Source organism: Streptomyces sp. C1-1, from assembly GCF_050214755.1.
In the GTDB taxonomy this organism is placed as follows: Bacteria; Actinomycetota; Actinomycetes; order Streptomycetales; family Streptomycetaceae; genus Streptomyces.
Map to the genome: position 1 here is coordinate 5,382,145 of NZ_CP189826.1, position 906,333 is coordinate 6,288,477.

The 906,333-nt window shown below is 71.2% G+C and carries 801 protein-coding genes, 11 tRNA genes, 3 rRNA genes, 1 other RNA gene, 13 pseudogenes and 2 riboswitches (2 of these 831 cut by a window edge); of the genes and pseudogenes, 450 read left to right on the top strand and 379 right to left on the bottom strand.

Annotation, left to right across the window (positions count from 1 at the left end; all coding sequences use genetic code 11):
* The 3 genes from ACQF4J_RS24595 to ACQF4J_RS24605 all read right to left on the bottom strand — a co-directional run.
* Positions 1-584: the start of a S53 family peptidase gene (locus ACQF4J_RS24595; RefSeq protein ID WP_427166812.1), read on the bottom strand. The gene continues 721 nt to the left of window position 1, outside the view; only the first 584 of its 1,305 coding nucleotides appear in the window; it begins with the start codon at positions 582-584; its stop codon lies off the left edge, out of view.
* Between the two features lie 233 nt (positions 585-817).
* The gene (locus tag ACQF4J_RS24600) at positions 818-1,099 is read right to left on the bottom strand and encodes a hypothetical protein (RefSeq protein WP_351560435.1); all 282 of its coding nucleotides are present in this window, start codon (positions 1,097-1,099) and stop codon (positions 818-820) included.
* A 183-nt stretch (positions 1,100-1,282) separates the two neighbouring features.
* Positions 1,283-2,650 (bottom strand): S53 family peptidase, encoded by a 1,368-nt coding sequence (locus ACQF4J_RS24605; protein WP_351560437.1) that lies wholly within the window; start codon positions 2,648-2,650, stop codon positions 1,283-1,285.
* Between the two features lie 425 nt (positions 2,651-3,075).
* On the opposite strand from ACQF4J_RS24605, the gene ACQF4J_RS24610 reads away from it, so the two are divergent.
* The 3 genes from ACQF4J_RS24610 to ACQF4J_RS24620 all read left to right on the top strand — a co-directional run bounded on the left by ACQF4J_RS24610 (position 3,076) and on the right by ACQF4J_RS24620 (position 5,822).
* A complete protein-coding gene (locus ACQF4J_RS24610) occupies positions 3,076-3,849 on the top strand; it encodes a trypsin-like peptidase domain-containing protein (RefSeq protein ID WP_427166813.1) in 774 nt (257 codons plus the stop codon).
* Between the two features lie 95 nt (positions 3,850-3,944).
* Positions 3,945-4,952 carry a bifunctional lytic transglycosylase/C40 family peptidase gene (locus ACQF4J_RS24615; protein ID WP_351560441.1) on the top strand — a complete coding sequence of 336 codons (1,008 nt, stop codon included), beginning with the start codon at positions 3,945-3,947 and terminating at the stop codon, positions 4,950-4,952.
* A gap of 165 nt (positions 4,953-5,117) precedes the next feature.
* Positions 5,118-5,822 carry a phosphatase PAP2 family protein gene (locus ACQF4J_RS24620; RefSeq protein ID WP_351560443.1) on the top strand — a complete coding sequence of 235 codons (705 nt, stop codon included), beginning with the start codon at positions 5,118-5,120 and terminating at the stop codon, positions 5,820-5,822.
* A 121-nt stretch (positions 5,823-5,943) separates the two neighbouring features.
* Here ACQF4J_RS24620 and ACQF4J_RS24625 read toward each other — a convergent pair whose 3' ends face one another.
* Positions 5,944-7,497 (bottom strand): FAD-binding oxidoreductase, encoded by a 1,554-nt coding sequence (locus tag ACQF4J_RS24625; RefSeq protein WP_427166814.1) that lies wholly within the window; start codon positions 7,495-7,497, stop codon positions 5,944-5,946.
* A gap of 319 nt (positions 7,498-7,816) precedes the next feature.
* Here ACQF4J_RS24625 and pstS point away from each other — a divergent pair, with 319 nt between their 5' ends.
* From pstS to pstB, 4 genes are all read left to right on the top strand, one after another.
* Positions 7,817-8,944 carry a phosphate ABC transporter substrate-binding protein PstS gene (gene pstS / locus ACQF4J_RS24630; RefSeq protein WP_351560447.1) on the top strand — a complete coding sequence of 376 codons (1,128 nt, stop codon included), beginning with the start codon at positions 7,817-7,819 and terminating at the stop codon, positions 8,942-8,944.
* Between the two features lie 135 nt (positions 8,945-9,079).
* Positions 9,080-10,087, top strand: coding sequence for a phosphate ABC transporter permease subunit PstC (pstC, locus tag ACQF4J_RS24635; protein ID WP_351560449.1), 1,008 nt, complete (start codon positions 9,080-9,082; stop codon positions 10,085-10,087).
* A complete protein-coding gene (gene pstA / locus ACQF4J_RS24640; protein ID WP_427166815.1) occupies positions 10,084-11,136 on the top strand; it encodes a phosphate ABC transporter permease PstA in 1,053 nt (350 codons plus the stop codon). The genes pstC and pstA overlap by 4 nt, the downstream gene beginning before the upstream one ends.
* Positions 11,137-11,175: 39 nt before the next feature.
* On the top strand, positions 11,176-11,952 hold the full coding sequence (pstB, locus tag ACQF4J_RS24645) for a phosphate ABC transporter ATP-binding protein PstB (protein ID WP_351560453.1): 777 nt from the start codon (positions 11,176-11,178) through the stop codon (positions 11,950-11,952).
* 106 nt (positions 11,953-12,058) lie between these two features.
* Here pstB and ACQF4J_RS24650 read toward each other — a convergent pair whose 3' ends face one another.
* The gene (locus tag ACQF4J_RS24650; protein WP_351560455.1) at positions 12,059-13,057 is read right to left on the bottom strand and encodes an inorganic phosphate transporter; all 999 of its coding nucleotides are present in this window, start codon (positions 13,055-13,057) and stop codon (positions 12,059-12,061) included.
* A gap of 7 nt (positions 13,058-13,064) precedes the next feature.
* The gene (locus ACQF4J_RS24655) at positions 13,065-13,685 is read right to left on the bottom strand and encodes a DUF47 domain-containing protein (RefSeq protein ID WP_142153238.1); all 621 of its coding nucleotides are present in this window, start codon (positions 13,683-13,685) and stop codon (positions 13,065-13,067) included.
* 224 nt (positions 13,686-13,909) lie between these two features.
* On the opposite strand from ACQF4J_RS24655, the gene ACQF4J_RS24660 reads away from it, so the two are divergent.
* Positions 13,910-14,257 (top strand): metal-sensitive transcriptional regulator, encoded by a 348-nt coding sequence (locus tag ACQF4J_RS24660; protein ID WP_351560457.1) that lies wholly within the window; start codon positions 13,910-13,912, stop codon positions 14,255-14,257.
* 25 nt (positions 14,258-14,282) lie between these two features.
* Here ACQF4J_RS24660 and ACQF4J_RS24665 read toward each other — a convergent pair whose 3' ends face one another.
* The 9 genes from ACQF4J_RS24665 to ACQF4J_RS24705 all read right to left on the bottom strand — a co-directional run bounded on the left by ACQF4J_RS24665 (position 14,283) and on the right by ACQF4J_RS24705 (position 22,775).
* Positions 14,283-14,456, bottom strand: a complete 174-nt coding sequence (locus ACQF4J_RS24665) for a hypothetical protein (protein WP_174267416.1) — start codon at positions 14,454-14,456, stop codon at positions 14,283-14,285.
* 123 nt (positions 14,457-14,579) lie between these two features.
* Entirely contained in the window at positions 14,580-15,413 is an 834-nt protein-coding gene (locus tag ACQF4J_RS24670) for a hypothetical protein (protein WP_351560459.1), read from the bottom strand.
* A gap of 260 nt (positions 15,414-15,673) precedes the next feature.
* Entirely contained in the window at positions 15,674-16,105 is a 432-nt protein-coding gene (locus ACQF4J_RS24675; protein WP_351560461.1) for an NUDIX hydrolase, read from the bottom strand.
* Entirely contained in the window at positions 16,102-17,193 is a 1,092-nt protein-coding gene (locus ACQF4J_RS24680; protein WP_351799183.1) for a CHAD domain-containing protein, read from the bottom strand. The genes ACQF4J_RS24675 and ACQF4J_RS24680 overlap by 4 nt, the downstream gene beginning before the upstream one ends.
* The gene (locus ACQF4J_RS24685; protein ID WP_351560465.1) at positions 17,174-19,408 is read right to left on the bottom strand and encodes an RNA degradosome polyphosphate kinase; all 2,235 of its coding nucleotides are present in this window, start codon (positions 19,406-19,408) and stop codon (positions 17,174-17,176) included. The genes ACQF4J_RS24680 and ACQF4J_RS24685 overlap by 20 nt, the downstream gene beginning before the upstream one ends.
* Before the next feature lie 316 nt (positions 19,409-19,724).
* Positions 19,725-20,513 (bottom strand): ABC transporter permease, encoded by a 789-nt coding sequence (locus ACQF4J_RS24690; RefSeq protein WP_351560467.1) that lies wholly within the window; start codon positions 20,511-20,513, stop codon positions 19,725-19,727.
* Positions 20,510-21,475: a hypothetical protein gene (locus ACQF4J_RS24695; RefSeq protein WP_351560469.1), complete on the bottom strand. Its 966-nt coding sequence runs from the start codon at positions 21,473-21,475 to the stop codon at positions 20,510-20,512. The genes ACQF4J_RS24690 and ACQF4J_RS24695 overlap by 4 nt, the downstream gene beginning before the upstream one ends.
* A complete protein-coding gene (locus ACQF4J_RS24700) occupies positions 21,472-22,377 on the bottom strand; it encodes an ABC transporter ATP-binding protein (protein ID WP_427166816.1) in 906 nt (301 codons plus the stop codon). The genes ACQF4J_RS24695 and ACQF4J_RS24700 overlap by 4 nt, the downstream gene beginning before the upstream one ends.
* Positions 22,374-22,775, bottom strand: a complete 402-nt coding sequence (locus tag ACQF4J_RS24705) for a GntR family transcriptional regulator (RefSeq protein WP_142153220.1) — start codon at positions 22,773-22,775, stop codon at positions 22,374-22,376. The genes ACQF4J_RS24700 and ACQF4J_RS24705 overlap by 4 nt, the downstream gene beginning before the upstream one ends.
* A gap of 111 nt (positions 22,776-22,886) precedes the next feature.
* Between ACQF4J_RS24705 and ACQF4J_RS24710 the strand changes: the two genes are divergently transcribed.
* From ACQF4J_RS24710 to ACQF4J_RS24730, 5 genes are read left to right on the top strand one after another with little or no spacing between them, the layout of a single operon-like run.
* A complete protein-coding gene (locus tag ACQF4J_RS24710) occupies positions 22,887-23,426 on the top strand; it encodes an RNA polymerase sigma factor (protein ID WP_351560474.1) in 540 nt (179 codons plus the stop codon).
* A gap of 55 nt (positions 23,427-23,481) precedes the next feature.
* Positions 23,482-24,303 (top strand): zf-HC2 domain-containing protein, encoded by an 822-nt coding sequence (locus tag ACQF4J_RS24715; protein ID WP_351560479.1) that lies wholly within the window; start codon positions 23,482-23,484, stop codon positions 24,301-24,303.
* Entirely contained in the window at positions 24,300-25,160 is an 861-nt protein-coding gene (locus tag ACQF4J_RS24720; protein ID WP_351560481.1) for an ABC transporter ATP-binding protein, read from the top strand. Before ACQF4J_RS24715 ends, ACQF4J_RS24720 begins: the two co-directional genes overlap by 4 nt.
* Positions 25,157-26,692 carry an ABC transporter permease gene (locus tag ACQF4J_RS24725; protein ID WP_351560485.1) on the top strand — a complete coding sequence of 512 codons (1,536 nt, stop codon included), beginning with the start codon at positions 25,157-25,159 and terminating at the stop codon, positions 26,690-26,692. The genes ACQF4J_RS24720 and ACQF4J_RS24725 overlap by 4 nt, the downstream gene beginning before the upstream one ends.
* On the top strand, positions 26,680-27,351 hold the full coding sequence (locus ACQF4J_RS24730; protein ID WP_427166817.1) for an ABC transporter: 672 nt from the start codon (positions 26,680-26,682) through the stop codon (positions 27,349-27,351). The genes ACQF4J_RS24725 and ACQF4J_RS24730 overlap by 13 nt, the downstream gene beginning before the upstream one ends.
* 18 nt (positions 27,352-27,369) lie before the next feature.
* Here the strand turns inward: ACQF4J_RS24730 and mshD are convergent, their stop codons facing one another.
* Complete coding sequence (gene mshD, locus ACQF4J_RS24735) at positions 27,370-28,296, bottom strand: mycothiol synthase (protein ID WP_351560489.1); 927 nt, start codon at positions 28,294-28,296, stop codon at positions 27,370-27,372.
* A gap of 191 nt (positions 28,297-28,487) precedes the next feature.
* Here mshD and ACQF4J_RS24740 point away from each other — a divergent pair, with 191 nt between their 5' ends.
* The 3 genes from ACQF4J_RS24740 (at position 28,488) to ACQF4J_RS24750 (ending at position 32,687) form a co-directional block, all read left to right on the top strand.
* Positions 28,488-30,287 (top strand): bifunctional metallophosphatase/5'-nucleotidase, encoded by a 1,800-nt coding sequence (locus tag ACQF4J_RS24740; RefSeq protein ID WP_351560491.1) that lies wholly within the window; start codon positions 28,488-28,490, stop codon positions 30,285-30,287.
* A gap of 395 nt (positions 30,288-30,682) precedes the next feature.
* A complete protein-coding gene (locus tag ACQF4J_RS24745; RefSeq protein WP_267956035.1) occupies positions 30,683-30,808 on the top strand; it encodes a hypothetical protein in 126 nt (41 codons plus the stop codon).
* A 94-nt stretch (positions 30,809-30,902) separates the two neighbouring features.
* Positions 30,903-32,687 carry an ABC transporter ATP-binding protein gene (locus ACQF4J_RS24750; RefSeq protein WP_351560493.1) on the top strand — a complete coding sequence of 595 codons (1,785 nt, stop codon included), beginning with the start codon at positions 30,903-30,905 and terminating at the stop codon, positions 32,685-32,687.
* On the opposite strand, the gene ACQF4J_RS24755 is transcribed toward ACQF4J_RS24750, so the two are convergent.
* The 8 genes and pseudogenes from ACQF4J_RS24755 to ACQF4J_RS24790 form a co-directional block, all read right to left on the bottom strand.
* The gene (locus ACQF4J_RS24755) at positions 32,677-33,408 is read right to left on the bottom strand and encodes a PH domain-containing protein (protein ID WP_351560495.1); all 732 of its coding nucleotides are present in this window, start codon (positions 33,406-33,408) and stop codon (positions 32,677-32,679) included. The genes ACQF4J_RS24750 and ACQF4J_RS24755 overlap by 11 nt on opposite strands.
* Before the next feature lie 50 nt (positions 33,409-33,458).
* Positions 33,459-34,583 (bottom strand): annotated as a pseudogene (locus tag ACQF4J_RS24760) (pectinesterase family protein); the annotation flags it as partial.
* 202 nt (positions 34,584-34,785) lie between these two features.
* Positions 34,786-36,222 carry a sensor histidine kinase gene (locus tag ACQF4J_RS24765; protein WP_427166818.1) on the bottom strand — a complete coding sequence of 479 codons (1,437 nt, stop codon included), beginning with the start codon at positions 36,220-36,222 and terminating at the stop codon, positions 34,786-34,788.
* The gene (locus ACQF4J_RS24770; RefSeq protein WP_351560499.1) at positions 36,219-36,956 is read right to left on the bottom strand and encodes a response regulator transcription factor; all 738 of its coding nucleotides are present in this window, start codon (positions 36,954-36,956) and stop codon (positions 36,219-36,221) included. Before ACQF4J_RS24770 ends, ACQF4J_RS24765 begins: the two co-directional genes overlap by 4 nt.
* 60 nt (positions 36,957-37,016) lie before the next feature.
* Entirely contained in the window at positions 37,017-37,196 is a 180-nt protein-coding gene (locus tag ACQF4J_RS24775; protein WP_351560501.1) for a hypothetical protein, read from the bottom strand.
* Positions 37,197-37,229: 33 nt separating this feature from the next.
* Positions 37,230-38,387, bottom strand: coding sequence for a S1C family serine protease (locus ACQF4J_RS24780; RefSeq protein WP_351560503.1), 1,158 nt, complete (start codon positions 38,385-38,387; stop codon positions 37,230-37,232).
* A 134-nt stretch (positions 38,388-38,521) separates the two neighbouring features.
* Positions 38,522-39,544: a LacI family DNA-binding transcriptional regulator gene (locus ACQF4J_RS24785; protein ID WP_351560505.1), complete on the bottom strand. Its 1,023-nt coding sequence runs from the start codon at positions 39,542-39,544 to the stop codon at positions 38,522-38,524.
* A gap of 95 nt (positions 39,545-39,639) precedes the next feature.
* Complete coding sequence (locus ACQF4J_RS24790) at positions 39,640-40,419, bottom strand: winged helix-turn-helix transcriptional regulator (protein WP_351560507.1); 780 nt, start codon at positions 40,417-40,419, stop codon at positions 39,640-39,642.
* A 182-nt stretch (positions 40,420-40,601) separates the two neighbouring features.
* Between ACQF4J_RS24790 and ACQF4J_RS24795 the strand changes: the two genes are divergently transcribed.
* Positions 40,602-41,465, top strand: coding sequence for an alpha/beta hydrolase family protein (locus tag ACQF4J_RS24795; protein ID WP_351560509.1), 864 nt, complete (start codon positions 40,602-40,604; stop codon positions 41,463-41,465).
* Here ACQF4J_RS24795 and ACQF4J_RS24800 read toward each other — a convergent pair.
* Positions 41,462-43,453 carry a zinc ribbon domain-containing protein gene (locus tag ACQF4J_RS24800; protein WP_427166819.1) on the bottom strand — a complete coding sequence of 664 codons (1,992 nt, stop codon included), beginning with the start codon at positions 43,451-43,453 and terminating at the stop codon, positions 41,462-41,464. The two genes, ACQF4J_RS24795 and ACQF4J_RS24800, sit on opposite strands and share 4 nt — an antisense overlap.
* A gap of 200 nt (positions 43,454-43,653) precedes the next feature.
* On the opposite strand from ACQF4J_RS24800, the gene ACQF4J_RS24805 reads away from it, so the two are divergent.
* The 7 genes from ACQF4J_RS24805 (at position 43,654) to ACQF4J_RS24835 (ending at position 47,912) form a co-directional block, all read left to right on the top strand.
* Positions 43,654-43,908, top strand: coding sequence for a MoaD/ThiS family protein (locus tag ACQF4J_RS24805; protein ID WP_351560511.1), 255 nt, complete (start codon positions 43,654-43,656; stop codon positions 43,906-43,908).
* A gap of 2 nt (positions 43,909-43,910) precedes the next feature.
* Positions 43,911-44,963, top strand: coding sequence for a hypothetical protein (locus ACQF4J_RS24810; RefSeq protein ID WP_427166820.1), 1,053 nt, complete (start codon positions 43,911-43,913; stop codon positions 44,961-44,963).
* A 234-nt stretch (positions 44,964-45,197) separates the two neighbouring features.
* On the top strand, positions 45,198-45,950 hold the full coding sequence (locus ACQF4J_RS24815) for an LmeA family phospholipid-binding protein (protein ID WP_351799159.1): 753 nt from the start codon (positions 45,198-45,200) through the stop codon (positions 45,948-45,950).
* Positions 45,951-46,174: 224 nt separating this feature from the next.
* Positions 46,175-46,255 (top strand): Ms5788A family Cys-rich leader peptide, encoded by an 81-nt coding sequence (locus tag ACQF4J_RS24820; RefSeq protein WP_350751515.1) that lies wholly within the window; start codon positions 46,175-46,177, stop codon positions 46,253-46,255.
* 124 nt (positions 46,256-46,379) lie between these two features.
* Positions 46,380-47,219, top strand: coding sequence for a sulfurtransferase (locus ACQF4J_RS24825; RefSeq protein WP_351560517.1), 840 nt, complete (start codon positions 46,380-46,382; stop codon positions 47,217-47,219).
* A gap of 58 nt (positions 47,220-47,277) precedes the next feature.
* On the top strand, positions 47,278-47,568 hold the full coding sequence (locus ACQF4J_RS24830) for a DUF1416 domain-containing protein (RefSeq protein ID WP_043502058.1): 291 nt from the start codon (positions 47,278-47,280) through the stop codon (positions 47,566-47,568).
* A gap of 83 nt (positions 47,569-47,651) precedes the next feature.
* On the top strand, positions 47,652-47,912 hold the full coding sequence (locus ACQF4J_RS24835; protein WP_058924526.1) for a DUF3099 domain-containing protein: 261 nt from the start codon (positions 47,652-47,654) through the stop codon (positions 47,910-47,912).
* Here the strand turns inward: ACQF4J_RS24835 and ACQF4J_RS24840 are convergent.
* Positions 47,906-48,268: a DsrE family protein gene (locus ACQF4J_RS24840; RefSeq protein ID WP_351560519.1), complete on the bottom strand. Its 363-nt coding sequence runs from the start codon at positions 48,266-48,268 to the stop codon at positions 47,906-47,908. The two genes, ACQF4J_RS24835 and ACQF4J_RS24840, sit on opposite strands and share 7 nt — an antisense overlap.
* Positions 48,269-48,445: 177 nt before the next feature.
* Between ACQF4J_RS24840 and ACQF4J_RS24845 the strand changes: the two genes are divergently transcribed.
* The 6 genes from ACQF4J_RS24845 (at position 48,446) to ACQF4J_RS24870 (ending at position 53,290) form a co-directional block, all read left to right on the top strand.
* Complete coding sequence (locus tag ACQF4J_RS24845) at positions 48,446-49,228, top strand: hypothetical protein (protein ID WP_427166821.1); 783 nt, start codon at positions 48,446-48,448, stop codon at positions 49,226-49,228.
* Positions 49,225-50,169: a hypothetical protein gene (locus tag ACQF4J_RS24850; protein ID WP_427166822.1), complete on the top strand. Its 945-nt coding sequence runs from the start codon at positions 49,225-49,227 to the stop codon at positions 50,167-50,169. The genes ACQF4J_RS24845 and ACQF4J_RS24850 overlap by 4 nt, the downstream gene beginning before the upstream one ends.
* Positions 50,166-51,035: a hypothetical protein gene (locus tag ACQF4J_RS24855; RefSeq protein ID WP_351560525.1), complete on the top strand. Its 870-nt coding sequence runs from the start codon at positions 50,166-50,168 to the stop codon at positions 51,033-51,035. The genes ACQF4J_RS24850 and ACQF4J_RS24855 overlap by 4 nt, the downstream gene beginning before the upstream one ends.
* Before the next feature lie 249 nt (positions 51,036-51,284).
* Positions 51,285-51,860 carry an FABP family protein gene (locus ACQF4J_RS24860; protein ID WP_351560527.1) on the top strand — a complete coding sequence of 192 codons (576 nt, stop codon included), beginning with the start codon at positions 51,285-51,287 and terminating at the stop codon, positions 51,858-51,860.
* Positions 51,861-51,876: 16 nt separating this feature from the next.
* Positions 51,877-52,314, top strand: a complete 438-nt coding sequence (locus tag ACQF4J_RS24865; protein ID WP_351560529.1) for a Fur family transcriptional regulator — start codon at positions 51,877-51,879, stop codon at positions 52,312-52,314.
* Between the two features lie 10 nt (positions 52,315-52,324).
* Positions 52,325-53,290: a YgfZ/GcvT domain-containing protein gene (locus ACQF4J_RS24870; RefSeq protein WP_351560531.1), complete on the top strand. Its 966-nt coding sequence runs from the start codon at positions 52,325-52,327 to the stop codon at positions 53,288-53,290.
* 14 nt (positions 53,291-53,304) lie between these two features.
* Here ACQF4J_RS24870 and dtd read toward each other — a convergent pair whose 3' ends face one another.
* Positions 53,305-53,730 carry a D-aminoacyl-tRNA deacylase gene (dtd, locus tag ACQF4J_RS24875; protein WP_351560533.1) on the bottom strand — a complete coding sequence of 142 codons (426 nt, stop codon included), beginning with the start codon at positions 53,728-53,730 and terminating at the stop codon, positions 53,305-53,307.
* A 159-nt stretch (positions 53,731-53,889) separates the two neighbouring features.
* Between dtd and ACQF4J_RS24880 the strand changes: the two genes are divergently transcribed.
* From ACQF4J_RS24880 to ACQF4J_RS24890, 3 genes are all read left to right on the top strand, one after another.
* Positions 53,890-54,543 carry an aerial mycelium formation protein gene (locus ACQF4J_RS24880; RefSeq protein WP_351799148.1) on the top strand — a complete coding sequence of 218 codons (654 nt, stop codon included), beginning with the start codon at positions 53,890-53,892 and terminating at the stop codon, positions 54,541-54,543.
* A gap of 81 nt (positions 54,544-54,624) precedes the next feature.
* Positions 54,625-55,881 carry a GNAT family N-acetyltransferase gene (locus tag ACQF4J_RS24885; protein WP_351560536.1) on the top strand — a complete coding sequence of 419 codons (1,257 nt, stop codon included), beginning with the start codon at positions 54,625-54,627 and terminating at the stop codon, positions 55,879-55,881.
* A gap of 379 nt (positions 55,882-56,260) precedes the next feature.
* The gene (locus tag ACQF4J_RS24890; RefSeq protein ID WP_351560538.1) at positions 56,261-57,175 is read left to right on the top strand and encodes a GntR family transcriptional regulator; all 915 of its coding nucleotides are present in this window, start codon (positions 56,261-56,263) and stop codon (positions 57,173-57,175) included.
* A 35-nt stretch (positions 57,176-57,210) separates the two neighbouring features.
* On the opposite strand, the gene ACQF4J_RS24895 is transcribed toward ACQF4J_RS24890, so the two are convergent.
* Positions 57,211-57,399 (bottom strand): hypothetical protein, encoded by a 189-nt coding sequence (locus ACQF4J_RS24895; protein WP_351560540.1) that lies wholly within the window; start codon positions 57,397-57,399, stop codon positions 57,211-57,213.
* Between the two features lie 172 nt (positions 57,400-57,571).
* Between ACQF4J_RS24895 and ACQF4J_RS24900 the strand changes: the two genes are divergently transcribed.
* Both ACQF4J_RS24900 and ACQF4J_RS24905 read left to right on the top strand, forming a co-directional pair.
* On the top strand, positions 57,572-58,450 hold the full coding sequence (locus tag ACQF4J_RS24900) for a winged helix-turn-helix domain-containing protein (protein WP_351561004.1): 879 nt from the start codon (positions 57,572-57,574) through the stop codon (positions 58,448-58,450).
* Positions 58,450-59,208, top strand: a complete 759-nt coding sequence (locus ACQF4J_RS24905; protein WP_427166823.1) for an HAD family hydrolase — start codon at positions 58,450-58,452, stop codon at positions 59,206-59,208. The genes ACQF4J_RS24900 and ACQF4J_RS24905 overlap by 1 nt, the downstream gene beginning before the upstream one ends.
* A 57-nt stretch (positions 59,209-59,265) precedes the next feature.
* Here ACQF4J_RS24905 and ACQF4J_RS24910 read toward each other — a convergent pair whose 3' ends face one another.
* Positions 59,266-59,448, bottom strand: a complete 183-nt coding sequence (locus ACQF4J_RS24910) for a hypothetical protein (RefSeq protein ID WP_351560544.1) — start codon at positions 59,446-59,448, stop codon at positions 59,266-59,268.
* Positions 59,449-59,620: 172 nt separating this feature from the next.
* Between ACQF4J_RS24910 and ACQF4J_RS24915 the strand changes: the two genes are divergently transcribed.
* Entirely contained in the window at positions 59,621-60,511 is an 891-nt protein-coding gene (locus ACQF4J_RS24915) for a GntR family transcriptional regulator (protein ID WP_427166824.1), read from the top strand.
* Here the strand turns inward: ACQF4J_RS24915 and ACQF4J_RS24920 are convergent.
* On the bottom strand, positions 60,453-61,283 hold the full coding sequence (locus ACQF4J_RS24920; protein WP_351560548.1) for an HAD family hydrolase: 831 nt from the start codon (positions 61,281-61,283) through the stop codon (positions 60,453-60,455). The genes ACQF4J_RS24915 and ACQF4J_RS24920 overlap by 59 nt on opposite strands.
* A 232-nt stretch (positions 61,284-61,515) precedes the next feature.
* On the opposite strand from ACQF4J_RS24920, the gene ACQF4J_RS24925 reads away from it, so the two are divergent.
* The 4 genes from ACQF4J_RS24925 to ACQF4J_RS24940 all read left to right on the top strand — a co-directional run bounded on the left by ACQF4J_RS24925 (position 61,516) and on the right by ACQF4J_RS24940 (position 67,649).
* Positions 61,516-62,625, top strand: a complete 1,110-nt coding sequence (locus tag ACQF4J_RS24925) for a phosphotransferase family protein (protein ID WP_427166825.1) — start codon at positions 61,516-61,518, stop codon at positions 62,623-62,625.
* A gap of 141 nt (positions 62,626-62,766) precedes the next feature.
* Positions 62,767-64,866 carry a phosphotransferase family protein gene (locus ACQF4J_RS24930; RefSeq protein ID WP_427166826.1) on the top strand — a complete coding sequence of 700 codons (2,100 nt, stop codon included), beginning with the start codon at positions 62,767-62,769 and terminating at the stop codon, positions 64,864-64,866.
* 62 nt (positions 64,867-64,928) lie between these two features.
* Positions 64,929-65,534, top strand: coding sequence for a TetR/AcrR family transcriptional regulator (locus tag ACQF4J_RS24935; protein ID WP_427166827.1), 606 nt, complete (start codon positions 64,929-64,931; stop codon positions 65,532-65,534).
* Positions 65,535-65,600: 66 nt separating this feature from the next.
* Complete coding sequence (locus ACQF4J_RS24940) at positions 65,601-67,649, top strand: HelD family protein (RefSeq protein ID WP_427166828.1); 2,049 nt, start codon at positions 65,601-65,603, stop codon at positions 67,647-67,649.
* 35 nt (positions 67,650-67,684) lie between these two features.
* Here the strand turns inward: ACQF4J_RS24940 and ACQF4J_RS24945 are convergent, their stop codons facing one another.
* Complete coding sequence (locus tag ACQF4J_RS24945; protein WP_427166829.1) at positions 67,685-68,533, bottom strand: nitroreductase/quinone reductase family protein; 849 nt, start codon at positions 68,531-68,533, stop codon at positions 67,685-67,687.
* Between the two features lie 178 nt (positions 68,534-68,711).
* Here ACQF4J_RS24945 and ACQF4J_RS24950 point away from each other — a divergent pair, with 178 nt between their 5' ends.
* From ACQF4J_RS24950 to ACQF4J_RS24970, 5 genes and pseudogenes are all read left to right on the top strand, one after another.
* Entirely contained in the window at positions 68,712-69,356 is a 645-nt protein-coding gene (locus tag ACQF4J_RS24950; protein ID WP_427166830.1) for an RraA family protein, read from the top strand.
* Between the two features lie 108 nt (positions 69,357-69,464).
* Positions 69,465-69,602 (top strand): annotated as a pseudogene (locus ACQF4J_RS24955) (ATP-binding protein); the annotation flags it as partial.
* A gap of 139 nt (positions 69,603-69,741) precedes the next feature.
* Positions 69,742-70,326 carry a helix-turn-helix domain-containing protein gene (locus tag ACQF4J_RS24960; protein WP_351560562.1) on the top strand — a complete coding sequence of 195 codons (585 nt, stop codon included), beginning with the start codon at positions 69,742-69,744 and terminating at the stop codon, positions 70,324-70,326.
* A gap of 57 nt (positions 70,327-70,383) precedes the next feature.
* Positions 70,384-71,055, top strand: a complete 672-nt coding sequence (locus ACQF4J_RS24965; protein WP_351560564.1) for a hypothetical protein — start codon at positions 70,384-70,386, stop codon at positions 71,053-71,055.
* Positions 71,056-71,186: 131 nt separating this feature from the next.
* Positions 71,187-71,525 carry a DUF2516 family protein gene (locus ACQF4J_RS24970; protein WP_107416290.1) on the top strand — a complete coding sequence of 113 codons (339 nt, stop codon included), beginning with the start codon at positions 71,187-71,189 and terminating at the stop codon, positions 71,523-71,525.
* An 86-nt stretch (positions 71,526-71,611) separates the two neighbouring features.
* Here ACQF4J_RS24970 and ACQF4J_RS24975 read toward each other — a convergent pair whose 3' ends face one another.
* The 3 genes from ACQF4J_RS24975 to ACQF4J_RS24985 all read right to left on the bottom strand — a co-directional run bounded on the left by ACQF4J_RS24975 (position 71,612) and on the right by ACQF4J_RS24985 (position 75,204).
* Positions 71,612-72,916 (bottom strand): PP2C family protein-serine/threonine phosphatase, encoded by a 1,305-nt coding sequence (locus ACQF4J_RS24975; protein ID WP_351560566.1) that lies wholly within the window; start codon positions 72,914-72,916, stop codon positions 71,612-71,614.
* A 248-nt stretch (positions 72,917-73,164) separates the two neighbouring features.
* Complete coding sequence (locus tag ACQF4J_RS24980; RefSeq protein ID WP_427166831.1) at positions 73,165-74,232, bottom strand: NlpC/P60 family protein; 1,068 nt, start codon at positions 74,230-74,232, stop codon at positions 73,165-73,167.
* Positions 74,233-74,406: 174 nt separating this feature from the next.
* Positions 74,407-75,204, bottom strand: a complete 798-nt coding sequence (locus ACQF4J_RS24985; protein WP_351560570.1) for a class I SAM-dependent methyltransferase — start codon at positions 75,202-75,204, stop codon at positions 74,407-74,409.
* Positions 75,205-75,636: 432 nt separating this feature from the next.
* Between ACQF4J_RS24985 and mshA the strand changes: the two genes are divergently transcribed.
* The 3 genes from mshA (at position 75,637) to ACQF4J_RS25000 (ending at position 79,195) form a co-directional block, all read left to right on the top strand.
* A complete protein-coding gene (gene mshA / locus ACQF4J_RS24990) occupies positions 75,637-76,887 on the top strand; it encodes a D-inositol-3-phosphate glycosyltransferase (protein WP_427168611.1) in 1,251 nt (416 codons plus the stop codon).
* Positions 76,880-77,389 carry a YbjN domain-containing protein gene (locus ACQF4J_RS24995; protein ID WP_351560574.1) on the top strand — a complete coding sequence of 170 codons (510 nt, stop codon included), beginning with the start codon at positions 76,880-76,882 and terminating at the stop codon, positions 77,387-77,389. The genes mshA and ACQF4J_RS24995 overlap by 8 nt, the downstream gene beginning before the upstream one ends.
* A 126-nt stretch (positions 77,390-77,515) precedes the next feature.
* The gene (locus ACQF4J_RS25000; RefSeq protein ID WP_427166832.1) at positions 77,516-79,195 is read left to right on the top strand and encodes a glycosyl hydrolase family 28-related protein; all 1,680 of its coding nucleotides are present in this window, start codon (positions 77,516-77,518) and stop codon (positions 79,193-79,195) included.
* A 79-nt stretch (positions 79,196-79,274) separates the two neighbouring features.
* Here the strand turns inward: ACQF4J_RS25000 and ACQF4J_RS25005 are convergent, their stop codons facing one another.
* Positions 79,275-80,078, bottom strand: a complete 804-nt coding sequence (locus ACQF4J_RS25005; RefSeq protein ID WP_351560578.1) for an AraC family transcriptional regulator — start codon at positions 80,076-80,078, stop codon at positions 79,275-79,277.
* 49 nt (positions 80,079-80,127) lie between these two features.
* On the opposite strand from ACQF4J_RS25005, the gene ACQF4J_RS25010 reads away from it, so the two are divergent.
* Positions 80,128-80,553, top strand: a complete 426-nt coding sequence (locus tag ACQF4J_RS25010; RefSeq protein ID WP_351799128.1) for a DUF2000 domain-containing protein — start codon at positions 80,128-80,130, stop codon at positions 80,551-80,553.
* A gap of 368 nt (positions 80,554-80,921) precedes the next feature.
* Entirely contained in the window at positions 80,922-81,146 is a 225-nt protein-coding gene (locus ACQF4J_RS25015; protein WP_351560582.1) for a hypothetical protein, read from the top strand.
* Between the two features lie 132 nt (positions 81,147-81,278).
* Here ACQF4J_RS25015 and ACQF4J_RS25020 read toward each other — a convergent pair whose 3' ends face one another.
* Positions 81,279-82,541 carry an MDR family MFS transporter gene (locus tag ACQF4J_RS25020; RefSeq protein WP_351560584.1) on the bottom strand — a complete coding sequence of 421 codons (1,263 nt, stop codon included), beginning with the start codon at positions 82,539-82,541 and terminating at the stop codon, positions 81,279-81,281.
* 151 nt (positions 82,542-82,692) lie between these two features.
* On the opposite strand from ACQF4J_RS25020, the gene ACQF4J_RS25025 reads away from it, so the two are divergent.
* Entirely contained in the window at positions 82,693-83,454 is a 762-nt protein-coding gene (locus ACQF4J_RS25025) for a phosphoglyceromutase (protein ID WP_200705491.1), read from the top strand.
* A 109-nt stretch (positions 83,455-83,563) separates the two neighbouring features.
* Here ACQF4J_RS25025 and ACQF4J_RS25030 read toward each other — a convergent pair whose 3' ends face one another.
* Together ACQF4J_RS25030 and ACQF4J_RS25035 are read right to left on the bottom strand one after the other, a co-directional pair.
* Complete coding sequence (locus ACQF4J_RS25030; RefSeq protein WP_351560586.1) at positions 83,564-83,938, bottom strand: winged helix-turn-helix domain-containing protein; 375 nt, start codon at positions 83,936-83,938, stop codon at positions 83,564-83,566.
* Complete coding sequence (locus ACQF4J_RS25035) at positions 83,935-84,669, bottom strand: hypothetical protein (RefSeq protein ID WP_351560588.1); 735 nt, start codon at positions 84,667-84,669, stop codon at positions 83,935-83,937. The genes ACQF4J_RS25030 and ACQF4J_RS25035 overlap by 4 nt, the downstream gene beginning before the upstream one ends.
* Positions 84,670-84,901: 232 nt before the next feature.
* On the opposite strand from ACQF4J_RS25035, the gene ACQF4J_RS25040 reads away from it, so the two are divergent.
* On the top strand, positions 84,902-85,309 hold the full coding sequence (locus ACQF4J_RS25040) for an NUDIX hydrolase (protein ID WP_351560590.1): 408 nt from the start codon (positions 84,902-84,904) through the stop codon (positions 85,307-85,309).
* Between the two features lie 44 nt (positions 85,310-85,353).
* On the opposite strand, the gene ACQF4J_RS25045 is transcribed toward ACQF4J_RS25040, so the two are convergent.
* The 5 genes from ACQF4J_RS25045 to phoU form a co-directional block, all read right to left on the bottom strand.
* A complete protein-coding gene (locus ACQF4J_RS25045) occupies positions 85,354-85,578 on the bottom strand; it encodes a hypothetical protein (protein WP_351560592.1) in 225 nt (74 codons plus the stop codon).
* 44 nt (positions 85,579-85,622) lie between these two features.
* Complete coding sequence (locus ACQF4J_RS25050; RefSeq protein ID WP_351560594.1) at positions 85,623-86,042, bottom strand: DUF6233 domain-containing protein; 420 nt, start codon at positions 86,040-86,042, stop codon at positions 85,623-85,625.
* A gap of 154 nt (positions 86,043-86,196) precedes the next feature.
* A complete protein-coding gene (locus ACQF4J_RS25055) occupies positions 86,197-86,988 on the bottom strand; it encodes a glycosyltransferase family 2 protein (protein WP_427166833.1) in 792 nt (263 codons plus the stop codon).
* A gap of 113 nt (positions 86,989-87,101) precedes the next feature.
* On the bottom strand, positions 87,102-87,254 hold the full coding sequence (locus tag ACQF4J_RS25060) for a hypothetical protein (protein WP_174267409.1): 153 nt from the start codon (positions 87,252-87,254) through the stop codon (positions 87,102-87,104).
* Positions 87,255-87,360: 106 nt separating this feature from the next.
* Positions 87,361-88,062, bottom strand: coding sequence for a phosphate signaling complex protein PhoU (phoU, locus tag ACQF4J_RS25065; RefSeq protein WP_351560598.1), 702 nt, complete (start codon positions 88,060-88,062; stop codon positions 87,361-87,363).
* Positions 88,063-88,289: 227 nt separating this feature from the next.
* Here phoU and ACQF4J_RS25070 point away from each other — a divergent pair, with 227 nt between their 5' ends.
* Positions 88,290-89,552 (top strand): sensor histidine kinase, encoded by a 1,263-nt coding sequence (locus ACQF4J_RS25070; RefSeq protein ID WP_351560600.1) that lies wholly within the window; start codon positions 88,290-88,292, stop codon positions 89,550-89,552.
* Entirely contained in the window at positions 89,549-90,229 is a 681-nt protein-coding gene (locus tag ACQF4J_RS25075) for a response regulator transcription factor (RefSeq protein WP_015659563.1), read from the top strand. The genes ACQF4J_RS25070 and ACQF4J_RS25075 overlap by 4 nt, the downstream gene beginning before the upstream one ends.
* Positions 90,230-90,331: 102 nt before the next feature.
* On the opposite strand, the gene ACQF4J_RS25080 is transcribed toward ACQF4J_RS25075, so the two are convergent.
* Complete coding sequence (locus tag ACQF4J_RS25080; protein WP_351560607.1) at positions 90,332-90,985, bottom strand: DUF461 domain-containing protein; 654 nt, start codon at positions 90,983-90,985, stop codon at positions 90,332-90,334.
* Positions 90,986-91,575: 590 nt separating this feature from the next.
* Between ACQF4J_RS25080 and ACQF4J_RS25085 the strand changes: the two genes are divergently transcribed.
* The 7 genes and pseudogenes from ACQF4J_RS25085 to ACQF4J_RS25115 form a co-directional block, all read left to right on the top strand.
* Positions 91,576-92,058, top strand: coding sequence for a CarD family transcriptional regulator (locus tag ACQF4J_RS25085; protein WP_003953493.1), 483 nt, complete (start codon positions 91,576-91,578; stop codon positions 92,056-92,058).
* Positions 92,059-92,331: 273 nt separating this feature from the next.
* Positions 92,332-93,081, top strand: coding sequence for a 2-C-methyl-D-erythritol 4-phosphate cytidylyltransferase (ispD, locus tag ACQF4J_RS25090; RefSeq protein ID WP_351560610.1), 750 nt, complete (start codon positions 92,332-92,334; stop codon positions 93,079-93,081).
* Positions 93,071-93,565, top strand: a complete 495-nt coding sequence (gene ispF / locus ACQF4J_RS25095; RefSeq protein ID WP_351560612.1) for a 2-C-methyl-D-erythritol 2,4-cyclodiphosphate synthase — start codon at positions 93,071-93,073, stop codon at positions 93,563-93,565. Before ispD ends, ispF begins: the two co-directional genes overlap by 11 nt.
* Positions 93,566-93,721: 156 nt before the next feature.
* On the top strand, positions 93,722-95,122 hold the full coding sequence (gene cysS, locus ACQF4J_RS25100) for a cysteine--tRNA ligase (protein ID WP_351560614.1): 1,401 nt from the start codon (positions 93,722-93,724) through the stop codon (positions 95,120-95,122).
* Positions 95,123-95,220: 98 nt separating this feature from the next.
* Positions 95,221-96,162, top strand: coding sequence for a 23S rRNA (guanosine(2251)-2'-O)-methyltransferase RlmB (gene rlmB / locus ACQF4J_RS25105; protein ID WP_351560616.1), 942 nt, complete (start codon positions 95,221-95,223; stop codon positions 96,160-96,162).
* Between the two features lie 117 nt (positions 96,163-96,279).
* Entirely contained in the window at positions 96,280-97,926 is a 1,647-nt protein-coding gene (locus ACQF4J_RS25110; RefSeq protein ID WP_427166834.1) for a DoxX family membrane protein, read from the top strand.
* A 220-nt stretch (positions 97,927-98,146) separates the two neighbouring features.
* A pseudogene (locus tag ACQF4J_RS25115) lies at positions 98,147-98,449 on the top strand (ABC transporter permease); the annotation flags it as partial.
* A 33-nt stretch (positions 98,450-98,482) separates the two neighbouring features.
* Here the strand turns inward: ACQF4J_RS25115 and ACQF4J_RS25120 are convergent.
* From ACQF4J_RS25120 to ACQF4J_RS25130, 3 genes are all read right to left on the bottom strand, one after another.
* The gene (locus tag ACQF4J_RS25120; RefSeq protein WP_351560620.1) at positions 98,483-99,214 is read right to left on the bottom strand and encodes a nucleotidyltransferase family protein; all 732 of its coding nucleotides are present in this window, start codon (positions 99,212-99,214) and stop codon (positions 98,483-98,485) included.
* Between the two features lie 103 nt (positions 99,215-99,317).
* On the bottom strand, positions 99,318-99,776 hold the full coding sequence (locus ACQF4J_RS25125; RefSeq protein ID WP_427166835.1) for a hypothetical protein: 459 nt from the start codon (positions 99,774-99,776) through the stop codon (positions 99,318-99,320).
* Between the two features lie 229 nt (positions 99,777-100,005).
* Positions 100,006-101,142 (bottom strand): ABC transporter ATP-binding protein, encoded by a 1,137-nt coding sequence (locus tag ACQF4J_RS25130; RefSeq protein WP_427166836.1) that lies wholly within the window; start codon positions 101,140-101,142, stop codon positions 100,006-100,008.
* 217 nt (positions 101,143-101,359) lie between these two features.
* Here ACQF4J_RS25130 and ACQF4J_RS25135 point away from each other — a divergent pair.
* Positions 101,360-101,433: transfer RNA gene (locus tag ACQF4J_RS25135), tRNA-Thr, on the top strand.
* Positions 101,434-101,453: 20 nt separating this feature from the next.
* Here ACQF4J_RS25135 and ACQF4J_RS25140 read toward each other — a convergent pair.
* Positions 101,454-101,951, bottom strand: a complete 498-nt coding sequence (locus tag ACQF4J_RS25140; RefSeq protein ID WP_351560626.1) for a GNAT family N-acetyltransferase — start codon at positions 101,949-101,951, stop codon at positions 101,454-101,456.
* A 10-nt stretch (positions 101,952-101,961) separates the two neighbouring features.
* Positions 101,962-102,885: an aminoglycoside phosphotransferase family protein gene (locus ACQF4J_RS25145; protein WP_427166837.1), complete on the bottom strand. Its 924-nt coding sequence runs from the start codon at positions 102,883-102,885 to the stop codon at positions 101,962-101,964.
* Between ACQF4J_RS25145 and ACQF4J_RS25150 the strand changes: the two genes are divergently transcribed.
* From ACQF4J_RS25150 to ACQF4J_RS25160, 3 genes are all read left to right on the top strand, one after another.
* On the top strand, positions 102,884-103,540 hold the full coding sequence (locus ACQF4J_RS25150) for a rhomboid-like protein (RefSeq protein ID WP_351560630.1): 657 nt from the start codon (positions 102,884-102,886) through the stop codon (positions 103,538-103,540). The genes ACQF4J_RS25145 and ACQF4J_RS25150 overlap by 2 nt on opposite strands.
* Before the next feature lie 10 nt (positions 103,541-103,550).
* Positions 103,551-104,960 carry an NAD(P)/FAD-dependent oxidoreductase gene (locus tag ACQF4J_RS25155; RefSeq protein WP_351560632.1) on the top strand — a complete coding sequence of 470 codons (1,410 nt, stop codon included), beginning with the start codon at positions 103,551-103,553 and terminating at the stop codon, positions 104,958-104,960.
* 115 nt (positions 104,961-105,075) lie between these two features.
* Positions 105,076-107,712 (top strand): WD40/YVTN/BNR-like repeat-containing protein, encoded by a 2,637-nt coding sequence (locus ACQF4J_RS25160; RefSeq protein ID WP_351799109.1) that lies wholly within the window; start codon positions 105,076-105,078, stop codon positions 107,710-107,712.
* 120 nt (positions 107,713-107,832) lie between these two features.
* Here the strand turns inward: ACQF4J_RS25160 and ACQF4J_RS25165 are convergent, their stop codons facing one another.
* Together ACQF4J_RS25165 and ACQF4J_RS25170 are read right to left on the bottom strand one after the other, a co-directional pair.
* Complete coding sequence (locus ACQF4J_RS25165; protein ID WP_427166838.1) at positions 107,833-109,335, bottom strand: MFS transporter; 1,503 nt, start codon at positions 109,333-109,335, stop codon at positions 107,833-107,835.
* A gap of 56 nt (positions 109,336-109,391) precedes the next feature.
* Positions 109,392-110,360, bottom strand: coding sequence for a zinc-binding dehydrogenase (locus ACQF4J_RS25170; RefSeq protein ID WP_427166839.1), 969 nt, complete (start codon positions 110,358-110,360; stop codon positions 109,392-109,394).
* A 199-nt stretch (positions 110,361-110,559) separates the two neighbouring features.
* Between ACQF4J_RS25170 and ACQF4J_RS25175 the strand changes: the two genes are divergently transcribed.
* Positions 110,560-111,297: a pentapeptide repeat-containing protein gene (locus ACQF4J_RS25175; protein ID WP_427166840.1), complete on the top strand. Its 738-nt coding sequence runs from the start codon at positions 110,560-110,562 to the stop codon at positions 111,295-111,297.
* 4 nt (positions 111,298-111,301) lie between these two features.
* On the top strand, positions 111,302-111,922 hold the full coding sequence (locus tag ACQF4J_RS25180; protein ID WP_351560642.1) for a hypothetical protein: 621 nt from the start codon (positions 111,302-111,304) through the stop codon (positions 111,920-111,922).
* A gap of 21 nt (positions 111,923-111,943) precedes the next feature.
* On the opposite strand, the gene ACQF4J_RS25185 is transcribed toward ACQF4J_RS25180, so the two are convergent.
* A complete protein-coding gene (locus ACQF4J_RS25185; protein WP_351799101.1) occupies positions 111,944-112,444 on the bottom strand; it encodes a hypothetical protein in 501 nt (166 codons plus the stop codon).
* Positions 112,445-112,482: 38 nt separating this feature from the next.
* Between ACQF4J_RS25185 and ACQF4J_RS25190 the strand changes: the two genes are divergently transcribed.
* Positions 112,483-113,886, top strand: a complete 1,404-nt coding sequence (locus ACQF4J_RS25190) for a M1 family metallopeptidase (RefSeq protein WP_427166841.1) — start codon at positions 112,483-112,485, stop codon at positions 113,884-113,886.
* A 37-nt stretch (positions 113,887-113,923) separates the two neighbouring features.
* Here ACQF4J_RS25190 and ACQF4J_RS25195 read toward each other — a convergent pair whose 3' ends face one another.
* The 4 genes from ACQF4J_RS25195 to ACQF4J_RS25210 form a co-directional block, all read right to left on the bottom strand.
* A complete protein-coding gene (locus tag ACQF4J_RS25195) occupies positions 113,924-115,471 on the bottom strand; it encodes a M4 family metallopeptidase (RefSeq protein WP_351799223.1) in 1,548 nt (515 codons plus the stop codon).
* Between the two features lie 313 nt (positions 115,472-115,784).
* Positions 115,785-116,309, bottom strand: coding sequence for a GNAT family N-acetyltransferase (locus ACQF4J_RS25200; protein ID WP_351799095.1), 525 nt, complete (start codon positions 116,307-116,309; stop codon positions 115,785-115,787).
* 52 nt (positions 116,310-116,361) lie between these two features.
* Positions 116,362-116,949 (bottom strand): FMN-binding protein, encoded by a 588-nt coding sequence (locus tag ACQF4J_RS25205; protein WP_351799093.1) that lies wholly within the window; start codon positions 116,947-116,949, stop codon positions 116,362-116,364.
* A gap of 45 nt (positions 116,950-116,994) precedes the next feature.
* Positions 116,995-118,326 carry a ferredoxin reductase family protein gene (locus ACQF4J_RS25210; RefSeq protein WP_427168612.1) on the bottom strand — a complete coding sequence of 444 codons (1,332 nt, stop codon included), beginning with the start codon at positions 118,324-118,326 and terminating at the stop codon, positions 116,995-116,997.
* A 401-nt stretch (positions 118,327-118,727) separates the two neighbouring features.
* Here ACQF4J_RS25210 and ACQF4J_RS25215 point away from each other — a divergent pair, with 401 nt between their 5' ends.
* Positions 118,728-119,132: a hypothetical protein gene (locus tag ACQF4J_RS25215; protein WP_351799090.1), complete on the top strand. Its 405-nt coding sequence runs from the start codon at positions 118,728-118,730 to the stop codon at positions 119,130-119,132.
* Here the strand turns inward: ACQF4J_RS25215 and ACQF4J_RS25220 are convergent.
* The 3 genes and pseudogenes from ACQF4J_RS25220 to ACQF4J_RS25230 form a co-directional block, all read right to left on the bottom strand.
* Positions 119,111-119,446: pseudogene (locus ACQF4J_RS25220) on the bottom strand (Uma2 family endonuclease); the annotation flags it as partial. The gene ACQF4J_RS25215 and the pseudogene ACQF4J_RS25220 sit on opposite strands and share 22 nt — an antisense overlap.
* A pseudogene (locus ACQF4J_RS25225) lies at positions 119,442-119,627 on the bottom strand (helix-turn-helix domain-containing protein); the annotation flags it as partial. The pseudogenes ACQF4J_RS25220 and ACQF4J_RS25225, both read right to left, overlap by 5 nt.
* 110 nt (positions 119,628-119,737) lie before the next feature.
* Positions 119,738-120,265, bottom strand: coding sequence for an ATP-binding protein (locus ACQF4J_RS25230; RefSeq protein WP_351799088.1), 528 nt, complete (start codon positions 120,263-120,265; stop codon positions 119,738-119,740).
* A gap of 156 nt (positions 120,266-120,421) precedes the next feature.
* Between ACQF4J_RS25230 and ACQF4J_RS25235 the strand changes: the two genes are divergently transcribed.
* Positions 120,422-121,297, top strand: coding sequence for a helix-turn-helix domain-containing protein (locus ACQF4J_RS25235; protein WP_351560656.1), 876 nt, complete (start codon positions 120,422-120,424; stop codon positions 121,295-121,297).
* Complete coding sequence (locus ACQF4J_RS25240) at positions 121,294-121,497, top strand: DUF397 domain-containing protein (RefSeq protein ID WP_351560658.1); 204 nt, start codon at positions 121,294-121,296, stop codon at positions 121,495-121,497. The genes ACQF4J_RS25235 and ACQF4J_RS25240 overlap by 4 nt, the downstream gene beginning before the upstream one ends.
* A 49-nt stretch (positions 121,498-121,546) precedes the next feature.
* Here ACQF4J_RS25240 and ACQF4J_RS25245 read toward each other — a convergent pair whose 3' ends face one another.
* A complete protein-coding gene (locus ACQF4J_RS25245; RefSeq protein ID WP_030829245.1) occupies positions 121,547-122,122 on the bottom strand; it encodes a TerD family protein in 576 nt (191 codons plus the stop codon).
* Positions 122,123-122,290: 168 nt separating this feature from the next.
* On the opposite strand from ACQF4J_RS25245, the gene arfB reads away from it, so the two are divergent.
* Positions 122,291-122,728, top strand: coding sequence for an alternative ribosome rescue aminoacyl-tRNA hydrolase ArfB (arfB, locus tag ACQF4J_RS25250; RefSeq protein ID WP_351560660.1), 438 nt, complete (start codon positions 122,291-122,293; stop codon positions 122,726-122,728).
* A gap of 53 nt (positions 122,729-122,781) precedes the next feature.
* Complete coding sequence (locus ACQF4J_RS25255; protein WP_427166842.1) at positions 122,782-123,657, top strand: sigma-70 family RNA polymerase sigma factor; 876 nt, start codon at positions 122,782-122,784, stop codon at positions 123,655-123,657.
* On the opposite strand, the gene ACQF4J_RS25260 is transcribed toward ACQF4J_RS25255, so the two are convergent.
* Positions 123,654-124,130: a GNAT family N-acetyltransferase gene (locus ACQF4J_RS25260; RefSeq protein ID WP_351799082.1), complete on the bottom strand. Its 477-nt coding sequence runs from the start codon at positions 124,128-124,130 to the stop codon at positions 123,654-123,656. The two genes, ACQF4J_RS25255 and ACQF4J_RS25260, sit on opposite strands and share 4 nt — an antisense overlap.
* Positions 124,131-124,181: 51 nt before the next feature.
* The gene (locus ACQF4J_RS25265) at positions 124,182-124,766 is read right to left on the bottom strand and encodes a flavin reductase family protein (protein WP_351560665.1); all 585 of its coding nucleotides are present in this window, start codon (positions 124,764-124,766) and stop codon (positions 124,182-124,184) included.
* Positions 124,767-125,105: 339 nt separating this feature from the next.
* Between ACQF4J_RS25265 and cdgB the strand changes: the two genes are divergently transcribed.
* Together cdgB and ACQF4J_RS25275 are read left to right on the top strand one after the other, a co-directional pair.
* Positions 125,106-126,761: a diguanylate cyclase CdgB gene (gene cdgB / locus ACQF4J_RS25270; RefSeq protein WP_351560667.1), complete on the top strand. Its 1,656-nt coding sequence runs from the start codon at positions 125,106-125,108 to the stop codon at positions 126,759-126,761.
* Between the two features lie 131 nt (positions 126,762-126,892).
* Positions 126,893-127,816, top strand: a complete 924-nt coding sequence (locus ACQF4J_RS25275) for a CBM35 domain-containing protein (RefSeq protein ID WP_351799080.1) — start codon at positions 126,893-126,895, stop codon at positions 127,814-127,816.
* Positions 127,817-127,829: 13 nt separating this feature from the next.
* Here ACQF4J_RS25275 and ACQF4J_RS25280 read toward each other — a convergent pair whose 3' ends face one another.
* From ACQF4J_RS25280 to ACQF4J_RS25290, 3 genes are all read right to left on the bottom strand, one after another.
* Positions 127,830-128,753, bottom strand: coding sequence for a 1-phosphofructokinase family hexose kinase (locus ACQF4J_RS25280; protein WP_427166843.1), 924 nt, complete (start codon positions 128,751-128,753; stop codon positions 127,830-127,832).
* A 104-nt stretch (positions 128,754-128,857) separates the two neighbouring features.
* Complete coding sequence (nagA, locus tag ACQF4J_RS25285; protein WP_351560674.1) at positions 128,858-130,003, bottom strand: N-acetylglucosamine-6-phosphate deacetylase; 1,146 nt, start codon at positions 130,001-130,003, stop codon at positions 128,858-128,860.
* Positions 130,003-130,944, bottom strand: a complete 942-nt coding sequence (locus ACQF4J_RS25290) for an ROK family protein (protein WP_351799070.1) — start codon at positions 130,942-130,944, stop codon at positions 130,003-130,005. Before ACQF4J_RS25290 ends, nagA begins: the two co-directional genes overlap by 1 nt.
* A 157-nt stretch (positions 130,945-131,101) precedes the next feature.
* On the opposite strand from ACQF4J_RS25290, the gene ACQF4J_RS25295 reads away from it, so the two are divergent.
* From ACQF4J_RS25295 to otsB, 3 genes are read left to right on the top strand one after another with little or no spacing between them, the layout of a single operon-like run.
* A complete protein-coding gene (locus tag ACQF4J_RS25295; protein WP_351561010.1) occupies positions 131,102-132,319 on the top strand; it encodes an ABC transporter substrate-binding protein in 1,218 nt (405 codons plus the stop codon).
* A 30-nt stretch (positions 132,320-132,349) separates the two neighbouring features.
* The gene (locus tag ACQF4J_RS25300) at positions 132,350-132,583 is read left to right on the top strand and encodes a DUF3263 domain-containing protein (RefSeq protein ID WP_351560678.1); all 234 of its coding nucleotides are present in this window, start codon (positions 132,350-132,352) and stop codon (positions 132,581-132,583) included.
* 9 nt (positions 132,584-132,592) lie between these two features.
* Positions 132,593-133,447, top strand: a complete 855-nt coding sequence (gene otsB / locus ACQF4J_RS25305; protein ID WP_351560680.1) for a trehalose-phosphatase — start codon at positions 132,593-132,595, stop codon at positions 133,445-133,447.
* Here otsB and ACQF4J_RS25310 read toward each other — a convergent pair.
* Positions 133,435-134,832, bottom strand: a complete 1,398-nt coding sequence (locus ACQF4J_RS25310; RefSeq protein WP_351560682.1) for an alpha,alpha-trehalose-phosphate synthase (UDP-forming) — start codon at positions 134,830-134,832, stop codon at positions 133,435-133,437. The two genes, otsB and ACQF4J_RS25310, sit on opposite strands and share 13 nt — an antisense overlap.
* Before the next feature lie 63 nt (positions 134,833-134,895).
* On the bottom strand, positions 134,896-135,840 hold the full coding sequence (locus tag ACQF4J_RS25315; protein ID WP_351560684.1) for a glucosyl-3-phosphoglycerate synthase: 945 nt from the start codon (positions 135,838-135,840) through the stop codon (positions 134,896-134,898).
* 169 nt (positions 135,841-136,009) lie between these two features.
* A riboswitch (SAM riboswitch) is annotated at positions 136,010-136,164 on the top strand.
* An 18-nt stretch (positions 136,165-136,182) separates the two neighbouring features.
* Here ACQF4J_RS25315 and thrC point away from each other — a divergent pair.
* The 6 genes from thrC to ACQF4J_RS25345 all read left to right on the top strand — a co-directional run bounded on the left by thrC (position 136,183) and on the right by ACQF4J_RS25345 (position 143,437).
* Positions 136,183-137,469, top strand: coding sequence for a threonine synthase (gene thrC / locus ACQF4J_RS25320; RefSeq protein ID WP_351560686.1), 1,287 nt, complete (start codon positions 136,183-136,185; stop codon positions 137,467-137,469).
* 113 nt (positions 137,470-137,582) lie between these two features.
* Complete coding sequence (locus ACQF4J_RS25325; protein ID WP_142153020.1) at positions 137,583-137,858, top strand: MoaD/ThiS family protein; 276 nt, start codon at positions 137,583-137,585, stop codon at positions 137,856-137,858.
* A 442-nt stretch (positions 137,859-138,300) separates the two neighbouring features.
* Entirely contained in the window at positions 138,301-138,507 is a 207-nt protein-coding gene (locus ACQF4J_RS25330) for a cold-shock protein (protein WP_019057200.1), read from the top strand.
* A 359-nt stretch (positions 138,508-138,866) separates the two neighbouring features.
* Entirely contained in the window at positions 138,867-140,489 is a 1,623-nt protein-coding gene (groL, locus tag ACQF4J_RS25335) for a chaperonin GroEL (protein WP_142153018.1), read from the top strand.
* Between the two features lie 174 nt (positions 140,490-140,663).
* On the top strand, positions 140,664-141,782 hold the full coding sequence (locus tag ACQF4J_RS25340; RefSeq protein ID WP_427166844.1) for an NADH:flavin oxidoreductase: 1,119 nt from the start codon (positions 140,664-140,666) through the stop codon (positions 141,780-141,782).
* Between the two features lie 125 nt (positions 141,783-141,907).
* Positions 141,908-143,437, top strand: coding sequence for a carboxylesterase/lipase family protein (locus ACQF4J_RS25345; RefSeq protein WP_351560690.1), 1,530 nt, complete (start codon positions 141,908-141,910; stop codon positions 143,435-143,437).
* Between the two features lie 33 nt (positions 143,438-143,470).
* Here the strand turns inward: ACQF4J_RS25345 and ACQF4J_RS25350 are convergent, their stop codons facing one another.
* From ACQF4J_RS25350 to ACQF4J_RS25365, 4 genes are all read right to left on the bottom strand, one after another.
* Positions 143,471-144,040 carry a hypothetical protein gene (locus ACQF4J_RS25350; protein WP_351560692.1) on the bottom strand — a complete coding sequence of 190 codons (570 nt, stop codon included), beginning with the start codon at positions 144,038-144,040 and terminating at the stop codon, positions 143,471-143,473.
* A 64-nt stretch (positions 144,041-144,104) separates the two neighbouring features.
* Positions 144,105-145,076, bottom strand: coding sequence for an ankyrin repeat domain-containing protein (locus tag ACQF4J_RS25355; RefSeq protein WP_427166845.1), 972 nt, complete (start codon positions 145,074-145,076; stop codon positions 144,105-144,107).
* A gap of 94 nt (positions 145,077-145,170) precedes the next feature.
* Positions 145,171-146,106, bottom strand: coding sequence for an N-acetylmuramic acid 6-phosphate etherase (murQ, locus tag ACQF4J_RS25360; RefSeq protein WP_427166846.1), 936 nt, complete (start codon positions 146,104-146,106; stop codon positions 145,171-145,173).
* 59 nt (positions 146,107-146,165) lie between these two features.
* Positions 146,166-147,095, bottom strand: coding sequence for a MurR/RpiR family transcriptional regulator (locus ACQF4J_RS25365; protein ID WP_351560698.1), 930 nt, complete (start codon positions 147,093-147,095; stop codon positions 146,166-146,168).
* Positions 147,096-147,149: 54 nt separating this feature from the next.
* Between ACQF4J_RS25365 and ACQF4J_RS25370 the strand changes: the two genes are divergently transcribed.
* Together ACQF4J_RS25370 and ACQF4J_RS25375 are read left to right on the top strand one after the other, a co-directional pair.
* Positions 147,150-147,563 carry a hypothetical protein gene (locus ACQF4J_RS25370; RefSeq protein WP_351560700.1) on the top strand — a complete coding sequence of 138 codons (414 nt, stop codon included), beginning with the start codon at positions 147,150-147,152 and terminating at the stop codon, positions 147,561-147,563.
* The gene (locus tag ACQF4J_RS25375) at positions 147,560-147,838 is read left to right on the top strand and encodes a DUF4031 domain-containing protein (RefSeq protein WP_351560702.1); all 279 of its coding nucleotides are present in this window, start codon (positions 147,560-147,562) and stop codon (positions 147,836-147,838) included. The genes ACQF4J_RS25370 and ACQF4J_RS25375 overlap by 4 nt, the downstream gene beginning before the upstream one ends.
* On the opposite strand, the gene ACQF4J_RS25380 is transcribed toward ACQF4J_RS25375, so the two are convergent.
* Positions 147,820-148,887, bottom strand: a complete 1,068-nt coding sequence (locus tag ACQF4J_RS25380) for a GNAT family N-acetyltransferase (protein WP_427166847.1) — start codon at positions 148,885-148,887, stop codon at positions 147,820-147,822. The two genes, ACQF4J_RS25375 and ACQF4J_RS25380, sit on opposite strands and share 19 nt — an antisense overlap.
* Before the next feature lie 10 nt (positions 148,888-148,897).
* Positions 148,898-149,560, bottom strand: coding sequence for an HD domain-containing protein (locus ACQF4J_RS25385; protein WP_427166848.1), 663 nt, complete (start codon positions 149,558-149,560; stop codon positions 148,898-148,900).
* Positions 149,561-149,605: 45 nt separating this feature from the next.
* Here ACQF4J_RS25385 and ACQF4J_RS25390 point away from each other — a divergent pair, with 45 nt between their 5' ends.
* Both ACQF4J_RS25390 and ACQF4J_RS25395 read left to right on the top strand, forming a co-directional pair.
* Entirely contained in the window at positions 149,606-150,280 is a 675-nt protein-coding gene (locus ACQF4J_RS25390; RefSeq protein ID WP_427166849.1) for a maleylpyruvate isomerase family mycothiol-dependent enzyme, read from the top strand.
* 101 nt (positions 150,281-150,381) lie between these two features.
* Entirely contained in the window at positions 150,382-151,095 is a 714-nt protein-coding gene (locus ACQF4J_RS25395) for a copper homeostasis protein CutC (RefSeq protein WP_427166850.1), read from the top strand.
* Here the strand turns inward: ACQF4J_RS25395 and ACQF4J_RS25400 are convergent.
* On the bottom strand, positions 151,085-153,145 hold the full coding sequence (locus ACQF4J_RS25400; protein ID WP_427166851.1) for a HelD family protein: 2,061 nt from the start codon (positions 153,143-153,145) through the stop codon (positions 151,085-151,087). The genes ACQF4J_RS25395 and ACQF4J_RS25400 overlap by 11 nt on opposite strands.
* Positions 153,146-153,446: 301 nt before the next feature.
* On the opposite strand from ACQF4J_RS25400, the gene ACQF4J_RS25405 reads away from it, so the two are divergent.
* Positions 153,447-153,629: a hypothetical protein gene (locus ACQF4J_RS25405; RefSeq protein WP_200705676.1), complete on the top strand. Its 183-nt coding sequence runs from the start codon at positions 153,447-153,449 to the stop codon at positions 153,627-153,629.
* Between the two features lie 88 nt (positions 153,630-153,717).
* Positions 153,718-154,098, top strand: coding sequence for a hypothetical protein (locus tag ACQF4J_RS25410; protein ID WP_427166852.1), 381 nt, complete (start codon positions 153,718-153,720; stop codon positions 154,096-154,098).
* 10 nt (positions 154,099-154,108) lie between these two features.
* On the opposite strand, the gene ACQF4J_RS25415 is transcribed toward ACQF4J_RS25410, so the two are convergent.
* The 3 genes from ACQF4J_RS25415 to ACQF4J_RS25425 all read right to left on the bottom strand — a co-directional run bounded on the left by ACQF4J_RS25415 (position 154,109) and on the right by ACQF4J_RS25425 (position 159,295).
* Positions 154,109-155,752, bottom strand: a complete 1,644-nt coding sequence (locus ACQF4J_RS25415; RefSeq protein ID WP_351799053.1) for a DNA repair helicase XPB — start codon at positions 155,750-155,752, stop codon at positions 154,109-154,111.
* 55 nt (positions 155,753-155,807) lie between these two features.
* Positions 155,808-156,707 carry a UTP--glucose-1-phosphate uridylyltransferase gene (locus ACQF4J_RS25420; RefSeq protein ID WP_427166853.1) on the bottom strand — a complete coding sequence of 300 codons (900 nt, stop codon included), beginning with the start codon at positions 156,705-156,707 and terminating at the stop codon, positions 155,808-155,810.
* A gap of 80 nt (positions 156,708-156,787) precedes the next feature.
* Entirely contained in the window at positions 156,788-159,295 is a 2,508-nt protein-coding gene (locus tag ACQF4J_RS25425) for a helicase C-terminal domain-containing protein (protein ID WP_351560716.1), read from the bottom strand.
* A 133-nt stretch (positions 159,296-159,428) separates the two neighbouring features.
* On the opposite strand from ACQF4J_RS25425, the gene ACQF4J_RS25430 reads away from it, so the two are divergent.
* Entirely contained in the window at positions 159,429-160,439 is a 1,011-nt protein-coding gene (locus tag ACQF4J_RS25430) for a hypothetical protein (RefSeq protein WP_427166854.1), read from the top strand.
* Between the two features lie 75 nt (positions 160,440-160,514).
* Positions 160,515-161,165, top strand: coding sequence for an HAD family hydrolase (locus ACQF4J_RS25435; RefSeq protein ID WP_427166855.1), 651 nt, complete (start codon positions 160,515-160,517; stop codon positions 161,163-161,165).
* Here ACQF4J_RS25435 and ACQF4J_RS25440 read toward each other — a convergent pair.
* Entirely contained in the window at positions 161,144-161,392 is a 249-nt protein-coding gene (locus tag ACQF4J_RS25440) for a hypothetical protein (protein ID WP_058924653.1), read from the bottom strand. The genes ACQF4J_RS25435 and ACQF4J_RS25440 overlap by 22 nt on opposite strands.
* A 164-nt stretch (positions 161,393-161,556) precedes the next feature.
* On the opposite strand from ACQF4J_RS25440, the gene ACQF4J_RS25445 reads away from it, so the two are divergent.
* Together ACQF4J_RS25445 and ACQF4J_RS25450 are read left to right on the top strand one after the other, a co-directional pair.
* On the top strand, positions 161,557-161,940 hold the full coding sequence (locus tag ACQF4J_RS25445) for a cold-shock protein (protein WP_058924654.1): 384 nt from the start codon (positions 161,557-161,559) through the stop codon (positions 161,938-161,940).
* A gap of 18 nt (positions 161,941-161,958) precedes the next feature.
* Positions 161,959-162,507, top strand: a complete 549-nt coding sequence (locus tag ACQF4J_RS25450) for a hypothetical protein (RefSeq protein ID WP_351560722.1) — start codon at positions 161,959-161,961, stop codon at positions 162,505-162,507.
* A gap of 47 nt (positions 162,508-162,554) precedes the next feature.
* Here ACQF4J_RS25450 and ACQF4J_RS25455 read toward each other — a convergent pair whose 3' ends face one another.
* From ACQF4J_RS25455 to ACQF4J_RS25470, 4 genes are all read right to left on the bottom strand, one after another.
* Positions 162,555-163,436 (bottom strand): 1,4-dihydroxy-6-naphthoate synthase, encoded by an 882-nt coding sequence (locus ACQF4J_RS25455; RefSeq protein WP_351560724.1) that lies wholly within the window; start codon positions 163,434-163,436, stop codon positions 162,555-162,557.
* Positions 163,426-164,127: a futalosine hydrolase gene (locus ACQF4J_RS25460; RefSeq protein WP_351560726.1), complete on the bottom strand. Its 702-nt coding sequence runs from the start codon at positions 164,125-164,127 to the stop codon at positions 163,426-163,428. Before ACQF4J_RS25460 ends, ACQF4J_RS25455 begins: the two co-directional genes overlap by 11 nt.
* On the bottom strand, positions 164,097-164,609 hold the full coding sequence (locus ACQF4J_RS25465; RefSeq protein WP_351560734.1) for a DUF2771 domain-containing protein: 513 nt from the start codon (positions 164,607-164,609) through the stop codon (positions 164,097-164,099). Before ACQF4J_RS25465 ends, ACQF4J_RS25460 begins: the two co-directional genes overlap by 31 nt.
* A 61-nt stretch (positions 164,610-164,670) precedes the next feature.
* Positions 164,671-166,095, bottom strand: coding sequence for an MFS transporter (locus ACQF4J_RS25470; protein WP_351560736.1), 1,425 nt, complete (start codon positions 166,093-166,095; stop codon positions 164,671-164,673).
* A 334-nt stretch (positions 166,096-166,429) separates the two neighbouring features.
* Between ACQF4J_RS25470 and ACQF4J_RS25475 the strand changes: the two genes are divergently transcribed.
* The 5 genes from ACQF4J_RS25475 to ACQF4J_RS25495 all read left to right on the top strand — a co-directional run bounded on the left by ACQF4J_RS25475 (position 166,430) and on the right by ACQF4J_RS25495 (position 173,615).
* Positions 166,430-167,356: a DUF3027 domain-containing protein gene (locus tag ACQF4J_RS25475; protein ID WP_351560738.1), complete on the top strand. Its 927-nt coding sequence runs from the start codon at positions 166,430-166,432 to the stop codon at positions 167,354-167,356.
* A 100-nt stretch (positions 167,357-167,456) separates the two neighbouring features.
* A complete protein-coding gene (locus ACQF4J_RS25480; RefSeq protein WP_351799051.1) occupies positions 167,457-170,606 on the top strand; it encodes a sacsin N-terminal ATP-binding-like domain-containing protein in 3,150 nt (1,049 codons plus the stop codon).
* A 186-nt stretch (positions 170,607-170,792) separates the two neighbouring features.
* Complete coding sequence (locus tag ACQF4J_RS25485; protein WP_351560742.1) at positions 170,793-171,572, top strand: calcium-binding protein; 780 nt, start codon at positions 170,793-170,795, stop codon at positions 171,570-171,572.
* A 49-nt stretch (positions 171,573-171,621) separates the two neighbouring features.
* Positions 171,622-172,557 (top strand): hypothetical protein, encoded by a 936-nt coding sequence (locus ACQF4J_RS25490; RefSeq protein WP_351560744.1) that lies wholly within the window; start codon positions 171,622-171,624, stop codon positions 172,555-172,557.
* 185 nt (positions 172,558-172,742) lie between these two features.
* Positions 172,743-173,615 (top strand): hypothetical protein, encoded by an 873-nt coding sequence (locus ACQF4J_RS25495; protein WP_351560746.1) that lies wholly within the window; start codon positions 172,743-172,745, stop codon positions 173,613-173,615.
* A 15-nt stretch (positions 173,616-173,630) separates the two neighbouring features.
* Here ACQF4J_RS25495 and ACQF4J_RS25500 read toward each other — a convergent pair whose 3' ends face one another.
* Both ACQF4J_RS25500 and ACQF4J_RS25505 read right to left on the bottom strand, forming a co-directional pair.
* Entirely contained in the window at positions 173,631-176,021 is a 2,391-nt protein-coding gene (locus ACQF4J_RS25500) for an HAD-IC family P-type ATPase (protein ID WP_427166856.1), read from the bottom strand.
* Positions 176,022-176,116: 95 nt separating this feature from the next.
* Positions 176,117-176,383 carry a DUF2530 domain-containing protein gene (locus ACQF4J_RS25505; protein ID WP_351560750.1) on the bottom strand — a complete coding sequence of 89 codons (267 nt, stop codon included), beginning with the start codon at positions 176,381-176,383 and terminating at the stop codon, positions 176,117-176,119.
* Positions 176,384-176,516: 133 nt separating this feature from the next.
* Here ACQF4J_RS25505 and ACQF4J_RS25510 point away from each other — a divergent pair, with 133 nt between their 5' ends.
* Entirely contained in the window at positions 176,517-177,968 is a 1,452-nt protein-coding gene (locus ACQF4J_RS25510; protein WP_351799046.1) for an NCS2 family permease, read from the top strand.
* Between the two features lie 7 nt (positions 177,969-177,975).
* Here ACQF4J_RS25510 and ACQF4J_RS25515 read toward each other — a convergent pair whose 3' ends face one another.
* Positions 177,976-178,158 (bottom strand): ribbon-helix-helix protein, CopG family, encoded by a 183-nt coding sequence (locus ACQF4J_RS25515; RefSeq protein ID WP_351560753.1) that lies wholly within the window; start codon positions 178,156-178,158, stop codon positions 177,976-177,978.
* A gap of 151 nt (positions 178,159-178,309) precedes the next feature.
* Here ACQF4J_RS25515 and ACQF4J_RS25520 point away from each other — a divergent pair, with 151 nt between their 5' ends.
* Both ACQF4J_RS25520 and ACQF4J_RS25525 read left to right on the top strand, forming a co-directional pair.
* Positions 178,310-178,747 carry a MarR family winged helix-turn-helix transcriptional regulator gene (locus ACQF4J_RS25520; RefSeq protein ID WP_200703458.1) on the top strand — a complete coding sequence of 146 codons (438 nt, stop codon included), beginning with the start codon at positions 178,310-178,312 and terminating at the stop codon, positions 178,745-178,747.
* Positions 178,748-178,774: 27 nt separating this feature from the next.
* The gene (locus tag ACQF4J_RS25525; RefSeq protein WP_427166857.1) at positions 178,775-180,121 is read left to right on the top strand and encodes an MFS transporter; all 1,347 of its coding nucleotides are present in this window, start codon (positions 178,775-178,777) and stop codon (positions 180,119-180,121) included.
* Positions 180,122-180,145: 24 nt separating this feature from the next.
* Here the strand turns inward: ACQF4J_RS25525 and ACQF4J_RS25530 are convergent, their stop codons facing one another.
* Positions 180,146-180,664 carry a GNAT family N-acetyltransferase gene (locus tag ACQF4J_RS25530; RefSeq protein WP_351560757.1) on the bottom strand — a complete coding sequence of 173 codons (519 nt, stop codon included), beginning with the start codon at positions 180,662-180,664 and terminating at the stop codon, positions 180,146-180,148.
* A 26-nt stretch (positions 180,665-180,690) separates the two neighbouring features.
* On the opposite strand from ACQF4J_RS25530, the gene thpR reads away from it, so the two are divergent.
* A complete protein-coding gene (gene thpR / locus ACQF4J_RS25535; RefSeq protein ID WP_351560759.1) occupies positions 180,691-181,263 on the top strand; it encodes an RNA 2',3'-cyclic phosphodiesterase in 573 nt (190 codons plus the stop codon).
* A 129-nt stretch (positions 181,264-181,392) separates the two neighbouring features.
* On the opposite strand, the gene ACQF4J_RS25540 is transcribed toward thpR, so the two are convergent.
* Positions 181,393-182,385: an aldo/keto reductase gene (locus tag ACQF4J_RS25540; RefSeq protein ID WP_351560761.1), complete on the bottom strand. Its 993-nt coding sequence runs from the start codon at positions 182,383-182,385 to the stop codon at positions 181,393-181,395.
* Positions 182,386-182,453: 68 nt separating this feature from the next.
* Between ACQF4J_RS25540 and ACQF4J_RS25545 the strand changes: the two genes are divergently transcribed.
* The gene (locus ACQF4J_RS25545; RefSeq protein ID WP_427166858.1) at positions 182,454-182,819 is read left to right on the top strand and encodes a hypothetical protein; all 366 of its coding nucleotides are present in this window, start codon (positions 182,454-182,456) and stop codon (positions 182,817-182,819) included.
* Here ACQF4J_RS25545 and ACQF4J_RS25550 read toward each other — a convergent pair.
* Positions 182,806-182,994: a DUF397 domain-containing protein gene (locus ACQF4J_RS25550; RefSeq protein WP_351560763.1), complete on the bottom strand. Its 189-nt coding sequence runs from the start codon at positions 182,992-182,994 to the stop codon at positions 182,806-182,808. The two genes, ACQF4J_RS25545 and ACQF4J_RS25550, sit on opposite strands and share 14 nt — an antisense overlap.
* Positions 182,991-183,728, bottom strand: a complete 738-nt coding sequence (locus ACQF4J_RS25555) for a helix-turn-helix domain-containing protein (protein WP_427166859.1) — start codon at positions 183,726-183,728, stop codon at positions 182,991-182,993. Before ACQF4J_RS25555 ends, ACQF4J_RS25550 begins: the two co-directional genes overlap by 4 nt.
* Before the next feature lie 152 nt (positions 183,729-183,880).
* Between ACQF4J_RS25555 and ACQF4J_RS25560 the strand changes: the two genes are divergently transcribed.
* Positions 183,881-184,303: a hypothetical protein gene (locus ACQF4J_RS25560; protein WP_351799029.1), complete on the top strand. Its 423-nt coding sequence runs from the start codon at positions 183,881-183,883 to the stop codon at positions 184,301-184,303.
* A gap of 72 nt (positions 184,304-184,375) precedes the next feature.
* Here the strand turns inward: ACQF4J_RS25560 and ACQF4J_RS25565 are convergent, their stop codons facing one another.
* From ACQF4J_RS25565 to ACQF4J_RS25575, 3 genes are all read right to left on the bottom strand, one after another.
* Positions 184,376-185,041 (bottom strand): maltokinase N-terminal cap-like domain-containing protein, encoded by a 666-nt coding sequence (locus ACQF4J_RS25565; RefSeq protein ID WP_427166860.1) that lies wholly within the window; start codon positions 185,039-185,041, stop codon positions 184,376-184,378.
* Between the two features lie 17 nt (positions 185,042-185,058).
* Positions 185,059-185,643, bottom strand: a complete 585-nt coding sequence (locus ACQF4J_RS25570; protein ID WP_427166861.1) for a Uma2 family endonuclease — start codon at positions 185,641-185,643, stop codon at positions 185,059-185,061.
* 115 nt (positions 185,644-185,758) lie between these two features.
* On the bottom strand, positions 185,759-186,433 hold the full coding sequence (locus ACQF4J_RS25575) for an SGNH/GDSL hydrolase family protein (protein WP_427166862.1): 675 nt from the start codon (positions 186,431-186,433) through the stop codon (positions 185,759-185,761).
* Positions 186,434-186,554: 121 nt separating this feature from the next.
* Between ACQF4J_RS25575 and ACQF4J_RS25580 the strand changes: the two genes are divergently transcribed.
* The 3 genes from ACQF4J_RS25580 to ACQF4J_RS25590 all read left to right on the top strand — a co-directional run bounded on the left by ACQF4J_RS25580 (position 186,555) and on the right by ACQF4J_RS25590 (position 190,956).
* Positions 186,555-187,532 (top strand): WD40 repeat domain-containing protein, encoded by a 978-nt coding sequence (locus tag ACQF4J_RS25580; RefSeq protein ID WP_351560774.1) that lies wholly within the window; start codon positions 186,555-186,557, stop codon positions 187,530-187,532.
* Between the two features lie 122 nt (positions 187,533-187,654).
* The gene (locus ACQF4J_RS25585) at positions 187,655-189,190 is read left to right on the top strand and encodes a cellulase family glycosylhydrolase (RefSeq protein WP_427166863.1); all 1,536 of its coding nucleotides are present in this window, start codon (positions 187,655-187,657) and stop codon (positions 189,188-189,190) included.
* A 167-nt stretch (positions 189,191-189,357) separates the two neighbouring features.
* Positions 189,358-190,956 carry an alpha/beta hydrolase gene (locus ACQF4J_RS25590; protein WP_351560778.1) on the top strand — a complete coding sequence of 533 codons (1,599 nt, stop codon included), beginning with the start codon at positions 189,358-189,360 and terminating at the stop codon, positions 190,954-190,956.
* A gap of 82 nt (positions 190,957-191,038) precedes the next feature.
* Here the strand turns inward: ACQF4J_RS25590 and serC are convergent, their stop codons facing one another.
* The 6 genes from serC to ACQF4J_RS25620 form a co-directional block, all read right to left on the bottom strand.
* A complete protein-coding gene (gene serC, locus ACQF4J_RS25595) occupies positions 191,039-192,157 on the bottom strand; it encodes a phosphoserine transaminase (RefSeq protein ID WP_351799014.1) in 1,119 nt (372 codons plus the stop codon).
* An 87-nt stretch (positions 192,158-192,244) separates the two neighbouring features.
* Positions 192,245-193,498 (bottom strand): cytochrome P450 family protein, encoded by a 1,254-nt coding sequence (locus tag ACQF4J_RS25600; RefSeq protein WP_351560782.1) that lies wholly within the window; start codon positions 193,496-193,498, stop codon positions 192,245-192,247.
* A gap of 32 nt (positions 193,499-193,530) precedes the next feature.
* Positions 193,531-194,775: a cytochrome P450 gene (locus tag ACQF4J_RS25605; RefSeq protein ID WP_351799012.1), complete on the bottom strand. Its 1,245-nt coding sequence runs from the start codon at positions 194,773-194,775 to the stop codon at positions 193,531-193,533.
* Positions 194,756-195,103 carry a DUF742 domain-containing protein gene (locus tag ACQF4J_RS25610; protein ID WP_351560785.1) on the bottom strand — a complete coding sequence of 116 codons (348 nt, stop codon included), beginning with the start codon at positions 195,101-195,103 and terminating at the stop codon, positions 194,756-194,758. The genes ACQF4J_RS25605 and ACQF4J_RS25610 overlap by 20 nt, the downstream gene beginning before the upstream one ends.
* Positions 195,100-195,519: a roadblock/LC7 domain-containing protein gene (locus ACQF4J_RS25615; RefSeq protein WP_351560787.1), complete on the bottom strand. Its 420-nt coding sequence runs from the start codon at positions 195,517-195,519 to the stop codon at positions 195,100-195,102. The genes ACQF4J_RS25610 and ACQF4J_RS25615 overlap by 4 nt, the downstream gene beginning before the upstream one ends.
* Positions 195,516-197,354: an ATP-binding protein gene (locus ACQF4J_RS25620; protein WP_351560789.1), complete on the bottom strand. Its 1,839-nt coding sequence runs from the start codon at positions 197,352-197,354 to the stop codon at positions 195,516-195,518. Before ACQF4J_RS25620 ends, ACQF4J_RS25615 begins: the two co-directional genes overlap by 4 nt.
* A gap of 241 nt (positions 197,355-197,595) precedes the next feature.
* On the opposite strand from ACQF4J_RS25620, the gene ACQF4J_RS25625 reads away from it, so the two are divergent.
* The 12 genes from ACQF4J_RS25625 to ACQF4J_RS25680 all read left to right on the top strand — a co-directional run bounded on the left by ACQF4J_RS25625 (position 197,596) and on the right by ACQF4J_RS25680 (position 214,268).
* Positions 197,596-200,604: an FAD-binding and (Fe-S)-binding domain-containing protein gene (locus ACQF4J_RS25625; protein WP_427166864.1), complete on the top strand. Its 3,009-nt coding sequence runs from the start codon at positions 197,596-197,598 to the stop codon at positions 200,602-200,604.
* Positions 200,605-200,815: 211 nt separating this feature from the next.
* Positions 200,816-200,947, top strand: coding sequence for a hypothetical protein (locus ACQF4J_RS25630; RefSeq protein ID WP_385236369.1), 132 nt, complete (start codon positions 200,816-200,818; stop codon positions 200,945-200,947).
* A gap of 112 nt (positions 200,948-201,059) precedes the next feature.
* Positions 201,060-203,078 carry an ABC transporter ATP-binding protein gene (locus ACQF4J_RS25635; protein WP_427166865.1) on the top strand — a complete coding sequence of 673 codons (2,019 nt, stop codon included), beginning with the start codon at positions 201,060-201,062 and terminating at the stop codon, positions 203,076-203,078.
* A gap of 116 nt (positions 203,079-203,194) precedes the next feature.
* Positions 203,195-204,130 carry an EamA family transporter gene (locus ACQF4J_RS25640; protein WP_351560797.1) on the top strand — a complete coding sequence of 312 codons (936 nt, stop codon included), beginning with the start codon at positions 203,195-203,197 and terminating at the stop codon, positions 204,128-204,130.
* Between the two features lie 90 nt (positions 204,131-204,220).
* Positions 204,221-205,015, top strand: coding sequence for a TIGR03084 family metal-binding protein (locus tag ACQF4J_RS25645; RefSeq protein ID WP_427166866.1), 795 nt, complete (start codon positions 204,221-204,223; stop codon positions 205,013-205,015).
* Positions 205,012-206,682 (top strand): acyclic terpene utilization AtuA family protein, encoded by a 1,671-nt coding sequence (locus ACQF4J_RS25650; RefSeq protein WP_351560801.1) that lies wholly within the window; start codon positions 205,012-205,014, stop codon positions 206,680-206,682. The genes ACQF4J_RS25645 and ACQF4J_RS25650 overlap by 4 nt, the downstream gene beginning before the upstream one ends.
* Positions 206,637-208,277 (top strand): acyl-CoA carboxylase subunit beta, encoded by a 1,641-nt coding sequence (locus ACQF4J_RS25655; RefSeq protein ID WP_427166867.1) that lies wholly within the window; start codon positions 206,637-206,639, stop codon positions 208,275-208,277. The genes ACQF4J_RS25650 and ACQF4J_RS25655 overlap by 46 nt, the downstream gene beginning before the upstream one ends.
* Before the next feature lie 8 nt (positions 208,278-208,285).
* Positions 208,286-210,136: a biotin carboxylase N-terminal domain-containing protein gene (locus ACQF4J_RS25660; RefSeq protein ID WP_427166868.1), complete on the top strand. Its 1,851-nt coding sequence runs from the start codon at positions 208,286-208,288 to the stop codon at positions 210,134-210,136.
* A gap of 82 nt (positions 210,137-210,218) precedes the next feature.
* Positions 210,219-211,349: an acyl-CoA dehydrogenase family protein gene (locus ACQF4J_RS25665; protein ID WP_351560807.1), complete on the top strand. Its 1,131-nt coding sequence runs from the start codon at positions 210,219-210,221 to the stop codon at positions 211,347-211,349.
* A gap of 8 nt (positions 211,350-211,357) precedes the next feature.
* Positions 211,358-212,935, top strand: coding sequence for a 4-coumarate--CoA ligase family protein (locus ACQF4J_RS25670; protein WP_351560809.1), 1,578 nt, complete (start codon positions 211,358-211,360; stop codon positions 212,933-212,935).
* Positions 212,932-213,666 (top strand): enoyl-CoA hydratase family protein, encoded by a 735-nt coding sequence (locus ACQF4J_RS25675; RefSeq protein ID WP_351560811.1) that lies wholly within the window; start codon positions 212,932-212,934, stop codon positions 213,664-213,666. The genes ACQF4J_RS25670 and ACQF4J_RS25675 overlap by 4 nt, the downstream gene beginning before the upstream one ends.
* Positions 213,654-214,268 carry a TetR/AcrR family transcriptional regulator gene (locus tag ACQF4J_RS25680; protein ID WP_351560813.1) on the top strand — a complete coding sequence of 205 codons (615 nt, stop codon included), beginning with the start codon at positions 213,654-213,656 and terminating at the stop codon, positions 214,266-214,268. Before ACQF4J_RS25675 ends, ACQF4J_RS25680 begins: the two co-directional genes overlap by 13 nt.
* On the opposite strand, the gene pdxH is transcribed toward ACQF4J_RS25680, so the two are convergent.
* Entirely contained in the window at positions 214,258-214,926 is a 669-nt protein-coding gene (gene pdxH, locus ACQF4J_RS25685) for a pyridoxamine 5'-phosphate oxidase (RefSeq protein WP_351560815.1), read from the bottom strand. The two genes, ACQF4J_RS25680 and pdxH, sit on opposite strands and share 11 nt — an antisense overlap.
* A gap of 260 nt (positions 214,927-215,186) precedes the next feature.
* Between pdxH and ACQF4J_RS25690 the strand changes: the two genes are divergently transcribed.
* Positions 215,187-216,290 (top strand): citrate synthase 2, encoded by a 1,104-nt coding sequence (locus tag ACQF4J_RS25690; RefSeq protein ID WP_427166869.1) that lies wholly within the window; start codon positions 215,187-215,189, stop codon positions 216,288-216,290.
* 263 nt (positions 216,291-216,553) lie between these two features.
* Here ACQF4J_RS25690 and ACQF4J_RS25695 read toward each other — a convergent pair whose 3' ends face one another.
* The 3 genes and pseudogenes from ACQF4J_RS25695 to ACQF4J_RS25705 form a co-directional block, all read right to left on the bottom strand.
* Complete coding sequence (locus ACQF4J_RS25695) at positions 216,554-217,075, bottom strand: hypothetical protein (RefSeq protein ID WP_427168717.1); 522 nt, start codon at positions 217,073-217,075, stop codon at positions 216,554-216,556.
* A 135-nt stretch (positions 217,076-217,210) separates the two neighbouring features.
* Positions 217,211-217,393 (bottom strand): annotated as a pseudogene (locus ACQF4J_RS25700) (RNA-guided endonuclease IscB); the annotation flags it as partial.
* A complete protein-coding gene (locus tag ACQF4J_RS25705; protein WP_427168613.1) occupies positions 217,390-217,923 on the bottom strand; it encodes an RRXRR domain-containing protein in 534 nt (177 codons plus the stop codon). The pseudogene ACQF4J_RS25700 and the gene ACQF4J_RS25705, both read right to left, overlap by 4 nt.
* A 256-nt stretch (positions 217,924-218,179) precedes the next feature.
* Here ACQF4J_RS25705 and ACQF4J_RS25710 point away from each other — a divergent pair, with 256 nt between their 5' ends.
* Positions 218,180-219,001 (top strand): GNAT family N-acetyltransferase, encoded by an 822-nt coding sequence (locus ACQF4J_RS25710; protein WP_427166870.1) that lies wholly within the window; start codon positions 218,180-218,182, stop codon positions 218,999-219,001.
* A 163-nt stretch (positions 219,002-219,164) separates the two neighbouring features.
* On the top strand, positions 219,165-220,571 hold the full coding sequence (locus tag ACQF4J_RS25715; protein ID WP_351799001.1) for a PAS domain-containing protein: 1,407 nt from the start codon (positions 219,165-219,167) through the stop codon (positions 220,569-220,571).
* Positions 220,572-220,647: 76 nt separating this feature from the next.
* Here the strand turns inward: ACQF4J_RS25715 and ACQF4J_RS25720 are convergent, their stop codons facing one another.
* Complete coding sequence (locus tag ACQF4J_RS25720; protein WP_427166871.1) at positions 220,648-221,403, bottom strand: SIS domain-containing protein; 756 nt, start codon at positions 221,401-221,403, stop codon at positions 220,648-220,650.
* Between the two features lie 262 nt (positions 221,404-221,665).
* Here ACQF4J_RS25720 and ACQF4J_RS25725 point away from each other — a divergent pair, with 262 nt between their 5' ends.
* Both ACQF4J_RS25725 and ACQF4J_RS25730 read left to right on the top strand, forming a co-directional pair.
* Positions 221,666-222,358, top strand: coding sequence for a metal-dependent transcriptional regulator (locus ACQF4J_RS25725; RefSeq protein WP_058924701.1), 693 nt, complete (start codon positions 221,666-221,668; stop codon positions 222,356-222,358).
* A 571-nt stretch (positions 222,359-222,929) separates the two neighbouring features.
* Complete coding sequence (locus ACQF4J_RS25730; protein ID WP_351560829.1) at positions 222,930-223,850, top strand: alpha/beta fold hydrolase; 921 nt, start codon at positions 222,930-222,932, stop codon at positions 223,848-223,850.
* 177 nt (positions 223,851-224,027) lie between these two features.
* Here the strand turns inward: ACQF4J_RS25730 and ACQF4J_RS25735 are convergent, their stop codons facing one another.
* The 3 genes from ACQF4J_RS25735 to ACQF4J_RS25745 form a co-directional block, all read right to left on the bottom strand.
* Positions 224,028-225,623 carry a transporter gene (locus ACQF4J_RS25735; protein WP_351560831.1) on the bottom strand — a complete coding sequence of 532 codons (1,596 nt, stop codon included), beginning with the start codon at positions 225,621-225,623 and terminating at the stop codon, positions 224,028-224,030.
* Complete coding sequence (locus ACQF4J_RS25740; RefSeq protein ID WP_351560833.1) at positions 225,620-226,390, bottom strand: ABC transporter ATP-binding protein; 771 nt, start codon at positions 226,388-226,390, stop codon at positions 225,620-225,622. Before ACQF4J_RS25740 ends, ACQF4J_RS25735 begins: the two co-directional genes overlap by 4 nt.
* An 80-nt stretch (positions 226,391-226,470) precedes the next feature.
* The gene (locus ACQF4J_RS25745) at positions 226,471-227,133 is read right to left on the bottom strand and encodes a bifunctional DNA primase/polymerase (RefSeq protein WP_427166872.1); all 663 of its coding nucleotides are present in this window, start codon (positions 227,131-227,133) and stop codon (positions 226,471-226,473) included.
* Positions 227,134-227,461: 328 nt separating this feature from the next.
* On the opposite strand from ACQF4J_RS25745, the gene ACQF4J_RS25750 reads away from it, so the two are divergent.
* Together ACQF4J_RS25750 and ACQF4J_RS25755 are read left to right on the top strand one after the other, a co-directional pair.
* A complete protein-coding gene (locus ACQF4J_RS25750) occupies positions 227,462-228,847 on the top strand; it encodes a transcriptional regulator (RefSeq protein ID WP_351560837.1) in 1,386 nt (461 codons plus the stop codon).
* Positions 228,848-229,036: 189 nt separating this feature from the next.
* A complete protein-coding gene (locus ACQF4J_RS25755) occupies positions 229,037-230,815 on the top strand; it encodes a hypothetical protein (protein ID WP_427166873.1) in 1,779 nt (592 codons plus the stop codon).
* A 20-nt stretch (positions 230,816-230,835) separates the two neighbouring features.
* Here the strand turns inward: ACQF4J_RS25755 and ACQF4J_RS25760 are convergent, their stop codons facing one another.
* On the bottom strand, positions 230,836-232,143 hold the full coding sequence (locus tag ACQF4J_RS25760) for an ABC transporter substrate-binding protein (RefSeq protein ID WP_351560841.1): 1,308 nt from the start codon (positions 232,141-232,143) through the stop codon (positions 230,836-230,838).
* Positions 232,144-232,260: 117 nt separating this feature from the next.
* Between ACQF4J_RS25760 and ACQF4J_RS25765 the strand changes: the two genes are divergently transcribed.
* Positions 232,261-232,761: an SCO4402 family protein gene (locus ACQF4J_RS25765; RefSeq protein ID WP_142152877.1), complete on the top strand. Its 501-nt coding sequence runs from the start codon at positions 232,261-232,263 to the stop codon at positions 232,759-232,761.
* A 46-nt stretch (positions 232,762-232,807) separates the two neighbouring features.
* Positions 232,808-233,692, top strand: coding sequence for a formyltetrahydrofolate deformylase (gene purU, locus ACQF4J_RS25770; RefSeq protein WP_351560843.1), 885 nt, complete (start codon positions 232,808-232,810; stop codon positions 233,690-233,692).
* 154 nt (positions 233,693-233,846) lie between these two features.
* Here the strand turns inward: purU and ACQF4J_RS25775 are convergent, their stop codons facing one another.
* Positions 233,847-235,091, bottom strand: coding sequence for a zf-HC2 domain-containing protein (locus ACQF4J_RS25775; protein WP_427166874.1), 1,245 nt, complete (start codon positions 235,089-235,091; stop codon positions 233,847-233,849).
* Complete coding sequence (locus ACQF4J_RS25780) at positions 235,088-235,654, bottom strand: sigma-70 family RNA polymerase sigma factor (protein ID WP_351560848.1); 567 nt, start codon at positions 235,652-235,654, stop codon at positions 235,088-235,090. The genes ACQF4J_RS25775 and ACQF4J_RS25780 overlap by 4 nt, the downstream gene beginning before the upstream one ends.
* Positions 235,655-235,994: 340 nt before the next feature.
* Here ACQF4J_RS25780 and ACQF4J_RS25785 point away from each other — a divergent pair, with 340 nt between their 5' ends.
* Positions 235,995-236,375 (top strand): STAS domain-containing protein, encoded by a 381-nt coding sequence (locus ACQF4J_RS25785; protein ID WP_351560852.1) that lies wholly within the window; start codon positions 235,995-235,997, stop codon positions 236,373-236,375.
* Positions 236,376-236,532: 157 nt separating this feature from the next.
* Complete coding sequence (locus tag ACQF4J_RS25790) at positions 236,533-237,045, top strand: EF-hand domain-containing protein (protein WP_427168614.1); 513 nt, start codon at positions 236,533-236,535, stop codon at positions 237,043-237,045.
* Here ACQF4J_RS25790 and ACQF4J_RS25795 read toward each other — a convergent pair.
* A complete protein-coding gene (locus tag ACQF4J_RS25795) occupies positions 237,029-238,546 on the bottom strand; it encodes a class I adenylate-forming enzyme family protein (protein ID WP_427166875.1) in 1,518 nt (505 codons plus the stop codon). The genes ACQF4J_RS25790 and ACQF4J_RS25795 overlap by 17 nt on opposite strands.
* Positions 238,547-238,645: 99 nt before the next feature.
* Here ACQF4J_RS25795 and ACQF4J_RS25800 point away from each other — a divergent pair, with 99 nt between their 5' ends.
* From ACQF4J_RS25800 to ACQF4J_RS25815, 4 genes are all read left to right on the top strand, one after another.
* Positions 238,646-239,842 (top strand): amidohydrolase family protein, encoded by a 1,197-nt coding sequence (locus ACQF4J_RS25800; RefSeq protein WP_351560856.1) that lies wholly within the window; start codon positions 238,646-238,648, stop codon positions 239,840-239,842.
* Complete coding sequence (locus ACQF4J_RS25805) at positions 239,842-240,975, top strand: acyl-CoA dehydrogenase family protein (RefSeq protein ID WP_427166876.1); 1,134 nt, start codon at positions 239,842-239,844, stop codon at positions 240,973-240,975. Before ACQF4J_RS25800 ends, ACQF4J_RS25805 begins: the two co-directional genes overlap by 1 nt.
* 3 nt (positions 240,976-240,978) lie before the next feature.
* The gene (locus ACQF4J_RS25810; protein ID WP_351560859.1) at positions 240,979-241,884 is read left to right on the top strand and encodes an acyl-CoA dehydrogenase; all 906 of its coding nucleotides are present in this window, start codon (positions 240,979-240,981) and stop codon (positions 241,882-241,884) included.
* 499 nt (positions 241,885-242,383) lie between these two features.
* Positions 242,384-242,845: an ATP-binding protein gene (locus ACQF4J_RS25815; RefSeq protein ID WP_351560860.1), complete on the top strand. Its 462-nt coding sequence runs from the start codon at positions 242,384-242,386 to the stop codon at positions 242,843-242,845.
* Positions 242,846-243,255: 410 nt separating this feature from the next.
* On the opposite strand, the gene ACQF4J_RS25820 is transcribed toward ACQF4J_RS25815, so the two are convergent.
* Entirely contained in the window at positions 243,256-244,182 is a 927-nt protein-coding gene (locus tag ACQF4J_RS25820; RefSeq protein ID WP_351560862.1) for a cyclase family protein, read from the bottom strand.
* An 84-nt stretch (positions 244,183-244,266) separates the two neighbouring features.
* Here ACQF4J_RS25820 and ACQF4J_RS25825 point away from each other — a divergent pair, with 84 nt between their 5' ends.
* The 3 genes from ACQF4J_RS25825 to ACQF4J_RS25835 all read left to right on the top strand — a co-directional run bounded on the left by ACQF4J_RS25825 (position 244,267) and on the right by ACQF4J_RS25835 (position 247,498).
* A complete protein-coding gene (locus tag ACQF4J_RS25825) occupies positions 244,267-245,175 on the top strand; it encodes an SDR family oxidoreductase (RefSeq protein WP_351560864.1) in 909 nt (302 codons plus the stop codon).
* 125 nt (positions 245,176-245,300) lie between these two features.
* The gene (locus ACQF4J_RS25830; protein ID WP_427166877.1) at positions 245,301-246,449 is read left to right on the top strand and encodes an acyl-CoA dehydrogenase family protein; all 1,149 of its coding nucleotides are present in this window, start codon (positions 245,301-245,303) and stop codon (positions 246,447-246,449) included.
* Positions 246,449-247,498: a Zn-dependent alcohol dehydrogenase gene (locus ACQF4J_RS25835; protein WP_351560868.1), complete on the top strand. Its 1,050-nt coding sequence runs from the start codon at positions 246,449-246,451 to the stop codon at positions 247,496-247,498. The genes ACQF4J_RS25830 and ACQF4J_RS25835 overlap by 1 nt, the downstream gene beginning before the upstream one ends.
* Before the next feature lie 3 nt (positions 247,499-247,501).
* Here ACQF4J_RS25835 and ACQF4J_RS25840 read toward each other — a convergent pair whose 3' ends face one another.
* Positions 247,502-248,554, bottom strand: a complete 1,053-nt coding sequence (locus ACQF4J_RS25840) for a GlxA family transcriptional regulator (RefSeq protein ID WP_427168615.1) — start codon at positions 248,552-248,554, stop codon at positions 247,502-247,504.
* Between the two features lie 77 nt (positions 248,555-248,631).
* On the opposite strand from ACQF4J_RS25840, the gene ACQF4J_RS25845 reads away from it, so the two are divergent.
* Positions 248,632-249,936 (top strand): MFS transporter, encoded by a 1,305-nt coding sequence (locus ACQF4J_RS25845; protein WP_427166878.1) that lies wholly within the window; start codon positions 248,632-248,634, stop codon positions 249,934-249,936.
* Between the two features lie 169 nt (positions 249,937-250,105).
* Here the strand turns inward: ACQF4J_RS25845 and ACQF4J_RS25850 are convergent, their stop codons facing one another.
* The 6 genes from ACQF4J_RS25850 to ACQF4J_RS25875 form a co-directional block, all read right to left on the bottom strand.
* Complete coding sequence (locus tag ACQF4J_RS25850) at positions 250,106-250,702, bottom strand: flavin reductase family protein (protein WP_427166879.1); 597 nt, start codon at positions 250,700-250,702, stop codon at positions 250,106-250,108.
* 40 nt (positions 250,703-250,742) lie between these two features.
* A complete protein-coding gene (locus ACQF4J_RS25855; protein WP_427166880.1) occupies positions 250,743-251,534 on the bottom strand; it encodes an enoyl-CoA hydratase/isomerase family protein in 792 nt (263 codons plus the stop codon).
* The gene (locus ACQF4J_RS25860; protein ID WP_427166881.1) at positions 251,525-253,750 is read right to left on the bottom strand and encodes an acetate--CoA ligase family protein; all 2,226 of its coding nucleotides are present in this window, start codon (positions 253,748-253,750) and stop codon (positions 251,525-251,527) included. Before ACQF4J_RS25860 ends, ACQF4J_RS25855 begins: the two co-directional genes overlap by 10 nt.
* A gap of 143 nt (positions 253,751-253,893) precedes the next feature.
* Positions 253,894-255,393, bottom strand: coding sequence for a flavin monoamine oxidase family protein (locus tag ACQF4J_RS25865; RefSeq protein ID WP_427166882.1), 1,500 nt, complete (start codon positions 255,391-255,393; stop codon positions 253,894-253,896).
* A gap of 141 nt (positions 255,394-255,534) precedes the next feature.
* Positions 255,535-256,722: a flavin-containing monooxygenase gene (locus ACQF4J_RS25870; RefSeq protein ID WP_351560880.1), complete on the bottom strand. Its 1,188-nt coding sequence runs from the start codon at positions 256,720-256,722 to the stop codon at positions 255,535-255,537.
* A 160-nt stretch (positions 256,723-256,882) separates the two neighbouring features.
* Positions 256,883-258,472, bottom strand: coding sequence for a subtype B tannase (locus ACQF4J_RS25875; RefSeq protein ID WP_351561018.1), 1,590 nt, complete (start codon positions 258,470-258,472; stop codon positions 256,883-256,885).
* A gap of 194 nt (positions 258,473-258,666) precedes the next feature.
* Here ACQF4J_RS25875 and ACQF4J_RS25880 point away from each other — a divergent pair, with 194 nt between their 5' ends.
* From ACQF4J_RS25880 to ACQF4J_RS25895, 4 genes are all read left to right on the top strand, one after another.
* A complete protein-coding gene (locus tag ACQF4J_RS25880) occupies positions 258,667-259,116 on the top strand; it encodes a DoxX family protein (protein ID WP_351560882.1) in 450 nt (149 codons plus the stop codon).
* Positions 259,116-259,523: a Zn-ribbon domain-containing OB-fold protein gene (locus ACQF4J_RS25885; RefSeq protein WP_427166883.1), complete on the top strand. Its 408-nt coding sequence runs from the start codon at positions 259,116-259,118 to the stop codon at positions 259,521-259,523. Before ACQF4J_RS25880 ends, ACQF4J_RS25885 begins: the two co-directional genes overlap by 1 nt.
* A gap of 8 nt (positions 259,524-259,531) precedes the next feature.
* Positions 259,532-260,134, top strand: a complete 603-nt coding sequence (locus tag ACQF4J_RS25890; RefSeq protein ID WP_351560886.1) for a GNAT family N-acetyltransferase — start codon at positions 259,532-259,534, stop codon at positions 260,132-260,134.
* Positions 260,135-260,216: 82 nt separating this feature from the next.
* Complete coding sequence (locus tag ACQF4J_RS25895) at positions 260,217-261,080, top strand: GNAT family N-acetyltransferase (protein ID WP_427166884.1); 864 nt, start codon at positions 260,217-260,219, stop codon at positions 261,078-261,080.
* A gap of 4 nt (positions 261,081-261,084) precedes the next feature.
* Here the strand turns inward: ACQF4J_RS25895 and ACQF4J_RS25900 are convergent, their stop codons facing one another.
* Positions 261,085-261,750 carry a pyridoxine/pyridoxamine 5'-phosphate oxidase gene (locus tag ACQF4J_RS25900; RefSeq protein WP_351798967.1) on the bottom strand — a complete coding sequence of 222 codons (666 nt, stop codon included), beginning with the start codon at positions 261,748-261,750 and terminating at the stop codon, positions 261,085-261,087.
* Between the two features lie 63 nt (positions 261,751-261,813).
* Between ACQF4J_RS25900 and ACQF4J_RS25905 the strand changes: the two genes are divergently transcribed.
* Positions 261,814-262,287 carry a hypothetical protein gene (locus tag ACQF4J_RS25905; RefSeq protein WP_427166885.1) on the top strand — a complete coding sequence of 158 codons (474 nt, stop codon included), beginning with the start codon at positions 261,814-261,816 and terminating at the stop codon, positions 262,285-262,287.
* 35 nt (positions 262,288-262,322) lie between these two features.
* Positions 262,323-263,651, top strand: a complete 1,329-nt coding sequence (locus ACQF4J_RS25910; RefSeq protein ID WP_351798961.1) for a hypothetical protein — start codon at positions 262,323-262,325, stop codon at positions 263,649-263,651.
* An 11-nt stretch (positions 263,652-263,662) separates the two neighbouring features.
* Here the strand turns inward: ACQF4J_RS25910 and ACQF4J_RS25915 are convergent, their stop codons facing one another.
* A complete protein-coding gene (locus ACQF4J_RS25915) occupies positions 263,663-264,835 on the bottom strand; it encodes a thiolase C-terminal domain-containing protein (RefSeq protein ID WP_351560895.1) in 1,173 nt (390 codons plus the stop codon).
* A 76-nt stretch (positions 264,836-264,911) separates the two neighbouring features.
* Here ACQF4J_RS25915 and ACQF4J_RS25920 point away from each other — a divergent pair, with 76 nt between their 5' ends.
* On the top strand, positions 264,912-266,096 hold the full coding sequence (locus ACQF4J_RS25920) for an acyl-CoA dehydrogenase family protein (protein ID WP_351560897.1): 1,185 nt from the start codon (positions 264,912-264,914) through the stop codon (positions 266,094-266,096).
* Entirely contained in the window at positions 266,093-266,569 is a 477-nt protein-coding gene (locus tag ACQF4J_RS25925; protein ID WP_351560899.1) for a nitroreductase/quinone reductase family protein, read from the top strand. The genes ACQF4J_RS25920 and ACQF4J_RS25925 overlap by 4 nt, the downstream gene beginning before the upstream one ends.
* Here the strand turns inward: ACQF4J_RS25925 and ACQF4J_RS25930 are convergent.
* Together ACQF4J_RS25930 and ACQF4J_RS25935 are read right to left on the bottom strand one after the other, a co-directional pair.
* Positions 266,563-266,859 (bottom strand): hypothetical protein, encoded by a 297-nt coding sequence (locus ACQF4J_RS25930; RefSeq protein ID WP_351560901.1) that lies wholly within the window; start codon positions 266,857-266,859, stop codon positions 266,563-266,565. The two genes, ACQF4J_RS25925 and ACQF4J_RS25930, sit on opposite strands and share 7 nt — an antisense overlap.
* 181 nt (positions 266,860-267,040) lie before the next feature.
* Positions 267,041-267,676 (bottom strand): TetR family transcriptional regulator, encoded by a 636-nt coding sequence (locus tag ACQF4J_RS25935; RefSeq protein ID WP_058924738.1) that lies wholly within the window; start codon positions 267,674-267,676, stop codon positions 267,041-267,043.
* A 135-nt stretch (positions 267,677-267,811) separates the two neighbouring features.
* On the opposite strand from ACQF4J_RS25935, the gene ACQF4J_RS25940 reads away from it, so the two are divergent.
* The 3 genes from ACQF4J_RS25940 (at position 267,812) to ACQF4J_RS25950 (ending at position 271,691) form a co-directional block, all read left to right on the top strand.
* Positions 267,812-268,546 (top strand): VOC family protein, encoded by a 735-nt coding sequence (locus ACQF4J_RS25940; RefSeq protein ID WP_351798958.1) that lies wholly within the window; start codon positions 267,812-267,814, stop codon positions 268,544-268,546.
* Between the two features lie 183 nt (positions 268,547-268,729).
* A complete protein-coding gene (locus ACQF4J_RS25945; protein WP_351798955.1) occupies positions 268,730-271,066 on the top strand; it encodes a serine/threonine-protein kinase in 2,337 nt (778 codons plus the stop codon).
* A gap of 133 nt (positions 271,067-271,199) precedes the next feature.
* On the top strand, positions 271,200-271,691 hold the full coding sequence (locus tag ACQF4J_RS25950) for a hypothetical protein (RefSeq protein ID WP_427166886.1): 492 nt from the start codon (positions 271,200-271,202) through the stop codon (positions 271,689-271,691).
* 3 nt (positions 271,692-271,694) lie between these two features.
* Here the strand turns inward: ACQF4J_RS25950 and ACQF4J_RS25955 are convergent, their stop codons facing one another.
* The 3 genes from ACQF4J_RS25955 to ACQF4J_RS25965 are packed head-to-tail and all read right to left on the bottom strand — an operon-like array spanning position 271,695 to position 274,058.
* Positions 271,695-272,471 carry an enoyl-CoA hydratase/isomerase family protein gene (locus ACQF4J_RS25955; protein ID WP_351560907.1) on the bottom strand — a complete coding sequence of 259 codons (777 nt, stop codon included), beginning with the start codon at positions 272,469-272,471 and terminating at the stop codon, positions 271,695-271,697.
* Positions 272,468-272,884: a Zn-ribbon domain-containing OB-fold protein gene (locus ACQF4J_RS25960; protein ID WP_351561020.1), complete on the bottom strand. Its 417-nt coding sequence runs from the start codon at positions 272,882-272,884 to the stop codon at positions 272,468-272,470. The genes ACQF4J_RS25955 and ACQF4J_RS25960 overlap by 4 nt, the downstream gene beginning before the upstream one ends.
* 25 nt (positions 272,885-272,909) lie before the next feature.
* Positions 272,910-274,058 carry a lipid-transfer protein gene (locus ACQF4J_RS25965; RefSeq protein WP_351560909.1) on the bottom strand — a complete coding sequence of 383 codons (1,149 nt, stop codon included), beginning with the start codon at positions 274,056-274,058 and terminating at the stop codon, positions 272,910-272,912.
* Between the two features lie 93 nt (positions 274,059-274,151).
* Here ACQF4J_RS25965 and ACQF4J_RS25970 point away from each other — a divergent pair, with 93 nt between their 5' ends.
* A complete protein-coding gene (locus ACQF4J_RS25970; protein WP_351560911.1) occupies positions 274,152-275,720 on the top strand; it encodes a FadD3 family acyl-CoA ligase in 1,569 nt (522 codons plus the stop codon).
* Positions 275,721-275,800: 80 nt separating this feature from the next.
* Here ACQF4J_RS25970 and ACQF4J_RS25975 read toward each other — a convergent pair whose 3' ends face one another.
* On the bottom strand, positions 275,801-276,004 hold the full coding sequence (locus ACQF4J_RS25975; protein ID WP_351560913.1) for a hypothetical protein: 204 nt from the start codon (positions 276,002-276,004) through the stop codon (positions 275,801-275,803).
* Between the two features lie 216 nt (positions 276,005-276,220).
* The gene (locus ACQF4J_RS25980; protein ID WP_351798946.1) at positions 276,221-279,175 is read right to left on the bottom strand and encodes an AfsR/SARP family transcriptional regulator; all 2,955 of its coding nucleotides are present in this window, start codon (positions 279,173-279,175) and stop codon (positions 276,221-276,223) included.
* A 209-nt stretch (positions 279,176-279,384) separates the two neighbouring features.
* On the opposite strand from ACQF4J_RS25980, the gene ACQF4J_RS25985 reads away from it, so the two are divergent.
* The 6 genes from ACQF4J_RS25985 to ACQF4J_RS26010 all read left to right on the top strand — a co-directional run bounded on the left by ACQF4J_RS25985 (position 279,385) and on the right by ACQF4J_RS26010 (position 286,843).
* On the top strand, positions 279,385-280,611 hold the full coding sequence (locus ACQF4J_RS25985; protein ID WP_351560917.1) for an amidohydrolase family protein: 1,227 nt from the start codon (positions 279,385-279,387) through the stop codon (positions 280,609-280,611).
* Between the two features lie 5 nt (positions 280,612-280,616).
* A complete protein-coding gene (locus tag ACQF4J_RS25990; protein ID WP_351799212.1) occupies positions 280,617-281,531 on the top strand; it encodes a TIGR03619 family F420-dependent LLM class oxidoreductase in 915 nt (304 codons plus the stop codon).
* A gap of 12 nt (positions 281,532-281,543) precedes the next feature.
* On the top strand, positions 281,544-282,314 hold the full coding sequence (locus tag ACQF4J_RS25995; protein ID WP_351560919.1) for an SDR family NAD(P)-dependent oxidoreductase: 771 nt from the start codon (positions 281,544-281,546) through the stop codon (positions 282,312-282,314).
* Between the two features lie 98 nt (positions 282,315-282,412).
* Positions 282,413-283,531, top strand: a complete 1,119-nt coding sequence (locus tag ACQF4J_RS26000) for an LLM class flavin-dependent oxidoreductase (RefSeq protein ID WP_351560921.1) — start codon at positions 282,413-282,415, stop codon at positions 283,529-283,531.
* 124 nt (positions 283,532-283,655) lie between these two features.
* Positions 283,656-285,386, top strand: coding sequence for an N-acyl-D-amino-acid deacylase family protein (locus tag ACQF4J_RS26005; protein ID WP_351560923.1), 1,731 nt, complete (start codon positions 283,656-283,658; stop codon positions 285,384-285,386).
* Positions 285,383-286,843, top strand: coding sequence for an aldehyde dehydrogenase family protein (locus ACQF4J_RS26010; RefSeq protein WP_427166887.1), 1,461 nt, complete (start codon positions 285,383-285,385; stop codon positions 286,841-286,843). Before ACQF4J_RS26005 ends, ACQF4J_RS26010 begins: the two co-directional genes overlap by 4 nt.
* 3 nt (positions 286,844-286,846) lie before the next feature.
* Here the strand turns inward: ACQF4J_RS26010 and ACQF4J_RS26015 are convergent, their stop codons facing one another.
* Positions 286,847-287,233 (bottom strand): nitroreductase/quinone reductase family protein, encoded by a 387-nt coding sequence (locus tag ACQF4J_RS26015; protein ID WP_351560927.1) that lies wholly within the window; start codon positions 287,231-287,233, stop codon positions 286,847-286,849.
* 195 nt (positions 287,234-287,428) lie between these two features.
* On the opposite strand from ACQF4J_RS26015, the gene ACQF4J_RS26020 reads away from it, so the two are divergent.
* The gene (locus ACQF4J_RS26020) at positions 287,429-287,980 is read left to right on the top strand and encodes a DUF1062 domain-containing protein (RefSeq protein WP_351798938.1); all 552 of its coding nucleotides are present in this window, start codon (positions 287,429-287,431) and stop codon (positions 287,978-287,980) included.
* A gap of 62 nt (positions 287,981-288,042) precedes the next feature.
* On the opposite strand, the gene ACQF4J_RS26025 is transcribed toward ACQF4J_RS26020, so the two are convergent.
* The gene (locus tag ACQF4J_RS26025) at positions 288,043-289,410 is read right to left on the bottom strand and encodes a CehA/McbA family metallohydrolase (RefSeq protein WP_427168616.1); all 1,368 of its coding nucleotides are present in this window, start codon (positions 289,408-289,410) and stop codon (positions 288,043-288,045) included.
* Between the two features lie 118 nt (positions 289,411-289,528).
* Between ACQF4J_RS26025 and ACQF4J_RS26030 the strand changes: the two genes are divergently transcribed.
* The 3 genes from ACQF4J_RS26030 to ACQF4J_RS26040 all read left to right on the top strand — a co-directional run bounded on the left by ACQF4J_RS26030 (position 289,529) and on the right by ACQF4J_RS26040 (position 293,658).
* Positions 289,529-290,374: an LLM class F420-dependent oxidoreductase gene (locus tag ACQF4J_RS26030; protein WP_351798933.1), complete on the top strand. Its 846-nt coding sequence runs from the start codon at positions 289,529-289,531 to the stop codon at positions 290,372-290,374.
* Between the two features lie 65 nt (positions 290,375-290,439).
* Positions 290,440-293,022, top strand: coding sequence for a bifunctional FO biosynthesis protein CofGH (locus ACQF4J_RS26035; protein ID WP_351560934.1), 2,583 nt, complete (start codon positions 290,440-290,442; stop codon positions 293,020-293,022).
* A gap of 81 nt (positions 293,023-293,103) precedes the next feature.
* Entirely contained in the window at positions 293,104-293,658 is a 555-nt protein-coding gene (locus tag ACQF4J_RS26040) for a hypothetical protein (protein WP_351560936.1), read from the top strand.
* Here the strand turns inward: ACQF4J_RS26040 and ACQF4J_RS26045 are convergent.
* The gene (locus tag ACQF4J_RS26045; protein ID WP_351798930.1) at positions 293,651-294,190 is read right to left on the bottom strand and encodes a DUF2165 domain-containing protein; all 540 of its coding nucleotides are present in this window, start codon (positions 294,188-294,190) and stop codon (positions 293,651-293,653) included. The two genes, ACQF4J_RS26040 and ACQF4J_RS26045, sit on opposite strands and share 8 nt — an antisense overlap.
* A 120-nt stretch (positions 294,191-294,310) precedes the next feature.
* On the opposite strand from ACQF4J_RS26045, the gene ACQF4J_RS26050 reads away from it, so the two are divergent.
* A complete protein-coding gene (locus ACQF4J_RS26050) occupies positions 294,311-295,426 on the top strand; it encodes an ADP-ribosylglycohydrolase family protein (RefSeq protein ID WP_351560939.1) in 1,116 nt (371 codons plus the stop codon).
* Between the two features lie 9 nt (positions 295,427-295,435).
* Here the strand turns inward: ACQF4J_RS26050 and ACQF4J_RS26055 are convergent, their stop codons facing one another.
* From ACQF4J_RS26055 to ACQF4J_RS26065, 3 genes are all read right to left on the bottom strand, one after another.
* Complete coding sequence (locus ACQF4J_RS26055) at positions 295,436-296,047, bottom strand: DinB family protein (protein WP_351560941.1); 612 nt, start codon at positions 296,045-296,047, stop codon at positions 295,436-295,438.
* Between the two features lie 67 nt (positions 296,048-296,114).
* Positions 296,115-297,689, bottom strand: a complete 1,575-nt coding sequence (locus ACQF4J_RS26060; protein ID WP_427166888.1) for a sodium:solute symporter family protein — start codon at positions 297,687-297,689, stop codon at positions 296,115-296,117.
* A 162-nt stretch (positions 297,690-297,851) separates the two neighbouring features.
* Positions 297,852-298,637, bottom strand: a complete 786-nt coding sequence (locus ACQF4J_RS26065) for an SDR family oxidoreductase (protein ID WP_351560945.1) — start codon at positions 298,635-298,637, stop codon at positions 297,852-297,854.
* 80 nt (positions 298,638-298,717) lie between these two features.
* Between ACQF4J_RS26065 and ACQF4J_RS26070 the strand changes: the two genes are divergently transcribed.
* Positions 298,718-299,557, top strand: coding sequence for a hypothetical protein (locus tag ACQF4J_RS26070; RefSeq protein ID WP_427166889.1), 840 nt, complete (start codon positions 298,718-298,720; stop codon positions 299,555-299,557).
* Between the two features lie 141 nt (positions 299,558-299,698).
* Here the strand turns inward: ACQF4J_RS26070 and ACQF4J_RS26075 are convergent, their stop codons facing one another.
* From ACQF4J_RS26075 to ACQF4J_RS26085, 3 genes are all read right to left on the bottom strand, one after another.
* The gene (locus ACQF4J_RS26075) at positions 299,699-299,890 is read right to left on the bottom strand and encodes a DUF397 domain-containing protein (RefSeq protein ID WP_351560949.1); all 192 of its coding nucleotides are present in this window, start codon (positions 299,888-299,890) and stop codon (positions 299,699-299,701) included.
* Positions 299,891-300,104: 214 nt separating this feature from the next.
* A complete protein-coding gene (locus ACQF4J_RS26080) occupies positions 300,105-300,962 on the bottom strand; it encodes a helix-turn-helix domain-containing protein (RefSeq protein WP_142152788.1) in 858 nt (285 codons plus the stop codon).
* A 340-nt stretch (positions 300,963-301,302) separates the two neighbouring features.
* Complete coding sequence (locus ACQF4J_RS26085; protein WP_351560951.1) at positions 301,303-302,058, bottom strand: GOLPH3/VPS74 family protein; 756 nt, start codon at positions 302,056-302,058, stop codon at positions 301,303-301,305.
* A gap of 223 nt (positions 302,059-302,281) precedes the next feature.
* Between ACQF4J_RS26085 and ACQF4J_RS26090 the strand changes: the two genes are divergently transcribed.
* Together ACQF4J_RS26090 and ACQF4J_RS26095 are read left to right on the top strand one after the other, a co-directional pair.
* On the top strand, positions 302,282-304,993 hold the full coding sequence (locus ACQF4J_RS26090) for a D-alanyl-D-alanine carboxypeptidase (protein WP_427166890.1): 2,712 nt from the start codon (positions 302,282-302,284) through the stop codon (positions 304,991-304,993).
* 249 nt (positions 304,994-305,242) lie between these two features.
* Complete coding sequence (locus ACQF4J_RS26095) at positions 305,243-307,132, top strand: MFS transporter (RefSeq protein ID WP_351560954.1); 1,890 nt, start codon at positions 305,243-305,245, stop codon at positions 307,130-307,132.
* Between the two features lie 13 nt (positions 307,133-307,145).
* Here the strand turns inward: ACQF4J_RS26095 and ACQF4J_RS26100 are convergent, their stop codons facing one another.
* The 3 genes from ACQF4J_RS26100 to ACQF4J_RS26110 form a co-directional block, all read right to left on the bottom strand.
* Positions 307,146-308,012 (bottom strand): MerR family transcriptional regulator, encoded by an 867-nt coding sequence (locus ACQF4J_RS26100; protein WP_351560956.1) that lies wholly within the window; start codon positions 308,010-308,012, stop codon positions 307,146-307,148.
* A gap of 72 nt (positions 308,013-308,084) precedes the next feature.
* Positions 308,085-308,594 (bottom strand): glutathione peroxidase, encoded by a 510-nt coding sequence (locus tag ACQF4J_RS26105; RefSeq protein ID WP_351560958.1) that lies wholly within the window; start codon positions 308,592-308,594, stop codon positions 308,085-308,087.
* 9 nt (positions 308,595-308,603) lie between these two features.
* Positions 308,604-309,590: an ArsR/SmtB family transcription factor gene (locus tag ACQF4J_RS26110; protein ID WP_427168617.1), complete on the bottom strand. Its 987-nt coding sequence runs from the start codon at positions 309,588-309,590 to the stop codon at positions 308,604-308,606.
* An 82-nt stretch (positions 309,591-309,672) separates the two neighbouring features.
* Here ACQF4J_RS26110 and ACQF4J_RS26115 point away from each other — a divergent pair, with 82 nt between their 5' ends.
* On the top strand, positions 309,673-310,899 hold the full coding sequence (locus ACQF4J_RS26115; RefSeq protein WP_351560960.1) for an MFS transporter: 1,227 nt from the start codon (positions 309,673-309,675) through the stop codon (positions 310,897-310,899).
* Here ACQF4J_RS26115 and ACQF4J_RS26120 read toward each other — a convergent pair.
* Complete coding sequence (locus ACQF4J_RS26120) at positions 310,808-311,707, bottom strand: slipin family protein (protein WP_351560962.1); 900 nt, start codon at positions 311,705-311,707, stop codon at positions 310,808-310,810. The genes ACQF4J_RS26115 and ACQF4J_RS26120 overlap by 92 nt on opposite strands.
* Before the next feature lie 157 nt (positions 311,708-311,864).
* On the opposite strand from ACQF4J_RS26120, the gene ACQF4J_RS26125 reads away from it, so the two are divergent.
* The gene (locus ACQF4J_RS26125; RefSeq protein WP_351560964.1) at positions 311,865-313,301 is read left to right on the top strand and encodes a flavin-containing monooxygenase; all 1,437 of its coding nucleotides are present in this window, start codon (positions 311,865-311,867) and stop codon (positions 313,299-313,301) included.
* A 29-nt stretch (positions 313,302-313,330) separates the two neighbouring features.
* Here ACQF4J_RS26125 and ACQF4J_RS26130 read toward each other — a convergent pair whose 3' ends face one another.
* The 4 genes from ACQF4J_RS26130 to ACQF4J_RS26145 form a co-directional block, all read right to left on the bottom strand.
* Complete coding sequence (locus ACQF4J_RS26130) at positions 313,331-314,356, bottom strand: aminoglycoside phosphotransferase family protein (RefSeq protein ID WP_351798912.1); 1,026 nt, start codon at positions 314,354-314,356, stop codon at positions 313,331-313,333.
* A gap of 42 nt (positions 314,357-314,398) precedes the next feature.
* Positions 314,399-316,120 carry a TROVE domain-containing protein gene (locus ACQF4J_RS26135; RefSeq protein WP_351798909.1) on the bottom strand — a complete coding sequence of 574 codons (1,722 nt, stop codon included), beginning with the start codon at positions 316,118-316,120 and terminating at the stop codon, positions 314,399-314,401.
* Between the two features lie 222 nt (positions 316,121-316,342).
* On the bottom strand, positions 316,343-318,097 hold the full coding sequence (locus tag ACQF4J_RS26140; protein WP_427166892.1) for a hypothetical protein: 1,755 nt from the start codon (positions 318,095-318,097) through the stop codon (positions 316,343-316,345).
* A gap of 56 nt (positions 318,098-318,153) precedes the next feature.
* Positions 318,154-319,482, bottom strand: coding sequence for an EsaB/YukD family protein (locus ACQF4J_RS26145; RefSeq protein WP_427166893.1), 1,329 nt, complete (start codon positions 319,480-319,482; stop codon positions 318,154-318,156).
* A 265-nt stretch (positions 319,483-319,747) separates the two neighbouring features.
* Here ACQF4J_RS26145 and ACQF4J_RS26150 point away from each other — a divergent pair, with 265 nt between their 5' ends.
* Positions 319,748-320,182, top strand: a complete 435-nt coding sequence (locus tag ACQF4J_RS26150) for a hypothetical protein (RefSeq protein ID WP_351560976.1) — start codon at positions 319,748-319,750, stop codon at positions 320,180-320,182.
* A 49-nt stretch (positions 320,183-320,231) separates the two neighbouring features.
* Here ACQF4J_RS26150 and ACQF4J_RS26155 read toward each other — a convergent pair whose 3' ends face one another.
* On the bottom strand, positions 320,232-320,579 hold the full coding sequence (locus tag ACQF4J_RS26155) for a deoxyxylulose-5-phosphate synthase (protein WP_351798901.1): 348 nt from the start codon (positions 320,577-320,579) through the stop codon (positions 320,232-320,234).
* A gap of 194 nt (positions 320,580-320,773) precedes the next feature.
* Here ACQF4J_RS26155 and ACQF4J_RS26160 point away from each other — a divergent pair, with 194 nt between their 5' ends.
* The 3 genes from ACQF4J_RS26160 (at position 320,774) to ACQF4J_RS26170 (ending at position 324,484) form a co-directional block, all read left to right on the top strand.
* Positions 320,774-321,241 carry a hypothetical protein gene (locus tag ACQF4J_RS26160; protein WP_351560980.1) on the top strand — a complete coding sequence of 156 codons (468 nt, stop codon included), beginning with the start codon at positions 320,774-320,776 and terminating at the stop codon, positions 321,239-321,241.
* Between the two features lie 143 nt (positions 321,242-321,384).
* Positions 321,385-322,461 carry a medium chain dehydrogenase/reductase family protein gene (locus ACQF4J_RS26165; protein WP_427166896.1) on the top strand — a complete coding sequence of 359 codons (1,077 nt, stop codon included), beginning with the start codon at positions 321,385-321,387 and terminating at the stop codon, positions 322,459-322,461.
* A gap of 148 nt (positions 322,462-322,609) precedes the next feature.
* The gene (locus ACQF4J_RS26170) at positions 322,610-324,484 is read left to right on the top strand and encodes a glycoside hydrolase family 15 protein (RefSeq protein ID WP_351560984.1); all 1,875 of its coding nucleotides are present in this window, start codon (positions 322,610-322,612) and stop codon (positions 324,482-324,484) included.
* 144 nt (positions 324,485-324,628) lie between these two features.
* Here the strand turns inward: ACQF4J_RS26170 and ACQF4J_RS26175 are convergent, their stop codons facing one another.
* The 3 genes from ACQF4J_RS26175 to ACQF4J_RS26185 form a co-directional block, all read right to left on the bottom strand.
* Positions 324,629-326,365, bottom strand: coding sequence for a SpoIIE family protein phosphatase (locus ACQF4J_RS26175; RefSeq protein ID WP_351560986.1), 1,737 nt, complete (start codon positions 326,363-326,365; stop codon positions 324,629-324,631).
* A 216-nt stretch (positions 326,366-326,581) separates the two neighbouring features.
* On the bottom strand, positions 326,582-327,556 hold the full coding sequence (locus ACQF4J_RS26180) for an STAS domain-containing protein (protein WP_351560988.1): 975 nt from the start codon (positions 327,554-327,556) through the stop codon (positions 326,582-326,584).
* A 385-nt stretch (positions 327,557-327,941) separates the two neighbouring features.
* Positions 327,942-328,331, bottom strand: a complete 390-nt coding sequence (locus ACQF4J_RS26185; protein ID WP_427166897.1) for a hypothetical protein — start codon at positions 328,329-328,331, stop codon at positions 327,942-327,944.
* Between ACQF4J_RS26185 and ACQF4J_RS26190 the strand changes: the two genes are divergently transcribed.
* From ACQF4J_RS26190 to ACQF4J_RS26205, 4 genes and pseudogenes are all read left to right on the top strand, one after another.
* A complete protein-coding gene (locus tag ACQF4J_RS26190; RefSeq protein WP_351560992.1) occupies positions 328,332-328,466 on the top strand; it encodes a hypothetical protein in 135 nt (44 codons plus the stop codon).
* Between the two features lie 113 nt (positions 328,467-328,579).
* Entirely contained in the window at positions 328,580-328,786 is a 207-nt protein-coding gene (locus ACQF4J_RS26195) for a hypothetical protein (protein WP_351560994.1), read from the top strand.
* A 13-nt stretch (positions 328,787-328,799) separates the two neighbouring features.
* Positions 328,800-329,360, top strand: a complete 561-nt coding sequence (locus ACQF4J_RS26200) for a hypothetical protein (RefSeq protein WP_427166899.1) — start codon at positions 328,800-328,802, stop codon at positions 329,358-329,360.
* 307 nt (positions 329,361-329,667) lie between these two features.
* Positions 329,668-329,942: pseudogene (locus ACQF4J_RS26205) on the top strand (tyrosine-type recombinase/integrase); the annotation flags it as partial.
* 55 nt (positions 329,943-329,997) lie between these two features.
* On the opposite strand, the gene ACQF4J_RS26210 reads toward ACQF4J_RS26205, so the two are convergent.
* From ACQF4J_RS26210 to ACQF4J_RS26220, 3 genes are all read right to left on the bottom strand, one after another.
* Positions 329,998-330,073: transfer RNA gene (locus ACQF4J_RS26210), tRNA-Arg, on the bottom strand.
* A 154-nt stretch (positions 330,074-330,227) separates the two neighbouring features.
* Entirely contained in the window at positions 330,228-331,901 is a 1,674-nt protein-coding gene (locus ACQF4J_RS26215; protein ID WP_351581093.1) for an IclR family transcriptional regulator domain-containing protein, read from the bottom strand.
* Positions 331,902-332,232: 331 nt separating this feature from the next.
* Positions 332,233-333,510 (bottom strand): M6 family metalloprotease domain-containing protein, encoded by a 1,278-nt coding sequence (locus ACQF4J_RS26220; RefSeq protein ID WP_351581095.1) that lies wholly within the window; start codon positions 333,508-333,510, stop codon positions 332,233-332,235.
* Positions 333,511-333,789: 279 nt separating this feature from the next.
* On the opposite strand from ACQF4J_RS26220, the gene ACQF4J_RS26225 reads away from it, so the two are divergent.
* On the top strand, positions 333,790-334,449 hold the full coding sequence (locus ACQF4J_RS26225; protein WP_351581097.1) for a TetR/AcrR family transcriptional regulator: 660 nt from the start codon (positions 333,790-333,792) through the stop codon (positions 334,447-334,449).
* Between the two features lie 133 nt (positions 334,450-334,582).
* Entirely contained in the window at positions 334,583-336,124 is a 1,542-nt protein-coding gene (locus ACQF4J_RS26230) for an MFS transporter (protein ID WP_351581098.1), read from the top strand.
* Positions 336,125-336,229: 105 nt separating this feature from the next.
* On the opposite strand, the gene ACQF4J_RS26235 is transcribed toward ACQF4J_RS26230, so the two are convergent.
* The gene (locus ACQF4J_RS26235) at positions 336,230-336,769 is read right to left on the bottom strand and encodes a MarR family winged helix-turn-helix transcriptional regulator (RefSeq protein ID WP_351581100.1); all 540 of its coding nucleotides are present in this window, start codon (positions 336,767-336,769) and stop codon (positions 336,230-336,232) included.
* Between the two features lie 147 nt (positions 336,770-336,916).
* Between ACQF4J_RS26235 and ACQF4J_RS26240 the strand changes: the two genes are divergently transcribed.
* Positions 336,917-337,708: a dioxygenase family protein gene (locus ACQF4J_RS26240; RefSeq protein WP_351798891.1), complete on the top strand. Its 792-nt coding sequence runs from the start codon at positions 336,917-336,919 to the stop codon at positions 337,706-337,708.
* Between the two features lies 1 nt (position 337,709).
* Here ACQF4J_RS26240 and ACQF4J_RS26245 read toward each other — a convergent pair whose 3' ends face one another.
* The gene (locus tag ACQF4J_RS26245; RefSeq protein ID WP_351581104.1) at positions 337,710-338,228 is read right to left on the bottom strand and encodes a GNAT family N-acetyltransferase; all 519 of its coding nucleotides are present in this window, start codon (positions 338,226-338,228) and stop codon (positions 337,710-337,712) included.
* A gap of 238 nt (positions 338,229-338,466) precedes the next feature.
* On the opposite strand from ACQF4J_RS26245, the gene ACQF4J_RS26250 reads away from it, so the two are divergent.
* Positions 338,467-339,465: a sigma-70 family RNA polymerase sigma factor gene (locus ACQF4J_RS26250; protein ID WP_351581106.1), complete on the top strand. Its 999-nt coding sequence runs from the start codon at positions 338,467-338,469 to the stop codon at positions 339,463-339,465.
* Positions 339,466-339,958: 493 nt separating this feature from the next.
* Positions 339,959-340,726 (top strand): TetR/AcrR family transcriptional regulator, encoded by a 768-nt coding sequence (locus ACQF4J_RS26255; protein ID WP_351581107.1) that lies wholly within the window; start codon positions 339,959-339,961, stop codon positions 340,724-340,726.
* 102 nt (positions 340,727-340,828) lie between these two features.
* Here the strand turns inward: ACQF4J_RS26255 and ACQF4J_RS26260 are convergent, their stop codons facing one another.
* Entirely contained in the window at positions 340,829-341,794 is a 966-nt protein-coding gene (locus tag ACQF4J_RS26260) for a helix-turn-helix transcriptional regulator (protein WP_351581109.1), read from the bottom strand.
* Positions 341,795-341,856: 62 nt separating this feature from the next.
* On the opposite strand from ACQF4J_RS26260, the gene ACQF4J_RS26265 reads away from it, so the two are divergent.
* The 5 genes from ACQF4J_RS26265 (at position 341,857) to ACQF4J_RS26285 (ending at position 348,151) form a co-directional block, all read left to right on the top strand.
* Positions 341,857-343,401 carry an MFS transporter gene (locus tag ACQF4J_RS26265; protein ID WP_427166903.1) on the top strand — a complete coding sequence of 515 codons (1,545 nt, stop codon included), beginning with the start codon at positions 341,857-341,859 and terminating at the stop codon, positions 343,399-343,401.
* A 203-nt stretch (positions 343,402-343,604) separates the two neighbouring features.
* Entirely contained in the window at positions 343,605-344,366 is a 762-nt protein-coding gene (locus ACQF4J_RS26270) for a DeoR/GlpR family DNA-binding transcription regulator (protein ID WP_351581113.1), read from the top strand.
* On the top strand, positions 344,363-345,310 hold the full coding sequence (pfkB, locus tag ACQF4J_RS26275; RefSeq protein ID WP_351581115.1) for a 1-phosphofructokinase: 948 nt from the start codon (positions 344,363-344,365) through the stop codon (positions 345,308-345,310). The genes ACQF4J_RS26270 and pfkB overlap by 4 nt, the downstream gene beginning before the upstream one ends.
* Positions 345,311-345,677: 367 nt before the next feature.
* The gene (locus ACQF4J_RS26280) at positions 345,678-347,774 is read left to right on the top strand and encodes a PTS fructose transporter subunit IIABC (RefSeq protein ID WP_427166904.1); all 2,097 of its coding nucleotides are present in this window, start codon (positions 345,678-345,680) and stop codon (positions 347,772-347,774) included.
* 116 nt (positions 347,775-347,890) lie between these two features.
* On the top strand, positions 347,891-348,151 hold the full coding sequence (locus ACQF4J_RS26285) for a hypothetical protein (protein ID WP_351581119.1): 261 nt from the start codon (positions 347,891-347,893) through the stop codon (positions 348,149-348,151).
* A gap of 102 nt (positions 348,152-348,253) precedes the next feature.
* Here ACQF4J_RS26285 and ACQF4J_RS26290 read toward each other — a convergent pair whose 3' ends face one another.
* The 4 genes from ACQF4J_RS26290 to ACQF4J_RS26305 all read right to left on the bottom strand — a co-directional run bounded on the left by ACQF4J_RS26290 (position 348,254) and on the right by ACQF4J_RS26305 (position 353,004).
* Positions 348,254-349,000: a DUF6227 family protein gene (locus ACQF4J_RS26290; RefSeq protein ID WP_351581120.1), complete on the bottom strand. Its 747-nt coding sequence runs from the start codon at positions 348,998-349,000 to the stop codon at positions 348,254-348,256.
* Between the two features lie 217 nt (positions 349,001-349,217).
* Positions 349,218-350,387, bottom strand: a complete 1,170-nt coding sequence (locus ACQF4J_RS26295; protein ID WP_427168618.1) for a L,D-transpeptidase — start codon at positions 350,385-350,387, stop codon at positions 349,218-349,220.
* 292 nt (positions 350,388-350,679) lie between these two features.
* Positions 350,680-351,708: a P1 family peptidase gene (locus tag ACQF4J_RS26300; RefSeq protein ID WP_427166905.1), complete on the bottom strand. Its 1,029-nt coding sequence runs from the start codon at positions 351,706-351,708 to the stop codon at positions 350,680-350,682.
* A 39-nt stretch (positions 351,709-351,747) separates the two neighbouring features.
* Positions 351,748-353,004: a low temperature requirement protein A gene (locus tag ACQF4J_RS26305; RefSeq protein WP_427166906.1), complete on the bottom strand. Its 1,257-nt coding sequence runs from the start codon at positions 353,002-353,004 to the stop codon at positions 351,748-351,750.
* Between the two features lie 228 nt (positions 353,005-353,232).
* On the opposite strand from ACQF4J_RS26305, the gene pflB reads away from it, so the two are divergent.
* Genes pflB through ACQF4J_RS26320 form a run of 3 tightly spaced genes read left to right on the top strand, consistent with a single transcriptional unit; the run spans position 353,233 to position 356,596 of the window.
* Entirely contained in the window at positions 353,233-355,530 is a 2,298-nt protein-coding gene (gene pflB / locus ACQF4J_RS26310) for a formate C-acetyltransferase (RefSeq protein WP_427166907.1), read from the top strand.
* Between the two features lie 12 nt (positions 355,531-355,542).
* The gene (gene pflA / locus ACQF4J_RS26315) at positions 355,543-356,370 is read left to right on the top strand and encodes a pyruvate formate-lyase-activating protein (protein WP_351581132.1); all 828 of its coding nucleotides are present in this window, start codon (positions 355,543-355,545) and stop codon (positions 356,368-356,370) included.
* Positions 356,371-356,413: 43 nt separating this feature from the next.
* Entirely contained in the window at positions 356,414-356,596 is a 183-nt protein-coding gene (locus tag ACQF4J_RS26320; protein ID WP_351581134.1) for a hypothetical protein, read from the top strand.
* Between the two features lie 43 nt (positions 356,597-356,639).
* On the opposite strand, the gene mscL is transcribed toward ACQF4J_RS26320, so the two are convergent.
* The 6 genes from mscL to ACQF4J_RS26350 form a co-directional block, all read right to left on the bottom strand.
* A complete protein-coding gene (gene mscL, locus ACQF4J_RS26325) occupies positions 356,640-357,116 on the bottom strand; it encodes a large conductance mechanosensitive channel protein MscL (protein ID WP_427166908.1) in 477 nt (158 codons plus the stop codon).
* Positions 357,117-357,254: 138 nt separating this feature from the next.
* Positions 357,255-357,800, bottom strand: coding sequence for a hypothetical protein (locus ACQF4J_RS26330; RefSeq protein ID WP_427166909.1), 546 nt, complete (start codon positions 357,798-357,800; stop codon positions 357,255-357,257).
* 178 nt (positions 357,801-357,978) lie between these two features.
* Positions 357,979-358,812 carry an S-methyl-5'-thioadenosine phosphorylase gene (locus ACQF4J_RS26335; RefSeq protein WP_351581140.1) on the bottom strand — a complete coding sequence of 278 codons (834 nt, stop codon included), beginning with the start codon at positions 358,810-358,812 and terminating at the stop codon, positions 357,979-357,981.
* Positions 358,813-358,910: 98 nt separating this feature from the next.
* Positions 358,911-359,213, bottom strand: coding sequence for an FmdB family zinc ribbon protein (locus tag ACQF4J_RS26340; protein ID WP_079078103.1), 303 nt, complete (start codon positions 359,211-359,213; stop codon positions 358,911-358,913).
* Between the two features lie 67 nt (positions 359,214-359,280).
* The gene (locus tag ACQF4J_RS26345) at positions 359,281-360,573 is read right to left on the bottom strand and encodes an MFS transporter (protein ID WP_427166910.1); all 1,293 of its coding nucleotides are present in this window, start codon (positions 360,571-360,573) and stop codon (positions 359,281-359,283) included.
* Positions 360,574-360,937: 364 nt separating this feature from the next.
* Positions 360,938-362,473 (bottom strand): potassium/proton antiporter, encoded by a 1,536-nt coding sequence (locus tag ACQF4J_RS26350; RefSeq protein ID WP_351799206.1) that lies wholly within the window; start codon positions 362,471-362,473, stop codon positions 360,938-360,940.
* 229 nt (positions 362,474-362,702) lie between these two features.
* Here ACQF4J_RS26350 and ACQF4J_RS26355 point away from each other — a divergent pair, with 229 nt between their 5' ends.
* Positions 362,703-365,462: a penicillin acylase family protein gene (locus ACQF4J_RS26355; RefSeq protein ID WP_427166911.1), complete on the top strand. Its 2,760-nt coding sequence runs from the start codon at positions 362,703-362,705 to the stop codon at positions 365,460-365,462.
* A gap of 97 nt (positions 365,463-365,559) precedes the next feature.
* Here ACQF4J_RS26355 and ACQF4J_RS26360 read toward each other — a convergent pair whose 3' ends face one another.
* Positions 365,560-366,144, bottom strand: coding sequence for a 5-formyltetrahydrofolate cyclo-ligase (locus tag ACQF4J_RS26360; RefSeq protein ID WP_427166912.1), 585 nt, complete (start codon positions 366,142-366,144; stop codon positions 365,560-365,562).
* Between the two features lie 134 nt (positions 366,145-366,278).
* Between ACQF4J_RS26360 and galU the strand changes: the two genes are divergently transcribed.
* The 7 genes from galU to ACQF4J_RS26395 all read left to right on the top strand — a co-directional run bounded on the left by galU (position 366,279) and on the right by ACQF4J_RS26395 (position 371,978).
* A complete protein-coding gene (gene galU / locus ACQF4J_RS26365) occupies positions 366,279-367,181 on the top strand; it encodes a UTP--glucose-1-phosphate uridylyltransferase GalU (RefSeq protein WP_351565008.1) in 903 nt (300 codons plus the stop codon).
* A gap of 4 nt (positions 367,182-367,185) precedes the next feature.
* Entirely contained in the window at positions 367,186-368,508 is a 1,323-nt protein-coding gene (gene glp / locus ACQF4J_RS26370; RefSeq protein WP_351565011.1) for a molybdotransferase-like divisome protein Glp, read from the top strand.
* A gap of 130 nt (positions 368,509-368,638) precedes the next feature.
* Positions 368,639-369,118 (top strand): cyclic pyranopterin monophosphate synthase MoaC, encoded by a 480-nt coding sequence (moaC, locus tag ACQF4J_RS26375; protein WP_351565014.1) that lies wholly within the window; start codon positions 368,639-368,641, stop codon positions 369,116-369,118.
* Positions 369,103-369,651: a MogA/MoaB family molybdenum cofactor biosynthesis protein gene (locus tag ACQF4J_RS26380; protein ID WP_427168619.1), complete on the top strand. Its 549-nt coding sequence runs from the start codon at positions 369,103-369,105 to the stop codon at positions 369,649-369,651. The genes moaC and ACQF4J_RS26380 overlap by 16 nt, the downstream gene beginning before the upstream one ends.
* Positions 369,652-369,671: 20 nt before the next feature.
* Complete coding sequence (locus tag ACQF4J_RS26385; RefSeq protein WP_427166913.1) at positions 369,672-370,352, top strand: GNAT family N-acetyltransferase; 681 nt, start codon at positions 369,672-369,674, stop codon at positions 370,350-370,352.
* 172 nt (positions 370,353-370,524) lie between these two features.
* Complete coding sequence (gene sepX / locus ACQF4J_RS26390; protein ID WP_427166914.1) at positions 370,525-371,787, top strand: divisome protein SepX/GlpR; 1,263 nt, start codon at positions 370,525-370,527, stop codon at positions 371,785-371,787.
* 117 nt (positions 371,788-371,904) lie between these two features.
* Positions 371,905-371,978 (top strand) — tRNA-Ala (locus tag ACQF4J_RS26395).
* A 243-nt stretch (positions 371,979-372,221) separates the two neighbouring features.
* On the opposite strand, the gene ACQF4J_RS26400 is transcribed toward ACQF4J_RS26395, so the two are convergent.
* Positions 372,222-372,698 carry a GNAT family N-acetyltransferase gene (locus tag ACQF4J_RS26400; protein ID WP_351565026.1) on the bottom strand — a complete coding sequence of 159 codons (477 nt, stop codon included), beginning with the start codon at positions 372,696-372,698 and terminating at the stop codon, positions 372,222-372,224.
* 135 nt (positions 372,699-372,833) lie between these two features.
* Here ACQF4J_RS26400 and ACQF4J_RS26405 point away from each other — a divergent pair, with 135 nt between their 5' ends.
* Both ACQF4J_RS26405 and ACQF4J_RS26410 read left to right on the top strand, forming a co-directional pair.
* Positions 372,834-373,634: an exodeoxyribonuclease III gene (locus tag ACQF4J_RS26405; RefSeq protein WP_351565029.1), complete on the top strand. Its 801-nt coding sequence runs from the start codon at positions 372,834-372,836 to the stop codon at positions 373,632-373,634.
* 146 nt (positions 373,635-373,780) lie between these two features.
* Positions 373,781-376,009, top strand: coding sequence for an ATP-binding protein (locus ACQF4J_RS26410; protein WP_427166915.1), 2,229 nt, complete (start codon positions 373,781-373,783; stop codon positions 376,007-376,009).
* Here the strand turns inward: ACQF4J_RS26410 and ACQF4J_RS26415 are convergent.
* Positions 375,955-376,890, bottom strand: coding sequence for a hypothetical protein (locus ACQF4J_RS26415; protein ID WP_427166916.1), 936 nt, complete (start codon positions 376,888-376,890; stop codon positions 375,955-375,957). The genes ACQF4J_RS26410 and ACQF4J_RS26415 overlap by 55 nt on opposite strands.
* Positions 376,887-378,134, bottom strand: coding sequence for a hypothetical protein (locus ACQF4J_RS26420; RefSeq protein WP_351565038.1), 1,248 nt, complete (start codon positions 378,132-378,134; stop codon positions 376,887-376,889). Before ACQF4J_RS26420 ends, ACQF4J_RS26415 begins: the two co-directional genes overlap by 4 nt.
* Before the next feature lie 259 nt (positions 378,135-378,393).
* Here ACQF4J_RS26420 and ACQF4J_RS26425 point away from each other — a divergent pair, with 259 nt between their 5' ends.
* The gene (locus ACQF4J_RS26425) at positions 378,394-381,621 is read left to right on the top strand and encodes an AfsR/SARP family transcriptional regulator (RefSeq protein ID WP_427166917.1); all 3,228 of its coding nucleotides are present in this window, start codon (positions 378,394-378,396) and stop codon (positions 381,619-381,621) included.
* 142 nt (positions 381,622-381,763) lie between these two features.
* On the opposite strand, the gene ACQF4J_RS26430 is transcribed toward ACQF4J_RS26425, so the two are convergent.
* Entirely contained in the window at positions 381,764-382,426 is a 663-nt protein-coding gene (locus ACQF4J_RS26430) for a MerR family transcriptional regulator (RefSeq protein WP_351565043.1), read from the bottom strand.
* A 128-nt stretch (positions 382,427-382,554) separates the two neighbouring features.
* On the opposite strand from ACQF4J_RS26430, the gene ACQF4J_RS26435 reads away from it, so the two are divergent.
* The 4 genes from ACQF4J_RS26435 (at position 382,555) to ACQF4J_RS26450 (ending at position 386,145) form a co-directional block, all read left to right on the top strand.
* Entirely contained in the window at positions 382,555-384,075 is a 1,521-nt protein-coding gene (locus ACQF4J_RS26435) for a flavin-containing monooxygenase (RefSeq protein WP_427166918.1), read from the top strand.
* Entirely contained in the window at positions 384,072-384,989 is a 918-nt protein-coding gene (locus ACQF4J_RS26440; RefSeq protein WP_427166919.1) for an alpha/beta fold hydrolase, read from the top strand. Before ACQF4J_RS26435 ends, ACQF4J_RS26440 begins: the two co-directional genes overlap by 4 nt.
* On the top strand, positions 384,986-385,870 hold the full coding sequence (locus ACQF4J_RS26445) for an SDR family oxidoreductase (protein ID WP_351565053.1): 885 nt from the start codon (positions 384,986-384,988) through the stop codon (positions 385,868-385,870). Before ACQF4J_RS26440 ends, ACQF4J_RS26445 begins: the two co-directional genes overlap by 4 nt.
* 89 nt (positions 385,871-385,959) lie before the next feature.
* Positions 385,960-386,145, top strand: coding sequence for a hypothetical protein (locus tag ACQF4J_RS26450; RefSeq protein ID WP_351565059.1), 186 nt, complete (start codon positions 385,960-385,962; stop codon positions 386,143-386,145).
* A gap of 93 nt (positions 386,146-386,238) precedes the next feature.
* Here the strand turns inward: ACQF4J_RS26450 and ACQF4J_RS26455 are convergent, their stop codons facing one another.
* Complete coding sequence (locus tag ACQF4J_RS26455; protein WP_427166920.1) at positions 386,239-389,487, bottom strand: S41 family peptidase; 3,249 nt, start codon at positions 389,485-389,487, stop codon at positions 386,239-386,241.
* 156 nt (positions 389,488-389,643) lie between these two features.
* Between ACQF4J_RS26455 and ACQF4J_RS26460 the strand changes: the two genes are divergently transcribed.
* From ACQF4J_RS26460 to ACQF4J_RS26515, 12 genes are all read left to right on the top strand, one after another.
* On the top strand, positions 389,644-390,240 hold the full coding sequence (locus tag ACQF4J_RS26460; RefSeq protein WP_351565065.1) for a TetR/AcrR family transcriptional regulator: 597 nt from the start codon (positions 389,644-389,646) through the stop codon (positions 390,238-390,240).
* A 128-nt stretch (positions 390,241-390,368) separates the two neighbouring features.
* Positions 390,369-392,588, top strand: coding sequence for an MMPL family transporter (locus ACQF4J_RS26465; RefSeq protein ID WP_427166921.1), 2,220 nt, complete (start codon positions 390,369-390,371; stop codon positions 392,586-392,588).
* A 206-nt stretch (positions 392,589-392,794) separates the two neighbouring features.
* Positions 392,795-393,088, top strand: coding sequence for a hypothetical protein (locus ACQF4J_RS26470; RefSeq protein ID WP_427166922.1), 294 nt, complete (start codon positions 392,795-392,797; stop codon positions 393,086-393,088).
* A gap of 116 nt (positions 393,089-393,204) precedes the next feature.
* Positions 393,205-393,759 (top strand): isochorismatase family protein, encoded by a 555-nt coding sequence (locus ACQF4J_RS26475; RefSeq protein ID WP_351565073.1) that lies wholly within the window; start codon positions 393,205-393,207, stop codon positions 393,757-393,759.
* A 155-nt stretch (positions 393,760-393,914) separates the two neighbouring features.
* Positions 393,915-394,760: a helix-turn-helix domain-containing protein gene (locus ACQF4J_RS26480; RefSeq protein WP_351565076.1), complete on the top strand. Its 846-nt coding sequence runs from the start codon at positions 393,915-393,917 to the stop codon at positions 394,758-394,760.
* The gene (locus tag ACQF4J_RS26485; protein ID WP_351565079.1) at positions 394,757-394,942 is read left to right on the top strand and encodes a DUF397 domain-containing protein; all 186 of its coding nucleotides are present in this window, start codon (positions 394,757-394,759) and stop codon (positions 394,940-394,942) included. The genes ACQF4J_RS26480 and ACQF4J_RS26485 overlap by 4 nt, the downstream gene beginning before the upstream one ends.
* A gap of 43 nt (positions 394,943-394,985) precedes the next feature.
* Entirely contained in the window at positions 394,986-395,495 is a 510-nt protein-coding gene (locus ACQF4J_RS26490; protein WP_427166923.1) for a YbaK/EbsC family protein, read from the top strand.
* Positions 395,492-396,337 carry an EamA family transporter gene (locus ACQF4J_RS26495; protein ID WP_427166924.1) on the top strand — a complete coding sequence of 282 codons (846 nt, stop codon included), beginning with the start codon at positions 395,492-395,494 and terminating at the stop codon, positions 396,335-396,337. Before ACQF4J_RS26490 ends, ACQF4J_RS26495 begins: the two co-directional genes overlap by 4 nt.
* 199 nt (positions 396,338-396,536) lie before the next feature.
* Positions 396,537-397,481 (top strand): ABC transporter ATP-binding protein, encoded by a 945-nt coding sequence (locus ACQF4J_RS26500; protein WP_351565088.1) that lies wholly within the window; start codon positions 396,537-396,539, stop codon positions 397,479-397,481.
* Positions 397,478-398,836 (top strand): ABC transporter permease, encoded by a 1,359-nt coding sequence (locus ACQF4J_RS26505; RefSeq protein ID WP_427166925.1) that lies wholly within the window; start codon positions 397,478-397,480, stop codon positions 398,834-398,836. Before ACQF4J_RS26500 ends, ACQF4J_RS26505 begins: the two co-directional genes overlap by 4 nt.
* Before the next feature lie 4 nt (positions 398,837-398,840).
* Positions 398,841-401,597: a phosphoesterase gene (locus ACQF4J_RS26510; protein WP_427166926.1), complete on the top strand. Its 2,757-nt coding sequence runs from the start codon at positions 398,841-398,843 to the stop codon at positions 401,595-401,597.
* Between the two features lie 68 nt (positions 401,598-401,665).
* The gene (locus ACQF4J_RS26515) at positions 401,666-401,941 is read left to right on the top strand and encodes a DUF1876 domain-containing protein (RefSeq protein WP_351565100.1); all 276 of its coding nucleotides are present in this window, start codon (positions 401,666-401,668) and stop codon (positions 401,939-401,941) included.
* A gap of 22 nt (positions 401,942-401,963) precedes the next feature.
* Here the strand turns inward: ACQF4J_RS26515 and ACQF4J_RS26520 are convergent, their stop codons facing one another.
* From ACQF4J_RS26520 to ACQF4J_RS26545, 6 genes are all read right to left on the bottom strand, one after another.
* Positions 401,964-403,130: a serine hydrolase domain-containing protein gene (locus ACQF4J_RS26520; protein WP_427166927.1), complete on the bottom strand. Its 1,167-nt coding sequence runs from the start codon at positions 403,128-403,130 to the stop codon at positions 401,964-401,966.
* Between the two features lie 38 nt (positions 403,131-403,168).
* Positions 403,169-403,630 (bottom strand): organic hydroperoxide resistance protein, encoded by a 462-nt coding sequence (locus ACQF4J_RS26525; protein ID WP_351565514.1) that lies wholly within the window; start codon positions 403,628-403,630, stop codon positions 403,169-403,171.
* A gap of 160 nt (positions 403,631-403,790) precedes the next feature.
* Positions 403,791-404,261, bottom strand: coding sequence for a MarR family winged helix-turn-helix transcriptional regulator (locus ACQF4J_RS26530; RefSeq protein WP_351565107.1), 471 nt, complete (start codon positions 404,259-404,261; stop codon positions 403,791-403,793).
* A 10-nt stretch (positions 404,262-404,271) separates the two neighbouring features.
* A complete protein-coding gene (locus ACQF4J_RS26535) occupies positions 404,272-405,048 on the bottom strand; it encodes an energy-coupling factor ABC transporter ATP-binding protein (RefSeq protein ID WP_351565109.1) in 777 nt (258 codons plus the stop codon).
* Complete coding sequence (gene cbiQ / locus ACQF4J_RS26540; protein WP_351565112.1) at positions 405,036-405,797, bottom strand: cobalt ECF transporter T component CbiQ; 762 nt, start codon at positions 405,795-405,797, stop codon at positions 405,036-405,038. Before cbiQ ends, ACQF4J_RS26535 begins: the two co-directional genes overlap by 13 nt.
* 1 nt (position 405,798) lies before the next feature.
* Complete coding sequence (locus tag ACQF4J_RS26545) at positions 405,799-406,857, bottom strand: energy-coupling factor ABC transporter permease (RefSeq protein WP_427166928.1); 1,059 nt, start codon at positions 406,855-406,857, stop codon at positions 405,799-405,801.
* A 166-nt stretch (positions 406,858-407,023) separates the two neighbouring features.
* Here ACQF4J_RS26545 and ACQF4J_RS26550 point away from each other — a divergent pair, with 166 nt between their 5' ends.
* Complete coding sequence (locus tag ACQF4J_RS26550; RefSeq protein ID WP_351565117.1) at positions 407,024-407,371, top strand: SsgA family sporulation/cell division regulator; 348 nt, start codon at positions 407,024-407,026, stop codon at positions 407,369-407,371.
* 43 nt (positions 407,372-407,414) lie between these two features.
* Here the strand turns inward: ACQF4J_RS26550 and ACQF4J_RS26555 are convergent, their stop codons facing one another.
* The 3 genes from ACQF4J_RS26555 to ACQF4J_RS26565 all read right to left on the bottom strand — a co-directional run bounded on the left by ACQF4J_RS26555 (position 407,415) and on the right by ACQF4J_RS26565 (position 412,658).
* Entirely contained in the window at positions 407,415-409,085 is a 1,671-nt protein-coding gene (locus ACQF4J_RS26555) for a penicillin-binding transpeptidase domain-containing protein (RefSeq protein ID WP_427166929.1), read from the bottom strand.
* A 112-nt stretch (positions 409,086-409,197) separates the two neighbouring features.
* Positions 409,198-410,823 (bottom strand): penicillin-binding transpeptidase domain-containing protein, encoded by a 1,626-nt coding sequence (locus tag ACQF4J_RS26560; RefSeq protein WP_427166930.1) that lies wholly within the window; start codon positions 410,821-410,823, stop codon positions 409,198-409,200.
* Positions 410,824-410,918: 95 nt separating this feature from the next.
* A complete protein-coding gene (locus ACQF4J_RS26565; RefSeq protein ID WP_427166931.1) occupies positions 410,919-412,658 on the bottom strand; it encodes a dolichyl-phosphate-mannose--protein mannosyltransferase in 1,740 nt (579 codons plus the stop codon).
* A 96-nt stretch (positions 412,659-412,754) separates the two neighbouring features.
* On the opposite strand from ACQF4J_RS26565, the gene rsmI reads away from it, so the two are divergent.
* The 11 genes from rsmI to ACQF4J_RS26620 all read left to right on the top strand — a co-directional run bounded on the left by rsmI (position 412,755) and on the right by ACQF4J_RS26620 (position 426,577).
* A complete protein-coding gene (gene rsmI / locus ACQF4J_RS26570) occupies positions 412,755-413,615 on the top strand; it encodes a 16S rRNA (cytidine(1402)-2'-O)-methyltransferase (RefSeq protein WP_351565127.1) in 861 nt (286 codons plus the stop codon).
* Between the two features lie 245 nt (positions 413,616-413,860).
* On the top strand, positions 413,861-414,274 hold the full coding sequence (locus ACQF4J_RS26575) for a hypothetical protein (protein WP_351565130.1): 414 nt from the start codon (positions 413,861-413,863) through the stop codon (positions 414,272-414,274).
* A gap of 46 nt (positions 414,275-414,320) precedes the next feature.
* Positions 414,321-415,208, top strand: a complete 888-nt coding sequence (locus ACQF4J_RS26580) for a TatD family hydrolase (RefSeq protein WP_351565133.1) — start codon at positions 414,321-414,323, stop codon at positions 415,206-415,208.
* 116 nt (positions 415,209-415,324) lie between these two features.
* Positions 415,325-416,821: a ubiquitin-like domain-containing protein gene (locus ACQF4J_RS26585; protein ID WP_427166932.1), complete on the top strand. Its 1,497-nt coding sequence runs from the start codon at positions 415,325-415,327 to the stop codon at positions 416,819-416,821.
* Between the two features lie 44 nt (positions 416,822-416,865).
* The gene (gene rsmA / locus ACQF4J_RS26590) at positions 416,866-417,774 is read left to right on the top strand and encodes a 16S rRNA (adenine(1518)-N(6)/adenine(1519)-N(6))-dimethyltransferase RsmA (RefSeq protein WP_351798835.1); all 909 of its coding nucleotides are present in this window, start codon (positions 416,866-416,868) and stop codon (positions 417,772-417,774) included.
* Entirely contained in the window at positions 417,771-418,679 is a 909-nt protein-coding gene (locus tag ACQF4J_RS26595) for a 4-(cytidine 5'-diphospho)-2-C-methyl-D-erythritol kinase (protein WP_351565142.1), read from the top strand. The genes rsmA and ACQF4J_RS26595 overlap by 4 nt, the downstream gene beginning before the upstream one ends.
* A gap of 150 nt (positions 418,680-418,829) precedes the next feature.
* Positions 418,830-419,978 carry a peptidoglycan recognition protein family protein gene (locus tag ACQF4J_RS26600; RefSeq protein WP_351565145.1) on the top strand — a complete coding sequence of 383 codons (1,149 nt, stop codon included), beginning with the start codon at positions 418,830-418,832 and terminating at the stop codon, positions 419,976-419,978.
* 96 nt (positions 419,979-420,074) lie between these two features.
* Positions 420,075-421,877, top strand: coding sequence for an ABC-F family ATP-binding cassette domain-containing protein (locus tag ACQF4J_RS26605; RefSeq protein WP_427166933.1), 1,803 nt, complete (start codon positions 420,075-420,077; stop codon positions 421,875-421,877).
* A 190-nt stretch (positions 421,878-422,067) separates the two neighbouring features.
* A complete protein-coding gene (locus ACQF4J_RS26610) occupies positions 422,068-423,777 on the top strand; it encodes a PQQ-binding-like beta-propeller repeat protein (protein ID WP_427166934.1) in 1,710 nt (569 codons plus the stop codon).
* 62 nt (positions 423,778-423,839) lie between these two features.
* Positions 423,840-425,657: a PQQ-binding-like beta-propeller repeat protein gene (locus tag ACQF4J_RS26615; RefSeq protein ID WP_427166935.1), complete on the top strand. Its 1,818-nt coding sequence runs from the start codon at positions 423,840-423,842 to the stop codon at positions 425,655-425,657.
* A 209-nt stretch (positions 425,658-425,866) separates the two neighbouring features.
* Positions 425,867-426,577 carry a helix-turn-helix transcriptional regulator gene (locus tag ACQF4J_RS26620; protein ID WP_272177637.1) on the top strand — a complete coding sequence of 237 codons (711 nt, stop codon included), beginning with the start codon at positions 425,867-425,869 and terminating at the stop codon, positions 426,575-426,577.
* 18 nt (positions 426,578-426,595) lie between these two features.
* Here the strand turns inward: ACQF4J_RS26620 and ACQF4J_RS26625 are convergent, their stop codons facing one another.
* A complete protein-coding gene (locus ACQF4J_RS26625) occupies positions 426,596-426,952 on the bottom strand; it encodes a hypothetical protein (protein WP_351565156.1) in 357 nt (118 codons plus the stop codon).
* Between the two features lie 22 nt (positions 426,953-426,974).
* Positions 426,975-428,666, bottom strand: a complete 1,692-nt coding sequence (locus ACQF4J_RS26630) for a sodium:solute symporter family protein (protein ID WP_351565159.1) — start codon at positions 428,664-428,666, stop codon at positions 426,975-426,977.
* A gap of 189 nt (positions 428,667-428,855) precedes the next feature.
* Here ACQF4J_RS26630 and galT point away from each other — a divergent pair, with 189 nt between their 5' ends.
* The 3 genes from galT to galK are packed head-to-tail and all read left to right on the top strand — an operon-like array spanning position 428,856 to position 432,036.
* Complete coding sequence (gene galT, locus ACQF4J_RS26635; RefSeq protein WP_427166936.1) at positions 428,856-429,914, top strand: galactose-1-phosphate uridylyltransferase; 1,059 nt, start codon at positions 428,856-428,858, stop codon at positions 429,912-429,914.
* Positions 429,914-430,882 carry a UDP-glucose 4-epimerase GalE gene (galE, locus tag ACQF4J_RS26640; RefSeq protein WP_351565163.1) on the top strand — a complete coding sequence of 323 codons (969 nt, stop codon included), beginning with the start codon at positions 429,914-429,916 and terminating at the stop codon, positions 430,880-430,882. The genes galT and galE (ACQF4J_RS26640) overlap by 1 nt, the downstream gene beginning before the upstream one ends.
* Positions 430,882-432,036: a galactokinase gene (gene galK, locus ACQF4J_RS26645; protein ID WP_351565166.1), complete on the top strand. Its 1,155-nt coding sequence runs from the start codon at positions 430,882-430,884 to the stop codon at positions 432,034-432,036. The genes galE (ACQF4J_RS26640) and galK overlap by 1 nt, the downstream gene beginning before the upstream one ends.
* Here galK and ACQF4J_RS26650 read toward each other — a convergent pair.
* Positions 432,029-432,484: a GNAT family N-acetyltransferase gene (locus ACQF4J_RS26650; protein ID WP_351565517.1), complete on the bottom strand. Its 456-nt coding sequence runs from the start codon at positions 432,482-432,484 to the stop codon at positions 432,029-432,031. The genes galK and ACQF4J_RS26650 overlap by 8 nt on opposite strands.
* 254 nt (positions 432,485-432,738) lie before the next feature.
* On the opposite strand from ACQF4J_RS26650, the gene ACQF4J_RS26655 reads away from it, so the two are divergent.
* Complete coding sequence (locus ACQF4J_RS26655) at positions 432,739-433,506, top strand: response regulator transcription factor (protein WP_351565169.1); 768 nt, start codon at positions 432,739-432,741, stop codon at positions 433,504-433,506.
* On the opposite strand, the gene ACQF4J_RS26660 is transcribed toward ACQF4J_RS26655, so the two are convergent.
* The gene (locus ACQF4J_RS26660; RefSeq protein WP_200703622.1) at positions 433,465-433,962 is read right to left on the bottom strand and encodes a MarR family winged helix-turn-helix transcriptional regulator; all 498 of its coding nucleotides are present in this window, start codon (positions 433,960-433,962) and stop codon (positions 433,465-433,467) included. The two genes, ACQF4J_RS26655 and ACQF4J_RS26660, sit on opposite strands and share 42 nt — an antisense overlap.
* Before the next feature lie 89 nt (positions 433,963-434,051).
* Here ACQF4J_RS26660 and ACQF4J_RS26665 point away from each other — a divergent pair, with 89 nt between their 5' ends.
* From ACQF4J_RS26665 to ACQF4J_RS26675, 3 genes are read left to right on the top strand one after another with little or no spacing between them, the layout of a single operon-like run.
* Positions 434,052-434,864, top strand: coding sequence for a trans-aconitate 2-methyltransferase (locus ACQF4J_RS26665; RefSeq protein ID WP_427166937.1), 813 nt, complete (start codon positions 434,052-434,054; stop codon positions 434,862-434,864).
* Positions 434,864-435,244, top strand: a complete 381-nt coding sequence (locus ACQF4J_RS26670; protein WP_427166938.1) for a VOC family protein — start codon at positions 434,864-434,866, stop codon at positions 435,242-435,244. The genes ACQF4J_RS26665 and ACQF4J_RS26670 overlap by 1 nt, the downstream gene beginning before the upstream one ends.
* Before the next feature lie 51 nt (positions 435,245-435,295).
* Positions 435,296-435,469 carry a CsbD family protein gene (locus tag ACQF4J_RS26675; RefSeq protein ID WP_351565179.1) on the top strand — a complete coding sequence of 58 codons (174 nt, stop codon included), beginning with the start codon at positions 435,296-435,298 and terminating at the stop codon, positions 435,467-435,469.
* 19 nt (positions 435,470-435,488) lie between these two features.
* Here the strand turns inward: ACQF4J_RS26675 and ACQF4J_RS26680 are convergent, their stop codons facing one another.
* Complete coding sequence (locus ACQF4J_RS26680; protein WP_200703626.1) at positions 435,489-436,166, bottom strand: TetR/AcrR family transcriptional regulator; 678 nt, start codon at positions 436,164-436,166, stop codon at positions 435,489-435,491.
* Positions 436,163-437,170 (bottom strand): acyl-CoA desaturase, encoded by a 1,008-nt coding sequence (locus ACQF4J_RS26685; RefSeq protein WP_351565183.1) that lies wholly within the window; start codon positions 437,168-437,170, stop codon positions 436,163-436,165. The genes ACQF4J_RS26680 and ACQF4J_RS26685 overlap by 4 nt, the downstream gene beginning before the upstream one ends.
* 288 nt (positions 437,171-437,458) lie before the next feature.
* On the opposite strand from ACQF4J_RS26685, the gene ppc reads away from it, so the two are divergent.
* Positions 437,459-440,209 carry a phosphoenolpyruvate carboxylase gene (gene ppc, locus ACQF4J_RS26690; protein ID WP_427166940.1) on the top strand — a complete coding sequence of 917 codons (2,751 nt, stop codon included), beginning with the start codon at positions 437,459-437,461 and terminating at the stop codon, positions 440,207-440,209.
* Between the two features lie 62 nt (positions 440,210-440,271).
* On the opposite strand, the gene ACQF4J_RS26695 is transcribed toward ppc, so the two are convergent.
* The 8 genes from ACQF4J_RS26695 to ACQF4J_RS26730 all read right to left on the bottom strand — a co-directional run bounded on the left by ACQF4J_RS26695 (position 440,272) and on the right by ACQF4J_RS26730 (position 446,701).
* The gene (locus ACQF4J_RS26695; protein ID WP_351565189.1) at positions 440,272-440,967 is read right to left on the bottom strand and encodes an LPXTG cell wall anchor domain-containing protein; all 696 of its coding nucleotides are present in this window, start codon (positions 440,965-440,967) and stop codon (positions 440,272-440,274) included.
* 136 nt (positions 440,968-441,103) lie between these two features.
* Complete coding sequence (locus ACQF4J_RS26700) at positions 441,104-441,619, bottom strand: hypothetical protein (protein ID WP_351565191.1); 516 nt, start codon at positions 441,617-441,619, stop codon at positions 441,104-441,106.
* Positions 441,620-441,661: 42 nt separating this feature from the next.
* Positions 441,662-442,264: an aminoacyl-tRNA hydrolase gene (gene pth / locus ACQF4J_RS26705; RefSeq protein WP_351565194.1), complete on the bottom strand. Its 603-nt coding sequence runs from the start codon at positions 442,262-442,264 to the stop codon at positions 441,662-441,664.
* Positions 442,265-442,339: 75 nt separating this feature from the next.
* Complete coding sequence (locus tag ACQF4J_RS26710) at positions 442,340-442,936, bottom strand: 50S ribosomal protein L25/general stress protein Ctc (RefSeq protein ID WP_427166941.1); 597 nt, start codon at positions 442,934-442,936, stop codon at positions 442,340-442,342.
* A gap of 193 nt (positions 442,937-443,129) precedes the next feature.
* Positions 443,130-444,104 carry a ribose-phosphate diphosphokinase gene (locus tag ACQF4J_RS26715; RefSeq protein WP_351565200.1) on the bottom strand — a complete coding sequence of 325 codons (975 nt, stop codon included), beginning with the start codon at positions 444,102-444,104 and terminating at the stop codon, positions 443,130-443,132.
* Positions 444,105-444,179: 75 nt separating this feature from the next.
* Complete coding sequence (gene glmU, locus ACQF4J_RS26720) at positions 444,180-445,628, bottom strand: bifunctional UDP-N-acetylglucosamine diphosphorylase/glucosamine-1-phosphate N-acetyltransferase GlmU (RefSeq protein ID WP_351565203.1); 1,449 nt, start codon at positions 445,626-445,628, stop codon at positions 444,180-444,182.
* A gap of 125 nt (positions 445,629-445,753) precedes the next feature.
* A tRNA-Gln gene (locus tag ACQF4J_RS26725) sits at positions 445,754-445,826 on the bottom strand.
* Positions 445,827-445,840: 14 nt separating this feature from the next.
* Positions 445,841-446,701 (bottom strand): hypothetical protein, encoded by an 861-nt coding sequence (locus ACQF4J_RS26730; RefSeq protein WP_427166942.1) that lies wholly within the window; start codon positions 446,699-446,701, stop codon positions 445,841-445,843.
* Positions 446,702-446,868: 167 nt separating this feature from the next.
* Here ACQF4J_RS26730 and ACQF4J_RS26735 point away from each other — a divergent pair, with 167 nt between their 5' ends.
* On the top strand, positions 446,869-448,188 hold the full coding sequence (locus ACQF4J_RS26735; RefSeq protein WP_351565209.1) for a sensor histidine kinase: 1,320 nt from the start codon (positions 446,869-446,871) through the stop codon (positions 448,186-448,188).
* Positions 448,189-448,264: 76 nt separating this feature from the next.
* On the opposite strand, the gene ACQF4J_RS26740 is transcribed toward ACQF4J_RS26735, so the two are convergent.
* Together ACQF4J_RS26740 and ACQF4J_RS26745 are read right to left on the bottom strand one after the other, a co-directional pair.
* Positions 448,265-448,759 (bottom strand): SUKH-3 domain-containing protein, encoded by a 495-nt coding sequence (locus ACQF4J_RS26740; RefSeq protein ID WP_351565520.1) that lies wholly within the window; start codon positions 448,757-448,759, stop codon positions 448,265-448,267.
* 98 nt (positions 448,760-448,857) lie between these two features.
* On the bottom strand, positions 448,858-449,406 hold the full coding sequence (locus tag ACQF4J_RS26745; RefSeq protein WP_351565212.1) for a YwqJ-related putative deaminase: 549 nt from the start codon (positions 449,404-449,406) through the stop codon (positions 448,858-448,860).
* Positions 449,407-449,715: 309 nt separating this feature from the next.
* On the opposite strand from ACQF4J_RS26745, the gene ACQF4J_RS26750 reads away from it, so the two are divergent.
* From ACQF4J_RS26750 to ACQF4J_RS26760, 3 genes are all read left to right on the top strand, one after another.
* A complete protein-coding gene (locus tag ACQF4J_RS26750; protein ID WP_351799203.1) occupies positions 449,716-450,756 on the top strand; it encodes an SMI1/KNR4 family protein in 1,041 nt (346 codons plus the stop codon).
* An 8-nt stretch (positions 450,757-450,764) separates the two neighbouring features.
* On the top strand, positions 450,765-453,773 hold the full coding sequence (locus ACQF4J_RS26755; RefSeq protein ID WP_427166943.1) for an SUKH-4 family immunity protein: 3,009 nt from the start codon (positions 450,765-450,767) through the stop codon (positions 453,771-453,773).
* Positions 453,774-453,989: 216 nt separating this feature from the next.
* Entirely contained in the window at positions 453,990-454,877 is an 888-nt protein-coding gene (locus tag ACQF4J_RS26760) for a cellulose-binding protein (RefSeq protein WP_351565223.1), read from the top strand.
* A gap of 64 nt (positions 454,878-454,941) precedes the next feature.
* Here ACQF4J_RS26760 and ACQF4J_RS26765 read toward each other — a convergent pair whose 3' ends face one another.
* The 3 genes from ACQF4J_RS26765 to ACQF4J_RS26775 all read right to left on the bottom strand — a co-directional run bounded on the left by ACQF4J_RS26765 (position 454,942) and on the right by ACQF4J_RS26775 (position 458,682).
* Positions 454,942-456,555, bottom strand: a complete 1,614-nt coding sequence (locus tag ACQF4J_RS26765) for a cation acetate symporter (protein ID WP_351565226.1) — start codon at positions 456,553-456,555, stop codon at positions 454,942-454,944.
* On the bottom strand, positions 456,552-456,968 hold the full coding sequence (locus ACQF4J_RS26770) for a DUF485 domain-containing protein (RefSeq protein WP_351565229.1): 417 nt from the start codon (positions 456,966-456,968) through the stop codon (positions 456,552-456,554). Before ACQF4J_RS26770 ends, ACQF4J_RS26765 begins: the two co-directional genes overlap by 4 nt.
* 208 nt (positions 456,969-457,176) lie before the next feature.
* A complete protein-coding gene (locus ACQF4J_RS26775; RefSeq protein ID WP_427166944.1) occupies positions 457,177-458,682 on the bottom strand; it encodes an MFS transporter in 1,506 nt (501 codons plus the stop codon).
* A gap of 411 nt (positions 458,683-459,093) precedes the next feature.
* Here ACQF4J_RS26775 and ACQF4J_RS26780 point away from each other — a divergent pair, with 411 nt between their 5' ends.
* The 3 genes from ACQF4J_RS26780 (at position 459,094) to mfd (ending at position 466,312) form a co-directional block, all read left to right on the top strand.
* Positions 459,094-459,882 carry an ABC transporter ATP-binding protein gene (locus tag ACQF4J_RS26780; protein WP_427166945.1) on the top strand — a complete coding sequence of 263 codons (789 nt, stop codon included), beginning with the start codon at positions 459,094-459,096 and terminating at the stop codon, positions 459,880-459,882.
* A complete protein-coding gene (locus tag ACQF4J_RS26785) occupies positions 459,879-462,458 on the top strand; it encodes an ABC transporter permease (protein ID WP_351565235.1) in 2,580 nt (859 codons plus the stop codon). Before ACQF4J_RS26780 ends, ACQF4J_RS26785 begins: the two co-directional genes overlap by 4 nt.
* Positions 462,459-462,781: 323 nt before the next feature.
* Positions 462,782-466,312: a transcription-repair coupling factor gene (gene mfd / locus ACQF4J_RS26790; RefSeq protein ID WP_351806281.1), complete on the top strand. Its 3,531-nt coding sequence runs from the start codon at positions 462,782-462,784 to the stop codon at positions 466,310-466,312.
* A gap of 110 nt (positions 466,313-466,422) precedes the next feature.
* On the opposite strand, the gene ACQF4J_RS26795 is transcribed toward mfd, so the two are convergent.
* On the bottom strand, positions 466,423-466,608 hold the full coding sequence (locus ACQF4J_RS26795; RefSeq protein WP_351565240.1) for an antitoxin: 186 nt from the start codon (positions 466,606-466,608) through the stop codon (positions 466,423-466,425).
* Positions 466,609-466,809: 201 nt separating this feature from the next.
* Between ACQF4J_RS26795 and ACQF4J_RS26800 the strand changes: the two genes are divergently transcribed.
* Entirely contained in the window at positions 466,810-467,526 is a 717-nt protein-coding gene (locus ACQF4J_RS26800) for an HNH endonuclease family protein (RefSeq protein ID WP_351565243.1), read from the top strand.
* Positions 467,527-467,649: 123 nt separating this feature from the next.
* On the opposite strand, the gene ACQF4J_RS26805 is transcribed toward ACQF4J_RS26800, so the two are convergent.
* Positions 467,650-468,378 carry a hypothetical protein gene (locus ACQF4J_RS26805; RefSeq protein ID WP_427166946.1) on the bottom strand — a complete coding sequence of 243 codons (729 nt, stop codon included), beginning with the start codon at positions 468,376-468,378 and terminating at the stop codon, positions 467,650-467,652.
* A gap of 112 nt (positions 468,379-468,490) precedes the next feature.
* A complete protein-coding gene (locus tag ACQF4J_RS26810; RefSeq protein WP_427166947.1) occupies positions 468,491-469,195 on the bottom strand; it encodes a hypothetical protein in 705 nt (234 codons plus the stop codon).
* A 208-nt stretch (positions 469,196-469,403) separates the two neighbouring features.
* On the opposite strand from ACQF4J_RS26810, the gene ACQF4J_RS26815 reads away from it, so the two are divergent.
* The 16 genes and pseudogenes from ACQF4J_RS26815 (at position 469,404) to ACQF4J_RS26890 (ending at position 489,606) form a co-directional block, all read left to right on the top strand.
* Positions 469,404-471,593 (top strand): N-6 DNA methylase, encoded by a 2,190-nt coding sequence (locus tag ACQF4J_RS26815; protein ID WP_427166948.1) that lies wholly within the window; start codon positions 469,404-469,406, stop codon positions 471,591-471,593.
* A 140-nt stretch (positions 471,594-471,733) separates the two neighbouring features.
* Positions 471,734-472,375: a hypothetical protein gene (locus ACQF4J_RS26820; protein ID WP_351565261.1), complete on the top strand. Its 642-nt coding sequence runs from the start codon at positions 471,734-471,736 to the stop codon at positions 472,373-472,375.
* Between the two features lie 38 nt (positions 472,376-472,413).
* A complete protein-coding gene (locus ACQF4J_RS26825; protein WP_427168620.1) occupies positions 472,414-473,910 on the top strand; it encodes a protein kinase domain-containing protein in 1,497 nt (498 codons plus the stop codon).
* 183 nt (positions 473,911-474,093) lie between these two features.
* Positions 474,094-474,921 (top strand): glycoside hydrolase domain-containing protein, encoded by an 828-nt coding sequence (locus ACQF4J_RS26830; protein ID WP_427166949.1) that lies wholly within the window; start codon positions 474,094-474,096, stop codon positions 474,919-474,921.
* A 157-nt stretch (positions 474,922-475,078) separates the two neighbouring features.
* Positions 475,079-475,726: a SurA N-terminal domain-containing protein gene (locus tag ACQF4J_RS26835; protein ID WP_351565267.1), complete on the top strand. Its 648-nt coding sequence runs from the start codon at positions 475,079-475,081 to the stop codon at positions 475,724-475,726.
* Positions 475,727-475,881: 155 nt separating this feature from the next.
* Complete coding sequence (locus ACQF4J_RS26840) at positions 475,882-476,889, top strand: nucleoside triphosphate pyrophosphohydrolase (protein ID WP_351806289.1); 1,008 nt, start codon at positions 475,882-475,884, stop codon at positions 476,887-476,889.
* A 40-nt stretch (positions 476,890-476,929) separates the two neighbouring features.
* On the top strand, positions 476,930-478,912 hold the full coding sequence (locus ACQF4J_RS26845) for a hypothetical protein (RefSeq protein WP_427166950.1): 1,983 nt from the start codon (positions 476,930-476,932) through the stop codon (positions 478,910-478,912).
* A complete protein-coding gene (locus ACQF4J_RS26850; protein WP_427166951.1) occupies positions 478,909-480,246 on the top strand; it encodes a cytochrome P450 family protein in 1,338 nt (445 codons plus the stop codon). Before ACQF4J_RS26845 ends, ACQF4J_RS26850 begins: the two co-directional genes overlap by 4 nt.
* A 161-nt stretch (positions 480,247-480,407) precedes the next feature.
* Complete coding sequence (locus tag ACQF4J_RS26855; protein ID WP_427166952.1) at positions 480,408-481,391, top strand: transglycosylase family protein; 984 nt, start codon at positions 480,408-480,410, stop codon at positions 481,389-481,391.
* A 195-nt stretch (positions 481,392-481,586) separates the two neighbouring features.
* Positions 481,587-481,757, top strand: a riboswitch (cyclic di-AMP (ydaO/yuaA leader).
* Between the two features lie 3 nt (positions 481,758-481,760).
* A complete protein-coding gene (locus ACQF4J_RS26860; protein WP_351565281.1) occupies positions 481,761-482,444 on the top strand; it encodes a transglycosylase family protein in 684 nt (227 codons plus the stop codon).
* A 356-nt stretch (positions 482,445-482,800) separates the two neighbouring features.
* On the top strand, positions 482,801-484,087 hold the full coding sequence (eno, locus tag ACQF4J_RS26865; RefSeq protein WP_058924887.1) for a phosphopyruvate hydratase: 1,287 nt from the start codon (positions 482,801-482,803) through the stop codon (positions 484,085-484,087).
* Between the two features lie 108 nt (positions 484,088-484,195).
* Positions 484,196-484,672, top strand: coding sequence for an FtsB family cell division protein (locus ACQF4J_RS26870; RefSeq protein WP_351565284.1), 477 nt, complete (start codon positions 484,196-484,198; stop codon positions 484,670-484,672).
* A 161-nt stretch (positions 484,673-484,833) separates the two neighbouring features.
* Positions 484,834-485,097: pseudogene (locus tag ACQF4J_RS26875) on the top strand (DUF501 domain-containing protein); the annotation flags it as partial.
* A 201-nt stretch (positions 485,098-485,298) separates the two neighbouring features.
* Positions 485,299-486,255, top strand: coding sequence for a Ppx/GppA phosphatase family protein (locus ACQF4J_RS26880; protein ID WP_351565531.1), 957 nt, complete (start codon positions 485,299-485,301; stop codon positions 486,253-486,255).
* A 444-nt stretch (positions 486,256-486,699) separates the two neighbouring features.
* The gene (locus ACQF4J_RS26885; protein ID WP_351565287.1) at positions 486,700-488,079 is read left to right on the top strand and encodes an NAD(P)/FAD-dependent oxidoreductase; all 1,380 of its coding nucleotides are present in this window, start codon (positions 486,700-486,702) and stop codon (positions 488,077-488,079) included.
* 225 nt (positions 488,080-488,304) lie between these two features.
* A complete protein-coding gene (locus ACQF4J_RS26890) occupies positions 488,305-489,606 on the top strand; it encodes a cyclopropane-fatty-acyl-phospholipid synthase family protein (RefSeq protein ID WP_351565289.1) in 1,302 nt (433 codons plus the stop codon).
* A gap of 68 nt (positions 489,607-489,674) precedes the next feature.
* On the opposite strand, the gene ACQF4J_RS26895 is transcribed toward ACQF4J_RS26890, so the two are convergent.
* Together ACQF4J_RS26895 and ACQF4J_RS26900 are read right to left on the bottom strand one after the other, a co-directional pair.
* The gene (locus ACQF4J_RS26895) at positions 489,675-492,203 is read right to left on the bottom strand and encodes an ABC transporter permease (RefSeq protein ID WP_427166953.1); all 2,529 of its coding nucleotides are present in this window, start codon (positions 492,201-492,203) and stop codon (positions 489,675-489,677) included.
* A complete protein-coding gene (locus ACQF4J_RS26900; protein WP_351565295.1) occupies positions 492,203-492,976 on the bottom strand; it encodes an ABC transporter ATP-binding protein in 774 nt (257 codons plus the stop codon). The genes ACQF4J_RS26895 and ACQF4J_RS26900 overlap by 1 nt, the downstream gene beginning before the upstream one ends.
* A 415-nt stretch (positions 492,977-493,391) precedes the next feature.
* Between ACQF4J_RS26900 and ACQF4J_RS26905 the strand changes: the two genes are divergently transcribed.
* Positions 493,392-493,475, top strand: a tRNA-Leu gene (locus ACQF4J_RS26905).
* Positions 493,476-493,568: 93 nt separating this feature from the next.
* On the opposite strand, the gene ACQF4J_RS26910 is transcribed toward ACQF4J_RS26905, so the two are convergent.
* Together ACQF4J_RS26910 and ACQF4J_RS26915 are read right to left on the bottom strand one after the other, a co-directional pair.
* Positions 493,569-493,817 carry a hypothetical protein gene (locus ACQF4J_RS26910; protein ID WP_351475495.1) on the bottom strand — a complete coding sequence of 83 codons (249 nt, stop codon included), beginning with the start codon at positions 493,815-493,817 and terminating at the stop codon, positions 493,569-493,571.
* Positions 493,818-494,018: 201 nt separating this feature from the next.
* Complete coding sequence (locus tag ACQF4J_RS26915) at positions 494,019-494,417, bottom strand: helix-turn-helix domain-containing protein (RefSeq protein WP_351565298.1); 399 nt, start codon at positions 494,415-494,417, stop codon at positions 494,019-494,021.
* A gap of 233 nt (positions 494,418-494,650) precedes the next feature.
* On the opposite strand from ACQF4J_RS26915, the gene ACQF4J_RS26920 reads away from it, so the two are divergent.
* The 6 genes from ACQF4J_RS26920 to ACQF4J_RS26945 all read left to right on the top strand — a co-directional run bounded on the left by ACQF4J_RS26920 (position 494,651) and on the right by ACQF4J_RS26945 (position 500,544).
* Positions 494,651-494,866, top strand: coding sequence for a hypothetical protein (locus ACQF4J_RS26920; RefSeq protein WP_351565301.1), 216 nt, complete (start codon positions 494,651-494,653; stop codon positions 494,864-494,866).
* A 52-nt stretch (positions 494,867-494,918) separates the two neighbouring features.
* Positions 494,919-495,137, top strand: coding sequence for a hypothetical protein (locus ACQF4J_RS26925; protein ID WP_142152400.1), 219 nt, complete (start codon positions 494,919-494,921; stop codon positions 495,135-495,137).
* 153 nt (positions 495,138-495,290) lie between these two features.
* Positions 495,291-497,201, top strand: coding sequence for a hypothetical protein (locus ACQF4J_RS26930; RefSeq protein WP_351565304.1), 1,911 nt, complete (start codon positions 495,291-495,293; stop codon positions 497,199-497,201).
* Positions 497,202-497,468: 267 nt separating this feature from the next.
* The gene (locus ACQF4J_RS26935; protein ID WP_351565307.1) at positions 497,469-498,146 is read left to right on the top strand and encodes a hypothetical protein; all 678 of its coding nucleotides are present in this window, start codon (positions 497,469-497,471) and stop codon (positions 498,144-498,146) included.
* A gap of 172 nt (positions 498,147-498,318) precedes the next feature.
* Complete coding sequence (locus tag ACQF4J_RS26940) at positions 498,319-499,539, top strand: 4-hydroxybenzoate 3-monooxygenase (protein WP_351806297.1); 1,221 nt, start codon at positions 498,319-498,321, stop codon at positions 499,537-499,539.
* 111 nt (positions 499,540-499,650) lie between these two features.
* The gene (locus ACQF4J_RS26945; protein ID WP_351565313.1) at positions 499,651-500,544 is read left to right on the top strand and encodes a Bax inhibitor-1/YccA family protein; all 894 of its coding nucleotides are present in this window, start codon (positions 499,651-499,653) and stop codon (positions 500,542-500,544) included.
* 70 nt (positions 500,545-500,614) lie between these two features.
* Here the strand turns inward: ACQF4J_RS26945 and ACQF4J_RS26950 are convergent, their stop codons facing one another.
* Entirely contained in the window at positions 500,615-500,845 is a 231-nt protein-coding gene (locus ACQF4J_RS26950) for a DUF4287 domain-containing protein (protein ID WP_058924900.1), read from the bottom strand.
* Positions 500,846-500,949: 104 nt separating this feature from the next.
* Between ACQF4J_RS26950 and ACQF4J_RS26955 the strand changes: the two genes are divergently transcribed.
* Positions 500,950-501,261, top strand: a complete 312-nt coding sequence (locus ACQF4J_RS26955) for a hypothetical protein (RefSeq protein WP_351565316.1) — start codon at positions 500,950-500,952, stop codon at positions 501,259-501,261.
* A 3-nt stretch (positions 501,262-501,264) separates the two neighbouring features.
* Here ACQF4J_RS26955 and ACQF4J_RS26960 read toward each other — a convergent pair whose 3' ends face one another.
* The 3 genes from ACQF4J_RS26960 to ACQF4J_RS26970 form a co-directional block, all read right to left on the bottom strand.
* The gene (locus tag ACQF4J_RS26960; protein ID WP_351565534.1) at positions 501,265-502,041 is read right to left on the bottom strand and encodes a hypothetical protein; all 777 of its coding nucleotides are present in this window, start codon (positions 502,039-502,041) and stop codon (positions 501,265-501,267) included.
* Positions 502,042-502,320: 279 nt separating this feature from the next.
* Positions 502,321-503,541, bottom strand: coding sequence for an acetyl-CoA C-acetyltransferase (locus tag ACQF4J_RS26965; RefSeq protein ID WP_427166954.1), 1,221 nt, complete (start codon positions 503,539-503,541; stop codon positions 502,321-502,323).
* 556 nt (positions 503,542-504,097) lie between these two features.
* On the bottom strand, positions 504,098-505,141 hold the full coding sequence (locus tag ACQF4J_RS26970; RefSeq protein ID WP_351565321.1) for an SGNH/GDSL hydrolase family protein: 1,044 nt from the start codon (positions 505,139-505,141) through the stop codon (positions 504,098-504,100).
* A 160-nt stretch (positions 505,142-505,301) separates the two neighbouring features.
* On the opposite strand from ACQF4J_RS26970, the gene ACQF4J_RS26975 reads away from it, so the two are divergent.
* A complete protein-coding gene (locus ACQF4J_RS26975) occupies positions 505,302-506,690 on the top strand; it encodes a cystathionine beta-synthase (protein WP_351565324.1) in 1,389 nt (462 codons plus the stop codon).
* Positions 506,691-507,017: 327 nt separating this feature from the next.
* On the opposite strand, the gene ACQF4J_RS26980 is transcribed toward ACQF4J_RS26975, so the two are convergent.
* Positions 507,018-507,869 (bottom strand): helix-turn-helix transcriptional regulator, encoded by an 852-nt coding sequence (locus ACQF4J_RS26980; RefSeq protein ID WP_351565327.1) that lies wholly within the window; start codon positions 507,867-507,869, stop codon positions 507,018-507,020.
* A gap of 146 nt (positions 507,870-508,015) precedes the next feature.
* Between ACQF4J_RS26980 and ACQF4J_RS26985 the strand changes: the two genes are divergently transcribed.
* Positions 508,016-508,774 carry an SDR family oxidoreductase gene (locus ACQF4J_RS26985; RefSeq protein ID WP_351565330.1) on the top strand — a complete coding sequence of 253 codons (759 nt, stop codon included), beginning with the start codon at positions 508,016-508,018 and terminating at the stop codon, positions 508,772-508,774.
* A gap of 2 nt (positions 508,775-508,776) precedes the next feature.
* Here the strand turns inward: ACQF4J_RS26985 and ACQF4J_RS26990 are convergent, their stop codons facing one another.
* Entirely contained in the window at positions 508,777-509,205 is a 429-nt protein-coding gene (locus tag ACQF4J_RS26990; protein WP_351565536.1) for a hypothetical protein, read from the bottom strand.
* Positions 509,206-509,425: 220 nt separating this feature from the next.
* Between ACQF4J_RS26990 and ACQF4J_RS26995 the strand changes: the two genes are divergently transcribed.
* From ACQF4J_RS26995 to ACQF4J_RS27005, 3 genes are all read left to right on the top strand, one after another.
* On the top strand, positions 509,426-510,916 hold the full coding sequence (locus ACQF4J_RS26995) for an aromatic amino acid ammonia-lyase (RefSeq protein WP_427166955.1): 1,491 nt from the start codon (positions 509,426-509,428) through the stop codon (positions 510,914-510,916).
* Positions 510,913-511,773 carry a MurR/RpiR family transcriptional regulator gene (locus ACQF4J_RS27000; protein ID WP_351565336.1) on the top strand — a complete coding sequence of 287 codons (861 nt, stop codon included), beginning with the start codon at positions 510,913-510,915 and terminating at the stop codon, positions 511,771-511,773. Before ACQF4J_RS26995 ends, ACQF4J_RS27000 begins: the two co-directional genes overlap by 4 nt.
* Before the next feature lie 116 nt (positions 511,774-511,889).
* Positions 511,890-512,483, top strand: a complete 594-nt coding sequence (locus ACQF4J_RS27005; RefSeq protein WP_351565339.1) for a hypothetical protein — start codon at positions 511,890-511,892, stop codon at positions 512,481-512,483.
* Positions 512,484-512,496: 13 nt separating this feature from the next.
* On the opposite strand, the gene ACQF4J_RS27010 is transcribed toward ACQF4J_RS27005, so the two are convergent.
* From ACQF4J_RS27010 to ACQF4J_RS27030, 5 genes are all read right to left on the bottom strand, one after another.
* Positions 512,497-512,871, bottom strand: coding sequence for a hypothetical protein (locus tag ACQF4J_RS27010; RefSeq protein WP_142152387.1), 375 nt, complete (start codon positions 512,869-512,871; stop codon positions 512,497-512,499).
* A gap of 22 nt (positions 512,872-512,893) precedes the next feature.
* Positions 512,894-513,403 carry a roadblock/LC7 domain-containing protein gene (locus ACQF4J_RS27015; RefSeq protein ID WP_351565342.1) on the bottom strand — a complete coding sequence of 170 codons (510 nt, stop codon included), beginning with the start codon at positions 513,401-513,403 and terminating at the stop codon, positions 512,894-512,896.
* Positions 513,404-513,425: 22 nt separating this feature from the next.
* Entirely contained in the window at positions 513,426-514,412 is a 987-nt protein-coding gene (locus tag ACQF4J_RS27020) for a transcriptional regulator (protein ID WP_427166956.1), read from the bottom strand.
* Positions 514,409-514,816: a hypothetical protein gene (locus tag ACQF4J_RS27025; RefSeq protein ID WP_351565348.1), complete on the bottom strand. Its 408-nt coding sequence runs from the start codon at positions 514,814-514,816 to the stop codon at positions 514,409-514,411. The genes ACQF4J_RS27020 and ACQF4J_RS27025 overlap by 4 nt, the downstream gene beginning before the upstream one ends.
* A 169-nt stretch (positions 514,817-514,985) precedes the next feature.
* On the bottom strand, positions 514,986-516,389 hold the full coding sequence (locus ACQF4J_RS27030; protein WP_351565351.1) for a diaminopimelate decarboxylase: 1,404 nt from the start codon (positions 516,387-516,389) through the stop codon (positions 514,986-514,988).
* Between the two features lie 144 nt (positions 516,390-516,533).
* On the opposite strand from ACQF4J_RS27030, the gene hutU reads away from it, so the two are divergent.
* The 4 genes from hutU to hutI all read left to right on the top strand — a co-directional run bounded on the left by hutU (position 516,534) and on the right by hutI (position 521,996).
* Positions 516,534-518,198, top strand: coding sequence for a urocanate hydratase (gene hutU, locus ACQF4J_RS27035; protein ID WP_351565354.1), 1,665 nt, complete (start codon positions 516,534-516,536; stop codon positions 518,196-518,198).
* A gap of 65 nt (positions 518,199-518,263) precedes the next feature.
* Positions 518,264-519,466 carry an allantoate amidohydrolase gene (locus tag ACQF4J_RS27040; RefSeq protein WP_351565539.1) on the top strand — a complete coding sequence of 401 codons (1,203 nt, stop codon included), beginning with the start codon at positions 518,264-518,266 and terminating at the stop codon, positions 519,464-519,466.
* Complete coding sequence (locus ACQF4J_RS27045; protein ID WP_427168623.1) at positions 519,457-520,800, top strand: formimidoylglutamate deiminase; 1,344 nt, start codon at positions 519,457-519,459, stop codon at positions 520,798-520,800. The genes ACQF4J_RS27040 and ACQF4J_RS27045 overlap by 10 nt, the downstream gene beginning before the upstream one ends.
* Positions 520,801-520,820: 20 nt before the next feature.
* Complete coding sequence (hutI, locus tag ACQF4J_RS27050; protein WP_427166957.1) at positions 520,821-521,996, top strand: imidazolonepropionase; 1,176 nt, start codon at positions 520,821-520,823, stop codon at positions 521,994-521,996.
* Positions 521,997-522,005: 9 nt separating this feature from the next.
* Here the strand turns inward: hutI and ACQF4J_RS27055 are convergent, their stop codons facing one another.
* Entirely contained in the window at positions 522,006-523,682 is a 1,677-nt protein-coding gene (locus tag ACQF4J_RS27055) for a ricin-type beta-trefoil lectin domain protein (protein WP_427166958.1), read from the bottom strand.
* Between the two features lie 199 nt (positions 523,683-523,881).
* Positions 523,882-524,820: an RNA polymerase sigma factor SigF gene (locus tag ACQF4J_RS27060; protein ID WP_351565363.1), complete on the bottom strand. Its 939-nt coding sequence runs from the start codon at positions 524,818-524,820 to the stop codon at positions 523,882-523,884.
* A 239-nt stretch (positions 524,821-525,059) separates the two neighbouring features.
* Between ACQF4J_RS27060 and ACQF4J_RS27065 the strand changes: the two genes are divergently transcribed.
* From ACQF4J_RS27065 to ACQF4J_RS27090, 6 genes are all read left to right on the top strand, one after another.
* The gene (locus ACQF4J_RS27065; protein WP_058924921.1) at positions 525,060-525,437 is read left to right on the top strand and encodes an STAS domain-containing protein; all 378 of its coding nucleotides are present in this window, start codon (positions 525,060-525,062) and stop codon (positions 525,435-525,437) included.
* 281 nt (positions 525,438-525,718) lie between these two features.
* Positions 525,719-526,273, top strand: coding sequence for an ATP-binding protein (locus ACQF4J_RS27070; protein ID WP_351565369.1), 555 nt, complete (start codon positions 525,719-525,721; stop codon positions 526,271-526,273).
* A gap of 165 nt (positions 526,274-526,438) precedes the next feature.
* Positions 526,439-527,143 carry an LPXTG cell wall anchor domain-containing protein gene (locus ACQF4J_RS27075; RefSeq protein WP_351565372.1) on the top strand — a complete coding sequence of 235 codons (705 nt, stop codon included), beginning with the start codon at positions 526,439-526,441 and terminating at the stop codon, positions 527,141-527,143.
* 130 nt (positions 527,144-527,273) lie between these two features.
* Positions 527,274-528,113: a hypothetical protein gene (locus ACQF4J_RS27080; protein ID WP_427166960.1), complete on the top strand. Its 840-nt coding sequence runs from the start codon at positions 527,274-527,276 to the stop codon at positions 528,111-528,113.
* Complete coding sequence (locus ACQF4J_RS27085) at positions 528,110-529,198, top strand: hypothetical protein (protein WP_351565378.1); 1,089 nt, start codon at positions 528,110-528,112, stop codon at positions 529,196-529,198. The genes ACQF4J_RS27080 and ACQF4J_RS27085 overlap by 4 nt, the downstream gene beginning before the upstream one ends.
* A 62-nt stretch (positions 529,199-529,260) precedes the next feature.
* The gene (locus tag ACQF4J_RS27090) at positions 529,261-530,493 is read left to right on the top strand and encodes a hypothetical protein (RefSeq protein WP_351565545.1); all 1,233 of its coding nucleotides are present in this window, start codon (positions 529,261-529,263) and stop codon (positions 530,491-530,493) included.
* A gap of 67 nt (positions 530,494-530,560) precedes the next feature.
* Here ACQF4J_RS27090 and ACQF4J_RS27095 read toward each other — a convergent pair whose 3' ends face one another.
* A complete protein-coding gene (locus ACQF4J_RS27095) occupies positions 530,561-532,057 on the bottom strand; it encodes an oligopeptide:H+ symporter (RefSeq protein ID WP_351565381.1) in 1,497 nt (498 codons plus the stop codon).
* 296 nt (positions 532,058-532,353) lie between these two features.
* On the opposite strand from ACQF4J_RS27095, the gene ACQF4J_RS27100 reads away from it, so the two are divergent.
* Together ACQF4J_RS27100 and ACQF4J_RS27105 are read left to right on the top strand one after the other, a co-directional pair.
* Positions 532,354-533,031, top strand: a complete 678-nt coding sequence (locus tag ACQF4J_RS27100; RefSeq protein ID WP_058928367.1) for a response regulator transcription factor — start codon at positions 532,354-532,356, stop codon at positions 533,029-533,031.
* 123 nt (positions 533,032-533,154) lie between these two features.
* Positions 533,155-534,429: an ATP-binding protein gene (locus ACQF4J_RS27105; RefSeq protein ID WP_351805910.1), complete on the top strand. Its 1,275-nt coding sequence runs from the start codon at positions 533,155-533,157 to the stop codon at positions 534,427-534,429.
* A gap of 43 nt (positions 534,430-534,472) precedes the next feature.
* Here the strand turns inward: ACQF4J_RS27105 and ACQF4J_RS27110 are convergent, their stop codons facing one another.
* Positions 534,473-534,994 (bottom strand): GtrA family protein, encoded by a 522-nt coding sequence (locus tag ACQF4J_RS27110; protein WP_351565387.1) that lies wholly within the window; start codon positions 534,992-534,994, stop codon positions 534,473-534,475.
* A 238-nt stretch (positions 534,995-535,232) separates the two neighbouring features.
* On the opposite strand from ACQF4J_RS27110, the gene ACQF4J_RS27115 reads away from it, so the two are divergent.
* The 4 genes from ACQF4J_RS27115 to ACQF4J_RS27130 all read left to right on the top strand — a co-directional run bounded on the left by ACQF4J_RS27115 (position 535,233) and on the right by ACQF4J_RS27130 (position 539,334).
* The gene (locus ACQF4J_RS27115; RefSeq protein ID WP_351565390.1) at positions 535,233-536,372 is read left to right on the top strand and encodes a 5-(carboxyamino)imidazole ribonucleotide synthase; all 1,140 of its coding nucleotides are present in this window, start codon (positions 535,233-535,235) and stop codon (positions 536,370-536,372) included.
* Positions 536,369-536,893 (top strand): 5-(carboxyamino)imidazole ribonucleotide mutase, encoded by a 525-nt coding sequence (gene purE / locus ACQF4J_RS27120; protein WP_351565393.1) that lies wholly within the window; start codon positions 536,369-536,371, stop codon positions 536,891-536,893. The genes ACQF4J_RS27115 and purE overlap by 4 nt, the downstream gene beginning before the upstream one ends.
* Positions 536,894-536,898: 5 nt before the next feature.
* Positions 536,899-538,077, top strand: a complete 1,179-nt coding sequence (locus ACQF4J_RS27125) for a dipeptidase (protein WP_351565395.1) — start codon at positions 536,899-536,901, stop codon at positions 538,075-538,077.
* 138 nt (positions 538,078-538,215) lie between these two features.
* Entirely contained in the window at positions 538,216-539,334 is a 1,119-nt protein-coding gene (locus ACQF4J_RS27130) for a dipeptidase (RefSeq protein WP_351565398.1), read from the top strand.
* Positions 539,335-539,361: 27 nt separating this feature from the next.
* Here the strand turns inward: ACQF4J_RS27130 and ACQF4J_RS27135 are convergent, their stop codons facing one another.
* A complete protein-coding gene (locus ACQF4J_RS27135) occupies positions 539,362-539,751 on the bottom strand; it encodes a VOC family protein (protein ID WP_427166961.1) in 390 nt (129 codons plus the stop codon).
* Positions 539,752-539,764: 13 nt separating this feature from the next.
* Positions 539,765-540,124 (bottom strand): VOC family protein, encoded by a 360-nt coding sequence (locus ACQF4J_RS27140; protein WP_351565409.1) that lies wholly within the window; start codon positions 540,122-540,124, stop codon positions 539,765-539,767.
* 108 nt (positions 540,125-540,232) lie between these two features.
* Here ACQF4J_RS27140 and ACQF4J_RS27145 point away from each other — a divergent pair, with 108 nt between their 5' ends.
* The gene (locus ACQF4J_RS27145) at positions 540,233-540,733 is read left to right on the top strand and encodes a CGNR zinc finger domain-containing protein (protein WP_351565412.1); all 501 of its coding nucleotides are present in this window, start codon (positions 540,233-540,235) and stop codon (positions 540,731-540,733) included.
* A gap of 93 nt (positions 540,734-540,826) precedes the next feature.
* Here ACQF4J_RS27145 and ACQF4J_RS27150 read toward each other — a convergent pair whose 3' ends face one another.
* Entirely contained in the window at positions 540,827-542,170 is a 1,344-nt protein-coding gene (locus tag ACQF4J_RS27150) for a UDP-glucose dehydrogenase family protein (RefSeq protein WP_351565415.1), read from the bottom strand.
* 179 nt (positions 542,171-542,349) lie between these two features.
* On the opposite strand from ACQF4J_RS27150, the gene ACQF4J_RS27155 reads away from it, so the two are divergent.
* Both ACQF4J_RS27155 and ACQF4J_RS27160 read left to right on the top strand, forming a co-directional pair.
* A complete protein-coding gene (locus tag ACQF4J_RS27155) occupies positions 542,350-543,507 on the top strand; it encodes an acyl-CoA dehydrogenase (protein WP_142152361.1) in 1,158 nt (385 codons plus the stop codon).
* Positions 543,508-543,701: 194 nt separating this feature from the next.
* Positions 543,702-544,064: a four-helix bundle copper-binding protein gene (locus ACQF4J_RS27160; RefSeq protein ID WP_351565419.1), complete on the top strand. Its 363-nt coding sequence runs from the start codon at positions 543,702-543,704 to the stop codon at positions 544,062-544,064.
* A 50-nt stretch (positions 544,065-544,114) separates the two neighbouring features.
* On the opposite strand, the gene ACQF4J_RS27165 is transcribed toward ACQF4J_RS27160, so the two are convergent.
* Together ACQF4J_RS27165 and ACQF4J_RS27170 are read right to left on the bottom strand one after the other, a co-directional pair.
* Positions 544,115-544,753: an HAD family hydrolase gene (locus ACQF4J_RS27165; RefSeq protein WP_351565421.1), complete on the bottom strand. Its 639-nt coding sequence runs from the start codon at positions 544,751-544,753 to the stop codon at positions 544,115-544,117.
* Complete coding sequence (locus ACQF4J_RS27170; protein ID WP_351565429.1) at positions 544,746-546,044, bottom strand: LCP family protein; 1,299 nt, start codon at positions 546,042-546,044, stop codon at positions 544,746-544,748. Before ACQF4J_RS27170 ends, ACQF4J_RS27165 begins: the two co-directional genes overlap by 8 nt.
* Before the next feature lie 119 nt (positions 546,045-546,163).
* Here ACQF4J_RS27170 and ACQF4J_RS27175 point away from each other — a divergent pair, with 119 nt between their 5' ends.
* Entirely contained in the window at positions 546,164-546,721 is a 558-nt protein-coding gene (locus ACQF4J_RS27175) for an acyl-CoA thioesterase (protein WP_351565432.1), read from the top strand.
* An 18-nt stretch (positions 546,722-546,739) separates the two neighbouring features.
* On the opposite strand, the gene ACQF4J_RS27180 is transcribed toward ACQF4J_RS27175, so the two are convergent.
* Entirely contained in the window at positions 546,740-548,215 is a 1,476-nt protein-coding gene (locus ACQF4J_RS27180) for an LCP family protein (RefSeq protein WP_351565435.1), read from the bottom strand.
* 127 nt (positions 548,216-548,342) lie between these two features.
* Here ACQF4J_RS27180 and ACQF4J_RS27185 point away from each other — a divergent pair, with 127 nt between their 5' ends.
* On the top strand, positions 548,343-549,371 hold the full coding sequence (locus ACQF4J_RS27185) for a glycosyltransferase family 2 protein (RefSeq protein ID WP_351565438.1): 1,029 nt from the start codon (positions 548,343-548,345) through the stop codon (positions 549,369-549,371).
* 31 nt (positions 549,372-549,402) lie between these two features.
* Here ACQF4J_RS27185 and ACQF4J_RS27190 read toward each other — a convergent pair whose 3' ends face one another.
* From ACQF4J_RS27190 to ACQF4J_RS27210, 5 genes are all read right to left on the bottom strand, one after another.
* Entirely contained in the window at positions 549,403-551,034 is a 1,632-nt protein-coding gene (locus ACQF4J_RS27190) for an LCP family protein (RefSeq protein WP_427166962.1), read from the bottom strand.
* A 221-nt stretch (positions 551,035-551,255) separates the two neighbouring features.
* Entirely contained in the window at positions 551,256-552,905 is a 1,650-nt protein-coding gene (locus ACQF4J_RS27195) for an LCP family protein (protein ID WP_427166964.1), read from the bottom strand.
* 76 nt (positions 552,906-552,981) lie between these two features.
* On the bottom strand, positions 552,982-554,709 hold the full coding sequence (locus tag ACQF4J_RS27200; RefSeq protein ID WP_427166966.1) for an LCP family protein: 1,728 nt from the start codon (positions 554,707-554,709) through the stop codon (positions 552,982-552,984).
* Positions 554,710-554,935: 226 nt separating this feature from the next.
* The gene (locus ACQF4J_RS27205; protein ID WP_351565450.1) at positions 554,936-556,225 is read right to left on the bottom strand and encodes an LCP family protein; all 1,290 of its coding nucleotides are present in this window, start codon (positions 556,223-556,225) and stop codon (positions 554,936-554,938) included.
* Positions 556,226-556,326: 101 nt separating this feature from the next.
* Positions 556,327-557,094, bottom strand: coding sequence for a TIGR03089 family protein (locus ACQF4J_RS27210; protein ID WP_351565453.1), 768 nt, complete (start codon positions 557,092-557,094; stop codon positions 556,327-556,329).
* Between the two features lie 129 nt (positions 557,095-557,223).
* Between ACQF4J_RS27210 and ACQF4J_RS27215 the strand changes: the two genes are divergently transcribed.
* Both ACQF4J_RS27215 and ACQF4J_RS27220 read left to right on the top strand, forming a co-directional pair.
* Entirely contained in the window at positions 557,224-558,687 is a 1,464-nt protein-coding gene (locus ACQF4J_RS27215; RefSeq protein WP_351805895.1) for a peptidoglycan recognition protein family protein, read from the top strand.
* 154 nt (positions 558,688-558,841) lie between these two features.
* The gene (locus ACQF4J_RS27220; protein ID WP_427166969.1) at positions 558,842-559,924 is read left to right on the top strand and encodes a sugar phosphate nucleotidyltransferase; all 1,083 of its coding nucleotides are present in this window, start codon (positions 558,842-558,844) and stop codon (positions 559,922-559,924) included.
* Between the two features lie 403 nt (positions 559,925-560,327).
* Here the strand turns inward: ACQF4J_RS27220 and ACQF4J_RS27225 are convergent, their stop codons facing one another.
* The 4 genes from ACQF4J_RS27225 to ACQF4J_RS27240 are packed head-to-tail and all read right to left on the bottom strand — an operon-like array spanning position 560,328 to position 564,199.
* Positions 560,328-561,332 carry a DNA-3-methyladenine glycosylase family protein gene (locus ACQF4J_RS27225; RefSeq protein WP_351565462.1) on the bottom strand — a complete coding sequence of 335 codons (1,005 nt, stop codon included), beginning with the start codon at positions 561,330-561,332 and terminating at the stop codon, positions 560,328-560,330.
* 59 nt (positions 561,333-561,391) lie between these two features.
* Complete coding sequence (locus tag ACQF4J_RS27230) at positions 561,392-562,702, bottom strand: coenzyme F420-0:L-glutamate ligase (RefSeq protein ID WP_351805893.1); 1,311 nt, start codon at positions 562,700-562,702, stop codon at positions 561,392-561,394.
* Entirely contained in the window at positions 562,699-563,658 is a 960-nt protein-coding gene (gene cofD / locus ACQF4J_RS27235; protein ID WP_427166971.1) for a 2-phospho-L-lactate transferase, read from the bottom strand. Before cofD ends, ACQF4J_RS27230 begins: the two co-directional genes overlap by 4 nt.
* 34 nt (positions 563,659-563,692) lie before the next feature.
* Entirely contained in the window at positions 563,693-564,199 is a 507-nt protein-coding gene (locus tag ACQF4J_RS27240) for a cysteine dioxygenase (RefSeq protein ID WP_351565471.1), read from the bottom strand.
* A gap of 670 nt (positions 564,200-564,869) precedes the next feature.
* Between ACQF4J_RS27240 and ACQF4J_RS27245 the strand changes: the two genes are divergently transcribed.
* The 3 genes from ACQF4J_RS27245 to ACQF4J_RS27255 all read left to right on the top strand — a co-directional run bounded on the left by ACQF4J_RS27245 (position 564,870) and on the right by ACQF4J_RS27255 (position 570,469).
* Positions 564,870-565,133: a WhiB family transcriptional regulator gene (locus tag ACQF4J_RS27245; protein ID WP_003975777.1), complete on the top strand. Its 264-nt coding sequence runs from the start codon at positions 564,870-564,872 to the stop codon at positions 565,131-565,133.
* A 174-nt stretch (positions 565,134-565,307) separates the two neighbouring features.
* Positions 565,308-568,952, top strand: coding sequence for a glycosyltransferase (locus tag ACQF4J_RS27250; protein WP_427166974.1), 3,645 nt, complete (start codon positions 565,308-565,310; stop codon positions 568,950-568,952).
* Positions 568,949-570,469, top strand: a complete 1,521-nt coding sequence (locus ACQF4J_RS27255; protein WP_427166976.1) for a DUF5719 family protein — start codon at positions 568,949-568,951, stop codon at positions 570,467-570,469. The genes ACQF4J_RS27250 and ACQF4J_RS27255 overlap by 4 nt, the downstream gene beginning before the upstream one ends.
* A gap of 16 nt (positions 570,470-570,485) precedes the next feature.
* Here the strand turns inward: ACQF4J_RS27255 and ACQF4J_RS27260 are convergent, their stop codons facing one another.
* The gene (locus ACQF4J_RS27260; protein WP_200705041.1) at positions 570,486-570,938 is read right to left on the bottom strand and encodes a metallopeptidase family protein; all 453 of its coding nucleotides are present in this window, start codon (positions 570,936-570,938) and stop codon (positions 570,486-570,488) included.
* A 294-nt stretch (positions 570,939-571,232) separates the two neighbouring features.
* Here ACQF4J_RS27260 and ACQF4J_RS27265 point away from each other — a divergent pair, with 294 nt between their 5' ends.
* From ACQF4J_RS27265 to ACQF4J_RS27305, 9 genes are all read left to right on the top strand, one after another.
* On the top strand, positions 571,233-571,658 hold the full coding sequence (locus tag ACQF4J_RS27265) for a DUF3499 domain-containing protein (RefSeq protein WP_351565480.1): 426 nt from the start codon (positions 571,233-571,235) through the stop codon (positions 571,656-571,658).
* 214 nt (positions 571,659-571,872) lie between these two features.
* Positions 571,873-573,489 (top strand): L-lactate permease, encoded by a 1,617-nt coding sequence (locus ACQF4J_RS27270; RefSeq protein ID WP_351565483.1) that lies wholly within the window; start codon positions 571,873-571,875, stop codon positions 573,487-573,489.
* 121 nt (positions 573,490-573,610) lie between these two features.
* Entirely contained in the window at positions 573,611-574,975 is a 1,365-nt protein-coding gene (locus ACQF4J_RS27275) for a phosphomannomutase/phosphoglucomutase (protein WP_427166979.1), read from the top strand.
* A gap of 274 nt (positions 574,976-575,249) precedes the next feature.
* Positions 575,250-575,420: a Trm112 family protein gene (locus ACQF4J_RS27280; RefSeq protein ID WP_079078118.1), complete on the top strand. Its 171-nt coding sequence runs from the start codon at positions 575,250-575,252 to the stop codon at positions 575,418-575,420.
* 170 nt (positions 575,421-575,590) lie between these two features.
* Complete coding sequence (locus ACQF4J_RS27285) at positions 575,591-576,718, top strand: SIS domain-containing protein (RefSeq protein WP_351805883.1); 1,128 nt, start codon at positions 575,591-575,593, stop codon at positions 576,716-576,718.
* Positions 576,719-576,787: 69 nt separating this feature from the next.
* Entirely contained in the window at positions 576,788-577,939 is a 1,152-nt protein-coding gene (manA, locus tag ACQF4J_RS27290; RefSeq protein WP_351565492.1) for a mannose-6-phosphate isomerase, class I, read from the top strand.
* A gap of 118 nt (positions 577,940-578,057) precedes the next feature.
* Positions 578,058-579,038 carry a cation diffusion facilitator family transporter gene (locus ACQF4J_RS27295; RefSeq protein ID WP_351565495.1) on the top strand — a complete coding sequence of 327 codons (981 nt, stop codon included), beginning with the start codon at positions 578,058-578,060 and terminating at the stop codon, positions 579,036-579,038.
* A gap of 292 nt (positions 579,039-579,330) precedes the next feature.
* Positions 579,331-580,788, top strand: a complete 1,458-nt coding sequence (gene ahcY, locus ACQF4J_RS27300; protein WP_351565498.1) for an adenosylhomocysteinase — start codon at positions 579,331-579,333, stop codon at positions 580,786-580,788.
* A 117-nt stretch (positions 580,789-580,905) separates the two neighbouring features.
* Positions 580,906-581,520 carry a hypothetical protein gene (locus ACQF4J_RS27305; RefSeq protein ID WP_351805879.1) on the top strand — a complete coding sequence of 205 codons (615 nt, stop codon included), beginning with the start codon at positions 580,906-580,908 and terminating at the stop codon, positions 581,518-581,520.
* A 10-nt stretch (positions 581,521-581,530) separates the two neighbouring features.
* On the opposite strand, the gene ACQF4J_RS27310 is transcribed toward ACQF4J_RS27305, so the two are convergent.
* Entirely contained in the window at positions 581,531-582,472 is a 942-nt protein-coding gene (locus tag ACQF4J_RS27310) for an RDD family protein (RefSeq protein WP_351805877.1), read from the bottom strand.
* Between the two features lie 128 nt (positions 582,473-582,600).
* Here ACQF4J_RS27310 and ACQF4J_RS27315 point away from each other — a divergent pair, with 128 nt between their 5' ends.
* From ACQF4J_RS27315 to rrf, 4 genes are all read left to right on the top strand, one after another.
* Complete coding sequence (locus ACQF4J_RS27315; protein WP_427166984.1) at positions 582,601-583,608, top strand: stage II sporulation protein M; 1,008 nt, start codon at positions 582,601-582,603, stop codon at positions 583,606-583,608.
* A gap of 563 nt (positions 583,609-584,171) precedes the next feature.
* Positions 584,172-585,696, top strand: a 16S ribosomal RNA gene (locus ACQF4J_RS27320).
* Positions 585,697-585,998: 302 nt separating this feature from the next.
* Positions 585,999-589,115 (top strand): 23S ribosomal RNA (locus ACQF4J_RS27325).
* Positions 589,116-589,185: 70 nt separating this feature from the next.
* Positions 589,186-589,302: ribosomal RNA gene (rrf, locus tag ACQF4J_RS27330) — 5S ribosomal RNA — on the top strand.
* Together the 16S, 23S and 5S rRNA genes form the textbook arrangement of a ribosomal RNA operon.
* Positions 589,303-589,414: 112 nt before the next feature.
* On the opposite strand, the gene ACQF4J_RS27335 is transcribed toward rrf, so the two are convergent.
* Genes ACQF4J_RS27335 through ACQF4J_RS27355 form a run of 5 tightly spaced genes read right to left on the bottom strand, consistent with a single transcriptional unit; the run spans position 589,415 to position 595,043 of the window.
* Complete coding sequence (locus ACQF4J_RS27335; RefSeq protein ID WP_427166986.1) at positions 589,415-590,725, bottom strand: DUF58 domain-containing protein; 1,311 nt, start codon at positions 590,723-590,725, stop codon at positions 589,415-589,417.
* Positions 590,725-591,714: an AAA family ATPase gene (locus ACQF4J_RS27340; RefSeq protein WP_351800454.1), complete on the bottom strand. Its 990-nt coding sequence runs from the start codon at positions 591,712-591,714 to the stop codon at positions 590,725-590,727. Before ACQF4J_RS27340 ends, ACQF4J_RS27335 begins: the two co-directional genes overlap by 1 nt.
* On the bottom strand, positions 591,714-592,910 hold the full coding sequence (locus ACQF4J_RS27345) for a DUF4350 domain-containing protein (RefSeq protein ID WP_427166988.1): 1,197 nt from the start codon (positions 592,908-592,910) through the stop codon (positions 591,714-591,716). Before ACQF4J_RS27345 ends, ACQF4J_RS27340 begins: the two co-directional genes overlap by 1 nt.
* Positions 592,907-593,689, bottom strand: coding sequence for a DUF4129 domain-containing protein (locus ACQF4J_RS27350; protein ID WP_351570766.1), 783 nt, complete (start codon positions 593,687-593,689; stop codon positions 592,907-592,909). Before ACQF4J_RS27350 ends, ACQF4J_RS27345 begins: the two co-directional genes overlap by 4 nt.
* Before the next feature lie 4 nt (positions 593,690-593,693).
* Positions 593,694-595,043 (bottom strand): hypothetical protein, encoded by a 1,350-nt coding sequence (locus ACQF4J_RS27355; protein ID WP_427166992.1) that lies wholly within the window; start codon positions 595,041-595,043, stop codon positions 593,694-593,696.
* 140 nt (positions 595,044-595,183) lie between these two features.
* Between ACQF4J_RS27355 and mtnA the strand changes: the two genes are divergently transcribed.
* The 7 genes from mtnA (at position 595,184) to ACQF4J_RS27390 (ending at position 604,034) form a co-directional block, all read left to right on the top strand.
* Positions 595,184-596,329: an S-methyl-5-thioribose-1-phosphate isomerase gene (gene mtnA / locus ACQF4J_RS27360; RefSeq protein ID WP_351570760.1), complete on the top strand. Its 1,146-nt coding sequence runs from the start codon at positions 595,184-595,186 to the stop codon at positions 596,327-596,329.
* A 211-nt stretch (positions 596,330-596,540) separates the two neighbouring features.
* Entirely contained in the window at positions 596,541-597,230 is a 690-nt protein-coding gene (mtrA, locus tag ACQF4J_RS27365) for a two-component system response regulator MtrA (protein ID WP_187284748.1), read from the top strand.
* Position 597,231: 1 nt separating this feature from the next.
* Positions 597,232-599,292, top strand: coding sequence for an MtrAB system histidine kinase MtrB (mtrB, locus tag ACQF4J_RS27370; RefSeq protein WP_351570757.1), 2,061 nt, complete (start codon positions 597,232-597,234; stop codon positions 599,290-599,292).
* Positions 599,282-601,123, top strand: coding sequence for an LpqB family beta-propeller domain-containing protein (locus tag ACQF4J_RS27375; RefSeq protein WP_351570754.1), 1,842 nt, complete (start codon positions 599,282-599,284; stop codon positions 601,121-601,123). The genes mtrB and ACQF4J_RS27375 overlap by 11 nt, the downstream gene beginning before the upstream one ends.
* Positions 601,124-601,225: 102 nt before the next feature.
* Positions 601,226-602,080, top strand: a complete 855-nt coding sequence (locus tag ACQF4J_RS27380; protein WP_427168624.1) for a ComF family protein — start codon at positions 601,226-601,228, stop codon at positions 602,078-602,080.
* Between the two features lie 309 nt (positions 602,081-602,389).
* Entirely contained in the window at positions 602,390-603,082 is a 693-nt protein-coding gene (gene hpf, locus ACQF4J_RS27385) for a ribosome hibernation-promoting factor, HPF/YfiA family (RefSeq protein ID WP_427166995.1), read from the top strand.
* 205 nt (positions 603,083-603,287) lie between these two features.
* Positions 603,288-604,034: a response regulator gene (locus tag ACQF4J_RS27390; RefSeq protein WP_030943352.1), complete on the top strand. Its 747-nt coding sequence runs from the start codon at positions 603,288-603,290 to the stop codon at positions 604,032-604,034.
* Between the two features lie 35 nt (positions 604,035-604,069).
* On the opposite strand, the gene ACQF4J_RS27395 is transcribed toward ACQF4J_RS27390, so the two are convergent.
* Positions 604,070-605,269: a winged helix-turn-helix domain-containing protein gene (locus ACQF4J_RS27395; RefSeq protein ID WP_351570748.1), complete on the bottom strand. Its 1,200-nt coding sequence runs from the start codon at positions 605,267-605,269 to the stop codon at positions 604,070-604,072.
* An 87-nt stretch (positions 605,270-605,356) separates the two neighbouring features.
* Complete coding sequence (locus tag ACQF4J_RS27400; protein ID WP_427166998.1) at positions 605,357-605,938, bottom strand: GNAT family N-acetyltransferase; 582 nt, start codon at positions 605,936-605,938, stop codon at positions 605,357-605,359.
* A gap of 302 nt (positions 605,939-606,240) precedes the next feature.
* Here ACQF4J_RS27400 and secA point away from each other — a divergent pair, with 302 nt between their 5' ends.
* Positions 606,241-609,099 carry a preprotein translocase subunit SecA gene (gene secA / locus ACQF4J_RS27405; protein WP_351570742.1) on the top strand — a complete coding sequence of 953 codons (2,859 nt, stop codon included), beginning with the start codon at positions 606,241-606,243 and terminating at the stop codon, positions 609,097-609,099.
* A 78-nt stretch (positions 609,100-609,177) separates the two neighbouring features.
* Here the strand turns inward: secA and ACQF4J_RS27410 are convergent, their stop codons facing one another.
* Entirely contained in the window at positions 609,178-609,870 is a 693-nt protein-coding gene (locus tag ACQF4J_RS27410; protein ID WP_351570739.1) for an Rv3235 family protein, read from the bottom strand.
* Positions 609,871-610,182: 312 nt separating this feature from the next.
* Between ACQF4J_RS27410 and ACQF4J_RS27415 the strand changes: the two genes are divergently transcribed.
* Together ACQF4J_RS27415 and ACQF4J_RS27420 are read left to right on the top strand one after the other, a co-directional pair.
* Entirely contained in the window at positions 610,183-610,698 is a 516-nt protein-coding gene (locus ACQF4J_RS27415; protein ID WP_351570737.1) for a DUF6912 family protein, read from the top strand.
* 64 nt (positions 610,699-610,762) lie between these two features.
* Complete coding sequence (locus ACQF4J_RS27420; protein ID WP_351570734.1) at positions 610,763-611,428, top strand: HAD family hydrolase; 666 nt, start codon at positions 610,763-610,765, stop codon at positions 611,426-611,428.
* Between the two features lie 44 nt (positions 611,429-611,472).
* Here ACQF4J_RS27420 and ACQF4J_RS27425 read toward each other — a convergent pair whose 3' ends face one another.
* Positions 611,473-612,039 (bottom strand): DJ-1/PfpI family protein, encoded by a 567-nt coding sequence (locus tag ACQF4J_RS27425; protein WP_351570731.1) that lies wholly within the window; start codon positions 612,037-612,039, stop codon positions 611,473-611,475.
* 543 nt (positions 612,040-612,582) lie between these two features.
* Between ACQF4J_RS27425 and ACQF4J_RS27430 the strand changes: the two genes are divergently transcribed.
* On the top strand, positions 612,583-617,529 hold the full coding sequence (locus ACQF4J_RS27430) for an NAD-glutamate dehydrogenase (protein ID WP_351800115.1): 4,947 nt from the start codon (positions 612,583-612,585) through the stop codon (positions 617,527-617,529).
* 78 nt (positions 617,530-617,607) lie between these two features.
* Here ACQF4J_RS27430 and ACQF4J_RS27435 read toward each other — a convergent pair whose 3' ends face one another.
* Positions 617,608-618,477, bottom strand: a complete 870-nt coding sequence (locus tag ACQF4J_RS27435) for an ABC transporter ATP-binding protein (RefSeq protein ID WP_427167002.1) — start codon at positions 618,475-618,477, stop codon at positions 617,608-617,610.
* Positions 618,470-619,384, bottom strand: a complete 915-nt coding sequence (locus tag ACQF4J_RS27440; protein ID WP_427167004.1) for an ABC transporter permease — start codon at positions 619,382-619,384, stop codon at positions 618,470-618,472. Before ACQF4J_RS27440 ends, ACQF4J_RS27435 begins: the two co-directional genes overlap by 8 nt.
* Before the next feature lie 250 nt (positions 619,385-619,634).
* On the opposite strand from ACQF4J_RS27440, the gene ACQF4J_RS27445 reads away from it, so the two are divergent.
* Together ACQF4J_RS27445 and ACQF4J_RS27450 are read left to right on the top strand one after the other, a co-directional pair.
* Complete coding sequence (locus ACQF4J_RS27445; protein WP_427167005.1) at positions 619,635-620,273, top strand: TetR/AcrR family transcriptional regulator; 639 nt, start codon at positions 619,635-619,637, stop codon at positions 620,271-620,273.
* Between the two features lies 1 nt (position 620,274).
* Positions 620,275-620,952, top strand: a pseudogene (locus ACQF4J_RS27450) (LuxR C-terminal-related transcriptional regulator).
* Here ACQF4J_RS27450 and galE (ACQF4J_RS27455) read toward each other — a convergent pair.
* Together galE (ACQF4J_RS27455) and ACQF4J_RS27460 are read right to left on the bottom strand one after the other, a co-directional pair.
* A complete protein-coding gene (gene galE / locus ACQF4J_RS27455; RefSeq protein WP_351570719.1) occupies positions 620,949-621,929 on the bottom strand; it encodes a UDP-glucose 4-epimerase GalE in 981 nt (326 codons plus the stop codon). The pseudogene ACQF4J_RS27450 and the gene galE (ACQF4J_RS27455) overlap by 4 nt on opposite strands.
* 67 nt (positions 621,930-621,996) lie before the next feature.
* A pseudogene (locus ACQF4J_RS27460) lies at positions 621,997-623,231 on the bottom strand (glycosyltransferase 87 family protein).
* Positions 623,232-623,407: 176 nt separating this feature from the next.
* On the opposite strand from ACQF4J_RS27460, the gene ACQF4J_RS27465 reads away from it, so the two are divergent.
* Entirely contained in the window at positions 623,408-624,856 is a 1,449-nt protein-coding gene (locus ACQF4J_RS27465) for a glycosyltransferase family 39 protein (protein WP_351800121.1), read from the top strand.
* Here ACQF4J_RS27465 and ACQF4J_RS27470 read toward each other — a convergent pair.
* Positions 624,851-625,363 (bottom strand): MarR family winged helix-turn-helix transcriptional regulator, encoded by a 513-nt coding sequence (locus ACQF4J_RS27470; RefSeq protein WP_427167007.1) that lies wholly within the window; start codon positions 625,361-625,363, stop codon positions 624,851-624,853. The genes ACQF4J_RS27465 and ACQF4J_RS27470 overlap by 6 nt on opposite strands.
* Before the next feature lie 96 nt (positions 625,364-625,459).
* Here ACQF4J_RS27470 and ACQF4J_RS27475 point away from each other — a divergent pair, with 96 nt between their 5' ends.
* Both ACQF4J_RS27475 and ACQF4J_RS27480 read left to right on the top strand, forming a co-directional pair.
* Positions 625,460-625,873, top strand: coding sequence for an organic hydroperoxide resistance protein (locus ACQF4J_RS27475; protein ID WP_351570707.1), 414 nt, complete (start codon positions 625,460-625,462; stop codon positions 625,871-625,873).
* 123 nt (positions 625,874-625,996) lie between these two features.
* Positions 625,997-627,301 carry a hypothetical protein gene (locus ACQF4J_RS27480; RefSeq protein ID WP_427167009.1) on the top strand — a complete coding sequence of 435 codons (1,305 nt, stop codon included), beginning with the start codon at positions 625,997-625,999 and terminating at the stop codon, positions 627,299-627,301.
* On the opposite strand, the gene ACQF4J_RS27485 is transcribed toward ACQF4J_RS27480, so the two are convergent.
* From ACQF4J_RS27485 to ACQF4J_RS27515, 7 genes are all read right to left on the bottom strand, one after another.
* Positions 627,289-629,529 carry a bifunctional glycosyltransferase/CDP-glycerol:glycerophosphate glycerophosphotransferase gene (locus ACQF4J_RS27485; RefSeq protein WP_427167011.1) on the bottom strand — a complete coding sequence of 747 codons (2,241 nt, stop codon included), beginning with the start codon at positions 629,527-629,529 and terminating at the stop codon, positions 627,289-627,291. The two genes, ACQF4J_RS27480 and ACQF4J_RS27485, sit on opposite strands and share 13 nt — an antisense overlap.
* Position 629,530: 1 nt before the next feature.
* Positions 629,531-631,732 carry a bifunctional glycosyltransferase/CDP-glycerol:glycerophosphate glycerophosphotransferase gene (locus tag ACQF4J_RS27490; protein WP_427167013.1) on the bottom strand — a complete coding sequence of 734 codons (2,202 nt, stop codon included), beginning with the start codon at positions 631,730-631,732 and terminating at the stop codon, positions 629,531-629,533.
* A gap of 151 nt (positions 631,733-631,883) precedes the next feature.
* A complete protein-coding gene (locus tag ACQF4J_RS27495; protein ID WP_427167015.1) occupies positions 631,884-634,085 on the bottom strand; it encodes a bifunctional glycosyltransferase/CDP-glycerol:glycerophosphate glycerophosphotransferase in 2,202 nt (733 codons plus the stop codon).
* A gap of 136 nt (positions 634,086-634,221) precedes the next feature.
* On the bottom strand, positions 634,222-635,103 hold the full coding sequence (locus tag ACQF4J_RS27500) for a carbohydrate ABC transporter permease (RefSeq protein ID WP_351570693.1): 882 nt from the start codon (positions 635,101-635,103) through the stop codon (positions 634,222-634,224).
* On the bottom strand, positions 635,100-636,452 hold the full coding sequence (locus ACQF4J_RS27505; RefSeq protein WP_427167017.1) for a carbohydrate ABC transporter permease: 1,353 nt from the start codon (positions 636,450-636,452) through the stop codon (positions 635,100-635,102). The genes ACQF4J_RS27500 and ACQF4J_RS27505 overlap by 4 nt, the downstream gene beginning before the upstream one ends.
* Before the next feature lie 10 nt (positions 636,453-636,462).
* Entirely contained in the window at positions 636,463-637,842 is a 1,380-nt protein-coding gene (locus ACQF4J_RS27510) for an ABC transporter substrate-binding protein (protein ID WP_351570687.1), read from the bottom strand.
* Positions 637,843-638,003: 161 nt separating this feature from the next.
* On the bottom strand, positions 638,004-641,858 hold the full coding sequence (locus ACQF4J_RS27515) for an FHA domain-containing protein (RefSeq protein ID WP_427167020.1): 3,855 nt from the start codon (positions 641,856-641,858) through the stop codon (positions 638,004-638,006).
* A gap of 425 nt (positions 641,859-642,283) precedes the next feature.
* Here ACQF4J_RS27515 and ACQF4J_RS27520 point away from each other — a divergent pair, with 425 nt between their 5' ends.
* The 4 genes from ACQF4J_RS27520 (at position 642,284) to ACQF4J_RS27535 (ending at position 647,612) form a co-directional block, all read left to right on the top strand.
* Positions 642,284-643,945: a serine/threonine-protein kinase gene (locus ACQF4J_RS27520; protein WP_427167022.1), complete on the top strand. Its 1,662-nt coding sequence runs from the start codon at positions 642,284-642,286 to the stop codon at positions 643,943-643,945.
* A gap of 120 nt (positions 643,946-644,065) precedes the next feature.
* The gene (locus tag ACQF4J_RS27525) at positions 644,066-645,304 is read left to right on the top strand and encodes a serine/threonine-protein kinase (RefSeq protein ID WP_351570678.1); all 1,239 of its coding nucleotides are present in this window, start codon (positions 644,066-644,068) and stop codon (positions 645,302-645,304) included.
* Between the two features lie 78 nt (positions 645,305-645,382).
* Positions 645,383-646,489, top strand: a complete 1,107-nt coding sequence (prfB, locus tag ACQF4J_RS27530) for a peptide chain release factor 2 (RefSeq protein WP_351570675.1) — start codon at positions 645,383-645,385, stop codon at positions 646,487-646,489.
* 286 nt (positions 646,490-646,775) lie between these two features.
* Positions 646,776-647,612, top strand: coding sequence for a hypothetical protein (locus ACQF4J_RS27535; protein ID WP_351800136.1), 837 nt, complete (start codon positions 646,776-646,778; stop codon positions 647,610-647,612).
* A 104-nt stretch (positions 647,613-647,716) separates the two neighbouring features.
* Here ACQF4J_RS27535 and ACQF4J_RS27540 read toward each other — a convergent pair whose 3' ends face one another.
* Positions 647,717-647,908, bottom strand: a complete 192-nt coding sequence (locus ACQF4J_RS27540; protein WP_058928376.1) for a hypothetical protein — start codon at positions 647,906-647,908, stop codon at positions 647,717-647,719.
* A gap of 251 nt (positions 647,909-648,159) precedes the next feature.
* On the opposite strand from ACQF4J_RS27540, the gene ftsE reads away from it, so the two are divergent.
* The 6 genes from ftsE to ACQF4J_RS27570 all read left to right on the top strand — a co-directional run bounded on the left by ftsE (position 648,160) and on the right by ACQF4J_RS27570 (position 653,239).
* Positions 648,160-648,849 carry a cell division ATP-binding protein FtsE gene (gene ftsE, locus ACQF4J_RS27545; protein WP_030943440.1) on the top strand — a complete coding sequence of 230 codons (690 nt, stop codon included), beginning with the start codon at positions 648,160-648,162 and terminating at the stop codon, positions 648,847-648,849.
* A 42-nt stretch (positions 648,850-648,891) separates the two neighbouring features.
* A complete protein-coding gene (ftsX, locus tag ACQF4J_RS27550) occupies positions 648,892-649,809 on the top strand; it encodes a permease-like cell division protein FtsX (RefSeq protein WP_351570669.1) in 918 nt (305 codons plus the stop codon).
* Between the two features lie 67 nt (positions 649,810-649,876).
* Complete coding sequence (locus ACQF4J_RS27555) at positions 649,877-651,058, top strand: S41 family peptidase (RefSeq protein WP_351570666.1); 1,182 nt, start codon at positions 649,877-649,879, stop codon at positions 651,056-651,058.
* Between the two features lie 57 nt (positions 651,059-651,115).
* Positions 651,116-651,658: an SsrA-binding protein SmpB gene (gene smpB, locus ACQF4J_RS27560; protein ID WP_351570795.1), complete on the top strand. Its 543-nt coding sequence runs from the start codon at positions 651,116-651,118 to the stop codon at positions 651,656-651,658.
* Between the two features lie 90 nt (positions 651,659-651,748).
* Positions 651,749-652,143: a transfer-messenger RNA gene (gene ssrA / locus ACQF4J_RS27565) on the top strand.
* A gap of 103 nt (positions 652,144-652,246) precedes the next feature.
* Positions 652,247-653,239 (top strand): extracellular catalytic domain type 1 short-chain-length polyhydroxyalkanoate depolymerase, encoded by a 993-nt coding sequence (locus ACQF4J_RS27570; protein WP_351570663.1) that lies wholly within the window; start codon positions 652,247-652,249, stop codon positions 653,237-653,239.
* Here the strand turns inward: ACQF4J_RS27570 and ACQF4J_RS27575 are convergent.
* From ACQF4J_RS27575 to ACQF4J_RS27605, 7 genes are all read right to left on the bottom strand, one after another.
* Positions 653,226-656,135 carry a glycoside hydrolase family 3 protein gene (locus tag ACQF4J_RS27575; RefSeq protein ID WP_351570660.1) on the bottom strand — a complete coding sequence of 970 codons (2,910 nt, stop codon included), beginning with the start codon at positions 656,133-656,135 and terminating at the stop codon, positions 653,226-653,228. The two genes, ACQF4J_RS27570 and ACQF4J_RS27575, sit on opposite strands and share 14 nt — an antisense overlap.
* Before the next feature lie 43 nt (positions 656,136-656,178).
* Positions 656,179-657,186, bottom strand: a complete 1,008-nt coding sequence (locus ACQF4J_RS27580; protein WP_351570657.1) for a LacI family DNA-binding transcriptional regulator — start codon at positions 657,184-657,186, stop codon at positions 656,179-656,181.
* Positions 657,186-659,438: an alpha-xylosidase gene (gene yicI / locus ACQF4J_RS27585; protein ID WP_351570654.1), complete on the bottom strand. Its 2,253-nt coding sequence runs from the start codon at positions 659,436-659,438 to the stop codon at positions 657,186-657,188. The genes ACQF4J_RS27580 and yicI overlap by 1 nt, the downstream gene beginning before the upstream one ends.
* Before the next feature lie 11 nt (positions 659,439-659,449).
* Positions 659,450-660,274, bottom strand: a complete 825-nt coding sequence (locus ACQF4J_RS27590) for a carbohydrate ABC transporter permease (RefSeq protein WP_142152291.1) — start codon at positions 660,272-660,274, stop codon at positions 659,450-659,452.
* A complete protein-coding gene (locus tag ACQF4J_RS27595) occupies positions 660,271-661,230 on the bottom strand; it encodes a carbohydrate ABC transporter permease (protein WP_351570651.1) in 960 nt (319 codons plus the stop codon). Before ACQF4J_RS27595 ends, ACQF4J_RS27590 begins: the two co-directional genes overlap by 4 nt.
* On the bottom strand, positions 661,227-662,525 hold the full coding sequence (locus ACQF4J_RS27600; RefSeq protein WP_427167027.1) for an ABC transporter substrate-binding protein: 1,299 nt from the start codon (positions 662,523-662,525) through the stop codon (positions 661,227-661,229). Before ACQF4J_RS27600 ends, ACQF4J_RS27595 begins: the two co-directional genes overlap by 4 nt.
* A gap of 128 nt (positions 662,526-662,653) precedes the next feature.
* Positions 662,654-663,949 carry an MFS transporter gene (locus tag ACQF4J_RS27605; RefSeq protein WP_427167029.1) on the bottom strand — a complete coding sequence of 432 codons (1,296 nt, stop codon included), beginning with the start codon at positions 663,947-663,949 and terminating at the stop codon, positions 662,654-662,656.
* Between the two features lie 97 nt (positions 663,950-664,046).
* Here ACQF4J_RS27605 and ACQF4J_RS27610 point away from each other — a divergent pair, with 97 nt between their 5' ends.
* From ACQF4J_RS27610 to ACQF4J_RS27655, 10 genes are all read left to right on the top strand, one after another.
* Entirely contained in the window at positions 664,047-665,012 is a 966-nt protein-coding gene (locus tag ACQF4J_RS27610; RefSeq protein ID WP_351800154.1) for a LysR family transcriptional regulator, read from the top strand.
* A 104-nt stretch (positions 665,013-665,116) separates the two neighbouring features.
* The gene (locus ACQF4J_RS27615) at positions 665,117-665,731 is read left to right on the top strand and encodes a Uma2 family endonuclease (RefSeq protein ID WP_351570639.1); all 615 of its coding nucleotides are present in this window, start codon (positions 665,117-665,119) and stop codon (positions 665,729-665,731) included.
* 203 nt (positions 665,732-665,934) lie between these two features.
* Complete coding sequence (locus tag ACQF4J_RS27620) at positions 665,935-667,314, top strand: nitrate/nitrite transporter (RefSeq protein ID WP_351570636.1); 1,380 nt, start codon at positions 665,935-665,937, stop codon at positions 667,312-667,314.
* A 116-nt stretch (positions 667,315-667,430) separates the two neighbouring features.
* Positions 667,431-668,591, top strand: a complete 1,161-nt coding sequence (locus ACQF4J_RS27625; protein WP_351570633.1) for a uroporphyrinogen-III synthase — start codon at positions 667,431-667,433, stop codon at positions 668,589-668,591.
* Between the two features lie 219 nt (positions 668,592-668,810).
* Positions 668,811-669,416, top strand: coding sequence for a CGNR zinc finger domain-containing protein (locus tag ACQF4J_RS27630; RefSeq protein ID WP_351570630.1), 606 nt, complete (start codon positions 668,811-668,813; stop codon positions 669,414-669,416).
* A gap of 329 nt (positions 669,417-669,745) precedes the next feature.
* On the top strand, positions 669,746-670,267 hold the full coding sequence (locus ACQF4J_RS27635; RefSeq protein ID WP_010039908.1) for a sigma-70 family RNA polymerase sigma factor: 522 nt from the start codon (positions 669,746-669,748) through the stop codon (positions 670,265-670,267).
* Positions 670,268-670,326: 59 nt separating this feature from the next.
* Positions 670,327-671,088: an anti-sigma factor family protein gene (locus ACQF4J_RS27640; protein WP_351570627.1), complete on the top strand. Its 762-nt coding sequence runs from the start codon at positions 670,327-670,329 to the stop codon at positions 671,086-671,088.
* Between the two features lie 82 nt (positions 671,089-671,170).
* Entirely contained in the window at positions 671,171-673,546 is a 2,376-nt protein-coding gene (locus ACQF4J_RS27645; protein ID WP_351570624.1) for a HelD family protein, read from the top strand.
* Between the two features lie 379 nt (positions 673,547-673,925).
* Complete coding sequence (locus ACQF4J_RS27650) at positions 673,926-675,341, top strand: NAD-dependent malic enzyme (RefSeq protein WP_351570621.1); 1,416 nt, start codon at positions 673,926-673,928, stop codon at positions 675,339-675,341.
* Between the two features lie 325 nt (positions 675,342-675,666).
* A complete protein-coding gene (locus ACQF4J_RS27655) occupies positions 675,667-675,948 on the top strand; it encodes an HU family DNA-binding protein (RefSeq protein ID WP_004000874.1) in 282 nt (93 codons plus the stop codon).
* Positions 675,949-676,337: 389 nt separating this feature from the next.
* Here ACQF4J_RS27655 and murA read toward each other — a convergent pair whose 3' ends face one another.
* Entirely contained in the window at positions 676,338-677,678 is a 1,341-nt protein-coding gene (murA, locus tag ACQF4J_RS27660; protein WP_351570618.1) for a UDP-N-acetylglucosamine 1-carboxyvinyltransferase, read from the bottom strand.
* A gap of 254 nt (positions 677,679-677,932) precedes the next feature.
* Here murA and ACQF4J_RS27665 point away from each other — a divergent pair, with 254 nt between their 5' ends.
* The 7 genes from ACQF4J_RS27665 (at position 677,933) to ACQF4J_RS27695 (ending at position 687,318) form a co-directional block, all read left to right on the top strand.
* Positions 677,933-678,505 (top strand): YqgE/AlgH family protein, encoded by a 573-nt coding sequence (locus tag ACQF4J_RS27665; RefSeq protein WP_427167033.1) that lies wholly within the window; start codon positions 677,933-677,935, stop codon positions 678,503-678,505.
* Between the two features lie 29 nt (positions 678,506-678,534).
* The gene (locus ACQF4J_RS27670; RefSeq protein ID WP_351570613.1) at positions 678,535-678,819 is read left to right on the top strand and encodes a DUF3039 domain-containing protein; all 285 of its coding nucleotides are present in this window, start codon (positions 678,535-678,537) and stop codon (positions 678,817-678,819) included.
* An 89-nt stretch (positions 678,820-678,908) separates the two neighbouring features.
* Positions 678,909-680,567 (top strand): beta-N-acetylhexosaminidase, encoded by a 1,659-nt coding sequence (locus ACQF4J_RS27675; RefSeq protein ID WP_427167035.1) that lies wholly within the window; start codon positions 678,909-678,911, stop codon positions 680,565-680,567.
* Positions 680,568-680,827: 260 nt separating this feature from the next.
* Positions 680,828-681,721, top strand: coding sequence for an FAD binding domain-containing protein (locus tag ACQF4J_RS27680; protein ID WP_142152278.1), 894 nt, complete (start codon positions 680,828-680,830; stop codon positions 681,719-681,721).
* Positions 681,718-683,568, top strand: coding sequence for a 2Fe-2S iron-sulfur cluster-binding protein (locus tag ACQF4J_RS27685; RefSeq protein ID WP_427167038.1), 1,851 nt, complete (start codon positions 681,718-681,720; stop codon positions 683,566-683,568). The genes ACQF4J_RS27680 and ACQF4J_RS27685 overlap by 4 nt, the downstream gene beginning before the upstream one ends.
* Positions 683,565-685,874: a xanthine dehydrogenase family protein molybdopterin-binding subunit gene (locus ACQF4J_RS27690; RefSeq protein WP_351570607.1), complete on the top strand. Its 2,310-nt coding sequence runs from the start codon at positions 683,565-683,567 to the stop codon at positions 685,872-685,874. Before ACQF4J_RS27685 ends, ACQF4J_RS27690 begins: the two co-directional genes overlap by 4 nt.
* A gap of 286 nt (positions 685,875-686,160) precedes the next feature.
* On the top strand, positions 686,161-687,318 hold the full coding sequence (locus tag ACQF4J_RS27695) for an SUKH-4 family immunity protein (protein WP_351570605.1): 1,158 nt from the start codon (positions 686,161-686,163) through the stop codon (positions 687,316-687,318).
* Positions 687,319-687,380: 62 nt separating this feature from the next.
* Here the strand turns inward: ACQF4J_RS27695 and ACQF4J_RS27700 are convergent, their stop codons facing one another.
* Positions 687,381-688,586 (bottom strand): hypothetical protein, encoded by a 1,206-nt coding sequence (locus ACQF4J_RS27700; RefSeq protein WP_427167040.1) that lies wholly within the window; start codon positions 688,584-688,586, stop codon positions 687,381-687,383.
* A gap of 505 nt (positions 688,587-689,091) precedes the next feature.
* Here ACQF4J_RS27700 and ACQF4J_RS27705 point away from each other — a divergent pair.
* Positions 689,092-689,736 carry a dihydrofolate reductase family protein gene (locus tag ACQF4J_RS27705; RefSeq protein WP_427167041.1) on the top strand — a complete coding sequence of 215 codons (645 nt, stop codon included), beginning with the start codon at positions 689,092-689,094 and terminating at the stop codon, positions 689,734-689,736.
* 43 nt (positions 689,737-689,779) lie between these two features.
* On the opposite strand, the pseudogene ACQF4J_RS27710 reads toward ACQF4J_RS27705, so the two are convergent.
* A pseudogene (locus tag ACQF4J_RS27710) lies at positions 689,780-689,908 on the bottom strand (IS630 family transposase); the annotation flags it as partial.
* 99 nt (positions 689,909-690,007) lie between these two features.
* On the opposite strand from ACQF4J_RS27710, the pseudogene ACQF4J_RS27715 reads away from it, so the two are divergent.
* Positions 690,008-690,260 (top strand): annotated as a pseudogene (locus ACQF4J_RS27715) (tyrosine-type recombinase/integrase); the annotation flags it as partial.
* Positions 690,261-690,313: 53 nt separating this feature from the next.
* On the opposite strand, the gene ACQF4J_RS27720 reads toward ACQF4J_RS27715, so the two are convergent.
* Both ACQF4J_RS27720 and ACQF4J_RS27725 read right to left on the bottom strand, forming a co-directional pair.
* Positions 690,314-690,946: a DUF6082 family protein gene (locus tag ACQF4J_RS27720; RefSeq protein ID WP_351800168.1), complete on the bottom strand. Its 633-nt coding sequence runs from the start codon at positions 690,944-690,946 to the stop codon at positions 690,314-690,316.
* A 219-nt stretch (positions 690,947-691,165) separates the two neighbouring features.
* Positions 691,166-691,237: transfer RNA gene (locus ACQF4J_RS27725), tRNA-Cys, on the bottom strand.
* Between the two features lie 212 nt (positions 691,238-691,449).
* On the opposite strand from ACQF4J_RS27725, the gene ACQF4J_RS27730 reads away from it, so the two are divergent.
* The 4 genes from ACQF4J_RS27730 (at position 691,450) to ACQF4J_RS27745 (ending at position 696,714) form a co-directional block, all read left to right on the top strand.
* A complete protein-coding gene (locus tag ACQF4J_RS27730; RefSeq protein WP_427167043.1) occupies positions 691,450-692,925 on the top strand; it encodes an MFS transporter in 1,476 nt (491 codons plus the stop codon).
* Between the two features lie 182 nt (positions 692,926-693,107).
* Positions 693,108-694,913 carry a DEAD/DEAH box helicase gene (locus ACQF4J_RS27735; RefSeq protein ID WP_351570580.1) on the top strand — a complete coding sequence of 602 codons (1,806 nt, stop codon included), beginning with the start codon at positions 693,108-693,110 and terminating at the stop codon, positions 694,911-694,913.
* A gap of 316 nt (positions 694,914-695,229) precedes the next feature.
* Complete coding sequence (locus ACQF4J_RS27740; protein WP_351570577.1) at positions 695,230-695,871, top strand: IclR family transcriptional regulator; 642 nt, start codon at positions 695,230-695,232, stop codon at positions 695,869-695,871.
* Between the two features lie 51 nt (positions 695,872-695,922).
* Positions 695,923-696,714: a S16 family serine protease gene (locus ACQF4J_RS27745; protein ID WP_351570574.1), complete on the top strand. Its 792-nt coding sequence runs from the start codon at positions 695,923-695,925 to the stop codon at positions 696,712-696,714.
* Positions 696,715-696,798: 84 nt separating this feature from the next.
* Here the strand turns inward: ACQF4J_RS27745 and ACQF4J_RS27750 are convergent, their stop codons facing one another.
* The 3 genes from ACQF4J_RS27750 to ACQF4J_RS27760 form a co-directional block, all read right to left on the bottom strand.
* Positions 696,799-696,981 carry a hypothetical protein gene (locus tag ACQF4J_RS27750; RefSeq protein ID WP_427168625.1) on the bottom strand — a complete coding sequence of 61 codons (183 nt, stop codon included), beginning with the start codon at positions 696,979-696,981 and terminating at the stop codon, positions 696,799-696,801.
* A gap of 16 nt (positions 696,982-696,997) precedes the next feature.
* Entirely contained in the window at positions 696,998-697,576 is a 579-nt protein-coding gene (locus ACQF4J_RS27755) for an ArsR/SmtB family transcription factor (protein ID WP_351570570.1), read from the bottom strand.
* Positions 697,577-697,653: 77 nt separating this feature from the next.
* Positions 697,654-698,139, bottom strand: a complete 486-nt coding sequence (locus ACQF4J_RS27760; RefSeq protein WP_427167045.1) for an Lrp/AsnC family transcriptional regulator — start codon at positions 698,137-698,139, stop codon at positions 697,654-697,656.
* 127 nt (positions 698,140-698,266) lie between these two features.
* On the opposite strand from ACQF4J_RS27760, the gene hppD reads away from it, so the two are divergent.
* The 5 genes from hppD (at position 698,267) to nthA (ending at position 701,525) form a co-directional block, all read left to right on the top strand.
* Positions 698,267-699,412 carry a 4-hydroxyphenylpyruvate dioxygenase gene (hppD, locus tag ACQF4J_RS27765; RefSeq protein WP_351570564.1) on the top strand — a complete coding sequence of 382 codons (1,146 nt, stop codon included), beginning with the start codon at positions 698,267-698,269 and terminating at the stop codon, positions 699,410-699,412.
* An 89-nt stretch (positions 699,413-699,501) separates the two neighbouring features.
* Positions 699,502-700,368: a Teichoic acid biosynthesis protein C (Precursor) gene (locus tag ACQF4J_RS27770; protein WP_351570562.1), complete on the top strand. Its 867-nt coding sequence runs from the start codon at positions 699,502-699,504 to the stop codon at positions 700,366-700,368.
* A gap of 21 nt (positions 700,369-700,389) precedes the next feature.
* Entirely contained in the window at positions 700,390-700,674 is a 285-nt protein-coding gene (locus ACQF4J_RS27775; RefSeq protein ID WP_351570560.1) for a hypothetical protein, read from the top strand.
* Positions 700,664-700,954, top strand: a complete 291-nt coding sequence (locus ACQF4J_RS27780; RefSeq protein ID WP_351570558.1) for an SH3-like domain-containing protein — start codon at positions 700,664-700,666, stop codon at positions 700,952-700,954. Before ACQF4J_RS27775 ends, ACQF4J_RS27780 begins: the two co-directional genes overlap by 11 nt.
* Complete coding sequence (gene nthA / locus ACQF4J_RS27785) at positions 700,944-701,525, top strand: nitrile hydratase subunit alpha (protein ID WP_351570555.1); 582 nt, start codon at positions 700,944-700,946, stop codon at positions 701,523-701,525. Before ACQF4J_RS27780 ends, nthA begins: the two co-directional genes overlap by 11 nt.
* Position 701,526: 1 nt before the next feature.
* Here nthA and ACQF4J_RS27790 read toward each other — a convergent pair whose 3' ends face one another.
* Positions 701,527-702,972 carry a tetratricopeptide repeat protein gene (locus tag ACQF4J_RS27790; RefSeq protein ID WP_427167046.1) on the bottom strand — a complete coding sequence of 482 codons (1,446 nt, stop codon included), beginning with the start codon at positions 702,970-702,972 and terminating at the stop codon, positions 701,527-701,529.
* A 91-nt stretch (positions 702,973-703,063) separates the two neighbouring features.
* On the opposite strand from ACQF4J_RS27790, the gene ACQF4J_RS27795 reads away from it, so the two are divergent.
* Positions 703,064-704,470 carry an FAD-binding oxidoreductase gene (locus tag ACQF4J_RS27795; RefSeq protein WP_351570786.1) on the top strand — a complete coding sequence of 469 codons (1,407 nt, stop codon included), beginning with the start codon at positions 703,064-703,066 and terminating at the stop codon, positions 704,468-704,470.
* A 17-nt stretch (positions 704,471-704,487) separates the two neighbouring features.
* Here ACQF4J_RS27795 and ACQF4J_RS27800 read toward each other — a convergent pair whose 3' ends face one another.
* Entirely contained in the window at positions 704,488-704,901 is a 414-nt protein-coding gene (locus ACQF4J_RS27800) for an SsgA family sporulation/cell division regulator (protein ID WP_351570549.1), read from the bottom strand.
* 242 nt (positions 704,902-705,143) lie between these two features.
* On the opposite strand from ACQF4J_RS27800, the gene ACQF4J_RS27805 reads away from it, so the two are divergent.
* Together ACQF4J_RS27805 and ACQF4J_RS27810 are read left to right on the top strand one after the other, a co-directional pair.
* Complete coding sequence (locus ACQF4J_RS27805; RefSeq protein ID WP_351570546.1) at positions 705,144-706,748, top strand: RDD family protein; 1,605 nt, start codon at positions 705,144-705,146, stop codon at positions 706,746-706,748.
* A gap of 89 nt (positions 706,749-706,837) precedes the next feature.
* The gene (locus tag ACQF4J_RS27810; protein WP_351570543.1) at positions 706,838-707,509 is read left to right on the top strand and encodes an RDD family protein; all 672 of its coding nucleotides are present in this window, start codon (positions 706,838-706,840) and stop codon (positions 707,507-707,509) included.
* Positions 707,510-707,530: 21 nt separating this feature from the next.
* On the opposite strand, the gene ACQF4J_RS27815 is transcribed toward ACQF4J_RS27810, so the two are convergent.
* On the bottom strand, positions 707,531-707,791 hold the full coding sequence (locus tag ACQF4J_RS27815) for a hypothetical protein (protein WP_351570540.1): 261 nt from the start codon (positions 707,789-707,791) through the stop codon (positions 707,531-707,533).
* Positions 707,792-708,124: 333 nt separating this feature from the next.
* On the opposite strand from ACQF4J_RS27815, the gene ACQF4J_RS27820 reads away from it, so the two are divergent.
* The gene (locus tag ACQF4J_RS27820) at positions 708,125-710,479 is read left to right on the top strand and encodes an immune inhibitor A domain-containing protein (RefSeq protein WP_351800177.1); all 2,355 of its coding nucleotides are present in this window, start codon (positions 708,125-708,127) and stop codon (positions 710,477-710,479) included.
* Positions 710,480-710,613: 134 nt separating this feature from the next.
* Positions 710,614-710,958 carry a hypothetical protein gene (locus ACQF4J_RS27825; RefSeq protein ID WP_351800180.1) on the top strand — a complete coding sequence of 115 codons (345 nt, stop codon included), beginning with the start codon at positions 710,614-710,616 and terminating at the stop codon, positions 710,956-710,958.
* Positions 710,959-711,320: 362 nt separating this feature from the next.
* Here ACQF4J_RS27825 and ACQF4J_RS27830 read toward each other — a convergent pair whose 3' ends face one another.
* Entirely contained in the window at positions 711,321-711,911 is a 591-nt protein-coding gene (locus ACQF4J_RS27830; RefSeq protein WP_351800183.1) for an isochorismatase family protein, read from the bottom strand.
* Between the two features lie 142 nt (positions 711,912-712,053).
* The gene (locus ACQF4J_RS27835) at positions 712,054-713,400 is read right to left on the bottom strand and encodes a nicotinate phosphoribosyltransferase (protein ID WP_351570528.1); all 1,347 of its coding nucleotides are present in this window, start codon (positions 713,398-713,400) and stop codon (positions 712,054-712,056) included.
* A gap of 58 nt (positions 713,401-713,458) precedes the next feature.
* Here ACQF4J_RS27835 and clpS point away from each other — a divergent pair, with 58 nt between their 5' ends.
* The 7 genes from clpS (at position 713,459) to ACQF4J_RS27870 (ending at position 718,272) form a co-directional block, all read left to right on the top strand.
* The gene (clpS, locus tag ACQF4J_RS27840) at positions 713,459-713,776 is read left to right on the top strand and encodes an ATP-dependent Clp protease adapter ClpS (protein ID WP_133046323.1); all 318 of its coding nucleotides are present in this window, start codon (positions 713,459-713,461) and stop codon (positions 713,774-713,776) included.
* Positions 713,777-713,817: 41 nt separating this feature from the next.
* Entirely contained in the window at positions 713,818-714,420 is a 603-nt protein-coding gene (locus ACQF4J_RS27845; protein ID WP_427167047.1) for a DUF2017 domain-containing protein, read from the top strand.
* A 345-nt stretch (positions 714,421-714,765) separates the two neighbouring features.
* Positions 714,766-716,196, top strand: a complete 1,431-nt coding sequence (locus ACQF4J_RS27850) for an amino acid permease (RefSeq protein ID WP_351570522.1) — start codon at positions 714,766-714,768, stop codon at positions 716,194-716,196.
* Between the two features lie 75 nt (positions 716,197-716,271).
* A complete protein-coding gene (locus ACQF4J_RS27855; protein WP_142152250.1) occupies positions 716,272-716,694 on the top strand; it encodes a Mov34/MPN/PAD-1 family protein in 423 nt (140 codons plus the stop codon).
* A 132-nt stretch (positions 716,695-716,826) separates the two neighbouring features.
* Positions 716,827-716,928 (top strand): putative leader peptide, encoded by a 102-nt coding sequence (locus ACQF4J_RS27860; protein ID WP_351574676.1) that lies wholly within the window; start codon positions 716,827-716,829, stop codon positions 716,926-716,928.
* Between the two features lie 109 nt (positions 716,929-717,037).
* Entirely contained in the window at positions 717,038-717,316 is a 279-nt protein-coding gene (locus ACQF4J_RS27865) for a MoaD/ThiS family protein (RefSeq protein WP_059192069.1), read from the top strand.
* 5 nt (positions 717,317-717,321) lie between these two features.
* Positions 717,322-718,272, top strand: a complete 951-nt coding sequence (locus ACQF4J_RS27870) for a PLP-dependent cysteine synthase family protein (protein ID WP_351574680.1) — start codon at positions 717,322-717,324, stop codon at positions 718,270-718,272.
* 7 nt (positions 718,273-718,279) lie between these two features.
* On the opposite strand, the gene ACQF4J_RS27875 is transcribed toward ACQF4J_RS27870, so the two are convergent.
* Positions 718,280-718,732, bottom strand: coding sequence for a type II toxin-antitoxin system PemK/MazF family toxin (locus ACQF4J_RS27875; protein ID WP_351574683.1), 453 nt, complete (start codon positions 718,730-718,732; stop codon positions 718,280-718,282).
* Positions 718,733-718,963: 231 nt separating this feature from the next.
* Between ACQF4J_RS27875 and ACQF4J_RS27880 the strand changes: the two genes are divergently transcribed.
* Complete coding sequence (locus ACQF4J_RS27880) at positions 718,964-719,716, top strand: MBL fold metallo-hydrolase (protein WP_351574686.1); 753 nt, start codon at positions 718,964-718,966, stop codon at positions 719,714-719,716.
* A 62-nt stretch (positions 719,717-719,778) separates the two neighbouring features.
* Here ACQF4J_RS27880 and ACQF4J_RS27885 read toward each other — a convergent pair whose 3' ends face one another.
* Both ACQF4J_RS27885 and ACQF4J_RS27890 read right to left on the bottom strand, forming a co-directional pair.
* Complete coding sequence (locus ACQF4J_RS27885; protein ID WP_351574689.1) at positions 719,779-721,029, bottom strand: PTS transporter subunit EIIC; 1,251 nt, start codon at positions 721,027-721,029, stop codon at positions 719,779-719,781.
* Between the two features lie 113 nt (positions 721,030-721,142).
* Positions 721,143-722,435 (bottom strand): PTS transporter subunit EIIC, encoded by a 1,293-nt coding sequence (locus tag ACQF4J_RS27890; RefSeq protein WP_351574692.1) that lies wholly within the window; start codon positions 722,433-722,435, stop codon positions 721,143-721,145.
* Between the two features lie 127 nt (positions 722,436-722,562).
* Here ACQF4J_RS27890 and ACQF4J_RS27895 point away from each other — a divergent pair, with 127 nt between their 5' ends.
* The 4 genes from ACQF4J_RS27895 to rdgB all read left to right on the top strand — a co-directional run bounded on the left by ACQF4J_RS27895 (position 722,563) and on the right by rdgB (position 724,916).
* Positions 722,563-722,796 carry a glucose PTS transporter subunit EIIB gene (locus ACQF4J_RS27895; protein WP_067026087.1) on the top strand — a complete coding sequence of 78 codons (234 nt, stop codon included), beginning with the start codon at positions 722,563-722,565 and terminating at the stop codon, positions 722,794-722,796.
* Between the two features lie 165 nt (positions 722,797-722,961).
* Positions 722,962-723,699 carry a ribonuclease PH gene (rph, locus tag ACQF4J_RS27900; protein WP_351574696.1) on the top strand — a complete coding sequence of 246 codons (738 nt, stop codon included), beginning with the start codon at positions 722,962-722,964 and terminating at the stop codon, positions 723,697-723,699.
* Positions 723,700-723,843: 144 nt separating this feature from the next.
* Complete coding sequence (locus ACQF4J_RS27905; protein WP_427167049.1) at positions 723,844-724,278, top strand: hypothetical protein; 435 nt, start codon at positions 723,844-723,846, stop codon at positions 724,276-724,278.
* Positions 724,279-724,313: 35 nt separating this feature from the next.
* A complete protein-coding gene (rdgB, locus tag ACQF4J_RS27910) occupies positions 724,314-724,916 on the top strand; it encodes an RdgB/HAM1 family non-canonical purine NTP pyrophosphatase (RefSeq protein WP_351574702.1) in 603 nt (200 codons plus the stop codon).
* Between the two features lie 56 nt (positions 724,917-724,972).
* Here rdgB and ACQF4J_RS27915 read toward each other — a convergent pair.
* From ACQF4J_RS27915 to bcp, 3 genes are all read right to left on the bottom strand, one after another.
* Positions 724,973-725,057 (bottom strand) — tRNA-Leu (locus tag ACQF4J_RS27915).
* A gap of 51 nt (positions 725,058-725,108) precedes the next feature.
* Positions 725,109-726,107: an HNH endonuclease gene (locus tag ACQF4J_RS27920; RefSeq protein ID WP_427167051.1), complete on the bottom strand. Its 999-nt coding sequence runs from the start codon at positions 726,105-726,107 to the stop codon at positions 725,109-725,111.
* Between the two features lie 144 nt (positions 726,108-726,251).
* Positions 726,252-726,719, bottom strand: a complete 468-nt coding sequence (gene bcp, locus ACQF4J_RS27925) for a thioredoxin-dependent thiol peroxidase (RefSeq protein ID WP_427167053.1) — start codon at positions 726,717-726,719, stop codon at positions 726,252-726,254.
* 100 nt (positions 726,720-726,819) lie between these two features.
* Between bcp and ACQF4J_RS27930 the strand changes: the two genes are divergently transcribed.
* Together ACQF4J_RS27930 and ACQF4J_RS27935 are read left to right on the top strand one after the other, a co-directional pair.
* On the top strand, positions 726,820-727,149 hold the full coding sequence (locus ACQF4J_RS27930; RefSeq protein WP_351574711.1) for a DUF3618 domain-containing protein: 330 nt from the start codon (positions 726,820-726,822) through the stop codon (positions 727,147-727,149).
* 76 nt (positions 727,150-727,225) lie between these two features.
* A complete protein-coding gene (locus ACQF4J_RS27935; protein WP_234490819.1) occupies positions 727,226-727,528 on the top strand; it encodes a GroES family chaperonin in 303 nt (100 codons plus the stop codon).
* A 68-nt stretch (positions 727,529-727,596) separates the two neighbouring features.
* Here ACQF4J_RS27935 and ACQF4J_RS27940 read toward each other — a convergent pair whose 3' ends face one another.
* Positions 727,597-730,029 (bottom strand): transglycosylase domain-containing protein, encoded by a 2,433-nt coding sequence (locus ACQF4J_RS27940; protein ID WP_351800195.1) that lies wholly within the window; start codon positions 730,027-730,029, stop codon positions 727,597-727,599.
* Between the two features lie 272 nt (positions 730,030-730,301).
* Between ACQF4J_RS27940 and ACQF4J_RS27945 the strand changes: the two genes are divergently transcribed.
* Genes ACQF4J_RS27945 through ACQF4J_RS27960 form a run of 4 tightly spaced genes read left to right on the top strand, consistent with a single transcriptional unit; the run spans position 730,302 to position 733,844 of the window.
* Positions 730,302-731,102, top strand: coding sequence for an ABC transporter permease (locus tag ACQF4J_RS27945; RefSeq protein WP_351574717.1), 801 nt, complete (start codon positions 730,302-730,304; stop codon positions 731,100-731,102).
* Positions 731,095-731,964, top strand: coding sequence for an ABC transporter permease (locus ACQF4J_RS27950; RefSeq protein WP_427167056.1), 870 nt, complete (start codon positions 731,095-731,097; stop codon positions 731,962-731,964). Before ACQF4J_RS27945 ends, ACQF4J_RS27950 begins: the two co-directional genes overlap by 8 nt.
* 35 nt (positions 731,965-731,999) lie before the next feature.
* The gene (locus ACQF4J_RS27955; protein ID WP_427167058.1) at positions 732,000-732,986 is read left to right on the top strand and encodes an ABC transporter ATP-binding protein; all 987 of its coding nucleotides are present in this window, start codon (positions 732,000-732,002) and stop codon (positions 732,984-732,986) included.
* Positions 732,987-733,019: 33 nt separating this feature from the next.
* Positions 733,020-733,844: a DUF1707 SHOCT-like domain-containing protein gene (locus ACQF4J_RS27960; protein WP_427167060.1), complete on the top strand. Its 825-nt coding sequence runs from the start codon at positions 733,020-733,022 to the stop codon at positions 733,842-733,844.
* 51 nt (positions 733,845-733,895) lie between these two features.
* On the opposite strand, the gene ACQF4J_RS27965 is transcribed toward ACQF4J_RS27960, so the two are convergent.
* Positions 733,896-735,227 (bottom strand): SGNH/GDSL hydrolase family protein, encoded by a 1,332-nt coding sequence (locus tag ACQF4J_RS27965; RefSeq protein ID WP_351800204.1) that lies wholly within the window; start codon positions 735,225-735,227, stop codon positions 733,896-733,898.
* Positions 735,228-735,626: 399 nt separating this feature from the next.
* Here ACQF4J_RS27965 and ACQF4J_RS27970 point away from each other — a divergent pair, with 399 nt between their 5' ends.
* Both ACQF4J_RS27970 and ACQF4J_RS27975 read left to right on the top strand, forming a co-directional pair.
* A complete protein-coding gene (locus ACQF4J_RS27970) occupies positions 735,627-736,889 on the top strand; it encodes a DUF445 domain-containing protein (protein ID WP_351574729.1) in 1,263 nt (420 codons plus the stop codon).
* Positions 736,890-736,967: 78 nt separating this feature from the next.
* Positions 736,968-738,467, top strand: coding sequence for an MFS transporter (locus tag ACQF4J_RS27975; RefSeq protein WP_351574732.1), 1,500 nt, complete (start codon positions 736,968-736,970; stop codon positions 738,465-738,467).
* A 299-nt stretch (positions 738,468-738,766) separates the two neighbouring features.
* Here ACQF4J_RS27975 and ACQF4J_RS27980 read toward each other — a convergent pair whose 3' ends face one another.
* Together ACQF4J_RS27980 and ACQF4J_RS27985 are read right to left on the bottom strand one after the other, a co-directional pair.
* Positions 738,767-740,191 (bottom strand): alginate lyase family protein, encoded by a 1,425-nt coding sequence (locus tag ACQF4J_RS27980; RefSeq protein WP_427167062.1) that lies wholly within the window; start codon positions 740,189-740,191, stop codon positions 738,767-738,769.
* Between the two features lie 101 nt (positions 740,192-740,292).
* Positions 740,293-740,595 carry a hypothetical protein gene (locus ACQF4J_RS27985; protein WP_058925068.1) on the bottom strand — a complete coding sequence of 101 codons (303 nt, stop codon included), beginning with the start codon at positions 740,593-740,595 and terminating at the stop codon, positions 740,293-740,295.
* 206 nt (positions 740,596-740,801) lie between these two features.
* On the opposite strand from ACQF4J_RS27985, the gene ACQF4J_RS27990 reads away from it, so the two are divergent.
* Together ACQF4J_RS27990 and ACQF4J_RS27995 are read left to right on the top strand one after the other, a co-directional pair.
* Positions 740,802-741,230 (top strand): Hsp20/alpha crystallin family protein, encoded by a 429-nt coding sequence (locus ACQF4J_RS27990; protein ID WP_351574924.1) that lies wholly within the window; start codon positions 740,802-740,804, stop codon positions 741,228-741,230.
* Between the two features lie 121 nt (positions 741,231-741,351).
* Positions 741,352-741,807, top strand: a complete 456-nt coding sequence (locus ACQF4J_RS27995; protein WP_351574741.1) for a DUF2267 domain-containing protein — start codon at positions 741,352-741,354, stop codon at positions 741,805-741,807.
* 6 nt (positions 741,808-741,813) lie between these two features.
* On the opposite strand, the gene ACQF4J_RS28000 is transcribed toward ACQF4J_RS27995, so the two are convergent.
* The gene (locus tag ACQF4J_RS28000) at positions 741,814-742,554 is read right to left on the bottom strand and encodes an alpha/beta fold hydrolase (RefSeq protein ID WP_427167065.1); all 741 of its coding nucleotides are present in this window, start codon (positions 742,552-742,554) and stop codon (positions 741,814-741,816) included.
* A gap of 62 nt (positions 742,555-742,616) precedes the next feature.
* On the opposite strand from ACQF4J_RS28000, the gene ACQF4J_RS28005 reads away from it, so the two are divergent.
* Positions 742,617-743,045: a MarR family winged helix-turn-helix transcriptional regulator gene (locus ACQF4J_RS28005; RefSeq protein WP_427167067.1), complete on the top strand. Its 429-nt coding sequence runs from the start codon at positions 742,617-742,619 to the stop codon at positions 743,043-743,045.
* 19 nt (positions 743,046-743,064) lie between these two features.
* Here the strand turns inward: ACQF4J_RS28005 and ACQF4J_RS28010 are convergent, their stop codons facing one another.
* From ACQF4J_RS28010 to ACQF4J_RS28020, 3 genes are all read right to left on the bottom strand, one after another.
* Complete coding sequence (locus tag ACQF4J_RS28010) at positions 743,065-743,568, bottom strand: GNAT family N-acetyltransferase (protein ID WP_351800212.1); 504 nt, start codon at positions 743,566-743,568, stop codon at positions 743,065-743,067.
* Between the two features lie 26 nt (positions 743,569-743,594).
* A complete protein-coding gene (locus ACQF4J_RS28015; protein WP_427167069.1) occupies positions 743,595-744,722 on the bottom strand; it encodes a DNA gyrase subunit B in 1,128 nt (375 codons plus the stop codon).
* 257 nt (positions 744,723-744,979) lie between these two features.
* The gene (locus tag ACQF4J_RS28020; protein WP_351574757.1) at positions 744,980-745,327 is read right to left on the bottom strand and encodes a DUF1330 domain-containing protein; all 348 of its coding nucleotides are present in this window, start codon (positions 745,325-745,327) and stop codon (positions 744,980-744,982) included.
* Positions 745,328-745,497: 170 nt separating this feature from the next.
* On the opposite strand from ACQF4J_RS28020, the gene ACQF4J_RS28025 reads away from it, so the two are divergent.
* Positions 745,498-745,998, top strand: a complete 501-nt coding sequence (locus ACQF4J_RS28025; RefSeq protein WP_351800218.1) for a hypothetical protein — start codon at positions 745,498-745,500, stop codon at positions 745,996-745,998.
* Between the two features lie 149 nt (positions 745,999-746,147).
* Here the strand turns inward: ACQF4J_RS28025 and ACQF4J_RS28030 are convergent, their stop codons facing one another.
* The 10 genes from ACQF4J_RS28030 to ACQF4J_RS28075 form a co-directional block, all read right to left on the bottom strand.
* Complete coding sequence (locus tag ACQF4J_RS28030) at positions 746,148-747,497, bottom strand: DNA cytosine methyltransferase (RefSeq protein ID WP_427167071.1); 1,350 nt, start codon at positions 747,495-747,497, stop codon at positions 746,148-746,150.
* 9 nt (positions 747,498-747,506) lie between these two features.
* Positions 747,507-749,279, bottom strand: a complete 1,773-nt coding sequence (locus ACQF4J_RS28035; RefSeq protein ID WP_427167073.1) for a DUF6339 family protein — start codon at positions 749,277-749,279, stop codon at positions 747,507-747,509.
* The gene (locus ACQF4J_RS28040) at positions 749,279-750,175 is read right to left on the bottom strand and encodes a hypothetical protein (RefSeq protein WP_427167074.1); all 897 of its coding nucleotides are present in this window, start codon (positions 750,173-750,175) and stop codon (positions 749,279-749,281) included. The genes ACQF4J_RS28035 and ACQF4J_RS28040 overlap by 1 nt, the downstream gene beginning before the upstream one ends.
* Positions 750,172-752,145, bottom strand: a complete 1,974-nt coding sequence (locus tag ACQF4J_RS28045) for a hypothetical protein (RefSeq protein WP_427167075.1) — start codon at positions 752,143-752,145, stop codon at positions 750,172-750,174. Before ACQF4J_RS28045 ends, ACQF4J_RS28040 begins: the two co-directional genes overlap by 4 nt.
* Positions 752,142-753,167, bottom strand: a complete 1,026-nt coding sequence (locus ACQF4J_RS28050) for a PD-(D/E)XK motif protein (protein ID WP_427167077.1) — start codon at positions 753,165-753,167, stop codon at positions 752,142-752,144. Before ACQF4J_RS28050 ends, ACQF4J_RS28045 begins: the two co-directional genes overlap by 4 nt.
* Positions 753,164-755,722, bottom strand: a complete 2,559-nt coding sequence (locus ACQF4J_RS28055; protein ID WP_427167078.1) for a Z1 domain-containing protein — start codon at positions 755,720-755,722, stop codon at positions 753,164-753,166. The genes ACQF4J_RS28050 and ACQF4J_RS28055 overlap by 4 nt, the downstream gene beginning before the upstream one ends.
* 283 nt (positions 755,723-756,005) lie before the next feature.
* Positions 756,006-756,398, bottom strand: a complete 393-nt coding sequence (locus ACQF4J_RS28060) for a very short patch repair endonuclease (protein WP_427168626.1) — start codon at positions 756,396-756,398, stop codon at positions 756,006-756,008.
* Between the two features lie 553 nt (positions 756,399-756,951).
* Entirely contained in the window at positions 756,952-757,962 is a 1,011-nt protein-coding gene (locus tag ACQF4J_RS28065; protein WP_351574771.1) for an SEC-C domain-containing protein, read from the bottom strand.
* Between the two features lie 138 nt (positions 757,963-758,100).
* Entirely contained in the window at positions 758,101-759,315 is a 1,215-nt protein-coding gene (locus ACQF4J_RS28070; RefSeq protein WP_427167079.1) for an MFS transporter, read from the bottom strand.
* Between the two features lie 167 nt (positions 759,316-759,482).
* Positions 759,483-760,955, bottom strand: coding sequence for a beta-1,6-galactanase (locus ACQF4J_RS28075; RefSeq protein WP_427167080.1), 1,473 nt, complete (start codon positions 760,953-760,955; stop codon positions 759,483-759,485).
* A 252-nt stretch (positions 760,956-761,207) separates the two neighbouring features.
* On the opposite strand from ACQF4J_RS28075, the gene ACQF4J_RS28080 reads away from it, so the two are divergent.
* A complete protein-coding gene (locus ACQF4J_RS28080) occupies positions 761,208-761,999 on the top strand; it encodes a class E sortase (RefSeq protein ID WP_351574779.1) in 792 nt (263 codons plus the stop codon).
* Positions 762,000-762,050: 51 nt separating this feature from the next.
* Here the strand turns inward: ACQF4J_RS28080 and ACQF4J_RS28085 are convergent, their stop codons facing one another.
* On the bottom strand, positions 762,051-763,469 hold the full coding sequence (locus ACQF4J_RS28085; RefSeq protein ID WP_427167081.1) for an MFS transporter: 1,419 nt from the start codon (positions 763,467-763,469) through the stop codon (positions 762,051-762,053).
* Positions 763,470-763,537: 68 nt separating this feature from the next.
* Here ACQF4J_RS28085 and ACQF4J_RS28090 point away from each other — a divergent pair, with 68 nt between their 5' ends.
* The 4 genes from ACQF4J_RS28090 (at position 763,538) to ACQF4J_RS28105 (ending at position 766,219) form a co-directional block, all read left to right on the top strand.
* Positions 763,538-764,065 carry a winged helix-turn-helix transcriptional regulator gene (locus ACQF4J_RS28090; protein WP_351574785.1) on the top strand — a complete coding sequence of 176 codons (528 nt, stop codon included), beginning with the start codon at positions 763,538-763,540 and terminating at the stop codon, positions 764,063-764,065.
* A gap of 44 nt (positions 764,066-764,109) precedes the next feature.
* On the top strand, positions 764,110-764,421 hold the full coding sequence (locus ACQF4J_RS28095) for a DUF6412 domain-containing protein (RefSeq protein WP_351574788.1): 312 nt from the start codon (positions 764,110-764,112) through the stop codon (positions 764,419-764,421).
* An 86-nt stretch (positions 764,422-764,507) separates the two neighbouring features.
* Positions 764,508-765,233 (top strand): YidC/Oxa1 family membrane protein insertase, encoded by a 726-nt coding sequence (locus ACQF4J_RS28100; RefSeq protein WP_351574790.1) that lies wholly within the window; start codon positions 764,508-764,510, stop codon positions 765,231-765,233.
* A 128-nt stretch (positions 765,234-765,361) separates the two neighbouring features.
* Positions 765,362-766,219 carry a fumarylacetoacetate hydrolase family protein gene (locus ACQF4J_RS28105; protein WP_351574792.1) on the top strand — a complete coding sequence of 286 codons (858 nt, stop codon included), beginning with the start codon at positions 765,362-765,364 and terminating at the stop codon, positions 766,217-766,219.
* A gap of 22 nt (positions 766,220-766,241) precedes the next feature.
* Here ACQF4J_RS28105 and ACQF4J_RS28110 read toward each other — a convergent pair whose 3' ends face one another.
* Positions 766,242-766,748, bottom strand: a complete 507-nt coding sequence (locus tag ACQF4J_RS28110; protein WP_351574795.1) for a heme-degrading domain-containing protein — start codon at positions 766,746-766,748, stop codon at positions 766,242-766,244.
* A complete protein-coding gene (locus tag ACQF4J_RS28115) occupies positions 766,745-767,821 on the bottom strand; it encodes a Gfo/Idh/MocA family oxidoreductase (RefSeq protein WP_351574797.1) in 1,077 nt (358 codons plus the stop codon). Before ACQF4J_RS28115 ends, ACQF4J_RS28110 begins: the two co-directional genes overlap by 4 nt.
* 30 nt (positions 767,822-767,851) lie before the next feature.
* Here ACQF4J_RS28115 and ACQF4J_RS28120 point away from each other — a divergent pair, with 30 nt between their 5' ends.
* From ACQF4J_RS28120 to ACQF4J_RS28145, 6 genes are all read left to right on the top strand, one after another.
* Positions 767,852-768,937: an ROK family transcriptional regulator gene (locus tag ACQF4J_RS28120; RefSeq protein ID WP_427167082.1), complete on the top strand. Its 1,086-nt coding sequence runs from the start codon at positions 767,852-767,854 to the stop codon at positions 768,935-768,937.
* Between the two features lie 91 nt (positions 768,938-769,028).
* Positions 769,029-769,793: a hypothetical protein gene (locus tag ACQF4J_RS28125; RefSeq protein ID WP_427167083.1), complete on the top strand. Its 765-nt coding sequence runs from the start codon at positions 769,029-769,031 to the stop codon at positions 769,791-769,793.
* 107 nt (positions 769,794-769,900) lie between these two features.
* The gene (locus tag ACQF4J_RS28130) at positions 769,901-770,680 is read left to right on the top strand and encodes an HAD-IIA family hydrolase (RefSeq protein ID WP_351574806.1); all 780 of its coding nucleotides are present in this window, start codon (positions 769,901-769,903) and stop codon (positions 770,678-770,680) included.
* Between the two features lie 129 nt (positions 770,681-770,809).
* Positions 770,810-771,346 carry a hypothetical protein gene (locus tag ACQF4J_RS28135; RefSeq protein WP_351574808.1) on the top strand — a complete coding sequence of 179 codons (537 nt, stop codon included), beginning with the start codon at positions 770,810-770,812 and terminating at the stop codon, positions 771,344-771,346.
* A 132-nt stretch (positions 771,347-771,478) separates the two neighbouring features.
* Positions 771,479-772,168 carry a class F sortase gene (locus ACQF4J_RS28140; RefSeq protein ID WP_351574811.1) on the top strand — a complete coding sequence of 230 codons (690 nt, stop codon included), beginning with the start codon at positions 771,479-771,481 and terminating at the stop codon, positions 772,166-772,168.
* A 485-nt stretch (positions 772,169-772,653) separates the two neighbouring features.
* Entirely contained in the window at positions 772,654-773,694 is a 1,041-nt protein-coding gene (locus ACQF4J_RS28145; protein ID WP_351574814.1) for a glycoside hydrolase family 6 protein, read from the top strand.
* 7 nt (positions 773,695-773,701) lie between these two features.
* Here ACQF4J_RS28145 and ACQF4J_RS28150 read toward each other — a convergent pair whose 3' ends face one another.
* From ACQF4J_RS28150 to ACQF4J_RS28165, 4 genes are all read right to left on the bottom strand, one after another.
* The gene (locus tag ACQF4J_RS28150) at positions 773,702-775,639 is read right to left on the bottom strand and encodes a galactose oxidase-like domain-containing protein (protein ID WP_427167084.1); all 1,938 of its coding nucleotides are present in this window, start codon (positions 775,637-775,639) and stop codon (positions 773,702-773,704) included.
* Positions 775,636-777,633, bottom strand: a complete 1,998-nt coding sequence (locus tag ACQF4J_RS28155; RefSeq protein ID WP_351574820.1) for a glycosyltransferase family 2 protein — start codon at positions 777,631-777,633, stop codon at positions 775,636-775,638. Before ACQF4J_RS28155 ends, ACQF4J_RS28150 begins: the two co-directional genes overlap by 4 nt.
* A 320-nt stretch (positions 777,634-777,953) precedes the next feature.
* On the bottom strand, positions 777,954-778,670 hold the full coding sequence (locus ACQF4J_RS28160) for a FadR/GntR family transcriptional regulator (RefSeq protein WP_351574823.1): 717 nt from the start codon (positions 778,668-778,670) through the stop codon (positions 777,954-777,956).
* Between the two features lie 100 nt (positions 778,671-778,770).
* Positions 778,771-778,844 (bottom strand) — tRNA-Lys (locus ACQF4J_RS28165).
* A gap of 187 nt (positions 778,845-779,031) precedes the next feature.
* Between ACQF4J_RS28165 and ACQF4J_RS28170 the strand changes: the two genes are divergently transcribed.
* The 5 genes from ACQF4J_RS28170 to ACQF4J_RS28190 all read left to right on the top strand — a co-directional run bounded on the left by ACQF4J_RS28170 (position 779,032) and on the right by ACQF4J_RS28190 (position 784,563).
* A complete protein-coding gene (locus tag ACQF4J_RS28170) occupies positions 779,032-780,432 on the top strand; it encodes a peptidoglycan-binding protein (protein ID WP_351800247.1) in 1,401 nt (466 codons plus the stop codon).
* Between the two features lie 85 nt (positions 780,433-780,517).
* On the top strand, positions 780,518-781,636 hold the full coding sequence (locus ACQF4J_RS28175; RefSeq protein ID WP_351574828.1) for an SPFH domain-containing protein: 1,119 nt from the start codon (positions 780,518-780,520) through the stop codon (positions 781,634-781,636).
* 97 nt (positions 781,637-781,733) lie between these two features.
* Complete coding sequence (locus tag ACQF4J_RS28180) at positions 781,734-782,339, top strand: lytic polysaccharide monooxygenase auxiliary activity family 9 protein (RefSeq protein ID WP_351574831.1); 606 nt, start codon at positions 781,734-781,736, stop codon at positions 782,337-782,339.
* 90 nt (positions 782,340-782,429) lie between these two features.
* Positions 782,430-782,894: a hypothetical protein gene (locus ACQF4J_RS28185; protein ID WP_427167085.1), complete on the top strand. Its 465-nt coding sequence runs from the start codon at positions 782,430-782,432 to the stop codon at positions 782,892-782,894.
* A gap of 40 nt (positions 782,895-782,934) precedes the next feature.
* Complete coding sequence (locus ACQF4J_RS28190) at positions 782,935-784,563, top strand: long-chain-fatty-acid--CoA ligase (protein ID WP_427167086.1); 1,629 nt, start codon at positions 782,935-782,937, stop codon at positions 784,561-784,563.
* 108 nt (positions 784,564-784,671) lie between these two features.
* On the opposite strand, the gene ACQF4J_RS28195 is transcribed toward ACQF4J_RS28190, so the two are convergent.
* The 9 genes from ACQF4J_RS28195 to ACQF4J_RS28235 form a co-directional block, all read right to left on the bottom strand.
* Positions 784,672-784,745: transfer RNA gene (locus ACQF4J_RS28195), tRNA-Lys, on the bottom strand.
* 97 nt (positions 784,746-784,842) lie between these two features.
* The gene (locus ACQF4J_RS28200) at positions 784,843-785,601 is read right to left on the bottom strand and encodes an IclR family transcriptional regulator (protein ID WP_351574839.1); all 759 of its coding nucleotides are present in this window, start codon (positions 785,599-785,601) and stop codon (positions 784,843-784,845) included.
* 275 nt (positions 785,602-785,876) lie between these two features.
* Positions 785,877-786,101 carry a LuxR C-terminal-related transcriptional regulator gene (locus ACQF4J_RS28205; protein WP_351574842.1) on the bottom strand — a complete coding sequence of 75 codons (225 nt, stop codon included), beginning with the start codon at positions 786,099-786,101 and terminating at the stop codon, positions 785,877-785,879.
* Between the two features lie 342 nt (positions 786,102-786,443).
* Positions 786,444-786,932, bottom strand: a complete 489-nt coding sequence (locus ACQF4J_RS28210; protein WP_351574845.1) for a hypothetical protein — start codon at positions 786,930-786,932, stop codon at positions 786,444-786,446.
* Positions 786,933-787,101: 169 nt separating this feature from the next.
* Positions 787,102-787,872 carry an ectoine/hydroxyectoine ABC transporter ATP-binding protein EhuA gene (ehuA, locus tag ACQF4J_RS28215; protein WP_142152635.1) on the bottom strand — a complete coding sequence of 257 codons (771 nt, stop codon included), beginning with the start codon at positions 787,870-787,872 and terminating at the stop codon, positions 787,102-787,104.
* Positions 787,873-787,921: 49 nt separating this feature from the next.
* Positions 787,922-788,572 (bottom strand): ectoine/hydroxyectoine ABC transporter permease subunit EhuD, encoded by a 651-nt coding sequence (gene ehuD, locus ACQF4J_RS28220; protein ID WP_351574848.1) that lies wholly within the window; start codon positions 788,570-788,572, stop codon positions 787,922-787,924.
* Complete coding sequence (ehuC, locus tag ACQF4J_RS28225) at positions 788,569-789,321, bottom strand: ectoine/hydroxyectoine ABC transporter permease subunit EhuC (RefSeq protein ID WP_351574851.1); 753 nt, start codon at positions 789,319-789,321, stop codon at positions 788,569-788,571. Before ehuC ends, ehuD begins: the two co-directional genes overlap by 4 nt.
* Complete coding sequence (gene ehuB, locus ACQF4J_RS28230) at positions 789,318-790,247, bottom strand: ectoine/hydroxyectoine ABC transporter substrate-binding protein EhuB (RefSeq protein WP_351574854.1); 930 nt, start codon at positions 790,245-790,247, stop codon at positions 789,318-789,320. The genes ehuC and ehuB overlap by 4 nt, the downstream gene beginning before the upstream one ends.
* A gap of 85 nt (positions 790,248-790,332) precedes the next feature.
* Positions 790,333-790,713, bottom strand: coding sequence for a hypothetical protein (locus ACQF4J_RS28235; protein WP_351574857.1), 381 nt, complete (start codon positions 790,711-790,713; stop codon positions 790,333-790,335).
* Between the two features lie 191 nt (positions 790,714-790,904).
* On the opposite strand from ACQF4J_RS28235, the gene ACQF4J_RS28240 reads away from it, so the two are divergent.
* Positions 790,905-791,399, top strand: coding sequence for a DUF3830 family protein (locus ACQF4J_RS28240; RefSeq protein WP_351800255.1), 495 nt, complete (start codon positions 790,905-790,907; stop codon positions 791,397-791,399).
* On the opposite strand, the gene ACQF4J_RS28245 is transcribed toward ACQF4J_RS28240, so the two are convergent.
* Together ACQF4J_RS28245 and ACQF4J_RS28250 are read right to left on the bottom strand one after the other, a co-directional pair.
* Entirely contained in the window at positions 791,380-792,777 is a 1,398-nt protein-coding gene (locus ACQF4J_RS28245; RefSeq protein WP_351574864.1) for an amidase, read from the bottom strand. The two genes, ACQF4J_RS28240 and ACQF4J_RS28245, sit on opposite strands and share 20 nt — an antisense overlap.
* A 22-nt stretch (positions 792,778-792,799) precedes the next feature.
* On the bottom strand, positions 792,800-793,747 hold the full coding sequence (locus tag ACQF4J_RS28250; protein ID WP_351574867.1) for a D-2-hydroxyacid dehydrogenase: 948 nt from the start codon (positions 793,745-793,747) through the stop codon (positions 792,800-792,802).
* A gap of 142 nt (positions 793,748-793,889) precedes the next feature.
* Between ACQF4J_RS28250 and ACQF4J_RS28255 the strand changes: the two genes are divergently transcribed.
* The 3 genes from ACQF4J_RS28255 to ACQF4J_RS28265 all read left to right on the top strand — a co-directional run bounded on the left by ACQF4J_RS28255 (position 793,890) and on the right by ACQF4J_RS28265 (position 796,598).
* Positions 793,890-794,699 carry a maleate cis-trans isomerase family protein gene (locus ACQF4J_RS28255; protein ID WP_427168627.1) on the top strand — a complete coding sequence of 270 codons (810 nt, stop codon included), beginning with the start codon at positions 793,890-793,892 and terminating at the stop codon, positions 794,697-794,699.
* A complete protein-coding gene (locus ACQF4J_RS28260) occupies positions 794,696-795,427 on the top strand; it encodes a maleate cis-trans isomerase family protein (RefSeq protein ID WP_351574870.1) in 732 nt (243 codons plus the stop codon). Before ACQF4J_RS28255 ends, ACQF4J_RS28260 begins: the two co-directional genes overlap by 4 nt.
* 82 nt (positions 795,428-795,509) lie before the next feature.
* On the top strand, positions 795,510-796,598 hold the full coding sequence (locus ACQF4J_RS28265; protein WP_351800257.1) for an LLM class flavin-dependent oxidoreductase: 1,089 nt from the start codon (positions 795,510-795,512) through the stop codon (positions 796,596-796,598).
* Here ACQF4J_RS28265 and ACQF4J_RS28270 read toward each other — a convergent pair.
* A complete protein-coding gene (locus tag ACQF4J_RS28270) occupies positions 796,577-798,382 on the bottom strand; it encodes a putative bifunctional diguanylate cyclase/phosphodiesterase (RefSeq protein WP_351574876.1) in 1,806 nt (601 codons plus the stop codon). The two genes, ACQF4J_RS28265 and ACQF4J_RS28270, sit on opposite strands and share 22 nt — an antisense overlap.
* Before the next feature lie 282 nt (positions 798,383-798,664).
* Between ACQF4J_RS28270 and ACQF4J_RS28275 the strand changes: the two genes are divergently transcribed.
* Positions 798,665-799,966: a M6 family metalloprotease domain-containing protein gene (locus ACQF4J_RS28275; protein ID WP_351574879.1), complete on the top strand. Its 1,302-nt coding sequence runs from the start codon at positions 798,665-798,667 to the stop codon at positions 799,964-799,966.
* A gap of 141 nt (positions 799,967-800,107) precedes the next feature.
* Here ACQF4J_RS28275 and ACQF4J_RS28280 read toward each other — a convergent pair.
* The 7 genes from ACQF4J_RS28280 to ACQF4J_RS28310 form a co-directional block, all read right to left on the bottom strand.
* Positions 800,108-800,181, bottom strand: a tRNA-Lys gene (locus ACQF4J_RS28280).
* Positions 800,172-800,729 (bottom strand): bifunctional DNA primase/polymerase, encoded by a 558-nt coding sequence (locus ACQF4J_RS28285; protein ID WP_351574881.1) that lies wholly within the window; start codon positions 800,727-800,729, stop codon positions 800,172-800,174. Before ACQF4J_RS28285 ends, ACQF4J_RS28280 begins: the two co-directional genes overlap by 10 nt.
* Before the next feature lie 126 nt (positions 800,730-800,855).
* Positions 800,856-801,221 (bottom strand): hypothetical protein, encoded by a 366-nt coding sequence (locus ACQF4J_RS28290; protein WP_351574884.1) that lies wholly within the window; start codon positions 801,219-801,221, stop codon positions 800,856-800,858.
* A gap of 304 nt (positions 801,222-801,525) precedes the next feature.
* Positions 801,526-802,860, bottom strand: coding sequence for an AAA domain-containing protein (locus ACQF4J_RS28295; RefSeq protein WP_351574887.1), 1,335 nt, complete (start codon positions 802,858-802,860; stop codon positions 801,526-801,528).
* The gene (locus tag ACQF4J_RS28300) at positions 802,857-804,458 is read right to left on the bottom strand and encodes a hypothetical protein (RefSeq protein WP_351574890.1); all 1,602 of its coding nucleotides are present in this window, start codon (positions 804,456-804,458) and stop codon (positions 802,857-802,859) included. The genes ACQF4J_RS28295 and ACQF4J_RS28300 overlap by 4 nt, the downstream gene beginning before the upstream one ends.
* A complete protein-coding gene (locus ACQF4J_RS28305; protein WP_427167087.1) occupies positions 804,449-805,579 on the bottom strand; it encodes a hypothetical protein in 1,131 nt (376 codons plus the stop codon). Before ACQF4J_RS28305 ends, ACQF4J_RS28300 begins: the two co-directional genes overlap by 10 nt.
* On the bottom strand, positions 805,530-806,483 hold the full coding sequence (locus ACQF4J_RS28310; RefSeq protein WP_351574895.1) for a phosphatase PAP2 family protein: 954 nt from the start codon (positions 806,481-806,483) through the stop codon (positions 805,530-805,532). The genes ACQF4J_RS28305 and ACQF4J_RS28310 overlap by 50 nt, the downstream gene beginning before the upstream one ends.
* A gap of 196 nt (positions 806,484-806,679) precedes the next feature.
* Here ACQF4J_RS28310 and ACQF4J_RS28315 point away from each other — a divergent pair, with 196 nt between their 5' ends.
* Positions 806,680-807,273 carry a histidine phosphatase family protein gene (locus tag ACQF4J_RS28315; protein ID WP_351800271.1) on the top strand — a complete coding sequence of 198 codons (594 nt, stop codon included), beginning with the start codon at positions 806,680-806,682 and terminating at the stop codon, positions 807,271-807,273.
* Between the two features lie 53 nt (positions 807,274-807,326).
* On the opposite strand, the gene ACQF4J_RS28320 is transcribed toward ACQF4J_RS28315, so the two are convergent.
* Entirely contained in the window at positions 807,327-808,769 is a 1,443-nt protein-coding gene (locus ACQF4J_RS28320) for a hypothetical protein (protein WP_351574901.1), read from the bottom strand.
* A gap of 270 nt (positions 808,770-809,039) precedes the next feature.
* Between ACQF4J_RS28320 and ACQF4J_RS28325 the strand changes: the two genes are divergently transcribed.
* Positions 809,040-809,471 carry a hypothetical protein gene (locus ACQF4J_RS28325; RefSeq protein ID WP_351800274.1) on the top strand — a complete coding sequence of 144 codons (432 nt, stop codon included), beginning with the start codon at positions 809,040-809,042 and terminating at the stop codon, positions 809,469-809,471.
* A gap of 48 nt (positions 809,472-809,519) precedes the next feature.
* Positions 809,520-810,395 (top strand): spermidine synthase, encoded by an 876-nt coding sequence (locus tag ACQF4J_RS28330; protein WP_427167088.1) that lies wholly within the window; start codon positions 809,520-809,522, stop codon positions 810,393-810,395.
* Between the two features lie 13 nt (positions 810,396-810,408).
* Here the strand turns inward: ACQF4J_RS28330 and ACQF4J_RS28335 are convergent, their stop codons facing one another.
* A complete protein-coding gene (locus tag ACQF4J_RS28335; protein ID WP_351574910.1) occupies positions 810,409-810,918 on the bottom strand; it encodes a hypothetical protein in 510 nt (169 codons plus the stop codon).
* A gap of 97 nt (positions 810,919-811,015) precedes the next feature.
* Here ACQF4J_RS28335 and ACQF4J_RS28340 point away from each other — a divergent pair, with 97 nt between their 5' ends.
* The 3 genes from ACQF4J_RS28340 to ACQF4J_RS28350 all read left to right on the top strand — a co-directional run bounded on the left by ACQF4J_RS28340 (position 811,016) and on the right by ACQF4J_RS28350 (position 814,714).
* Positions 811,016-811,720: a response regulator transcription factor gene (locus ACQF4J_RS28340; RefSeq protein ID WP_351574913.1), complete on the top strand. Its 705-nt coding sequence runs from the start codon at positions 811,016-811,018 to the stop codon at positions 811,718-811,720.
* The gene (locus ACQF4J_RS28345; RefSeq protein ID WP_427167089.1) at positions 811,717-813,093 is read left to right on the top strand and encodes a sensor histidine kinase; all 1,377 of its coding nucleotides are present in this window, start codon (positions 811,717-811,719) and stop codon (positions 813,091-813,093) included. Before ACQF4J_RS28340 ends, ACQF4J_RS28345 begins: the two co-directional genes overlap by 4 nt.
* A gap of 172 nt (positions 813,094-813,265) precedes the next feature.
* Positions 813,266-814,714: a glycoside hydrolase family 18 protein gene (locus ACQF4J_RS28350; protein WP_427167090.1), complete on the top strand. Its 1,449-nt coding sequence runs from the start codon at positions 813,266-813,268 to the stop codon at positions 814,712-814,714.
* 94 nt (positions 814,715-814,808) lie between these two features.
* On the opposite strand, the gene ACQF4J_RS28355 is transcribed toward ACQF4J_RS28350, so the two are convergent.
* The 4 genes from ACQF4J_RS28355 to ACQF4J_RS28370 are packed head-to-tail and all read right to left on the bottom strand — an operon-like array spanning position 814,809 to position 819,538.
* Complete coding sequence (locus ACQF4J_RS28355; RefSeq protein ID WP_351565554.1) at positions 814,809-816,248, bottom strand: GH1 family beta-glucosidase; 1,440 nt, start codon at positions 816,246-816,248, stop codon at positions 814,809-814,811.
* Positions 816,249-816,303: 55 nt separating this feature from the next.
* Positions 816,304-817,197, bottom strand: coding sequence for a carbohydrate ABC transporter permease (locus ACQF4J_RS28360; protein WP_351565557.1), 894 nt, complete (start codon positions 817,195-817,197; stop codon positions 816,304-816,306).
* On the bottom strand, positions 817,194-818,219 hold the full coding sequence (locus tag ACQF4J_RS28365) for a carbohydrate ABC transporter permease (protein ID WP_200705717.1): 1,026 nt from the start codon (positions 818,217-818,219) through the stop codon (positions 817,194-817,196). The genes ACQF4J_RS28360 and ACQF4J_RS28365 overlap by 4 nt, the downstream gene beginning before the upstream one ends.
* Positions 818,216-819,538 (bottom strand): ABC transporter substrate-binding protein, encoded by a 1,323-nt coding sequence (locus ACQF4J_RS28370; protein ID WP_351565559.1) that lies wholly within the window; start codon positions 819,536-819,538, stop codon positions 818,216-818,218. The genes ACQF4J_RS28365 and ACQF4J_RS28370 overlap by 4 nt, the downstream gene beginning before the upstream one ends.
* Positions 819,539-819,889: 351 nt before the next feature.
* Here ACQF4J_RS28370 and ACQF4J_RS28375 point away from each other — a divergent pair, with 351 nt between their 5' ends.
* On the top strand, positions 819,890-820,948 hold the full coding sequence (locus ACQF4J_RS28375; protein WP_351565562.1) for a LacI family DNA-binding transcriptional regulator: 1,059 nt from the start codon (positions 819,890-819,892) through the stop codon (positions 820,946-820,948).
* Between the two features lie 10 nt (positions 820,949-820,958).
* Here ACQF4J_RS28375 and ACQF4J_RS28380 read toward each other — a convergent pair whose 3' ends face one another.
* The 5 genes from ACQF4J_RS28380 to ACQF4J_RS28400 all read right to left on the bottom strand — a co-directional run bounded on the left by ACQF4J_RS28380 (position 820,959) and on the right by ACQF4J_RS28400 (position 824,443).
* Positions 820,959-821,477, bottom strand: a complete 519-nt coding sequence (locus ACQF4J_RS28380) for a GNAT family N-acetyltransferase (protein ID WP_427167092.1) — start codon at positions 821,475-821,477, stop codon at positions 820,959-820,961.
* Between the two features lie 91 nt (positions 821,478-821,568).
* Positions 821,569-821,641 (bottom strand) — tRNA-His (locus ACQF4J_RS28385).
* Between the two features lie 108 nt (positions 821,642-821,749).
* Positions 821,750-822,358, bottom strand: a complete 609-nt coding sequence (gene orn, locus ACQF4J_RS28390; protein ID WP_351565568.1) for an oligoribonuclease — start codon at positions 822,356-822,358, stop codon at positions 821,750-821,752.
* Between the two features lie 153 nt (positions 822,359-822,511).
* A complete protein-coding gene (locus tag ACQF4J_RS28395) occupies positions 822,512-823,741 on the bottom strand; it encodes a helix-turn-helix domain-containing protein (protein WP_351565571.1) in 1,230 nt (409 codons plus the stop codon).
* Between the two features lie 378 nt (positions 823,742-824,119).
* A complete protein-coding gene (locus ACQF4J_RS28400) occupies positions 824,120-824,443 on the bottom strand; it encodes a hypothetical protein (RefSeq protein WP_351565574.1) in 324 nt (107 codons plus the stop codon).
* Between the two features lie 309 nt (positions 824,444-824,752).
* Between ACQF4J_RS28400 and ACQF4J_RS28405 the strand changes: the two genes are divergently transcribed.
* A complete protein-coding gene (locus ACQF4J_RS28405) occupies positions 824,753-825,280 on the top strand; it encodes a universal stress protein (RefSeq protein WP_351800285.1) in 528 nt (175 codons plus the stop codon).
* Positions 825,281-825,543: 263 nt separating this feature from the next.
* Here ACQF4J_RS28405 and glmS read toward each other — a convergent pair whose 3' ends face one another.
* On the bottom strand, positions 825,544-827,361 hold the full coding sequence (gene glmS / locus ACQF4J_RS28410) for a glutamine--fructose-6-phosphate transaminase (isomerizing) (protein ID WP_351565580.1): 1,818 nt from the start codon (positions 827,359-827,361) through the stop codon (positions 825,544-825,546).
* Positions 827,362-827,394: 33 nt separating this feature from the next.
* Complete coding sequence (locus ACQF4J_RS28415) at positions 827,395-827,652, bottom strand: hypothetical protein (RefSeq protein ID WP_142152164.1); 258 nt, start codon at positions 827,650-827,652, stop codon at positions 827,395-827,397.
* 175 nt (positions 827,653-827,827) lie between these two features.
* Between ACQF4J_RS28415 and ACQF4J_RS28420 the strand changes: the two genes are divergently transcribed.
* Positions 827,828-829,390, top strand: coding sequence for a purple acid phosphatase family protein (locus ACQF4J_RS28420; protein ID WP_351565583.1), 1,563 nt, complete (start codon positions 827,828-827,830; stop codon positions 829,388-829,390).
* A gap of 28 nt (positions 829,391-829,418) precedes the next feature.
* On the opposite strand, the gene ACQF4J_RS28425 is transcribed toward ACQF4J_RS28420, so the two are convergent.
* A complete protein-coding gene (locus ACQF4J_RS28425) occupies positions 829,419-830,285 on the bottom strand; it encodes a DUF4429 domain-containing protein (protein WP_351565592.1) in 867 nt (288 codons plus the stop codon).
* 60 nt (positions 830,286-830,345) lie between these two features.
* Between ACQF4J_RS28425 and ACQF4J_RS28430 the strand changes: the two genes are divergently transcribed.
* Positions 830,346-831,929, top strand: a complete 1,584-nt coding sequence (locus ACQF4J_RS28430; RefSeq protein ID WP_427167093.1) for a beta-N-acetylhexosaminidase — start codon at positions 830,346-830,348, stop codon at positions 831,927-831,929.
* A gap of 60 nt (positions 831,930-831,989) precedes the next feature.
* Here the strand turns inward: ACQF4J_RS28430 and ACQF4J_RS28435 are convergent, their stop codons facing one another.
* From ACQF4J_RS28435 to ACQF4J_RS28480, 10 genes are all read right to left on the bottom strand, one after another.
* Positions 831,990-833,759: an IucA/IucC family protein gene (locus tag ACQF4J_RS28435; protein WP_427167094.1), complete on the bottom strand. Its 1,770-nt coding sequence runs from the start codon at positions 833,757-833,759 to the stop codon at positions 831,990-831,992.
* Positions 833,756-834,283, bottom strand: coding sequence for a GNAT family N-acetyltransferase (locus ACQF4J_RS28440; RefSeq protein WP_351800291.1), 528 nt, complete (start codon positions 834,281-834,283; stop codon positions 833,756-833,758). The genes ACQF4J_RS28435 and ACQF4J_RS28440 overlap by 4 nt, the downstream gene beginning before the upstream one ends.
* Positions 834,280-835,566 (bottom strand): lysine N(6)-hydroxylase/L-ornithine N(5)-oxygenase family protein, encoded by a 1,287-nt coding sequence (locus tag ACQF4J_RS28445; RefSeq protein WP_351800294.1) that lies wholly within the window; start codon positions 835,564-835,566, stop codon positions 834,280-834,282. The genes ACQF4J_RS28440 and ACQF4J_RS28445 overlap by 4 nt, the downstream gene beginning before the upstream one ends.
* Positions 835,550-836,992: a lysine decarboxylase DesA gene (desA, locus tag ACQF4J_RS28450; protein ID WP_351565611.1), complete on the bottom strand. Its 1,443-nt coding sequence runs from the start codon at positions 836,990-836,992 to the stop codon at positions 835,550-835,552. Before desA ends, ACQF4J_RS28445 begins: the two co-directional genes overlap by 17 nt.
* A 122-nt stretch (positions 836,993-837,114) precedes the next feature.
* Positions 837,115-837,948 (bottom strand): siderophore-interacting protein, encoded by an 834-nt coding sequence (locus ACQF4J_RS28455; RefSeq protein WP_427167096.1) that lies wholly within the window; start codon positions 837,946-837,948, stop codon positions 837,115-837,117.
* Between the two features lies 1 nt (position 837,949).
* Complete coding sequence (locus ACQF4J_RS28460; protein ID WP_427167098.1) at positions 837,950-839,002, bottom strand: ABC transporter substrate-binding protein; 1,053 nt, start codon at positions 839,000-839,002, stop codon at positions 837,950-837,952.
* 139 nt (positions 839,003-839,141) lie between these two features.
* Complete coding sequence (locus ACQF4J_RS28465; protein WP_351565620.1) at positions 839,142-840,302, bottom strand: acyl-CoA dehydrogenase family protein; 1,161 nt, start codon at positions 840,300-840,302, stop codon at positions 839,142-839,144.
* 2 nt (positions 840,303-840,304) lie between these two features.
* The gene (locus tag ACQF4J_RS28470) at positions 840,305-841,255 is read right to left on the bottom strand and encodes a hydroxymethylglutaryl-CoA lyase (RefSeq protein WP_351800299.1); all 951 of its coding nucleotides are present in this window, start codon (positions 841,253-841,255) and stop codon (positions 840,305-840,307) included.
* A complete protein-coding gene (locus ACQF4J_RS28475; RefSeq protein WP_427167099.1) occupies positions 841,252-843,165 on the bottom strand; it encodes an acetyl/propionyl/methylcrotonyl-CoA carboxylase subunit alpha in 1,914 nt (637 codons plus the stop codon). The genes ACQF4J_RS28470 and ACQF4J_RS28475 overlap by 4 nt, the downstream gene beginning before the upstream one ends.
* Before the next feature lie 13 nt (positions 843,166-843,178).
* Complete coding sequence (locus ACQF4J_RS28480) at positions 843,179-844,795, bottom strand: carboxyl transferase domain-containing protein (protein ID WP_351565629.1); 1,617 nt, start codon at positions 844,793-844,795, stop codon at positions 843,179-843,181.
* Positions 844,796-844,891: 96 nt separating this feature from the next.
* Here ACQF4J_RS28480 and ACQF4J_RS28485 point away from each other — a divergent pair, with 96 nt between their 5' ends.
* From ACQF4J_RS28485 to ACQF4J_RS28500, 4 genes are all read left to right on the top strand, one after another.
* Entirely contained in the window at positions 844,892-845,488 is a 597-nt protein-coding gene (locus ACQF4J_RS28485; protein ID WP_351565632.1) for an SACE_7040 family transcriptional regulator, read from the top strand.
* A gap of 107 nt (positions 845,489-845,595) precedes the next feature.
* Positions 845,596-846,753 (top strand): acyl-CoA dehydrogenase family protein, encoded by a 1,158-nt coding sequence (locus ACQF4J_RS28490; protein WP_351467310.1) that lies wholly within the window; start codon positions 845,596-845,598, stop codon positions 846,751-846,753.
* A gap of 36 nt (positions 846,754-846,789) precedes the next feature.
* Positions 846,790-847,656 carry an acyl-CoA thioesterase II gene (gene tesB / locus ACQF4J_RS28495; protein ID WP_351565635.1) on the top strand — a complete coding sequence of 289 codons (867 nt, stop codon included), beginning with the start codon at positions 846,790-846,792 and terminating at the stop codon, positions 847,654-847,656.
* Between the two features lie 41 nt (positions 847,657-847,697).
* On the top strand, positions 847,698-848,366 hold the full coding sequence (locus ACQF4J_RS28500; protein WP_427167100.1) for a maleylpyruvate isomerase N-terminal domain-containing protein: 669 nt from the start codon (positions 847,698-847,700) through the stop codon (positions 848,364-848,366).
* A gap of 8 nt (positions 848,367-848,374) precedes the next feature.
* On the opposite strand, the gene ACQF4J_RS28505 is transcribed toward ACQF4J_RS28500, so the two are convergent.
* Together ACQF4J_RS28505 and ACQF4J_RS28510 are read right to left on the bottom strand one after the other, a co-directional pair.
* Positions 848,375-849,163 (bottom strand): phosphatase, encoded by a 789-nt coding sequence (locus tag ACQF4J_RS28505; protein WP_351800304.1) that lies wholly within the window; start codon positions 849,161-849,163, stop codon positions 848,375-848,377.
* A 92-nt stretch (positions 849,164-849,255) separates the two neighbouring features.
* Positions 849,256-850,719 (bottom strand): PucR family transcriptional regulator ligand-binding domain-containing protein, encoded by a 1,464-nt coding sequence (locus tag ACQF4J_RS28510; RefSeq protein ID WP_427167101.1) that lies wholly within the window; start codon positions 850,717-850,719, stop codon positions 849,256-849,258.
* A gap of 201 nt (positions 850,720-850,920) precedes the next feature.
* Between ACQF4J_RS28510 and speB the strand changes: the two genes are divergently transcribed.
* Complete coding sequence (gene speB / locus ACQF4J_RS28515; RefSeq protein WP_351565647.1) at positions 850,921-851,889, top strand: agmatinase; 969 nt, start codon at positions 850,921-850,923, stop codon at positions 851,887-851,889.
* The gene (locus ACQF4J_RS28520) at positions 851,886-853,574 is read left to right on the top strand and encodes a thiamine pyrophosphate-binding protein (protein WP_351565650.1); all 1,689 of its coding nucleotides are present in this window, start codon (positions 851,886-851,888) and stop codon (positions 853,572-853,574) included. The genes speB and ACQF4J_RS28520 overlap by 4 nt, the downstream gene beginning before the upstream one ends.
* Before the next feature lie 4 nt (positions 853,575-853,578).
* Here ACQF4J_RS28520 and ACQF4J_RS28525 read toward each other — a convergent pair whose 3' ends face one another.
* Positions 853,579-854,385 (bottom strand): endonuclease I family protein, encoded by an 807-nt coding sequence (locus tag ACQF4J_RS28525; RefSeq protein ID WP_351565653.1) that lies wholly within the window; start codon positions 854,383-854,385, stop codon positions 853,579-853,581.
* A 140-nt stretch (positions 854,386-854,525) separates the two neighbouring features.
* Positions 854,526-856,766 carry an ArnT family glycosyltransferase gene (locus tag ACQF4J_RS28530; protein ID WP_427167103.1) on the bottom strand — a complete coding sequence of 747 codons (2,241 nt, stop codon included), beginning with the start codon at positions 856,764-856,766 and terminating at the stop codon, positions 854,526-854,528.
* 156 nt (positions 856,767-856,922) lie between these two features.
* Between ACQF4J_RS28530 and ACQF4J_RS28535 the strand changes: the two genes are divergently transcribed.
* The 5 genes from ACQF4J_RS28535 (at position 856,923) to ACQF4J_RS28555 (ending at position 864,685) form a co-directional block, all read left to right on the top strand.
* Complete coding sequence (locus ACQF4J_RS28535; protein ID WP_351565659.1) at positions 856,923-857,777, top strand: serine hydrolase; 855 nt, start codon at positions 856,923-856,925, stop codon at positions 857,775-857,777.
* A 48-nt stretch (positions 857,778-857,825) separates the two neighbouring features.
* Positions 857,826-858,851: an esterase-like activity of phytase family protein gene (locus tag ACQF4J_RS28540; RefSeq protein WP_351800319.1), complete on the top strand. Its 1,026-nt coding sequence runs from the start codon at positions 857,826-857,828 to the stop codon at positions 858,849-858,851.
* A gap of 119 nt (positions 858,852-858,970) precedes the next feature.
* On the top strand, positions 858,971-862,690 hold the full coding sequence (locus tag ACQF4J_RS28545) for an ABC transporter ATP-binding protein (protein WP_427167104.1): 3,720 nt from the start codon (positions 858,971-858,973) through the stop codon (positions 862,688-862,690).
* 78 nt (positions 862,691-862,768) lie between these two features.
* Positions 862,769-863,158 carry a hypothetical protein gene (locus ACQF4J_RS28550; RefSeq protein ID WP_351565668.1) on the top strand — a complete coding sequence of 130 codons (390 nt, stop codon included), beginning with the start codon at positions 862,769-862,771 and terminating at the stop codon, positions 863,156-863,158.
* A gap of 99 nt (positions 863,159-863,257) precedes the next feature.
* On the top strand, positions 863,258-864,685 hold the full coding sequence (locus ACQF4J_RS28555; RefSeq protein WP_427167105.1) for a S28 family serine protease: 1,428 nt from the start codon (positions 863,258-863,260) through the stop codon (positions 864,683-864,685).
* 24 nt (positions 864,686-864,709) lie between these two features.
* Here ACQF4J_RS28555 and ACQF4J_RS28560 read toward each other — a convergent pair whose 3' ends face one another.
* From ACQF4J_RS28560 to ACQF4J_RS28570, 3 genes are all read right to left on the bottom strand, one after another.
* Positions 864,710-865,357, bottom strand: coding sequence for a hypothetical protein (locus ACQF4J_RS28560; protein ID WP_427167106.1), 648 nt, complete (start codon positions 865,355-865,357; stop codon positions 864,710-864,712).
* 128 nt (positions 865,358-865,485) lie between these two features.
* The gene (locus ACQF4J_RS28565) at positions 865,486-867,270 is read right to left on the bottom strand and encodes a glycoside hydrolase family 3 protein (protein ID WP_427167107.1); all 1,785 of its coding nucleotides are present in this window, start codon (positions 867,268-867,270) and stop codon (positions 865,486-865,488) included.
* A gap of 316 nt (positions 867,271-867,586) precedes the next feature.
* Entirely contained in the window at positions 867,587-868,504 is a 918-nt protein-coding gene (locus ACQF4J_RS28570; RefSeq protein WP_385233023.1) for a LysR family transcriptional regulator, read from the bottom strand.
* Positions 868,505-868,592: 88 nt separating this feature from the next.
* Here ACQF4J_RS28570 and ACQF4J_RS28575 point away from each other — a divergent pair, with 88 nt between their 5' ends.
* Genes ACQF4J_RS28575 through ACQF4J_RS28590 form a run of 4 tightly spaced genes read left to right on the top strand, consistent with a single transcriptional unit; the run spans position 868,593 to position 872,007 of the window.
* Positions 868,593-869,507: an EamA family transporter gene (locus tag ACQF4J_RS28575; RefSeq protein ID WP_351565683.1), complete on the top strand. Its 915-nt coding sequence runs from the start codon at positions 868,593-868,595 to the stop codon at positions 869,505-869,507.
* Positions 869,508-869,510: 3 nt separating this feature from the next.
* Positions 869,511-870,764, top strand: coding sequence for a 3-phosphoshikimate 1-carboxyvinyltransferase (gene aroA, locus ACQF4J_RS28580; protein ID WP_427167109.1), 1,254 nt, complete (start codon positions 869,511-869,513; stop codon positions 870,762-870,764).
* A complete protein-coding gene (locus ACQF4J_RS28585) occupies positions 870,765-871,415 on the top strand; it encodes a GNAT family N-acetyltransferase (RefSeq protein ID WP_351565689.1) in 651 nt (216 codons plus the stop codon).
* 10 nt (positions 871,416-871,425) lie between these two features.
* Positions 871,426-872,007, top strand: a complete 582-nt coding sequence (locus ACQF4J_RS28590) for an RBBP9/YdeN family alpha/beta hydrolase (protein ID WP_351565692.1) — start codon at positions 871,426-871,428, stop codon at positions 872,005-872,007.
* On the opposite strand, the gene ACQF4J_RS28595 is transcribed toward ACQF4J_RS28590, so the two are convergent.
* The 3 genes from ACQF4J_RS28595 to ACQF4J_RS28605 all read right to left on the bottom strand — a co-directional run bounded on the left by ACQF4J_RS28595 (position 871,991) and on the right by ACQF4J_RS28605 (position 875,022).
* Positions 871,991-872,791: a sugar phosphate isomerase/epimerase family protein gene (locus ACQF4J_RS28595; RefSeq protein ID WP_351565695.1), complete on the bottom strand. Its 801-nt coding sequence runs from the start codon at positions 872,789-872,791 to the stop codon at positions 871,991-871,993. The two genes, ACQF4J_RS28590 and ACQF4J_RS28595, sit on opposite strands and share 17 nt — an antisense overlap.
* Before the next feature lie 43 nt (positions 872,792-872,834).
* Positions 872,835-873,767, bottom strand: a complete 933-nt coding sequence (locus ACQF4J_RS28600) for a bifunctional helix-turn-helix transcriptional regulator/GNAT family N-acetyltransferase (protein WP_351800341.1) — start codon at positions 873,765-873,767, stop codon at positions 872,835-872,837.
* 205 nt (positions 873,768-873,972) lie between these two features.
* On the bottom strand, positions 873,973-875,022 hold the full coding sequence (locus tag ACQF4J_RS28605; protein WP_351565701.1) for a LacI family DNA-binding transcriptional regulator: 1,050 nt from the start codon (positions 875,020-875,022) through the stop codon (positions 873,973-873,975).
* Between the two features lie 276 nt (positions 875,023-875,298).
* Between ACQF4J_RS28605 and ACQF4J_RS28610 the strand changes: the two genes are divergently transcribed.
* Genes ACQF4J_RS28610 through ACQF4J_RS28620 form a run of 3 tightly spaced genes read left to right on the top strand, consistent with a single transcriptional unit; the run spans position 875,299 to position 878,440 of the window.
* Entirely contained in the window at positions 875,299-876,456 is a 1,158-nt protein-coding gene (locus tag ACQF4J_RS28610; protein ID WP_427167110.1) for a Gfo/Idh/MocA family protein, read from the top strand.
* Positions 876,453-877,604, top strand: a complete 1,152-nt coding sequence (locus ACQF4J_RS28615) for a dihydrodipicolinate synthase family protein (RefSeq protein ID WP_351800344.1) — start codon at positions 876,453-876,455, stop codon at positions 877,602-877,604. Before ACQF4J_RS28610 ends, ACQF4J_RS28615 begins: the two co-directional genes overlap by 4 nt.
* 35 nt (positions 877,605-877,639) lie before the next feature.
* A complete protein-coding gene (locus ACQF4J_RS28620) occupies positions 877,640-878,440 on the top strand; it encodes a sugar phosphate isomerase/epimerase family protein (protein ID WP_427168628.1) in 801 nt (266 codons plus the stop codon).
* Between the two features lie 121 nt (positions 878,441-878,561).
* Here the strand turns inward: ACQF4J_RS28620 and ACQF4J_RS28625 are convergent, their stop codons facing one another.
* The 4 genes from ACQF4J_RS28625 to ACQF4J_RS28640 form a co-directional block, all read right to left on the bottom strand.
* Positions 878,562-879,359, bottom strand: coding sequence for a hypothetical protein (locus ACQF4J_RS28625; RefSeq protein ID WP_351800350.1), 798 nt, complete (start codon positions 879,357-879,359; stop codon positions 878,562-878,564).
* 196 nt (positions 879,360-879,555) lie between these two features.
* Positions 879,556-883,491, bottom strand: coding sequence for an FxSxx-COOH system tetratricopeptide repeat protein (gene fxsT, locus ACQF4J_RS28630; RefSeq protein ID WP_427167111.1), 3,936 nt, complete (start codon positions 883,489-883,491; stop codon positions 879,556-879,558).
* A 16-nt stretch (positions 883,492-883,507) separates the two neighbouring features.
* On the bottom strand, positions 883,508-884,815 hold the full coding sequence (gene fsxC / locus ACQF4J_RS28635) for an FxsC protein (RefSeq protein WP_427167112.1): 1,308 nt from the start codon (positions 884,813-884,815) through the stop codon (positions 883,508-883,510).
* 266 nt (positions 884,816-885,081) lie between these two features.
* Positions 885,082-886,227: an FxsB family cyclophane-forming radical SAM/SPASM peptide maturase gene (locus ACQF4J_RS28640; protein WP_351800469.1), complete on the bottom strand. Its 1,146-nt coding sequence runs from the start codon at positions 886,225-886,227 to the stop codon at positions 885,082-885,084.
* A 307-nt stretch (positions 886,228-886,534) separates the two neighbouring features.
* Here ACQF4J_RS28640 and ACQF4J_RS28645 point away from each other — a divergent pair, with 307 nt between their 5' ends.
* A complete protein-coding gene (locus tag ACQF4J_RS28645; protein ID WP_351800359.1) occupies positions 886,535-887,608 on the top strand; it encodes a TIR domain-containing protein in 1,074 nt (357 codons plus the stop codon).
* Positions 887,609-887,787: 179 nt separating this feature from the next.
* Here ACQF4J_RS28645 and rbsD read toward each other — a convergent pair whose 3' ends face one another.
* The 7 genes and pseudogenes from rbsD to ACQF4J_RS28680 all read right to left on the bottom strand — a co-directional run bounded on the left by rbsD (position 887,788) and on the right by ACQF4J_RS28680 (position 894,810).
* Positions 887,788-888,177: a D-ribose pyranase gene (gene rbsD, locus ACQF4J_RS28650; protein WP_272174110.1), complete on the bottom strand. Its 390-nt coding sequence runs from the start codon at positions 888,175-888,177 to the stop codon at positions 887,788-887,790.
* Positions 888,174-889,163, bottom strand: a complete 990-nt coding sequence (rbsK, locus tag ACQF4J_RS28655) for a ribokinase (RefSeq protein WP_427167113.1) — start codon at positions 889,161-889,163, stop codon at positions 888,174-888,176. Before rbsK ends, rbsD begins: the two co-directional genes overlap by 4 nt.
* Before the next feature lie 68 nt (positions 889,164-889,231).
* The gene (locus ACQF4J_RS28660) at positions 889,232-891,181 is read right to left on the bottom strand and encodes a substrate-binding domain-containing protein (RefSeq protein ID WP_427167114.1); all 1,950 of its coding nucleotides are present in this window, start codon (positions 891,179-891,181) and stop codon (positions 889,232-889,234) included.
* Positions 891,171-892,700, bottom strand: coding sequence for a sugar ABC transporter ATP-binding protein (locus ACQF4J_RS28665; protein WP_351800367.1), 1,530 nt, complete (start codon positions 892,698-892,700; stop codon positions 891,171-891,173). Before ACQF4J_RS28665 ends, ACQF4J_RS28660 begins: the two co-directional genes overlap by 11 nt.
* Positions 892,697-893,716, bottom strand: coding sequence for a LacI family DNA-binding transcriptional regulator (locus ACQF4J_RS28670; RefSeq protein WP_351565740.1), 1,020 nt, complete (start codon positions 893,714-893,716; stop codon positions 892,697-892,699). Before ACQF4J_RS28670 ends, ACQF4J_RS28665 begins: the two co-directional genes overlap by 4 nt.
* Positions 893,717-893,973: 257 nt before the next feature.
* A pseudogene (locus ACQF4J_RS28675) lies at positions 893,974-894,384 on the bottom strand (hypothetical protein); the annotation flags it as partial.
* A gap of 9 nt (positions 894,385-894,393) precedes the next feature.
* Positions 894,394-894,810 (bottom strand): ATP-binding protein, encoded by a 417-nt coding sequence (locus ACQF4J_RS28680; RefSeq protein WP_351565744.1) that lies wholly within the window; start codon positions 894,808-894,810, stop codon positions 894,394-894,396.
* A 175-nt stretch (positions 894,811-894,985) separates the two neighbouring features.
* On the opposite strand from ACQF4J_RS28680, the gene ACQF4J_RS28685 reads away from it, so the two are divergent.
* From ACQF4J_RS28685 to ACQF4J_RS28700, 4 genes are all read left to right on the top strand, one after another.
* On the top strand, positions 894,986-895,822 hold the full coding sequence (locus tag ACQF4J_RS28685; RefSeq protein WP_351565746.1) for a helix-turn-helix domain-containing protein: 837 nt from the start codon (positions 894,986-894,988) through the stop codon (positions 895,820-895,822).
* An 8-nt stretch (positions 895,823-895,830) separates the two neighbouring features.
* Complete coding sequence (locus ACQF4J_RS28690; RefSeq protein ID WP_351565748.1) at positions 895,831-896,016, top strand: DUF397 domain-containing protein; 186 nt, start codon at positions 895,831-895,833, stop codon at positions 896,014-896,016.
* 29 nt (positions 896,017-896,045) lie between these two features.
* Positions 896,046-898,277 carry an SF1B family DNA helicase RecD2 gene (recD2, locus tag ACQF4J_RS28695; RefSeq protein ID WP_351565751.1) on the top strand — a complete coding sequence of 744 codons (2,232 nt, stop codon included), beginning with the start codon at positions 896,046-896,048 and terminating at the stop codon, positions 898,275-898,277.
* A 232-nt stretch (positions 898,278-898,509) separates the two neighbouring features.
* Positions 898,510-899,799, top strand: coding sequence for a citrate synthase (locus tag ACQF4J_RS28700; RefSeq protein WP_351565754.1), 1,290 nt, complete (start codon positions 898,510-898,512; stop codon positions 899,797-899,799).
* A gap of 700 nt (positions 899,800-900,499) precedes the next feature.
* Here ACQF4J_RS28700 and ACQF4J_RS28705 read toward each other — a convergent pair.
* From ACQF4J_RS28705 to ACQF4J_RS28715, 3 genes are all read right to left on the bottom strand, one after another.
* Positions 900,500-902,761 carry a heavy metal translocating P-type ATPase gene (locus tag ACQF4J_RS28705; protein ID WP_427167115.1) on the bottom strand — a complete coding sequence of 754 codons (2,262 nt, stop codon included), beginning with the start codon at positions 902,759-902,761 and terminating at the stop codon, positions 900,500-900,502.
* Positions 902,762-902,853: 92 nt separating this feature from the next.
* Positions 902,854-903,093, bottom strand: a complete 240-nt coding sequence (locus tag ACQF4J_RS28710; RefSeq protein ID WP_351565760.1) for a heavy-metal-associated domain-containing protein — start codon at positions 903,091-903,093, stop codon at positions 902,854-902,856.
* A gap of 128 nt (positions 903,094-903,221) precedes the next feature.
* Positions 903,222-903,404: a hypothetical protein gene (locus ACQF4J_RS28715; RefSeq protein ID WP_427167118.1), complete on the bottom strand. Its 183-nt coding sequence runs from the start codon at positions 903,402-903,404 to the stop codon at positions 903,222-903,224.
* 147 nt (positions 903,405-903,551) lie between these two features.
* On the opposite strand from ACQF4J_RS28715, the gene ACQF4J_RS28720 reads away from it, so the two are divergent.
* Positions 903,552-904,604 (top strand): zinc-dependent alcohol dehydrogenase family protein, encoded by a 1,053-nt coding sequence (locus tag ACQF4J_RS28720; protein ID WP_427168629.1) that lies wholly within the window; start codon positions 903,552-903,554, stop codon positions 904,602-904,604.
* Positions 904,605-904,626: 22 nt separating this feature from the next.
* Here ACQF4J_RS28720 and ACQF4J_RS28725 read toward each other — a convergent pair whose 3' ends face one another.
* Together ACQF4J_RS28725 and ACQF4J_RS28730 are read right to left on the bottom strand one after the other, a co-directional pair.
* Positions 904,627-904,827, bottom strand: coding sequence for a helix-turn-helix transcriptional regulator (locus ACQF4J_RS28725; protein WP_351565767.1), 201 nt, complete (start codon positions 904,825-904,827; stop codon positions 904,627-904,629).
* Positions 904,828-905,105: 278 nt separating this feature from the next.
* A complete protein-coding gene (locus tag ACQF4J_RS28730; protein ID WP_351800373.1) occupies positions 905,106-906,023 on the bottom strand; it encodes a sugar phosphate isomerase/epimerase family protein in 918 nt (305 codons plus the stop codon).
* A gap of 125 nt (positions 906,024-906,148) precedes the next feature.
* On the opposite strand from ACQF4J_RS28730, the gene iolC reads away from it, so the two are divergent.
* Positions 906,149-906,333 carry the 5' portion of a 5-dehydro-2-deoxygluconokinase gene (iolC, locus tag ACQF4J_RS28735; protein ID WP_351565781.1) on the top strand. The gene runs 766 nt beyond the window's last position, so the window shows 185 of its 951 coding nt (coding positions 1-185); the start codon lies at positions 906,149-906,151; the stop codon falls past the right edge of the window.

A 906,333-nucleotide genomic window follows, 5' to 3' on the forward strand; every position in this document is an offset into this window, starting at 1 on the left:
TTCGGGCAGACGGCGGAGGCCATGTCGAGGTCGAGGGAGATCTCCTCGGACCAGCCGGCGTCGCTGGAGGGCAGCGAGGTGGTGGAGCCGGTCTGGCTGACCTTCTTGAAGCAGCCGTTGGCGGTGGTGCAGGCCGACAGGCCGTAGTAGGAGCGGTAGGTGGCGAGGTCTGACTCGGCGTTCGGGTCGTTGTACGCGTCGACGATGGCGATGGTCTCGCCGGAGCCGTTGGAGGCGGCGGCGGAGGTCAGGCCGTAGGCCGACTGGAGGTTCGTGGGGCCGTAGCCGGAGGGGGTGGCGGCGTCGGCGGCCTTGGGGGTGACGCCGGTCCGCGCCGCCTGCTGCTTCTGGAAGGCGGTCAGGCCGCCTGTCACGCGGTAGGAGTCACAGGCCAGTTCGCCCTTGTGCTTCGGGGTGGCACAGGGGGTGGCCGTCCAGGTCACCTTCGACGAGACGGTGGCCGCGTCGGCCTGGACGGCGGTGCCGAGGCCCGCGAACACCAGCGCGGCGGCCGAGGCTGCCGCGGCTCCTGCGCGGCGCCATCCTCTGTGGGCGGCAGGTCTGTCGGGGGAAGTGGAACGCATCGTGCAGCCTCCTGATGTTCCTGGGTGGGGTGGAACAGGGGCGGTGCGGGTGCGATCCGCCGGTACGGGTTCCCCGGCGGAGGGCGGCGGCCCGCGACGACTGTCGCTTGTTGAGTACGCGACAACAAGAGGCTTATGGAATTCTGACTTCCGGATTACTGAACCTGTTTCGGCCCTTTACCCAACTCACAGGCCACGCACTGGAGTTGCATGGGAGGGCCGATGCGCGGCCGCTAGTGCTTGGTGCACTTCGGGTAGTTCAGGCCCTCGGCGCAGAGGCTGTACGCGCTGCTGCTGACGTCCACCTCTTCCTCCTTGCCGGCCTTCGTACGGACCGTCAGTTCGTACTCGGTGTGGCAGCTGCGGGTCCTCTTCTTGCCCTTCTTCTTCGTCTTGCACTCGTGGTCCGTGTCCTTGCTGACGACCGTGCCGGTGACGGGCTTCGACTTGCTGCAGGCGGTCAGCGGCGCGGTGAGTGCGACGACGGTGAGCAGGACTGCGAGCGTGCGCTTCATGTGGTTCCCCCCGTGGGTGTCATGTACCGGATGTACTGCCGGGGCATGGTACTGAGAACGGGAGAACGGGTCACGGCCGGCTGCCGTGACCCGTCCTCCTCGTGCGCCGCCGAGGAGACCCCACGTACTCCTCACCCGGGCGGCTCCCCGGTGACCCGTCGGGGAGGTTCTGCGCTGCTGTGCTCAGCCCGTGAAGCCGTCCAGGCCCTCCGGGGTGCCCCAGCCGGTCGGGCCGTCGTAGCCGGACCGGGCCGTGCAGAAGTAGGCGGTCGAGCAGGAGCCGTTGCTGCCGCTGGTGACGTCGTTGAGGGCTGAGGTACCGGCCGCGTTGTAGGGGTACTGGGCCGGGTAGTCGCCGCTGCCGGGGGTGCCGGCCAGGGCGTAGACCGAGGCGATGATCGGGGACGAGGCGCTGGTGCCGCCGTAGGTGTTCCAGCCGGTGCCGTCGGAGCCGTAGGAGTCGTAGACCGAGACGCCCGTGGCGGGGTCGGCCACGGCCGAGACGTCGGCGATCATCCGCTTGGCGCAGCCGGTGTCGGTCTGCCAGCTCGGCTTGGCGTCGTAGGAGGAGCAGCCGGAGCCGGTGCCCTCGGTGCTGGAGGTCTTCCACACGCTCTCCGTCCAGCCGCGGCTGTTGGAGGAGGTGGAGAGCTTGGTGCCGCCGACGGCCGTCACGTACTTCGAGGCGGCCGGGTACTCGGCGCCGTAGCCGCTGTCGCCCGCGCTGGCGGTGATGGCGACGCCCGGGTGGTTGTAGTACGAGGAGTCGTACGACGTGTCGGAGGAGGACTCGCCGCCGCCGTAGCTGTTGGAGACGAACTTGGCGCCCAGCTTGACCGCCTCGTTCACGGCGGTGCCGAGGTTGGCGTCGGAGGCCGACTTGGCCTCGACGAGCAGGATGTCGCAGTTGGGGCAGGTCGCGCTGACCATGTCGAGGTCGAGGGAGATCTCACCGGCCCAGCCGCTGTCCGCGGAGGGCAGGGAGGTCGTGGAGCCGGTCTGGGAGACCTTGGTGAAGCAGCCGTTGTCGGTGGTGCAGGCGGACAGGCCGTAGTAGTCGCGGTAGGTGGCCAGGTCCGCCTCGGCGTTCGGGTCGTCGTAGGCGTCGACGATGGCGACCGTCTGGCCGGAACCGTTGGAGGAGGCCGCGTCGGTCAAGCCGTACGCCGACTGGATGTCGCCGGGGCCGTAGCCGGTCGGGGAGTCGGAGGCCGCGTCCGGTTTCACGGTCTTCGGGGCGGTGCCCTTCAGGGCCGCCTGCTTCTCCAGGTAGGCGGTGGTGCCGCCGGTGACGCGCAGGGCGTCGCAGGCGGCGTACCCCTTCTTCGGGGTGGTGCCGCAGGCCGCCTTCTCGTACCGGACGTGGGCCTTGGCCACCTGGGCGGCGATCGTCTTCGTGCTCACCTCGGGCGTGCCGGTCCGCGGGGCGGCGTCGGCGTGGACCGCGGTGCCGAGGCCGGCGAGGAGCAGGGCCGCGGTGGCCGCGGCGGCCGACCCGACCCGGCGCCATCTGCCGGATATGTGGGGGGAGTTGGGGGTGGACTTGCGCAACGTACAGCCTCCTGTGTGAGGGGTGCAGAGGCCTGCGGGTGGGGGTCCACCGGTGAGGTTGCCGGTGGGGGCGGCGGCCCGCGACGACGATGGCTTGTTGAGTACGCGACAAACAAGCCAGTTTCGGAATCCTGACTTCCGCATTACCGAAGGAGGTTGCGGGATTGCTGCCCGATGGCGGCGGGATGGCCGGAGGATGGGCGCCGTTTGACCCGGAGCACAGGAAACCTACAGCTTGACGCGCGTTGACCGGGGTCGGCGAGCGGGGCGGTCGCGCGGGCCGGGAGGCGGGGTCGGCGGGGCCGCCGTACCGTGGATGTCATGGCCGTGTCGTCGAGCGTCCCGCCCCGGAAGCCGCCGTTCACGGAGATATCTCAGTGAACGGCAGACTCTTTTCTCACCTTCGTCGGTCACAGTGGTTGCCGATGAAGCGCACCTCACGCATTGGCAGGCGGGTCTCCAGCCCCGTGTTCGCGGCCGTCGTGCTGCTCGTGCCGGCCGTCACCTCCGCCTCTCTGGCGGCCGCCGATGACGGGCCCGGGCCGTTCGGCGTCACCGCCGTCGCGGCGGCCGGCGGACCGACCGAGAGAGTCGGGGCCCTCTTCGGGGCCGACCGGGCCGGCAAGCTCGCCGGCGGGCATTTCTGCACCGCCTCCGTCGTGCACAGTCCGGGACGCGACCTCGTCGTCACCGCCGCGCACTGCCTGGACGGGGACGGCGACCTGATCTTCGTGCCCGGCTACCGGGACGGGAAGGCCCCGTACGGGGTGTGGAAGGTGCACAAGCGGTTCCTGCCCGACGGGTGGGCCAAGGGGCAGGACGAGGACAGCGACGTCGCGTTCGCCGTGGTGGCGGCGAGGGGCGGAAAGGGCGTCGAGGACGTCGTCGGAGGCAATCGGTTCGTCGCCGGCACGGCCACCGGGGCCACCGCCGTCACCATCACCGGGTATCCCAACTCCCGTGAGGTGCCGGTCAGTTGCACCAACAAGCCCACCGCGCACAGCGCCACGCAGCAGCGCATCGAGTGTCCCGCCCTCAGCGGCGGTACCAGCGGCAGTCCCTGGGTGAACGGGGACGGGCAGGTCGTCGGGGTGCTGGGCGGGCACGAGGAGGGCGGCTCCACCGACGACATCTCCTACAGCGTGGTGCTGGGGACCGAGGCCGCCGAGCTCTACCGGGACGCCACGGCCGATCCGTGAGACCAATGGGGTCGAAGACCCCGCGTGATCATTCCGGAACGCAGCGCACGCCCCTACACTGACCTGGGCTACGACTCCCGGGCGGCGAGGGGCGGTTGACGGTGCGTAAGGCTTGGATCATCGCGTCCGCCGCTGTCGGCTCCGCCCTGGCCTTCGTGATGCTGCTCGTCGTGGGCGTCTACCTGGTCGCCGGGAACATCCTCAACGGGGTGGGCGGCGGCACCAAGGCGCTCGCCAAGGGCTCGGTGCCCGCCGCCTACGCGGCCATCGTGCAGAAGTGGGGCAACCTGTGCTCCGCCATCAACCCGGCGCTGCTCGCCGCCCAGCTGTACCAGGAGAGCGGGTTCAACCCGAACGCCAGGAGCGGGGCCGCGGCCGAGGGGATAGCGCAGTTCATCCCCGGGACCTGGGCCACGCACGGCATCGACGGCAACGGCGACGGCAAGAAGGACGTGTGGGATCCGCAGGACGCCATTCCGTCCGCCGCGTCGTACGACTGCAAACTCGCCTCGTACGTGAAGGACGTACCCGGGAATCTGACCGAAAACATGCTCGCGTCGTACAACGCCGGCGCCTACGCGGTGATCAAGTACAAGGGTGTGCCGCCGTACCGGGAGACCCAGAACTACGTCAAGACGATCACCACGCTGGAGGAGAGCTTCGCGGCGCCCGTGACACGGGTGGACCCCAGCAAGCAGGCGGCCGGGGCCATCTACTACGCGCAGAAGAAGCTGGGCACGCCCTACCTGTGGGGCGGCAACGGCACCGCCGCGGACGGCGGGCGTTTCGACTGCTCGGGGCTGACGAAGGCCGCGTACGAGAGTGTCGGCATCACGTTGCCGCGGGTGGCCAACGACCAGTACAACGCGGGGCCGCACCCCAAGCGCGACGAGCTGCTGCCGGGAGACCTCGTCTTCTTCTCGGCGGATCCGACCGACTCCCGGGCCATCCACCATGTCGGCATTTATGTCGGCGGTGGGTACATGATCGACGCGCCGCGAACGGGCGCCGTGATCCGGTTCGACCCGATCGACACTTCCGAGTACTTCGGGGCAACCCGGGTCACCGAAGATGGCGCGAAAGCGTTGCCCACGACGGTGTGAACCGAGCGTGAAACCACCCCCTGAGCTGCGGCAACGGGTCTCTCTTCGATAACGTCTGCGTGATCATTCGGTGGAGTGTGGAACGTAGTAAGCGGGACCGTGCGTTCCTGTTGACGTAGTGGCGCACGCGAGTGCCCGAAGCAACGACGAAGGGGCCGCGGCACGATGGCTGGACTCGCTGAATCCGGGTCGAACCCCGACGTCGACCTGCTCTACGACATCAACGGGCTGGCCAAGGACGCCCCGCACTGGTTCGACCGGGGCATGGAGTTCGTCGGGGAGTACGGGCTGCTGCTGGCCATGGTGCTGCTCGTGCTGTGGTGCTGGTGGTCCGTGCGGCGGCGGGGCGCCGACGACGCGGCCTCGTCCGTGGCCGCGCTGGTGTGGACGCCGATCGCCGCCGGGATCGCCGTGCTGGTGAACGTGCCGATAAGGGGTTTCGTCGAGCGGCCCCGGCCGTTCCTGGAACACCAGGGGCTCGACGTCCTGGTCTCCGGCAAGACCGACTACTCGTTCGTGAGCGACCACGCGACGATCACCATGGCCATCGGGGTCGGGCTGTTCGTCGCCAACCGGAAGTTCGGTATCGCCGGGATCGCGCTGGCTCTGTTCGAGGGCTTCTGCCGCGTCTACATGGGCGTGCACTATCCGACCGACGTCGTCGGCGGGTTCGCGCTCGGGACGGCCGTGGCCCTGCTGCTGTCGCCGCTGGCCATGGCCCTGCTCACGCCGTTGATGAAGGCCGTCGAGGGGTCCTCCTGGGGCGGTTGGGTCGTCCGCAGCCGGCGCCGGCCCGGTATGGGCCGGGACGCCGTGCTCCCCGGCGCCCGCAAGGACGTCGAGTCGGAGGAACGCGACCTGGCGGCTTAGGCCTGCGGCGGGGAGCCGGGAGGGGCGTCGTCCTCGGCCCGCGTCCGCAGGTGCCACCGCGCCCACCCATGCCGCCCCAGCGGCACGACTGCCCGCGGCTCGAGCAGGCGGCGGCCCCTTCTCAGAGCGCCTGCGGGTAGGTGAAGAAGCGGTTCGGGTCGTACTGCTTCTTCACGGTTGCCAGCTTCGCCGCCGCGTCGCCGTAGTACGCCTTGCGCCAGTCCGTCAGGGTCGGGTCCGTGTAGTTCTGGTAGGCCGCGCCGGAGGCGTAGGGCTTCATCGCGTCGTGGGCGTGGGTGAGCCAGGACTGGGCCGCGGTGCCCGTCGTGCCGGGGCGCCAGGACGCTATGTACTGGGCCAGCATGCGGCTGCGGCGGTGCACGAAGGCGGTGGCCGTGGGGGAGACGCGGTTGACCGCGCCGCCGAGAGCGGTCAGCGCGATGCTGCCCGCGCCGCCCTGGACCGAGGAGATCTGCCGGAGCAGGGTCTGGATGCCCGCCGCGGAGATCGAGCGGTCGAAGAAGTCCGAGCGGGCCGCATAGGTCTCGCGGCCCAGCGCGCCCTGGGGGTTGCGGCCCGGCGTGGAGCCGGGAAGGTGGCACTGGGCGGCGGTGGGGAAGGACGAGCAGCCCGCGTAGGCCTCCATCGCGCCCTCGTACGAGTGCCGCCTGAGCGTGACGCCGCGGGCCGCGGATCCCACCGCCGAGACCAGGCGGTCCAGGGCGTTCTGGAGTTCGCCGTAGGTGCCGAGGGAGAAGGCGGCCACGGAGACGCTGGGCGAGCCGCCGTTCTCCAGGTGGCAGGAGGACCAGATCTCGTCCGGCTGGTCGGGACCCCACTCCTGCCAGGCCCGCAGCACGGCGGCCGCCTTCGACCAGGGCCAGGTGACGTACGCCGACACCGCCTGCGGGGCCGGGTGGGTCTTGAAGCGCAGCTCCGTCACGACGCCGAAGTTGCCGTTGCCCGCGCCGCGCAGGGCCCAGAAGAGGTCCTTGTTCTCGCTCGCGTTCGCGGTCAGCTGCTTGCCGTCGGCCGTGATCAGCGTCGCCTGCGTGAGGCTGTCGCAGGTCAGGCCGTACGCCCGGGAGACCACGCCGTGGCCGCCGCCGAGGACCAGGCCCGAGACGCCGACCGTGGGGCAGGAGCCCGCCGGGATCGTCACGCCCTTGGCCGTGAGGCCGCGGTAGACGTCGATCAGCTTGGAGCCGGCGCCCACGACGGCCTCGCCGCCACCGACGCGGATGCCGTTCAGCCGGGAGACATCGAGGATCAGCTTGCCGTTGCCCGAGGACCAGCCGGCGTAGGAGTGGCCGCCGTTGCGGATGGCGACCTTGAGGCCGTGGGCGCGGGCGTAGGAGAGCGTTGTCCGAATGTCGTCCGTGTGTGCGACATAGGCGACCGCCGCCGGCTTCAGGCCGTCGTAGCGGGTGTTGTACAGCTGATGGGCGGTGGCCCACTTGGCGTCCCCCGGGCGCACCAGCGTGCCGTCGAGGTCGCGGGCGAGGGCGCTCCAGTTCGCGGCGGAGGCCGCCATCACCGTCGTGCCGGAGGAGCCGGTGGCAGCGGACGTGGCGTTCGACGAGGTGGCGCCCGCTGTTCCGGTGCCCTTGCATGCCGCCAGGGCCACGCCGGATATCGCGGCCGCGCCGCCACCGATGAATGCACGCCGTTCCATGTTCTGCCTCCCGTTGGCTCTCGGGGAACGAGACGGCTCGCCGGACCCGAACGTTCCACCGGGAGTGTCACCGCTGTGTCACCGTAGGGCCGGGACCTCCACGTGCCCTCCCCGTGAGCATTCCGTGACCTAACCACAACGTCTGCAGGGGTTCACCTCGCGTTCATTTGTGGCCATCGGCGCCTTCACCTGATCTGCCTAATTTCGGCCCTACGAGATGCGGTCATGCCTCGCAGAGGCGGTCCGTGTCACCGAGACTTCGCAACCCTCGCACGCCGCCGGATTCAGGACGGCGGCTCCTGGAAGGAACTCTTTCACAGTGAAGCTTCAGCGCATGAACCGGCGGGTCCTCGCCCTCGGTGCCCTCGCCGCTTCCGGCGCCCTGGTCCTCACGGCGTGCGGCTCGGACGACACCAGCTCGGGCAGCGGTGGCAGCAGCGCTTCGGCGACGACGGGCGCCAGCTCCATCAAGTGCGACAACGCCAAGGGCCAGCTGCTGTCCGACGGCTCGTCCGCGCAGAAGAACGCGATCGACGCCTGGGTGGCCCAGTTCTCCAAGGCCTGCGGCGTGCAGATCAACTACAAGGCGGGCGGCTCCGGCGCCGGTGTCACCTCCTTCACCCAGGGCCAGCTGGCGTTCGCCGGCTCGGACTCGGCGCTGAAGCCCGAAGAGGTCACCGCCTCCAAGAAGGTCTGCTCCGGCGGCCAGGGCATCGACCTGCCGATGGTCGGCGGCCCGATCGCGGTCGGCTACAACCTGTCCGGCGTGAGCAACCTGGTCCTCGACGCCCCGACCCTGGCGAAGATCTTCAACAGCAAGATCGCCTACTGGGACGACGCGGCCATCAAGAAGCTCAACCCCTCCGCGAAGCTCCCGCACCTGAAGATCCAGGCCTTCCACCGCTCGGACGAGTCCGGCACCACGGACAACTTCACCAAGTACCTGATCGCCACCGCCAAGAGCGACTGGCCCTACTCCGGTGGCAAGGCCTGGCAGGCCAAGGGTGGCCAGGCCGCCGCCCAGTCCTCCGGTGTGGCCGCCCAGGTCAAGCAGACCAACGGCTCCATCGGCTACTTCGAGCTGTCCTACGTCGCCGACGGTGTCAACGCCGTCAGCATCAACACCGGTGCCAGCGCGCCGGTCGCCCCGAGCAGCGACTCCGCCTCCAAGGCGATCGCCGACGCCAAGGTCGTGGGCACGGGCAAGGACCTGTCGCTCCAGCTGAACTACAACACCAAGGCCGACGGCGCCTACCCGATCACCCTGGTGACGTACGAGATCGTCTGCGACAAGGGCAACAAGTCCGACACCCTCCCGGCGACCAAGGCGTTCCTGCGCTACATCGCCTCCGAGGACGGCCAGAACGTGCTGTCCGGCCTGAAGTACGCCCCCATCCCCGCCGACATCATCGCCAAGGTCCGCACCACCATCGAGGGCCTGAGCTGATCTGAGCGTGTGGTCCGGTCCCGGACCTGATCCGGGACCGGACCGCACCGTCCGGTGCACCGCCGCCACGAGCCGTACGAGTCGTACGGCTTCGCAGAACCGCACAGGGTGCGGTTCCGCAGACCGGAGAACCCGATGGACACATCAACACAGATAACCGACGCCCCACCCCCCCTCCCGCAGCCGACCGAGGCCGAGCAGAAGCGCAATGCCCGCGGCGCGACCCGACCCGGAGACCGGATCTTCCTCGGTCTGTCCCGTGGGTCGGGCATCTTCCTGTTGGTGATCATGGCCGCGATCGCGGTCTTCCTCACCTACCGTGCGTCCCTCGCGCTCAGCAAGAACCACGGCAACTTCCTCACCACCTTCGAGTGGAACACCAACGTCACGCCGCCCAGCTTCGGCATCGCGGTGCTGGCCTTCGGCACGGTGGTCTCCTCGATCATCGCCATGGTCATCGCGGTCCCGGTCGCGGTGGCCATCGCGCTGTTCCTCACCCACTACGCCCCGCGCCGACTGGCCGGTCCCATCGCGTACGTGGTCGACCTGCTCGCCGCCGTGCCGTCCATCGTCTACGGCCTGTGGGGCGCGCTGATCCTCGTACCGCACATGACCGGCCTCTTCGGCTGGCTCAACGACTTCTTCGGCTGGACCGGGATCTTCTCCTGGGACCAGGGCGCCCCGCGCTCGCTTCTCACCGTGGGCATCCTGCTCGCGATCATGATCCTGCCGATCATCACCAACGTGAGCCGCGAGGTCTTCCGCCAGGCTCCGCAGATGATCGAAGAGGCCGCCCTGGCCCTCGGCGCCACGCGCTGGGAGGTCATCCGCATGGCCGTCCTGCCCTTCGGCCGCTCCGGTGTGATCTCCGCCTCGATGCTCGGCCTCGGCCGCGCGCTCGGCGAGACGATGGCCGTGGCCACCGTCCTGTCCCCGGACTTCCTGATCCACGGCAGCCTGCTCAACCCGGGCGGTGGCACCTTCGCCCAGAACATCGCCAGCAAGTTCAGCGAGGCCACCGAGTTCGGCCGGGACGCCCTGATCGCCTCGGGTCTGGTCCTGTTCGTCATCACCCTGGTGGTCAACGGCGCGGCCCGCATGATCATCGCCCGCCGCAAGGAGTACTCGGGGGCCAACGCATGAGCAACGCCGCCATCGCCGACAAGCGCCCCAGCACGCTGCGCGGCGCCAGTCTGCCGAAGTGGTCGCCGTGGGCGATCGCCGCCGGCTCCGTGGCCGTGGCCGTCGCCGTCGGGGCGGGTGCCGGGCTCACCAAGGTCCAGTGGGGCCTGATCTCGGGTCTGCTCTTCCTCGTCGCCACCTACGGCATCGCCGCCAAGGTCGAGGGCCGCCGGCAGGCCAAGGACCGCATCGCGACCGGCCTGGTCTGGGTCGCCTTCCTGCTCGCCCTCGTGCCGCTGATCTCCCTCGTCTGGACGACCGTCGTACGCGGCGTGAAGGTCCTCGACGTCTACTTCCTGAGCCACTCGATGGGCCTGGTCGCCGACTCCCAGCCGGGCGGCGGCATCTACCACGCCATCATCGGCAGCCTGGAGCAGGTCGGCCTCGCCACGCTGATCGCGGCGCCGATCGGCGTGCTGACCGCCATCTACCTGGTGGAGTACGGTCGTGGCCGGCTCGCCCAGGCGGTCACCTTCTTCGTCGACGTCATGACGGGTGTCCCGTCGATCGTCGCGGGTCTGTTCATCCTGTCGCTGATGCTGATCTTCGACATGCAGCCGTTCGGCTTCGCCGGCTCGCTGGCCCTGGCCATCCTGATGATGCCGGTGGTCGTGCGTTCCACGGAGGAGATGCTCAAGCTCGTCCCGAACGAGCTGCGGGAGGCGTCACTGGCACTGGGCGTGCCGAAGTGGCGCACCATCCTGAAGGTGGTCCTGCCGACCTCCATCGGCGGCATCACGACCGGCATCATGCTGGCCATCGCGCGTATCGCGGGCGAGACGGCTCCTGTGCTGCTGTTGGTGTTCGGAAACCGGTTCATCAACAACAACCCCTTCGAGGGGCCTCAGCAGTCGCTGCCGCTGTACGTCTACCAGCAGTACGCCGCCGGCAACGACTACGCCTACGACCGGGCCTGGGCGGCATCGCTCACCCTGATCGCCTTCGTGATGATCCTCAACCTGGTGGCCCGCGCGATCGCGCGCTGGAAGGCCCCGAAGACCGGTCGCTGACCGCGGCCCCCTCAGCGACTGACTGGAAGTGAAGTAGTAATGGCCAAGCGAATCGACGTAAGCGGGCTGACCGCCTACTACGGGTCCCACAAGGCGATCGAAGACATCTCGATGACGGTCGAGCCGCGCTCGGTGACGGCCTTCATCGGCCCCTCCGGCTGCGGCAAGTCGACGTTCCTGCGCACCCTGAACCGGATGCACGAGGTCACCTCGGGCGGCCGGGTCGAGGGCAAGGTCCTGCTGGACGACGAGGACCTGTACGGGCCGGGGATCGACCCGGTGGCCGTGCGCCGCGAGGTCGGCATGGTCTTCCAGCGGCCCAACCCCTTCCCGACCATGTCGATCTTCGACAACGTGGCGGCGGGTCTGCGGCTGAACGGCGGCTTCAAGAAGAGCGAGCTCGGCGACATCGTGGAGAAGTCGCTGAAGGGCGCCAACCTCTGGAACGAGGTCAAGGACCGGCTGAACAAGCCGGGTTCGGGACTCTCCGGCGGTCAGCAGCAGCGTCTGTGCATCGCCCGCGCGATCGCGGTCGAGCCGAAGGTGCTGCTGATGGACGAGCCCTGCTCCGCCCTCGACCCGATCTCCACCCTCGCCATCGAGGACCTGATCGGTGAGCTCAAGGAGCGCTTCACGATCGTCATCGTGACGCACAACATGCAGCAGGCGGCGCGTGTCTCGGACCGTACGGCGTTCTTCAACCTCGCGGCGGTCGGGCAGCCCGGCAAGCTGATCGAGATCGACGAGACGGAGCGGATCTTCTCCAACCCGTCGGTCCAGGCGACGGAGGACTACATCTCCGGCCGCTTCGGCTGATCCCCCATACCCCTCGCGGTGCTGCATGGCGGTGCCACCGCGAGGACGATGAAGGGCCCGCCCCCGGCTCCCGGGGGCGGGCCCGTCGTCGTGACGGAGGCGATGGCTACAGGAACGCCAGATCCACCAGCTCGAAGGCGCCCGCGGCCACCAGGGCCGCCGCCGGCATCGTGATGAACCAGCCCAGGACGATGTTCTTGGCGACGCCCCAGCGGACGGCCTTGATGCGCTTGGTCGCGCCCACGCCCATGATCGCGGAGGTGATCACATGGGTGGTGGAGATGGGGGCCTTGAAGAGGTAGGCCGTGGTGAACATGATCGAGGCGCCCGTGGTCTCCGCGGCGAAGCCCTGCGGGGGATCCAGTTCGATGATCTTGCGGCCCAGGGTGCGCATGATGCGCCAGCCGCCCGCGTAGGTGCCCAGCGACAGCATCAGCGCGCAGACGACCTTCACCCAGACCGGAATCGGGTCGCTGAAGGTCATGTGGCCGGAAATCACCAGTGCCATCACGACCACGCCCATCGTCTTCTGGGCGTCCTGCAGACCGTGGCCGAGGGCCATGCCGGCCGCGGAGACGGTCTGGGCTATGCGGAAGTGGCGCTTCGTCTTGTGCGGGTTGGCCCGGCGGAAGATCCACAGGATGGCCAGCATCACCAGGTAGCCGACGATGAGACCGACGATCGGCGACAGGATCATCGGGATGACGACCTTGTCGAGGACACCGTTCCAGTGGACGGTCGTGCTGCCGGCCAGCGCGGCTCCCACCAGGCCGCCGAAGAGGGCGTGCGAGGAGGAGGACGGCAGGCCGTAGTACCAGGTGACGAGGTTCCAGACGATCGCTCCCACGAGGCCCGAGAAGAGGATGGCCATCCCCGTCGAACCCTGCGGCGTGGCGATCAGGCCCTCGCTGACGGTCTTGGCGACGCCGGAGCCCAGGAAGGCGCCCGCCATGTTCATCACCGCGGCCATGGCCAGAGCCGCCCGCGGGGTCAGCGCCCGGGTCGAGACCGACGTCGCGATCGCGTTCGCCGAGTCGTGGAAGCCGTTGGTGTACGTGAAGAAGAGCGCGACCGCGATGGTCACGACCAGAGCGAAGGTGTCCATGAAGGGCTCAGGACTCCTTGACGGCGATGGTCTCCACCGTGTTCGCCACGTGCTCGAACGCGTCCGCCGCCTCCTCCAGCACGTCCACGATCTGCTTGAGCTTGAGCACCTCGATCGCGTCGTACTTGCCGTTGAAGAGGTGCGCGAGCAGCTTGCGGTGGATCTGGTCCGCCTGGTTCTCCAGACGGTTGACCTCGATCCAGTACTCGGTGAGGTTGTCCATCGTGCGCAGGTTGGGCATGGCCTCGGCGGTGAGCTCCGCAGCCCGGGCCAGCACCTCGATCTGCTGCTCGACGCCCTTCGGCAGCTCCTCCACGTTGTAGAGGACGACCAGGTCGACGGCCTCCTCCATGAAGTCCATGATGTCGTCCAGGGACCCGGCGAGGGAGTAGATGTCCTCGCGGTCGAACGGCGTGATGAAGGAGGAGTTCAGCTGGTGGAAGATCGCGTGCGTGGCGTCGTCACCTGCGTGTTCCGCGGCCCGCATACGCTCTGCGATCTCGGCCCGGGCGGAGGTGTCCGCCCCGAGCAGTTCCATCAGGAGCTTCGAGCCCGTGACGATGTTGTCCGCGGAGGCGGCGAACATGTCGTAGAAGCTCGTCTCCCTGGGGGTCAGACGAAAGCGCACAAGGGGTCCTCGGGGTGCATCGGTTTGGGTCAGGCTGATGCTAAGGGCATCATCCGGCCACGGCTAATGGGCCGTCCCCCAGTGTCGCCCATCGGGCACAGTGGTCGTCACGGGGGCCACGGACGGCCGGTTCAAGGCAATGGCCAAGGGCCCTATACCCAGCAAAGTTCGGTACCATATACCCACCTGGGGTATCTGTCCGCCACGTCTTGCAGGAGGACGCGATGACGACCACCGAGGCCGGCGCGACGGCGCCCTCCGAGAACGGCACGCAGAGCACACAGCACGCGACGCACGGCTACCACAAGCAGAAGGACGAGCACCTCAAGCGCCTGCGCCGGATCGAGGGCCAGATCCGCGGCCTGCAGCGGATGGTCGACGAGGACGTCTACTGCATCGACATACTCACGCAGGTGTCCGCCTCCACCAAGGCGCTGCAGTCCTTCGCGCTGCAGCTGCTGGAGGAGCACCTGCGGCACTGCGTCGCCGACGCGGCCCTCAGGGGTGGTGACGAGATCGACGCGAAGGTCGACGAGGCGACCAAGGCCATCGCCCGGATGCTGCGTACGTGACGTCGGCCACGAGGGGGCGTCGGGCTCAGCCGCCGGAGGCGTCGCGCTCCTCGGCCACTTTCAGCACCTCGTCGATGCTCTCCAGGCTGAGCCGCTCGTCCGCGGCCGATGCCGCGATGATCAGCTCTCCGCACAGCTCGATCTCGGCGAGGGCCACGTGGTCCTGAACTGCCGTACCGCCGACCGGAGCCACGTGCATCACCTCATCTCTGCCGTTACCGACTTCCTAGAGTAGGGAGCGGCCTACACACCGCGCATGGCACGGACGGGCTAGTTCTCGACGCCCGTCTCTCATCCTCAAGGCGGGTGCCGGGACGCGGGTCTAGTGCTCGGCGATCCGCCCCGCGTAGATGTCCTCCGACGCCGGCAGGGTGACGTCGACGGGGGTCCCGAAACCGTAGAGCAGCGTCGTCGAGGCGACCGCGACAGTACCTCGGTCCGTGCCGCCCGCGAAGCCGAACCGGTGGCGGATCTTGCGGATGCGGCCCTGGGCGTCGAGGTAGACGTCGAACGGGACCTCGGCGCTGGCGAACCCTTTCGCCGCCGCTGCCAGGGATTCCCGTACGCCTCGCGGCGCGCCCTTCGAGGCGAGCGTGAGGTCGGCGGTGCCGCGGTAGTGGCGCACCTCGGTGCCCGCCAGTTCGGTGCGGCCCAGGTAGGCCGCGGTGCGGGTGCCGCGCAGCAACTCGGCCGCGGTGAACGGGTCGGTGGCTCCGCCGGTGACCAGATTGCCGTCGGACAGGCCGGCCGTGTCGACCCGGACCCACTTGTCGGCGGGGACACCGGCGCCGCGGTTCTTCATGAACAGGGCGCCGGGAGCGAGGAGTTCGATGATGGGCCGGTGCTCGTTGGTGCCGGCCGGGTCCTGCGGCAGGGTCACCTTCAGGCGGCCCAGCCGCCTGCCGTAGTCGTACACGCCCTGGCCGCGGATGGTGACGCGGGTGCCGCCGGTGGCCATCTCCATCGACGTCGTGGCCTTCGACGTGCCCGCCGCCACAAGGTTCTCGCCGGCCTGCCGCAGCAGGGGGACGGGGTCGGCGGAGCGAGCGTCCTCGGCGGTCGCGCCGCCGGAGCAGCCGGAGGCGCCGAGACAGCCGAGGCAGACCGCGACTCCCGCGGCAACTGCCCCGTGCCATCTGCGCTGTTGCTGGGTCATCGGTGCCTGCCCCCCAAGCGGGTACGTCCGTCACGGGTCCCCTGTCGTTCCGTTCAACGACGGGTGGACAGCAGCCGTCACGCTCGTACGAACCCTTTACCCGGCGCGGGTAACGTTGTCGGCGTGGCGCAGGAGGAACACCGGACGACGACTGTCGAGCAGGGCCGATTCTGTTTCGCCCGGTGCGCCTGCGGATGGCGCGGGCCCGCCCGCAGAGCACGCAGTCAGGCCCGCGCGGACGCCGCGGAGCACCTGAGTCCTCAGGCGTGACGCAGGGTCGTCAGCAGTTCGTCGACCAGGCCGCGGTCGCGGTGCTGGGTGAGCCGGCTGCGGGCGGCGGCGGGGGAGAGCCACAGGATGCGGTCGACCTCGTCGGTGGGCGAGAAGCCGCCGGTGGCCGCCTCGGCGGCCCAGTAGCGGACCTGCTTGGGGCGGTTCTGGGCGAAGTAGCGGACGGTCGACAGCTCGGCGCCGGGCTGTGCCGTGTAGCCGGTCTCCTCGGCCACCTCGCGCAGGGCGCCCGCGAGATGGTCCTCGCCCCGCTTGAGCTTGCCCTTGGGGTGGGACCAGTCGTCGTACTTCGGCCGGTGCACGAGGCACACCTCCAGGTCGCCGTCGACCGGGGAGCGGCGCCACAGGACGCAGCCGGCCGCCAGGACAAGGGTGCCGTCGTTCTCGGGGGTAGCCGTCACGTGCTCACCACCTGTTTCTGCCAGCACTGTTGAAAGGCGAACCGGGCCGCCTCGACCTCGTGGCGCTGGTCGGCGTGGAGCACGCCGAGGGCGTACGCGGTGGCCGGGGCGATCCGGGGGGTGCGGGCCGCCGACGCCGCCGCTGCCGCCGCCTCGGAGGCGTCACGGTGGCGGTGCAGGGCCTGACCGGCGGTGAGGAGGCGGACGTCGAGGGAGGCCTTGTCGCCGTAGAGGGCCTCGCGGGCGTAGCGGTGCAGGCGCAGCAGGAGGCGGACCTGGTGCCAGGGGGCGTCCTGGGGGTGGGGCGCCGGGTCGGGCGAAAGGCCGTGGACGAGGGCCGCGGCGTTGTAGGGGTGGCCCGCGGTGACGAGCGGGAGGGCGGCGACGGCGTCGGTGAGGCGTTCCTCGGCGGCGGCCGCCAGGGGGCGCAGGTCCGTGGTGGGGGCGGCGGGGGTGAGGGGGACCTCGCTGGCCAGGACGGCGACCTTGTCCGCGACGGCGTGGAAGCGGGAGGAGCCCAGGGCCTGGAGGGCGGTGCTGTGGGCGCGGGTCCTGGCGAGGGTGAGCTGGCGTTCGAGCAGGGCGCCCGCCTTGGCCGCGCCGACCGTCAGGTTGCCGCGGTCCGGCGCGGGGGAAGGCGGACCCCCGTTCGCCTGCGCCGCTTTCGCCTGGACGGCCTCGGGGGCCCGGCCGACCGTCGCCACGCCGGTCTGGGCGGGGAAGACGGCCGCTCCCGACAGCCTCTGCAGGGCCAGCAACAGCCGTTCCAGGCGGGTCGCGTAGGCGTGCTCCATCGACAACGTGCCCGACAGCCAGGCCAGTTCGGGCCGCAGCCCCTCCGACCAGTCGGTGTCCAGCAGCGGCCGGTAGGTGTGCAGGCTGGCGCTGATGCGGCGGACCGAGCGGCGCAGGGCACGCGTCGCCTCGACGGAACCCTCGGCGGTGCCCGGCGCCGTCCCGGTCTCCCGGTACTGGCGCAGGGCTCGGAGGAACTCCGTGGCCTGGTCCCGCAGGTAGCCCGCGAGGGCCTCACCTGTGGGGGCGGGCCCGGCCGTGGGGTCCGTCGGGTCAAGGTGTTGCTGTGCCACGCCGGCGCCTCCGGGCGTCTATGAGCATCTCCTGGATGTTTCGCAGGGGTTGGCCGTCCGCGTCGGTGGCGTGCCGGATCCATTCGCCGTCCGGGCCGAGGTGCCAGGACGCCGTGGTGTCGGACATGCCGGTCTCCAACAGCCGGTTCAGGGCTGCGCGGTGGGCCGGGTCGGTGACCCTGACCAGGGCCTCGATACGGCGGTCGAGGTTGCGGTGCATCATGTCGGCGCTGCCGATCCACACTTCCGGTTCGCCGCCGTTGCCGAAGGCGAAGACGCGGGAGTGCTCGAGGAAGCGGCCGAGGATCGAGCGGACCCGGATGTTGTCCGACAGGCCCGTGACGCCGGGGCGGATCGCGCAGATGCCGCGGACCCAGACGTCGACCGGTACGCCGGCCTGGGACGCCCGGTAGAGCGCGTCGATGAGGGCCTCGTCCACCATCGAGTTGACCTTGATGCGGATGAACGCGGGGCGTCCGGCACGGTGGTGCTGGACCTCCTTGTTGATCCGGGCTATCAGGCCGTCGCGCAGGGACTTGGGGGCCACCAGCAGGCGGCGGTAGGTCTCCCGGCGCGAGTAGCCGGAGAGGCGGTTGAACAGGTCGGACAGGTCGGCGCCCACCTGGGGGTCGGCGGTGAGCAGGCCGAGGTCCTCGTACAGCCGGGCCGTCTTGGGGTGGTAGTTGCCCGTGCCGACGTGGCTGTAGCGGCGCAGTGTGTCGCCTTCCTGGCGGACCACGAGGGACAGCTTGCAGTGGGTCTTGAGGCCCACCAGGCCGTACACGACGTGGCAGCCGGCCTCCTCCAGCTTGCGCGCCCACTTGATGTTGGCGTGCTCGTCGAAGCGGGCCTTGATCTCGACCAGGACGAGGACCTGCTTGCCGGACTCGGCGGCGTCGATGAGCGCGTCGACGATGGGGGAGTCGCCGGAGGTGCGGTACAGCGTCTGCTTGATGGCGAGGACGTCCGGGTCGTTGGCCGCCTGCTCCAGGAACGCCTGCACGGAGGTGGAGAAGGAGTCGTACGGGTGGTGCAGCAGGACGTCGCGGCTGCGCAGGGCGGCGAAGATGTCGGGCGCGGAGGCCGACTCGACCTCGGCGAGGTCGCGGTGGACGCCGGCGATGAACTTCTTGTACTTGAGCTCGGGCCGGTCCAGGGAGGCGATGCGGAAGAGGCCGGTGAGGTCAAGGGGGCCGGGCAGCGGGTACACCTCGGCCTCGGAGATCTTCAGCTCGCGCACCAGCAGGTCCAGCACCTCGCGGTCGATGGACTCCTCGACCTCCAGGCGGACCGGCGGCCCGAAGCGGCGCCGCATGAGCTCCTTCTCCAGGGCCTGCAGCAGGTTCTCGGCGTCGTCCTCCTCGACCTCCAGGTCCTCGTTCCTGGTCAGCCGGAAGGCGTGGTGCTCCAGCACCTCCATGCCCGGGAACAGCTCCTCCAGATGGGCGGCGATGACGTCCTCGATGGGGACGTAGCGGCCGGGGGAGCTCTCCAGGAAGCGGGACAGCAGCGGCGGCACCTTCACCCGGGCGAAGTGGCGGTGGCCGGTGACCGGGTTGCGGACGACCACGGCCAGGTTCAGGGAGAGGCCCGAGATGTAGGGGAAGGGGTGCGCGGGGTCGACCGCCAGCGGGGTCAGGACCGGGAAGATCTGGTGCCGGAAGAGGGTGAACAGGCGGGCCTGCTCCTTCTCCGTCAGCTCGCTCCACCGGACCAGGTGGATGCCCTCCTCGGCGAGTGCCGGGGCGACGTCCTCGTGGTAGCAGGCGGCGTGCCGGGCCATCAGCTCGCGGGAGCGGGCCCAGATCATCTCCAGGACCTCGCGAGGCTGCAGGCCGGAGGCCGAACGGGTGGCCACGCCGGTGGCGATACGGCGCTTCAGACCGGCCACCCGGACCATGAAGAACTCGTCCAGGTTGCTGGCGAAGATCGCGAGGAAGTTGGCCCGTTCGAGGAGCGGGGTGTTCGGGTCCTCGGCGAGTTCGAGCACCCGCTCGTTGAACGCGAGCCAGCTGCGCTCCCGGTCAAGGAAACGTCCCTGCGGCAGCTGTACCCCGTCGACCGGTGTCTCCTCGTACGCGTCGAGGTCCGCATCGATGTCGGGTTCCAGGTCGGAGACCGCGGCGGCCACCGTATGGGGCCGGTGCGCGGCTATGGAGCCAACGGAGGGCTGCGCGTGCTGGACCTGTGCCTGGGCGGTTTCTGGCTGACTCATGAACCCATTCTTCCGCGCCCCGAGCGATACGGGCGCGTCGGAAGCAGCGGGCGGGAGCGCAGGCACGGAACGGAAGGCGTCCCCGATCCCCGCGGGCCCCTCGGGGGGTGGCGAAGGTTTGGGCACGGAGGGCGTCATTGGCCGAGCGTCGCAAGACTGTCTGAACCGTTGGTTACGGCGACATGGCGTGCGGGATATTCGGGGGCGGCTCCCGCGCGACGCGCGCCGGCCGGGCCGGCGCGGGGTCTCGCTGGGGAGCCGCCCCGAGGATACGTACGTCCATCCCCCCGTGGAAGGACGTACGCGATCGGATGCCTCACACGGTCCGGCGGCGCAGCAGCAGGAAGGCGACGCCGACGGCGGCCGCGGTGACGGTGAGGTAGAGGCCGCCCTCGAGGGTCCGCGGCAGCCAGAGATGGTTGGTGGGGTAGCGGTCGCGGAGGATGCCGGTCGTGGCGAGGACCGCTTCCGTGGCCGCGACGGCGACGGCCGCCGCGGGCAGGGCGCGGCGCAGCACCAGCCCGGCGAGGGCGCCGACGGCGAGCCCGAGGAGGGGGCCGGCCAGGGCGAGGGCGCCGTCGCCCGGCAGGTTCTGGCTGTGCCGGGTCCAGTCGTAGGGGAACGGGGGCGCCGCGGCCACCAGGTGGTGCAGTCCGACGAGGAGGGCGGAGCCGGTGGTGAGCAGTGCGGCGGGCAGGGCGAGCTTCGCGGCGAACCAGCGGGTGGGGCTGACGCCCTGGGTCCAGGCCAGCCGCGCGGTCCCGGACTCCAGTTCCCGGCCGGTCAGGGCGGCGCCCGCCCATGCGGCGACCGGCAGCGGGAGCACGGCCATGACGGTCTCGGCGAGCGTGCGGGCCCGGTCGTACTCCGCGATCCCGTCGCTCCACACGCAGCCCACCTGGTCGGCGCAGTACCGCAGCCAGTCGGCGTGGGCCGCGTCCCGGCCGGGACCGTGCGCCCACAGCAGCAGGGCCGAGGTGAGCGTGACCAGGACGGCCCAGACGACCAGGGCCGGGCGGTGCAGCCGGAGCATCACGGCCGGCAGGCCGCGGCTGCCCGTGGCGGCCGGTGCCCCGGCGGTCGTGTCGGGGGCGAGCGCGGTCATGCGGGGGACCCCTTCCGGACGGCCCGGCCGGGGCGGGGCAGCCGGCGGAAGGCGAGTACGGCCGCGAGGGCGGCGACGGCCAGCACGATGCCGGTCTCCACGAGGTGGAGGGGCCAGTAGTGGGACTGGGGGTGGTAGGTGAGGTAGTAGCCGTCGATGCCCAGCCGGTCGGCGCACTGCTTGACCTGGGCGGGGTTGCCCTCGCACGGCGAGAGGCCGTGGTACGGGAAGCGGTGGCCGTCGCGGATCGTCCCGGCCCCCATCTGCCAGACATGCGGGGGCAGGAGGCCCTCGGTCGCGGTGACGCGGGTGACCGTGGGCCACAGGTGCGGGCGCAGGCGTTCCATGAGGAAGACCAGCGCTCCCATCGCGGCGACGGAGACGCCGAGCGCGGGCAGGGCGCGGCGCAGCAGGAACGCGGCGAGGGTGCCGACGGCCAGGGCGCACAGGGCGTAGGCGACGGCCGCCGGGCCGCGGGCCACGAAGGTGGCGGCGGACGTCCAGTCGCCGTCCCGGAGCGCGGGGTGGGCGTCCCAGCCCCGGCGGTAGACCAGGACCAGCGCGGTGGAGCCGAGCGCCAGCAGCAGCGCGGGCACGGCGAGCTTCGCGGCGAGCCAGCGGGCGGGGGAGACGCTCTGCGTCCACGCCAACCGGGCCGTTCCGGACTCCAGTTCGCGGCCGATGAGGGAGGCGCCCGCCCAGGCGGCCACGCCGAGGAAGCCGTAACAGACGAGTGCGGCGGCCAGGGCCGTCCGCTGGCCGTAGCCCAGCCAGCTCAGGATGTTGCAGGTCTCGTGGTGGTCGCAGTAGAGCCGTTCCCGCTCGCCCGCCTTCGACGTCACCGTGTTCAGCCAGACCAGCCAGCCGGTGAGGGCGGCGACGAAGGCGGACCACACGATCAGCGCCGGGCGGTGCAGCCGCAGGACCGTCCGGGGCAGGCCCGGCCGCGGGAGGGCGCTCACAGCGCGGCCTTCTCGGGCTCGGCCGAAGCGGTCCCGGGCGCCTGGGGGTTGCGCAGATAGGACAGGACCAGCTCCTCCAGGTCGGGGGTGCTCGTGCGCACATCCTCCGGGAGCGGGCCCGCCGGGCGGATCAGGGCGCTGAGCTGGCGGCCGGTGGTGCGGGACTCGACGACGGTGTGCCCGTCGAGGTCGGTCCGCGCGGGGCCCGACACGCGTACGTGTGCCTCCAGCAGGTCGTCCGTCTCGCCCGCGAGCCGGACGCGGCCGTCGCCGAGGAGGAGCAGGTGGTCGCAGGAACCCTCCAGCTCGGCCACCACGTGCGAGGACATCACGATCGTCGTGCCGAACTGCGCGGCCTGGGACATCAGCACGCCCATCAGCTCGTGCCGGGCCAGCGGGTCGAGGTCGGCCATCGGCTCGTCCAGGAGCAGCAGTTCGGGCCGCTTGGCGAGGGCGAGGGCGAGGGCGACGCGGGTGCGCTGGCCGCCGGAGAGCGCGCGGATCTTCGCCTTCGGGTCGAGGCCGCCGTCGGTCACGATCCGCTCGGCGGTCCAGGCGTCCCAGCGGTCGGGGTTGAGGTCGGCGCCCAGGCGCAGCGTCGCGGCGATCGTGAGCTGCGGGTACAGCGGCTTGTCCTGCGCGACGTAGCCCACGCGGGTGCGCGCCGAGGCGGGATCCGTGCCGAGGACGGTGACCGTGCCCTCGGTCGGTACCTCCAGTCCGGCGGCGAGGGCGAGCAGCGTGGACTTGCCCGCTCCGTTGGGCCCGACGACGGCGCAGACGCGGCCCGCGGGCAGCCGGAGGTCGCAGCCGCGCAGGGCCCAGCGGCCGGGCCGCCGGAGCCCGCCGAAGCGCTTGCCCACGGCGTCCGCCACGAGGGCGAGGCCGTCCGTGTCCGTCATGAGAGGTCCCCCTGGCTGTGCTGGTCGGAGAAATGTCGGTCGAGTACGGCGGTGAAGAGCGCGGCCACGTCCTCGCGGTCCAGGCCGGCCGCGCGGGCCCGGGCCGCCCAGGCGTCCAGTTCCCCGTGCAGGGGGGACTCGGCCGGTGCGGTGCCCAGTGAGCGTCGTACGAACGTCCCGAGGCCGCGGCGGGCCTCGACCAGGCCCTCGCGTTCCAGCTCCCGGTAGGCCTTCAGGACGGTGTTGGGGTTGATGGCGGTGGCCTCGACCACCTCGCGCGCGGTGGGCAGCTTGTCTCCCGGCTCCAGCAGGCCCAGTCGGAGGGCCTGCTTGGTCTGCTGGACGATCTGGACGTAGGTGGCGACGCCGGAGCGCCGGTCGATGCGGTACTCGACCACGCGGACAACCACCCTTTCACTAATTGAGTAGTGAAAGGGTGGTGCATGAGGGCTGCGAAAGTCAAGGGCGATTCCGTGAACCGATCCGCGGGGCCGGTGCGATGAGGGGACGTGAGCGAAACGAGAAGCGACGGGGAGCTGCTGCGGGCCGCCGCGGACGGCGACCGGCGCGCCTTCGAGGAGCTGTACCGGCGGTACGCGCCGTGGCTGACCGCCCGGCTGCGCGGCCGGTGCGCCGACGGGGGTGTGGTCGACGACGTCGTACAGGAGACGTTCCTCGCGATCTGGCGGGGCAAGGCCCGCTACCGCGAGGACGGTGACGTCGCCGGGTGGCTGTGGCGCATCGGGTCCCGGCGGCTGATCGACGCCCTGCGCGGGGACGGGGCACGGGGGCGGCTGCGGCAGGCGCTGGCCCGCCTGCGGCACCGGGACGAGGCGTCCGCCGAGGAACGCGTGCTCGCGGGGGTCGAGCACGGGGACCTCGCGGGCGCCCTCGTCCGGCTCTCCCCGGAACTGCGCGCGGTGCTGCAGGCGACGGTCATCGACGGCCTGACCACCCGCGAGGCGGCCGTCCTGCTCGGCATCCCGCCGGGCACGGTCAAGACCCGGGCGATGCGCGCCCGGAAGCAACTGCGGGAGGCGCTGTCATGAGCGATCGGACAGCCGATCGGGGCAGTGCGTGCACCGGTGAGCGGGAGGTGGCGGGATGACGTGGCATGTGGACGACGGGGATCTGCGGGCCTACGCGCGGGGCGAGTTGGCGGCGCCGATGGTGTGGTCCGCCGACACGCACCTGATGTCGTGCGGCCGGTGCCGTGAGGTGCTCGCCTCCGTGGGCGAGCCCGTCGACGCGGGCTGGGAGCGGCTGGACGCCGAACTCGACGCGCCCCGCCCGGGGCTGTTCGAGCGGCTGCTGCTGCGGGTCGGCGTCGCCGACCACCTCGCCCGGCTGCTGGCGGCCACTCCCGTACTGCGCCGCTCCTGGCTGGGCGCCGTCGTCGCCGTGCTGGTGACGTCCGTGCTGGCCGCGCAGACCGCCGACTCGCCGACGCTCTTCCTGGCCCTCGCGCCGCTGCTGCCGCTGGCCGGGGTCGCGCTGTCGTACGGGCCCGCACTGGACCCGACGTACGAGATGACGGTGGTCTCCCCGATGCACGGGTTCCGGCTGCTGATGATCCGCACGGTCGCCGTCCTCGCCGCCGGCCTCGGCCTCGACGCCCTGGCGAGCCTCGCCCTGCCCGGCTACGGCCTGCGCGTCCTGGCCTGGCTGCTGCCCGCGCTCGCCCTGACCTCGACCGGCCTGGCACTGTCCGCCCGGCTCGGCCCGGTGCTCGCGCCGTCGCTGGTCGGCGGCGCCTGGGCGACGCTGCTGCTCGCGGCACGCGCCCACGCCCACGGCGCCACGGCGACGCTCGCGCCGTTCACCGCACTCGGCCAGGGGGTGGCGGCGGCGGTCGCCGCGCTCGCCGCCGGGCTGCTGTTCCTCTCACGTGACCGTTTCGACCGCCTCCAGGGGAGTGCCGTATGACACCCACCGTTTCCGCCTCCGGGCTGGGCCTCCGCTTCGGCGGCACCCGCGCCCTCGACGACGTGTCACTGCGGCTGACCCCAGGCGTCACCGGCCTCATCGGCCCCAACGGCGCCGGGAAGACCACCCTGTTGCGGGTGCTGGCCACCGCCGTGCCCGCCGACACCGGCGCCTTCACCGTCCTCGGACACGACCCCGCCACCTCGGCGGGCCGCCAGGACGTGCGCCGCAGCCTCGGCTATCTGCCGCAGACCCCCGGTTTCCACCCGGACTTCACATCCTTCGAGTTCGTCGACTACGTGGCCATCCTCAAGGAGCTGACCGACCGAGGCGCACGCCATCGCGAGGTGCGGCGCGTGCTGGAGGAGGTCGACCTCGGTGACGTACGCGGCAAGCGCATCAAGAAGCTGTCCGGCGGCATGCGCCAGCGGGTCGCCCTGGCGGCGGCGCTGGTCGGCGACCCCGGCTTCCTCGTCCTCGACGAACCGACGGTGGGCCTGGACCCCGAACAGCGCATGCGGTTCCGGGAGTTGATCGCGCAGGCGGGCGAGGGCCGGACGGTACTGCTGTCCACGCATCAGACCGAGGACGTGGCGATGCTCTGCCACCGCGTACTGGTGATGGCCGGCGGCCGCATCCGCTTCGACGGCACCCCCGCCGAACTGACCGAACGGGCGGCCGGCCGGGTGTGGAGCAGCGCGGAACGCGACCCCGGCGCCAAGGCGGGCTGGCGCACCGGCACCGGCTCCTTCCGCAACGTCGGCACCCCGCCGGACGGCGCCGACCTCCTCGAACCCACCCTGGAGGACGGCTACCTGCTCACCCTGGACGACGCGGGCGCGGAGGTGGCGGCATGAGCGCCGTGCTGGAGACGACGGCCACGCCCGTCGCCGTGCGGGAGCGGCACACGCCGTGGGCGGCCGTGATCGCGCTGGCCCGCTTCGAGGCCCGCCAACAGCTGTGGTTCCTCCCGGTGTTCGCGACGCTGCTGCTGTACGTCGGCTACACCGGCTGGCGGTTGCTGTTCCCCGCCGACGGCATGGACACCTACCCGGCCCTGCAGGACGTCGACCGGGCCACCCAGTCCGGGCCGGCGCTGCTGGGCATCGCGCTGTTCGTCTGCGTCAACCGGGCCGCCCTGCGCGACCGCCGGCGGGGCACCGACCGGCAGGTCGACGTGGCGCCGATGGAGCCGTGGCGGCGCACCCTCGCGCACGTCCTGTCCGTCGTCCCGTACGCGGTGCTCACCGCGCTGGTCGTCCTCGGCGAGTTCACCAGGCAGGCGCTCAGGTCCGGCGCGGTGGGTCACGGCTCACCCGCGGAGCTGGCCGTCGGCCCCCTCTACGTCCTGCTGTGCGGCACCCTCGGGGTCCTGGCCGCCCGCCTGGTCCCGTCCTCCTTCGCCGCCCCGCTCCTGGTCGTCGGCCTCTTCGCCTCCTCCTTGTTCCTCTCGGCCGGCACGGGTGACGCAGAGTGGTCCCGCTGGCTGTCACCCATCGTGAGCGAGAACAACCGGGACACCCTTCCCTCGGACCTGATCGGACGCCCCGCCGCCTGGCACGCCCTCTACCTCACCGGCCTGGTCCTCCTCGCGGCCTTCGGCGCCGTACTGGCGGGCGGCGGCCGGACCCGGGTGCTGAAGGCGGGTCTCGCGGGCGCGCTGGCGCTCACGCTGGCCGGCGCGGTCGCCCAGTCCGGCGGCGTCTCACCGCAGTTGCGGGCCGCCCGGGAGCGGGCCTCGGTCAGCCCGGAGAAGGAGCAGACCTGCGTGCGGCGCGAGACCTCCACGTTCTGCGCCTTCCCCGAGTGGACGCCCCGCACGGCCACCTGGGCGAAGGTCGTGCACGAGGTGCAGTCCCTGGCCGGCGGCACCGCGCACACCCAGCCCCTGCTCGTACGGCAGCGCATCGAGGCCCGCTACGGCCTGGACAGCGACTCCGCGATCCTGCCCTCCGCCGACCCCCACCGGGTCACCGTCGGAACGGCCTGGGGCGGCAACCGCGTTCCCGAGTTCTCGGCCGCCGTCGCCTCCGTACTGGTTGCGGGCGACGAGAAGACGGCGGGGGAGATGTGCGACGGCCGCATGGTCACCGTGATGTGGCTGGCCCTGTCCTGGCAGGACGACCCGACGCAGTCCCTGCGCAACGTGCGCCTCGACGACAGCCTGAGCGGCTCGGCGATCGTCCTGTCCCCGACGGACCCGCTGAACATGACGGCGGCGCAGACGGCCGTCGTCCGCGAACTGCTCGGCAAGCCGCGCCGCGATGTCGAGGCCGCGGTGAAGGCCCACTGGAGCCGGCTGACGGCCCCGAAAGTGACGACGGCCGACGCGGCCCGGCTGCTGGGTGCCGCGGTGCCGAAGGGGGGTGCGGAGTCGTGCGAGAGCTGACGCGGGAGTTGATCGCGCCGGTGTGCCGGACGCTGCCGTGGCGTGCGCTGGCGGCGGGCAGCCTCCTGGGGCTGTCGGCGGTCGCCGTCCCCCGTCTGTCGGACGGGGAGCCCGGCCCCTGGGCCACCCTCGCCCTGCTGCGGGCAGCCGCCCTGGCCCACGCCCTGGCCCTGACCTTCCTCCTGGACGACCCGGCCCGGCACACCACGGCGACGGTGCCGGCCCGGCGCCCGCTGCGCGTCGCCCTCCGCCTCGCGCCGGTCGCGCCGGCCACCGCGCTGTGGTGGACGGCCGTACTCCTGCTCGTCCCGTCCTCGGTGCGTCCTCCCACAGGTGCCGTCACCCTCGAGGCGGCGACGACCTGCGCCCTGGCGCTGGCCGGGGCCGCGCTCGCCGTCCGCCTGACGGACGAACCGCGACCGGGGCCGTCGGTGGCGGCGGCGCTGCTGTTCACCGCTCTCCTGGCCGTGCTGCTCTGGCCGGACCGGTGGCCGCTGTTCACCTCGCCGGGGGACCCCAAGTGGGGCGAGGCGCACGAGCGGTGGGCGTGGCTGCTGGCCGGCGCGCTGCTGGTGCTGGGGGCGTGCCTGCCCGAGCCGGTGCGCGGACGGGCGTGGCGCCGGGGACGCCGGCCGTCCCTCGGCCCGTCCGGCGCCTGAGCACGCCCCGGGGCGCGCTCAGGTTTCCGTGCGGTACATCAGGTCCGTCTCGTACGTGACGAACCCCAGCCGCTCGTAGACGGAGACGGCCGTCTTGTTGTCGGCGTCCACGTACAGCATCGCGTTCGGCAGCCCCTGCCCCGCCAGATGCCGCAGCCCGATCGTGGTGAGCGCCTTGCCCAGACCGCCGCCCTGCTCGCCGGGCCGCACGCCCAGCACGTACACCTCGCCCAGCCCCTCCTCGGCGTGCACCTTCGTCCAGTGGAACCCGATGAGTTCGTCACCGCGGAAGGCGAGGAAGAACCCGGCCGGGTCGAACCACGGCTCCGCCTTGCGGTCGTCGAGGTCGCGCCGGGTGAGGGAGCCCTGCTCGGGGTGGTGGGCGAAGGCGGCGGCGTTCACCGCGAGCCACGCCGCGTCGTCCCGGCCGGAGACGAAGGTGCGGACCGTCACGTCCTGCGGCAGGACCGGGTCGGGCAGGTCCAGGCCGGTCAACGGCCGCCGCATCTGCCGCAGTTCGCGGAACAGCGTCAGGCCGAGGACCTGCGCGAGGTGCCGCGCCGCCGAGTGCCCGCCGTGCGCCCACACCCGCAGCCGCTTGCCGGACGCGGCGAGCAGCGCCGTGCCCAGCGCCCGTCCGTGGCCGTGCCCGCGGTGGGCGGGGTGGACGACCAGCTCTGCGGCGGGCGCCTCGACCGGGTCGGTGTCCTCCAGCTGGGCGTAGCCCACGAGTTCGTCGTCGACCGTGAGCAGAAGATGCGAGACGCCCTCGCGCGCGCCGCCGCGCAGTTGCAGGCGCCCCTGTTCCGACACCGCCTGCCGGCCGTCGGCCTCGGCGGCCTCGGCCAGCAGCGCGAGCACGGCCTCGGTCTGCTCGCCGGTCAGCGCGGAGTGGGTCTCGATGGCGCGGGGGCGGCCCGCGCGTGCGGTGTCGTCGCTGGTCATGCGTACGAGGGTAAGGGGCGGCCGCGGCAAAGTGGCGGCACGGGACGAACGGAACACAAAGGCAAAGCGAAGGACAAAGGGAAACCAGGATGTAACCAAGAACCCCCTGTTGTGCTACGCGCGTTGACCCTAGGCTGCGCCGGACGGAGCCGTGCCGTTCGGCGACATCCAGCAGACCCACAGGGGGGCGCATGCCAGCCACTTCCCAGCCGTATCCGCACCGCAGACGCACCTACCGTCTGCTCGCCGCAGCCGCCGGTCTGGCCACCGTCGGTGCCCTGGCCGCCGCGCTCCCGGCGGACGCGCACGAGAACAAGGGCGGCGGCCACCACCCGAGCCGCTACCAGGACGTACAACTGCTGTCCTTCAACGACCTGCACGGCAACCTGGAGCCGCCGTCGGGCTCCTCCGGCCGGGTCACCGAACTGCAGGCGGACGGCACCACGAAGACGATCGACGCCGGTGGCGTCGAGTACCTCGCGACCCATCTGCGCGAGGCCCGCCAGGGCAAGGCGTACTCCATCACGGCGGCCGGCGGCGACATGGTCGGCGCCTCCCCGCTGGTCTCGGGCCTCTTCCACGACGAGCCCACCATCGAGGCACTCAACAAGCTCGACCTGGACGTCACCTCCGTCGGCAACCACGAGTTCGACGAGGGCGCCAAGGAGCTGAAGCGGCTTCAGTACGGCGGCTGCCACCCGACCGACGGCTGCTACACCGACGAGGGCTTCGAGGGCGCCGACTTCCCCTACCTCGCCGCGAACGTCCTCGACGAGAAGACGAACAAGCCGATCCTCAAGCCGTACTGGGTCTGGAAGAAGAAGGACGTCCGGATCGGCTTCATCGGCGTGACCCTGGAGGACACCCCCGGTGTCGTCTCCGCGGACGGGGTCAAGGGCCTGAAGTTCAAGGACGAGGTCGAGACCATCAACAAGTACGCCAAGGTGCTGCGGGCCCAGGGCGTGAACTCCATCGTCGCCCTGATCCACGAGGGTGGGCTGCCGGCCTCCGGCGCGTACAACTACGACTGCGACTCCTCGGGCGCCGGCTCCGGCATCTCCGGCCCGATCGTGGACATCGCGAAGAACATCACCCCGTCCGTGGACGCCCTCGTCACCGGCCACACGCACGCGGCCTACGTCTGCACGATCCCCGACCCCTCGGGCAAGCCGCGCATGGTCACCTCGGCCGCGTCCTTCGGCCGCCTCTACACCGACACCACCCTGACCTACGACCGCCTCACCGGGGACATCGTCCGCACGGCGGTGAAGTCGGCGAACCACGTGGTGACCCGGACCGTCGCCAAGGCCCCGGACATGACCGAGCTGATCGGCCGCTGGAACACCCTCGCCGCGCCGGTCGGCAACCGTCCCATCGGCTACATCTCCGCCGACGTCCCCAACACCGGCACCGAGTCCCCGATGGGCGACCTGATCGCCGACGCCCAGCTCGCGTACGGCAGGAAGCTGGACGCGGAGACCGACCTCGCGCTGATGAACCCGGGCGGTGTGCGGGCCGGGCTGACGTACGCGGCCAAGGGCGCCGAGGGCGACGGAGTCGTCACCTACGCCGAGGGCTTCACCGTGCAGCCGTTCTCCAACACGGTGAACCTGCAGGACTTCACGGGCGCCCAGTTGATCCAGGTGCTCAAGGAGCAGGTGAGCGGCTCGAACACGGCGGCGCCGAAGATCCTGCAGCCGTCGGCGAACCTGACGTACACCCTCGACCTGACGAAGACGGGCGCGGACCGTGTGGTCACCGACTCCATCAGGCTGAACGGCGCCGCGATCGACCCGGCCGCCACCTACCGCGTCGCCACCAACAGCTTCCTCGCGGGCGGCGGCGACGGCTTCACCACGCTCGGCCAGGGCACCAACGACCTGGTCGGCACCGACGACCTGGCGGCGCTGGCGGAGTACCTGACGGCCAACTCCTCCGCGAGCGGCCCGCTCGCGCCTCCGGCCGCGAACCGCATCACGATCGTGCAGTAGCCGCGGCTTCCCCGGTCAGGGGCCCGGTGCCGACAGGCACCGGGCCCCTTTCCTTTTAAATTCTGTGTAAGCACGGGTTCGGTTCCTGAATTGACATAAGAATCTCTCACAGGATCAACTCAGGAACCTCTCAGTGGAATTGGCCTTTTTCGTCTTCGGGAATGCCGTAGTGTTTTCCATGTCGAAAGCGAACGGCGCAAACGACACCGAATCCGAGGAGAGCACCATGAGCTTCCACAAGATCGCCCCGGTCAAGAAGCACCACAAGCCCGCTCCGGCAGCCCCCAGGAAGCCGGCTCCGAAGAAGCCCGCTCCGAAGCGTCGACCGGTCGGCCACCAGGACTGACGGAATTCTTAGCCGTAATTCACTGACGTAAATCAAGAAAGGCACGCACATGAGCTTCAAGAAGATCGCCCCGGTGAAGAAGAACGACTGCAAGAAGGCCGCCCCGGCCGCCGCCAGGAAGCCTGCCCCCAAGAAGCCCGCCCCGAAGCGCCGCCCCGTCGGCCACCAGGGCTGAGGCACACCGCGCGGCGGGGCCACCGGTGGGCGAACCAGCCCGCCAGGTGGCCCCGCCCGGCCATGTCCGCACCACATGAAGGGAGTCGACGACGATGGGAGAGGTCCGCGCGGCCTTCGGCCGGTTCTGGCCGCTGACCCGCGGCGACCGCAGATGGCTGGTGACGATCGTCGCCTGCGTGATCGTGTCCGCGGTCGCCGAGACCGCCTCGATCCTGCTGTTCGCCGAACTCACCGACAACGCCCTGAAGGCCGGCTCGCTCTCCGCCTTCTGGGGACCGGCCGGCGCCTGGCTCGGCGTGGCCGCGCTCGGCGCCCTCGTCGGCTACCTCGGCAACTCGCTCGCCACCTGGACCGCGGAGAGATTCGTCCTGCGCCTGCGCGCCGGGGTGTTCCGGCACGTCCAGGACCTGCCGCCGCACTTCTTCCAGCGGCACCGCCAGGGCGACCTGGTCGAACGCCTCACCGGTGACGTCGAGGCCATCGAGCAGCTCGTCGTCTCCGGAGTCGTCGGCACGGTCTCCGCCGCCTTCTCAGCCGTCTTCTACGCCTGCGCCGCCCTCTACCTGCGCTGGGACCTGGCTCTGGCCACCTTCGTCCTCGCGCCCCTCTTCCTCCTCGCCGCCCGCCGGTTCTCCGGCCGCATCAAGACCGCCTCCCAGGACGAGCGGGTCGCCGACGGCGCGATCACCTCGGTGGTCGAGGAGTCCCTGGGCAACATCGTCCTCACCCAGGCCTACAACCGCCGCGCGGACGAGGAGCGGCGGCTCGACCGCGAGGCCCGCGCCTGGATGCGGGCGAGCGTGCGCGGCGCCCGGCTCGGCGAGATGTACGAGCAGTTCGTCGAGGTCGTCGAGACGCTGTGCGTCCTCGCCGTGATCGGCCTGGGCGTCTGGGAGATCTCCGCCGGCCGCATGACCCTCGGTCAGCTCCTGGCCTTCGCCGCCTTCATCGGCTACCTCTACCCGCCGGTCCGCAGCCTGGGCCAGCTCGGTCTCACCCTCACCGCGGCCACCGCGGGCGCCGAGCGCCTCAACGAGATCCTGGACGCCGAGCCGGCCGTCGCGGACCCCGCCCGGCCGCTCGACGAGTGGCCCGTGCGCGGCTGGGTCGGCTTCCACGCCGTCTCCTTCCGCTACCCCGAGTCCCGCCGCGCCTCCCTGCGTGACGTCAGCTTCTCGGCGGGCCCCGGCGAGCTGGTGATCGTCACCGGAGCGAGCGGCGCCGGCAAGTCCACCCTCTCCAAACTCCTGACCCGCTTCTACGACCCCGCCCAGGGCGTGATCACCCTCGACGGCGTCCCGCTCACCGACCTCTCCCTGCGCTTCCTGCGCGAGAACGTGGCCCTGCTGCCCCAGGAGACCCTGATCCTCAACGGCACGATCCGCGAGAACATCGCCTGCGGCCGCCCCGGCGCGAGCGACGAGGAGATCCGGCGGGCGGCGCGGGAAGCGGCGGCGCACAACTTCATCACCGCACTGCCCGAGGGCTACGACACCCCCATCGCCCCCGGCACGGCCGCTCTCTCCGGCGGCCAGCTGCAGCGCATCGCCATCGCCCGCGCCATGCTGCGCGCCGCACCGGTCCTCGTCCTGGACGAACCGACCGCGGGCCTGGACGCGGTGGCCGCCCGCCAGGTGGTGACCCCGCTGCGCAAGCTGATGGCGGGCCGCACCACGATCATGATCACGCACGATCTGAGCCTGGCGCCGGACGCGGACCGCATCCTGGTCGTCGACCGCGGCCGGCTGGTGGAGACCGGCACCCACCGAGAACTCCTCGCGCGCGGCGGCGCCTACGCGGCCCTCGCCGAGCCCCTGCCGGACGCCGTGGCCGACCTGCCGCCCGCACCGGACGAGACGATGATCCTCAGGTGGTGACCCGCAGGGCCCACCACCGTTGCAGAACGGCGCCCAGGAGCCCGAAGGAGACCAGCGGTACGACCACCAGCAGCAGGAACACGTGCTCCGGGCGTCCGGTGACGATCTCCCAGAAGTCGACCACGAACATGACGGCCAGCACCCCGAGCGCACCGTACGCGGCCCGGGCCCACGCCTTGCGCCGGGCCGCACCGCGCCGGATCAGCTCCTCGACCCGCGGCTGCGGCTCCCAGGCCAGGCTGCGGTGGGGGGCCGCGGACAGGCACAGCTCCGAGACCTCGGCGTACGGATCGTCCAGCTGCCGGTCGTCGATGTGCCAGAGCAGGTGCCGGCGCCCCTCGAAGTCGTACAGGAAGGCCAGCCACCGGGGGCCCGCCGAGCCCGCCCCGCGCGGGGCGGGCTCGACCCGGATGTCGTACACCTCGCGCCACTCCCAGGACCGTGACCGCAGGCGCCCCTGGACGGTGACGCCGGAGGCGGTGACGCGGGTGTGCGCCCGCAGCTGCTCCAGGAGGATCCGCGCCAGGGTCGCCGTGAACAGCAGCCCGACCGTCAGGGGCGCCCATCCGGGCGGCCCGTCGCGATACGCGTACGGGTCGTCGAAACGGCCTGCCTGGACGAGGGCGTTGCCGCCGATCAGCACCGCCAGCCCGATCTGCGTCCACGGCGGCCTGCGCCGTCTTCGGTACACCCGCTCGATCGCGGTCGTGTCCCCGCCCATACGCCCTCCCCATTCGTTCGGGATGATCGTAGGGCGGGTGTCCGTGACCGTCAGGAGGAGGTCGGCGTCCAGTCGCCCAGCCAGTCCGCGACCTCCTGCTGGGCGGCCTGGGCGTCGGTCAGCTGGGGCCGGTCAGCGCTCGCCGCGCCCGAGCCCGCTCCGGTGTTCCTGTACTCCGCGAACCGGTCGTCCTTCCAGGAGAAGCCGCTCATGTCGGTCCACGGGGTGGTCCGGATCGCCGCGCTGAGGCTGGTGTTGCGGACGGTGGTCTGCGGGTCGAGGCTCGCGTCACCCCCGGCGTGCCAGGGCCGCCCGAGGTAGAAGGAGCGGTCGGAGACGTCCCCGTTCACCGTGGAGTCGGCGATCAGGATGCCGTGGCGGCCCGCGGCGGTCGACGGGGCGGTGACGTACCCGGCCGAGGTGCCGTTGTAGCGTTTCTTCAGGGTGATGACCGACTTGTCGATGACCGCGGTCGCCCGGCCGAAGATGAAGTCGACGTTGCCGACGACATAGGAGTTGGTCATGTACACCCGGCCCAGCCTGTCCTTGGACGCGGTGTCGACGAGCAGGGTGTCCTGGTCCCCGCTGACGATGACGCCGTCCAGGAACACCTTGTCGGCGCTGGTGCGCAGGGCGACGGCCTGCTGGGCGATGTCGGTGTGCGCGGCCTCGTCGAAGTCGTTGGAGATGGTCAGGTTGCGGGCCTGGAAGTCGTCGGCGTCCACGGCGACGGTCGCGCTGCCGCCGGTGCCGTACGTTCCCGAACCGTCGGGCTTCTGCGTGCCGGCCGCGTTGCTGTAGACGATCACCGTGTCCTTGCGGCTGCCGCCCGTGCCCTGGATGGTAACGTGCGGCTTGTTCGCCGGGACCTTCACCAGCTCGCGGTACGTGCCCGGCTTGACGGAGATGACGACGCGCGAGGTGTTGTTCGCCGGTACGGCGTTCACCGCGGCCTGCACGGTCCTGTACTGACCGCTGCCGTCCTGGGCGACGGTGAGCGTCGTGGCGGCGGCGGACGTGGTGCCGGCGGCCGTCGTACCGATGGAACTGCGCGGCCCGGCACCGGACTTCAGGAGTGCGGGCACGTCGGCGGCCTGGTCGAGGGTGTAGGCGTAGTAGCTCCTGGGGTCCCAGGCGGCCCCCGACCCGCCGCTCTCGTTGCGCCCGCTCGTGCCGGGGAGCAGACCGTAGGCGGCGGCCGAGGTGGCGGCCAGGACGAGCGGGACGGCGACGGCGAGCGCGGCCTTGGACCGACGGTGCTGGGCCATGGGGGGTTTCCAATCCGTGCGGGGACAGAGGACCGCTGATGGGTCGTCACCCCGCAGGGAAAGGTTGCCGGGTCGCCGTCCTACTGCGCCGGATCCGGTGGCGACCGTCCTACTGCGCCGGATCCGGTGGCGGCGTCGGCGCGCCCGGCAGTCGTACGGTCGCCACGGTTCCGCCGCCCTGCGCGCGCTCCAGCGTCACCTCGCCGCCGGCCTGCTGGACCGTGCGGACCACGATGGACAGGCCGAGCCCGGAGCCGGGCAGCGCGCGGGCGCTCGGGGAACGCCAGAAGCGGTCGAAGACGTGGGGGAGTTCGTCCTCCGGGATGCCGGGGCCGTGGTCGCGGACGGTCAGCACGCCCTCGCTCAGCTGGACCTCGACGGTCCCGCCCTCCGGGCTGAACTTCACCGCGTTGTCGAGGATGTTGACGAGCGCCCGCTCCAGGGCGGAGGGCTCGGCCCGGACGTACCAGGGCTGGAGGTCGGCGGTGATCGTCAGCTCGGGGCCGCGGAGCCGGGCCCGGCGCAGGGCCGCCTCCGCGGTGTCCCGCAGCGAGACGACCTGCACGCGCTCGCCCCGCTGGCCCTCCGACCTCGACAGCTCCTGCAGGTCCCCGATCAACGACGCCAGTTCGGTCATCTGCGCCTTCACCGAGGCCAGGAGCGCCTTGCGGTCGGCCTCCGGGATGGGGCGGCCGGTCTCCTCGCTGCGGGTGAGGAGCTCGATGTTGGTGCGCAGGGAGGTGAGGGGCGTACGGAGCTCGTGACCGGCGTCCGCGATGAGCTGCTGCTGCAGCTCGCGGGAGCTGGCCAGCGAGGAGGTCATCGAGTTGAAGGAACGGGACAGCCGGGCCACCTCGTCCTCGGCGTCGTCCTCCACCGGGATGCGGATGCTCAGGTCCTCGGTCCGGGCCACATGCTCGACGGCCTCGGTGAGCTTGTCCACGGGCCGCAGCCCGGCCCGGGCGACGGCGAGGCCCGCGGCGCCCGCACCCAGGACTCCGATGCCGGAGACGAGGAGGAGGATGAGGGCAAGCTCGTTGAGGGTCGACTGAGTGCCCTTGAGCGGGACCGCGAGTTGCAGCGCAACCCCTCGCCCGTCGTTCTGGTCGACCCCCAGGTACAGCGTCAGCACACGGACGGCGTTGCCGTGGTTGTCGGTGCCATTGCGGAAGTTGCCCTGGAGGAATTCGGCTGCCTTGATCACGTTCTTGTCGGAGCCGGTGACCTTGACGGTGCCCGGGGAAGTGGGATCGACACAGGGATCGCCGCTCTCCTTGATCGCCTGGACGTAGTCGTTCCGGCCCGGGTAGTTCTGCTGGTTCTGCTGCGGGTTCTGGCTGCACTTCTGCAGGAGCTGGTTGACCGTGCCGGGGCGCCGTGCCATCTGGTTGAGGTCGTCGTTGACCTGCTCGTACAACTTCCCCTGCACGATGAACCAGCACGTCACCGACACCGCTGCCACCGCGAACGCGACGGCCGCGGCGACCAGCATCGCCAGTCGGGAGCGGATCGGCAGCGTCTGGAAGCGCCGTAGGACCCTCTTCACTCCGCCCCGCCCTGCCGCAGCACATACCCCACGCCCCGCACGGTGTGCACGAGCCGCGGCTCGCCGCCCGCCTCGGTCTTGCGGCGCAGGTACATCACGTACACGTCCAGCGAGTTGGACGACGGCTCGAAGTCGAAGCCCCACACGGCCTTCAGGATCTGCTCCCGGGTCAGCACCTGCCTCGGGTGTGCCATGAACATCTCCAGGAGGGTGAACTCCGTGCGCGTCAGCTCCACCTGCCGTCCGCCCCGCGTCACCTCCCGCGTCGCCAGATCCATCCGCAGGTCGGCGAAGGTGAGCGCCTCGTCCTCGTCGGCCGGGCCGGCGCCGGCCGCCGCGGCGTAGGAGCTGCGCCGCAGCAGCGCGCGGACGCGGGCGAAGAGCTCGTCCAGTTCGAACGGCTTGACCAGGTAGTCGTCGGCGCCCGCGTCGAGCCCGGTGACCCGGTCGCCGACCGTGTCCCGGGCCGTCAGCATCAGGATCGGCGTGGTGTCGCCCGCGCCGCGGATGCGGCGGGCCGCGGTGAGGCCGTCCATGCGGGGCATCTGGATGTCGAGGACCACGAGGTCGGGGCGGTAGGCGGTGGCCTTGTCGAGGGCGTCGGCGCCGTCGACCGCGACCTCGGTGTCGTACCCCTCGAAGGCGAGGCTGCGCTGGAGTGCTTCGCGCACGGCCGGCTCGTCGTCGACGATCAGGATGCGCTGCGGTTCACGGTCGCCGTCGGCGGGGCTCATGGGATCCGGTTCCTCGGGTGCGGTGGGGTGCGCGGGCTGACGACTCAGCGTCGCACGGTTTCAGCCTCGTACGGTACGGCGGCGGGTGCGGGCGGCCGTCGTCCGGCGCCCGGTGACGAGGGCGGGGGCCACCTCCGGGGCGCGGCCCGCCGGTGCGTGCAGTTCGTACGCCACCTCGAGGGCCAGGGTGAAGGCGGTCGGGTCGGTGCCCGCACCGGGGTGGGAGACCTGCTTGATCATGACGTACTCCTTGCTGTCGCGGGGGTGCGTGGGTCAGCTGGTGGAGCCCGACCGGAGCGTGGCCAGGTCGGCCTTGACGGTGTTGATCGGGATGGCGAAGCCGAGGCCGATGCTGCCGGCGTCCGAGGAGGACGAGCCGGAGGACGAACTGGCGGAGTACATCGCGGAGTTGATGCCGATGATGTTGCCGCCGGCGTCGATCAGCGCGCCACCGGAGTTGCCGGGGTTGAGGGAGGCGTCCGTCTGGATGGCCTTGTAGGTGGTGGTGGACGAGCCGGTGTCGCCGTTGAACTGGCGGCCGCCGAACTGGAACGGCCAGTTGCCGTCGCCGCCCTGCTGCTGGCCCTGGCTCTCGTCGGTGGAGACGGTCACGTCACGGTTGAGGGAGGACACGATGCCGCTGGTGACGGTGCCGGACAGGCCCTCGGGGGAGCCGATCGCCACCACCGTGTCGCCGACCTGGACGCCGCTGGAGTTGCCGAGGGTGGCCGGCTTCAGACCGGAGGCGCCCGACAGCTTGATCAGGGCGAGGTCCTTCTTGCTGTCGGTGCCGACGACCTTCGCGGTGTACGACTTTCCGTCGCTGGTCGTCACCTTGATCGACTGGGCCCCGGAGATGACGTGGTTGTTGGTGACGATCTCGCCGCCGCTGGTGATGATCACGCCGGAGCCGGTGGACGTGCCGTTGCTCAGTGTGGCGCTGACCTCGACCACGCTCGGGCTGACGGCCGCGGCGATGGAGGCGACGTCGCCCTTCTTGCTGGAGGGCACCACGCTGGTCGTCGTGGAGCTGGTGGCGACGGTGTCGCTGCCGGTCAGCTCCTGGAAGGCGTACGCGGTACCGCCGCCTATCGCCGCGGCCACGATCGCCACGGCGGCCAGCAGGGCGAAGGGGCCCCGGGCGCGCTTCCTCGCGGCCGGCGCGGTTCCGGGCGCGGGCTCGGCGGGGACGGTGGGGAGTACCGCCGTACCGCCGCCGTCCCCGCCGCCCTCTCCGCCGGCCATGGACTGGGGGGCGCCCGGCCACACGGTGGTGCCCGGCGCGACGCTGACCGGCTCCGCCTGCGCGGGCCGGTGCGCCGGCGGGGGCGGCCACTCCGGGTTCACGGGGGAGGAGGAGTGCTGCTGGGCGCCCTGGTAAGGGTTCTCGTACTGCTCGTACTCGCCGTCGCGGCGGAAGCTCTCGGTCATGTCATCGAGCTTGTCGCGCGACCATGAGAGCTTCCTGAGTGCCCGCTGAGAACGCCGCCAGAACCTCGTATGCCCGATATAAAGCCGATTACGGCGGCGGGCGGGGGTCTCTCAGAAACCCCTCATGAAGTCGGTCAGTCGCAGCCGCACGACCGGCGCGCGACCAGCCGGGACGGGAAGGTCTTCAGCCGCTCCCGCCGGGCGCCCGCCACCCGCAGACCGTCGTCCAGGACCAGGTCCACGGCGGCCCGGGCCATCGCGCTGCGGTCGGAGGCGACCGTCGTCAGCGGCGGGTCCGCGAGCGCCGCCTCCTTGATGTCGTCGAAGCCGGCCACCGCGAGCTCGCCGGGGACGTCGATGCGCAGCTCCCGCGCGGCCCGCAGCACGCCGATGGCCTGGTCGTCGGTGGAGCAGAAGACGGCGGGCGGCCGCCGCGGCCCGGAGAGGATCTCCAGCGCTATGCGGTACGCGTCGTAGCGGTTGTACGGCGCCTCGAACAGCCGCCCCTCGGTCGGCTTGCCGGCCTCCTCCATCGCGCGCCGCCAGCCCTCGACGTGGTCGGAGACCGGGTCGCCGACGGCGGGGGTGTCGGCCGTGCCGCCCATACAGGCGACGTACTCGTACCCGTGCTCCAGCAGATGCTGCACGGCGAGGTGGGCGCCGCCCAGGTCGTCGGTGACGACGGCGACGTCGTCGATGGCCTCGGGCCGCTCGTGCAGCAGCACGACCCGGGCGTCCCAGGCCTCGATCTCGGCGGCGGCGAGGTCGTTCAGGGCGTGGGAGACGAGGATGAGGCCCGAGACCCGCATGCCGAGGAAGGCGCGCAGGTAGTGGACCTCGCGCTCGGCGACGTAGTCGGTGTTGCCGACGAGGACCATCTTCCCGCGCTCGGAGGCGGCCTGTTCGACCGCGTGGGCCATCTCGCCGAAGAAGGGCTGGCGCGCGTCCGGGATGATCAGGCCTATGAGATCCGTCCGGCGGGACGCCATCGCCTGGGCGACCCGGTCGGGCCGGTACCCCAGCTCCTTGATGGCGGCGAGGACACGCTCGCGCGTGGCCGGGGCGACCGGCCGGGGTCCGTTGTTGATGACGTAGCTGACCACGGCGGTGGAAGTCCCCGCCAGCCGCGCCACATCGTCCCGAGTCACCTTGGCCACGCGCGGAGTCTACGCGGATATACCCGGCCCGGGCAGGGCGAGCGGAACCTTCCCGCCGCCTCCTGTGCACAGGAGATGCCCTGCCCAGGGGCCGTTCATGCCTCCGCCGGCACCTCGGCGCCGTCCGGCACGGACGCGGTGTCCGTATCCTCCATCTTTGCCCGTTCCGCCGTGGCCTTGGCCTCCTCGGCGACACGGTCGGCCTTCTCCGGAGTAACGAATCGATAACCGACGTTCCGGACGGTGCCGATCAGCGACTCGTGCTCGGGGCCGAGCTTGGCGCGCAGCCGCCGTACGTGCACGTCGACCGTTCGGGTGCCGCCGAAGTAGTCGTAGCCCCAGACCTCCTGCAGCAGCTGCGCGCGGGTGAAGACGCGGCCGGGGTGCTGGGCGAGGTACTTCAGGAGCTCGAACTCCTTGAAGGTGAGGTCGAGGACCCGCCCCTTGAGTTTCGCGCTGTAGGTGGCCTCGTCGACGGACAGGTCGCCGTTGCGGATCTCCATGGGGGAGTCGTCGTTGACGATCTGCTGCCGGCCCATGGCCAGCCGGAGCCGGGCCTCGACCTCCGCCGGGCCGGCGGTGTCGAGCAGGACGTCGTCGATGCCCCAGTCGGCGGTGACGGCGGCGAGGCCGCCCTCGGTGACGACGAGGATGAGCGGACAGCCCGGGCCGGTGGAGCGCAGCAGCTGGCACAGGCTGCGGACCTGCGGAAGGTCGCGTCGGCCGTCGATGAGGATGACGTCGGCGCCCGGGGTGTCGACGAGTGCGGGGCCCTCCGCCGGTGCCACCCGCACGTTGTGCAGCAACAGGCCGAGCGCCGGGAGCACCTCCGTCGACGGCTGGAGGGCGTTGGTCAGGAGCAGCAGAGAACTCATACGTCTGGTTCCTCCTCGGTCCCTGCGAGGACGTGTGCGGTGTATCACCTGCTCTGCGATCCCGAAGGCCCCGTACACCGGCGGTCACCTGGAGTTTCCCGCTTCGTATACAACGCTTCCGAAAGCACAAAAGGACCCGGGGGCTACGCTGCCCGAGTCCTCTGCCCAGCAGAATAGCCCACATGAGCACTACTCCGGCAGGTCATGTGGCCCGTTCCACCGTTCGTCCGAATCCCGAGACGATCAGACGTGCACCTATGCGGACGTTTCTCCACACGGACGACGGAGTGACGATCGATTCCGTATACGACCCGCCGGCCGCCGTATACGACATCTCCGCGCCACCCGCCGTCGACCTCGTGTTCGTCCTCGCCCACGGCTTCACCGGCGATGTGGACAAGCCCCACGTACGGCGGGTGGTGGCGGCGTTGACGCAGTTCGGGGCGGTGGTCTCGTTCTCCTTCCGCGGCCACGGCGCCTCCGGCGGACGGTCGACGGTCGGCGACAAGGAGGTGCTCGACCTGGCGGCCGCCGTGGAGTGGGCGCGTGGGCTCGGGCACACGCGCGTGGCGACCGTCGGCTTCTCCATGGGCGGTTCGGTGGTGCTGCGGCACGCGGCGCTGTACGGACCGGAGCGCGGGGGGCGCACCGAAGCGGGCACGGACGCGGTGATCTCGGTGAGTGCGCCGGCCCGTTGGTACTACCGGGGCACGGCCCCCATGCGGAAGCTGCACTGGCTGGTGACCCGCCCGGAGGGCCGCTTGGTCGGCCGCTACGGCTTCCGTACGCGCATCCACCACCGGGAGTGGAACCCGGTACCGCTGTCCCCGGTGGAGGCCGTCCCGAGGATCGCCCCGACCCCGCTGCTGATCGTGCACGGCGACCGGGACGGCTACTTCCCGCTGGACCACCCCCGCATGCTGGCCGCTGCCGCCGGTGAGCACGGCGAACTCTGGCTGGAGGGCGGCATGGGCCACGCGGAGCACGCGGCGACGGACCAACTCCTGGCACGCATCGGCGGCTGGGCCGTCGACGCGGCGGGCTAGCGTCTCTGATCGGCCACGCGATCCAGTACAGGTGTGGTGTCCGGTACGGGCGCTGCCCACCGTGGTGGGGTGGCGTGGGCGTGCAGGTGAAACCCTGCGCCCAGTGCTGCCCCCCTTGGCCGGTGTCGGCTGATGGCGGGTGTGCTGATCGTCGTCACGCCCTGGTGCCGGTGGGCTGCGCGGGGCAGCCGTATACGGCCCGGTGGTGCGTGTCCCTCCGGACGCTTGCCCGCCTGACCCGTGGGTCTGGTGGGGGAGGGTGCCCTGCGTCGCCTGGGCGCGGGGCGTGGGGTGCGGCGCCGGATGGGCGCGGTCCTGGACCGGTCTTTCCGGCGGGTCTGGGTGGTCGTCGCGGTGACCAATGCGGTGACCTCGAGCTTGTCAACCACGCTGCGGATGACCATCGCCCCGCTCGCACGGTCGACCACGGTCTTGGCCTGGTGGGCGAGGCCACGGGCGGCGATGCGCTGCCAGGCGCCGGTGTCGCGGTCGCCCTGCCAGCCACAGTCGGGGCTGGGACATCGGGCCCATTTCCAACCGGGGGTGGTGGGCCGGTCGGGGGCCTTTCGATGACGTAGCGGGACGAGGCAGCGGGGACAGTGCCGTGAGGTGTTTCGGGCTGGGACGGTGACCACGGCGATACCTGCTTCGGCGGCAAGATGCCGCATCCGCTCCACGATCTGTCCGCGGACCTGCTGGGAGAGGCGGGTGTTGAGGGCGCGACCCATGCCGCTGGCTTCCATGGACCGGAGGTCTTCGACGTAGATGACGCTCGCGCCGACGGTGAGGGCGTGGTCGACGGTCCAGCGGGCGGCGGCTCGGGCCAGGGCGGCGTTGAGGTTCGAGCGCCGGTCCGACACTCGCCGGATCTCCTCGGCCAGGACGGCGTGCTTGCCACTCAGCGTATGTGCGTCGGCTTCGATGATGAGCCGTTGATAGTGGTCGGCTTTGGCCTGCAGGTGTTCGGACTGGCGACGCAGTCGATGCTGTTTGGCGAGCACACCACTGGCCCGGAATCGGGCACCAGAACCCAGCGCAGTGATCGTCCCGTTGCCGCGCAACTGGATCACCCCTGCGCTGAGCAGCGTGTTCAGCCCCCAGTCCACGCCCAGCGCCACGGTGTGCCCGGTGCGTCGGGCCTTCGGCACGACATGGGTGTAGGCCAGATCGACCCGCACCCGCCCCCGTTGGATGCGCAGAGTGGGCAGGTGCAGCACAGCGCCGGGCGGAACGGTCGGCGGCAGCTTGATCGGGCACGCGACCCACACCCAGTCCCCGTATGACCGGGGGTCGGGGCGGCTCGGGAGTTGCAGCCGCAGCAGCGCCCGACTCGGGTCGTCGGCACGGGCGAATGTGGCCTGCTGCGCGTCACAGGTCGACAGCAGCAGCATCCGCGCCGCGTGGGGCGGGGCCTCCAGTTCGAACACGTCGATCGGCAACCGGCCATGCGCGTGCTGGAAAGCCGCGACCTGCCGAGTGCGGGACTTGATCACGCCGGACGGCAGGGACATTCCGTCGGGAACTGCCGCACGGACGGCCTCCCACTCATCGGGGGCGCGTTTTGCGGGATCGACCGGCCACGTAGCAAGGAGACCTGCGGTCAGGTCGGTCCGCCACTTCGCCGACCGCAACATGCGGCCGGCCTGTTCCTGTGCCATGCGAACGATCCGGTCGTTGACCGTCACATCTGCGGCAGGTGCGGTGCCCCAGGACAATCGTCGCATCGCCATCCAAGCGTTCGACGGCAGAGCTCGCCCTGTGGCATCGACACCGCAGGCCAGCAGGCCCACGTCGGTTGCGTTCCAGTGCTCGGCCAGCAGCGCGCGGACCATGCCGGAGACCAGATCGGCGGCCCAGCCGATCCGCTCCGTCAGCGCTCCGACCGCCAGGACTTCGCCCGTCTTCTCCACCACGCCCGCCCGCAGCAGCCCATGGGCGCAGGTGGTGCGGGACGCCTCGTCGGAACCGAACGCCAACTTCCGGCTCATCGGCCCCCCCCCGATCCGTGGTGCTGTCATTAGGTCAACGACACGTCGGCGCACAGGTCACGCATTCGGCGTACGGACTTGTATGCGACTCTGATGTCGTCTAGGGGCTCGCAGCTTGACGTCGACGGGGAGCACATCGTTGCCATCCCAGAGAATTGCGTGAGCCGACGCTGTGCATCATCACAATGTCGAGGGAGCAGATGCCAAAGGTCACGGTGCGCTACTGGGCCGCCGCGAAGGCCGCGGCCGGGGTCGCCGAGGAGCCGTACGACGCGGTCACCCTCGCCGAGGCGCTCGACGCGGTGCGTGAGCGACACCCCGGCGAACTCGCGCGCGTGCTGCAGCGATGCTCGTTCCTCATCAACGGTGACCCCGTGGGGACCCGCGGACATGAGACGGTACGGCTGGCCGACGGCGGCACGGTCGAGGTGCTCCCGCCGTTCGCAGGAGGGTGAGGATGACCGAGCAGCCGTACCAGAACCAGAACCCGTACCCGCAGGGGTACGACCCCCAGTGGCAGCAGGCGTACGACGACCAGTACGCCCAGCAGTACACGCAGCAGTGGCAGGGGCAGACGTGGGAGACACAGGTGCAGCCGCCGGTGTCCTACCAGCCGCAGCCGCAGGCCCAGCCGTATGCCTATCCGCAGGAGCAGCATGCGCAGCCGCAGCCGTATGTCCAGGCACCTGAAGAGGCCCTGCACACCGGCGCTTCCGAGCCCGCCCCGGCGTACGGTCCCGCCACGGTCGCCGGGAACTCCCGCATAACGGACGCTCAGCGGGCGCGCCTCGAGGGCCGTTCCCCGATCATCGAACCGGGGATGCAGCCGGCCGCGCTCACGGCGCTGCTGGGTCTGCTGCTGTCCGGTGCGGCGGCGCTCGGCTCGTACGCCCTCCTCGTCCCGCTCGTCGCCCTCCAGGCCGTCACCGCGGCGGGCTGGTTCCGGCTGAACGGCATGTGGCCGGCGCGGCAGGGCATCGCTCTCGCCTTCCTCGGCGCGTTGGTCGCGGACGCGGCGCTGCTCGTCGCGGGCCGCGGACAGGGGCCGGCGGCCATCCTCGGCACCCTCGGGGTCTGGGTCCTGCTCTCCCTGGTCCTGCAGCTGCGCTCGCACGCCGATCCGGACGAGCGGATGTACGGCCTGATGGCCACGGTCGCCTCGGCGGCGCTGGCGATCGTGGAGGCCGGCTACCTCGCCGCCGGCGCGGACGCGGTGACCGTCGGCGCGGCGGCGGTCGCGGTGGCCGTCCTGGCGCGTGCCCTGCCGCTGCCGACCCCGGCGTCGGTCGTCGTCTCCCTGCTCGCCGCCGCCGGCGCGGGCATCGCGGTGGGCGGCATGACGGACTTCGGCACGAAGGGCGCCGTCCTCGGCGCTGCGGCGGCAGCGTGCGCGCTGATCGGTCACCGGGTGGCGAGCTACGACTACCCGTCGAGGTTCGTCCACTTCACGGCCGGCGTGGCTCTCCCGCTGAGCGCGGCGGCACCGCTGGTATGGGTACTGGGCCCGTGATCATCAAGCCCTTCCGGCGTTTGAGGACGGGGCCCGCAGGGCCGACATCGGGTGGCTGGGGGCTGCAAGCCCCCAGGGACGGTGACCTGACTCCCCGCGCCCTACGTCACAGCTGATCGACAATCCCCCGGCCGACCCCCCGGCCAGGGTTACGCTCGCGAACGGTGGCCACTCGACCCGGAGAGGCCGGACCGTCAGACCGTCGCCCTAGTCGGCCAGTTGGGGGAACACCGGATGCGCGCCCTGCGAATACTCCTGATCGTCGTCGTGATCCTCGGCGGTCTCTTCGTGATCGCCGACCGCGTCGCCGTCCACTTCGCCGAGAACGAGGCCGCGGACAAGGTGAGGACCACCGAGAACCTGGCCTCGACCCCGGACGTCTCCATCAAGGGCTTCCCGTTCCTCACCCAGGTCGCCTCCGGTGAACTGGACGACGTGCAGATCGGCATCAAGGACTACGAGGCCGACACGGGCGCCGGCACCGCCGGCAACAGCGCCGGTGTGCCGAAGACGATCCGGATCGACGACCTGAAGGCCGACATGAAGGGCGTCTCCTTCTCCGGCGACTACAGCTCCGCCACCGCGACCAGCGCGACCGGCACCGCCACCGTCGCCTACGACGAACTCCTGAAGGCCGCGAAGTCCGAGCCGACGCAGATCCTCCCCGGCATCAAGGCCCAGGTCGTCGACCTGTCCGACGGCGGCAACGGCAAGATCAAGGTCAACATCAAGATCACGACCCCGGCCGGCGCCCGGACCTACCCGGTACTCAGCTCGGTCACCGTCGACGGCGACTCGGTGAAGGTCCACGCCGACGACCTCCCCAAGCTGGTCGTCGACCTCGCCGACGCCCGCATCCGCTCCATCACCGACTTCCAGCAGACCATCGACCGGCTGCCCGGCGGTGTGAAGCTGGACAGTGTGCAGGCCGCGAAGAACGGTGTGGAGATCACGGTGAAGGGTTCGAACGTCAGGCTGGCGGGGTAGTACGAGCCCCGGCGGGCGGCGGATCGTACGCAGTCCGGGCAGCGCGGCCGTCCAGAAGGTGAGACGCCGTCGTCCGTACCGCAGATGTGATGACGGATACAGCCGCTCCCGAGCCGTGCGGTCGCGGCCCGGACCCCACTCTCATCCCACATCCCGGACGATCGCGTCTCGCCATATGACACGCCGGTGACACGGTCGCCTGTCCGTCCCTACGATCGACCACTATGAAGCGACAGGCGGACCTCACGAAGCGGCGGGCAGTAGACCTGTGCCGCGTCGCCGCCATGCTCTGTCGCCCCTTCTGAGCGGACGGCGCAGGCCTCCGCATCCCCCCGCCCTGTTCAGGGCACCGGTGCGCCGCCCCCGCACGAGCGCGCGTACCCCTCACACTCGTATGCCCCGCCGCAACTGCCCCGGAGGAGAAAGAGCATGAGCCGCAGCGACGTCCTCGTCGACGCCGACTGGGTCGAGGCCAACCTCGACGACCCGAACATCGCGATCGTGGAGGTGGACGAAGACACGTCCGCCTACGAGAAGAACCACATCAAGAACGCGATCCGCATCGACTGGACCAAGGACCTGCAGGACCCGGTCCGCCGCGACTTCATCGACCAGGAGGGCTTCGAGAAGCTCCTGTCGGCGAAGGGCATCGCCAACGACACTCTGGTGATCCTCTACGGCGGCAACAACAACTGGTTCGCGTCCTACGCCTACTGGTACTTCAAGCTCTACGGCCACGAGAACGTCAAGCTCCTCGACGGCGGCCGCAAGAAGTGGGAGCTGGACGCCCGCGAGCTGGTCGAGGAGGTCCCCGAGCGCCCGGCGACCGACTACAAGGCCAAGCCGCAGGACACCTCCATCCGCGCCTTCCGCGACGACGTCGTGGCGGCGATCGGCTCGCAGAACCTGGTCGACGTCCGTTCGCCCGACGAGTTCTCCGGCAAGCTGCTCGCCCCGGCCCACCTGCCGCAGGAGCAGTCGCAGCGCCCGGGTCACGTCCCGAGCGCCCGCAACATCCCGTGGTCGAAGAACGCCAACGACGACGGCACCTTCAAGTCGGACGACGAGCTCAAGGAGCTCTACGCCGAGGAGCAGGTGGACCTGGCGAAGGACACCATCGCCTACTGCCGCATCGGTGAGCGCTCCGCGCTGACCTGGTTCGTCCTGCACGAGCTGCTCGGCGTGGAGAACGTCAAGAACTACGACGGCTCCTGGACCGAGTACGGCTCCCTCGTCGGCGTGCCGATCGAGCTCGGCGCCAACAAGTAACCACCCCCCGTTCGACCCGACCGGCCTTCCTCCGGTCAGACCCCTCTTGGAGAAAGACATGTGTGGAGCGAAGGCCGGCGGCCCCGACGCCTCGACGATCAAGCCCGGTGAGACCACCATCCAGGGTCAGGTGACCCGCGACGGCGAGCCGGTGACGGGCTACGTCCGTCTGCTGGACTCGACCGGCGAGTTCACCGCCGAGGTCCCCACCTCCGCGACGGGCCAGTTCCGCTTCTACGCGGCCGAGGGCACCTGGACCGTCCGCGCGCTGGTTCCCGGCGGCACCGCCGACCGCACGGTCGTCGTCGCCGAGAAGGGCGCGCTCGCCGAGGTCGCGATCGCGGTCTGAGACACCGAGACCGACGCAGGGCCGTACCACGGGTGAACACCCGTGGTACGGCCCTTCGCCGTGCCCCGGCCTACTCTGGAGACATGCTGGCCCGCCGCCGTCGTACGTATTTCGCCATGATGGGTACCTGCGTGGCGCTGTTCGTCCTGGCCTGGGGAGTCGTCCGGATCTGGTCGGTCCCGGCGGCCGTCGCCATGTGCGTGGTGGCGATGGTCATCCCGCCCGTCGCCGCGATGGTCGCCAACCGGCGCGGCCCCGACGACCGCTGGTGGGACGACCCGTCCGGGGACCCGCAGTCGGACGAGTGGTGGGACGAACTGGACGGCAAGAAGCGCCGTCAGTAGACGAGCGCCTGTGTGTCGTCGCCCAGCGCCTCCTGCACGAACACCTGGGCCCCGGCGATCCGTACGCCCTCGATCACGTCCTTCTCCGTGATGTCGCGCCGGGCCGCGCACTGCGTGCACAGCGTGACGCGGCCGCCGGCGAGCAGGGAGTCGAGCAGATCCGGCAGCGGCGCGGCGTGCGGCAGCTCGAACTCGGCCGCCCGGCCCGGCAGCGCGAACCACGCGGACTCGCCGGTCAGCCACAGGGAGACGTCGACTCCACTGGCCACGGCCACCGCCGCCACGGTGAACGCCTGCGAGCAGCGCTCGGGAGCGTCCGCCCCGGCCGTCACCTTGATCACGAGCTTCTTCGCCATGGCCGAATCGTAATCAACGCACCTACAACTCCGGCCCCCGGCCATGAGTCTCCTGTGAGCGCGCATACGGAATGCGTGCTTCACGTTTTGTGGGGGGACGTCTTGGAAGTACCCGAAGTGCCCGAACAGTCAAAGGAGCCGGACATACCGCAAGCGGCGCCGGTGACGCCGGCGCCGGTGACGCCGGCAGTTGCGCCCGCGGAGCCCGACGCGCCCGCGGAGCCCGACGCGTCTGCCGAGCCTGTCGTGGTACGGCCGCGGCGCCGTGGCCGTACCGCCCTGCTGATCGCCTGTGCGGCGGTCCTGGGCGTCGTCGCCGGCACCTGCACCGGCTACCTGATCCAGGCCGACCGCAAGCCGACGACGCTGCCCTCGCTGTCCCAGCCGACGCTCGGCCGGGCGAAGGGCGACGCTCCCGAGCCGCTGTCCGCCGCGCAGGACCGCCAGGTGAAGGTCGACGGCGACCTGCGCAAGCTGCTGGTGAAGAAGCCCGCCGGTGCGAAGGACGCCCCGTGGCTCTCCAGTGACGGCTGGATGGACCTGGCCGAGTACGCCGCCAGCTACGAGAAGCCGGGCACGATGTTCGGCAACCTCGTGAGCGACGAGTTCCGCCGCGCCGCCGTCACCGGCTGGACGGTCGGCAACCACCAGACCACCGAGATCTACCTGGTCCAGTACCGCCAGCAGCAGTCCCTGGAGGCCGCGGACTCCAGCGACAACGGCCAGTACTGGGCCGCGAAGAAGGCCGGCACCGACAGCTGGCCCGTCCCCGGCACCGGCAGCGGGATGGTCTACGTCCACACCAGGCCGGAGACGAAGGTCGGCTACATGCCGGTGTACGGCGCGGAGGCGCACGCCTACCGCGGTGACGTCGCCCTGGAGATCTGGATGTACGACACCAGGCCGATCCCGAAGGCGAAGATCATGGACCTGGCGAAGCGGCAGATGGAGCGGCTGTGAGCGAGAACCCCAACGAGCCGGCCGTCCAGCCGGCCCTCCAGCCGACCAGCCAGCCGGCCGAGCCGCCCGTCGCGCCGTCGGCCGAGCCGCCCGTCGCGCTGTCGGCCGAGTCGGTCGCCGCACCCTCGCCCGAGCCGCTCGCCGCGCCCTCGCCCGAGCCGGTCGGGTCGCCCGAGTCGCCCGCACCCCTCGCCCGCAAGCCCCGCAACCGCGGCCGTATCGCCGCCGTGGCCGCCTCCGCCCTGCTCGCCGCGGCCGTCGTGGCCGGCGTCGGCTACACCGTCGTCACCGTCGACGGCGCCGACCGCGATGCCGGCGCCGCCGTCTGGAAGTTCCCGGAGCAGAAGGCACCCGAGGCGAAGAAGGCCCCGGTGAAGGGCCTCGCCGGGCTGCTCGTGGCGTACGGCGACGGCTGGAAGCGCGGTCCGGACTTCGGTCAGTTCGCCGCCGACTCGGAGCTCGGCGCCGCCCAGGCCACCGCGCTGCGCAAGGAGTCCCTGCGCGACCTGCCGCGCACCGAGCGCAAGCAGCTCGAGAAGCTGATCGACAAGGAGCACGTCAAGGGCATGGCGATGCGCAGCTACGCCAAGGAGGCGGGCAGCGCCTTCTTCACGGACACCGCAGTCACCGTGAACATCACGCTGTCCCGGATGGAGAGCCCGGCCGTCGTCCGCAGGCTGTCGAACTCGCAGAACGCCCTGTTCGGCTCCCTCGACGTCTTCCGCAAGGGCCCGAAGGTCAAGGGGCACAGCAACGCCCAGTGCTTCCTGCCGCCCAAGAGCCTCGACAAGCACCTGGACGCGATGTACTGCTCCGCCTACCAGGGGAACATCCTGGTCCACGTCACGGCCAACGGCGTGAAGCCCTTCGACTCCAAGGGCGTCGCGGAACTCCTGGCGGACCAGCTCAAGCGCATCGGCGATCCCGGGGAGGCGGTATGACCGAGCAGACGGAACAGCAGCCCATGACGGCGCCGCCGATGCCGGAGGCACCCCCGGCCCAGCCGCAGCCGCTGCCGCAGGCCGAGCAGCAGCCGCCGGTCAAGAAGGACCGCCGCGTGCTGCGCGCGGTCCTGCGCTGGACCGCCGCCGTCACCGCGTTCGCCGCGGTCGGGGCGGGAACGGCGTACGGGATCACCGGAATGCAGCGGACCGACCTGCCCGGCCTCGCAACGCAGTCGGACGGGCGCTGGGACTACCCGACGCTCACCAGGCCGCCGCTGCCGTCCGGCAGTCCGGAGCCCTTCGCCGAGGGCAACACGGGCGGCACCCACTACGTTGATCTGCGCGCCCTCCTCCTGCCCGCCCCCAAGGGAGCGGTGGCGGACGGGAAGCTGCGCGGCACGGACGGCTGGCTGGCGACGAAGGACTTCCTGGCCGAGTACGCCCAGAAGGAGACCCGGGACAACCTGAAGCAGTCGTTCGTCGACGACGGTCTGCGGCACATCGCGGCCCGCGGCTGGACCACCCCGGACGGCACGCACACCCGCGTCTACCTGCTGCAGTTCGGCACGGCGGCGGTCGTCGACGACCTGTTCTCCAGCGAGGCCCCGGCCGACGGCCCCACCGACCAGCTGCGCGGCACCATCACCTCCGTCTTCGACAACGACTTCCCGAGCGAGGCCCACGACTACAACGTCGAGTACTCGGCCTACGTCGAGACGACGCCGTACGGCGCCGAGCAGACGCGGCAGGCCTACCTGTCCGCCGGTGACGTCCTCGCGGTGATCGTGCAGTCCAGGAAGGGCAAGGCCAGGCCCGTACCGTTCCGGCAGACGGTGGCCCTGCAGAGCCAGCTGCTCGGCTGACCGCGGCCTCGGCGTACCTCACACGGAGCACCGGGCCCCGGCCGCGTAAGCTGGGGCCCGGCCCTGTGCACGTACCGCACCTCCGCTCAACAAGGAGCACGTCGTGGAGTTCTTCTTCGAAACCCTGCTGGTCCTGGTCTGCGTCGGCGTCCTCGCCTTCGCCTACCTGACCGTGAAGAAGCTGTACCAGGGCCAGCGCTGAACCCTCTCCAGGAACCCCTCCAGGAATCCCTCCAGGAATAGCCACTCATGATCGAGATCCCGTCCGACCTCCACAAGGACCTCGTGCCCCTCGCCTTCCTGCTCGGCAGCTGGGCCGGCGCGGGCGTGCACGACTTTCCCGGTGCCGAGAAGTGCAACTTCGGACAGGAGGTGGCCTTCTCGCACGACGGCCGGGACTTCCTGGAGTACGAGTCGCACACCTGGGTCCTCGACAACGACGGCAACAAGGTCCGCCCGCTGGAGTCCGAGCACGGCTTCTGGCGGATCGACGCCGACCGCAAGGTCGAGGTCACCATGGTCCGCAACGACGGTGTCGTCGAGGTCTGGTACGGCGAGCTGGCCGACAAGAAGCCGCAGATCGACCTGGTCACGGACGCGGTGGCGCGCACGGCGGCGTCCGGCCCGTACACGGGCGGCAAGCGTCTGTACGGCTACGTCAACAGCGACCTGATGTGGGTCGGCGAGAAGCAGACCCCCGAGGTCGAGCTGCGCCCCTACATGTCGGCGCACCTGAAGAAGGTCGTCACCCCCGAGGACGTCGAGCGCTGGGCCAAGGCGCTGCCGGACGACATGCCGGACGACGGAATCGCCTTCTTCAAGTAGTTCTAGACTCTCCGGTGTGGTGAGCACCGACTGGAAGAGTGATCTGCGGCAGCGCGGTTACCGGCTGACCCCGCAGCGGCAACTTGTGCTCGAAGCCGTGGACACACTTGAGCACGCGACCCCCGACGCCATCCTCACGGAAGTGAAGAAGACGGCGTCGGGGGTCAACATTTCCACGGTCTACCGGACGCTGGAGCTCCTGGAGGAACTGGGCCTGGTCAGCCACGCCCACCTCGGGCACGGCTCTCCCACCTATCACCTCGCCGACCGCCATCACCACATCCACCTGGTCTGCCGGGACTGCGAGAACGTGATCGAGGCCGATGTCTCGGTGGCCGCCGAGTTCACCGCGAAGCTGCGCCGGGAGTTCGGCTTCGAGACCGACATGAAGCACTTCGCGATCTTCGGCCGCTGCCAGGACTGTTCGCTGAAGAGTTCAACTACCGAGTCGTAGGCTTGTGCCCATGAAGAGCCCCCTGCTGTCCCTGCCCGGCGCCGTCCCCGCCGAGGGTGCGGACGAAGGCGTAGCCGCCCACTACGGTGACCTGTTCCGTGAGCAGCGCGCCCTCGCCGACGGCACCGGTTTCGTCGACCTCTCGCACCGCGGTGTCATCACCGTCTCCGGCGAGGACCGGCTGAGCTGGCTGCACCTCCTGCTCACCCAGCACGTCAGCGACCTGCCCGCCGGACAGGCCACCGAGGCCCTGATCCTCTCCGCCCACGGCCACATCGAGCACGCGCTGTACCTGGTGGACGACGGCGTGACCGTCTGGGCGCACGTCGAGCCGGGCACCCAGGAGGCGCTGATCGCGTACCTGGAGTCGATGAAGTTCTTCTACCGGGTCGAAGTCGCCGACCGCACCGCCGAGTTCGCGGTCGTGCACCTGCCGGCCGGTTCGATCGCGGAGGTCCCGGAGGGAGTCGTCGTACGCGAGACGCCGTACGGCCGCGACCTGTTCCTGCCCCGCGCGGACCTGGAGTCGTACGCGGAGAAGGCGGGCCCCGCCGTCGGCATCCTGGCCTACGAGGCCTTCCGCGTCGAACAGCACCGGCCCCGCCTCGGCTTCGAGACCGACCACCGCACCATCCCGCACGAGCTGGGCTGGATCGGTACGGCGGTCCATCTGCAGAAGGGCTGCTACCGCGGCCAGGAGACGGTCGCCCGGGTGCAGAACCTGGGCAAGCCGCCCCGCCGTCTGGTCTTTCTGCACCTGGACGGCAGCGAGGTCCACCTCCCCACCGCCGGCACCGAGATCCGCCTCGCCGACGAGGACCCCGACGGCCGCAAGATCGGCTTCATCACGACGTCCGTACGCCACCACGAACTGGGCCCGGTGGCCCTCGCCCTGGTCAAGCGGAACGTCCCGGTGGACGCCCGCCTGATGGCGGGCGACACGGCGGCGGCCCAGGAGGTCGTCGTCGAGCCCTGAGGACTCTGACGTCCTCAGATCTCCAGCAGGACGGTGAACGGGCCGTCGTTCGTCAGCGACACCCGCATCATCGCGCCGAACCGGCCCGTCGCCACCGTTGCTCCCAAAGCCCGCAGCTGGGCGACGACCTCGTCGACGAGAGGTTCGGCGACATCGCCGGGGGCGGCGGCGTTCCAGGTGGGGCGGCGGCCCTTGCGGGCGTCACCGTAGAGCGTGAACTGGCTGATGACGAGCAGCGGGGCGTCGATGTCGCTGCACGACTTCTCGTCGTGCAGCATCCGGATCGACCACAGTTTGCGGGCGAGCTGGGCTGCCTTCTCCTTGGTGTCCTCGTGCGTGACCCCGACCAGGACACACAGCCCCTCGCCGATGATCTCCCCGACCGTCTCGCCGTCGACGACCACGCTCGCGCCGTCGACCCTCTGCACCACTGCACGCATGCGCCCATCATGCCGGGCCGTCCGGAAGGGGTTGTGCGCGGGGTGATTATAGATCCTTAACCCCCCATCTGGGGCCGATCAGGGGCACTCGGTCACATAGCGGCCACTTGGGGTGGCACGATGCTGTCCACACGCCGGGCGAGGGGACGGTAGAGGCACATGAGCACACCGAGTACCGGGCGGCAGCCCGTCTCGTGCAGGGGAGAGCGGGCGCCGTCGAGGCCGCCCACGCAGCGCACCGACAGCCCGGTGGGACCGGTCGCACCGGTCGCACCGATCGCACCGGTGGGACCGATCGCACCGACGGGACCGCGACTGCCCGCCGGTCCGCCCGAGCACGACCTGACCTTGCTGGGCCTGCCCGAACTGCGCACCCTGCGCCGGGACGCCCAGCGTGACGAGGCCGACCTCAGCTATGTCCGGCGGCTGCTGCAGGGCCGGATCGACATCCTGCGCGCCGAGCTGGCCCGGAGGTCTCCGGCAGGGGCGGCGTCCGTGGTCGAACGGCTCTCGGAGATCCTCACGGACGCTCCGACCCGCCACCGCTCCTCCGCCCGCCACGTCACGCTGGGCACCCCGCACAGCGCGGAGTACCGGCAGCTGGCCGCCGACATGCTGGCCGAGGTCGAACTCTCCGACCTGGCCGCCCGTACGGACCTGGAGCTGAACACCGCCATGGGCCGCCTCGTGCGGTACGAACAGCAGGTCTCCCGCCGCCGGCAACGCCTCCAGCGCACGACGGACGACTGCAGCGCGGAGATCACGCGGAGGTACCGGGAGGGGGAGGCACAGGTGGACGACCTGCTGGTGTGAGGCGGGGGAGCGGGCCGCGGGCGCCGCGGGGGCGGGAAAAAGCCCGCGACACCCCCGAGGCCGTACACCTACCGTGAGCCCATGAGCCTCTCCGCCGACATCGACGTCCGCCCGATCACCGAGGCCGAGTTCCCCGACTGGCTGCGCGCAGTGAACACCGGCTTCCTGCGCGAGCCCACCCCCACGGAAGCCGAACTGGACGCCCGCCGGATCCAGTTCGAGCCCGGCCGCTATCTGGGCGCCTTTGACGGGGGCAGGTGCGTCGCGACGTACCTCTCCTTCTCGCAGGAGGTCACCGCGGTCGGCGGCGCGCCGGTCCAGGCCGACGCGGTCTCCGGGGTCACCGTCACCGCCACCCACCGCCGGCGCGGCCTGCTCACCCGCATGATGAGCCGGGACCTCGCCGAGGCGAAGGAACGCGGCGACGTCGTGGCCACGCTCATCGCCGCCGAGTACCCGATCTACGGCCGCTACGGCTTCGGCGCGGCGACCACCGCCACCGAGTGGACCGTGGAGACCCTCCGCACCGGCCTCGATCCGCGCTGGTCCGGCCCGGCAGACGGCGCCCGCGTCGACATCGTGGACGCCGAGGAGGTCCGCAAGTTCGGCCCCGAGCTCCACGACCGCTTCCGCCGGGCCACTCCGGGCGCCGTCAGCCGCAAGGACTGGTGGTGGCAGGTCAACACCGGCGCCCTGCGCTTCCACCCGAAGTGGACCGAGCCGTTCTTCGCCGCCTACCGAGCGGCCGACGGCACGCTCGAAGGCCTGGTCGCCTACGAGGTGGAGGACTGCTGGGGAGACGGCAAGCAGCAGCCGCAGGACACGGCGGTCGTGCGCGGGCTGATCGCGACGACCCCGGCCGCCGAGCGGGCCCTGTGGTACCACCTCGCCTCGATCGACTGGGTCACGCGGGTCAAGAGCGGCCCCCGCGCCCCCGACGACCTGCTCCCCCATCTCCTGCCGGACCCGAGGGCGGCCCGTATCACCTCGCAGGCGGACTGGCTGTGGGTGCGGATCCTGGATGTCGTACGGGCCCTGGAGGCGCGGACGTACGAGGGTTCGGGCTCGCTGGTGCTGGAGGTGACCGACCCGGCGGGTTACGCGGGCGGCCGCTACCGGCTGGAGGCGTCGCCGCAGGGCGTGTCTTGCGCCCCGACGAAGAACGACGCGGAACTCTCGCTGAACATCACCGAGTTGGCGCGACTGTGGCTCGGTGACGAGTCGGCGTCGCGGCTGGCGGCACTGGGCCTGGTTCGGGAAGAACGAGCGGGCGCCGCCATGGTGGCCGACGCCCTGCTGCGTACGTCCAGGCGCCCTTGGTGCCCGGACATGTTCTGAAAGCCCCTTCCCGCTCGACGACGGTTGCCTGTTCATCCGTAGCTGTGCTCTTCAGTTGTGGCTGTGCGGGTGGAGCTGTTCGGTTGTGGCTGTGCGCATGGAGCTGTTCAGTTGTGGCTGTGCGGGTGAGGCTGTTCGGTTGTCGGTGTGGAGTTGTGGCTGTGCGGACTGACCGGGCTCCCAGCTCCCCTCCGGAAGGGAGCCCGGCCAGCCGAACCGGGATCAGGCCTCACGTCCGATGGACGATGCAGCCAACCCTTCGGAAGCTTGACCATGTTGCTGAAGTTGGCTACCAACTTCACTTCACTTATCTCCGCTTGGAAGCGTCTCATAACCACCTTCCTCGGAACTGCCCAAAGATGGCGGGAAGTTGTAGTGTTTGGTTGTGGACCCGAAACACGCCTCCGCCAATGGAGGGACGCGGTCACAGCGGCCACAGACGTCACATCAGGACGTGGCCGACGAGCTGCGCGCTCGGATCAGGTCGGGCCGGCTCGGTGCGGGTCAACGCATGCCCACGCAGGCGAAACTGGCCGACGAGTTCGGCGTCGAGCGCGGTGTCGTACGCCAGGCGCTGCGGATCCTGCAGTCGGAGCACCTGCTGACCAACGTATCCAAGGGGGCTCCCGCGACGGTGGCTCCCGATCCGGGGCTGCGCAGCGCCCTGACCGGCCCCGGAGCCCCACCGCTGCCCACGATGGTGGCCCTCGCGCCCCGGATAGCGAACGCCTTCGCGGCCCCGCACGTCGAGATCGACGCCCTCTGCCTGACCTCGGTCTCCCTCACCCTCGCCATCGGCGAACCGCTGCGCCAGATCCACGCGGGGCGATTGAAACCGGCCAAGTTGGACGTCCGTGTGCTGCTGCCCAGCCGCGACATCGAACTGGCCTTCCCGACGCCGGTGGACCCCTCCGTCGACGGCCGGCTCCAGCGCCGCTGGCTGGCCCAGCGCAACGCCCAAGGTCAAGTCCTCAAGCACAACCTGCTGGCCCTGCGGGCCACGCACGGCATCGACGTCCGGGTCACCTTCCGAGCCCTGCCCTTCACGCCGCCGGTGAAGCTGTACCTGCTCAACGGCATGGAGGCCCTCTTCGCGTACTACACGCTGACGCGACGCGAGGAGGAGATCGACCACGAGCACCTGGAGATGTACGACGCCGAGGGCACCCAGTCGATGCTGTTCGCCTTCGAGCAGGGCGCCGGCCTGCGCGACACCACCTTCGTCGAGCAGTCGCACCTGTGGTTCAACGCACTGTGGGAGACGATCAGTTCGGAGCTGTTGCTCACGAGCTGATGTCTCCCACAGCGTCTGAACGGCTGCTTCTCGGCTCATAGAGCGGGCCCCGCGACCAGCAGGGCGAGCACGACGGCCCCCATCGAGCTGACGGTCGGGTTCTTGGCCTTGATGCCCACGGTGAGCAGGAGCAGGCCGATGATTCCGGTCACGCCGTACTTCCACTGGATGGTCTGCTCGATGCCGACGACGAAGATGGCGGAGAGGAGGGCGAGGGCAGGCACGGTGGTTCCCCCTTCAGGCGGCAGAGTCGGCGGGATCGAGGAAGCCGAGGAAGCAAACCTTCCGCCAACTAGACCAAGTTGGCAGCCAACTCTGATTAAGTTGTCCCCACTTGGCAGCTACTCATAAACAACTCACAAACAACTCCCGATAGATGGATGTGAGTTGTACCGTTTGGTCGTGACCCAGGAGAACGTGGCAGTGAACGGCAGCAGAAGGCTCTCCCCCCAGGAGATCGCCGACATCCTGCGGGAGCGGATCAACAACGGCGACCTCAAGGCGGGCGACCGCCTGCCCACTCAGGCCGAACTGGCCGAGGAGTTCGGGGTGGAGCGCGGCGCCGTCCGCCAGGCCCTGCGCGTACTCCAGGACGACGGCCTGCTGACCAACGTCAGCAAGGGCAGCCCACCGCGGATCGCGACACCGGCGCCGGCCGTGGGCGAACCGCAGCCGACGATGGTGGGGCTGGCGCCGCGGCTGGCGGAGGCGTTCGCGGCCGACCACGTCCGCGTGGACGCCGCGTGCCTGACCGCGGAGACCCTGATGCTGGCCCTGGGCGAGCCCCTCCGCCGTATCCACGGGGGCGAGATACGCCCCCGGTCGATCGACGTCCGCATCCTGCTGCCGTCCCGGGAGATCGCACTGGCCTTCCCGGTCCCCGTCGACGGCCGCGGCGACGACGACCCGGTCCACCAGCGCTGGCTGGCCCAGCGCAACGCCCAGGGCCAGGTCCTCAAGCACAACCTGCTGGCCCTGCGCTCCTCGCACGGCGTCGACGTCCGGGTCACCTTCCGCGCCCTGCCGTTCACTCCGCCCATCAAGCTCTACCTGCTCAACGGCAGCGAGGCCCTCATCGCGTACTACATGATCACCAAGCGAGAGGAGGAGTGGGACAGCGAAACCCTGCAGATGTACGACGCCCTGGGCGGCAAGTCCCTCCTCTTCTCCTTCGAACAACGAGCCGGCCAACGCGACGCGGCCTTCGTGGAGCAGTCCCAGAAGTGGTTCGACGCCCTCTGGGAAACCATCACCACGGACCTGACACTCTCCTAGTGACTTCTCATGTGACGCAGACTGATCGGGTGACGGTAGAGACAGGGAACCTGCGAGAACTGATCACCCGCGCCCGTTTCGTACTCTTCGACTTCGACGGACCCATCTGCCGGCTGTTCGCGGGGCATGCGGCGGAGGACATCGCCGACAGTTTCGTGGAGTGGCTGGAGATCCGGGGTCTGTCCGGCGTGCTCACGGACGAGGAGCGCAAATACGAGGATCCACAGGCGCTGCTGCGTGTCGTGGACCTCCGGCACCCGGGCAGCGACCTGGTGACGGAGATGGAGGAACGTCTCACCACGGAGGAGATCAAGGCCGCGGCGACCGCGATGCCCACTCCCTTCGCCGACCCGCTGATCCGCACCTGGACGGCGGTGGGCTGCCGCCTGGCCATCACCACGAACAACTCGGCCAGGATGGTCCACGAGTACCTGGCCAACCGCGGACTGCTCTCCTGCTTCGCGCCCCACGTCTACGGCCGTACCCGCGACCTCGGTCTGCTCAAGCCCGACCCGCACTGCCTCAACCGCGCCCTGCGCGCCATGGGGGCGGCACCGTCCGAGGCCCTGATGATCGGCGACTCGCCCGCGGACGTGGAGGCCGCACGCCAGGCCGACGTGCCGTTCCTCGGCTACGCGCGTAACGAGGACAAGTCGAACACCCTGAGGAACGCGGGCGCCGAGACCGTGGTCGACTCGCTGTGGCCGCTGCTGGAGATACTGAAGGGCGGCCGTGGGCCGGTCGGTCCGCGGACTTGACTGGTTGACTGACGCATGGCGGTCCGACCGTCGCGGGGACCTGGCGAGCGAGCCGCTTCAGGCCTGGGTCATGAGCAGGACCAGCATGATGGCCCCGATGGAGGCGCAGGTCGAGTTGCGGGCCCGGATGCCGGCGCCGAGGAGCAGCAGGCTGATCACCCCCAGCGCCCCGTAACGTGTCTGGAGCAGCTGGTCCAGGGCCATGCTGAGGACAGCGGCCACCAACTGGATCGCGATCATGGGTCCCCCTGACTTCGCCTGCCGACATGCGATCAACTTGCAGTCCAATTGGACTGGTTATCGCAATGACGTTCTGCCCTGACTGGTTGATCCCTTAACCGGCAGGCGAGTTGGACTGTCGATTTGACTGGAATCAGGTTTCCTCGGGGGCGAAGAGAGGTACGGTCGCGGTGTGAGCAGCGAGCAGGGCGGTGAAGGTGGCGGCGGCAGGTCCGCTCGCCTCGCCGCCGTTCTGCGGTCTCGTATGGCCGACGGTACCTACGCGTTGGGGTCCAAGCTTCCGGCGCAGCGAGAGCTGGCCGACGAGTTCGGCGTATCCCGGGACACCGTGCAGCGGGCGCTGGGGGAACTGCAGAACGAGGGATGGATCGCCTCACGTCAAGGCAGCGGTTCCACGGTCCTGAAGGACCAGCGGATCGACTCGCCGGCCGTCGGCAAGTGGCCCGACCGCAAAGTCACGTTGGGGCGGCTCATCGGGCAGGCCTTTCAGCAGTCCGAGGTGACGCTGGACGTCTTCACGCTCACCGCGGAGTCCCTGGACTCGCACATCCGGTACCAGGGAGAGCTGATCCAGGCCGGCGAGATCAGGCCGGAGAGTGTGGCCCTGCGCGTCCTGTTGCCCACCGAATCCGTGGAGCTCCCGTACTGGCGCTCCGACGACCCGCACGAGGACGTGCTCCTGAAGGACCGGTTCGTCGGCATCATGCGCCGGTCGACGGAGACCCTGCGCAGCGTGATGAGCCAGTTGAAGACCTCGAAGCTCGTGCCCTCGGTCCACTTCGAGATCCGGCGTATCAAGCTCGCACCGACCTTCAAGCTCTATCTGGTCAACAACGAGGAGGCGCTGCACGGCTTCTACGAGATCGTCATACGCCCCATAGAGCTGGAGGGCGGGCGGCAGATCACGACGGCGGATGTGGAAGGCGTGGCCGCGAGGCTCACGCACCATGTGAAAGACCCGCAGTCGCAGGGAGCGGTTTTCCTGGACGGCATGCAGAAGTGGTTCAACTCCGCCTGGGAGGGACTCGGAATTCCGGAGAAGAAGTCGGGGGGAATTCCCTGAGTTCTCGCGCGGCTCTGATGACCGGCTGATGCGAGGAAACCACGACTTTCGCTCCCATTTCCTTCATCTGCGCGGCCCGGACCCGTTTCTTCGTGTAGCCGAGGAATGCGGTTCCCGCCGCACGGGCGGCGTGCAGGTCCGAGAGTTTGTCGCCGATCAGCAGGCATTCGGAGGCCTTGACGGACAGTTTGTCGATGGCCCGGTGCACGCAGTCCGGATCCGGTTTCATGAGCCGTGCGTTGTCCGGGTCCCGGCCGAAGACACCGTCGAACACCGAATGGAGCCGCACCCGGGGCAGTTCGAGGTACCTCCTGATCGGGTCCTCGGCGTTGTTGCTCACGACGGCCAGGCGCCTGCCGAGGTCGGACGACAGCACCCTCACCAGCGTGAGGACGCCCCACGCCCGTACGGCGGTCTCGACGGCCAGGTCCTCCGCCCGCGTCACGATGTCCTCGGCGCGTTTGAGGGCCACCGGACTCAGGCCGTCCGGCTCGGCGTCGTACATGAGCCTGAGGCGCAGGAGGGTGTGGTGCGAGTCGACGCACTCCTCGACGTCCGGAGCGAGACGCGCACGGCCCCACTCCTCCCGCGCGGCCCGTCTGATGTCGTCCGCCACGTCGTTCGTGGTCGACCGGGTGCGGGGATCCCGTGGCCGGCCCGCGAAGAGGGCGCAGATCGGCCCGTCGAAGTCGAAGAGGACCGCCTTCGCGCGACCGAGAAGGGTCAGCAGGTCACCCTGCGGGTCGTCCTGGTCGTCGGTCGCTTCGTCCAAAGGGCCTCCTTGCGGTCGAGGTGCCAGTTTCGCCTACGGCGAGGGACGGCCGCCAGTGCTTCCGGCGGGTTCACGCGCAGGTGTCGGCTCCCTCGCGCGCACGTACGCCGATTAGACCAACGAGGCGACCGGACCCTCGAATACCCGGGTTCTGCACCGGTGCTCGAGTGCCGGGTAGTAGCCTGCGTCCCTCTTCATCATCGGCTCGATCAGAATGGCCGGAACCCAGCGCATGACATCCGCCTCGCTCCCCGACAGTCCGTCGCGGATCGCCGAGTTGAGCGTCGACGGCAGTGTTGTCCGGGACACGTTCACGGGGTATCACCATGTGACGCGTGTCCTGCGGTACGAGGACCGGATCTGGGTCAAGTGCCGGGAGCCCCGCGCGCAGATCCTGTGGTTCGACCGCAGGTGCTTCACGTCGGAGGAGGAGCTGCTCCTGAACCTCAGGGAGCTGGAGATCGAGCGCGTGCCCGGCGTCGTGACGATCGACCGTACGCACTTCCAGGGGTTCATCGAGGGCCGGACCCTCGGCGTCCGGCACTGGTGGCAGAGCCGCCGTGTGCCCGAGGTGTTCACCGACCAGCTGCTGGAGACCTTCCGTCAACTGGTGCAGATCCGGCCGGACATGCTCAAGGCGCAGCGGCGCTGCACGACGGAGGACCGGTCCGACGACTACGACACCGAGGGATTCCTGGAACGCCTGATCGTCTTCATGGAGGAACAGGTCTACACGCCCAACCTGCCGCTGTTCCATGGACTGTTCGGTGAACTCGGAATCGGAGAGGAATCGTTCACCCGCTTGCGGAAGAGCGTGTACGGTCTGAAGCGGCGTCCTTTCTCCCTGCTGCACGCGGATCTGCATCGAGAGAACCTCATCGTGGACCCCCAGGGCCGGATCTGGGTCATCGACTGGGAATTGGCCATGGTGGGGGACCCGTTGTACGACCTGGCCACCCACCTCTATCTCATGAAGTTTCCGGAGCTCCAGGAAAGACGTATGGCTCAGGAATGGAGCCGGGTCGTCGAGCGCGCGCGGCGGGGAAGTTCACACGGCTGGGAGGACGACCTGCCGCGTATTCTCGCCTTCAAGAAGGGGCAGTCGGTCTTCACCGACGTCATTCGCGTGTCCCTGCAACTGGACCGGCGAGGAGACCTGGACCGGGCCGGTCTTCCCTTCGCCGCCGTCAGACTGCACAGGATCCTCCTGGCGGCGGCCGGGCCGCTCGGACTGGAGGCCGTGCCGAACCGCTCGCAGATCGCGAAGGCCCTCGTCCGGTGGCACCGGACGGCGGACCTGGGCAAGAGACCCACCGTGGACGTGGCGTCCTCCGCATCTTGACCGTGTGTGTCCCGCACACCACACGCAGTGCAGTAGTTTTCCTCTCCTTACCTCGAGTCCGGCTTCGGCGACCGTCCGACGACCAGGAGCGGCCTAGTGAGCGCTGGCCCTGTTCCCCGCCCCCTGTCGTTGGGGCGCCCCGTGAGCGACGAGATCCACCGGCTCCGGCGGTCGCTTCCGGAGATCGGTCGGGGCCATCACAACGACATCCACCTGTGCGAGGTGCCCCCGTCACTGGCCGCGCACCTTCGTGTGGAGCCGGGCACGAAGGTGATCGTGAGGTTCCGCAAGGCCGGTGTGCTGCCCGTGGTCGCCCGTACCTGGTTCGACGAGGCGGCGATCCGGCGGTGCCTGCAGAACCACCAGCCGGACGTGCCCGGGTGCCTGGCCGAGGGCGAGGGCTTCGCGATCTACGAGTACGCCGAGGGCCGGCCGCTGTCCGACCACTCCGAGAACGGCAAGCCCGTCGACGCCTTCCAGGTCGAGGCGCTGACGGGGCGGATGGCCATGACGTTCCAGGTGAAGGCCCGGGAGCTGCCCCGGCTGCCGTCGTCCTGGCCCCGCCCGGGCGACAGCCAGGGCTTCTGGCTGCGGCAGGCGGGCCACGCGGAGTGGGCCATCCGCAAGCGGCACTGGGCGGAGTTCGGCGCGCTGTTCACCGACCTGGGCATGCCTCCGGACGCCCTCGTCCGGCTGTGCGAGCGACCGCCGGTCCTGCGGCCCCGGCCCTTCGGCCTGCTGCACGCGGACCTGCACCGCGGCAACGTCATCGTGCCCGCCCCGGACTCACCCGGCCTCGTCCCCATCGACTGGGAACTGGCCACGTACGGCGACCCGTTGCACGACCTCGCCACGCACCTCGTACGGATGCGGTACCCCGATCACCAGTGGGACGAGGTGATCAGCGTCTGGGCCACGGTGTTCACGACCCGAATAGGCCCGGAGGCCGTCGCTGGACTGGCGGAGGATCTGCCCCACTACCTCAGGCTCGAGCGGGCACAGTCGGTCTTCCCGGACGTCATGCGCGCGGTCGACGTTCTGGGTTCCAGGTCCAAGGTGTCGGACGTGGACCGGGCGGCGGAATCGGTGCGCCGGGCCCTCGAGGCGGCCCAGGAGCCCCTTCGGCTCCCGAGCGTTCCGCGCACGTCCGAGATCACGCAGATCCTGTTCCGCTGGTGGGGCGGTCGTCCCATGGCCCCGTCCGGACTGCGCACCACCCGGGTCGGCGCTGTGGACTGGGACCCCGATCACCGGTTTCCGGAGCGCCCCGAGTTCCCGGCCTCCGCGGTCGGCATGGCTCTCGTGGCCGAGGGCGCCGCTCCGGACGAGCGCATCCACCGGGGCACCGCACACCGCAACGTCCTGGTCTCGCCGGCGGAGTTCCCCTTTCCGGTGATGGTGCGGCGCCGCTCGGTCCAGGCGCGCCCGCCCGAGGGAGCCTTCCTCAGCGAGCGGGCCGTACTGCTGGCCATCGAGGCTGCGGGCGTTCAGGTGGCGGTCCCCAGGCTTCTCGCGGTGGGCAGCACCTACCCGTGCGATTCGTTCGCCATCCACACCTATGTCGGACATCCGGATCTCGACCGTCCGCCCGAGCACCCGACGCAGGGGCTGAGCCCGGGCGAGGCGGACGCCCTCGTGGACCAGCTCCGTGCGCTGACCGGGGTGGACCACCGGCCGCTCGACCCGACGGCCGACGAGGGGGGCTTCCTCGCTCGGCTGTGCGCTGAACTCGTGGCCGTCACACGCCACATGCCCGAGGGGGCGCTACGGGTCGCGGGGGCGCTCGGTCTTCCCGACGCCGACGTACTGGCAGAGATCCTCTCAGGGCTCCGGGTGACCGAACGGGCCCCTGTCCTGCTCCACGGCGATCTGCACAGGTGGAATCTCGTACGGCGGGACGACGAGCTGCTGCTCACTCTCATCGACTGGGAGAAGTCCCGGATCGGTGACCCCCTCTACGACCTGGCCCGGCACATGTATCTCGCGCGGCCGGAGCCCTCGACGCGCGTCCGCATGTTCGAGCGCTGGGCGTCCGGCCTCGGCCCCCGGTACACGCGGGACCACCTCAGGGACTTCGACGTCTACCACGGGTTCGAGACCGTACGGTCGGCCTACCTCGACCTCGGCCGGGAGTTCTCCGGCGTGGGTGTCGGCACTCCCTACGTCAAGCACGCCCTGACCTCGTACAAGAGCACCGTGCGGGCGGCCCTGCGCGTGCTGTCGACGTGGGGCGACCGGTAGGCCTCCGTCGGCGGTCCGATGGGCCTCCGCCGTCCGCTCCAGCCGCTGGTTACGCTCGCCCCATGAGCGACATGGGCCTGCGGGAGCGTAAGAAGCGGCGGATGTACGAGGTCGTTTCCGAGACTGCCGTCCGGCTGTTTCTGGAGAAGGGCTTCGATGTCGTCTCCGTCGCCGAGGTCGCCGCCGCGGCCGGGATCTCCAAGCCGACGCTCTTCCGGTACTTCCCGGCCAAGGAGGACCTGGTCCTGCACCGGATCGCCGACCACGAGACGGAGGCCGCCCGGGTGGTGGCCCAGGGGCCGACGCCGATCGCGGCGCTTCGGCGGCACTTTCTCGACGGGCTGGAGCGGGACGACCCCGTCACCGGGCTCAACGACCACCCCCAGGTGCTCGCCTTCCACTCCCTCCTCTACGGCACCCCCTCCCTCGTCGCCCGCGTGTACGCCTACCAGCAGCGTTCCGAGGACGCGCTCGCCCAGGCGCTGGGCGGTGGGCTGGAGGCGCGGCTGGCCGCAGGGCAGATCGTCGCCGTCCAGCGGATCCTCGCGCTGGACAACTGGCGGCGGATCGCCGCGGGGGAGCAGGTCGACGAGGTGCGGCCGGACGCCGTCGCCGCCGCCGAGCGGGCGTTCGAGATGCTCGCCGTCGGGCTGCCGAGGTTCGCCTAGCATCGGCACAGGCGATACACGGTAAAAAATTTAACTCGGTTACGTTTTATCGGTACCCTCGTCCGCATGACGTCAGCCGACCCCGCCGCCCTGACCGAACCCCTCCACTCGGCCCTCCACCACGAACGCGCCCACCACGAACGCTGTCGCACCGCCCTCGCCGCCATGGTCGACGGCGCCCAGGAACAGGTCGTCGTCGGCGAGGACGTCTCCGCCTCCGGCGCGGACGCCGAGGTGCTCGGCCACCGGCTGCGCAGCCAGGCGAAGCACATGCGCGAACTGCCCGAAGGGCCGTTGTTCTTCGGACGGCTGGACCACGCCGAGGACGCGGGCGAGCACGCCGGGCAGAGCTACCACATCGGGCGCCTGCGGATCAGCGAGCAGCCGACCCTCCCACCCCTCGTCGTCGACTGGCGCGCACCCGTCTCCCGCGCCTTCTACCAGGCGAGCGCCGGCGATCCGCAGGGAGTGGCGAACCGGAGGCGGTTCGGCTGGGCGCCCGGCAGCAAGGGCGCGTCGGCGGACCTGACCGGGTTCGAGGACGAGCACCTCGGGCGGGGCGAGTCACGCGTCAGCGACATTGTCGCCCGCGAGATCGAACGCCCCCGCGTCGGACCGATGCGGGACATCGCGGCGACCATCCAGCCCGAGCAGGACGATCTCGTACGAGGGGATCTGGGGCGGTCGGTGTGCGTGCAGGGAGCCCCGGGGACGGGGAAGACCGCCGTCGGACTGCACCGGGCCGCCTATCTCCTCTACACCCACCCGCAGCGCGTCCGGCGCGGCGGACTCCTCATCCTCGGCCCCAACCGCACGTTCCTGTCGTACATCTCCGAGGTGCTTCCCGCCCTCGGCGAGACCGGGGTGCGGCAGTCGACGCTCCAGGAGGAGATCGCCCGGCATCCCGTGAAGGGAGTCGACAGCGACGCGGCGGCCGCCCTCAAGCACGATGCGCGGATGGCGCAGGTGCTGCGCCGGGCCCTGTACGCGCGCGTGTCGGACGTGGGCGTCGATGCCGTCGAGATCCCGGACGGGTCGTACCGGTGGCGGGTGCCGGCCGGTGAACTCGTGCGGATCGTGGAGGGTGTGCGGGCGGAGCAGCCGCCGTACGGGACCGGGCGGGAGCGGGTGCGCTCGCGGGTGGTGCGGGCCGTGCAGCTGCGGGCCGAGCGGCGGGCCGGGCCGCAGTCCGGGGCGTGGGTGCAGAGGATCTCCCGGGCGCGGGCGATCAGCGCGTACGTGGACATGGTGTGGCCTCGGGTACGGCCCGAGGAGGTCGTCGCCCAACTGCTCTGCGATCCAGATGCCTTGAGCGCCGCCGCCGACGGACTGCTCGACGCCGGCGAGCAGCGGGCGCTGCTGTGGGACAGGCCGCCCCGGTCCTGGAAGTCCGCCCGGTGGTCGGCGGCCGATCTCGTCCTGCTGGACGAGGTCGCCGGACTCGTCGAGCACCCCGAGGGGTACGGGCACGTCGTCGTCGACGAGGCCCAGGACCTGTCCCCGATGGAGTGCCGGGCGATCGCGCGGCGCGTGCCCTTCGGGTCGCTCACGGTCCTCGGGGACCTGGCGCAGGGCACCACGCCCTGGGCCGCGCGGTCGTGGGAGACGACCCTGCGTCACCTGGGCAAGTCCGACGCGGCCGTGGTGCCGTTGACCACAGGGTTCCGTGTGCCGGCGGCCGTCGTCGCACTCGCCAACCGGCTGCTGGAACGGCTGGACGTCGACGTACCGCCGGGCCGGTCCCTGCGCGCGGACGGGGAGCTTCGGGTGCGGGAGGCCGCGGGGGAGGTGACCGCCGAGGTCGTGGACGCCGTACGGGACGCGCTGCGCGGTGAGGGGTCCGTGGGGGTCGTCGCGGCCGACGCGGACATCGAGCGGGTGCGGGCCGCGCTGGAGGCGGACGGGGTCCCGGCCGCCGGGCCGCAGGAGCTGGGCGCCCGCGTGACCGTCGTACCGGCGAGTGAGGTCAAGGGGCTCGAGTACGACCATGTCGTCGCCGTCGAACCGGCCGCGATCGCGGAGGCCGAGCCGCGCGGGCTGCACCGGCTGTACGTCGTCCTGACCCGCGCGGTGTCACGGCTGGAGGTGGTGCACGGGCGGCCGTTGCCCTTCTAGCCCCCGTCACGGGGTCGGCGGCCCGTGCGCCCCGGTCAGTTGCCCGCGTCGAGGAGCGGGATCAACTCCTCCTCCTCGTACGTCAGATGGGCCTCCAGCTCCAGAGTCAGGCGCTCGACCTCGGCGCGGGCGGTCGCCGGGTCCGCGGTCGCGTCGGTCACGGCGCGGCGCAGGTCCTCGACGAGCGCGGCGATCCGCTCGTGCTCCTCGCGCAGCCGCCTGAAGACCGGGGCGGTCCCGGGGTGGCGGTCGGCGAGCAGGGGGAACATGACCGTGTCCTCACCCGCGTGGTGGTTGCGCAGGCCCTGGCAGAAGGTCAGGCAGTTGACGCGGAGCTGGGCGCCGAGGGTGCCGCCGCCCGAGCCGTTCGTCATCTCCCCGCGGATCAGGGCGAGTTCGCGGCGGAAGACGTCGTGGACGAGCCTGATCGCCTCGCCGGGGGAGGAGGCGTTGATGTCCGGGGGCCCGGGGCGGCCGATCTCTTGGAGGGCGACCACGGGGATGAGGCGCTCGGTCTTCCTCTGGTACGCCGCCCAGCCCGCGTCGGCCTCCACCGCCCGCGCCCAGGCGCGCTCCCGTTCCTCGCCGTCCAGTACGAGGGCCCGGGCCTCGTACCGGAACACGCCGCTGTCGACGCCTACTTGAGGGTGTGCGAGGAGGTTGCGGTACCAGTCCGGGTGCCGGTCCGAGCCGCCGGCCGAGGCGATGACCAGGACCCGGCCGGCCCCGTCGGGGAGGTAGCCGACGGGGGTGGTGTGCGGGGTGCCGGTGCGGGCGCCGGTGGTGGTCAGCAGGAGGAGGCGGGCTTTCGCGAAGTACCCGCTCAGGCGGCCCTTGTTGGCGCGGAACTCGTCGATGATCTGTTGGTTGAACTCGTTGGGCATGAGGTGGGTGCTGCTTTCTCTGCGGCTGCGGCGGGAATCTCGGGAGGTTCCGAAGGCGGTGCAGAGAAGTCGGCGGGCTCCTGGCCCGCCGCGGCCTCACTCAGAGGCCGGGCACCCAACTCGCTCACGGCACAAGGCCGACCCGGCAGTCATGGGACGGGACGGTAGCGTCGCGTTCATGACTGACGCCAGCGATTTCCCGTTCCGGTCCGTCCCCACCACCACCCTCGCCGACCTCCTCGGCCGTCGGCAGGTCATGGACATCGGCATCCGCCCGTTGTGGGGGCCGGTCGGGCGGGTGGCCGGTCCCGCCTTCACCGTGCGCTGCCCTCCGGGGGACAACCTCATGCTCCACGCGGCCATTCACCGGGCGCCCGCGGGATCGGTCGTCGTCGTGGAGTCGGGGGACACCGACTGGGCGCTGGCGGGCGGCAACGTGTGCGCCGTCGCCCAGCGGCGCGGCATCGCGGGCTTCGTCCTGGACGGGCTGATCCGTGACCTCGGCGAGGTGCGGGAGGCCCGGTTCCCGGTCTTCGCCCGGGGCGTCATCCCCATCCCGGGTGCCAAGGCCGCCGCGACGCCGCTGAACGAGCCCGTGACCTGCGGGGGCGTGCGCGTCGAGGCCGGTGACGTCGTGGTGGCCGACGAGGAGGGCGTGGTCGTCGTCCCGGCCGCGCGCGGCGAAGAGATCCTGGCCGCGGCCCGCGCCAAGCTCGCCAAGGAGGCCGCCGAACCGCTGGAGGCGTGGGAGCAGGCACACCGGACGCGCATCGCCAAGATCCTCGCGGACCAGGGATACGAGGACGGGACGCCCCCGGCGTAGCAACACCGGCTCCGGGGCCCCATTTCCGCCTGCCCCTGGCCCGCCGACCGGTTCCGCCGACCCCATCCCGCTGGCTTCCGCCGACCGGCTTTCAACGGCCCCGCCCGGGTGTTCGATGCCGAGAGGGTCGGCGAGACACTCATGGACATCAGGCCAGGGCTGCACGAGACGGACAACTTCCAGCACTGGCCGCCGTGGCGGCCGCTCGTCGTCGAGACCGCCCGGGCAGCAGTCGCTGCACAAGGGTGCTCGTCGTCGTCTTGCCCACGCCGTGCGTGCCGTTGATCCACACGATCACGGCCCCACGCTAGCCCGTCCGAGTGGTGTAGCGCACTATTGCAAGCAGCTGCTTGCAATAGTTAGCGCAAGGGTGCACAGTGGAGTCATGGCATCGCTCAACGTCGGCAATCTCGGTGAGTACCTGCGCGAGCAGCGGCGCAACGCGCAGCTGTCGCTCAGGCAGCTCGCCGACGCCGCCGGGGTGTCCAATCCGTACCTGAGCCAGATCGAGCGCGGACTGCGCAAGCCGAGCGCGGAGGTGCTGCAGCAGGTCGCCAAGGCCCTGCGGATCTCCGCCGAGACGCTGTACGTCCGCGCCGGCATCCTCGACGCCGAGCGGGACCGGGACGAGGTGGAGACGCGCGCCGTCATACTCGCCGATCCCACGCTGAACGAGCGGCAGAAGCAGGTGCTGCTCCAGATCTACGAGTCGTTCCGCAAGGAGAACGGCTTCGGGACCGACACGGCCGGCGACGAGGACGACGCGGCCCGGACCAACGCCGCGGTCGTCGAGGCCGTCCGGTCCGGCGACGGCACGGTGGACACCGAGGGCGACGACCCAGTCGTACGCCACGGCCGGAAGGCACCCCAGACCCGCGCGGCCGGTGAACGCGAGAACGCCGCGCGCCGCACCCGCACGTCCGACGGCAGCGACGCCGAACCGCACGACCCGCAGCAGCCTGCCGGCTGAGCAGACTGCCCGGGACTCAAAACCCTCAGCTGAAAGCGACCGGGAAGGACCATCGTCATGGCCATCACCGACGACCTCAAGAAGACCCTCAGCGACCCGACGCCGCTCTACTTCGCCGCCGGTACCGCGGACCTCGCCTACCAGCAGGCCAAGAAGGTGCCCGCGCTCGTCGAGCAGCTGCGCGCCGAGGCCCCGGCCCGCATCGAGGCCGTGCGCAACACCGACACCAAGGCCGTGCAGGAGAAGGCGCAGGCCAGGGCCAAGGAGGCGCAGGCCCGCGTCAAGGAGACCCAGGAGTCCCTGCAGACCAAGGTCAACGAGTTCATCAGCACCCTCGACGGTGACTTCAAGAAGCTCGGCGCCACCATCGACGCCGACCTGAAGAAGTTCGGCGAGGCCGCCCAGGACATCGCGCTGCGCGGCGTCGGCGTCGCCGCCGAGTACGCCGTCAAGGCCCGGGAGACCTACGAGAAGGTCGCCGAGCACGGCGAGCAGGCCGTGAAGACCTGGCGCGGCGAGGCCGCCGAGGGCATCGAGTCCGTGGCCGAGGAGGTCGAGGAGCTCGCCGTCGCCGTCGAGCCCAAGGCCGAGCCGGTCGAGGTCAAGGCCGAGCCGGCCACCCCGGCCACGGCCGCCGCCGTCTCCACCCCGGCCACGAAGCCCGTCGCGAAGAAGACGCCGGCGCCTCGCAAGGCCGGCGCGAAGAAGACCACGCCGCCCGCCAAGTGACACGAACGGGTGAACGAGGACGGGCCGGGCACTCCAGGGGTGCTCGGCCCGTTGTTCGGGTAGCGGGAGTCCGGCACCGGGTACGGTGACCGCGTAAGGACGAGCCGAGTCGGGTGGTGGACGTTGTGCTGATGCAGGGCTTCGCAGGGTTCCTGGGGCTGCTCTATCTGGCCATGGTGATCCTCGCCGTGGTGGCGCTGGTGATGGCCGCGCTCTTCCGTGACGACGCGTACCGGGCGGCCGACAAGCAGAACAAGGGCTTCTGGCTGATCATCCTCGGCATCGCGGTGGCGGTGAACCTCCTGGTGCCGATGCTCTTCCTGCAGCTCGCGGGCCTGGTGGCCTCGATCGTCTTCTTCGTGGACGTCCGCCCCGCCCTCAAGCAGGTCTCGGGCGGCGGATTCGGCCGCCGCCGCGGTGGCGGCAGCAGCAGCGACGGCCCCTACGGCCCGTACAACGGCGGCCGCTGAACCGGACACCTGCGTGAGGGCCGAGGCCCCGCCCAAGGCCTACCAGCTACTGGCCTCGGCCCTCTGGCAAGGCTGGCTCCCGGGCCTCAGCCCAGCCGGTCCAGCAGCAGCACCGCGACGTCGTCCGTCAGCTCGCCGCCGTTGAGGTCGCGCACCTCGTTCACCGCGGCCCGCAGCAGTTCCTCCCCGCCGAGCCCCTCGCCCACGAGCCGCCGGACCATCTCCACCATGCCGTCCTGCCCGAGCCGCTCCAGACCCTCCCCGATCCGGCCCTCGATCAGGCCGTCGGTGTAGAGCATCAGACTCCACTGCCGTCCCAGCTCGACCTGCATCCGCGGCCAGCGGGCCCCGGGCAGCAGCCCCAGAGCGGGTCCGTTGTTGTCGTACGGCAGCAGCTTCGCGGGCCGGCCGGGCCGCGCGAGCAGCGGCGAGGGATGACCGGCCAGGCAGAGCCCGGCCCGCCGCCCGTCCGGCGCGATGTCGACGGTGCACAGGGTCGCGAAGATCTCGTCGTCCGCCCGCTCGTGCTCCAGCACCTGCTGCAGGGTCCCCAGCAGTTCGTCCCCGCACAGTCCCGCCAGGGTCAGCGCGCGCCAGGCGATCCGCAGCTCCACACCGAGCGCCGCCTCGTCCGGGCCGTGCCCGCACACGTCGCCGATCATGGCGTGCACGGTCCCGTCGGGCGTGCGGACGACGTCGTAGAAGTCACCGCCGAGCAGCGCGCGCGACCGCCCCGGCCGATACCGCGCGGCGAAGCGCAGCTGCGAGCCCTCGAGCAGCGGGGTGGGCAGCAGACCGCGCTCCAAGCGCCGGTTCTCCTGCGCCCGCAGCCGCCCCTCGGCGAGCCGCCGCTCAGCCGTGTCGGAACGTTTCCTCTCGACGGCGTACCGGATCGCCCGGCTCAGCAGTCGCGCGTCCAGCTCGTCCCGGAAGAGGTAGTCCTGGGCGCCCACCCGCACCGCCTCGGCGCCGCGCTCGGCGTCGCCGGACGCGGTGAGCGCGAGGACGGCGTGCCGGGGTGCGAGCTGCAGCACGTGCCGGAGCACGGCGAGCTCGTCCTCCTCGGCGCCGCGCCCGGGGGCGGGCAGGGCGAGGTCGAGCAGGATGCAGTGCACGTCGTCGGTGAGCAGCCGCTCGGCCTCGGTGAGGTTGCGGGCGGTGCGGACCCGGACGGGGGTGCCGGCCGAGTCCCGCAGTTCGGGCACGACGGTGGAGCCACCCGGATCGTCCTCGATCAGCAGCAGCGTCAGAGGTGCGGTGGCGGCGTGGTTGTCGACCTTGGCTTCCTTGCTCGGGGACGGGTCCTTGGAGGTGCCGCCTCGGTGTGCGGCCGGCGCCTGACCACTCTCCGCGGCCGGGAACGCTCGCTGCCGCGGTATGGGTACGGGCATCGTCTTGAGTTCCTTCCCTCCCCCCGAGGGCGGTGGACCGAGGGACCTCGAACCACCGACGGGGACCATAGCGGTAGTCGGCGGGCGAGCGGAATGGTGTGGGCCACGTCCCCGCCACACCGGCCAGCGTCATATGCCGCGATATATACCGCAGTTGGACAGGTCGGCCCACCAGGGCGAATGACGAAGGTCACGTCCGCCGGGCGTTTGGGAGCGGCCGGGGTGCCGTGCGTCACGTGGTGCCGGTCTCACGCGTCCGGCCGTACCACCCCGAGGATCGGCATGGATCCGGCCCCCGCGATCGTCACGGTCCGCCCGGGCCGCGGGGCGTGCACGATGGCGCCGTCGCCGATGTACATGGCGACATGGCTGGCGTCGTCGAAGTAGATGATGAGGTCCCCGGGTCGCATGTCCTTGATGTCGACGTGCTTGAGCTGCTTCCACTGCTCCTGCGACGTACGGGGGATGGGGTGGCCGGCGTTCAGCCAGGCCTGGGAGGTCAGCCCCGAGCAGTCGTAGGACTTCGGTCCCTCGGCGCCCCACACGTACGGCTTGCCGATCTGGTCGGTGGCGAACTTCACGGCCTTCTTGCCCTCTTCGGACGCCTTGCCGTTGATGTCCTGGAGAATCCCGGAGTCGAGCCAGGCGGTCTGCGCCTTGTAGGCGGCCTCCTGCTCCAGCTTCGCGAGCCGCTCCTTCTCCTCCTTCTGCAGCCGCCCTTGAAGCTTCTCGGCCTCCGAGATCTGCTTCTTGATCTTCTTCCGGGCGGCGTCCTTCGCCTTGCGGTTGGCCTCCAGCTTCTTCCACTGCGCGGAGGCGTCGGCCGCGTACTGCTGCAAGTCCTGCTGGGTGCGGGTCATTTCGGCGATGAGTCCCTTGGTGGCCCGCTGCCCCTCCAGCACCCGGCCCGCGCCGTCGAGGAACTCCTGCGGATCGTCGCTGAGCAGCAACTGCGCCTCGTCGGGCAGCCCGCCCCCGCGATACTGCGCGGCGGCAGCGGCCCCCGCTCGCTTCCTCAACTCGTCCAGCCGCTGCTGACTCTTGACGATCTTCTTGGCCAGATCGACGATCGCGGCGGACTGCGTCTGCGCCTGTTCCTCGGCCGCGTTGTAGGAGTCCGTGGCCACGGCGGCATCGTGATAGAGCCGGTCGAGCTTGGCCTGAACGGCCTCAAGCTCCTTGTTGGAGGCGGGAGTCGCCGACGCGCTCGGCGTGGGCGTCGGGCTCGCGAACGCCGTCCCCGGCGCCGTCAGTACGGTGACCGCGCAGACCACGGTCACGGCAGTCGCGATCAGACCGCGCTTGCCCGCACCCATAGCGCTCCCCCAATCTGATTTACCGTCAGTAACTTACGGACACTCGGGGGATCGTGCCATGGTCAGGCGCAAAACGACAGAGTCCGTCGCACCCGAAACTTCCCCCCTCCGCCTCCCCCCATGACGATCTCCCGCCTTTGTGACGAACGCCGCACCGCATCCGTTCCCCGCAGGTCACAGCCCCGAAGGCGCCAAGGCCCCCCACTCCACGGTCACTTCACCCTGCCGCCACCGCCCGGGCCCGTCCACCACGGGCCAGTGGCCCCCCAGATCCCGCACGGCCCGAATCCAGCGCTGCCGCGCGCCGTAGGAGGCATAGGGCGCAGCGGCGGCCCAGGCCCGGTCAAAATCACGCAAGAACGAATGAACGGCCTCACCCGGAACGTTCCGGTGAATAAGGGCCTTGGGAAGCCGTTCCGCGAGATCCGAAGGCCGCTCCAACGACCCCAGCCGCGCAGCGAAGGTGACCGTACGAGGCCCTTCCGGCCCGAGCGCGACCCACACGTGCCGGCGCCCGATCTCGTCACAGGTCCCCTCCACGAGCAGCCCGTCCGGTGCGAGCCGCCCGCACAGCCGCTCCCACACCCCGGGAACCTCGCCCTCCTCGTACTGCCGCAGCACGTTCGCGGCACGGATCAACACCGGCCGCCCCACGACCGGAACCTCGAACCCGCCATGCAGAAAGACGAGCCCCTCCCGCTCGTAGGCCTTCGCCGCGGCGACCCTGGCGGGCTCGATCTCGACGCCCACGACACGCGTCCGCGGAGCCACGCCACGCAAACGCTCCAGCAACTCGACGGCGGTCCAAGGGGCAGCCCCGTACCCCAGATCGATCGCAACAGGCTCCACGGCACACCGCAGCGCCCGCCCCTGCACCGCCGCGATCCACCGATCCATCCGACGCAGGCGATTGGGATTGGTGGTCCCACGCGTCACGTTCCCCACAGGACGACGGATGGCACGAGCGGTCATGCCCAAGAGGGTAGGCGCCCGCCACCGCGCCCCGCGCAACGGCGAGCAGGGGCCGTGCCGGGGGTGCCCGCCCGCAGCGTCGGGCGTCCATCACCGTCCACACCCCACCCAACGGCACCGCCCGACCGAGGACGGACACCCCCCGGCACGGCCCCGACCCACAACGGACCCGGCGCACCACCACGCACCCTCCACGCACCCCACGCCCGCACCGTCCACGCACCCCACCCCCGCACCGCACCCTCCACGCACCCCACCCCCGAACAGTTGAGCGACAACCGGTAATGCTTCGGCAAAAACCCCACCCTCCGGAATGGGAACGCCTCCCTCCGCTGTTCATCCAGGTTGAAGGCCCCCGCCCGGCATGCCCGCAGCAAGGAGGATCGCCAAGTGAGCCGACTGAGGCTCCACCGCCGCCCCCGCCGCGTAGCCATGCTCTCCGTGCACACCTCCCCGCTCCACCAGCCCGGCACAGGCGACGCCGGCGGCATGAACGTCTACATCGTCGAGCTGGCCCAACGCCTCGCCGCGATCAACGTCGAGGTGGAGATCTTCACGCGCGCCACCACCGCGACCCTGCCCCCCACGGTCGAGCTGTCCCCCGGCGTCCTGGTCCGCCACGTCGACGCCGGCCCCTACGAGGGCCTGGCCAAGGAGGACCTCCCCGCCCAGCTCTGCGCCTTCACGCACGGCGTCATGCAGGCCTGGGCCGGCCACCGCCCGGGCTACTACGACCTGGTCCACTCCCACTACTGGCTCTCCGGCCACGTCGGCTGGCTCGCGGCCCAGCGCTGGGGCGTCCCCCTGGTCCACGCCATGCACACCATGGCCAAGGTCAAGAACGCCAACCTCGCCGACGGCGACACCCCCGAGCCCGCGGCCCGCGTGATCGGCGAGACCCAGATCGTCAACGCGGCGGACCGCCTGATCGCCAACACCTCCGAAGAGGCGGACGAACTCGTACGCCACTACGACGCCGCCCCCGCCAAGGTCGCGGTGGTCCACCCCGGCGTCAACCTCGACCGCTTCTGCCCCGCGGACGGCCGGGCGGCGGCCCGGGCCCGCCTGGACCTCCCTCAGGACGCCCTGATCCCCCTCTTCGCCGGCCGCATCCAGCCCCTCAAGGCACCCGACATCCTCCTGCGCGCGGTGGCGGCGCTCCTCGACGACCGCCCCGACCTGCGCTCCCGCATCGTCGTCCCGATCGTCGGCGGCCCCAGCGGCAGCGGCCTCGCCAAGCCCGAGGGCCTGCAGAAACTCGCCGCCCGCCTCGGCATCGCGGACGTGGTCCGCTTCCGGCCGCCCGTGGACCAGGACCAGCTGGCCGACTGGTTCCGGGCGGCGTCCCTCCTCGTCATGCCGTCGTACAGCGAGTCCTTCGGCCTGGTGGCGATAGAGGCACAGGCGGCCGGCACCCCCGTGCTGGCCGCCGCGGTCGGCGGACTCCCCGTCGCCGTACGCGACACGGAGACCGGTTTCCTCGTACGGGGCCACAACCCCGCCGACTACGCGCGCGTGCTCCGCGCCTTCGCCGACGACTCCGCGCTCACCCCCCGCATGGGCGCCGCGGCCGCCCGCCACGCCCTGTCCTTCGGCTGGGACACCGCGGCCGCCGCCACGGCGGACGTCTACACGGCCGCGATGCAGTCGCACCGCCGTCGCGTACGCTCCCACCATGGCTGACGGAGAGAAGGCGACGCAGGCGGCCCAGATCGTCGAAGCGGTCCTGAAGGACGCCGAACTGGAGTGGGAGACCCCGGCCCCCGGCAACTACGTCGTACAACTCCCGGGCACCCGCAAGCTCAAGACGACGGTCTCCCTCCTGGTCGGCCGCCACTCCCTCTCGCTCAACGCCTTCGTCATCCGCCACCCCGACGAGAACGAACCCGCGTTCCACCGCTGGCTGCTGGAACGCAACCTCAAGCTCTACGGCGTCAGTTACGCCGTCGACCACCTGGGCGACGTCTACGTCACCGCCAAGCTCCCCTTGTCCTGCGTCACCCCCGACGAGATCGACCGCCTCCTCGGCCAGGTCCTGGAAGCGGCGGACGGCAGCTTCAACACCCTCCTGGAACTGGGCTTCGCGACGGCCATCCGCAGGGAGTACGAGTGGCGCGTCTCACGAGGCGAGTCCACACGAAACCTGGACGCCTTCACCCACCTGACCGAGCGTTCCTCGGACTGAATTCAGGTCCATACCTAGCTGACCTTGCGCGGCCTCTTCCGGGCTCCAAGGTGCCGTGGCATGCTCACGCTCGGCGCAGATATGAACTGCGTTCACATCCATGACTGCACTGACATGGAAGGGCGTATGAGCATGGGCAACGCGCACCTCTCCAGACGGACTCTCCTGGGTACGGCGACGGCCGTGGCACTCGGCGCGGTGACCGGCACGGCGGCCGCGGTCACACCCCCGGCCGCGGCCGCATCCCAGGGCCAGGTCCCCACCCTCTGGCGGGAGTTCACCCGCGCCCCCTTCACCCACCCGCAGATCCCGTACGTGGGCCGGGCCGGCTGCCGTCGCGGAGCAGCCCGCCTCCCCCGCCGCCCCAGCGTCGCCGACATCCGCGACTACGGCGCCGTCCCCGACGGCGTGACCGACTGCGCCCCCGCGATCAACCGTGCCGTCGCCGCCGCCGGCAAGGCCGGCGGCGGCACGGTCACCATCCCGCCCGGCACGTTCCGCATCGACGGCCTGATCCGCATCGGGTACGACGACGTCGTCCTGCGCGGCGCCGGCAGCACCCGCACCACCCTGCACGCCACCAGAAGCCTCACCGAACTGATCGGCGTGTACGGCTCCCGCTACGGCGGCACCAAGTCGGCCTGGTCGTGGGCGGGCGGCCTGATCTGGCTGGCCCCCGAGGCCCGCTGGAACTCCCTGGTCACCGCCATCAGGGCCCAGGACTGGCCGTTCGAGGGCTGGACGGGCAACAAGCGGGACGAGTGGGAGACCCTCACCGCCGTCGAGCCGGCCCGCCAGGGCGACTGGACGGTCACCGTGACCGACCCCTCCCGTCTGCGCCCCGGCACCCTCGTGCTCCTCCGGATCTCCGACGACCCCGCCCACACGCTGCTGCAGCACATGTCGGGCGGCGGCCCCGGCCCGGCGTCGTACTACTGGCAGGACAAGACGAAACTCCTGTCCTACGTGCCCTACGAATGGCCCGTCCGCGTCGCCCGCGTCCGCGGCCGCAGGGTCACCCTGGAACGCCCGCTGCCCCTCGACCTGCGCCCGGAGTGGACCCCCAGGTTCACCACGCACGTCCGTGGGCTGACGGGTTCCGGCGTCGAGGGCCTCACCCTGGACGTGGTGGAGACCCCGCAGTCCCCGCACCTCCTCGACAAGGGCTACAACGGCGTCGTCCTGCAGTGCGCGTACGACTGCTGGGTGGACGACGTCACCGTCCGCAACGTCGACAACGGCTTCGGCCTGGTCGCCGCGTCCTCCTGCACCCTGCGCCGCACCCGCGTCGGCGGCCGGGGAGAGCACCACCCCTACTTCTGCCGCGAGGGCTCGCACGACAACCTGATCGAGGACTTCACCGTCGAGGACCGCACGGTCCCGGCCCCCGACGGCACCCAGCTGCACGGCATCAACGTCGAGGGCCTGTCCTCCCACAACGTGTGGTCGCGCGGCGACATGCGCATGGGCACCTTCGACTCCCACCGCGGCCTGCCCTTCGCGAACGTCCGCACCGACATCACGGTGAACAACAACGGCCGCCACGGCGGCGACGCGAACGCCGGCCCGCTCTTCGGCGCCCGCTTCACGCACTGGAACATCCGGGTCACCAACGGCAGGGCGGGCCTGATGAAGCTCGACGGACTCGCCCCCTACTCGGCGACGGTCGGCCTCGACACGGTCACCGACTTCGACCAGACCGACGTTCCGGACTTCACCGGCGACCTGCACTCCCGACTGGAGCTGTACCCCACGACGAACACGGTCCGCCCATCCAACCTGTTCGAGGCCCAGCGGAACCTGTGACTCGCTCACGCCGCCGCACGCAGCGCTCGAAGGCGCGCCTGTGCCAGTCGGTGCCGGGACCTCAGGGGCCGGAGCGATCTCACCGCCGTCCGTCTTTCGCGGCGTACCGTCCCGGCGTCACCCCCACCAGCTTGCGGAAGTGACGGGTGAGGTGGGACTGGTCGAAGAAGCCGGTCGCCGAGGCCACCTCGCCCGGTGGCCGGCCGTCGAGCAGGAGGCGGCGGGCGCGGTCGACGCGGCGGGAGTTGAGGTACTGGTGCGGGGCGATGCCGTAGGCGGTGGAGAAGGCCCGTACGAGATGGGCGGGATGGGCGTGGAGCAGGGCGGCGGCGTCGTCCAGGGTGAGCCCGGCGACGACATGCTCGTCGAGGAGCTCGCGCAGGCGGCGGGCGAGGACGGGGTCGGGTCGGGGGTCGTCGGTGGGCAGACGGGGGCGCAGGTGGGCGCGCAGCCGCTCGCCGATGAACGCCAGTCGGCTCTCCGCCTCCAGCTCGTCGCCGGGGTGCGCCAGGGCGCCGTGCAGCCGGCCGACGCGGTGGCGCAGCTCCGGGTCGCGCAGGTCCGGCCGGTCGACGGCGGGGCCGATCAGGCCGTCGGGCAGGTGGGTGGCGTCGAGGTACAGGACGCGTTTGCGGAAGCCGTGCGGGGTGGCGGGGGAGCCGTTGTGCGGGACGTGCGGCGGGAGCAGGGTGACCGTGTCGTGCGGGGTGCCGTGCTCGTGCCGGTCGAGGTCGTACCGTACGGCCCCGTCGTCCACGATGAGCAGCGTCCACGCGTCGTGGACGTGCATCGGGTAGGCGTACTCGGTGAAGTGCGCGTGGAAGACCTCCACGACGCCCGGCACGGTCGGGCGCCAGGCGGAGACTTCCTGCCGGGTGGCCATGCAAAGAACGTACAAGACGAGGTCGCGGGGCGGTCGGCAGTCTCGTTCCATGAGCAGCGAACCCATCCGTTTCGACACCAAGATCGCCGTCCTGCTGCGCGAGGACCTGGAGCCCTGGCAGCGTCTCAACGTCACCGCCTTCCTGGTCAGCGGCCTGGGCACACAGGTCCCGGAGGTGGTCGGCGAGCCCTACGAGGACGCGGACGGCGTCCAGTACCTGCCGATGTTCCGCCAGCCGGTGATGATCTTCGAGGGGACGAAGGAGACGCTGACCGCGGCCCACACGCGGGTGCTGTCCCGGGCGCTCCCGCGCGCGGTCTTCACGTCCGACCTCTTCGCCACGGGCAACGACCGGGACAACCGGGCGGCGGTACGGGCCGTGGGGACCGGGGAGCTGGACCTGGTGGGGCTGGCGGTGTACGGGCCCAAGAACGCGGTGGACAAGGTGGTGAAGGGGGCACGGATGCACCCGTGACCCCTTCTGACCCCGTACCACCGGAACCCGATCGCACCGCGACCGAATCCGCGACCGAATCTGCACAGTGCATACGCAACCGCGGTCAGGGCGGGTTCGGTTGGGGCGGAGTTGTCCGGTTCGGTGCGGCCGCCGCAACGGCTGTCGCGTCCCCGGACGGGCGCGCCTGTAGAGAACCCGGCACCAACTGGTGTGCACACCCACACGGTTCGGTCGCCTGCGCGCCCAACTGCCCTGCTGGGAGCGGGTACGGACTGGATGCCCGGCACACGGCGTGGTTTGATCCTGCGCACCGCGGCATGCCCGTCTGTACCCCCAGCGGGGCCGCTCCCCCCATGTGGACCATCCATGCGAAGGGCACTTTCCCCATGAACTCCGCTCCCCAGATGCAGACCCTCGAGATCTCCGACGCCGAGCTCGACAACGTCTCCGGTGGCCTGAGCCCCCAGGCCGACGTCACCGCCGGCTCCACCACGCTCGGCACCGCGGCCGTGCTGTCCGAGGCCGACGCGGTCAAGGCGACCGCCCTCGGCGTCGCCGGCGGCACCCTCGGCGCGCTTCCCCAGCACGTCGGCGTGAACGTCTGCCTCTGACGCACACGAGCGTCGGCGTCCGACGCACACCCGTGCAGCGAGCCCCCCACCGGCGGAGAAGGCGGTAGGGGGCCCGTCGCGTCCGGGGCCCGTCGCGTCCGGGGCAGGCGCGTCGAGGGCCCGTCGTGTCGGTCAGCCGGCGGCGACCTCGGCCTCGGCCTTGGCGGCCCCGGTCCGCTCCGCCACCGGTCCCTCCTCCGGCATGCGCCGCATCAGCACGCCGTATCCCACGGCGGCCAGCGTGCCGACGGCCGCGCACAGCCCCCACAGCCAGCCGGCACCGAGGTGGTCGATGACGAAGCCGGACATCAGGGGGGCGACGAGCGCGGCGAGCGACCAGGACAGGGTGTAGACGCCCTGGTAGCGGCCGCGGCCGTGGACGGGGGAGAGGCGGACGACCAGGCCCGTCTGGGTCGGGGCGTTGATCATCTCGCCGAGAGTCCACACGCACACGGTCAGGGCGAAGACGCCGACCGACCCGGCGAAGGCGGTGAGCCCGAAGCCGTAGCCGGCGAGGACGGACGAGACGACGAGCAGCCGCCGGGGGTCCCGGTCGGCGATGAACCGCGTCACCGGGATCTGCAGGGCGACGATCAGGATGCCGTTGACGGCGATGGCGAGTCCGTAGTCGGCGGGCGTGAACCCGGCCGCGCCCATCGCGACCGGCAGGCCGACCGAGCCCTGCTGGAAGACGAGGGCGACGAGGAAGGACAGGCCGACGACGCCCATGTACCGCCCGTCGCGCAGAACGGTCCCGAGACCGATCCCCTCCTCGGCCTCCCGCTGCGCCACCGTCCGCTCCGGCCGCGACTCGGGCAGCTTCAGGAACACGACGACCGCGCAGACGGCGGTCATGCCCGCCTCGATCAGGAAGCCGGCGAGGTAGCTGAACTCGGCGATGAATCCGGCGGCCATGGAGGAGATCGCGAAGCCGAGGTTGATGGCCCAGTAGTTGAGGGAGAAGGCCCGTACCCGGTCCTCGGGGCGGACGATGTCGGCCATCATCGCCTGCACGGCCGGCCGGGAGGCGTTGGAGGCCATGCCGACGAGGAAGGCGACCGCGGCGATCGCCACGGGGTCGTGCACGAAGCCGAGCAGCGCCACGCAGGCCGCGGTGGAGGACTGCGCGATCAGCAGCGTGGGCCGCCTGCCCAGCCGGTCGGCCATCACCCCGCCGCCCAGCGACGAGACGACACCGCCGAGCCCGTGCAGCGACGCGACGAGACCGGCGTAGGAGGCGGAGTAGCCGCGGTCGAGCGTCAGGTAGAGGGCCATGAAGGTCGCGACGAACGCGCCGAGCCGGTTGACGAGGGTGCTCGTCCACAGCCACCAGAACGCGCGGGGCAGTCCGGAGACGGTCTCCCGGGCGGCACGTCTCAGACTGGCGACGGGCATGGCGGATCCCCCACAGATGTAAGCGGCTCAGGCGGCAGGGACAACTTACGGAGATGGGCTCAGGTGAGCCACTCAATTAACAGATGCCGTCAACTGTCCGGCCTTCGGGCAGCCACACGACCGGGCGAATGCGTGGATTACGCTCTGACCCATGGCCGACGCACCGTACAAGCTGATCCTCCTCCGCCACGGCGAGAGCGAGTGGAACGCGAAGAACCTGTTCACCGGCTGGGTGGACGTCAATCTCAACGAGAAGGGCGAGAAGGAGGCAGTCCGCGGTGGCGAGCTTCTGAAGGACGCCGACCTTCTCCCCGACGTGGTCCACACGTCCCTCCAGAAGCGCGCGATCCGCACGGCACAGCTCGCCCTCGAGGCCGCCGACCGCCACTGGATCCCGGTCCAGCGCAGCTGGCGCCTGAACGAGCGCCACTACGGCGCCCTCCAGGGCAAGGACAAGGCGCAGACCCTCGCGGAGTTCGGCGAGGAGCAGTTCATGCTGTGGCGCCGTTCCTACGACACCCCGCCGCCGCCGCTCGAGGACGGCGCGGAGTGGTCCCAGGCCGACGACCCGCGCTACGCGACGATCCCGCCGGAGCTGCGCCCCCGCACGGAGTGCCTGAAGGACGTCGTCATCCGCATGCTGCCGTACTGGTACGACGGCATCGTCCCCGACCTCCTGGCCGGCCGCACGGTCCTGGTCGCCGCCCACGGCAACAGCCTCCGCGCCCTGGTCAAGCACCTGGACGGCATCTCGGACGCCGACATCGCGGGCCTGAACATCCCGACGGGCATCCCCCTCTACTACGAACTCGACGCCGACTTCAAGCCGGTGACGAAGGGCGGCAAGTACCTCGACCCGGAGGCGGCCGCAGCAGCGATCGAGGCGGTCAAGAACCAGGGCAAGAAGAAGTAGCCCGAGCCCAAGATGCCCCCCACCCGCGGTTGTTCCGTCGGTGGGGGGCATTTGCTTCACGGGGAAGTGGGTGCCGCGCCGCGAGGGCGAGAGGCTTCCGAAGGGGGGATCACGTGTCGGGGGTGCCGGGTGCCGGGCGGGGAGTCTCAAGGCGGAGCACGAGTGCCCGTAGGGCGCGGAGTTCGGTGTCCAGGGCCTGCGCGCCTTCGCGGGTGAGCGCTACCCATGTTCGGGGGCGGCGACCGGCGTAGCCCTTCTCCACCGTGATCATTCCGGACTCCTCGAGCACTTTCAGGTGCCGGGAGAGATTTCCGTCGGTCACGGCCAGTTGCTTCTTCAGGAAGCCGAACTCGACCCGGTCGGCTTCGCGGGCGACGGTGAGGACGCCGAGCCGCACGCGCTGGTGGACGGTGTCGTCCAGCGCCTGGGTGGGATGCGGTTCCTCTTGGTCGTCCTGCGCCGCGGTCGAGTCTTCGACGCTCATGGGACGACCGTACCCGCACCGGCGACACCGGGGGCGCTCCGGCGGCGGGCCGCCGTCGACTCGTACAGGCCGGCGAGGAGCAGGATCGCGGCGAGCAGAAGAGCCTTGAACTGCGGTCCGTCAACCCAGCCGGGGTGGGCGGGGTGTTGCCAGGGGAGCCATCCGCCGCCCCAGGAGGCGCCGAGATACCCCGTGAGCAGCAGGGCGTGCGCGATGCCGGCCGATGCGGTGATCCAACTGCGTTCGGTCAGGCCGAGGGCGAGAAGTCCGATGCCGACGACGTACCAGGGGGAGGCGTAACTGTTCTCCAGCAGCGCGGCCTCCCAGGGCTGGTCCTTGCCGAACAGCAGTGCTGCCAGAGCCACCGTGATCACAGTGGTGGCGGCCAAGGTCACCCGAACCCATATGCCGCGGCGGGGGACGACGCCCCGAGCCTCGCCGCGCAGGCGATACCAGCGGGCGAAGAAGAACCATGCAAGGGGGAGGAGCGCGAACCACACGCCCCATGCCGCGAAGCGCAGGACGGCCCCGTCGAACTCTCCCTTCTGGCAGGGCGTTCCCGGTTGGTGGACGACGCACAGACCGGTCAGCTCGGCGTAGGCGAAGGCCGGATAGGACGCGATGTTGCGTCCGTGGGCCCCGAAGTTGAAGGCGAAGCGCGCGACCGGAACGGCCGCCAGCGCAAGGAACCCGAAGCCGAGCAGGGGAGCCCATGCTCCGTTGGTCTGCATCCGGGTCCTCGCCTGGAGGCCTTCCGTCGCGGCCAACAAGGCGGCCGCAGCCGTCTCCGACCGCGATCCCCCATTGCTCGATGCGGATGGTCCCATCCGTCCCCCCGTGGTCGTCGCTCTGACAGCGCTCGTGAACGGACCGCCGAGAGGCCGCCCGCTGGCTAACTTTGCATCACAAAGTACATGGCAATCAAGAGTCAGTGCGGACGGCGCCCTTCGATACGGTCCCGGCATGGTGAACGGCGGCCGTGTGCCCGAGAAGGTGGCGTGGGTTCTGGTGCGGGATGAGCGGGTGCTGGTGACGCGCAGTCACGGCAGGGACCGCTTCTACTTCCCGGGTGGTCACCGCGAGCCGGGCGAGTCCGACGGCGAGACACTGGTGCGGGAGATCGACGAGGAGCTACGTGCGGTGATCGACCCCGACTCCATGGTGCACTTCGGCACGTTCGAGATCGGCGAGGGCCATCCCGGGCACGGCCCCTTCCGGATGATCTGTTACACCGCCGATCACCGCGGTGAGCTCACCCCGTCGCGGGAGATCGCCGAGAAGGCGTGGTTCGCCCACGCCGACAGGGGCCGGGTGTCGGCCGTCGACGCGATGGTCTTCGACGCGCTGCACGAGGCCGGCCGGCTGTCCTGATCCCTGATCGCCGGCAGCCGGGCCGTCGGCCCGCGTGTGTTCTCTCAGGTGCCGCTCTCCGGGCCCCACCGCTCCGGGCCCACCCCGCGCCAGTCGATCCAGGGGGAGTCCGCGACGTCCGACGGGTCGATCTCCAGGCCGGCGCGGCGGAGGAACTCGGCGACGTCGACGACGTTGTGGGCCAGGCCGAGGATCTCGCCGTCCACGCGTACGCGTCGTCCACCCGTGGGGGAGGGCGGGTGCACGATCACGCGTATCGGTCCGGTCATGCCCTCAGGATCGTCCGGGACATACGGTCCCGCATTCCGGTGCGTCATTCGAGGACTCCCAGCTCGGTGTCCGGACGGCAGAAGGTGCACGGTGCGATGTCGGGTTCGGTGAGGGCGGCGCGGGCCTCCCGGCCCCGGACGGGGTGCGCCGGACCGTCGATCATGGTGCAGTCGTCCGTGTGGATCATGGCCGGCTCGGGGCCGTCGGGAGTGCGCTTCTGCTGGACGACGAAGCCGGTGGACCGTCGTCCGCCGCGATCGGGCGCGTCCGGGCGCCGTCGGCGAGGCGGACCGTTGCCGTCCGCCTCGGCCGGACGTCCTCCCTCGGCCCGCGCGAGCGCCTCGCGCACGGCGTCCCGCTGGAGCCGCAGGTACACCCCGACGGCCTGGTGGTCGGAGATCCGCTCCTCGAGGAAGGCCAGGATCGCCCGCAGCCGTGGCGCATCAGGAGGCAGCGCGGACACGGCCCGCACCCTCGCCGCCCGCGACGCGGCCGCTCACCTCACGTCCCGCCCGGTCCTCCCGGACCGACGGGGGACGGCGTTCCATTCCTGCTGTGCCTCGGTGGCCGGGTCGACGGAAAACGATCGCATGGCCAAATTCAAGCACGTGTTCGATTTATGCGTCCATCGCCGGCCCTCGGACGCCGGCCCAGTCCCGCAGCGCCCGGGCGTGTTCGCGGATCAGGGACATACGGGCCTGCCACTCCGGCCCGGCGGTGTGGTGCGGGTGCGCGGTGATCTGGGCCCCGTGCTTGCGGTACAGCAGGCCCGTCTCACCGTGGAACCACCCGTCCGTCAGGGCGTCGAGGCCGAGGAGGAGCCCGGTGTCGCCGGACGCCGGCAGGGCCATCCACCCTCCGAGGAGCGCGAGGAGCGCGCGCCGGACGCAGAGGGTGGCGGGGTGGACCCGCGGGCGGTGGTGCTCGTCCCAGAAGGGGAAGGCGCTGCCCCGGGGGAGCGGGCCGGGCGGCGGGTCGCTGAGTTCGAAGGAGACGGTGCTGCCGTCCTCGAGGAGATCGCTGACGCGCGACGTGGTCCAGCCGATCTCCGGCCGCTCTTCGAGTACGGCGATGTCGCGGGCGAGGACACCCGGGGTGAGCTGGTCGTCGGCGTCGAGGTTCTTCACGTACCGGCCGGTGGACCGCGCGAAGGCCAGCGTGCGCGCCACATGGGGGCCGCCGTGGCGTGCCGTGGAGATCCGGACGCGCGGATCGTCGTCGGGGAGGTGGGCGGCCGCGTGGACGCCGGGCCCGTCCTCCTGCACGCACCACTCCCACGACCAGCCGTCGGGCAGCCGCTGGGTGTGCAGGGAGGCGTAGGCGCTCGGGAGGAACCGTACGGCCTCGCCGTGCACCGGTGTGACGACCGAGACGACCTTGCTGTGGACGGGGGTGTGGGTGGCGGGCATCCGGTCCGGCGCTCCCGAGACGTGTCGTGGATCAACTCGCCGCCGAGCTTAGGCCCTGTCGTTCACGGACGAAGGGCCCCGGTGCTCACCGGGGCCCTTCGCTCACGTGGGACTCAACCGCACTGACACGGATTGCCCGACTGGCACCCGCAGCCGCAGCCCGAGCCGCAGCCGCACGCGCCGAAGAGCGGGAGGCTCTTGGTCTCGGCGGGCCGGTCCGTCTCGCGCTCCTGCGTCGGGTCGGGCGTGGTGGGGGCTTCGGCCATGGGTCCTCCTGGAGGCCTAGAGGCTGGTGCCTGTGCCCATTGCATGCCCGCTGTGCTGGGCGCATCAACGGCGCACGGTGGCGTCCGCACGCCCTGACGCCTGCGGTTACGCCCCCTCGGCACCCGCCACCGGCTGGATCTCCGGCTGGATGTCGGTCTGCAGGACGTCCGCGTGCTCACCGGTCACCAGGAACACCACGCGCTTGGCGACGGCCACGGCGTGGTCGGCGAACCGCTCGTAGTAGCGGCCGAGGAGGGTGACGTCCACCGCGGTCTCGATGCCGTGCTTCCAGCGGTCGTCCAGCAGGTGCTGGAAGAGCGTGCGGTGCAGCAGGTCCATCTCGTCGTCGTCCTGCTCCAGCTGCATCGCCAGGTCGACGTCCTTGGTGATGATGACCTCGGCCGCCTTCGCCATGAGGCGCTGGGCGAGCTGGCCCATCTCCAGGATGGTCGCGTGCAGGTCGTGCGGGATCGCGCGCTCCGGGAAGCGCAGCCGCGCGAGCTTCGCGACGTGCTGCGCGAGGTCGCCCGAGCGCTCCAGGTCGGCCGACATGCGCAGCGACGTGACGACGATCCGCAGGTCGGTCGCCACCGGCTGCTGGCGGGCGAGCAGGGCTATGGCCCTGGCCTCCAGTTCGTGCTGGAGCTCGTCGACCTTCTGGTCGCCTTCGATGACGGCCTCGGCGAGCTTCAGATCGGAGTCGAGGATGGCGGTCGTGGCGCGCCCGATCGCCGACCCGACCAGTCGGGCCATCTCCACCAGACCGTCGCCGATCGAATCAAGTTCCTCGTGGTACGCGTCCCGCATCAGGGGTCCCTCTCTTACGTACGTGTGCCTCGGGGCTTCGGGGATCAGAAACCAGCCGCCGAACCGCTGCTGTGAACCCCACGCTCCCACGATCCGGCCGGAACGCGTCGGATTCCGTCATCCCAAATGAACCATCCCTGGCTCCAAGGTGAACTCTGGGCGACGAGTGTTCGAGCTCGCACGTCGACGGCTGTGGGGATGTCGTACCCCCTGCTTAACCTGTTTGCATGGACGTGAACGCGGCGGTCGCCGCAGCGGCAGCGATCGCCGGGGTGCTCACCGGTGTGATCGCCATGCTGGCGTTCCGCTGGAGCGAGCGGGAGCAGAAGCGCCCCACCCGCACCTCCCTGCACACCGACCCGGTGCTTCCACCGGGTGTGGACACCGTTCTGTCCGTGCTCCGGTCGTCGGCCGTCGTCCTGGACGAGGCCGACGCCGTCGTCAAGGCCAGCTCCGCGGCGTACGCCCTGGGCCTGGTCCGCGGTGGCCGGCTCTCGGTCGAGCCGATGCTGCAGATGGCCCGGGACACCCGGCGGGACGGCGAGATACGCCAGGTCGAGCTCGACCTGCCGCGACGCGGGACCGGCCGGGGCGAGGCGCTCGCGGTCTCCGCGCGCGTGGCGCCGCTCGGCTCCCGGCTGGTGCTGCTGCTGGTGGAGGACCTGACCGAGGCCCGCAGGATCGAGGCGGTACGGCGCGACTTCGTCGCCAACGTCAGCCACGAGCTCAAGACGCCCGTCGGCGCGCTCTCCCTGCTGTCCGAGGCCGTCATGGACGCCTCCGACGACCCGGAGGCCGTCACGCGCTTCGCCGGGCGCATGCAGATAGAGGCCACGCGCCTGACCAACCTGGTGCAGGAGCTCATCGACCTCTCCCGGGTGCAGAACGACGACCCGCTGGAGGACGCCGAGCCCGTCCGGGTCGACGAGCTGGTCGCCGAGGCCATCGACCGCTGCCGTCACCAGGCCGGCACCAAGCAGATCACCATGGCCGCCGGCGGCACCGCCGACCTGCACGTCTGGGGCAACCGCGGCCAGCTCGCCGCGGCCCTCGGCAACCTCGTCGAGAACGCCGTGAACTACTCCCCGGCCCGGACCCGCGTGGGCATAGCCGCCCGCAGGGTGACCGCGCCCGGCGGAGACATGATCGAGGTCGCCGTGACCGACCAGGGCATCGGGATATCCGACAAGGACAAGGAGCGCATCTTCGAGCGCTTCTACCGCGTCGACCCGGCCCGCTCCCGTGCCACCGGCGGTACGGGCCTCGGTCTGGCGATCGTCAAGCACGTGGCCGCCTCGCACGGCGGGGAGGTCACGGTGTGGAGCGCCGAGAACCAGGGCTCCACCTTCACCCTCAGGCTGCCGGAGGCGGGTGCGGCCCGTGACCGCGCCCAGCAGCACCCCTACCTCGACGGTCTCGACGAAGAGACCGGCGAACCCACCGAGTCATCCCCGTACGAACCGCTTCCCGCCCCGGAGGTCCTTCCGTGACCCGAGTGCTCGTCGTCGAGGACGAGGAGTCCTTCTCCGACGCCCTGTCCTACATGCTCCGCAAGGAGGGCTTCGAGGTCGCCGTGGCGACCACCGGCCCCGACGGACTCGACGAGTTCGAGCGCAACGGCGCCGACCTCGTCCTCCTCGACCTGATGCTGCCCGGGCTGCCGGGTACCGAGGTGTGCCGCCAGCTGCGCGGCCGCTCGAACGTCCCGGTCATCATGGTGACCGCCAAGGACAGTGAGATCGACAAGGTCGTCGGCCTGGAGATAGGGGCCGACGACTACGTCACCAAGCCGTTCTCCTCGCGCGAGCTGGTGGCCCGCATCCGGGCCGTCCTGCGCCGTCGCGGCGAGCCCGAGGAGGTCACCCCGGCCGCCCTGGAGGCCGGCCCGGTCCGCATGGACGTCGACCGCCACGTGGTGACGGTCTCCGGCTCCAAGGTCGACCTCCCCCTGAAGGAGTTCGACCTGCTGGAAATGCTCCTGCGCAACGCCGGCCGCGTGCTGACCCGTATGCAGCTCATCGACCGGGTCTGGGGCGCCGACTACGTGGGCGACACCAAGACCCTCGACGTCCACGTCAAGCGCCTGCGCGCCAAGATCGAGCCGGACCCGGGCGCGCCCAGATACCTGGTGACGGTGCGCGGGCTGGGCTACAAGTTCGAGCCGTAGAAAGACCGTGGGTCCGTCCGACGGGCCCACGGACAAGGGCGGGACCTCGTGACGAGGTCCCGCCCTTGGTGCGTGTGGGGGCTCGGCCCCGCGCGAGGGGGCTCAGCCCGCCGACGCGCTCGCGGACGCCGAGTCGGTCGGGGTGGCCGGGGCCGACGGGGAGGCGGCCGAGTTGGACGGGCTCGGGGAGCCCGACGCGCCCTTGGTCGGCGTGGCACCGGCGCCGGGGGCGGTCGTGGGGATCGTGCTCGGACCCCACTTGGTGAAGTAGCTCTCGGCCGGGACGACGAAACCACGCAGGCTCACGTCACCGGTCTTGCTGAAGGTGAAGGTGATCTTCCGGACGCTGCCGTCCTGGACGGCCTCCCGCCCGCTGGGCAGCACGGCGCTGGCGTTGCCCTGGCCGCCGATCACCACGGAACCGTGCGCCGGGACGACGAGCTTGCCGTTGCCCTTGGCCGGCCTGACCTGGGCGGTCTGGTTGACGTTCGGGAGGGTGATGGCGTCCACGGTCTGCGCGGTGGTGCCGTTGTTGAAGAGGGTCGCCGAGATCACGGCGGGACCGGTGGCCTGCGGATCGGGCTGGGTGATGATCAGTGCGTTCTGGATCTTGATGTCGCCGACCTTTACGGCCGCGTTGTCCGGCTTGACCTGCAGGGTCTGGGCATCGGATCCGGCGCCGCACGCGGCGAGCGAGGCGATCGAGAACGCGATGGCGGCGGCGGCGAGGGCGCCGCGTCGAAGGCTGCTGCTCACGGCGGCGGCAACTCCTTGACTCGAACGTGGCGGCCTATAAAGCCGCCCTAAGTATGTGTCAGCGGCCATAGGTTACCGAGCCGTTCCCGCGCCGCCGCACCCGACCCTCCCTCAACGTGCGGGCTTCCCTCGGCAGGGGGGTGGCGGGGGCGCTCGTCCGCCATTCACATAAGCGCCCGAGTCATAGTCCGAGCCATGGCTAGCAAATCTTCGGTGAAGGAATGCGGGCCCTTCCCGGAATTGATCACGGAGGCCACAACCGGACCCGTGGCCGACGCCCGGTGATCAATTCCGGAATCGAAGCGGAAGTGACACCCGGCACCGAACGGAGTAGCGGAAGTCGCACATCTGGAACCGGACATTTGAGGATGTTCGTCCCCTCGTGAGGGCCTCCAGATGCGTGTAACGTACGGGTTTCACCTCCCCCGCAGAGCCCCTCCGACCTGCGAATACCTCCCTCCGTTCGGCCCGCGCAGCACGTTCCTGTTGCTGTTGTCAAGCCCCGAGATATGCCCTGACCTGCGAAAACGCCATTCAGAACCCGCCGTTTCCGTGTTACCCTGGATAGCCACGGAAGGGGTACCTGTCACATGACGTTCAAGGTTGGCGACACCGTGGTCTATCCCCATCACGGGGCCGCGCTGATCGAGGCCATCGAAACTCGCCAGATCAAAGGCGTGGACAAGACCTACTTGGTGCTGAAGGTCGCCCAGGGTGACCTGACGGTACGTGTGCCAGCGGACAATGCGGAGTTCGTCGGCGTGCGTGATGTGGTCGGTCAGGACGGGCTGGACCGGGTCTTCGAGGTGCTGCGCGCGCCGTACGCCGAGGAGCCCACGAACTGGTCGCGTCGTTACAAGGCAAACCTGGAGAAGCTTGCCTCGGGTGATGTCATCAAGGTCGCGGAAGTCGTGCGTGACCTGTGGCGTCGCGAGCGCGAGCGCGGACTCTCCGCCGGTGAGAAGCGGATGCTCGCCAAGGCCCGACAGATCCTGGTGAGCGAGCTCGCCCTCGCGGAGAACACCAACGAGGACAAGGCCGAGGCCCTGCTCGACGAGGTCCTCGCGTCCTGAACCACTGACGCAGGCGCAAGCCCGCTTCAGCACTCAGTACATCGAAATGCCGCGGTGCCCGATGACGTATTTCCGTCGCCGGGCGCTGCGGCATGTTCGTACCCAGGCGCGCCGTGCCGGTACGTCCTCTCGGGGTGGGCCCCCGATACTTGGTGTGCCGGGCCCGGGCAGCTGGCTCGACCAGGGTCACGGAAGGGTCCGGTCAAGGCGTCGCGCCCGGCACTTCCCAGGCCATACCCAACCAGGCCGAGCACACAAACCTGACAGGAACCGATGTCTGACGATTCGCGTCCTTCGCCCACGGAACCGCGTACCGCGGCGGTGATCCCGGCCGCCGGCCGAGGCGTACGCCTCGGCCCGGGCGCCCCCAAGGCGCTCCGCGCGCTGGGCGGCACCCCCATGCTCGTCCACGCGGTGCGCGCGATGGCCGCCTCCCGCGCGGTCTCCCTGGTCGTCGTCGTGGCCCCGCCCGACGGCGCCGCCGAGGTCAAGTCGCTCCTCGACGCCCACGCGCTGCCGGAGCGGACGGACTTCCTGGTGGTCCCCGGCGGCGACTCCCGCCAGGAGTCCGTGCGGTTCGGCCTCGACGCCCTGCCCCCCGACTACGACATCGTGCTGGTCCACGACGCCGCGCGCCCCCTGGTGCCGGTCGACACGGTGGACGCGGTGATCGAAGCGGTACGGGCGGGCGCACCGGCCGTCGTACCCGCGCTGCCCCTCGCCGACACGGTGAAGGAGGTCGGGCCGGCCGAGCCGGGCGAGCCCGAGCCGGTGGTGGCCACCCCGTCGCGGGCCCGCCTGCGTTCCGTACAGACCCCGCAGGGCTTCGACCGGGCCACGCTGGTCCGGGCCCACGAGGAGGTCACCGAGGACGTCACCGACGACGCGAGCATGGTCGAGCGGCTCGGCCTGAGCGTCGTGGTCGTCCCCGGCCACGAGGAGGCCTTCAAGGTCACCCGCCCGCTGGACCTGGTCCTCGCGGAGGCGGTCCTGGCCCGCAGGAGGCTCAACGATGGCTTCTGAGCCGTACCCGCTGCCCCAGGTCGGCATCGGCACCGACATCCACGCCTTCGAGGAGGGCCGCGAGCTGTGGTGCGCCGGCCTGAAGTGGGAGGGCGAGGGGCCGGGGCTGGCGGGCCACTCCGACGCGGACGTCGTCGCGCACGCCGCCTGCAACGCGCTGTTCTCCGCCGCCGGACTCGGTGACCTGGGGCAGCACTTCGGCACCGGGCGCCCCGAGTGGTCCGGCGCCTCCGGCGTCACCCTGCTGACGGAGGCCGCCCGGATCGTGCGCGAGGCCGGCTTCCGGATCGGGAACGTCGCCGTGCAGGTCGTCGGAGCGCGGCCGAAGATCGGCAAGCGCCGCGACGAGGCGCAGAAGCTGCTGTCCGAGGCGGCCGGGGCGCCGGTGTCCGTCTCGGGAGCCACGACCGACGGCCTCGGATTCCCGGGCCGCGACGAAGGCCTGATGGCCATCGCCACGGCGCTGGTGGTGCGCGTCGGCTGACGGAGGCCGGGGGCACCAGGTCGCCGCCCGGTGTCCGGGTCGCGCAGGTGCCCCCGGGCCGGTCGTACCGGCCCGGACCGACCGCCCGTGTCACGAATGCGTGAGGCCTGAACGGAAGGTCGCGAGGCACTGCCCGGCGCCCACTACCCTGGAGTCGTGACTATTCGCCTGTACGACACCAGCGCCCGGCAGATCCGTGACTTCACCCCGCTCACGCCGGGCTGCGTCTCGATCTACCTGTGTGGCGCCACCGTGCAGGCGGCCCCCCACATCGGGCACATCCGGTCGGGGCTCAACTTCGACATCATGCGCCGCTGGTTCGAGTACCGCGGCTACGACGTGACGTTCATCAGGAACGTCACCGACATCGACGACAAGATCATCTCCAAGGCGGAGCAGCAGAACCGCCCCTGGTGGTCCATCGGTTACGAGAACGAGCGGGCCTTCACCGACGGCTACACCGTGCTCGGCTGCCTGCCGCCCACCTACGAGCCCCGGGCGACCGGCCATGTCACCGAGATGGTCGAGATGATGCGCGCCCTGATCGAGCGCGGGCACGCCTACGAGGCGGACGGCAGCGTCTACTTCGACGTGCGCTCCTGGCCCTCCTACCTGGAGCTGTCCCGGCAGGACCTGGACGAGATGCGGCAGCCCGCCGAGGACGGCATCACCGGCAAGCGGGACCCGCGGGACTTCGCGATGTGGAAGGCGGCCAAGCCGGGCGAGCCCGACTGGGAGACGCCGTGGGGCCGCGGGCGTCCGGGCTGGCATCTTGAGTGCTCGGCGATGGCGCACAAGTACCTCGGCACCGCCTTCGACATCCACGGCGGCGGCCTGGACCTGATCTTCCCGCACCACGAGAACGAGATCGCCCAGGCCAAGGCGTTCGGCGACGACTTCGCGCAGTACTGGGTGCACAACGCCTGGGTGACCATGAGCGGCGAGAAGATGTCCAAGTCGCTCGGCAACTCGGTCCTCGTGAGCGAGATGGTCAAGCACTGGCGGCCGATCGTGCTGCGCTACTACCTCGGCACCCCGCACTACCGCTCCACCATCGAGTACAGCGAGGACGCCCTGCGCGAGGCCGAGTCGGCGTTCGCGCGGATCGAGGGCTTCATCCAGCGGGTCGTGGAGAAGGCGGGGGGAGCCGTCGAGCCGTCGGCCGACGTGCCGCCCGCCTTCGCCGAGGCCATGGACGACGACCTGGGCGTACCGCAGGCGCTCGCGGTGGTGCACACCACGGTCCGGCAGGGCAACTCCGCGCTGGCGGCCGACGACAAGGAGGCGGCCGTCGCCCGGCTCGCCGAGGTGCGCGCCATGCTCGGCGTCCTCGGTCTGGACCCGCTCGACCCGCACTGGGCGGGCGAGGCCGACCGGGGCGAGGACCTGCACGGCGTCGTCGACACGCTGGTCCGGATGGTCCTCGACCAGCGCGAGTCCGCCCGCGCCCGCAAGGACTGGGCCACCGCGGACGCGATCCGCGACCAGCTCAACCAGTCCGGGCTCGTCATCGAGGACAGCGCGCAGGGCACCCGCTGGACCCTCGGGCCCCGCTGACACCGCCCCCCGATCCGAAGATCGATTGTGCCGCCCGGCCCTCCGGGCGGCACACTGCATAGACGTACGCACACACTTCCGTAGAGAACAGGTAGGTCATGGCCACCAACAACCGCCGCATGTCCGGCAAGAAGGGCGCGCAGGTCGGCAGCGGCGGCCAGCGGCGCAAGGGCCTGGAGGGCAAGGGCCCCACCCCGCCCGCCGAGATGCGCAAGGGCCACAAGAAGAACCGCGTCGCCAACGCCAAGGCCAAGCAGGCGGTACGGCGTCCCGCGCCCCGCGGCCGCGGCGGCAAGTCCTCCTCCGAGCTGGTCGTCGGCCGCAACCCGGTGGTCGAGGCGCTGCGCGAGGGCGTGCCGGCCTCCACCCTCTACGTCCAGCAGTTCATCGACAACGACGAGCGTGTGCGCGAGGCCCTCCAGCTCGCCGCCGAGCGCGGCGGGATCAACCTCATGGAGGCCCCCCGCCCCGAGCTCGACCGGATGACCAACGGCCTCAACCACCAGGGCCTGGTCCTGCAGGTCCCGCCGTACGAGTACGCCCACCCCGAGGACCTCGCGAACGCCGCCTACGACGACGGTGAGGACCCCCTGATCGTCGCGCTCGACGGTGTGACCGACCCGCGCAACCTCGGCGCGGTGGTCCGGTCCGTCTCCGCCTTCGGCGGCCACGGCGTCGTCGTACCCGAGCGGCGTGCGGCCGGTATGACCGCCGGTGCCTGGAAGACGTCCGCCGGCACCGCGGCCCGTACGCCCGTCGCCCGCGCCACGAACCTCACCCGTGCCCTGGAGTCGTACAAGAAGGCGGGCATCGTGGTCGTCGGCCTCGCCGCCGACGGCGAGCACGAGATCGGCGAGCTGGAGGCCCTTCAGGGGCCGGTCGTGATCGTGGTCGGCAGCGAGGGCAAGGGACTGTCCCGGCTGGTCGGAGAGACGTGCGACTTCCGCGTGCGGATCCCGATGCCGGGCGGCGCCGAGTCGCTCAACGCCGGTGTGGCGGCGGGGATCGTGCTCTACGAGGCGGCGCGCCGACGCGGCTGAACACCCGTGCCCATCCTCACCCGTACGGGTCAAACTGGGCGTCCGGGACAAGCTTGACGGGGTCCGGACACATCCGGCGAGTCAAAGCAGTGTCCTAAACACACGTCACTCGGTTAGATGAGTGTGGACACCAGAACACCCCGCACACCCACGGGGGACCGCTCGTCGGGATTCGATTCCGGGTTCGACGACGCTCCCGCGCTGAGCATGGTGAAGGTGCCGAGCGATCCGGCGCAGGTCATCGTCAATCACGCCAGTTTCCGCGTGCAGCTCGGCGCGTCGACGCGCGCCCAAAACTCGCGGATCGCACGGCACTTGACCACCACGGACGAAACCGCCCGGATCGCCGCCGTGGGCGCCGCGGCCGGGGCGGGGGCGAGTGCCGGCGGCCGCCGGCGGGCCGTCGTCTGGAGCGGCCGGTCCGCGCCCGACGACACCGGGGCCCACCGCCTGCTGCAGGCGGTGCGCGGCAGCGTCCGGCACGGCGAGGACCCGTCCGCCGACGCCGGAGCCACCCAGGTCATCCCGCGCGTCGAGGTCGCCGGCGGCACCTACGACCAGATCTACGACGAGCTGGACGCGACCGTCGAACCCCCCTTCGTCGGCCACCAGCGCACCCACGACGACACCGGCGGCACCCGCCTGCTGCCCGAAATGCGTCCGGTCGGCAGCGTCTACGACGAGGAACACGCTTACGGCGAGCGGGACTTCGAGGACTTCGACGAGGCGGACGGGCAGTACGGCGACGACCGCCGGGGCAGGCGCCACGGCGACGACCCGGCGCGGCACGCCTACTACCCCGGTCGCCGCATGAACCTCGGCGTCGTCCTGCTGCCTCTGCGCATCTTCCTCGGCTTCATCTCCATCTACGCCGGCATGGGCAAGCTCTGCGACCCCGTCTACTTCGACGGCGGCAAGCGCGGCTCCATGGTCAAGTGGCTCAACACCCTGCATCCCTGGGAAGTCGCCGAGCCGCTGCGCCAGTTCGCGCTGCACCACCCCGTCGGCTCGGGCCTCGTGATCGCCTTCGCGCAGGTCCTCGTCGGCGTCCTCACGGTCCTGGGCTGCTGGCAGCGAGTGGCCGCCGTCTTCGGCGCCCTGCTCTCCGCCGCGCTCATCGTCACCGTCAGCTGGAAGACCGTCCCCGTCTACGACGCCCCCGACATCATCTACCTCGCCGCCTGGTCCCCGCTGATCATCGCCGGCGCCCCCGTCTACTCCGTGGACGGCCGTCTCGCGGGCGGTGCCTGGCGCCGCCTCGGCCCCCGCGCCGACATCTGGGAGCTGCGCCTCTACGTGCTGCGCCGGGGCGCCCTGCTCACGGCCGTCGTCACGGGCCTCACCCTGCTCACCGGGTCCCTGCTCGGCGGCGCGGTCCGCGACGCCGACCGCGTGGTCGTCCCCCGGCCCGGCGAGGCCCCGCGCAACGAACTGCCGGGCTCCCCGCTTCCGCAGGAGCCGGGCCGCCGGCACTCGCACTCCCCGTCGGCGTCCCACGCGCCCACCCGTGGCGCCACCGCCGGTACGTCGCCCTCCTCCGGTGCGGCGACCACCCCGGGCGCGACCCGCGACGCCACCACCGGTGCCCCGAGTCAGACCCAGGGCACCGCGGGCCAGGCCCCGCCGCAGCAGTCCTCCCCGACCGGAGGCGCTCCCAGCACCACCTCCGGCCCCACCTCGGGCGGTTCCGGCTCGCCGGGCGGCTCCGGCTCCGGAGGCACCTCCTCCGGCAAGCCGGGCCTGGTGGGCGGTCTGTTGGGGTAACCGAGCCGGTGGGCGGCATCCTGGGCGAGCCCACCGGCTGAGACGTACGGCCCATGCGACGAGAGGGCCCCGCACTTGTGCGGGGCCCTTCTGGTGCGCCGACGGCGTCACCGTCCTGCTCACCACCCAGTACCTGGAGGAGGCCGACGAACTCGCCGTCCACACCCCCGTCGGTCGGTGTCTGCCGTGAGGGCGAAGAAGACGTCGTCGAGGTCGGCCGACCTGGATCGCGGTCGGGATGGGCCTGTCCGGCCCGGACGCCGAGGCGGCCGGCAACAACGCGACGCAGCTGATCTTCCTGCCGCTGATCTCCAGCACCTTCGTGCCGGTCCACGCGATGCCGGGCTGGTTCCGGCCGATCGCCGAGTACCAGCCCTTCACGCGGGCGATCGAGGCCCTGCGCGGGCTGCTGCTCGACACGCCGATCGGCCCCAACGGATGGCTGGCCGTGGCCTGGTGTGTGGGGCCGGCCGTGCTCGGCCGGCTGTGGTCCGGATCGCTGTTCGACCGCGCCTCGAAGTGAGGCACGGGAAGCGGGGGCCGGCGGCCCTGGGGCTCAGCGTCCCAGGGCCGCCAGTTCCTTCGCTGCCTCGGTCAGGTCCTTCGCCGTGTCGATGGCACGCCAGTAGGCGCCCTGGGGGATCGGGAAGCCGGCCAGCCGCCGCTCGCGGGCCAGCCGGGGGAAGGTCGTCCGCTCGTGGTCCCCGCGCTCCGGGAGCAGTCCGGCGAACTCCGGTGAGAACACGTACACACCCGCGTTGATCTCGAAGGTCGACGGCGGTGCCTCGATGAAGTCGGTGATGTGGCCGAACCCGTCGGTCTTCACCGCGCCCCACGGAATCCGCGGCCGGGCCAGCGCCAGCGTGGCGACGGCGTCCCGCTCCGTGTGGAAGTCGGCCATGTCCCGCAGGGAGAAACGGGTCCAGATGTCGCCGTTGGTGGCGTACCAGGGCCGGTCGGGGTGGGGCAGATGGGCGGCCGCGTACTTCAGGCCGCCGCCGCGTCCGAGTGGCTCCGTCTCCACGACCGTCGTGACGCGCACCGGCAGGTCGGTGGACTTCAGCCAGTCCTGCATGACCTCGGCGAGATGACCACAGCTGATGACGACGTCCGTCACCCCCTCCTCGGCCAGCCAGACGAGCTGGTGGCCGATGATCGGCGTCCCCGTACCGGGGATCTCGACCATCGGCTTGGGCCGGTCGTCGGTGTAGGGGCGCAGCCGGGAACCCTGGCCTCCGGCCAGGACGACGGCTTGTACGGGGCGGGACGCGGCGGTCGGATGGGTCATGGACGGAACTGTACGGCGCCTCCCGCGCGCCGCCCGATCCGGCAGCCCATCCTTAATCTGCCGTTACCCTCCTCCGAACCGAACCGAAGGAGGGTCGGTCGCGTCAGCCCTGCGCGGCGACGACGCCCGAGGCGAAGGACGTGTCGCAGACCGGGCGGGCGTACGACTGCGCCCGCGTCGGCCCGTACACGCGTGCCGCGGCGCGGCCCAGGGCGCGGGCGATGGAGACGCAGTGCCCGGCGAGCGAGGGGCGCTCGGCCACGGCCCGCTGGAGGTGGGTGAGGACCACGCCCGGGTCCTTGTCCTGCAGTTCGGTCAGCAGCCGGTCGCGCAGCACGTCCTGCGGGGCACGGTGGACCGCCGTGACGCCGCCCTTGGCGTCGTCGATCGCGTCGGATGCGGTGAGCACCGAGTTGGACGGGCTGCCCGTCCAGTTGACCCGGGTGACCGCCAGGGTCCCGGACAGCACCAGAAGGACGGGCAGGACGAGGGCGAGCGTGCGGCCGACCCGGCGGGCGGGGCCCTGGCCGCGTCGCGTCTGTTGGTTAGTGGAGTGCTTCACGCGAGTGAGGGTAGCGCCCGGTAATGATTTGGCGACATTTAGTCACCGAGATGGGGGATGAAGTGGTGGCGCTTTTTGGGTACGGGGTTGACGTGCGGCGCCCGAAATGACCGGTCTGCCGGGGTATTTGTCGACAACGAAAAGGGCCCCGCAGCAGGTCGCGGGGCCCTCTTCGTCAACCTGGGGGATTTCACCCCGGTCGGTGGTTTCGTACCGGCGTCTGCTGACGTCAGTCGGTCAGGCGCTCGCCCGTGGAGGTCGAGAACACGTGGGTCTCGCCCGGACGCGGGACCACGTGCAGCGTGGAGCCCTTCTCCGGCACCCGGCGGCCCTCGACACGGACGACGAGGTCCTTGGTGGTGCCGCCGACCTCGGCGGTGCCGTAGACGTAGCCGTCGGCGCCGAGCTCCTCGACGACGTTCACGGAGACCGCGAGACCGGCCGGGGCGTCGGCGGTGTCCTTGGTGAGGGACGCGGCGGCGCCGCCGCCCTCCTCGACGATGTCGAAGTGCTCGGGACGGACACCCACGGTGACCGTCTTGTCGCCCTTGTCGGAGGCGGCCTTCAGGGCGTCACGGTTGACCGGGACGACGCTGTTGCCGAACTTCACACCGCCGTCGGTGATCGGCACCTCGACCAGGTTCATGGCGGGGGAGCCGATGAAGCCGGCGACGAAGAGGTTGGCCGGGCGGTCGTACATGTTGCGCGGGGAGTCGACCTGCTGGAGCAGACCGTCCTTGAGGACGGCCACGCGGTCGCCCATCGTCATGGCCTCGACCTGGTCGTGGGTGACGTAGACGGTGGTGATGCCGAGACGGCGCTGCAGCGAGGCGATCTGCGTACGGGTGGACACACGGAGCTTGGCGTCGAGGTTCGACAGCGGCTCGTCCATGAGGAAGACCTGCGGCTCACGCACGATGGCGCGGCCCATGGCGACACGCTGGCGCTGACCGCCGGAGAGCGCCTTCGGCTTGCGGTCCAGGTACTCGGTGAGGTCGAGGATCTTCGCGGCCTCCTCGACCTTCTTGCGGATCTCCGCCTTGTTGACGCCGGCGATCTTCAGGGCGAAGCCCATGTTGTCGGCGACGGTCATGTGCGGGTACAGCGCGTAGTTCTGGAACACCATGGCGATGTCCCGGTCCTTCGGCGGCAGGTGGGTGACGTCGCGGTCACCGATGCGGATGGCGCCGGCGTTCACGTCCTCGAGCCCCGCGAGCATCCGGAGCGAGGTGGACTTGCCGCAGCCGGACGGGCCGACGAGGACGAGGAACTCGCCGTCACCGACCTCGATCTCCAGACCGTCGACGGCGGGCTTCTCGGTGCCCGGGTAGATCCGGGTCGCCTTGTCGAACGTAACAGTGGCCATGGTGAATGGGCCCCCTTCTACCGGCAGGAACGTGCCGGACGATCCGTTGTAGGAAGGTGGTGGTGTAGTCCACGAGGGTGAACTGGCACAGGACGGTACCTGGCGTTCAGCCGTATGTCAGTACCTGTCGGCATGTGAACTTCGCGGAAATTTTCGACAGGGGGCGCCTGGGACCTGGGTACACTGCCACGGGCGCGTACGGGACGTACGCCCACAGGCCTCCTTAGCTCAGCTGGCCAGAGCAACGCACTTGTAATGCGTAGGTCGTCGGTTCGAATCCGACAGGGGGCTCCGAGAAGTCCAGGCCGGGTCTACTCCGGCCTGGGCTTTCGTGTTGTGCGGCCCAGGGCCGTCAGGGGCTGGTCCGTCAGGCGGTACGTCGTCCACTCGTCCTGGGGGCGGGCGCCTAGGGAGTCGTAGAAGGCGATGGTCGGGGCGTTCCAGTTCAGGACGGCCCACTCCAGGCGCTGGTAGCCGCGCTCGACGCAGATGGCGGCCAGTTCGGCGAGCAGGGCCTTGCCGTGGCCGGCGCCGCGGGCGGTGGGGCGGACGTAGAGGTCCTCCAGGTAGATGCCGTGGACTCCGCGCCAGGTGGAGAAGGTGAGGAACCACAGGGCGAAGCCGACGGGCTCGCCCGTGGTGTCGTCGACGGCGATGTGGGCGTGGACGGCGGGCCGGTCACCGAAGAGCGCCTCGTGCAGCTGTTCCTCGGTGGCCCTGGCCTCGTGGAGCAACTTCTCGTAGTCGGCCAGTTCACGGACCAGGGCATGGACGACGGGGACGTCGGCTGGCGTCGCGGTACGGATCATGCCGGTGAGGCTAGTCGTGGTGGGCGCGCAGGCGTCGGGCTGTTTCCAGTTGGCGGGGGTCGAGGGGGCGGTCGTCCTCGATGTCCCAGAGGGCGTTCTGCAGGAGGCGGCCCAGGGTCCAGGCCCGGGCGCGGGTGCGGTCCAGGGCGAGTACGTCGGTCATGGCGTCGAAGCGCCAGCGGATCTCGTCCGCCTCGAAGCGGTTGTGGAGGGCGGGCCAGAGTTCGAAGCCGGGGTCGCCGGCCAGCGGCTTGGGGTCGATGGCCAGCCAGGGGGCACGGTCGGAGGCGAGGACGTTCTCGTCGTGCAGGTCCCAGTGCAGGAGGCGGTCGCCGGGTTCGTCGGCGACTTCCCGTACGGCGGCGGCGCAGTCGGCGATCAGGCGGCGGGCCTCGGCGTCCGGGACGTGCTCCAGGGCCCGGGGCGTCTGCTCCAGCATGGCCCGCGTGATGTCGCCGAGGCGGCGCAGGCCGGGCGGGGCGGGCAGCGCGGTCAGGTGGGCGAGCAGCCGGGCGATGACCAGGACGGCTTCTCGGGTGCCGGGGAGGGCGGAGAGCATGCGGCCCGCGTCGAGGCGCTCCAGGAGCATGGTGCCGGTGGCCGGGTCGTGGTCGAGGAGGCGTACGGCCCCGTCGCCGTCCCACGCCCGCAGCGCGACCGGCTCGCCCTCGCTCTCCTCGTCGAGCAGCTGGAGCTTGAGCACGGCGCGCGTGCCGTCCGACGGCAGCACCGGCAGGACCAGGGCGCTGACCCCGTGCATGGGGTCCCCGTCCGGACGCAGGGCCCAGCGTTGGAGGAACTCCTGGGTCAGTCCTGGCAGGCCCGCGATGAACGCCCGCCCCGCCTCGCCGTTGAACCTCTGCTGCGCGGCCGCCAGTCCGCCCGGGATGTCGATCACCTTCGTGACGATAGTTGCGTGCGTGAATCGCCTCATGCGAATTTTCCGGGGTTTCGGCGATCACGCACGGGCCTACGTCCGCAGTGCCCCCGGCACGTACGTGTGGCTGGCGATCCTGTTCGTCACCACGGTCGCGCTGCACCACATGTCCCCGCAGTTCGAGGAGCAGTTCCTGCGGCAGCGGTCCACGAACATCCACGAGCTGTCGAACGACCCGGTGCGGGTGCTGGTGCAGAGCGCGATGTGGATCGACAGCGGCCACTGGCTGCCGTACGCCGTCCTCTACACCGTCTTCCACGCGCAGGCCGAGCGCTGGCTGGGCACGGTCCGCTGGCTGGTCGTGTGCGTGGCCGCGCATGTGCTGGCGACGCTGATCAGCGAGCTGGCGCTGCTGAAGGCGATCCGGGACGGGATGGCGCCGCACTCGGCGGTCAACACGCTCGACATCGGGGTGAGTTACGCCCTGGCGGGGGTCGTCGCCGTGCTGGTCTACCGGATCGCGCCGCCCTGGCGGTACCTGTATCTGGCGGTCGTGCTCGTCGTCTACGGGGTGCCGCTGCTGTCCACTCCCACCTTCACCGACCTGGGGCACTTCGTGTCCGTGGTGATCGGACTGGCGTGTTATCCGCTGGTCAGGGGGCGTGGAAAAGCATGGAATCCGAAGGAGACAGTGGCCGCTTCGAGGGGTTAGCGTCCCGGCCATGAGCAGCTTGGCGAGCAGTGGCGTCGTGAACGGTGGCATCTCCTTCTGGTACGCCGACGACGGCTTCCCCGTGGTGCGGGAGCCGCTCGTCGGGGACGCGACGGCGGACGTGGTGATCGTCGGGGGCGGGTTCACGGGGCTGTGGACCGCCTACTACCTGAAGAAGGCGGTGCCCTTCCTGCGGATCACCGTCCTGGAGCAGAAGTTCTGCGGGTACGGCGCCTCGGGGCGCAACGGCGGCTGGCTGTACAACGGGATCGCCGGGCGGGACCGGTACGCGAAGCTGCACGGCCACGAGGCCGCCGTACGGCTGCAGAAGGCCATGAACGACACCGTGGACGAGGTCGTCCGGGTGGCTGCGGAGGAGGGGATCGAGGCCGGCGTCCACAAGGGCGGGGTGCTCGAAGTGGCCACCACGGCTGCGCAGTTGGCCCGGCTGAAGGCGTTCCACGAGCACGAGGCGTCGTACGGGGAGAAGGACCGTGAGCTGTACGGCGCCCGGGAGACGGCCGAGCGGATCCGGGTCGCCGGCGCCGTCGGCTCCAGCTGGACCCCGCATGGCGCGCGGCTGCATCCGGTGAAGCTGGTCAAGGGGCTCGCGGCCGTCGTCGAGGCCCTCGGGGTGAGTATCTTCGAGTCGACGCCGGTGACGGAGATCCGGCCCAAGCACGCCGTCACCCCGTACGGCACGGTCCGCGCGCCGTACGTACTGCGCTGCACGGAGGGGTTCACCGCCGCTCTGAAGGGGCAGCGGCGCACCTGGCTGCCCATGAACTCATCCATGATCGCCACCGAGCCGCTCACCGACGGGCAGTGGGAGTCGGTGGGCTGGGCGGGCCGCGAGGCGCTGGGCGACATGGCGCACGCGTACATGTACGCGCAGCGCACCGCCGACGGGCGGATCGCGCTCGGCGGGCGCGGGGTGCCCTACCGGTTCGGGTCGCGGACCGACAACGACGGGCGGACGCAGGAGGCGACGGTCGAGGCGCTGCGCGAGATCCTCGTGCGGTTCTTCCCGTCGCTGGCCGGGGTGCGGATCGAGCACGCCTGGTCGGGGGTGCTCGGGGTGCCGCGGGACTGGTGCGCGACGGTGACGCTGGACCGCTCGACGGGCCTCGGCTGGGCCGGGGGTTACGTCGGTTCGGGCGTGGCCACCACCAACCTCGCCGCGCGCACCCTGCGCGACCTGGTGCAGCTGGACTCCGGGCAGGGGCAGAAGACGGAGCTGACCGAACTGCCCTGGGTCGGGCACAAGGTGCGCAAGTGGGAGCCGGAACCGCTGCGTTGGCTGGGCGTGCAGGGCATGTACGCCACCTATCGGGCGGCGGACGAGCGGGAACGGACGCGCCACGGCGTGCAGTCGTCGAGACTGGCGAGGTTCGCGGACCGGGTGGCCGGCCGGAACTGACGATCTTGGCCGGATTTCTTTACCGGCTGATTGCGTTCACAGGAAGCTCTCAGAACTCTCTTCCCGTCAAAGCTGTTGGCCAGCTCATGTCACCGCTCCAAGGGGAGGGCACTTCATGACAGCCATCGGCCGGCGAAGAAGACGTGTATGGGTGGTGCTCGCCACTTCGGCGGCGCTGGGCCTGACGATCACTCAGGCCCAGGCGTCGTCGGGGCGCATCAGCCCGTTCGGCGTACGCGAACTCCATCAACAGGCCCTTCTGCATCAGCAGCAGAAGGGCCTGTCGGCTTTCGCCCAGGCGGGGGACGACGATGACGGGGGTGAGGCGCAGGAGGAGGCCGAGCAGGCCGACCAGTACGCGGAGGCGCGCACCTCGCCGGGCATCGTGGCGCCGGGCGCGTACGGGGCGGCGTACGACGCGCTGAAGGGTCTGCCGCACACGCACGGCAGCTGGGACGACGTCACACGGCTGCCGTACGACTCCGACGACCCGCGGTACCGCGACATCAACTCCAACTCCAGCGGCGGCGCGGGCCGGGTGACCGGCCGGGTCACCGGGCTGGCGGCCGACAACCACGGCTATGTGTACGCCGGTTCGGCCAACGGCGGTGTGTTCCGCTCCCGCACCGGCGGTGGCCACTGGACGAACATCTCCGACGGGCTGCCCGCCCTGTCCACCGGCGACCTGCAACTCGACGGCCACGGCCGCCTCTGGTACGCCACCGGTGAGGCCAACACCAGCGCGACCTCCTTCCTCGGCACCGGCGTGTACGTCCTCGACGACCCCCGGCACGGGAAGTTCGACAAGCGCGACCGGGTCGGCGGCGACGAACTGGAGTCCACCTCCATCAACGCCCTGCGGTTCGCCGGGGACAAGGTCTGGGCGGCCACCACCGCGGGCGTCTGGAGCCATTCCGCCAAGACCCCCAAGGGTCACTGGAAGCTGGAGTTCGCGCCCAACCCGGACTATCTGCCGGGCGGTTCGAAGGCGAGCGACCCCAGCGCGCCGTACAAGAACATCACCAGCGACATCGCGGTCGACCCGAAGGACCCGAGCAAGGTCGTGCTGGCCGTCGGCTGGCGCGGCGGGGACACCTACAACGGCTTCTACGCCAAGTCCGGCGGGAGCTGGCAGCGGCTCACCGGCCTCGGTGACCTGCCGAGCAACGCCGAGGACGTCGGCAACGTCACCTTCGCGCGCAGTGCGGACGGCTCGCGGTACTACGCCATCGACCAGTCGCCGGAGATGACCAGCACCAACCCCGACAGCGGGCTGGAGGGCATCTTCGTCTCCAAGTCCGGCTCACCGACCGGGCCGTGGACGCGCATCGCCACCTACCAGCAGCTGCGCGACTCGGGTTCGGCGCTCACCGGCGCCGGCTACCAGCCCGGCATCCAGGCCTGGTACGACCAGTTCCTCACCGTCGACCCGAAGAACCCGGACCACGTCTACGCCGGTCTGGAGGAGGTCTTCGAGACCAAGGACGGCGGCAAGAACTGGAGCGTGCCCGGCCCGTACTGGAACTTCGGTTTCCCGTGCTGGTCCATAGACCCGGCCAAGCAGACCGGTGACTGCAACCAGACCGTCCACGCCGACCAGCACTCCGTGGCGATCGGCAGCAACGGCGGAGCCCCTTACGTCGTCGTCGGCGACGACGGCGGCACCTTCCGCCGGCCGCTGAACGGCAGCGCCGACGCCTCCGGCCACGCCACCGACTGGAAGCCCCTGAACGACGGCACGATGGACGTCCTGCAGTACTACTCGGTCGGTGTCGGCGTCGACCCGTCCCGCAAGGGCCTCGCCGTCACCGGCGGCCTTCAGGACAACGGGCAGTCCCAACTGCGTCCCGGCGACCGGGTGATGGGCTCCAACTTCGGCGGCGACGGCGGCGACACGATCACCGATCCGGCCAACGGCTGCAACATCGCCCAGGAGTACGTCTACCTGGCGGTCTCCGTCACCAACAACTGCGCCGTGAACGACGGAAGCTGGGTCACCGACCCGTCGAAGGCGACCACGTACTCCGTCGCCCCGCCCGACAACGCCACCGGCGAGGCGCGCTTCATCGCCCCGCTGAACGCCGACATCAAGGACCCGAAGACCTGGGTCGCGGGCGGCCGCCACGTGTGGATCAACACCAAGGGCTACGCGATCCGCAGCGGCACCGAGTGGTTCGGCGCGTACGACCTCGGCGAGGGCCACACGGCCACCGCCGTCGCCTCCTCCGGCGGCCGCGTGTACGCCGCCTGGTGCGGCCCCTGCAACAACCAGGGCTTCACCCGCGGCATCGCGGTGGGCAACGCCGACGGCACGGGCTGGCACCAGCTGAGCCTCCCCGTCGACGGCACGGTCCCCAACCGCTACCTCTCCGGTCTGGCGATCGACCCGAAGAACTCCGACCACGTGCTGCTCGCCGTCAACGGCTTCTCCCGCAAGTGGACCGAGGGCCCGGGCGCGGGCGTCGGACACCTCTTCGAGACCCGGGACGGCGGAGTCACCTGGAAGGACGTCTCCGGGAACCTGCCGGACGTGCCCGCCAACTCGGTGGCCCTGCTCAGGGGCGGCACGATCGCGCTGGGCACGGACCTCGGGGTGCTGGTCCGCACGCCGGGCTCGAAGACCTGGCGGGTGGCCGGCGACAACCTGCCGACCACCGCGGTCATGCAGCTGCGCACCGGCCCGGACGGACGGCTGTACGCCGCCACGCACGGACGGGGCATCTGGGCGATCGACACCCGCAAACTGCGGTGAGCCGGTGAGCCGGTGAGCCGGTGAGTCGCTGAGCCGCTGCGGCGGTCAGTGGAAAAAGAGGGAGGGGCCCGCGGTCCGTGCGGCCCCTCCCCGTCCTGTGCCCCCTGTACGGCAGGCCCCCTACGCGACCGGCTCCGGCACCGGCACCTCGGCCGGTGCTCCCTGCCTGGGCGCCCGGGCCGTCACCATCAGCCCGGCGACCAGCCCCGCCAGCAGCATGATCCCGGCCGCGCACCAGATGGCCACCGTGTAGCCGTGCACCACGCCCTCCTTGGCGACCAGCGCCCGCTGGGCCGGGTTGTGCAGATGGGCGGCGATGTAGGTGGCGCTGCTGCTGGTGGCGATCGTGTTCAGCAGGGCCGTACCGATCGAACCGCCCACCTGCTGCGAGGTGTTGACGGTCGCCGAGGTCACGCCGGAGTCCTGCGGGGCGACGCCCGCGGTGGCGGTGGCGAAGACCGGCATGAAGGTCAGGCCCATGCCGAGACCCATCAGGATCAGGGCGGGCAGGATCTCGGTCGCGTACGACGAGTCGACGGTCATCCGAGTGAGCAGCAGCATGCCGCCCGCCGCGAGGATCATGCCGGGGACCATCAGCATCCGTGGCGGTACGCGGTTCATCAGGCGGGCGGAGATCTGCGTGGAGCCGGTGATGATGGCGGCGGTGAGCGGCAGGAAGCCCAGGCCCGTCTTGACGGGCGAGTAGCCGAGGACGACCTGCAGGTAGTACGTCATGAACAGGAACAGCCCGAACATGCCGATGGTCGCGAGCCCCATGGTCAGGAAGCAGCCGGCCCGGTTGCGGTCCTTGACGATGTGCAGCGGCAGCAGCGGCATGGGCGCCCGGGACTGCCACCACACGAAGACCGCCAGGAGTACGGCACCCACGGCGAACAGCGTCAGCACCAGCGGGTCGCCCCAGCCGCGGGGCTGGGCCTCGGAGAAGCCGTAGACGATCGCGACCAGTCCGCCGCAGCCCAGCAGCACGCCGGGTACGTCGAGGCGGGCGCCTGTGTGGCCGGGGCGGTCGTGCAGCAGGGCGAAGGCGCCGAAGACGGCGACTATCGCGATGGGGATGTTGACGTAGAGGCACCAGCGCCAGTTCAGGTACTCGGTCAGCAGGCCGCCGACGATGAAGCCGATCGCCGAACCGCTGCCGGCCAGGGCGCCGTAGATGCCGAAGGCCTTGCCGCGCTCCTTCGGATCGGTGAAGGTCGTGGTCAGCAGCGACAGGGCGGAGGGGGCCAGGACCGCGGCGAAGGCGCCCTGGAGCGCGCGGGCGCCGAAGAGCATGCCCGAGCCGGTGGCCGCGCCGCCGAGCGCGGAGGCCCCGGCGAAGCCGATGAGCCCGATGATGAAGGTCCGTTTGCGTCCGACGAGGTCCGCGATCCGGCCGCCGAGCAGCAGCAGACCGCCGAAGGCCAGCGTGTAGGCGGTGATCACCCACTGCCGGTTGGCGTCCGACATGCCCAGGTCGCGCTGCGCGGACGGGAGCGCGATGTTCACGATGGTCGCGTCCAGGACCACCATGAGCTGCGCGAGTGCGATGACCACCAGGCCCCACCAGCGGCGGGGATCGGCGGCCGCGGGACCACCGGCCTCCGCTGTTCGGGTGATGCCCATCTGGTCAGAAGACCATGTATCGGGGCGTATCGCATCTGGGAGCGGCTTCTGGCTGGTCATGGCTCCAGTACCACCTTTCCGATCGTCCGGCGTGTGTGCAGTGCGTGGTGCGCGGCCGCCGCCTCGGCCAGCGGGAAGCGCGTCACGGCCGGGGTGAGCCGGCCCGCGGCGGCCTCGGCGAGGGCGCGGAGTTCGAGGGTCTGCAGGGAGGCCTTCCGGAACATCACCGGGCCCAGGACCTGCTCGGAGACGCCGTCGACCAGGTAGGGGGAGCCGTCGCGGATGCCCTCGGCGGACCAGCCGAAGACGAGGTGCCTGCCGCCGGGTCCGAGGAGGCCGACGGCCTGACGGGCGACCTCGCCGCCGACGCCGTCGAGGACGAGGGTGGCGGGCCGGCCGCCCAGGTGGGCGCGGACCTTGTCCGGCCACTGTGGGTCCCGGTAGTCGACGGCGAGATCGGCGCCGTCGGCCTGGACACGCGCCGTCTTCTCCGCCCCGCCCGCGAGGCCCACGACGTGCGCCCCGGTGTGCTTCGCGTACTGCACGAGCAGGGTGCCGATGCCGCCGGCGGCGGCCGGGACCACGACGACGGCGTCCGGGCCGAACTCTGCGAACTGCACGATCCCCATCGCCGTACGACCCGTACCGATCATGGCGACGGCCTCGGCGAAGTCCAGGTTCCGCGGTATCTCGTGCACCCGGTCGACGTCGGTGACGGCCAGTTCCGCGTAGCCCCCGGGCGCGAAACCGAGGTGGGCGACCACCCGCCGGCCCAGCCACAGACCGGCGACGCCCTCACCGAGGGCCTCCACGACACCGGCGACCTCGCGGCCGGGGACCGTGGGAAGGGCGGGAAGCTCGGGCAGGGGGCCCCGGACGCCCTCGCGCAGGGCGGTGTCGAGGAGATGGACGCCCGCGGCCGCCACGGCGACACGGACCTGGCCGGGGCCCGGCACCGGGTCGTCGATCTCCTCGAGGGTCAGGTTCCCGGGCGGACCGAAGGCGTGCAGACGGACGGCGTGCATGACGGACTCCCTGTGTGCGGCTTCGTAGGCATCCGACTCTCCGACCTCGAGCTTGGTTGAGGTCAAGGGGTGAGCGCGCCGGCGGGGCGTTCTCGATGCATAGGACTCCTCCCGCGCCCGGAATGTGACATGCGGGGTGTCGTCGCAGGTCAGGGCGATGACCGGGGTGATTGTCAGTGGCGGGGTGCAGCATGGGGGCATGGTGAGGCGTGCGACGGGCAGGACGGGTGGGGACAGCGGCACCGGCGGCGGCTCCGGTGGTGGCTCCGGGGCTTCACGGCGTACGGCGGTGAAGGCGGCGCGGCGGCCCGAGCTGCGGCTGTACGATCTACGGCCCTTCGACGGCGGGGAGTTGGAGCCGGACGGGGACTACGATGGTCTGGAGTTCCGGGAGTCGGACCTCGTCGGCCAGGACGGCGGAGGCGCCCGGTTCCTGGACTGCGCGCTGACGGGGTGCGCGGTGGACGAGACACGGCTGCACCAGGCGCGCGTACTCGACTCCGTCCTGACGGGGCTGCGGGGTGTGGGCACGGACCTCGCGGAGTCGACGCTGCGGGATGTGGAGCTGGTCGACGCCCGCCTGGGCGGGGTGCAGATGCACGGCGCGGTGCTGGAGCGGGTGCTGGTCCGCGGCGGCAAGATCGACTACCTGAACCTGCGCGCCGCCCGGCTCAAGGACGTCGTCTTCGAGAGCTGTGTCCTCGTCGAGCCGGACTTCGGGGGCGCCCGGCTGGAACGGGTGGAGTTCGTCGACTGCGTTCTCAAGAGTGCCGACCTGACCGGGGTGGAGCTGAAGGACGTCGACCTGAGAGCGGCGGCCGAGCTGGACATCTCGGCCGGGGTGGAGCGATTGGCCGGGGCGGTGATCAGTCCGTCCCAACTGATGGATCTGGCGCCGGTGCTGGCGGCCCAGATGGGGATCCGGGTGGAGGGCTGAGGGAATGGGGAGTTTCTACGGCAACGTGCTCGTGGCGCGGGCGTGCGACGAGGTGGTGCCGCTGCTCGGCGGGCCGGACGAGACGGGGATACGGGGGTTCGCGCTGCCGGTCGGCCCCGGCCACACCGCCGTCTACCCCGACCCGGAGACCGACGCGCCGGACCTCGCGGGGCCGTTGAGCCGGGTGCTGGGGGCACCGGCGCTGGGGTCGTACGTCTTCGACTCGGACGTACTGATCATGCGGGTGTACGCCGACGGGGAGCTCAGGCACGCCTACGACTCGTGTCCCGGGTACTTCGACGAGCCGGCGGTCGACGAGGACGGGAACCCCCTGGGCGTGGGGGAGTTCGCGTTCCCCGAGCCGGTCGGCGCCGACCCCGAGGCCTTCGTCCCGCTGGCCTTCGGCCCGGTGGACCGGGAGGCGCTGGAGTCGGTGCTGCGGGGCACACCCCTGGACCCGGGCGACGGCCAGGACGGGCGGTACGTGTTCGCCAACACGCAGCACTACGACGCGATGCTCTGCCTCGGCCTGAACGCCTGCCGGCTGAGCACGGGCTACCACTACCTCTCCCTCGGCGGCCTGCCGCACGAGACGAAGGCGGAGGAACTGCTGGCGATCGGCTAGGGACCTCGGTGGGCCTCGCGGTCAGGAAACCCTGGGGAAGCGGGCCTGAAGGGTCCAGATCGCCGGGTTCTCGCCGAGGTCCTCGTGCAGGTCCACCAGGTCGGCGAGCAGGTCGTGCAGGAAGTCGCGGGCCTCGCGGCGCAGTTCGGCGTGGGAGAAGGTCAGCGGGGCTTCCTCGGCCGGCATCCAGTCGGCCTCGATGTCCACCCAGCCGAAGCGGCGCTCGAAGAGCATGCGGTCGGTGGACTCGGTGAAGTCCAGATCCGCGTGCTGGGGCCGGGAGGCACGCGAGCCCGCCGGATCCCGGTCCAGCCGTTCCACGATGTCGCACAGGGCCCAGGCGAAGTCGAGCACCGGCACCCATCCCCAGGCTGTGGACAGTTCCCGGTCCTGCTTGGTGTCGGCGAGATAGACGTCGCCGCAGAACAGGTCGTGGCGCAGGGCGTGGACGTCCACGCGCCGGTAGTCCGTCTGGGGCGGATCCGGGAAGCGGTTGGAGAGGGCGTAACCGATGTCGAGCACGTACGAGATGGTGTCACGCCCCGCATAGGATCTCTGACGTGTCCCGTTTCGCGCCCGTTGTCCCGGCCGCCACCCTCCTGCTGGCCCTCACCGCCTGCTCCGGCGGCGTCCACGGCACCCCGGGCGGCTCGGGCGTGCACGACCCGTACTTCCCCAAGGCGGGCAACGGCGGCTACGACGTCGATCACTACGACCTGAAACTCACCTACGCCCCGGGCCGGGCAAGCCGGCGCGATCACCTCACCGGCACCGCGACCCTCACCGCCCGCGCCACCAAGGACCTCTCCGCCTTCGACCTCGACCTCAAGGGCCTGGACGTCGAGGACGTCACCGTCGAAGGCAGACGCGCCCGCTTCCACCGCGCCGGCCAGGAACTCACCGTCCGCCCCCACGACGACATCGACGCCGCCGAGACCTTCCGCGTCACCGTCCGCTACTCCGGCACCCCCGAGACCATCACCGACCCCGACGGCTCCCAGGAGGGCTGGCTGCCCACCGCCGACGGCGCCCTCGCCCTCGGTGAGCCGACCGGCTCCATGGCGTGGTTCCCCGGGAACAACCACCCCTCCGACAAGGCGACGTACGACATCGCGATCACCGTGCCGAAGGGCCTGCAGGCCGTCTCCAACGGTGACCCGACCGGTGAGCGGACCAGCGGGAACCGTACGACCTACACCTGGCACACGGCCGAGCCGATGGCGAGCTACCTCGCCACGGTCGCCGTCGGCCACTACGACATCACTCGCTCCACCATCGGCAAGGACCGCCTGCCGGCGTACGTCGCGGTCGACCCGACCGAGGCGAAGTCCGCCCGCAAGGTGCTGGCGAAACTCCCCGAGATCATCGAGTGGGAGGAGTACAACTTCGGCCCGTACCCCTTCTCCTCCACCGGCGCGGTCGTCGACCGCCCGCAGGACGCCGGCTACGCCCTGGAGACCCAGAACCGCCCCGCCTTCCCCGGCGCCCCCGACACCGGCACCCTCGTCCACGAACTCGCCCACCAGTGGTACGGCGACTCCGTCACGCCGAAGACCTGGCGGGACATGTGGCTCAACGAGGGCTTCGCGACGTACGCGGAATGGCTGTGGGACGAGGACCACGGTGGCGACACCGCCCAGCAGACGTTCGACCACCTCTACGCACACGGCGAGGACGAGTACCCCGACCTCTGGTCCTTCCCGCCGGCGAAACCCAGCGGCGCCGCGCACATCTCCGACTCCCCGGTCTACGTGCGCGGCGCGATGGTCCTCCAGCAGATCCGCCGGGCCGTCGGCGACGACACCTTCTACGACATCATCCAGGGCTGGGCGGCGGCCCACCGCCACGGCAACGCGGACACCGACGAGTTCACGGCGTACGTCGAGAAGAAGGCCCCGGACAAGGACTTCGACGCGATCTGGAAGAACTGGCTGTACGGAGACGGCAGGCCGGATCACCCGTGACGGCGACCCGGCCCGCTCGACACCACGCCCCGCGTGGTCAGTTGACGTTGACGGCCTTCCAGGCGGCCGCCACCGCGTTGTACTCCGGGCTGCCCGCGCCGTACAGGTCGCTCGCCGCCTTCAGGGTGCCGGTGCGGGCGCCCGCGTAGTCGGTCGAGGACGTGAAGTACGTGCTCAGGGCCCGGTACCAGATCTGGTCGGCCTTGTCGCGGCCGATGCCGGTGACCGTCGAGCCGTCGTAGGTCGGGGAGTTGTACGAGACCCCGTTGATCGTCTTCGCGCCGCTGCCCTCGCTCAGCAGGTAGAAGAAGTGGTTCGCGACGCCGGAGGAGTAGTGCACGTCGAGGCGGCCGACGGTGCGCGACCAGTAGTCCGCCGAACCGCCGTCCTTGCTGGGCTTGTCCATGTAGCGCAGCGGGGTGCCGTTGCCGTTGATGTCGATCTTCTCGCCGATGAGGTAGTCACCGGGGTCGGAGGAGTTGTTGGCGAAGAACTCCACCGAGGTGCCGAAGATGTCGGAGGTGGCCTCGTTCAGGCCGCCCGACTCACGGCTGTACCTCAACCCGGCCGTGGCCGCGGTCAGCCCGTGGCTCATCTCGTGGCCTGCCACGTCGAGCGAGGTCAGCGGCTTGATGTTGCCCTGGCCGTCGCCGTACGTCATGCAGAAGCAGTTGTCGTCCCAGAAGGCGTTGACGTACGCGTTGCCGTAGTGGACGCGGGAGTACGCGGCCCGGCCGTCGCCCGCGATGCCGTTGCGGTTGAAGGCGGACTTGTAGAAGTCCCAGGTGACGGCGGCGCCGTAGGCCGCGTCGACGGCGGCGGTCTGGCGGTTGGCCGCGGTGCCGTCGCCCCACTTGTCGTCGGCGTCGTGGAAGAGGGTGCCGGTGCCGGACGTGCCGCCGTTCAGGTCGTACGTCTTGTGCCCGCCGCGGCCGCCGTCGACGAGGTCGTAGCCGCCGGAGGAGGCGGCGGTGGTGCCCAGGGTCACCGTGCCGCTGTACATGGCGGTGCCCGTGCCGGTGTCGACGGCCTGGTAGTCGAAGATCTTCTTTCCGGTGGCGGCGTCCGTGATCACGTGCAGTTCGCTCGGGGTGCCGTCGTCCTGGAGGCCCTTGACGACCGACTCGTACGCGAGGACGGGCTTGGCACCGGCCGCCCAGACCACCTTGCGGGTGGTGGCGCGCGAGGAGCCGGTGCCCGCGAGAGCGGTCTTCCCGGCGGAGGCGGCGGACACGGAGGCGTCGGTCGACGCCACGGATATCCGGCCCTTGGCCGCCTTGGTGACGCCCTTGAGGGTGCCGTTCTTCGCCACGTGCGTGACCAGGTCGCCGCCGAGGACGGGCAGGCCGGCGTAGGTGCGCTGGTAGCGGGTGTGGACGGTGCCGTTCGCGTCCTTCACCACGTCCTGGACGACGAGCTTCTCCCGCGCGCCGAGCCCGAGCTCACGGGCGGTCGAACCGGCGGCCTCCTGCGCCGACCTGAGCGCGGCGGCTCGGGCCGAGGCGGTGAGGGGGACGGCGGTGGCGCCGCTGGTGTGCGAGGGGGCGGCGGTGGCGGCGCCGTTCTGCAGAGCGAGCACGACCATCGCGGCGGAGCCGATCAGGGCGGCGGTGCGGAGCGTACGGGAACGCTGTCTCACTCGGTCTCCTTCGAGCCGGCCTCATGGCTGAGGCACAGGTGCGGCACAGGTGGGGCACAGAGTTGCGGCGGGCGAGGAGAGGTTGCCATCTGAACGATCTGTTTGACAGATCGCCGTCAAGAATTTACGCGTTCGTATCCGAATGGCGTGGCACGGAGTTCGCTATGCGGACGGAGTGCGTGGTGTCAACTCCACTTAGGACAAGCGCAGTTGGCGGCGGGAACGTCACACCTGGGCGTCCCCGGGGAGGAGCGCGCGCTCACGCGGGCGGATTGTTCAGTTCCTTGCGCAACACCGCGCAGGGGCGGCCGAGGTCGCGGTCCGGGCGGTGGGCGATGGTCTCGTAGCCGAGGGTGGTCCAGAAGGCGAGGGCCTTGGGGTTGTTCTCCAGGACGGCGAGGCGGACCGCGGTGCGGCCGGCCCTGCGGAAGCCGTCCTCGATGAGTGCGGCGAACTGCCGTCCGTGACCCCTCCCCTGCAGGGTCGCGTCCACCATCAGCAGGCCGATCCACGGGTCCGGGTCGGCCGGGTCGGGGTGGTGGGCGAGGGTGATGGCGATACCGCACAGCCGGCCCTCGCTGCGGGCCAGCAGCACCTCGGCGTCCGGATGAGCCAGGTCGTCGGCCAGTGCGGCCGCGACCTGCTCCGGGCGGATGTCGTCCGGGTCCGGGAACTCCCCGCTGAGGGCGTGGAACTCGTGGTTGGAGGCGTACAGGGCCGTGAGTTCGGTGAGGAGCTCGCCGGGGAGGGCGCCGTCTGTGGGCACGAGCCGTTCGAGGATCATGCGGCGGACGCTACCCGGGCAGGCGGACACAGAGCGCCCGCTTTACGCGCGCTCAGGCGCCGGCCTTGTCCAACGCGCTCTGCAGCGACTGCTTGTAGCCCCCGCTGGTGTACGTCGCTCCGGACACCGTGTCGATGTTCGCGCTCTGCGCCTGCAGCGTCTCCTGGTTGAGCTTGGGGACGGCCGTCGCGTTGATGTCCCTGCTCCGGCCTGCCCCGTCGGGGTACTGGACTGCGCTCGCCCCGGTGATCCTGCTTCCGGTGAGGGTGATCCGAACCTGGACGGGGCCGTACTGCGTCTGGGCCGTCGCCCCGGTGACGGTGCGAGTCGTGGGCGCGGCCGGGGTGGTCTTCGGGGCGGAGGGAGCGCTGCTGGTTCTGGTGGGGGCGGCCGACGCCGAGTGCGACGGCTTCGCGGAGGACGACGGGGTGTGCTTCTTCTCGGGCGTCTTCGACGGCGACGGGGACGCCGACGCGGCGTGCGCGGACGCCGAGGCCTGTGGCGTCAGCGTGGGCGCGGGGGTGTCGGCCTGCGCGAGTCCCGGGTCGGTGGTCGGCTTCAGCGCGAGCAGCAGCACGATGCTGGAAACGGCGCCGGCGCCGGCCAGCAGGGCGTGGCGGAACGGATGCTTCTTCCTCACGGCAGCTCCAGCGCATCAGCGGTAGGACGTGTCACAGGTCGCGCCTCAGAACTCGAAGGACTCGTGGTGGATACGGCGGTGCGGCACACCTGCCTCGCGCAGTGCGGTGTACGACTCCTCGGCCAGCCCCGGCGGCCCGCACAGATACACGTCGTGGCGGGCGATGTCCGGCAGAATCCGGCGCAGCATCTTCGCGGTGATCGCCGGCCGCCGTCCGTCCGGGCTGTTGACCGCGTAGAGCAGCTGGGCGCCGCGTTCGTCCGCGATGGCCTCCAGTTCGTCGCGCAGCGCCAGTTCCTCGGCCGTGCGGGCCCGGTAGAGCAGCGTCAGGTCCCCGGCCGCGCCGGGCAGCGTCTCGAACAGGGCGCGCAGCGGGGTGATGCCCGCGCCGCCCGCGAGCAGCAGTACCTTGCCGCGGCTGCGGCGGGCCGCCGTCATCGCCCCGTACGGGCCCTCGGCCCACACCCGTGTGCCGGGCCTGAGGCCGGCCAGCGCCGAGCTGTGCCCGCCGACGGCCTTGACGGTGATCCGCAGCAGGTCGGGGCGGGGCGGTGCGGAGAGGGAGTAGGGATTGGCTGTCCAGCGCAGCCCCTTGGCGAGGAACCGCCAGCGGAAGAACTGCCCGGCCTCGGCGCCCAGCCGGTGCAGCCGCCGGCCGCGGATCAGCACCGAGACGATCTCCGGCGCCTCCCGCACCACCGCCTCGACCCGCATCCGGTGCCGGAGGTTGAGCCGCACCGGAGTGAGCACGCGGTACCACAGCACCAGGACGCCGACGGTGACGTACAGGGCGTACCAGGCCGTTCGGGCGGTCGCGTCGCCGACGAACTGGTCGCCCGTCGTCAACTGGTGCCAGAAGGCGAGGTAGACCGCGGCATAGGTGAGCAGGTGCAGGTAGTACCAGGTCTCGTAGCGCATACGACGCCGTACGGCGCCGGCGGAGACGAAGCCGACGAGGAGCAGCAGCACGGTGCCCACCGTCGCCTCGACCATGTCCGGATAGCCGGTGACGACGGAGACCGTCTGCGTCACGATGCCGGTGTTCGCCTGGAGGGCGTACCCGTACAGGATCAGCACGACGTGGGCGAGGGTGAGCGCGAGGGCGTAACGGCCGCCGCGGGCGTGCCAGCGCACCACGCGGTCGGAGCCGACGCGGCGTTCCAGCGCGGGGACGCGTGCCATCTGGGCGATCACGAGGGCGATCGCGTATCCGGCGAGCAGTCCGGTGATGCGGCCCGCGTTCACCAGCCGGTCGGCCGTGGTCGCCGCGACGGTCGGGGTGCTCCGCCACCACAGCCACACCACGGCGGCGGCGCCTGCCCAGAAGAGCAGGAGCAGGGGTGCGGCGGGTGAGCGCCGGCGGCGGATCCGGCGCATGGTCTGCCGCCGTCCCGCTCGGCTGTGCTGGATGGTCGTCAAGGCCGTCTTTCCTTTGCTCGCCTTGGCTTCCCCCGTCCTTGCTCAGTGCCCGGCACCGTACACCGGCCAGATGGCCGAAAACAGTCGGTGAGGGTGGGGTGCGGCCGGTGTGCCATCTGCCGTGTGAGGCGCCCACCGGGCCCGCTTTTTCCGGCGTCCCCCCTGCTCCAGCGCAGCGGAGGAGCCGGGCGTCACCGTCTCCGTGCCTCGACGGCCGCCGCGCGCAGCCCCCGTCCGCCTGTGATCGACGTCACTCGCAGGGCCTCGCTGCCGTTGCCGCGGGACGGGCCCTAGGTGTGCCGGCCCGACCTGAGCGAAGATGCTCTCAGGAGCCACACCGCATACGGGGACGGAAGCAGATGACCACCCAGCCACCGCCGTACGGAAACCAGCCCGCGTACGGTCAACAGCCCCCGCCCCCGCCGCAGTACCCACCGGCCGCGGCCCCGATGGGCTTCGGCCCACCCCAACCTCCGCCCGAAGGGCCGGAGTTCATGGCGGTCGACGTCCACAACTCGATCGTGGTCGATGTCACGGGCGTCGCGTTCGAGGATCACGGCGCTGCCGTGGAGTTCTCCTGGCCGGAGATCCAGAGCGTCCACTACAAGGCGAGCCCCAACGGCAAGGGCCTCATGATGGCGGTGGTCCTGCCGAACGGGCAGTTCTACGAATGCGTGGTCCAGGCGAAGCCGAGGGCGCAGCTCGGGCAGTGGTTCGCGCAGCTGGCGGCGGTGCTGGGGTACTACCGCCCGATGGGCTGGTAGCGCGGCAGGTCGTCGGTCGAGATCGTCCAGTCGCCGACGGTGACGTCCTCGCGGTAGACGAAGTCCTTGCGGGTGGCGTAGCGGGGGCCGTCGGGGGTGGGGTGGATGTCGGTGAGGACGGCCCCGGTACCGGTGCGAGGGTCGAAGGAACCGTCCCCCTCCATGTCCACCTCGCTGATCACCATGACGTCGGGACGTCGCATGACACCCTCGGATTCGTCCTCGACGTCGGGTTCACCCGTATGGGTCACCAGCTTCTCCGGCATCACCTTCTCCAGGCGCTGTCGGACGCGCAGCACGGTGAGTTTGCTGGGCCAGGTGGTTGCCGATCACCGTGAAGCGGGTGGTGTGGCGGGTGTGGTCGTGGACGAGGCCACCGGTTTCGGAATGCCGCCGGATCGGGTGTTTGTTGGCCGCAACGCGGAACCGGGAGTGCGGGGGCGCGCTAGGGTTTTTGACGTCCGTCAGGAAGTTGTTGCCTTCCTCGGTGGTCAGGCCCTCGCATCGGGATGCCAGTCCCGGCGAGGGCCGTTGCATGTGTGCGGTTGTGTTGCGCTGAGAGTAGGGCAGCCAACCAGGGGAAAATCCAGCTGAGTTGGTGATGTTCACCCGGGCGGGTGAGGTGCTGGGGTTTGGTTTGGTGGGGGTTCTTTCACCAGTTTGTTTCTTGGGGAAAGGCGTCCCGTGCCACCGGAACCCGGACCCACCGGAACCCGCTCCGCCGTGTTCCGGTCGAGGCGGATCTCGGCCCACACCGTCTTGCGCGGCCACAGCCCCGGTGCGACCCCCCATTTGTCGGCCAGCGCGTCCACGAGTACGAGGCCGCGTCCCGACTCCGTCTCAGGCGAGGCGAGTTGTGTCCGCGGCATACGGTCACCCCGCGTGTCCGTGACCTCGATGCGCAGGGTGTCGGCGACCACGTAGAGCGTCAGGCGGAAGTCGCGGCCCGGGACGCGGCCGTGCGTCGCCGCGTTCGCCGCCAGTTCCGCCACGATGTGCTCCGCCGGGTCCAACGGCAGCTCCCAGGAGCGCAGTTGCTCCGTGGCCAGCAGCCTCGCCAGGCGTGCTCCGCGCGGGGTGGGGGAGAGCAGCACGCTGAAGTTGCGGATGGGGGTGGGGGATTCCTCGTTCACGTCACTCAGCGTGGCCGCCCGCGTCTACCGTGAGTAGTGACTACGCCGTTGCGTACGGTGACTGTCCGGAGCTTGTCCGGTGCTGTCCGGACTGTCGGGGCGGGCCGTACGGGCAGGGGCGTGCGGTAGGGCCAGTACGACGGAGGGGCACGCGGGATGTCGGTGGACGCGGAGGCGGGGCGGCTCAGGACCGAGGCGGACGAGCCGGGTTGGGAGGTCGATCCGGACGACGAGTGGGGCGTCGCGGTCATCGCCACGGTCGGGCGGCAGCTCAAGCTGCGGCGAGAGGCGGTGGGGATGCGCGCCGCCGAGTTCGGCAAGGCCGTGGGGTACGGCGAGGACCTCGTCTACAAGATCGAGGGCGGGAAGAGGATTCCCCGGCAGGAGTATCTGGACAGGGCGGACGAGGTGTTGGGGGCCGGGGGGCTCGTGTCGGCAACCTGGGAGGACGTGAAGAAGGTCCGCTACCCGAAGAAGGTGCGGGAGCTGGGCAAGTTGGAGGCTCAGGCGGTCGAGATCGGGGTCTACGAGTGCAACATCATCGCCGGGTTGCTCCAGACGCCGGAGCATGCCCGGGCGGTCATCGGGGCGGCGCAACCGCCGTACTCGCCGGATGACGTGGAACGCATGGTGGCCGCTCGTCTGGCCCGGCAGTCGGTCTTCGACCGGGACCCGGCCCCGTCGATCCACTTCGTGCTGGAAGAGGCGCCGCTGCGCCGCCAAGTCGGGGGCACAATGGTGTGGCGACGGCAGCTCGAACGTCTGCTGGAGGCGGGCCGGTTGAACAACGTCACGCTTCAGGTCATGCCGACCAACACCGACCCACATCCAGGCTTGGACGGCAGGATCGAGTTGTTGAAGTTCCCGGACGGGACAGCCGTGGCCCGCGCGGACGGTTGGTTCAACGGCCGGCCGACCAGTGATCCGAAACAGCTGCGTGTCATCGAACTGCAATATGGGATTATCCGGGCGCAGGCTCTCCCGCCGAGGGAGTCGCTTACCTTCGTTGAGCAACTGCTGGGAGAAACATGATCCGCAAGGCCCCCATCGGGGACGCCTCCGAACTGGCGTGGTTCAAGAGCAGCTACAGCGGCGGTACCAACGGCGAGTCCTGCGTCGAGGTCGCCAACACCCCCGCCGTGATCCACGTCCGCGACTCCAAGCACGACACCGCAGGCCCCCGCCTGGCCTTCGCCCCGGCGACCTGGGCGGTGTTCGTCTCCCAGGCGTGAGCCCCCGGCCGCGCACCGCGACCAGGGGCTCCGCTCAGTGCGGCGCCGCTCAGACGTTGACGCCGAAGTCCTGCGCGATGCCCACCAGGCCGGACGCGTAGCCCTGGCCCACGGCGCGGAACTTCCACTCCGCGCCGTTGCGGTACAGCTCGCCGAAGACCATCGCCGTCTCCGTTGCCGCGTCCTCGGAGAGGTCGTAGCGGGCGATCTCGGCGCCGCCGGCCTGGTTGACGATGCGGATGTAGGCGTTGCGGACCTGGCCGAAGTTCTGCGAGCGGTTCTCCGCGTCGTAGATCGAGACCGGGAAGACGATCTTGTCGATGTCGGCCGGGAGGGCCGCCAGGTTGACGTTGATCGCCTCGTCGTCGCCCGCGCCCTCGCCCGTGCGGTTGTCGCCGGTGTGGACGATGGTGTTGTCCGGGGTCTGCTTGTTGTTGAAGAAGACGAAGTGGGCGTCCGAGTAGACCTTGCCCTGCGTGTTGACCGCGATGGCCGAGGCGTCGAGGTCGAAGTCCGTGCCGGTGGTGGTGCGGACGTCCCAGCCGAGGCCCACGGTGACGGCGGTGAGGCCCGGAGCCTCCTTGGTGAGCGAGACGTTGCCACCCTTGGACAGGCTTACAGCCATGGTTGGGAGTCCTTTCCCTCGTTTATGTACGGCAGTGAACCTACAGCTACCGGTATGAACGCCAAGAGGGGTACCGAAGGTTCCAGCTCTCTTTACTTTCTTTACCGAACTTCGGGTGAACGACCGCCGACGTTAATCGCGTGACGTGTGCGGGTCAGGCGCGCGACGATGGGGGACATGTCCGGTCCCTACCTCATCCGCGGCTCCGTCTCGCTCCCCGAGGCCGAGCTCCTGTGGCGTTTCTCGCGCTCCTCGGGGCCCGGCGGCCAGCACGTCAACACCAGCGACTCCCAGGTGGAGCTGCGTTTCGACCTGGCCGGGACCGAGTCGCTGCCGGAGGTGTGGAAGGCGCGGGCGCTGGAGCGGCTCGCCGGGCGGCTCGTCGACGGTGTGATCGCCGTCCGCGCGTCCGAGCACCGCTCGCAGTGGCGCAACCGTGAGGCCGCGGCCGTACGCCTTGCCGCGCTGCTCGCCGAGGCCACCGCGCCGCCGCCCAAGCCGCGCCGCCCGACCCGTATCCCGCGGGGGATCAACGAGCGCCGGCTGCGGGAGAAGAAGCAGCGCTCCGACACGAAGCGGGGGCGTTCGGGCCGCGACTGGTCATAAGGCGACCGGGTCCGTCCCTGTCACATCGCCGCCGCGCCGTCCGTCATACGACCATGAACGATGACCGGTTTTCCTCGGACAACGAATCGCTCGCCCGGTGCTTCGAAGCGCACCGCCCGCATCTGCGTGCCGTCGCCTACCGCATGCTCGGCTCCGCCGCCGAGGCCGACGACGCGGTGCAGGAGGCGTGGTTCCGGCTGAGCCGGTCCGACACGGACGGGGTGGAGAACCTCGGGGGATGGCTGACGACCGTCGTAGGACGGGTGTGTCTCGACATGCTGCGCTCGCGCAGGTCGCGTGCGGAGGAGCCGCTGGAGCCGTTGGCGGGGCACGCGCGCGTGGCGGACGTCTCCGGCGGGGCCGACCCCGAGCAGCACGCGGTGCTCGCCGACTCGGTGGGCGTGGCGCTGCTCGTCGTACTGGAGACGCTGACGCCCGCCGAGCGGCTGGCGTTCGTGCTGCACGACCTGTTCGCGGTGCCGTTCGACGAGGTCGGGGAGGTCGTCGGGCGCAGCCCCGCGGCGGCAAGGCAGCTGGCGAGCCGGGCGCGGCGGCGGGTTCAGGGGGCCGACCGGGTGCGAGGCGGCGATCCCGGGCGGCGGCGGGCCGTCGTGGACGCCTTCCTCGCCGCCGCGCGCGAGGGCGACTTCGAGGCGCTGGTCGCGCTGCTGGACCCGGATGTCGTCGCCCGCAGCGATGCCGGCGTGAACACGGGAGCGGTGGCGGTGGCCAGGGGTGCGTCCAGCTTCCGGCACTTCGCGGCCGTGGCGCGGCCCGCACTGGTCGACGGTGCCACGGGGCTGGCCGTGTTCGTCGACGGGCGCCTGGACCGGACCCTGGCCTTCACGTTCGTGGGGGACAGGATCGCGGCGATCGACATCGTGACCGCCCCGGACCGCGTCGCCGAGCGCGAGGTGACCCTGGTCTAGAGGTCCAGTACGCCGACCGTCTGGTCGCCGCTCGTCTCTCCCGTGATCCGGAAGCCGAGGCCGAGGTAGAAGTTCTCGGGGCCGTCCGGGCCGGGGTGCCAGGTGACGTGGCACTGCTTCCCGCCGCGGCGGCGGATCTCGGCGGACACGGACTCGACGGCGAAGCGGCCGTAGCCGCGGCCCTGGTCGCCGGCCGCGATGTTCAGCCGCCACAGTCCGGAGCGGAACAGGGTGCCGTCCTCGCTCCAGTCGATGTCGAGGAAGGCCATCAGGAAGCCGACCGGGCGGTCGCCGTCGACGATCAGGCGGGGCCAGGCGACGCCCGGTGGATGCACGTACGCCTCCGCCAGCGAGTGCGCGACCGGCTCGACCGCGTGCTCCTGGTCCGGGCGGACGCGGATGGCGAGGGCGGCTTGGAGATTGCCGGGGGTGATCTCCACCAGGCGCGGGCCGGGCGGCTCGGGCGTCGTCATGCGCCGACCTTAAAAAGCATTCACGCGCGCGTGCCACGCAATTACGGGCCCTCACCCCAACTGCCGGTAACGCCCCCGGAAATACGCCAGCGGGCCGCCGGTCGCGCTCGGTACGTCCGCCGTCAGGACGCGGCCGATCACCAGGGTGTGGTCCCCGGCGATCACCCGCTGCTCGGTGCGGCACTCCAGAGTGGCCAGCGCGCCGCCCACCAGGGGGGCGTTCGTGACCTTTCCGCGGATGTAAGGGATGTCCTCGAACAGGAGGCGGTCGCTGATGCGCCCCTTCATCGCGAAGCGGCCGGCGATGTGGCGCTGGCTCTCCGAGAGGACCGAGACCGCCCACAGGGGCTGTTCGTCGAGGAGGTCGTCCATGCGGGAACCGTTGCGCAGGCTGACCAGGACCAGGGGCGGGTCGAGGGAGACCGAGAGGAACGCCGTGGCCGTCATGCCGACGTCCTCGCCGGCCGGTGCCGACGGGTCGTCGGGGTCCAGCGGCGGCTCCTGCGCGGTCACCAGGACCACGCCGGCGGCCAGCCGGGACATGGCGGCGCGGAACTCGTCGTTGCTCACCCCCTCAGCATGCCCGGAGGCGGGCCCGGCAGTGATCGGGGATGCGGCAAGGGGAGTCTTCAGCACACCGGGAACGCTAATCTCCGGCCCTCGCGGGCCGCATCGGGCGGGGGGTCCGACAACGGACCTAGGTCCTTCGGCGGACGGCGGGCGGGCCGATCACGTACGCTTCTGCGTCATCTCCACATACGCACAAAGTTTGCGTTCAGTAAACGCACAGGGAAAACGCAGAAACACCACTCAATTGTTCATCTTTCGCTGTGACTTGAGTCACAAGGGCCATGAATTGTTGACCCTGTGTACCGAGTGGGCAGCGCGCTGTGATTCAGTGGCTGGGAAGCTGCCAGAACGATACGCCGATGAGAACCCTTGATTCGCTGCGAGGTCTCGGGGGGAGGGCGAGCAATGGAGACCGAGTCGGAGCCCTACGTCCGCCTTGCGACCCTGCGGCAACTGCACCAGGTCATGGCCGACATGAACACCGCACGCAGTCTTGCGGACACGCTGCAGACGGTCGCCGACGGCGTGGTCACCGGACTCGGCTACGAGCTGGCGTGCGTCAACCTCGTCCGCCCCGACGGCGACCTCGTCGTGGCCGCGTTCGCCGGCAATCCGGCGGCCGAGGCGCTGATCACCGGCCGCGTCGGCTCCCGCGAGTCCTGGGAGCGCCGGCTGAGCATGGGCGAACACTGGGGCGACCTGGTCTTCATATCGCACACCGAGGGCTGGGTCCTCGACGACGACGACGTACCGCAGTGGTACACGGACGGGCCCGCGCCCCGCTTCGAGGACGAGTGGCACCCCTCCGACCGGCTCTTCGCCCCGATGTACACGCCCGCGGCGCCCGGCGGCTCCTGCGGTGAGCTGATCGGCGTGCTGTCCGTGGACCGGCCGCGCAACGGCCGCCGGCCGGGCGCGTGGGGTCGGGAAGCGCTCCAGATGTACGCGTTCCAGGCCGCCATCGCGATCAGCAACGCGCGTCTTCGCTCCAACATGCAGCGGGCACTGGTCAGGCTCGAAAGGGAGCAGCAGGCGCTCAGGGCCAGCGAGGAGAGCTTCCGGCAGGCCTTCGAGTACGCCCCCTCCGGCATGGCCATCGCCGAGATGGGCGGCGACCAGCACGGCCGAATACTGCGGACCAACGACGCCCTGTGCCGGCTGCTCGGCCGGCCCGCCTCCGCGATGCGCCGCTACTCCTTCTCCGACCTCGTCCACCCCGAGGACATCGGCACGCTGCTGCGGACCTCCGCCGAGGGCGGACGCGCGGAGCTGCGCCTGGGCCGCCGGGACGGCACGTACGTGTGGGTCTCGCTGCGCAACAGCGTCGTCGCGGACGCCGCCGACGGGCCGCGCTTCCTGCTCACCCACGTCGAGGACATAGAGGAGCGCAAGCGCCGCGAGCTGCAGCTCGCCCACCGCGCCTCCCACGACTCCCTCACCGGCCTGCCGAACTCCGCCGAGCTGCGCTCGCGCCTGTCCTCGCGGCTGTGCCGGCGCGCCACCCACCCCGGCGCGCTGGAGTCCCTCGACGCGGCCTTCGGGCACCCCGCCTACGACGTCAACGGCCACGGCTTCGACCTCCGGCCGGGCGGCACCGAGGCCTACGACGCCTTCGACCACCACGTGCACACCGTCGCCCCCCAGGGCGAGCGCGACGACGGCACCAAGGGGCTCGCGGTCCTCTTCTGCGACCTCGACGGCTTCAAGTCGATCAACGACCGGTTCGGGCACAACGCCGGTGACGCGGTGCTCATCGAGGTCGCCCGGCGGCTGACCCGGGGCGTGCGCGACGGCGACACGGTGGCCCGGCTCGGCGGCGACGAGTTCGTCGTCCTCGCCGACGGCCTCGGCCGCGCCGACGCCCAGGACCTGGCCGTACGCCTGCGCAACGAGATCATCCAGCCCATCCGCGTCGACGGGCGGGCCATGCGGGTCGGCGCCAGCTTCGGCATCGGGTGGGCGCACTGCGGAATGACTGCGGACGAAGTGTTGAAGTCTGCCGACGAGCGGATGTACGTAGAGAAACGATCTCGTCCCAAACAGCACAGACGGGCCGGGTGAACCGCAGGTCAGGGCCGGGGTGGCGGAACGGTGCGATCCGAGTCACCCGTTTGGGGCACGGGGAGCGGGTAGGCTCGCAAGTCTGACCCCCAGAATCGCGATCGACCCGCACCGCTGAGGAGTACCCAGGGATGACGTCCGGCAACAACGGCGCCAGTACGCCCGAGGACGACGACCCGTTCGGCTACCTCTACGCCGATGGGCAGGCCAACGGCGCCCAGCCGCCGTCCGGCGGTTACGGCTACCCGAACTCCGTCAACCGGGTGCGTGCGGTCGGTCAGCGGCAGTACGGCCAGCCGGCCCAGGGGCAGCAGCAGACGGCCGCCTATGGGCAGGTGCCGCAGCAGCAGGGCGCGTACGGTCAGCCGAACGCCCACTACGCCGCGCCGGAGACCTTTCCCGGCGGGGGCGCTCCCACGGCGCCGCAGCAGACGGGGCACGGCGGGGGCGGCGGTCGCCGCGGGCCGAACACCAAGGGTCTGCTGATCGGCGCGATCGCGGTGGTCGCCGCGGTCGTCATCGGCATCGGCGTGGCGATGATGAACGGCAACTCGGACGACAAGGCGGGCGGCAAAGCCTCCCCGACCCCGACGACGTCCCAGAACACCAAGCCCAGCAAGTCCCCGACGGGCGCGTCCTCGACGGACCTCCCGAAGACCGACGCGAAGGACCTGCAGCTGGGCGGCGGCGCGACCACGGCCTCGGACGTCAAGGGCGCCAAGTCGGACGGCGGCACCTATGTCTCCGGGCTCAACAACGTCGGTGCCTCGATCACCTGGACCGTGAACATCCCGAAGGCCGGCTCGTACCGCCTGTACGTGCAGTACAGCATCCCCGCCGCGGACGCCAACGCGACGCTGACGGTCAACGGCAAGTCCAACCAGCAGCCGCTGGGCATGAAGAACTTCATCAAGTCGTCGGACACCGACTTCGCGAAGAACTGGCAGTCCACCTGGGCCCCGGTGACCCTGACCAAGGGCACCAACACGCTGACGATCTCCTGCGGCCAGGGCAACCAGTGCAACGCCCTCATCGACCAGTTGTGGGTGCAGTAGTACTGCACCGCGTTCAGGCCGCCGTCACCGACTCCGACACCGGGGTCAGGAGCTTCTCGTAGACCGCGCGGTCGAATTCCCCCGCTGCCGGGGCCTGGACCGTGGCCGCGGACAGGGCTACCGCTCGGGACAGGCGGTCGGGCCAGGGGAGGTGTTCGACCAAGCCCGACAGCAGGCCTGCCACCGCTGAGTCGCCCGCGCCTGTCGGGTTGCCGTGGATGTGCGTGGGAGGGACCGCGCGCCAGCGGCCCTCCGGGGTGACCGCCAGCAGGCCGTCGCGGCCGAGGGAGGTGACGACCGCCCTCGCCCCGCGCCTGCGGGCGTCCTGCGTGGCGCGCAACGGCTCGTGGGAGCCGGTGAGTTCGGCCAGCTCGTCGGCGTTGGGCTTGATCAGGTCGGGGCGCGCGGCGACCCCACGGCGCAGAGGCTCCCCGCTGGTGTCGAGGAGTACGGGGACGCCGGCCGCCCTGGCCGTACGCACCAGCCCCGCGTACGCGCCGACCGGCACCCCCGGCGGCAGGCTGCCGCACAGGGCCACCGCCGACATCGACGGCAGCAGGTCCTCGTAGACCTCCTGGAAGGCCGCCCACTCGGCGGGTGTGACCGTGGGGCCGGGTTCGTTCAGCTGGGTCGTGTCGCCGGTGCGCTCGTCGACCACGGCGATCGTGCGCCGGGTCGGGCCGCCGACCGGGACGAGCGCGTCCACCACCCCGGGTGTGCCGGTCAGTTGCTCCTGGACGCTGCGGCCGGTCGCGCCGCCCGTGAAGCCGGTGACCGTCACCTCGTGGCCGAGGGCCGCGAGCACGCGGGCCACGTTCAGGCCCTTGCCGCCCGGTCGTTCCGTGACCTCGGAGACCCGGTGGGAGGCGTGCGGGCGCAGGCCCCGTACCCGATAGGTGATGTCGAGAGCGGTGTTCAGCGTGACCGTGAGGATCACCCGGGCCGACCTCCCCCGAAGACAGTTGCCGATGCGTGCCGACCGGACGGACGGCGGCCGTCATATTTTCGCAGGACGACCGCCGCACTCAACACCCGGACACATCACCCCAGTTGCGGATCGACCACCCATTCACCCCGGCGCATCACGCCCTTGAGGTCGAATTGATGGTCCAGCAGCACCAGGTCGGCGTCCTTGCCGGGCTCCAGGGAGCCGATCCGGTCGTCCATGCCGAGCAGCCGTGCGGGGTTGGCGGAGATCGCGGCGACGACGTCCACGACGGGGAGCCTGTCGACCGTCACGGCCCGCTTGAAGGCGCGGTCCAGGGTCAGGGTGGACCCGGCGATGGACCCGCCCTCCACCAGGCGGGCGACGCCCTCGCTGACCTCCACCTCCAGCGGGCCGAGCATGTACCTGCCGTCGCCGAAGCCGGCCGCGTCCATGGCGTCCGTGATGAAGGTCACCCGTCCCGCGCCCGCGCGGTGGAAGGCCAACTGCAGGGCGGCCGGGTGCAGATGCGTGCCGTCGTCGATGAGTTCGACCGTGATCCGCTCGTCCTCCAGAAGGGCGGCGATCGGGCCGGGGGCACGGTGGCCGAGGGTCGGCATGGCGTTGAAGAGGTGGGTTGCGACCGTGGCGCCGGCGTCGATGGCCTGAACCGTCTGCTCGTACGTCGCGTCGGTGTGCCCGACCGCCGCGATCACGCCGTGCTCGACGAGGAGGCGTACGGAGTCGATACCGCCCGGCAGTTCGGTGGCGAGGGTGACCATCCTGGCCCTGCCGCGCGCCGCGTCGATCAGCTTGCGGACCTCGGCGGGGTCGGGGTCGCGCAGGAGTTCCTCGGAGTGCGCGCCCTTGCGGCAGGGCGAGATGAAGGGGCCCTCGAAGTGGATGCCGGCGATGTCGCCCTGCTCGGCGAGTTCGCTGAGCAGCCCGGCGCGCTGGGCGAGGAAGTCCATGTCGCCGGTGACCGTCGAGGCGACGAGGGTGGTGGTGCCGTGCAGGCGGTGGGTGTGGATGCCGTGGAGGACGTCCTCGACCGTCCCGGAGGTGAAGGAGGCCCCGCCGCCCCCGTGGTTGTGGATGTCGACGAAGCCGGGCACCAGCCAGTGACCGGTCACGTCGACGACGTCGGCGTCATCGGGAGCCGCGCCGACGATCCGCGTGCCGTCGACGATGACGCGGCCGTCGTGCACGATCCCGGTGGGGAGCACCACCCGGGCACCGGCGAGAACCTTGCGAGAACCCATCAGGTGGATACCTCCGTACGGTCGGTTGTGGTCAGCAGGTCCCAGGCCAGCAGCCCGGCACCGAGACAGCCCGCCGTGTCCCCCAGTGCCGCGGGGACGATCGACGGGATCTTCTGGAAGGTCACCCGGCGTTCGACGGCCTCCCGCAGCGGTGTGAACAAGGTTTCCCCCGCCTCGGCCAGGCCGCCACCGATGATCAGGGTGCGCGGGTCCAGCAGGGTGAGGCCGGTCAGCAGGCCGTCGGCGAGGGCGTCGATCGCGTCCTGCCAGACCCGGACGGCGTTCGGGTCGCCGGACGTGACGGCCCGCGCGCAGTCGGCGGCGTCCGCGTCCGGGTCGCCGCAGGCCTTCGCCCACGCCTCGGTGACGGCCGCCGCGGAGGCGTACCGCTCCAGGCAGCCGGCCTGGCCGCACGGACAGGGGGTCCCCCCGGGCCGTACGACGATGTGGCCGATCTCTCCCGCGAAGCCGTGCGCGCCCGACTCCACCCGGCCCGCCATGCCGATCGCGCCCGCGATGCCGGTGCCCAGGGCGACGAACAGGAAGCGGTCGGCGCCGCGGCCCGCGCCGATCCGGCCCTCGGCCAGCCCGCCGGTGCGTACGTCGTGGCCGAGCGCCACGGGCGCGCCGAGCCGCTGTGACAGCAGGTCGCGCAGGGGGACGTCGCGCCAGCCGAGGTTGGCGGAGTAGGCGGCCAGGCCACGCGGCTCGTCCACGATGCCGGGGACGGCGACCCCGGCGGCCGAGGCGGGCTCACCGAGGTGCTCGACGCCGTACGCGCGCAGCTCGGCGGCGAAGTCGAGGATGCCCTCGACGACGGCGTCCGGCCCGCGCTCGCGTCCGGTCGCACGGCGGGCTCGGTGCAGCAGTTCGCCGCCCGCGCCGACGAGGGCGGCCTTCATCCCGGTGCCGCCCACATCGAGGGCGATGACATGTCTCACGCAGGACAGTGTGACCCCACTACCCTTGAGAGGTCTAGTCCACTTGCGTGGTGTAGACCTTAGAGAGTCCACATATTGAACGGCGAGACAGTTGGGGCGTGGCGTAGCAGTGCAGCGGCGCAAGGCGGGAACGGTCGCGGCGGTCGCCGCGCTGGGGATGACGGCGGTCCTGGGGGGCTGCGGTGTCACCGGCGGTTCGGGGGACGTCACCTTGAGACTGGTGGCGGCGGACTACGGCGACTCCGCCGCCAACAGCTCCCAGAAGTACTGGGACAAGCTGGCGAAGGAGTACGAGAGCAAGCACTCCGGGGTGAAGATCGAGGTCACCGTCTACTCCTGGAACGACGTCGACCGCAAGGTCAAGGAGATGGTCGACGCCGGGAAGGCCCCCGACATGGCGCAGATCGGCGCGTACGCCGACTACGCCGCGAAGGACGAGCTCTACACGGCCGACGACCTGCTCTCCATCAGCACCCAGGCCGACTTCGCCTCCCAGCTGGCCACGGCGGGGCAGGTCAAGGGCGTGCAGTACGGGATGCCGTTCGCGGCCTCCACGCGGCTGCTCTTCTACAACAAGACCCTCTTCAAGGACGCCGGCCTCACCCCGCCGAAGACCTGGACGCAGCTCGCCGCCGACGCCGAGGCGCTCAAGGCGCGCGGCGTGAAGTACCCGTACGCGCTGCCGCTCGGCCCGGAGGAGGCGCAGGCCGAGACGATGCAGTGGATGCTCAGCGGCGGCGGCGGCTACACCGACACCGTCGGGTCCTACGGAATCGATTCCGCACAGAACGTCGCGACCTTCGACTGGCTCAAGGACGACCTGGTCGGCAAGGGCCTGACCGGGCCGGTCGCGCCGGGCGACCTCAACCGCGCCGCCGCGTTCTCCGCCTTCGCCAAGGGCGAGGTGGGCATGCTCAACGGCCACCCCTCCCTGATGAAGATCGCCGCGAAGAAGGGTGTGAAGTTCGGCATGGTGCCGATGCCCGGCTCGCGCGGGCGCACCAGCACCTCGATGGGCGTGGCCGACTGGATGATGGCCTTCAAGAAGAACGGCCACGCGCAGCAGGTCGGCGACTTCCTCGACTTCGTCTACGACGAGAAGAACGTCCTCGCGTTCTCGCGCGAGTACGACCTGCTGCCGGTCACCAACTCGGCGTCCGAGGCGATGAGCTCGGACGAGCGGGACGCCGCCCTCAAGCCGTTCCTGGACGAGCTTCCGCAGTCGGAGCTGTACCCGGTCGGCAAGACGTCGTGGGCGGCGGTCAGCGCGGCGGTGAAGAAGCGCATAGGCCAGGCGGTCCGCCCGAACGCCAGCCCCGCCGCGACCCTCTCCCAGCTCCAGGCGACGGCCTCCACGGCGGAGAGCGCGGACTGACTGTCAGTGGCGGGGGCTACGGTTCGCCGTATGGAACCGGAGCAGCTGGGGGAGCGTGAGCGGGCCGTCCTCGCCCTGGAGCGCCGGGGCTTTCCCGGCCCCGGCGCCAAGGAGCGCGCCATACGGGAGGAGCTGGGCCTGGCCCCCGTCCGCTACTACCAGCTCCTCAACGCCCTCCTGGACGACGAGCGGGCCCTCGCCCACGACCCGGTGACGGTGAACAGGCTGAGACGGGTGCGGGAGCGGCGCCGGGGCGAACGTTAGGGTCGCGGTATGGGTATCCACACGGACATGGACTCCTTGCCGGTTCCGGGTACGCGGGCCGGGCGGGAGGGGCTCGCCGCGATTCTCGCCGATCCCGGGAAGGCGGTGCTGGCCTTCGACTTCGACGGCACCCTCGCGCCGATCGTCCCCGACCCCGAACAGGCCCGCGCCCACCCGGACGCCGTTCCCGCGCTGGCCGCCCTCGCCCCGAAGGTCGCCTCCGTCGCGGTGGTCACCGGCCGGCCGGCCGAGGTCGCCGTCCGGCACGGCGGTTTCGCGGGTGTCCCGGGCCTTGAGCACCTGGTCGTCCTCGGCCACTACGGCGCCGAGCGCTGGGACGCCGTCAGCGGCGAGGTCAGCGCGCCCGCCCCGCACCCCGGCGTCGCCGCCGTCCGCGCCGAACTGCCGGGTCTGCTGGAGCGGTCCGGCGCCGGAGAGGGCGCGTGGATCGAGGAGAAGGGCGGGTTCGCGGTCGCCGTCCACACCCGCCGCGCAGCTGACCCCCAGGCCGCCTTCGAGGCCCTGCGCGAGCCGCTGACCGGCCTGGCCGCCCACCACGGCCTGATCGTCGAGCCGGGCCGTCTCGTCCTGGAACTGCGCCCGCCGGGCATGGACAAGGGCGTGGCGCTCACCCGCCACGTCCGCGAGACCGGCGCGTCGGCGGTCCTGTACGCGGGCGACGACCTCGGCGACCTGCCGGCCTACGCGGCGGTGGACGGACTGCGGTCCGACGGCACGCCGGGGCTGCTGGTGTGCAGCGGCAGCGACGAGGTGACGGAGCTGAGCCGGCGGGCGGACCTGGTGGTCGACGGACCGGCCGGGGTGGTCCGTCTGCTGACCACCCTCAGCGCTCAACTGGCCTGATCGAGAAGCGCGTTCAGCTGGTCGAGGAACCACTGCGCCGGCGGCAGCGCGGTCGCCGACGCGGCCAGCCGCTTGGCGCGCTCGGCGCGCTCCCCGGCCGGCATGGTCAGCGCGGTGTGCAGGGCGCGCGCCGTACCGATCACGTCGTACGGGTTCACCGTCACCGCGTCCTCGGCCAGCTCCTCATACGCCCCCGCCTCCCGGGACAGCACCAGGGCGCACCCCTCGTCGGAGACGACCGGGATCTCCTTGGCGACCAGGTTCATGCCGTCCCGGATGGGGTTGACCAGGGCCACGTCGGCCAGCCGGTAGGCGGCCAGGGAGCGCGCGAAGTCGTCCTTCACATGGAGCACGACGGGGGTCCAGCCGGGCGTCCCGTACCGGGAGTTGATCTCGTCCGCCACGCGCTGCACCTCGGCGGTGTAGTCCCGGTAGACCGCCAGGTCCTGCCGGGAGGGGTAGGCGAAGGCCACGTGCACCACCCGCTCGCGCCACTCCGGGTGGTCCTCCAGCAGCTGCCGGTAGGCCAGCAGCCCGCGCACGATGTTCTTCGACAGCTCGGTCCGGTCGACCCGCACGATCGCCTTGCGGCCCGCCCCGATCTCCTCCCGCAGGGACGCCATCCGCTCTTCGACGTCGGCCTCGTGGGACCGGCGCCGCAGGAACTCGGCGTCGGCGCCGAGGCCGTGCACACCGACCCGTGTGTCCCCGAGGCCGCCCACGAGCGCCGTACAGGCCGTGAACGCCTCCGCCCAGCGGCGGGTCAGGAAGCCCAGCCGGTCGGCGCCGAGCATGCCGCGCAGCAGCTGCTCGGCGATGTCGTCGGGCAGCATCCGGAAGTACTCCACCGGCGCCCACGGCGTGTGCGAGAAGTGCGCGATCCTGAGGTCCGGCCGCAGCTCCCGCAGCATCCCCGGCACCAGGCACAGGTGGTAGTCCTGCACCAGCACCGCGGCGCCCTCGGCCGCCTCCTCCGCCAGCGCCTCGGCGAAGGCCCGGTTGTAGGTCTCGTACGACGCCCACTGGCGCCGGAACTCCGCGTCGAAGACCGGCTCCAGCGGCGTCTGGTACAGCATGTGGTGGACGAACCAGAGTACGGAGTTGGCGATGCCGTTGTACGCGTCCGCGTGCACGTCCGCCGGGACGTCGAGCATCCGCACGCCGGACTCGCCCTCCCCGCGCCGCACCGCCTCCCGGTCGCCGTCGGACAGCGCCGAGCACACCCACAGCGCGCCCGCGTCCGGCCCGATCGCCGACAGGCCGGAGACCAGCCCGCCGCCGCCCCGCTTGGCGGTCAGCGAGCCGTCCTGCTGGAGTTCGTACGAGACCGGGCCGCGATTGGACGCGACCAGCACCTGATGGGCAGCGCCGTGCGAGGAAGCCATACGCCTCAACGTAGCCCGGTCCACAAACGCATAAACGTGCGGACCACCCGGTCCGCGTATGCCTTACGCCACCTTGCGTCTCGCGTACTCCGCGATCTCCGCCATCGGCGGCCGCTCCTCGGTGTCCACGGAGTAGGTGCGCGGCTCGAAGCCGTCCGTGCTCCGTTCGAACTGGGTGAGGGAGGGGCGGACGAGGTGGCCGCGGGCCAGGCGGAGCTGGGCCGTGCGGTAGATGGCCGCCGCCATCCGCCCGAGGGCCTGGCCGTCCTGGTGGCGGTGTTTGCGGACGCCGACGTCGACCTGGGCCAGCGCGTCGAGGCCCACCAGATGCAGGGCGTCGATCAGCATGCCCAGCTCGATCCCGTACCCGACGGGGAACGGCAGCTGTTCCAGCAGGCTGCGCCGGGCCGCGTACTCGCCGCCGAGCGGCTGTACGAAGCCGGCCAGCTGCGGCCAGTGCATGTTGAGCAGGGGGCGGGCCATCAGCTCGGTGACCCGGCCGCCCTGTCCCCGCGCTCCGCCGAGGGGACGGTCGTACATGCCCTTGACCAGGTCGATCCCGGGGTCGGTGAGCAGCGGGCCGACGATCCCGGAGACGAAGTCGGAGGAGAACTCCTTCAGGTCGGCGTCGATGAAACAGACGATGTCCCCGGTCGTGACCAGCAGCGAGCGCCACAGGACCTCGCCCTTGCCGGGGACCGTCGGGATGCGGGGCAGGATGTCGTCGCGGTGCACCACCCGCGCGCCGGCCGCCGCGGCGACCTCGGACGTGCGGTCGGTGGAACCGGAGTCGACGACCACGATCTCGTCGACGAGCGGGACCTGCTGCATCAGGTCGTGGCGGATGATCGCGACGATGTCGCCGACCGTCTCCTCCTCGTTCAGCGCGGGCAGCACGACGGAGACCGACTGGCCCGTGCGCTGCTTGGCGGCCAGGATCTGGTGGAGAGGGCGATCGGTCACGGACCAGGAGCGGGTGCTCAGCCAGCGCTCGACTTCTTCCAGCACGTAGGCGGCTCCTCTGCGTTCTCTCGGCGAAAGGACCGGATTGTGATCCATCTCGCGGTTCGGACGGCTATCTCAACTGTCCTGGCCTTCGGTTACAGTCTTGAACAACGCTGATGACCATCGCATGTCGGGGGTCGTCCCGCGTTCAACGAGTTCAACAACCACATACCGCTCATCCAGAGGGGCAGAGGGATACGGCCCGATGAAGCCCCGGCAACCCTCCAGCCGGTCTCGTAGATCAACGTTGATCATTCCGCGAGGCTCCCGGCTAGGGAAGGTGCCAAATCCGTCTCACGGCGAGATGCGTCGTGAGGAAGATGAGGAGAAAGGGCCTCGCCTCACATGGCTGCGCAGACTGTTGCAAGCACCACCGACTCCACGACCGTAGACCTCGGGCCCGCCTCGGCGCTTTCGTGCCGCGAGTGCGGTCACCGGGTGCCGCTCGGCCCGGTCTTCGCCTGCGAGGAGTGTTTCGGCCCGCTCGAGATCGCCTACGACTTCTCGGCCTACGACACCGAGGAGCTCCGCAAGCGCATCGAGGCGGGACCCGCGAACATCTGGCGCTACGCGCCGCTGCTGCCCGTCCCGGCGGACGTGGCGGACAAGCCGAACATCAACCCCGGCTGGACCAAGCTCGTCAAGGCCGACAACCTGGCGCGCGAGCTCGGTGTCACCGGCGGTTTGTATGTGAAGGACGACTCCGGAAACCCGACGCACTCCTTCAAGGACCGGGTCGTCGCCCAGGCACTGGAGGCCGCGCGCGCCTTCGGCTTCACCACGCTCTCCTGCTCCTCCACCGGCAACCTCGCGGGTGCCGTCGGCGCCGCCGCGGCCCGCGCCGGCCTCCGCTCCTGCGTGTTCATCCCGCACGACCTGGAGCAGGGCAAGGTCGTCATGGCCGCGGTCTACGGCGGCGAGCTCGTCGGCATCGAGGGCAACTACGACGACGTGAACCGCTTCTGCTCCGAGCTGATCGGCGACCCGGCCGGCGAGGGCTGGGGCTTCGTCAACGTCAACCTGCGGCCGTACTACGCGGAGGGCTCCAAGACCCTGGCGTACGAGATCTGCGAGCAGCTCGGCTGGCGGCTCCCGGACCAGATCGTGGTGCCGATCGCCTCCGGCTCGCAGCTGACGAAGATCGACAAGGGGCTGCAGGAGCTGATCAAGCTCGGGCTCGTCGAGGACCGGCCGTACAAGATCTTCGGTGCGCAGGCCGAGGGGTGCTCGCCGGTGTCGGTCGCCTACAAGGCGGGTCACGACGTGGTCCGGCCGCAGAAGCCGAACACCATCGCCAAGTCCCTCGCCATCGGCAACCCGGCCGACGGGCCGTACGTCCTGGACATCGCGCGCCGCACGGGCGGTGCCGTGGAGGACGTGACCGACGAGCAGGTCGTCGACGCCATCAAGTTGCTGGCCCGCACCGAGGGCATCTTCGCGGAGACCGCCGGTGGCGTGACCGTGGGCGTGACGCGCAAGCTCATCGAGAACGGCGTGCTGGACCCGGCCCTGACCACCGTCGTCCTCAACACCGGCGACGGCCTCAAGACGCTGGACGCGGTGGCGGGCACGGGGTTGACCGCGACCATTCGGCCCAACCTTGATTCGTTCCGTGAGGCCGGGCTCGCCTAGCCGATCTTTCGTCTGCGGGCCGGTGGGGGCTGGTCGCGCCCACGCGGCGGTAGCCGCACACCGAACACAGCCCCGCGCCCCTCGGGGCGCTTACCTGACCGGAGGTCTTGAACATGAGCGTGTCCGTCCGCATCCCCACCATCCTGCGCACCTACACCGGCGGCCAGGCCGAGGTGAGCGCCGAGGGGGCCACCCTCGCCGAGGTCATCGCCGACCTGGAGAAGAACCACACCGGCATCGCCGCCCGTGTGCTGGACGACCAGGGCAAGCTGCGCCGCTTCGTCAACGTGTACGTCAACGACGACGACGTGCGGTTCGAGCAGGGTCTGGAGACGGCGACCCCGGACGGTGCGGGCGTGTCGATCATCCCGGCCGTCGCCGGCGGCTGACCGAATGACCGATCATTACCTTCGGTAACGCCGGTTACGAAGAGTTCATCGAATTGCCCCCTCCGTGAGAGAAGCGGAGGGGGCAATTCAGTGTGGTTGAGCGCGGTACAGTTGGGGAACGCGCTACTGATCTCCGGATCGGAAGCCCAGAATTCCTGCCGCGTACCCATCGAGATGCAGCCAAAGTGTGCATGTTTTTCGCGGCTTTTGTTCCTTTTATGGGGCCCGACTTGCCCTGAATTCGGGCGAATTCTCACTACATTCCGGAACCCTGCCGTCCAGAATTCTCGTCCGATTGACCTGTTGCAGACGGCAGTTGGACAGATACATTCAGCCGCGGTCGACGCGTTCCGGCGCACGCCCCCAAACCGTGGGGGGTGAGGTCTGACCCGGATCCGCGAAGTGCGGATCTGTGCAAGGGCCAGTAATAGGGGAGTTAGGCATGGCTCAGGGCACCGTCAAGTGGTTCAACGCGGAGAAGGGGTACGGCTTCATCGCGGTCGACGGTGGTGCGGATGTTTTCGTCCACTACAGCGCCATCCAGATGGACGGGTACCGCACCCTGGAAGAGGGCCAGCGGGTCGATTTCGAGATCTCGCAGGGCCAGAAGGGGCCGCAGGCGGACATGGTCCGACTGGCGACCAGCTGAAGCACGCGCCGGGTAGATAGCAGCGTCGTTCTTCTTTTCTTCGGAGGGCTCGTACCCCATGGGGAGTCATGGGTGCGGGCCCTCCGGCATGCCCGCATTCCGCACGGCCGGACCCCTGTCGCGCGCCGCGGGTCCGCCCGGCGCCCACGGGCCCAGTCCGCGGGAGGCGCTTGCACTCGGCAGGGGCGAGTGCTAATCATTGGCGTTAGCACTCTGAAGGTGAGAGTGACAAAGAAGGACCGGGTCGGTGAGGCCCGCAGGCCGGGTGGGGCAAGGAACCCACGGGTCGGCGAGCCGTCCGTCGCGGGCGCGGGCGCGGTCCGAAGGAATCACCCCCAGTCCTGGAGGGACCACTTCACATGGCCAAGATCATCGCGTTCGACGAGGAGGCGCGGCGCGGCCTCGAGCGCGGCATGAACCAGCTCGCGGACGCCGTGAAGGTGACGCTCGGCCCCAAGGGCCGCAACGTCGTCCTCGAGAAGAAGTGGGGCGCCCCCACGATCACCAACGATGGTGTCTCCATCGCCAAGGAGATCGAGCTCGAGGACCCGTACGAGAAGATCGGCGCCGAGCTGGTCAAGGAAGTCGCCAAGAAGACGGACGACGTCGCCGGTGACGGTACGACCACCGCGACCGTTCTCGCCCAGGCCCTGGTCAAGGAGGGCCTGCGCAACGTAGCCGCCGGCGCCAACCCGATGGCCCTCAAGCGCGGTATCGAGAAGGCCGTCGAGGCCGTCTCCGGTGCCCTGCTGGAGCAGGCGAAGGATGTCGAGACCAAGGAGCAGATCGCTTCGACGGCCTCCATCTCCGCCGCCGACACCCAGATCGGCGAGCTCATCGCCGAGGCCATGGACAAGGTCGGCAAGGAAGGCGTCATCACCGTCGAGGAGTCCCAGACCTTCGGTCTGGAGCTGGAGCTCACCGAGGGTATGCGCTTCGACAAGGGCTACATCTCGGCGTACTTCGCCACCGACATGGAGCGTATGGAGGCCGTCCTCGACGACCCGTACATCCTGATCGCCAACTCCAAGATCTCCTCGGTCAAGGACCTGCTCCCGCTGCTGGAGAAGGTCATGCAGTCGGGCAAGCCGCTGCTGATCATCGCCGAGGACGTCGAGGGCGAGGCCCTGTCGACCCTGGTCGTCAACAAGATCCGCGGCACCTTCAAGTCCGTCGCCGTCAAGGCCCCGGGCTTCGGCGACCGCCGCAAGGCCATGCTCGGCGACATCGCCATCCTCACGGGCGGCGAGGTCATCTCCGAGGAGGTCGGCCTCAAGCTGGAGAACGCCACCCTCGACCTGCTGGGCAAGGCCCGCAAGGTGGTCATCACCAAGGACGAGACCACCATCGTCGACGGTGCCGGCGCCAGCGACCAGGTCGCGGGCCGCGTGAACCAGATCCGCGCCGAGATCGAGAACAGCGACTCGGACTACGACCGCGAGAAGCTGCAGGAGCGCCTGGCGAAGCTCGCCGGCGGTGTCGCGGTCATCAAGGCCGGTGCCGCCACCGAGGTGGAGCTCAAGGAGCGCAAGCACCGCATCGAGGACGCCGTCCGCAACGCGAAGGCCGCCGTCGAGGAGGGCATCGTCGCCGGTGGTGGCGTGGCGCTCATCCAGGCCTCCTCGGTCTTCGAGAAGCTGGACCTGGAGGGTGACGAGGCGACCGGCGCCAACGCCGTGCGCATCGCGCTCGAGGCCCCGCTGAAGCAGATCGCCGTCAACGCCGGCCTCGAGGGCGGCGTCGTGGTGGAGAAGGTCCGCAACCTCACCCCGGGTCACGGCCTGAACGCCGCGACCGGCGAGTACGTCGACCTGGTCAAGGAAGGCATCATCGACCCGGCGAAGGTCACGCGCTCTGCCCTGCAGAACGCCGCCTCCATCGCCGCGCTCTTCCTCACCACCGAGGCCGTCATCGCCGACAAGCCGGAGAAGGCCGCCGCGCCCGCCGGTGGCGGCATGCCGGGCGGTGACATGGACTTCTGATCCGCCTGACGGCTGATCAACGTCCTTACGGAGGGCGGCACTTCCTGCTCCGGCAGGGGGTGCCGCCCTTCGGCGTGTCCGGGGTCACAGGGCGGCCGGAAATGCGGGGACGCGTGCGGCGGTTGACGTTGACGCAGTGTCTATGCGTATGCACATACCGAGGAGTTTCCCCACGTGACCGCCACCACCTCCCGCGCCGCGGAGATCCTGTCCCGTCCCACCGCGATCAACGGCCTGACCGTCCCCAACCGCATCGTGATGGCGCCGATGACCCGCCAGTTCTCCCCGGGCGGCATCCCCGGCGAGGACGTCGCGTCGTACTACTCCCGCCGCGCCGCCGCCGGTGTCGGTCTGATCGTCACCGAGGGCACCTACGTCGGCCACGAGTCAGCCGGGCAGAGCGACCGCGTCCCGCGGTTCCACGGCGAGGAGCAGCTGGCGGGCTGGCAGAAGGTCGCCGAGGCGGTGCACGCGGCGGGCGGCACGATCGTCCCGCAGCTGTGGCACATCGGCATGGTGCGCGAGCAGGGCCAGCCGCCCTTCCCCGCCGCCCCCGCCGTCGGCCCCTCCGGCCTGGTCACCGCCGGTGCCGAGCCGACCGGCCGGGCGATGACCCAGCGGGACGTGGACGACGTCATCGGCGCGTTCGCCGCGGCCGCCGCGGCCGCCGAGCGCATCGGCTTCGACGGCGTGGAGATCCACGGCGCGCACGGCTACCTGGTCGACCAGTTCCTGTGGGCCGGCACGAACCGCCGCACCGACGCGTACGGCGGTGACCTCGTCGCCCGTACGAAGTTCGCGGCGGAGATCGTCGCGGCGGTGCGGGAGACCGTGTCGCCCGAGTTCCCGATCATCTTCCGCTACTCGCAGTGGAAGCAGCAGGACTACACCGCGCGGCTCGCCGAGACCCCCGAGGAGCTGGAGGCGATCCTCACCCCGCTGGCGGCGGCCGGGGTCGACGCCTTCCACGCCTCCACCCGGCGGTACTGGCTGCCCGAGTTCGACGGCGCCGACCTGAACCTGGCCGGCTGGACGAAGAAGCTGACCGGCAAGCAGGTGATCACCGTCGGTTCCGTCGGGCTCGACGGAGACTTCCTCCGCGGGTTCGCGGGCGAGGGATCTCCGCTGCGGGGCATCGACGACCTGCTCGACCGGCTGGAGAGCGAGGAGTACGACCTCGTGGCCGTGGGACGCGCCCTGCTGCAGGACCCGGAGTGGGCCGCGAAGGTGCTGGCCGGCCGCACCGAGGAGCTCGCGCCCTACGACGCGGCGGCGCTGAAGTCCCTGAGCTGAACGGCGAGTCCGCGCCGTCCGCCGACCGCGGCCGGCGCGGAGTCCGCTGGTTTGCTTGATTTCAGCAAGCTTGTTCGTTTGAGTGGATCGGCAGCCTTGCATCCCCCACCCGTGAGGAGCCGACGATGACGACAGCGGAAGGTCCGGTCGTACGCACCGGAGCCGGTGCGGTGCGCGGACGTCAGGAGGACGGGCTGACCGTCTTCCGGGGCGTCCCGTTCGCCGAACCGCCCGTGGGCGGGCTCCGGTTCCAGGCACCGCGCCCCGTGCGGGCCTGGGACGGGACACGGGAGGCGTACGCGTTCGGGCCGCCGCCCCCGCAGGACCTCGGCATCCAGGGCCGCAGGGGCGTGCTGGAGGCGCCCGACGGCGACGACTGGCTCACCGTCAACGTCTGGACACCGCAGGCCGATCCGGCCGCGCTCCGCCCGGTGATGGTGTGGATCTACGGCGGAGCCTACAAACTGGGCCACTCCGGCAGCCCCGGCTACGACGCCCGACGCATCGCCCGCGACGGCGACCTGGTCGTCGTCACCCTCAACTACCGGGTCGGCGTGGAGGGGTTCGCGAGCATCGAGGGGGCGCCCGCCAACCGGGGCCTGCTCGACCAGGTGGCCGCCCTGGAGTGGGTACGGGACAACATCACGGCGTTCGGCGGCGACCCCGGCCGGGTGACCGTGTTCGGGGAGTCGGCGGGCGCGGGGTCGGTGGCGGCGCTGCTGGCGATGCCGGGTGCGCGGGGGCTGTTCGGGCGGGCGATCGCCCAGAGCGTTCCGGGCACCTTCTTCTCCGACGAACTCGCCCGGGACATCGCCGCCGAGATCGCCAAGGAGGCCGGTCTGCCGCCGACGGCGGCCGCGCTGTCCGCCGTGGACCCCCGTCTGCTCACCTCGGCCGGCGAGGCGTTGAGCGCGAAGATGCGGCAGTACGAGGACCGCTGGGGCCAGGTGGCGCCCACGGTCACGCCCTTCTCGCCGGTCGTCGACGGCGAGGTGCTGCCCACCACGCCCTGGCAGGCGCTGGCCGCGGGCGCGGCCCGGGACGTGGACCTGCTCGTCGGACACAACCGCGACGAGTGGCGGCTGTTCCTCGTCATGGGCGAACTGCTCGGCAAGGTCACCGAGGAGCAGGCGGCGTGGGCACTGCGGACGTTCGGGCCCGGCCCCGACGCGGAGCGGGCCTATCGCACCGCCCACCCCGACGCCACCCCGAGCGACCTGTACGAACGCGTCCAGACGGACTGGCTGTTCAACATGCCGAGCCTGCGGCTGGCGGAGGCGCAGTCGGCGGGTGGCGGCCGCGCCCACGTCTACGAACTGACCTGGCCGGCCCCCGGCGCGGGCGGCGTCCTCGGTGCCTGCCACGGCCTGGACATCCCCCTGCTGTTCGGCACGTTCGAGGCGGACCTCGGCAACCTGCTCTTCGCCGGGAGCGGTGTGCCGGCTGAGGCGGAGGAGCTGTCGGCGCGCTTCCGCGCGTCGTGGACGGCGTTCGCGCGCACCGGCGACCCGGGCTGGCCGGCATACGGGGAGCAGGACCGTCTGGTCCAGGTACTGGACGCCCGGCCCGAGGTACGGCCCTACCCCGAGGAGGCCACACGCCGGCTGTGGGAGGGCCACGAGTTCACCGCGCTGCCACTGCTTTCGCGGAACTGACCTTTTCAGGCCTTCTTCAGAGCCAGCAGTCGCTCAGAGGTTGCCCAGCGGCTCGATGTCGACCTTCACCGGGGTGCCCCACACCCGCAGCACCTCGTAGTCGGTGAACTCGTGCACGAGCCGGTAGGCCATGGCGGCGCGCGGGCCCCGGCGCTGGGCGGCGAGATACAGCTCCGCCTCGCGGCGGTCCCGTCTCGGCGTACCGCACAGCTGCCACTCCTGCCCCGTCCACAGCTCCGCCAGCCAGCGCTGCTGGGGCTGGGGACGGTCGCCGCGGACGCCGTAGCGGGAGGGCGCTGACTCGGTGGGGTGCACGGGCAGCGGGCCGCCGTTGAACTCGGCGCGGCGAGCCGCCCGACGCCGGGTCTCGCACAGCAGGCAGAGATCGGGGGCGCTCTCGTCGACCGGGCCGTTCGGGTGCTCGGCGCAGCGGGTGGCCGGAGCGGCCGTGGAGACGCTGTCGTCCAGGAGGTCCAGGGCGCGCCGCAGGTCGGCCTTGACCTCGTGCAATCTGGCGTCCGGGGTGTCGGCGGTGAGGGCCTCGCCGTGCTCGCCGAGGAGGCGGAGGGCTCGGCCCAGGGCGGTGAGCTGGGCGTGGTTCATGGGTATCAGTCTGCTTCGTGTTCGGGCCGAAAGGTGTGCGGGGGCTCGACGGGGCTCGGGCCGGTCATGTGGCCCAGTAGTCGCGCTCCGGCAGTTCGACCCAGTGGTCCGGCGGGCCGAGGACCGCCCGGGCGTCGGTCGGACGCAGGCCGGGGTACGCGAGGCAGTACGACAGCGTCCTGTAGTGGTGGACGTAGGAGAACAGGACCTCCTCCGGGCTCTCCTCCGCGTACGGGCCGCCGCCCGGGTGCAGGTCCCAGCCCTCGCAGACGCCGTCGCGGTGAACACTGCCCTGGTCGCCGCTCTTGGGGTTGGCGTACAGGCCGTAGGAGACGGTGCCCACCGAGAGGCGGGTGTGGACGCCGGGCATCGAGGGGCCGTACCCCCAGGGCTGGGTGACGACGCAGCCGCCCGGCACGGTCGTCACACCGACCAGGCGGAGGATGTCGTCCAGCTCGTAGTCGTACGGGTCCTCCAGCACGTCGGCCAGCAGTTCGGCGTCGGCTGGGGTCGCCTCCAGCCGCCGTATCGCCTCCTCGGCGTCGATCCCGGCCACGCAGGCCAGCCCGAAGCCCTCGTAGTGGAAGTCGCCGAGGGCCGCGCCGAGCCGTCGGCCCTCCTCCGCCACCGCGCGCTCCGCCTCCGTCAGGGGCTCCACCGCGCCGAGGGACGCGAACACGTCCGGCTCGGGTCCGGCGAGACTCAGCCGGGCCGGCGTCCAGCCGCCGAAGCCGCTCCACGCCGGGTCGGCCCCGGCGGCGGCCAGCGCACGCGCGTTGTCCATGCGGCCCGCCACGACCGCGTCCCACAGGGCCGTCGTCCCGTTCTCCGGCGCGTCGACGTCCGCGACCCGGCGGGCCAGCTCGGCGACCACTTCGGGCGAGCCGTCCACCGCGGCGCGATGAAGGGGCCGCGATCCGCCCAGGCCCCACCGCTCCGGGTCGGCCCCTGCGTCCAGGCGCCGCTTCACGTCCGCGTGATCGAGCCAGCCGCGGTAGTCCATACCGCCCCAGGCGTCGCCGTCCCGCCCTGCCATCCCCTGCCCCCTCCGGCCGTGGAAGTCCGTGATCACACCATCGCAGACGGCACTGACAACGGGGTGGGGCTCCCGGCTCCGGCGGGCCTTCCGCTCAGCGGGGCGCTGCCGCCAGGGCTGCTCGCAGGTGGCCGTCCGACTCCTCCAGCAGTCGGGCCGCCGTGGGGCCGTCCACGTCTGCCAGGAGGGTGAGGATCGCGTTCTTCACCTCACCGTCCGTGGCCGCCAGCGCCCGCTCGATCTCCTCGTCCGGCGCGCCCGTGGCGAGGGCGACGATGCGCCGGGAACGGGCCCGCAGCTTCTCGTTCGAGGCGCGTACGTCGACCATCAGGTTCCCGTACGTCTTGCCCAGCCTGATCATCGTGATCGTCGAGAGCATGTTGAGGACGAGCTTCTGGGCCGTGCCGGCCTTGAGACGGGTGGAGCCGGTCAGCAGCTCCGGCCCGACCACGATCTCGATCCCGTGCTCGGCGGCCGCGGCGAGCGCGCTGTCGGCGTTGCAGGCGAGCCCGACCGTCAACGCGCTCTGCCGGCGGGCGTGTTCGACGGCCGCGATGGCGTACGGGGTGCGGCCGGACGCGGAGATCCCGACCACCGTGTCGGCGGAGGTGAGGGCGAGGGCGTCCAGATCGGCGCGGGCGAGTTCGGCGGAGTCCTCGGCGCCCTCGACGGAGGTGACCATGGCGGCGGGGCCGCCCGCGATGAGCCCCACCACCTGTTCGGGATCGGTGTTGAAGGTCGGCGGGCATTCGGAGGCGTCCAGCACCCCGAGCCGGCCGGCGGTCCCGGCACCGGCGTAGATCAGCCGCCCGCCGCGTGCCATGCGGTCGGCGATGGCGTCGATGGCGGCGGCGATCGCCGGCAGCCGTGCGGCGACGGCCGCCGGGACGGTGGCGTCCTCGCCGTTCATGAGCCGGGCGATCTCCAGGGTGGGCAGCCGGTCGATGTCGGCGAGGTCGGGACGGAAGGCCTCGGTGGTGAGCGATTCCAACTCGGCGCGCAGATCACGGGGGTTGGAGGTGGAGGTCATGGTGGAGCGGCTCTTTCGTGAAGTGCTGCCAGGAACGTGAGAGAAGGAAGGGCGAGGGGCTACCGCCGGTGCCGGTGGGCGAGCGCCTCGTACGACGCGGCCAGCGAGGGCGCCGCCGTCTCGTACGTCTTCTGCGCCACCCCCACGAACAGGCAGTCCACGACCAGCAGTTGACTGGTCCGGGACGACATCGCGGCCGGCCGCAGCTCGCTCTCCCGGGCGATGGACGTCGTCAGCACGTGATCGGCGTACTGGGCGATCGCCCCGTCCGGCCGCCCGGTGATCGCCACGGTCGTCGCCCCGCGCTCGAAGGCCACCCGCAGCGGCTCCACGACGTCCCCCGTCGACCCGGAGTGCGTGATGGCGATGGCGACGTCACCCGCCCGCAGCTGCACCGCGTTCGTCACGGCCAGGTGCGGGTCGCTGTGCGCGTGGGCTATCAGCCCTATCCGCAGCAGCTTCTGGGTGAGGTCCTGGGCGACCAGCCCCGACGCGCCCACCCCGTACACGTCGATGCGCCGTGCCACGGCGGCCGCGGCGACCGCGGCCCCCAGCTGCACGGTGTCGAGTCCGGCCGCCGTGTCGGCGAGCGTCTGCTGCTCGTCGTAGGCCAGTTTGGCCACGACGTCGGCGATGGGGTCGTCGACGGCGATGTCGGTGGTGATGGCCGGGGCGCGGCCCGACTGCTGCTGCGCCGCGAGCCCGGCGAGGGCGAGCCGCAGATCCCGGTACCCCGGGTACCCGAGCAGCCGGGCGGTGCGGACCACCGTCGCCTCGCTGGTGCCGGTGAGCTCGGCGAGCCCGGTGACCGTGAGGGCGGCGCAGCCGGCCGGGTCGCCCGCGACGGCCTCGGCGACGCGCTGCATGGAACGTGTCATGGAGGGGGCGAGCGTGCGCACCTTGGCGGCGAGGGCGGCGGGGGCGGGAGGCGCGGTGCCCGGCGTGCCCGCACCGTGGCCGGCGAAAATTTCCTTCACGTTCTGGGTCACGTATGAAAGATATTTTCGGCCGAGGCACCGGTCAAGAGTGCGCACAATGGGTGCATGGATCCCTCCGACACCCCCGAAACCCCGGGCGCCCCGGTCGCCCCCCTGGAGCGGGCGCTGCACGTGGCGCGCGCCCTCGTGCTCGCCGACCTGGCCGCGGGGCGGGTCGCCGCGGCGGACGTGGTGTCCATGGTCGAGGACTCCGTCGCACAGCGGCGCTGGTGGGTCGAGCAGTGGCCGCAGGGCGCGGAGTTCGTGACGGGGCTGGTCGCCCAGGACGTCCAGGACGCCCTGCTGGAGACGTACGGCCGCTGGCCGCTGTGCCCCGTCTGCGGCTCCGGCGACCCGCACGCGCTGGAGGTCGAGCCCGAACTGGGCGCCGACCCGCACTGGGTCTGCCACAAGGCGGGCGTGCGGGTCGCGGCGGTCGGGGCGCTGGGGCCGGCGACGGGCGGGACGCCCGCGTCGTGACCGTCTACATCGACCCGCCGGACTGGCCCGGCCACGGCCGCATGTGGTCCCACCTCATCAGCGACGTCTCCTACGACGAACTGCGGCTGTTCGCCGACGGGCTGGGCGTGCCGCGGCGCGCCTTCGAGCGCGACCACTACGACATCCCCTCGCACCGGTACGCGGACGCGGTGGCCGCCGGGGCGGTGCAGGTCAGCAGCCGAGAGGTGGTGCGGCTGCTGACCGCGGCGGGGCTGCGGCGGCCCAAGGGCCGTGTTCAGCGCCCCAGTTCGTAGGCGAACGCCTCCGCTTCCTCGCTCACCCTGCGGAACCCGGCGCGGGTGACGACCGCCTGGGAGGGGAGGTTGTCGCGGTCGACCGTCGCGAAGAGCGCGCGGACGTCGTCCCGGGCGAACGCCCAGTCGGCGAGGGCCCGCAGCGCCTCGGTCGCGTAGCCGTTGCCGCGGGCGGACTCGACCAGGTCGTAGCCGACCTCCACCCGCCCCTCCTCGTCCGGGACGCCGTGGAAGCCCATGCCGCCGATCGCCCGGCCGTCCTCCCGGCGGACGAGGACGAAGACGCCGAACTCCGGCCGGTGGACGCCCTCCTCGTAGGCCTTCAGCAGGAAGCCGGCCGCCTCCCGGGTGCCGGCGTACGGGCCGCCGGCGATCCAGTCGAAGCCGCCGTCGCCGCCGAGCACCAGGTCGCGCGCGGACGCCGGCGTGATGCCCTCAAGGGTGAGGCGGTCGGTGGTGTGGACGAGGTTGTTGTGCCAGCGCCACTCGGTGACGGGGGCCCGGCCGGGCAGTTCGCCGCGCCCGGTGGCCCACAGCAGGGTCCGCCAGGCGTCGGAGTCGGGCCGGACGTGCGGGAAGATCGTGCTGAGGACGAACTCCGCCACGGCGGACGGCGGTTCGTAGGCCAGCCCCAGGCCGGCCGTCATGTCGTACGTGTGCAGCAGCACCTCGGCGACGCCCATCGCGGCGAAGCCCTCGCGGTTCGCGCTGCGGAAGGGGTACGGGTGGAAGGCGCGGGCCTCGCGCGGGGCGGTGCGGACCGCCGCGGCGAGCAGGGCGCCCATCGACTCGACGAGGTGCAGCAGGCCCGTGTTGTCGGTGCCCTCGTCGAGCGTGATCTCGAAGGGGACGTAGCCGTCGCGGGCGCGTCCGGCGAGGTTCGCCGCGTAGCCGACGAGGCACTCCGCGATGTGGAACGCCGTCTCGTGGACGGTCCACTCCATCCCGGCCGCCCGCACCGCCGTCCAGTCCCGGTCCACCGCTGGCCGCAGTGCCGCGAGACAGCCCGCGACGGCCTCTTCCACCTGATCCCCGCCCATTGCACGCATGGGCCGAAGGCTATTCGGCCCCCTCCACGGCGGTCGACAGGATTTCCAGCTCGGAGGAGAGGTTGTATCGGGCCGTCGCCTCCCACTTCTCCTGCCCGTAGGGCGTCCTGAACAGCCGTGGAAGAGCGAGGAGTTGACGCAGGATGTCGGCCCGCCCCGCGCGGAAGGCGTCGTTCGGCACGAAGTGGTACTCCTCGCGTACGGCCGCGGTGTAGGCGGCGTACGCGGCGGGCGGCGAGGCGAGGACCGCGAGGTCGGCGTCGCACAGCACCTGGCCGTCGCGGTCGCCGTCGGCGGGGTCGTGGGTGACGGTGAGCCGGACCAGCCGGGCGACCTCGGCGGTGGTGTCGTCGGGGACGCCGGCCTCGGTCAGGGCGCGTTCGGCGAGGTGGGCGGAGCGCTCCTCGTTCTCGGACCGGTCCGGGAGGTAGACCGCGTCGTGGAACCAGGCCGCCAGACGCACCGTGTCCGGATCGTCCGCGTACTCCTCCAGCGTGTCGACGTGGTCGAGGACGGCGACGAGGTGCGCGAGCGTGTGGTATCGGCGCTGCGGCTCCCGCCAGCGGGCCAGCAGGTTGTCGGCGTACGGCACCGGATCGGGGCCGGCGGCGGAGCCTCGGGCTCCGGCCAGCGCACGGGTCCAGCGGGAACGCAGAACGTCGAGATCGGCCATACCCCCATTCTCCCGCCGACCACCTCCCGCCCCTAGCGTGACCCCATGACTACTACGACTCCCGAAGCGCGCGATCCCGAACTGCCCGGGCGGCTTCTGGCTGCCGAGCGTGATGTCTTCGTACCGCTGTTGCGGGCCCGGCCGGACGCGGACTTCGCGGTGCCGACCACCGGGTGTCCGAGGTGGACCGTGCGGGACGTGCTCGCGCACTGTTCGTCCGCGCTGATGCGGGTGGTGGAGAGCCGGTTCGAGAAGGGCGTCTTCTCGCCCGAGGCCAACGACCGCGACATCGCCGAGCGGGCCGGGTGGACGAACCGGCAGGTCGTCGACGAGCTGGAGCGTGGGATGACCGAGGCCGGACCGGTGATCGCCAAGGCCGGCGGCATCCTGGACATGGTCGCGCTGGGCGAGTGGGTGCACGCCGGCGACGTACGCGAGGTGTGGGACGAGCCGGGCGCCTATGCCGGCGCCGGGCTCCCGGACGCGCTCGCCCTCCTCGCCCGGATCACCCGCGAGAAGGGCCGCGCGCCGCTCCACGCCGACCTGGAGGACGTGGACGAGCCGCTGCTGCTGGGCGAGGCGAGCGGGGACCGGCCGCCGGCCCGTTTCCTCGGCGAGGCCGCCACCCTCGTACGGCTGTACGCGGGCCGTCCGGTGCCGCAGGGCGTGTCCTACGAGCTGGTGGGAGTGGAGGCGGGAGATCTGAACATCTTTGGCTGAGGGGCGTCGTCGTGCGGGCGGCCGCAGGGGCGTAGTCTTTGAATTGGACTAGACCTGTGTACCGGAAGCGTACCCTCCGCCCGATCGACGAATGGGGTCCCATGAGCAAGCGTGCAGTCCTGGAGGTGATCGCCCTCGACGCCGAGGACGCGGTCGCCGCCCAGGCCGGAGGCGCGGACCGCCTCGAACTGGTCACCGACATCGCGGCCGACGGCCTGACCCCGCAGGCCGCCACGTTCACCGCGATCCGCGCCGCCGTCGACATCTCGCTGCGCGTGATGCTGCGGCTGGCCGACGGGTTCGCGGCGGGGGACGTGGGCCGGCTGGCCGGGGTGGCCCAGGACATGCGGGCGGCCGGGGCCGACGAGTTCGTGCTCGGGTTCCTCGACGGCGAGGGCTGTGTCGACCTCGCCGCGGTGGAGCGGGTCGTGGCCGAGCTGGACGGCTGCCGCTGGACCTTCCACCGGGCCATCGACCACACGGCCGACCGGGACGGGCTGCGCAAGCGGCTGGACGGTCTGCCGGGCCTGGACACCATCCTCACCGCGGGCTCGGCCGCGGGCGTCGACGACGGGCTCCCCACCCTGCTCGCCGAGGCGGCCAGGGGCGGGGAGCCCGGCTACGAACAGCAACTGCTGGTGGGCGGCGGCCTCCGACTGGACCACGTACCCCGCCTGCGCACCGCCGGCATCGACGCCTTCCACATCGGCGGGGCGGCGAGGCCCGGCGGCTGGGACGCGCCGGTGTCCGCGGCGGCCGTGGGCCGGTGGCGCCGGGTGCTGGACGGCTCCACTCCCCAGCCGCTCACCCTTTGAGCTGGGGCGGCAGCGGCGCCGCGTGGGTGACGATCAGGCCGGAGACGGCTCGGGTCAGGGCCACGTACAGACGGCGCAACCCCGTCCGCTCGTCCGGCTCGCCGTCCACCACGGCTTGCGGTTCGTCGAGGACCACGTAGTCGTACTCCAGGCCCTTGGCGAGCGAGGCCGGGACCAGGGTGAGACGGGTCTCGGCCGTCGTCTCCTCGCCGGGGGCCAGGTAGCCGATGCCGGCCGCCGTCAGTGCCTCCGCGAGCGCCGCGACGCGGGCGTCGGCCGCGATGAGACCGGTCGAGCCCTCGTTGCGGAGCAACTCCTCGCAGGCGGCGACGACTTCGTCGGTTGCCGTGACCGACCGCAGGTCGAAGAAGCCGGGATTCTCACGGACCGACGCGACCGGGGTGAGGCCGGGGGCGATGTGCGGCAGGAGCCGGGAGGCGTAGGTGATGACGTCCGTCGGCACTCGGAAACCGGCCGTCAGTTCCTCGATCACGCCGTCCGCCTTGCCGAGGTGGGCGAGGGCCTCGTCCCAACTCCGGGTCGCCCAGGGCGTGGTGCCCTGCGCCAGGTCGCCGAGGACCGTCGCCGAACCGGTGGTGCAGCGGCGGCCGACGGCGCGGTACTGCATGGGGGACAGGTCCTGCGCCTCGTCCAGGACGACATGGCCGAGGGAGTGCGTGCGCTGCACGACGTCCGTCGTCTCGTCGATCAGTACCGCGTCCGCCGCGGACCACTTGGCCGCCTTGACGCTGCGCACCGGCTTCGCCCACAGGATCGTCTTGCGCTCCTCCTCGGTGAGGACGCCCTCCGCGTGCTCGGCCAGGAAGTCCGCGTCCGTCAGCAGCCGCAGCACCAGCTTCGCCGGGTCGACCGGCGGCCAGATCTGCTTCACCGCCGCCTTCACCGCCGCGTTGCGGGCCACCGCGTCCTGCACCCGGTCGTCCGGCGCCTCACCGGAGCGCTCCATCTGCACCAGGACCGCGTGCGCGATGCGCTGCGGAAGGGCCTCACGGGCGGCGCCGTAACGGATGTCCCGCTCCAGCAACTCACGGACGATGTCCTGCAGTTCGTACGCCGGGACGCGCCAGCGGCGCGAGCCGCGTACCACGACGACCGGCTCGGTCGGCATGGTCACGTGCGAGTAGACGGCCCGCCGCAGCACCTGGGCCATCCGCGCGTCGCCCTTGACGACCGCGGCCGTCGCGTCGTCCGTCCCGCGCACCTCCACCTGCGCCACCAGGTCGTCCACCGTCGCCTGCTGCACGGTCAACTCGCCCAGGGCGGGCAGCACTTGCTCGATGTAGTGCAGGAAGGACCGGTTCGGCCCGATGACGAGCGTGCCGGTGCGGGCGAGGCGCTCGCGGTGGGCGTACAGCAGGTAGGCGACCCGGTGCAGGCCCACGGCCGTCTTCCCGGTGCCCGGGCCTCCCTGCACGCACACCGTGCCGCCGAGCCCGGACCGCACGATCTCGTCCTGCTCCGGCTGGATGGTGGCCACGATGTCCCGCATCGGACCGACACGCGGGCGCTCGATCTCCTGCTGGAGCAGCTTGCTGGTGCGCGCCGCCTCCGCCGGGTCGGAGAGGTGCTCGTCCTCGTACGCGGTGATGTCGCCGCGCGTGTAGCCGAAGCGGCGGCGCAGCGCGATGTCCATCGGGTCCTTCTTGGACGCCCGGTAGAACGGCTGCGAGACCGGCGCCCGCCAGTCGATGACCATCGGGTCGCCGTCGTGGTCGTGCACGTGCCGGCGCCCGATGTAGAAGCGCTCGCCGTACGCCCCCTCGGCCTGGTCCGCGCCGGGGGCGTGCAGGTAGTCGAGGCGGCCGAAGAACAGCGGGGTGTCGCTGAGGTCGGCCAGCGCCTTGATCCGCTCGTCGATCTGGCGGGCCAGGACCTCGGCGTTGACCCAGTTCGCGGTGACGTCCTTGATGTCGAGCGACTCGACGTCCTCGCGCATGGCGCGCAGCGCGGCCCGGGATTCGGCGAGGTGGGAGCGCTCGCGGGAGAGGGGGTCGTCGAGGGGCGCGGGGTCGTCGACGGACGTGGACAAGGGGGTGCCTCCGAAGGTGCTGCGGGCCGTGTGACTGCTGCTGCGAGGTGCCGACCGGTTTCCGGCCGGTCGGCGGCGCTCCGTCGAGGGAGGCGGGCAAGAGCGGAGATTTTAGGCGAGGGGGCGGTACGGTGGCCAACCGATTTTCCGACCCGGTCCGCCCCGCTTCCCGGCTCCCCCTAGGGGTTCACCCTTCCATCCCCGGGTGGACGCCTTCACCCATGGGGGGTACCCAGGTATCACAGCAAGTGGGGACCTTGGGCCGATGCTCTCCTTATGTCCGGGACGCCACCATGGATACATGAGTGCAGCGACCATCACCCCGGCCCCCGGTCGCCCGTCCGGTGCGACCCCCGTCTCCGACCTCCACGGCACCCACCGCCTCGGCAACGCTCTCCGCGCGATCCGTGTCTTCGCCGGCGCCGCCTTCGACGTCGTCATACTCGGCGAGTACGGCGAGGAAGCGGGCGTCCGCCGCAAGTGATCCGCGGGACCACCTGAGTAGGCGGCCACGCGTGGGATGAGTATCCGTACCGGTGCCCCGCAGTCCGGCGCCCCGGTTCACTGCTCGTATGACCACACAGCACTTCGCGGCACAGCCCCCGGCCTCGTCGGACCCGGCCGGGCGGGACCCCAGGGCGTGGATCGCGCCGCTGGTCGCGACGGTTCTCCTGGTGTTCCTGGGACCGGCCGCGGTGCTCTTCGGCGGCCTGTCCGCCATGGCGACGGACGCCTGCGGCCCCGACGACTGCTCGTCGGCGCTCACCACCCACCTGTCCTTGATCTACGGCACCCTCGAGTACGGCACCCTGCCCACCCTCGCCGCGCTCGCCACGGCCTGGGCACTGCCCTGGAAGCTGCGCTGGCTGCCCGTCCGGGTCTGCGCCGCACTCGCCGCCGTGTTGCCGGCGCTGTTCGTCCTGCTGCTGGTGTTCACCCTGCCCGCGCCCTGACGGCGGGGCCTCAGCCCTCCGCCAGGATCTCGTCCGCGTCCACGATCCGGTACGCGTACCCCTGCTCCGCCAGGAACCGCTGCCGGTGCGCGGCGAAGTCCTGGTCGATGGTGTCCCGGGCGACCACCGAGTAGAAGTGGGCCTGGTGGCCGTCGGCCTTCGGCCGCAGCACCCGCCCCAGCCGCTGGGCCTCCTCCTGCCGCGAGCCGAAGGTGCCGGACACCTGGATCGCGACCGTCGCCTCCGGCAGGTCGATGGAGAAGTTCGCGACCTTCGACACCACCAGCACGCTGATCTCGCCCTCGCGGAAGGCGTCGAAGAGCCTCTCGCGCTGGGTGTTGGAGGTCTCGCCCTTGATGACGGGCGCGTTCAGGTGCTCGCCCAGCTCGTCGAGCTGGTCGATGTACTGGCCGATGACGAGGATCTGCTGCCCCGCGAACCGGCGTACGAGCGCCTCGGTGACCTTCCGCTTGGTCGCGGTCGTCGCACAGAAGCGGTACTTCTCCTCCTGCTCGGCGGTGGCGTAGGCGAGCCGCTCGGAGTCGGTGAGGTTGACCCGGACCTCCACACAGTCGGCCGGCGCGATGTAGCCCTGCGCCTCGATCTCCTTCCACGGAGCGTCGAACCGCTTCGGGCCGATCAGCGAGAACACGTCCGACTCACGGCCGTCCTCGCGCACCAGGGTCGCCGTCAGCCCGAGCCGCCGCCGCGCCTGGAGGTCCGCGGTGAACTTGAACACCGGGGCAGGCAGCAGGTGCACCTCGTCGTAGACGATCAGCCCCCAGTCGCGGGAGTCGAACAGCTCCAGGTGCGGATAGACGCCCTTCCGCTTCGTCGTCAGCACCTGGTACGTGGCGATGGTGACGGGCCGGATCTCCTTGCGCGTCCCGCTGTACTCGCCGATCTCGTCCTCGGTCAGCGAGGTCCGCTTCACCAGCTCGTGCTTCCACTGCCGGGCGGAGACGGTGTTGGTGACGAGGATCAGCGTCGTGGACTTGGCCTGCGCCATCGACCCGGCGCCGACCAGCGTCTTGCCGGCCCCGCAGGGCAGCACGACGACCCCGCTGCCGCCGTGCCAGAAGTTCTCCACGGCCTGCTTCTGGTACGGCCTGAGCGCCCAGCCGTCCTCGGCGAGCTCGATCGGGTGCGCCTCTCCGTCCACGTATCCGGCGAGGTCCTCGGCCGGCCAGCCCAGCTTCAGCAGCGTCTGCTTGATCTGCCCGCGCTCGGAGGGGTGCACGGCGACGGTGTCGGGGTCGATGCGGGCGCCGACCAGCGGCGCGACGCGCTTGGAGCGCAGCACCTCTTCCAGCACCGGCCGGTCGGTGGTGGTCAGCACCAGTCCGTGCGCGGGGTGCTTGCTCAGCGTCAGCCGGCCGTACCGGTCCATCGTGTCGGCGACGTCCACGAGCAGGGCGTGCGGCACCGGGTAGCGGCTGTACTGCACCAGCGCGTCGACGACCTGCTCGGCGTCGTGCCCGGCGGCACGCGCGTTCCACAGCCCCAGCGGAGTCACCCGGTAGGTGTGGATGTGCTCGGGCGCCCGCTCCAGTTCCGCGAAGACCGCGATGGCACGGCGGCACTCATCGGCCTGCTCGTGGTCGACCTCCAGGAGCAGGGTCTTGTCGGACTGGACGATGAGAGGACCGTTCACCTAGGCACTTCCCTTCCGCACGGCCAAACGTCCAGTGTGCCTCAATCGCGGGCGATCAGGGCCGGTCGGCCGGGGGCTCCGCCAGGCGGCGCAGATGCGGTCCGTACTCGGGGTCGGCGAGGGCGTGGGCGAACTGGGCGGTCAGATAGGCCAGCGGGTTGCCGGTGTCGTACCAGCGGCCCTGGATGACCTGGCCGTAGGCGGCCCTGGTGGCGGCGTAGGCGTTGATGGCGTCGGTGAGGTAGATCTCGCCGGTGCGGTGCTCGTACCAGGCGCTGGTCTGCTTGCGCAGTTCCTCGACGATCCCCGGGGTGATGACGTAGCCGCCGATGGCCGCGTAGGCGGAGGGCGCGTCCTGCGGCTTGGGCTTCTCCACCAGGCCGGTGATGCGCAGCAGGCCGTCGCCGAGGTCCTCCTTGACGCGGGGGACGCCGTAGCGCTGGGAGTCGGCCGGGTCCATGGGGAGCAGGGCGAGGACGGGGCAGCTGGTGGCCTCGTAGGCGCGGATCAGCTGCTGGGCGCGCGGGACCTCGGCGACGAAGACGTCGTCCGGCCACAGGACGAGGATCGGCTCGTCGCCGACGTTGCGGGCCGCGTTGAGCACGGGGGTGCCGTTGCCGTACGGGCCGTGCTGGTCGAGGTAGGTGATATGGCCGCGCCGGGACAGCTCGGCGACCTCCTCGACGGCGTCCGCGTAGGCCGTCTTGCCGTCCGCCCGCAGCTGGGCGACCAGTGCGGGATTCGGCCGGAAATGGTCCTGGATCAGGCCCTTGCCGCCGGAGACGACGATCGTGATGTCGGTGATCCCGGACGCGACCAGCTCGCGGACGGTGTGCTCGATGACCGGCTTGTCGCCGACCGGCAGCATCTCCTTCGGGATCGCCTTGGTGAGGGGGAGGAGGCGGGAGCCCAGCCCGGCGGCGGGGATGACTGCGCGGCGGATCGTCGTGGCCATGGGGTCGGTCCCTTTCGTCGGTCGCGGTCCGTCAGGAGACTGCCCGTGCCGGGCCGCGCGGAGGCATGCGGAGGTCGGGTTCACGCCTCGTCGGCGAGTTCGGCCACCCCCGTCACCCGGTGCAGCGGGTACGTCCGTACCTCGTCCGCGGTGTGGTCGTACGCCGTCACGAAGCCGCCCTCCACACGGATGGGGGCGATGACGCGCTGGCTGGCGGAGCCCTCGGCGTTGACGTAGCCGATCCACAGCGCCTCGCCGGTCAGTACGGCGGCCTGCATGGTGGCGAGGGTCTCGGCGGAGCTGGTGCGGGGCAGGTCGCCGCCGGCGAGCGGGGTGGCGGTGGGCTTGCGCGGGGCGGTGGCGGCCAGGTCACCGGCCCGGATGGCGCGGATCGCGGCCGCGAGAAGGGTGGCGTCCGGGGCCGGTGGGCCGTCGGGGACCGGCTCGGGGGGCGTGCGCGGCGGGGTGCGGTGGGCGTCGGCGCGGGTGATCAGGACGTCGCCCTCGGCGGACTCGGCGGCCGGGGCGAAGCCCATCGCGCGCAGGCCGTCCAGGAGGGCGGCCGGGTCGGCCTGGGCGGCCAGCACGGTGGGCGCGAGGCGGCGCAGCCGCAGGCCGGCGGCCCGCTTGTCGGCCATGATCTCGTTGAGCAGGGAGTCGTCGTCGCAGCGCACGTACGCCGAGGCCGCGCCGACCCTGAGGTGCCCGTGCTTACGGGCCACGTCGTCGATCAGGTACGCCAGCGGCTGGGGGACCGGCGTACGCGAGTGCGCGGTGAGGAAGGCGTGCAGGTCGGCCGCGGTCTGCCCGGCGTCCAGGGCACGCCGGACGGAGCCGGGCGTGAACCGGTAGACGGTCGCCCCGCCCTTCGACTCGACGTCCGCGAGCACCCCGAGCATGTCGGCGAGCGGCCGCTGCAACGGGCCGGGCGCCACGGCCGTGAGGTCGGCCTGGAGCAGCACGTGGTCGAGGGGTTCGGGCAGCAGCGGGGCGAGCAGCCGTGCGGCGGCCGCGGAGGCGACGGCCTGCTCGGCGGGGGAGAGGGGCTCCACGACGACCGGCGTGTGGTGCACGGGGAGCTTGTCCCCGGGGCCGGCGGACCGAGCCGCCTTCCCGGCGGTGGGTGCCGGCGCCCCCAGCAGGGCCCGGCCGTGGGCCGACAGTGCTCCGCGCCCCGTCACTCCCAGCAGCTCCGCCTCCGACAGTGTCCAGCGGGCGAGCCGGGCGCGCAGGTCGTCCTCGCGGCGCTGCGGGCGCTCCCAGGCCAGACGGGCCAGCATCGACTCCGGCGACGGCGCCGCGCCCTCCGGCAGCCCGGCCAGCAGGGTCAGCACCCGGTGGCGTACCTCCGGCGCGGCGGACCGGTCGAGGCCGGGGCCCAGCGCCGACAGCGTGCGGTCCTTCGCGTCCCGGCCGCCCACCAGTCCCGGCGTCCGCGTCGCCGTCAGCCAGGCCTCCGCGAGCCGGGTCCAGCGCAGGTCGGCGGGCTGCTGAAGCCACTCGTCGTGGGCCGGGGTGGCGGCGAACCGCTCGTCGGCCTCCCCGTCGGACGCCAACAGCCCGGCCGCGTAGGCGAGTTCGACCCAGAACGCGGCGACGGGCTCGGCGACGTCCAGGGCGACGGCGGTGCGCTTGAGGTCCCGTACGCTCAGGCCGCCCGCGCGCAGCACCGCGGGTCCGCCCTCGTCCCAGTCCTTCACCAGCTCCTCGACCGTGGCCAGCGCGGTGTACGCCTGCCCGGCCGCCGTCGCGTCCACAACCTGTGGACGGTGGGTGGCCGCGGGCTCCACGGCCGGCGGCATCGGCTCGGTCGCGCGGTGCGCGCGGCCGGCGCGCAGATGCAGGGCCACCTCGCGGGGCAGGACGACGGTGCCGGGCGCGGTGGGCAGCAGCAGCCCGCGGTCCAGCAGCCAGCGCAGTCTGGCCGCCGGGTCCGCGGTGACCTGGCCGTACGGCGGCCCCCACACCAGCCGGTCGAGCACCTCCCGGGACTCCGCGGGCGCCTCGGCGAGCAGGGCGGCCATGCGGGCGCGGTCGGTGAACAGGCCGGTCAGCGCGGTGACCGCGGAGACCGAGTCGTGCGTCGTGGCCAGGCCCGCCTTCGTCACGATCTCCTGGACGCGGCCCGGCGACATGCCCGCCGTGGCCTCCTGCACCGTGGGCCCGAGCCCCGTCGGGGAGGGGTGCTGCGCGGAGGGCGCGAGCAGTTCGCGGGCCGTCCGTACCAGCCGCAGCCGCTCGTCGTCGCCCCACACCAGGGCCTGTGCGCGCAGGGCGCCCAGGGCGCGGGGGAGCGCCGCGGCGACGGCCGGGTCGCCCTGGTCGCCGGTCATCAGGCCGAGCAGTTCCCCGTACGACGCCGGGTCCCCGGCGACCGCCAGCGCCTGCGCCGTCTGCAGCGCGAACCGGTCCAGCCGTTCCAGGGCGCGCACGACCGAGGCCCGGGTGCCGGCCCGGGTGGCCAGTTGGGTGAGGTCGGAGGGCACGGGGGTGATGAGATCGGGGCGGGCACGCAGCAGCTCCGCCAGGGAGGCGTCGTCCCTGAGCCGGAGCGCCTCTGCGAGGGAACGTGGGCCAGGGGTGCTCATCTGACCCACGTTAGCGGGTACGAGATGAGGGCGTTCCGCAACGAAAGGGGCGGACGGGCGGAGAACGGGGTGTTCACCTGCGCTACCGTCGTTGCGACGGGGTATCCAACGCACCCGCCCCGGAGGGGACTTCGTGGGTATCGAGAGCGACAAGGTCGTCTACGAGTATCTGAGCCGCGTCGGCGACGTGGCGCAGCAGCGGCAGTTGCCCTCGGCCGCCCGGATGCGGCTGGTCTCGGAGCTGCGCAACGAGATCGACCGGCGGCGCGCCAAGGCCACCGTCGACAGCCCGGCCGCGGTGCGCCGGATCATCAACCGGCTCGGCAGCCCCGACGAGGTCGTCGAGGCGGCCGGGGGCGGCCCCGCCGCAGCGGGCGCCGCCACTCCCACGCACGTGCCGGTGCAGCGGGACGACGAACCGGCGGGCGAGGAACCGCGCAAGGGCCTGCGCCGGGTCGTGCCGCGTCCCCGCCCGAGCGGACCGGTGCCCCTGGACAAGCCGTCCGCCCCCTCCGACGCCCCGTCCCCGCCGCACCTCGCCGGAGCGCACGAACTCGGCGGCAGCGCGACCCGGCCCGACTGGTGGCGGGTGGACAGCGCGCGCTTCGGCGACAGCCTCCCCCCGGGTTTCACCGGTGGTGTGGAGATCCCGGACCTGCTCAGGGCCCCGCGCCCGCAGGAGGAGCGGGAGCCGGCGGCCGAGAAGGCGGAGCAGGCGGAGAAGACCGTGGAGGCCGTGGCGGACGCCGTGCCCGGGGCCGGGGCGCCCGCCGCCGCCCGCCGCCGGCTCCTTCCGCTGTCCTCCGGCCGCTGGAGCAACCCCCTTCTGCTGATCGCCGCCGCGCTGCTCGTCGCGGGCGCGGTCCTCGGGAACTGGTTCGCCCTGCTGCTCGGCTGGCTCATCGCCTACGCCTCCCGCCGTCTGACCCAGAACGAGTCCAAGTGGGCGGTCGTCCGCATGCCGGGCCTTGCGGTGACGGCGGGTGTGGTGTGGCTGTGGGGCCGCAACGACGGCCGCTGGGGCGACCCCATCGCGCAGGGGCACATGAACGACGCGATCTCCCAGACCTGGCCGTGGGTGGTGCGGGGCGCGGCGATGCTGTCGGCGCTGTATGTCGTATGGCGCTCGCAGCGCAAGGCGTAGGCGCGCGGACGATGTACGTGTAGGTCGCACCCGGCGGACGCCCGACCGCCGCAAGGGCCGGGCACAATGGCCCATATGGCCACCACGACCCAGCCCGCCCTCACCGTCGGCTTCGACCTCGACATGACCCTCATCGACTCCCGGCCCGGCATCCACGCCTGTTACCGGGCGCTGTCCGAGCGGACGGGGACGCACATCGACGCCGATCTCGCGGTCACCCGGCTCGGGCCACCGCTGGCCGAGGAACTGGTCAACTGGTTCCCGGCGGAGCGCATCGAGGAGATGGCCGATCTGTACCGGTCGATGTACCCGACGATCGCGATCGCCGCGACGCCCGCGATGGCCGGCGCGCGCGAGGCCATCGACGCGGTGCGGGCGGCCGGCGGACGGGCGATAGTCGTCACCGCCAAGTACGAGCCGAACGCCAGGCTGCACCTGGAACACCTCGGCATCCGGCCCGACGAACTGGTCGGTGACCTGTGGGCCGAGGGGAAGGCACGGGCACTGCGCGAGCACGGCGCCGGGGTCTACGTCGGCGACCACACCGGCGATGTGCGCGGGGCGCGCACGGCCGAGGCGCTGTCGGTGGCCGTGGCGACCGGACCGTGCAGCGCGGAGGAACTGACGGCGGCCGGGGCGGACGTCGTTCTCGGGGATCTGCTGGAATTCCCGGCCTGGCTGGCCGAATACGACCGGTCCGACTCCTATCGGCCCGCCCGCGCCTGACGCCGCCCGGCCGCGATCGAACGCAGCACTCCGGCGGCGGCGATCAGGAAGCCGACGCCCATGAGCATGCTCAGTCCGAACATGAACGTGGGAAATGGCTTCGCGTGCAGGAGCAGCGGAGCCACTGTGACCAGAGTGGCCACGGCACCGATGAAGAACACGATGGCTCCGGCACGGATCAGTCGGTCACCGGGCGCGGCGGAATTCGTTTGGGTTTTGTCACGCACCGGACCAGGGTAGTTCCCAGCGCGAAGGAACAACCCTGCGACGTCTTGTCACCCGCCTGAAGACCATTAGCCTTGGTACCGGCGGGTCCGCGACGACCCGCCCGAGTGCTATCAAGAGCCGTTTCCGAAGCAGTTTTCCGACGAGTACGAGGACGAGGACAGACGTGCCTACCGGCAAGGTCAAGTGGTTCAACAGCGAGAAGGGCTTCGGCTTTCTCTCCCGTGACGACGGCGGTGACGTCTTCGTCCATTCCTCGGTCCTTCCCGCCGGAGTGGAGACGCTCAAGCCCGGCCAGCGAGTGGAGTTCGGCGTGGTCGCCGGACAGCGCGGTGACCAGGCCCTTTCGGTGACGGTTCTGGATCCGACCCCGTCGGTCGCGGCGGCCACCCGCAAGAAGCCGGACGAACTGGCCTCCATCGTCCAGGACCTGACGACCCTTCTGGAGAACATCACGCCGATGCTCGAACGGGGCCGCTACCCCGAGAAGACCGCAGGAAAGAAGATCGCCGGGCTGCTGCGCGCGGTCGCCGACCAGCTCGACGTGTAACACCGCGGACCGGCCGGCATGGGCGAGACACGGACCGACTCCGGCGCCGGGGCCACCACGGGGGCCCCGTCCGCCGAGCTGCTGGAGCGCATCCGCAAGCAGCGCCGCCAGACCCTGGAGCTGCTCACCGTGTCCGCCGTCGGCCTGGTCCCGTGGACGATCCTGCTGTGGTTCACGCTGCCCAGCGGCTACACGGTCCGCCAGTGGCGCACGGCCTGGGTCGGCTTCGACGCCCTGCTGGTGCTCGCGATGGCGTCCACCGCCGTACTCGGCTGGCGCCGCCACCGCGCGGTCGCCGTGGCGGCCACCGCGACCGCGGCCCTGCTGCTGTGCGACGCCTGGTTCGACGTGTCGCTGGCCCTGGGCACCCCGGACGTGTGGCTCTCGGCGGCCCTCGCGGTGGTCGTGGAGGTCCCCCTGGCCGCCTTCCTCATCCGCAAGGTCCTCTCCATGCTCTCCCTGGCCCACTGGCCACCGCGCACTCCTCTCGCGGACGGTGACCAGGAGGCTCTCAACGGGCGCGGGGCTGTGTCCGATATACGGCTGCCGCCGCGCGGGCGCGACTAGGGCCCGCGGCCGCCTGACGGCAGGCCGTGGCACCCCGGTGGGCGACGTCACGGGAACGCCAGTGCCTCCGGGCCCAGCGCCGGGACCAGGCCCTCGGCCGCCGCCCGCGTCAGCAGGCCCCGTACCGCCGCGTACCCGTCCGCTCCCAGCTCGGCCGTGAACTCGTTGACGTACAGGCCGATGTGCTGGTCGGCGACGGCCGGGTCCATCTCCTGCGCGTGCTCCATGACATACGGCCGGGACACCTCGGGCGCGTCCCAGGCGGCCCGTACGGACGTACGGATGGACTCGGCCAGCGACTGAAGCGTCTGCGCGCCCAGCGACCGCTTCGCGATGATCGCGCCCAGCGGGATCGGCAGCCCGGTGGTGTCCTCCCAGTGCTCGCCCATGTCCGCGAGCTTGTGCAGCCCGTAGTTCCGGTACGTGAAGCGCGCCTCGTGGATGACGAGACCGGCGTCGACCTTCCCGTCCCGCACGGCGGGCATGATCTCGTGGAAGGGCAGGACGACGATCTCGCCGACCCCGCCCGGCAGGGTGTCCGCAGCCCACAGCCGGAACAGCAGATACGCCGTCGACCTCTCGCTCGGCACCGCCACCGTGCGGCCGGTCAGTCCCCCACTGCCGAAAGCGTGGGAGGTGCCCCCAGCCCCGGGCTCCCGCGTCAGCACCAGCGGCCCGCAGCCCCGCCCCAGCGCACCGCCGCACGGCAGCAGGGCGTACTCGTCGAGGACGTACGGCAGGACCGCGTACGACACCTTCAGCACGTCGAACTCGCCACGCTCGGCCATGCCGTTGGTGACGTCGATGTCGGCGAAGGTCACGTCGAGGGCCGGGGCGCCGGGGACGCGGCCGTGGGCGAGGGCGTCGAAGACGAAGGTGTCGTTGGGGCAGGGCGAGTACGCGATCCGCAGGGGCTGCTCACTGGTCATACGGTTTCCAACTCTCCAGGACGGGCGCGAGCTTCCCGAAGGCCGTCGTCAGGGCGGCGAGAGCCTCGCCGATGCGCCAGGCGGCACGGTCGCGCGGGCCGACGGGGTTGGAGACCGCGCGGATCTCCAGCACGGGCACGTGGTGGGCGGCGGCCGCCTCGGCCACCCCGAAACCCTCCATGGCCTCGGCGAGGGCACGGGGGTGGCGGGCCCGCAGCTCGGCGGCGCGCTCGGCGGTGCCGGTGACCGTGGAGACGGTGAGCACCGCGCCGGGGCGTGCGCCGGTCGCGCTCACGATGTCTCGTACGAGTGTTTCCGGCGGACGGTGGGTGACGGTCCCGAAGCCGAGCTCCGTCACGGGCACGAACCCGTCGGCGGTCTCCGCCCCGAGGTCGGCCACGGTGATCTCGTCGGCGACGACGAGCGAGCCGACGGGCGCCTCGGGCGGGAAGCCGCCGGCGATGCCGGCCGAGACGACCAGGCCGTAGGGGGCGCCTTCGAGGGCGGCGGTGGTGAGGGCGGTCGCGGTGGAGGCGGCCGCGAGGGCGGGTCCCACCCCGGCGGCGATCACGGTCACCGCGTCACCGGTGAACGCCCTGGCCACCGCGTCCCGTTCTGCGGGGACGGCGGTGGCGACCAGGACACGTACCGAGGACGTGATCAGTCGTCCTTCTTCAGCTTGAACGACCACAGGCCCGTCACGCCGGTGCCGTTCTTCTTGCCGTCGCCGGCCTTGATGGACACGAGCGTGGAGTTGCCCGTGGCGCCGTACTGCTGGTTGAAGAAGACGCTGCCCGGGATGGTGCGGTAGGTCTTGTCGCTGTCCTCGGTGAGCGGCTGACCGTTCATCAGGATCGTCCACCGCTTGTCGGCGATCTTCGGGTCGACGCCGAAGCGGACCGTCTCGTCGGGGTCGACCTTGATGGACTTGATGTCGGAGTCCTTCAGGCACTTCGCCAGGTCCGTGGTGTTCAGGTTCTTGCTCTCGCCACCGCAGGTGGCCTCCGAGCTGACCGAGGAACGGCCGACCGTCACCGTCGACAGCGGGGTCGGCTTGTCACAGGCCGACAGGACGAGCAGTCCGGCGGAAACGGCGCCGGCGGCGGCGACGGCACGGCGGCGTCGCACAACGGCGCGATCATGTGCGGCTCCGCCGCGTGGCATGGAGGTCATGGCGGAAGGCTATAGGGAGCGCCTGACGCTCTCCTTACCTGGGGTGCGACGTGCCTGTGTGTTACGCCACGCGAGGCTTGCTCCCGCCCCCGTGCCGGGCCGAGCTCAGCAGCCCGCGCACCGTCGTCAGCCAGCCCGCGGCGAGGACCGCGGCGGCCAGGCACAACCCCGCCGTGCCGTTGAGCGGCATCACGATGCCGATCGCGCCGCCCAGCACCCAGGCCATCTGCAGCATGGTCTCCGAGCGCGCGAACGCCGAGGTGCGCACCAGCTCCGGCACGTCCCGCTGGATCAGCGCGTCCAGGGACAGCTTGGCCAGCGCCAGGCAGAAGCCGGTCGTCGCCGTGAGGCACGCCACGAGGAACGCGCCGAAGAAGATCGCCGCGACGATCGCCGCGCCCAGCACCACGGCCAGCACGGTGACGATGATGATCTCCGGCGCCCGCTGCCGCAGCCACGCCCCCACCGCCGTGCCGAGTGCGTTGCCCGCACCGGCCGCGACCGCCACCATGCCCAGCGACACGGCCGCGCTGGAGCCCGTCAGCGGGTGCTCGCGCAGCAGGAAGGCGAGGAAGAAGGTCAGGAAGCCGGAAAGCCAGCGCAGGGCGGCGTTGGCGCCGAGCGCGTGGGTGACCGCGAGGCCGACGGTCCGCAGACCGGGCCGCTTGACGGGCTGCCGGTGCAGGCCGTGCAGGTGGGCCTCGTCCGCGGCGAGCAGCGCGATGTCCTCGCCCTTGGCCGAGTCGACCTTCGGGGCCAGGGTGAAGGACAGGAACATGCCCCAGATGTAGAGCACGAAGGCGCCGTAGAGCGGCCAGCGCGGTCCGATGGCATGCAGCCCGGCGCCGATGGGGGCGGCCACGCCGGTGGCGAGAAGACCGCCGAGGGTGACCCGGGAGTTGGCCTTCACCAGGGAGAAGCGGGGCGGAAGCAGCCGGGGCACGACGGCACTTCTCACCACGCCGTACGCCTTCGACGCGACCAGCACGCCCAGCGCCGCCGGATACAGCTGCAGGCTGCCCGTGGAGACGGCACTGGCGATGATCAGCGCGAGCAGGGCGCGGGCGAGCATGGAGGCGGCCATCGCGGCGCGGCGGCCGTGCGGGAGCCGGTCCAGGAGCGGTCCGATGACGGGGGCGAGGACGGTGAACGGCGCCATCGTGATGGCGAGGTAGAGCGCGACGCGCCCGCGTGCCTCGTCCGTCGGCACGGAGAAGAACACGGTGGAGGCCAGCGCGATGGTGATCATGAGATCGCCGGCGCCGTTCACGGCGTGCAGTTCGATCAGCTTGCCGAGACCCGACTCGCCCGCCCCGTGCGCGTGGGTGGCCTTCCTGATTCCCCGGGCGGTTCCGGTCACGGGAAAGTGCAGCGCACGCCCGACGGCGCGGACGGACCCGCCGAACCGGCCCGAACCGCCACCACGACTGCTGCCCTTGATCCCACCGACCCCGGTGGCTCCTTGGGGCGTCCTTGCGGCTGCCACTCCGTCATAGTGCCCCGAGAAAGCCGTGTGTAGTGCGGTTACCGCGCGTATGGCCGTGTACTTGGTGCCTCGCGGGACCATCGCGGGACGAGTGGACGGGGCCAAACGTCCCGTCGGTGTAGGCCAGGAGGTCGCGAGAAGGTAGCGTGCGTAGCGCGCCGTGGCGAACGTTCTCGGCCGCGCGCCTCACGGACATCCCGCAGAATGGATGCATGAGGTGCGCCCGAGCGCGATCGGGCGTGGACGTCGACGCGGTCCTTCGGTCCGCTCCGTCCGCTCCCGCCGCCTTCAGGCCGGCGCACCCGAGTGACGGCGTAGGAGAGAAGCGATACCTGTGAGCGCAGCGACAACGCGAAGCCGCACCCCCGACCGCCTGTGCGCCGAGGCCGTCGACCTCGCCCGCGCCGCAGCCGAGGAGGCCGCCGCTCCCGGCGTGGTGGGTGAGCACGCCGGACTGGTCTCCGAGGGCGACCGTGTCGTCACGCACTTCTTCGAGTGCAAGGAGCTCGGGTACCGCGGCTGGCGCTGGGCGGTGACGGTGGCGCGCGCGTCCCGCGCGAAGATCGTGACCCTGGACGAGGTGGTCCTCCTCCCCGGCCCCGACGCGCTGCTCGCCCCGGAGTGGGTGCCGTGGAGCGAGCGTCTGCGCCCGGGCGACATGGGGCCCGGCGACCTGTTGCCCACCGACGCCGAGGACCTGCGCCTGGAGCCCGGCTACTCCGGCGAGGACGAGCCGCCGCCGGCCTCCCCGGTCTCCGAGGAGATGGCGGAACTGGTGGAGGCGGAGGACGCGGAGGTCACCGGGGGCACCCCGGCGAACCTTCACGTCGTCCCGTCCCGCGGCACGATCGCGTCGGTGGCGGAGGAACTGGGCATGCGGCGGGCCCGGGTCCTGTCGCGCTACGGCCTGCACATCGCCGCGGACCGCTGGGAGGAGGCGTACGGCGCGAAGACGCCGATGGCCCAGGCGGCCCCCGCGGCCTGCGTCAGCTGCGGCTTCCTCCAGCCGATCGGCGGCTCGCTCGGCCAGGCCTTCGGCGTGTGCGCGAACGAGTTCTCCCCGGCCGACGGCCGTGTGGTCTCCCTCGCCTACGGCTGCGGCGGCCACTCGGAGGCGGCGGTCATGCCCAAGCCACCGGTCCCGCCCCCGCCGGTGATCGACGAGACCAGGGTCGACCCCTTCCCGCTTCGCCCGTCCGCGGACTCGGGCTCGGTATCGCTCCTCCCGGACGAGGACACCGCGGAACTGGGTCACTCGTAACCAACCACGTGGCGGTCGGTCCGTTGCATCGAGCGGCCCCTGGACGTGTTGTGCCTCGTGCGGCGGTACCTTCGTGCTCACGTCGACGAGGAGAGTGAACGTGAGCAAGTTCGTGCGGCCCGCCGCCGAGGGCGCGGACCCCTTCGGGACCGCCCGTCTCAGGCGAGGCGTCCTCGATGCCTGGGCCACCAGCCCCGCCCGCTTCCGCGAGGACGCCAACGCCGAGGAGGACCTGGTCCTCGGCGGGTACCGGGACCGGCTCGTCGTCGAGCTCGCCCAGAACGCCGCCGACGCCGCGGCCAGGGCGGGAGTGCCCGGGCGGCTGCGTCTCACCCTCCGCGAGGGCGTCCTCGTCGCCGCCAACACCGGCGCCCCGCTGGACGCGACCGGCGTCGAGTCGCTGGCCACCCTGCGCGCCTCCGCCAAGCGGGACACCGGCGAGGGCGCGGTCGGACGGTTCGGCGTCGGCTTCGCGGCCGTGCTCGCCGTCACCGACGAGCCCGCCGTGGTCGGCCGGCACGGCGGCGTGCGCTGGTCCCTCGCCGAGGCCCGCGAGCTGGCCGCCGACACCGCCCGGCACAGCCCCGGGCTCGGCGACGAGATCCGCCGCCGGGACGGGCATGTGCCGCTGCTGCGGCTGCCGTTCGCCGCCGAGGGCACCGCCCCGGACCCGTACGACACCGCCGTGATCCTCCCGCTGCGCGACGCCGCCGCCGCCGACCTCGCCGAACGGCTGCTGAACGCCGTCGACGACGCCCTTCTGCTCGCCCTGCCCGGCCTGGCCGAGGTGGTGGTGGAGACGGACACCGTCCGCACCCTCCGCCGCACCGCCGACGGCCCCTTCACGGTCGTGGAGGACTCACGCGACGGCACCACCCGCTGGCGCACCTCGTCCGCCCACGGCCCCCTCACCCCGGACCTCCTCGCCGACCGCCCGGTGGAGGAACGCCTTCGCCCCCACTGGTCCGTGACCTGGGCCGTGCCCGCCGACACCGACGGCGGCCCGGTCCGCCCGCGCACCAGCGCCGTCCTGCACGCCCCGACGCCGAGCGACGAGCCGCTGGGGGTGCCCGCGCTGCTCATCGCGTCCTTCCCGCTGGACACCACCCGCCGCCACGCCGCCCCCGGCCCGCTCACCGACTTCCTCGTGCAGCGCGCCGCCGACGCGTACACCGAACTGCTCGCCGACTGGCGGCCCGTGGGAGAGGGCATCATCGGGCTCGTCCCCGGCCCGCTGGGCAAGGGGGAGCTGGACGGTGCCCTGCGCGCGGCGATCCTGGAGCGGCTGCCGCGCACCTCCTTCCTGCCTCCCGCCCTCGAACCCACCGGCGATGACCCCGACATGCCGGAGTCCCTGCGGCCCCGCGACGCCGAGGTCGTCGAGGGCGCCGGTGCCGACACGGTCCGGGTGCTCGCCGAGGTGCTCCCGACCCTGCTGCCCGCCGGGCTGGAACGGCGCGTGGAGCTGCGGACGCTGGGCGTGGCCCGGGTGCCGCTGACGGACGCCGTGGACCGCCTGGCCGGGCTGGAGAGGGAGCCCGGCTGGTGGCGGCGGCTCTACGACAGCCTCGCCGGCGTCGACCCCGACCGGCTCTCCGGACTGCCGGTGCCGCTCGCTGGGGGCACCTCCCAGGCCTTTGGCACCGGGGGAGGCCGGACCACCATCGGCCCCCGGCAGGTCCTGCTGCCCACCCCGGACGCCGCCGGCATCGCCCCGGAGGTCCTCGCCCGCCTCGGCCTGAAGGTCGCCCACCCGGACGCCGCCCACCCCCTGCTGGAGAAGCTCGGCGCCCTCCCCGCGACGGCACGCGCCGTCCTGACCACCCCGCAGGTCCGTGCCGCGGTCGCCGCCTCCCTCGACGACGACGGCGGCATCGACTGGGAGCAGGACGCGCCGGACGCGGAGGAGCTGGCCGACACCGTCCTCGCCCTCGTACGGGACGCCGGGCTGGAGCCGGGCGACGAGCCCTGGCTGGGCGCGCTGGCCCTCCCCGACGAGGACGGGGAGCTCGCGCCCGCGGGCGAGCTCGTGCTGCCCGGCAGCCCCTTCCACCAGGTCATGCGCGAAGGCGAACTGGCCTGCGTGGAAGCGGAGTTGGCGGAGCGGTGGGGCGAACAGCCGCTGGCCGCCTGCGGTGTGCTCGCCAACTTCGCGCTGGTGCGGGCCACGGACGTCGTCCTCGACCCGGACGAACTGGAGCCGCGTGACGGCGACTTCGCCGAACCCGACGACGCCGGTCTGCTCGACGCCGTGGACGTGTGGAGCGAGGACGTCCTCGACCGCTTCCCGGACTCACCGGTACCGCCGGTCGCCACCGAGCTGGTCGCCGTACGCGACCTGGACCTGGTGGACGACGACAAGTGGCCGCAGGCGCTGTCCCTGCTGGCCCGGCCCCCGCTGCGGGACGCGCTCACCCAGCCCGTGCGGATCCTGCTGCCCGACGGCACGCACGAGGTCGTACGGCCGTACACGGCGTGGTGGCTGCGCGGGCACCCGGTCCTCGACGGCCGCCGCCCCGCCGGCCTGCTGGCCTCCGGCGGCGACCCGCTGCTGCGCGGCCTGTACGACGAGGCCGACGCGACCGGCTTCGACGACGAGCAGGTGCTGCGGGCGCTGGGCGTACGGACGTCGGTCGCCGCGCTGCTCGACGAGCCGGGCGGCGCCGCCGAACTGCTCGACCGCCTCGCCGACCCCGACCGGCAGGTCACCGGCTCCCAACTGCACGCCCTCTACGGCGCGTTGGCCGACCTGGATCCCGAGCAGGTGACCCTGCCCGACGAGCTGCGGGCCGTCGTCGACGGCCGGGTCGAGGTCGTGGACGCGGCCGACGCGGTGGTCTGCGACTCTCCCGACCTGCTGCCCTTCACCGAGGGCGTCGCGTTGCTGCCGGTGCGGCCCGCGCGGGCGGCCGAGCTGGCGGAGTTGTTCCAGGTGCGGCGGCTGAGCGAGTCGGTGACGGGAGTGGTGGACTCCGAGGGCGCCGAGCACGACGTACCGGAGTCGGTGCGGGTGCTGCTGGGTGCCCGCACTCCGTCGACGTACGTCGAACACGACGAACTCGTGGTGGACGGCGTGGCGTTGGACTGGCGTCTGACCGGCGACGGCGTCCTGCACGCGGCCACCCTGGAGGGTGTCGCCGCGGGCCTCGCCTGGGCGGCCGGCCAGTGGCCGCGGCGCTTTGAGGTGGCGGCCCTGCTGGAGGACCCGTCCCGCACGGAGGAACTGGCCCGGGACCGCTGGTTCGACTGACGGGCCCCCTCGTCATAACCGGACGTCCATGATCTCAAGATTTTCCGCACGAATTTTTTACTCCCGTACAACCATTCCCTTCTCTCGTGGATCTGATCACGCGAGTCAACAGACTCCCTGATCACTTGGGCCCCGGCCGGCCGGGGGACGACCACCGTCCGGGGTCCCACTCCACGTGGGGAACACATGCGTATTCGTGCCACCGTGGCCGCCCTCTCCGGCGCCCTGGCCATCACCGCCCTCGCCGTGCCCGCGGCGCACGCCGACGAGGTCGAGGGCGACACCAGCATCTCGAACGTCGTCGTGAACGGCGGCAAGGCGGTGGTCGTCGGACCGACCGCGACGAAGACGATCACTGTCAGCTTCACGGTCAAGGACGCCTCCGGCGTCGACTGGGCGCAGGCCATCCTGTACCACGGGGCGAACATCGACTCGTCCGACAGCGGCGCCGTCGCCAACAGCAGCGACCACCGCGCCACCTGCACCGCCGTCAACGCCACCACCTCGACGTGCAAGTCGACCTTCGACATGGAGCCCGGCTACAACCTGATCAACAAGGTGGCCGGCAGCTGGAAGGTCTGGGCGATCGCCACGGGCAAGGACGCCGACTACGTCCAGAAGGACAACGCCAAGAGCTTCTCGGTGCAGCGCGCCTCGAAGCTGACGGTCAACGCCTCGCCTGAGCCGGTGACCAAGGGCAAGACCATCACGGTCACCGGCAAGCTGTCCCGCGCCAACTGGGAGACCGGCGCCTACGCCGGCTACTCCGCCCAGCCGGTGAAGCTGCAGTTCCGCAAGAACGGCTCCAGCACCTACACGACGCTGAAGACCATCACGTCGAACTCGACGGGCAACCTGAAGACCACGACGAAGGCCACGGCCGACGGCTACTTCCGGTACTCCTTCGCGGGCACCTCGACCACCCCGGCGGTCAGCGCCTCCGGTGACTACGTCGACGTGCGGTAAGCGGCGTCACCCGCCTGCAACACCCCCTCCTTTTCATCCGAGGACTCATATGCGTATTCGCACCACCGTGGCCGCCGTCTCCGGCGCCCTGGCCCTGGCCGCTCTCGTCGTGCCCGCCGCGCAGGCCGCCGACGGCCCCTCGCTCGGCAAGGACGACATCGCGCGGGCCACGCAGGCCGTCAAGCAGGCCGCGCACACCAAGTCGGCCTTCACCTCGGCCACCGCCGACTCCGGCACCCCGTACGCGATCAACCTCACGTTCTCCAACGTGAAGATCAACAGCGGCAAGCCGATCGTCGTGGGCGTCGCGAACAAGGTCTCCGTCCCGGTGACGTACACCGTCACCCACGACGCCGGCTTCGACGTCAACGACCCCGCCGTCTGGCTGGACGTGGAGATCTACCGCGGCTCCTACGACGACCCGGACAACCTGCTCTTCGGCGACGACTGGCCGACCTGCACCGACACCTCGGCGACCACGGCCAGCTGCAAGGGCACCGTCGACGTCTACCCGGACATCGACCTGCTGGGCAACGCCGACGCCACCACCTGGAAGGCCGACGGCTACGCCATCGACTGGAACGACCAGGACCCGACGTCCGACAGCATCGACTACAGCAAGGTCGGCTTCGCCTCCCAGGACAACCTCGGCACCACCAAGCTGCAGCGCTTCTCGAAGCTGACGGTCAACGCCTCGCCGGAGCCGGTGACGAAGGGCAAGACCGTCACGGTCACCGGCAAGCTGTCCCGCGCCAACTGGGACGACTTCAAGTACCACGGCTACACCGGCCAGTCGGTGAAGCTGCAGTTCCGCAAGAAGGGCTCCAGCACCTACACGACGCTGAAGACCATCACGTCGGACTCGACGGGCAACCTGAAGACGACGACGAAGGCCACGGTCGACGGCTACTTCCGGTACTCCTTCGCGGGCACCTCGACCACCCCGGCGGTCAACGCCACCGGTGACTACGTCGACGTGAAGTAGGCGCGAAGTAGGCACGGAGCAGGCACGGAGCAGGCGTGTTGGGGCGGATTTCGTCCGGGATTCGCAATGAGTTCGCAATCCCCGGACAAAGATCCGCCCCATTCGTACAACCCTCCACATCCGTCACGGATCTGATCCCGTGAGCCAACAGGCTCCACGATCACTTTTCTCCAACTGGGGAACACATGCGTATACGTGCCACTGTGGCCGCCGTCTCCGGCGCCCTGGCCCTCACCGCCTTCGCCGCGCCGGCCTCGCAGGCCGCCGACTCCGCCACCTCGTACAAGGCGGAGGCCGCGAAGATCCTCGCCGCGCACGGCAGGACCACGTTCGGCGCCACCACCGCCACCACGGCGGCCGACCTCGGCGTCACCTTCTCCGACCTCAAGATCGCCTCCTCGGTCAAGGTCGGCACGACGAACCACGTCAGCACCACGGTCACCTACACGCTGACCCACGGCGCGAACTACGACCTCTCGTCGGACGACTTCGACAGCGGTCCGCTCATCTACAAGGGCACGCTCGACAACCCGACCAACATGCTCGGCGGCGTGGACCCGGCGACCTGCACCCCGGTCACCGACACCACCGCCACCTGCACGGGCAAGATCGACATCTACCCGTCCGAGGGCGACCTGATGAACGCCGACGCGGGCAAGTGGTCGGCCGCCGCGCTCGCGCTGCAGTACAGCACCAACGACTACTCCCTGCAGGGCGACCTCGGCTCCACGCTGGTCCAGCGCTACTCCAAGCTGACGGTGAACGCCGGTCCGGAGCCGGTCTACAAGGGCAAGACGATCACCTCGACCGGCAAGCTCTCCCGGGCCAACTGGGAGGACAACGCCTACCACGGCTACACCAACCAGCCGGTGAAGCTGCAGTTCCGCAAGGCCGGCACGAGCACCTACACCACGGTCAAGACGGTGTACTCGGACAAGTACGGCAACGTGAAGGCCACCGCCACCGCGCAGGCGGACGGCTACTGGCGCTTCCGTTTCGAGGGCACCTCGACCACCCCGGCCGTCTCGGCGACCGGTGACTACGTCGACGTGAAGTAACCCGGCACGCGCCCGCTAGGCGGGAAAGCGGCGGTCGACCCACTTCCACAGGAACTCCAGGGCGACCGCCGCCACCGCCGCGATGCCGACCGCGATCCACGGCATCGTCACGCCGACCAGCTTCAGCGCGAAGAAGTGCTGCAGCGACGGCACGACGAGCACGAAGAGGAACGCCACGCCCATCGAGGCGACCAGCGCGATCCGCCACCAGGTGTAGGGACGGGCGATGATCGCCAGGACCCACATGGAGATCAGGAAGAGCGTGAGGGTCGCCGCGCTGGTCTCCGCGTCCAACTGGCCGGCACCCGTGTAGTGGTGACGGGCGATCAGATACGTCACGAAGGTCGCGACCGCGGCCACCACCCCGCCCGGCACCGAGTACCGCATCACCCGCCGCACGAAATGCGGTTTCGCCCGCTCCTTGTTGGGCGCCAGGGCGAGGAAGAAGGCCGGGATGCCGATGGTCAGGGTGGACAGCAGCGTCAGGTGACGGGGCAGGAAGGGGTACTCGACCTGCCAGCAGACCACCAGGAGCGCCAGCAGCACGGAGTAGACCGTCTTCACCAGGAACAGGGACGCCACCCGCGTGATGTTGCCGATGACCCGCCGGCCCTCCGCCACCACCGAGGGCAGGGTCGCGAAGCTGTTGTCGAGCAGCACGATCTGCGCCACGGCCCGCGTCGCCTCGGACCCCGACCCCATCGACACCCCGATGTCGGCGTCCTTCAGCGCCAGTACGTCGTTCACGCCGTCGCCGGTCATGGCGACGGCGTGCCCGCGCGACTGCAGCGCGCCCACCATGTCCCGCTTCTGCTGCGGGGTGACCCGCCCGAAGACGGTGCCCTCGTCCAGGGACTTCGCCATCTCCTCCCGCTCGGACGGCAGCCCCCGGGCGTCGACCGTGGTGCCGGCGAGCCCGAGTTTCGCCGCCACCGCGCCCACCGAGACGGCGTTGTCGCCGGAGATGACCTTGGCCTGGACGTCCTGCTCGGCGAAGTAGCGCAGGGTGTCGGCCGCGTCGGGCCGCAACCGCTGCTCCAGTACGACGAGGGCGGTGGGGCGGGCGCCCCGGGCCGGCTCGGGATCGCCCAGCTCGCGCCGGGCGCGGGCCAGCAGCAGCACGCGCAGTCCCTGTTCGTTGAGGCGCTCGGTCTCCGCGAGGGCCGGGTCGTCGTCGGCGAGCAGGACGTCCGGCGCCCCCAGCAGCCAGGTGCTGGACTCGCCGTTGCCCTCACTGAAGGCGGCCCCGCTGTACTTGCGGGCGGAGGAGAAGGGCAGGGCCTCGGTGCAGCGCCAGTCGTCGACGTCCGGGTAGGCGTCGATGACGGCCTGAAGGGAGGCGTTGGGGCGCGGGTCGGACTCGCCGAGCGCGCCGAGCACCTTGCGGACGTAGGACTCGTCGGCGCCCTGCAGCGGCCTGAGCTCGGTGACGTCCATGCCGCCCTCGGTGAGGGTGCCGGTCTTGTCGAGGCAGACGGTGTCGATGCGGGCCAGGCCCTCGATGGCCGGAAGCTCCTGAACGAGGCACTGTTTTCGGCCAAGCCGGATGACGCCTATCGCGAAGGCGACGGAGGTGAGGAGCACCAGCCCTTCCGGGACCATGGGCACGATCCCGCCGACCGTGCGGGCGATGGAGTCCTTGAACCCGTGCTGTTTGACGAAGAGCTGGCTGACGACCAGGCCGATCGCGGTCGGGATCATCATCCACGTGACGTACTTCAGGATCGTGGAGATGCCGGTGCGCAGCTCGGAGTGGACGAGGGTGAAGCGGGAGGCCTCCTCGGCCAGTTGGGCGGCGTAGGCCTCGCGGCCCACCTTGGTGGCCTGGAACGCGCCGCCGCCGGCGACCACGAAGCTGCCCGACATCAGCTGGTCCCCGGGCCGTTTGACCACCGGGTCGGCCTCGCCGGTCAGCAGCGACTCGTCGATCTCCAGCCCGTCGGCCTCGACGCACACCCCGTCGACGACGGCCTTGTCGCCGGGCCCGATCTCGATGACGTCGTCCAGCACGATCTCCGAGGTGCCGACCCGGGTGGCGACCCCGTCCCGCCGCACCGTGGGTCTGGCCTCCCCGATCACGGCGAGCGAGTCGAGGGTCCGTTTCGCGCGCCACTCCTGGATGATCCCGATGCCGGTGTTGGCGAGGATCACGTAGCCGAACAGGCTGTCCTGGAACGGCGCGACGAACAGCATGATCAGCCAGAGCACGCCGATGATCGCGTTGAACCGGGTGAACACGTTCGCCCGGACGATCTCGCCGATCGACCGGCTGCTGCGCACCGGTACGTCGTTGACCTGCCCCCGGGACACCCGCTCGGCGACCTCTGCCGCGGTCAGGCCGCGTGCCGCCGCCGTGCCGGGCGGGTGCACGGGGTCGAGTTCGGCGCCCGCGTCGATGTGGGTCATGCATTCGACGGTACGTGCGGACTTACGGCTTCACCCGCCGAGTGCGCGGAAGATCCGACCTGGGGAGGAGCGAACTCGTGCGGTGGTTGTACGGCCTACTCGGCCGCTTCGGGCTCCGCGGCGGCCGACCGCTTGATCGCCGCGTCCCGCCTCCTGACGAAGTAGACGCCGTACAGGCCGAGCACGCCCCCGGCCAGACACGTCCACAGCCACCAGGTGTGCCCGTGGTCGTCGAACCAGCCGTAGAAGGGGAGCTGGACGAGGAAGAGGACGAACCAGAGGATCGTGCCGCCGGTGATGACCGGTACGACGGGCCCCTCCAGGGGCTCCGGCGCCTCGTGCTTGGGGGTCCACTTCGCCATGGGCACAGCTTACGAGGCGGAGGGAGGCAGGCGGGCCGGACCCGGGTCTACGCGCGGAGATAGCGTTAGCGGTATTCATATGTTCATACTGAAACGGTTTCTGTCTGTCCACTTCTGCTCGTAGGAACATCCAATGCCCACCTCGGCTCCCGCCAAGGCCACCGCCCCGCAGCAGCCGGGGAACACCCCCGCCTCGGGTGCGCTCGACCGCTACTTCAAGATCTCCGAGCGGGGCAGCACCCTCGCCCGCGAGGTCCGCGGTGGTTTCGCCACCTTCTTCGCGATGGCCTACATCATCGTGCTGAACCCGATCATCCTCGGCAGCGCGAAGGACATGTACGGGCACCACCTGGACAACGGCCAGCTGGTCACCGCCACCGCCGTGACGGCCGCCTTCACCACCCTCCTGATGGGCGTCATCGGCAACGTGCCGATCGCGCTGGCCGCCGGCCTCGGTGTGAACTCGGTCGTCGCGCTCCAGCTGGCGCCCCGGATGTCGTGGCCGGACGCCATGGGCATGGTCGTCCTGGCGGGTCTCGTCGTGATGCTGCTGGTCGCCACCGGCCTGCGCGAGCGCGTCATGAACGCCGTCCCCTACAGCCTGCGCAAGGCGATCTCCATCGGTATCGGCCTGTTCATCATGTTGATCGGGCTCGTCGACTCCGGCTTCGTCTCCCGCATCCCGGACGCCGCCCAGACCACCGTCCCGCTCCAGCTCGGCGCCGACGGTCACCTCAACGGCTGGCCGGTGCTGGTCTTCATCCTGGGCGCGCTGCTCACCCTGGCGCTCATCGTCCGCAAGGTCCCCGGCGCGATCCTGATCTCGATCGTGACGATGACGGTCCTGGCCGTGATCATCAACGCGGTCGCGAAGGTGCCCTCCTGGGGTCTGACGACGCCCAAGTGGCCCGGCAACCCGCTCGCCACCCCCGACTTCGGCCTGATCGGCAAGGTCAGCCTGTTCGGCGGCTTCTCCAAGGTCGGCGTGCTGACCGGTGTCCTCTTCGTCTTCACGGTGCTGCTGTCGTGCTTCTTCGACGCGATGGGCACGATCATGGGCGTCAGCGACGAGGCGAAGCTGACCAATGCCAACGGTGAGATGCCGGGCATCAACAAGGTCCTCTTCGTCGACGGCATCGCGGTCGCCGCGGGCGGCGCCAGCTCCTCCTCCGCCACCACCTGCTTCGTGGAGTCCACGGCCGGCGTCGGCGAGGGCGCCCGCACCGGCTTCGCGAACGTCGTCACCGGCGCGCTGTTCGCCGTCGCGCTGTTCCTGACCCCCGTGGCGACCATGGTCCCGTCCCAGGCGGCCACCCCGGCCCTGCTCGCGGTCGGCTTCCTGATCCTGGCCGGCTCGGTCAAGGAGATCGACTGGGCGGACTACACGATCGCCATCCCGGCCTTCGTGACGATGGTGATGATGCCGTTCACCTACTCGATCACCAACGGCATCGGCATGGGCTTCATCACCTTCGCCGTCCTGCGCCTGGCCGCCGGCCGGGGCCGCGAGGTCCCGGTCGCGATGTACGTCGTCGCGGCGGTGTTCGGCTTCTACTACCTGATGCCGGCGCTGGGTCTGACGTGAGCACCGCTCACGTGACTCCGTAGAACTTCTCCGTCTCCTCGACGGCGGTCTGGAACCGCTCGTCGAAGTCGTCCCGAATGAGCGTCCGGATCACATAGTCCTGGACGCTCATTCCTCTTTTGGCCGCACGGTCCCGGAGCCGTTCGAGCAGCTCCCCGTCCATCCGCAGGCTGAGCACGCTGGTCCCCATGAGGACGAGGGTCGCGGGCGGGTGCGGCGCGGAGGCCGCTTTCCGCATCCGTCTCACTCTTACGGGTGATGGTTCGGTTGAGTGGTCGGACTCACGGGATTCCCCCCGCGCGCCAGCTTGTTTAGCGAGAGTAATGAGTTACGCTAAGGACATGCCGGACCTCACCCATGGCGACGACGTAGCCGCCGTGAACTCGCTTCGCTCAGGCGTCATGCGCCTGTCCCGTCGGCTCAAGCACCAGCGGGTCGACGAGTCGCTCAGCCCCACCGAGATGTCGGTGCTGGGCACCCTCTCCCTCTGCGGACAGGCCACCCCGGGCGAACTCGCCCGCAAGGAGCACGTCCAGCCGCCGTCGATGACCCGCATCGTCGCGCTGCTGGAGGCCAAGGGACTGGTCCGGCTGGAGCCGCACCCCGAGGACCGCCGCCAGAAGGTCGTCACCAAGACCGAGCAGGCCGAGGCCATGCTCGCGGAGAGCCGCGCCAAGCGGAACGCGTTCCTGGCCGATCTGGTAGAGGGCCTGGACGAGGACGAGTGGGCCAGACTGCGCGCCGCCGCCCCCGTGCTGGAGAAGCTCGCACACCTGTAAGCACCCCTACGCAAGGAGGCGAACCCTTTGAGTTCGGGATCCGGAGCAGCTTCCGCCCCCGCACCGACCGCTACTACCCCCGTCACCCGCAGGTCCTCGATGTTCAGCTCGCTGAAGGTCAGGAACTACCGCCTGTTCTTCCTCGGCCAGGTCGTCTCCAACATCGGGACCTGGATGCAGCGCATCGCCCAGGACTGGCTGGTCCTCAGCCTCACCGGCTCCGCGACCGCCGTCGGCGTCACGACGGCCCTGCAGTTCCTGCCGATGCTGCTCTTCGGCCTCTACGGCGGTGTCCTCGTCGACCGTCTGCCCAAGCGCCGCACACTGCTGTTCACGCAGTCCGCGATGGGCGTCAGCGGCATCGCGCTCGCGCTGCTCACCCTGTCCGGCCACGTCCAGGTCTGGCACGTCTACGTGGCCGCCTTCTTCGTCGGCCTCGCCACGGTCGTCGACAACCCGGCCCGCCAGTCCTTCGTCACCGAGATGGTCGGCCGGGACCAGCTGCAGAACGCCGTCAGCCTGAACTCCGCGAACTTCCAGTCCGCCCGCCTGATCGGCCCGGCCGTCGCCGGTGTGATGATCACCGGCGTGGGCACCGGCTGGGCGTTCCTCTTCAACGGCCTGTCCTTCATCGCCACCCTCACCGGCCTGGTGATGATGAGGTCGCGTGAGCTGCACGCCGTCGAGCGCGCCCCGCGCGGCAAGGGGCAGCTGCGGGAGGGCCTGCACTATGTCGCCGGGCGCCCGGAGCTGATCTGGACGATCGTCCTGATCGGGTTCGTCAGCACGTTCGGCTTCAACTTCCCCGTCTACCTCTCGGCCTTCGCCGACGACGTCTTCCACGCGGGCGCGGGCTCCTACAGCCTCTTCAACACCCTCATGGCCGTCGGCTCCCTGGCCGGCGCCCTGCTCGCGGCCCGCCGCGGCACGGCCCGGATGCGGGTGCTGGTCGTGGCCGCGGCGGCCTTCGGCACGCTGGAGATCGTGGCCGCGCTCGCCCCCTCACTGTGGCTGTTCGCCCTGTTCATGGTCCCGATCGGCATGTTCGGCATGACGGTCAACGTCACCGCCAACACCAGCGTCCAGATGAGCACCGACCCGGCCATGCGCGGCCGGGTGATGTCCCTCTACATGATGGTGTTCATGGGCGGCTCCCCGGTGGGCGCGCCGATCGCCGGCTGGGTCACCGACACCTACGGCGTCCGCGCGGGCCTCGCGGCGGGCGGCGCGATCGCCGCGGGCGCGGCGGTCGTCATCGGCCTCGTCCTGGCCCGCGTCGGCAACCTGCGCCTGTCGGTCGGCTGGAACGGCGGCCACCCCCACGTCCGCTTCGTGCCACGGGAGACGCAGGAACAGCTGGCGCCCGCCGCCTGACGGCATCCCCGCCGGGGACAGGGCCTAGAGGCGCCGTTCCAGCACCTGCCCCGGCCAGTCGCCCGCAGCGAGGTAGGTCTCGGTGCGGGCGAAGCCGTTGTCCTCGTAGTAGCGGACGAGCCTGCCGTCGCCGCCCGCGTAGCAGTCGACCCGCAGCAGGCCGACGCCCGCGCCCCGGGTCACCTCGGCGGCGTGCGCGAGCAGCGCGCTGCCCACGCCGTGGCCCTTGAAGCGGCGGTCGGAGGCCAGCCAGTGGATGTACCGCTCGGGCTCACCGACCGGCGGCAGGTGGGAGAGGTAGGCGCCGGGCGCGTCGGTGAGGGTGAGGGTGGCGGCCGGTTCGCGGTCGGCCTCGGCGATGTAGGCGGCGCCCTCCTCCATGTACCGGACGACCGACTCCACCGTCCTCGGGCTCTGTGACAGCGGCCTCGTCCCCCACTGGCCGGTCCGCCCCTGCCCGGCCAGCCACTCCACGCAGCTGTCGAGCATGCCGAGTATCACGGGAACGTCGTCGGCTCCGGCGTCTCTGATGGTGATCTCCATGCCCCCATGGTGGCAGGCTGGTGCCCATGAGACTCTTCGCCGCGGTGCTGCCTCCGGAGGAAGTGGCGGAGGAACTCACCGCCGAACTGGCCGAGTTGAGGAGCCTGCCCGGTGCGGACGCCCTGCGCTGGACCGGCCGGCCCGGCTGGCACTTCACGCTCGCCTTCTACGGGGAGGTCGACGACGACGTCGTACCCGAGCTGTCGGCGCGACTGGAGCGGGCGGCGCGGCGGTCCGCGGCGTTCCCGCTCGCCCTGCGCGGCGGCGGGCAGTTCGGGCATGGGCGGGCGCTTTGGGTCGGCGCCGACGGGGAGACGGCCGCACTGCGGCTGCTGGCCGACCGGGCGGAGGCGGCGGGCCGCAGGGCCGGGGTCGACATGGGGGAGCACCGGCGCTACAAGGCGCACCTGACGGTGGCGCGCAGCCGCGACGCGGTGGACGTACGGCCGTACCTGACGGCCCTGGAGGACTTCCGAAGCCGTACCTGGACGGTGGCGGAACTGGTGCTGGTGCGCAGCGACCTGCCGAGGTCCGGGGTGCCGGGGGAGCAGCCCCGCTACGAGGCGGTCGCCCGTCGGCCGCTCGGCGGGGCCGGTTAGGCTCGGGGACGTGGACCCGAAGACCCGGAACCGGATCATGGCCGTTGTGCTCGTGCTGTTGTTCGTCGTGGTGGCGCTGGCGGCGGCGCTCGGCAAGTGATCCCGACCGCCGCCGCGCACCGTTGACGCCTACCAGGCGAAGGCCTCCGGAGACGGGCCGGGGCCCGGGAAGATCTCGTCGAGGCCGGTCAGCAGTTCCTCGCTCAGCTCCAGCTCGATCGCGCGGACTGCGGAGGCGAGCTGGTCGGCCGTGCGCGGACCGACGATCGGGCCGGTCACGCCCGGGCGGGTGAGCAGCCACGCGAGAGCCGCCTCGCCCGGCTCGACGCCGTGCTTGTCCAGCAGGTCCTCGTAGGCCTGGATCTGCGCGCGGATGGTGGTGTTGGCGAGGGAGTCGGCGGCCCGGCCGCTCGCCCGGCGACCGCCCTCGACCTCCTTCTTGATCACGCCGCCGAGCAGCCCGCCGTGCAGCGGCGACCAGGGGATGACCCCCAGGCCGTACTCCTGCGCGGCCGGGATGACCTCCATCTCGGCGCGGCGCTCGGCGAGGTTGTAGAGGCACTGCTCGCTGACGAGGCCGATGGTGCCGCCGCGGCGGGCGGCGATCTCGTTGGCCTGGGCGATCTTGTAGCCGGGGAAGTTCGACGACCCGACGTAGAGGATCTTGCCCTGCGTGATCAGGGTGTCGATCGCCTGCCAGATCTCCTCGAAGGGGGTGGCGCGGTCGACGTGGTGGAACTGGTAGACGTCGATGTGGTCGGTCCGGAGCCGCTTGAGGCTGGCGTCCACCGCCCGCCGGATGTTCACGGCGGACAGCTTGTCGTGGTTGGGCCAGGCGTCGCCGTCGGCGGCCATGTTGCCGTACACCTTGGTGGCGAGGACGACCTTGTCGCGCCGGTCGCCGCCCTTGGCGAACCAGTTGCCGATGATCTCCTCGGTACGGCCCTTGTTCTCGCCCCAGCCGTACACGTTCGCGGTGTCGAAGAAGTTGATACCGGCAGCCAGCGCCGCGTCCATGATCGCGTGGCTGTCGGCCTCGTTCGTCTGCGGTCCGAAGTTCATGGTGCCGAGGACCAGTCGGCTCACCTTGAGTCCCGTGCGTCCGAGCTGCGTGTACTTCATGACCACCTAGCCAACGGCGTGGAGTGCACTCTAGGCAAGGAGGTTCCGGTTCGCTGTGAGGGGATGTCATGAGAGCTGCTGTCCACGGTGCGGGGTTCCTGCTGCCGCTGGGGGCCGGGGGAGTCGCGGCGGGGGTGACGGTGTGGACCGTCGCTCAGGTCTGGCGCACCTGCGACGTGGGCAACGGCTCCGCGAACGGCGCGGTGCTGCTGCTGGTCTTTCCCGTGCTGTGGGGCGTCTTCGCAGCAATGTGGAGTGCCGTGCTGAGGGCTTTCGGCGCCGGTTGGCGCACGGGGGCCGTCGTTGCCGCCCTGTGCGTGAGCGTGGGGCTCGCCTGGGCGCTGGTCTCCTGGATCGGCGTCCTCGACTCGTACCCGGCGCCGGTCTGCCCGGGCAACGTCCCGCCGTGGTGGCCGGAGCTCATCCCCGTATAGCGGGCGGCAACGAGCCGAGGAACTCCGTCCAGGTGAGCGGGGTGACCTGGAGGGGGCGGCCTTCGGGGGACTTGGAGTCGCGGATGTGGATGGTGGTGGGGGTGAGGGCTATTTCCAGGCATTCGCCCTGGTCGCCGCTGTAACTGCTTTTGAACCAGTGGAGGTCCGCGCTCATAGTCCCTGTGCCACCTCATCGATCAGTTTCGCGGACTCGTCCGGGTTGAGAGCCTGCGCTCGCAGAATGCCATATCGCGCGAACAGCTCACCCAGGTCGGGTTGTTCGCTGACGAAGTAGCCGCCGCTCGGGCCTTCGACGTAGGCGAGTTGGCGATGCTCAGCAGTCTCCAGCAGGATCATGGAGCCGTTGAGGCCGGCATGGGCCTGGCGGTCGTGCGGCATGACCTGGATCTCGACATTGCGCAGGCTGCCGATGTCGAGGATGTGCTGCAACTGCTCCTTGAGCGCGGCCGCGCCACCCAACGGGCGGGTCAAGGTGCTCTCTTCGAGTACGTAGCTGACGACCGGTTTCGGCTTGCGCTGGAAGACTTGCTGCCGCTGCACTCGCTTCGCCACCCGCTTGTCGATCTCGTCGTCGTCCAACGCCGGACAGTGACAGCTGTAGATCGCCCGCGCGTACGCCTGTGTCTGGAGCGAGCCGGGGATCACATGGGTCTGGTACACGTGCAACCCGGCCGCCTTCTTCTCCTCCGCCAAGTAGTCCTCGGTCCAGGGTGGAAGGCCGCCTCGGGTGAACTCCTTCTCGGCCAGAACCGTCAGTGCACCCTGTGCACCGAGCACCTCGTCCGCGATCTCGACCAGCCGCCCCTTCGGGGACCGCTCGCCCCGCTCGACCATCGCCACCTGCGACTTGGAGTAGCCGACGTGTCTGCCCAGGGCCTCCTGCGTCATGTCGGCCCGCTCCCGGTAGAAGCGGAGCATCGCGCCGAAGGACTCCGACCCACGATCACCGAAGTGCACAACCGCCTCCCCAAGTGCACAGCGCTGCACGGACGTTCCGCAGCCCTGGTCACAGTATGTGAGCGGGCGGAACGATTTGCGTCATGAACGAGAGAATCTCCGCCCCCTGGATCCCGATCTGGATTCCCGCCTCCGGACACGCCCTCCGCCACGCCGGCATCCACTTCGACGCCGTACGCATCAAGGGAGCTGAGGGGGAACGCATCGCGTCGGAGCTGATGTCGGCGACGGACTTCGACGCGGGTCCGGTCGTCCAGGAGTTCGCGGGCGACCGGAACATGTACTTCCTGTTGCCCCCGCAAACCGCGTCGGCGCACCCGTGGCCGCCCGGCGCGCGGGCGTTGACGCGCGGTCACGGCTGTCTCGCCTATGTGGGCGTACCGGCGCTGACCGGTGTCACCTGGCCGCTCGGCTGGCGGTCGGTGCCGTCGAGGGCGAAGCCCTTCGTCGACGGGGAGTTGCTGTCACGGACCGTGGCGGCCCATCCGATCGTCAGCCGCCGTTGAAGAAGATCAGCAGGCGGGCGGGGCCAGGGTGCCGCCCGCCTGCTGGAGAGGGCCACCGGCCGGGGGTTCGCCTCACTCCGTGCCCGGGCCGTACAGCACGGCGAACAGCGCTCGTGCGCGGGTGCCTTCGAGGGCGTCCGGGGACTGCCAGGCGCCGGTGACGTGGCCGATCGCGTCCGCCGGGCGGGTGTCGGGGGCGGTGGGGTCGAGGACGCGGTGGACGCGGAGGGTCGTGCCGCCCGGGGCGGGGAGCCGGGTGCCGTGCTCGTCGTCGGTGACCTCGACCGGCCAGAACGGGGAGCCAAGGCCGGTGCCGGTGCAGGAGCGGGCCACCTCGTGGTCGGCGGTGTCCGTGATGCTCTGGGCCATGGCCGGGGCCCGGCCCTCGATCAGGGCGAGGAGTTCGGTGTACAGCACCGGGTCGTGGCAGCCGTCGTAGGCCCAGCGCGGGCCGAGGACGCCGTGCTCCATGGTGCCGACCAGGGCGTGTTCGGCGCCGGGGAGAGGGGCCCCGCGGTAGGTGAGGGGCACGTGATAGGCGACCGGTTCGGGGCCGGAGGTGTCGACGGCCACCATGAACTCGATCCCGACCTCGCCCTCGGGGTCGTCCAGCCGGAACCCGCCGGCCCTGACCAACTCCGGTGTGCCGGAACCGGCGTACCACGGGCGGCTGGGCAACCAGGGGGTGAGCAGTTCCAGCTTCGTGGGCTTGACGGTGGTCTTGTGGATGATCGCCATGCGGCGGATTGTGTCAGTCAGTCGCGGGGGAACTCATCCGTTTTGAGGGTGAGACCGACGTCCGTGACGGTGAGGTCGACGTCCCCTCCGAAGCTGACGGTCGTCTCCGTCACGTAGTCGCCGTCCTTGGGCTGGGTGAACACGTGGCACTTGCCCTGGTAGGGGTCGGCGATGAGGTAGACGGGGACCTCGGCGACGGCGTAGGCGGTCTTCTTGGGCCCGTAGTCGTTGTGCGCCGTGCCCTTCGAGATGACGTCGGCCACGAATTCGACGTCCTGGTAGCTCCAGAGACCCTTCTCGTCCTTCTCGGCGTCCTGGGACACGAGGGTCACATCGGTGGCGAAGCCGTTGAGGTGACCCGGGTAGTCGATCCGGACATCGGACTTCACACGCCTGCGCGGGTACTTGGTGCGCAGCTGTTCGACGATGTCCAAGATGATCTCCCAGTGCGTGTCCCGCTGCGGCGTCATGAAGATGCCCCCCTCGACGATCTCGACCTTGTAGCCCTCGGGGGTGGTCCGCTCAAGCGACTCGAACAACTTGTCCAGAGTCAGCTCGCCGCTGTGGTCGGCCATCTCGATCCTGTCTTCAAGGACGGTCATCGTGGCGCTCCTCCCCGGCTGCCCCACGGACAGGTACAGCCGCGCAGTACAACGATACGCACGGTGACCAGGTCACGCGGAGGGGAACAAACGCCCGATCCTGGCTGTGGCGAGGTCAGCCCCGGTACAACTCCCCGACCCCCCACGCCTGGTGCAGGGCGTCCGCGAAGGCCGCCGCGATCTTGTGTTCGCCGCTCGCGTTCGGGTGGGTGCCGTCGTAGGTGTCGAGGTGGATGTCGTACGACGGCGGGGGTGAGGCGAGCAGGAGGGGGGAGCGGGGCTCGTCCAGGTCGGCGACCGCCTTCGCGAGGAGTTCGTTGAAGCGGGTCACCTGGGTGGCGAAGGGCGCGTCCTCGGCGGCGCGGACGTTGGGGATCACCGGCAGTACGGCGATGCGGACGCGCGGGTCGGCCGTGCGGGCCTCGGTTACGAAGCGGCGCACGTTCTCCGCCGTCTGCTCGGCGTTGGTGTAGAAGCCCAGGTCGATCAGGCCCAGCGAGACCAGGAGCACGTTCGCGCGCTGTGCGCGCACCGCCTCCGCGATCAGCGGCGCCATGTGCAGCCAGCCCTCGCCCCAGCCGGCCAGATGGGCGCGCGGGAAGTCGGGGTCGGCGTACTCGTACGACGTCGCGGCGTCCGTCGCCTTGTCGTACAGCGTCTCGCGGGGGCCGACGAGGGCGAAGGGGCCGCCGTACGTGTCGCGCAGGTGCCGCCACATGCGGTAACGCCAGGTGTGTTCGCCCGCGCTCCCGATCGTCATGGAGTCACCGACCGGCATGAACCTAAGCATCCGCTCATGATGGATGATCCGGGAGGGATCAATGGGACGGCCGGGGTGTGAGGCCCGCCACCCCTCGCTCCGGCGGCCGGCCCGTCCCGTGAACCACCGACGGGGATGGCAGGCTTGGGGCATGCGCCGACCGTTCGCTCTACTCGCCGGGGTCCTGCTCGTGGGCGCCTTCGCCGTGCCCGCCTCCGCCGCCGACGGCAAGGGGGACAAGGGGTTCACGATCTCCGACACCCGGATCACCGAGTCCAGCGGGCTTGCCGCCTCCCACCTGCACCCCGGGATCTACTGGACCCACAACGACAGCAGCGACGGGCCGTACATCTACGCGGTCGACAGCGCCACCGGCAGGACGGTCGCCCGCGTCGCCCTCAGCGGCATCGGCTCGCCCCGCGACGTCGAGGCCATCTCCATCGGCCCGGACGACCAGATCTACGTCGGCGACATCGGCGACAACCTCGGCGGCAAGTGGCCGTACGTGTGGATCTACCGGCTGCCCGAGCCGAAGAAGCTGGTCGACCAGACCGTGCGGGCCACGCAGTACGTCGTGAAGTACACGGACGGCGCCCGCAACGCCGAGTCCCTGGTGGTCGATCCGAAGACCGGGCGCGTGTACATCATCGACAAGAACGAGGACGGCGGGCACCTGTTCGAGGGCCCGGCCAGGCTGTCCGCGTCCGGCACCAACTACTTCCGCCCCGTCGCCACCGTCGACCTCTGGGCCACGGACGCCGCCATCTCCCCGAACGGCAAACAGCTCGCCGTGCGCGGCTACTTCGGCGGCATCTACTACGACTGGAACGGCGGCAAGATCAAGCGCGAGGGCCGGCTGGACGTGCCGTTGCAGCGGCAGGGGGAGTCCGTCAGTTACTCGCCCGACGGGACCCGGCTGATGTACGGCAGCGAGGGTGCGGACAGTCCCGTGCAGGCGAAGGAGGCCCCCGGCGGCGCCGCCGCCAAGACGCCCTCCGGCGGCGGCAGTTCGAGCGCCTCCGGCGGCGACGGCGGCAGCTCGGGCGGCAACCTCAAGGTCGGCGCCCTCGCCGTGGTCGTCGTGGCGGCGCTGGCGTTCGGCGCACGGCGGCTGTTCCGGCGCCGGTGACTTGGCCCGACAGCGCCTACTACTTGACGTGTGCATGTGGCGTGGCTTCCATGGGAGGCGCCGGGTTGTGGGAGCGCTCCCACCTGTTCCGGGCCCGCGCCTCCCGAGGAGGAAGCAGCGACATGTTCCGCAGCCTGCGTAGAGCGCTGTGCGCGGTGGCCGCAGCGCTTGTGCTGCCGCTGGCCGGTGCGCCCGTCCATCCGGCCGCCGCGGCGGCCGAGGCGGCCGGCGCCGGGTACTGGCACACCAGTGGCCGGCAGATTCTCGACGCGGCCGGGCAGCCGGTCCGGATCGCCGGGATCAACTGGTTCGGCTTCGAGACCGCCAACTACGTCCCCCACGGCCTGTGGTCCCGCGACTACAAGTCCATGATCGACCAGATGAGGTCGCTCGGCTACAACACCCTCCGGCTGCCCTACAGCGACGACATCTTCAAGTCCTCCACCGTCCCCAACAGCATCGACTTCAGCAGCGGCAAGAACACCGACCTGCAGGGGCTCAACTCCCTCCAGGTGATGGACAAGCTCGTCGCCTACGCCGGCCAGGACGGGCTCAAGGTCATCCTCGACCGGCACCGCCCGGACTCCGGCGGGCAGTCGGCGCTCTGGTACACCTCGGCGGTCCCTGAGTCGACGTGGATCGCCAACCTGAAGTCGTTGACGGCCCGTTACAAGGGCCAGGACACCGTGGTGGGCATCGACCTGCACAACGAGCCGCACGATCCGGCCTGCTGGGGCTGCGGGGACACGGCGACCGACTGGCGGCTGGCCGCCCAGCGCGCCGGGAACGCGGTGCTCTCCGTCAACCCGGACCTGCTGATCTTCGTCGAGGGCGTGCAGACGTTCAACGGTGTGTCGGGCTGGTGGGGCGGCAACCTCATGGGAGTCGCCCAGTACCCGGTGCAACTGAACGTGGCCAACCGGGTGGTGTACTCCGCCCACGACTACGCGACCAGCGTCGCCCAGCAGCCCTGGTTCAGCGACCCGTCGTTCCCGGCCAACATGCCGGGCGTCTGGGACAGGTACTGGGGCTACATCTTCAAGCAGAACATCGCGCCCGTGTGGGTGGGCGAGTTCGGCACCACGCTGTCCTCCACGACCGACCAGAAGTGGCTGGCCGCGCTGGTGAGTTACCTGCGCCCGACCTCGACGTACGGCGCCGACTCCTTCCACTGGACCTTCTGGTCCTGGAACCCCAACTCCGGTGACACCGGGGGCATCCTCAAGGACGACTGGCAGACCGTGGACACCGTGAAGGACGGATACCTGGCGAGCGTCAAGGCGCCGCTGTTCCCGGGCACCGGCACGGGCGGCGGAGGTGGCGGCGGAGGCGGTGGAGGTGGCGGTGGCGGGAGCACGGCCGCGTGCAGTGCCTCCTACGCCGTCAGCAGCGACTGGGGGAGCGGCTTCAACGCCGAGGTGAAGGTGACCAACACCGGCTCCACGGCGATCGGTTCGTGGAAGGTGACCTGGACCTGGAGCGGCGCGCAGCAGGTCACCAACATGTGGAACGCCTCGTACACGCAGACCGGTTCGACGGTCACCGCCGTCAACGCCGCGCACAACGGCAGTGTCGCGGCGGGGAGTTCGGTGACGTTCGGGTTCGGGGGCGCGCCCGGCGGCGGGAGCGTGCCGACGGTGAGCTGTACGGCGTCGTAGGGGCCGTGTGTGACGGGGGCGCCCACGGGTGGAACGGGCGCCTCCAGATCACAGGAGATTCAAATCTTTACCCAAGTTGTTCCTTGTGTTGGTGCTTCTTCGAAAGTATCCGGACAGGACCGTGAACTTTCCGGTCGTCCCAACCCCCCATGTCGTGAGGGAACTTGATGAGAAGAAGCGCAGCCGTGCTGTGCGGCACGGCCGTCGTCCTCGCCGGATCGGTCACGGCCGTTCCCGCCGAGGCCAGCACCTCGTCCTCCGCCCCCTCCTTCCAGCCGGCGAAGGTCACCTGGAAGAAGTGCGGCACGGACGACTCGCCGACCCTGCAGTGCGGGACGGTGAAGGTGCCCCTCGACTACGCCAAGCCGCAGGGCCGGAAGGCAACCCTGGCCCTGACCCGGGTGCCGCACACCGCCACCAAGTTCCAGGGCCCGCTGCTGGTCAACCCCGGCGGCCCCGGCGGCAGCGGTCTGAGCCTCGCCGGCTTCGTCGCCTCCTCGCTGCCCAAGGCGGTCGCGGCCCAGTACGACGTCATAGGCTTCGACCCTCGGGGCGTCGGCCAGAGCAAGCCCGCCCTCGACTGCAAGCCGGGCTACTTCAACCCCGTCCGCCCGGCCAGCGTCCCCAGCAGCCCGGCCATCGAGAAGGCCAACCTGGAGCGCGCCAAGTCCTTCGCCGCCGCCTGCGGCCGCAAGTACGCGGACGTGCTGCCGTACATCAACACCATCAGCGCCGTGAAGGACATGGACTCGATCCGCAAGTCCGTCGGCGCCAAGAAGATCAACTACTTCGGCTACTCCTACGGCACCTACCTCGGCCAGGTCTACGCCAAGCTCTTCCCGCACCAGGTGCGCCGCCTGGTCCTGGACTCGATCGTCGACCCCGACGGGGTCTGGTACGACGACAACATCGGCCAGGACTACGCCTTCGACGCCCGCCACAAGGCGCTCATGGCGTGGATCGCCAAGTACGACTCGACGTACAAGCTCGGTACCGACCCGGCCAAGATCGAGGCCAAGTGGTACGCGATGCAGGCCGAGCTCGCCAAGACGCCCGCGGGCGGCAAGGTGGGCGCCGCGGAGCTGGAGGACACCTTCCTGCCCGGCGGCTACTACAACGGCTACTGGCCCTACCTGGCCCAGGCGTTCGCCGCGTACGTCAACGACCACAACTCCGCTCCGCTGGTGACGGCGTACCAGAACTTCGCCGCGATCGACGCCTCCGGCGACAACGGCTACAGCGTCTACGCCGCCGTGCAGTGCCGGGACGTGTCCTGGCCGCGGGACTGGAAGCAGTGGGAGAAGGACAACTGGGCGGTGTACGCCAAGGCGCCCTTCAACGCCTGGAACAACGCCTGGTACAACGCGCCGTGCGCCTTCTGGCCCACCAAGTCCCTGAAGCCGGTGAACGTCGCCAACTCCAAGCTGCCGCCGGTGCTGCTGTTCCAGGCGACGAACGACGCGGCCACCCCGTACCAGGGCGGAGTCACCGTCCACCGCCTGCTCAAGCACTCCAGCCTTGTCGTCGAGCAGGGCGGTGGCAACCACGGCATCTCGCTGAGCGGCAACGCCTGCCTGGACAAGTACCTGGCGAAGTACCTGACCGACGGCACAGTCCCGCGGGGCCACGGCACGGCCGACGCGGTCTGCCAGAAGACGGCCGACCCCAAGCCGCTGACCACGGCGAAGTCCGCGCTGACGGCGCAGCAGCCGGCCGCCGGGGCACGCGGTGAGGCCCTGCACGGCCTGCTCGGCTTCCGCGGCTGAGCGGCACGCGAGGAAGCGGCACGCGAGAAGGGGCGCCCGGGGTTCGCCGGGCGCCCCTTCGTCGTCGTACGGGAAACCGCGGTTACAGCTTCTCGATGACGTAGTCGATGCACTTCGTCAGGGCCTCGACGTCCGCCGGGTCGATGGCCGGGAACATCGCGACGCGCAGCTGGTTGCGGCCCAGCTTGCGGTAGGGCTCGGTGTCGACGATGCCGTTGGCGCGCAGCACCTTGGCGACGGCGGCAGCGTCGACCTCGTCCGTGAAGTCGATCGTGCCGATGACCTGGGAGCGCTTGGCCGGGTCGGTGACGAACGGCGTCGCGAACTTCACGTCCTCCGCCCAGCCGTACAGCGTGCGCGCGGAGGTGGCGGTGCGGCGCACCGAGAAGTCCAGGCCGCCCTGGCCGTTGAGCCACTCCAGCTGCTGGTTCAGCAGGAACAGGGTGGCGAGCGCCGGGGTGTTGTACGTCTGGTTCTTGCGGGAGTTGTCGATCGCCGTCGGCAGCGAGAAGAACTCCGGGACGTGGCGGCCGGAGGCGTGGATCCGCTCGGCGCGCTCGATCGCGGCGGGGGAGAAGACGCCGATCCACAGGCCGCCGTCGGAGGCGAAGGACTTCTGCGGGGCGAAGTAGTAGACGTCCGTCTCGGCGACGTCCACCGGCAGGCCGCCGGCGCCGGAGGTGGCGTCGACCAGGACCAGGGCGCCCTCGTCGGCGCCGGCCACGCGCTTGATCGGCATGGCGACACCGGTGGAGGTCTCGTTGTGCGTGAAGGCGTAGACGTCCACGCCCGCCTCGGCCCGCGGCTCCGGGTGGGTGCCGGGGTCGGAGGCGATCACGGTCGGCTCGGCCAGCCACGGGGCCAGCTTGGCGGCCTTGGCGAACTTGGAGCTGAACTCGCCGAAGTTGAGGTGCTGGGACTTGTTCTCGATCAGCCCGTGCGTCGCGACGTCCCAGAAGGCCGTCGAGCCGCCGTTGCCGAGGATCACCTCGTAGCCCTCGGGCAGGGAGAACAGCTCGGAGATGCCCTCACGGACCTTGCCAACCAGGTTCTTCACCGGAGCCTGGCGGTGGGAGGTCCCCATGAGGGACGTACCGGTGGCGGCCAGCGCGTCCAGCGCTTCCGTCCGCACCTTGGAGGGGCCCGCGCCGAAACGACCGTCGGCGGGCTTGATGTCAGCGGGAATCTGGATCTCAGCCACGAGCCGGAGCGTATCCCCTCGGCGAAACCGCACGGAAACGTGTCCGTTCGATGAGACGAGTGCTCCGGACCGTGGACTCGTCGTGATCTACGAAGCCGTGAGGCGCACCGGCAGCTCGAACAGGTCGTTCTGGGTCACCACCGGCTTGTTGCGCAGTTCGGTGGCGGGTACGGCCAGGTCGAGGTCCGGGAAGCGGCCGTACAGGGCGGGCAGCGCGACCCCGGCCTCCAGGCGGGACAGGGCGGCGCCGGGACAGACGTGGGGGCCGTGACCGAAGCTGATGTGACGGTTGTGCGAGGTCCGGGTGATGTCGAAGTCCCCGGCGGTCGGGCCGTGCGCCTCCTCGTCGCGGCCGATGGCGGCGTACGACACGATCAGCGCGTCGCCCGCCGGGAGGACCCTGTCGCCGACCCGGACGTCCTCGGTCGCGAAGCGGATCAGGACGTGGGACGTGGGGGTGGAGTGGCGCAGGGTCTCCTCGGTCACCCGGGACCAGTCGGCCGCGCCCGACAGCACCAGGGACCGCTGCTCCGGATGGAGTGACAGCTGGACCACCGCGTTGACGATGAGCGAGATGGTCGTCTCATGTCCGGCCGCGACCATCAGCTGGAGCGTGGAGACGATCTCCTCGTCGGTGAGGTGATCGCCGTTCTCCGAGGCCAGGATCAGCGCCGAGGTGAGGTCGCCGCCCGGCTCGGCGCGCTTGGCGGCGACCGTGTCGGCCATGATGCCGGCGAGCTCGGTGAGGGTGGCGACGACCTCGGCCGGTGGTGTCTGGGTGGAGAAGAACTTCTCGAAGAGCTCCTTCAGGCGGGGCAGGAGTGCCTGGTCGATGCCCATGAGGTCGGCGACGACGTACATGGGCAGCGGGTGGGCGAACGCGGCCTTCAGGTCGACGACACCGTCGGTGGCCCGCGCGGCGAGGTCGTCGAGGAGCCGCTCGGTCAGTTCCGTGATCCGGCCCCGCATCTCCTCCACCCGGCGCGGGGTGAGCGCCTGGGCGACCAGCGCGCGCATCCGCCGGTGGTCGGCGCCGTCCACGGTGAGCATGGAGCGGCCGGGGTTGGCGAGGCCGATGAGCGGCCAGTCCGGCGGAATCTCGCCGCGCCGCCAGGCGCCCCAGACGCCGATGTCCTTCACCAGACGCGGATCGGTGAGCAGCCTCTTGGCCTCGGCGTGCCGGGTGACCGCCCAGACGGGCACGCCACCGGGCAGCTCCACCGCGGCCAACGGCCCCGCCGCGCGCAGCCGCGCGCTCTCGCCGTCCAGATCGGTCACGAAGGGATCGAGCGCGATACGCGTCTCCCCCGCACGGGTCTGTGCAACACCGGTCGTGGTCATACGGGCCTCCTGGCCGGGGTGTCGGCGTGGGGTCAGAGCGTGGGGACGGGGGCGAAGCGGACCGGCAGCCGGGAGAGGCCTCTCAGCCAGGGCGAGGGGCGACGGGTCAGGGACTCGGCGGGGACGGCCAGGTCGATGTCGGGCAGGCGGTCCAGTACGACCTCGATGCCGGTGCGCGCGATGACCTCGGCGATCTCCTGCGCCGGGAAGGGGCACCGGTGCTCGCCGTGCCCGAAGGAGAAGTGCGCGCCGTTGCCGCCGGTGAGCGCGGAGCCGTCGGTGCGCACCTGCGGGTCGGAGTTGGCGCCCTGCAGCCCGAGCAGCAGCAGGTCACCGGCCCGGATGCGGCGCCCGCCGAGCTGGGTGTCGCGGGCGGCCCAGCGGCCGGCCACGTTCTGCGTGGGCGCGTCCTCCCACAGCACCTCGTTCATGGCGTCGGCGACGCTGTTGCGACCGCCGAAGAGGGAGGCCGCGAAACGGTCGTCGGTCAGCATCAGGCGCAGCGAGTTGCCGATCCAGTCGGCCGTCGGCTGATGGCCGGCCGCCATCATCACCATCAGGTCCTGGACGATCTCCTCCTCACCGAAGCCCGAGCGGTTCGCGAGCATCCTCGACACCACGTCGTCGGCGGGACGGGCCCTGCGCTCGGCCACCAGCCGGGCCATGGAGCCGGCCAGGTGGGTCTGCCCGGCGAGCGCCCTCTCGCGGCCGTCGATCATGTCGTTCAGCGCGGCCACCAGGCCCGGCCCCTGCTCGTCGGGGAAGCCGAAGAGCCGGGCCAGGACGCGCACCGGCAGCAGCATGGCGTACTCGGTGACGACGTCCGCCTCGCCCCGCCCGCACACCGCGTCGATGAGTTCGTCGGCGAACTTCTCCGCGTGGCCGCGCAGTTCGGAAGGGGCGACGGCCTCCAGCGCGTCGCTGATCATCGCGGCGCGCTCGCGGTGGCGTTCACCGACGGTGTAGAGGATCGACGGCTGCCCGCGGCCGATCATCGGCAGCAGAGGCCAGTCGGCGGGGATGCGGTCCCACTGGTTCCACAGCCCGGAGTCCCGGCTGAACAGCACCGGATCGCCGGTGACCTGGTGCAGCTCGCGATAGCCCAGCACCAGCCAGGCCGGTACGCCGCCGTCGAGCACGACCGGGGTGACGGCACCGTGCTCGCGCCGCATCTCGCGGTACAGCCGGGCCGGTTCGGTCTGGAACCTGGGCCCACCGAGCGGTACGGGGACGGTCGCACCCGCGGGGGTGCGGGCGTCAGAGGTTGCGGAGTCCAACGAGCACCTGTTCCAGGACGTCGGGGTCGATGACGGCGGCCTTCTTCGGGTGGCGGGCACTGACGCGGCCCGCCGCGAGGAGGTCGGAGAGGAGGATCTTGGTGATGCTGACGGGGAGACTCAACTCGGCCGCCAACTCCACCACGGCGACGGGGAGCCGGGCCGCGCGCAGGATCGTCACGTGCTCCGACTGCATGCCGGGTGCCGGATCGCACTCGGCGACCACGAGGGTCACCAGGTCGAAGGGGCTGTCCGGCGCGGAGCGGGCGCGGCCCTGGGTGAGGGTGTAGAGGCGGTCGGGTGAGTCGTCCCTGCCGGGGCGGCTCATGAGTTCCGGGGCTGTGCGGTCAGATGCGGGCCGAGCTGTTCCACGAGTTCGCTCATGTGGTGCCCGACGAGTCCCGCGTCCGTGTCCTCCTCCGTGAGGACGGCCAGATGCGCGCCGTCGCCCGCCTCCACGATGTACAGCACCCCGCCGTGGAACTCGGTCATCGCCGACCGTATGCCGCCGCTGCCGTCCCCGAACTCCATGGACGCGCCGTGCGCCAGCGACTGGATCCCGGCGGCGATCGCGGCGAGCTGGTCGGCCCGGTCGACGGTGAGTTCCGGCGTCCGGCACAGCTTCAGCCCGTCCCGCGACAGCACGAGCGCGTGCCGCGCCCCCGGGGTGCGCTCCAGCAGCCCCTCGATGAGCCAGGTGAGCTTCTCGTCGACGGTGGTCGTGCCGGTGCCGATGCCGGTCATGAGGTGGCGTTGCCTTCCGGGTGGGGGCGGGAGGTGCTGGTCGGGTCGGGGGTGTCTGCGTGGGTGGCCCGGCTGCCGGGGGCGGGTGCCGGGGCCGCGGGGGTGGCGGTGTCCTCCGCCGGGGCGGACCCCAGGTCGGAGAGCGAGCCGCGTACGGCCCGCTGGAAGCTGCTGAAGCGGGCGGCGCGGGCCAGCGGGTCGTCCAGGGAGACGACGGCGGGGCGCGGCGGCTCGTCGTCGGCACGCGCCTGGGTGCGCCCCCGGTCCCGCTCGGTCTGCACGGCACGCGCGCGTACCCGCTCCTGCTCGACCTCCGCGAGCGCGCGGCCGCGGTGCCGCTGGGGGAGGCCGTCGGGCAGGGAGTCCGCGCCCCGGTCGGAGGAGTCGTGGCTGGGGAGGAGGCTCTGGTCGTCCGTGGCGGGGCCGTGGTGGGTCTCCGCGGAGACGAGCGACGGGGAACCGCCGGCTCCCGGCCACTCCTCGCCGTACGGAACCAGGGCCGCACCGCCGCTCCACGCCCCCTCGCCTCGGGAAGCACCCTCGAACCAGGGCCAGTTGGGCGACTCGACGCCGGTGGGCCCGGTCAGCTCGCCGTCGCCCCACTCCGCGCCCTCGACCGGACGCCCCGTCGGGGGTTCCGCAGGGGGTTCCGCCGGGGGTTCCGGGAGGGCGAGCGGGGTGGGCGCGGGTGCGGCGGGCTGTTCCGGTACGAGGATGTCCTGCGGTACCAGCATGAGCACCCCGGTGCCGCCGCGGGCGGACGGGCGGTAGGAGACCTTCAGGCCGTACTTGAGGGCGAGGCGGCCGACGACCGCGAGGCCGAGGCGGGTGCCGGTGAGGCCGCCCAGTCCGCCGAGGTCGCCGGAGACGGCGCGCTCGGCGCGACGCAGCTGCACGTCGCCCATGACCAGCCCGCTGTCCTCGACGGACAGGATGACCCCGGCCGGCACCTCCTCGACGTAGACGTGCACCTCGGCAGTCGGCGGCGAGAAGTTGGCCGCGTTGTCGAGGAGTTCGGCGAGCGCGTGCATGACGCCCTCGGCGGCGTGTCCGGCGACCGCGGCCTCGCACGCGGAGTGCACGCGCACCCGCCGGTAGCCGCTGATCCGCCCCATCGCGCCCCGCAGGATCGACTCCATGCCGATGGGACGGGCCCACCGGCGCCCGGAGCGCGCGCCCGCGAGGACGGCGACGGAGTCCGCGAGCCGGCCCGCCTGTGCGGTGCGGTGGTCGAGGTGGAGCAGATCGGCGAGGACGTCCTCGTCCTCGTGCCGTTCCTCCATGGCGCGCAGGTCGGCGAGCATCCCGGTGGCCAGGGCCTGCATGCGGCCGGCCGCGTTGGCGGTCGCGGAGATCGCGGCGGTCCGCTCCTGGTCGGCCCTCCTGGCCCGTTCGGCGAGATCGGCGTGCTCGGCGGTCAGCCGCGCCCGCTCCTCGCCGATCGCTGCGGCCGACCGGGCACGCTCCTGGGCGAGTTCTGCGGCGTACCGGGCCCGCTCCCGGGTCAGCTCCTCCGTCAGCCGCACCCGTTCCTGGTCGAACTCCGCGCTCTGCCGGATCCGGTCCTGCAGCAGCCGCCCGGTGTCCGCGGTGACGGCCTCCAGCCGACGGCGGGTGATCCGGGCCGTCCGCACGGAGTGGGTGGCCACGGTGACGGCCACGCACAACAGCAGGGCCCCGGCGCCGGCGCCGAGGGCGAGCGGCACGCGCTGCGCCTGGGGGGTCCTGGCGACCGCGCCGGCCACCGCGAGGGCGGCCAGTACGGCGGTGAGCAGGGGGACGGGCGCGAGGGAGCGCAGGGAGGGACGTTCGCCGGGCTGGAGGGGGGCGGTCATGAGTCGGGTCCTCGGTCGGGGGTCCTCGGTGGGGGTCCTCGGTCGTCCTTGTCCGTGCCGTGAGCCTGTCCATCTCCTGAGCGACTAGAGACACCTGGTGCTCAACTGGCGGTCACTATATGGGAGTTCGTGATCGAATTGGGAAGGTTCGGAATCCGTTCACAGTTTCTGTCCCCCCATCGGTGAGAGTCCGGTGGACAGAGTCGTCGTCACTGTCGGTGGTCGGATGCATGCTGGGGGCATGACGGATCTCGAGGCGGAGCTGCGGCGGGCCGTCCGGGGTGAGGTCGGTTTCGACGTCATGTCCCGGGCGCTGACGACGATGGACGCGTCGAACTACCGGCGCGTCCCGCTGGGGGTGGTCGCGCCCCGCGACGCCGACGACGTGGCGGCCGCGCTGGCGGTGTGCCGGGAGCGCGGGGTGCCGGTCGTGGCGCGCGGCGGGGGCACGTCGATCGCGGGACAGGCGACCGGCACCGGAGTCGTACTGGACTTCACCCGTCATATGAACCGCCTGGTGGCCCTCGACCCCGAGGCGCGCACGGCCGTGGTCCAGCCAGGTCTCGTCCTGGACCGCCTCCAGGAGGCCGCCGCCCCGCACGGCCTGCGCTTCGGCCCCGACCCCTCCACGCACAGCCGCTGCACGCTCGGCGGAATGATCGGCAACAACTCGTGCGGCTCCCACTCGGTGGCCTGGGGGACGACGGCGGACAGCGTGCGGGAGCTGGACGTGGTCACCGCGCGTGGCGAGCGGCTGCGGCTCGGGCGGGAGTGGGCCGGGGCGCCGGAGGGCCTGCGGGCGCTGGTGGAGGCGGAGTTGGCGCGGCTGCGGACCGGCTACCCGGAGCTGCCCCGCCGCATCTCCGGCTACGCGCTGGACGCGCTGCTGCCGGAGCGGGGCGCCGACGTCGCCCGTTCCTTCTGCGGCAGCGAGGGCACCCTCGGGGTGCTCACGGAGGCGGTCGTACGACTCGTCGGGGCACCCCGCGCGCGGGCGCTGGCCGTGCTGGGTTACGCGGACGAGAGCGCGGCCGCCGAGGCCGCGGCGGGACTGCTGCCGTACCGGCCGCTCACGGTGGAGGGGATGGCCGCGGACCTGGTCCCCCCGGCGTCGGCCGGGCTGCCCAGGGGCGGCGCGTGGCTGTTCGTGGAGGCGGGCGGGGAGTCGGCGGGCGAGGCACGCGCGCGTGCGGAGGCGATCGTGCGGGCGGCCGACGTCCTGGACTCGCTGATCGTGACCGACCCGGCCGGGCAGCGGGCACTGTGGCGGATCCGCGAGGACGCGAGCGGTACGGCGACCCGGATGCCGGACGGCAGCGAGGCGTGGCCCGGCTGGGAGGACTGCGCGGTGCCGCCCGCGCGGCTCGGCGCGTATCTGCGGGAGTTCCGGGGGCTGCTGACGGGACACGGCCTGCGCGGGACGCCCTACGGCCACTTCGGGGACGGCTGCATCCACGTCCGCATCGACTTCGACCTCCTGACCGATGCGGGCGTCGCCCGTTTCCGGCGCTTCTCGGAGGAGCTGGCCGAACTCGTCGTGGCCCACGGTGGATCGCTCTCCGGCGAACACGGGGACGGACAGGCGCGGGCGGAGCTGCTGCCGAAGATGTACGGCCCCGAACTGGTCGCCCTCTTCGAGCGGGCGAAGGCCCTCTGGGATCCCGACGACCTCCTCAACCCGGGGATGCTGGTCCGCCCCGCGCCCCTCGACGGCAACCTCCGCTTCTCCGTCCTGCCGCGCGAGCCGGTCGACGTGGCCTTCGGCTACCCCGCGGACGGCGGCGACTTCTCGGCCGCGGTACGGCGCTGCGTGGGAGTCGCCAAGTGCCGTACGACCTCCGCCGCCGGCGCGTCCGTCATGTGCCCCTCCTTCCGGGCGACCGGCGCGGAGGAGCACTCCACGCGCGGGCGGGCCCGGCTGCTGCACGAGATGCTGGCCGGTGAGGTGATCACCGACGGCTGGCGGTCGACGGAGGTGCGGGACGCGCTGGATCTGTGCCTGTCCTGCAAGGGGTGCCGTTCCGACTGCCCGGTCGAGGTCGACATGGCCACGTACAAGGCGGAGTTCCTGCACCACCACTACGAGGGGCGGCGCCGCCCGGCCGCGCACTACAGCATGGGGTGGCTGCCGTTGTGGCTGCGCTGGGTGACGCGGACCCGGACGGCGGGCCTGGTCAACGCGCTCGCCTCGGTGGGCCCGCTGGCGGCGCTCGCCAAGCGGCTGGGCGGGATCGCGCCCGAGCGGGGGCTGCCGCGGATCGCGCCGGAGACGTTCAGCCGGTGGTGGCGGCGCAGGACCGTGGAACAGGCGCGGCGGATGATGGCCGACTGGAAGCAGCGGGGCGGCCCGGTCGACGCCCGGCACCTGCACGACACCGACGGCCCCGAGTCCGCCGACGGGGTCACGGACGACACCGACGACACCGACGACACCGACGACTTCCCGCTCGTCGTCGCCCTGTGGCCCGACACCTTCACCGAGCACTTCGCGCCGGAGGTGGGGAAGGCGGCCCTGCGGGTGCTGGAGGCGGCCGGGCTGGTGGTGATGCAGACGCCGTGGATGAAGTGGAAGGCGGAGGTGGAGCAGACGCCCGACGGTGAGACATGGGGGTACAGCGCGAACCCGCTGACCTCCCGCGGCGTCCGCGTCTGCTGCGGGCTGACGTACCTCTCGACAGGTCAACTCGACCGCGCACGGCAGGTGTTGCGTCGCACCCTGGACCTGCTGGACCTCTTCCTGGACCCACGGCTGGGCGAGAGCGTCCCGGCGTTCGTCGTCCTGGAGCCGAGCTGCGCCGCGGCCCTGCGCACGGACCTGCCGGAGCTGCTGCACGACGACCCGCGCGCGGCCCGTCTGGCCGCCGCGGTCGTCACCTTCGCGGAGGCGCTGGAGCGATACGCCCCCGACTGGTCCCCGCCCGCCCTCGACCGCCCCGTCACCGGCCAGACCCACTGCCACCAGCACGCGGTCCTCGGCGACGCCCCCGACCGCCGCCTGCGCGAGGCCGCCGGCCTCACCGGCGAACTGACCGGCGGCTGCTGCGGTCTAGCGGGCAACTTCGGCTTCGAGAAAGGCCACTTCGAGGTCTCGGCGGCCTGCGCGCAGGAGCGGCTGCTGCCCGCCGTCCGTGAGGCCCCGGAGGGAACCGTGGTGCTGGCGGACGGCTTCTCGTGCCGGACCCAGCTGGAGCAGCTCGCGGGAGTGCGGGCCCGGCACCTCGCGCAGGTGCTCGCCGAGGGGCTCGACTGACGTCCCTTCAAAAGGTTCCTCTCAGGTTCATAAGAGAACTCTCAGGTTCAGCGGGCGCTCCAAGGATTCTCCAAGGTATTCACAGCGCCTGCTTGCCATTACAGTGCCGACTTTGCCGTTGCTTGAGTTGTGGGGCGTGTAGGTTCATCGGTGTCGGGGAGCCGGACGCGGAATTCCCGAACCACTGAACTGCGAAACACTAGGAGTCGGAATGAGCCTCAAGAAGCTCGCCCCGCTGCCCCCGAAGCCCAAGAAGCAGCTTCCCCCGCCGCCGCCGAAGCCGAAGAAGAAGCACCCCAAGCCCCCGGTGCCGAAGCCGATCCCCGGCGGCGACGACAACTGAGTGAGTTCTGAGAGGGCCGACGGTATTCCGTCGGTCCTCTCTGCTTGCGAATGCGTCGACTTTCGCGCAGTCAATTCTCGCGACCGAAAAGCGGAGGGAATGTGAAATGGATATGGATGAGGATGACGAGGAGTACGAGTACGGCACTCCCACCATTCCGGCCCGTACCGCGTTCCGCCGTTTCTGGCCGCTGACCGGAGGGCTGCGCCGCTGGCTGCTGCTGGTCTGGGCGTGCACCGTGCTCGCCGCGCTCGCCGAGACCGAGGCGATCCTGGTCTTCAGCGACCTGACCGACAACGCCCTGCAGAAGGGATCACTGGCCGCCTTCTGGGGGCCGGCCGCGAAGTGGCTGGCGGTCGCGGTCGTCGGCGCGGTCGTCGCCTACGCGGGCAACTCCCTCGCCGCCTGGGTCACCGAACGCTTCGTGATGAGACTGCGCGAGCACGTCTTCGACCACGTACAGCAGTTGCCCCCGCACTTCTTCCAACGCCACCGCCAGGGCGACCTGTTGTCCCGGCTGACCAGTGACGTCGAGGCGATCGAGACCATGGTCGTCTCCGGTCTCGTCGGCGCCGCGTCCGCCGCCTTCTCCGCCCTCTTCTACGCGGCCGCCGCCTTCTGGCTGCGCTGGGACCTGGCCGCCGCCACCTTCGTCCTTGCCCCCCTCTTCTGGCTGGCGGCCTGCCGGTTCTCCGGCTCCATCAAGGACGTGTCGAGGGACGGCCGGGTCGCCGACGGCGCGATCACCTCCGTCGTCGAGGAGTCCCTGTCCAACATCGTGCTCACCCAGGCGTACGACCGGCGGGACGCCGAACGCCGGCGGCTGGGCGAGGAGGCCAACGCCTGGTTCCGTGCCTCGGTCCGCTCCACCCGCCTCAACGAGGCGTACCAGCAGCTCGTCGCCGTCATCGAGACGGTCTGCGTGCTCGCCGTGATCGGCATCGGCGCCTGGGAGATCTCCACCGGCCGGATGACCCTGGGCCAGCTGCTGGCCTTCTCCGCCTTCCTCGGCTACCTCTACCCCCCGGTCCGGGGTCTCGCCCAGCTCGGTCTGACGGTCACCGCCGCGACCGCCGGCGCCGAGCGGCTCATCGAGATCCTGGACGTCCGCCCCTCGGTCGCCGACCCCCGCCACGCCACCGCGACCGGCCGCCCCGACGGCACCGTCGAGGTCCGTGACGTCTCCTTCACCTACCCCGGCGCCGACACCGTCGCCCTGCAGGGCCTGTCCTTCACCGTCGCCCCCGGCGAGCTGGTGATCGTCACCGGCCCGAGCGGCGCCGGCAAGTCCACGGTCTCCAAACTCCTGCTGCGCTTCTACGACCCGGACGCGGGCGACGTGCTCCTGGACGGCGTCCCGGTCAGGGACCTCCCCCTCGCCCGGCTGCGCGAGTACGTCACGCTCCTGCCGCAGGAGACGCTCGTCCTGCACGACACCGTCCGCGCCAACATCGCCTGCGGCCGTCCCGGCGCCAGCGACCACGCGATCGAGGAGGCGGCGCGGGCGGCGGACGCGCACGACTTCATCGTCCGGCTCCCCGACGGCTACGACACCCGGGTCGACCCCAACTCGGCCCGGCTCTCCGGCGGCCAGCTCCAGCGCCTCGCCATCGCGCGGGCGATCCTGCGCGACTCCCCGGTCCTCGTGCTGGACGAGCCCACGACCGGCCTCGACGCCATGGCCGCCCGCCGGGTGGTCAAGCCGCTGCGCCGCCTGATGGCGGGCCGCACGACCATCATGATCACCCACGACCTCAACCTCAACCTCGCCCCCGACGCCGACCGCATCCTGGTCGTCGACCGGGGCCGGATCGTGGAGACCGGCCGGCACGAGGAGCTGCTCGCACGGGGCGGGGCGTACTCCCGTCTGCACCGCTCCCAGAACAACGCGGTGATGGACACGGGCGAGCTGCGCATGCCCCTGTTCGTGGAACAGCAGCCGGCCGCGGACCAGGCGCAGACGGTCTACCAGTACGAGGGATACGGCACCTGGCAGGAGCCGGCGTACCCCTACGGGCAGGCCGCCCCCGACCGGTACGCCCACGACCAGTACGCCCACAGCGCGGTCCCCATGACCCTCGACGACGGGCGCCCCCTCTTCCGGGACGAGGAACGCTGGCCCGGCATCTGAGGTCCACCATGCGGTACAGCCGCATAACAGGTTTACGGGCCTGACAAAGGCCATTAGCCTGGACTCGGCAGTACATCACGCTGAACGAAACCCGAGCCGAGCACCCTGGACCGCCCGTGACCAGCACCAGCACGACCACCCCCGCAGCGTCGCAGGCCGTCGCCGGTCCGCCGCGTCCGAGCGGCTCCCTCGGCCCGGTCGGCCTGGTGCTGGCGGGCGGCGTCTCGGTGCAGTTCGGTGCCGCGGTCGCGGTGAACCTGATGCCGAGGGCCGGTGCGCTGGGCGTGGTGACGCTGCGGCTGCTCGCGGCCGCCGTCGTGCTGCTGCTGTTCTGCCGCCCCCGGTTGCGCGGCCACTCCCGGGCCGACTGGGGCACGGTGATCGTCTTCGGCGTCACCCTGGGCGCGATGAACGGCCTCTTCTACCAGGCCCTCGTCCGCATCCCGCTGGGCGCCGCGGTCACCCTGGAGGTCCTCGGCCCGCTGGCCCTGTCGGTGCTGGCCTCCCGGCGGGCGCTCAACGCACTGTGGGCCGCCCTCGCCCTCGCCGGTGTCTTCCTTCTCGGCGGCGGAGGCTTCGGCGACCTCGACCTCGTCGGCGTGGCCTTCGCGCTCGGCGCGGGTGCCATGTGGGCGACGTACATCGTCTTCAGCGCGCGTACGGGGCAACGGTTCCCGCAGGCCGACGGGCTGGCGCTGGCCATGGCGGTGGGGGCGCTGCTCGTCCTCCCGCTGGGCATCGCCGAATCGGGGTCGAAGCTGTTCGACCCGGTGACCGTCGGGCTCGGCGCGGCGGTCGCGATCATGTCCTCGGTGCTGCCGTACACCCTCGAACTCCTGGCGCTGCGCCGGCTGCCCGCCTCCACCTTCGCCGTCCTGATGAGCCTGGAGCCGGCCCTCGCGGCCGCGGCCGGCTTCCTCGTCCTCGGGCAGACCCTGTCCGCGCTCCAGGTCGCGGCGATCGCCCTGGTCATCGCGGCGAGCATGGGGGCGGTCCGGACGCAGGTGGGGCGCGGCAGGGCGAAGGTGCCGGCGGCGGCGCCCGAAGCCTGACGCCCACCGGCGGGGTGGCGGGGCGCACCCGTCGTACAAATTAATGCAAGCATGCTTGCTTGTTTCTTGGGCCACTGCCATGCTCGCCCCATGGCTGACCCGACGCCCGTCATCGACGACCTGCGTGCGGAGAGCGAGGAACTCGACCTGCTCGTGGCCGAGTTGAGCCCCGAGCAGTGGGCCCTCGCGACCCCCGCCTCCGGCTGGACCGTCGCTCATCAGATCGCGCACCTGGCCTGGACCGACCACTCCTCCGTGCTGGCCGTGACCGACCACGACGCCTTCTCCCGCGAGGTCGAGAAGGCCCTGGCCGCACCCGGGGACTTCGTGGACGAGGGCGCGGAGGACGGCGCGCGCAAGCCGCCCGAGCGGCTCCTCGCCGACTGGCGGGCCGGACGGCGGGCGCTGGAGGAGGCCCTGCGCGCCGCGCCCGAGGGCGCCCGCTTCCCCTGGTACGGGCCGCCCATGTCCACCGCCTCCATGGCCACCGCCCGCCTCATGGAGACCTGGGCCCACGGCATGGACGTCGCCGACGCCCTCGGTGTGCGGCGCACCCCCACCGACCGGCTCCGTCACATCGCCCGCCTCGGCGTCCGCACCCGCGACTTCGCCTTCGGCGTGCACGGCATGCCCGTGCCGTTCGAGGAGTTCCGCGTCGAACTGACCGCACCCTCCGGCGAGGTCTGGACCTACGGCCCCGAGGACGCCGCCGACCGCGTCACCGGCCCCGCCGTCGACTTCTGCCTCCTGGTCACCCAGCGCGCCCACCGCTCCGACCTCGCCCTGCGCGCCGCCGGCCCCGACGCGGACCGCTGGCTGGACATCGCCCAGGCCTTCGCGGGGCCGCCGGGCAAGGGCCGCCAGGCGAAGGGGGACACCCCGTGACGGTGCTGCGCGTCGGCAACGCGTCCGGTTTCTACGGCGACCGCTTCGACGCCCTGCGGGAGATGCTCACCGGCGGCGAGCTGGACGTCCTGACCGGCGACTACCTCGCCGAACTGACCATGCTCATCCTGGGGCGGGACCGCCTGAAGGACCCCGCGGCCGGGTATGCCCGCACCTTCCTGCGCCAGCTGGAGGAGTGCCTCGGCCTCGCCCACGAGCGCGGCGTCAGGATCGTCACCAACGCCGGCGGCCTCAACCCGGCCGGACTCGCCGACGCCGTACGGGAGCTGGCCGACCGGCTCGGCATCCCCGTGCGCGTCGCCCATGTCGAGGGCGACGACCTCAAGGCCCTGCACCCGGACAGCCTCGCCGCCCACGCCTACCTCGGCGGTTTCGGCATCGCCGAGTGCCTGCGGGCCGGCGCCGACGTCGTCGTCACCGGGCGGGTCACGGACGCGGCACTGGTCACCGGGCCGGCCGCCGCCCACTTCGGCTGGGGACCCGGCGACCACGACCGGCTGGCGGGCGCCGTCGTCGCCGGGCACGTGCTGGAGTGCGGCACCCAGGCCACCGGCGGCAACTACGCCTTCTTCCGGGAGGGCGACGTCCGCCGCCCCGGCTTCCCGCTCGCCGAGCTCCACGAGGACGGCAGCTGCGTCATCACCAAGCACCCCGGCACCGGCGGCCTCGTCGACGTCGGCACGGTGACCGCGCAGCTGCTGTACGAGACGACGGGCGCCCGGTACGCGGGACCCGACGTCACCGCCCGCCTCGACAGCGTCCGCCTCACCCAGGACGGCCCCGACCGCGTCCGTGTCCAGGGCGTGCGCGGCGAGGCCCCGCCGCCCGACCTCAAGGTCGGCCTCAACCGCCTCGGCGGCTTCCGCAACGAGGTCGCCTTCGTCCTCACCGGCCTCGACATCGAGGCGAAGGCCGCGCTGGTGCGCGAGCAGATGGCCCCCGCGCTCGGCAAGGTCGCCGACGTGCGCTGGGACCTGGCCCGCACCGACCGGCCCGACGCCTCCACCGAGGAGACGGCGAGCGCCCTGCTGCGGCTCGTCGTGCGCGACCCGGACGAGCAGCTCGTCGGACGGCCGCTGACCGCGGCGGCCGTGGAGCTCGCACTGGCCAGTTACCCCGGCTTCCATCTGCTCGCGCCGCCCGGGAAGGGCACGCCCTTCGGGGTCTTCGAGGACGTGTACGTCCCCCAGGGCGCCGTCGACCACGTGGCCGTCCTGCCCGACGGGCGCCGGGTGGCCGTGGCACCGGCCCCCGACACCCTCGTACTCGAGGACCCGTCCGAGCCCGGGCCGCCGGAGCCGCTTCCCGCCGGGCCCGTCCGACGCGCGCCCCTCGGGCTCGTCGCGGGCGCCCGCAGCGGGGACAAGGGCGGCAACGCCAACGTCGGGGTGTGGGTGCGGTCGGACGCGGCCTGGCGCTGGCTCGCCCACGAGCTGACGACGGAACGCTTCCGCGAGCTGCTCCCCGAGAGCCGCGGCCTGCCCGTCACCCGGCACGTCCTGCCGAACCTGCGCGCCCTGAACTTCGTCGTCGAGGGCATCCTCGGCGCCGGCGTCGCCGCCCAGCACCGCTTCGACCCGCAGGCCAAGGCCCTCGGCGAATGGCTGCGCTCCCGCCACCTGGACATCCCGGAGGACCTGCTGTGACGGTGATCAACTCCGGCTTGGACACGGCCGGTCCCGACTACCGGGCGAACCGCGAGGCCATGCTCGCCAAGCTCGCCGACCTCGACGCCGAGCACGCCAAGGCCCTCGCGGGCGGCGGCGAGAAGTACGTCGCCCGGCACCGGAAGCGCGGCAAGCTGCTCGCCCGCGAACGCATCGAACTGCTCCTCGACCCCGACACCCCCTTCCTGGAGCTGTCGCCGCTCGCCGCCTGGGGCAGCGAGTACGCGGTGGGCGCCTCGCTCGTCACCGGGATCGGCGTCGTCGAGGGCGTCGAGTGCCTGATCACCGCCAACGACCCGACCGTGCGCGGCGGCGCCAGCAACCCCTGGTCGCTGAAGAAGGCCCTGCGCGCCAACGACATCGCGCTCGCCAACCGGCTGCCCTGCATCAGCCTGGTGGAGTCGGGAGGCGCCGATCTGCCCTCCCAGAAGGAGATCTTCATCCCGGGCGGCGCGATCTTCCGCGACCTGACCCGGCTGTCGGCCGCCGGCATCCCCACCGTCGCCGTCGTCTTCGGCAACTCCACCGCGGGCGGCGCGTACATCCCCGGCATGTCCGACCACGTGATCATGGTCAAGGAGCGCGCGAAGGTCTTCCTCGGCGGACCACCCCTGGTGAAGATGGCGACCGGCGAGGAGAGCGACGACGAGTCGCTGGGCGGCGCCGAGATGCACGCGCGCGTGTCCGGGCTCGCGGACTACTTCGCCGTCGACGAACAGGACGCCCTGCGCCAGGCCCGGCGCGTGGTCGCGCGCCTCAACCACCGCAAGGCGTACGTCGATCCGGGCCCGGCCGTGCCCCCTAAGTACTCCGCCGACGAACTGCTCGGCATCGTCCCCGGCGACCTCAAGATCCCCTTCGACCCGCGCGAGGTGATCGCCCGCATCGTCGACGCCTCCGACTTCGACGAGTTCAAGCCGCTGTACGGCACCAGCCTGACGACCGGCTGGGCCACCCTGCACGGCTATCCCGTCGGCGTCCTCGCCAACGCCCAGGGCGTGCTGTTCAGCGCGGAGTCGCAGAAGGCCGCCCAGTTCATCCAGCTCGCCAACCAGCGCGACATCCCCCTGCTCTTCCTGCACAACACCACCGGCTACATGGTCGGCAAGGAGTACGAACAGGGCGGCATCATCAAGCACGGCGCCATGATGATCAACGCGGTCTCCAACTCGAAGGTGCCGCACCTGTCGGTCCTCATGGGCGCCTCCTACGGCGCCGGGCACTACGGCATGTGCGGGCGCGCCTACGACCCCCGCTTCCTGTTCGCCTGGCCCAGCGCCAAGTCCGCCGTGATGGGCCCGCAGCAGCTGGCCGGCGTGCTGTCGATCGTCGCCCGCCAGTCGGCGGCCGCGAAGGGGCACCCCTACGACGAGGACGCGGACGCCGCCCTGCGCGCCATGGTCGAGCAGCAGATCGAGTCCGAGTCGCTGCCCATGTTCCTGTCCGGGCGGCTGTACGACGACGGCGTCATCGACCCGCGCGACACCCGCACCGTCCTCGGCCTGTGCCTGTCGGCCGTCCACACGGCACCGTTCGAGGGCGCGCGCGGCGGCTTCGGCGTCTTCCGGATGTGAGGGATCACGTGATTTCGACTCTGCTCGTCGCCAACCGGGGCGAGATCGCCCGCCGCATCTTCCGCACCTGCCGCGAACTGGGCATCCGGACGGTCGCCGTGCACTCGGACGCCGACGAAGGCGCGCTCCACACGCGCGTGGCCGACACGGCGGTACGGCTGCCGGGCGCGGCGCCCGCGGACACCTACCTGCGCGGCGACCTGATCGTGAAGGCCGCCGTCGCCGCCGGCGCGGACGCCGTGCACCCCGGCTACGGCTTCCTCTCCGAGAACGCCGACTTCGCCCGCGCGGTCCTCGACGCGGGACTGCTCTGGATCGGCCCGCCGCCGGAGGCCATCGAGGCGATGGCGTCCAAGACTTGCGCCAAGGACCTCATGGGCATCGCCCCCCTGGCCACCGAGGACGTGACCGAGGCCGACCTGCCGGTGCTGGTGAAGGCGGCCGCGGGCGGCGGGGGGCGCGGGATGCGGATCGTGCGCCGCCTGGCGGAGCTGGACGCCGCACTGCGGGCCGCGCGCGCCGAGGCCGCGAGCGCCTTCGGCGACGGAGAGGTGTTCGTCGAGCCGTACCTGGAGGGCGGACGCCACGTCGAGGTCCAGGTGCTCGCCGACACCCACGGCACGGTGTGGACGCTGGGCACCCGCGACTGCTCCCTGCAGCGCCGCCACCAGAAGGTGATCGAGGAGGCGCCGGCGCCGGGCCTCACCGAGGGGCTCGCGGAGGAACTGCGCGCGCTGGCCGTACGCGCCGCACGCGCCGTGGACTACGTGGGCGCCGGCACCGTCGAGTTCCTGGTCGCCGGCGACCGCGCGCACTTCCTGGAGATGAACACCCGCCTCCAGGTCGAGCACCCGGTGACCGAGGCCGTGTTCGGCATCGACCTGGTCGCCGAACAGATCCGCGTCGCGGAAGGCCACGCCCTCGCGAGCGACCCGCCACCCGCGCGCGGCCACGCCGTCGAGGCCCGCCTGTACGCCGAGGACCCGGCGACCGACTGGACCCCCCAGACCGGCACCCTGCACCGCCTCGCCTTCCCCGACGGCATCCGCCTCGACACCGGCTACGAGGACGGCGACACCATCGGCGTCCACTACGACCCCATGCTCGCCAAGGCGATCGCGCACGCCCCCACGCGCGCGCAGGCGCTGCGCGCACTGGCGGGCGCCCTGGAACGCGCGGCCGTCCACGGTCCCGCCACCAACCGCGACGTCCTCGTCCGCTCCCTGCGCCACGAGGAGTTCACGCAGGCCCGCATGGACACGGCCTTCTACGACCGCCACCTGCCCGAGCTCACGGCCCCCGCGCCCGACCCCTACGCCCCGCTGGCCGCCGCCCTCGCCCAGGCCCACGGCGCCTCCCGCTTCGGCGGCTGGCGCAACGTCCCCTCCCAGCCGCAGGTGAAGCGGTACGCGATGGCCGGCGAGGAGCACGAGGTCCGCTACCGGCACACCCGCGACGGCCTGGAAGCCGACGGAGTCCGGGTCGTGCACGCCGCCCCCGACCTCGTCGTCCTCGAAGTGGACGGCGTACAGCGGAAGTTCGAGGTGGCGCGGTACGGCGACGAGGTGTACGTGGGCGCGACCGCCTTGCGCGCCCTGCCACGCTTCCCCGACCCCACCGCCCAGCACGCCCCGGGGTCCCTGCTGGCCCCCATGCCGGGCACGGTCGTCAGGGTGGCGGACGGGCTGGCCGTGGGAGCCGCCGTACAGGCCGGGCAGCCCCTGCTCTGGCTGGAGGCGATGAAGATGCAGCACAAGATCGCCGCCCCGGTCACGGGGACGCTGAGCGAGCTGCGAGTGGGGCCGGGTCAACAAGTGGAGCCCGGCGCTCTGCTGGCGGTGGTGCAAGCGCCCCAGTAGGGCACGGGGCTGTATTGATTTGCGGCTACCGCCGCCGTGAGCGCGACCAGCCACACACAACCCGCACCCCGAAGGAGTCCAGATGACCCTCCTCGAAACCGAAGAACACAAAGCCCTCCGCTCCGCCGTCGCCGCCCTCGGCAAACGCCACGGCCGCGACTACGACCGCGAAGCCCTCTGGGCCGAAGCGGCCAAACTCGGCTACCTCGGCGTCAACCTCCCGGAGGAATACGGCGGAGGTGGCGGCGGGATCTCCGAACTCTCCATCGTGCTTGAGGAGTTGGGCGCCGCCGGCTGCCCCCTGCTCATGATGGTCGTCTCCCCGGCCATCTGCGGCACCGTCATCGCCCGCTTCGGCACGGACGCCCAGAAACGCGAATGGCTCCCCGGCCTCGCGGACGGCACCCGCACCATGGCCTTCGGCATCACCGAACCCGACGCCGGCTCCAACAGCCACCGCATCACCACCACCGCCCGCCGCGACGGCACCGACTGGCTCCTCACCGGCCGGAAAGTCTTCATCTCCGGCGTCGACATAGCCGACGCGACCCTCATCGTCGGCCGCACCGAGGACGCCCGCACCGGCACCCTCAAGCCCTGCCTGTTCATCGTCCCGCGCGACGCCGAAGGCTTCCTGCGCCGCCCCATCGACATGGAACTGGACGCCGTGGAGAAGCAGTTCGAGCTCACCCTCGACGACGTACGCCTCCCCGCGGACGCGCTCGTCGGCGACGAGGACGCCGGACTCCTCCAGCTCTTCGCCGGCCTCAACCCCGAACGCATCATGACGGCCGCCTTCGCGATCGGCATGGGCCGCTACGCCCTCGCCCAGGCCGTCGCCTACGCCCGCGACCGCTCCGTGTGGAAGACCCCGATCGGCGCCCACCAGGCCATCGCCCACCCCCTCGCCCAGGCCCACATCGAACTCGAACTCGTCCGCCTGATGATGCAGAAGGCCGCCGCCCTCTACGACGCCGGCGACGACGTCGGCGCGGGCGAGGCGGCGAACATGGCCAAGTACGCGGCCGGGGAGGCCTGCGTGAAGGCCGTCGACCAGGCCGTCCACACCCTCGGCGGCAACGGCCTCACCCGCGAATTCGGGCTCGCCCGGTTGATAACGGCGGCGCGCGTGGCTCGTATTGCTCCGGTGAGCAGGGAGATGATTCTCAACTACGTCTCCCACCAGACCCTGGGCCTGCCCAAGTCGTACTAGGAGGAACCGTGTTCCGGAGCGAGTACGCAGATGTAGCCGCAGTCGAACTCCCCATCCACGACGCGGTCCTGGGCCGGGCCGCCGAGTACGGCGACGCGCCCGCCCTCATCGACGGCACCGACGGCACCACCCTCACCTACGAACAGCTCGACCGCTTCCACCGGCGCATCGCGGCCGGCCTCACCGAGACCGGCGTGCGCAAGGGCGACGTACTGGCCCTGCACAGCCCCAACACCATCGCCTTCCCCACCGCCTTCTACGCGGCCACGCGCGCGGGCGCCGCCGTCACCACCGTGCACCCCCTCGCCACCGCCGAGGAGTTCGCCAAGCAGCTCAAGGACTCCGCCGCCCGCTGGATCGTCACCGTCTCCCCGCTGCTTCAGACCGCCCGCCGGGCCGCCGAACTCGCCGGCGGCGTCGAGGAGATCCTCGTCTGCGACAGCGCCCCCGGACACCGCTCCCTCATCGACATGCTGGGCTCCGCCGCGCCCGAACCCGTCGTCGACATCGACCCGGCCGAGGACATCGCGGCCCTCCCGTACTCCTCGGGCACCACCGGCATCCCCAAAGGCGTGATGCTCACCCACCGCCAGATCGCCACCAACCTCGCCCAGCTCGAAGCCGCCATGCCGGCCGGCCCCGGCGACCGCATCCTCGCCGTCCTGCCCTTCTTCCACATCTACGGCCTGACGGCCCTGATGAACGCCCCCCTCAGGCTCGGCGCCACCGTCGTCGTCCTGCCCCGCTTCGAACTCGACACCTTCCTCGCGGCCATCCAGAACCACCGCATCACCGGCCTGTACGTCGCCCCGCCCATCGTCCTGGCCCTCGCCAAACACCCCCTGGTCGAGCAGTACGACCTGTCGTCGCTGACCCACATCACCAGCGCGGCGGCCCCCCTCGACGCGAGCCTCGCCGAAGCCTGCTCCCGGCGCCTGGGCCTGCCGCCCGTCGGCCAGGCCTACGGCATGACGGAACTCTCCCCCGGCACCCACGTCGTACCGCTCGACGCCATGCGCGACGCCCCTCCTGGCACCGTCGGCAAACTCATCGCCGGCACCGAGATGCGTATCGTCTCCCTCGACGACCCCGACAAGGACCTAGGCGTCGGCGAGTCCGGCGAGATCCTCATCCGCGGCCCCCAGGTCATGAAGGGCTACCTCGGCCGCCCCGACGCCACCGCCGCCATGATCGACCCCGACGGCTGGCTGCACACCGGCGACGTCGGCCACGTCGACGCCGACGGCTGGCTCTTCGTCGTCGACCGCGTCAAGGAACTCATCAAGTACAAGGGCTTCCAGGTGGCCCCCGCCGAACTCGAGGCACTGCTCCTGACCCACCCGGGCATCGCCGACGCGGCCGTCATCGGCGTCTACAACGACGAGCACAACGAGGTCCCGCACGCCTACGTCGTCCGCCAGCCCACCGCCACCGACCTCTCCGAAGGCGAGGTCATGATGTACGTCGCCGAACACGTCGCCCCCTACAAACGCGTCCGCCAGGTCACCTTCATCGACGACGTCCCCAGGGCCGCCTCCGGCAAGATCCTGCGCCGCGAACTGCGGGCACCGAAGGAGCACACATGACCTTGGTCGGACGCACCCGCGCGCGAGGAGTCGAGACCCTCAGCCTCGACTCCCCGGCCAGCCGCAACGCGCTCTCCGCCGCCCTCGTCGGCGAACTCGCCGACGCGCTCACCGACTGCGCCAAGGACACCGACGTACGCGCGATCGTCCTCACCCACACCGGCAACACCTTCTGCGCCGGCGCGGACCTGCGCGACCCACCACACCCCGACGCACTGGTCGGACTGCTGCGGCAGATCGTGGAACTGCGCAAACCCGTCGTGGCCCGGGTCACCGGACACGTCCGCGCCGGAGGCCTGGGCCTGCTCGCGGCCTGCGACATCGCACTCGCCTCCACCGAGGCCACCTTCGCGTTCACCGAGGTACGCATCGGCGTGGCCCCCGCGGTCATCTCCCTGCCGCTGCTGCCCCGCACCGACCCGCGCGCCCTCGCCCGCTACTACCTCACCGGCGAACGCCTCGACGCGGCCGAGGCCGCCCGCATCGGCCTGCTCACGGCCGCCGGCGACGACGTCGACGCCGTACTGGCACCCGTCCTCGACGGCCTGCGCAGAGCCGCACCCCAGGGCCTGGCCGAGACGAAGGCCCTGCTCACGGCTAAGGTGCTGGAAGCCTTCGACCGGGACGCGGCCGACCTGACCGCGCTCTCGGCCCGGCTGTTCGCCTCCCCGCAGGCCCGCGAGGGAATGACGGCCTTCCTGGAACGACGGGATCCCACATGGGTGCTGTGACCACAGCCGACCGCGGCGAGCGCGCCCCCAAGCAGGACCGCAGCCGGGCCACCCGGCAGCGCCTGCTGGAGGCCGCCGTCGCCTGCCTCGCCGAACACGGCTGGGCCGGCTCCACGGTCTCCGTCGTCGCCGAACGCGCCGGCGTCTCCCGCGGCGCCGCCCAGCACCACTTCCCGACCCGGGAGGACCTGTTCACGGCGGCCGTCGAATACGTCGCGGAGGAACGGTCCACGGCCATCCGCGCCCTGTTCCCCGACGGAGCGGGCGACGACCGGCAGGCCGTCGTCACCGCCCTCGTCGACCTCTACACCGGCCCCCTCTTCCGCGCCGCCCTGCACCTGTGGGTGGCCGCGTCCAACGAGGAGCCGCTGCGCCCCCGCGTCACCGAACTGGAGGCGCGGGTCGGCCGCGAGACCCACCGGATCGCGGTCGAACTGCTGGGCGCCGACGAGTCCCGCCCCGGCGTACGGGAGACCGTGCAGGGCCTGCTGGACATGGCCCGGGGCCTCGGCCTGGCGAACCTGCTCACCGACGACACCGGGCGCCGCGACCGGGTGATCGCCCAGTGGTCGCGGATCCTCGACCGCATCCTCACGGACTGAGCCGCTCCACCCGCCAGCTCCCGTCCGCCTCCGCCACGTACCGCAACCGGTCGTGCAGCCGGTTCTCCCGGCCCTGCCAGAACTCCACCGTCTGCGGCGCCACCCGGAACCCGCCCCAGTGCGGCGGCACCGGCACCTGCTCGCCCTCCGGATAGCGGGCCTCCAGCTCCGCGTACGAGGCGTCGAGCTCGGCCCGCGAGGCGACGACACTGGACTGGGCGCTGGCCCAGGCACCGAGCTGCGAGCCGTGCGGCCGGGTGCGGAAGTACGCGGCGGTCTCGTCACGGCCGGTGCGGCGGGCGATGCCGCCGACGATGACCTGGCGGGCCATGGGGTGCCAGGGGAACATCAGCGAGACGTACGGGTTCTCCGCCAGGTCGCGGGCCTTGCGGGAGCCGTAGTTGGTGTAGAAGACGAAGCCCTGCTCGTCGAAGCCCTTCAGCAGCACCGTACGAGAGCTCGGCCGGCCCTGGGCGTCGGCCGTGGAGACGACCATGGCGTTCGGCTCGAAGAGATGCGCCTCCGTCGCGGCCTGCGCGAACCAGTGCGCGAACTGCGCCACCGGAGTGGCGGCCAGATCGGACTCGGCGAGCCCTTCGGCCCGGTACTGCTTGCGCATGGCGGCGGGATCGAGGGGGACGGCGTGTCGATCGGTCACGCGGTCATCTTGCCGTACGCACGTGTGCCGTCCGCCATGGTGTCGGGCATCCCGAAGAGCCCGCGCATGGCACTGAGTGCCATGAAGGCTCCCCAAATATGGCACTGGGGGATATCGTGCTGGTCTCGTTCCGGTTGAGCGACCAGCCGCACGGGGCATCACCAGGGTGGCCACCAGGACCACGAGTCGCACGACCGACCGGGGATCCCATGGCCGAGCCGCCCGTACCTCTGCCCGTACCCACCACGAGGAGCCGCCTGATGTCCGACTTCGTACCCGGACTCGAGGGAGTCGTCGCGTTCGAGACGGAGATCGCCGAACCGGACAAGGAGGGCGGCGCCCTCCGCTACCGGGGCGTCGACATCGAGGACCTGGTCGGTCACGTCTCCTTCGGCAACGTCTGGGGGCTGCTGGTCGACGGAGCCTTCAACCCCGGCCTGCCGCCCGCCGAGCCCTTCCCCATCCCCGTGCACTCCGGCGACATCCGGGTGGACGTCCAGTCGGCGCTCGCCATGCTGGCACCGGTGTGGGGCCTCAAACCGCTGCTCGACATCGATGCCGAACAGGCCCGCGAGGACCTGGCCCGGGCCGCCGTCATGGCCCTGTCCTACGTCGCCCAGTCCGCCCGCGGCCAGGGCCGCCCCATGGTCCCCCAGAGCGAGATCGACAAGGCCCGCTCCGTCGTCGAGCGCTTCATGATCCGCTGGCGGGGCGAGCCGGACCCCAAGCACGTCGCCGCCGTCGACGCCTACTGGACCTCCGCCGCCGAGCACGGCATGAACGCCTCGACCTTCACCGCCCGCGTCATCGCCTCCACGGGCGCCGACGTGGCGGCCGCCCTCTCCGGCGCCGTGGGCGCCATGTCCGGCCCGCTGCACGGCGGCGCCCCCTCCCGCGTGCTCGGCATGATCGAGGAGATCGAGCGGACCGGGGACGCCGAGGCCTACGTCAAGCAGGCCCTCGACAAGGGTGAGCGCCTGATGGGCTTCGGCCACCGCGTCTACCGCGCCGAGGACCCCCGCGCGCGCGTACTGCGCCGCACCGCCCGCGAGCTGGGCGCACCCCGCTTCGAGGTGGCCGAGGCGCTGGAGAAGGCCGCCCTGGCCGAGCTGCACGCACGACGCCCCGACCGGGTACTGGCGACGAACGTCGAGTTCTGGGCGGCGATCGTGCTGGACTTCGCGGAGGTACCGGCCCACATGTTCACGTCGATGTTCACGTGCGCCCGCACGGCGGGCTGGTCGGCGCACATCCTGGAGCAGAAGCGCACCGGACGCCTGGTGCGGCCGTCCGCACGCTACGTGGGGCCGTCCGCCCGCCCGCCGCGCGAGGTCGAGGGCTACGACGGCATCTCCGCGGGCTGACCCGCGGAACGCAGACGACCCGCGAGCTCTGGTTCCTCCGCCTCGGCGGAGGAGCCGGCCGGACGTACCGGCGAGCTCGCGGGTCGGGTGACTGCTTGGGATTGGGCCGGCTGCACGCTTCTCTCACGCGCTGGTCCGGCACCGCACTCGATGTGGTGCCGGGCCGCTAGCCCGCAGCCACCTCGCACGTCCGGGATTCATACATGTACCGGATCACCTCCTTTCAGCGATGAGCCTCACCCTAAGAACCGGTCGGCCACCGATCAACCGTTTTTCCATGAACTTCCTGGCACCGGCTCCGGGCGAGTGCGGTAGCCACAGCCGTCGCCCCGCTGGAGGAGCCGGAGGTTCCCGTGGCATACGTCGATGCGTCCGCCGGGCGTGGCGAGACTGTGCTGACCCCTGGCGCGCACGGAGATGCGACCGCTCCACGTGCCCTTCCACCTCCCCGTGGGCATGACGGCCCGCACGAGGTCCCCTGTGACGTAGCCGAAATGTCGCTTGGCGCGGGTCCGCAGCAGACGGGGGAATCCGAAGCGGTCCGGGGTGGTACGGGCGTAGGAGCCGCGTCCGGTGGCTTCGACGACGAGGACGAACTCGGGAACCCGAACGATCGCGTCCCCGCTCTCATGACCGAAGGGGCCGACGGACAGCGCATCCAGAGTGTGCGTCTTGCCGAGGCCGGTGACGTCGCGGTTCGCCTTCGTCAGGGCGCCCGGCCAGGTGTACACGGGTTTCCCGAGCGCCTCCAGTCCCGCCGTCAGTCGTTGCTGGGTTGCGTTCATCGCGGCAGCGCCGCGGAGTGACGCCCGGGTCTGCTCGACGATCCGTTCCAGGCGGCCGGGATCGTCGGCGAGAAATAGCTCGACGGGTCTGCTTCCTTTGGCCCTGTTGCAGGGCACGCATGCGAGGACGAGGTTGGAGATGCGGTTCGAACCGCCTCGGCTGCGAGGCTGTAGGTGCTCGATGTTCAAAGGCACTTCCGTCGCGCCGCAGTAGGCGCAGGAGCTGTTCCACCTGGCGTGAAGGCAGGAGCGGACCGTGGTCCCGGCAAGGGGGCCTCGAGCGTACTGAGTGCCGTACAGCCGCCTGCCCGCACTCATGGCGTGCGTATTACCTTCTTCTCGTCCGTGAGGACCGGACCGGTGCCTTTCGCTCCGGGGTCGATGCGCAATTGGACGCCTTCGATCTCCGAGTCGGTCAGCGCGCGGTCTTTCAGCCTGACAGTGAACGGAACCTGCCGGGCGACCACGGCCCTTCCCCTGCGGAGGAGTTCGCGAGCACGGGCGGGGTGGCAGGGCATGAGAGGCCGACCGTCCTTGGAGAGGACGAACACCCGGCTCGCACCCACACCGCCCGCGTACGGCCGGTCGCTGCTGGGAGCGTCACCGCTCCCGTTCTCTGCCTTCTCCGCCGCCGTGGCAGCGGGCTCGGCGTGACGCCGACGGGTTTTGGTGCAACGCCCGTCGGTCTCCCCTCGCCCATGTTCTCTGCCGGTGCCCCGCGCGGTGGCGGGGTGTCCATGAGCCGTTTCGTCCCTGCTCCCAGGGTTGTCTGCTCTCACGGATTCCAGAGCAGGCTGCTGAGGAAGCACAGCCTGGTGGGACTGCCCGCCTGCAGGAAACGTAGTCATCGGGTACACCTCCCTGATCGTCCGATCGTGATGACTGGGGCTGGTCACTCGACGGCTGTCGCCGGGGAGCGAGTGACCTCCCTTCTCGTGTAAGCAGGTCACATTAGTGATTACGGGGAATAGTGGGGATGAAAGCGCCCTGTAGCGCTCATTCGTGCGACGAATGCCCAATCCTCGAACACCTCACCGATCTCCGTGCTAGGGCCCGGTCGTTAAGTCATGGACGCATCTCCGCTGCTCACTTACCTTTTCGCGCATGACGAACCGGCGTGCGATTTTTAGTGGGTCTGACTTCGAGGAGCGGATCGGGTATGCCCGGGCCGTGGTCGACGGGGAGTGGGTGCATGTGTCGGGGACCACGGGGTTCGACTACTCGGCCATGACGATCTCCGAGGACGTCGTCGAGCAGGCCGAGCAGTGTCTGCGGAACATCGGGGACGCGCTCGCGGAGGCCGGGTGCGGGTTCGAGGACGTCGTGCGGGTGCGGTACCTGCTGCCCGAGCGGGAGGACTTCGAGCCGTGCTGGCCGGTGCTGCGGCGGGCGTTCGGGGAGGTGCGGCCGGCGGCGACGATGATGGTGTGCGGGCTGGCGGACCCCCGGATGAGGATCGAGATCGAGGTGTACGCGCGGCGGCCCGAGCTGCGGTTCGAGGCCGTGCACGGGGTGGAGATGCTGGAGGAGTGGCGGTACGTGCACAACGAGGTCGTGCCGCCCGCCGCGATGTCCCTCGACGACGCCCGGGAGCGGCTGGGGCGGTACCGGATGGAGAACGCGTACCTGGGGGACGTGCTCGTCGGGTGTTCCACCGTGCGGCCGCCGGAGGGCGAGGGTGCGACGGCGACCGTGATCGCCCGTGTGCTGCCCGGGTACCGGGGGCGGGGGTTCGGGGCGGCCCTGTACGAGCGGGGTCTCGCCCACGCGCGCGTGCTGGGCGCGAGGGCCGTCGAGACGTGTGTGCTGGCTGCCAACGAGGACGGGCTGCGGTTCGCCGTGAAGCGGGGGTTCGTGGAGACGGAGCGGTACGTGCTCGACGGTGGGAGCGACCTGTGGATCGATCTCCGGCTCGGAATGGATTGATCTTCGGCCGCCAATGGGCGGATGCTGGAGACGGAGGCGGCTTGCAACGATTCCTTCAATCTTGTGGGAACTCGGTGTGTGCTGCGTCACGTTCCAGTTAGATGATTGCGAGTGAGCGAACCGGCGTGCCGTACGTGCGGACGCAGCTTGGCAGGGGGTCCAGGTGAGTGCTTCCCGGCGTAGTGGGACCACCGACGAGCTGGGGCCCGAGGAGCCCGAGCGGGACGGTCCCGTGGGTCCCGACGGCTCGGATCTGCTGGCGGCGCTGCTCGACGGGATGGACGCGGCGCTGTGCGCCTTCGACGCGGGCGGTGTCGTCACGCACTGGAACCGCGAGGCCGAGCGAATCCTGGGCTGGACCGCGGCGGAGGCCGTGGGGCGGCACGGTTTCGCCGGGTGGGCCGTGCGGGAGGCGGACGCGGAGGAGGTCGAGGGGCGGCTGATGTCCGCCATGGAGGCCCCCGGACGTCAGGTGCACGAGTTCGCGCTGCTGACCAAGGACGGCGGACGGGTGCTCGTACGGACGCAGTCGGCGGCCGTGCGCGGCCCGGACGGCAAGCCCGCTGGGGTGTACTGCGCCTTCAGCGAGGTGCACACGCAGATCGACCTGGAGCGGTCGATCGCGCTGAGCGAGGCGTTGTTCGAGGATGCCAGCTGGGGCGTCGTGCTCGTCGACGCCGATCTGCGGCCGGCGGTGGTGAACGCGCATGCCGCGCGGTCGCTGGGCATCGGCCGTACGTCCGCGCTGGGGCGGCCTCTGGGCGAGTTGCTCGCGCAGGGTGTGGAGGAGCTGGAGAGCGCGCTCACGCATGTGCTGGCGGAGGGCGCGCCGCCCGCGCCGGCCGAGATCTGGGTGAGCGTGCGCACGCCGGAGGGCGAGCAGCGGCGGTGCTGGCGGTGCGGGTTCGTGCGGCTGGCCTCGCCGCTCGCGGAGGAGCCGGTGCCGCTCGGGGTCGGCTGGCTGTTCGTGGACGTCACCGAGGGCAAGCAGGGTGAGCAGGAGGCGTCGCTGCTGCGGTTCCGGGCGAACCAGCTGCACCGGGCGGCCCGGGCTGCGGCGGAGTGCGAGGACCCGCGGGAGGCGGCGACGGTCCATCTGGACTTCGCGCTGGCCGGGTTCGCCGATCACGCGCTGATCGACCGGGTGGCGGGGGGCCCGGTGTCCGACGCGGAGGCGGAGGGGCCGGTGCGGCTGGTGCGGGTCGCGGCGACGCCCTCGGGTGCGCCGGGGCCCAGTCTGCTGACGGGTGCTGCGGGGCTGCCGGTGCGGTACGGGCAGGGGCATCCGGCGTTGCAGTGCGTGGAGCGGGCGGGGTCGGTGCGGGCCAGTGTGGGGTCGGTGTCGGCGGAGCAGGCGCGGGACTGGGCCGTGGGGCGGCAGTGGCCGGCGGACGCGGTGCACGCGTTGTGCGCGGTGTTGCGCAGCCGGGGGCGGACGCTGGGGGTCGTGACGTTTCTGCGGGGGGCCGGCCGGAGTTCGTTCGAGCGGAGCGACGCCGTGTACGCGGAGGATGTCGCGGTGCGGATCGCGTCGGCGCTGGATCTCGCGGGGGTCGTGGGGCGGGAGTAGGAGGGCGGGCCGCGTGGCCGTCGGGGGCCGCCGCCGGGCGGTCGGCCGTGGCCCTGTCGCCGGTACGGGCCGCCGTCTACTGCCGGTAGAAGATCCGGTCCCCGTACTCCTTCATCACCCGTCCGTTCCACTCGTGCCCGCCGTCCACGTTTCCCGACCTGAGCAGCGGCGGTTCGATGCCGCGGTCCGCCAGGGAGCCGGCCGCCGTGGCCATCACCGCCTGCATGATCGCGCTGGTGACGACGGTCGAGGCGGGGGCGAAGGGGGCGGGGACGGTGTCCAGGGCGAGAGTCGCGTCGCCGATGGCGATCTTGGAGTCGAGGACGATGTCGCAGTGGTCCTTCAGGTAGGTGCCGGAGGCGTGGCGGGAGCGGGTCTCGGTCGCGTATGCCACCGAGGTGACGCCGATGACCCGCACGCCCAGGGCGCGGGCGTTCATGGCCATCTCGACGGGCAGGGCGTTGCGGCCGGAGAGGGAGATGATGACCAGGGCGTCGCCGGCGCGGAGCGGGGAGGTGTCCAGGACGGCGCTCGCGAGGCCGTCGACGCGCTCCAGGGCGGAGCCCAGCGTGGCGGGCATGACGTCGACGCCCACGACGCCGGGTACGACGAGGAGGTTCATCAGGGCCAGGCCGCCGGCGCGGTAGACGACGTCCTGGGCGGGCAGGGAGGAGTGGCCCGCGCCGAAGGCGAAGAGGCGGCCGCCGTCGGCGACGGTGTCGGCGAGCAGGGTGCCGGCCGCCGTGATGGACTCCGTCTGCTCGTCACGTACGCGCTTGAGGAGTTCGATCGCGGCGTCGAGGAACTGGTCGGCCAGGCTGCCGTCGCTCATGCGGGTCCTTTCGGGGCGCACCGTGCGGAGTCCGTGTCGCGGATCACGGTGCGGTCTGGACCAGTGCCGTGTCAATACGGCCGTCCGACCGTCCGGGGGGCCCGCGCGGCCGGAGCCGGCCATGGCTCCGTACTCGCCCGTAACGCCGTGGTTTCAACGGTGCGGCACGGTTGTCAGTGCTATGCGTCAGAATTGAGTCCAGGGCCAGCGCACGCGCCGGGAAGCCGTTCGTGCTTCCGGCAGATCTCATCGAGGGGCACGTATGTCCGGACTGATCGACACCACGGAGATGTATCTCCGCACCATCCTCGAGCTGGAGGAGGAAGGTGTGGTCCCCATGCGTGCCCGGATCGCCGAGCGGCTCGACCAGAGCGGGCCGACCGTGAGTCAGACGGTGGCGCGGATGGAGCGGGACGGACTGGTCGCAGTGGCCGCCGACCGGCATCTGGAGCTGACGGACGAGGGCCGTCGGCTCGCCACGCGCGTGATGCGCAAGCACCGTCTCGCCGAGTGTCTGCTCGTCGATGTGATCGGCCTGGAGTGGGAGCAGGTGCACGCGGAGGCGTGCCGCTGGGAGCACGTGATGAGCGAGGCCGTGGAGCGGCGCGTGCTGGAGCTGCTGCGGCACCCGACCGAGTCGCCGTACGGCAACCCGATCCCGGGTCTGGAGGAGCTGGGGGAGAAGGACGGCGCCGACCCGTTCCTGGACGAGGGCATGGTGTCGCTGGCGGACCTGGACCCGGGGGCCGACGGCAAGACGGTGGTGGTGCGCCGTATCGGCGAGCCGATCCAGACGGACGCGCAGCTGATGTACACGCTGCGGCGGGCGGGGGTGCAGCCCGGCTCGGTGGTGAGCGTGACGGAGTCGGCGGGCGGTGTGCTGGTCGGCAGTGGGGGAGAGGCGGCCGAGCTGGAGGCGGACGTGGCCTCCCACGTCTTCGTCGCCAAGCGCTGAGGGGCGGTCGGGCCGACTCCGGGGGGCCGGAAGTCGGTGGGGGCGTCTTGACGGCCCGTGGAATCCGAGATTCAGTGCGTCGAATCGCAGCGCTCCGACGGGTCGCGTGCGAGGCTTGCCCGTGAGGCATATGACCGGAGGGGGCGGAGGATGTGCCGCAGTCGCGTGGAGGGCCCCGGCGCCGTGCGGCGCCGGGGCCTGTCCTCCCCTGTGCTGACCCGGAGCCCCGAGCTCTCAGGGTCATTCCCCTCGGACCGGTTTCCCCGAGCGGTCCGCCTCCCGCAGAAGATCTCCCCTCGGCAGCGGCGATCATTCCTTGAGCGTGGTCACTCGAACGAGGGGTGTTATCGGCAGACGAGGCATTTTCGAATACCTATTCGATAGTCTGCGGGTGACAGGGCGGGCGGAATCCGCGCTTCAGCAGTGAGTGCACAGCGGGAAGCAGCACCGGAACAAGCACCAGAACAGGCAGCTGCACGGCACGGCACGGCACGGCAGGACACGGTTCACAGGACCGGTCGGCTCGAGCGGGAGCGAGCGGTCCGAGCGGAGCTAGGGGGGTGCCAGAACCATGGCGCGACGCATCGACGTGACCGGGGCGGGTGGCGTACGCCTCGCGGCCTGGGAGTTCGGGGACCCTCCCAAGGCGGACCCCGCCACCCTCGTACCGGAACAGCCCGGCCCCCCGGACCGGGCCGCCCAGCCGGTCCAGCAGGAGCACGGGCCCGGGGTCCTGTTACTGCACGGCCTGATGGGCCGCGCCTCGCACTGGGCCTCCACCGCCCGCTGGCTCTCCGAGCGACACCGCGCCGTCGCACTCGACCAGCGCGGCCACGGCCAGAGCGACAAGCCCCCGCAGGCCGCCTTCACCCGTGAGGCATACGTCGAGGACGCGGAGGCCGCACTCGAACAGCTCGGCCTCGCCCCGGCCGTCCTCATCGGGCACGCCATGGGCGCGCTCACCGCCTGGCAGCTCGCCGCCAGGCGCCCCGACCTGGTACGGGGCGTGATCATCTGCGACATGCGGGCCTCCGCCCTCGGCGCCGCCTCACAGCGCGAGTGGGCCGACTGGTTCCGGGCCTGGCCCGCCCCCTTCGCCACCCTGGCCGACGTGCGCAAGTGGTTCGGCGAGGACGACCCCTGGGTCGAGCGGCCCAACCCCGCGCGCGGGGAGTTCTACGCCGAGGTCATGCACGAGGGCGCCGACGGCTGGCGGCCCGTCTTCGACCCCGACCAGATGCTGAAGTCCCGGGAGACCTGGGTCTACGACGCGCACTGGGAGGAGCTGGCACAGGTGCGGTGCCCGGCGCTGGTGGTCCGGGGACTCGACGGGGAGCTGGGCCGGGCCGAGGCCCAGGAGATGGTCCGGGTGCTGCCCCGCGGGGAGTACGCGGAGGTCGCCGACGCCGGGCACCTCGTGCACTACGACCAGCCGGAGGGCTGGCGAGCGGCGATCGAGCCGTTCCTGGACGCCGTACTCACCAGCCCCTAGGGCCTGTCGTTTGGATCAGGTCGGCCGCAGGTGGCAGTGCCTTGTGGCGGACCCGAGCGGGGTCTGGTGCGTGCAGCTGCGAGGCGGAGGAGGGAGTCGGCGAGTGACGACAACGCGGCAGATGTGCGTGCCAGTCCCCGCGACGCCGAGTTGATCCAAACGACAGGCCCCAGGGCCTCATCCCTTGCTCACCGCGGTCAGGATCTCCGGGAGGCGGGCCGCCGTGCGCGGGGCGGCCAGACGCAGGCCCGCCCAGGCGATCGCCGCACCGTAGGCGGCTCCGACCGGCAGCAGCAGCCAGCCCCAGGAGTCGCCGTCCTGCGCCACGTTCGCCCAGATCGCGGCGGCGATGACCGGCGCGGACAACAGGGCCGCCGAGACCATGCCGCCGAAGATCGAGATCCAGGCGAGGCCGGTCTGGCCGGGGGCCACGTTCTTGTAGCCCTCCTGCGGGATGGAGTACGGGAAACGGGCGGACGTCCAGGCGCCGGTGGCCAGCATCGCGCCGAGCAGCGCGAAGGAGAGGCCGAGGACCTCGGGCAGCCGGGGCCAGTCGCCGAGCATCGCGGTCGTCACGACCGTGACGAGGGTGGCGTACGGCAGCGTGATCACGAGCAGGGCGAGCGCCCGTCCGCGCAGCTCCACGTAGGCGTCCCGGCCGGAGGAGATGGTCAGCGCGACGATCCAGAACGCGGACGTGTCCTGCCCGAACTGGTTGTACATCTGGATGCCGAGCATGCCGGCGGCGAAGCACGCGAAGTAGACGGAGCCGGTGCCCTGCAGGGCGTTGAAGACGGGCACGATCAGGCCGATGGCCAGCGACGTCACCCAGGCCGCCTTGGTCTTGGGGTCGCGCCACACGTACCGCAGGCTGCGTTCCATGACCGTGCCGGTGCGGCCGGCCGGCAGCAGCCGCGAGAGGCCGGAGCCGGCGCGGCCCCGGGCGGCGGGTTCGGCGGACACCTGCAGCGTCGACCCGTCGGGCGAGGTCATCAGCCGGGTCAGGTGGCGCGACCACACGGCGATGAGGGCGGCCAACGCGCCCGCGCTGAGCGCCAGTTGGGCGGCGGCTGCCCCGTACGCACCGGAGCTCACCGAGTCCACCGCGCCGATCGCCGAGGCGGGCGGCACCCACTTCACCACGTCGCCCGCCGGCGCGAGCTGCGCGAGCCCGCTCGAACCCAGCCGCTGCGCACCGAAGTTGACCAGCTGCGCGCCGATCGCGATGACGAGCCCGCTGAGCACCGCCAGATCGCGGCCCTTGCGGCTGGTCAGCAGTCGGATGTTGGCGGCGGCGACGGCCCGCGCGAGGGCCACGCAGACCAGCAGTGCCAGCACGACGGCGACGACGCCGACGGCGTACGCCGCTCCGCCGTGCGCGACCGTGATCACCGAGCCGGTCAGCAGGAGCAGGGTGAACAGCGGCCCGATGCCGACGAGGGAGGCCGCCAGCAGAGCCCGTACCAGAGGCCGCGGGCGCAGCGGCAGCATCACCAGACGGGTCGGGTCCAGGGTCTCGTCACCGCTCGGGAAGAACAGCGGCATCACCGCCCAGCCCAGCGCCAGTACGGCCGTCAGCAGCACGACCACCGACTCGGCGTGCGCGTGCCCGCGCAGCGCGACCAGGCCCAGCAGCTGCAGCGCCCCGAACAGCAGCACGACGACCGCGGAGGCGACGTACGCGGCCCGCCGGCCGCCCGACTGCCGCAGCCCGTTGCGCAGCAGCGACAGCTTCAGCCGTACGACGACGGCAGTGACGTCGGCGGTCGTCATCGCCCGCCGCCCAGCCAGTCGAGATCGGAACCGGTGTCGCGCCCGCCGGCGCCGACGAGTTCCAGGAACGCCTTCTGCAGCGAGGGGGCGTCGCCGCGGACCTCGGCGAGGGTGCCCTGGGCGCGGATGCGGCCGGCGGCCATCACGGCGACCCAGTCGCACAGGGACTCGACGAGCTCCATGACGTGGGAGGAGAAGACGACGGTGGCGCCCGATGCGGTGTAGCGCTCCAGCACGCCCCGGATGGTCTGGGCGGACACCGGGTCGACGCCCTCGAAGGGTTCGTCCAGGAAGAGCGCTTCGGGATTGTGCAGCAGGGCGGCCGCGAGCCCGATCTTCTTGCGCATGCCGGTCGAGTAGTCGACGACGAGCTTGTGCTGGGCACCGGCCAGGTCCAGCACGTCGAGCAGTTGCGTGGCCCGCTTGTCGACCTCGGCGCCGGGCAGTCCGCGCAACCGGCCGCTGTAGACGAGCAGTTCGCGGCCCGACAGCCGCTCGAACAGCCGCAGTCCCTCCGGGAGCACGCCGATCCGCGCCTTCACCGCCACCGGATCCCGCCACACGTCGTGCCCCACGACCTCGACGGTGCCCTGATCCGGCCGCAGCAGCCCGGTCACCATGGAGAGGGTGGTGGTCTTCCCGGCCCCGTTGGGCCCGACGAGCCCGATGAACTTCCCTGCGGGCAGCTCGAGATCGATCCCGGCGACCGCGATCTGCTGCCCGAACCGTTTCCAGAGGCCTTGAACGCGTACGGCGGCTGAGGTCATGAGTGAACCCTACGGGCAGGTGGCGCCCCTCAGGGGTGCAGGCCGCACCAGATGTGCGGGCTCCGCCGCGCGGGCGGACGTCACCTGTCCCGGCCGCACGCGTAGGCCAGCGGCGACGTCAGCTCCTCCGCGTCCGGCAGCCAGCGATTGGCGGGCGTGGGCCGGCAGGCCCACTGAACGGCGCCGCGCGAGCCGAACCGGGTGGGCGGCGCGGCCACGTAAGCGCCCTCCCCGAGCACCGCCAGATCCAGGGACGTGGGAGCCCAGCCGAGCTTGCGCAGCAGGTCCGGCACCTTCATCGAGGCGCCCGGCAGCACGAAGAAGTGCATCCGCCGGTCCGGCGTCAGCGTCACGGGCCCCAGCGTCAACTCCATGCGCTCCATGCGGGCCAGCGCCAGGAAACCGGCCGTCTCGGCGACGGAGATCGCGTCGAACGTACGCCCCGTGGGCAGCAGGATCGACGCCCTCGGCTGCTTCTGCCACATCCGGCGCGCGACGGTCGCACTGCCGGTGGCCTGCGTCGCCCAGTCGTCCCGCGCGGGATGCGCGCCCGGCGCGGCGCACGCGGCGTCGCCGCAGGAACAGTGCTGCACCCCGTCCAGGGCCTCCAGCCAGGTGCCGGGAAAGACGTCCCAGTGGCGCTCCTCGGCGTAGCGTACGGCTGTCTCCAGCAGCGATTCGCCGCGCTGCTTCGGGATCTGAGCGGCTTCGGTGCCCGCGATCGTCTCTTCCACGATGAACACAACTCCCGCACCCACCTGGAGTTACGGGCGTAACGCGCGCGGGGGAGGGGCATCGATCCCTCGTCCGGGGCGCATGGATGCACGTGTGGGGGCGCGCGGGAGGAAGCACGGCGTGAGCTGGGTAGCCACGAAGGGGGCGGCTTCCGTTCAAGAGGCCCTTACCCCGGCAATCCTCGGAATTCCTCGCATGACGCGCATTTTGCGCATGTCGGCGGGGCATCGATCTTCAAGGCCGGATCTTCTCGCCTCCCAGGGCGAGGGGTTCGGTCGTGGAAGACACGCCAACTCGGTGCGTGGGCAGGCACCGCAGCCACAGGGGGTAGTGCCAATGGCCGCAAGGCCTCTCGTCGCGCGGCAGCCGAACGAACGGCTGCAGGCGCTCATCCAGGAGGCGGGGTGCTCGAACGCCGGGCTCGCCCGCCGGGTCAACATGTGCGGCGCCGAGCACGGCCTCGACCTGCGCTACGACAAGACGTCCGTGGCCCGCTGGCTGCGCGGACAGCAGCCGCGAGGCAGGGCGCCCGCGATCATCGCCGAGGCGCTGGGCCGCAAGCTGGGCCGTACGGTCACGATCGACGAGATCGGCATGGCCAACGGCAAGAACCTCGCCTCGGGCGTCGGTCTGCAGTTCTCGCCGACGGTGCTGGGGGCCATCGAGCAGGTCTGCGAGCTGTGGCGCAGCGACGTGGGCCGGCGGGACTTCCTGTCCGGCTCGTCCGTCGCCGCCTCCGCACTGGTCGAGCCCAGCCGTGACTGGCTGATCTCCTCGCCCGACTCGCAGGTGGCGCGCTCGGCGGGGCCACGGGTCGGCCAGTCCGACGTGGCCGCCGTGCAGGCGATGACGCAGGCGCTCGTGGATCTAGACCACCAGTACGGCAGCGGGCATGTGCGCCCGGTCGTCGTGCACTACCTCAACAGCGTCGTCTCGGGGCTGCTGGCGGGCTCCTACCGCGAGGCGGTGGGCCGCGACCTGTTCGCCGCGGTCGCCCGACTCACCGAACTCGCCGGGTACATGGCCGTCGACACCGGTCAACCCGGCCTGGCCCAGCGGTACTACATCCAGGCGCTGCGGCTCGCCCAGGCGGCCGGCGACCGTGGCTACGGCGGCTATGTGCTGGCCGCCTCCATGAGCCACCTCGCCGCGCAGCTCGGAAACCCGCGCGAGATCGCCCAGTTGGCGCGGGCGGCGCAGGAGGGGGCGCGCGGGCGCGTGACCCCGCGCGCGGAGGCCATGTTCCACGCGGCGGAGGCGCGCGGACACGCCCTGATGGGAGATGCGCGGGCGGCCCAGCTGGCGTCCGGGCGGGCGGTGAGCGCGCTGGAGTCGGCCGACTCCGCCTCCGGGGACGACCCGGTGTGGATCGCGCACTTCGACGAGGCCTATCTCGCCGACGAGTTGGCGCACTGCCACCGCGACCTCGGCCAGGCCGAGGCGGCGGCGCGGCGCGCGGAGGAGTCGCTGGCCGGACTGCCGGAGACGAAGGCGCGCAGGCGGGCCATCGGGTATGTGCTGCTGGCCACCGCGCAGGTGCAGCAGCGCGAGATCGAGCAGGCCTGCAACACCGGCCTGAAAGCGGTGGAGTTGCTGGAGAGCGTGCGCTCCAACCGGGGCGCCGAGTACCTGGAGGACTTCCAGCAGCGGCTGGAGCCGTACCGGGAGGAGCCGGTGGTACGGGAGTTCGGGGCCCGGATGGAGCTGCAACCGGCGGCATGAACGGGCGGGAAACGCTTGGTTGACGCTCGGGTGCGATCGGAGGTGGACATATACGACGAGCTGTAGAGCTCCCCTGTTACCGCCGTCACAGGGGAGGAGGTTGCGCCCTGAGCTGCGTGGCACCCGGCTCGGGGGACCCGGTAGCGTGAGCCGACGGTTTCACAAGGTCCCCCATTAGTAGGAGTCCCGGTGACGCAGAGTGGACAGAGCGAGGAGCCCTCGCAGCGCCAGGCGCGCGAAGGCATCGTGCTGCCCTCCGACGGCGGCGAACCGTTGCTGCCGGGCATGCTGGGCAACCAGGCCCGCCCGCAGAACGTTTCGCCGCAGGGCCATCAGGGCGGATCGCACACCGCGCAGTACGGCGGCCCCTACGCCGGACAGCAGCCCGGGCCGCAGACGCCGGCCTCGGCCCCGCCCGGCGGGCAGTCCTGGGGCACGCCCTGGGGCCCCGACCGGCAGGAGACCGCGCCCCCGGAGCCGGGCCAGGGCTGGGACGCCCCGCCGGCCCAGTCCTGGGGCACGCCCGGCCCCTACCAGCCGCCGGCCACCGACCAGTGGAACGCCGGGCCCCAGCCGCTGCCGCAGGAGGGCGCGCCGTCCGCGTCCTACGGCGGCGCGGCGCAGCCCATGCCGGGCGCCTCGCCGCACGACGGCTACGCGCCCGCCGCCCACCAGCCGACGTCCGGCTCCCCGCTGCCGCCCGCGAACCCCTACCCGGGCGCCGCACCGGGCACGGCCGCCGGCGGCTACGGCGCGGCCGGCTCCGGGGCGACCATGCCGCCCGCCCAGCCCATGGGCCAGGACGCCCAGCAGCCCGCCGGCTACGGTGCTCCCGCCGCCTTCGGCGCCCCTCTGCCCCCCGCCGACGAAGGCGCCACCCAGCTCATACCGCCGGTCACCGGCGGTGCGCCCGGGAGCGAGGGGGCGACGCAGTATCTGCCGCCCGTGCCCGCGGCACCCGCGGACGAGGGGGCGACCCAGTTCCTGCCGCCCGTGGGCCCCGGCGCGCTGCCGCCCGAGACCGGTGGACACCACTCCGGTGAGGCGACCCAGTTCCTCGGCCGGCCGGACCTGGCCGGTGCCGGGCCGCTGCCGTCCGCCGCCGACCCGGACGCGCAGGCGACGCAGTTCATCCCGCCGGTGGGCGACCACCGTCAGCCGCCCGCCGAGTTCGACAACCTGTTCCGCGGCGGACCGGGCGGCGAGGCCCCGGCGGGCTCCACGCAGCAGCTGCCGCGCTTCGAGCAGCCACAGCCGCAGCCCGCCTACGGCGGCCCCCAGTCCTCGTACTTCCCGCCGGGACGCGACGACGACGGCGGCCGGGGCGGACGCGGCGGCCGTACGAAGTCGCGCGTGCCGCTGATCGCGGCGGTCGGCATCGGCATCGTCGTGCTCGGCGTCGGCGCGGGCGCGCTGCTGGGCGGTGGCGGCGGGGGCGACGGCAAGGACAAGAACCAGCCGGTCTCGGCCACGGCCCCGGCCGGTGACGGCTCCGCCTCACCGTCCGCCGACCCTGCCAAGCAGCAGGCCGTCGCCCTGGACAAGCTTTTGGCCGACAGCGGCAACAGCCGGGCGTCGGTGATCAACGCGGTGGCCGACGTGAAGGCCTGCAGGAACCTGGGCGGCGCGGCCTCCGACCTGCGCGCCGCCGCCAAGCAGCGCGGCGAGCTGGTCACCCGGCTGGCCGGCCTGTCCGTCGACCGGCTCCCCGCCCACGCCGACCTGACCACCGCTCTCACCAAGGCCTGGCAGGCCTCCGCGTCCGCCGACAACCACTACGCGGCATGGGCCGACCAGGTCGGCGGCAGGAAGGGCTGCCACAAGGGCCAGGCCCGCGCCACCGGCCAGACCGCGGCGGGCAACGCGGCGAGCGGCACCGCCAGCCAGCAGAAGCTCCGCGCCTCGCGGCTGTGGAACGCGATCGCGAAGTCGTACGGCCTGACCCAGCGCGGACCGACCCAGCTCTGAGCCGGTCCCGGCGCGGGCGGTCAGTCGACGTCCGCGCCCTGCAGGGTCGTCGCCACGTCGAGGAAGCCCCGCTTCGCCGCCACCAGCTGCCCCTGCCGTACGACCTGCAGCGTCACGTCGGTGTTGACGATCCGGGAGAAGCCGATGGTGGCCACCGGGCCCTGGTCGCTCCACTTCAGGGGCGGCGTCAGTCCGCCGGTGGTGACCTTCAGGCCGTCGTCGAGGGCGCGGCGCACGGCGTCGGCGGTGACGTCTCCGCCGCCCAGCGAGTCGACGACCTTCTTGAACACCGTGTAGGCGATCCAGGTCGTCTGCACGCCGACGTCGCCGGCGTCGATCCTGTTGTCGCCGAAGGCCTGCTCGCTGATCACCTTCTTCATCGGGGCCCAGCGCGGGTCGCTCGACACCGGGTACCAGCCGGTGACGTAGGAGCCCTCGTACGGTCCGGACGCCCCGCCGGACTCGTTGATGACCGTCTGGTCGACGCTGTCGAGGGTGGCCGCGGTCCGTACCGCCGGATGCTCCTCGCGCTCGCGCCGGAAGGAGTCCATGAAGGTGCTGGTGCGGTCCCCGAGCGCGGGGATCGCGCACCCCTTCTTCGCCGAGCCGGCGGTGGTGGCGGCCAGGGCCTTCTCGGCGGGTCCGGCGTACTCGGTGGTGTCGTCGGCGGCCCGCTGGTCGATCGAGGGCTGGTGCCCGCCGGCCTTCAGGCCGGAGTCGAGCATGGGGGGAAGCTCGTCGCCCGCGATGGTGTCGGGCCGGACCAGCGCGACGGGCCCGCAGCTCGCGGCGAGTTCCTTGCCGAGGCCGGCCAGCAGCGTCGGCTGGCCGCCGTTGACCGGGTAGGACAGCGGGCTGGTGAACTCGGAGGTGGTGGCGCCGTAGCCGCCTATGAAGGGGATGCCGGCGCCCTCCAGGTCGGGGAGGTAGGACTCGCCGTACTGGCTGTAGGAGCCGACGACCGCGACGACGTTCTCCTTGACGGCCGTCCGGGCGCACTTGGCGGCGGCCACGCTGTCGTTGTGGTCGTTGCAGGTGAGGACCTTGAGCTTACGGCCGCCCAGGCCGCCGTGGGCGTTGACGTACCGGGCGTAGGCCTGGGCGAAGGCCGGCATGCCGGGCTTGTTGGTGGCGTTGGTGTCCTGCGGTGCCCAGGTCATCACGGTGATCGGGCCGTCCCCGGCACCCCCCGTGGTACCGGGGATGACCCCGCATCCGGTGGCGAGGGACGCACACACCACCAGGGCTCCCGCCGCGAGGGCGGTCGCTCTGCCGGGCCGGGTGCGTAGGGGGAGGAAGGTGCTGCGGAAGCGTCGCCTGCCGGTCATGGACCCACACGCTTCCGTCACATCGCCAACCCCGAGGTGACCTAGGGTTATTGATCGGTGACGTGCAGGTGAATTACGGGGGCCGGTGAGGCGCGAGTGCGAAAGAACGTACGATCGGTGACCGTGCAAGGTTCGGACAACTCTTCCCGTCGCGGTCGTCGCTCCTCCACCATGGGCGGTATGCCACTGAACGACATGCCGTGGTGGCGCTGGCGCAGCAATGTGCGCTCCGCGCTGCACATGCTCTCCGACCCGGGGTTCCAGCAGAACGTCTGGCTGGCCGGGGTCGACGGGTACGGGGACGTCACCGACGCCGTGTACCGCCTGGTCGAGGACACCTGGCTGGACAACTGGTCAGCCGAGAAGTACGTGGGCACGATCTTCCGGGACTCCCAGGAGGCGGCCCTCGTCGACACCGCCGTGCTGCGGGTGCTGCGGATCATGCACCAGGTCGGGCCGGACGCCCCGGTCTCCGCCTACCTGGAGCACCAGGGCTGGCCGGAGGCGGTACGGGCGGCGCGGGACGCGCACGTCCGCATGGCCGTGTCCGACGGCGAGGACCCGGACGCGCCGCCGCGGACCCTCGAGGTGCTGCGGATCATGACGCGTTCCGCTTAGCGGACGCCGGTTCGGACCCGAGTTCACTTATGGGACCCTGTCCTGCATGAGCGAGCAGTCCACCCGAGCCGCGGCGAACCCCGCCGACCAGTACGTCCTCACTCTTTCCTGCCCGGACAAGCAGGGCATCGTGCACGCCGTGTCGAGCTACCTGTTCATGACCGGCTGCAACATCGAGGACAGTCAGCAGTTCGGCGACCACGACACGGGTCTGTTCTTCATGCGCGTCCACTTCTCGGCGGACGAGTCGGTGACCGTGGACAAGCTGCGGGCGAGCTTCGCGGCGATCGGTGACGCCTTCCACATGGACTGGCAGATCAACCGGGCCGACGAGAAGATGCGGATCGTCCTGATGGTCAGCAGGTTCGGGCACTGCCTGAACGACCTGCTCTTCCGGGCCCGTATCGGCGCGCTGCCGGTGGAGATCGCGGCCGTGGTGTCCAACCACACGGACTTCGCCGAGCTGGTGGGCTCGTACAACGTTCCCTTCCACCACATCCCGGTGACGAAGGACACCAAGGCGGAGGCCGAGGCACGGCTGCTCGAGGTGGTCCGGCAGAACGACGTCGAACTCGTCGTGCTGGCCCGGTACATGCAGGTGCTCTCCGACGACCTGTGCAAGCAGCTGAACGGGCGGATCATCAACATCCACCACTCGTTCCTGCCGAGCTTCAAGGGTGCGAAGCCCTATCACCAGGCGCACGCCCGGGGGGTCAAGCTCATCGGGGCGACCGCGCACTACGTGACCGCGGATCTCGACGAGGGGCCGATCATCGAGCAGGAGGTCGAGCGGGTCGGGCACGACGTCACGCCGGACCAGCTGGTGGCGATCGGGCGGGACGTGGAGTGCCAGGCGCTGGCCCGGGCGGTGAAGTGGCATGCCGAGCGGAGGATTCTGCTGAACGGGCGGCGCACTGTGGTGTTCGCCTAAGAGCTCGGGGGCGGGGCGGCTGCGGGTGGTTCGTGGCTGGTCGCGCAGTTCCCCGCGCCCCTGAGGTGCGTCCACCGCAGGTCTTCAAGGGGCGCGGGGAACTGCGCGACCAGCCCCCACGCACCCGCACCCGCCGGTGGACCGGAACCCGCCCTCACATCCTGCTCAGCGCCGCCGCCGCGAACAGTACGTCCCTGATCGCCTCGCGGTCGCCGACCTGTCCCGCGGCCGCCTCCTCCGGCGGCACATGGCCGGCCGCCAGCCTGCAGAACTCCACGCCGTCCAGGGCGACATGGGCCACCTCGTGCTCGGACGACGCCTCCGCCGCCGGTGAGTCCAGCGGGATCAGCCACTCGCCACCGCCGAGGCCCTCGATCTCCAGCCGCAGGCTCCGTCCGGGGCCGCCGGCCACGCCGAGGTGCCGCCCGCGGACAGGCGACGCGAGACCTTCCTGCCGCCGCCCCGCCAGCACGAGGGGAAGCATGCGCGCCGCCAGATCGATCATGCGGTGCAGATGCCGGGGCGCGGGCGGCTCGTACGGGTAGTCGACCGCATCGGCGATGTCCTCCGCGTGCACCCAGCACTCGAACGCCCGGTCCAGCATCGCGTCGTGCAGGGGCAGCTCGAAGTCGCCGTAGGAGACCGCCAGCCGCCCCGAACCGGAGCCGCCGGTGAAGGACACCGTGCGCACCAGGTCGTGGCTCTGCTCACGCCAGGGCCCCCGGACCGCGCGCGTGGGCGGGGAGGGGGAGCTGCGCCAGAGCGCCTCGGTGCGGGACGCCGGCCCGGGACCGTCCGCCACGCAGTCGCCCAGCGGGTCGTCGAGGCCGAGCGCGACCGCGACCAGGCCGTCGACGCAGAGGAGGTGGGAGATGACACCGGCGACGGTCGTACGGCGGCCGGCCGGAGCCTCGCCGTCGAACCAGCGCAGCCGCACGGGCGCGTGCCACTCGGCGTCGCCTATGTCCTGCAGCAGGGCGTCGAGCCGGGCCGTCTCCGCGTCGTACGGGGTGGCCCAGTCCGGCACCGGGATGCGCGGCGGGCGCCGGTCGAGGCAGCCCTGCAGGACACGGGTGCGCAGGGCCGGGTCCAGGTCGAGGCTCTCCGGCGGGTGCAGCAGGCCCACCGCGTCGCGCAGCCGCAGCGCCTCCTCCGCGCAGGGGCCGCAGCCGCCCAGGTGCTCCTCGACTGCCGCCGTCTCCTCCGCCGAGCAGGCGGCCAGGGCCCACGCCCCGAGCAGGGACTTCAGGACGTGGTGCTCCAGGACGAGCGGGCCCGGCGCTTGCTCCCGCGGAGCGGGCAGCGGCCGGCCGCCGTCCTCGACGGAGGACCGGGGCATGGGTATGCGCGGCGGGGGCTCGGGCTCGCGCTGTTCGCCGAAGGCCTCGAAGCCGCTCACACCGCACCCCCGTAGCCGGGCGGAGCGCCCGCGTCGTGGGCGGTGGACAGCAGCTGGAGGCCGAGGCGGAGGCGGCGGCGGGCCTCGTCCTCGGTGACGCCGAGGTCGGCGGCGGTCTGGCGGTAGTCACGGCGCTGGAAGTAGGCCAGGTCCAGCGCGGCGCGCAGCGGGGAGGGCATGGAGGTGACGATGTAGTCGGCGCGGGCGGCGACCGAGGCGCGGCGGACCTTGCGCTCCAGTTCCTCGGCGGAGCCGCCCCGGGCGAGGGCGGCGGTCTCGGTGGCGCGCAGCCGCTGCACGGCGAGGCGGTGGGTCAGCGTGGCGACCCAGGAGCGCAGTGGGCCCTGCTTGGGGTCGTAGGTCTCGGGGTGCTCCCAGACGTGGGCGAAGACGTCCCGGGTGATGTGGTCGGCGGCCCGCTCGTCGCCGAGGACGCGGTGGGCCAGGCCGTGCACGAGCGAGGCGAAACGGTCGTAGAGCTCGCCGAGGGCGGCCGCCTCACCGCGTGCCAGCCGCTGCTGCATCTTGCGGTCCCAGCGAGGCGGTGCGTCCTTCTTCGCCATGCGGTCCCCTCACCCTGTCCGTCGGCCCGCGCTCTCGTCCAGCCTGCGTCCACCGTCTCCACGAATGTAGTCGGCACCTCTGACAGCGCACGCCCCTTTGTGGCAATGCGCGCCCCCATGGAAGCGCCAGGTGATAGTGGACCTTCGTCCACGCCTCACCATTCTCCGATCAGATCTGTCCCGACCTGATCGAACAGGATCGAAGCAGACAAAAACAAGCCTCTTTCGATCGGTTTCCGTTTCTCCTGATGTGTTTCAGGGAACGGCCGCTGGGCAGCCGCGCTGCGAGGAAGCGTAGGAATGGCTTCCGTTTTGGCGGGGGTTCCGGCGAACGAAGGGCATGGTGGTGGCGTTCTATGTGACCGGCGACGAGCAGGGCGAATGGACCGTGCTCAGTGTGTCGGGCGAGCTGGACCTGGTGACGTCCCCCGCACTGCGTCAGCGGGTGCACGACGCGGTGGCCGACGGCCGCCACAGTCTCGTCCTCGACCTCTCGGAGGTCTTCTTCTGCGACTCCAGCGGCGTCGGCGTGCTCATAGCCGCCCGCCGGCTGATCCGCTCCTGCCAGGGCAGCCTGCGGCTGATTCTCCCCGCGCGGGGCGCGGTCGAAGGCTCGCACGTCAACCGGGTCCTCGGCGCGCTCGGCGTGCGCAGGCTGTTCGACGTGTACGCCGACCTGGACGAGGCCGTCGCCGAGGAGGCCGGACCACTGTCGGCGTAGCGGCGCCCCTGGGGGATGCCCCGCTCCTCTGCCACACAGTTGTCCCAGAATTCCCCCGGTCCTGGCACAAGCGTCGCTTTCGCGCGCCCGGACGCGCCGACGCGTCGTACGCTCCGGTCCAGGAACACCCCGACGTGACGTGAGGCGGCTCGAGAACATGGTCAGCAGCGAGTACGAGCGCAGGATCGCCGCCCGGTTCGCCACCTTCGACCAGGACGGCAACGGCTACATCGACCGCGAGGACTTCAACGTGGCGGCCAAGGCGCTGCTCACCGAGTTCGGTGTCGCGGCCCGTTCCGACAAGGGGCAGGCGCTGTACGCGGGCGCCGAGGCCTTCTGGCAGGGCATGGCCGGGATCGCGGACCGGGACGGCGACCAGCGCATCACGCGCGAGGAGTTCGTCACGGGCGCGGTCAAGCGGCTGCGCGACAACCCCGAGCGGTTCGCCGAGATCGCCCGCCCCTTCCTGCACGCGGCCCTCGACCTCGCCGACTCCGACGGCGACCGGGCGGCCACCGTCGCGGACACCGTGCGCGTGCTGCGGGTTCTGGGGGCGGACGCGGAGGTCGCCCGGGCGGCCGCCGCCACGCTCGACACCGACGGCGACGGCAGGGTCGGGGAGGCGGAGATCGTGGCCGCGTTCGCCCGCTACTTCACCGTCCCCGAATAGTGCCGTCCGCATAGCGCTCGCGCAGTTTGTACTTGAGGACCTTGCGCAAGGTGTCATTGCGCGGAAGGGCGTCCACGACCTCCAGCTGCTCCGGCAGCTTGTGCACCGACAGCCCTTCCGCGCGCAGGTACGACGTCACCGCGTCCAGGGTCAACCGCGCTGAGCCCGGCGGCTGTTCCACCACCGCGCACACCCGTTCCCCGCGCTCGGCGTCCGGCAGCCCGATCACCGCGACGTCCCCGACGGCCGGATGCGCGGCCAGCAGGTCCTCGATCTCCTTGGCCGAGATGTTCTCGCCCTTGCGGATGATGACGTCCTTGAGCCGGCCGGTGAGCACCAGGTGCCCGCTGTCCTTCACGAACCCCAGGTCCCCGGTGCGCAGGAACCCTTCCCCGTCGAAGGCCTGAGCGGTCTGCGCCGGATCCAGGTAGCCCTGGCAGACGGCCTCTCCGCGCAGCCGCACCTCCCCGTCGACGATCCGTATCTCCATGCCCTCCGGCGGCCGCCCCTCGGTCGTCGCCAGGTTCTCCACGCTGTCCTCCGGGTCGCCCATGGTGATCATCGGCACCTCGGTCATGCCGTACCCGTGGGTGAGCTGCACGCCCATCTCGCGTACGACGGCGTGGTACACCTCCGGCGGCTTAGGGGCGCCGCCGCCCGCGAGCAGCCGTAGCGAGGGAATGACCTTGGTGTCCGGCTGCTTGCGCTGTTCGGCGAGGAACATCGAGTAGAACGCCGTGGACCCGCCGGCCACCGTCACGCCGTGCCTGCGGTAGCCCTCCAGCGCGTCCGGCAGCGCGAACTGCTCGAACATCACCGCCGGGAAGCCGTACAGCAGCAGCATCACCGTGTAGTCCGGCCCGGCTATGTGGGCGTAGGGGAAGGCCATCGAGCCGACGTCGTCGGCCGACAGGCGCAGCGCGTGGGCGAGGCAGGAGCCGCCTGCGATCAGTGAACGGTCCGTGTGCAGTACGCCCTTGGGGTCCGACGTCGTCCCCGAGGTCCAGTAGATCCAGCGGACCGAGGTGCCCTCGGCGGGCGGTGGGGGCAGTACGGCCGGGTCGCCCTCCGGGAGGCCGTCGTACGCCTCGAAGACTCCCTTCGCGCCCAGCCGCCGTGCCATCTCCGTGTGGTCGAAGCCCCGCCAGGTCCCCGGCACCGCGAAGAACTCCGCCTTCGACTCCCTCAGTGCGAAGCCCACCTCTCGGTCCCGGTAGAAGGGGATGACCGGTGTCTGTATGGCGCCCAGGCGGGCCAGCGCGAAGGACAGCAGCGCGGTCTCGATACGGGTGGGCAGCTGCCAGGCGACCACCGTGCCGGGGCGCACGCCCATGTCGTACAGACCGGCCGCCACGCGCTCGGCACGCGTGCGCAGTTCCCCGAAGGTCAGGGAGCGGTCGTCCTGGAGGAGGACCGGGCGGTCGGGGGTGAGGCCGGCGCGGCGGACGACCAGGTCCCACAGGGTCCGGGCGGAGCTCAGGGAGTGCGGGGTCTCGTTCACGGGTGCCCCCTGCTTGGCTGACGACTCGTCAGGTGACATGCTATCTGACGACCCATCAGATAGCGCCTGTCAGGGAAACACCGTCCGGCGGAGGGGACCATGGACACCGAACTGCCCCGCATCATCAGCGTCGACGACCACGTGATCGAGCCCGCGCACCTCTTCGACACCTGGCTGCCGGAGAAGTACCGCGACCGCGGCCCGCAGGCCCTGACCGCCGGCATCGGCGAACTCGCCTACGTCGGCGGCAAGTACCAGATCACGATGGACCCGGACGGCCCGCCGACCGACTGGTGGATCTACGAGGACCTGAAGTTCCCGTACAAACGCAACATCGCCGCCGTCGGCTTCGACCGCGACGAGATGACCCTGGAGGGCATCACCCGCGAGGAGATGCGGCGCGGCTGCTGGGACCCCAAGGCCCGCCTGGAGGACATGGACCTCAACCACGTCGAGGCCTCCCTGTGCTTCCCCTCCTTCCCCCGCTTCTGCGGACAGACCTTCGCCGAGGCGCACGACAAGGAGGTCGCGCTGGCCTGCGTGCGCGCCTACAACGACTGGATGGTCGAGGAGTGGTGCGGGGACAGCGGCGGACGGCTCATCCCGCTCTGCCTGATCCCGCTGTGGGACGTGACGCTCGCGGTCGCGGAGATCCGGCGCAACGCCGCGCGCGGGGTGAAGGCGGTGACGTTCTCCGAGATCCCCACCTACCTGGGCCTGCCGTCCATCCACTCCGGTTACTGGGACCCGTTCTTCGCCGTGTGCCAGGAGACCGGCACGGTCGTCAACATGCACATCGGGTCGTCGTCCCAGATGCCGGCCGCGTCCCCGGACGCCCCGCCGGCCGTCCAGGCCTCCCTCAGCTTCAACAACGCCATGGCCTCGATGATGGACTTTCTCTTCAGCGGGGTGCTGGTGCGCTTTCCCAGCCTCAAACTCGCCTACTCCGAGGGGCAGATGGGCTGGATCCCGTACGCCCTGGAACGCGCCGACGACGTCTGGGAGGAGCACCGCGCCTGGGGCGGCGTGCGCGACCTGATCCCGGAGCCGCCGTCCACGTACTACTACCGGCAGATGTTCTGCTGCTTCTTCCGGGACAAGCACGGGGTGGCGTCCCTGGACGCGGTCGGCCGCGACAACGCCACCTTCGAGACCGACTACCCGCACGTCGACTCGACCTTCCCGCACACCAAGGAGATCGCCCTCGACCATGTGAAGGGCCTCGACGACGAGACCGTCTACAAGCTGATGCGGGGCAACGCGATCCGCATGCTCGATCTCGACCTGGACCGCTAGTGGATCTGTCGTACACCCCCGAGGAGGAGGAGTTCCGGGCGCGGCTGCGGGAGTGGCTCGGCAAGGCGCTGCCGACCCTGCCGCCGAAGCCGTCCCAGGGCGACTGGCCCGGGCGCCGGGCCTACGACCTCGGCTGGCAGCGGATGCTCCACGACGCCGGGTACGCCGACGTCCACTGGGAGGGCACCCCGAGCGTCCGGCTGATCTTCCTGGAGGAGACCGAGAAGGCGGGCGCGCCCTATGTCGGCGCGAACTTCGTGGGGCTGCTGCACGCCGGACCCACCATCGCGGCCGAGGGCACACCGGAGCAGCGGGCCCGCTGGCTGCCGCCGGTCCTGCGCGGCGAAGAGGTCTGGTGCCAGGGCTTCAGCGAGCCCGAAGCCGGCTCCGACCTCGCGGCGCTGCGCACCCGCGCGCGCAGGGACGGCGACGACTACGTGGTCAGCGGGTCCAAGATCTGGACCTCCCACGCCGAGGTGGCCGACTGGTGCGAACTGCTGGTGCGCACCGACCCGGACGCCCCCAGGCACAAGGGCATCAGCTGGCTGGCCATGCCCATGGACGCCCCCGGCATCACCGTGCGGCCGCTGCGGACCCTCGCCGGGTCGGCCGAGTTCGCCGAGATGTTCCTCGACGACGTACGGGTGCCCGTCGGCAACCGGGTCGGGGAGGAGAACGACGGCTGGCGCGTGACGATGGTGACGCTCTCCTTCGAACGCGGCACGGCGTTCGTCGGAGAGGTCGTCGCCTGTCGGCGTGTGCTGGGCGAACTGGCCGCGGAGGCACGGCGGAACGGGCGCTGGGACGATCCCGTGCTCCGGCGGCAACTGGGCAGGCTGAACGCCGAGTTCCGGGCGTTGTGGCGGCTGACTCAGTGGAATGTGAGCGAGGCGGAGGCCAGTGGGGGTGTGCCGGGGGTTGGGGGGTCGGTCTTCAAGTTGCGGTATTCGCATGCGCGGCAGTCGTTGTACGACGTCGCTGCGGACGTCTTGGGGCCGGGGTCACTGGACCTGGACTCGCCCTGGATGCTCGACCGGCTGTCGTCGCTGTCGTACACCATCGCGGCGGGTACGTCGCAGATTCAGCGGAACATCGTCGCTGAGCGGATTCTGGGGCTGCCGAAGGGGAGGTGAGCTGTGCGGTTTCAACTGACCGCGGAACAGCGGGCGTTGCGGGACGCGGTGCGAGCCGTGATCGGTCGCCGGCCGTCTGCGGGATCGTCGTGGCCGGTCGCGCAGTTCCCCGTGCCCCTGAGCGGTGCTCCAGGACCCGGCGGCTCTCAGCCCCGTCTGGACCGGGGCCTGTGGCGGGCTCTCGGGGAGCTCGGGTTCTTCTCTCTGCGGTTGTCCGAGCCCGATGGTGGGGCCGGACTCGGGCTTCCCGAGGCCGTATTGGCGTTCGAGGAGGCCGGGCGGGCGTTGGTGCCCGGGCCGCTCGTCGCCACCCATCTCGCGGCCGGGGAAGTGGCCGGAGCGGCCACCGGCGAGACGGTCGTGGCCGCCGCCGACGGGAGGATCGTGGAGTGGCTGGACGAGGCGGACGTCGTGCGGCCCGGCGCCGAGGGGGCCGTACCGCTGAGGTCGGTGGATCCGCTCACGCCGCTGCACCGCGTTCCGGCGCCCGCCCCGCCCGACCCCGTCGCCGTCCTCCTCACCGCCGCCGAGCAGCTCGGGACCGCCACACGCGCCTGCGAACTGGCGGTGCAACACGCCCGGACGCGTGAGCAGTTCGGGCAGCCCATCGGGGCCTTCCAGGCGGTCAAGCACCTGTGCGCGCAGATGCTGGTGCGCGCCGAGGTGGCCCGCGCCGCCGTCTACGCGGCCGCCGTCACCGCCGACCGGGCCGACATCGCCGCGGCCCGGCTGCTGGCCGACGAGGCCGCCGTTCAGGGCGCCCGCGACTGCCTTCAGGTGCACGGCGGCATGGGCTTCACCTGGGAGTGCGAGGTGCATCTGCTGCTGAAGCGGGCGTGGGTGCGCTCGGCACGTGGCGGTGGCGGGACGGAGAGTGAGGAGCTGCTCGCGGCCGACCTCGTGGCATGAACAGGTCGGGCCTGCGGCTTCGCGTCGGGCGGCCGCGCGGATGTCGCGGATCGTGGCACACCGGAATCACGGAGCGTTGATACCGGGTTGTGTCCTAGGTGTGACCCGTCACGCCCCGGAGTCGGCGACGCGCTCCGGTACCTTCTGTGGGATGCGAGTGGTTCCGGGCGCGATCCGTACCGGTGTCGCCCCCGGGGCGGCTCCTGATACGGCCTGTTCGACTCCTCGCAGGGAGCGTCGCACAGTATGCCGCACGGGTACTCCTTCGCGCTGGAATATGCCCGAAGCGCTTGTTGAGGTGACTGTACGTCAACCATGCTGTCGTGCAAGGGATTCACGTTCCGTGACCCCTGCCCTGGGCTCTGTGTCGGCTGTTGTTCTGGTCATGCAGAAAATGGCTACGATCGTGGCCCTCGCCGCGGTGCCTCTGGCAAGGCTCGCGCGGCATGAGGTCATGTGTCCGCCGGTTCGGATGGTGTGAGCGGTGCAGGTGCTTCAAGTGCAGCTGGATATCCGGCCCGACCCCACTGAAGTGGGGCGAGCCCGGAGGTGGACCCGTTCGCGCCTCGCCGTGTCCGGGATAGCGGCCGACGAGCCGCTCGCCGAGACGCTGATCCTGCTCGTCTCCGAACTGGTCACCAACGCCGTGGTGCACACCGGGTGTCCGGCCGTGCTGCGGCTGAGCCTGCCCGAGGGGGCGGCCGAGCCGTCCATCGTCCGCCTCGAGGTCGCCGACGCCAGCGACCGGGCCCCGGTGCCCCGGTGTGCGGACGGCGACGCGACCGGCGGGCGCGGGCTCGCCCTCGTCGACGGCCTCGCCGACCGCTGGGGCTGGAATCCCGAGGGGGCCGGCAAGCGCATCTGGTGCGAACTCGACCGCTGCGACCGGCCGCGCGGGGACGCCGCGAGCTGCCTGGGCGGCGTCTCGGCCTTCGAGGGGCTGGCGTTCGAGACGGTGTGACCGTTGGAGGCGCACCTTGCGCGGCCGTGTGGCCGGTTGTCGTCATGTCCGATGCGCGGTTGCAGAAATCCTGCCGTCCCAGGTCCCGCGCGGTGCGATGCGCCGGGGCCGTGCACCCGTGCGCGGGCGCTGCAAATAGGGCGTAAGTGATAAATCTCCGTATGGGTGTTGACGCGCCGTGACCGGATGAACACGCTGGTGGTCAGCGATTCGCCGCGAGGGGACGGCGAGGGTTTCGGTGACGGAGGTCCTCGTCGAGTGCGGGTCGTGAGTCGGCGTCAGCTCTTGAGGGTTCAGGGCCAGAGGGCTGGGGCGGGTACGCCGGGGTCGGATGGCGGCGCGTATGCCGCGCTCGGGGCGGTTGGGGAAGCCGCGCCGCCAGACGACGCCTCCCGCCGGAGGGTGCACTCCTACAGAACGGCCACGGGAGCCACCGGGGTCCCCGTCGCGCCGACGAAGGGCTCGGGCATCGCCGAGAGCAGGAACGCGTACCGCCCGCTCTCTCCACAGGCTGTGGACAGTTCTTCGAGATTCCAGTTCTGGCCCTGCAGCATCCCCATCTCCACCAGGTCGAGCGCGTGCACGGGCAGCCACAGGTCCTCGATCTCGGGCGGGAAGATCTCGAACGTCAGGGTGTCATCGGCGACGGCGGCCACGTCGCGCGCGTGGAACCACTCCGGAGTGCGGACGGACAGCCCGGGCGACGGATAGCCGTACCCGTCCCGGTCCCCGGCGAGATACACCTGGATCTGCCCGGTCCGTACGAGCACCACGTCGCCGGCGCGCACCCGCGTACCGGCGAGGTCCTCGGCGGCCTCCAAATCCTCCGGCGTGACCGCGTGCGAGCCGTCGAGCCGGTCCCTGCCGAGCGCCCGGGCCACGTCCAGCAGCACCCCGCGCGAGACCACGTGCCGCGCCTTGTCGATGCCGCCGAACTCCGCGCCGCCGTGCGCGGTGATGGCCTCGGCCGGGCGGCCGTTGTAGAGCCGGCCCGAGTGCGAGACGTGGGTGAGGGCATCCCAGTGGGTGGCCGCCTGCAGGCCCATGGTCACGATGTCGTCGCTGCACGCGACCGTCCCCGGGCCGAACAGCTCCTGGTTGATCTGCACCATGGCGTGCAGCGGGTTGATCCGGCCCGGGATCAACCCGCTCTGCACGCCGTTCTGTTCCAGAGGCAGGGCGAGCGGGACCCGGCGGCCGCTGCGCACGGTCGCGGTCGCCTCGCGGACGACCTCGTCGGTGATCAGGTTGAGCGTGCCGATCTCGTCGTCGGCCCCCCAACGCCCCCAGTTGTTCACGCGCTTGGCGATCTCGTGGAACTCGGCCGGCAACGACATCGGCTCTCCCCGGGGCTTGTCTCCAGGCATCTGACGGGACATAAAATCTAACGGTCCGTCAGAAACCGCGGGAAGGGGCCGGGTGTGGGGAACTTCTTGGCAGGCAAGGTGATCGCCGTGACCGGGGCCGGGCGGGGTATCGGACGGGCCGTCGCACTGGCCGCCGCCGCCGAGGGGGCGCGGGTGGTCGTCAACGACTACGGCGTCTCGGTCGCGGGGGAGTCCCCCACGAGCGAGGTCGCCGAGGGCGTGGTCAAGGAGGTCGAGGCCGCGGGCGGGGAAGCGGTCGCGGTCGCCGACGACGTGTCCACGATGGCCGGCGGGCAGCGGATCGTCGACACCGCGCTGTCCTCGTACGGGCGGCTCGACGGGGTCGTGTGCGTCGCCGGGATCCTGCGGGAGCGGATGCTGTTCAACATGTCCGAGGAGGAGTGGGACCCGGTCCTCGCCACCCATCTGAAAGGCACGTTCACGGTCTTCCGGGCGGCGTCCGCGGTGATGCGCAGGCAGCGGTCGGGGACGCTGATCGGGTTCACCAGCGGCAACCACCAGGGGTCGGTGTCACAGGCCAACTACAGCGCGGCCAAGGGCGGGATCATCTCGCTCGTCCGCAGCGCGGCGCTGGGCCTGCACAAGTACGGGGTGACCGCCAACGCGGTCGCGCCGGTCGCCCGTACCCGGATGTCGGCCAACGTGCCCATGGAGCTCGCCGAGATCGGGGAGCCGGAGGACGTGGCTGCCCTCGTCGTCTATCTGCTGTCGGACCGCGCGCAGGAGATCACCGGGCAGGTGTACACGATCGCCGGGCCGAAGCTGGCGGTGTGGGCGCAGCCGAGGGAGCTGCGGGCGGCGTACGCCTCCGGCGGGTGGACGCCGGAGACGATCGCGGAGTTTCTGCCGGGGTCGGTGGGGGTGGATCCGATGCCGATGCTTGCGCAGTTGGAGGCGATGGAGAGGGCCGCAGCGAGGGGGGACAGGCCGAACGCCCAATAGTTCGAGGGGTTCGGTGTGCGGGCGGGTGCGGGTTGTCCGTGGCTCGTAGCGCAGTTCCCCGCGCCCCTGGGTGCGTCGAGTCGCCCGGCATCAGGAGCAACCCGCCTTCTTGTGAGGAGAGGTCCGTGGACTTTGGGTTCAGTGTCGAGGACGAGGTGTTCCGGGCCGAGGCTCGGGCGTGGCTGTGCGAGCACGTCGGACCCGATCCGGACCGTCGGGCCTGGGAGCGCACCCTCGGCAAAGCCGGGTGGATCGGGCTCGGTTGGCCGGAAGGCGGATACGGCAATCGCACCGCCACCCTCACCCAGCAGGTCGCCTGGGCCGAGGAGTACGCGCGGTCGGGGGCGCCGCCCCGCTCCGGGCACATCGGGGAGAACCTGCTCGCGCCCACCCTCGTCGCGCACGGCACCGACGCGCAGAAGGCGCGTTTCCTGCCGCCGATCGCCGCCGGGGACGAGCTGTGGTGCCAGGGGTACAGCGAGCCGAACGCCGGGTCCGACCTGGCCGGGGTGCGGACCGCCGCCGTACGCGAGGGGGAGGGCTACCGGATCTCCGGGCAGAAGATCTGGACGTCGCTGGCGCAAGAGGCGGACTGGTGTTTCGTCCTGGCGCGCACGCAGGCCGGGTCGCGCCGGCACCACGGGCTGACCTTCCTGCTCGTCCCGATGGACCAGCCGGGGCGGATCGAAGTACGGCCGATCCGGCAGATGACCGGCACGAGCGAGTTCAACGAGGTCTTCTTCGACGGGGCACACGCGCGTGCGGAGCACGTCGTCGGCGCGGAGGGGCAGGGCTGGCGGGTCGCGATGAGCCTCCTCGGGTTCGAACGGGGGGTGTCCACCCTGGCCCAGCAGATCGGCTTCGCCCAGGAGTTGACGCGGGTGGTGCGGACGGCCGTGCGCACCGGCGCCGCCGACGACCCCGTCGTACGCGCCGCGCTCGTGCAGCAGTGGGCCGAGCTGCGCGCCATGCGCTGGAACGCGCTGCGCACCCTCGGCGGCTCCGGCGACGCCGGTGCGCCGAGCGTGTCCAAGCTGCTGTGGGCGAACTGGCACCAGCGGCTGGGAGAGCTGGCGGTGCTGGTGCGCGGGGCGGAGGCGTCCGCCGGGCCGCGGGACTGGGCGCCCGAGGCGCCGTACGAGATCGACCGCGACCAGCAGCTGTTCCTGTTCTCCCGGGCCGACACGATCTACGGCGGCTCCGACCAGGTCCAGCGCACGATCATCGCCGAGCGCGTGCTCGGCCTGCCGAGGGAGCCCAAGGGGGTCGTCTGATGCGCGCAGTGGTGTTCGACGGGAAGCGGGTCGAGGTCGTGGACGACCTCGAGGTGCGGGACCCGGGGCCGGGCGAGGTGCGGGTCGCGCTGTCGGCGGCCGGGCTGTGCCACAGCGACCTCTCCGTGGTGGACGGGACCATCCCCTTCCCCGTCCCGGTGGTGCTGGGGCACGAGGGGGCGGGGGTGGTGGAGGCCGTCGGCGCAGGGGTCACCCATGTCGCGGCCGGGGACCATGTGGCGCTGTCCACGCTGGCCAACTGCGGCACGTGCGCGGACTGCGACCGGGGGCGGCCGACGATGTGCCGGCAGGCGATCGGGCGGCCGGGGAAGCCCTTCGCGCGGGGCGGGAAGGCGGTGTACCAGTTCGCGTCCAACTCCGCCTTCGCGGAGTCGACGGTGGTGAAGGCCGTGCAGGCGGTACGCATCCCGAAGGACATCCCGATGCCGTCCGCCGCCCTCATCGGCTGCGGGGTGCTGACCGGGGTGGGCGCCGTCCTGAACCGGGCGCGCGTGGACCGCGGGGAGTCCGTTCTCGTCATCGGTACCGGCGGCATCGGGCTGAACGTCCTGCAGGGGGCACGGATCGCGGGGGCGTCGCGGATCGTCGCGGTCGACGCGAACCCGGCGAAGGAGGCCGTGGCGCGGCAGTTCGGCGCCACCGACTTCCTGACCTCCACGGACGGGGTGCGGGACATCCTGCCCCACGGGGTCGACCACGCCTTCGAGTGCGTCGGACGCGTCGAACTGGTCCGGCAGGCCGTCGACCTCCTCGACCGTCACGGCCAGGCCGTCCTGCTCGGCACGGCGCCCGCCAAGGCGGAGGCGTCCTTCCTCGTCTCCTCGATGTTCCTGGACAAGTCGATCCTCGGCTGCCGGTACGGCTCCTCCCGGCCGCAGCGCGACATCCCGCTGTACGCCGAGCTCTACCGGCAGGGCCGCCTGATGCTGGACGAGCTGGTGACCGCCACCTATCCCCTGGAGGACTTCGAGAAGGCGGTGGGCGACGCCGAGGCCGGCCGGGTGGCGAGGGCGGTACTGACCTTCTGAGCGTCAGGCCGGCTCCAGGGCCACGGCGGCCTCGGGCTCGCCGTCGCCTCCCGTGTTCGTGGCGCGGAAGGTGCGGCGGTAGGCGGTCGGGGTGACCCCGAGCGCCGTCTGCAGATGCTGGCGCATCGACTGGGCCGTGCCGAACCCGGCGTCGTGGGCGATCCGGTCCATGGACAGGCCGGTCGTCTCCAGGAGCTGGCGGGCGCGCTCCACACGCTGCTGGGTGAGCCACTGGCCGGGGCTGACGCCGACCTCCTCGCGGAAGCGGCGCGTGAAGGTCCGTACCGACATGGACTCCTGCGCCGCCATGTCGCGGAGCTGGATCGGCTCGTGGAGGCGGCCCAGCGCCCAGGCGCGTGCCCCGTGCGTGGTCGCGAGCCGGGGCTCCGGGACGGGCCGCTGGATGTACTGCGCCTGGCCGCCGTCGCGGTGCGGCGGTACGACGGTGCGGCGGGCGACGTCGTTGGCGACGGCCGTGCCGTGGTCGCGGCGCACCATGTGCAGGCACAGGTCGATGCCGGCCGCGACCCCGGCCGAGGTCAGGACGTCGCCGTCGTCGATGAACAGGACGTTCGGGTCGACGTCGACCTTCGGGAAGAGGCGCTGCAGCTGGTCGGTCTCCGCCCAGTGCGTGGTCGCCGGCCGGCCGTCGAGATAGCCGGCCGCGGCGAGGACGAAGACGCCGGTGCAGATGGAGGCGAGCCGGGTGCCGGGGCGGATGTGGGCGAGGGCCGCGGCCAGCTCGTCGGTCAGGACGCCCTCCTCGAAGACCGGGCCGAGTTCGTACGACGCCGGGACGATCACCGTGTCGGCGGTGGCCAGCAGCTCAGGGCCGTGCTCGACCGCGATCGCGAAGTCGGCGTCGGTGCGCACCGGGCCGGGCGGCCGGACCGAGCAGGTCAGGACCTCGTACAGGCGGCGCCCCAGGGCGTCCTTGGGGCGCCCGAAGATGCGGTGCGGGATGCCCAGCTCGAAGGGGAGCAGCCCGTCCATGGCGAGGACCACCACGCGGTGCGGACGGAACTCCGGCTCGGCGGGCTCACTGCTCACGGCCATGTCCATGGCCCGATCCTAACGAATGCTGTCCTTCGGGCCAGTGGTCGCGCAGTACCGCGGACCGGATGCTCTATGGCGTGACCCAGACAACCGAACCCGCTGTCGTCGAGGCGGCCGGCCGGCCGCAGAGATCCCGTCGCGTCCACCGCGCCTGGTTCGTCGCCGCCGTCACCTTCGTGACGATCATCGGCGCCGCCGCCTTCCGCTCGCTTCCCGGACTGCTCATCGACCCCCTGCACCAGGACTTCGGCTGGTCGCGCGGCACGATCGGCGCCGCGGTCTCCGTCAACCTCGCGCTGTACGGTCTGACCGCCCCGTTCGCGGCGGCGCTGATGGACCGCTTCGGCATCCGCAAGGTCGTCGCCGTGGCCCTGACCGTGATCGCGCTCGGCTCCGGCCTGACGGTGTGGATGACGGCGGCCTGGCAGCTGATGCTCTGCTGGGGCCTGCTGGTCGGTCTCGGCTCCGGCTCGATGGCCCTCGCCTTCGCGGCGACGGTCACCAACCGCTGGTTCACCGAGCGCCGGGGTCTGGTCACGGGCATCCTCACCGCCGCCTCCGCCTCCGGCCAGCTGATCTTCCTCCCGCTGCTGTCCTGGATCGTGGAGAAGCACGACTGGCGTCCGGCGGCCGTCACGGTGGCCCTGGCGGCGCTCGCCGTCGTCCCCTTCGTCTGGCTGCTGCTGCGCGACCACCCGGCGGACGTGGGCCTGAAGCCGTACGGCGCCGTGGAGTTCGTACCGAAGCCCGAGCCCGCGGTCGGGGCCGCCCGCCGCGCGGTCAGCGTGCTGATGAAGGCCTCCCGCACCGGCACCTTCTGGCTGCTGGCCGGCACCTTCGCGATCTGCGGCGCCTCCACCAACGGCCTGGTGCAGACCCACTTCGTGCCCGCCGCCCACGACCACGGCATGCCCGTCCAGGCGGCGGCCTCGCTGCTCGCGGTGATCGGCGTCTTCGACGTGGTCGGCACGATCGCCTCCGGCTGGTTCACCGACCGCTTCGAACCGCGCCGGCTGCTCGCCGTCTACTACGCCCTGCGTGGCATCTCCCTGCTGTTCCTGCCGATGCTGCTGGCCCCCAGCGTCCATCCGCCGATGCTGTTCTTCATCGTCTTCTACGGCCTGGACTGGGTCGCCACCGTCCCGCCGACCGTCGCCCTGTGCCGCGAGCAGTACGGCGACGACAGCGCGATCGTCTTCGGCTGGGTCCTCGCCTCCCACCAGGTCGGCGCGGCTCTCATCGCCTTCCTCGGAGGCGTGGCGCGGGACGTGTTCGGCTCGTACGACATGGTCTGGTACGCGTCGGGCGCCCTGTGCGCGGCGGCGGCACTGATGGCGCTGGTGATCCGCCGCAGGCCGGTCCCGGCAGCCGCGACGGCCTAGAGCCTGTCGTTCGGATCGGCTCGGCTGCAGGGGACGGTGCCTTGCGGCCGAGCCGAGCGCGGTCTGGTGCGTGCGGCTGCAAGGCGGAGGAGGGAGTCGGCGAGTGACGACAACGCGGCAGATGCGCGTGCCAGGGCCCGCGATGCCGAGCTGATCCAAACAACAGGCCCTAGCGGAAGCGGCCCCGGTGGAAGAGCAGGGGTTCCGCCTCCTCGTCGCCCGTGCCCAGCGCCTCCACCCGCCCCACCACGATGAGGTGGTCGCCTCCGGTGTGCACCGCGTGGACCGTGCAGTCGATCCAGGCGAGCGCACCGGCCAGGCGCGGGGAGCCGGAGACCGGAGCCGGATCGTGGGCGACGCCCGCGAACTTGTCCGCGCCGCTCACCGCGAAGGACCGGCACAGCCCGCCCTGGTGGCCGGCGAGGACGTTGACGCAGAAGACGCCCGCGCGGGCGATGCGCGGCCAGGTCGTCGACGTACGGCCGACCATGAAGGCGACCAGGGGCGGGTCGAGGGAGAGGGAGGAGAAGGACTGGCAGGCGAAGCCGGCGGGGGTCTCCTCGCCGGGGCCGGCGGGCGCGGTGATGACGGTCACGCCCGTCGCGAAGCCGCCGAGCACGCGCCGGAACTCGGCCGGGTCGACCGGGGCCCGTTCGTCCTCGCCGACGCAGCGCAGCTCCGGGCGCGGCAGCGCCTCCACGGGGGCCGGGGCCCGGCCCGACCTCAGGTACCGGACGGCGGCCGCGGCTGCTCCTGCGTGTCCCATCACCCCTCCATTGAAGCTGACGCATCGTCAGATGGGAAGGTCAGCGGCCCCGGTACTCCGGGCTTCTGCGCTCCACGAAGCTCCGCACGCCCTCCTGGGCGTCCGCCGTCGTCATGTTGATCTCCTGGGCGGCGGCCTCGGCGGCGAAGGCGGCCGTCCGGTCGCCGTCGAGGGAGGCGTTGACGAGCTGCTTGGTGAGGGCGAGGGCCCGGGTGGGGCCGACGGCCAGGCGGGCCGCCCAGTCACGGGCCGTCTTGTCCAACTCGGCGTCGGGCACGACCCGGTTGACCAGGCCGAGGCGCTCGGCGTCGGCGGCGCAGAGCGCGTCGCCGAAGAACATCAGCTCCTTCGCGCGATGCGGGCCGATCAGGCGGGGGAGGAGATAGGCGCCCCCGCCGTCCGGCACAAGTCCGCGGCGCACGAACACCTCGATGAACTTCGCCGACTCCGCGGCCAGTACGAGGTCGCAGGCGAGGGCGAGATGCGCGCCGAGGCCCGCCGCCGTGCCGTTGACCGCCGCGATCACCGGCTTCTCGCAGTCCAGGACGGCGGCGATCAGACGCTGGGCGCCCTGCCGGATCATGCGCGCCACATCGCCGGCGACACGCTCCCCGCCCGCCGCCCCGCCCCGCAGATCGGCCCCCGTGCAGAAGCCGCGTCCGGTCCCGGTGACGACGACCACCCGCACGTCCGGGTCGGCCGAGGCGTCCGCCAACAGCTCGATGAGCAGCTCGCGTTGGTCCGGGGTGAGCGCGTTGAGGGCCTCGGGCCGGTCGAGGGTGAGGTGGGCGACCCCGGCGTCGACGGTGTGCAGCACCCCGGTCACCGGCACACCGCCAACGCGTCCAGCGCCACCGCGCCCTGCCCCCTGGGCAGCACCATCAGGGGGTTGATGTCGAGCTCCGCCAGCTCGTCCCCGAGCTCCAGCGCCATGCGCTGCACCCGCAGGACGACCTCCACGAGGGCGTCCAGGTCGGCCGGCGGACGCCCCCGCACCCCGTCGAGCAGGGCCCGCCCGCGCAGGTCGCCGAGCATGTCCCGGGCCTGATCCTCGCCGAAGGGCGGCACGCGTACGGCCACGTCGTGCAGCACCTCGACCAGCACCCCGCCGAGGCCCACGGTCACGGTCGGCCCGAAGAGCTCGTCGTGGGTGACGCCGACGACCATCTCCACGCCCTTCTCGACCATCTGGCAGACCAGCACGCCGTCGAGCGCGACACCCTCGTGGCGGGCGATGTCGGTCAACTCCCGGTAGGCGTCCCGGACCTGGCTGGCGGAGGTGAGTCCGACCTTGACCAGACCCAGCTCGGTCTTGTGGGCGATCTGGGCGCCGGAGGCCTTCATCACCACCGGGTAGCCCACCAGGCCGGCCGCGCGCACGGCGGCCGCCGCGCTGGTCACCAGCTGCTCGCGCGGCACCCGGATCCCGTACGCACGCAGCAGCTGCTTGGCGGCGTGCTCGCTCAGCTGCTGGCCGGGGCGCATGAGGGCCTGCGCCTTGCGGAAGGACGGTGAGTGGGTGCGCGGGGCCTCGTCGAAGGGGGAGCGGTAGCGGGCCACGAAGCGGTGGTGGTCGAGGTGGGCTCGGACGGCGGTGACACAGTTCGCGGCGGTGCGGAAGGTGGCCACCCGGGAGGAGCCGAGCAGGACCTCCCGGTAGGCGGGCTCGGTGCCGACCGGGGAGCCCCAGACCACGCAGACCAGCTTGTCGGTGCGCTCGGCCGCGTCCACCAGGTCCTTCACGAGCCTGTCGCTCAGGGGCGGGAAGGGGCCGGTGATCGGGCAGATGAGCACGCCCACCGCCGGGTCGTCGAGGATCGCGTCGATGATCTTCCGGCCGCGCTCGTCGCCGACCGGATGGCCGCCGTTGTCCACGGGGTTGGCCACGCTCAGGTACTCGGGTATCCACTGGTGCAGCTCGGCCTGCTTCGCCTCGGACAGCACCGGCAGCCGCAGCCCCGCCTCGGTCGCGAGGTCGGCGAAGTGGGCGCCCGTGCCGCCCGAGATGGAGTAGACGACGACCCCGTCGGCCACCGGCGGCCTGGCACGGGCCAACAGGGCGGCGGTGTCCTGGAGTTCGTCGAGACCGTCCACCCGGATCACACCGAACTGCCGCAGCGCCGCGTCCACCACGGTGTCCGCGCCGGTCAGCTTCCCGGTGTGGGAGGCGGCCGTGCGGGCGCCGGTCTCGGTGCGCCCGACCTTCACGGCGACGACCGGCACCCTGCGGCGGGCGGCCCGGTCGGCGGCGAGCAGGAAGGACCGGCCGTCCTTGAGGCCCTCGATGTAGCAGGCGATGGCGCCGACCTCGGGCCGTTCGGCGAAGTAGGAGAGGAAGTCGGCCGTCTCCAGGTCCGCCTCGTTTCCGGTGGGCGCCCAGTGGGAGAGGCGGATGCCGAGCTCCTGGAGGGCGAAGACGGGACGGCCCTGGTGTCCCGACTGGGTGATCAGGGCGATGGCCGGACCGTCGAGGTCGTCGCGGAACCGCTCGAAGGCGTTGAGATTGGTGTTGGGGCCCAGCAGGCGCATGCCGGAGCGGGCCACGGCGGCGGCGAGACGCTCCTGCGCGGCCGCGCCCGCCGCGCCCGTCTCGGCGAACCCTGAGGCGAAGACGACCGCGAACTTCGCCTTCGCCTCGGCCAGTTCGTCGATCACCGGAAGCGGGTCGGCGACCAGCAGTACCGCGAGATCGACCTGTTCGGGCAGGTCGGCGACGGACGGGGAGCAGGGGATGCCGAAGACGGACGGCCGGCTGGGGTGGACGGGGTGCAGCCGCGCCCCGACGCGCTCGGCCCAGGCGACCAGCTGCCGGGTGATACCGGTGTTGGGCCGCCCCTCGGCGTCCGAGGCGCCGACCACGGCCACGGACTCGGGCCGGAAGAACCGGTCCAGATCGGGGACGTCGGAATAGAGGGGGCGGCCGCTGACGTCGAGGTCGTCGACGTCGGCCGGCCGGCCGTGTACGGCGGGTCCGGGTTGCTCGCCGCAGGCGATGACCCGGGCCCGGCGGGAGTCGGTGGTGAGGGTGCCGTGGGTTGATCCAAGCATCGGTCCGCCCGCTCCTGTGTGACAGCCAATAACTGACGTAGTGTCAGATTAGGTGAACTGACGCAGTGTCAGGAACTGCTGTGCACGCAAAGTTGGTGAATCCGAAACCGGATCAACCCCTGGGCCCTCGGTCCCACGGGGGATCAGAGGGCGGCCAGAACCTCCCTCGCCGCCCGCTCGCCGGAGCGCACCGCGCCGTCCATGTAGCCGGTCCAGTACGTGGAGGTCTCCGTGCCGGCCCAGTGGATGCCGCCGGCCGGCTTGCGCAGGGCGGCGCCGTACTCGGTGAGGACGCCGGGCGGGGCGTAGGCGACCGGGCCGCCGCGCGAGAAGCCCTCGTTGTCCCAGCGCTGCAGGACGAAGGAGGTCGGCGACTTGGCCTTGTCGCCGAAGTAGGCGGCGTAGTCCTTCAGGACGGCCGCCTTCACCTCGTCGGTGCTCGACGCGTCGTAGGCGCGCATCTGGTCGGCCTCGATGAAGCCCATCAGGGCGCCGTAGGAGCCGTCGGGCGGCGAGTTGTCGAAGGTGGAGCGGACCACGCCGGAGTCGCTGACGACCTGGCCGTTGAGGCCGTCGGCGCGCCAGAACGGGGTGTCGTAGACCGCGATCGCCTTGCCGATCGAGCCCATCGGCATCCGCTGGCTCAGCTGGTCGCGGGCGGCCGGCAGCAGCGGGTCGAAGGCGATCCGGCCGGTCAGCGGCAGCGGCACGGCGACGATCACCTTCTTCGCGGTCACGCTGACGCCGTCCGCGGTCACCACGTACTTGCCGCCGGACTGCACCACCGAGCGGACCGGCGCGCTCAGCACCACCCGGTCGCCGAGCGTGGCGGCCAGCTTGATCGGCACCTGCTGGGAGCCGCCCACGAAGCGGGACTCCTGGGCGCCGTTCGCGGTGTCGGTGAGGCGTTCCAGGGTGCCGGCGTTGGACTCGTTGCCGGCGGCCGCTATGTAGAACAGGACGTAGAGCAGGGAGAGTTCACGCGGCTGGGCCGAGAAGATCGAGGTGCAGGCCACGTCGAGGAGGAACTTCGCCGACGGCACGATCGCGTTGGCGTTCAGCCAGCTCTCGAAGGTCTGCTTGTCCCACTCCGCGGCCTTGGGCGCGGTCCACGGCGCGTCGACCGGCACCGTCTTGGCCATGTCGTCCAGCTTGGCCTGGACGATGGCGGCGTTGGCGAGGCCGGCCGCGTCGACCGGCGGGACCGAGCCGAGGAGACCGTCGGTGGCGTACGGGGTGCGGGTGCCGTCCTTGTAGAGGAGGTTCTTGCCGGTGTTGTACGTCGTGAAGGTGGCCACCCCCAGCGAGTCGGCGAGCGCCTTGATGCGGTCCTGGGTGGGGCCGATGAACTCGCCGCCGCCCTCGGTGACACCGCCGTTCGCGAGGGAGAGGTTGACGACCCGGCCGCCGACGCGGTCCCGGGCCTCCAGGACGGCCACCGTCTTTCCGCCGGCCACCAGGTCGCGGGCCGCGGTCAGGCCGGCGATGCCGCCGCCGATCACGGCGACGTCCACGGCGGGGAGGGCGGAGGCCGCCGTGGCCGTTCCGGCGGCGGTGCTGGTGAGGGCCACGGCGCCCGCCGCCGCGGCGGCGCCGCCGAGCAGGGAACGCCGGGAGAGCTGTCTTTCGCGTGCCACGTGCATCCTCCGAGTGGAGAGAGTGTGGAGCCAGAAAGTGAGAAGTGTTCACATTCTGGCCCGGGAGGGCGGCACACTTCAACGCTCCCGTCACATCTGGCACGTGAGTAACGGGAGTGTCGAGAAAGGGAGTTGAGCGCTTCTGCGTCAGCCGGGCAGTCGGGACAAGGTGCTTCCGCCGTTCCGCATCACGGCCTTCGCGATCTTCTCGGCGTCCATCGCCACCTCGCGGAGCGTGCCGCTGAGGGGGGTGGTGAAGCCCGTGAAGTGCAGGCCCGGCGCGTTCTGCGGGGCGCGGGCGCCGTGCGCGAGGGGTCTGCCCCGGTCGTCGAGCACGCCGAGGTGGCCGACGAGGTCCTCCAGCGCGCGGACGTATCCGGTGGCGGCGACGACCGCCTCCGGGGAGATGCGGGTGCCGTCGGCGAGGACGACCTTGCCGGACTCGAAGCCGTCGACGGCGGCCACCACCTCCACGCGGCCCTTGCGGACGGCGTCGATGAGACCGACGTCCTGGACCGGGATGGCGCCCTCCTTGGCCCGGCTGTAGAGGCCGGTGTCCGGGCGGGGCAGCCCCTGTGCGGACAGGTCGGGCACGCTGAGCTTCGCCAGCGGCCGCGCCAGCCGGTCGACGAGCCCGACGGGCAGCCGCCGCACGAGCACCCCGGTGTACTGGGCTGCCCAGCCGGCCGTCGAGCGCCGGACGATGTGCGGGGCCGTGCGCACCGACAGCCGCACCCGTGAGGCGCCGCCCTCCACCAGGTCCACGGCGATCTCGGCACCGGTGTTGCCGACGCCGACGACGAGGACGTCACGGCCGGCGTAGGGCTCGGGGTTGCGGTAGCGGGAGGCGTGCGCGAAGTCGCCGGTGTAGTCGTCGAGACCGGCCCAGTCGGGGACGTACGGCGTGTGGTTGTAGCCGGTGGCGACGACCACGGCCGCCCCGGTCAGCTCCCGTCCGCCGGTGGCGTGCAGCAGCCAGCCGGTGCCGTCGGGGGAGCGTTCGACGCGCGAGACCTCGACGCCGGTGACGATCTCCAGTTCGTGCACCTCGGCGTACTTCTCCAGGTAGCGCACCACGTCGTCCCGGGCCGCCCAGCGCCCGAACCGGCGCGGTATCGGCAGTCCCGGCAGGGCCGACAGCCGCCGGGTGGTGTGCAGGCGCAGCCGGTCGTAGTGGCGGCGCCAGGAGTCCCCCACGCGGTCGGACTTCTCCAGCACGACGGCGCGTATGCCCCGGGCCCGCAGCGCGTACGCGACGGAGAGCCCCGCCGGACCGCCGCCGACGATGTAGACGGGGCGGTCCGAGGGGCTCGGGGACGGTGTGGAGTCGGCCATGAGCGCGAGCGTAATCACGCACCAGCTTGATGGGTCTCGGTCAAGACCGGAATTGGTTGCGGATTGATCACGCCTGTAGGAGGAGTGGGTGGGGCTTGTGACGTAGGACACCTGGTTGTGGTCGTACGGAGAAGTCCGCCCCGGCGACCTCGGGCGCCTGCTACTTCTTCGCGCCCTTGAAGCCCGTCACCTCGGCGATCCAGGTGATGAAGTCGCCCGGGTCGGTGTTGGCGCCGTGGCCCTGGTCCCAGTAGTAGAGGTGGTTCACCTCGTCGCCCAGGCCGGCCGCGGCGGCGGCGAGGTTGGCGGAGACGACGTGCGAGGTGTCGGTGTCGTCGGTGCCCAGGCGGATCCACCAGTGCTTGGAGCGGCGGCCGTTGACCTTGTCCACCAGGTGGTACATCGGGTTCATCAGGCGCAGCTTCTCGGGGATGTCGGCGGCGACCCGCTTGGTGCCGAGCCCGGTGCTGTCGTTCTTCGCGCCGTAGGCGGTGAAGTGACGGTTCTCGGTGGTGCCCGCGCCGAACTCGTTGTTCTCGCCGGCCGACAGGTCGAAGGCGTCGAAGGCGGGCGCGGTCTTCTTGCGGGCGCCGACATGGGCGAGGTAGCCGTCCCAGGTGAAGCGGGCCTTGCCGGCGGAGAAGGTGATGAAGGTGTTCTTCGCCAGGTACGTCTCGCGCTCGGAGTCCGACAGGCCCGCGAGGTACCTGGTCGCCGACGGCCGCAGGTACTGCTCCAGCAGGTACTCGTCGTAGTTGCGGGCGGTCAGCGCGCCGAAGCGGTTCAGGCCGCGCAGCCTCAGCGACGCCTGGTACTCGGCGAACTGTGCGGCGAGGTCCTTCGACACGCTCTGGTCGACGACCTCGCCGGTGGACTGGGTGGCGTTGGCGCCCCAGTTCCACTCGTAGGCGCCGTCGGCGTGCTCCAGGTCGGTGATGGGGCACCAGGCGCCGGTCGCGAAGATCGCGTCGGAGGCGTCGGCCGCGCCGAGCTCCTTCAGGTACTTGTGGTAGATCGGGCTGTCGCCGGACGCGCCGAGCAGTGCCGACAGCGCGCCGCCCGCACTGGTGCCGGCCGACACGATCCGGTCCACGTCGCCGGGGATGCGCCCCTTGTTGGACCTGACGTACCGCACGGCCGCCTTGAGGTCGACGATCGCGGCCGGGGCCGTGCCGTAGTACTCGCCGGCCGAGTTCTTCAGGGTGCGGCCGCGCGCGCCGGGCTCGACGACGACGTAGCCGGCGGCCAGTGCCAGGAGCTGGTTGGAGGCGGTGGCGCCGCCGGTGGCGTTGGTGTTGCCGTTCGCGCCCGGGGCCGAGGCGCTGGGCGAGGCGCCGCCGCTGGGGGCGCCGCCGGGCGCGCCGCCGCCGGTCATGCCGCCGGCGCCGACACCCGTCGCGTCCGCGACGGAGGACGGCATGTAGCCGCCGACGGAGTTCGCGAACAGGATCGGCGCGTCGGACGGGTCGACCGCCCTGCCGTCGATCTCGACCGGCGCGCTGACGACGAGCGACTGGTACGTGGCGTCGACGGGCTCGGCGACATAGGTGATCGCCTTCCAGAAGTGGTACGTCACCGAGTGCTCGTCGCCGTCGGTGTCGGTGACCGTCGTCGTCAGCTTCTCGTAGCCGTCCGGGTCGAAGACCAGCGAGCCGGAGGAGGAAGCGGACGACGAGGAGCCGGTGGAGGCCTGGGCCCCGAGGGCGATGCCGCCGGCCGCGGCGACGCCCGCGGTGGCGCCGATGCCCATCACGACGGTCCTGCGCTTGACTGCCCTGTGCTTCACGGTTCGTCTCCCTCGGTATGCGGGTTGCGTCTGTGAAGCTAGCGAGGGTGTGGACGAAATTGCCAACAATCTGCGGGTATTCATGGCGACCCCACAGCTTCACGGGTGACGCACAGGCGGCTTCCGGGATCGTCGTATCTGACGTACCGTCAGATGTCATGGACTCGATCTGGCTCACGGGCGCGCAGTGGCTGGCCGTGCTGCGCATAGGACTCGGGCTGTGGTGGCTGGAGAGCTGGCGGCACAAGGACCGCAAGGCCTGGTTCGAGCGCGGGACCGGGATCAAGTGGGCGGCCGACATCGCGGCGAAGCACCGCTGGAACGCCGTACGCTCCGGCTTCGAGGTCATGGTGGTGCCCCGGCCGCGCACGATGGCGTATGTCGTCGTCTACGCGGAGCTGGCGCTCGGCCTCGGCCTGGTCACCGGATTCCTGACGCCGGTCGCCCTGGTCGGAGGCCTGCTGCTGAACGTCCTCTACTTCACCCTCATGATCCACGAGGTCGCCGAGCAGGGGCAGAACTCGATGATGGCGCTGATGTCACTGGTCGGCCTCTTCGGGATGTCGTGGCAGACCTGGTCGCTCGACAGCGCGCTGGGACTGTTCTGATGACCGGCCCCGCCCGCCACGATCTCCCCGAGGCCGACGCCTTCACCCGCGCCTACTGGGACGCGGCAGCCGGGGGCCGGCTGCTGATCCGCCGCTGCGGGGCCTGCGGGCGGGCGCACCACTACCCGCGGGAGTTCTGCCCGTACTGCTGGAGCGAGGACGTGGTCTGGGAGCGGGCGAGCGGGCGGGCCCTGCTCTACACCTGGTCGGTCGTGCACCGCAACGACCTGCCGCCCTTCGGGGAGCGGACACCGTACGTCGCCGCCGTGGTCGACCTCGCGGAGGGGCCGCGGATGATGACCGAGGTCGTGGGGTGCGAGGAGCCGGCCGCCGGTCTGGAGCTGGAGGTGACGTTCCGGGAAGGAGTGCCGGTGTTCCGGCCGCGCGGCCGCGGCACAGCGGCTTGAATGGGGCGATGCCCCCCGTCGACGAACAGCACGCCCTCTCGCCCTTCCCCGTCCTGCACGGGCTCGGCCTGCGCCTGCGGCCGTGGGACGCGCGCAGCGAGACCGACGTCGCGAACTGGCTGCGCGGCCTGACCGACCCGGACTTCCGGCGCTGGAACACCCCGCTCAGGCCGGTCACCGACCTGGAGTCGGCCCATGAGTCACTGAGCGCGAAGACACTGAGCGCGGTGGAGGGCACCGGGGTCTCCTACTGCGTGACCGACGCCGGGAGCGGCACCGTCCTGGGCCACATCGGCCTCAACCTCATCAACCACGCCCTGAGCAACGCCCGCGTCGGCTACTGGGTGCTGCCCGAGGCGCGCGGACGCGGGGTCGCCACCCGCGCCCTGGCCGTGGCGTCTCGGTGGGCGCTCACCGAACTGGGCCTGCACCGGCTGGAACTCGACCACGCCGTCGGACACGAGGCCTCCTGCCGGATCGCGGAGCGGTGCGGTTTCCGGTACGAGGGGACGCTGCGCGGAGCGACGTTCGAGGCGGGCCGGCACGACGCGTTCCGTGACATGCATCTGCACGGCCGCCTGGCGACGGACGCGGAGCCGGAAGGGCTGTAGACCGGGGCGGAATGTGACGGGGCACGCGTCGCCCGGCCGTAATTCGCAGGCGCCGGGCGCCGGGTCCGGGCGACCATGGGGCATGCGGCCCGACGACTGGTACTCCCTCGACGACCTGAACGCCTTCCTCACGCGCGCCGGGGCCTTCCTCCGCTCCCGCCCCGCCCTGCACACCGTCCCCCTGACGGTGACCGAAGGCCTGCGCACCCGCGGAGCGGCCCACTACGGCGGCGAGGCCCCGTACTTCGGTCTGCTGGAGAGGGACGGCACGGTGAGCGCCGCCTACTTCTGCACCCCGCCCTTCGAGCTGTACGTCACCGCCCTCGCCCCCGAGGAGACGGACGCCCTCGCCGTCCATCTGGCGGGCCTCGGGCGCCCGTTGACCGGCGTCAACAGCGAGGCCGCCACCGCCGCCGCGCTCGCCGAGGCCTGGCGACGGCACACGGGCGGGACCGTGGCGGAGCACGAACGCCACCGGCTGTACCGGCTGGGCACGCTGACGGAACCCGGACCCGTGCCGAACGGCCGGCCGCGGGTGGCGCAGGAGGCCGACCGGCGGCAACTGGAGCGCTGGCACGACGAGTTCACGCAGGCCGTCGGCGCCGGAGCGGCGGTGCCCGCGGACCAGTGGGCCGACGCCCGCCTCTCCTACGGCGGGGTCACCTTCTGGGAGGACACCGACGGCACCCCCCTGTCCATGGCCGGTGTGACGCCGATGGTCGCCGGCCAGATTCGCGTGGCACCCGTCTACACCCCGGCCCACCTGCGCGGCCGCGGATACGCGGGGGCGGTCACGGCCGAGGTCAGCCGGGCCGCGCTGGCGGCGGGCGCGCAGGAGGTGCTGCTGTTCACGGACCTCGCCAACCCGACCAGCAACGCCCTCTACCAGCGCATCGGCTACCGCCCGGTGGCCGACTTCACGGTCTACGGCTTCACCGGCGCCTGAGCGGTCACGGCCACAGCAGCTCCTTGACCCAACCGCCTTCCTGGAGGCGGTAGTCGAGCCGCACGTGCCGACGCCGTTCGTCGCCCTGGAAGAACTCCGCCTCCTGCGGACGCAGCCGGTAGAGGGTCCAGCTGGGCACGGGCGCGCCGGGGTCCTGCCGGGCCCGCTCCCAGGCCGCCTCGGAGGCCCGCGCCAGCTCCTCCACCGACCCGAGGACCTCGCTCTGGCGGCCGGTGAGGGCCGCGGCCAGGGCGCCGGTGGAGCGGGCGTGCAGATCGCCCTGGGACTCCGCCGAGGGCGCGGCGGTGACCGGGCCGCGCAGCCGGACCTGGCGGCCCAGGCGCGGCCAGTAGAAGCCGAGGGCGGCGTACGGCCGCGCCCGGAGCTGCCTGCCCTTGCGGCTGCCGGCATGCGTCGCGAACGACCAGCCGTCCGCGTCCGCGCCGTGCAGCATCACGATCCGTACGTCCGCCTCGCCGTCCTCCCCGGAGGTGGCCAGGGACATCGTGTGCGGCTCCGGCTGACCGGCCGCCACCGCCTCGGCGAACCACGCCGTGAACAGGGACAGGGGTTCGGCGGGCGCGGTGGCCGGGTCGAACGGGCGGAGGTCGGTGACCTCCGGGTCCCACACCCGGAGCGACCGCAGCAGTTCGTGGAGATCCTCGCTCATGCGCCGAGTATCGCCTCGCCGGACCCCGCCGAACGATTCGCCCGCCGCCCGCGTCCCCGGTACATGAACCCCATCCGGAACCGGAGCAGGGCGGCGGGGGCGTGCCTGCTCGCCGTCGGACTGGCCCTCACCGCCGGGAGCTGCGCGCGGCCCGACGTCCGCAGCGGCGGCGGCCCGCTCCGACTGTGCGGGGTCGACTTCCCGCGTGGCGCCGACGCGATCGGCGCCACACCGCTGGGCACCTCCACCCGGGGCATGCCGCCCGCCCCGGCCGGCGGCTCCCGGCTCCCGGCCAGGACCGGCACCCCGCTCGGCGTGATCCGCATCGTCGCCGTCTCTCACGACTGCCACCACGGCCGTACGGTCGTCGTCACCCCCGCGTCCGCCGTGCGCGTCGACGCCGTCGCCCGGGACCGGGCCGGCCGGGTCGTCGCGCTCGAACTGGTCACGGCGCGGTCGGGCACCACGACCCGGGTGCACGTCTACGCCTACGACGGCGGCCGCCCCGTCGGCCAACTCCGCACGACGGTAGGTTGACCGGGCGGACACGGACGGAGGAAGGCGGGACGAGGGTGAGGACTCGCGGGGCCGGCGCGCTCGCCGCCGGTGTGCTCATGGCAGCCCTCACCTCCTGTGCCTCCGGCCCCGACCCCTCCCGTGGCCCCGCCCTCACCGCTCCCGAGACCTTCTACCTGCGCCCCGTCGGCGACACGTCGGGCCCGCACGACAAGGTCCCCTTCCACCTCTCCGCCGCCGACGGCACCGGCGGCCGCGAGCGCGAGGGCCGTACGCTCACCGCCGACGTGCTGCCCGGCTCGGAGAAGGCCGTCGCCCTGCGCCGGAGCGGCGACTGCCGGGGTGGTCCCACCCATGTGACCTGCGAGGTGGGCGCGGAGTACGACAACTGGAGCGACAGCCCCCGCGTCTCACCGGTGGCCGCCGAGGGCAGCAGGGCGGGGGACACCGGAGTCGTCCGGTTCACGTACACCACGGCCAAGGGCAGGAAGCTCACCGCCCGGACCCGCGCCGTCGTGGGCGAACCGGTCCTCGAAGCCCGCACCCGTGCCTCCCTCACCGATGTCCGCCCGGGGGCGGAGCTGACCGAGCCGGTCGTGGTCCGCAACACGGGCGAGGTACCCGTCGAGGGCGTCGGCCTCGAACTCAGTGCCGGTGAGATGGAGTTCACGGAGAAGTACCGCAACTGCCGCTATCCGCAGCCGTACCACGGCCACATCGCGGTCTGCGAGTTCCCCGGTCTGCGCATCGAGCCCGGCGGGACCGTCGTGCTGCGCCCCGCGGTGAGACTGCGCGCATCCAGGACCGACATGTACACCTCGTACGGCCACGACGTGTGGGCCCTGGCCCTGGGCCGCCACTACGGCACCACCCCCAAGGGCGGCGACCACGGCGACGGCCCCACCCTGGCGGCCGAGCCCGGTAAGGCCCCGAGCGGCCCCTGGGTCAAGGGCGGCGGCCCCACCTATGTCGTCCTGGACACCCACGCCGACTACGCGGTCGAGGACGTCGCCCTGCACGGCGCCCCCGGCACGAGACGCACCTTCCGGCTGACCGTCCGCAACGACGGCCCCGCGGACGCGGGCGCCGTCGCCCGGCTGGTCTTCGAGCCGCCGCCCGGCACGACCATGGTGAAACAGCCCATGGAGGAGTACGACGACGGCGTGTACCAGCCCTACTGCGACTCGAAGGACTTCACCTACACCTGTGACGTCGGCCCGCTGAAACCCGGCGGCACGCGCACCTTCGAGTTCACCGCCCTCCTGGGCGAGCCGGGCACCGGCCGGCTGCTCCTGCGGGACGACAGGCCGAGCAGCGCCTGGGACCGGGGCAGGCGGGACGACGATCCGGCCGACGACCGGGCAGTGATCACCGTCGGCGAGTGATCCGGCCGCGGTCAGTCCCGCCCCAGCACGACCGTCCCCGACGAACAGAACCAGCCGCCCGTCCCCGAGGCCACCCCCAGCCGCGGCAACCGCCCGTCCCGGCCCCGCACTTGACGCGCCCCGGCCTCCCCGCGCAGCTGCCGCACCGCCTCCACGAGCAGGAACAGCCCCCGCATCCCCGGATGCTGCGCCGACAGCCCGCCCCCGTCCGTGTTCACCGGCAGCTCCCCGCCCTCCACCCTCAGCCGGCCCTTCTCCACGAACGCCCCGCCCTCCCCCTTCCCGCAGAACCCGAGATCCTCCAGGGTCACCAGGGTCATGTAGGTGAAGGCGTCGTAGATCTGCGCGAAGTCCATCTCGTCGGGCCGCACCCCCGCTCGCTCGAACGCCAGCCGCCCGCTCACCGCCGCCGGGGAGACCGTGAAGTCCGCCCACTCCGACATCGCCGCGTGGCTGACGTGCTCCCCGGTGCCGAGCACCCGGACCGGGACGGTACGGCAGTCCCGTACGTACTCCTCGGCCGCCAGCAGCACCGCCGCCCCGCCGTCGGAGCGGATGCAGCAGTGCAGCTTGGTGAAGGGGTCGGCGATCATCGGGCCGGACAGGACGTCGTCCACCGTGACCGGCTCGCGGAACATGGCGTCGGGATTCAGGGCGGCGTTCGCCCTCGCCTGCACGGCCACCTCCGCCAACTGCTCGATCGTCGTACCGTGTTCGATCATGTGGCGGCGGGCGGCCATGGCGTACTTGGCGATGAGCGTGTGCCCGTAGGGGACCTCGAACTGCAGCGGGCCGCGCGCGCCGAAGGAGAGGTTCCCGGTGCGCCGGCCCGCCCTGATGTCCGCGCGGGCCGTGGAGCCGTACACGAGCAGCACGGCGTTCGCGTGCCCGGCCGCGATCGCGTCCGCCGCGTGCGCCGCCATCACCTCCCACGTCGAACCGCCGACCGCCGTGGAGTCGACCCAGGTGGGGCGCAGGCCCAGATACTCGGCCACCTCCACCGGCGGCAGGGTGCCGAGGCCGGCCGACGCGAAGCCGTCGACGTGCCGGCGGTCCAGTCCCGCGTCCGCGAGGGCGCGGCGGGCCGCCTGGGCGTGCAGGGTGTACGGGGTCGCGTCGTCCACGCGCCCGCAGTCGGACAGGGCGACGCCGACCACGGCCACCCCGCGGCTACCGCGTGTCATGAGAGGTCTCCTCCCCCTGGGCATCTCGTTCCCGCCCCCCTAATATGACGGGCCGTCAGATCCGGAGGGAAGAGCCATGGACGCGAGCTTCACCGCCGAACAGGACGAGATCCGCCGCACCCTGCGCGAACTGCTCCGCAAACGCTGCGGCCCCGAGGCGCTGCGCGCCGCCCTGGACACCCCGGACGGCCACGACCCCGCCCTGTGGACCCTCCTGGCCGGCCGGCTCGGCCTGCCCGGCCTGGCCCTCCCGGAGGCGTACGGCGGGGTCGGCTGCTCCACGGCCGAGCTCGCCCTGGCGGCCGAGGAGACCGGCCGGGTCCTCGCACCCACCCCGCTCCTGGCGACCTGCGCCCTGGCCGCGCCCCTGCTCCTCGCCCTCGGCACCGAGGCTCAGCGCGCCGACCTGCTGCCCCGCCTCGCCTCCGGCGCCCTGACCGCCGCCCTCGCCGTGCCCGGCACCGCCCTCGCCGCCGCACTCGCGCTGACCGGAGACAACGGCGGCGACTGGGCCGGCGGCGGCCGGGCCGGGGGAGTGCAGGCCAGGCGGGCGGGGGAGCGGTGGCTGCTGTACGGGCAGATCGAGCAGGTGCTGGACGGGCACGGCGCGGGGCTGCTGCTGGTCGCCGCCCACACCGGCGGCTTCGCCCGCTCGCGGACCCTCCTCTTCCTCGTACGGGGAGACGCCGACGGGCTGGTGCGGGTACGGCGGACCGCCCTCGACGCCACCCGCCCGCAGGCCCGGCTGCAACTGCGTGACGTGGACGGCGAGCTGCTCGGCGAGGACGGCGCGGACGTCCTGGGCGCCCTGGCGACCGTGGGCGACGCCGCTGCCGCCGTGCTGGCCTGCGAGGCCGTCGGGGCCGCCGACCGGGCGCTGGAGAGGACCGTCGAGTACGTCGGGCAGCGGGAGCAGTTCGGGCGGGCGATCGGCTCCTTCCAGGCGGTCAAGCACCGGCTCGCCGACGTCTATGTGGGGGTGCAGGCGGCGAGGTCGGCTGCCTACTACGCGGCCTGGGCCACCGCCCGCCGCGAGCCCGTGGGCGGGCTGGCGCTCGCGCAGGCGCTGGAGGCCCTGCGCCGGGCCGCGGCGGAAGGCATCCAGTTGCACGGCGGCATCGGTTTCACCTGGGAGCACGAGGCGCACCTTTACTTCAAGCGGGCCGCCGGCGACGAACTGCTGTTCGGGCCGGTGCACCGGCTGCGGGCGCACGCGGCCGACGCGGCGCGGCTCTTCGAGGACCGGGAGGTGGCGGTGTGATCGGCGAACGCGTGGTGCAGAGGATCTCGTCGACGAGGGGCTTCGCCAAGGTGGCCCCGCACGTCGTCCCGGCGCTGGACCGTGCCGTGCACCGCCTGACCCGCGGGAAGGTCCTGCTCAGCGCGCAGATGCTGCCGGGGGTGATCCTGACGTCCACGGGGGCGCGGAGCGGGCTGACCCGCCGTACGCCGCTCGCGTGCATGCCGCAGGAGGACGGCCGCAGCTGGCTTCTCGTCGGCTCGAACTTCGGCCGTACGGACCACCCCGCCTGGACCCACAACCTCCTCGCCCACCCGGACGCCGAGGTCAGCTGGAAGGGCGCGGACATTCCCGTCCGGGCCCGGTTGCTCCAGGGCGAGGAGCGGACGGCGGCCTGGAAGGAGCTGCTGGCCTTCTGGCCGCCGTACGCCACCTATCAGGCGCGGGTGGAAAGGGAGATCCGGATCTTTCGGATCACCCGTCGCGGTCAGTGAGACGAGACCTGGGTGCAGGCCACGTCGTACTGGGACACCGCGTTGCCGCTGCCCGCGTTCTGGACGGAATGGGGGCCGGAACCGGCGTAGTTGGCGCCGGCGACGCCGCCCGGGTCCTCGTTGAACGCGGAACCTGGGGCGCTCGAGGCGTGGCCGGGGCTCGCGGACTCGGCCTGGCAGGACTGGTTGGGCTGGCCCGTCGCGAAGGCGGGCCCGGCGGCGATCCCCGCGGCGCCGGTGATCAGGGCGGCCGAGGCCATGGCGACGGCCGCTCGCTTCAGGAGGTTCATGAGCGCGTCTCCTCTCGCGGAGTACCTTCCCCATAGGTACGCAAACCGGGAGGAAACCACTCATCGCGATCACGGCGTCGCCGGATCTTCCCGCACAGCACAGCAGGCGGTGGTCCGGGGCACGATCACCCGGGGCCACCGCCTGCGAGACAGGACTGGGGGTCTGGAAAGGAGGGGCGGGCTACTTCGTCGGCTTCTTGCCCGTCACGCCCAGGTGTACCAAGAGCGCCAGATTCGGCTTCAGTTCGGCCTGCTTCACACCCCAGGTCTGGAAGCCCTTCTGGTGCGAGGCGACGGCCGCGAGCATCGCGACCAGCGAACCGGCGACCGCGGCCGGGTTCACGTCCTTGTCGACCTTGCCCTTGGACTGCAGTTCGGCGACCGAGTCCGCGAGGGAGTTGTTCACCGAGTTCAGGATCTTCATGCGGATCTTGTAGAACCGCTTGTCGCCCTCGGCCGCACCGAGGTCGACGACGCGCAGGATCGCGTCGTTCTTGCGCCAGAACTCCAGAAATCCGTCCACGAGTTCCTGCGCGGTCTGCCAGCCGGCTTTGCCGACCCATGAGCGGCCCTCGAGCAGCGCCGTCAACTGGCCGCCCTCGGTGGCCATTTGCTCGGCGATCTCCAGGACGGCGCCCTCGACGTCCGGGAAGTACTGGTAGAAGGTCGCGGGCGAAGTCCCCGCCTTCCGGGCGACATCGATGACTTTGACGTCCCGGTAGGGGGAGGAGCTGAGCATCTCGCTGAGGCAGTCGAGCAGCTTCTGCCGGGTCGCCTGCCCACGCCGGCCGGCCACGCGGCCGTCGACGGTACGCACTTGTCCTGTCATGCCGTCAGCTTACCGAGGGGTGATCGGAGCGCGATTCGGCCGACTGCAAATGGGGTGCACGGGGGTGCCGGGGCAGGTGTGCCTGGTCCTGCGGGGTGCGCAGGGCGCCGTTAGTTTGGCGGTATGGCCGAAAACAGGGCATCCGCGTACGGAGAGGGCGTCCCCTGCTGGGTGGACGCGCAGCTTCCCGACGTCGAGGCGGGCAAGCGGTTCTACGGTGAGCTCTTCGGGTGGACCTTCGAGGAGCAGCGCTACGGCGGCTCCGTATGGGCGCACCAGCGGGGCGAACCGGTCGCGGCGCTCGCCCGCAAGGCGGACGGGCGGCTGCCCACCGTCTGGACGGTGTACTTCTGCACGCCGGACGTGGAGGCGCTGGCCGACCGGGTCTGGGCGGCCGGCGGCCAGGTCGTGACGGCGCCGGTGCCGGTGGGCGACCTGGGCACGACCGCGCTGGTCACCGACCCCGAGGGCGCCGTCTTCGGCCTCTGGGAGCCGGGCGGCCATCCCGGCTTCGGCAGGCGGCACGAGCCGGGCACCTTCGCCTGGGCCGAGCTGTACGCCCGCGACACCGAGGCCGCCAACACCTTCTACGGCGAGCTGTTCCACGACGCCCTCTTCGGGCCGGACGCCGAGCCCGACTTCGGGCGGGCGGCGGTCTCCGAGGTCTTCCCGGCCGAGATGCCGCCGCACTTCGTCGTCCACTTCGCGGTCGAGGACTGCGAGGAGGTCCTCGGCACGGTCGGCCGGCTCGGCGGCCGGATCCAGGCACCACCATTCGAGACGTCGTACGGAAAGGTGGCGGTCGTCACCGACAATCAAGGGGCCTCGTTCGCCGTACTGGAGCGGCCCGAGCGCTGAGCCGAGCCTGGAATCGTGCCTTTTTGGGGTGAGACACCCCGATTCGCGCCCGGGTTCGCCACAGGTGCCCGGGCCAGGAAGAATCGGGGTGCGTGCCGCCATGGCGGTGCGGTGGTGAGACGCTGCACTTCGGTCGCGTAATCATGTGACTGGCGCGGCTCGTACGGGGAGGTGGCAGGCAGAGTGGTGGATCAGCTGACGCAGCACGATCCGCGGCGGATCGGGCCGTTCGAGGTGCTGGGACGGCTGGGAGCCGGCGGCATGGGGCTGGTCTATCTCGCGCGCTCGGCGTCGGGCCGGCGCGTGGCGATCAAGACGGTCCGGACCGAGCTCGCCGAGGACCAGCTCTTCCGCGTGCGCTTCACGCGCGAGGTGGAGGCGGCCCGGGCGGTCTCCGGCTTCTACACGGCCGCGGTCGTCGACGCCGACCCGCGCGCGGCCGTGCCCTGGCTGGCCACCGCGTACGTCCCCGCGCCGTCCCTCGAGGAGATAGTGAACGAGTGCGGGCCGCTGCCGGCCCAGGCCGTGCGCTGGCTCGCGGCCGGTGTGGCGGAGGCACTTCAGTCGATCCACGGCGCCGGGCTGGTCCACCGCGACCTCAAGCCGTCGAACGTCCTGGTGGTCGAGGACGGCCCCCGGGTGATCGACTTCGGCATCGCCTCCGGCGTCTCGAACACCCGCCTGACCATGACGAACGTGGCCGTCGGCACCCCCGCCTACATGTCCCCGGAGCAGGCCAAGGACTCCCGCAGCGTCACCGGCGCGAGCGACGTCTTCTCGCTGGGCTCGATGCTGGTCTTCGCCGCCACCGGCCACCCGCCCTTCCACGGCGCCAACCCGGTCGAGACGGTCTTCATGCTGCTGCGCGAGGGCCCGGACCTGGAGGGCCTGCCGGACGAGCTGCGGCCGCTGATCGAGTCCTGCATGCAGATGGAGGCCACGGGCCGCCCCAACCCGGCCGACCTCCAGGCCCAGCTCGCCCCGCACCTGTTCGGCTCCGGCTCCGACGACAGCGGTACGGCCTCGGCCTGGCTGCCCGACAAGGCCGTCGCCCTCATCGAGGCGCGGGGCCGCGGCGGCCGCCCGGCGCCGCAGGGCACCGGCCGCGGCACCGGCCGCCAGGCCCCCGCCCCCATCCCGCCGCCGCCCCCGCACGACCCGGCGCCCGTTCCCGTCGGCGCCCCCGACACCGGCCCCGTCCGGCTGGCCGGCGCCCAGGTGCCCATCGGCCCCGGCCCGCGCGTCGCCGACGTCCGTGCCGCCGCCGTCAAGGCGCCCCCGCCGGAGGCCGCGCTGGCCGCCTCCTGGTCCAAGGCCCGCCCCGGCGTCAACGGCACCGACCCCGCCGTGGGCCCCGCGGTGCAGGCGCCCGCGCTCCCGGAGACGGCGGCCGGCTGGCGCCCCTGGCGGTTCCGCATGTCCAACGACGTCTGGGGCACCCCGTCGGTCTTTGGCGACCTCGTCTACGTCACCTCCTTCGAGGTGCACGCCCTGGACGTGGCCACCGGACGGCGCCGCTTCAAGACCCGGGACGTCGCCTGGTCGATGGCGGTCGCGGACGGCCGTATCCACGCCTCCGACGGCCCCACGCTGTTCGCCCTGGACTGCCGGGAGGGCGCGGACCTGTGGCGGCTGTCCACGGACGCCTGGGTCTACTCCCTGCACGCCGACCGCGGCACGGTCGTCACCGGCACGCGCGGCGGCGGCGTCCAGGCCTGGGAGGCCTCCAGCGGGCAGAAGCTGTGGGAGCTCACCGGCGCCCAGACCGACTTCGAGTCGCCCGAGGCCGGGCCCGCCGTCCACGAGGGCACGGTCTACGTCTGGCAGGACGCCCGGCTGCGCGCCCTGGACGCCCGCACGGGCGACGAGCGCTGGTCCTACCCGATCGGCGACGCGGCCTCCTGCGGCGGCGTCCCGGTCCGGGTGACGCCCGCGCCGGACGGCTACGTGTACGTCTCCGCCGGCACCCGCGTGGTGGCCCTCGACATCGCGGGCGGCCACGTCAAGTGGCACTTCGAGGCCCCGGCGGTCTTCCTCTCCCCGCCCACCTTCGCGCCCGGCCCGGCGGTCACCGGCGGCGGCATCTACCTCGCCGACTACCTCGGCACGGTCTACGCCCTCGACGCCGCCGACGGCCGCGACCGCTGGCGCATCGCCACCGAGTCCCGCTCCTCGATCGACCCGGTCCTGGTGGCCGCGGGCCACGTCCACGTCGGCAGCGGCAAGGGCCTCTACACCCTGGACGCGGTCACGGGCACGCCCAAGTGGCGCTTCCAGGCGGGCGGCGACATCGTGGGCGCCCCGGCCGTCGCCGAGGGCCGTATCCACTTCGGCTCCACCGACCACCTGCTGTACACGCTGAAGGCCGACGACGGCCGCCTGCGCTGGAAGCTGGCGACCGGCGGCGAGATCACCGGGTCGCCGGTGGTCCGGGACGGGGTCGTGTACGCGTGCAGCAAGGACCGGTGCGTGTACGCGCTGGACGCGGAGAAGGGCACGGGCACCGCGCGCACGGCGTGAGGCGTCGGTGACGGCCGTCGTACCGGCTGACGGAAGGGTGTGGACGGCGGCCGTCCCCACCGACGCTACGCCCGGCACGCGCCGACCGCCATGCGGTGACACCACCGTGACGGACCGTCGCTAGGGTGGCGGTATGAACACACGGGGGCGGGCTTTCAGGTTTGCGGTTGTCATCGGGTTCGTCGTCGTGTCGCTGACGGGGTTCTCGACCGGGCGGCACCACGGCGTCGGCAAGCACCACGGCAGCGGTGGCGGGTGCAGCAGTTCCTCGCAGGACCACGACACCTCGCGGCACACGACCACCACGACCGGCGGCAGCGGTTCGTACTCGTCGACCGCCGCGGCCTCGCAGTCGCCCGCGATGGCGGTCCTGGTGAGCTGTGCGACCGTGAAGCAGCCGTACGCGACCGTCCAGGTCAGCAACCCGAACACCACCGCGGGCACTTTCGATGTCACCGTCACCTTCCTCGACGCCAAGGGCGGCATCGTCGCGACCCAGGCCGACCGGGCACGGGTGCCGGCGAGCGGGACGGTGACGCTGCGCGAGTACGTCGGCGGCGGCAGCGCCCGCGTCTCCCGCGTCGACCACTGCGAGGTACGGGACCTGGCGCCGGCGTCGGGCTGACGCCTAACGCGTCCGGAACCCCTTGCGCCGCCCGGCGAACAGCTCCGCCTGCCGTTCGCCCGGGAGGTTGCCGAGCGCGATCAGGTGGGGCGCCTGCGCGAACCCGGCGGCGACGGCGCTCTCCCGGGCCGCCCACAGTGCCCGCACGGTTCCCTGGACGCCCTCGGCGGGATACCCGGCGAGCACGGCGGCGCACTGCGTCGCCGCCGCCAACGCCTCGCCGGGCGCGGTGAGTTCGGAGACGAGACCGATGGCGTGGGCGCGCTCGGCGGAGATCCGTTCCGCCGTCCCCATGAGCATCATCCGGGCGACCTCGCCGTACGGCATCCGCTGGGCGAGGAGCACCGACTCGTAGGCGCTGACCATGCCGTACGTCGTGTGCGGGTCGAAGAAGGCGGCGGTGGGGTCGGCGACGACGAAGTCCGACTCCCCGAGGAGGTAGAAGGCGCCCCCGCAGGCCATGCCGGTCACCGCGGCGATCACCGGCTTCCACAGGTCGTTGGACTTGGGCCCGACGCGCAGGAGCGGATCGTCGGCCATGTAGGGGGAGCCGGGCTGGGGGACCACCGCGTCCCGGTCGAGGCCGGTGCAGAAGGCCCGCTCCCCGGCGCCGGTCAGGACCACGGCCCGTACGGAGTCGTCGAACCGCAACTCCCGCCACAGCTGCCGGAGTTCGTCGCGCATGGTGAGGTCGATGGCGTTGAGGCGGTCGGGCCGGTCGAGGGTGACGACGGCGACGCCGGTGTCCTTGTCGGCGGCCAGGCGCACGGTCGTCGTCATGGGCGCTCCAGGACCCACTGGGGCACTCCGTCGTCGGTGAAGACGACCTGTACCCGCGCGCCGATCCGGATGCGTTCGGGCGGCACCGAGTCCAGCCGCGCCCCCGCCTCTGCGACCAGGTTGCCGACGAGCCGGACGCGCGGGGCGTCGGCGAGTTCGACGACGATCACGTTGTACGGGGCCTGCTCGGCGTAGGCGGGCAGGAGCGGCGGGTGGGGGACGACGTAGGACCAGACGCGTCCGTGGCCCTCGGTGCGGCGCCACTCGGTGGCGAAGGACTGGCAGTGCGGGCAGCAGGGGCGGGGCGGGAAGCGCGGCTCGCCGCAGTCGGCGCAGGCCTGCACGCGCAGTTCGCCCTGGCGGGCGTAGCCCCAGAAGGGGGCGCCGTCGGTGTCGGTGACGGGGTTCAGCATCGCGGGCTCGGAGGGCATGTGTGCCTCAACTCCTCAGCAGCAGGGCGGAGGTGGGGACCCCCTCGCCGGCGGTGACGAGGCAGGTGGTGGCGTCCGGGACCTGGGCGGTGCTGGTGCCGCGCAACTGCCGTACGCCTTCGTTGATCAGGTTGAAGCCGTGCACGTAGGCCTCGCTGAGCCCGCCGCCGCCGGTGTTGAGGGGCAGCCGGCCGCCGATCTCCAGCGCGCCCTGCTCGGTGAAGGCCCCGCCCTCGCCGCGCGCACAGAAGCCGTAACCCTCCAGGGACAGCGGGATCAGCGCGGTGAACGCGTCGTAGATCTGGGCGACGTCGACGTCCTGGGGGGTGAGGTCGGCGTGCTTCCACAGGTGCCGTGCGGCGGTCCAGGCGGGGCCGGTGAGCGGGTCGTCGTTCCAGTAGTTGACCATGCCGTGGTGCTGGGCGGGCAGGCCCTGGGCGGCGGAGTGGACGTAGACGGGGGTCCGCCGGCAGTCCCGGGCGCGCTCGGCGCTGACGACCACACAGGCCAACGCGCCGTCCGTCTCCAGGCAGTTGTCGAAGAGGCAGAGGGGCTCGCTGATCCAGCGGGAGGTCATGTACATCTCGCGGGTCAGCGGGCGGTCGTACATGACGGCGGCCGGGTTCTGGTTGGCGCGGTTGCGGCAGGCGAGGGCGACGTTGAAGAGGTGGTCGCGGGTCGCGCCGTACTCGTGCATGTAGCGGCGGGTCAGCATGGCGATCTCGTCCGCCGGGCGGAGCAGGCCGAAGGGCCGGGTCCACTGGGCGGGGGTGGGGAGTTGGACGGTGGTGTTGGTCCAGGGGCGCGGGCCGGAGCCTCTCTTGCGCGAGCGCCAGGCGACGCCGACGCTCGCCTGTCCGGCGGTGATGGCGGCGGCGAGGTGGGCGACCGTGGCGCAGGAACCGCCGCCGCCGTAGCCGATCTTGCTGAAGAAGGTCAGGTCCCCGAAGCCGACGGACTTCGCCAGCTCCACCTCGTCCGTCTCCTCCATCGTGTAGGAGGCCAGCGCGTCGACCTCGCCGGGTGCGATGCCGGCGTCGTCGAGGGCGGCGAGCACGGCACGGCAGGCCAGCGTGCGCTCGTCCTCGGGGAGCCGCTTGGCGAAGGCGGTCTGTCCTATGCCGACGATCGCGGTGGCGTCCTTGAGTCCGGGCATGTCGGGGCACCTCCGCGTGGGGACAGGGCGGCTGACAGTGCGTCAGGTTACAGCTAATCTGATGGGTAGTCAGCTATGAGGTTGGGGGCTGTTGTGCGCGGTGACGTGGAGTGGGGCAGCATTCCGGGACTCGTCCGGTCGGCGGCCGAGCGGTACGCCGACGCCGAGGCGGTGGTGGAGGGCCGCACCCGGATCACGTACGCCGAACTGGGCGCCCGCGTCGAACGGGCGGCGGCGGCCTGCCTCGCCGCGGGCGTCGAGCCGGGCGACCGGGTGGGGATCTGGGCGCCGAACTCGCTGGACTGGATCGTCGCGGCGCTGGGCGCGGTGTCGGCCGGGGCGGTGCTCGTGCCGGTCAACACGCGCTTCAAGGGCACGGAGGCCGTCGAGGTGCTGCGCGGCAGCGGGGCCCGCCTGCTGTTCGTGACCGGGACGTTCCTGGGGACGTCGTACGTGGCCTCGCTGCGGCGGGCGATCGCGGAGGGGCCGGGGCTGCCGGGCCTGGAGCAGGTGGTCGTGCTGTCGGACGACGCGCCCGCCGACTTCCGGACCTGGAAGGACTTCCTGGCGGGCGGGGACGGGGTCGCGGCCGGCCGGGTGCGGGCCCGCGCGGCGGCGGTGGAGGGCTCGTGGCCGTCGGACATCATCTTCACGTCCGGCACGACGGGCCGCCCCAAGGGGGCGGTGATCACGCACGCGCAGTCGCTGCGGGCGTACGAGATCTGGTGCGACCTCGCCGGACTGCGGCGGGGCGACCGCTACCTCGTCGTCAACCCCTTCTTCCACACCTTCGGTTACAAGGCCGGCGTCCTGGCCTGTCTGATGCGGGGCGCGACGATGATCCCCCAGCCGGTGTTCAACGTGGACACGGTCCTGGCCAACATCGCGGCGGAACGCGTCTCGGTGCTGCCCGGCCCGCCCACCCTGCACCAGTCGCTGCTGGACCACCCGGCGCGCGACGCGCACGACCTGTCCGCGCTGCGGCTGGTGGTGACGGGCGCGGCGGTGGTGCCGCTGCGGCTGGTGGAGCGGCTGCGCGGGGAACTGGGCGTGGAGACGGTCCTGACGGCGTACGGCCTCTCGGAGGCCTCCGGCATCGTCACGATGTGCCGCCGGGGCGACGACCCGACGGTGATCGCCTCGACGTCCGGCCGGGCGATCCCCGGCACCGAGGTCCGCGTCGAGGCGCCGGCCGGCGAACCCGGCGAGGTCCTGGTCCGCGGCTTCAACGTCATGCGCGGCTACTACGAGGACGAGGCGGCGACGGCAGAGGTCCTGGGCGAGGACGGCTGGCTGCGCACGGGCGACGTGGGCGTCCTGGACGCGGTCGGCAACCTCCGGATCACCGACCGGATCAAGGACATGTTCATCGTCGGCGGCTTCAACGCCTACCCGGCGGAGATAGAGCAACTCCTCGGCCTGCACCCGGACGTGGCGGACGTCGCGGTCATCGGCGTACCGGACCCCCGCCTGGGCGAGGTCGGCAAGGCCTACGTGGTGCGCCGGCCCGGAGCCGTCCTGACAGCGGACGACCTGATGGCCTGGTCCCGCCGCGAGATGGCCAACTACAAGGTCCCCAGGGCGGTGGAGTTCGTCCCGCAACTGCCCCGCAACGCGAGCGGGAAGGTGGTCAAGGGCGAGCTGCGGGGGCGGCGGCCCTGACGGCCGTCCGCCCCCGGACACACCTCGGCCGCGGCGGCTCCCCTCCGTGCCGCCGCGGCCGTCCCCGTGTGGAGAGAGCTTCAGGCCTTCTCGTCCGTGATGTGGGTGTCGAGCGGGCTCACGGCCGCGGGCGCGTCGGTGATGTGCGTGTCGAGCGGCTTGACGTCCCCGGCGTCGGCATCCGTGATGTGGGTGTCGAGCGGGTTCACCGTGCCGACGGGCGCGTCCGTGATGTGGGTGTCGAGCGGCTTGACGGTGCCGTCGTTCTTCTTCGTTTCAGCCATGGTCTTCCACTCCTGAGGCGGTGATGACTAAGTCCGTCCGGCGACTCCCCCGAGGGCCGCCGGACGGACTGTGCAGGGCCGTTCACCATAGGCGGTGGGCCGCAGTGCCGATCCGTCTGCCCCCCGACGCGACGCATCGACACGCTCAGGATGGCGGGGCGCGATAAACGAATGATGAACGCCCGCGATCCCCCTCGGACCCCGCCCGCGAGCCCGTCAGGCCGCGGCCGGCGAGGAGACCAGGGCGCGCACCTCGGCGGCCTCGGCCGAGCCCAGCTCCTCGTAGATGGACAGCGCCTCCCGCCAGCAGGCCTGGGCCCGCCCGGACTGCCCGATGCCGTCGAGAGCCCGGCCCAGGACGGTCAGGACGTTCCCGCGGCGCCACTCGCCGCCGATGCCGCGCAGCACGGCGAGCGACTGCTCCGCGAGCGCGGCGGCCTGCGCGGGTTTCCCCTCGGTCAGGCGTACTTCGGCGATGCGGAAGATGGTCATGCCCTCCCACAGGCGCTGCCGGCTGTCCCGGAAGATCTCCAGCGCCTCCGTGAACCGCACGGCCGCCTGGTCGAGGTCGCCGGCCTGGGCGAGCGCGAGCCCCAGGGCGTACCGTCCGTTGGCGCCCCGCAGAGTGTGGCCGAGGCGGTCGTAGATGCTCAGGCCCTGCCGGGCCAGTGCCACCGCGCTCTCGGTCCGGCCCATCGCCAGGTGTGAGCGGGACAGGTTGCACAGGGCGTTCGCCTCGCCGGCGAGGTTGCGGTCGGCGCGGAAGGCGTCGATCGCCTCCTGCAGGTGGGCCGCGCCCTCCGCGTGCCGGTTGCGGTACACGGCGATGACGCCGCGGTGGTTGGGCACCCAGCAGTCGAGGGCCGTGTCGTCGATCTCGTGCACGAGGGCGGCCGCCCGCTCGGCCTCCTCGGCCGCCTGGTCGAAGCGCCCCGCGGCCAGGTGGGCCTCGGTGAGCGTCGTCCGGGCCCGGCCCTCGGCGTGCGCGTCGCCCGCCTCGGCGGCGGCATCGCGCGCCGCCGCCGCGTTGGCGCCGTACGCGCGCGCGTTCGCCCCGGACTCCGCCAGGTCCTTCGCGGCCCACAGCAGGTCGACGGCCCGGCGCAGCCGGCTGCCGCCCAGGGACTGGTGGACGCAGGCCAGAAGGCAGTTGGCCTCGGCGTACAGCCAGTCCTGTGCCGCGTGCCGGTCCGTGAAGGTGAGCCCGGGATGGTCCGTGGGCTCCAGGTGATCCACCAGCCGGTCCCCCGGCCGTTCCAGGGCGTACACGCCCGCCGCCGTCGCGAGGTAGAAGTCCAGCAGGCGGGAGAGGGCCGCCTCGGGTTCGCTGGGCGGCCACTCGTCGCGATCCGCGCACGCACGCGCGTAGAGCCGTACGAGGTCGTGGTAGCGGTAGCGGCCGGGCGCCGCGGACTCCAGCAGGGAGGTGTCCACGAGGGACTCCAGCAGGTCCTCCGTGTCCTCCTCCGGAAGGTCGAGGACGGCCGCGGCGGCCGGCAGCGAGATGTCCGGGCCGTCCGCGAGGCCGAGCAGGCGGAAGGCGCGGGCCTGGGCCGGCTCGAGCTGACCGTAGCCCAGCTCGAAGGTGGCCTTGACCGCCAGGTCCCCGGCCTGGAGCTCGTCCAGGCGGCGCCGCTCGTCCGCCAGTTTCGCCGCGAGGACGGAGACCGTCCACGTTCTGCGCGCGGCCAGCCGGGACGCGGCGATGCGGATGGCGAGCGGCAGGAAGCCGCAGGCCGCGACGACGTCCAGGGCGGCCTCCCGCTCCGACGCCACCCGTTCCTCGCCGACGATCCTCGTGAACAGCTGCAGCGCCTCGTCCGGCGACATCACGTCCAGGTCCACCAGATGGGCCCCCGCGAGGTCCACCATCCGCACCCGCGAGGTCACCAGGGCCGCGCAGCCCTCCGTCCCGGGCAGCAGCGGACGTACCTGGGCCGCGTCCCGGGCGTTGTCCAGCAGCACCAGGACCCGGCGGCCGTCGAGGACCGAGCGGTACAGGGCGGCCCGTTCCTCCAGGGAGTCCGGGATCGCCGTGTCGGGTGTCCCGAGGGCCCGCAGGAAGGAGCCCAGCACCGTCTCCGGCTCGGCGGCCCGCGCCCCGGCCCCCATCAGGTCGACGTACAACTGGCCGTCGGGGAAGGCCGACCGCGCCTGGTGGGCCACGTGCACCGCGAGCGTCGTCTTGCCGACGCCGCCGATGCCGGCCAGCGCCGAGACGGCCATCACACGGCCCTCGGCGGAGGACAGCACCTCGCCGAGCTCGCGCACGAAGGCCGCCCGGCCCGTGAAGTCGGGGACGGTGGCGGGGAGCTGGGCCGGACGCACGGGGGCGGCGGCGGGTTCGGCCGCCGGGGCGGAGGGTTCCGCCAGACCGGGGTCGGCCTCCAGGATGCGCTGCTGCAGCTCGCGCAGGGCCGGGCGGGGGTCGACCCCCAGCTCGTCGGCCAGCAGGCGGCGGGTGTCCGCGTACACCGCGAGGGCCTCCGCCTGCCGGCCGCTGCGGTACAGCGCCAGCATCAGCAGCTCACGCAGGCGTTCGCGCAGCGGGTGGGCCGCGGTGAGGGCGGTGAGCTCGGAGACGGCCTCCGCGTGACAGCCCTGCTCCAGGTCCATGTCCAGCCGGGATTCGAGGAGTTGAAGGCGCCACTCCTCCAGACGGACCCGCTGGGCCTCCGCGTACGGGCCCGGCACGCCCGCCAGTGTCTCCCCGTCCCACAGGGCCAGCGCGCGGTCCAGCACCTCGCGGGCGTGGCACAGGTCCCCGGTGTTCTTCGCCTTCTCCGCCTCGGCCGCCAGGTCCTGCGCCACCGCGAGGTCGAAGGCGCCCTCGGCGAGGCCGCGGATCGCGTAGCCGCCCGACTCGCTCACCAGGACGCCGGGGTCCAGCACCTTGCGCAGCCGGGACGCGTATGTCCGCAGCGCGGCCAGCGCCTGCGACGGCGGCTCCTCGCCCCACAGGGCGTCGATCAGCTCGGCCGCGGTCGCCGTGCGGCCCTCGCGCAGCAGCAGGGCGGCCAGCAGGGCGCGTTGCTGCGGGGAGCCGGTGTTCAACGACTCGTCCCCGCGCCGGGCTCGCACGGGTCCGAGCACGCCGAAGCACAGGGCCGCAGGCTCCGCAGAGGGGCTCGAACGCCTCTGCTCGGGCACCCGCGGTACACGGTCGACCATCGCCGTCCCCCTAGACACAGTGAGCAACCCCGTCAGTCTGCCTTGTCCAGGGCGGATGCGTCAGCTGTGGAGGGCGCGGTCACGGCCAGACGCGCGGTATGTCACAAGGCCCTCACGGGGCCTTCGCACACTTCCGCACAGACCCGCACGGGAAACGGCCCGCCGACCGGTAGCTGACGGTTCGTCAGATCGGCGCTACCGTGAGCGCCATGGACACCGACCTGACGTTCCCTCAGATCATCTCCGTCGACGACCACACCGTGGAGCCCGCGGACGTCTGGCAGAGCCGTCTGCCGAAGAAGTACCTGGACGTCGGCCCCCGCATAGTCCGGGCCCCGCTGAAGGAGATCTCCTTCCTCGGCGGCCGCTTCCGCCCCGTCATGGGCGCCCCCGGCGACGACGGCCCCCTGGGCGACTGGTGGCTCTACGAGGAGCTCCAGCGCCCCCTGACCCGCCTCGACACGGCCGTGGGCTACTCCCGGGACGAGATAAAACTCGAGGTCATCACCTACGAGCAGATGCGCCCGGGCTCCTACGACGTCCCGCAGCGGCTGGCCGACATGGACGTCAACCACGTCCAGTCCGCCGTCTGCTTCCCGACCTTCCCGCGTTTTTGCGGGCAGACCTTCACCGAGGCCAAGGACCACGAGCTGGGCCTGCTGTGCATACGGGCCTACAACGACTGGATGGTGGAGGAGTGGTGCGGCCCGGACGCGCGGGGCCGGCTCATACCCCTCACGCTCATCCCGCTCTGGGACGCCGAGCTCGCCGCCGCCGAGGTCCGCCGCAACGCCGCCCGCGGGGTCCGCGCGGTCGCCTTCTCCGAGATCCCCCCGCACCTGGGCCTGCCCTCCGTCCACTCCGACGACTGGGACCCCTTCCTCGCCGCCTGCGACGAGACCGGCACGGTCGTGGCCATGCACATCGGCTCCAGCAGCAGGATGCCGTCCACCTCCAAGGACGCCCCGCCCGCGGTCGGTTCGACGATCACCTTCGCCAACTGCTGCTTCTCGATGGTCGACTGGCTGATGAGCGGCAAGTTCGAACGCTTCCCGAACCTGAAGGTGATGTACGCCGAGGGCCAGATCGGCTGGATCCCGTACATCCTGGAGCGCGCGGACGTCGTCTGGGAGGAGAACCGCGGCTGGGGCGGGGTCGCCGACAAGGTCCACCGCCCGCCGTCCGAACTGTTCGCCGAGCACGTCTACGGCTGCTTCTTCGACGACGCCTTCGGGCTGAGGAACCTCGACGCCATCGGCCTGGCCAACGTCCTGTACGAGACCGACTACCCGCACTCCGACTCCACCTGGCCCAAGTCCCGCGAGGTCGGCGAGGCCCAGATGGGCCACCTGGACCCGGCCGCCGTGGAGCGGATCGTCCGCGGCAACGCCATCGACCTGCTGGGGCTGACCCCCGAGGGGCTCTGGCGACCGTGACGGCCCTGTCGTACGGCATCCAGCTGCCCGTCCAGTCCCAGAGCACGATGTACGCCGAGCCCTGGGAGGACACGGCCGGCCCCGAGGACCTGCTCGCCGTCGCCCGGACCGCGGACCGCGCGGGCTTCGACTACATCGCCTCCTGCGACCACGTGGCCATCCCGCGCCGGCTCGCCCCCGCGATGAGCACGGTCTGGTACGACCCCGTCGCCACCCTCGCCTTCCTGGCGGCGGCGACCGAACGCGTCCGGTTGCTCAGCCATGTCGCGATCGTGGGGCTGCGCCATCCCCTGCTCACCGCCAAGCAGTACGCCACCCTCGACCACCTCAGCGCGGGACGTCTGATCCTCGGCGTCGGGGCCGGCCATGTGCGGGAGGAGTTCGAGGTGCTGGGCGTGGACTTCGAGCGGCGCGGAGCGGTCCTGGACGAGACGGTCGACGCCCTGGGCGCGGCCCTCGGAGCGGAGGAGTTCCCCGAACACCACGGCAAGCTCTTCGACTTCGAGGGTCTGGGCCAGCGGCCCCGCCCCGCCCAGGACCGCGTCCCCGTCTGGGTCGGCGGCTCGTCCCCCGCCGCCGTCCGCCGTGCCGCGCTCAAGGGCGACGGCTGGCTGCCGCAGGGCGATCCGCGCGACCGTCTGCCCGACCAGATCGCCCGCCTCGGGCGGCTGCGCGCCGAGGCGGGCATCGAGGACCCGCTGACCGTCGGCGCCATCACCGAGCCCCTGTACGTCGGCACGCCCTCCTGGGACGTCGGCCGCCGCACCCTGACCGGCCCCCCGGACCGGCTCGCCGAGTCCCTGCGCGCCTACCGCGCGATGGGCGTGCACCAGATCCAGGTGCGGTTCCGCTGCCGGAGCCGTACCGAACTCACCGACCAGATGGCGGCCTTCGGCGCCGACGTCGCACCCGGTCTGTAAAGGAGTCATGGCATGGGCAAGCTGGACGGACGCGTCGTGCTCGTCACCGGGGCGGCGCGCGGGCAGGGCGAGCAGGAGGCCCGCCTGTTCAGAGCGGAGGGGGCCGAGGTCGTCGTCGCCGACGTCCTCGACGACCAGGGCGAGGCGCTCGCACGGGAGATCGGCGGCCGGTACGTCCACCTGGACGTGGGCGAGGAGGAGCAGTGGCGGGCGGCCGTGCGGGCGGTCAAGGACGCCCACGGCCGGATCGACGGCCTGGTCAACAACGCCGGCATCCTGCGCTTCAACTCCCTGGTCGACACGCCCCTCGACGAGTTCATGCAGGTCGTACGGGTCAACCAGGTCGGCTGCTTCCTCGGCATCAGGACGGTGGCGCCCGTGATGGAGGACGGCGGCACGATCGTCAACACCGCCTCCTACACCGCCGTCACGGGCATGGCAGCAGTCGGCACCTACGCCGCCACCAAGCACGCCATCCTCGGCCTCACCCGCGTCGCGGCGCTGGAACTCGCCCACCGCGGCATCCGCGTCAACGCCATGTGTCCCGGCGCCATCGACACCGCGATGTCCAACCCGGCCCAGCTGGACCCGACGGCCGACGCGGAGGAGACCGGGCGGGCGCTGGACGAGCTGTACCGCAAGCTCGTGCCGCTCGGGCGGATCGGCAAGCCCGCGGAGGTGGCGCGGCTGGCGCTTTTCCTGACGTGCGAGGACTCCTCGTACATCACCGGTCAGCCCTTCGTGATCGACGGCGGGTGGCTGGCGGGCGTCAGCATTATCTGACGGGCCATCAGCTATTGACCCTCCCTGTCGGTGGTGCAACAGTCATCCAAAACTGACGGAGCGTCAGAAAACTCCAGAACCGGGGACGGTGAACCTCCTTGGAATTCGGGCTCTTTGTACAGGGGTATGTGGGCAAGCGCGCCGAGACCGATCCGCTCGCGGAGCACAAGGCGCTGATGGAGGAGACCGAGTACGTCATCCAGGCGGACAGGTCCGGCTTCAAGTACGCGTGGGCGTCCGAGCACCACTTCCTGGAGGAGTACTCCCACCTCTCCGCCAACGACGTGTTCCTCGGCTACCTCGCGCACGCGACGGAACGCATCCACCTCGGATCGGGCATCTTCAACCCGCTGGCCCAGGTCAACCACCCGGTGAAGGTCGCGGAGAAGGTCGCGATGCTCGACCACCTCACACAGAACCGCTTCGAGTTCGGCAGCGGGCGGGGTGCCGGTTCGCACGAGATCCTCGGGTTCATCCCCGGGGTGACCGACATGAACTACACCAAGGAGATCTGGGAAGAGACCATCGCCGAGTTCCCCAAGATGTGGCTGCAGGACGAGTACGTCGGCTTCCAGGGCAAGTTCTGGCAGCTGCCGCCGCGCAAGGTTCTGCCGAAGCCGTACGGCAGGTCGCACCCGGCGATGTGGTACGCGGCCGGGTCGCCGCCGTCGTACGCGATGGCCGCGAGGAAGGGACTCGGCGTGCTGGGCTTCAGCATCCAGAAGGTCTCCGACATGGAGTGGGTGCTTGAGCAGTACAAGACGGCGATCGTGAACGCCGAACCGGTCGGCGACTTCGTCAACGACAACGTGATGGTGACGACGACGGCCATCTGCGCGCCGACCCACGCCGAGGCGATCGACATCGCCGTGCACGGGGGGCTGCACTACCTGCCCTCGCTGGTGTTCCGGTACCACGACACGTTCCCTCGCCCCGAGGGGTTCCCGGTGTGGCCGGAGACGCTGCCGGAGTACACGCCGGAGTTCGTGGAGCTGCTGATCGAGGAGGAGCTGCTGATCTGCGGTGACCCGGACGAGGTGCTCACGCAGTGCAAGCGGTGGGAGCAGGCGGGGGCGGACCAGCTGAGCTTCGGGCTGCCGGTGGGGGTGCCGAAGGAGGAGACGTTGCAGACGATTCGGCTGATCGGGGAGCACGTGATTCCGAAGATCGACACGGATCCGGTGCATCGGACGTCGCGGTTCCGGGGGGCTGTCTGAGGTCCTACGGCGGCTGCGGGTGTGCGGGGGCCGGTCGCGCCCACGCGGCGGTAGCCGCACATGCGACAACAGCCTCGCGCCCCATTGGGCGGGACAGGTGCTCGCAATTGAGAAGGGAGCCTCCATGCTTGATCACCTCATCAAGGGCGCGACCCTCGTCGACGGGACCGGTGCGCCCGCCCGGACCGCCGACGTCGGTGTGCGGGACGGCCGCATCGCCGTCATCGGCGCTGTCGCCGAGGAAGCCCGCACCAGCGAGGACGCCTCCGGCCTCGTCCTCGCGCCCGGGTTCGTCGATCCGCACACGCACTACGACGCGCAGCTGTTCTGGGATCCGTACGCGACGCCGTCCCTGAACCACGGGGTGACGACCGTCGCGGCCGGGAACTGCGGGTTCACCCTTGCGCCGCTCAACCCCGGCCGCCCCGAGGACGCCGACTACACGCGCCGCATGATGTCCAAGGTCGAGGGCATGTCGCTGACCGCGCTGGAGGAGGGGGCGCCCTGGAGCTGGAGTTCGTTCGGGGAGTACCTGGACGCGCTCGAAGGGCGGATCGCCGTCAACGCCGGGTTCATGGTGGGGCACTGCGCGCTGCGCCGGTACGTCATGGGGCCGGACGCCGTCGGCGGACAGCCCGACGAGGAGCAACTGCACCGGATCGTGGGGCTGTTGCACGAGGCCATGGACGCCGGTGCCTGGGGCTTCTCCACCACCCAGTCCCGCACGCACTCGGACGGCGACGGGCAGCCGGTCGCCTCCCGGCACGCGCTGCCCGCCGAGCTGCTGGCCCTGTCCCGGGCCGTCGGCGAGCACGAGGGCACCCAGATCGAGGCCATCGTCGCGGGCTGCCTCGACCAGTTCAGCGACGCCGAGATCGAGCTGTTCGCGGAGATGAGCGCGGCGGCCGGACGGCCCCTGAACTGGAACGTGCTGACCATCGACGCGGCCGTGCCCGAACGGGTGCCACGGCAGCTGCAGGCCAGCGAGCAGGCGCGCAAGGCGGGCGGCCGGGTCGTCGCCCTCACCATGCCGATCCTGACGCCGATGAACATGTCCCTGGGCACCTTCTGCGCCCTCAACCTCATCCCCGGCTGGGGCCCCGTCCTCGGCCTGCCCGTCCCCGAGCGCATCGCCCGGCTGCGGGACCCGGAAGTACGGGCCGAGATGCTCCGGAGCGCCGACTCCAAGGAGGCCGGCGTCCTGCGGCGGCTGACGAACTTCGGGCGGTACGTCATCGGGGACACCTACAGCGAGGCGAACCGCGGGCTGAGCGGGCGGGTGGTCGGCGACATCGCCCGGGAGCGGGGCCAGGAGCCGTTCCACTGCATGGTGGAGATCTGCGCCGCCGACGAGCTGCGTACGGTCCTGTGGCCCATGCCCACCGACAACGACCCCGCCTCCTGGGCGCTGCGCGCCGAGACCTGGCAGCACGAGGACGTGCTGCTGGGCGGGTCCGACGCGGGCGCGCATCTGGACCGCATGTGCGGGGCGCCGTACACCACCCGCTTCCTCGGCGACTGCCTGCGCCGGCGGAAGCTGGTCGGCCTGGAGCAGGCGGTGAAGATGCTGACGGACGATCCGGCGCAGCTGTTCGGCCTGCGCGAGCGGGGCCGGGTCCAGGAGGGGTTCCATGCCGACCTGGTGCTGTTCGACCCGGAGCGGATCGACGCGGGCCAGGCCACTTTGGTGCACGACCTGCCGGGTGACAGTCCGCGGCTGGACGCCAAGGCGATCGGCGTGCGGGCCGTCTGGGTCAACGGGGTCGAGGTGATCCGGGACGACGAGGTCAGCGGCGCCGTACCGGGCACGGTCCTGCGCTCCGGGCGGGACACGAGGACGGTGAGCACCAGGTGAAGGGGGCGGCCGACGGGCAGCGGCTGTTCGTCGGGGGCGAGTGGACCGAGCCGGACGGCGGGCACTACGCCGTCGTCGACCCGGCGACCGAGGAGACCGTCGGATGGGCCCCGGAGGCCTCGCGGGATCAGGTGCGCGCGGCCTGCGCCGCGGCCCGCGAGGCCTTCGGCCCGTGGTCGAGGACGGCGCCGGAGGAGCGGGCGGCGGTGCTCGGGCGGGCGGCCGGCATCATCGCGGGCCACTTCGCGCCGTACGCCGAACTCGCCCAGGCCGAGACCGGGGCGACCACGGGGACCGCCCGGGCGATGCAGGTCGGGGTCGGCATGGCCCGCTTCCGGCGGTACGCGCGCGTGGAACCCGCCGAGTGGGCGATCCCGCCGCAGATCAACGAGGCCGGCCCGATGGGGCGGGCCGGGGTGATGGGGGCGCTCGCGGTACGGCAGCCGGTGGGGGTCGTGGCCTGCATCACCTCCTACAACAACCCCTGGGCGAACCCGGCGGGCAAGATCGCCCCCGCCCTCGCCATGGGCAACACCGTGGTCGTCAAGCCCGCCCCGCAGGACCCGCTGTCGGTCTACCGGATGGCGGAGGCGCTGGAGGCGGCGGGAGTGCCGCGCGGGGTCGTGAACGTCGTCTCCGGCCGGTCGGTTGCGGTCGGGGAGGCGGTGGTGGAGTCGGCCGACGTCGACATGGTCAGCTTCACCGGGTCGACGGCGGTGGGACGGCGGATCGGCGAGGTGTGCGGCCGCTCCATGAAACGGCAGCTGATGGAGCTGGGCGGAAAGGGCGCGGCGCTCGTCTTCGACGACGCGGACCTCGGTTCGGCGGTGGCCGGGATCGGCACCACCTTCTCCTTCTACAGCGGACAGATCTGCACGGCTCCGACGCGGGTGCTGGCGCAGAGAGGGGTGTACGACCGACTCGTCGACCAACTGGCCGCTTACGCAAGCTGGTTGAAGGTGGGCGATCCGAGGGAGCCGGACACGGTGGTGGGGCCGGTGATCTCCGCAGCCCACCGGGAGCGGGTGGAGTCGTACGTCGAACTGGGCCGCAAGGAGGGTGCGGTGGTGGTGACGGGCGGCGAACGGCCGCCGTACGACCGCGGTTTCCACGTCGCGCCCACCCTCCTCGCCGACTGCACCAACGACATGCGCGTGGCCCGGGAGGAGATCTTCGGGCCGGTGGTCGTGGTGATCCCGTTCGACGACGAGGACGAAGGCGTCGCCCTCGCCGACGACAGCGACTACGGGCTCATCGACTACGTGTGGTCGGGTGACGTCGCCCGCGCCTTCCGGGTGGCCCGGCGGCTGCGGGCCGGCGGGGTCGGCGTCAACACCGTCGGCCGCAACATGGAGGCGCCCTTCGGCGGCTTCAAGGACAGCGGGGTCGGCCGCGACTGCGGGTCGTACGCACTGCACGCCTACGGCGAGGTGCAGTCGATCGTGTGGCCCGGCTGACCCTCAGTCGTCCAGGTCCACCCGCACCGTCAGCAGCCCGGCCCCGACCGTCCGCACCGCGGCACTGTTCATCCGGGGCAGGGCGCGCAGCCGGGCGACGGGGTCGTCGTCGGGCAGGAGATGGGCCGTGCCGGTGTGCCAGCGGCCGCGCAGCCGGACCCGGACCCGGGGATCGGCCTTGATGTTGCGCACGTACTGCGACCGCTCCCCGAACTCCGACACCAGCCAGAAGGAGCCCCCGGTCCTCCGCCCGCCGACCGGCGTACGGCGGGGGAGGCCGGAGGCGCGGCCGGTGGTCTCCAGCAGTGTGTGGGTGGGCAGCCGGCGCATCACGGTGTTGAGGACGCGCTGGAAGGCCGTGACGACGCGGTACTTGGTCTCACTGTCCATGGGTCGACTTCACCACGAAAACCGATGGAACGGCGCCGTGGTCCGCCGCTACCTTGCTGCCTGACCGAGTCGTTCGACGAAGGACGTGCCGTTGTACACCGTGTGAGACCTCCCGAGCGCTGATTCGTCGCGCGTCGCGCCTGTGCGCCGCGCCCCTTTCTGCTGCGGATTTCTCACTGAAACCGGTGTACTTCTGTGCTCACCAACTGGGTGGTCGCACCCACCTGCCTGCCACTCGTCCTGCGTCGTTGCCACACGTGCCCGTCCGGGACCTTCCGGCCGAACGGCAAGTTCCGTGTCAACGCCCACCACAAACTCATCGACGCCTGGCTCCTCGCGCTCTGCACCGCCTGCGGGGACACAGCCAAGTTCACGGTCCTGGAGCGGGTGAACGTGCGCTCCGTACGGCCCGGGCTGCTGGCCCGTATGCACGCCAACGACTCCGGCCTGGCGGCCGAGTTGCTCGCTGACCCGGTCGTGCGGCGCCGCAACCGCATCGCCCTCGACTGGGCCGACGCCTGGCGCCTCGACACGGGCGGACCGGTGCCCCACCCGGACGGCGGGGCGATCGACGTCTCGGTCCGCTTCGCGGCGCCGATCCCGGTCCGGCCGGTGCGGCTGATCGCCGAAGGCTGCGGCCTGTCACGGGCCGAGGTCGAGAGGCTGATCGCCGGAGGGAAGGTCGTCTCGGCGGCCCGCCTGAACGGCAGGCTCTCCGGCGACTTCACCTTCATGCTCAAACGCTGAGCCCACCGCGCGGCCGGGGGGCCGTCCGGCGGAATCCGCCGGGCAGGCACTCCGGCCGCGCGTCAACGGCCCAGGAAAACCGGGTTGGTGAAGGCGGCCATCGCTCCCGGCAGCGGTCCCGCCGCCGTCTCGTGGCGCAGTTCCGCGCGGACGTACGCCGCGTGCGCCGCGGTCGTCCGCCACTCCGCGGCGCCCGAGCCGGTCACCGGCAGGGCGTCGCCGGTGAGCACCAGGCCCTCGTCGGTGACCAGGCGGATCGTGCAGCGCGGGGCGCCCGTGGCCGCGGCGCGGATGGTCACCGGGACGTCGGCGTCGACCGCCAACCGCTCCCCGATGCCCGCGTGTTCACCACTCGCGACCGTCGCCGTCAGGGAAAAGGACACGTCCTTCGACTCCGCCACGTACGAACGCCCCGCCCGGATGCCCTCCAGGATCGCCTCCCGCGTCAAGTCGTCGGCGAGAACGACCGTCTGGGGCAGCCCCACGACATCCGGATCCCGGTGCGCGTCGCTGCTGCCCATCGCCGGGAGCCGGCCGCGTCCCTCCCGCATCGACGCCACGAGCCTCCCGTCCCACTCCGCCAGCGTCACCTCGTCGTCCGGCGTCCACGGGCCGTTCCACACCTCCACCGCGTCCGCCTCCCCGTACCCGAACTTCCAGGCGCAGCCGATGCAGGGCGCGTGCGGATGGGCCGGCACGACCAGGCCGCCGGCCCGTCGGATCAGGTCGGCGACGTGCTCGAACCGGCCGTCCCGGGCCCGGTGCCGCCAGTCCACGAAGGTGCCCGGATCGGTGCCGAGCGCCACCACGTGACCGTTCCTCGTCGTCACCTCCTCGCCGAGCAGGATCAGCAGGTCGTCGCCCGCCTCCGTGGCCCAATGGGCGTGCGCGGCATGGGTGTTGTGGTCGGAGGAGTTGATGAAGTCCAGGCCCGCCGCCCGCGCGAGCGCCGCGATCTCCGCCGGGGTACGGCGGCCGTCGGAGTACCAGGAGTGCAGGTGACAGTCGCCGCGGTACCAGGCCCGGCCCCGGCCGGCGGCACGCGAAGGCGGGTACACCGGCCGGACGGCGGGGCCGGGAGCGCCGTACTCGAACACCACCGTGATCTCGTACGACAACCCCTGCGGCGCCACCGTGTAGGGGCCGAGCACCACATGCCAGATGCCTTCCCGCACCGGTCCCGGCACATACCCCGGTGTGGCGTCGTCCGCGCGGACGAAGAACTCCGTGCGCGCCCCGCCCGACCAGCCCCGGAAGCCCTCCCCGCCCCGTTGCGTGCCGCGCTCGTCGAAGAGGCCGATGTCGAGGGCGTTGCCGGGGGCGCCGGGCGGCACGGAGGGTCTGTCGTAGCCGTAGGAGACCCTCAGCTCGCGGACACCGGGCGGGACGTCGAAGCGCACGTACACGTAGTCCGGTGCGCCCGGGGCCAGGGTGCCGCGAAAGGTGTCACACCGTCAACGTAGACCGGCCCCCGGGCCCGTGGAACCCGACGCCGAATCCCGACTGGTCGGTGTGTACATCGCATGCCGTACCCGGTATGGATGACCCATGCGCATCGCCGTCACGATCTTCCTCACCGACGAGACCATCGCCCCCGTCCGGCTCGCCCGTGAGCTGGAGCGGCGCGGGTTCGCGGGCCTCTACCTGCCCGAGCACACCCACATTCCCGTGGAGCGGACGACCCCGTACCCGGCGGGCGGCGACCTGCCCCCCGAGTACGGCCGCACCCTCGACCCCTTCGTCGCCCTCGGCCAGGCCGCCGCCGTGACCGAGCGGCTCGGCCTCGGCACCGGCATCACGCTGGTCGCCCAGCACGATCCGATCGCCCTCGCCAAGCAGATCGCCACCCTCGACCACCTCTCCGGCGGCCGGTTCACCCTCGGCCTCGGCTTCGGCTGGAACGTCGAGGAGGCCGCCGACCACGGCGTGCAGTGGCGCACCCGGCGGGAGCTGGTGCGCGACCGGATGGCGCTGATGCGGGCGCTGTGGTCGGAGGAACCGACCGCCTACGAGGGGGAGTTCGGGAGCGTACGGGCCTCCTCCGCGTATCCCAAGCCGGTCCAGAAGGCGCGCGGTCCGGTCGTCGGCCCCCGCACCCTCGTCGGCGGTGCCGCGGGCCCCAAGCTCTTCTCCCACGTCTGCGCATACGCCGACGGCTGGATGCCCATCGGCGGGCGCGGCCTCACCGAGTCGCTGCCGGTGCTGCGGTCGGCCTGGGCCGACGCGGGCCGCGACCCCAAAGCCCTGCAGATCGTCCCGTACGCCGTCTTCCCCACCCCCGGCAAGCTCGCGCACTACGCCGACCTGGACATCGAGGAGGTCGTGGTCCAGCTGCCACCGGCGGGGGAGGCGGAGGTGCTGCGGGTCCTGGACGGGTACGCCGAGTTCTTGTGAGTGGGCGCCACCAGCCAGAACGCACCCGCGGCCGACAACGGAGACCTCGAACGTATGCTCAAGAAATGACGACTTCCGCGACCGGAACCGGCCCCACCGACAACTCCATGCGTCGCGCCCTCAAACGTGCCCGGGACGGCGTCACCCTGGACGTGACAGAGGCGGCCGTCCTCCTGCAGGCCCGCGGCGAGGCCCTCACCGACCTCACCGCGTCCGCCGCCCGGGTACGGGACGCGGGCCTGGAACAGGCCGGGCGCCCCGGCGTCATCACGTACTCGAAGAGCGTCTTCATCCCCCTGACCCGGCTGTGCCGGGACAAGTGCCACTACTGCACCTTCGTCACCGTCCCCGGCAAGCTGCGCCGCGCCGGGCACGGGATGTTCATGTCGCCGGACGAGGTCCTCGACATCGCCCGCAAGGGCGCCGCCCTCGGCTGCAAGGAAGCCCTGATCACCCTCGGCGACAAGCCCGAGGAGCGCTGGCCCGAGGCACGCGAGTGGCTCGACGCGCACGGCTACGACGACACCATCGCGTACGTCCGCGCCATCTCCGTCCGCATCCTGGAGGAGACCGGGCTGCTGCCCCACCTCAACCCCGGCGTGATGTCCTGGACCGACTTCCAGCGGCTCAAGCCGGTCGCCCCGTCCATGGGGATGATGCTGGAGACCACCGCCACCCGCCTGTGGTCCGAGCCCGGCGGCCCCCACTACGGCTCCCCGGACAAGGAACCCGCCGTGCGGCTGCGCGTCCTGGAGGACGCCGGGCGGTCCTCCGTCCCCTTCACGTCCGGGCTGCTGATCGGCATCGGCGAGACGTACGAGGAGCGGGCCGAGTCCCTGTTCGCGCTCCGCAAGGTCTCCCGCGCCCACCACGGCATCCAGGAACTGATCATCCAGAACTTCCGGGCCAAGCCGGACACCGCGATGCGCGGCATGCCCGACGCCGAGCTGGACGAGCTGGTCGCGACCGTCGCCGTCGCCCGGCACATCATGGGGCCCGGCGCCTGCCTGCAGGCCCCGCCCAACCTCGTCGAGGGCGAGTACGAGCGGCTGATCGGGGCGGGCATCGACGACTGGGGCGGGGTGTCCCCGCTGACCATCGACCACGTCAACCCCGAGCGGCCCTGGCCGCAGATCGAGGAGCTCACCGAGCGCTCCCGTGCCGCCGGCTTCGAGCTGCGCGAACGCCTCTGCGTGTACCCGGAGTTCGTCACCCGCGGCGAGCCCTGGCTGGACCCGCGGCTGCGCCCGCACGTGCGCGCCCTGGCCGACCCGGAGACCGGGCTGGCCCTGCCGGACGCGGTGGTCGAGGGTCGCCCCTGGCAGGAGCCCGAGGAGGCCTTCACCGCCTCCGGCCGCACCGACCTGCACACCTCCATCGACACCGAGGGCCGCACCAGCGACCGGCGCGAGGACTTCGACGAGGTCTACGGCGACTGGGCGGAGCTGCGCGAGGCGGCCGCGCCCGGCATGGCGCCCGAGCGCATCGACACCGACGTGCGCGCCGCGCTGGCGACCGCGGCCGACGACCCGACGAAACTCACCGACGACGAGGCGCTGGCGCTGCTGCACGCGGACGGCCCCGCGCTGGACGCCCTGACCGCGATCGCCGACGAGGTGCGCAGGTCGGCGGTCGGCGACGACGTGACGTACATCGTCACCCGCAACATCAACTTCACCAACGTCTGTTACACGGGCTGCCGGTTCTGTGCCTTCGCGCAGCGCAGGACGGACGCCGACGCCTACACCCTCTCCCTGGAGCAGGTGGCCGACCGCGCCCGGCAGGCGTGGGACGTGGGCGCGGTCGAGGTGTGCATGCAGGGCGGGATCCACCCCGACCTGCCGGGGACGGCGTACTTCGACATCGCGCGCGCGGTGAAGGAGCGGGTGCCGGGCATGCACGTGCACGCCTTCTCGCCCATGGAGGTCGTCAACGGCGCCACCCGCACCGGCATGTCCGTACGGGAGTGGCTGACCGCGGCGAAGGAGGCCGGCCTGGACACCATCCCCGGCACGGCGGCCGAGATCCTCGACGACGAGGTGCGTTGGGTCCTCACCAAGGGCAAGCTGCCCACGGCCACCTGGATCGAGGTGATCGAGACCGCCCACGAACTGGGCATCCGGTCGTCGTCGACCATGATGTACGGGCACGTCGACCAGCCCCGCCACTGGCTCGGCCACCTGCGCACGCTCGCCGGCATCCAGCAACGCACCGGCGGCTTCACGGAGTTCGTCACGCTCCCCTTCATCCACACCAACGCCCCGGTGTACCTGGCGGGGATCGCCCGGCCCGGCCCGTCGGTCCGCGACAACCGGGCGGTGACCGCGATGGCCCGGCTGCTGCTGCACCCGTACATCCCGAACATCCAGACCAGCTGGGTCAAGCTGGGTGCGGAGGGCGCGGCGCAGATGCTGCGCTCGGGCGCCAACGACCTGGGCGGCACGCTGATGGAGGAGACGATCTCCCGGATGGCCGGGTCCTCCTACGGCTCGTACAAGTCGGTCAAGGACCTGATCGCGGTGGCGGAGGCGGCCGGGCGGCCGGCGAAGCCGCGGACGACGCTGTACGGCGAGGTGCCCGAGGAACGGCAGCGGGCGGCGGCGGTGTCGGACGGGCACCTGCCGGAGCTGCTGCCGGTGCTGGACTGACACGGGGGAGCACCACAGTACGATGATCGGACCCCTGTTCCGACGGGTGTCAGGGGTCCTGTAACCGAGGAGTTGCGTGCCGTGCCAGCCCCCAAGGTCTGGGTGACCGGTCTGACGGTGGGAGCCATCGCCGCCGTCGCCGTCCTGGCCGTGCAGGCCGACAAGGGACCGAAGCCCCATGCGGTCGCCTCCAAGCCGAACGCCTCGGCGTCGGCGGGCGCGCATCCCCACGCCACGAGGACGAAGTCGCCGGCCGCGGTGCCGGGCGGCTCCGGCACCGGCCGCCGGGTCGTCTACTCCGTCGGCCGCAGGACGGTGTGGCTGGTGGACGCGAGCGACGCGGCCCGCCGCACCTTCGCCGTGTGGCCGGGGACGGTCGCCCCCGCCCCCGGCGCCTACACGGTCGGCACCCGCACCGAGGGCCCGATCACCGGCTCGGACGGTGTGAAGATCGAGCACATCGTGTACTTCTCCGTCAGCTCCGGGGTCAACATCGCCTTCTCCAACGCGGTCGACGGGTCGTCCCCGCCGCCCGCGTCCGGCGCCCGCACCGGTGGTATCCGGATGAGGACGGCGGACGGGGCGGCGCTGTGGACCTTCGCGACGGCCGGCACGAAGGTCGCGGTCGTCAAGTAGTGGCGTCCGTACGCCGGTTGTCGCTGAACAGTACGACGAGCAGCGTGAACCCGGCGAGGACGAACACCCGCAGCGCCGCGTCCAGGCCGTTCCAGGTCTTCGACTGCCACATGGAGAACCACTCCCCGCCGATGGCGATGAAGCCGGCGCCGAAGAGCAGGAGCAGCATCAGCAGCCCGTAGGTGGAGACGCTGCGGGCGCGGGCGTGGTCCCGGCGGGCCCACAGCCAGGTCCCGTAGATCAGGACGAGCGCGGCGATCGTCTCCCAGATGATGATCGCGACGTAGGCGGCGTTCTGCAGGCCCTTGCTGGTGATGGCCCGCCACATCAGGTCGTCGTCCTTGAACGTGGTGTCCATGGCCAGGACGTGCTGCACGAAGGCCTGGTTGGTCCCGAAGTCGGTGATGTTGCCGAAGGCGACGAGCGCGATGTAGAGGGCGACGCTCGCCGTGAGGAGCGCGGCCGTGAGGGTGAGGGCCCGGGCGTGGGGGGTGGTGACCGTGGTCGTGCCGGTCGTTGTGTTGGTGGACATGACAGCCATCTTTCCCCGGCGTGATCGGTCCGTGCACGGATTGCCCTCTGAACCGACCGTCCCCGTTCGATTACAGTGCTGAACTGTCGTATGTCGGGCAGGGCCCTCGGGGAGGTCTTGGTGGGTGTGACAGCCGGGGCCGTCTGGGGCCGCGCGGAACAGCAGGACTTCCGCAGCCGGGTGCGGGGCACGCTGCTCGGATCCGCCGTCGGGGACGCGCTGGGAGCGCCGGTCGACGCGATGGATCTGGACGGGATCCGCGAGGGGTACGGCGCCGAGGGGCTCGCCGATCTCGGCGTCGCCTACGGCAGACGCGGAGCCGTCACCCACCTCACCCAGCTCACGCTGTTCAGCGTGGACGGGCTGATACGCGCCCAGGTCCGGCGGGACACCGGTGCCTGGCATCCGCCGACCGACCTGCACCGCGCCTACCTGCGGTGGGCGGCCACCCAGCGCGACTGGGGGCCGGACGAGCGGCGCAAGGACGACGGCTGGCTGGCCCGCGAGGAGTGGCTCTACGCCCGGCGCGACCCGGCCCGCTCGCTGCTGATCGGCTTCGGGGACGAGAGCATGGGCACCCTGGACGTGCCCAAGAACCCCGGCGAGGTCGGACCGGAGGCGGTGGCCCGCTCCGCGCCCTTCGGGCTCCTCGTCGGCTGGGAGCCGCAGCTCGTCGCGCAGCTCGCGGTGGAGTGCGCGGCGCAGACCCACGGACACCCGATGGCCTACCTGTCGGCGGGCGCGTACGCCGTCGTCGTGCACGGGCTGGCCCGTGGCGAGACCCTCGACGCGGCCGTCCAGCAGGCGCTCGCCCTGCTCGCCGCCCGGCCCGGCCACGAGTCGGTCTCCGGCGCGCTCCAGCACGCCCTGGGAGCCGTACGGCAGGGCATGCCGACGCCCGCCCGGGTCGCCGAGCTCGCCGGGGACCGTACGGCGGAGGGGACGCTGGCCGCGGCCGTGTACTGCGCGCTGGTCGGCGAGGACGTCCGGCACGGCCTGTGTCTCGCCGTGAACCAGGACGGCCCGTCGGGGGCGACGGCCTCGCTGACCGGCGGCCTGCTGGGCGCCCTGCACGGGGAGACGGCCCTGCCGCCCGCCTGGCTGGCCGAGCTGGAGGGCCGGCCCACGATCCTGGAACTGGCCGACGACTTCGCCATGGAGATGACCCAGGGCCCCGCCCTGCACGGCCCGGCGGGCTCCTCCCCGGGCTGGCTGGCCCGGTATCCGCGGGCCTGACCGCCGCCGCTATCTCTCCTCGGCCGCCTCGGCCGCCTCCCGGGCCGTGCGTTCCAGGCGGTCCCGGTACTCCTGCCACCAGGCCGGGTCGTCCGACGGCAGGTTGGCGCTGTCCTGGAGCCAGCCCGCGGAGCCGTCGAGCTGTTCGCGGAGGATGTCGGCCTGTCCGGCGTGCCGCTGGGTGTCGGCGAGGACCCGGACCAGGGCGTGGTGCAGGGTGATCTCGTCCTTGCCGTCCGGCCACCACGGCACCCTGCCGACCGTGTCCGGGGGCAGTGCCGCGACGGTGGCGTCGGCGTGCGGCCACGCCTGCCGGTAGCGGTCGACGATGTCCGCCCGGGACTCGTCGGCGGACGCCCACATGTCGCTGTTGTCGTCGGCGACGGGACCGTACCAGGGGCGGGTGGGGGCGGCGGGCCGCCCGAACGTGTCGCCCAGGTAGCCGAGTTCGACGTAGGTCACGTGCTTGACCAGGCCCAGCAGATTGGTGCCGGTCTGGGTCAGGGGACGCCGGACGTCGTACTCGGACAGGCCCTCCAGCTTCCACAGCAGGGCGTCCCGGGCGTCCTGGAGGTAGCGGAGGAGGTCGGCCTGCGGGCCCGGGGGGAGTGGGGTGGTCATGCCGGTCAGTCTGCCGGTCGCGCGGTGCGCCGGCACCGGCTTTCCCCCTCCCTCCGGGCCCGGGGCGTCAGTCCTTCACGGGCGTGCGGCCCAGCGCGTCCTCCACCCCTTCCGCCGGAGCCGGTACGGCGACCGCCGTGCTGTCGTCGTCCGTGTTGATCCTCTCGATGACCGCCAGGCGCTCCGGGGTGTCCTCCGGCTTCAGGTAGCCGATGAGGATGTAGAGGACCAGGGAGACGGCCAGCGGGATGGAGACCTGGTACTGGAGCGGGACACCGCCGTCGACGTTCCAGTTGATGGGGTAGTTGACCAGCCAGAAGGCCAGCAGGCCCATTCCCCAGCTGGTCAGCGCCGCCGTCGGGCCGGAGCGGCGGAACGGGCGCAGCAGGCCCAGCATCATCGGGATGGCGATGGGGCCCATCAGACCGGCGACCCACTTGATGACGACCGTGATGATGTCCTTGAAGGCGGGCGAGTTGACCTGGGTCGCCACCGCCATCGACAGGCCGAGGAAGACCACCGTGGTCACCCGGGCGGCGATCAGCCCGGAGCGCTGGCCCCACTCACGGGCCCGCCGGGACAGCACGGGTGCCGCGTCCCGGGTGAAGACGGCCGCGATCGCGTTGGCGTCGGAGGAGCACATGGCCATCGTGTGGGAGAAGAACCCGACGATCACCAGGCCCAACAGACCGTGCGGGAGGAGCTGTTCGGTCATCAGGCCGTAGGAGTCGGAGCCGTCCGGCTTCTGGGCGTGGACCAGCAGCGGGGACATCCACATGGGGAAGAACAGCACGACCGGCCAGATGAGCCACAGCGCGGCGGACAGCCGGGCCGAGCGCGTGGCCTCCCGCGGGCTGCCCGTCGCCATGTAGCGCTGGGCCTGGTTGAGCATGCCGCCGTTGTACTCGAAGAGCTTGATGAAGAGGAACGCCAGGAGGAAGACTGTGCCGTAGGGGCCGACGAGGGGCTTGCCGTGGCCGTGCAGAGCCGGCTGGTCCCAGGCCTCGAAGAAGCCGATTCCCTTGTCGTTCAGCTTCAGCACGACCGCCACGAACATCGAGACGCCGGCCAGCAACTGGATGACGAACTGGCCCAGTTCGGTCAGCGCGTCCGCCCACAGACCGCCGATCGTGCAGTAGACCGCGGTGATCGCGCCGGTGATGAGGATGCCCTGGTTCAGGGTGATGCCGGTGAACACGGACAGCAGGGTGGCGATCGCCGCCCACTTCGCGCCCACGTCGACGATCTTCAGCAGCATGCCGGACCACGCCAGGGCCTGCTGCGTCTTCAGGTCGTAGCGGTTCTTCAGGTACTCCAGCGGGGAGGCCACCTGGAGCCGGGAGCGCAGGCGGTTGATCCGTGGCGCGAACAGCTTCGAGCCGATGGCGATGCCCAGCGCGATCGGGAAGGACCAGGTCACGAAGGACGTCACGCCGTAGGTGTAGGCGATGCCCGCGTACCCCGTGAACAGGACCGCGCTGTAGCCCGACATGTGGTGCGAGATGCCGGACAGCCACCAGGGCATCTTGCCGCCGGCGGTGAAGAAGTCGCTGACGTTGCCCACTTGCTTGTGCGACCAGACGCCGATCGCCACCATCACGCCGAAGTAGCCGATGAGCACGGCCCAGTCGAGACTGTTCATGAGCCCCCTTCCAGGGTCCGCTGCCGGGGACGGGCATGACGAACTCTGAGTGGGGTGGCATGATCACAGCAAGCAAGCGGCGGTTCAAGAGCAGGTAAAATCGTTCCGCTTGATGGTCGGTGTTTATGTACATGAACAGCCAGCGTGGCTGGATTCCGACCGTCAGCGCATCAGTTCCCCCGCGTTGACCAGCAGCGACTGCCCGGTGATGGCTCGCGCCCGGTCCGAGGCGAGGAACACCGCCGCGTCCGCCACGTCCGCGTCCGTGGCGAGGTCGGGAAGCGCCATCCGGTCGGTCAGCCGCTTCAGCACCTCGGCCTCCGGCACCCCCTCCGTCTGCGCCGTGAACTGCACGAACGCCTGCACCGGCGGCCCCCACATCCAGCCGGGCAACACGGTGTTGACCCGGACGCGGTGCGGTCCGAGCTCGCGCGCCAGCGAGTACATCGCGCTCGTCAACGCCCCCTTCGAGGCCGCGTACGCCGCCTGCCGGACCTGGGTGGGGGCTGCGACGGAGGACTGCGTACCGATGAAGACCACCGAACCGCCCGCCGCTTTCAGGCCCGGCAGACACGCCCGTGTCATCCGCAGCGAGCCCAGCAGGTTCACGTCGATCACCGACTGCCAGGTGACGAAGTCCGCGTCCTCCAGACCGCCGAAGTGGCCGTCCCACGCGGCCACATGGACGACCGCGTCGATCCGGCCGAAGCGGTCGTGCGCGAGGGCGGCCAGCGCCTGGCACTGCGTCTCGTCGGTGATGTCCGTCGGCCGGTACGCCGTGTGCGCCCCGTCCGGATCGATCTCGGCCGCGCTCTTGGCGAGGTTCGCCTCCGTGCGCGCACCGAGCACCGCGTTCCCGCCGTCGCGCACGACCGCCGCAGCGACCTGGTGACCGAGTCCGGCGCCGACTCCCGAGACGACGACGGTCTTGCCCGTGAGCAGTGACATCCGAGCCTCCGGGGGGCTGGCCAATTATCTGACGGGGCGTCAGAGTATGGGCGACCGGCGGAGGACGGAAGGGGAGCGACGTGAGCGAGGAAACCCGGAGCGACGTGTACGCCGAACTGGCCGCGGTGGGACCCTACGGAGTCCGTCCCGGCCATGCCCTCATCACCATGGTCGAGCCGCACCCCGGCCACGAGTACGCGTACAACCGCTGGTACGAGGACGACCACTACTACGCCGGCGCCATGGCCATGCCCTGGATGTTCGCCGGACGCCGCTGGGTGGCCACCCGCGATCTCCAACTGCTGCGCTACCCCGAGAAGTCGGTGGTCGCCCAGCCGGTCACCGCCGGCTGCTACCTCTCCACGTACTGGGTCACGGACGGCCGCTACGACGACCACATGAGGTGGACCGTGGCGATCAACAAGCGGCTGAACCGGGACGCCCGCGTGTACCAGGACCGCACCCACGTCTTCACGGCGTTCCAGGACCACGAGGTGACGGTCTACCGGGACGGCGCGGCCGGACCTCGCGATTTCCACGCCCTCGACCACCCGTACGCGGGGCTGGTGGTGGAGGTGATCGACGCCGAATCGGAGGGACAGCGGACCGAGTTGCTCGAGTGGCTGCGGACGCGGCACCTGCCGAAGCGGCTCGCTGGGTCGCCGGCGGCCATGGTGACCGTGTTCCGGCCGACCCCGCTGCCGGGCGACCGTATGACGTACGTGAAGCAGGTGGAGGGCGTGGACACCCGGCTGACGCTGCTGTGGTTCCTGGAGGCCGATCCACGCGAGTGCTGGGAGGCGTACTTCACGGGGCTGGACGGGCCGGTGGGCGAGACGGGGCTGGGGAGGGTGGAGCTGGTGGCGCCGTTCGTCCCGACGGTCCCCGGGACGGACAGGTACGTCGACCGACTGCGCTAGGGCCCGTCGTCACGACGGACCGGACACAGGCCGAGCCCCCTCGGCAAGGACGGCGAAGCTGGTCGAGAGGGCTCTTGCTGTGCTGCTCTGTGAAGTTGTGCTCGGCGGAAGGAGGGTCCGAAGATCGTGAAGACCCTTCCGCTACGCCTTGATCGACGCGACGAACGTGTTCCACGCCTCGGCCGGGAAGGCCAGTACCGGGCCCTCGGTGACCTTGGAGTCCCGCACGGCCATCGCCGCGACAACCGGTGACTTGATCTCGACGCACGCGCCGTTGCCCGTGGAGTACGAGGACTTGGTCCACGTGCCCGTGGCGCCCTGACGAATTGCCATTTTTGCTCCGGAATGCCAGTCGTTGAGTTGCTGTCACCGCACGACGAGTCCGACTCCGAACCCACAGCGCGGTTTGCGCCAACCTGTGGTGCGTGGTGGCGTGATCGACGCTACTCGCCCACCTCGGTGTACGAAGCGACTATTCACTCGACTGGATGGCATATTCCAGGTGGGTCTTCCGCTGGAGACCCAAGAAGGTGTACGGTACGGCGCTTCAGCGAGCGTACTCCTTCGCGATGTCCGCGATGAACTGCCGTGAATGGTCCGGGTTGAGGGCCTGCGCCCGCAGGTGCTCGTACATCACGCTGTACTTCTGCACGTCGTTCGCCTTCTCCAGGTACAGGTCGCTGGTCACGCCCTCGATGTAGACCACGCTGGAGTCGGCCGCGTCCGGGAACTCGAGGATCGCGTACTGGCCGTTGAGGCCGGGATGCGCCCCCATGTCGAAGGGGATCACCTGCACCGTGACGTGCGGCAGCTGGGACTGCTCGACGAGGTGCTCCAACTGGTCCCGCATCAGCGAGCGGTTGCCCACCACCCGGCGCAGGGCCGCCTCGTCCATCACCGTCCACAGGCGCAGCGGGTTCTCCGGGGCGGTGATTCGTTCCTGCCGGCGCAGCCGCACCTGGACGCGCTTCTCGATGTCGGCGGCCGCGGTCTCGGGCAGGGCGCCCGCGATCAGCGTCTCGGCGTACTGCCGCGTCTGCAGCAGGCCCGGCACGACCTGCGGATCGTAGACGCGCAGACTCGCCGCGTCCGTCTCCAGCCCGATGTACACGCTGTAGGGGATGTCGCCGAAGGAGTGCCACCAGCCCTGCTGGCGGCTGTCCTTGGCCATCTGCATCAACGAGTCGACGATCCGGTGGTCCTCGACCTCGTACACCCCGCACAGGTCGCGGACGTCGCGCTGGCTGATGCTGCGCCGTCCGTTCTCCAGCCGGCTGATCTTCGACTGCGACACCAGCAGCCGCTCGGCCACTTCCTCGGCCGTCATGCCCTTGAGCTCACGGAGCCGGCGCAGCTCCTGGCCCAGCCGGCGTCGCCTGACGGTGGGATTGACACTTGACGCCACGGGACGTGCACCTCCGGCTGCGGACCTCTGCTTGCCACTTTGCGTATCTGCTGTTGAGCAGATTGCCACCAAGGTGCTTTCTACCGCTGGGAAACGGCGGATATGCGCTGGATACGCGCCAGTTCGTGAGGCCCGCACACAAAGCGGCCGCGCGGGACGGCGGAACCGTTGCACCATCCGTATCCGAGGACACGGACGACGTACGGTCCCGCCGCCCCGCGCGGACCAGCGGCTCCCGAACCGGGTCTGGGGACTCAGGTGCGGCGTGCGGTGCGGTGCGGTGCGCGGTGCGTTGCGCTGTGGTGCTGTGCGGTACCAGTGTGTGCCGTGGGACCGCGGCTCAGTGGGCCACGACACGCGCCATGGGTCCGCGGCGCGGCTGCATCGGAACGCCACGAGCGGGTTCCGGTGCGGGCCCGACGGGTCCGGCGGCCTGGCGGCCGGCCGGGGCCGGGCTGCGGCGGGGCTGGGCACCCACGCCGTTCTGGACGTCCATCACGGCGTGCGCGACGAGACCGCCCATGGGGTCGTGCCTGATCAGGTCCCGCAGCCGGGACCGGGACGACCGTCCCTCGTTCCCCGGATACAGGTGCTTGCCGAGGCCGACCGCGTGCGCCAGTGCGGCGAGCGCCGCGGTCCGTGGGTCCGGCGGTACGCCGGTACGGATCGCGGAATCCAGCCGGGCCCTGATCTCCCGGCTGATGGCGGTGTCCGTCGCCTGGTAGCGAGTCGTCGGCAGCACTCCGCACATCTGGCCCGCCACGGCATGCACCATGCCGCACCGCTCCAGATGCGAGAGGTAGGTCTGGCGCAGCCCAAGGCGCGGCCCGCCGATCCAGTGGACGGCACGCACGGGAGCGCCACGCCTTCGCAGCAACTCCAATGCGCAGTCCAGAGTCGGATCTCCTGTCGGCCGTGGTGCAACCACGGCGATACGATCCCCGTCTGGGGCTATACGTCCGGCCAGCGCCAGCTCCACTAGCTGTGCTCCGGCCAGACCGAGGTCGAGCGACTGCGGCTGCGCAGTGGTACCCGTGGCCGGGTCCAATGCCAGCAGCAGAAGCTCCTCCGGAAGTGTTCTGCGGCTCCTGCCCATCCATGCCTCCCCGCGTGGATGAAAGACAGGGTGACCCCTCTCACATTGGTCTGTCGAGGGTGCGTGACCTCTTTGTGAGGGAACCGGTAGGTATGTCGTTCTCGTCTACCGCAGGGGTTAAGCCCGCACACAGGACACTGGTACATGGTTCGGACAGCGCGTACGGCGGTGTCCCGGGCGGCGATTCACGGTTCGTTGACGGTTCGGCAGTCGCGTGCGGGGCATGCGGCGGCACATGGAGGAGGCATCGGTGGCGGGCGAGTCCCCCGACAGGTCGAAGCAGCGCGAGTCGTCGGCAGAACCGACGTCGGGGAGCGCGGGTCCGGTTCCCGAGGCCAGGACGGCCGCCGATGAGGAACCGGGTACGCGCGGAGGCGTGGACACGGCCACGCGGGTGCTTTCGGTACGTGATCTTCTGACGGAAGCCGAGGAGACGGCGGAGACGGCGGACGAGGAGGCCGAGGCCGCCGAGACGGCGCGGCAGACGTCCGGGGCCGGGGACTCGGGGGCGGAGGACTCCGGGGCCTCCGGGGCCTCCGAGGTCGAGGAAGCCCCTGAGGGGTCCGACGCGGCCGGAACCGGTACCGATGCTTCCGGCACCGCCGAGACCGCCGAGAAGGCCCCCGAGGGCGCCGAGAGCGGCGACGAGAGCGCCTCCGGGGACGCCGGCGCCGATTCCGACGCGGAGGCGGCCTCGGGGCGCCAGGGAGGCGAGGACGGCCCGGAGGCCGGGACGGACGAGGGGGCCGAGAGCGACGCGGGCTCCGAGGACCGTGAGGTGTCCGACGCCGCCTCCGAGTCCGAGGGAGACGTTTCGGCCGACGGCGGGGAGAGCGGCCCGGAGGCCGACGGCGGTTCGGGCGGCTCGGTCGGCGACGAGCGGCTGCGCGCCGCCGTGGCTGCATGGGTCCGGTCCGGTGACTCCGACGGCGACGAGAAGTCCGCGGCTTCCGCGGAGCCGGCGGACGCCGAGGACGAGAAGCCGTCCGCGAAGACCGACGACGGCAGCGGTGAGGCCGGTTCGGCCGAGGCGGAGGCGGAGGCGGAGCCCGAGGACGCGGTGGCCGACGCCGAGCCGAAGGACGCGGTGGCCGACGCGGATGCCGATGCCGATGCCGAGTACGAGGACGCCGTCGCCGACGACGAGCCCGCCGACGACGAGCCCGAGGACTCCGTCGCCGACGCCGTGCCCGCGGCGAAGGCCGGCTCCGATGAGCCGAAGCCCGGCAAGGGCGCGGACTCCAAGGCCGGGCACGACTCCAAGGCCGATGCCAAGAGCGACGCCAAGGGCGATTCCAAGGCCCCCGGCGACGCCTCCTCGGGCTCCGGCCCCGTCGATCAGCCCACCGCCATCTTCAAGCGGCCGAGCCCTCGGGTCGACCAGCCGACGACCATGCTGAAGCTCAACGACCCCAAGCCGGGCGCCGAGCCGGCCCCCAAGCCGGGCGCCGAGCCGGCCCCCAAGCCGGGCGCCGAGCCGGCCCCCAAGCCGGGCGCCGAGCCGGCCCCCAAGGCGGACCCCGAGCGCACCAGCAAGTTCGTGGCGCTCAAGCCCCTGGACGACCCGGCGACGAAGAAGCCGGGGCCCGCGCCCGCGGAGGCCACGGCATCCGTCCCGCAGGTCGGCCCCGAGCGCACCACCCAGCAGCCGCTCCCGCCCAAGCCCCCGCTGGACCTGCTGGCGGAGCTGACCAACACCCCGCCGCCGCCGGAGACCCCGGTCCGCACGATCGTCCGCCGGGTCAAGATCTGGACGCCCCTGGTCCTGCTGCTGGCCGTCGTCTTCGCGATCGTGCAGGCGGTCCGCCCGCTCCCGGCCCCCACCCTCGACCTCACCGCCGAGGAGAGCTACACCTTCGACGGCGGCAAGGCCGACATCCCGTGGCCGTCGTCCGGCGAAGGCGCCCTCGACGTCCAGGGCATCGGTTCCTTCGGCTCCTCGGGCGCGCAGAAGCCCGTACCGATCGCCAGTGTCGCCAAGGTCATGACCACGTACCTGATCCTGCGCGACCACCCGCTCAAGGGCGACGGCGAGAAGATCAAGGTCGACCAGACGGCGCAGGACCAGGCGACCGCGGACGGCGAGTCGACGGTTCAGGTGAAGGCCGGTGACACGATCACCCAGAAGGAGGCCCTGGAGGGCGTCCTGATCGCGTCCGCGAACAACGTGGCCCGCCTCCTGGCCCGCTGGGACGCCGGTTCCGAGACGGCGTTCGCGAGCAAGATGAACGCCGCCGCCAAGGACCTCGGGATGAAGAACACGACGTACACCGACCCCTCGGGCCTGAAGAAGACCACCGTCTCCACGGCCGCGGACCAGGTCAGGCTCGCGAAGGCCGCGATGAAGAACCCGAGCTTCCGCGAGATCGCCCGGATGATGGAGTACACCGACTACAAGGGCAGCAAGCACAGCAACTGGAACCGACTCGTCGGCTACAACGGAGTCATCGGCATCAAGACCGGCACCACCACCGCGGCCGGCGGCAACCTCGTCTTCGCGGCCGTCAAGCAGGTCGGCGGTCAGACCCGGACCATCGTGGGCGCCGTCCTCGGCCAGGGCCCCGGCGGCAGTGACAACACCATCCTCGCCGGCGCGCTCGACGCCGGTGACAAGCTGATCCGGGCCGCGCAGGGCGCCCTGAAGGCGGCGACGATCCTGAAGAAGGGCGACGTCGTCGGATACGTCGACGACGGCCTCGGCGGCCGTACCCCCGTCGTGATCACCAAGGACGTCTCGGCCGTCGGCTGGGCCGGACTGAAGGTGAAGCTGTCCTTCGTCACCGGCGAACTCCCGCACTCGGCGAAGGCCGGCACCAAGGTCGGCACCCTCACCGTCGGCGACGGCGGCACGAGCGGTGCGGTGCAGGTCCCGGTGGAGCTGCAGAAGGACCTCGCCGAGCCCGGCTTCACCGACAAGCTGACCCGCATCGGCTGACCCGGCGGGCACGCCGCGACGCACCGGCCGCCGTCCCCCGGGGACGGCGGCCGGTGCGTCTTCGGGGGCAGGCCGCGGGGTGGCGGTGTCGGCGCTGCGTGCTAGCGTCACGAAACGGGGCAGGCCGTCGCGCAGGGGACGCGGCCGGGAAAGCCCCGGGGACGTGGCCGCGAACGCGCGGGCAACGGGACGCGTCCTGTGGACAGAGGACCAGAACAGAAGACGGGACACCACGGGGAGTGCCTTCAGGTGGCCACTGCGGAGCCGACACGCGCCGACGACGCCGATCCGGGACGGGGAACCGGCCCGCGAATACGCGTGCCCGTGCCGCGCGTCGACGCCCCTGACGGCGACGACCGCACGCGCGACGACCGCACGCGGGACACCCGTACGGAGGACGCGCCGTCCCGTGCGACGACCCTGCTGCTCGCCCTGCGCGAGCGGCTGCTGCGGCACCCGGTGCTCTCGATCACCGCGCTCGCCGGCGCCCTCCACATCGCCTGGTTCTTCACGTTCGCGAACAGTGGCGGCGACCTCGCGGCGCAGGACGCGTGGGCCGAGTTCGTCGGCCGGCACCCGGACTCGGCGTACAACCTCGCCTGGTACGGCGGCATGCACCCGGTGTCGTACAGCGTGGTGTCGCCGTATCTGATGTCCGTGCTCGGCGTGCGGACGACGATGATGATCGCGGGGACCGTCTCGGCGGGTCTGCTCACGATGGTCCTCATCCGCAGCCGGTCGGTTAAGAACCCCCTGTGGGCCTCGCTGGCGGGCGTCTTCGCGTTCCTGTGCAACGCGGCCTCGGGACGGGTGACCTTCGGCCTGGGCACCGTGTTCGCGCTGGGCGCGGTCGCCGTCGTGTTCTGCTGGCCGCACAAGTGGCGCTACCGCAGAGGGGCGAAGGCCGCCTGTGCGGCGCCGCTGGCCGCGCTCGCCACCCTGGCCTCGCCGGTGGCCGGGCTGTTCGTGGGGCTGGTGGCCGTCGCCCTGTTCCTGCAGAAGCGCCGGCCCGGCGCCTGGGCGCTGGGTCTCGCGCCGGCCGTCGTGGTGGCGCTGTCGGCCTGGCTGTTCCCCTTCTCCGGCACCCAGCCGATGAACGTCGGCTCCGCCAGCCTGCCGTTCATCTACGCGGTGCTGGTCTTCGTGCTCGTCCCCAGGAAGTGGACGACGGTCCGGCTCACCTCCGCGGTGTACGGCCTGTCCGTCCTCGGCGTGTGGATCGTCAGCTCCCAGATCGGCTCCAACATCACCCGGCTGGCGATGCTGTTCGCCGGTGTCACGCTGGTCGCCGTGCTGCCGTTCAAGACCCGGCGCACCCGCGAGTGGTACCTGACGGTCCTGGCCATCGCCGGCTTCACCTTCTGGATCGGGTTCAAGGCCGTCGACGACGTCGTGCGCACCACCCCGACCGCCTCCTGGGCCCGCGAGCTGGCCCCGCTCGTCAACGAGCTCCAGGGGGTCGGCGCCGAGAAGGGCCGCGTCGAGGTGGTTCCCGCCCGCTCCCACCGCGAGGCCTCCGCCCTCGCCCCGTACGTCAACCTGGCCCGCGGCTGGAACCGCCAGGCCGACATGGAGCGCAACCCACTCTTCTACGACGACACCCTCAACTCGGCGAACTACCACGAATGGCTGCGCCGCTGGGCCGTCCACTTCGTCGTGCTGCCCAAGGGCGACCCGGACGGCGACGGCGGCGAGCGCGAGCGGGAGCTCGTCCAGCGGGGCATGCCGTATCTGCGGCAGATCTGGGGCGACGCCAACTGGCAGCTGTTCCGGGTCACCGACCCGACCCCGCTCGCCGACCCGCCCGCCATCGTCGACCGCGCCGACCAGGGCGAGCTGACCATCGAGGTGAAGAAGCCCGGCCGGGTCCTGATCCGGGTCCCCTACTCCCCGTGGCTCGGCCTGGTCGACGCCAAGGGCAAGGGCGTGAAGCCCCCGCAGGAGACGGACGCCTCCAAGCACCGCGCCGACGGGCTGCCGAAGTCGTACGACAACGTCAACGGCTGCCTGATGCAGACGGAGGAGGACACCAAGGGCGACAAGTGGACCATCCTGCTGGCGCCCAAGGCGGGGACGTACCGGCTGGGGGCGCCGTATCAGCTGCCGCGCGGCACACCGTGCCCCGACGAGCTGAAGTAGCGCCCCCGGGGCGTCACTTCACCGGGAACGCGACGTCGCACACCTCGTCCTCGGGACCCGCCGCGTCCCAGTCCGCGAAGTAGACCTCCCGGCACGGGCCCGCCTGCTGAAGCCCCTGCGCGGCCATCCACTGCTCCACGGCCTCGAAGGCCGCCATGATCTGCGGGTGGGCCACCTGGGCCTTGGTGATCCGCGTGTACGCCAGCCGTTGGGCCGGCTCCACCCGCACCCGGGTCTCCCAGGTCCGGCCGTGCTCCTGCGCCCAGGCGCGCGCCGCCGCCTCGTCGGCGACCGGCACGCACGACTCCGCCGGACCGTCGCTCTCCATCGACACCTCGGAGTGGTAGACCACGTACGGCGCCGCCGTCACGCCCCCGCACTCCCCGGCCGCCGCCTCCAGCCGGCCCAGCGACGCGCCGATCCACGCCGGCAGCTCGTCCGCCAGCGTGTGCCGTGACTGGGTGATCACCACCCGCGCCGGTACGTCCACCGTCTCGACCACGAACTTCCCGTACATCTCGGAGCTCCTCCCCGACAGCCGTCCACGGAGGTACTCGGCGAGCGTCCGCTGCCCGGCCAGCCGGGTCTCCACGTCCGCCCAGTACGCGGCGAGCAGGTCGGCCCCCTCGGCGCCGTCCGCCTCGACCACCTCGGCGATCCGGGCCAGCGGCATGTCGAGCTGCCGCAGCAGCGCCACCAGCCGGGCCCGTTCCACCTGGCCCGCCCGGTAGTAGCGGTAGCCGCTGAGCTCGTCCACGTGGGCCGGGGCCAGCAGGCCGAGGCGGTCGTAGAGCCGCAGTGCCTTGGCCGAGAGCCGCGCCCGGGCCGCGAACGCGCCGATGGTGAGCAGTTCGTCGTCCACTCGAGCATCCTCCGTCATCGCGCGGAACCGTTCCGCCCGACGACGAGGGATGCTCGTCCTTGCCCCAGGGACAAGGTCAACGGACCCCTGCTAGGCGAGGGTGTTCTCGATCGCCGTCACGATCTGCGCCGCCTCCGGCTCGGTCTGCGGGGAGAAGCGGGCGACGACCTTGCCGTCGCGGCCGATCAGGAACTTCTCGAAGTTCCAGCGGATGTCGCCGTCGTGGCCCTCGGCGTCGGAGAAGGAGACGAGACGGTCGTAGAGCGGGTGCCGCCCGTCCCCGTTGACCTCGATCTTCTCCGTCATCGGGAAGGTCACGCCGTACGTCGCCGAGCAGAACTCGGCGATCTCCCCGGCACTGCCGGGCTCCTGGCCCAGGAACTGGTTGCAGGGCACGCCGAGGACGGTGAAGCCCCGGTCGGCGAAGCGCTCCTGGAGCCGCTCCAGACCGGCGTACTGCGGGGTCAGCCCGCACTTGGAGGCCACGTTCACGATGAGTACGGCCCGCCCCGCGTACTGGGAGAGGTCCGCCGATCCACCCTGGAGGGCATCGATCTCCACGTCGAGGGGGCCGGCGCCGTTGCTGTCTGCGATCGTCATGAGCGGATGCTAACTCCGCCGCGCCCCGGTCCGGTCCTGGGCCTCCACCAGGACGTCGCCGGCCGGGGTGCGGGAGTACAGCACCGAGCGGCCCGCCCGGCGCCGCTCGGCCAGGCCCGCGTCCAGCAGCACCTTCAGATGCCGGCCGACCGAGCCGAGCCCCTGGCCGGTCACGGCGGTCAGCTGGCTGGTGCTCATGGGTGAGCCGAGCAGCACGAGCACGGCGGCGCGGGCGGGGCCGAGGAGCGCGGCCAGGCTCGCGGGCGCGGGCCGCGCGGTGTGGTCGGCGAGGGCGCCCGCGCAGGAGTAGACGAGGGCGTACCGCTCGGGCTCCTCCCAGGACACCCAGCCCGCCTTGGGCGTGACCGGCACGAAGACCAGCTCGGCGCCGGAGATGTCGCGCGGCGGATACTCGTGCAGGTTGACCTGGAGCCGGTTCTCGCCGAGCCACCGGCTGCGCCCCGGCCGCAGCGAGTCCAGGACGCTCGCCCATCCGCCCCGACTGACCTGCGCGGTACGGGCGACCACATCGGCCTGGAGGACGTGCCGGCGACGATTCCAGTACGGCCGTACCGCCTCCGTCCACACATGGGTGAGGAGGTCGGCCGCGCGCTCGGGGAGGTCGTCGCGGCGCAGCTCGGCGGGGAGGGGGCCGCCCTCGAGGGCGACGACGACGTCGGCCCGGGCCTGCGCGGGGTCGGTCGCCCGGACCCGGGCCACGCCCTCCTCGATGGACTCGCCGTCCCTGGGGGTGGGCGCCAGGAAGTCCGCGATCCAGCCCCGGCCGAGCCCCGCACGCACCAGCCGCGCGGTCACCGGCTCCGCCGCCAGCAGCGCCCGATAGGCCGGGAGGTGGGTGCGCAGCCAGGCCTGTTCACCGGGGTGCGAGGGTTGGCCGCGGTGCATCAGCTGCAGACAGGCGAAGGTCTCGGCGAGCGGGGAGAGCACGAATCGGCTGCGGGCCAGGGTGTCGGCGTCGATCTGCCACCAGCCCATGCCCGCCCGCCCTCCGGCCTCGACGTTTCGCGTCCACGCGAAACAATAACCACAGCTCCACGGCTCTCCGGAGACTCCGGACATGCGCAGTTACCGAGACCTCTTCCGCACCCCGGAGTTCACCCCGTTCTTCCTCTCCTCGGCGGGCCTCACCGTGGCCCAGACGATCGGCGGTCTGGCCCTCGGCACCCTGGTCTACCGGGCCACCGACTCGCCGCTGCTGTCGGCGGTGAGCATGTTCGGGCCACAGCTCGCGCAGGTACTGGGCGCGACCTTCCTGCTCTCCGGCGCCGACCGGCTGCCGCCGAGGTCGACGCTGACCGGCATCGGTCTGTCCTTCGCGGCCGGTTCGGCGCTGCTGGCACTGCCCGGACTGCCGGTGTGGGGCGTCTTCGCCGTCGTCCTGCTGCAGGGGCTCGTCGCCTCGCTCGGCGGAGGAGTGCGGTGGGGGCTGCTGAACGAGATCCTCTCCAAGGACGGCTATCTGCTGGGGCGTTCGGTGTTCAACATGCTCTCCGGGCTCATGCAGATCACCGGATACGCGACCGGCGGCGCCCTGCTGGCGGTCCTCTCCCCGCGCGCGTGCCTGCTGCTGTCGGCGGCGCTCTACGCCGGCTCCGCCCTCGCCGTCCGCCTGGGCCTCACCGCCCGGCCGCCGCGTGCCTCGGGCCGCCCGTCCGTGGCGGCGACCTGGCGCACGAACCGGCTGCTGTGGTCGTCCCCGCCCCGCCGTCTCACCTACCTGGGCCTGTGGCTCCCCAACGGCCTGGTCGTCGGCTGCGAATCCCTCTACGTCTCCTACGATCCCCGGGCCGCCGGCGCCCTCTTCGCGGCCGCCGCGCTGGGCATGTTCGCCGGCGACGTGAGCGTCGGCCGTCTCGTCCCGGCAGCCCTGCGGCCCCGCCTGGCCACCCCGCTGCTCCTGCTGCTGGCCCTGCCCTACCTGCTGTTCGCGCTGCACCCCGCCCTGCCCTGGTCGGCCCTCCTCGCCGCCCTCGCCTCCGTCGGCTTCGGCGCGAGCCTCGTCCAGCAGGAGCGCCTGATGTCCCTCACCCCGGACGAACTCTCCGGCCACGCGCTGGGGTTGCACTCGTCCGGCATGCTGACCATGCAGGGCGTCGCCGCCGCGCTGGCGGGCTCGGTGGCCCAACTCACCTCGCCCGCCGTGGCGATGACGGTCATGGCGGCCGCGTCGGCCGCCGTGACGCTGGTGCTGGCTACTGCTCGGGGGTCGCGGTCCGCGGGTCGGGCAGCGGAGCCGGAGTCGCGGCCGGTGCCGCGGAAGCAGTCGGAACCGGAGCCGTCGTAGCAGCCGGAGCCGTGGCCGCCGTAGGAGCCGGCGTCGGCTCGCCGGTCATCTTCTGCGCAGCCTTGTCGAAGTACCGCAGCAGCTCCACCGGGAACGGCATCACGAGCGTCGAGTTCTTCTCGGCCGCCACCTCCACGACCGTCTGCAGCAGACGCAGCTGCATGGCCTCGGGGGTGTCGGACATGATGCGGGAGGCGTTGGCGAGCTGCTGGGCGGCCTGGAACTCGCCGTCCGCGGTGATGACCCGGGCCCGGCGCTCCCGCTCCGCCTCGGCCTGCCGTGACATCGACCGCTTGAGCGACTCCGGCAGCTGCACGTCCTTGATCTCCACGCGGTCGATGTGGACGCCCCAGCCGGCGGCCGGGCTGTCGATCATCAGGGCGAGCCCCTCGTGCAGCCGCTCACGGTCGGACAGCAGGTCGTCGAGGTCGCTCTTGCCGATGATGGAGCGCAGCGACGACTGGGCGACCTGGCCGACGGCGAAGACGTAGTCCTGGACCTCGATGGCGGCCCGGAGCGGATCGGTCACCCGGAAGTAGACGACCGCGTCGACCTTCACCGAGACGTTGTCCTTGGTGATGCCCTCCTGGGTGGGCACCGGCATGGTGACGACCTGCGTGTTCACCTTACGCATCCGGTCGACGAACGGAATCAGGAACGTCACGCCCGGCTGCCGGTACGACGGCAGGGCCTTGCCCATCCGGAACACGACCCCGCGCTCGATCTGGTTGACCACCCGCATACCGCTGCGCAGCACGAGCAGGGCGGCCAGGGCCACCAGCACGACCGCGACGACAGTGCCTTCCATGGCACTCCATTCCTCGAAAAGATTCCCCGTAAGGATTGCGACAAGGAAGTAGACACCGGACGGAGTTGGCCGGATGCGCCCGCACGCGTCAGGAGATCGTCAAGAAAGCCGTCCCGCACACGGTCCCGCACACGGCCCCGCACCGAGGGTCGTCGTCGTGGGCGCCGGCTTCGGCGGCATCGCCGTCGCCGCCGAACTCCTGCGGCACGGACTGGACGACGTCACCCTGCTGGAGGCGGCGCCGGAGCCGGGCGGCACCTGGTTCCACAACCGCTATCCGGGCGCCGCCTGCGACGTGCCGAGCCACCTGTACTCGTACTCCTTCGCCCAACGCGCCACCTGGACCCATCTGTTCTCCCGCCGCGACGAGATCCTGCGGTACGCGCGGGAGACCGCGGACGCGCTCGGCATCACACCGCGGATCGTGACCGGCACGACGGTGACCTCGTGCGTCTGGGACGAGGAGACCCGGACGTGGACGGTACGCGCGGAGCAGGGGCGGGAGTGGGTCGCGGACGCCGTCGTGCTGGCCACCGGACAGCTCGACAAACCGGCCTACCCGGCGGTGGACGGACTGTCCGACTTCGCCGGGCGCAGCTTCCACACCGCCCGCTGGGACGAGGAGTACGACCTGCGGGGCAAACGGGTGGCGGTCATCGGGACGGGGGCGAGCGCGGTCCAGCTCGTGCCGCGCATAGCGCCGCTCACCGCGCACCTGACGGTGTTCCAGCGGACCGGGAACTGGTTCCTGCCGGGCACGGACCGGCCGATGCCGGCCGCCCTGAACCGGCTGCTGCGGGCACCCTGGGCACGCCGGCTGTGGCGCCGGCTCCTCTTCCACGCCATCGAGCTGCTCACCCTCTGCATACGTCATCCCCGCACCGTCGGCCGCGTCGGCGCCCTGCTCTCCGCCGCGCACATGCGCCGCCATCTGCCCGACCCCGAGCTGCGCCGCGAGGTCTGGCCGGACTACGCCTTCGGCTGCAAACGGGTCCTGCTCAGCTCGGACTTCCTGCCGACCCTCGCCCGCCCCGACGTGGAGCTGGTGACGGACCGGATCGTCCGGATGACCCCCGAGGGGCCGCTCACCGAGGACGGACGGCTGCACGAGGTCGACTGCGTGATCCACGCGACCGGCTTCCGCACCAACACCTTCATGCTGCCCATGGCGATACGGGGCACGAACGGCCTGACCATCGCTCAGAGTTGGGCGCACGGGGCCCGCGCCCACCTCGGGATCATGGTGCCCGGCTTCCCCTCCCTGTTCCTCATCTACGGCCCCAACACCAACACCTCGGGCGGGTCCATCCTGTTCTTCCTGGAGGCGCAGGCCGCCTTCGTGCGCAGGGCCCTGCAACTGGTCCGCCGCAGCGGAGCCGTGGCCCTGGACGTGCTGCCCGAGGTGGAGGAGGCGGGGCTCGCCGCGCTGCGGGCGCGGTTCGAGGGCACGGCATGGCAGTCGTGCTCCTCTTGGTACCGCACGCCCGACGGCCGCAACGTCGCCAACTGGCCCGGCTACATGCGGGAGTACGCCGACCGCACCCGCCGGCTGACGCCCGCCGACTACCGGTTCATCCGCCCGCCGGACCGGTGAACACGCCGGACCCCAGGTCCTCCCCGCCGCTACAGCGGCGGCTCGTCGGCCAGCCGCAGCAGCCACTGGGCCGCCGCGGTGCCGCCCGCCAGATCCGTGCCGTCCGCCGCGCCCGGGAAGAGCCGGCCCCAGGAGCAGGCCCGCCCGATCGCGCCCAGCCGCCAGGCCGGGCCGAGGGCGCGGCGCAGCTCCGCCGGGCTGTGACCGTCGGCCGTCCAGGGTTCGAGATAGGCGTCCCGGAGGCGGGGCAGCACACCGGGACCGTGGCGGTCCACGGCACAGCGGGCGGGGACCAGGAAACTGCAGAAGGGGTGCGTCACCAGGCCGTCGCCCCAGTCGAAGAAGGTGAAACGGCCCCGCTCCGGCGCATGGAACACCTGCCCCTCGTGCAGGTCCGAGTGGTCGAGACAGTCCCCGACACCGGCCTCCGCCAACTCGGCACACCACCGCCCCACCCGCGGCCGCAGCCCGTCCAGCACCGCCCGCTCCTCCCCGGTCAGCGCCCCGTTCGCCTCGACGAGCCGGTCGAACAGCCCGGTCAGCTCGGCGGTACGGGCCCGGGGCACGCCGAGCGCCTCGATCGCCCCCGCGTGCGGTACGAGGGCGCGCTGCACCTCGGCGTACTGACCCAGCATCTCCTCCCAGGCGCGCGGGCCGGACTCCCCGGAGTCGAGGGTGTCGGCGAACAGCCGTCCCCCGTCCGGCAACAGCGACCAGCCGCGCTCGGCATCCACCGCGACCGGCGCCAGCACCCGCTGCGGCACCCACCCCGCCAGAGCCTCGCCCAAGGCCGCCTCGAAGCGGCTGCCGGGCGGATTGGCCTTGAACCACACCGCCCCGCCGGCCCCGTCGACGGCCAGCCGCAAAAGCACCGACCAGGGCCGGATCCGCACCTGCCGGGGCCCGGTCTCCCGCAGCCCCCGAGCGCCGAGCACCTCACTCACCCACTCCAGGGCGGAGCTCCGCCACGCCTCGTCGTCCCAGGGCGTCACCGCCGTCGGAAACCGCCCCCGGTCCACGCTCGGCGAGCCGTCCACCGTCACGTCGTCGCTCATCGCGCCATCCCACCACCGCGGGGGCGGACGCATCACCTGGATTTACGACGCCACGGTGCCCGAGTCCGAACCGCTCCGGGAGTCCTGAGCACGCCACGGCCAGTCGGCCTCGCGGCCCGCCTCGACGAGCGGGATCAGCCGGAACGCGGCGTCGCTGAGGCCGCCGAAGGTATGCCGGTGCGGGCCGGACGCGGCATGGCCCATCGCATAGCCCGCCAGGTTCCACGTGTAGACGGGAACGCGCACCGGCACCGCGCGCAACGGGTTCGCCCAGGGCGTCAGTTGGGTCTGCTCGTCGGTCACCACGACCACCCGGTCGTGCCGGTCGTAGTGCCGGGTGACGGCCGCTTCCGTGTTGGTCCCGCCGAGGTCGTGGAAGCGGTCCAGGACACGCAGCACCTTCTCGCCCGGCGCGACGTCGACCCGGCGGCTGTCGCTGCCGAACTCGACCAGGTCGGCCCGCTCCGCCCGCATCGCCAGCGCCGTACCGAAGATGGCCGCCGAGTCGGCACGGTTGAGCTGGGTCCGCTCGCTGGGCCGGTCGAACATCGAGCCGGAACGGTCCACCAGCACCAGCGTGCGGCCCGGCAGCTCGGGAACGTTGCCGAGGGAGTGCCCGAGGGCCGCCTCCAGGGCGTCCTCCCAGCGCCGCGAGGGCGCGTTGCGGTGGGCGGCCAGATAGCGGAACGGGAACTGGCGGGAACGCCGCACCTCGGCCGGGTCGGCGATCCGCCGTGCCACCTCGGCGGCCACCCGGTCGCCCACCCCGGCGAGGTCGAAGTTGCGCAGGTTGCGGACGAGGGCCATCGGCCCCATCGAGGGGATCACCGCCTCCCACACCGCCGCGTCCAACGGCCCCTGCAGCCAGCCCGCCACCGACTCCCAGGTCATCCCGGCCGCCGCCAGCCGCTCGGCCCCGCCCTCCCCGGTGACCACCGCATACCGCTCCTCGACGGGTACCGCCAGCAGCGCCCGGTGCGCGGCGAGCAGCTGCTCGCCGGCCGGCGGCACGGCACCTTCGCCACGGTGCCGCCGGTCGATGGCGTACCGGAACAGCCCGCCCTGCCAGGGGCGTTCGGGATGCGGTGCGGGGTGGGTCAGCTCGACGACGTCACCGAAGCGGTAACCCCGCGACCCGGTGTCGTACTTGAGCAGCGCCCGCCCGGTGTAGAGGCGCCGCACGGCGTCGGCGACACCACGCTTCACGGGCTGCGGCAGCCTCCGCCCGTACCGGCCGGTCCAGTAGGCGAGCAACTCACCCGGCTCGTCGGCCCGTTGGAGTACGGCGTCCACGGCCTGCCGGGAGAAGCCGGTCAGCCCCGCCTCCTGTCTGGCCCGCACGAACTCGGCCGCGCCCACCAGGGAGGCGGTCCGCATGTGCGCCTCGGTGCGCAGCCAGCGCAGCAGGCCGAGGGTCCACTCGGGGTCGCTGACGGCGAGTGTGCGCACCAGCCGCTCGTAGCGCTCGTCACGGGTGGCGGCGTCCTCGTAGAAGGTGTGGTGGCCGACCATGGTGGCCACGGCCAGCAGGAAGAGCTCGGCCTTGGGCGTACGGGCGTATCCCGCGCCGCCCTGGTGGGTGCGGCCGTGCGAAGGCAGGACGGCCCTGGCACGTGCGGCCCCCGACGGGCCGGACGCCGGCAGCAGCCACCGTCCGTGAGTGGAGAGCGACGACGTCGCTCCGCCCGCGGTCAAGCCCGGAATCTCCGCCTGGATCTCGTTCCTGGCCTCGGACTTGGCGCGCTGACGGTTGAAATGGGTCATGCAGAAGGTCCCCCTGGAAGCACCTTGGAAAAGGTGGCGCCTTCCGAGATCGAAAAAGGGCACCGGTGTGGTCTTTGACAGGAAGTAACCGGGGCACAGCGCATCGGAAGGCGTCGGAACGGGACGCTACCGAGCCCGGGGCGGGAACGCATTCGAATTATTCGGGGGCACGACTGGCTTTCGGGGCCACGCCTCACTACCGGGCCCCGGCCCCGCTTCCGGTCAACGAGCCCGCACCGCCCGCTGCAGCGCCTCCGCCGCGAGCCGCGTGGCCGCATGACGCGTCGCCGAGCCGAGCAGCTCCGTACGGATGGGGCCGCCGGCCGCGAGATGCCGGTCGTAGGGCAGGTGCACGACGCTGACGCCCGTTTCCCGCAGATGCGCCGTGGCCGTCTTCAGATCGAGGTTCGGGTCGGGCGTGGCCGAGATGAGCGCGACGACGGTGGACGCGAGCGCGGAGTGCGGCAACTGCGCCAGCCAGTCCAGTACGACCCGGGTGCCGCCGACGCCCTCGGCGGTCAGCGGCGCGACGACCACCCGGGCGTGCGCGGTGTCCATGGCCGTACGGGCCACTTCGCCCGGCAGCGTCTCGCAGTCCACGACCGTCACGCCGAAGTACCGGCGCAGCGCGAGCGTCGCCTTGCGGTACGTGCGGATGTCCAGCGGCGCACCTACTCGCCCCTGACTCGCCGGCAGCAGCCAGCCGCCACCGGAGACGGGCACCAAGTAGCCGATGACGTCCGTGAGTTGCATGGAGGGCTTGAGTATCTGGGCCAGATCACCCACCGACCAGCGCACCGACTCCGCCCCCAGCCGCACGGGAAGCGTCCCCAGCGCGGCGTCCGCCTCCAGGGCGAGCACCGGGTCGTGCCGGTAGTGGTTGAAGGCCCGGGCGAGCAGCGCGGCGGTCGTCGTCTTGCCCACGCCACCCCGGATGGACGTCACGGCGATGACCCGCCCGCTGGTGACCGGCTGCTGCAACTCCCGCCCGACCCTGGTCTCTTCGGCGACGTCCTGCGCGGCGGAAGAGGTCAGCCGACGAAGGGACTGCGCGGTACGCCGGGTCACGGAGTCCCCGTGCGCGGGCTTGCCGAGGGCGAGCGCAAGCCGAGGATCGAGGGTGGGGACGGACTCGGGCGTGGGCTGGACGAGCGCGGGCGCGGCGGGACGGGGGCGAGGGGCGGGGGGTGGGGGAGCCGGAGGAACTGGGGCAGCCGAGGGAGCTGGGGCAGCCGAGGGAGCTGGGGCAGCCGGGGGAGTCAGGGGCATGGGGGGTGCCGACTGCGCGGCGGGGGCCGGGGCGGGGACGGGCACGGGCACGGCGACGGCGTGTGGGGTCGGCTCGGGCTGGGTGGCCGGGACGGGCTGCTTGGTCGGCTCGGGCTGGGTGGCCGCGACGGCGGGCGGGGCGGGCTCCGGCTGAGTGGCCGCGACGGGTTGCGGGGCCGGCACGGGCTGAGTGGCCGCGACGGGCTGCGGGGTCGGCTCGGGCTGGGTGGCCGCGACGGCGGGCGGGGCGGGCTCGGGCTGGGTGGCCGGGACGGGCTGCTTGGTCGGCTCGGGCTGGGTGGCCGGGACGGCGTGCGGGGCGGGCTCCGGCTGAGTGGCCGCGACGGGTTGCGGGGTCGGCTCCGGCTCGGCCGCCGGGACCGGCTGCGGGTCGAAGTCGGTCAGAGGCTGCGCGGCGACCTTCTCCAACTGCGCCTGCTGCTCCCGCCGTTCCTCCTCCGGGGGTACGTCGTCGGAGGCGGTCGCGGCGGCGTTGCGCGCGGAGAGGGACCAGCCCGGGTTGGGACGCTGCTCGTCGGGGTGACGTACCGGAAGGGGAGCCCGGTCCCCCGGGGCGTCGCCGTCCGAGGCCGGAGGAGGCTCGGCCGCGGCCTCCGGAACGGCGGCCGGCGCCACCGTGTCACCGCCCCGCATGTCCCGCAGCACCTCGTCCTGCCGACCGTCACCGCTGCCCTGAGCCCGGTTCATCCCCGCCGCCTCATGCTCTCGCCCACGTTCACGTCCGCCCATGTCCACGCTCACGCTCACGCGAAGGTTCCGAGCAGCCGCCCGTACACCCCGAAGACGCCGATCACCAGCGGGAACAGCGCGATGACCCCGACCGACTCGAGCACGTCGCCGATCCGCGTCAGCCGCACCCGTAGACGCTCGGACGGCCGCACCACGAGCACGCCCAGCGCGACGAGGGCCGCTGCGACGAGCGCGGCGACCGCCCCACCGGCCCCACCTGTTCCGCCTCGCTCCGCCCATACCCAGGCGAGCCGGACGGCCACCACGGCACCGGCCAGGAGCAACGCCACGACCTCGGGCACCAGGGGGTAGGCCCGGGACCGCAGCGCGAGCACCAGGGTGACGGCGAAGGCGAGCGTCACCGTCCACACGTTCACCGTACGCAGCGCGAGCACTCCGCCCACGGCGGCGGACCCGGCCGACACGAGGGTGGCGAGGGCGAGCCCCCGGTGGGTCGAGGCCAGCGCGGCGGACACCTGATACCGGCTCACGGACGACTCACCGGACCGCCGGTCGTCGAGCCCCGAGAGCCCGGAAGCCGTCAGGGCGAACCGGGGCAGCAAGCCGAGAGCGACGACGGACACCACCCCGAGCACTGCGCCGGCCCGCCCCACGGTGGTCACCGCGACGGCGACCTCCCAGCACACCGCGCTTCCCACGACGGCGACGGCTCCGAAGAACCCGGCACGTCCCAGCGGGGAACACCACCCGAGGAGGGCCAGGGCGACGGCCACGACCCCGGCGACCCCCGCGAGCCGCACGGCATCGGACCACTCCTGGGCGTCCGCGAGACTCCACACGCCGCACACGCCCACGGCACCGCCGGCGGCGACGAGGACCCCGGCCGCCCCGCGCCCGTCAGCGATCCGCGCGACCAGCGCCCCGGCCAGGGCGGCAAGCGCGGCGATCACGAGAAGCGCCCCACCCACCTCGGCCGCGTCGAACTCCCGCCGAGCGAGGAGGGATGCGATCAGCGCCCACCCCACCACCGCACACCCGGCGACGACACGCCCCGCCGGCGCCCCCCAGCGCCAGGCGCGCGCGTCCGGATCCGCGGCGGCCTCGCCGGTCACACCGCGCACGAGCCGCAGCACGTCGCCGTCGACCACCCCGGCGGACTCCAAACTGGCTTCGGGATCGAGCACACTGCCGTCGGCGGTCACCAGATGGCGCGTTTGCGGTCGCGTACCCACTCGGTGGTCGAGTAGCCGCAGCACCTCGGGAAGCAGCCGTCCGACCGGCTCCTGCGAAGGCAACACCAGTTCAACGCGCCGCCGTTCACCCACCAGGGTGACCCGGCTCAACGCGAGCCCCGTACGGCTCGACGCCCCCGTAGATATCACGCGTTCGAACTTATCACCGGCGGGAAGAGGCCCCGCCGCTCGTCACACGGACCGTCCCCACACTCCGCACACAACACGGCGAGGATCCCCACACCCGCAAACACCGCCCCCCACCGGGCGGCTCTCCCCGGCGGGCCGGCCGGGTGTTTCTGGCTCGGCCATTCCAGCCTGTGTTGTCCCGGTTAGGCATTATTCAATTCATTTGACGCTCTCTTTAAACACGCTAAGATGATCTACTTCAGCAGGAATTCCATAGGGAGAGTGCATGCGCAAGAGGCATTTCGGGACTGTTGTCGCCGCCGCGGTGGGAGCTTTTACGCTCTTTTCCACCCAGGCCTCCGCCATTACCTGGGAGAAGGATTTCGCCACCGGCCTCGCACCGTCCTCCAGCGGGTCGGCCGTCTGGTCCTACAGCCCCAATGAGGACGCGAACGCAGCTTTCCAGGAGAACGGCGACTGGTTCTTCGTCTCCGACAACAGGGCGGACGGTTTCTCCGGTGTCGCCGAATGGCGCCTCTACAACACGAGCGGAACTCTCGTGCGCGGCGGATATGTCTGGATGAACCTGGGAGCCGGTGAGTCCCGCTGGCAGAACAAGGACTTCACCGAGGGCTACAAGCTCATGTTCCGGGCCTGCCGAGGCCACTCCGACGGCACTTATCTCGAGCACTGCGACAACTGGGTGACCACGACCGCCTGACACCTGGTCCACGGAATCGGGCCCCAATAACAAATCCAAAGAATCTGCCTTACACGTGCTGCCAGGGCAGTTCGCGGCGGACCAGTGCCCGGGCGAACGGTTCTCCGGTGGCCCGGGCATAGGCCATCCGCTCACGCACCTCGCTGAGGGTGCGTGGGCGGTAACCCGGGCCGCCGCAACAGCTCTTGTGGAAACGCACACCGGCGTGCAGCAGCACGGAGAGGGTGCGCCAGGCGGCGGTGTCCCGTCTCTTGGGCGCCGCGAAGGCGGAACCGACGTGGATCAGTGGTTCGGCGCAGCGCGGACAGACCCGGTCGTGGTCGTGATGGCCGGGGTAGGGCTGCTTGTACGCGGCCCGGCAGGGCAGGCAGACGTACGAGGTCTTTCCATGGGCCATGCGGGAAGGGTAGGGCCACCGCGGGGGCCGGCTCGACGGATTTACGGCAAGCCGCGCAGGCGCTTCAGCGTCAAGGACACCGTGACCCTCCCGCTCCAGGCTCTCAACTGCGCGCCGTACTCCGTGAGTTGATCCGCTGTTAATCTCATGATCATGCCAACTTTCCGTTGGGGAAAGCTCACAGAAGGAACCCAGTGATCAAACGACGCTCTCTTGGACGCATAGGTACCGTCGCGGGCACGCTGTCCGCCGCCGTCCTCCTCACCGTCACCCAGGCATCGGCCGTCACCGCCGAAGTGGAGCGTGCCACCGCCGTGGACGGCCCTTCCTCCACCGACGGCTGGCTGTGTACGTCTGTCGGCCCCAGCACCAACCACACGGCCCAGGCCTGCTATTCGAGCCTGGGCGACTGGCTGAACATCTATGACGGCAAGGCGGACGGCTACTCGGCCGTCATGGACTGGGAGATCCGCGACCCGAACAACCAGGTCTACCGCTACGGCTCCACGTTCAACGCCGACGGCGATGGCGCCGACCGCTACAAGAACAAGGACTTCCCGGAGACCAATTACTCGATTCGGTTCCGCACCTGCCTCGGTCACTGGTCGACCAAGCTGATCACGGCGGGCACGTGCTCCGCATGGCTGACCACGTCCACCTGATCCGCACCTGACGGCACCTGGCCGATGCCGACCGCGTGCCGCCACGCGCACTGACCACGGCACCGCCGCGATGATCACGACGAAGGGCCCGTTCACAGGCATCACGCAATGCGAAGGCAGTGCGGCCCGCCTAGCCTGGACATATGAAGCGCGTCGTCGTTGATCATTTCGGCGGTCCCGAGGTTCTGAGGGTCGTGGAGGACGACGACCCCCGACCGGGGCCTGGTGAGGTCTGCGTCAGAGTGCTGGCCGCAGGCGTGTCGTTCACCGATGCCCAGCTGCGCGCCGGCACCTATCTTGGAGTGCCGAAGCCGCCGTTCACGCCCGGTTATGAGCTCGTCGGCATCGTCGAGGAGCTCGGGCCGGGCTGTTCGAGGCTGCGAGTGGGGGACCGCGTCGGTGCCCTGACGGTGTGGGGCGCGGACGCGGAGCGCGTGTGCGTGCCGGAGGCGGAGGCGGTCGAGGTGCCCGAGAACCTCGACCCGGCAGAGGTGCTGAACCTCGTCTTCACCTACATGACCGCCTACCAGCTCCTGCATCGCGTGGCGAGGGTGAGGAGCGGCGAGACGGTGCTCGTGCACGGCGCCGCCGGCAGGGTGGGCACCGCTGTCCTCGAGCTCGGAGCAGCCGCCGGGCTCAAGCTCTACGGGACCGCGTCCGCCCGCGACCGCGCCGCGGTGGAACGGCTCGGCGCGGTGGCGATCGACTACCGCAACGAGGACTTCCTTCAGCGGGTGCGCCGGCTCCCCGGGCGAGGTGTCGACGTCGTGCTCGACGGGCTCGGCGGTGCCGTGTCCCTGCGCTCCTTCCGCGCGCTGAGGCCCGGCGGACGGCTTGTCGTGTACGGCCACTACGCCACCCTCGAGCACGGGCACAAGAACTGGCGGGCATGGGCGGAGTGGTACGCGTCGACCGGCGCCGTCGGGCTCTGGAGCCTGCTGTCGCGCCATCGGCAGCTGCTCGTCTACCGGATCCAGAAACTGCACGGCCGCCACCGCCAGCTGGTCCCCGTGGCCGGCGGCCACCCAGCGCTTGCCGTGGGTGGAGGTCCCAAGGATCCGGACCAGTACCGGGCGGACTTCCGCGCGCTGCTCGAACTGCTCCGTGAGCACAAGATCCACCCGGTCGTGGCCGAACGCCTGCCGCTGTCCGAGGCCCGCCGAGCGCACGAGATGCTCGAACGCTCGGCGGCAAAGGGAAAGCTCGTGCTGGTGCCATAAGTCTTGAGCCATGAGCCGAGCCATGAGCCATGAGCCGAGCCATGAGCCATGAGCCGAGCCATAAGTCTTGAGCCATGAGCCGAGCCTTGAGCCATGAGCCGGAGGCCGAGGCCGAGGCTGAGGCCGAGGCTGAGGAGGACGCTCGCAGATGGTGCGCGACGGCCCTACCGGCCGAGTGCAGGAGGCCGTGTCCGGCGGGGCGCGGCAGGCCTCGCAGGCCCGCTACCTGCCCATTGCCGAGCACGGCCTGATCGGCGACATGCACACCGTCGCGCTCGTCGGCACCGACGGCACGATCGACTGGTACTGCTGCCCCCGCTTCGACTCGCCGAGCGTCTTCGGGGCGGTTCTCGACGCCGACCGCGGGGGAGCGTTCCGTATCGCGCCCGACTGCGACGGCTGGACCTCCAAGCAGCTCTACCTGCCCGACACCGCGATCCTCATCACGCGCTTCCTGATGCCCGGCGGGGTGGGGGAGGTGCAGGACTTCATGCCCCCGCCGCGTACCGGTGAGGCCGCGCACCGACACCGCATGATCCGCCGGGTGCTGGCCGTGCGCGGACAGATGGGCTTCGTCGTCGACGTCGCCCCCCGTTTCGACTACGCGCGCGCCCGCCACGACGTCGAACTCACCCCGTACGGCGCGCTCTTCCGCTCCCCCGAGCTGCAACTCGGCCTCTCGACGCGCCACCCGCTCCAGATCGTGGGCGACCGGGACGTCCGCGGGCGCGTCGCGCTCCGGGCCGGTGAGACGGCCACCTTCGTACTCGACCGCGTCCAGCCCGGCGAGCGACAGGTGCCGTACACCGACGACGACATTGCGGCCGAGTTCGACGCCACGGTGGCGTTCTGGCGGCATTGGCTGCGGGGCTCGCGCTACAGCGGGCGCTGGCGCGAGACGGTGCACCGTTCCGCACTCACGCTCAAGCTGCTCACGTACGCGCCCACGGGCGCGATCGTGGCCGCTCCCACCACCAGCCTGCCGGAGGAACTCGGCGGCGCACGAAACTGGGACTACCGCTACACGTGGATGCGCGACGCCGCCTTCTCCCTCTACGCGCTGCTCAGGCTGGGGTTCACGGACGAAGCCGGCGCGTTCATGGGGTGGTTGGAGCAGCGTTTCCGCCACGCGGCCGACTACGGCGAAGCGGGCCCCTTGCAGATCATGTACGGCATCGACGGGCGCGAGGAGCTGCCCGAGCAGGAACTCTCCCACCTGGAGGGCTACATGGGCTCGGCGCCGGTACGGATCGGCAACCGGGCGGCCACCCAGCTGCAGCTCGACATCTACGGCGAGCTGATGGACTCCGTCTACCTGTGCAACAAGTACGGGCGGCCGCTCTACCACGACGGCTGGATGGAGTTGACCCGCAACCTCGAGTGGCTGATGGATCACTGGGACCAGCCCGACGAGGGGATCTGGGAGACGAGAGGCGGCCGGCGTGACTACACGTACTCCCGGTTGATGAGCTGGGTGGCGGTCGAGCGCGCGGTCCGCATCGCCCGCCAGCGCGGCCTGCCCGCCGACCTGCTCCGCTGGACGGCAGTCCGGGACACCGTCTACAGCCAGATCATGAAGCGCGGCTGGAACTCCGCCCGCCAGGCGTTCGTCCAGCACTACGACACCGACGTGCTCGACGCCTCCCTGCTGATCATGCCCCTGTGCAAGTTCGTCGCGCCCACCGACCCGCGCTGGATCTCCACGCTCGACGCCATCACCGCGGAGCTGGTCTCCGACAGCCTCGTCTACCGATACAACGCGGAAGCCTCACCCGACGGGCTCGCCGGCACGGAGGCGACGTTCTCGATGTGCTCCTTCTGGTGGGTGGAAGCACTGGCCCGGGCCGGTCGCCTGGACGAGGCGCGCCTGGCATTCGAGAAGATGCTCACCTACGCGAACCACGTCGGGCTGTACTCGGAGGAGATCGGCCCAACAGGCGAACAACTCGGCAACTTCCCCCAAGCCCTCACCCACCTGGCGCTGATCAGCGCCGCCCACGACCTCGACCGCCGCATCACCTGACCACCTCGCCTCAGCAAAGACGCTCTGGAGAACTTCACCGAGCGAGGGCAGGCTCGTCGGCCTGCGTCCCAGGTCGGCGTGGCCGGGCGTGGTACTGGCTCCGGGAAGTGAGCACCTCCGGCGTCGATCACGCCTCCGCCCGGTTCAGGGCATGGGCAGGCGCAGGGCGAGGAGGGCGATGTCGTCGGTGCTGCCGGGGGGCACCTGGGCGGACAACCGGTCGCAGAGGGTGTCCAGCGGTTCGTGCGCGAGAGCGAGGGCATGGCTGCGCAGTCGGCCGAGCCCGGTGTCCAGGTCGCTGCCGGGAATCTCGATCAGGCCGTCGGTGTAGAGCAGGAGCGTGGACCCCGGCGGCAGGGCATGGGCGGCGCTCGGCCGGTGAATGCCGCCCAGGTGGGTACCGAGGATCAGTCCCTGCCCGGCTTCGAGGTACTGCGCGTTCCCGTCGGGGGTCAGCAGAAGGGGCGGCGGGTGCCCGGCACTGGTCCAGTGCAGCGTGTAGGGGCCGGTGTCCGGGCCTTCCACCCGGGCGAGGACGAGGGTGGCCATCGACACGGCCGTGATGGCGTGCATGGCATCGTCGAGTCGGTCCACGATGGCACCGGTCGGCCCGGTGTGGTCCCAGGCGAGGGAGCGCAGGATGCCGTGCAGCTGCGCCATGCCGGCCGCGGCGGTCAGATCGTGGCCCACGACGTCGCCGATGACCAGGGCGAGCGTGCCGTCCCTCAGTGTGAACGCGTCGTACCAGTCGCCACCGACCTGCGAGCCGGCCGGAGCGGGCTGGTACCGGGCCGCCAGGTGGAGTCGGCCGTGCTCGGGCAGCGGGGGCAGGAGGTTGCGCTGCATGGCCTCGGCGACCTCGCGCTGTCTGCCGAACCGGCGGGCGTTGTCGATGACCGGGCCGACCCGGCGGCCGATGTCGCTCGCCACGTCCAGGTCGCCGGTGTCGAAGGGCCGTGCCGGGTCGTTGCGCACCAGTGTCAGGGCGCCGGTGACCTGCTGGCCGGCGCTGAGCGGCACCGTGATGACCGATGTGGCGCCGGTCGCTTCGAGGAAGGCGTGGTGGACGGCGGCCAACGGGGAGTCGGGCGGTGCCTCCACGTCGGAACGGTCCCGCAGGACGGGGCCGCCTCCGTTCAGCACCTGGACCAGGGCCGAGGAGGCCGTTTCCCCGGCCGGCGGGAGGTGTCCGCGCCAGTCCTCCTGCCCGGCGTCGCGGCCCTCCGGTCCGGTCACCGCCACCCGGTGCACCTGACGGGAGCCGACCCGCAGGTCCACCGCCGCGAAGTCGGCGTAACGGGGGACCAGGAGCCGGGTCAACCGGGCGAGGGCCTCATCCACCTCCAGGGTCTGACCGAGCACCTCGATGATCTCCGCGACGAGCGTCAACCGCTCGGCGGGGCTCTCCAGAGCGGTCGTACGAGGGGCTCGTTCCGCCTGTTCGGTGCGTTCCGCGCGCTCTCTGCGGGCGCGGTGGTCCGCCGCGGTCTCGACGGTGAGCACGACCATGCCCAGGGAGGCACCGTCCTGCGTCAGAGGAGTGGCCGACCAGGAGATCGGGATCAGCCGTCCGTCACCCCGCAGGCACCTGTCGTCGTCCCCGCGCGCCTGACGCCCCTCGGCCAGCGCCTGCAGCAGTGGGCAGTGCTCGCGTGGGATCCGGGCGCCTCCCGGATCCCGATGGCACAGGTCGTGCAGGTCCTGCCCGTCCATCACCGCCGCCGCGCGCCCCAGCAGCCGTTCGGCGGCCGGGTTGACCGCGACGATCCGCCCCGCCGGGTCGATCACGGTCACCGCCGTACCCAGCTGCTCGACGACCCGCTGCCACAGTCCCGGTTCTGCCGCCGACAGCCGCCACTCGTGCTTTCCGCGGAGCCTCACGTCCTCCACGATGCCGCTATCCCCTTCACGGCGCACTCCACTGCTGCCTCGGCCATCGAGGTCGCGGAGGACGCCGGTGCCCGTCGGTTCCGTAGGAGAGCGAGAATCCGGCCGCACGGCCGACGCGACTGCACCTCCGCGACACCGCGCCGTACGGCTGCTCCGGTCGTGTCCGTCACTGCCGGTACGACGGCCGGCTCACGCCCCTTTGCCAGATCATCGGCGTGCCCGTGGCAGTCCTTCGACAGGCAGGGTCAACACGCAGGGGGCGACGGGGCCGGGCAGCCCGACGACCTCGCCCATGTTCTGCCAGCCCCAGGACGAGAAGGCGGCTTGTCCTGTCTCGTCGGCAGGATGCAGCAGGGTGACCCCGAGGGAGAGGTGCAGGTCCGTGAGCAGACGCTGTTGCAGGCGGCGGGCGATATCGATGTGCTGAGCGTGCGGGTGAGCCACGACCTGGGTGAGGACGACGAACCGTGCGCGGGAGGTGAGCCGCTGGATGATCTCCTGGAGCGTTCCGTCGAACCACCGGCGGCCGGAGCCGTCAGGGTCCACCGGATAACCGAAGGCGCAACCGACCAGCACCGTCGTCTCGGCGACCAGCAGGGCGAAGCCAGGGTGGTGGGCGGTGACCGCCAAGCGGTGCAGGAAGTCTCCACGGTCGTGGTACGCCTTGCCGGCGGTGCCCGCGACGGACTCCGCAGCCAGGTCGGCGATGTCCTCACGCATGTCTTCTGCCTGCCAGCGGGTCAGCCGGCGAAGGCGGATACCGTCCCTGAGGACCGGCTGATCCGCCCGACGAGCAGGGGCCTCAGGCGCCCGCGTCGCGGTACTCATGAGGCGGCCGGACGCGGCGGGCGGCAGGGGACTCACGGGGGTCGTAAGGAGCAGCGAATTCGATCCGGTGGCATCGAGGAGCCGGGTGATCTGCGCGCACGGATGGTGCAGCCGCAGGCGGGCGTGGACCCGGCCGGCGCGCCGAGATGCCGACAGGAGGACGTCCAAGCCCCTGGCGTCGCAGGACCCGACCGTGGTCAGGTCGATATCGATCACGGTGACACCGTCCAGCAGACACCGCTCCAGCGCGGCCCGCAGCAACGACGTCGTGGCCGGCCCGATGTCGCCGGCAAGAGTGACGAGCGTCCGCTCTCCTCGGTTCCGGCGGTGGATGTCCAGCCGGGAAGAGGCCATCACGCCTCCCCTCGGCGGGGTTGCGGATCTGCGCGGGTGCTCAGCGCGGCCACAGCCATGATGCGCTTGCGCGGCGTTGCTCCGACAGCGGCGGACATGATGCCGACCCGTCTCCGCGCCGGCTCACTGGGGCGGCCCGGATTCGTCTCTCGCCGAGGACGACCCGGCGTGACGGCCGGAGTGCGTGATGCCCTCGGTACTTCAACCGTACGTCGGCCGCCACGGGAAGCGGGTGCTTCGACGGGCGCGCGGCACGGCAGGGGCCCCATCACCTCACGGGCCGACCGGTCTACCGCTTCGGGATGTGACGTCGTCCGCTCTGCCCGGGGGCGGGCGGGATGGACGAGAGGGATCCGTCCTCTGTGGACGAGTGTGTGGTGGCGGTTCAGCTGCGGAGGAGGTCGAGGGCGTCGGCTGAGGGAGTGCCCGGGTCGGCGAGGTAGGTGACGATGCGTACCTCGGGGGCGGAGCCCAGGGTGAGGGTTTCGTAGGCGACGGTGAGCTCGCCGACGACGGGGTGGCGGATCGCTCTTGTTCCGGCGGCGTGGACGGTCACTGTGTGGCCGGCCCACCAAGTGCGGAACTCGGGGCTGTGGGTGGCGAGTTCTCCGATGAGTGCCATGAGGGCGGGGTCGGAGGGGTCACGGCCGGCGATCAGGCGTCGTGCCGAGACGACGTGGCGGGCGTCCTGTTCCCAGTCGGCGTGGCAGTCGCGGGCGCGGTCGTCGAGGAAGAGGTACCCCGTGTGCGCTGTCCCGGCGTTCTTGACGTCCATGTGATCCCCAGGGGCACCACTCCGCTGGACCGCATCCACTTCGAGGACGTCGCCGAGTGGCTCGCGGACCTGCTGTCCGGCGAGGCGACCGGCGGCAGCAAGCTCAGCCCCCGCTCGGTCCGCAAGGCTTGGTGACAGGTAGGTACGGCTTTGGCAAGAGCTGGAGTTGGACGAGCGCGGACGACCTCCGGCGGCACGTGACCAAGTGGCGGAACGGCGCAATCCAACCGCACGAGTACAACGCCTAGGTGGGGGATCTCGTCATCTTCAAGTGGAAGTGGGAGAGGGTTTATAACCACGTGGCGATCGTCTACTCCGTGGTGCAGGGGCACGCGGGGATCGTGCAGCACGGCCTGAAGAACCAGACCACTCTCAGCGAAGTGATCAATCGGTACAGTCACACCTCGAACCCGATCGAGAAGGTCACGATCGTCAGGCCCAAGACGCGCTCGTAGCAAGGAACGTGAGATGCCCAGGTGGAAGCAGAGCCCTGCAGCGGCCGGATGGATGGCAGCAGCAGTGTTGCTGACGTCTGGATGTGCTGTTCTCGACAGCAGCTCTGCTGATGCCAGAGGGCCGGGCGCGTCCTACGAGCAGGCGTACGCCGACCACGAGCCGTTGCACGTGGTCGGCTACCCCTCCACCGGCTCGTTGCTGGTGATGCAAGAGCTCGTGTGGGACATCGCCGACGGCAAGCCGGCTGAGCTCCGCAAGCTGGCGACCAGCGACAGCAGCGATGCGGTAGCCCAAAAGACCGCCGAGAACTGGATCAAGGGCTTCGGAGCCGGCGCCCGCGGCAAAGTGACCGGCGATTTCTATGACGACGGTTCAGAACGCCAAGTCGTGGTCCTGTACTTCCATGGCACCCACCAGGTCAAGGACTTCACCGTTCGACTCGACGGCGATGCGGGCAAGGAGGACTGGCGGGTTCTGATGAAGTCAACCGATTTCAAGGACGCCACCCAAGCTCCCGGCTGGGCGCCGAAGGAGCCGGGAGGAACCGGCTCCACCACGAAGAACAACAACTGATCGCATGGGCACCCGAGGCCCCCGCCGTCCGGAACGAGCCGGAGGGCGGGGGCTTTCCCCTTCCCATTTCACGGCGCCCTGCGCCCTCTGTCCGCAACAGCGCAAACCCTCTGACCAGGCGCTGACGTGCTGTTTGTCTCGCAACGCTGGTCCACGCCTGGTCCACACGCATTGATCCACAACGTGACAGAGCCGGATCAAGGTGAGACAGGCCCCATACAGAAGGGGCGCCCCTCATCAAAGGACACCCCTTCTGACCAGCACCTACGCTGGCCTGCGCGGAGGCGGGGGGATTTGAACCCACGGTGAGCCGCGGAACGTCTACCGCTCCTTCACCCGAGTCGCCGAGTCAGCCGGCCTCCGCGTCATCCGGCTGCACGACGCCCGCCACGGCACCGCCACCCTCCTCACGGCGGCCGGGGTCGCCCCCCCCGCGTCGTCATGGAGATCCTCGGGCACTCTCAGATCAGCGTCACCATGGACGTGTACACGCACGTCGTGCAGGACACTCAGCGCGAGGCGATCAGCCACATGGACCGGCTGCTCAAGCGGCGGCCGGTTGTGAGTGACCGCCCTCGTTGATGTCAGAAGAGGATGTCAAAGGCCCCGGACCATGATCGGTCCGGGGCCTTTGCGCTGGTGCCCCCGGCAGGATTCGAACCTGCGACACCCGCTTTAGGAGAGCGGTGCTCTATCCCCTGAGCTACGAAGGCGCGGCCGTGGCCGTGAAGGCCACAGGCGTCAGCGTACCGGATCTGTTCCGGGGAACGCTCGGATCTTTCCCCGGGGGGAGGGGGAGAGGGGAGATAGGAGCGGGAGGCCCCTGTCACGCCCCACCACCCCCCGTGAGCCGAGCTGGAAGCCCCCTCACGCCACCGTCACCCCCGTGAACCGTCCCGCCACTCGCAGGTCGCCCTCGATGTGGTCCGCCGTTGCGCGTAGCTCGGGCAGGATGTCCCGTACGCACTCCTCGACCGTGTGGCGCGCCGCGTGCATGGCCACGTTCAGGGCCGCGACCACCCGGCCGGTGCGGTCCCGTACCGGTACCGCGATCGACCGGAGTCCCTCCTCCAACTCCTCGTCGACCAGGGCGTACCCCTGCGCACGGACCTCGTCCAGCACGCGCCGCAGGGCGTCGGGGTCCGTGACCGTGTGCCTGGTGAGCGGCCGTAGCGGTGCCAGGGCGTCCAGCTCGCGCTCCGGGTCCGTCAGGTCCGCCAGCATCACGCGCCCCATGGAAGCCGCGTACGCCGGCAGCCGCGTCCCCACCGTGATGTTCACGCTCATCACCCGCCCCGTCGCCACCCGCGCCGTGTACTGGATGTCCCTCCCGGACAGCACCGACAGCGACGTCGACTCATGGACCCGCTCCGAGAGCTCGGTCATGTGCGGCAGCGCGATCTCCGGCAGCGAGGTCCGCGACAGCGGCGGAAACCCCAACCCCATGACCCGCGGCGTGAGTTCGAAGACGCGGTCCCTCGTTCTCACCAGCCCGAGGTGCTCGTACGTGATGAGCGCCCGGCGCGCCGTCGCCCGCGCGAGCCCCGTCGCCTGGGCCACCTCCGTCAGGGTCAGCGCCGCCCGGCCCTCACCGAAGGCGGTCAGCACCGTCAGCCCGCGCGCCAAGGACTCCACGAACCCCCGGCCCAGTTCCTGCTTGGACGCGCCGGTCCAGGTCGCCAGGCCCGACGGGGGAGGCGCGGTGGCGCGCACCGGTGTGCGCAGGTCGTTCTCCATGCCCCGCACCGCCTCCCGCAGCCGCGGCAGCAGCGTCTCGCGCAGATCCGCCGCCGTGTGCCGGCTGGTGTGGCTGACGACGTTCGCCGCGCACGCGATCCGGCCGGTACGGGGGTCCCGTACGGGCACGGACACCGCGACCAGCCCCGGTTCGATCAACTGGTCGTCCAGCGCCCAGCCGCCCTCGGCCGCCGCCCGCACCCGCTCCCCGAAGTCCCGCCCGGCAGAAGCCGGTTGACGTGGCGGTACGGCCGCGAAGCCGCTGTCCTGCGGATCCGCGGCCCTCCGCGCGCGCCACTCCCGCCACTCCGGCTCCCGCCACTCCGTCGCGAACAGCGCTCCCGGCGCGGTGCGTTCGGCCGGCAGCAGGTCGCCGATGCGGAAGCTGAGGGACATCGCGCGGCGGCGGGTGGCCTGGTGGATGAAGCGGATGCCGTCGCGGTCGGCGACCGCCAGGGACACGGACTCGTCGAGTTCGTCGGCCAGCACGTCGGCGCGTTCGGCCAGGAGCGACGGGAGGCGCAGGGCGGCCAGGTAGGCGTTGCCGAGCTCCATCACGCGAGGCGTGAGGACCGCGTCGCGGCCGTCCAGGCGGACGTAGCCCATGCGGGCCAGCGTGGAGGTGATGCGGTCGACGGTGGAGCGGGCCAGCCCCGTCGTCCGCTCCAGTGCGCTCAGGCTCAGGGTGCCGCCCGCCTCCGTCAGCGTGCGCAGCACGGCGACCCCGCGGATCAGCGGCGTGACCGCCTCGGCCGGTACGCCGGCGTCGGAAGCGGTGTCGAGGGCGGGGTTCGCGGGTGGCATCGGCTCTCCGGTACGGCGGTCAGGGCAGCCCTACCGTAAACGGCACCCCTACCCGCACGCCCGGGCGACCGACCCTCTTCGTCACGATCACCCCACCCGCAGGCCCCGGCAGCCGACCCTCTACGTCACGATCACCCCACCCGCACGCCCCGGCAGCCGACCCCCTTTGTCCCGACCACCCCACCCGCACGCCCCGGCAGCCGACCCCCTTCGTCCCGACCACCCCACCCGCACGCCCCGGCAGCCGACCCCCTTTGTCCCGACCACCCCACCCGCACGCCCCGGCAGCCGACCCCCTTCGTCCCGACCACCCCACCCCCGCGGCCTCCCCTCACCGCCGCTCCACCACCACCCGGTACTCCCCGTCCGCCCCCGCGCCCGCCACGTCGATCCGCACCCCCCTCTTCCTGTCCGTGAAGGCCTCCCCGACTTCGAACGGCGCGTCCGACAGTTCCGCCTGCACGTTCGGGCTGCGCGTGCACCCTCCGCTGTCCCGCTGGGAGTCGTACACCGTCACCGGCCCCATCCCGGTGTCCACATCGGCGTCGACCCGGTAGATCAGCACCCCCGGCCGGCAGACCGCCTCGTCGTTGCCCGCGCGGGTGCGGACCTCGACGGCGTATCCGGTCCGGGGGCCGAGAGGGACGAACACCAGTTTCGGGCCGCCCGCCCGCTCCAGGGGCGTCAGCGCGTACGACATCGTCCCGGGCGTCGCCGCGCAGGCGACCTGGGAGGAGTCCAGCCAGCCCAGTTTCCACTTGTGCCAGCCCAGGAGGTCGTTGTTGGCACCCCAGTCCTCGCTCATGATGTCCCAGTGGCCGACCGCGCCCCCGCCGTCCTGCGTGTACAGGTCGGGAAGGCCGAAGACGTGGCCGTTCTCGTGGGGGAGCACGCGGTAGCCGGTGCGGTCGTAGGAACCGGAGCCGTCGTCCTGGCGGGAGTAGACGAAGGAGGCGTTCGCCACCGGGACGCCGTCGGCGACCGGCGCCTCCGCGTTGCCGGCGAAGGTCACCGAGAGGACCGTGTCCAGCGCCGAGGGGCCCGCGTTCGGGGTCATCAGGACGTTCAGGAAGTCGTAGTCACGGAAGTCGATCATGGGGTCGGCGGCGCTGACGATGTCCTGGACCAGGTCGCGGTAGCCGGGATCGAAGGGCGCGCCGCGTTCTATGCCGTACGCCTTGAAGGGTTTGGGCATGCGCAGCCAGTGCCGGATCGGGGCCTCGGGGCGGTAGTCGAGGCGGCCGTAGGAGGCGATGCGAAACCATCTCGCGGTCTGCGGGAAGAACTCCCGGTAGCGGTCGAGGGCGTTTCCGGGGCCGGGGGCGTCGGGGAAGTCGACCATCAGGGTCAGGGCGTGGACGGTGCCCGTGGAGCGGGAGTAGCCGGCCGAGGTCGGTACGCCCTCCGACATCTGGACGGTGTGGCCGCCGCTGATCATGCAGGGGCCGAAGGCCGAGCCACGGGCCGCGGCGATCGGGCCCGCCCCGGCCGAGCTGGCCGGGGGCCGCAGGTGCCCGCTGCCGGCGGAGGTGCTGAAGGCGAGGATCAGGGCGGTGACGGACGCGAGGGCGGCGGCGCGGCGCGGACGTATCCGACGGCTGAGCTGCATGCACGGGCCCTTCCTCCACGGCAGCCGCCGGTGTCAGGCTGCGCCCTTTCGATCACCCTCGGTCGCGGGGTGTGCGGGCGCTCGCTGGAGGAGTCCGAACGTGGGGTCGGGCGGAGAGCGGGCCGTGATGCGGCCAACAGTGGGATGTGACGCAGGTCACGTCATAACTTTCCCTCAACCCGAAATAACCGGGGAGCGTCTCCCCGTTTAGTCAGGTGTCCGAGCGAAACGGGGACAGCTTCCCCGGATCGCACAGAACAGACAGCCAAGGAGTCCACCGTGACCGCCACGACGACCGCGAAGCCCGCGCAGCGCAAGGTGACCCGGCCGCGTGCCGACGCCCTGCGCAACCGGGAGCGGATCGTCACCGCCGCCCGCGAGATGTTCACCGAGTTCGGCCCGTACGTGCCGCTCGACGACATCGCCCGCCGGGCCGGCGTCGGCAACGCCACGGTGTACCGCAACTTCCCCGACCGCGACGCGCTCGTCCGCGAGGTCGTCTGCTCCGTCATGGACCGGACGTCGGAGGCGGCCGAGCAGGCGCTCGCGGAGACCGGGGACGCCTTCGAGGCGCTCGAGCGATTCGTGCACATCGCCGCCGACGAGCGGATCAGCGCGCTGTGCCCGATGGTCCAGAGCACTTTCGACCAGAACCACCCCGACCTCGAAGCGGCCCGTGAGCGGTGCGAGCAGATCGTCGAGTCGCTGATGGACCGCGCCAAGCAGGCCGGCCAGCTGCGGACCGACGTCGGCGTCGGCGACCTGATGGTCGTCGTGGCCCAGCTCAGCCGGCCCCCGGCGGGCACGGACTGCCTCACCAACGACCGCTTCGTCCACCGCCATCTGCAAATGTTCCTGGACGGACTGCGGGCCCCGGCCCAGTCGGTCCTGCCGGGCACGCCCGTGACCGTGGAGGATCTGCGCCGGCCCTGCGATTAGTTCCGCCGCTCGCGGCGGTCGGAACTCCCGACACCTGACACGCACCACCACCGACTGACCGGTTCTCGCCCTGGGCGAGCCGTCCCCTTACGACACCCTTTTTCCGTCACGAAGTCCCGAAGTGGGTACCCCCATGTCTGAAACAGCCGCAAAGGCTCCCGGCAGCACCCCAGGTGCCGCCGACTCCAACCGCTGGAAGGCGCTCGTCTTCATCGCGCTCGCCCAGCTGATGGTCGTCCTCGACGCCACCATCGTGAACATCGCGCTGCCCTCCGCCCAGGCGGACCTCGGCATCTCCGACGGCAACCGGCAGTGGGTCGTCACGGCCTACGCCCTCGCGTTCGGCGGACTGCTCCTGTTCGGTGGCCGGATCGCCGACCTGTGGGGCCGCAAGCGCGCCTTCGTCATAGGCCTGACCGGCTTCGCCGCCGCCTCCGCGCTCGGCGGAGCGGCCACCACCGGCGCCATGATGTTCGGTGCCCGCGCCCTGCAGGGCGTCTTCGGCGCCATGCTCGCGCCCGCCGCGCTCTCCCTGCTCGCCGTGATGTTCACGGACGCCAAGGAGCGCGCCAAGGCGTTCGGCATCTACGGTGCGATCGCCGGTGGCGGCGGCGCCGTGGGCTTCATCCTCGGCGGTGTGCTGACCGAGTACCTGGACTGGCGCTGGACGTTCTTCGTCAACATCCCGTTCGCGATCGTCGCCGCGCTCGGCGCGTACTTCGTCATCCGTGAGCCGGAGGGCGGCCGCAACCGCAACCCGCTCGACATCCCGGGCGTGCTGCTGTCCACCCTCGGTCTGGTCTCGCTCGTCTACGGCTTCACCCGCGCCGAGTCCGACGGCTGGGGCGACTCCCTGACGGTCGGCCTGTTCGTCGCCTCCGCGGTGCTCCTGCTGGCCTTCGTCGTCACCGAGGCCAAGGTCAAGGCCCCGCTGCTGCCCCTGCGCGTGGTCACCGACCGCAACCGCGGCGGCATCTACCTCTCGCTCGGTATCGCGATCATCGCGATGTTCGGCACCTTCCTGTTCCTGACCTACTACCTGCAGGTCATCAACGGCTACTCGCCGATCAAGACGGGCTTCGCCTTCCTGCCGATGATCGCGGGCATGATGATCGGCTCCACCCAGATCGGCGCCCGGCTGATGACCCGGGTCCCGGCCCGCGCGCTGATGGGCCCCGGCTTCCTGGTCGCCGCGGTCGGCATGCTGCTGATGACGCAGCTGGAGATCGGCTCGTCGTACGCCTCGACGATCCTGCCGTCGATGCTGCTGCTCGGTCTCGGCATGGGTACGGCGTTCATGCCGGCCATGTCCCTGGCCACGCTCGGCGTCGAGCCCCGTGACGCCGGTGTCGCCTCCGCGATGGTCAACACCTCGCAGCAGGTGGGCGGCGCGATCGGTACGGCCCTGCTGAACACGATCGCCGCCTCCGCGACGACCGCGTACATCAAGGACCACATCGGCTCCGCGACCTCCAAGTCGCAGGCGCAGCTGGTGCAGATGCAGGGCGCGGTGCACGGCTACACCAACGCGATCTGGATCGCGGTCGGCATGCTGGTCCTGGCCGCGGTGGTCGTCGTGACCCTGGTCAACGCCGGCCGCCCCGGTTCGACCGCCGTCGCCGGATCCGAGGAGGGCGTCGAGGACGAGCTGGCCGTGCCGGTGGTCGCCCACTGACGGCGGCCGCCCGGCCGTACCCCTTCGGAACCACTCGTACGTAGGAGGAAGGGGACGCCTCGTACGTACGACCCAGGATCTGCCCTGGTTCGCTGAGTGAGCGGCTCAGCGGAGCCAGGGCAGATCCGCGCCCGCCCCGTCGGGCTGCAGTCCCTCGGCGATGATCTGCATGATCTCGCCGAGGGATTTCTGCTGTTCGGGGGTGAGCCGGTCGAACACCGCCTGCCGTACGGCGGTGACGTGGCCCGGCGCGGTCCGCCGCAGGACCTCCTGGCCCTGCTCGGTCAGCACCGCGAACTGGCCCCGCTTGTCTGAGGGGCAGTCCTCGCGGCGCACCCAGCCGTTCTTCTCCAGCCGGGCGATGGCGTGGGAGAGACGGGAGCGGGTGATCTTCGCCTTCATCGCCAGCTCGGTCATCCGCAGCCGGCCCTTCGGGGCCTCGGCGAGGCCGACGAGGAGCCCGTAGTAGACGTGCGGCATGCCCGCCTCGCGCTGGAGCTGGCGGTCGAGGTGGTCCTCCAGGAGCGTGGTGGCGTGGACGTAGGCGCGCCAGACGCGCTGTTCCTGGTCGGAGAGCCAGTGGGTGTCCGCGGGGGGCTCCTGTGCCGCGGGGGCGGGTACAGCGGAGGTGGGTGCCGTCTTCATGCATCCACTGTACGAGACCTCTGCTTGAAAATTAAACAAATAAAGCGTACTGTCTTTTCATAGAGTTTTAGATTTCAACCATCAGTCCTCATCAGTCCTCATTTGGTCCCCACCAGGAACCGTCGGGAAGCACCGGGAGTCACCGCCATGTCCGCCGAAACGCTGGAGCGCATGCCCGCCCTCTATCTCAGCCACGGCGCGCCGCCCCTCGCGGACGACCCGGTCTGGCCCGGCCAGCTCGCCGCGTGGTCCGCCGACCTGCCCCGCCCGACGGCGATCCTCATGGTCTCCGCCCACTGGGAGGAGGCCCCGCTGGCGCTCGGCGCCGTGGAGACGGTCCCGCTCGTCTACGACTTCTGGGGCTTCCCCGAGCACTACTACCGCGTCCGGTACGAGGCGCCCGGCGCCCCCGAACTCGCCGATTCCGTCCGCAAGTTGCTGCGCGCGCCGGGCATGCCCGTGCAGGACATCCCGGACCGGGGGCTGGACCACGGCGCGTACGTCCCGCTCGTCGAGATGTTCCCGGCCGCCGACATCCCCGTACTGCAGATCTCCATGCCGACGCTCGACCCGGTGAAGCTGATGGAGATCGGCCGCAAGCTGGCGCCCCTGCGCGACGAGGGCGTACTGATCGTCGGCTCCGGCTTCTTCACCCACAACCTGGCCGCGCTGCGGCACGTCGGCCAGGGCGTGCCCGGCTGGTCGGCCGAGTTCGACGACTGGGGCCACCGCAGGCTGCAGGACGGCGACGTCGACGCGCTGCTCGACTTCCTGCACAAGTCCCCGGCCGGCCGGCTCGCCCACCCGCGCACCGAGCACTTCGCCCCGCTCTTCGTCACCATGGGTGCCGCGGACGCGGCCGGCGAGCTGGACGCGCAGAAGTCGGTGATCGACGGGTTCTGGATGGGGCTGGCCAAGCGGTCGGTGCAGTTCGGTTGACCTACAGCTCCTTCTCGTACCAGGCGACATCCCAGTAGCGGCCGAACTTCCGGCCCACCTCCCGGTACGTGCCGACGTACCGGAACCCGAAGCGTTCATGCAGCCGCGTGGACGCTTCGTTGGGCTGGGCGATGCCCGCGTAGGCGCGGTGCAGGTCCTCCTCGGCCAGGGCCTCGAAGAGGGCCTTGTACAGCAGTGTGCCGATGCCGCGCCGGCCCGCGTGCGGGGCCACGTACACCGTCGTCTCCACCGAGGTCCCGTACGCTGGCTTGGCTCGATAAGGGCTGGATGTGGCGTAGCCCAGAATTTCCTGTGTGTCCGCGTCTGCGGCAACCTTCAGGCGGTGCGGTCCGTCTTCAGGGTGGGAGAGCAGCCACGGACGGCGCTCCTGGGGAGTGAAGACGGCGGTGTCGAATGTGATCGGCGTCTCACGTACGTAGTGGTTGTAGATGTCGGTGAGGGCTTCGAGGTCATCCTCGACTCCCGGCCTGACCTGCACCTCTGCACGCTCCGACGGCATCGGACCTCCTCATGTGGCCGCACAGGGTACTGCATGATCAGAAAATTGGGGTGACGGGTTGGGAATTCTGTCCGGATTCCAGTCGTTGTTTCCATCAGATGCAGGGCACCCGACAAAAGTGCTGAGCGGTACTCGATGGCGAGTGCCCGGCGTCTGAGAAGGACCAACACCCGCCAGCCCTCCCCCACTCTCGACTCCGCTCGAGAAGGGGGGAACCTCGATTCGCAAGGGAGCACGCATGGCAACCCGTGCCGTCGCCCGTCGTCAGTCCGCCGCCGGCGAGACCGGCAACGCGGCACGCAGTGTTCGCGCTCATGGCGGCGAGATCGCAGACCGCGACCTGGTCGGCATGTACCTCGACGAGATAGCGCGCACACCGCTGCTCGACGCCGCCAAGGAGGTCGAGTTGTCTCAGATCATCGAGGCGGGTGTGTTCGCGCGACAGGTTCTCGACGGATACGAGGAGTCCAAGGCGGAGGCCACCCGCGAGGAGCTGGAGGCGCTCGTCGCCGAGAGCGAGCGTGCCAAGGACATCTTCATCCGCTCCAACCTCCGTCTGGTCGTGGCCGTGGCCCGTCGCTACCCCCGTAGCGGCCTGCCCCTGCTGGACCTGATCCAGGAGGGCAACGCCGGTCTGGTGCGCGCGGTCGAGAAGTTCGACTACCGCAAGGGCTTCAAGTTCTCCACGTACGCGACCTGGTGGATCCGTCAGGCCATCACCCGCTCGATAGCCGACCAGTCGCGCACCATCCGCCTCCCCGTCCACCTGGTGGAGGAGCTGGGCCGGATCCGCCGTGTGCAGCGTGAGTTCAACCGTGAGCACGGCCGCGACCCGGAGCCCGCGGAGATCGCCGCCGAGCTCGGTTCGAACGCCGAGCGTGTGACGGACGTCCTGGACTGGGCCCGCGACCCGGTCTCCCTGAACATGTCGGTGGACGACGAGGGCGACACCCAGTTCGGCGACCTGCTGGAGGACACCTCCGCGGTCTCCCCGGAGCAGTCGGTCCTCACCCTGCTGCGCAGCGAGGAGCTGGACCACCTCATCGGGCGCCTCGACGCGCGCACGGCCTCCATCATCAAGATGCGCTACGGCATCGAGGACGGCCGCGAGCGCACGCTGACCGAGGTCGGCAAGGAGCACGGCCTGACGCGCGAGCGCATCCGTCAGATCGAGAAGCACGCGTTGCTGGAGCTGAAGAAGCTGGCCCGCGACACCGGCTTCGAGGCGGCGGCGTAACACCGACGTCCGCTGCGGCCGGGGTGCGCGCGTGGGGGCGCGTGCGCGTCGGCCCGGGGCGGCGGCGTACGACGGCCGCGGGCCGCGTACGCCGGGTGGCGGAAGACCGCGCAAACATGGCGCGTAACGCCGCTTCAACCGGCTGTGCCCTGGGAAAAAGACTTCAGGGCACATGAGTTCGGGCAAACCGGCAGATGTTCGGGGCGATCCGGACCGGCACGACCGCCCCTGAAAAACCCCTGGACCACGTCCCGACGCACATCCCCCCCGGCGCCGGGACTCTCCCTGAGCCGGGCTTCGGCGCCCCTCCCCCCGGGCGTCGTAGCCCGGCTCTTTTTCCGTCCGCCGGCGCCTGCGCGCAGGGCGGGCGGCGTCCGGGCATCCGGGCGGGCCGGGGCGCTTCCGCGCACGCTGGAGGGCGGGGCACCCCGAACCTGAACCCCGGGGTGGCCCGCCGGTGGCAGATTGTGCCACATCGGCATAGCCTGCCGATGTGAGCAGCCCCACCCCCGCACCGACCCCCCGTTCGTCCACGGCGGCGCCGCTCTCCCTGACCGAGCGGCGCAAGGCCGCGACCCGGATGGAGATCGCCCGCGCCGCGGCAGGCCTGTTCGTACGGCACGGTCTGCGCGCCACCCGCGCGGAGGACATCGCCCAGGCCGCGGGAGTCGCTCCCCGCACCTTCTACCGCTACTTCGCGACCAAGGAAGAGGCCGTCGCCCCCCTCTACGCGGCGGGCGCCCAGCGCTGGACGGAGGCCCTCGCCGAGGCCCCCGCCCACCTCTCCGTCCCCCAGGCCCTGGAACACGCGGTCCGCCACACCCTCACCCCGGGCGCCGGCGTCTCGGCGGCCTCCTGGGAACTGGTCCGCACCCTCATCCGCCTTACCGACGACAGCCCGGCCCTGGGCAAGGTCTGGGCGGAGGTGTGCCAGGAGTCGGAGGGGCGGCTGGGAGAGGTGCTGGCTGGAAGGCTGGAGGGGAGGCTGGGAGAGGCGCTGGAGGGGAGGCTGGAGGGGAGGCTGGTGGGCGACGGGGGGCATTTTGAGGATGGGCATGACAACGTTGGCAGTCGGTACGCCCGCCTTCCCGGCCTGAGGTTCGCCGCCGCCGTCGCCGGAGCCGCCGTGCGGGTCGCCGTCGAGGTGTGGGCGGCGGGCGAGGCGCCGGCGAGCGGGGAGCGGGGGCCGGCGGCGCTGGCGCTGCGCAACCTGGAGGCGGTGCGGGACTTTCCGTGGGACGGGGTCGCGGGGCAGGTGTAGGGACCGCGTGCTGTCGTGTGGCCGCCTGCCGCCTGCCGCCTGCCGCCTGCCGCCTGCCGCCTGCCGCCTGCCGTGTGGCGTGGCGCTCGTCGTCCGGCGCCGTCACCCACCCGCGGCGCGTGTCAGTCGCGCTCCCAACTGCCGTACGTGCTCCACCAGTTCCGCGGGTTCCCGCACCGTGAACTCGAAGCCCAGCAGGGCCAGCCGTACCGCCGTCCATTCGGGCGCGTCCCCGGATCTGCCGCGCAGTCGGCAGGAGTTGGCGTCCACGGGCTCCGGTGTCCCCAGCCATGCCGGGACCTTCGCGGCGACGGCCTCGACGGGCGCGGCGAAGGTGATCTCGAAGTCGTAGAACTCCTGCTGCCGTTGCATGGAGCGGCGCAGGTATTCGGCCGCGTCCCCTGTGGGCAGCTCGCGCGGAGCGAACCGCGCTCCGGTCGCGAAGGGCTCGCTCACCCGGTCGACCCGGAAGGTCCGCCAGTCGGCGCGGTCGAGGTCGTAGGCGACGAGGTACCAGCGTCGTCCGGTCGACACGAGCCGGTACGGCTCCGTCAGGCGCCGTGATTCCGTGCCGTCCCCGGCGCGGTAGGCGAAGCGCAGCCGTTCCCGCCCGGCGACCGTGGAGGCCATCACGGTCAGCGTCTCGGGTGGGATGGTCGCCCCGTCACCGCTGGTCAGCGGGGTGGTGGCGGCCTGGAGAGTGGTGACGCGGTGGCGCAGGCGGGAGGGCAGGACCTGCTCCAGCTTGGCGAGGGCCCGTACGGAGGCCTCGTCGACGCCTGCGAGGGCGTGCCCGGCGCCGGCCCTGAGGCCCACCGCGATGGCCACGGCCTCCTCGTCGTCGAGCACCAGCGGGGGCATCGCCTTGCCCGCCACCAGCCGGTAGCCGCCGTCGGCGCCCATGGTGGCCTGCACCGGATAGCCGAGTTCGCGCAGCCGGTCGATGTCCCGGCGCACCGTGCGCCGGGAGACCCCGAGCCGCTCGGCAAGCTCTCCGCCGGGCCATTCGCGGGGGGTCTGGAGGAGGGAGAGGAGCGTCAGGAGCCGGGCCGGGGTATCCGTCGTCATGATGTCGAGGATGCCGCACAAGTAGGACCTGTTCTGTCCTACTGGGGGCATAGCTTCGAGCCATGAACCGCATCGAGAACCCCGTCGTACCGCCGGACCGGCGCCGCTGGTTCGCCCTCGCCATCGTGATGACCGCGGCCTTCATGGACCTCGTCGACGTCACGATCGTCAACGTCGCCATCCCGTCCATCCAGCGGGACGCGGGCGCCTCCTTCAGCCAGATCCAGTGGATCACGGCCGGCTATGCGCTGGCCTTCGCCGCCGCACTGATCACGGGAGGTCGTCTCGGTGACATCCATGGCCGAAAGCAACTGTTCCTGATCGGGATCGGCGGTTTCACCCTCGCTTCGGCGTTGTGCGGCTTCGCCGCCGGCCCGGAGATGCTCGTCGCCTCGCGCGTCCTGCAGGGCGGTATGGCCGCGATGATGGTGCCGCAGGTGCTGTCGATCGTGCACGCCACCTTCCCGGCGCACGAGCGCGGCAAGGTCTTCGGGCTCTTCGGAGCCGTCGTCGGGCTGGGCGCGGTGCTCGGACCGCTGCTGGGCGCCCTGCTGACGGAGTGGAACCTGTTCGGCCTCGAGTGGCGGCCCATCTTCCTCATCAACCTGCCGGTCGGCGTCGCGGGCCTGGTGCTGGGCAGCCGCTTCATCACCGAGTCGAAGGCGCCGCGGGCGCTCAAACTCGACCTGGTGGGTGTGGCGCTCGTGACGCTGGGGCTGCTGATGCTGCTCTACCCGCTGACCAGGGGACGCGAGCTGGGCTGGCCGCTGTGGGGGTACGCCTCGATGGCCGGCGCGGTGCTGGTCTTCGGAGCGCTGGTGGCGTACGAGCGGCGGAAGGCGGCGCGGGACGGCTCGCCGCTGGTCGAACTCTCCCTGTTCCGGGTCAAGAGCTTCGCGGCCGGCATCGCCGTCCAGACCGTTTTCGGGGTCGCGCTCGGCGTGTTCTTCCTGGTGTGGACGCTGTACATGCAGATCGGCCTGGGCTGGAGCCCGCTGCGGGCGGGCCTGACCGGCATTCCCTTCTCGATCGCGGTCTCCACGGCGGCGGGACTGTCCGTACAGAAGCTGGTGCCCCGCTTCGGGCGGAAGGTGCTGCAGGCGGGCGCGCTGCTGATGGCGGCCGGCGTCCTGCTCTACATCTGGGAGTCCGACCGGTACGGGCTCGGCATCGCCTCCTGGCAGATGGCGCTGCCGCTGGTGGTGATGGGCGTCGGGATGGGTCTGATCGTCGCGCCCCTGACGGACGCGGTGCTCACGGACGTACCGCGCGAGCACGCGGGCTCGGCGTCCGGGCTCATCAACACGGTGCAGCAGATGGGGAACGCACTGGGCCTCGGCCTCGTCTCGGTGGTGTTCTTCGGCGCCATCGGGGACCGGCTGACGCCCGCGCAGGTGGGGCCGGCGTTCGTGCACGCCTTCCAGCACGCCCTCGGGTGGGTGGCGGCCGTGATGGCGGCGATCTTCCTGCTGATGTTCGCGCTGCCGGGGCGGGCGGCGCAGGGGGTCGACGGCGGTGACGGTGCGGACGTTCCGGTGACGGCGGACGGCGCGGACGCGCAGGTCTCCTCGGGCAGCCGGCCGGTCCGGGAAGGGGCGGCGGTGTAGCGGACGGACACATTCGTCTGGTGCGCGCCGGGACGCGCCGACTGCGAGGCCTCCCACTCCCTCCGGGGAGTGGGAGGCCCGTTTGTGTCCGGATGATGCCCGGAACTGTTTACTTTCCAGAAATCCGGGCGTAGCCTCCGAGCGAAACCACAAGTTCGGGCATCAGTGGAAACACTCGGACATCGAGGCGGAGGCGAACGGAGATGTACGCACCCGAGCGGCAGCAGGAGATCCTCCGGCTCGCCCGAGACGGCGGCCGGGTGGACGTGGTGTCGCTGGCCGAGGAGTTCCAGGTCACGGCGGAGACCATCCGCCGGGACCTGAAGGCCCTGGACCGCGCCGGCCTGGTCCGCAGGGTGCACGGGGGTGCCATACCGGCCGGACGCCTCGACTTCGAGCCGGACCTCGCCGAGCGCGAGGGGACATCCACGGACGAGAAGGACCGCATCGCCAAGGCCGCCGTGGCGGAACTGCCGACCGAGGGCACGATGATCCTCGACGCGGGTACGACCGTGGCACGCCTCGCCGCCGCGATCCCGCTGGAGTCCTCCCTCACCGTCGTCACGCACAGCCTGCCGATCGCCGCCCGCCTCGCCGACCATCCGGGTATCCAGCTCCACCTCGTCGGGGGACGCGTACGGCACCGTACGCGCGCCGCCGTCGACGCGTGGGCGCTGCGCGCGTACGGCGAGATCCGCGCCGACGTGCTGTTCATCGCGGCCAACGGCTTCTCCGCCGAACACGGCCTGACCACCCCCGACCTCGCCGAGGCCGCGGTCAAGCGCGCGGCCGTCGCCGCCGCCCGCCGCGTGGTGCTGCTCGCCGACTCCTCCAAGCACGGCCAGGAGCACTTCGCCCGCTTCGGCGACCTGAGCGACGTGGACCTGCTGATCACCGACAGCGGGCTGAGCCGAGAAGACGCCGTCGACATCGAGCGCGGCGGCACGGAAGTGGTGCGCGCATGATCCTCACCGTGACCCCCAACCCCTCCCTCGACCGCACCTACGAGGTCCCCTCGCTCGACCGTGGCGAGGTCATCCGCGCCACCGGCGAGCGCATGGACCCGGGCGGCAAGGGCGTGAACGTCTCGCGCGCCGTCGCGGCCGCCGGACGGCGCACGGTGGCGGTTCTGCCCCTGGGTGGTGCGCCGGGGGCGCTCGTCGCCGACCTGCTCGACGCGCAGGGCATCGAGGTCGCGCCGGTGCCGGTCGCCGGGGCCACCCGGTCCAACATCGCGCTCGCGGAGGCGGACGGGGTGCTGACCAAGATCAACGCGCCGGGTCCGGAGCTGTCGGCGGACGAGCAGGAGCTGCTGCTGGAGACGGTGCGCGCGCAGTCGCGCGACGCGGACTGGATCGCGTGCTGCGGGAGCCTGCCGCGGGGCCTCGCGCCGGCGTGGTACGCCGATGTCGTCGCGCGGGCGCACGCCGGGGGCGCGCGGATCGCGCTGGACACCTCGGGGCGTGCGCTCCTTGAGGCGCTGCGCGAGCGGCCCGACGTGGTGAAGCCGAACGCCGAGGAGCTCGCGGAGGCCGTCGGGCGCCCCCTGGCCACGGTGGGCGACGCGGTGAAGGCGGCCGAGGAGTTGCGCGAGATGGGCGCGCGCGCCGTGCTCGCGAGCCTGGGCGCCGACGGACAGCTGCTGGTGGACGGCGCGGGCGCCTGGTTCGGCAGCGCGCGCGTGGACGTCGTACGAAGCAACGTCGGCGCCGGCGACTCATCCTTGGCCGGCTTCCTGATCGCCGGCGGCAGCGGACCGGAGGCGCTCGCCTCGGCGGTGGCGCACGGCGCGGCGGCCGTCCAGCTGCCGGGCAGCGTGATGCCGACGCCCGGCGACCTGGACCTGGCCGCGGTCACGGTGACCGCCGATGTGCCGGTGGACCGCGAGTTGTCGGAGCCGGTGTCATGAGCGCCCGTACCAACCTCAGTGTCATGAGCGCCCGCACCGGTTCTGGTGTCATGCACGCCCGTACCAACCTCGGTGTCATGAGCGTCCGTACCAACCCTGGTGTCGTGAACGCCCGTACCCACCCCTGTTCCGGTTTCCGGCATACGGCCCCTTGGCGGCGAGGCTCCCCGTTACTCGCCGCGGCCGACGGGAGGCAGGGCCACCTGAGCCGCCCTGCCCTCACCGGGAGGCGGGGTTTCCCCGGCCCCGCCTCCACCGGCCCCGCCCGCACCGGCGGCCCTGAGTTTCCCGCCACCCCCCACAGCACCCCTGTCCCCACCCCCGCCCACCCCACTCCACGGGCGATACGCGTGCTAAGGAGCCCGCGATGAGCGACATGATCACCGCGGACCTGGTCGATCTCGACCTGTCCGCCGACACCAAGGAAGCGGCGGCGCGTGCCCTCGCCGAACGCATGGTGGCCCTGGGCCGGGTGACCGACCTGGAGGGCTTCCTCGCCGACGTGGCGGCGCGCGAGGCGCAGATGCCGACCGGCCTGGACGGCGGCATCGGCATCCCGCACTGCCGCAGCGAGCACGTCACCGAGCCGACGCTCGCCTTCGGACGCAGCTCCGCGGGGATCGACTTCGGCGCGGCGGACGGTCCCGCCGACCTGATCTTCCTGATCGCGGCGCCCGCCGGCGCCGACGACGCCCACCTGACGATCCTGTCGTCGCTGGCCCGCCAGCTGATGAACGCGGAGTTCACCGCCGCGCTGCGTTCGGTGGGGGACGCGTCCGCCGCGGCCGCGCTGATCCGCGGGGACAAGACGCCCGAGGCGGCGGCCGAGGGCGCAGGCGCCACGGAGGGCGCATCCGAGGACTCCGTGGCGTCGTCGGTGGCGGCCTCCGCCGACGACGCCACGGACAGCACCGCTGCGGCGCCGGGCGCGAGCGTCGCGGACGCCGCCGCCGAGCGCCCCTTCCGCATCGTCGCCGTCACCTCCTGCCCGACCGGCATCGCCCACACGTACATGGCGGCCGAGTCGCTGGAGAACGCGGGCCGCGAGGCGGGCGTCGAGGTCGTCGTCGAGACGCAGGGCTCGGCCGGCTTCACCCGGCTCGACCCGGGCGTCATCGCGGCGGCGGACGGCGTGATCTTCGCGCACGACGTCCCCGTACGGGAGAAGGAACGCTTCGCCGGCAAGCCCACCGTCGACGTCGGTGTGAAGGCCGGCATCAACCGGCCCGGCGAGCTGATCACCGAGGTGCGCGGCAGGGCCGCGCGCGGTGAGGTGACCGCGGGCGCCCCCTCGGGCGCGGGCACTCCGGTCGAGCGCTCCGGCGACTCCGGCGAGGGCTACGGCACGAAGCTGCGCAAGTGGCTGATGTCCGGCGTGAGTTACATGGTCCCGTTCGTCGCGGCCGGCGGTCTGCTGATCGCCCTCGGGTTCGCGATCGGTGGATACAAGATCAAGTCGGCGCCCTCGGTGATGGACCACTTCGTCTGGACGCAGACCGACAGCTGGGCCGCCTTGATGTTCCAGATCGGCGCAGTGGCCTTCGGCTTCCTGGTCCCGGTCCTGGCCGGCTACATCGCCTACGGCATGGCGGACCGCCCGGGTCTCGTCCCCGGCTTCGTCGGCGGCATGATCGCCTCCACGATCAACGCGGGCTTCCTCGGCGGCCTGGTGGCAGGTCTGCTGGCCGGTGGCGTGGTGATGGCCATCCAGAGGATCGACATCCCGGCGGTGCTGCGCGGCATCATGCCTGTGGTGGTGATCCCGCTGATCTCCTCGGCGATCGTCGGATTCCTGATGTTCGTCGTGGTCGGCAAGCCCATCGCCTCCGCCCAGAAGGCCATGACCGACTGGCTGAACGGCCTCTCCGGCTCCAACGCCATCCTGCTCGGCGCCCTGCTCGGCCTGATGATGTGCTTCGACCTCGGCGGCCCCGTCAACAAGGTCGCCTACACCTTCGCCACCGCCGGCATCGCCGTCTCCAACCCGAGCGACTCCGCGATGAAGATCATGGCCGCGGTCATGGCCGCGGGCATGGTGCCGCCGCTGGCGATGGCCCTGGCCACCACGATCCGCGGCAGGCTCTTCACCGAGACCGAGCGCGAGAACGGCAAGGCCGCCTGGGTCCTCGGCGCCTCCTTCATCTCCGAGGGCGCCATCCCGTTCGCCGCCGCCGACCCGCTGCGCGTCATCCCCTCCGCCATGGTGGGCGGCGCGATCACCGGCTCCCTGTCGATGGCGTTCAGCGCCACCCTGCGCGCCCCGCACGGCGGCATCTTCGTGGTCCCGCTGATCGGCAACGCCTTCCTCTACCTGATCGCCATCGCGGTCGGCGTGTGCGTCAGCACCGCCCTGGTCGTCGTACTGAAGGGCATGCGCAAGCCGGCACCCGGCACCGTGGGCGCCGGCAAGGCGGACGGGGCGGCCGCCGCGGCAGGGGAGGCGAAGCAGCCGGTCGCAGCGTGAAGATCTGTTCGTAAAGATCTATTTGTCTCTTTGAAGTGTTGTGGCGTGTTCACGGCACCTGCGAGATACGTCACGGTCCGGGCCCAAAGGCCCGGACCGTGGTGTCTACTGGGCGCATGCCTGATGAGCACGTCCCGGTTCTCCAGTCGATGGGCGCGGCGATACTCCTCCTCACCGCTGCCCTGTGGGTCTTCGCCCTGTATTCTCTCGCCCGCCGCGGTCACTTCGGTCCCATTCCGCGACTCGCCGGCCCCCGCAGTCCGCGCGCCCTCCCGCGCCGACGTCGGTCCGCTCCCCACCTGGAGTCCGTCGAACTGACCCCGGCGGAGAGAGCCGCGTTCGCGGGGCTCGTACGACAGCTCAGCGACGGCCGCTGAGGCGCGTGCCGGGGACGCCGGCGCGCACCCCAACCGCACGCCGGGGCGCGCGCCTATATCGGGCGCGGGGAACGAGCGTTGGGCGCCGTCCGCGCCCACTGCTCAGGAGACCTGCGCCGCCCGCCGCTCCATGGCGTCCCGGGCCGCGTCCTCCGTGACGTACACCTCGCACATGTGCCGCCCGTCGGGCGTCGCCGTGTGCTCGACCTCCCAGAGGGAGATCTCCTCGCCGTCGCGCAGCAGGAACGCGTGCTCGTAGAGCGCGAAGCACAGTCCGGCGCGCCGTGCGTGGCAGGGGCGGCCGAAGGCCTGCGTGATCTGGTGCGCGAACGCCGTGGTGAGTAAAGCGGCCGTCTCCGCGCCGGGTCGGTCGGCGTTCTCCGCGCGGCGCAGGAGCCGGCGCGCGTGGTCCGCCGAGTCGTCCGGCACGTACGCGTGCCGGGGCGCGGGGACCGGCGACAACTGCACCGTCACCGGCAACTCGAAGTCGGGCGTGTCCGGCGGCAGAGGCAGGCGCGCGGTGGCGGCGCGCAGCTCCTCCTCGTCGACGTACACCTCGTGCTGGGCGGCGCTGCCCGGCGCGGGGTTGTGCACGAGCTCCCACAGGGTGAGCGCCGAGCCGTCGGCGAGCAGCCATGTGTGCCGGTACGTCTCGCGGTGCAGCCCCGAGCTGTGGTGCGCGGAGTGGAGCGAGCTGTCGTGCGCCAGGGCGCAGTCGAGGCGCTGTATGACCTCGTCCGGCAGCTCGAAGGAGTTCAGGGCACGGCCGAGGAGTCGCGCGAGGTGCTCCTCCGGAGACTCGGGCGACTCGGGTGGTTCGTACGCTGCTGTCTCGTACGGAACGCTCAAGGTTTCTCCCGGCGTTGCTGCATGTCACCTTGTGGGTGCATACCGTAGCCCCTCGGTCGGACATCATGTCCGGGAACCGAGAAAACGTACGCACAGAAAACGAGCGGGCCGTGTGAGAAATTCCCACACGGCCCGATGACCTGTCAGATTGCCCTGCTCAGGCGGCTCTTGAGACGATCATGCGCGATGTACGGCGATCATGTGCGATGTACGGCGATCACGCGGCGCTTCCCGCGACCCACTCGTTCCACGGCAGGTTCCAGCCGTTGAGTCCGTTGTCCGGCGCCACCGTCTTGTCGGGGGAGTTCTTGACGATCACCACGTCCCCGATGAGCGAGTTGTCGTAGAACCACTTGGCGTTCGTGGCGCCCTGCGCGCCCTGCGCGTCCGCGAGCCCCACACAGCCGTGGCTGGTGCCCTCGCGGCCGAAGGGCGGGTTGCCCTTGTTGTACCAGTAGTTGCCGTGGAGGAACGTCCCCGACGTCGTCAGCCGCATCGCGTGCGGCACGTCCGGGATGTCGTACTCGCCGCCCAGACCGACCGTCTGGCTGTTCATACGCGTCTGCACGAACTTCTCGGAGATCACCATCTGCCCGTTGTACGTGGTGTGCTCCGGGCTGCCCGACGAGATCGGCAGCGTCTTGAACGTCTTGCCGTCCCGCACCACCGTCATGGTCTGCGTGTTCACGTCCACCGTGGACACCTGCGAGCGCCCGATGGTGAAGGTGACGGTCTTCTTCTGCACCCCGTAGACGCCGTTCGCGCCCTCGACCCCGTCCAGGTCGATCTTCATCGTGACCTTGGAGCCGGCCTTCCAGTACTCCTGCGGCCTGAAGTCGAGCCGCTGCGACCCGAACCAGTGCCCGACCACCTTCTGCCCGCTGCTCGAGGTGACCGTGATGTGCGACTGCACGGCCTTCCTGTCGCTGATCACCTTGTCGAAGTTGAACGACACCGGCATCCCGACACCGACCGTGGTCCCGTTGTCCGGCGTGTACGTGCCGATGAAGCTGTTCGTCGAAGTGACCGTGGTGAAGATGGAGTTGGCGGCGGCCGTGCGACCGGCCGAGTCCTTCGCGGTCGCCGAGATCTGGTACTTGGTCCCGCGTTCCAGCGGTCCGTTCGGCTTCCAGGCGCCGCCGTTGCCGGATATCGAACCCGGTACGGCCTGCCCCGTTCCCGCCACCGTCATCTTCACGTCGGTCAGTCTGCCCCCGCTGACCTTCACGCCTGTCGTGTTGATCGACGCAGCGGTCGAACCGTCCTTCGCCGAGATGACGATCCTGGCCGTGGACGTCTTGGCCGAGCTGTTGCCGGTCTTGCTGTCGCTGTTCGAGTCGGCGTTGGCGTCACCGCCGCAGGCGGTGAGGGTGAGGGCGCCGACCATCAGGACGGCACTTGCCCCCAGTGCGCGCCGCGCTGCCATGTTCGGCGTCTTCACGTGCTGCTCCCGGTTTTCGTGGTGTGTGTGCTCCGCTCCAGTGCGTGGTGAAAGAGGGGGCGGGTGGTCCGGGAGGTTCCCGCCGTACGTCTTGGACGCCGTCACGTGACAGAACCAGGACAATGTGCGGGGAAGACGTCGTGGCTGGTGGGGGGCGCGGGCGCGCGTGTACGGCGTGCGCGGCGCGGCGTCGTTGTGTACTCGGGCTGCGCGCCCGGTGTGCGGGGACGCCGCCGGCTCAGCTGCTCCCGTACAACTCCTCGTACGACGGCCACGTCCCGCCCGGCCCGTCCACCGACTCCGCGGCGCGCACGGCGCGCACGATCGCCCGCGTCACCAGGTCCGCGCCCGCGGCGAGGATCTCGTTGAGCGCGAGGGGGTGTTCGGCGTCGAGCGGGCGCTCCCCCGTCGCCAGGGCGAAGACCGTGTCGCCGTCGTTGAGCAGGTGGACCGGCCGCACGGCGCGCGCGATGCCGTCGTGCGCCGTACCGGCGAGCTTCTGCGCCTGTGCCTTCGACAGGTCCGCGTCGGTGGCGACCACGGCGAGGGTGGTGTTGAGTGGCGGGCGCCCGTTCTTCGCCGCGCACTCGGCGAGACGCCGGCGAGCGGTCTCGTGGACGCCCGTCTCCGGGTACTTCACGCGTCCTTGGAACAACTCGCCGTAGAGAACGCCCGTTTCGGGGTCCATCGCCGAGCCCGCCGCGTTGGCCACCACCAGCGCCGCCACGGTGACCCCGGAGCCGAGAACAGCGCTCGCGGTGCCCACTCCGCCCTTCAGCGGCCCGACGGCCGCCCCCGTTCCGGCGCCCACGCAGCCTTCCGGCACGGGCACACCGACCGCACTCGCGGCGGCCGCCTCGACCGCGGCCCGGCCGGTGGCGGCGTCGGGCCGGGCGCGGAAGTCGCCGCCACGCCCCAGGTCGAAGACGCACGCGGCGGGCACCACCGGCACGACGTGCGTGGGATCCACTCCCACGCGCACCCCACGCCCCTGCTCCTCCAGCCAACCCATCACGCCGGAAGCCGCGTCGAGCCCGTACGCGCTGCCGCCGGTCAGTACGACCGCCTCCACCTTCTGCACGAGGTTGCGCGGGTCCAGGGCGTCGGTCTCCTTGGTGCCGGGGCCGCCTCCCCGGACGTCCACGGCGGCCACTGCGCCGCCTTCCGGGGCGAGGACGACCGTGGTTCCGGTGAGCCGGCCGCCACCGGTGCGCGTCGCGTGGCCCACGCGCACTCCGATGACGTCGGTCAAAGCGTCAACTGCCATGGACCCAGTGTGGACCGGGCCCATGACGTGAGGGGCCCGTCAGACGACCGGAGTCGTCGCACGCTCCCCGCTCGCCCCGGTCGTCCGGCGCTCCTTGGACAGCATGCGTGCCGTCAGGGCCACGCCGGTCGCCACCGCGAGCCCCGACACGATGCCGGCCGCGAGCACGGCCCAGTCGCCCAGGAACGTGCAGGCGATCACCAGGAGTGCGGTGACGGGCAGCACCAGCTGCTGCGCGATGCCCACCTTGAAGTAGCGGGAGTGCAGCGCCCACACCGTGAGCAGGTACAGCGCCGTCGGCAGAGTCACGGCGGCAGACGCGGCCAGCGTGGAGATGTGTGCCTTGCCGACCGCCTGCTCCACAGCCACTTCCAGTCCCGCTCCGATCGCCGCAGCCGAGGCGAAGATCAGGTAGTGGCCGTATCCCCAGATGAACGCCTGCCTGCTGGTGCGCAGGCGTCCGTGGATCGGCACGACGAAGTAGATCCACCAGGCGGCGAAGACGATGAGCAGTCCGCCCGCCGCGATCGGCAGCAGTTCGCCCAGTGCGTCGTGCTCGTCCACCCCCGACTTCACGGCGGCGGTGGCGGCGGCGATCGTCTCGCCGAGCACGATGATGGTGAACAGTCCGTAGCGCTCGGCGATGTGGTGCGGGTGCCAGGCGGTAGTGGAGTCCTTCTCCGCGTAGAGCGGTACGCAGAGCTCCGCGATCGCCATCACCAGGAAGACCCAGGGACGGGCCGGCTCGGGCAGCACGACCAGCCCGAGCCAGCCGACCAGGCAGAGCAGGACGCCGCCCGCGTACCGAAGGGCGGCGGTTCTCTCCGCGCCCTGCGCCGATCGCGCCGCTCTCAGCCACTGCGCGGCCATCGCCAGCCGCATGATCAGGTAGCCGAGCCAGACCACGGTGTAGTCGTGGTCCTCGAAGGCCCGTGAGATTCCGGCGGCCAGCACGAGGACGCCGGCGATCTGGACGAGGGTGACGACCCGGTAGAGGGCGTCGTCGTTGTCGTACGCCGAGGCGAACCAGGTGAAGTTCATCCAGGCCCACCAGATCGCGAAGAACTGCATCGCGTAGCTCATGATGCCGTTGCCCGCGTGCCCACCGGCCACGGCGTGCACCAGGCCGACGCCCGCCTGGGCGATGGCCACGACGAAGCACAGGTCGAAGAAGAGCTCGAGCGGCGAAGCGACGCGATGTGCCTCGTCGCGGCCGCGTGCGGTGAGCCGGCGCAGCGGTCTGTGGCGTTCGTGCGCGCCGGAGGGCGCCGGGGGAGGAGTCGGGCTGGACGTCATGGACCCAAGCACACCAGATAACCTGCCGAAATTCTTGTGAAGCGTTTCACAAGCGGTCGCGGTCCTAAGGTCCCCTCGAAAAGGCCAGGTCAGCGACGTTCGCCGGGGTTCTGATCGATTATCGATAGGACCTTTGGACCGGGATCGGGGACCAACGCAACTCCCTGCGGCGCCCGCGGCGGCGTGCAATGGATCCGTACCCACGAAGCGATGCGGAAGGTCTCGGCCATGACTGCCACCCCTGCGGAAACCACTCCCGTCACCCCTGCCGAGGAGACGCCGCGCGAACCGTCCCCGCAAGGAGACGCCTGGAACGGCTTCCGCGGCGGCCTGTGGCGCGACACGGTCGACGTCCGCGACTTCGTCCAGCACAACTACGCCCCCTACGAGGGCGACGCCTCCTTCCTCGCCGGACCCACCGAGCGCACCGGCAAGGTCTGGAACCAGCTCCTCGGGATGTTCCCGACCGAGATCGAGCGCGGCATCTACGACGTCGACACCAAGACGCCCTCGCGCATCGACGCCTTCGCCCCCGGGTACATCGACCGCGACCTCGACCTGATCGTCGGCCTGCAGACCGATGCCCCGCTCAAGCGCGCCATCATGCCCAACGGCGGCTGGCGCATGGTCGAGGCCGCTCTGAAGGCCTACGGGTACGAGCCCGACGCCGCCGTCCGGGAGATCTACACCAAGCTCCGCAAGACCCACAACGACGGTGTCTTCGACGCCTACACCCCCGAGATCCGCGCCTGCCGCTCCTCCGGCATCATCACCGGCCTGCCCGACGCCTACGGCCGCGGCCGCATCATCGGCGACTACCGTCGCGTCCCCCTCTACGGCGTGGACCGGCTCATCGTCGCGAAGCGAGCGGACAAACTCGCAGTCGAAGTCCTCTGGCCGAGTGCGGAGGTGATCCAGGAACGCGAGGAAATCTCCGAGCAGATCCGCGCCCTCGAAGAACTCAAGGCCATGGCCCTCTCCTACGGCTACGACATCTCCGGCCCCGCCCGTACCGGCCGCGAGGCCGTCCAGTGGCTCTACTTCGCCTACCTCGCCGCCGTCAAGGAACAGAACGGCGCCGCCATGTCGATCGGCCGCATCGACGCCTTCCTCGACATCTACCTCCAGCGGGACATCGAGGCCGGCCTGCTCACCGAGTCCGAGGCCCAGGAGATCATCGACGACTTCGTCATCAAGCTCCGCATCGTGCGCTTCCTGCGCACCCCCGAGTACAACGAGCTCTACTCCGGCGACCCCACCTGGGTCACCTGGTCCATGGGCGGCATCGGCACCGACGGGCGCCCCCTGGTCACCCGCACCACCTTCCGCGCCCTCAACACGCTCTACAACCTCGGCCCGGCCCCCGAGCCCAACCTCACCGTCTTCTGGTCCCCGCGCCTTCCCGAGGCCTTCAAGAAGTACGCCTCCCAGGTCGCCATCGACACCAGCGCCCTGCAGTTCGAGTCCGACGACCTCATGCGCCCCAAGTACGGTGACGACACCGCCATCGCCTGCTGCGTCTCCGCGATGGCCATGGGCAAGCAGATGCAGTTCTTCGGCGCCCGCGTCAACGTCGCCAAGGCACTGCTCTACGCCATCAACGGCGGCCGCGACGAGAAGTCCGGCCAGACGGTCGTCGAGGGCTTCGAACCGATCACCGACGAGTACCTCGACTACGACACCGTCCTCGCCCGCTACGACGCCATGCTCGGCTGGCTCGCCAAGACGTACGTGCACGCGCTGAACGTCATCCACTACATGCACGACAAGTACGCCTACGAGCGCCTCGAAATGGCCCTGCACGACCGGGCGATCCTGCGCACCATGGCCTGTGGCATCGCCGGCCTGTCCGTGGCGGCCGACTCGCTGTCCGCCATCAAGCACGCACGCGTGAAGGTCGTACGGGACGAGACGGGCCTGGCCGTCGACTACGTCATCGAGGGCGAGTACCCGGCGTACGGCAACAACGACGACCGGGCCGACGACCTCGCCCGCTGGATCGTCCACGACTTCATGGAGAAGGTCCGCCGTCACCCGACGTACCGCGACGCGGTGCACACCCAGTCGGTTCTGACGATCACCTCGAACGTCGTCTACGGCAAGAAGACCGGCAACACTCCTGACGGCCGCCGCGCGGGCACCCCCTTCGCGCCCGGCGCGAACCCCATGAACGGGCGGGACGAGCACGGTTACATCGCCTCGGCGCTCTCGGTCGCCAAGCTTCCGTACGACGACGCGGAGGACGGCATCTCCCTGACCAACACCATCACCCCGGACGCCCTGGGCCGCACCCCCGAGGAGCGCATCGCCAACCTCGGCGGCGTCCTGGACGGGTTCATGGCCGACGACGGCTTCCACATGAACGTCAACGTCCTCGACCGGGCGACCCTGGAGGACGCGATGGAGCACCCCGAGAAGTACCCGCAGCTGACCATCCGGGTCTCCGGCTACGCGGTCAACTTCGTCCGCCTCACCCGTGAGCAGCAGCTCGACGTCATCAACCGCACCTTCCACGGCTCGCTCTGAGGAGCAAGGACGATGACTCCGCTTCTTCCTACGGCGTCGGTTCTGCCGGCGCCGGCCTACGGGCCCGTTCCCGCGGCGGCCACCCCGGCCGCCGCGGCGACCCGGCGCGAGGTGGTCGGCTCGGTCCACTCGTGGGACCTGTCGACCGGTGTCGACGGCCCCGGCACCCGCTTCGTCACCTTCCTGTCGGGCTGCCCGCTGACCTGCCTGTACTGCCACAACCCCGACACCTGGCGGATGCGTGACGGCAAGCGCACCACAGCCGACGAGATCGTCGCCGAGGCCCGCAAGTACACGCGGTTCATCGCGGCCGCCGGCGGCGGGGCCACCATCAGCGGGGGAGAGCCTCTGCTCCAGCCCGTCTTCACCGGCGAGCTGCTGCACCGCTTCAAGCACGAACTCGGCCTGCACACCGCCCTCGACACCTCGGGCTTCCTCGGCGTCCGCGCCACCGACGCCCTGTTGAGGGACACCGACCTGGTCCTGCTCGACATCAAGTCCTGGGACCGCACCACCTACCGCAAGGTCACCGGCCGCCCCCTGCAGCCCACCCTCGTCTTCGCCCGGCGTCTGGCAGACCTCGGCAAGGAGGTCCACGTCCGCTTCGTGCTCGTTCCCGGCCTCACCGACGACCCGGCCAACATCGAGGGCGTCGCCGCCTTCGCCGCCTCGCTCGGCAACGTCACACGCGTCGACGTCCTGCCCTTCCACAAGCTCGGCGAGGCCAAGTGGCAGGCGCTCGGCCGCCCCTTCGTCCTGCACGACACACCCGCCCCGACGGCCGAGCAGACCGCTGCGGCCAGGAGCATCTTCGAGTCCCACGGACTGCGCGCCGTCTGAGCCGCCCGGACGGCGCCCCTCCCCGGGGCCGTACCCTGGAGGCATGACCTCCGCCCCTGCCCCCGAGCCGCGCGCCCCCAAGCCCGCGTTGATCTTCGACGACCCGCTGGACCAGCAGTCCTCGGATGACACGGACCGCGGCTGGGGCGACCGGCCCGCCACCGACAACGACAGCGCGGCCGACCTGAAGCGCTTCCTCGACGAGAAGCCGCCCCACCACCTCTGAGCCTCGCGGACAGCCGTCCGCCGGCCCCAGTGGGCCGCCGCCGCTACCGCCCGTCGGACCCGGCGCCACGCTGCGCGAGCAGAGCGTCGCGGATCTCCTTGAGCACCTCCAGCTCGGTCACCTCCATCACCTCGTGCGTGCCCTCCCTGGCCTTCTTGCGGGCCTCCTGCCGCGCCAGGTACTTCGACATCGGCAGCACCATCAGGAAGTAGACGACCGCCGCGGTGATCACGAAGGTGAGAGTGGCGCCGAGGACGGAGCCCCACATGATCGGGATGCCGCTCTTCACCGTGCCGTCCGCGTTCACATGGCACGGAGCCTGTACACACGAGGTGTAGTTGTCGAGATTCTTCGTCCCGATCGCCCCGACCACCGGGTTGATGATCCCCTTCACCAGCGAGTTCACGATGTTGGTGAAGGCGGCGCCGATGACCACCGCTACTGCCAGGTCGACGACGTTCCCGCGCATCAGGAAGGCCTTGAAGCCCTGCCAGACGCTCGGTTCCCTCTTCTCGATCACCTACGGGCCTCTTCTCGCATGCACAGGTTGAAGAACAAACAGCTCCGCAACCTACGTCAACACTCGGCGATCCTGTCCAATCAGGTAGCACCATCGAGAGACTTGACAGGAATTTCCGCAGGATTCGCACAGTGTGGCTCAGCACAGCGTCACCGCCAGGCGTGCCGTCGCGCCCGCTCCGGCGAGGCGCGCCGCGGTGGCCCGGGGAACCGAGAGCACGACCAACGCCCCGTTCGCGGCATCGTCGCCCAACGGCTCCGGAACCTGCGTCACTCGCGCCCCGCGCGCGATCACCCGGGCGTCGCCCCCGGTGGCCGTCTCCCGGGCGGCGATGACGTCCACCCGGTCACCGGGCCGCAGCAGTCGAACGGTGGCACCGTCGGCGATACGTACCGGCGCCGCCACCACCTCGACGGCACGGTGCTTTCGCAAGGGATCCGCCGCCGCATGCCCGCGTGCCTGCTCCGTGGCCCGCGGACCCGCCGCCACCAGCGCGGCCGCGGTCACGGCGAGGCCGGCCGCGACGGCCCGCCTGCGATGCCGTACAAGGCGTTGCAACTGGTACCGCCCGCCTCGCACCCGCACGGGGGCGAAGTGCGGCACCTCGCACGTGGCGGGTACGTCGGTTCCGGGCGGGCGCGAGGAGGAAGGGGAGGGGTAGGGGGCCGGAAGAGGAATGGACATGCGGGATCACCACCTGCGTCGGGGAATCGGCTTGCAGGCCCACGATGAGGCCTTGCGCCGATGCCCGCCGAGACCGGTGGACTACCGACGGGTTGTGGAAAACTCCCTCACCCGAACGTGAAGCTCCGCCGCTCCCGCCGCCTCCAACGCGTCTCCCCGCGCCTTTCCCCGCACCGCGTCACGGCAGCTCGAAGCCGGGATTCATGCCGCCCAGCGCCGTGGTGCACAGGCAGTCGCGGTCCTCGTTCGCGGGCAGGCCCGCCACCGCGTCGAACAACACGCCCCGCAGCCGGTCCACGTTCGCGGCGAAGACCTGCAGCACCTCGTCGTGCGAGACGCCTTCGCCGGTCTCCGCGCCCGCGTCGAGGTCGGTCACCAAGGTCATCGAGGTGTAGCAGAGCTCCAGTTCACGGGCGAGCGCCGCCTCCGGGTGGCCGGTCATGCCCACCACCGACCAGCCCTGGGCCTGGTGCCACAACGATTCGGCACGGGTCGAGAAGCGCGGCCCCTCGACCACGACCAGCGTGCCCCCGTCCACCGGTTCCCAGTCCCGGCCGCGGGCGGCCTTCAGCGCGGCCGCACGCCCGACGGGGCAGTAGGGGTCGGCGAGGGAGACGTGGACCACGTTCGGCACATCGCCACCGGGCAGCGGCATCCCGTCGAAGTACGTATTCGGCCGGGACTTCGTACGGTCGACCATCTGATCCGGCACGAGCAGCGTGCCCGGCCCATACTCGGGGCGCAGGCCGCCCACCGCGCACGGGCCCAGGACCTGGCGGACACCGACCGACCGAAGTGCCCACAGGTTGGCCCGGTAGTTGATCCGGTGCGGAGGCAGGTGGTGACCGCGGCCGTGGCGGGGCAGGAATGCCACCTGTCGTCCGGCGATCTCGCCGAGGAAGAGGGAGTCGCTGGGAGGCCCGTACGGGGTGTCCACCCGGACCTCGGTCACGTCCTCGAGGAACGAGTAGAAGCCCGAGCCGCCGATTACACCGATCTCTGCGTTCGCCATGGTCAGCACAGTATCCGGCGACGGCCCCGCGCGGAGAGGGGCTCCGGAAACACCGACGACCCCGCCGCCGTACGACGGCAGGGTCCTGTGCGCGTGTCCTACGCGGCGGAGCTGCTGCTCGAAGAGGTGTTCGTGCCCGAGGACTTCGAGTCCGAGGACGACGAAGACGGGGTAGAGGTGGACGTCGACGGCTTGGACGACGCCGGCGAGCTGCTCGACGAGGAGCCGCGGCTGTCGTTGCGGTAGAAGCCCGAGCCCTTGAAGACAATGCCGACCGCGGAGAACACCTTCTTCAGGCGGCCACCGCAGTTGGGGCACTCGGTCAGGGCGTCATCGGTGAACTTCTGCACCGCCTCGAGGCCCTCGCCGCACTCGGTGCACTGGTACTGGTAGGTGGGCACTGTCTTCCTCCTGGCACTCTCACTCAATGAGTGCTAACGAGGGTCCATAGTGACGTATTCCTGAGGATCAGTCCACCGTCATCGGCATGCGGTGACCGACGCCACGTGCCACGGTCCGGCTTCGGGGCCGTGCGACCAGCCGAGAACGCAGGGCCACCAGGGTCGCCAGGGCGAGGACCGTACCGGCCATCGGCACCAGGAAACCGGCACCGCCCCAGAACCGGTCCTCCAGCTGTCCGGCGATGGTCACGGCCGCGGCCTGGCCGAGCGCGACCGCACCGGTCAGCCAGGTGAACGCCTCGGTGCGGGCCCCGGCCGGCACCAGGCCCTCGACCAGCGTGTAGCCGGTGATCAGCGCGGGCGCGATGCACATGCCGACGAGTAGACCCAGACCGGCCAGGACGAGCACCGAGTGCGCGGCCCACAGTCCGGAGGCCGTCAGCGCGAGCGCGCCGTACCCGACGACGAGGCGCCGCTGCGGGGCCACCTTCCAGGCGACCGCGCCGCACACGATGCCGGAGAGCATGTTGCCCGCGGCGAAGACGCCGTACAGGACGCCGTTCAGCCCGGGCTCGCCGATCGACTCGCTGAACGCGGCCAGCGACACCTGCATGCCGCCGAAGACGGTACCGATGCCGAGGAACACCGCGATCAGGACGCGCACACCTGGGACACGCAGCGCGGAAGCGTGCTCCACGCGTGTGTGCCCGGCGGCGGTGACAGCGGGCTGGGTGCCCTTCTGCGCGGCGAACAGCAGACCACCGAGCAGGGTGAGCGCCGCTTCCGTGACCAGGCCCGCGGCCGGGGTGACGGCGGTGCACAGGGCGGTGGCCAGCAGCGGGCCGAAGACGAAGGTCAGCTCGTCCGTGACGGACTCGAAGGCGGCCGCGGTGGTCATCAGGGGCGTGCCCTGAAGCTTCACGCCCCAGCGGGCGCGCACCATGGGCCCGACCTGCGGCACCGAGGCGCCCGTGGGCACGGCCGCCGCGAACAGCGCCCACAGCGGCGCGTGGGCCAGCGCGAGCGCCGTCAGGGTCAGGCCCGACAGTGCGTGCAGCAGCACGCCGGGAACCAGAACGGTGCGCTGCCCGTAGCGGTCCGCCAGCCGGCCGCTGTAGGGCGCGAACAGCGCCATGGAGACACCGGTGACGGCGGCGGCGGCGCCCGCCGCGCCGTACGAGCCGGTGGTGTGCTGCACGAGCAGCACGATGGAGATGGTGAGCATCGCGAACGGCTGGCGCGCCGCGAAGCCGGGGAGCAGGAATGTCCAGGCGCCTCGGGTGCGCAGCAGCTGCCCGTATCCGGGGCGGGAGGAAGCCGGCGAGTCCTTCGACGGCTCGGTGGTGACCGCGGACGCCACGGCCCGTGCCTTTCTGCCGCCTGGTAGCGCGCCCGTGCGGGGGCGCCGAGAGCTGTCCTCTTGCGCGGACTGCGGTAGATGCCGGTGCCCGCCGTGGAGGGGCAGCCCGACCGCCATACGGTCGCGCCAGCTCTGCGTCAGGCAGAGTTGGTTCGATCTGAGTGCGCCTTCATCCTACAAGGGTCAACCAGCGGTGCGCCTGTGAAAGTGAGCACCATCAGCCGGGTTCACCTGGGATTGGCGGGGGTGTGAACCGTACGAAACGCGCCCTTAACGTCGCGCGAGCCGCGGCGCGAGCCGTGCGCGCCCCCTGTACGCGGCGGCCCCTGTACTCCGCGCCCCCCCCGCACTCGGCGCCCGTCACTCAGCGCCCCGCGCCCGCTCCGTTCGCGCCGAGCCACCCGGCCAGCTTGCCCCCGTGCCCGACGGCGCGCAGTCGCTTCTCCGCGGCGTCCCGGACCGGATCCGTGGCGACGACGAGGAGCTCGTCGCCCTTGCGCAGGACCGTCGTAGGTAGGGGAACAAACGATTTTCCGTCGCGCACGACGAGGGTGACGGCGGCGCCGGCGGGCAGGCGCAGCTCGTTGACCTCGACGCCGTGCATCTTCGAGCCCTCGGGGATGGCGACGGACAGCAGATGCCCGCGCAGCCGCTCCAGGGGCGCGGACTCGATGCCCAGGTCGGCGGCCTCGCCGCTCCCGCCCAGGCGTAGCTGGCGCGCGAGCCAGGGCAGCGTCGGGCCCTGGATCAGGGTGTAGACGACGACCAGCACGAAAACGATGTTGAAGATGCGGCGGCTGGCGTCGACGCCCTCCACCATCGGGATCGTCGCGAGGATGATGGGCACCGCGCCGCGCAGCCCGGCCCAGGACATCAGGGCCTGCTCCTGCCACGGCACCCGGAACGGCGTGAGGCACAACACCACGCTCAGGGGGCGCGCGACCATGGTGAGCACCAGGCCGATGACGAGCGCGGGCACCACGTCGTCGCCGAGTTCGTGCGGCGTGACCAGGAGGCCGAGCAGCACGAACATGCCGATCTGGGCGATCCAGCCGAGCCCGTCGGCGAAACCGCGGGTGGCGGGCCAGTGCGGCAGCTTGGCGTTGCCCATCACCATCGAGGCGAGGTAGACGCCCAGGAAGCCGCTGCCGTGCGCCAGCGCGCCGCCCGCGTACGCCGTGACGGCGATCGCCATGACGGCGATCGGATACAGGCCGGAGGCGGGCAGGGCCACGTGCCGCAGGCCCCAGGCGCCCAGCCAGCCCACCGCGATTCCGACGGCCGCGCCGATGGCCAGTTCGAGCGCTATCTCACCCACCAGCACGTACCAGTGCGCCACGGGCCCCGCCGTGGAGAAGGCCACCACCAGGATGACCACCGGGGCGTCGTTGAAGCCGGACTCGGCCTCCAAAGTGCCCGTCACGCGCGCGGGGAGGGGTATTTTCCGCAGCACCGAGAAGACCGCCGCCGCGTCCGTCGAGGAGACGACCGCCCCGACGATGAGCGCCTGCCGCCACTCCAGCCCGATCAGGTAGTGCGCCGCCGACGCCGTCACCCCGACGCTCACCCCGACCCCGGCCAGCGCGAGCGCGGAGGCGGCCGGCAGGGCCGGCCTGACCTCCTTCCACTTCGTGCCGAGACCGCCCTCGGCCAGGATCACCACGAGGGCGGCGTACCCGATGACCTGGGTCAGCTCGGCGTTGTCGAAGTGGATGTCGCCGATGCCGTCCTGGCCCATCAGGACCCCGATGCCCAGGTAGACGAGCAGGCTGGGGAGCCCGCTGCGCGAGGAGATCCGTACCGCTGCCACAGCGACGAGCAGGACGAGCGAGCAGACGAGCAGAAGCTGGTTGAGGTGGTGGACAGTCAGCGGCCGTTCCCTTCCACGGCTCACGCGCATCCCGCGCGGGAGCTCTCGTACATAGGACACGAAGTCGTGGAACTCCGCATCCAAGTACTTCGTTACCTTACCTAACTCTTGACGATTTCTTGACGCTCGCCGAGGCAAGATCGAACACCGGCCGGCTCTCGTTCCCGACTCCGCGTCAAGGGGCACAGGGCCCTGCGCCTATGGTTGCTCCAGCACTCCAGGACCGCCTGCCGCTCGCGTTAGGACAGCAAGGACAGCGATGCCCCCCAACATCACCGCCACAACGGGTGACAAGCCCGGCAAGTCCGGCAGGAAGAAGGGGCGAAAAGCCCGACTCGTCGTGCTGGTACTGGTCCTGGCCATCATCGGAGGCATCGCCTACGGGGCGTACTGGTCCATCAGTACGGTGCGCGCGTCCTTCCCGCAGACGAAGGGTTCGCTCACGCTCGACGGCCTGTCAGGGCCCGTCGACGTCAAGCGTGACGGCTACGGCATCCCGCAGATCTACGCCTCCTCCGACGAGGACCTGTTCATGGCACAGGGCTACGTCCAGGCGCAGGACCGGTTCTACGAGATGGACGTGCGCCGTCACATGACCTCCGGGCGTCTGTCGGAGATGTTCGGCAAGAGCCAGGTCAAGAACGACGAGTTCCTGCGCACCCTGGGCTGGGACCGCGTCGCCAAGAAGGAGTACGACACCAAGCTGTCGGCCTCGACCAAGAAGTACCTCCAGGCGTACGCCAAGGGAGTCAACGCCTACCTGCACGGCAAGGACGGCAAGGACATCTCCCTGGAGTACGCCGCCCTGGGCTTCACCAACGACTACAAGCCCACGGAGTGGACCCCGGTCGACTCGATCTCGTGGCTCAAGGCGATGGCCTGGGACCTGCGCGGCAACATGCAGGACGAGATCGACCGCGCCCTGATGACCAGCCGCCTCGGCCCCAAGCAGATCGCCGACCTGTACCCGGACTACCCGTACAGCCGCAACAAGGCGATCGTGCAGGAGGGGGAGTACAACTCGTTCACCAAGACGTTCGAGCAGAACGGCTCCACCTCCACCGGCGGAACCTCCACAAGCGGTTCTGCGGGCACGTCGTCGACGTCGGCGAGCTCGGCCCTGCAGAGCCAGCTTTCGGGCCTCTACAACGTCCTGGACGACGTTCCCACGGCCGTCGGCGTGAACGGCCAGGGCATCGGCTCCAACTCGTGGGTCGTCGCCGGGAGCCACACCATCACCGGCCACCCCCTCCTCGCCAACGACCCGCACCTGTCGGCCTCGCTGCCGTCCGTCTGGTACCAGATGGGCCTGCACTGCCGCACGGTCTCCAGCAAGTGCCAGTACGACGTCACCGGGTACACCTTCGCCGGCATGCCCGGCGTGGTCATAGGTCACAACCAGAACATCGCCTGGGGCATGACCAACTCCGGTGTCGACGTCACCGACCTGTACCTGGAGAAGATCAACGGCGACGGGTACCTCTACGACGGCACCGTCAAGCCCTTCAAGACCCGCGAGGAGACCATCAAGGTCGCCGGGGGCGCCTCCAAGAAGATCATCGTCCGCGAGACCGCCGACGGCATGCCCCTGCTGTCCGACCGCGACGACGAACTCGTGAAGGTCGGCAAGAAGGCCTCCGTCGACACCGCCGCGCCCGACCGCGGCGACGGCTACGGCATCGCCCTGCGCTGGACGGCACTCGACCCCGGCACCTCCATGGACGCCGTCTTCGCCATGGACAGGGCGTCGAACTGGAGCGACTTCCGTTCCGCCGCCACCCTGTTCGACGTGCCGTCGCAGAACCTGGTCTACGCCGACAAGACCAACATCGGCTACACGCTGCCCGGAAAGATCCCCACGCGCGCGAAGAAGGACGACGGCTCGATCCCCATGCCGGGCTGGAACTCCGACTACAAGTGGACCGGGTACATCCCGAAGGGCGCGCTGCCCTACGAGTTCAACCCGAAGCGCGGCTACATCGTCACCGCCAACCAGGCCGTGATCGACAAGGACAAGTACCCCTACACGCTCACCACCGACTGGGCTTACGGCACCCGCAGCCAGCGCATCAGCGACCTGATCGAGTCGAAGATCAAGGGTGGCGGCAAGGTCTCCACCGACGACATGCGGCAGATGCAGCTCGACAACAGCAGCGAGATCGCCAAGCTGCTCGTGCCCAAGCTGCTGAAGATCGACATCGGGGACAAGAGCGTCCGCGAGGCGCAGGAGCTCCTCGAGGGCTGGGACTACACCCAGGACGCCGACTCCGCGGCGGCCGCCTACTTCAACGCGGTCTGGCGCAACATCCTCAAGCTCGCCTTCGGCAACAAGCTGCCCAAGGAACTGCGCGTCAAGGGCCAGTGCCTGTGGGTCGACCCCGTCAACACCACCGGGCCCGCGGACGAGACGAACAAGGTCCGCGAGTGCGGCGAGCGCGACGCCGACCAGGCGCAGCCGGACGGCGGCGACCGCTGGTTCGAGGTCGTGCGCAACCTCATGAACGACCCCAAGAGCGACTGGTGGTCCACGCCCAAGTCCCTCACCCGGCCGGGGGCGAGCGACAACCGCGACGACCTGTTCAAGCGCGCGATGATCGACGCCCGCTGGGAGCTGACCGCCAAGCTCGGCAAGGACATCGACTCCTGGAGCTGGGGCCGGCTGCACCGTCTGTTCCTGAAGAATCAGACGCTCGGCACGGACGGTCCCGGTTTCGTGCAGCGCATCCTCAACCGCGGCCCCTGGAAGCTCAGCGGCGGCGAGGCGACGGTCAACGCCACCGGCTGGAACGCCGCGGGCGGCTACGGCGTCGTCTGGGTGCCGTCGATGCGCATGGTGGTCAACCTCGGCGACCTCGACAAATCGAAGTGGATCAACCTCACCGGCGCCTCCGGACACGCCTTCAGCGCCCACTACACCGATCAGACCGGCAAGTGGGCCAAGGGCGAACTCCTCGACTGGGACTTCTCGCAGAAGGCCGTCGACGACAACACCAGGGACACGCTGTTGCTGAAGCCGTGAGCCGTTGCCGGTAGAGCGCGGAGCGGAAAGGGGGTCCTTCACAGGCGTGAAGGACCCCCTTTCCGCGCATGGAGATCGCCGCGCGCTCCCCGCAGGTTCACGCGCCGCTGCGGAAGCGGCGCGCGCCCGACGGCGTCACCACCGCGTGCACAGGCCGGTCGTGCGCCTCCTCCGGTACGCGCTCGACGACCTCCGTGTCGTACAGCAGGACCACGAGCGCGGGGCGTGCGCCCGCGCGCTCCAGGCGGGCGAGCACGCGGTCGTACGACCCTCCGCCGCGCCCGAGCCGCATCCCGCGCGCGTCGACCGCGAGCCCCGGCAGCAGCACGACGTCCGCCTCGGTCACGGCGTCCGGCCCGAGCCGCGCCCCGGACGGCTCGAACAGCGCCATCTTCCCGCCGTGTTGGACGCGTGCGAGGGAGTGCTCGCCGGTGTACGCGCCCCAGTCCAGGTCGTTGTCGGGCAGGAGCGCCGGGAGCAGGACCCGCACGCCCCGCGCGCGCAGCGCGTCCAGCAGCGCGAGGGTGCCCGGTTCGGTGCCCACGGAGATGTACGCCGCCACGGTGCGCGCATGCGCCAGCTCGGGCAGTCCGAGAGCGCGTCCGGCCAGCGCCTCCGCGGCTTTCCGCACGTCATCCGCCGTCAACCTGTTCCTCACCGCGAGGAGCTCTCGCCGCAACATTCGCTTGTCAGGCTCGGCCGCACGTCCGTCGTGACTTGCGTCTGACACCGCGTATCCTTCCTAATGCGCTCATATGAGAGCCAATTAACCGGAGCCTCAGATTCCCTACCAAGGCACCGGATAGGGTTGCGGACATGACTCAGGCGCAACCCAGGATCACTAAGGCTGTCATCCCCGCAGCAGGTCTCGGCACCCGGTTCCTGCCGGCCACCAAGGCCACTCCCAAGGAGATGCTGCCGGTCGTCGACAAGCCGGCGATCCAGTACGTGGTCGAGGAGGCCGTGTCCGCCGGCCTCGACGACGTCCTCATGATCACAGGTCGCAACAAGCGCCCCCTCGAGGACCACTTCGACCGCAACTACGAACTCGAGTCCGCCCTGGAGAAGAAGGGTGACGGCGAACGGCTCGCGAAGGTCCAGGAGTCCAGCGACCTCGCCACCATGCACTACGTGCGCCAGGGCGACCCCAGGGGCCTGGGTCACGCCGTGCTGTGCGCCGCCCCGCACGTCGGCCACGAGCCCTTCGCCGTCCTGCTCGGCGACGACCTGATCGACCCGCGCGACCCGCTTCTCGCGCGCATGGTCGAGGTCCAGGAACAACGCGGCGGCAGCGTCATCGCGCTCATGGAGGTCGCCCCGGAGCAGATCCACCTGTACGGGTGCGCGGCCGTCGAGGCCACGGAGGACGGCGACGTCGTCCGGGTGACGGGAATGGTCGAGAAGCCCGACGCCTCCGACGCCCCGTCGAACTACGCGGTCATCGGACGCTACGTCCTCGACCCGCACATCTTCGACATACTGCGCAAGACCGAGCCGGGCCGGGGCGGCGAGATCCAGCTCACCGACGCCCTGCAGCAGCTCGCGCAGGACGAGAAGGTCGGCGGCCCGGTGCACGGCGTGGTCTTCAAGGGCCGTCGCTATGACACCGGGGACCGTGGCGACTATCTGCGTGCCATTGTCAGACTCGCGTGCGAACGTGAAGACCTGGGCCCGGACTTCCGGACCTGGCTTCGCAGTTACGTAGCCGAGGAGATGTAGGGATTTGAGCAGCGCCGCGACCCGCGCCACCGGCCCGGACCACCTGTGGTCGGTGGACGAACACCTGGAGGACATCCTCACGACCGTCCGCCCCCTGGAGCCCATCGAGCTGAACCTCCTGGACGCGCAGGGCTGCGTCCTGGTCGAGGACGTCACGGTGCCGGTGTCGCTGCCGCCGTTCGACAACAGCTCCATGGACGGGTACGCGGTGCGGGTCGCGGATGTCGCGGGCGCGAGCGAGGAGTTTCCCGCCGTCCTGGACGTCGTCGGGGACGTCGCGGCGGGCCAGGCCGACCTGCTCCACGTGGGACCCGGCCAGGCCGCCCGCATCATGACCGGCGCCCCGCTGCCGCCCGGGGCGGAGACGGTCGTGCCCGTCGAGTGGACCGACGGGGGCCTCGGCGAGGGCCCGGTGACCGGGATGCGCGCCCGTAGCCTGGCCCCCGAGGGTGCCGAGGGGCACGTGCACGTGTACCGGTCGGCCGAGGCACGCGCGCACGTGCGCGCCATGGGCAGCGACGTGAAGGCCGGGGACCGGGCCCTGGAGGCCGGCACCGTCCTCGGGCCGCCGCAGATCGGCCTGCTCGCCGCGATCGGGCGCGGCACGGTACGCGTGCGCCCACGCCCGCGCGTGGTCGTCCTCTCCACCGGCAGCGAACTCGTCCAGCCCGACGAGCAACTGGCCGGCGGCCAGATCTACGACTCCAACAGCTTCGCCCTCACCGCAGCCGCCCGCGACGCCGGTGCCATCGCCTACCGCGTGGGCGCGGTCGCCGACGACGCCGAGACCCTGCGCTCCACCATCGAGGACCAGCTCGTGCGCGCCGATCTCATGGTCACCACGGGAGGCGTCAGTGTCGGGGCGTACGACGTCGTCAAGGAAGCGCTGTCACACGTCGGGGACGAGGACGAGGCGGGCAGCGGCGTCGAGTTCCGCAAGCTGGCCATGCAGCCCGGGAAGCCCCAGGGCTTCGGTTCCGTCGGCCCCGAGCACACCCCGCTGCTCGCCCTCCCCGGCAACCCCGTCTCGTCGTACGTCTCCTTCGAGCTGTTCGTCCGTCCCGCGATCCGCACCCTGATGGGACTCGACGACGTCCACCGGCCCACGGCCCGCGCCACCCTCGCCGCCGACAACGCGCTGACCTCGCCGAAGGGCCGGCGACAGTTCCTGCGCGGGACGTACGCGGACGGCACCGTGACCCCGGTCGGCGGTGCCGGATCGCACCTGGTCGCGGCGCTCGCGCACGCCGACGCGCTGATCGTCGTCCCGGAGGACGTGGAGTCCGTCGAGCCCGGCAGCGAAGTCGAGGTCGTCCTGCTCGGCTGAGCCCACGCGCGCGTGCCGGACCATGGGGCAGTCCTGGTCCGTTGTTTGCGCCGACTTGGGGGTACCGTGTCGCGCACAACAGGCCCACGCGCCGCACCGCGAGGGGCCCGGACCGGGAGCGCCGCACAGCATGAGTACGCAGGACCGACTGACGCACATCGACGAGGCGGGCGCCGCCCGCATGGTCGACGTATCCGGCAAGGACGTGAGCGCGCGCACCGCGCGGGCCAGCGGACGCGTCCTCGTCTCCCCGCGCGTGGTCGAGCTGCTGCGCGGGGAGGGCATGCCCAAGGGTGACGCCCTCGCCACCGCGCGGATCGCGGGGATCATGGGCGCCAAGCGCACCCCGGACCTCATTCCGCTCTGTCACCCGTTGTCGGTGTCCGGTGTGAAACTGGATCTGTCGGTCGCGGACGACGCCGTGGAGATCGTGGCCACCGTGAAGACCACGGACCGCACGGGCGTCGAGATGGAGGCCCTCACCGCGGTCTCCGTCGCTGCGCTCACCGTGATCGACATGGTCAAGGCGGTCGACAAGGGAGCGGTCATCACGGACGTGCGCGTGGAGGAGAAGACGGGCGGCAAGTCGGGCGACTGGAGCCGGGCGTGAGCGCCGGGGTGCGCGCCGGGAACAGTGCGCCGTATCGCGCGCTGGTCGTGACCGCCTCCAACCGTGCCGCCGCCGGCATCTACGAGGACAAGGGCGGTCCACTGATCGCCGCGGGCCTCGAAGGCTTCGGCTTCGCCGTCGACGGCCCCCGGATCGTCCCCGACGGCGATCCGGTGGAGACCGCGCTGAGGGCCGGCGCCGAGGACGGGTACGACGTGATCGTGACCACCGGCGGTACCGGCATGTCGCCCACCGACCGCACGCCCGAGGCCACCCGCGCGGTCATCGACTACGAGGTGCCGGGCATCGCGGAGGCCGTCCGGGCGTTCGGGCGGGAGAAGGTGCCGACCGCCGCGCTCTCCCGCGGCCTGGCCGGAGTGGCCGGAGGGACACTGATCGTCAATCTGCCGGGTTCCACCGGCGGGGTGAAGGACGGGCTGGCCGTCCTTGAGCCCCTCCTGGTCCACGCCGTCGACCAGATCCGCGGCGGCGACCATCCCAGACCCGGCGCCACCAGTGGGGGTGCGAGCTGAACAGCCCATCCTGGCCCGTCGTGCTGGCGGACGGCGACATCGTCCTCCGGCCGATAAAGCTGCGCGACCAGCGGGCGTGGCGCGAGGTCAACCGGCGCAACCGCGACTGGCTGCGCCCCTGGGAAGCGACCATTCCGCCACCCACGCCCAGCGGGCCGATCGCGCACCGGCCGACCTACCGGCAGATGGTGAGGCATCTGCGGTCCGAGGCGAATTCGGGGCGGATGCTGCCGTTCGTCATCGAGTACCAGGGGCGGCTGGTCGGTCAGTTGACGGTCGCGGGAATCACCTGGGGATCGATGTGCTCGGGGCACATCGGCTACTGGGTGGACGAGTCGGTGGCCGGGCGCGGAGTGATGCCGACGTCCGTGGCGCTCGTCGTGGACCACTGTTTCCGCGCGGTTGGTCTGCACCGCATCGAGGTCTGCATTCGCCCCGAGAACGGGCCCAGCCGCCGGGTCGTGGAGAAACTCGGATTCCGGGAGGAGGGGCTCAGGCCGCGTTATCTCCACATCGACGGCGCCTGGCGCGACCACCTCGTCTTCGCGCTCACCGCGGAAGAGGTTCCGGACGGGTTGCTCAACCGTTGGCAGCGGGCACGATCCCAGCGAGCCTCGCACGACGCCCCGCGGGAGACCGCACGCGACCCGCAGAACACGCCGGGGAATCCCGCGTGGCCCTCGCATAGTCAAGAAAATTGAATAAGTGTTCGAAATTGATCGCTCCGCGACCGCCTCAAGACATTAATTTCGCCGACTCGGCGGGCCGCTGATCGCATCGGTCACAAAAAAAGTTCGAAATATCAGCCAGATCGTGCGACACACCGGCCCAATTGGCGGATGGCCTCGCGCAAACCCCTCTACGGTGTGAGGCGTGAGCAGCAGCGGCCTCATCTACGCAGTCATTGTCGGGGCCTGGGCCGCCTACTTGGTGCCGATGTGGCTACGTAGGCAGGACGAGTTGAACGAGGCCCGTCCGACGGAACGCTTCAGCACAGCCATCCGGTTGCTGTCCGGACGGGCGGGGATGGAGCGCCGGTACGCCAAGGACCTGCGCGCGCGCTCCGCCGAAGAGGGGGAGCCCGGCGCCGACGCTCCGGACGTGGTCACCGACTCGGTGGACGTCCGGGCCTTCGCCATGCCTCCGGCGCGGCACCAGACCCGCGCGGAAGTGCAGTCTCCGGCGCCCCGGCGCGCGCAACCGGCGCGCGAGCAGACGGGGGCGCCGGCGGCCGCGTCGAGTGCCGCCCCGGCGCGCGCATCGAACTCCGCGCCCGCGCGCGCATCCGACTCCGCGCCCGCGCGCAAGCGCCCACCCGTCGCGCGGCGCACGCCGTCCCAGGAGGCGGCCGCAGCGCGCGCCCGGCGCACGAAGGTTCTCGCACGCCGTCGGCGCACAACCGTCATGCTCTTCCTCGCCTTCACGCTCGGCGCGATCGTCGCCGCCGTCGGCGGTCTCACCTTCCTCTGGGCGCCCGGAGTCCCCGCCGTACTGCTCAGCGCGTACATCGCCTACCTGCGCTCCCAGGAACGCCGTCGCTTCGCCTACCAAATGGACCGGCGTCGTGCCGAGGCGGCCGCGCAGCGGCTCAGGGAGCGCGCCCGGCAGCCGCGCAGGCGCGTGACCGCCGAGGTCGACGCCGACGAACCGGAAGAAGGCCCAGAGACCGGGACCGATCCCGGGCTGTCCGCGCTCGCCGCCGACCGCCGGGCCCTGGTGGAGCAGACGGACCACGCGGAGTGGGTCGACCAGCAGCGTGAGCGGCAGCGGCGGCCCGGGCACGGGGACAGCTGGGACCCGGTGCCGGTGCCGTTGCCGACGTACGTGACCGCGCCGGTCGCGCCGCGGGCCACCGCGGACGTGGATCTCGGGGCGCCGGACGCGTGGAGTTCGGCGCGGTCGAGTTCCGTCGCCCCCGAGCAGGAGGCGCAGGCCGGCACCCGGGCCGAGCGGCGGGACGCGGGTGCGGCAGACGAGGACGCGACCTGCGAGGACGCCGCGGAGGCGAAGGCGGACGACGACGGGCGCTGTGACGCCCGCCGGGCGGCTTCCGCGCGGCGGGCCAGGGAGCGGGGGCGTACGCCGTTGTTCGACCAGTACGAGGACGGCGAGCGGCCGCGGGCCGCCAACGAGTAGCGCCACCGGGCGCCACCACGCGCCCCCACCCGCCCCACCTGTGGTGCTGCCGTCCGGCGGGCCCGGAACGGATTTCCAAGCACGCGGATCGGGGTGCTAGAGTTTCACTCGTTGCAAGGGCCTGTGGCGCAGTCCGGTAGCGCACCTCGTTCGCATCGAGGGGGCCAGGGGTTCAAATCCCCTCAGGTCCACGCAGCATAGAGCCCCTGTCGGTGATGGCCGACAGGGGCTCTTGCACGTCCTGCGGGGGAGGCCGCGGGCGAACGCGCGAAGTCGCCCGCTCGCCCCGGCAGTTGAGTGGGACCGGCTCCCTTCGGCCGCCCCTGGAGGCGGTTTCGCGGGAGTTCGGCCGGCCCAGCCGCCCGGCCCTGGCCCCCTTGCCCAGCCGGCCTCGCCCGGCCAATCGCCCGGCCGCCCCGCCCCGCCCCGCCCCGCTACAGAGCCTTCCCAAAGCAGCGGCTCGCTTCGTAGTGCCGGTAGTAGCCGAACTTCCCGCAGGGCTCGTAGCCGCTGGAGGTGTACAGGGCGATGGCCTCCGGCTGCTTGGTGCCGGTCTCCAGGACCATCCGGGCCCGCCCAGCCGCCCGGGCGTCCTCCTCCAGGGCGGCCAGGATGCGCCGGGCGACGCCCCGGCCCCGCATCGCCTCCACCACGAACATGCGCTTGAGCTCGGCGTCCCCGTCGAGGTTGCCCTCGCCGTTGGCGTCCTGGGCGCGCCAGCCGCCGGTGGCCACCGGGGTGTCGTCCACGTCGTAGGCGATCAGGTAGACGCCGTTCGGCGGCTCGAAGTCGGCCGGGTCGAGGAGGGTGGCGTCGCCGCCGTCGCCGTAGCGGACGTGGTATTCGGCCTGGACCTCGTCGTTGAGCTTGACGGCGTCGGGGTGGTCGAAGGAGACCCGGCGTATGTTCATGCTGTGGACCGTACACCTATGCGAAGTAGGGGAAAGGACGACGTCCAGTGTGCCGGTATCGTTCCCGCGTGCCCACTGTGACCTCGGACAACCTGTCCAGCCGCCGAGGTCGGCCATGAGGCCGAGGAGAGTGTTTTGCCAACGGTGACCTCCGTCAACGTCAACGGACTGCGTGCCGCCGCGAAGAAGGGCTTCGTGGAGTGGCTCGCTGGGACCGACGCCGACGTGCTCTGCCTGCAGGAGGTGCGGGCCGAGCCGCAGCAGCTGCCGGAGCAGGTCCGTACCCCGGACGGCTGGCACGTCGTGCACGCGCCCGCCGCCGCCAAGGGCCGGGCCGGCGTCTCCCTCTACACCCGCCGCGAGCCCGACCGCGTCCAAGTCGGCTTCGGATCGGCCGAGTTCGACACCAGCGGGCGCTACGTCGAGGCCGACCTGCCCGGCATCACCGTCGCCTCCCTCTACCTCCCCTCCGGCGAGGTCGGCACCGAACGCCAGGACGAGAAGGTCCGCTTCATGGGCGAGTTCCTCACCTATCTGAAGGGTCTGCGCGAGCGGGCCGCGGCCGACGGCCGGGAGGTCGTCGTCTGCGGCGACTGGAACATCGCCCACCGGCCCGCCGACCTGAAGAACTGGCGCGCCAACCAGAAGAACTCCGGGTTCCTGCCGGAGGAGCGGGACTGGCTCTCCCGGGTCCTCGACCCCGCGGACGGCGGTTACGTCGACGTCGTACGGGCGCTGCACCCGGAGGCGGAGGGGCCGTACTCGTGGTGGTCGTACCGGGGGCGGGCCTTCGACAACGACACTGGCTGGCGCATCGACTACCACTTCGCCACGCCCGGGCTGGCGGCCAGGGCCGTCAAGGGGTACGTGGAGCGGGCGGCCACGCATGCCGAGCGGTGGTCGGACCACGCGCCGGTGACCGTCGTGTACGAGTGAGACCCCCGGCGCCGTGCGCGAAGCGCGACGAACGTCACAGCGCCGTCGCCGACGACCCCGGTTGTCGAACGGGTGAGCGGACATGCTCCCTGTACGGAACGGCGCGGACGGCGTAGGACGGTGCTCACCGGTCGGAGGGGCGACGCGTGCGGGGGCAGGAGCGGGGCGGCGGCCACAACGAGATCAGCGGTGGCGTCCTGCACGGACCCAGCGTGCAGGCGTCGGCGGTGTACGGCGGGATCCACATCGGCTCCGACGACGCGGCGGCCGCCCGGGCGCGGCCGTGGCAGCTGCCGCCGGCGGTCGCGCTGACGGACCGTACCGCCGAGGTCGCGAGCCTGGACGGGGTGCGGGCCCGCGCCGTGCGCCACGGGCAGGCGGCCCTCGCCGCGGTGAGCGGCCTGGGCGGGGTCGGCAAGACGGCCCTGGCCCTGGCGTGGCTGCACCGGCTGCGCCCCGACTACCCGGGCGGTCAGCTCTACGCCGACCTGGGCGCCCAGTCACCGGCCGGTCCCGCCGACCCCGGCGAGGTGCTCGGCGGATTCCTCCGCGGGCTCGGTGTGCCGCCGCAGCAGGTGCCGTACGGCATCGCGGAGCGTGCCGCCCTCTACCGCTCCCTCACCGCCGAGCGCCGAATCGTGGTGCTGCTGGACGACGCCGCGACGGCGGCGCAGGTACGGCCGCTGCTGCCCGGCGGGCCGAACGTCACCCTGGTCACCAGCCGTCGGCGGATGTCGGGGCTGGCCCTCGAAGGCGGCCACCAGGTGCATCTGGAGCCGCTCGCCCCGGAGGCCGCCGTCGAGCTGCTGGCGGTCACCCTCGCCGACGACCGGGTGGCCACGCAGCCGGACGACGCCCGTGAGCTGGTCGGTCTGTGTGCCGGGTTGCCACTCGCGGTACGGGTCGCGGGCGCCCGGCTCGCGGCCCGGCCGCATCGGCGGATCACCACGATGGTCCGGGCGCTGGCGGCGGAGCGGGGCCGGCTGGACGCGCTGGCGATCGACGGCGACCAGGGGGTGCGGGCGGCGTTGGACCTGTCGTACCAGGGGCTGCCCGCCGACGCGGCCCGGCTCTACCGGCTGCTCGGGCTGCACCCGGGCACGGAGTTCGGGACGGCGGCGGTGCGGGCGCTACTCGGCGGGGCGGGCGGAGGCGCGGACGATCCGGTGGACCGGTCCGCGGGCGGGCTGCTGGACGTCCTGCACGACGCCAATCTGCTCGTCGAGGTCGGTGAGGACCGTTACCGGTTCCACGACCTCGTACGACTGCACGCCGTGGCCCGAGTGGAGGAGGACGAGCCGGCCGGGGAGCGGGCGGCGGCGTTCCGGCGGTTCGCCGACCACTGCGTGGCCACCGCGACCCGCGCCGAGACGGCCGTCGACCCCCGGCATCCGCTGCGTGAGCGCTCGTACGGGCCCGGCCCTGTGGTCACGGAGGACTTCGGCGACGGGGAGCAGGCGGCCCTGGACTGGACGGAGCGGGAACTGCCCACCCTGATGGCGGTCGTCCGCCGGGCCCGGGCCGCGGGCGCTCCCGAGGCCGGCTGGCAACTCGCCGACGCGCTGGGGCCGTTCTTCATCCGGCGCAAGCACTACGACCACTGGTGCGCCGCCTACCGCGACGGGCTCGCCGCCGCGGAGGCACTGGCGGACACGGCGGCCCGGTGCCGGATGCTGACCTCCGGCGGGCTCGGCGAGCTGGGCCGGGGGGACCATGCGCGGGCGCTGGAGATGTTCGAGCGGGCGGCACGGCTCTTCGAGGCCGAGGGGGACCGGCTCGGTCACGCCCGCACCCTGAACTACCGGGGGCTCGCCGAACACCGCCTGGGCCGGCTGGACGCGGCGGCCGAGCTGTTCGCCCGGGCCGCCGTGGAACTGCCCGACTGCGGCGACCACCGGGCCGGGGCGCTCGCCCGCCTCAACGCGGCCGACGTCGAACTGGCCCTGGGCCGGCCGGTGCGGGCCGCAGAGGAGGCCGCGGCGGCGCACGCGGTGCTGCGGGACATGCACGACCCGTACAACGCCGCGCGCGCCGAGATCCTGCTCGGCCGGGTCGCCCTGCGCCGCGGCCGGCCGGAGGAGGCCGAGGAACGGCTCCTCTCCGCGCTGGCCGTGCTGCGGGAGGCCGGCGCCCACTACGAGGTGGCGCGCGCCCTGGAGGCGCTGGGCGAGGCGGCCGGCCGGCGCGGCCTGAACGGCCTCGCCCGCGACCGCTACCAGGAGGCGCTCGACCTCTACACGGCGGTGCACCGCCCGGCACCGGCGGCCGACGTACGCGCCCGCCTTCGCGAACTGCCCGGGGAGGACGCCCCCGAGGCCACTCAGAACGACGGCTCCCCGGCGGACGGGGACGGGGACGGGGTCGGGGGTGGCTGACCCCGTTCGGCGGACGGCGGCCGTGCGGGAGACTCCCGCAGCACCGCGAACGGCCCGCCCGGCGCCTGAGCCAGCCGGTCCGGCGGCAGCCCCGCCACCAGCCAGGCATGCGCCAGCGAGGCCCAGGTCGGCCACGAGCACAGGGCGGCATGCCGAGAGGTGAGCGTCAGCCGTACGACATCGCCGGCGCCGGAGCCGGCGCTGGTGTGCCCGGCACACAAGTCGAGTGCCGGGCCCAGGCGGAGCCAGCAGTGGGCGGCGTCGTGCACGGCCACCACCGCCGCCCCCGGGTGGGCCCTGGCCAGGGTGTCGGCCCTGGTGGGGCCCGGGCCGGGGGCCACCAGGACGTCGGCGAGCAGAGGCCAGGGAGGCGGCGCGGGCAGGACCACCCGCAGATGCCGGTCCACGACCGCACGCAGCAGGCCGGTGACCGAGACCTCGTGTGCGTGCGGGCTGGTGACCGAGACCTCGTGTGCGTGCGGGCTGGTGACCAAGACCTCGTGTGCGTGCGGCTCGGTGAGCGGGACCTCGTGTGCGTGCGGGCTGGTGAGGGGGGCCTCGTGCGCGTGCGGGCTGGTGAGGTGGACCTCGTATGCGTGCGGCTCGGTGAGCGGGACTCCGTGCGCGTGCGGCCCGGTGAGGTGGACCTCGTATGCGCGCGGGCCGGTAAGCGGGACTCCGTGCGCGCGCGGGTCGGTGAGGTGGACCTCGTGCGCGTGCGGGCTGGTGAGGGGGACCTCGTGCGCGTGCGGCACGGTGAGCGGGACCTCGTATGCGTGCCGGTCGGTGAGGGGGATCTCGTATGCGTGCGGGCCGGGCATCGACACCTCGTGCGCGTGCGAGCCGGAGTGCCAGACCTCGTATGCGTGCGGCGCGTTCATGAGGTGCCGTAGCGGACCGTCACCGGGGGGACGGCGCGTTCGGGTGTGGTGGGGGCCGACGGGGCGCGGAGGCGGAGTCCGCGGTAGATCAGGGCGCGCATCAGGGAGGCGAAGCGGCCGGGTTCGGAGCTGAGGCGGGAGGCGATGCGGGCGTAGTCGTCCGCGCGGTACGCGGCGCCGCTGCCGCGCAGTTGGCGGCGCAGGGAGCGGCCGCGGCGGATCCGGGGCGCGAGGGCGCGCAGTTCGGCCATGGGGGAGCCGGGGTCCAGGTCGGTGTCCGGGGAGCCGGCGGTCAGGATGCGGGCGCCGGTCATGGTCCCGTACAGGGCCACCGAGCCGTGGTCGCCCACGATGTGGTCCGCGGCGACCACCGCGCCGGCCCACTCCGCGTGCTGGCTGACCAGGGCGACGCCGGCCCGGGCGAGACCGGCGAAGGCGCTGCGGATGTGCCACTCGCTGTGCGCGTTCCAGACGTGCGAGTGGAGCATCACGACGATGCGGAACTCCTCGCGGGGCAGTTCGGCGGCCAGCCGCGCCAGCAGGTCCCACTGCCGGCCCAGCAGGGAGTCGGGCCCCCAGGTCGAGCAGACCAGCACGAGTTCCTGCCCGGGACGAGCGCCCAACGCCCGCCGGTACAGCGCCCGGTGGGGCAGGCTGGCCGCCACCCGGTCGTGGCAGGGGTCGCCCACCACCTCGGCCACCGGCAGCGCCTCGGGGCACAGCCGGCCGAGGCGGATCCGGTCCTGCTCGTGCGCCAGGGCGATCGCGGCGGGCACGACCACCCCGTCCCGGACGAGCCACTGCCGGCCCAGTCCGTACACCTCGCGGGCGGCCGTGCCCCGGCCGCGCGGACCGCCGGGCGCCGAGATCCGCTTGTTGTACGACGCCCCGTGCGGCAGCACGACCACCGGCACGTTCAGCTCGTGCAGCCCGCCGTGGCTCGCGGCCAGCGCGAGGTCGAAACGGGTGTGGACGGCCTGGCTCCAGGGCACCACCAGCGCCCGGATGCTCTCCAGGAAGCGTTCCACGCCGTCGTTGAAGACGTCGTTCGCCATGGTGAAGACGGTCTGGATCCGCGGATCTCCCTCCAGTAATCGGACCGCCTCCAGCAGGCGCTGTGCGGAGGTCACCGTGTGGACGACCGCGAGCACCCGCCGACGAATGCGGAAGGTGGCCCAGCGCTCCACGTCGAGGCGCAGGGGGACGGCAGGGCGCCGGTCGGCGTCCGGCATCAACAGACTCATACGAACTCCCCCGTGGAATCCATGAGTTGGCGGACAGTTCGGGTGGGGCCACAGGCGGCCGCCGAGAGCGGTCTGCCCACGGGGGATGGACGGCGGCCTTGCAGAAACCTTGCACGGCGGCGGAAGCGGGGAGCCCGGTTCCCGCATGCGCCCCTCACGCGCCCGTGCGCCCTGTCCCGCCCCCTGTGGCCCCTCACCCGCTGCGGCACCGTGAAGGTGAACAGGTGTCCGTACGCTCCGCGGAAACCACCTGGGGGACGTGGTGGACCTTCTTGCACTGGGGCCTCTCGAACTGTGGCACCAGGGGCACCAGTACCCGCTCGGCTCGGTCAAAGAGCGCTGTGTGCTGGCCGTGCTGCTGTACGCCCGGGGGGACCCGGTCTCCGTGGACACCCTGGTCGACCGGGTCTGGGACGACGAGGACCCGCCCCCGACCGCCGTGGACACCCTGCGCACCTACCTCTCCCGGCTGCGCACCCGCCTCGACCGCGCGGTCGGCGCGCTGGCCCAGGTCGAGCGCACCTCACCGGGCCGTTACCGGCTGCGGGTGGAGGGCCCGGACGACGTGGACCTCGTACGGTTCCAGCGGCTGCGCGCCGAGGCGCGGGCCGCCGCCGGGCGCGGGGAGCGGGAGTACGCCGTGGGACTGCTGCACACCGCGGCGGCACTGTGGCGCGGAGAGCCGTTCGCGGAGTTCGGCGGCGACTGGGCGGCCTCGGTGCGGGCCCGGCTGACCGAGGACCACCGCCGGGTGCGCGAGGAACGCATCCGGCTGGAGCTGGAACTGGGCCGGCACGCCGACCTCGTCGGCGAACTGCACGAACTGGTCTCGCAGAACCCGCTCGCCCAGCAGGCCGTGGCCGCGCTGATGCTGGCCCTGCACCGCTCGGGCCGCGACGACGAGGCACTCGCCGTGTACGGCGGCACCCGGCGCCGTCTGCGCGACGAGCTGGGCATCGACCCGGGCGCCGACCTGCAGAGCCTGCACGTCCGCATCCTCGCCCAGGACCCGGCGCTCTCGGACCCGCCGCTTCGGGCCACCGCCCTCACGCCGTCTTCCCCACCGCCCGGCGCCCCAGCACCGGGGGAGTCCGACGGCGCGAGCGGCAGCAGCCTGCCGCGGGACACCCGGGACTTCACCGGCCGCACGAGCGAGCTGGAGCTGTTGCTCGCCGACCCGACCCCCGACGGCCACGGCACGGCGCTGCCGCTCACCGTCGTGCACGGCATGCCCGGCGTGGGGAAGTCCGCGCTGATCGTCCACGCCGCGCACCGCCTGCGCGCCCGCTACCCGGACGGCCGGTTCTACGTCGACCTGCGGGCCTACAGCGACCAGCCGCCGTACGAGCCCGCCGACGCCCTGGCGTTCCTGCTGCACGCCGCCGGCGTGCCCGACCCGCTGCCCGCCACCCTCGACGAGCGGATCGCGCGCTGGCGGGAGTGGACCGCGCACCGTCGTGTCCTGGTCGTCCTCGACAACGCGCGAGACGCCGAGCAGGTACGGCCGCTCCTGCCGGGTTCGCCGCGCTGCCGGGCGATCGTGGCCAGCCGCAACGTGCTCGCCGACCTGGACGGCGCCGGCTTCCTGCCGCTGGACGTGCTGTCCGTGTCGGAGGCCGCCTTGCTGTTCGCGCGGGTCGCGGGCGCGGCCCGGGTCTCGGACACCGCCACCCTGCGCCGCGTCGTCGAACTGTGCGCCTGCCATCCGCTGACCCTGCAGTTGCTGGCCGGCCGGTTCCGGCACCGGGACACCTGGGACCTGGAGTACGTCGTCGACCGGCTCGCCCGCGCCGACGACCGCCTCGACGAGTTCGGTGAACGTGTCGCCGCCGCCCTGCGGCTGAGCTGCGCCGATCTCGATCCGGCGGCCCGGCGGCTGTTCCGCCGGCTGGCGCTGCATCCTGGCCCGGACATCACGCTGGAGGCGGCGACGGCGCTGTCGGGGGAGGCGGACGCGGGTGCCGTGCGGCGCGCGGCGGACTCGCTGCTGGACCGTCATCTGCTGGACGAGCCCGTCCGGGACCGGTACCGGCTCCACGACCTGGCGCGCGCCTTCGGGTTGCGTCTGGGCCGGTGCGAGGATCCGGAGCCGGCGCGGCGCGCGGCGCTGCGCCGGCTCATGGCGTACTTCCTCACCACCGCCGACCGCGCGGACCGGCTGGTCCATCCCCGCCGCCGCAGACGGCAGGTGCCGCCGGAGCTCGGCTCCCCGTGCGCCGCGGACTTCTCCGCCGCGCATGACAGCGGGGCCGCGGTCGACGCGGCGGCGGTGTGGCTGAGCGTGGAGCGGGCCAACCTGCTGGCCGTGGCGCGCACGGCGGCGGCCGAGTTCCCGGAGTACGCCGTGCTGTTCCCGCACGTCCTGGCCCACTCCCTCAGGCGCTGGGGCACCCACGACATCACCGCGGAGCTGCACGAGGCGGCCCTGGCGGTGCTCCGGCCGGGCGGCGACGGTGCCGCCCTCGCCCAGCTCCTGGTGGAGCGGGCGGGCGCGCTGGCCCGGGAGAACCACGCGGCGGCCCTCGCCGCGGCGACGGAGGCGTCGGCCCTGTTCGAGGATCTCGACGACGACCGGGGTCGCGCGGACGCACTGCTGGAGATCGGCCGCGCCCACCTCGGGGCCGGGCGGGGCGAGGCGTGTCTGCGGGAACTGGACCGGGCCCTGGAGCTGTACCGGCGGGTGGGGGACCGGCACGGGGTGGCGGCGACGCTGAACGTGCAGGGGACGGCGTCGGTGCACCGGGCGGAGTACGGGGAGGCCATGCGGCGCTTTGCCACGGTGCTGGACATCAGCCGGGAGCTCGGCGACGTGACCGGGGAGGCGATCGCCTGGAACAACACGGGCGACATCCTCATGGCCACGAAGCGCTACCCGGAGGCCCGGCACCACTACGAGCAGGCGCTGGCCCTGATGCGGGACGTCGGCGGCCGCAAGGAGCTGGCCGTGATCCACATGAACCTGGGCGCCGTTCTGCAGGCCACCGGTCAGTCGGCCCTGGCCCTCACCTGTTTCCGGCGGGCCCTGGCCGGTCACCGGGCGGGCGGGGACGCCATCGGCGAGGTGAACACGCTCATCTGCCTGGGCGAGACGTGCGCGGCGGCGGGGCGGACGGACGACGCCCTCGCGCATTTCCACGCGGCGGAGAAAGTCTCCCGAAGAATCGATAATTCATACGAGAGACAAAGGGCATTGCTCGGAGTCGCCGACACGCAGTGCCGGGCGGGGCGGTGGAACGAAGCATTGGAGACGTATCGAAGCGCGCTGGAGATAGCGAGAAAGTACAGCTATTCGCTCTGCTCGGCGCACGCTCTGGCGGGGATTTCCCGGACCTGTCTCTCGCTGCGGAACGTGTCCGCCGCCCGCGCCCATGCGGAGGACGCGCTGGCGCTCTACCAGCGGTTGGGGGTGGTGGCCGAGGCGGAGGAACTGCGTCGGCTCCTGGCGGCTACCAAATGCACTCCGCATACGCTGCGGTCATGTTCATGACGTAAATAAGCGCGGTGCAGAGCGCGACCGCGGCAAGCGAACCTCTGGGCACTTCACTCCCTGACGCGTACAAATGTTTGCGCAAATTCAGTTCGAATCTGCGGGGAAAGACTAGCGGAAGGAGTGCGACCGCTGAGACGTTTTACCGCTCGGATTTCCGTTTATTCGTCAACTGTCCGAGCCGTCGGTCCAGTGCCAGGGACATTTCCGCCTCGATCACGCTCCGCGCGAGCGGGCGCAGGCGGTGCAGGTCCTCCTCGGGACCGTGGCGCAGGACCAGTTCGGCGAACATCTCGGCCAGGGCGTCGGCGTGCTCGCGGACGTGGGCGCCCGCCTGCAGGACCTCGGCGAGCGGGATGCCCTCGCGGACCAGCGCGGAGGAGACGTCGAGCAGGCGCCGGCTGATGTGGACGATCTCGCCGCCGTCGGTGCCGAGGTAGCCGAGGTCGAGGGCGGCGGCGAGGTTCTCCGTGGTGACCTGTCCCTCGAAGCGGGCGGCGAGTTCCTCGGGAGTGAGCCGGACCGGCTCCTCCTCGGTCGGCTCGACGCCCAGCAGGTCGGCGACGTCACGGCCGTGGTCCAGGGCCTCGGCCAGTTCCGCGATGCCGGTGAGGGTGTGGCCGCGCTCCAGCAGTGCCGCGATCGTGCGCAGACGGGCCAGGTGGTCGTCGTCGTACCAGGCGATGCGGCCCTCGCGGCGGGGCGGCGGGATCAGCTTGCGTTCGCGGTAGAAGCGCAGGGTGCGCACCGTGATGCCGGCCAGGCGGGCCAGTTCCTCCATGCGGTACTCACGCTTGTCAGCCACGCCCGAACCCTACGTTGTACCCGCGGTAACTTTCCTGGCCCCGCCCCCTACCCATCGGTACGGAGCTGTTCTAACCTCCCACTGCGCCAGTATTCACTGGCATGGTCGCGTGAGGGAAGGGCGTCGGCATGGCTGAGCGGGAGCATGTGCGGGTGGCGGTGATCGGGTCCGGGTTCGGCGGGCTCGGCGCCGCCGTACGGCTGCGGCGCGAGGGCGTCACGGACTTCGTGGTGCTGGAGCGGGCGAGCAGCGTCGGCGGCACCTGGCGCGACAACAGTTACCCCGGGTGCGCCTGCGACGTGCCCTCGCACCTGTACTCCTTCTCCTTCGCCCCCAACCCGGACTGGCCGCGCACCTTCTCCGGGCAGGAGCACATCCACTCCTACCTCGAGCACGTCACGGACCTCTTCGGGCTGCGCCCGCACATCCGCTTCGACTCCGAGGTGAAGCGGATGACCTGGAACGGCGAGAAACTGCGCTGGGACATCGAGACGGCCGGGGGAAGCCTCTCGGCCGACTTCGTCGTCTCCGCCACCGGGCCACTGTCCGATCCCAAGATCCCCGAGATCCCCGGGCTGGACTCCTTCCCCGGCAAGGTCTTCCACTCCGCCCGCTGGGACCACGACTACGACCTGCGCGGCAAGCGCGTCGCGATGGTGGGGACGGGCGCGTCGGCCATCCAGATCGTGCCGAGCATCCAGCCCGAGGTCTCCCGGCTCACCCTCTTCCAGCGCACCCCGCCGTGGGTCATGCCCCGCGTCGACCGGGCCATCAGCGGCGCCGAGCGGGCCCTGCACCGGGCGCTGCCCTTCACCGCGCAGGCCCGCCGCGGACTGCTGTGGGGCATCAGGGAGCTGCAGGTCCAGGCGTTCACCAAGCACCCCAACGAGCTCGGTTTCGTCGAGCAGTTGGCGAAACGAAACATGGCCCGGGCCATCAAGGACCCGGCCCTGCGCGCCAAGCTGACTCCCGACTACCGCATCGGCTGCAAGCGGATCCTGCTGAGCAGCACGTACTACCCGGCGCTCGCCAAGCCCAACGTGGACGTCGCCGCCGGCGGGCTGAGCGAGGTCCGCGGGTCGACGGTCGTGGCCGCCGACGGCACCGAGGCCGAGGTCGACGCGATCATCTTCGGCACCGGGTTCCACGTCACCGACATGCCGATCGCGGAGCGGGTCGTGGGCGCGGACGGCCGGACGCTCGCCGAGACCTGGAAGGGCGGGATGGAGGCGCTGCGCGGGGCGTCCGTGCCGGGCTTCCCCAACTGGATGACCGTCATCGGGCCCAACACCGGGCTCGGCAACTCCTCGATGATCCTCATGATCGAGTCGCAGCTCAACTACATGGTCGACTTCCTGCGGCAGCTGGACGTGCTGGGCGGCCGCGCGGCCCTCGACGCCCGCCCGAGCGCCGTCTCCGCCTGGACCCGGCGGGTGCAGGAGCGCATGAAGCGCACGGTCTGGGACACCGGCGGCTGCACCAGCTGGTACATGGACGCGAACGGCCGCAACACCACCATCTGGCCGGGTACGACCACCGAGTTCCGGCGGGCGACGCGGCGGGTGGACCTCGCGGAGTACGAACTCGTGCGCGAACCGGCGGCGAAGGGGACGGCCGGGGACTCGGCGAAGAAGGAGGTGTCCGCGTGAGCCGCCTCATGCACGTCTCCTCCGGGCCGTACGCGCCGCCCGAGCCCGTCCGCGTGCTCACCGTCACCTCCGCCGACGGCGCCGCCCTCCACGTCGAGGTGCATGGACCCGAGGACGCCCCCGCCGTCGTCCTCGCCCACGGCTGGACCTGCTCCACCGCCTTCTGGGCCGCGCAGATCCGGGACCTCGCCGCCGACCACCGCGTCATCGCCTACGACCAGCGCGGCCACGGACGCAGCCCGGCGAGCCCCGCCTGCACCACCGACGCCCTCGCCGACGACCTCGAAGCCGTGCTGAAGGCGACCCTCGCGCCCGGCGAGAAGGCCGTGATCGCCGGTCACTCCATGGGCGGCATGACGGTGATGGCGGCCTCGACCCGGCCCGTCTTCCGGGAGCACGCGGCGGCCGTTCTGCTGTGCAGCACCGGCTCCTCGCGGCTGGTCGCCGAGTCGACCGTCGTTCCCATGCGGCCCGGCCGGCTGCGGACCTGGCTGACCCGGAACATCCTCGGGGCGCGGGCCCCGCTCGGGCCGGTGACGCCCCTCGCCCGACGGATCCTCAAGTACGGGACGATGGGGCCGGGTTCGGCACCGCACATGGTGGAGGCGTGCGCGCGGATCGTGCACGCGTGTCCGCGCAAGGTGCGCCACGCCTGGTCGAACGTCCTCGACCTGCTCGATCTCGACCACGGCGTACGGGAGTTGAGGGTGCCGACGGCCGTCGTCCACGGGACCGCCGACCGGCTCACCCCGCCCGTGCACGCGCGGGCGCTGGTGGCCGCGCTGCCGAACTGCGTGGACTCGACCGAGCTGCCGGGGCTCGGCCACATGACGCCGGTCGAGGCGCCGGATCTGGTCAGCGGCCGCATCCGGGACCTCGTGACGACGTACGCAACGATCAAGGAGGGCGCATGAGCAAGGTCAGCCTCGAGGGACAGGTCGCCGTCGTCACGGGCGCCGCGCGGGGAGTGGGCGAGCTGCTCGCCCGCAAACTGTCGGCGCGCGGCGCCAAGGTGGCGCTGGTGGGGCTGGAACCGGACGCCCTCAAACAGGTCTCCGAACGGCTGCACAGCGAGAGCGACCACTGGTACGCCGACGTCACCGACCACGAGGCGATGGCCCGGGTCGCGCAGGAGGTCAAGGAGCGCTTCGGGAAGGTCGACATCGTGGTCGCCAACGCCGGAGTGGCGACCGGCGGCCCCTTCGTGGACTCCGACCCCGAGGCGTGGCGGCGGGTCATCGAGGTGAACCTCATCGGATCCGCCGTGACCGCCCGCGCGTTCCTGCCCGTTCTGATGGAGAGCCGCGGCTATCTGCTGCAGATCGCCTCCCTCGCCGCGATCACCCCGGCACCGATGATGACCGCGTACTGCGCCTCCAAGTCCGGTGTGGAGGCGTACGCGCACAGCCTGCGGGCCGAGGTCGGCTACAAGGGCGTACGGGTCGGCGTCGGCTATCTGTCGTGGACCGACACGGACATGGTGCGCGGCGCCGACCAGGACGAGGTCATGCGGGAGTTGCGGCAGCGGCTGCCGTGGCCGTCCAACAAGACCTATCCGCTGGGCCCGGCCGTCGACCGCCTCGTGGCCGGCATCGAGCGGCGCTCCAGCCATGTGTACGGGCAGTGGTGGCTGCGCGGGATGCAGGGCGTGCGCGGGTACCTGCCGGGGATCATCGGGTCGGTCGGGCAGCGGGAGATGAAGCGGTTCGCGCCCCGGTTGGCGGGGATGCGGCAGGGGCTCGTCGGCGCAGGTGGGGCGGCCGACGAGGAGGCCCGGGCTACGCACCGTAACTGATCGAAATGCGCGCTGTGTCCGCCCGTGTGAATCTGATGAAGGCCCCGCTCAGGGGCTCTTCCCCCCACTCGATACGGGAGTGAACCCACATGGGTATGAAGGACAAGTTCCAGGACCAGTCGGAGCAGTGGCAGCAGCAGGCCAAGCAGAAGGCCCAGGAGGCCAGGGAGCAGGGCCAGCAGCGTGGCCGGCAGGACCGGGACCGCATGCGTGACGAGCAGCCGGAGCGGATGCGCGAGGAGCAGGACCGGCTCGACGAGGACTTCGACGCCTAGTCGCTGCGTTCGGCTTGGTCGAGGTTGAGTGGGGTGCCCTGCGTTTGCGGGGCGCCCCACTTCCCCGTTCTGTGCGCGGTTCCCCGCGCCCCCTCAGGAGTGGGGCGTTGTCCTGGCAGGGAGCTTGGGGCGGGATCTGTTGGGGACATCTGAATAGTCCGGGGGAGTTGCCGGGGGGTTGGACTCCAGGAGTTCCACGGCCAGTTGGACCGCGTCGTCCAGTTGGGCGTGGCGGCCCTCCGCCCAGTCCAGGGGGGTGCGGAGGATCTCCAGGTCCGGGGTCACGCCCCGGTTCTCCACGCCCCAGCCGTACGCGTCGAACCACGCCGCGTTCATCGGGACCGTGATCACCGTGCCGTCGCCCAGTTCGTGGCGGCCGGTCATGCCGACCACTCCGCCCCAGGTGCGCTGGCCGATGACGGGGCCGAGCTTCAGGAGTTTGAAGGCCGCCGTGATCATGTCGCCGTCGGAGGAGGTCGCCTCGTCGGCGAGGGCGACCACCGGGCCGCGCGGGGCGTTGGAGGCGTACGACACCGGCTGGGCGTTCCGCGTCAGGTCCCAGCCGATGATGGTGCGGGTCAGCTTCTCCACCACCAGTTCGCTGATGTGCCCGCCCGCGTTGCCGCGCACGTCGACGATGAGGGCGGGGCGGGACACCTCCATCCGCAGGTCCCGGTTGAACTGGGCCCAGCCCGAGCCGCCCATGTCCGGGATGTGCAGGTAGCCGCAGCGTCCGCCGCTCAACTCCCTTACGACAGCCCGGCGTTTGGCGACCCAGTCCTGGTAGCGCAGGGGGCGTTCGTCGACCAGGGGGACCACGGCGACCCGGCGTGAGCGGCCAGCCTCGCCCTCCGCGGGCGTGAAGGTGAGCTCGACGGTCGTGCCGCCCGCGCCCGCCAGCAGCGGATACGGCCCGGTCAGCGGGTCCACCGGCCGGCCGTCGACATGGGTGAGGACGGCGCCCTCACGGATTCCCGTGCCCGCCAGCGGGGAGCGCGCCTTGGAGTCCGAGGAGTCGCCGGGCAGGATCCGCCTGACCACCCAACCCGCGTCCCTGCGGACGAAGTTGGCGCCCAGCAGGCCCTGCCGGCGCTGGTAGTGGGGCGGTCCCTCGTTGCGGCGGGCGGCGGTGACGTAGGCGTGGGAGGTGCCCAGTTCGCCCAGCACCTCGCGCAGCAGGTCGGCGAACTCGTCCGGGGACGCGACCCGTTCGACCAGCGGACGGTACTGGTCGAGCACTGCGGCCCAGTCGACGCCGCACATCCCCGGGTCCCAGAAGTAGGCCCGGATCAGCCGGCCCGCCTCCTCGTACGACTGGCGCCACTCGGCCGCCGGGTCGACCTCGTGCAGGATGCGGCGCAGGTCGATCCAGACCGTCGTGTCCCCGTCGCCCGACTCGCTCGAGGGGACCGCGCGCAGATCGCCCTCGTCGACCACCACCAGGCGGGTGCCGTCGCCGCTGACCGCGAACCAGTCGAGGTGGTCGACCAGTTCGGACTTTTTCGCCTTGCTGATGTTGAAGTGCTCCAGCGTCGGCCGGCCGCTGGTGTCGTCCGGGTTGACGAAGGTCTCGCCGAGCGCGCCCGAGATCGGCCAGCGCAGCCAGACCAGCCCGCCGCCCGCCACCGGATACAGCGCCGAGTACTTCGAGGCGGCGACCGGGAAGGGCGTGACCCTGTTCTCCAGCCCCTCGACCTCGACGGTCACCGCGCCGTCGCCCTCCTCCTCGTCGACGGGGTCCAGCCCGCCGGCGGCCGGCCGGCCCTCCGGGTTCAGCGCGAAGGGGGAGGGGGTCGCGGACGACAGCGGGACCAGGTAGGGACGGCAGCCGAGCGGGAAGGACAGGTCCCCGGTGTGGACGTCGTAGACCGGATCGAAGCCGCGCCAGGAGAGGAACGCCAGATAGCGGCCGTCCCTGGTGAACACCGGGTTCTCGTCCTCGAAGCGGCCGTTGGTCACGTCCACGACCAGCCGTTCCGCCCGGCCCTTGGGGGCGATACGGGCCATCTTGATCTGGCGCAGGGTCCGGCCGATCCCCGGGTGCGACCACGTCAGCCACCCCCCGTCCGGCGAGAAGGCGAGGTCCCGCACGGGGCCGTTGACCGACCGGATCAGCTCGGTCACCTCGCCGTTGGAGTCCTCGGTGGCGTCGATCAGCAGCAGGCGCCCGTCGTGCGAGGCGAGGGCAAGGCGCTCGCCCCGGGGGTCGGAGACCAGTTCCAGGACGCGGCCCAGCTCCCCGGAGGCCAGGCGGCGCGGCTCCCGGTCGCCGCTCGCGCGCGGCAGCTGGGCGATCTCGACGGCGTCGTCGCCCTCCGCGTCCGTCACGTAGGCGACCTGGCCGGTCGAGCCCAGCATCTCCGGGAGCCGGACCCGCACGCCGGGGGTGTCCGTGATCGTGCGGGCGGGTCCGTCGCGGTGGGTGAGCCAGTACAGGCTGCCGCGTACGACGACGGCGCTCGCGCGGCCGGTCTCGTCGACGGAGAGGCCGTTGACGTGCTGTCCGGCCGGCACCTGGTAGCCGCGGCGTCCGGCGCGCGGCCCGCTCAGCCGCACGTCGAGTCTGCGCGGCTCGGCGGCGAGGTCGTCGACGATCCACAGGTCCCCGGCGCACTGGTAGACCACCCGGGTGCCGTCGCTGGAGGCGTGCCGGGCGTAGAAGGCGTCGTGATCGGTGTGGCGGCGCAGGTCGGAGCCGTCGTACGCGCACGAGTACAGGTTGCCGATGCCCTCGTGGTCGGAGAGGAAGGCGATCCGGCCGCCGACGAACATCGGGGAGTGGAGGTGGCCCTCCAGACCCTCGAGCAGCCGTTCGCCGTGGAACCACAGCCGGCCCGTCGCCCCGCCCCGGTACCGCTTCCAGGCGGCCGGCTCGTGCGGCGGGGTGCCGGTGAGCAGCAGGGTCTTGCGCTCGCCGGCGATCTCGGCGACCTGGATGTCGGAGACCGGGCCCCAGGGGAGCTTGCGGCCGGGGTCGCCGTCGGGGGAGACCTTGTAGGCCCAGGTGAAGTAGGAGAAGGGCTCGCCGTGGGAGGCGACGGCCAGGATGGTGCCCTGCGGGGTCCAGCCGCAGACCTGGGTGTCGGCGGAGCCCCAGTGGGTGAGCTGCCTGCTGGGCCCGCCGTCCACCGGCAGCACGTGGATCTCCGGCACCAGGCTGCGCCAGCTCGTGCAGGCGATGGCGGCGCCGTCCGGCGAGAAGCGCGGATGGCCGGTCTTCGTACGGTCGACGGTGAGGCGCCAGGCGCGCCCCGGGCCGTCGAGGGGGGCCAGCCAGAGGTCGTCCTCGGCCACGAAGCACAACAGGTCACCGCTCAGGTGCGGCAGGCGCAGATAGCTCACCTCCTCATGCTTTTCCGGCAAATCGGGCCGGGCAACTTATGTGTCCTTCATGTTCGTGAGCCAAGACACGTACGAAACGGTTTCGTTTCGCTCGGCTGGGGGGTATCTTCGTGAACGTACGAAGAAACGAACGTCCCGAGCGGGAAGGTGAGTGGCATGACCGAGGTGACAACCGCGCGTCGCAGTCGCATCACGCCCGAGCGCGAGGCCGAGCTGTACGAGGCCGTGCTCGACCTGCTCAGGGAGGTCGGCTACGACGCCCTCACCATGGACGCCGTGGCGGCCCGCACCAAGTCCAGCAAGGCGACGCTCTACCGCCAGTGGGGCGGCAAGGCCGAGCTGGTCGCGAAGGCGGTGCGGCACAACAAGCCGGGCGGCTTCGGTCTCGGTGAGATCGACACCGGGTCGCTCAGGGGCGACCTGCACGCCCTGACCATGCGTTCGGACGACTGCGAGATGGAGCAGAACTCCGCGCTGATGCGAGGTCTGGCCATGGCCATCCATGGCAACCCGGACCTGCTGAAGGCGTTCAGGGAGTATCTGATCGAGCCGGAGATGGCGGAGTTCCGCCGTGTGCTGCAACGGGCGATCGACCGGGGCGAGGTCCGTGCGGACAACCCCGCGATCGACTACGTGATGCACATGATGATCGGCGGGTTCGCCGCCCGCACGATGATCGACGAGCAGCCGCCGACGCAGGCGTTCCTTCTCTCCTACATCGACGCCGTGGTCCTTCCGGCCCTCGGCGTCTGACCCCTCCCCACCCCCTCCCCGCCACCTGACGTCGCCGCTCAAGTCGTCGGGACGGTCATCCGTGCCTCCCCGCCGGGTGATCACCCCTGCTCCGAAACACCCCACGACCTGACCGGGAGTACGCCCACGTGGCCACGTTCCTCTATCGACTCGGCCGGTTCGCCTTCCGGCGACGGCACTTCGTCGCACTGTTCTGGGTGGCGCTGCTGACGTTCGCGGGCGTCGCCGCGGCCAACGCGCCCGCGGCCGGCTCCACCTCCTTCTCCATTCCGGGCACGGAAGCGCAGAAAGCCTTCGACCTGCTGGACCAGCGCTTCCCCGGCTCCAGTTCCGACGGTGCCACCGCCCGCGTCGTCTTCAAGGCGCCCGGTGGCGAGAAGATGACCGACGCCGCCAACAAGGCGGCGGTCGAGAAGACGGTGAAGGAGCTGGCCGACGGCTCCGAGGTCACCTCCGTCGCCGACCCGTACACCGCGCACGCCGTCAGCAAGGACGGCACGGTGGCATACGCGTCCGTGCGGTACGACAAGTCCGGCATGGAACTCAAGGACGCCTCCCGCACCGCCCTGGAGGACACCGCCCAGCAGGCGCGGGACGCCGGGCTGACCGTCGAGATCGGCGGCGACGCGCTGCAGGCGGGCGCCGAACCGGGCGCGGCCGGAGAGGTCGTCGGCCTCGCCATCGCCGCCGTCGTCCTCGTCATCACCCTCGGCTCACTCGTCGCCGCCGGACTGCCGCTGCTGACGGCGATCATCGGCGTCGGCATCGGCGTCTCCGGCATCACCGCCCTCGCCAAGGCGCTCGACCTCGGCGACACCACCTCCACCCTCGCCCTGATGATCGGGCTCGCGGTCGGCATCGACTACGCGCTGTTCATCGTCTCCCGCTACCGCGGCGAACTCGCCGAGGGCCGCAGCCGCGAGGAGGCGGTCGGCCGGGCGGCCGGCACGGCCGGCTCCGCGGTGGTCTTCGCCGGCCTGACGGTCGTGATCGCGCTGGCCGGCCTGTCGGTCGTCGGCGTCCCGATGCTGACCAAGATGGGCCTCGCGGCGGCCGGCACCGTCCTGGTGGCCGTCCTCATCGCGCTGACCATGATCCCGGCGCTGCTCGGCTACGCCGGCCGCAAGGTCAGGCCGGCGGGCGAGAAGCGCCGCAGGACCGACGGCGCCCGCTCCGCCAAGCCCGGCCTGGGCGAGCGCTGGGCCAGCTTTGTCGTACGGCGCCCGGCCGCCGTACTGCTGCTCGGCGTGGTCGGCCTCGGCGCGGTCGCCGTCCCGGCCACCCAGCTGGAACTGGGCCTGCCCGACGACGGTTCGCAGCCGACGTCCACGACGCAGCGGCGCGCCTACGACCTGCTGTCCGAGGGCTTCGGACCCGGCTTCAACGGCCCCCTGATGATCGTCGTCGACGCCAAGGGCAGCGACGACCCCAAGGCGGCGGCGACCCGTGTCGGCGACGACATCAAGGGCCTGAAGGACGTCACGACGGTCACCCCGGCGGTCTTCAACAAGGCCGGCGACACCGCGATGATCACCGTGGTCCCGGGCTCCAAGCCGTCCTCCACGCAGACCGAGGACCTGGTGCACGCGATCCGCGACAAGGGCGCGGACGTCAGGGCCGACTCCGACGCGAAGGTTCTGGTCACCGGCACCACGGCCATGAACATCGACTTCTCGCAGAAGCTCAACGACGCGCTGATCCCGTATCTGGGCCTGGTGGTCGGTCTCGCGTTCCTGCTGCTGATCGCGGTGTTCCGCTCGATCCTGGTCCCGCTGAAGGCGGCCCTCGGCTTCCTGCTCAGCGTGCTGGCCGCGCTCGGCGCGGTGGTCGCGGTCTTCCAGTGGGGCTGGCTCGGCGGGCTGCTCGGGGTCGAGCAGACCGGCCCGATCATGTCGATGATGCCGATCTTCATGGTGGGCGTGGTCTTCGGCCTGGCCATGGACTACGAGGTGTTCCTCGTGACCCGTATGCGCGAGGCGTACGTCCACGGAGAGACGCCCGGCCAGGCCGTGGTCACCGGATTCCGGCACAGCGCGCGGGTCGTGGCGGCCGCAGCGGTCATCATGATCGCCGTCTTCGGAGGCTTCATCACCTCCAGTGAGTCCATGATCAAGATGATCGGCTTCGGCCTGGCCATCGCCGTCTTCTTCGACGCGTTCATCGTCCGCATGGCCATCGTCCCGGCGGTCCTGGCGCTGCTCGGCCGCAGGGCCTGGTGGCTGCCGAAGTGGCTGGACCGGGCGCTGCCCAACGTGGACGTCGAGGGCGAGGGACTGAGGACCCTCGACGGCGCCGACGGCGACCGGGACTCGGATCCGGACGAGGACCGGGAGCTGGTGAAGGCCTGACGGCCCGAGGGCCTTCGCGGTCCTGAGAGCCTTCGCGGGCCCTGAGGACCGGATGACGGGCGGCCTTCCGGACGCGGTGGTGCAGTGCGCTACACCCCGGGTTCGGCAGGCCGCTCCCTCGTTGCGCGGGGCGCCGGACGGGATCGTGGAGCCCGGGTCGAAGAGACCCCCGACCTCCTCGTTCCCCCTCCCGGAAGGGCCCCGCCATGTCTGCCGTCGCCGCAGTCGCCGCCGTCAAGAAGTTCGTCACCGACCTCCTCCTGTGGACCTGCTTCGCCGGCGGCCTCGCCGCGAGCGCGGGCGCGGGTGCCGTCATCGACGACGACGTCCGCAAGAACGTCGTCACGGCCGTCGGTACGGTCCTCGCGCTCCTCGCCGGCTCGCGCATCGCGCGGAAGCCCGGGATCAGGGCGTTCCTGGGCCGCCCCGGCACGCTGTGGTTCCTCTTCTCTTCAACGGCGGAACGGCGGCGGCCATGTACCTCACGATGGACGGCGTGAAGGGCGTCCTCGGCGCCGCGATGACGGGCCTGGTCTCCCTGGGCGCGGCGGGCGGTCTGCTCGCGGAACGCCGCAGGCGCCGGGCCGTTGTCAGTGGCGCCGCCTAACGTGGCGGCATGACCACACTTGCCGAACGGCACCGCACCGCCCTGCTGGTGATCGACGTCCAGCAGGGCGTCGTCGCGTCCGCCCACGAGCGGGACGCCGTCGTCGCGAACATCGCGTCCCTCGTCGACAGGGCCCGGGCCGAGGACGTCCCGGTCGTCTGGGTCCAGCACTCCGACGAGGGCCTGGAGAAGGGCAGCGACGACTGGCGGTACGTCCCCGAACTGCCGCGCCGCGACTCCGAGCCCCTGGTCCACAAGAACTACGGCGACTCCTTCGAGGCCACCGACCTGGAGCAGGTCCTCGCCGAGGCGGGGGTCGGCCACCTCGTCGTCACGGGCGCGGAGACGGACGCCTGCATCCGGTCCACGATCCACGGCGCGTTCGTACGGGGCTACGACGTCACGCTCGTCGCCGACGCGCACACCGCCAACGACCAGCGCGAGTGGGGCGCCCCGCCGCCGGAGCAGGTGATCGCCCACACGAACCTGTACTGGCGCTGGCAGGGGGCGCCGGGGCGCAAGGCGGCGGTGACGGACACGAAGGACGTGAAGTTCGGGGGCTGAGACGCCGGTTTCCCGGTTCCCGCCGCCCGGGGCGACCGCTTCCGCCTACCGTGATCGATGACGTTGCGTGACGGCCGGTGACTGTCCGACGTTTGTCTCGGGCTGTCCCGGCTGTCCGCGGTGCCGTTCGGGTACGGGGCGCGTTGGAGGTGGTCATGAACGAGGGCGTGGACGAGGCCGGTTGGGATGTGGAACCGGGGGACGAGATCGAGCCGATCGTGCAGGCCGTGGGGCACCTGCTGAAGGTGTGCCGCGAAGGCGCGGGTATGCGGCCTGCCGAGTTCGGTGAACTCATGGGATACGGCGAGGACATGGTCCGCAAGATGGAGCGGGGCCAGCGGATTCCGCGGCCGGAGTTCCTGGACAGGGCGGACACGGTCCTCAAGGCGCAGGGCCATCTGCGGGCGTTCACGGAGGACATGCGCAAGGCGCGGTATCCGAAGAAGGTGCGGGAGCTGGCCGGCCTGGAGGCTCGGGCGGTGGAGTTGCTGATGTACGGCAACCACAACATCCACGGGCTGTTGCAGACACCGGAGTACGCGACGGCGCTGTTCGAGATGACGCAGCCCCCGCTGTCTCCGCACGTGATCGAACGTGAGGTCGCCGCACGCATGGCCCGTAAGTCGATCTTCGGACGGGAGCCCGCCCCGACGCTCAGCTTCGTCATGGAACAGGTCACGCTGGAACGTCCGTACGGCGGCGAGGACGTGCTGCGTCGGCAGCTGCGGCATCTCCTGGAAGTCGCCCGGTTGCGGAACGTGACGATCCAGGTCATGCCGACCCACCGCAGGGAACACGCCGGAACCCAGGGTCTGATCCAGCTGCTGAAGTTCGCCGACGGCTCCGCGATCGGGCGCTCCGACGGCGCATTCAACGGCCGCCCGGTCTCAAGTCCCCGAGACCTTCGTATCCTTGAGCTGCGTTACGGGATGATCCGGGCCCAGGCCCTCCCGCCGGGGGAGTCGTCGGCCTTCATCGAAGAAGTGCTGGGGAGACTATGAGCGCAACCGACCTCCACTGGTTCAAGAGCAGCTACAGCGACAGCGGCGAACCCGGCGACTGCGTCGAAGTCGCCGTCACTCCCGCCACGATCCACGTCCGCGACTCCAAGGCCCCGCAGGCCGCGCACCTCACGGTCGCCCCCACCACCTGGTCCGCCTTCCTCACCCACGTGTCGCGCTGAACTCGGTCGCGTGCCCGGTACACCCGCCGCTAGCGTGCCGTGCATGACGAGCACTGATGCCACCGACGGTTCCGCAGTCCACCCACGCTTCGCCGACGCCCTGAGCGAACTGGGCCTCGACGGCCTGCACGGCCGGGTCCGCCGGTTCCCGGACGCGACCCGCACCGCGGCCGAGGCCGCGGCGGCGATCGGGTGCGAGCTGAGCCAGATCTGCAAGTCGCTGATCTTCGCGGCCGACGGCGTGCCGGTGCTGGTGCTGATGGACGGGGCGTCCCGGGTGGACGTCGAGCGGGTGCGGGAGGAACTCGGCGCCGAGAAGGTGACGCGGGCCAAGGCGGACGTCGTGAGGGAGACGACGGGGTACGCCATCGGCGGTGTACCGCCCTTCGGGCACCGTACGAGGACCCAGGTGCTGGCCGACCGGTCGCTGCTCGCGCACGAGGTGGTGTGGGCCGCCGCCGGGACGCCGTACACGGTCTTCCCCATGGAGCCCAAGGAACTGATCGCCCACGCGGGCGCGACCCTGGTGGACGTGCGCGAGCCGGCGTCGTGACCCCGCTGGTCGCCACGGCGGTCCTGTTCGCCGCGGTCACGCACGCCAGCTGGAACGCGATCGCCCACCGGATTACGGACAAGCTGGTCGGGTTCACGCTGATCGCGGGCGGCGGGATGCTGATCGGGCTGGCCATGGTGCCGTTCGTGCCGGTCCCGGCGGCGGCCGCGTGGCCGTACCTGATCGTCTCGGCCGTCATCCACGCCGCCTACTACGTGCTGTTGATGAAGTCCTTCCGGCTCGGTGACTTCGGGCAGGCGTACCCGATCGCGCGCGGCACCGCGCCGCTGGTGGTCACCGTGCTGGCCGCGGTCTTCGCGCACGAGGTGCCCGACGGGTGGGCGGCGGCCGGGATCGCCCTGTCCTGCGCGGGGCTGACCGGGGTCGCCCTGTGGGGGCTGCGCGGACGCCGGCCGAACTGGGCGGCGATCGGCGCGGCCCTGGCGACCGGGCTGACCATCGCCGGGTACACGGTCGTGGACGGGCTGGGAGTGCGGGCCTCGGGCTCCTCGCTCGGGTACATCGCCTGGCTGATGGCCGTGGAGGGCGTGGCGATCCCGGCGTACGCGCTGACCCGTCTGCGCGGGCAGTTCCTCACCGTGCTGCGGCCGTTCGCCGCCGTGGGCCTGCTGGGCGCCGCCCTGTCCGTCCTCGCCTACGGGCTCGTCCTGTGGGCCCAGACCAAGGCGGAGCTCGCGCCGATCGCGGCCTTGCGCGAGTCGTCGATCATCGTCGGCGCGGCGATCGGCGCCGTGTTCTTCAAGGAACGCTTCGGAGCCCCCCGCATCATGGCCGCCAGTCTTCTGGTGGCGGGCATCGGGCTGATGCTGCACGCGAGTTAGCGCCGCCGCCCGGCCGGGCCCCGGCAACGTTGTCCGGAACGTTTCGCCAAGCGTTGGCCAAGCACGCCTCTGCTTCGGGTTGTCGTGCACACGATTTGTCGATGCCTTGACGATCCGTTCCACCAACGTTCAGCCGGCCGTCTGTGCCTGGGTTGTGTGCCGTCCCTAGGGTCCCGACGGATTCCGGAAGAAGGGACTCATGGACACACTCCACGCAGTCCGGGCCCGCGCGGTCACCAAGTGCTTCGGCGACGTCGTCGCACTCGACGCCGTCGACCTGGATGTGACGCAGGGTCGGATCCACGGCCTGGTCGGTCCGAACGGCGCCGGCAAGACGACGCTGCTCGGCCTGCTGCTGGGCCTGGCCGTCGCCGACGCGGGCGGCCTCGACATCCTCGGCATGCCCGTCGGGCGGGCGTTCGGCGTGCCCGACGGGGTCGCCGGGTTCGTGGACGGGCCCGGCCTCTACCCCTCGCTGACCGCACGTCAGAACCTCGCCGCGCTGGCCCGGCTGCGCGGCGAGGACGCGCGGACGGCCCTGGTCGAGGAAGCCCTCGACCAGGTCGGACTCACCGACGTCGCCGACGACAAGGCCCGCGGCTTCTCCCTCGGCATGCGCCAGCGGCTCGGCCTCGCCGCCGCCCTGCTCACCAGGCCCCGGCTGCTGGTCCTCGACGAGCCCGCCAACGGCCTCGACCCGGCCGGCAAGCGGCATGTGCACGGCGTCCTCAACCGGCTCGCCGCGGACGGCACCGCCGTCGTGCTCTCCAGCCACCGCATGGACGACCTGGAGGCCCTGTGCTCCGAGGTCACCATCCTCGCCACCGGGCGGGTCGTCTTCTCCGGCCCGCTGGCCAAGCTCGCCGCCGAGAACCGCGAACTCGACTACCGGCTGCGCACGTCCGACCCGAACGCCGCGCGCCGGCTGGCCGCCGAAGCGGCCGGCATCCACGTCGTCGACGACCCGGGTACGCGGCCGGACACCGGGACGATCGTCCTGCGCGCGCTCGTGCCCGCCCTCGACGAACTCGTGGCCGCGCTCGTCGGCTCGGGCGTCGCGGTCCGTGAACTGGCCCCCGTGGTCTCGCCGTTGGAGGCCGCCTTCCTCGCCCTCACCGACCAGCGTGAGGAGGCGGGCCGATGAGCGCCACCGTCGCCGACGACAAGGTTGTCAGCGCCCGGCCCGTCTCCGTCCCGCGCGGCTACCGCTTCGAACTGGTCAAACTGGTCTCGCAGTGGCGCATCCGCCTGCTGGTGCTGGCCTGCTGGATCGCTCCGGGCCTCTTCGTCGCCGGCGTGGGCGAGCAGAGCACCCTGCCCTCCGACACCCTCTTCGGCCGCTGGATGCACGCCACCGGCTGGGCCGGGCCACTGGTCATGCTCGGCTTCGCCGGCACCTGGGCGCTCCCGCTGCTGACCTCCCTCGTCGCGGGCGACGTCTTCGCCTCCGAGGACCGGCTCGGCACCTGGCGGCACCTGCTGGTCGCCGTCCGCTCACCCCGCCGGATCTTCGTTGCGAAGTCCCTGGCCAGCCTCACCGTGATCCTGCTGCTGGTGGCCGGGCTGGCCCTCTCCAGCACGGCCGGCGGGCTCGCCTCGGTCGGCGACCAGCCCCTGATCGGCCTCGACGGGCACCGGCTGGCGTCCTCCGACACCGCCGTACGCGTCCTGCTGGCCTGGGTCGCCGCCCTCGCCCCCACCCTGGCCCTCGCCGCCATCGGCCTGCTCGGCTCGGTCGCGCTGGGCCGTTCCCCCACGGGTCTGCTGCTGCCCCCGCTCGTCGCCCTCGGCATGCAGGTCGCCCAGATGCTGCCGCTGCCGGTCGCCGTACGCCTCGCGCTGCCCGGCTACGCCTTCATTTCCTGGAACGGCCTGTTCACCAGCCCGGCCCAGCTCGCCCCGCTCCTCATCGGCGTCACGGTGAGCCTCGTATGGGCGCTGCTCGCGACCGCGCTGGCGTATCTGCTGTTCCTGCGCCGGGACTTCACCAACCTCGCCTACGACGGCGCCGGGCGCCGCGCCATCACCCTCGGGCTGCTGCCCCTGGCCGGCCTGACCGCCCTCACCGTCGCCGTGGTCGCCGTGTCGACCCCCTCAAGCGGCTCCGGCATCACACGGGACAAGGTCCAGCGGTCGGTGGCCACCGCCTTCGCGCACCTGTACCGCCTGCAGACCGAACAGCTCCACCGCCCCGCCGTCACCGAGGCCCGGCTGCGGACCACCGCGGCCTGCACCAAGAGCGACGGCCAGGGCGCCCAGAGCGGCGCGGGCAACGACTGGCGCTGCGTCGTCACCTGGCATATCCCCGGCGTCCCGGTGGCCGGCCAGGCCATCTACCAGCTCGACGTCACCTCGGACGGGCGGTTCGTCGCCGACGGCGACGGGCCGAAGGAAGTCAACGGCTACTTCCTGGTGCGCACCCCGACAGGGGACGCGCCGAACCCGCTGTGGCAGTTCGACGGCAACGTCGAGCTGCTCGAACCCACCTCGAAGGGATAGTTCCATGCAGGTAACACGGCAGCGCCGGGTTAACGAGAAGGAGCAGGTCAACCTCTTCGGCAGACGCGTCGGCCGCCGCGCCGTGCTGGTGACGGCGGGCATCGCCGTCGCCCTCGGCGTCACGGGCACGGCCGTCGCCTCGACGTGGCAGTTCGGCAGCCGGCAGGTCGCCGAGGACACCCCCGACGGACAGGTCATCTCCAGCGACCAGTTCCTCAAGCCGTACGGCAGCCGCACGGTCGTCAACGACGGCAAGATCATGTCGTCGACGGTCGGCCCGGACGGCGGCCACCTCGCCGCCTCGGTCGCCGACGGCGACGCCTCCCTCGTCATCATGGACCTGAGCACCGGTCAGGTGATCCAGAAAGTCGGCACCAACAAGGCGGACGACCTGCGCATCAAGAGCGCCTCGGTCGGCCAGGAGGGCCCCACCTACTCGCCCGACGGCACCCAGCTGTGGCTCGGCCAGACCGACGGCTACACCAGGTTCATCGTCGGCTCCGACGGCACCCTCGCCAACCCCGTGGCCGTCCCGATCCCGGCGGACGGCGACAAGCACGCCCTCGTCGGCGCCGCGGTGTTCTCCGCCGACGGCTCCACCGTGTACTCCGCCGTCAACGGCCAGAACCGCGTCGTCGCCATCGACGCCGCGACCGGAACCGTCCAGCACAGCTGGGCCGTCGGCAACGCCCCGCGCGGCCTCGCCCTGGCCGACGGCAAGCTGTACGTCAGCAACGAGGGCGGCCGTCCGGCCAAGGACGGCGACACCACCATCAACTCCTACGGCACCGACGTACCGGCGAACCCCGACACCGGGGCCACCACCACCGGCACCGTCAGCGTCATCGACACGACCGACCCGTCCGCCGCGGTCGGCTCCATCGACGTCGGCCTGCACCCCACCGCCGTCCACGCCGCGAAGGGCGCGGTGTTCGTCACCAACACCGCCGACAACAACGTCTCGGTCATCGACACCCGCAAGGACAAGGTCGTCCAGACCATCGCGACCCAGCCGTGGCCGGAGGCGAAGGTCGGTTACGAGCCGAACTCGGTCACCCTCACCGACGACGGCCGCCTGCTGGTCACCCTCGGCCGCGCGAACGCCGTCGCCGTCTACCGCTACAAGTCGCCGCAGGAACCCGCCAGTTACGTCGGCCTGCTGCCCACCGACTACTTCCCCTCGCAGATCACCACCGTCGGCGACGACGTCGTCGTCTCCAACACCCGCGGCATCGACGCCCGCCGCCCCACCACCGCGGGCGGCCACGGCACCCACGACACCACGTCCAGCATCACCCGGTTCACGCTGCCCGACGACCACGTCGTACGGGCCCAGACCGCCAAGGTCTTCAAGCAGAACGGCTGGACGCCCGGCTCCGTCGTCACCTCGAACGGCAAGGGCCACGTGCCGGCGCTCCCCGTCCCGCTGCGCCTCGGCGACCCCTCGACGATCAAGCACGTCTTCCTTCTGGTGAAGGAGAACCGCACCTACGACCAGGTCTACGGCGACCTCCCGCAGGGCGACGGCGACTCCTCGTTGACGACGTTCGGCGAGAACGTCACACCCAACCAGCACGCCCTGGCCGACCAGTTCGGGCTCTACGACAACTTCTACGACGTCGGCACGAACTCCGCCGAGGGCCACAACTGGCTGATGCAGTCGGACAACCCGGAGTACACCGAGTCCTCCGCCGGCGAGTACCAGCGCAGCTACGACACCGAGAACGACGCCCTCGGCCACCAGAAGTCCGGCTTCATCTGGAGCGGCGCGCAGGCGGCCGGCAGGTCCGTCAAGGACTTCGGCGAGTTCCAGTCGCTGGAGAGCAAGCCGGCCGACGCCTCCTGGCAGAACCTGTACTGCGACGCCAAGACCATGGACGCCACCGGCGCGCAGACCCAGTACTCCATCCAGACCGGCTCGGCGATCCCCTCCCTCAACAAGGTGTCGGTCCAGGGCTTCCCGATGTTCGACCTCAGCGTCCCGGACATCTACAAGGAACAGATCTGGAAGCAGGACTTCGAGAAGAACGGTCCGGCGAACCTCAACATGTTCTGGTTCTCCAACGACCACACCGGCGGCCCCGCCAACGCCGCCGCCGAGGTCGCCGACAACGACCTCGCCGTCGGCCGCATGGTCGACGAGATCTCCCACAGCAGGTACTGGAAGGACTCGGCGATCTTCGTCGTCGAGGACGACTCCCAGAACGGCCTCGACCACGTCGACGGCCACCGCGCCCCGGTCCAGATCATCAGCCCCTGGGCCCAGCGCGACACGGTCGACAGCCACTACTACTCGCAGATCACGATGATCCGCACCATCGAGCAGATCCTCGGGATCCACCCGATGAACCAGAAGGACAGCGCGGCCACCCCGATGTACGGCGCCTTCACCCTGAAGCCGGACAGCACGCCGTTCACGGCCGTCCCCAACCGCACCTCCCTCACCCTCGGCGTCAGCCCCCAGCCGCCCTGCGGCTCCGACACCCCGGCGCCGCAGGACCCCTCGGCGGCCGCCGCGCCGACGTCCGCCGCGGTTCCCGAGGCCAAGCAGGCGCTCGCGGACGAGTGGCAGACCTGGGCCTCGCACCAGCGCCTGACCGGCCCGCACGCCGTGCCCGACTACGCCAACAACGAGCAGATGAACCGCTACACCTGGTACCAGACCCACAACTGGACCAAGCCCTACCCCGGCGACAAGAAGGTCTACGCGCCGAACGACGTGCCCGGCGCCTACCTCCCGTCGGCGGAGTCCGACGGCTGACCCGGCACCCCTCGCGCGAAGCAGCCCCCGGGAGCACTCTGGAAGCAGGTGTTCCGGAGGTGATCGTCATGATGCACACCGCTGTGGGATGGCACGTGGAGATGGAGTTCAGCGAGGACGAGACGCACACGCGGGCCGTCGCGATGGTTCGCCTGCCCGACGGGTCCGAGGTACGGGCCCACGGGCACGCGAGCCGCCACCACACCGACTCCAATCAGCCGAGGGTCGGTGAGGAGATCGCCGGCGCGCGGGCGCTGAACGAACTCGCCATGCAACTGCTCACCAAGGCGCACGGTGAGATCGACTCGGCCTCCGGCCGGACCTCTCATCCGATCAACGTCTGAGCGTCAGGTGTACATCTGAGCGTCAGGCGGATCCGAGGGACACGCGCAGTGCCCGTACGAGGGCCTGCGCCCTCGGGTCCGCCGTCACGCTCTTCCTGAAACCGTTGGTCACATAGCCGAAGGCGATGCCCGACTCGGGGTCGGCGAAGCCGAGGGCGCCGCCGCGGCCCGGGTGGCCGAAGGAGGCGGGGGACAGCAGCGGGGAAGCCGCTCCGTGCAGCATGTAGCCCAGGCCGAACCTGGTCGCCACGACCAGCACGCGGTCCGGCCCGGCGCTGCGTTCGGCGCGGGCCAGCTCGACCGACTCCGGCGTGAACAGGCGGCTGCCGCCGTCCACTTCGCCGATCAGCGAGGCGTAGAAACGGGCCAGTCCGTCCGCCGTGGCGACACCGTTGGAGGCGGGCAGGGCGGCGGCCCGGTAGGCGGGGTCGTTCTCGTCGGGCAGCGGCGTGATCGCGGCGAAGGCGCGACGGGTGAGGGAGGCGGGGTCGGCGTAGGCCTCGGAGACCTCCCGCTTGGGGCGGAGCCTGAGACCGCGCGGTTCGGCCGGGGGATCGATCTGCGCCACCCGGCCCGCGCGCGCACGCTCGCCGTCGGGCAGTCCGAGCCACAGGTCCGCGCCGAGCGGGCCCGCGATCTCCCCGGCGATCCACTCGCCGATCTCCCGCCCGGTCACCCGCCGCACCAGCTCGCCGGTCAGCCAGCTGTACGTCTGCGCGTGGTACCCGTGGTCCGTCCCCGGCTCCCACACCGGCGCCTGGGCCGCGACCGCCTCGGCGCCGAGGACCGGGTCGGCGGCCTGCGCGGGCGTGAGCGGCGTGTCCAGCACGGGCACGCCGGCCCGGTGCGCGAGCAGGTGCCACACCCGCGTCCGCTCCTTGCCGGCCGCCTTGAACTCCGGCCAGTACGTGCCGACCGGCGCGTCCAGATCCAGCTCCCCACGCTGGTGCAGCAGCAGGAGTACGGCGGCGGCGACGCCCTTGGTCGCCGAGCGCACGATCTGCGCGGTGCCGTGCTGCCAGGGCTCGGTGCCGTCGACATCCCTGGTCCCGGCCCACAGGTCGACGACCCGGTGCCCGTCCCGGTAGACGGCCACCGCCGCGCCGCGGTCCCCGAGCACGTCGAAGTTCCGCACGAACGCTTCCCTGACCGGCTCGAAGCCCTCGGCCACCGCACCGTTCACGTCCACGTCCGTACTCCTCCTCGCGCTGTGCCGCTCTCTCCTACTCAACCAAGCAGAATCGTCACGTCGATGTTCCCGCGGGTCGCGTTCGAGTACGGGCACACCTCGTGCGCCGCGTCCACCAGCTTCGCCGCGATGTCCGGGTCCAGGACCGGGAGGGAGACGCTGAGGGCGACCGCCAGGCCGTAGCCGCGGGTCTTGTTGGGGCCGATGCCGACCTTGGCGGCGACGGTCGAGCCCGTGAGGTCGTAGCCCATGCGGTTGCCGACGAGGATCAGGGCGTTGTGGAAGCAGGAGCTGTACCCGGCCGCGAAGAGCTGCTCGGGGTTGGTGCCGTCGCCGTCGCCGCCCAGCTGCGGCGGCATCGCCACCTTGAGCTGGATGTGGCCGTCCTGGCTGGTGACGTAGCCGTTCCGGCCGCCGTGCGCGGTCGCCTCGGCGACATACATGATCTTCGTCGGACGGGTGTCCGGCGTCTCGGTGTCGACGGTCAGGTCGTCGCTCATGGCGCTCATGGATGGCCCCCCAGAACGAGTGCGCGCGAGTACATCGTGCACAAGGTACTGGCCGGTAGGTCGGTGTGAGGGGTCGGGGGGATGCAACCGGGGGTAACGGGAGGTGGGAGCGTGTTGTGGGGGCGCGCGCCGTGTTGTGGGGCGCGTGCTGTCAGGCGGGGCGCTCTGCCGCCTCGTGCGCCCTTTCCGTGAGCCTCCACAACTCCTCGCGCAACCGCGCGACCTCTTCGGCGCCTAGCCCCGTCGCGGTGAGCAGGGCGCCCGGCACGCATGCCGCACGCTCCCGCAATTCCTCTCCGTGCCCCGTGCATGCGACGAGCACCGAGCGCTCGTCGTGGGCCGCGCGCTCCCGGCGCACCACCCCGGCGCTCTCCAGCCGCTTGAGCAACGGCGACACCGTGCCGTAGTCCAGCCGCAGGGCGGCGGCGAGCTCCTTCACCGTCGTCTCGCCGCGCTCCCACAGGACGAGCAGCACGAGGTACTGGGGGTAGGTGAGGCCGAGTTCCTCCAGCACCGGACGGTAGGCGGCGGTCACCGCCCGCTGGGCCGCGTACAGCGCGAAGCACAGCTGCTCGTCGAGCAGCGGCGAGGTCACGGCCGGCGTCTGGTCCTCGTTCGTCACGCGCCCATTCTCACGGACGGCCCGTGCCCGCCGTCACCGAACGGGGATCGAAGCCGAAGGGGAGCTCCAGGCGGTGGGCGCGCATGAGGTCGTCGTCGGAGAGGAGTTCGCCCGTCCTGCCGTCCGCGGCGATCACCCCTTCGCTGAGGATCAGCGAGCGCGGGCACAGCTCCAGGGCGTACGGCAGGTCATGGGTGACCATCAGGACCGTGACGTCCAGGGCGCGCAGGATGTCGGCCAGTTCGCGGCGCGACGCCGGGTCGAGGTTGGAGGAGGGCTCGTCCAGGACGAGGATCTCCGGCTCCATGGCGAGGACCGTGGCGACGGCCACGCGACGCCTCTGCCCGAAGGAGAGGTGGTGCGGGGGACGCTCCTTGAACTCCGCCATGCCGACCTGCGCGAGCGCCCGGTCGACCCGTTCCTCCAGCTCCGCGCCCCGCAGCCCGGCCGCGGCCGGCCCGAACGCCACGTCCTCGCGCACCGTCGGCATGAACAGCTGGTCGTCCGGGTCCTGGAAGACGATCCCGACCCGGCGCCGGATCTCCGCCATGTGCCGCTTGCCGACGGGCAGTCCGGCGACGGTCACCGTTCCCGCGCCGCCGGTCAGGATGCCGTTGAGATGCAGCACCAGGGTCGTCTTGCCCGCGCCGTTCGGGCCGAGCAGCGCGACCCGTTCGCCGCGCTCGACGCGGAAGTCCACGCCGAACAGCGCCTGGTGGCCGTCCGGGTAGGCGAAGGCCAGTCCGGCCACTTCCAGGGAAGGCGTCTCGACAGTCACAGGGTCCATCCCAGCAGGCAGACGACAAGGGCGGCGAAGGGGAGGGCGAGGGCGTACGACCACTGCGCCCGGGACGCGGTCACCTCGTCGATGACCGGCATCGAGCCGGCGTATCCGCGGCTGACCATGGCCAGGTGCACGCGCTCCCCGCGCTCGTAGGAGCGGATGAACAGGGCGCCCGCGCTCTTCGCGAGCACCCCCCAGTGCCGCACACCCCGCGCCTCGAACCCGCGCGACTCCCGCGCGATCCGCATGCGCCGCATCTCGTCGGTGATGACGTCGCCGTAGCGGATCATGAAGGAGGCGATCTGGACGAGCAGCGGCGGGAGCTTCAACCGCTGCAGGCCCAGCAGCAGTTCGCGCAACTCCGTGGTGGAGGCCAGCAGGACCGACGTGGCCACGCCCAGCGTGCCCTTGGCGAGCACGTTCCAGGCGCCCCAAAGGCCGTTCACGCTCAGGGACACCCCCAGGACGTCCACCCGCTCGCCCTCCGCCACGAACGGCATCAGTACCGCGAACGCCACGAACGGCACCTCGATCAGCAGCCGCTTGAGGACGAAGCCGGCGGGCACGCGCGCGTGGAGCGCGACGGCGCCCAGGAGGACGGCGTACAGACCGAAGGCCCACATCGCCTCCCGCGGGGTCGAGACGACGACCACCACGAACGCGAAGGCGGCGGCGAGCTTGGTGTGCGGCGGCAGGGCGTGCACGGGGGAGTGCCCGTGCCGGTAGAGCTTGTGTGCGTGTCCCGCGCCCATGTCAGACAGCGCTCGTGCTCGTCGGCGAGACGTCCGGCGTACGCCGTCGGCGCACGACCCAGAACACCGCGCTCCCCGCGACCACCGTCACCCCGACGCCGATCACGCCCGCCAGCCCCCCGGACAGGCGGGCGTCCTCGACGTCCCTCACGCCGTAGTCGGCCAGCGGCGAGTCGGCCGAGCTGTGCCGCTGGGCCTTCTTGTCGATGCCCTTGTCGTGCGCGACCTTCTCCAGTCCGTCGGGGCTGGAGGAGGCGTAGAAGCTGACGAAGCCGGCCAGGACGAGGGAGGTCGCGAGACCGGTGATCCACAGCGCGCGGCGGGAGGTGCGCGCCGCGACGGGCGCCGTGCGCGCCCCGTCGGAAGCCGGTACGTCCACGAGTGCGCCGTTCACGCGCAGCTTCAGGCGCTGGCGCAGGCCGCGCGCGCCGTGCACGAGATCCGGGCGCACGGCGATCACCGCGCCCACCGTGAGCGCCGTGATCACCGCCTCCCCGAGCCCGATGAGCACATGCACGCCGATCATCGCGGTGGCGACCTTGCCGAGGGAGACGTCGGTCGTCCCGCCGACGGCGTAGATGAGGGTGAACGCCACCGCCGCGGCCGGCACCGAAAGAAGCGCGGCCGCGAAGGAGGCGACGGTGACCGAACGCCGCCCGCGCGGCAGCACCTTCACCAGGAGACGGAAGACGGCGTAAGAGACGATCGTCGTGACGATCGCCATGTCCGTGATGTTCACGCCGAGCGCGGTCAGCCCGCCGTCCGCGAAGAGGATCCCCTGCATGAGCAGGACCACGGAGACGCAGAGCACACCGGTGCAGGGGCCGACGAGGATCGCTGCCAGTGCCCCGCCGAGCAGATGCCCGCTGGTACCGGCCGCGACGGGGAAGTTGAGCATCTGCACCGCGAAGATGAACGCCGCCACCAGACCGGCCAACGGGGCGGTTCTCTCGTCCAGTTCGCGTCGTGCGCCGCGCAGGCTCACGGCGACGGCGGCGGCGGCGACCACGCCGGTCGCGGCCGAGACGGGCGCGTTGATGAATCCGTCAGGCACATGCACCGTTCGATGATAGTGCCTTGTTGCGAATCTTTTGCAAGAGCGAGTGGGTCGTATGTCGGTCCGATGCTCGTTCGTCAAGAGGTGTGAACCAGAAAATATGGGACATTAGAAAAGGAATGGACGCACAGATTCCGCACAGGTCACGCTCCGTGAGAGGGCCGTCACGATGTCTGTAGTCGAACAGTACGCGCGAGCCCACATCGTCTCCGACACCGCGATACCGATCGACGAAGCGGTCCCCGTCATCCTGCGCTACGACCCGGAGACCGACCCGCGTTCGGTGCGCTTCGCCCTCCCGGGCACCCCCGAATGGACCTGCTCCCGCTCGCTCCTCGAACAGGGCCTGCGTGCCCCGGCCGGCACCGGACAGGTCCGCGTATGGCCGTGCGGCCGCGTGCAGGCGGTCGTCGAGTTCCACTCCCCGCAGGGCGTCTCGGTGGTGCAGTTCGAGACGAAGGCCCTGCTCAGGTTCCTGCGCCGCACCTACATGGCGGCGGCACCCGTCAGCCGCTGACCGGCACCGCCCGCCCGCGCAGGCGGCGCCCGGACGCCGTGGCTCAGCCCATCTTCAGCAGCGCCGCCACGATCGGACCGGCCGTGTCACCGCCGTGACCGCCCGCCTGGACCACACCCGCCGCCGCGAGGTCGCCCCGGTAGGCGGTGAACCAGCCGTTCGGCTTCTTCTGGCCGTCCACCTCGGCCGAGCCCGTCTTCGCACCGGCGTCACCACTCACCCCGGACATCGCCTTGGCCGCCGTACCGTAGCCCGCCGTGTACCGCATGACCTCCTTCAGCCAGCCCTGCGTCTGCGACGACATCGTCCGGGAGGCCTTCGCCAGCGTGCGGTGGTCGACGTCGGGGGAGACCAGGTACGGCTGGCGGAAGACGCCCGACTCCACGGTCGCCGAGACCGACGCCATGTTCAGCGGGTTCATCCGCACCCCGCCCTGGCCGATCAGCGAGGCACCCATCTGCGCACCGCTCTGCACCGGGACGGAGCCGTCGAACGTCGGGACGCCGATGGCCCAGTTGTTCATGCCGAGGCCGTAGACCTGCTGGGCCTCCGTCGTCAGGTCGCTGTTGGACAGCTTCGGCGCGAAGTTGATGAAGGCGTTGTTGCAGGAAGCGCCGAAGGCGAGCTTGAAGCTGCCCTGCTTGATCTCCGAGTTGTCGTCGTTGTGGAAGGTCCAGCCCGCGAGCTTGTACGTCTTGGGGCAGGGGTGCGACTGGTCCGGCTTGACGAGCTTCTTCTCGAACAGCATCGTCGACGTCACGACCTTCATCGTGGAGCCGGGGGCCAGGGAGCCCTGGAAGGCCACGTTGAAGCCGGGGTTGTGGTTCGCCACGGCCAGGATCTCGCCGGTCGACGGGCGCAGGACCACGACCGAGGACCGGTCCTTCGCGGCGACCTGCCGCTCGGCCGCCGCCTGGAAGGTGGGGCTCAGCGTCGTCTTCACCTTGCCCGGGGTGCCCTTGGTCAGCGTCAGCAGGGTCTTGTCGGACAGCTTGGCCTTCTGTGAGGCCTTGCCGCGCACCACGTCCAGCTCGATGCCCGCCTTCCCGCCGGCGATCTTGCCGTACTTCTCGCGCAGGCCGTCCAGGACCGGGCCCAGCGACGGGTACTTGGCGGTCGTCAGCTCGCCGCCGTCACGGTCGTAGGCCTTGACCGGAGGCGTCCCCGCCTCGCCGGTGACCAGCGTGTCGCCGTCCTTCAGGTCCGGGTGGACGACGGAGGAGTGCCAGTCGACCAGCGGCTTGCCGGTCTCCTTGTCGCGTACGACCGTCAGGGAACTGGAGTACGCCAGCGGCTTGCTGATGCCCTTGTAGGCGACCGTGCCCTTGACGGAGAAGGGGACCTTGTCGCCGGTCCGGGTGCCCGGGGTAAGGGTGACGCCCGTGATGTGGGCGTCCTTGGTGTAACCGGTGAGCAGGGCGGTGGCCACCGTCGGGTCGTTCGTGACGGCGGCGGCCACGTCGGCCTTGCCCGTCCGCCAGGACGTCAGGAACTTCGTGGCGGCGGTCTGCACCTCGGTCGCCGACAACGGGCCGGTCTTGACGTGCTTGTGGTCGCCCGCGGACGCCGAGGTGCTCCCGTCGTCGGCCGAGGCCCCGTGGCCGTAGAGCGCGTAGGCGCCGAGGCCGGCGCCGCCGACGACCACGGCGATCATCCCGCCGATGACGGCGGGCCTGGTCTTCCGTCGCTCGGCGACGCGCCTTCTGTTGCCCACAGTTCCCGTTCCTCCGCTGTATCCCCAGGGTCCCCTCAGGGCCCCGGCGGACCCAGCCCTCATCCATCCCAACGACGGCACCAGCCTAGAGTCCCCAAGCGGAGGGGAAACTTCAGCCTGCCGTCCGTAGCACAGCTGCGACAATCGGGCCCGCCGCCGTGCCGCCGTGGCCGCCCTCCTCGGTCATGGCCGCGGCCGCCATGTCGTTGCGGAACCCGGTGAACCAGCTGTTGGAGACGGCCTGCCCGTCGACCTCCGCGGAACCCGTCTTGGCGCCGACGTCCCCCCGGAGCCCGGCCATGGCGTTCATCGCCGTCCCCTGGCTCGCGGTGAGCCGCATCATCTGCGTCAGCTGGGCGGAGGTGCTCGCGGACAGCCCCTTCGCGGTGGCCAGTTCGCGGTCGTCCAGGTTCGGCGAGACCAGATACGGCTGGCGGAAGCGGCCGGTGATGGCGGTCGCGGTGACCGACGCCATGTTCAGCGGGCTCATCTGCACCTGGCCCTGGCCGATCGCGTTGGCGGCGCGGTCCGGGCCGCTGACCGTGGGCACCTTGCCGTCGAAGGAGGTGATGCCGGTCTTCCAGTTGTCCCGGCCGAGCCCGAAACGGTCCTGGGCCTCCTGCGTGAGCGAGGAGTCGGTGAGCGGCTTCTCGTCGATCAGCTTGATGAAGGCGGTGTTGCAGGAACGCAGGAAGCTGTTGGCGAGCGTGGCGTTCTCGTTGGGCTGCATGTTCTTGAGGTTGGTGAAGGTCTGGCTCTGCCAGGTGGCGCTCGGCGGACATGGCGCCGGGCCGTTCATCGAGGTCACACCGTTGTCGATGAGCATCGCGGCAGTGATGATCTTCATCGTGGAGCCGGGCGCGACCTCGCCCTCGAAGGCCGCGTTGAACTGGTCCGTGCGGTTGTTGGCCACCGCCAGCACCTCACCGGTGCTGGGCTTGACGGCCACCACCGAGGACTGGTCGAACTTCTTCACCGCCGTCTCGGCCGCCGCCTGCGCGCTCGCGCTGATCGTGGTCCGCAGCCGGCCCGCCTTCCCCTTGGCGAGGGTCACCAGCGACGTGTCGGCCACCCCCTCCGCCTGGTGATGGATGGCCAGTTCGACGCCGGGGGTGCCGCCCGCCTTGTCGCCGTAGCGCTGGCGCAGGGTGTCGATGACGGGCCCGAGCGACGGGTACTTCTCCTTCGTCAGCACGGCCCCGTCGCGATCCACGGCCTCGATCTCCGGGCTCGCGGACTCGCCCGTGACCAGCGTGTCGCCGGTCTTCAGCTGCGGATGGACGACCGACGGCCGCCAGTCGACCAGCGCCCGCCCGGTGGTCCTGCCCCGCACGACCGTCAACTCGCTCTTGTACGTCAGCGGCTTGGACCTGCCCTCGTACGACACCGTCGCCCTGACCGTGAAAGGCACCGTCGCCCCGCTCGCCGCGCCCGGGGTGATCTTCACGTCCTTGATGTGCGCGCTCTCGCCGTAGGCCGTCAGCAGCGGCTCGGCGCCCGCGTCGTCGTTCGTGTACGTGGCCGCCCGGGCCGCGTCCCCCTTCGACCAGGCGGCCAGGAACTTCGCCGACGTCTGCTTGATCTCGTCCTTGCTCGGCGGCCCCGTCTTCACGGACGCCGCTCCGCCGCCCCCGTCGCCGTTCAGCGCCGACACGATGTTGAAGGCGCCGTACCCGGCACCGCCCACCATCACGGCGAACACGCTGCCTATGACGGCGACCTTGACCCCCTTGGCCATGTCTCTCCCCGTTTCCCCGTACAACGATCCTCCGCACTGTAGGCGGCGGGAGAGGCGGGCGTGAGGGAAGTTGCCCATGTGGGGACGAAAACCGGCTACACCCAGGTGTCCAGCCACATACGTGAACGCCAGTTGTCGATCGGGATCGCCGTGCCGGTGTACAGGGGCCAGAAGTAGATGAAGTTCCAGGCGATCAGCAGCACCAGGACGCCCGCACCCGTCGCCCCGGCCACCCGCCGCGTGTCGCTGGAGCCCGGCGGACCGATGACCGCGCCCAGCAGCATCGCCACCGCCAGGCACAGGAACGGCACGAAGACGACGGCGTAGAAGAAGAAGATCGTCCGCTCCTGGTACATGAACCAGGGCAGATAGCCGGCCACCACGCCGCAGGCGATGGCCCCGGCCCGCCAGTCGCGGCGGAACAGCCAGCGCCACAGGACGTACAGGACCGCGAAGCAGGCCACCCACCACAGCAGCGGTGTGCCGATCGCCAGGACCTCCCGGGCGCACTTCTGGCCCGCGTCGGCGGCGCAGCCGTCCGCGCCGGGCGAGGGGGACTCGTAGAAGTACGACACCGGCCGGCCGTCGACGATCCAGCTCCACGGGTTGGACATGTACGTGTGCGGCGAGGACAGGCCGATGTGGAACTCGTACACCTCGTGCTCGTAGTGCCACAGGCTGCGCAGCCAGTCCGGCAGGAAGGTCCAGCTCCCGCCCCGGCCGTCGGTCGCGGCCCAGCTGCGGAAGTAGCCGCCGGAGCCGTCCGCGGGGGAGAGGATCCAGCGGATCCAGGAGACCAGGTAGACGGTGACCGCGATGACGGACATCACCACCCACGAGACGATCGACTCGGCCACCCAGATCAGCGAGATCCGGTGCCGGGCGCCCGCCGTCCTGCGCGCCCCGATGTCCCACAGCGCCGCCATCAGGGCGAACGCGGCCAGGAAGTACAGGCCGTTCCACTTCGTGCCGATCGCCAGTCCCAGCAGCACGGCCGCCGCCCAGCGCCACGGGCGCAGGCCCAGCCAGGTGGTCTCGGCGACGTGCGCGTCGGGTCGCACCAGGCCGTCCTGGCCCACCGGGAGGGCCGCCGCGAGTCTGGCGCGGGCCCGGTCCCGGTCGATCACCAGGCACCCGAACGCGGCCAGCACGAAGAACATCAGCACGCCGTCGAGCAGCGCGGTGCGGCTCATCACGAAGTGCAGCCCGTCCACCGCCATCAGCGCGCCGGCCAGGCAGCCGAGGAAGGTGGAACGGAAGATCCGGCGCCCGATACGGCACAGCATCAGCACCGACAGCGTGCCGAGCACGGCGGTCATGAACCGCCAGCCGAACGGGTTGAACCCGAACATCATCTCGCCCAGCCCGATCACGTACTTGCCGACCGGCGGATGCACGACATAGGCCGCGTCCGTCGGGATCTTGACGTGTCCGTGGGAGGAGATGATCAGGTCGTTGGCGTTCTTGTCCCAGTTGACCTCGAAGCCGCGGTGGACGATCGCCCAGGCGTCCTTGGCGTAGTACGTCTCGTCGAATATCACCGCGTTCGGGCTGCCCAGGTGCCAGAACCGCATCACGCCCGCCAGCAGCGTCACCAGCAGCGGGCCGCCCCAGCCCGACCAGCGGGCGATCCGCGCGGCGAGCGTCGGCCGCACGCCGAGCACCTGCCACAGCCGGGGGCTCGGTTCGACGAACGGCGGCACCAGACGCTCACGGACGTCGCTTCTGGACCCGGCCGAGTATCCGAAGCGGCGCAGCCGCAGCTGCCAGGCCGGCCGCTGGTCTTCGGGTGTCTGGCCTTGCCGGGTGTCCGGGGAGGACGCGGTACTGGTCACCGCGCCATCGTAGGGAACGGTTCTGTGTGAGTCCCGTGCATGGCAGGTAAGGGTTCGAATGCGTTCGCTTCCGTCCCTCCCTGGGAGGATGGGGACGTGACCGGAATCCTCGTACTCGCAGGCACCCCCATCGGCGACATCGCGGACGCGCCCCCGCGGCTGGCCCAGGAACTCGCCGGGGCCGACCTCGTCGCCGCCGAGGACACGCGGCGGCTCAGGCGGCTGACGCAGGCAATGGGCGTCACCCCCAAGGGGCGCGTGGTGTCGTACTTCGAGGGCAACGAGTCCGCGCGCACACCCGAGCTGGTCGAGGAACTGGTGAACGGGGCGCGCGTGCTGCTCGTCACGGACGCCGGCATGCCCTCGGTGTCCGACCCCGGCTACCGGCTGGTCGCCGCCGCCGTCGAGAAGGACATCCGGGTCACCGCCGTGCCGGGCCCGTCCGCCGTGCTCACCGCGCTCGCCCTGTCCGGGCTGCCCGTGGACCGGTTCTGCTTCGAGGGGTTCCTGCCGCGCAAGGCGGGGGAGCGGCTGACGCGCCTGAAGGAGGTCGCCGAGGAGCGGCGCACGCTCGTCTACTTCGAGGCCCCGCACCGGCTCGACGACACCCTCGCCGCGATGGCCGAGGCGTTCGGCGCCGACCGGCGGGCGGCCGTGTGCCGGGAGCTGACCAAGACGTACGAGGAGGTCAGGCGCGGCCCCCTGGCGGAGCTCGCGGAGTGGGCGGCCGAGGGGGTGCGCGGCGAGATCACAGTGGTCGTGGAGGGGGCGCCCGAGCGGGGCGCACAGGACGTGAGCGCCGAGGAGCTCGTGCGCCGTGTGCGCGTGCGCGAGGAGGCCGGAGAACGCCGCAAGGAGGCGATCGCGGCAGTCGCGGCCCAGGCGGGCCTGCCCAAACGGGAGGTCTTCGACGCGGTTGTGGCCGCGAAGAACGCTGCTTCGGCGAGTGGTTCGTGAGGCTTTCGTGAAGTCCGCCACACCCCCTCTGAGCAGGGCGCATCTCTCCTGAGCGAGCGCCCCACGGACAGGCAAAGGGCTGTCGTGAAAAGCAAAGCCCCAAGGGGGTGAGCGGGGGTGGTACGGCAAGGAAAGTCCAAATCGGATCCAACACTCGACAGGCCTGCTGCGCTCACGCCGCCGGAAGCGTCCACTGGGTGAAGGGACGCACCCGTCCCTTTGTCCAGCGGACAAGAGGAGCTGGCATGAGCGAGATCGAAGGACAGACCGCCCTGCGCGGCGCGGCCACCGCGGTCGTCCACGAGTCGTACTCCTTCGCCTGCATGCGTTGCGGGCACGGCTGGGAGCAGTCGTACGAGATAGAGCACCACACGGACGCCGACGGCCACGAGTTCGTGATGTACGTGGCGAACGGACGGATCGTCCCCTCCCCGCTGTCCAGGCCGAGCTGCCAGAACTGCGACGCCCACGTCGTCCGGATCATGGGGCCGGGGCGGGTCTCCGCGGCGCACGACGCGGCGCACCGGTCCCACCGGCAGGCCGCGCAGGCCGGGCCCGTGGAGGCGCCGGAGCCGGCCGCCGACGGCGTGGAGCCGAAGGAACCCCACCACTGGCATCTGTCCGATCTCCTGCACCCCTTCCAGCGCAAGGCGGGCTGACAGCTCCGCGGGCCGGGAGGGCATGCCCCTTTCGTAGGATCGGGGCATGCCTTCCTCCAGCGCGAAGACCGGTGACAAGAGCGCGCCGCCGCTCCCGGCGCCCCTCGGGGTGCCCGTCGCGGACTCCCACACCCACCTCGACATGCAGTCCGGCACGGTGGAGGAGGCGCTCGCCAAGGCCGCGTCGGCGGGTGTGACCACCGTGGTCCAGGTCGGCTGCGACGTACGGGGCTCGCAGTGGGCCGCGCAGACGGCGGCCGCGTTCGACAGCGTCCATGCCGCCGTCGCCCTGCACCCGAACGAGGCGCCGCGCATCGTGCACGGCGACCCCGACGGCTGGTCCCGGCAGGGCGCGCGCGAACCGGGGGGCGCCACGGCGCTCGACGAGGCGCTCGCGGAGATCGACCGCCTGGCCGCGCTCCCCCACGTCAAGGGCGTCGGCGAGACCGGCCTCGACTACTTCCGCACCGGGCCGGAGGGCAAGGAGGCGCAGGAGCGCTCCTTCCGCGCCCACATCGAGATCGCCAAGCGGCACGGCAAGGCGCTCGTCATCCACGACCGCGACGCCCACGCGGACGTACTGCGCGTGCTGAAGGAGGAGGGCGCCCCGGAGCGCACCGTCTTCCACTGCTACTCCGGCGACGCCGAGATGGCCGAGACGTGCGCCCGCGCCGGCTACTTCATGTCCTTCGCCGGCAACGTCACCTTCAAGAACGCCCAGAACCTGCGCGACGCCGTGGCGGTGGCCCCCGCGGAGCTGCTCCTGGTGGAGACCGACGCGCCCTTCCTCACCCCGGTGCCTTACCGCGGACGGCCCAACGCCCCCTATCTCATTCCGGTCACGGTGCGTGCCATGGCCGCCGTCCGGGGCGTCGACGAGGACGTCCTGGCGACGGCACTCGCCGCGAACACGGCCCGCGCCTTCGGTTACTGACCCATAACGCACGACTGTGCGTAGCCGAGTCGCTTTGGAGAGTGACGGCCGCTCCGCTAGGTTCTGTGGGCCCGATCCGGACCCCGCTGGACCAACAGCCCCTGGAGCGTGTCGGCGTGAGCAACTCGCAGTACGAGACGTATGAGGCGTACGGCCCGGCCGCGCCGGCCGCGGCCTACCCGCCACCACCGGGGTACGACGACCTCGGAGACGGCTTCGACGACCGCTTCGGCGACCGCTTCGACCAGGAGTTCGGCGGAGGGTACGACCGCGGCTTCGACGTGCACAGCGCGCTGACGCTGCCCGAGGCGTACGGAGACGCGTACGCACCCGCGTACGAGGCGTACGAGGCGTACGAGGCGTACGGAAGCGGTGCCGATGCGGCGCGCGAGACCTACGAGGCAGCGCTCCCGCGCCAGGCGGGGCGCGCGGTGACCGAGGGGGCGCCCGACGAGGCCGCGCGCGCCGTCGCGAGCGGGCGTGGTGCGCGCCGTCGCAAGGTCCGGTACGCCCAGCGCCCGGACAGCTCCGTGCGCCGCCTGTTGCCGCAGGCGCTGGTCGTCGCCTTCCTTGCCGGCGGCACCTCCGCGTTCGTCGCCAACGACAAGGCGATCGAGCTGACCGTCGACGGCAAGCCGCGCACCCTGCACACCTTCGCGGACGACGTGACGGAGCTCCTCGCGCAGGAGGGTGTCGCCGTGGGGGAGCACGACGTGGTCGCGCCCGCCCCCGGCTCGGCGCTCGCCAGCGGCGACGAGGTGGCGGTGCGCTACGGCCGCCCTGTGCGGCTCACGCTCGACGGACACCGGCGCGAGGTGTGGACGACGGCGCACACCGTGCAAGGGGCGCTCGACCAACTGGGCGTACGTGCGGAGGGCGCGTACATGTCCGTCTCGCGCTCCCAGTCCATCGGACGCGCCGGCCTCGCCCTCGACGTCCGCACCGAACGCTCCGTGACGATCATGGCCGACGGCCGCGCCCGCACCGTACGCACGAACGCGGCGACCGTGCGCGAGGCGGTCGAGGAGGCCGGCGTCACCCTGCGCGGCAAGGACACGACGTCCGTCCCGGGCGACAGCTTCCCGCGCGACGGACAGACGGTGACCGTGCTGCGCGTGACCGGCAGCGAGGAGGTCCGCGAGGAGCCGATCCCGTTCGAGACGGAGCGCAGGAACGATCCCACGCTGTTCAAGGGGACGGAGGTCGTCGAGCAGACCGGGCAGCCGGGGCTGCGGCGCAACACCTACGCCCTGCGCACCGTCAACGGCGTCCGGCAGAAGCCGCGCAGGACCGACTCCGACGTGGTGCGCGAGCCGCGCAGGCAGATCGTCAGGGTCGGCACCAAGCCGCTGCCGACGTCCGTGCACGGGGGGGACGGCCTGAACTGGCACGGGCTGGCGGCGTGCGAGTCGGGCGGCAGGCCGGACGCCGTCGACCCCTCGGGGACTTACGGGGGCCTGTACCAGTTCGACACCCGCACCTGGCACAGCCTCGGCGGCAGCGGGCGGCCGCAGGACGCGACGGCCGAGGAGCAGACGCTGCGGGCGAAGAAGCTGTATGTGCGGCGCGGGGCGAGCCCCTGGCCGCACTGCGGGGCGCGCCTGCACGGGTGAGGCGCGCGGACGGGGGCGCGCCGACGCCCCCGTACCCTTGTCCCGTGAGCAGCAGCCCCGCCCCAGACGCCCTCCTCGGCCCCGCCGACGTACGTGAACTCGCGGCCGCCCTCGGTGTGCGTCCCACCAAGCAGCGCGGTCAGAACTTCGTGATCGACGCGAATACGGTCCGCCGTATCGTCCGCACCGCCGAAGTCCGCCCCGACGACGTGGTGGTGGAGGTCGGCCCCGGGCTCGGCTCGCTCACGCTCGCGCTGCTGGAGGCCGCCGAGCACGTCACCGCCGTGGAGATCGACGACGTACTGGCCGCCGCGCTGCCCGCGACCGTCGCGGCCCGCATGCCGGAGCGCGCCGGGCGTTTCGCGCTGGTCCACTCCGACGCGATGCACGTCGCCGAGCTGCCCGGCCCCGCCCCGACGGCGCTGGTGGCGAACCTGCCGTACAACGTCGCCGTACCGGTCCTGCTGCACATGCTCGACACCTTCCCGAGCATCGAGCGCACCCTGGTCATGGTCCAGTCCGAGGTCGCCGACCGCCTCGCCGCCGGGCCCGGCTCGAAGGTGTACGGCGTGCCGTCCGTCAAGGCCAACTGGTATGCCGAGGTCAAGCGGGCCGGGGCGATCGGGCGGAACGTCTTCTGGCCCGCGCCGAACGTCGACAGCGGCCTCGTGGCGCTCACCCGGCGCGCCGAGCCGGTCAGGACGACCGCCTCCAAGGCCGAGGTGTTCGCCGTGGTCGACGCCGCCTTCGCGCAGCGCCGCAAGACGCTGCGGGCCGCGCTCGCCGGATGGGCCGGTTCGGCCGCGGCGGCGGAGGCGGCCCTGGTCGCCGCCGGGGTGTCGCCACAGGCGCGCGGTGAGGCGCTCACCGTCGAGGAGTTCGCGCGCATCGCAGAGAACAAGCGGGCCGGCGCCGCCGAGCCCGTCGACCACAAGGAGCCCCGTCCCCAGTGAGCGTCACCGTCCGCGTCCCCGCCAAGGTCAACGTGCAGCTCGCGGTGGGCGCCGCCCGGCCCGACGGCTTCCACGACCTGGCCAACGTCTTCCTCGCGGTCGGCCTCTACGACGAGGTGACCGTGACGCCGGCCGAGGAGCTGCGCGTCACCTGCGAGGGCGCCGACGCCGACCAGGTCCCTCTGGACCGTACGAACCTCGCCGCGCGGGCCGCGCTCGCGCTCGCCGAACGGCGGGGCATCGAGCCGGCCGTGCACATCCACATCGCCAAGGACATCCCGGTCGCGGGCGGCATGGCGGGCGGCAGCGCGGACGGCGCGGGCGCGCTGCTGGCCTGCGACGCGCTGTGGCGCACGGGCGCCTCGCGCGCCGAACTGCTCGCCATCTGCGCCGAGTTGGGCAGCGACGTGCCGTTCAGCCTGGTCGGCGGGGCGGCGCTCGGCATCGGGCGCGGCGAACAGCTGACCGCGCTGGAGGTGGGCGGCACCTTCCACTGGGTGTTCGCGATGGCCGGGCGTGGGCTGTCGACGCCGGCCGTGTTCCGCGAGTTCGACCGGCTCACCGAGGGCCTCGACGTCCCCGAGCCGGTCGCCTCGCAGGAGCTGCTCGACGCCCTCGCGAAGGGCGACGCGGACGCGCTCGCCACCGCCGTCTCCAACGACCTGCAGCCCGCCGCCCTCTCGCTCTTCCCGGAGCTCGCCGACACCCTGGCCACGGGCCGCGCCGCCGGCGCCCTCGCCGCGCTCGTCTCCGGCTCCGGGCCCACGACGGCGTTCCTCGCCCGGGACGCGCGGTCGGCGGCGAAGGTGGCGGAGGCGCTGGAGGCCTCCGGCACCTGCCGCACGGTGCGTACGACGTCGGGGCCGGCGCCGGGCGCGACGGTGCTCGGGGGCACGTCGGCGTAGGGGCACATCCGCGCGGGGATCTTCGCCCGATCTCCACAGGAACGTACCGCGACCGCGGTACGGGCGGGGTGCGTGAGGCGGATAAGGTCCGTTGATACTTCAAGCGCTTGCTGTTGCGCGTACGACCTCTGCACAGCCGAAGGATCACTCGTGCCCGAGTCCGAACCCCCCACCCCCGCCCACACCCACCGCCGCAAGCGGTCCCTGTCCCGCCGCGGCGCGATCGGCGCCGGCGTGGCCGTGGCCGGCGCGGCCGTCCTGACGCCGGCCGTCTTCGCCGCCACCGAGTCCGACCCCGGTTCCGCCTCGAACGCCGAATCCGGGTCCGGTTCGGGCTCCGCCTCCGGCGGCGATGCCGCCACCACGCCGGAGAAGTTCCCGGCCACCCGCTCGGCCGCCGCCACCGGCACCGGTACCGCCACCACCTCCTTCGCCGCCTCCTACGTAGGCGTGCGCTGGAGCGGCGACCCGGGCGGCGCGGGCATCCGCTTCCCCGGCGACGCCGGCTTCCAGCCGCTCACCGGCGGCTGCGCGACCGTCGACGGCGGTGGCACGGCCCTGGTGGCGGCCGGCAACGCGAAGACGTACGAGGTGAGGGCGCAGGGCGGTACGAGTGACGTGCGCTCGCTCGCGATCGACACCGCCCGCGGGCCCGACCGCACCTTCCAGGTGCCCTCGCAGCCCACGCGCGTGCGTGGCGTGCGCTATCTGTCCCGGCCCGCCTGGGGCGCCGACGAGTCCAAGCGGTACAAGGACGGGAAGGTCAACTCGCCGGAGAAGTACTACGCACTGCAGTCGATCACCGTCCACCACACGGACACGCCCAACGGCGACCCCGACCCGGCCGCGACCGTGCGCGCGATCTACGAGTACCACGCGGTCACCCTGGACTGGGGCGACATCGGCTACCACTTCCTGATCGACGAGGCCGGCGACGTCTACGAGGGCCGCTACTCCGGCGACGACGGCATCCCCGCCTTCGGCCCCGACGGCGACCTGGTCACCGCCTTCCACACCGCCGGCTACAACTCCGGAAACCTCGGCATCGCCCTTCTCGGCACTCTGACCGACCAGGGCCCGACCGACGCGGCCAAAGCCTCGCTGACCCGCCTGATCAAGGTGATCGCCCGCTTCAAGGGCCTCGACCCGCAGGCGCAGATCACCTACACCAACCCCGTCAACGGCGTCACCAAGACCGTCACGACGGTCGGCGGCCACCGCGACTGGCTCCAGACCGACTGCCCCGGCCAGACGATGTACGACCTCCTGACCGAGGTCCGCGCGGACGCCGCCCGCTGAGCGAGCCGTTGTCCACAGGCCGATCGCTCCGGGATCGGTCACCGACCGGCGCGCATTACGCTGGGAGGCTGATCGATCCCCCCGGGCAGGAGAGAAATGGCCGTCAATCTGGTCAATGTCGAGAACGTCAGCAAGGTGTACGGCACTCGTGCCCTCCTCGACGGCGTCTCCCTCGGCGTCTCCGAAGGCGACCGGATCGGGGTCGTGGGGCGCAACGGGGACGGCAAGACCACGCTCATCCGCATGCTGGCCAAGCTCGAGGAGGCCGACACCGGGCGCGTCACCCACTCCGGAGGACTGCGCCTGGGCGTGCTCACCCAGCACGACTCCCTGGACCCGGACGCCACCGTGCGGCACGAGGTCATCCGGGACATGGCCGACCACGAGTGGGCGGGCAACGCGAAGATCCGCGACGTGCTCACCGGACTGTTCGGCGGGCTCGACCTCCCGGGGTTCCCGCAGGGCCTCGACACCGTCATCGCGCCCCTGTCCGGCGGTGAGCGCCGCCGTATCGCCCTCGCCAAGCTGCTCATCGAGGAACAGGACCTGATCGTCCTCGACGAGCCGACCAACCACCTCGACGTCGAGGGCATCGCCTGGCTCGCCCGGCATCTGCGCGAGCGCCGCTCCGCGCTGGTCTGCGTCACGCACGACCGCTGGTTCCTGGACCAGGTGTGCACGCGCATGTGGGACGTGCAGAAGGGCGACGTCTACGAGTACGAGGGCGGCTACTCCGACTACGTCTTCGCGCGCGCCGAGCGCGAGCGCATCGCCGCCACCGAGGAGGCCAAGCGGCAGAACCTCGTCCGCAAGGAGCTGGCCTGGCTGCGCCGCGGAGCGCCCGCGCGGACCTCCAAGCCGCGCTTCCGCGTCGAGGCCGCCAACGAGCTGATCAAGGACGTGCCGCCGCCCCGGGACAGCTCCGAGCTGATGAAGTTCGCCTCCTCGCGACTCGGCAAGACGGTCTTCGACCTGGAGGACGTGACCGTCCAGGCAGGCCCCAAGGTGCTGCTCAAGAACGTCACCTGGCAGCTCGGCCCCGGCGACCGCATCGGCCTGGTCGGCGTGAACGGCGCCGGCAAGACCTCCCTGCTGCGGGCCATGACGGAGGCGGCCCGCACGGAGGGTGAGACACAGCCCGTCGGCGGGCGGGTCACCGTCGGCAAGACCGTCAAGCTCGCCTACCTCTCCCAGGAGGTCGCCGAGCTGAACCCCGCCCTGCGGGTGCTGGAAGCCGTCCAGCAGGTGCGCGAGCGCGTCGACCTCGGCAAGGGACGCGAGATGACCGCCGGGCAGCTGTGCGAGACGTTCGGCTTCAACAAGGAGAAGCAGTGGACGCCGGTCGGCGACCTCTCCGGCGGTGAGCGCCGCAGGCTCCAGCTGCTGCGGCTGCTCATGGACGAGCCCAACGTCCTCTTCCTCGACGAGCCCACCAACGACCTCGACATCGAGACCCTGACCCAGCTGGAGGACCTCCTCGACGGCTGGCCCGGCTCGATGATCGTCATCTCCCACGACCGGTTCTTCGTCGAACGCACCACGGACCGCGTCTTCGCGCTGCTGGGCGACGCCACGCTGCGGATGCTGCCGCGCGGCATCGACGAATACCTGGAGCGGCGGCAGCGGATGGAGGAGGCGGTCGCCGCGGCCGCCCCGGTCGCGGACAAGCCCGCCGCCGACAAGAGCGCCGCCGACCAGCGCGCGGCCAAGAAGGAACTGCAGAAGATCGAGCGGCAGTTGGACAAGGTCTCCGAGCGGGAGACCAAGCTGCACGCCCAGATCGCCGAGAACGCCACGGACTTCGCGAAGGTGGCCGAACTGGACGCGGAGCTGCGGGACTTGGCCGGCCAGCGGGAGGAACTGGAGCTGCGCTGGCTCGAACTCGCCGAGGACGCGTGAAGCACGTGTGAAGGCGTAACGGGGGTATCACGGGCCGGTCGTCCCTTGGGAACAGCGGACGAACCGGCCCGGTGTGTTGTCGGTGCCGAGTGATAGAAAGAGCCGTCTGAGAACTGTCTGAGTACGACTCCGGCTCATCATGCGCCTCGGGGCGTGGCTGGAAATCAGTGATCGAACGGGGGAAGCGCTGATGACACAGCCGCCGCAGGGTGGCTTCGGGCCGCCGCCGCAGGGCCCACCCCCGCAGGGCCCGCCGCCTCCGCAGCCCGGTTACGGCCACCCCCAGCCCCCTCAGCCGCCCGCGCAGCCACCCCAGCAGCCGGGCCCGTACGCCCAGCAGCCGGGTCCTTACGCGCAGCCCAACCCGTACGGCCGGCCCGGGCCCTACGGACAGCCGCAGCAGCCCGGCCCGTACGGAGCGCAGCCCGGCTACGGCTATCCGCCGCAGCCCCACTACCCCGGCGGGCCCGGCACTCCGCCGGCCGGTCCCCGCAAGGGCAGGCCGGCGCTGATCGCGGTGGCGGCCGTCGCCGCCCTGGCCGTCATCGGCGGCGTCGCGTACGCGGTGACCCGCGGCGGGGACGACGGCAAGAAGCCGGTCGCCGGACAGAGCGACGACCCCAAGCCCACCGCGTCCGGCACGTCGGGCGGTTCCGGCGGCGCGACGGGGTCCGACCCCGACGACCTCAACTCGGGCCGCCAGGCCGGTGAGGCGAAGGTCCTCTGGTACAAGTCGCCCCCGGACGCGCCCGGTTCGGGCGCCGACGCCCCCGGCATGTGGATCACCGGCAAGACGGTGGTGAAGGCGGCGTACAAGGAGGTCTTCGCCTACGGCGTGGCCGACGGCGCCACCGCCTGGGGCCCGGTGACCTTCCCGGAGAAGATCTGCTCGGTCACCCCGCAGAAGTCGGCCGACGACAAGGTCGTGGTGGCGTACGAGAGCGGCACCGGCGAGCGCGCCAAGTGCAACAAGCTCCAGCAGCTCGACCTGAACACCGGCGCGAAGGGCTGGAGCGGCACGCTCGGCGACGGCGCGCTGTTCGACAACACCATCAACGTCTCGCTGTCCATCACCGGCAAGACGGTGGTGGCGGGCCGCGCCCAGTCCGGGGTGGGCTTCGACGTCGACAGCGGCAAGAAGCTGTTCGAGAAGACGAAGTACGGCAGCTCCTGCTTCCCGACCGCGTTCGCGGGCGGCGCCAGGCTGGTCTCCGTCGCGTCCTGCGACGCCTCCGAGGCGAACGAGCACGAGGAGATCCAGGAGCTCGACCCGAAGACCGGAAAGGCCCGTTGGACGCAGAAGTTCGACAAGGGCTGGACGGTCTCGCGGACTTACTCCGTCGACCCGCTCGTCGTCTACAGCACGAACGAGGACAAGAAGGCCTGGAACATCTCCACCTTCGACGCCAAGGGGCACTTCCGCTCCCAGGTCGGCTTCGACGAGAACTTCGCCCCGCAGTGCGGCTGGCAGATCCTCGACCGCGACCTGCAGGGCTGCGAGGGCGTGGCGGCCGACGCGAACACGCTGTACCTGCCGACCAAGGCGACCACCGGGCCGAACGAGATCGTCGCGATCAACCTGGCCAACGGCAAGGAGAAGTGGCGCGTGAAGTCCCCGGCGGACGAGTCGATGCTGCCGATGAAGGTGGAGGGCGGCAAGCTCATCGCCTACGTCGAGCCGTCGTACGACGCGGGCGGCGAGGTCGTGTCGATCGCGACGAGCGGCTCGGACCACAAGCCGGCGAAGCTGCTGCGCAACCCGGCGGGCACGGCCGACCTGGAGAACGGCTTCTACTCCAAGGCCTACGACTGGGTCGACGGCCGCTTCTACCTCTCCTCGACCCGGCTGACCGGCAACGACGACTCGAAGGGGAAGCTGATTCTCGCCTTCGGCAACTGACGCCGTCCCACGGCTTCCCACGTTCCCGTCGCCCCGCCGCCCGCCCCTCGAGGTACCACGCCATGACCCAGCCCCCGCCCCCGCCGAACCAGCCGCCGAACCAGCCGCCGAACCAGCCGCCGCAGCAGCCCGGCTTCGGCCCGCCCCAGGGCCAGCAGCCGCCCCAGCCGCCGCAGACACCCCCGCAGCAGCCGGGCTTCGGCGCCCCGCAGCCCCCTCCGCAGCAGCAGCCGCCCTACGGCGCCCCGCAGCCGCCGCAGCAGCCGGGCTACGGCTACCCCCAGGCCCCCCAGCCTCCGCAGCAGCCCGGCTACGGCTACCCCACACCGCCACAGCCGCCGTACGGCCAGCCGCCCAACCCCTACGGCCGGCAGCCCGGTTACGGCTACCCGCAGCAGCCCGTACCGCCGCACCCCCAGGCCGGCGGGCGGAAGAACAACACGCCGCTGATCGTCGTCGCGGCGGTCGCCGCGCTCGCGCTGGTCGTCGGCGGCATCTGGTACTTCGCGTCCGGCAGCGGCGACGACAAGAAGGACCGGACCGCGAACTCCAGCGGCGGCTCCGGCGGCACGGGCGGCACCAGCGGTGGCGACACGGGCAAGGGCGGCATCGACGGCAAGGGTGAGGAGAAGGTGCCCTCCGACACCGCCTCCAAGCTGCTGTACAAGCTCCCGGCGCCCAAGGTCGACGACACCACCGTGGTGTCCGGTTCCTGGCTGACCGACAAGGTGTACGTGAAGAGCGGCGTCGCCCAGATCAGCGCCTACGACCTCGACAAGGGCACCAAGCAGTGGACGATCAAGCTGCCCGGCCCGGTCTGCACGGTCAGCCAGCACACCACCGACGACCACCGCGCTGCTGTCCTCTTCCAGCCGAAGATGCCGGCGAAGAACAGGTCGGCAGGATGCAGCCAGGTCGCGGCGATCGACCTGGACGCGGGCAGGAAGCTGTGGACGAAGTCGGTCGGTGACGGCGCCGGCGGGACGATCACGTTCAGCAACGTCACCGTCAGCGCGAACACGGTCGCCGCGGGCGGCCTGCAGGGCGGCGCCGCGTTCGACGTCGCCGGCGGCAAGCCGCTGTGGGCCCCGAAGGCCGACGACACCTGCTACGACGCCGGGTACGGCGGCGGCGAGAAGCTCGTCGCGGTGCTCAAGTGCGGGCAGTACGGCGAGCGCCTGCTGCACATCCAGACCATCGACCCGCGGACGGGGAAGGTGATCTCGGAGTACAAGATGGCCAAGGGCATCGAGTACGCCTCCGTCGTGTCGACGAACCCGCTGGTCGTGGCCGCCGACGCGGGCGACAGCGCTGGGGACGGCAGTGAGATCTCGGACTTCTACTCCATCGACAACAAGACCGGCAAGCTGAACAACCGCATCTCGGCGCCGGGCAAGCAGTACGCGGCGCGCTGCGACGGCATCACGAAGATCGAGGGCTGCACCGGTCTCGCCGTCGGCAACGACCGGCTGTACGTCCCGACCGAGGAGCACAGCGGCACCAAGGAGTACAGCCAGACCAACGAGATCGTCGCCTTCGACCTGGCCACCGGCAAGCAGACCGGCCAGCGCGCCGACGCCGGCGACGGCTACACGATCACGCCGCTGCGCATGGACAACGGCAACGTGATCGCGTACAAGCGCCCGCCGTACGACAAGGGCGGCCAGATCGTCAGCATCGACGGCGGCTCCTTCAAGGAGACGACGCTGCTGGAGAACCCGGCGACCGGGCCGGCGCGGTCGGCGGAGTCCACGATGTCGCCGGACTACTCCGAGATCCTCTACTCGCGGGGCCGCCTGTTCATGGCCTCGCAGTTCGCCGACAAGTCGTCGTCGGCGGGGGACAAGTACCTGGCCCTGGCGTTCGGTACGAGCAGTTGAATCACCCACGTATGAGAGAAAAACAAGATATTCCGTCGATCCGGGGCAGTTCTCACCGGTAGGGGGAGCGCAACGTCGAACAAGCGTGTAGCTTCCGGGGGCATGAAGAGCGGGGGAGCCGGGAGGGGGGCTCCTGTCCGCGCGGACCGGTGGGCACCCATGGTGGGGCATGCCTGGGGATCCACCGGGGGGAGTGGGGGGTTTGCTCGATGGGAGTGCGGCTCATGGTGGTCGACGACCACCGACTGCTCGCCGAGGCGCTGGCCTCGGCGCTGAAGCTGCGGGGGCACCGGGTACTGGCCGCGGCGGCGCCGGCCGCGGGCGCGGCGGAGCTCGTGATCACCCGCGCGCCGGAGGTGTGCCTGCTGGGTACGGCGACACCGGCCGAGCCGGGCATGTTCGACCCGGTGGTGCGGATCAAGCGGGAGCGTCCGCAGGTGGCGGTGCTGGTGCTGGGCCCGGTGCCCAGTCCGCGCGGGATAGCCGCGGCCTTCGCGGCGGGCGCCTCCGGCTACGTACGCCACGACGAGCGCATCGAGGGCGTCGAGCGGGCGATCATGAAGGCGCGGGCGGGTGAGGCGGCGGTCGCTCCGCAGCTGCTGCAGGGGGCCTTCAGCGAGCTGCTCAACCCCGCGGCCCAGCCCGACGACGAGGGCCAGCGGCTGCTGCAGATGCTCACGCCCAGGGAGGTCGAGGTGCTGGTCCGGGTCGCCGACGGCGAGGACACCCGGCTGATCGCGGCCGGCATGGGCATCGCCCCGTCGACCGCGCGCACCCACGTCCAGCGCGTCCTGATGAAACTGGGCGTCGGCTCCCGTCTGGAGGCGGCGGCCCTGGCGGCCCGCACGGGACTGTTGGACCGGGCGGGACCGCTGTCGCACCCGGCGCCGGAGACGGGAGCGGGGCCGGAGGCGTCGTAGCCTCCGGCCCCGCGGCCGTCACTCGGCGGGCTTGTCCGGCAGGTCCTCGGGGGTGACCTCGGGGACCGTCGGCGGGGTGGGCCGCAGCTTCAGCCAGGCCAGGAAGAAGATGCCCAGCAGCAGCATCCCGATCCCGGTCCACAGGTTGATGTTGATGCCCTGGGCCTTGTCGATGGCGGCCTGGTCGTCGGTGATGCCGGCGATGGTGACGATCACGCCGTAGAGGACGAACAGGCCGCCGATGATGCGGCGCAGGTCGAAGATGCGGGCCGCGGTGGCCGACTTCTTCTGCAGTTCGGCGACCTCGCGCTGGACGTCCTGCTCGGAGTACGCGTGCGGCTCGGGGCGCTCGGAGGGGCTGGAAAACTCGGACATGGTCTCTCGATCCTCCCGCGAATCAGAACGAGAACGGGATGTAGCAGGCGGCGGCGATGGTCACCGCGCCCCAGCCCAGCAGGGCCGGCTTGCGGTACCAGGCCTCGTCGCCGGGGGCGGGCGGCTCGGTCATGCCGGGGGAGGTGGTGCCGTAGACCAGGCCCTGGAGATCCTCGGCGGGCTTGGGCTTGGTGAACAGGGACACGGCGAACATCACCACGGCGCCGGCGGCGAAGCCGACCATGGCGGAGACGAAGTTGGCGCCCTGGTCGGTGGGGATGTCGATGATGCCCTGCTTGTAGATCACGAAGTAGTTCACCATCGCGGCCACGGTGCCGGCGAGCAGGCCCCAGAAGCCGGACTTCACGGAGGCGCGCTTCCAGAACATGCCGATGATGAAGACGACGAACATCGGCACGTTGAAGAAGGAGAACAGCGTCTGCAGGTAGCTCATGATGTTCGAGAAGGACGAGGCCAGGAAGGCCGTGCCGACCGAGGCGCAGACGCCGATCACGGTGATCAGGCGGCCGAAGCGGACGTAGTACCCGTCCTCGCGGCCCTTGACGACGTACCGGCCCCAGATGTCGTTGGTGAACACCGTGTTGAAGGACGACACGTTGGCGGCCATGCCGGCCATGAAGGCGGCGAGCAGGCCGGTGATCGCGATGCCGAGGACGCCGTTGGGCAGCAGCCCGTGCATCAGGTAGAGGATGGCGTCGTTGTACTGGTAGCCCGACTTGGGGGTGCCGAAGCCGGGGACCAGGGCCGCCGCGACGAGCCCGGGGATCATCACCAGGAAGACGATGAAGATCTTCGGGTACGCGGCGATCAGCGGGGTGCGCTGGGCGGCGGAGAGGTTCTTCGCGGACAGGGCGCGCTGGACCTCGGCGAAGTTCGTCGTCCAGTAGCCGAAGGAGAGCACGAAGCCGAGGCCCAGGACGATGGTCAGCCAGTTGGCGCCCAGCGGGTTGGTGCTGCCGATGCCGGTGCCGCCCCAGGCGCTGGTGAAGTTCGAGCCGTGCGTCGCGGTGAGCTTGTCGGTCAGGCCGCCCCAGCCGCCGACCTTCTTCAGGCCCAGGACGACGATCGGGATGAGGGCCGCGAGGATCACGAAGAACTGCAGTACCTCGTTGTAGATCGCGGACGACAGACCGCCGAGGGTGATGTACGCCAGCACGAAGGCACCGGCGACCACGATCGCCACCCACTGCGGCCAGCCCAGCAGTGCCTCGACGACGAGCGCGAGAGCGTAGAGGTTCACACCGGCGATCAGAATGGCGGCAAAGGCGAACAGCAGTGAACTGAGCAGATGTGCCCATTTGTCGAAGCGCAGCAGCAGCATCTCGGGAACCGAGCGGACCTTGCTGCCGTAGTAGAAGGGCATCATCACCAGGCCGAGGAAGACCATGGCCGGGATGGCGCCGATCCAGTACCAGTGCACGGTGTACGCGCCGTACTGCGCGCTGTTGGCCGCCATGCCGAGGATCTCGGTGGCGGCCAGGTTGGCGGAGATGAAGGCGAGGCCGGTGATCCAGGCGGGCAGGGAGCGTCCGGAGAGAAAGAAGTCGAGGCTGGTCTTCACCGATCTACGGGCGGCGAAGCCGATGCCCAGGACGACGACGAAGTAGATGCCGAGGATCGTGTAGTCGAGCCAACTTGTGGGGAGTCGTAGCTCGGCGGCGAGGGGGACAGCCATGTTTGTGGGGGTTTGCATAAGAACTCGCTTCGTTGCGTGAACTGATCCAGAGCGGAACCTACGCGGTTGTGTTCAGTAATTGAACACTTCGGTTGATGCTCTTTGTTGGATTGTGATGTTGACGACTCTGGGTGATCGTGTTCCAATGTGTTTGGTTATGTTTGATGGCTGTGCAGCTGAGTGAGTGGCTCGGATAGGGAGTCCGCAGTGAAGAAGACCTCGACCCGCCTGGCCGACGGTCGCGAGCTGATCTACTACGACCTGCGCGACGACGTCGTGCGGGACGCGGTGGACAAGCGACCCCTGGAGCGGACCCACACCACCTCCGAGATCCGCCGCGACCCGCTGCTCGGCGACAGCGTCGCCATCGCCTCGCACCGGCAGGGGCGCACCTACCACCCGCCGGCCGACGAGTGCCCCCTGTGCCCTTCCCAGGACGGGCGGCTGAGCGAGATCCCGGACTCGTCGTACGACGTCGTGGTCTTCGAGAACCGTTTCCCCTCCCTGGCCGGAGACTCGGGCCGCTGCGAGGTCGTCTGCTTCACCTCCGACCACAACGCGGCCTTCGCCGACCTCACCGAGGAGCAGGCCGCCCTGGTGCTGGACGCGTGGACGGACCGCACGTCGGAGCTGTCGCATCTGGCCTCCGTGGAGCAGGTGTTCTGCTTCGAGAACCGCGGCGCCGAGATCGGCGTGACTCTGGGTCACCCGCACGGCCAGATCTACGCGTACCCCTTCACCACCCCCCGCACCGCACTGATGCTCCGGCAGCTCGCCCGGCACAAGGAGGCGACCGGCGGGGAGAACCTCTTCGATCACGTTCTCGAGCGTGAACTCGCCGGTGAGCGGGTCGTCCTCGAGGGTGAACACTGGGTGGCGTTCGTGCCGTACGCGGCGCACTGGCCGTACGAGGTGCACCTGTATCCCAAGCGCCGGGTGCCGGACCTGCTCGCCCTGGGCGAGGAGGCGCGCACAGAGTTCCCCGAGGTCTATCTGGAACTGTTGAGGCGCTTCGACCGGATCTTCGGCGAGAACGAGCCGCCGACGCCGTACATCTCGGCCTGGCACCAGGCTCCGTTCGGCCAGCTCGAGGAGTTCGAGGGCGTCAACCGCGACGACTTCGCGCTCCACCTCGAGCTTTTCACCATTCGCCGTACGTCCGGCAAGCTGAAGTTCCTCGCGGGTTCCGAGTCCGGCATGAACGTGTTCATCAACGACGTGCCGCCGGAGCGCGCGGCCGAGCGACTGCGAGAGGTAGCGAGTTGATGAGCGGCAAGTATCTGGTCACCGGTGGCGCGGGCTATGTCGGCAGCGTGGTCGCCCAGCATCTGCTGGAGGCGGGCCACGAGGTCACGGTCCTCGACAACCTGACCACCGGATTCCGCGAGGGAGTCCCGGCGGGCGCCACTTTCATCGAGGGTGACATCCGCGACGCCGCCAAGTGGCTGGACTCCTCCTACGGGGCCGTCCTGCACTTCGCCGCGTTCTCGCAGGTCGGCGAGTCGGTCGTGAAGCCCGAGAAGTACTGGGACAACAACGTCGGCGGCACCATGGCGCTGCTCGGCGCGATGCGCGAGGCCGGCGTGCGCAAGCTCGTCTTCTCCTCCACCGCGGCCACCTACGGCGAGCCGGAGCAGGTCCCGATCGTCGAGACCGCCCCGACGAAGCCGACCAACCCCTACGGCGCCACCAAGCTCGCCGTCGACCACATGATCACCGGCGAGGCGGCCGCCCACGGCCTGGGCGCGGTCTCCCTGCGCTACTTCAACGTGGCGGGCGCCTACGGCGCGTGCGGCGAGCGCCACGACCCCGAGTCGCACCTGATCCCCCTCGTCCTCCAGGTCGCCCAGGGCCGGCGCGAGGCCATCTCGGTGTACGGCGACGACTACCCGACGCCCGACGGCACCTGCGTGCGCGACTACATCCACGTCGCCGACCTCGCCGAGGCCCACCTGCTCGCCCTGAAGGCCGCCACCTCCGGTGAGCACCTGATCTGCAACCTCGGCAACGGCGAGGGCTTTTCGGTCCGTCAGGTCATCGAGACCGTCCGCCAGGTCACCGGCCACCCGATCCCGGAGGTCGTGGCCCCGCGCCGGGGCGGCGACCCGGCGGTCCTGGTGGCCTCGGCGCGGGCCGCCCGCGAGAAGCTGGGCTGGAACCCGTCCCGCGCGGATCTCGCGGGAATCGTCGCGGACGCGTGGGAGTTCGCGCAGAACATCTCCAGGGAGCAGTAGTGGGTGCACAGCAGGTCCGGGAAGGCTTCGCCGCGCTGTACGGGGCCGCACCGGAGGGCGTCTGGTCGGCGCCGGGCCGCGTCAACCTCATCGGTGAGCACACCGACTACAACGACGGCTTCGTGATGCCCTTCGCGCTGCCGCACACCGCGGTCGCGGCCGTCTCGCGCCGCGGCGACGGCGTGCTGCGCCTGCACTCGGCGGACGTCGAGGGCGGTGTCGTGGAGCTGCGCCTGGACGACCTGGCCCCGGAGTCCGACCGCGACTGGACGGCGTACCCGGCGGGTGTCGTCTGGGCGCTGCGCGAGGCCGGTCACGCGGTGACCGGCGCGGATGTGCACCTGGCGTCGACGGTCCCCTCCGGCGCGGGCCTGTCCTCCTCGGCGGCGCTGGAGGTCGTGATCGCCCTGGCGCTCAACGACCTGTTCGAACTGGGTCTGCAGCGCTGGCAGTTGGCCCGCCTGTGCCAGCGCGCCGAGAACGTCTACGTCGGCGCGCCCACCGGCATCATGGACCAGACGGCCTCGGCCTGCTGCGAGGAGGGCCACGCCCTGTTCCTCGACACCCGGGACCTCTCCCAGCAGCAGATCCCCTTCGACCTCGCGGCCGAGGGCATGCGCCTGCTGGTGGTGGACACCCAGGTCAAGCACGCCCACAGCGAGGGCGAGTACGGCAAGCGCCGGGCGGGCTGCGAGCGGGGCGCGGCCCTGCTCGGCGTCGACGCCCTGCGGGACGTCCCGTACGCCGAACTCGACGACGCGCTCACGCGGTTGGGCGACGACGAGGAGGCGGTCCGCCTGGTGCGGCACGTCGTCACCGAGGACGAGCGGGTGGAGAAGGTCGTCGCCCTGCTCAGGGCCGGCGACACGCGCGCCATCGGCCCGGTGCTGGTCGCCGGTCACGCGTCCCTGCGCGACGACTTCCGCATCTCCTGCCCCGAGCTGGACCTGGCGGTCGACACGGCGCTCGCGGCCGGTGCCCTGGGCGCGCGCATGACGGGCGGCGGCTTCGGCGGCTCGGCGATCGTCCTGGCGGAGGCCGCCGACGTCGAGACCATCACCAAGGCGGTCGAGGAGGCCTTCGCGACGGCGGACTTCACCGCCCCGCGGGTCTTCGAGGCGGTCCCGGCGGCCGGTGCCCGCAGGCTCAGCTGAGCCGCTTGGTCAGGGTGTACTCGGTGATCCCCGGCGGATAGTCGGGGATCACGCACACCACGTCGTACCCCTGTTTCTTGTAGAAGTCCGGCGCCTGGAAGTCCCAGGTCTCCAGGCGTACGGAGGCACAGCCCCGCTCCCGCTTCGCGATGCGCTCCGCCGTCGCGAGCAGTTGCGAACCCAGCCCCGCTCCCCGGTGGCGCGCGTCCACCCACAGATACGTCACGTGCAGCCATGTCGTCCAGGTGTGGCCGACCAGTCCGCCCGCGAGGGCGCCGGTGTCGTCCAACGCCCATACGTGGAGCGGAAGTTCCCGTTCACCTGGGGTTCCCCGCAGGGCGCGCAGCACGGGGGAGGCCGCCGTGTTGGTCTCGCGCAGCCGGGTTCGGAGAAGATCGCGCCGGGCCCTGTCGACTTCTGTCTCAAGACGAAACATGCGGCTCACGATAAACGCGTCGGACCGCCAGTTCTGCAAATAACCTTCCCCTCCCGGCCCCCAGCCGTACCCTGATGAGCAGCACCGGTGGGGGCCGGTGCCGATCAGGGGGCGAGACAGTCGGGTACGACACCCGAAGTGGGGGTAGCTGTTTCCGCACGGCGGCGGCCGTGCCGGGCCATCGCGCCGGGCGTCGTACCCGCGCCCGTACCGTCTCCCGAACAAAGGGGTCCCCTGCTCTTCAGGAGCCTGGGGAAGGGGGTTTCGTGGTTCGCATCCGAGTCCTGGTCGTCGACGACCACCGCATCTTCGCCGAGTCGCTCGCCGCAGCCCTTGCGGCCGAGCCCGACGTCGACGTCTCCGCCGCCGGCAGCGGTCCCGCCGCGCTGCGCAGCCTGGAGCGGGCGGCGGCCGAGGGGCGCCGCTTCGACGTGTTGCTCGTCGACGCCGACCTGGGCGGCAACCTGCCCGGCGTACGACCCGCCGTGCCCGTCCAGGAGGTGGGTGAGGACGGTCTCGTCGACGGGATCTCGCTGGTCGCCGGGGTGCGCACCGCGCAGCCGGGCGTACGGATCGTCGTCCTGGCCGAGAAGGACGATCCGCGGCGCGCCGCGCTCGCCCTGCAGGCCGGGGCCTCCGGCTGGGTCGCCAAGGACTGCTCGCTGTCGAGACTCCTGAACGTCATCCGGGGCGTCCTGCGCGAGGAGACGCATCTGCCGCCCGCCCTGCTCACGGGCGTTCTCAGGGAGTTGACGGCCGCGCGCAAGCACCGCACCGAGAGCGAGCGGCTGGTGGAGTCCCTCACGCCGAGGGAGCGCGAGGTGCTGCGCTGCATGGTGGCCGGGCTCGGCCGGAAGGCGGTCGCCGAGCGGCTGTTCCTCTCCCCGCACACCGTGCGCACCCATATGCAGAACGTCCTGGGCAAGCTGGGTGTGCACAGCACGCTGGCCGCCGTCGCCCTCGCCCGCCGGGCCGGCGTCGGTCCGGCGGACCTAGCCGGGGATGTTGTCGAACGGGGCGGTCAGTTGGCGTAGCAGCCCGGCGAGTTCACCGCGCTGGGCGCGGGAGAGCTCGGCGAGGATCGCCCGCTCCTGGTCGAGGAGGCCGGCCAGGGCCTGGTCCGCGCGGTCCTGGCCCTCGGTCGTCAGACGCACCAGCACACCGCGCCGGTCGCTCGGGTCCGGCAGCCGCTCCACCAGGCCCTTCTTCGTGAGCCGGTCGATGCGGTTGGTCATCGTGCCGGAGGTGACCAGGGTCTGCGTCAGCAGCTGTCCCGGGGAGAGCTGGTACGGCGTTCCCGCGCGCCTGAGCGCGGTCAGCACGTCGAACTCCCAGGGCTCCAGGCTGTGCTCGGCGAACGCCAGCCTGCGGGCCCGGTCCAGATGCCGGGCCAGTCTGCTCACCCGGCTGAGCACCTCGAGCGGTTCCACGTCGAGGTCCGGGCGCTCCCGGCGCCACGCAGCGACCAGCCGATCGACCTCGTCCTCCATGGCGATCAGTGTAGTGGTTGTGTCGATGTGAAGTCTCTTGATGTCGAGTCTCTTGACATCAAGAGAAGTGGGCGGGGAAGGTGTCAGGCATGAGCAGCCCCGCCTGGGATCCCGCCCAGTACCTCCGCCACGCCGACCACCGCGCCCGGCCCTTCGTCGACCTCCTCGCGCGCGTCCCCGACCCGCCCTCCGCCGAGCCGGCCGTCGCCGACCTCGGCTGCGGCCCCGGCAACGTCACCGTCCTGCTCGCCGAACGCTGGCCCACCGCGCGCATCACCGGCTACGACAACTCGCCCGAGATGCTCGACCGGGCCGTCACCGAACACGGGGGACCCACACCCGGCGGCGGGCGCCTGGACTTCGCCCACGCCGACGTCCGCACCTGGGCGCCCGCACGGCCGTACGACCTGATCGTCAGCAATGCCACCCTGCAGTGGATCCCCGGGCACGCGGAGCGGTTCGGCGAATGGATCGCGGGGCTCGCACCGGGCGGCACCTTCGCCTTCCAGGTGCCCGGCAACTTCTCCGCCCCCAGTCACCGGCTGATGCGCGAGATCGCCCGCTCCCCCCGCTTCGCGGACCGTCTCGCCGACCTCCTCCGCCACGACGACGCCGTCCTCGCCCCGCAGGCCTACCTGGAGCGGCTGACCTCGCTCGGCTGCGAGGCCGACGTGTGGGAGACGACGTACATGCACCTGCTGACCGGCGAGGACCCGGTGCTGGACTGGGTGAAGGGGACGGGGCTGCGGCCCGTCCTGACCGCCCTCGCCGACGATCCCGAGGCCAGGGAGGAGTTCCTCGCCGAGTACCGCACGGCCCTGCGCGAGGCCTATCCGGCCACCGCGTACGGCACCCCCTTCCCCTTCCGCCGCATCTTCGCCGTCGCCCGCAAGGAGGCCTGATGCTCACCGCCGTCGACCACGTCCAGCTCACCGCCCCCGCCGGCTGCGAGGACCTGCTGCGCGCCTACTACGGAGACGTCCTCGGCATGACCGAGATCCCCAAGCCGCCCGTGCTCGCCGCGCGCGGAGGCTGCTGGTTCCGGGCGGGCGCCGTACAACTGCACCTGGGAGTGGAGGACGACTTCCGGCCCGCGAAGAAGGCGCACCCCGGGCTGCGGGTCACCGGCATCGAGGCGTACGCCGCCCGCTTGCGGGCGAAGGGGGCGCGCGTCGTCTGGGACGGCGACCTGCCCGGACACCGGCGCTTCTACTCCGAGGACCCCGTGGGCAACCGGCTGGAGTTCCTGGAGCCGGTGGACGGAGTTTGCCCGGAGCCCTGAGGGCTACCCGTACGGCGACAGTGAAGTCCCGCTTACTGAAGGTGAACTCTGATGGCAGGCGAACAGAAGGCCAAGGGCAAGAAGGAACAGGCCAAGGGCAAGGTCAAGGAGACGGTGGGCCGCGCTGTCGGCAACGAGAGCATGGAGGCCGAGGGCCGTCTGGAGCAGTCCAAGGGTGACGCCCGTCAGGCCAAGGAGAAGGCCAAGGACGTCTTCAAGCACTGACAGCACACGACGGGAGCGTTCAGCTCTTGCGGTGCCCTATGAGCCGCGGCTTCTGCTCCAGCCCGTCCAGCCCGTGCCACGCCAGGTTCACCAGGTGGGCCGCGACCTCCGCCTTCTTCGGACGGCGCACGTCCAGCCACCACTGACCGGTCAGCGCCACCATGCCGACCAGGGCCTGCGCGTACAGGGGGGCGAGCTTGGGGTCGAAGCCGCGGCTCTTGAACTCCCGGCCCAGGATGTCCTCCACCTGGGTGGCGATGTCCGAGATCAGCGATGCGAAGGTACCCGTCGACTGCGGGATGGGGGAGTCCCGCACCAGGATGCGGAAGCCGTCGGTGTACTCCTCGATGTAGTCCAGGAGCGCGAACGCGGCCTGCTCGCACAGCTCACGCGGGTGGCCGGCGGTCAGCGAGCTGGTGACCATGTCCAGCAGCCGCCGCATCTCGCGGTCCACGACCACCGCGTACAGGCCCTCCTTGCCGCCGAAGTGCTCGTACACCACCGGCTTGGACACCCCGGCCTTCGCCGCGATCTCCTCCACCGACGTGCCCTCGAAGCCCTTCGCGGCGAAGAGGGTGCGGCCGATCTCCAGCAGCTGCTGGCGGCGCTCGGCGCCCGTCATGCGGGTGCGCCGCGCGCGCCGCGGTTTGTCGGTGCTCTCGGTGCTGCTGGAGTCGGTCGCCACGGCGTCAATCATGCCGCCTCGGCGGTCTCCTTCCGGTGCCGAGTGCCGTCTTCCCCGGTGATACGGCGCGAATCGATACGCGAGCGTGACGGCCAGCGCACGTCGTACGCCCAGCCGAACGCCTCGAACCAGCGGATCAGACGGGCACTGGAGTCGAGCTGCCAGCGCTCCACACCGTGCCGCGCCGAGGTCGGGTCGGCATGGTGCAGGTTGTGCCAGGACTCGCCGCACGACAGCACGGCCAGCCACCACACGTTGCCCGAACGGTCCCGCGACTTGAACGGCCGCTTGCCGACCGCGTGACAGATCGAGTTGATCGACCAGGTCACATGGTGCAGCAGAGCCACCCGAACGAGTGAGCCCCAGAAGAACGCCGTGAACGCGCCCCACCAGGACCAGGTGACCAGACCGCCGATCACCGGCGGCAGCGCCAGCGACAGCGTCGTCCACACCACGAACTGGCGGGAGATCGCCCGAATGGCCGGGTCCTTGATCAGATCCGGCGCGTACTTGTCCTGCGGAGTCTGCTCCTCGTCGAACATCCAGGCGATGTGCGCCCACCACAGGCCCTTGATCAGCGCCGGGACCGTCTCCCCGAAACGCCACGGTGAGTGCGGGTCGCCCTCCGCGTCGGAGAACTTGTGGTGCTTGCGGTGGTCCGCCACCCAGCGGACCAGCGGACCCTCGACCGCCATCGACCCCATGATCGCCAGGGCGATCCGCAGGGGCCGCTTGGCCTTGAAGGAACCGTGCGTGAAATAGCGGTGAAAACCGATCGTGATGCCGTGGCAGCCCAGGTAGTAGAAGAAGACCAGCAGACCGAGATCCAGCCAGCTCACCCCCCAGCCCCACGCCAGCGGAACCGCGGCAAGCAGCGCGAGGAACGGAACGGTGATGAACAGCAGCAGCGTGATCTGCTCGATCGACCGCTTCTGCTCACCGCCCAGCGTGGCCGAGGGAGTCGGGGTGTCGGTCGCCTTCGGGGCGTCTCCGATCACATCGGAGCTCGTGGTCATGGGCGTCCCCTGTGGGGTCGAGGGTTGAGACAGAAGCCGGGTCGAAACCATGCACGACTTCCTACGGTTCCGTAACCTACGGCGTCGTAAGTATGGCAGTGGCTCGCCCGGCGGCAAGAGCCCGAGAGTCTGCGCGTCCGCATGGACACCTATCCTTGGAGTCGGTCGGACAGCGCGGTCCGCTCTGATTCCTTCCCGGATGTCAGGGCCGTATGCGGCGCCCGCCGCGCGGTCCCGCCCGCCGGGTTCCCTCCCAGACGAGCTTCAACACTGCAAGGAGCCGCACCTGTGAGCAGTGCCGACGACCAGACCACGACGACCAGCAGTGAGCTGCGCGCCGACATCCGCCGGCTGGGTGACCTTCTGGGCGAGACCCTCGTCCGCCAGGAGGGCCCCGAGCTTCTGGAACTCGTCGAAAAGGTCCGCCGCCTCACGCGCGAGGACGGAGAGGCCGCCGCTGAACTGCTGCGCGGCACCGAACTGGAGACCGCGGCCAAGCTGGTCCGCGCCTTCTCCACCTACTTCCACCTGGCCAACGTCACCGAACAGGTGCACCGCGGCCGCGAGCTGCGCGCCCGGCGCGCCGCCGAGGGCGGCCTGCTGGCCCGCACTGCCGACCGCCTCAAGGACGCCGACCCCGAACACCTGCGCCAGACGGTCGCCCACCTCAACGTCCGCCCGGTGTTCACGGCCCACCCCACCGAGGCCGCCCGCCGCTCGGTCCTCAACAAGCTGCGGCGCATCGCCGCGCTCCTGGAGACCCCGGTCATCGCCTCCGACCGGCGCCGCCTCGACACCCGCCTGGCCGAGAACATCGACCTGGTGTGGCAGACCGACGAACTGCGCGTCGTCCGCCCCGAACCCGCCGACGAGGCCCGCAACGCCATCTACTACCTCGACGAACTCCACGCCGGCGCCGTCGGCGATGTCCTGGAGGACCTGACGGCCGAACTGGAACGGGTGGGCGTGAAGCTGCCCGATGCCACCCGGCCGCTGACCTTCGGCACCTGGATCGGCGGCGACCGCGACGGCAACCCGAACGTCACCCCCCAGGTCACCTGGGACGTCCTCATCCTCCAGCACGAGCACGGCATCAACGACGCCCTGGAGATGATCGACGAGCTGCGCGGCTTCCTGTCGAACTCCATCCGCTACACCGGCGCCACCGAGGAACTCCTGGAGTCCCTCCAGGCCGACCTCGACCGCCTCCCCGAGATCAGCCCCCGCTACAAGCGCCTCAACGCCGAGGAGCCCTACCGCCTCAAGGCCACCTGCATCCGGCAGAAGCTGGAGAACACCAAGCAGCGCCTCGCCAAGGGCACCCCGCACGAGGAGGGCCGCGACTACCTCGGCACGGGCCAGCTGCTCGCCGACCTCACCCTCATCCAGAACTCCCTGCGCGCACACCGCGGCGACCTCTTCGCCGACGGCCGCATGGACCGCACCATCCGCACGCTGGCCGCCTTCGGCCTCCAGCTCGCCACCATGGACGTACGCGAACACGCCGACGCCCACCACCACGCCCTCGGCCAGCTCTTCGACCGCCTCGGCGAGGAGTCCTGGCGGTACGTCGACATGCCCCGCGAGTACCGGGCCCGGCTGCTCGCCAAGGAACTGCGCTCCAGAAGGCCGCTCGCCCCCACCCCGGCACCCGTCGACGCCGCCGGAGCCAAGACCCTCGGCGTGTTCGAGACCGTCAAGCGGGCCCTCGCCGTCTTCGGACCCGAGGTCATCGAGTCGTACATCATCTCCATGTGCCAGGGCGCCGACGACGTCTTCGCCGCCGCCGTCCTCGCCCGCGAGGCCGGCCTGATCGACCTGCACGCGGGCTGGGCGAAGATCGGCATCGTGCCGCTGCTGGAGACCACCGACGAGCTCAAGGCCGCCGACACGATCCTGGAGGACATGCTCTCCGACCCGTCCTACCGGCGCCTGGTCGCGCTCAGGGGCGACGTCCAGGAGGTCATGCTCGGCTACTCCGACTCCTCCAAGTTCGGCGGCATCACCACCAGCCAGTGGGAGATCCACCGCGCCCAGCGCCGACTGCGCGACGTCGCCCACCGCTACGGCGTACGCCTGCGCCTCTTCCACGGCCGCGGCGGCACCGTCGGCCGCGGCGGCGGCCCCTCCCACGACGCGATCCTCGCCCAGCCCTGGGGCACCCTGGAGGGCGAGATCAAGGTCACCGAACAGGGCGAGGTCATCTCCGACAAGTACCTCATCCCCTCCCTGGCCAGGGAGAACCTGGAACTGACGGTCGCCGCCACCCTGCAGGCCTCCGCCCTGCACACCGCGCCCCGCCAGTCCGACGAGGCCCTCGCCCGCTGGGACGCCGCCATGGACGTCATCTCGGACGCCGCCCACGCCGCCTACCGCACCCTCGTCGAGGACCCGGACCTGCCGACGTACTTCCTCGCGTCGACGCCCGTGGACCAGCTCGCCGACCTGCACCTGGGCTCCCGGCCCTCCCGCCGCCCCGGCTCCGGCGTCTCCCTCGACGGCCTGCGCGCCATCCCGTGGGTCTTCGGCTGGACCCAGTCCCGCCAGATCGTCCCCGGCTGGTTCGGCGTCGGCTCCGGCCTGAAGGCGCTGCGCGAGGCCGGCCTGACGGCGACATTGGGAGGAGAGGGCGTGCTCGACGAGATGCACGAACAGTGGCACTTCTTCCGCAACTTCATCTCCAACGTCGAGATGACGCTCGCCAAGACCGACCTGCGGATCGCCGCCCACTACGTCGACACCCTCGTCCCCGACGAGCTCAAGCACGTCTTCGACACCATCCGTGCCGAACACGAACTGACCGTCCGCGAGGTCCTGCGGGTGACCGGCGAGAACGAACTCCTCGCCGCCACCCCGGCCCTGAAGCAGACCTTCGCCATCCGCGACGCCTACCTGGACCCCATCTCCTACCTCCAGGTGACCCTCCTCAAGCGGCAGCGTGACGCCGCGGCCGCCGGGGAGGAACCCGACCCGCTGCTCGCCCGCGCCCTGCTCCTCACCGTCAACGGCGTGGCGGCGGGCCTGCGCAACACCGGCTGACCCCGCGAAACGGCGGTGCCCCCGAGTGTCGTACTCGGGGGCACCGCCGTTTCACACCCAGGTCAGGCCCGGCGCCGCCGGACCACCAGGTAACCGCCGGCCGCCACCAGCGCCGCCGCGAGACCCGACAGCAGCCCGACCGGCGCGCCGTTGCCCGTCTCGGCGAGGTCGCCCGAGTCGCTGCCACCCTGCGCGGACGGCGACGAGGACGCGGAGACCTCTCCGGGCGACGACGCGCTCGCAGACGCGGAGGACCCGGCCGAGGGCGACGCGGACGCGGACGCCGAGGCGGAGGCGGACGACGACGGGGACGCCGACGAGGACGGGGTGGAACCGCCGCCGCCCTCGTCCTTGCAGTCCGTCCAGAACACCTTCTGCTTCGCGGCACCCTTCTCACCGTCGAAGTTCCAGAACAGCTTGTAGTGCCCGTCGGGCAGCGACAGGTCCTCGGTGCGGCCGTGACCCTTCGCGTCGAGGGTGATCGCGCCGGTCTTCACCGTCTCGCCCTTGCTGTTCGCGGTCGGCGCCCATGCCTCGATGTGCCAGTCGACCTCCTGCACGGCGTCGAAACCGAACGCGTCCAGGTAGAACGTGCAGACGTGCGGCTCGTTGCGCTTGAGCTCCTCGCCGGTCTTGGCATCGTGGATCTTCACGGTCCCGTTGTCCCCGGGAGCGGTGGCATGGGCTGCGACGGGCGCGGAGAACAGCGCGGCCGCGGCGACGGCGGACAGAGCGCCGGCGCGAGTGAGGGTACGCATGGGGCAAATCCATCTTCGAGTTACGGACGGGAAGATGTGGAGGGGGCGGCTCAGCATCCAGCCACAGCTGACCCAAGGTCAATCACGAACGGACAACGCTTGGGTGCTCCACCGAACCGGAGAACGCGAAAAGCGCTCACATGGTCACGAAAGCCGCGGTGAGCAACGCGACCCCCGACCCCGCCATCACCCACGCGAGCCGCGTCCGCCGCAGCCCCCCGGCCACCACCACCGACGCCAGCAACAACGCACCGCCCAGCGGAACCCACGCGTACAGCACCCCGGCAGGACCCGACCGCACCACCTCGTCGCCCCCGGGCATCACCACCACCGAGTACGACCGCCCCTTCCGCACGGCGGCCGTCTTCTCGATCACCACCCGCGTACGCGCCGGTGAGCCCTGAACGAGCGGCGTGAACGGCCCCGTACAGGTCTGCCCACCACACCGCGTCACCTCGACCGTGCCGCGCTCCCGCCCCTTGGTGAGCATCACGTACGGAGCGGTCCGCCACGACCCCCACACCCCGGCGACCAGAATCAGCACCGCCACCGCACCCATCACCACGACCCGCCCGAACCGCAGCGCGGTACCGGAGACCTGACGGGCCTGACGGGAAGAGGTGGCGGCAGTGGCGGGCATGGCCGGGATCATTGGCCATGCCTGAGCGCTCGGTCAACTCACGTGGGGGACAAGTCAGGAGTTGTACGTGCTTTGCGCCCGCTCAAGACCCTCGATCACCAGGCACTCCACCGCGTCCGCGGCCCGGTCCACGAAGTAGTCCAGCTCCTTGCGCTCCGCGGAGGAGAAGTCCTTCAGCACGAAGTCCGCGACCTGCATACGACCCGGCGGCCGCCCGATCCCGAACCGCACCCGGTGATAGTCCGCCCCGAACGCCTTCGTCATCGACTTCAGCCCGTTGTGCCCGTTGTCCCCACCACCGAGCTTCAGCCGCAACGTGCCGTAGTCGATGTCCAGCTCGTCATGGACCGCCACGACATGCGCGACCGGCACCTTGTAGAAGTCCCGCAACGCGTTGACCGGACCACCCGACAGATTCATGTACGACATCGGCTTGGCCAGGATCACCCGCCGGTTGGCCGGCCCCGGAGGCCCGATCCGCCCCTCCACGACCTGGGCCTGCGCCTTGCCCGCCCGCTTGAACCTCCCCCCGATCCGCTCGGCCAGCAGATCGGCCACCATGAAACCCACGTTGTGCCGGTTACCGGCGTACTCCGGCCCCGGATTGCCGAGCCCGACGACCAGCCAGGGGGCGTTGGAGGGGGTGGTCACGTCCATGTCTCCTCATATACGCGCCAGCCGCTGCCCCGAAAGGGAACAGCGGCTGACGAAACGACGATCGATCCGTGCGGATCAGGCCTCGGCGACGGCCTCTTCGCCCTCGGACTCCTCGCCCTCGGACTCCTCCGCCTGCGCGGCCAGGACCTGCAGGACGACCGCGTCCTCCTCGACGGCCAGCGTGGTGCCGTTCGGCAGCGTGATGTCCTTGGCGAGGACGGAGGCACCGGCCTCCAGGCCCTCGACGGAGACCGTCACGGCCTCGGGGATGTGCGTGGCCTCGGCCTCGACCGGCAGCGCGTTCAGGACGTGCTCGAGCAGGTTGCCACCCGGGGCCAGCTCGCCCTCGGTGTGGACCGGGACCTCGACCGTGACCTTCTCGCCACGCTTGACCAGCTGCAGGTCGACGTGCTCCAGGAAGCCCTTGATCGCGTCACGCTGAACGGCCTTCGGGATCGCCAGCTCGTTGCTCTTGCCGTCGATGTCCAGGGAGATGAGGACGTTCGGCGTACGCAGCGCCAGCAGCAGGTCGTGGCCCGGAAGGGTCAGGTGCAGCGGGTCGGAGCCGTGGCCGTACAGCACACCGGGAACCTTGTTGTCACGGCGGATACGGCGGGCGGCACCCTTGCCGAACTCGGTGCGCGTCTCGGCGCTGAGCTTCACCTCGGACATGTGGATCACTCCTCGTACAGGTAGTTGCGGACGTGGTCACCCGGCCACGAACGGCCTGCTACGAAGAGCGCGTCGATAACGGACCACCGAACCCCTGGAAAACGGGGACGGCCTCCCTCGCCGAGCAACTGGAGCAGTCTACTCGGCGCGGGAGGCCGCAGAAAAATCGATCATGCAGAAGCGTTTTTACGGCTCACTGCTCGTCGAACAGGCTCGTCACCGAACCGTCCTCGAACACCTCACGCACCGCACTCGCGATCGTCGGCGCGATCGACAGCACCGTGATCTTGTCCAGCTCCAGCTCGCTCGGCGTCGGCAACGTGTTCGTGAACACGAACTCGCTCACCTTCGAGTTCTTCAGCCGGTCCGCCGCCGGACCCGAGAGCACACCGTGCGTCGCCGTCACGATGACGTCCTCCGCGCCGTGCGCGAACAGCGCGTCCGCCGCCGCGCAGATCGTGCCCCCCGTGTCGATCATGTCGTCGACCAGGACACACACCCGGCCCTTCACCTCACCGACCACCTCGTGCACGGTGACCTGGTTGGCGACGTCCTTGTCCCGGCGCTTGTGCACGATCGCCAGCGGCGCACCCAGACGGTCGCACCAGCGGTCCGCGACCCGCACCCGGCCCGCGTCCGGCGAGACCACCGTCAGCTTGTTCCGGTCGACCTTCGCCCCCACGTAGTCCGCGAGCAGCGGCAGCGCGAACAGGTGGTCCACCGGACCGTCGAAGAAGCCCTGGATCTGGTCCGTGTGCAGATCCACGGTCAGAATCCGGTCCGCACCCGCCGTCTTCATCAGATCGGCGATCAGCCGCGCCGAGATCGGCTCACGGCCACGGTGCTTCTTGTCCTGCCGCGCATAGCCGTAGAACGGCAGGATCACCGTGATCGACCGCGCCGAAGCCCGCTTCAACGCGTCGATCATGATCAACTGTTCCATGATCCACTTGTTGATCGGAGCCGTGTGGCTCTGGATCAGGAAACAATCCGCACCACGAGCCGACTCCTGGTACCGCACATAGATCTCGCCGTTGGCGAAGTCGAAGGCCTTCGTCGGGACGACCCCGACACCCAGCTGCTGGGCGACCTCCTCGGCAAGCTCGGGGTGGGCGCGGCCGGAGAAGAACATCATCTTCTTCTCGCCGGTCGTCTTGATCCCGGTCACAGCTGTCTCCTCAGAGGTGTCTCAACTGGGTGTGCACTTATCACCGTACGCCGTGTCGAAGGCGTCCGATTCCGGTCAGTCTTCGCTCTCGACCTGCCGAGACGCCGCCTCGGCCGCCTTCGCCGCCGCGCTCCCCGGACGCTTACGAGCCACCCAACCCTCGATATTCCGCTGCTGACCACGGGCCACGGCCAGCGAACCGGGCGGCACATCCTTCGTGATCACGGACCCGGCGGCGGTGTACGCACCGTCCCCGACCGTGACAGGAGCCACAAACATATTGTCCGAGCCGGTACGGCAATGCGACCCGACCGTGGTGTGGTGCTTCTCCTGCCCGTCATAGTTGACGAACACGCTGGCAGCACCGATGTTCGTGTACTCACCGATCGTCGCGTCCCCGACATAGGAGAGATGAGGCACCTTCGTGCCCTCACCGATCACGGCGTTCTTGGTCTCCACATACGTACCGATCTTGCCCTTCGCACCCAGCCGAGTGCCCGGCCGCAGATAGGCGTACGGCCCCACGGTCGCATCCGGCCCCACCTCCGCACCCTCCGCCACCGTGTTGTCCACCCGGGCACCCGCACCCACCCGCGTGTCCCTCAGCCGGCTGTTCGGCCCCACCTCGGCACCCTCACCCAGATGCGTCGAGCCATGCAGCTGAGTACCGGGATGCACGACCGCGTCCTGCTCGAACGTGACGGTCACGTCGACCCACGTCGTCGCCGGATCGATCACCGTCACACCGGCCAGCATGGCCCGGGTCAACAACCGGTCGTTCAGAATCCGCCGCGCCTCACTCAACTGCACACGGTTGTTGATACCGGCGATCTCCCGATGATCGGCCGCCACACACGCACCCACCCGGTGCCCCGCCTCACGCAGTATGCCGAGGACGTCCGTCAGATACTCCTCACCCTGACTGTTGTCCGTACGGACCTTCTTCAGCGCGTCGAACAGCAACTGACCGTCGAACGCGAACACACCCGAATTGATCTCACGGATCGCCCGCTGCGCCTCGGAGGCGTCCTTGTGCTCGACGATCCCCGTCACCGCACCGCTGCCCCCGTCCCGCACGATCCGCCCGTAACCGGTCGCGTCCGGGACCTCGGCGGTCAGCACCGTGACGGCGTTCGCGTCGCCCGAGTGCGTCGCGGCGAGCCGCGTCAGCGTCTCACCGCTCAGCAGCGGGGTGTCCCCGCACACGACGACCACCGTGCCGTCCACACTGCCACCGAGGGACTCCAGCGCGATCCGCACGGCGTGCCCGGTGCCGTTCTGCTCCGCCTGCACCGCGGTGCGCACCCCGGGGTCGATCTCGCCGAGGTGCGCGGCCACCTTCTCCCGCGCGTGGCCGACGACGACCACCAGGTTCTCGGGGTCCAACTCTCGGGCGGCGGCGAGCACATGCCCGACCAGGCTGCGGCCGCAGATCTCGTGCAGGACCTTCGGTGTGGCCGACTTCATACGGGTGCCCTCACCCGCTGCGAGAACGACGACGGCTGCCGGGCGAATGGCGCTCACGGGGTGGCCCTTCGGCTGTGGAGGAGGTGGGGACATCCGAAGGATACCGGGGCGTTTCTTGGGGGACATGAGAGCGGGCCCTGACGGTGCTGTCAGGGCCCGAACGTAGGTCTTGTGTGCTGGGGCTCCCCCGCAAGGATTCGAACCTTGTCCTGCTGGTACCAAAAACCAGTGTGCTGCCAGTTACACCACGGGGGACAGCGAGTCAGACCTTACCGGAGACGCGCTGTGCTGCCAGCAACTATCCCGTTCCACCAGCCTTCGATGCGGCAGTACAGTTCCGCTCCGCGCAGGACCCGAAGGACAAGGCAGCCGCGATAGTCGTCGCCGATGTTCTTGCGCACGGTTTTGGGGTTGTGTTTCTTCAGCGTTGTCCTCTGCAGGGCGGATGCGTCGATGCCGACAACGCCTGCCCAGTACCTCTCTGCACCGTCAACGTCCGCGCTCTCGTGGATCATGACCCGGTACACGAGGCGCTCACGAGGCACGCCCAGCAAGTCGAGCCAGGCGAGGAAGACCTTGATCACGGCCGGATCGCTGTTGACGAAGTTGACCACCTCACGGCGCTGATACGGCTTGCTCTTCTGTCCCTCGGCCCAGTAGAGCGCGACGCCGACCATGAACAGGTCCCGGTCGGAGAGTTCGCCGATCTCCTGCCTCGCGCCGTCCTTGACGCGTCTGCGTTCCTCGTTCTGTGCCTCGCGCAGGCGCGTCAGCCCGGCCTGCATCAGCTCCCGCTGCTCCTCCGGTGTGTAGCGGGGCTCAGGCTTCGGCAGGTCCCGTACCCACAGGGAGATCGAGCTCCTGGAGCAGCCCAGTTCCACCTGGATCCGGTCGTACGTCCAGCCCTGGAGGCGGAGTTCGCGGGCTCTGGTTCTCAGGTCGTCCTTCGCGTTCGGGCGCTTGGTCCATTCGGGAGGGGGTTCGCCCTCCAGGAGGCGGTTGAGGATGTCGTTGTTGTGGACGTGGAGCCGGTCGCGGATCTGGCGTCGGCTGAGTCCCTCGCGTCGCAGCGCGACCGCCCGTTCGCGGAGGTCCTCGAAGTCGGCGTACTTGCCGTTGGAATGTGCCATACGCATACCGTCCGGGCGGAATGATTGCTTCCGGTGTCGAACGGTGAGCGATTCAGCAGTTCGAGGGAAAGCGGGTCGTTTCGTGCTCGTCCGGTCACGGAAGGTGGTGTAGGCCAGTCGCGGAAACTCGCCGGAAAACCGGCCGGGAACGCCCGTAGGCTGGAGGCATGACCACGACGGGGGAAGACCACGCCGCGGCCCGGGGAGGGCCGTGGTGGTGGGCGAGGTGGCGCAGCGCGGCGTTGGATGTGGGGTTGGCGCTGGCGTCGGCGTTGGAGTGTGCGTTCGAAGGTGTGCGGTTCGCGCGGGACGCGGGGATTCCCCTGGCCGCGGGGGTCGTCTTCGGGGTGCTGGCCGGTTCGGCGCTGTTGGTGCGCCGGCAGTGGCCGATCGCCGTCGTGCTGGTGTCGATCGCCATCACGCCTGCCCAGATGGGTTACCTGATGGGCATCGTCGGGCTGTACACGCTTGCCGCTTCGGAGCTGCCGCGGCGCATCATCGGTTCCCTGGCCGGTATGTCCCTGGTGGGCATGTTGATCGTGATGTTCGTGCGGGTGCGGCAGGACATGGCGCGGGGGACGTGGGACCTGGGTGACTGGTTCGTGCCGTTCGCGGCGATCACGACCGCGATCGGGATGACCGCGCCGCCGTTGCTGCTGGGTCTGTACGTGGGGGCTCGGCGTCGGCTGATGGAGAGCCTGCGGGAGCGTGCGGACAGTCTGGAGCGGGAGTTGCAGTTGCTCGCGGAGCGTGCGGAGGAGCGCGCGGAGTGGGCGCGGAACGAGGAGCGGACGCGGATCGCCCGGGAGATGCACGACGTGGTCGCGCATCGGGTGAGTCTGATGGTGGTGCATGCCGCGGCGCTGCAGGCGGTCGCCCGGAAGGATCCCGAGAAGGCGGTGAAGAACGCCGTGCTGGTGGGGGACATGGGGCGGCAGGCGCTGACGGAGTTGCGGGAGATGCTCGGGGTGCTGCGCAGTGGGGACGGTGCCGGGGCGCGGCGGGGTGAGCATGCGGTGCCGTTGGCTGCGGTGGGGGTGGCGGCCGCGGTGGCGGCTTCGCGGGTGGTGGAGGAGGGGGAGGGGCCCTGTCTCTCGGAGCTTGAGGAGTTGATCGGGCAGTCGGCGGCCGCGGGGATGGTCGTGGATCTGTCGGTCGAGGGGGATGTGCGGTCGTACACGGCGGAGATCGAGCAGACGGCGTACCGCGTGGTGCAGGAGGCGTTGACGAACGTCCACAAGCACGCGGCGGGGGCGAAGACGTATGTGCGGTTGGCGCATCGGGGGTCGGAGATCGCGATGCAGGTGGAGAACGAGCCGCCGCCGGAGGTGGGGTCGGCGTCGGCGCGGTTGCCGTCCGGGGGGAACGGGCTGGTGGGGATGAAGGAGCGGGTGGCCGCGCTGGGTGGGGTGTTCGTGTCGGGGCCGACGGATGCGGGGGGTTTCCGGGTGTCGGCGGTGATTCCTGCGGTGGTCGCGGCGGTGTAGGGCGGTTGTGGGCCGGAGGTCGGCGTGCGGTGAGGTGGCCAGGTGGGTTGGCCTGCGGTGAGGTGGCCGGGGTGGGTCAGCCTGCGGTGAGGCGGACGGGTTCGATGCCGGAGACGAGGCCGGTGAGGGCCTGGTCGATGTCGGGGCCGAGGTACCAGTCGCCGGTGTGGTCGAGGGAGTAGACGCGGCCTTCGGCGTCGATGGCGAGGAGGGCGTCGGTCTCGGTCTCGGTGCCCAGGGGGCTGACCTCGGTGTCGAGGGCGCGGCCGAGGTCGCCGAGGGTGCGGGCCATGTGGAGGCCGTGCAGGGGGTCCAGGTGGACGGCGGTGGGGGCGATCTGGCGGCCGGGCCCCGTGGGGGCGAGGTGGAGGCCGCCGAACTCGGCCCAGGCTTCGACGGCGGCGGGGAACACGGCGTGCCGGTGGCCGGCGGGTGACTGGTGGTCCCGTAGGGCGTCGGCCCAGATCTCGGCCTGCTTTATGTCCCAGCGTCCGGGTTGCCAGCCGGCGGCGCGCAGGGCGGCGTCGACGGGTACGGGGAAGCGCGTGGTGGAGGTGCGGTCGGGGTGCATCTGCCCTTCGATCGTCGAGGTCATGGGCCGGCCGTGGGGGCCGTCTTGCGGGTGTGGGGTGGGGGAGGTGGGGGCGTCTGCCGCCGTGGGTGGCGGGGTCAGTCGTCCGTCGCCGTGGGGTCGACGATGCGTACGCCGAAGTGGGCACTGAGGGCGCTGCAGGCGCGGCAGGGTGCGGCGAAGCTGCCGTGGAGGGGGTCGCCGTCCTCGCGGATGCGGCGGGCGGTGAGTTTGGCCTGCTTGAGGGCTTTGCGTGCCTCGCCGTTGGTCATGGGTTTGCGTGCGGCGCGTTTGCTGCGTGCGGTGTCGGCGGCGGCGATGTGGCGGGAGATGAGGATCGTCTCGGCGCAGCGGCCGGTGAAGCGGTCGCGTTGGGCGCTGGTGAGGGTGTCGAGGAAGTCCTGGACGAGGGGGTGCAGCGCGGGGGGTTCCTCGCCGCGGGCGGCGGTGCCGGTGAGGGTGGCGCCGCGGACGGAGAGGGCCGCGGCGACGGTGGGGAGTATGCCGTCGCGGCGGTGGTGGAGGGCGGGCGCGGGTGTGGTGTCGGTGGCGCTCCAGCCGATGCGGGGGTCGCCGGACCTTCCCGTGTGCGCTGCCGTGTGCGGTGCCGGTTGCGGTCCCGTCTGCGTCGCGTTCATGATCGTCATCCCCTCCCGAGCATCCCCTCGGAGGAGACAGAGTGCCAAACTCCGTTGCTGGTGCGGTAGCTGGGGCGGTGCGACACGCCCGGGTTTGGGCGGTGTGTAAGGGCAGGGTGACGGCTGGTCACGGAAGCGGAGTGCGGCTGACCGGTGCCCGGTGACCGGTGTCGTCGTACCGCATAGGCTGTCGCCACCGCGATCCATGCGGTTGCCGCGTGCCGTGCGGTTGACGCGTGGAGACAGTCAGACATACGGGGTGCGGTGGCCGGAGGTGGTCATCGGGGTCCGTACAGAACGCCGCAGGGGGCAACCGCCATGACGACAGGTCGGCTCGGGCTGGGGGCACCGCCCAGCCGCCAGGCTGGGGGACACGCCGTGCCGCCGAACGCGGCGTATGCCGGGCAGGTCGTGCATTTCCCGGACCCGGTTCGGGCGGCGCGTCACCCGAGAGGGGTACGTGTCGATGAGCACGGTTACCCCGACTTCTCGCCGTACGCGCGTGCCGCCGCGGAGATCGCGGAGCCGCCGGAGGGTTTCGGGGTCGACGAGCTGAGGCTGACGGACTACGTCTCGGCGAACGCGGTGCTGTCGGCTTCGGGGCACGACCTGTGGGACACGGTGGCGTCGGTGGCGACGCCGCACGGCTGGACGTGGCATCACGTGGTGGGGTCGCGGCGGCTGGAGCTGGTGCCGGTCGAGGTGAAGGCGTTGCTGCGGCATCACGGCGGGATCGCCACGGCGGCAGTGGACCAGGGCAAGCGGGGCACGCGGCCGTTGCAGGAGACGCGGCCGGCGCATTTCGGGCTGCCGAAGTCGGGTGTGGCGGTGACGGAGGCGCAGGTGCAGGGGGTCGAGGAGGACCTCGGGTACCGGCTGCCGGGTGCGTACCGTTCGTTCCTGAAGGCGGCGGGCGGGTGCGCGCCGGTGGGGACCGCGTTGGACGCGGAGTTGGGTCTGCTGGTCGACCAGCCGTTCTTCACGGTGCGGGACGAGGCGGCGGTCAATGATCTGGTTTACGTCAACAAGTGTCTGCGTGACCATCTGACGAAGGATTACCTGGGGGTCGCGTTCGTGCAGGGCGGGTTGCTCGCGGTGAAGGTGAAGGGCGAGCGGATCGGCTCGGTGTGGTTCTGCGCGTACGACGACGCGCGGGACGTGGATCCCTCGTGGGCGCCGGCGGACCGGGTGGAGCGGCTGTTGGTGCCGTGCGGTGAGGACTTCGATGTCTTCCTGTCCCGGCTGGCGGGTTCTCCGCCGGAGTTGGAGACGGTGGCGAACCTGATGGTGGACGGCGGGTTCGCGCGTGCGGTGGCGGTGTCGTCGTCTTCGTCGTCTTCTGCGGCTGTGGGGGAGTGAGCTTCGCGATGGTGACGTTCGCGCAGGCGCAGGAGCGCGCGGAAGAGTGGATCAACGGTGACGTGCCGTCGTACCAGCATCGCGAGGTGCGGGTCCGGGAGTTCGAGCTGGGCTTCGTGGTGTGGGCGGAGGACCGTGCGGAGGGGCCGCGCTCGGACGGTGGCGCGCAGCGGCTGGTGATCGCCCGGGACAGCGGCGAGGCGACGTTGTGGCCGTCTCTGCCGGTGGGCGAGGTGATTCGCCGGTACGAGGAGGAGTACGGCCGTCCGCAGGCCGACGCGGAACCGGCGCCGGCGGCCGCTTCGGCGCGGGTGGATCTGAACCAGACGTCGTTCCTGCTGAGTCCGCCGGAGTGGTTGCAGGAGGCGGCGGACAAGCTGGGGATCGCAGATCGGCGCGGTGGGGCCGGTTCCGGCTCCGGTTCCGGCTCCGGTTCGGGTTCGGGTTCGGGTTTCGATGTCGAGGACGGGGCTGGGGTCGCTGCCGTTGCCGGGAGTGGGGCGTTGGCCGAGACGCAGCCCGGGCCGGGTGCGGCCGCCGTTCCCGAGGGGGCGACTCCCTGGGCCGGGACCGACACCAACGCCGATGCAGGCGAGGACCGTTCGGTGCCGTTGCCGGCGACCGTCTTCGCACCTCCGTTGAGCGAGGCGGGAGACGATACGCCGCCGGACGCGGTGACAGAGCTGATGTCGGGGGGCAGTGCGCTTCCGCCGACGGTGCAGGGGTCGGCGCTGCACGCGGCGGGCGGGCCGGGCGGGCCGGGCGGGCCGGGGGTGCCGGGGGCGCCTTCCTACGGTTACCCGCAGGGTGCGGGCGGCGCTGTCGCGCCGGGCACGCCCCCTCCGGGCGCGCCTGCGCCGGGTGCGGTGCCGCCGCCTCCGCCGGGTGCTCCTTCTTACGGCTATCCGCAGGCTTCCGGCGCCGCGCCGGGTGTGCCCCAGCCGCCCGGCGCTCCGGGAGCCCCGGGGGTTCCGGGTGCTCCGGGACGGTCGCTCGCGCCGAACGCCGGTGACATCGCGGACGCCGCGACCAGCAAGGCGGGGCCCCCGCCGCGCCGGAGTACGACGACGCCGCCTCCGCCGCCCCCGCCGGGCGCTCCGGGCGCTCCGGGCGCTCCGGGCGCGCGGGAGGGAAGCGCGCCGCCGCCTCCGCCCGGGCCGGGAGCGGGCGGTTACGTTCCCACGCAGCTCGTGTCGGCGCTCGGCCCCGGCGGACCGGAGGACGCCGTCGGACCGCACGCCCCGGGCGCGCCGCATCTGCCCGGCGCGCCGCAGCCTCCGGGCGCCCCCCAGCCGCCCGGTGCGCCGAACGTGCCCGGTGGCACGCCTCCGGGTGGCGTCCACCATGCCGCCACGATGTTTGCCGACCCCAGTGCGATGGGGCCGGGCGGGGGCGCGCCGCAGCCTCCGGGCGCCCCTGGTATTCCGGGCGCGCCCGGCGCGCAGTCGGCGCCTGGCGCCCCGGGTGCACCGAACGTGCCTGGCGCACCGGGAGTGCCGAGCGCCCCGGGTATGCCGGGAGCGCCGGGCGCATCCCAGCTTCCGAGCGCCCCGGGCATGCCGGGCGCCCCTGGCGCACCTCAACCGCCGAGCGCCCCAGGCATGCCCGGCGCGCCCGGCGCCCCGCAGCCTCCGGGCGCCCCTGGCGCTCCCGGAACCCCCGGCGCGCAAGGCCCTTCCGGGGGCGCGCGAGGTGCCGTTCACCACGCGGAGACCGTGCTGGCCGCGCCGCCGGTGGGCGGCCCGGGCGCGCCCCCGATGGGCCCGCCCGGCACGCCCCCGCCGCCGCAAGCCCCCGGCGAGTCGCCCGCTCCGGGCGCATCCGCCGCCCCGGGCGCCCCCGGCATGGCGCCTGGCGCCCCCGGCATGGCACCGGCCGCTCCTCAGCCGCCGATGCCACCGGCCCCGGGCGCGATGCAGCCGCCGCCGGGGCAACCTCTGCCCGGCCAGCCCGTGTCGGGCCGGCAGCCCCCGCCCCCCGGCCAGCCCCTCCCCGGTCAGCAGCCGCCGGCGTACGGCTACCCGCAGCCTCAGCCGCAGGGGCAGCCGACGGTCGGCCCCGGCTACCAGGCCGTCCTGCGCTACCGCGCGCAGGACGGTTCGGAGCAGCAGCTGATCCGGCGTTCGGCGCCGGGTATGCCGCATCCGGAGTGGCAGATCTTCCACGAGCTGCGCGGCATGAACGTGCCGCCGGACCAGGTGCTGGAGCTGCACACCGAGCTGGAGTCGTGTGAGCTGCCGGGTGCGTACTGCGCGCGGATGATCCGGGAGCAGTGGCCGCAGGCGCGGATCACGAGCATCGCGCCGTACGGCACGGATCATGCGAGCCGGCAGCAGGGCATGCAGCAACTGCTGGCGCATCAGGGCGAGTTGCACCAGGTGGCGGACGGGCCCGCGCGGCCGGCGCCGGTGCGGGCGCCGTTGCCGCCGGTGCAGTCGGCGCCGCCGGTGCCGCCGGAGGCGGTCGCGCAGGAGCTGGGCGCGGCGTTCGGGCCGGGGATCTTCCGGTTCGAGCAGCAGGCCGTGTCCCGGCAGGGTGTGCCGCCGATCGTGGCGCAGTCGCTGGTGGTGGCGGGGCTGCCGATGGACATGGGTCCGTTCTTCTGGGCGCAGGCCCAGCCGGGGCGGCCGGTGCCGACGCTCGCCGAGCTGGCGCAGGAGCGCGGGGTGCAGCCGGCCGCGGACGCCGGGTCGTACCTCGTCATGGGCAGTGACTTCGGCAAGGCGATCTGTGTGCAGTACGGGTCGGCGAACATCGTGGCCGTGCCGGTGGAGGCGGGGCCGGGCGGGGCGCCGGTGCCGCCGCAGTTCGTGAACACCGGGCTGCCCGAGTTCCAGCGTTGTCTGGCGCTGCTCGGGCGGATGTGGCGGTTGAGGTTCGGGCTGAACCAGGAGCAGGCGGGCCGTTGGACCGTCGACTTCCAGGCCCAGCTGGCCTCGCTTGACCCGGCGGCGCTGGGGTCGCCGGAGAGCTGGTGGTCGGTGCTGCTGGAGGAGATGTGGGACGGCCTGCTGTGACGTCGTGTTGACGCCCGCGTGAGTGGTTCCTCGGGCCGGGCCCGGTCGCTGTGACCGGGCCCGGCCCTTTTGCGTGCCCACGCCTCGTCGTGCCGGTGTGCGCCCCCTGACGGTGACCGGTGAGCGGAGTGTCGCGTTATGAACACTTCCGTCCTATACATCAAGATGTGCGCGCAATCATCATTTCGTGTCCGTTCGGCGCAGAGGGGTTCCAGGATGAGCAGCGCATCGGTCTCGCCCGACGGCTTCGGGGCCGTACGGGGGCGCGGTTACCGGCCCGATCAGGTCGACGCCTACGCCGCCGCCCTCTCCCGCGACCGGGACGCCGCGTGGGAACGGGCCGCCCGTCTCACCGTGCTCGCCCGGGAGATGGAGGAGGAGGCGGCGTGGCTGCGGGAGGCGGTGGCGCGGCTCGCGCCGCAGGCCTACGACACGCTCGGGGAGGGCGCGCGGCGCCTGTTCCAGCTCGCTCAGGAGGAGGCGGCCGCCGTGCGGGAGGGCGCGCGCCAGGAGGCGCAGCGCCTTGCGGAAGAGGCGCAGCAGCGTGCGGACGGCGTGCGCGACGCGGCTCAGGCGCACGCCGACACCGTGCGCGCCGACGCCGACGAACGCGCCCGCCAGTGCCTCCTCGCCGCGCGCGCCGAGGCCGACGACATCCGTGTCTCCGCCCGGCGTGAAGTGAAAGAGAGGCGTGGTGAGGCCCTGGGTGCGCTACGGGAGGTGCGCCGCCGCACCTCCGCCGAGCTCGCCGAGCAGGCCAAGGAGCTCGCGGAGCGCTGGGAGGAGGTGGAGCGGGCGGAGACCGAGCGCGTGGACGCGGCGGCGGCGCGGGAGGCCGAACGGGTGGCGCTGGCGGAGGAGGCGCTGTCCGAGGCGAAGCGGGCCTTCGGGGAGGCTGAGGAGTCAGGGCGCCGTTGCGAGGAGGAGGCACGCGCGCGTGCCGCCGAGATTCTGGCGGAGGCGCGGCTGCGGGAGGAGCGGATCGCCCGGGAGACGGAGCGCGTGCTGCGCGAGCACGGGGAGCGGTGGGACGACGTGCAGGCGCAGATGGATTTCGTACGAAGCAGTCTCACGGCGTTGACAGGGGCGACGCAGGGGGAGTGAGAGCGGGGCGGGGGGCGGCCACCGCGGTGGCCGCCCCCGGCGTGAGCGTACGGGTCGGTGTCGCTCACCCGCCCCTGCGCACGGCCCCGGCCAGGATCCAGCCCTCCACGGCCTCGTACTCGTGCCGCTGTTCCTCCGACGCGCGCCGGCCGGACAGGACCGTGCCGAGCCAGCCGAAGGCGAAGCCCAGGGGGATGGTGAGTACGCCGGTGGTCGTGAAGTGGAACCAGTTGAAGTCGGCCTCGGGGAAGGCGGAGACGGGGGAGCCGGAGACGAGGTTCGTGCCCGGCATCACGAGGAGCACGGCCAGGGTGCCGCCGATCAGGGTGCTGAGCAGGCCCGTCCGGGTGAAGCGGCGCCAGAAGAGGCTGTAGAGCAGGGCCGGGGCGATGGCGGAGGCGCCCAGGCAGAACGACAGCGTCACCAGGGGCTGCAGGCTGCGGTGCTGGACCAGGGTGGCCAGGAGGATCGCCGGGACGCCCACCGCGAGCGCCGAGGCCCGCGCCAGCGCCATCTCGCGGCGGGCCGACAGTTCCCGCACGCGCGTGGCGAAGACGTCGTGGGCGAGGGAGTTGGCGCAGGCGAGGATCATGCCGGCGACGGACGCCAGCAGCGTCAGGAAGATCGCCGTGGTGACCGTCGTGAACAGGAACGTCTCCGCCGTGGAGACGTCGGGCCCGAACGCGGCCCGGGAGCCCAGCAGGTAGGCCGTGTTGCCCTGCGGGTCGGCCTGAGCGATGACCGCCCGTCCGATGAGCGCCGTGGCGCCGAAGCCGACGACCGTCATGATGAGGACGAACACGACGACGGACGACACCGCCCAGGACATCGACCGGCGCACCTGGCGGGCGCTGTTGGCGGTGTACATGCGCATCGTGACGTGCGGGAGGCAGGCGCCCCCGATGACGACCGTCAGTTGCGAAGTGATCATGTCCAGGCGGGGGTTGGGGCTGCCCGCGAACTCCACGCCGGAGTGCAGGAATCGTGAGCCGACCCCGCTCTGCGCGGCGGCGGCGTGGAAGAGGGCGCCGGGGTCCCAGTCGAAGCGGCGCAGCACCAGCAGGGCGACCACGGCTCCGGATCCGAGCAGCATGACCATCTTCAGGATCTGGATGAGGGCCGTGCCCTTCATGCCGCCGATCGCCGCGTAACTGATCATCAGGGCGCCCAGCCCGATGATGCAGCCCGTCTTCAGCGAGTCGCCGGAGAAGCCGAGGATGAAGGCCAGCAGCTGCCCGGTGCCGGCGAGTTGGACCAGCATCAGCGGCAGCAGCGCGGCGATGGTCACCACGCACGCGGTGACCCGCACCGCGCGGCCGGGCATCCGCCGGGTCAGCGCGTCGCCCATGGTGAACCGGCCCGCGTTGCGCAGGGGTTCGGCCAGCAGGAACATCAGCAGCATCAGGGACAGGGCCGTGCTGAGCGCCAGCACGATGCCGTCGTAGCCGCACAGGGCGATCACCCCGCCGGTGCCCAGGACGCTCGCGGCCGAGATGTAGTCGCCCCCGATGGCCAGGCCGTTGCGCATGGCGGAGAGGGAGCCGTAGCCGGTGTAGAACTCGTCGAGGTCGTCCCGGTCGGGGCCGGTCATCACGCACAGCAACAGCGTGATCGTGGCGATGGCGGAGAACGCGACGAGGGACATCGCCTGCGCGTTGCCGCTGAAGCCGTTGGTCATCGCCGGACCTCCCGCCTGGCGTCCAGTTCGGACTGCTTGCGGATGCGGTCCGCGATCGGGTCGACGTGACGGCGGGCGGTGCGCTCGTACAGCGCGATCGCCAGCCAGGTGACGGGGATCTGCAGGAGGGCGAGCAGCAGTCCGGCGGGCAGTCCGTCCGCGACGCTGGTCGTCATCACCGACGGGGCGAAGGCGGACAGCATCAGGAAGAGGGTGAAGTAGCCGAAGGCGGTGAGTGAGGCGGTACGGCGCTGCCAGCGGTAGGCGCTGCGCAGCACGCGCAGATCGCTGTGGTGACCGAGGGGCGGGTGGGGCGGACGGGGCGGGGCGGGGCGTTCCGGCGGGGCGCTGTGTGGCTGCCACGGGTATGTGGCGTCGTACGCAGGGGATGGGCCGTAGGGCTCATGGGACATCCCGGTGCTCCTTGCGTGGCTCGGGTCCGGTGCTGGACCGCAGGGAGGAGGGGGGCGGGCAGAGCCCCGCACGTTACTCGCCGGTTCCGGGGTGCGCGAGGGTTTCCACAAACTGGCTGGTCGGTATGCGCTTACTACGCTGAGCTGCGGTGTTACCCGCGTTAACCCATCGGTCGCGTGGATCGTGAGGCCGATTCACGGCCCGCCGTCAGTCCTTGAGCACCGGGAAGCGCTGGGGTGCCACAAGCAGCAGGACCAGGAAGGCGAGTGCCGCCGCGCACCCGGCGCCGACGTACACCGCGTGCACCGCGTCCGCGATCGCGCGCCGGGTCGCCTCCGGCACGCCGTCGCCGTCCAGCCCGCGCGTCACCGAGTCCAGGTCGCCCGCACCGCCCAGGCGGGAGGCCAGCACCCCGTTCGCCACCGCGCCGAACACCGACGCGCCGATCGTCTGGCCGGTCTGGCGGCAGAAGAGCACCGACGCCGTGGTCGTCCCGCGCTCCGCCCACCCCACCGTCGACTGCACCCCGACGATCAGCGGGAGCTGGAACAGCCCCAGCGCCGCCCCCAGCAGCAGCATCAGCAGAGCGGGCTGCCAGGCGGAGCCCGGATACGGCAGGAACGGGAACGCGAACAGGATCAGGGTCGCCGTCCCGATGCCCAGCAGCGCCGTGTTGCGAAAGCCGATCCTGCCGTACACGTGCTGGCTGAGCGCCGCCGACACCGGCCAGCTCAACGTCCATACGGACAGCACGAATCCGGCCGCCACGGGCGCCAGCCCCAGCACCGACTGCGCGTACGTCGGCAGGAACACGCTCGGCGCCACCATCAGCAGCCCCAGCGCGCCCAGCGCCAGATTGACCGCCGCGATCGTCCGGCGCCGCCACACCCACCCGGGGATGATCGGCTCGGCCGCCCGGCGTTCGATCACGACCACCGCACCGGCCAGCGCGAGTCCCGTACCGAACAGGGCCACGGACGGCGCCGACAGCCACGGCCAGGCCACCCCGCCCTGCACCAGTGCCGTCAGCAGCACACCGCCGCAGGCGAACACCGCGAACGCGCCCGCCCAGTCGATGCGCGGCCGGCCGGCCGACTCGCGCTGCGGCTCGTGGAGATGGCGGACGATCAGCCACAAAGCCACCGCGCCGATGGGCAGGTTGACCAGGAAGATCCAGCGCCAGTCGGCGTACGCCGCCAGGACGCCGCCCACGCCCGGCCCGGCCACCGCCGACACCGCCCACACCGTCGACAGCTTGGCCTGGATCTTCGGGCGCTCCTTGAGGGGGTACAGATCGGCCGCCAGCGTCTGGACCGTGCCCTGCAGGGCCCCTCCGCCCAGGCCCTGGACGATGCGGAAGGCGATCAGCGCCCCCATGTTCCAGGCCCCGGCACACAGCAGCGACCCGAGCAGGAACACCGCCGCGCCCGCCACCAGCACCGGCTTGCGGCCGAAGGTGTCGGAGAGCTTGCCGTACACCGGGAGCGTGACGGTGACGGCGAGCAGATAGCCGGAGAAGAGCCAGGAGAAGTACGAGAAGCCGCCGAGGTCGCCGACGATCTGCGGGACGGCCGTGGAGACGATGGTGGAGTCGAGGGCGGCCAGGGCCATCGCGAGCATGAGCGCGGCGACCACGGCGCCTCTGCGGCCGGCTGACGCGGGTGGCCGCTCCTCCGTCACCGCGGCCTGTATGCCGGTGTCCCCGTGGTCCACGAGATTCCTTCCCCTTGCATCTATCCGCCGCGGACAGCTTCCCACTTGAACCTCACGTCGCGGCAGGGTGCAGGCTCGGTGGGCCGGTGGGTGGAGAGAACCCCGAGACCGTCTCCACCCGTCGGTGGACTGCCCCTAGGGGTTCCTCCGTACTACGGCTCGGGGAGGGTTCGTCCCACTGGAGGACGAGAGAGCCGGGGGTCCGTCCTTAACCTGGCTTTACGCCGCTGGGGGGCGGTCGACCGAACCGGCGGGGGTGGGGTTTTCCCCCGTAGAAGAGGGTGCCGGGCACCAGCGCGCCGGACCCCTCCGCGGGACCAGACTCGTCGTCGAAGCAGTTCGGGACACACACCGGCTCGCACAGCAACGGGGCCGAACGACTCATCCAATGACCGACATAGGAGATACGCCATGACATCGGCCGTGACCATTCCCAGGCACGGGGGCACTGGAGGGCGTACGGCCGTTGCCGCGCGGGCGCGGCAGGTCGTCAAGGCGTACGGGGCCGGCGAGACCCGTGTCGTCGCCCTCGACCACGTCGACGTGGACATCGCCCGCGGGCAGTTCACCGCGATCATGGGGCCCTCGGGCTCCGGCAAGTCCACGCTGATGCACTGCCTCGCCGGGCTCGACACCGTGACCTCCGGGCAGATCTATCTCGACGAGACCGAGATCACCGGCCTGAAGGACAAGAAGCTCACCCGGCTGCGGCGCGACCGGATCGGGTTCATCTTCCAGGCGTTCAACCTGCTGCCCACCCTGAACGCGATCGAGAACATCACGCTGCCCATGGACATCGCCGGCCGCAAGCCGGACCAGCAGTGGCTCGGGCGCGTGGTGGACACGGTCGGCCTCTCCGACCGGCTCAAGCACCGGCCCGCCCAGCTCTCCGGCGGCCAGCAGCAGCGTGTCGCGGTGGCCCGGGCGCTGGCCGCCCGCCCCGAGATCATCTTCGGTGACGAGCCGACCGGAAACCTCGACTCACGCGCGGGTGCCGAGGTCCTCGGCTTCCTGCGCAGGTCCGTCGACGAGCTCGGGCAGACCATCGTGATGGTCACGCACGACCCGGTGGCGGCCTCGTACGCGGACCGGGTGCTGTACCTCGCCGACGGCCGGATCGTCGACGAGATGCACCGGCCGACCGCCGAGGCCGTCCTGGACCGCATGAAGGACTTCGACGCCCGGGGGCGTACGTCATGACCGTCCTGAAGACCTCCATGCGCAACTTCTTCGCGCACAAGGGGCGCATGGCCCTGTCGGCCATAGCCGTCCTGCTGTCCGTCGCCTTCGTCTGCGGGACGCTGGTGTTCACGGACACCATGAACACCACCTTCGACAAGCTGTTCCAGGCCACCTCCTCCGACGTCACCGTCAGCGCCAAGGGCGCCTCGGACAGCGGTGCGACGACCGCCGACAACGGCAGGCCGCCCGTCATGCCGGCCTCCGTGCTCACCAAGGTGCGCGCGGCCCAGGGCGTGAAGTCGGCGGAGGGCACCGTCTTCTCGACCTCGGTGACCGTCGTCGACGACAAGAAGGACAGCCTCTCGCCCTCCAGCGGCGCCCCGACCATCGTGGGCAGCTGGAACGGCAACGACGCCCGCACCATGAAGATCACCTCCGGTACGGCGCCCAAGGGCCCCGACCAGGTGATGGTGGACCGCGACACCGTCGACAAGCACCACCTGAAGCTGGGCGACGAGCTCGCCGTGATCAGCGCGGTCGGCACACACAGCGCGAAGATCACCGGCATCGCCGACTTCCAGGTCACCAACCCCGGCGCGGCGATCTTCTACCTGGACACGAAGACGGCCCAGCAGACGCTCGTCGGAAAGACCGGTGTCTTCACCAACGTCAACGTCACGGCCGCCTCCGGGGTGACCGACCCGCAGCTGAAGAAGAACGTCCTCGCCGAACTCGGCACCGGCTACAAGGTGCAGACCGCCAAGGAGACCGCCGACGCCAACCAGAAGGACGTCGAGGGCTTCATGAACGTCATGAAGTACGCGATGCTCGGCTTCGCCGGGATCGCCTTCCTGGTCGGCATCTTCCTGATCATCAACACCTTCTCGATGCTGGTCGCCCAGCGGACGCGGGAGATCGGCCTGATGCGGGCCATCGGCTCGAGCCGCAAGCAGGTGAACCGGTCGGTGCTGGCCGAGGCGCTGCTGCTGGGCCTGTTCGGGTCCGTCCTCGGGGTCGGCGCGGGCGTCGGCCTGGCGGTCGGCCTGATGAAACTCATGGGCTCCATGGGCATGCACCTGTCGACCAGTGATCTGACGGTCGCCTGGACCACCCCGGTGGTCGGCCTGATCCTCGGTGTCGTCGTGACCGTCCTCGCCGCCTACCTGCCCGCCCGCCGGGCCGGGAAGGTCTCCCCGATGGCCGCCCTGCGCGACGCCGGCGCTCCCGCCGACGCCAAGGCCGGCCGCATCCGGGCCCTGGTGGGCGTGCTCCTCACCGGCGCCGGCGGCTACTGCCTCTACCTGGCCGCGGGCGTCAGCAAGGCCACCGACGGCTCGGCGTGGCTGGGCCTGGGCATCGTGCTCTCGCTCATCGGGTTCGTCGTCATCGGCCCGCTCCTCGCGGGCGGTGTGGTGCGCGTCCTGGGCGCCGTACTGCTGCGGATGTTCGGTCCGGTCGGCCGCATGGCCGAGCGCAACGCGCTGCGCAACCCGCGCCGTACCGGCGCCACGGGCGCCGCGCTGATGATCGGGCTCGCGCTGGTCGCCTGCCTGTCGGTCGTCGGCTCCTCCATGGTCGCCTCCGCGACCGACCAGCTCGACAAGACCGTCGGCACGGACTTCATCATCCAGTCCGACAGCGGGCAGCTGGTGACGCCGCAGGCGGTCAAGGCGGTCAAGGACACGCCCGGGCTGGCGCGGGTCACCGAGTACCGCTCGACGCAGGCCGACTACACCACGCCCGACGGCAAGCTCCTGAAGGACACCGACATCACGGCGGCCGACCCGACGTACGCGACGGACCTGCGCACCAAGACCGTCGCCGGCAACCTCAAGGACGCCTACCGGCCGGACTCCATGTCGGTGCACGAGAAGTTCGCCAAGGCGCACGACATCCACCTGGGCTCGAAGATCAAGGTCGCCTTCAAGGACGGCCGCACCGCGAACCTGACCGTCCGGGCGATCACCAGCAGTGACGTCGTGATCGACCAGGGCGCCAAGTACACGTCGATCGCGACGCTCACCAAGTACGTCCCGGCCGACAAGATGCCCCTGGACCAGCTGGTCTTCGCCACCGCCGAGCACGGCAAGCAGGACGCGGCCTACAAGTCGCTGAAGTCCGCGCTGCACGACTACCCGCAGTACAAGGTGCGCGACCAGACCGACTACAAGCAGGCGCTGAAGGACCAGATTGGCCAGCTGCTGAACATGATCTACGGCCTGCTCGCCCTGGCGATCATCGTCGCGATCCTCGGTGTGGTGAACACCCTGGCCCTGTCGGTGGTGGAGCGCACCCGTGAGATCGGCCTGATGCGGGCCATCGGTCTCTCCCGCCGCCAGCTGCGCCGCATGATCCGCATGGAGTCGGTCGTCATCGCCCTCTTCGGCGCCCTGCTGGGCCTGGGGCTGGGCATGGGCTGGGGCGCGACGGCCCAGAAGCTGCTCGCCCTGGAGGGCCTCAAGGTCCTGGAGATCCCCTGGCCGACCATCATCGCGGTCTTCGTCGGATCCGCCTTCGTGGGCCTGTTCGCCGCCCTGATCCCGGCGTTCCGGGCGGGCCGGATGAACGTCCTGAACGCGATCGCGACCGAATAGCCACCGCATACGGGGGTTGCGGGGGAGCGGCCCGGTGCCGGGGAGTCTTGGGGGACTCGCCGGCGCCGGGCCTGTTCGCCTCTCCGGCCCGGGCCGACTCATCCCGTCCGGCGTTTGAGGACGAGGCCCCTTCAGGGCTGAAGCGGGGGCCTGGGGCGGCAGCCCCCGGACAGAGGCCCACATCGGCGCCGGGCACGCCCGCAGCCCGCGTTATCCACAGCCCCGGCGCCCCCGCGAAGCGCGACGTACGCTGGAGGTACCCCCGGCCCGCAGCGCGCGTCGGGCGATTCGCGTTGCCCGCCCCCGGACGAAAGCCGCCCAGAATGAGCCTGCACGGTCTGCTCGACGCCGTCGTCAAGGACCCCGCCCTCGCGGAAGCGATCAAGGCGGGCGCCGACGGCAACCGCATGCACGTCGACCTGGTCGGCCCCCCTGCGGCCCGCCCGTTCGCGGTCGCCGCGCTGGCCCGCGAGACCGGCCGCCCGGTGCTGGCGGTGACGGCGACCGGCCGGGAGGCGGAGGACCTCGCGGCCGCCCTGAGATCACTCCTGCCGCCGGACGGCGTGGTGGAGTACCCGTCCTGGGAGACCCTCCCGCACGAGCGGCTCAGCCCCCGCAGCGACACCGTCGGCCGCCGCCTGGCCGTCCTGCGCCGGCTCGCGCACCCCAGCCCCGACGACCCCGAGACCGGCCCGGTCTCCGTGGTCGTCGTGCCCGTACGGTCCGTGCTGCAGCCGCAGGTCAAGGGGCTCGGCGATCTGGAGCCGGTCGCGCTCAGGACCGGCCGGACGGCCGACCTGAACGAGATCGTCGAGGCCCTCGCCGCCGCCGCGTACGCGCGCGTGGAGCTCGTCGAGAAGCGCGGCGAGTTCGCCGTACGAGGCGGGATCCTGGACGTCTTCCCGCCCACCGAGGAACACCCCCTGCGCGTCGAGTTCTGGGGCGACGACGTCGAGGAGATCCGCTACTTCAAGGTCGCCGACCAGCGCTCCCTCGAAGTCGCCGAGCACGGCCTGTGGGCGCCCCCCTGCCGTGAACTTCTGTTGACGGACGACGTCCGTGCGCGTGCGCGTGCCCTCGCCGAGGAGCACCCCGAGCTCGGCGAGCTGCTCGGCAAGATCGCCGAGGGGATCGCCGTGGAGGGCATGGAGTCGCTGGCCCCCGTCCTCGTCGACGACATGGAACTGCTGATCGACGTCCTGCCCAAGGGCGCCATGGCCGTCGTCTGCGATCCGGAGCGGGTACGCACGCGTGCCGCCGACCTGGTCGCCACCAGCCAGGAGTTCCTGCAGGCTTCCTGGGCGGCCACCGCGGGCGGCGGCGAGGCGCCCATCGACGTCGGCGCGGCCTCCCTGTGGTCCATCGCGGACGTCCGGGACCGGGCGCGCGAGCTGGACATGATGTGGTGGTCGGTGTCGCCGTTCGCCGCCGACGAGGAGCTCGACGCGGACACCCTCAAGCTCGGCATGCACGCCCCCGAGACCTACCGCGGCGACACCGCCAAGGCCCTCGCCGACACCAAGGGCTGGCTCGCCGACGGCTGGCGCACGGTCTTCGTCACCGAGGGCCACGGCCCCGCGGCCCGCACGGTCGAGGTGCTGGGCGGCGAGGGCATCGCGGCCCGCCTGGAGACCGAACTGGGCACGATCGCCCCGTCCGTCGTGCACGTGGCGTGCGGCTCGATCGACTACGGCTTCGTCGACCCGGCCCTCAAGCTCGCGGTCCTGACCGAGACCGACCTCTCCGGCCAGAAGGCGGCCGGCAAGGACGGCGCCCGGATGCCGGCCCGCCGCCGCAAGAGCATCGACCCGCTCACCCTGGAGGCCGGCGACTACATCGTCCACGAGCAGCACGGCGTGGGCCGCTACATCGAGATGGTGCAGCGCACCGTCCAGGGCGCCACCCGCGAGTACCTGGTCGTCGAGTACGCCCCCGCCAAGCGCGGCCAGCCCGGCGACCGCCTCTACATCCCCACCGACCAGCTGGAGCAGATCACCAAGTACGTCGGTGGCGAGGCCCCCACCCTGCACCGGCTGGGCGGCGCCGACTGGACCAAGACCAAGGCGCGTGCCAAGAAGGCCGTCAAGGAGATCGCGGCCGACCTGATCAAGCTGTACAGCGCGCGCATGGCGGCGCCCGGGCACATCTTCGGCCCGGACACCCCGTGGCAGCGCGAGCTGGAGGACGCCTTCCCCTACGCGGAGACCCCCGACCAGCTCACCACCATCGCCGAGGTCAAGGAGGACATGGAGAAGTCGATCCCCATGGACCGCCTGATCTGCGGCGACGTCGGCTACGGCAAGACCGAGATCGCCGTACGCGCCGCCTTCAAGGCCGTCCAGGACGGCAAGCAGGTCGCGGTCCTGGTGCCGACCACCCTGCTGGTGCAGCAGCACTTCGGGACGTTCTCCGAGCGCTACTCCCAGTTCCCGGTCAACGTAAGGGCGTTGAGCCGCTTCCAGTCCGACACCGAGGCCAAGGCGGTGCTGGAGGGCCTGCGCGAGGGCTCGGTGGACGTCGTCATCGGCACCCACCGCCTGTTCTCCTCCGAGACGAAGTTCAAGGACCTGGGCCTGGTCATCGTCGACGAGGAGCAGCGCTTCGGCGTCGAGCACAAGGAGCAGCTGAAGAAGCTGCGCGCCAACGTCGACGTACTGACGATGTCCGCGACCCCGATCCCGCGCACCCTGGAGATGGCCGTCACCGGCATCCGCGAGATGTCGACCATCACCACCCCGCCGGAGGAGCGCCACCCGGTGCTGACCTTCGTCGGCCCCTACGAGGAGAAGCAGATCGGCGCCGCCATCCGCCGCGAACTGCTGCGCGAGGGCCAGGTCTTCTACATCCACAACCGGGTGGAGTCCATCGACCGGGCCGCGTCCCGGCTGCGCGAGATCGTCCCCGAGGCACGCATCGCCACCGCCCACGGCCAGATGTCGGAGTCGACGCTGGAACAGGTCGTCGTCGACTTCTGGGAGAAGAAGTACGACGTCCTGGTCTCCACGACGATCGTCGAGTCCGGTATCGACATCTCCAACGCCAACACCCTGATCGTCGAGCGCGGCGACAACTTCGGCCTCTCGCAGCTGCACCAGCTGCGCGGCCGGGTCGGCCGTGGCCGCGAGCGCGGTTACGCCTACTTCCTCTACCCGCCGGAGAAGCCGCTGACGGAGACGGCCCACGAGCGGCTCGCCACGATCGCCCAGCACACCGAGATGGGCGCGGGCATGTACGTGGCGATGAAGGACCTGGAGATCCGCGGCGCCGGCAACCTCCTCGGCGGCGAACAGTCCGGCCACATCGCGGGTGTCGGGTTCGACCTGTACGTGCGCATGGTCGGCGAGGCCGTCGCGGACTACCGCGCCTCCCTGGAGGGCGGCGTGGAGGAGGAGCCGCCGCTCGAGGTCAAGATCGAGCTTCCGGTCGACGCCCACGTCCCGCACGACTACGCCCCCGGCGAGCGGCTGCGCCTGCAGGCCTACCGTGCCATCGCCTCCGCCAACACGGAGGAGGACATCAAGTCGGTCCGCGAGGAACTCGTCGACCGCTACGGCAAGTTGCCCGAGCCGGTCGAGAACCTGCTGCTCGTGGCGGGTCTGCGCATGCTCGCCCGCGCGTGCGGCGTCGGCGAGGTCGTGCTGCAGGGCAACAACATCCGCTTCGCACCGGTGGAGTTGAGGGAGTCCCAGGAACTGCGTGTCAAACGCCTCTACCCGGGGACCGTCATCAAGCCGGCGGCACACCAGGTGCTGGTGCCACGGCCGAAGACGGCGAAGGTCGGCGGAAAGCCGCTGGTCGGGCGGGAGTTGCTGGGGTGGGTCGGGGAGTTCCTGACGTCGATCCTGGGGTCCTGACCCTCCCTCCCCTGTCCTGAACAGGCGTCAGGCCACCGGCCCCATGGGGGGCGGGTGGCCTGAACAACAGTGTGCGGTGAGCCGTTCGCGTAGGTCTGTGCGGGCCCGGTCTACGGCCGGTCGGGGCGGTCGCGGTCCATGCCGAGCTGCTCCTCGAGCCTCTGCTGGCCCTGGTCGACCTGGCTCTCGTACTTGTCGCCCGTCCTCTCGTTGACCTTCTTCTCCGCGGCGTCGGACGTGTCCTTGGCCTTGTCCTGCGCCATGCGGTTGCTCTTGAACCTGTCGAAGATGCCCATCCAGAGCTCCTTACATAGGTGCCTCAGAATCGACGATACGGCCCATATGGGGCAAATGCCCACTTGTGAGGGCTCGGCCGGGACCCCGCACGGCCCTCGTGTGTGCCCCCGTGCGCCCTGTCGCTACGGTGTGCGCGGAGTCGTACGGGGAAATCGCCCCGTGCGGGGGCCGACCGGGGTGACAAAGGGGAGGGACGCATCGTGAGGCGTCTGAGGGGCGGGACCGCGGCTGCCGTCGTGCTGGTGTTCGCCGTGACCGGCTGCAAGGCGGAGACGACCACCGGGTCCGGCGGGCCGAAGGAGACCGGGGGCGGCGGGGCTGCGCTCACCGCGGCCGAGTCCCTGACCGTCAAGGGCCGGGCACCGAAGACGGGCTACTCGCGGGAACGGTTCGGCACCGCCTGGGCCGACACCGACTCAAACTCCTGCGACACCCGCGACGACATCCTCAAACGGGACCTGGACGAGGTGAAGTTCACCGGCGGCCAGTGCAAGGTGTCGTACGGCGTACTGGAGTCGGACCCCTACTCCGGCAAGAAGGTCACCTACCGGCGCGGCCGCAGCCTCGTCGACATCGACCACGTCGTCCCCCTCTCCGACGCCTGGCAGAAGGGCGCCAAGTACTGGGACGCCGGCAAGCGCATAGCCCTCGCCAACGACCCGCTCAACCTCATAGCGGTCGACGCCAGCACCAACCGCTCGAAGGGCGACGGCGACACCGCGACCTGGCTGCCCCCGAACAAGGCGTACCGGTGCACGTACGTCGCCGCACAGGTCGCGGTGAAGAAGAAGTACCAGCTGTGGGTGACCGCCGCCGAGAAGGCCGCCATGGAGAAGGTGCTCAGGACCTGCCCCGGGCAGAAGCTCCCCTCGGGCGGCAACCCGACGGAGGCGCCGGCACGCTTCCACGCGGGCTGACCGAAGTCTTCGCACGGTACGACCGGGGCCCGGCAAGTGCGCGGACACCGACCGCGGCCCGGCAGGGTGCGCGCGCCGTTGAGCGCGCACAGCCTGCCGGGCCGGTCGGGTGCGTGACGTGGATCAGGCGGTCTTCAGATCCTTCAGGGACGTGAGGAGCCGGCCGGTCAGCTTCTTCGCGGTCGCGGCGCCGTTGTCGCTGCCCGCCGTGGACAGCACGGTGACCACGGCGTTGCCCGAACGGGCCGCGATGAGCGTGGTCCCGTTCTGCCAGGCGCCGCTCGTCAGCGTCATCGTGTAGGCCTCGTCGCCGAGCCCGGTCGTCGCGGCGCCCGCGACCTTCACCTTGGCGTGGGCGTCCGTGTCCGTGAACGTGGCGCACTCCGCCGCGACGGACTGGAGCTGCTTCATCACGGCGCCGGCCGTGGAACCCTGGAACTCGTCGATCTCCTGCGCCAGTTCCTCGGTCTTGTCCTGGTTCACGTAGTCGTCCTGGGCGAACGACACTCCACCCTCGTAGCCGGTCACCTGGATCCACGACGTGGCCTCCAGCTTGGTGCAGTCCGGCTTGGCGGTCTTCCGGGCGGACGGGGCGAGGAACTGGCCACCGCTGTCCGACGCGCCGTCGGCCTCGAGGGTGAACCCGGCCGGGAAGGCCGACGCGGGCGCCAGCGCCTTCTTCAGCTCCGTACCCGTGGCCAGACCGGCGTTGAGGTCCTTGGCCTTGGCCGGCTTGGCGCTCGCGCCGGTGTCGGAGGACGAGCCGGAGGGCGAACCGGAGGAACAGGCGGTGAGGGCCAGGGGGAGCGCCGCGACGGCGAACAGCGTGGCGGCACGGGGCGAGAGACGCATGACAGTCCTTCAAGGGGTGTTGTGACAGGGGAGGTGAGTGTGGGGGGGGCGGGGCGGGGCGGGACGGGGGCGGCGGCGGTGGCGGGGCCCGAGACGGTGGTCGGCCGGTGTGTCAGGCCTTCTTCCAGTCCTTGCAGCCGGTCGTCTTGAAGTAGCCGTCCGAGGCGCTGATGGTGACGACGGCCGTGCCGCTCACGTTGTTGTTGGCGATGATGGAGTTCATGTCGCCCTTGGCGTCCTTGGTGCGCTCCCAGTAGCAGGAGTCGTCGGTGTTGCCGGTGGAACGGTAGGTTCCGGGCGCGATGTCGGCGCCGACTCTGAACATGCCGCCGTCGCCGGCCATCCGGGAGGCGGGCGTGCCCTTGGCCTTCGCCTTGAGGTCGACGGCCTCCCAGTCCTTGCAGCCGTTGGACTTGAAGATCTTGTCGGTGGCCTTGACGGTCACGTAACTGGCGCCGGTGACATTGTCGTTGGCGAGGATCGAGTCCATCTCGCCCTTGGCGTCCTTGGCGCGCTCCCAGTAGCACATGCCGTCGCTGTTGCCGGTGGTGCGGTAGGTGCCGGGCTTGACGTCCTTGCCGACCCGGAACTCGCCGTCCCCCGCGAAGGCGACCTTCTTCTCGGTGGCCTTCGCGCCGCCGTCCTTGCCCTTGGCGGTCTTGTTGCCGTCGGAGCCGTGGTCGGCGGAGGCCGAAGTGCCCTTGTCGCCGCTGCCGTTGCTCTTGCCGTCTCCGTTGCTGCCGGCGTTCGCCGACACGACACCGATGACGACGATCCCGACGACGGCCCCCAGCGCGACCTTGCCCTTCATGCCCATGGCTGTGTCCCCCCTCGGACGGTGCGGCCGCCTCCTCGTCGGCGGCCGCTGTTCGATGGGTCAATAACAGCAGAGCTTGTGAACCGAGTCAACACGGTTCACGAGATGGGATGTGTACACGGGCGTGAAGGGGTAGATCTTGCCTGCGTCGGTATGCTCGGCTCACACGCAGAGGTCGGGGCACGGGGACGACGAGGGGAGCCGACGGGTGCAGGACAACGCGACAGAGGTGACCGCCGCCGGGATCGCCCGGCTGGCCGGCGTCGGCCGCGCCGCCGTCAGCAACTGGCGCCGCCGCCACGCCGACTTCCCCAGGCCGGTCGGCGGCACCGAGACCAGCCCCTCCTTCGCGCTGGCCGAGATCGAGGCGTGGCTGCGCAAGCAGGGGAAACTCGCCGAGGTCCCGCTGCGCGAACGCGTCTGGCAGCAGCTCGCGGGGCACCCCGAGGGGCCGGTCACCGCGCTCACGCACGCGGGATGCGTCCTGCTGCTCATCCATGACCGGCCGACGGTGTGGCTCGAGGTGAGCTCGGGGTCGGACGAGCGGCTGGCCGCGATGCTGCCGGGGGCGCTGGAGCAGGTGCTGCTGCCACGGTTCGGCACGCGGGCCGTGAACACGTCGGTCGCTGTGAACACTCCGGGTGCTGTGAACTCGCCGTCGCCCGTCAACCCGCCGCCCCGAGAGGACACCCCTCGTGGTGTGAACACGGCGCCGTCGCCGGTTCACGGTGTGAACACCCCATCGGCCGTTCACGCTGTGAACACCTCGCCGGCAGTTCACACCCCCACCGGCCCCCAACTCCTGCCCTCCGCCCCCCTCCTGCGCGGCGCCGCCGAACTCGCCGCCGACCTGGGCGCCCGGCAAGCCTTCGAGTTCCTGCTCGGCAGGCATCTCGACGCCAACCCGCGCCAGTACACGCTCACCCCCACCGAACTCGCCGGCCTCATGGCCGACCTGGCAGGCCCGGCCCGCACCCTCCTCGATCCGGCCGGCGGCACCGGCGCCCTCCTGCGCGCCGTCTCCCCCCGCCCCGACCAGGAGCTCTACGCCCAGGACAGCGCCCCCGACCTCGCCGCGCTCACCGCGCTGCGTCTCGCACTGCACACCCGGGCCACCGTGCGCGCCGCCGCGGGCGACACCCTGCGCGCCGACGCCTTCCAGGATCTGCGCGCCGACGCCGTCCTGTGCCACCCGCCGTTCAACGAGCGCAACTGGGGCCACGACGAACTCGCCTACGACCCTCGCTGGGAGTACGGCTTCCCCGCCCGCAACGAGTCCGAGCTCGCCTGGGTCCAGCACGCCCTCGCCCGCCTGCGCGACGGCGGCACCGCCGTACTCCTCATGCCGCCCGCCGCCGCCTCCCGCCGCTCCGGCCGCCGCATCCGCGCCGACCTGCTGCGCCGCGGTGCGCTGCGTGCCGTCGTCGCGCTGCCGATCGGCGCGGCACCGCCGTACAACATCCCGCTCCACCTGTGGGTGCTGCGCCGGCCCGACAAGGCGCCCGCGCAGCCCGAGGTGCTGCTCGTCGACACCGGGCAGTACGCGACCGAGGGGCGCGGCGGACCCGACTGGCGAGCGGTGCGGGAGGCCGTCCTCGACGCCTGGGGGGCCTTCGACCGCGCGGGCACCCTCCAGGAACGCCCGGGGCTGGCCCGCTCCCTGCCCGTCATCGACCTCCTCGACGACGACGTCGACCTCGCGCCGGCCCGCCATCTGCCGCCGCCGGCCGCGGCCGACGGCACCGAGGCGCTCACCGCCGTGCGCGAACGCCTCGGCGACACCCTGCGCCTGACGGTCGACCTCACTCCGCCGCCCGCCGACCCCGCGCAGCCGGCGCCCCGTTGGCCGTTCACGACGGTCGGTGAACTCGCGCGCGGGGGCGCCCTGGTGATGCGCACCGGTGGAAACGGCGGCCACGCGCGCGTGCCCGTTCTCACCGACCACGACGTCCTCGCCGGTACGGCACCTTCCGGCACGCTCCCCGAGAGCGACGAGGAGGCCGTGCTGACCGAGCCGGGCGACGTCGTCGTACCGGTGCTCGGCGGAGGCGCGGTGGCGCGCGTGATCGACGACGCGACGGGGGGCGCCGCCCTGGGGCGCCATCTCGTGCTTCTGCGCCCCGATCCCACAGCGCTCGACCCCTGGTTCCTCGCCGGCTTCCTGCGCGGCACCGCCAACAACCGCCAGGCCAGCAGCTACGCCTCCACGGCCACGCGCCTGGACGTGCGCCGGCTCCAGCTGCCCCGGCTCGCGCTCGACGAACAACGGCGCTACGGCGCGCGTTTCCGCGCACTCGACGAGTTCGAGCGGGCGCTCAGGCGTGCGAACCGGCTCGGGGACCAGCTCGTGCGCGGGATGTACGACGGGCTGACGGACGGGACGGTGGCGCCCGGCTGAGTCCGCTGAGACCACGCGCCGTCGTACGGAGTGGATCAGCACGACAACGGTTCGGTACAAGCCGGACCGGTTGTCCTTGTCGGCCTATACGCTCGGACACGGCACACACGTCCGCCCCCACCAGGCCTCCAGGAGCAGCCATGCAAGGCCCCGGCTACGCGCCGCCTCCGCCGAAGCGACCCTCGACGGGGGCGCTGGTCGTGCTGCGCGTGATCTTCGTGGCCGTGGCGATCCTGAGCATCGGGTTCCTGGCGTGGGTGGCGACGCTCCGCGCGGCGATCGTGACGCGCCGGGCCGTCGACTGGTGGGTCTTCGCTGCCTCGGTGGTGGTCCTCGGCACCAGCTTCGCCTTCCTCAGCACCGACCACACCGACGACTTCAGCACCACGAACGGCAACATCGGCATGAGCATCCTGCTGCTGAACGCGGTGGCCTGCGCCGGGTACTTCCTCTACGCGGACATACGCCACTTCAGCCGGCTCGGCCGGACCTACGCCGGGCAGCCGCCGATGACGCCGGGCTACGGATACCCGCAGTCCTCCTCGCCGTTCACCGCGGCGACCGTGCCGAGCACCGCGCAGCCGCCGTACGCCCCGCCCCCGATGCCCCACACGCCCGTGCCGCACCCGCCCGTGCCCCAGCCACCCGCGACCGCACCCGCGCCGCCGCAGCGGCCGGCGCCCGCCCGCATCGACCAGGTGCGCGCCGAACTCGACGAACTCAGCGACTACTTGCGCAAGCACCCCGGCGGGAGCGACGACAACCACGAGGGCGGAAGGTGACCGTGACGGCAGGACGCGTCGTCGCCGGCCGCTACGAACTGTCCACGCTCATCGGGCAGGGCGGCATGGGACAGGTCTGGACGGCCTACGACCAACGGCTCGACCGGCGCGTGGCGGTGAAGCTGCTGCGCCCCGACAAGGTGGCCGGGCAGGAGGCCGACGAACTGCGCCGGCGGTTCGTGCGCGAGTGCCGGGTGACCGCGCAGGTCGACCACCCCGGGCTCGTCACCGTGCACGACGCGGGCAGCGAGGGCGAGGAGCTGTTCCTCGTCATGCAGTACGTCGACGGCGCGGACCTCTCCGACCACCTCGCCGAGCACGACCCGTACCCGTGGCAGTGGGCCGTCGCGGTGGCCGCCCAACTGTGCGCCGTGCTGAGCGCCGTGCACGCCGTGCCGATCGTCCACCGCGACCTCAAGCCGCGCAACGTGATGGTCAAGCAGGACGGCACCGTCACCGTCCTCGACCTGGGCGTGGCCTCGGTGATGGACGCCGACACCACCCGCCTCACCCACACCGGCACGCCCATCGGCTCGCCCGCCTACATGGCGCCCGAGCAGGCCATGGGCGGCGCGGTCGGCCCGTACACCGACCTGTACGCGCTCGGCGTGCTGCTGCACGAACTGCTCAGCGGTGACGTCCCGTTCGCCGGCTCCACGGCGCTCGGCGTGCTGCACCGGCACCTGTACGAGGCCCCGGTGCCCGTGCGCCGTATCCGCCCCGAGGTCCCCGAGCCGCTCGAAGCGCTCGTCCTGCGCCTGCTCGCGAAGGACCCGCAGCACCGCCCGGCCTCCGCGCAGGAGGTGTACGAGCACCTGGCACTGCTCCTGCCGGCGCGCGGGACGCCCACCGGGGCGCCCCTCGACCCCACGCGCCCCTTCCTGCGCCCGCACGCCCCCTGGCCGGACCGCGCGCGCACGCCCGCGCCCCAGCCCGCCCCCGTCACGCCCGTGCCCGAGAGCGCCGAGAAACCCGACGTGGCGCGCGCCGTCGACGAGGTCAAGCGCCTCCTCGGCGAGGGCCGCATCACCCAGGCCGTCGACATCCTCGGCGCGATCCTGCCCGCCGCGGCGGAGCAGCACGGCGAACACTCCCCGGTCGTGCGCACCCTGCGCAAGCAGTACGCGGCCACGCTCATGGACGACGGCCAGTACCGGCGCGCGCTGCCCGAACTGCGCCGTCTCGCCGACGAACGCGCCGCCGAGGCCGGTCAGGCCGACCCCCAGTCGCTCCGGTTCCGCTACGAGGCCGCCCAGTGCCTGGAGGCGCTCGGGGATCCGGCGGGGGCGCTCGCGGAGTACCGCGCGCTGCTGCCGTACTACGAGAACCAGTACGTGTCGGCGGGCGACCCCGAGCTCTCCCACGAGGTCCGCCGCCGCATCGGCCACCTGCTCCTCGCCCTCGGCGACCGCCCCGCCGCGCACGACGCGCTCGCGCGCCTGCTGATGGACGTGGAGCGCCTGCGCGGCCCCGCCCATCCGCTCGCGGCCGACATCCGCCGCACGCTGCAGTGGCTCGGTCAGGTGCGCGGCTAGGCGAGGGTGCGCGATTTTGCCCTGGCATGAGGGAACCTTGTGAACCCGCGGGGCTCGTGTTTCCCGAACGCATGAACGTCGCCGGATAGGGTGCGGTTCGTTTTTGCCAGGCATCGCCTCGAACACACAGGCAATCGACGGCACGGGCGATCGCCTCGACGCACAACCAAGGGTGGGGAATCCATGGCCGGCCACCGGCAGTCCAAGAAGCGCAGATACATCACGTGGGCCGTCGCCGGTGCCGCCGTCGTCGCCGGGGCGGGCATCGCCGCGCAGACCTCCATGGCCGCCACCACCTGGCCCGCGCAGAAGACGTACACCGGGCGCGCCTTCGACACCTGCGCCGCCCCCTCCCTGTCCGCGATGAAGGCCTGGCACACCGGCTTCTACGGCGCCGCCGCCGTCTACGTCGGCGGCCGGAACCGAGGCTGCTCCCAGCCCAACCTCACCGCCTCCTGGGTCAAGTCCGTCAGCACCCTCGGCTGGAAGCTCATCCCGCTCTACGTCGGCGCCCAGCCGCCCTGCCAGTCCGGCTCCAACCCCGAGAAGCTCACCGCCACGACCGCCGCCTCCCTCGGCAGGACCGACGCGGACGACGCCGTCGCCAAGGCCTCCGCGCTCGGCATGAAGGCCGGCAGCCCGATCTACCTCGACATGGAGTCGTACGACATCACGAACACGTCGTGCAACGACGCCGTGCTCACCTATGTCCGCGCCTTCGACAAGGAACTGCGCGCCAAGACCTACCGCGCCGGCTACTACGGCTTCACCAGCTCCAGCGCCAAGGCCATCGCGAACGCCACCGACAAGACGGACCTGCCGGGCAACCTCTGGTACGCCCTGTGGGACAAGCAGAACACCACCACGTCGGACTGGCCGTTCGGCTCGACCCAGTACACCGGCCACAGCCGCGGCCACCAGTACCTGGTCAACAGCAAGGAGACGCGCAACGGCCACACGATCACCGTGGACCGCGACGCGTGGGACGCTCCGGTGGCCATCACCGGCTGAGCCCCCGCAGGCCGCCCGGGCGCGGCGGTGCCCGAAGCCGTGGTGAATCGTTGGTCGAATGGGTCGGTCGAATGGGTTGGCCACAGCCGTCCCACTGCCTAACATCGATCACCGCAAGACTTTGTGCACCGTCGCACAATCTCCTCGGGAGGCTTCCTTGCACCGCCGCCGTCGCACCGCGCTCCTGCTCACCGCCGCGATCGCCGCCGCGGCACCCCTCCTCACCGCCTGCGGAAGCGACTCGCATCCCGGCGCCGCGGCCGTCGTCGGCGGCCAGCGGATCACCGTGGCGCAGCTGGAGAACCGGGTCAACGAGGTACGAACGGCCCAGCGCGCGGCCGTGGCGAACGACGCGCAGTACAAGCAGGCCGTCGCCCAGACCGGCAGCCTCACCCGCGACACCCTGCACAACATGGTGCTCGACCGGGTGCTGCACCGGGCCGCCCAGGACAACGGCGTGAGCGTCACCACCAAGGAGATCCAGCAGATGCGCACCGGCCTGGAACAGCAGGTCGGCGGCTCCAAGGCGCTCGAGACGGCATGGCTGCAGCAGTACGGCGTGGCCCCCAAGCGTCTCGACGACAACCTCCGCCTGCAGCTGGAGGCCCAGAAACTCGCCCGGACCCTCGGCACCGACACCAGCAAGCCGGCCTTCTGGAACGCCCTGTCCAAGGCCTCGAAGGAACTCCACGTCGACCTCAACCCGCGCTACGGCGCCTGGGACGTCCAGAAGAGCAGCCGCGTCGACGCGAAGACGCCGTGGGTGCGAGAGGTCGCCACGGCGGCCTCGCAGGGCACCGCGTAGCCGGAGGAACGGTACGGCGGCAGCGGCGGGCGCCCCTGCGGGTGTCCGGCCCCCTGGCTGTGGCCCCCCGCCCCTGCCTGTGGACGCCCGCCCTTGTGAACCCCCGCCTGTGGACAACTCGTGGGGCTGTCCGTGACGTGCGTTAGCTTCGAATCGTGAACGCAACCAGCTTCGACCCCGCCCCCGGCCAGGACCCCGGCGAGGCCCCCGCCCCCGGCCGCATCGTCCTGCTCACCACCAGCCACCGCGTCGCGCCCGGTCTCCTCTCCTGGCCCGCCTGGCAGGTCCTGCACGCCGCCGACCGCGTGCTGTGTGCGGACGGCGCTCACCCGCAGCTGCCCTATCTGCGGGAGGCGGGCATACGGGTCGACGAGGCGTCCCCGACGGCGGAGGAACTGGTGGCCGCCTGTGCCGGCGACCGCACCGTGGTCGTCGTCGCCACGGGCGAGGGCGAGCCCGCCCTCACGGACGGCCTGGCGCGCCTCGCAGGCTCGGGCCGTGTGAGCATGCCCGAGCTGGAACTCCTCCCCGCCTCCTACGACCTCCCCGGCGCCCGCCTCCTTGACCTCGTCCAGGTCATGGACCGGATTCGCGCCGAGTGCCCCTGGTCCTCGCAGCAGACCCACAAGGGCCTGGCGAAGTACGGCATCGAGGAGGCCTACGAACTCGTCGAGGCGATCGAGGACGGCGACCGCGACGAGCTGCGCGAGGAACTGGGGGACGTCCTGCTCCAGGTCGTCTTCCACTCCCGCATCGCCGAGGAGGACCCGGACGCCCCCTTCTCCATCGACGACGTGGCCGGTGGCATCGTCGCGAAACTCATCCACCGTCACCCGCACGTCTTCGGCGACGAGACCGCCTCGACCCCGGAGGAGGTCAAGGAGCACTGGCTGCGCACCAAGGCGATCGAGAAGCGGCGGGAGTCGGTGACGGACGGCATACCCCTCGGACAGCCGGGCCTCGCCCTCGCCGCGAAGCTCGCCTCACGGGTGCGCACGGCGGCCCTGGAGGTGCCGCTGCCGGCCGGGGAGGGCATCGGGTACGAACTGCTGGCGCTGGCGGCGCGGGCGGAGGCGGAGGGAGTGGATCCGGAGGCGGCTCTGCGGGTGGCGGCGCGCACCTATCGCGACGCGGTGCGCACGGCCGAGGGCCTGCGGGGTTAGTACCGTTGTCCCGTAGGGCGGGGCGAGGCAAGGGGGCCTGATGGAAGCCGAGTTGGCGGCGCTGGCGGCTGCGGGGAGCTCGGCGGTCGTGCAGGCGATGGCGACGGACGCCTGGACGAGCGTACGGGAGCGCGTCGCGTCACTCTTCGCCGCCGCCGAGAGCGGCGCGGGCGACGAGGGCCACGCGGGCGGGGCGAGTCACGCGGGCGGGGCGGGTCACGCCGAGGGCGAGCGCCGTGCCGAGCAAGAGCGTCTCGTCGCGGGGGCGGCCGAACTCGACCTGGCCAGGGAGAAGTTACTGGCGGCGGGCGGCATGGACAGGGTCACCGAGGCCATCGAGACGTACACGGAGGCCGAGTTGCGGGCGCGGCTGCGCCGACTGCTCGCGGACGACCCGGGTGCCGCGGCCGGACTGCGCGACCTCATAGACGAGTTCGCGCCGCTCACGGACGGCGGACCGGCGGTCACCAACACGATCTCCGGAGGACGCTTCGACGCTCCCGTCGTGCAGGCCGGCACGATCCACTCGCTGACCCTGCACCACACCCCCGAGGCCGCCAAGGACCACATCGACTTCCGCGAGGGCACCTTCAACGGCCCCGCGATCGGCGTCCAGCATGTCCACGGCGCTCCGCCCGAGCGGCCCCGCGCCGTCGCCGACGGCTGGCCCCGCCTGGGCGCCCTCCGGCTCCCTCCCGGCGTACGGCCCGCGCGTCGCGTCGGCGACGAGACGGACCAGCCGCCGTACGTGCCGCGCGACTGTGACCCGGTGCTCGACCGGTTGCTGGCTCAAGCGCTGCGCTCGGGAGGACTGGTCGTGGTCACCGGGGAGCCGCTCGCCGGGAAGACGAGGACCGCCTGGGAAGGGCTGAAGCGAGCGGCCGCCGACGGCACGCGTGTCTGCGTCGCGCACGAAGGCACCGACCTCGGGTCGCTGCCCGGCGCACTGCAGGGCCGCGATCCCGAGGGCACGCATGTGGTGTGGCTGGACGACATCGCGGGCCACCTCGACGAGCAGGGGCGGACGGCGGGCGTCGTCTCCCGGCTCACGCACGAGGGCGTGCTCGTGCTGGCGACGATGCGGGACGAGGCGTACGCGAAGCACGGCTTCGGGGACCATGCCCACGCCCGGCTGCTGCGCGGGGCCCGCAAGCTCGAACTGACCTGCCGCTGGAGCGGGCCGGAGCTGGAGCGGCTGGCGGAGGCGGAGGACTCGAGGCTGGTGGACGCGGTCCGCTGGCGAGAGGAACTGGGCGTGACGCAGTTCCTCGCGGTCGGGCCGGAGCTGGGGGAGGAGTGGCGCTGGGCACGGCGGCCGGACGGGCGGCCGTGGGGGTACGAGCTGGTGCGGGCGGCGATCGACGCGGCCAGGTGCGGGCTGCGGCGCCCGTTGGCGGCGTCGGAATGGCGGATGCTGCTCGTCGACGCCGAGTACGGGGTGCTCCTGGAGGACGAATGGCTGTCCGAGGAGCTGTCCTGGGCCGGTCGGCCGCGCCTCGGCGTCACGGGGCTTCTCGTTCCGGACAAAGGGGAGGGCGGCACGGTCTGGCGGGCGAGCGGAGCACTGGTGGCGGACGCGTTGCGCTCGCCCGGGTTCCCGCCGCCCGGGCCCTACCTCTGGCGGAACATGAGCGCGCTGGCACAGCGGGCCGGCGCCGCCGAGCTGGAGGCGGTCGTGGCCGCCGGTCGTACGGCCCTGCGAGCGCCCGCCTCGGCGGGGGACGCCGACGCCCGCAAGGTCATCACCGACCTCGCGGACCTGGCCGGCGACGAGGCGGACGCGGACCGCTGGCGCGGGCTCCACTTCAACGCCGTGGGCGACCAGGAGAAGGCCTTCCACTTTTTGGAGAGGGCGGCGAGCGCGGGCCACCCGGAGGGCCGGCTGGACCTCGCGGCCCTGCACCTCGTCCGCGCCGAACACTGGCTGGCCGAGGCCGCCGAGGACGGCTCCCCGCATGCCGCCGCCACCCTCGCCGCCCTCCGCGAGGCACTCCCCCCGAACCCGGATACCGTCAAGGAGTGACCGACCAGCCCACCCCCGACCAGCCCACCCCCACCACGGCGCCCGCCCACACCGGCCCCGACACCCCCACCCCCTCACCCCCCGACCTCTTCACCTGGGAATTCGCCACCAACCCCTACCCCGCCTACGCCTGGCTCCGCGCCCACGCCCCCGTGCATCGGACGACTCTGCCGAGCGGGGTCGAGGCCTGGCTGGTCACGCGTTACGCCGACGCCAAGCAGACCCTCGCCGACAACCGGCTGTCCAAGAACCCGGCCCACCACGACGAGCCCGCCCACGCCAAGGGCAAGACGGGCATTCCGGGTGAGCGCAAGGCCGAGTTGATGACGCATCTGCTCAACATCGACCCACCCGACCACACGCGGCTGCGCCGTCTCGTCTCGAAGGCGTTCACGCCCCGCCGGGTCGCCGAATTCGCGCCACGCGTGCAGCAGTTGACCGATCAGTTCATCGACCGGTTCGCGGAGAAGGGCTCCGCCGATCTCATCCACGAGTTCGCCTTCCCGCTGCCCATCCACGCGATCTGCGACCTGCTCGGCGTCCCCCGTGAGGACCAGGACGACTTCCGGGACTGGGCGGGGATGATGATCCGGCATCAGGGCGGCCCCAGGGGTGGGGTGGCGCGGTCGGTGGAGAAGATGCGCGGGTATCTCGCCGACCTCATCCACCGCAAGCGCGCCGCCCTCCCGGACACCCCGGCTCCCGGCGAGGACCTCATCTCCGCCCTGATCCGCGCCTCCGACCACGGCGAGCACCTCACCGAGAACGAGGCCGCGGCGATGGCCTTCATCCTGCTCTTCGCGGGGTTCGAGACCACCGTCAACCTCATCGGCAACGGCACCTTCGCCCTCCTCACCCACCCCGAGCAGCGCGCCCGCCTGCAGACCTCCCTCGCCGCAGGCGAACGCGGCCTGTTGGAGACGGGCGTCGAGGAACTCCTGCGCTACGACGGGCCGGTGGAGCTCGCCACCTGGCGGTTCGCCACCGAGCCGCTGACGATCGGCGGACAGGACATCGCCGCCGGCGACCCCGTCCTCGTCGTGCTCGCCGCCGCCGACCGCGACCCCGACCGCTTCGCCGAACCCGACACCCTCGACCTGTCCCGCCGCGACAACCAGCATCTGGGATACGGCCACGGCATCCACTACTGCCTCGGTGCCCCGTTGGCCCGGCTGGAGGGCCAGACCGCCCTCGCGACGCTCCTCACCCGGCTACCGGACCTCCGACTGGCCGAGGATCCAGGGGAGTTGAGGTGGCGGGGCGGACTCATCATGCGCGGACTGCGCACGCTCCCGGTCGAGTTCACTCCGGTCGAGGCCTCGAGCCCCCCGTAAACATGACACGCGTTCAACTCTGTGATCTTCACGTGATCTACGCGGCATTAACTTGTGACAAGTGATCGGTAGCCGCTACGTTCACGGATCAACAGCGGCGCGAAGGTTTGGCCCAAGCTTCACGCGCCGCGGTCATTGCTGTCTCGCGAAAGGCCCTCCGCATGCTCTCCGGGAACGGTCGTCACCGTCGCCCCCGCCAGGCTCCGGCTCTCCTCGTCGCGGCCGGAGTGACCGGCTCCGCCATCGCGATCCCGCTGTTCGCCGCGGGAGGCGCCAGCGCCGCCGACGGGACCACCTGGGACAAGGTGGCGCAGTGCGAGACGGGTGGCTCCTGGAGCGAGAACAGCGGCAACGGCTTCTACGGCGGCCTGAAGCTGTCCCAGGCGGACTGGGAGAAGTACGGCGGCCTCGACTACGCCCCCAGGGCCGACCTGGCCAGCCGCAACCAGCAGATAGCCGTCGCCGAGAAGCTCCTGGACGCCGAGGGCGTCGGCGCCTTCCACACCTGTGGACTGACGTCGGGGCTGAGCAAGGACTCCGGTTCGGCCGACGTGGACACCGGTATCGGGGGCGGCTCGTCCGACTCGTCCGGTTCGTCTGACGGTTCCGGCTCCACCGGTTTGTCCAATTCATCGGGCAACACGTCGGACGACACCTCCGGCGGCTCCGTCTCGTCGGACGCGTCCGGTTCGCCTTCGGCCTCCCCCGGCTCTTCTTCGCATTCCACCGGCAAGTCCAGCAAATCGGACAGTTCGGCCTCGCCTTCCGCCTCGACGCCGAGCGCGTCGCAGGGGGCCGCCGGCTCCTCCGCGGGGCGGGCGAAGAGTGACGAGTCGGACAATTCCCGGCAGGCCCTGGGCTCTTGGAGCCTCGTCGACACCGGGGCCGTCGACTCCGCGGCCACCGGCGGCGGCACCGGCAAGCACCGCGGCGCCACCGCCGACGAGAGTGCCGACGGGGGCGCCGTGAAGCCCGCCGCGCACGACTCGTACACCGTCCGCACGGGCGACACTCTCGCCTCCATCGCCGACTCCCTTGACGTGGACGGCGGATGGCGCGCCATCTATGACGCGAACAAGCAGGCCATCGGTACCGACCCGAACCACATCTTCACCGGTCAGACCCTGGATCTCCCTGCCGAATAGGGCGAAATACGGCGGGAGTTCACGTCACGCTTCGCGCTGAATGTCCGTTTTGGCGAAAGTGTGGGATGAGTCTCAGAAGCCCTGATCGTCTTTGAAATTCCGCGGATTCCGTGTCTACGGTCATGACCGCTCGGCAACCCGAGCCCCGTCTGCCGCAACGCCGAATCCTGCCAGTGGCCGTACGGGAACAGTCGTCGCTTGACAGCGCCGTAGGCAGGAGCGGGGGACCCAAGGTAAGTGCCCCACCGGGTGGTTGACGGTGGTGGCTCGGGGTGTAGCCGCGGCTCGCGAGAGCGAGGCCGCGGCCGGGCAACTCAACCGGCCCGAACCCGACAGCTCACCTCGCAGGCGTCGGTGAGGGGATCCACCATGCTGTTTTCCGGCAAGGGCAAGCACCGTCGTCCGTCCAAGGCCACCCGCGCCGCCGCGCTCGCCGGTGTCACCGGTGTCGCCATCGCCGCCCCGCTGATGGCGGCCGGCAACGCCTCCGCCGCCACCGCCTCCGAGTGGGACGCGGTCGCCCAGTGCGAGTCGGGCGGCAACTGGTCCATCAACACCGGCAACGGCTACTACGGCGGTCTGCAGTTCTCCGCCTCCACCTGGGCCGCGTACGGCGGCACCGCCTACGCCGCGCAGGCCAACCAGGCCTCCAAGGCGCAGCAGATAGCCGTCGCCGAGAAGGTTCTCGCCTCCCAGGGCAAGGGCGCCTGGCCGGTCTGCGGCACGGGCCTGTCCAGCGCCGCCTACAACGGCTCCAGCGCCTCCACCGGCTCGTCGGGCAGCACCGCCACCCGCTCGACCACCGAGCAGCAGGCCTCCCGCTCCTCCGAGCGTCCGGCCCCCAAGAAGTCGACCAAGACCGTCACCACCCCGACCGGCAAGAAGGTCAAGAAGGGTGACGGCGAGTACAAGGTCGTCAAGGGCGACACGCTCAGCTCCATCGCCGCCGAGCACAAGGTCAAGGGCGGCTGGAAGAAGCTGTTCGACCTGAACAAGGGCATCGTCGAGGACGCCAACCTGATCTACCCCGGTCAGCAGCTGCACCTGAAGTAAGAGACAGTCGAACCACAGGCCCCGCACATCCGTGTCCCCCACAGTGGAGGCACGTGAGGGCCACCCCCGTCCCCACGGGCTCCCCGCTCCGGTGCGTCTTCCCCCGTACGCACCGGAGCGGGGTTTTTTCTCTGCCCGTCGCCGACCCGTCGTCTGCCCGTCGTCGCCCGGGATACATGCTGTGTTCACCCTCCTTTGTTCCGGGCGTGAACAATAGGTACCGTCTGTCCTTGTCCACGGGACGGTCGGTCGGCTGGCCGATGGCCCCGGGGCGGTTAGGCTCTAGTCGCAAGGCCGAGGTAGGGCCTAAAAAGGCCCGCGTGCCCCGCACAACCAGCGTCACATCCAAGAAGGAGATGCTCGTGCCGTCCATCGACGTCGTCGTAGCCCGGGAAATCCTCGACTCGCGAGGGAACCCCACCGTCGAGGTCGAGGTCGGCCTCGACGACGGCAGCACGGGTCGTGCCGCCGTCCCGTCCGGCGCCTCCACGGGCGCCTTCGAGGCCATCGAGCTCCGCGACGGTGACCCCAACCGCTACAAGGGCAAGGGTGTCGAGAAGGCCGTCCTCGCCGTCATCGAGCAGATCGGCCCGGAGCTGGTCGGCTACGACGCCACCGAGCAGCGCCTGATCGACCAGGCCATGTTCGACCTGGACGCCACCGACAACAAGGGCTCGCTCGGCGCCAACGCCATCCTCGGCGTCTCGCTCGCCGTCGCCCACGCCGCCTCCGAGGCCAGCGACCTCCCGCTCTTCCGCTACCTGGGCGGCCCGAACGCGCACCTGCTGCCGGTGCCGATGATGAACATCCTGAACGGCGGCTCGCACGCCGACTCCAACGTGGACATCCAGGAGTTCATGATCGCCCCGATCGGCGCGGAGACCTTCTCCGAGGCCCTGCGCTGGGGCGCCGAGGTGTACCACACCCTGAAGTCCGTGCTGAAGTCCAAGGGCCTGGCCACCGGCCTCGGCGACGAGGGCGGCTTCGCCCCGAACCTGGGCTCCAACCGTGACGCCCTCGACCTGATCCTCGAGGCCATCAAGCAGGCCGGGTACGTCCCCGGCGAGCAGATCGCCCTCGCGCTCGACGTCGCCGCCTCCGAGTTCTACAAGGACGGCAAGTACCAGTTCGAGGGCAAGGACCGCTCGGCCGCCGAGATGACGGAGTACTACGAGGAGCTCGTGGCGGCCTACCCGCTCGTCTCCATCGAGGACCCGCTGTTCGAGGACGACTGGGCCGGCTGGAAGGTCCTCACCGACAAGCTCGGCGACAAGGTGCAGATCGTCGGCGACGACCTGTTCGTCACCAACCCCGAGCGCCTGGCCCGCGGCATCGAGGAGGGCACCGCCAACGCCCTGCTGGTCAAGGTCAACCAGATCGGCTCGCTGACCGAGACCCTGGACGCCGTCGAGCTGGCCCAGCGCAACGGCTTCAAGTGCATGATGTCCCACCGCTCCGGCGAGACCGAGGACGTCACCATCGCCGACCTCGCCGTCGCCACCAACTGCGGCCAGATCAAGACCGGCGCCCCGGCCCGCTCCGAGCGCGTCGCCAAGTACAACCAGCTGCTGCGCATCGAGGAGATCCTCGACGACGCCGCGGTGTACGCCGGCCGCAGCGCCTTCCCCCGCTTCAAGGGCTGAGCCGCAAAGGGTCAATCCTGCGCCAGTCGTACGTACGTCCCCGTACCGGTCCCGTACCGTGTGCGGGGACGTACGCACGTGTGAACGGCATGAACGGGAGGCGGGGACATGGCCGTGAAGGACCGGGACCGGTTCTCCACCGCGACCAGGCTCAAGCTGCTCGGCGAGCAGACGGCGGCCCGGGTCTACCGCTCCCAGACCAAACGGCAGGCCCGCCGCTCCCGGCTGACGGGCCGGGCCGCGCTGCTCGCCCTGGTGCTGTGCACCCTGGTGGTGGCCCTTGCCTACCCGATAAGGCAGTACGTCTCCCAGCGCGCCGAGATCTCCGACCTGCAGCGCCAGAAGCAGCAGGCGGCGGAGCGGGTCGAGCAGCTGCGCGACCTCAAGGCGCGCTGGCAGGACGACTCCTACGCCGAGCAGCAGATCCGGCAGCGACTGCACTATGTGATGCCGGGCGAGACCGGATACGTCGTCATCGACCCGGACCGCGCCAGGCGGTCCCGCGCCGAACTGGGCGCCGCCGACCGCCCGTGGTACGCGAACGTCTGGGACGGGGTCGACAAGTCCGACGCCTCCGACCAGTGACCTGACCAGAAAGACAGTTCTCAGTGGAAACGCCTCCGCCGCCCACCCCGCGCACCGAGCCCACCGACGCCGACGTCGAGGCCTTCAAGCAGCAGCTCGGGCGGCCGCCGCGCGGGCTGCGCGCGATCGCCCACCGCTGCCCGTGCGGGCAGCCGGACGTCGTGGAGACGGCGCCCCGGCTGCCGGACGGCACGCCCTTCCCGACGACGTACTACCTGACGTGCCCGCGCGCCGCCTCGGCGATCGGCACGCTGGAGGCGAACGGCGTCATGAAGGAGATGACGGAGCGGCTGCAGACCGACCCGGAGCTGGCCGCCGCGTACCGTGCCGCGCACGAGGACTACATCCGGCGGCGGGACGAGATCGAGGTGCTCGAGGGCTTCCCGAGCGCTGGCGGCATGCCGGACCGGGTGAAGTGCCTGCACGTGCTGGTGGGGCACTCCCTGGCCGCCGGCCCGGGCGTCAACCCGCTGGGCGACGAGGCGATCGCGATGCTGCCCGAGTGGTGGCGCAAGGGCCCCTGCGTGCAGCCGCTGGCGGCTCCGGACCCGGCGGACGAGTTCCCCGGTGAGGAGGCCGAGGAGGACCCGACCGTGATCCGCAGCGGCTTCTTCTCGGCTCGGCCGATGACACCCAGGGGCTTCAGCCGGGTCGCCGCCGTCGACTGCGGCACCAACTCCATCCGGCTGCTGGTCGCCGACGTCAACCCCGGCACCGGCGAACTGCTGGAGCTGGACCGGCGCATGACGATCGTGCGGCTCGGCCAGGACGTGGACCGCACCGGCCGACTGGCGCCGGAGGCGCTGGAGCGGACCTTCGCGGCCTGCCGGGAGTACGCGGAGGTGATCCGCGACCTGGGCGCCGAGAAGGTGCGTTTCGTGGCCACCTCGGCCTCTCGCGACGCCTCCAACCGGGACGACTTCGTGCGGGGCGTCGTCGACATCCTCGGCGTCGAGCCCGAGGTGATCTCCGGCGAGCAGGAGGCGGAGTTCTCCTTCACGGGCGCGACCAACGAGCTGAAGGGCCGCGACGACCTCGCCCGGCCCTACCTGGTCGTGGACATCGGCGGCGGTTCGACCGAGTTCGTCGTGGGCGAGGACCACGTGCGGGCGGCGCGCTCGGTCGACGTCGGCTGCGTGCGGATGACCGAGCGTCACCTGGTGGCCGACGGCGCCGTCACCGACCCGCCCACCGAGGAGCAGATCGCGGCCATGCGGGCCGACATCGAGCGGGCCCTGGACCTCGCGGAGGAGACGGTCCCGCTCGGCGAGGCGCGGACGCTGGTCGGGCTCGCCGGATCGGTGACCACGGTGTCGGCCATCGCCCAGGAGCTGCCCGAGTACGACTCCGCGCGCATCCACCACTCCCGCGTCTCGCGCGAGCGCGTCCGCGAGATCACCGACCGGATGCTGCACTCCACCCACGCCGAGCGCGCGGCCGTGCCCTCCATGCATCCGGGGCGCGTCGACGTCATCGCCGCCGGGGCCCTCGTCCTGCTGTCGATCATGGAGCGGACGGGCGCCGAGGAGGTCGTCGTCAGCGAGCACGACATCCTCGACGGCATCGCGTGGTCGGTGGCGTAGGTCTCGATTGTTACCGATGGGTAGCTCTCTGACGAGCAGGTCGGATAGCGTATGAGCATCACGGAGGGGCCTTCACGGGCCCCTCCGTGACGTGTCGTCGGGAAAGTTCGTGAAGTTCTTCACAAGGAATTCCGTCCCCGGGAACCATGAAACGGTCCCGGTTGGGCCTTTCGAGGGTCCAACGACCCCTTGAACATGTTCAGAATCGTGGTATGAAGGGGCTCCCGGAGGTCCTCGCGGAGGGGTGTTTCGGAGGGCTCACCGCACGTCGTCGGGCCCGGAGAGGCAGCTCACGCGGCATTGACAACGGGTCGTAACGGACCCGGCCCGAAGGTCCGCGCCATGACCTGCGTCACGTGGGTCGCGGAGGATAACACACCCCCTGTCGGAGCTTGTGAAGGGGCGCACGAGCTACCCCCCTGAGACGGGTGGATACTCGATGCCATGAGCACCACGGAGCGTCCCAGGATCCTCGTAGTAGGCGGTGGGTACGTAGGCCTGTACGCAGCTCGGCGCATCCTCAAGAAGATGCGCTACGGCGAGGCGACCGTCACGGTCGTCGACCCCCGGTCGTACATGACCTACCAGCCCTTCCTCCCCGAAACCGCAGCCGGCAACATCTCCCCGCGCCACGTCGTCGTCCCGTTGCGACGCGTGCTGCCGAAGGCGGAGGTCCTCACCGGCCGCGTCACCACCATCGACCAGGACCGCAAGGTGGCCACGATCTCCCCGCTGGTCGGTGAGGCGTACGAGCTGCCCTTCGACTACCTGGTGATCGCGCTCGGCGCGGTCTCCCGCACCTTCCCGATCCCCGGCCTCGCCGAGCAGGGCATCGGCATGAAGGGCATCGAGGAGGCCATCGGCCTGCGCAACCACGTGCTGGAGCAGCTCGACAAGGCCGACTCCACCACGGACGAGGAGATCCGCCGCAAGGCCCTCACCTTCGTCTTCGTCGGCGGCGGCTTCGCCGGTGCGGAGACCATCGGTGAGGTCGAGGACATGGCCCGCGACGCGGCCAAGTACTACAAGAACGTCTCCCGCGAGGACATGCGGTTCATCCTCGTCGACGCCGCCGACAAGATCCTGCCCGAGGTCGGCCCCAAGCTGGGCGCCTATGGCAAGGAGCACCTGGAGAGCCGCGGCGTGGAGATCTACCTCTCCACCTCGATGGACTCCTGCGTCGACGGTCACGTGGTGCTGAAGAACGGCCTCGAGGTCGACTCCAGCACCATCGTGTGGACCGCCGGTGTGAAGCCCAACCCGGCGCTGGGCCGCTACGGCCTGCCGCTCGGCCCCCGCGGTCACGTGGACTGCGAGCCGACCCTCCAGGTCAAGGGCACCGACTACATCTGGGCCGCCGGCGACAACGCCCAGGTCCCGGACCTCGTCGGCCGCAAGGCGGGCAACGAGAACGCCTGGTGCCCGCCGAACGCCCAGCACGCGCTGCGTCAGGCCAAGGTCCTCGGCGACAACGTGATCTCCGGTATGCGGGGCTTCCCGCAGACGGACTACAGCCACGCCAACAAGGGTGCGGTGGCCGGTCTCGGCCTCCACAAGGGCGTCGCGATGATCGTCATGGGCAAGATGAAGATCAAGCTCAAGGGCCGTCTCGCCTGGTACATGCACCGTGGCTACCACGGCATGGCGATGCCGACCTTCAACCGCAAGATCCGCGTCTTCGCCGACTGGACCCTCGGCATGTTCCTCAAGCGCGAGGTCGTCTCCCTGGGCGCCATGGAGAACCCGCGCGAGGAGTTCTACGAGGCCGCCAAGCCCGTCCCGGCGGCGGCGAAGCAGGAGAAGACCGAGGCCAAGGCCTCCTGACCGGACTCCGGTCGACGAACGAACCGAAGGACCTCCCGCCATCCGTGGTGCGGGAGGTCCTTCGGCGTTCGGACACCGAGGTCGGACTCCGAATGGGCGACCCAAGTAGATGGGCCCTGCACCTTTTTGCATATTCGTGACGCCTCCGGGGGACTGCACAGTCGCCCGGGTTTTGTTTACGTGCTGCTGGGCAGTCCGGGATCGCCTGTCACGGAGGTGTGCGCCATGGCCGACGCCGCGTCGCGGCTGAAGAGCCTCGTCGAACAGTTGCTGGGAGTGCCGTTGCCGGTGCGCATCCGCGCCTGGGACGGTTCGCAGGCGGGGCCGCCGGACGCGCCGGCCCTGGTCGTGCGCAACCGCCGCGCGGTACGCCGCCTGCTGTGGAAGCCGGGGGAACTCGGGCTCGCCCGGGCCTGGGTCGCCGGGGACCTCGACATCGAGGGGGACCTGTACGCCGCCCTCGACCTCATGGCGGAGCTGGTGTGGGAGCGCGGGGAGGACGCCCGGAGCCTGCCGCAGATGCTGCGGGATCCCGAGGTGCGGGCCGCCGTACGCGGCCTCGTGAAGGTCGCCGGGCTGCCGCTGCCGCCCGCGCCGCCCCGCGAGGAGGTCCGCAGGGCCCGCCACCTGCACACCAAGCGCACCGACAAACGCGCCATCAGCCACCACTACGACGTCGGCAACGACTTCTACGAGATCGTCCTCGGCCCGTCGATGGTCTACTCGTGCGCCTACTGGCCCTCCCCGGACGCCACTTTGGAACAGGCCCAGCACGACAAGCTCGAACTCGTCTGCCGCAAGCTCGGTCCGAGGCCGGGACAGCGGCTCCTCGACGTCGGCTGCGGCTGGGGCTCCATGGCCATCCACGCGGCCCGTGAGCACGGCGTGCACGTCGTCGGCATCACGCTCTCCCACGAGCAGGCCGCCTACGCCCGCAAGCGCGTCGCCGACGAGGGACTGACCGACCGGGTGGAGATCCGGGTGCAGGACTACCGGGACGTCGCCGACGGCCCGTACGACGTCATCTCGTCGATCGGGATGGCCGAACACGTCGGCGCGGACCGGTACCTGGAGTACGCCGAGAACCTGCACCGGCTGCTGCGGCCGGGCGGACGGCTGCTGAACCACCAGATCGCGCGCCGGCCGCAGCGCGACGAGTCGGCGTACGACGTCGACGAGTTCATCGACGCCTACGTCTTCCCCGACGGCGAGCTCGCGCCCCTCGGCACGACCGTCACCCAGCTCGAACGCGCCGGGTTCGAGGTGCGCGACGTCGAGTCCATCCGCGAGCACTACGGGCTCACCCTGCGCCGGTGGGTGGCCAACCTGGAGGCCCAGTGGCCGCGCGCGATGCGGCTCGCGGGGCCGGGACGCGCCAGGGTGTGGCGGCTGTACATGGCCGCCTGCGCCCTCGCCTTCGAGCACAACCGCATCGGCGTCAACCAGGTGCTGGCCGTACGGACGCCGCGGGACGGCGGGTCCGGGATGCCGCTGCGGGCCCGGACCTGGGGCGCGGACCCCTCGTAGCGGAGCCCGGGAGCACGTACGACGGGGCCCCGTCCGCCTACCGGACGGGGCCCCCTCGCGTCGTGCCGCTACTCCGACTTGATCGCCGTCAGCATGTTCAGTCGGGCCGCCCGCCGGGCCGGCCACAGGGCCGCCAGAATGCCGACCGTCGCCGCGAGCAGCAGGAAGACGGCCATCCTCGCCCAGGGCAGGACCAGTTCGTACGTCGCCATCTTCGTGCCGAGCAACTGGCCGGCCGCCCAGCCGAAGAAGACGCCCAGACCGATGCCGAGCACGCCGCCGAACAGGGAGATGACCAGGGACTCCAGGCGGACCATGCGCTTGATGCCCTTGCGGTCGAGGCCGATCGCGCGGAGCATGCCGATCTCCTGCGAGCGTTCGAAGACCGACATGGCCAGGGTGTTGATGACGCCGAGGACCGCCACGATCACCGCCATGGCCAGCAGGCCGTAGAGCATGTTCAGCATCAGCGTGAACATCTGCGCGATGTCGTTCGACAGGTCCTGCTTGCTCTGGACCTTGATCGCCGGGTTGGTGCCGAGGGCCTTCTCCAGCTTGTCCTTCGTGGCGCTCGACGCCCCGTCGGCCGTCTTGACCAGGACCTGCATGTCGCCGGGGTCGGTCATGTGCGGGGTGACGACCGCCTTGTCCAGCAGGATGCCCCTGATCAGCTCGTTGCCCTCGTAGACCGCGGAGACGGTCAGGCGGGAGGACCCACCGTCCTCGTAGTGCGCGGTGAAGGCCGATCCGGCCTTCCAGCCGTGCGACTCGGCCGTGTCCTTGTCGACGACGACCCGCGTGCCGCCCACCCTGAAGGTGCCCTGGTCGACCTTGAGGTCGGTCAGCTCGCCGATCGCGGGGCCGTTCACCCCGGTCAGGGACTCGCCCGTGCCGTCGATGCGCGAGTAGACGTTGCGCAGCGGGCTGGTGGCGGTCACGCCGCCGGTGACGCCCAGCTTCTTGTCGACGTCCGGCGAGAGCTCGTTGCCGTTCGCCATGGAGACCACGTAGTCGGCCCTGATCGCGGAGGAGGCCATCTTGTCGATCGACTTCTGCAGGCTGCCCGCCATCACCGTCATGCCGGTGATGAGGGTGAGCCCGATCATCAGCGCGGAGGCGGTGGCCGCGGTGCGGCGCGGGTTGCGCACCGAGTTCTGGCGGGCCAGCTTGCCCGCGACCCCGAAGATCCTGAGCACCGGCGCGGCGGCCGCGATCAGCGGGCGCGACAGCAGCGGCGTGAGGATGAAGACGCCGATGATCAGCAGGACCGCGCCGAGGCCCATCGGGGCCTGACCGTCCGAGCCGTCCATCGTCGTGGCGGCCAGGACCACCGCGACGCCCGCGGCACCGAACAGCGCGCCCAGCGTGTTGCGCAGCACCAGCGACTTGGTCGTCGCCTGGGCGTGGATGCTGCTCATCGCGGCGACCGGCGGGATCTTCGCGGCCCGGCGGCCGGGCAGCCAGGCCGCCAGCATGGTGATGACGATGCCGACCGCGAGGGCGCTCGCGACCGTGCCCGGCGTGATCACCAGCGGCCCGTCCGGGACGGTGGCGCCGAGGGTGCCCATCAGCGAGCGCAGGCCGGCACCGATGCCGATGCCCGCGACCAGGCCCGTGATGCCCGCGACCGTGCCGACCACGAACGCCTCGATCAGCACCGACCGGGTGACCTGGCGGCGCGAGGCGCCGACCGCGCGCATCAGCGCGAGTTCCCGGGTGCGCTGGGCGACCAGCATGGTGAAGGTGTTGGCGATGATGAAGGTGCCGACGAAGAGCGCGATGCCCGCGAAGACCAGCAGGCCCTGCTTCAGCCCGCTCATCGAGGAGGAGATCTGCTCGGCCTGGTCGGCGGCGAGCTTGTGGCCGGTGGTGGTCTCCACCAGCTCGGTGCCCAGCGCCTGGTCCAGCCCGGCCTTCAGCGCGGTCTGGGAGGTGCCGGCGGCGGCCTTCACGTCGATCTCGTCGTACGTGCCGGGCTTGCCGAACAGCTTCTGGGCGGTGGCCGTGTCGAACAGGGCGAGGCTGCCGCCGGCGGCGACGTTGCCGTCGTCGGTGGTGAAGACGCCGCTGATCGTCGGGGTGAGGACCGGGCCGTCGACGGACAGCCGGACCGTGTCGCCGACCTTGTACCCGGCGCGTTCGGCCGTCTTGGCGTCGATGGCGACCTGGTGCGCGCCGTGCGGCGCGCTGCCGGACTTCAGCGGGTACCGGGCGTCCTTGTCGCCCCAGTAGTTGCCGCCCTGCGACTGGAAGCCGCGGCCGATGAGCTTGCCGTGCTTGTCGGCGATGGCGGTGAAGCCGTTGACGACGCCGACCGCGGAGGCCGCGCCCGGCACCTTCGCGCTCCTGTCGAGCATGGCCTGGGTCAGCTCGGGCGTCTTGCTGATCGTGTTGCCCTTGTCCGCCTGGGACTTGGCGGACACGGCGACGTCGACCCGGTCGAAGCCCTTGGCCGAACTGTTCTGGTAGGCATCGGAGATGGTGTTGGTGAAGACCAGGGTCCCGGAGACGAACGCGACGCCGAGCATGACGGCGAGCACGGTCATCAGCAGCCTGGCCTTGTGCGCGAGCACGTTGCGCAGGGCGGTGCGGAACATCAGCTGGTACGGCCCTTCGCGTCGAACTGCTTCATGAAGTCCAGGACGGACTCCGCCGTGGGGCCGTACATGTGGTCGACGATCCGTCCGTCCGCGAGGAAGACCACCCGGTCCGCGTACGCGGCCGCCACCGGGTCGTGGGTCACCATCACCACCGTCTGCCCCAGTTCCCGCACGGAGTTGCGCAGGAAGCCCAGGACCTCGGCGCCGGAGCGGGAGTCGAGGTTTCCGGTCGGCTCGTCGCCGAAGATGATGTCCGGCCTGGAGGCGAGGGCGCGGGCGACGGCGACGCGCTGCTGCTGGCCACCGGAGAGCTGGGCGGGGCGGTGGCCGAGCCGGTCGCGCAGGCCCACCATCTGGATGACCGTCTCCAGCCACTGCTTGTCCGGCTTGCGGCCCGCGATGTCCATCGGGAGGGTGATGTTCTCCAGGGCCGTGAGCGTCGGCAGCAGGTTGAACGCCTGGAAGATGAAGCCGATCTTGTCCCGGCGCAACTTGGTGAGCTGCTTGTCCTTGAGCGAGCCCAGCTCGGTCTCGCCGATGCGCACGGAACCCGAGGAGAAGGTGTCGAGGCCGGCCACGCAGTGCATCAGCGTGGACTTGCCCGACCCGGAGGGGCCCATGATCGCGGTGAACTCGGCCTGTCGGAAGTCCACGGAGACGCGGTCCAGGGCGACCACCTGGGTCTCGCCCTGTCCGTAGATCTTCGAAAGATCCGTGGCGCGTGCGGCCACGGTCGCGGTGGACCGGTCGGCGACGGGTGTGGTGGTCACGGGAAGGGGCTCCTCGAGGGACGTCGTCTGGAAGGGACGTGTTCCATCGTGGCCGCCGTACGGGCCCGTGTAGTCAGTCGCAGTTCCGGTTCCGGGGGGCGACTCGGGTCTGACCCGGTGCCGCGGTGTCATACCTGGGGATGACGGGCATCCCTGACGGCCGGGTGTGGGGCAAGCGCTTGCGCGGGCCGACGTCGAGAACCGGTGGAGCACCCTCGTTCGGGCGGTGAAATTCCGTCATTCCGTATACGCGGGCGAGCGTCGCGCGGAAGGCTATTGGCAAGTGCTGATGGCGTGTTCCAGGTGCTGATGCACCCTCAGACGTCAATAAAATAAGACAACATCGGTCCGCGGTTCCGCTGTTCGGGGGAGGCATCCCGATAGGCTCGGACCCTCGACGCGGAGCCCATGGCCTGCCCGGATGGTGGAATGCAGACACGGCGAGCTTAAACCTCGCTGCCCCTTCGCGGGCGTGCCGGTTCAAGTCCGGCTCCGGGCACTACCGCGCCCACGGGACGAAGCGTTCCGTGGCGAGTCGTCACCCTTCGTGCACGGCTCAGCCTTCGTGCACGGCTCAGCCTTCGTGCACGGCTCAGCCTTCGTACACGGTGAGAACGGCGCCGTCGACCTCTATCCGGCGGCCCGGGCGCAGTCCGCCGCGCAGTTTCTCCAGACAGCTGTGGAACAGCTCCAGTTCCTCGGTGTCCAGGATCGCGGCGGCCAGGTCGACGAGTTCGGCCACCGCTCCTTCGGTGAGTACCTCGGGCAGTTCGCCCGAGAGCAGGACGACCGATTGGCCGGCCGGTCCGCGGACCACGGCCGTGGCCGGTCCGCCATGCACGAACAACACACTTCCCCCCAGGGGCCCGGCGTGGTCGTGGGGCGGCTCACGCTTCTCGGGCAGGACGAGAGACTAGCGGGGGATCTCTGTGCTTTCGGGCGAGTTGAAATCTTTTTCCGTGTTGACGGAAGGCGGTGCGTTCGAGGGTCGGAAGCTGCCCGTCCGTGCTCGCCGGGTGTCGTAAGTCGGTTCGGGCGCCCGTCACTTCTCCGGTGTGCGGGGGGCCGAGCGGTCCAGCAGGGACTCCACCAGGGCGGCCACGTGCCGGCGGTCGTCGGACGAGAGTCTCTGGACGCTGGCGATGAGCAGGTCGACCTCGGGGTCGGTGGCGCCGGTGTCCGCGCCGGCGGTGTCCGGGCTGCCGTAGACGTGGATGCCGCAGGCCTCGGCGGCGGCGCGGCGCACGGTGTCCAACGGGAGTTCCAGTCCCTTGGACAGTCCCTCCAGGGTTGCCGACTGGGGCATGCGGACGACGCGTTCGGTGGTGGCGAGGTGGTGGACGGTGGAACGCGGGATGCCGCCGCGGCGTGCGACCTCGCCGTAGGACCAGCCCTTGCGGTCGAGGCGGTCACGGATCAACTGCTGCAGTGCGTTGGCCACTGGTGGGTCACTTCCTGCTGGCTGTGTCGGCTGAACCGTCCATGTCGGGGCCGATTCTACGGTCGGGTCCCGGGGTCGCCGAAAGGGTGATTCACCGAACGGGTTGCGCAACCGCCCCGCGAGGCCCTAGTGTCCAATCTCGTTGGACAGCCCGTCCGACCAGATTGGACAGAGTCCGGGGGGAACCTGACGCTGTCTGATCGGAAGTGCCCATCCCTGAGGGGGAATTGATCATGATGGACGCCAACGAGCTTGAGGCCGAGTCCGCGGAGCTGCTGCCGGGTCGCGAGGCCCTGGGCCGCCTGAAGTTCAGCTTCGGCAAGACGGTGAACGTCACCAAGCACGTCGCCCACATCTCGGCGCACAACGAGTCCGCGGCCCTCAACGACCACTCCTCGTGGTCCGTGGCCGACTCCGGTGCCGCCCAGAACATCATCGTCCAGCAGTAACGCTCGCGCTCCACCTCACCACCAACCCGAGAACACCGAAAGGACATCCGTCATGAGCATGGACATGCGCGAGCTGGACACCGAGAGCGCCGAGCTGCTGCCGGGCCGTGAGGCCCTGGGCCGGCTGAAGTTCAGCTTCGGCAAGACGGTGAACGTCACCAAGCACGTCGCCCACATCTCGGCGCACAACGAGTCCGCGGCCCTCAACGACCACTCCTCGTGGTCGGACGCCCAGTCGCAGGCCACGCAGAACATCACCGTCCAGCAGTAGCGGCACCCGCTACCGAGGCGGCCAGGGGGCGGACCGTGTGCACCTGACGGCCAGGTCCGCCCCCACGGCGCGTTCCGGGGGGAGCCCGTCGCGCTTCCGGGGGGAAGCGGCGGGTCCGGGGGAGGCGCCGAGGACTCTGGGGGGAGACCACGCATGACAGTGCTCGGCAATGGTCCGACGGCGCTGTACGACACCGGGCCGGTGCCCGGACCCGGCGGCTGGCCGGTTACCTACGAGCAGGTCGCGACGGGCAAGCTGCCCGTCGTCGAACAGCCGCCGGAACCGGCCCCGCGGCTGAGCGCGGGGCTGCAACTGCACGGCGAGTACCAGGGGTCGGGCTTCACCGACCCCCGGTACATCGCCCGTCGGGGGGACGGGCAGGTCGTGCAGCTGTCCCGGCTGCTGTACCTGGTGGCATCGAGCATCGACGGCGTCCGCGACGCCGAGACGATCGCCCACCGGGTCAGCGCGCGGTTCGGCCGCGAGGTCAGCGGCGACAACGTCCGCTACCTGGTGGAGAACAAGCTCCAGCCGCTCGGCGTGACGGTGCCCGCCGGCCAGGAGGACGACGAGGTCGACGCCCCGCGCTCCGACCTGCTGCTCGCCCTCAAGGGCCACCGGGTCATCTTCAACGAGAAGCGGACGGCGCGGATCGCCGCGGCCTTCGCCTGGCTGCACCGGCCGGCCGTCGTCGTGGCCGTCCTGCTGTCGGCGGTGGCCATGGACGTGTGGCTGTTCGGCTTCTTCGGGGCGATCGAGCCGGTCCTGCAGGTCCTCGACCAGCCGGTGCTGATCCTCATCGTCTTCGTGCTGACGGTGGCCTCGCTCGTCTTCCACGAGTTCGGCCACGCCTCCGCCTGCACGTACGGCGGTGCCCGGCCCGGCTGCATCGGCTGCGGGCTGTTCCTCATCTGGCCGTCGATGTACACCGACGTGACGGACGTCTACCGGATCGGGCGGGGCGGGCGCATCCGCACCGACCTGGGCGGGGTGTACTTCAACGTCGTCTTCATGCTGGCCATGGCCGGGGCGTACTTCGCGACCGGGATGCAGTTCTTCCTGGCCGCGGTGTACCTCGGGCACTTCGAGATCCTCGAACAGCTGATGCCGGCCGTCCGGCTGGACGGCTACTACATCCTGGGCGACCTCGCCGGGGTGCCGGACCTCTACGGCAAGATCAAGCCGATCCTGCTGAGCCTGCTGCCGGGCGCGAAGGGGAAGGCGGCCCGCCAGGAGGTCGCGGGGCTGAAGAAGTCGGCGCGGCGCATCGTCGCCACGTGGGTGCTGACGATGGTGCCGCTGATCGTCGGCGAGCTGGGGTACGCGCTGTGGAACCTGCCGCGCATCCTGGCCACGATGACGCGGTCGCTGACCGAGCAGATCGTCGGTACGGGGGCCGCGTTCGGGGACGGGCGGATCGCCGAGGGGTTCGTCGGGGCGATCGGCTGCGTGATGCTGATGTGCCCCATGGCGGGTGTCGTCTATCTGTCCGTGAAGCTGGGCGGCCGGCTCTTCCGCGTCGCGAAGCGCTCCACGGCCGGCCGGCCCACCCTGCGGATCGTGGTGTGCGCACTCGCGCTGGCCGGGCTGACCGGGCTCAGCTATGCGTGGGTGTCCGGGATGACCCCGAAGCCGCTGCCGAAGCAGCCGCCGATCGCGCCCATCCTGCAGCCGGGCGTGTCCACGGAGTCTCCGGGCCCCCAGGACGCCTCGACGCCGGGCGGGCGCGGCTCGCACGACTCCTCCGGTATCGGCGCCTCGCTGTCGCCGTCGGCGTCGCCGGGCGCGTCCGGACTGCACGGCAGTCCTTCGCCGGGAGCGTCGGGGAGCGCGTCCGCCAGGTCCTCGACCTCGCCGTCGGCCTCGAAGTCGACCCGGCCGGGCGGGAGCTCGTCGTCGTCCAGGACGGACGGCCCGGGGACCGGCCCGACCCCGACGTCCTCCGCCCCCGGCGGCGGCCCGTCGGGTCCGCAGCCGTCGCCGACCCCCTCGGAGAGCGTGCCGCCCTCACCCACCGATGCCCCCTCGTCGCCACCGGCCAGCGCCTCACCGGCGGCGACCTGAGCGTCGCCTCCGTGGCCTCGGCGGGGTGGACGTCCCCGTCCGGCCACGGCGGCGACACCACCGGCACGGCGGTTCCGGGCGGGGGTCCGTACGGCGGTGCGGTGGCTTGGGGACGGGCCACCGCACCGGCCTCCACGGCCCAGGCCCCCGTACCCCCCGCCGCGGTTCCCGGAGCCGAGTCGGCGCGGCCCCGGAGGACTCGTCCACCGGCATCGCTTCCGCCTCACACAGTCCGTACCCGATCCATCCAGCGAGGAGATCAGTTCCTTGAGCAGTCATCGAAAAGCACGACCAGTCAGCAACCCGTTGACCCGTCGCGCCCTCGGCATAGGCCTGTTCGCCGCCGGCGTCGCCGGCGCCGCGACGGCCGTGCCGGCGCAGGCCGCGAGCGGGGTCACGCATGCCGCCGTCGTCTCGGACCACGTCTTCAGCCACGTCGACCGGGCGCACCACACGCAGGCCCGCGACTCGTTCACCATCCGCCAGTTCGGCACGGTGAACGCCGCCAGCGCCCGCAACCAGGCCAACGCCGTCTCGGCCGGCTGCTCGGCCGACGACGCCTGCCGTTCGGTGGCGCTGTCCTTCCAGATCGTCACCGTCGCCGGTGAGCACGCGCACCTGCGGGCCGTGAACATCAGCGACGCCGCGAACAAGGAGTGCACCGGCTGCCAGACGCTCGCCGGCGCCTACCAGTTCGTCGTCTCCACGCCCCGGCCCCTCACCCTGGACGCCACGGCCCAGGGCAAGCTGGCCGACATCCACCGCCGACTGGACGCGCTCACCAGGTCCTCCGTCTCCGCCGCCGACCTGAAGAAGCAGGCCGACGGTCTGGCCGCGGAGGTCAGCGCGGTCCTGAAGGACGCCGTGGCCGGCGCCCCGAAGGGCGACACGCAGCCGGACGTCACCCTCCACCGGCAGCTGGACGGCTGGCCGCCGGCCGCCTGACCCGCAGGACTCCGACCGCCGCGCCGACCCCCAGAGGTGCGGCGGTCGGCCATTGACATCCCGTGCCCGCGAGCGCAGACTCACCTCCAGAATTCAGGTGAACAAAACTTCACCAAACGAACCAGACCCATTCCACTCGACGAACCCAGTGGCTACCCGAAGGGAACGCCCGATGCGTACCACCGTCGGCATCATCGGAGCCGGCCCCGCCGGCCTCCTCCTCGCCCGGCTGCTCCACAACGCCGGCATCGACTCGGTCGTCCTGGAGAGCCACGACCGCGCCTACGTCGAGCAGCGCCAGCGCGCCGGGATCCTGGAGCAGGGCACGGTGGACGTGCTGCGGGCGGCCGGCGCCGGGGAGCGGATGGACCGGGAAGGGCTCCGGCACGACGGCATCGAGCTGCGGTACGACAAGAAGCGCCACCGCGTCGACTTCCCCGCCCTCACCGGCGGCCGGTCGGTGATGGTCTACGCCCAGACCGAGGTGTGCAAGGACCTCATCGCCCTCCAGCTCAAGGAGGGCGGCCCGCTGCTGTTCGAGGCGGAGGCGCTGGCCGTCGAGGGCGCGGACACCGACAGCCCGTCCGTCCGCTTCCGGCACGAGGGAAGGGAGGAGGTGCTGGAGTGCGAGTACGTCGTCGGCTGCGACGGGTTCTGGGGGGTGGCCAGGAAGGCGATCCCCGCCGAGCTGGTCCGCGTGTTCGAGCGCACGTACCCCTTCGGCTGGCTCGGTGTCCTCGCGGACGTGCCGCCCTCCCACGACGAGCTCGTCTACGCCCGCCACGACCGCGGCTTCGCCCTGCTGTCCATGCGCTCCCCCTCCGTGTCCCGGCTCTACCTCCAGGTCCCCGAGGGCACGGACGCCGGGGACTGGTCCGACGAGGAGATCTGGGACGAGCTGGAGCGCCGCTTCGAGACCGAGGACGGGTGGCGGCTGGAGCGCGGGCCGATCACCCAGAAGTCGGTGACGCCGATGCGGTCCTACGTCCACGAGCCCATGCGCCACGGCCGTCTCTTCCTGGCCGGGGACGCCGCCCACATCGTCCCGCCGACCGGCGCGAAGGGGCTGAACCTGGCCGTCGGCGACGTCGTGACCTTCGCGCGGGCGCTGTCGTACCGGACGAGGACCGGATCGGACGCGCTGCTCGACGCCTACTCCGAGACCTGCCTGCGCCGCGTCTGGCAGGCCGAGCGGTTCTCGTACGACATGACGACGATGCTGCACCCGGCCCCGGGCGCCGCGCCCTTCGACGACCGCCTCCAGCTCGCCCGTCTCGACCGGATCGCGACCTCCCCGGCCGCCGAGACCGACCTGGCCGAGGGGTACACCGGCTTTCCCCTGGACGACGGCCGTGTGGACCCCTCCGGTGAGGGGAATCACGGACCCGCGTAGCGTGTTGCGCAGCATGGCGGGGGAAAGATCCTCCCCAAGCACTAGAGGCATTTCTTTGCCTACCTATTACTCTTGAGCCAAGGCCGCGACGTGTGGCCATGGAGGAGTGAAATGAGGAGCAGAAACCCGGTCTTCTCGCGACGGGGGTTCAGCCGCGACAACGGCTACGCGGGCTTCAACACCGCGCCGCAGGCCGGGGGACCCGCTGTGGGCACGCAGGCCAACCCGTACGGACAGCAGTACGGCAACCCCTACGCACAGAACCCGTACGCCCAGCAGGACCTGCAGAACGGCGCCCCGCCCCAGGCCCCGGCCACCACCGGCCGGATGACCATGGACGACGTCGTCCTGCGCACCGCGTCCACGCTCGGCACCCTGATCGTCACGGCCGCGCTTGCCTGGGCGCTGCTGCCGGTCGACGACGCCCACATCAACCGCTCGTACGGCATCGGCTTCGTCGCGATGATCGTCGGCATGGTCCTGGCGTTCGTCCAGTCCTTCAAGCGCACGGCCTCGCCGGCCCTGATCCTGTCGTACGCCGCGTTCGAAGGCGTCTTCCTCGGCGTGCTGTCCAGCATCGTCGACAACCGCATCGCGAGCGGCGCGGCCATGCAGGCCGTGATCGGCACGATGGCGGTGTTCGCCGGTGTGCTGGTGGCGTACAAGGCGGGCTGGATCCGCGTCAACCGCCGCTTCTACGGCTTCGTGATGGCGGCCGCGCTCGGCTTCGTGCTGCTGATGATGGTGAACCTGCTGTTCGCCGTCTTCGGCGGCGGTGACGGACTCGGCTTCCGCAGCGGCCCGCTCGGCATCTTCTTCGGCGTCGTCGGCATCATCCTCGGCGCCTGCTTCCTCGCCCTGGACTTCAAGCAGGTCGAGGACGGCATCGCCTACGGCGCGCCGAAGAACGAGGCGTGGCTGGCGGCCTTCGGGCTCACGCTGACGCTGGTGTGGATCTACATGGAGTTCCTGCGGATCATCGCGATCCTCAACAGCAACGACTAGCTCGCGCCGGTCGTACGGCAAAGGGCCCGGGTCGCCTGACCGGGGCCCTTCGTCATGTCGTGGTGCGCGCCTAGAGCAGTTTGCGCGCTGCCCTCCTCAGGTCGTATTCGTGGACGATCGCCTTCGCGTGGCCGTACGCGAGGTTGTGCTCGTGGCGGAGCCAGCTGACCTTTTCCTCGAAGCGGAAGAGGGCGGGGCCTTCTTCTACGGTGCGCAGCCAGTCGGACACTTCACGACCGGTGCAGTGGGGGATGCGGGCGAGCATGTTGCGGTGGGTCTCCTCGGAGAGGACGTGGGACATCGGCGCCTCCGGACGCAAAGGGGATGTAAGCCGGTCCTTCAGGTCACGGTGCCTGAGCGTTCGCCTGTTGGCAACAGTCCGGAGGTCCCGCGTACGCTCCTTCTGTGGTTGATACGACGCCCCTGACACGTGCCGTGGATCATTTCGCCGACCGGTTGAGGGCGGCGCCGCAGAGCCGGCTCCAGCGCGGGGCCGCCGCCGAGGCGCTGGAACTGGCCAGGGAGTTGGCCCGTCGGACGCAGGCCGTGGAGGAGCCGGGCACCCCGCTCAGGGAGATGCCGGACGCGGGGATGTTCGCGGCCGCGGACCAAATCACCGTCGCCGCACACGACTTGGCCCTCGTCCTTGTGGACGAGGGTCAGGTGGAAGAGGCCGTGGAGCTCGTGGCGCACGCGCAGCAGCGGGCCGGCGTCTGATCGCTACAGCGACGCTATGACCCGGTCCGCGAGGATGTAGACGTTCTCCTCGCCGCACGCGAATGTCAGCGTGTACGCGCCCGAGACGCCCGAGCCGCCCAGCAGGACGGGGGTCTCGCCCGCGCGCAGGGCCGCCGCCAGGCGTTCGGCCGTCTCGCGATGGCCCGGGGTCATGCACAGGGTGGTGCCGTCGGCGAAGACGTAGACGTCGAGGGTGCCGAGGGGGCCGGGGCGGACGTCGGCCAGTTCGACGCGGGACGCGGCGAGTTCCTCCAGGGTGGCCACCGTGCGCTCATGGTCGTTCACCACCGGCGACTGGACCGGGACGAAGTCCGGGTGGGAGGGGTGCCGGCGACGGGCCGCGGCCAGTTCGGGGGAGTCGGCAGCGAACTCGTCGCCGTCCGTGGACGGCTCGGTCACCGACTCCAGCGGCTCCAGGCCCACGAAGTCGCTCTGCCGGGGCAGGAACAGCTCGCTGTCCGGCAGGCCCAGCAGGGAGGGGGCGTCGGAGACGTCACGGGCTTCTTGGGCGGCCCAGAAGGCGCGGGCCTCGGCCAGTTCGCGCTCGCGCTCCTCGGCGAGCGCCTCGGCGACCGCGGCGCGTATCTCGTCGGCCTCGGTGGACAGGCGGGCCGCCGGCACCAGACCGTGCGGGGCGCGCTGTTCGGCGAGCTGGGTGTGCAGAGCGGCGACCTCACGGCGCAGCACCATGAGGGTGCGCAGCACGGCGACGCCCACGGCGCCCGTGGCGGCCGTGATGAGCAGCAAGGCGATCGGCATGGCGCTCACTGACGTACTCCCGGTTCAAAGTCGACCCCCGACTTCCTACATCAGCTTGAAGGGCGGACTAACCAGCTGTCAGTGCGTAACGTCACGAATCGGACAGGACTTTGGGCCCGCGGTCCCCAGGGTGACGGCGCTGACCTGCGTGGTTCTCTCCGGTTAGGGAGATAGGTCACATCCTGGGGGAGATTGGATCACAAAACGGCCCGAAGTCCAGGGGTGTCCCGAACTCCGGGCCACAGGCTCACCAGGTGTGCCTCGGTGGTTACGGAGGGCTCAGCTCAGGCGCTCGATGACCATCGCCATGCCCTGGCCGCCGCCGACGCACATGGTCTCCAGGCCGAACTGCTTGTCGTGGAACTGGAGCGAGTTGATGAGCGTGCCGGTGATGCGGGCGCCGGTCATGCCGAAGGGGTGGCCGACGGCGATGGCGCCGCCGTTGACGTTCAGCTTCTCCAGCGGGATGCCGAGGTCGCGGTAGGAGGGGATCACCTGGGCGGCGAACGCCTCGTTGATCTCGACCAGGTCGATGTCGCCGATGGTCAGGCCGGCGCGGCTCAGCGCCTGCTTGCTCGCCTCGACGGGGCCGAGACCCATGATCTCGGGGGACAGGCCGGAGACACCGGTCGACACGATGCGGGCGAGCGGGGTGAGGCCGAGCTCGCGGGCCTTGGTGTCGCTCATGATGACGACCGCGGCGGCACCGTCGTTCAGCGGGCAGCAGTTGCCCGCGGTGACCATGCCGTCGGGGCGGAAGACGGGCTTGAGGCCCGCGACGCCGTCCATGGTGACGCCGGCGCGGGGCCCGTCGTCCTTGCTGACGACCGTGCCGTCGGGGAGGGTCACCGGGGTGATCTCGCGCTCCCAGAAGCCGTTCTTGATGGCTTCCTCGGCGAGGTTCTGCGACCGGACGCCGAACTCGTCCATGTCCTGGCGGGTGACGCCCTTGAGGCGGGCCAGGTTCTCGGCGGTCTGGCCCATCGCGATGTAGGGGTCGGGCACCAGGCCGTCCTCGCGCGGGTCGTGCCAGGTGGTGTTCTCCTGCGCGGCGACCTCGGCGGTGCGGGCCTCGGCGTCGGCGAAGAGCGGGTTGTGCGTGTCGGGAAGGCTGTCGGAGTTGCCCTTCACGAACCGGGAGACCATCTCGACGCCGGCCGAGATGAAGACGTCGCCCTCGCCGGCCTTGATGGCGTGCAGGGCCATGCGGGAGGTCTGCAGGGAGGAGGAGCAGTACCGGGTGATCGTGCAGCCCGGCAGGTGGTCCATGCCCATCTGCACGGCGACGATACGGCCGAGGTTGTTGCCCTGCTCGCCGCCGGGCAGGCCGCAGCCGAGCATCAGGTCCTCGATGTCCTTCGGGTCCAGCTCGGGGACCTTGGCGAGGGCGGCCTGGATGATCGTGGCCGCGAGGTCGTCGGGGCGCAGGTCTTTCAGGGAGCCCTTGAAGGCGCGGCCGATGGGGGAGCGGGCGGTCGAGACGATCACGGCTTCGGGCATCACGGCTCCATTGGCGTACGGATGAGCATGGGCAGGGCTGGTTGGGAAGTTACCCGTACGTATGGGCAGGGTCACGCGTGCGACGGTGTGACCCTGACCGCAATTTTCTAAGCGCTTGCTTGGGCCTCCGGCGGTGGGGCGGGTATCGGTGCGGGTCGGTGGGGGTGCGCGCCCCTGGGGGCTGCGCCCCCAGACCCCCATCGGCCCTCCGGGCCTCGTCCTCAAACGCCGGACGGGCTGGAAGCGCGGGGCTCGGCCCCAGACCCCGAGCGGGCTGGGGGTGCGGGGCTTGGCCCCAGACGCCGAGTGGGCTGGGGGTGCGGGGCTCGGCCCCAGACCTCGAGCGGGCTGGGGGTGCGGGGCTTGGCCCCAGACGCCGAGTGGGCTGGGGGTGCGGGGCTCGGCCCCAGACCTCGAGCGGGCTGGGGGTGCGGGGCTTGGCCCCAGACGCCGAGTGGGCTGGGGGTGCGGGGCTCGCCCTCAGACGGCGAGGGTGCTGGGGTGCGGGCCCCGGCGTCCAACGCCGGACGGGTGGCAGGAGGCGCGGGCCCCGGCCTCAGACTCCGGACGGGCTGGAGGGGGCCGGTGTGGGTTCCGAAGGGGTTGGTTCTGTTACCCGGCGCCTGCGCCTGCGCTTGAGCAGGGCCCAGGGGCCGCGTGGGCCCGTCGGCATCGCTGCCGTGACCTCCGTGCCGGCCTCGGACGCCGCCTCGGCGGCCGCTCGTGCGACCGGCAGGAAGCCTTCGCGTCGTGCCGCGTCCGGGCGGTCCTCGTCCGCCGGCCACAGGGCCAGGGCGGCGCAGACCGTGGGGAGGACGGCCATGGCCGCCGTCGCGTAGCCCTCCGCCGAAGGGTGGTAGTTGTCGGGGCCGAAGAGTTCGCGCGGGTTGGCCTCGAACTCGGGGCCCAGCAGGTCGCCCAGCGAGACCGTGCGGCCGCCCTGCTCCACCACGCCGATCGTCTGGGCCGCCGCCAGCTGCCGGGAGGCCCGGCGGGCGAGCCAGCGCAGCGGCTGCTGGACCGGCTCGATAGTGCCGAGGTCGGGGCAGGTGCCGACCACCACCTCCGCGCCCGCCGTGCGCAGCCGGCGGACCGCCGCCGCCAGATGGCGTACGGAGCGGGTCGGCGGCATCCGGCGCGTGACGTCGTTCGCGCCGATCATGATCACGCAGACGTCCGGCATCCGGGCGGGGTTCGCCAGGACCAGGGCCACCTGGCGGTCCAGGTCGTCGGAGGTGGCCCCCGGCAGGGCCACGTTGTGCAGTTCCACCGGGCGTTCCGCCACCGCCGACAGGCCGGAGGCCAGCAGCGCGCCCGGCGTCTGGCCGGCCCGGTGCACGCCCTGCCCGGCGGCCGTCGAGTCACCGAGCATCGTCAGGCGCAGGGGAGGTTCGTCGGGGACGGTGTACGCGGTGCCGTACAGGCCGTCCGCCACCGGTACCCGGCCGCTGCCGCCGTTGCCCACATGGCGCTTGGCCAGCTGCACCTCCGCCAGCAGCAGACCGACGGTGGCCGCGCCGGCCAGACCGATCCCGCCGCCGCCGTACGCCGCGCCGGCCGCGATCCGCCGGGCCACCCGTGCCCTCGACATGCTCGTCATGCGTCGCCGCCACCTCCTCTTAGCCGTACATCCACTCCTTGCCCCGTACAGACGGTGCGCCAATCTCAACGGGGAGTGAACGACCGTCGTGGACGGTCCACAGGTCATAGGCTGGCCGGACCACCAGGACCACTTCTTTTGCAAGCGACCGGAGACAACGGTGCGATTCCACGACTCGATGATCAGCCTCGTCGGCAACACCCCGCTGGTGAGGCTCAACAGCGTTACCAAGGGCATCAGGGCTACCGTTCTGGCCAAGGTCGAGTACTTCAACCCCGGCGGCTCGGTGAAGGACCGCATCGCCCTGCGCATGATCGAGGCGGCGGAGCAGAGCGGGGAGCTGAAGCCGGGCGGCACGATCGTGGAGCCCACCAGCGGCAACACCGGCGTGGGACTGGCCATCGTGGCCCAGCAGAAGGGCTACAAGTGCATCTTCGTCTGCCCCGACAAGGTGAGCACTGACAAGATCAACGTGCTGCGCGCCTACGGCGCCGAGGTCGTCGTCTGCCCGACCGCCGTGGACCCCGAGCACCCGGACTCGTACTACAACGTCTCCGACCGGCTGGTGCGCGAGACGCCCGGCGCGTGGAAGCCCGACCAGTACTCCAACCCCAACAACCCCCTCTCCCACTACCACTCCACCGGCCCCGAGCTGTGGGAGCAGACGGAGGGGAAGATCACCCACTTCGTCGCGGGCGTGGGGACCGGCGGCACCATCTCCGGGACCGGCCGCTACCTGAAGGACGTCAGCGACGGCCGGGTGCAGGTCGTCGGCGCCGACCCCGAGGGCTCCGTCTACTCCGGCGGCTCCGGGCGGCCGTACCTGGTGGAGGGCGTGGGCGAGGACTTCTGGCCCACCGCCTACGACCGGACCGTCGCCGACGAGATCGTGGCCGTCTCCGACAAGGACTCCTTCCAGATGACCCGCCGCCTGGCCAAGGAGGAGGGCCTGCTGGTCGGCGGCTCCTGCGGCATGGCGGTCGTGGCCGCGCTGCGGGTCGCCGAGCGGCTCACCGAGGACGACGTCGTGGTCGTCCTGCTGCCGGACAGCGGCCGCGGCTACCTCAGCAAGATCTTCAACGACGAGTGGATGGCCGACTACGGCTTCCTGGAGGACGAGGGGCCCAGCGCCCGTGTCGGCGACGTCCTCAACGACAAGGAGCACGGCGCCATCCCGTCCCTCGTCCACATGCACCCCGACGAGACCGTCGGCCAGGCCATCGAGGTGCTGCGCGAGTACGGCGTCTCGCAGATGCCGATCGTGAAGCCGGGCGCCGGCCACCCGGACGTGATGGCCGCCGAGGTCGTCGGCTCGGTCGTCGAGCGGGAGCTGCTGGACGCCCTGTTCACCAAGCGGGCCTCGCTGGAGGACCCGCTGGAGAAGCACATGTCCGCCCCGCTGCCCCAGGTCGGCTCCGGCGAGCCGGTCGCCGACCTGATGACCGTGCTCGGCGCCGCGGACGCGGCGATCGTCCTCGTCGAGGGCAAGCCGACCGGTGTGGTCAGCCGGCAGGACCTGCTGGCCTTCCTCGCCAAGGGCGGGAAGTGACGGCGAACGTCCGGTGAACGGCCGGTGCCGGCGCGGGTCTTGCGGTGATCGCCTGCGTTCGCGGACTTCGCGGAAGTGGTACGAGCGTGTCACGTCCACGCAGCACACCCTTAACACGGGTCCGGCACATTAAGGGGTGTCGGCAGGGCGGGAGCGGCTCCCCGCCCAGGCCGGCACCGAACGTCCAAGGACCTCCGGAGCGGCTCCCGGACCTCCATGGACGCCGGACGCGAGGCCCGGCCCTGACCCGGTCAGCGTCCTTCGCGGGGACCGCCGTCGTCCCGCCCCCCGGCAACGGGGGTGCGGCGGTCCCCGCGCATCTTCTTTCTACGCGCGTGCGCTCGCCCAACTGCCCAGCAGCGCCAGCCTCTCCGCCGTCTCCGAACCCGGCTCGGGCGTGTAGACGACCAGCGTCTGGTCCGGGTCGGTGGGAATCGTCAGGGTCTCGTACGGCAGGACCAGCAGGCCCGCCACCGGGTGCCGCATCCGCTTCACGCCGTACGCGCACTCCTTGACCTGGTGGTCGGCCCACAGGCGGCGGAAGTCCTCGCTCTTGACGGAGAGTTCCCCGACCAGCGCGCACAGTTCGGGGTCGTCGGGGTACCGGCCCGCGCAGATCCGCAGGTTGGCGACGGTCTGGGCGGCCACCGCGGACCACTCCGGGTACAGCTCGCGGCTCACCGGGTCCAGGAACACCTGCCGGGGCATGCTGCGCCCGGCCGCCGTCATGCCGCTGAAGCCGCTCAGCGCGTCGGCGAGCGCGTTCCACGCCAGCACGTCCATGGCGGGCCCGAGGACGAACGCCGGGGTGTGCCCCATGCCGTCGAGCAGCGCCCGGATGCCGGGGCGGACCCGGGACGCGGCCCGGCGCTCGCGCTTCTTCTGCGGCCGGGCCACCTCGTACAGATACGCGTGCTCCTCCTCGTCCAGCCGCAGCACGCGCGAGATGGCGTCCAGCACCGCGTCCGAAACTCCCCCGGACTTCGTCCGGGAGGGGGCCCCGGGCCCGCGCCCCTGCTCCAGCCGGATGTAGTAGTCGACGCTCACTCCGGCGAGCTGTGCCACCTCCTCGCGGCGCAGACCCGGCACGCGGCGCCGGCCGTACGAGGTCAGCCCCACCTCCTCGGGCTGCAGGCGAGCACGGCGCGAGCGCAGGAAGTCTCCGAGGTCCCCGTTCATGGGTTCGAGCCTAGGGGAGAGGCGGGATTCCAGCCTGGTTCTGGCAGACCCAGGAAAAACGCATCCCTGGGTAGGACCGGCCCGACGGCGCACGGTGGTGGTCGCCGCCGGGCACGCCGGCGGCCCGATCGCTCAGGGAGTGCTTCATGTCGTACGAGAACCTGGCCGGCCGTACCGCCGTCGTCACCGGGGCCGCGAGCGGGATCGGCGAGGCCGTCGCCGTGGTGCTGGCCGCGCAGGGCGCGCGGGTCGCGCTGCTGGCCCGGCGCCGGGAGCGGCTGGACGCCGTGGTGGAGAAGATCCGGGCGGACGGCGGGCAGGCCCTCGCCGTCGCCGCCGACGTGACCGACGACGGCTCGGTGGACGCGGCCGTGGAGCGGATCCACGCGGAGTACGGAGCCGTCGACCTGGTCGTGAACGCGGCCGGCGTGATGCTGCCCAACCCCGTGGACGACGGGCGCATCGACGAGTGGCGTCGGATGATCGACACGAACGTCACCGGGGTGCTGCGGATGATCCGCGCCTTCACCGGCGACCTGCTCGCCGCCGCCGCGGCGGGGCGCGCCGCGGACCTGGTGAACATCTCGTCGGTCGGCGCGCACCTCACGTTCCCGACCTACGCCGTGTACGGGGCGACGAAGGCCGCGCTGACCCACCTCTCCGCCACCCTGCGCGCCGAGTTCGGGCCGCGCGACGTCCGGGTCACCAACATCGAGCCGGGACTGACGGCGACCGAGCTCGCCTCGCACATCGACGACGCACAGCGGGAGTTCATCGACGGGATGGTGGACACGATGGGCGCCCTGTCCTCGCAGGACGTCGCCGACGTCGTGGCGTACGTCGGCAGCCGGCCCCGGCACGTCAACCTGCGGCAGATCATGGTGCTGCCGACCCGGCAGGCGTGAGGTCAGTCCTCCCAGCGATCGGCGTCCTTGTCCCGCCGGCGCCGCCCGCCGAACAGGTTCGGGTTGGCGCGCACCGCCTGGAAGGCGTTGACGCCGACGATGCCCGCCCAGGAGACGAACAGGCCGGGCAGGTGGGCGATGCCGCCGCCGATCGCGGACAGCGGGATCGCCAGGACCAGCGAGACGATGCCGAAGCCGAAGCGCTCCCCCCAGGAGTCCGTCGGCTTCGGCGCGCGGGCGCCCCGGGCCACCACCATCTGCTGCTCGGCCATCTGCCGGCGCACCCGCCGCTCGACCGCCCCGTCGATGCGCTGGTCGACCTTCTCCAGGAACGAGTCGACCAGTGCGGACTCGTACTCCTCGCCCAGTTCCCGGCGTGCCTGCAGGGTGGCGTTGAGTTCCTTCTTGAGCTCCGCGTCCCGCGCGTCCATCACCGTCTCCGTCCCCATGCCTGTCATGGAAACCCACGGTAGGCAGCCGCGGCGCCCGCCGCACTGGGGATAGCCCCCCTGTCCGGACTGGGGTTCGCCGGGCGCGACGGTCCCGTCGATCTTGCGAGGGGGACCTCTGATCGGGAACGCTGTGCCTGCATAGGGCCATGCAGGATTCCTAGAATCTGAATATGGCGTGTCCGGGTGAGGGGAGTGGGGCGTGACGCACACCGGCCTGGTCGTCCTGGACGGGATCGGACTCGGCGTCGAGGACGTCGTCCGCCTCGCCGACGGCGCCGCGCGTCCGGTGCCCGGGACCGACGCCATGAAGCGGGTCACCGAGTCCTGGGACGCGGCCCGCCGGATCGCCGCGACGGGACGCGTCTACGGCCGCTCCACCGGCGTCGGCGCCAACCGCAACGAGCCCGTTCCCACCGAGGCGGCCGCCGGGCACGGGCTGCGGCTGCTGCGCAGCCACGCGGGCGCCATCGGGGACGAGCTGCCGGCCCGGCAGGTCCGGGCGATGCTCGCCGTGCGCGCCAACCAGCTGCTGGCCGGCGGGGCGGGGCTGCGGCCCACGGTGGTGACGGCCCTGTGCGAGGCGCTGGCGAACGGGGCGTATCCGGTCGTCAACGAGTTCGGGTCGGTCGGCACGGGGGACATCGCCGCCCTGGCCCAGGTGGGGCTGGCGCTGGCCGGGGAGCATCCTTGGCGGCCCGCCCGGGGCGGCTTCGACGCCCCCGCGGCCCAGCCCCTCGACAACAACGACGCGTTGGCCTTCATCAGCAGCAACGCCCTCACCCTCGGCCAGTCCGCGCTGGCCCTGCACGAACTGCGTGCCCTGGTGGAGGCCACGCAGGTGGTCGCCGCGCTGTCGCTGCTGGCCGTGGACGGCTCCCACGAGGCCTACGCCGCCCCCGTGCACGCGGCCCGCCCGCACCGCGGCAGCACCGAGGTGGCCCGGCGCATGCGGTGGCTGATCGGCGCCGCCGACCGGCCCACCCCGCCCCTGGGCCGTATCCAGGACCCGTACGGCTTCCGCTGCCTGCCCCAGATCCACGGCCCGGCGCACGACGCGGCCGACGCGCTGGAGAAGGTGCTGGACGTGGAGATCAACGCGGCCGCCGAGAACCCGCTGATCTCGCCCGAGGACATGGCCGCCTACCACCACGGCGGCTTCTACCAGGCCCAGCTCGCCCTCGCCCTGGACCACTTCAGGCTCTCGCTGATGCAGGTGGCGCGGCTGTCGACCTCCCGCCTTTCCACCCTCAACGAACCCGCCTTCACCCGCCTGCGGCCCTTCCTCGCCGACCACGAGCCGGCCGCCTCCGGCGTGATGATCCTGGAGTACGCCGCCGGTGCCGCCCTCGGCGACCTGCGTGCCTTCTCCGCCCCCGCCTCCCTCGGCCACGCTGTACTCTCCCGGGGCGTCGAGGAACAGGCCAGTTTCGCCTCGCTCGCCGCACGCCAGACACTGCGCGCCTGTCGCGCGTACCGTCTCGTCGTCGGCTGCGAACTCGTCGCCGCCGTAAGGGCGTTGCGTCAGCGCGACTTCAGACCCGACCCGGAACTTCCGGTGGGACGTGCGCTTCGGCTCGCCGAATCCGTACTGGCACGGGACCAGGCCGACCGGCCGCTCACGGACGACGTGACGGCGGCGGCCGCACTGCTGGACCGGTTCCCCGGCATCTGGAGGGGGAGCGAGTCATGAGCCTGGAAGGGGACATGAGCGTGATGGACAGTCCTGCGGGGCGCCTGCAGGCGCTCTTCGAGGGGCACCGGCTGACGCCGACCCAGCGGCGCATCGCGCACAGCATGGTGCGCCGGGCCGCCGACGTGCCCTTCCTGTCCAGCGTGGAGCTGGCCGAACTGGCCGGGGTCAGCCAGCCGTCCGTGACCCGCTTCGCCGTGGCCCTCGGCTTCGACGGCTACCCGGCGCTGCGCCGGCATCTGCGCGAGGTCGCGCCGGCGGAACAGGCCGCCGAGGCCGCCTCGCACAACGCCTACCAGCAGGCCGTCGAGGCCGAGATCGAGAACCTGCGCCACCTGGCCGAACTGCTCGCCGACCCGCGCCCCGTGCGCAGGGCGGGGCGCCTGCTCGCCGCCTCCCGCCCGCTGCCCGTCCTCGGTCTGCGCGCCGCCGCCTCCCAGGCCTACGGCTTCGCCTACTTCGCCGCCAAGGTCCATCCGGACGTACGGCTGCTGAACGAGGGCGGCACGATGATCCAGGACCGTATCGAGGCCGCCGTGCGTGCCGGGGCGAGCGCCCTGCTGTGCTTCGCGCTGCCCCGGCACCCCCGCGAGGTCGTGGACACGCTCTCCTTTGCGAAGGAGGCCGGGCTGAGCGTCGTCACCGTCGCCGACTCCGCCTTCGCGCCCGTCGCCAGGGTGTCCGACCTGCTGCTGCCGGCCGCCGTGGGGACCGGCCTCGCCTTCGACACCGCCTGCGCGCCCATGCTGCTGGGCCGGGTGCTGCTGGAGGCCATGTGCGACGACCTGCCGGACGCGCAGGCCCGGCTGGAGGAGTTCGACGCGCGGGCGGCGGCACGGGGACTGTTCGTCGAGTAGGCGGGCGCGCCGTTTCGAACCCGTGCGCGGGGCGCGTGTTTTTTCAGACTCGTCTCACCTTCGCTCGCTACGCTCCCGGCCCACAGGACTGTGCCAGGACGACGAGGAGGCGGAACGTGGCACGCGCAGATCGCAGAGCTCAGGGTCTGGCCCGGGTGGCCGTCGTCGTACGCGCCGGGGCCGCGCCGCTGTGGTGGGCCGGTGTGTTCGCGGCGGGTGTCGGAGTGCTGGTGCCGGGGGTGACCGGACGCCGGATCGGGGTGATGGCGGGGGCCGCGCTGTTCCTCGTCGCCACGGCCGTGGTGTCGTACGGCCGCCGCGGGCGCTATACGGCCCTCGCCCGCTCGGCCGCCCGCGCGGGCCGGCACGACGTGCTCCAGGACCGTGCCGTGAGCGTGCGCAACTGGCGGCGCGGGCACCGCTGGTGGCTGCTGCTCGCGTTCCTGGCCGCGCTGGGCGCCTCCTTCGCCGTGCCGGCCGCGGGCGGGATGCTCCTCGCCGGTGCCGGCACGGGGCTGCGGCTCAAGGCCGCCTGGCTGGGGCGGCGCGAACGGGCCGAGGACGCCCTGCTGTGGGTCCGGGTCGACTGGCTCTCCGCGAACGGCGGCCGCCCGGCCGGCAAGACGGTCAAGGCCTACCGCAGCACGGGTATCGCGGCGGGCGACGCGGCCCCGGGCGGGGCGCGGCGCCGCACCGCGGCACTCGTCTGAACCGAGGCGCCCGCTAGACCTCCAGGTCCTCCTCGATCCTCTTCAGCTGGTGGCGGGCCATCGCCAGGTTGGCCCGCTTGCCGTCGAGCACCAGGTAGAGGAAGAGGCCGTTGCCGCCCCTTCCGCTGATCAGGCGGATCAGGTGGTACTGGTCGGACAGGGTGATCAGGATGTCCTCGATCTGGGCCTTGAGTCCGAGGTGCTCCATGGTGCGCATCTTGGCGCGGACGACGTCGGTGTTGCCGGCGGCGGCGACGTTCAGGTCGAAGCCCTTGCTGCCCCCCATCGTGCCGAGCGCCATGCCGCTGGTGTAGTCGACGAGCGCGACGCCGGTCGCGCCCTCGATCGAGGCGAGGGCTTCCTTGAGACAGGTTTCGGTGTTGGCCATGAGTGTGTTCCTCGGTTCCCTTTCAACTTTCCGTGGTGGTGCGCGCGTTGGTGGTCGTGGTGCGTGGCGCGCGCGGGGTTCTGGTCCGTACGGCGGCCGTCTTGGCCGGTGGTTTGGCGGGCTTGGTCTGTCGGGTGCGCTGGGCGGCGGGGGCGTGCTCGTCGAGGAGTTCGGCGATCCGGGCGGCCGCCCGGCGTCCCTCCAGCAGGAGCCGACCGACGTTCACCCGCTCCTGGGCGAGCAGGGTCAGTACGGCCGTGGCGGAGGCGGTGCCCGCCGCGAACGTCGCGACGTAGCCGTACACGCCGTGCACCAGCAGCTCGCGGACCTCGCCCTGGCCCGTCGCGTCCGCCAGCCGCACGGCGGCGGCGTGCGCGGTCGCGCTGAGCGCCGCCGTGTCCTGCGGGTCGACTCCGGGGGTGTCCTGGGCGAGGACGTCGCCGTCCGCCCCCGTGGCGAGGGCGCCGGTGAGCTGGGGGACACGGGCCCTCAGCCGGCGCAACTCGTCGAGGACATGGGGGTCGGCGGCCATCCGGGGCCTCCTCTCGAACCGGTCAAAGGGCCTCCAGCGCATCTCTGAGCCTCTTCAGCAAGGTGATGTGGGGATCGGGCGGCAGCGGTTCGGTGAGGCCGGGCATCCCGTGACCGGGTGCGGGATGGGCCGGCCCCGGGCCTGCCGTGCCGTACGGCGGACGGCCGCGGCTCGGCAGGGGCGGCGGTTGCCCGGGGTCCGGCGGCTGTGCCTGCTCCGGGGCCGCCCACCCGGCGCCCGCCGGGCCCGGCGGCTCGGGGGCGGCCGGGCGAAGCGGGGCGAGCACCCCCGCCGCCGCCAGCCGACGCACGTCGACCAGCGTGTGGAACGCCAGGTGGCCCAGGGCGCGGGCGATGTCCGGCGCCGTACGGACGCCGTCCGCCTGCGCCAGCACGGCGCGCTGGCGGCGGGTGAGCACGGGCGCCGCGGGCAGGTCCGTGCTGGCCAGTGGGGCCTCGTCGGTGACCGCGTCCGGCCAGATGCGGTGCAGCAGGTCGCGGCGGCGCAGCGTCTCGCGTTCCAGGGCGGCCACGGGGACGCGGCGCACGACGGCCCGGTGCCCGGGGGCGTGGGCGGTGCCGTAGCGGAAGCGGCCCGGGGTGGAGCTGGGGGCGAGGACGAAGTACGCGGCGTCGTACAGCGCCGTCAGCCGGCACAGCTCGAAGGCGCCGAGGGTCAGCAGGCCGGCGTCGACCAGGCGCAGACCGGCGAGGTGGCCGGCCTGGTGGTCGTCGTCCGTCTCGCCGAGCGCCTGCCGCCAGACGTCCACGGCAAGCGTGCCGTGTGCCGTCAGGAGCGTCTCCAGGCCGGGCGCGCACGGACTCTCGGCGTGCACCACCAGGCCGTCGGCGAGGTGGAGCGTGCCGTGCTCGCGGAACAGGACGCCCGTGGCCCGCTCGGCGGCCAGCCGGGTCAGCATCGGCGAGACGCCGCCCCAGCCGCGCTCGGCGGCGGCGACCTTCTGGCGCACCGGCAGGCGCGGCGGCTCGGTGGTGTGGACGGCGGTCATGCCAGCACCAGCCGTTCGGCCATCTCGCCCAGCCGGATGCGGGCCATCGCCAGATTGCCCTCGGCGCGGGCCAGCCACAGGTGCAGGAAGACGCTGCCGTCGAACGTCGCCCCCACGAACCGCAGCACGTGGTAGCTGTCCCGGTTGCTGACGATGAGGTCCTCGACCGGCGGGTCGGCGTCCGCCGCCGGTACGGACCCGGCATCGTCGTCCGGCGCGAACGCGTGCTGCTCGGCGGCCAGCCGGGCGATCTCGGCGGCCTCCGCCGCCGCGGTCTCCTGGTCGCCGCCCGGAGCCTCCCCGACGCTGCCCAGGGCCAGCCCGCTGGTCCAGTCGATCAGCGCGGCGCCCCGGGCACCGGGCAGTCGCATGGCTTCCAGCAGACACTCGTCGATTCCGGGCACCGTGGCTCCCCTCCCGCCTGGGGTTCGGCTGAGTGACGCCGAAACTACGCAACGTGTGCGCGACGGGTGAGGGATATGGCATTTTCCGGTGGAACATGCTCCGGACGACTAAGGTGGGTCGGCTCGCCTCGGTTTCAGGGCAGTTGAACTACGGATGCCCCGGCGTGCGTCAACGGCGGTCGGGGGCGCGCAGGGTGGTGAGCGCGCCGGCGTGCGCTCCTCCGGCCTCGGCCACGATCTCGTCGAGCCGCTGGGCCTCCCGCACGGTGGCGAAGGCCACGTCTCCAGAACCGTCCGGCGCGAAGCCGTAGATCCCGGGCCGGGCGAGGGAGTTGTAGGCGTAGTGGTGCGCGAAGTAGTACGCGCCCGTGTCCAGTGCCGCCGCGTAGTCGCCCTGCTCCAGCAGCGGCAGCGCCCGCCCCTCGGCCAGCAGGTCGCCGGCGAAACAGGCCGGCCCGGCGACGTCCTGCACCACCGGCGGCCCCCCCTTCGGGCGCCCCTTGGGGTCGTACGCGGCGATCCTGAGGGGCCACGAGCCCGGCACGTACACCGTCCGCGCCGCCACCTGCACGCCCGCGTGCGTCACCGCGACCGGCCGCCCGCCCGCGCTCTTGGCGTACTCGACCCGCGCCACCACCGTCCCGTGCTTGGCGAGCAGCGACCGCCCGAACTCGGTGACCAGCCCGTACCGCCCGTCGAACAGCCCCGGCACCGCCTCGCTCAGCAGACGTGCGTACTGCGCGTACGTCGGCGTCGACTCGTCCGAGCCGAAGTTCACCGGCAGTCCGCCGCCGATGTCGAGCGTGTCGATCTGCGGACGGCCCAGGCGCCGGTTGATCTCCTCGGCGAGCGCGAACACCTCCGCCACGCCCTGCGCCATCAGCGACAGCGGGATGCCCTGCGACCCGGTGTGGGCGTGCAGCCGGGTCAGCCACGGCCGCTCCCGGTATGCCCGCACGACCCACTCCCGGGCGCCCTCGTCGCGCAGCGCCACCCCGAACTTCGAGGTCGCCGTGGCCGTCGAGGTCGCCCCGATGGAGCCCCCGCCGACCTGCGGGTTCACCCGGATCCCGATGGGGGAGCCGCTGTGCGCCGAGCGCATCAGGCCGTCGATCCGCGCCAGCTCCTGGGCGTTGTCGGCGTTGACGGCGATCCCCAGCGCCAGCGCCTCGCGCAGTTCGGCAGGCGTCTTCGCGGGCGAGTCCAGGACGGTCAGTCGCGGCGGCACTCCCGCCGCCCGCGCCAGCGCCAGCTCGCCCGGGCTCGCCACCTCGGCGCCGAGCCCCTCCTCGCGCAGCAGCCGCAGCACAGGCACCAGCGGGGTCGCCTTCACCGCGAAGGCGTGCAGCACGGGCGTGCCGGGCGCCGTCACCGCGTCGAACGCCGCGCGCAGCTCGGCCGCCGACTCGCGGATGCCCGTGACGTCCAGAAGGCCGAGGATGGGGGTGTCCGGTCCGAGGAGCCCCTGCTCCACGGCCGCCCGCACCGCGTCGTCGCGCCGCGCGGCGCCGTCCGTCCGGCCGCCGTTGTCGTAGCCCACACCGTCCCCCGTCGTGTCGTCACCCGCGCCCATGCGTCCAGCCAAACATCTGGGACGAGTCCTCGCTGCCCGCCGGTTCTATTGACTAGTCCTATTCAGAGGGCGAGGATGTGAATAGCCGTAGTAACAGTGCGGCGGTGACAGTCACCGGGAAGCAAGCCACTCAGGAGGCAGACCATGTCGGGACCCCGCCCCGTCCGAGCGCCGCGCGGTACGGAACTGAGCGCCCTGGGATGGCAGCAGGAAGCCGCCCTGCGGATGCTGCAGAACAACCTCGACCCCGAGGTCGCCGAGCACCCGGACAAGCTCGTCGTCTACGGCGGCACGGGCAAGGCGGCCCGCGACTGGCGCTCCTTCGACGCCATGGTGCGCACGCTGAAGGGGCTGAAGCAGGACGAGACCATGCTGGTCCAGTCCGGCCGCCCGGTCGGCGTCATGCAGACCCACGAGTGGGCCCCGCGCGTACTGATCGCCAACTCCAACCTCGTCGGCGACTGGGCCAACTGGGAGGAGTTCCGCCGCCTGGAGGCCCTCGGCCTGACCATGTACGGGCAGATGACCGCCGGCTCCTGGATCTACATCGGCACCCAGGGCATCCTCCAGGGCACCTACGAGACCTTCGCCGCCGTCGCCGCGAAGAAGTTCGGCGGCACCCTCGCCGGGACCATCACCCTCACCGCCGGCCTCGGCGGCATGGGCGGCGCCCAGCCCCTCGCCGTCACCATGAACGACGGCGTGGCCATCTGCGTCGACTGCGACCCGCGCGCCATCGAGCGCCGCATCGAGCACCGCTACCTGGACGTGAAGGCCGACTCCCTCGACCACGCCCTCCAGCTGGCCACCGAGGCCCGTGACGCCCGCCGCCCGCTGTCCATCGGCGTCCTCGGCAACGCCGCCGAGCTGGTCCCGCAGCTGCTCGCCATGGGCGCCCCCATCGACATCGTCACCGACCAGACCTCGGCCCACGACCCGCTGGCGTACCTGCCGCTCGGCGTCGACTTCGACGACATGGCCGATGCGGCGGCCAAGGACCCGGCCGGGTTCACGACGCGCGCCCGTGAGTCGATGGCGAAGCACGTCGAGGCGATGGTCGGCTTCATGGACGCCGGCGCGGAGGTCTTCGACTACGGCAACTCCATCCGCGGCGAGGCGCAACTCGCCGGGTACGAGCGGGCGTTCGCCTTCCCTGGCTTCGTCCCCGCCTACATCCGCCCGCTGTTCTGCGAGGGCAAGGGCCCCTTCCGGTGGGCCGCCCTGTCGGGCGAGGCGTCCGACATCGCCAAGACGGACAAGGCGATCCTCGACCTGTTCCCCGAGAACGAGTCCCTCGCCCGCTGGATCAAGATGGCGGGGGAGCGGGTCCACTTCCAGGGCCTGCCCGCGCGCATCTGCTGGCTCGGCTACGGCGAGCGGGACAGGGCCGGCGAGCGGTTCAACGACATGGTGGCGAGCGGCGAGCTGGCGGCCCCGCTGGCCATCGGGCGTGACCATCTGGACTGCGGCTCCGTGGCCTCCCCCTACCGCGAGACGGAGGCCATGCTCGACGGCTCCGACGCGATCGCCGACTGGCCGCTGCTGAACGCCATGGTGAACGTGGCCTCCGGCGCCTCCTGGGTGTCCATCCACCACGGCGGCGGCGTGGGCATGGGGCGGTCCATCCACGCCGGGCAGGTGACGGTGGCCGACGGCACGAAGCTGGGCGGCGAGAAGATCCGCCGGGTGCTGACGAACGACCCGGGCATGGGCGTCATCCGCCACGTCGACGCCGGCTACGACATCGCCGAGTCGGTCGCAGACGAGCGGGGCGTGCGGGTGCCGATGCGCGAGGGTGACGACGCGTGACGGACACCTCCGCCGTGCACGACGACCACCCGGAGCCCGGGCGGGCCGGTGCCTCCTTTCAGGAGATGTGGCGTGAGCTGCTTCCCGTTGGGCGGCATGCCGATACCCGTGGCTACCGCCGGTTCGCCTGGACCGGGGCCGATGCCGAGTGCCGGGCCTGGTTCAGGGGGCAGGCCGAGTCGCGCGGGCTCGCCTACGAGGTCGACCGGAACGGCAACCAGTGGGCCTGGCTCGGCGACCCCGCCGCCGGGGACGCCGTCGTCACCGGATCCCACCTCGACTCCGTGCCCGACGGCGGTGCCTTCGACGGGCCCCTCGGCGTCGTGTCCTCCTTCGCCGCCCTCGACGAACTCCGCGGGAGGGGAGCGGAGTTCACCAGGCCCCTGGCCCTCGTCAACTTCGGCGACGAGGAGGGTGCCCGCTTCGGCCTCGCCTGTGTCGGCTCCCGGCTGACCGCGGGGCAGCTCACCGTCGAGCAGGCCCACCGGCTGACCGACGGCGACGGCGTCAGCCTCCCGCGGGCCATGGAGGCCGCCGGACACGACCCCGACGCCATCGGCGCCGACCCCGAGCGGCTCGCCCGGATCGGGGCCTTCGTCGAACTGCACGTCGAGCAGGGCCGGGCGCTGGACCTGTCCGGCGACCGGGTCGGCATCGCGAGCGCCATCTGGCCGCACGGGCGCTGGCGGTTCGACTTCCGGGGCGAGGCCAACCACGCCGGCACCACCCGCCTGGTGGACCGGCGCGACCCGATGCTGTCGTACGCCGAGACCGTGCTCGCCGCCCGGCGCGAGGCCGAACTGGCCGGGGCCGTCGCCACCTTCGGCAAGATCGCTGTCGAGCCGAACGGCGTCAACGCCATCCCGTCCCTCGTACGCGGCTGGCTCGACTCCCGAGCCGCCGACCAGCACACCCTCGACCTCGTGGTCACCGGCGTCGAGAAGGCCGCCCGCGAGTACGCCGCCGCCCACGGCGTCGACCTCGACGTCGTCCGGGAGTCCTTCACGCCCGTCGTCGAGTTCGACCACGCCCTGCGCGACGAGCTCGCCCGCATCCTCGGCAAGGACACCGACATCAGCGTCCCGGTGCTGGGTACCGGTGCCGGACACGACGCCGGAATCCTCTCCGGGCGCATTCCGACCGCCATGCTGTTCGTGCGCAACCCCACGGGCGTCTCGCACTCCCCGGCCGAGCACGCCGCCGAGGACGACTGCGTCGCCGGGGTGCTCGCCCTCGCCGACGTACTGGAAGGACTGGCCTGCAGGTGACCACGCGGACCTATTGGCTGGAGCACGCCTGGCTCGGCACCCACGTCGAGCCCGGCGTCGCCCTGAGCATCGAGGACGGCCGCATCACCGCCGTCCGCACGGACACCGGCAGCCCGCCGCCCGGCGCCGAGATCCTGCGCGGACTGACCCTCCCGGGCCTCGCCAACGCCCACTCGCACGCCTTCCACCGCGCCCTGCGCGGCACCGTCCAGGTCGGCTCCGGCACCTTCTGGACCTGGCGCGAGGTCATGTACGCCACGGCCGACAAGCTGACCCCGGACAGCTACCACGCGCTCGCCCGCGCCGTGTACGCCGAGATGGCCCTCGCCGGCATCACCTCCGTCGGCGAGTTCCACTACCTGCACCACGCCCCCGGCGGCACCCGCTACGCCGACCCCAACGCCATGGGCGAGGCGCTCGTCGCAGCCGCCGCCGAGGCCGGCATCCGCATCACCCTCCTCGACACCGCCTACCTCTCCTCCGGCTTCGGCGAGGCGCCCGACACCCACCAGCTGCGCTTCTCCGACGGCACCGCCGAGGCCTGGGCCGAACGCTGTTCAGTTCTCAAGGAACGGGATCACGCGCGGATCGGCGCGGCCGTCCACTCCGTACGGGCCGTGCCCGCGGGCCAGCTGGCGACCGTGGCGCGGTGGGCCGAGGAGCGGCGGGCCCCGCTCCATGTGCACCTGTCCGAGCAGACCGCCGAGAACGACGCCTGCCAGGCCGCCCACGGCTGCACCCCGACCCGCCTGCTCGCCGACCACGGCGTCCTCGGCCGCCGCACCACCGGCGTCCACAACACGCACCTCACCGACGAGGACATCGCCCTCCTCGGCGGCACCGGAACCGGCACCTGCATGTGCCCGACCACCGAACGGGACCTCGCCGACGGCATCGGCCCCGCCCCCGCCCTGCAGGCCGCGGGGTCCCCGCTCTGCCTCGGCTCCGACAGCCACGCCGTCATCGACCTGTTCGAAGAGGCCCGCGCGATGGAGCTGAACGAGCGGCTGCGCACCCGCAGCCGGGGCCACTGGACCGCGGCGGCACTGCTGCGCGCGGCCTCCGCCGACGGTCACGCGGCCCTCGGCTGGGAGGAGGCGGGCACCATCGAGGCCGGGGCCCTCGCCGACCTGACGACGATCGCGCTCGACTCGGTCAGGACGGCCGGGCCGCTGCCCAGGCTCGGTGCCGAGACGGCCGTATTCGCCGCGACGGCCGCGGACGTACGGCACACGATCGTGGGCGGACGGCACGTCGTACGCGACGGGGCGCACACCCTCGTACCGGATGTGCCGCAAGCCCTCGCGCGGGCGATCGAAGCCCTCCGCGCCTGACGACCACCCACGAGGACGCCATGAGCAGCAGCACCGTCATCACCAACATCGCCACGCTGGTCACCAACTCCCCCTCGCTCGGCGACGGTTCCCCTCTCGGTCTGATCCAGGACGCGGCCGTCGTCATCGAGGGCGACCGCGTCGTGTGGACCGGTGAATCAAGCAAAGCACCCGCCACTGACAACCGGTTCGACGCCGGTGGCCGCGCGGTTCTGCCGGGCTTCGTCGACTCCCACTCCCACCTGGTCTTCGCGGGCGACCGCACCCAGGAGTTCAACGCCCGCATGTCCGGGCGCTCCTACACCGCCGGTGGCATCCGCACCACCGTCGCCGCCACCCGCGCGGCCACCGACGAGGCGCTGGAGGCCAACCTCACCCGCTACCTCGCCGAGGCCCTCCGGCAGGGCACCACCACGTTCGAGACCAAGTCCGGCTACGGCCTCACCGTCGCCGACGAGGCCCGCGCCCTGCGGATCGCCGCCGCGCACACCGACGAGGTCACCTACCTCGGCGCCCACATCGTCCCGCCCGACTACGCCGACGACCCGGCCGCCTACGTCTCCCTCGTCACCGGCGAGATGCTCGACGCCTGCGCGCCGCACGCCCGTTGGATCGACGTCTTCTGCGAGAAGGGCGCCTTCGACGGGGACCAGGCCCGCGCCGTCCTCACCGCGGGCAGGGCCAGGGGCCTGCACCCGCGCATCCACGCCAACCAGCTCTCCTACGGCCCCGGCGTCCAGCTGGCCGTCGAACTCGACGCGGCCAGCGCCGACCACTGCACCCACCTCACCGACGCGGACGTCGACGCCCTGGCGAACGGCGACACGGTCGCCACCCTCCTGCCCGGCGCCGAGTTCTCCACCCGCGCCGAGTGGCCGGACGCCCGCCGTCTGCTGGACGCGGGCGTCACCGTCGCCCTCTCCACCGACTGCAACCCGGGCTCGTCCTTCACGTCCTCCGTGCCCTTCTGCATCGCCCTCGCCGTGCGGGACATGGGTATGACCCCGGACGAGGCGGTCTGGTCGGCCACCGCGGGCGGTGCGGCGGCACTCCGCCGCACGGACATCGGCCGGCTCACCCCGGGCGCCTACGCCGACCTGATCGCCCTCGACGCACCGAGCCACGTCCACCTGGCCTACCGCCCGGGCGTGCCGCTGGTCACCGACGTGTGGCGGCGGGGCGTCCGCCAGGTCTGACCCGCGGGGTCAGGAGGCCCCCGCCCGCCAGCGCTGCTCCCGGCCGCCGCTGAGGGGCCGCAGTGACACTCCGTCGCCGCCGCCCGGCGCGACGGCCGTCTCGATGGCGATGGCGGGGCGGATCACGCCGTCGGAGTCCACCGTGAACCGCAGGTTCTGTCCGTGGTCGCCGTCCACCGAGGCGCACTCCCAGATGCCGACGCCCCGGTCCACGGAGCCCCGGCTGTCGAGGCAGAAGTCCGAGTCGGCGTACGACTGCACGATCCCGCGCGCCGCGTCGACCCGCCAGCGCTGGGTGGCGGCGCCGGAGCAGGGCGCCGTGACGACGGCCGTGCCGTCGCTCAGGTCGCCGGCGATGTCCAGGCAGCGGCCCGTCGAGACGTTCACGACCTGGGCGTACCTGCCGTCTGGGGCGTGGGTCGGGGAGGGGCTGGGCTTCGCCGACCTGGAGGGGGTGGAGCTCTTCGTCGGAGAGGGGGACTTGGCGATGCGGGAGGGCGAGGGAGCGGTGGACGGTGTGGCGGAGACGGTCGCCGTCACCGTCACCTGCGGGGGAGCCGTCGGCGTCTGCACGGCACCCGCCGGCCCTCCCGGCGACGAGGACGGCGAACCACCGCCCCGCGACAGCGCGAACACCAGCAGCGGCGTCAGAGCCACGCCGAGAGCGACGCAGGTCAACAGGAGCCGCCGGGAGACCGGCCAGGCGACCGGACCGAAGAGGAACCGCGTACGGGTCGGGGCCCCGGCCCGGGCGAGCGCCCCGGGCTGCCCGACAGACTTGGAACGCCCCCCGAACCAGGACCGCCCCCCGGACTTCGACCGCCTTCGCCCGGCGCCGGGACGCCCGGTCGACCCTCCCCTCGGCTCGGTGGTCGTCGTGTCGCGTGTGGCGTAGGCCGTGCCGGACCACGGCAGCAGGCCCTCGGCCAGGGCGGTGCGCGGCGAGTCGCGCAGGGCGGAGAGGTCCGTGTACGCCGCCGTGCAGTGGGCGCAGTGGACCATGTGGGCCCGCAGGTCGGCGCTCTCGCGCGGGCTGTCCGGGCGTACCGACTCCTCGATCAGCCGGCCGAAGTTGCCGCAGCGCGGGTCGCCGGAGGCGGCGAGGCGCCGGCGGAGGCAGGCCTGGGCCATGGCCTGGAGGGCCGAGGGTGTCTCGTGGGCGACGTCCTCGCGGGTCAGACCGAGCAGCAGGGCCGTCCGCCGCTCCGCCTCCCGCTCCACCACGCCGTACCAGACCAGTCCCTGGGCGCGGGAGGGGAGGGACCGGAACGCGGCGAGCATCGGCGGGTCGGCGACCGTGTCCGGGCCCGACGCGCTCAGGGCGAACAGCAGGCCGGGGTCGAGGCCCGCGGCCCGTTCGTCGCCGGCCCAGGAGACGGCCAGCCGGCCGGTCAGGAGCAGCAGTTCGTGCCGCAGCGGGACCGACGGTTCGGTGCCGCGCGCCGTCTGCCGGGCGGCCAGCGTGAACGCCTGCGAGCCCAGCTGGCGGGCCGCGGACTCGCTCGCCGTGCACAGGCGCGCGTAGGCGAGGACGGCCGGCTGGTGGCGGGCGCGGAGCTCCCGCAGAGCCGGGTAGACGGTGGCGGTGCGGGCCCGCAGCAGCTCGGTCAGCCGCGCGTCGGGCACGTCCGCGTACACACCGCCCTCGGTCGCGACGCCGTTGTCGGTCCCGTAGGCCCCGGCCATGTCCAGGCCCCCTTCCACCACCCCGCCGCGCGCCGTCGAATCCGGCCTACCGGCAGGTAGGGGGCCCATAGTGGTGGAAGTGAAGCTCTGGGGAAAGGGTTTCTGTGGGTAACCCGTGAACGACCTGGGGCGGCGCTTCCGGCATCGGATGCCGGACGTCACCGCCCCGGGACCGGCCGGTCTCGCGGCCGCCGCGGTGCTATTCCTCCAGCGTCAGCCCCTTGCGCAGCCGTACCAGCGTCCGCGACAGCAGCCGGGAGACGTGCATCTGGGAGATGCCGAGTTCGTCGCCGATCTCCGACTGGGTCATGCCCGCCACGAAGCGCAGCGAGAGGATCTTCCGGTCCCTGGCGGGGAGCTCGGCGATCAGCGGCTTGAGGGACTCGACGTACTCGATGCCCTCGATGCCGTGGTCCTCGTAGCCGATCCGGTCCGCGAGGGCGCCCTCCGCGTCGTCCTCCTCGGGCTGGGCGTCCAGAGAGGAGGCGGTGTAGGCGTTCGAGGCGGCCATGCCCTCGACGACCTCGTCCTTGGTGAGGCCCAGGCGCTCCGCGAGCTCGGCGACCGTCGGTGCCCGGTCCAGCTGCTGGGCGAGCTCGTCCCCGGCCTTGGCCAGGTCGAGCCGCAGCTCCTGCAGCCGGCGCGGGACGCGCACGGACCACGAGGTGTCGCGGAAGAAGCGCTTGATCTCACCCACGATGGTTGGCATCGCGAAAGTGGGGAACTCCACGCCCCGAGAGAGCTCGAAGCGGTCGATCGCCTTGATCAGGCCGATGGTGCCGACCTGGATGATGTCCTCCATCGGCTCACTGCGTGAACGGAATCGGGAGGCGGCGAACTTGACCAGTGCGAGGTTGAGTTCGACGAGGGTGTTACGGACGTACGAGTACTCGTGGGTGCCTTCCTCGAGTGACTCGAGTCGCTCGAAGAGGGTCTTGGACAGCGCTCGCGCGTCGACCGGACCCACCTCGTCGTAGGGCGGGATCTCCGGGAGTCCGGCGAGTGCGCCCGTGCCGACGGTGTCGTCGTTCTCGGGGCTCTCGATGCTCTCGATGGGAGCAAGATGTTCCGGAGGGGGTGTCGACGTCGCCTGCCGGGTATGCGGTGCGTCGAGCCGGGGTGACATGATGTCCTCCATCGTTCTCGGCATATGGCTGCCGAAGCCAGTGCGTGCACTGCGGTGTGCGGCGCCTCCAAAGCCGGCCGTGTCGGTTACGTATCCCTACTAGCCCTACCCGCTTTTCCACACCCGCCGCAAGTGCCTTACGTGCGGTTATGTCCGTTTGCGGGGGGTTGTTCGGGTGTCGGGAAGTGTGAGGAAGGCGTAGTGTTCGAGGGCGTACGTCAGCAGCCACGACGTCGGGAGAGAGAGACGGCATGGACCGCGGGACGGTCGGCAGCGCACAGTCTGGCCGGCTTCTGGTGGAGGTCAGGGAAGAGGGCTCCAGCGCAGTCGTGACGCCGGCAGGTGAGTTGGATCACCATACGGCCGATCTGTTGCGCGAGCCCCTCGAGGACTGCCTCGCCAAGGGATTCAAGCGGCTGGTCGTGGACTGTTCACGGCTGGAGTTCTGCGACTCCACAGGCCTCAACGTGCTGCTGGGCGCCCGGCTGAAGGCGGAGGCCGCCGGCGGCGGTGTCCACCTCGCCGGAATGCTTCCGGTGGTGGCCCGGGTCTTCGAGATCACGGGAGCGGAGGCGGTCTTCACCGTCCACGACACGCTCGAGGCGGCCCTGGCCGACCAATCCGGCTGACCCCGGCGGGGCGGGCCGGCCCTGCGCCGCCCCCGTCCCGCCCGCCCCCGTGTGACCGGCACTTTCCGGATGTCACGCTTTCCGTGCCGAAACAGGGGGTGTTCTGCCGGTTCGGTCGGGCAGGAGACATCCTGAGCCTGCCGACGGGCACGGCGAGCACGGGGGACGGTGAGCGAACGACGGGACACGAAAGAAAAAGACGGCATGCCGACGGGAAAAGCCGTCGAGCCACGTACAGACTCTTGAAACGTGAACTGGTGAATCGGTGAGGTGAAGCGCTGATGAGCACCACCCGGCCTTACCCGCCGGGCGACCGCGGCCCGGAGCCAAGCGGCGCTTCCGGGACGTCCGAGGGGGGCGCGCCCACGACAGGGGCGTCCGCCGAGGTGGATGCCGCGTCGTCTGCGGCGTCCGCGTCGTCACAGGGGCGCCAGGTCCGCAGACTGAACTTCGACGGGGCCAGCGGTGTCGTCCCCCTCGCCCGCGACTTCACCCGCCAGGCGTTGTACGCGTGGGGCTGGCTGCCGGCCGCCGGCGCCGACCAGCGGGCCGCCGCCGAGGACGTGCTGCTCGTCGTGTCCGAGCTGGTCACCAACGCCTGCCTGCACGCCGAGGGCCCCAGTGAGCTGTGGATCGCCCTCGACAACAAGGTGATCCGCCTGGAGGTCTCCGACCGCGGCACCGGCCAGCCGGCACCCCGCACCCCGCACCGCGCGGGCCGCCCCGGCGGCCACGGCATGTTCATCGTGCAGCGCCTGTGCCTGGACTGGGGCGTCGTGCGCACGCCCGGCGTGGCCGGCAAGACGGTCTGGGCGGAACTGGGCGCTCCCGCCTGACCGGGCTGGGGTTACCGAGGGTCACTCCCTCCACTCGAACCCCCTTTCGTGCGCGCCGGATCCGCACAACTCCGGCGCGCACCTTCTCTTCCCTCCTCAAGGACCCGGGCGTACCTTGACGGCCCATCTGATGTGCCGTCAGGAAACCGAGAGGGAGCGGAAATCGTGTCGTACCGGAATCGAACCGCCGTGCTCGCGTCCGTCGCGGCCCTGGCGGGCTCGGCGGTGCTGATGGCCGCCCCCGCAGCCCAGGCCAAGGTCGTCGACGTCAACTACCAGTGCAAGACGCCCATCGGGAACAAGAGCGCCGTCTCGCCCATCGACATCACCGGCGTCAAGAGCGGCAGCGGCTACAAGATCACCATGTCCTGGCAGAAGGGTGTCTCGTCCAGTCCGGTGGAGCTGGGCAAGGGCGCGATGAACCCGAGCGCCACCATCAAGCTGGGCGGCGCCGACAGCGGCACGATGAACGTGAGCGGCCCCGCCAACCAGGCGGCGATCCCCGCCAACACGCCGATCAAGATCAGTGACCTGACGGGGACGTACACGCCGAAGAAGACGGGCAGCGTGACCTTCACGCCGGGCATCCTCACCATCAAGGCGCTCGGTACGACGACCACGTGCACGCCCTCCAACAGCCCCGGCCCGGCGCTGACCCTCGACGTCACGGCGGCGAGCGGAGGCGGCTCCTCCGGCGGCACCGGCACGACCGGTTCGACCGGCTCGGACTCCGGCGGTTCCCTCCCGCAGACCGGTCCCGACGACTCCGCGATCGCCCTGGGCACCCTCGGCGGCACGGTGCTCCTCGCCGGAGCGGCGGGTGCGCTGTGGATCACCCGCAGGAACCAGACGGCCCGCGCACGCCGCTGAGCGTCCCGCGACCGACCGCACAGCGCACGCCGACGTCCACGGCACCAGCCCCCACACCGACCGCACCCCACCCCCACCGACCCGCCGACCGCCTCGTGCTTCGCATCTTGACCGTCGTTGGAGCCGCCCGATGCCCTCACCCGTCCGTGTTCCGGCCGTCCTGGGTCTGCCCCTGCTGGTCCTGCTGACGGCCGCTCCCGCCGCGAGCGCGGCGGACGGGTGGTCGCTCGCGCCCGCCGGGGGGTCGCGGCCCTCCTTCTACGCCGAGGGCGCGTCCGGGACGGTCCTGCAGGACACGGTGTCGGTCACCAACCGCAGCGGGCGGCCGGTCACGGTACGGCTCGGCGGCCGGGGCGTCCGGGCCGTGTTCGCGAAGAGCCGCGTACGCGTGCCCGCCCGCACCCGCGCCGACGTCCCCTTCACGGTGAGCGCCAGCGGCGACCGCAGCGGCGAGATCGTCGCCCGCGACCAGGACGGCCGCACGGCCACGGTCCCGCTCCGACTGCGGGCGGGCGGGCCGCAGCTGTCCGCGCTGACCGTCGAGCGGGTGGCCGTGCACGCCGACCGCATCACGTACGAGCTGGTCAACCGTGGTACGACGACCCTGGTCCCGACCCTCGCCGTGCACGCGGACGGCCTCCTCGGCCAGGTCCTGGACCGCGCTCCGCGCACCCTGCCGGTCCGCCTCGCGCCCGGCCGCCGGCTGCGCCTGACCGAGCCCTGGCGCGACCACCCCGCCCTGGACGCGGTCGACGTCCGGCTGACGGTGACGGCACCCGGCGGCGCGAAGGGCTCGGCCGCCGCGTCCGCCCGGTTCGTGCCGTGGGGCGGGGTGGCGGGGGCCGCGGGCGCGGTGACGGCGGGGGGCGCGCTGCTCCTCGTACGACTGCGACGGCACAGGCGTAGTCCACCCGAGGAAGCCCCCGAACATCCGCGGGCGGAGGTCGAGTCGACGGGAGCGGTGACGTGAACGGCAAGGTGAGGACGGCCGCGCTGCTGGCGGTGTTCGCGCTGCTCCTGCTGCCGCTGACGGCGGGGACCGCGGCGGCGGACGGGCCGAGCGTGAAGCTCTCCAAGTCCCAGGCGGGGACCGGAGGTTCGATCACCGTCGGCGGCAGCGGCTGGCGGCCGCACGCGCTGCTGATGATGCTGGTCTGCGGACAGTCCACGCCGTCGCGTGGCGTGATCGGCGGCACCAACTCCTGTGCCAACGGCGACGGCAGGGCCGTCACCACCGATGCCAAGGGCTCCTTCACCAGGAAACTGCCCGTCGCCGAGCCGCCGGTGCCCTGCCCGTGCGTCGTGCACGTGGCGACCGTGGAGGGCGCGAAGGCGCAGGCGGACGCCGTCCTGAAGGTGGCCGGGCACGCCGTGGAACCGCTGCCGGCCGAGCCCTCCGGCGGACGCCTGTCGATCCTGACCGACACCCGGCTCGACGGCTCCAGCGGCCTGCTCACCTGGTTCGGCGCACCGCCCTCACGCACCCTCGTCTTCACCGTCGGCAACGCCGGCACCGCCCCGATCAGGAACCCGGTCTTCCAAGTGGGCACCTCCCACGGCGTGTTCGCTCCGCAGTGGGAGGACCAGGAGTGGCGCGGCACCCTCGGCTCCGGGAAGAAGGCGCAGATCAAGCTGCCGGTCGAACTCTCGGCGGGCGCGCACGGCGACTACACGGTCTCCCTGAAGTACGGCGGGAAGGTCCTCGCCGAGCAGCCCTGGGGCGTGGGCCGGCCCTGGGGCGTGACCCTGTTCTGGGTCCTGGTCTGCCTGGTGGTCCCGGCGGCGCTGTTCCGCGCCGGGATGGCGATCGTGGACCGGGTGCGGCCCCGCCGCGCCGGCGGCCTGCGGCACCGCGGGCTGCGCCTGCCCGAACTGGCCCTGCGCCTGCCGGGTCTGGGCAACCACAAGCCGGGCGCCCACGCGGCGCCCCCGCCCCGTTCGACCCTGCCGTGGTTCGCCCCGGACTCCGATCCGAACACGGCCGGTCGGCTCTCCGCACCGCACGACGACAGTCCGACGAGTCCCACGACTCCCACCAGGAAGGGAACGACGTGAGAAAGCGAAGGAGAGTCACACCGGCCGGCGGAGGGAGGCCGCTCGCGGCGGGTGTCGCGCTCGTGCTCGGCGGCGCCGCGGCCCTGCTGGGGCTGGCCGCCACCTCCGCGCAGGCCGCTGAGGTGTCGTTCGCGACGCACTGTGTGCCGCCCGCCGGCATCGACCCCGTCGACGGCACCACCAAGGTCGAGATCACCGCGCCGGCCACCGCCAAGGTCGGCGACACCGTGAACGTCGTATGGAAGTTCGTCCAGGCAGCCTCCAAGAACCCGGACATCATCGACCTGCCCGCCAACTCCGTCCAGCCGTCCGGCACCCTCAAGGCGGCCGGCGCGCAGACCGCGGACATCGCGATGCAGGGGCCCCGGGAGAACCCGGCGATCCCCAAGGGCGGCGCCATGGTGCTCTCCGACATGAAGGGCACCCTGAAGCTGACGACGGCCGGCGAGGTGACGCTGACGCCGGACGCCTACACGGTCAACGCCATGTCCACGGACACCAAGTGCACCCCGAAGGAGACGGTGCAGAAGGCGGCGACGATCGAGGTGGCGCCGGGCGACGGCGGTACGACGTCGGCGACACCGACGGACACCTCCAGTTCCTCCGCGACCCCCACGGACACCGCGTCCGCTACCGAGACGGCCTCGGCCTCCGCGTCCGCCGGTGACGGCCAGACCGACTTCACCGGCAAGGAAGTCGACATCCCCTACACCTGCCAGTCCCCGATCGGCGAGAAGAAGGCCACCTCGCCCATCCAGATCAACGCCAAGAAGGACGGCGGCAGCTTCGGCCTCACCGTGCAGTTCAAGAAGTCGGTGATGGACAGCCCCGCCGACATCCCGGCCGGATCGGTCAAGCCGTCCATGGAGGTCGTCCTCGGCGGCGCCGACAAGGGCACGGTGCACGTGGAGGGGCCGACCAACTCCCAGGCCATCAAGTCGGGCGACCCGATAGAGATCCCCGACCTGACGGGCACCTACAAACCCGGCGCGAACGGCAGTTCGACCCTGTCCCCGGGCGTCCTGACGATCAACGCCCTGGGTACGACCACCACCTGCAAGCCGGACAGGACGGCGGTCTCCCTGACCCTGGACACGACCCAGCAGGCGAGCGGTGCCTCGGGCGGCACCTCGACGTCCGGCGGCACGTCCTCGTCCTCGTCGTCGAGCGGCGGCCTGGCGGAGACGGGTTCGAGCGACCACGGCGCACTGAAGGCCCTGGGCCTGGTGGCGGGCACCGCGGTGCTGCTGGGCGCGGCGGTCTTCACGTTCATGCCGGGCCGACGCACCCGGTGACACGCGAGAACGAGAAGAGCCACCCCGTCCCGAAGGACGAGGTGGCTCTCTCCCGGGTGCCCGCGCGTCAGTGCACGTCGCCCATGAGCTCCTTCACCTTCCTGCGGTACATCCACACCGCGGCGCCCGCGAGGACGGCGAGGACCGCCTGGAGGGCCACGATGCCCGTCTTGTTGAGGTCGACGCCGGCGATGGAGAGCAGGCCGGTCGTGGCGTCACCGGCGGTGACGGCCAGGAACCAGACGCCCATCATCTGCGAGGCGTACTTCGCCGGGGCCATCTTCGTGGTGACCGACAGGCCGACCGGCGAGAGCGTCAGCTCACCCACCGTCTGCACGAAGTAGATGCCGACCAGCCACATCGCCGCGGCCTTGTGCCCGCCGTCGGCGATGCCGAGCGGCGCGAGGAACAGGAAGAACGAGGCGCCGATCAGCACCAGGCCCATCGCGAACTTCACGGCCGTGCTCGGCTCCTTGCCGCGCCGGGCCAGCGCCAGCCACATCCAGGCGAAGAGCGGCGCGAACGCCATGATCATGACCGGGTTGACCGACTGGTACCAGGAGACGGGGAAGTCCCAGCCGAAGACGGTGTTCTTCGCCGAGGAGTCGGCGAACAGCGACACCGTCGAGCCGCCCTGGTCGTAGATCATCCAGAACACGGCCGCGGCGACGAAGAACCAGATGTACGCGGACATCTTCGACTGCTCGACCCGGCTCAGCTCCCGGTCCCGCTTGATGCGGGCGATGACCATCACCGGGATGAGCAGGCCGGCGATCGTGATCGGGACCAGCAGCCAGTTCAGGGTGTAGTGGCCGGAGAAGCCGACGACCGCGTAGAAGACGACGGCCACGGCGGCCCAGAAGGCCGACTTGCGCAGCGTCCTGGCCTTCTCCTCGGCCGACAGCGGGGTCGGGACGACGTTCGAGCGCGCGTCCAGGTGACGGCTGCCGAGCAGGAACTGGGCCAGACCCAGCGCCATGCCGACCGCGGCGAGCGCGAAGCCCAGGTGCCAGTTGACGTTCTCACCGACGGTGCCGATGACCAGCGGCGCGGCGAACGCGCCGAGGTTGATGCCGATGTAGAAGACGGTGAAGCCGCCGTCCCGGCGCGGGTCCTCGGGGCCGTCGTAGAGGTGGCCGACCATCGTGGAGATGTTGGCCTTGAGCAGGCCGGAGCCGATGGCGACCAGGCCGAGGCCCGCGTAGAAGGTGCCGGCGCTCGGCAGGGCCAGGGTGAGGTGGCCGAGCATGATGACCGCGCCGGCGACGGCGACGGTCTTGCGGGGGCCGAGGACCCGGTCCGCGAACCAGCCGCCCGGGAGGGCGAGCAGGTACACGAGCGACAGGTACACCGAGTAGATCGCGGTCGCGGTCGCCGCGCTCAGGTGCAGGCCGCCCGGGGCCACCAGGTACAGCGGGAGCAGGGCCTTCATGCCGTAGTAGGAGAAGCGCTCCCACATCTCGGTCATGAACAGAGTGGCCAGTCCGCGGGGGTGGCCGAAGAAGGTCTTCCCGGTGCCGGGGGTCTCCGGGCGGACCGAGTCCTTCGTCAGGCTGGACGCCATGGTCGTTCCTTGCTGGTGGGGGTTACCGCACACAAAAGAGACCTTCGGCGTCAATGCCGCCAAAGGTCCCCGCAGTGCTACAGGCGTTGCTTTTTCACCATACGGCAGAGTAGTGCCGGAAAAGGAAGGACTTGAGATGTGAATCACAGGTGACCTTGGAACCGTACACCCGCTTTCCAAGGTCCCTTACAAGATCACCCCATTGATACACAGGTTCGTTTCGGTGCGTACGAAGGTAAGAACCACGCTCGCCGATCACACCCCAGCACCTGTCGGGAGCGGACTACCATCACCTCATGACCCGTGTACTGCTCGCCGAGGACGACGCGTCCATCTCGGAGCCGCTGGCCCGCGCACTGCGCCGGGAAGGTTACGAGGTGGAGGTGCGCGAGGACGGACCCACCGCGCTCGACGCCGGAATGCAGGGCGGCGTCGACCTGGTCGTGCTTGACCTCGGTCTGCCCGGCATGGACGGCCTCGAGGTCGCCCGCCGGCTGCGCGCCGAAGGCCACACCGTGCCGATCCTCATCCTGACCGCGCGGGCCGACGAGGTGGACACCGTCGTCGGTCTCGACGCGGGCGCCGACGACTACGTCACCAAGCCCTTCCGGCTCGCCGAACTGCTCGCCCGGGTGCGGGCCCTGCTGCGGCGCGGCGCCGCCGAGCCGGCGCAGCCGCCCGCCACGCACGGCGTGCGGATCGACGTCGAGTCGCACCGGGCGTGGATGGGGGACGAGGAACTCCAGCTGACCGCCAAGGAGTTCGACCTGCTGCGGGTGCTGGTGCGGGACGCGGGACGGGTCGTCACCCGCGACCAGCTGATGCGCGAGGTGTGGGACACCACCTGGTGGTCGTCCACGAAGACGCTCGACATGCACATCTCCTGGCTGCGCAAGAAGCTGGGCGACGACGCGGCGAACCCCCGGTACATCGCGACGGTGCGGGGTGTCGGCTTCCGTTTCGAGAAGAGCTAGTCGGCTACGCGCGTTACGCAGGGGTGGTTTCGGTGAGTGGCGAGGCCGCGGACGCGCGGGGGCCGGTCGCGCAGTTCCCCGCGCCCCTGAGGGCGTTGTAGAACCGTTGGCTCGGAGGGCCCCGTGCGTCGTCGTCTGATTCAGTCCACCCTCGCCGTCGTGCTGGTGGTCATCGCCGTCTTCGGCGTCTCCCTCGTCATCGTCGAGACGCGGACCATCAGCAACAGCGCCCAGGAACGGGTGAGTTCCGAGGCGCAGCGGCTGGCCAGCATCGTGGACAGCCGGCTGATCGGGGCGGGGGCGGTCAACCCGGAGGTGCTGCACGGCCAGGTCACCGGCGACCGCTACGCCGTGGTCACGATCCCCGGGCAGTCCTCCTTCACCCTCGGCACCAAGCCCGAGGGCGAGGTCATCCGGGGCCACGCCACCGGCGAGGAGGGCGAGACGGTCGTCGTCGAGGAGCCCCGCTCGACCGTCAGCCGGGAGGTCGGCCGGACGCTGCTGATCATCGGCCTGGTCGCGCTGCTCGCGGTCGTGGCCGCCGTACTCCTCGCCATCCGCCAGGCCAACCGGCTCGCCTCCCCGCTCACCGACCTCGCCGAGACCGCGGAGCGGCTGGGCTCCGGCGACCCGCGCCCCCGCCACAAGCGCTACGGCGTCCCCGAGCTGGACCGCGTCGCGGACGTCCTGGACTCCTCCGCCGAGCGCATCGCCCGGATGCTCACCGCCGAGCGGCGCTTGGCCGCCGACGCCTCCCACCAGCTCCGTACGCCGCTCACCGCGCTGTCGATGCGGCTGGAGGAGATCACCCTCACCGACGATCCGGACACCGTGAAGGACGAGGCAAACGTCGCCCTGACCCAGGTGGAGCGCCTGACGGACGTGGTGGAACGTCTCCTCACCAACTCCCGCGACCCCCGCGCCGGCAACGCCGTCTCCTTCGACCTCGACGAGGTCATCCAGCAGCAGCTGGCCGAGTGGCGGCCCGCCTACCGCAGCGCGGGGCGGGCGATCGTCAGCTCCGGCAAGCGGCACCTGCAGGCCGTGGGCACCCCGGGCGCCGTGGCCCAGGTCCTGGCGGCCCTGATCGAGAACTCGCTGATGCACGGCGGGGGCACGGTGGCGCTGCGCACCCGGGTCACCGGCAACCAGGCGGTGGTGGAGGTGACGGACGAGGGCCCGGGCGTACCGGCCGACCTCGGCGCGCGCATCTTCGAGCGGACCATCAGCGGCCGCAACTCGACCGGCATCGGCCTGGCCGTGGCCCGCGACCTCGCGGAGGCGGACGGCGGCCGTCTGGAGATGCTCCAGACGAAGCCGCCGGTCTTCGGTCTGTTCCTGTCCCGCACACCGCCCCTGAAGCGGCCCCGGACGGACGAGGAGCCGACGGTCCGCTGAACCCGGGCGTGGCCGCGCGGCCGCCGGCGTTCGTCAGTCCGCGTCAGCCGACCCGCTGCCGCGCCTTGCGTCGCCCCAGCTGGGCCGAGGCCTCCGCCTCGGCCTCCAGAAAGGCCTCCGCGTCGGCGACGGCCTCCCGGGCCGGCAGCGCCTTGAACACCCAGGTGCGGTAGGACCAGAACCGGAACAGCGTGCCCAGCCCGATACCGACGACCTTGAAAATGTTCCGCTGCAGCGAGCTGTCCCAGCCGAAGCCGTAGATCGCGGCGTACAGCACACCGTTCTCGATCACCAGACCGACCAGGCTGAACGCGAGGAAAAGCGTCAGTTCCCTGGTCCGGGCGCTCTTGTCACGGTCGCGGTAGGTGAAATAGCGGAAGCCCAGATAGTTGACCCCGATGGCGACGACGGTCGCGATGACGTTGGCGCGCACCGCCTGCAGGCTGGTCACATGCCACAGCAGGTTGGAGACGCCGAAGTTCACGACGGTGCCGAGCGCGCCCACCGCCCCGAACTTGGCGATCTCCTGAGTGAGCCTTCGCAGCCCGGAGGAACCCTGTTCCATGGTCCTTGAGGCTCCCATCCGGTAGGTTTCACCGTCGTTTTTCGTCGTTTTCGCCAACCCAGCCATGCTAACCACCGCCCGTTGCGATCGCCTGTGCATGAGCTCACAGGTCGGAAACGGGTCGGAAAGAGGTCGGGAAGAGCGGGGGAGGCGAGGGAAAAGTCCGGGAAGAGCCCGGTAAGAGCCCCCGGAAACGGCCGGAAACCGGTCCCCGTGGCGCGGCCGATACCCTAGGGGCGTGACGTTCCCGGTAGTCGGCATGGTCGGCGGAGGCCAGCTCGCTCGTATGACACACGAGTCAGGCATCCCGCTCGGCATCAGGTTCAAGCTCCTCAGTGACACTCCCCAGGACTCCGCGGCCCAGGTCGTCGGCGATGTCGTCGTCGGCGACTACCGCGACCTGGACACGCTGCGTGCCTTCGCGCAGGGCTGTGACGTGATCACCTTCGATCACGAGCACGTGCCCACCGAGCACCTGCGGGCCCTGGAGGCGGACGGCATCCCCGTGCGCCCCGGCCCCGACGCGCTCGTGCACGCCCAGGACAAGGGCGTGATGCGCGCGAGACTCGACGCGCTCGGCATCCCGTGCCCACGGCACAGGATCGTCAGCGACCCGGCCGACGTGGCCGCGTTCGCGGCGGAGGGCGACGGCTTCCCCGTCGTCCTCAAGACCGTCCGCGGCGGCTACGACGGCAAGGGCGTGTGGGTCGTGGACAGCGCGGAGGAGGCCGAGGACCCCTTCCGCGCCGGCGTCCCCGTGCTGGCCGAGGAGAAGGTCGACTACGTCCGCGAGCTCGCCGCCAACGTCGTCCGCTCCCCGCACGGCCAGGCCGTCGCCTACCCGGTGGTGGAGTCCCAGCAGGTGGGCGGCGTCTGCGACACGGTGATCGCGCCCGCCCCCGACCTCGACGAGGCCCTCGCGCTCAAGGCCGAGGAGATGGCCCTGACCATCGCCAAGGAACTCGGCGTGGTCGGCCACCTCGCCGTCGAGCTGTTCCAGACCCGCGACGGCCGCGTCCTGGTCAACGAACTGGCGATGCGCCCGCACAACTCCGGCCACTGGACCCAGGACGGCGCGATCACCTCCCAGTTCGCCAACCACGTCCGCGCCGTCCTCGACCTCCCGCTCGGCGACCCGCGCCCGCGCGCGAAGTGGACGGTCATGGTCAACGTCCTCGGCGGCGACTACCCGGACATGTACTCCGCGTACCTGCACTGCATGGCCCGCGACCCCCAGCTGAAGATCCACATGTACGGCAAGGACGTGAAGCCCGGCCGCAAGGTCGGCCACGTCAACACCTACGGCGACGACCTGGACGACGTTCTCGAGCGCGCGCGTCACGCAGCCGGCTACCTGAGAGGCACGATCACCGAATGAGCCCCGTTGTAGGCATCGTCATGGGTTCGGACAGCGACTGGCCGGTCATGGAGGCCGCCGCCAAGGCCCTGGACGAGTTCGAGATCGACTACGAGGTCGACGTCGTCTCCGCGCACCGGATGCCGCGCGAGATGATCACGTACGGCGAGCAGGCGGCCGACCGGGGCCTGAAGGTGATCATCGCGGGCGCCGGAGGCGCGGCCCACCTCCCCGGCATGCTCGCCTCCGTCACCCCGCTGCCGGTCATCGGCGTCCCCGTGCCGCTGAAGTACCTCGACGGCATGGACTCCCTGATGTCGATCGTGCAGATGCCGGCCGGCGTCCCCGTCGCGACCGTCTCCGTCGCCGGCGCCCGCAACGCCGGCCTGCTCGCGGCCCGCATCCTCGCCGCCCACGACGAGGACCTGCTGCAGAAGATGCGCGACTTCCAGCAGGACCTGAACGACCAGGCCACCGAGAAGGGCAAGCGCCTGCGCGCCAAGGTCGACGGCAACGGCGGCGGCTTCGGCTTCGGGAAGTGACGCCCGTGAGCTCACTGGAGCAGGCCCGGGAACTCCTTGCCGAGTTCCCGGTCGTCGACGGCCACAACGACCTGCCCTGGGCCCTGCGCGAGCAGGTCCGCTACGACCTCGCCGCCCGCGACATCGCCGTACACCAGAACGCGCATCTGCACACCGACATCCCGCGCCTGCGCGAGGGCGGGGTCGGCGCGCAGTACTGGTCGGTGTACGTGCGCTCGGACCTGCCGGACGCGGTGCCGGCGACCCTGGAACAGATCGACTGCGTACGGCAGTTGCTGGCGCGCTACCCGGCGGACCTGGCGCCCGCGCTGACCGCGGCGGACATGGAGGCGGCACGGCGGGACGGCCGTATCGCCTCCCTGATGGGCGCCGAGGGCGGCCACTCGATCGCCAACTCCCTCGGCACGCTGCGCGGGCTGTACGCGCTGGGCGTGCGCTACATGACGCTCACCCACAACGACAACAATGACTGGGCGGACTCGGCGACCGACGAGCCGAACGTCGGCGGCCTGTCGGCCTTCGGCCGTGAGGTCGTGCGGGAGATGAACCGGCTCGGCATGCTCGTCGACCTCTCGCACGTGGCGGCGACGACCATGCGGGACGCGCTGGACGCCACCAGCGCGCCGGTGATCTTCTCCCACTCCTCCTCGCGGGCCGTGTGCGACCACCCGCGCAACATCCCGGACGACGTCCTCGAACGCCTCCCCGGCAACGGCGGCATGGCGATGGTGACCTTCGTGCCGAAGTTCGTGCTCCAGGCCGCCGTCGACTGGACGGCCGCGGCCGACGAGAACATGCGCGCCCACGGCCTGCACCACCTCGACACGAGCCCGCAGGCCATGAAGGTCCACCGGGCCTTCGAGGAGCGCAACCCGCGCCCGGTCGCGACGGTCTCCACGGTCGCCGATCACCTGGACCACATGCGCGAGGTCGCCGGCGTCGACCACCTCGGCATCGGCGGCGACTACGACGGCACGGCCTTCACCCCCGACGGTCTGAACGACGTCTCCGGCTACCCGAACCTCCTCGCCGAACTCCTCGACCGCGGCTGGTCCAGGGCCGACCTGGCCAAGCTCACCTGGCAGAACGCGGTACGGGTGCTGGGCGCCGCGGAGGACGTGGCGCGCGAGCTCCAGGGCACGCGGCGGCCGTCGAACGCGACGATCGGCGAACTGGACGGCTGACACGGCGCGGCGGCAGGGGGTCGCTGGACCGGCCGACCCCCGAACGCCCCACCCACCAGGAAGCCGCACCGGCTCCGTGCGACGGTGACCGTACATCTTCGGGATCCTTCGGGACGATCACGACGTACGGAGCCCGCCATGGCAGATCTCCAGGACGAACTGGACACGACGACCGAGGCCGACGGGCTCGACGGCCTGCCGGACCCCTTCGAGACCGCGGAGCCGTACACCCCTGTCTCCGACCCGGACGGCGCTCCGCTGGAACGCGCCCACGCCATCCTCGCCGCGCATCCCGTGGCGGACGGCTACAGCGGACTGCCGTGGGCGCTCAGACACCTGCGCTGGTACGACCTGGAGCTCGGCGAGAGCGCCGTGGACACCGACGTGCCGCGGCTGCGGGAAGGGCACGTCGGCGCGCTGTTCTGGTCGCTGCACCTGCCCGAGGGGCTGGCCGGGGACCGGGCCGTCGGGGCCACCCTGGAGCAGCTCGACCTGGTCAAGACGGTCGTCCACGCCCACCCCGAGGGCCTGCGGCTGTCCGGCGCCGCCGGACAGGTCACCGACGCCCGCAACTGCGGCCGCATCGCCGTCCTGCTCGGCCCCGCGGGCGCGGCCGCCCTCGGCGACTCCCTCGGCATCCTGCGCTCCCTGCGCTCCCTCGGGCTGCGCGTCCTCACCCTGAGCGGCGCGTCCTGGGCCAGCGAGGCCGGGCTGACCCGGTTCGGCGAGGAGGTCGTGCGGGAGATGAACCGGCTCGGCGTGCTCGCCGACCTCTCCGGCGCCTCCGCCGACACCATCCGCCGCGCCGTCGCCGTCTCCAAGGCGCCGGTGCTGTTCACCCGCTCCGCCGCCCGCGCCCTGCGCCCCCACCCGGCCAACCTCCCCGACGACCTGCTCGCCGAGCTCGGCGCCGCCGGGGGCCTGTGCATGGTGCCGCTGACGGCGGAGCAGGCCGGGCCCTCGGTCCGGGACGTCGCCGACCACCTCGACCACGTCCGCGAGATCGCCGGGCCCGAGTGCGTCGGCCTGTCCGGCACCTACGACGCCGGCACCGCCCACCCCCAGGACCTGGCCGACGCCTCCTGCTACCCGCTGCTGATCGCCGAGCTCCTGCATCGCGGCTGGTCCGAACGCGACCTGGCCCTGCTGACCTGGGGGAACGTCCAGCGCGTGCTGCGCAACGCCGACTTCACGGCCCGCGCCGCCCAGCTGCGCCGCGAGCCATCGACGGCGAAGATCGCCGACCTGGACGGGTGACGGACGGGGCCCACGACGGGCGGGGCCCTACGACTCCTCGATCCGGCACAGGCAGAACGGATGCCCCGCCGGGTCGGCGTACACCTGGAAGTCCTTCTCCTTGCGGTCCCCCAGGTCCAGCGGCGTCGCCCCCAGCGCCAGCACCCGCTCGTGAGCCGCGTCCATCTCCTCCCACGTCGAACCGGCGTCGAAGTCGAGGTGGAACTGCTGCGAGTTGCGGTCCGCGCGCGGCCACTCGGGCGGAGTGAGACCCTCCGCCCGCTGGAAGGCCAGCCGCGGCCCGTCCGGGACGCGCAGGACGACCCAGTCGTCGTCCTCGGCCCGCGGGGTGCCGCCGACGACCTGTGCGTAGAAGTCGGCCAGCGCGTGCGGGTCGGGGCAGTCGATCACGACGGAACGGAAACGGGCCACGGCCATGGTGTCCTCCTGATCAGCAGGCACAGAGGCAGAACGGGTGCCCTGCCGGATCGGCGTACACACGCCAGCTCCGCGAGCGGTCGTCCGCGTCCAGCGGCTTCGCGCCGAGCGCCACGACACCGGCCTCGGCCTTGTCCAAGTCCTCCACGGTCAGGTCGAGATGGAACTGCTGCGAGCGGTCCGGCGTGGGCCACTCGGGGGCGACGAAGCCGGGGGAGGCCTGGAAGGCCAGCGCCCGGCCGTCGGGGGTCGTGAGGTCCACCCAGTCGCCGTCCGCCTCGACGGTGCCGCCCAGCACCTCGGCGTAGAAACCGGCGAGCGCGCGCGGGTCGGGACAGTCCAGGACGACGGTGCCCAGCTTGGCGAGAGCCATGACTTCCTCCTGCGTTACCAGTAGATGCGGTCAAGGAGTAACCGTTACCGCATGCTGCCCCATTGGAGGTAACGTCGCAAGAGGAATTCCCGGAGGTAGCGTGCAGCCATGAGTGAGAGATCGGCCGCGCCCGGGGGCCTCGCACTGGTCGAGTCCCTGGTCAACACGCTGGACATCGAGTCGGGAGCCGACGCCCTCGACACCGAGGGCGGCCGGGCGCGCCTCGGACTCACCCAGGACGAGGTCCCGACCGCACGCGAACTGCGCGAATCCCTGCGCGCGGCACTGCTCGCCCACGCCGGCCACCCGCCGCACACCCACGTCGTACCCCTGGACGACCTGCTGGCGTCCGCCCCGCTGCGCGTCACCGTCGACGCCACCGACGGCTCCGCCGCGCTCACCCCCGCCGACGCACGCCCCCTGCTCTCCCGCGTCGCCGCCGCCGTCGCCGAAGCCCTCGTCGCGGGCACCTGGCTGCGCCTCAAAGCCTGCGAGGCCGACACCTGCCACTGGGCCTATTACGACCGCAGCCCCGCCGGACGCGGCCGCTGGTGCTCGATGCAGGTCTGCGGGGCCCGCGCGAAGATGCGCCGCTACCGGGCCAAGTAGTTCTCCGGCCACCGCCCGCACCGGTGGTGCAGAATGCAACGAGACGCCGGTTCGGCCGACTGAGCCTCGGCCGAACCGGCGTCGTCCGCGCGGTTACGCGGTGGGCCGGCCCATCGCCCGGTACGTCCACCCCGCCTTGCGCCACAGTGCCGGATCGAGCGCGTTGCGCCCGTCCAGGATCACCCGGGCCGCCGCCACCTCGCCCAGCTCCGCCGGGTCCAGCTCGCGGAACTCCCGCCACTCCGTCAGATGCAGGACGACGTCCGCGCCCCGCACCGCCGCCGTCGCCGAGTCCGCGTACCCGAGGGTGGGGAAGACCTTGCGGGCGTTGTCCATGCCCTTGGGGTCGTAGACGGTCACCTGGCCGCCCTGGAGGTGGATCTGCCCCGCCACGTTCAGCGCGGGGGAGTCGCGCACGTCGTCCGAGTCCGGCTTGAACGTCGCACCGAGCACCGCGACCCGCTTGCCCAGGAACGGCCCGCCACCCAGCGCCTGCCTGGCCAGCTCCACCATCTGCCCGCGCTGGCGCATGTTGATCGAGTCGATCTCCCGCAGGAACGTCAGCGCCTGGTCCGCGCCCAGCTCACCGGCGCGCGCCATGAACGCCCGGATGTCCTTGGGCAGACAGCCGCCGCCGAACCCGATCCCCGCCCGCAGGAACTTCCTGCCGATCCGGTCGTCGTACCCGATGGCCTCCGCCAGCTTGGCCACGTCGCCCCCGGAGGCCTCGCACATCTCCGCCATCGCGTTGATGAAGGAGATCTTGGTGGCCAGGAAGGAGTTCGCGGAGGTCTTCACCAGCTCGGCCGTCGGGAAGTCCGTCACCACGAACGGCGTCCCCTGCGCGATCGGCGTGGCGTACACCTCGCGCAGCAGCTTCTCGGCCCGCTCGCTGCGCACGCCGGCCACGATCCGGTCCGGCCGCAGGGTGTCCTCGACGGCGAAGCCCTCGCGCAGGAACTCCGGGTTCCAGGCCAGCTCGGCGTCCTCCCCGGCGGGGGCGTGCTCGGCGAGATAGCGGGCCAGCCGGTCGGCGGACCCCACCGGCACGGTCGACTTGCCCACGACCAGCGCGGGACCGGCCAGATGCGGGGCGAGAGAGGCGAACGCGGACTCGACGTACGACATGTCGCAGGCGTACTCGCCGTGCTTCTGCGGGGTGTTGATGCACAGGAAGTGCACGTCGCCGAACGCGCCGACCTCGGCCCAGTCCATGGTGAAGCGCAGCCGTCCGGTGGAGCCCTCGATCCCGGCGACGTGCTTGCGCAGCAGCTCCTCCAGGCCGGGCTCGAACATGGGCGCCTCGCCCCGCTCCAGCTTGGCGATCTTCTCCGGCACCACGTCGAGCCCCAGCACCTCGAAGCCCAGCTCCGCCATGGCGGCGGCATGCGTCGCGCCGAGATAGCCGGTGCCGATCACGGTGATCCTGAGGGCCATGGGATGCTCCAGAGTGGGGACGTTGGCGATGCGGAGCCGAGCATAGTCGGGCCGTTCGCCGGGCACTTTTCCCGCTGTCGCCAAGCTCACGTATCAGTCCGGTGAGCCGCCCTCTAAAATTTGAGTTACTTAACGGTAATTAGCGTCGGCAATCGCAGCGTTTTGGAGCGTGAGAGACCTTGGCCGGATCGGCTGACTTCGACCTGTACCGCCCGTCCGAGGAGCACGACATGCTCCGTGACGCCGTCCGCTCCCTGGCCGAGGCGAAGATCGCACCGTACGCCGCCGCGGTGGACGAGGAGGCCCGCTTCCCGCAGGAGGCCCTCGACGCGCTCGTCGCCAACGAGCTCGCCGCCGTCCACGTGCCCGAGGAGTACGGCGGCGCCGGCGCCGACGCCCTCGCGACGGTCATCGTGATCGAGGAGGTCGCCCGCGTCTGCGTCTCCTCCTCCCTCATCCCGGCCGTGAACAAGCTCGGCTCCCTCCCGGTGATCCTCTCCGGCTCCGAGGAGCTGAAGAAGAAGTACCTGGGCCCGCTCGCCAAGGGCGACGCGATGTTCTCGTACTGCCTCTCCGAGCCGGAGGCTGGCTCGGACGCGGCCGGCATGAAGACCAAGGCAGTCCGCGACGGCGACCACTGGGTCCTCAACGGCGTGAAGCGCTGGATCACCAACGCGGGCGTCTCCGAGTACTACACGGTCATGGCGGTCACCGACCCCGCCAAGCGCTCCAAGGGCATCTCCGCCTTCGTCGTCGAGCGGTCGGACGAGGGCGTCTCCTTCGGTGCCCCGGAGAAGAAGCTCGGCATCAAGGGCTCCCCGACCCGCGAGGTCTACTTCGACAACGTCCGCATCCCCGCCGACCGCATGATCGGCGAGGAGGGCACCGGCTTCGCCACGGCGATGAAGACCCTCGACCACACCCGCATCACCATCGCGGCGCAGGCGCTCGGTGTCGCACAGGGCGCCCTCGACTACGCCAAGGGTTACGTCCAGGAGCGCAAGCAGTTCGGCAAGCCGATCGCCGACTTCCAGGGCATCCAGTTCATGCTCGCCGACATGGCCATGAAGATCGCCGCCGCCCGCGCCCTGACCTACCAGGCCGCGGCCGCCTCCGAGCGCGGTGACGCCGACCTGACCTTCCAGGGCGCGGCGGCGAAGTGCTTCGCCTCGGACGTGGCCATGGAGGTCACCACCGACGCGGTGCAGCTCCTCGGCGGCTACGGCTACACCCGCGACTACCCGGTGGAGCGCATGATGCGCGATGCCAAGATCACCCAGATCTACGAGGGCACCAACCAGGTGCAGCGCATCGTCATGGCCCGCAACCTGCCGTGACGCCCGACGGCTCTCGCCGATCGGCGTAGCGACACAGAAGCCCCCGGGGGAACCCGGGGGCTTCTGTGATCCCCGTGGTGGGGCAATTCGTAGCGGATTGTTCGCGTCCGCCCGATGGCGCGTCGCGCCCGGTGGGCGTAGGACGGGTACCACACGGGGCCCGCCCCGGGCCCCTCTCCCTCCCAGGAGGAGCCATGACCCAGACCGGACCCGCGGCCGCCATGTCCAAGGAGATGCAGGACTGCGTCGAGGCATGCATGGCGTGCCACAGCATGTGCGAGGAGACCATGAGCTCCTGTATGCAGATGGGCGGTCAGGCCCAGATGCAGATCATGCGCGCGCTCATCGACTGCTCCGAGATGACCCGCATGTGCGCCGACATGATGATGCGCCGCTCGCCCATGTCGGCCGAGATGTGCGCGATGTGCGCCAAGGCCTGCGAGATGTGCGCGGAGGCGTGTATGTCCATGCCGGACGACCCCCAGATGATGCGTTGCGCCGAGGCGTGTCGCCGCTGCGCGCAGATGTGCCGGACCATGGCGGGCGCCACGATGTGACCCTCACCCAAGCGTGAGTGGGGGCATCCGTCACGGGTGCCCCCGCCGCGTCAGGTGAACAGGGGTTCCAGCGCTCGCTCCAGGTCCGCCGGGTCGCGGTAGTGCACCGCGTTCATGCCCAGGGCGGCCGCCGCGCCGACGTTCTCCTCGCTGTCGTCGACGAACAGGCAGCGTTCGGGGTGGACGCCGGCCAGGTCCGCCGCCAGCCGGTAGATGCGCGGGTCCGGCTTGGCCAGGCCCACCCGGGCGCTGTTGACGACGTGGTCGGCGAGGTCGCCCAGGCCGAGGGAGTCGAGGTCGGCCTCCAGCTCCAGGGCCGCGTTGGAGACGAGGACGACCGGCACCCGGATGCGGGCGCGGCGCAGCAGGGACACCACCTCGTCGTCGGCGTGGAAGGGGGACTCCAGCAGGGCCAGGGCCAGTTCGTACGCCGTCTGCGGATCGGAGTCGGGCACCAGCCCGGCCAGGCCCGCCGCGATCGACTCCGCCCACTCCTGCGACGTGATCTCGCCCAGCAGCAGCGGCGAGACCGTCTCCGGCGCGAACGCCACCTTCTTGGTGGACCCCTCGGCGATCCCCGCGGCCCGCTCCAGGGCCTGCAGGCGGGAGGAGTCGAAGGAGCGGACCACGTTGTCCACGTCACACAGAACCGCCCCGAAGGGCGGTCTGCCGTTGTTGCCGTCAGTCACCCGACACCGTGACCTTCTGGTCGTTGTTCAACTCGTTCACCAGCGTCTTCACCTTCGCCTTGTCCCAGACCAGGTTGCCGCCGGTGGAGCCGGAGATCGGCATGTTCATCGACGTGCCGTCACCGCCGCTGACGCCCTTCATCGCCCAGAACATGGACGCCAGGTCCCACAGGCTCATGTCCTTGTCGACGGTGAGGGAGTCCAGGCCCGCGCCCATCGTCGGATAGAACTTGAAGGGGTTGAGGACCGTCGACGGGGTCGCCACCTGGTGGGCCAGGGCCGACAGGAACTTCTGCTGGTTCTTCGTGCGCTGCAGGTCGGAGGCGGCGAAGGCGTGCCGGGTGCGGACGAAGGCGAGGGCCTGCTCGCCGTTCAGCGTCTGCTTGCCCGCCTTGAAGTCGGCGCCCGAGTACTTGTCCTTGAAGCCCTTGTCGATGTCGATCGTCACGCCGCCCACCGCGTCCACGATCTTCGCGAAGCCGGCGAAGCCGATCTCCACGTAGTGGTCGATGTGCAGGCCCATGTTGTACTCGACCGTGCGGACCAGCAGCGTCGGCCCGTCCTCCGCGTAGGCCGCGTTCAGCTTCGTCTGCCGGCCCGTGTTCGGGTAGGTCTTGCCGGAGGTCGATCCCTTGTACGAGGGGATCGTCACGTTCGAGTCGCGCGGCAGGGAGATCAGCGTGTCGCCGCTGGAGCCGACGTGCAGGATCATCATCGAGTCCGTGCGCTTGCCCTCGGCGGAGCCGGTGTGGAGCTTCTTCTTCTCCTCGGCGGACATCCCGGCGCGGCTGTCGGAGCCGACGATCAGGTAGTTCGTGCCGTCGCCCGTGGCCGGTCTGTCGATGACCTTGGACAGGTCCACGTCCCGGTGCAGCTTGGAGTCGGCCCAGAAGTACGTGGCGACGGACGTCACGACCAGCACGGTGACGACCGTGATCGCCGTCCACTTGATACGGCGCCGCCAGTTCGGCCGCGGCCGGCCCGCACCGGGCCCGCCGGGACCGCCGTGGCCACCGCCGTACACCTGCCCGGTGTTGTAGCCGTCGTCGTAGTCGTCGGGCCCGGGGCCGCCGGCGTAGCCGCCGTGGCCCTGGCCGTTGACGTACGACGGCTGCTGGGGCACCCCACCGCCGTACGGCGGCGCGGACGGGCCGGAGCCCCCGTACGCGCCCGGGCCCGGCCGCCGGACCTGCCGCATCACGCGCGCGCTCTCGGGCTGTGCGCTCGCGCTGCCGCGTCCGTACCGGTTGTCGCGGTTGTCGTCGGACCATGCCTCGGGCCACTCGTTCATGGGCCCCAGTGTGCAGGCAGCGGGCATGCCCTTTACAAGGGTCGTCGAAAAATCAGGGCACTGCTGTTGCGAACCCAACACAAAGTCCGCGAATGTCACGTCGGCATAAGGTGGACGCCATGACAGACCAGGCCACGGCCACGGAATCGGACACCCCGGGCATCCCCGGCAAGCCCACCTCGGCGTCGCGGACCACGCTCAGCCACATCATGACCCACAACGACACCAACCTCCTGGGCACGGTGCACGGCGGTGTGATCATGAAGCTCGTCGACGACGCGGCGGGTGCCGTGGCCGGCCGGCACAGCGGCGGGCCCGCGGTCACCGCGTCCATGGACGAGATGGTGTTCCTGGAGCCGGTCCGCGTCGGCGACCTGGTCCACGTCAAGGCGCAGGTCAACTGGACCGGCCGGACCTCCATGGAGGTCGGTGTCCGGGTCCTGGCCGAGCGCTGGAACGAGTCCACCCCGCCCACCCAGGTCGGCTCCGCCTACCTCGTCTTCGCCGCCGTCGACTCCGACGGCAAGCCCCGCCGGGTCCCGCCGGTCCTCCCTGAGACCGAGAAGGACAGGCGCCGCTACCAGGAGGCCCAGATCCGCCGCACCCACCGGCTGGCCCGCCGCCGGGCGATCATGGAACTGCGTCAGAAGCGGGCGGCGGAGGGCCTGGACGACTGACCCGAGGGCCGAGCGCGCCTACGAGCACACCACCTGGTCCCCGGTCACGGTCTCGAAGCGGCCCTGGGTCGCGTCCTCCGCCCGTACCTTCTGTACGCCCTTGAAGTCGGCCCCGGCGATCACCTTCAGCGTCGGGCCCAGGCCCTTGACGGCCCGCAGTTCGCTGCCGGGCAGTGCGGCCGCCAGTGACCTGGCCGAGCGGTCCCAGCGGGGGTCGTAGGTGACGACCGTCCGTGCGACCTTGCGGTCGGCCGCGTTCGCGGGCGTGCGGGTCGTGCCGAAGCCGGCGCCGGCCAGGGCGGCGTCCACGCGCCGGCCGAGGCCCCCGGTGGCGGTGCCGTTCTCGACCTGGACGCGGATCCGCTGGGGGGCGACCTCGACGCGGACGACCTTGGGGCCGCCGGCGCGGTGCACGGTCAGGGGCTTGTCGTCACGGAGGTCGGCGAACAGGGCGTCGGCCTTGGCGGTGTCCCACTTCAGGGTCGAGCCGACGCCCTTGACGGCGTATCCCATCTGCCCGATGGGGGCCGTGGTGAACTCCGAGGAGGAGGGGGAGAAGTCGCGCATCGCGCGGCCGAGGTCGAGGAGTTCGTCGGTGCCGAAGCCCTTGTCCGCGCGTACCGAGCCCAGCACGGCCCGGGTCACGTCCCGGAACTTCATGGGGTTCAGCAGGATCCCGGAGGACGTGGCCCGTTCCACGAGGGCGGCCAGGAAGCGCTGCTGGCGCTTCATGCGGCCCAGGTCGGAGGCGCCGTCGACGTGCCGGGCGCGGACGTACTGCAGGGCCTGGCCGCCCATCAGGGTGTGGGTGCCGGCGGGCAGGTCGAGGCCGGTGTAGGTGTCCCTGAGGGGTTCGGTGGTGCAGACCTTGACCCCGCCCAGTACGTCGACCGTTCTCATGAAGCTGGTGAAGTCGACCTCCAGGTAGTGGTCGATCTTCACGTGGGTCATGTTCTCCACGGTCCGCACGGTGAGGTTGGGGCCGCCCTCCGCGTACGCCGCGTTGAGCTTGATCGGGTGGGTGCCCTTGCCGTCGGCGTTCGGCACCTGCGTGTAGGAGTCGCGCGGCAGGCTCACCACGGTCGCCCGTTCCCGGTCCTCCGAGATGTGCACGATCATCATCGTGTCGGTGCAGTGACAGGGCGCGCCGCCCAGGTGGTACTGGTGCCGCTCCTGTGCGGTGATCCTGTCGCGGCCGTCCGTGCCGACCAGCAGGACGTTCATGCCGTGTCCGCCGCGCGGGCGGTTCTTCATGTCCTTGAAGGGGTCCACGCGGGCGATGTCCGCGTCGAGGCTGGTGACCACCGCGTGCCCGATCCCGGCCGAGGCGAGGACGACGACGGAGAGGGTCGTCACCGCCCGCATGGCCCAGCGTGGCTTCTTGCGGCGCACGGGGGGCCGTGGTGCGCCGCCGCCGCGCTGCTGCGGGGTACGGGGCGGCTGGGTGCGCCGCTGTGGACGGGCGGGGGCGGCGGACCGGGGCTGCGTGGGCATGGGGGACACCTCCGGGCTACGGCCGTACGTGGGATCGTGAGCACCGTAGGCCGATACGATCTGCGGCCCGGTCCGCCGCCCCGGCGGGGCGCGGAGCTGTCCCCCGTTCGCGGTAACGTGAGCACCGATGAACGCCAATTCCGACGTGCAGCTCCCCGCCGTTTCTGTGATCATGCCCGTCCTCGACGAGGAACGGCATCTGCGCGGAGCCGTCCAAGCGATCCTCGCGCAGGAGTACGCCGGCGAGATGGAGGTCGTGATCGCCCTCGGTCCGTCCACGGACCGTACGGACGAGATCGCCGCCGAGCTCGTACGGGAAGACCCGCGCGTCCACACCGTCCCCAATCCCACCGGCCGCACCCCCGCGGCCCTCAACGCGGCGATCAAGGCCTCCCGGCACCCGATCGTGGTCCGCGTCGACGGCCACGGCATGCTCTCGCCGAACTACATCGCCACCGCCGTACGGCTGCTGCAGGAGACCGGTGCGCAGAACGTCGGCGGCATCATGCACGCCGAGGGCGAGAACGACTGGGAGCACGCCGTCGCCGCCGCGATGACCTCGAAGATCGGGGTGGGCAACGCGGCCTTCCACACGGGCGGCGAGGCCCAGCAGGCCGAGACGGTGTACCTCGGCGTCTTCCGGCGCGAGGCGCTGGAGCGGCAGGGCGGGTACAACGAGGAGTTCATCCGGGCCCAGGACTGGGAGCTGAACTTCCGCATCCGGGAGGCCGGCGGGCTGATCTGGTTCTCGCCGGAGCTGCGGGTGTCGTACCGGCCGCGGCCGAGCGTGCGGGCGCTGGCCAAGCAGTACAAGGACTACGGCCGTTGGCGGCACGTCGTCGCCCGTTACCACGAGGGCTCCATCAACCTGCGCTACCTGGCCCCGCCGACGGCGGTCCTGGCGATAGCGGCTGGCGTCCTGGTGGGCGCCCTGCTCACGCCGTGGGGCTTCGTCGTCCCCGGCGGCTACCTCGCGGCGATCGTCCTCGGGTCGGTCCCGGCGGGCAGGGGGCTGCCGCTGAAGGCCCGGCTGCAGATCCCGGTGGCCCTCGCCACCATGCACATGTGCTGGGGCTGGGGCTTCCTGACCAGCCCGAAGTCGCTGGCCAGGAAGGTCATCGCGTCGCGGCGGCCCGCGGTGCTCGCCGCCGACTGAGCACCCGCGAGCCTCCCCCTTGCGGCCCGGACTACCAGGTGTAGTCCGGGTCGACGTGCATACAGGCCTTGGTGTCCGCGCCGTTGAGGGCGCTCGCCGACTTCGGTGTCGTGTCGTCGTCGTCCGCGGAGGTGTATTTGGTGCCGGTGCGCCAGTCGGCGCCGACGACCAGGGTGACGCCGTCGACGTCCGTGGACTTCTTCACCTGGTCGGCCGGGATGCCGAGCACCTTGGCGACCCGCCGGGCGTCGCCCTCCAGGTCGGCGCTGGGGTAGCGGATCACCGTCTCGTCCCGGCCGAGCAGGGTGGAGGAGTCCGCCACGGCCTCCTTGAAGCCCTTGCCGACGAGCAGCTGGGCGACCGCGCCCGCCCGTCCGCTCACCGGGGCGAGGGTGCTGCTGCGGGTGCCGTTCTGCACCTGTACGGCGATCTTGTCGTCGGTGTCGGTCGGCTCGGCGGTCGCCGTGGCCGTCGTGGTCTCCTTCTTGTCCTTGCCGTCCAGCGCGATGTCCTCGCGCACCAGCCGGAACAGCTTCGCCGCGTCGGTGGGCTTGGGCAGTACCCGGTTGCCGTCGGAGGAGTACACCCAGGGCATCGTCGTCATGGTGATGCGCTCGGTGGGGACCTTCTTCAGCTCCTTGCTCAGGTCGTAGAGCTTGGCGACGGTGCCAAGGCCGTCGTCCACCGTCAGCGCCTCGGTGGCCGTCTCGGCGAGCGCGCGCAGCTTGCCCGGGTTGCTGAGCGTGGCGTTGGCGCGCAGCTGGCGGACCATCGAGTTCATGTACATGTGCTGGGCCTTGGTGCGCGCGATGTCGCTGCCGTCCTCGAAGCCGTAGCGGGTGCGCAGCCACTGCAGGGCCTGCTTGCCCTGGACGGAGGTGGTGCCCTTCCTCAGCTTCAGGCCCGAGCCGTGGCCGGAGGAGGTGTGCGAGTAGATGTCGGCGTCCACGCAGACCGGGACGCCGCCGACGGCGTCGGCCATGGAGACCACGCCGGCGAAGTCGACCATGACGAAGTGGTCGATGTGGATGTCGGTGAGCTTCTCCCAGGTGGCCACCGTGCAGCCGGGGCCGCCGCGTTCCAGGGAGGCGTTGGTCATCGTCGTGGTGGACGCGGCGTACGTCTTGGCGGTGTCCGGGTCGGTGCACTCGGGGATGTCGACGAGGGTGTCGCGGGGCATGCTGACGACCGACATGTTGGTGCGGTCGGCGGAGACGTGCAGCAGCATCTGGACGTCCGCGCGCGGCGGCGTGTTGTACGTGTCCTTCGCGCCGCCGAGCTTCTGGTTCTCCTTGGAGTCGCGGGCGTCGGAGCCGATCAGCAGGATGTTCAGCGGGGTCTGTCCGGCGGCGTTGGCCTTGGGCGCGGCCGCGCGGTCCTTCTTGTCCCCGATGTTGAGGTCGTCCTTGCGGAGGTTGTCGTTGAGGTGCTGGTAGTAGAGGTAGCCGGCGCCCGCCGTGCCCACCACGACCACCGCCAGGACCGTCGCCGACCAGCGCAGTATCCGGTGTCTGCGGCGCCCGCCGGAGCCGTGCGGGCCGTCGCCGCGCCCACGCCGCCCGCCGCCTGCGCCGCCCTGCCGGCGTTGCCGCGGGACTCTCTCGCCATCCCGTGCGGTGCGGGACGTCGTGTCCTCGGCCGCGGGAACGCTGCTGTGCGCCAACTCCCTGTCCTTTCCCACCCCTGCGCCCCGGGCCCTCGGACGTGAGCGCGCCTCATCATTCTGCAGACAGCTTGGTTTCAGCTGTGGGTCACCCTGTGAATCCCGGTCGACGCACCCGCCGTCCCCCACGGCACGGGCCCGCCGTACGTCCTGGAGACATACGACGGGCCCGGGAGGTTGCCCTCACCGCCTCGACCGGCGCGCTGAAGCCGCTCGGCCGGCTACCAGCGGTAGGGCGCGTAGACGTCCATGCACTGGCTCTTGTCCGAGCCGTTGATGGCGTCGGTGCCGCTGGGCAGTTGACCCGCCTTGGGCGCGGACTGCTTCGGATACGCCGTGCCCGTGCGCCAGTCGGCGCCGACGACGACCGTGACGCCGGAGACGTCCGTGGACCGCTTCACCGAACTCAGCGGGATACCCAGCGACTTGGCGACCCGCTGGGCGTCGCCCTCCAGGTCGGCGCTCGGGTAGCGCACGACGGTGGTGTCCTCGGACAGGCCCGCCGTGGCGTCCTTGGACGCCCTGCTGAACCCTTTCGCCGCGAGCTCCTGGGCGATGACGCCCGCGCGGCCGCCCACCGGGCCCAGGGTGGACGTGCGGGTGGCGTTCTGCACCAGGACGCCGATCTGGGCGTCCGGGGCCGAAGGGGCCTTGGTGGCCTCGGACTTGGCGGACTTCTTCTTCGACGCCGACGCCTTGCCCTTGTCGTCGAGGGGTACGTCGTCGCGGAGCATCCGCCACAGCTGGTCGGCGCTCGCGCCGTTGGGCACGACGTGGTCGGCGTTCTGCGGGTCCTGGACGTTGGGCATCGTCACCGAGGTGATGCGGTCGGTGGGCACCGACTTCAGCTGCATGCCCAGGTCGTACAGCTTCTTGACGGTGCCGATCTCCTCGGACACCGACAGCGACTTGGTCGCCGCCTCGGCCAGGTCCATCAGCCGGCCGGTGTCGGTGAAGACGTTCTGGCCCTTGAGCTTGCGGATCATCGAGTTCAGGTACATGTGCTGGGCACGGGCCCGCATCAGGTCGCTGCCCCAGGCGTGCCGGGTGCGCAGCCACTGCAGGGCCTGCTTGCCCTCGACCTTGTGGGTGCCCGCCGTCAGCTTCAGACCCGAGCCGCCGGGCACCGCGGCCGTCGGGTGGTCCCACACGTTCTGCCTGACGCACACGTCGACGCCGCCGATGGCGTCGGCCATGCGCACCACGCCGGAGAAGTCGATCGTCATCCAGTGGTCGATGTAGACCCCGGTGAGGTTCTCCCAGGTGGCGAGGGTGCAGCCGGCGCCGCCGCGGGCCAGTGACTCGTTGATGATGCTGTTGGTCGGCGGGTAGACCTTGCCGGTCTTGGGGTCGGTGCACTTGGGGATGTCGACGCGGGTGTCCCGCGGGATGCTCACCATCGCGGCGCTCTTGCGGTCCGCGGAGAGGTGGATGAGCATCTGCACATCGCCCAGCGGGGGGCTGCCGCGGTCGTACTTGGCGCCGCCCAGCTTGACGTTCTCGTCGGAGTTACGGCTGTCCGAACCGATCAGCAGGATGTTCAGCGGCGTCTGCCCGGCCGCGTTCGCCTTCGACTTCAGCGCCTTGGCGTCGCCGCTGCTGCGTTCGCCCTTGTGGATGTTGCCGTTGAGGTGCTCGTAGTACAGGTAACCGGCGCCGGCCGTGCCGAGTATCAGCACCGACAGCGTGACCGCCGACCAGCGCAGCACCCGTCGCCCCCGCCGCGGCCCGCCCCTGCGGTGCCCGCCGGCCGCCGTCGCCCCCGTCCCCGATCTGTCCGAGCCGTCCGCGCCCTCGCCGGTCTCCTGGCCGCCGAAAGCCGGCCTGACCCCCGGTCGCGTTCCCTCCCCACGCACACTGCTCTGCGTCATTCCCCGTCCTCCCCACCCTTGCGCCGTCAAACGGGCCTGCCATGCGTCCTGTTAGACGCACGACAGGCCCGTCAGGTCACTTGGCGCACTCAACCTTGTCGGCCGTCGTCTTGTCGACGTCCGGCGCCTTGGACGACGCGGTGAACTTCTCTCCCGCCCCCGGGAAGTCCTTGCCCAAGGTCAGCGTCATCGTCGGCAGCCCCTGGTCGTTGGTCACGCTCTTGCCCGGCTTCATCGCCGAGCCGGACAGACCGAGGATGGCGGCCAGCCGGCGGGCCTGGTCGGCCTGGTCGGGGGAGTACTCCAGGGTGGTCTTCGCCTGGGAGGCGTCCGCGTTGCCCGCGTTCTCGGACTTCAGCACGCCCGCGCTGTTCTGCAGATAGCTGAGCTCGGCCTGTGCGCTGCCCGCGTCCGCCCCGCCGTTGAGGATGCGCACCCGCACCTCGGAGGCGGCGGACTTGCTGCCCTTGAGGCGGGCGGCGACGGCAGCCGCCTCCTTCTTCTTCTGTGCCTTGACGGCGGTGAAGGAGACGTCGTTCTTGATGGCGTCGAAGACCTCCTGCGCCGCACCCGGCTTCAGCACGACGGTCGCCTTCACCTTCTCCGCCGGGTTGTCGATCACCGGCACGGTGGTGAACGTCAGGTTCTTCGGGTTGAGCTTGCCCAGCTCCAGGCCGAGGTCCTTCAGCTTGCCGATGCTGTCGAGGTTGGAGTCGACCGTCAGTGCCTTGGTACCCGCCTCGGCGATCTTGATCATCTTCGACGGGTCGGTGAGGGTGTCGTTCGACTTCAGCTTCCGCATCAGGGCGCTGAGGAACTGCTGCTGCAGGGTGATCCGGCTCAGGTCGCCGCCGAAGCCGACCGCGTGCCGGGTGCGCACGAAGGCCAGCGCGGTCTCGCCCTGGATGTGCCGCGTGCCCTTCTTCAGGTTCAGGTGCGAGTCGGGGTCGTTGATGTCCTTGCCGAGGCACACGTCGACTCCGCCGACCGCGGTGGTGAGCGTCTTGACCGCGTTGAAGTCGGCGACCATGAAGTTGTCCGGCGTGATCCCGGTCAGCTCCGTGACCGTGCGCGCGGTGCAGCTGGGCGTGCGGTCGTCCTGGCCGAGGCTGGTGTTGAAGCGGACGTTGTCCGTGCCGGTGATGACCTTCTCGGTGCCGTCGGCCAGCTTGGTCGGGCAGTCCGGGACGTCGGTGATCAGGTCGCGCGGGATGCTCAGCGCCGTCGCGTTGGAGCGGTCCTTGGAGAGGTGCAGCAGGATCGTGGTGTCGGCGTGGCCGACGCTGTCCTTGTCGCCGTACTTGTCGTTGCCCTTGCCGGTGCGCTTGTCGGTGCCGATCAGCAGGATGTTGATCGCCTTGCCCTTGCTGAAGCCACCGGTGCTCGCGCCGTCGTCGGAGACGGACGTGATGTTGTCGTTGAGGTGCTTGATGTAGAGGTAGGCGCCTCCGGCGGCGGCGACCAGCACGAACGCCATCGTGCCGCCCGTCCACAGCAGGATTTTCTTCGCCTTGCCCGTCTTCTTCACCGGTCGGTGCCCGCGCCGGCCCGGCAACGGCTCCTCGGGCTCACCGCGGCGGCGGCGCGGCGGCGGAACGTCACGGCCCGGCGCGCGCGCGGGAGCCGTCGTACGACTGCGCACGGCACCGCCCGCGGAACGCGAGGCCGCCCGGCGCGGGCCGGGCACTGCCGACTGCGGAGCGGAAGGACTCAGTCGCAGTTCGTATTCACCGGTGTTCGGATTGAGCACCCATTGGTCTGCGGGATCGATGTCGTCCGCCCGCCCACGGCCTGTCGCGTCCACGATTGTCCGAATCCTCCGTCGGGGCGCGGCGCCTTCCCCCCTCAAGGCGCTCGGTCTCGGTCTCACAGTGCTCGACGCCAGGACGGACCTCGCGGCGGGATGCACCGGACCGCTCACACTATCCGCCCAGTTCAGCCCCCAGGGACGACGGTGAGAAATTCCACGCCCAAGGGCAGGGCAATTCGCCCTTTTTCTCGGACATAAGTGCGGTGATTTGGTGATCGCTTTACCTGCAGGCGTCCTCGGCGGCGGAGTTCCCGCGGAACGTGGGTGCGGGAGAAACCCCGTTCGACGGGTACCCGGGTCCGTTTCCGTCGGACTTACCGTCGTCGTATCCGTACTCGCCGTAGTCGTACGGGCCTTCGGGTGCCCTGCTCTCCGCAGTCGAATTGGCGCTTTTTGCGGGAGATTCCTGCGGAATTTCCATGGGGGCGTTCGCCGGGACTTCCCTGACCACGCGGACCGGCAGGTCCGCGCGCAGCCGTTCGAACAGCTTCTGCGCCTCGGGCTCGACCAGTTGGTCGCGGTTGGCGTCGTAGGCGTACGACTCCCGCGGGACAGTGAGGAATTGCACATTCGCCGCGGGGATGTCACGCAGCCCGCGAACCAGGTCGTACAGCCCGCGCAGGCTCGCCAGGGCCGGATCGGTCGTCAGGGACGATGTGGCGGCGTCCAGCACGGGATAGAGCTTGACCGGGTTCAGCAGGACGTCGTTGCCGCGCACCTTGTTGACCAGGGCGCCGAGGAACTGCTGCTGACGGTCCATCCGCTCGGTGTCGCTGCCGTCCCCGAGCGACTTGCGCGCCCTGACGTATCCCAGGGCCTGCTCCCCGTCGAGCGTCACGCGCCCGGCCGGCAGCCGCAGCCTGGCGGCCTTGTCGTCGATCGGCTCCGGCAGGCACACCCGCACCCCGTCGACGGCGTCGACCATCTCCTTGAAGCCCTGGAAGTCGACCACCACGTGATGGTCGACGCGGATGTCCGTCAGCTGCTCCACGGTCCGGATGGTGCAGGCCGAACCGCCCGTTTCGAAGGCGGAGTTGAACATGGTGAACGCGGGCTCGGACCGGGTCCCGTCGGGTCGCAGGCAGGCGGGCACGTCCACCATCAGGTCGCGCGGGAGGGACATGGCGGTGACGGTCCGCCGCCCCGCCGCCAGATGCAGCAGGATCGTGGTGTCGGACCGCTCGGTCCCGGAGTCCCGCCCGTAGCGCGAGTTGCCGTCCCCCGAGCGCGAGTCCGACCCGATCAGCAGGATGTTCTGCGCGTCCTTGACGAGCGCCGTGGGCCGCTCCTTCTCGTACCGCGCCAGCTCGGCGGCCGCCGCGTCGTCTGCCGTGATGTTCCCGTCCAGCTTCGCGTACACCGCCCACCCGGCCCCCGCGGCGGCCAGTACGACCAGCGCCACGCCGAGCCCGCCGCCCCGCAGCCACCGCCGCCGGCGCCGCCGTGCGAGCCCCCGGCCGGTCGCGGACGCGCCGGCGCCGGGCCCGAGAGTGCGTGCGGTGTCGCTCACGGGCCGGCCCACCCCTCATGGCGTACGGACGTAGTGCTGTTACGACCATGCCCCGTAAGGGGCGGGGGAGGTGGGCTCGGCTGATCCGAACGGGTGACCGGTCAGCCGCCGGCCCCGCGCCGCACTGTACTCACTCGCTCGCTCTCGATCCGCTTGGCCAGGGCCTCCTCGCCGAGCCGCTCCAGATTCCGGCACAGCACCACGGACCCCCCGGTGGCGAGCGGCCCGTACAGCCCGGCGTTCAAGCCGTCCCAGGTGTCGTACGACAGCCCCGACAGGATCCGGCAGCCGGGCCCGGTGAGTCCCAGCCCCGTCGCCTCTTCTCGGGCCCGCTCCACGACCTCGGCCGCGCCGAACTCCCGCCCGGCCACGATCAGCCCGGGCTCCGCGGGATCCACCGGCGCGAACGGCGCGAACCGGTCCCCCTGCCCCGGCACCTCGACGGCGTAGTCGACGAAGCCCTCCGGGGTCTGCGGGAACCGCCCGCCCAGCGGCCGCAGCGCGAGCGCCACCCGCTCACCCCGGCACGCCCGCGCCGCCTCCAGCGTGTCCGGCCCGCTCACCACCACGTCCGCCGCGGCGGCGTTCCCGTCCATGTCCGCGACGACCCCCACCGACGCGCACGCCAGCAGCCACACAGCCGTCTGCCAGTGCGCCGGCAGCAGCAGGGCGACCCGGTCGCCGGGCGAGGCCGCGAGGTCGCCCTGGAGGAGGTTCGCGGTCTTGGCCACCCAATTGGCGAAGGTGGCCACGGACAGTTCGACGCGCTCGCCCGTGGCGTCGTCGTAGAAGGTCACCAGAGGGCGTCCGGGGTCCGCGGCGAGTGCGGAAGACAGCAGGTCGGCGGGGGTGCGATCGGTGGCGTTCACCCGCGCAAGCGTACGCGGGCGCCACCCGGCGCGGCGCCCGGCGGCACCACCGGTTCGGCGGAACGGGAGCCGACGGACCGTCAGCTCCCGAATGGACAGATAAATATGACCATGTCCAACATCAGGGACATGCGCGGATTCCTTGTCTCCTCCCTCGCCTCCTCGATCGGCGTCACCTGCGCGGCCGCCCTGGTCCTCCCGCTCGCCCCGCCCGCGGTCGCGGCGTCGCCGAGCGGAGCGAACAGCGGAGCCAGGCCCGCGCCGACGGCGGTCCGTCAGGCCGCCCAGGACCCAGCCGTCCTCCCGGGCAGCACCCAGTCCCTCCCCCTTGCCCCCCTCGCCCCCCTCACGCGCGACCGCGCCATCGGCCCGGCCGTCCCCGAACAGGGCCTGTCCCGCGACCACGTACGGCCCTTCTCCCTCGTCGGGGTCGTCTGGAACGACCCGGACGTCACCCTGCACGGCCGCGTCCAGGTCCGCACCCGCGCGGCCGGCACCGGCACCTGGTCCGGCTGGCAGGACCTGCAGACGCACAACGACGACGGCGCCGACCCGGACGCCGCCGAGCGCGCCTCCGGTCATGTCCGCGGCTCCACGGCACCGCTGTGGGTGGGCGATTCCGACGGCGTCGACGTCCGCGTACGCGCCGAGGGCGAACGCCGTACGGACGACACCGCCCGCGGCACCCGCACCGTGACCGCCTTCACCCCGCTGCCCGCCGGACTCCGCCTCGAACTCGTGGACCCCGGCCCGCAGACGGCGTCGCGCGCCGTGCCCCCGTCCGCCCGGAGCGGCATCGAGGCCGACGCCCCCGGCGACCGCGGCCTCGGCGCCGAGTCGGCCGAATCGCTGACCGCCTCCGCTGCCAACGCCGAACTCGCCCCGCTCGGCGCCAAGGAGATCCCGGCGCTGGGCAGGGCCGCGACGAAAAGCGAACAACGCACCCTGCGGGGGCCCGAGTTGACGGAGGTCCGGCGGACCAACCCCTACATCGGCCCGCGCCCGCGCATCATCACCCGCCGCGGCTGGGGCGCCAACGAGGGCTTGCGAGAGCGGGGGTTCGTCTACACCAAGAAGGTCAAGGCGGCCTTCGTGCACCACACGGCCTCCGGCAACGGGTACCGCTGTTCACAGGCGGCCTCCGTCATCCGCGGTATCTACCGCTACCACGTCAGGAGCATGGGCTGGCGCGACATCGGCTACAACTTCCTCGTCGACAAGTGCGGAACCATCTACGAGGGCAGGGCCGGGGGTGTGGCGAAGCCGGTCCTGGGCGCGCACACGCTCGGTTTCAACACCAACAGCATGGGGATCGCGGTCCTCGGAACCTTCGGCTCCGCGAAGCCTCCGGCGGCGGCCCTCAAGGCCATCGCCCGGCTCACGGCCTGGAAACTCGGTCTCTACGGTGCCAACCCGCGCGGCAAGACATATCTGAAGTCGGGTGGTGGCAATCTCTACCGAAAGGGAAAGAACGTACGCCTGAATGTGATCTCCGGACATCGTGACGGTTTCGCCACGGACTGCCCGGGCCGGCAGCTCTACCGCAAGCTCGGCACCGCCCGCACGACCGCCGCCCGCTACCAGGGCAGGTGACAGAGCACCAGAGAGTCGCATTCACCGCCGTCGGGGGACGAGGGGCGGAACCACGAAACGCCGCCGAGCCGTCGAAGGCGTCGCACGACGATCTGCATACACTGGCCGGCCGAAGGACATTTCGGCCGGTCCCGGCAGGAAGCAGAGACGACAGGTGACAGAAGCGATCCTCCTGGTCGGCGGCAAGGGAACGCGGCTGCGTCCGCTCACGGTGCACACGCCGAAGCCCATGGTCCGGGCGGCGGGTGTCCCCTTCCTCACACACCAGCTGGCGAGAGCCAGAGCGGCGGGCGTGGAGCACATCGTCCTCGCCACCTCCTACCTCGCCGAGGTCTTCGAGCCGTACTTCGGCGACGGCTCCTCGATGGGCCTGCACATCGAGTACGTCACCGAGGAGGAGCCCCTGGGTACGGGCGGCGCGATCCGCAACGTCGCCGCCCGCCTCCACTCCGGCCCGGACGACCCGGTGCTGGTCTTCAACGGCGACATCCTGACCGGGCTGGACATCCGCAGACTGGTGCGGACCCACGAGTCGTCCGGCGCGGACGTCTCCCTCCACCTGACGAAGGTCACGGACCCGCGCGCCTACGGCCTGGTCCCCACCGACGACACGGGCCGCGTCCTCGCCTTCCTGGAGAAGCCGCAGACCCCCGAGGAGATCGTCACCGACCAGATCAACGCCGGGGCGTACGTCTTCCGCCGCACGGTGATCGACACGATCCCGGCGGGCCGCCCGGTCTCGGTGGAGCGCGAGACGTTCCCCGGCCTGCTGGCGGCCGGCGCCCATCTGCAGGGCATGGTCGACTCCACCTACTGGCTGGACCTCGGCACCCCGGCCGCCTTCGTACGGGGCTCGGCCGACCTGGTCCTCGGCCGCGCCCCCTCTCCCGCCGTCCCCGGCCGCTGCGGCGACCGCCTCGTCCTTCCCACGGCCAGGGTCGCCCCCGACGCCAAGCTGACCGGCGGCACGGTCGTCGGCGAGGGCGCCTTCGTCGCCGAGGGTGCCCGCGTCTTCGGCTCGACCATCCTTCCCGGCGCCGTCATCGAACCCGGCGCGGTCATCACCGACTCCCTCATCGGCACCCGCGCCCGCGTGGGCGAACGCTCCGTCCTCACCGGCACGGTCATCGGCGACGGCGCGATCATCGGCCCCGACAACGAACTCCGCGACGGCATCCGCGTCTGGTGCGACGCCCGAATCCCAGCGGGAGCCCTCCGCTTCTCGTCGGACCAGTAGCGGCGGCCCGCCCGGGCACCGGACCGCTCGCCTTCAACGTGTCCGGCGCTGGCGGCTCACTGGTGTCGGCGGTTCGGCTGACCGCGGGCCCACTGCTCTTCGGCCGTCGGGCGGTTCGGCTGGGGCGCGGGCCCGCTTTTCTTCGGCTGTTGGGTGGTTCGTTGGGTGGGGGCCCGTTTCTCTTCGGCTGTTGGGTGGTTCGTTGGGTGGGGGCCCGCTTTTCTTCGGCTGTTGGGTGGTTCGGTTGGGCGGGGGCCCGTTTCTCTTCGGCCGTCGGGCGGTTCGGTTGGGCGGGGGCCCACTTCTCTTCAGCCCGTCCGGCGTTTGAGGACGAGGCCCCTTCAGGGCCGACGGGGGTCCAGGGGGCGGAGCCCCCTGGTGGCGGCGCTGAAGGGACCGCCCCTCACAACTTCCCGATGTCCCCGCGAGGCATCTTCGGCGCCCTCCGAGCCGGCGTACGCCCACTCAGCAGAATCAACCGAGCGGCCCGATGCCGCTGCCCCGCATACGGCTCCAACAGCCGCAGCATCACCGCGTCATCCGCATCCCGATCCCCGGCAAGCGCCCACCCCACGATCCCCGGCAGATGCAGATCCCCCACGGTCACCGCATCCGCCGCCCCGTGACTGCGCTGCACGACCTCCGCCGACGTCCACGGCCCGATCCCCGGCACGACCTCCAGCCGCGCCTGCGCCTTCTCGGGCGACATCCCGACGGCCTCCTCCAGCCGCCCCGCCACCCGGACGGCCCGCAGGATCGTCGACGCCCGCTTGTTGTCGACCCCGGCCCGATGCCACTCCCACGACGGGATCAACGCCCACGTCCGCGGCGCCGGCATCACCCACAGCCGCCCCCCGGCCGCGGGCCCGGGCGCCGGCTCCCCGAACTTCCGCACCAGCGACCGCCACGCCCGGTACGCCTCGTCGGTCGTGACCTTCTGCTCCAGCACGGACGGGATCAACGACTCCAGCACCAGCCCGGTCCGCGTCAGCCGCAGCCCCCGCCGCCGGTGCCACGCCGAAGCCACCACGCGGTGCCGGGGCACGAACGCCCCCGGCTCGTCGGCACCGCCCAGCAGTTCCGGCAACCGGTCCAGCAGCCACTCGGCCCCGGGCCCCCAGGCCTCCCCGCGCACCGCCCCGCCCGCCACGCTGACCCGCAGTGTCCCGGGCCCGAGGGGCGTGAGAGTGGCCCGCCACACCGACCCGTCGGGCATGGCCCGGAACGTCGGATCGCCGGGCCCGCGCCGCAGCGGCCCCAGCACCAGCCCGAGGTCGAGCGGCCCGTCGGACACCACGGTCCGTACCCGTCCGCCCGCCTCGGCCTGCCGGGGCACCCTCGCGGGCACGCCGACATGCCCGCCCCGCACGGTCGTACGGGTGGGCCGCGGAGAAAACCGTCCTGCCACGAAAGATGTCCTAGAGGTCCCTGGGTGTCCTCACGAGGGTAGGCGCAGTGACGCGCCCGTCACCGCACCTCGATGAAAGCGTCCGCTTCCCGGGCCGTTCGGGGCCTCGGTTCCTCCGCCGGATGCCCCACAGCCACCGCTCCCATCGGGTCCCAGCCCTCGGGCAGTCCCAGCACCTCGCGCACCACGTCCCGGCAGAACATCGTCGACGACACCCACGCCGACCCCAGCCGCTCCCCGGCCAGCGCGACCAGGAAATTCTGCACACCGGCGCCCGCGGCGACCACGAACATCTCCCGCTCGGCCCCGTCCCGCCGCGCGTCCCCGTACGTGTGCGACCCGTCCATCACCAGGCACGGCACGACCAGATACGGCGCGTTGCGCAGCACGTCGCCGCGCCGCACCCGCTTGGCGATGGACTCCTCGCTCTTGCCGTCGCGTCGCAGATCGGCGATCCACGCCTCCCGCATGGCGTCCAGCAGCCGGACCCGTGACTCCTCGGACTCCAGCAGCACGAACCGCCACGGCGTCGTGTGATGCGGCGCCGGCGCGGTGACCGCCAGCGCGACCGCCCGCCGCACGGCCCCGGGGTCGACGGGCTCGTCGGTGAACGCCCGTACGGTACGACGCTGGGCCACCGCCTCCCGTACCGCCTCGGAGGTCCCCAGCCGGAACATGTCGTCGCGCGCATCGCGCACCATGCTCCGCGCCCCCTCCCCGTGCTCGTCGGCCACGACGTGCGGCAGCCCGCGCACGACGGCGACCGGCCTGCCGGCCGCCTTGCCCTTGACCAGGTCACCGGCGGCGGCCAGTTCGTCGGCCGTGGCCACCACGGTCGCAGCCAGCGGATTGCCGTACGCGTCCGTGCCCCCGCGCAGATCGTCCAGCACCCGCACTCCGGCGGCGCCGATCGCGACATCGGTGAGGCCCGAGCGCCAGGGCCGCCCGAAGGTGTCCGTGACGACGACGCCCACGCGCACGCCGAGGGCGTCCCGCAGGCCGTCGCGGATCGCGCGGGCCGAGGCGTCCGGGTCCTCGGGCAGCAGCAGCACGGTGCCCGCGGGGGTGTTGGAGGCGTCGACCCCGGCCGCGGCCATGACCAGACCCTGCCGGTTCTCGACGATCCGGAGCGCCCCGCGCCGTGCCACGACCCGCACGGTCTCGGCGTCGATCGCCGCCTCCCGGTCGTCGGCCGCGACGAGACGCCCCTCGGCCTTGGAGACGATCTTCGAGGTGACCAGCAGCACGTCCCCGTCGGCCAGCCCCGGCTCGGCGGCGGCGATCAGCTTCGCGAGATCGTCCCCGCCCTGCACCTCGGGCAGCCCCGGCACGGCCCAGACGCGGTACCCGTCGGCAGACGCTGCCTTCAAGACGCCCGCACCTCCTCGGCCAGCGCCAGCGCCTCGCGCGCCATCCGCGCGGTCGCGTCCACGTCGGTCATCATCAGCGGCACCGCGCGGCACCGGATGCCCGCCGACTCCACACGCTCCACGGCGTCCGCGTCCCGGGTGTCGACGAGCCAGCCGTCGAGCAGCCCGGAGCCGTAGTGCTCGGCCACCGCGGCGGCGCTCGACTCCACGCCGACGGCCGCGAGCACCTTGTCGGCCATGCCGCGCACGGGCGCGTCGCCGACGATGGGGGAGAGGCCCACCACCGGCACCCCGGCCTCCGCGATCGCCTCCCGGATACCGGGCACGGCGAGGATGGTGCCGACCGACACGACGGGGTTGGACGGAGGGAACAGCACGACGTCCGCCTCGGCGATCGCCTCCAGCACGCCCGGCGCGGGCTTCGCCTGCTCGGCGCCCACCGGCACGACCGCCTCGGCCGGCACGGAGGCCCGCAGCCGCACCCAGTACTCCTGGAAGTGGACCGCCTTGCGCTCCCCGTCGACCTCCACGGCCACATGCGTCTCGACACGGTCGTCGGTCATCGGGATCAGCCGTACGCCCGGCTGCCACCGGTCGCACAGCGCCTCCGTCACCGCGCTGAGCGGGTATCCGGCGCCGATCATCTGGGTGCGCACGATGTGCGTGGCGAAGTCGCGGTCGCCGAGCCCGAACCACTCCGGGCCCACGCCGTACGCCCCGAGCTCCTCCTTCAGATGGAAGGTCTCGTCGGCCCGCCCCCAGCCCTGCTCCTCGTTGATGCCGCCGCCGAGCGTGTACATCACCGTGTCGAGGTCCGGGCAGACCTTCAGCCCGAAGAGGTGGATGTCGTCCCCGGTGTTGCCGATGACGGTGATGTCGGCGTCCGGCACGGCCTTCTTCAGACCGCGCAGGAACCGGGCACCACCGATGCCGCCTGCCAGAACCACGATGCGCATGTCTCTCAGTGTTGCAGGCGGGTACGACAACGCGTCAGGCAGTCACCGGACGGGTCCGCGCGGCCGGCTCGCAGTGCGGGGCAGTGTGCATCGGCATGTCGGTCAGGCCCGGGTAGTAGATGTGCAGGCTTATGGCCGGCTCCAGCGTGTCGTTGACGACCTCGTGCACATACCCCGGCGCGAACACGCGCTGAGCACCGGCCGCCAACGCGCGCGTGCCGCGCTCGGTCCGCTCGGTCAGCGTCCCCTCCAGCACGGTCAGGACGCCCGACGAACGCCCGTGGTCGTGCAGCCCGCTGCCCTGGCCCGGCACCCAGGACAGCAGCCACACCTCGTAGCCGGGGCCCGTACGCAGCCGGTGGTACCAGCGGGTCGTCGCGTCGTAGCGGACGAGGTGTTCCCACTCGGAGCGGTCGGCGGCGACGGAGCGGGCGAGGCCCACGAACTCGGCCACGGTGGCCGGGTGCTCGCGCGGCGGCTGCAGCAGATGCTGGACTTCGAGGATGTCGCCGGCGATCTGGAGGTCGTTGTCGCTGTTCATGGGTGCGGTGGTTCCTCGGTGAAAGAAGGTCAGAGGGAACGAGCAGCGGGGGAGAAACACGAAACCGAGCCGCGGGGCGACTCGGTCCTCAGCTGGAGCGATCGGGCAGGCTCAACAGCTGGAACAGCAACAGCTACAGCGAGCGCGGGCAGCACCGTGGGACCCGGCGGTGCGGGTCGAGGTCGGTGCCGAGTTCGCGAGCATGCCCACAAGGACACCGGTTCACACCTTCACTGTCAACTCGACACCCGGTATGTGGGACGGGTTTCACCTCATCCGGTCCATCTGGGTGATGAAAGGTTTGTTCTGAGGGGGACCGGGACACAAGGCGCACAACCGCGCGCTCAGGCCTCGTTGCGATCCTGTGATCCGAACGTGATCCGGTTCGCTTCGTGGGGCGCGTGGAACGGGATCGAACATCCGGGCGTCCTTTCCCGTACAGGCTCTGCAACGGGTCCAAGACCCTCCCGGGCCTCATCTACATGTCAAGGTTTATGCCGATTTGAACACTTTCCGCATGGCCTTGGTTCCGCAGAGTGAATAAGGGGCCCAATAGCAGATCTCGGCTTGACTCGCCCGGAGCAGCACACTTGTAATTTCACTCGTGTCGTTCAGCCGAAATCGGTAACGGCTACATCACGGGGACGCGAAAGACAGACGAGGGGCGCACATGACCGAGCTGGTGCAGCAACTGCTGGTCGACGACGCGGACGAGGAACTCGGCTGGCAGGAGCGCGCGCTGTGCGCCCAGACCGACCCCGAGTCCTTCTTCCCCGAGAAGGGCGGCTCCACCCGGGAGGCCAAGAAGGTCTGCCTCGCCTGCGAGGTGCGCTCCGAGTGCCTCGAGTACGCCCTCGCCAACGACGAGCGCTTCGGCATCTGGGGCGGTCTGTCCGAGCGCGAGCGGCGCAGGCTGAAGAAGGCCGCCGTCTGAACCCCGAACCCCGCACTCCGCATCCAACGAACGGCCCGTCGCAGGTGGGTTATCCACAGGCGGCGGGCCGCTCTGCTGCCCAGCCGATAGTGTGGTCGCTCGTCCGAGACGCCTCGCCGCCCCCACGGGGCACAGACGTCCACCGCAGTCCATCGAACCGGGGCCCGTACCTCGATGTCCGTGCACAGCCACACGGCAGCCCACAACCCCGCTGCCGCTCCAGAGTTCCCGCGTCACGTGGTGACGGCGGTGCTCGTCTCCCACGACGGCGCCCGCTGGCTGCCCGACGCGCTCGCCGGGCTGCTCGGCCAGGAGCGCCCCGTCCAGTACGTGGTGGCGGCCGACACCGGCAGCGCGGACGCCTCCGCCCAGCTGGTCACCGACGCCCTCGGCGCCGACCGCGTGCTGCACCTCGCCCGCCGCACCGGCTTCGGCCAGGCCGTCGAGGAGGCGGTGCGGACCGCGCCCGTGCTGACCCCGGACGAGCTGCCGTACCTGAAGCGGCCCAGCGGCTGGGACCCCGTCACGCGCACCTGGCGAGACGACGCCTACGACATGCCCGAACTGCCGCACGGGGAGCCGGTCCAGTGGCTGTGGCTGCTGCACGACGACTGCGCCCCGGACCCCGACGCCCTGGCCCAGCTGCTGCGCGTCGTGGAGAACGAACTCGAGCTCGGCCGCGACGACGTGGCCGTCGTCGGCCCCAAACTGCGCGGCTGGTACGACAGACGCCAGCTGCTGGAGGTCGGTGTCTCCATCGCCCACTCCGGCCGCCGCTGGACCGGCCTGGACCGCCGCGAACAGGACCAGGGCCAGCACGACCACGTGCGCCCGGTGCTGTCGGTGTCCACCGCCGGCATGCTGATCCGCCGTGACGTCTTCGAGCGACTCGGCGGCTTCGACAAGCGACTGCCGCTGATGCGCGACGACGTCGACCTGTGCTGGCGGGCCACCGCCGCCGGGCAGCGCGTCCTGATCGCGCCCGAGGCGGTCGTCCGGCACGCCGAGGCCGCCTCCCGCGAGCGCCGCACCGTCGACTGCGTCGGCCGCAGCTCCGCCTCCCCGCACATGGTCGACAAGGCCGGCGCCGTCTACACCCTGTTCGTCAACTCGCGCACGGCCGTGCTGCCGTGGGTGCTGCTGCGCGTCGTGGTCGGCACCCTCCTGCGCACCCTCGCCTATCTCGTCGGCAAGGTCCCCGGACAGGCCGTCGACGAGATCCGCGGCTTGCTGGGCACCCTGCTGCGGCCCGAGCGGATCATCGCGGGGCGGCGCAGGCGCGGCGCCCCGCAGATCGACAAGGGAGAACTGCGCGCCCTGTTCCCGCCGCCCGGCGCGACCGTGCGGGCCACCGTCGAACAGGTCGCGGGCAACTTCTTCAGCGACTCCGACGCCGACGCCACCACCGGCGCCGGACGACACGGCGGCGCGGTCGAGTCCGGGCCGGGCGGGGACGACGCCGACTTCCTGGAGATCGAGCAGTTCGCCCGGCTCAAGCGCATCGCCCGCAAGCCCGGCCCGATGCTCTTCCTGGTGCTGCTGTTCGTCTCCCTCGTCGCCTGCCGCGCCCTGCTCGGCGGCGGCGCGCTCGCGGGCGGCGCCCTGCTGCCCGCCCCGGCCGACGCGAGCGATCTGTGGTCGCGCTACACCGACTCCTGGCACGCCGTCGGCGCAGGCGGCACCCCGTCCGCACCGCCGTACCTGGCGATCGTGGCGACGCTGGCCTCCGTGCTGTTCGGCTCCACCGGACTCGCGGTGACGGTCCTGCTGGTCTGCTCGGTGCCCCTGGCGGGCTTCACCGCCTACTTCGCCTCCCGCCCGCTCGTCGAGTCCCGCCTGCTGCGCGCGTGGGCGGCCGTGGTCTACGCCTTCCTGCCCGCCGCCACCGGCGCGCTCGCCGGCGGCCGCATCGGCACCGCCGTCCTCGCCGTCCTGCTGCCGCTCATCGCGCGCGCGGGCATCGCCGCGAGCGGTGTCACGAACGCCTCGGGAGCGCGCGGCAGCTGGCGCGCCACCTGGGCGTACGCACTGCTGCTGACCATCACCACGGCGTTCACACCGATCGTGTGGCCCATCGCGCTGATCCTCGGCATCGCCGTGCTGGTGCTGCGCCGCGCCGACATCACCGCCTACGGCCTGCGCTTCCTGGCCCAGCTCGGCACGCCCCTGCTGGTGCTCGCGCCCTGGTCGCTGACACTGCTGCCGTTCGGCTTCTTCAAGGAAGCCGGACTCGGCTACGGCCCCTCGACCGCCTCCGCGCTCGACCTGCTCGGAATGAGCCCCGGCGGCCCGGGCACGGTCGACGGGCTGATGCTGATCGGCGTCGTCCTGGCCGCGCTGGCCGCCCTGATGCGCTCGGAACGCCAGTCCGCGATCCGGACGGCCTGGGCGGTCGCCCTGGTGGGCCTGGTCTTCGCCGTGCTGTCCAACCGGTCCACCTGGGCCGGTCCGGCCACCCTCGTCTACGGCATCGCCCTGCTCGCCGCCGCCGCACTCGGCGCCGACGGCGCACGCGCGCGTGTGGCCGAGCAGAGCTTCGGCTGGCGCCAGCCGGTGGCCGCGCTGATCGCCTTCGCCTCGCTCGCCGGCCCGCTGCTGGTAGCCGCGGGCTGGATGATCGGGGGCGCCGACGGGCCGGTGGAGCGACGCGACCCCACACAGGTGCCCGCGTTCGTCGCCGAGGAGAGCGGTACCAGCGACCAGGCCCGCACCCTCGTCCTGAACAGCGACTCCGCCGCCCACGTCGGCTACACCCTGGTCCGCGGGTCCGGTGCCCGTCTGGGCGACGCCGAGGCCGCCGCGGCCGACGGCGAGAACAGCGCGCTCGACAAGGTCGTCGCCAACCTGGTCGCCGGCTCCGGCGCCGACCAGTCCGACCAGCTCGGCAAGTTCGCCGTGCGCTACGTCCTCGTCCACAAGGGCGCCCCCCGCGAGGTCACCCGAGTGCTGGACGCCACGCCCGGCCTGTCCCGCCTCAGCCAGCAGGACGGCAGCGCCCTGTGGCGGGTCGACCACGAGGTCGCCCGCGCGACGATCGTGACCGCCTCCGGCTCCGGCACCCCGCAGCCCGTGGCGGCCGGCCCCGTCGACATCCACACCACCGTCCCGGCCGGCGCCGACGGCCGCGTCCTGCGGCTTGCCGACACGGCCGCCGAGGGCTGGACGGCGACCCTGGACGGCAGGCCGCTCACCCGGACCACCGTCGACGGCTGGGCCCAGGGCTTCGAACTGCCCGCCTCCGGCGGCAGGCTGGACGTCACCTACGACGACCCGGTCACCCACACCGCCTGGTTGTGGGCGCAGGGCTTCCTCGCCGTCGTCCTCGTCGTGATGGCCCTGCCCGGCCGGCGCCGCGACGTCGACGACGATCTCCCCGAGGAGCCGTCGATCCCCGCCCAGCCCGTCGCCGGTGAGGGCCGCCGCGCCCGCCGCCTGCGCGCCCAGACGGAGGCCGAGGAAGGGGGGCCCGAGGAGGAGGTCCCGGCCCCTCCCGCGGAGGAGACACCGGTCGCGGTCCCGCAGCAGCAGTCGTACGGCGACTGGGACCAGGCGAGTTACCAGGGCGCTGGCTACGACCCCTACGGCAACGAGCAGTACCAGGGCGCCCAGCAGTACCCGGCGGGCACGTACGACCAGACGTACCAGGCGGACCCGTACCAGGGCGGCCAGTACGACCCGTACGCCTACGGCAACTCCCCTGGCGCCTACGACCAGACGTACGACCCGGCGGCCTATCAGCAGCAGGGCTACGACCCCGCGTACGACCCGGCGCAGGAGCACCCGCACGCCCCTGAGCGCCCCGACGGGAGTCAGCAGTGAACCGCACCACCCTCTCCCTGTTCGCCGGCACGGCCGCCCTCGCCGCCATCACGGGCATCGCCTCGCTCACCGCGCCCGGCACCTCCGGCGCGGACACCGCCAAGGCGGCCGCCGAACTGCCTGTGGAGCGCACCACGCTGTTGTGCCCGGCGCCCAGCACCTCCGACCTCGCCGACACGTCGTACACGTCGTACACGCCCGTCACCAAGGGCACGGGAGGCGACGGAAAGGCCGAACTCCAGGCCGCGACCGAGCAGTCGGACGGCGCGACGAGCGGCGCCAAGGGCAGGAAGGACAAGAAGAGCAAGGGCAAGAAGACCGCCGACAAGCCGGTCCTCACGCCCAAGGAGCCCGGCACACCGGTCACCGGCGACACCTCCGGCGCCGACACGCCCGCGCTGATCGGCACCGCCGAGGGGAAGTTCGCGCCCGGCTGGGCGGTGCAGGAGACCACGGAGGTCGCGGCGGGCACCGGACGCGGCCTGCTGGGCGTCAACTGCACCGCGCCGGACACGGAGTTCTGGTTCCCCGGTGCCAGCACGGCCGCCGACCGCACCGACTACGTCCACCTGACCAACCCGGACGACTCGGCCGCCGTCGTCGACATCGAGCTCTACGGCAAGGACGGCGCCCTGAAGTCCACGGTGGGGGAGGGCATCACCGTCCCGCCGCACTCCAGCGACCCGGTCCTGCTGTCCACGCTGACCGACGAGAAGCAGACCGACCTCACCGTGCACGTGAACGTGCGCAGCGGGCGCGTGGGCGCCGCCGTGCAGGCCCTGGACGACAAGACGGGCGGTGACTGGCTGGGGGCCGCCACCGACGCGGCGGGCAGCCTCGTCCTGCCCGGCATCCCCAAGGACGCCACGTCGGTCCGTCTGATCGCCTTCACGCAGGGCGACGCGGACGCCGACCTGAAGGTGCGTCTCGCCTCCCCGTCCGGGCTGATCACGCCCGCCGGCAACGAGACGCTGCACGTCAAGGCGGGGATGACGAGCGCGGTCGACCTCGGTGCCGTCACCCGCGGCGAGGCGGGCTCGCTGGTCCTGATCCCCACGGACCGGTCGGCGCCGGTCATGGCGGCGCTGAAGGTCGTACGCGGCAAGAGCGGCAAGCAGGAGACGGCGTTCCTCCCGGCCACGGCCCCGGTCGGCACGCGCGCGACGTCGGCGGACAACAGCGGCAAGGACTCCACCCTGTCGATCACGGCGCCGACCCGCACCGCCCAGGTGAAGGTCACCGCGTCCGCGGGCAGCGACGGCGGCTCGGCGGTGTCGAAGACGTACACCATCAAGGCCGGTACCACCCAGGACGTCGAGGCCCCGGTGCCGAACGGTGCGAAGGGCACGTACGCGCTGACGGTCGAGACGCTCTCGGGCGGCTCGGTGTACGCGTCCCGGACCCTGTCGGCCACGGAGGGCGGCATTCCCGGCTTCACGATCCAGACGCTGCCGGACGACCGGGGGCTGGTGTCGGTGCCGCGGGCGGACGAGGATCTCTCCGTACTGCAGAAGTGAGCGCGGCCGGCGGGGCTCAGTCCTCGCCGTACCGCGGGTCCACCGTCTCCGGGGTCAGCCCCAGCAGCTCGGCGACCTGCTCCACGACGACCTCGTGCACCAGGGCGGCCCGCTCGTCGCGTCCCTTCGTGCGGATCTCCACCGGCCGCCGGTAGACGACCACGCGCGCGGGGCGTCCGTCGCGCGCCGAGATCGTGCCGCCCAGGGGCACCGCCTCGTCGTTCCACGTCTGCCCGGGCCCGTCCAGCCGCGGTACCTCGAGGACCAGGAAATCGATGTCGGCGAGCTGCGGCCAGCGCCGCTCCAGCCGCTCCACGGAGTCCTGGACCAGGTCCGCGAACAGGTCGGCGCGGCTCGCGGCGAGCGGCACCTGGGGCGGTGCGATCGGACCGCGCATGCCCCGGCCGTGGCGGTCACGACGGCGGGGCCCGGGGCGGCCGGCGGCACGGTGGGGTACGGGGTTGTCCATCACTGGTGAAGAGTAGTCCCCGCCGAGTCCGCCCGCCCGGCCCCACTCGGCATCCCGGACACCGTTCGGCCACCGGGGACGGCATGTCGCAGGTTGACCATTCCAGCCAAGGTTGGGCTCGATTCCGCATCTCTCCGAGACCGTCGATGTCGAGGCAAATGACGTGTTTGTACGGAGTGTTGATCGGACGGCGGGTCGCGCGACGGCGTGTGGACCTGCGTCCGCCCAGGTCAGCAAGGTGTGGCGAAAGGGGTGTGTGGGGCGATTCACACCACGACACGGTGGAGTGACCTGGTGGAGAGTCGTCGCGGCCCGCTCAAGAGTGCGGTACCGTCCAACGTCGTGAGCCCTGTACGTCGCTGTTCGCGCACCGCTTGCGGCCGTCCCGCCGTCGCGACGCTGACGTACGTCTACGCCGACTCGACCGCGGTCCTCGGCCCGCTCGCCACCTATGCCGAACCCCACTGCTACGACCTGTGCGCCGAGCACTCCGAGCGCCTCACCGCGCCGCGCGGCTGGGAGGTCGTCCGGCTCCTCGACGGCTCCGCACCGGCCCGCCCCAGCGGCGACGACCTGGAAGCGCTTGCCAACGCGGTGCGCGAGGCGGCCCGTCCGCAGGGGCGGGCGGCCGAGGCCGGCGGTGGCGGGGCGCGCTCGGCGGACCCCATGGAGGTCGCGCGCCGCGGCCACCTGCGGGTGCTGCGCTCCCCGGACAACTGATCCGGGTTCCGCTCCCCGATCGAGACGCCTCCCGTGCCCGTGGCCGGAAAGGTCTCCCACGCGCGCATGGCGGGCATCGCGTTCAGCGATGCGAGTGATGCGTACGCCAACGCGGGCGATGCACGGCCATTGACGCGGCCTTGGCGCGGACACGACCATTCCGTAAGCCGAAGTGAGAAATCGCTTTCCGCATGACGGAATCGGGGAGGCGCCCGTGTACGTCCAGGAACTCGAACCCGTCGCGGGCTCGCTCGGCCTGTCCGCCTTGGTCGCCGCCCTGCCCCTGGTGATCGTCCTGATCCTGCTCGGCGGCGTCCGCATGAAGGCCCACCTCGCGGGCCTGACGGGCCTTCTGGCCGCCGTCCTGGTCGCCTGGCTCGCCTACGGCATGCCCCTTGGCCAGACCCTCTCCAGCGCGGCCCAGGGCGCCGTCTTCGGCCTCTTCCCCATCCTGTGGATCGTCGTCAACGCCCTGTGGGTGTACCGGATGACCGTCCGCACCCGGCACTTCGACATCCTGCGCCGCTCCTTCGGGCGCCTCTCCGACGACCCCCGCATCCAGGCACTCGTCGTCGCCTTCTGCTTCGGCGCGCTCCTGGAGGCGCTCGCCGGCTTCGGCGCGCCGGTCGCGATCTGCTCCGTCATGCTCGTCGCCCTCGGCTTCGACCCGGTGCGCGCCGCCGTCGTCGCCCTGGTGGCCAACACCGCGCCGGTCGCCTTCGGCGCCATGGGCACGCCCGTCGTGACGCTCGCTCAGGTCACCGGGCTGCCGCTGCACACCGTCGCCTCCGTGGTGGGCCGTCAGACGCCGCTGCTCGCCCTCGTGGTGCCTCTCGTGCTGGTGTGGCTGGTGGACGGGCGGCGCGGGCTGCGCGAGACCTGGGTGCCCGCCCTGGTGTGCGGAGTCGCCTTCGCCCTCGCCCAGTTCGCCGCTTCCAACTACGTCTCCGCGCAACTCGCCGACATCGCCGCCTCCCTGGTGGGCGCGGGCGCCCTGGTCGCCGTACCGCACGCGCGCGTGGCCGCCAAGGAGGAGGTACGCGCGTCCGTGCTGACCGGCGCGCGCAGCGAGGAGCTCGACGAGCAGGACCCGCGCCGCGAGGTCGTGCGCGCCTATGCCCCGTACGCCCTGATCGTCGTGGTCTTCTCGGTCGCGCAGATCCCCGCGGTCAAGGACTGGCTGGCCGGAGCCACACAGACGTACGACTGGCCTTTCCTGGACGTCGTCGCCCCGGACGGCAAACCGGTCGGTGGCAACGTCTTCACCTGGCCGGTCGTGTCGACCGGCGGCACCCTCGTGCTGCTCGCCGGGCTGTGCACGGCCGCCGTCCTCGGGGTGCACGCGCGCGTGGCGGCCAAGGAGTGGCTGGCGACCGTGCACGAGCTGCGCTTCGCGATCCTCACCGTCACCTCCGTGCTGGCCCTCGCCTATGTCATGAACCTCTCCGGACAGGCGGCGACCATCGGCCACTTCGTGGCGGCCGCGGGCGCGGGGCTGGCCTTCCTCTCGCCGGTCCTCGGCTGGTTCGGCGTGGCCGTCTCCGGCTCGGACACCTCGTCCAACGCCCTCTTCGGGGCCCTCCAGGTCACCGCCGCCCGCGAGTCGGGGCTGTCGCCCGAACTCCTCGCGGCCGCCAACAGCTCCGGCGGCGTCCTCGGCAAGATGATCTCGCCCCAGAATCTCACCATCGCGTGCGCGGCCGTGGGCCTCGCGGGCCGCGAGGGTGACCTGCTGCGCAAGGTGCTGCCCTGGAGCGCCGGGCTGCTGCTGGTGATGTGCCTGATCGTCGTCGGCCAGAGCTCGCCCGTCCTGGACCGGATGCTGCCCTGAGCCTTCTTACCCTGCTCTGACCTGAGGTTACGACCGCCGTTCCGGCACGGCGTCCGCGCACCGCACGGCCATCCGGTACGGGTAGTTTGGGGCCACCGATAGGACTCCAGGAGGGTTGGCCGTGGCTGCTGATCTGTCACAGATCGTGAAGGCGTACGACGTGCGCGGGGTGGTCCCGGACCAGTGGGACGAGTCACTGGCCGAGCTCTTCGGGGCGGCCTTCGTCCGGGTGACCCGGGCGCGCGCGATCGTCGTCGGCCACGACATGCGGCCCTCGTCCCCCGGCCTGTCGCGGGCCTTCGCGCGCGGGGCGGCCGGGCAGGGCGCCGACGTGACCGAGATCGGCCTGTGCTCGACGGACCAGCTGTACTACGCCTCCGGAGCGCTGAACCTGCCGGGCGCGATGTTCACGGCCTCGCACAACCCGGCGCAGTACAACGGAATCAAGCTGTGCCGGGCCGGCGCGGCGCCGGTCGGGCAGGACACGGGGCTGTCCGAGATCCGCGAACTCGTCGAGCGGTGGACGGAGTCGGGCGCTCCGCAGCTGGCCGCCGAGCCGGGAACGATCACCGGGCGCGACACGTTGTCCGACTACGCGGCGCATCTGCGCTCCCTCGTCGACCTGACCTCCGTCCGGCCCCTGAAGGTCGTCGTCGACGCGGGCAACGGCATGGGCGGCCACACCGTCCCCACGGTGTTCGACGGACTGCCCCTGACCGTCGTCCCGATGTACTTCGAACTCGACGGCACGTTCCCGAACCACGAGGCGAACCCCCTGGACCCGGCGAACCTCGTCGACCTGCAGCAGCGCGTCCGCGCGGAGGGCGCGGACCTCGGCCTCGCCTTCGACGGCGACGCCGACCGCTGCTTCGTGGTCGACGAGCGAGGCGAGCCGGTCTCCCCGTCCGCCGTCACGGCCCTGGTGGCCGCGCGCGAACTGGCGAGGAACGGCGGCAAGGGCGTGATCATCCACAACCTGATCACGTCGTGGTCGGTCCCCGAGGTGGTCCGGGAGCACGGCGGCAGCCCGGTCCGCACCAGGGTCGGCCACTCCTTCATCAAGGCCGAGATGGCCACCTCCGGCGCGATCTTCGGCGGCGAGCACTCGGCCCACTACTACTTCAAGGACTTCTGGAACGCCGACACCGGCATGCTGGCGGCCCTGCACGTCCTCGCGGCCCTGGGCGGTCAGGACGGCCCCCTGTCCGCTCTCGTCGCCGAGTACGACCGCTACGTTGGCTCCGGCGAGATCAACTCCACGGTCGCCGACCAGGCGGACCGCGTCGCCGCCATCAAGGCCGCGTACGCCGGCCGCGAGGACATCACCCTGGATGAACTCGACGGCCTGACGGTCACCTCCACCGACTGGTGGTTCAACGTCCGCCCGTCCAACACGGAACCCCTCCTCCGCCTCAACGCCGAGGCCCGCGACGAGGCGACGATGACGAAGGTCCGGGACGAGGCCCTGGCCATCATCCGCGCCTGACACCACTTCTCAGCCCGTCCGGCGTTTGAGGACGAGGCCCGTTCAGGGGCGACGGGGGTCCAGGGGGCGGCGCCCCCTGGTGGGTCGAAGGGGCGAAGCCCCTGTGCATGGGACGGGTAAGGGCGGCGGGGGCCGGAAAGCCCGGACGGCCACCGCCCGCCCACCCCGCCCCAACCCCACCAAGCCGCCCCCCACGGCGGTACCCTGACCAGGCACATCCGCACAACCCGCCGCACAGGCACGCGCACGCGTACCCGCCCCGAAGGGACACCCCATGCCGCTCGAATCCGGCCTCCTGGAGATCCTCGCCTGCCCGGCCTGCCACGCTCCCCTCAAGGAGCAGGACACCGAACTGATCTGCACCGGCCAGGACTGCGGCCTGGCCTACCCCGTCCGCGACGGCATCCCCGTCCTCCTCGTCGACGAGGCCCGCCGCCCCGCCTGACACGGAGGGCCCCGCCTCGCGCGCGCCGCACCTTCCGAGGCCCCGTCTCACCCGCGCCGCACCGTCCGAGGCACCCCCGACCCAGCAGACCCCACATCAGAACACCGTCCGCCGCACGCACCCCCCAAGCCCGCCGCCCCAAGGGGCCGGCGATCGGAGGCTGCCGCCCCATGCTCGACGAATCGCTGCTCGACACCCCCGAGGCCCTCTCGGAGGCCGACCGCCGCGGCCTCCTGCGCGGCGCCGCCGAAGCAGGCGCCCGCGTCCGCACCGCCGCCCGGCACGCCGCCGAGGCAGGCGTCAACGACCTCAAGCCGGACGGCCGCCCCCGCGCCGTCCTCATCGCGGGCCCCGGCGCCGCGGCCATCTGCGCCGCCGACCTCCTCGGCACCCTCGCCGGCCCCGGCAGCCCCGTCATCCGCCTCGCCCCCACCGGCGTCGCCCCCGCGGCGGGCGCCCTGCGCTGGGAACTCCCGGGCTGGGCCGGTTCGGTCGACCTGCTCCTGATCACCACCCCCGACGGCACCGAGCCGGGCCTGTCCCTGCTGGCCGACTCGGCCTACCGCCGCGGTTGCACCGTCGTCGCGGTCGCCCCCTCCCACACCCCGCTCGTGGAGGCGGTGGCGGGCGCACACGGCCTCTTCGTACCGATGGCGACGGCCCCGTACGAGCAGGACGAACCGCTCGCCGCGTCCGCCCCCGGCGTGCTGTGGGCGCTGCTCACGCCCCTCCTCGCGCTGATGGACCGCACCGGCCTGCTCTCGGCCCCGCCGGACGCCGTCGAGAAGGTCGCCGACCGCCTCGACCAGGTCGCCGAACGCTGCGGCCCCGCCATCGCGACCTACAGCAACCCCGCCAAGACGCTCGCCGCCGAACTCGCCGACGCCCTGCCGGTCGTATGGACCGAGGGCGTCTCCGCGGGCCCCGCAGGCCGCCGTTTCGCCGCGGCCCTCGCCGAGCTCTCCGGCACCCCCGCCGTCGTGGCCGAGCTGCCCGAGGCCCTGGCCGCGCACAGCGCGCTGCTCGCCGGCCCGCTCGCCGCGAGCGCCGACCCGGACGACTTCTTCCGCGACCGGGTCGACGAGCCGCCCGCCCTGCACGCGCGCGTGGTGCTGCTGCGCGACCGTCCGATCGGCGGCCTCACCGCCGCGCCGGCAGCCCGTGACCTGGCCCTCAGCCACGACACACCGATCAGCGAACTCGAGCCGGAGCCCGGCGACGAGCTGGAGACCCTCGCCGAACTGATCGCCATCACGGATTTCGCCGCCGTTTACCTGGCGCTTGCCTCGGGGGCCTGATCTTGACGCCTGCGCACTGAAACAGCCGTACACGCACGCGCGTACCGATCGACCGGCAGAGAGAACCGCATGGACCGCCTGGACAACACCATCCGCCCCTACGCCTGGGGTTCCACGACCGCCATCCCCACCCTCCTCGGCGTCGAACCGAGCGGTGAACCCCAGGCGGAGATGTGGATGGGCGCCCACCCCGGTGCCCCCTCGCGCACCGCGCGCGGCACCCTGGTGGAGGTGATCGACGCGGCCCCGGACAGGGAACTGGGTTCCGAAGCCGTCGCCAAGTTCGGCCCCCGCCTGCCCTTCCTCCTCAAGATCCTCGCCGCGGGCGCCCCGCTCTCCCTCCAGGTGCACCCCGACCTGGCGCAGGCGAAGGAGGGTTACGAGGATGAGGAGCGCCGGAGCATCCCCGTCGACGCCCCCCACCGCAACTACAAGGACGCCAACCACAAGCCCGAACTGATCTGCGCGCTCACCGAGTTCGACGGACTGTGCGGCTTCCGCGACCCGCTGCGGGCGGCCGAACTGCTCGACGGCCTCGGCGTCGACTCCCTCAAGCCCTACGTCGACCTGCTCCACGCCCACCCCGAGGACGCGGCCCTGCGCGAGGTCCTCACGGCGATCCTCAGCGCCGACCCCGAGGAGATGCGCCACACGGTCACCGACGCCGCGTCCGCCTGCGCGCGCCTGGGCGGCGCGTACGCCCCCTACGCCGACATCGCCCACCACTACCCGGGCGACCCGGGCGTGATCGCCGCGATGCTCCTCAACCACGTGCGTCTGCAGCCCGGCGAGGCGCTCTTCCTCGGCGCCGGCATCCCGCACGCCTACCTCAGCGGCCTCGGCGTCGAGATCATGGCCAACTCCGACAACGTCCTGCGCTGCGGCCTCACCCCCAAGCACGTCGACGTCCCCGAACTCCTGCGCATCGTCCGCTTCGAGGCGAGCGACCCGGGCGTCCTGCGCCCCGAGGCCTCCCCGGACGGCGAGGAGGTCTACGAGACCCCGATCGACGAGTTCCGGCTGTCGCGGTACGTCCTCGCCGAGGGCGGTACGACCCACGACCTCACCCGCGAGACCCCGCAGATCCTGCTCTGCACGGCCGGTTCGGCACGGGCGGGGGACGAGGAACTGACTCCAGGCACGTCCGTGTTCGTCCCCGCGGGCGAGAAGGCCGAGATGTCCGGAGCGGGCACGGTCTTTTGCGCCACTGTGATCGTATGACCGGGGTTGTGGGTACCTGACGCGCCGTCGACGGTTCGGGCTGCAAGAATGGCCCACCGGCAAAGGACGGGCAAAGGCCTGGACGGCGTACACGAAGGCGAAGGGACAACGCGGACACATGAGCGCGTCAGGCGGCACCAGGGCGATCGTGGCGGCACTCGGCGCCAACCTCGCGATCGCGGCATCGAAGTTCGTTGCGTTCGCGTTCAGTGGCTCGTCCTCGATGCTCGCCGAGGGCGTCCACTCCCTCGCCGACTCCGGCAACCAGTTCCTGCTGCTGATCGGCGGCAAGAAGGCCCAGCGCGAGGCGACCCCGCAGCACCCCTTCGGCTACGGCCGCGAGCGGTACATCTACGCCTTCCTGGTGTCCATCGTCCTGTTCTCCATCGGTGGCATGTTCGCCATCTACGAGGGCTACACGAAGATTCGCCACCCGCACGAACTGGAGCACTGGTACTGGCCGGTGGGCGTCCTCACCTTCGCGATCATCGCCGAGGGCTACTCCTTCAAGACGGCCATCAAGGAGTCGAACGGACTGCGGGGCAGCCTGTCCTGGTCGCAGTTCATCCGCCGCGCCAAGGCGCCCGAGCTGCCCGTCGTCCTGTTGGAGGACTTCGGCGCCCTGATCGGTCTGGTCCTCGCCCTCGGCGGCGTCGGCCTGGCCCTGCTCACCGGCGACGGCGTCTGGGACGGCATCGGTACGGTCTGCATCGGCGTCCTGCTCGTCTCCATCGCCCTCGTCCTCGCCGCCGAGACCAAGTCGCTCCTGCTCGGCGAGGCCGCGGGCGTCGAGGACGTCAAGAAGATCGAGACGGCCGTCGTCGACGGCGACACGGTCACCGGCATCATCCACATGCGCACGCTCCACCTCGGCCCCGAGGAACTCCTGGTCGCCGCGAAGATCGCCGTGCAGCACGACGACACGGCCGCCGAGGTCGCCTCCGCCATCAACGCAGCCGAGGCCCGCATCCGCGCGGCGGTCCCCATCGCGCGCGTGATCTACCTCGAACCCGACATCTACAGCGAGGCCGAGGCCGTCAAGGGCCCGGACCGGGAGGCGACGCCCGGAGGCCCCGCCCCCCACCCGGCCGGCCACTGACAGCCTCGTCCCTGCCTCCACGAGCTTCTGCCCCCGGCCCCGATCGGCTCGATCTGTTCGGAGGTGGACTGGGGTGCTCGGCCCGGCCGGTGTAGCTTGGAGTGGAGCCAGACGTCGCTGCTGATGGCGGTCGGGCGGTCCCATCGCGGACCGACCGAGGGAGAGAGGGCCTCCGACGGACTGCGCTGCGCGTACGCGGGCATGCCTGTGTCCTCTTCTCGGGCACCCCTGTGTCCGCCGCCGCGCAGACCAGCCGTACCCACCTCGCCCCAACCCCGAGGAGCAGCTCGCAATGACGACTGTCGAAAACCGACAGGACTTCAAGGTCGCCGACCTCTCCCTGGCCGAGTTCGGCCGCAAGGAGATCACCCTCGCCGAGCACGAGATGCCCGGCCTGATGGCGATCCGCAAGGAGTACGCCGAGACCCAGCCGCTGGCCGGCGCCCGCGTCACCGGCTCCCTGCACATGACCGTGCAGACCGCCGTTCTCATCGAGACCCTGGCCGCCCTGGGCGCGCAGGTCCGCTGGGCCTCCTGCAACATCTTCTCCACCCAGGACCACGCGGCCGCCGCCATCGCCGTCGGCCCGAACGGCACGCCCGACAACCCGCAGGGCATCCCGGTCTTCGCCTGGAAGGGCGAGACGCTGGAGGAGTACTGGTGGTGCACCGAGCAGGCGCTGACCTGGCCGGACAGCCCCACCGGCGGCCCGAACATGATCCTCGACGACGGCGGTGACGCCACTCTCCTCGTCCACAAGGGCGTCGAGTACGAGAAGGCGGGCGCCGTCCCCGGCCTGGAGACCGCCGAGTCCGACGAGCACCGCGTCATCCTCCAGCTGCTGCACCGCACCCTGGGCGAGAACCCCCAGAAGTGGACCCAGCTGGCGTCCGAGATCCGGGGCGTGACCGAGGAGACCACCACCGGCGTCCACCGCCTGTACGAGATGCAGCGCGAGGGCTCCCTCCTGTTCCCGGCGATCAACGTCAACGACGCCGTCACCAAGTCGAAGTTCGACAACAAGTACGGCTGCCGCCACTCCCTGATCGACGGCATCAACCGCGCCACCGACGTCCTGATCGGCGGCAAGACGGCGGTCGTCTGCGGTTACGGCGACGTGGGCAAGGGCTGCGCGGAGTCGCTGCGCGGTCAGGGCGCCCGCGTGATCGTCACCGAGATCGACCCGATCTGCGCGCTGCAGGCGGCGATGGACGGCTACCAGGTCACGACGCTGGACGAGGTCGTCGACAAGGCCGACATCTTCATCACCACGACCGGCAACAAGGACATCATCATGGCCTCGGACATGGCCAAGATGAAGCACCAGGCCATCGTCGGCAACATCGGCCACTTCGACAACGAGATCGACATGGCCGGCCTCGCCAAGGTCCCCGGCATCGTCAAGGACGAGGTCAAGCCGCAGGTCCACACCTGGACCTTCCCGGACGGCAAGGTGATCATCGTGCTGTCCGAGGGCCGCCTGCTGAACCTGGGCAACGCCACCGGTCACCCGTCGTTCGTGATGTCCAACTCCTTCGCGGACCAGACCCTGGCCCAGATCGAGCTGTTCACGAAGCCCGACGAGTACCCGACCGGCGTGTACACGCTGCCCAAGCACCTCGACGAGAAGGTCGCCCGCCTCCACCTGGACTCGCTCGGCGTGAAGCTGACCACGCTCCGCCCCGAGCAGGCCGCGTACATCGGCGTGGAGGTCGAGGGCCCGTACAAGTCCGACCACTACCGCTACTGAGCACCACCTCCAGCACCACCTCCGAGGCAGGCCCCCGCACCCCCGTGTCGGGGGCCTGCCCCTTCGGTCCCGTGGCCCGTCGGCGGCCGGACCGGCTCGTCAAGATCCAGGACTCCCATGCCCCGCGGCCGTTATTCGCTCCACGATCCGCACGACCACACCCCCCTCGCTGAAGAGCACTTCCACTGCGCCCCCGGCCCCTCCGGCTGGCGTTACGTCTCCCAACTGACCACCCCCGCGGGCGACCACCGCGGCTCGGTCGACCTCACCCTCGACGAACTCGGCCGCCCCATCCGCCTGGAGCTCCACTCCGCCGAATGGCAGGTGCGCGGCGCCGCGCTGGACGGCGTCACCTGGGTCCGTACGGACTCCACCGGAGCTCACGCCACCGAAGGCAATGTGCGTGCCCACGCCTTCACCGGCACGTCCCCCGCCTTCCTCGTCGCCACCACCCGTCTCCTGCGCCTCAACCCTTCCGCCTCAGCAACCCGCGTACGCCTCGTCGCCTTCACGGACCCCGTCCTCGCCCCACGCACCGTGGACCAGTCCTGGACCTTGCTGAACAGAGAAGCACACGCCACTGACAACGGCCCTCTGACCGTGGACGAATACCAGGTCACAGCCCTGGACACGGGCGAGCAGCACGCTGTGCACATCGCGGGAGACGTGGTGCTCGCGGCGCCCGGGATCGAGCTGGAGAACCTCGAGTCACCGCCATCGACTTTCGTCTGAGACGACGGGCCTAGGCCGGCGGTACGAAACCGGTCGAACCGGTCCTCCCGGTCGCCTCCGTCGCAGGCTCGACGGGCGGCGGGTCCGCCGGCACGGCAGGCCGCGGCGCGTACGGCGACACGGCGGGCGGGGTCTCGTACGTCGGCGACACGGCGGGCTGGGGCTCGTGGGACGCCGTCGGGGCATGTCCCGCCACCGCCGCACCGTTGCCGAAGGCCCGCCTCACCTCGCGGGCCTGCCGCTCCTGCATGACGGCGGCGAGATAGGCCGTCGGCGGCACACCCTGCGGAACGGGAGTACCCGTACGAGCGGCCACATCGGACGCGAGCCGTTCCGCCATGGCCCAGCCCACCTGCGGGTCGAGCTGATGCATCCGGGTCAGATACTGACGCACCGCCAGCCACAGCCCGTCGGGAACCGCGGACAGATCGAGCTCCGAGAACCGTCCGGCCAGCCACGGCGGAGGCGGAGGCAGAAAACCGGTCCGTGCTGCTGGCACCCGTTCCCGTACGACGAGAGTCCCGGCGAAGAGGTCCCCGAGCCGCCGCCCGCGCGACGACACGAGCGACGCGATACAGGCGATGACACCGAACGTCATCAGGATCTCCACCACGCCGATCGCGCCACGGACCAGCGCATGCCGAAACCGGATCGGCCCGCCGTCGTCGCGCACCACCCGCAGCCCGCACGCCAGCTTCCCGAGGGACCGCCCGTGACTGAGCGTCTCGACCGCGATCGGCGCCCCCACCAGCAACAGGACGAAGGTCGCGATCGACACCGCGAACTGCGCCGCGTCGTCCAGCGAGGCCGTGGCGGCGACCAGCGCGATGGTCACGACGACGTACACGGCCACGGCCACCACCAGATCCAGCAACACCGCGAGCGCCCTGCTGGGCAGCCTCGCGGGGCGCAACTCCAGCGCCACCGCCTCGCCCGTCACCAGCTCACTCACGCCCGCCGCCCTTCCCTGGTCTGCCCTCGCAGCGGCCAGTCTGCCAAGCTGAGGGCGCATCGCGCCGCAGTACGACAAGCTGACATGAACGACGGGCCAGCGACGACAGCCGAGGAGCAGCCGAACCGATGGACCTCGACGTCTTCGTCACGACCCACCGGGCCGAATGGGACCGCCTCGACGCGCTCCTGGGACGTCAACGCCGCCTCACCGGCGCCGAGGCCGACGAACTCGTCTCGCTGTACCAGCGCACGGCGACTCATCTCTCCCTGATCCAGTCCAGCGCGCCTGACCCCCAGCTGACCGGACGACTGAGCCAACTCGTGGCACGCGCGCGTAGCGCGGTCACGGGAACCCGCCGCGCCTCCTGGAGAGACGTCACACGCTTTCTCACCCACGGTTTCCCGTCGGCCGTCTACAGGTCGCGCCGGTGGTGGGTGCCCACCGCCCTGCTGTCCACCCTTGTCTCCGTCCTCCTGGGCTGGTGGATCGGCACCCACCCCGACGTCCAGGCCACCATCGCGGCCCCCAACGACCTGCGGGAGCTCACGCGCTCCGGGGGCCAGTACGAGACGTACTACTCCAGCCACCCCGCGGCGTCCTTCGCCGCCCAGGTGTGGACGAACAACGCCTGGGCCGCCGCCCTGTGCCTCATCCTCGGTGTCTTCCTCGGCCTGCCGGTCCTCTGGCTCCTGTTCCAGAACATGCTCAACCTCGGCGTCGGCTTCGGCCTGATGTCGTCCGCCGGCCGGCTCGACACCTTCCTCGGTCTCGTCCTGCCGCACGGCCTGCTCGAACTGACCGCGGTCTTCGTCGCCGCCGGAACCGGGCTCCGCCTCGGCTGGACGCTGGTCGATCCGGGTCCCCGTTCCCGCCGCACGGCCTTGGCCGAGGAAGGCCGTGCCGCCATCGGCATGGCGATCGGCCTCGCCCTGGTCCTCTTCGTCTCCGGCGCCATCGAAGGCTTCGTCACCCCTTCCGGCCTGCCCACCTGGGCGCGTATCGGCATCGGAGTCGTCGCCGAGCTGACCTTCCTTGCCTACGTCTTCGTCCTGGGCGGCCGAGCGGCCCGCGCCGGGGAGACAGGCGACGTCGAGGCGGCCGAGCGAAGCGCCACGGTGCCTACGGCGGCCTGATGTGCATACGCGCCCGCTGAGCTGTTAGTCTCTTCCTCGCCCCACCGGAGCCGTTGACACGGGCCGGTCGGGGAGGTAGATTCGAACAGTTGCCTAGAACTGGATCTGATCCGGTCGGCAGCAGTGAGTGTCTGTCTGCTTCTCGGAACATCGATTTCGACGAAGCCACTCCCGATGAATCGGAAAATTAGAGGCCGGTCAGACCGGCTCGAAACTTCTGATAAAGTCGGATCCGCCGGAAAGGAAACCGCGAAACAAAAGCGGGAACCTGGAAAGCACCGAGGAAATCGGATCGGAAAAAGATCTGATAGAGTCGGAAACGCAAGACCGAAGGGAAGCGCCCGGAGGAAAGCCCGAGAGGGTGAGTACAAAGGAAGCGACCGTTCCTTGAGAACTCAACAGCGTGCCAAAAGTCAACGCCAGATATGTTGATACCCCGACACCGGGATTTCCTGGTGGCGAGGTTCCTTTGAAGAAAACACAGCGAGGACGCTGTGAACGGTCGGGCCTATTCCGCTCGACTGTTCCGCTCTCGTGGTGTTCATCCCGATTACGGGAAAACATTCACGGAGAGTTTGATCCTGGCTCAGGACGAACGCTGGCGGCGTGCTTAACACATGCAAGTCGAACGATGAACCACTTCGGTGGGGATTAGTGGCGAACGGGTGAGTAACACGTGGGCAATCTGCCCTTCACTCTGGGACAAGCCCTGGAAACGGGGTCTAATACCGGATAACACTCTCGCAGGCATCTGTGAGGGTTAAAAGCTCCGGCGGTGAAGGATGAGCCCGCGGCCTATCAGCTTGTTGGTGAGGTAATGGCTCACCAAGGCGACGACGGGTAGCCGGCCTGAGAGGGCGACCGGCCACACTGGGACTGAGACACGGCCCAGACTCCTACGGGAGGCAGCAGTGGGGAATATTGCACAATGGGCGAAAGCCTGATGCAGCGACGCCGCGTGAGGGATGACGGCCTTCGGGTTGTAAACCTCTTTCAGCAGGGAAGAAGCGAAAGTGACGGTACCTGCAGAAGAAGCGCCGGCTAACTACGTGCCAGCAGCCGCGGTAATACGTAGGGCGCAAGCGTTGTCCGGAATTATTGGGCGTAAAGAGCTCGTAGGCGGCTTGTCACGTCGATTGTGAAAGCCCGAGGCTTAACCTCGGGTCTGCAGTCGATACGGGCTAGCTAGAGTGTGGTAGGGGAGATCGGAATTCCTGGTGTAGCGGTGAAATGCGCAGATATCAGGAGGAACACCGGTGGCGAAGGCGGATCTCTGGGCCATTACTGACGCTGAGGAGCGAAAGCGTGGGGAGCGAACAGGATTAGATACCCTGGTAGTCCACGCCGTAAACGGTGGGAACTAGGTGTTGGCGACATTCCACGTCGTCGGTGCCGCAGCTAACGCATTAAGTTCCCCGCCTGGGGAGTACGGCCGCAAGGCTAAAACTCAAAGGAATTGACGGGGGCCCGCACAAGCGGCGGAGCATGTGGCTTAATTCGACGCAACGCGAAGAACCTTACCAAGGCTTGACATACACCGGAAACGTCCAGAGATGGGCGCCCCCTTGTGGTCGGTGTACAGGTGGTGCATGGCTGTCGTCAGCTCGTGTCGTGAGATGTTGGGTTAAGTCCCGCAACGAGCGCAACCCTTGTCCCGTGTTGCCAGCAGGCCCTTGTGGTGCTGGGGACTCACGGGAGACCGCCGGGGTCAACTCGGAGGAAGGTGGGGACGACGTCAAGTCATCATGCCCCTTATGTCTTGGGCTGCACACGTGCTACAATGGCCGGTACAATGAGCTGCGATACCGTGAGGTGGAGCGAATCTCAAAAAGCCGGTCTCAGTTCGGATTGGGGTCTGCAACTCGACCCCATGAAGTCGGAGTCGCTAGTAATCGCAGATCAGCATTGCTGCGGTGAATACGTTCCCGGGCCTTGTACACACCGCCCGTCACGTCACGAAAGTCGGTAACACCCGAAGCCGGTGGCCCAACCCCTTGTGGGAGGGAGCTGTCGAAGGTGGGACTGGCGATTGGGACGAAGTCGTAACAAGGTAGCCGTACCGGAAGGTGCGGCTGGATCACCTCCTTTCTAAGGAGCACTTCTTACCGAGTTCGCTCGGTCAGAGGCCAGTACATCGGCGAACGTCTGATGCTGGTTGCTCATGGGTGGAACGTTGACTATTCGGCCGGGTTCTGGGTCGGAGGCTGCTAGTACTGCTCGCAAGAGCGTGGAACGCATGATCTCCGGGCGGGAGCCGGCCGGGCACGCTGTTGGGTGTCTGAGGGAATGGTTTTTCCTCAGTCGCCGGCCCCAGTGAACTTGTTCTTCGGAGCAGGGTGATGGGTGGCTGGTCGTTGTTTGAGAACTGCACAGTGGACGCGAGCATCTGTGGCCAAGTTTTTAAGGGCGCACGGTGGATGCCTTGGCACCAGGAACCGATGAAGGACGTGGGAGGCCACGATAGGCCCCGGGGAGTCGTCAACCAGGCTTTGATCCGGGGGTGTCCGAATGGGGAAACCCGGCAGTCGTCATGGGCTGTCACCCTTGCCTGAACACATAGGGCAAGTGGAGGGAACGCGGGGAAGTGAAACATCTCAGTACCCGCAGGAAGAGAAAACAACCGTGATTCCGGGAGTAGTGGCGAGCGAAACCGGATGAGGCCAAACCTACGACGTGTGAGACCCGGCAGGGGTTGCGTCGTGGGGGTTGTGGGATCTCTCTTCTGTCGTCTGCCGGCGGCAGGACGAGTCAGAAACCGTTGATGTAGGCGAAGGACATGCGAAAGGTCCGGCGTAGAGGGTAAGACCCCCGTAGTCGAAACGTCAGCGGCTCGTTTGAGAGACACCCAAGTAGCACGGGGCCCGAGAAATCCCGTGTGAATCTGGCGGGACCACCCGCTAAGCCTAAATATTCCCTGGTGACCGATAGCGGATAGTACCGTGAGGGAATGGTGAAAAGTACCGCGGGAGCGGAGTGAAATAGTACCTGAAACCGTGTGCCTACAAGCCGTGGGAGCGTCGGGATCTTCGGATCCTCGTGACTGCGTGCCTTTTGAAGAATGAGCCTGCGAGTTTGCGGTGTGTTGCGAGGTTAACCCGGGTGGGGTAGCCGTAGCGAAAGCGAGTCCGAACAGGGCGCTTTTAGTAGCACGCTCAAGACCCGAAGCGGAGTGATCTAGCCATGGGCAGGTTGAAGCGGAGGTAAGACTTCGTGGAGGACCGAACCCACCAGGGTTGAAAACCTGGGGGATGACCTGTGGTTAGGGGTGAAAGGCCAATCAAACTCCGTGATAGCTGGTTCTCCCCGAAATGCATTTAGGTGCAGCGTCGTGTGTTTCTTGCCGGAGGTAGAGCACTGGATAGGCGATGGGCCCTACCGGGTTACTGACCTTAGCCAAACTCCGAATGCCGGTAAGTGAGAGCACGGCAGTGAGACTGTGGGGGATAAGCTCCATGGTCGAGAGGGAAACAGCCCAGAGCATCGACTAAGGCCCCTAAGCGTACGCTAAGTGGGAAAGGATGTGGAGTCGCAGAGACAACCAGGAGGTTGGCTTAGAAGCAGCCACCCTTGAAAGAGTGCGTAATAGCTCACTGGTCTAGTGATTCCGCGCCGACAATGTAGCGGGGCTCAAGCGTACCGCCGAAGTCGTGTCATTGCAGCATGAGGGCCAACGCCCGCTGTGATGGGTAGGGGAGCGTCGTCTGCCGGGTGAAGCAGCACCGGAAGGTAGTTGTGGACGGTTGACGAGTGAGAATGCAGGCATGAGTAGCGATACAAACGTGAGAAACGTTTGCGCCGATTGACTAAGGGTTCCTGGGTCAAGCTGATCTGCCCAGGGTAAGTCGGGACCTAAGGCGAGGCCGACAGGCGTAGTCGATGGATAACCGGTTGATATTCCGGTACCCGCTGTGAAGCGTCAAACATTGAATCCAGTGATGCTAAGCCCGTGAAGCCGCCGGCTGAGTCTTCGGACGAGGTCGGAGTGGTGGAGCCGGTGACCCGAGCTGGTAGTAGGTGAGTGATGGGGTGACGCAGGAAGGTAGTCCATCCCGGGCGGTGGTTGTCCCGGGGTAAGGGTGTAGGACGAGTGGTAGGCAAATCCGCCGCTCATGTGTCTGAGACCTGATGCCGAGCCGATTGTGGTGAAGTGGATGATCCTATGCTGTCGAGAAAAGCCTCTAGCGAGTTTCATGGCGGCCCGTACCCTAAACCGACTCAGGTGGTCAGGTAGAGAATACCGAGGCGTTCGGGTGAACTATGGTTAAGGAACTCGGCAAAATGCCCCCGTAACTTCGGGAGAAGGGGGGCCACACCTGGTGAGAACACTTGCTGTTCGAGCTGGGGGTGGCCGCAGAGACCAGCGAGAAGCGACTGTTTACTAAAAACACAGGTCCGTGCGAAGCCGTAAGGCGATGTATACGGACTGACGCCTGCCCGGTGCTGGAACGTTAAGGGGACCGGTTAGCTCCATTTCGGTGGGGCGAAGCTGAGAACTTAAGCGCCAGTAAACGGCGGTGGTAACTATAACCATCCTAAGGTAGCGAAATTCCTTGTCGGGTAAGTTCCGACCTGCACGAATGGCGTAACGACTTCTCGACTGTCTCAACCATAGGCCCGGTGAAATTGCACTACGAGTAAAGATGCTCGTTTCGCGCAGCAGGACGGAAAGACCCCGGGACCTTTACTACAGTTTGATATTGGTGTTCGGTTCGGCTTGTGTAGGATAGCTGGGAGACTTTGAAACGCGGACGCCAGTTCGCGGTGAGTCGTCGTTGAAATACCAGTCTGGTCGTGCTGGATGTCTAACCTGGGTCCGTGATCCGGATCAGGGACAGTGTCTGATGGGTAGTTTAACTGGGGCGGTTGCCTCCTAAAGAGTAACGGAGGCGCCCAAAGGTTCCCTCAGCCTGGTTGGCAATCAGGTGTTGAGTGTAAGTGCACAAGGGAGCTTGACTGTGAGACCGACGGGTCGAGCAGGGACGAAAGTCGGGACTAGTGATCCGGCGGTGGCTTGTGGAAGCGCCGTCGCTCAACGGATAAAAGGTACCCCGGGGATAACAGGCTGATCTTCCCCAAGAGTCCATATCGACGGGATGGTTTGGCACCTCGATGTCGGCTCGTCGCATCCTGGGGCTGGAGTCGGTCCCAAGGGTTGGGCTGTTCGCCCATTAAAGCGGTACGCGAGCTGGGTTTAGAACGTCGTGAGACAGTTCGGTCCCTATCCGCTGTGCGCGTAGGAGTCTTGAGAAGGGCTGTCCCTAGTACGAGAGGACCGGGACGGACGAACCTCTGGTGTGCCAGTTGTCCTGCCAAGGGCATGGCTGGTTGGCTACGTTCGGGAGGGATAACCGCTGAAAGCATCTAAGCGGGAAGCCTGCTTCGAGATGAGGACTCCCACCCACTTGATGGGGTAAGGCTCCCAGTAGACGACTGGGTTGATAGGCCGGATCTGGAAGCACGGTAACGTGTGGAGGTGACCGGTACTAATAGGCCGAGGGCTTGTCCTCAGTTGCTCGCGTCCACTGTGTTAGTTCTGAGGCAACGACCGTGTCTTTTTCCGGTCCAACTTCATAGTGTTTCGGTGGTTATAGCGTGAGGGAAACGCCCGGTTACATTCCGAACCCGGAAGCTAAGCCTTACAGCGCCGATGGTACTGCAGGGGGGACCCTGTGGGAGAGTAGGACGCCGCCGAACAAATTTTGAGAAAACCCCCGGCCGGGGATACCGGTCCGGGGGTTTTCTGCGTTCCGGGGTAAACGAAATCCGCTCTGTTCAGGGGGTGCTCCATGCTGGAGAACCCCCTGAACTACAAACGGCCTGCGGTCTTGAGGGCTAGGTACGCGTCCGCCAGCGCCGGGGCCAGTTCGTCCGGCGTCTCGTCGACGACGGTGACGCCATGCCGGCGGAGCTGTTCCGCCGTGCGGTGGCGTTCGCTCTGGGCCTGGGCGGCGGCAGCGGCATCGTAGACCGCGTCCGTGTTTCCACGTGCTGTCGCCATGCGTGCGATGTAGGGGTCCGCCACGGACGCCACGAGGACCGTGTGTCGCTGGGTGAGTTGGGAGAGCACGGGGAGCAGGCCCTCCTCCACAGGGGCCGCGTCGAGACTGGTGAGCAGGACGATCAGAGAGCGGCGAGGGGCCGTACGGAGGGCTGTGGCTGTGAGGCCGCGCGCGTCCAGTTCGACCAGCTCGGGTTCGAGCGTCGCCATGGCGTTCACCAGGGAGGGGAGGACGTCCCGGACGGTGCGGCCCTGGACGACGGCCCGGACCCGGCGGTCGTATGCCAGCAGGTCCACGCGGTCGCCGGCCCGGGATGCGAGAGCTGCCAGGAGCAGAGCCGCGTCCATGGAGGCGTCGAGTCGCGGGACGTCGCCCACGCGGCCTGCCGCCGTGCGGCCCGTGTCGAGGACGAGAAGGATGTGGCGGTCGCGCTCCGGGCGCCATGTGCGTACGGCGACCGCGGACTGGCGGGCTGTCGCACGCCAGTCGATGGAGCGGGTGTCGTCGCCGGGGACGTATTCGCGAAGGCTGTCGAATTCCGTTCCTTCGCCGCGGATGAGCACGCTGGTGCGGCCGTCCAGTTCCCGTAGGCGGGCCAGTTTGGACGGAAGGTGCTTTCGGCTGGTGAAGGGCGGTAGGACGCGGACCGTCCAGGGGACTTTGTGGGTGCCCTGGCGGGTGACCAGGCCGAGGGGGCCGTAGGAACGGATCGTCACGCGGTCTGCCTGACGGTCGCCGCGGCGGGTCGGGCGCAGGCGGGTGGTGATGCGGCGGCGCTCGCCCGCGGGGACCGTCAAGCGGTGGCGGGATGCCTCGACCTCGGTGCCGGGCTGCCAGCTGCTCGGCGGCCAGGCGTCGCGCAGGCGTGCCCGGAGCAGGCGACGGGACGGGTTGGTGACCGTGAGGGTGACGTCGGCGGACTCGCCCAGGCGCACGTTGGTGTCGCCGGAGCGGGTCAGGCCGAGTCGTCGTACCGGTGCTGCCAGGGCGAAGTCGCAGGCGCAGGCCACTGCCAGCGGGGCGTTCACCGCGAGGATGCCCGTCCAGCCGGGGTCCCAGATGCCTACGGGGACGGAGCCGAGTGCCGCGAGGAGTGCGGTGCGTCCGGTGAGGGCCATCAGCGGGGGACGGGGACGTGGGCGAGGATCGCGTTGATGACGGAGTCGGCCGTCACGCCTTCCATCTCGGCCTCGGGGCGCAGTTGCAGGCGGTGGCGGAGAGTCGGGAGGGCGAGTGCCTTGACGTCGTCGGGGATGACGTAGTCCCGGCCCGTCAGCCATGCCCACGCGCGTGAGGTGGCCAGGAGGGCCGTGGCGCCGCGCGGGGAGACGCCCAGGGTGAGGGAGGGGGACTCGCGTGTGGTGCGGCAGATGTCGACGACGTAGGCGGTGATCTCCGGGGAGATCGTCGTCTTGGCGACCGCGGCGCGGGCCGCCTCCAGGTCGGCGGGGCCGGCGACGGGGCGTACGCCGGCGGCGCGCAGGTCGCGTGGGTTGAAGCCCTCGGCGTGGCGGGTGAGGACGTCGATCTCGTCCTGCCGGGAGGGGAGCGGGATCGTCAGCTTGAGGAGGAAACGGTCCAGCTGGGCTTCGGGGAGGGGGTACGTGCCCTCGTACTCGACCGGGTTCTGGGTCGCGGCGACCAGGAACGGGTCCGGGAGCGGGCGGGGGGTGCCGTCGACCGTGACCTGGCGTTCCTCCATGGCCTCCAGCAGGGAGGACTGGGTCTTCGGCGGGGTGCGGTTGATCTCGTCGGCGAGGAGGAGGTTGGTGAAGACCGGGCCGGGCTGGAAGGAGAACTCGGCGGTGCGGGTGTCGTAGACGAGGGAGCCCGTCACGTCGCTCGGCATGAGGTCGGGGGTGAACTGGACGCGCTTGGTGTCGAGTTCGAGTGCGGATGCGAGGGCGCGGACGAGCAACGTTTTGGCGACTCCAGGTACTCCTTCAAGTAGCACATGTCCGCGGCAGAGGAGGGCGACGACGAGGCCGGTCACGGCGGGGTCCTGGCCGACCACGGCTTTGGCGATCTCGGCGCGCAAGGCCTCCAGGGAAGCTCGGGCCTTGCCCGGGTCCCCGGTGATCCCGGCGTTGTCAGTGGTCGGGTCCATCATGGACGGCGTACCTCTCTTTCGAGGGCGTCGAGTTGGTCGGCGAGAGAGATGAGGGCCGCGTCGTCGCTGGGCGGCGGGCCGAAGAGGAGCGAGTGCAGGGACTGTCCGTCGCCGCGCAGGTGGGCGGACAGGGCGGGGAGCAGGGTCTCGGGCGTGTGCGCCTGGGAGACGGGGACGCCTACGAGGGGGGCGAGGCGGGTGCGCGAGGTGGAGCGAAGAGCGGCGGCCGCGCGGTCGCGGGCGTTGGCCTTGCGGTAGAGGCGGGCGCGGCCTTCGACGGTTTCGGAGGCGCGGATCGCCACGGGGAGTCTTTCGGGCACGAGGGGGCCGAGCCGGCGTGCCCGCCAGAGGGCGGCGAGGGCTGCCGCGATGAACAGCTGCAGGGTGCCCCAGAGCCAGCCGGAGGGGAGCAGGTCCAGGAAGCTCTTCTCGCCGCCGTCGGTGGCGGAGGAGTCGGAGAGCGAGGGGAGGTACCAGACCAGATGGGGGCGGGAGCCGAGGAGTTGGAGGGCGAGCGAGGCGTTGCCCTGCTTGTCGAGACGGTCGTTCAAGAGGATGTCGGGCGCGCCGAGGACGATGGTGTCGCCGTCTCCGGAGGTCTGGGGAATGCGCAGGAGGGTGGCCAGGCGCTCGCTGGGGTAGCACTTGGCGGCGTCGAGGTGGGTGGTGGTGTAGCGGATGCCGCCGGTGTCGGCGCTGCCGGCGCGCTGGGCGGCGGGCAGTCCGCAGTCGGGGGCGAGCGTGGAGTCGAAGCTGGTGGCGGGGTCGGCCGTCACGCCGGGGACGAGTCTCTCGACGGAGGAGCTGCCGGGTGCGACCAGGACGGTTCGGCCGCCGGAGTCGGCGGTCGCGGCGTGCAGCGCGGTCTGTTGACGCTGCGTCAACCGGTCCGGGACGGCGACGAGGAGAGTGGTGTCCGGGGAGGCCGCGGCGCGCGCACCGGTCAGCGTGGTCACCACGCGCGTGGTGACGCCGTGGTCGGCGAGGATCTCGGCGACCGCGCGGCTGCCGTAGGGGTCGACCGAGCGCGGGTCGAGTTCGCCGTGCCGGACGTCGGAGCGGACCACGGCGATGACGACGGCCGCGGCCAGGATGAGGATCACGGCGAGGGCGATGCCTCGCGCGCGGGTCCACACCTGGCGGGCGGTGGGCGAGACCGAGGTGGAGGGGAGCGTGGTGGCCTCGGCGGTCATCCGTCCTCTCCCTGGCGGGTGTGGTGCGCGGTGCCGAGGGTGCTGCTCGCGAGCTGCGGCTTGGCGCGTTCGAGGTCGCGGTCGAGTTCGGCGATGCGGCTGTACGACATCTCGCTCGCCCTGCGGCCGCCGTACGTGACGTCGTCGAAGTCCCGGGCCGCCGTGCGCAGTCGGTCGGTGTGGGAGGGCAGGGCGCGGCCCGCTTCGGCGGCGGCCTCGTCGGCGGTGCGGCCGGGGCGGACGTCGAGGAGTGCGCGTTCCTCGAGGGAGCGGACGATGGCGCGCATGCGTTCCTGGACGGCCTGGTTCCAGTGGCCCTGGGCGGCGTGTGCCTCGGCGGCCGCGCGGTGTTCCGCGGCGCTGCGGGGGCGGTCGTCGAACAGGGCGGCGGAGGAGATGGGTTGGCGGCCCGGGGTGCCCAGGCGCCACCACAGCGCGCCCAGGACCAGGAGGACGGCCACGACGATGACCACCAGGCCGAGCGCGCCTCCGGGCGTCGCGGCGGCCGCCGAGCCGAAGAGCTTGTCGATCCAGTCCCAGAAGGCGTTGAGGGCGCGCTGGAAGAGGCTGGGGTCGTTCTCGTGGTACATGCGCTTGGACAGCTCGCGCCGGGCCGCTTCCCGCGCGGGGTCGCGCGGGATGGTCACCGGTGGCTCGGCGCCGGAGCGTGCCGACGACAGCAGGGATGTGTCGCCGGCACGCAGCAGGGCTCGTACGGTCGATCCGGCGGCGCGCGGCAGGGCCGGCGTCGTGGTGAGAACTCCCCCCGTCGAGCTCACCGCATCAGCTCCCCGAGCCGGTGCCGGTGCCGTACCCCTGGACGCCGGCGGCGCGGGCCAGGTCGAGGTCGAGGGCCTCGCGGCGGATGCGCTGGTCGATGTAGAGCAGCACGGTGACGCCGGCCGTGATCGGGAACGTGATCATGGAGCCGATCACCGAGCCGATCCCGCTGATGATCAGGAACGTCCAGCCGACGTGGCCCCCGTTGTTGAGGAAGCCGACGATGCCGTCGCCGCCGACCGCCGCGCCGATGAAGGTGAAGGGGATGACCACGATCGAGGCGACGATGTTCGCGATGACCGTGGCGAGCAGCTGGATGCCGAAGATCCGCCACCAGGAGCCGCGGACCAGCTTCACGGAGCGGCTCATCGACTTGATGATGCTCTGCTTCTCCAGCATCAGCGCCGGGGAGGCGAGCGAGAAGCGGATCATCAGCCACAGGGCGACGACGCCCGCGCCGAGACCGCCCAGCACGGCCAGCGCGGCGCCCGCGGTGCCCGAGCCGGCAAGGGCCACGATGATGCCGGGAAGCGCGCCGCCGAAGACGATGCCGAACGTGATGAGCATCAGCAGGAAGATCAGGCCGAACAGCTTGAGCACCTGCGGGCGGGCGTCGCGCCAGGCCTCGCCGATGGCGACGGGCTTGCCGAGTACCGCCCGGCTGGTGACCGTCGTGAGCAGGGCGGTCGCCGTGATCGTGCCGATCAGGGAGATCAGGAAGACCACGGCGGTGTTCGCCATGGTGTCGCCCATGGCGCGGGTGACCTCGCTGAGGCTGGCGCTCGGATCGCTCAGGGTGTCCGCGGTGGCGTTGTCGTTGAGGGCGAAGCCCTGCAGCAGGATGACGGCGATCTCGGTGACGACCGCGACGGTCAGCGAGATGCCGAGGACCGTGCGCCAGTAGGTGCGCATGGTGGAGACCGCGCCGTCGAGGATCTCGCCGACGCCGAGCGGTCGGAGCGGGATCACGCCGGGCTTGGCCGCGGGGGGAGGACCGCCCCAGGCGCCACCCCAACCGCCGCTCCAGCCGCCGGGGGAACCGTAGCCGCCGTAACCCCCTTGGCCGCCTTGACCGCCGCTGCCGCCGGGAGGCCGGCCGCCCCAGCCGGGGCCGGGCGGTGGGGGCGGCGGGGTCTGGCCCGGGCTCGCCGGTCCGGTGGGCGCGGACCACTGGCCGGCGGGAGGCTGCTCCTTGGACCACTTCACGCCCTGGTCCTGCGCGTCGGTGCCCGACTGGCCGGCGGAATCCGTCGTGCCGGGTCGATCGTGGGGCTCGGCAGGGCCGGAGGCGCCGGGTTCCTGTCCGTCGGACGGGGCAGATCCGGGCGAGGCCCAGCCCGGAGTGTCTTTCATCGTCGCTCCTTCACGGTGCCCGTCCGCGGTCGCGGCGGCAGGTTGGCTGCCATCGTGCCATGGTGCGGTCGCCCTGGTACCGGCCGCGGTAGGGGCTGCACACCTTCAATTGTCTGCGGGAAAAGGGGCAGACTGACGGCATGGCTGATCAGTACGCGCATTACGGCGAGGACAGCAAACCGACCGAGACCCCGGCGATCCGTTGGGAGGAGCCACCCGAGGGCCCCGTGGTGGTGCTTCTCGACCAGACAAGGCTGCCGGCCGAGGAGGTCGAGCTGGTCTGTACGGACGCGTCCGCGCTGGTGGAGGCGATCCGGTCGCTCGCCGTGCGCGGGGCGCCGCTGCTCGGCATCGCGGGGGCGTACGGCGTCGCGCTCGCCGCCGTACGCGGCTTCGACGTGGACGACGCCGCGAACGCGCTGGCGGGAGCTCGGCCGACCGCCGTGAACCTCGGCGTCGGGGTGCGCAGGGCGCAGGACGCCCACCGGGCGGAGTACGCGAGGAGCGGCGATCCCGAGCAGGCCGCGGCGGCGGCGCTGACCGCGGCGCGGGCACTGCACGAGGAGGACGCCGAGGCCAGCGCGCGGATGGCCGAGCGGGGTCTGGCGCTGCTCGACGAGCTGCTGCCCGGGGGCGGGTACCGGATCCTCACGCACTGCAACACCGGTGCGCTGGTGTCGGGCGGTGAGGGGACGGCGTTCGCCGTGGCACTCGCGGCCCACCGGACGGGCCAGTTGCGACGGCTCTGGGTCGACGAGACGCGTCCGTTGCTGCAAGGCGCTCGCCTGACGGCGTACGAGGCGGCGCGCAACGGGATGGCGTACACCTTGCTCACGGACAACGCGGCGGGCTCGCTGTTCGCCGCCGGTGAGGTGGACGCGGTGCTGATCGGGGCCGACCGCATCGCGGCCGACGGCTCGGTGGCGAACAAAGTGGGGAGCTATCCGCTCGCGGTGCTCGCGCGGTACCACCATGTGCCGTTCATCGTGGTGGCACCGACGACGACGATCGATCTGGACACTCCCGACGGGGCGTCCATCGAGGTGGAGCAGCGTCCCGGACATGAGGTGACCGAGCTCACAGCGCCACAGGTGCCGACGATGGGAGCGGAGGCGGGTGGCGGGATTCCGGTGGCTCCTCTGGGAACTCAGGCGTACAACCCGGCGTTCGACGTGACGCCGCCCGAGCTGGTCACCGCGATCGTCACCGAGGAGGGCGCCGTGTCGCCAGTGACCGCCGAGGCTCTCGCGGCCCTGTGCGCGGGGTCCCGTCCGGTGTCGATGTAGCCCAGGAGGCGACGTCGCCCCGACCGGAACGGAGGCGCTGTCCCGATGGCGTCGGCGTGGTGGTGTCGCTACTCCGCCTACTCTGGGTAGCGACATACGTCGCCGACACCGACGTCACGGGACAGGGGCAGACAGTGACGCCCGGATACGACTATCGTCACGGGCCAGTGACGCTGCTCACCTGCACCTTCGCCACCGTTATGAGAATGGGATGATGTCGTTTATGAAGGGACGAGTCCTTGTCGTCGACGACGACACCGCACTTGCCGAGATGCTCGGCATCGTGCTGCGTGGTGAAGGTTTTGAGCCGTCTTTCGTAGCCGACGGCGACAAGGCGCTGGCCGCGTTCCGGGAGAGCAAGCCCGATCTGGTGCTGCTCGACCTGATGCTGCCCGGGCGGGACGGCATCGAGGTATGCCGTCTGATCAGGGCCGAGTCGGGTGTGCCGATCGTGATGCTCACGGCCAAGAGCGACACCGTCGACGTGGTGGTCGGGCTGGAGTCGGGGGCTGACGACTACATCGTCAAGCCTTTCAAGCCGAAGGAGCTCGTGGCCCGGATCAGGGCGCGGCTCAGGAGGTCCGAGGAGCCGGCGCCGGAGCAGTTGGCCATCGGGGACCTGGTGATCGACGTGGCCGGTCACTCCGTGAAGCGGGACGGGCAGTCGATCGCGCTGACGCCGCTGGAGTTCGACCTGCTGGTCGCGCTGGCCCGCAAGCCCTGGCAGGTGTTCACGCGTGAGGTGCTGCTCGAGCAGGTGTGGGGATACCGGCACGCCGCTGACACCCGGCTTGTGAATGTTCACGTGCAGCGGCTGCGTTCCAAGGTCGAGAAGGACCCGGAGCGGCCGGAGATCGTGGTGACCGTCCGTGGCGTGGGGTACAAGGCAGGACCGAGCTGACATGACCGGTGACAGTGCCGCTTCGGCGTCCGGGTCGGCAGGGGCCCGCGCGGGGCGGCCTGTCGGCCGGAAGACGGCGGGCTCTCGTTGGGGGCGCCTGCTGGAGGGCGGGCTGCTGCAGGGCGGCGTCCAGGGCAGCCCCGTGCTGCGGCTGTTCATACGCTGGGTGCGGCGGCCGCTGCTGCCCGTCATGCGGCTGTGGCGGCGCAACATCCAGCTCAAGGTCGTCGCCACCACCCTGCTGATGTCGCTGGGCGTGGTGCTGCTGCTCGGCTTCGTGGTGATCGGACAGGTCCGCAACGGGCTGCTGGACGCCAAGGTGAAGGCCTCGCAGAGCCAGGCCGCCGGCGGATTCGCGGTGGCCAAGCAGCGGGCCGACGAGGCCGCGGCAGGCACCGGCGACGACGGCACGGCCGGGGACGGACGCTCCGCGCAGAGCCTCATCCCCTGGATGAGCAACCTCGTGTTGTCGCTGTCCAGCGGTGGGCAGGGCGCCTTCGACGTGGTGACGCTGCCCGCCGGCGACGACAGCGGCGGCGGCCGCGGACCGCGGGCCTCCGGCTACGTCGACCCCTCCGCCAGCGTGCCCGAGGACCTGCGCGCGCGGATCAACGACAACCCGACGGCCGCCCAGAGCTACACCCGCATCGTCTACAGCAACAACAAGGAGTCCCAGCCGGCGCTGGTCATCGGCAAGCAGGTCAACGACCCGAACGGCGACCCGTACCAGCTCTACTACCTCTTCCCGCTCACGCAGGAGGAGAAGTCGCTCAGCCTGGTCAAGGGCACGCTCGCGACCGCCGGGCTGTTCGTCGTGGTGCTGCTCGGGGCCATCGCGTGGCTCGTGGTGCGGCAGGTCGTCACGCCCGTGCGGATGGCGGCCGGCATCGCCGAGCGGCTGTCCGCGGGGCGGCTGCAGGAACGTATGAAGGTCACCGGCGAGGACGACATCGCGCGGCTGGGCGAGGCGTTCAACAAGATGGCGCAGAACCTGCAGCTGAAGATCCAGCAGCTGGAGGACCTGTCGCGGATGCAGCGGCGGTTCGTGTCGGACGTGTCGCACGAGCTGCGGACCCCGCTGACGACCGTACGGATGGCCGCGGACGTCATCCACGAGGCGCGCGAGGACTTCGATCCGGTGACCGCGCGGTCGGCGGAGCTGCTCGCCGACCAGCTGGACCGGTTCGAGTCGCTGCTCGCCGATCTGCTGGAGATCAGCCGGTTCGACGCCGGCGCGGCGGCACTGGAGGCGGAGCCGATAGACCTGCGGGAGGTCGTGCGCAGGGTCGTCAGCGGCGCCGAGCCGCTCGCCGAGCGCAAGAAGACGACGATACGGGTCGTCGGCGACCAGCAGCCCGTCGTCGCGGAGGCGGACACCCGCCGGGTGGAGCGGGTGCTGCGCAACCTCGTCGTCAACGCCGTGGAGCACGGCGAGGGCAAGGACGTCGTCGTCAAGCTCGCCGCGGCGGGCGGGGCGGTCGCCGTCGCGGTGCGCGACTACGGCGTCGGACTCAAGCCCGGCGAGGCCACGCGCGTGTTCAGCCGCTTCTGGCGGGCCGACCCGGCACGCGCGCGTACCACCGGCGGTACGGGTCTGGGGCTGTCGATCGCCCTGGAGGACGCCCGGCTGCACGGCGGCTGGCTGCAGGCGTGGGGCGAGCCGGGCGGCGGGTCGCAGTTCCGGCTGACGCTGCCGCGGACCGCGGACGAACCGCTGCGGGGCTCGCCGATACCGCTGGAGCCGAAGGACTCGCGCCGCAACCGCGGACTCGACGACGCCGGTCTGCCGCGCGGAGGGGCCGAGAAGGCCGCCACCGTGCCCGTACAGGCCGCGGGAGACCAGATACCGGCGATAACCCCGAGGTGGAACGGCGTGACCGCCACGGCCGACCCCACGGCGTTGCCGGGCAACGGCGCGCGCGTGGTGCCGCGGCCCGCCTCGGGCGCACGACAGCAGGACGACATGCCCCCCACGGAGGGGGCACGGAATGAGGCCCCGAGCCGCCCGGACGCCGGGCCGGAGGACTCGAAGAAGCAGGGGGAGGCATTCCGTGGGCGCTGAACGCGAGGGGGGCGCCCGGCGCAGACCGCTGCGCGCGATGGCGTACGGCGCCCTGGGCGTCGCAGTGCTGGCCGGGTGCGCGTCGATGCCCGACAGCGGCGATCTGCGCGGGGTCGACTCCACGCCGCAGCAGGACACCCAGGTGCGGGTCTTCGCCATGCCGCCGCAGGACAACGCTCAGCCCCAGGAGATCGTGTCGGGCTTCCTGGAGGCGCTGACCAGCGACGATCCGAGCTACTCGACGGCGCGGCAGTATCTGACCGGTGCGGCGTCGCGGACCTGGCAGCCGGAGCTGTCCACGACGGTCCTCGCGGACGGGCCGGGCACCGACCGCCCCAACCGCCGCTCGGACGTCGGGGACGCCTCCGACGAGCTGTCGTACACGCTGAACGGCACCAGGGTCGCCAGGGTGGACACGCAGCAGTCGTACTCGCCGGACAGCGGGCCCTATGCGGCGCTGGTGCATCTCGTGAAGGACAAGAAGACCCAGCAGTGGCGCATCGACCGGCTGCCGCAGGGCGTCGTCATGGGGAAGTCGGACTTCCAGCGCAACTACATGTCCGTCAACAAGTACTTCTTCGCCGTCGACGCCGCCGCGGGGGCCTCGCACCCGACGGCGGTGGCGGACCCGGTGTTCGTACGCCGGCGGGTGGACCCCACGACGCAGATGGTGCGTTCGCTGCTCAACGGCCCCACGCACTGGCTCGACCAGGTGGTGCGGACGAGTTTCCCCACCGGATCGGCGCTGCAGAAGGGTGTCACCTCGCTGACGCCGGACGACCAGAACACACTGACCGTGCCGCTGAACAAGAACGCGGCCAAGGTCGGGCCGGCCCGGTGCAACGAGATGGCGGCCCAGCTGCTGTTCACGGTGCAGAACTTCGCCCCCGCGGTGGACCAGATCTCCCTGCGGTCCGGCAACAGGCGGCTGTGCTCGCTCAACGAGGACCAGAGCGGTGACGTCGCCGCGCGGGGCTCGGCGCAGACGCCCGGCTACCTGTACTTCGTCGAGGGCAAGAGCCGACTGGTGCGGATCGCCGCGGGCAGCCGGGGTCCCAAGGCCGAGCCGGTGCCCGTGCCCGGGCCGCTGGGCGACAACGACAAGGAGCTGCGGTCGGTCGCCGTGTCGCGCGACGAGCGCTCCGCGGCGGCGGTCGGCGCCGACGGCAGCCGGCTGTACGTCGCGTCGCTGGTGTCGGACGACCCGCTCGGCAACCCCGTGCTGACGAGCCACGGCCCCACGAGCGGCGACCGGCTGACCGCGCCGAGCTGGGACGCGCAGGGCGACCTCTGGGTGGCCGACCGCGACCCCGACAACGCCCGGCTGCTGGTGCTCCAGCACGGCGGGGGCGATCCGCTGGAGGTGAAGACGCCCGAGCTGGACGGCCGGATCGAGGACGTCCGGGTGGCCGCCGACGGAGTGCGGGTCGCGCTGGTCGTGGCCAAGGGCACCAAGAAGTCCCTGATGATCGGGCGGATCGAGCGCGGCACGGACGGCGGCAAGCCCACGGTCTCGGTGCTCGAACCGCGGCCCGCGGCACCGGAGTTGGAGGACGTGACGGCCATGTCGTGGGCCGGCGACAGCCGGCTCGTGGTGGTCGGGCGCGAGCACGGCGGCGTGCAGACCATGCGGTACGTCCAGGTCGACGGCTCCACACCGGAAGGACCCGCGCCCGCGGCCCTCACCGGCGTCAAGGAGATCACCGCGGCCGAGTCCGACGACGGGTTGCCGCTGGTGGCGTACTCGGAGGACGGGATCGTGCGGTTGCCCTCCGGCGGGCAGTGGCAGAAGCTGGTCACGGACGGGTCGGCGCCCGTCTATCCGGGCTGAACCGGCCGCTGCCGCGCCGGGCGGGCAGGCAGCCGTGAGTTGTCCACAGGGTGTTGTCCACAGGGCTGGCAGGGTCGTCCGGGCGTGGGCACAGTGGACGGCATGCGGGGGTGGTGGCAGGACCTCACCGACCTGGTGCTGCCGGCCGAGTGCGCAGGCTGCGGGAGGTCTCGCACGGTGCTCTGCCCGGCGTGCCGTGCCGCTCTGAGCGGAGCCGGGCCGAGCCGGGTGCGCCCCGTGCCCGAGCCGGACGGGCTGCCCGTGGTGCACGCGGCCGCCCGGTACGCGGACGAGGTACGGGCCGTGCTGCTGGCCCACAAGGAACGGGGCGCCCTGGCCCTGGCGGCACCCCTGGGCGCGGCTCTGGCGGGGGCTGTGCGGGCGGGGCTGCGGCAGGCACGGAACGGCGGCGCGGGTACTCCGGTGCTGCTCGTCCCGGTGCCGTCCGCGCGGGCGGCGGTGCGGGCACGGGGACACGATCCGGCCAGGAGGATCGCGCTGGCCGCGGCGGGGGAGCTGCGGCGGGACGGGCTGCCCGCGCGGGTGGCCGGGGTGCTGCGGCAGCGGCGTCCCGTGGCCGACCAGGCGGGGCTCAACTCCGGCCAGCGGCTGCGGAATCTGGCGGGTGCGCTGGCCGTGGCGCCGGGTGGTGCGCGCCTGCTGCGCGAGGGCCGGGTGGTGCTCGTCGACGACCTGATGACGACCGGTGCCTCCCTGGCGGAGGCGGCGCGTGCCGTACGGGCTGCGGGGCCGATTTCGTACGACCGAGCGACAACGGCCGTGTATACGGCCGTGACTCGGGAAGGCAGAGGAGAACGGGCGGCCGGACCGGTGGAGCGGGAAGCCGGACGGACGCCCGGCGTGCCGGGAACGGCGGGCACGGCAGGCGTGGACGACGTCATCCACGCGGCCGTGGTCGCCGCGCCGCCGGATTCTTTCGAAATAAACCGGAACTGACCGCTGACTTGCATCGTTGCAGGTAATGAGAGGGTCAATTCACCTGAACGGAGGTACGCCGCAGTAGAGGGTGACGACATCCGTCCGGGCGAGATATGTTCGGTTGTGAGGGAAAGGCGCAGGCCACACCTCTCACGGACGAATGCCGTGCTGCGGGTTTTCAACTATCACCCGTGGTGGTGGAGTGGAGATCTTGCCCGCGGGGGAGGAGGTGGAAGTCACCGAGTCCGAGGTTCCGGAGCACCGGAACCTGGTGCAAAAGGGAGATGCTCCGCAGCGAGGCGGAGCGATCCGGGAACGGAGTTCTGCGTGGACATCGTCGTCAAGGGCCGCAAGACCGAGGTGCCCGAGCGGTTCCGGAAGCACGTGGCCGAGAAGCTGAAGCTGGAGAAGATCCAGAAGCTCGATGGCAAGGTGATCAGCCTCGACGTCGAGGTGTCCAAGGAGCCCAACCCGCGACAGGCCGACCGCTGTGACCGAGTGGAGATCACGCTCCGCTCCCGCGGTCCGGTGATCCGGGCGGAGGCAGCGGCAAGCGATCCGTACGCGGCGCTCGATCTGGCGGCGGAGAAGCTGGACGCCCGGCTGCGCAAGCAGCACGACAAGCGGTTCTCACGCCGTGGTGCGCGCAGGATCTCGGCAGCGGAGGTCCCCGACCACGTCCCGGGCGCGGCCACGCTCAACGGCAACGGCCACGCTGTTCGGGAGGAAGAGCCGGACGGCGTACCCACGAAGAAGATCGGCTCGCTGGAAGTGAAGGGCGAAGGCCCCCTCGTCGTTCGCGAGAAGACCCACGTCGCCTCCCCGATGACCCTCGACCAGGCCCTCTACGAGATGGAACTGGTCGGACACGACTTCTACCTCTTCGTCGACTCCGAGACGAAGGAACCGAGCGTCGTCTACCGACGGCACGCCTACGACTACGGCGTCATCCACCTCAGCACCGACCCGATGGTCGCCCAGGCGCACTCTCCCGCGCCCGGCGGCACGCTGGGCGGCTGACCCACGCGTCCGACAGCCGATCCGGTGCCCCTGGAGCGCCTGTGCGCCCCCAGGGGCACCGGCGTGCGACCACTTCGCGCCCCGCTCTGTCACCGCGTTGTCGGCCGGGCATGGAATCATGGCCGCAATGGCCCAACCGGTGGGCCGTTGCCTTGGGTTGGCGTTGGCACAGCACCACAGGCCACAGCCTTCAGGGGGAGGAACGATGGCGGACAGCTTCGGACCGATGCGTGACGAGGATGCCGACGGCGGCGTCGTCGGCATGGGCCCGGATGCGGGCTCTCCACGCAAGGAGCCGATCAGAGTCCTTGTCGTGGACGACCACGCCCTCTTCCGCCGTGGCCTGGAGATCGTGCTCGCGGCCGAGGAGGACATCCAGGTCGTCGGGGAGGCCGGGGACGGTGCCGAGGCCGTCGACAAGGCCGCCGACCTGCTGCCCGACATCGTCCTGATGGACGTGCGGATGCCCAAGCGGGGCGGCATCGAGGCGTGCACCTCCATCAAGGAGGTCGCACCCAGCGCCAAGATCATCATGCTGACGATCAGCGACGAGGAGGCCGACCTCTACGACGCGATCAAGGCGGGCGCGACCGGTTACCTGCTGAAGGAGATCTCCACCGACGAGGTGGCCACGGCCATCCGCGCCGTCGCCGACGGGCAGTCGCAGATCAGTCCTTCGATGGCGTCGAAACTCCTCACCGAGTTCAAGTCGATGATCCAGCGGACCGACGAGCGCCGGCTGGTGCCGGCGCCGCGTCTGACCGACCGTGAGCTTGAGGTCCTCAAGCTCGTCGCCACGGGGATGAACAACCGGGACATCGCCAAGGAGTTGTTCATCTCCGAGAACACCGTGAAGAACCATGTGCGCAACATCCTGGAGAAGCTGCAGCTGCACTCCAGGATGGAGGCGGTGGTCTACGCGATGCGGGAGAAGATCCTCGAGATCCGCTGAGGCGGCCGCTGGTCGCGGTCGGCGCACGACCGTGGTCAACGCAGAGCCGCGGTCAGGGCCCGCGTCACCTCCTTGGTGAGGGGCGCGTGCAACTCGGGGGCGTCGACGCGCTCCACGCGGACGCTCGTGCAGTTCACCCAGCTCGCCGCCTCGACCAGTGCCTCCGCAACCGCCGGCACCGCCTTCGGGCCGTCCAGGGTGACCTGCTTCGCGACCAGCGTCGCGCCCTCACGGGCCGGATCCACCCGCCCGACGAGACGGCCGCCGGCCAGCACCGGCATCGCGAAGTAGCCGTACACCCGCTTGGGTTTGGGGACGTAGGCCTCCAGGCGGTGGGTGAAGCCGAAGATCCGCTCCGTGCGCGCCCGTTCCCAGACGAGGGAGTCGAACGGGGACAGCAGCGTGGTGCGGTGGCGGCCGCGCGGAGGTGTCTCCAGGGCGGCGGGATCGGCCCAGGCCGGCTTGCCCCAGCCCTCGACCGTGACCGGCACCAGACCCGAGTCGGCGATCACCGCGTCGAACTGCTCGCCCTTGAGACGGTGGTAGTCGGCGATGTCCGCGCGCGTGCCGACGCCCAGGGACTGGCCGGCCAGCCGGACCAGACGGCGCAGGCACTCCGGGTCGTCCAGCTCGTCGTGCAGCAGGGCGTCCGGGATCGCGCGCTCGGCCAGGTCGTACACGCGCTTCCAGCCGCGGCGCTGGACGCACACCACCTCGCCGTACATCAGGGCGCGCTCGACGGCCACCTTCGCGCCGGACCAGTCCCACCACTCGCTCGTGCGCTTGGCCCCGCCCAACTCCGTGGCCGTGAGCGGGCCTTCGGCGCGCAGCTGCTTGATGACCTGGTCGTAGGCGCCGTCGGGCAGATCGTGGTTCCAGTGCGGGCGCGCCCGGTAGGCGCGGCGGCGGAACGCGAAGTGGGGCCACTCCTCGACCGGGAGGATGCACGCCGCGTGGGACCAGTACTCGAAGGCGTGGGGCTCTCCGGACGCGGCGGTGTTCCAGTAGGCGTCCTCCACCGCCTTGCGGCCGACCGCGCCCAGGCGGGCGTAAGGGACGAGCTCGTGGGAGCGGGCCAGGACCGAGATCGTGTCCAGCTGGACCGCGCCGAGATGGCGCAGGACACCGCGGACACCGCCCTTGCGGTCGGGGGCGCCCAGGAAGCCCTGGGCACGGAGGGCGATGCGGCGGGCCTCGTCCGCCGAGAGGTCGGTGAGGGGACGCGGGGTCGTCATGGTCGGCACGATAGAGGGCGGCACTGACAACGGCCCTCGAGCTGGGCGTTCGTCATGCGTACCGCCCGCGGCACGACCGCCCGCGGGCTAGGTCGACGACACCTGCGCCGGCAGGTACGGGGCCGTCGACGGCAGTCCCAGGTCCGACGGCAGCAGGCCGCCCACCCAAGCGTCGCGGCGCACCCCGCCGTGGATGATCGCGGCGCGCAGGACGCCCTCCATGACGAAGCCCGCGCGTTCCGCCACCGCGCGCGAGGGATGGTTGCCGACCTCGGCGCGCCATTCCACGCGGTCCACGGACAGCTGGGTGAAGGCCCAGCGGCAGACCTCGACGACGGCCTCGGTCACATAACCGTTGCCGCGGTGCTCCCTCGTGCCCCAGAACCCGATCTCTGCGGTGCTCAGAGACCGCATGACGAGGTCCAGCATGCCCACCAGTTCCTCCCCATCGGGGAGGAAAAGACCGAAGGTGAGCAACGAACCGCTCTCCCAGCCCCTCGGGGCGATGTCCTCGGTGAAACTCCGCGCGTGTTCCAGGAGATAGGGCGAGGGGACCATCGTCCACCGCTGGATTTCGGCGTCCTGGGCGGCGGCGAACACCGCGTCGGTGTCCTGCGGGCCGACTCTGCGCAGAAGAAGACGGGCGGTCGTGAGCGTCACGGGTTCCATCGGCCGATTCTGCGCGGAGCCCGTGCGCGGACGCCATCTTTTTGCCGTGCGTGAGCGAGTGATCACAATTCGCGCAATTCATGGATCCGATCCGGCACCATCCGCCGGGCCCGTCCGTTGTCCCCTTTGAACCCGTCCGTCGGCCGCTTTGAACAAGATTTGAGGCGGTGCGCGGAGCACGGGACGGTCGTCGCCACAGCAGGCTCCCGGCTTGGCCGGGTCCTCGCATACGATGGCCGTTGCTCAGTGAGTCAAATGGAAACCGACCGTCCCAGGCCCGACCGGCAAGGAGACCAACCCCCGTGTCCGTCCTCTCGAAGATCATGCGTGCAGGCGAAGGCAAGATCCTGCGCAAGCTGCACCGCATCGCGGACCAGGTCAACTCCATCGAAGAGGACTTCGTCGACCTCTCCGACGCCGAGCTGCGGGCCCTCACCGATGATTACAAGGAGCGGATCGCAGAGGCTCTCGCGGACGAGCCCGACGAGTCCAAGCACGACGACATCATCGACAAGGTCCTCGACGAGCTGCTGCCCGAGGCGTTCGCCACGGTGCGCGAGGCCGCCAAGCGCGTGCTGGGCCAGCGTCACTACGACGTGCAGATGATGGGCGGCGCCGCCCTGCACCTCGGCTACGTCGCCGAGATGAAGACCGGTGAGGGCAAGACGCTCGTCGGCACCCTGCCCGCCTACCTCAACGCGCTCTCGGGCCGCGGCGTGCACCTCATCACGGTCAACGACTACCTGGCCGAGCGCGACTCCGAGATGATGGGCCGCGTCCACAAGTTCCTGGGCCTGTCCGTCGGTTGCATCCTCGCCAACATGACGCCGGCCGAGCGCCGCGAGCAGTACAACTGCGACATCACGTACGGCACGAACAACGAGTTCGGCTTCGACTACCTCCGCGACAACATGGCGTGGGCCAAGGACGAGCTCGTCCAGCGCGGCCACAACTACGCCATCGTCGACGAGGTCGACTCCATCCTCGTCGACGAGGCCCGTACGCCGCTGATCATCTCCGGTCCGGCCGACCAGGCCACCAAGTGGTACGGCGACTTCGCCAAGCTGGTCCTGCGCCTGAAGAAGGGCGAGGCGGGCAACCCCCTCAAGGGCATGGAGGAGACCGGCGACTACGACGTCGACGAGAAGAAGCGCACCGTCGCCATTCACGAGTCCGGCGTCAGCAAGGTCGAGGACTGGCTGGGCATCGACAACCTCTACGAGTCGGTGAACACGCCTCTGGTGGGCTACCTGAACAACGCCATCAAGGCCAAGGAGCTCTTCAAGAAGGACAAGGACTACGTCGTCATCGACGGCGAGGTCATGATCGTCGACGAGCACACCGGCCGTATCCTCGCCGGCCGCCGCTACAACGAGGGCATGCACCAGGCGATCGAGGCGAAGGAAGGGGTGGACATCAAGGACGAGAACCAGACGCTCGCCACGATCACCCTGCAGAACTTCTTCCGCCTCTACAGCAAGCTCTCCGGCATGACCGGTACGGCGATGACCGAGGCCGCCGAGTTCCACCAGATCTACAAGCTCGGCGTGGTCCCGATCCCCACCAACAAGCCGATGATCCGCAAGGACCAGTCGGACCTCATCTACCGCACCGAGGTCGCCAAGTTCGAGGCGGTCGTCGACGACATCGCGGAGAAGCACGAGAAGGGCCAGCCGATCCTCGTCGGCACGACGTCGGTCGAGAAGTCCGAGTACCTCTCGCAGCAGCTGTCCAAGCGCGGCATCCAGCACGAGGTCCTCAACGCCAAGCAGCACGACCGGGAGGCGACGATCGTCGCCCAGGCCGGCCGCAAGGGCGCCGTCACCGTGGCCACCAACATGGCCGGCCGTGGTACCGACATCAAGCTCGGCGGCAACCCCGAGGACCTCGCAGAGGCGGAGCTGCGCCAGCGCGGCCTCGACCCCGAGGAGCACATCGAGGAGTGGGCGCAGGCCCTGCCCGCCGCCCTGGAGCGGGCCGAGCAGGCGGTCAAGGCCGAGAAGGACGAGGTCGAGGACCTCGGCGGCCTGTACGTGCTGGGCACCGAGCGGCACGAGTCGCGCCGCATCGACAACCAGCTGCGCGGCCGTTCCGGCCGTCAGGGCGACCCCGGCGAGTCCCGCTTCTACCTCTCCCTCGGCGACGACCTGATGCGGCTGTTCAAGGCCCAGATGGTCGAGCGCGTGATGTCGATGGCGAACGTCCCGGACGACGTGCCGATCGAGAACAAGATGGTCACGCGCGCGATCGCGTCCGCGCAGTCGCAGGTCGAGCAGCAGAACTTCGAGACCCGTAAGAACGTCCTGAAGTACGACGAGGTCCTCAACCGCCAGCGCGAGGTCATCTACGGCGAGCGGCGCCGCGTCCTGGAGGGCGAGGACCTGCAGGAGCAGGTCGTGCACTTCATGGACGACACGATCGACGCGTACATCGCCGCGGAGACCGCCGAGGGCTTCGCGGAGGACTGGGACCTGGAGCGGCTGTGGGGCGCCTTCAAGCAGCTCTACCCGGTGAAGGTCACCATCGACGAGCTGGAGGAGGCGGCCGGTGACCGGGCCGGTCTGACCGCCGAGTTCATCTCCGAGTCCATCAAGGACGACATCCACGAGCAGTACGAGACGCGTGAGGCGCAGCTCGGCTCCGAGATCATGCGTGAGCTGGAGCGCCGGGTCGTGCTGTCGGTCCTGGACCGCAAGTGGCGCGAGCACCTCTACGAGATGGACTACCTCCAGGAGGGCATCGGCCTGCGCGCGATGGCGCAGAAGGACCCGCTGGTCGAGTACCAGCGCGAGGGCTTCGACATGTTCACCGCCATGATGGAGGGCATCAAGGAGGAGTCCGTCGGCTACCTGTTCAACCTGGAGGTCCAGGTCGAGCAGCAGGTCGAGGAGGTCCCGGTCGAGGACGCCGCACCGGTCGACATGCAGAAGCAGGACGTGGTGCCGGCGCAGGCGGGTGCCCGCCCGGAGATCCGCGCCAAGGGCCTGGACGCGCCGCAGCGCCGCAACCTGCACTTCTCCGCGCCGACCGTGGACGGCGAGGGCGGCACGATCGAGGGCGACTTCGTCGGCGACGAGGAGCCGGTGCGCTCCGAGGCCGACGGCCTCACCCGCGCGGAGCGCCGCAAGCAGTCGCGTGGCGGCCGGCGCCGCAAGAAGTAGGGCAAGAGCAACAGCGGCTTGAAGGGCCGGGTCACCCAGGGTGACCCGGCCCTTCGGCGTACGCGGCGCCCGCGGGGGTCAGGCGTCGTCGGCCGGGCGTGGCGGCCGGGCGCCGCCCAGTTCCACCGCCGTGCAGCGCCAGCGCAGGTCGCGGCCCCGTTCCAGGCGGAACGCCATGGCGCGCAGCTGATCGCCCGCGCCGATGCGGGCGAAGACCTCGACGGCGCCGGGACGTGCCTCGTAGTAGCCGATGTCGCGGACGACCGGGCGGGTTCCGCGGGCGCGCAGGGGGCCGCGTTCGGCGAGCCGGGCCAGTTCGTCGTAGGCGCGGCCCGCGGTGTGCCGGAGCATCGAGTGAACCGGCCGCTGACCGCTCAGGACGGCCAGGAGCAGGTCGGCGAAGACATCGGTGGGACGAGGCTGGGGAGGAGGCAGGCGGCGCGCCTGGGCGGGGACGGTGGGCGACGCGGCGCCGGGGACCGGTCGGGCCGGGGTCGGCAGGGCGTCGGGGGTGGCGCGCGTACCGGGCGCGGTGCCGGCCGTGGTGCGTGGGGCGGTGCCTGCGGTGCTCGGAGCCGTGGGTGGGCGGGAGTCTCCCGGCCCGGTGCCGGTCGCGCGGGAGCGGGGCGGGCGGCCGTCTCCCGGTGCGGTGCGCGCCGGGCTGCCGCCCGGGGTGCGGGGCGGGGCGCCCGCGGGGCGGCGGGAGTCCTGGCGGGCCGGCGGGCGGGAGCCCGGGCGGCGCTGGGCGGTCCTGGTCATGACCTTGTGCATGGAAGTCCCCGTTTCCTCGGTTCGCGAGACCGCCGGTACCGGTCGGTAACTTGGCGTTGGGGATCTTGTACGGGTTCGCGGTCGGCGGCGGCAAGGAAGGGCGCGTGCGCGTCGGGGCGGGCGGAAACTTCACCTATCAGAGTGATCGAGGGGCCCTTGGGCCGGTGTTCGCGCGGCCGCGGGGGGTGAATCGCGGGACGCGGGTCGACGGCCCGGGCGTCACGGGTGGGAACTCGAAAGGGGACCCCCGCGCGTATCCTGAAGGCCCTCCACAAGGTCCTTCGACCCCGACGAACAGGAAAGCGGCCAGCCATGCGCGTCTACGTCCCCCTGACCCTCCCCGGGCTCGCCGAGGCGTACAAGACGGGCGAGTTGGGCAGCGGACCGTTCGTCGCCTACGCCGTCACGCCCGCGTTGCGCGAGTGGTACCTGTCCGACGACATCGAGGAACTGGAGTACGCGGCGCTGAACCGTGCCGCGCTGGCCTCGCTGCGGCTGCTGGCCGCCGACCCGGGCGCCGCGCGCCGCCGGGTCGTGGTCGCCGTGGACGTGCCGGACGGTGCCGCGTCCGCCGACCCCGACCGTGGGCTCGACCCGGCCGCGCTGGGCGAGGTGCGGGTCACCGGATCCGTGGCGCTGGCCAAGGCGGCCGCCGTGCACGTCGACCTCGACGACGCGGAGGCGGACGTGGCCGCGGCGGCCGAGGCACTGGAGGCGGCGGACGGCGGGGACGACGACGCGCAGTTCGTGGTGGACGGGGCCGAGGACCACGAGCTGCTGTGGTACGCGACGCAGGAGATCCCCAACCTGGTGGGGCTCGCGGACTGAGCGCCTCCGCTCCCCTCGACCCGCCGGCCTCTTCATTGTCAGTGGCGGCGGGTACTTTTTCTGCATGGGGAAGCAAGCAGGGGCACACATCGTGTGGGACTGGAACGGGACGCTGTTCCACGACAACGACGCGATCATCGGGGCGACCAACGCGGCGTTCGCCGAGCTGGGCCTGGAGCCGATCACCATGGAGCAGTACCGGGCGCTGTACTGCGTGCCGGTGCCGAAGTTCTACGAGCGGCTGCTGGGCCGGCTGCCGACGGACGCCGAGTGGGAGCTCATGGACGAGGTCTTCCACCGGTACTACGCCGAGCACCGCGTGCGGTGCGGGCTGGCCGAGGGAGCGGTGGAGCTGCTCACCGGATGGACGTCGGCGGGGCGCAGCCAGTCGATCCTGAGCATGTACGTGCACGACGAACTGGTGCCGTTGGTGCGCGGCTTCGGTATCGAGGCGCACTTCATACGCGTCGACGGGCGGACCGGGCCGTCCGGCGGCAGCAAGGCCGAGCACATGGTGCGGCACCTGGCCTCGCTGCGCGGGGTCGATCCGGGGCGGACGGTGGTGATCGGGGACGCCGCGGACGACGCGGTGGCCGCGATGCACGTCGGTGCGCGGGCCGTGCTCTACACCGGGGGCTCGCACGGACGGGCCAGCCTCGAGGAGGTCGGCGTGCCGGTCGTGGACACCCTGGCGGAGGCGGTCGTGGAGGCGGAGCGGCTGGCGGCCTGACCGCCGAGGGCATCCCCGCCGAGGTCACGGCACCCTCGCCGCTATCACGTGGCCGGTGCCTTGGCCCTCAGCACCGTCAGGAACTCCCGCATCCACGCCGAATGGTCCGGCCAGGCCCGCGCGGACACCAGGGTGCCGTCCACCACCGCCTCCGCGTCCTGGAACTCGGCGCCGGCGGACTGCATGTCCGGCTCCAGCGCGGGATAGGCCGTGACGCGGCGGCCGCGGAGGCCGTCGACCGCGGCGGTGAGCAGGGGACCGTGGCAGATCTGGGCGACCGGCTTGTCGGCGTCGAAGAAGGACTTGAGGATCTTGCGCAGCTCGGGGTCGTTGCGCAGGTACTCGGGGGCCCGGCCGCCGGGGATGACCAGGGCCGCGTACTGGCCGGGTTCGACCTCGGCGAAGGCCAGGTCGGCGGGCCAGGTGTAGCCGGGCTTCTCGGTGTAGGTGTCGAAGCCGGGTTCGAAGTCGTGGACGACGAACCGCAGCTTCTTGCGGGCCGGGGCCGCGATGTGGACCTCGTAGCCCTCCTCGCGCAGGCGCTGGTAGGGGTACAGGACCTCGAGCGACTCGGCCGCGTCGCCGGTGACGATGAGGATTTTGGCTGTCATGTCGGCAACGTGCCTCCGCCGGGCGCGCTTGCCAAGGGGGTCTGCGTCGAGAGAGGTGAGGCAGTGGGGGAAGAAGGGGAAAGGTGGTCGCTAGTGCCTTGTGCGCTGTTTCGCTCCTGTGCAGAACGTCAAAGTTCCCCACCGGGTTTTGTACACATACGGCTCATGACGGGCCCCCTGTAGGGAGCGATAGCCTTGGTGGCGTGATCAGCGCGATAGCTCGCGGGGGCAATGTCGCCCCTGCCCTGCGCCCGACGCGCACGGAACACCTCCGTGGCCGGGCGGCGGTCGCTGGTCCTCGCGGGCGGGACGGGATCGCAAGGGTCCCCAGGACGCCGTACACACCCTCGGAACAGGCGATGCAGAGAGCAGCGTCACATCCCACGGGCGCGTCGAGAATGGCTGATAACCCCCCGCTCATCTCACCTTGCGGCATAGCGTCGGAGCAGACCGGAGAACCCGGGCCGTGGCGACGAGCCGCAGGGGAAGAGACCGTACTTCCTTCTACGTCACGCAACGGCGCGCGACAGGAGCCAGAGGACAATGCAGACCAAGCTGGACGAAGCCAAGGCCGAGCTGCTGGAGAGGGCTGCTCGGGTAGCTGAGAACAGCCCGGTCGGGGGGCACCTACCGACCGGGACGGCGGACGGGAGCACGCCCGACCGGGAGACCGTGCTCGCGTTCCTCCAGCGCTACTACCTGCACACCGCTCCGGAAGACCTGGGCGGCCGCGACCCGGTCGACGTCTTCGGAGCCGCGCTCTCGCACTACCGGCTGGCCGAGAACCGCCCCCAGGGCACGGCGAGCGTGCGGGTCCACACGCCCACGGTCGAGGAGAACGGGTGGACGTGCAGCCACTCGGTCGTCGAGGTGGTCACCGACGACATGCCCTTCCTCGTGGACTCCGTCACGAACGAGCTGACCCGGCAGGGGCGTGGCATCCACGTCGTCATCCACCCGCAGGTCTTCGTCCGCCGCGATGTGGCCGGCAAGCTCATCGAGGTGCTCCCGGCGAAGCCCGGCGGCAGTCTGCCGCACGACGCGCACGTCGAGTCCTGGATCCACGTCGAGATCGACCGCGAGACCGACCGCGGGGACCTCAAGCAGATCACCGCGGACCTGCTGCGGGTCCTGTCCGACGTCCGCGAGGCCGTCGAGGACTGGGACAAGATGCGCGACGCGGCGCTGCGCATGGCCGAGGAGCTGCCCGCCGAGCCCGTCGCGTCCGACCTGCGCGAGCAGGAGATCGAGGAGGCCCGCGAGCTGCTGCGCTGGCTGGCCGCCGACCACTTCACCTTCCTCGGCTACCGCGAGTACCAGCTGCGCGAGGACGACTCGCTGGCCGCCGTCCCCGGCACCGGACTCGGCATCCTGCGCTCCGACCCCCACCACGCGGGCGAGGAGGGCCACCCGGTCAGCCCGTCCTTCGAGCGGCTGCCCGCCGACGCCCGCGCCAAGGCCCGCGAGCACAAGCTCCTCATCCTCACCAAGGCCAACAGCCGCGCCACCGTGCACCGGCCGTCGTACCTGGACTACATCGGCGTCAAGAAGTTCGACGAGCAGGGCAACGTCGTCGGTGAGCGCCGCTTCCTCGGCCTGTTCTCCTCCGCCGCGTACACCGAGTCGGTGCGCCGGGTCCCCGTCATCCGCCGCAAGGTCGACGAGGTCCTGCAGCGTGCCGGGTTCTCGCCCAACAGCCACGACGGCCGCGACCTGCTGCAGATCCTGGAGACCTACCCGCGCGACGAGCTCTTCCAGACGCCGGCCGACGAACTGCAGTCCATCGTCACGTCCGTGCTGTACCTGCAGGAGCGCCGGCGACTGCGCCTCTACCTGCGCCAGGACGAGTACGGCCGCTACTACTCGGCTCTCGTCTACCTCCCGCGCGACCGCTACACCACCGGTGTGCGGCTGAGGATCATCGACATCCTCAAGGAGGAACTCGGCGGCATCAGCGTCGACTTCACCGCCTGGAACACCGAGTCGATCCTGTCCCGGCTGCACTTCGTGGTCCGCGTCCCGCAGGGCACCGAGCTGCCCGAGCTGTCGGACTCCGACAAGGAGCGCATCGAGGCGCGCCTGGTGGAGGCCGCGCGGTCCTGGGCCGACGGCTTCGCGGAGGCGCTGAACGCCGAGTGCGGCGAGGAGAAGGCCGCCGAGCTGCTGCGCCGCTACAACAACGCCTTCCCCGAGGGCTACAAGGCCGACCACACCCCGCGGGCCGCGGTCGCCGACCTGGTCCACCTGGAGCAGCTCAGCGAGGCCCAGGAGCAGAGCGGCCAGGACTTCTCGCTCAGCCTGTACGAGCCGGTGGGCGCGGCGCCGGAGGAGCGCCGGTTCAAGATCTACCGCCGGGGCGACGCGGTCTCCCTGTCCGCGGTGCTGCCGGTCCTCAGCCGGCTCGGCGTCGAGGTCACGGACGAGCGGCCGTACGAACTGCGCTGCGCGGACCGCACCACCGCCTGGATCTACGACTTCGGTCTGCGCATGCCCAAGGCGCAGAACGGCGGCGGAGACTATCTCGGCGACGACGCCCGCGAGCGCGTCCAGGACGCCTTCGCGGCCACCTGGACGGGCAAGGCCGAGAACGACGGCTTCAACGCGCTCGTGCTGAGCGCCGGCCTGAACTGGCGGCAGGCGATGGTGCTGCGGGCGTACGCCAAGTACCTGCGACAGGCCGGCTCCACCTTCTCGCAGGACTACATGGAGGACACCCTCCGCAACAACGTCCACACCACCCGGCTGCTCGTCTCCCTGTTCGAGGCGCGGATGTCGCCGGACCGCCAGCGCGCGGGCCACGAGATCGTCGACGCCCTCCTCGAGGAGGTCGACGCGGCGCTCGACCAGGTCGCGAGCCTCGACGAGGACCGGATCCTCAGGTCCTTCCTGACCGTCATCAAGGCGACCCTTCGGACGAACTTCTTCCAGGAGGCCACGGGCGGCAGGCCGCACGACTACGTCTCCATGAAGTTCGACCCGCAGGCGATCCCCGACCTGCCCGCGCCGCGCCCGGCGTTCGAGATCTGGGTCTACTCGCCGCGCGTCGAGGGCGTGCACCTGCGCTTCGGCAAGGTCGCGCGCGGCGGTCTGCGCTGGTCCGACCGGCGCGAGGACTTCCGCACCGAGATCCTCGGCCTGGTCAAGGCGCAGATGGTGAAGAACACCGTCATCGTGCCGGTCGGCGCCAAGGGCGGCTTCGTCGCCAAGCAGCTGCCGGACCCGGCAGTGGACCGGGACGCGTGGCTGGCCGAGGGCATCGCCAGCTACAAGATGTTCATCTCCGGACTGCTCGACATCACCGACAACATGGTCGCGGGCGAGGTCGTGCCCCCGCAGGACGTCGTCCGGCACGACGAGGAGGACACCTACCTCGTCGTCGCCGCCGACAAGGGCACCGCGACCTTCTCCGACATCGCCAACGGGGTCGCCGAGAAGTACAACTTCTGGCTCGGCGACGCCTTCGCCTCCGGCGGCTCGGCCGGCTACGACCACAAGGGCATGGGCATCACCGCCCGCGGCGCCTGGGAGTCGGTCAAGCGGCACTTCCGCGAGCTCGGCGTCGACACGCAGAGCGAGGACTTCACGGTCGTCGGCATCGGCGACATGTCCGGCGACGTGTTCGGCAACGGCATGCTGCTCAGCGAGCACATCCGCCTGGTCGCCGCCTTCGACCACCGGCACATCTTCATCGACCCGAACCCGGACGCGGCCACCTCCTACGCCGAGCGCCGCCGCATCTTCGAGCTGCCGCGCTCCAGCTGGGCCGACTACGACACCGAGCTGATCTCGGCCGGCGGCGGCGTGTTCCCGCGGACCGCCAAGGCCATCGCGCTCAACTCGCACATCCGTGAGGCCCTCGGCATCGAGGGCAAGATCTCCAAGATGACCCCGGCCGACCTGATGCGGGCCATCCTGCAGGCGCCGGTGGACCTGCTGTGGAACGGCGGCATCGGTACGTACGTCAAGGCGTCCACCGAGTCCCACGCGGACGCCGGCGACAAGGCCAACGACCCGATCCGCGTCGACGGCGCCGACCTGCAGGTCAAGGTCGTCGGCGAGGGCGGCAACCTGGGCCTGACCCAGCTCGGCCGGATCGAGTTCGCCCGGCACGGCGGCAAGATCAACACGGACGCGATCGACAACAGCGCGGGCGTGGACACCTCCGACCACGAGGTGAACATCAAGATCCTGCTCAACGGCCTGGTCACCGAGGGCGACATGACCGTCAAGCAGCGCAACAAGCTGCTCGCCGAGATGACCGACGAGGTCGGCCGGCTGGTCCTGCGCAACAACTACGCGCAGAACACGGCGCTCGCCAACGCCCTCGCCCAGTCCAAGGACATGCTCCACGCCCAGCAGCGGTTCATCCGCCACCTGGTGCGCGAGGGCCACCTCGACCGGGCGCTGGAGTTCTTGCCCACCGACCGCCAGATCCGCGAACGCCTCGGCGCCGCACAGGGGCTGACGAGCCCGGAGACGGCCGTCCTGCTGGCGTACACGAAGATCACGGTCGCCGACGAACTGCTGCACACGTCCCTGCCGGACGACGCGTACCTGCGCGGTCTGCTGCACGCGTACTTCCCGACGGCGCTGCGCGAGCAGTTCCCCGAGTTCATCGACAGCCACCCGCTGCGCCGCGAGATCGTCACGACCGTGCTGGTCAACGACACGGTCAACACGGGCGGTACGACGTATCTGCACCGTCTGCGCGAGGAGACGGGTGCCTCGCTGGAGGAGATCGTGCGGGCGCAGACCGCGGCGCGGGCGATCTTCTGCTCGGCCCCGGTGTGGGACGCGGTCGAGGAGCTGGACAACCGGGTCGAGGCCGCCGTGCAGACCCGTATCCGCCTGCACTCCCGCCGTCTGGTCGAGCGCGGTACGCGCTGGCTGCTCAACAACCGCCCGCAGCCCCTGCAGCTCGCCGAGACGGTCGAGTTCTTCGCCGAGCGCGTCGAGCAGGTCTGGCAGCAGCTGCCGAAGCTGCTGCGCGGCGCGGACCTGGAGTGGTGGCAGAAGATCTACGACGAGCTGACGGACGCCGGCGTCACGGACGAACTCGCCACGCGCGTGGCCGGGTTCTCCTCCGCCTTCCCGGCGCTGGACATCGTCTCGATCGGCGACCGCATGGGCCGGGACCCGATGGACGTCGCCGAGGTCTACTACGACCTCGCCGACCGGCTGCACATCACCCAGCTCATGGACCGCATCATCGAGCTGCCCCGCGCCGACCGCTGGCAGTCCATGGCCCGCGCCTCCATCCGCGAGGATCTCTTCGCGGCCCACGCGGCGCTGACGGCGGACGTCCTGGCGGTGGGCAACGGCACTTCGACCCCCGAGCAGCGCTTCAAGGCCTGGGAGGAGAAGAACGCGGCGATCCTGGGCCGGGCGCGCACGACGCTGGAGGAGATCCAGGGTTCGGAGACGTTCGACCTCGCCAACCTGTCGGTGGCGATGCGGACGATGCGCACGCTGCTGCGGACGCACTCGTAGTGGCGGTACGTCGTCCATGACGAAGGGGGCGCCCCGGGCCGGTGTGGCTCGGGGCGCCCCCTTCGTGGTGCGGCGGGCTCAGGCGGCCTTGTTCGGCCTGGGCTTGTCGGCGCCGCCGGTGAACTCCTCGTACGCCGCCATGACCTCCTCGGTCGGGCCGTCCATGCGCAGCTCGCCGCGCTCCAGCCACAGCACGCGTTCGCAGGTGTCGCGGATCGACTTGTTGTTGTGGCTGACGAGGAACACCGTGCCCGCCTGCTGGCGCAGTTCGCGGATGCGTCCCTCGGACCGCTTCTGGAAGGACCGGTCGCCGGTGGCGAGCGCCTCGTCGATGAGGAGGACGTCGTGGTCCTTGGCGGCTGCGATGGAGAAGCGCAGGCGGGCGCCCATGCCGGAGGAGTACGTCCGCATGGGGAGGGTGATGAAGTCGCCCTTCTCGTTGATGCCGGAGAAGTCGACGATCGACTGGTAGCGGTCCTTGATCTCCTCGCGGGACATGCCCATCGCCAGGCCGCCGAGGAAGACGTTCCTCTCGCCGGTCAGATCGCCCATCAGGGCCGCGTTGACGCCGAGGAGGGAGGGCTGGCCGTGGGTGTAGATGTGGCCGTTCTCCACCGGAAGCAGGCCCGCGATCGCCTTGAGCAGGGTCGACTTGCCGGAACCGTTGGTGCCGATGAGGCCGATCGCCTCGCCCTTGTACGCGACGAACGACACGTTCTTGACGGCGTGCACCTTGCGCACGCCGGCCGCCTGCTCGGCCTTCTGCCGGCGCAGCATGCGGTTGAGGGCGGCGGTGGCGGAGCCCCTGCCGGCGCCGGTGCCGTTGACGCGGTAGACGATGTCGACGCCGTCGACGACGATCGTCGGGATCAGCTCGCCGGGCACGGTGTCGGTGGGCGCCGTGCCGGTGGGGATCCGGTCGGTGATCTCGAAGGTCTGCTCAGCCACGGCCGTAGGTCTCCTCAGCCTTCCAGAAGTAGATGAAGCCACCGACGCCGGCGAGCAGGGCCCAGCCGGTCGCGGCCGCCCACACGTGAGGGGGCAGCTGACTGGCGTGGAAGCTGTCGATGAGCGCGTAGCGCATGAGGTCGATGTAGACGGCGGCCGGGTTGGTCTCCAGCGCGAGCGTCACCGCGTGGGGGAGGTGGTCGCCCTTGGTCAGCTTGTCGATGCTCCACATGACGCCGGACACGTACATCCAGGTGCGCAGGATGAACGGCATCAGCTGGGCGATGTCGGGGGTCTTGGCGCCCATCCGCGCCATGATCATCGAGACGCCGGTGTTGAACATGAACTGCAGGACCAGCGCCGGGAGCGCCAGCACCCAGGAGACGGCGACGGGAACGCCGAAGCAGAGCAGGATGACGATCAGGGCGGCCATCGAGAACAGCAGTTGCTGGAGCTGTTGGAGGCAGAAGGAGATCGGCAGCGCGGCCCGCGGGAAGTGCAGGGCCCGCACCAGGCCGAGGTTGCCGGAGATCGCGCGGGTTCCGGCCATGATCGAGCTCTGCGTGAACGTCCAGATGAACACGCCCGTGACCAGGAACGGGATGTAGTCGGGCACGTGCCGCTTGGTGCCCAGCAGGACGCCGAAGATGAAGTAGTACACCGCCGCGTTCAGCAGCGGGGTCATGACCTGCCAGACCTGGCCGAGCTTCGCCTGGCTGTACTGCGCGGTGAGCTTGGCGGTGGCGAACGCGGTGATGAAGTGGCGCCGGGCCCACAGCTGCCGGACGTACTCGGGCAGGGAGGGGCGGGCACCGCTGACCGTGAGGCCGTGGCGGGCGGCGAGGGCCGCGAGGTCGTCGTCGGCCGCGGCCGACGTCGAGGGCGGTGTGTGGAGGACCTGGCTCACATCCGGTGCTTTCGCTCGGGGGAGGGGGTGGCGCTGGAAAGCTCTGTGACGCCGTGTCCCTTTGCCCCGCGTTTCCTTACGCTTCTCTTCACGTTCTCTTACGTCGGGACGGGACCGTATCGTCGTGACGTGAGCGTAGGCCGAGTCGGCGTCGGAACGCAACCGTTTCGTCGTGACGTGTCACGTCGGGACGGGGCGGTTTCGTCGTGACGTTGAGCGTGGGGACGGGACCGTATCGTCGCAACGCCCTATGCTGGACCGCATGACGACGAACGCCGACGAGCCCCAGACGCGTCCGCGCCGCCGGACCCCCGCCGGGGCGGCCGTGCTCCGGGAGGACGTGACGGAGGCCATCCGGGCGGCCGTCTTCGAGGAACTCGCGGCCGTCGGCTACGCGCGCATGTCGATCGAGGGCATCGCGCGCCGCGCGGGCGTCGGCAAGACGGCCGTGTACCGCCGCTGGAAGTCCAAGCTGCACCTGGTCCTCGACGTCGTCTCGGCGCTCGCGGTGATGGGCCTGCCGGCGCCCGACACCGGCTCCCTGGAGAGCGACCTGCGCCTGCTGTACGAGGTCACCTCCCGCGCCCTGCGCCACCCGGTGGCCTCGCAGATCATCCCGGACCTGCAGGCCGAGGCGGCCCGCAACCCGGAGATCGCCGAGGCCATGCAGAAGACGCTGCGCGAGGGCCAGGAGAGCGTGGCCCTGAAGATCCTGGTCGCGGCCGAGCAGCGCGGCGAGATCCGCGAGGGCTTCGACGACGAGCTGGCCCTCGACGTGATCTCCGGCCCCCTGTACTGGCGCTCGGTGGTGATCCGCAGCCCCAAGCTGCCCAAGGGCTACCTGGACGCCCTGGCGCGGGCCACCGCGCAGGCCGTCAAGGCGCTGTGAAGTGAGAGTCGCCGTCGCCGAGGACAACGCCCTGCCGAGGGAGGGCCTCGTCCTGCTGCCGACATCCGCCGGGCACGAGGTGGTGGCCGTCGCCGGCACCGGCCCCGAGATCCTGCCGGCGCTGCTGGAGCACCGCCCCGACGCCGCCGTGCTCGACGTGCGCATGCCGCCCGGCTTCCGGGACGAGGGCCTGCGCGCGGCACTGCAGGCCCGTGCGCGGCTGCCCGGACTGCCGGTCCTGGTGCTCTCGCAGTACGTCGAGGAGACCTACGCCGCCTAGCTGCCGGCCGATGGCGCGGCCGGGCTCGGCCACCTCCTCAAGGACCGGGTCGGCCGGGTCGACGAGTTCCTCGACGCGCTGGAGCGGGTGGCCGCGGGCGGCACGGCACTGGACCCCGAGGTGGTCACCGAACTCCTCACCCGCCGCAAGGATTCCCCGCTGGACTCCCTCACGCCCCGTGAGCGGGAGGTGCTGGCGCTGATGGCCGAGGGCCACGACAACGCGACCATCGCCAGGACCCTCGTCGTCACCGAACGCGCCGTCCACAAGCACATCGGCAACGTGTTCCTGAAACTCGGCCTCCCGGCGAGCGAGAGCGGACACCGCCGGGTACTGGCCGTCCTGGCGTACCTGAACAACAGGTGGCCTCGCGCTCCGCAAACGCCTTTGCGCGGCTAGCTTCGCGCCGCCTCCGGGTGGAGGCGTACCCAGCCCTCCCAGGCCGAGAGGATCATGTCCTGGACGTCGTGTTTGGCCTTCCAGGCCAGTTCGGCGGCGGCGCGGTCGGCGGAGGCGACGACGCGGGGCGGGTCGCCGGGGCGGCGCGGGGTGACCGTCGGAGGGCGGTCGTAGCCGGTGAGGGCGTTGACGCGGTCGATCATCTCGCGCACCGACACGCCTTCGCCGCGCCCGATGTTGAGCGTGAGGTCGCGGCCGGGGGCGGCGCGCAGCGCGCGGGCGGCGGCCACGTGGGCCTCGGCGAGGTCGACGACGTGGATGTAGTCGCGTACACAGGTGCCGTCGGGGGTCGGGTAGTCGTCGCCGAAGACGCGCGGGGGAGCGTTCTCGGTGAGCTTCTCGAAGACCATGGGGATGAGGTTGAACACGCCGACGTCAGCCAGTTCCGGGGTCGCCGCGCCCGCCACGTTGAAGTAGCGGAGCGAGGCCGTGGCGAGGCCGGTCGCGCGGCCCGTCGCGCGGACCAGCCACTCACCGGCCAGCTTGGTCTCCCCGTAGGGCGAGATCGGGGCGCAGGGCGTCTCCTCGGTGACGAGGGCCACGTCCGGCATGCCGTACACCGCGGCGGACGAGGAGAACACGAAGGACGGGACGCCCGCCGTCGTCACCGCCTCCAGCAGGACGCGCAGGCCCTCCACGTTCTGCCGGTAGTAGTGCAGGGGCAGGTCCAGCGACTCGCCGACCTGCTTCTTCGCCGCCAGATGCACGACCCCGGTGACCTCGTGCTCGGCGAGGGAGTGCGCCAGCCGCTCGCCGTCCAGCGTGGAGCCCACCACCAGCGGCACCCCCTCCGGCACGCGCGCGGCGAGGCCGGTGGACAGGTCGTCGTACACGACGGCCCGCTCGCCCGCCTGCGCCATCGCCCGGACGACGTGCGCCCCGATGTACCCGGCGCCGCCGGTGATCAGCCAGGTCATGTGCGGTCGTCCCCTCGTCCTCGGTGCGTGGTCCGCGTCCCGCGTATCAGTGAAGCAGGCGGGACCGTCACACGGGGACAGGTGAGCCGACGCCCTGGGTGTCGGGCGAGACGACGGGTGCGGGGACGGGCGCCGGGGGTGTGGTCGAGCGCCACACGCGCGTGAAGGACAGCACGGCGGCGGCCGCGAGCAGGCCGTTGCGTACGAGCATCAGCCCGCAGCCCGTCCATGTGCAGGCCATCACCTGGTGGTAGAGGGCCGGATAGGCGACGGCGCTGACCGCGGTCGCCGCCACGACCAGGGCGGCCACGGGGCGTTGCACGGTGTGCCGCGAGGTCAGGCACACGGCGGCCAGGCCGAGCAGCCAGATCATGTACTGGGGGCTGATGACGCGGCTGGTGACGGTGAAGAGCAGAACGGCGCTGAAGGCGGCGTCGTACGGCGTCGCGGGCGTCCAGCGCCGGGCCCGCAGCCGCCACAGGAGCAGCAGCCCGAAGGCGACCGCGGTGAGCGCGAGGGACGCGTACGCGACGGCCCGGACGTACGGGCCGGTGAACTCCATGGCGCCGTACTGGTAGCGCACCCTTCCCGGCCACCCGGCGTGCGTCGCGAGGGAGAGCGCGGTGCCGCCCAGCGACTCGATCTGCACGCCCCGGCCGCCCTGTTCCCGAAGGAAGGACAACGGGTGGGCGAACAGCGCCGCGAACACGCCCAGCGAGACGGCTCCCGCCCCGGCCGCCCACGACCACGCCGAACGCGTCGTCGGCCCCTTGGGTGTGCCCAGCAGCACCAGCGCGGGCCACACCTTCACCACGGCGCCCAGCGCCGCGAACACCCCGCACACACGCGTGGAGCGCGACATCGTCAAGAGGGAGATGACGGCGAGCGCCGTGACCTGGACGTCGTAACGGACGAGCGGGATGTGCAGCAGGAGCGGCAGGCCGCCCACCCACACCCAGGCGCCGAGGAAGCTGCGGTTGCGGCGGCGGCCCGCGTGGGTCAGCGCCAGGGCGGTCGCCGCGTCGGCGGCGAGGGTGAGGACGACGAACGCCTGAAAGTACGTCAGGCCCGGCAGCAGCGCGGGCGACAGCAGGACGGCGCCCGCGCCCGGCGGGTACTGCCAGAGCGGGTCGTGGGTCGGGAAGGTGCCCAGCGTGAGGACGTCGTAACGACCGTGTCCCGGCCGAGTGCGGGCAGTTGGTCGTGGGCGAGGAGCCACAGCATCGCGGCCCGGGTGGCGAGCCAGCCGGTGGCGAGGACGAGGCGCGGGTGCTTCCTGAGGGCGTTCGGCGCGGCATTCATCACCGCGGATGGTAAGCCGGGCGAATGGTGTATGCGTGCTAATACACCGTCAATCGTCGGTAAGAGCTTGCCAACACCACAAACTCGGCTGCGTGACGAACGTTAGCTGCTGTATGGAGAGCGAGGTTTCGCGGCGGGCGCGCCCCCGCCGGTGGCCGCGGACGGAGACCGTGGCCGTGGCGGTGCCGACGGCCCTGATGCTCGTACTCGGGCTGTGGGGCGTCGACCGGGGCGGGATGTGGGGCGACGAGAGTGTCAGCTATCTCGTGGCGCGCCGCACCGTGCCGCAGATCTGGCGGCTGCTGCACACCGTCGACGCCGTGCACGGCCTCTACTACCTGTTCATGCACCTCGTCCTCGCCGTCCATCCCGGCGAGGTCGTCCTGCGTCTGCCGTCGGTGTGCGGGGCCGCCGCGGCGGCCGGCCTGGTGGCGGCGCTCGGTACCCGGCTGGTCCGGCCGCGCGTCGGCCTGTGGGCCGGCCTGCTCTACGCCGTCAGCCCGATGACCGGCCACTACGCCCAGGAGGGCCGCTCGTACGCGCTCGTCTCGGCCGGGGTGGCGGGCGCGACCCTGCTGCTGGTGCGGGCCCTGCGGGAGCCGCGCGGGCTCCGCTGGTGGCCGTACGCGAGCCTGCTCGCGGTGACCTGTCTGCTGCACGAGCTGGCGGTTCTGGTCCTCCTGGCGCACGCGGCGACGCTGGCGCTGGCCCGGGTGGAGCGCCGGGTGTGGTCCGGCTGGGGGCGTGCGGCGGGCGCGGTGGTCGTCGTCCTGCTCCCGCTGGCCTGGGTCTCCGAGGGCCAGTCGGGCCAGGTGTCGTGGCTGCGGACGCCCGGGTGGCCGCAGGTGGAGGTCCTGGGCCGGTCCTTCGCCGCAGCCCCGGAGGGGCCGTTGTTCTGGGGGTGCGTGCTGCTGGCGGCCGTGGGCCTCACCGTCCGGCGGCCCGCGGTGGTCGCGCTGCCCCTGCTGGTGCTGCCGCCCGCGGTCCTGCTGCTCGTGTCGCAGATCCAGCCCCTCTACGACGACCGGTACGTGCTGTACGCGCTCGCCGGGGCGCCCCTGCTGACGGCGGCCGGCGTCGACCGGCTGGTGACGGTCGCCGGGCGCCTGCTGCCGCGCGTGCCCCGGCGGCCGGTGCGCCGTCTCGTCCCCCTCGGCGGCGTCTTGGCCGTCGCGCTCGTCTTCGTCGCCTCGCTCCCCCTGCAGCGGGAGAACCGTTCCGCGGACCACCGCCCCGAGAACTTCGCCGCCGTCTCGGCCGCCGTCGCCCGGCAGGCCCGCCCCGGGGACGCGGTGCTCTTCCTGCCGTCGTTCTGGCGGGTCGGGGCGCAGGCCTACCCGAAGGGCTTCGGGCGGGCTCGTGACGTCGCGCTCGCGGAGTCCGGGGCCCGGTCCGGGACGCTCAGCGGCCTGGAGGCGCCGCCCGGGGAACTGCGGCGCAGGCTCGCCTCGGTGGACCGGGTGTGGGTCGTGGCCCCCGGGTACGCCCTGAGGTCGCGCTGGGTGCCGAGCGACCCGGTCGACCGGCTCAAGCTCGACGCCGTGGAGGAGCACTTCACCCACGTCGAGGGGTTCGCGAGCGGCCGGATCACCCTCGGGCTGTACGTCCGCCGCCCGCGGCTATGACTCCTCCAGTGCCGCCTCCACGGCGGCCTCGTCCAGGGCGGTGGTGAGTTCGTCGAGGCGGGCGCGCAGGGCGCGGATCTCGTCCACGTCGAAGCTGGTGGCCGTGACGATGCGCCGCGGTACCTCCAGTGCCCGCTCGCGCAGGGCGGAGCCCTCCTCGGTGAGCCGTACCTCCACCGAGCGTTCGTCGCGGGCGCTGCGCTCACGGCGTACCAGACCCGCCGCCTCGAGCCGCTTGAGCAGGGGGGAGAGGGTGCCGGAGTCCAGGCGCAGGTGCTCGCCCAGCTTCTTGACCGGCTGGTCGCCGTGCTCCCACAGCACCAGCATCACCAGGTACTGCGGGTAGGTGAGCCCGAGGTCCTTGAGGACCACGCGGTACAGACCGCCGAAGGCGCGCGAGGCGGCGTGCAGGGAGAAGCAGATCTGCTGGTCGAGGCGGAGCCAGTCGGCCGCGGGTGCAGGAGTCGGCGAGGTGCTCATGCCTCCAGGATAGCTCTTGCCCGCCATTCAGTTGTGCGCAATTGAATTGTGTGCTCTACTTGTGGTCGTGAGGCGGCCGCAGGAAGAGCCGCCGGAACATGACTTCGAGAGGGATGGTCATCCATGGACGCGCTCTACACCGCTGTCGCCACCGCCACCCACGGCCGCGACGGTCGCGCCTTCACCAACGACGGCAAGATCGACGTCAAGCTGGCGCCGCCGGTGGAGCTGGGCGGCAACGGCGAGGGCACCAACCCCGAGCAGCTGTTCGCCGCCGGTTACGCCGCCTGTTTCGGCAGCGCCCTCGGTCTCGTCGGCCGCCAGGCCAAGGTGGACGTCAGTGACGCCGCCGTCACCGCCGAGGTCGGCATAGGCAAGCAGGGCGAGGGCTTCGGCCTCAAGGTCACGCTGCGCGTCGAACTGCCGGACACGGTGGACGAGGTGACCGGCCGCAAGCTGGTGGAGACCGCCCACCAGGTCTGCCCGTACTCCAACGCCACGCGCGGCAACGTCGAGGTCGACCTCGTCATCGAGTAAGTCCCTGCGCACGTCGACCGACCCGCACCGGCACCGCCGGCGCGGGTCGGCGCGTTTTGCGATACGCGACATTTGACCGGGCCTGGCCGAATCGTGCGATCACGCGTGATAGGCCATTTCAGTATGTGGCGGCTTCCTTTCTGGTTCTCCCTGATCGCCCTGGTTTTCGCCGCCGCGCAGTCGGCGGAGATCCAGGGGCGCGCCCGTATGGACACACGCCAATACGTGGCGCACGCGTACATGTTGCAGGGCGTCGGCCGGGAGGAGGCCTCCCGGCGGGCGCTGGAGTACTTCTGCGACAGCGCGCGCGTGGCCGCCGCCCGGCACGCGAGCGCGGACCTGGCGACGTACCGGAACCACGACGGTGGGAACTCCGCCTACCGGGACTGCCTCGCGCGCGGGGAACGCATCATCGCGGGCGCCGCCCGGCGCACCGACATCACCGGTTACCGGGCGCTGTTCAGCGATCCGCGCGTCTCCGAGATCTTCGCGACCAGGCCCGGATACCCGGCCTTCACCATCCCCTTCGTGCGCGCGTTCGGCCTGGTCCGCGGTCTGTGGGCGGCCGCGGTCGTGGTGACCGTCCTGGGAAGCGGCCTCGTGGTGCTGATCCTGCGCCGCCTGGGCGTCTCCGCCCCTCTCGCCCTGCTCGGGCAGGTTCTCTACAACGCGCTGCCGACGGGCACGGAATCCATGCAGCCCATGTGCGAGGGACTGCTGCTGTGCCTGCTCCTCGCGGGAATCCTCGGCTGCGTCCGCGTCCTCGAAGGCCGTGTCCGGTCGGGTACGGCGATCTCCGTCGCCGCGTTCGCCGCGGCCGCCTGCGTGAAATACGCGCAGACCCTGCTCGCCGTCGCCGGAATCGCCGGCGTGCTCGCGCTGTACCTGTGCGTGCGGTGGGGCAGAACGCGGGAGTTTCGGCGGCCCGAAGGCACACTGCTCGCGGTCACGGGCCTGTTCGCCGTGGCGCTCCAGATCGTGATCGCGGTATTCGCGCTGCCCGGCACCCGGGCCAGCCTCCAGGAACTTCTGGCCGTCCACTACAGCAGACCGGTGCCGCCGCACCTGCTGCACCAGTTCCTCCGCCTGAGCCTCGCCTTCTGGCGGGAGTGGCTGCGCGGCGCGCTGGCGCAGCCCCTGAACCTGCTCCTGCTCGCGGCCGGGGCCTGGGGAGCCCTGCGGTACCACCGGCCGTTCGGGCTCCTGGCCGTCGGCGTCGCCGTCGCCGGGTTCGCCAACCAGGCCGGACACCCCGAAACGGCCATGGGGCCAAGGCTGTTGGTCATGGCGAGCCTGCTTCCCGTGTGCGGCATCCCCCTGCTGATCGAGAGCCACGCCGTACGTCGCGCGCGCGGGGGGCAGGACACCGCGGTCCTGCCCCCTCGCACGGAACGCCGGTTCGCCGCGCCCGAAGGTCAGCTGTACTGAGGCAGCCGGGCCGAGCCGTCGGCCGCCCGGGGAATGGTCACGGCCGCCCCTTCGCCGCCGCCCGCCGTCCCACCCAGCAGCACCTGTCGGACGACCCGCTCGGCGGCCCGTCCGTCGTCGAACTCGCAGAACCGCTCCCGGAACGCGGCCCGCAGCCCCGCCGACTCCTCGTCCCGCCAGGTGCCCGAGGCGAACAGCCAGGCCAACTCCCGATAGGAGCACGACACATGGCCCGGCGCCTCGGCGGTGATGTCGAAGTAGGCGCCCCGGCTCGCCGCGTACGCGCCCCAGTCGTCGGCGTGGACGACGATCGGCCGGTCGAGGTTGGCGTAGTCGAACATCAGGGCCGAGTAGTCGGTGACCAGCACGTCGGAGGCGAGCATCAGGTCCTCGACGTGCGGTTCGTCCGTCGCGTCGACCAGGACGCCGCGCCCGTGCAGATCGGCCGGCCCGAGCCCGCGCGGCGTACCGGTGGCGAGCGAGGGGTGCAGGCGTACGACGAGGGTGTGGCCGGCGCCCAGGTCCGCGGCGAACCGGGCCAGGTCGATGCGGTCGACATGGCCGCCCCGGCGGTACTCCCGGCGGGTCGGCGCGTACAGCACCACCGTGTCGCCGGCGGGGATGCCGAGGCGGGCGCGGACGGCCGCGCCGCGGTCCGCCGGGGCGTCGACGAGGACGTCGTTGCGCGGGCTGCCCGTCCGCAGCGACGTGAAGTGGCACGGGTAGGCCCGCTCCCACACCAGCTCCGAGTGCCGGTTGGCGACCAGGCTGACGTCCCAGCGGTCGGCGCGGTGCAGCATCTTCGGCACGCTGAAGCCGTGCCGGGCACCGGGCTTGCCGAGCAGGTCGGCGCCCATGTACTTGAGGGGGGTGCCCTGATGGGTCTGGACGTGCACCTGGCCGGGCCGCTTGACCAGGCTGCCCGGCCAGTTGACGTTGTTCACCCAGTACGTGGCCCGCGCCATGACCGCGTGGTAGCGCCGTGAGCCGGGCGTCACGAAGTCGATGCCCGGTGGTACGTCGGCGACCGACTCCTCCCGCACCACCCACACCCCGCGCAGCTGCGGCGCGATCTCGCGGGCCTTGGCGTGGATCGCGGCCGGGTCGCCCGAGACACCCGCGTGGTGCGTGGAGGAGTAGACGACGAGGTGCGGGTCCAGCGGCAGCCGCGACTGGGCCGCGTACCAGGCGCCCTGCGCCGACGCCGACACCTTGGCCGCCACCCGCCGCTTGCCCGCCCCGGCGAGCCTGCGCGCCCCGCGCGCCCCGCGCAGGGCCGCGTACGAGGCGTAGGGCGTGCTCGCCAGCAGCCGCATCTCGGTGCCGCGCGGACCCTCGGGCGGGGTGAAGCCCTCGGGGCAGTGGCGGCGGTGGAAGGCACGGATCTCGCGGTGGAAGGCGGCCCGGTCGGACGGGGTCACCCGGTCCTCGCGGGCGATGACGTACAGCATGTGGTCCATGGCTCGCTCGAACAGCAGCGGACGCGCCCACGCGAGGTCCTCGCGCTCCTCAAGGAACGCGAACAGCCCCTCGTACTGCGGGAAGATGTCGAAGTGCCGGCGCCCCGGCGTCTTGGTGATCGCCCCCTGCCGGCGCTGCCGATACTCGACGCCGATCCGGTTCAGGCAGGCGATGCGCTCGGCGAGCACCATCGATCGGTAGGTGACGGGGGCGTCCTCGTACAGGCCCGGCGCGTACCGCAGGCCGTGCTCCTGGAAGAAGTCCCGGCGATAGGCCTTGTTCCAGGCGACCAGGAACAGGTGGACGTACTGCGGGCTCTCGCGGAGGCTGAAGACTTCCTGCCCGGCCGCGGCCAGCAGCGCGGAGGCGTCGCTCGGCCCGCCCCGGCCCCACCAGTGGGTGCGTACGTGGTCGAAGACGAGGATGTCCGGGTCCTCGGCCGACCTCAGACGGTCCGCGACGGCCGCCAGCAGACCCGGCGTGTAGAAGTCGTCGCTGTCGAGGAAGAGGACGTAGTCGCCGCGCGCCTGCTCCAGCCCCGCGTTGCGGGCACGGCCGAGGCCGACGTTCTCGGGCAGGTGCAGCACGCGCACCCGCTCGTCGCGCTGCGCGTACTCGTCGAGGATCGCGCCGCAGCCGTCGGGCGAGCGGTCGTCGACGGCGACGACCTCGAAGTCCGGGTACGACTGCGTGAGCACGGAGTCGAGGCACTCGCGCAGGTAGCCCTGCACCTTGAAGACGGGGACGATGATGCTGAAGCGGGGCACGTCAGCTCCTTGCCAGGGTCGTCGCGGCGGGGGCGGGCAGGCGCTCGGCGAGGGGGATCACCGGCGGGATCGCTTCCGGCGGTTCGCCCAGCAGCACCCGGCGTACGACCCGCTCGCTCGCCCGCCCGTCGTCGAACTGGCAGAACCGCTCCCGGAACACGGCCCGCGCCGCCCTCGACTCCGGCCCCGCCCAGGAGCCGTCGCGGAAGACGCGCGCCAGTTCCTCGGGCGTGCGGGCCACCGGACCCGGCGGCAGCTCCAACAGGTCGAAGTAGACGCCCCGGGTCTCCCGGTAGACGTCCCAGTCGTCGACGTACACGACCATGGGCCGGTCCAGGTTGGCGTAGTCGAACATGATCGACGAGTAGTCGGTGATCAGGGCGTCCGCGGCCAGGCAGACGTCCTCGGCGGAGCGGTGCGCGGTGACGTCGATGATCCGTCCGGTGTTCCGCGCCCCGCCCCGGTCGTAGAAGTAGTGGGCGCGCAGCAGGACGACGACGTCCTCGCCGGCCTCCTCGCAGAAGGCCTCCAGGTCCAGCCCGGTCTCGAAACCGGTGTGGTAGTCGCGGTGGGTGGGCGCGTAGAGGACGGCCGTCTTCCCCTCCGGGACGCCCAGCTCCCGCCGGGCCCGGGCGACGTCGTCCGCCGTCGCCGTGTAGTAGACGTCGTTGCGCGGATAGCCGTACTCGAGCGTCTCGTGCGCGGCCGGGAAGGCCCGTTCCCACATCTCGGTCGAGTGGCGGTTGGAGGTGAGGTTGTAGTCCCAGCGGTCGACGCGGGCCAGCAGCTTGGCGAAGCTGCCGGTCGCCGCGGCCACCACGGGGTACGTGGCCTGGTCGACGCCCATCTTCTTCAGCGGGGTGCCGTGCTGGGTGGACAGGTGCACGCTGCCCTCGCGCTTGACGACGGCGTCGGCGAAGTTGGCGTTGTTGACCAGGTACTTGGCGCGGGCCAGCACGTCCCAGTACTTCGCGCTGCCGATCACCGCGTACTCGATGTCCTTCGGCAGGGTGTGCGCCTGGTCCGGCTCGACCAGGAACACCGAGCGGATGTGCGGAGCGAGTTCGCGGGCCTTGGCGTGGATCGCGGCCGGGTTGCAGGCGTAGCCGCGGCCCCAGTAGGCGCAGTACACGGCCAGATCGGTGTCGATGGGGCGGTGCAGGGCGAGGCGGTAGCGCAGGCGGGTGCGCAGGCCCTGGGGGCGTGGCAGGGCCTCCAGGACGCGCACGGCCGACTGGTTGGCGCCGCGCATGGCGTGGAAGGCCGTGTACGCGCCGCTCGCCAGGAGCCGGTGCTGGACGCCGAGGCTGCCGGCCGGGGTGCGGAAACCGGCCGGGCGGTGCCGGCGGTAGAGCCTGCCCGCCCGGCGGAAGAAGGCGCGGCGCCCGGTCGTCAGACGCCGAGGGTGGGCGGCCGTCTTCAGGACCGCGGTGAAGAGGTGGTCGAAGAGGGGCACCGACCGCTCGTCGGGCAGGCCGAGTCCGGCGGCCTGGGTGAGGACCAGTTCGACCTGGTCGAGCAGGTGGAGGTGGTGCTCGCCCGGCAGGCTCAGCCGGCTGCCCTGCCGTCGCACGAGATGCCGTACGACGACCTCGCGCAGCACCGCCGCCTTCTCAGCCCGCAGCGCGACGAGGCCGCCGAAGCCGACGTCCGTGAAGTGACCGTCGGGGAAGCCGAGCCGCTGGTCGGTGAGGAAGGCGCGACGGTAGGCCGCGCTCCATGCCGGGAGCTGCACGCCGGTCAGCCGGGGCACCTGGGCGGGGGCGAAGGCGCCCTCGGGGGTCTTCGGCAGCAGCAGGGCGGCCGGGTTGGTCGGCTCACCCTCCCACCAGGGGACGCGCTCGTGCTCGGCGTACAGCACGTCGACGTTTCCCGTCTCCGCGAGGCGGGCGTCCAGCGCCGCCAGCGCGCCCGGCACCAGGACGTCGTCGCCGTCGAGGAAGAGCAGATACGTGCCCGTCGCCGCCCGCGCACCGGAGTTGCGCGCCCCGGCGAGGCCTGCCGACGGGGGCGAGTGCACGGGGGTCACGCGGGTGTCCCGCTCCGCGTACGCGGCGCTGACGTCCGCCGCGGGCGCGTCGGGGCCGTCGCAGACCGGGATCAGCTCGAAGTCGCCGTAGGACTGGGCGAGGACGGAGTCCAGCGCCTGGGACAGCCGACCCGCCACCCCATGGGACGGGACGATGATGCTGAAGCGGGGCATTCTGCTCTTTCTCTCGAGGCTCGGTGGGAGCCGCGGGCGGGCCTCAGCCGAGGCGGCCGGGTCGCCCCGCGGGACGCCAGGTGGACGGCCGGCTCGGCGTGGGCCGCGACGGGCTGGAGGGCATGCGAACTCCCCGGAGTGAGAACGGTGTTCAGAGGCTGTCGGTGACGGTCAGGGGGCCGGTGGGTTGCGGCACGGTGGCCTGTGGGGGGCGCGTGAGGCTCGCGGCGGCCGAGGGGACGGGGTGGCGGTCGGCCGGCGGGACGACCGGCGGCAGGCCTCGCTCGCCGAGCACCACGTGCCGCACCACCCGTTCGCCGGCGCGCCCGTCGTCGTAGGGGCAGAAGCGCTCGCGGAACGCGGTGCGCAGCTGGGTGGAGCGGGAGCCGCGCCACTGGCCGATGGCGAAGATGTCGATCAGCTCGTCCTCGCTGCGGGCGACCGCGCCCGGCGGGAAGGCGCGCAGGTCGAAGTAGGTGCCACGGGCCGCGTCGTACGCCTCCCAGTCGTGGGCGTGGATGACGATCGGCCGGTCGAGGTTGGCGTAGTCGAACATCAGGGGCGCGTAGTCGGTGATCAACGCGTCCGAGGCTAGGGCGAGTTCCTCGACGCTCGGGTGGCCGGTGACGTCGATGATCCCGGCGCCCTGCGGTACGGCGCCGTGGGGGCGGGCCAGGATGACGTAGCCGGGGCCCAGGCGGCGCAGGACGCGCTCCAGGTCGAGCGGGGAGCGCTGGGTGCGGCGGTAGTCGCGGTGGGCGGGCGTGTAGAGCAGCGCGACTGTGTCCTCGGGGACGCCGAGCGACTCGCGGACGCGGGCCACGTCGGCCGAAGTGGCCTGCTGGAACCGGTCGTTGCGGGGCTGGCCGTACTCGAGGGTGGTGTACGTGCCGGGGTGGACGCGTTCCCAGACGAGGGTGGAGTGGCGGTTGGCCGACAGGACGTAGTCCCACCGGTCCACACCCCTGAGCAGCCTCTCGAAGTCCATGTCCCGTGCGGCGGCCGGGCGTTCCTGGAGGTCCAGTCCCATGTGCCCCAGAGGAGTTCCCTGTTGGGTCTGGACGAGCACCTGTCCGGAGCGCTTGACCAGGCGGGGCTCGAAGTCGGTGTCGCTGACGAGGTACTTGGAGCGGGCCAGGGCCGTCCAGTAGGCGGCCGTGTCGGGCCGGGCGAGCCACGCCGTGCGGACGTGCGGCGCGACGGCGCGGAACGCCTCCGCCAGGGCGCCCGGGTTGCCGCCGCTTCCCCGGCCCTCGCAGGAGGCGAAGACGGCGCGGTCGGCGCACAGCGGGAGCCGGAGCTGGACGCGGTAGTGCAGGCGCAGGGCGGTGGCCCGCAGGCCACGGGCGAGCTTGACGGTCGGCTTGAGGGTGCGGCGGCGGGCGGCCGCCGCCGACTGCAGGACGCGGTACGTGCGGTGCAGGCCCCAGCGGATCAGGGCGTGGCGCAGCCCGGCACTGAACGGGACGGGGGCGCCGGGGACGCGGTAACGCCGGTAGTGGGCGCGGGCCCGGCGCAGGAACTCGGCGCGCGAGCCGCGCGGGAGACGGTCGCGGCGAGCCAGGATCTTCGTCAGGTGGTCGACCATGCGGCGGAACAACACCGCCCGCCAGCACGCCAGTTCCGGCCGCCGGCCGACGTACGCGAAGACCCGGTCGTACTGCTCGAAGACGTCGAAGTGCTTACGGCTGGTGGTGGAGAGGATGTTGCCCTGGCGGCGCTGGCGGTAGTGGACGCAGACCCGGTCGAGGGTGCTGATCGACTCGGCGGCCATCAGGACCGGGAACGTCCACGGGGTGTCCTCGTAGTAGCCGGGCGGGAAGACGAAGCCCTCGCGCTCCACGAACTCCCGCCGACAGGCCTTGTTCCAGGCCACCATCAGCAGGTGCAGCAGGCCCGGGCGGTCCTCCAGGCGGAAGGGCGCGGGGCCCTGCTCGGTGAGCTGGACGGAGACGACGTTGCGGACGGTCTCGCCCGACCAGTAGGTGCGCGCGTAGTCGTAGACCAGGACGTCCGGTTCGCCGGTCTCCTTCAGACGGTCGGCGATCGCACGCAGGGCGTGCGGGGTGAGGGTGTCGTCGCCGTCCAGGAAGACCAGGTAGTCGCCCTTCGCCTGCTCCATGCCGGCGTTGCGGGCGCCGCCCAGGCCCTGGTTCTCGGGCAGATGCAGGGGGCGCACCCGCGGGTCGCGGGACGCGAACTCGTCGATGATCGCGCCCGATCCGTCGGGTGAGCAGTCGTCGACCGCGATCAGCTCCAGATCGGGACACGACTGCGTCAGCACCGATTCCAGGCATTCGCTCAGGTACGCCTGAACCTTGTACGCGGGGACGATGACACTGAACCTGGGCAAGGCACATCCATGGGGTCGGCGCGGACGACGGGGCCTTGGCCCGGGAACGGCCGATGGAGTGACTTGGTTACGGTTGCGTACGGCATAAGGGGGACACCCGGCGAACGGGTGTCCCCCTGGAGCCGTGGTCCGGCGGCTACTTGACGGCGCCCGCCATCACGCCGGACACGAACTGCCGCTGGAACGCGAAGAACACGACGAGCGGGATCACCATCGAGATGAACGCGCCGGGCGCGAGCACGTCGATGTTGTTGCCGAACTGCCGTACCTGCTGCTGCAGAGCGACCGTCAGCGGCTGCGACTGCGAGTCGGAGAAGACCAGCGCGACCAGCATGTCGTTCCACACCCACAGGAACTGGAAGATGCCCAGCGAGGCGATCGCCGGCGCGCCCAGCGGAAGGACGACCGTCAGGAACAGACGGGTCTCGCCGGCGCCGTCCAGCCGTGCCGCCTCCAGCAGTTCGCGGGGGATCTCCGCGAAGAAGTTCCTGAGCAGGAAGATGGCGAACGGCAGCCCGAATCCGACGTGGAAGAGAACCACGCCGATGATGTCGCCGAAGATCCCGATCTTGCCGAAGAGGTCGGCGAGCGGGATCAGCGCCACCTGGACGGGGACGACGAGCAGCGCCACCACGACCAGGAACCACCAGTCGCGGCCCTTGAAGTCCATCCAGGCGAAGGCGTATCCGGCCATCGCGCCGAAGAACACCACCAGCAGCGTCGCCGGGACCGTGATCCAGATGGTGTTGAACAGCGAGTGGGTGATCGCGTCGTTCTCCAGGAGCGACTTGTAGCTCTTGGCGGTCAGCTGGCCGGGCGCGGTGAACACCTTCCACCAGCCCGAGGTGGCGATGTCGGTCGGGTCGCGGAAGGAGGAGACCAGCAGGCCGAAGGTCGGCACCAGCCAGAACACCGCCACCACGACGAGGAGGACGCGCAGGACGCCGCCGCCCGCGCCGCTCGCCACCCTGGCGGCGAAGGAGCGCTTGGCGCGCACGGTCGTGTCGAGGGTCGTCACCGCTGCCGCTCCCTTCGCAGTCGCCGGATGTTCACGATCATCACGGGCATGACGAGCAGCAGCAGGATCACGCCGATCGCGCTGCCGACGCCCTCGTTGCCGCCACCGCCGAACGACGACAGGAACAGCTGCAGGGCGAGCACGTTGGCGTCGTCCTGACTGGGCTGCGGGGCGATGATGTAGACCAGGTCGAAGATCTTCATCACGTTGATCATCAGCGTGATGAGGACGACGACCAGGACCGGCGCGAGGAGGGGCACGGTGACCCGCCGGAACACCTGCCACTCGTTGGCGCCGTCGACCCGCGCCGCTTCGAGCAGATTGCGGTCCACGCCCGCCAGGCCCGCCGCGATCAGCACCATCGCGAAGCCCGCCCACATCCACACGTACGAGCCGATGATCGCCGGGGTGACCAGGGTGGGGCCGAGCCAGTCGATGCCGTTGTAGGGCGCCGAGAAGTTCGAGGCGGGCAGCCGCAGTTGGGCCCCCTCGGCCTTCGCGGGGAGGGTGAAGGTGCCGTCCGCGCCGCTCTTGGCGGAGGCGACCACCTTGCCGCCCTTCACGGCCTCCACCTTCACGCCCTTCAGCGCCTTCTCACCGGGATCGACCTTGCCCTTGGTGCCACCGCCACCCAGCTTGAAGTCCAGCCAGACGGTGCCGGTGATCCCGGAGCCGGACGGCATCTTCGCGTTCTCGGGGTTGCCGGGCAGCTTGGCGGGGGCGATGCCGACCAGGGGGAGCAGGGCGGGCGTGCCCGCGTGGACGGTGCCGGTGCTGGTGAACGAGCCGCCGCCGGACGGCTTGAGGTCGCTGACGGCCGCGTTCGGGCGGGCGTTGGGGTAGACGGACGACGAGACGAAGGTGTCGTGGATGGACTTGGCGACCGCGTTGGCGGCGCCCAGGTTCGGGTCCTGCTCGTAGACCAGACGGAAGATGATCCCGGCCGCCAGCATCGAGATCGCCATCGGCATGAAGACGATCAGCTTGAACGCCGTACCGAAGCGCACCCGTTCGGTCAGCACCGCGAAGATCAGACCGAGCGCGGTGACGACCGCGGGCGCGACCGCCACCCAGATCGCCGTGTTGCGCACGGCGGTCAGTGTGGCGTCGTTGGAGAAGATGTCGCCGTAGTTCTTCAGTCCGACGAAGCCCGATCCGTCGGCGTCGTAGAGACTGCGCCAGATCGAATACCCGATCGGGTAGACCACGAGCGCCCCGAGCAGCACGAACGCGGGCAGCAGGAACAGCACCGCCACCCACAGCCGGGTTCCCGAGACGCTCTTGCGCGGTGGGGCGGAGGGCGTCGGCAGTGCGCCGGCGCCCTCCGCCGTGTTCGCCACTGACGTCATCGCCGGACCGTCAGCCGGAGCCGTACGCCTTGGCCGCGTCGGCCTCCAGCTTCTGCTGGGCGCCGGCGACGTCCTTCGGGTTGCGCAGGAAGTCCTGCAGGTCCTTCCACTCACCGGTGCCCGCCGTGCCGCCGAAGGCCGCCGGAGCCTGGTCGGACATGTCGAAGCGGAAGTTGTCGCCGGCCGCGAGCAGTTGCTGGGCGATCTGCTTGGTGATGGCGTCCTTGTACTTGGACGTGTCCATCTCCTTGTTCGGCGACAGGATGCCGCCCTGCGCCGCCCAGATCTCCGCCGCGTCCGTCGAGGCCAGGAACGTCAGCAGCGCCTGGGCGCCCGCGCCGCTCTTCAGCGCCACGGCGACGTCGCCGCCGCTGACCACGGGGGCCTGGCTGCCGACCGCCGGGAACGGGAAGACCTTGGCGTCCGTGCCCAGCTTCGCCTTCGTGTCGCCGTTGATGTTGGCGGCCACGAAGTCGCCCTCGAAGACCATGCCCGCCGGGGTGGAGCCGGAGAAGGTCTGGGTGACCGACTTCGGGAACTCCGTGTTCAGCGCGCCCTTGGTGCCGCCCGCGATCAGGTCGTTCTTGCCCCAGAGTTGGGCGAGCGTGGTCAGGGCCTGCTTGACGGACGGGTCCGTCCACTTGATCTTGTGCGCGGCCAACTGGTCGTACTTGTCCGGGCCGGCCTGCGAGAGGTAGACGTTCTCGAACCAGTCGGTGAGCGTCCAGCCGTCCGCGCCGCCGATCGACACGGCCGGGGACCCGGCGTCCGAAAGCGTCTGCGCGGTGGCCAGGAAGTCCTTCCAGCTCTTCGGGGTGTCCTTGATGCCGGCCGAGTCGAAGGCCTGGGTGTTGTACCAGACCAGGGACTTGTTGGCGGCCTTGGCGTAGACGCCGTACTGGGTGCCCTTCCAGGCGCCCAGGTCCACCCAGCCCTTGGAGAAGTTCTTCGTCAGCTGGGCCTTCGCGTCCGCTCCGAGCGGCTTGAGCCAGCCCTTGTCCGCGAACTGGTGCAGCACGCCCACCTGGGGCAGGAACGCGACGTCCGGCGGCTTGCCGCCCTGGATCTTGGTACCGAGGAAGGTGGAGGTGTTGTTGCCGGTCGGGACGAAGTTGATTTTCGCGCCGGTGCGCTTCTTGAACTCGTCCATGACCTTCATGAAGTTGGCCTGCTCCGCGCCGGTCCAGACGGCGGCGACCTCCAGGGTCTGGCCGTTGAGCTTGGGGAGCTTGAGACCACTGCTGCTCTCCGAACTGCCTCCGCCGCCGCTCTTGTTGTCGTTGCCGCCGCCGCCACAGCCCGCCAACGCGAGCGTGAGAGCGGTCGCGAGGAGAGCAGCCGCCGGTTTGGCGGCCCTGAGTTTCCGGTTCTTGCTGCTCGTACTGCGCATCACTGCCCCGTTCTTCGGTTCTCGTCGAACGTCGAGCGCTGTCCCGTGTGATCCGGTCTACGCCTGAGGCCTGGGGTCGGCAAGTGTGCGTCCTGTGTCAACCCGGGGATCGTGACCACGTCGTGACTAGGTGTCGGCTCCGAGCGGAAGTGAACCGTCTGCTACAGCAGTGACGGCACCTCCGATGCCGAGACCTCGCGTGCCGCCCGCTCCAGCGCGCTGGCCAGGAGAGCCAGGTCCGTCGGGCCGTTGCCCAGTTCGCGTACGGGGCGGCGGGCCGGCGGGTCGCCCATGCGCTGCCAGTCCAGCGGGACGACCGTGGGGCGCAGGGTGGCCGTTCTCGGGATGCGGCCCGTGACGCGGCCGCCCTGGAACGGAGTCGTCCGGCCGTCCGCCGTGGTCAGCCGTCCGCGACCCGGGGACGGCTCCTCCGGGCCGGAACCCGGGGGTTCCAGAGCTACTCGGATCGTCGCCAGCCGTGCCGGTTCCGTCTCGGCCGTACGGCCGCCCGGGCCCGTCGCGGCGACCAGGTGGACGCCGAGGCGCTCGCCCTCGCGGGCCACCGCCTCCAGCGCCCGCACGACCGAGCCCGCCGCCGGGCGGCCGGGGGAACCGAGCGCCGGGGAGACCAGCGCGTCCAAGTCGTCGACGACCACCACGAGTCGGGGCAACGGCGGCGCCGCCTCCGTCTGCCGGCGGGACGCCCCCGGGCGCAGCCGCATCGTCGAAGTGGGCGGGCTGTCCAGGTCGCCGGCGCCGGTCGTGCCGGAAGCCGGGGCGCCGCGTACCGCCGTGGTCCGCTGGGACACCATCCGGCCCGACAGCTCACGGCCCGTGTGCCACTCGGCGAAGTCGGAGCGGCCCAGCAACTCCGCCCTGCGCTTCAGCTCTGCACTCAGCGACTGGGCGAACTCCCGCATGCGCACGGGGTCGTTGGCGGTCAGGTGGGTCGTGACGTGCGGGAGGTCCGTGCATACGCGCAGGCCCTCGCCGTGAGCCCCCGCCGCGGCGCCGACGCCGTCCCGGCCGTCCACCAGGACGATGCCGAGCCGGTCGGGGCGCTCGGCCGCGGCGAGCGAGGCGACCACGGCCCGCAGCAGCTCCGTACGGCCGCTGCCCGCCGGGCCTTCGATCAGCAGGTGCGGTCCGTCGGCGGCGAGGTCCGCGCTGACCGGGCCGCGGGGTCCGGCGCCGAGCACGGCCCAGGCCCGCCCGCCGAGCGAGCCGGGGTCGTCCGCCGCGTCCGCCCAACGGGCCATCAGCGACGCCGGGGTGGCTCTGGCGAGACCCAACTCGTCCAACAGCCGCGCCGTTTGGGGCAGCGGCACGGACACCCGCGGCTGCCGGTCGGCACCGGAGCCGTCGGGCCGGAGCGGCGCCAGCGCCCGCGCGAACCGCTCGGCCCAGGCCGACGAGACGGCGTCTACGGCGGCGACCGTGCCGGGGGCTATGAGGCCGGTGTGCGGGGGGTGAGCGGCGGAGGCGACGCTCTGGGCGGAGGGGCTGGGCGCGGTGGCCGCATGCGCGGACGAAGCGGGTGAACCGGGTGAGCCGGGTGAGCTGGAGGGGGCGGCGGTGGGGATTCCCCGGCTGCCGGTGGTGGCCTGGTGTGGGAGGTCGGTGCCGGTGGTGGGGCCGACGCCGGTGCCGGGGCGGGTGGTCCCTGCGGTGCCGGTGGCGGGGCGGGTACTTCCTGCGGCGGCGGCCGGCCGGCCGGCTCCTGCGACGCCGGTGGGGCTTGCGGGCGCCGTGCCGGCCCGCGCCACCCGTATCAGCCGCAGCGCCGTCGCCACGTCGCCGCTCAGCAGGGCGACCGCGCCGCACTCCCGGAACGTCGGCGCCGCCTCGCAGGCCGCCTCGTACGTCTCTGTCAGCGGCGAGGCGGGCGACGCGGGGGACGTCTCCGCGAGGCACACGACATGGATCCCGGAGTCGGGTCCCTCCACCGCCAGCCGCGCCACCGCCTCGCGCACGTCGGCGCCGCCGGGATCGCCGTCCACGACGACCACCGTGTACGGCCCCGCGAAGCCCTCCGGCCCGTCGGCACCGTCGTCGTCCCGGGCCCAGGAGGGCCGGTGGAGAGCGCCGCGGGCCGGGGACCGGCGATCGTCCCCGGACGGACCGGCGGACCGCCCGATCGGGCCGGTCGGGTACGGCGCTGCCGAGCCGTCCGCGGGACGGGCCGTGCGAGCCCCGTCGCTCGGGTACGGCGCTGCCGAGCCGGTCGTGCCCGCGGAGACGCCGGGAGTGGCGGCGCGCGCGGGGGTCGCTGTCCGGGTGCCGCTCGCCGTCTCGGCCTGGTGGTCCTCCAGTCGGCGGAGCAGTTCCTCGGTGCGGGCCGTGGCCTGTTCGCGGTCGTAGGCCAGCAGGAGGCGGCAGTCCTGGGCGTGGGCGGGGCGCAGGTGGGGGAGCCAGCCGAGCCAGGACCACTCCGACGTGCGCTCCTCCACGGGGCGGGAGCGGTCCGCGCTGATCAGAACGATTTCCAGGGTCTCGGGCGAGTGCAGGGCGGCGAGCTGGGCGATCACCGCGCGCGCCAGTCCGGCCAGCCGGGCGCGCGGACCGGCCAGGCCCAGCGCCCCTGCCTCGCGCAGGTTGGCCGTCACGGGCACCGCGGGCAGCAGACCGGAGCCGTCGGGGGCCGGCCGGTCCGCCGTGCCGAGCCGTACTGTGAGCGCCTCCGGGTGCCCGGGACCGCGCTCCCAGAGCCGGGGGCCCGGTCCGAGCGCCGTCAGCAGCAGCGCGGCGGGGTCCGGCCAGGTCTCCGGGAGCTGGGAACCGGCGTGCGGGGCGGGCCCGGCGGCCGGGGCGGGGGAGTCGCCGTACGCCTCGGGCGCCGACACGCTCTGTTCGGCGCGTCCGCCGGTCAGCTTGCGCGCCCACGAGGAGAGCCCACCGCGCCTGCGCACACCCTGGGGGACGTCCGTGCCGCGGAGGGGTGTGGCCTTGCGACGGCCGGTTCCGGGGCCCGGGACCGTGGTCTCCTCGTCGGTGACTCCTCGGGTGCGCGCACCGGAAGGTTCCTCGCAGGGCGCGGGGGCGTGCGCGACCGGCTCGGTGGCGGAGGCGTTCCACGCCGGCACGCCGGACCGTCCCGCGTGTGTGTCGTCCGCTCCGCCACCCCGGCTCTCGATCCGCGGCGCTCCGCCCTGCCCGGGCACGACCGGCGGTTCGGCGGAGGCGCGCCCCGGGGTGTGCGGCGCCCCCCGGGAACCGGAGACGGTGTCCTCGCCGTCGGCCACACGCGCGTGGGGAACGGCCGCCGCCCCGTCCACGCCCGTGGGCGTAACGGTCATCTGTCCGCCCGTCCCCGCGCCGGGCCGCGCTGTCCCCGCGTCGCCCCCGCCGGCAGGGACCCGCATGGACCCCTCCCCGTCCGCGACCGTCGGGACCCGTGCCCCGGGGCCACCGGCCGGTGAGAGACGCAGGGCCGACTCGCCGATGCGCAGCAGTGCGCCCGGGGTGAAGCGGACCGGGCGGGTGTTCAGGCGGGTGCCGTCCAGGGTGGTGCCGTTCGTCGAGCCGAGGTCGGCGACCGAGACGCGGCCGTCGGCGGCCACCGTCACCGCGCAGTGCAGGCGGGAGACGTCCGGGTCGTCGAGCGGGACGTCGGCGTCGGCGGAGCGGCCTATGCGGATCTCGCCGCCGTGCAGGAGGTGGACGCCGCCCGCGTCCGGCCCCGAGACGACGTGCAGCTGGGTCGGGGCGTCGTCGAGCTCGGGGTGCGGTTCCGGCTCGGCGGGGGCGCCCAGGGACAGCACGGCGCCGTCGATCAGCGGGGGCTCGCCCAGCGTGCACCGCTGGTCGTCGAGCCGCTGCGCGTCCGCGTACAGCACGACCGCGCCGCTTCCGGAAGCGGCGCCGGCGTCACCGGAGACCGCCGAGGCCAGTGCCGACGCCACCGCGGCCAGGGCCGTGCCGGCGGGCGCCGTGACCAGCACGTCGCGGCTCGCTGCGCGGCCCCGCGCCTTCTCGGGCGGGCCCAGCGGGTCTACGACGGTCAGCCGGATCTGCATCGCCGTCAGCGGTCCCTTCTGCGCGGGCGGCGCGGAATCCCCCCACCCCACACGAGCACGTCGGCCAGTACTGGAGGCATCCTCGCACCTGCCACTGACAACACGCCCATGCCCCGGTCCCAAGTGATCTTGATTGGTCAGCTCTGCCCCTAAAAGTGCCTGACCGGCGGCGCGTCGGCGATCAGTTGAGATCGGTCACGTCCGGTCACGGGCAACCGGCCGACCGGAGCGAGCGTCTTTCCTTCGAACCGAGCGTCTTTCCATCGAACAAGGACGGGAACCGGAACGTAAGAGGCACAGACGGCGCACAGAACCGCGCACGAGGCGCGGCACGGCGCAAGCCACAGAAAGCGGACAGGATGCCGCCGGGCGCGGCGGCACTAGAGTGGACCGGAACACAGGCAAGCAAGCAGGGAGCGCATGACGTGCGGCCGGTAGGCAGCAAATACCTGCTCGAGGAGCCGCTCGGACGCGGCGCCACGGGCACCGTCTGGCGAGCCCGCCAGCGAGAGACCGCGGGGGCCGAGGCGGCCGTGCCCGGTCAGCCCGGCGAGACGGTCGCGATCAAGGTCCTCAAGGAGGAGCTCGCGAACGACGCCGACATCGTGATGCGGTTCCTCAGAGAGCGTTCCGTCCTGCTGCGCCTGACCCACCCGAACATCGTCCGGGTCCGCGACCTGGTGGTGGAGGGCGATCTGCTGGCGCTCGTCATGGACCTCGTCGAGGGTCCGGACCTGCACCGCTACCTGCGGGAGAACGGTCCCTTCAGCCCCGTCGGCGCCGCCCTGCTCACCGCCCAGATCGCCGACGCGCTCGCCGCCAGCCACGCCGACGGCGTCGTCCACCGAGACCTGAAGCCGGCCAACGTCCTGCTCGCCCAGTACGGCGACCGGATGCACCCGATGCTCACGGACTTCGGCATCGCCCGTCTGGCCGACTCCCCGGGGCTGACCCGCACCCACGAGTTCGTCGGCACGCCCGCGTACGTGGCGCCGGAATCCGCCGAGGGCCGCCCGCAGACCTCCGCGGTCGACATCTACGGCGCCGGAATCCTGCTGTACGAGCTGGTCACCGGGCGTCCGCCGTTCAACGGCGGCTCCGCCCTCGAGGTCCTCCACCAGCACCTCAGCGCCGAGCCGCGCCGCCCCTCCACGGTCCCCGACCCCCTGTGGACGGTCATAGAGCGCTGCCTGCGCAAGAACCCGGACGAACGCCCCAGCGCCGAGAACCTCGGCCGCGCCCTGCGCGTGGTCGCCGAGGGCATCGGCGTGCACGCCAACTCCGCGCAGATCGCAGCCGCCGAGAACGTCGCCGTCCTGCTGGCCCCCGACCCGGCCCCGGCCGCGGTCCCCGGCTCCGCCGACCCCACGCAGGTCCTCCCGCACACCGCGGGCGGCTTCGACCCGAACGCCGCGACGAACGTCCTGCCGACCACCGGACGCCCGGGCCCCGTCGGCGCCGCCGACCCCACCGCCGTGCTGCCGAACACGGGAGCCGCAGACCCGACCGCGGTCATGCCGCCGGTGCCGCAGGGCCAGCCGGGGCAGCAGCCCGAGCAGCCGCACCCGTGGCAGAACCAGCTGCGCGCCGCCCGCGACCGCAACGAGCAGACGCAGGTGCAGTACCTCGACCCGAACGAGGACCCGCTGCGCCGGCGCCCGCAGCGCCAGGTGGCCCGGCCGCAGCAGCAGCCCCGCCCCCAGCAGCAGCGGCCGCCGCAGCGGGCCCCGCAGCGCGGACAGCAGGGGTACGGCTATCCGCAGCAGCAGCCCCAGCAGTACGCCCCGCAGCACCAGCAGCCCCAGCGGTACGCGCCCGCGCCGGAGCCGCAGCGGCCCGTCCGCGAGCCCCGGCAGCCCCGCCAGCCCAGCCCCAACCGGATGAAGATCCCCGGGCTCGGCTGCCTCAAGGGGTGCCTGTTCATGATCGTCATCCTGTTCGTCGCAGGGTGGCTGGTCTGGGAGCTCACGCCGCTGCAGCACTGGATCGGCACGGGCCGGGGCTACTTCTCCGAGCTCAAGCACTGGTACGACAACGTCAGCGGCTGGATCGGGGACCTGAACAGCAAGTCCGGCGGCAAGAACTGATCCACCGCTCGCAGGCTTGGGGATTTGTCGACATCTGGCGGGTGATTTCCGTCTCCGCGGTGAAGGTTGGCTCCTTGGACGCGTAGTTTTAGCGACTAACACGCGTCGGTAGGAGCAGTCTTGGGACGGAAGATCGGCAGCCGGTACACCGCGAACCAGATCCTGGGGCGGGGCAGCGCCGGCACGGTGTGGCTGGGCGAGGGGCCGGAAGGGCCCGTCGCCATCAAGTTGCTTCGCGAGGATCTCGCCTCCGACCAGGAACTCGTCGGACGCTTCGTGCAGGAGCGCACGGCGCTGCTCGGTCTGGAGCACCCGAACATCGTCTCCGTCCGCGACCTGGTGGTGGACGGCAACGACCTCGCGCTCGTCATGGACCTGGTCCGCGGCACCGATCTGCGCACCCGCCTGGACCGCGAGCGGCGGCTCGCCCCCGAGGCGGCGGTCGCGATAGTCGCCGACGTCGCGGACGGCCTGGCGGCCGCCCACGCCGCCGGGGTCGTGCACCGCGACGTCAAGCCGGAGAACGTGCTCCTCGACATGCAGGGCCCGCTGGGCCCGGGCGGCTCGCACCCGGCCCTGCTGACCGACTTCGGCGTGGCCAAGCTGATCGACACGCCCCGCCGGACCCGGGCCACGAAGATCATCGGCACGCCGGACTACCTGGCCCCGGAGATCGTGGAAGGCCTGCCGCCACGGGCCGCGGTCGACATCTACGCCCTCGCGACCGTCCTCTACGAGCTGCTCGCGGGCTTCACCCCGTTCGGCGGCGGACACCCCGGCGCGGTGCTGCGGCGCCATGTCACGGAGACGGTGGCCCCGCTGCCGGGCATCCCCGACGAGCTGTGGCAGCTGATCGTCCAGTGTCTGGCCAAGGCGCCGGCCTCCCGGCTGCGGGCCTCCGAGCTCGGGGCGCGGCTGCGCGAGCTGCTGCCGCTGATCGCCGGGATGCCGCCCCTGGACGTCGACGAGCCGGACCTGGAGCCCGAGGAGGAGGCCGAGGAGGCACCGGCGGCGGTGCGGGCCGGGGAGCCGGCGCGGCGACGCGGGGCGGTGCCCCTGGTGCCGGGCGCGAAGCCGGCCGACTCCAACCGGGACACCCACACCTCCATGCGGGTGCCGGGGCCGGACGAGCTGGCGGGCGGTGCCCGGGGCACCGCCCGGGTGCCGCGTGCGGCCGGTGCGCCGAGGCCGGGATCGGCACGGCACCGGGCGGTGACCCGGCGCCGGCGGATCGCGCTGGGGGCCGGTGCGGTGGTGCTGGTCGCGGCGGTCGGCGTGGGCACCTGGTGGGCGACGTCGGGGGACGACGCGGGGGCGACACCGCAGGACACGAAGCACTCGGCACCGGCGTCTCCCTGAGCTGGATCGTCCAGGACCCGGGGTCATGGCGTCGTAGCCGGACACTGGTCGCTTGGCGGAGCCGTTAGGCTGGAGGGCGTGGCAGTCGTCGATGTATCCGAAGAGCTCAAGTCCCTCTCCTCGACCATGGAGTCGATCGAGGCCGTTCTGGACCTCGACAGGCTGAGGGCAGACATCGCCGTGCTCGAGGAGCAGGCGGCCGCGCCGTCCCTGTGGGACAACCCGGACGAGGCGCAGAAGATCACCAGCAAGCTGAGCCACCTGCAGGCCGAGGTCCGCAAGGCCGAGGCGCTGCGCGGGCGGATCGACGATCTCTCCGTGCTCTTCGAGATGGCCGACGAGGAGGACGACCCGGACACCCGTGCCGAGGCCGAGTCCGAGCTCGTTGCCGTCAAGAAGGCGCTGGACGAGATGGAGGTCCGGACGCTGCTGAGCGGCGAGTACGACTCCCGTGAGGCGCTCGTCAACATCCGCGCCGAGGCCGGCGGCGTCGACGCCGCCGACTTCGCCGAGAAGCTGCAGCGGATGTACCTGCGCTGGGCGGAGGGCAAGGGCTACAAGACCGAGCTCATCGAGACGTCGTACGCGGAAGAGGCCGGCATCAAGTCGACCACCTTCGCGGTGCACGTCCCGTACGCCTACGGCACCCTCTCCGTCGAGCAGGGCACCCACCGCCTCGTGCGCATCTCGCCGTTCGACAACCAGGGCCGCCGTCAGACCTCCTTCGCGGGTGTCGAGGTCCTGCCCGTGGTCGAGCAGTCCGACCACGTCGAGATCGACGAGAGCGAACTGCGCATCGACGTCTACCGCTCCTCCGGCCCCGGCGGCCAGGGCGTCAACACCACCGACTCCGCGGTGCGCATCACCCACCTGCCCACCGGCATCGTGGTCTCCTGCCAGAACGAGCGGTCGCAGATCCAGAACAAGGCCACCGCGATGAACGTCCTCCAGGCCAAGCTGCTCGAGCGGCGCCGGCAGGAGGAGCAGGCCAAGATGGACGCCCTCAAGGGCGACGGCGGCAACTCCTGGGGCAACCAGATGCGTTCGTACGTCCTGCACCCGTACCAGATGGTCAAGGACCTGCGCACCGAGTTCGAGGTCGGCAACCCGGAGGCCGTGTTCAACGGCGAGATCGACGGCTTCCTCGAGGCCGGTATTCGCTGGCGCAAGCAGCAGGAGAAGTAACCTTCCCGAGTGCCTTTGTCGACTTGGTAACTGCCGCCCCTGTGGCGGCAGTTGTCGTTTGTCTGGGTTTTACATCACACTCACAGGTTCCAACTCCCTGTAAACGAGACGCAAGTGGACATTGCGCACGCAACGGCCTTGACGTTGCTTTGAAAAATCGGAAGGGTAAAGCGTGGCATGCGTATCTCTGGGGCGCATGTGAACCGGGGGGCTTCGTAGCTGTCTCCGTCGATCACGGCCCCGAGCGCCGCCCTACTGACGATCAGCTACTGGGGGTAGCACACATATGACGAAGAAGACGCGGATCCGCGTCGCGCGGATAGCCGCGGGCGCCGTGATCGCCGCGGGTGCCTCGCTGACCGCCGCAGGCGCCGCTTCCGCCCTGGACATCGGTGTCGGCGTGAACGTCGGCACCGACGGTGGCACGAGCGATGGTGGCACGAGCGACGGCGGTGCCACCGTCGGCGTGATCGGTGGCTCCACCGACGGCGGGACCACCGACGGCGGCTCCACGACGGACGGTGGCTCCACGACCGACGGCGGGACCACCGACGGCGGCTCCACGACGGACGGTGGCTCCACGACCGACGGCGGGACCACCGACGGCGGTTCCACGTCCGACGGCGGCGCCACCGTCGGCGGCGACGTCTCCATCGGCGGTGTCATCGGCGGCGGCGACTCCACCGGCGGTGACTCCACCGGCGGCGGTGACAACGGCGGCTCCGGCGACAACGGCGGCGGCAACTCCGGCGGCTCCGGTGACAACGGCGGCTCGGGCAACTCGGGCGGCAGCGGCAACTCCGGTGGCAGCGGCAACTCCGGCGGCGGCAACTCGGGCGGCTCCGGCTCGACCGGCGGCGGCAGCAGCAGCTCCACGGGCGGCAACGACACCGACCCCAACGGCGGCTCCAACGACTCCACCCAGGAGGAGGGCTCCTCGGCCCTCACCGACACCGGCAGCTCGACCAACACCTCGGCCCAGGGCAGCGGTGGACAGCTCGCCGAGACCGGTGCCGGCCAGACCGCGTTCCTGCTGGTCGGCGCGGCCACGATGATCGCCGGCGGCGTCGGCTTCCGCCTGCTGCCGCGCCTCGTGGGCGGCCGTGGCGGTGCGGCTGCCTGACGGTAGCCGTCCGTACGCACACCGTGTGCGACGACGTACGACGAAGGGCCCGGAGCGTGCCTCGCTCCGGGCCCTTCGGGCGTCCTGGCGCCCTTGTGCGGCCGTTACGCGGTCTGGTGGGCCAGCAGCGCGACGGTGGCGATGAGCACCGCAAGGAGCGCGATCAGCGCCATGGGGTTCAGACCCGCGAAGAAGTTCTCCTGCTGCAGCCGCTCGCGGTTCGCGCGGCACACGGGGCACCGGCCCTCGCTCACGGGCGCCGCGCAGTTAGCGCACACCAGCCGGTCGTACGTCATGCGCTCGCCCTCCTTGACCAACGGTTTCACTGGGAGAACGCTCGGAGGTCGACGAACGTTCCCTTCTCTACTGTGCCAGGTTCCTCGGGAGGGTGCGCGGGGGTCGCTCTCACAGGGTGCGTGCTGTTCGTCTCGTCGCCGTCGGTGCACAAAAGACGCATCCAGTACCCAACCCGCTCTTGCGCCTGCGGTTGCACACCGGACTCGCGTATGGTCACGCTCATCTACCCCCGGCTACCCGTGGTGCATCCGTGATCCGATTCGACAACGTCTCCAAGGTCTACCCCAAGCAGACCCGCCCCGCACTCAGGGATGTGTCCCTGGAAGTGGAGAAGGGCGAGTTCGTGTTCCTCGTGGGGTCCTCCGGCTCGGGTAAGTCCACCTTCCTGCGGCTGATCCTCCGCGAGGAGCGGTGCAGCCACGGTCAGGTGCACGTCCTGGGCAAGGACCTCGCGCGCCTCTCCAACTGGAAGGTGCCGCAGATGCGGCGCCAGTTGGGGACGGTGTTCCAGGACTTCCGGCTCCTGCCGAACAAGACGGTGGCGGAGAACGTCGCCTTCGCGCAGGAGGTCATCGGCAAGTCGAAGGGCGAGATCCGCAAGTCCGTGCCGCAGGTGCTCGACCTCGTCGGGCTCGGCGGCAAGGAGGACCGGATGCCCGGCGAGCTGTCCGGTGGTGAGCAGCAGCGTGTGGCCATCGCGCGTGCCTTCGTCAACCGGCCCAAGCTGCTCATCGCCGACGAGCCCACCGGCAACCTCGACCCGCAGACCTCCGTCGGCATCATGAAGCTGCTCGACCGGATCAACCGCACCGGTACGACGGTGGTCATGGCCACGCACGACCAGAACATCGTGGACCAGATGCGCAAGCGCGTCATCGAGCTGGAGAAGGGCCGCCTCGTCCGCGACCAGGCCCGCGGCGTCTACGGCTACCAGCACTGACGCACCTGACGACTGTCCACGGAAAGGCCTGAACAACACGCCATGCGCGCCCAGTTCGTACTGTCCGAGATCGGTGTCGGTCTCCGTCGCAACCTGACGATGACGTTCGCCGTCATCGTCTCCGTCGCCCTGTCCCTGGCGCTCTTCGGTGGGTCGCTCCTGATGAGCGACCAGGTCACCACCATGAAGGGCTACTGGTACGACAAGGTCAACGTCTCGATCTTCCTCTGCAACAAGAGCGACGCGGAGTCGGACCCCAACTGCGCCAAGGGCGCGGTCACCGAGGACCAGAAGAAGTCGATCCGCGCCGACCTGGACAAGATGGACGTCGTCCAGAAGGTCACCTACGAGTCCCAGGACGACGCCTACAAGCACTACAAGCAGCAGTTCGGCGACTCCCCGCTGGCCAGCTCCCTCACGCCGGACCAGATGCAGGAGTCGTACCGGATCAAGCTGAAGGACCCGCAGAAGTACCAGGTCATCGCCACCGCCTTCGACGGGCGGGACGGCGTGCAGTCCGTGCAGGACCAGAAGGGCATCCTCGACAACCTCTTCGGGCTGCTCAACGGCATGAACTGGGCCGCGCGGGCGGTGATGGCGCTGATGCTCGTCGTCGCGCTGATGCTGATCGTCAACACCGTGCGGGTGTCCGCGTTCAGCCGGCGGCGCGAGACCGGGATCATGCGCCTGGTCGGTGCCTCGGGCTTCTACATCCAGGCGCCGTTCATCATGGAGGCCGCGGTCGCCGGGCTCATCGGCGGGACCGTGGCGTGCGGCTTCCTGGTGATCGCCCGGTACTTCATCATCGACCACGGCCTCGACCTGTCCCACAAGCTGAACCTGATCAACTTCATCGGCTGGGACGCCGTGCTGACCAAGCTGCCGCTCATCCTCGCCACGAGTCTGCTGATGCCCGCGCTGGCCGCGTTCTTCGCGCTGCGCAAGTACCTGAAGGTGTGACGCATGCCAAGAGGGCCGTACGGGCAAGACGCCGTACGGCCCTTCTCGTTGTCCTAGACTCACCGGCATGTCAGGTCGTGACCTGTTCTGCCAGCCCCGCCGCGGCCGCCGCGGGGCCGCCCTGACATTGCTGTTCACCGGTGTCCTGGTCGCCGGCGCGGCGACCGGCTCCTTCCCGGACCTCGACCGGAAGTCCGCTGCCGGACAGGCCCGTTCGGCCGTCCCGGCCGGGCACCACGAGGACGTCACAAGGGCGGCCGAGGAGGCCCTGGCCGACGGCAAGTCCCCGATGGAGGCCGCCGAGCGCGCCGTCAGCCGCAGCGGGGACCGCTGGGGCGCCGTCTACTCCCAGGGCGAGTACGAGGAGTTCCAGGAAGCCCTCGACGGCCGGTACACCGGCGTCGGCCTGTGGGCGCGCCGCGAACGCGACGGCCGGATCGAGGTCACCAACGTCGCCTCCGGATCCCCCGCGGCCGACGCCGGGATCCACAAGGGCGACCGGCTGCGCACCATCGACGGCCGGGACGTCGACGGGCAGCCCGTCACCGAGGTCGTCTCCTTACTGCGCGGCGACGCCACCGACGCCCCCGCCGGCACGGCGGTCCGGCTCGGCCTGGAGCGGGGCACGCGCGCGTGGACGCAGACACTGCGGCGGGCCCGGCTGTCGACCGACTCGGTCACCGTTCGCACGCTCCCCGGCGGCATCACCGTCATCAAGATCGCCGCGTTCACCAAGGGCTCCGGCGACCTCGTCCGCACCGCAGTGCGCCGGGCCGCCGCCGACACCGGCGTCATCCTCGACCTGCGCGGCAACTCCGGCGGCCTGGTCACCGAGGCCGTCACCACCGCCTCCGCCTTCCTCGACGGCGGCCTCGTCGCCACGTACGACGTCGACGGCGAGCAGCGCGTCCTGCACGCCGACGCCGGCGGCGACACCACCAGACCGCTGGTCGCGCTCGTCGACGGCGGCACGATGAGCGCGGCCGAGATGCTCACCGGGGCCCTGCAGGACCGCGGCCGCGCGGTTGTCGTGGGCTCCCGCACCTTCGGCAAGGGCTCGGTCCAGATGCCGAGCAGACTCCCCGGCGGTTCCGTCGCCGAACTGACCGTCGGCCACTACCGCACCCCCTCCGGGCGCAGCGTCGACGGCCACGGCATCACCCCCGACCTGGAAGTGGACCGGGCCGACGGGCCGCTCGCCGTCCAGCGGGCGGAGACCGTGCTCAGCGGCCTCGGCGACGCGGATTAAGGACTGGCCCCGGCCCCCCTCCGTAGTGCGAAAATGGACGGCACTATGAGCAAGGGAATGTACGTACCCAAGGAGGCCCAGCCCAAGAAGGGCGGGGGCACCGACAAGGCCAAGGACGGCGAGAAGGGCGGCAAGCGCAAGCTGGTCGCGCAGAACAAGAAGGCCCGGCACGACTACGCGATCATCGACGTCTACGAGGCCGGGCTCGTCCTGACCGGCACCGAGGTCAAGTCGCTGCGCCAGGGCCGCGCCTCGCTGGTCGACGGCTTCGTCCAGATCGACGGGGGTGAGGCGTGGCTGCACAACGCCCACATCCCCGAGTACGCCCAGGGCACCTGGACCAACCACTCCGCGCGCCGCAAGCGCAAGCTGCTGCTGCACCGCGAGGAGATCGACAAGCTGGCCGTCAAGGCGGAGGAGACCGGTCACACCGTCGTGCCGCTCGCCCTGTACTTCAAGGACGGCCGGGCGAAGGCCGAGATCGCGCTGGCGCGAGGCAAGAAGGAGTACGACAAGCGCCAGACCCTGAGGGAGAAGCAGGACCGGCGGGACACCGACCGCGCGATCGCCGCGGCGAAGCGCAAGCAGCGGGGTGCCTGACCTCGCGGGAATACGGTGGCATCGGCGTGCGTTGGTCACGTACGATGGCACTGCACCTCACAGCGGGTGCGCGGTTTGAAAACACAACATGGGGATGATCGGTTTCGACAGCGGCTGTCGAAGCAGGGGAAGCGTGTCGAGGAAGCGGCCATGATCTCGTAAACCACAGGCCGAAACAAATAATCGCCAATTCCAAGAGCGATTCTCCCGAGCTTTTCGCTCTCGCTGCCTGATCAGGTAGTGATCGAATAGCTCCTTGATGGGAGTGTCAGCCCGGGGGTGTTCCCGACCCGGATCCTGGCATCAGCTAGGGGACTAAACCTTGATCCCGGTCACGGGGTGAAGAGGGAAATCAAACAGTGACTGGGCCCGTCGGCGACTTGTTCGCGTGATCGCCGGGGCCGAGAAAATCGCAGCGAACTGCACACGGAGAAGCCCTGATTCTGCACCGTTGGACGCGGGTTCGATTCCCGCCATCTCCACTCTCCATGTTGAGGGCCCGGTGGTCTCAGACCACCGGGCCCTCGGTGTGTTTATGGGGTCCGGCGCCATATCGGCGCCTGGTTCACGCTTCTACGGTCCGTCCCCATGACACACACCAGAGCCGCAAGCCGCCTCGCCCGCCTGGCGACCCTGCTGGTCGCCCTGACCGCTCTGTTCGCCCTGATCCCGTCGGGACAGGCCCGTGCCGCCTCGCTCCAGGAGGTCACCGGTTTCGGGTCGAACCCCGGGGCCCTGCGCTTGTTCCGGTACGTCCCCGCAGGTCTGCCCGCCGGCCGCCCGGTGGTCGTCGCGCTGCACGGCTGCACCCAGGACGCCGCTGGGTACGGCACCGGCAGCGGCTGGATCCAGCTCGCCGACCGGTGGGGCTTCTCCGTGGTGCTGCCGCAGCAGACCACCGCAAACAACGCCTCCTCCTGCTTCGACTGGTTCCAGACCGGCGACATCGAACGCGGGCAGGGCGAGGCCGCGAGCGTCGCGCAGATGGTGGACCGGCAACTCGCGGACGCCGGCGGCGACGCCTCGCGCGTGTACGTCACCGGGCTGTCCGCCGGCGGCGCCATGACCGCCGTGATGATGGCGGCGTACCCGGAGAAGTTCGCGGCCGGCGGGGTGGTCGCCGGGCTGCCCTACGGGTGCGCGCAGGCGGCCGGATCGCCGTACGTGTGCATGTACGTCGGGGCCACGCAGACTCCGGCGCAGTGGGGCGACCGGGTGCGCGCCGCCCGTCCCGGGTACTCGGGGCCCTGGCCGACGCTGACCGTCTTCCAGGGCACCGCCGACTACACCGTCAAGCCGGTCAACATGACCGACCTGATGCGGCAGTGGACGAACGTGCACGGCGCCGACCAGACCGCCGACGTCAGTGACACCGTCGCCGGCTATCCCCACCAGGTCTTCAAGGACCCGGCGGGGAACACGGCCGTGGCGACGTACAGCATCACGGGCATGGGGCACGGCCAGCCGGTGGACCCCGGCAGCGGCACCGAACAGTGCGGGGCCGCCGGGGCCTACCTCCTCGACGTGAACCTGTGCGCGGCCTACCGGCTCGGGCAGGCGTGGGGCCTCAGCGCAGGCTGAACGTCGACAGGCGTACGTCCTTGCCGAGGACCAGATAGACGTCCCCGCGGCCCTTCGCCACCGCCGACAGCTTCGCGGTCACCGTCGTGTACTCGTACGGTGACGAGGTGCCCGCGAAGTGCGCGGTCGCGGCGAGGGGCCCGGTGGGCGAGCCCAGCCGTACCTCGACCGACCCGGCGGAGCCGGCGACGCGTGCGCTGAAGCCGCCCGCCGCTTTGCTCGGCAGGGTGTCCGCGAACTTCAGCCACGTGCCGTCGGAGGCCGCCGACACCGCCGTACCACCGGCCTTGGACTCGTCGACGAGGTGGATGCCCGGGGAGTAGTCGTCGTAGTTCTCCGCGCGCGTGACCTTCGACAGGTCGCGGGGCGGGATCGTCTCGCCGTCGACCCGCCAGGCCGTCCGGCCGGGCAGGTCGGCGGACGAGGAGCCCACCAGGACGTCGTAAGTGCCCTTCTCCACCACCCACTTGGAGCGGGTGACGTCCCAGTGCGCCAAGTCCGACCGCCGCAACATCAGCCGCACCGTCCGGGTCTCGCCCGGCTTCAGCGACACCCGCTGGAAGGCCTTCAGCTGCTTCAGCGGCTGCTCGTCGCGGGAGGCGCGCTGGTGGACGTAGAGCTGCACGACCTCGGCACCGGCCCGGCTGCCCGTGTTGGTGACCGCGACCTCGTAGCCGCCCTTCACCTGCCTCAACTTGCCGTAGCGGAACGAGGTGTACGACAGCCCGTAGCCGAAGGGGTAGAGCGGCCGGCCCGTGAAGTACTGGTACGTGCGGCCGGACTTGATGATGTCGTAGTCCAGGATGGACGGCAGGTCGGACTCGGACCGGTACCAGGTCTGGGTGAGGCGGCCCGAGGGGTTCGCGTCGCCGTACAGGAGGTCGGCCAAGGCGTTGCCGGTCTCCTGGCCCGCGTGGGTGGTCCACAGCAGGGCGGGGACCTGCTTCTGCAGGGAGCCGAGCGTCGTCGGGTAGCTGTTCTCGACGATCACCACCGTGTGGGGGTTGGCCGCGCGGACCGCCTCGACCAGGGACTCCTGTGCGGGCGCCAGGCCCATGTCGGTGCGGTCGTGGGCCTCGCGGCCGTTGATCGACGGGTCGGAGCCGACCACCACGACGGCCGTGTCCCGGCCCTTCACGGCCGCCACGGCGTCGGCGACCCCGCTGCGGACCACGTCCTTCGTGTAGTGGGCGGCCTGGTCCTTCGGCACCAGCCCCAGCGTGCCGTCCGCGCCCGTCGGGCCGAGGTAGACCGGGTTGGTCCACCAGGACTCCTGGGTCTCGTAGCCGGCGTAGCGCAGCAGGTACGTGCCGTCGCCCTGGGCCTCCAGCCTGAACTGCTGCTGCACGTACCAGCCGTTCGGCTGCTTCTGGTCGTTGACGAAGCCGGACCAGTTGTAGCCGACGTATCTGCCGTTGGCGGCCGAGCGCAGGGTGACGATGCCCGAGCCCCAGTCGAACACGTCGAACTGGGCGTCCGAGCCCGCGGTCGTGGCGCTCTCCTTCAGCGCCGCGCCCGCCGCGCCCGCCCCGGCCGTCACGTACTTCCCGGTCGCCGTGTCCTTCAGCGCGATCCGGTCGACGCCCTCGCTGCTCGCCACCGGCGTGCCGAGCTTCGCCTCGATGCCGTCCTTGGGCGTGACGGCGTAGGGGAGGGTGCCCGAGTACCAGTCGGTGTAGAGCGTGTCGGCGAGCGGGCCGACCACGGCGACGTCCTTCGCGGACTTCTTCAGCGGGAGGGCACCGCCCTGGTTCTTCAGCAGCACCGCCGCCTCGGTCGCCGCCTTCCTCGCCAGCTTCCGGTGTGCCGGGCTGTCGATGACCGACGCGTCGATGGAGCCGTACTTTCCGCCGCCCGGGTCGAACTCGCCGAGCCGGACGCGGACGCTCAGCACGTCCGCCGCGGCCCTGTCGACGTCCGACTCCTTCAACAGGCCGGTGGACAGGGCCGACTTGACCGCCGCGGTCGTCGGCCCGGAGTCCCTGTCGTTGTCCGTGAAGCTGTCGATGCCCGCCTTCAGCGCCGCCGCGTCCGCCTCCGCCTGGGTGCCGTAGTACTTCTGGCTGCCGACCAGGTTGCCGGGCGCGTAGGCGTCGGTGACGTTGAGCAGCCGCTGGGAGGTCCAGGTGCGGACGGTGTCGTCCAGGGCCGGGTTCACCGTGTTCGGGCGGCCGTTGACGAGGTTGTACGAGGACATCACGCCCGTGGCCGCGTCCGCCTCGACGGCCGGCCTGAAGGCCTGCTCGTCGTACTCCTTCTCCACCCGCGGCCGCAGTTCGGAGGTGGTCGTGTCGCGGTGGACCTCGTTGTTGTTGGCGAGGAAGTGCTTGAGGGTGGGGGCGGTCTTGAGATGGTCCGGGTCGCCGCCCGTCAGGCCCGTGCCGTAGGCCGTCGAGATCGCGCCCGTGAGGTACGGGTCCTCGGAGTAGCCCTCCTCGTTGCGGCCCCAGCGCGGGTCGCGCAGCAGGTTGACCACCGGCGCCCAGAGGTTCAGGCCCCAGCCGTCCGGGCGGGTCTGCTGGAAGCCGCGGGCCTCGTCGCCGACCGCCGAGCCGACGTCCCGCATCAGCGCCGGGTCCCAGGTGGAGGCCAGCCCGACGGCCTGCGGGAAGACGGTGGCCCTGCCGAGCCAGGCCACGCCGTGCAGGGCCTCGGTGCCGGTGCGGAAGGACTGGATGCCGAGGCGGGGGATCGCGGGCTCGTACTGGTGGAGCAGGGAGATCTTCTCGTCGAGGGTGAGGCGGCCGAGGAGGTCGCTGACCCGGGCGTCCACGGACAGACCCGGATCGCGGAAGGGATACGTGGTGTCGGCGTGGGCGGGGACGGTGGCGCCGAGCGCGGCGACCAGGGTGAGGGCCAGGGCGTACGCGGTTCTGTGTCTTCTCTTGCCTGTCATGTCGCGGCTCCTTCAGGTAGGGCCTTGCAGACGGGTGTTGAGGTCAGGTGTTCCTCGGTGCGGTGCTCGCCCGCTCCGTCATCCGCGGCGCGAGCAGCGTCGCGTCCGGTACGGCGGTGCCGTCCAGCTTCTTCATCAGCAGCTGCACCGCCCGCTCGCCCAGCTCGGCGGAGGGCAGGGCGACGGAGGTGACGGGCACGCGGACGGACTCGGCGATCTCGTCGGGGCAGATGGCGGTGACGGACAGGTCGCCGGGGACGCGCAGGCCGAGCTGTTCGAAGGCGTCCGTCAGCGGTTCGAGGATCGCCTCGTTGTGGACGACGACCCCGGTCAACGCCGGCTGTTCGCGCAGGAGTTGCTCGGCGACCAGCCGGGCGGCCGCCGGTGTGGCCTCGCAGGGGTGCACGGAGGACGACAGCCCGCCGCGGTCGGCGGCGGCCGTGAACCCCTGGACGACCCGCTGGGCGAACGCCGTCCCGCGCACGTAGACCTCCGGCGGCGACCCGACCAGCGCCACCACCCGGTGGCCCAACCGTGCCAGATGCTCCACGCACGCCTCCCCGGCGGCCTTGAAGTCCAGGTCGACGCAGGTCAGTCCGGCCGGCTCGGCGGGGAAGCCGATCAGCACGGACGGCCGCTCCAGCGAGCGCAGCAGGCCCAGCCGCGGGTCGTGGAGCTGGACGTCCATCACGATCAGCGCATCCACCAGCGCGGTGTCGGCGACCCTGCGCAGACCGTCCTCGCCCTCCTCCTGGGTCAGCAGCAGCACGTCGTGGTCGTGGCGCCGGGCGGTCGTCACCACCGACACCGCGAACTGCATGACCACCGGCACATGGATGCCGGTCCGTAAGGGCACGACGAGCGCCAGGACGTTGGACCGGCTGCTGGCCAGGGCGCGGGCGCCGGCGTGCGGGCGGTAGCCCAGCTCGCGGATGGCCTCCTCGACCCGCTGCCGGGTCTCCAACGAGATGGGGCGCTTGCCGCTGAGCGCGTAGGAGACGGTGCTGGGGGAGACCCCGGCGTGCCGCGCCACATCGGTGATCTTCACCATCAGTCCAGCTCCAGGGAGAGAAACCCGGTGCCCGCCTGCGCCCGGACCGTGCGTTCCCCGGCCGTCAGCGCCCACGGCGCCGCCGGATCACTGCACGAGGCCCGCAGCGTGTCCCCCTCGCGTACGACGGTGAAGACGACCTCCCCGACGGGCACCGTCACCTGCGCGCCCCGCCGCAGCCCGAACACCCGCAGGGTGACCCCGTCGGCGAAGTCGTAGTCGGGCCGGTCGTCGACCGCGCCGACCGGGATCACCGCGCCGGGCCTGACCAGCAGCGGCACGCTGGAGAAGCCGTGCCGCTCGCGCATCCAGCGCGGCCCGGTCACCGTCCTCCCGCTCAGGAAGTGGGTCCAGGTGCCCTCGGGGACGTAGTACGAGACGTCGCCGTCGTCGCTGAACACCGGCGCCACCAGCAGGTCCGGCCCCAGCATGTACTGCCGCTCCAGGTGCGCGCACCCGGGGTCGTCCGGGAACTCCAGCACCATCGCCCGCATCATCGGCACGCCCTCTGCCTGGGCGGTGCGGGCGGCCTCGTACAGGTACGGCATCAGGCTCAGCTTCAGCCGGGTGAACAGTCGCAGGACGTCCACGGACTCCTCGTCGAAGAGCCACGGGACGCGGTAGGAGGAGCTGCCGTGCAGCCGGCTGTGGGAGGACAGCAGGCCGAAGGCCAGCCAGCGCTTGAACAGGGCGGGCGTCGGGGTGCCCTCGAAGCCGCCGATGTCGTGGCTCCAGTAGCCGAAGCCGGACAGGCCGAGCGACAGCCCGCCGCGCAGCGACTCCGCCATCGACTCGTACGTCGCCTCGCAGTCGCCGCCCCAGTGCACCGGGAACTTCTGGCTGCCGGCCGTCGCCGACCGTGCGAACACGACGGCCTCGCCCTCGCCGCGGTGCTTGCGCAGCACGTCGAAGACCGTGCGGTTGTAGAGGTAGGTGTAGTAGTTGTGCATCCGCTCGGGGTCCGAGCCGTCGGCGTAGGCGACGTCGACGGGCACCCGCTCGCCGAAGTCGGTCTTGAAGCAGTCGACGCCCTGCGCGAGCAGCGCCTCCAGCTTCGAGGCGTACCAGTCGCGGGCGGCCGGGCTGGTGAAGTCGACCAGTGCCATGCCGGGCTGCCACAGGTCCCACTGCCAGACACTGCCGTCCGGCCGCTTCAGCAGATGGCCGAGCGCCTTGCCCTCCGCGAACAGCGGCGAGCGCTGCGCGATGTAGGGGTTGATCCAGACGCAGATGTGCAGACCCTTGGCCTTGAGCCGGGCGAGCATGCCCTCGGGGTCGGGGAAGACCCGCGGGTCCCACTGGAAGTCGCACCAGTTGAACTCGCGCATCCAGAAGCAGTCGAAGTGGAAGACGGACAGCGGCAGTTCGCGCTCCCGCATGCCCTCGATGAAGGACGTCACCGTCTCCTCGTCGTACGACGTCGTGAAGGACGTCGACAGCCACAGGCCGAAGGACCAGGCGGGCGGCAGCGCGGGGCGGCCGGTGAGGGCGGTGTACTTGCGCAGGACGTCCTTGGGCGTGGGGCCGTAGATGACGTAGTACGTCAGCTGCTGGGTCTCCGCGCTGAACTGCACCCGCGACACCGCCTCCGAGCCCACCTCGAAGGACACCCTGCCGGGGTGGTCGACGAAGACGCCGTAGCCCGCGTCGGTGAGGTAGAACGGCACGTTCTTGTAGGCCTGTTCGGTGGCCGTGCCGCCGTCGGCGTTCCAGATGTCGACGACCTGCCCGTTCTTGACCAGCGGCCCGAAGCGCTCGCCGAGGCCGTAGACGGATGTGCCGACGGTCAGGTTGAGCTGTTCGCGCAGGTAGTGGGCGCCGGTGGCGGTGTCCCGCATGATGCCCATGTTCTTGGGGCCGCTGGTGGTGAGCGTCCGGCCGTCGGCGAGGAAGTCCACGTGCCAGGGGCCGGTGCGGGCCACCCGGACCGAGAGCGCGCCGGACGTCAGCGTCGCGTGCTCCTCGTCGTACTCCGTGTGCACCGCGAAGTCCTGCCGGCCCAGCTCGAACCGCGGCCCGCGGGGCTGCTCGCCCTCGAAGTGCGTGAAGGTGACGCCGATGACGTCGGCCATCGGGGCGTGCGCGCTGATCGTCACGACCGGTCCCTTCAGCAGGTCGCCGCGGTGGCGGATGGGCTGGGTCGGCGCGTGGATGTCCAGCGCGCCCTCGGCGGCGGTGACGTCGAGGACCTCGACCGGGTGGGCCGCGGTGACGCCCTCGCGCAGCAGCCAGTAGCCGTCGGTGAACTTCATGTGGGGGGTCCTTACTTCACGGCTCCCACGGCGATGCCGCGGGTGAGCGTCCGCTGGAAGACGAGGAAGAAGACGATGGCGGGCAGCACGCCGAGCAGGGCCGCCGCGTTGGTCATGGTGGCGTCCATCAGGCGCTGGCCTTGCAGCACGCCGAGGGCCACCGACACCGTCTGGTTGTCGTTGGAGATCAGCATGACCAGGGGGAGCAGGAACTCGTTCCAGGTCCAGATGAAGAAGAAGACGAGGAGCACGCCGATGGTCGGCCGGCTGACCGGGACGACGATCCGCCACAGCACCTGCCACTTGTTCGCGCCGTCGATCCGGGCCGCCTCGATGATCTCGCGCGGGAACTGGCCCAGGACGGAGGAGAGCAGATACGTGCCGAAGGCCGCCTGGATCACCGTGAAGACGATGATCACGCTCAGCCTGGTGTCGTACAGCCCGACCTGCTTGCTCAGGTAGTACACCGGGTAGACCAGCGCCTCCTGCGGGAGCATGTTGGCGAGCACGAAGAAGGCCAGCACCCAGGTGCGGCCCTTGATCCGGCCGATGCCGATCGCGTACGCGTTGAGCACCGACAGGGCCGCCGCCAGCACCGCCACCGAGCCGCTGATCAGCACGGAGTTGAACAGCTTCTGGCCGTAGTCGACCCGCTCCCAGAAGTCCTTCAGACCGGTGGTGTAGAGGCCCTTGGGCAGGCTGAGGGGGCCGTTCTGCGAGTACTCGGTCGGTGACTTGACCGCGTTGACCGCGACGATCAGGAACGGCACGACCATGAAGAGGGCCGCGATGCACAGGGCGATCAGCACCGGGTAGCGGCGCAGGGCGGTCGTCATGCGCGGTCCCCTTCCTCGCTGCGGGTCTGGAGCTTGAGCAGGATCAGGGAGAGGGCCAGGATGATCACCGTGAGGATCGTGGAGATCGCGGCGCCGTAGCCGACCTGCGTCTTCTCGAAGAAGGTGGTGAAGGAGAAGTACGACGGCACGTCCGTCGCGCCGCCCGGGCCGCCCTTGGTCAGCACGTACACCGCGCCGAACACCTTCAGCGCGGCGATCGTGCACCAGGTCAGCACGACGTAGATCTCCGGCCGGATCTGCGGCAGCGTGATGTGCCAGAAGCGCCGCCACCAGCCGGCCCCGTCCAGCTCGGCCGCCTCGTGCAACTGCGGGTCCACGCGCTGCAGTCCGGCCATGAAGACGACCAGCGGGAAGCCGATCTGGACCCAGACCATGACCCCCATGACGCTGTAGAGCGCGATGTCGGGATCGCCGAGCCAGTCCTGCTGCCAGCTCCCGAGCCCGACGGCCTTCAGCAGTTCGTTGAGGGAGCCGTTGTCGGGCGCGAGGATCCAGCTCCATACGATGCCGGCGACCGCGATCGGCAGCACCTGCGGAAGGTAGAAGCAGGCACGCAGTACGGCGGCGACCTTGCCGCCGAAGTGCTTGCCGATGTAGTCGAACAGGGCGGCCGCCAGGACGAGTCCGATCACCGTCGGCACGACGGCCATGGCGACGACCATGAACAGGCTGTGCCGGAAGGACGCCCAGAACTCCGAGTCGTCCAGCAGATCACGGTAGTTGGCGAGGCCGGTCCACTTCGGGCTGCCGATGCCCTGCCACTCGGTGAAGCTCACACCCGTGTTCATCAGGAACGGGACGATGATGATCGCCGTGAAGGCGAGGAAGCCGGGCAGCAGGAACAGGGCGTAGGAGTCGCGGGTACGGGGCCGGCGCGGGCCGGCGTGCGGCTGCCCGCCGCCGGTCCGCGCACCCCGTTCGACGGTGACCGTCATTGCTGCGGCACGCCCTTGTCGTAGGCCTGCTGGAGATTCGACAGATAGGCGTCCGGCTTCTCACTGCCCGTGATCAGCTTCTGCGTCTCGGAGACGAGGACGTCGTAGAAGCCGTTGACCGGCCAGTCCGGGTAGAAGGCGAGGCCGTCGCGCTTGCTGACGGTGTTGAAGTCGGAGATCAGCTCCTTGGACTTCGGGTCGGTGATGGCCGAGGTGTCGGCCGCGACCGGGACACCGCCCTTGTTGCCGAGGATGTTCTGGATCTTCTTCGACATGGTGATGTCGATGAAGTCGTAGGCGAGCTTCTTGTTCTTGGCGTTCTTGGGGACCACCCAGAGGTTGCCGCCCGAGCCCAGGGTCAGGTCCGACCCGGGCCACAGCCCGCTGTCCCAGTCGAACTTGGCCTCCGACTGGAAGCGGCCGTACCACCAGCTGCCGGAGAACAGGATCGGCGCCTTGCCCTGGATCCAGGACACACCGGCGTCCTCGGCCTTGGTGCTGGTCGACTTCTTGCTGATGTAGCCCTTCTTCACCCAGTCGGCGAAGGTGGTGGCCGCGTACGTCCACGCCGGGTCGTGGAAGTCGTTCTTGCCCTTGTACAGCTCGTACTTGTCGACCCAGGTGCGGTCGGCCTTGGACAGGGCGAGCTGGTAGAGGTACTGCTGGGCCATGTACTCGGCGCCCGCGTTGGCGAGCGGGGTGACGCCCTTGGCCACGAACTTGTCCATGGCGGCCGTCAGTTCGTCGAACGTCTTCGGCTCGGCGACCCCGTACTTCTTGAAGAGGTCCTTGTTGTAGTAGGCCATCGTGTACTCGGCGTAGTTGGGCACGCCGTACCACTTGCCGGAGCCCATGACGCCGTTGGTGTCGTACTTGCTGGTCGTGGCCACGCCCGCGCTGAGCATCTTGTCCCAGCCGCGCTTGGTGACCTCCGCCGACAGATCGGTCAGCAGGCCCTGTTTCGACAGCTGTCCGGCGGTCGCGTTGCCCTTGTTGTACTCCATGAGGTCGGGCGCGTCCGAGGAGTTGAGGATCATGGGCGCCGTCTTCTGGATCTGTTCGAAGCCCTTCTCCTCGAACTTCACCTTCACGCCCGGGTGCTTCGCCTCGAACTCCTTGATCGCCTCGTTCCAGGCCGCGCCCATCGCGCTGTCGGCGCCCTCGTAGTGCCAGAGCTTGAGGGTCTTGCCGTCCGCCGACCCGCCGCCGTCCGAGCCGCCGCAGGCGGTCAGGAGCAGCGACCCTCCCAGGGCCGCCGCCGCGACCGTCATCACACGCCTTCGTGTCGTCAACATCCCGTGCCTCCGCAGGAGAGTCGGATGGGTATCGGGACGTCACGCGCGAACGGGCCATCGTCGAATCGATTCGATGCGTGACGTCGAAGCGCTTCGACGGGGGACCGTATGTGGGTGCTGTGGGCGCGTCAATGCCTTTGACGCGAATCGCTGTTCGCGGAAGTGGCCGACTGGGCGACGAGAGAGATCATCAGCGCCACGGCGGCGGCGGTCACCGGCACCCCGAATCCGGCCGTCGGCGTCATGTGGTCCACCGTCCAGCCGCCGGTCGCCGAGCCGCAGGCGATGCCGCCTAGCAGGCCGGTGACGGCGAGGGTCATGCCCTCGTTCAGGCGTCCCTCGGGGGTGCGCTGCTGGACCAGCGTCATGGTGGTGACCATCGTCGGGGCGGTCGCCATGCCGGCGACGAGGAGGGCGAGCGCGAGGAGGGGCAGCGAACCGGCGAGGGACGCGGTCAGCAGGGGCAGGGTGAGCAGGCCCGTCATCGCGGCGATGCACCAGGGGAGCCGCTCGGAGGCGGGACCCGTGGTCCGAAGGGTCCCGAACAGCAGCCCCGCCGCGCACGAGCCGGCCGCCTGCAGCGCCAGTACGACCCCCGCCGCCGAGCGGTGCCCCTGCGCGTCGGCGAACGCGATGGTGACGACCTCCATGGAGCCGAACACCGTGCCCATGGCCAGACAGACGGTGAGCAGCGCGGGCATGCCCGGAGCCCGGAACGGGGGCGCGCTGTGCGCCGGCCGGCGCACGGGCGGCTCGGTCGAACGCTGGGCGGCGAACAGCAGCACGCCGGTGAGCAGCAGCACGGCTCCCACCAGGGTGCCCGCCTCCGGGAAGAGCGTTCCGCACAGGAAGGCCGCGAGCACCGGGCCCAGCATGAAACACGCCTCGTCGGCGGCCTGTTCGAAGGAGTTCGCGGTGTGCAGGGCCCGCTCGTCGCCCTTCAGGAGATGGGCCCAGCGGGCGCGGGACATGCCGCCGGTGTTGGGGGTGGTGGCGGTGGCGGCGTAGGAGGCGAACAGGGTCCAGGCGGGGGCGTCGTAGTGGACGCACAGCAGGAGCGCGAGGGAGCCGAGGACGGCGAGGGCGGTCGCGGGTACGGCGACCCGTGCCTGCCCGTGCCGGTCGACGAGCCGCGCGGTCCACGGGGCGACCAGGGCGGTCGCCGCGAGGCCGGTCGCGGTGACGGCGCCGGCGAGGGCGTACGAGCCGCGCGAACCGGCGATCATCACGACCGCGCTCACGCTGAACATGCCCATCGGCAGGCGGGCGAGGAGGTTGGGGAGGGTGAAGGCGCGGGCGCCGGGGGTGGACAGGAGGCGGCGGTAGGGGCCGGGCGTTCGGGCGCGGGAGTTGAAGTCGACGGCGACGAGGGTGTCGGCGGTGACCGTGAACATGGGTGGCCTGCGGGACTCGGACTGCGGCATGGGGACAACGGTCGCCCGTGGACGATCAGGCGGTCCAACACCTGCTTCGCACCGATTCACGCACCTGTGTTGTGAGTCGCTGTTGTAGGTTCACCGGATGCCAGCCCCCGGGCCTGTCGGCCACCGCCACCTCGACCCCCGGCTCCTCCGCGCGTTCGTCACGGTCGCCGACGAACTGCACTTCACCCGGGCCGCCGCCCGGCTCTACGTCGCCCAGCAGGCACTCAGCCGCGATGTACGGCGGCTGGAGAGGGAGTTGGGGGCCGAGCTGTTCGTGCGCTCCACCCGGCAGGTGACGCTCACATCCGACGGCGAGCGACTGCTGCCGTACGCCCGCCGCGTGCTGGCGGCGCAGGACGACTTGCTGGACGCCTTCGGCCAGGCCCGCCCCCTGCTGGTCGACCTCAACTACCGGGACGCGGTCACGGCCCGCCGCGTCCTGCACCGGGCCCGCGAACTCGCCCCCGAGCACGAGCTGATGGCACGGTACGAGAGCGGGCTGACCGGCGCGGCGGAGGACCTGCTGGCCGGGCGGCTGGACGCCTCGTTCGGACGGTACGCCGGCCTGGACCCGGCACTGCGCGGCCGACTGGACCACCAGCTCGTCCGCCACGAGCCGATGGCGGTCGTCCTGCCCGACGACCACCGCCTGGCATCCCTCGACGCGGTGCCGCTGGCCGCGCTGGCGGGCGAGACGGTGTACGCGGGCGCCGGAAACCCCCGCACCCCCGAGTGGACGGACCTCGCGCGCCGCCTGTTCGACGGCCGCGACATCGAGATCGCGCCACCCGCGCCGCTGGCCGTCGGCGACGAGGAGTTCGAACGGATCATGGCCAAGATGCGGCACCCGATCCTCGCGGTGACCGACTTCCCGCCCATGCCACGGACGGTACTGCGCCCCCTGGTCGACCCGGTCCCGCTGTCCCCCGTGTCCCTGGTCTGGCGAAGGGGCCTGACCCACCCGGCACTCGACGCGCTCCGCCACGCGGCGGCGGAACTGTCGGCAGGGGAGGGGTGGCTGAGGGTGCCGGAGGGGGGATGGGTTCCGGATTCCGATGCGTGACGGCCCCGGGCCCTGACGTTCGGATCACTGCTTCGGGTGAGGCCGCCGTCGTTCGCCCTGGGTACGCTGAAGCGAAGGCGAGACTCCGTCCCATGGGAGCACCGATGAGCGCCGCATCCGACGACGGGCCGGTCGACGAGCCCGCGTACCGCTGGCCCGTCCCGCCCCCGGAGGGGTGGACCGCGGACGACCTCGACCGGATTCCGGGCCTCCCGCCGCACACGGAGTTGATCGACGGGAGTCTCGTCTTCATGAGTCCGCAGACACGCTTCCACAGCCGGACCATGCGTCTGCTGGACAACGTCCTCCTGGAGCAGGCTCCGGAGCATCTGGACGTTGACCGCGAGATGACAGTGAAGCTGGACCCGAAGAACCGCCCCGAGCCGGACATCGTGGTGTTCCACGTGGACGCCATCACCGGACCCGACCAGACCTGGTACCGGCCCGAGGACATCGTTCTCGCCGTCGAAGTCGTCTCCGCCGACTCCCGTGAGCGCGACCGTGACGTCAAGCCCCGCAAGTACGCGGCGGCCGGCGTCCCCCACTTCTGGCGGGTCGAACAGGACGACGACAAGGGCTTCCCCGTGGTGTACGTCTACGAGCTCGATCCGGCCACCCAGGCCTACGGCCTCACCGGCATCTTCCACGAGCGGCTCAAGGTCTCCGTCCCCTTCGACATCGAGATCGACCTCACGGCCGTCGACCGCCGGGGCCGCTGACTCACAGTGCGTCGGTCGGCTCGGGGGAGGCGTTCGTAACGTACCGGCGCAGTACCTCTCATCCCGCCCCGGTCCGGGGTGAGAGCAACGTTCCCTTCCGGTCACCCAGTGCCACAGCAAGGAAACGCGCTCTCCCTACCTTCGGGACTCATACCGCTCAGCACCCCGAGTACCACCGAGTCCCGGAGCACCGTGGAGGCGTCATGACAGCCCCTAGCACAGCCCCCGCATCCAGTAGGGGAGGCCGCTGGATCCAGCAGTGGGATCCCGAGGACGAGACCTTCTGGAAGCAGACCGGGGAGAAGATCGCCCGCCGCAATCTCGCCTTCTCCGTCCTCTCCGAGCACATCGGGTTCTCCATCTGGACCCTGTGGTCGGTGCTGGTGCTCTTCATGGGTCCGGAGTACGGGCTCACCCCGGCCGACAAGTTCCTGCTGACGTCCATGGTGACCCTGGTCGGCGCCGTCGTCCGCGTCCCGTACACCTTCGCCGTCGCCGTCTTCGGCGGCCGGAACTGGACGATCATCTCGGCCGGTCTGCTGCTCGTGCCGAGCATCGCCGCGTTCTCCGTGATGAAGCCGGGGACGTCGTTCGACACCTTCCTGTGGATCGGGCTCCTCGCCGGCATCGGCGGCGGCAACTTCGCCTCCTCCATGACCAACATCAACGCCTTCTTCCCGCTGCGGAAGAAGGGCTGGGCCCTCGGGCTCAACGCCGGCGGCGGCAACATCGGCGTCGCGGCCATCCAGCTCGCCGCGCTCGCCGTGATCGGCGCCGGCGGTGGACCGCGTGTGCTGCTCGGGATCTACATCCCGCTGATCGTCGTCGCCGCCGTCCTCGCCGCGCTGTTCATGGACAACATCGAGAACGTCAAGAACGACACCGGCGCCGCCAAGGACGCCGCCCGGGACGCACACACCTGGATCATGGCCGTCCTCTACATCGGCACGTTCGGCTCGTTCATCGGCTACAGCTTCGCCTTCGGCCAGGTGCTGACCAACCAGTTCGGCCGTACGCCGCTGCAGGCCACCTACCTCACCTTCATCGGCCCCCTGCTCGGCTCCCTGATCCGGCCCGTGGGCGGCTGGCTCGCCGACAAGTACGGCGGCGCGAAGATCACCCTCTACAACTACGTCGCCATGGCCGCCGCCACCGCCGTCCTGGTCGCCGCCAGCATGCAGAAGTCGCTGCCCCTGTTCGTGACCGCCTTCGTGGTGCTGTTCTCGCTGACCGGCATCGGCAACGGCTCCACCTTCAAGATGATCCCCGGCATCTTCCAGGCCAAGGCGCTCGCCAAGGGCCTGGAGGGCGAGGAGGCCGCCAAGTACGGCCGTCGGCTCTCCGGAGCCTCCATGGGCCTCATCGGCGCGGTCGGCGCGCTCGGCGGTGTCGGCATCAACATGGCCTTCCGCCAGTCCTTCCTCTCCTACGGCTCCGGCACCGGCGCCTTCGTCGCCTTCCTCGCCTACTACGCCCTCTGCTTCGCCATCACCTGGGCCGTATACCTTCGCCGTACGGCCCCCGCCACCCTCACCACGGCTGCCGCAGAGACGAAGCCGCAGCTCAGCTACGCCGAGGTGTGACGTAACACCGGCGACACGAAGCCGAACCGAGCCTGTCACGCACCGTTGACAGGCTCGATCGGCATGTGGGTGCCGCAGTACCTCATGTACGACGACTCGAGTTCGGGACGAGAGCCATGTACGACGAACAGCAGCGACCGCAGTCAGGGCAGCACGGGCCCCTGGCCGGCTTCACAGTGGGCGTGACCGCCGCCCGCCGCGCCGACGAACTGGGCGCACTGCTGCAGCGACGGGGAGCCGCCGTCCTGCACGCACCCGCCCTGCGCATCGTGCCGCTCGCCGACGACAGCGAACTGCTGGCGACGACGAAGGACCTGATCGACCAGGCACCGGACGTGGTGGTGGCGACGACCGCCATCGGGTTCCGCGGGTGGGTCGAGGCCGCCGACGGGTGGGGGCTCGGCGAGCCCCTGCTGGAGCGGCTGCGGACCGTCGAACTGCTCGCGCGCGGACCCAAGGTCAAGGGCGCGATACGGGCCGCCGGCCTCACCGAGGACTGGTCGCCGTCGAGCGAGTCCATGGCCGAGGTGCTCGACCGGCTGCTGGAGGAGGGCGTCGAGGGGCGCCGGATCGCCATACAGCTGCACGGCGAGCCGCTGCCGGGGTTCGTGGAGGCGCTGCGGGAGGCCGGGGCCGAGGTCGTCGGGGTGCCGGTGTACCGGTGGATGCCACCGGAGGACATCGGACCGGTGGACCGGCTGCTGGACGCCGCCGTCTCGCGGGGCCTGGACGCGCTCACCTTCACCAGCGCGCCGGCCGCGGTGTCGCTGCTCAACCGTGCCGAGGAGCGCGGACTGCTGCCCGAGCTGATCGCCGCGCTCCACCACGACGTGCTGCCCGCCTGCGTCGGGCCGGTCACCGCGCTGCCGCTGCAGGCGCGGGGCATCGACACCGTGCAGCCGGAGCGGTTCCGGCTCGGGCCGCTCGTACAGCTGCTGTGCCAGGAGCTGCCGGGGCGGGCCCGCGCGCTGCCCATCGCCGGGCACCGGGTGGAGATTCGGGGCCACGCGGTGCTGGTGGACGGGGAGTTGAAGCCGGTGCCGCCGGCAGGGATGTCCCTGCTGCGGGCCCTGTCCCGGCGGCCGGGGTGGGTGGTGGCCCGGGCGGAGCTGCTGCGGGCGTTGCCGGGGGCGGGTCGGGACGAGCACGCGGTGGAGACCGCGATGGCCCGGCTGCGGACGGCTCTTGGGGCGCCGAAGCTGATCCAGACGGTGGTGAAGCGGGGGTATCGGCTGGCGTTGGATCCGGCGGCGGACGAGAAGTACGCGGACGTGTGAGGGAGTTGCCCGGCGTTCGGGGTGCCGTCTGGGCTGATTGATGCGGCCCGGCGCTGTGGCGCTCCGGACGGCGCCGACCCCCGCGCCGGACAGGGCGGCGCGCCCATGAAGCCGAGGAAGAACACCGGGTTGGAAGGGGTTCCAGCCGTGGCCAGGGCAGGGCACTGTAAGAAGGAACGCTTCCCCGGCCCCTGGTAACCCCTAGGCGGTGACAGGCACATGGCACTGGGTACGGCCACGACCCTGTACGAACTGCGGTTCGACTCGGGGCGGATCTGCCTCGATCTCCTCGCGACCACGCATCCCGAGGAACGGTTCGACTCGGTCGAGGTGCTGTGCGCCTGGATCGTGGGGGCGGGCCTGGCGCCACCCGGCACCTCGCTGGCGCACGCCGACGCGTCGTGGCTCGTGGGGTTCCGGGAACTCAGGGGGCAGGTGGGACAGTTGGTGCGTGACACGGCCGTGGGCGTCACCGGTCGAACCCGGCCGTCGTACGACATCGCGCTCGGCCGGGTGAACGAGATCGCCCTCGTCGCACCCCCGGCCCCGCGCGCCGTCCGCGGGGAGGACGGGGCGCTCGTCAGGGAGTTGGACCGGCCGCCCGAGTGCGCGGCCCTGCTCGGTGCGGTCGCCCGGGACGCCGTGGAACTGCTCACCGACCCCGTCGCGAGAGCGGGCCTGCGGCAGTGCGAAGGGGACAACTGCCCCATCGTCTACGTCGATTCGTCCCGGGGACGCAGGAGGCGCTGGTGCTCCAGTGAGGTCTGCGGGAACCGCGAAAGGGTCGCCCGGCACCGTCGCAGGGCGGCGCTCGCACGCGCCTGACTGTCCGGTATGCACGTTCTGGGGGGAAGAGGGTTGCGTGGTGTCGAAGTGATTTCGACAACACTCCGTTTGGTCGTGAACCGCCGCGGGCAGTCGGCCTGATCTTGCCGGTGTGGCGGAAATGTAAAGATCGCGCGGTGGGAATGTGCTCTCATGTCCCTCTCATCACGACACCCCGAAGAAAACTGTCGGCGTAGTTTGAACATGACGCATGCCACATCCGTACCTGTGCACGAGCGACCGACTGGGGGAACCCCCGGACATCGGAGGTGGGCGTGCGCAAGGATTCCGTCGTGGCCAATGAACGTGGATCGAGGGCCCGACATCGCATGTCCCAGCCCTCGGAACCTGATGAGGAGCTGATGCGTGCCCTGTACCGGGAGCACGCCGGACCTCTCCTTGCGTACGTCCTTCGTCTGGTTGCGGGTGACCGCCAGAGAGCCGAGGACGTGGTGCAGGAAACACTCATCCGTGCCTGGAAGAACGCCGGTCAGCTCAATCGAGCGACCGGATCGGTACGCCCCTGGCTGGTGACGGTCGCTCGGCGCATCGTCATCGACGGCCACCGCAGCCGGCAGGCCCGGCCGCAGGAGGTCGATCCGTCGCCGCTGGAGGTCATCCCCGCGGAGGACGAGATCGACAAGGCGCTGTGGTTGATGACGCTGTCGGACGCGCTGGACGACCTGACCCCGGCCCACCGGGAGGTGCTCGTCGAGACGTATTTCAAGGGGCGTACGGTCAATGAGGCGGCCGAGACGCTGGGCATTCCCAGTGGCACGGTGCGGTCTCGGGTGTTCTATGCCCTGCGGTCGATGAAGCTCGCACTGGAGGAGCGGGGGGTGACGGCGTGATGAGTGTTTACGGGGGAAACCAGGGATTCGGCACAGGTGGGTCGGGTATGTCTGGACCCATGATGGGATCTCCGGGCCCGAGCGAGCACGAGACGGTCGGTGCCTACGCCCTCGGCATTCTCGACGACGCCGAGGCAACCGCTTTCGAAGCGCATCTGGCCACCTGTGAATGGTGCGCCCGGCAGCTCGACGAGCTGGCCGGAATGGAACCGATGCTGGCGGCCCTCGCGGACCTGCCGGGGACCGGGACACCGGCGATCGGGGAGTCCCTCTCCGCCAGGCCAAGCCCGCGGCTCGCCGAGAAGCTGGTCGACGAGGTGGCCGAGCGTCGTGCGGTGAAGCGGCGCAAGGGGTTCTACCTGGTGGCGGCCGCCGCAGCGCTGATCATCGGCGGCCCGCTGACCGTCATGGCGGCGACCGGCGGCGACTCCGGCGCCAAGAACAACACCGTGCAGGCGGCCGGTGCCAAGGCGGCCTTCACCACGATCGCCGACAAGGTCTCGGCGACGGACGCCTCCACCAAGGTCAAGGCGACCGTGGCCATGGAACAGAAGGACTGGGGCACCTGGGGCGTCGTCGAGCTCAGCAACGTCAAGGGCCCGCTGAAGTGCTCGCTGATCGCGGTGGGCAAGAACGGCGAGCGCGAGACGATGTCGACCTGGGCGGTCCCCAAGTGGGGGTACGGCATCCCGAACGGCAAGACCCCGGAGTCGAAGCAGCCCCTGTACGCGCAGGGCGGTGCCGCCTTCAAGCCCAACGAGATCGACCATTTCGAGGTCATGACCTTCGACGGCAAGAAGCTCATCCAGATCGACGCGTAGGGCCGCTCCCGCGCCCACGTAGCTTTGCCGGGTCCCCTTCGCGTACGGTTGACGGCTGCCCAGCACGTCAGAAGGGGGCCCGGTGGCCGCTCAGGCTCAGCAGGAAACCGCGGTCGGCTCGGATCACGACTCGAGTCGTGAGCGGGAGATCAGCGTCGAACAGGAACACCTGGACCGGGTGTACCGGCGGCTCGAGGAGAAGATCCACGAGGCCGAGTTCCTGATGAACGACGCGGCCAAGCGCGGCCAGGTCGGCACGCCCGGCGCCCTCGCCGAGCGGGACGCCCAGGTCTTCCGGGCCGGCGTCCACCTCAACCGCCTGAACAACGAGTTCGAGGACTTCCTGTTCGGACGGATCGATCTCCTTCTCGGCAAGGACGGCAAGAAGGGTCCCGACGGCGCCTACACCGCCGTCGAGCCCGCCGAGGGCGCCGTCCGGGACGACGGCACGGCCGACATCGCCGAGACCCTGCACATCGGACGCATCGGCGTCCTCGACTCCGACTACGCGCCCCTCGTCATCGACTGGCGGGCCCCCGCCGCCGCCCCCTTCTACCGCTCCACACCGGTCGACCCCGGCCGGGTCGTGCGGCGCCGGGTCATCCGCTCCAAGGGGCGGCGCGTCCTCGGCGTCGAGGACGACCTCATGCGACCCGAGCTGAAGGCCTTCCTCGACGGCCGTGAACTGCCCGTCATCGGCGACGGCGCCCTCATGGCCGCCCTCGGCCAGGCCCGCGGCCACACCATGCGCGACATCGTCGCCTCCATCCAGGCCGAGCAGGACCTGGTCATCCGCGCCCCCGCCGCCTCCGTGACGTACGTCGAGGGCGGACCGGGCACCGGCAAGACAGCCGTCGCCCTGCACCGCGCCGCCTACCTCCTCTACCAGGACCGCCGCCGCTACGCGGGCGGCATCCTCATCGTCTCGCCGACCCCGCTGCTCGTCGCGTACACCGAGGGCGTGCTGCCGTCGCTGGGCGAGGAGGGCCAGGTCGCCATCCGCGCGATCGGCTCGCTCGTCGACGGCGCCGAGGCCACGCTGTACGACGCGCCGTCGGTGGCCCGCGCCAAGGGCTCGCACCGGATGCTGAAGGTGCTGCGGAAGGCGGCGCGGGGGGCGCTGGAGCTGGGCCGGCCCGGAGCCGCGCCCGCCGGGCAGCTCGCCTTCGGCGACGACGGCGAGGGCGACGGCGACGCGGCGGCCCCCGCCGAGACCCCCACCCGCCTGCGCGTCGTCGCCTTCGGGCGCCGGCTGGAGCTGGAGTCGCCCGCGCTGGAACGTATCCGCCGCAACGCTCTGGGCGGCACGGCACCCGTCAACCTGCTGCGCCCCCGCGCCCGCAAGCTGCTCCTGGACGCCCTGTGGGAGCAGTCGGGCGCCGGCGGCCGGCACACCGACCCGGAGCTCGCGGCCGAGCTGCGGTCCTCCTTCGACGAGGACATCACCTCGGAGGACTCCTTCCTCGCGTTCCTCGACGCCTGGTGGCCCGAGCTGACCCCGAAGGCCGTCCTCGCCGCCATGGCCGACGAACGGCGCCTGGGCCGCTGGGCCCGCCGGATCCTCAACCCCGGCGAGGTCCGCAGGGTCGCCCGCTCGCTCAGACGCGACGGCCACTCCGTGCACGACATCGCCATGCTCGACGAGCTCCAGGCGATCCTCGGCACCCCGGCCCGTCCGAAGAAGAAGCGTGAGCTGGACCCGCTGGACCAGCTGACCGGGCTCGACGAGCTGATGCCGGTGCGCGAGGAGTCGCAGCGCGAGCGCGCCGAACGGCTGGCGCAGGAGCGCACCGAGTACGCCCATGTCATCGTCGACGAGGCGCAGGACCTCACCCCGATGCAGTGGCGCATGGTCGGCCGCCGCGGCCGGCACGCCACCTGGACGGTCGTCGGCGACCCCGCCCAGTCCTCCTGGTCGGACGTCGACGAGGCGGCCGAGGCCCGCGACGAGGCCCTGGGCACCCGCCTGCGCCGCCGCTTCCAGCTCACCGTCAACTACCGCAACCCCGCGGAGATCGCCGAGCTGGCGGCGAAGGTGCTGGCGCTCGCCATGCCGGGCTCCGAGGCCCCCTCGGCCGTCCGCTCCACCGGTGTGCGGCCTCGCTTCGTCGTGTCGCGGGAGTCCCTGGGACAGTCCGTTCGCGCCGAGGCCGCCCGGCTGCTCGACCTCGTCGACGGCACCGTAGGCGTCGTCGTCGCCATGCGGCGGCGCGAGGAGGCCGCGCGGTGGCTGGCCGGGCTCGGCGACCGGGTGGTGGCCGTCGGCAGCCTGGAGGCCAAGGGCCTGGAGTACGACGCCACGGTCGTCGTCTCGCCCGCGGAGATCGCCGACGAGTCCCCGGCCGGGCTGCGGGTGCTGTACGTCGCGCTCACCAGGGCCACGCAGCAGCTGACGATCGTCTCGACGGACAAGGACCAGCCGGACGGGGACGGGGTGCCCGACCTCCTGCGGGAGTAGGGACGGCCCACTCCGGGAGTGGAAACGAATGAAGTCCCGGTACGGGAATGGCCTTACGGGATCTGTTTGTTAGCCTGGGTGTGGCACCGGCCCGATCCAAGCCCCCGGGCCCAACCTTCGTCCCTCAGAGGGACCACTTGCCGCGAGGCGAGCATGGCGGGTCGGTGCCACTGAACGTTTCGGAGGCCCACGTCACCACGTGACGTGGGCCTCTTTCGTTGCCCGATCACTTCTCGTATGGTGGAATCCGTTTTCCGAAAACGACACCACCCTGTGAACAAAACGTCCGCAATCCGAGGCGGCTACCGCGTACTCAGGGGTAGGTGCGACGATCGGACCGCATACCAGCGTCACACGGTGAAAGCAGAGGAAGTCGGCCATGGCAACGGCGCCCAGCGTCTCCTACTCGATCACGGTCCGTCTGGAGGTGCCCGCCGGCGGAACGGCGGTCTCCCAGATCACCACGGCCGTGGAGTCCCACGGAGGCTCGGTCACCGGCCTCGACGTCACCGCATCCGGGCACGAGAAGCTCCGGATCGACGTCACCATCGCCGCCACCTCCACCGCGCACGCCGAAGAGATCGTCGAGCAGCTGCGCGGCATCGAGGGCGTCACGCTCGGCAAGGTCTCCGACCGTACGTTCCTGATGCACCTCGGCGGCAAGATCGAGATGCAGTCCAAGCACCCGATCCGCAACCGTGACGACCTGTCCATGATCTACACGCCGGGCGTGGCCCGCGTCTGCATGGCGATCGCCGAGAACCCCGAGGACGCCCGCCGCCTGACCATCAAGCGCAACTCCGTTGCGGTCGTGACGGACGGCTCGGCCGTGCTGGGCCTGGGCAACATCGGCCCCAAGGCCGCCCTGCCGGTCATGGAGGGCAAGGCCGCCCTGTTCAAGCGGTTCGCCGGCATCGACGCCTGGCCGCTCTGCCTCGACACCCAGGACACCGACGCGATCGTCGAGATCGTCAAGGCGATCGCCCCCGGATTCGCCGGCATCAACCTCGAGGACATCTCCGCCCCCCGCTGCTTCGAGATCGAGGCGCGGCTGCGCGAGGCCCTGGACATCCCCGTCTTCCACGACGACCAGCACGGCACCGCGATCGTCGTCCTGGCCGCCCTGAAGAACGCGCTGCGCTGCACCGGAAAGCCGATCGAGAACATCCGGGTCGTCATGTCCGGCGCCGGCGCGGCCGGCACGGCCATCCTCAAGCTGCTGCTCGCCGCCGGCGTGAAGAACGCCGTGGTCGCCGACATCCGCGGCGTCGTGCACGCCGGCCGCGACGACCTGCGCGAGGCCGCCGCCGACTCGCCGCTGCGCTGGATCGCCGACAACACCAACCCCGAGGGCCTGACCGGCACGCTCAAGGAAGCCGTTCGCGGAGCGGACGTCTTCATCGGCGTCTCCGCCCCGAACGTCCTCGACGGCGACGACGTGGCCGCCATGGCCGAGGACGCGATCGTGTTCGCGCTCGCGAACCCCGACCCCGAGGTGGACCCGGCGATCGCCCGTCAGACGGCGGCCGTCGTGGCCACCGGCCGCTCCGACTTCCCGAACCAGATCAACAACGTGCTGGTCTTCCCGGGCGTCTTCCGCGGCCTGCTGGACGCCCAGTCCCGCACCGTCAACACCGAGATGATGCTGGCCGCGGCGACCGCCCTCGCGGACGTCGTGACCGAGGACGAGCTCAACCCGAACTACATCATCCCGAGCGTCTTCAACGACAAGGTCGCGGGCGCGGTGGCGGGAGCGGTGCGCGAGGCGGCCAAGGCGGCGGGCGTCGCGCCGTAGAGGTGGCGTACGGTGCCTAGTGGGCCCGGCCATGGCGTGCGCGGGCTTGTGAGCATCACCACGACCGGCAGTACCGGCGAGTCGTGGAACCAGGCGTCCGTCGCCACCCTCTAGGGTGGCGGCGCCGCGCTCAGGCCTCCCAGGCCCTCTTTTCGTGTGACTCCCTAGGGTGTTCTCACGCCTCCGACGGGTGCCGGATTGGCTTTCCCGTCGCAGGTAGGGGCAGGATGCGTCCCTGGGCGCGAGCGCATCGGCTTCGCTGTGCCACATGCGGCTCTCGCCGGGTGGCACACCCCAACGGCAAGAAGAACACGGGAGTAACAACATGAACCGCAGTGAGCTGGTGGCCGCGCTGGCCGACCGCGCCGAGGTGACCCGCAAGGACGCCGACGCCGTCCTGGCCGCGTTCGCCGAGGTCGTGGGCGACATCGTCTCCAAGGGCGACGAGAAGGTCACCATCCCCGGCTTCCTGACCTTCGAGCGCACCCACCGTGCCGCTCGCACCGCGCGCAACCCGCAGACCGGCGACCCGATCCAGATCCCGGCCGGCTACAGCGTCAAGGTCTCCGCGGGCTCGAAGCTCAAGGAAGCCGCCAAGGGCAAGTAAGCGCTCCGCTTCGAGCGCCGTTCTGAGCGCCGTGGCCTAGAGCGTCGTGGGCGACTGCGGGCCGGCCGTGGCAGGTCGCGCAGTTCCCCGCGCCCCTTCAGGGGCGACACCTGAACGGGCGTCGTGGGCGACCGCGGGCCGGCCGTGGCAGGTCAAGCAGTTCCCCGCGCCCCTTTCAGGGGCGACAGCTGAACGCCGATGGGGCGGTCACCCGGAAACCGGGTGACCGCCCCATCGCCATGAATGCCCTCAGCCGAGGGCCTTGCCGGGGAGTTCGACCTTGGCGCCGAGCTCGACCAGCTTCTCCATGCTGTGTCTGCCCGGGGGGTGACCCCCGGACCCCCAGCCGGACGTGGTGTGCCCGGGGCCCGAGCGGCGCGGCTGCCGGGTCAGCCGAGGGCCTTGCCGGGGAGTTCGACCTTGGCGCCGAGCTCGACCAGCTTCTCCATGAAGTTTTCGTAGCCGCGGTTGATGAGGTCGATGCCGTGGACTCGGGACGTGCCCTGGGCCGCGAGGGCGGCGATCAGGTACGAGAAGCCGCCGCGGAGGTCGGGGATGACCAGGTCGGCGCCCTGGAGCTTGGTCGGGCCGGAGACGACGGCCGAGTGCAGGAAGTTGCGCTGGCCGAAGCGGCAGTCGGAGCCGCCCAGGCACTCGCGGTAGAGCTGGATGTGGGCGCCCATCTGGTTCAGCGCGGAGGTGAAGCCGAGCCGGGACTCGTACACCGTCTCGTGGATGATGGACAGACCCGTGGCCTGCGTCAGGGCGACCACCAGCGGCTGCTGCCAGTCGGTCTGGAAGCCCGGGTGCACGTCCGTCTCCAGCGCGATCGACTTCAACTGCCCGCCGGGGTGCCAGAAGCGGATGCCCCGGTCGTCTATCTCGAAGGCGCCGCCCACCTTGCGGTAGGTGTTCAGGAACGTCATCATCGAGCGCTGCTGGGCGCCGTGGACGTAGATGTCGCCCTCGGTCGCCAGCGCCGCGGACGCCCAGGAGGCCGCCTCCAGACGGTCCGGCAGCGCGCCGTGGTTGTAGCCGCCGAGGCTGTCCACACCGGTGATGCGGATGGTGCGGTCGGTGTCCATCGCGATGATCGCGCCCATTTTCTGCAGGACGCAGATCAGGTCCTCGATCTCGGGCTCGACGGCCGCGTTCGACAGCTCCGTCACGCCCTCGGCCAGCACCGCGGTCAGCAGCACCTGCTCGGTGGCGCCGACGGACGGGTACGGCAGCCGGATCTTCGTACCGCGCAGCCGCTGCGGCGCCTCCAGGTACTGCCCGTCCGCGCGCTTCTCGATCCGCGCGCCGAACTGCCGCAGCACGTCGAAGTGGAAGTCGATCGGCCGGCCGCCGATGTCGCAGCCGCCGAGCCCGGGGATGAAGGCGTGGCCGAGGCGGTGCAGCAGGGGACCGCAGAAGAGGATCGGGATACGGCTGGAACCCGCGTGGGCATCGATGTCGGCGACGTTCGCGCTCTCCACGTGCGTCGGGTCCATCACCAGCTCGCCCGGCTCCTCACCGGGACGGACCGTCACCCCGTGCAGTTGCAGCAGACCGCGTACGACACGCACGTCACGGATGTCCGGAACGTTGCGCAGTCGACTCGGCGAGCTGCCCAGCAGGGCGGCGACCATGGCCTTCGGTACGAGGTTCTTCGCACCGCGGACACGGATCTCGCCCTCCAGCGGGGTTCCGCCGTGGACAAGCAGGACATCGTCGTTGACGGTCATGTATCTCGCGTTCCGATGAGTGGGGCAGGGGCCAGAAGGGAAAGGGTAATCGCCGCCCACCCCCCTTGAGTAAGCCCAAGTACCGCCCAGCTACGTCATAGCTGTGTCACAACACGGGCCGTTCCCTGTCGGGCACATGGGGTCACCGACGGCTCGCGTGCGCCCGCCATGCTCCCTTCCGCCCTGAGCTGCAATCGCCCTTCTTACCCCCATTGCCTCCCCGAGTCGCCGCAAGATGCGGGATCATGTCTGGCATGACCGAGGTGTCCTCGCTCACAGGGCGGTTGCTCGTGGCAACGCCCGCCCTGGCGGACCCGAACTTCGACCGTGCGGTGGTGCTCCTTCTCGACCACGACGAGGAGGGCTCCCTCGGTGTCGTCCTCAACCGTCCTACGCCGGTGGACGTCGGCGACATCCTGGAGGGCTGGGCCGACCTGACCGGCGAGCCCGGCGTGGTCTTCCAGGGCGGCCCGGTCTCCCTCGACTCGGCGCTCGGCGTCGCCGTCATCCCCGGCGGCTCCTCGGTCGACGGGGCCCCGCTCGGCTGGCGACGGGTGCACGGCGCGATCGGCCTGGTCGACCTGGAGGCACCACCGGAGCTGCTCGCCTCGGCCGTCGGCTCGCTGCGGATCTTCGCCGGGTACGCGGGCTGGGGCCCGGGCCAGCTGGAGGAGGAGCTGGTCGACGGCGCCTGGTACGTCGTGGAGTCCGAGCCCGGCGACGTCTCCTCGCCGGCCCCCGAGCGGCTCTGGCGGGAGGTCCTGCGCCGCCAGCGCAACGAGCTCGCGATGGTGGCCACGTACCCGGACGACCCTTCGCTCAACTGATGCGTGTGAGCTTCAGTACCCTTGGCGATATGAGCACTCTCGAGCCCGAGCGCGGGACTGGTACGGGAACCCTCGTAGAGCCGACGCCACAGGTGTCCCACGGCGACGGCGACCACGAGCGCTTCGCCCACTACGTCCAGAAGGACAAGATCATGGCGAGCGCCCTCGACGGGACCCCCGTCGTGGCGCTCTGCGGCAAGGTCTGGGTGCCGGGCCGCGACCCGAAGAAGTACCCCGTGTGTCCCATGTGCAAGGAGATCTACGAGTCCATGGGCGCCGGGGGCGGCGACAAGGGCAAGGGCGGCGACAAGTAGCCCTGCCGGTTTCCGGCCGAGATCTGTCAGGTCCCCGGGGCGCGTTCCGGCGTGCCCCGGGGACCTTTGCGCGACGCTGAGGGGCTGATGTGACGGTACGGACGGGACTGATTCCGGCGCCCGGCGAACTCTCGGCGCCACCGCCGGGCGAAGGCGCGGGCCATCTGCTCGACGCCGGTTCCGGCATCGACGCCGGTCCGGGCACCGAACGGGTGGCGCAGTGGCTGCGCGGCACCGTCGGAGCGGCGACCGGGCTGCCGCTGCCGCCGCACACCGGCGACCGCGACGGCATCGTGCTGCGCATCGCCCCGGAGGAGTCCGGCGAGGCCGAGGCCTACGGTCTGACCGTCGACCGGCACGCGATCACGCTGCGGGCGGCGGCCGAGCCCGGACTGTTCCACGCCGCCCAGACCCTGCGCCAACTCCTCGGCCCCGACGCCTTCCGCCGCGCGCCCGTCACCTCGAACCGGCGGTGGGAGGTGCCCGCGGTCACGATTCGCGACGCACCCCGCTTCCGCTGGCGCGGCCTCATGCTCGACGTGGCCCGGCACTTCATGCCCAAGGACGGCGTCCTGCGCTACCTGGACCTGATGGCCGCGCACAAACTCAATGTCCTGCACTTCCACCTGACGGACGACCAGGGCTGGCGCGTCGAGATCCTCAAGTACCCCCGGCTGACCGAGATCGGCTCATGGCGGGCGCGTACGAAATTCGGCCACCGGGCCTCGCCGCTGTGGGAACAGAAGCCGCACGGCGGCTCCTACACCCAGGACGACATCCGGGAGATCGTCGCCTACGCCGCCGAGCGGCATATCACCGTCGTCCCCGAGATCGACGTACCGGGGCACTCGCAGGCCGCCATCGCCGCGTACCCGGAACTCGGCAACACCGACGTCATCGACACCACCACCCTCTCCGTCTGGGACGACTGGGGAATCTCTCCCAACGTACTCGCCCCCACTGACACCACTCTGCGCTTCTACGAGGACGTCTTCGAGGAACTGCTCGGTCTCTTCCCCGCGGACGCCGCCGAGTTCTCGCAGTTCGTCCATGTCGGGGGCGACGAATGCCTCAAGGACCAGTGGCGGCGCTCCCCGGCCGCACAGGCCCGCATCCGCGAACTCGGGCTCGCCGACGAGGACGGCCTCCAGGCGTGGTTCATCGGCCACTTCGACGCCTGGCTGAGCGCGCGCGGACGCCGTCTGATCGGCTGGGACGAGATCCTCGAGGGCGGCCTGGCGAAGGGGGCCGCGGTCTCCTCCTGGCGGGGCTACGGCGGTGGCGTCGCCGCCGCGCGGGCCGGCCACGACGTCGTCATGTGCCCCGAGCAGTACGTGTACCTGGACCACCGTCAGGAGGCGGGCGCCGACGAGCCGGTGCCCATCGGCTACGTCCGCACCCTGGAGGACGTCTACCGTTTCGAGCCCGTGCCACCGGAGTTGACGCCCGAGGAGGCCGAGCACGTCCTCGGCGCGCAGGCCAACGTGTGGACCGAGGTGATGGAGGACCACGCGCGCGTGGACTACCAGACCTTCCCGAGGCTCGCCGCCTTCGCCGAGGTCGCCTGGAGCCGGCTGCCCGCCCCCGGGGAGCGGGATTACGCCGGTTTCGAGGAGCGGATGGCCGTGCACTACCGGCGGCTGGACGCCCTCGGGGTCGGCTATCGGCCACCGTCCGGGCCCCGGCCGTGGCAGCGGCGCCCCGGGGTGCCCGGCCGCCCGATCGAGGGCACGCCCCCGAACAGGTAGTCCCCGAACAGGCAACCGGCCCTCCCGAACGGGCGGTGGAAAACTGTCGTAAGCATCACCGAAGAGTGCCAAATCGCGCGCACCGGCCATGCCGCGCCAAAACGAATCATCTCCCTGGTGGCGGGGGCGAATGCCTCGTAGTGGACCCCCGTCTTCGGGTGCCCCGAAGATGTGCCAGAGTTGCCACGTCCGCCCTGTCAGCACGTACCGTACGGCAACACAGGTGGGACCAGGTGGGGCAGCGGGAAGGGGCAGCCGGTTTGACCACGCACGCACCGCAGGCGGCGCAGTCCGTCACGCTGCCCACGACGCTGGACGAGGCCGTGGCGGCCCTCGTCGCCATGCCCGCCGCCGTGCCCGTGGCGGGCGGCACCGACCTCATGGCCGCCGTCAACTCCGGGCAGCTCAGGCCCGCCGCGCTGGTCGGCCTCGGCCGGATCAGCGAGATCCGCGGCTGGCAGTACCAGGACGGTCACGCACTCCTCGGCGCCGGCCTCACGCACGCGCGTATGGGCCGCCCCGACTTCGCCGCCCTGATCCCGGCGCTCGCCGCCGCCGCCCGCGCCGCGGGCCCGCCGCAGATCCGCAACGCGGGCACCCTGGGCGGCAACATCGCCACGGCCGCGCCCACCGGGGACGCGCTGCCGGTCCTGGCCGCCCTGGAGGCGACACTGATCATCGCGGGCCCGGGCGGAGCCCGCCGGGAGATCCCGGTGTCGCACCTGCTGGCCGGCGTCGACATGCTGCGCGGCGGTGAACTCATCGGGTACGTGCGCGTGCCCCTGCTGCACGCGCCGCAGGTCTTCCTGAAGGCGACCGGCCGGACCGGACCGGGCCGCGCGATGGCCTCCGTCGCGCTGGTCCTCGACCCCGCGCGGCGCGGAGTGCGGTGCGCCGTCGGCGCCATAGCGCCGATGCCGCTGCGTCCGCTGGACGCCGAGCAGTGGGTCGCCCGGCTGATCGACTGGGACAACGGCCGCGCGATCGTCCCCGAGGCGCTGCAGGCCTTCGGGGAGTACGTCGCCGCGGCCTGCATCCCCGACCCGGCCCCCGAGGCCGACGGATCCGTACCGCAGCTTCCGCCCGCCGTTCTGCACCTGCGGCGCACCGTCGCCGCGCTGGCCCGACGAGCACTGGGGAGGGCGCTGTCGTGACCGACGACCAGCACGGAGAGGGCACCCCGCCCCAGAGCGGCGGCCGCTGGGACCCGCTGCCCCAGGGCGATTACGACGACGGTGCGACCGCCTTCGTGAAACTTCCCGAGGGCGGCATCGACGCGCTCCTCGCCGCCGCGGACAGCCCGCTCGCCGCACGCGGCCACGGCTATGTGCCGCCGCAGATACAGACCACGCCGGGCGGCGACCCGGAGGCCCCGGGTGCCTGGGCCGCACCGGCCGACGGCGCCCAGTGGCCCGACCCCAACGCCGTGCCGCACGGCGCCGGGAACGACCAGTTCACGTACAACCCCGCCACCACGCAGCAGTGGGCCTACGAGGAGCCGGCGCGCACCGAGGGCGGTCCTGGGGCCGGCCAGGACGTCACCGGCCAGTGGTCGATCCCCGTCGCCAATGGTGATCTTCCGGACGAATCGGGCGAGTTCACCACGTCGTCCCTCGTCCAGCAGTGGGGCGGAACACCCCCGGCGACCCTCCCCGGCGGCGCGGCCGCGCCCTGGGCGACGGACGGCGCGGGCCTGCCCTGGGGACAGGAGACCGCGGAACCGACGGGAACCGACGGCGCCGGACGCCCCCTCGCCTCGGCGGCGGGCACCGGCACCGCCCCGGGCCGGACGGACGGCGGGCGCACCGGCGCCGGGCACCCGCCCGGTCGTCCGACGGGCGTCGAGCGGCCCCACGGCCACCCCGGCGCACCGCCGACGACGGGCGGACCCGAGGACGGCACCGGCTTCGCGGCCGCCGCGCGCGGGCACGTCGGCGAACAGCCGCGGGAGATCCCGTCCCCGGCCGGCGAACACCCCCGGCAGACCGCCGAGTACGGCGCCGCGGGCGTGGACAGGACCCACGCCGGCGAGCGGATCCCGGAGGCCCCCCAGCAGGCCGGCGATCCCGCCGGACCGCCGACCTCCGGGCACGGCGAGGGCTACGCCTCCGCGTCCGACGCCGCCGCAGCCGCCTCACAGGCCGTCCACGGGGCCCGTGAGGCCGTCAGGGTGGCCGAGGGGGCCCAGGAGGCCGCCGAGGCCGCCGAGGGGCCCGTAGAGGCGTTCACGGAGCCCGGTGACGAACCCGGGACGGAGGACGCGGCGGAGGCCGCAGTCGCCGCCCCCGAGGGCGGTCCGGACACGGCCTCCGACGACACCACCGGCGCCGCGGACACCCCGGACGACTCCGAGGAGCCCGCGTCCTCGCTGCCCGGCGAGGAGCACCCCCTCGCCTCCTACGTCCTGCGCGTCAACGGCGTGGAGCGCCCGGTCTCCGACGCCTGGATCGGCGAGTCGCTGCTCTACGTGCTGCGCGAGCGCCTCGGGCTCGCCGGCGCCAAGGACGGCTGCTCCCAGGGCGAGTGCGGGGCGTGCAACGTCCAGGTCGACGGGCGCCTCGTCGCCTCCTGCCTGGTGCCCGCCGTGACCGCCGCCGGCAGCGAGGTCCGTACCGTCGAGGGCCTCGCGGAGGACGGGCAGCCGTCGGACGTGCAGCGCGCGCTCGCCCGGTGCGGCGCCGTCCAGTGCGGCTTCTGCGTGCCCGGCATGGCGATGACCGTGCACGACCTGCTGGAGGGCAACCCGGCGCCGACCGAGCTGGAGACCCGCCAGGCCCTGTGCGGCAACCTGTGCCGCTGCTCCGGCTACCGGGGCGTCGTCGACGCCGTCCAGGAGGTCGTCGCCGAACGACAGGCGCACAATGCCGCGGACGCCGAACACGACGGCGACGAGGCGCGTATTCCCCACCAGGCGGGTCCGGGAGCCGGCGGTGTCAACCCGTCGGCGTTCGACCCGGCCCCGCACGACCAGGCGTACGGACAGGACGGAGGCCAGGCGTGAGCAACGAAGCCGCCACCGCGACCACCGCCGCGGAGGCAGCACCCGCCCCCGAGCCGATCCCGCACGGCCTCGGCGTCTCCCTGCCGGCCGCCGACGCCCGTGCCAAGACCGAGGGCACGTTCCCGTACGCGGCCGACCTGTGGGCCGAGGGCCTGCTGTGGGCGGCCGTACTGCGCTCCCCGCACCCGCACGCGCGCATCGTGTCGATCGACACGTCCCACGCGAGCGAGATGCCCGGCGTCCGGGCCGTCGTCACGCACGAGGACGTCCCCGGCACCCCGGTGCACGGACGCGGAAAGGCCGACCGCCCGGTCTTCGCCTCGGAGGTCGTACGCCACCACGGCGAACCCATCGCCGCCGTCGCCGCCGACCACCCCGACACCGCCCGCATGGCCGCCGCGGCCATCATGGTCGAGTACGAGGTCCTCGACCCCGTCACCGACCCCGAGCAGGCCTTCGAGGCCGAACCGCTGCACCCCGACGGCAACCTGATCCGGCACATCCCGCTGCGCCACGGCGACCCGGACGCGGCCGGCGAGATCGTCGTCGAGGGCCTGTACCGCATCGGCCGCCAGGACCCCGCCCCCATCGGCGCCGAGGCCGGCCTCGCCGTCCCGCGCCCGGATGGCGGCGTCGAGCTCTACCTGGCCTCCACCGACCCGCACGCCGACCGCGACACGGCCGCCGCGTGCTACGGCCTGGAACCCGAGCGCGTCAAGATCGTCGTCACCGGTGTCCCCGGCGCCACCGCCGACCGCGAGGACCAGGGCTTCCAGCTCCCGCTCGGCCTGCTGGCCCTGCGGACCGGCTGCCCGGTCAAACTCACCGCGACGCGCGAGGAGTCCTTCCTCGGCCACGTCCACCGCCACCCCACCCTGCTCAGATACCGCCACCACGCCGACGCCGAGGGCAGGCTGGTCAAGGTCGAGGCGCAGATCCTGCTCGACGCGGGCGCCTACGCCGACACCTCCTCCGAGGCCCTGGCCGCCGCGGTGGGCTTCGCCTGCGGCCCCTACGTCGTGCCCAACGCCTTCATCGAGGGCTGGGCCGTACGCACCAACAACCCGCCCTCCGGCCACGTCCGGGGCGAGGGCGCCATGCAGGTGTGCGCGGCCTACGAGGCGCAGATGGACAAGCTGGCCAAGAAGCTCGGCGTCGACCCCGCGGAACTGCGCCTGCGCAACGTCCTGGCCACCGGTGACGTCCTGCCGACCGGGCAGACGGTGACCTGCCCGGCACCGGTCGCGGAACTGCTGCAGGCGGTACGGGACTTCCCGCTTCCCGCGCTGCCCAAGGACACCCCCGAGGACGAGTGGCTGCTGCCCGGCGGCCCCGAGGGCGCGGGTGAGCCCGGCGCGGTGCGCCGGGGCGTGGGCTACGGCCTCGGCATGGTCCACATGCTCGGCGCGGAGGGCGCCGACGAGGTCTCCACGGCGACCGTGAAGGTCCAGGACGGCGTCGCGACCGTACTGTGCGCGGCCGTCGAGACCGGCCAGGGCTTCACCACGCTGGCCCGCCAGATCGTCCAGGAGACCCTCGGCATCGACGAGGTGCACGTCGCCCCCGTCGACACCGACCAGCCCCCGGCCGGCGCGGGCTGCCGCGGCCGCCACACGTGGGTCTCCGGCGGCGCGGTGGAACGCGCGGCCAAGATGGTCCGCACCCAGCTCCTGCAGCCGCTCGCCCACAAGTTCGGCATGTCCACGGAGCTGCTCCAGATCACCGACGGCAAGATCACCTCGTACGACGGAGTCCTGTCGACGACCGTCACCGAGGCGATGGACGGCAAGGAACTGTGGGCGACCGCCCAGTGCCGGCCGCACCCCACGGAGCCGCTCGACGACGCCGGCCAGGGCGACGCCTTCGTCGGCATGGCCTTCTGCGCGATCCGCGCGGTGGTCGACGTCGACATCGAACTTGGTTCGGTACGGGTCGTGGAGCTGGCGCTCGCCCAGGACGTCGGCCGCGTCCTGAACCCGGCCCAGCTGGCCGCCCGGATCGAGGCGGGCGTCACCCAGGGCGTGGGCATCGCGCTGACGGAGAACCTGCGCACCGCGCGCGGGCTGATCCGCCACCCCGACCTGACCGGCTACGCGCTGCCCACGGCCCTGGACGCCCCGGACATCCGCATCGTCAGGCTCGTGGAGGAGCGGGACGTGGTGGCGCCCTTCGGGGCGAAGGCGGTGAGCGCGGTGCCGGTGGTGACGTCCCCCGCCGCGATCGCGTCCGCCGTGCGGGCCGCGACCGGCCGCCCGGTGAACCGTCTGCCGATCCGCCCGCAGGCCGCGGTCGTCACGTCGCAGTAGCGGTCGGGACGCCGGTTCCCCGGCCACTGGCCGGACACTCGGAGCCGGCCGTGGGGCGGACGGGGGCGGCGATTCTCGCGGGGAGGGAACGCGCGAGGGTGTGCTGAGCGTCTTGTGATCAGGGGCCGTTGTCAGTGGCGGGGCGTACTGTTTCAAGCAGTGGGAACGGCTGCCGGCCACGAGGCGGACGGCAGGCTGCGTCCACGTCCGGTCGGCCGTCCCCGTGCGGGACTGCGGGCGGACACAGCGGGCCGGGCGCAGCGGAAAATCCGGGGGAGCAAAGGGCATGACGACCGACACCGCCGTCGCGGCGATCAGGTTCACCGAGGACCAACTCGACCCGTACGTCACGCACGCCCCGACGCGGCGCCGGCTGACGGGTCCCGGACTGCCGGGCTCCGGCGCCCTGTTGACGTTCGCCGTGCTGCGCACGGACGGCCTGCGCACGCTGGCGGAGAGCACCGACGGGGCCCCCGGACCCGATCGGGAACTGCGGGACCGGCTGGTGATAGGCGAACTCCTCGCGCCCGTCGGCATGGAGGCGGAGTCGATCCTCCTCGACGGCGGCACGGGCGAGATCAGCACGGCGTACCTCTTCGAGGCGATGGACGACCGTCCGCTGGCGCCCTCGCTGGAGGCGTTGGTGCGGTTCGCCGCGGTCACCGAGGAACTGGCGGACCTGCGCGGGCAGTTCGCGTCGTTCGCCGGACGCCACGGCACCAAGGCGGCGGCCGAGGCCTCCCGGCAGCTGCTGGCGCTGTTCGAGGAGGACACGGACGGCCGGGTCCCGCCGTACTGGAAGGCCGCGGCGCTGATCCGCCCTCTCGCTCTCGCCACCGGCCCCGGAACGCGTACCGGCCTCACCCTGGACGTCCCCGCCCGGCTGCTGGACGAGGAGTTCGGCCACGCGCGCGTGGTCCGCTTCGAGGACGTCGACTTCCCGGCCACGCTCACGCACGAGCCGACCCGTCGCTTCCTGCGCGAGACGGGCCTGCCGGAGGACACGGTCCTGTTCCACCTCGACACCGAGGTGCCGCTGCAGACCCTCGCGGAGTACGCGGCGGACGACCGCCCCGGCACCGCCTCCCCGTTCGAACTCCCCGCGCGGGCCGACCACTTGATACGCCTCGGCCACCTCGTCGAGGACAACAGCCTGGTGGTGGACGGCGCGACGGGCGAGGTCCTGAACTGGAGCGAGCCGGAGGCGAGGCTCTACCCGCTCAACACGGACGTCTCCACCCTCGCCTTCACCCTCTGGCTGCACCAGCGCGAGCGGGGCATCGACAAGTACCTCTCCCACGAGCTCACGACCCAGGCCTACGACCAGCTCGCCGCGACCATGCTCCAGGTGCTCGCCTCGGTCGACCCGACGGCCACGACCACGTCGGCCGACTGGCACTACTGGACCCAGGCCTTCCAGGACGAGGCGGGCGGAGTGCTCTGAGGAGGCGTTCCGGGCGCCGGACGACCGGTGCCCGGAACGCGATCCGCCGCGACCGGGAGACTCTAGGAGGCCTCGGTGCCCGCGCGGCGCCGCCGTGCGGCCACGACCAGGAGGCCACCGAACACTGCCGCGGCGCCCGCCGCACCGGCGACCACCGGGATGCCGTCGGAGCCGGTGCTCGCCAGAGTGCCGGTCACCGAGCCGTCACCGGACCCGGTACCGCCGACTGCCTGGCCCTGCGGGTCGTTGCCGTGGCCGCCGCTGCCACCGCTGCTGGAACCGCCGTCCGTGGAACCGCCGTCCGCGGAACCACCGGTGGAGCCGCCCGAGGTGGTGGGGTCTTCCTCGTTGTCGGTGGGGATGGCGATGTGGATCTGCGCCTTGTCGTTGGCCGGGTTCTTGTCGAAGGCCGGGTGGATGTCGTAGACCGACGTCGCCTTCACCTCGCCGGTGGTGGTCTTCGCATCGGCGTCGATCTTCAGCATGAAGGTGTAGAGGAGCGACTGACCGACCTCGATGGTGTGGTCGGCGGGCGTGCAGACGTACACGGCCGCGCCCGGCGTCCCGCCCGGGGCGGACGGACCGTCGATGTCGAACGGCGAGCAGTCCTTGGGTACTTCGGTGGCGGAGGTGCCCGCCGGGATGTGCACCATGAGCGCGGGTTGGTCGTCGCTCTCCTGGTTGCGTATCCAGCCGGGGCCGTCGTTGCGCAGCGTCGCCGTGACCGACTGCCAGTTCCCCGCGAGGGCCTCGGTGTCGTCGCCGACGGCGACGAGGTCGGCGGTGCTGTCGGCGGTGAGGGCCAGCCGCCGGTAGCTGTCGGTGAAGCCCTCGCCCGGTGTCTCACCGGTGCTGCCGGTGCCGTACTCGACGGCCTCCATCAGCGCCTTGGGCAGCGCCTTGAACCGTACGGCGGTCTTGATGGAGGCGCCGGGCTCGACGACCTCGTCGATCTTGCACACGGCCTGCCGGACCTGGTCCTCGACGGTCGAGTACGTGCAGCCCGCGACGGGCTCCGGGAAGTCGAGCCCGCGGGTCAACCGCACCCGGAAGCTGACGCCGTCCGCGGCGGCGGTGCCCTTGTTGGTGATGACGACGTTCTCGTCGTACACCTCACCCGGCTTGGGCGTCGCCTTCGGCAGCGCCGAAACCACCAGATCGGCCGCGGCGTCCGCGGCATGCGCCGCGGGAGCGACGACGCCGGCGATCGCGACGGCGGCCACGAAGGCGGCCGAGGGCCGGATGTACGAGCGCGTGTGCTGGCGCACGTGGATCTCCTCGTCGAAAACAGACAGCACGACGACCGGTGGGTCGACACCCGGTCATGTGAAGGACACCCGAGGGGCACCTGGGGTTGTGCTGCCGTCGCGGAAGAGACGGACGCATCGGAGGCCGTGGCGGGAATCGAACCCGCGTAACTCGCTTTGCATGTTTGCCCGTGCTGGTCATGGCATGATCCGGCGTCGTTCAGGGGCGTTCAATCCCATACGGATGGCATGGCCGGCGGGACTGTGTGAACGGTCCTGAACGACCGCGCACGCCTACGAACGAAACGGAAACTGAGACGGAGCTAGTGCTCTGACCGCGTAGGTTCGCCGGGTTGGCGGCCGGAGCGGTTGGATAGGCGGTGACGTCCGGTGCGACGCCTGGGCCGTTTTCTGATACGCCTTGGACAAAGTTGCGGGCCGCTGTCGATCCGGCCACGTCCCGTTCGACGTCATGATGTGCGGCGCCTCGCCACACGATGACGCGACAGGACTGACGAGGACACACGTGGATCAACTGCTGAGAGTCATGAACTTCAACGTCTCGAGTGACGGCATCGGTGCCGGTGAGCGCCAGAGTCTCGTGCGGCCGTTCGGCCAGGATCATCCCGAGAGGCTGTTCGCCTGGGCCGGAGCCACGGCGAGCTGGCCCATGCGCACGGATCCCGGAGGGAGCCGGGGCCTCGACGACTACTTCACGCGAGACTTCGCGCGCAACATCGGTGCCGAGATCATGGGCCGCAACAAGTTCGGGCCCCAGCGCGGGCCCTGGCAGGACCATGAGTGGCGCGGCTGGTGGGGGCAGGAGCCCCCCTTCCGCACCCCGGTGTTCGTCATGACCCACCACACGCGTCCGTCGTTCACGCTCTCCGACACCACGTTCCACTTCGTCGACGGCAGCCCGGCCACGGTCCTCGAACGGGCGCGGGAAGCGGCGAAGGGCAAGGACGTCCGGCTAGGTGGTGGGGTCACCACCATCCGGCAGTTCCTTGATGCTGGCCTCGTCGACACCTTGCATGTGGCGGTCTCACCGGTAAAACTCGGGTCCGGACTGCGCCTCTGGGAGTCCCCCGATGAGCTGCTCGACCGGTTCCACCTGGAGGTCGTGCCCAGCCCGAGCGGCGTGACGCACCACCTGTTCTGGCGAAGGTGACGCGAGGGCCCACCCGAGTTCAGGCTGCGACTGCGAGGGGGCGTCCGCCCCAGCGGATGCTCTTCATCGCCCGCCGGTAACGCACCGAACTCGTGCTGCCCCGGCGCACGATCTGCTGCAGCTTCTGCCCTTCCTGGTCGGTCAGTCTGCGCACACGGACGGGCTCGGCCACCGCACCTCCAGCGGTCGGATCGGACGTCACCCCACATCCAACCGTCACGACGGCCAACCCGGCGAACCCATGCGGTCAGAGCACTAGCAACCTGAACCGGAGTGGAAGGAGCTTCTGGCAGAGGCGAAGGTGCGAAATGGGCGTCTGCACGATGCGCGCCACACGGCCGCCACAGTCCTGCTCATCCTCGGTATCCCCGAGCGGGCCGTCATGGGCCTCATGGGGTGGGTCGACAACGGCCATGGCGGCGCGGTACCAGCACATGGTGGACGCAGTGAGGGCCGACGTGGCGAGGCAGGTCGACGGGCTTATCTGGAAGCTGGACGAGACCCGGCGAGAAGGTGAGAACTAGACTTTGTCTCCTTCTTGTCTGCGTCTGCATTCGACGTGGCGCAGTCTAGAAGGTTATTGGGCATCCCTGAAGTACGCGCCAGGCGGAGTTGCTGGCCCTTCCGCAGTGGCCTGTGCGAAAGCCGTGTCTACAATTGAAACAAACTTCAATCCTCGTAAATCACCCTCTGCTTCATGCAATTTACGCCGCGGCCCTCGGCTCATTTCCCAGTGCTTCCTGGCCACTTCGCCGCGGAACTGGCTTGAAAAGATCACCAGTACGGCTTCATCGGTGAGCTCATGTAGCTGGTATTGGGTAAACCACTCACTAACGATCAGATTGACGAAGATTATCCGCCTCGCTTCCTCTGCTGACAGAGCCGTGAAGTCCGGTGCCCAGCAGGACATTAGGGTTGGGTCGTTCAAGGTCGCCATCAGAAGTTCTCTGTGGTAGATGCGGGCCGCCTCTGCGTGCGCAAGGTCTGTTTGCCGCGCCTGGTAAGTCAATGCAGCAGCAACGCCTAAAACGGCGATTGCTGAGAGAACGGCGGCGTAGACTTGACTTACATCGCTGAGTTTTCCCCAGTCCGTTCCTGAGGGTGCGATTTTTATGATCAGTAAGGGAGCTAGCATCAGTGCAAAGATGATCGTTATGCCTACTAGGGCCCGTGTGAGCGACTTTTGACGCCATGCAAGTCCTTGAGCCATGAGCCCCCCTCTGTCGCAGTCTGATCCTGCGTGGAGGCATACCCACCCAGACCGTGAACTGTGTAGATCGTTCAAGCTCGGTTCGAAGCAGGCAAGGGAAGGTTGTGAGTGCTCGGGCCCCGAGTTCTGCTGGTAACTGAGACGGCAACTGAGACGGACTAGCAGAAGGGTGGCCCCTCACAGGGGGCCACCCTTTCGTTTTGCCTGGTCAGGTGTCAGAGGCCGTGGCGGGAATCGAACCCGCGTAACTCGCTTTGCAGGCGAGTCCCTGGACCACTCGGGCACACGGCCGGGTCGGGTGGGCGGTGGGGCCCTTCCGAACTCGGTGAGTCGACCGTATGGGCGGGTGGGGGCGGCGCTCAAGGGAATCGGGGGCGGTGCAACGGGACTGCCATACGGCGTTCATGAAAGGTTCGAGGGGGCGGGGCGTAAGACCAAGGTCCGAGGTCGGGGGAGACCTCCGACAGGGGTGATGGGCGGCTGCGCACCTTACGCTGGCGGGCATGACCGCCCTCGAACCGCGTGACGCCGCCGTCGCAGACCAGACCCGGGGCCGTGCCGAAGAGGGCGTGCTGGGACGGGAGTACCGGGCGCTCAGCGTCGGGATCGTGTCCGTCGTGCTGTTGATCGCCTTCGAGGCGACGGCCGTGGGGACGGCGATGCCGGTGGCGGCGCGGGAGTTGAACGGGGTGGGGCTGTACGCCTTCGCGTTCTCGGGATATTTCACCACCAGCCTGTTCGGGATGGTGTTCGCCGGGCAGTGGTCGGACCGGCGGGGCCCGCTCGGGGCGTTGACCACGGGGATCGGGTGCTTCGCCGCGGGACTGCTGCTGGCCGGGACGGCGTCCGCGATGTGGCTGTTCATCCTGGGGCGCGCCGTTCAGGGGCTGGGCGGCGGGCTCGTGATCGTCGCCCTGTACGTCGTCGTCGGGCGGGCCTACCCCGAGCGGTTGCGGCCGGCGATCATGGCGGGGTTCGCGGCCGGCTGGGTCGTACCGTCGATCGTGGGGCCGCTGGCGTCCGGCGCGGTCACCGAACACCTCGGCTGGCGCTGGGTGTTCGTCGGCATCCCCGTCCTCGTCGTCTTCCCCCTCGCACTCGCGCTGCCGCAGATACGGCGCCGGGCGGGCGGCCCGGTGACCACCCCCGGCGACGACGCCACCCCCGACGGTGCAGTCACCTCCGCCGCCTCCCCCTCCGCCGACCGGCGCCGCATCCGGCTCGCGTTCGCCGTCTCGCTCGGCGCGGGGCTCCTCCAGTACGCCGCCCAGGACCTGCGTCCGCTCTCCCTCCTCCCCGGCGTCGTCGGCGCCGCGCTGCTCGTACCCGCCGTGCTCGGGCTGCTCCCGCGCGGCACCTACCGTGCGGTGCGCGGGCTGCCGTCCGTCGTGCTGCTGCGCGGCATCTCCGCGGGGTCCTTCGTCGCCGCCGAGTCCTTCGTGCCGCTGATGCTCGTCACCGAGCGGGGGCTCACCCCGACGCTGGCCGGGTTCTCGCTCGCGGCCGGCGGCGGAACGTGGGCACTGGGGTCGTGGCTGCAGTCGCGGGCGCGTGTGGAGCCGTACCGGGAGCGGCTGATGACGGTGGGCATGCTGCTCGTGACCGCCGCGATCGCCACCGCGCCCAGCGTGCTGGTCCACTCGGTGCCCGTGTGGACCGTCGCCGTCGCCTGGGCCGTCGGCTGCTTCGGCATGGGTCTGGTGATCTCGTCGACCAGCGTCCTCCTGCTCCAGCTGTCCGCCCCCGAGGAGGCCGGCGCGAACTCCGCCGCCCTCCAGATCTCCGACGGCCTCTCCAACACCGTCCTGCTGGCGGCGGGCGGCGCGGCCTTCGCGGCACTGGGCGGGGGAGCGGTGAGCCATACGGCGACCCAGGCGTCCGGTTCGCATCCTGCGGCCTTCGCCGCGGTGTTCCTGCCGATGGCCGCGGTGGCCCTGGTGGGGGCCTGGGTGGCCACCCGGCTGCGGGGGCCGTCGTAGGAGCCGGCGAGGTTCGGGCCCGGCGCCGGTGCGGCTGTGACGTGGGTCCCACCCACGGGCGACCCGGCCTTGTCCGCGCGTTGACACCGGTGGCCCGCCGGTAGGGTGGCCCGGTTGTCATACGTAGCCGAGCCGCTTCCCGACCCTCGTCAGCCGAGCCGCCCGACCCACCCACGGAGACCGTGACTACTTCCGCCGCCACCAGCTCCGCCTCGCACTCCCACCATCTCTCTCCCGCCTTCCCCGGCCGTGCCCCCTGGGGCACCGCCAGCAAGCTGCGTGCCTGGCAGCAGGGGGCGATGGAGAAGTACGTCCAGGAGCAGCCGCGCGACTTCCTCGCCGTCGCCACACCCGGCGCCGGCAAGACGACCTTCGCGCTGACGCTGGCGTCCTGGCTGCTGCACCACCACGTCGTGCAGCAGGTGACCGTGGTCGCGCCGACCGAGCATCTGAAGAAGCAGTGGGCGGAGGCGGCCGCGCGGATAGGGATCAAGCTCGACCCCGAGTACAGCGCGGGGCCGCTCGGCAAGGACTACCACGGCGTCGCCGTCACCTACGCCGGTGTCGGCGTGCGGCCCATGCTGCACCGCAACCGGGTGGAGCAGCGCAAGACGCTCGTCATCCTCGACGAGATCCACCACGCCGGTGACTCCAAGTCGTGGGGCGAGGCCTGTCTGGAGGCCTTCGAGCCGGCCACCCGCCGTCTGGCGCTCACCGGTACGCCGTTCCGGTCCGACACCAACCCGATCCCCTTCGTCACGTACGAGGAGGGGAACGACGGCATCCGGCGGTCCGCCGCCGACTACACCTACGGCTACGGCAACGCCCTCGCCGACCACGTCGTCCGGCCGGTCATCTTCCTCTCCTACAGCGGCAACATGCGCTGGCGGACGAAGGCGGGCGACGAGATCGCCGCGCGGCTCGGCGAGCCCATGACGAAGGACGCGATCAGCCAGGCCTGGCGTACGGCCCTGGACCCGCGCGGCGAGTGGATGCCGAGCGTGCTGCGCGCCGCCGACCAGCGGCTGACCGAGGTCAGGAAGGGCATCCCGGACGCGGGAGCCCTCGTCATCGCCTCCGACCAGGACTCCGCGCGCGCCTACGCCAAGCTGATCCGCGAGATCACGGGGACCAAGGCGACACTCGTCCTGTCCGACGACGCCGGCGCCTCCAAGCGGATCGACGACTTCAGCGACAGCAACGACCGCTGGATGGTCGCCGTACGCATGGTGTCCGAGGGCGTCGACGTGCCCCGGCTGGCGGTCGGCGTGTACGCCACCACCATCTCCACCCCGCTCTTCTTCGCCCAGGCCGTCGGCCGCTTCGTGCGGTCCAGGCGCCGCGGCGAGACCGCCTCCGTGTTCCTGCCGACCGTCCCCGACCTGCTCACCTTCGCCAACGAGATGGAGGTCGAGCGCGACCACGCCCTCGACAAGCCGAAGAAGGAGGGCGAGGAGGACCCGTACGCCGAGTCCGAGAAGGAGATGGAGGAGGCGAACAAGGAGCAGGACGAGGACACCGGCGAGCAGGAGCAGTTCGCCTTCGAGGCGCTGGAGTCCGAGGCGGTCTTCGACCGGGTGCTGTACGACGGTGCCGAGTTCGGCATGCAGGCCCACCCGGGCAGCGAGGAGGAGCAGGACTACCTCGGCATCCCGGGGCTGCTGGAGCCCGACCAGGTGCAGTTGCTGCTGCAGAAGCGGCAGGCCCGGCAGATCGCGCACAGCCGTAAGAAGCCGGACACGGAGGCCGACCTGCTGGAGCTGCCGGCCGAGCGGCGGCCCGTCGTCTCGCACAAGGAGATGATGGAGCTGCGCAAGCAGCTGAACACCATGGTCAGCGCCTATGTCCACCAGAGCGGCAAGCCGCACGGCGTGATCCACACCGAGCTGCGGCGGGTGTGCGGCGGGCCGCCGAGCGCGGAGGCGACGGCCGGACAGCTCAGGCAGCGGATCGCCAAGGTGCAGGAGTGGGCCACGCGGATGCGGTGACAGCCGTAGGCCCATGGTGCTCGCAGGCCGGTACGCCTGAGACTCGTGCTGGTATCGGGACAAACGGGGTAGTCCCTGCCGTCCCGTGCCCGGATTCTGGACGGAGACTTCCGCTCAGCGAACCCCCTTCGCTACTGTCCCGCTACGCACACGCCCCGTGGCAGCGCCGCCGCGGAGCGCAGCCGTGAAGCGACGCGGCCCGGTACAGGCCGGGTCGCCGGCCGATCGGCGGCCTCTGTTGCGCGTCGCCGACGGGACTCGGTGACGCACTGCCGCTCGGAGGTCGCCGACCTCACCACTTGGAGGAGTGGGCGTCGTGACCGCGGAGACTTCTCAGACGCTCGACCGGGGACTACGCGTCCTCAAGCTGCTGGCCGACACGGACCATGGGCTGACCGTCACCGAGCTTTCCACCAAACTGGGCGTGAACCGGACCGTGGTGTACCGGTTGCTCGCCACTCTGGAACAACACGCCCTCGTACGGCGCGACTTGGGCGGACGTGCCCGGGTCGGGCTGGGTGTGTTGAGGCTGGGACGGCAGGTGCATCCGCTGGTCCGGGAGGCCGCCTTGCCTGCCCTGCGCTCGCTCGCCGAGGACATAGGGGCGACCGCTCATCTGACGCTGGTGGACGGGGCGGACGCGCTGGCGGTCGCCGTCGTCGAGCCCTCCTGGACCGACTATCACGTGGCGTACCGGGCGGGCTTCCGGCATCCGCTGGACCGGGGGGCCGCGGGCAAGGCGATCCTGGCCGCGCGGGCCAAGCCGACGGGGGAGTGCGGGTACACCCTCACGCACGGCGAGCTGGAGGCGGGCGCCAGTGGCGCCGCGGCGCCGTTGCTCGGGGTCACCGGGGTCGAGGGGAGTGTCGGGGTCGTGATGCTCGCCGACGCGGTGCCCGAGCGGGTCGGCCCGCGGGTGGTGGACGCGGCACGGGAGGTCGCCGAAGCCCTGCAGTGAGCGGTGCGGCCCGGAGGCGGCCGAAAGGGTTCTTCGCGTTAGATTGATCCCGTGCTCTCTCGCCTCACCCGCCCCCAGGCCCTCGCCGTCTGCGCGCTGCCCGTCGTGGCGTTGATCGCCACGGCGGTCTTCGCGCCGCTGCCGTTCTCGCTGGCGCAGCCCGGTATGACCGCGAACGTGCTCGGGGAGAACAAGGGCACTCCGGTGATCACCATCTCGGGCGCGAAGACCCGTGCGACCACCGGGCAGCTGCGGATGACGACGATCGAGGCGACCAACCCGGACACGCAGGTCTCGCTCGGCGACGTGCTCTCCGCGTGGTTCGCCACCGACCGGGCCGTCATGCCGCGCGACGCCGTCTACCCCAGCGGGCAGTCCACCCAGCAGATCGAGCAGCACAACAGCGAGCAGATGAAGGAGTCCCAGGACGCGGCGACCGAGGCCGCGCTGGACTACCTCCATCTGACGGGCAAGGACGTCAAGGTCACCCTGAAACTCGCCGACGTGGGCGGGCCCAGCGCCGGGCTGCTGTTCACGCTGGGCATCATCGACAAGCTCGACGGCAACGGCGGTGGCGGCGACCTCACGGGCGGCCGCACCGTCGCCGGTACGGGGACCATCGACGCCGACGGCAAGGTCGGCGCCGTGGGCGGCGTCGCGCTGAAGACGCAGGCCGCGCGGCGGGACGGGGCGACGGTGTTCCTGGTCCCCAGGGCCGAGTGCTCCGACGCCAGGTCAGAGCTGCCGAAGGGGCTCCGGCTGATCCCGGTGACGACGTTGAAGAGCGCCGTGGACTCGCTGGTGGCGCTGGAGAGCGGGAAGGGCTCCGTCGCCTCCTGCTGAAGTCCTGCCCGATCGTCGCCTGCTGAGGTCCTGCCCGATCGTCGCCCGCTGAAGTTCTGTTCGATCGCGCCCGCCGTGCCCGGTCTAGGCGTTCAGCGCCGGCCTCGGTGTGGCGAGGCGCAGGCCCACCTCAACGAGCGTCCAGCCCAGGCGGGCACGGAGATCGAGGGTGCGTACGGCCTCGGCGGCGAGGCGGTGGGCGGCGGCCTCGGCGTGGAGTTCGGCGGCACGGGTGTGGTGCGCGGCGAGGTGGGACTCGGGGGGCAGCATCGGCTCCGGCCTCTCAGTCGTTCATCGGGAACGCGTGCGTGTGGATGCGTACCTGGGCCGCGTCGTCGTCCTCGACGTCCAGGTCGCGGTAGGAGTCGACGAGCGCGTGCATCTTCTCGATCAGTTCACGGGTGAGTTCGGGCGTCAGCCGTAGCGTCGCGCTGCTCATGTCCCAGACGCGGTTCCACTCCTCGGGCCATGAGCCGCGGTCGCCCAGCCAGGTGGACAGGTTCCTGACCTGGCTCATGGCGATCTCGTGGAGGTACAGGTCGGCGGCTCCGCGGACGGCCGGATCGGTGTCGGTGAGCAGGGAGTCGTCGAAGCTGAAGCCCTTGTGGACCGCTTTCCACCAGCGTTCCCGTCCCTTGCCGTGCTCGGGGGCGTCCTCGACGAAGCCGTGGGCGGCGAGCTGGCGCAGGTGGTAGCTGGTGGCGCCGCTCGACTCGCCCAGTTTCTCGGCGAGTTGGGACGCGGTGGCGGGGCCGCCGAAGCGCAGGGCGTCCAGCAGCTGCATACGCAGGGGGTGCGCGAGCCCGCGCAGGGAGCGGGCGTCGAGATGGCGGACCTCCGGGGTCCGTGGCTGCTCGGTCACGCATACAAAGGTAGCGTTGCAAAGAGTCCTTTGCAACGCCTTCTATGCATCGACTTCTTTGCATCGACTTCTTCGCGTCAAGTCTTCTGCGTGGAAGCGTCCCGCGCCGCCTGCTCCACCAGTGGGATGATCCGCAGCGGAACGGGGTTCTCCATCACGATCGCGGTGGCCGCCCGGACGATGCCGTCGATGGCGACGACCCGGTCGATGACCCGCTGGAGATCCGCGTTGGACCGGGCCACCAGCCGGCACAGCATGTCCCCGCTGCCGGTGGTGGTGTGCAGCTCCAGTACCTCCGGCACGGATGCCAGGTGCGCCCGCACGTCGGCGCCCTGGCCCTGCCGGATCTGGAGGGTGGCGAACGCGGTGACCGGGTATCCCAGGGCCGCCGGATCCACCTGCGGCCCGAACCCCCGGATGACACCGTTCGACTGGAGCCGGTCAAGGCGCGCCTGCGCCGTCCCGCGCGCCACCCCCAGCCGCCGGGACATCTCCAGCACCCCGATCCGCGGCTCCAGTGCCAGCAGTACGAGGATCCGGCCGTCGAAGTGGTCGATCGCCACAGCAGCCTCCCGAGTGCGATGGTCATCCTGTACAGAAAGACCGCATCCGCAGCCCTTCTGCTGAACAGATTGTCCAGCTGATACGCAAACTATTGCGCACCTTGCCGCTCCGCATCAGGCTGCCGCTATGACCCAGACCACACACCACACTCCCGACACCGCCCGGCAGGCCGACCCCTTCCCGGTCAAGGGAATGGACGCGGTCGTCTTCGCCGTGGGCAACGCGAAGCAGGCGGCGCACTACTACTCCACCGCCTTCGGCATGCGGCTGGTCGCCTACTCGGGACCCGAGAACGGCAGCCGCGAGACCGCCAGCTACGTGCTCGAGAACGGCTCCGCCCGCTTCGTGTTCACCTCGGTCATCAAGCCCGCCACCACCTGGGGGCACTTCCTCGACCGGCACGTGGCCGAGCACGGCGACGGCGTGGTCGACCTCGCCATCGAGGTCCCGGACGCCCGCGCCGCGTACGCCTACGCGCTGGAGCACGGCGCCAAGAGCGTCGCCGAGCCGTACGAGCTGAAGGACGACAACGGCACGGTCGTCCTCGCAGCGATCGCCACCTACGGCGAGACCCGCCACACCCTGGTCGAGCGCACCGGCTACGACGGCCCCTACCTCCCGGGATTCGTCGCCGCCACCCCGATCGTCGAGCCGCCGGCCCACCGCACCTTCCAGGCCATCGACCACTGCGTCGGCAACGTCGAACTCGGCCGCATGAACGAGTGGGTGGGGTTCTACAACAAGGTCATGGGCTTCACGAACATGAAGGAGTTCGTGGGCGACGACATCGCCACCGAGTACAGCGCGCTGATGTCGAAGGTGGTGGCCGACGGCACGCTCAAGGTCAAGTTCCCGATCAACGAGCCCGCCATCGCCAAGAAGAAGTCCCAGATCGACGAGTACCTGGAGTTCTACGGCGGCGCGGGCGTCCAGCACATCGCGCTCAACACCAACGACATCGTCCAGACGGTACGGACGATGCGGGCGGCCGGCGTCGAGTTCCTCAACACCCCCGACTCCTACTACGACACCCTGGGCGAGTGGGTCGGCGACACCCGGGTGCCGATCGAGACCCTGCGTGAGCTGAAGATCCTCGCCGACCGCGACGAGGACGGCTACCTGCTGCAGATCTTCACCAAGCCGGTCCAGGACAAGCCGACCGTCTTCTTCGAACTCATCGAGCGGCACGGCTCGATGGGCTTCGGCAAGGGCAACTTCAAGGCCCTGTTCGAGGCGATCGAGCGGGAGCAGGCCAAGCGCGGAAACCTGTGAGCCGAAAGCCTTGCGACCGGTGAACGCCGGTTGACACCCTCAAGTCCTGCGGGTGCCGAGGGGGCGCCCACAGGACCTGGGGAACTTCCGTGACCTCTGCGATCAACCTCGCGGTGCCGTCGGTTCGTTGGCTGTGGCAGAAGGCCACGCTCAGGGAGCCGACGGTGCTGCAGTCGTTCGCCTTCGACGAGCCGAACAAGCACCTGTACGTGCTCCAGGTCACCGCCACCGGCCACGCGGCCGGCGATCTGTGCCTCAACAAGCTGGACTACAAGGGCAACCGGCTCGGCCACATGTACCTCAAGGGCTTCGGCCACGGCGTCAGCATGGGCATCCAGCGCGACGCCGAGGACGGCTCCACCTGGATCTGGACCGAGGCCGCCGCCGTCCACGGCTACGGGCAGGGTGTCACCCGCTTCCACTTCGCCGACGGCGCCACCCGCACCGCCGCGAACGTCAAGATCCGTAAGCCGATAGCCGGCTCCACCAACAACCAGCCGTCGGTCTGCCAGGACTCGGGCCGCATCGCCGTCCGCTACCGCGACCAGGCCGACAGGCCCCGCTACCGGATCTGGGACCTCGACGCCTTCACCGCCCGCGACTACGACAACCCCGTCGCCGACTTCGCCCAGGTCGGCGCCCACCCCGACCCCAAGATCCCGTTCCAGGGCTACGCCCTGTACGGCGACGCCGTCTACCAGCTCGCGGGCACGGCCTACAACGCCGTCACCAACCCGGTCGCGGGGCGCGGCAACTCCTACGTCTCCAGCATCTCCGTCACCACCGGCAAGCTGCTCCAGCGGCAGCGCACCGAGGCCGGCTACAGCCTCACCCACCGCGAGCCGGAGGGCGTCGCGGTGCGCGCGGGCTCCGATCCGAAGGTGTACGTCGGCTTCGCCTCCGGGGAGCTCGGAGCGCGCCGCTTCTCGATCTTCGTCAAGGAGGACAGCGACTGAACCGCGTCGTAGCCTGTCCGCATGGCCAGGATCAACGACGTGGGCGGGACGCAGGGCTTCGGCGCCGTCGACATCACCGACGACGCCGCACCCTTCCACGCGGACTGGGAGGCCCGGGTCGTCGGGCTGCTCAACGCCCTGCGTGAGCAAGGGCTGTTCAACACCAACGAGTTCCGGGACGCGATCGAGTCCATGCCGCCGACGGAGTACCTGTCGACGTCGTACTACGAGCGCTGGTTCGAGGCCATCCGCATCCTGCTCGAGCGCAAGGGCGTGCTGAAGCCGGGTGAGCTCGATGCCCGGTGACCGTTTCCCGCCCGGCACCCGCGTCCGCACCTTCCACCACGACCCGCCCCACCACACCCGCCTGCCGCGCTACGCCCGCGGCAAGCGGGGCGTCGTGATCGAACCGGAGGGACCGGCGGAACTGGCCGACGTCAGCGCGCAGGGCCGCGGGGACGCGCCGGTGGAGCAGGTCTACGCCGTCCGGTTCGCGGCCCGTGACCTGTGGGGCGAGGGCGACCACCACGTCGTACTGGATCTGTGGGAAAGCTATCTGGAAGAGGATCCCGAGCATGAGCGGTGACCACTCCGACGCGACCATCGCCCGTCGGGTACGACGCCTGGAGACCCTGCTGGAGGAGAAGGGCGTGCTCTCCGGCGCCCGGCTCGACGAGATCATCGACGCGACCCTGTCCGGGGCGACACCGGCGAACGGGGCACGGGTCGTCGCGCGGGCCTGGGTCGACGAGGAGTTCAGGTCCCGTCTGCTTGCCGACGGTACGGCCGCGGTCCGTGAACTCGGCTTCATGGAGGGCTCGTACCAGCGTCTGAGGGTCGTCGAGAACACCGCGACGACCCACAACGTCATCGTCTGCACCCTGTGCTCCTGCTATCCGCTGCGCCTGCTCGGCCCGTCGCCCAGCTGGTACAAGTCCGAGGCCTACCGCTCCCGGGTGGTCCGCGAACCGCGGGCGGTCCTGGCGGAGTTCGGACTGGAGTTGCCCGCCGGCACGGAGATCACCGTGTGGGACTCCAGCGCCGAGACCCGCTACATGGTGCTGCCGCGCAGGCCGGAGGGCACCCGGGAACTGGGGGAGGAGCAGCTGGCCGCACTGGTGACCCGCAACGCGCTCATCGGCACCGCCGCCGTATGACTCAACCCTCCTCGTCCTGAGCCTCCTTGCTCTCCTTGGCGGCCGGCACCGGCACGTCCGGCGGCTCGCCCAGCGCCGCCAGCGCCTGCCGCGCCGAGGGGACCTGCAGCACGGAGAAGTACGGGTTGATGCGCAGCGCCTCCTGCAGATGCCGCCGCGCGGCCCCGGAAAGCTCCAACTCCTTCTCGATCACGCCCCGGTGGTACGCGTACAGCGCGCTGCGCACTCCGCCCCCGTGCACCGGGTCCGTCGCCGCCGTCGCGAACCGCAGCGCCTCCTTGTCCTGCCCGGCGCGGTGCAGCGCCCACCCCAGCGCGTCGGCCACCTCGATGCCGGGCTGCTTGCGCCACTCGGCGCGCAGGAGCTGCACGGCGGTCCGCGCGTCCCCGTGGTCGGCCTCCAGCCGCCCGAGCACCAGCGTCTCGTCGACACCCGACTCGGCCACCTCGCGCACCCGCGCCCGCACGGCGTCGTACTCCACCCGGGCCGCCTGACCGAGCCCCAGCGACTCGTACAACTCGCCCAGTTCCAGGGCGTACTGGGGGCACGGCTGCTTGGTGAGGGCCACCCGGTAGGCGTTCAGCGCCTCCGTCGTCCGCCCCAGCGCGGCCAGCGTCCGCCCCTGCCCGGCCAGCGCCGCCCGCTGGTCGGGATCGATCCGCACCGCCTCCTGGAAGCGCCGCAACGCGTCCCCCAGATCCCCGCGCTCGAAGGACAGCTCCCCGGCCCGCTCCAGCCACGCCGCCCGCTCGGCGGGCGACGACGCTCCCGCCGCCGCGTCGGACAGCTGGGCCGCGGCGTCCTCACGCCAGCCCCGGTCGCGGTAGACGGCCGCCGCCCGCGCCCGGACGGCCGGCCCGCCGTGCAGCTCCAGCAGCCGGTCCAGGGTCCGCTTGACCGCCTTGTAGTCACCCAGCCCGGTGTAGGCGTCGAGCAGCGGCGGATACGTCGTCCACCGCTTCGGCTCCACTTTCAGCGCCGTCTCGCCCCAGGCCCGCGCGGCCGGGAAGTCGCGGCGCGCGTTCGCCAGCGCCGCCATGCCGTCCAGCGCCGCGACCTGCACGTCCTTCCGCGCCCCCGCCACCCGCAGCGAGGTCCGCAGCGCCTGCTCGGCCCGCGGATAGTTCGCCGCGTCCGCGGTCCGCCGCCCCTGCTCCACGTACGCCGCCCCCAGCACCGCCCAGGCCCGCCCGTCCTGCGGATGCCCCCGTACCCACGCCTCCCGCCCTCCGATCAGCGTCCCCAGTTCGGGCAGCCCGGCCGGCACCCCCGCGACGACGGCCGAGAGCGCCTGCGCCCCCGCCGCCGGAGCGACGAGAGGCCTGGTCACGGGCCGTTCCCAGGGCCACAGCGCCACCGCCGCGCCGAGCGCCAGGGACCCGGCGAGAGCGGCGATCAGTACCCGCCTGCCGGTCCGCGGACGCCGTTCCTCCTGCTCCTTCTCCATGCCGCTCACTCTGCGCCAGTACGACGACCACACCCGGCATACGTCCACTGCGGTGGACGGGGTTCACACCGATGGCCCCTGGTGCGACGCTGTGATCATGAGCCGTATCGAAGCGCCCTCCGACGCAGCCACCGGAAACCTCGTCGACCGGCTCCTGACCGGTCTGCCCGCCGAGGCCGTCCTGATCGACCCCGACGTCACGGCGTCCTACGCCAACGACATGGCCAGCTTCTGTCCGGCCGGCCCCCCTGCCGTGGTCGTGCTGCCCCGCACCGTCGAGCAGGTCCAGCACGTCATGCGCATCGCCACCGAACTGCGCGTCCCGGTCGTCCCGCAGGGCGCCCGCACCGGCCTGTCCGGCGGCGCCAACACCTCCGAGGGATGCATCGCGCTGTCCCTGACCAAGATGGACCGCATCCTGGAGATCAGCCCGGTCGACCGCATCGCCGTGGTCGAACCGGGCGTCGTCAACGCCACGCTCTCCCGCGCGGTCAACGAACACGGCCTGTGCTACCCGCCCGACCCCTCCAGCTGGGAGATGTGCACGATCGGCGGCAACATCGGCACCGCCTCGGGAGGCCTGTGCTGCGTCAAGTACGGCGTGACGGCCGAGTACGTCCTCGGGCTCGACGTCGTCCTCGCCGACGGCCGCCTCATGTCCACCGGCCGCCGCACCGCGAAGGGCGTCGCCGGCTACGACCTCACCCGCCTCTTCGTCGGCTCCGAGGGCTCCCTCGGCATCGTCGTCCGGGCGGTCCTGGCGCTGAAGCCGCAGCCGCCCGAGCAGCTCGTGCTGGCCGCCGAGTTCGCCTCCGCGACCGCCGCCTGCGACGCGGTGTGCCGGATCATGGCGGGCGGCCACGTCCCCTCGCTGCTCGAGCTCATGGACCGTACGACGGTCAAGGCCGTCAACGACCTCGCGCACATGGGTCTGCCGGAGAGCACGGAGGCGCTGCTGCTGGCCGCCTTCGACACCCCGGACCCCGCCGCCGACCTCGCCGCCGTCGGCGCCCTGTGCGAGGCGGCCGGCGCCACCCAGGTCGTCCCCGCCGACGACGTCGCCGAGTCCGAACTCCTCCTCCAGGCCCGGCGGCTGTCGCTGACCGCGCTGGAGGCGGTCAAGGGCACGACGATGATCGACGACGTGTGCGTGCCCCGCTCCAGGCTCGGCGAGATGCTGGAAGGCGTGGAGCGGATCGCCGAGAAGTACAACCTCACCATCGGCGTCTGCGCCCACGCCGGCGACGGCAACACCCACCCCACCGTCTGCTTCGACGCGGCCGACCCCGACGAGTCCCGGCGCGCCCGCGAGTCCTTCGACGAGATCATGGCCCTCGGCCTCCAGCTCGGCGGCACGATCACCGGCGAACACGGCGTGGGTGTACTGAAGAAGGAGTGGCTGGCGCGCGAGATCGGGCCGGTCGGGGTGGAGATGCAACGGCAGATCAAGCAGGTCTTCGATCCGCTGGGCATCCTCAACCCCGGCAAGCTCTTCTGACCCGGCCACCGGTGCGGTCACCGGGCGAGCAGCTGGTCGAGCGCGTCGTCGATCCCCAGCTGCTCGCCCTCGGTCCCCGGAGGCACCACCCGCAGCGTCCGCTCCAGCCAGGCGGACACCTGCGCGGCGGGCGCCTCCAGCAGGGCGTCCCCGTCCGGCGAGCTCAGCGCCATCAGCACGACGCTGCGCCCCTCGGTCTTCGTCGGCCACACCCGCACGTCCCCGTGCCCGCACGGCCGGAACACCCCCTCCACCAGCAGCTGGCGGGAGAACGTCCAGTCCACGGGGTGCTCGGAGTTGATGTGGAAGGCGATGTGCACGGCGTACGGGTCGTCGGTGCGGTAGCTGAGCCGGGCCGGTACGGGGATGCCGCGTTCCGGCGACAGGATCAGCCTGAGTTCCAACTCGCGTTCCACGACGGTGTAGTGCATGACGTCCGGTTCCTCTCTCGGGCAGGTGTACGGGGCCCTGTGGACGGGCCCGTACAGGGGAGAGAGGGGCGGGGCCGCAACCATTACGCGGATTCGGAGAAGTTTCTTCCGAGCGTGTGAATCCGGTGCATGAGGTTGCCCGGAAAAGGGTGGGTCCGGCGGGACCGGGGGTGCGGCCTGCGCCGGTCTGATAGATGTGGTGGCCCCCATATTCACCCGCGAGCAGATACGGGACGACGGACATGAGCGCCCCATCCCCGGCCCCCGGCGACGACAGGCCCCGCGAAGGGTACTACCCGGACCCGTCCATTCCTGGATATGTCCGGTACTGGAACGGTGCCGCCTGGGTACCGGGCACCAGCCGTCCGGCGCCGTCGGACGGCGAGTCGCTCGATCCGCCGCCCGGATCGGACCCGGCCCCCGCGCAGGCCCAGGCCCCCCCGGTCCCCTTGGTGGAGGAGACCGGCCCGCACTTCTTCGACGAGGATCCCGAGCCGGCGCAGACGGCCCCCGTGGAGCCCCCGCAGGGCGGTGGTCCGGAGCCGGCGTCCGCCTGGGGCGCCGACCGCTCCCGGCAGTCCGGCTTCGGCGGCGATCAGGACCGCCGCGTCTCCTGGGGTGCCGACCCCCGTGTCGCCTCCGACGGCCCTGACCGGACGACCAGCACGGACGGCTCCGCGACGATCCCGCCCGCCCGGACGGACGCCGCCGAGGGCGACTCCGGCGGCACGTTCGTCTTCCGCAGGGTGACGGCGGACTCCGGCCCCCGGGGCGGCGCCGGCGGCTCCTCCGGCGCGCCCGGCATCCCCGGCCCCGGTGGCCCCGCCGCCGACGAGGGCACCATGACCTTCCGGGCCGTGTCCCAGCGCACGGGGCAGCAGGGCGGGGCGCAGGGCGGCGGCACGGGGGCGCCCGCGGGCGCCGGGGGAGGAGCACGGCCGGCTCCGGTGGCCGGTGCGTCCGGTGGGCCGGGCGGGTCCGGTTCCGGCGCCCAACCGCCGTCGCCCGGGGCCGCCGGTGCCTCCGGCGGCCCGGCGTTCGGGCCGCAGGCCTCCGCCGCCGCGCCCGATGCCCCCGGCTTCGGTGCCGGCATGGCCGCCGCCGAGCGCGCGGCACAGGCGCAGGCCGCCGGTGCCCAGGGCGCCGCCCCGGCCGCGCTCTCCCAGCAGCCCTCCGTCTCGGTGCCGCCGCAGCCCGGCGACCCCCAGCCCGCCGCCACCCCGATGGCCGCCGGGCCCGGCGGCGGCCAGGCCTCCTGGGCCCAGCAGGTGCACCGGCTCGCGGGGGCCGAGGAGGAGCAGCGCGTCGCGCCCTGGAAGCCCCCGGTGGCGGACATCTTCCAGCAGGCCGCCATGAACGCGGCCGCCGCCCGCCCGGCGGGCCTGGGCAAGCGGTTCGCCGCCCGGCTGCTGGACACGGTCGTCGTCGCGGGGCTCACCGCCGTGGCCGCCGTTCCGCTCGGCACCAAGGCGGTCGACCACATCAACGGCAAGATCGACGAGGCGAAACTCAGCGGACGGACCGTCACCGTCTGGCTGCTGGACGGCACGACCTCGGTCTACTTCGGCATCATCCTGGCCGTCCTGCTCGTCGTCGGCGTCCTCTACGAGGCGCTGCCCACCGCCAAGTGGGGCCGCACGCTCGGCAAGAAGCTGCTCGGCCTGGAGGTGCGGGACATCGAGGCGCACCAGCCGCCGTCCTTCGGCGGGGCCCTGCGCCGCTGGCTCGTCTACTGCGTGTCCGGGCTGCTCGGCATCGGCGTCGTCGGTGTGGCGTGGTGCCTGTTCGACCGGCCGTGGCGCCAGTGCTGGCACGACAAGGCGGCGCGTACGTTCGTCGCGGGCTGAGCGGGTCGGCCGTACGGCGTACACGAATCGGTACTCCGGACGGCCGTCCGCCGGATGCGGAGCCGGGGGGTTCGCGGTCCACTCGGGCCATGACGACCGAACCGCCCGGCTCGGGACAGCAGCCGCCGGAAGACGACCCGTTCAGGAAACAGCCTCCGCCCGGCCAGCAACCGCCCCAAGGCGGTCAGCAGCAGCCGTACGGCGGTCAACAACCGCCCTATGGCGATCAGCAGCCGCCCTACGGTCAGCAGCCGCCGCCCTACGGTGGTGACCCCCATGGCGGCGGCCCCCACCCCGGCGATCCGCTCGCCGGGATGCCGCCGCTCGCCGACAGCGGCCGGCGCACGCTGGCCCGGATCATCGACCTGATCCTCGTCGGCATCGTCGTCTGGCTGGTCACCTGGCCGATCGGCGTGCACGAGTACACCGTGAACGGCAACAACGTGGCGGTCGGCAAGTCCTTCGCGCAGTCCCTCGTCGCCGCCGTGCTCTACATCGCCTACGACACCTTCATGATCAGCAACTCCGGGCAGACGCTCGGCAAGAAGTGGCTGAAGATGCGGGTGGCGAACCTCGACAACGGCTCCACGCCCTCGGTGCAGACCTCGCTGGCGCGGGCGGCGGTCCTGTGGATCCCGTTCGCGTTCTGCTGCGCCTGCATCTGGACCGCGATCTCGGGCGGCTGGAGCTACTTCGACCGGCCCTACAAGCAGGGCCTGCACGACAAGGCGGCGAAGACGGTGGTGGTCAGCACCGACTGACCGGCACCGGCCGCCCCCGGCTCAGGCGGCCTTCGACGAGCCCGAGGCCACGGCCGCCACGGGCTCCTCGGCCTGCGCCACCGCGGGCCGGGACACCGCGACGACCTTCGTCCTCGGCAGCGGCACCGTCATGGCGACGAGGAGGCCGAGAGCGAGCGCGGAGACGGCGATGACCGCGATCCCCAGGCCCGAACTCGTCTGGGACAGCAGCAGCATGGCTAGCGTCGAGAAGATGACGGTGCAGGAGCCGTAGGTCAGCTGTGCGGCAGTCGGACGAGGCATGGCAATCGTGTCCTCGGAAGTGGGGGTCCACGGGGGGCGTCGGCCTGGCTTTCCGCCGGTTTCTGGGCGTGCCGCCATCCGACTCTAATCGCGTGTGTGCCCGAGTGGAACGAACAGTAAGCGTGACCTAACCAACAGTGCCGGTGCACAGGGGGCGCACGGATTCATGGCGTCCATCAAGTGGACGTTCGAACGCGCCGGTCGGGTGTCCGCAAAGCGAACCCGGACTCCGCATAGTGCACTTGTCCTGCTCAAGTCAAGGTCTGTCTTTTCTTACCAACCTCTAGTCAAATTGCGTCACTTGACTTACCACCGTGACCACGAGGAACTCAAGTGACTCTTAAACATTGGACGTTCAGAGCCGGCGCGGTCGGTGTCGCACTCGCGGCGGCGACGGCCACGCTCTCGACGTTCGGCGTGGCGCAGGCCGCCGACAGCGCCAAGTCCGCCACCGTGGACCGCCGTGACCCGGCCGCGGCCCAGAGCACGAAGGAGCACGACCTCGACGGTCCGCTCTCCAAGACCCAGGAGGCCCAGCGCCAGGAGGCCCTGAACCAGGTCATATCCGGCAGGACCTCGGTCAAGGACCGCGACGGTTCGCGCGTCGTCCAGCTCAAGAGCAAGAAGGGCGACGGCAAGTACGTAGAACTGGGCCGTGAGAAGACGGACAAGATCTTCACGATCCTGGTCGAGTTCGGCGACCAGGTCGACAGCCGCTACGGCGGCACCGCGGGCCCGCTGCACAACCGGATAGCCCAGCCGGACCGGGCCAAGGACAACTCCACGGCCTGGCAGGCGGACTACAACCAGCAGCACTTCCAGGACCTGTACTTCGGCACCGGCAAGAACACCGAGTCGCTGAAGAAGTACTACGAGAAGCAGTCCTCGGGCCGCTACTCGGTCGACGGCGAGGTCACCGACTGGGTCAAGGTCCCCTACAACGAGGCCCGTTACGGCAACAACGCCTGCGGCTCGACGACCTGCTCCAGCGTCTGGAACCTGGTGCGCGACGGCCTGACGGCCTGGGTCGCCGACCAGAAGGCGGCCGGCAAGTCGGACGCCGACATCAAGGCGGACCTCGCCCAGTACGACCAGTGGGACCGCTACGACTTCGACGGCGACGGCAACTTCAACGAGCCCGACGGCTACGTCGACCACTTCCAGATCGTGCACGCCGGCGAGGACGAGTCCGCGGGCGGCGGCGCCCAGGGCACCGACGCGATCTGGGCGCACCGCTGGTACGCCTTCGGCTCCGACGCCGGCGCCACCGGCCCCGCGAACAACAGGCTCGGCGGCACCCAGGTCGGCGACACCGGCGTCTGGGTCGGCGACTACACGATGCAGCCGGAGAACGGCGGACTCGGCGTCTACGCCCACGAGTACGGCCACGACCTCGGCCTGCCGGACGAGTACGACACCAACGGCGGCGAGAACTCCACCGGGTTCTGGACCCTGATGTCCTCCGGTTCCTGGCTCGGCACCGGCAAGAACGCCATCGGCGACCTGCCGGGCGACATGAATGCCTGGGACAAGCTCCAGCTGGGCTGGCTCGACTACGGCACGGCGAAGGCCGCGACGAGGTCGAAGCACAAGCTGGGCGTCGCCGAGTACAACACCAAGAACAAGCAGGCCCTCGTGGTCACGCTGCCCGACAAGGCGGTCACCACCGAGGTGGTCACGCCGGCGCAGGGCTCGACCCAGTGGTGGAGCGGCAGCGGCAACGACCTGAAGAACACGCTGACCCGGTCGGTGGACCTCACCGGCAAGTCCGCGGCGACGCTGACCCTCGACGGCTACTACGACATCGAGGCGAACTACGACTTCCTCTACGCCGAGGTCTCGACCGACGGCGGCGCCAACTGGACCGCCCTGGACGGCACGGTGGACGGCCAGGCCATCCCGCGCGACGGCAGCGACAAGCCGGCGCTGACGGGCACGGTCGACGGCTACAAGAAGCTGTCGTACTCGCTCGACGCCTACGCGGGCAAGAAGTTCGACCTGCGCTTCCGCTACCAGACGGACGGCGGTGTGGCGCTCAAGGGCTTCGCGGCCGACGAGATCACCGTGACCGCCGACGGTGCCGCGGTCTTCTCCGACAACGCCGAGTCCGCGGACACCGGTTGGACCGCGAGCGGCTTCTCCCGCATCGGCGCGTCCTTCACCAAGGACTACAAGCAGTACTACATCGCCGAGAACCGCCAGTACGTGTCGTACGACAAGACCCTGAAGGTCGGCCCGTACAACTTCGGCTTCTCGACGACCCGTCCGGACTGGGTGGAGCACTACCCGTACCAGAACGGCCTGTTGATCTGGAAGTGGGACACCTCCCAGCCGGACAACAACACCGGTGACCACCCGGGCACGGGTCTGATCCTGCCGATCGACTCCCACCCGGTGCCGCTGAAGTGGTCCGACGGCACGCTGATGCGGGGCCGCATCCAGGCCTACGACTCGCCGTTCAGCCTGTACCCGACGGACGGCATCACGCTGCACAAGGCGGACGTCGCGACCAAGATCAAGTGGTCGTGGGGGGTGCCGGTCTTCAACGACCACGCGAGCACCTACTACGACACCTCGAACCCGGCCGCGGGTGTCAAGGTCACTGACACCAACACCAAGATCAAGATCGTCCGGGAGGCCCTGGACGGGTCGACGATCTCCCTCGAGGTGGGACCCGTGCTGAAGTAGTTTGAGTTTTCGCAGGTCAGAGACGTATCGGCGGTGACCCCTTGGCGGGTCGCCGCCGATCGTGTTTAGGTGCGTGCTGTGCCGTTCTTATTGACAGTCCCTTCGACACCGACTCGCACGGGGGTGTGACCTGCATGGCCGCAGGAGGTTTCTGCAAGCTGCCGAGCGGCAGCGTGGTGGTGGCGCTGAACCTGCCCAGCCCCACCGCCGACGGCACGGACTGCGTCCGTGTCCTCGTCCACGCCCGCAACCGGGCGCGCGCCCTGACCAGGCTGCGCAACCTGGGCATGCGTGCGGTCTACCTGCGGGGCAACGCGGCCCCGCCGACCCCGGACGAGATCACGGCCGTCCTGCACCACCCCGACGGCCTGATATGGCGCACGGCCCTTGACAACGGTGTCCTGGCCGCCCCGGACCTGGTCCAGGAGCTGTGGCACCCGATCAAGGCCCTACTCCGCCGACCGGCGACACCGGCATAACAGCCCGGCGCGGCGACTACCGCCCACGCCGGTGCACAACGCTCCGCCGCGCCGCCGACCAGCCACGACGTCACTGTCCGGCGGTGCCGTCCCGGGCGGTCCGGCCGCGCCGCTTGCGCGGGGGAGAGCGGGGCGACGGCGTCAGTCCGGTGCCCTCCGGCCGCCCCGGTGCACATCTGCCCGCCGCGACGGGGGTCAGCCACGACGTCGCTGTCCGGCGGGGTCGTCCCGGGTCGTCCGTGTCGGTGTGGCTGCCGTCCGGGCGCGGAGACGGCCTGCCGGCCGCGTGCGTCCGGTCCCGTCCGCCCGCACCGGCGCACACCTCACCGCCGCCTCGGGCGGCGGTGCCGGGCCGGGCCGGGCTAGGCGACCACCGGCTTGCCGGTCAGGTCGACGCCCGCCTCGCGCATCTCCTCGATCGCGCGGTCGGTGGTCTCCTGGGCGACGCCGGCGGTCAGGTCCAGCAGCACCTGGGTGCGGAAGCCCTCGCGCGCCGCGTCCAGCGCGGTGGCCCGCACGCAGTGGTCCGTGGCTATGCCGACCACGTCGACCTCGACGACGTCCCGGGCGCGCAGCCAGTCGGCGAGCGGCACGCCGTTCTCGTCGGCGCCCTCGAAGCCGCTGTAGGCCGCCGCGTACGCCCCCTTGTCGAAGACGGCGTCGATGGCGCCGGAGGCGACGGCGGGGGCGAAGTTGGGGTGGAAGCCGACGCCCTCGGTGCCGGCGACACAGTGCGCGGGCCAGGAGTGCACGAAGTCGGGGTTGTCGGCGAAGTGGCCGCCGGGCGCGATGTGGTGGTCGCGGGTGGCCACCACGTGCTGGTAGCCGGAGCCGGCCGCCTGCCCGATCAGCTCGGTGACGGCGGCGGCCACGTCGGCACCCCCGGCCACGGCGAGGCTGCCCCCCTCGCAGAAGTCGTTCTGCACGTCTACGACGATCAAGGCGCGGCGCATGGTCGGTGTCCTTCGACTATGGGGTCGGGGGAGAAGGGGTGCGGGCCCGGCCGGTGAACTTCCGAGCCTATTGAGTTCGGGGGGCGCAGGGGAGGGGGCACGAGAGGGCGTATCCGCGGGCGCGTGCGGTGAGCGCCCGCTTCTAGCTACCCGAGCGGGCCTGTACGTACTCCGTCGGAATGACCGGTTCCCCGCGCGAGAGCTGGGTGGCCGACAGCGGCAGCCCGGCCCGCGCGGCCACGTGCCGGTCGCGTACGACGTCCAGCGGCTCGCGGGCGATCACGTCGCCGCCCTTGATCAGCTGCACCAGCAGCCCGCGGTCGGCGAGCTCGGCCGGGACGGCGCCCGTGCCGACGACCTCGGCCTCCGCGACCCCGTCGGCGTCGAGGCGCCGCGCGGCCCACTTGCGGCCGCCGACGGACGTCTTGCCGCCGCTGGACTTCTTCGCCACCGGCACCAGCGGCGCCTTCGGGTCGTCGGACTCCGCGCGGGCGACCAGCTTGTAGACCATGGAGGCCGTCGGGTGCCCGGACCCGGTCACCAGCTGGGTGCCGACGCCGTACGCGTCCACGGGCGCCGCCGCCAGCGAGGCGATGGCGTACTCGTCCAGGTCCGAGGTCACGATGATCTTCGTGCCGGTCGCGCCCAGCTCGTCCAGTTGCTGGCGCACCCGGTGCGCGACCAGCAGCAGGTCGCCGGAGTCGATGCGCACGGCGCCCAGCTCGGTCCCGGCGACCTCGACGGCCATCCGGACGGCCTCGGCGACGTCGTAGGTGTCCACGAGCAGGGTCGTGCCCCGGCCGAGCGAGTCGACCTGGGCGCGGAAGGCGTCCCGCTCGTGGTCGTGGAGCAGGGTGAAGGCGTGGGCCGAGGTGCCGACGGTCGGGATGTTGTAGCGGAAGCCGGCCGCGAGGTCGGAGGTGGAGGAGAAGCCGCCGACGTAGGCGGCGCGGGAGGCGGCGACGGCCGCGAGCTCGTGGGTGCGGCGGGCGCCCATCTCGATCAGCGGGCGCCCGCCGGCGGCCGAGGACATGCGGGAGGCGGCCGCCGCGATGGCGGAGTCGTGGTTGAGGATGGACAGGATCACGGTCTCCAGCAGCACGCACTCGGCGAACGACCCCTCGACCCGCATGATCGGCGAGCCCGGGAAGTACACCTCGCCCTCGGGGTAGCCCCACACGTCCCCGCTGAACCGGTAGCCGGCGAGCCACTCCAGGGTCGGCTCGTCGACGATGCCCTTCTCGCGCAGGAAGCCCAGGACGCCGGCGTCGAAACGGAAGTTCTCCACGGCGTCCAGGACGCGCCCGGTGCCGGCCACGACGCCGTAGCGGCGCCCCTCGGGCAGCCGCCTGGTGAAGACCTCGAAGACCGACCTCCGTTCGGCGGTACCGGCCTTCAGGGCCGCCTGCAGCATCGTGAGCTCGTACTGGTCCGTGAAGAGGGCCGTCGAGGGAACGTCAACCGGCAGCCCAAGGTCCGCTGTGTTCATGGCAGGCATGCTACACCCCCTTCGCGTCAGTGTGACGATTTATCGGGGCCGTGGCAGCATGGGCCATGTGACGTCACCCGCTCCCGTAGAGATCGAACGCACCGAGTCGGCGGAGGAGGTCTTCGCCGTACCCGAGCCGGACGTCCCCTGGGTAACGATCGTCCACAACGACCCGGTCAACCTCATGAGCTACGTGACCTACGTCTTCCAGACGTACTTCGGGTACACGAAGGACAAGGCCACCAAACTCATGCTCGATGTCCACCACAAGGGCCGGGCGGTCGTCTCCAGCGGTACCCGCGAGGAGATGGAACGCGATGTGCAGGCCATGCACGGCTACGGCCTGTGGGCCACCCTCCAGCAGGACCGGAAATGACCCCCTCCCGCGCGCAGGACCGGAAGTAGCGAACCTCCTCCATGCCAGGACACTTCGAACCGCTCCCCGGCGGCGGCGCGGCCGTCGCCCTTGACGACGTCGAGATCTCCATCATCCGGTCGCTCGCCGTCCAGCTGCTGGAACTCATCGGCCCCGGACCCGGCGCGGACGCCTCCGACGACCCGCTCGCGGAGCTCTTCGCCGAAGGCCCGAGCGAGCCGCCCAAGGACCCGGTGCTCAAGCGGCTCTTCCCGGACGCCTACTGCGACCCGGAGGGCACCCCCGGCCCCCAGGAGGCGCAGGAGCGGCAGGCCCACTCCGCCGAGTTCCGCCGCTACACCGAGAACGACCTGCGGGCCGGCAAGCGGGAGAACGCGCTCACGGTCGTCCGCACCCTCGACGCGCTCACCCCGGCCGCCGACGGCGGAGCGGTCCTCGAACTGTCCGCCGAGCAGTCCCGGCAGTGGCTCGGCTCCCTCAACGACCTGCGTCTGGCGATCGGCTCCCGGCTGGAGATCACCGACGAGGACGACACCGACGTCCTCTACCGCCTCCCGGACGACGACCCCCGTAAGCCCATGGTGATGGCCTATCTCTGGCTGGGCGGGCTCCAGGAGACGCTGGTGAACACCCTCCTGCCCTGAAATGCGCAGGTTTCGTGTTCGCTCAGAGGACGCTCAAATCCGGATAACGATCGAGTCACCGGTCCGGCCGGGTGTGTCCGTTTTCTGCGCTGTATGACCCCTTCTCCTTGTGTGATGCGTCACAAGTTCCCCCGGTGATCGGCGTTGCCGCCGTGATAAATCTTCACGACCGCCCGGCGAACACCACCCGAATGTTCGGCCGGGTGCGCCACAGCGCCGACGACCGTCGGCCTGGCACGAGCGGGCTCGCAGCCCGCTCAGCTCCATTTCAATCCGGGGGGATCGAGACCCGATCCGAGGCCGACGAGAGGCCCGGGTCGGCATGGAGAAAGGCGCACCACACACATGACCTCCGCTCAGGTCGACACAGGCTCGGAGCAGACCTCCGAAGAGGGGTACGAGCGCGGACTCGGCAGCCGCCAGGTCCAGATGATCGCGATCGGCGGCGCCATCGGCGTCGGCCTCTTCCTGGGGGCCGGGGCGAACATCGCCAAGGCCGGTCCCAGCCTCATCCTGATGTACGCCCTCGCCGGCGCCATCGTCTTCTTCATCATGCGGGCGCTCGGCGAACTGCTCCTGTACCGCCCGGTCTCGGGCTCCTTCGCGGAGTACTCCCGCGAGTTCCTCGGCCCGTTCTTCGGCTACTTCACCGGCTGGACGTACTGGCTGATGTGGGTCGTCACCGGCATGGCCGAGCTCACGGCCGCCGCGATCTACGTCCACTACTGGTTCCCGCACATCCCGCAGTGGGTGACCGCGCTGGTCTTCCTGGTGATCCTCTTCGGGGTCAACCTGATCTCGGTGAAGGTCTTCGGCGAGCTCGAGTTCTGGTTCTCCATGGTCAAGGTCACCGCCCTGATCGGCATGATCGTGATCGGCCTCGGCGTGCTCACCCTCGGCTTCAGCAACGCCGGTGACACCGCCGCGGTCGCCAACCTCTGGCAGTTCGACGGCTTCTTCCCCAAGGGCATCGGCTCGTCCCTGATGACCCTGCAGGGCGTCATGTTCGCCTACCTCGCGGTCGAGCTCGTCGGCGTCACCGCGGGCGAGTCCGAGAACCCCGAGAAGACGCTGCCCAAGGCGATCAACACCCTGCCCTGGCGCATCGCGCTCTTCTACGTCGGCGCCCTCACCGTCATCCTGTGCGTGGTGAAGTGGACCGACTTCGCCGCCGGCGTCAGCCCCTTCGTGAAGGCGTTCACGGTGATCGGCATCCCGGCCGGCGCGGGCATCGTCAACTTCGTCGTCCTGACCGCGGCCCTGTCCTCCTGCAACTCCGGCATGTACTCCACGGGCCGCATGCTGCGCACCCTCGCCGACAACGGCGAGGCCCCGGCGGTCTTCCGGAAGCTGTCCTCGACCAAGACGCCGGCCTTCGGCATCACCGTCTCCGTCCTCTTCATGGGCATCGGCGTCGTGCTGAACTACGTCGTCCCGGAGAAGGCCTTCGGCTACGTCACCTCGGTGGCCACCGCGGCCGGCATCTGGACCTGGCTGATGATCCTCGTCAGCCACGTCCTCTACCGCCGTGCCGTCGTCGCCGGCCGGCTGCCCGCCTCCGCCTTCCCGGCGCCGGGCGGCGCGGTGTGCAGCTGGATCGCCATCGTCTTCCTGCTCTTCGTCACCGGCCTCATCGCCTACGACGCCGACTCGCGGATCTGCCTCTACGTGATGGCGGGCTGGGCCGCCGCGCTGGGCGTCGGCTGGGCCGTGCTGAAGGCCCGCAACCCGCAGATCGCGGAGCGGCGCGAGCCGGAGCTCGAGAAGGTCGGCTGACCTCCCGGTTCAGCATGTGGGCCGCCCCGTACCACCCTTCGGTACGGGGCGGCCCCTCTGCTTATCCTGGCCAGCATGCTGACCATCACCCAGGCCCTCGTCGACCAGATCGTCGCCCACGCGCGCAAGGACCACCCCGACGAGGCGTGCGGCGTCATCGCCGGGCCGGCCGGTTCGGACCGCCCCGAGCGCTTCATCCCCATGCTCAACGCGGCCATGTCGCCCACCTTCTACGAGTTCGACTCCGGCGACCTGCTCAAGCTCTACCGCGAGATGGACGACCGCGACGAGGAGCCGGTGGTCATCTACCACTCCCACACGGCCACCGAGGCCCGCCCCTCCCGCACCGACATCTCCTACGCCAACGAGCCCGGCGCCCACTACGTCCTGGTCTCCACCGCCGACACCGACGGCCTCGGCGAGTTCCAGTTCCGCTCGTTCCGGATCGTGGACGGCGAGGTGACCGAGGAGGAGGTCGCCGTCGTCGAGGCATACTGAGCCCCGTACGCCCGTCCCGACCGGCGCCCCGGGCGTCCGCCTGAGCTGTGTGGTCTCAGCAGCCGGTCGGAATGCGTCCGTAGTGTGAGATCACACTCCGGGTCGGGGACCGGGAATCGATACGATGACCGCATGGTTTTCAACGACGTGAGCGAAAAGACGCCGGGCACCCTGCTCGTGGCGCGGCTGCACGTCGACCTGTGCAGGCTGAACAGCGCCCTCTGTCCGAGCTGACCCCTGCCGCCGTACGGCCGTGAGCCGCGGCCTCACGCACCACCCCCGCAGTACTGCGCTGCCGCGCGCGCACCGACCAGCCGAAAACTTCCGACAGGAGCCCTGAGTCATGGCCATCGAGGTCCGCATCCCCACCATCCTCCGCACCTACACCGACGGTCAGAAGGCGGTGGAGGGCACCGGGGACACCCTCGCCGAGCTCTTCACCGACCTCGAGACCCGGCATGCGGGCATCCAGGCCCGCATCGTGGACGGCGGCGAGCTGCGCCGGTTCGTGAACGTCTACCTGAACGACGAGGACGTCCGCTTCCTCGAGGGCATCAACACCAAGCTCGCCGACGGCGACAACGTCACGATCCTGCCGGCCGTGGCCGGCGGTATGGCCTGATCCCCATGCGCTACGACTCCCCGATCGCCGCGGTGGGCAACACCCCCCTGGTGTGCCTGCCGCGGCTGTCGCCGTCCCAGGACGTCCGCATCTGGGCCAAGCTCGAGGACCGCAACCCCACCGGCTCGATCAAGGACCGCCCCGCCCTGCACATGATCGAGCAGGCGGAGAAGGAGGGCCGGCTGACTCCGGGCTGCACGATCCTGGAGCCGACCTCCGGCAACACCGGCATCTCCCTCGCCATGGCCGCCAAGCTCAAGGGCTACCGCATCGTGTGCGTGATGCCCGAGAACACCTCGCAGGAGCGCCGGGACCTGCTCGGCATGTGGGGCGCCGAGATCATCTCCTCCCCGGCCGCGGGCGGCTCCAACACCGCCGTACGGGTCGCCAAGGAGCTCTCCGCCGAGCACCCCGACTGGGTGATGCTCTACCAGTACGGCAACCCCGACAACGCCGGCGCGCACTACGCCACGACCGGCCCGGAGATCCTCGCCGACCTGCCCTCCATCACCCACTTCGTCGCCGGCCTCGGCACGACGGGCACCCTGATGGGCGTCGGCCGCTACCTCCGCGAGAACAAGCCGGACGTCAAGGTCGTCGCCGCCGAACCGCGCTACGACGACCTGGTGTACGGCCTGCGCAACCTCGACGAGGGCTTCGTGCCGGAGCTGTACGACGCCTCCGTCCTCACCACCCGCTTCTCGGTCGGCTCCGCGGACGCCGTCACCCGCACCCGTGAACTCCTCCAGCAGGAGGGCATCTTCGCGGGCGTCTCCACGGGCGCGGCCCTGCACGCGGCCATCGGCGTCGGCAACAAGGCGCTGAAGGCGGGGGAGTCCGCCGACATCGTGTTCATCGTGGCCGACGGCGGCTGGAAGTACCTGTCGACAGGCGTCTACACGGCGGCCACGACGGAGGAAGCGATCGAGACCTTGCAGGGACAGCTCTGGGCGTAGGCGCGCCTCACGTCGCGAGGTGACGGACCTGGTCCCACAGGACCGGGTCCACCACACCGGCGCGCCGCCGGAAGTGCCACACCGGCACCTCGCGCAACTCGTCCGTCTCCAGGAAGCTCGCCCGGCCCTGGCGGTCGCCCACCGCTCCCGGAGGCAGCGCGATCACCCCGGGCCGCTCGTCGTGGTACTTGCTGGTGATCTTCGCGACCGTCGCCCGCTCCCCGTGCACCACCAGCACCAGGCAGGGCCGGTCCTTCCCGCCGGGCCCGTCCTCGAAGGGGACGTTGGCCCACCAGATCTCGGCGGGCCTGGGCCGCTGCCGTCCCCGCTCGCCCGGCCGTCCCGGCGGCCGCGTGCGCCGCCCCCCGGGCCGTCTGCCGCGCCCCCACCCGTCGACGAGTGTGGCGACCAGCGCCAGCAATACGACCGCAGCGAGCGCCAGCCACCAGGACGTGTCCATGGGGAGGACGTTACCGGGGCGCACCCTTCGGCGCGCGCCCTCTCTCAAGCCTCACGCGCCCCACTTCCAGCCGAACCGGTGACACCACAGGTGAGTTCGCCCACAACAGCCCTTGGCGGAGGAGCGACGAGGGGTTTTGCGCCTTACGCTCGACGGACCGCACGACCCCCGACGCCCCATCCCCGATCTTCTGGATTCTCTGGATTTCCAGCCAGCGGAGGTTTCTGTTTCATGAAGCTCACCGTCGTCGGCTGCTCGGGGTCGTTCCCGTCCGCGGAATCGGCCTGCTCGAGCTACCTCGTCGAGGCCGACGGCTACCGGCTGCTCCTCGACATGGGCAACGGCGCCCTCGGCGAGCTGCAGCGCCACTGCGGTCTCTACGACCTCGACGCGATCTTCCTCAGCCATCTGCACGCCGACCACTGCATCGACATGTGCGCGTACTTCGTCGCGCGCTACTACCGCCACGACGGCGGCCGCTGCGACCCGATCCCCGTCTACGGCCCCGAAGGCACCGAACACCGCCTGACCACCGCCTACGCGGACACCCCCACCGCCTCGTCCATGAGCGAGGTCTTCGACTTCCACACCGTCAAGCCGTCCACCTTCGAGATCGGCCCGTTCACGGTGCACACGGAACGCGTGGCCCATCCGGTGGAGGCGTACGGCATCCGGATCGAGCACGGCGGCAGGTCCCTGACGTACTCCGGCGACACGGGCGCGACCTCCGTACTGGACGAACTCGCCCGCGACACCGACCTGTTCCTGTGCGAGGCGGCCTTCACGCACGGCAAGGAGAACATCCCCGACCTGCACCTCAACGGGCGCGAGGCGGGGGAGTCGGCGGCCCGGGCGGGCGCCCGTCGCCTGGTCCTCACCCACATCCCGCCGTGGACCGACCCGCAGATCAACCTGGCCGACGCGCGTGCCGCGTACGCGGGGCCGGTGGAACTGGCGACGCCGAGGGTGTCGTACGAGATCTGAGCACGACAGCGCGAAGGCCCCCGGAGCCGTGGAGCTCCGGGGGCCTTCGCGTGGTCGTTGGCTCACGCCTTGGTGAGGTCCTCGACCTCCTCCTCGGGCTCGCGGCCCGGGGTGGGGAGGTTGAACTTGGTGATGGCGAAGCGGAAGACGACGTAGTAGATCGCGCCGAACACGAGGCCGATCGGGATGATCAGCCAGGGCTTGGTGGCGAGGTTCCAGTTGAGGCCGTAGTCGATGGCGCCGGCCGAGAAGGTGAAGCCCGCGTGCACGCCCAGCGCCCAGGTGACCGCCATGGACAGGGCGGTGAGCACCGCGTGGATGCCGTAGAGCACCGGGGCGATGAACATGAACGAGAACTCGATCGGCTCGGTCACACCGGTCATGAAGGAGGTCAGCGCGAGCGAGATCATCATGCCCATCACGGCCTTGCGGCGCTCGGGGCGGGCGGAGTGCGCGATGGCGATCGCGGCGGCCGGCAGACCGAACATCATGATCGGGAAGAAGCCGGACATGAACTGACCGGCGGTCGGGTCACCGGCGAAGAAGCGGGTCAGGTCGCCGTGGACGACGGTGCCGGCGGCGTTCTTGAAGTCACCGATCTGGAACCAGGCCACGGAGTTGACGAACTGGTGCATGCCGATCGGGATCAGGCCGCGGTTGATCAGACCGAACAGGCCGGCGCCGAAGGCCCCGAGGCCGGTGATCTGCTCGCCCAGGTGGGAGATGCCCTCACCGATCGGCTTCCAGACCAGGCCGAAGAAGACGCCCATGAGCAGGCCGACGAAGGCCATGATGATCGGCACCAGGCGGCGGCCGTTGAAGAAGCCGAGCCAGTCCACCAGCTTGGTGCGGTGGAAGCGCTGCCAGAGCACCGCGGACAGCAGGCCCATGATGATGCCGCCGAGCACACCGGGGTTGTTGTAGGTCGCGGCTATGTCCGCGCCCTTGAGAACCTTCGCCTCGGTGACCGGGAACGCCTTGAGGACGTTGCTGTAGACCAGGAAGCCGACGAGCGCCGCGAGGGCCGTCGAGCCGTCGGACTTCTTCGCGAAGCCGATCGCCACGCCGATGCAGAACAGCAGCGGCAGGTTGTCGAAGATCGCGCCACCCGCCGTGGCGAAGACCGCCGTGACCTTGTCGGGCAGGTGCAGCTTGTCGTGGATGTCCTGCTGGCCGAAGCGGAGCAGGATGCCCGCCGCCGGAAGTACGGCGATCGGGAGCTGCAGACTGCGACCAATCTTCTGCAGGCCCTGGAACAGGCCTGATCCCCACTTCTTCGCGGGGGCCGCCGTGGGCGCGGTGGCGGTGCTCATAGACTTCCTCCATCGGGTGGTGGTCTACACCACTCAGTGGTGTAGACCTGTTGTAGCACGATGAAGGTGGCATAAGGAACCCGCGATTCCCGTGACTGTGGTACTACGTTCGGCTACGCCCTGGTGACGTCCTCGCGCTCCTCCTCCGGCTCCCTCCCCGGAGTCCTGAGATCGAACTTCGTGATGGCGAAACGGAAGATCGCGTAGTAGACGGCGGCGAAACCGAGCCCGATCGGGACGATCCCCCAAGGCCTCGTCGCCAAGTTCCAGTTGATGATGTAATCGATCAGCCCGGCCGAGAAGCTGAACCCGTCGTGCACCCCGAGCCCCCACGTCACCGCCATCGACACACCCGTCAACAGCGCGTGGATCGCGTACAGCACGGGCGCGATGAACAGGAACGAGTACTCGATCGGCTCGGTGATCCCCGTGACGAACGACGTCAGGGCGACCGACAGCATCAGGCCGCCGACCTCCTTGCGGCGCTCCGGACGGGCACAGTGCGTGATCGCCAGCGCCGCGGCCGGCAGCGCGAACATCATGATCGGGAAGAACCCGGACGTGAACTGGCCCGCGTGCGGGTCGCCCGCCAGGAACATGTTGATGTCCCCGTGCACCACCGTGCCGTCCGGCTTGGTGTAACTGCCGAACTGGAACCAGATGGGCACATTCAGGAACTGATGCAGTCCCACCACCAGCAGCGCCCGGTTGGCGACACCGAACACGCCCGCACCCCAGGAACCCAGGTCCTTCAGCCAGTTGGAGAAACTCTCCAGACCGTCGCCGATCGGCGGCCACCCCCACAGGCACAGCGCCGCGATCGCGATCGCCACGAACGCCATGATGATCGGCACCAGCCGGCGGCCGTTGAAGAAGCCGAGCCAGTCCACCAGCTTCGTGCGGTGGTAGCGCTGCCAGAAGAACGCCGTCAGCAGACCCATCACGATCCCGCCGAAGACGCCGGGGTTCTGGTACGTGAACCCCACCACGGACTGGTCGACCGTCGCCTGGCAGCCGATACCGGGCAGGGCCTTCGAACCGGGCGGACAGTCCTTCGGGAACTGCAGCAGCACGTTGTGGTAGACGAGGAACCCGGCGACCGCCGCCAGCGCCGTCGAACCGTCCGCCTTCTTCGCCATGCCGATCGCGACACCCACACAGAACAGCAGCGGCAGCCCCAGCGAGCCGTCGAGCAGCGCCCCGCCCGCACCCGCCATCACCTTCGAGACGTTGTCCCACCCCAGCCCGTCGGCCCCGAACACGTCAGGCTGGCCGAGGCGGTTGAGGATACCGGCGGCCGGCAGCACGGCGATCGGAAGCTGCAGACTGCGACCCATCTTCTGCAGCCCCTGAAACGCCCTGTTCCAGCGTGCACGGCCCGGGCTCACCTCGGCTTCCGTGGTCATCGGTTGGCGACCGCCTGTCGTGTGGTGTAGACCAGTCGTGGACGAGTGGGTTGCTGTGACGTCATCCTTCGGTACACACGGCACAATCGCTCGCGAAGTTGGGCCAACTGTGCGTGAGGAGACCGAAATGGCCAGCAAGGCAGAGAAGATCGTCGCCGGGCTCGGCGGCATCGACAACATCGAAGAGGTCGAGGGCTGCATCACCCGCCTGCGCACCGAGGTCGTCGACGCGGCCAAGGTCGACGAGGCCGCCCTCAAGGCCGCCGGCGCGCACGGAGTGGTCAAGATGGGCACCGCCATCCAGGTCGTCATCGGCACCGACGCCGACCCGATCGCCGCGGAGATCGAAGACATGATGTGAACCGCCGGCCGGTTCACCCCGAGGGCCCCCGTCCTGACCGGCGGGGGCCTTCGCCGTACCGAGGACCCTTCTTTCTCCGGGCGGGCCCCTTCTCTCTTCGGGCAGGCCCTCCTCCGTACGGGAGGCCCCCTTTCCGCTTCCGCTCCTGCGGCTAGGCTCAGCGGCATGTCACGAATCGACGGCCGCACCCCCGAACAGCTCCGCCCCATCACCATCGAACGCGGCTGGAGCAAGCACGCCGAGGGCTCCGTCCTCGTCTCCTTCGGCGACACCAAGGTCTTCTGCACCGCCTCCGTCACCGAAGGCGTCCCCCGGTGGCGCAAGGGCAGCGGCGAGGGCTGGGTCACCGCGGAGTACGCCATGCTGCCCCGCGCCACCAACACCCGCGGCGACCGCGAGTCCGTCCGCGGCAAGATCGGCGGCCGTACCCACGAGATCTCCCGGCTCATCGGCCGCTCCCTGCGCGCCGTGATCGACTACAAGGCGCTCGGCGAGAACACCATCGTCCTCGACTGCGACGTCCTCCAGGCCGACGGCGGCACCCGCACCGCCGCCATCACCGGCGCCTACGTCGCCCTCGCCGACGCCGTCGCCTGGGCCCAGGGCAAGAAGCTGATCAAGGCCGGCCGCCAGCCGCTGACCGGCACCGTCTCCGCCGTCTCCGTCGGCATCGTCGGCGGCGTCCCCCTGCTCGACCTCCGCTACGAAGAAGACGTACGGGCCGACACCGACATGAACGTCGTCTGCACCGGCGACGGCCGCTTCGTCGAGGTCCAGGGCACCGCCGAGGCCGAGCCCTTCGCCCGCGACGAACTCAACACCCTCCTCGACCTGGCCGTCACCGGCTGCACGGAACTCGCCGTCCTCCAGCGCAAGGCACTCGACACGGTCCTCGAAAGGTAAAGCGAACGCCAAGGCGGGACGGCCGGCGAGGCAACCCCCGGCGCCCGCACCGGCGTCCCTGTGAATGCGGGCGCACGGCACACCGCCGTGCGCCCGACGAGTGCGGGGCCACCGGGGCCCGACGCAGAGGGAGGGACCACAGCCATGGCCGTCAGCCGAGGCCGCCGCAGTCTTCGACATGACCGGGGTGCCCGCAGCCGCGGCATCGCCACCGCCCTCGCGGCCGTGGCGGCCGTCGCCCTCACGGTCGGCCTCACCACCGGCTGCGACGCCGTCGACAAGGCCCTGGACTGCGTCCAGACCGCCGACACCATCGCCGACAGCGTCACCGACCTCCAGCAGGCCGTGGAGAACGCCTCCAACGACCCCACCCAGCTCGACGACTCCCTCGCCTCCATCGACAAGAACCTCGACAAGATCGGCGACAAGACCGACAACGCCGACGTCAACAAGGCCGTCGACGACCTCGGCAAGGCCGTCGACAACGTCCGCACCTCCATCCGGAACGGCGACAACACCCCCGACGTCAGCCCGGTCACCGACGCGGCCGGCGAACTGACCAAGGTCTGCACCTCCTGACCGAGCCCTGCGGGCGGCCCGCGATACTGGTCGCCATGACCCGCCTGATCCTCGCCACCCGCAACGCCGGGAAGATCACCGAACTCCGGGCGATCCTCGCCGACGCCGGACTGCCCCACGACCTCGTCGGCGCGGACGCCTACCCCGACATCCCCGACGTCAAGGAGACCGGCGTCACCTTCGCCGAGAACGCCCTGCTCAAGGCCCACGCCCTCGCCCGGGCCACCGGCCTGCCCGCCGTCGCCGACGACTCGGGCCTGTGCGTGGACGTCCTCGGCGGCGCGCCCGGCATCTTCTCCGCCCGCTGGGCCGGCAAACACGGCGACGACAGGGCCAACCTGGACCTCCTCCTCGCCCAGCTCTCCGACATCGACGAGGCCCACCGGGCCGCCCACTTCGCCTGCGCGGCGGCACTCGCCCTGCCGGACGGCACCGAGCGCGTGGTCGAGGGCCGACTCCCCGGCACCCTCCGCCACGCCCCGACCGGCACCAACGGCTTCGGCTACGACCCCATCCTCCAGCCGGACGGAGAGTCGCGGACCTGCGCGGAACTCACCCCCGACGAGAAGAACGCAATCAGCCACCGCGGCAAGGCGTTCCGTGCGTTGGTACCGGTGGTGCGGGAACTGCTGGGCTGAGAGCGCGTACGACAACGGCCTGCGCATCGTGTCTCGGATGCACAGGCCGTTTCCGGTGCGGCGGAAGGGATTCGAACCCTCAAGCCCGATCAAGGGCCACAGGACCTAAACCTGCTGCGTCAGCCGTTGCGCCACCGCCGCCCAAAATGGGTCATCATGCTCGACCGACCCGCTCAGTGTACGGGTAGACAATCAAGCGGCGAGGGGCACCTTCGCCTTCTGGCGGCACCACGTCTCTGTCAGGGCATGGCAGTTGGGGCAGAGGTACCGGAGGTTCTCGCGCCGGTTGTCGCGCCAGTCCCCGTTGACATGGTCGATCTGCAAGGTGATGGGCCGGCCCAGCCACACGCCGGTGTTGCCGCACGTCTCGCACGCGTACGGCACCCCGATCTCGGTCAGGGCCCGGTGAAGCTGAGATCTGTTGGTGCGTCCCGCATCGGGAGGCGAGACAACCAGTACCCGGCGAAAGACGGCCTCGTGGGCGGGGCGTTCCGGACGTGCCCACGACCGGCGCTTGAAGTGGCTCGTGTCCAGGCCGAGCCGAGTCGCCGCGCGGCGGACGCGTCGATGGTTGGTGTCGGTCACCTCCAGGCCGAGGCCACGCATCACGTCGGCATAGCTCGTGGAGTGGCGTACAAGGTCGCGAAGCTTGGTCTCGGGGATCAATGCGCGCTGGTGGGAGAAATGCCCTGTGTCGATGTGCTGGGTGCGCAGCATGCGGTTCAGAGTTGCCCGTGAGCGGCTGTCGTCCGGTACGCCCAGGGCGCGAGCCAGGCTTCGTACGCTGGTGGACGCGGCAGCGGCTGCCCGGAGTTCTTCAGCGGTGAAGGGCAGGTCCAGGTCGGGCCGGTCGATGCCGGGGAAGTGACTGATGTCGATGCCCGCCGCGTGGATGCGGCGGCGGATGTGCGACAGCGTACCGGTGGCCGGCGTGGCACCCAGCCTCAGTGCTACCTCGCGCAGCGAGGTCGAAGAGGCGGCGGCTTCGGCGATGGAGGAGTCCGGATACTTCTGCCACGGGCTGCGCTTGACGAAGTGGCTCGTGTCGAGTCGGTGCTCGGCTACTTTCCCCTGGAGCACACGCCGCTGCCCTCCACTTGCCTTGAGACCGAGCCGCCGCATCAGGTCGGCCCAGTTGCGAGCCTCGGCAACGATCGGCGCGAGACGTTCCTTGCTGTATGCGTTCTGCATGTCCCCGGCCCCTCCCCTACCCGCCACAGGTTCGTGGCTCGTACGGAGTGACGAACAGCTCATCCGACAGTCACGCACGCAGCGCGAAACGGCTCGCACCGCTCATTCCGGTGCGAGCCGTTCGCTCTGGGGAAAGGAAGGCCCTCAGATACCCAGGTCCTTGATGATCTTGGCTACGTGGCCTGTGGCGCGGACGTTGTAGAGGGCTCGTTCGACCTTGCCCTCCTCGTCCACGACGATCGTGGAGCGGATGACGCCCATGTAGGTCTTGCCGTAGTTCTTCTTCTCGCCGTAGGCGCCGTAGGCCTCGGTGACCGTCTTCTCCGGGTCCGCGAGCAGGGTGACCTTCAGGGACTCCTTCTCGCGGAACTTCGCCAGCTTCTCCGGCTGGTCCGGGGAGATGCCGATGACGTCGTAGCCGGCGCCGGCCAGGAGGTCGAGGTTGTCCGTGAAGTCGCACGCCTGCTTGGTGCAGCCTGGAGTGAGGGCCGCCGGGTAGAAGTAGACGATGACCTTGCGGCCCTTGTGGGACGACAGGGACACGTCCGTGCCGTCGGCGTCGGGGAGGGTGAAGTCGGGGACCACGTCCCCCGGCTGGAGTCGCTCGCTCATCGGACCAGCGTAACCGGGGGTCCTGACAGTGCGGTGGACGGCGGAACTGACAGACTGTCCAGAACAGCAACAGGCATCGGCTGACTTCGGAGGCCCAACCGTGGCGGACACGTCGGACACCAGAACCCCGGCGCAGATCGAGGCGGACATCAAGCGCCGACGCGATGTGCTGGCCGAGACCCTCGACGAGATCGGGGTGCGGGTGCACCCCAAGACGATCGTCGGTGACGCCAAGGCCAAGGTCGTGTCCAATATCGACCACACGCTGGGGCGGGCCTACGTCGGCGTCAACAAGGCCGTCACCGATGTGCGGGCCCGCTTCGTGGACGAGGACGGCGCGCCGCGCCTGGAGCGGATCGTGCCCGTCGCGCTCGTCGCCGTCGGCCTGGTGGGCCTGCTGGCCCTCGGTACCCGGCGACGCAAGGGCTGAGGGAGAGCTGTAGGTTCGGGACGTGAGCGCCAACAGAAACGACCAGAGCACCAGTCACGACAAGCTGCCCATCCGGATGCTGCACGACCGGGTCCTGGTCAAGCAGGAGACCGGTGAGGGCGAGCGTCGTTCCGGTGGGGGCATCCTGATTCCCGCCACCGCGGCGGTCGGGCGTCGGCTGGCGTGGGCCGAGGTCGTCGCCGTCGGCCAGAACGTGCGCACCGTGGAGCCCGGCGACCGGGTTCTGTTCGACCCGGAGGACCGGGCCGAGGTCGAGGTGCGGGGCGTGGCGTACGTTCTGATGCGCGAGCGCGATCTGCACGCCGTGGCCGCCGACCGCTTCGAGGGGTCCGAGGACACGACGGGGCTGTATCTGTAGGCCCCCGTGAAGGCAGGGAAAAGGGCTGGTGACCTCGGTCACCAGCCCTTTCGCGTACTCCTGCCGGGTTACTGTCTGCGGCCGGTGATCTGCGGGCCCGCCGTCGTGCCGGTCGTCCCTCCGGTGTCCGTGCCACCCGTCGTGCCGCCGGTCGTCCCTCCGGTGTCCGTGCCGCCCGTGGTGCCGCCGGTGGTGGTGCCGGTGTCCGTGCCGCCCGTGGTGCCGCCGTTCGTGGTGCCGCCGTTCGTGGTGCCGCCCGTGGTGGTGCCGCCGTTCGTGGTGGTACCGCCGGTGGTGGCGCCCGTCGTGCCGCCGTTCGTGGGCGTGCCGCCGGTGGTCTGGCCCTGGGTCTGGCCCTGGTTGTCCTGGCCGCCGGTGCCCGGGGTGCCGCCGTTGTCCTGGCCGCCGGTGCCGGGCGTCACGATGTCGGTCGGCGGGGCCGGGATCTCGTCGGCGCCCGGCTGCAGCTGGAGGTCGAAGTCGGTGGCCGGCTTCCCCTTCAGGGCGTCCCTGGTGTACTGCGCCCAGATCTCGGTGGGCGGGCCGCCGCCGTTGACGCGCGGCAGGCCGAGGGCGCCGTAGAGGGGTTCGTGTGCCGCCGTCACCGGGTCCTGGCCCATCACCGACACGACCGTGGCGAGGTCGGGGGTGTAGCCGGCGAACCAGGCGGCGGTGTCCTTCTCCGCGGTGCCGGTCTTGCCGGCGGCGGGCCGGCCGGCGGCCTGGGCGGCGGTCGCGGTGCCGTTGTCGACGACGCTCTGCAGCACGGAGGTGGTGGTGTCGGCGGCCTCGCGGTTGACCGCCTGCGTGGTCGGGCCCTTCGGCAGCGTCACGGGCCGGCCGTCCTTGGTCATCGACTCGATCATCGTGTACGTGCCGTGCTCGCCGTGGTTGGCGAGTGTCGCGTAGGCCTCCGCCATGTCGAGGACGCTGGCCCGGGCGACGCCCAGCGCGATGGACGGGTACGCGGACAGCTCCGGGGTGTCGGAGGGGAGGCCGAGGTCGACGGCCGTCTGCTTCACCTTCGTCGGGTCGACGTCCACCGCCATCTGCGCGTACACCGCGTTGACTGACTTGTCGGTGGCGGTGCGCACGGTGATGTCGCCGTAGGAGACGTCGTCCTCGTTGGCGGGGGCGTAGGCGCCGTTCCAGCCCTGGACGGGGCGCTTGTTGGTGCCGTCGTAGTAGGTGTTGGGGGTGATGGTGTCGCCGTCCTGCGTCTGGGAGTGGTTCTGGACGGCGGAGGCGAACACGAAGGGCTTGAAGGTGGAGCCGACCTGGAAGTCCTCGCGGGTCGCGCCGTTGGTGTACTGCTTGACGTAGTCGATGCCGCCGTACATGGCGACGACCTTGCCGGTCTTGGGGTCGACGGAGGCGCCGCCGGCGCGGACGTAGTTGTCGACCTTGCGGCCCTTCTTGTCGAGCTTGGAGATCAGCTTGTCGTTCACCGCCTTGACGAAGGCGTCCTGCTTGTTCTTCTGCAGGGTGGTGGTGATGCGGTAGCCGCCCCGGGCGAGGGTGTCCTCGTCGACGATGTTGTGCTTGTCCAGGTACTCCTTGATGGCGCGGACGATGTACCCGCGCTGCCCGGACAGGCCGGTGGAGGCCGTCTGCTGCTTCGGCGCGGGGAACTTCAGGCCGGCCCGCTGCGACTGCGACAGCCAGCCCTTCTTGACCATGCCGTCCAGGACGTAGTTCCAGCGGGCGACGGCCGCGGCCTTGTTCTCGGGGTGGGCGACGACGTCGTACTCGCTGGGCGCGTTGACCAGGGCGGCGAGGTAGGCGGCGTGGGCCGCGTCGAGGTCGGTGGCGTCCTGGCCGTAGTACGCCTGGGCGGCGGCCTGGATGCCGTAGGCGTTGCGGCCGAAGTAGCTGGTGTTGAGGTAGCCCTCGAGGATCTCGTTCTTGGACTTCTCGCGGTCGAGCTTGATCGCGATGAAGAACTCCTTCACCTTGCGGGTGACGGTCTGCTCCTGCTCCAGGTAGTAGTTCTTCACGTACTGCTGGGTGATGGTGGAGCCGGACTGCCTGCCCTTGCCGGTGGCGGTGTTCCAGGCGGCGCGCAGCATCGCCTTGGGGTCGACGGCGGACTCGGTGTAGAAGTCGCGGTCCTCGGCGGCCAGTACGGCGTGCTGGGCCTCCTTGGAGACCTGGGCGAGGGTGACGTTCTCCCGGTTGACCTCGCCGTCGCGGGCGAGCTGGGTGCCGTCGGCGTACAGGTAGACGTTGGCCTGCTTGGTCGCGAGATCGTTGGCCGTGGGGATCTGCACCATGGAGTAGCCGAGGAAGAACAGGCCGACCAGCAGCAGGACGCCGATGACGAAGCCGCCCAGGACCATGCGCCAGGTCGGCAGCAGCCGGCGCCAGCCGGTCCGCCTGGGCCCCTTGGGCTTCTTGCCCCCGGCGGCCGCCGGTCCGGCGGGGACCCCGGCCGCCGCCTCGGCCGCCTGTGGCTCTCTGGTGGCCTGGCCCTGGGCCGGCTGCTGCGGCTCGTCGCTCATGGTGTGCGGAGACTCCTGTGGTGCGGTACCTCGTACGACCCGAAGGGCTCGTACGTCTCTGGCGCGCTTTGGGCGCCTTCGTGAAAGGAGGCTACTCACGCCTCCTTTGATGAAGACTGTCCCATCCGTCGATCAGTTCCCCGAACCACGGCACGCGTCGCCGTGGCCGAAACGCATCGGGTCGGCGGCACCCGGAAATTCGGTGGCTCGACCCGTCCGCGCGCCGCTAGGCTCCTGCGCTTCGGTGTCGGCGGGCCGAGGAGGGCTGTGGTGTGGGCGCTGGGCGGTTGTACGTCGCCGTCGCGGCGGGGGGATTCAGAAGGTACGCGACGTATCGGGCGGCGACGGTGGCGGGGGTGTTCACCAACACCGCCTTCGGGTTGATCCTCGTCTACACGTACACGGCGTTGTGGGACGAGCGGCCGCATCTCGGGGGTTATGACCTGGCGCAGGCGGTCACCTATGTGTGGATCGGGCAGTCGCTGTTCAAGACGTTGGCCAACGGCGGCGGGGGCGTCGAGACGGAGCTGATGGAGCGCATCCGCACCGGGGACGTCGCCGTCGACCTGTACCGGCCGGCCGATCTGCAGCTGTGGTGGCTGGCCACCGACATGGGGCGGGCCGGGTTCGAGCTGCTGGGGCGGGGGGTGGTGCCGTTCGTGTTCGGCGCGATGTTCTTCGACATGGCGCTGCCCACGGACGTGACCACGTGGCTGGCCTTCCTGGTCTCCGTGGTGCTCGCGATGCTGGTCAGTTTCGCGATCCGCTATCTGGTGGCGCTGACCGCGTTCTGGCTGATGGACGGCACCGGCGTGATCCAGATGGCGTGGCTGGTGGGCTGGTTCTGCTCGGGCATGCTGCTGCCGCTCAACGTCTTCCCCGGCGCGCTGGGCGAGGTCGTACGGGCGCTGCCCTGGTCGTCGCTGCTGCAGGCGCCCGCCGACGTGTTCCTCGGCCGGGCCGACCCGCTGGACACGTACGCCTTCCAGGCGGCGTGGGCGGTGGTCCTGCTGGCGGCCGGGCGCATGGTGCAGTCGGCGGCGACGCGGAGGGTGGTGGTGCAGGGTGGCTGAGAGCTACCGGGTGGAAGCCGGGATCCACTGGGCGGCCGAGGAGGTTCCGGGCGGCCGGGTCCGGGAGGGGGTGCGGGCGTACTTCCTGATCGCGGGCATGTGGATCCGCTCCACGATGGCCTACCGCACGTCCTTCGTCCTCATGACCCTGACGAACTTCGCGACGACCGCGCTGGACTTCGTCGCGATCCTGCTGATGTTCTCCCGCGTCGACGCGCTCGGCGGCTACTCGCTGCAGCAGGTCGCCTTCCTCTACGGGGTCTCCAGCACCACGTTCGGGCTCGCCGACATGGTGATCGGCTCCATGGAGCGGCTGGGGCGGCGGGTGCGCGACGGCACGCTGGACACCCTGCTGGTGCGTCCGGCGCCGGTGCTCGCGCAGATGGCGGCCGACCAGTTCGCGCTGCGGCGGCTGGGCCGCACCAGCCAGGGCGCGCTGGTGCTGGCCTACGCCGTGCTGCATCTGGACATCGACTGGACGCCGCTGAGGGTGCTGCTGATGCCGGTGATGCTGGTGAGCGGCTGCGCGATCTTCTGCGCGGTGTTCATCGCGGGCGCGGCCTTCCAGTTCGTGGCGCAGGACGCCGCCGAGGTGCAGAACGCGTTCACCTACGGCGGTACGACGCTGCTGCAGTACCCGCCGACGGTGTTCGGGACGGAGTTGCTGCGCGGGGTGACCTACGTGCTGCCGCTGGCGTTCGTGAACTGGCTGCCGGCGACCTATGTGCTGGGGCTGCCGTATCCGCTGGGGCTGCCCGAGTGGGCGGCGTTCCTGTCGCCGCTGGTGGCGGCGGGGTGCGTGGGGCTGGCGGGGCTGGCGTGGCGGGCGGGGCTCAGGTCGTACCGGAGCACGGGTAGTTGAGGGCCGGCGAGGAAACGAAGGGGCTGCTGAGAGCTGTGGACGACGACTTCATCGAACTCGACCGGGTGGAGAAGGTTTTCGACGTGCGCAGGAAGACCGGGTTCCTGCGGCGGGAGCGGCGATCGGTCCGTGCCGTCGACTCCCTCTCCTTCACCGTCGCGCGCGGCGAGATGGTCGGGTACATCGGGCCGAACGGCGCGGGCAAGTCGACGACGATCAAGATGCTCACGGGCATCCTGACGCCGTCCGGCGGCCGGCTGCGGGTGGCGGGCATCGACCCGTCCCGTGAGCGGACGCGGCTCGCGCGCCGGATCGGGGTGGTGTTCGGGCAGCGTACGACGCTGTGGTGGGACCTGCCCCTGATCGACTCCTACCGGCTGGCGCACCGCATGTACCGTATCCCGGAAGCCCGTTACCGCGAGAACCTGGACCGGTGCGTGGAACTGCTGGAGCTGGGCGAGCTGTTGGACGTCCCGGTCCGGCAGCTGTCGCTGGGGCAGCGGATGCGGGGCGACATCGCGGCGGCGCTGCTGCACGACCCCGTGGTGCTCTACCTGGACGAGCCGACGATCGGGCTGGACGTGATCTCCAAGTCCAAGGTGCGCGGTTTCCTGCGGGAGTTGAACGCCGAGCGCGGCACGACGGTGCTGCTGACCACGCACGACCTGCAGGACATCGAGCAGCTGTGCACGCGGGTGATGGTCATCGACCACGGGCGCCTGATGTACGACGGCGCGCTCGCCGGACTGCACGAGGTGGGCGAGAGCGAGCGGACCCTCGTGGTCGACCTGGAGCGGGAGCTGCCGCCGATCGAGGCGCCGCCCGCGCGGGTCGTCAGGGTGGAGGGGCCGCGGCAGTGGCTGGCGTTCCCGGCGGCACAGTCGGCGGCGGAGCTGGTGGCGCGGATCGCCGCGGAGTACCCGCTGGTGGATCTGTCGGTCCGGGAGCCCGACATCGAGACGGTGATCGCCCGGATGTACGCGGGCGGGACGGCGGACGAGGCGGAGAAAGCGGTGTCGTAGCCTCCCGCCGGGGGAGCTCGTAGGCTGCTGTCCATGACCGATGACGCCGCAGTCCCGGAGCTCCGCGCATCCGACGCCGACCGTGAGCGAGTCGCCGAGGTCCTGCGGGACGCCCTCGCGGAGGGGCGCCTGGACATGGCGGAGTTCGAGGAGCGGCTGGAGGCCGCGTACAAGGCGCGGACGTACGGCGAGCTGGCGCCGATCACCCGTGACCTGCCCGTCGGGCAGGTCGCCCATCCCGCCGTGTCGCTGGTCAAGGACCCGCAGGACAGCGGGGGTTGGGCGGGGCGGATCGTCGGCGGCGAGGGCTCGTCGAGCTGGGCCGTCGCCGTGATGTCCGGCTTCGAGCGCAAGGGCCGCTGGACCGTGCCCAGGCGGTTCAACTGCTTCGCCCTGATGGGCGGCGGCGAACTCGACCTGCGGGACGCGAACTTCGCCGACCACCAGGTGCAGATCAACTGCGTGGCGATCATGGGCGGGGTGAACGTCATCGTGCCGCCCGGCGTCGAGGTCGTGGTGCGCGGCATCGGGATCATGGGCGGTTTCGACCACACCGAGGAGGGCGTACCCGCCACGCCGGGCGCCCCCCGGGTGGTCGTGACCGGCTTCGCCCTGATGGGCGGCGTCGGCGTCGAGCGCAAGCTGACCCGCGAGGAGCGGCGCCGCCTGAAGGAGGAGCGCCGCCAGGAACGCCTGGAGCGCAGGTCCGGCCGGGCGCTCGACGAGGGCCTCGGCGACCACGAGCGCATGCTGGAGGAGCACCGCGATGCGAGGCGCGAGCTGAGGGAGGAGCGCCGCGAACGCCAGCGCGAACGCCACGAGGAGCGCCGCGAGAGGCGCCACCGCGACGGCTACTGAGCCGTCGCGGGGTGCCGGTGTCCACAGCGCAGGTGTCCACAGCGCCGGTGTCTACAGCTCCGCGGGGGCCGCGCCCTTGAGCTGGTTCAGGTCGAAGACCTGGGCCATGCGCGCGTAGCCCTGGTCGCTGGGGTGGAGGTGGTCGCCCGAGTCGTAGTCGGAGCGCAGCCGGCGCGGGTTGTACGGGTCCCTCAGGGCCTGGTCGAAGTCGACCACGGCGTCGTAGACGCGGCCCGCGCGGATCTCGGCGTTGACCCGTTCCCGTACCGCCTCCCGCGCCGGCGTGTAGCCCCGGTGGCCCTGGAAGGGCATGAGGGTCGCGCCGATGACCTTGATGCCGCGGGCGTGGGCCTGGCGGACCAGGGTGCGCAGGCCGGTGAGGATCTTGTCCGGGTCGGCGAGCCGGGGGTTGCGCAGGATGTCGTTGACGCCCAGGTCGATCACGACGACCTTGACGTTCGTCCTGGACAGTACGTCACGGGAGTAGCGCAGCAGACCGCTCTGGTTGTCGGCCGGGCGGCCCAGGCCGTTGGCGAGGACCTGGTTGCCGCTGATGCCCTGGTTGACCACGCTGTAGCGGGGCACGTCCCGGCCGGAGGCGACCGCCGAGCGCAGCCGTTCGGAGAGGATGTCGGGCCAGCGGTGGTCGGCGCCCTGCGTGGAGGTGATGCCGTCGGTGAGCGAGTCGCCGAAGGCGACGACCGTGCCGTCGGCGTCGTTGCTCAGCACGTCCAGGGCGGTGAGGTAACGCCAGTACGGCGTCTGCTCGGTGTACCCGGTGCCGGTCACGTCCTCGGTGAGGTCGCCCTGGGCGACGTAGGAGATCTGGCGCGCGTGCTGGTGGAACGTGACCGGGCCGGACTCGGTCGGGGAGTAGGTGGTGACCAGGATGTCGCCCCCCTGCGGGACGACGATGCGGACCGCGTCGCTCAGGACCTGGCCACCGGCCGGTATGACGACCGCGGTGCCGCCGTTGAACGTCAGCCTCCGCATCGTCTCCGCGTTCGCCGCCGCGGTGTCGGAGGCGGCGGCCACGGCTATGGAGGCGTGCGTGATGGTCAGCGCCGACTGGCCGTAGAGGTTGGAGAGCGTGATGCGGGCACTCGTACCGCCGACGCTCGCGTGCACGACATTGCGGACCGAGCGGCCCGCCATGCCCTCGACCTCGGTGCCGGGCTCGGCTCCCCCCGGGGAGGCGGACCAGGCGCCGACCCAGGTGCCGGTCGAGGCGGGGGCGGCCGGGTTGTGCGGGACGCCGCCGCCCGCGAGGGCGTTGGTGCTGGTGCCGTCGTCGGCGGTGACGCCGACATATATCGCGGTCGAAAGGCCCACTATGAGGGCCACGATCGCGGAAAGCAGGGCATAACCGTGACGCTTGGTCATGCGGTGCGTGTCTCCTCGGGCAGTGGAGCCCCGAGGCTCCGTAGTGATCATCCCAATGATGCGGCATGGAAGATGCGGCCTGGGACGAGGGGTGGTTCGGCAGGACCCCCCATTGGGTCACCGGAGTTCACGACGAGCTCCCCCCTTCTCACAGACGCCGGGAACTCTCGTTTCGTTCCAGGAGTCGGTCAGGAAGGGACAATATGTGCAGGGGATCACGAACGGGTGGAGTGAATGGAACGTACAGATCCGGACAAAGCGGGGGATGAGGCGAGGCGCGGGGTGGGAGCCGGGACGGACAGGACGGACAGGGCAGCCTCGGGCGCGGGGGGCGGGGTCGGGCCTGCCCGGCCCGCGGCGGCCGCTCACCGTGGCGTCCCCGGATCCGCCGCCCGCGCGATGACCACCTTCAGCGCCGCCGACCTGGAGAAGCAGCGCGGCGTGCGCCGTATGAAGCTCACCGCCACCGGGCTGCTGCTGTTCGTGGCCGTCGTGTACGTCCTCGCCAAATGGGCCGACAACTCCGGCGCCGGCGCGTGGGCGGGCTACGTCGCCGCCGCGTCCGAGGCCGGCATGGTCGGTGCCATGGCCGACTGGTTCGCGGTCACGGCCCTGTTCCGGCGGCCGCTCGGGCTGCCCATCCCGCACACCGCGATCATCCCGACGAAGAAGGACCAGCTGGGCGTCTCGCTCGGGGAGTTCGTCGGCGAGAACTTCCTCTCCCAGGACGTCGTACGGCAGCGGCTGCGGGCCGTCGGCATCGGCAGCCGGCTCGGCGCGTGGCTGGCCGAGCCCGAGCACGCGGACCGGGTGACCGCCGAACTGTCGGCGGCCCTGCGCGGCGCGATGACCGTCCTGCGGGACTCCGACGTCCAGGCCGTGGTCGGGGAGGCCATCACCCGGCGGGCCGACGCGCAGGAGATCGCGCCCGGCATCGGGAAGATGCTGGAGAAGGTCGTCGCCGACGGCGGGCACCGCAGGGCCGTCGACCTCGTCGTCACGCGGGCCCACGACTGGCTGGTCTGGCACGACATGGAGATCATGGACGCAGTGCAGGGCGGGGCGCCCGGCTGGACCCCGCGGTTCGTCGACAAGAAGGTCGGCGAGCGCGTCTACAAGGAACTCCTGCGGTTCGTCTCGGAGATGCGGGACATGCCCTCCCACCCGGCGCGCGGAGCGCTGGACCGGTTCCTCACCGACTTCGCCTCCGACCTGCAGTCCGACACGGACACGCGCGCGCGGGTCGAGCGGCTGAAGGGCGAGGTCCTCGGGCGGGGCGAGGTGCAGGACCTCATCGCCTCCGCCTGGACCGCCGTACGGTCGATGATCGTGTCCGCCGCCGAGGACGAGCGCAGCCAACTGAGGCTGCGGGTACGGGCCTCGCTGCTGTCACTGGGGGCGCGGATGGCCGTCGACGAGAAGCTGCAGCGGAAGGTCGACGGATGGGTGGAGGGCGCTGCCGTGTACGTCGTCACGACCTACCGCAAGGAGATCACCTCCCTGATCACCGACACGGTGGCCGGCTGGGACGCCGAGCACACCACCCGCAAGATCGAGGCCCACATCGGGCGCGACCTGCAGTTCATCCGGATCAACGGCACGGTGGTGGGTTCCCTGGTGGGCCTGTTGATCTACACGGTGTCGCGGGCGCTGGGGGCGTGACGGCGGGAGCGTAGGGCGGCGGAGCGCGGGCACACGATCCACGTCCCTCTCAAGGGAGAGGGGACGAGGAGGGAGCCCATGACCACCGCGGAGGCCGCGAGCGGCCACACCGTGACGACCAACATCCCCGCACGGCTCGACCGGTTGCCCTGGTCGCGCTGGCACTGGACGATCGTCATCGGACTCGGCACCGTATGGATCCTCGACGGCCTGGAGGTCACGGTCGTCGGCAACATCGCGAGCCGGCTGTCCGAATCGGGCAGCGGACTGCCGATCTCCTCCGGAGAGGTCACCGGCATGGCGGCCGCACTGTATGTGGCGGGTGCGTGTGCCGGAGCCCTGTTCTGGGGGCGGTTGACGGACATCTGGGGCCGCAAGAAACTGTTCATGATCACGCTGGGCGTGTACCTGGCGGCGACCGCGCTGACCGCCGTGTCGTTCTCCAACTGGTGGTTCTTCGCCTTCCGGTTCCTGACCGGATTCGGTATCGGCGGCGAGTACGCGGCCATCAACTCGGCCATCGACGAGCTCATCCCGGCGCTGTACCGGGGGCGCGTGGACCTGATCATCAACGGCAGCTTCTGGCTGGGCGCGGTGGGCGGTTCGCTGCTGTCGATCGTCGCCCTGAACACCGCCTATCTGCCCAAGGACGTGGGCTGGCGGCTGACGTTCGCCCTGGGGGCGGTGCTCGCCCTCGTCATCCTTCTCGTACGACGGCACGTTCCGGAGAGTCCGCGGTGGCTGCTGATCCACGGCAGGGACCGGGAGGCGGAGGAGATCGTCACCTCGATCGAGGAGCAGGTGGAGGCGGAGAAGGGGCAGCCGCTGAAGCGGCCCGAGGGTGAGATCACCATCCACCAGCGGCGCAACGTGAGGTTCACCGAGATCGCCCGGACGCTGTTCTCCGACTACCGGCGGCGCTCGGTGCTGGGGTTCTCGCTCTTCATCGGCCAGGCGTTCCTGTACAACGCGATCACCTTCGGGTTCGGGGCGATCCTGACGAAGTTCTTCGACGTGCCGACCGGTGACACCGGGTACTACTTCGCCGTCATCGCGATCGGCAACTTCTGCGGGCCGCTGCTGCTGGGCAGGCTGTTCGACACGGTCGGGCGGCGGGTGATGATCTCGTCGACGTATCTGATCTCCGGGCTGCTGCTGTTCCTCACGGCCTGGCTGTTCAGCCAGGGGTCGCTGAGCGCGGGCACGCTGACGGCCTGCTGGTGCGGCGTGCTGTTCTTCGCGTCGGCCGGGGCGTCGAGTGCCTACCTGACGGTGTCCGAGATCTTCCCGATGGAGACCCGGGCGATGTCGATCGCCTTCTTCTACGCCCTCGGTACGGCCGCGGGCGGCATCAGCGGGCCGCTGCTGTTCGCCGACCTGACGGGCACGGGCAAGGTCGCCGACACGGTGCTGGCCTTCCAGATCGGCGCCGGGCTGATGTGCGCGGCGGGTCTGGTGGCGGCCCTTCTGGCGGTACGGGCCGAACGGCGCTCCCTGGAGGACGTGGCCCGACCGCTGACGGCGGCGGCGTCGGCGGTGACGCGGGGGCGCGAGAAGGAGCGGCCGGCGACGGCGTAGGTCGTGGGGCGGGCGCCTGGGGTTCGTCCGGGGGCCGGGGGTGCGGGGGTACGGCGAGCCCGCCGCCGACGGGGCGCCTGCCAACTGGTACGTGGAACGCGTCCAGGAAGCGTACGCGGCGGGCTGCGCCGCACCCCCACACCCCACTCCCGCCGCCTGGCGCCTGCGGGCCGTGCCGCTCGTCGTCTCTAGGCGCCGCTCCTGGCCGTCTCGTCGCGCCGCCGCGGGCAGTCGTGCCGCTGGGGCGGCACGGGTGGGCGCGGCGGCACCCCGTCGCGCCGGGCTGCGCGTCCCCCCGGTCACTGCGGCGACGGCGCCTGATCGGTGCCGCCGCCGCGCACCCGGTTCCGACGGCGCAGCAGGAGCAGGCCTCCCGCGAGAGTCGTGACACCCGCGGCCGCGGCCCAGCCGACCATGTCACCGGAACCCGTGGCGGCGAGGTCACCGCCGGCGGAGGCAGGTGACGGCGACGCTGACGGTGAGGGTGACGGTGACAGTGCCGGTGTCCCGTCCCGCGTGAACGCCAACGTGCCGAACCCGAGCTGGTCGTAACCCCCGCTGTTCGGCCCGTAGTCCCCGCCCCCGCCCTCCGGCGCGGACCTCGCCGCGATACGCGTGAGGTACGTCGCCGGCAACCCCCGCCTCCTGGTGTAGTGGTTGGCGATCATCGCCCAGATGGGACGCGTCATCGCCGGATCGACCGCCGCCACCGCACTCGCCGTCTCCGTCCCCGACCACCCCCCGATCGCCCCCTTGCGCCGCGTGTTGGCGGTGTACCGCACCTGGCCGCCGAGGTTCCACTTCGCCACGTACTGGGCCCCCTTGAGGAACCGGCTGTCGTCGTAGCCGTACAGGTCGATCCCCTGGTTCCACGCCATCTCGCAGAACGTGCCCATGAGCCCCACCCCGAGCAGCGCGTGCCCCTGGTCGCGGCCGGCCTCCAGCCATTCGCCGAGGCCGTCGTCGTACACGACCGGGATCGCGTGACCGATCGACCCGAGACCGTCACCGTGCTTGAAGTAGTCGACCGCACGCGCCACTTGGGCCTTGTCGTCGCAGAAGATGCCGGTCGCCAGGACGCAGGCCATGGCGCACAGGTCCCAGTTGGTCCAGTAGTTGGTGACGACGGCGTTGTTGTGGTGGCGCAGGAAGTCGTCGCTGAGCGGCGCGAAGACCTTGCTGAGCATCTCCTGGCAGCGGGCGAGGTCGAAGTCCCCGTGGCCACGGACCAGTTCGGCGGCGTTCGCGAACTGGTAGCCGTAGAGCCCGGCGGCCAGGAAACGGTCGGCGGAGCCGGCGACCTGCGTCAGCCTGGCCGACCAGGCGTTGAGGATGGCCACGGCGGTGTCGGCGTGGGCGCTGTCACCGCCGACGTGGTAGCGCAGGGCGTTCTGGTAGGCGGCGTGGATGTCGTTGTAGAGCGTGGCGTAGTTCTGGGGGCTGCCCGCGCCCCGGTACACCACGGCCTGCGGGTTGGCCGTCCAGCCGCTCTGCGCATGCCGGTTGGCGGTCAGCTTCGCGTACCCGGCGGTGTAGGGGGAGGCGCCCGCCTTCACCTTGGCGGCCATCCGCGCCAGGTCGGCACGGGTGTGCAGCAGGCCGGGGTGCGCGAAGGCGCCGCTCGCCGCCAGGGAGGGGGCGGCGGGGGCGGTGGCCAGGCCTGCGGCTCCTGCGGTCACGCCCGTGGCCTTGAGCAGGGTGCGGCGGCTGATGGGTGAAGTCACGTGCGTCGTTCCTCGCGTACCGGTGGCTGGGACGCTCCGGAGACGCGAGGAGGGCGCGGACGATAACGAAAAGTGCCGAGGCCCGGTCGTTCGGCCCGGTCTCAGGCGTTCCGGTCCGCCACCGCCCAGGAGGCCAGCGCCACGGCTCCCGCCACCCCGAACACGGCCGGCCAGGCGCCCACCTTCTTGGCCAGCGGATGCGAACCGGCGAACGCGGCGACGTACGCGGCCGTCAGCGCCCCGGCCGCCTTCCCGCCCGCCCGCTGCCGCCACTGCTGCGCGGCCGCGGCCCCGGCGACAGCCAGGACGGCCCCGCCCAGCTGCCGCTTCTTCGTCCAGCGGGCCACCCCGTACCCGCCGACGAGCCCGGTCGCGGCCACCGCCGCGCTGGGAACCCTGGCCATGTCTGCCTCCTCGCGATGCGAACGCGATCGACGCGATCGATCCGATCGATGCGATCCGATCTATTTGAGCGTTCTGCCCCGAGGCTAATCCGCGCCCGGGCCGGGACCCTTACCTGAGTCCAGGCTTGTCAAGTTTCCTCCATCGAGCTATATAAGAAGTCGTAAGGGCATCGCACCTCAGTACCTGATGAGAGGAGTGACCCGTGATGCTCATGCGTACCGACCCGTTCCGCGAGTTCGACCGTCTCGCGCAGCAGGTGCTCGGCTCCAACGCAGCCCGTCCCGCCGCGATGGCGATGGACGCCTACCGGTCCGGGGACGACTTCATCGTCCACTTCGACCTCCCCGGCATCGACCCCGAGACGATCGACCTCGACGTCGAGCGCAACGTCCTCAACGTCCGCGCCGAGCGCCGCAACCCCGCCCCCGAGGGCGCGGAGATGATCGTCGCCGAGCGTCCCACGGGCACCTTCACCCGCCAGCTCTTCCTCGGCGACACCCTCGACACGGAACGTATCGACGCCTCGTACGAGGCCGGCGTCCTGACGCTGCGCATCCCCGTGGCCGAACAGGCCAAGCCGCGCCGCATCCAGATCAGCGGGGGCGGCGGCGGACGCAAGGAGATCGGCCACTAGTCCGACGGCAGTTCGTACATCCCGCGTCCCAGATCCCATATCCCGCTACAGGCGTCCCGCCGACCGCGCACCGTCGGCGGGACGCTGCACACCCCCAGCGCACCGGAGGAGGAGCCACCAGATGAGTGCGGCGACGACCCTGGACCCGAACCCGACGACCACCACGGCGGCCCGGTGGAGTCGACTGATCGACGGAGTCCGGGAGTCGGGGCAGTACCCCACCCGCGCCGAGGCGGAACGCGTCACCCGTATCGTCCTGTCGGCGCTCGGCGGACACGTCGTCGGAGACGAGCGCGTCGACCTCGCCCGTGCTCTGCCGGAGGAGGCGGCGCGCGTGGTCGCCGGGCAGATACCGGCCACCCGCCCGCTGACGGCCGCGGAGTTCGTGGACTCGGTGGCCGCCCGCATACCGGGAGCCACCCCGGCCACCGCCCGCTGGGACGTCAGCTCGGTACTGAGTGTGCTGGGCGAACTGGTCGAGGAGGCCGACCCCGGGCTGATCGACCGCGTACTGGCCCAACTGCCCACTGGATACGCCCTGTTGTTCGGTCGTGCGGAGCTCGCGAGGAGAGGGTGAGTCGGCCTAGGCCCCGAGCCAGGCGTCGATGAGGGCGAAGGTGGCGTCCGGCTGCTCGACGTGCGGAAGGTGACCGGCCTCGGCTACGACCTCCAGGCGCCCGTTCCCGAAGGCCTTCGCGTACGCCGCCCCGTACTCCGGCGTGACGATCCGGTCGCTTTCTCCCCACACGAGCAGCGCGGGCTGCCGTACCCGCCCCAGGCGTCGCATCAGCTTGGGATCGTGCATGTACGGGTCGCCGGCGAGCAGCCGCATGGTGGCCATGTTGCCCTGGCGGCGGGCGAGTTCCTCGGCGGGGAGCGTGGTGGGGTCTGCGTAGAAGCGGTCCGGCTGGTGCCAGGAGTGCTCGGCGGCGGCGCGCGGGTCGAGCGCGAAGAAGTCGGTGATCGGCTCGGACTCGGCGTCGATCCCGACGGCGTCGATCAGCACGAGCCCGCCGATGCGCCCCGCGTTGTCCCGTACGGCCATCTCGGCGGCGATCCATCCTCCGAGCGAGGAGCCCACGACCACCACGTCGGTCAGGTCGCTGTCCTCGAGGAGGTGCAGGTAGGTGAGCGCGAGGTCGTCGATGCCGGTGCACCAGTCGGGGCGCGGGGTGCCGTCCCAGCCGGGGTGGACGGGGGCCAGGGTGGGTGCGCCGGTCGAGGAGAAGTGCTGGGCCAGTCCCGCGACGGTGGCCGGGCCTCCGCCGCCGTGCAGGACGAGGACGGGGCGGGCGGTGTCTGAGGTCTTCATGTCGGTAGTCATGGCACCACTGTAACTAAACATCTTTATATAAGCTAGCTTAGTCAACAGGGTAGGCTTGGCCCATGCGCGATGACCTGCACGTTCAGCTGCAACTCCTCGGCCGGGCGGTGAAGCAGACCCAGTACCGCCAACACCGGGCGCTCGACAGCGCGTTGGCCGAGGTCGGGACCACGCTCGCCCAGTGGGACGCACTCCGCGCGATCAGCCGTACGCCGGGGGCGTCGGCCCGCGAGCTGGCCGCGGCCACCTTCCAGACCGAACAGGCCTTCGGGACGCTGGTGGGCCGGCTGACCGCGCAGGGGCTGGTCGACCGGCGTCCGGGACGGGGCCGCCGTATCGAGCACCACCTGACGGAGGCGGGGGAGCGCGTCCTGGAGGCCGGGCACGCGGTGGCGGACGGGGTGCTGGAGGAGTGCTTCGCCGGGCTGGGGGAGGGGGAGCGGGGGACGCTGCTGAAGCTGCTCCAGCGCCTGAACGAGCCGACGCCCTGACGTGCGGGGGCCTTCCGGATCAGCTGGGGAGCAGGCCCTTGGTGTACCGGTGACACGGCACGGTGACCGGCCCGTCCGGCCCCTCCGCCGCGTAGTCGAACGGCCCCTCGTCGGCCCAGCCCTGACGCTCGTAGAACCGCCGCGCGCGGGCGTTCCCGGCGACGACGGCGAGCCACGCCCGACGGTGCCCCCGTCGTCGTACGACCTCCTCGGCACGCGCCAGGAGCGCCCCCGCGACGCCCGCGCCGCGGTGCTCGGCCGCCACGTAGAGCTGCTCGACCTCGTCGCCGACGACCACGACGAAACCCACCACGGCACCGCCCCTTGTCGCGACGACGGTGTCCGCGACCCGCTCGGCGGCACGGGCCGCGAAGGACTCGGGCGTACGGACGGCGACCAGTTCGTCGGGTACGTGCCCCAGGTGGCCGTCGCGCCATCCGGTGCGCCAGATGGCGGCCAGGGCCGGCGCGTCGGCGGGGGCCGCGGGGCGCAGGACGGTGATCGGGCTGTCGTGTGCGGGCATGACGCCAGATTACGGAGAGCTGTCGCTCAGTCGGGTTCGCCGTCCCGGACGATCCGGCGGACGACCTCCGCGGCCCGCTCCGGGTGCGCCTCGAACCAGGCGCCGAGATGCTCGCGGACAGCCTCCGCGACACAGACGCGCACCTCCGTGTTACCCAGCAACCCACGTGTGGCGCCGGGGAATTCGGGATGGTCCAAGTTCACGGATACGACCGCCGTCAGCAACTCGTCGATCCGGCAGGGAGCAAGACCGGGGACGTACGAGGTGATCGCGGCCGTCACGCCGTCACGGAAGCCGTCCACGTGAGTGCCGCCCTCCGGTGTGCACCGGCTGTTGACGAAGCCCCGCACCCGAACTCCGCTCAAGCCGCCCCAGGCCAGGGCGACTTCCATCGCCCCCGCCATCCGCGGGTCCTCACGCTCGAAGCCGACGACGTCCGGGCCGAGGGCCGCTCCCGCCTCTGCCTCGACAGCGGCCACGAAGTCCCGTACCCCGTCCGGAAAGCGGAACCGCACCGCTCGGGGGCCGTCGGCCGGGCGTTCGTCGGTCAGGGAGATGGCCAGGCCCCGGTTGAGGAAGGCCACCTGCCGGAAACGCTCCGCGAGCACCGAGAACGAGCACGCCGTCGTCTCGAAGATCCCGGCGTCGGGCCGGAAGGCGATGCTCGTGCCGTCGTGGGTCGCGGGCCCCGCCGTCACCGGCGCGCCGACGGGGGCCCCGCGCACGTACTCCCGGACGTGCCGGCGGCCGCCGTACCGCACCTCCGCGGTCAGACGGCTCGACAGTGCGTTGGTGACGAAGGGGCCTACCGCGAGGGGGCCCAGAAGGGCGAGGCGCCGACCGCAGGGCCCGGACTCGGTCTGCAGAGAGGTCAGTTGAGCGTCGAGACCGGGGGAGTTGTCTGCCTCGAACGGCACCGTCACCCCATCATCGACGACCCGTGCGCCGCCGTCGGGTGTGAGCGTGACGTCGACGGAGCCGGTGCCCCGGGCCAGGACGGCGTTCACGGCCCGACCGACGACCTCGAACAGGGCCTGATGCAGCCCACGCTCCCCGACCGAACCGACCCACATCCCCGGCCGCTTACGAATGGCCTCCCGCCCTTCCAGCACCTCGATGTCAGCAGCGCTGTATTCCAAGCCGTCCCCACTCACGAAAACCCCTCCCCTGGGCGCCCAGCAGATGTCCCCACCCTATGGGGAATCCAGCAAAACGCCAGGTCAAGGGTGGTTTGCCGAGTGCGTGGACGGGCGTCTGCGCGTCTAGGAGGAGGCGGTCGGCGGGGATCCCGCAGACACGGTCCGTCACGCGCCGGGGGCCCTGCGAAAGCCCCGCACGCCCCCATCACGGGCGCCCCTGAGGGCCCCAATTTCCCTCATTTCACAGGCCGTCGAGGACCGGTGAGGACCCGCTACCGCTCGGGCATGCCCGCCCGCATCGCCTTCGCGGTGGCCGCAGGGTCGTACCCCTCGGGCACGCCCGGCACCAGGATGATGTCCCCGACGATGTGCCGCGACCGCAACGGCGCGATCTCCTGATACGCGGCCGAGTCCCACCAGGCCCGAGCCTCCTCCATCCCCGGAAACTCGATCACCACCACATGCCCGGGCCAACTCCCCTCCTTCACCTCATGCTGCGAGGCATGCACCAGAAACCGCCCACCGTACGGCTCGAACGTGCCACTGATCCGCTCGATGTACTCGGCGATCTCGGGGTGCGGGGCGGCTTCTTGGAGGTGGCCTATGACGTAGGCGGGCATGGTGTCCTCCGGGTCGGTCGTGTCGGGCGGTCGTGTCGGCTCTACTGGTTCCGTACATCGACGATCGTGGCAGGCGGGACACACCGGTTCCATTACCTGGCGGGTAAGCGCCCCAGGACCACCAGGCCGTACGGCGATGCCATGTCAGTGGGCTCCTCTACGGTGCCCACATGACGCCGACGCATTGGATACACCGCCCTCTCGCCCACTGCGAGGAGGCCAACGTCGTCTTCTTCCGGGGACTGACCCCGCACGCCCTCACCCAAGGACTCCTCGACCAGCGTCGGATGCCGCTCGCACACGGCAAGGGCACCGACTGGGGAGTGCTGGTGCACTACATGCACAGTTGGGACACCGACGAGTACGACTCCGCCGACTACGGCCCACTGTGCGCGGCCGGCGGCGAACTCGCCGTCTTCGTGACAGAACCCTGCATCGCGAAGGCGCACGGACCCTGGTTCTCGTACTACCGCGACGGTCGGCTGATCTGCGGCTTCAGCTTCGAGACCCCGACTCTTCCCGTGGGCGACGAGCCAGAGCTGCTGCTGCCCGCCCTGGAGGCGGCGAAGCTGATCGGCGCACAGGCGCAACCCGACGGGGACTACAGGGAGGAGCGGATCGTGGAGACGATCGCCGGGTTCCTGGGGCTGCCGGAGCTGGAGATGCCGTGACGAAGGCCCGACGCGAGCCATGACTCAGCCGGCGAGGCGGTGTCTTCGGCCGTCCGATTCCGGCGTGGCCAAGCAGAGCGGCCCGGTCGAACTCCGGGCGGACAGCCTTCCAGCGTCTGACACGGCGAGGCATTCAGTCCGTGGTCGGGTCAGCCTCGCAGGTAGGTGTGGACTGCGGAGGCAATAGCGGTGCCAAGTGGGATGGGTACAGCATTGCCGATCTGCCGCGCGATGTCGGTCTTTGAGCCGCACCAACGGAAACCGAGCGGAAAACCTTGGATCCTAGCTGCCTCGTAGTGAGTGATGGGGCGAGCAGCAATGGGGTGCAGGTAACGACCCTTTTCGGGTTTGAAGAATTCGGTGCGAATAGTTACAGAGGGCTCACCCAGGCGAAGCCGGCCCATGACGTCACCCGTACCCGTGTTGTGATTGTCCCAGCTCTCGGTCGACAGATATTTGACGGGAGTTGACACGCCAGAAGGTCTGGAGGTTTCAAAGATCCGAATCTCTCCGTCGCGGTCTACCGTGTACCACTTGCCGCGCAAGTCTTTGCGGTTTCCGCCTTCAGGGATGGCTTTATAGCGGGCCATGGAGAGAGGCTCTGGGTTACGGCCGAAGTGAAGGTCGGTGGTGGTGAAAATTCCGGGGACGCGTGCCTCGACGTCGGGAATATATTCCTTGCCGTCCGGGAGTTCGGTGCCTCGCAGTGCGAGCCGTTCCGATTCGTCGAATACTTCGTCGACCGCCTGCCAGTATGAGTGCATCGCGTCAATTCCGTCGAGTGGTTGAGCCGGGGCGGTGCTGCCGCGCCTGATGCGACGGAAATGTGTCGTTGCGGGATACTTCATGATGCGCCCATTGGCAAGGTCCTTGCGGACGCCGATCACAATGGCGCGACGACGTGCTTGAACGGCACCATAGTCGGCCGCGTTGAGAAGATAGCGCTTATATTTCTTCTCTTCCGCCTCTCCCGGATCATGGCCCGGGGGATCGATCAGCCGATAGTCGGACAGTTGGCCACCCTCTTGTACTTCGCGGAGAAGGTTGAGGAATTCATCCGACTTGAGGAACCGATCGACATTCTCAATGACGAAAACTTTCGGACGGATTTTTCCGACGATGCGAACGTATTCCTCCCACAATCGATTACGTTCGGCTCCTTTCTTGTGGCGATTCAAGGCGGAAAATCCTTGGCATGGTGGCCCTCCGACCACTACGTCGGCATGGAGGGCCTCCTCTGTCGGCTTCCACTCCTCGATGTCCTCGAGGTGGACGCGGGCAGGAGGCAGCCCGCTCTCCGATTTGCTCCCGAAGTTCACCGCGTACGTGGCCGCCGCAGCGAGATCGTGCTCGACCGCTGCGACACTGCGGAAGACGGGTCCGCCGTCCTGCGCCCCCTCCGGACGAAACTCGTGAAAGCCCTGGGTGAAGCCGCCGCATCCACTGAAAAGATCAAGGACAGTGATGGGCTCGAGAGGGAGGGGGCGGGGCGTGCTCATGAGGGGATCTTAGCTGCGCAGGGCGGCCGAGATGGAGCGACCGATGGCAGTCGCCAGGGGCGGAGGCATCGCATGACCGATCTGACGGTATCTGGACGTCTTTCCGCCGGCGAACCTCCATTCCTCGGGGATCGCTTGGATCAACGCGGCCTGTTCGACTGTCAGCTTGGGCTGGTCGTCGGCCGGAAAGTCTGCTCCTGGGGGCTCGTCGCCAAGGCTGTTGCCATTCACACCCAGCGTGGCCCACGCGTTCTTGGTGCCAGTGGGACCGAGATCGGCGCCTCCGCGGCGATCGGAGCCGCCTACGAGAGCGGGGGCGATGCGGTCGGCGCCCTTTATCCAGCGTTCCGCGCCCGGCCACCCGTGCGCCGACATGGAGGGGCCGAGGACTTGGCCTACGGACGGTGGTGGCGCCTCGTGCGGCTCGGGCCAGGAGAAACGGGAGAAGTAGGGCTCCTGCAGGGCAACCAGGAAGCCACTGCTGCGATTCTGTGGTACTCCGAAGTCGGCGGCGTTGAGAACTCGCCAACTCCATTTGTAACCGGCATCCTTGAGCTCGGCCTCGATCCACGCGCGGTCGGACGCGAAGGCCGGGTTCTCGACCAGGTCCGGCACATTTTCCAAGAGCACTGCCTTGGGGACGATGACACGTACCAGTGCTACGGCGGCTCTGAGGACGCCACGCTCCTCCGTATCCTCTGCACGGCCGACGCTGGCAGGTGACTTCACTCGGGGGAGTCCACCACTGACCAGATCGACACCGGCAATATCGGGGCGCTCGCTGGGGCGGAAATCCTCGATGTCGATACAGACCACGTCCCACTCGGGCCTGTTCAGATCAATCGTGAAGCAGGCATCGGCTTTATTGTCCATGAGTAGGACGGGGTCGAATCCAGCTAGCTCCAGCCCGAGTGCCTGGGCTCCGGACCCGGCGCAGATTTCCACTGAGCGAAACCGAAGCGGTCCGGTCGTCCTCGCCGGAGTGGGCCCGGACACCGAGGTCTGCTCCGCAGGCGAATCCGAAGCCGACATCGCCCGCTGCGCATTGACGGACTCCGCGGCCACAGCGCGTAGTTCCTGATCCAGTGCCTGTTCCTCAATGCCGTCGAAGAGCACGAATGGGGCGAGCCGCAACAACCTCTTGAGGAAGTCGCGGAGCGTCGCACGCTCGTTCAGACCGGACAGATCCAGGTCTTTCCAGACGCGGAGAATGGCTCGCACCATGTGCGGACTGCCACCGAGTGCCGCTCGCCGAGCGTAGATCTGGTCGAAGGCAGCCTCACCGAGAATCTTGAGAGCGCCGTACGGATCAGTGGACTCGGAAGAACGGACAAGCTGGGCCCGCCACCACATGCGACCGAACACGTGCCGCGTCAGGTCAGTGCCGAGGACACGGTCTTTGGGCGGCTGGGGATAGCGCCAGAAGGCGACATCCGGGAGCAGTACGAGCGCGAGGAAGGCCCAGACGTCCCGTGAGGCGGCCTCGGCCGGCACCATTCCCATCTCGGAGTGCAGCAGAGCGGCGAGCCGAAGATCGAAGTCCGCATTGCGGGCGCGATCGGACTCGTCCGGGAAGCCTGCCTGTTTGGCGAGGTCGACGACTCCCACACGCAGCTCTTGAAGCTGCGCCGAGGAGATGCGGTCACCACCGGTGGCGACATATACCGCAGAGCCGTGGGCGCTAGCGACTCGACTCGTGAGGTCGGCGATCGAGAGGTGCCTGTACTCGTCGAAGAGCGGCCTTGCCTGCTCGGGCAGCAGTCTTGGATAGAGGAAGCTCATCAGGACACCTCGAAGATTTTGACCGCCGCCTGCAGATCCGAGGCGAACAGAGCCGGCGACTGCCGTTGGCGCAATCGGATGTCAGTGATCGATTGGCCGGGGAAGAGTTGATCGAACAGGCTCTGCATGGTGGCGCCCAACGAGCCCACGGGGAAGTCGGAGTCTTCGGCGAAGTCATCATGAGTCAGCGCGTGTTCGATCATGACCCTCGCCGCGTCCGCATAGACGGCAGAGAGCACAATTCGGTCTACAGGGCGTGGTTTGCCTGCATTCTCGAACGCCGTGGTAGTAACCGTGTTCTTCTCGTTGACGAGAAGGAGCAGAGAGCCCATCGTGGCGCCCTCCAGGCTTCCGCTGATCTGCAGGTGCCAGGCCGCATGGTCGGGGAAGGACGTCAGCGCAAAATCGATCACGGCCATGGGGAACTGTGGCGCGTCGCCCTGGAGGCGGAGGAACTTGCGGTCACTCCACAACACGGAGCCCGCTCGCCTTGGAGACGACGGCCGGACATCGTTCTGCCGCTCGGCCAGGACGAGTGCGGTGTCGAGCATGAGCAACCCGCCCAGGTCGGCGCCTGGGAGCCGAAACTCGAGTTCTACGGTGCGGGCACCACGATCGGTCAAGCGCACATGGCGAGCCGGTCCACTGAGGTTCGATCCGGTTGCCGTCCACACGGCCGCGAGTACGAGGGCTGTGTCCGTTGGCAGACCTGCTTGGGCACGTGCTCGGTCGAGGTCGACCCGGACGACCCTGCGGAGGTTCAGGTCCATCTGGTAGTCCCAGTCCGGTAGAGCCTCAGGCAGATCAATGTCGCCATCTGCTGTGACGAGCCGCCATGCCTCGGCGGTGACCACGTCCTCGGAGGGGACGCGATAAGGAAGAACACGTCGAGTCACGATGTCTTCACCCCCTCGACCTTGACCCCGATCTCGGTCATGGTGTCGGGAGCCGGCCTGACGAGAGCCCGCCAGACCGATTCACTGCCGTCGATTACGCAGGACTCGGATGTGTGCAGGTAGCCGGTGTCGTCCTCCCACCCGATCAGGACGGGCATGCTTGCTCCGATGGGCGGATCCGTCTCACGGCCTCCGGTGCCGGGAAGAGTGACGGCCAGATCGATTCGGACCTGCTGCGGTCCGGGAACGGGCAGCCGGAACTCCTGGACGAGTATGGATTCGTTGCCGCGATCGTCGTAATAAGGCTCGCCGACGTACTGCACTCGGGGGCGTTGGCGTGGTCCGGTATTGCTTGTTCCGGATGGGGCCGGGAACGAATTGGTGTTGCTGTCGTATTCGTCGAAGCCGGCCGTCTTGTCCTTGGTGGGGGGTGCGGGCGAGGGACGACCTACGGACGAACGGGGTGCCGCATCCCCAGCGTTGTCGGACTTCGAGGCACGCATGCTCGTGCTGCCGGGCTTCGCGTAAGACGTGGCTCCACCGATTCCCCATGCACCACCTACCAGGCCAGAGAAGAGTGAACTGGCCGCGCCCAGAGCGATGTTGCTCGCCCCGGCACGGGCGTTGCCGCCGAGAGAGAGCAGATTGCTCAGCTCATCCTGGATTCGCCGGAACGTGACCTGAACGAAGGTGCTCTCAGGCCGCAGAAGCGACTGGGGGTTCCAGGCATCGTGCGTGGGTGGTTCGGCCTTCGCATACGTTTCGTCCATGGCTTCGTCGGCCCGGAATACTCCCGCGTATCCCTGATTCACGCTTGGAGGTTTTGGACCGGCGTGGTACGTGACAACAAGCTCTGCCGGCCGCATCAGACACACGTGATGGACGACATCCTCGATATCGAGCAAGAGCGATGCCCGTGTCGGTTCCAGCGGTGGCATGATCCGCTTCACGAGTCCGAGTCGCCCTAGATACCGCTTGGGTTTCAGGCAATGCAATTCGCTGCCGTCCGGGCCCGTCATCGATTCGTAAGCGGCGACGAACAAATTGAGAGGACGTGTCTCCCGAGGGTCGGGCACGGAGTGCTCGACACCATCGCAGGTCACGGTGAACCTCATAGCGGCCTGCTTACCGTTGACGGAAATCATCTTCGGCCAGAGATGCCATGTGATGGTCTCTGCCAGGTAGCGGGCCGCCTCCGGTGCAGGGAGTTCGTCCAGGTCCGGATCGATGACTACGACCGTCGTACCGGTCTCTTCCGTACCGAAGGGTCTGAGCCCCAGACGCTGAGCTGTGGTTTCGGCCTCTCGACCCACCAAGGGTTCGACGACCTCACTCGATGTATTTCCCCACCAGTGCCGACCCGTGTAGCGACGACTCTCACCGGTTTCACCGGCCACGTAGCTCTTCCAAAGAGCGCAGCCGATGAGCCGGGTTTCGTAGCCTCCCTCTGCCGTGCGGCAGCGGGAGTGAACAAGGATGGATCCGGACTTTGACAGCAGATAGAAGATGCCCTTCCCGAAACCGTAAGTCCCACCGCCCAGGTCGGTGTCTCGTGGTTCGCCTATGTTGCGGATGAACGAGACGAAGTCCCGGTCGGCGCCCACGGCATCGTCTGCGCGAGTCGGTCCTCCAAGGCCTCGGGTACCGCGATCGGAGACGGCCAGGACCTGGACCGGGCCGCGCCTCAGAGTGTCGTACAGGGGGAAGGTCTCGGTGCCCGAGGGGGCGCCGTTGAGCAGAAGCTCTCTCCATGCACTCATGTGGGCCGGACCGACAGTCCACATGTCGATTCGGAAGTCCACTGGCGAAGGGGACTGTACGAGACGGGCGTCCCAGCTGTTTTGGGCGGACTCGCGCACCAGGATTGTGAGCAGGTCGAGTTCCGGACGACCGAGCTGGTTGCGGATTCCTTCGGCGGCGCTTGCGCCCTCGGGCGGATAGGGCTGCGAGAACCAGCGTGGCTCCGTCATGCGGACTCCTCGATCATTCTCTTGATCAAGTGGGCCACTTCCTCGGTCGGGAGCGAAGCAGGAGTCTCACCGGACAGATCTATGGAGTATTCGACGTCCAGTATCGAGACAGGTAGCCCGGCTTCTCCGAGTTCCCGGCTTGTCAGCCCGGGGAAGTCGGCGTCGACGCTGTACCACCGCTCCTCGCTGATGACGAAGCGCACGTCGTGATAGCGATCGGCGTCCGAAGGGTTGTACCCCGCCGCTGCGAGGAGGTCGAGCAAGGCTCGTTCGTCGTCGCAGAGCCGAAGTGTCTCTTCAATCAAGTCCACGAATCCGGCACCTGCCTCGTTGCCGGCTGTGCGTTGGAGACGGAACCATGCCAGACAGAGAGTTCCACCCTGCGGCGCCTCAAGCTGGTCAAGTCCGTGAATGCGTGGTCTTCTTCCCTCGCTTGCTGTGGTCGCCTTGACCTCGACGGCGGTCTTACCGGCCGTGAAGTCATGACGGTGCCCCTCGGGCCCACGCCAGAGGCGGTGCGCGCTGGAGTCTTCCTCGAGAAGTCGGCGGAGTACGAGCAACTCGCCGTACATCCCTGTCAGTTGATCGGGGCCCAGTAGTGTTCCCTGCGCTCGGAAGAGCGCCTTCCACCTGTCCAGAACGCGGTACATCGCCTTTACAGGATTTCCGGGAAGTTCCCGCGCTGTCCCCAACACATCCACACAAAGCTCGGTGAACAGATCATTGAGGTCTGTACGCAGACAGGCGAGATCGGCGTAAGTCTGGTAGGTCTCCTCGTCCTCGAGAGCCCGCTTGTCCAGACGGAGCACGGGTCCGTCGAGTCCGGGCCGAACCTTGCGGTGAGCATGAATCGGTACCAGCAGGTGGCGGTGTCCATGGTGGTCGACGGCCACCGCCAAGTCTCCACTGCTGCCGTTTGCGGGCAACTGTGTTATGCGCAGACTTCGTTCACCTTTGGTCTGCTCTGCAGCGAGTGCCGTCCAGCGATCCTCGACGAGCTTGCGAAGCGCATCCTTGTTCATGCGTCCTCGCTGTCGAGAAGGCTGTAGTCCTCGTCCTCGATCCGCACGTTGGACAAGTCGGCGGAGATGTAGTTCTCCACAGTGCTGTCCGTTTCCCGCGGTTCAGGGAAGACGAGGCCGACACCAATCACGTGCTCTTCCGCGTTCAGGGGCGCACGCAGCTTTTTCGACGGACTTGGTTCGGACACCTTGTCGATGGGATACAGGACGAGCAGGCCGGTGTGCGGAAGCCTGTCGCGGCGCATGTCCATGATGCCTTTTTCGGTCAACTTCCCGGTATCGCCGCTGAGATCAATCGCGGCATCACGACGGCTCATGAGTGTCTTGATGTCTGCGAAGTCCGGATCGGGATTGGTTACCGCGAGGCGAGCACGAGCATTGAGCCCAACGACCACCTTGGGGTCGAACTCGAAGTTCTCCCCCTTGCCGCGAGGGTTACCGACGATCGCGACATTCCATCGCTTGAGTGAGTCCGCTGCCGAGACTCGCTTCCGGATGTACCCAATGATCAAATCGGCGTCGTTCTCGGGCGACTTCTCGTGGAACTTGTACTGCTGCAGGAATGAGATCACCACGTCGTGCGGCACGTCACGGAAAACGTATCGGCCGTCGGTTGAGCGATCCTCCACCCTGACGGCATTCGTAAGGGAGGCAGTCACTAGGGCGCGTGCAGCGTCGGCGTTGCCGCGCAGCCAATCTGCGTTGGTGTGGAAGTAGTGTGTCTGGACCCGCTTGCCGCCGTATGAGGCGGCCGCTCGCACGGCACCGCGCATCTTGGCTGCTGCAGTCACCCGCAGCGCGGGGTGGGTTCGCAGGCGCACGGCGAAGGTGAGAGGTGTCTCGTCCTCGGTCATGTAGATGTCGATGTCACGCCGCATCTCGGTCTCGACCGTGGCCAGATGACGGAACCACTCGGCCAACTCGTCGGTCATCCAGATACGGGGCAGATCGGCGTAGCCACCTCGAAAACCGAACCAGCGGCCCATCTGGAGCAATGTGTCGTAGGCAGAAACGGCGCGGACGAAGTAGCTGACCGACAGCCCTTCGAGCGTCAAGCCACGGGAAAGTGTATTGCCGCCCACGGCGATTGCCACGACTGGACCGTTCTCGTAGTCGAGGCGATCCTCGCTACTGGAGTTGTCCATGATGACGCGGCAACTGTCGACGACTCCTCGCAGCTCGGGTACCAGGTCGTCGAAGGGCACCTTCGTCTCTCCGAATTCCTCGGCCGGGACTCGGGAGGTCTCGTGTTCCCAGAGGTCACGGAGGCCGGCCATGAACCCGGGATCCGGCAACGATCGTGCCGCCCGATCGCGCAGGTGCTCCAAAGGCCTCTTGAAACTGTTGTGCACCGACGTGTTGACGCTTGTGTGGATCAGCATCGTGCTGTGCGGGTTGCCTGTGCCACGTACACGCCTCGCGGCGGTGACCAACCAGAAGTACTCGATTGCTCGACTCAGGGTGTCGGTGATGAAGGGCTCGAAGCCTTCTACGTCAGCCTTCGTGGTTGGGCGCACGAGTGGTACGTCCTCCTCGGGAACCGACCTGATCATGTCGTGGCCATCGTCCACCTGTTCAGGGTCTTCGCCGTCGAGCGCGTAGCGCCCGAACAAGACCTCGGTACCGAAGTGGCCTTGTGGCTTCGGCAGATTGACCACGAAGTGCTCCGGGTACAGGTCCTTCGCGCTTGGGTCGATCAGCAGGTTCGCGAACGGCGAAGCCGTGTACCCGACATATGCGCACCTCGGGAGAGAACCCATGATGTCCAGGATCAGCGGGTTGATGGACTTTGTCGCCACTGTGGCCTGGTCGGCCTCGTCGTCGATGATCAGTGCGGGACAGTCCTCGAGGTAATCGGACGCCTTCTCAAGCCAGCGGGCGAGTTTGCGCAGCACCGTCGCGTTCTTCTTCACCACACACAGTACTCGCGTCTTGTTGCTCTTCCCGAAGTACGAAGCCGGGTTCTCCTGCGGGGTGAAGTCCTTGTCGAGACCAGTGAGTTGGGACCACATGGAGGGATTGGGCTCAATGAGTTGCTGTACCAGACGGGCCTGAGTCTGGCGACGTAGGCCGTTGTGGATGCCGGCGAGGACGATGAACAACTTGTATCCGCGGTCCGCGGCCTTGGCCATGACCGACGTGAAGTTGGTCGTCTTGCCGGACTGTACGTAGCCGACCACAAGGCCTCGAGTGGAGAATGCTTTTTCTTTCGGATGATTCAGCAGCGAGACGACGCGAGTGGAGGAGTCGTCCAGACTGCTGATCGCAGGGTCCTGAGGCCATCCGTCCTTGCGAAGCAGGTCGACAACCGCCGGCCAGCACTTGTCCTTGGCCTGAGGGCCTGTGTACCAGGTGTCGCGGCCGTCCGTAACCACCGCGTGTGGTTCGTCCATCTCCCTGATGCGTATGGTCTGCTGCTCGTGACGCTCTCGGATCCGTTCGACGATGTCCTGACTGACACCGAGCTGTTCCAAGCGCTTGACTGCTTCCGAGGGGGGAAACCCTTCCAGCAGCGCCTTGAACGTTTCGTACATACCGTCGAATTCGTCGGACATGAGGGTCGCCCGTTCCCCGTTCCACTCACGCGGCCAGCCGACTCACCGGGCCTGCCCGACTCCGTGGATGGCTCCGTGAACGGCACAGGTACCTGGGCGAGCGCTGGCACGCCACTGCCATATGACGTCTCCACACTATTCGGTGAGATAGGCGTAGATGTAGGGAACCAATACAACGATCAATCATCACCTCAAGGGTGCACAGATCGGTGATGGACTGCGTGCCTCGGCCGATGCGGCCCAGGCGCGCGAAGTCAGCAGGATCGGGCGTCGGCGGTGGCCTTCAGGTCTGCCTGGGGAGCGATCGCCGCCGTGCGACGGTGTCCGCGATTTGCTGAGCCACCTCTACAGGGGACTCGTGCTCCCAGAACCTCAGGACGGTCCAGCCGGCATCACGTAGGTGGTCCGTTGTCTCACGATCACGTGTCATGTTCTTGTCGAGCTTGGTGCGCCACCACTCCGCGTTGGCCTTCGGCTGCGTTGCGTGCTGGGGGCAGCCGTGCCAGAAGCAACCATCCATGAAGACGGCGATCTTGAGCTTGCCGAAGACGATGTCGATCGTGCGGCGCGGGGCTCCTGGCACTGGCACGTTCACCCGATAGCGGAGGCCTTCAGCATGTAGGAGCCGTCGGACCGCGACCTCGGGTGCTGTGTCGCGTGAACCTTGTCGGCTCATGCGGGCCGAGACGGACGGGGAGGACGGGACGGCATCTGGCACGTGAGCATTCTGCCGGCGTCTCCAACGTGTGGCCGCGCCTGCGTCGATCCGGGAAGAATGCGTAGGCACGAAGATGCCTCCGCTCACTACGGCGTTGGCGGTCGTCCCGTCGCCGGGAACCGCTTGTCGTCGCAACGCAAGATGACTTGGCGGGGTGGGTGGTGGTGCGGGATGCGGGGAAAACGCAGCCGTTTGCGGCGGTGGGCAGGTGGCCCCCGTTGGGAGTCACCCCAGGGCCACCCGCTTCTTGGCAGTGTCGTGCTTCCGCAGCCCGCCTCAAGGGCGAGGTGCGTCGCCTTCGGCGATGGCCCTCCGGGCCACCCTTGACCCAGGCCGCTCCAGCACGGGTGAGAAGCGAGCGGGCGGCCCGGGAAAAGTGGGCGTCAGGGGCGGATGGGCAGACGCGGGTCATGGATTCGGCCGAGATCGGAGGCGCGTCTGCCTGTGGGGGCACGCCGGGTTCGCTCAGCGGCTTGCGGCGGCGCTTCGGCGTGTGGGTGTCGTAGCCGTGCTACGCCCCGTGGCACCCCTCATAGACCCGCCCCGACCCGCACCAGCACTCCGCCCCCCGCTGCGGCGGCCACTCCACGGCCCGCCCCCGCGCGGCCAGCGTCGTCGCGTACTGCGGGAGCAGGTCCGTGTCGGAGGGGGACGTGGCCTCCGAGGCCGCGAAGGCCTCGTACGACGGGACCGTGCCCGTGACGATGCCGAGGTTCGGTGTGCCGCTGGCCGCCAGTTCGCGCAGCGAGGCCTCTATGGTCGCGAGGTGGGCCTCGTGGGAGGGGTATTCGTCGGCCAGCTCGGGATAGGCGCCCACCAGCTCCCTCAGCTCACTCTCCGGCCAGTGCAGGACCGCCACCGGGAAGGGGCGGGACAGGGCCTCCCGGTAGGTGCCGAGCTCCGCGCGCAGGCGGGAGATCTCCGCCTGGAGTTCCGCCGGGTTGTCCGAGCCCAGGGACCACACCCGCTTGGGGTCGTGCAGTTCGTCCAGGGGCACCGGTGAGGAGGAGAGGGTGTCGGCCAGGACGTCCCAGTCGTCGTGGGCCACGCCCAGCATGCGGCGTACCCGGTGGCGGCCGAACAGCAGCGGGTGCGTCGAGTACGGGGGCTCCGCCACGTCCGTCAGCAGCAGGCGGGCGCCCTCCGTGAACGTCTCGTGGGCCGCCTCCAGCTCGTCGTGCGCCTCCAGGGACTCCGCCACGATCACCCAGGGCGCCGGGTCGCGGGGTGCTGCCACACGGATGCCGGTGATGATGGCCCTGGCCTCGGCCTCGTGGCCGTACTCCCAGAGGTTGGAGGCCTTCAGGGCCCGCACCAGATAGGGGTTCTCCAGGCCGTCCGCGGAGGAGAGCAGACGGTCGTAGAGGGTCGTCGCGGCGGGGCGGTCGCCGGAGAGTTCCCGGTGGGCCGCGGCCTGGAGGAGCAGGGCCTCGGCGTCCTCGGGATACAGGCCGGCGGTTCGCTCCAGGCGGGCCGCTTCGGCGGTGTGTTCGACGTTCTCGGCAGGCGTGTCGGGGCGCATGAGGGAAACCGTACTGCCCATCGGTGCCGATGAAGAGGTCTCTGCTGGTCAAGGGACGCCTCAGCGGCGAGGTGCGGGGGCGCGACGGATCACGACGCCTCAGCGGCGAGGTGCGGGGGCGCGACGGATCACGACGCCTCAGCGGCGGGCCACCGGCTCGCGTGCCGCCCAGGCCATCGTCAGCAGGCCGGCCAGGACGATGCCCGCGCCCACGTACAGAGGTGCCGTGTAGCCCAGGCCCGCGCTGATCGCCGCGCCGCCCAGCCATGCGCCCAGCGCGTTGCCGACGTTCGACGCCGAGACGTTGGCGCCGGCCGCGAGCGGGACTCCGTGGGCGGCGTCCGTGACGCGGGTGATCAGGCCCGGGACGGGGGCGAAGCCGGACACGCCCAGCAGGAAGGTGAGGAGTACGGCCGCCATGGGGTTGCCGGCCAGCAGACCCAGCGCCAGGAGGGTCGCCGTGAGCGCGGCCAGGGACACCAGCAGGGCGCGGTCGCGGTTCCGGTCCGCCGCCCGGCCGCCCGCGATGTTGCCCACGACCAGTCCGCTGCCGTAGACCACCAGGAGCCAGGCCACGTCCGTGTCCGAGAAGCCGGTGACCTCGGTGAAGGTGTACGCGATGTAGCTGAAGGCGCCGAACATCCCGCCGTAGCCGAGAGCCGTGGCGGTCAGGGTCAGCCATACCTGGCGAGAGAGCAGGGATCGTAGCTGGGCCGGTAGCGCGATGGGCTCGTCCTCGCCCGGGGCCGGTCTGCCCGCCCATCCCGGTACCAGTACCGCGATCGCCGTCGCCGCCACGACCCCGACCCCCGTGATCGCCCAGAACGTCGCCCGCCAGCCCCAGCGGTCGCCGATCAGGGCGCCGAAGGGGACGCCCAGTACGTTCGCCACCGTCAGGCCCGCGAACATCACCGCCACCGCCCTCGACGCCCGCTCGGCTGCGACCATGCGGCGCGCCACGAGGGAGCCGAGGCCGAAGAAGGTGCCGTGGCAGAGGGCGGCGACCACGCGGCCCAGAAGCATCACCGGGTAGTCGGGCGCGAGTGCCGAGAGCAGGTTTCCGACGACGAACAGGACTACGAGGCCGGTCAGGACCGGTTTGCGCGGCAGCCTCGCCGTCGCGGCCGTCACCGCGATCGCGCCGACCGCGACGGTCAGGGCGTATCCGGAGATCAGCCGGCCCGCCGCGGCCTCGGAGACGTCGAAGTCGCGGGCCACCTGTGGCAGCAGCCCGGCGATCACGAACTCGGTCAGGCCGATGCCGAAACCGCCGAGGGCCAGCGCGACCAGCCCGGCCGGCGGCCGGGTGGGCGGCGCTCCGGTCGCCGGTGTTGTCCGGGGGCCGGTCTCCATCGGTGACCGGGGGCCGGTCTCCATCGGTCTCGGGGGGCCGGTCTCCATCGGTGTCCGAGGGCCGGTCCCCATCGGTGTCCGAGGACCGGTCCCCATCGGTGTCCGAGGACCGGTCCCCATCGGTGTCCGAGGACCGGTCCCCGCCCGCGCGTCGGAGGCTTCCCGCGTCAGATCGTCACTCCGTCGATCTGCAGCGTCTGCACCGCCTTGCCCGCCACCGACACGGCCACGGACTTCCCGTTCAGGTAGGTGTCCGAGTACGACCTGTACAGGTCGCCGCCCGTGGTCACCGTGTTCCAGCGCGGCACCAGGCCGCCCGAACCGCCGGTCACCGTCGTGAACCTGGAGAGGTCGAAGGTGAACGTCTGCGCGGATGTGGAGGTGTTGAGAGCCACGATCACCAGGCGCCTGGCCGAGGAGTCGTAGGCGGCCACCGCGTTGCTCACGCCCGTGTCGAGGATCTTCATGCCGGGGCGGATGTGGCGGCTGAACTGGGCCATCGTGTAGTACTTCGTCTGCACCGCGCCCGCCTGCAGGGTGCTCGCGTCGTACGCGATCATCGCCCAGTTGGTGGAGGGGTCCATGACCTGCCAGTAGACCCAGGCGGTCGGGTGCAGCCAGCGGAAGTCGTACAGGAGGTTGAAGGCGAGGGTGTACCCGGTGCCGTCGTTGTCGCCGGTCTCGGAGTTCCAGAGGGCCTTGCCCGCCGTCGTCACCACATCCGTGTAGAGCAGGTCTCTACGGCCGCCCGAGCCCTGGTAGCCATGGACATTGACCCGGTTGACGTACCCCTTCGTCGTGGAGGAGAAGGAGTTCCAGGTGGTGCGGGCCAGGTCGTAGCTCGTCTCGTCGGACGCGGAGATCTTGGTGCCCGTCAGGCCCCGCTTGTCCAACTCGCTGCGCAGGTACGGCAGTACGGCCGACTGGACCGTCGCGTCCATGTGGCAACCCTCCTGGGTGCCGGTGGCCGTCCACCACGACGAGGAGGGCTCGTTGAAGGCCTCGACCGTCGCGAAGTTCACGCCCCAGTTGTTCTTGGCGTAGAGGGCCACCGCGGCGAGGTGGGAGGCGTGCTGGCGGTAGTTCCAGGACTGGAGGTTGTTGCCGCCGTCGGAGGCGCCGGAGGGGTTGTGGTTCAGACACATCCACCACATGGGGGAGTTGGCGAAGAGTTCGGTGGTCGCGCCGCGCGCCACCGCCTTCGTCAGCATCGCGCGCTGGGTGGCGTCCGCCGTCCACTTCCAGGCCGAGGAGGTGGGGTCCTCGTTGTTCCAGTCCTGCCAGTAGCCCTCGATCTGCTTGAAGGAGGGGATGTTGGCGGAGGCGACCATGCTCGCGCCGCTCACGGTGTTCCAGCTGCACCCGCCCAGGTTGTAACGGGCGATGTTGAGGCCGAGGCCGGGGAGCGAAGTGCCGTTGTACGTCGTCGACTTGGTGGTGAAGAAGATGTCGGCGAAGTCGTCCCGTCCGCCGAAGACGTTGGCCCACCAGGCCAGGGAGGTGCCCCAGCCCTCCCAGGTGCCGTAGGAGGTGCCGGGGGAGACGGCGATCGTCGCGTCGGCGCGTGCGGTGCCGGTGGCGAGGGCGCTGCCCAGGACGGCGCCGCCGGCCGCTGTCAGCAGGGTTCTGCGTCGGATCATGGCTTCTGCTCCGCTTCGTTCGACGGGTTGTTCGGGCCGGTCCCTGAGCCGGCGCGCGACCCGGCGGGGTGGCGTGTCCCGTGCATGCCACGACGAAGCATCGGGTGTGCCGCGTGAGGTTGTCGAGGGTTGCGACAGCACTTTCTAAAACCTGTGTACGAAGTCTCGAACGGCGCCTGGTGGTGGTGAGTTCGAGGCCCTGCGCTTATCGTGCGGGCGGCCCGGTGCCGGGCCGGGAGGCGAGGCGTGCGGATGCGGGTTCCCGTCGTGCAGCACAGCGGCCTGCGGCGGTCGCTCCGGCGGCGCCGTGCGCTGTGGACCGGTGGCGAGGTCCTCGTCACCGCGGGCCTGGTGCTCCTGCTGCTCGTCGTCCACCAGCTGTGGTGGACCAACCGGGAGGCCAGGCGCGGCGCCGAGCACAAGGTGCAGGCGCTGGAGCGGGAGTGGGGCGCCGGTGGCGGTGACCAGGGCGGCTCCGGTGGCGGTGACCGCGGGGGCTCCGGTACGTCCGCCTCGACACCGCCGGCCCGGGAGGCGGGCGGCGCCCGGGGCCGCGGGCAGGCCGGCGCCGCCGGGCCGTCACGCCCCGTCCGGTCCCAGGCCTACGCCGTCCTCGTCATCCCCCGCCTCGGGCTGCGCGTCCCGGTCGCCGAGGGCGTCAGCAAGCAGAACGTCCTGAACAAGGGGTACGTCGGTCACTACATCGGCACCCAACAGCCCGGCCAGGCAGGCAACTTCGCGGTCGCGGGGCACCGCAACACCCACGGCGAGCCCTTCCGGTACATCAACCGGCTGCGGCCCAGGGACGTGGTGGAGGTGGAGACGAGCGGCGCGACCTACACGTACGCCGTCGACCGGACGCTGCCGCGGACCTCGGCCCGTGACTCGGGGGTCGTGCGGGCGATTCCGCGCTCCCTCGTCCGGCCGGGATACGGGTACAGCGAGCCCGGCTACTACATCACCCTGACGACCTGCACACCGGAGTTCACCTCCCGCTACCGCCTGGTGGTGTGGGGCAGGCTCGTCTCCATGCGCCCGCGCTGAGGACAAACCTCCACAGCCCCGGAGGCCCGGACCGGTCACCCTCGCCCCGCCTCACGCCCGCTCGCGCAGCGCCACCACGCCCACCGCCGCCACCAGTGCCAGTACCGCCGACACCGTCATCGCGATGTCGGCGCCGTGGCCCGGGCCGCCGCCCGACGACGTGACGATCGCGATGGTCAGGGCGACGCCGGCGCAGGAGCCGATGTAGCGGAAGGTCTGCTGGGCGCCGGACCCCATGGCGGCGCGGGCCGTCGGCACCGACTCCACCGCCAGCAGGGGCAGGGCGGCGTTCAGCAGGCCGCTGCCGATGCCGCCCACGATCAGACCGGGCAGCAGGCGGTGCCAGGAGCCCGAGCCGATGGCGCCCAGCATGGTCAGGACACCGGCCGCGTGCAGGGCGAAGCCGACCGCCAGCTGCCAGCGGGTGGGGACCCGGCCCGCCAGGCGCTTGGCCTGCAGGGCCACGGCGAAGGACAGCCCCGACCAGAGCAGGAGCAGCCAGGCGGTGTCCATCGCGGACAGCCCGAGCACCTGCTGGAGCAGCGCAGGCACGAAGCTGAACAGGCCGATCACGGCAAGGCCCGTGAACAGCCCGCTCACCGAGGAGGCCAGGAAGCGGGGGTGGCGGAGCAGGGAGAGGTCGATCATGGGGGTCGTCGTACGGCGCTCCAGCCACGCGAAGACGCCCACCAGGACGACGGCCGCCAGCAACAGCGCGCCCACCTGCGGGCGCAGCCAGCCGTCCCGGCCCAGCGTGAGGGCGGCGACCAGGGAGACCAGCGCCAGCCCGAAGGTCAGGGCACCGGTGATGTCCGGTCGTCCGCCCCTCGGGGAGCGCGACTCCGACAGGGGGCGCACGCTCGCCGCGGCCACCGCCAGGGTCGCCGCGCCCAGTACGCCGTACGCCACCCGCCAGTCGGGCAGCGCGCCCGCCACCAGCGGGCCGACCGCGATCCCGCCGCTGACGAAGGCCCCCCAGACGCCGGTCGCGTGCAGTCGGCCGCGCGGGCTGGGGAAGGCGTGCACCAGCAGGCCCAGGCTGCTCGCCAGGATCGCCGCGCTCGCCGCGCCCTGGGCGACGCGGGCCAGCGTGAACTGCCAGGTGGAGGAGGCCAGAGCGCCGAGGACCGTGGTCAGGCCGAGGGTGAGGGTGCCGAGCAGGAAGATCCTGCGCCGGCCGTAGTCGTCGGCGAGGCTGCCGGCCACCAGCAGGAGGGCGGCCAGGCCCAGCGGGGTGCCGTTGAGGAGCCAGGCCTGGGCGGAGAGCGAGGTGTGCAGGGCGGCCGCGGTGTCGGGGAGCGTGACCATCGGCGCGGTGTACGTCATGAGGGTCACGGCCGTCGCCGCGCTGGTCAGCGCGAGTGTGGCGCGTGGGTGCGGGGGCGCCTCCGCGGAGGCCGCCGGTGTCTGCGCGCGCTGCCCGGGGGGCGCGTCGGTCGGTGGGAGAGTTCGTTCATTGAACCTAGCCATGTCGTGCACCGTAACACTGAAGGTTCGTCCATTGAACCTATGGGGCCCAAATGGTTACAGTGGGCGCCATGGCACTGGGCAAGGACTACGCGACACAGGAGTGCTCCATCGCTCGCGCGCTGGAGATCGTCGGCGAGCGCTGGACGCTGCTCGTCGTCCGCGACGCGCTGTACGGCGTCCGGCGCTACAACGACTTCCTCGTCCACCTCGGCATCCCGCGCGCGGTCCTCGCCACCCGGCTGCAGACGCTGACGGCGGAGGGAATCCTGGACAAGCGCCGCTACCAGGAGTCCCCGCCGCGCGACGAGTACGTCATCACCGAGCGCGGTATCGCCCTGTGGCCGACGCTGCGCTCCCTCGGCCGCTGGGGCCGCGAGCAGTTCGCCGAGGAACAGCTGCGCTACTTCCGGCACGCCGACTGCGGCACCGAACTCGGCACGTACGGCGAATGCCCCGCCTGCGCAACCGTCGTACCGGTCGCGGACGTCATCATGGAACCGGGGCCCGGACTGAGCCGGGACCCGGCGGATCCGGTGAGCCGGGCGCTGCTCGAACCGAAGAGGCTCCTGGAGCCCATCGAGACCGGTCAGGTATAACCGAGGTCGGGAAAGACGGCCGTACGGGAGAGGGAGGGGGAGCCATGATCCGCGACCGGGTCGGCGCTCGTCCCCTTGCCCTGCTCGTCGTGCTGCTCCTGCAGGTCGCCCTGCTCGACACCGGCACCCTCACCGCCACCGTCGCGCTCGCCGCCACCGCAGCGGCCGGCTCCGCGCTTGCCGCCTGCGCCCTGGTCGCCGCTCGCTGCGCCCCGGCCGTACCGCCCACGCGGGTGCGCACGGCGATCCGGGACCGCGCCCGCCGCACCGCCTTCCTGCCGCAACGCGACCCCGACGCCAGGGGGCGCACCCGCCCCCGAGCGCCCGGATCCGCCCTCCCGGCGACCGTGGCGTAGGGCACCACACCTCTCACCGGCCCTCGCGCGGTCGTCATGCCGTCCCGCACGACTCCATTCCGGCATGACCCTCGGAGGGCTCACCCATGTCCGTCTTCACCGTCTTCGCCCAACTCGTCGAAGACCTCGCCGACCTGCTCCAGCCGCTGTTCGGCGCCACCGCGGCCGCCGCCGCGATCGTCCTGTTCACCGCGCTCGTACGACTCCTCGTCCACCCCCTGTCCCGGGCCGCCGCGCGCGGGCAGAAGGCGCGCACCGCGCTGCAGCCGAAGATCGCCGAGCTGCGCAGGAAGCACGCGAAGGATCCGCAGAAGCTGCAGCAGGCGGTGCTGGAGCTGCACGCCGAGGAGAAGGTGTCCCCGCTGTCCGGATGCCTGCCCGGACTGCTGCAGCTGCCCGCGTTCTTCCTGCTCTACCACCTGTTCTCCAGCACCAGCATCGGCGGTGGGACCAACGCCCTGCTGGACCACCAGCTGTTCGCCGCGCCGCTGGGCGGCCGCTTCGCCGACGCGCTCGGCGGGGGCGGACTGCTGGGGGCGGCCGGGCTCGTGTACCTCGGGCTGTTCGTGCTCGTCGCGGCCGTCGCCGCCTTCAACTACCGGCGCACCAGGCGGACGATGACCGCGGCCGCCCCGGTCACGGTGGCGGACGGCGGGCAGCAGGTGCCGGGGCTCGGCGCGGTGAACAAGGTGATGCCGTTCATGTCCTTCTTCACGCTCTTCACCGTCGCCGTGGTGCCGCTGGCCGCCGCGCTGTACGTGGTGACCAGTACGACCTGGAGCGCCGTCGAGCGGGCCGTGCTCTACTCCTGAGCCGGCCGGCGGGCGGTCCAGTCCGTGAACCGGGTATTGCGGAGCGGACGCCGACCTTGGACGATCGACCAGTCATCCGATGGCTGCACCCGTCGGAGGACCGCCCGCGATCGAGGGAGACAGTCACCATGAAGCTGCTGCGAGTCGGTACGGCCGGAGCGGAGAAGCCCGCGCTGCTGGACGCCGAGGGGGTGCTGCGGGACCTGTCCGGCGTCGTCGACGACGTCGACGGCGCGCTGCTCGCCGACGAGGCGGCGCTCGGCCGCGTCCGTGCCGCCGCCGAGTCCGGCGAGCTGCCCGCGCTGGACCCGGCCGGCCTGCGGACGGGGCCGCCGCTCGCCCGGATCGGCAAGATCGTGTGCATCGGCCTGAACTACCACGACCACGCCCGGGAGACCGGGGCCGAGCCGCCCACCGAGCCCGTGATCTTCTTCAAGGCAGCGGACACGGTGGTCGGACCGAACGACACGGTGCTCGTCCCGCGCGGGTCGGTGAAGACCGACTGGGAGGTCGAACTGGCCGTCGTCATCGGGCGGACGGCACGGTACGTGGAGTCGGCCGAGGCCGCGCTCGGACATGTCGCCGGGTACGCGGTGGCGCACGACGTGTCCGAGCGGGAGTTCCAGATCGAGCGGGGCGGCACCTGGGACAAGGGCAAGAACTGCGAGACGTTCAATCCGCTGGGCCCCTGGCTGGTGACGGCGGACGAGGTCGCCGACCCGCAGAACCTGTCGCTCAGGCTGTGGGTCAACGCGGAGCTGAAGCAGAACGGCACGACGGCCGAGCAGATCTTCCCGGTCGGTGAAGTCGTGCGCTACGTCAGCCAGTTCATGACCCTGTACCCGGGTGACGTCATCAACACCGGGACGCCGGCGGGCGTCGCCCTCGGACAGCCCGAGCCCAAGCCCTTCCTGCGAGCGGGCGACGTCGTCGAGCTCGAGATCGAGGGCCTGGGCAGGCAGCGCCAGGAACTGAAGGACGCGTAGCCGCTCCGCGCCCCCGCACCGATCAGCGCTTGTTCAGGAACTCCTCCAGCGCCTCCACCACGAACCGGTGGTCCTGCAACTGCGGCAGTCCGCTCACCGTCACCGCGCCGATCACCCCGACGCCCTCGACGTCGATCGGGAACGAGCCGCCGTGGGCCGCGTACCGGTCGGGGTCGAGGCGGGAGGAGTCCTCGAAGGTCGTGCCCTTCGCCCGGAACCGCGCCCCGACCAGGTACGACGCCTCGCCGTAACGCTCGACGACCCGCCGCTTGCGGGCGATCCAGGCGTCGTTGTCGGGGGTCGAGCCGGGCAGCGCCGCGTGGAAGAGCTGCTGGCCGGCCCGGTGGATGTCGATGGCGACGGGAGCCTGGCGCTCCCGGGCCAGCTCCACGAGCAGCGACCCCAGGGCCCACGCGTCCTCGTGCGTGAACCGGCGGAAGACCAGGTGCCGTTGCTGGGCCTCCAGCTCTTCCAGGGAGGGGGTGATCTCCGGGTGGAACTTCGGGGTCAGTTCGGTGTTGTGCGTCACAGCTTCACCGCCACTCCGTCGCGGGCCGAACGGCGGGCCGCCTCGAGCACGTCGAGGGCGGCGGCCGCCTCGACGGCGGTCACCGGGTTGGCGCCGTCGCCGTCGAGGGCCCTGGTCACGGCCGCATAGTACGCGGGGTAGTCGCCGGGAAGGGTCGGTACGGGCGTGCCGCCGCCGGTCGCCGGAGACTCTCCGGCGCCGATCGTGCCCCACGCCGGCTCCGGCTCCCGTCCCCAGTCCGGGCCCGGGCGCTCGCCCTCCCGCAGCGCCGCCTCCTGCGGATCGAGCCCGTACTTCACATAGCCCGCCTTCGAACCCAGCACCCGGAACCGCGGGCCGAGTTGGGCGGCCGTCGCGGAGACGTACAGGTGGGAGCGGACGCCGCCGGCGTGCGTGAGGGCGATGAAGGTGTCGTCGTCGGCCTCGGCGCCGGGGCGGCGGACGTCCGACTCGGCGTAGACCTGCGTGGCGGGGCCGAAGAGGGTCAGGGCCTGGTCGACGACATGGCTGCCGAGGTCGTACAGGAGACCTCCGATCTCTGCCGGGTCGCCGGACTCGCGCCAGCCGCCCTTCGGCTGCGGGCGCCACCGCTCGAACCGCGACTCGAAGCGCCATACGTCGCCCAACTCGCCCTCGGTGAGCAGCCGCTGGAGGGTGAGGAAGTCGTTGTCCCAGCGGCGGTTCTGGAAGACCGACAGCAGCAGACCGCGGTCCTCGGCGAGGGCGGCGAGCTCGCGCGCCTCGGCGGCGGTGCCGGCGACCGGCTTGTCGACGACGACCGGGAGGCCGGCCTTCAGGGCGGTGGTGGCGAGCGGGACGTGCGTCCGGTTCGGGGACGCGACGACGATCAGGTCCAGCTCGGCCGCGCGTTCGAACAGCTCCTCCGGGGTGGCGGCCACCCGCACCCCGGGATGTTCGGTGCGGGCCTGCTCCTGCCGCTGCGGATTCGAGGTGACCACCGTGTCGAGGGCGAGGCCCTCGGTGGCCGCGATCAGCGGGGCGTGGAAGACGGAGCCCGCCAGCCCGTAGCCGACGAGGCCGACGCGGCGGGGAGAGGCAGTCGTACGAGTCATGCCGTCCACTTTCGCAACGCTGTTGCCAAAGTGCAAGCGCCGAGGACAATCGAGGGTGTGAACCTTCTCGCCCTGCGCAGCCACAACACCGCACTCGTCCTCGACCTGCTGCGTACCGCCGGTGCGGACGGCATCAGCCGGCTGGAGCTCGCCGAGCGCACCGCGCTGACCCCGCAGGCCGTCAGCAAGATCACCGCCCGGCTGCGGGCCGACGGGCTCGCCACGGAGGCGGGTCGCCGGGCCTCCACGGGCGGCAAACCGCGGACGGTCCTGCGGCTGGTGCCGGAGGCGGGACACGCGGTCGGCGTACACCTGGACCGCGACGAACTGCGCGCGGTCCGGGTCGATCTGACGGGGACCGTGGTGGCGGAGCGGCGCAGGGCGGTGGATCTCGGGGAGGGCGCGGAGGCGGTGGTGGAGACCCTGGCGCGGGAGGTGAAGGGGCTGATCGGGGGTGGGCCCGCCGACGGCGAGCTGGGAATGGGCATCGCTCTGCCCGGGCCCCTCGACCACGCCCACGGTGTGCTGCACCGCGTCACCGGGTTCCCCGAGTGGGACGGCTTCCCGTTGCGGGACGCGCTGGAGCGGCGGCTGGGCGTGCCGGTCGTCGTCGACAAGGACACCAACGCGGCCGCGCTGGGGCTGGCGGTGGCGGGCGAGGCCGGCTCCTTCGCCTACCTGCACCTGGGTACGGGGCTCGGGGCGGGGCTCGTCATCGGCGGCACCGTGCACCGCGGGACCCGTACCGGAGCGGGCGAGTTCGGGCACCAGGTGGTGCAGCTCGACGGGCCGCCGTGCGGCTGCGGCGACCGCGGCTGTGTGGAGGCGCTGTGCCTGGACGCCGTGGGCCGCGGCGACCTGGCCGGGGCCGCGCGGGTCCTCGGCGTCGGCGCCGGGAACCTGGTCGCCCTGCTGGACGTCGACCTCGTCCTGCTCGGCGGCCGTACCGTCACCGCCGCACCGGAGGAGTTCGTCCGGGGCGTGTCCGCCGTACTCGGCGACCGTGCCCGGCGCGCGGGCGAGGAGGCCGTGCCCGTGCGGGTCGCCTCCGGCGGGGTCGCCGAAGGGGCCGCGCAGCTGGTACTGGGACCGGTGTTCGGGCGCACCGACGGCTGACGCCCCGGCGTGCGCCGATCGGGCGGACTTGCCCGGCCGTCCGGAGCGGCGGCCACCGTCACCCGCACCCCACCGGCATGCTCATGTGCTTATGCGACTGTGCACGCCTCTGTCCCTCTGCCTTGCAGCAGCCGCCCTCCTGCCCACGGCGTCTCCCGCCTCCGCCGCTCCCACCTGCGCGGGCGGCCCGGACTTCCCCCTCACCACCCGTATCCACGACGCCCCCGACACCTATGAGGCCGGCGGCGGATACGGCACCTGGTACCTGGACCTCACCAACACCACCACCCGGACCTGCGCGGCCGTGCATCCGGTCGTCGTGCTCGTCGACGACGACCGGACCCTGAAGCCCTCCCAGGCCCGCCTGGAGTTCTACGACGGCGCGCGCTCCCACCCCGTCCGCTTCCGGACCACCGACGAGGAGGAGCTCGTCGGCGCCTTCGACGACGGTTTCCCGGGCTTCACCGTCGGCCCCCGCCGGACCGTCACCGTCAAGGTCCGGCTCGCGCTGGCGCCGGACGCCGTGGCCGACGAGGTCACCGCGAACGCGGCCCTCGTCCAGCGGCACGACGACGACGGCGACTGGATCGGCCAGTCCAACGACTACCGCTTCCGCGTCCGGCACGACACGCCGACCGAGCCCGCCACGGGCACCGCCACCAGTACGGCCACCGGCGCCGGCACCGGTGCCGGTACCGCTCCGCCCGGGCGGAGCCGCGACGACCTCCCGTTCGCCGACGAACTCGCCCGGACGGGCGTCGCCACCCCCCGTAACGTCCTGGCCGCCACCGCCACCCTCCTTCTCGCCGTCGGCGGGGCGCTCCTGCTGGCCCGCCGATCGCGAGGGCGCCGATGAGACGCCGGTGAGGCGCCGGTGAGACGCCCATTCCCTCAAGATCCGACCTCTGTTTAGGCTGGGGCCACGCAGCACCGCGTACATGCGTACGGCAGGAGATCCCGCACATGGCAGAACGCAGGCCCATCGAGTCGTGGCTCACCGACATGGACGGTGTGCTCATCCACGAGGGCGTACCGATCCCCGGTGCCGACGCCTTCCTGAAGAAGCTGCGCGAGTCCGGCAGGCCCTTCCTCGTCCTGACCAACAACTCCATCTACACCCCGCGCGACCTGCACGCCCGGCTGCGGCGCATGGGCCTCGACGTGCCGGTCGAGTCCATCTGGACGTCGGCGCTGGCCACCGCCCAGTTCCTGGACGACCAGCGGCCGGGCGGCTCGGCGTACGTCATCGGCGAGGCGGGCCTGACCACCGCCCTGCACGACATCGGGTACATCCTCACCGACCACGAGCCCGACTACGTCGTCCTCGGCGAGACCCGTACGTACTCCTTCGAGGCCATGACCCAGGCGGTACGGCTCATCCAGAACGGCGCCCGCTTCATCGCCACCAACCCGGACGAGACCGGCCCCTCCCACGAGGGCCCGCTCCCGGCGACCGGCGCCGTCGCCGCGCTGATCACCAAGGCGACCGGCAAGAAGCCGTACTTCGCGGGCAAGCCGAACCCGCTGATGATGCGGACGGGGCTGAACGCGATCGGGGCGCACTCCGAGACCAGCGCGATGATCGGCGACCGCATGGACACCGACGTGCTCGCCGGGATGGAGGCGGGGATGCAGACGTTCCTGGTCCTCACCGGGCTGACCGGGCCGGGACAGATCGAGGACTTCCCGTACCGGCCGTCCCACGTCGTCGACTCGATCGCGGACCTGGTCGAGCTGATCTGACGGCGCGGTCCGACGGCACGGTCCGACGGTGCTGAAACCTTTCTGAACCCGTTTGGAGCAACGCGGGCCCCTTTGAGGATGCGGGGCCGGGATGTCCGGGGGAGCCTCCAGATATCTGGAGGTTTCACGATGGGCTCACTACGCCTCACTCTCTGTGCAGGGCTCCTGGGTGCCTGCGCCCTCACCCCGGCGGCGTACGCGACGGACGGAGGAGGCGGCACCGTCTCGGTGACCCCGTCGTCCCCGGCCGCCGGCGGCGACGTCGGCCTGCGGGTGACCGGGTGCACCGGGAAGACGGCCACCGCGGTCTCGGCCGCGTTCGTCGCCGACGCGCGGCTCGCCGCCACCGCCGACGGCACGCTGGCCGGGGAGACCCGTGTGCGCTCCTCGGCCGAGCCCGGCGTCTACGACGTGAAGGTCAGCTGCGCCGACGTCGAGATCAAGGGCTCGATCACGGTCGTGGCGCGCGGGACACGGCCCTCCGCACCGGTCTCGCCGGTCGCCCCGGTCGACGCGGGCGGCGGCGGTACGGCCCACTTCGCCACCGTCGACACCCGCGCGACCGGCCCCGGCAGGGCACACGCGGTCACGGGTCTCATTCTCGCCGGCGTCGCCGCGACCACCGTGGCGGTCCTGGGCGCGCGCCGCCGCCGCGAGACGGAGTGACCGGGACCATGCCGGCACCCGCCGCCGACCCCGCCCGCGCACATGCCCCCGGCACCGACGCGTCCCCCGCCCGGCTTCCACTTCCAGCTACCGGTGCCGCCGGACCGCCCCCGCTGACGGAACGTCCCGCTCATGCGTGACGACTTCTCCGACGGTCTCGGCGACAGGCGGCGGTCCGGGGGGTCCGGGCGACTGGTGACCGGTGTCGCCTGGGCCGTGCTGTTGCTCGGGCTGTGGCTGTGGGGGCGGGACCTGACCGAGGTGCGGCAGGGGACATCCGGTCCGGCCACCGGTGACATGGCGGCGATCGGCCGCCCGCCGGGTGCCGAACTGCCGCCCGCCGCACACCCGTTGGGCAAAGCGCTGCCGCAGCGTATCGACATCCCCGACCTCGGCGTGCAGGCACCGGTGGTGGCGCGGGGCCTGGATCGGGCGGGAGCGGTCGATCCGCCGCCGTTCGACCAGCCGGGCGTGGTCGGGTGGTACGCCGCCGGCGCCGGGCCGGGAGCCGCGGGAGCCGCCGTCATGGTGGGGCACGTCGACACCGAGACCCGGCCGGCCGTCTTCTACAAGCTCAGCACGCTCACGCCGGGCCGGACCGTGCGCGTCGTCCGCGACGACGGCCGCGTCGCCACGTTCACCGTCGACGACGTCCAGGTCCTCACCCGCGACCACTTCGACGCCCGGCAGGCCTACGGCGTCCACCGGCCGGGCCGCGCCGAACTGCGCCTGATCACCTGCGGCGGCACCTTCGACCGGGCCAGCCGCAGCTACACGGCGAACGTGGTCGTCTCGGCGTACCTCACCGGAACCGGCGTCTGAGGCCGAGGGCACCTGGCCCCGGCGTCCGAGGCCGAGGGCACCTGGCCCGGTCGACGGCCCGCTCCCCCCGAAGCCGTCGACCGGGCTGGTCCTCGACCGCGCGCGCACGGGCTGCGGGAGTAACCCGGCGACCGGCGCGGGAGGTTGCGGAAAGTCCGAGTGGTGACCGACTGGCCGAGGGCTGGGGCCGTGTGAGACCACCCTAGAACGAATGAGCGCCTGAGCCTAGGGGTTATGACGTCAGGTTCCGCTCCGGTGGCTCTCTGTCATATGCCCTGGTGGTTCGCTGTTCCGTGACCGCGTCAGAGGGCTGTCGCTCCGCTCGCGCCACAACTCGGCGCCGTACGCGATCCGCTGGACGACACGCGCCCACCCTTACCCGTCCGTGCTGTAACAGCTCCCCGACAAGGCTCGGGCGATCTCGTGGGCTGAGCGCCGCTATGTCAGGATTGAGTCTTGGACCGGTGCACCCAAGGGGGAGTTGGATGTACGGCAGCAGGGGGGCTGGGCCGGGGTTCGCCTCGGGGGCCGCGATGAGGGCTTCCGCGGTGGCGCTGGGGGCGGCGCTACTGGTGGCGGGGTGTTCCTCCGGCGGCGGTGACGGCAAGGACGGCGACGCCGGAGCGAAAATCACCCAACAGCCCAAGGACAGCGACCCGTTCTGGGTCAACCCGGACGGCAACGCGGCCCGGCAGGTCGCCGCGTACGCCAAGGCCGGCAAGGACGCCGAGGCCGAGCAGATCCGGAAGATCGCCGAGCAGCCGACCGGTGAGTGGATCGGCCCGGAGAACCCGGAGCAGGAGGCCAGGGGCTTCACCGAGGCCGCGGACAAGGCCGGCCGCACGGCCCTGCTCGTGCTCTACGACATCCCGCACCGCGACTGCGGCCAGTACTCCCAGGGCGGAGCCGCCGACGGCAACGCCTACCGCGCCTGGATCGACGGTGTGGCCGCGGGCATCCAGGACCGCCCGGCGATGGTGATCCTGGAACCCGACGCCGTACTGCACCTGGTGGACGGCTGCACGCCGGGCCAGTTCCAGGAGGAGCGCTACGCCCTGCTCAACTACGCCATCGGCAAGCTGAAGTCCCTGAAGGCCACCCGGGTCTACCTGGACGCGGGCAACGCCGGCTGGGGCCACCCCGACCAGATCTTCCAGCCCCTCCAGCGCGCGGGCATCGCCCAGGCCGACGGCTTCTCGGTCAACGTCTCCAACTTCTACTCGACGAAGGACTCCCTCGCCTACGGCAAGCAGCTCGCCGCCAAGGTCGGCGGCAAGCACTTCGTCATCGACACCAGCCGCAACGGCAACGGCCCGTACACGGGCGGGAAGCCCGACGAGAACTGGTGCAACCCGCCGGGCCGGGCGCTCGGCGAGACACCGACGACCAGGACGGCCGACCCCCTGGTGGACGCCTACCTGTGGGTCAAGCGGCCCGGGGAGTCGGACGGCACTTGCAAGGGCGGCCCGAACGCGGGGCAGTGGTGGGCGAGTTATGCACTCGCCCTCGCCAAGGCCGCCAAGTAGCCCCGCGCTACGGCACCTTGACCCACTGCGCCTTGCTCGGCGTCCCCTGGTCGTCGTCCACGAACAGCATGTACCAGCCGGCGGTGACCAGGTTCCGGTTCTTCGGCATGGTCACCGTCACCTTGTTCCCGGACGTCTTGAAGTCCAGGGCGATCGACCGCTGGTCGACGTCGGTCACGTGGGTCGACGCACTGGGCCGGATCAGCCGCACCTTCTTGATCGCGGAAGCCTGCGGTGAGGTGAACGTCCCCGTCCCGCCCCGCGGAATCGTCTGCGGTCCGCCGGACAGCGAGGGCCGGGAGTCCCGGTACAGATAGGGCGGCGTGTAGATCTCGATCCGCTGCTCGAACTTGCCGGGCTTGGTGTTGGCCTTGTCGCCGTACAGCGAGTCGGAGCCGAAGAACATCACGCGCCCGTCCGGCAGCAGGATCGACCCGGAGTGGTAGTTGCGCCCCACCAGCGGGTCGGCCACCCGGTCGAACGTGTTGCTGTCCGGGTGGTAGAGCCTGGCCTGCAGGATGTTGGAGTCGCCGCGCCCGCGGTAGTCCTCGGAGCCGCCCGACACCAGCACCGAGTCGTCCGGCAGGATCGACGACTGCGGATACCGCGTGCCCTTCTCCAGCGTCGGCCCGTCCGTGAACTTCGGGTTCTTGTCCTTGAGGTCGATCAGCCGGGTCCTGTTGCTGGACAGCTTGGACTCGCCGACCCCGCCGCCGCCGATCACCAGGAACTTCTCGTCCTGCGCGGGCGGCAGCAGCACCGTCCCCGACGTCTCCATCTCGTTCGCGTCGCTGAGCCCGGGCAGCTTGGTGAACCGGTTGGTGGCGATGTCCCAGACGCCCGGCTCACGGCCGACGTTGTCCGGCCCGTAACCGGCGTTCGAACCCGAGTAGAAGATCTTGCCGTTCTGCATCAGGAACAGCGCCGGGTAGGTCGGGAACTGCCGGATCTTCGACGTGTACGTCCACTTCTTGGTTTTCGGGTCGAAGATCTCGTTCTTGCCCGGCACCAGCTGGCCGATGTCGTCGAGCCCGGAGACGCTGAGGATCCTGCCGTCGCTCAGCGTGGTGAGCGTCGGGTACCAGCGGGCCTCGTTCATCGGGTCGACCTTGATGTACTTCTCGGCGACCGGGTCGAACTCGAAGGCGTCCCTGATCCCCTGGAAGTCCTTCTTGTCGAGGGCGAGCTTCTGCGCGATGCCGTACGTGTTGCGTGCCTCGGAACCGGTCAGGCCCTGGATGCGGTAGTTGTCCTGGGTGCCGGTCTCGTACCTGGTGCCGCTCTTCTTCGCCTCGACGTAGATACGGCCGAGCCCCGGGTCGTTGCGCAGGAACCTGCCGGTCGCCCTGTCGAAGACCTTCTTCGCGCGCGGCACGAGCACTGGGTCCTTGGACACGAAGGTCTTGCCGTTCTCCTTGCCGGTGAACACGGTCCCCGCCGGCAGGGTGATCGGCTTGTCCGGGTTCTCGTTGTGCACCACCATCAGGCCGCCGGCCTTGGTGACGTCACCCTTCAGCTTCTCGTACCGCTTGGTGCCGCCCGCGATCAGCAGATTGCCGTTGGCGAGCTGGGTGTGCCCGGTGCAGAACAGGTCCTTCGGCGTCGGGACCTTCTTGATCGTGCCCTTGACCGGGTCCCAGATCCGGGTGTCGAACTTCTTGGCGTTGAAGTTGTCCTGGTTGTTGCCCGAGCCGGCGATCATCAGCACCTTGCCGGTGCGCAGGAGCGCCGCGTGGATGGTGTCCTGGCGGTACTCCTTGGGGAACTCCACGATCTGCCAGTGGCCGTTGTCCGCTTTGTACTCGGGTTTGTTGATCTGGTACTGGTGATACTTCGCCGTCCCGAAGCGGTACAGCCACGGACCGTTCATCCCGGCCAGCGCGAGCACCACCGCCGTCCCGATGGCGAGTCTGCGGGCGCGGCGGCGGCCTGCACGGTCGTTCATTCCTTACGTCCCCCGAATCCACCGAGCGCGATCTGCATCGTCTGGTCGTTCCCCGCCTCGGCGGCGCCGTCCGCGGCGGCCCAGGTGGGCTTTTGCCCGGTGCCGTGCGGCGGTGTCGCCTGCCGCTCCGGCAGCGGCCGCGGCTGGTAGGGCACGGCCGGCGGGGCGTCCTGCGGCTCCGTGTACACGGGAACCGGCTCCTTCTTCGCCTTCCGCAGCGAGTACCGCCAGGCGAAGATCGGCGACGCGGTGATCAGCAGGGCGAACGTGGCCCAGGTGATCATCGCCGGGTGCGAGTGCCCCAGCGCGAAACCGGCGGCGATGGAGCCGCCGAAGACCAGGATGAAGAACAGGTGGACGCGGAAGGTCCCGAACAGCGTGTCCGGGCTGGCCGAGTCGCCCTTGGGCGTCACCACGAACTTGCTCTTGCGCCGCAGCACCGCGTCCATCAGCGAGCGGGCGTAGATCGGCGCCGACAGCGCCGACATCACCATGCCCGCCACACCGCCGGAGCCCTCGGGCTCGTGCGGGGAGACGTTGTGCCGGCGGTTCCAGACGTACAGGCCGATCTGCAGCGCGGAGGCGTTGCCGTACAGCATCAGCCACACGGTCGGGTCGATGTTCACACCCGAGGCGCCCAGGCCCAGGAACATCGCGCAACTCAGCGCCGCCAGAATCCAGTTGAGGGCCGACATCGGGTAGAAGATGATCATCATCGTGTAGTTGAAGAGCTTGCCCGGAGGCAGTGAGAACCAGCCCTTCCAGTACTGCTTGAGGATCGTCTCGTACGTCCCTCGGGACCAGCGCAGCTGCTGGGTGAAGAAGTCCGTCCAGGCACCCGGGCCCTCACCGACGGCGAGCACGTCCGGCGTGTACACCGAGCGCCACTTCCTGCCCGTCGCCGGGTTCTTGTGGCGATGGATCTCGAAGCCGGTCGCCATGTCCTCGGTGATCGAGTCGTACAGGCCGCCGATCTGCTTCAGCGCCTTGATGCGTACGGCGTTCGACGTGCCGACGAACATGGGGGCGCCGTAGAAGTTCCCGGCCCGCTGGATGAGGGCGTGGAAGAGGAACTGCTGGGACTCGGCCGCCTTGGTGATGGGGTTGTCGTAGTTGCCGTACACCTGCGGGCCGATGACGAAGCCGACGTCCGGGTCGCGGAAGAAGCCGAGCATCCGCTCCAGGTAGTTGGGCAGCGGCACGTGGTCGGTGTCGACGGAGGCGAAGTAGTCGTAGTCGTCGCCGTGTGCCTGGAGCCAGGAGTTGTAGTTGCCGTGCTTGGTCTTCGCGCGGAAGGGGCCCTTCTTCTGGTTCCACTGCTCGACGCCCTTGCGGGAGAAGTGGTGCACGCCCAGGCGCGCGCAGACCTCCTTCACCTCGTCGTCGTCACCCTCGTCCAGGAGCCAGATGTGCAGAAGGCCCCGGTGGCGCAGCCGGACGGCCGCCTCCAGGGTCTTCGTCACCATCTCCAGGGGTTCCTTGCCGGGCACGTACGTCGTGATGAACGCGACTCTCGTGCCGGTCTCCGGCACCACCGGGATCGGGTCGCGGGCGACCAGGGTGGCGTGCGCGTTGGACAGCACGTTCATGCAGCGGAAGAACTCGATCAGGCCGATCGAGACGAGCATCACGACGTCCAGCACCGGCAGGAAGTCGAAGGCAGGGTAGTCGCGTTCGGTCCAGTGCTCCGGCTGCAGCAGCCAGGCCAGCAGGACCAGGGACAGCAGCGGGGCCGCGCCCAGCATCAGGGCGGCCCTTATCCGGTGCGGCTCCTGCGAGAGCAGCGAGCGGTACTGCACCTTGTAGGGCTTGTCCGGGTCGGGCTGGGTGAGGGGGCCGGCCAGCCGGCTGTAGTGCTCGTAGTCGTATCTGGGCAGGGTCTTCTTGATCCGCCGGAACTGGCCTGTCGTGCTGTTCCGGTGAGGATCCGTTCTCAACTGGGTGGTTTCGGACGGGTCGAAGTTATGCCGGGCGCCCGTCGGCGTCGACGTCATGAGTCATCCCCCCACACGCGGGTGAACCGCGTGTCGTGTCGTTTCCTTACCCACCCGTGAAAGGTCCCCCTCGACCCCTCACAGGCGTGTCAGCGGCGGGCCGCGGCCACCACACTTCCCACACCCGTAGACATGGAACCGCGACCTTCCGGTTGCATGATGCCCCCCTCGGCATCGGCTCGTGAACAGGGCCCCCTATCCCCGCAGACCGCCGCAACCGCTTACTAGTCCCCCAACTGCCGCGTATCCGCAGCATCTTGGAAAACAGGGTTCTACGGCGTTCAGCATGATCGCAAGATGCGAAACGCGCTGTTTACCGGTCATACGCGTTCATTGCGGTGCGTGTGGGGGTCTTGTGGGCCAGTGGTGGACAGCCGAGCGCGCAGGTTGCCGAAGTGCTCTCTTATGGCCTCCTCCGCCCGTACCGAGTCGCCGGACCGCACCGCGTCGAGGATGTCCCGGTGCTGTCTGCAGGTGACCTTGTGGTCGGGCGGGGCGCCTCCCAGGTCCGTGTGCACACGGTGGAAGGCGTCCCAGAACGCCTCCAGGACCTCGCCCAGCAACACGTTGTCCAGACCCCGGTAGAGGGTGGCGTGAAACGCGCGGTCGGTCTCGGCGAGGCCGGCACCTCCGTGTGCGGCCTCCCGTTCCATACGGTCCACGAGCGCTTCGAGTTCAACGAGGTCCCGTTGCGGGATCCGCCCCGCGAGCCGCGACACCAGCCCCGTCTCCACCGCCTCGCGCAGCTCCAGCAGCTGCAGCAGGGAGTCCTCGCCGCGGTAGTGCCCGGCCACCGTGCGAAAGGCCAGGCCCTCGATCATCGGGGCCAGCGACATCGGGCCGACGTACGTCCCGAAGCCGTGCCGGATCTCCACGATGCCCATCGCCTGCAGCGCCTTGAGCGCCTCGCGCACCGAGTTCCGGCTCGCGCCGAGGAACTCCATCAGCTCGGGCTCGGTCGGCAGCGGGGCCCCGGAGGGCAGCCTGCGGTCGATGATGAGCTTCTTGATCCGCTCCTGGAGATCTCGGGCTGCCATGGCGAGAGGGTATCCGGCCAAACAGGGCGAGGTCCCCGTTCCGGCCACACGGAGCCTCCACGCAAAAGGCCCCCCACTGCTGTGGAGGGCCTTTCGGTCGTGCGCCGCCAGGGACTCGAACCCCGGACCCGCTGATTAAGAGTCAGCTGCTCTAACCAACTGAGCTAGCGGCGCCTGCTGACGTCGTAACTCTACCCGATCTCCAGGGGTGCTCCCGACCGCGGGCGGGCGGACGGTCCGGGGGGAGGGGGAGCGGCGTTACGTCATTCGGACCGTCAGAATGCGCGCGCGGGGGACAGTTGGGAAACTGGTCGACGTGCACGAGTGCGGAGATTTCGGCCTGGAGTGTGAGGGGAATCGCATGGAGACTCCGGTATTCGAGGAATTCGATCCCGCGAGCGACTGCGATTGCCCCGGATGCCTGCACTGGCGCCGGGTGTTTCCCCCCTCCAAGGCGTTCCACCACCCCGCCGCCCGCCCCCATTCCCGGCTTCGTCCGGGCATGGGGACCGCGGGCACGGTGATCGTCGCGGCGGCCGCCGCGACGTTCGGCGCCGGACACGCGGTGCCCGCGGTCGCCGCCCCGAAAGCACCCCCGGGACCGGGTGTTCCCGCAGGTGAGGCGGGGGACGAGCCCGCCACCCCGCAGGGCGGCAAGGCCCCGCTGCACGGTCCGGGCGGCAAGCCCGTCAAGCCGGGCCAGGCGCTCAGGACGCCCACGACCACCCGCGCGGAGATCATCAACCGGGCCAAGCGGTGGGTCGACGCCGAGGTGCCGTACAGCATGACGGACTACTGGTCCGACGGTTACCGGCAGGACTGCTCGGGCTTCGTCTCGATGGCCTGGAGCCTGCCCGAAAACGAATGGACGGGCAGCCTCGACAAGTACGGGGACCGGATTCCCAAGGACGCCCTGGAACCCGGCGACATTCTGCTGTTCCACAATCCCGCCAACCCCGAGAAAGGCTCGCACGTCGTCATCTTCGGCGGCTGGACGGATTACACGCACACCTACTACATCGCCTACGAGGAGACGCCCCCGGGCGCCCGCCGGCAGGCCACCCCGTATGCCTACTGGAGCCACTCGGACAAGTACCTCGCCTACCGGTACAAGGGGCTCGCGGCGGACGCGGGCGCCCCGGGGGCGGGCTCGACGCCGGTCACACCGGCCTCCTCGGACCACCCCGCCACGGTGTTTCCCGGAGCGGGGTATTTCGGCCCCGGAGCCGACAACAAGTACGTCACCCAGCTCGGCCAGATGCTCGTGGCGCGGGGTGCCGCCCGCTTCTACACCTCGGGTCCCGGCCCGCGCTGGTCCGACGCCGACGGGCGGGCCACCCAGGCCTTCCAGCTGGCCCAGGGCTGGCAGGGCGCGGACGCCGACGGGCTGCCGGGGCCGCAGACCTGGGCCCTGCTGGTGACGGGGAAGGGCAAGGACGTGCCGGCGGCGGGCACGACTCCGGCGGGCGGCACGGGCACGGGCCCGTCGACGGGCGCCGCGGGACCACCGGCCTCCCACGGGGTGCCGGGCTACCCGGGCCGCGCGATGTTCCGGCCGGGCGCGAACAACAAGTACGTCACCCTGCTCGGGAAGCAGCTGGTGAAGAAAGGGTTCGGCAAGTACTACACGACAGGTCCGGGTCCGCGTTGGGGCGAGGCGGACCGCCGTAACGTCGAGGCCTTCCAGCGTGCCCAGGGCTGGCGGGGCGGCGCGGCGGACGGCTTCCCGGGGCCGGAGACCTGGAGGCGCCTGTTCTCCTGAGCCGTTCGGCTGTGACCACCTGTTGTGATCCACCCCTGGTGACCCACCTGTTGTGACGCATCTGGCGCGGAGGCTGGAGGCACGCATGAGCACGACGACCACTTCACCGACCCCCGATTCCGAGGGACCGAGCAGACCCGGACCCACCCGTCTCATCCAGAACGAGGCGACCATGGAGATCCCCGTCCACCTGCTCTTCCGTGACGACCCCGACCCGGCGCCGGTGCCGGTGCGCCCCGCGGTCGTCGGCCGCAGGCAGGGCACCGGCGAGCAGCCGCGGCTGCGCCGCCCGGTACCCGCGAGGCCCCGCCCGGCACCGCAGGTCGACCCCGAACTGGCCGAACGCCCGGCCCGGGTGCTGCCCGGCGCGGCGGGCGTGTTCGCCGGGGCCTGCGGGCTGGCCGGCTGTCTGGCGAACTCCTGGTGGGCGGGCGTCCTGCCGCCGCTCGCGGTGGAGGCGCTCAGGCTGCCGGTGTACGCGGGTGCCGGTCTCGGCCCCGCGCAGTGGGCCGCGTACGCGGGCGCCGGGGCCCTCGGCCTGTTCGGCTTCGGCGGTCTGGCGCGCGGGCGGACCGGACGGGCCTGGGTGCTCGGGCTGTTCGGCCGCTACCGGGGGACGGTCCGGCGCACCGGCCTGATGTGGGTCAACCCGCTGCTGCTGCGCCGCCGGGTCGACGTACGGCTGCGGCACTGGCGGAGCGAGCCGATGCCGGCGGCCGACGGCAACGGGGTCGCGCTTCGGGTCGTGGTGCTGGTGGTGTGGCGGGTGCGGGACACCGCGCGGGCGGTGCTCGGGGTCGAGGACCACGAGACGTACTTGCGCGAGTGCGTGGAGGCGGGGCTGGCGCGGGTGCCGGTGGAGATGCCCGGCGGGCCGCGGGACTCGGTCGAGGCGGCCGGTGACGCGCTGACCCGGGTGGTCGCGGCGGACGCGGCGCCGGTCGGGCTGGAGGTGTTCTCGGTCCGGCCGGTCCGCATCGAGTACGCCCCCGAGGTCGCCGCCGCGATGCACCGCCGCCGTATCGCCGCACTGGACGCCCAGCACCGGGCGAGCGTGCTGACGTCGGTGGTGGACTCGGTGGAGGACACCGTGACCCGGCTGACCGTGCGCGGTCTGGTCGAACTGGACGACTACGAACGCAAGGCGCTGGTGAAGGACCTGACGGTCGCCTTCTGCGCCGGGCGCGGAGAACGGACGCCGTGAATGGTATGGACATGGTCAACCCACGGCAATAATCTGGAACTTGGTCTAGACCTGCACGCCTCACGGAACTTCCCCCACGTTCTCCAGGAGCGGCAGCATGCGCGGAAAGACCAAGTTCTACGGGGCCGTGGTGGGCCTCGCGACCACCGGAGCACTCGTGCTGTCCACCGGTGGCGCCAGCGGCCACGGCTACACCGACCTCCCCATCAGCAGGCAGAAGCTCTGCGCCAACGGCACGGTGACCAACTGCGGCGACATCCAGTACGAGCCGCAGAGCGTCGAGGGCCCCAAGGGCTTCCCGGCCTCCGGACCGGCCGACGGCGCGATCTGCTCCGGCGGCCACACGCGCTTCGCCCAGCTCGACAGCCCGAAGACGCCGTCCGGCGGCGCCTGGCCCACCACCAGGGTGACGGGCGGTCAGAGCTACACCTTCCGCTGGCAGTTCACGGCCATGCACGCCACGACCGACTTCAAGTACTACGTCACCCGACAGGGCTGGAACCAGAACCACAACCTGGCCCGCTCCGACCTCAACACCACACCGTTCCTGACCGTCCCCTACGGCGGCCAGCGTCCCCCTTCCACCCTCTCCCACAGCGGCACCCTGCCGTCCGGGCTCAGCGGACGTCATGTGATCGTCGCCGTGTGGACGATCGCCGACACGGGCAACGCGTTCTACGCCTGCTCGGACGTGATGTTCTGAGGGTTCCTTGAGCCCATCACCCGGCCGGCGTGGGTAGGTTCCTGCCACGCCGGCCGCCCGAGGCCGGCGTTTCGACCTCGGGGGATGCACATGGAAACCTTCTTCTACGTCGTGCCCGGCCTCATGATCGCCCTGGCGCTCGGCGCCCTGATCGGCATGCTGCGCCGCGCCCGGCACATCAGCGGCGCCTGGAACAGCGGCCTCACCGCCGAGGCGCGGTGCCTGAACACCTACACCACGACCAGCGGGGGCGGCGGCGACAGCTCCGTGAGCACGACGCTGCACCACGTCTACGAGTTCACCACCCGCGAGGGCCGCGCCGTCCGCTTCGAGGAGCGCAACGGGCCGCGGACGGTCGTCACCGGCGACATCGTCACGGTGCGCTACACCGCCGAGCACCCCGAGCGGGCCACGGCGAAGGCCCCCCGGCCCGGCCGGCTGATCGCCGAACAGGGCTGCATGCTGGTCTTCTTCGGCGTGTTCATCGCCTTCTGCCTCGTCTTCATGTTCACCGTACACGCGGGCTTCGCCGTGCTGGACGACGTCATGCCGTAGCCCTCCACATCTGACGGTCCGTCAACTACCGTGCGCGGCCATGGAGACCAGTGAGGTGAAGAGGCGCACGGTCGCGGAGCTCGTGGCCGGGCGGTGGGGCGACCACCGGCCGGGCCTGTGGTGCGAGGACCGGGTGCTCACCCACCACGAGTTCGCCGCCGGTGCAGCCGCCCGGGCGGCCCTGCTGACCGAGCTCCTGCCGCCCGGCGCCGAGCCGCACGTGGGGGTGCTGCTCGACAACACCCCGGAGTACCCGCTGTGGCTGGCGGCCGCGGCCCTCGCCGGGGCCGCTGTCGCCGGCATCAACCCCACCCGCCGCGGCCCGGAGCTGGCCCGCGACATCCTGCACACCGAGTGCCGGATCGTCGTCACCGAGCGCACCCACCTCCCGCTTCTCACCGGGCTCGAACTCCCGGACGTGAAAGTGCTGCCGACGGACGACGAGGCGTACGACGAACTCCTCGCCCCGTATACGACCGCCGTGCCCGAGCCGTCCCGCGCGTGTCCCGAGGACCGTCTGCTCCTGTACTTCACCTCCGGCTCCACCGGCGCCCCCAAGGCCGCGATCTGCACCCAGGGCCGGCTGGCCGCCGCCGGGGCCTCCCTGGTCGGCCAGTTCGGGGTACGGCGCGAGGATGTGCACTACGTCTGCATGCCGATGTTCCACGGCAACGCCGTGATCGCCGACTGGGCGCCCGCGCTGGTGGCCGGGGCCGGGGTTGCGCTGCGGCGGCGGTTCTCGGCCTCCGGCTTCCTGCCTGACGTACGGAAGTTCGGGGCCACGTACTTCACCTACGTCGGCCGGGCCGTGCAGTACGTCCTGGCGACGCGGGAGCGCGACGACGACCGCGACAACCCGCTGCGGCTCGGCTTCGGCACGGAGGCGGGGGCCGTGGACGCGGCGGCCTTCCAGCGACGGTTCGGGGTGCGGCTGGTGGAGGGGTACGGGTCCTCGGAGGGCGGGGCGGCGATCCAGTGGTCGCCGGGGACGCCGGCCGGGGCGGTGGGGCGGGCGGGGCCCGGTCTCGCCGTCCTCGACAGGGAGACGGGGCGGGAGTGCGGGACGGCCCGGTTCGACGCCGAGGGGCGGCTGCTCAACGGGGACGAGGCGATAGGGGAACTGGTCAACCGCGGTCCGAACCCCTTCGAGGGGTACTGGCGCAACCCCGCGGCGGAGGCCGAGCGGCGCCGGGGCGGCGCCTACTGGACCGGTGACCTCTTCTACCGGGACGCCGACGGATACCTGTACTTCGCCGGCCGCACCGACGACCGCATCCGCGTCGACGGCGAGAACCTGGCCGCGGCGATGATCGAGAACATCCTCGCCCGCTACGAGGGTGCCGACGCCGTCGCCGTGTACGCGGTGCCCGATCCGGTGACCGGCGACCAGGTGATGGCGACGGTCGCCGGGAGCTTCGAGCCGGCGGGCTTCGCCGCCTTCCTGGCCGCCCAGCCGGATCTCGGCACGAAGATGGCGCCCCGGTTCGTACGGGTCGTGGAACGGATGCCGGTCACCGCCACGAACAAGATCCACCGGGCGCGGCTGCGGAAGGACGGGGTCCACTGCGGCGACCCGGTGTGGTGGCGGCCACCGGGGGAGGAGACGTACCGCCCACTGACCCCGGACGACGCCGAAGGGCCCCTCGCTCCCACGAGAGGCCCTTCTTGACCGGGGTATGGGTGGCGGGGCCCCCACAGCGCGCGGCGCAGCCGCGCGGAAACGACGATGACGAGGTCGGTTCGCGCAGTTTGCGAACACGCCTCGCCATCGACATCGTGCGCCGCCAGGGACTCGAACCCCGGACCCGCTGATTAAGAGTCAGCTGCTCTAACCAACTGAGCTAGCGGCGCATGACTCTCGCCCACCACTTGACCTGGAGGCCTGTGGTCGGCGACGAAGAAAATAGTACCCGGTCCCGGGGGGTGGTTCCGACCACCCCCCGGGCGGTCAGATCGTCAGGGACAGCAGCACCGGAGCCGCGTTCCGGTTGAGGGTGTCCGCGGCGCGGCGCAGCCGGTGGGCGTGCTCCACCGGCAGGGACAGCGCCAGGCATCCCACCGCCGATCCCGCGGTGATCGGTACGGCCGCGCAGACCGTGCCGATCGCGTACTCCTGGAGATCCAGGTGGGGCACGCTGAGCGGCTGGGACTCCAGCCGGGACAGCAGCAGACGGTCGCTGGTGATGGTGCGCGAGGTGAGCCTCGGCAGCTTGTGGCGGGCCAGGTGGTCGCGCCGGCCGGCCAGGTCGAGCTGGCCCAGCAGGCTCTTGCCGATCGCGGTGGCGTGGGCCGAGTAGCGGAAGTCCACCCACTCGTTGACCACCGGCGTGGTCGGGCCGTCCGCGTACTGGGCGATCTTCACCTCGCCGTCGACGTACCTGCTGAGGTAGACGGCCGCGCCCACGGAGTCGCGCAGCCGGTCCAGCGTGCGCTGGATCTTGTCGCGCAGCGCCTTCTCGCGGCCCTGCGCGGAGCCGAGGCGACTGAGGGCGTCGCCGGAGATGTACCCCCCGTCGGTGATCTGCTCCACGTATCCCTCGCGGCGCAGCATCCTCAGGAGGGTGGTCAGCCGCTCCGGGTCGAGGTTGGTGTGCCGGACGAGCTCGGTGTCGTTGATTCCGGTCGTGTGCCGTGCCACGGTCTCCAGGACGCGCAGGGCGTCCTGGGCCGAGTGGTACGGCGCTGTCGGCTCGTGCTTCAGCGCCACGGTGTTCCCCCTGCGCTCGCTCGGTAGCTCTACGACGCCGCTCTGTAAGCGTCGCTCCACAACTGGGCCGTAGTCCTGGACAGCGAATCAGTTCCACGATAACGGCCAAGAACCGTGTTGTGAGCGGCTGTTGACCAGATTTCGCGGGCCGCCGACGGCTCCGAACAGGGGCGCAGAACTCTGGCATATGCCAGTGCCATGACCCGGAGCTCGGACCTCGGGAGTTGAACCGTGTTCAACTCCCGAAGCCGAAGCGCCGCGCCGAAAACGCTCTCCTACATGCCGTGCGGGCTTCTGCCCGGGCAGATCAGGTCGTGGTGCAGGTTGGCGACGACCGCAGCCTCCAGGCGGGTGCGCAGACCGAGCTTCTCGATGATGTGCGCGACATGGGCCTTCACCGTCCGCTCCGCGATGCCCAGCCGGCGGGCGAGCAGGCGGTTGGGCAGCCCGCCCCCGAGCAGGACCAGAACCTGCCGTTCGCGTTCGGTCAGCGCGTTCACGGCCGGTTCGTCATCGGCCGGCTGGAATGCCAGCCGGCAGGGGCAGTGCGGATCCTCGGATTCGTGCGGTGTGTTGTGGCAGTGGTATTGCTTCGTGTCCTCGACTGGCACGGTGATGGTTACCTTCCCCGTTTTCCTTCACCTTCGCCCAACACTCTAGGGCAGTGTCAAGGCATTCGCGATCCATTGGTGGGATCCGTCGGTCACATCGATATGCGCAGTGAATTGAGGCCGTTTTGGGGTGCCGGGGTGTTTACGATTGTCGCCGCGTGGAATGCCCGCGACGTGAAACGGCCCGCCGTGGCAGGCGGGCCGTCTCGGAACTGCGTGGGGCGGCGCCGCTCAGGCCTTGATGCAGACCTTCGCCTCGCTGCGCTCGGGGTTGTACGGGTCGACGGCGGAGTTCACCCAGCCGATCGCGCAGATGGTCTGCCTGCCCCGGGGGTTCCCCGCCTTCAGGGCCTTGGTGTAGAGGTTCTTGCCCTTGCCGACCACGCTGGTGTGCTTGATCTTCTGGTTGTTGATGGTGAGGGCGGCGACCACGGTCTGGTTGATCGTCTCCTTGCAGGTGCTCGACGCCGCCGCGTTGGCGCTCGAACCGGCGCTGACCGCCACGTAGATACGGCACTTGACCTTCGTCGGGCCGGTCTTGACCCACTTGCCGTAGGTGTCCTTGCCGACCACGGCGGTCGCGCCGCCCCTCGCGCCGGCGCCGGACTGGGCGGCGGTGGCGGCCGGGGCCACCGCCCCGAGCAGGGCGAGGGACGCGGTGGCGGCCAGGCCGGCGGCCGCGGCGCGGCACACGGACGTGCGGCGGGTGGTCGATGCCATGGGGGTACCTCCAGATGACCGGAATCGGTGACTGCGTCGAAATGAATTCTTCAACGCCCGCATTCCGGCCGCCATGGGGACTTGGGGAGGTGTCCCGAAGGGCAATGCCCTTAAGGGCAGCCGTGTGAAGGGAAAGTCATTCGCCCTTCACACGGCCCCCCGCGGTCGGTCACAGAACCGCGCTCAGGAATTGCCGGGTGCGCTCGTGGTCCGGTTCGCTGAATATCTTCTCCGGGGAGCCGGACTCGATTACCCGGCCCGCGTCGAACATGAGGACGTCGTCGGAGATGTCCCGCGCGAAGTTCATTTCATGCGTGACGCACAGCATCGTGATGTCCGTCGTGTGCGCGATGTCGCGAAGCACGTCCAGCACCCCGGCCACCAGCTCCGGGTCGAGCGCGGACGTCACCTCGTCCAGCAACAGCACCTGCGGTCGCATGGCCAGCGCGCGGGCGATGGCGACGCGCTGCTGCTGGCCGCCGGACAGCTGGGTCGGGTACTTGTCGGCGTGCTCGGTCAGACCGACCAGCTCCAGCAGCTCCCGGGCCCGGGCCTCCGCCTCGTCCGCGGACAGGCCGAGGACATGGACCGGGGCCTCGGTGATGTTCCGCATCACCTTCATGTTGGGGAACAGGTTGAACTGCTGGAAGACCATGCCGATCTTCTTGCGGACCTCGCGCACGTGCTTCTCGCCGGCCGGGACGAGCCCGCCGCCGCGCTCCTCGTGCGTGAGGTAGTCGCCGTCGACCTTGATGGTGCCCTCGTCGGGCCTGGTCAGTGTCATCAGCAGCCGCAGGATCGTGGTCTTGCCCGATCCGGACGGGCCGATGAGGGTGACGTGCTTGCCGGAGGAGACCGTGAAGTCGAGCGAGTCGAGGACGGTGTTGGCGCCGAAGCGCTTGGTGACCTTGTCGAAGCGGATCAGCTCGCTGCCGTCCACCGCGGGATTGACGGTCGCCGGGGCGGGGCTTTCCTTCGAAAGGTTGCTGTCAGCGGACAAGACGACGCTCCAGGACTCGCAGGAGAAGGGATGCCGGGTAGGAGATGACGATGAAGGCGATGCCGACGATCGTGATGGGCTCGACCGTGTGGAAGGTCTGGGCGGAGTACTGCCGCGCCTCGCCCAGCATCTCCAGCACACCGATCACGAAGATCATCGGCGTGTCCTTCAGCATCGCGACGACGTAGTTGCCCAGCGCCGGCGCGACGCGCCTGATCGCCTGCGGCAGGATCACCGCGAACCAGGTGCGCGGGCGGGGCAGGCTCAGCGCGGTGGCCGCCTCCCACTGGCCCGCGGGCACGCCGTCGATGCCGGCGCGGTACACCTCGGCGGTGTACGTCGAGTAGTGCAGGCCCAGGCCGATCACACCGGTGGTGAGCGCCGAGAGCGTCAGCCCCCACTCGGGCAGCACGTAGAAGAGGAAGAACAGCTGCACCAGCAGCGGGGTGTTGCGGACGAACTCGGTGACCGCCGTCACCGGCCAGCGCACCGCGGCGTGCTCCGAGCGCTGCAGCACCGCCCACACCAGGCCCAGGGTGAAGGCGAGCAGGGCGCCGAGCGCCAGTGCCTCCAGGGTGACCAGCAGTCCGTGCCAGAACATCGGCATGAAGTCGCCGACGGCGTTCCAGTCCCACGTCATCGGGCACCTCCCGCGGTGGTCGCGCCGGAGCGCGCGAGGTCGTCGGCGCGGCCGCCGTTCATCCGGGCCCGCAGGCCCTCGCGCTTCCGCGGTGCACGGCCGACGCCAGCCTTGGCGTGCCGCTCCACCAGGCGCATGCCGCGGGTGAGGACGAACGCCAGCACGAAGTACATGACGAGGATGACCGTGTAGACGGGCGCGCTCTGGCCGGTGGCGTTGCGCACCAGCGAGGCGCCGAAGGCGATGTCGCCGACGCCCATGATCGAGACCAGCGCACTGCCCTTGAGCAGCTCGATGAGCAGGTTGTTGAACGGCGGGACCATCTCCGGCCAGGCCTGCGGCAGGATGATCTTGCGCAGCTGCTGGGCGGGCGTGAAGCTGAGCGCGATGCCCGCCTCACGCTGGGCGGGCGCCACCGCCTGGACCGCGCCGCGTACGACCTCGGAGCCGTACGCGCCGTAGCTCAGGCCCAGAGCCAGCACCGCGGCCCACATCGGCACCAGCTGCCAGCCGAAGCCGATGGGCAGCACGAAGAAGATCCAGAACATCAGGATCAGCGCGGAGGTGCCGCGGAAGATCTCGAAGTACGCGCCGGACAGGAAGCGCACGATCCACAGCCGGTGGGCGCGCGCCAGCCCGATGACGAAGGCCACCGCGGCGGCGAGCGCGGCGCTGAAGACGGTGAGCTGCACGGTGATCCACACACCGTTGAGGAGGAGTTTCCACAAACCCCAGCTGATTTCGCTCATGGCTTGCACTTCTCCTTGGCGGTGATGGTCGTCATCTGGTCCTTCGTGAATCCGAAGGGCCGCATGACCTCCAGCAGTTCACCGCTCCGCTTCATCCTGTGCAGCTCGCGGTTGAAGGCGTCGCGGAGCTGGGTCTCCGGGCTGCGGAAGGCGAAGGCGCCGACGTCGATGACCGGCTTTCCGTCCATGTACGGGGTGACTTCCGGTGTCCCCTCGGCCTTCGTGGAGCCGGTCTCCTGCACCACGTTGCGCACGGTGACCGCGGTGCCGACGAAGACGTCGACGCGGCCCTGCTCGACCGCGAGGAGACCGGCCAGCTGGTCGGGCAGGGTCGTGATGTGCTTGACCCCGGCCTCCTTGGCGTAGTCGATCTCCGCATAGCCGACGCCGGTGGCCATCCGGGCGCCGGTCCTGGCGATGTCCTTGTAGGTGCGCAGGTTCTTCGGGTTCCCCTTGGGCACGATGAAGGCGTCGCGCATCTGGTACTCGGGGTCGGCGAAGATGACCTGGCCGCAGCGCTCCGGGGTGATGTACATGCCGGCCGCGACGCAGTCGAACTGAAGGGAGTTCAGGCCGGTGATGAGCGAGCCGAACTCGGTGGCGAACGGCTCGACCCGATCGACGCCGAGCCGCTTGAACACGCGCTCGGCGATCGCGGGCGCCGAGCCCGTCATCTTTCCGTCCTTGCCGATGTAGCCGTAGGGCTGCTCGCCCGCCAGGCCCAGCCGGACCACGCCCTTCGCCCGCAGCTGCTCCAGCAGATGCCCGCCGTCGCCGGTGTCTGCTGTCGCAACTCTGCTGCACGCGCTGGTGGCGCCCGCCACGCCGAGCGCCGCTACCCCCGCGAGCAGCGAGCGGCGGCGGATGCCTTTCACCTCGTGGGTTCTTGTGTCGCTTCCTGGATTCTTCCCCTGTGGTGGAGCCATGGGCGCGCGTCTACCCAAGTCGATTGCGCCTATGCCGGCTGTTTGCGGCCGTTCACGGCAGACGCGCGGCGGACGGATAGGTCGGTCACCACTGCAGGCCGACGGCGCTGTTCTTCTCGTACGACACCGTCAGCGTCAGCTTCCCCTTGGGCATGTTCTTGCAGGTGAACGTCTTCGCGGGCCAGCGCTCGCGGACCTCGCCGGTGCACAGGATCCGGCCGTTGTGCCGGAGGTCCCAGGCGTACCGGTAGGCCTTGTCGCCACCGGTGTTGTCGACCCTCACCTTCACAGTCCCCTTACGGGGGTGAACCTTGGTGAGGACGCAGTTGGCCGGTCCGTCACCGCACTTCTTCGTGGCCGTCGCGGCCTCGGCGGGGGCGGCGCCGAGGACCGTCACGGCGGTCACGGCGGCGGCCGCCACTGCGAGCAGGGCCTTGCGGGGACGGGCTGCGGTCGTCGCGGTCATCGAAAGCGCCTCCTGAGCGGGGTGTGCCGATGCTTCACACGAGGTCACGCGTGGCTTCCTCCTGTGCGGGCAGCAAGAGTCTTGTGGCCCGGGCACCACCGCTGCCATTGGCTCTTGGGGAGGTGACCGAACGGGCAACGGCGGCCGGGACGCGCCAACACGGCCGAGAGCACAGGTCGACAGGAGGGCACATGGCCGACCGTCACATCGAAGTCCGTCTGGACGAGCGGGGCGTCAGCTGCACGGCGAGACTCCTCGACGAACGCGCGCCCCACACCTGCGCGGCGGTGTGGGACGCCCTTCCGCTGGGCGGCGACGTCTACCACGCCAAGTACGCGCGCAACGAGATCTACGCCCTCTTCCCGCCGTTCGCCGACCGGGAACCGCCCCTGGAGAACCCGACCGTCACCCCCATCCCCGGCGACCTGTGCTACTTCTCCTTCGCGGGTACGGAACTGGGCACCAAGGCCTACGGCTACGACCGCGAGGTCCGCCCGGACACGACGGTGGTCGACCTGGCCCTGTTCTACGAGCGCAACAACCTGCTGCTCAACGCCGACGTCGGCTGGGTGCCCGGAATCGTCTGGGGCCAGGTCGTCGAGGGCCTGGACGCGATGGCCGAGGCCTGCAACGACCTGTGGCGGTCGGGAGCGGCGGGGGAGACGCTCAGCTTCCGCCGCCGCTGACCCCTGACGCGTACAGCGCGTGCGCCGCCCGCAGCACCAGGTCGTCCCGGTGCCGGGCGGCCACCAGCTGCAGGCCGACCGGCAGGCCGTCCGCGTCCGTGCCGACGGGCAGCGTCGCCGCCGGCTGCTGCGTCATGTTGAACGGGTACGTGAACGGCGTCCACCCCGTCCAGCGCCGGTGCCCCGAACCCTTCGGGACCTCCGCGCCCGCCTCGAACGCCGTGATCGGCAGGGTGGGGGTGACGAGGAGGTCGTAGGACTCGTGGAAACGGCCCATGCGGCGGCCGAGTTCCATGCGGACGTCCACCGCGGCGAGGTAGTCCAGCGCGGAGAACCTGGCCCCCGTCGCGCGGATCTCCCTGAGCCCGGGGTCCAGCGACTCCCGCTGCCGCGCACCGAGTTGCGAGGTCACCCGGGCCGCCCCCGAGAACCACAGGGTGTGGAAGGCGTCCACCGGGTCGGCGAAGTCGGGGTCGGCCTCGGTGACGTACGCGCCGAGCTCCGCCAGCCGCTCCACCCCGCGCCGCACCGCGGCGGCCACCGCGGGCCGTACGGCCACCTGCCCGCCGAGAGTCGGCGAGTACGCCACGCGCAGCCCCCGCACCCCGCCCGCCAGCCCCGCCGAGAACGACCCCGGGGCCGGGCCGAGCGCCGACCAGTCGCGGGAGTCCGGCACCCCGATCACGTCCAGCAGCAGCGCCGCGTCCGCCGCGTCCCGGGTCATCGGGCCCACGTGCGACAGCGTGCCGAACGCGCTCGCGGGGTAGAGCGGGACGCGGCCGTAGGTGGGCTTCAGCGCGAAGATGCCGCAGAAGGCCGCCGGGATGCGGACACTGCCCCCGCCGTCCGTGCCGAGGGCCAGGGGCCCCGCGCCGAGGGCCACCGCGGCCGCCGCGCCGCCACTGGAGCCACCGGCCGTACGGGACGGGTCGTGCGGGTTGCGGGTCACCCCGGACAGCGGTGAGTCCGTCACGCCCTTCCAGCCGAACTCGGGGGTCGTCGTCTTGCCGACGAACACCGCGCCGTGCTCGCGCAGCCGGGCCACGGAAGGCGCGTCCTCGTCCCAACTTCCTTCTTCGGGGACGGTTCTGGACCCCCTCAGGGTGGGGGCGCCGCGCAGCAGGATGATGTCCTTCACGGTCGTCGGGACCCCGTCGACCAGGCCCCTCGGCTCGCCGCGCCGCCAGCGTTGCGTCGACTCCCGGGCCTGCGCCAGGGCCTGCTCGGGCAACAGCCGGACGAACGCGTTCACCTCCGGCTGGATCCGCTCGGCCCTCTCCAGCACGGCCCGGGTCGCCTCCTCCGGACTGAACTCGCCCTTGCGATAGCCCTCCACGAGTCGTGCGGCGGTCAGTCCCGTGAGGTCGGGGTCCGTCATCTGCCCTCCATCGCTCGGCGGTTCAGCGTCCCGGTACGTACCCGCGTTTCTTGTCGACCACGTTCAGCAGCGGTCTGCCCGCCTCCCAGCGCTCCCACAACTCGACGAACTGAGAACCGAGTTGATCGCGCCAGCCGACGGTGTCGCCGCTCATGTGCGGGGACACGAGCAGGCCCGGCGCCTGCCACAACGGGCTGTCCGGCGCGAGGGGTTCGTGCTCGAAGACGTCCAGCGCGGCGCCCGCGATCCACCGCTTGGCCAGCGCCCGCGTCAGCGCGTCCTCGACCACCAGACCGCCCCGCCCGACGTTGATGAAGCGGGCCGAGGGCTGCATCACCCCGAACCGGCGCTCGTCGAACATGCCGTACGTCTGCTCGGTGAGCGGAGCCGCCGCGATCACCCAGTCGGCGCGGGCGATCAGCCGGTCGAGGTCCTCGGGGCCGTGGATGCCGGTGTGCGGGGTGCGCCCGACGACCGCCGTCGTCACGTCCAGCGCCTTCAGCAGCCGGGCGATCGTACGGCCGATGGGCCCCGAGCCGACCACCACCGCGCGCGTGCCCGCCACCCGCTGGGTCTCCCGGTGCCGCCAGGTCCGCTCCCGCTGCAGCTCCCACGTCCGCGGCAGCTCCTTCGCCATGGACAGCACGAGCGCGACGACGTACTCGGCGATCGGCTGGTCGAAGACACCGCGCGCGTTGGTCACCACCGTGTCGGACGCGGCGAGTTCCGGACACATCAGATGGTCCACGCCCGCGCTCGCCGTGTGCACCCAGCGCGGCCGCGGCCCCTCGCCCGGCCAGGCGTCCCGGACCGCCCTGGAGGTGAAGTCCCAGACCAGCAGCACGTCCGCGTGCGGCAGCCGCTCGGCGAGCGTGGAGTCGTCGGCGTGCTCGACGCGGGCGCGGCCGGTGAGCCTGCCCAGGCGGGGGAGGGGGTCGGCGTCCAGAACCAGCAGGGTGGGGACAGTCATGCAGGAAGGCTCGATTCCGGTGGGTGGCGGCCGTCTGACATGCGAGGTTTGACCACGCTCGCACCCGAACCTACCTTCGTCAACACGGGCGTGCGCACGGTCCGTTGCCCACCCCTTTCCGACAGTGAGGGCGGTGCCCGGCATGGATGTCTCCTTCCTCGGCGGACCGCGGCCGCAACGCGGGGTCGGAGTCGTGGCGCCCTTCGACTTCGCGCTGGACCGTGAGCTGTGGCGCTGGGTCCCCGACGACGTCTCGCTGCATCTGACGCGGACGCCGTACGTGCCGGTCGAGGTGAGTCTCGACCTGGCCCGGCTGGTCAGCGAGCACGAGACGCTGGACGACGCGGTGCGCACGCTGACCGCGATCTCGCCCGAGGTCGTCGCCTACGCCTGCACCTCTGGCAGTTTCGTCGGCGGGATCGCCGGTGAGCGGGCGATGTGCGCGGCGATGACCAGCGCGGGCGCGGTGCCCTCGGTCACCACCTCGGGCGCGCTCCTGGAGGCGCTGGCGGCGCTCGGAGCGCACCGGGTGGCGCTGGTGACCCCGTACACCGTGTCGGTCACGCGCGCGCTGCGGGAGTACGTGGCCGAGGCGGGCGTCACCGTCGCCGGGTGCGCGTTCATGGGCCTGACCAGGCACATCTGGAAGGTGCCGTATCGCGAGGTGGCGGCCATGGCCCGAAAGGCCGTGCGCGGCGGCGGGCGGCGCGGCGCGGACGCGCTGTTCATCAGCTGCACCAACCTGCCGACCTACGACGTCATCCCGCAACTGGAGGCCGAACTGCGCATGCCGGTGATCTCGGCCAACCAGGTGACGATGTGGGCGGCGCTCGCCCGAATGGGTACTCGGGCGACGGGGCCGTATCAGGCGCTGATCGATCCGGCGGCGCGTTCGGGTCCCGTACTGCCGGAACTTCCGGACGGTGAACAGCAGCAGGAAGGCATGGCATGACCGCACTCGGATTCCTCTACCCCGGCCACTCCGCCGAGGACGACTACCCCCGCATCGAGCAGCTGCTCGGCAGCGACATCCGCCTCGACGTCATCCACACCGAGATCGGCGAGGACGCGCACCGCGTGGACGCCCTGCGGCGGATGGGCTCGGCCGAGCGGCTCGCGGCGGGCGTCGAGGAACTGCGCATGGCGGGCGCCGAGTCCGTGGTCTGGGCCTGCACCAGCGGCAGCTTCGTCTACGGCTGGGAGGGCGCCCACGAGCAGGTGCGCGGCCTCGCCGTCGCGGCCGGGATGCCGGCCTCCTCGACGTCGTTCGCCTTCGTCAACGCGCTGCGCGAGATCAAGGCCCACCGGGTGGCCGTCGGCGCGACCTACCCCGAGGACGTGGCCGGACTCTTCGCGGACTTCCTGCGGGCGGGCGGCTTCGAGGTGACGAACGTCCACGGCGCCGGGATCGTCACGGCGGCCGAGGTCGCCACCTGGGGCGAGGCGGAGGTCCTCACGCTGGCCCGGGACGCCGACCGCCCCGACGCCGACGCCGTCGTCCTGCCCGACACGGCCCTGCACACGGGGGCCCATGTCCAGATCCTGGAGAAGGAGCTGGGCAAGCCGGTCCTCACCGCCAACCAGGTCACGGTCTGGGAGGGCCTGCGGCTGGCCGACCGGCGGGTGAACGCGCCGCGACTGGGGTCACTGTTCACGAGGGAGCCGCTCGTGCAGGCGTGAGTGGCCCCCGGGGAATAAACGGAGAGTGCCTCCTGTTACTCCGTCGCGCACCCCGCGTCGTACCGAACAGGAGGCATCCACCGTGGTGGCAGACGAGATCCGAGGCGTGGTGCAGGGCACCGCCCCCGTCCCCCTCTCCGTGCTGGACCTGGTGACCGTGGGAGCGGGCAGTACCGCCACCGACGCCCTGCGCACCAGCGTGGACCTGGCCCGCTTCACGGAGTCCCGAGGCTTCCACCGCTACTGGGTCGCCGAGCACCACTCCATGCCGGGCGTCGCCTCCTCCTCCCCGGCCGTGATCCTCGCCCACCTCGCCGCCCACACCGACCGCATCCGCCTCGGCTCCGGCGGCGTCATGCTGCCCAACCACGCGCCCCTCGTCATCGCCGAGCAGTTCGGCACGCTGGAGGCCATGGCCCCCGGCCGTGTCGACCTCGGCCTCGGCCGCGCCCCGGGCACCGACGGCGCCACCGCCGCCGCCCTGCGCCGCACCGACACCCTGAACGAGGGCGCCGACGACTTCCCCCAGCAGCTCCTCGAGCTCACCCGCTTCCTGGACGACGACTTCCCCGACGGCCACCCCTACCGCCGCATCCACGCGATCCCCGGCCCGATCCAGGGGAGCACCCCCGGCGGCGTCCAGTCGCCGCACCGCCCCCCGGTCTGGCTGCTCGGCTCCTCCGGCTTCAGCGCCCGCCTCGCGGCCGCCCTCGGCCTGCCCTTCGCCTTCGCCCACCACTTCTCGGCGCAGAACACCGTCCCGGCGCTGGAGCTGTACCGCGAGTCCTTCCGCCCCTCCGAGGTCCTCGACGAGCCCTACGCCCTCATCGGCGTCTCCGCCCTCGCCACCGACGACGAGCACGAGGCGCGGCGGCAGACCCGGGCCATGGCGCTCAACATGATCCGCCTGCGCACCGGGCGCCCCGGACTCTTCCCCGACCCCGACGAGGCCGAGAAGCACGAATTCAGCCCGTACGAGGAGGAGTTCGCGCAGTCCTGGACCGCCAACATCGTGCACGGCTCGGCGCAGGAGGTGCGCGCCGGTCTGGACGCCCTGCAGAAGCGCACCGGCGCCGACGAGTTGATGCTGACCTCGCACGCCCACACCGGCAAGCTGCGCCTGCGCTCCTACGAACTGATCGCGGACGCCTACGGGTTGCCGACCGCGTAGACCTGATCGCCCATCAACTCCGCGATCCGGCCCGGCGAGACCGGCCGCGAGTACAGCCAGCCCTGACCGGTGTCGCACCCGATGCGCCGCAGCCGGGTCGCCTGGGCCGAGGTCTCCACGCACTCCGCGGTGACCGTCAGGCCCAGCCGGTGGGCGAGTTGGATCATCGCCTCCACCACCACCTCGTCGGCCGGGTTGGGCGGCACGGCCCCGTCCTTGTCGCTCTCGTACTGGAAGCCCCGTACGAAGGACCCGTCCAGCTTCAGGACCGACACCGGCAGACGGCTGAGGTAGGCCAGGTTGGAGTAGCCGGTGCCGAAGTCGTCGATGGCGATGTGGACGCCCATGTCGCTGAGGGCCTGCAGCACCTGCAGCGGACGGCCCGCGGAGCCCATCACGGCCGACTCCGTCAGCTCCAGCTGCAGCAGGTCGGGGGCCAGGCCCGTCTCCGCCAGGGTCTGCGCCACGTCCGCCACCAGGTCGGAGTCCCACACCTGGCGGACCGCCACGTTGACGCTGACGAACAGCGGCGGCCGGTCGGGGTGGTCCAGCTGCCACCGGCGCGCCTGCCGACAGGCCGTGCGCAGGGCCCAGCGGCCCAGCGGGACGATCGAGCCGTCCTCCTCGGCCAGTCCGATGAACCGATTCGGCGTCAGGACACCGAACTGGGGGTGGTTCCAGCGGACCAGGGCCTCCACGCCGCGCAGCCGGCCGTCCTCCATCCCCACCAGCGGCTGGTACTCCAGCACGAACTCACCGCGCTCGATGGCGGGTCGGAGCGTGGAGGCGAGGGCCTGGCGGGTCATGCGGTGGGCGTTGCGCTCCGGGTCGAAGAGCGTCCAGCGGGCCTTTCCGTCGGCCTTGGCCCAGTACAGGGTGGTGTCGGCCGCCTGCATCAGGGCGGTCGGGGTGGTGCCGGCCGCGTGCCGTTCGACGACGCCGATGGACGCCGAGACCGACAGCCGGCGGCCCGCGAGGTCGAAGGGCGCCTGGACGGCCTTGAGCACCGACTCGGCGAGCTCGGCCAGTTGGTCGGTGCCCGTCGAGTCCTCGACGAGCAGGGCGAACTCGTCGCCGCCCAGTCTCGCCACCAGCGGCGCGCTCGCTCTGGCGTAACCCGCCTCGTCGGCACAGCGCGTGAGCCGCTCGGCCACGGCGGCCAGCAGCCGGTCGCCGACGCGGTGGCCGAGGGTGTCGTTGATCGCCTTGAAGCCGTCGAGGTCGAGGTAGCACAGGCCGATCCGCCCGGTCCCGCCGTCCTCGTAGGCATCCGCCTCCAGCGCGGCCGTCAGGCGCTCGAAGAACAGGGTGCGGTTGGGCAGCCGGGTCACCGGGTCGTGCATCTGCAAGTGCCGCAGTCGGCCCTGGAGTTCACGCTGGGCACTGATGTCGGTGACGGACAGCAGGAGGCCGTCGGCCGGGGCGGGCAACGGGTGCACGGTGACCTGGGCCCAGACCGACTGGCCGTCGGGGTGCTTGAGCCGGCGGGTGCAGCGCAGCCGGGCCTCACGGCCGCGCAGCACCTCGCGGTAGGCGTGCCAGGTCCGGGCGTCGGAGGCCAGGTCCACCAGGTCGGCCGCGATCCGGCCGACCAGGCTCCCGGGCGGACTGCCGAGCAGGGCGCCGAAGCCGTCGTTGGCGCTGACGACCAGTCCCTCGCGGTCGACCACCGCCATGGCGAGGGGGGCGTCCGTGAAGACGGACCGATAGATGTTGTCACTCTCTGTTACGGCGTCCCGGTCGAGGTCTGCCGCGGGCGCCGGCCCTTCGGACGTTCCGCTCACCGCTAGCTCCCGCAGTGCACTCGATCCCTGTCCGTGCCGGAAAGTGTGCCGATCATAGAGGCAGACCCGGGGGCCTTCCACTCACCGTCCAGTGTCCCGGATCGGACGCCACTTCTGACAGATCGTTTCTGCCCGCAACTGGACGGGTTCTTCGGCCTCGGACCAGTTGTGACGTTCCGTGAGCGATCCGGGGGTGTCGGAGCTGGGGGAGCGTCGGCTCACTCACTCGTCTGGGGCAGACAAACAGGGCGTAGTACGACAAATTCACACAGGCTGGGTGCGGTGTCCCGTCAACCGCTCCCGGAGGTGCCTGTGCTGCGTCAGTTTCCCCGCACGCGCTTCAGGGGTCCCCGACTGCGCAGCACCGCCGCGGTGTGCACCACGCTGTCCGCGCTCGCCGCCACCTCCCTGATCACCGGGCCCTCGGTCGCCGAACCCTTCTCGGCCGGACCGTGTGCCCTGCAACGCACCGCGGCCCACCACTCGGAGGGGGTGGACACCTGGAACGCGGCCTACCCGCGCCCCACCCGCCGGCTGGACGCGGTGCTGGTCTTCCTCTCCTTCCCGGACGCGGTCCCGCGCACCACGCCCGCCGAGCTGACCGCCGACCACTTCCCGGCCACCAGCCGCTTCTACGAGCGCGCCTCCTACGGCCGGTTCAGCCTGCGCCCGCATCCCCTGAAGCGGTGGATCCGCATGCCGAAGCCGTCGACGGCGTACGCCATACAGCGCGACTGGTCTCGCGCGGACCGGGCCGCCTACCTGCGCGACGCGCTCGCCGCCGCCGATCCCCGGGTGGACTTCTCCCGCTACGACATCGTCTACTTCGTCGCCGACCCGGACGCGCCCGGCGTGGACTCGGACGCGACGAAGGTCGTCAACCTCGACACCCCGCTGCGGGCCGACGGCCGGGACATCCGGCGGGTCGTCACCGTGTTCGAGAAGCACCCGCCGGACCGGCTGGTCCTCGCCCATGAGAGCGGCCACGTCTTCGACCTGCCCGACCTCTACCGCCGTCCGGCCGACGGCAAGGGCGACTGGGACACCTACGTCGGCGACTGGGACCTGATGGGCAGCCAGTTCGCGCTGGCGCCGGACTTCCTCGGCTGGCACAAGTGGAAGCTGGGCTGGCTGCGGCCGCGGCAGGTGGTGTGCGTACGGCGGACCACCCGGCTGACCCTGGAGCCGCTGGGCGCCGGGCCGGGGACGCCGGTCACCGGTGCGGCGGGGGCGCCCGCCTTCGGGCTCGGCGACGGCACCAAGCTGGCGCTGGTGCGCAGCGGCCCCGACAGCGTGCTCGCCTTCGAGGCGCGGAGCCCGGTCGGCAACGACGTCGGCGCCTGCCGCTCCGGCATCCTCGTCTACCGCGTCAACGGCGACACCGCCTCCGGCGACGGCCCCATCCAGGTGATCGACGCCCATCCGCACACCGAGGCCTGCTGGGAGAACTCCGTCTACCCACCCCTCGCGGACGCCCCGGTCGCCCTCGGCGAGAGCTTCACGGTGCCGGGCACGGGAGTGAGAGTGGAGGCGGAGGGCCGCACGGCCTCGGGGGCGTGGACGGTGAAGATCACGACGGGGTGAGATCTCGGCCGACGGCACCCGGGTCGACGGAAGAGGGGGTGTGGGTGGCGAAGCCCCCACGGCGCGCGGCGCAGCCGCGCAGGAACGACGATGGCGAGGCCGGTTCGCGTTTTCCGCGAACATGCCTCGCCATCGACAACGTGCGCCGCCAGGGACTCGAACCCCGGACCCGCTGATTAAGAGTCAGCTGCTCTAACCAACTGAGCTAGCGGCGCCTGCTGACGTCGTAGACCTTAGCATCCTGATCCGGAGAGGACGAAATCGATATCCGCACGGCGGCGCGGGCCGCCCGTACGGCCGCCCACAGCACGATCTCCGGACCCGGCAGCCACGGCCGACGGGTGTCCGGCGCGACCAGCCAGCGGGAATCGCCCGAGGTCGCCGGGGTGGCGGCGAGCAGGGCGGGGACGGTCACCGCGTCGCCGGTGCCGTGGCACAGCAGTGGCGGGATCGCGCCCGTTCGGCCGAACTCCTCCCACCGCAGCAGCGAGGGCAGCCGCTGGGCCGTACCGCGCGCGGCGAACAGCAGCATCCGGCCGCGGAAGGTGGCCACCGGCCCCGATCCCGGCCCCTCGTCCCACAGCCGGTCCACCATGCGGCGTCCGAAGACCGCGGGCGCGTTGACGACGTCGAAGGCGGAGCCGCAGGGCAGGACGACCGGTGCCTCGGGGCACTCCTCCCAGAGGGCGAGCGTGCTACGCGGATACGTTCCTGCCGAGGCGAGCCACGCTGCTCCGTCCGGGGTGGTGAGATCGCTGGTCATGGCAACTACATCTACCGGCTGTGAAGGTGCCGTTCCCGAGGGTTGCCGAAAATCGGGACACGAGGAGGCGGGCGGAGGTATCTTGCCCGCCTGGCATATGCCAGACCGAAGTGCGTCGTGTTCAGATCAGGCCGGGTCCGCCGACCCGTGCCCCTCGGCGCCGCGCATCAGGTCGCGCCCGAACTCGACCATCTTCTTGGCGTAGTCCTCGGTCCACTCGGCCCGTTCCGCGATGTCCGCCGTCGTCAGCCGGTCGAACCGCCGCGGGTCGGCGAGCTGCGCGGCCGCCATCGCCTGGAACTCCACCGCCCGGTCCGCCGCCGCGCGGAACGCGTGCGTCAGCTCGGTCGCGCGGGCAAGCAGCGCCTTCGGGTCGTCTATCGACTCCAGGTCGAAGAAGTGCTCCGGATCCGAGGCCGCCTCCGCGGGCTCGAAGAGCAGAGGCGCGGGGCGCAGCCGCGGTTCGTTCCGACGCGGCGTCTGCTCCGCCATGTCTTCTCCTCCTCGTAGGTCACGCTCGTCCGTCACGGCCGACCCGACCGTGCGTGGGCCACCGTCCATTGTCCCGCGGGTATGCAAGAGGGCCGCCGCCTCCGCCCCCCGCGATATCAAGGCGACAGGCCCACCCGATGTTCCCCACCGCTCACGGCGACCAGCTCACCCGGTGTTCCTGCAGCCGGGCCGGCACCGTGTGGTTGGCCTTCCAGCCGTCCGGGCTGTGACTTTCGGCGGCCTCCGGCGGCGTGCCGGACTCCGTCCGGCGGTCGGGGGCGTGCGCTGTGCCTCGGCGAGTCGTTCACGGCGACCAGCTCACCCGGTGTTCCTGCAGTCGGGCCAGCACCGCGTGGTTCGCCTCCCAGCCGTCCGGGAACTTCACGAGTGTTCCGAGCTGGACCGGTTCCGTGGAGGGGTAGGCGTCCAGCAGTTCGCTCACTCCTGCCCGGCAGACCACGATGCACGCGTGCCGGTGGCGGGAGGCGAGCACGCACAGGCGGCCCGTCTCCAGGTGGAAGGCGGTGGCGTCGGGGCGGCCGGAGAGGGGGTGCAGAACGACCGTGACGTCGTACTCGCGGCCCTGCAGACGGTTCGCCGTGTCGACGGTGACGTCCGTGACGCCGAGTTCCGCAAGCGCCGCCCGCACCGCCGCCGCCTGGTCCCGGTGGGCCGTGCCGACGGCGATGCGTTCGGCGGTGAGGGGGCCCGGCTCCGGCGAGCGCTCCGACGTGGCCGCGCCGCCCCGGTCCAGCAGGCGCCGTACGACGGTCGCCACCGCCCGCACCGCCTCCGGATCGGTACGCGGGGTGTGCCGGGCCGGAAGCTCCAGCAGGCCCCAGCCCGACCGCGCCGCCTCGTCGATCACCCGGTCGGGACCGGAACCGTCCGAGGGGACGGCGAAGGCCAGGGCGCGGTCGTCGTGGCCGGTGCCGCTGCGGAAGGGCGTGTACGGGTAGAAGGCGTCGGAGACGAGCGGCGCGGCCGACGCGGGCAGCCGCCAGGAGACCGGCAGGCGGTGCTGCGGCAGCTGCGGGTTGTGCGCCAGCAGGGTGGTGACCGCCGACGCCGAGGGGTCGTACGACAGCCCCGCCCACTGCTCGCCGCCCACGATGGAGAACGGGTCCAGCTGCCCCGGGTCGCCGACGAACAGCGCCCGCTCGAACAGGCCGGCCACGGCCAGTAGCGAGTCGGAGCGCATCTGGTACGCCTCGTCGACGATGGCGTGCCCCCACGGCTCGTCGGTCTTCACGTGCGCCCACTTCGCGGCCGTGGAGATCACCACCGGGAGACCGCTCAGGTCGCCCGCCTTCGCCGACGTGCGAACGTTCGGCAGGTCGTCGAGCGCCTTGTCGTACGCGTCGGCGTCGCTGCTGTGCAGCCGCCCCACCGGCAGCTCGGGGCTCTTCTCCGCCAGGCGCAGGACGAGGTCGTCGACCTGCGCGTTCGTCTGGGCGACGATCATCAACGGGCGTCCCGCGTCGGCCAGTTCGAGCGCCGCGCGCACCACCAGCGTGGACTTGCCGGCGCCGGGCGGCGAGTCCACCACCACGCCGCGGGCGGTGCCGTGCAGGGTGTCGTGGAGGATCGCGTCGGTGGCCTCGGCGGCCGCGGCACCGGGGTCGAAGACGGTGGTCACAGGACGTCCTCCGCGGTCATCGGGTCGGCCGCCTCCGCGGCGGCCTCACCGGGCGGCCCGCCGTGCGTCCACGGCGTCTGCTCCGGGTCGGGCAGCTTCGGGCCGCCGCGCTGCTCGTGCTCGAAGAGGGTGAAGCAGAGCCGGTCGCCCTTCTCCGGCACGGAACCGGCCTCCGGCTCCTTGCCGCGGCCCATCTTGTCGAGGATCCGCAGCACGACCAGGCCCCCGCCGCCGGGTGAGTCCTCCCGTCCCACGAACTCCGCCGTCTGCGGCTTGCCGCCCAGCGAGCGGTACACCTTGGCGCGCTCGCCCAGATGCGGCCGGTCGTCCGTGCGGACCGTCACCAGCGGGCGAGGGCTGGGCCGCTTGCTCTCGCTGTACGCCATCACGACCTCGGTGACCTCACCCGCGAACGCCTCCCCGGACAGCCGTCGCCCGGCCATCACCAGCGGGTCGTCGAGGGCTTCCTGGGCCTCCAGCCGGGCCTGCTCGCGCTCGCGCGAGGCCAGCTTGTTCGCGGCCGTCACCGCGTCGTCACGGCGCGGCTGCGGGGGCTCGCCCGCGGTGATCCGATCGCGGTGCGCGGTGAACGACCAGCGGTCACGCGTCCACCGCTCCTCGACGTGCGCGCCGACGGGCAGTGCCCGCAGCAGGTCGAGGCCCTGCCAGACCTTCTCCCAGGTGGGCAGGGTGCGGCTGAGCACCAGCTCGCGGACGCCGCGCTCGGCGGCCGTCAGCTCACCGAGCCGGTCGTCCGCCTCCAGGCCGTCCTCGGCGGCGGCGAGAGCGGTACGCGCGCGGTCGTAGCGCTCGATGGCCGGGGCGAGCAGCTTGTTGTCGAACGCCGGGTCGGTGGCCGGCCCCGCGGGCGGGCACAGCAGCTGGCCCTTCGGGTCCCGGGCGAGCTCGGCGTGGAGCGCCGCCTCCGCGCCCGTCGTGCCGTCCGGCGGGTCGATCCAGGCCAGCAGGGCGCCCAGGTGCTGGTCCTCCAGGGTGGACTGGCCGGTCGCCCAGTGCCGGGACAGCACGTCGGTCACGGCGAGCAGGAGGGAGGAGCCGGGCACCCGCGCCCGCTCCCCGAAGTGGGTCAGCCAGCGGCCGAGCAGCGGCACGCGCGGGGGCGCGGGGTACGGCGTCTCCGGGTCCTGCTCCGCCGTACGCCGGAAGCGCATGGAGCGGCCCAGGAGGCGCAGGAAGTCGATGCCCGGGCGGCTGGGGACGATCAACTGCGGGGCGTCGGCGCACAGTTCGACCTCGACCTTGACCCGCTTGCCGGTCTCGGGGTCGGTCTCGTTGCGCTCGGCGGCCTCCACCTCCCCGGCGTACGCGTCGATGTACGGCAGGACCACATCCGCCAGCTCGGCCAGGAACGCGAACCTCAGGTCGCGGTCGCGCGGCTGCGGCACGACGAGCAGGCGCGGCGCGTCCCGGTCGGTGCCGACCAGCGCCCCGAGCGGGGCGCCTGCCTCACCGGCGGTGGTGAGCGGCACCAGGACCAGCGGCCGCTCGGCGAGATGCCGGTGCCGCACGGTGGCGGCGGCCTGGGCGCGGCCGGTGGCGACGGCCTCCAGACGGGCGAGCGTGGAGATCAGGGACATGGGGCGGCCTCCTGCTCCAGGGCCTCGGCCCGCAGCCGGGCGGCTCTGCGCAGCGCCGCCACCGCGGGGTCCTCGGGGTCGCCGAGCTCGCCGCGGGCCGCCGCCAGGACGTCCTCGACCGTGGTCAGACCGCCCAGTTCGGCACGGACCGAGCGGCCCAGGGCGGTCACCGCGCCGGCCTCGCGGGAGCGGGTGCGGCAGTGGAAGGCCAGTTCGCAGGCGGACAGGCACTCGGGGGCGTATGTGGCCGGGACCGACTCGACGGCCGACGTCAGCTCGGCGGCGGGCAGTTCGGGGGAGAAGCAGGTGCCCTCGGGGAGGGCGTCGGCGATGTCCTGGACGCGGGTGAGGCGGGCCAGCTGGCGGCCGGTGACGGCGCGCTGCTTGCGGACGTCGACGGCCGAGGCGGTGGGGAGGTTGGAGAAGTCCTTGGGGCAGACGAGGAGAACGCGGTGCCGCACGACCGGGGCGGGGTCGAGCCGTGCGGCGACCTCCTCCAGCGCCAGCACGTACACCGCCGCCTGCCGGGCCGCCGCGCCGACCTTCGCCGGGTCCGCCGAACCGTCCAGCATCGGGAAGGACTTGATCTCCACGACCGTCCAGCGGCCGTCGGGGTGGACCACCACGGCGTCCGGCTCCAGGAAGGCGGGGGAGCCGGCCACGTCCAGGGCGAGCATCGGGTGGTCGAGCAGCGTCCAGGTGCCGGCCGCGGCGGTCGCCTCGCGCAGGGCCAGCGCGGTGCGTGCCGCCCGTCCCTCGGGACCGGCCGCCGACAGGTCGGGCACCGTTGCGCCGGTGGGCGGCTCGGCGCCCCGGTCCAGCTTCTCGTGCACCAGCCTCAGCAGCTCCGCGCCGCCGTCCGCCTTGACCTTCGCCTCGAAGGCGTTGCCCCGGGTGAGGGCGAACTGCGACTGCCCGAAGACCGACGGCGAGCCCAGCGCGCTCGCCAGCGCCGCCTTGTTCACCCCGGCGCCGTCCAGGATGGCGCGCCGGCTGCAGCCCGGGTTGGCGGCGAGGGCGGCCAGGGCGCGCGCGTCCAGCGCCTTGGCCGGGACGCCGGGGCCACGCAGCTCAGCGAGCCGCTGCCGCAGCGCCTTCCCCTGCGTCCGTGGGGGAGGCACTCGGCTCGCCTCTCGGTCCGGACCCGGCGAGGGACTCGTGCTGCCGTGGAAATCGCTCACCCGCGGAAGTCTGGCATCCGCCACTGACAATTGAGGAACCTGAGGCACCGGAGCGCTTCGAGCCGAAGGAGAACAGCGCCCACACCCGGTCCGCGCCGGCCATGACGTACGGCGTCAGGAACAGTCCCAGGCCCATCACGGCCGCGCCCGCCACCGCGTCCAGGAAGTAGTGGTTCGCGGTGCCCATGACCACGATCGTGGTCAGCAGCGGATAGGCCACGGCGGCGGCCTTCGTCGTACGTGTCCTGCCGTACCGCCACAGCATGACCCCGCACCACAGGGCCCAGCCCACGTGCAGGCTCGGCATGGCCGCGTACTGGTTCGTCATGCCCCCGAGACCCTTCGGGGCGCTGGCCGCGCCTCCCCACCAGCCGTACGAGCTGTACTGGGCCATCGTGTCCACGAAGCCGTGGCCGGCCGACAGCAGGCGGGGCGGGCAGGTCGGCAGCAGGGTGAAGCCGATCAGGCCCATGAAGGTGGACGTCATCAGCCAGGTGCGGGCGGCCCGGTAGTGCGCGGCCCGCGACCGGAACAGCCAGATCAGGACCGCCGGCGTGACCACGTAGTGCAGCGAGGCGTACCAGAAGTCGGCCGGGACGCCGAGCCACGCCTCGCGCGTGAACAGCCGGTTGAGCGGATGTTCCGCGTTGAGGCGCAGGAACTTCTCGACGCGCAGGATCGCCAGGCCGTGGTCGACCGCCCCGGCCGTGTCACCGCGTACGACGAGCCGGCCGGCCGAGTAGCAGGCGTACACCAGGACGATCAGGGGCAGCTCGGTCCACCAGCGCAGGCGCGTGCGCGGGGCTGCAGCCTCGATGCCCGGTGTCGTCTCGGTCTTCGGCATCCGATCGCCTCCCCCTTCATTCTCGCGCGGCACCTGGTGATCGGGACGTGCCACTTTACGGTGTACGCGCGCCACCCCGTGGGGCGCCCCCGGCCCTCAAAGACGCAGAGATCGACCGCCGGGTTGCCCCCGCACAGGGTGCGGGATGATGGAACGGTTCCGCCTGCGATTTCTTTTCCGGAAGGGTTTCCTCCTCATGGCACCGCGCATCCTGCTGGCCCGGCACGGACAGACCGAGTGGTCGCTGTCCGGTAAGCACACCGGCAGGACCGACGTGCCGCTCCTGGAGGAGGGCCGACGCGGCGCGAAGCTGCTCGGCGAGCGGCTGCACCGGGCGCCGTTCGAGGGCCTGCCCGGGGTGGAGGTGCGCACCAGCCCGCTGGCACGCGCGCGTGAGACGTGCGACCTCGCCGGGTTCGGCGAGCGGGCGGCCGTCTGGGACGCGCTGATGGAGTGGGACTACGGCGTGTACGAGGGGATGACACCGGACGAGATCCAGGCCGTGCGGCCCGGCTGGCTGATCTGGCGGGACGGGGTGCCGGAGGGGGAGTCGCTGTCCGAGGTGACCGCCCGGGCCGACGAGGTGGTGGCCTGGGCGCGCTCGGCCGACCGCGACGTGCTGGTGTTCGCGCACGGGCACATCCTGCGGTCGATCGGGGCGCGCTGGCTGGACCTGCCGATCGACTTCGCGGCCCGGATCAGACTGAACCCCACCTCGCTGTCGGTACTGGGATGGGCTTACGGGGATCCGGCGATCGAAAGCTGGAACGACTCGGGGCACATGGCCTAGAGCCGGCCCGGAGCACCGGGCGCACCCGGAGCACGCGGCGCGCGCCGGTGTTCTCATGCCGTGCGTGGCACCGACGCGTGGCGCTCGAGGAAGCCCGAGACGCCCGCCGCACACCGGTGCGGGAGCAGCACCCTCGCCGTTCCCGCCAGCATCGTCTGGACCCGGGACGACTGCACCTGGTCCAGCAGGTCCAGCACCCGCATTCCCGCGTCCGCCGCCTCGTCCGGCCGGCCGCCCCGCGCGAGGTCGTCCGCCAGTTCCGCCGTGTACAGGGCGATGTTGCGGGTGAAGTGCGGGTCCTGCAGCTGCGCGGCGCGGCGCGCGTGACGGGCGGCGCGCGGCCAGTCGCCGAGTGTCGACCAGCACTGCGCCTCCAGACCCTCCAGCTCGGCCTCCCCGTAGAAGCTCATCCACTCCGGGTCGGCGTCCGAGGGACCTCGCTCGTACAGGACCTGCGCGCGGGCGAGCGCCTGTTCGCAGCCGGCGCGGTCGGCGAGCCCCGCCCAGCCGCCCGCCTCGCGCAGCGCGAGCAACGACATCAGACGGGCCGATCCCACACTGCGGCCGACGCGCTGCGCCGCCTGCGCCGCCCGCACCGCCTCGCGCGGCCGCCCCGCGTCGCGCGCGAGGAAGGCGGTGTTGCAGAAGGCGTGCGCCTCCAAGCCGTCGTCGCCGGTCATCCGGGCGGTCGCGAGGGCTTCCGCGTAGTGCGAGCGGGCGTCGTCGAAGCGCCCCGAGTCGTGCGCCAGCCAGCCCACCGAGATGGCGAGTTCACCGGCGCCCGAGTGCAGCCGGTCGGCGGTCGTCTGCCGGGTCGCGCCGGCGTCCAGCAGCGCGTAGGCGGCGCGCAGTGGAAGCGACGCCCGCCGGTAGAGGCCGTCCGCGCCGTGCCGGTCGTCCAGCAGCCGGATTCTGCGGACCGCCTCCTCCAGGGCGAACGCGTGGCTCGACCCGGCGCGGCGGACGGGCCGTCCCGCCGCCGCGGCGTCGAAGGCGAGCCCGATGGGGCCCAGCGAGGCCGCGGCCACGGTGGCGCCGCCCGTCATGAATGCGCGACGCAGCACGTCGCTCTCCTCGAAGTCGTCGTACGTCTCGTGGTTCTGGGTGTCATACGGTTCCCGCGCCCCGGGAGTCTCACCGACCGCACATGCCCGGCTCGCCGGGGGAGCGAGGGGCGCGCCCTCGTCGGCGTGCGCCCGGCGTCCGCGTACGGACGACCGGGGCGCGAAGCCCAGGTCGGTGAGCGTGCGGCCGGGGAACATGTGCAGGAACACCCGCTCGTACGCGTAGTTGGGGCAGCGGATCTCGCCCGCCTCCACCCGGCCCACGTAGCGCGCGTCGCAGCTGACCCGCTCCCCGATCTCCCGGGCGGCCCGCCGCACCGCCGCGGCGAACTCGGCCGGTGAGCGCCGCCCGCGCAATCGGCGGAAGGCGAGGTTGGGCCGTGTCGGGCGGGCGGGCAGGGGCTGGGACGAAGTCGCCTTTGACGACGCCATGGCCGGGTCCTCTCGTGCGAACCGTCGAACCATGCCGGGTTTGGGGTGGGTTGAAGTGTGAAACCCCGTTTCCGGCGGGCAAGAACGTACCCTCTGTGCCGGACCCGCCACGCGGGGTTTGGCTACAAACCGGATATCTCATCCTGGATCTGCCATGAACTGCCATCCTTTGTGGCGCACTTCCGCCGTAGCCGTTGACGTGCGCGTGCGTTGAACCAGGGGGACCGGGAGCCACCCGACTCCCGACCGCTTCGTTCAAGGAGGGGTTCCGTGGTTCAGGCCGGGATGAAGACGACGCCATCGACGACGGCGGGGCACGCCCCGACCCCGGACCTCAGCCCGCCGCCCCTCCCCGACGGCCCGTGCGATCTCGTCACCGTGCCGGCCCGCCAGGGGCTGGAGGCCGTCGACATCCTGCGCCGCGGGGCCGGCGACGCCGTAGGGCCCGTCCTGCACGACGACGGCTGCGACACCCTCGGCTTCCTGGTCCCGCCCGGCACGGCCGCCGCCTGGGACGTGCCGGGCAGTACCTGCACGGAGACCGACGGACGGGGGGTGAGCCTGAACCCCGAGCCGCTCGTCGAGGGGTCCGACTGGCTGCTGCCGCCCGGCGAGGTCGACCTCGCGACCGATCCGGCGGTGCTGCGGGCGGCGCTCGGCGAGGCGGCCCGGCTGATCGAGGCGGCCGACAACTGCCGGTGACGCCGGTCCGGGCGGGCGGGGCGGCCCCGGGGTGCCGATAATGGCGCAATGGGAAAGTCCAGGAGCCCGCGGCGCGGCGGTGCCGGCGCCGAAGCCGAAGCCGTCGTCGAGGCCGTCGACGGCGGGCTCGCCGAGCTCATACCCGACCGGGACCGGGCGCGTTCCTGGACACTGCTGATCGACGGGGCGCCGCAGTCGCACGTCGATCTCGACGACCCCTCTCACCTCTCCTTCGAGTACCAGCGGCGGCTCGGTCACGTCATCGACCTCGCCGCACCGCCCGGAAAACCCGTGCACGCCGTGCACCTCGGTGGGGGCGCCCTCACCCTCGCCCGCTACGTCGCCGCCACCCGCCCCCGCTCCACCCAGCAGGTCGTCGAACGCGACGCCCCCCTCGTCCAACTGGTCCGCAAACGCCTGCCGTTGGACCAGAACGCCCGGATCCGGGTGCGTTCCGCGGACGCCCGCGAAGGCCTCGCCAAGGTCCTCGACGGCTGGGCCGACCTCGTCATCGCGGACGTGTTCAGCGGTGCCCGCACGCCCGCCCACCTGACCTCCACGGAGTTCCTGGACGACGTACGCCGGGCCCTCAGGCCGGGCGGGACCTACGCCGCCAACCTCGCCGACGGCCCCCCGCTGGCCCACCTGCGCGGCCAGATCGCCACCGCCGCCGCCCGCTTCCCCGAACTCGCCCTGATCGCCGACCCTGCCGTGCTGCGCGGCAAGCGCTTCGGCAACGCCGTCCTCGTCGCCTCCGACACCCCGCTGCCGGTCGCCGAACTCACCCGCCGCGCCGCCTCCGACCCGCACCCGGCCCGCGTCGAACACGGCCGCGCCCTGCTGGACTTCACCGGCGGCGCGCTCCCCGTCACGGACGCCGAGGCCACCGCCTCACCCGCCCCGCCACCCTCCGTCTTCCGCTAGGGCCCGTCGCCGGCTAGTAGTTCCCCACGTCCACATGGGGCGGTCCGTCGTGCCAGGCGCAGATCACCGACACCTTGTTCGTGCCCGAGGTGAACTCCACCCGGATCCAGGTGTCCGTCTTCCACGTCTGCATCGACCAGCCGGTGCCGGGGGTCGCCATGACCAGCGTCGCGGAGCTCTCGCCGAGGTCGAAGACCACCCGCCCGCCGTCGGTGTCATAGCTCTTGACCTGGCCGGAGGCGGTACGGGACGCGGTGGGGGACGGGGTCTTCGAAGGTTTCGGCACCGCGGTCCGGGAGGGCTGCGCCGACGGGCTGCGCGACGGCGTCGGCAGGGCGCGCTTCGTCGACGACGCCAGCGGCTTCGAGTCCTGCGTGGTCGCGTCGGCCGCCGTGATGGGCAGGGCGCGCGGCGGGTCGTAGGCCGTGCCCGCCATCACCGTGTGGACGCCCCACCACGACAGCGTGACCGCCGCGCCCGTGGCGAGCGACCAAGCCAGTACGTGTACGAGTCCTCTGCGCATCGCCGTCATACTGCCTCACGCGTCCCACGGGCCGCACATGCTCGGAGTTATCCACAGGCTCCGGTGCGGCCCTCCCGCATGGCGTACGGTGCCGCGCATGGCAAGTGTGCTCGTGGTCGAGGACGACCAGTTCGTACGTTCGGCGCTGATCCGGCACCTGACCGATGCCGCGCACACCGTGCGCAGTGTCGGGACGGCGCTGGAAGCGCTGCGCGAGGTCGCCCATTTCCGTTTCGACGTGGTCGTCCTGGACCTCGGTCTGCCCGATCTCGACGGCTCCGAGGCGCTGAAGATGCTGCGCGGGATCACGGACGTGCCCGTGATCATCGCCACCGCCCGGGACGACGAGACGGAGATCGTCCGGCTGCTGAACGCGGGCGCGGACGACTACCTGACCAAGCCCTTCTCGGTGGAGCACCTGTCGGCGAGGATGGCGGCGGTGCTGCGGCGCTCCCGCACCGCCGCCGGCGACGTCCAGCCGACCAGCGTCCTGCGCGTCGGCGGCCTGACCGTCGACCCGCTGCGCCGTCAGGCCGAGTTGGACGGCGTCCGGCTCGACCTCACCCGCCGCGAGTTCGACCTGCTCGCCTTCCTGGCCGGCCGCCCCGGAGTCGTCGTGGCCCGCAAGGAACTCCTCGCCGAGGTGTGGCAGCAGTCCTACGGCGACGACCAGACCATCGACGTCCATCTCTCCTGGCTGCGGCGGAAGCTGGGCGAGACGGCGGCGCAACCACGCTATCTGCACACGCTGCGGGGCGTCGGCGTGAAGCTGGAGCCGCCGGGCGGGGAGGTGCCCCGATGAGATGGGCCCTGGTCAAGGTCTGTCTGGCGGTGACCGCGATGGTCGTGGTCGCCTTCGCCGTGCCGCTCGGGCTCGTCATCAAGGAGATGGCCCGCGACCGGGCGTTCTCCAACGCCGAACGGCAGGCGGCCGCCGTCGCCCCGGCGCTGTCCATCACCACCGAGCGCGACCAGCTGGAGAAGGTCGTCGCCTCGGCGGGCTCCGACACGGGGATGGCCGTGCACATACCGTCGGCCGACGGCAGGGCCGCCGTCGACATCGGGCGCCGGCGCGCCGCCGGCAACGACATCGCCACCGTGCGGAAGCTGGGCCGCGCCTCCACCACCGAGGTCCCCGGCGGCTTCACCCTGCTCTCGCCGGTGGCGCTCAGCTCCGGCGCCATCGCGGTCGTCGAGGTGTTCGTGCCCGAGTCCGAGGTCAGCAACGGCGTCGGCACGGCCTGGGCGGTGCTCGCCGGGGTCGGCGTCGCGCTGATCGTCGGGTCCGTCGCGGTCGCCGACCGGCTGGGAGTGCGGATGGTGCAGCCCGCCCAGCGGCTGGTCGAGGGCGCGCACGAGCTGGGGGAGGGCAAGCTGGGGGCGCGGGTGCCGGAGGAGGGGCCGACCGAACTGCGCCTGGCGGCGGTCGCGTTCAACTCCATGGCCGACCAGGTCGTACAACTCCTGGCCAATGAGCGCGAGTTGGCCGCGGATCTGTCCCACCGGCTGCGCACCCCCCTCACCGTGCTGCGGCTCAACGCGGCCTCGCTCGGCGAAGGGCCCGCCGCGGACCAGACCAGGGCCGCCGTCGCCCAGCTGGAGCGCGAGGTCGACACGATCATCCGCACCGCACGGGAGGCCAAGCCGCAGACCGCCGCGGCCGGGCCGGGCGCCGGGTGCGACGCGGCCGAGGTGGTGCGCGAGCGGATGGCGTTCTGGTCGGCTCTGGCCGAGGACGAGGGTCGCAAGTGGCGGGTGGCCGGTGCCGACCGGCCGGTGCGGATACCCGTGGCCCGGGCGGACCTCGCGGCCGCTCTCGACGCCCTGCTCGGCAACGTCTTCCGGCACACCGCCGAGGGCACGGCCTTCGCGGTCGACCTGCACAACGGCGAGGACGCGGTGATCGTGCTCGTCTCCGACGCGGGCCCGGGCATCCTCGACCCCGAGGCGGCCATGGCGCGCGGGCGCGGCTCGGGCAGCGACGGCTCCACCGGCCTCGGACTGGACATCGTGCGGCGGCTCGCGGAGGCGACCGGCGGTGACGTGCGGATCGGGTCGTCCGTGCTCGGCGGGACCGAGGTGCGGATCTGGATCCAGCTGGACGGGCGGGCGCGGACACCGGGCGGGCGAGGGCACCGGTCGGTGCGCCGACGCAGACGGGCCGTCGCGAGATGACCCGGGACGGGACGGCTTGGGGATCGGCGGCCGGACCGGGAGGGGGATCGGTGGCCGTATTGGTCTCGACCTTTAACCGCCCCCGATCCCTTCCTTAAGCGCACCCTAAGATCCTCAACCCCCGTCCGGATCAGGTACTTTGCCCGATTCCGGCTCGCTAGCGTGCCACGCCATGAGCATGCATCGACACAAGGTCAGCGGCAGGAACAAGGTCATCGGCGGTGTCGTCGCCGCGGCCGTCGTGGGCGGTGGCGCGATCCTCCTCACCGGTACCGCGCAGGCGGCCGGCATCGGGGCCGCGTACACGAAGACCAGTGACTGGTCGACGGGGTACACCGCCCAGTACGTCGTGACGAACAACAGCGGCGCGACGGAGAAGACCTGGAAGCTGGAGTTCGACCTTCCGTCGGGCTCCAAGCTCAGTTCGCTCTGGAACGCCGAGTCGGCCGTGAGCGGGCAGCACGTCACCGTGACCCCGGCGAAGTGGGACACCGACGGCCTCGCGCCCGGCAAGTCCGTCACCGTCGGCTTCGTCGTCAACGGCACCGCGGACCCCAAGAGCTGTCTCATCGACCGTGCCAAGTGCTCCGCGGACGACGGACCGACGCCCGAGCCGAGCGGCCGCCCCACCGAGTCCGCCACGCCCACCGCCACACCGACGGCGACCCCCACCGCCACCCCCACCCCCACCGCGTCCCCCTCCCAGAGCACCGGCACCGGCACCGGCACGAGCGCCGGCTTCGCGCCCTACGTCGACACCTCGCTCTACCCGGCCTTCGACCTGCTCGCGAGCGCCGACGCCACCGGCGTGAAGACCTACAACCTCGCGTTCGTCACCGACGGCGGCGGCTGCACCCCCAAGTGGGGCGGGGTGACGGACCTCGGCAGCGACGGCGTCGCAGCCCAGATCGGCTCCCTGCGCGCCAAGGGCGGCGACGTCCGGGTCTCCTTCGGCGGCGCCTCCGGCTCGGAGCTGGCCACGACCTGCTCCTCGGCGGACGCGCTGGCCGCGGCGTACGGGAAGGTCGTCGACGCGTACAAGCTGACCAAGGTCGACTTCGACGTCGAGGGCGGCGCGCTGCCGAACACGGCGGCGAACACCCGCCGCGCCCAGGCGATAGCCAAGCTCCAGGCCCAGCACCCCGGCCTGGACGTGTCGTTCACCCTGCCCGTGATGCCCGAGGGCCTCACCCAGGACGGTGTGAACCTCCTGTCCAACGCCAAGTCCAACGGCGTGAAGACCTCCACCGTCAACATCATGGCCATGGACTATGGCGCCTCATACAGCGGCGACATGGGCACCTACGCCGAGCAGGCCGCGACCGCCACGCAGGCGCAGGTCAAGAGCGTCCTGGGGCTCTCCGACAGCGCGGCGTGGAAGGCGGTCGCGGTGACTCCGATGATCGGCGTCAACGACGTCTCCACCGAGATCTTCAAGGTCGACGACGCCACCCAGCTGGTGAACTTCGCCAAGTCCAAGGGCCTGGGCGGCCTGTCGATGTGGTCCGCCACCCGCGACAAGCAGTGCGCCGGAGGCACCAAGCCCACCGCCGACGCCACCTGCAGCTCGATCACCCAGAGCGCGTTCGCCTTCTCGAAGGCTTTCGGCGCCTTCAACTGACGGCCGTGAACGCAGCCGGGGCGCGGCGCTCCCCTCGGGCGCCGCGCCCCGCCCCCCGCTCTCCGGCCGCCCGGTCGGCCGGGCGGCCGGCCCGTCAGTCGGAGATCACCGGCGGCAGCGTCCCGGACCGCGCCGCCTGCCCGTACCAGAGGGCGCTGGACTTCGGCGTACGGGCGAGGGTGGCGTAGTCGACGTAGACCGCGCCGAAGCGCTTCTCGTAGCCGTACGCCCACTCGAAGTTGTCCATCAGGGACCACAGGTAGTAGCCGCGGACGTCCGCGCCGTCGGTGATGGCGCGGCGGACCGCCGAGAGGTGCCCGTGCAGGTAGGCGATGCGCTCGGGGTCGTGGACGCGGCCGTCGGGGTCGGGCTTGTCGTCGCAGGCGGCGCCGTTCTCGGTGATGTACAGCGGCAGACCGGGAGCCTCCCGCGTGTAGCGCATGATCAGCTCGTGCAGGCCCGTCGGGTCGATCGTCCAGCCCATCTCGGTCCGCTCGCCCGGCGTCTGGTGGAAGGAGACGTCGTCGGCGCCCGGCCAGGGGGAGTGCTCACTGGCGCCGTGGCCGTCGGTGCGCGGACCGGTCACCGGGGTGCCGGCCGCCGAAACCAGGGTCGGCGTGTAGTAGTTGAGGCCCAGCGCGTCCAGCGGTTGGTGGATCGCGCGCAGGTCGCCGTCGAGGACGTACGACCAGTCGGTGATCGACTCGGTCGCCGACAGCAGCGACTCGGGGTAGGCGCCGTGCAGGATCGGGCCGTGGAAGACCCCGTTCGCCAGATCGTCGATCTTGCGCACCGCCGCCAGGTCCGCCGGGTCCTGCGGCGAAAGCGGCCTGACCACGGAGGAGTTCAAGCTGAGCGCGACGGAGTTGCGGGCCGGCATGGCCGCGCGCAGCGCCGAAGTGCCCAGGCCGTGGGCCAGGTTGAGGTGGTGCGCGGCCCGCAGCGACGCCTCGGGGTCCGTGCGGCCCGGCGCGTGCACGCCGGATGCGTAACCGAGGAACGCGCTGCACCAAGGCTCGTTGAGCGTGATCCACTGCTCCACGCGGTCGCCCAGCGCCTCGCCGACGATCTGCGCGTACTCGGCGAACCGGTAGGCCGTGTCCCGCTCCGGCCAGCCGCCCGCGTCCTCCAGCTCCTGGGGCAGGTCCCAGTGGTAGAGGGTGACGGCCGGCTTGATGCCGTGGGCCAGCAGCTCGTCGACCAGGCGACGGTAGAAGTCCAGGCCGACCTGGACGGCGGGTCCCCGGCCCGTCGGCTGCACCCGCGACCAGGAGATCGAGAACCGGTACGCCGTCAGGCCCAGTTCGGCCATCAGGGCCACGTCGTCGCGGTAGCGGTGATAGTGGTCGACAGCGATGTCACCGTGCTCGCCGCCGGCGGTCTTGCCCGGCGTATGGCTGAAGGTGTCCCAGATCGAGGGCGTACGGCCGTCCTCCCGCACCGCCCCCTCGATCTGGTACGCGGAGGTCGCCGCGCCCCAGAGGAAGGCGGGAGGAAAGGTCACCGGGGTGGCCGGCGTTGCGGGTTGAGGCATGGAAGCGCTCCCAGGAGAGGTCGTACTGACCGGAGAATTCGTATGAGGGGGTGAGTCAGCCCTTGATCGCGCCGGCCATGATGCCGCCGACGATCTGCTTGCCGAACAGCAGGAACGCGATCAGCAGCGGCAGCGTGCCCAGCAGCGCACCCGCCATGATCACGGCCTGGTCGGGTACATACCCGGTGCCGAGCGAGTTCAGGGCGACCTGCACGGTCGGGTTCTGCTGGGTGAGGGCGATGATCGGCCACAGGAAGTCGTTCCAGGCGAACACGAAGGTCAGCAGGCCGAGGACGGCCATCGCGGGCCGTGCCGCGGGGAAGACCACGTGCCAGACGACTCTCAGGCTGCTCGCCCCGTCGACCCGGGCCGCCTCGATCAGCTCGCTCGGCAGCGCCTGCACCAGGTACTGGCGCATGAAGAACGTGCCGAAGGCCGTCACCAGCGTCGGCAGGATGACCGTCTGCAGCTGGTTGGACCAGCCCAGGTTCGACATCCACAGGTACAGGGGGACGACGGCCAGCTGCGGCGGGATCATCATCGTGCCGATGGTCAGCAGCAGCAGGACCCCGGAGAACTTGAACCGCAGCTTGGCGAAGGCGAAGCCGGCGAGCGTGGAGAACACCACCGTGCTGACGGTGATGGTGCCCGCGACGATCACGCTGTTGAGCATGGCCGTGCCGAGGCCGGCCTGGTCCCAGGCGGCCTGCATGTTCTTGAACAGGTTCCCGCCGAACCACAGCGGCGGGGGCGTCTGGGCCAGCCGCCGGTCGGTGCGCGAGGCGGCGATCGCCGTCCACACCAGGGGCGCCAGCGAGACCAGCGCGAAGACACCCAGGACGAGGTAGGTCACCGGGCCCGCGTGCAGCTGCTTGCCCGCGCCCATCACACGGCGGGTGCGGGGCTTCTTCGGCTGCGCCTGAGGCAGCGTCAGTTCACTGGTGGTCATTGGGACTTCCTCAGGCGTCGGGTGAACAGCAGGTTGATCACCGCGATGATCATCAGGATCAGGAACATCGTCCAGGCGATCGCCGACGCCTTGCCGAGGTTGCCGATGATCCAGCCCTGGTCGTACATGTACAGACCGAGCGTCTGGTACTGGTGCTCCGACCCGCCCTTGGAGCCGCTGACCCCGCCGAACAGCAGGGGCTCGCCGAAGAGCTGGGTCGCGCCGATGGTGGAGACGACCACGGTGAACAGGATGGTCGGCCGCAGCTGCGGGATCGTCACGTGGCGGAACTGCTCCCAGCGGTTGGCGCCGTCGATCGCCGCCGACTCGTAGAGGTCGGTCGGGATCGCCTGCATGGCCGCGAGGTAGATCAGCGCGTTGTAGCCGGTCCACCGCCAGATGACGATCGACGACACCGCGAACTGCGAACCCCAGTCGGACTCACGCCAGTTGATCGGATCGATCCCCACGAAGTGGAGAATCCAGTTGATCATGCCGCCGTCCCACGAGTACAGCAGCGTGAAGACGAGCGTCGCCGCCGCCACCGAGGTGGCGTACGGGGTGAGCATCACGACCCGCCAGACGGTGGAGCCGCGCAGCCGGTAGTTCAGCAGGTGGGCGAGCCCGATCGCGGCCATCAGCTGCGGCACCGTCGAGATCAGGCCGATCGTGAAGGTGTTCTTCAGGGCGTTCCAGAAGAAGTCCGAGCTGAGCAGGTTCTTGTAGTTGTCCAGGCCGGCCCAGGTCTGGGTGTCCAGCGAGGAGAGCTGCACGTTGTGCAGCGAGTACCAGGCCGTGTACAGCAGCGGGACCAGCGAGAAGGCCCCGAAGATGATGAAGAAGGGAGCGATGAACGCGTACGGGGACGCCTTCATGTCCCAGCGGTACAGCCGGCTGCGCCAGGACGAGGGGCCCTGGGGCGGTGTACCGCGACCGTGAGCGCCCCGGGCCGCGCCCGGCGAAGTGCCGGGCGCGGCGTCGGCGCTCGTCGCGGGGTGCGCGAGAGCCTTGGAGCTGGTCACTGGCCGAGCACGTCCTTGATCTCGTTCTTGGCCGCGTCCCAGCCCTGCGAGGGGCTCTTGCCCTTCTGCTCGACCTGGAGGATGCCGACGTCCGTGAGCGCGGTGTTGATCGGCTGGTCCTTGATGCCGAAGACCTGGACCGGGATGGTCTTCGCCGAGTCACCGAAGATCTGCGTGATCGGCGCGTTGGAGAAGTACGCCGTGGTGTCGGCGGCCGGCTTCAGGTTCGCGTAGGCCGACGGGGTCGACGGGAAGCTGGCCTGCTTGGCGAACACCTTCGCCTGCTGCTCGGGCGCGGTCAGCCACTTCGCCAGGGCTATGGCCTCCTTCTGGTGCTTGCCCGCCGTCGGCACGCCGAGGAAGGAGCCGCCCCAGTTGGACGCGGTCGGGGCCGCCGCCACGTCCCAGTTGCCCTTGCCGGCGTCGCCGGACTTCTGCTCGATGTAGCCGATCATCCAGGCCGGGCAGGCCACCGTGGCGAAGGACGCGTTGGCGTAGCCCTGGTCCCACGGCTTGTCGAACTGCTTGAGCTTGGCCGACATGTTGCTGGTCGCCACCGACATCGCGACGTCCCAGGCCTTCTTCACGCCGTCGGACTTGTCCCAGATGACGTTGCCGCTCTTGTCGTAGTAGCGCTCGCTCGCGCCACCGAGGGCCGCGTTGTAGATCGAGGAGGCCGAGTCCACGAACTTGGTGCCCTTGGGCGCCTTCTTCATGTACTCCTTGCCCAGGTCGACGTACTTCGCCCAGTCGCCCTTCCACTGCGCGGCGAGCTTGGTGCGGTCCGTCTCCAGGCCGGCCTTCTTGAACAGGTCCTTGCGGTAACAGATCGCCATGGGACCGACGTCCGTGCCGAGCCCGATCAGCTTGCCGTCCTTCGTGGTGGCCTGGGCGTTCTTCCAGTCCAGCCACTGGGACTTGTCGACGTCCTTGCCGAGGTCGACGAACTTGCTGCCCTGCGTCTGCACGGCCTCGGTGATGTTGCCGACCTCGATGGCCTGGACGTCGTCCGTGCCGGAGCCGGCCTGCAGGCGGGTGAGCACCTTCGGCCAGTACACGTCGGTACGAGTGGTGACGTTCTCCTTGATGCTGATGTTCGGGTGCAGCTTCATGTACTCGTCGTAGAGGCCGGCCTGCTTGTAGCCGAACACACCGAAGGTACCGATGGTCAGCGTCGTCTTGCCCTTGCCGCTGCCACCACCGTCGTTCGACGAACCGCTGTCCGAGTCCTTGGAGCAGCCGGCCAGCAGCCCCGTGGCCAGCGCGGCCACGGCCGCGACGGCCATGAGCCTGCGGGACCGTCGGGTACTCGTGCCCATTTGCGTCCTCCTGTTGCCTGACGTGCCGACCCCCCGGCCAACGGCATTGTTGGGCCCGTTCATACTCGCTGCGGCTCGGGCGGGGAACGTGCGGGATGTGTATGTGTCAGGTACCGTGGGAGCGCTCCCACAGGTGATGTGTTGAAGGTTCGTCGGTTCGGGCGGGGGTGTCAAGGGAGCAGACGCGGAGTTATGCGTTCAGTTATCTGGCCGTTAAGTGGAATAGCAGGGTCCGTGACCTGCTCCCTCCCGACGGTCCCCGGCCCGGGGACGACGGCACCCTGTCGCAGTCACCGCAGCTGGCGGGGCTGTTAGATTCAGCCAACGTAGGTCCATGGGAGGGCGGAGCCAATGGCAACAGGCCACGGAGCGCGGGGTCGCAGCGGGGGCCGGCCCACCCTCGAGGAGGTCGCCGCGCGAGCCGGCGTGGGCCGGGGCACGGTCTCCCGGGTCATCAACGGCTCTCCCCGGGTGAGCGAGGCGACCCGCGCGGCGGTCGAGGCGGCCGTCGCGGAGCTCGGCTACGTCCCCAACACGGCCGCACGTGCCCTCGCCGCGAACCGCACCGACGCGATCGCCCTGGTGGTCCCCGAGCCGGAGACGCGTTTCTTCGCCGAGCCCTACTTCTCCGACATGCTGAGGGGCGTGGGCGCGGAGATCTCCGACACGGAGATGCAGCTGCTGCTGATCTTCGCGGGCAGCGACCGGGAGCGACGCAGGCTCGCCCAGTACCTGGCCGCGCACCGGGTGGACGGGGTCCTGCTGGTCTCGGTCCACGCGGACGACCCGCTCCCCGACCTGCTCGCGCAGCTGGAGATCCCGGCGGTCATCAGCGGCCCCCGCTCGGCCGCCGAGACCCTGACCTCGGTGGACTCCGACAACTACGGGGGCGGCCGCTCGGCCGCCGAGCACCTGCTCGCCCGGGGTCGCCACAAGATCGCCCACATCACCGGCCGCCTCGACGTCTACGGCGCCCAGCGGCGCGTCGACGGCTACCGGGACGCCCTGCGCGACGCGGGCCACGAGGTGGACGAGGCCCTGATCGAGCCGGGCGACTTCACCGAGGAGGGTGGCCGCCGCGCGATGACCCGGCTGCTGTCCCGCTGCCCCGACCTGGACGCGGTCTTCGCCGGCTCGGACGTCATGGCGGCCGGCGCCCGCCAGGTCCTGCGCGAGGAGGGCCGCCGCATCCCCGACGACGTGGCCCTCGTCGGCTACGACGACTCGGCCATCGCCCGCCACATGGACCCGCCGCTCACCAGTGTCCGCCAGCCCATCGAGGAGATGGGCCGCCGCATGATCGACCTCCTCCTGGAGGAGATCGCCGACCGCCGCCCGGCGGCCTCGCGCGGGCTGGAGCGCCGGCAGGTGGTCCTGGCCACGGAACTGGAGGCCCGGGCGTCGTCGTGACGGCGACCGCTCAGCGGGGCAGTTCCAGGCGCCAGCGGCGTTCGCCCTCGTGTTCCTCGTCCGTCGGGGTCAGGCCCGCCGACCGGGCGACGGCGGCGGAGGCCGTGTGGTCGGGGTGGATGTGCGCCGACACCGTGGAGAGGGCGGCGTGCCGGGCGAGCAGGGCCACGAGTCCGCGGGCCGCCTCGCAGGCGTAGCCGCGCCCCTGCCAGGGCGTGCCGACCACCCAGGCGATCTCCGCGTCCGATCCGGCGACGGTGGCCTGGACCGTCCCCACCAGCCGGGAGTCCTCCCGTCGCCGCAGCACCCAGTTGCACCAGGAGACGGCCGGGTCGGGAGAGCCGGCGACCAGCCGTTCGTAGCGGATCCGCAGGGCTTCGGGGGAGCTGGGGCTGCCGCCGATGAAGGTGTGCAGCGCCGGGTCCGACAGTACGGCGGCCATCTCGTCGGCGTGGCCGACGCTCAGCGGGACGGCATCCAGGCGGCTCGTCCGGAACGGCTCGGTGGGCAGGGAAGGAGTCTCGGTCATCGCCGGCACCCTATGCCGGATTCCGAGGTGGGCCCGGAACACGAATCAGCCGGTGGCTCCGTCTTCACGGAGCCACCGGCTGGTCGTTCAGGGTGAGTGACGGGACTCGAACCCGCGACATCCTGGACCACAACCAGGTGCTCTACCAGCTGAGCTACACCCACCATGACCGGTAGTGGACTTGGGGTCTTACCGACCGGCCGAGAAAAAGTGTACAGGGTCCGAAGGGGTGCTCGCGCACGGCTTTCGCGGCCCCCCTCCGGCGACCCGTGTCACCCCTGCTGAGCAGGCAGGACGTGCTTCGCCGCGATCGATCTGGCGGTGTCCGAGTCCGGGCCGGGCCGCGGTACGAAGATGGCCTCGCGGTAGTAGCGCAGCTCGGCGATCGACTCCCGGATGTCGGCGAGGGCGCGGTGGTTGCCGTTCTTCTCGGGGCTGTTGAAGTAGGCGCGGGGGTACCAGCGCCGGGCGAGCTCCTTGATGGAGCTGACGTCGACGATCCGGTAGTGGAGGTAGTCCTCGAGGGTCGGCATGTCGCGCAGCAGGAACCCGCGGTCCGTGCCGACCGAGTTGCCGCACAGCGGGGCCTTGCCGGGTTCTTTGACGTGCTCGCGGACGTAGGAGAGGACCTGGTCCTCGGCGTCCTGCAGCGTCGTGCCGCCGGACAGCTCCGCCAGCAGCCCGGACGCGGTGTGCATCTGACGCACCACCTCCGGCATCGTCTCCAGGGCCTGGTCCGGCGGCCGGATGACGATGTCGACTCCTTCGCCGAGTACGTTCAGCTCGGAGTCGGTGACGAGGGCGGCCACCTCGATGAGCGCGTCGTCGGACAGCGAGAGGCCGGTCATCTCGCAGTCGATCCACACCATGCGATCGTTCATGCGACCACCCTAAAGCTGGCGCTTGCTTTTGGTGTGACCGGTGTCGGGGTTGGTGTACCCAGGGGGTTGCCGCCCCCTGGGCCCCCACTTCGGCCCTGAAGGGGCCTCGTCCTCAAACGCCGGACGGGCTGGCGTCCGCCCGGCGTTCCGAGGTCAGGTTCCGCTGCGTTGGCCCGGCACGCTCGCACGGCCGGCCAGGTACGCCTCGCGGCCGTTCTCCGCGGACGCGGTCGCCGCCGACAGGGACGGTCCCGCCCCCACCGCGCTCGCCGCCGCCCGCCGGCTCTGCAGCGGCACCGGTTGGTCGGGGTGCAGCAGGGGCGGCGGGCCGGACGCGCTGTCGACGTCGGCCGGCTTGTCGCTCTGCGGACGCCGGGCCCGGTACGCGGCGCGGTAGGCCGCCGGCGACGAGCCCAGCTGACGGCGGAAGTGGCCGCGCAGCGCCACCGGCGAGCGGAAGCCGCAGCGGCCCGCGACCTCGTCCACCGAGTAGTCCGACGTCTCCAGCAGACGCTGTGCCTGCAGCACCCGCTGCGTGATCAGCCACTGCAGCGGGGCGCTGCCCGTCAGCGACCGGAAACGGCGGTCGAAGGTGCGGCGGCTCATGTACGCACGCGCGGCGAGCGTCTCCACGTCGAACTGCTCGTGGAGGTGCTCCAGCGCCCAGGCGACGACCTCGGCGAGCGGGTCGGCGCCGATCTCCTCTGGTAAAGAGCGGTCCAGGTAGCGTTCCTGGCCTCCTGTCCGGCGCGGTGGGACCACCAGGCGGCGGGCGAGCGCGCCGGCCGCCTCGTTGCCGTGGTCCGTGCGGACGATGTGGAGACAGAGGTCGATTCCGGCCGCCGTACCGGCCGATGTCAGTACGTCTCCGTCGTCGACGAAGAGTTCCCTCGGATCCACGTGCACCGACGGATAGCGCTTGGCCAGCGTCGGTGCGTACATCCAGTGCGTCGTCGCGGGGCGGCCGTCCAGCAGGCCCGCCGCCGCCAGGACGAAGGCGCCGGTGCACAGCCCGACTATGCGGGCGCCCTCCTCGTGCGCCCGGCGCAGAGCGTCGAGCGCATCCTCCGGCGGCGGTGAGGTGATCGAGCGCCAGGCCGGCACGACGACCGTCCCGGCGCGTGAGATCGCCTCCAGGCCATGTGGCGCGGTGAGTTCCAGGCCCCCTGTGGTCCGCAGCGGGCCTTCCTCGCCGGCCGCCACCAACAGGCGGTAGCGCGGCACGCCGGCGTCCTGGCGGTCAATCCCGAACACCGACAGCGGAATGGAACTCTCGAAGATGGGGCCGCCGCTGAACAGCAGCACCGCGACGATCTCCTTGCGGCGTCGCCCGGAAAGCTTCCGGGCCGCGGCTTCCGGCGCGGCGGTGGAGTCGTGGCTCATACTGCTAAGCCCCCCTCGGTGGTCGCGGCTCCTCGGTTGTGTCGCTCCTGCACGTTTCCCCTCGGTCCTGCACGAGTCCCCCGCCGTAAGACGTCAAGATCGAATCTACTGTGTTGCGTGGTGCCGGGGTGACCCAGTTCGGGAACCGGCACATTGTCGACATGGCAACTTGGCGTGAAGCATTCGATCACGAAGCGTTGCACTCGTGGGCCGTGCAGGGAAGTGCGCCTTGTCGCAGTGGCCAATCCACATAGGGTACGCGGGGCCCCGTACCCCCTTTCCGTGCAGGTCGAACGGGGGTTGGGGGGTGGTCCGGGGGCGGGATGCGCGGGTGCCGGAAGTTGGCTGAAAAGCGCCGGGCGCGTGCGCGGAAACCGGTCAGCCGACCGGTGTGCTTCCGCCGGTGTGACGTCCGCCTCGGTGAGCGCCCGTACCCGTTCTGTGACGGCGACCGCGGTGGGGTGCGCTCTCCTCGGCCGGGAGCCGGGCCGCGCCCCGTTCGGACCGGCGCAGCAGCAGTCGGCACACCGCTGTGACGGCGGCGAGGCCGAGGGCGGTTCCCGCCGCTCCGGCGAGCGAGGTGCCGTACCAGAGGAGGACCACGGGCACCAGCACGCAGCTGAAGGCCGCCCAGCGGACGACGTCGGTCGCCGGGTTCTCGGGCGGGCGGGACGGGTCGGGGACGTGGGACGGTCCGGGCATGCGTGCTCCCTGGGGGAAGGGTCACGCAGTTCAACGCGTGTTCGACCGGTCGGTCACTGCACGTTCGTGTCGGATCGCGGCCCGCGACGGATGAATCCTGTGCGAACCGCCTGTACAGCGCAGCAACCATTGCGTTACGGGCGCCCCCTCGTGCATGCTCCCTGGAACCCCCACCGACGGAGGGCGAGATCTGGGCTAAGGAGGCGTGCCGCCGTACCCTTGGGGGTATGGGGCGGGAAAGATGATTCCCGGACAGCTCCGCCGCACACTGTCGTCCCTCCCACAAAGGATCAAAACGCCGAGACAGCCATGGCCGGTCACGAATTCTTCGAACCCAGGGACCGCAAGCGGCCCGTCGCCGACCCCACGGCGGCCGAGCCCCTGGCGGCGGAAGAGCCACGCCATTCCTGCGATCCCGCCTTCAAGCACGGCGTGGTCGTCGGCTTCGACGGCTCCACGTCCAGTGAGCGCGCCCTCGCGTACTCCATCGGCATGGCCCACCGCTCCGGCTCGGGCCTGATCATCGTGCACGTCGCCAACCGGCTCCCCACCACGGTGTGGGCGGGCTGTGAGCCACCGGTCTTCGTGGACGTGCCGGACCACCGGACCGAGGTGCTCGGCCTCGAACTCGCCTGCGCCGACTACCTCGCCGAAGTGCCCTGGATCCTGGTCGAGCGCGGCGGTGACATCTGCCACGAACTCGAAGAGGTGGGGCGCGAGTACGAGGCCGACGCGATCGTCGTCGGGTCCACGCACGGCATCGTCGGACGGATCTTCGGCTCCGTCGCGGGGCGGCTCGCCAAGCGGGCGAAGCGGCCCGTCATCGTCATCCCCTGAGCTCTCCGCTCTCCCAACTCCCTTGTGCAGCGCGAAACTACTCGCGCGTAGAGGTGTTTGTGCCTTTGTGAAGGGCATACCTCTTGCGCGACGCGCTGCAGGCCGGGGGGTGACGGCCGCCGGCTGACGCAGCGGCGGACCGGAGCGTTGGGCGGCTCCGGTCCCTGAAGGAACGACCCCCTGTGTTGGTGGCACACAGGGGGTCGTTCACGTCCGCGCCGTTGAAGTCCGGCCGCGCACAGGGCGGTTGCCGCCGGGCGGTGCTACTCCACCGTCACCGACTTCGCGAGGTTCCTCGGCTTGTCGATGTCCCGGCCGAGGGCAAGTGCCGTGTGGTAGGCGAGCAGTTGGAGCGGGATGCCCATCAGGATCGGGTCCAGCTCGTCCTCGTTCTTGGGCACCACGATCGTGTGGTCGGCCTTCTCCTGGGGCTGGTGGGCCACCGCCAGGATCCTGCCGCTGCGGGCCTTGATCTCCTCCATCGCGGCGCGGTTCTTCTCCAGCAGGTCGTCGTCGGGGACGATCGCCACCGTGGGGAGGGCCGGCTCGATGAGGGCCAGGGGGCCGTGCTTGAGCTCGGAGGCGGGGTAGGCCTCCGCGTGGATGTAGGAGACCTCCTTGAGCTTCAGGGAGGCCTCACGGGCCACCGGGTAGCCGCGGACCCGGCCGATGAAGAGCATGGAGCGGGCCTCGGCGTACTGCTCGGCCAGCTTCTTGATCTCGTCCTCGCGCTGCAGCACCTCGGTGATCTGCTCGGGCAGCTTGCGCAGGCCCTCGATGATGCGCTTGCCGTCGCGCACCGAGAGGTCCCGGGTGCGGCCCAGGTGCAGGGCGAGCAGGGCGAAGGCGACCGTGGTGTTCGTGAAGCACTTCGTGGAGACGACGCAGACCTCCGGGCCGGCGTGGACGTAGATGCCCGCGTCCGCCTCGCGCGCGATCGCCGAGCCCACCACGTTGACGATGCCGAAGACCCGCGCGCCCTTGCGCTTGAGCTCCTGGACGGCGGCCAGGACGTCGTAGGTCTCGCCGGACTGGGAGACGGCGACGTACAGGGTGTCGGGGTCCACGACCGCGTTGCGGTAGCGGAACTCGGAGGCCGGCTCGGCGTCCGCGGGGATGCGGGCCAGCTCCTCGATCATCTGGGCGCCGATCATGCCCGCGTGGTACGAGGTGCCGCAGCCGAGGATCTTCACGCGGCGGATCTGCCGGGCCTCACGGGCGTCCAGGTTCAGGCCGCCGAGGTGCACGGTGGAGAAGCGGTCGTCGATGCGGCCGCGCAGGACGCGGTCGACCGCCTCGGCCTGCTCGTGGATCTCCTTGTGCATGTAGGTGTCGTGGCCGCCCATGTCGTAGGAGGCCGCCTCCCACTCCACGGTGGTCGGCTCCGCCGTCGTACGGGTGCCCTCGGTGGTGAAGGTGCGGAAGTCGTCGGCCTTGAGGGTGGCCATCTCGCCGTCGTCGAGGGTCACTATCTGCCGCGTGTGGGCGACCAGCGCGGCGATGTCCGAGGCGACGAACATCTCCTTCTCGCCGATGCCGAGGACGACCGGGGAGCCGTTTCGCGCCACCACGATGCGGTCGGGGAAGTCGGCGTGCATCACGGCGATGCCGTACGTGCCCTCGATGACCCGCAGGGTCTCGCGGACCTTGTCCTCCAGCTTCTCGGCCTGCGAGCGGGCGATCAGGTGGGTGAGAACCTCGGTGTCGGTCTCGGAGAGGAACTCGACGCCGTCCGCCTCCAGCTTGCGGCGCAGGTCGGAGGCGTTGTCGATGATGCCGTTGTGGACGACGGCGACCTTGTGGTCGGCCGACATGTGCGGGTGGGCGTTCACGTCGGACGGGGCGCCGTGGGTGGCCCAGCGGGTGTGGGCGATACCGGTGGTGCCCTTGAAGCGGGCCGGGACCTTCGCCTCCAGGTCGCGCACCCGGCCCTTGGCCTTGACCATCTTCAGGCCGGCCGTCTTCGGGGAGGTGACGACGATGCCCGCCGAGTCGTAGCCGCGGTACTCGAGCCGCTGCAGGCCCTCCAGCAGGAGGGGAGCGACGTCACGCTTCCCGATGTATCCGACGATTCCGCACATGTATTAGGTATCCCGTTTCTCTGGCCGTAGAGGTCAGCCGTAGACGATGCGGCGCAGCTGCCTGAGCGTGAGCTCCGGCGGAGCCACCGCACGGTAGTGCAGGTCCGCCTCGATCCGTTCGAAGATCTCCGCGTTCACCAGGCCCTGGGCCTGCAGCTCGCGGTGGCGGCGACGGACGTACTGCGTGGTCGTCTCGTCGAAGTAGGCGAGCACGTCCTGGATCACCCGCAGTGCCTCGCCCCGGCTCAGAGGCGTGGACCGCGTCAGATGATCAACGAGTTCGTCGTGCACCCGGTAGATCCTGAGGTACGAGCGAGGCTTTCGCAAGAATCCTGCCCGATATCGGGCAAGGTTCTGCAGAGGTTCTTTGGGGTTCTCATGAACCTCTGTTTGCGGTCTGGCCATCCGGCGTCTTGTGTCCGGTCGCCCGTGTGGACGAGTTTCAGACGCCATGGACATTCCTCGTATGGGCGTACCCGAGAAGCTCGCCGAGCGCATGAGCATGGCCGAGCAGCACGAGTACCTGCGCGCCAGATTCTCGCGGCGCAACCTGATGAGAGGCGGAGCCGTCACGCTCGGCGCCGTCGCCGGTGGCGCGTTCGTGCCGGGCGCGGTCGCCCAGGCCGCCGTGCCGACCCAGAGCAGCGCCCGGGCCGAGTACGTCGACGGCGCGCTCGTCGCCCCCTTCGGCCGCCACCTCGCCTTCGGCAACGACCCGCGCACGGAGATGACGATCTCCTGGCAGGTCCCGGTCGCCGTGAAGAAGCCCTTCGTCCGCGTCGGCGCCCACCCCTGGGACCTCTCCCGCAAGATCGAGGCCGAGGTCCGCAGCCTCTACACCCCGGCCGGCGTCGGTGCGAGCGGCGACCACACGCAGTACTACCTGCACGCCCAGCTCACCCACCTGCGCCCCGGCCGCACGTACTACTACGGCGTCGGCCACGAGGGCTTCGACCCGGCCGAGTCCCACCTGCTGGGCACCCTGGGCACCTTCACCACGGCTCCCGACCGCAGCAGGCCGTTCACCTTCACGGCCTTCGGCGACCAGGGCGTCAGCTACCACGCGCTGGCCAACGACAGCCTGATCCTCGGCCAGAACCCGGTCTTCCACCTGCACGCGGGCGACATCGCCTACGGCGACCCGGCCGGCCAGGGCAGGACCACCGACACCGGCTTCGACTCGCGCACCTGGGACCAGTTCCTGTACCAGACCGAGTCGGTCGCCAAGTCGGTTCCGTGGATGGTGAGTTACGGCAACCACGACATGGAGGCCTGGTACTCGCCCAACGGCTACGGCGGCGAGGAGGCCCGCTTCACGCTGCCCGACAACGGGCCGGACAAGGCCAACCTGCCGGGCGTGTACTCCTTCGTCTACGGCAACACGGCGATCATCTCGCTCGACCCGAACGACGTCTCCTACGAGATCCCGGCCAACCTCGGCATCTCCGGCGGCACCCAGACCACGTGGTTCGAGGGCCAGCTGAAGAAGTTCCGCGCCTCGAAGGACATCGACTTCGTCATCGTCTTCTTCCACCACTGCGCCTACTGCACCTCCACCGCGCACGCCTCGGAGGGCGGCGTACGGCAGGAGTGGGTGCCGCTGTTCGAGAAGTACACGGTGGACCTGGTCATCAACGGCCACAACCACCAGTACGAGCGCACCGACGTCATCAAGGGCGACAAGGTCACCAAGAAGCTGCCGATCGGCGAGACCGCGTACCCCGAGACCGAGGGCGTCGTCTACGTGACGGCGGGCGCCGCCGGCCGCAGCCTGTACGCGTTCAGCGCGCCCGACTCCTACGAGGGCCACCTGAACGAGCGCGACTCCGTCGCCTCCTTCGTCAACACCAAGGACGGCAAGGTCAACGAGACCGTCGCCTGGTCCCGGGTGCGCTACCTCAACTACTCCTTCCTGCGCGTGGACGTCGAGCCCGCCTCGAAGGGGCGTTACGCCAGGCTGAAGGTGTCGGGCATCGCCGAGACCGGTGACCGGATCGACCACTTCACGGTGGCGCGCAGGGCCAAGTAGCCCCGGGCGGACAAGCGGCGGGCGGTCCTCACATGCGCTTGAGGATCGCCTGCTTGGCCATCTGGAACTCCTCGTCCGTCAGCACGCCCGTGCGGTGCAGCTCCCCGAGCTCGCGCAGCCGCCGCAGCAGCGCGTCGTGGTCGTCCCGAGGCGCTTCGGGCAGCTGCTTCGGCGGCTCCTCGGCCGTCGTCGCCCCCGACGGGTGCGGCAGCCGCGCCTGCACGGCCGCCGCGACCAGGGCCATCAACGGGTCCTTCTTGAAGCCCCACAGCTCCACGGAGTTGGGGTCGTACTTGGCCGGCGCGCTCGTCCCCGCGCCCCGCACCGCGAACCGCAGATGCCCGTTCTCCAGGCCGACGGCCGGCTGCCACTCCACCCCGAGCAGATCGCCGACGGCGAGCGTACGGGCGCCGGCGGCGGCTTTGGCGTCCTCCGTCTTCCAGTTCCACTCCAGGCGTACGCGTTCGCCGTCGAAGCTCGCCGTGCCGTCCCCGGCGGAGACCGACAGCGGGACGGAGGGGCCCGGCAGCAGGTACTCGGTCACCGGCTCGGAGGGGACATCGTCCAGCAGCAGGGCGCCGCGGACCTCGTCCACGAAGTACTCGGCCACCCCGTAGCGGTCGGACTCCACGAGCAGTTGGTAGGGGTCGTTGGGCTCGGTCAGACGGCCGCCGGAGGCGTGCAGCAGCGGGTCGGCGCCGTCGCGCAGCCGCAGCCTGAGCCGCCCCGACTTCTTGCCCTGCTCGAACGAGACACCGGCCAACGCGCCCAGCGGGACGACGAGTTCACCCAGAGTCCGGCGGAGAAGGCTGACGTTTCTGTCCCGTCCGGGCGTCAGTCGCAGGGCGTCGCCGTCGAAGGCCCACGTGCCGTCCTTCTGGATGATTTCCGCCATGGGGGGATTGTTTCACCGGTTGTGCGGGAGAGTGGTCTCTACCAATCGGAGGGAGTGCATGTGAGACTGCACCGCGTTCTGGGATCGCTGCTGCTCGTGGCGGCGGCAGGCACCTTCACGGCAGGAGCGACCACGGTGACCTCGGTGACGAAAGAGAGTCCGGCCCCCCTCGGCCGGGTGGTTCCCGCGCCCGAGTCGGTCAGGCCGGGCGGTCTGCCGTACCGCATCACCGACTCCACCGTCATCCGCGTCGACGACTCCCTGAAAGCACGTCGGCTCGGCCAGTACCTCGCCGACATCCTGCGCCCGTCGACCGGCTACCGGCTGCCCCTGGTCACGCATGGCAGCACCGGCATCCAACTGCGCCTGACCCACGGCCGGTTCGGGGCGGAGGGCTACCGCCTCGACAGCGGACCCGACGGCGTCCGCATCACCGCCGACGAGCACGCCGGCCTCTTCCACGGCATCCAGACCCTGCGCCAACTGCTCCCGGCGGCCGTCGAGAAGGACTCCGTACAGCCCGGGCCGTGGCTGGTCGCGGGCGGCACGATCACGGACCGCCCGCGCTACGCCTACCGCGGCGCGATGCTCGACGTCTCCCGCCACTTCTTCACAGTGGCCCAGGTCAAGCGCTACATCGACGAGCTCGCCCTCTACAAGATCAACAAGCTGCATCTGCACCTCAGCGACGACCAGGGCTGGCGCATCGCGATCGACTCCTGGCCCCGCCTCGCCACCTACGGCGGCTCGACCGAGGTCGGCGGCGGCGAGGGTGGCTACTACACCAAGGCCGACTACAAGGAGATCGTCCGCTACGCGGCCTCCCGCTACCTGGAGGTCGTCCCGGAGACCGACATGCCCGGCCACACCAACGCGGCCCTCGCCTCCTACGCCGACCTCAACTGCGACGGAGTGGCACCCCCGCTCTACACCGGCACCGACGTCGGGTTCAGCTCGCTGTGCGTCGGCAAGGAGCTCACCTACGACTTCGTGGACGACGTCATCCGCGAGCTGGCGGCGATCACGCCGGGCCGCTATCTGCACATCGGCGGCGACGAGGCGCACTCCACCAGCCACGAGGACTACGTGAAGTTCATGGACCGGGTGCAGCCGGTCGTCGCCAAGTACGGCAAGACCGTCATCGGCTGGCACCAGCTGACCGGCGCACACCCGGCCAAGGGCGCCCTCGCCCAGTACTGGGGCCTGGACGACACCAGTGCCGCGGAGAAGGAGCAGGTCGCGAAGGCCGCGCAGCACGGCACCGGGCTGATCCTCTCGCCCGCCGACCGGATCTACCTCGACATGAAGTACACCGAGGACACCCCGCTCGGCCAGGACTGGGCCGGCCTGGTGGAGGTCCGGCGGTCGTACGACTGGGATCCGGGCGACTACCTTCCCGGAGCGCCGAGTTCGGCGGTCAAGGGTGTCGAGGCACCGCTGTGGACCGAGACGATCGCGACGAGCGCCGACATCGACCAGATGGTCTTCCCGCGGCTCGCGGGTGCCGCCGAACTCGGCTGGTCGCCGGCTGCCACGCACGACTGGGACGCCTACCGGGTACGGCTCGCCGCGCAGGGGCCGCGCTGGGACGCGCTGGGCATCGGGTACTACCGGTCGCCGCAGGTGCCGTGGCCCGCGCGGTAGGCCGCTGATGCCGGACGGGCACCCCGCAGGACCGTACTCCGGGGTGCCCGTCCGCCGTGATCAGAACCGCGCGACCGGATTGTCGAGGGTTCCGACCAGCTGGAGGGCGCCCGACGGGTCCGCCAGGTCGACCATCTGCCGGTTGTCGCGCAGCTGCAGCCGGTTGAGGCAGGACAGCGCGAACTCGGGCGCGAACAGGTCGTACCGCTCGAACTTCTCGGCCAGTTCGGGCACCGACGCCTGGTACTCGCGGGTGACGTCGGCGACCGTCCGCCAGAAGTCGTCCTCCTCCAGGACCCCCTGGTCGGCGAGGTTCGCGGCGAGGAAGCGGAAGAAGCAGTCGAAGACGTCGGTGAAGATCGACAGCAGCTTCTTGTCCTCCGGCACCTCGACCCGGATCCGCCGCACCTCCGGCGGCAGCACCGCGTCCGGGTCCATGACGGCGATCTCCTCGGCGATGTCCTTGTAGATCGCGCGCTGTACGGCACCGCCCCGCAACACGAGGATCACGTTCTCGCCGTGCGGCATGTAGACCAGGTCGTAGGCGTAGAAGCTGTGCAGCAGCGGCACGAAGTAGGCCCGCAGGTAGCCGCGCAGCCACTCGGCCGGCGCCAGGCCCGACCGCTCGATCAGGGCCGCCGCGAACGACGCGCCCTCGTGGTCGACGTGCAGCAGGGAGGCCATCGTGGCGAGCGACTCGCCCTCCCGCAGGCCGGCCGCCGGGCTCTCGCGCCACAGCGCGGCGAGCATCTTGCGGTACGGCGAGTAGCGGTCGGTCGCCTTCTCGTACTCCAGGTGCCGGTAGCCGACGGCGGCCCGCTCCCGGATGATCGTCAGCCCCGTCGCCTTCAGTACCGGGTCGCCCTCGACGAGCTGGGCCAGCCAGTCGTTGATCGCCGGGGTCGCCTCCATGTACGCGGCCGACAGCCCGCGCATGAAGCCCATGTTGAGGACGGACAGGGCCGTCTTCACGTAGTGCTTCTCGGGGTGGGATCGGTTGAAGAAGGTCCGGATGGACTGCTGGGCCAGGTACTCGTCGTCGCCCTCGCCCAGACAGACCAGGTTGCGGCGGGCCACCTCGGCGGCGAAGGTGACGGTGAGCTTGTTCCACCACTGCCAGGGGTGCACGGGGATGAACAGGTAGTCGGCCGGGTCCAGACCCTGCTCGGAGAGGACGCGGTGGAATCGCTCGACGGTCGCCTCGCCCAACTCGCCGCGCACGAACGCCTCGTACTCGATCCCGACGCCCGCGGTGAAGGCCGCGCGGGAACGGTGGGCGGCCAGCCACACCAGACGGACCGGGCTCGCGGCCTCGGGGGCGTACGACAGGTACTCGTGGATGCCGAAGCCGAGCCGGCCGTTGTTGGCGACGAAGCAGGGGTGGCCCTCGGTCATGCCGGTCTCGATGGCCTGGAACCCGGAGCGGGCCAGCTCGGCGACCGGTATCCGCGGCTTGGTGAGCTTGTAGCAGGTGCCGGAGAGGGTGGAGGAGATCTCCTCCAGGTAGACCGGGAGGTTCTCGTCGCTCAGGCCGAGGGTGTCCTTCAGCTCGATGAAGAAGTCCAGTGCGGCGAGGGGGAGTTCGGCTCCGTCGCGGGTGCGCGAGAGGGAGGCGGGGTCGATGTGCCAGTGGTCGAGGGCGCGGCGGACGGCGGTGAAGCGGTAGCGGGTCAGGCCGTCGTCGCCGCGGACGACGTACTCCTCGCCGTCCTTCTCGGGCGTGATCAGCCGCTCGTGTGCGAACTCGGCCAGGGCCTTGCGGATCAGGAGGCGGTTGGCCTGCTCCCAGCGTTCGGGGGTGAGGTGGGCGACGGCGTCGGCGAGGGTCACGCCAGCACCGCCTTCTCGAACCGCTCGCGTGTGCAGAAGCTCAACAACGCCCTCTTCTCCGGCTTCTGGATCTCCTGCTCGGGCACGAACCCGACGGCTTCGTTCAGGGCGTGGACGGCCTTGTTGGAGACGTCCGGTTCGACGACCACACGCCTGACCGCCGGGTCCTGGAAGAGGTGCGCCATGACGGCGGTGATGACGGCGCGGGTGAAGCCGTGGACGGGGGTGTCGGTGGGCGGAGTGAGGAAGTGCATGCCCACGTCCCCGGGCAACGGCTCGTACAGGCCGACGAGTTCGCGGTGGGCGGGGTCGTACGTCTCCATGAGGAACGCCGGCACGCCGTCGGCGCCGAGCCCGAGCAGGGCGTGGTGGTGCTCGTCGGCCGCGATCTCCATGTAGGCCCGCTCGACGTCCTCCAGCCTCGCGTCCTGCATCATCCAGAAGGCCGCCTTGGGATGGGTCACCCAGGAGTGCAGGAGCTCGGCGTCGCGCAGCGGGTCGAGCGGACGGAAGGTGAAGGTCATACGGCGAACTCCTGGAAGGCGATGGTCTTTTCGACCGGGTAGTACTCGGTGCCGAGCAGCTCACGGATGATGTAGCTGTTGCGGTAGGCGCCCATGCCCAGGTCGGGGGACGTGACGCTGTGCGTGTGCACGCCGGCGTTCTGCAGGAAGACACCCCGGCCCGTGCTGTCGATGGAGTAGTTGCGGGCGATGTCGAACCGGCCGTGGCCGTCGAAGCGGAGGCGGTCGCGGATCGGGGCGAGGAAGGCCGGCGGTTCGTAGTGGTAGCCGGTGGCGAGCACCAGGCCCTCGGTGCGGATCTCGAAGTCCTTGTCCTGCTCGTCCTGGTGGAATCCGAGCGTGAACTGGCCGTCCTCGTAACGGGCCTGCGTCAGGGAGGAGTTGGAGAGCAGGCGGGTGGGGACCGGGCGGTCGCCGCTCTCGACGTCCTTCTGGTACAGGAGGTCGAAGATCGAGTCGATCAGGTCCGAGTTGATGCCCTTGAACAGGCCCTTCTGCTGCTTCTCCAGCCGGTAGCGGGTCTCCTCGGGCAGCGCGCGGAAGTAGTCGATGTAGTCCGGGGAGGTCATCTCCAGGGTGAGTTTGGTGTACTCCAGCGGGAAGAACCGGGGGGAGCGGGTGACCCAGTTGAGCTCGTAGCCGTGGACGTCGATCTCGGCGAGGAGTTCGTGGTAGATCTCCGCGGCGCTCTGGCCGCTGCCGACGACCGTGATCGACGCCTTGCGCTGCAGCTCCGCCTTGCGGTGCGCGTACTGCGCGGTGTGGATGTGGTCGCCGTCCAGGTCCCGGCAGGGCTCCGGGACGAAGGGGACCGTACCGGTGCCGAGGACCAGGCGGCGGGCGCGGAAGGCGTCGCCGGCCTCGGTGCGCACGACGTACAGCCCGTCCTCGTACGTCACCTCGCGGACCGTCGTGCCGAACCGGACGCTGCCGAGTTGGCCTGCCGCCCAGCGGCAGTAGTCGTCGTACTCGACGCGCAGCGGGTAGAAGTTCTCGCGGATGTAGAACGAGTACAGCCGGCCGCGTTCCTTCAGGTAGTTGAGGAAGGAGTAGGGCGAGGTCGGGTCGGCGAGGGTGACCAGGTCCGACATGAACGGGGTCTGCAGGTGGGCGCCGTCCAGGAACATGCCCGCGTGCCACTCGAAGTCCGGCTTGGACTCCAGGAAGAGGCCGTCGAGTTCGGCGATCGGTTCGGTGAGGCAGGCCAGGCCGAGGTTGAAGGGGCCGAGCCCGATGCCCACGAAGTCGTAGGTGTGCACGGCGGGTTCAGGAAGCGCGGTCAAGGGACTCTCCCAGGTACTGCTCGGCGTGGCCGGCGATCAGGTCGAGGACGGCGGCGATGTCCTCGGCCGTCGTCTCTGGGTTGAGCAGGGTGAACTTCAGGTAGTGGCGGCCGTGGACCTTGGTGCCCGCGACCACGGCGGCCCCGGAGGCGAACAGGGCCTTGCGGGCGTGCAGGTTGACGCGGTCGATCTCGGCCGGGTCGGTCACGGCCGCCGGGACGTAGCGGAAGACCAGGGTGGACAGGGTCGGCCGGACGACGACGTCGAAGCGGGGGTCGGCGGCCAGCAGCCGCCAGCCCTCCTCCGCCAGGTCGCAGACCTCGTCGAAGAGCTCGCCGACCCCGTCGGCGCCCATCACCCGCAGCGTCATCCACAGCTTGAGGGCGTCGAAGCGGCGGGTGGTCTGCAGGGACTTGTCGACCTGGTTGGGGATGCGCTCGGTGACCATGCGGCGCGGGTTGAGGTACTCGGCGTGGTAGGTGGCGTGGCGCAGGGTCGCGGCGTCGCGGACCAGGACGGCGGACGAACTCACCGGCTGGAAGAAGGACTTGTGGTAGTCGACCGTGACCGAGTCGGCGCGTTCGATGCCGTCGATGCGGTCCCGGTACTTCAGGGAGGCCAGCAGTCCGCAGCCGTAGGCGGCGTCGACGTGCATCCAGGTGCCGTACTGGGCGCACAGTTCGGCGATCTCGGGCAGCGGGTCGATGGAGCCGAAGTCGGTGGTGCCGGCGGTGGCGACGACGGCCATGGGGATCAGGCCGTCCTCGCGGCAGCGCTCCAGTTCACGGGCGAGGGCGACGGTCTGCATCCGCTTGTCGTGGTCGACGGGGACGGTCACGACGGCGTCCGGGCCGAGGCCGAGCAGTTTCGCGGACTTCTGCACGCTGAAGTGGCCGACCTCGGAGGCGAAGACGCGCAGTCGGGCCGGGGAGTCGGTCTTGGCCTCCTCGCGGGCGAGCAGCAGCGCCTGGAGGTTGGACTGGGTGCCGCCGGAGGTGAACACGCCGTCGGCGCCGGCGCCGAGGCCGATGCGGGCGGCCGTCCAGTCGATGAGCCTTCGCTCGATCAGGGTGCCGCCGGCCGACTGGTCCCAGGTGTCCAGGGAGGAGTTGACGGCGGACAGGACGGCCTCGCCGAGGACGGCCGGGATGACGACCGGGCAGTTGAGGTGGGCGAGGTAGCGGGGGTGGTGGAAGTAGACCGCGTCGCGGAGGTAGAGCTCCTCCAGCTCGTCCAGGACCGCGCCGGTGTCGCCCAGGGGCCGGTCCAGGTCGACGGCGTCGATCCGGGGGGTGAGGGCGTCGACGGTGGCACCGGTGAACGGACGGTCGGTGGTGGCGAGTTTGGCCGCCACCCGCTCTACTCCTTCGGTCACGGAGCGGCGGTAGTGCTCCGCGGTGAGGTCATTGAGCAGGTGCGAGCGCATGTGGGGGCCCTCCGGTGGGGAGTCCGTGCGGGGTGGGAGAGAGAAGGAAGCAGCGGCTTCAACTTAGGTTAGCCTAACCTAAGTTATGAGTCTTTCTCGTCCTCTCTCTCCCGTGACCGCCGTCACTCCTGTGCGCGCAGCTCCTCCTCGCTCAGGCCCTGCCGCCAGTACCCGACGAAGGTGACCCGTCGGCGGTCGATCCCGCGCTCGCGCACGAAGTGCCGGCGCAGCTCCTTCACGCAGCCCGACTCGCCCGCGATCCACACGTACGGCTTGTGTGCGAGCGGGAGCTGGGCGGCGCGCAGGGCGTCGAGGGCCAGGGGAGAGCACGGGGCGGGGCCGTCGTCCCGGACCAGCCAGGTGATCTCGGCGTCCGCGGCCGTCGGCAGGTCCTGGATGTTCCCGGCGTCGCGCACCTCCAGCCAGACCCGGACGGGCATGCCGGGCGGCAGGGACTCCAGGACGGACGAGACCGCGGGAAGGGCGCTCTCGTCACCCCACAGGACCATGAGGTCGGTGTCCTCGGGCGGGCGGAAGCGGATCGCGCGGTTGTCGGCGATCGCCGGGCCCAGGATGAGCACGTTGTCACCGGCCGCCGCCCGGGAGGCCCAGGCGGAGGCGGGGCCGGCGGGGGTGTGCAGCGCGAAGTCGATGTCGACCTCGTCGGGATCGCGCCGCAGCGCCCGGAGCGTGTACGACCGCATCACGGCCCGTACGTCGTCCGGGAGTTCGCGCCAGGCCTGCCACCAGCCGTCCCCGAGGTCGAGCGGCACCACGGGCGCCGACTGGCCGGGGTGCGGCACGAACAGCGACAGCGACTGGTCGAGGCCGTGGGAGAGACAGTGCGTCAGGTCCTCGCCGGTGAAGGTGACCCGGACCAGAGACGGGCCGAGCCGCCTCGTCCGGGTCACCTGCAGGGAGAAGAAACGGAACGGGGCGGCTACGGCCGTAGTCATGTCAAGCGACCTTCTTCGCCTTCTCGATGGCCTCGGCGAGGCCCGTCAGCAGGGGCGTGCACTTGTCGTAGGACAGGATCGGCTCGGGGTTGCGGGCGATGACCTGGCCCGCCTTGACCGCGGGGAGCTTCTTCCAGGTCGCCTCGGTGATGTCGGCCGGCTGGATGGCCGAGGTGCGGTTGTCCATCATGATGATGTCCGCCGCGTACTTGTCGACGTTCTCCCAGCTCAGCGACTCGTACCAGCCGCCGCCCTTCGCCTTCGCCTTCTCCGGCGGCTCGACGAGGTTCACGCCGAGGGCCTTGAAGTACTCCAGATCGATGGAGAGGTTGGAGCCGGAGACGTAGAACAGGTCCTGGCTCGCGGAGCCGGCCAGCACCTTGATGTCCGGGTTGGCCCTGGTGGCCGCGCGCAGCCGGGCGGCGGCGTCCTCGAAGGCCTTCTTCGCCGCGGTCACCTTGCTCGAAGCGGTGTCCGCGCCGAGGGACTCGGCGAGCTGGAGCATCCGCTGCAGCGGCTCGGTGAGCTGGCGGTCGTAGACGGAGATGCCGACGCTCGGCGCGCCCACGGCGAGGATCTTCTTCTTCGACTCCTCCGGGACGTACCAGAGCGTGCCGGCGTCGTCGAACATCGTGGAGATCAGTGCGTCGGGCGCGAGGGCCGCGTACTTCTCGATGTTGAACTGGCCCCACTCGTTGCCGAGGACGGTGACCTTGCTGACGTCCATGTCGCCGGCCTGGACGTCGGCCTTGCCGTCCTTGGTCCTCGTCGGGCCGAAGACCCCCTTGGCCTGGATGCCGTAGTCGTACAGCGCGGCCGCGACACCGACGAAGGCGACGATGTTCGAGGGGACCTTGTCCGCCTTCGCGGTCTGGCCGCGGTCGTCCTTGAAGGACCAGGGGCCGGACTTGGCGGCCGCCGTCCCGCCGCTGCCCGTGCTCCCGTTTTTCGCGTCGTCGTCCCCACAGGCCGCGAGCGCGGCGCCGAGGCCGAGGGCCCCGCCCGCGGCGAGGACGCCGCGTCGGGAAAGGTGGGTGGCACGGGCATTGGGCATGGGTGTGACTGCTTTCGAACGGGGCGGAGCGCCCGCCGGACAAGTTCGAATGTAGGTTAGCCTAACCTCACTCGTTGTCCAGGGGGCGGTACGCTCCGCGCCGAGCCTGTGAGCAGCCTGTGCCGCTACGCCCTTCGGGTCAGCCCGTGAGCCCCAACTCGCGGGCGATCAGCATCCGTTGCACCTCGCTCGTGCCCTCCCCGATCTCCAGGATCTTGGAGTCGCGCCACATACGGGCGACCGGGTACTCGTTCATGAAGCCGTAGCCGCCGTGGATCTGGGTGGCGTCACGGGCGTTGTCGACGGCGATGGTGGAGGAGTGCAGCTTTGCCAGGGCGGCCTCCTTCTTGAAGGGAGCCCCGGACACCAGCCGGGCCGCCGCGTCCCGCCAGGCCAGCCGGGCCGTGTGGGCCTTCATCTCCATGTCGGCGATCTTGAACTGGATGGCCTGGTTGGCGCCGATCGGCCGGCCGAAGGCGTGCCGCTCCTTGGCGTACTTCACCGACTCGTCCACGCAGCCCTGGGCGAGCCCGGTGGCGAGCGCCGCGATGGCCACCCGGCCCTCGTCGAGGATGCGCAGGAACTGGGCGTAACCACGGCCCTGTTCGCCCAGGAGATTGGCGGCCGGGACCCGCACGTCCTGGAAGGACAGCTCACGGGTGTCCGAGGCGTTCCACCCGACCTTCGAGTAGGGCGCCGCGACCGTGAAGCCCGGGGTGCCGGACGGGACGATGATCGAGGAGATGAGCGGCCTGCCGTCCGGCTTGCGCCCGGTGACCGCGGTGACCGTCACCAACCCCGTGATGTCGGTGCCCGAGTTGGTGATGAAGCACTTCGTGCCGTTGATCACCCATTCGTTCGTCGCCTCGTCCAGGCGGGCCGTCGTCCGGGTCGCCCCGGCGTCACTGCCGCCGTCCGGCTCGGTCAGGCCGAAGGCGCCGAGGACCTCGCCGGAGCACAGCCGGGGCAGCCACTGGGCCTTCTGCTCCGGCGTGCCGAAGAGATGGATCGGCATGGCGCCCAGGGAGACGCCCGCCTCCAGGGTGATGGCCACCGACGAGTCGACGCGGGCCAGTTCCTCCAGCGCCACGCCCAGCGCCAGGTAGTCGCCGCCCATACCGCCGTACTCCTCGGGGAACGGCAGCCCGAACAGGCCCATGCGGCCCATCTCGCGGACGATCTCGTACGGGAACTCGTGCCGCTCGTAGAAGTCGCCGATCTTCGGCGCCACGACGTCGTGGGCGAACTCCTCGACCGTACGGCGGAGTTCCTCCAGTTCGGGGGAGAGACGGAAGTCCATGGTCACTGCTCCTCGGGGGCGCCGGTGTCCTCGTGGGACAGGGCTCGAACGGTGCGGGACGGGCTGGGTCGGCCCAGGTGGTCGGCCATCCACGCGCTGGTGGCGACGAGACGGCCGAGATCGACTCCGGTGTCGATGCCGAGACCGCGCAGCATCCACACGAGGTCCTCGGTGGCGAGGTTGCCGGTGGCGGACTTGGCGTACGGGCAGCCGCCGAGCCCGCCGGCGGAGGCGTCGACGGTCGTGACGCCGTGCCGGAGCGCGGCCAGGGTGTTGGCGAGTGCCTGGCCGTAGGTGTCGTGGAAGTGCACACCGATGACGTCGGTCGGCACGCCCTCCGCGTTCAGCGCGGCGAGCAGTGCGCCCACGTGTCCCGGAGTCGCCACGCCGATGGTGTCGCCGAGGCTCAGCTCCTGGCAGCCCATGTCCATCAGCGCCCTGCACACGCGGACGACCTGAGGGACGGGGACCGCGCCCTCCCAGGGGTCGCCGAAGCACATCGAGACATAGCCGCGCACATGGGCGCCCTCGTCCCGGGCGTGCCGCACGACCGGGTCGAACACCGCGAGCGACTCGTCGACCGTGCGGTTGAGGTTGGCCTTCGCGAAGGACTCGGTGGCGCTGGCGAAGACGGCGACGCGGCGGGCGCCGAGGGCGAGGGCGCGGTCGAGCCCGCGCTGGTTGGGCACCAGGACGGGCAGGTCCACGGCCAGGTCGCGGACCATGGGGAACAGCGCTTCCGCGTCGGCCAGTTGAGGCACCCACTTGGGGTGCACGAAGCTGGTCGCCTCGATCGTCGTCAGTCCCGCGTCGGCCAGGCGGCGCACGAACTCCGCCTTCACCGCGGTCGGCACGGTCGACTTCTCGTTCTGCAGGCCGTCTCGCGCGCCGACCTCGTGGATGCGCACGCGTGCGGGCAGGTCCGGGGCCGGTACGACCATGGGGAGCGTCACTGGTCCTCCTCCACCGGGGTGATGACGGCGAGCACCTGGTCCATGGCGACCGTGGTGCCCGGCGCGACGTCCAGTTCGGCGACCGTGCCGGCGTGCGGGGCGGAGATGACGTGCTCCATCTTCATCGCCTCGACGACCAGCAGGGACTGTCCCGCGGCCACCTCGTCACCGACGGCGACCTTCACCACGGTGACCGTGCCGGGCATGGGCGCGGTGAGCGAGTCGGCGCCGGCGTGCACCGCGCGGGTGAGGGACGCTGCCACGGGGTCGTGGTCGCGCACCTGCCAGGCGTCGCCGTCACGGCCGAGCCAGTCGGCGGCGCGGTGGAAGGTGTGGCGGACACCGTCGAGGGTGATGGACACGGCGTCGTCGGTGACGGTGTGGGTGCCGCGGGGCACGTACTCGACGGGGTCCTGCACGCGCAGATGGAAGCCGACCGGCCTGGGCGTTCCGCCGAGCCGCCAGCCGCTCGGCACCGAGAACGGGTCGGTCCAGCCCCGCCCGCGCGGCCGCAGCGCGTCGAGGCGCACGGCCGCCGCGGCCTCGTACACCTCCTCCGGCACGCCCGTGGGGACGAGGTCGTCCACCACGCGCTCCACCAGCCCGGTGTCCAACTCGCCCGCCACCACCGCGGGATGTGCCAGCAGTCGGCGCAGGAACCCGGCGTTGGTCTGCACTCCGAGCGTCACGGTCGCCGCCAGGGCCGCCCGCAGCTTCCTGATCGCCGTCGCCCGGTCGGGCCCGTACGCGATCACCTTGGACAGCATCGGGTCGTACAGCGAGCCGACCTCCGTGCCCTCGCTGAGCCCGGAGTCGGTGCGGACGCCGTCGCCCTGCGGTTCGGCCAGCCTCAGCACCGTGCCGCCCGAGGGGAGGAACCCGCGCGCCGGATCCTCGGCGCACACCCGCGCCTCGATGGCGTGCCCGGTCAGCGTGACGTCGTCCTGCCCGTAGGGCAGTTCCTCACCCGCCGCTACTCGCAGCTGCCACTCCACCAGATCCAGGCCCGTGATCAGCTCGGTCACCGGGTGCTCGACCTGGAGCCGGGTGTTCATCTCCATGAAGTAGTACGACGACGGGTCCTCGCCCGGCACGATGAACTCCACCGTGCCCGCGCCCCGGTACCCGCAGGAGCGCGCCGCCTGCACCGCGGCCTCGCCCATCGCGGACCGCGTCGCCTCGTCGAGGAGCACGCTGGGCGCCTCCTCGATGATCTTCTGGTGCCGGCGCTGCAGCGAGCACTCGCGCTCGCCGAGGTGGATCACGTTGCCGTGGCCGTCGGCCAGGACCTGGATCTCGATGTGCCGGGGGCTGTCCACCCACCGCTCCACCAGCAGCGTGTCGTCGCCGAAGGAGGCGCGGGCCTCACGGCGGGCGGCGGCGATCTCGTCCTCCAGCACGGACAGGTCCCGCACCAGCCGCATGCCCTTGCCGCCACCGCCGGCCGACGGCTTGAGCAGCACGGGCGCGCCCAGCGCGCGGGCCGCCTCGGCCAGTTCGGGGTCGCGGCCGCCGGGCACGACCGGCACTCCGGCCGCCTGCACCGTCTCCTTGGCCCGGATCTTGTCGCCCATCAGGGCGATGGCCTCGGCGGGCGGCCCGACGAAGACCAGCCCCGCGTCGGCGCACGCGCGCGCGAAGGCCGCGTTCTCCGCGAGGAAGCCGTAGCCGGGGTGGACAGCCTGGGCGCCGGCGCGGGTGGCGGCCTCGAGCAGTCGCTCCACCGACAGATAGCTCTCGGACGCCGGCGGCGGACCGATCCGTACCGCCGTGTCGGCCTCGCGCACGTGCCGGGCGTCGGCGTCCGCGTCGGAGAAGACGGCCACCGAGCGCACGCCCAGCGAGCGGAGCGTGCGGATCACGCGGACGGCGATCTCGCCCCGGTTGGCCACGAGCACTGTGTCGAACATGGGTCCTCCCCCCTTACATCCGGAAGACGCCGAACTGGGGCTCGCCCAGCGGCGCGTTGGCACAGGCGGTCAGTGCGAGACCCAGCACCTGGCGGGTCTCCAGCGGGTCGATCACGCCGTCGTCCCAGAGGCGGGCGGTGGCGTAGTAGGCGTTGCCCTGGCGCTCGTACTGCTGCCTGATCGGCGCCTTGAACGACTCCTCGTCCTCCGCGGGCCACTCCTCGCCGCGCGCCTCCAGCTGGTCCCGCTTGACGGTCGCGAGGACGGAGGCGGCCTGCTCGCCGCCCATGACGGAGATCTTGGCGCCGGGCCACATCCACAGGAAGCGGGGCGAGTACGCGCGGCCGCACATCGAGTAGTTGCCCGCGCCGTAGGAGCCGCCGACCACGACCGTCAGCTTCGGCACGCGCGTGCAGGCCACCGCCGTCACCATCTTGGCGCCGTGCTTGGCGATGCCGCCCGCCTCGTAGTCCTTGCCGACCATGAAGCCGGAGATGTTCTGCAGGAACAGCAGCGGGATGCCGCGCTGGTCGCACAGCTCGATGAAGTGGGCGCCCTTCTGGGCGGACTCGGAGAACAGGATGCCGTTGTTGGCGACGATGCCCACCGGGTGGCCGTGGATGCGGGCGAACCCGGTGACCAGGGTCTGCCCGAACTCGGCCTTGAACTCCGCGAAGCGGGAGCCGTCGACCACGCGCGCGATGATCTCGCGCACGTCGTAGGGGGTGCGGGAGTCGACCGGGACCGCGCCGTACAGGCCGTAGGGGTCGACCTTCGGCTCGACCGATTCGGTGACCTCCCAGGGCAGCGGCCCGCGCGCGGGGAGCGTCGCCGCGATGTTCCGCACGATCCGCAGCGCGTGCGCGTCGTCCTCGGCGAGGTGGTCGGTGACGCCGGAGATCCGGGAGTGCACCTCGCCGCCGCCGAGCTCCTCGGCCGTGACGACCTCGCCGGTGGCCGCCTTCACCAGCGGCGGCCCGCCCAGGAAGATCGTGCCCTGGCCGCGGACGATGACCGCCTCGTCGCTCATCGCCGGGACGTACGCCCCGCCGGCCGTGCAGGAGCCGAGGACCGCCGCGATCTGCGGGATGCCGGCGCCGGACATGCGGGCCTGGTTGTAGAAGATCCGCCCGAAGTGCTCCCGGTCCGGGAACACCTCGTCCTGCATGGGCAGGAAGGCGCCGCCGGAGTCGACCAGGTAGACGCACGGCAGGCGGTTGTCGAGGGCCACCTCCTGGGCGCGCAGGTGCTTCTTCACCGTCATCGGGTAGTACGTGCCGCCCTTGACGGTCGCGTCGTTGGCGACGACCACGCACTCTCGGCCGCTCACCCGCCCGATCCCGGCGATCACCCCGGCCGCGGGGGCAGCGCCGTCGTACATCCCGTCGGCGGCGAGGGGCGCGAGCTCCAGGAACGGCGAGCCGGGGTCGAGCAGGGCGTCCACCCGGTCCCTGGGCAGCAGCTTCCCGCGCGCGGTGTGCCTCGCCCGCGCCTTCTCACCCCCGCCCATGCGGGCCGCGGCCAGCTTGCCGCGCAGCTCCTCGGCGAGCGCGCGATGAGCCCGCTCGTTGGCTTTCCAGGCCTCCGACGCGGGGTCGGCCGCGCTGTGAAGCTCCGGTGCCTCGTGCATCCTTGCGGTCCCCTCACCCAGTGATCGACTGTTAATGAGCGTTAACCATTTCCTTCAGGTTAACGACCGCTAACCTCCCTGTCTAGAATTGCCTCCATGGCCACCAGAACCGACGCCCCCACCCGCCGCGAGCAGATCCTCAAGGAGGCCGCGCGGCTGTTCGCCGAGCGCGGTTTCCACGGGGTCGGCGTCGACGAGATAGGTGCCGCCGTCGGCATCAGCGGCCCCGGTCTCTACCGCCACTTCGCGGGCAAGGACGCCATGCTGGCCGAACTGCTGGTCGGCATCAGCGGCCAGCTGCTGACGGGCGCGAAGCGGCGGCTCGCGGAGGTGGACGGCACTCCGGCCGAGGCGGTCCTCGACTCGCTCATCGAGGGGCACATCGACTTCGCGCTCGACGACCGTCCCCTGATCACCCTGCACGACCGCGAGCTGGACCGCCTGCGGGACAGCGACCGCAAGCTGGTGCGCCAGCTGCAGCGGCAGTACGTCGAGCTGTGGGTGTCGGTCCTGCGCGAGGTCTATCCGGGCCTGGCGGAGCCCGCCGCCCGTTCCGCCGTGCACTCCGTCTTCGGCCTGCTGAACTCCACCCCGCACCTGGGCCGCCCGGGTTCCCTGCCGGGCCGCGGGACCACCGCCGAGCTGCTGCACCGGATGGCCAGGGGTGCGTTCGCGGCGGCCGGGGCGGAGTGACGAGCGTTACGGGATCTCCTCTGGACGCCCCTCCCTACCCGCCGGTACCTTAATCATCTGAGCAAGCGCTTAGACATGGAGCTATTGAGTCAGCGGAGGTGGCGGCGGTGCGCCGTACGGTGTTCAACGAGGACCACGAGGCGTTCCGGGAGACTCTGCGCGCCTTCATCGAGGCCGAGGTCGTCCCCGTCTACGACGAGTGGTTCGCGGCGGGCCAGGCGCCGCGCGACTTCTACTACAAGCTCGCCGAGCTGGGCCTCTTCGGCATCAACGTCCCCGAGGACTTCGGCGGCGCCGGCATCGACTCGTACAAGTTCGAGGCCGTGATGTACGAGGAGACCGCGCGCGCCGGTGTCCACTTCGGCGGTTCCGGCGTGCACGTGCTGCTCGCCCTGCCGTACATCAAGATGCTCGCCACCGACGAGCAGAAGAAGCGGTTCCTGCCCAAGTTCGTCTCCGCCGAGGAGATGTGGGCCCTGGCGATGACCGAGCCGGGCACCGGCTCCGACCTCGCGGGCATGAAGACCACCGCCAAGCTCAGCGAGGACGGCACCCACTACGTCCTCAACGGCTCCAAGACCTTCATCACCGGCGGCGTCCACGCCGACCGCGTGATCGTCTGCGCCCGCACCGCCGCGCCCACCGCCGAGGACCGCCGCCACGGCATCTCCCTGTTCGCCGTGGACACCAAGTCCGAGGGCTACTCCATCGGCCGCAAGCTCGACAAGCTCGGCCTGCGCACCTCCGACACCGCGGAGCTGGCCTTCGTCGACGTCAAGGTCCCGGTCGAGGACCTGCTCGGCGAGGAGAACAAGGGCTTCTACTACCTCGGCCACAACCTCGCCTCCGAGCGCTGGGGCATCGCCTTCGGCGCCTACGCGCAGGCCAAGGCCGCCGTCCGGTTCGCCCAGCAGTACGTGACGGACCGCACCGTCTTCGGCAAGCCGGTCGCCTCCTTCCAGAACACCAAGTTCGAGCTGGCCGCCTGCAAGGCCGAGGTGGACGCCGCCGAGGCGGTCGCCGACCGCGCCCTGGAGGCCCTCGACGCCGGTGAGCTGACCCCCGCCGAGGCCGCCAGCGCCAAGCTGTTCTGCACCGAGGTCGCCCACCGCGTCATCGACCGCTGCCTCCAGCTGCACGGCGGCTACGGCTTCATGAACGAGTACCCGATCGCCCGCCTGTACGCGGACAACCGCGTCAACCGCATCTACGGCGGCACCAGCGAGATCATGAAGACGATCATCGCGAAGGACATGGGTCTGTAAGCCCAACGCAATTACTGGCCGCTACAACTGGACGCCATGAGCCAGGCACTTCAGGACCTCCTCGATCTGCTCGACCTCGAGCAGATCGAGGAGGACATCTTCCGCGGCCGGTCCCGCTCCGCCGTCGTCCCCCGGGTCTTCGGGGGACAGGTGGCGGCGCAGGCGCTGGTCGCCGCCGGGCGTACGGTCCCCGCCGACCGCCCCGCGCACTCCCTGCACGCGTACTTCCTGCGCCCCGGCGACCCGGGCGCGCCCATCGTCTACAACGTCGACCGCATCCGCGACGGACGCTCCTTCACCACGCGCCGCGTGGTCGCCGTCCAGCACGGCAAGCCGATCTTCCACCTGTCGGCCTCCTTCCAGGTCGACGAGGACGGCCTCGACCACCAGGCCCCCATGCCGCCCGCCCCCGACCCGGCGACGCTGCCCACCTCCCACGAGCGGCTGCGCGGCTACGGCCACCTCGCCCCGGCGGTCGTCGAGCGGTTCCTGGAGGCACGCGAGGCCGTCGACCTGCGGTACGTCGAGGAACCGCCGTACGGGAAGTTCGGCGAGCCGCGCGAGCCGCACTCCCAGGTGTGGTTCCGCACCAACGGCAAGCTCGACGACGACCCGCTGCTGCACGTCGTCCTCGCCACCTACGTCTCCGACATGACGCTCCTCGACTCGGTCCTCCTCGCGCACGGCCGCGGCGGCTGGGCGGTCGGCGACGTCGTCGGCGCCTCCCTGGACCACGCCATGTGGTTCCACCGGCCCTTCCGCGCCGACGAATGGCTCCTGTACGACCAGGAGTCGCCGTCCGCGCACGGCGGGCGCGGCCTCGGGCAGGCCCGTATCTACACGCAGGACGGCCGCCTCGCCATCTCGGTCATCCAGGAGGGCGTGGTGCGCGTCCCGCGCTGAATTCGGTTGAGGCAAGGGCGCGTCCGGGGTGGGATGGGCCCATGACCGAGTCGTGGAACCCGCGCGGCGGACGCATCCGGGACGCCTATCTGGCGGCCGCGGACATCGCCGGCCGCCTGGTGGCCGAGCCCGCCGTCGCCGAGGCGTGGGACGGGCCGAGCGTGCTGCCGAAGTGGAGCGTGAGGGGCCTTGCCGGGCACATGTTCTGGCCGGAGTTCGCGCTGCCGGGGATTCTCGCCGCGCCGGTTCCGGCCGAGCCGGTCGTCTCCCTGCGCGCGTACTACCTGGAGCGGGTGACCTGGCTGGACGCCGGCGTCGACGCACCGGTCAGCGGGCGCATCCGGCAGGGCGGCGAGGCCGCCGCGGCCGACGGGCACGAGGGGCTGCGGCGACGCGTCGACGAGGTCCTCGCCACGCTGCGGGGCCTGCTGCCGGACGTCCCCGCCGAACGCCCCGTGCACGTGGCCACCTGGGGCGAGTGGTCGCTGGAGCTGGACGACCTGCTGCTGACCCGGACGATGGAACTCGTCGTCCACAGCGACGACCTCGCGTGCAGCGTGGGCCTGCCCACCCCCGGCTTCCCGGAGTCCGTGACCGCGCCGGTGATCGACCTGCTCACCCGTCTCGCGGTCCGCCGTCACGGCCCGGCCGACGTCGTCAGAGCCCTGTCCCGCGCCGAGCGGGCGCCCGCCTCGATCGCCGGAATCTGAGGGCGCCGCTAGGAGAGTCCCGCCTCCGCCAGCAGATAGGCGGTCATCGGGTCGTAGTACCGCGGGCTGACCACATGGTCGTCGAGCGGGACCGTCACCTGCACGGTTCCCTCGGCCTCGGCGAGGAACAGGGCCGGGTCGTTGCTGTCGGCGTAGCCGACGGAGTCCACGCCGTGCCGGCCGGCGTACCCCGCCCAGCCGTGGTCGGCGACGACCAGGTCGGGCAGCGGGCGGCCCTCGCGCTCCAGCGCGGTGAGGATGGCCTTCATCGGCTCACCGGAGTGGGTGTGCCACAGGGTGGCGCCGTGTTCGAGGACCGCCACGTCCGCGAACTGCATGACGTAGCCCTCCTCCGTCTGCAGCCCGTCCGGGATGACGACGATCTCGCAGCCGGCGGCCCGCAGCGCGGCGGCCGTGGAGTGGTGCACCCCGAGCAGGCCGCCCGGATGGCCGGTGGCGAGCAGCACCCGCTGCCCGCCCTCGGCCGCCTTGCGCAGCCGGCCCGCCATCCGCTCCAGCGCGGCGACCGTCAGCTCGGGGTCGATGGTGTCCTGGCCGTACCGGTACTCCGGGTCGTCGTTGACCCCGACCCGCTCCGCCATCACCGCGAGCACGTCCTGCTCGTCCCGCCAGCGGTCGCCGAGCTCCAGGCCGAGCCAGTAGTGGCGGTCGCCGTTCGCCAGCTTCCGGTAGTGGTTGAGGTTGTTCTCGCGGGGCGTCGCCACGTCGCCCGCGATGCGGGTCCGTACGAGGTGGTCGACGAGCTCGGCGCGGCTGGGTGTCCCGGGTATCGGCATGAATCCCATTGTGAGGCAGCCGACTGTGCGCGTCCCTGGCGTCCCGGACGCTGCGACGTGGGTCACGTACTCATCCTCCTGAGTACCGCTGCCTATTGCCGCCGCAGGGCGAACCACAGCTCCATGCGGACGTCCGGGTCGTCCAGGTCCGTGCCGAGCCGCGCCGCGCACCGGGCGATCCGCTGCCGGACGGTGTTGCGGTGGACGGACAGGGCCACGGCCGTACGGTCCCAACTGCCGTGCAGGGAGAGCCAGGTGCGCAGGGTCTCGGTCAGGGCCGGGGTGCCGGCGATCGGCGCGAGGACGCCGCGGGCGTGCGCGGTGGCCAGTTCCTCCGGCACCAGGTCGGCGAGCGCCGCCCGCTCGCCGTGCCGGACCAGGGCACCCCGGGTGGCCCGGGCGCGGGCCAGGGCACGGGCGGCCTGGGCGTCGGCGGCGGGCCAGCCGTCCGGGCCGACGGCGGCGCTGACGCCGAGCGTCCAGCCGGGCCGCGGGTCCGGGTCACGGTCGGCGGGCACCAGAACCCGTACGACACCCTCCGTCAGGTCGACGAGCGGCGAGCCGAGCGCCGTACCGAGGGCGGAGGCGGCGAGGGGGTCGGCGGACCGCGCGTCCGGGCGGGCGTGCACGACCAGCCAGCGGCCGGTGCCGAGCAGCGGGGCGACCTCCTCCGGCGCCGCCCCCAGCAGCAGCCGCACCAGCGCCGACGAGCGGGCCGCGCCGGTGCCTTCGTGGTGCTCCCCGGTCAGCAGCGACAGCAGCACCGCCGCGACGGAGACGATCGTGTGGTCGCCCTGCTCCCGCCGCGGGGCGGCGACACCGAGGACGAAGCCCTGTCCGGCGCCGAGGGCGTAGGCGGCGAGGTGGACGCCGGCGGCGGTCTCGGTGGCCGAGGCGGGAGTCCCCGGGCCCGAGGGGCGCACGACCTGCGCGAGCGCGTCCAGCGCCTCCCCGGCACCGGTCCCCGCCGCCCGCCCCGCGGACGCGATCCGCGCGCCCTCCGGCCCGTACAGCACGGCCTGCCCGCCGACCCGCCGGGCCAGCTGCCGCAGCACCGACGGCACCGGGTCCGGGCGGGAGGCCGCGGCCGCCAGGGACCGCTGGGCCTGGGTCACCCGGCGCAGCTCCGCCACCCGGGCCTCCGCCATCAACTGCCAGACCGCCCGGCCCACCTGCGAGAACGTGGTCTGCGGCGGCACCTCGACCAGCGGCAGCCCGTAGGCGTCGCAGGCCGCCACCAGCGCCGGCGGCACCGTGTCGTGCACGGGCGCCACGCCGAAGCCGAGAGCCGCGCCGCCCGCCGCGACGATCCGGGAGACGTAGTCGTCGAAGGAGGTGCCCGAACCCGCCGCCTCCGGGATGTGCACCCCCGCCGTCAGCAGCAGCTCGCCGCCCAGCAGGTACGGGTAGGGGTCGGCCATCTCCGAGGCGTGGGCCCAGTGGATCGCCGTGGCCGGGCCGCGGGGCCCCGCGATCTGCCGCAGGGCCAGGTCCTCACGGGCCAGCAGAGCCGCCAGGGTCACGGGCGGCGTGGGTGGGACGGCCGGATCCGGCATGATGTGCGTTTCCTCCACTGAGTACGGCCCGAGTGGAGGAAACGTACACTTCGCTGCCGCTCTCCGGCCACCTACTGTCGAAGCGGCTCCCCGGGCGCCGGTGCCCCCGAACTCCGCCACCGGGCCGGTCCCGGCCGCCCACTAGAGTCGTAGCGGAAGCAGTGCATACGCGATGAAGCGTAGGAAAGTAGGCATGACCCCATGAGCAGCAACGAGACGCCCCGCGGCCCCGTCGACTCCTCCCGCGTGCCGCGGTACGCCGGACCCGCGACCTTCGCCCGGCTGCCCCGCCTCGACGAGGTCGGCCGCACCGACGTCGCCGTGGTGGGCGTGCCGTTCGACTCGGGCGTCTCCTACCGGCCCGGCGCCCGCTTCGGCGGCAACGCGATCCGCGAGGCGTCCCGGCTGCTGCGCCCGTACAACCCGGCGCAGGACGCGTCCCCCTTCGCCCTCGCGCAGGTGGCGGACGGCGGGGACATCGCCGTGAACCCGTTCAACATCAACGAGGCCGTCGAGACGATCGAGGCGGCGGCCGACGACCTGCTCGGCACCGGCGCCCGGCTGATGACGCTCGGCGGCGACCACACCATCGCGCTGCCGCTGCTGCGGTCCGTCGCCAAGAAGCACGGCCCCGTCGCCCTGCTCCACTTCGACGCCCACCTCGACACCTGGGACACCTACTTCGGCGCCGAGTACACGCACGGCACGCCGTTCCGGCGGGCGGTGGAGGAGGGCATCCTCGACACCGAGGCGCTCTCCCACGTCGGCATCCGCGGCCCGCTCTACGGCAAGCAGGACCTCACCGACGACGAGAAGATGGGCTTCGGCATCGTCACCTCGGCGGACGTCTACCGCCGGGGCGCCGACGAGGTGGCCGACCAGCTGCGGCAGCGCATCGGCGACCGCCCGCTGTACATCTCCATCGACATCGACTGCCTGGACCCGGCCCACGCGCCCGGCACCGGCACCCCCGAGGCGGGCGGCATGACCTCCCGCGAGCTGCTGGAGATCCTGCGCGGCCTCGCGTCCTGCAACCTGGTCTCGGCGGACGTGGTGGAGGTGGCGCCCGCGTACGATCACGCGGAGATCACGTCGGTGGCCGCGTCCCACACGGCGTACGAACTGACCACCATCATGACCCGCCAGATTGCCGAGGCCCGCGCGAAGTGACCCACGACCACGACCTGGAGCTCCGTCCGACGCCGGCCCAGACGGAGGCCGCGCTGAACCCTCCGCCCGGCCGCACCGGCGGAGACCTGGTCGTGGAGACGCTCGCCGGGCTCGGCGCGACGACGGTCTTCGGCCTGCCCGGCCAGCACGCGCTCGGCATGTTCGACGCCCTGCGCCGCTCGGACCTGCGCTACATCGGCCTGCGCGTGGAGAACAACGCGGGGTTCGCGGCGGACGCCTACGGCCGGATCACCGGCGAGGCGGCCCCGCTGCTGCTGTCCACCGGCCCCGGCGCGCTGACCTCGCTCGCCGCGCTGCAGGAGGCGCGCGCGGCCTCCGCCCCCGTACTGGCGATCTCCAGCCAGGTCCCCACGGCGGGGCTGGGCGGCGGCCGCCACGGCTATCTGCACGAACTGCCGGACCAGGCGGCCTCGTTCCGGGGTGTGGTCAAGTCCGTGCACACCGTCCGCGCCCAGTCCCAGATCCCCTCGGCGATCGCGGAGGCCTGGAAGTCGGCGCTGACAGCCCCGCACGGTCCGGTGTGGGTGGAGATCCCGCAGGACGTGCTGGCGGCCGGCACGGCGCTTCCGGTGGTCACGGCGGCGGACGCGGCGCCGGAGGACCTGCCACCGCGCCCCGAACTCACCGCGGTGGCCGCCGACTTGCTCTCGCGCGCGCAGCGGCCGGCGATCGTCGCGGGCGGGGGAGTGGTGCGGGCGGACGCCTCGGGGAAGCTGAGGCAGCTGGCGGAGCGCCTGCAGGCCCCGGTGGTGACGACCTTCGGTGGCAAGGGCGCGTTCCCCTGGAACCACCCCCTGTCCCTGCAGTCCTGGCTGGAGGACCGGCACACCACGGACTTCCTCGAAGACGCGGACGTCCTGCTCGTGGTCGGCTCGGGCCTGGGTGAACTCTCCTCGAACTACCACACGTTCAAGCCCCGCGGCCGGGTGATCCAGATCGAGGCGGACCTCGGCAAGCTGGAGGCCAACCACCCGGCGCTGGGCATCCACGCCGACGCCCGCCTCGCGCTGCAGGCCCTGCTGGAGACGGTGTCGCCGCGCGAGGACGCCACCGCGCCGGAGCGGGTGCGGGAGCTGCTGTCCCGGGTGGGCGAGCGCCTCGCCGGCCAGGAACTCACCCTGGAACAGGGCCTGTTGGCGTCGATCCGCAAGGCGCTGCCCGTCGACTCCCCGTCGTTGTGGGACATGACGATCCTGTCCTACTGGGCCTGGTCCGCCTTCGACGCCCGGCGCCCCAACACCATGCACTCCGCCCAGGGCTCCGGCGGCCTCGGCTACGCCTTCCCGGCCGCGCTCGGGGCGGCGGTCGCGGACCCCACCCGGCCGGTGCTGGCGGTCTCCGGGGACGGCGGCGCGCTGTACTCCGTCGCCGAACTGGCGACGGCGAGGCAGCACGGCCTCGACGTCACGTGGCTGATCGTCGACGACGGCGGCTACGGCATCCTGCGCGAGTACATGACGGACGCCTTCGGCGAGACCACGGCGACGGAACTGACCCGCCCGGACTTCGTCGCCCTCGCCGAGTCGTTCGGCGTCCCGGGGGTCCGTACGACCCCCGAGACGCTGGAACAGGACCTGACGAAGGCGCTCGCCTCGCCGGGCCCGGCGGTCGTCGTACTCCCGGCCGTCCTGCGGATGTTCGCGCCGACGCACCTGGAGGGCTGACCGGTCACCAGATCGCGTCCACCCACTCCGGGTGGTCGATGAACGGGTTCCGGTTGTGCTGGTAGGTGGTGTAGATGACGTCGTTGCGGTTCTCCTCGAAGGAGTCCGGCGGGTCCTCGTCGTTCCACTGCTTCAGCACCGAGAGCTTGCCGATGTACGGGTTGGAGCCGTTGCCCACCTTGTCGTCGGGCTCCAGGTTCGCGAACCCGTCGTCGCCCTCGTAGCGGACGGCCATGTAGAGGATCATGCGGGCCACGTCGCCCTTGACGGCGTCGCGCGGCTCGAAGGAGTCCGAGTCGACCTTGCTGCCGCCGCTGTTGGTGAAGGTGGAGCCGCCCTCGTCGAAGTCGAGGTTGCCGCGCTTGCCGTTGACCGCCACGTCCTCCGGGCGGATGTGGTGCAGGTCGGTGCCCGGGCCGGTCGAGGTGGTGAGGTCGCCGTGCGAGATCGCCCACACGTGCTCGCGGTTCCAGTCGCCGCTGTCGCCGCCGTTGAGCGACTTGCCGCGGGAGATGCCCGAGTACAGCAGGATCACGTTGTTGCTGTTGTTCGGGTCCTGGTCGGTCTTCTTCAGCGCCTCCCAGAGCGCCGAGTACGACAGCTTCGTCACGCCGGAGCTGATGATGGTGTGCAGGGACGACTTCAGGCTCGTGCCCGTCTTGCCGACCGCGTTCTTGTAGTACGTCGAGTCGTACGCGGTCGTCGTGGCGGCGGCCGGAGTGGCCGTCAGGGCCGGGGCCGCGAGGCCCACCATCACGGCTGCGGTGGCCAGGGCCACCGACTTCCATCGCCGTACGCGTGTCGCCGGCATAAAGGTTGTCCCATCTACGCGGGTTGATTGAAGGCGGCAACAGGGAGGGTGACATGGACATGAGGGCTTGTCGATGAACTGGACGTTAAAAACGGCTCCCGACCGGGTGGTCGGGAGCCGTTCTCGCTGGTCGCCGCGTGTCAGCCGACGTCGGACGGGTCCAGTCGGTAGAGGGACGAGGAGTTCGTGCCCGATGTCGAGGCCGACGTCGAACTCTTGCTGTAGGCGCTCTCCTTGACCGCCGTGCCGTGCTTCTTCACCCAGTTCGACACCTCGGTGCTGAGGCTGTTTCCACCGCCCGGTCCGCCGCCCATGCCGCCGCCGATCTGGACGTAGTGCAGCTCGCCCTTCTTCACGAGCTCCTTGAGCCTGGCGACCGTCATCGCGTTGTCGGAGCCGGTGAAGCCCCACATGGAGATGACCGGTTCCCTGGCGCTGAGCTCGATCTGCGCGGAGGACTGCGAGTTGGACACCGCCAGCAGCCACTTGGCGCCGTCCCGGTGCTTCTTCAGGTAGGCGATGAGCTCGCTGTCCGCGCCGCCCATACCGCCCGGCCCGCCGCCCATGGCGCCGCGCTGCCCGGCCTCACCGGTCGCACCCGGTGCCGTACCGCCGGGTGCCGTACCGCCCGATACCGTACCGCCCGTCCCGCCGGTGCCGCCGGGAGCCTGGCCGGTGCCGTTGCCCTGCTGGGGCAGCTCCCCGTTCCCGCCGCCGGGCATCGCCTGACCGCCGCCCGGCATCTCGCCGCCTCCGGGGAAGCCGCCCGCCTGACCGCTCTGGCCGCCCTGCCCGGTGCCGCCCGGCATCTCGCCGCCGCCCGGGAAGCCGCCCCGGTTGCCGCCGCCACCGCCGGGTCCGCCGAAGCCGCTGCCCGTGGAGGGACCGGCCGTCGGATTGGTGCCGCCCATGCCGCCGCCGCTGCCGCCGAACGGCTCCGACGCCGCGTAGGCCGTCGGCCCCGCGAGGGCGGCGACCGCGGCCGCCGCCACGGAGACCGTCAGCAGCCGGGCCCGGTTGCCGGACCGCAGGACCAGCATGCCCACGATGCCCGCCACCGTCAGGACGCCGACCACCGGCCACAGCCAGGTGTTCCAGCCGGAGGCGCGGCGCAGCAGGACGATCGCCCAGATTCCCGTGACGCCGAAGGCGGCCGGCAGGACCCACGCCCAGCGGCTGTCGCGGCGGAACGCGTCCAGCAGCATCACGCCACCGCCGCCGCACAGCGCCGCGATGCCCGGGGCGAGCGCGGTCGTGTAGTACGGGTGCATGGTGCCCTGCGCGGTCGCGAAGATGACGTAGTGCAGGACGGTCCAGCCGCCCCACAGGACCAGCGCCATCCGCTTCAGGTCGGTGCGCGGCGCCCGCCCGCACAGCACCAGTCCGCCGACGAGGGCGATCGCGGAGAAGGGCAGCAGCCAGGAGATCTGGCCGCCGAGGATGTCGTTGAACATGCGGCCCAGGCCCGCGGAGCCGGAGAAGCCGCCTCCACCGCCTCCCCCTCCGCCGTTGCCCTCGCCGCCGAAGACGCGTCCGAGGCCGTCGTAGCCCATGATCAGGTCCCAGGCGGAACCGTCCGTCGAGCCGCCGATGTAGGGCCGGTCGGCGGCCGGGACCAGGGAGACCGCGATCGCCCACCAGAAGCTGGAGACGGCCAGCACGAGCGCGGCCGTCAGGAGGTTGACGATCCGTTTCGCCCAGGGGGCCTTGGACGCGTAGACGTAGAGCGCGAAGACGACCGGCAGGGCGATCCAGCCCGCGAGCAGCTTGGTGTTGAAGGCCAGACCGAAGCAGGCCGCCGAGCCGAGCAGCGGCAGCAGCCTCTCGTCGCGGGTGGCGCGCAGCGCGAGGGCCGCGCCCGCCACCATGAGGAACACCAGCAGCGTGTCGGGGTTGTTGTCGCGGTTGATGGCGACGGTGATCGGGGTCAGCGCCAGCACCAGCGCGGCGACGGTCGCCGCGACATGGCCCCACACCCGCTTCACGGAGGAGTGCAGGATCCAGATCGTGGCCAGGGCGGCCACGATCTGAGGCGCCATCATCTGCCAGGTGCCGAAGCCGAAGACGCGGCACGACAGGCCCATGACCATGAGCGCGAAGGGCGGTTTGTCCACGGTCAGGAAGTTGCCGGGGTCCAGCGAGCCGAAGAACCAGGCCTTCCAGCTCTGGGTGCCGGCCCAGATCGCACCGCTGTAGAAGGTGTTCATGCCGGACCCGGACAGGTTCCAGGCGTACAGGACGGCCGCCAGGGCGAGGATCGCGACCAGGGCGGGCAGCGACCAGCCCGGCGCCCGGTCCGGGGGTGCCGTCGGTGGGGCGGGCGGCGGCCAGTCGGCGGACGCGGGCTCGGTGGGGGGATGCGGATCGGTGGCAGATGTCACGAGCGCATCGTGCAGAGGGGTCGTGGGTGCGGGCTGTGCCGGACCTTGCTCCCGGCTGTGAATCGCCCAGGCCTTGCTGACGCATGGGACAGGCTTTGCCCAATGCGGCTGGTGACCCGTACAACCATTCACCCGAACCCGTGTGTCAACAGGGGCATGAATCTCGGGACTTCCACCAGACGTGCCAGAGCGCTCGTCACCGGCGCCGTCGGACTCGGCGTCCTCATACCCGTCGTGGCCACCGCCACGCCCGCCGCGGCCGCCACCGCCGTCAGCTGCACCTCGTCCAAGGCAGCCCTGGCCACCAAGTTGCAGAAGGACATCAGCGCCGCCGTCGCCGGCCGCACGGGCACCATCGCCGTCGGCCTCTACGACCGCACCACCAACACGACCTGCTCGCTGCGCGCCACCAGCTCCTACGACTCCGCCAGCATCGTCAAGGTCACCATCCTCGCCACGCTGCTGTGGGACGCGAGGAAGCACAACCGCTACCTCACCGACACCGAGGTCTCGCTCGCCAAGGCCATGATCACCAAGTCGGACAACGCGGCGGCCAGCACGCTGTGGAAGCAGCTCGGCCTGACGAAGATCAAGGGCTTCCTCACCGCCGCGGGGATGACGAAGACCGTGCCCGGCGCGAACAACTACTGGGGTCTGACGCAGGTCAACGTCACCGACGAGCAGAAGCTGCTGAAGCTGATCACCGGGAAGAACTCGGTGCTGAGCGACAACTCCCGGGCCTTCATCCTGAAGCTGATGGGCCAGGTCATCTCCTCGCAGCGCTGGGGAACCCCGTACGGCACCCCTTCCGGCGTCACCTGGCACGTGAAGAACGGCTGGCTGCAGCGCTCCACGCACGGCTGGCGGGTGCACAGTCTCGGCACGTTCAACGGCGGCGGCCACGACTACATGATCACGGTGCTCACCTGGGGCAACAGCACCATGAACTACGGCATCACGAGCATCCAGGGCGTGGCGAAGGCCATTCACAAAGACCTCGCGGCCAGTTGACGCCTGCCGGTCTCCCGTCCGTCACCGTCCCGTCCTACGGTGGCGCCCATGCGCCTGAGAACCGTACTCGCGACCACCACCGCGGCCCTGGCGGCGGCCACCTGTCTCTCCGCCGCCGGGCCCGCCACGGCCACCCCGCAGGCCTCTCACGCCTGTTCGCCGACCGTCTCCCTCGACCGCTTCTCCGACGCGCTCGACAAGACGACGTACGGCGGCACCTTCGTCGGCAACTTCTCCGCGCTCGCGGTGGACCCGGACGGCTCGATCGCCGCCCTGGAGGACCGCTCGTCCCTGTTCGACCTGGACGCCCGGACCCTCGCCCCCGAGCGGGTCGTCCCGCTCGCGGACGAGAGCGGCGCCCCGCTCGACAGTGAGGGGCTGGTCGTCGACCGGGACGGCACCCGGCTGATCACCTCCGAGACCGAGCCGTCGATCCGCCGATACAGCGCCGACGGCAGGATTCTCGACCGTCTGCAGGTCCCGTCCACGCTCCTCGTCGCCCCCGCCGGCCGTGCCACGGCCAACCAGACCTTCGAGGGCCTGACCCTCCTGCCGGGCGGCCGCACCCTCCTGGCCTCGATGGAGAACGCGCTCTCCGGCGACTCGGCGACCCTCGTCCGCTTCCAGACCTGGACCCGCACCAAGGGCGGCCACTTCCGGCCGGCCGCCCAGTACGCCTATCCCGTCGACCCCGGCCTTGGCGTCCCCGAGGTGCAGGCCACCCCCGACGGCCGCCTCCTCGTCCTGGAACGCGGCTTCACCTCCGGCGTCGGCAACACCGTCCGCCTCTACCTGGCCGACCCGCGCCACGCCACGGACACCGCCGGCGTCGAGAACCTGACGGGTCAGCCGGGTGTCCGGCCGATCAGGAAGACCCTGCTCACCGACATCGCCGCCTGCCCCTCCCTCGGCGCCACCGCCAGGCAGCCCCAGCCGAACCCGATCCTCGACAACATCGAGGGCATGGCCGTCACGGGGTACTCGAAGGGCCGCCTGAAGGTGCTGCTGGTCAGCGACGACAACCAGAACGCCGTACAGACGACGCGGTTCTACTTCCTGCGGGTACGGACATGAACGTACCCGCGGGTACGGAGCCGAGCGCCGCATCCCGTTTTGTTGCGGAGGGATGAAATCCGCTTCTTCGTGTGTTGGTGCCTTCCGGCAGACCAGGAGATTCGACGGAGGGCACCCGCGTGAGTGAGCAACGGGGATGGGCACGGCGACTGGCCGCGTACGCGTGGCGGTATCCGAAGGACGTCGTCCTGGCGCTCGGCTCCTCGCTCGCCGGCATGGCCGTCATGGCCGTGGTCCCGTTGATCACCAAGGTGATCATCGACGACGTGATCGGCGACCACAGCCGCTCCATGGGCTCCTGGGTCGGCGCCCTGCTCGGCGCCGCCGTCCTCGTCTACGCCGCCACCTACGTCCGCCGCTACTACGGCGGCCGCCTCGCCCTCGACGTCCAGCACGACCTGCGGACCGAGATGTTCGGCACGATCACCCGGCTCGACGGCCGCCGGCAGGACGAGCTGTCCACCGGGCAGGTCGTCGGGCGGGCCACCAGCGACCTCCAGCTGATCCAGGGCCTGCTCTTCATGCTCCCGATGACCATCGGGAACGTCCTGCTCTTCCTGATCTCCCTGGTGATCATGGCCTGGCTGTCGCTGCCGCTCACCCTGGTCGCCCTCGCCGTCGCCCCGGCCCTGTGGTGGATCGCCCGGCGCAGCCGCTCCCGTCTGCACCCCGCCACCTGGTACGCCCAGGCCCAGGCCGCCGCCGTCGCGGGCGTGGTCGACGGCGCCGTCAGCGGCGTACGCGTGGTCAAGGGCTTCGGGCAGGAGGAGCAGGAGACCGGGAAGCTGCGCGAGGTCGGCCGACGGCTCTTCGCCGGCCGCCTGCGCACCATCCGGCTGAACTCCACCTACACCCCGGCCCTGCAGGCCGTCCCCGCCCTCGGCCAGGTCGCCATGCTCGCGATCGGCGGCTGGCTGGCGGTCGGCGGGCACATCACCCTCGGCACCTTCGTCGCCTTCTCCACCTACCTCGCCCAGCTCGTCGGCCCCGTCCGCATGCTGGCCGTGGTGCTCACGGTGGGGCAGCAGGCCCGCGCCGGCACCGAGCGCGTCCTGGAGCTGATCGACACCGAGCCGTCGATGACGGACGGCACGAAGGAGCTGCCCGCCGACGCGCCGGCGACCGTCGAGTTCGACGACGTGTCCTTCGGCTACGACGACGAGCGCCCGGTCCTGCGGGGCCTGTCCTTGGAGATCCGCCCCGGCGAGACCCTCGCGGTCGTCGGCTCCTCCGGCTCCGGCAAGTCCACCGTCTCCCTCCTGCTGCCGCGCTTCTACGACGTCACCCACGGCGCCGTCCTCGTCGGCGGCCACGACGTCCGCGAGCTCACCCTCGACTCGCTCCGGGCCGCGATCGGCCTGGTCCCCGAGGACTCGTTCCTCTTCTCCGACACCGTCCGCAACAACATCGCCTACGGCCGCCCCGAAGCGAGTGAGGAGGAGATCCTGACGGCCGCCCGCGCCGCCCAGGCGGACCGTTTCATCGCAGAGCTCCCGAACGGCTACGACACCAAGGTCGGCGAACACGGCCTGACCCTCTCCGGCGGGCAGCGCCAGCGCGTCGCCCTCGCCCGCGCGATCCTCGCCGACCCCCGGCTGCTGGTCCTGGACGACGCCACCTCCGCCGTGGACGCCCGAGTCGAGCACGAGATCCACGAGGCCCTCAAGCAGGTCATGCGGGGCCGTACGACCCTCCTCATCGCCCACCGCCGCTCGACCCTGAACCTCGCCGACCGCATTGCCGTCCTGGAGGACGGGCGCCTCGCCGACATCGGCACGCACGAGGAGCTCCAGGCCCGCTCCGCCCTCTACCGCCGCCTGCTCACCGACCCCGACGAACTCGGCGGGGTCTCGCCCGGCCACACCCAGCCCGCCTGCCCGCGGGAGGACACCTCGGTCCGGGAGGAGCTGGACGCCGAGTTCGACGCCGAGCGGGGCATCACCCCGCGGCTGTGGGCGGGGGAGCGCACCCCGCGGGACACGGCCACGGAGGGGATGCCGGCCACCCCCGAACTCCTCGCGCAGGTCGACGCGCTGCCCCCGGCGACCGACACCCCGGACATCGACGAGGCGCAGGCGGTGCGGCCCGAGGTGTCCTACGGGCTCAGGCGGCTGCTGCGGGGCTTCGGGCCACCGCTGCTGATCAGCCTCGGGCTGGTCGCCATCGATGCCGGGATGGGCCTGCTGCTGCCGGTCCTGATCCGGCACGGCATCGACAAGGGCGTCAACGCGCTGGCCCTCGGGGCGGTCTGGGCGGCCTCGCTGCTCGGTCTGTTCGCCGTGCTCGCCCAGTGGGCGGCGCAGATCGGCGAGACCCGGATGACCGGGCGCACCGGCGAGCGGGTCCTGTACGCGCTGCGGCTGAAGATCTTCGCACAGCTCCAGCGGCTCGGTCTCGACTACTACGAGCGGGAGTTGACCGGCCGGATCATGACCCGCATGACGACCGACGTCGACGCGCTGTCGACCTTCCTGCAGACCGGGCTGGTCACCGCCTTCGTCTCCGTCGTCACCTTCTTCGGCATCATGGTCGTCCTGCTGGTGATCGACGTACAGCTGGCGCTCGTCGTGTTCGCCACGCTCCCGCCGCTGATCGTCGGCACGTACTTCTTCCGGCGGGCCAGTGTGAAGGCCTACGAACTCGCCCGTGAGCGGGTCGCGTTGGTCAACGCCGACCTGCAGGAGTCGGTCTCCGGGCTCCGGATCGTGCAGGCCTTCCGGCGCGAGCGGGACGGCGGCGCGCGGTTCGCCGAGCGCAGCGACAGCTACCGCCAGGCCCGTATCCGGGGGCAGTGGCTGATCTCCGTCTACTTCCCGTTCGTGCAGCTGCTGTCGTCCGTCGCCGCGGCCGCCGTGCTGTTCGCGGGCGCGGGCCGGGTGCAGGACGCCACGCTCACCACGGGCGCTCTGGTCGCCTACCTCCTCTACATCGACCTGTTCTTCGCGCCGGTCCAGCAGCTCTCCCAGGTCTTCGACGGCTACCAGCAGGCCACCGTCTCCCTCGGCCGCATCCAGGAACTGCTGCGGGAGCCGACCTCCACCCGGGCCGCCGACGAACCCCTCGACGTCCCGTCCCTGCGCGGCGAAGTCGCCTTCGAGGACGTGCACTTCGCCTACGGCGACGACGAAGAGGCCCTCGCCGGCATCGACTTGAAGATCCCCGCCGGGCAGACGGTCGCGTTCGTCGGCGAGACGGGTGCCGGGAAGTCGACGCTGGTGAAGCTGGTGGCCCGGTTCTACGACCCCACGGGCGGCCGGGTGACGGTCGACGGCACCGACCTGCGGGCACTGGACCTCACCTCCTACCGCCACCGGCTGGGCGTCGTCCCGCAGGAGGCGTACCTCTTCCAGGGCACCGTCCGCGACGCCATCGCCTACGGCCGCCCCGACGCCACCGACGCCGAGGTGGAGGCGGCGGCCCGGGCGGTCGGCGCGCACGACATGATCGCCACGCTGGACGGCGGCTACCTGCACCGGGTCGCCGAGCGCGGCCGCAACCTCTCCGCCGGCCAGCGGCAGCTGATCGCCCTCGCCCGCGCCGAGCTGGTCGACCCCGACATCCTGCTCCTCGACGAGGCCACCGCCGCCCTCGACCTCGCCACCGAGGCCCAGGTCAACCTGGCGACGGACCGGCTGGCGGGCCGCCGTACGACCTTGGTCGTCGCCCACCGCCTGACCACCGCGGCCCGCGCGGACCGGGTGGTGGTGATGGACCACGGGCGGGTCGTCGAGGACGGCACGCACGAGGAACTCCTCGCCCGGGAAGGGCGGTACGCCGAGCTGTGGCGCACCTTCATCGGCCAGCCGGACCCCGAGGAGCCCGTCGCCGCGTCCCACTGACGGTCGTGCAACCATCCGACCTACGTCATGCGTCCGTACATCAGTACGTTCGTTGGCGGCGGTAGGGGAGGGACGACAGTGGACACTGGTGCGATACGTCGGCGGGTCGCGTTCGGCATGGCCGTGCTGACCGCGTCCGGACTGCTCGCGCTCGCGGCGCCCGGAGACGCGCAGGCCGCTTCGTACTGCGCGGGGCGCAAGGTGAAGGACCTGTCCTTCTCCACCGGGGTCGTGCACGTGTACAAGCACGACGGCTACGTCTGCGCCGTGACCTTTCCCGCCAAGCCCTCGACGGCCAAGCGCCCCATGTCCGTCGGTGTCCAGGCGCGCGGCAACCGCCCCGTCGTCGACAAGGGCCGCTACGCCCACCACGCGGGCCCGGTGACCGTGTACGCCGGACACCGTTGCGTGTGGATCACCGGCTCGGTGGGACGGGGCACCGTCAGCTCCGGCTGGATCCTTTGCTGAATCACAGGATTCTCACGGGTATTTCTTGAACTCCCCTTTCGCAGGCGTCCGTTGCTCGGTTAGCTTCCGGCGGACATCTGTACTCACAGGGGAGGGTGCATGCGCAAGGCGCTCAGATGGCTGCTCGCGCTCACGGTGCTGATAGGCACGCTGAGCACGGCCGGAGCGGCCACCGCTGCCCAGCCGGAGGCCACCGGCACCGACATCCAGGACCGGCTGCTCTCCATACCGGGGATGAGCCTGATCGAGGAGAAGCCGTATCCCGGCTACCGCTTCTTCGTCCTGAACTACACACAGCCGGTCGACCACCGGCACCCGTCGAAGGGCACCTTCCAGCAGCGGATCACCGTGCTGCACAAGGACGTCAGCCGCCCGACGGTCTTCTACACCAGCGGCTACAACGTCTCCACGAACGCCAGCCGCCGCGAGCCCACCCAGATCGTGGACGGCAACCAGGTCTCCATGGAGTACCGCTTCTTCACCCCGTCCCGTCCCGCCCCCGCCGACTGGTCCAAGCTGGACATCTGGCAGGCGGCGAGCGACCAGCACCGCATCTTCGAGGCGCTCAAACCCGTCTACTCCGGCAACTGGATCGCCACCGGCGGCTCGAAGGGCGGCATGACCGCCACGTACTACGAGCGCTTCTACCCCGGTGACATGAACGGCACCGTCGCTTACGTCGCCCCGAACGACGTCGTCAACAGCGAGGACTCCGCCTACGACCGCTTCTTCACCAAGGTCGGCACCGAGCAGTGCCGCGACCGGCTCAACGCGGTGCAGCGCGAGGCGCTGGTGCGCCGGGAGCCGCTGGAGCGCAAGTACGCGGCGTACGCGGCCGACAACGGCTACACCTTCACCACCGTGGGCAGCCTCGACAAGGCGTACGAGGCCGTCGTCCTCGACTACGTCTGGGGCTTCTGGCAGTACAACCTGCTCGCCAACTGCGGTGACGACAGCCTGATCCCGCCGGACGCCAAGCGCGCGAGCGACGACCAGATCTGGAACTCGGTCGACACGATCTCCGGCTTCTCCGCCTACACCGACCAGGGCCTGGAGCCGTACACGCCGTACTACTACCAGGCGGCCACCCAACTCGGCGCGCCCACCATCCACTTCCCGTACATCGAGAAGCGGTACATCCGCTACGGCTACCAGCCGCCCCGGAACTTCGTGCCGCGCGAGATCCCGACGCGGCTCCAGCCGTGGGCGATGCGGGACGTCGACACCTGGGTGCGCCGCCACGCCCGTCACACGCTCTACGTCTACGGCCAGAACGACCCGTGGGGCTCGGAGCGGTTCCGCGTCGACAAGGGTGCGAAGGACTCGTACGTCCTCACCGCGCCCGGCATGAACCACGGCGCGAACGTGGCCGGTCTGGTCGCCGACGAGAAGGCCTTCGCGACCGCCCGGATCCTGCAGTGGGCCGGTGTCCCGGCCGCGTCCACGGCACAGGCGAAGCCGCTGGCCCGGTTCGACGCCCGGCTGGACGTGCGGGACGTGGAGCGCGAGCCGGCGCTTCGGCCGTAACCCGCGGGTGGCGCCCGGCGGTCGTCACAGCCGCCGGGCGCAGCCCACCGGGTCCGTCCCCCTCAGGCGTACGTACAGTGCCGTGTCCTGCGGGCAATCGGCCCGTGTGGCCGCCGCCTTCACCACCTTGTACTGCGGCTTCTTCGGGCCGCTGCCGTCGCACGCCGTCTCGCGGACCTGGCCGTTGCCCGAGCCGTAGACGCAGTCGCCGACGATGGTGCGCGGGCCGCCCCCGCCGCCCGGGTCGCCGGGATGCGGCGGCTCCAGGTTGCGCATGCAGGCGTAGCCCTGCGGCACCGTGCCGTCGCCGTCCTCGTCGGACGACGGGCTCTGCTCGCTGATGTGCAGCACGAAGTCGGTGGTCGCGGGGCACAGCGGCCCCTGGCTCACCGTGCCGTCGAAGCGGGCCACCACCCGGGCCGCCGCCCGCTCGCTGGTGCACGGCACCTCGGTGAAGCTGCTCGTGCCGAAGGAACTGCACTCGTCGACCGCGAGGAACACCGCGCCGAACCCCGACGGCCGGGCCGAGGCCACCGCCCCGCTCCCCGTCGGCGGCCCGCTCGCCCCGTCCCCGGCCGGACCGGACGGGGACAGCAGCCCGCACCCGCTCGACACCCCGGCCACCAGGGCCAGGAGCGCGCCGAGCGCCCCCACCGACCATCTCGCACGCATCGCATTCCCCCCACATACCCCCCGCCCAGCGTGACCCGCCACAGCGGGCGCACGCCAGACGCGCGGGATGCTTTGGGCCCCTTGGGGGGCGTACGCCGGTTGTGCGACGTACGAGCCCTACGCCCCTTCTAGTACGACAGTCCGTATCCGATGGGGTACAGCACCTGCGCCGGGTCGTCCGCCCGCTGCACCGGCACCGGCAGCCGTCCGCGCGGCGCGACCTTCCCGGCGATCACCCGGGCCGCCGCCCGCAGTTCGACGTCGGTCCACGAGTACGAGGCCAGGAAGGCCGGTACGGAGGGGAGTTGGGCCACGTCGTAGGGGTTGCGGACGGCGACGGCGACCACCGGCTTCCCGGTCACCACCAGCTGCTCGGCCAGGGTCTTCTGGGAGCCGGTCGCGGTGAGGTTGTAGGTGCCGACGACCACCGCGTCCGCGTCCCCCGCCGCCGCGACCGCCTTGGCGACCGTGGCCGCGGACGGGGCCGTGCCCGTCGACAACGCCGTCGCCGTGAAGCCCAGTTCGGTGAGGGCCGCCGCGAGGACGCCCGTCGGGGGGCCCGTGGTGCCGGAGGGGGAGGCCGGGTCGGCGCCGACGACCAGGACCCTCTTCCGGGTGCGCGGGGACAGCGGCAGCAGACCGCCCTCGTTGACCAGCAGCGTCGTCGTACGCTCGGCGATGCGGTCGGCCGCCTCCAGATGGGCCTTCGTGCCGACCCGGCGGTCCACGTCCGCCTCCCGCGCGTACGGGTCGTCGAACAGCCGCAGCCTCGCCTTCAGCCGCAGGACGCGCAGGATCGACTCGTCCAGCCGCGCCTCCGTCAGCTCCCCGTCCTGTACGGCCTTCAGGACCGCGTTCCAGGCGACGGCGAGGTCCGGTGGGTTGAGGAGCTGGTCGACGCCGGCCTTGAGGGCGAGCACGGGGACGCGGTCGTCGCCGTACTTCGTGCGGACGCCCTCCATGCCCAGGGAGTCGGTCACCACGACCCCGTCGTAGCCGAGTTCGCCGCGCAGGATGCCGGTGAGGATCGGGTGGGACAGTGTCGCCGGGTCGCCGGAGTCGTCGAGGGCCGGGAACTGGATGTGCGCGGTCATGACGCAGTCGATGCCCGCCCTGATCGCCGCCCGGAACGGAACGGCGTCCAGCTTCTCCCAGACCTCCCGGCTGTGGGTGATCACGGGGAAGCCGTAGTGGCTGTCGACGGCCGTGTCGCCGTGCCCCGGGAAGTGCTTGGCGGTCGCGGCGACCCGCGAGCGCTGGTACCCCTGGACCTCGGCGGCGACCAGCGCCGCCACCGCGTCCGGGTCGGCACCGAACGACCGTACGCCGATGACCGGGTTGGCGGGGTTGACGTTCACGTCGGCGTCGGGGGAGTAGTCCTGGTTGATGCCGATGGCCCGCAGCTCGCCGCCGGAGATACGGCCGAGGGTGCGGGCGTCCCCGCGGGAGCCGCCGGCGCCGATGGCCATGGCGCCGGGGAACAGGGTGGCCGGCCTGCCGACGCGGCAGACGATGCCGTGCTCCTGGTCGGTGGCGATCAGGACGGGCAGGCCGCGGGGCAGGCCGAGGGAGGCGCGCTGGATGCCGTTGGACAGGGCGGCGATCTGGCGGGGGTTCTCGGTGTTGTGCGCCCAGGTGAAGTAGATGATGCCGCCGACGCGGTACTTGGCGATCAGCTCGGCGGCGGTGCGGACGCCGATCTCCTTGAGGTTGGCGTCGATGTCGGCCTGGGCGGGGTCGGTGGCGGAGTTGCCGTAGACCCGCATCACGAAGAGCTGGCCGACCTTCTCCTCGAGGGTCATGCGGGAGACGAGGGCACGCAGCCGGTCGTCGTCGGCCCGGGCGGTGCCGCCGACGGCGAGGGCTGCGGTGGCACCCATCGTCGCGGCGAGGACGGTACGTCTGGAGGGCACGTGCGCTCCTTCCGGAGAAGATCCGCTGAAGGAAACTTCCGTGGAGATGAGATATCCAGAAAGTTTCTGCCAGTCAAGACACTGCGCACGCTAGATCAAAAAGGGGCCGCCATCGGCGCTGTTGGAGGGGGGCGCGCCGATGGCGGCTGTGCTGCCGGCCGCAGTACGGCGGAGAGGGTGGGTCAGCGATCGCAGCCAGCAGCGAGGGCCGACACCGCACCGCGGAGACTCATCCGGCAGCCTGCGAGTTGGACGAACCGTGTTCGGGGTGGGTTCCCGCCTTCCGCGCGAATCCCGGAAGTTGGTGGGGGAGGGTTCAGCGGGACGGGAGTGCCGCCACTTCCGGCCACTTCTCCTGCAGAGTGCGTACGGTCTCTGCGATCGCGGGACGACGGGCGGCTCCCGTGCGCCACAGGGCGTACAGGTGCCGCACGGGGGTGGGGTCCAGGCGGACCTCGACGACCCCGGGCGGCAGCGGGCCGCGGCCCAGGCGCGGTACCAGGCAGATGCCGAGGCCGCCGGCGACCAGGGCGACGAGCGTGGGGTTCTCGTCGGCCTGGTGCACGATCTCCGGCTCGTGCCCGGCCGCGCGCATCGTCCGCAGCAGCCAGTCGTGGCAGACCCGCCCCGGCGGCTGGCACACCCACCGCTGCCCGCCCAGCTCCTCGCGCCGCACCGACTCCCGCCCGGCGAAGGGATGCCCCTCGGGCACGAGCAGCGTGCTGCGGTCGTCGCCGATCGCGGCGTGCTCCACGCCGGGCGGCACGGGCATCGGCGCGATGTCCCAGTCGTGCGCCACGGCCAGGTCGACCGCGCCCTTGGCGACCAGGTCCACGGACAGATGCGGGTCTATCTCGGACAGCCGGGCGTCCAGGGCCGGATGCCGGGCGGCGAGGTCGGCCAGCACGGCCGGCATCAGCCCGCGCGCGGCCGACGCGAACGCGGCGATCGTCAGCCGCCCCGCCGGCATCCCGCGCCGCTCCTCCAGCTCGGTCTCGGCCCGCTCGACGATGGCCAGCAACTCCTGTGCCGTATCGACGAGTCGGTGCGCCTCGGCCGTCAGCCGCACCCCTCGCCCCTCGCGTTCGAGCAGCACGGTCCGGGTCTCCCGCTCCAGCTTGGCGATCTGCTGGGACACCGCGGAGGGCGTGTACCCGAGCGCGGCCGCCGCCGCGCCCACGGTGCCGTGGACGGAGACGGCGTGCAGGGCGCGCAGCCGCTGCAGATCGAGCACGGAAACCCCCATTCATCAGCGTTGCTTCATCCGACCATGCAGTAATCATCGCTGGTGCTTCACGGTCGGGGGAAGTGATGCTCGACGCATGAGACCCGCGCACCTCGCCCTCGCCGTCCTCGTGGCCGCCGTCTGGGGCGTGAACTTCACCGTCATCGAGATCGGCCTCGCCCACTTCCCGCCGCTGCTCTTCTCCGCCCTGCGCTTCTTCGCGGCGGCGCTCCCGGCGGTCTTCTTCGTGGGCCGTCCCAAGGTGGCGTGGAAGTGGGTGCTGGCGGTGGGGCTGGTGCTGGGAGTGGCGAAGTTCGGCCTGCTCTTCGTGGGCATGGACGCCGGGATGCCGGCGGGCCTGTCGTCCCTCGTGCTGCAGATCCAGGCGGTGTTCACGGCGGCCGTGGCCTTCGTCGCGCTCGGCGAACGCCCGTCCCGCACCAAGGTGGTGGGCATGGGGGTCGCACTGGCGGGCATCGCCGTCGCCGCGGTGGACGAGGGCACGTCGGGCCCGCTCGGCGCGTTCGCCCTCGTCATCGGCGCGGCCGCCTGCTGGGGCGTCTCGAACGTCCTCACCCGCAAGGCGGCCCCGCCCGACGCGCTGAACTTCATGGTCTGGGTCAGCACGGTCCCGGTCCTCCCCCTCCTCGCCCTGTCCCTCCTCCTGGAGGGCCCGTCCCGGGACTACGACGCCCTGCGCGCCCTCGACTGGCAGGGCGCCGGCACGGTCGTCTACGTCGCCTGGATCACGACGGTCTTCGGCTTCGGCGCATGGGGCTGGCTGCTGCGCCGGCACCCGGCGTCGACGGTCGCGCCCTTCTCCCTGCTGGTGCCGGTCTTCGGCATGTCGTCGGCGGCGCTGTTCCTCGGCGAGTCGGTGAGCGGCCCGCGCTGGTGCGCGACGGCACTCCTGGTGGGCGGCGTCGGCCTCGCGTCGGTGACCGGGCGGCGACGGGAAGCGGTCCATCCCGTGGACGCGGCAGCGCCCGAGCCGGCGCTCGGCCGATCATGAACCATGCCCGCTGTCGACATCCCCGGCTCCAAGTCCATCACCGCCCGCGCCCTCTTCCTGGCCGCCGCGGCCGACGGTGTCACCACCCTCGTACGGCCGCTGCGCTCGGACGACACCGAGGGCTTCGCCGAAGGCCTGGCCCGGCTCGGCTACCGGGTCGGAAGGACCCCGGACGCCTGGCAGGTCGACGGCCGCCCGCAGGGCCCCGCCGTGAGGGAGGCGGACGTGTACTGCCGGGACGGCGCCACGACGGCCCGCTTCCTGCCCGCACTGGCGGCGACCGGGCACGGCACGTACCGCTTCGACGCCTCGCCCCAGATGCGCCGCCGCCCCCTGCTGCCGCTCACCCGCGCGCTGCGTGACCTCGGGGTGGACCTGCGGCACGAGGAGGCGGAGGGCCACCATCCCCTCACGGTCCGGGCGGCCGGTGTCGCGGGCGGGGAGGTCACCCTGGACGCCGGCCAGTCCTCGCAGTACCTGACGGCGCTGCTGCTGCTCGGCCCGCTGACCCGCGAGGGCCTGCGCATCCGGGTCACGGACCTGGTGTCCGCCCCCTACGTGGAGATCACGGTCGCGATGATGCGGGCGTTCGGGGCGCAGGTGGACCGCGAGGGCGACGTCTTCCGCGTCCCGCCGGGCGGCTACCGCGCCACGACCTACCCGATCGAGCCCGACGCCTCCACCGCGAGCTACTTCTTCGCGGCCGCCGCGGTGACACCGGGCGGGCAGGTCACGGTCCCGGGCCTGGGCCGGGGGGCGCTCCAGGGCGACCTGGGCTTCGTCGACGTCCTGCGGCGGATGGGCGCGGACGTCACGGTCGGCGCGGACGCCACGACCGTCCGCGGCACGGGCGAACTGCGCGGGCTGACGGTCGCCATGCGGGACATCTCCGACACCATGCCGACCCTCGCGGCGATCGCACCCTTCGCCTCCGGGCCGGTGCGCATCGAGGACGTGGCGAACACCCGGGTCAAGGAGTGCGACCGGCTGGAGGCCTGCGCGCACAACCTGCGCCGGCTGGGCGTGGACGTGGCCACCGGCCCGGACTGGATCGAGATCCGCCCGGGCACGCCGCCCACGCCCGTGGAGATCACGTCGTACGGCGACCACCGCATCGTCATGTCCTTCGCGGTCACCGGGCTGCGCGTGCCGGGAATCTCGTTCGACGACCCCGACTGCGTACGCAAGACTTTCCCCGGCTTTCACAAGGCGTTCGCGGAGTTCGCGGGACGGCTGACGAGCGGGCTGGAGGATTGAGTGGGGTACGAACTGCGGGGCCCGCTGCTCGAGGGCGAGTCGGTGCGCCTGGAACCGCTGGCGGCCCGGCACGCCGCCGACCTCGCCGCCGCGGCCGAGGAGGACCGGGACACCTACGGCTTCACCTGGGTGCCGAGGGCCGACGAGGTGGGCGCCTACATCGACGCGCAACTGGAACGGGCGTCGACGGGGCGGCTCGCGCCGTACGCCCAGGTGTCACGCGCCACCGGGCGGGCGGTGGGCGCGACGGCGTACTGGGAGCCGCGCTGCTGGCACACGGACGACCGGCTCGACGCGGTCGAGGTCGGCTTCACCTGGCTGGCCCGCTCCACGCAGGGCACCGGCGTGAACGCCGAGGCCAAGCTGCTGCTCTTCCGCCATGCCTTCGAGGTGTGGGGCGTGTCGCGGGTCGACCTGAAGACGGACGCCCGCAACAGCCGTTCCAGGGCGGCGATCGAGAGCGTGGGCGCCCGCTTCGAGGGCGTCCTGCGCAACTGGTCGCGGTCCTGGGCGCCGGGGGAGGAGGACCGGTTGCGCGACTCGGCGATCTTCTCCATCACGGCACAGGAGTGGCCGCGGTGCCGCGAACGACTGGAGAAGCGGGTGGCGGGGTTCCGGACGCGAGCCCGGGCACCACGATCCCGAGCATGAAGGTGAACCCATGACCTCGCACGTCCTGATCCTCCACGGCTGGCAGAACCACCGCCCCGAGGCCCACTGGCAGCACCGCCTCGCCGACCGCCTCACCGCGCTCGGCCACCCGGTGACGTACCCCCAGCTCCCCGACCCCGACGACCCGGACCTCGAGACCTGGCTGTCGGAGCTCACCCGCCACCTGGCCGGACTGCGCGCGGACGCCGAGCGTGTCGTGGTCGCGCACAGCGCCTCCGCGGTGCTGTGGCTGCACGCCGTCGCGCGCGGGCTGGTACGGGACGGCGCCGTCGACCGCGTCCTGCTGGTCGCCCCGCCCGCCGCCTCCGTCCTGCTGCGCCACCCGGAAGTCGCCGCGTTCGCGCCGCCCGCCCTCGACTTCACCCTCCCCGCCCCCACCCGGCTGGTCGCCGGCAACGACGACCCCTACTGCCCGGAGGGCGCCCGCGAACTCTACGGAGACCCCCTGGGCATCCCCACCGACGTCCTCCCCGGTGCCGCCCACCTCGACCTGGACGCCGGTTACGGCGACTGGCCCGCGGTCCTGGACTGGTGCCTGGACCCGGCCGCCCGGATCACGCCGAATCGTTGAGCAGACGTCCCAGGTGCGCGCGGCCCGCCTCCAGCAGGCCCTCCAGGGGCGCCGCCTCCTCGTACCAGCGCTTCTCGTACTCCCAGCACAGCCACCCGTCCCACTCGTGGCGGGAGAGCACCTCCACGGTGTCGGACAGCGGCAGCACGCCGGCGCCGAGCGGCAGCGGGGTCGTGTCGTCGGCGGAGGCGATGTCCTTGACCTGGACATAGCCGAGGTAGGGGGACAGGGCCGCGTACGTCTCGGCGGGCTGCTCGCCGCCCAGCCAGGTGTGCATGACGTCCCAGAGGGCGCCGACGTGCCGGTGGCCGACCAGGCCGAGGATGCGGATCGCGTCGGCGGCGGTGCGGTGCGAGTCGTGGGTCTCCAGCAGGATGCGTACGCCGACGTCGCCGGCGTACTCCGCGGCGGTGCCGAGCCGGCGGGCGGCGATGGCGTCGGCCCGCTCGCGGGTCTGTTCACGGTCGGCGCCGGGGAAGACCCGGACGTACGGGGCGCCGAGGTCGTGGGCGAGGTCGAGGAGTCCGCGGATCTCGTCGATCACGGGGCCGTCGTCGCCGGGCGCGGCCACCCGCGCGTATCCCGCGAGGCCCAGGATCTCGATGCCGCCCGCCTTGAACTCGCCCGCCACGTCGGCCCGTTCGCCCGCGCCGATGCCGGGGTGGACGGGTTCCTCCGGATGGGCGCGCAGCTCGACGCCGTGGTAGCCGTGGGTGGCCGCGAGCCGGACCACGTCCGGGATGGGCAGGCCGGGGACGCCGAGGGTGGAGAAGGCCAGTCGCATGGTCCCTATTGTCACCGGTAATCCCCGAAGCAACCCTGCCGTGTCACTCCCGTGTGCCGTCCAGGTCCAGCCGCCAGTCCTGGCCGTTGAGGTCCTTGCCGAAGGAGCGGTGCGGTTTCTCGGCGGCGAGGACGAAGCCGTGGCGCTGGTAGATGCGGCGGGCGGCGGCGAGGACGTCGTTGGTCCACAGCACCAGCTCGTGGTAGCCGACGCCGCGCGCGAAGTCGATCACGGCCCGCACCAGCCGGTCGCCGACGCCGAGCCCGCGGGCCTCCGGCTCGACCAGCAGCAACCTGAGCCGCGCCGTGGCCGGGGCCTCGTCGCGCACGCACATCACGCACCCCACCGGCCGCCCGTCCAGCTCGGCGATCCATACCCGCTCCAGGTGCGGGTCGTGGTCCTCGGCGAAGTCGGCGACGATCCTGGCGACCAGCCCCTCGTAGTCCGCGTTCCAGCCGAACTCGGCGGCGTACAGCGCGGCGTTGCGCTGCACGATCCAGCCCAGGTCGCCCGGAGCGGGCTCGCGCAGCAGGACGTCCTCCCGGCGCGGCGGACGCCCGTCGGACAGCAGCGTCCGCACCGTCAGCATCGCCTCGGACAGGCGGGGCCGGTCGTCGGGCGGCACGGTGGCGAGAAGGGCGCCGACGGATTCGTCGGCCCGCTCGGCGAGCAGTGACGCGGTCTCCCGGCCCTTCTCGGTGAGGGTGACGTGCCGCCGCCGGGGGTCGGACGCGGAGGTGGTGCGCTCGATCAGCCCGGCCTCCTCGAACTTGTTCAGGATGCGGCTCAGATACCCGGCGTCCAGCGAGAGTTCGCCCCGCAGATCGGCCGCGTCGGTCCGCGGCGAGTGCGCGAGCTCGTACAGCACACGGGACTCGGTGAGGGTGTACGGCGCGTACAGCTGCCGGCTGTAGTCGAGCGCGCCGATCACGTTCGTGTAGAAGCGGTTGAACGCCCGGATGTCCTGAACGGTCATGGTCGTCGCCCCGGATGGTTGACTGAGTCAGAGATACCCGTGACCCGAGGGTATGCCCCCCACCTCCGTACGGCCACCCCCTGTTTTCAGCCCGTCCGGCGTTTGAGGACGAGGCCCGTTCAGGGCCGAAGCGGGCGTCTGCTGAGGGCGGCGGCCCCCAGCAGACGCCCGCACAAACCCCGGCCCCCTCACGACGGCCGGCGCCTCAAGAAATCCGCGGCACCCCGGAGGATCCCCGCACCATCAGCTCCCCCCGGACCGTCGCGATCCCACCGGGCGGCGGCTCCTCGCGCCCCATCGCGATCCGCCCCGCCCGAGCCCCCGCCTCCGCCAGCGGCAACCGCACGGTCGTCAGCGCCGGCACCGCGTCCACGCTGAACGGCAGGTCGTCGAACCCGGCGACCGACACGTCTTCCGGAATCCGCAGCCCCGACTCCCGCAGGGCGGCGCACGCCCCCAGCGCGACGGAGTCGTTCGCCGCGACCACGGCCGTCAGCGACGGGTCCCGGCGCAACAGCTCCAGCGTGGCCTCGTATCCCGCCTGCCGGTCGTAGCGCCCCCACACCGTCCAGCGCGGGTCCTCCTCGATGCCCGCCGCGGCCAGCGCCGCCCGGTGGCCCTCCAGCCGGTGCCGGGTCGTGGTCCGCTCCTCCGGGCCTGCGATGTAACCCATCCTGCGGTGCCCGAGCCCGATGAGGTGCTCGGTCAGCCGCTGCCCGCCCCCGCGGTTGTCGAAGGTCAGCGCGATCGCCCCGGTCTCCGGCGCGGGCGGACGCCCGCACAGCACCACGCGCGTCCCGGCCTCGGCCAGCTTGCGCAGTTTCGCCGCCACGGCCGCCGCGTGCGGCTCGTTCTCCACGGCTCCACCGGTCAGCACCACCGCCGCCGCCCGCTGCCGTTGCAGCAGCGTCAGATACGTCAGCTCGCGCTCCGGCGTACCGCCGGTGTTGCAGACCACCGCCAGCCGCTCGCCGCCGGCCCGGCCGCCCGGACCGCCGATCTCCGACTGGATGGCGCTCGCCATGATCCCGAAGAAGGGGTCCGCGATGTCGTTGACGAGGATTCCCACCAGGTCCGACGTGGCGGCGGCCAGCGAACTCGCCGGCCCGTTCAGTACGTAGTCCAGCTCGTCCACGGCCTTCAGCACCCGCTCACGGGTGGAGGCGGCCACGGGATAGTTCCCGTTCAGCACGCGCGACACCGTCGCGGGCGAGACCTGCGCGCGGGCCGCCACGTCCGCCAGGGTCACCGTCATCTCGTCGTCCTCCGGTCGCGCATCATCGTCGTACCTCGTTGTACACGCACAGGCCACGGCCACGGTTTCGCGGGGACCCCTGCCATGGTTTTCGACCAGACCTTACGGCCACACCCCCCGGTTGTTCGCCCCCTCGAACAACTCGACCCCGTCACGGTCTTGTCCAGACCGCTGGTCAGAGGCTAGCTTCTTATGTCATAGAAAGCGCTTGCTGTGACGCTCATCAGTGAAAGACGGGGCGTACGCGGCGCGGACCCCGCGTACGAAGGGAATGACGTGACACGCAAGACGGTGCGTATCGCCATGAACGGCGTGACCGGACGCATGGGCTACCGCCAGCACCTGGTCCGCTCGATCCTGGCCATCCGCGAACAGGGCGGCCTCGACCTCGGCGACGGCACCGTGCTGTGGCCGGAACCGATCCTGGTCGGCCGCCGCGAGCACGCCCTCAGGGCGCTCGCCGAGCAGCACGGCCTGGCCCCGGAGAACATCTCGACCGACGTCGACGCGGTCCTCGCCGACCCGGCCGTCGACATCTACTTCGACGCCCAGGTGACCTCGGCCCGCGAGGAGGCGATCAGGAAGGCGATCGCGGCGGGCAAGCACATCTACACCGAGAAACCGACGGCCACCGGCCTGGAGGGCGCCCTGGAGCTGGCCCGGCTCGCCCACGAGAAGGGCATCAAGCACGGCGTCGTCCAGGACAAGCTCTTCCTGCCCGGCCTGCTCAAGCTCAAGCGCCTCATCGACGGCGGCTTTTTCGGCCGGATCCTGTCCGTGCGCGGCGAGTTCGGCTACTGGGTATTCGAGGGCGACTGGCAGAGCGCCCAGCGCCCGTCGTGGAACTACCGCGCCGAGGACGGCGGCGGCATCGTTGTCGACATGTTCCCGCACTGGGAGTACGTCCTGCACGAGCTGTTCGGCCGCGTGAAGTCCGTCCAGGCCGTCGCCACCACCCACATCCCGCAGCGCTGGGACGAGAACGGCAAGCCCTACGACGCCACCGCCGACGACGCCGCCTACGGCATCTTCGAGCTCGACGGCGGCGCGATCGCCCAGATCAACTCCTCCTGGACCGTGCGCGTCAACCGCGACGAACTCGTCGAGTTCCAGGTCGACGGCACCGAGGGCTCCGCCGTCGCGGGCCTGCGCAACTGCCGTGTCCAGCACCGCTCCATGACCCCCATGCCGGTCTGGAACCCCGACCTCCCGGCCACCTACTCCTTCCGCGACCAGTGGCAGGAGATCCCCGACAACGACGACTTCGACAACGGCTTCAAAGCCCAGTGGGAGCTGTTCCTCCGGCACGTCTACGCCGACGCCCCCTACCACTGGGACCTGCTCGCCGGCGCCCGCGGCGTCCAGCTCGCCGAGCTGGGCCTGAAGTCCTCGGCCGAGGGCGTCCGCATCGACGTACCGGAGATCCAGCTGTGACCATCCGACTCCCGGACAGCACGGGCGGGTTGCGGACGTACGAGCCCCGCCCCGAGCCGTTCGCCGTCACCCCCGGCGCCCCCTTCACCTCTCGTACGGTCTTCTCGGCGGCGCACGTCGTCGCCGACCCGTTCGCCGACACGACCCCCGACTCGCCCGCCGCCGTCGACTGGGACGCCACCCTCGCCTTCCGCCGCCACCTGTGGTCCCACGGGCTCGGCGTCGCCGAGGCCATGGACACCGCCCAGCGCGGCATGGGCCTGGACTGGGCGGGCGCGGCCGAGCTGATCCGCCGCAGCGCCGCCGAGGCCAGGGCGGTCGGCGGCCGGATCGCCTGCGGCGTCGGCACCGACCAGATCACCGCCGGGTCCCTCGCGGAGGTCCGGGCGGCCTACGAGGAGCAGCTCGCCCTCGTGGAGTCCTCCGGCGCCCAGGCGATCCTGATGGCCTCCCGCGCACTCGCGGCCGCCGCGTCCGGCCCCGAGGACTACCTGGAGGTCTACGGCCACCTGCTGCGCCAGGCCGCCGAGCCGGTGGTCCTGCACTGGCTGGGCCCGATGTTCGACCCGGCGCTGGCGGGCTACTGGGGCTCCAGCGACCTCGACGCGGCCACGGACACCTTCCTTCAGGTCATCGCCGCCCACCCCGACAAGGTGGAGGGCATCAAGGTCTCGCTGCTGGACGCCCAGCGGGAGATCGACATCCGCCGCCGCCTCCCGCAGGGCGTGCGCTGCTACACGGGCGACGACTTCAACTACCCCGAGCTGATCGCCGGCGACGACAGGGGCTTCAGCCACGCCCTGCTCGGCATCTTCGACCCGCTGGGGCCCCTGGCGGCGCAGGCGGTCCGCGTCCTGGACACCGGGAACGTCGCCGGCTTCCGCGAACTCCTCGACCCCACCGTCGAGTTGTCCCGCCACCTCTTCCAGACCCCCACCCGCTTCTACAAGACGGGCGTGGTCTTCCTGGCCTGGCTGGCCGGTCACCAGTCGCACTTCACCATGGTCGGCGGCCTGCAGTCGGCCCGCTCCCTGCCGCACTTCGCCCGCGCCTACGAACTCGCCGACGGCCTGGGCCTGTTCCCGGACCCGAAGCTGGCGGAGGAGCGGATGAGGAACCTGCTCGCCCTGTACGGAGTGACCCAGTGAACGACCTCGACCTGACGCGCTTCTCCATCAACCAGATGACCGTCAAGCAGCTGTCGCTGCCCGAACTGGTCGACGCCTGCCGGGAACTGGGGATCGGCAACGTCGGCCTGTGGCGCGAGCCCGTGCGGTCGTACGGCCTCGAGGCGACCGCCAAGCTGGTCCGCGACGCGGGCCTGACGGTCACCACCCTGTGCCGGGGCGGCTTCTTCACGGCGATCGACCCGGCCGAGCGCGCCGCCGCCCTGGCCGACAACCGCCGCGCCGTCGACGAGGCGGCGACCCTGGGCACCGACACCCTGGTACTGGTCTCCGGCGGCCTCCCGGCCGGCTCCAGGGACCTGCACGGCGCCCGGGAGCGGATCGCCGACGCGCTCGCGGAACTGGGCCCGTACGCCGAGGATCACGGCGTCCGCCTGGCCATCGAGCCGCTGCACCCGATGTACGCCGCAGACCGCTGCGTGGTCTCGACCCTCACCCAGGCCCTCGACCTCGCGGAACGCTTCCCGGCGCACCAGGTCGGCGTCACCGTCGACACGTACCACATCTGGTGGGACGACAACGCGCCCGCGCAGATCGCCCGCGCCGGGGCGGGCGGCCGCATCCACACCTTCCAGCTCGCCGACTGGACCACCCCGCTGCCGGAGGGCGTCCTCAACGGCCGCGGCCAGATCGGCGACGGCGCGATCGACATGCGGGAGTGGAAGCAGTACGTCGAGTCCGCCGGCTACACGGGCCCCATCGAGGTCGAACTCTTCAACGACGCCCTCTGGGCACGGGACGGGCGCGAGGTGCTGGCCGAGACGGCCGCACGTTTCAAGGAACACGTGATCCGGTGAGTGCGCGAGGCGCAGGCGCGGGCCACCGGGTCCAATGAGCCGGTGTGTCGACGGCCGTTCGGTGCCAAGACGCCGAGCGGCCGTTCGCGCGGACTTCCCTCGAACCCTGGAAGGGCCGCGGCTACCGCGGTTCGTCCGCCAGTTCCCTGCCCAGCCGCTCGATGTGCTGGTCCGCCTCCGCCAGTTGCGACTGGTTCAGGGAGACGCCGAGTAGGTAGTGGCGGTCGTAGAGCTGCTGGAAGTACACGGCTCCCTGTTCCACGTTCAGAACGATCTGCTGGATCTCCCCTCCGAGCAGTGCGTGCAGGGAGGTGTTCATACGGCCGGTGACGCCGGGGAACAGCTGTCCCAGCAGGCCGTACCTGTCCCGCCGCTGCTGCGGTGTGGCGGAGCCGAAGTGGCCCCGCAGCGCGGGGTGGCGGAAGATGTCGGCCGTACAGGTGGGGACACCGGCGGCGTAGTACGCGACGTAGTGCAGGCCGTGGACGCCCAGGGCCGCCCGCAGCAGGTCGGTGATGCCCGTGGCCTCGTCGGCGGCGGTGTCCACCGTGTAGGGGCTGCCTTCGCCGACGTCGTCGGCCTCGGCGACATGCTCGCTGGTGGGCGGCTTCTCCGAAGCGGCGGCCGCGGCAGCGTACCTGCTCGGATACGCGCGGCGGTGGAGCATGCTGTAACGGACGGCCGGCCGGAGGTCGTCCATTCCCTCGTTCATGCGGGCGATCAGCTCGGTGATCCGGTCCTGGCGCGTGGCGCAGCAGAGATGGAAGTCGGCCGCGACGGAATGGTAGAGAAGCGCTCCGCTCGGCACGCGCACCACCGTGCGTATGAGCGCGCCGGTGCGTAATTCCGCGAAATCGGGCGCCAATTCCTCCAGGATGTAGAAAAGCTGTCGCCCGTCGCGCTCAAGATGCTGTGACACCGGCTCCGCCGGGAATTCCCCCGGCGGCCTCGGAGTTTCGGCGGCGAACATTTTCGCCCGGTCCCGTTCGTAGAACGCCAGATGTGTCAGATCGCATGACTGCAGCAACTGACGGAGCTGTAAATCGAGCTCGCTCATCTTCTGGTTCACTCCGTCCAGTCCGTGTGCCGGGGCGTACACCGGCGCCGAGGAGGGGTCAGACACCCTGCACCTCCAGATCGGCACCGGTCCTCAGATACGGCTCGGCCAGCAGCGCCTTGGCGAGCCCGTGGTCCTTCGGGAAGTATTCGGCGACCTTGCGAGCGAGGCTTGCCGCGAGGTCCCCGTCGTCCGGGGGACGGGAGGCCAGCAGGTTCGCCATGGCGGTCAGCGTGACCGGGTGGCTCTTGCCCCACGCGGACGGCTCGCTGCAGCCGTCGTAGATCTCCTGGTCCTCGCGGGCCAGCTCCCCGGCGGTCAGCCTGTTGAGTGCTGCCATGCAGTTGTTGTGGTTCATCCGGGCGACCAGCGTGTAACGGTGCCTGCGGTCGAAAGCGTCCTTCAGCTGGAGCATGGCCTTGCCGGCGTGCTCGCTTGCCTCCTCGGCCTCCCCGCAGCTCAGCAGGTACAGCGCGAGGTTGCTGCGGCAGATGCCGGTGAAGGGGTGGTCGGCGCCGAACACGTCGACGTAGTGGCCCAGCACGTCCTGGGTGTAGGCCACGGCGTCGGAGGTCCTGCCCTGGGCGTGCAGGCCGATGGCGAGGGACAGCCGGCAGGACATCGTGCGGGGGTGCTCCTCCCCCCAGGTGTCGCGGTAGGCGACGTACGCGTCCTTGACCAGCGGCAGGCCGTGCTGCACGTCGCCCTGGCGCACCATGGTCATGCCCAGACTGGCCACGGCACCCAGCGTCTGGTGGGAGCCGGAGTCCAGCAGGCTGTTCAGCTTGGTGCGGGCCTCGGCCAGATACCGCTCCGAGGTGACCAGGTCGCCCATCTCCCGGTAGTACGTGCCCAGGTACGCGTACGACACCCACGGCTTGGGGTCCTTCTCGGTCGCGATCTGCTCGCGCCACTCGTGCGCCTGCTGCTCCTGGAGGACGGCGGCCTGGACCGACTCGAAGTAGAACTTCGACAGGGCGAGGTTGTGGGAGGCGGCCAGCGTTCCGTTGGCGTCCTCGCCGATGGCCCTCTTCAGCCCCGAGAAGGTCCCCTGGTCCTCGGTGAACGCCTCCCGGAACCTGCCCACCGCGCGCAGGTCGGCCGCGTAGCCGCGCCGGGCCAGCAGGATGTCGGCCTCGTTGCTGCCCGTCGCCCGCAGGGTGGCGGCCGCGTGGTCGGTGAGTTCCAGCGCCTTGCGGTAGTCGCCGAGGAGCCGGCAGGCCGCCCCCAGCTGGGACTCCATGCGCAGCACCATCAGGTGCACCGGGCCCAGCGTCTGCCGCCAGCGCTCCAGGACGAGTTCGCCCAGCTCACGGGCGCGCTTCCAGTCGCCCGACATCCAGCGGTGGTACACCTGGCTCACCAGCCAGCGGTGCACGGCCGTTTCGGTGCTGTCCACGGCCCCGGAGACCATGACGTGCCGGTCGAGCTCGGCGAAGGTCCTCTGGTGCTCCGGCTGGTGCCGTTCCAGGTCGTTCGGGACCATGGCGGCGAGGACGCCCAGCACCTCGGCGCGAGTGCTGTCGCGTTCCTCCTCGGACATCCAGCCGCGGACGAGGTCCTGCACCACGCGGGGCACCTTGAGGGTGCGCAGGCGGGGGTCCTGGAGGGCGAGCGCCTGGTCGCCCAGGAGCTTGAGGTGGCGGTGCAGGATGAAGTCGGCGTCGTTCAGCTCGGGGTCGGACCGCTTCAGCAGGTCCAGCATCCGGTCCGACGTGACGACGTTCATGCCCACACCATCCGGCGACAGGAAGGCGCACAGGTCCAGCAGCCGGGCCGCGGCCGGGGACTGCGCCTTCAGGTCCTCGTAGGCCAGCTTGCAGACCTCGGTGAAGTCCCGGTACTCGGGCGAGACCTCCTCCTGGGAGGCCGTGCCGCGGCTGTCGAGCTCCGCGATGAAGAGGTCGATGTCCTGGGGGCAGGCCCGCAGCACGTTGGCCGCGGCCTTCTCCCAGATCGGCAGGTGTCCGAGCCGCTCGGCGAGCCGCAGCAGTTCCTCGTCGGACGCCCCGGGAAGCCTGCGGCTGAGCAGGGCCACACTCTCCTCGGGGGTGAAGGGGCCGACGGCGTGTTTCGTGTACTCGGGGGCCCACTCCATGCTGCCCGAGGTGATCAGGATGTGCCCCGAGCCGCCGGTCGGTATCAGGTCCCGCACCGCCTGCTGGTCCTTCACTCCGTCGAAGACCAGCAGCCACCGGCGCCGCTCCTGCCGCAGGTGCTCCAGCAGGGCCTGCCGGTCCTCACCGGGACGCGGGCCGCCGTCGGAGGCGTTGACCGCACGGGCGAGTCTGGTGAGGGAGTCCTGGACGTTCTCCGCGGCCGGCACCCACCACACCACGTCGTACTGCGAGGCGAACCGGTGGGCGTACTCCAGGGCGATCTGCTGCTTGCCGACACCGTCCAGGCCGCACAGCACCTGAGGCGGCGAGTAGCTCCCGCCCAAGCCGTCGAACCCCTCGCGCAACGCGTTGAGTTGGTCCACCCGCCCGGTGAACTCGGCGTTGCGCATGGGCAGATCCCACACCTCGGGCCGACGTCCGGGGAAACGGGGGCCGGCCCATGCGGCCGCCGGTTCCCCGGCCTCCGCGGACAGCCCGAAGTGGCTCAGCAGTTCCCGGCGGGCCGAGTCCTCGCTCTGGCCGTCCAGGGTGATGGTGTTGTGCCAGTCGAACTCGAAGTGCGGGGCGAGCCGCGCGGTGCTCACCCGCACGCCGATGACCTGCTGGTCGCCCGGCCCGCTGCCGACGGGCGCGCCCGTGGTGAGTCGCGCGACGGTCTCACCGGCCGGCGTGCCCGCCAGATGCGGGGAGAGCAGGGCGAGGACGTACGTGCTGTCGGGTAAGGAGTCGGCGGGCTTCTCGCCGGGCTGGACGATCTGGATCCGGGTCGGGGCCAGCAGTTCGCCGATCCAGTCGGCCCACAGCTGGTCGTTGGGCGCGTGCAGGATGGTGACCGTGCAGGGCTCGGCCTCCTGCCCGGCCTCGAGCCGCTCCCGCTGGGCGAGTTGCTGCCGGTACGCGCGGGACTTGGCGCTCGGCACCGGCTGGAACTCCCGTACGGCACCGTCGGTGATCCGGTCGACGAGCCTGACGTACGCCGCGAGGAGGCTGTCGGTGTCGCGGGGGTCGTCCCGCATCACCGCGAGCTCCTCGCCGTACGTGTAGTAGGGCACGTACGGCACCTTCACCTGGCCCCAGTAGGTGGCGAGGGTGTCCTCGTCGGCGATGCCGAGGTACGGGTCGAGGGACCGGCGCGCTTCGTCGCGGCGCCGGTACATCCGCTCCTGCTCGTCCCTGTCGACCCGCGTGGGCACGACGTGCAGCCCGATGGGTCTGGAGGACAGGCTGATGCGTTCGGCGATCTTGCGGGCACCCTGGATGGCCTGCCGGTTCATGGTGAGGGCGATGACGACGGTGTCGGGCAGGGCGAGCGTGCAGATCCCGGCACCGTCGGAGAAGCCGGTGCGGCTGTCGATGAGGACGTAGTCGTAGTCGCTGTCGAGCAGTCGCGCGCGCAGCGCCTGAAGGAATTCCCTGCCGTCGTCGCTGGTGTGGAACCCGGTCCAGTCGAATTCGGCCAGGCGATTGGCGTAGTCGTCGCCCATGCGTCCGGGGCCCATGTAGTGGAGCCGGCCGCCGTTGGGGAAGTCGTGTTCGAGACGGACCTGGTAGCGCTCGACGTCGGTGTGGTCGGGGTGCAGGGCGCGCAGGTCCTCCGCCTCGCCCATGGCGGCCGCGGCGCCCGCGAAGGCGGAGAACATGTCCAGCACACCGTCGGCGAACGTGAGGTCGGAGAGCGGGAGGAAGGTGCCGTAGTAGAGATGGAGGTCGGGCGCCTCCAGGTCCCAGTCGATGACCAGCACCGACTTCCCCTGGCTGGCCATGATCCAGGCGGTGTTGGCCAGGGCCATGGTCCGGCCGGCTCCGCCCTTGAATGAGTAGAAGGAGATTATCTTCGCCGAACCGGCCGCACCTGCTGAACCTGTGGTACTCATCCCCCGCCCCATGCGCTCAGCCCGGGCCCAGCGACTCGCCGGGCGTTCTGCTCAGAATCGAAGGCCACGGGTTCGCCCCGTGCCTGAGCCAGCCGACGCGCTCCCGCTGTCTGCGGACGCGTCGTTCGGCCGGGCTCTCGATGGACAGGTCCTCCGTTCTGACGCGTGCACCGCCGGTCTCGGCCTCGGGGCGCGTGGCGGCGTCGGCCAGCACGGCCGCCACGATGTGTGCCAGCGCGTCCCGGCTGCCCGCTTCGTGGTGCGCGGCGCCGAGCACCCGCGCCGGTGTCCGGGAGACCGACTCGCGCAGCCGCGTCGCGTTGGCGGTGCTCTCCTCGTCCGTGCGGGTGAGTACGACGATGACTGCGGCGAAGCGCGCCGGGGACCGCACGATCCGCTCCCACAGCGCGGGGAACGCGGGATCACCCGTCAGCCAGGGATCGATGACGACGAGGACCGTCGCCGACTCGTCCAGGTCGTCGGGTAAGGAACCGTCCCGGCCGGGCGCGACGACGCCGAGCCGGTCGATCCCGCAGGCCCGGGCCGCCCAACCGACGGTAGTCGTCACGGTCTCCTCGCTGTACGGGCGAAAGGGCCGCCACTCCTCGGCCGACTGCCCGTAGCAGTCGACCTGTTCGCGCAGGTGCCGCATCCGGTCGCGGGTGCCGGCCACCAGGAGGAGCAACGCGTGACGGCCGGCCCGGCCGGAAGCCGGTTCCGCCGCGGCTGCCCGCGTGGACTCCGGCTCCGTGACGGTCGGCCTGCTGCGGGCTGCCGCCCGGCTCTGGCCGAACCGCGGGATAACACCGCGGCCCTCCGCTTCGGACATGACCGGCGGTGGCGACTCGGCGGCCCGCACCAGCAGCGCGGCGACGCGGCGCACGATCCCGTGGTAGCGGTTCCGGCTGTTCCGGTCCTGCTGGAGGCCCAGCACACCGGGCCCCTGGTACTCCTCGTCGACGATGTGCCGTATGGCGGTGACGGGACGGGGCAGCACCAGTGCGTCGGTACGCCACACGACACCGACCAGTGAGTCGGGGCGTTCCCCCGTGCGTCGCATACGGCGGTCCATGCGCTCGGTGAAGACGGACCACTCCTTGGCGCACTGAAGGTCGTCGACGTACTCCGCCGAGTACAGGACCAGGAGGGCGCGGCAGTTCAGAACGGCGATGTCCGGGTCCGCAGCGGGCTCGGGGCGCTTCAGCCGGCCCTCGGCGGAGGGCGTGCGGCCCAGCAGGCTGTAGATCTCGTTCTGGACGTCGATGTGGAACCGTTGGACCGGCCCTCTGTCACCGGTCGAGCTGGCGTAGCTGGTAAAGAACAACGGCCCCATCGCATCCCCCCAAGGGCCTGCCTCCTGCTGCAACCACGGCTTGGTCCTTGCTCATGGACTCACATCGACGTGAGGCACGCAGGTAGGTTTCAGTTGTACGCCGCCCCCACGCCAATTGGTCCCTATGTTATGGGGTTTTGCCCTCCAGGCGCCCCCGAAAACCCGACATCGACTATTCCCTCGCCCAAAAGGGCGTGCACCGTCGCACATTTGCGCTGGTAGCCTCCGTCTTTCGGTCGGGTGTCCCGAAAAAGCGGTCATCGATCCAGTCGGGGCCCGATGTGCCGGATGAGAGCGGAGATGTCCTTGCAGTAGACGGAGGGGTTGGCGAAGCCCCGGCCGCGTCCGAAGCGGTGGGCGCGCAGCCCACCGCCGCAGACGCGCACCAAAGGACACTCGCGGCAGGTGCGGCACAGGGATCCCGCGCCGTACTCCGGCGCACCGGCAAGACTCAGCAGAGCGTCGAACGAGTGGCTGAATATCGTGCCGCCCGTGCTGGCCGCTCCCTCCGCCACGGCGTTCAGCGACTCCGTCCACGCCACCGTGCCGTCCGTCTCGATCGCCACGGCCGCCGCCGGCACGGTGCCCAGTACCTCGCTGCTGCTTCCGCCGTGCCGGGACAGGGAGTCGACCGACTCGAAGAGCCGTATCCGCATCGGACGCCCGGTCTCCCGCCACCGGTCGTGGACGGCGCACAGCCACCCCCCGTACCGGTCACCGCCGTCGGCGCCGGTCGGCGGATGGTCCCAAGTCGCGTGTGGCAGAAGGAAGTCGGCGGCCGGTGGCCGGTGTGCGGCGAGGGCGTCGAAGACGCGCACCGGATCGCTCGCAGGGTCGATGGTGCACAGCAGACCGCCGAACAGCGGCCGGTAGGGCGCGGTGCCCAGCAGCCGGAGCGCGGTGGTCACCCGGGCGTGACTGCCCGGGCCCGGCCGCGACGGCGACCCCGGCCCGCGACGGTGCCGGTCGTGCGCCTCCGCATGGCCGTCCAGGCTGACCCCCACCTGAACATCCAGATCCAGTAGCAGGTCCAGAAAGGTCTCGGTGAGCAGGACGCCGTTGGTCTGCAGCGCGAACTCCACCCCGGCTCCGGCCGCGCGTACGGCCCGGCGGACCGCTGTGGTGAGATCGGCGATCACCCTCGGTCCCGCGAGCAGCGGCTCCCCGCCGTGCAGGAGCACCCTGACACGGTCCAGTCGGTGCCGTCGCACGTGTTCCGTGATCCGTGACACGAGCCGTTCGCGTACCGGCGCGGGCATGATCCGGGGGCGTTCGCGCCATCCCGAGTCCCGCAATTCATATACGTAGCAGTAGTCGCAGGAAAGATTGCACCGGCTGCTCAACTTGACGATGAATTGGTCGAATGCCCGCAGGGTTGTCCGGCCGTCTTCGGTGACGGATATCCGAGGTTCTGGCCAATGATTTGTGGGTGGGGTGCTGTCGTCCCAAGTGGGTCCCTCACGTCTGTTCGAGACGGCCACCATTGACGTAGTGTCAAGGCTCGGCGAAGTCCCCTGCATCCGGCCCCCCGATCGTCGCCCGGGGGTCGGCTCGGGCCACGCCGGAGCTGCAAGCGGCGCGGCCATGTGTGTCCCCCCGCTCAGCGTACGAGGAACGACCGGTGTCCGATGAGGAGCCAACTGGCCAACGTCAGCACCTTTTTTGGCGTGACCACGGCTGCGCAGGGCAAAGGGAGTGAAGGGGTTGCGCATGTCCTACGACTTCGTCACGAGTTTCGCCGCGGTCGAGCACAGTGCCTACACGGCGCAGTTCCACCGGGATCTGGCCATGGCCGTGAGGCGTCGCAGGGGGCGCGCGGTCCGGGCGGCCATGTGCCGTGGCGGAGAGGGCGAGGCCAACCGTTCACTGGTCGCCGAGGCCCGGGTCCTGGTCGCGCTGTGCTCGGAGGCCTACTACAGGGACCAGGACTGCGGCGCCGACTGGGCGCTCTTCGAACGCCGTCTCCACCTCGTGGCCCCCCGGCTCCGCCCCCCTGACTCACCGGCCCGGGTCCTGGTGCGCTGGCGGCCCGCCGTACCGCCCTCCAGGGTCCCCTTCCCGCCCATCCTGAGCGGCGAGGCCACGGACAGCTACGCCTGCGAAGGCATCTACGGCATCATCTCCGCCGAGGGATTCGGCGCGGCGTACCGTCAGGCCGTCGACCGGATCGCCGCCGCCGTCTGCGCCGGAGACGAGAGCAGCCCGCCCGTGGCGTCCGCCGATGAACTGCGCGATCTCGAACTGCTCTTCCCGCGCTGTGAAACCGGCCCGGTGGCCAAGGTGCCGCCTCAGCGGCAGCCGGAGGCGGCCCCGAAGAGGCCTCGGGTGTTCATCTCGTACGCGCACGACGAGGACGACCCCGAGCACCGCGAACGGGTCCGCTCCCTGGTCAAGCTGCTGCGTGACCATGTCGACGTCAGGGCGGACTTCGACGCGGAGGACGAGCCCCAGAACTGGGCCCGCTGGTGCAACGAGGAGTGCGAGGAGGCCGATTTCATCGTCATGGTGGCTTCCGCCCCCTACAAGCGGCGCGTCGAGCAGAAGGAGGCCGAGGGCAAGGGGCTCGGCGCGACCTGGGAGGGCGCCTACATCTGGGACTACGCTCACGACAACCCCAAGACCTGGCATCGCCGCATCCTGCGGGTCGTCTTCCCCGAGCACAGTGCGGACGACCTGCCCAAATTCCCCGGCAGCACATCGGTCACCCGCTACACGATCGACCCCGTCACGGGTGAGGGTCTCCTCGGCAAGCTCCTCGGCTACCTCACCCGACCGGCCGTCTGAAAAAATCTTGGAAATCCCGTACAACCCTTCCCTCACCTACCGAGTCGTACTTGGTGTCAGGACTCTTGGAGGGGGATCTGGGGGGATCGCGGGGGTTCTGATGTTGGAGGGGAAAAGCCGAGGGGGCCCGGTCGACGGATCGGGCCCCCTCGAATTTGTCCCACACACCGGGCGCGGGGCTAGAAGAACACCCCGCACCTCAGCAGCACGTTCGCGTACGGCCGTGCCTCCCCGGTGCGGACCACCAGCCGTGCTCCGGCCGACAGCTCCTTCAGGCGCTCGTGCGAGACCAGCTCCAGCTGAGGGAACTCGCCCTGCAGCAAGGCGGCGGCGCCGGGATTGGCGTCCTTCACCTCCGCGGCCGCCGTGGCTCCCTCCACAACCAGCTCGGCCAGCAGGCCGTCGAGCACCGTCGCGAAGGACGGCACCCCGGCACGGAAGGCCAGGTCGACCACGCGCGGGCCGTCCGGAATCGGCATGCCCGCGTCGCACACCAGCACCCCGTCCCCGTGCCCCAGCTCGGCCAGCGCGCCGGAGAGATGCCGGTTGAGGATCCCCGCCTTCTTCACAGGGACTCACCTCGCAGGCCCGCGCCGGACCCGTCGTCCGACCCGCTGCCGGGGGTCCGGGGGTCGCCCCCCGGGCCGGCACAGCACAGGGACTCGACCTCCTCCGCCGTCGGGAAGGACTCCTGGGCGCCCTCCCTGGTGACGGCGGCCGCGCCGACCCGGGCCGCGTAGGCGGCGGCCTCGGCCAGGCCGGAACCCGTGCCCAGCCGCCATGCCAGCGCCGCCGTGAACGCGTCGCCCGCACCCGTCGTGTCGACCGCGTCCACCTTCGTCGAAGGCACCCGCTCCACGCCCTCCGCGGAGGCCACCAGAGCGCCCTGCGCGCCCAAGGTGATCACCACCGACCGCGGCCCCTTCGCGAGCAGCAGCCGCGCCCAGTCCTCGGCCCGTTCCGACACGCACGCCTCGCCCAGGACGACCTTCGCCTCGTGCTCGTTCACGATCAGCGGGTCGCAGGCCGCCAGCACCTCGGCCGGCAGCGGCCGGGGCGGCGACGGGTTCAGCACGAACCGGCTGCCCTCCGCCAGGCTCCGTACCACCTCCACGACCGTCTCCAGCGGGATCTCCAGCTGCGCCGACACCACCCGCGAGCAATGGAAGAGGCTGGCCGCCGCCCGGACGTCGGCCGGGGTCAGCCGGCCGTTCGCGCCCGGCGACACCACGATGCTGTTGTCCCCCGACGGGTCGACGGTGATGAGCGCGACCCCCGTGGGCGCCCCGCCCACCAGCACGCCCACCGTGTCGACGCCGGCCGCCCGCTGCGAGTCGAGCAGCAGCCGGCCGTACGCGTCGTCGCCGACCCGCGCCAGCAGGGCCGTCCGGGCCCCGAGGCGGGCGGCGGCGACCGCCTGGTTGGCGCCCTTGCCGCCCGGGTGGACGGCCAGGTCGGAGCCGAGCACGGTCTCGCCCGCCGCCGGGCGTCGCTCGACACCGATGACCAGGTCGGCGTTGGCCGAACCCACGACCAGCAGGTCGTAGTCGTACATGAGAAAGACTCCCCAGATGAGTGTGCCGGGGCGGGCGGTCCCCCGGACCGCCCGCCCGTGCCCCGTCGTCAGCCGCTGAAGCCGGCCACGTTCTGCTTCGTGACCACCTTCACCGGAACCTTCACCGTCTCCTCGACCTTCTTGCCCTGCAGGGCCCTGAGCGCGTTGTCCACGGCGATCCTGCCCAGCTGCGAGGGCTGCTGCGCCACGGACGCGTACAGCGTCCCCCCTTCGACGGCCTTCAGACCGTCCGGGGTGCCGTCGAAACCGACGACCTGGACCGACTTGCCGGCCCTGGAGCCCAGCGCCTTGACCGCGCCGAGGGCCATCTCGTCGTTGGCGGCGATGACGCCTTGGACGTCCGGGTGCGCCTGGAGCAGGTTCGACATCACGTCGAGGCCCTTGGTGCGGTCGAAGTCGGCCGGCTGCTGGGCGACCACCTGGATGCCAGGGTAGGCCTTCAGACCGGCCGCGAAGCCCGCCGCCCGCTCACGCGCCGCCGACGTGCCCGCCTGGCCCTGCAGGATCACGATCTTGCCCTTGCCGCCCAGCTTCTCGCCGATCGTCCGCGCGGCGAGCTCACCGCCCTTGACGTTGTCGGAGGCCACCAGGGCGTCCACGTTCGCCTTGTTGACACCGCGGTCGACGGCGATCACCGGGATCTTCGCCTTGTCGGCGGCCTTCACGGAGTTGCTCGCCGCGTCCGAGTCGACCGGGTTGACGATGATCGCGCCGAGGCTCGAACTGGTGAAGTTCTGCAGCTGGTTGGCCTGCTGCGAGGCGTCGTTCTGCGCGTCGGTGACGGTCAGGTCCACGCCCAGCTTCTTCGCCTCGGCCTGGGCGCCGGAGCGGATCTGCACGAAGAAGGGGTTGTTGAGGGTGGACAGCGACAGGCCCATCTTCGGGGTGGCCGAGGCAGAGCCGCCGTTGTGCAGGAAGGAGGTCGCGCCGACCAGCGCGACGGTGACGACCGCCGCGAGCGCGTAGGTCCCCGCCTGCTTGGTCCTGTTGCCGCCCGTACCCGCGGCCAACGGCGTGGCACCCGCCTTGCGCCGCAGCGTGTCGAGGAGCACCGCCAGCGCGATGACGACGCCGATGACGACCTGCTGCCAGAACGCGGAGACGTTGAGCAGGTTCAGCCCGTTGCGGAGCACCGCCAGGATCAGCGCGCCGATCAGCGTGCCGGACGCCTTGCCGGTGCCGCCCGCGAGCGAGGCGCCGCCGATGACGACGGCGGCGATCGCGTCCAGCTCGTAGCCGTCGGCGGCCTGCGGTTGCGCGGAGGACAGCCGGGCGGCGAGCACGATGCCCGCGACCGCCGCGAACAGCCCGGAGAAGGCGTAGATCGCGAGCTTCTGCTTCTTCACCCGCAGCCCGGACAGCCGGGCGGCCTCCTCGTTGCCGCCGATCGCGTACATGGAACGGCCGATGTACGTCCGCCCCAGCACGAAGGCCGCGAGCAGCCCCATGACCACCATGACCAGCACGGGCACCGGCAGCCAGCCGCCGGGCGTGTCGCCGAGGTGGGAGACGGAGTCCGGGAAGGGGATCGGGGAGCCCTCGGAGATCACCAGCGACAGACCGCGGGCCACTGACAGCATGGCGAGCGTCGCGATGAACGGCGGCAGCTTCCCGTACGCGATCAGGAAGCCGTTGACCAGTCCGGCCACGATGCCGGTCGCCACGGACAGCACGACCGCGAGGACGACCGGTACGCCGTGCGAGGTGGCGCTCCAGGCGAGGACGGTGGCGGACAGCGCGGCCACCGAGCCCACCGACAGGTCGATGCCCGCCGAGACGATCACGAAGGTGACGCCGAACGCGAGGACGGCGGTCACGGCCGCCTGGACGCCGACGTTGAGCAGATTGTCGGTGGTCAGGAAGTCCCCCGACAGCGCCGACAGGGCGATGACGAGGACGATCAGCGCGGTGAGCGCGCCGTTGTCGATGAGCAGGCGGCGCAGGCCGCCGGTGGCGCCACCGGCGCCCGTAGTTCTCTTGAGCGTGTCAGTGGCCACGGCTGGCCTCCGTTCCGGTCTTCTGGTTCGTGGGGTTGCTGACCGCGAGAGCCATCACGGCGTCCTGGGTGGCCTCGCCGGCCGCGAGCTCGCCCGCGATCCGGCCCTGGGCCATCACCAGCACCCGGTCGCTCATGCCGAGCACCTCGGGCAGATCACTGGAGATCATCAGTACGGCGGCCCCGGCCGCGGTCAGTTCGTTGATCAGCTGGTAGATCTCGACCTTGGCGCCGACGTCGATGCCGCGGGTGGGCTCGTCGAGGATCAGCACCTTGGTGTCGGCGAGCAGCCACTTGCCGATGACGACCTTCTGCTGGTTGCCGCCGGACAGCGTGCGCACGTGCTGCCCGAGTCCGGCCATCCGCACGCCGAGCTGCCCGGCGATCCGTTCGGCGGCCGCATGCTGCCCCTTGAGGTCGACGAGTCCCGCGCGCGTGGCGGTCCGCAGGGTGACGAGCCCGAGGTTCTCCTCGACGGACGCGTCCAGCACCAGCCCCTGGCCCTTGCGGTCCTCGGGCACCAGCCCGATCCCGGCGGCCATGGCGGCGTTGACGTCACCGCGCCGCACCGTGGTCCCGGCGACCTTCACGGCGCCCTTGTCGTACGGGTCTGCGCCGAACACGGCCCGCACGACCTCGGTGCGCCCGGCTCCGACGAGCCCCGCGATGCCGACGACCTCACCGGCGTGCACCTGGAACCCGACGTCGTGGAAGACGCCGTCCCGGGTGAGTCCCTCCACGGTGAGCAACGCGGCGCCCTTATCGGGCTGTTCACGCGGGTACTGCTGCTCGATCGAGCGCCCCACCATCAGCCGTACGAGCTCGTCCTCGGCCGTGGTGGCGGGGACCTGGCCGACGGACTTCCCGTCGCGGATGACGGTCACCCGGTCGCCCAGGGCGGCGATCTCCTCCAGGTGGTGGGTGATGAAGACGATGCCGACGCCGTCCTCGCGCAGTTGCCGCACGATCGCGAAGAGCTTCTCCACCTCCTCCGAGGTCAGGACGGCGGTCGGCTCGTCCATGACGAGCACGCGCGCGTTCAGGCTGAGCGCCTTCGCGATCTCGACCATCTGCAGCCGCGCGATACCGAGTTCACGCACACGCGCGCGTGGCGAGACGCTGACGCCGACACGCTTCAGCAGCACCTCGGCGTCGGCCTCCATGCGCTTGCGGTCGATCATCCCGAGCCGGCGCGGCTGCCGCCCCAGAAAGATGTTCTCGGCGACGGTCAGATCCGGTACGAGGTTGAACTCCTGGTAGATGGTGGCGATGCCCAGCCGCTCGGCGTCCTGCGCCCCGCGGATGCGCACCTCCTCGCCGTCCACCAGGACACGGCCCGCGTCGGGGTGGTAGGCGCCCGACAGCATCTTGATCAGCGTGCTCTTGCCTGCGCCGTTCTCACCGAGGAGTACGTGCACCTCGCCCCGGCGCAGGTCGAAGTCGACGCCGTCGAGCGCGACCACGCCGGGGAAGGTCTTCCGTATGCCCTCGATGCGCAGCAACTCGTCCCGGTTGCTCACGACGTGCTCCTTTGCACTGGGGTGGGGTTCTCGCCGCACGAGCGGCGTACGACGAGCCGGGCGGGGAGAGTGACGGACTGGGGAGGCCGCCCCTCGATGCGGTCGACCAGGGCCCGCACGGCGGCCCGGCCCAGCTCGCCCGTGGGCTGGGCGATCGCGGTGATGGGCGGATCGGTGTGGACGAACCACGGGATGTCGTCGAACGCGGCGAGCGCGATGTCCTGCGGAACGCGCAGCCCACGGGCGCGTACGGCGTCCAGCGCGCCCAGCGCCATCAGGTTGTCGGCGGCGAAGACGACCTCGGGCGGCTCGGGAAGGTCGAGGAACCCCTCGGTGACCCGCCGCCCGCTCTCGGCCTGGAAGTCGCCCTGGCCGATGTAGACGTCGGGGAGCTCCAGCCCGTGATCGGCGAGCGCCTCCCGGAAGACCTCGACGCGCTCGCGTCCGGTCGTGGTGGCCGCCGGCCCCGCGATGATCGCGAGCCGCCGGTGCCCCAGCCGGTGCAGATGCGCGACGAGGTCCCGTACCGCCGCCCGGCCGTCGGCCCGCACCACCGGCACGTCGACGCCCGGGATCCACCGGTCGACGAACACCATGGGCGTGCCCATGCGCGCGGCGTCCAGCATGAGCGGGGACCCGCCGTCGGTGGGGGAGACGAGCAGACCGTCGATCCGCCGGTCGAGCAGCGTGCGCACATGGTGGTCCTGAAGCTCGGGCCGCTCGTCGGCGTTGCCGATGATGACGCTGTACCCGAGCGCGCGGGCCTCCTCCTCGACGGAGCGGGCCAGCTCGGTGAAGTAGGGGTTCATCACGTCGCTGATGACCAGACCGAGGGTGTGGGTCTGGTCGGTGCGCAGCGAACGGGCGACGGCGTTCGGGCGGTAGCCCAGCGCCTCGACGGCGGCCAGCACGCGCGTGCGTGCGTCGGCGCTGACCGACGGATGGTCGTTCAGGACACGCGACACCGTGGCGACGGAGACCCCCGCCTCGGCGGCCACGTCCTTGATGCTCGCCATCGCCGCTCCACCTCCTCGTGAAACTCGTGGAATCGATTACACGACCCCGTGTACGGAGGATTGGAATCGATTACACGAGCGGTTCGCAAGCCCCTGAGACCGGATCGTGATGAAGCGGGGGCGCGGGAGGTACGGCGTGCAGGGGCGGCCGGAGGCCGGCGCCGCACACGTCGGCGCTACCGAGCCCCCGGCCCGGCGGCGGGTGGCCGCAGGCAGGGGGCTCGTGAGGGGGATGCTCGGAGCGTACGACCGGGTGCTCAGTCGTCGATGAACAGTTCCGCCGGCTCCGTGACGTGCATGGCTCGCTGCGCCCAGGTCGCCAGCTGATCAAGGTCGGTGCAGGACTGGACGCGCTCGCGCACGGCATCGGGCACGGGGATCTCGCGCCATTCCAGGATGCGCAGGGTCATTTCTTGACGGTCCTGGATTCGACCTTGCTCCAGGCCTTGCTCCAGGCCTTGCTCCCGTCCTTCCTCGCGCACCTGTTCCGCCAGCGGGTGCCGCCAGAAGTACTGGATCGCCGTCATCAGGTCCCTCCACATCTGCTTCGCCTGGGGGTCGGCCAGGCAGGAGTCGACGAACTGCACGAAGACAGCGGCGCTGTCCGGGTCGAGCCTGCGGGACACGTGTGTCATGGCCGAAAGCACCGCAAGGGGTACATCGCGCTGATCAACGAGCTACGCCGCCGAGAGTTCGCACCACACGTACTTGCCACGGTTGCCGTGCCGGGACAGGGGATGCCAGCCCCAGACCTCGGAGCAGGCCCGCACCAGCAGCAGTCCGCGGCCCTCCTCCGCCTCGCCGAGCCGCGCCAACGGCACCGGCGGCTCGGGGGGTTCGGGGTCCGCGTCCCACGCGCCGATCCGCAGCGTGCCGGGCGGCGCCCAGCGGACCCGTAGAGCGGCGGGGCCCTTGGTGTGGCGTACGGCGTTGGTGACCAGTTCGGTCGCGAGCAGTTCGGCGACGTCGACGAGTCCGATCAGGCCGTGGGCGGTGAGGATCAGGCGCAGGGTGCGGCGGCTCACGGTGACGGCGCGGGGGTCGTTGGGGATGGAGAGGCAGTACTCCCAGGGTTCGGGGGTGTTCTCGGGCACGCGGCAACTCCGTTTCGGTGGTGGGGGGTTGGCGGTGGCTTCGCCGCGGCCGTCAGGGCAGGCAGGACGGAGCGGTGCACTTCCGCAGAGTGATCACTACGTCACCGACGGTAGGGCTAACATGTTGCCCCGGACAAGCCGATCGCGTAAGTCACCCTCGAACGAGGAGCAGTTGATGGTCCTGAGGCGCGAAGCAACCGCACGTCAGGTGCGCCTGGGCAGCGAACTGCGCAGGCTCCGTGAGGCCGCGGGACTCACCGCCATCGAAGCGGCGGCGCTGCTGGGGGCGAATCGTGTCCAGATGAGCCACATCGAGTCCGGACTCGCGGGAGTGAGCGAGGAGCGGCTGCGTCGGCTCGCCTCGCACTACGCCTGTCTGGACACGGAGTTCATCGAGGCCCTGGTGGCCATGGCCACCGACCGAACGCGCGGCTGGTGGGAGGAGTACCGGTGGAAACTGCCTACGTCGTTCCTGGATCTGGCCGAGCTGGATCACCACGGCGCGTTCCGCCATGAGGTGGCCATCCTGTACGTTCCGGGCCTCATGCAGACGGAGGATTACGCTCGCGCGGTCTTCTCCGCGAGGCTGCCGGAACTCACCACCGAAGAGCTTGAGTTGCGCGTAAGCCACCGTATGAGGCGACAGCGGCTCACCATCCCGTACAAGTTGGTGATCCACGAGTCGGCCCTGCGCATGAGGGTCCGTGACCGTTCCGCTTCCCGGGCCCAACTTGCCAGGCTCCTCGAGCGCTCGGAAGCGGACCACGTCACCTTGCGGGTCATCCCCTTCGACCTCGACGATTTCGCGACCGCCTCAAGCACGATGACCTATGTGGGCGGACCCGTGCCCAAGCTGGACACCGTGGTGCGTGACGCCCCTCATGGCTCGGTCTTCATCGACTCCGAGGCACAGCTCAACGTCTATCGAACGCGCTTCCGTAGGGTGGAGGCTGTATCTCTCGAACCCGCACGGTCGCGTGACTTCATCCACAACCTGGCGAAAGAGCTGTGAGGCACTCCATGGGCAACTGGCGAAAGTCGTCCTACTCGGGCGAAGGCGACGGCAATGACTGTGTGGAGATAGCCACCACCCCCACCCACACCGCCGTCCGCGACTCCAAAACCCCCGCCCGGGCCGCCCTCACCTTCCCCACCCCCGCCTTCACCACCTTCCTCGAAGCGCTGAAATCCACATCCCTTCGCTGACTGTCAGTGCTCACCAGTACCGTCGGATCATGTCCAATCAGGCGGTGATCGAAGGCGTTCTGGAACGCATCACGTACGCCAACGAGGAGAACGGCTACACCGTCGCCCGCGTCGACACCGGCAGGGGCGCCGGCGACCTCCTCACGGTCGTCGGCGCGCTGCTCGGCGCCCAGGTGGGGGAGTCCCTGCGGATGGAGGGGCGCTGGGGGTCGCACCCCCAGTACGGCAAGCAGTTCACCGTCGAGAACTACACGACCGTCCTGCCCGCCACCGTCCAGGGCATCCGGCGTTACCTCGGCTCGGGGCTCGTCAAGGGCATCGGTCCCGTCTTCGCCGACCGCATCACCCAGCACTTCGGCCTGGACACCCTGCAGATCATCGAGGAGGAGCCGAAGCGGCTGATCGAGGTGCCCGGCCTCGGTCCGAAGCGGACGAAGAAGATCGCCGACGCCTGGGAGGAGCAGAAGGCGATCAAGGAGGTGATGCTGTTTCTGCAGACGGTCGAGGTGTCCACGTCGATCGCCGTGCGGATCTACAAGAAGTACGGCGACGCCTCCATCTCCGTCGTCAAGAACCAGCCGTACCGTCTCGCCGCCGACGTCTGGGGCATCGGCTTCCTCACCGCCGACAAGATCGCCCAGTCAGTCGGCATCCCGCACGACAGCCCGGAGCGGGTGAAGGCGGGCCTGCAGTACGCGCTGTCGCAGGCCACCGACCAGGGCAACTGCTACCTCCCGGAGGAGCGGCTGATCGCCGACGCCGTCAAGCTGCTCCAGGTCGACACCGGGCTCGTGATCGAGTGCCTCGCCGAGCTGGCCGAGCCGCCCGAGGACGGCGAGGACCCGGGTGTCGTACGGGAGAAAGTCCCCGGCGAGCACGGGGGACCGGTCACCGCCGTCTACCTGGTCCCCTTTCACCGGGCCGAACTCTCCCTCGCCGCCCAGCTGTTGCGCCTCCTGCGCACCGAGGAGGACCGGATGCCGGGGTTCGGGGACGTCGACTGGGACAAGGCCCTCGGCTGGCTCAAGGCCCGTACCGGCGCCGACCTCGCCCCCGAGCAGGAGGCTGCCGTCAAGCTGGCGCTGACGAAGAAGGTCGCCGTGCTGACGGGCGGTCCCGGCTGCGGCAAGTCCTTCACCGTGCGCTCGATCGTGGAACTCGCCCGCGCCAAGAAGGCGAGGGTCGTCCTCGCGGCCCCCACCGGCCGTGCCGCCAAGCGCCTCGCCGAACTCACCGGCGCCGAGGCCTCGACCGTCCACCGCCTGCTGGAGCTGAAGCCCGGTGGCGACGCGGCGTACGACCGGGACCGACCGCTGGAGGCCGACCTGGTCGTCGTCGACGAGGCGTCGATGCTGGACCTGCTGCTCGCCAACAAACTGGTGAAGGCCGTACCGCCCGGTGCCCATCTCCTCTTCGTCGGCGATGTGGACCAGCTTCCCTCCGTGGGCGCCGGCGAGGTGCTGCGCGATCTCCTCGCCGACGGCGGCCCCATCCCGGCCGTCCGCCTCACCCGCGTGTTCCGGCAGGCCCAGCAGTCGGGGGTCGTCACGAACGCGCACCGGATCAACGCCGGACAGCACCCCGTCACCGACGGCATGAAGGACTTCTTCCTGTTCGTGGAGGACGATACGGAGGAGGCGGGGCGGCTCACCGTGGACGTCGCGGCCCGGCGGATTCCGGCCAGGTTCGGGCTCGACCCGCGCCGGGACGTCCAGGTGCTCGCCCCCATGCACAGGGGCCCCGCGGGCGCGGGCAACCTCAACGGCCTGCTCCAGCAGGCCATCACCCCGGGCCGTCCCGACCTGCCGGAGAAGAGATTCGGCGGCAGGGTCTTCCGGGTCGGCGACAAGGTCACCCAGATTCGCAACAATTACGAGAAGGGAAAGAACGGTGTCTTCAACGGCACCGTGGGCGTCGTCACCGCGCTCGACCCGGTCGACCAGCGCCTGACGGTGCTGACGGACGAGGACGAGGAGGTGCCGTACGAGTTCGACGAACTGGACGAGCTGGCCCACGCGTACGCGGTGACCATTCACCGCTCGCAGGGGAGTGAATATCCCGCCGTGGTGATCCCGGTCACCACCGGTGCCTGGATGATGCTGCAGCGGAACCTGCTGTACACCGCCGTGACCAGGGCCAAGCGGCTGGTCGTCCTCGTCGGCTCGCGCAAGGCGATCGGCCAGGCGGTGCGCACGGTCTCGGCGGGACGCCGCTGCACCGCGCTCGACTTCCGGCTCTCACCCCGCCCCCTGGAGCCGTGAGACCGGGCACCGAGGCAGGCATCACAAAAAATGATCGATCAAATGAGTCGCGAAGGTCACAGAGCACTTCCGGATGGGCAACCAAGGGGGCAGGATGTGCAAGTTGGCGGCACTCAGTGCCGCCAGTAGGCCCGATGGTCGACCCCGAGTGCACTCTCCTGAGCCAATTGGGGGATGGTAGAGACAGTCAGGGCAACCTCGAAGATGAGGCACTACGTCGGTGAGGGAAGACGTGAGCGACAACTCTGTAGTACTGCGGTACGGCGACGGCGAGTACACCTACCCGGTGATCGACAGCACCGTCGGCGACAAGGGCTTCGACATCGGGAAGCTCCGCGCCCAGACCGGGCTGGTCACCCTGGACAGCGGCTACGGCAACACCGCCGCATATAAATCCGCCATCACCTACCTCGACGGCGAGGCGGGCATCCTCCGGTACCGCGGCTACCCGATCGAGCAGCTGGCCGAGCGCTCCACGTTCCTGGAGGTCGCCTACCTGCTGATCAACGGCGAGCTGCCGACCGTCGACGAGCTCTCGGTGTTCAAGAACGACATCACGCAGCACACCCTGCTGCACGAGGACGTCAAGAACTTCTACAAGGGCTTCCCGCGCGACGCCCACCCGATGGCCATGCTGTCCTCGGTGGTGTCCGCGCTGTCCACCTTCTACCAGGACAGCCACAACCCCTTCGACGAGAAGCAGCGCAACCTCTCGACGATCCGTCTGCTCGCCAAGCTTCCGACGATCGCCGCGTACGCGTACAAGAAGTCGATCGGTCACCCGTTCGTCTACCCGCGCAACGACCTCGGCTATGTCGAGAACTTCCTGCGGATGACCTTCTCGGTGCCGGCGCAGGAGTACGACCTCGACCCGGTCGTGGTCTCGGCCCTCGACAAGCTGCTGATCCTGCACGCGGACCACGAGCAGAACTGCTCGACCTCCACGGTCCGGCTGGTCGGCTCCTCGCAGGCCAACATGTTCGCCTCCATCTCGGCCGGTATCAACGCCCTGTGGGGCCCGCTGCACGGCGGTGCCAACCAGTCGGTGCTGGAGATGCTCGAGGGCATCCAGTCCTCCGGCGGCGATGTCGACTCCTTCATCCGCAAGGTGAAGAACAAGGAGGACGGCGTCCGTCTGATGGGCTTCGGCCACCGGGTCTACAAGAACTTCGACCCGCGCGCCAAGATCATCAAGGCCGCCGCGCACGACGTCCTCTCGGCCCTCGGCAAGTCCGACGAGCTGCTGGACATCGCGCTGAAGCTGGAGGAGCACGCGCTCTCCGACGACTACTTCGTCTCGCGCAGCCTCTACCCGAACGTCGACTTCTACACCGGCCTGATCTACCGCGCGATGGGCTTCCCGACCGAGATGTTCACGGTCCTGTTCGCCCTCGGCCGGCTGCCGGGCTGGATCGCCCAGTGGCACGAGATGATCAAGGAGCCGGGCTCCCGCATCGGCCGCCCGCGCCAGATCTACACGGGTGTCGTGGAGCGGGACTTCGTTCCTGTCGAGGAGCGCTGACGCCTGCCGGCGGTGCTGATCAATCTTCGCCTGAGAGCTCGGTACTGAAGGAGCGTGGGCGGCTGCGGGCCGGTTGTGGCTGGTCGCGCAGTTCCCCGCGCCCCTGCCAGGCGTTGCGCTGAGCGAACCTCGGAAGCTGAACAAAAGCGGAAGGCGCCCTGGCGTCGGTCCCCCCACGGGCCGACGTCCAGGGCGCCTTCCCATGTCCCGGTGCGGATTCCCCCCACGGGATCCGGCCGGGCGTCTGAGAGGACAGCGCCTGAATCGCTGTTCTTTCGGTACTGCCGGTACTGCGGTTGAGTAGAACGAGCAAAAGTACCCGTACTACTCCTGTGTGCGATCTGCCGGGACAACGCACGCTCGGGAGGGCCGCTCAAAGCTTCCCGACGTGCGTGCCCCGGCAACGCATCTCTGAGGAAGTCCCCCAAGACATCCCCAGATGCCAGTTCGCGCCCCCCAAGACGCTTACTGACATCGCCAACTTAGACCTTCGAACCCCTTCGATGGTTACGTTCGCATCACTGTGATCTGCGTCTCTTGCATTTGTCCGTTTGATACGCAAGAGCCCCGATGCAGCGATCGGGACTCAGGCGTAAGGATGATGCGCGAGCCTTGTGAAGAGCTTATGTGAGCCCGGCGCCGGACTCCAGAGGTCCTCTGGTCACGACTTCGGAGTAACCGCCAGTAACTTCTCAGGAGTTCATCGGAACGTCCGCAGTCTGAGACTGTTGGTGACCACGAAGACCGACGAGAACGCCATCGCGGCCCCGGCGATCATCGGGTTCAGCAGTCCGGCGGCGGCCAGCGGCAGCGCGGCCACGTTGTAGCCGAAGGCCCACACCAGGTTGCCCTTGATGGTCGACAAGGTCTTCCGGGACAGCCGGATCGCGTCCGCGGCCACCCGCAGGTCACCGCGCACCAGCGTCAGGTCGCCGGCCTCGATCGCCGCGTCGGTCCCCGTCCCCATGGCGAGTCCCAGGTCGGCGGTGGCCAGCGCGGCCGCGTCGTTGACCCCGTCGCCGACCATGGCGACGACCCGCCCCTCGTCCTGCAGCCGTCGTACGGCGTCCACCTTGTCCTCGGGCAGGACCTCCGCGATCACCTGCTCGATCCCGACCTCCCGCGCCACCGCCTCGGCCACGGCCCGGTTGTCCCCGGTCAGCAGCACCGGCGTCAGCCCGAGCGCCCGCAGCCGCCGTACCGCCTCCGCGCTGGTCTCCTTCACGGCGTCCGCGACGGCGACGACACCGCGTGCCGCACCGTCCCAGCCGACCACGACGGCCGTACGGCCGCCCCGTTCGGCCTCGTCCTTGGCGCGGGCCAGCTCCGGCGGCAGCACGTCGAAGAGCCGCCCCACGGCCACCTCGCGGCCCTCCACGCGCCCGCGCACACCCCGCCCGGGCACGTTCTCGAAGCCCTCGACGTCGGGGAGGCGTCCGGCCCGCTCCTCGGCGCCCACGGCGACCGCCCGGGCCACCGGGTGCTCGGAGGCGTGCTCGACGGCACCCGCCAGCCGCAGCACCTCCTTCTCGTCGGTGCCCTCGGCGACGTACACCTCCTGGAGGGTCATCCGGCCGGTGGTGACCGTGCCGGTCTTGTCCAGGACGACGGTGTCGACGCGGCGCGTGGACTCCAGCACCTCGGGGCCCTTGATGAGGATGCCCAGCTGCGCGCCCCGGCCGGTGCCGACCATCAGCGCGGTCGGCGTGGCCAGACCCAGGGCGCACGGGCAGGCGATGATCAGGACGGCGACGGCCGCGGTGAACGCGGCGACCGTGTCGCCGGTGACGCCGAGCCAGACCCCGAAGGTGCCGAGCGCGATCAGGATGACGACCGGCACGAAGACCGCCGAGATGCGGTCGGCGAGCCGCTGCACCTCCGCCTTGCCGTTCTGCGCGTCCTCCACCAGCTTCGCCATCCGCGCCAGCTGGGTGTCGCCGCCCACGCGCGTGGCCTCGACGACCAGCCGTCCGCCGGCGTTCACGGTCGCGCCGGTGACGGCGGAGCCCACGCCCACGTCCACCGGCACCGACTCGCCGGTCAGCATCGACGCGTCCACCGCGGACGCGCCCTCGACGACGGTGCCGTCGGTGGCGACCTTCTCCCCGGGCCGTACGACGAAACGGTCGCCGACCGCCAGTTCGGACACCGGCACCCGCACCTCGCGCCCGCCCCGCAGCACCGACACGTCCTTGGCGCCCAGCTCCATCAGCGCCCTGAGCGCGGCTCCCGAGCGCCGCTTGGCCCGGGCCTCCAGATAGCGGCCCAGCAGGATGAACGCCACGACCCCGGAGGCCACTTCGAGGTAGATCGTGGAGGCGCCGTCCATGCGCGACACGGTCAGCCGGAACTCGTCGTGCATGCCGGTCATGCCCGCGTCACCGAAGAACAGTGCCCACAGCGACCAGCCGAACGCGGCCAGCGTGCCCACCGAGACCAGCGTGTCCATGGTGGCCGCGCCGTGCCGGGCGTTGGTCCAGGCGGCCCGGTGGAAGGGCAGCGCGCCCCAGACCACCACGGGCGCTGCCAGGGTGAGGGACAGCCACTGCCAGTTGTCGAACTGCAGCGCCGGGATCATCGACAGCAGGACGACCGGGAGCGCCAGCAGGGCGGAGACGGTGAACCGCTCGCGGTAGGCGGTGAGCTCGGGGTCCTCCGCGTCCTTCCCGGCGCCGGGCGCCGCCTCGGCGGGCGGCTCGGGCGGGGGTGGCTCCTCGGCGGTGTACCCCGTCTTCACCACGGTCGCGATCAGGTCGGCGACCTGGATGCTCGCGGGGTAGGTGACCTTCGCCTTCTCCGTCGCGAAGTTCACCGTGGCGGTGACCCCGTCCATGCGGTTGAGCTTCTTCTCGACGCGGGCCGCGCAGGAGGCGCAGGTCATCCCGCCGATCTGCAGCTCGACCTGTGAGGCGTCGGCTATCGGTGTCTGCGTGCTGCCGGTCGTGCTTGTCGTGCTGGTCATGTCCGGACTCCAGACATCGGACCGGACCGTACGGAGCCAGTATCAGCTGGTCGGCACGGCCGGTCGGAGAACAGGAACGGAAGGGCCGGCGCTCAGGCCCGGCCGACGAGCTCGAAGCCGGCCTCGTCCACCGCGACGCGCACCGCGGCCTCGTCGAGGGGGGCCTGGGAGATCACGGTGACCTCGCCCGTGGAGGCGACGGCCTTCACGGAGGTGACACCGGCGATCTCGGAGATCTCGCTCGAGACGGACCCCTCGCAGTGCCCGCAGCTCATCCCGCTCACCTTGTAGACGGCGGTGACGGTGTCCGGGGTGTCGGTCTGCGCGGTCATGTCGTTCTCCTCATCGAGGCGTGTGGGGTTGCCGGGACCCACGGTGGGCCCCGCACGTTCCACAGTATACCCCTAGGGGGTATGACTCCAAGGGTCGGCGCCCCCGGAGGACGAGGACCGCGTCACGTTCAGGGTCTCGCCGCGTAGGCCAGCAGCAGAGCCAGCGCCGACACGGTGAGCCCGCCCCACAGGAAGAGGGCCCCAAGGCGCGTGCGCGTGCGCGCGTCCGGTCGCCGGGGCCGCCGTGGGGAGGGGATGCGGGCCCGCGGGGCGCCGGGCGGCGAGGAGTGGGTCACGGCGGATCCCCTCATGCTCGAGCAGGATGGATTTACCGGAACTTTATGGAGATACCGCCCGGCGCGCAGTCCGGGACGCCCGTTCTGATCACGCCGCTCGCCCCGCGGATGCCCCCGCCGGGCATCCTGTACGCGCACACGCGGACGACGACGGGAGCAGGCATGCGGGCTGTGGTGTTCGAGCGGTACGGCGAGCCGGCCGAGGTACGCGAACTGCCCGACCCCCGCCCGGCGCCCCACGGGGTCGTCGTCCGGGTCGAGGCCACCGGCCTGTGCCGCAGTGACTGGCACGGCTGGCAGGGCCACGACCCGGACATCACGCTGCCGCACGTGCCGGGTCATGAACTCGCCGGTGTCGTCGAGGCGGCCGGCGACCGGGTGACCGCCTGGCGCCCCGGCGACCGGGTCACCGTGCCCTTCGTGTGCGCCTGCGGGAGCTGCCCGTCCTGCGCGGCGGGCGACCACCAGGTCTGCGAGCGGCAGACCCAGCCCGGCTTCACCCACTGGGGCTCCTTCGCGCAGTACGTGGCCCTGGACCACGCCGACGTGAACCTGGTCGCCGTACCCGAGGACCTCTCGTACGCCACGGCCGCCTCCCTGGGCTGCCGGTTCGCCACGGCGTTCCGGGCGGTGGTGCAGCAGGGCCGGGTGGCCGCGGGGGAGTGGGTCGCGGTGCACGGGTGCGGGGGCGTGGGCCTGTCGGCGGTGATGATCGCGGCGGCGTCCGGGGCGCGCGTGGTCGCCGTCGACGTGTCGCCCGCGGCCCTGGAGCTGGCGCGGAAGTTCGGCGCGGCGCGGGTCGTGGACGCGTCGGGTGCGCCCGACACGGCCGCGGCCGTCCGGGAACTGACCGGCGGGGGCGCCCACCTGTCCCTCGACGCCCTGGGCTCTCCCGTCACCTGCGCGGCCTCCGTGAACGGCCTGCGCCGTCGCGGCCGGCACGTCCAGGTGGGTCTGCTGCCGTCACCGGACGGCACCACCCCCGTCCCCATGGCCCGCGCGATCGCCCTGGAACTGGAACTCCTCGGCAGCCACGGCATGGCGGCGCACACCTATCCGCCGATGCTGGAACTGGTCCGCGCGGGCGTCCTGCGCCCCGACCTCCTCGTCACCTCCACGATCGGCCTCGACGCGGCCCCCGCCGCGCTGGCCGCGCTGGGCACGGCGGCCGGAGCGGGGGTGACGGTCATCGAGCCGTGGGGCGGGCGCACGTAGAACCACCGCGCCCGCCCGCGGCTCACTCGTCTCTGCGGCCCCGGTTGCGGGGCCTGGAGGCCACCCACGCCCGCACGGTGTCGGCGTACCAGAAGGGCTTGCCGGCCTCGACGTGGTCGGGCGGCGGCAGCAGCCCGTGCTTGCGGTAGGAGCGCACGGTGTCCGGCTGTACCCGGATGTGCGCGGCGATCTCCTTGTAGGACCACAGCCGTCGGTCTGACATGAGTCGCACCTCCCTGCGCGCGCCGCGGGGGCGGCCGGGGAGGGCCGTCGGGGGAGCCGGGCGCGGCGCTGGCGATCACAAAGCCTGTGCCCGGTGAACGACGAGGCGCGAAAGCCGGTCAGGGCCTGTGCGCCGGGTGTGACGCAAGGCCCGCGTACCCGCGACATGTGTGACACGACGGGGGCGTTCGTGACAGGAGTGGTGCACGGGCGTACACGGGCTCTTGGGCGCGGCGCGTTGACATCGACCGGAGGGCGGCCCCCTGTGCCGACAAGGGGCTATGCCCCGCAGGACCTCAGGAACGCCCGGGTCCGCTGGGCGATGGGCAACGGCTTGTCCGGCTCGCAGGGGTACATGTCCTGCTCGACGATCGCGAACAGGTCGACGTCCAGCCGCTGGGCAGCCTCCAGCACGGGCCCCAGCTCGGGGACTCCGGCGGGCGGCTCGCACATCACGCCCTGGGCCACGGCCGGCCCGAACGGCGTCCCCTTGGCCCGCACGTCCGCCAGGATCTCCGGGTCCACCTGCTTCAGGTGCAGGTATCCGATCCGCTCGCCGTAGGTCTCGATCAGCTTGACGCTGTCGCCGCCGCAGTAGGCGTAGTGCCCGGTGTCCAGGCACAGCGAGACCAGTGACGAGTCGGTGCCGTCCAGGAACCGGACGACGTTCTCCTCGCTGTCGATGTGCGTGTCCGCGTGGGGGTGCACGACGATCTGCAGCCCGTACTCCTCGCGCACCCGCTGCCCGAGCCGCTCGGTCAGGGAGGTGAGGTTGCCCCACTGCTCGGGGGTCAGCTCGGAGGACTCCAGCACCTCGCCGGTCTTGTCGTCCCGCCAGAAGGACGGGATCACGACCAGGTGCCTCGCGCCCATGGCCTGTGCGAGGACCGCGTTGTCGGCCACGTGCGCCCAGGTCTTGTCCCAGACGGACTCGCCGTGGTGCAGGCCGGTGAAGACGGTGCCGGCGGAGACCTTCAGCCCCCGGCGGCTCACCTCCTCGGTGAGCACCTCGGGGTCGGTCGGCAGGTACCCGTACGGGCCCAGCTCGATCCACTCGTAGCCGGACTGGGCGACCTCGTCGAGGAACCGCTGCCAGGGCACCTGGCGGGGGTCGTCGGGGAACCACACACCCCATGAGTCGGGAGCCGACCCGATCCGGATGCGGGACAGTGAGGACTGGGAGGACAACGGCGTCATGCCGGTCAGCTTCAGCGGCAGGAGTAAGCGCTGTCAAGGTCTCGTCCGAATGTCTGGACAAAACATTGACAGGGCCGCGCGGACAGGGCTACAAACGCGGGGAGAGCCGTAACGAAGGGATGCCGATGGCGTACGACCTGATCACCATGGGGCGGATCGGAGTGGACCTCTATCCACTGCAGACCGGCGTCCCGTTGCCGCAGGTGACGAGCTTCGGCAAGTTCCTCGGCGGCTCGGCGACGAACGTCGCGGTGGCCGCGGCCCGCCTCGGGCACCGGACCGCGGTGATCACCCGCACCGGCGACGACCC

What these genes read in the sequence shown, in the direction of transcription:
- ACQF4J_RS24600 (WP_351560435.1), bottom strand. Translation starts at nt 1,099, where the DNA reads ATGAAGCGCACGCTCGCAGTCCTGCTCACCGTCGTCGCACTCACCGCG.
- ACQF4J_RS24610 (WP_427166813.1), top strand. Translation starts at nt 3,076, where the DNA reads ATGAAGCGCACCTCACGCATTGGCAGGCGGGTCTCCAGCCCCGTGTTC.
- ACQF4J_RS24620 (WP_351560443.1), top strand. Translation starts at nt 5,118, where the DNA reads ATGGCTGGACTCGCTGAATCCGGGTCGAACCCCGACGTCGACCTGCTC.
- ACQF4J_RS24625 (WP_427166814.1), bottom strand. Translation starts at nt 7,497, where the DNA reads ATGGAACGGCGTGCATTCATCGGTGGCGGCGCGGCCGCGATATCCGGC.
- pstC (WP_351560449.1), top strand. Translation starts at nt 9,080, where the DNA reads ATGGACACATCAACACAGATAACCGACGCCCCACCCCCCCTCCCGCAG.
- pstA (WP_427166815.1), top strand. Translation starts at nt 10,084, where the DNA reads ATGAGCAACGCCGCCATCGCCGACAAGCGCCCCAGCACGCTGCGCGGC.
- pstB (WP_351560453.1), top strand. Translation starts at nt 11,176, where the DNA reads ATGGCCAAGCGAATCGACGTAAGCGGGCTGACCGCCTACTACGGGTCC.
- ACQF4J_RS24650 (WP_351560455.1), bottom strand. Translation starts at nt 13,057, where the DNA reads ATGGACACCTTCGCTCTGGTCGTGACCATCGCGGTCGCGCTCTTCTTC.
- ACQF4J_RS24660 (WP_351560457.1), top strand. Translation starts at nt 13,910, where the DNA reads ATGACGACCACCGAGGCCGGCGCGACGGCGCCCTCCGAGAACGGCACG.
- ACQF4J_RS24665 (WP_174267416.1), bottom strand. Translation starts at nt 14,456, where the DNA reads ATGCACGTGGCTCCGGTCGGCGGTACGGCAGTTCAGGACCACGTGGCC.
- ACQF4J_RS24670 (WP_351560459.1), bottom strand. Translation starts at nt 15,413, where the DNA reads ATGACCCAGCAACAGCGCAGATGGCACGGGGCAGTTGCCGCGGGAGTC.
- ACQF4J_RS24685 (WP_351560465.1), bottom strand. Translation starts at nt 19,408, where the DNA reads ATGAGTCAGCCAGAAACCGCCCAGGCACAGGTCCAGCACGCGCAGCCC.
- ACQF4J_RS24690 (WP_351560467.1), bottom strand. Translation starts at nt 20,513, where the DNA reads ATGACCGCGCTCGCCCCCGACACGACCGCCGGGGCACCGGCCGCCACG.
- ACQF4J_RS24700 (WP_427166816.1), bottom strand. Translation starts at nt 22,377, where the DNA reads ATGACGGACACGGACGGCCTCGCCCTCGTGGCGGACGCCGTGGGCAAG.
- ACQF4J_RS24715 (WP_351560479.1), top strand. Translation starts at nt 23,482, where the DNA reads ATGACGTGGCATGTGGACGACGGGGATCTGCGGGCCTACGCGCGGGGC.
- ACQF4J_RS24720 (WP_351560481.1), top strand. Translation starts at nt 24,300, where the DNA reads ATGACACCCACCGTTTCCGCCTCCGGGCTGGGCCTCCGCTTCGGCGGC.
- ACQF4J_RS24725 (WP_351560485.1), top strand. Translation starts at nt 25,157, where the DNA reads ATGAGCGCCGTGCTGGAGACGACGGCCACGCCCGTCGCCGTGCGGGAG.
- mshD (WP_351560489.1), bottom strand. Translation starts at nt 28,296, where the DNA reads ATGACCAGCGACGACACCGCACGCGCGGGCCGCCCCCGCGCCATCGAG.
- ACQF4J_RS24740 (WP_351560491.1), top strand. Translation starts at nt 28,488, where the DNA reads ATGCCAGCCACTTCCCAGCCGTATCCGCACCGCAGACGCACCTACCGT.
- ACQF4J_RS24745 (WP_267956035.1), top strand. Translation starts at nt 30,683, where the DNA reads ATGAGCTTCAAGAAGATCGCCCCGGTGAAGAAGAACGACTGCAAGAAG.
- ACQF4J_RS24750 (WP_351560493.1), top strand. Translation starts at nt 30,903, where the DNA reads ATGGGAGAGGTCCGCGCGGCCTTCGGCCGGTTCTGGCCGCTGACCCGC.
- ACQF4J_RS24755 (WP_351560495.1), bottom strand. Translation starts at nt 33,408, where the DNA reads ATGGGCGGGGACACGACCGCGATCGAGCGGGTGTACCGAAGACGGCGC.
- ACQF4J_RS24770 (WP_351560499.1), bottom strand. Translation starts at nt 36,956, where the DNA reads ATGAGCCCCGCCGACGGCGACCGTGAACCGCAGCGCATCCTGATCGTC.
- ACQF4J_RS24775 (WP_351560501.1), bottom strand. Translation starts at nt 37,196, where the DNA reads ATGATCAAGCAGGTCTCCCACCCCGGTGCGGGCACCGACCCGACCGCC.
- ACQF4J_RS24780 (WP_351560503.1), bottom strand. Translation starts at nt 38,387, where the DNA reads ATGACCGAGAGCTTCCGCCGCGACGGCGAGTACGAGCAGTACGAGAAC.
- ACQF4J_RS24790 (WP_351560507.1), bottom strand. Translation starts at nt 40,419, where the DNA reads ATGAGTTCTCTGCTGCTCCTGACCAACGCCCTCCAGCCGTCGACGGAG.
- ACQF4J_RS24795 (WP_351560509.1), top strand. Translation starts at nt 40,602, where the DNA reads ATGAGCACTACTCCGGCAGGTCATGTGGCCCGTTCCACCGTTCGTCCG.
- ACQF4J_RS24800 (WP_427166819.1), bottom strand. Translation starts at nt 43,453, where the DNA reads ATGAGCCGGAAGTTGGCGTTCGGTTCCGACGAGGCGTCCCGCACCACC.
- ACQF4J_RS24805 (WP_351560511.1), top strand. Translation starts at nt 43,654, where the DNA reads ATGCCAAAGGTCACGGTGCGCTACTGGGCCGCCGCGAAGGCCGCGGCC.
- ACQF4J_RS24810 (WP_427166820.1), top strand. Translation starts at nt 43,911, where the DNA reads ATGACCGAGCAGCCGTACCAGAACCAGAACCCGTACCCGCAGGGGTAC.
- ACQF4J_RS24815 (WP_351799159.1), top strand. Translation starts at nt 45,198, where the DNA reads ATGCGCGCCCTGCGAATACTCCTGATCGTCGTCGTGATCCTCGGCGGT.
- ACQF4J_RS24820 (WP_350751515.1), top strand. Translation starts at nt 46,175, where the DNA reads ATGAAGCGACAGGCGGACCTCACGAAGCGGCGGGCAGTAGACCTGTGC.
- ACQF4J_RS24825 (WP_351560517.1), top strand. Translation starts at nt 46,380, where the DNA reads ATGAGCCGCAGCGACGTCCTCGTCGACGCCGACTGGGTCGAGGCCAAC.
- ACQF4J_RS24830 (WP_043502058.1), top strand. Translation starts at nt 47,278, where the DNA reads ATGTGTGGAGCGAAGGCCGGCGGCCCCGACGCCTCGACGATCAAGCCC.
- ACQF4J_RS24835 (WP_058924526.1), top strand. Translation starts at nt 47,652, where the DNA reads ATGCTGGCCCGCCGCCGTCGTACGTATTTCGCCATGATGGGTACCTGC.
- ACQF4J_RS24840 (WP_351560519.1), bottom strand. Translation starts at nt 48,268, where the DNA reads ATGGCGAAGAAGCTCGTGATCAAGGTGACGGCCGGGGCGGACGCTCCC.
- ACQF4J_RS24855 (WP_351560525.1), top strand. Translation starts at nt 50,166, where the DNA reads ATGACCGAGCAGACGGAACAGCAGCCCATGACGGCGCCGCCGATGCCG.
- ACQF4J_RS24860 (WP_351560527.1), top strand. Translation starts at nt 51,285, where the DNA reads ATGATCGAGATCCCGTCCGACCTCCACAAGGACCTCGTGCCCCTCGCC.
- ACQF4J_RS24870 (WP_351560531.1), top strand. Translation starts at nt 52,325, where the DNA reads ATGAAGAGCCCCCTGCTGTCCCTGCCCGGCGCCGTCCCCGCCGAGGGT.
- dtd (WP_351560533.1), bottom strand. Translation starts at nt 53,730, where the DNA reads ATGCGTGCAGTGGTGCAGAGGGTCGACGGCGCGAGCGTGGTCGTCGAC.
- ACQF4J_RS24880 (WP_351799148.1), top strand. Translation starts at nt 53,890, where the DNA reads ATGAGCACACCGAGTACCGGGCGGCAGCCCGTCTCGTGCAGGGGAGAG.
- ACQF4J_RS24885 (WP_351560536.1), top strand. Translation starts at nt 54,625, where the DNA reads ATGAGCCTCTCCGCCGACATCGACGTCCGCCCGATCACCGAGGCCGAG.
- ACQF4J_RS24910 (WP_351560544.1), bottom strand. Translation starts at nt 59,448, where the DNA reads ATGATCGCGATCCAGTTGGTGGCCGCTGTCCTCAGCATGGCCCTGGAC.
- ACQF4J_RS24925 (WP_427166825.1), top strand. Translation starts at nt 61,516, where the DNA reads ATGACATCCGCCTCGCTCCCCGACAGTCCGTCGCGGATCGCCGAGTTG.
- ACQF4J_RS24935 (WP_427166827.1), top strand. Translation starts at nt 64,929, where the DNA reads ATGAGCGACATGGGCCTGCGGGAGCGTAAGAAGCGGCGGATGTACGAG.
- ACQF4J_RS24940 (WP_427166828.1), top strand. Translation starts at nt 65,601, where the DNA reads ATGACGTCAGCCGACCCCGCCGCCCTGACCGAACCCCTCCACTCGGCC.
- ACQF4J_RS24945 (WP_427166829.1), bottom strand. Translation starts at nt 68,533, where the DNA reads ATGCCCAACGAGTTCAACCAACAGATCATCGACGAGTTCCGCGCCAAC.
- ACQF4J_RS24950 (WP_427166830.1), top strand. Translation starts at nt 68,712, where the DNA reads ATGACTGACGCCAGCGATTTCCCGTTCCGGTCCGTCCCCACCACCACC.
- ACQF4J_RS24960 (WP_351560562.1), top strand. Translation starts at nt 69,742, where the DNA reads ATGGCATCGCTCAACGTCGGCAATCTCGGTGAGTACCTGCGCGAGCAG.
- ACQF4J_RS24965 (WP_351560564.1), top strand. Translation starts at nt 70,384, where the DNA reads ATGGCCATCACCGACGACCTCAAGAAGACCCTCAGCGACCCGACGCCG.
- ACQF4J_RS24970 (WP_107416290.1), top strand. Translation starts at nt 71,187, where the DNA reads ATGCAGGGCTTCGCAGGGTTCCTGGGGCTGCTCTATCTGGCCATGGTG.
- ACQF4J_RS24975 (WP_351560566.1), bottom strand. Translation starts at nt 72,916, where the DNA reads ATGCCCGTACCCATACCGCGGCAGCGAGCGTTCCCGGCCGCGGAGAGT.
- ACQF4J_RS24980 (WP_427166831.1), bottom strand. Translation starts at nt 74,232, where the DNA reads ATGGGTGCGGGCAAGCGCGGTCTGATCGCGACTGCCGTGACCGTGGTC.
- ACQF4J_RS24985 (WP_351560570.1), bottom strand. Translation starts at nt 75,204, where the DNA reads ATGACCGCTCGTGCCATCCGTCGTCCTGTGGGGAACGTGACGCGTGGG.
- mshA (WP_427168611.1), top strand. Translation starts at nt 75,637, where the DNA reads ATGCTCTCCGTGCACACCTCCCCGCTCCACCAGCCCGGCACAGGCGAC.
- ACQF4J_RS24995 (WP_351560574.1), top strand. Translation starts at nt 76,880, where the DNA reads ATGGCTGACGGAGAGAAGGCGACGCAGGCGGCCCAGATCGTCGAAGCG.
- ACQF4J_RS25000 (WP_427166832.1), top strand. Translation starts at nt 77,516, where the DNA reads ATGAGCATGGGCAACGCGCACCTCTCCAGACGGACTCTCCTGGGTACG.
- ACQF4J_RS25005 (WP_351560578.1), bottom strand. Translation starts at nt 80,078, where the DNA reads ATGGCCACCCGGCAGGAAGTCTCCGCCTGGCGCCCGACCGTGCCGGGC.
- ACQF4J_RS25010 (WP_351799128.1), top strand. Translation starts at nt 80,128, where the DNA reads ATGAGCAGCGAACCCATCCGTTTCGACACCAAGATCGCCGTCCTGCTG.
- ACQF4J_RS25015 (WP_351560582.1), top strand. Translation starts at nt 80,922, where the DNA reads ATGAACTCCGCTCCCCAGATGCAGACCCTCGAGATCTCCGACGCCGAG.
- ACQF4J_RS25020 (WP_351560584.1), bottom strand. Translation starts at nt 82,541, where the DNA reads ATGCCCGTCGCCAGTCTGAGACGTGCCGCCCGGGAGACCGTCTCCGGA.
- ACQF4J_RS25025 (WP_200705491.1), top strand. Translation starts at nt 82,693, where the DNA reads ATGGCCGACGCACCGTACAAGCTGATCCTCCTCCGCCACGGCGAGAGC.
- ACQF4J_RS25030 (WP_351560586.1), bottom strand. Translation starts at nt 83,938, where the DNA reads ATGAGCGTCGAAGACTCGACCGCGGCGCAGGACGACCAAGAGGAACCG.
- ACQF4J_RS25035 (WP_351560588.1), bottom strand. Translation starts at nt 84,669, where the DNA reads ATGCAGACCAACGGAGCATGGGCTCCCCTGCTCGGCTTCGGGTTCCTT.
- ACQF4J_RS25040 (WP_351560590.1), top strand. Translation starts at nt 84,902, where the DNA reads ATGGTGAACGGCGGCCGTGTGCCCGAGAAGGTGGCGTGGGTTCTGGTG.
- ACQF4J_RS25045 (WP_351560592.1), bottom strand. Translation starts at nt 85,578, where the DNA reads ATGACCGGACCGATACGCGTGATCGTGCACCCGCCCTCCCCCACGGGT.
- ACQF4J_RS25055 (WP_427166833.1), bottom strand. Translation starts at nt 86,988, where the DNA reads ATGCCCGCCACCCACACCCCCGTCCACAGCAAGGTCGTCTCGGTCGTC.
- ACQF4J_RS25060 (WP_174267409.1), bottom strand. Translation starts at nt 87,254, where the DNA reads ATGGCCGAAGCCCCCACCACGCCCGACCCGACGCAGGAGCGCGAGACG.
- phoU (WP_351560598.1), bottom strand. Translation starts at nt 88,062, where the DNA reads ATGCGGGACGCGTACCACGAGGAACTTGATTCGATCGGCGACGGTCTG.
- ACQF4J_RS25070 (WP_351560600.1), top strand. Translation starts at nt 88,290, where the DNA reads ATGGACGTGAACGCGGCGGTCGCCGCAGCGGCAGCGATCGCCGGGGTG.
- ACQF4J_RS25085 (WP_003953493.1), top strand. Translation starts at nt 91,576, where the DNA reads ATGACGTTCAAGGTTGGCGACACCGTGGTCTATCCCCATCACGGGGCC.
- ispD (WP_351560610.1), top strand. Translation starts at nt 92,332, where the DNA reads ATGTCTGACGATTCGCGTCCTTCGCCCACGGAACCGCGTACCGCGGCG.
- ispF (WP_351560612.1), top strand. Translation starts at nt 93,071, where the DNA reads ATGGCTTCTGAGCCGTACCCGCTGCCCCAGGTCGGCATCGGCACCGAC.
- rlmB (WP_351560616.1), top strand. Translation starts at nt 95,221, where the DNA reads ATGGCCACCAACAACCGCCGCATGTCCGGCAAGAAGGGCGCGCAGGTC.
- ACQF4J_RS25110 (WP_427166834.1), top strand. Translation starts at nt 96,280, where the DNA reads ATGAGTGTGGACACCAGAACACCCCGCACACCCACGGGGGACCGCTCG.
- ACQF4J_RS25120 (WP_351560620.1), bottom strand. Translation starts at nt 99,214, where the DNA reads ATGACCCATCCGACCGCCGCGTCCCGCCCCGTACAAGCCGTCGTCCTG.
- ACQF4J_RS25130 (WP_427166836.1), bottom strand. Translation starts at nt 101,142, where the DNA reads ATGGCCACTGTTACGTTCGACAAGGCGACCCGGATCTACCCGGGCACC.
- ACQF4J_RS25140 (WP_351560626.1), bottom strand. Translation starts at nt 101,951, where the DNA reads ATGATCCGTACCGCGACGCCAGCCGACGTCCCCGTCGTCCATGCCCTG.
- ACQF4J_RS25150 (WP_351560630.1), top strand. Translation starts at nt 102,884, where the DNA reads ATGCGAATTTTCCGGGGTTTCGGCGATCACGCACGGGCCTACGTCCGC.
- ACQF4J_RS25145 (WP_427166837.1), bottom strand. Translation starts at nt 102,885, where the DNA reads ATGAGGCGATTCACGCACGCAACTATCGTCACGAAGGTGATCGACATC.
- ACQF4J_RS25155 (WP_351560632.1), top strand. Translation starts at nt 103,551, where the DNA reads ATGAGCAGCTTGGCGAGCAGTGGCGTCGTGAACGGTGGCATCTCCTTC.
- ACQF4J_RS25160 (WP_351799109.1), top strand. Translation starts at nt 105,076, where the DNA reads ATGACAGCCATCGGCCGGCGAAGAAGACGTGTATGGGTGGTGCTCGCC.
- ACQF4J_RS25165 (WP_427166838.1), bottom strand. Translation starts at nt 109,335, where the DNA reads ATGGGCATCACCCGAACAGCGGAGGCCGGTGGTCCCGCGGCCGCCGAT.
- ACQF4J_RS25170 (WP_427166839.1), bottom strand. Translation starts at nt 110,360, where the DNA reads ATGCACGCCGTCCGTCTGCACGCCTTCGGTCCGCCCGGGAACCTGACC.
- ACQF4J_RS25175 (WP_427166840.1), top strand. Translation starts at nt 110,560, where the DNA reads ATGGTGAGGCGTGCGACGGGCAGGACGGGTGGGGACAGCGGCACCGGC.
- ACQF4J_RS25180 (WP_351560642.1), top strand. Translation starts at nt 111,302, where the DNA reads ATGGGGAGTTTCTACGGCAACGTGCTCGTGGCGCGGGCGTGCGACGAG.
- ACQF4J_RS25195 (WP_351799223.1), bottom strand. Translation starts at nt 115,471, where the DNA reads ATGGTCGTGCTCGCTCTGCAGAACGGCGCCGCCACCGCCGCCCCCTCG.
- ACQF4J_RS25200 (WP_351799095.1), bottom strand. Translation starts at nt 116,309, where the DNA reads ATGATCCTCGAACGGCTCGTGCCCACAGACGGCGCCCTCCCCGGCGAG.
- ACQF4J_RS25210 (WP_427168612.1), bottom strand. Translation starts at nt 118,326, where the DNA reads ATGCGCCGGATCCGCCGCCGGCGCTCACCCGCCGCACCCCTGCTCCTG.
- ACQF4J_RS25215 (WP_351799090.1), top strand. Translation starts at nt 118,728, where the DNA reads ATGACCACCCAGCCACCGCCGTACGGAAACCAGCCCGCGTACGGTCAA.
- ACQF4J_RS25235 (WP_351560656.1), top strand. Translation starts at nt 120,422, where the DNA reads ATGTCGGTGGACGCGGAGGCGGGGCGGCTCAGGACCGAGGCGGACGAG.
- ACQF4J_RS25240 (WP_351560658.1), top strand. Translation starts at nt 121,294, where the DNA reads ATGATCCGCAAGGCCCCCATCGGGGACGCCTCCGAACTGGCGTGGTTC.
- ACQF4J_RS25245 (WP_030829245.1), bottom strand. Translation starts at nt 122,122, where the DNA reads ATGGCTGTAAGCCTGTCCAAGGGTGGCAACGTCTCGCTCACCAAGGAG.
- arfB (WP_351560660.1), top strand. Translation starts at nt 122,291, where the DNA reads ATGGGGGACATGTCCGGTCCCTACCTCATCCGCGGCTCCGTCTCGCTC.
- ACQF4J_RS25255 (WP_427166842.1), top strand. Translation starts at nt 122,782, where the DNA reads ATGAACGATGACCGGTTTTCCTCGGACAACGAATCGCTCGCCCGGTGC.
- ACQF4J_RS25260 (WP_351799082.1), bottom strand. Translation starts at nt 124,130, where the DNA reads ATGACGACGCCCGAGCCGCCCGGCCCGCGCCTGGTGGAGATCACCCCC.
- cdgB (WP_351560667.1), top strand. Translation starts at nt 125,106, where the DNA reads ATGGAGACCGAGTCGGAGCCCTACGTCCGCCTTGCGACCCTGCGGCAA.
- ACQF4J_RS25275 (WP_351799080.1), top strand. Translation starts at nt 126,893, where the DNA reads ATGACGTCCGGCAACAACGGCGCCAGTACGCCCGAGGACGACGACCCG.
- nagA (WP_351560674.1), bottom strand. Translation starts at nt 130,003, where the DNA reads ATGGGTTCTCGCAAGGTTCTCGCCGGTGCCCGGGTGGTGCTCCCCACC.
- ACQF4J_RS25295 (WP_351561010.1), top strand. Translation starts at nt 131,102, where the DNA reads ATGACGGCGGTCCTGGGGGGCTGCGGTGTCACCGGCGGTTCGGGGGAC.
- ACQF4J_RS25300 (WP_351560678.1), top strand. Translation starts at nt 132,350, where the DNA reads ATGGAACCGGAGCAGCTGGGGGAGCGTGAGCGGGCCGTCCTCGCCCTG.
- otsB (WP_351560680.1), top strand. Translation starts at nt 132,593, where the DNA reads ATGGGTATCCACACGGACATGGACTCCTTGCCGGTTCCGGGTACGCGG.
- ACQF4J_RS25310 (WP_351560682.1), bottom strand. Translation starts at nt 134,832, where the DNA reads ATGGCTTCCTCGCACGGCGCTGCCCATCAGGTGCTGGTCGCGTCCAAT.
- thrC (WP_351560686.1), top strand. Translation starts at nt 136,183, where the DNA reads ATGGCTGCGCAGACTGTTGCAAGCACCACCGACTCCACGACCGTAGAC.
- ACQF4J_RS25325 (WP_142153020.1), top strand. Translation starts at nt 137,583, where the DNA reads ATGAGCGTGTCCGTCCGCATCCCCACCATCCTGCGCACCTACACCGGC.
- ACQF4J_RS25330 (WP_019057200.1), top strand. Translation starts at nt 138,301, where the DNA reads ATGGCTCAGGGCACCGTCAAGTGGTTCAACGCGGAGAAGGGGTACGGC.
- groL (WP_142153018.1), top strand. Translation starts at nt 138,867, where the DNA reads ATGGCCAAGATCATCGCGTTCGACGAGGAGGCGCGGCGCGGCCTCGAG.
- ACQF4J_RS25345 (WP_351560690.1), top strand. Translation starts at nt 141,908, where the DNA reads ATGACGACAGCGGAAGGTCCGGTCGTACGCACCGGAGCCGGTGCGGTG.
- ACQF4J_RS25350 (WP_351560692.1), bottom strand. Translation starts at nt 144,040, where the DNA reads ATGAACCACGCCCAGCTCACCGCCCTGGGCCGAGCCCTCCGCCTCCTC.
- ACQF4J_RS25355 (WP_427166845.1), bottom strand. Translation starts at nt 145,076, where the DNA reads ATGGCAGGGCGGGACGGCGACGCCTGGGGCGGTATGGACTACCGCGGC.
- murQ (WP_427166846.1), bottom strand. Translation starts at nt 146,106, where the DNA reads ATGACCTCCACCTCCAACCCCCGTGATCTGCGCGCCGAGTTGGAATCG.
- ACQF4J_RS25370 (WP_351560700.1), top strand. Translation starts at nt 147,150, where the DNA reads ATGGATCCCTCCGACACCCCCGAAACCCCGGGCGCCCCGGTCGCCCCC.
- ACQF4J_RS25380 (WP_427166847.1), bottom strand. Translation starts at nt 148,887, where the DNA reads ATGCGTGCAATGGGCGGGGATCAGGTGGAAGAGGCCGTCGCGGGCTGT.
- ACQF4J_RS25385 (WP_427166848.1), bottom strand. Translation starts at nt 149,560, where the DNA reads ATGGCCGATCTCGACGTTCTGCGTTCCCGCTGGACCCGTGCGCTGGCC.
- ACQF4J_RS25390 (WP_427166849.1), top strand. Translation starts at nt 149,606, where the DNA reads ATGACTACTACGACTCCCGAAGCGCGCGATCCCGAACTGCCCGGGCGG.
- ACQF4J_RS25395 (WP_427166850.1), top strand. Translation starts at nt 150,382, where the DNA reads ATGAGCAAGCGTGCAGTCCTGGAGGTGATCGCCCTCGACGCCGAGGAC.
- ACQF4J_RS25405 (WP_200705676.1), top strand. Translation starts at nt 153,447, where the DNA reads ATGAGTGCAGCGACCATCACCCCGGCCCCCGGTCGCCCGTCCGGTGCG.
- ACQF4J_RS25410 (WP_427166852.1), top strand. Translation starts at nt 153,718, where the DNA reads ATGACCACACAGCACTTCGCGGCACAGCCCCCGGCCTCGTCGGACCCG.
- ACQF4J_RS25420 (WP_427166853.1), bottom strand. Translation starts at nt 156,707, where the DNA reads ATGGCCACGACGATCCGCCGCGCAGTCATCCCCGCCGCCGGGCTGGGC.
- ACQF4J_RS25425 (WP_351560716.1), bottom strand. Translation starts at nt 159,295, where the DNA reads ATGAGCACCCCTGGCCCACGTTCCCTCGCAGAGGCGCTCCGGCTCAGG.
- ACQF4J_RS25435 (WP_427166855.1), top strand. Translation starts at nt 160,515, where the DNA reads ATGGCCACCACGACCCAGCCCGCCCTCACCGTCGGCTTCGACCTCGAC.
- ACQF4J_RS25450 (WP_351560722.1), top strand. Translation starts at nt 161,959, where the DNA reads ATGGGCGAGACACGGACCGACTCCGGCGCCGGGGCCACCACGGGGGCC.
- ACQF4J_RS25455 (WP_351560724.1), bottom strand. Translation starts at nt 163,436, where the DNA reads ATGACCAGTGAGCAGCCCCTGCGGATCGCGTACTCGCCCTGCCCCAAC.
- ACQF4J_RS25465 (WP_351560734.1), bottom strand. Translation starts at nt 164,609, where the DNA reads ATGACCTCCATGCCACGCGGCGGAGCCGCACATGATCGCGCCGTTGTG.
- ACQF4J_RS25485 (WP_351560742.1), top strand. Translation starts at nt 170,793, where the DNA reads ATGCGTATTCGTGCCACCGTGGCCGCCCTCTCCGGCGCCCTGGCCATC.
- ACQF4J_RS25490 (WP_351560744.1), top strand. Translation starts at nt 171,622, where the DNA reads ATGCGTATTCGCACCACCGTGGCCGCCGTCTCCGGCGCCCTGGCCCTG.
- ACQF4J_RS25495 (WP_351560746.1), top strand. Translation starts at nt 172,743, where the DNA reads ATGCGTATACGTGCCACTGTGGCCGCCGTCTCCGGCGCCCTGGCCCTC.
- ACQF4J_RS25500 (WP_427166856.1), bottom strand. Translation starts at nt 176,021, where the DNA reads ATGACCCACATCGACGCGGGCGCCGAACTCGACCCCGTGCACCCGCCC.
- ACQF4J_RS25505 (WP_351560750.1), bottom strand. Translation starts at nt 176,383, where the DNA reads ATGGCGAAGTGGACCCCCAAGCACGAGGCGCCGGAGCCCCTGGAGGGG.
- ACQF4J_RS25510 (WP_351799046.1), top strand. Translation starts at nt 176,517, where the DNA reads ATGCCCACCTCGGCTCCCGCCAAGGCCACCGCCCCGCAGCAGCCGGGG.
- ACQF4J_RS25515 (WP_351560753.1), bottom strand. Translation starts at nt 178,158, where the DNA reads ATGGGGACCAGCGTGCTCAGCCTGCGGATGGACGGGGAGCTGCTCGAA.
- ACQF4J_RS25520 (WP_200703458.1), top strand. Translation starts at nt 178,310, where the DNA reads ATGCCGGACCTCACCCATGGCGACGACGTAGCCGCCGTGAACTCGCTT.
- ACQF4J_RS25530 (WP_351560757.1), bottom strand. Translation starts at nt 180,664, where the DNA reads ATGGAGATCACCATCAGAGACGCCGGAGCCGACGACGTTCCCGTGATA.
- thpR (WP_351560759.1), top strand. Translation starts at nt 180,691, where the DNA reads ATGAGACTCTTCGCCGCGGTGCTGCCTCCGGAGGAAGTGGCGGAGGAA.
- ACQF4J_RS25540 (WP_351560761.1), bottom strand. Translation starts at nt 182,385, where the DNA reads ATGAAGTACACGCAGCTCGGACGCACGGGACTCAAGGTGAGCCGACTG.
- ACQF4J_RS25545 (WP_427166858.1), top strand. Translation starts at nt 182,454, where the DNA reads ATGAGAGCTGCTGTCCACGGTGCGGGGTTCCTGCTGCCGCTGGGGGCC.
- ACQF4J_RS25550 (WP_351560763.1), bottom strand. Translation starts at nt 182,994, where the DNA reads ATGAGCGCGGACCTCCACTGGTTCAAAAGCAGTTACAGCGGCGACCAG.
- ACQF4J_RS25555 (WP_427166859.1), bottom strand. Translation starts at nt 183,728, where the DNA reads ATGACGCAGGAGGCCCTGGGCAGACACGTCGGCTACTCCAAGTCGCAG.
- ACQF4J_RS25560 (WP_351799029.1), top strand. Translation starts at nt 183,881, where the DNA reads ATGAACGAGAGAATCTCCGCCCCCTGGATCCCGATCTGGATTCCCGCC.
- ACQF4J_RS25565 (WP_427166860.1), bottom strand. Translation starts at nt 185,041, where the DNA reads ATGGCGATCATCCACAAGACCACCGTCAAGCCCACGAAGCTGGAACTG.
- ACQF4J_RS25570 (WP_427166861.1), bottom strand. Translation starts at nt 185,643, where the DNA reads ATGACCGTCCTTGAAGACAGGATCGAGATGGCCGACCACAGCGGCGAG.
- ACQF4J_RS25575 (WP_427166862.1), bottom strand. Translation starts at nt 186,433, where the DNA reads ATGCTTAGGTTCATGCCGGTCGGTGACTCCATGACGATCGGGAGCGCG.
- ACQF4J_RS25580 (WP_351560774.1), top strand. Translation starts at nt 186,555, where the DNA reads ATGCGCCGACCGTTCGCTCTACTCGCCGGGGTCCTGCTCGTGGGCGCC.
- ACQF4J_RS25585 (WP_427166863.1), top strand. Translation starts at nt 187,655, where the DNA reads ATGTTCCGCAGCCTGCGTAGAGCGCTGTGCGCGGTGGCCGCAGCGCTT.
- ACQF4J_RS25590 (WP_351560778.1), top strand. Translation starts at nt 189,358, where the DNA reads ATGAGAAGAAGCGCAGCCGTGCTGTGCGGCACGGCCGTCGTCCTCGCC.
- ACQF4J_RS25600 (WP_351560782.1), bottom strand. Translation starts at nt 193,498, where the DNA reads ATGACCACGACCGGTGTTGCACAGACCCGTGCGGGGGAGACGCGTATC.
- ACQF4J_RS25610 (WP_351560785.1), bottom strand. Translation starts at nt 195,103, where the DNA reads ATGAGCCGCCCCGGCAGGGACGACTCACCCGACCGCCTCTACACCCTC.
- ACQF4J_RS25615 (WP_351560787.1), bottom strand. Translation starts at nt 195,519, where the DNA reads ATGACCGGCATCGGCACCGGCACGACCACCGTCGACGAGAAGCTCACC.
- ACQF4J_RS25620 (WP_351560789.1), bottom strand. Translation starts at nt 197,354, where the DNA reads ATGACCGCCCCCCTCCAGCCCGGCGAACGTCCCTCCCTGCGCTCCCTC.
- ACQF4J_RS25625 (WP_427166864.1), top strand. Translation starts at nt 197,596, where the DNA reads ATGACGGATCTCGAGGCGGAGCTGCGGCGGGCCGTCCGGGGTGAGGTC.
- ACQF4J_RS25630 (WP_385236369.1), top strand. Translation starts at nt 200,816, where the DNA reads ATGAGCCTCAAGAAGCTCGCCCCGCTGCCCCCGAAGCCCAAGAAGCAG.
- ACQF4J_RS25635 (WP_427166865.1), top strand. Translation starts at nt 201,060, where the DNA reads ATGGATGAGGATGACGAGGAGTACGAGTACGGCACTCCCACCATTCCG.
- ACQF4J_RS25645 (WP_427166866.1), top strand. Translation starts at nt 204,221, where the DNA reads ATGGCTGACCCGACGCCCGTCATCGACGACCTGCGTGCGGAGAGCGAG.
- ACQF4J_RS25655 (WP_427166867.1), top strand. Translation starts at nt 206,637, where the DNA reads ATGGCTGCGCTCCCGCCACCTGGACATCCCGGAGGACCTGCTGTGACG.
- ACQF4J_RS25665 (WP_351560807.1), top strand. Translation starts at nt 210,219, where the DNA reads ATGACCCTCCTCGAAACCGAAGAACACAAAGCCCTCCGCTCCGCCGTC.
- ACQF4J_RS25675 (WP_351560811.1), top strand. Translation starts at nt 212,932, where the DNA reads ATGACCTTGGTCGGACGCACCCGCGCGCGAGGAGTCGAGACCCTCAGC.
- ACQF4J_RS25680 (WP_351560813.1), top strand. Translation starts at nt 213,654, where the DNA reads ATGGGTGCTGTGACCACAGCCGACCGCGGCGAGCGCGCCCCCAAGCAG.
- ACQF4J_RS25690 (WP_427166869.1), top strand. Translation starts at nt 215,187, where the DNA reads ATGTCCGACTTCGTACCCGGACTCGAGGGAGTCGTCGCGTTCGAGACG.
- ACQF4J_RS25695 (WP_427168717.1), bottom strand. Translation starts at nt 217,075, where the DNA reads ATGAACGCAACCCAGCAACGACTGACGGCGGGACTGGAGGCGCTCGGG.
- ACQF4J_RS25705 (WP_427168613.1), bottom strand. Translation starts at nt 217,923, where the DNA reads ATGACTACGTTTCCTGCAGGCGGGCAGTCCCACCAGGCTGTGCTTCCT.
- ACQF4J_RS25710 (WP_427166870.1), top strand. Translation starts at nt 218,180, where the DNA reads ATGACGAACCGGCGTGCGATTTTTAGTGGGTCTGACTTCGAGGAGCGG.
- ACQF4J_RS25720 (WP_427166871.1), bottom strand. Translation starts at nt 221,403, where the DNA reads ATGAGCGACGGCAGCCTGGCCGACCAGTTCCTCGACGCCGCGATCGAA.
- ACQF4J_RS25725 (WP_058924701.1), top strand. Translation starts at nt 221,666, where the DNA reads ATGTCCGGACTGATCGACACCACGGAGATGTATCTCCGCACCATCCTC.
- ACQF4J_RS25730 (WP_351560829.1), top strand. Translation starts at nt 222,930, where the DNA reads ATGGCGCGACGCATCGACGTGACCGGGGCGGGTGGCGTACGCCTCGCG.
- ACQF4J_RS25735 (WP_351560831.1), bottom strand. Translation starts at nt 225,623, where the DNA reads ATGACGACCGCCGACGTCACTGCCGTCGTCGTACGGCTGAAGCTGTCG.
- ACQF4J_RS25740 (WP_351560833.1), bottom strand. Translation starts at nt 226,390, where the DNA reads ATGACCTCAGCCGCCGTACGCGTTCAAGGCCTCTGGAAACGGTTCGGG.
- ACQF4J_RS25750 (WP_351560837.1), top strand. Translation starts at nt 227,462, where the DNA reads ATGGCCGCAAGGCCTCTCGTCGCGCGGCAGCCGAACGAACGGCTGCAG.
- ACQF4J_RS25760 (WP_351560841.1), bottom strand. Translation starts at nt 232,143, where the DNA reads ATGACCGGCAGGCGACGCTTCCGCAGCACCTTCCTCCCCCTACGCACC.
- purU (WP_351560843.1), top strand. Translation starts at nt 232,808, where the DNA reads ATGAGCGAGCAGTCCACCCGAGCCGCGGCGAACCCCGCCGACCAGTAC.
- ACQF4J_RS25780 (WP_351560848.1), bottom strand. Translation starts at nt 235,654, where the DNA reads ATGGCGAAGAAGGACGCACCGCCTCGCTGGGACCGCAAGATGCAGCAG.
- ACQF4J_RS25785 (WP_351560852.1), top strand. Translation starts at nt 235,995, where the DNA reads ATGGTGGTGGCGTTCTATGTGACCGGCGACGAGCAGGGCGAATGGACC.
- ACQF4J_RS25790 (WP_427168614.1), top strand. Translation starts at nt 236,533, where the DNA reads ATGGTCAGCAGCGAGTACGAGCGCAGGATCGCCGCCCGGTTCGCCACC.
- ACQF4J_RS25800 (WP_351560856.1), top strand. Translation starts at nt 238,646, where the DNA reads ATGGACACCGAACTGCCCCGCATCATCAGCGTCGACGACCACGTGATC.
- ACQF4J_RS25820 (WP_351560862.1), bottom strand. Translation starts at nt 244,182, where the DNA reads ATGTCGTTGCCGGCCGAGTTCCACGAGATCGCCAAGCGCGTGAACAAC.
- ACQF4J_RS25835 (WP_351560868.1), top strand. Translation starts at nt 246,449, where the DNA reads ATGCGCGCAGTGGTGTTCGACGGGAAGCGGGTCGAGGTCGTGGACGAC.
- ACQF4J_RS25840 (WP_427168615.1), bottom strand. Translation starts at nt 248,554, where the DNA reads ATGGCCGTGAGCAGTGAGCCCGCCGAGCCGGAGTTCCGTCCGCACCGC.
- ACQF4J_RS25850 (WP_427166879.1), bottom strand. Translation starts at nt 250,702, where the DNA reads ATGGGACACGCAGGAGCAGCCGCGGCCGCCGTCCGGTACCTGAGGTCG.
- ACQF4J_RS25860 (WP_427166881.1), bottom strand. Translation starts at nt 253,750, where the DNA reads ATGCTTGGATCAACCCACGGCACCCTCACCACCGACTCCCGCCGGGCC.
- ACQF4J_RS25865 (WP_427166882.1), bottom strand. Translation starts at nt 255,393, where the DNA reads ATGCACGTGGCACGCGAAAGACAGCTCTCCCGGCGTTCCCTGCTCGGC.
- ACQF4J_RS25870 (WP_351560880.1), bottom strand. Translation starts at nt 256,722, where the DNA reads ATGGCCGACTCCACACCGTCCCCGAGCCCCTCGGACCGCCCCGTCTAC.
- ACQF4J_RS25875 (WP_351561018.1), bottom strand. Translation starts at nt 258,472, where the DNA reads ATGGGCATCGGCGCCACCGCGGGCGTCGCCGCGGCCGGCGGCATCGCC.
- ACQF4J_RS25880 (WP_351560882.1), top strand. Translation starts at nt 258,667, where the DNA reads ATGGACTCGATCTGGCTCACGGGCGCGCAGTGGCTGGCCGTGCTGCGC.
- ACQF4J_RS25885 (WP_427166883.1), top strand. Translation starts at nt 259,116, where the DNA reads ATGACCGGCCCCGCCCGCCACGATCTCCCCGAGGCCGACGCCTTCACC.
- ACQF4J_RS25890 (WP_351560886.1), top strand. Translation starts at nt 259,532, where the DNA reads ATGCCCCCCGTCGACGAACAGCACGCCCTCTCGCCCTTCCCCGTCCTG.
- ACQF4J_RS25895 (WP_427166884.1), top strand. Translation starts at nt 260,217, where the DNA reads ATGCGGCCCGACGACTGGTACTCCCTCGACGACCTGAACGCCTTCCTC.
- ACQF4J_RS25900 (WP_351798967.1), bottom strand. Translation starts at nt 261,750, where the DNA reads ATGAGCGAGGATCTCCACGAACTGCTGCGGTCGCTCCGGGTGTGGGAC.
- ACQF4J_RS25905 (WP_427166885.1), top strand. Translation starts at nt 261,814, where the DNA reads ATGAACCCCATCCGGAACCGGAGCAGGGCGGCGGGGGCGTGCCTGCTC.
- ACQF4J_RS25915 (WP_351560895.1), bottom strand. Translation starts at nt 264,835, where the DNA reads ATGACACGCGGTAGCCGCGGGGTGGCCGTGGTCGGCGTCGCCCTGTCC.
- ACQF4J_RS25920 (WP_351560897.1), top strand. Translation starts at nt 264,912, where the DNA reads ATGGACGCGAGCTTCACCGCCGAACAGGACGAGATCCGCCGCACCCTG.
- ACQF4J_RS25930 (WP_351560901.1), bottom strand. Translation starts at nt 266,859, where the DNA reads ATGAACCTCCTGAAGCGAGCGGCCGTCGCCATGGCCTCGGCCGCCCTG.
- ACQF4J_RS25940 (WP_351798958.1), top strand. Translation starts at nt 267,812, where the DNA reads ATGGCCGAAAACAGGGCATCCGCGTACGGAGAGGGCGTCCCCTGCTGG.
- ACQF4J_RS25950 (WP_427166886.1), top strand. Translation starts at nt 271,200, where the DNA reads ATGAACACACGGGGGCGGGCTTTCAGGTTTGCGGTTGTCATCGGGTTC.
- ACQF4J_RS25955 (WP_351560907.1), bottom strand. Translation starts at nt 272,471, where the DNA reads ATGACGACGACCGTGCGCCTGGCCGCCGACAAGGACACCGGCGTCGCC.
- ACQF4J_RS25960 (WP_351561020.1), bottom strand. Translation starts at nt 272,884, where the DNA reads ATGCTGAACCCCGTCACCGACACCGACGGCGCCCCCTTCTGGGGCTAC.
- ACQF4J_RS25965 (WP_351560909.1), bottom strand. Translation starts at nt 274,058, where the DNA reads ATGCCCGGACTCAAGGACGCCACCGCGATCGTCGGCATAGGACAGACC.
- ACQF4J_RS25975 (WP_351560913.1), bottom strand. Translation starts at nt 276,004, where the DNA reads ATGGCTGAAACGAAGAAGAACGACGGCACCGTCAAGCCGCTCGACACC.
- ACQF4J_RS25980 (WP_351798946.1), bottom strand. Translation starts at nt 279,175, where the DNA reads ATGGTCGACCGTGTACCGCGGGTGCCCGAGCAGAGGCGTTCGAGCCCC.
- ACQF4J_RS25985 (WP_351560917.1), top strand. Translation starts at nt 279,385, where the DNA reads ATGGACACCGACCTGACGTTCCCTCAGATCATCTCCGTCGACGACCAC.
- ACQF4J_RS25995 (WP_351560919.1), top strand. Translation starts at nt 281,544, where the DNA reads ATGGGCAAGCTGGACGGACGCGTCGTGCTCGTCACCGGGGCGGCGCGC.
- ACQF4J_RS26005 (WP_351560923.1), top strand. Translation starts at nt 283,656, where the DNA reads ATGCTTGATCACCTCATCAAGGGCGCGACCCTCGTCGACGGGACCGGT.
- ACQF4J_RS26015 (WP_351560927.1), bottom strand. Translation starts at nt 287,233, where the DNA reads ATGGACAGTGAGACCAAGTACCGCGTCGTCACGGCCTTCCAGCGCGTC.
- ACQF4J_RS26030 (WP_351798933.1), top strand. Translation starts at nt 289,529, where the DNA reads ATGCGCATCGCCGTCACGATCTTCCTCACCGACGAGACCATCGCCCCC.
- ACQF4J_RS26035 (WP_351560934.1), top strand. Translation starts at nt 290,440, where the DNA reads ATGACGACTTCCGCGACCGGAACCGGCCCCACCGACAACTCCATGCGT.
- ACQF4J_RS26045 (WP_351798930.1), bottom strand. Translation starts at nt 294,190, where the DNA reads ATGTCCACCAACACAACGACCGGCACGACCACGGTCACCACCCCCCAC.
- ACQF4J_RS26055 (WP_351560941.1), bottom strand. Translation starts at nt 296,047, where the DNA reads ATGACCACCCCACTCCCCCCGGGCCCGCAGGCCGACCTCCTCCGCTAC.
- ACQF4J_RS26060 (WP_427166888.1), bottom strand. Translation starts at nt 297,689, where the DNA reads ATGAACAGTCTCGACTGGGCCGTGCTCATCGGCTACTTCGGCGTGATG.
- ACQF4J_RS26065 (WP_351560945.1), bottom strand. Translation starts at nt 298,637, where the DNA reads ATGTCACTGCTCACGGGCAAGACCGTCGTCGTCTCGGGAGTCGGCGCC.
- ACQF4J_RS26075 (WP_351560949.1), bottom strand. Translation starts at nt 299,890, where the DNA reads ATGGCAATTCGTCAGGGCGCCACGGGCACGTGGACCAAGTCCTCGTAC.
- ACQF4J_RS26085 (WP_351560951.1), bottom strand. Translation starts at nt 302,058, where the DNA reads ATGGGCAGGAGCCGCAGAACACTTCCGGAGGAGCTTCTGCTGCTGGCA.
- ACQF4J_RS26090 (WP_427166890.1), top strand. Translation starts at nt 302,282, where the DNA reads ATGCGGCGGCACATGGAGGAGGCATCGGTGGCGGGCGAGTCCCCCGAC.
- ACQF4J_RS26100 (WP_351560956.1), bottom strand. Translation starts at nt 308,012, where the DNA reads ATGACGGAGGATGCTCGAGTGGACGACGAACTGCTCACCATCGGCGCG.
- ACQF4J_RS26105 (WP_351560958.1), bottom strand. Translation starts at nt 308,594, where the DNA reads ATGACGATCGCAGACAGCAACGGCGCCGGCCCCCTCGACGTGGAGATC.
- ACQF4J_RS26110 (WP_427168617.1), bottom strand. Translation starts at nt 309,590, where the DNA reads ATGGGCTGGTGGCAGATCGACGCCGACACCCTGGCCCGCAGCCGATTC.
- ACQF4J_RS26115 (WP_351560960.1), top strand. Translation starts at nt 309,673, where the DNA reads ATGCGCAGTTACCGAGACCTCTTCCGCACCCCGGAGTTCACCCCGTTC.
- ACQF4J_RS26120 (WP_351560962.1), bottom strand. Translation starts at nt 311,707, where the DNA reads ATGGAAGGCACTGTCGTCGCGGTCGTGCTGGTGGCCCTGGCCGCCCTG.
- ACQF4J_RS26130 (WP_351798912.1), bottom strand. Translation starts at nt 314,356, where the DNA reads ATGAGCGACGACGTGACGGTGGACGGCTCGCCGAGCGTGGACCGGGGG.
- ACQF4J_RS26135 (WP_351798909.1), bottom strand. Translation starts at nt 316,120, where the DNA reads ATGACCCATTTCAACCGTCAGCGCGCCAAGTCCGAGGCCAGGAACGAG.
- ACQF4J_RS26140 (WP_427166892.1), bottom strand. Translation starts at nt 318,097, where the DNA reads ATGAACCGGGCTCAGGGCAGCGGTGACGGTCGGCAGGACGAGGTGCTG.
- ACQF4J_RS26150 (WP_351560976.1), top strand. Translation starts at nt 319,748, where the DNA reads ATGCGCAAGAGGCATTTCGGGACTGTTGTCGCCGCCGCGGTGGGAGCT.
- ACQF4J_RS26155 (WP_351798901.1), bottom strand. Translation starts at nt 320,579, where the DNA reads ATGGCCCATGGAAAGACCTCGTACGTCTGCCTGCCCTGCCGGGCCGCG.
- ACQF4J_RS26165 (WP_427166896.1), top strand. Translation starts at nt 321,385, where the DNA reads ATGAAGCGCGTCGTCGTTGATCATTTCGGCGGTCCCGAGGTTCTGAGG.
- ACQF4J_RS26170 (WP_351560984.1), top strand. Translation starts at nt 322,610, where the DNA reads ATGGTGCGCGACGGCCCTACCGGCCGAGTGCAGGAGGCCGTGTCCGGC.
- ACQF4J_RS26180 (WP_351560988.1), bottom strand. Translation starts at nt 327,556, where the DNA reads ATGGCCTCTTCCCGGCTGGACATCCACCGCCGGAACCGAGGAGAGCGG.
- ACQF4J_RS26185 (WP_427166897.1), bottom strand. Translation starts at nt 328,331, where the DNA reads ATGGACGTCAAGAACGCCGGGACAGCGCACACGGGGTACCTCTTCCTC.
- ACQF4J_RS26200 (WP_427166899.1), top strand. Translation starts at nt 328,800, where the DNA reads ATGCCCAGGTGGAAGCAGAGCCCTGCAGCGGCCGGATGGATGGCAGCA.
- ACQF4J_RS26215 (WP_351581093.1), bottom strand. Translation starts at nt 331,901, where the DNA reads ATGCCACCCGCGAACCCCGCCCTCGACACCGCTTCCGACGCCGGCGTA.
- ACQF4J_RS26220 (WP_351581095.1), bottom strand. Translation starts at nt 333,510, where the DNA reads ATGCAGCTCAGCCGTCGGATACGTCCGCGCCGCGCCGCCGCCCTCGCG.
- ACQF4J_RS26230 (WP_351581098.1), top strand. Translation starts at nt 334,583, where the DNA reads ATGTCTGAAACAGCCGCAAAGGCTCCCGGCAGCACCCCAGGTGCCGCC.
- ACQF4J_RS26235 (WP_351581100.1), bottom strand. Translation starts at nt 336,769, where the DNA reads ATGAAGACGGCACCCACCTCCGCTGTACCCGCCCCCGCGGCACAGGAG.
- ACQF4J_RS26240 (WP_351798891.1), top strand. Translation starts at nt 336,917, where the DNA reads ATGTCCGCCGAAACGCTGGAGCGCATGCCCGCCCTCTATCTCAGCCAC.
- ACQF4J_RS26245 (WP_351581104.1), bottom strand. Translation starts at nt 338,228, where the DNA reads ATGCCGTCGGAGCGTGCAGAGGTGCAGGTCAGGCCGGGAGTCGAGGAT.
- ACQF4J_RS26250 (WP_351581106.1), top strand. Translation starts at nt 338,467, where the DNA reads ATGGCAACCCGTGCCGTCGCCCGTCGTCAGTCCGCCGCCGGCGAGACC.
- ACQF4J_RS26260 (WP_351581109.1), bottom strand. Translation starts at nt 341,794, where the DNA reads ATGACGACGGATACCCCGGCCCGGCTCCTGACGCTCCTCTCCCTCCTC.
- ACQF4J_RS26265 (WP_427166903.1), top strand. Translation starts at nt 341,857, where the DNA reads ATGAACCGCATCGAGAACCCCGTCGTACCGCCGGACCGGCGCCGCTGG.
- ACQF4J_RS26270 (WP_351581113.1), top strand. Translation starts at nt 343,605, where the DNA reads ATGTACGCACCCGAGCGGCAGCAGGAGATCCTCCGGCTCGCCCGAGAC.
- pfkB (WP_351581115.1), top strand. Translation starts at nt 344,363, where the DNA reads ATGATCCTCACCGTGACCCCCAACCCCTCCCTCGACCGCACCTACGAG.
- ACQF4J_RS26280 (WP_427166904.1), top strand. Translation starts at nt 345,678, where the DNA reads ATGAGCGACATGATCACCGCGGACCTGGTCGATCTCGACCTGTCCGCC.
- ACQF4J_RS26285 (WP_351581119.1), top strand. Translation starts at nt 347,891, where the DNA reads ATGCCTGATGAGCACGTCCCGGTTCTCCAGTCGATGGGCGCGGCGATA.
- ACQF4J_RS26295 (WP_427168618.1), bottom strand. Translation starts at nt 350,387, where the DNA reads ATGGTCGGCGCCCTCACCCTCACCGCCTGCGGCGGTGACGCCAACGCC.
- ACQF4J_RS26300 (WP_427166905.1), bottom strand. Translation starts at nt 351,708, where the DNA reads ATGGCAGTTGACGCTTTGACCGACGTCATCGGAGTGCGCGTGGGCCAC.
- ACQF4J_RS26305 (WP_427166906.1), bottom strand. Translation starts at nt 353,004, where the DNA reads ATGACGTCCAGCCCGACTCCTCCCCCGGCGCCCTCCGGCGCGCACGAA.
- pflB (WP_427166907.1), top strand. Translation starts at nt 353,233, where the DNA reads ATGACTGCCACCCCTGCGGAAACCACTCCCGTCACCCCTGCCGAGGAG.
- pflA (WP_351581132.1), top strand. Translation starts at nt 355,543, where the DNA reads ATGACTCCGCTTCTTCCTACGGCGTCGGTTCTGCCGGCGCCGGCCTAC.
- ACQF4J_RS26320 (WP_351581134.1), top strand. Translation starts at nt 356,414, where the DNA reads ATGACCTCCGCCCCTGCCCCCGAGCCGCGCGCCCCCAAGCCCGCGTTG.
- ACQF4J_RS26330 (WP_427166909.1), bottom strand. Translation starts at nt 357,800, where the DNA reads ATGTCCATTCCTCTTCCGGCCCCCTACCCCTCCCCTTCCTCCTCGCGC.
- ACQF4J_RS26335 (WP_351581140.1), bottom strand. Translation starts at nt 358,812, where the DNA reads ATGGCGAACGCAGAGATCGGTGTAATCGGCGGCTCGGGCTTCTACTCG.
- ACQF4J_RS26350 (WP_351799206.1), bottom strand. Translation starts at nt 362,473, where the DNA reads ATGCGCGTGAGCCGTGGAAGGGAACGGCCGCTGACTGTCCACCACCTC.
- ACQF4J_RS26355 (WP_427166911.1), top strand. Translation starts at nt 362,703, where the DNA reads ATGCCCCCCAACATCACCGCCACAACGGGTGACAAGCCCGGCAAGTCC.
- ACQF4J_RS26360 (WP_427166912.1), bottom strand. Translation starts at nt 366,144, where the DNA reads ATGTTGCGGCGAGAGCTCCTCGCGGTGAGGAACAGGTTGACGGCGGAT.
- galU (WP_351565008.1), top strand. Translation starts at nt 366,279, where the DNA reads ATGACTCAGGCGCAACCCAGGATCACTAAGGCTGTCATCCCCGCAGCA.
- moaC (WP_351565014.1), top strand. Translation starts at nt 368,639, where the DNA reads ATGAGTACGCAGGACCGACTGACGCACATCGACGAGGCGGGCGCCGCC.
- ACQF4J_RS26400 (WP_351565026.1), bottom strand. Translation starts at nt 372,698, where the DNA reads ATGAACATACGCCGGGTCTCCTTCGACCACCCCGACGCCGTCAAGCTC.
- ACQF4J_RS26415 (WP_427166916.1), bottom strand. Translation starts at nt 376,890, where the DNA reads ATGAACGCGCCGCACGCATACGAGGTCTGGCACTCCGGCTCGCACGCG.
- ACQF4J_RS26420 (WP_351565038.1), bottom strand. Translation starts at nt 378,134, where the DNA reads ATGAGTCTGTTGATGCCGGACGCCGACCGGCGCCCTGCCGTCCCCCTG.
- ACQF4J_RS26435 (WP_427166918.1), top strand. Translation starts at nt 382,555, where the DNA reads ATGGCTGAGCGGGAGCATGTGCGGGTGGCGGTGATCGGGTCCGGGTTC.
- ACQF4J_RS26445 (WP_351565053.1), top strand. Translation starts at nt 384,986, where the DNA reads ATGAGCAAGGTCAGCCTCGAGGGACAGGTCGCCGTCGTCACGGGCGCC.
- ACQF4J_RS26450 (WP_351565059.1), top strand. Translation starts at nt 385,960, where the DNA reads ATGGGTATGAAGGACAAGTTCCAGGACCAGTCGGAGCAGTGGCAGCAG.
- ACQF4J_RS26460 (WP_351565065.1), top strand. Translation starts at nt 389,644, where the DNA reads ATGACCGAGGTGACAACCGCGCGTCGCAGTCGCATCACGCCCGAGCGC.
- ACQF4J_RS26470 (WP_427166922.1), top strand. Translation starts at nt 392,795, where the DNA reads ATGTCTGCCGTCGCCGCAGTCGCCGCCGTCAAGAAGTTCGTCACCGAC.
- ACQF4J_RS26475 (WP_351565073.1), top strand. Translation starts at nt 393,205, where the DNA reads ATGACCACACTTGCCGAACGGCACCGCACCGCCCTGCTGGTGATCGAC.
- ACQF4J_RS26480 (WP_351565076.1), top strand. Translation starts at nt 393,915, where the DNA reads ATGAACGAGGGCGTGGACGAGGCCGGTTGGGATGTGGAACCGGGGGAC.
- ACQF4J_RS26485 (WP_351565079.1), top strand. Translation starts at nt 394,757, where the DNA reads ATGAGCGCAACCGACCTCCACTGGTTCAAGAGCAGCTACAGCGACAGC.
- ACQF4J_RS26490 (WP_427166923.1), top strand. Translation starts at nt 394,986, where the DNA reads ATGACGAGCACTGATGCCACCGACGGTTCCGCAGTCCACCCACGCTTC.
- ACQF4J_RS26500 (WP_351565088.1), top strand. Translation starts at nt 396,537, where the DNA reads ATGGACACACTCCACGCAGTCCGGGCCCGCGCGGTCACCAAGTGCTTC.
- ACQF4J_RS26505 (WP_427166925.1), top strand. Translation starts at nt 397,478, where the DNA reads ATGAGCGCCACCGTCGCCGACGACAAGGTTGTCAGCGCCCGGCCCGTC.
- ACQF4J_RS26510 (WP_427166926.1), top strand. Translation starts at nt 398,841, where the DNA reads ATGCAGGTAACACGGCAGCGCCGGGTTAACGAGAAGGAGCAGGTCAAC.
- ACQF4J_RS26515 (WP_351565100.1), top strand. Translation starts at nt 401,666, where the DNA reads ATGATGCACACCGCTGTGGGATGGCACGTGGAGATGGAGTTCAGCGAG.
- ACQF4J_RS26525 (WP_351565514.1), bottom strand. Translation starts at nt 403,630, where the DNA reads ATGAGCGACGACCTGACCGTCGACACCGAGACGCCGGACACCCGTCCG.
- ACQF4J_RS26535 (WP_351565109.1), bottom strand. Translation starts at nt 405,048, where the DNA reads ATGGACCCTGTGACTGTCGAGACGCCTTCCCTGGAAGTGGCCGGACTG.
- cbiQ (WP_351565112.1), bottom strand. Translation starts at nt 405,797, where the DNA reads ATGGGCGCGGGACACGCACACAAGCTCTACCGGCACGGGCACTCCCCC.
- ACQF4J_RS26550 (WP_351565117.1), top strand. Translation starts at nt 407,024, where the DNA reads ATGTCTGTAGTCGAACAGTACGCGCGAGCCCACATCGTCTCCGACACC.
- ACQF4J_RS26560 (WP_427166930.1), bottom strand. Translation starts at nt 410,823, where the DNA reads ATGGCCAAGGGGGTCAAGGTCGCCGTCATAGGCAGCGTGTTCGCCGTG.
- ACQF4J_RS26575 (WP_351565130.1), top strand. Translation starts at nt 413,861, where the DNA reads ATGAGCGAGATCGAAGGACAGACCGCCCTGCGCGGCGCGGCCACCGCG.
- ACQF4J_RS26580 (WP_351565133.1), top strand. Translation starts at nt 414,321, where the DNA reads ATGCCTTCCTCCAGCGCGAAGACCGGTGACAAGAGCGCGCCGCCGCTC.
- ACQF4J_RS26605 (WP_427166933.1), top strand. Translation starts at nt 420,075, where the DNA reads ATGGCCGTCAATCTGGTCAATGTCGAGAACGTCAGCAAGGTGTACGGC.
- ACQF4J_RS26610 (WP_427166934.1), top strand. Translation starts at nt 422,068, where the DNA reads ATGACACAGCCGCCGCAGGGTGGCTTCGGGCCGCCGCCGCAGGGCCCA.
- ACQF4J_RS26615 (WP_427166935.1), top strand. Translation starts at nt 423,840, where the DNA reads ATGACCCAGCCCCCGCCCCCGCCGAACCAGCCGCCGAACCAGCCGCCG.
- ACQF4J_RS26620 (WP_272177637.1), top strand. Translation starts at nt 425,867, where the DNA reads ATGGGAGTGCGGCTCATGGTGGTCGACGACCACCGACTGCTCGCCGAG.
- ACQF4J_RS26625 (WP_351565156.1), bottom strand. Translation starts at nt 426,952, where the DNA reads ATGTCCGAGTTTTCCAGCCCCTCCGAGCGCCCCGAGCCGCACGCGTAC.
- ACQF4J_RS26630 (WP_351565159.1), bottom strand. Translation starts at nt 428,666, where the DNA reads ATGCAAACCCCCACAAACATGGCTGTCCCCCTCGCCGCCGAGCTACGA.
- galE (WP_351565163.1), top strand. Translation starts at nt 429,914, where the DNA reads ATGAGCGGCAAGTATCTGGTCACCGGTGGCGCGGGCTATGTCGGCAGC.
- ACQF4J_RS26660 (WP_200703622.1), bottom strand. Translation starts at nt 433,962, where the DNA reads ATGGAGGACGAGGTCGATCGGCTGGTCGCTGCGTGGCGCCGGGAGCGC.
- ACQF4J_RS26665 (WP_427166937.1), top strand. Translation starts at nt 434,052, where the DNA reads ATGAGCAGCCCCGCCTGGGATCCCGCCCAGTACCTCCGCCACGCCGAC.
- ACQF4J_RS26670 (WP_427166938.1), top strand. Translation starts at nt 434,864, where the DNA reads ATGCTCACCGCCGTCGACCACGTCCAGCTCACCGCCCCCGCCGGCTGC.
- ACQF4J_RS26675 (WP_351565179.1), top strand. Translation starts at nt 435,296, where the DNA reads ATGGCAGGCGAACAGAAGGCCAAGGGCAAGAAGGAACAGGCCAAGGGC.
- ACQF4J_RS26680 (WP_200703626.1), bottom strand. Translation starts at nt 436,166, where the DNA reads ATGATTGACGCCGTGGCGACCGACTCCAGCAGCACCGAGAGCACCGAC.
- ACQF4J_RS26685 (WP_351565183.1), bottom strand. Translation starts at nt 437,170, where the DNA reads ATGACCACGAGCTCCGATGTGATCGGAGACGCCCCGAAGGCGACCGAC.
- ACQF4J_RS26695 (WP_351565189.1), bottom strand. Translation starts at nt 440,967, where the DNA reads ATGCGTACCCTCACTCGCGCCGGCGCTCTGTCCGCCGTCGCCGCGGCC.
- ACQF4J_RS26700 (WP_351565191.1), bottom strand. Translation starts at nt 441,619, where the DNA reads ATGATCCCGGCCATGCCCGCCACTGCCGCCACCTCTTCCCGTCAGGCC.
- pth (WP_351565194.1), bottom strand. Translation starts at nt 442,264, where the DNA reads ATGGACGTGACCACCCCCTCCAACGCCCCCTGGCTGGTCGTCGGGCTC.
- ACQF4J_RS26710 (WP_427166941.1), bottom strand. Translation starts at nt 442,936, where the DNA reads ATGTCCGAGGTGAAGCTCAGCGCCGAGACGCGCACCGAGTTCGGCAAG.
- ACQF4J_RS26730 (WP_427166942.1), bottom strand. Translation starts at nt 446,701, where the DNA reads ATGGCACATTCCAACGGCAAGTACGCCGACTTCGAGGACCTCCGCGAA.
- ACQF4J_RS26735 (WP_351565209.1), top strand. Translation starts at nt 446,869, where the DNA reads ATGACCACGACGGGGGAAGACCACGCCGCGGCCCGGGGAGGGCCGTGG.
- ACQF4J_RS26740 (WP_351565520.1), bottom strand. Translation starts at nt 448,759, where the DNA reads ATGCACCCCGACCGCACCTCCACCACGCGCTTCCCCGTACCCGTCGAC.
- ACQF4J_RS26745 (WP_351565212.1), bottom strand. Translation starts at nt 449,406, where the DNA reads ATGACGATCATGAACGCGACGCAGACGGGACCGCAACCGGCACCGCAC.
- ACQF4J_RS26750 (WP_351799203.1), top strand. Translation starts at nt 449,716, where the DNA reads ATGACGACAGGTCGGCTCGGGCTGGGGGCACCGCCCAGCCGCCAGGCT.
- ACQF4J_RS26755 (WP_427166943.1), top strand. Translation starts at nt 450,765, where the DNA reads ATGGTGACGTTCGCGCAGGCGCAGGAGCGCGCGGAAGAGTGGATCAAC.
- ACQF4J_RS26760 (WP_351565223.1), top strand. Translation starts at nt 453,990, where the DNA reads ATGAGCAGCGCATCGGTCTCGCCCGACGGCTTCGGGGCCGTACGGGGG.
- ACQF4J_RS26765 (WP_351565226.1), bottom strand. Translation starts at nt 456,555, where the DNA reads ATGACCAACGGCTTCAGCGGCAACGCGCAGGCGATGTCCCTCGTCGCG.
- ACQF4J_RS26770 (WP_351565229.1), bottom strand. Translation starts at nt 456,968, where the DNA reads ATGTCCCATGAGCCCTACGGCCCATCCCCTGCGTACGACGCCACATAC.
- ACQF4J_RS26780 (WP_427166945.1), top strand. Translation starts at nt 459,094, where the DNA reads ATGACATCGGCCGTGACCATTCCCAGGCACGGGGGCACTGGAGGGCGT.
- ACQF4J_RS26785 (WP_351565235.1), top strand. Translation starts at nt 459,879, where the DNA reads ATGACCGTCCTGAAGACCTCCATGCGCAACTTCTTCGCGCACAAGGGG.
- mfd (WP_351806281.1), top strand. Translation starts at nt 462,782, where the DNA reads ATGAGCCTGCACGGTCTGCTCGACGCCGTCGTCAAGGACCCCGCCCTC.
- ACQF4J_RS26795 (WP_351565240.1), bottom strand. Translation starts at nt 466,608, where the DNA reads ATGGGCATCTTCGACAGGTTCAAGAGCAACCGCATGGCGCAGGACAAG.
- ACQF4J_RS26805 (WP_427166946.1), bottom strand. Translation starts at nt 468,378, where the DNA reads ATGCGTCTCTCGCCCCGTGCCGCCACGCTGTTCGCCGTCGCGGCGCTC.
- ACQF4J_RS26810 (WP_427166947.1), bottom strand. Translation starts at nt 469,195, where the DNA reads ATGGGCATGAAGGGCAAGGTCGCGCTGGGGGCCGTCGTCGGGATCGTC.
- ACQF4J_RS26820 (WP_351565261.1), top strand. Translation starts at nt 471,734, where the DNA reads ATGCAAGGCCCCGGCTACGCGCCGCCTCCGCCGAAGCGACCCTCGACG.
- ACQF4J_RS26830 (WP_427166949.1), top strand. Translation starts at nt 474,094, where the DNA reads ATGGCCGGCCACCGGCAGTCCAAGAAGCGCAGATACATCACGTGGGCC.
- ACQF4J_RS26845 (WP_427166950.1), top strand. Translation starts at nt 476,930, where the DNA reads ATGGAAGCCGAGTTGGCGGCGCTGGCGGCTGCGGGGAGCTCGGCGGTC.
- ACQF4J_RS26855 (WP_427166952.1), top strand. Translation starts at nt 480,408, where the DNA reads ATGCTCTCCGGGAACGGTCGTCACCGTCGCCCCCGCCAGGCTCCGGCT.
- ACQF4J_RS26860 (WP_351565281.1), top strand. Translation starts at nt 481,761, where the DNA reads ATGCTGTTTTCCGGCAAGGGCAAGCACCGTCGTCCGTCCAAGGCCACC.
- eno (WP_058924887.1), top strand. Translation starts at nt 482,801, where the DNA reads ATGCTCGTGCCGTCCATCGACGTCGTCGTAGCCCGGGAAATCCTCGAC.
- ACQF4J_RS26870 (WP_351565284.1), top strand. Translation starts at nt 484,196, where the DNA reads ATGGCCGTGAAGGACCGGGACCGGTTCTCCACCGCGACCAGGCTCAAG.
- ACQF4J_RS26880 (WP_351565531.1), top strand. Translation starts at nt 485,299, where the DNA reads ATGACACCCAGGGGCTTCAGCCGGGTCGCCGCCGTCGACTGCGGCACC.
- ACQF4J_RS26885 (WP_351565287.1), top strand. Translation starts at nt 486,700, where the DNA reads ATGAGCACCACGGAGCGTCCCAGGATCCTCGTAGTAGGCGGTGGGTAC.
- ACQF4J_RS26890 (WP_351565289.1), top strand. Translation starts at nt 488,305, where the DNA reads ATGGCCGACGCCGCGTCGCGGCTGAAGAGCCTCGTCGAACAGTTGCTG.
- ACQF4J_RS26895 (WP_427166953.1), bottom strand. Translation starts at nt 492,203, where the DNA reads ATGTTCCGCACCGCCCTGCGCAACGTGCTCGCGCACAAGGCCAGGCTG.
- ACQF4J_RS26920 (WP_351565301.1), top strand. Translation starts at nt 494,651, where the DNA reads ATGATGGACGCCAACGAGCTTGAGGCCGAGTCCGCGGAGCTGCTGCCG.
- ACQF4J_RS26925 (WP_142152400.1), top strand. Translation starts at nt 494,919, where the DNA reads ATGAGCATGGACATGCGCGAGCTGGACACCGAGAGCGCCGAGCTGCTG.
- ACQF4J_RS26930 (WP_351565304.1), top strand. Translation starts at nt 495,291, where the DNA reads ATGACAGTGCTCGGCAATGGTCCGACGGCGCTGTACGACACCGGGCCG.
- ACQF4J_RS26940 (WP_351806297.1), top strand. Translation starts at nt 498,319, where the DNA reads ATGCGTACCACCGTCGGCATCATCGGAGCCGGCCCCGCCGGCCTCCTC.
- ACQF4J_RS26945 (WP_351565313.1), top strand. Translation starts at nt 499,651, where the DNA reads ATGAGGAGCAGAAACCCGGTCTTCTCGCGACGGGGGTTCAGCCGCGAC.
- ACQF4J_RS26950 (WP_058924900.1), bottom strand. Translation starts at nt 500,845, where the DNA reads ATGTCCCACGTCCTCTCCGAGGAGACCCACCGCAACATGCTCGCCCGC.
- ACQF4J_RS26960 (WP_351565534.1), bottom strand. Translation starts at nt 502,041, where the DNA reads ATGCCGATCGCCTTGCTGCTCATCACGGCCGCCACGGGCGCCGTGGGC.
- ACQF4J_RS26965 (WP_427166954.1), bottom strand. Translation starts at nt 503,541, where the DNA reads ATGCCCGAAGCCGTGATCGTCTCGACCGCCCGCTCCCCCATCGGCCGC.
- ACQF4J_RS26970 (WP_351565321.1), bottom strand. Translation starts at nt 505,141, where the DNA reads ATGACGAGCATGTCGAGGGCACGGGTGGCCCGGCGGATCGCGGCCGGC.
- ACQF4J_RS26980 (WP_351565327.1), bottom strand. Translation starts at nt 507,869, where the DNA reads ATGAACGGGGACCTCGGAGACTTCCTGCGCTCGCGCCGTGCTCGCCTG.
- ACQF4J_RS26985 (WP_351565330.1), top strand. Translation starts at nt 508,016, where the DNA reads ATGTCGTACGAGAACCTGGCCGGCCGTACCGCCGTCGTCACCGGGGCC.
- ACQF4J_RS26990 (WP_351565536.1), bottom strand. Translation starts at nt 509,205, where the DNA reads ATGGACGCGCGGGACGCGGAGCTCAAGAAGGAACTCAACGCCACCCTG.
- ACQF4J_RS27000 (WP_351565336.1), top strand. Translation starts at nt 510,913, where the DNA reads ATGAGCCTGGAAGGGGACATGAGCGTGATGGACAGTCCTGCGGGGCGC.
- ACQF4J_RS27010 (WP_142152387.1), bottom strand. Translation starts at nt 512,871, where the DNA reads ATGGCCAACACCGAAACCTGTCTCAAGGAAGCCCTCGCCTCGATCGAG.
- ACQF4J_RS27015 (WP_351565342.1), bottom strand. Translation starts at nt 513,403, where the DNA reads ATGGCCGCCGACCCCCATGTCCTCGACGAGTTGCGCCGGCTGAGGGCC.
- ACQF4J_RS27020 (WP_427166956.1), bottom strand. Translation starts at nt 514,412, where the DNA reads ATGACCGCCGTCCACACCACCGAGCCGCCGCGCCTGCCGGTGCGCCAG.
- ACQF4J_RS27030 (WP_351565351.1), bottom strand. Translation starts at nt 516,389, where the DNA reads ATGGGCGCGGGTGACGACACGACGGGGGACGGTGTGGGCTACGACAAC.
- hutU (WP_351565354.1), top strand. Translation starts at nt 516,534, where the DNA reads ATGTCGGGACCCCGCCCCGTCCGAGCGCCGCGCGGTACGGAACTGAGC.
- ACQF4J_RS27040 (WP_351565539.1), top strand. Translation starts at nt 518,264, where the DNA reads ATGTGGCGTGAGCTGCTTCCCGTTGGGCGGCATGCCGATACCCGTGGC.
- hutI (WP_427166957.1), top strand. Translation starts at nt 520,821, where the DNA reads ATGAGCAGCAGCACCGTCATCACCAACATCGCCACGCTGGTCACCAAC.
- ACQF4J_RS27055 (WP_427166958.1), bottom strand. Translation starts at nt 523,682, where the DNA reads ATGGCCGGGGCCTACGGGACCGACAACGGCGTCGCGACCGAGGGCGGT.
- ACQF4J_RS27060 (WP_351565363.1), bottom strand. Translation starts at nt 524,820, where the DNA reads ATGGAGGACATCATGTCACCCCGGCTCGACGCACCGCATACCCGGCAG.
- ACQF4J_RS27065 (WP_058924921.1), top strand. Translation starts at nt 525,060, where the DNA reads ATGGACCGCGGGACGGTCGGCAGCGCACAGTCTGGCCGGCTTCTGGTG.
- ACQF4J_RS27070 (WP_351565369.1), top strand. Translation starts at nt 525,719, where the DNA reads ATGAGCACCACCCGGCCTTACCCGCCGGGCGACCGCGGCCCGGAGCCA.
- ACQF4J_RS27080 (WP_427166960.1), top strand. Translation starts at nt 527,274, where the DNA reads ATGCCCTCACCCGTCCGTGTTCCGGCCGTCCTGGGTCTGCCCCTGCTG.
- ACQF4J_RS27095 (WP_351565381.1), bottom strand. Translation starts at nt 532,057, where the DNA reads ATGGCGTCCAGCCTGACGAAGGACTCGGTCCGCCCGGAGACCCCCGGC.
- ACQF4J_RS27100 (WP_058928367.1), top strand. Translation starts at nt 532,354, where the DNA reads ATGACCCGTGTACTGCTCGCCGAGGACGACGCGTCCATCTCGGAGCCG.
- ACQF4J_RS27110 (WP_351565387.1), bottom strand. Translation starts at nt 534,994, where the DNA reads ATGGAACAGGGTTCCTCCGGGCTGCGAAGGCTCACTCAGGAGATCGCC.
- purE (WP_351565393.1), top strand. Translation starts at nt 536,369, where the DNA reads ATGAGCCCCGTTGTAGGCATCGTCATGGGTTCGGACAGCGACTGGCCG.
- ACQF4J_RS27130 (WP_351565398.1), top strand. Translation starts at nt 538,216, where the DNA reads ATGGCAGATCTCCAGGACGAACTGGACACGACGACCGAGGCCGACGGG.
- ACQF4J_RS27135 (WP_427166961.1), bottom strand. Translation starts at nt 539,751, where the DNA reads ATGGCCGTGGCCCGTTTCCGTTCCGTCGTGATCGACTGCCCCGACCCG.
- ACQF4J_RS27140 (WP_351565409.1), bottom strand. Translation starts at nt 540,124, where the DNA reads ATGGCTCTCGCCAAGCTGGGCACCGTCGTCCTGGACTGTCCCGACCCG.
- ACQF4J_RS27145 (WP_351565412.1), top strand. Translation starts at nt 540,233, where the DNA reads ATGAGTGAGAGATCGGCCGCGCCCGGGGGCCTCGCACTGGTCGAGTCC.
- ACQF4J_RS27150 (WP_351565415.1), bottom strand. Translation starts at nt 542,170, where the DNA reads ATGGCCCTCAGGATCACCGTGATCGGCACCGGCTATCTCGGCGCGACG.
- ACQF4J_RS27160 (WP_351565419.1), top strand. Translation starts at nt 543,702, where the DNA reads ATGACCCAGACCGGACCCGCGGCCGCCATGTCCAAGGAGATGCAGGAC.
- ACQF4J_RS27170 (WP_351565429.1), bottom strand. Translation starts at nt 546,044, where the DNA reads ATGAACGAGTGGCCCGAGGCATGGTCCGACGACAACCGCGACAACCGG.
- ACQF4J_RS27175 (WP_351565432.1), top strand. Translation starts at nt 546,164, where the DNA reads ATGACAGACCAGGCCACGGCCACGGAATCGGACACCCCGGGCATCCCC.
- ACQF4J_RS27180 (WP_351565435.1), bottom strand. Translation starts at nt 548,215, where the DNA reads ATGCCCACGCAGCCCCGGTCCGCCGCCCCCGCCCGTCCACAGCGGCGC.
- ACQF4J_RS27185 (WP_351565438.1), top strand. Translation starts at nt 548,343, where the DNA reads ATGAACGCCAATTCCGACGTGCAGCTCCCCGCCGTTTCTGTGATCATG.
- ACQF4J_RS27195 (WP_427166964.1), bottom strand. Translation starts at nt 552,905, where the DNA reads ATGACGCAGAGCAGTGTGCGTGGGGAGGGAACGCGACCGGGGGTCAGG.
- ACQF4J_RS27215 (WP_351805895.1), top strand. Translation starts at nt 557,224, where the DNA reads ATGCGCGGATTCCTTGTCTCCTCCCTCGCCTCCTCGATCGGCGTCACC.
- cofD (WP_427166971.1), bottom strand. Translation starts at nt 563,658, where the DNA reads ATGCGCATCGTGGTTCTGGCAGGCGGCATCGGTGGTGCCCGGTTCCTG.
- ACQF4J_RS27240 (WP_351565471.1), bottom strand. Translation starts at nt 564,199, where the DNA reads ATGAACAGCGACAACGACCTCCAGATCGCCGGCGACATCCTCGAAGTC.
- ACQF4J_RS27245 (WP_003975777.1), top strand. Translation starts at nt 564,870, where the DNA reads ATGACCGAGCTGGTGCAGCAACTGCTGGTCGACGACGCGGACGAGGAA.
- ACQF4J_RS27250 (WP_427166974.1), top strand. Translation starts at nt 565,308, where the DNA reads ATGTCCGTGCACAGCCACACGGCAGCCCACAACCCCGCTGCCGCTCCA.
- ACQF4J_RS27260 (WP_200705041.1), bottom strand. Translation starts at nt 570,938, where the DNA reads ATGGACAACCCCGTACCCCACCGTGCCGCCGGCCGCCCCGGGCCCCGC.
- ACQF4J_RS27280 (WP_079078118.1), top strand. Translation starts at nt 575,250, where the DNA reads ATGCCGCTCGAATCCGGCCTCCTGGAGATCCTCGCCTGCCCGGCCTGC.
- ACQF4J_RS27285 (WP_351805883.1), top strand. Translation starts at nt 575,591, where the DNA reads ATGCTCGACGAATCGCTGCTCGACACCCCCGAGGCCCTCTCGGAGGCC.
- manA (WP_351565492.1), top strand. Translation starts at nt 576,788, where the DNA reads ATGGACCGCCTGGACAACACCATCCGCCCCTACGCCTGGGGTTCCACG.
- ACQF4J_RS27295 (WP_351565495.1), top strand. Translation starts at nt 578,058, where the DNA reads ATGAGCGCGTCAGGCGGCACCAGGGCGATCGTGGCGGCACTCGGCGCC.
- ahcY (WP_351565498.1), top strand. Translation starts at nt 579,331, where the DNA reads ATGACGACTGTCGAAAACCGACAGGACTTCAAGGTCGCCGACCTCTCC.
- ACQF4J_RS27305 (WP_351805879.1), top strand. Translation starts at nt 580,906, where the DNA reads ATGCCCCGCGGCCGTTATTCGCTCCACGATCCGCACGACCACACCCCC.
- ACQF4J_RS27315 (WP_427166984.1), top strand. Translation starts at nt 582,601, where the DNA reads ATGGACCTCGACGTCTTCGTCACGACCCACCGGGCCGAATGGGACCGC.
- ACQF4J_RS27335 (WP_427166986.1), bottom strand. Translation starts at nt 590,725, where the DNA reads ATGGCCCTCACCGGACGCACCGCACTCCTCGCGGCACTCGGCTCCGTC.
- ACQF4J_RS27340 (WP_351800454.1), bottom strand. Translation starts at nt 591,714, where the DNA reads ATGGACCCGACCACTGACAACGCCGGGATCACCGGGGACCCGGGCAAG.
- ACQF4J_RS27345 (WP_427166988.1), bottom strand. Translation starts at nt 592,910, where the DNA reads ATGACCGCCGAGGCCACCACGCTCCCCTCCACCTCGGTCTCGCCCACC.
- ACQF4J_RS27355 (WP_427166992.1), bottom strand. Translation starts at nt 595,043, where the DNA reads ATGAAAGACACTCCGGGCTGGGCCTCGCCCGGATCTGCCCCGTCCGAC.
- mtnA (WP_351570760.1), top strand. Translation starts at nt 595,184, where the DNA reads ATGGCTGATCAGTACGCGCATTACGGCGAGGACAGCAAACCGACCGAG.
- mtrA (WP_187284748.1), top strand. Translation starts at nt 596,541, where the DNA reads ATGATGTCGTTTATGAAGGGACGAGTCCTTGTCGTCGACGACGACACC.
- mtrB (WP_351570757.1), top strand. Translation starts at nt 597,232, where the DNA reads ATGACCGGTGACAGTGCCGCTTCGGCGTCCGGGTCGGCAGGGGCCCGC.
- ACQF4J_RS27380 (WP_427168624.1), top strand. Translation starts at nt 601,226, where the DNA reads ATGCGGGGGTGGTGGCAGGACCTCACCGACCTGGTGCTGCCGGCCGAG.
- ACQF4J_RS27390 (WP_030943352.1), top strand. Translation starts at nt 603,288, where the DNA reads ATGGCGGACAGCTTCGGACCGATGCGTGACGAGGATGCCGACGGCGGC.
- ACQF4J_RS27395 (WP_351570748.1), bottom strand. Translation starts at nt 605,269, where the DNA reads ATGACGACCCCGCGTCCCCTCACCGACCTCTCGGCGGACGAGGCCCGC.
- ACQF4J_RS27400 (WP_427166998.1), bottom strand. Translation starts at nt 605,938, where the DNA reads ATGGAACCCGTGACGCTCACGACCGCCCGTCTTCTTCTGCGCAGAGTC.
- ACQF4J_RS27410 (WP_351570739.1), bottom strand. Translation starts at nt 609,870, where the DNA reads ATGCACAAGGTCATGACCAGGACCGCCCAGCGCCGCCCGGGCTCCCGC.
- ACQF4J_RS27415 (WP_351570737.1), top strand. Translation starts at nt 610,183, where the DNA reads ATGCGCGTCTACGTCCCCCTGACCCTCCCCGGGCTCGCCGAGGCGTAC.
- ACQF4J_RS27420 (WP_351570734.1), top strand. Translation starts at nt 610,763, where the DNA reads ATGGGGAAGCAAGCAGGGGCACACATCGTGTGGGACTGGAACGGGACG.
- ACQF4J_RS27425 (WP_351570731.1), bottom strand. Translation starts at nt 612,039, where the DNA reads ATGACAGCCAAAATCCTCATCGTCACCGGCGACGCGGCCGAGTCGCTC.
- ACQF4J_RS27430 (WP_351800115.1), top strand. Translation starts at nt 612,583, where the DNA reads ATGCAGACCAAGCTGGACGAAGCCAAGGCCGAGCTGCTGGAGAGGGCT.
- ACQF4J_RS27445 (WP_427167005.1), top strand. Translation starts at nt 619,635, where the DNA reads ATGCTGGACCGCATGACGACGAACGCCGACGAGCCCCAGACGCGTCCG.
- galE (WP_351570719.1), bottom strand. Translation starts at nt 621,929, where the DNA reads ATGACCTGGCTGATCACCGGCGGCGCCGGGTACATCGGGGCGCACGTC.
- ACQF4J_RS27470 (WP_427167007.1), bottom strand. Translation starts at nt 625,363, where the DNA reads ATGGCGGGCAAGAGCTATCCTGGAGGCATGAGCACCTCGCCGACTCCT.
- ACQF4J_RS27475 (WP_351570707.1), top strand. Translation starts at nt 625,460, where the DNA reads ATGGACGCGCTCTACACCGCTGTCGCCACCGCCACCCACGGCCGCGAC.
- ACQF4J_RS27480 (WP_427167009.1), top strand. Translation starts at nt 625,997, where the DNA reads ATGTGGCGGCTTCCTTTCTGGTTCTCCCTGATCGCCCTGGTTTTCGCC.
- ACQF4J_RS27490 (WP_427167013.1), bottom strand. Translation starts at nt 631,732, where the DNA reads ATGCCCCGCTTCAGCATCATCGTCCCGTCCCATGGGGTGGCGGGTCGG.
- ACQF4J_RS27505 (WP_427167017.1), bottom strand. Translation starts at nt 636,452, where the DNA reads ATGACGTCAGTGGCGAACACGGCGGAGGGCGCCGGCGCACTGCCGACG.
- ACQF4J_RS27510 (WP_351570687.1), bottom strand. Translation starts at nt 637,842, where the DNA reads ATGCGCAGTACGAGCAGCAAGAACCGGAAACTCAGGGCCGCCAAACCG.
- ACQF4J_RS27515 (WP_427167020.1), bottom strand. Translation starts at nt 641,858, where the DNA reads ATGCAGATCCGGCTGACCGTCGTAGACCCGCTGGGCCCGCCCGAGAAG.
- ACQF4J_RS27535 (WP_351800136.1), top strand. Translation starts at nt 646,776, where the DNA reads ATGACGAAGAAGACGCGGATCCGCGTCGCGCGGATAGCCGCGGGCGCC.
- ACQF4J_RS27540 (WP_058928376.1), bottom strand. Translation starts at nt 647,908, where the DNA reads ATGACGTACGACCGGCTGGTGTGCGCTAACTGCGCGGCGCCCGTGAGC.
- ftsX (WP_351570669.1), top strand. Translation starts at nt 648,892, where the DNA reads ATGCGCGCCCAGTTCGTACTGTCCGAGATCGGTGTCGGTCTCCGTCGC.
- ACQF4J_RS27555 (WP_351570666.1), top strand. Translation starts at nt 649,877, where the DNA reads ATGTCAGGTCGTGACCTGTTCTGCCAGCCCCGCCGCGGCCGCCGCGGG.
- smpB (WP_351570795.1), top strand. Translation starts at nt 651,116, where the DNA reads ATGTACGTACCCAAGGAGGCCCAGCCCAAGAAGGGCGGGGGCACCGAC.
- ACQF4J_RS27570 (WP_351570663.1), top strand. Translation starts at nt 652,247, where the DNA reads ATGACACACACCAGAGCCGCAAGCCGCCTCGCCCGCCTGGCGACCCTG.
- ACQF4J_RS27575 (WP_351570660.1), bottom strand. Translation starts at nt 656,135, where the DNA reads ATGACAGGCAAGAGAAGACACAGAACCGCGTACGCCCTGGCCCTCACC.
- ACQF4J_RS27580 (WP_351570657.1), bottom strand. Translation starts at nt 657,186, where the DNA reads ATGGTGAAGATCACCGATGTGGCGCGGCACGCCGGGGTCTCCCCCAGC.
- yicI (WP_351570654.1), bottom strand. Translation starts at nt 659,438, where the DNA reads ATGAAGTTCACCGACGGCTACTGGCTGCTGCGCGAGGGCGTCACCGCG.
- ACQF4J_RS27590 (WP_142152291.1), bottom strand. Translation starts at nt 660,274, where the DNA reads ATGACGACCGCCCTGCGCCGCTACCCGGTGCTGATCGCCCTGTGCATC.
- ACQF4J_RS27595 (WP_351570651.1), bottom strand. Translation starts at nt 661,230, where the DNA reads ATGACGGTCACCGTCGAACGGGGTGCGCGGACCGGCGGCGGGCAGCCG.
- ACQF4J_RS27600 (WP_427167027.1), bottom strand. Translation starts at nt 662,525, where the DNA reads ATGTTGACGACACGAAGGCGTGTGATGACGGTCGCGGCGGCGGCCCTG.
- ACQF4J_RS27605 (WP_427167029.1), bottom strand. Translation starts at nt 663,949, where the DNA reads ATGCCGCAGTCCGAGTCCCGCAGGCCACCCATGTTCACGGTCACCGCC.
- ACQF4J_RS27610 (WP_351800154.1), top strand. Translation starts at nt 664,047, where the DNA reads ATGCCAGCCCCCGGGCCTGTCGGCCACCGCCACCTCGACCCCCGGCTC.
- ACQF4J_RS27615 (WP_351570639.1), top strand. Translation starts at nt 665,117, where the DNA reads ATGAGCGCCGCATCCGACGACGGGCCGGTCGACGAGCCCGCGTACCGC.
- ACQF4J_RS27620 (WP_351570636.1), top strand. Translation starts at nt 665,935, where the DNA reads ATGACAGCCCCTAGCACAGCCCCCGCATCCAGTAGGGGAGGCCGCTGG.
- ACQF4J_RS27625 (WP_351570633.1), top strand. Translation starts at nt 667,431, where the DNA reads ATGTACGACGAACAGCAGCGACCGCAGTCAGGGCAGCACGGGCCCCTG.
- ACQF4J_RS27630 (WP_351570630.1), top strand. Translation starts at nt 668,811, where the DNA reads ATGGCACTGGGTACGGCCACGACCCTGTACGAACTGCGGTTCGACTCG.
- ACQF4J_RS27635 (WP_010039908.1), top strand. Translation starts at nt 669,746, where the DNA reads ATGTCCCAGCCCTCGGAACCTGATGAGGAGCTGATGCGTGCCCTGTAC.
- ACQF4J_RS27640 (WP_351570627.1), top strand. Translation starts at nt 670,327, where the DNA reads ATGATGGGATCTCCGGGCCCGAGCGAGCACGAGACGGTCGGTGCCTAC.
- ACQF4J_RS27650 (WP_351570621.1), top strand. Translation starts at nt 673,926, where the DNA reads ATGGCAACGGCGCCCAGCGTCTCCTACTCGATCACGGTCCGTCTGGAG.
- ACQF4J_RS27655 (WP_004000874.1), top strand. Translation starts at nt 675,667, where the DNA reads ATGAACCGCAGTGAGCTGGTGGCCGCGCTGGCCGACCGCGCCGAGGTG.
- murA (WP_351570618.1), bottom strand. Translation starts at nt 677,678, where the DNA reads ATGACCGTCAACGACGATGTCCTGCTTGTCCACGGCGGAACCCCGCTG.
- ACQF4J_RS27665 (WP_427167033.1), top strand. Translation starts at nt 677,933, where the DNA reads ATGACCGAGGTGTCCTCGCTCACAGGGCGGTTGCTCGTGGCAACGCCC.
- ACQF4J_RS27670 (WP_351570613.1), top strand. Translation starts at nt 678,535, where the DNA reads ATGAGCACTCTCGAGCCCGAGCGCGGGACTGGTACGGGAACCCTCGTA.
- ACQF4J_RS27695 (WP_351570605.1), top strand. Translation starts at nt 686,161, where the DNA reads ATGACGACCGACACCGCCGTCGCGGCGATCAGGTTCACCGAGGACCAA.
- ACQF4J_RS27720 (WP_351800168.1), bottom strand. Translation starts at nt 690,946, where the DNA reads ATGGCTCAAGGACTTGCATGGCGTCAAAAGTCGCTCACACGGGCCCTA.
- ACQF4J_RS27730 (WP_427167043.1), top strand. Translation starts at nt 691,450, where the DNA reads ATGACCGCCCTCGAACCGCGTGACGCCGCCGTCGCAGACCAGACCCGG.
- hppD (WP_351570564.1), top strand. Translation starts at nt 698,267, where the DNA reads ATGACCCAGACCACACACCACACTCCCGACACCGCCCGGCAGGCCGAC.
- ACQF4J_RS27775 (WP_351570560.1), top strand. Translation starts at nt 700,390, where the DNA reads ATGGCCAGGATCAACGACGTGGGCGGGACGCAGGGCTTCGGCGCCGTC.
- ACQF4J_RS27780 (WP_351570558.1), top strand. Translation starts at nt 700,664, where the DNA reads ATGCCCGGTGACCGTTTCCCGCCCGGCACCCGCGTCCGCACCTTCCAC.
- nthA (WP_351570555.1), top strand. Translation starts at nt 700,944, where the DNA reads ATGAGCGGTGACCACTCCGACGCGACCATCGCCCGTCGGGTACGACGC.
- ACQF4J_RS27790 (WP_427167046.1), bottom strand. Translation starts at nt 702,972, where the DNA reads ATGGAGAAGGAGCAGGAGGAACGGCGTCCGCGGACCGGCAGGCGGGTA.
- ACQF4J_RS27800 (WP_351570549.1), bottom strand. Translation starts at nt 704,901, where the DNA reads ATGCACTACACCGTCGTGGAACGCGAGTTGGAACTCAGGCTGATCCTG.
- ACQF4J_RS27805 (WP_351570546.1), top strand. Translation starts at nt 705,144, where the DNA reads ATGAGCGCCCCATCCCCGGCCCCCGGCGACGACAGGCCCCGCGAAGGG.
- ACQF4J_RS27810 (WP_351570543.1), top strand. Translation starts at nt 706,838, where the DNA reads ATGACGACCGAACCGCCCGGCTCGGGACAGCAGCCGCCGGAAGACGAC.
- ACQF4J_RS27815 (WP_351570540.1), bottom strand. Translation starts at nt 707,791, where the DNA reads ATGCCTCGTCCGACTGCCGCACAGCTGACCTACGGCTCCTGCACCGTC.
- ACQF4J_RS27825 (WP_351800180.1), top strand. Translation starts at nt 710,614, where the DNA reads ATGGCCGCAGGAGGTTTCTGCAAGCTGCCGAGCGGCAGCGTGGTGGTG.
- ACQF4J_RS27830 (WP_351800183.1), bottom strand. Translation starts at nt 711,911, where the DNA reads ATGCGCCGCGCCTTGATCGTCGTAGACGTGCAGAACGACTTCTGCGAG.
- ACQF4J_RS27835 (WP_351570528.1), bottom strand. Translation starts at nt 713,400, where the DNA reads ATGAACACAGCGGACCTTGGGCTGCCGGTTGACGTTCCCTCGACGGCC.
- clpS (WP_133046323.1), top strand. Translation starts at nt 713,459, where the DNA reads ATGGGCCATGTGACGTCACCCGCTCCCGTAGAGATCGAACGCACCGAG.
- ACQF4J_RS27845 (WP_427167047.1), top strand. Translation starts at nt 713,818, where the DNA reads ATGCCAGGACACTTCGAACCGCTCCCCGGCGGCGGCGCGGCCGTCGCC.
- ACQF4J_RS27850 (WP_351570522.1), top strand. Translation starts at nt 714,766, where the DNA reads ATGACCTCCGCTCAGGTCGACACAGGCTCGGAGCAGACCTCCGAAGAG.
- ACQF4J_RS27855 (WP_142152250.1), top strand. Translation starts at nt 716,272, where the DNA reads ATGCTGACCATCACCCAGGCCCTCGTCGACCAGATCGTCGCCCACGCG.
- ACQF4J_RS27860 (WP_351574676.1), top strand. Translation starts at nt 716,827, where the DNA reads ATGGTTTTCAACGACGTGAGCGAAAAGACGCCGGGCACCCTGCTCGTG.
- ACQF4J_RS27865 (WP_059192069.1), top strand. Translation starts at nt 717,038, where the DNA reads ATGGCCATCGAGGTCCGCATCCCCACCATCCTCCGCACCTACACCGAC.
- ACQF4J_RS27870 (WP_351574680.1), top strand. Translation starts at nt 717,322, where the DNA reads ATGCGCTACGACTCCCCGATCGCCGCGGTGGGCAACACCCCCCTGGTG.
- ACQF4J_RS27875 (WP_351574683.1), bottom strand. Translation starts at nt 718,732, where the DNA reads ATGGACACGTCCTGGTGGCTGGCGCTCGCTGCGGTCGTATTGCTGGCG.
- ACQF4J_RS27880 (WP_351574686.1), top strand. Translation starts at nt 718,964, where the DNA reads ATGAAGCTCACCGTCGTCGGCTGCTCGGGGTCGTTCCCGTCCGCGGAA.
- ACQF4J_RS27885 (WP_351574689.1), bottom strand. Translation starts at nt 721,029, where the DNA reads ATGAGCACCGCCACCGCGCCCACGGCGGCCCCCGCGAAGAAGTGGGGA.
- ACQF4J_RS27890 (WP_351574692.1), bottom strand. Translation starts at nt 722,435, where the DNA reads ATGACCACGGAAGCCGAGGTGAGCCCGGGCCGTGCACGCTGGAACAGG.
- ACQF4J_RS27895 (WP_067026087.1), top strand. Translation starts at nt 722,563, where the DNA reads ATGGCCAGCAAGGCAGAGAAGATCGTCGCCGGGCTCGGCGGCATCGAC.
- rph (WP_351574696.1), top strand. Translation starts at nt 722,962, where the DNA reads ATGTCACGAATCGACGGCCGCACCCCCGAACAGCTCCGCCCCATCACC.
- ACQF4J_RS27905 (WP_427167049.1), top strand. Translation starts at nt 723,844, where the DNA reads ATGGCCGTCAGCCGAGGCCGCCGCAGTCTTCGACATGACCGGGGTGCC.
- rdgB (WP_351574702.1), top strand. Translation starts at nt 724,314, where the DNA reads ATGACCCGCCTGATCCTCGCCACCCGCAACGCCGGGAAGATCACCGAA.
- ACQF4J_RS27920 (WP_427167051.1), bottom strand. Translation starts at nt 726,107, where the DNA reads ATGCAGAACGCATACAGCAAGGAACGTCTCGCGCCGATCGTTGCCGAG.
- bcp (WP_427167053.1), bottom strand. Translation starts at nt 726,719, where the DNA reads ATGAGCGAGCGACTCCAGCCGGGGGACGTGGTCCCCGACTTCACCCTC.
- ACQF4J_RS27935 (WP_234490819.1), top strand. Translation starts at nt 727,226, where the DNA reads ATGCTGCACGACCGGGTCCTGGTCAAGCAGGAGACCGGTGAGGGCGAG.
- ACQF4J_RS27940 (WP_351800195.1), bottom strand. Translation starts at nt 730,029, where the DNA reads ATGAGCGACGAGCCGCAGCAGCCGGCCCAGGGCCAGGCCACCAGAGAG.
- ACQF4J_RS27960 (WP_427167060.1), top strand. Translation starts at nt 733,020, where the DNA reads ATGACCGATGACGCCGCAGTCCCGGAGCTCCGCGCATCCGACGCCGAC.
- ACQF4J_RS27965 (WP_351800204.1), bottom strand. Translation starts at nt 735,227, where the DNA reads ATGACCAAGCGTCACGGTTATGCCCTGCTTTCCGCGATCGTGGCCCTC.
- ACQF4J_RS27970 (WP_351574729.1), top strand. Translation starts at nt 735,627, where the DNA reads ATGACCACCTTCAGCGCCGCCGACCTGGAGAAGCAGCGCGGCGTGCGC.
- ACQF4J_RS27975 (WP_351574732.1), top strand. Translation starts at nt 736,968, where the DNA reads ATGACCACCGCGGAGGCCGCGAGCGGCCACACCGTGACGACCAACATC.
- ACQF4J_RS27985 (WP_058925068.1), bottom strand. Translation starts at nt 740,595, where the DNA reads ATGGCCAGGGTTCCCAGCGCGGCGGTGGCCGCGACCGGGCTCGTCGGC.
- ACQF4J_RS27990 (WP_351574924.1), top strand. Translation starts at nt 740,802, where the DNA reads ATGCTCATGCGTACCGACCCGTTCCGCGAGTTCGACCGTCTCGCGCAG.
- ACQF4J_RS27995 (WP_351574741.1), top strand. Translation starts at nt 741,352, where the DNA reads ATGAGTGCGGCGACGACCCTGGACCCGAACCCGACGACCACCACGGCG.
- ACQF4J_RS28000 (WP_427167065.1), bottom strand. Translation starts at nt 742,554, where the DNA reads ATGACTACCGACATGAAGACCTCAGACACCGCCCGCCCCGTCCTCGTC.
- ACQF4J_RS28005 (WP_427167067.1), top strand. Translation starts at nt 742,617, where the DNA reads ATGCGCGATGACCTGCACGTTCAGCTGCAACTCCTCGGCCGGGCGGTG.
- ACQF4J_RS28010 (WP_351800212.1), bottom strand. Translation starts at nt 743,568, where the DNA reads ATGCCCGCACACGACAGCCCGATCACCGTCCTGCGCCCCGCGGCCCCC.
- ACQF4J_RS28020 (WP_351574757.1), bottom strand. Translation starts at nt 745,327, where the DNA reads ATGCCCGCCTACGTCATAGGCCACCTCCAAGAAGCCGCCCCGCACCCC.
- ACQF4J_RS28025 (WP_351800218.1), top strand. Translation starts at nt 745,498, where the DNA reads ATGACGCCGACGCATTGGATACACCGCCCTCTCGCCCACTGCGAGGAG.
- ACQF4J_RS28030 (WP_427167071.1), bottom strand. Translation starts at nt 747,497, where the DNA reads ATGAGCACGCCCCGCCCCCTCCCTCTCGAGCCCATCACTGTCCTTGAT.
- ACQF4J_RS28035 (WP_427167073.1), bottom strand. Translation starts at nt 749,279, where the DNA reads ATGAGCTTCCTCTATCCAAGACTGCTGCCCGAGCAGGCAAGGCCGCTC.
- ACQF4J_RS28045 (WP_427167075.1), bottom strand. Translation starts at nt 752,145, where the DNA reads ATGACGGAGCCACGCTGGTTCTCGCAGCCCTATCCGCCCGAGGGCGCA.
- ACQF4J_RS28050 (WP_427167077.1), bottom strand. Translation starts at nt 753,167, where the DNA reads ATGAACAAGGATGCGCTTCGCAAGCTCGTCGAGGATCGCTGGACGGCA.
- ACQF4J_RS28055 (WP_427167078.1), bottom strand. Translation starts at nt 755,722, where the DNA reads ATGTCCGACGAATTCGACGGTATGTACGAAACGTTCAAGGCGCTGCTG.
- ACQF4J_RS28060 (WP_427168626.1), bottom strand. Translation starts at nt 756,398, where the DNA reads ATGAGCCGACAAGGTTCACGCGACACAGCACCCGAGGTCGCGGTCCGA.
- ACQF4J_RS28065 (WP_351574771.1), bottom strand. Translation starts at nt 757,962, where the DNA reads ATGCGCCCCGACACGCCTGCCGAGAACGTCGAACACACCGCCGAAGCG.
- ACQF4J_RS28070 (WP_427167079.1), bottom strand. Translation starts at nt 759,315, where the DNA reads ATGGAGACCGGCCCCCGGACAACACCGGCGACCGGAGCGCCGCCCACC.
- ACQF4J_RS28075 (WP_427167080.1), bottom strand. Translation starts at nt 760,955, where the DNA reads ATGATCCGACGCAGAACCCTGCTGACAGCGGCCGGCGGCGCCGTCCTG.
- ACQF4J_RS28080 (WP_351574779.1), top strand. Translation starts at nt 761,208, where the DNA reads ATGCGGGTTCCCGTCGTGCAGCACAGCGGCCTGCGGCGGTCGCTCCGG.
- ACQF4J_RS28085 (WP_427167081.1), bottom strand. Translation starts at nt 763,469, where the DNA reads ATGGCTAGGTTCAATGAACGAACTCTCCCACCGACCGACGCGCCCCCC.
- ACQF4J_RS28090 (WP_351574785.1), top strand. Translation starts at nt 763,538, where the DNA reads ATGGCACTGGGCAAGGACTACGCGACACAGGAGTGCTCCATCGCTCGC.
- ACQF4J_RS28095 (WP_351574788.1), top strand. Translation starts at nt 764,110, where the DNA reads ATGATCCGCGACCGGGTCGGCGCTCGTCCCCTTGCCCTGCTCGTCGTG.
- ACQF4J_RS28100 (WP_351574790.1), top strand. Translation starts at nt 764,508, where the DNA reads ATGTCCGTCTTCACCGTCTTCGCCCAACTCGTCGAAGACCTCGCCGAC.
- ACQF4J_RS28105 (WP_351574792.1), top strand. Translation starts at nt 765,362, where the DNA reads ATGAAGCTGCTGCGAGTCGGTACGGCCGGAGCGGAGAAGCCCGCGCTG.
- ACQF4J_RS28115 (WP_351574797.1), bottom strand. Translation starts at nt 767,821, where the DNA reads ATGACTCGTACGACTGCCTCTCCCCGCCGCGTCGGCCTCGTCGGCTAC.
- ACQF4J_RS28125 (WP_427167083.1), top strand. Translation starts at nt 769,029, where the DNA reads ATGCGACTGTGCACGCCTCTGTCCCTCTGCCTTGCAGCAGCCGCCCTC.
- ACQF4J_RS28130 (WP_351574806.1), top strand. Translation starts at nt 769,901, where the DNA reads ATGGCAGAACGCAGGCCCATCGAGTCGTGGCTCACCGACATGGACGGT.
- ACQF4J_RS28135 (WP_351574808.1), top strand. Translation starts at nt 770,810, where the DNA reads ATGGGCTCACTACGCCTCACTCTCTGTGCAGGGCTCCTGGGTGCCTGC.
- ACQF4J_RS28140 (WP_351574811.1), top strand. Translation starts at nt 771,479, where the DNA reads ATGCGTGACGACTTCTCCGACGGTCTCGGCGACAGGCGGCGGTCCGGG.
- ACQF4J_RS28145 (WP_351574814.1), top strand. Translation starts at nt 772,654, where the DNA reads ATGTACGGCAGCAGGGGGGCTGGGCCGGGGTTCGCCTCGGGGGCCGCG.
- ACQF4J_RS28150 (WP_427167084.1), bottom strand. Translation starts at nt 775,639, where the DNA reads ATGAACGACCGTGCAGGCCGCCGCCGCGCCCGCAGACTCGCCATCGGG.
- ACQF4J_RS28155 (WP_351574820.1), bottom strand. Translation starts at nt 777,633, where the DNA reads ATGACGTCGACGCCGACGGGCGCCCGGCATAACTTCGACCCGTCCGAA.
- ACQF4J_RS28160 (WP_351574823.1), bottom strand. Translation starts at nt 778,670, where the DNA reads ATGGCAGCCCGAGATCTCCAGGAGCGGATCAAGAAGCTCATCATCGAC.
- ACQF4J_RS28170 (WP_351800247.1), top strand. Translation starts at nt 779,032, where the DNA reads ATGGAGACTCCGGTATTCGAGGAATTCGATCCCGCGAGCGACTGCGAT.
- ACQF4J_RS28175 (WP_351574828.1), top strand. Translation starts at nt 780,518, where the DNA reads ATGAGCACGACGACCACTTCACCGACCCCCGATTCCGAGGGACCGAGC.
- ACQF4J_RS28180 (WP_351574831.1), top strand. Translation starts at nt 781,734, where the DNA reads ATGCGCGGAAAGACCAAGTTCTACGGGGCCGTGGTGGGCCTCGCGACC.
- ACQF4J_RS28185 (WP_427167085.1), top strand. Translation starts at nt 782,430, where the DNA reads ATGGAAACCTTCTTCTACGTCGTGCCCGGCCTCATGATCGCCCTGGCG.
- ACQF4J_RS28190 (WP_427167086.1), top strand. Translation starts at nt 782,935, where the DNA reads ATGGAGACCAGTGAGGTGAAGAGGCGCACGGTCGCGGAGCTCGTGGCC.
- ACQF4J_RS28210 (WP_351574845.1), bottom strand. Translation starts at nt 786,932, where the DNA reads ATGGCATCGACCACCCGCCGCACGTCCGTGTGCCGCGCCGCGGCCGCC.
- ehuD (WP_351574848.1), bottom strand. Translation starts at nt 788,572, where the DNA reads ATGACGTGGGACTGGAACGCCGTCGGCGACTTCATGCCGATGTTCTGG.
- ehuC (WP_351574851.1), bottom strand. Translation starts at nt 789,321, where the DNA reads ATGAGCGAAATCAGCTGGGGTTTGTGGAAACTCCTCCTCAACGGTGTG.
- ehuB (WP_351574854.1), bottom strand. Translation starts at nt 790,247, where the DNA reads ATGGCTCCACCACAGGGGAAGAATCCAGGAAGCGACACAAGAACCCAC.
- ACQF4J_RS28235 (WP_351574857.1), bottom strand. Translation starts at nt 790,713, where the DNA reads ATGACCGCGACGACCGCAGCCCGTCCCCGCAAGGCCCTGCTCGCAGTG.
- ACQF4J_RS28240 (WP_351800255.1), top strand. Translation starts at nt 790,905, where the DNA reads ATGGCCGACCGTCACATCGAAGTCCGTCTGGACGAGCGGGGCGTCAGC.
- ACQF4J_RS28245 (WP_351574864.1), bottom strand. Translation starts at nt 792,777, where the DNA reads ATGACGGACCCCGACCTCACGGGACTGACCGCCGCACGACTCGTGGAG.
- ACQF4J_RS28250 (WP_351574867.1), bottom strand. Translation starts at nt 793,747, where the DNA reads ATGACTGTCCCCACCCTGCTGGTTCTGGACGCCGACCCCCTCCCCCGC.
- ACQF4J_RS28255 (WP_427168627.1), top strand. Translation starts at nt 793,890, where the DNA reads ATGGATGTCTCCTTCCTCGGCGGACCGCGGCCGCAACGCGGGGTCGGA.
- ACQF4J_RS28260 (WP_351574870.1), top strand. Translation starts at nt 794,696, where the DNA reads ATGACCGCACTCGGATTCCTCTACCCCGGCCACTCCGCCGAGGACGAC.
- ACQF4J_RS28285 (WP_351574881.1), bottom strand. Translation starts at nt 800,729, where the DNA reads ATGACCAGCGATCTCACCACCCCGGACGGAGCAGCGTGGCTCGCCTCG.
- ACQF4J_RS28290 (WP_351574884.1), bottom strand. Translation starts at nt 801,221, where the DNA reads ATGGCGGAGCAGACGCCGCGTCGGAACGAACCGCGGCTGCGCCCCGCG.
- ACQF4J_RS28300 (WP_351574890.1), bottom strand. Translation starts at nt 804,458, where the DNA reads ATGTCCCTGATCTCCACGCTCGCCCGTCTGGAGGCCGTCGCCACCGGC.
- ACQF4J_RS28310 (WP_351574895.1), bottom strand. Translation starts at nt 806,483, where the DNA reads ATGCCGAAGACCGAGACGACACCGGGCATCGAGGCTGCAGCCCCGCGC.
- ACQF4J_RS28315 (WP_351800271.1), top strand. Translation starts at nt 806,680, where the DNA reads ATGGCACCGCGCATCCTGCTGGCCCGGCACGGACAGACCGAGTGGTCG.
- ACQF4J_RS28320 (WP_351574901.1), bottom strand. Translation starts at nt 808,769, where the DNA reads ATGGCGTCGTCAAAGGCGACTTCGTCCCAGCCCCTGCCCGCCCGCCCG.
- ACQF4J_RS28330 (WP_427167088.1), top strand. Translation starts at nt 809,520, where the DNA reads ATGGGAAAGTCCAGGAGCCCGCGGCGCGGCGGTGCCGGCGCCGAAGCC.
- ACQF4J_RS28335 (WP_351574910.1), bottom strand. Translation starts at nt 810,918, where the DNA reads ATGCGCAGAGGACTCGTACACGTACTGGCTTGGTCGCTCGCCACGGGC.
- ACQF4J_RS28340 (WP_351574913.1), top strand. Translation starts at nt 811,016, where the DNA reads ATGGCAAGTGTGCTCGTGGTCGAGGACGACCAGTTCGTACGTTCGGCG.
- ACQF4J_RS28345 (WP_427167089.1), top strand. Translation starts at nt 811,717, where the DNA reads ATGAGATGGGCCCTGGTCAAGGTCTGTCTGGCGGTGACCGCGATGGTC.
- ACQF4J_RS28350 (WP_427167090.1), top strand. Translation starts at nt 813,266, where the DNA reads ATGAGCATGCATCGACACAAGGTCAGCGGCAGGAACAAGGTCATCGGC.
- ACQF4J_RS28355 (WP_351565554.1), bottom strand. Translation starts at nt 816,248, where the DNA reads ATGCCTCAACCCGCAACGCCGGCCACCCCGGTGACCTTTCCTCCCGCC.
- ACQF4J_RS28360 (WP_351565557.1), bottom strand. Translation starts at nt 817,197, where the DNA reads ATGACCACCAGTGAACTGACGCTGCCTCAGGCGCAGCCGAAGAAGCCC.
- ACQF4J_RS28370 (WP_351565559.1), bottom strand. Translation starts at nt 819,538, where the DNA reads ATGGGCACGAGTACCCGACGGTCCCGCAGGCTCATGGCCGTCGCGGCC.
- ACQF4J_RS28375 (WP_351565562.1), top strand. Translation starts at nt 819,890, where the DNA reads ATGGCAACAGGCCACGGAGCGCGGGGTCGCAGCGGGGGCCGGCCCACC.
- ACQF4J_RS28380 (WP_427167092.1), bottom strand. Translation starts at nt 821,477, where the DNA reads ATGACCGAGACTCCTTCCCTGCCCACCGAGCCGTTCCGGACGAGCCGC.
- orn (WP_351565568.1), bottom strand. Translation starts at nt 822,358, where the DNA reads ATGAACGATCGCATGGTGTGGATCGACTGCGAGATGACCGGCCTCTCG.
- ACQF4J_RS28395 (WP_351565571.1), bottom strand. Translation starts at nt 823,741, where the DNA reads ATGAGCCACGACTCCACCGCCGCGCCGGAAGCCGCGGCCCGGAAGCTT.
- ACQF4J_RS28400 (WP_351565574.1), bottom strand. Translation starts at nt 824,443, where the DNA reads ATGCCCGGACCGTCCCACGTCCCCGACCCGTCCCGCCCGCCCGAGAAC.
- ACQF4J_RS28405 (WP_351800285.1), top strand. Translation starts at nt 824,753, where the DNA reads ATGGCCGGTCACGAATTCTTCGAACCCAGGGACCGCAAGCGGCCCGTC.
- glmS (WP_351565580.1), bottom strand. Translation starts at nt 827,361, where the DNA reads ATGTGCGGAATCGTCGGATACATCGGGAAGCGTGACGTCGCTCCCCTC.
- ACQF4J_RS28420 (WP_351565583.1), top strand. Translation starts at nt 827,828, where the DNA reads ATGGGCGTACCCGAGAAGCTCGCCGAGCGCATGAGCATGGCCGAGCAG.
- ACQF4J_RS28425 (WP_351565592.1), bottom strand. Translation starts at nt 830,285, where the DNA reads ATGGCGGAAATCATCCAGAAGGACGGCACGTGGGCCTTCGACGGCGAC.
- ACQF4J_RS28440 (WP_351800291.1), bottom strand. Translation starts at nt 834,283, where the DNA reads ATGACCTTCACCTTCCGTCCGCTCGACCCGCTGCGCGACGCCGAGCTC.
- desA (WP_351565611.1), bottom strand. Translation starts at nt 836,992, where the DNA reads ATGCGCTCGCACCTGCTCAATGACCTCACCGCGGAGCACTACCGCCGC.
- ACQF4J_RS28455 (WP_427167096.1), bottom strand. Translation starts at nt 837,948, where the DNA reads ATGACTACGGCCGTAGCCGCCCCGTTCCGTTTCTTCTCCCTGCAGGTG.
- ACQF4J_RS28460 (WP_427167098.1), bottom strand. Translation starts at nt 839,002, where the DNA reads ATGCCCAATGCCCGTGCCACCCACCTTTCCCGACGCGGCGTCCTCGCC.
- ACQF4J_RS28465 (WP_351565620.1), bottom strand. Translation starts at nt 840,302, where the DNA reads ATGGACTTCCGTCTCTCCCCCGAACTGGAGGAACTCCGCCGTACGGTC.
- ACQF4J_RS28475 (WP_427167099.1), bottom strand. Translation starts at nt 843,165, where the DNA reads ATGTTCGACACAGTGCTCGTGGCCAACCGGGGCGAGATCGCCGTCCGC.
- ACQF4J_RS28480 (WP_351565629.1), bottom strand. Translation starts at nt 844,795, where the DNA reads ATGCACGAGGCACCGGAGCTTCACAGCGCGGCCGACCCCGCGTCGGAG.
- ACQF4J_RS28485 (WP_351565632.1), top strand. Translation starts at nt 844,892, where the DNA reads ATGGCCACCAGAACCGACGCCCCCACCCGCCGCGAGCAGATCCTCAAG.
- tesB (WP_351565635.1), top strand. Translation starts at nt 846,790, where the DNA reads ATGAGCCAGGCACTTCAGGACCTCCTCGATCTGCTCGACCTCGAGCAG.
- ACQF4J_RS28500 (WP_427167100.1), top strand. Translation starts at nt 847,698, where the DNA reads ATGACCGAGTCGTGGAACCCGCGCGGCGGACGCATCCGGGACGCCTAT.
- ACQF4J_RS28505 (WP_351800304.1), bottom strand. Translation starts at nt 849,163, where the DNA reads ATGCCGATACCCGGGACACCCAGCCGCGCCGAGCTCGTCGACCACCTC.
- ACQF4J_RS28510 (WP_427167101.1), bottom strand. Translation starts at nt 850,719, where the DNA reads ATGCCGGATCCGGCCGTCCCACCCACGCCGCCCGTGACCCTGGCGGCT.
- speB (WP_351565647.1), top strand. Translation starts at nt 850,921, where the DNA reads ATGAGCAGCAACGAGACGCCCCGCGGCCCCGTCGACTCCTCCCGCGTG.
- ACQF4J_RS28525 (WP_351565653.1), bottom strand. Translation starts at nt 854,385, where the DNA reads ATGCCGGCGACACGCGTACGGCGATGGAAGTCGGTGGCCCTGGCCACC.
- ACQF4J_RS28535 (WP_351565659.1), top strand. Translation starts at nt 856,923, where the DNA reads ATGAATCTCGGGACTTCCACCAGACGTGCCAGAGCGCTCGTCACCGGC.
- ACQF4J_RS28540 (WP_351800319.1), top strand. Translation starts at nt 857,826, where the DNA reads ATGCGCCTGAGAACCGTACTCGCGACCACCACCGCGGCCCTGGCGGCG.
- ACQF4J_RS28555 (WP_427167105.1), top strand. Translation starts at nt 863,258, where the DNA reads ATGCGCAAGGCGCTCAGATGGCTGCTCGCGCTCACGGTGCTGATAGGC.
- ACQF4J_RS28560 (WP_427167106.1), bottom strand. Translation starts at nt 865,357, where the DNA reads ATGCGTGCGAGATGGTCGGTGGGGGCGCTCGGCGCGCTCCTGGCCCTG.
- ACQF4J_RS28575 (WP_351565683.1), top strand. Translation starts at nt 868,593, where the DNA reads ATGAGACCCGCGCACCTCGCCCTCGCCGTCCTCGTGGCCGCCGTCTGG.
- aroA (WP_427167109.1), top strand. Translation starts at nt 869,511, where the DNA reads ATGCCCGCTGTCGACATCCCCGGCTCCAAGTCCATCACCGCCCGCGCC.
- ACQF4J_RS28590 (WP_351565692.1), top strand. Translation starts at nt 871,426, where the DNA reads ATGACCTCGCACGTCCTGATCCTCCACGGCTGGCAGAACCACCGCCCC.
- ACQF4J_RS28595 (WP_351565695.1), bottom strand. Translation starts at nt 872,791, where the DNA reads ATGCGACTGGCCTTCTCCACCCTCGGCGTCCCCGGCCTGCCCATCCCG.
- ACQF4J_RS28600 (WP_351800341.1), bottom strand. Translation starts at nt 873,767, where the DNA reads ATGACCGTTCAGGACATCCGGGCGTTCAACCGCTTCTACACGAACGTG.
- ACQF4J_RS28605 (WP_351565701.1), bottom strand. Translation starts at nt 875,022, where the DNA reads ATGACGGTGACCCTGGCGGACGTGGCGGCCCGCGCGCAGGTCTCGCCC.
- ACQF4J_RS28620 (WP_427168628.1), top strand. Translation starts at nt 877,640, where the DNA reads ATGACCGTCAAGCAGCTGTCGCTGCCCGAACTGGTCGACGCCTGCCGG.
- fxsT (WP_427167111.1), bottom strand. Translation starts at nt 883,491, where the DNA reads ATGAGTACCACAGGTTCAGCAGGTGCGGCCGGTTCGGCGAAGATAATC.
- ACQF4J_RS28645 (WP_351800359.1), top strand. Translation starts at nt 886,535, where the DNA reads ATGTCCTACGACTTCGTCACGAGTTTCGCCGCGGTCGAGCACAGTGCC.
- rbsK (WP_427167113.1), bottom strand. Translation starts at nt 889,163, where the DNA reads ATGTACGACTACGACCTGCTGGTCGTGGGTTCGGCCAACGCCGACCTG.
- ACQF4J_RS28670 (WP_351565740.1), bottom strand. Translation starts at nt 893,716, where the DNA reads ATGGCGAGCATCAAGGACGTGGCCGCCGAGGCGGGGGTCTCCGTCGCC.
- ACQF4J_RS28685 (WP_351565746.1), top strand. Translation starts at nt 894,986, where the DNA reads ATGGTCCTGAGGCGCGAAGCAACCGCACGTCAGGTGCGCCTGGGCAGC.
- ACQF4J_RS28690 (WP_351565748.1), top strand. Translation starts at nt 895,831, where the DNA reads ATGGGCAACTGGCGAAAGTCGTCCTACTCGGGCGAAGGCGACGGCAAT.
- recD2 (WP_351565751.1), top strand. Translation starts at nt 896,046, where the DNA reads ATGTCCAATCAGGCGGTGATCGAAGGCGTTCTGGAACGCATCACGTAC.
- ACQF4J_RS28705 (WP_427167115.1), bottom strand. Translation starts at nt 902,761, where the DNA reads ATGACCAGCACGACAAGCACGACCGGCAGCACGCAGACACCGATAGCC.
- ACQF4J_RS28710 (WP_351565760.1), bottom strand. Translation starts at nt 903,093, where the DNA reads ATGACCGCGCAGACCGACACCCCGGACACCGTCACCGCCGTCTACAAG.
- ACQF4J_RS28715 (WP_427167118.1), bottom strand. Translation starts at nt 903,404, where the DNA reads ATGAGGGGATCCGCCGTGACCCACTCCTCGCCGCCCGGCGCCCCGCGG.
- ACQF4J_RS28720 (WP_427168629.1), top strand. Translation starts at nt 903,552, where the DNA reads ATGCGGGCTGTGGTGTTCGAGCGGTACGGCGAGCCGGCCGAGGTACGC.
- ACQF4J_RS28725 (WP_351565767.1), bottom strand. Translation starts at nt 904,827, where the DNA reads ATGTCAGACCGACGGCTGTGGTCCTACAAGGAGATCGCCGCGCACATC.
- ACQF4J_RS28730 (WP_351800373.1), bottom strand. Translation starts at nt 906,023, where the DNA reads ATGACGCCGTTGTCCTCCCAGTCCTCACTGTCCCGCATCCGGATCGGG.